The 922,746-nt window shown below is 41.5% G+C and carries 790 protein-coding genes, 13 tRNA genes, 1 other RNA gene, 26 pseudogenes, 1 CRISPR repeat array and 3 riboswitches (1 of these 834 running past the window's edge); of the genes and pseudogenes, 426 read left to right on the top strand and 404 right to left on the bottom strand.

Annotation, left to right across the window (positions count from 1 at the left end; translation table 11 throughout):
* A protein-coding gene (locus tag FD724_RS01730; RefSeq protein WP_179071366.1) for a CHAT domain-containing protein crosses the window boundary here: on the bottom strand, positions 1–935 show its 5' portion. The gene continues 4,087 nt to the left of window position 1, outside the view; only the first 935 of its 5,022 coding nucleotides appear in the window; it begins with the start codon at positions 933–935; its stop codon lies off the left edge, out of view.
* A gap of 206 nt (positions 936–1,141) precedes the next feature.
* Between FD724_RS01730 and FD724_RS01735 the strand changes: the two genes are divergently transcribed.
* Both FD724_RS01735 and FD724_RS01740 read left to right on the top strand, forming a co-directional pair.
* Positions 1,142–2,977: a ShlB/FhaC/HecB family hemolysin secretion/activation protein gene (locus tag FD724_RS01735; protein WP_179071367.1), complete on the top strand. Its 1,836-nt coding sequence runs from the start codon at positions 1,142–1,144 to the stop codon at positions 2,975–2,977.
* Between the two features lie 247 nt (positions 2,978–3,224).
* Positions 3,225–3,881 (top strand): pentapeptide repeat-containing protein, encoded by a 657-nt coding sequence (locus tag FD724_RS01740; protein WP_179071368.1) that lies wholly within the window; start codon positions 3,225–3,227, stop codon positions 3,879–3,881.
* Between the two features lie 360 nt (positions 3,882–4,241).
* On the opposite strand, the gene FD724_RS01745 is transcribed toward FD724_RS01740, so the two are convergent.
* Positions 4,242–4,622: a hypothetical protein gene (locus FD724_RS01745; RefSeq protein ID WP_179071369.1), complete on the bottom strand. Its 381-nt coding sequence runs from the start codon at positions 4,620–4,622 to the stop codon at positions 4,242–4,244.
* Between the two features lie 375 nt (positions 4,623–4,997).
* On the opposite strand from FD724_RS01745, the gene FD724_RS01750 reads away from it, so the two are divergent.
* From FD724_RS01750 to FD724_RS01765, 4 genes are all read left to right on the top strand, one after another.
* A complete protein-coding gene (locus FD724_RS01750) occupies positions 4,998–5,402 on the top strand; it encodes a hypothetical protein (RefSeq protein ID WP_179071370.1) in 405 nt (134 codons plus the stop codon).
* Positions 5,403–5,433: 31 nt separating this feature from the next.
* Positions 5,434–9,060, top strand: coding sequence for a WD40 repeat domain-containing protein (locus tag FD724_RS01755; RefSeq protein ID WP_179071371.1), 3,627 nt, complete (start codon positions 5,434–5,436; stop codon positions 9,058–9,060).
* 757 nt (positions 9,061–9,817) lie between these two features.
* Entirely contained in the window at positions 9,818–10,024 is a 207-nt protein-coding gene (locus FD724_RS01760; RefSeq protein WP_179071372.1) for a hypothetical protein, read from the top strand.
* A 136-nt stretch (positions 10,025–10,160) separates the two neighbouring features.
* Positions 10,161–10,580, top strand: a complete 420-nt coding sequence (locus FD724_RS01765; RefSeq protein WP_179071373.1) for a hypothetical protein — start codon at positions 10,161–10,163, stop codon at positions 10,578–10,580.
* A gap of 199 nt (positions 10,581–10,779) precedes the next feature.
* Here the strand turns inward: FD724_RS01765 and FD724_RS01770 are convergent, their stop codons facing one another.
* From FD724_RS01770 to FD724_RS01785, 4 genes are all read right to left on the bottom strand, one after another.
* The gene (locus FD724_RS01770; RefSeq protein ID WP_179071374.1) at positions 10,780–11,559 is read right to left on the bottom strand and encodes an ABC transporter permease; all 780 of its coding nucleotides are present in this window, start codon (positions 11,557–11,559) and stop codon (positions 10,780–10,782) included.
* Positions 11,560–11,714: 155 nt separating this feature from the next.
* A complete protein-coding gene (gene fraD / locus FD724_RS01775) occupies positions 11,715–12,722 on the bottom strand; it encodes a septal junction protein FraD (protein ID WP_179071375.1) in 1,008 nt (335 codons plus the stop codon).
* Positions 12,723–12,779: 57 nt separating this feature from the next.
* Entirely contained in the window at positions 12,780–13,328 is a 549-nt protein-coding gene (fraC, locus tag FD724_RS01780; RefSeq protein ID WP_179071376.1) for a filament integrity protein FraC, read from the bottom strand.
* A gap of 158 nt (positions 13,329–13,486) precedes the next feature.
* Positions 13,487–13,738: a hypothetical protein gene (locus FD724_RS01785; RefSeq protein ID WP_179071377.1), complete on the bottom strand. Its 252-nt coding sequence runs from the start codon at positions 13,736–13,738 to the stop codon at positions 13,487–13,489.
* A gap of 100 nt (positions 13,739–13,838) precedes the next feature.
* Here FD724_RS01785 and FD724_RS01790 point away from each other — a divergent pair, with 100 nt between their 5' ends.
* Positions 13,839–14,975, top strand: a complete 1,137-nt coding sequence (locus FD724_RS01790; protein ID WP_179071378.1) for a cob(I)yrinic acid a,c-diamide adenosyltransferase — start codon at positions 13,839–13,841, stop codon at positions 14,973–14,975.
* A gap of 220 nt (positions 14,976–15,195) precedes the next feature.
* Here FD724_RS01790 and FD724_RS01795 read toward each other — a convergent pair whose 3' ends face one another.
* Positions 15,196–16,278 carry an MraY family glycosyltransferase gene (locus FD724_RS01795; protein ID WP_179071379.1) on the bottom strand — a complete coding sequence of 361 codons (1,083 nt, stop codon included), beginning with the start codon at positions 16,276–16,278 and terminating at the stop codon, positions 15,196–15,198.
* A gap of 158 nt (positions 16,279–16,436) precedes the next feature.
* Here FD724_RS01795 and groL (FD724_RS01800) point away from each other — a divergent pair, with 158 nt between their 5' ends.
* From groL (FD724_RS01800) to FD724_RS01840, 9 genes are all read left to right on the top strand, one after another.
* Positions 16,437–18,110 (top strand): chaperonin GroEL, encoded by a 1,674-nt coding sequence (groL, locus tag FD724_RS01800; RefSeq protein WP_179071380.1) that lies wholly within the window; start codon positions 16,437–16,439, stop codon positions 18,108–18,110.
* 424 nt (positions 18,111–18,534) lie between these two features.
* Positions 18,535–19,680: a magnesium/cobalt transporter CorA gene (gene corA, locus FD724_RS01805; protein WP_179071381.1), complete on the top strand. Its 1,146-nt coding sequence runs from the start codon at positions 18,535–18,537 to the stop codon at positions 19,678–19,680.
* 64 nt (positions 19,681–19,744) lie between these two features.
* Entirely contained in the window at positions 19,745–20,443 is a 699-nt protein-coding gene (locus tag FD724_RS01810) for a hypothetical protein (protein WP_179071382.1), read from the top strand.
* 46 nt (positions 20,444–20,489) lie between these two features.
* Positions 20,490–20,913: RNase P RNA component class A (rnpB, locus tag FD724_RS01815), an RNA gene on the top strand.
* Positions 20,914–20,993: 80 nt separating this feature from the next.
* Complete coding sequence (gene rnc / locus FD724_RS01820) at positions 20,994–21,713, top strand: ribonuclease III (protein ID WP_012407978.1); 720 nt, start codon at positions 20,994–20,996, stop codon at positions 21,711–21,713.
* A gap of 116 nt (positions 21,714–21,829) precedes the next feature.
* The gene (locus FD724_RS01825) at positions 21,830–22,918 is read left to right on the top strand and encodes a Gfo/Idh/MocA family protein (protein WP_179071383.1); all 1,089 of its coding nucleotides are present in this window, start codon (positions 21,830–21,832) and stop codon (positions 22,916–22,918) included.
* A gap of 735 nt (positions 22,919–23,653) precedes the next feature.
* The gene (locus FD724_RS01830) at positions 23,654–25,090 is read left to right on the top strand and encodes a tetratricopeptide repeat protein (protein WP_179071384.1); all 1,437 of its coding nucleotides are present in this window, start codon (positions 23,654–23,656) and stop codon (positions 25,088–25,090) included.
* Positions 25,091–25,097: 7 nt separating this feature from the next.
* Positions 25,098–25,847: a hypothetical protein gene (locus tag FD724_RS01835; protein WP_179071385.1), complete on the top strand. Its 750-nt coding sequence runs from the start codon at positions 25,098–25,100 to the stop codon at positions 25,845–25,847.
* A 268-nt stretch (positions 25,848–26,115) separates the two neighbouring features.
* The gene (locus FD724_RS01840; protein WP_179071386.1) at positions 26,116–26,436 is read left to right on the top strand and encodes a hypothetical protein; all 321 of its coding nucleotides are present in this window, start codon (positions 26,116–26,118) and stop codon (positions 26,434–26,436) included.
* A gap of 60 nt (positions 26,437–26,496) precedes the next feature.
* On the opposite strand, the gene FD724_RS01845 is transcribed toward FD724_RS01840, so the two are convergent.
* Positions 26,497–28,626 (bottom strand): ATP-binding protein, encoded by a 2,130-nt coding sequence (locus FD724_RS01845; protein WP_179071387.1) that lies wholly within the window; start codon positions 28,624–28,626, stop codon positions 26,497–26,499.
* 295 nt (positions 28,627–28,921) lie between these two features.
* Between FD724_RS01845 and FD724_RS01850 the strand changes: the two genes are divergently transcribed.
* The 3 genes from FD724_RS01850 (at position 28,922) to FD724_RS01860 (ending at position 31,435) form a co-directional block, all read left to right on the top strand.
* Positions 28,922–29,665 carry a RibD family protein gene (locus FD724_RS01850; RefSeq protein WP_012407982.1) on the top strand — a complete coding sequence of 248 codons (744 nt, stop codon included), beginning with the start codon at positions 28,922–28,924 and terminating at the stop codon, positions 29,663–29,665.
* Between the two features lie 114 nt (positions 29,666–29,779).
* Positions 29,780–30,961: a GNAT family N-acetyltransferase gene (locus FD724_RS01855; RefSeq protein ID WP_179071388.1), complete on the top strand. Its 1,182-nt coding sequence runs from the start codon at positions 29,780–29,782 to the stop codon at positions 30,959–30,961.
* Between the two features lie 90 nt (positions 30,962–31,051).
* Positions 31,052–31,435, top strand: coding sequence for a DUF4346 domain-containing protein (locus FD724_RS01860; RefSeq protein ID WP_179071389.1), 384 nt, complete (start codon positions 31,052–31,054; stop codon positions 31,433–31,435).
* Between the two features lie 82 nt (positions 31,436–31,517).
* Here FD724_RS01860 and psb32 read toward each other — a convergent pair whose 3' ends face one another.
* Positions 31,518–32,255, bottom strand: a complete 738-nt coding sequence (gene psb32, locus FD724_RS01865) for a photosystem II repair protein Psb32 (RefSeq protein WP_179071390.1) — start codon at positions 32,253–32,255, stop codon at positions 31,518–31,520.
* Positions 32,256–32,635: 380 nt separating this feature from the next.
* Between psb32 and surE (FD724_RS01870) the strand changes: the two genes are divergently transcribed.
* Entirely contained in the window at positions 32,636–33,316 is a 681-nt protein-coding gene (gene surE, locus FD724_RS01870; protein WP_179071391.1) for a 5'/3'-nucleotidase SurE, read from the top strand.
* Between the two features lie 33 nt (positions 33,317–33,349).
* On the opposite strand, the gene FD724_RS01875 is transcribed toward surE (FD724_RS01870), so the two are convergent.
* Complete coding sequence (locus FD724_RS01875) at positions 33,350–34,801, bottom strand: MFS transporter (RefSeq protein WP_179071392.1); 1,452 nt, start codon at positions 34,799–34,801, stop codon at positions 33,350–33,352.
* Positions 34,802–34,903: 102 nt separating this feature from the next.
* Here FD724_RS01875 and FD724_RS01880 point away from each other — a divergent pair, with 102 nt between their 5' ends.
* The 3 genes from FD724_RS01880 to FD724_RS01890 all read left to right on the top strand — a co-directional run bounded on the left by FD724_RS01880 (position 34,904) and on the right by FD724_RS01890 (position 37,839).
* Positions 34,904–35,422, top strand: a complete 519-nt coding sequence (locus tag FD724_RS01880; protein WP_179071393.1) for a phosphoribosyltransferase — start codon at positions 34,904–34,906, stop codon at positions 35,420–35,422.
* A 230-nt stretch (positions 35,423–35,652) separates the two neighbouring features.
* The gene (locus FD724_RS01885; protein WP_179071394.1) at positions 35,653–36,207 is read left to right on the top strand and encodes a GIY-YIG nuclease family protein; all 555 of its coding nucleotides are present in this window, start codon (positions 35,653–35,655) and stop codon (positions 36,205–36,207) included.
* Positions 36,208–36,210: 3 nt separating this feature from the next.
* A complete protein-coding gene (locus tag FD724_RS01890; RefSeq protein WP_179071395.1) occupies positions 36,211–37,839 on the top strand; it encodes a DNA sulfur modification protein DndB in 1,629 nt (542 codons plus the stop codon).
* Positions 37,840–37,874: 35 nt separating this feature from the next.
* Here FD724_RS01890 and topA read toward each other — a convergent pair whose 3' ends face one another.
* Positions 37,875–40,064, bottom strand: a complete 2,190-nt coding sequence (gene topA, locus FD724_RS01895) for a type I DNA topoisomerase (protein ID WP_179071396.1) — start codon at positions 40,062–40,064, stop codon at positions 37,875–37,877.
* 19 nt (positions 40,065–40,083) lie between these two features.
* Between topA and FD724_RS01900 the strand changes: the two genes are divergently transcribed.
* The gene (locus tag FD724_RS01900; protein ID WP_159402600.1) at positions 40,084–40,251 is read left to right on the top strand and encodes a hypothetical protein; all 168 of its coding nucleotides are present in this window, start codon (positions 40,084–40,086) and stop codon (positions 40,249–40,251) included.
* A 10-nt stretch (positions 40,252–40,261) separates the two neighbouring features.
* Here FD724_RS01900 and FD724_RS40265 read toward each other — a convergent pair whose 3' ends face one another.
* On the bottom strand, positions 40,262–40,432 hold the full coding sequence (locus FD724_RS40265; protein WP_218651494.1) for a hypothetical protein: 171 nt from the start codon (positions 40,430–40,432) through the stop codon (positions 40,262–40,264).
* 1,082 nt (positions 40,433–41,514) lie between these two features.
* Between FD724_RS40265 and FD724_RS01905 the strand changes: the two genes are divergently transcribed.
* Positions 41,515–43,659 carry a calcium-binding protein gene (locus tag FD724_RS01905; RefSeq protein ID WP_179071397.1) on the top strand — a complete coding sequence of 715 codons (2,145 nt, stop codon included), beginning with the start codon at positions 41,515–41,517 and terminating at the stop codon, positions 43,657–43,659.
* 288 nt (positions 43,660–43,947) lie between these two features.
* Here the strand turns inward: FD724_RS01905 and FD724_RS01910 are convergent, their stop codons facing one another.
* Positions 43,948–44,970 carry a tRNA-dihydrouridine synthase family protein gene (locus FD724_RS01910; protein WP_179071398.1) on the bottom strand — a complete coding sequence of 341 codons (1,023 nt, stop codon included), beginning with the start codon at positions 44,968–44,970 and terminating at the stop codon, positions 43,948–43,950.
* Positions 44,971–45,204: 234 nt separating this feature from the next.
* Positions 45,205–45,651 (bottom strand): molybdopterin-binding protein, encoded by a 447-nt coding sequence (locus FD724_RS01915; protein ID WP_179071399.1) that lies wholly within the window; start codon positions 45,649–45,651, stop codon positions 45,205–45,207.
* A 232-nt stretch (positions 45,652–45,883) separates the two neighbouring features.
* On the opposite strand from FD724_RS01915, the gene FD724_RS01920 reads away from it, so the two are divergent.
* Entirely contained in the window at positions 45,884–46,090 is a 207-nt protein-coding gene (locus FD724_RS01920) for a hypothetical protein (protein WP_179071400.1), read from the top strand.
* Positions 46,044–46,841 carry a hypothetical protein gene (locus tag FD724_RS01925; RefSeq protein WP_179071401.1) on the top strand — a complete coding sequence of 266 codons (798 nt, stop codon included), beginning with the start codon at positions 46,044–46,046 and terminating at the stop codon, positions 46,839–46,841. The genes FD724_RS01920 and FD724_RS01925 overlap by 47 nt, the downstream gene beginning before the upstream one ends.
* 5 nt (positions 46,842–46,846) lie before the next feature.
* Here the strand turns inward: FD724_RS01925 and FD724_RS41865 are convergent, their stop codons facing one another.
* On the bottom strand, positions 46,847–47,005 hold the full coding sequence (locus tag FD724_RS41865; protein WP_179075377.1) for a DUF4351 domain-containing protein: 159 nt from the start codon (positions 47,003–47,005) through the stop codon (positions 46,847–46,849).
* Between the two features lie 339 nt (positions 47,006–47,344).
* Positions 47,345–47,899: an acireductone dioxygenase gene (locus FD724_RS01935; protein WP_179071402.1), complete on the bottom strand. Its 555-nt coding sequence runs from the start codon at positions 47,897–47,899 to the stop codon at positions 47,345–47,347.
* 293 nt (positions 47,900–48,192) lie between these two features.
* Between FD724_RS01935 and FD724_RS01940 the strand changes: the two genes are divergently transcribed.
* The gene (locus tag FD724_RS01940) at positions 48,193–49,638 is read left to right on the top strand and encodes a deoxyribodipyrimidine photo-lyase, 8-HDF type (RefSeq protein ID WP_179071403.1); all 1,446 of its coding nucleotides are present in this window, start codon (positions 48,193–48,195) and stop codon (positions 49,636–49,638) included.
* A gap of 163 nt (positions 49,639–49,801) precedes the next feature.
* On the opposite strand, the gene FD724_RS01945 is transcribed toward FD724_RS01940, so the two are convergent.
* The 9 genes and pseudogenes from FD724_RS01945 to FD724_RS01985 all read right to left on the bottom strand — a co-directional run bounded on the left by FD724_RS01945 (position 49,802) and on the right by FD724_RS01985 (position 61,704).
* On the bottom strand, positions 49,802–50,779 hold the full coding sequence (locus tag FD724_RS01945; RefSeq protein WP_179071404.1) for a hypothetical protein: 978 nt from the start codon (positions 50,777–50,779) through the stop codon (positions 49,802–49,804).
* A 154-nt stretch (positions 50,780–50,933) separates the two neighbouring features.
* A complete protein-coding gene (locus FD724_RS01950) occupies positions 50,934–52,154 on the bottom strand; it encodes an MFS transporter (protein WP_179071405.1) in 1,221 nt (406 codons plus the stop codon).
* A gap of 873 nt (positions 52,155–53,027) precedes the next feature.
* Entirely contained in the window at positions 53,028–53,834 is an 807-nt protein-coding gene (locus FD724_RS01955; RefSeq protein ID WP_179071406.1) for a hypothetical protein, read from the bottom strand.
* A 683-nt stretch (positions 53,835–54,517) separates the two neighbouring features.
* Positions 54,518–57,190 carry a calcium-binding protein gene (locus FD724_RS01960; RefSeq protein WP_179071407.1) on the bottom strand — a complete coding sequence of 891 codons (2,673 nt, stop codon included), beginning with the start codon at positions 57,188–57,190 and terminating at the stop codon, positions 54,518–54,520.
* Between the two features lie 800 nt (positions 57,191–57,990).
* Positions 57,991–59,586: a Rieske (2Fe-2S) protein gene (locus FD724_RS01965; protein WP_256874422.1), complete on the bottom strand. Its 1,596-nt coding sequence runs from the start codon at positions 59,584–59,586 to the stop codon at positions 57,991–57,993.
* 71 nt (positions 59,587–59,657) lie between these two features.
* Entirely contained in the window at positions 59,658–59,912 is a 255-nt protein-coding gene (locus FD724_RS01970) for a Rieske 2Fe-2S domain-containing protein (protein WP_179071408.1), read from the bottom strand.
* 324 nt (positions 59,913–60,236) lie between these two features.
* Positions 60,237–60,371: pseudogene (locus FD724_RS01975) on the bottom strand (transposase); the annotation flags it as partial.
* 93 nt (positions 60,372–60,464) lie between these two features.
* Positions 60,465–60,677, bottom strand: a pseudogene (locus FD724_RS01980) (hypothetical protein); the annotation flags it as partial.
* Positions 60,678–60,762: 85 nt separating this feature from the next.
* Positions 60,763–61,704 carry a M48 family peptidase gene (locus FD724_RS01985; RefSeq protein ID WP_179071409.1) on the bottom strand — a complete coding sequence of 314 codons (942 nt, stop codon included), beginning with the start codon at positions 61,702–61,704 and terminating at the stop codon, positions 60,763–60,765.
* A gap of 625 nt (positions 61,705–62,329) precedes the next feature.
* Between FD724_RS01985 and FD724_RS01990 the strand changes: the two genes are divergently transcribed.
* The 3 genes from FD724_RS01990 (at position 62,330) to FD724_RS02000 (ending at position 63,978) form a co-directional block, all read left to right on the top strand.
* Positions 62,330–63,118: a tryptophan-rich sensory protein gene (locus FD724_RS01990; RefSeq protein ID WP_179071410.1), complete on the top strand. Its 789-nt coding sequence runs from the start codon at positions 62,330–62,332 to the stop codon at positions 63,116–63,118.
* Between the two features lie 343 nt (positions 63,119–63,461).
* Complete coding sequence (locus FD724_RS01995) at positions 63,462–63,707, top strand: hypothetical protein (RefSeq protein WP_012408119.1); 246 nt, start codon at positions 63,462–63,464, stop codon at positions 63,705–63,707.
* On the top strand, positions 63,688–63,978 hold the full coding sequence (locus FD724_RS02000) for a hypothetical protein (RefSeq protein ID WP_163932549.1): 291 nt from the start codon (positions 63,688–63,690) through the stop codon (positions 63,976–63,978). Before FD724_RS01995 ends, FD724_RS02000 begins: the two co-directional genes overlap by 20 nt.
* A 270-nt stretch (positions 63,979–64,248) precedes the next feature.
* Here FD724_RS02000 and FD724_RS02005 read toward each other — a convergent pair whose 3' ends face one another.
* On the bottom strand, positions 64,249–65,481 hold the full coding sequence (locus tag FD724_RS02005; RefSeq protein WP_179071411.1) for a glycosyltransferase family 4 protein: 1,233 nt from the start codon (positions 65,479–65,481) through the stop codon (positions 64,249–64,251).
* A 757-nt stretch (positions 65,482–66,238) separates the two neighbouring features.
* On the opposite strand from FD724_RS02005, the gene FD724_RS02010 reads away from it, so the two are divergent.
* Positions 66,239–67,909, top strand: coding sequence for an MBL fold metallo-hydrolase (locus tag FD724_RS02010; protein ID WP_114084137.1), 1,671 nt, complete (start codon positions 66,239–66,241; stop codon positions 67,907–67,909).
* Between the two features lie 167 nt (positions 67,910–68,076).
* Here FD724_RS02010 and FD724_RS02015 read toward each other — a convergent pair whose 3' ends face one another.
* The 8 genes from FD724_RS02015 to FD724_RS02050 form a co-directional block, all read right to left on the bottom strand.
* Entirely contained in the window at positions 68,077–68,388 is a 312-nt protein-coding gene (locus tag FD724_RS02015; RefSeq protein ID WP_012408115.1) for a DUF6679 family protein, read from the bottom strand.
* Positions 68,389–68,987: 599 nt separating this feature from the next.
* Positions 68,988–69,206, bottom strand: a complete 219-nt coding sequence (locus FD724_RS02020; protein ID WP_114084135.1) for a hypothetical protein — start codon at positions 69,204–69,206, stop codon at positions 68,988–68,990.
* A gap of 256 nt (positions 69,207–69,462) precedes the next feature.
* The gene (locus FD724_RS02025) at positions 69,463–70,272 is read right to left on the bottom strand and encodes a Nif3-like dinuclear metal center hexameric protein (RefSeq protein ID WP_179071412.1); all 810 of its coding nucleotides are present in this window, start codon (positions 70,270–70,272) and stop codon (positions 69,463–69,465) included.
* A gap of 41 nt (positions 70,273–70,313) precedes the next feature.
* Positions 70,314–71,063: a hypothetical protein gene (locus tag FD724_RS02030; protein ID WP_114084133.1), complete on the bottom strand. Its 750-nt coding sequence runs from the start codon at positions 71,061–71,063 to the stop codon at positions 70,314–70,316.
* A gap of 426 nt (positions 71,064–71,489) precedes the next feature.
* Positions 71,490–71,903: a secondary thiamine-phosphate synthase enzyme YjbQ gene (locus FD724_RS02035; RefSeq protein WP_114084132.1), complete on the bottom strand. Its 414-nt coding sequence runs from the start codon at positions 71,901–71,903 to the stop codon at positions 71,490–71,492.
* Positions 71,904–72,187: 284 nt separating this feature from the next.
* Entirely contained in the window at positions 72,188–73,270 is a 1,083-nt protein-coding gene (locus FD724_RS02040; RefSeq protein WP_179071413.1) for a glycosyl transferase, read from the bottom strand.
* A gap of 275 nt (positions 73,271–73,545) precedes the next feature.
* Complete coding sequence (locus FD724_RS02045; RefSeq protein WP_179071414.1) at positions 73,546–74,739, bottom strand: aminotransferase class V-fold PLP-dependent enzyme; 1,194 nt, start codon at positions 74,737–74,739, stop codon at positions 73,546–73,548.
* Between the two features lie 96 nt (positions 74,740–74,835).
* The gene (locus FD724_RS02050) at positions 74,836–75,294 is read right to left on the bottom strand and encodes an HIT family protein (RefSeq protein WP_179071415.1); all 459 of its coding nucleotides are present in this window, start codon (positions 75,292–75,294) and stop codon (positions 74,836–74,838) included.
* Positions 75,295–75,568: 274 nt separating this feature from the next.
* Between FD724_RS02050 and FD724_RS02055 the strand changes: the two genes are divergently transcribed.
* From FD724_RS02055 to FD724_RS02105, 11 genes are all read left to right on the top strand, one after another.
* Positions 75,569–77,029 carry a TM0106 family RecB-like putative nuclease gene (locus FD724_RS02055; RefSeq protein ID WP_179071416.1) on the top strand — a complete coding sequence of 487 codons (1,461 nt, stop codon included), beginning with the start codon at positions 75,569–75,571 and terminating at the stop codon, positions 77,027–77,029.
* Positions 77,030–77,160: 131 nt separating this feature from the next.
* Positions 77,161–78,345 (top strand): esterase-like activity of phytase family protein, encoded by a 1,185-nt coding sequence (locus FD724_RS02060; RefSeq protein ID WP_179071417.1) that lies wholly within the window; start codon positions 77,161–77,163, stop codon positions 78,343–78,345.
* Positions 78,346–78,639: 294 nt separating this feature from the next.
* Complete coding sequence (locus FD724_RS02065; RefSeq protein WP_256874424.1) at positions 78,640–80,262, top strand: serine/threonine-protein kinase; 1,623 nt, start codon at positions 78,640–78,642, stop codon at positions 80,260–80,262.
* 96 nt (positions 80,263–80,358) lie between these two features.
* Positions 80,359–81,885: a serine/threonine-protein kinase gene (locus FD724_RS02070; RefSeq protein ID WP_179071418.1), complete on the top strand. Its 1,527-nt coding sequence runs from the start codon at positions 80,359–80,361 to the stop codon at positions 81,883–81,885.
* Between the two features lie 111 nt (positions 81,886–81,996).
* Positions 81,997–82,070 (top strand) — tRNA-Asp (locus tag FD724_RS02075).
* Between the two features lie 133 nt (positions 82,071–82,203).
* The gene (gene gltX / locus FD724_RS02080) at positions 82,204–83,649 is read left to right on the top strand and encodes a glutamate--tRNA ligase (protein WP_179071419.1); all 1,446 of its coding nucleotides are present in this window, start codon (positions 82,204–82,206) and stop codon (positions 83,647–83,649) included.
* 223 nt (positions 83,650–83,872) lie between these two features.
* Positions 83,873–84,367: a hypothetical protein gene (locus tag FD724_RS02085; protein WP_179071420.1), complete on the top strand. Its 495-nt coding sequence runs from the start codon at positions 83,873–83,875 to the stop codon at positions 84,365–84,367.
* A gap of 428 nt (positions 84,368–84,795) precedes the next feature.
* Positions 84,796–86,682 carry an ATP-dependent zinc metalloprotease FtsH2 gene (gene ftsH2, locus FD724_RS02090; RefSeq protein WP_179071421.1) on the top strand — a complete coding sequence of 629 codons (1,887 nt, stop codon included), beginning with the start codon at positions 84,796–84,798 and terminating at the stop codon, positions 86,680–86,682.
* A gap of 132 nt (positions 86,683–86,814) precedes the next feature.
* The gene (locus FD724_RS02095) at positions 86,815–89,115 is read left to right on the top strand and encodes a site-2 protease family protein (protein ID WP_179071422.1); all 2,301 of its coding nucleotides are present in this window, start codon (positions 86,815–86,817) and stop codon (positions 89,113–89,115) included.
* Positions 89,112–89,600 carry a hypothetical protein gene (locus FD724_RS02100; RefSeq protein WP_256874425.1) on the top strand — a complete coding sequence of 163 codons (489 nt, stop codon included), beginning with the start codon at positions 89,112–89,114 and terminating at the stop codon, positions 89,598–89,600. The genes FD724_RS02095 and FD724_RS02100 overlap by 4 nt, the downstream gene beginning before the upstream one ends.
* 64 nt (positions 89,601–89,664) lie before the next feature.
* On the top strand, positions 89,665–90,210 hold the full coding sequence (locus FD724_RS02105; RefSeq protein WP_179071423.1) for a hypothetical protein: 546 nt from the start codon (positions 89,665–89,667) through the stop codon (positions 90,208–90,210).
* Positions 90,211–90,381: 171 nt separating this feature from the next.
* Here the strand turns inward: FD724_RS02105 and FD724_RS02110 are convergent, their stop codons facing one another.
* On the bottom strand, positions 90,382–91,692 hold the full coding sequence (locus tag FD724_RS02110; protein ID WP_179071424.1) for an aminopeptidase P N-terminal domain-containing protein: 1,311 nt from the start codon (positions 91,690–91,692) through the stop codon (positions 90,382–90,384).
* Positions 91,693–92,858: 1,166 nt separating this feature from the next.
* Between FD724_RS02110 and FD724_RS02115 the strand changes: the two genes are divergently transcribed.
* The gene (locus tag FD724_RS02115) at positions 92,859–94,082 is read left to right on the top strand and encodes a VCBS repeat-containing protein (protein ID WP_179071425.1); all 1,224 of its coding nucleotides are present in this window, start codon (positions 92,859–92,861) and stop codon (positions 94,080–94,082) included.
* A gap of 99 nt (positions 94,083–94,181) precedes the next feature.
* Here the strand turns inward: FD724_RS02115 and FD724_RS02120 are convergent, their stop codons facing one another.
* The 9 genes and pseudogenes from FD724_RS02120 to FD724_RS02160 all read right to left on the bottom strand — a co-directional run bounded on the left by FD724_RS02120 (position 94,182) and on the right by FD724_RS02160 (position 102,478).
* A complete protein-coding gene (locus FD724_RS02120) occupies positions 94,182–94,949 on the bottom strand; it encodes an MBL fold metallo-hydrolase (RefSeq protein ID WP_179071426.1) in 768 nt (255 codons plus the stop codon).
* A gap of 3 nt (positions 94,950–94,952) precedes the next feature.
* On the bottom strand, positions 94,953–95,552 hold the full coding sequence (locus tag FD724_RS02125; protein ID WP_179071427.1) for an aminodeoxychorismate/anthranilate synthase component II: 600 nt from the start codon (positions 95,550–95,552) through the stop codon (positions 94,953–94,955).
* 224 nt (positions 95,553–95,776) lie between these two features.
* Positions 95,777–96,232 (bottom strand): diacylglycerol kinase family protein, encoded by a 456-nt coding sequence (locus FD724_RS02130; protein WP_012408078.1) that lies wholly within the window; start codon positions 96,230–96,232, stop codon positions 95,777–95,779.
* Between the two features lie 151 nt (positions 96,233–96,383).
* The gene (gene ybeY, locus FD724_RS02135; RefSeq protein ID WP_179075380.1) at positions 96,384–96,911 is read right to left on the bottom strand and encodes an rRNA maturation RNase YbeY; all 528 of its coding nucleotides are present in this window, start codon (positions 96,909–96,911) and stop codon (positions 96,384–96,386) included.
* Positions 96,912–97,012: 101 nt separating this feature from the next.
* Positions 97,013–97,168, bottom strand: a complete 156-nt coding sequence (locus FD724_RS02140) for a DUF3285 domain-containing protein (RefSeq protein ID WP_012408076.1) — start codon at positions 97,166–97,168, stop codon at positions 97,013–97,015.
* 182 nt (positions 97,169–97,350) lie between these two features.
* Positions 97,351–98,467, bottom strand: a protein-coding gene (gene prfB, locus FD724_RS02145; protein ID WP_179071428.1) for a peptide chain release factor 2 whose coding sequence is annotated in 2 segments (ribosomal slippage) — positions 97,351–98,394 and positions 98,396–98,467 — 1,116 coding nt in all. Because the reading frame shifts where the segments join, the coding sequence is not laid out codon by codon here.
* Positions 98,468–98,664: 197 nt separating this feature from the next.
* A pseudogene (locus tag FD724_RS41870) lies at positions 98,665–99,973 on the bottom strand (NF041680 family putative transposase).
* A gap of 351 nt (positions 99,974–100,324) precedes the next feature.
* Positions 100,325–101,480 (bottom strand): PCRF domain-containing protein gene (locus FD724_RS02155; RefSeq protein ID WP_179071429.1). Its coding sequence is split into 2 segments (ribosomal slippage): positions 100,325–101,404 and positions 101,406–101,480, totalling 1,155 coding nucleotides; the frame shifts between segments, so codons are not numbered across the junction.
* 269 nt (positions 101,481–101,749) lie between these two features.
* Positions 101,750–102,478, bottom strand: a complete 729-nt coding sequence (locus tag FD724_RS02160) for a Bax inhibitor-1 family protein (RefSeq protein WP_179071430.1) — start codon at positions 102,476–102,478, stop codon at positions 101,750–101,752.
* A 326-nt stretch (positions 102,479–102,804) separates the two neighbouring features.
* Between FD724_RS02160 and FD724_RS02165 the strand changes: the two genes are divergently transcribed.
* Positions 102,805–103,590: an RNA polymerase sigma factor SigF gene (locus FD724_RS02165; RefSeq protein WP_012408070.1), complete on the top strand. Its 786-nt coding sequence runs from the start codon at positions 102,805–102,807 to the stop codon at positions 103,588–103,590.
* Between the two features lie 44 nt (positions 103,591–103,634).
* On the opposite strand, the gene bchD is transcribed toward FD724_RS02165, so the two are convergent.
* Positions 103,635–105,671: a magnesium chelatase ATPase subunit D gene (gene bchD / locus FD724_RS02170; RefSeq protein ID WP_179071431.1), complete on the bottom strand. Its 2,037-nt coding sequence runs from the start codon at positions 105,669–105,671 to the stop codon at positions 103,635–103,637.
* 93 nt (positions 105,672–105,764) lie between these two features.
* Here bchD and FD724_RS02175 point away from each other — a divergent pair, with 93 nt between their 5' ends.
* From FD724_RS02175 to rnc (FD724_RS02185), 3 genes are all read left to right on the top strand, one after another.
* Positions 105,765–106,352, top strand: a complete 588-nt coding sequence (locus FD724_RS02175; RefSeq protein WP_179071432.1) for a Uma2 family endonuclease — start codon at positions 105,765–105,767, stop codon at positions 106,350–106,352.
* A gap of 617 nt (positions 106,353–106,969) precedes the next feature.
* Positions 106,970–107,659 carry an NYN domain-containing protein gene (locus tag FD724_RS02180; RefSeq protein WP_256874428.1) on the top strand — a complete coding sequence of 230 codons (690 nt, stop codon included), beginning with the start codon at positions 106,970–106,972 and terminating at the stop codon, positions 107,657–107,659.
* Positions 107,660–107,798: 139 nt separating this feature from the next.
* The gene (gene rnc, locus FD724_RS02185; protein WP_163929667.1) at positions 107,799–108,485 is read left to right on the top strand and encodes a ribonuclease III; all 687 of its coding nucleotides are present in this window, start codon (positions 107,799–107,801) and stop codon (positions 108,483–108,485) included.
* A 58-nt stretch (positions 108,486–108,543) separates the two neighbouring features.
* Here rnc (FD724_RS02185) and FD724_RS02190 read toward each other — a convergent pair whose 3' ends face one another.
* A complete protein-coding gene (locus FD724_RS02190; protein ID WP_179071434.1) occupies positions 108,544–109,734 on the bottom strand; it encodes a sensor histidine kinase in 1,191 nt (396 codons plus the stop codon).
* Between the two features lie 415 nt (positions 109,735–110,149).
* Positions 110,150–110,362: riboswitch (cyclic di-AMP (ydaO/yuaA leader) on the top strand.
* 97 nt (positions 110,363–110,459) lie between these two features.
* Here FD724_RS02190 and ntrB point away from each other — a divergent pair.
* Together ntrB and FD724_RS02200 are read left to right on the top strand one after the other, a co-directional pair.
* Positions 110,460–111,311 carry a nitrate ABC transporter permease gene (gene ntrB / locus FD724_RS02195; RefSeq protein WP_179071435.1) on the top strand — a complete coding sequence of 284 codons (852 nt, stop codon included), beginning with the start codon at positions 110,460–110,462 and terminating at the stop codon, positions 111,309–111,311.
* Between the two features lie 86 nt (positions 111,312–111,397).
* Positions 111,398–111,742: pseudogene (locus FD724_RS02200) on the top strand (substrate-binding domain-containing protein); the annotation flags it as partial.
* Positions 111,743–111,962: 220 nt separating this feature from the next.
* Here FD724_RS02200 and FD724_RS02205 read toward each other — a convergent pair.
* Positions 111,963–112,787 carry an IS5 family transposase gene (locus FD724_RS02205; RefSeq protein ID WP_179071436.1) on the bottom strand — a complete coding sequence of 275 codons (825 nt, stop codon included), beginning with the start codon at positions 112,785–112,787 and terminating at the stop codon, positions 111,963–111,965.
* Between the two features lie 58 nt (positions 112,788–112,845).
* On the opposite strand from FD724_RS02205, the gene FD724_RS02210 reads away from it, so the two are divergent.
* The 4 genes from FD724_RS02210 (at position 112,846) to FD724_RS02225 (ending at position 117,543) form a co-directional block, all read left to right on the top strand.
* Positions 112,846–113,976, top strand: coding sequence for an ABC transporter substrate-binding protein (locus FD724_RS02210; protein ID WP_256874429.1), 1,131 nt, complete (start codon positions 112,846–112,848; stop codon positions 113,974–113,976).
* A 107-nt stretch (positions 113,977–114,083) separates the two neighbouring features.
* Entirely contained in the window at positions 114,084–114,920 is an 837-nt protein-coding gene (locus tag FD724_RS02215) for an ABC transporter ATP-binding protein (protein ID WP_179075381.1), read from the top strand.
* A 17-nt stretch (positions 114,921–114,937) separates the two neighbouring features.
* Positions 114,938–115,070: riboswitch (cyclic di-AMP (ydaO/yuaA leader) on the top strand.
* Between the two features lie 249 nt (positions 115,071–115,319).
* Entirely contained in the window at positions 115,320–115,937 is a 618-nt protein-coding gene (locus FD724_RS02220) for a universal stress protein (RefSeq protein ID WP_179075382.1), read from the top strand.
* A 268-nt stretch (positions 115,938–116,205) separates the two neighbouring features.
* Positions 116,206–117,543, top strand: a complete 1,338-nt coding sequence (locus FD724_RS02225; protein WP_179071437.1) for an SLC13 family permease — start codon at positions 116,206–116,208, stop codon at positions 117,541–117,543.
* A 188-nt stretch (positions 117,544–117,731) separates the two neighbouring features.
* Here the strand turns inward: FD724_RS02225 and FD724_RS02230 are convergent, their stop codons facing one another.
* Both FD724_RS02230 and FD724_RS02235 read right to left on the bottom strand, forming a co-directional pair.
* Positions 117,732–117,935 carry a high light inducible protein gene (locus FD724_RS02230; RefSeq protein ID WP_114084105.1) on the bottom strand — a complete coding sequence of 68 codons (204 nt, stop codon included), beginning with the start codon at positions 117,933–117,935 and terminating at the stop codon, positions 117,732–117,734.
* A 42-nt stretch (positions 117,936–117,977) separates the two neighbouring features.
* Positions 117,978–118,190: a high light inducible protein gene (locus tag FD724_RS02235; RefSeq protein WP_179071438.1), complete on the bottom strand. Its 213-nt coding sequence runs from the start codon at positions 118,188–118,190 to the stop codon at positions 117,978–117,980.
* A 628-nt stretch (positions 118,191–118,818) separates the two neighbouring features.
* Here FD724_RS02235 and FD724_RS02240 point away from each other — a divergent pair.
* From FD724_RS02240 to FD724_RS02250, 3 genes are all read left to right on the top strand, one after another.
* Positions 118,819–121,938, top strand: a complete 3,120-nt coding sequence (locus FD724_RS02240; protein WP_179071439.1) for an MFS transporter — start codon at positions 118,819–118,821, stop codon at positions 121,936–121,938.
* Between the two features lie 810 nt (positions 121,939–122,748).
* A complete protein-coding gene (locus tag FD724_RS02245; protein WP_179071440.1) occupies positions 122,749–122,991 on the top strand; it encodes a hypothetical protein in 243 nt (80 codons plus the stop codon).
* A gap of 119 nt (positions 122,992–123,110) precedes the next feature.
* Positions 123,111–124,052 (top strand): PHB depolymerase family esterase, encoded by a 942-nt coding sequence (locus FD724_RS02250; RefSeq protein WP_179071441.1) that lies wholly within the window; start codon positions 123,111–123,113, stop codon positions 124,050–124,052.
* A gap of 10 nt (positions 124,053–124,062) precedes the next feature.
* Here FD724_RS02250 and FD724_RS02255 read toward each other — a convergent pair whose 3' ends face one another.
* Both FD724_RS02255 and nifH (FD724_RS02260) read right to left on the bottom strand, forming a co-directional pair.
* A complete protein-coding gene (locus tag FD724_RS02255; RefSeq protein WP_179075383.1) occupies positions 124,063–124,893 on the bottom strand; it encodes a dienelactone hydrolase family protein in 831 nt (276 codons plus the stop codon).
* A gap of 491 nt (positions 124,894–125,384) precedes the next feature.
* Positions 125,385–126,364: a CRISPR direct-repeat array (repeat unit 37 nt; unit sequence ATTGCAATTTATCAAAATCCCTATTAGGGATTGAAAC).
* Positions 126,365–126,417: 53 nt separating this feature from the next.
* Positions 126,418–127,311 carry a nitrogenase iron protein gene (gene nifH / locus FD724_RS02260; protein WP_114084101.1) on the bottom strand — a complete coding sequence of 298 codons (894 nt, stop codon included), beginning with the start codon at positions 127,309–127,311 and terminating at the stop codon, positions 126,418–126,420.
* A gap of 87 nt (positions 127,312–127,398) precedes the next feature.
* Here nifH (FD724_RS02260) and FD724_RS02265 point away from each other — a divergent pair, with 87 nt between their 5' ends.
* Positions 127,399–127,674, top strand: a complete 276-nt coding sequence (locus tag FD724_RS02265) for a hypothetical protein (RefSeq protein WP_179071442.1) — start codon at positions 127,399–127,401, stop codon at positions 127,672–127,674.
* A 980-nt stretch (positions 127,675–128,654) separates the two neighbouring features.
* On the opposite strand, the gene rsgA is transcribed toward FD724_RS02265, so the two are convergent.
* The 6 genes from rsgA to FD724_RS02295 form a co-directional block, all read right to left on the bottom strand.
* Positions 128,655–129,278, bottom strand: coding sequence for a ribosome small subunit-dependent GTPase A (rsgA, locus tag FD724_RS02270; RefSeq protein ID WP_256874577.1), 624 nt, complete (start codon positions 129,276–129,278; stop codon positions 128,655–128,657).
* A 176-nt stretch (positions 129,279–129,454) separates the two neighbouring features.
* Complete coding sequence (locus FD724_RS02275; protein ID WP_179071443.1) at positions 129,455–129,895, bottom strand: hypothetical protein; 441 nt, start codon at positions 129,893–129,895, stop codon at positions 129,455–129,457.
* Between the two features lie 286 nt (positions 129,896–130,181).
* Positions 130,182–131,039: a DUF72 domain-containing protein gene (locus FD724_RS02280; RefSeq protein ID WP_179071444.1), complete on the bottom strand. Its 858-nt coding sequence runs from the start codon at positions 131,037–131,039 to the stop codon at positions 130,182–130,184.
* Between the two features lie 381 nt (positions 131,040–131,420).
* Positions 131,421–132,026, bottom strand: coding sequence for a DUF4360 domain-containing protein (locus FD724_RS02285; RefSeq protein ID WP_114082282.1), 606 nt, complete (start codon positions 132,024–132,026; stop codon positions 131,421–131,423).
* An 845-nt stretch (positions 132,027–132,871) separates the two neighbouring features.
* Positions 132,872–133,537 (bottom strand): pentapeptide repeat-containing protein, encoded by a 666-nt coding sequence (locus FD724_RS02290; protein ID WP_114082283.1) that lies wholly within the window; start codon positions 133,535–133,537, stop codon positions 132,872–132,874.
* An 82-nt stretch (positions 133,538–133,619) separates the two neighbouring features.
* Positions 133,620–134,114 carry a hypothetical protein gene (locus tag FD724_RS02295; protein ID WP_163936261.1) on the bottom strand — a complete coding sequence of 165 codons (495 nt, stop codon included), beginning with the start codon at positions 134,112–134,114 and terminating at the stop codon, positions 133,620–133,622.
* Between the two features lie 907 nt (positions 134,115–135,021).
* Here FD724_RS02295 and aroF point away from each other — a divergent pair.
* The 3 genes from aroF (at position 135,022) to FD724_RS02310 (ending at position 141,029) form a co-directional block, all read left to right on the top strand.
* Complete coding sequence (gene aroF, locus FD724_RS02300) at positions 135,022–135,894, top strand: 3-deoxy-7-phosphoheptulonate synthase (protein WP_179071445.1); 873 nt, start codon at positions 135,022–135,024, stop codon at positions 135,892–135,894.
* A gap of 344 nt (positions 135,895–136,238) precedes the next feature.
* Positions 136,239–137,648 carry an efflux RND transporter periplasmic adaptor subunit gene (locus tag FD724_RS02305; RefSeq protein WP_256874430.1) on the top strand — a complete coding sequence of 470 codons (1,410 nt, stop codon included), beginning with the start codon at positions 136,239–136,241 and terminating at the stop codon, positions 137,646–137,648.
* Positions 137,649–137,741: 93 nt separating this feature from the next.
* Positions 137,742–141,029 (top strand): efflux RND transporter permease subunit, encoded by a 3,288-nt coding sequence (locus FD724_RS02310; protein WP_179071447.1) that lies wholly within the window; start codon positions 137,742–137,744, stop codon positions 141,027–141,029.
* 258 nt (positions 141,030–141,287) lie between these two features.
* Here FD724_RS02310 and FD724_RS02315 read toward each other — a convergent pair whose 3' ends face one another.
* A complete protein-coding gene (locus tag FD724_RS02315; RefSeq protein WP_179071448.1) occupies positions 141,288–141,539 on the bottom strand; it encodes a hypothetical protein in 252 nt (83 codons plus the stop codon).
* A 15-nt stretch (positions 141,540–141,554) separates the two neighbouring features.
* Here FD724_RS02315 and FD724_RS40550 point away from each other — a divergent pair.
* The 4 genes and pseudogenes from FD724_RS40550 to FD724_RS02330 form a co-directional block, all read left to right on the top strand.
* Positions 141,555–141,731 (top strand): annotated as a pseudogene (locus tag FD724_RS40550) (Uma2 family endonuclease); the annotation flags it as partial.
* Between the two features lie 108 nt (positions 141,732–141,839).
* Positions 141,840–142,784 (top strand): fatty acid desaturase family protein, encoded by a 945-nt coding sequence (locus FD724_RS02320; RefSeq protein ID WP_179071449.1) that lies wholly within the window; start codon positions 141,840–141,842, stop codon positions 142,782–142,784.
* Between the two features lie 179 nt (positions 142,785–142,963).
* Positions 142,964–144,232: a bifunctional sterol desaturase/short chain dehydrogenase gene (locus tag FD724_RS02325; protein WP_179071450.1), complete on the top strand. Its 1,269-nt coding sequence runs from the start codon at positions 142,964–142,966 to the stop codon at positions 144,230–144,232.
* A 190-nt stretch (positions 144,233–144,422) separates the two neighbouring features.
* Entirely contained in the window at positions 144,423–146,882 is a 2,460-nt protein-coding gene (locus FD724_RS02330; protein ID WP_179071451.1) for a DEAD/DEAH box helicase family protein, read from the top strand.
* Positions 146,883–147,199: 317 nt separating this feature from the next.
* Here the strand turns inward: FD724_RS02330 and ahcY are convergent, their stop codons facing one another.
* Positions 147,200–148,477 carry an adenosylhomocysteinase gene (ahcY, locus tag FD724_RS02335; RefSeq protein ID WP_179071452.1) on the bottom strand — a complete coding sequence of 426 codons (1,278 nt, stop codon included), beginning with the start codon at positions 148,475–148,477 and terminating at the stop codon, positions 147,200–147,202.
* Between the two features lie 392 nt (positions 148,478–148,869).
* Here ahcY and FD724_RS02340 point away from each other — a divergent pair, with 392 nt between their 5' ends.
* The 4 genes from FD724_RS02340 to FD724_RS02355 all read left to right on the top strand — a co-directional run bounded on the left by FD724_RS02340 (position 148,870) and on the right by FD724_RS02355 (position 156,479).
* Entirely contained in the window at positions 148,870–150,543 is a 1,674-nt protein-coding gene (locus FD724_RS02340; protein WP_372726501.1) for a mechanosensitive ion channel family protein, read from the top strand.
* A gap of 566 nt (positions 150,544–151,109) precedes the next feature.
* A complete protein-coding gene (locus FD724_RS02345; protein ID WP_179071453.1) occupies positions 151,110–154,439 on the top strand; it encodes an efflux RND transporter permease subunit in 3,330 nt (1,109 codons plus the stop codon).
* Between the two features lie 252 nt (positions 154,440–154,691).
* Complete coding sequence (locus tag FD724_RS02350; protein WP_179071454.1) at positions 154,692–155,129, top strand: hypothetical protein; 438 nt, start codon at positions 154,692–154,694, stop codon at positions 155,127–155,129.
* A gap of 438 nt (positions 155,130–155,567) precedes the next feature.
* Positions 155,568–156,479, top strand: coding sequence for a M23 family metallopeptidase (locus tag FD724_RS02355; RefSeq protein WP_179071455.1), 912 nt, complete (start codon positions 155,568–155,570; stop codon positions 156,477–156,479).
* 521 nt (positions 156,480–157,000) lie between these two features.
* Here the strand turns inward: FD724_RS02355 and FD724_RS02360 are convergent.
* The 25 genes from FD724_RS02360 to FD724_RS02480 all read right to left on the bottom strand — a co-directional run bounded on the left by FD724_RS02360 (position 157,001) and on the right by FD724_RS02480 (position 192,570).
* Positions 157,001–158,575, bottom strand: coding sequence for a mechanosensitive ion channel family protein (locus tag FD724_RS02360; protein WP_179071456.1), 1,575 nt, complete (start codon positions 158,573–158,575; stop codon positions 157,001–157,003).
* Positions 158,576–159,373: 798 nt separating this feature from the next.
* Positions 159,374–161,602 (bottom strand): EAL domain-containing protein, encoded by a 2,229-nt coding sequence (locus FD724_RS02365; protein ID WP_179071457.1) that lies wholly within the window; start codon positions 161,600–161,602, stop codon positions 159,374–159,376.
* Positions 161,603–162,162: 560 nt separating this feature from the next.
* Positions 162,163–163,293: a glycosyltransferase family 4 protein gene (locus FD724_RS02370; RefSeq protein WP_179071458.1), complete on the bottom strand. Its 1,131-nt coding sequence runs from the start codon at positions 163,291–163,293 to the stop codon at positions 162,163–162,165.
* A 319-nt stretch (positions 163,294–163,612) separates the two neighbouring features.
* Complete coding sequence (locus tag FD724_RS02375; protein ID WP_179071459.1) at positions 163,613–165,043, bottom strand: O-antigen ligase domain-containing protein; 1,431 nt, start codon at positions 165,041–165,043, stop codon at positions 163,613–163,615.
* Positions 165,044–165,223: 180 nt separating this feature from the next.
* Complete coding sequence (locus FD724_RS02380) at positions 165,224–166,153, bottom strand: glycosyltransferase family 2 protein (protein WP_179071460.1); 930 nt, start codon at positions 166,151–166,153, stop codon at positions 165,224–165,226.
* Positions 166,071–167,291: a glycosyltransferase family 4 protein gene (locus FD724_RS02385; RefSeq protein WP_179071461.1), complete on the bottom strand. Its 1,221-nt coding sequence runs from the start codon at positions 167,289–167,291 to the stop codon at positions 166,071–166,073. Before FD724_RS02385 ends, FD724_RS02380 begins: the two co-directional genes overlap by 83 nt.
* 189 nt (positions 167,292–167,480) lie before the next feature.
* On the bottom strand, positions 167,481–168,473 hold the full coding sequence (locus tag FD724_RS02390) for a glycosyltransferase family 2 protein (RefSeq protein WP_179071462.1): 993 nt from the start codon (positions 168,471–168,473) through the stop codon (positions 167,481–167,483).
* A 59-nt stretch (positions 168,474–168,532) separates the two neighbouring features.
* Positions 168,533–169,735 (bottom strand): glycosyltransferase family 4 protein, encoded by a 1,203-nt coding sequence (locus FD724_RS02395; protein WP_179071463.1) that lies wholly within the window; start codon positions 169,733–169,735, stop codon positions 168,533–168,535.
* A 70-nt stretch (positions 169,736–169,805) separates the two neighbouring features.
* The gene (locus FD724_RS02400) at positions 169,806–170,645 is read right to left on the bottom strand and encodes a hypothetical protein (protein WP_179071464.1); all 840 of its coding nucleotides are present in this window, start codon (positions 170,643–170,645) and stop codon (positions 169,806–169,808) included.
* Positions 170,646–170,744: 99 nt separating this feature from the next.
* A complete protein-coding gene (gene hepA / locus FD724_RS02405) occupies positions 170,745–172,586 on the bottom strand; it encodes a heterocyst formation ABC transporter subunit HepA (protein ID WP_179071465.1) in 1,842 nt (613 codons plus the stop codon).
* A 114-nt stretch (positions 172,587–172,700) separates the two neighbouring features.
* Positions 172,701–173,423 (bottom strand): heterocyst development glycosyltransferase HepC, encoded by a 723-nt coding sequence (hepC, locus tag FD724_RS02410; RefSeq protein WP_179071466.1) that lies wholly within the window; start codon positions 173,421–173,423, stop codon positions 172,701–172,703.
* Positions 173,424–174,060: 637 nt separating this feature from the next.
* Complete coding sequence (locus tag FD724_RS02415) at positions 174,061–176,289, bottom strand: polysaccharide biosynthesis tyrosine autokinase (protein ID WP_179071467.1); 2,229 nt, start codon at positions 176,287–176,289, stop codon at positions 174,061–174,063.
* Between the two features lie 124 nt (positions 176,290–176,413).
* Positions 176,414–177,514, bottom strand: coding sequence for a glycosyltransferase (locus FD724_RS02420; protein WP_179071468.1), 1,101 nt, complete (start codon positions 177,512–177,514; stop codon positions 176,414–176,416).
* 305 nt (positions 177,515–177,819) lie between these two features.
* Positions 177,820–179,133 carry an NAD(P)H-dependent oxidoreductase gene (locus tag FD724_RS02425; protein WP_179071469.1) on the bottom strand — a complete coding sequence of 438 codons (1,314 nt, stop codon included), beginning with the start codon at positions 179,131–179,133 and terminating at the stop codon, positions 177,820–177,822.
* Positions 179,134–179,242: 109 nt separating this feature from the next.
* Positions 179,243–180,484, bottom strand: coding sequence for a glycosyltransferase (locus FD724_RS02430; protein ID WP_179071470.1), 1,242 nt, complete (start codon positions 180,482–180,484; stop codon positions 179,243–179,245).
* A gap of 184 nt (positions 180,485–180,668) precedes the next feature.
* A complete protein-coding gene (rfbC, locus tag FD724_RS02435; RefSeq protein WP_179071471.1) occupies positions 180,669–181,223 on the bottom strand; it encodes a dTDP-4-dehydrorhamnose 3,5-epimerase in 555 nt (184 codons plus the stop codon).
* 172 nt (positions 181,224–181,395) lie between these two features.
* Positions 181,396–182,247, bottom strand: coding sequence for a phytanoyl-CoA dioxygenase (locus FD724_RS02440; protein ID WP_179071472.1), 852 nt, complete (start codon positions 182,245–182,247; stop codon positions 181,396–181,398).
* A gap of 49 nt (positions 182,248–182,296) precedes the next feature.
* The gene (locus FD724_RS02445) at positions 182,297–183,304 is read right to left on the bottom strand and encodes a glycosyltransferase (protein WP_179071473.1); all 1,008 of its coding nucleotides are present in this window, start codon (positions 183,302–183,304) and stop codon (positions 182,297–182,299) included.
* Positions 183,305–183,503: 199 nt separating this feature from the next.
* Positions 183,504–184,772, bottom strand: coding sequence for a class I SAM-dependent methyltransferase (locus tag FD724_RS02450; protein ID WP_179071474.1), 1,269 nt, complete (start codon positions 184,770–184,772; stop codon positions 183,504–183,506).
* Positions 184,773–184,882: 110 nt separating this feature from the next.
* A complete protein-coding gene (locus FD724_RS02455; RefSeq protein ID WP_012407825.1) occupies positions 184,883–185,911 on the bottom strand; it encodes an NAD(P)-dependent oxidoreductase in 1,029 nt (342 codons plus the stop codon).
* 444 nt (positions 185,912–186,355) lie between these two features.
* Positions 186,356–187,570: an L-2-hydroxyglutarate oxidase gene (gene lhgO, locus FD724_RS02460; RefSeq protein ID WP_012407826.1), complete on the bottom strand. Its 1,215-nt coding sequence runs from the start codon at positions 187,568–187,570 to the stop codon at positions 186,356–186,358.
* A gap of 145 nt (positions 187,571–187,715) precedes the next feature.
* Positions 187,716–188,489 carry a glucose-1-phosphate cytidylyltransferase gene (rfbF, locus tag FD724_RS02465; RefSeq protein ID WP_012407827.1) on the bottom strand — a complete coding sequence of 258 codons (774 nt, stop codon included), beginning with the start codon at positions 188,487–188,489 and terminating at the stop codon, positions 187,716–187,718.
* 348 nt (positions 188,490–188,837) lie between these two features.
* Positions 188,838–191,006: a tetratricopeptide repeat protein gene (locus FD724_RS02470; RefSeq protein WP_179071475.1), complete on the bottom strand. Its 2,169-nt coding sequence runs from the start codon at positions 191,004–191,006 to the stop codon at positions 188,838–188,840.
* 56 nt (positions 191,007–191,062) lie between these two features.
* Positions 191,063–191,845 (bottom strand): PP2C family serine/threonine-protein phosphatase, encoded by a 783-nt coding sequence (locus tag FD724_RS02475; protein ID WP_179071476.1) that lies wholly within the window; start codon positions 191,843–191,845, stop codon positions 191,063–191,065.
* A gap of 50 nt (positions 191,846–191,895) precedes the next feature.
* On the bottom strand, positions 191,896–192,570 hold the full coding sequence (locus FD724_RS02480; RefSeq protein WP_114082323.1) for a VWA domain-containing protein: 675 nt from the start codon (positions 192,568–192,570) through the stop codon (positions 191,896–191,898).
* A gap of 751 nt (positions 192,571–193,321) precedes the next feature.
* Here FD724_RS02480 and FD724_RS02485 point away from each other — a divergent pair.
* The 7 genes and pseudogenes from FD724_RS02485 to FD724_RS02510 all read left to right on the top strand — a co-directional run bounded on the left by FD724_RS02485 (position 193,322) and on the right by FD724_RS02510 (position 199,657).
* Positions 193,322–194,707 carry a response regulator gene (locus tag FD724_RS02485; RefSeq protein WP_179071477.1) on the top strand — a complete coding sequence of 462 codons (1,386 nt, stop codon included), beginning with the start codon at positions 193,322–193,324 and terminating at the stop codon, positions 194,705–194,707.
* Positions 194,708–194,765: 58 nt separating this feature from the next.
* Positions 194,766–194,870, top strand: a pseudogene (locus FD724_RS41875) (type II toxin-antitoxin system VapB family antitoxin); the annotation flags it as partial.
* 296 nt (positions 194,871–195,166) lie between these two features.
* On the top strand, positions 195,167–197,617 hold the full coding sequence (gene pheT, locus FD724_RS02490) for a phenylalanine--tRNA ligase subunit beta (RefSeq protein ID WP_179071478.1): 2,451 nt from the start codon (positions 195,167–195,169) through the stop codon (positions 197,615–197,617).
* 121 nt (positions 197,618–197,738) lie between these two features.
* Positions 197,739–198,008: a YciI family protein gene (locus FD724_RS02495; RefSeq protein WP_179071479.1), complete on the top strand. Its 270-nt coding sequence runs from the start codon at positions 197,739–197,741 to the stop codon at positions 198,006–198,008.
* Between the two features lie 83 nt (positions 198,009–198,091).
* Positions 198,092–198,886 carry a Tab2/Atab2 family RNA-binding protein gene (locus FD724_RS02500; protein WP_179071480.1) on the top strand — a complete coding sequence of 265 codons (795 nt, stop codon included), beginning with the start codon at positions 198,092–198,094 and terminating at the stop codon, positions 198,884–198,886.
* 194 nt (positions 198,887–199,080) lie between these two features.
* Positions 199,081–199,311: a CopG family transcriptional regulator gene (locus FD724_RS02505; protein WP_179071481.1), complete on the top strand. Its 231-nt coding sequence runs from the start codon at positions 199,081–199,083 to the stop codon at positions 199,309–199,311.
* Complete coding sequence (locus FD724_RS02510) at positions 199,298–199,657, top strand: type II toxin-antitoxin system PemK/MazF family toxin (protein WP_179071482.1); 360 nt, start codon at positions 199,298–199,300, stop codon at positions 199,655–199,657. Before FD724_RS02505 ends, FD724_RS02510 begins: the two co-directional genes overlap by 14 nt.
* Before the next feature lie 453 nt (positions 199,658–200,110).
* Here the strand turns inward: FD724_RS02510 and FD724_RS02515 are convergent, their stop codons facing one another.
* From FD724_RS02515 to FD724_RS02560, 10 genes are all read right to left on the bottom strand, one after another.
* A complete protein-coding gene (locus FD724_RS02515; protein WP_179071483.1) occupies positions 200,111–201,310 on the bottom strand; it encodes a DUF4159 domain-containing protein in 1,200 nt (399 codons plus the stop codon).
* Positions 201,311–201,592: 282 nt separating this feature from the next.
* A complete protein-coding gene (locus tag FD724_RS02520) occupies positions 201,593–202,621 on the bottom strand; it encodes a phage tail protein (RefSeq protein ID WP_179071484.1) in 1,029 nt (342 codons plus the stop codon).
* Positions 202,622–202,695: 74 nt separating this feature from the next.
* The gene (locus FD724_RS02525; RefSeq protein WP_179071485.1) at positions 202,696–204,894 is read right to left on the bottom strand and encodes a putative baseplate assembly protein; all 2,199 of its coding nucleotides are present in this window, start codon (positions 204,892–204,894) and stop codon (positions 202,696–202,698) included.
* Between the two features lie 98 nt (positions 204,895–204,992).
* Positions 204,993–205,406: a GPW/gp25 family protein gene (locus FD724_RS02530; protein WP_179075385.1), complete on the bottom strand. Its 414-nt coding sequence runs from the start codon at positions 205,404–205,406 to the stop codon at positions 204,993–204,995.
* Between the two features lie 457 nt (positions 205,407–205,863).
* A complete protein-coding gene (locus FD724_RS02535) occupies positions 205,864–206,361 on the bottom strand; it encodes a PAAR domain-containing protein (protein ID WP_012407844.1) in 498 nt (165 codons plus the stop codon).
* 118 nt (positions 206,362–206,479) lie between these two features.
* Complete coding sequence (locus FD724_RS02540; protein WP_179071486.1) at positions 206,480–208,213, bottom strand: VgrG-related protein; 1,734 nt, start codon at positions 208,211–208,213, stop codon at positions 206,480–206,482.
* 410 nt (positions 208,214–208,623) lie between these two features.
* Positions 208,624–209,181, bottom strand: a complete 558-nt coding sequence (locus FD724_RS02545; protein WP_179071487.1) for a hypothetical protein — start codon at positions 209,179–209,181, stop codon at positions 208,624–208,626.
* 38 nt (positions 209,182–209,219) lie between these two features.
* Positions 209,220–212,513: a hypothetical protein gene (locus FD724_RS02550; protein ID WP_218651495.1), complete on the bottom strand. Its 3,294-nt coding sequence runs from the start codon at positions 212,511–212,513 to the stop codon at positions 209,220–209,222.
* 128 nt (positions 212,514–212,641) lie between these two features.
* Positions 212,642–213,166, bottom strand: a complete 525-nt coding sequence (locus FD724_RS02555) for a phage tail protein (RefSeq protein ID WP_114082341.1) — start codon at positions 213,164–213,166, stop codon at positions 212,642–212,644.
* Positions 213,166–213,405, bottom strand: a complete 240-nt coding sequence (locus FD724_RS02560) for a hypothetical protein (RefSeq protein ID WP_179071489.1) — start codon at positions 213,403–213,405, stop codon at positions 213,166–213,168. Before FD724_RS02560 ends, FD724_RS02555 begins: the two co-directional genes overlap by 1 nt.
* Before the next feature lie 214 nt (positions 213,406–213,619).
* On the opposite strand from FD724_RS02560, the gene FD724_RS02565 reads away from it, so the two are divergent.
* Positions 213,620–215,245 carry a DUF4157 domain-containing protein gene (locus FD724_RS02565; protein WP_218651496.1) on the top strand — a complete coding sequence of 542 codons (1,626 nt, stop codon included), beginning with the start codon at positions 213,620–213,622 and terminating at the stop codon, positions 215,243–215,245.
* A gap of 63 nt (positions 215,246–215,308) precedes the next feature.
* Here the strand turns inward: FD724_RS02565 and FD724_RS02570 are convergent, their stop codons facing one another.
* Both FD724_RS02570 and FD724_RS02575 read right to left on the bottom strand, forming a co-directional pair.
* Complete coding sequence (locus tag FD724_RS02570) at positions 215,309–215,470, bottom strand: hypothetical protein (protein WP_179071490.1); 162 nt, start codon at positions 215,468–215,470, stop codon at positions 215,309–215,311.
* Positions 215,471–215,629 carry a hypothetical protein gene (locus FD724_RS02575; RefSeq protein WP_179071491.1) on the bottom strand — a complete coding sequence of 53 codons (159 nt, stop codon included), beginning with the start codon at positions 215,627–215,629 and terminating at the stop codon, positions 215,471–215,473.
* Between the two features lie 22 nt (positions 215,630–215,651).
* On the opposite strand from FD724_RS02575, the gene FD724_RS02580 reads away from it, so the two are divergent.
* Both FD724_RS02580 and FD724_RS02585 read left to right on the top strand, forming a co-directional pair.
* A complete protein-coding gene (locus tag FD724_RS02580; protein WP_179071492.1) occupies positions 215,652–215,870 on the top strand; it encodes a hypothetical protein in 219 nt (72 codons plus the stop codon).
* Positions 215,858–216,259 carry a type II toxin-antitoxin system VapC family toxin gene (locus FD724_RS02585; RefSeq protein WP_179071493.1) on the top strand — a complete coding sequence of 134 codons (402 nt, stop codon included), beginning with the start codon at positions 215,858–215,860 and terminating at the stop codon, positions 216,257–216,259. The genes FD724_RS02580 and FD724_RS02585 overlap by 13 nt, the downstream gene beginning before the upstream one ends.
* 419 nt (positions 216,260–216,678) lie before the next feature.
* Here FD724_RS02585 and FD724_RS02590 read toward each other — a convergent pair whose 3' ends face one another.
* The 5 genes from FD724_RS02590 to FD724_RS02610 form a co-directional block, all read right to left on the bottom strand.
* Positions 216,679–217,326 carry an FHA domain-containing protein gene (locus tag FD724_RS02590; protein WP_114082343.1) on the bottom strand — a complete coding sequence of 216 codons (648 nt, stop codon included), beginning with the start codon at positions 217,324–217,326 and terminating at the stop codon, positions 216,679–216,681.
* The gene (locus FD724_RS02595; RefSeq protein ID WP_179071494.1) at positions 217,298–219,436 is read right to left on the bottom strand and encodes a substrate-binding domain-containing protein; all 2,139 of its coding nucleotides are present in this window, start codon (positions 219,434–219,436) and stop codon (positions 217,298–217,300) included. Before FD724_RS02595 ends, FD724_RS02590 begins: the two co-directional genes overlap by 29 nt.
* A gap of 43 nt (positions 219,437–219,479) precedes the next feature.
* The gene (locus FD724_RS02600; RefSeq protein ID WP_114082345.1) at positions 219,480–220,160 is read right to left on the bottom strand and encodes a response regulator transcription factor; all 681 of its coding nucleotides are present in this window, start codon (positions 220,158–220,160) and stop codon (positions 219,480–219,482) included.
* A 22-nt stretch (positions 220,161–220,182) separates the two neighbouring features.
* On the bottom strand, positions 220,183–221,157 hold the full coding sequence (locus FD724_RS02605) for a sensor histidine kinase KdpD (protein WP_256874431.1): 975 nt from the start codon (positions 221,155–221,157) through the stop codon (positions 220,183–220,185).
* A 607-nt stretch (positions 221,158–221,764) separates the two neighbouring features.
* Entirely contained in the window at positions 221,765–221,926 is a 162-nt protein-coding gene (locus FD724_RS02610; protein ID WP_159402592.1) for a hypothetical protein, read from the bottom strand.
* Between the two features lie 74 nt (positions 221,927–222,000).
* Between FD724_RS02610 and FD724_RS02615 the strand changes: the two genes are divergently transcribed.
* From FD724_RS02615 to FD724_RS02660, 11 genes are all read left to right on the top strand, one after another.
* Positions 222,001–222,840, top strand: a complete 840-nt coding sequence (locus FD724_RS02615) for a Pvc16 family protein (RefSeq protein WP_179071496.1) — start codon at positions 222,001–222,003, stop codon at positions 222,838–222,840.
* Positions 222,841–222,870: 30 nt separating this feature from the next.
* The gene (locus tag FD724_RS02620) at positions 222,871–224,532 is read left to right on the top strand and encodes a phage tail sheath C-terminal domain-containing protein (protein WP_179071497.1); all 1,662 of its coding nucleotides are present in this window, start codon (positions 222,871–222,873) and stop codon (positions 224,530–224,532) included.
* Between the two features lie 143 nt (positions 224,533–224,675).
* Positions 224,676–225,131 carry a phage tail protein gene (locus FD724_RS02625; RefSeq protein ID WP_114082349.1) on the top strand — a complete coding sequence of 152 codons (456 nt, stop codon included), beginning with the start codon at positions 224,676–224,678 and terminating at the stop codon, positions 225,129–225,131.
* A gap of 22 nt (positions 225,132–225,153) precedes the next feature.
* The gene (locus tag FD724_RS02630) at positions 225,154–225,648 is read left to right on the top strand and encodes a phage tail protein (RefSeq protein WP_041565926.1); all 495 of its coding nucleotides are present in this window, start codon (positions 225,154–225,156) and stop codon (positions 225,646–225,648) included.
* Positions 225,649–225,659: 11 nt separating this feature from the next.
* Positions 225,660–226,007, top strand: a complete 348-nt coding sequence (locus FD724_RS02635; protein ID WP_179071498.1) for a hypothetical protein — start codon at positions 225,660–225,662, stop codon at positions 226,005–226,007.
* Between the two features lie 103 nt (positions 226,008–226,110).
* Entirely contained in the window at positions 226,111–226,521 is a 411-nt protein-coding gene (locus tag FD724_RS02640) for a phage tail assembly protein (protein ID WP_306297077.1), read from the top strand.
* Positions 226,522–226,559: 38 nt separating this feature from the next.
* A complete protein-coding gene (locus tag FD724_RS41880) occupies positions 226,560–226,667 on the top strand; it encodes a DUF6760 family protein (RefSeq protein ID WP_336884945.1) in 108 nt (35 codons plus the stop codon).
* Positions 226,664–228,661 carry an FHA domain-containing protein gene (locus tag FD724_RS02645; RefSeq protein WP_179071499.1) on the top strand — a complete coding sequence of 666 codons (1,998 nt, stop codon included), beginning with the start codon at positions 226,664–226,666 and terminating at the stop codon, positions 228,659–228,661. Before FD724_RS41880 ends, FD724_RS02645 begins: the two co-directional genes overlap by 4 nt.
* A gap of 158 nt (positions 228,662–228,819) precedes the next feature.
* Positions 228,820–231,000, top strand: coding sequence for a CHASE2 domain-containing serine/threonine-protein kinase (locus tag FD724_RS02650; protein WP_179071500.1), 2,181 nt, complete (start codon positions 228,820–228,822; stop codon positions 230,998–231,000).
* Between the two features lie 728 nt (positions 231,001–231,728).
* Positions 231,729–231,947, top strand: a complete 219-nt coding sequence (locus FD724_RS02655; RefSeq protein ID WP_179071501.1) for a hypothetical protein — start codon at positions 231,729–231,731, stop codon at positions 231,945–231,947.
* 371 nt (positions 231,948–232,318) lie between these two features.
* The gene (locus FD724_RS02660) at positions 232,319–233,047 is read left to right on the top strand and encodes a hypothetical protein (protein WP_179071502.1); all 729 of its coding nucleotides are present in this window, start codon (positions 232,319–232,321) and stop codon (positions 233,045–233,047) included.
* Between the two features lie 75 nt (positions 233,048–233,122).
* On the opposite strand, the gene FD724_RS02665 is transcribed toward FD724_RS02660, so the two are convergent.
* The 3 genes from FD724_RS02665 to rpiA all read right to left on the bottom strand — a co-directional run bounded on the left by FD724_RS02665 (position 233,123) and on the right by rpiA (position 235,540).
* Entirely contained in the window at positions 233,123–233,896 is a 774-nt protein-coding gene (locus FD724_RS02665) for an MGMT family protein (protein ID WP_179071503.1), read from the bottom strand.
* A gap of 24 nt (positions 233,897–233,920) precedes the next feature.
* On the bottom strand, positions 233,921–234,586 hold the full coding sequence (locus FD724_RS02670) for a PAP/fibrillin family protein (RefSeq protein WP_179071504.1): 666 nt from the start codon (positions 234,584–234,586) through the stop codon (positions 233,921–233,923).
* A 246-nt stretch (positions 234,587–234,832) separates the two neighbouring features.
* Positions 234,833–235,540: a ribose-5-phosphate isomerase RpiA gene (gene rpiA, locus FD724_RS02675; RefSeq protein ID WP_012407870.1), complete on the bottom strand. Its 708-nt coding sequence runs from the start codon at positions 235,538–235,540 to the stop codon at positions 234,833–234,835.
* A 193-nt stretch (positions 235,541–235,733) separates the two neighbouring features.
* Between rpiA and FD724_RS02680 the strand changes: the two genes are divergently transcribed.
* Together FD724_RS02680 and FD724_RS02685 are read left to right on the top strand one after the other, a co-directional pair.
* Complete coding sequence (locus tag FD724_RS02680; RefSeq protein WP_179071505.1) at positions 235,734–236,213, top strand: hypothetical protein; 480 nt, start codon at positions 235,734–235,736, stop codon at positions 236,211–236,213.
* Positions 236,214–236,357: 144 nt separating this feature from the next.
* On the top strand, positions 236,358–237,026 hold the full coding sequence (locus tag FD724_RS02685; protein ID WP_179075388.1) for an S-layer homology domain-containing protein: 669 nt from the start codon (positions 236,358–236,360) through the stop codon (positions 237,024–237,026).
* Positions 237,027–237,379: 353 nt separating this feature from the next.
* On the opposite strand, the gene FD724_RS02690 is transcribed toward FD724_RS02685, so the two are convergent.
* Positions 237,380–238,069: a Coq4 family protein gene (locus tag FD724_RS02690; protein WP_179071506.1), complete on the bottom strand. Its 690-nt coding sequence runs from the start codon at positions 238,067–238,069 to the stop codon at positions 237,380–237,382.
* A 140-nt stretch (positions 238,070–238,209) separates the two neighbouring features.
* Between FD724_RS02690 and FD724_RS02695 the strand changes: the two genes are divergently transcribed.
* Positions 238,210–238,809: a TetR/AcrR family transcriptional regulator gene (locus tag FD724_RS02695; RefSeq protein WP_245246023.1), complete on the top strand. Its 600-nt coding sequence runs from the start codon at positions 238,210–238,212 to the stop codon at positions 238,807–238,809.
* An 88-nt stretch (positions 238,810–238,897) separates the two neighbouring features.
* Here FD724_RS02695 and FD724_RS02700 read toward each other — a convergent pair whose 3' ends face one another.
* Positions 238,898–240,172 carry a hypothetical protein gene (locus tag FD724_RS02700; protein WP_179071507.1) on the bottom strand — a complete coding sequence of 425 codons (1,275 nt, stop codon included), beginning with the start codon at positions 240,170–240,172 and terminating at the stop codon, positions 238,898–238,900.
* 553 nt (positions 240,173–240,725) lie between these two features.
* Here FD724_RS02700 and FD724_RS02705 point away from each other — a divergent pair.
* Entirely contained in the window at positions 240,726–241,346 is a 621-nt protein-coding gene (locus FD724_RS02705; protein ID WP_012407876.1) for a CP12 domain-containing protein, read from the top strand.
* Positions 241,347–241,505: 159 nt separating this feature from the next.
* Here FD724_RS02705 and FD724_RS02710 read toward each other — a convergent pair whose 3' ends face one another.
* From FD724_RS02710 to FD724_RS02730, 5 genes are all read right to left on the bottom strand, one after another.
* Positions 241,506–242,621 (bottom strand): LptF/LptG family permease, encoded by a 1,116-nt coding sequence (locus tag FD724_RS02710; protein ID WP_179075389.1) that lies wholly within the window; start codon positions 242,619–242,621, stop codon positions 241,506–241,508.
* 331 nt (positions 242,622–242,952) lie between these two features.
* Positions 242,953–243,681, bottom strand: coding sequence for an LPS export ABC transporter ATP-binding protein (gene lptB / locus FD724_RS02715; RefSeq protein WP_114085139.1), 729 nt, complete (start codon positions 243,679–243,681; stop codon positions 242,953–242,955).
* A gap of 30 nt (positions 243,682–243,711) precedes the next feature.
* Entirely contained in the window at positions 243,712–244,209 is a 498-nt protein-coding gene (locus FD724_RS02720; protein WP_179071508.1) for an LptA/OstA family protein, read from the bottom strand.
* 233 nt (positions 244,210–244,442) lie between these two features.
* Positions 244,443–244,835: a DUF309 domain-containing protein gene (locus FD724_RS02725; protein WP_114085141.1), complete on the bottom strand. Its 393-nt coding sequence runs from the start codon at positions 244,833–244,835 to the stop codon at positions 244,443–244,445.
* Complete coding sequence (locus tag FD724_RS02730; RefSeq protein ID WP_041565931.1) at positions 244,832–245,197, bottom strand: ferredoxin thioredoxin reductase catalytic beta subunit; 366 nt, start codon at positions 245,195–245,197, stop codon at positions 244,832–244,834. The genes FD724_RS02725 and FD724_RS02730 overlap by 4 nt, the downstream gene beginning before the upstream one ends.
* Before the next feature lie 460 nt (positions 245,198–245,657).
* On the opposite strand from FD724_RS02730, the gene FD724_RS02735 reads away from it, so the two are divergent.
* Complete coding sequence (locus tag FD724_RS02735; protein ID WP_179071509.1) at positions 245,658–246,317, top strand: PEP-CTERM sorting domain-containing protein; 660 nt, start codon at positions 245,658–245,660, stop codon at positions 246,315–246,317.
* Positions 246,318–246,464: 147 nt separating this feature from the next.
* Here the strand turns inward: FD724_RS02735 and FD724_RS02740 are convergent, their stop codons facing one another.
* From FD724_RS02740 to typA, 9 genes and pseudogenes are all read right to left on the bottom strand, one after another.
* Entirely contained in the window at positions 246,465–247,649 is a 1,185-nt protein-coding gene (locus FD724_RS02740) for a DUF58 domain-containing protein (RefSeq protein ID WP_179071510.1), read from the bottom strand.
* Positions 247,650–247,712: 63 nt separating this feature from the next.
* On the bottom strand, positions 247,713–247,952 hold the full coding sequence (locus tag FD724_RS02745; RefSeq protein WP_179071511.1) for a type II toxin-antitoxin system Phd/YefM family antitoxin: 240 nt from the start codon (positions 247,950–247,952) through the stop codon (positions 247,713–247,715).
* Positions 247,953–248,364: 412 nt separating this feature from the next.
* Positions 248,365–248,649 (bottom strand): hypothetical protein, encoded by a 285-nt coding sequence (locus tag FD724_RS02750; RefSeq protein WP_012407730.1) that lies wholly within the window; start codon positions 248,647–248,649, stop codon positions 248,365–248,367.
* Positions 248,639–248,920 carry a BrnT family toxin gene (locus FD724_RS02755; RefSeq protein WP_256874432.1) on the bottom strand — a complete coding sequence of 94 codons (282 nt, stop codon included), beginning with the start codon at positions 248,918–248,920 and terminating at the stop codon, positions 248,639–248,641. The genes FD724_RS02750 and FD724_RS02755 overlap by 11 nt, the downstream gene beginning before the upstream one ends.
* Before the next feature lie 102 nt (positions 248,921–249,022).
* Complete coding sequence (locus FD724_RS02760) at positions 249,023–249,196, bottom strand: DUF2281 domain-containing protein (RefSeq protein WP_256874433.1); 174 nt, start codon at positions 249,194–249,196, stop codon at positions 249,023–249,025.
* A 233-nt stretch (positions 249,197–249,429) separates the two neighbouring features.
* Entirely contained in the window at positions 249,430–249,876 is a 447-nt protein-coding gene (locus FD724_RS41885) for a ribosomal protein L7/L12 (RefSeq protein WP_372726517.1), read from the bottom strand.
* A 492-nt stretch (positions 249,877–250,368) separates the two neighbouring features.
* A pseudogene (locus FD724_RS41890) lies at positions 250,369–250,989 on the bottom strand (caspase domain-containing protein); the annotation flags it as partial.
* A 10-nt stretch (positions 250,990–250,999) separates the two neighbouring features.
* Positions 251,000–251,374 carry a hypothetical protein gene (locus FD724_RS02770; RefSeq protein ID WP_179071514.1) on the bottom strand — a complete coding sequence of 125 codons (375 nt, stop codon included), beginning with the start codon at positions 251,372–251,374 and terminating at the stop codon, positions 251,000–251,002.
* Between the two features lie 265 nt (positions 251,375–251,639).
* Positions 251,640–253,430: a translational GTPase TypA gene (gene typA, locus FD724_RS02775; RefSeq protein WP_114085145.1), complete on the bottom strand. Its 1,791-nt coding sequence runs from the start codon at positions 253,428–253,430 to the stop codon at positions 251,640–251,642.
* An 800-nt stretch (positions 253,431–254,230) separates the two neighbouring features.
* On the opposite strand from typA, the gene FD724_RS02780 reads away from it, so the two are divergent.
* The 3 genes from FD724_RS02780 (at position 254,231) to FD724_RS02790 (ending at position 258,472) form a co-directional block, all read left to right on the top strand.
* Entirely contained in the window at positions 254,231–255,601 is a 1,371-nt protein-coding gene (locus FD724_RS02780) for a serine/threonine-protein kinase (RefSeq protein WP_179071515.1), read from the top strand.
* A 72-nt stretch (positions 255,602–255,673) separates the two neighbouring features.
* Positions 255,674–257,140: an ABC transporter substrate-binding protein gene (locus tag FD724_RS02785; protein ID WP_179071516.1), complete on the top strand. Its 1,467-nt coding sequence runs from the start codon at positions 255,674–255,676 to the stop codon at positions 257,138–257,140.
* A 279-nt stretch (positions 257,141–257,419) separates the two neighbouring features.
* Complete coding sequence (locus FD724_RS02790; RefSeq protein WP_114085148.1) at positions 257,420–258,472, top strand: hemerythrin domain-containing protein; 1,053 nt, start codon at positions 257,420–257,422, stop codon at positions 258,470–258,472.
* Positions 258,473–258,553: 81 nt separating this feature from the next.
* Here the strand turns inward: FD724_RS02790 and FD724_RS02795 are convergent, their stop codons facing one another.
* From FD724_RS02795 to FD724_RS02825, 7 genes are all read right to left on the bottom strand, one after another.
* The gene (locus FD724_RS02795; RefSeq protein WP_179075391.1) at positions 258,554–259,738 is read right to left on the bottom strand and encodes a M20 family metallopeptidase; all 1,185 of its coding nucleotides are present in this window, start codon (positions 259,736–259,738) and stop codon (positions 258,554–258,556) included.
* Between the two features lie 156 nt (positions 259,739–259,894).
* The gene (locus FD724_RS02800) at positions 259,895–260,458 is read right to left on the bottom strand and encodes a pentapeptide repeat-containing protein (protein WP_114085149.1); all 564 of its coding nucleotides are present in this window, start codon (positions 260,456–260,458) and stop codon (positions 259,895–259,897) included.
* Between the two features lie 343 nt (positions 260,459–260,801).
* Positions 260,802–262,562, bottom strand: a complete 1,761-nt coding sequence (locus tag FD724_RS02805; RefSeq protein WP_179071517.1) for a serine/threonine-protein kinase — start codon at positions 262,560–262,562, stop codon at positions 260,802–260,804.
* Between the two features lie 123 nt (positions 262,563–262,685).
* Entirely contained in the window at positions 262,686–262,874 is a 189-nt protein-coding gene (gene rpsU, locus FD724_RS02810; RefSeq protein WP_012407716.1) for a 30S ribosomal protein S21, read from the bottom strand.
* A gap of 108 nt (positions 262,875–262,982) precedes the next feature.
* Positions 262,983–263,306, bottom strand: a complete 324-nt coding sequence (locus FD724_RS02815) for an RNA-binding protein (RefSeq protein ID WP_114085152.1) — start codon at positions 263,304–263,306, stop codon at positions 262,983–262,985.
* A 447-nt stretch (positions 263,307–263,753) separates the two neighbouring features.
* On the bottom strand, positions 263,754–265,373 hold the full coding sequence (locus FD724_RS02820; RefSeq protein ID WP_179071518.1) for a lipopolysaccharide assembly protein LapB: 1,620 nt from the start codon (positions 265,371–265,373) through the stop codon (positions 263,754–263,756).
* An 18-nt stretch (positions 265,374–265,391) separates the two neighbouring features.
* Positions 265,392–265,619: a hypothetical protein gene (locus FD724_RS02825; protein ID WP_179071519.1), complete on the bottom strand. Its 228-nt coding sequence runs from the start codon at positions 265,617–265,619 to the stop codon at positions 265,392–265,394.
* Positions 265,620–266,433: 814 nt separating this feature from the next.
* Between FD724_RS02825 and FD724_RS02830 the strand changes: the two genes are divergently transcribed.
* Positions 266,434–266,616, top strand: coding sequence for a CsbD family protein (locus FD724_RS02830; RefSeq protein ID WP_012407712.1), 183 nt, complete (start codon positions 266,434–266,436; stop codon positions 266,614–266,616).
* 323 nt (positions 266,617–266,939) lie between these two features.
* Here the strand turns inward: FD724_RS02830 and FD724_RS02835 are convergent.
* Positions 266,940–267,247, bottom strand: a pseudogene (locus FD724_RS02835) (transposase); the annotation flags it as partial.
* A gap of 138 nt (positions 267,248–267,385) precedes the next feature.
* Here FD724_RS02835 and FD724_RS02840 point away from each other — a divergent pair.
* Positions 267,386–267,631 carry a hypothetical protein gene (locus tag FD724_RS02840; protein WP_179071520.1) on the top strand — a complete coding sequence of 82 codons (246 nt, stop codon included), beginning with the start codon at positions 267,386–267,388 and terminating at the stop codon, positions 267,629–267,631.
* A 68-nt stretch (positions 267,632–267,699) separates the two neighbouring features.
* On the top strand, positions 267,700–267,906 hold the full coding sequence (locus tag FD724_RS02845; protein ID WP_256874578.1) for a transposase: 207 nt from the start codon (positions 267,700–267,702) through the stop codon (positions 267,904–267,906).
* Positions 267,907–268,153: 247 nt separating this feature from the next.
* Here FD724_RS02845 and FD724_RS02850 read toward each other — a convergent pair.
* Positions 268,154–268,226 (bottom strand) — tRNA-Arg (locus tag FD724_RS02850).
* A gap of 357 nt (positions 268,227–268,583) precedes the next feature.
* Between FD724_RS02850 and FD724_RS02855 the strand changes: the two genes are divergently transcribed.
* From FD724_RS02855 to FD724_RS02865, 3 genes are all read left to right on the top strand, one after another.
* Positions 268,584–269,243, top strand: coding sequence for an Npun_F0813 family protein (locus FD724_RS02855; RefSeq protein WP_114085157.1), 660 nt, complete (start codon positions 268,584–268,586; stop codon positions 269,241–269,243).
* Between the two features lie 138 nt (positions 269,244–269,381).
* Positions 269,382–270,233 carry a hypothetical protein gene (locus FD724_RS02860; RefSeq protein WP_012407575.1) on the top strand — a complete coding sequence of 284 codons (852 nt, stop codon included), beginning with the start codon at positions 269,382–269,384 and terminating at the stop codon, positions 270,231–270,233.
* Between the two features lie 21 nt (positions 270,234–270,254).
* Positions 270,255–271,253, top strand: a complete 999-nt coding sequence (locus FD724_RS02865; protein WP_179071521.1) for a transposase — start codon at positions 270,255–270,257, stop codon at positions 271,251–271,253.
* 78 nt (positions 271,254–271,331) lie between these two features.
* Here the strand turns inward: FD724_RS02865 and FD724_RS02870 are convergent, their stop codons facing one another.
* On the bottom strand, positions 271,332–272,273 hold the full coding sequence (locus tag FD724_RS02870) for an ADP-ribosylglycohydrolase family protein (RefSeq protein ID WP_012407577.1): 942 nt from the start codon (positions 272,271–272,273) through the stop codon (positions 271,332–271,334).
* A gap of 393 nt (positions 272,274–272,666) precedes the next feature.
* On the opposite strand from FD724_RS02870, the gene FD724_RS02875 reads away from it, so the two are divergent.
* The 12 genes from FD724_RS02875 (at position 272,667) to FD724_RS02930 (ending at position 282,946) form a co-directional block, all read left to right on the top strand.
* Positions 272,667–273,206, top strand: coding sequence for an outer membrane beta-barrel protein (locus tag FD724_RS02875; RefSeq protein WP_114085161.1), 540 nt, complete (start codon positions 272,667–272,669; stop codon positions 273,204–273,206).
* Between the two features lie 264 nt (positions 273,207–273,470).
* Positions 273,471–275,387, top strand: coding sequence for a sulfite reductase, ferredoxin dependent (gene sir / locus FD724_RS02880; RefSeq protein ID WP_179071522.1), 1,917 nt, complete (start codon positions 273,471–273,473; stop codon positions 275,385–275,387).
* A 314-nt stretch (positions 275,388–275,701) separates the two neighbouring features.
* The gene (locus tag FD724_RS02885; RefSeq protein ID WP_179071523.1) at positions 275,702–276,346 is read left to right on the top strand and encodes a Uma2 family endonuclease; all 645 of its coding nucleotides are present in this window, start codon (positions 275,702–275,704) and stop codon (positions 276,344–276,346) included.
* 13 nt (positions 276,347–276,359) lie between these two features.
* Positions 276,360–277,133 carry a 16S rRNA (uracil(1498)-N(3))-methyltransferase gene (locus FD724_RS02890; RefSeq protein ID WP_179071524.1) on the top strand — a complete coding sequence of 258 codons (774 nt, stop codon included), beginning with the start codon at positions 276,360–276,362 and terminating at the stop codon, positions 277,131–277,133.
* A gap of 68 nt (positions 277,134–277,201) precedes the next feature.
* Positions 277,202–278,266 (top strand): tetratricopeptide repeat protein, encoded by a 1,065-nt coding sequence (locus FD724_RS02895; RefSeq protein ID WP_179071525.1) that lies wholly within the window; start codon positions 277,202–277,204, stop codon positions 278,264–278,266.
* Between the two features lie 80 nt (positions 278,267–278,346).
* Positions 278,347–279,186 (top strand): urease accessory protein UreD, encoded by an 840-nt coding sequence (locus tag FD724_RS02900; RefSeq protein WP_179071526.1) that lies wholly within the window; start codon positions 278,347–278,349, stop codon positions 279,184–279,186.
* Positions 279,187–279,225: 39 nt separating this feature from the next.
* Positions 279,226–279,528, top strand: coding sequence for an urease subunit gamma (gene ureA / locus FD724_RS02905; protein ID WP_114081110.1), 303 nt, complete (start codon positions 279,226–279,228; stop codon positions 279,526–279,528).
* Between the two features lie 21 nt (positions 279,529–279,549).
* Positions 279,550–279,855: an urease subunit beta gene (locus tag FD724_RS02910; RefSeq protein WP_176727043.1), complete on the top strand. Its 306-nt coding sequence runs from the start codon at positions 279,550–279,552 to the stop codon at positions 279,853–279,855.
* 8 nt (positions 279,856–279,863) lie between these two features.
* Entirely contained in the window at positions 279,864–280,400 is a 537-nt protein-coding gene (locus tag FD724_RS02915) for a DUF1349 domain-containing protein (RefSeq protein ID WP_179071527.1), read from the top strand.
* 9 nt (positions 280,401–280,409) lie between these two features.
* Positions 280,410–282,125 (top strand): urease subunit alpha, encoded by a 1,716-nt coding sequence (gene ureC, locus FD724_RS02920; protein ID WP_179071528.1) that lies wholly within the window; start codon positions 280,410–280,412, stop codon positions 282,123–282,125.
* Positions 282,126–282,480: 355 nt separating this feature from the next.
* The gene (locus FD724_RS02925; RefSeq protein WP_100898366.1) at positions 282,481–282,711 is read left to right on the top strand and encodes a type II toxin-antitoxin system HicB family antitoxin; all 231 of its coding nucleotides are present in this window, start codon (positions 282,481–282,483) and stop codon (positions 282,709–282,711) included.
* A 7-nt stretch (positions 282,712–282,718) separates the two neighbouring features.
* Positions 282,719–282,946, top strand: coding sequence for a type II toxin-antitoxin system HicA family toxin (locus FD724_RS02930; RefSeq protein WP_179071529.1), 228 nt, complete (start codon positions 282,719–282,721; stop codon positions 282,944–282,946).
* Positions 282,947–282,974: 28 nt separating this feature from the next.
* Here the strand turns inward: FD724_RS02930 and FD724_RS02935 are convergent, their stop codons facing one another.
* From FD724_RS02935 to groES, 3 genes are all read right to left on the bottom strand, one after another.
* Entirely contained in the window at positions 282,975–283,178 is a 204-nt protein-coding gene (locus tag FD724_RS02935) for a DUF4351 domain-containing protein (protein ID WP_372726518.1), read from the bottom strand.
* Between the two features lie 187 nt (positions 283,179–283,365).
* Positions 283,366–285,000, bottom strand: a complete 1,635-nt coding sequence (gene groL / locus FD724_RS02940) for a chaperonin GroEL (protein WP_012407589.1) — start codon at positions 284,998–285,000, stop codon at positions 283,366–283,368.
* Between the two features lie 101 nt (positions 285,001–285,101).
* On the bottom strand, positions 285,102–285,413 hold the full coding sequence (groES, locus tag FD724_RS02945; protein WP_012407590.1) for a co-chaperone GroES: 312 nt from the start codon (positions 285,411–285,413) through the stop codon (positions 285,102–285,104).
* Between the two features lie 372 nt (positions 285,414–285,785).
* On the opposite strand from groES, the gene FD724_RS02950 reads away from it, so the two are divergent.
* Both FD724_RS02950 and FD724_RS02955 read left to right on the top strand, forming a co-directional pair.
* Positions 285,786–286,247 carry a ferredoxin gene (locus FD724_RS02950; RefSeq protein ID WP_179071530.1) on the top strand — a complete coding sequence of 154 codons (462 nt, stop codon included), beginning with the start codon at positions 285,786–285,788 and terminating at the stop codon, positions 286,245–286,247.
* Between the two features lie 329 nt (positions 286,248–286,576).
* Positions 286,577–287,254 carry a response regulator transcription factor gene (locus FD724_RS02955; RefSeq protein WP_012407592.1) on the top strand — a complete coding sequence of 226 codons (678 nt, stop codon included), beginning with the start codon at positions 286,577–286,579 and terminating at the stop codon, positions 287,252–287,254.
* 77 nt (positions 287,255–287,331) lie between these two features.
* Here the strand turns inward: FD724_RS02955 and FD724_RS02960 are convergent, their stop codons facing one another.
* The gene (locus FD724_RS02960) at positions 287,332–287,640 is read right to left on the bottom strand and encodes an NIL domain-containing protein (RefSeq protein ID WP_114085535.1); all 309 of its coding nucleotides are present in this window, start codon (positions 287,638–287,640) and stop codon (positions 287,332–287,334) included.
* A gap of 535 nt (positions 287,641–288,175) precedes the next feature.
* On the opposite strand from FD724_RS02960, the gene FD724_RS02965 reads away from it, so the two are divergent.
* Together FD724_RS02965 and FD724_RS02970 are read left to right on the top strand one after the other, a co-directional pair.
* Positions 288,176–289,315 carry a hybrid sensor histidine kinase/response regulator gene (locus FD724_RS02965; RefSeq protein ID WP_179071531.1) on the top strand — a complete coding sequence of 380 codons (1,140 nt, stop codon included), beginning with the start codon at positions 288,176–288,178 and terminating at the stop codon, positions 289,313–289,315.
* A gap of 194 nt (positions 289,316–289,509) precedes the next feature.
* Positions 289,510–290,892 (top strand): aldehyde dehydrogenase, encoded by a 1,383-nt coding sequence (locus FD724_RS02970; RefSeq protein WP_179071532.1) that lies wholly within the window; start codon positions 289,510–289,512, stop codon positions 290,890–290,892.
* A 75-nt stretch (positions 290,893–290,967) separates the two neighbouring features.
* On the opposite strand, the gene FD724_RS02975 is transcribed toward FD724_RS02970, so the two are convergent.
* The 3 genes from FD724_RS02975 to FD724_RS02985 all read right to left on the bottom strand — a co-directional run bounded on the left by FD724_RS02975 (position 290,968) and on the right by FD724_RS02985 (position 292,838).
* Positions 290,968–291,573 (bottom strand): sulfite oxidase-like oxidoreductase, encoded by a 606-nt coding sequence (locus FD724_RS02975; RefSeq protein ID WP_114085538.1) that lies wholly within the window; start codon positions 291,571–291,573, stop codon positions 290,968–290,970.
* Positions 291,574–291,848: 275 nt separating this feature from the next.
* Complete coding sequence (gene rpmF / locus FD724_RS02980; RefSeq protein ID WP_012407602.1) at positions 291,849–292,022, bottom strand: 50S ribosomal protein L32; 174 nt, start codon at positions 292,020–292,022, stop codon at positions 291,849–291,851.
* 333 nt (positions 292,023–292,355) lie between these two features.
* Complete coding sequence (locus tag FD724_RS02985; RefSeq protein WP_114085539.1) at positions 292,356–292,838, bottom strand: hypothetical protein; 483 nt, start codon at positions 292,836–292,838, stop codon at positions 292,356–292,358.
* Between the two features lie 200 nt (positions 292,839–293,038).
* On the opposite strand from FD724_RS02985, the gene FD724_RS02990 reads away from it, so the two are divergent.
* Entirely contained in the window at positions 293,039–294,919 is a 1,881-nt protein-coding gene (locus FD724_RS02990) for a caspase family protein (protein ID WP_179071533.1), read from the top strand.
* A gap of 130 nt (positions 294,920–295,049) precedes the next feature.
* Here the strand turns inward: FD724_RS02990 and FD724_RS02995 are convergent, their stop codons facing one another.
* The 4 genes from FD724_RS02995 to FD724_RS03010 form a co-directional block, all read right to left on the bottom strand.
* Positions 295,050–295,427 (bottom strand): Mo-dependent nitrogenase C-terminal domain-containing protein, encoded by a 378-nt coding sequence (locus tag FD724_RS02995; protein WP_114085541.1) that lies wholly within the window; start codon positions 295,425–295,427, stop codon positions 295,050–295,052.
* Between the two features lie 754 nt (positions 295,428–296,181).
* Positions 296,182–297,951: a ribonuclease J gene (locus FD724_RS03000; protein WP_114085542.1), complete on the bottom strand. Its 1,770-nt coding sequence runs from the start codon at positions 297,949–297,951 to the stop codon at positions 296,182–296,184.
* A 280-nt stretch (positions 297,952–298,231) separates the two neighbouring features.
* The gene (gene dapA, locus FD724_RS03005; RefSeq protein ID WP_179071534.1) at positions 298,232–299,116 is read right to left on the bottom strand and encodes a 4-hydroxy-tetrahydrodipicolinate synthase; all 885 of its coding nucleotides are present in this window, start codon (positions 299,114–299,116) and stop codon (positions 298,232–298,234) included.
* Between the two features lie 126 nt (positions 299,117–299,242).
* Entirely contained in the window at positions 299,243–300,280 is a 1,038-nt protein-coding gene (locus tag FD724_RS03010) for an aspartate-semialdehyde dehydrogenase (protein ID WP_179071535.1), read from the bottom strand.
* 884 nt (positions 300,281–301,164) lie between these two features.
* On the opposite strand from FD724_RS03010, the gene tig reads away from it, so the two are divergent.
* The 4 genes from tig (at position 301,165) to FD724_RS03030 (ending at position 306,007) form a co-directional block, all read left to right on the top strand.
* Entirely contained in the window at positions 301,165–302,616 is a 1,452-nt protein-coding gene (gene tig, locus FD724_RS03015; protein WP_179071536.1) for a trigger factor, read from the top strand.
* A 310-nt stretch (positions 302,617–302,926) separates the two neighbouring features.
* Positions 302,927–303,625, top strand: a complete 699-nt coding sequence (gene clpP, locus FD724_RS03020; RefSeq protein ID WP_114085546.1) for an ATP-dependent Clp endopeptidase proteolytic subunit ClpP — start codon at positions 302,927–302,929, stop codon at positions 303,623–303,625.
* Positions 303,626–303,634: 9 nt separating this feature from the next.
* Entirely contained in the window at positions 303,635–304,975 is a 1,341-nt protein-coding gene (gene clpX / locus FD724_RS03025; protein WP_114085547.1) for an ATP-dependent protease ATP-binding subunit ClpX, read from the top strand.
* 111 nt (positions 304,976–305,086) lie between these two features.
* Positions 305,087–306,007, top strand: coding sequence for an alpha/beta fold hydrolase (locus tag FD724_RS03030; RefSeq protein WP_179071537.1), 921 nt, complete (start codon positions 305,087–305,089; stop codon positions 306,005–306,007).
* A gap of 14 nt (positions 306,008–306,021) precedes the next feature.
* Here the strand turns inward: FD724_RS03030 and FD724_RS03035 are convergent, their stop codons facing one another.
* Both FD724_RS03035 and FD724_RS03040 read right to left on the bottom strand, forming a co-directional pair.
* Complete coding sequence (locus FD724_RS03035; RefSeq protein ID WP_256874434.1) at positions 306,022–307,218, bottom strand: FAD-dependent monooxygenase; 1,197 nt, start codon at positions 307,216–307,218, stop codon at positions 306,022–306,024.
* 124 nt (positions 307,219–307,342) lie between these two features.
* Entirely contained in the window at positions 307,343–308,326 is a 984-nt protein-coding gene (locus FD724_RS03040) for a GntR family transcriptional regulator (RefSeq protein WP_114085559.1), read from the bottom strand.
* Between the two features lie 265 nt (positions 308,327–308,591).
* Here FD724_RS03040 and FD724_RS03045 point away from each other — a divergent pair, with 265 nt between their 5' ends.
* Entirely contained in the window at positions 308,592–309,332 is a 741-nt protein-coding gene (locus tag FD724_RS03045) for a dienelactone hydrolase family protein (RefSeq protein WP_114085549.1), read from the top strand.
* Positions 309,333–309,440: 108 nt separating this feature from the next.
* Complete coding sequence (locus FD724_RS03050) at positions 309,441–310,343, top strand: S1 RNA-binding domain-containing protein (protein WP_179071539.1); 903 nt, start codon at positions 309,441–309,443, stop codon at positions 310,341–310,343.
* A 154-nt stretch (positions 310,344–310,497) separates the two neighbouring features.
* On the opposite strand, the gene FD724_RS03055 is transcribed toward FD724_RS03050, so the two are convergent.
* Positions 310,498–311,424 carry a GUN4 domain-containing protein gene (locus FD724_RS03055; RefSeq protein WP_179071540.1) on the bottom strand — a complete coding sequence of 309 codons (927 nt, stop codon included), beginning with the start codon at positions 311,422–311,424 and terminating at the stop codon, positions 310,498–310,500.
* A gap of 566 nt (positions 311,425–311,990) precedes the next feature.
* Positions 311,991–312,179 carry a hypothetical protein gene (locus FD724_RS03060; protein ID WP_179071541.1) on the bottom strand — a complete coding sequence of 63 codons (189 nt, stop codon included), beginning with the start codon at positions 312,177–312,179 and terminating at the stop codon, positions 311,991–311,993.
* Positions 312,180–312,360: 181 nt separating this feature from the next.
* Here FD724_RS03060 and FD724_RS03065 point away from each other — a divergent pair, with 181 nt between their 5' ends.
* The 3 genes from FD724_RS03065 (at position 312,361) to FD724_RS03075 (ending at position 315,312) form a co-directional block, all read left to right on the top strand.
* On the top strand, positions 312,361–312,684 hold the full coding sequence (locus tag FD724_RS03065; protein WP_306297078.1) for a hypothetical protein: 324 nt from the start codon (positions 312,361–312,363) through the stop codon (positions 312,682–312,684).
* Between the two features lie 172 nt (positions 312,685–312,856).
* Positions 312,857–313,732, top strand: a complete 876-nt coding sequence (locus tag FD724_RS03070; RefSeq protein ID WP_179071542.1) for an SDR family oxidoreductase — start codon at positions 312,857–312,859, stop codon at positions 313,730–313,732.
* A 98-nt stretch (positions 313,733–313,830) separates the two neighbouring features.
* On the top strand, positions 313,831–315,312 hold the full coding sequence (locus tag FD724_RS03075) for an HlyD family efflux transporter periplasmic adaptor subunit (RefSeq protein ID WP_179071543.1): 1,482 nt from the start codon (positions 313,831–313,833) through the stop codon (positions 315,310–315,312).
* Between the two features lie 182 nt (positions 315,313–315,494).
* On the opposite strand, the gene FD724_RS03080 is transcribed toward FD724_RS03075, so the two are convergent.
* The 5 genes and pseudogenes from FD724_RS03080 to FD724_RS03100 form a co-directional block, all read right to left on the bottom strand.
* On the bottom strand, positions 315,495–317,465 hold the full coding sequence (locus FD724_RS03080; RefSeq protein WP_179071544.1) for a S8 family peptidase: 1,971 nt from the start codon (positions 317,463–317,465) through the stop codon (positions 315,495–315,497).
* A 296-nt stretch (positions 317,466–317,761) separates the two neighbouring features.
* Positions 317,762–318,031, bottom strand: a pseudogene (locus tag FD724_RS03085) (S8 family serine peptidase); the annotation flags it as partial.
* Between the two features lie 207 nt (positions 318,032–318,238).
* Entirely contained in the window at positions 318,239–320,938 is a 2,700-nt protein-coding gene (locus FD724_RS03090; protein ID WP_179071545.1) for a type I secretion system permease/ATPase, read from the bottom strand.
* Positions 320,887–321,669 carry a peptidylprolyl isomerase gene (locus FD724_RS03095; protein ID WP_179071546.1) on the bottom strand — a complete coding sequence of 261 codons (783 nt, stop codon included), beginning with the start codon at positions 321,667–321,669 and terminating at the stop codon, positions 320,887–320,889. Before FD724_RS03095 ends, FD724_RS03090 begins: the two co-directional genes overlap by 52 nt.
* A gap of 330 nt (positions 321,670–321,999) precedes the next feature.
* Complete coding sequence (locus FD724_RS03100) at positions 322,000–322,797, bottom strand: TIGR00297 family protein (protein ID WP_179071547.1); 798 nt, start codon at positions 322,795–322,797, stop codon at positions 322,000–322,002.
* Positions 322,798–323,402: 605 nt separating this feature from the next.
* Here FD724_RS03100 and FD724_RS03105 point away from each other — a divergent pair.
* Positions 323,403–323,834 (top strand): VOC family protein, encoded by a 432-nt coding sequence (locus FD724_RS03105; RefSeq protein ID WP_179071548.1) that lies wholly within the window; start codon positions 323,403–323,405, stop codon positions 323,832–323,834.
* 71 nt (positions 323,835–323,905) lie between these two features.
* On the opposite strand, the gene FD724_RS03110 is transcribed toward FD724_RS03105, so the two are convergent.
* Positions 323,906–324,538, bottom strand: a complete 633-nt coding sequence (locus tag FD724_RS03110) for a triacylglycerol lipase (RefSeq protein ID WP_179071549.1) — start codon at positions 324,536–324,538, stop codon at positions 323,906–323,908.
* A 401-nt stretch (positions 324,539–324,939) separates the two neighbouring features.
* On the opposite strand from FD724_RS03110, the gene FD724_RS03115 reads away from it, so the two are divergent.
* Positions 324,940–325,404 (top strand): hypothetical protein, encoded by a 465-nt coding sequence (locus FD724_RS03115; protein ID WP_179071550.1) that lies wholly within the window; start codon positions 324,940–324,942, stop codon positions 325,402–325,404.
* Positions 325,405–325,434: 30 nt separating this feature from the next.
* Here FD724_RS03115 and FD724_RS03120 read toward each other — a convergent pair whose 3' ends face one another.
* From FD724_RS03120 to FD724_RS03130, 3 genes are all read right to left on the bottom strand, one after another.
* Positions 325,435–325,563 (bottom strand): hypothetical protein, encoded by a 129-nt coding sequence (locus tag FD724_RS03120; protein WP_179071551.1) that lies wholly within the window; start codon positions 325,561–325,563, stop codon positions 325,435–325,437.
* A 257-nt stretch (positions 325,564–325,820) separates the two neighbouring features.
* Positions 325,821–327,212: an asparagine--tRNA ligase gene (gene asnS, locus FD724_RS03125; protein ID WP_179071552.1), complete on the bottom strand. Its 1,392-nt coding sequence runs from the start codon at positions 327,210–327,212 to the stop codon at positions 325,821–325,823.
* Between the two features lie 2 nt (positions 327,213–327,214).
* Positions 327,215–327,577 (bottom strand): hypothetical protein, encoded by a 363-nt coding sequence (locus FD724_RS03130; protein WP_179071553.1) that lies wholly within the window; start codon positions 327,575–327,577, stop codon positions 327,215–327,217.
* A gap of 44 nt (positions 327,578–327,621) precedes the next feature.
* On the opposite strand from FD724_RS03130, the gene FD724_RS03135 reads away from it, so the two are divergent.
* Entirely contained in the window at positions 327,622–327,897 is a 276-nt protein-coding gene (locus FD724_RS03135) for a DUF6439 family protein (RefSeq protein WP_041565907.1), read from the top strand.
* Positions 327,898–328,040: 143 nt separating this feature from the next.
* Here the strand turns inward: FD724_RS03135 and FD724_RS03140 are convergent, their stop codons facing one another.
* Together FD724_RS03140 and rlmD are read right to left on the bottom strand one after the other, a co-directional pair.
* Positions 328,041–328,490, bottom strand: a complete 450-nt coding sequence (locus tag FD724_RS03140; RefSeq protein WP_012407635.1) for an anti-sigma regulatory factor — start codon at positions 328,488–328,490, stop codon at positions 328,041–328,043.
* 391 nt (positions 328,491–328,881) lie between these two features.
* The gene (rlmD, locus tag FD724_RS03145; RefSeq protein ID WP_179071554.1) at positions 328,882–330,288 is read right to left on the bottom strand and encodes a 23S rRNA (uracil(1939)-C(5))-methyltransferase RlmD; all 1,407 of its coding nucleotides are present in this window, start codon (positions 330,286–330,288) and stop codon (positions 328,882–328,884) included.
* A 309-nt stretch (positions 330,289–330,597) separates the two neighbouring features.
* On the opposite strand from rlmD, the gene FD724_RS03150 reads away from it, so the two are divergent.
* Complete coding sequence (locus tag FD724_RS03150) at positions 330,598–331,083, top strand: allophycocyanin subunit alpha-B (RefSeq protein WP_012407637.1); 486 nt, start codon at positions 330,598–330,600, stop codon at positions 331,081–331,083.
* A gap of 541 nt (positions 331,084–331,624) precedes the next feature.
* Here FD724_RS03150 and FD724_RS03155 read toward each other — a convergent pair.
* A complete protein-coding gene (locus FD724_RS03155) occupies positions 331,625–331,945 on the bottom strand; it encodes a hypothetical protein (protein WP_179071555.1) in 321 nt (106 codons plus the stop codon).
* 514 nt (positions 331,946–332,459) lie between these two features.
* On the opposite strand from FD724_RS03155, the gene purL reads away from it, so the two are divergent.
* Both purL and purF read left to right on the top strand, forming a co-directional pair.
* Positions 332,460–334,835 carry a phosphoribosylformylglycinamidine synthase subunit PurL gene (purL, locus tag FD724_RS03160; protein WP_179071556.1) on the top strand — a complete coding sequence of 792 codons (2,376 nt, stop codon included), beginning with the start codon at positions 332,460–332,462 and terminating at the stop codon, positions 334,833–334,835.
* A 170-nt stretch (positions 334,836–335,005) separates the two neighbouring features.
* Positions 335,006–336,505: an amidophosphoribosyltransferase gene (purF, locus tag FD724_RS03165; RefSeq protein WP_179071557.1), complete on the top strand. Its 1,500-nt coding sequence runs from the start codon at positions 335,006–335,008 to the stop codon at positions 336,503–336,505.
* A 290-nt stretch (positions 336,506–336,795) separates the two neighbouring features.
* On the opposite strand, the gene FD724_RS03170 is transcribed toward purF, so the two are convergent.
* The 5 genes from FD724_RS03170 to FD724_RS03190 form a co-directional block, all read right to left on the bottom strand.
* Positions 336,796–337,305 carry a GNAT family N-acetyltransferase gene (locus tag FD724_RS03170; RefSeq protein WP_199346327.1) on the bottom strand — a complete coding sequence of 170 codons (510 nt, stop codon included), beginning with the start codon at positions 337,303–337,305 and terminating at the stop codon, positions 336,796–336,798.
* Positions 337,305–337,622, bottom strand: a complete 318-nt coding sequence (locus FD724_RS03175; protein WP_256874435.1) for a DUF1778 domain-containing protein — start codon at positions 337,620–337,622, stop codon at positions 337,305–337,307. The genes FD724_RS03170 and FD724_RS03175 overlap by 1 nt, the downstream gene beginning before the upstream one ends.
* A gap of 219 nt (positions 337,623–337,841) precedes the next feature.
* Positions 337,842–338,123, bottom strand: a complete 282-nt coding sequence (locus FD724_RS03180) for a hypothetical protein (RefSeq protein ID WP_012407641.1) — start codon at positions 338,121–338,123, stop codon at positions 337,842–337,844.
* A gap of 65 nt (positions 338,124–338,188) precedes the next feature.
* A complete protein-coding gene (locus FD724_RS03185) occupies positions 338,189–339,235 on the bottom strand; it encodes an ABC transporter permease (RefSeq protein ID WP_012407642.1) in 1,047 nt (348 codons plus the stop codon).
* A 66-nt stretch (positions 339,236–339,301) separates the two neighbouring features.
* Complete coding sequence (locus tag FD724_RS03190; protein WP_179071558.1) at positions 339,302–339,820, bottom strand: adenine phosphoribosyltransferase; 519 nt, start codon at positions 339,818–339,820, stop codon at positions 339,302–339,304.
* 430 nt (positions 339,821–340,250) lie between these two features.
* Here FD724_RS03190 and FD724_RS03195 point away from each other — a divergent pair, with 430 nt between their 5' ends.
* Entirely contained in the window at positions 340,251–340,877 is a 627-nt protein-coding gene (locus tag FD724_RS03195; protein ID WP_114084563.1) for a DUF3038 domain-containing protein, read from the top strand.
* Positions 340,874–342,304, top strand: a complete 1,431-nt coding sequence (locus tag FD724_RS03200) for a DUF4335 domain-containing protein (RefSeq protein ID WP_179071559.1) — start codon at positions 340,874–340,876, stop codon at positions 342,302–342,304. The genes FD724_RS03195 and FD724_RS03200 overlap by 4 nt, the downstream gene beginning before the upstream one ends.
* Before the next feature lie 68 nt (positions 342,305–342,372).
* Here FD724_RS03200 and FD724_RS03205 read toward each other — a convergent pair whose 3' ends face one another.
* Positions 342,373–344,640: a transglycosylase domain-containing protein gene (locus tag FD724_RS03205; RefSeq protein WP_179071560.1), complete on the bottom strand. Its 2,268-nt coding sequence runs from the start codon at positions 344,638–344,640 to the stop codon at positions 342,373–342,375.
* Between the two features lie 430 nt (positions 344,641–345,070).
* Here FD724_RS03205 and FD724_RS03210 point away from each other — a divergent pair, with 430 nt between their 5' ends.
* Positions 345,071–345,721, top strand: a complete 651-nt coding sequence (locus FD724_RS03210) for a hypothetical protein (protein WP_179071561.1) — start codon at positions 345,071–345,073, stop codon at positions 345,719–345,721.
* Positions 345,722–345,921: 200 nt separating this feature from the next.
* Here the strand turns inward: FD724_RS03210 and lspA are convergent, their stop codons facing one another.
* Both lspA and FD724_RS03220 read right to left on the bottom strand, forming a co-directional pair.
* Positions 345,922–346,398 carry a signal peptidase II gene (gene lspA, locus FD724_RS03215; RefSeq protein WP_012407648.1) on the bottom strand — a complete coding sequence of 159 codons (477 nt, stop codon included), beginning with the start codon at positions 346,396–346,398 and terminating at the stop codon, positions 345,922–345,924.
* Positions 346,399–346,492: 94 nt separating this feature from the next.
* Positions 346,493–347,080, bottom strand: coding sequence for a biotin transporter BioY (locus FD724_RS03220; RefSeq protein ID WP_012407649.1), 588 nt, complete (start codon positions 347,078–347,080; stop codon positions 346,493–346,495).
* Positions 347,081–347,883: 803 nt separating this feature from the next.
* Between FD724_RS03220 and pstS the strand changes: the two genes are divergently transcribed.
* From pstS to pstB, 4 genes are all read left to right on the top strand, one after another.
* Positions 347,884–349,065 carry a phosphate ABC transporter substrate-binding protein PstS gene (gene pstS, locus FD724_RS03225; protein WP_114084559.1) on the top strand — a complete coding sequence of 394 codons (1,182 nt, stop codon included), beginning with the start codon at positions 347,884–347,886 and terminating at the stop codon, positions 349,063–349,065.
* Between the two features lie 143 nt (positions 349,066–349,208).
* Positions 349,209–350,159 carry a phosphate ABC transporter permease subunit PstC gene (gene pstC, locus FD724_RS03230; protein WP_179071562.1) on the top strand — a complete coding sequence of 317 codons (951 nt, stop codon included), beginning with the start codon at positions 349,209–349,211 and terminating at the stop codon, positions 350,157–350,159.
* A gap of 19 nt (positions 350,160–350,178) precedes the next feature.
* Positions 350,179–351,060, top strand: coding sequence for a phosphate ABC transporter permease PstA (pstA, locus tag FD724_RS03235; RefSeq protein ID WP_114084557.1), 882 nt, complete (start codon positions 350,179–350,181; stop codon positions 351,058–351,060).
* A gap of 57 nt (positions 351,061–351,117) precedes the next feature.
* Positions 351,118–351,924: a phosphate ABC transporter ATP-binding protein PstB gene (gene pstB / locus FD724_RS03240; protein WP_114084556.1), complete on the top strand. Its 807-nt coding sequence runs from the start codon at positions 351,118–351,120 to the stop codon at positions 351,922–351,924.
* 289 nt (positions 351,925–352,213) lie between these two features.
* Here pstB and FD724_RS03245 read toward each other — a convergent pair.
* From FD724_RS03245 to FD724_RS03260, 4 genes are all read right to left on the bottom strand, one after another.
* Positions 352,214–352,284, bottom strand: a tRNA-Gly gene (locus tag FD724_RS03245).
* Positions 352,285–352,334: 50 nt separating this feature from the next.
* Complete coding sequence (locus FD724_RS03250; RefSeq protein WP_179071563.1) at positions 352,335–353,507, bottom strand: hypothetical protein; 1,173 nt, start codon at positions 353,505–353,507, stop codon at positions 352,335–352,337.
* A 68-nt stretch (positions 353,508–353,575) separates the two neighbouring features.
* Complete coding sequence (locus FD724_RS03255) at positions 353,576–357,118, bottom strand: response regulator (protein ID WP_179071564.1); 3,543 nt, start codon at positions 357,116–357,118, stop codon at positions 353,576–353,578.
* Positions 357,115–357,276, bottom strand: a complete 162-nt coding sequence (locus tag FD724_RS03260) for a hypothetical protein (protein WP_179071565.1) — start codon at positions 357,274–357,276, stop codon at positions 357,115–357,117. The genes FD724_RS03255 and FD724_RS03260 overlap by 4 nt, the downstream gene beginning before the upstream one ends.
* Positions 357,277–358,140: 864 nt before the next feature.
* On the opposite strand from FD724_RS03260, the gene FD724_RS03265 reads away from it, so the two are divergent.
* Together FD724_RS03265 and FD724_RS03270 are read left to right on the top strand one after the other, a co-directional pair.
* Positions 358,141–358,773, top strand: a complete 633-nt coding sequence (locus tag FD724_RS03265) for a GNAT family N-acetyltransferase (RefSeq protein WP_242060736.1) — start codon at positions 358,141–358,143, stop codon at positions 358,771–358,773.
* Between the two features lie 614 nt (positions 358,774–359,387).
* Entirely contained in the window at positions 359,388–359,942 is a 555-nt protein-coding gene (locus FD724_RS03270; protein WP_114084552.1) for a hypothetical protein, read from the top strand.
* Positions 359,943–359,950: 8 nt separating this feature from the next.
* Here FD724_RS03270 and FD724_RS03275 read toward each other — a convergent pair whose 3' ends face one another.
* From FD724_RS03275 to FD724_RS03290, 4 genes are all read right to left on the bottom strand, one after another.
* The gene (locus tag FD724_RS03275) at positions 359,951–361,096 is read right to left on the bottom strand and encodes a histidinol-phosphate transaminase (RefSeq protein WP_179075394.1); all 1,146 of its coding nucleotides are present in this window, start codon (positions 361,094–361,096) and stop codon (positions 359,951–359,953) included.
* Between the two features lie 120 nt (positions 361,097–361,216).
* On the bottom strand, positions 361,217–361,852 hold the full coding sequence (locus FD724_RS03280) for a YqiA/YcfP family alpha/beta fold hydrolase (protein WP_114084550.1): 636 nt from the start codon (positions 361,850–361,852) through the stop codon (positions 361,217–361,219).
* Positions 361,853–361,950: 98 nt separating this feature from the next.
* The gene (gene gor, locus FD724_RS03285) at positions 361,951–363,327 is read right to left on the bottom strand and encodes a glutathione-disulfide reductase (protein ID WP_179071567.1); all 1,377 of its coding nucleotides are present in this window, start codon (positions 363,325–363,327) and stop codon (positions 361,951–361,953) included.
* Between the two features lie 326 nt (positions 363,328–363,653).
* Positions 363,654–365,270, bottom strand: a complete 1,617-nt coding sequence (locus tag FD724_RS03290; protein ID WP_179071568.1) for a FecR family protein — start codon at positions 365,268–365,270, stop codon at positions 363,654–363,656.
* Between the two features lie 542 nt (positions 365,271–365,812).
* On the opposite strand from FD724_RS03290, the gene FD724_RS03295 reads away from it, so the two are divergent.
* The gene (locus FD724_RS03295; protein WP_179071569.1) at positions 365,813–367,114 is read left to right on the top strand and encodes a hypothetical protein; all 1,302 of its coding nucleotides are present in this window, start codon (positions 365,813–365,815) and stop codon (positions 367,112–367,114) included.
* A 48-nt stretch (positions 367,115–367,162) separates the two neighbouring features.
* Here the strand turns inward: FD724_RS03295 and FD724_RS03300 are convergent, their stop codons facing one another.
* Positions 367,163–367,984 (bottom strand): sulfurtransferase, encoded by an 822-nt coding sequence (locus FD724_RS03300; protein ID WP_179071570.1) that lies wholly within the window; start codon positions 367,982–367,984, stop codon positions 367,163–367,165.
* 26 nt (positions 367,985–368,010) lie between these two features.
* On the opposite strand from FD724_RS03300, the gene FD724_RS03305 reads away from it, so the two are divergent.
* From FD724_RS03305 to FD724_RS03320, 4 genes are all read left to right on the top strand, one after another.
* Positions 368,011–368,934 (top strand): tRNA (5-methylaminomethyl-2-thiouridine)(34)-methyltransferase MnmD, encoded by a 924-nt coding sequence (locus FD724_RS03305; RefSeq protein ID WP_179071571.1) that lies wholly within the window; start codon positions 368,011–368,013, stop codon positions 368,932–368,934.
* A 715-nt stretch (positions 368,935–369,649) separates the two neighbouring features.
* Complete coding sequence (locus FD724_RS03310; RefSeq protein ID WP_114085905.1) at positions 369,650–370,879, top strand: two-component system response regulator; 1,230 nt, start codon at positions 369,650–369,652, stop codon at positions 370,877–370,879.
* 153 nt (positions 370,880–371,032) lie between these two features.
* The gene (glmU, locus tag FD724_RS03315) at positions 371,033–372,412 is read left to right on the top strand and encodes a bifunctional UDP-N-acetylglucosamine diphosphorylase/glucosamine-1-phosphate N-acetyltransferase GlmU (protein ID WP_179071572.1); all 1,380 of its coding nucleotides are present in this window, start codon (positions 371,033–371,035) and stop codon (positions 372,410–372,412) included.
* 111 nt (positions 372,413–372,523) lie between these two features.
* Positions 372,524–372,946, top strand: a complete 423-nt coding sequence (locus FD724_RS03320; RefSeq protein ID WP_179071573.1) for a DUF29 family protein — start codon at positions 372,524–372,526, stop codon at positions 372,944–372,946.
* Here FD724_RS03320 and FD724_RS03325 read toward each other — a convergent pair.
* From FD724_RS03325 to FD724_RS03355, 9 genes and pseudogenes are all read right to left on the bottom strand, one after another.
* Positions 372,937–373,890, bottom strand: coding sequence for an isoaspartyl peptidase/L-asparaginase (locus FD724_RS03325; RefSeq protein WP_114085902.1), 954 nt, complete (start codon positions 373,888–373,890; stop codon positions 372,937–372,939). The genes FD724_RS03320 and FD724_RS03325 overlap by 10 nt on opposite strands.
* Positions 373,890–374,084: a DUF2256 domain-containing protein gene (locus FD724_RS03330; RefSeq protein ID WP_012407669.1), complete on the bottom strand. Its 195-nt coding sequence runs from the start codon at positions 374,082–374,084 to the stop codon at positions 373,890–373,892. Before FD724_RS03330 ends, FD724_RS03325 begins: the two co-directional genes overlap by 1 nt.
* Before the next feature lie 232 nt (positions 374,085–374,316).
* Complete coding sequence (locus FD724_RS03335; protein ID WP_179071574.1) at positions 374,317–377,373, bottom strand: hypothetical protein; 3,057 nt, start codon at positions 377,371–377,373, stop codon at positions 374,317–374,319.
* 30 nt (positions 377,374–377,403) lie between these two features.
* On the bottom strand, positions 377,404–378,348 hold the full coding sequence (locus FD724_RS40555; RefSeq protein WP_256874436.1) for a hypothetical protein: 945 nt from the start codon (positions 378,346–378,348) through the stop codon (positions 377,404–377,406).
* Between the two features lie 95 nt (positions 378,349–378,443).
* Positions 378,444–378,890 carry a hypothetical protein gene (locus FD724_RS40560; RefSeq protein WP_256874437.1) on the bottom strand — a complete coding sequence of 149 codons (447 nt, stop codon included), beginning with the start codon at positions 378,888–378,890 and terminating at the stop codon, positions 378,444–378,446.
* 11 nt (positions 378,891–378,901) lie between these two features.
* Positions 378,902–380,041, bottom strand: coding sequence for a tubulin-like doman-containing protein (locus tag FD724_RS40565; protein WP_256874438.1), 1,140 nt, complete (start codon positions 380,039–380,041; stop codon positions 378,902–378,904).
* Positions 380,042–380,061: 20 nt separating this feature from the next.
* Positions 380,062–380,970 carry a hypothetical protein gene (locus FD724_RS03345; protein ID WP_179071575.1) on the bottom strand — a complete coding sequence of 303 codons (909 nt, stop codon included), beginning with the start codon at positions 380,968–380,970 and terminating at the stop codon, positions 380,062–380,064.
* Between the two features lie 305 nt (positions 380,971–381,275).
* Positions 381,276–382,410, bottom strand: a pseudogene (locus FD724_RS03350) (ISAs1 family transposase).
* 1,079 nt (positions 382,411–383,489) lie between these two features.
* On the bottom strand, positions 383,490–386,411 hold the full coding sequence (locus tag FD724_RS03355; protein WP_179071576.1) for a GAF domain-containing protein: 2,922 nt from the start codon (positions 386,409–386,411) through the stop codon (positions 383,490–383,492).
* Positions 386,412–386,720: 309 nt separating this feature from the next.
* On the opposite strand from FD724_RS03355, the gene FD724_RS41895 reads away from it, so the two are divergent.
* A complete protein-coding gene (locus FD724_RS41895; protein WP_372726519.1) occupies positions 386,721–386,888 on the top strand; it encodes a hypothetical protein in 168 nt (55 codons plus the stop codon).
* A gap of 28 nt (positions 386,889–386,916) precedes the next feature.
* Entirely contained in the window at positions 386,917–388,047 is a 1,131-nt protein-coding gene (locus FD724_RS03360) for a quinone-dependent dihydroorotate dehydrogenase (protein WP_179071577.1), read from the top strand.
* A gap of 48 nt (positions 388,048–388,095) precedes the next feature.
* Here FD724_RS03360 and FD724_RS03365 read toward each other — a convergent pair whose 3' ends face one another.
* On the bottom strand, positions 388,096–388,827 hold the full coding sequence (locus FD724_RS03365; protein ID WP_114085898.1) for a hypothetical protein: 732 nt from the start codon (positions 388,825–388,827) through the stop codon (positions 388,096–388,098).
* A gap of 520 nt (positions 388,828–389,347) precedes the next feature.
* Here FD724_RS03365 and FD724_RS03370 point away from each other — a divergent pair.
* The 4 genes from FD724_RS03370 (at position 389,348) to FD724_RS03385 (ending at position 391,590) form a co-directional block, all read left to right on the top strand.
* Positions 389,348–389,477, top strand: a tRNA-OTHER gene (locus FD724_RS03370).
* A gap of 15 nt (positions 389,478–389,492) precedes the next feature.
* A tRNA-OTHER gene (locus tag FD724_RS03375) sits at positions 389,493–389,617 on the top strand.
* A gap of 208 nt (positions 389,618–389,825) precedes the next feature.
* Positions 389,826–389,951, top strand: a tRNA-OTHER gene (locus FD724_RS03380).
* Positions 389,952–389,988: 37 nt separating this feature from the next.
* Positions 389,989–391,590 carry a TROVE domain-containing protein gene (locus FD724_RS03385; RefSeq protein ID WP_179071578.1) on the top strand — a complete coding sequence of 534 codons (1,602 nt, stop codon included), beginning with the start codon at positions 389,989–389,991 and terminating at the stop codon, positions 391,588–391,590.
* A 197-nt stretch (positions 391,591–391,787) separates the two neighbouring features.
* Here FD724_RS03385 and FD724_RS03390 read toward each other — a convergent pair whose 3' ends face one another.
* Positions 391,788–394,088 carry a helix-turn-helix domain-containing protein gene (locus FD724_RS03390; protein WP_179071579.1) on the bottom strand — a complete coding sequence of 767 codons (2,301 nt, stop codon included), beginning with the start codon at positions 394,086–394,088 and terminating at the stop codon, positions 391,788–391,790.
* A gap of 138 nt (positions 394,089–394,226) precedes the next feature.
* On the opposite strand from FD724_RS03390, the gene FD724_RS03395 reads away from it, so the two are divergent.
* Positions 394,227–394,493 carry a hypothetical protein gene (locus tag FD724_RS03395; protein WP_179071580.1) on the top strand — a complete coding sequence of 89 codons (267 nt, stop codon included), beginning with the start codon at positions 394,227–394,229 and terminating at the stop codon, positions 394,491–394,493.
* A 130-nt stretch (positions 394,494–394,623) separates the two neighbouring features.
* Here FD724_RS03395 and FD724_RS03400 read toward each other — a convergent pair whose 3' ends face one another.
* A complete protein-coding gene (locus FD724_RS03400; RefSeq protein ID WP_179071581.1) occupies positions 394,624–395,475 on the bottom strand; it encodes a peptidoglycan-binding protein in 852 nt (283 codons plus the stop codon).
* A gap of 233 nt (positions 395,476–395,708) precedes the next feature.
* On the opposite strand from FD724_RS03400, the gene FD724_RS03405 reads away from it, so the two are divergent.
* Both FD724_RS03405 and gorA read left to right on the top strand, forming a co-directional pair.
* Complete coding sequence (locus tag FD724_RS03405) at positions 395,709–398,033, top strand: tetratricopeptide repeat protein (RefSeq protein WP_179071582.1); 2,325 nt, start codon at positions 395,709–395,711, stop codon at positions 398,031–398,033.
* Positions 398,034–398,370: 337 nt separating this feature from the next.
* Positions 398,371–399,729: a glutathione-disulfide reductase gene (gorA, locus tag FD724_RS03410; RefSeq protein WP_179071583.1), complete on the top strand. Its 1,359-nt coding sequence runs from the start codon at positions 398,371–398,373 to the stop codon at positions 399,727–399,729.
* A 72-nt stretch (positions 399,730–399,801) separates the two neighbouring features.
* Here gorA and FD724_RS03415 read toward each other — a convergent pair whose 3' ends face one another.
* Positions 399,802–402,162 (bottom strand): CHASE2 domain-containing serine/threonine-protein kinase, encoded by a 2,361-nt coding sequence (locus FD724_RS03415; RefSeq protein WP_179071584.1) that lies wholly within the window; start codon positions 402,160–402,162, stop codon positions 399,802–399,804.
* A gap of 740 nt (positions 402,163–402,902) precedes the next feature.
* Here FD724_RS03415 and FD724_RS03420 point away from each other — a divergent pair.
* The 3 genes from FD724_RS03420 (at position 402,903) to FD724_RS03430 (ending at position 405,706) form a co-directional block, all read left to right on the top strand.
* On the top strand, positions 402,903–403,424 hold the full coding sequence (locus FD724_RS03420; RefSeq protein ID WP_041565194.1) for an NYN domain-containing protein: 522 nt from the start codon (positions 402,903–402,905) through the stop codon (positions 403,422–403,424).
* A gap of 95 nt (positions 403,425–403,519) precedes the next feature.
* On the top strand, positions 403,520–405,124 hold the full coding sequence (locus FD724_RS03425) for a 2-isopropylmalate synthase (protein WP_179071585.1): 1,605 nt from the start codon (positions 403,520–403,522) through the stop codon (positions 405,122–405,124).
* Between the two features lie 75 nt (positions 405,125–405,199).
* Positions 405,200–405,706 carry a GNAT family N-acetyltransferase gene (locus tag FD724_RS03430; RefSeq protein ID WP_372726502.1) on the top strand — a complete coding sequence of 169 codons (507 nt, stop codon included), beginning with the start codon at positions 405,200–405,202 and terminating at the stop codon, positions 405,704–405,706.
* Positions 405,707–405,889: 183 nt separating this feature from the next.
* On the opposite strand, the gene FD724_RS03435 is transcribed toward FD724_RS03430, so the two are convergent.
* Positions 405,890–408,346: a HEAT repeat domain-containing protein gene (locus FD724_RS03435; RefSeq protein WP_179071586.1), complete on the bottom strand. Its 2,457-nt coding sequence runs from the start codon at positions 408,344–408,346 to the stop codon at positions 405,890–405,892.
* Between the two features lie 122 nt (positions 408,347–408,468).
* On the bottom strand, positions 408,469–408,627 hold the full coding sequence (locus FD724_RS03440) for a hypothetical protein (protein ID WP_256874439.1): 159 nt from the start codon (positions 408,625–408,627) through the stop codon (positions 408,469–408,471).
* Positions 408,628–408,786: 159 nt separating this feature from the next.
* On the opposite strand from FD724_RS03440, the pseudogene FD724_RS41900 reads away from it, so the two are divergent.
* From FD724_RS41900 to FD724_RS03465, 6 genes and pseudogenes are all read left to right on the top strand, one after another.
* Positions 408,787–408,894, top strand: a pseudogene (locus tag FD724_RS41900) (type II toxin-antitoxin system ParD family antitoxin); the annotation flags it as partial.
* 60 nt (positions 408,895–408,954) lie between these two features.
* A pseudogene (locus FD724_RS41905) lies at positions 408,955–409,038 on the top strand (type II toxin-antitoxin system ParD family antitoxin); the annotation flags it as partial.
* Positions 409,039–409,147: 109 nt separating this feature from the next.
* Positions 409,148–409,297 carry a type II toxin-antitoxin system RelE/ParE family toxin gene (locus FD724_RS40570; protein ID WP_256874440.1) on the top strand — a complete coding sequence of 50 codons (150 nt, stop codon included), beginning with the start codon at positions 409,148–409,150 and terminating at the stop codon, positions 409,295–409,297.
* Positions 409,298–409,441: 144 nt separating this feature from the next.
* The gene (locus tag FD724_RS03455) at positions 409,442–409,792 is read left to right on the top strand and encodes a metallophosphoesterase (protein ID WP_179071588.1); all 351 of its coding nucleotides are present in this window, start codon (positions 409,442–409,444) and stop codon (positions 409,790–409,792) included.
* Between the two features lie 669 nt (positions 409,793–410,461).
* The gene (locus tag FD724_RS03460; RefSeq protein ID WP_179071589.1) at positions 410,462–411,907 is read left to right on the top strand and encodes an ATP-dependent DNA helicase RecQ; all 1,446 of its coding nucleotides are present in this window, start codon (positions 410,462–410,464) and stop codon (positions 411,905–411,907) included.
* Between the two features lie 367 nt (positions 411,908–412,274).
* Positions 412,275–414,161, top strand: coding sequence for a S9 family peptidase (locus FD724_RS03465; protein WP_179071590.1), 1,887 nt, complete (start codon positions 412,275–412,277; stop codon positions 414,159–414,161).
* Positions 414,162–414,425: 264 nt separating this feature from the next.
* On the opposite strand, the gene FD724_RS40270 is transcribed toward FD724_RS03465, so the two are convergent.
* The 5 genes and pseudogenes from FD724_RS40270 to pheS all read right to left on the bottom strand — a co-directional run bounded on the left by FD724_RS40270 (position 414,426) and on the right by pheS (position 419,024).
* Positions 414,426–414,731, bottom strand: a complete 306-nt coding sequence (locus tag FD724_RS40270) for a hypothetical protein (RefSeq protein ID WP_218651497.1) — start codon at positions 414,729–414,731, stop codon at positions 414,426–414,428.
* 69 nt (positions 414,732–414,800) lie between these two features.
* Positions 414,801–415,815, bottom strand: a pseudogene (locus FD724_RS03475) (transposase).
* A 215-nt stretch (positions 415,816–416,030) separates the two neighbouring features.
* Positions 416,031–417,097: pseudogene (locus FD724_RS03480) on the bottom strand (ISKra4 family transposase).
* Positions 417,098–417,276: 179 nt separating this feature from the next.
* Positions 417,277–417,864, bottom strand: a complete 588-nt coding sequence (locus tag FD724_RS03485; RefSeq protein ID WP_179071592.1) for a Uma2 family endonuclease — start codon at positions 417,862–417,864, stop codon at positions 417,277–417,279.
* Positions 417,865–418,031: 167 nt separating this feature from the next.
* The gene (pheS, locus tag FD724_RS03490) at positions 418,032–419,024 is read right to left on the bottom strand and encodes a phenylalanine--tRNA ligase subunit alpha (protein WP_179071593.1); all 993 of its coding nucleotides are present in this window, start codon (positions 419,022–419,024) and stop codon (positions 418,032–418,034) included.
* A 365-nt stretch (positions 419,025–419,389) separates the two neighbouring features.
* Here pheS and surE (FD724_RS03495) point away from each other — a divergent pair, with 365 nt between their 5' ends.
* The 8 genes from surE (FD724_RS03495) to FD724_RS03530 all read left to right on the top strand — a co-directional run bounded on the left by surE (FD724_RS03495) (position 419,390) and on the right by FD724_RS03530 (position 429,799).
* Positions 419,390–420,187: a 5'/3'-nucleotidase SurE gene (gene surE, locus FD724_RS03495; protein ID WP_179075396.1), complete on the top strand. Its 798-nt coding sequence runs from the start codon at positions 419,390–419,392 to the stop codon at positions 420,185–420,187.
* A gap of 287 nt (positions 420,188–420,474) precedes the next feature.
* Positions 420,475–421,371, top strand: coding sequence for an MBL fold metallo-hydrolase (locus FD724_RS03500; protein WP_114084775.1), 897 nt, complete (start codon positions 420,475–420,477; stop codon positions 421,369–421,371).
* Positions 421,372–421,740: 369 nt separating this feature from the next.
* Positions 421,741–422,820 (top strand): bifunctional riboflavin kinase/FAD synthetase, encoded by a 1,080-nt coding sequence (locus FD724_RS03505; RefSeq protein ID WP_179071594.1) that lies wholly within the window; start codon positions 421,741–421,743, stop codon positions 422,818–422,820.
* 96 nt (positions 422,821–422,916) lie between these two features.
* The gene (locus FD724_RS03510) at positions 422,917–423,825 is read left to right on the top strand and encodes a MoxR family ATPase (protein WP_114084777.1); all 909 of its coding nucleotides are present in this window, start codon (positions 422,917–422,919) and stop codon (positions 423,823–423,825) included.
* 508 nt (positions 423,826–424,333) lie between these two features.
* Entirely contained in the window at positions 424,334–424,945 is a 612-nt protein-coding gene (locus FD724_RS03515) for a diheme cytochrome c (protein WP_245246017.1), read from the top strand.
* A 361-nt stretch (positions 424,946–425,306) separates the two neighbouring features.
* Positions 425,307–428,099 (top strand): preprotein translocase subunit SecA, encoded by a 2,793-nt coding sequence (secA, locus tag FD724_RS03520; protein WP_179071595.1) that lies wholly within the window; start codon positions 425,307–425,309, stop codon positions 428,097–428,099.
* Positions 428,100–428,203: 104 nt separating this feature from the next.
* Positions 428,204–428,662, top strand: coding sequence for an aspartyl protease family protein (locus FD724_RS03525; RefSeq protein ID WP_179075397.1), 459 nt, complete (start codon positions 428,204–428,206; stop codon positions 428,660–428,662).
* Between the two features lie 453 nt (positions 428,663–429,115).
* On the top strand, positions 429,116–429,799 hold the full coding sequence (locus tag FD724_RS03530) for a class I SAM-dependent methyltransferase (protein WP_179071596.1): 684 nt from the start codon (positions 429,116–429,118) through the stop codon (positions 429,797–429,799).
* Positions 429,800–429,836: 37 nt separating this feature from the next.
* On the opposite strand, the gene FD724_RS03535 is transcribed toward FD724_RS03530, so the two are convergent.
* The 4 genes from FD724_RS03535 to FD724_RS03550 form a co-directional block, all read right to left on the bottom strand.
* Positions 429,837–430,280 carry a hypothetical protein gene (locus tag FD724_RS03535; protein ID WP_179071597.1) on the bottom strand — a complete coding sequence of 148 codons (444 nt, stop codon included), beginning with the start codon at positions 430,278–430,280 and terminating at the stop codon, positions 429,837–429,839.
* Positions 430,281–430,468: 188 nt separating this feature from the next.
* Positions 430,469–433,021 carry a penicillin acylase family protein gene (locus FD724_RS03540; protein ID WP_179071598.1) on the bottom strand — a complete coding sequence of 851 codons (2,553 nt, stop codon included), beginning with the start codon at positions 433,019–433,021 and terminating at the stop codon, positions 430,469–430,471.
* Between the two features lie 281 nt (positions 433,022–433,302).
* Positions 433,303–434,991: an NAD(P)H-quinone oxidoreductase subunit 4 gene (locus FD724_RS03545; RefSeq protein WP_179071599.1), complete on the bottom strand. Its 1,689-nt coding sequence runs from the start codon at positions 434,989–434,991 to the stop codon at positions 433,303–433,305.
* Between the two features lie 125 nt (positions 434,992–435,116).
* On the bottom strand, positions 435,117–435,836 hold the full coding sequence (locus FD724_RS03550) for a response regulator transcription factor (RefSeq protein ID WP_114084785.1): 720 nt from the start codon (positions 435,834–435,836) through the stop codon (positions 435,117–435,119).
* Positions 435,837–436,425: 589 nt separating this feature from the next.
* Here FD724_RS03550 and FD724_RS03555 point away from each other — a divergent pair.
* A complete protein-coding gene (locus FD724_RS03555; protein ID WP_179071600.1) occupies positions 436,426–437,520 on the top strand; it encodes a hybrid sensor histidine kinase/response regulator in 1,095 nt (364 codons plus the stop codon).
* A gap of 105 nt (positions 437,521–437,625) precedes the next feature.
* Here FD724_RS03555 and FD724_RS03560 read toward each other — a convergent pair.
* Positions 437,626–438,213, bottom strand: a pseudogene (locus FD724_RS03560) (zinc ribbon domain-containing protein).
* Between the two features lie 84 nt (positions 438,214–438,297).
* Between FD724_RS03560 and FD724_RS03565 the strand changes: the two are divergent.
* Both FD724_RS03565 and FD724_RS03570 read left to right on the top strand, forming a co-directional pair.
* A pseudogene (locus tag FD724_RS03565) lies at positions 438,298–438,687 on the top strand (transposase); the annotation flags it as partial.
* 180 nt (positions 438,688–438,867) lie between these two features.
* On the top strand, positions 438,868–439,092 hold the full coding sequence (locus FD724_RS03570) for a hypothetical protein (RefSeq protein ID WP_179071601.1): 225 nt from the start codon (positions 438,868–438,870) through the stop codon (positions 439,090–439,092).
* Positions 439,093–439,301: 209 nt separating this feature from the next.
* Here the strand turns inward: FD724_RS03570 and FD724_RS03575 are convergent.
* The 3 genes from FD724_RS03575 to nadA form a co-directional block, all read right to left on the bottom strand.
* Positions 439,302–439,373, bottom strand: a tRNA-Thr gene (locus tag FD724_RS03575).
* Between the two features lie 86 nt (positions 439,374–439,459).
* A tRNA-Tyr gene (locus FD724_RS03580) sits at positions 439,460–439,545 on the bottom strand.
* A gap of 124 nt (positions 439,546–439,669) precedes the next feature.
* The gene (nadA, locus tag FD724_RS03585) at positions 439,670–440,644 is read right to left on the bottom strand and encodes a quinolinate synthase NadA (RefSeq protein ID WP_179071602.1); all 975 of its coding nucleotides are present in this window, start codon (positions 440,642–440,644) and stop codon (positions 439,670–439,672) included.
* 149 nt (positions 440,645–440,793) lie between these two features.
* Here nadA and FD724_RS03590 point away from each other — a divergent pair, with 149 nt between their 5' ends.
* From FD724_RS03590 to FD724_RS03600, 3 genes are all read left to right on the top strand, one after another.
* Positions 440,794–441,714: a TIGR04168 family protein gene (locus FD724_RS03590; protein WP_179071603.1), complete on the top strand. Its 921-nt coding sequence runs from the start codon at positions 440,794–440,796 to the stop codon at positions 441,712–441,714.
* Between the two features lie 131 nt (positions 441,715–441,845).
* Positions 441,846–441,930: transfer RNA gene (locus FD724_RS03595), tRNA-Ser, on the top strand.
* 90 nt (positions 441,931–442,020) lie between these two features.
* Positions 442,021–442,209 (top strand): hypothetical protein, encoded by a 189-nt coding sequence (locus FD724_RS03600; protein ID WP_179071604.1) that lies wholly within the window; start codon positions 442,021–442,023, stop codon positions 442,207–442,209.
* A gap of 100 nt (positions 442,210–442,309) precedes the next feature.
* Here FD724_RS03600 and FD724_RS03605 read toward each other — a convergent pair whose 3' ends face one another.
* Complete coding sequence (locus FD724_RS03605) at positions 442,310–442,729, bottom strand: hypothetical protein (protein WP_179071605.1); 420 nt, start codon at positions 442,727–442,729, stop codon at positions 442,310–442,312.
* Positions 442,730–442,965: 236 nt separating this feature from the next.
* Here FD724_RS03605 and FD724_RS03610 point away from each other — a divergent pair, with 236 nt between their 5' ends.
* From FD724_RS03610 to FD724_RS03620, 3 genes are all read left to right on the top strand, one after another.
* Entirely contained in the window at positions 442,966–443,232 is a 267-nt protein-coding gene (locus FD724_RS03610; RefSeq protein WP_094330234.1) for an Arc family DNA-binding protein, read from the top strand.
* On the top strand, positions 443,229–443,687 hold the full coding sequence (locus FD724_RS03615; RefSeq protein ID WP_179071606.1) for a type II toxin-antitoxin system VapC family toxin: 459 nt from the start codon (positions 443,229–443,231) through the stop codon (positions 443,685–443,687). Before FD724_RS03610 ends, FD724_RS03615 begins: the two co-directional genes overlap by 4 nt.
* Before the next feature lie 180 nt (positions 443,688–443,867).
* Positions 443,868–444,314 (top strand): thioesterase family protein, encoded by a 447-nt coding sequence (locus tag FD724_RS03620; RefSeq protein WP_114084793.1) that lies wholly within the window; start codon positions 443,868–443,870, stop codon positions 444,312–444,314.
* Here FD724_RS03620 and FD724_RS03625 read toward each other — a convergent pair.
* From FD724_RS03625 to menA, 3 genes are read right to left on the bottom strand one after another with little or no spacing between them, the layout of a single operon-like run.
* Positions 444,307–445,716 (bottom strand): 2-succinylbenzoate--CoA ligase, encoded by a 1,410-nt coding sequence (locus FD724_RS03625; RefSeq protein ID WP_179071607.1) that lies wholly within the window; start codon positions 445,714–445,716, stop codon positions 444,307–444,309. The genes FD724_RS03620 and FD724_RS03625 overlap by 8 nt on opposite strands.
* On the bottom strand, positions 445,701–446,717 hold the full coding sequence (locus FD724_RS03630; RefSeq protein ID WP_179071608.1) for an o-succinylbenzoate synthase: 1,017 nt from the start codon (positions 446,715–446,717) through the stop codon (positions 445,701–445,703). The genes FD724_RS03625 and FD724_RS03630 overlap by 16 nt, the downstream gene beginning before the upstream one ends.
* 13 nt (positions 446,718–446,730) lie before the next feature.
* Positions 446,731–447,627, bottom strand: coding sequence for a 2-carboxy-1,4-naphthoquinone phytyltransferase (gene menA / locus FD724_RS03635; protein WP_179071609.1), 897 nt, complete (start codon positions 447,625–447,627; stop codon positions 446,731–446,733).
* Positions 447,628–447,933: 306 nt separating this feature from the next.
* Here menA and FD724_RS03640 point away from each other — a divergent pair, with 306 nt between their 5' ends.
* Both FD724_RS03640 and FD724_RS03645 read left to right on the top strand, forming a co-directional pair.
* Positions 447,934–449,349 carry an isochorismate synthase MenF gene (locus tag FD724_RS03640; protein WP_179071610.1) on the top strand — a complete coding sequence of 472 codons (1,416 nt, stop codon included), beginning with the start codon at positions 447,934–447,936 and terminating at the stop codon, positions 449,347–449,349.
* Between the two features lie 86 nt (positions 449,350–449,435).
* Complete coding sequence (locus tag FD724_RS03645; protein WP_256874441.1) at positions 449,436–450,233, top strand: class I SAM-dependent methyltransferase; 798 nt, start codon at positions 449,436–449,438, stop codon at positions 450,231–450,233.
* 275 nt (positions 450,234–450,508) lie between these two features.
* Here FD724_RS03645 and FD724_RS03650 read toward each other — a convergent pair whose 3' ends face one another.
* Both FD724_RS03650 and FD724_RS03655 read right to left on the bottom strand, forming a co-directional pair.
* A complete protein-coding gene (locus tag FD724_RS03650) occupies positions 450,509–451,813 on the bottom strand; it encodes a glutamate-5-semialdehyde dehydrogenase (RefSeq protein ID WP_179071611.1) in 1,305 nt (434 codons plus the stop codon).
* A gap of 403 nt (positions 451,814–452,216) precedes the next feature.
* Positions 452,217–454,502, bottom strand: a complete 2,286-nt coding sequence (locus FD724_RS03655; RefSeq protein WP_179071612.1) for an ATP-binding protein — start codon at positions 454,500–454,502, stop codon at positions 452,217–452,219.
* 427 nt (positions 454,503–454,929) lie between these two features.
* Here FD724_RS03655 and FD724_RS41675 point away from each other — a divergent pair, with 427 nt between their 5' ends.
* The 6 genes from FD724_RS41675 to FD724_RS03680 all read left to right on the top strand — a co-directional run bounded on the left by FD724_RS41675 (position 454,930) and on the right by FD724_RS03680 (position 463,343).
* Positions 454,930–455,589: an aldehyde dehydrogenase family protein gene (locus FD724_RS41675; RefSeq protein WP_306297093.1), complete on the top strand. Its 660-nt coding sequence runs from the start codon at positions 454,930–454,932 to the stop codon at positions 455,587–455,589.
* Complete coding sequence (locus FD724_RS41680; protein ID WP_306297094.1) at positions 455,541–456,107, top strand: aldehyde dehydrogenase family protein; 567 nt, start codon at positions 455,541–455,543, stop codon at positions 456,105–456,107. Before FD724_RS41675 ends, FD724_RS41680 begins: the two co-directional genes overlap by 49 nt.
* Before the next feature lie 137 nt (positions 456,108–456,244).
* The gene (locus tag FD724_RS03665) at positions 456,245–457,462 is read left to right on the top strand and encodes a transporter substrate-binding domain-containing protein (RefSeq protein WP_179071613.1); all 1,218 of its coding nucleotides are present in this window, start codon (positions 456,245–456,247) and stop codon (positions 457,460–457,462) included.
* A 707-nt stretch (positions 457,463–458,169) separates the two neighbouring features.
* Positions 458,170–459,489 (top strand): MFS transporter, encoded by a 1,320-nt coding sequence (locus tag FD724_RS03670; RefSeq protein ID WP_179071614.1) that lies wholly within the window; start codon positions 458,170–458,172, stop codon positions 459,487–459,489.
* A gap of 546 nt (positions 459,490–460,035) precedes the next feature.
* Entirely contained in the window at positions 460,036–461,853 is a 1,818-nt protein-coding gene (locus FD724_RS03675; RefSeq protein WP_179071615.1) for a vanadium-dependent haloperoxidase, read from the top strand.
* 440 nt (positions 461,854–462,293) lie between these two features.
* A complete protein-coding gene (locus tag FD724_RS03680; protein ID WP_175586902.1) occupies positions 462,294–463,343 on the top strand; it encodes a cyanophycinase in 1,050 nt (349 codons plus the stop codon).
* 124 nt (positions 463,344–463,467) lie between these two features.
* Here FD724_RS03680 and FD724_RS03685 read toward each other — a convergent pair whose 3' ends face one another.
* The gene (locus tag FD724_RS03685; protein ID WP_179071616.1) at positions 463,468–463,632 is read right to left on the bottom strand and encodes a hypothetical protein; all 165 of its coding nucleotides are present in this window, start codon (positions 463,630–463,632) and stop codon (positions 463,468–463,470) included.
* Between the two features lie 356 nt (positions 463,633–463,988).
* On the opposite strand from FD724_RS03685, the gene FD724_RS03690 reads away from it, so the two are divergent.
* Entirely contained in the window at positions 463,989–464,945 is a 957-nt protein-coding gene (locus FD724_RS03690; RefSeq protein ID WP_179071617.1) for an aldo/keto reductase, read from the top strand.
* On the opposite strand, the gene FD724_RS03695 is transcribed toward FD724_RS03690, so the two are convergent.
* From FD724_RS03695 to bcp, 3 genes are all read right to left on the bottom strand, one after another.
* Positions 464,893–466,101: a cysteine desulfurase family protein gene (locus tag FD724_RS03695; protein WP_179071618.1), complete on the bottom strand. Its 1,209-nt coding sequence runs from the start codon at positions 466,099–466,101 to the stop codon at positions 464,893–464,895. The two genes, FD724_RS03690 and FD724_RS03695, sit on opposite strands and share 53 nt — an antisense overlap.
* Before the next feature lie 5 nt (positions 466,102–466,106).
* The gene (locus FD724_RS03700) at positions 466,107–466,733 is read right to left on the bottom strand and encodes a type I restriction endonuclease (protein ID WP_179071619.1); all 627 of its coding nucleotides are present in this window, start codon (positions 466,731–466,733) and stop codon (positions 466,107–466,109) included.
* Positions 466,734–467,090: 357 nt separating this feature from the next.
* Positions 467,091–467,570: a thioredoxin-dependent thiol peroxidase gene (bcp, locus tag FD724_RS03705; RefSeq protein ID WP_179071620.1), complete on the bottom strand. Its 480-nt coding sequence runs from the start codon at positions 467,568–467,570 to the stop codon at positions 467,091–467,093.
* Positions 467,571–467,677: 107 nt separating this feature from the next.
* Between bcp and FD724_RS03710 the strand changes: the two genes are divergently transcribed.
* The 10 genes from FD724_RS03710 to arsH all read left to right on the top strand — a co-directional run bounded on the left by FD724_RS03710 (position 467,678) and on the right by arsH (position 476,722).
* Positions 467,678–468,583, top strand: coding sequence for an FAD-binding domain-containing protein (locus tag FD724_RS03710; protein ID WP_179075399.1), 906 nt, complete (start codon positions 467,678–467,680; stop codon positions 468,581–468,583).
* A gap of 210 nt (positions 468,584–468,793) precedes the next feature.
* Positions 468,794–469,210, top strand: coding sequence for a hypothetical protein (locus FD724_RS03715; protein ID WP_179071621.1), 417 nt, complete (start codon positions 468,794–468,796; stop codon positions 469,208–469,210).
* 87 nt (positions 469,211–469,297) lie between these two features.
* Positions 469,298–469,405, top strand: a riboswitch (cobalamin riboswitch).
* Positions 469,363–470,970, top strand: a complete 1,608-nt coding sequence (gene cobG / locus FD724_RS03720) for a precorrin-3B synthase (RefSeq protein ID WP_179071622.1) — start codon at positions 469,363–469,365, stop codon at positions 470,968–470,970. (Overlaps the previous riboswitch by 43 nt.)
* Positions 470,971–471,088: 118 nt before the next feature.
* The gene (locus tag FD724_RS03725) at positions 471,089–471,715 is read left to right on the top strand and encodes a precorrin-8X methylmutase (protein WP_179071623.1); all 627 of its coding nucleotides are present in this window, start codon (positions 471,089–471,091) and stop codon (positions 471,713–471,715) included.
* Positions 471,715–472,422, top strand: a complete 708-nt coding sequence (locus FD724_RS03730) for a precorrin-2 C(20)-methyltransferase (protein WP_114084811.1) — start codon at positions 471,715–471,717, stop codon at positions 472,420–472,422. The genes FD724_RS03725 and FD724_RS03730 overlap by 1 nt, the downstream gene beginning before the upstream one ends.
* Positions 472,423–472,771: 349 nt before the next feature.
* Positions 472,772–473,098: a helix-turn-helix transcriptional regulator gene (locus FD724_RS03735; RefSeq protein ID WP_012412683.1), complete on the top strand. Its 327-nt coding sequence runs from the start codon at positions 472,772–472,774 to the stop codon at positions 473,096–473,098.
* Positions 473,099–473,217: 119 nt separating this feature from the next.
* On the top strand, positions 473,218–474,279 hold the full coding sequence (locus tag FD724_RS03740; RefSeq protein ID WP_179071624.1) for a PstS family phosphate ABC transporter substrate-binding protein: 1,062 nt from the start codon (positions 473,218–473,220) through the stop codon (positions 474,277–474,279).
* Positions 474,280–474,350: 71 nt separating this feature from the next.
* Positions 474,351–475,412 (top strand): ACR3 family arsenite efflux transporter, encoded by a 1,062-nt coding sequence (gene arsB / locus FD724_RS03745; protein ID WP_179075400.1) that lies wholly within the window; start codon positions 474,351–474,353, stop codon positions 475,410–475,412.
* Positions 475,413–475,448: 36 nt separating this feature from the next.
* On the top strand, positions 475,449–475,862 hold the full coding sequence (arsC, locus tag FD724_RS03750; protein ID WP_179071625.1) for an arsenate reductase, glutathione/glutaredoxin type: 414 nt from the start codon (positions 475,449–475,451) through the stop codon (positions 475,860–475,862).
* Between the two features lie 194 nt (positions 475,863–476,056).
* Complete coding sequence (arsH, locus tag FD724_RS03755) at positions 476,057–476,722, top strand: arsenical resistance protein ArsH (protein ID WP_179071626.1); 666 nt, start codon at positions 476,057–476,059, stop codon at positions 476,720–476,722.
* A 71-nt stretch (positions 476,723–476,793) separates the two neighbouring features.
* On the opposite strand, the gene FD724_RS03760 is transcribed toward arsH, so the two are convergent.
* From FD724_RS03760 to FD724_RS03785, 6 genes are all read right to left on the bottom strand, one after another.
* The gene (locus FD724_RS03760) at positions 476,794–477,480 is read right to left on the bottom strand and encodes a PHP domain-containing protein (RefSeq protein WP_114084817.1); all 687 of its coding nucleotides are present in this window, start codon (positions 477,478–477,480) and stop codon (positions 476,794–476,796) included.
* Positions 477,481–478,178: 698 nt separating this feature from the next.
* The gene (locus FD724_RS03765; protein ID WP_179071627.1) at positions 478,179–479,315 is read right to left on the bottom strand and encodes an AIR synthase related protein; all 1,137 of its coding nucleotides are present in this window, start codon (positions 479,313–479,315) and stop codon (positions 478,179–478,181) included.
* Positions 479,316–479,402: 87 nt separating this feature from the next.
* Positions 479,403–479,609: a hypothetical protein gene (locus tag FD724_RS03770; protein ID WP_114084819.1), complete on the bottom strand. Its 207-nt coding sequence runs from the start codon at positions 479,607–479,609 to the stop codon at positions 479,403–479,405.
* 582 nt (positions 479,610–480,191) lie between these two features.
* Positions 480,192–480,794: a superoxide dismutase gene (locus FD724_RS03775; protein ID WP_114084820.1), complete on the bottom strand. Its 603-nt coding sequence runs from the start codon at positions 480,792–480,794 to the stop codon at positions 480,192–480,194.
* Between the two features lie 481 nt (positions 480,795–481,275).
* Positions 481,276–482,883, bottom strand: coding sequence for a bifunctional pantoate--beta-alanine ligase/(d)CMP kinase (locus FD724_RS03780; RefSeq protein ID WP_179071628.1), 1,608 nt, complete (start codon positions 482,881–482,883; stop codon positions 481,276–481,278).
* A 186-nt stretch (positions 482,884–483,069) separates the two neighbouring features.
* The gene (locus FD724_RS03785) at positions 483,070–484,179 is read right to left on the bottom strand and encodes a septal ring lytic transglycosylase RlpA family protein (RefSeq protein ID WP_179071629.1); all 1,110 of its coding nucleotides are present in this window, start codon (positions 484,177–484,179) and stop codon (positions 483,070–483,072) included.
* Between the two features lie 889 nt (positions 484,180–485,068).
* On the opposite strand from FD724_RS03785, the gene glsA reads away from it, so the two are divergent.
* A complete protein-coding gene (glsA, locus tag FD724_RS03790) occupies positions 485,069–486,052 on the top strand; it encodes a glutaminase A (protein WP_179071630.1) in 984 nt (327 codons plus the stop codon).
* A 277-nt stretch (positions 486,053–486,329) separates the two neighbouring features.
* Here glsA and FD724_RS03795 read toward each other — a convergent pair whose 3' ends face one another.
* Entirely contained in the window at positions 486,330–487,145 is an 816-nt protein-coding gene (locus FD724_RS03795; protein ID WP_179071631.1) for a DUF1838 domain-containing protein, read from the bottom strand.
* Between the two features lie 222 nt (positions 487,146–487,367).
* Positions 487,368–488,552 carry an AbrB family transcriptional regulator gene (locus FD724_RS03800; RefSeq protein ID WP_179071632.1) on the bottom strand — a complete coding sequence of 395 codons (1,185 nt, stop codon included), beginning with the start codon at positions 488,550–488,552 and terminating at the stop codon, positions 487,368–487,370.
* 1,110 nt (positions 488,553–489,662) lie between these two features.
* On the opposite strand from FD724_RS03800, the gene FD724_RS03805 reads away from it, so the two are divergent.
* On the top strand, positions 489,663–491,741 hold the full coding sequence (locus tag FD724_RS03805; protein WP_179071633.1) for an ATP-binding protein: 2,079 nt from the start codon (positions 489,663–489,665) through the stop codon (positions 491,739–491,741).
* 382 nt (positions 491,742–492,123) lie between these two features.
* Positions 492,124–493,110 (top strand): alpha/beta fold hydrolase, encoded by a 987-nt coding sequence (locus FD724_RS03810; RefSeq protein WP_179071634.1) that lies wholly within the window; start codon positions 492,124–492,126, stop codon positions 493,108–493,110.
* A gap of 365 nt (positions 493,111–493,475) precedes the next feature.
* Here FD724_RS03810 and FD724_RS03815 read toward each other — a convergent pair whose 3' ends face one another.
* Positions 493,476–494,657 (bottom strand): serine hydrolase, encoded by a 1,182-nt coding sequence (locus FD724_RS03815; RefSeq protein ID WP_179071635.1) that lies wholly within the window; start codon positions 494,655–494,657, stop codon positions 493,476–493,478.
* 151 nt (positions 494,658–494,808) lie between these two features.
* Here FD724_RS03815 and fdhD point away from each other — a divergent pair, with 151 nt between their 5' ends.
* Positions 494,809–495,642 (top strand): formate dehydrogenase accessory sulfurtransferase FdhD, encoded by an 834-nt coding sequence (fdhD, locus tag FD724_RS03820; RefSeq protein ID WP_163930651.1) that lies wholly within the window; start codon positions 494,809–494,811, stop codon positions 495,640–495,642.
* Between the two features lie 188 nt (positions 495,643–495,830).
* Here fdhD and pnuC read toward each other — a convergent pair whose 3' ends face one another.
* On the bottom strand, positions 495,831–496,418 hold the full coding sequence (gene pnuC, locus FD724_RS03825; protein ID WP_179071636.1) for a nicotinamide riboside transporter PnuC: 588 nt from the start codon (positions 496,416–496,418) through the stop codon (positions 495,831–495,833).
* 65 nt (positions 496,419–496,483) lie between these two features.
* Complete coding sequence (locus FD724_RS03830) at positions 496,484–497,512, bottom strand: AAA family ATPase (protein ID WP_179071637.1); 1,029 nt, start codon at positions 497,510–497,512, stop codon at positions 496,484–496,486.
* 149 nt (positions 497,513–497,661) lie between these two features.
* Here FD724_RS03830 and FD724_RS03835 point away from each other — a divergent pair, with 149 nt between their 5' ends.
* From FD724_RS03835 to FD724_RS03885, 11 genes are all read left to right on the top strand, one after another.
* Entirely contained in the window at positions 497,662–497,823 is a 162-nt protein-coding gene (locus tag FD724_RS03835; protein ID WP_174710831.1) for a hypothetical protein, read from the top strand.
* A gap of 271 nt (positions 497,824–498,094) precedes the next feature.
* Positions 498,095–499,423, top strand: coding sequence for a hypothetical protein (locus FD724_RS03840; protein WP_179071638.1), 1,329 nt, complete (start codon positions 498,095–498,097; stop codon positions 499,421–499,423).
* 2,444 nt (positions 499,424–501,867) lie between these two features.
* Positions 501,868–502,128, top strand: a complete 261-nt coding sequence (locus FD724_RS03845; RefSeq protein WP_147262565.1) for a hypothetical protein — start codon at positions 501,868–501,870, stop codon at positions 502,126–502,128.
* Between the two features lie 20 nt (positions 502,129–502,148).
* Positions 502,149–503,855 (top strand): RluA family pseudouridine synthase, encoded by a 1,707-nt coding sequence (locus tag FD724_RS03850; protein ID WP_179071639.1) that lies wholly within the window; start codon positions 502,149–502,151, stop codon positions 503,853–503,855.
* A gap of 783 nt (positions 503,856–504,638) precedes the next feature.
* Positions 504,639–505,760: an LLM class flavin-dependent oxidoreductase gene (locus FD724_RS03855; protein WP_179071640.1), complete on the top strand. Its 1,122-nt coding sequence runs from the start codon at positions 504,639–504,641 to the stop codon at positions 505,758–505,760.
* 163 nt (positions 505,761–505,923) lie between these two features.
* The gene (locus tag FD724_RS03860; protein ID WP_179071641.1) at positions 505,924–506,130 is read left to right on the top strand and encodes an RRXRR domain-containing protein; all 207 of its coding nucleotides are present in this window, start codon (positions 505,924–505,926) and stop codon (positions 506,128–506,130) included.
* 121 nt (positions 506,131–506,251) lie between these two features.
* A complete protein-coding gene (locus tag FD724_RS03865) occupies positions 506,252–506,917 on the top strand; it encodes a cysteine dioxygenase family protein (protein WP_179071642.1) in 666 nt (221 codons plus the stop codon).
* Entirely contained in the window at positions 506,910–507,671 is a 762-nt protein-coding gene (locus FD724_RS03870) for a class II aldolase/adducin family protein (protein ID WP_179071643.1), read from the top strand. The genes FD724_RS03865 and FD724_RS03870 overlap by 8 nt, the downstream gene beginning before the upstream one ends.
* A 236-nt stretch (positions 507,672–507,907) precedes the next feature.
* The gene (locus FD724_RS03875; protein ID WP_179071644.1) at positions 507,908–509,026 is read left to right on the top strand and encodes a sulfonate ABC transporter substrate-binding protein; all 1,119 of its coding nucleotides are present in this window, start codon (positions 507,908–507,910) and stop codon (positions 509,024–509,026) included.
* A gap of 106 nt (positions 509,027–509,132) precedes the next feature.
* The gene (locus FD724_RS03880) at positions 509,133–509,951 is read left to right on the top strand and encodes an NADPH-dependent oxidoreductase (RefSeq protein ID WP_179071645.1); all 819 of its coding nucleotides are present in this window, start codon (positions 509,133–509,135) and stop codon (positions 509,949–509,951) included.
* A gap of 630 nt (positions 509,952–510,581) precedes the next feature.
* Positions 510,582–510,803, top strand: a complete 222-nt coding sequence (locus FD724_RS03885; RefSeq protein ID WP_179075401.1) for a ferredoxin-thioredoxin reductase variable chain — start codon at positions 510,582–510,584, stop codon at positions 510,801–510,803.
* 5 nt (positions 510,804–510,808) lie between these two features.
* Here FD724_RS03885 and FD724_RS03890 read toward each other — a convergent pair whose 3' ends face one another.
* The 6 genes from FD724_RS03890 to FD724_RS03915 form a co-directional block, all read right to left on the bottom strand.
* Positions 510,809–511,030 carry a hypothetical protein gene (locus FD724_RS03890; RefSeq protein WP_114084842.1) on the bottom strand — a complete coding sequence of 74 codons (222 nt, stop codon included), beginning with the start codon at positions 511,028–511,030 and terminating at the stop codon, positions 510,809–510,811.
* Between the two features lie 127 nt (positions 511,031–511,157).
* Positions 511,158–511,949 (bottom strand): YdcF family protein, encoded by a 792-nt coding sequence (locus FD724_RS03895; protein WP_179075402.1) that lies wholly within the window; start codon positions 511,947–511,949, stop codon positions 511,158–511,160.
* Between the two features lie 143 nt (positions 511,950–512,092).
* The gene (locus FD724_RS03900; protein WP_179071646.1) at positions 512,093–512,599 is read right to left on the bottom strand and encodes a hypothetical protein; all 507 of its coding nucleotides are present in this window, start codon (positions 512,597–512,599) and stop codon (positions 512,093–512,095) included.
* A gap of 237 nt (positions 512,600–512,836) precedes the next feature.
* The gene (locus FD724_RS03905) at positions 512,837–514,366 is read right to left on the bottom strand and encodes an AAA family ATPase (RefSeq protein WP_179071647.1); all 1,530 of its coding nucleotides are present in this window, start codon (positions 514,364–514,366) and stop codon (positions 512,837–512,839) included.
* A 100-nt stretch (positions 514,367–514,466) separates the two neighbouring features.
* The gene (locus tag FD724_RS03910; RefSeq protein WP_179071648.1) at positions 514,467–515,072 is read right to left on the bottom strand and encodes a 50S ribosomal protein L25/general stress protein Ctc; all 606 of its coding nucleotides are present in this window, start codon (positions 515,070–515,072) and stop codon (positions 514,467–514,469) included.
* A 97-nt stretch (positions 515,073–515,169) separates the two neighbouring features.
* Positions 515,170–516,513, bottom strand: coding sequence for an adenylosuccinate synthase (locus FD724_RS03915; protein ID WP_114084848.1), 1,344 nt, complete (start codon positions 516,511–516,513; stop codon positions 515,170–515,172).
* A gap of 582 nt (positions 516,514–517,095) precedes the next feature.
* Between FD724_RS03915 and FD724_RS03920 the strand changes: the two genes are divergently transcribed.
* Complete coding sequence (locus FD724_RS03920; protein WP_179071649.1) at positions 517,096–519,264, top strand: PAS domain S-box protein; 2,169 nt, start codon at positions 517,096–517,098, stop codon at positions 519,262–519,264.
* Positions 519,265–519,361: 97 nt separating this feature from the next.
* Entirely contained in the window at positions 519,362–520,231 is an 870-nt protein-coding gene (locus FD724_RS03925) for a phosphodiester glycosidase family protein (protein ID WP_256874442.1), read from the top strand.
* Between the two features lie 138 nt (positions 520,232–520,369).
* Here the strand turns inward: FD724_RS03925 and FD724_RS03930 are convergent, their stop codons facing one another.
* Both FD724_RS03930 and FD724_RS03935 read right to left on the bottom strand, forming a co-directional pair.
* Positions 520,370–522,670: a glycoside hydrolase family 10 protein gene (locus FD724_RS03930; protein WP_256874443.1), complete on the bottom strand. Its 2,301-nt coding sequence runs from the start codon at positions 522,668–522,670 to the stop codon at positions 520,370–520,372.
* Between the two features lie 110 nt (positions 522,671–522,780).
* Positions 522,781–522,993, bottom strand: a complete 213-nt coding sequence (locus tag FD724_RS03935) for a hypothetical protein (RefSeq protein ID WP_179071650.1) — start codon at positions 522,991–522,993, stop codon at positions 522,781–522,783.
* A gap of 93 nt (positions 522,994–523,086) precedes the next feature.
* Between FD724_RS03935 and FD724_RS03940 the strand changes: the two genes are divergently transcribed.
* Both FD724_RS03940 and FD724_RS03945 read left to right on the top strand, forming a co-directional pair.
* Positions 523,087–524,613: a DUF1565 domain-containing protein gene (locus FD724_RS03940; RefSeq protein ID WP_179075405.1), complete on the top strand. Its 1,527-nt coding sequence runs from the start codon at positions 523,087–523,089 to the stop codon at positions 524,611–524,613.
* Between the two features lie 129 nt (positions 524,614–524,742).
* Complete coding sequence (locus FD724_RS03945; protein WP_179071651.1) at positions 524,743–525,522, top strand: hypothetical protein; 780 nt, start codon at positions 524,743–524,745, stop codon at positions 525,520–525,522.
* Between the two features lie 25 nt (positions 525,523–525,547).
* Here FD724_RS03945 and FD724_RS03950 read toward each other — a convergent pair whose 3' ends face one another.
* Positions 525,548–527,623, bottom strand: a complete 2,076-nt coding sequence (locus tag FD724_RS03950) for a tetratricopeptide repeat protein (RefSeq protein ID WP_179071652.1) — start codon at positions 527,621–527,623, stop codon at positions 525,548–525,550.
* Positions 527,624–527,904: 281 nt separating this feature from the next.
* Here FD724_RS03950 and FD724_RS03955 point away from each other — a divergent pair, with 281 nt between their 5' ends.
* The 3 genes from FD724_RS03955 to FD724_RS03965 all read left to right on the top strand — a co-directional run bounded on the left by FD724_RS03955 (position 527,905) and on the right by FD724_RS03965 (position 529,424).
* Positions 527,905–528,045, top strand: coding sequence for a hypothetical protein (locus FD724_RS03955; RefSeq protein ID WP_179071653.1), 141 nt, complete (start codon positions 527,905–527,907; stop codon positions 528,043–528,045).
* 64 nt (positions 528,046–528,109) lie between these two features.
* Entirely contained in the window at positions 528,110–528,370 is a 261-nt protein-coding gene (locus tag FD724_RS03960; protein ID WP_012407382.1) for a hypothetical protein, read from the top strand.
* Between the two features lie 394 nt (positions 528,371–528,764).
* Positions 528,765–529,424 (top strand): class I SAM-dependent methyltransferase, encoded by a 660-nt coding sequence (locus FD724_RS03965; RefSeq protein WP_179071654.1) that lies wholly within the window; start codon positions 528,765–528,767, stop codon positions 529,422–529,424.
* A 291-nt stretch (positions 529,425–529,715) separates the two neighbouring features.
* On the opposite strand, the gene FD724_RS03970 is transcribed toward FD724_RS03965, so the two are convergent.
* Complete coding sequence (locus FD724_RS03970; RefSeq protein ID WP_179071655.1) at positions 529,716–530,723, bottom strand: 1-aminocyclopropane-1-carboxylate deaminase/D-cysteine desulfhydrase; 1,008 nt, start codon at positions 530,721–530,723, stop codon at positions 529,716–529,718.
* Positions 530,724–530,931: 208 nt separating this feature from the next.
* On the opposite strand from FD724_RS03970, the gene FD724_RS03975 reads away from it, so the two are divergent.
* The 3 genes from FD724_RS03975 to FD724_RS03985 all read left to right on the top strand — a co-directional run bounded on the left by FD724_RS03975 (position 530,932) and on the right by FD724_RS03985 (position 535,312).
* Positions 530,932–532,662, top strand: coding sequence for a diflavin flavoprotein (locus tag FD724_RS03975; RefSeq protein WP_179071656.1), 1,731 nt, complete (start codon positions 530,932–530,934; stop codon positions 532,660–532,662).
* A 268-nt stretch (positions 532,663–532,930) separates the two neighbouring features.
* The gene (locus FD724_RS03980; protein ID WP_114084855.1) at positions 532,931–533,443 is read left to right on the top strand and encodes a phosphate-starvation-inducible PsiE family protein; all 513 of its coding nucleotides are present in this window, start codon (positions 532,931–532,933) and stop codon (positions 533,441–533,443) included.
* Between the two features lie 132 nt (positions 533,444–533,575).
* Positions 533,576–535,312, top strand: a complete 1,737-nt coding sequence (locus tag FD724_RS03985; RefSeq protein ID WP_179071657.1) for a diflavin flavoprotein — start codon at positions 533,576–533,578, stop codon at positions 535,310–535,312.
* Positions 535,313–535,474: 162 nt separating this feature from the next.
* Here FD724_RS03985 and FD724_RS03990 read toward each other — a convergent pair whose 3' ends face one another.
* A complete protein-coding gene (locus FD724_RS03990; RefSeq protein ID WP_179071658.1) occupies positions 535,475–536,617 on the bottom strand; it encodes a phosphatase PAP2 family protein in 1,143 nt (380 codons plus the stop codon).
* A gap of 241 nt (positions 536,618–536,858) precedes the next feature.
* A complete protein-coding gene (locus FD724_RS03995) occupies positions 536,859–537,503 on the bottom strand; it encodes an HMA2 domain-containing protein (RefSeq protein WP_179071659.1) in 645 nt (214 codons plus the stop codon).
* A gap of 505 nt (positions 537,504–538,008) precedes the next feature.
* Here FD724_RS03995 and FD724_RS04000 point away from each other — a divergent pair.
* The gene (locus FD724_RS04000) at positions 538,009–540,357 is read left to right on the top strand and encodes a WD40 repeat domain-containing protein (protein WP_179071660.1); all 2,349 of its coding nucleotides are present in this window, start codon (positions 538,009–538,011) and stop codon (positions 540,355–540,357) included.
* Between the two features lie 9 nt (positions 540,358–540,366).
* On the opposite strand, the gene FD724_RS04005 is transcribed toward FD724_RS04000, so the two are convergent.
* The 5 genes from FD724_RS04005 to FD724_RS04025 form a co-directional block, all read right to left on the bottom strand.
* The gene (locus tag FD724_RS04005; RefSeq protein WP_179071661.1) at positions 540,367–540,945 is read right to left on the bottom strand and encodes an HMA2 domain-containing protein; all 579 of its coding nucleotides are present in this window, start codon (positions 540,943–540,945) and stop codon (positions 540,367–540,369) included.
* Between the two features lie 370 nt (positions 540,946–541,315).
* Complete coding sequence (locus tag FD724_RS04010; protein WP_179071662.1) at positions 541,316–541,621, bottom strand: DUF5132 domain-containing protein; 306 nt, start codon at positions 541,619–541,621, stop codon at positions 541,316–541,318.
* Positions 541,622–541,691: 70 nt separating this feature from the next.
* Positions 541,692–543,941 carry a heavy metal translocating P-type ATPase gene (locus FD724_RS04015; protein WP_179071663.1) on the bottom strand — a complete coding sequence of 750 codons (2,250 nt, stop codon included), beginning with the start codon at positions 543,939–543,941 and terminating at the stop codon, positions 541,692–541,694.
* Between the two features lie 193 nt (positions 543,942–544,134).
* Positions 544,135–544,974: an HMA2 domain-containing protein gene (locus FD724_RS04020; RefSeq protein WP_256874444.1), complete on the bottom strand. Its 840-nt coding sequence runs from the start codon at positions 544,972–544,974 to the stop codon at positions 544,135–544,137.
* 37 nt (positions 544,975–545,011) lie between these two features.
* Entirely contained in the window at positions 545,012–546,100 is a 1,089-nt protein-coding gene (locus FD724_RS04025) for an HMA2 domain-containing protein (protein WP_179071664.1), read from the bottom strand.
* A gap of 439 nt (positions 546,101–546,539) precedes the next feature.
* On the opposite strand from FD724_RS04025, the gene FD724_RS04030 reads away from it, so the two are divergent.
* Positions 546,540–547,544, top strand: coding sequence for an ABC transporter ATP-binding protein (locus tag FD724_RS04030; protein WP_179071665.1), 1,005 nt, complete (start codon positions 546,540–546,542; stop codon positions 547,542–547,544).
* Positions 547,545–548,357 (top strand): ABC transporter permease, encoded by an 813-nt coding sequence (locus FD724_RS04035; protein WP_179071666.1) that lies wholly within the window; start codon positions 547,545–547,547, stop codon positions 548,355–548,357.
* A 35-nt stretch (positions 548,358–548,392) separates the two neighbouring features.
* On the opposite strand, the gene FD724_RS04040 is transcribed toward FD724_RS04035, so the two are convergent.
* Complete coding sequence (locus FD724_RS04040; protein ID WP_114084866.1) at positions 548,393–548,767, bottom strand: four helix bundle protein; 375 nt, start codon at positions 548,765–548,767, stop codon at positions 548,393–548,395.
* 131 nt (positions 548,768–548,898) lie between these two features.
* On the opposite strand from FD724_RS04040, the gene FD724_RS04045 reads away from it, so the two are divergent.
* From FD724_RS04045 to FD724_RS04060, 4 genes are all read left to right on the top strand, one after another.
* On the top strand, positions 548,899–550,566 hold the full coding sequence (locus FD724_RS04045) for a Gldg family protein (RefSeq protein WP_179075407.1): 1,668 nt from the start codon (positions 548,899–548,901) through the stop codon (positions 550,564–550,566).
* 264 nt (positions 550,567–550,830) lie between these two features.
* Positions 550,831–551,454 carry a DUF4340 domain-containing protein gene (locus FD724_RS04050; protein ID WP_179071667.1) on the top strand — a complete coding sequence of 208 codons (624 nt, stop codon included), beginning with the start codon at positions 550,831–550,833 and terminating at the stop codon, positions 551,452–551,454.
* A gap of 26 nt (positions 551,455–551,480) precedes the next feature.
* Positions 551,481–552,335, top strand: a complete 855-nt coding sequence (purU, locus tag FD724_RS04055; RefSeq protein WP_179075408.1) for a formyltetrahydrofolate deformylase — start codon at positions 551,481–551,483, stop codon at positions 552,333–552,335.
* A 120-nt stretch (positions 552,336–552,455) separates the two neighbouring features.
* Entirely contained in the window at positions 552,456–553,301 is an 846-nt protein-coding gene (locus FD724_RS04060) for a GNAT family N-acetyltransferase (RefSeq protein WP_179071668.1), read from the top strand.
* A 280-nt stretch (positions 553,302–553,581) separates the two neighbouring features.
* On the opposite strand, the gene FD724_RS04065 is transcribed toward FD724_RS04060, so the two are convergent.
* A complete protein-coding gene (locus FD724_RS04065) occupies positions 553,582–555,666 on the bottom strand; it encodes an AAA family ATPase (protein WP_179071669.1) in 2,085 nt (694 codons plus the stop codon).
* A 329-nt stretch (positions 555,667–555,995) separates the two neighbouring features.
* Complete coding sequence (locus FD724_RS04070; protein WP_179071670.1) at positions 555,996–557,639, bottom strand: lipoxygenase family protein; 1,644 nt, start codon at positions 557,637–557,639, stop codon at positions 555,996–555,998.
* 324 nt (positions 557,640–557,963) lie between these two features.
* Here FD724_RS04070 and FD724_RS04075 point away from each other — a divergent pair, with 324 nt between their 5' ends.
* Positions 557,964–558,647 (top strand): ATP-dependent Zn protease, encoded by a 684-nt coding sequence (locus FD724_RS04075; protein WP_179071671.1) that lies wholly within the window; start codon positions 557,964–557,966, stop codon positions 558,645–558,647.
* Positions 558,648–558,675: 28 nt separating this feature from the next.
* Here FD724_RS04075 and FD724_RS04080 read toward each other — a convergent pair whose 3' ends face one another.
* The gene (locus FD724_RS04080) at positions 558,676–559,698 is read right to left on the bottom strand and encodes a diguanylate cyclase (protein ID WP_114084875.1); all 1,023 of its coding nucleotides are present in this window, start codon (positions 559,696–559,698) and stop codon (positions 558,676–558,678) included.
* 1,259 nt (positions 559,699–560,957) lie between these two features.
* On the opposite strand from FD724_RS04080, the gene alaS reads away from it, so the two are divergent.
* Positions 560,958–563,600: an alanine--tRNA ligase gene (gene alaS / locus FD724_RS04085; RefSeq protein WP_179071672.1), complete on the top strand. Its 2,643-nt coding sequence runs from the start codon at positions 560,958–560,960 to the stop codon at positions 563,598–563,600.
* 159 nt (positions 563,601–563,759) lie between these two features.
* On the opposite strand, the gene FD724_RS04090 is transcribed toward alaS, so the two are convergent.
* From FD724_RS04090 to FD724_RS04100, 3 genes are all read right to left on the bottom strand, one after another.
* Positions 563,760–564,428, bottom strand: coding sequence for an AIM24 family protein (locus FD724_RS04090; protein WP_179071673.1), 669 nt, complete (start codon positions 564,426–564,428; stop codon positions 563,760–563,762).
* A 484-nt stretch (positions 564,429–564,912) separates the two neighbouring features.
* Positions 564,913–566,385, bottom strand: a complete 1,473-nt coding sequence (locus FD724_RS04095) for a sensor histidine kinase KdpD (protein WP_114084878.1) — start codon at positions 566,383–566,385, stop codon at positions 564,913–564,915.
* Positions 566,386–566,577: 192 nt separating this feature from the next.
* The gene (locus FD724_RS04100; protein ID WP_179071674.1) at positions 566,578–568,287 is read right to left on the bottom strand and encodes an ATP-binding protein; all 1,710 of its coding nucleotides are present in this window, start codon (positions 568,285–568,287) and stop codon (positions 566,578–566,580) included.
* Between the two features lie 267 nt (positions 568,288–568,554).
* Between FD724_RS04100 and FD724_RS04105 the strand changes: the two genes are divergently transcribed.
* The 3 genes and pseudogenes from FD724_RS04105 to FD724_RS41910 form a co-directional block, all read left to right on the top strand.
* Positions 568,555–569,376: an SDR family oxidoreductase gene (locus FD724_RS04105; RefSeq protein ID WP_179071675.1), complete on the top strand. Its 822-nt coding sequence runs from the start codon at positions 568,555–568,557 to the stop codon at positions 569,374–569,376.
* Positions 569,377–569,800: 424 nt separating this feature from the next.
* Positions 569,801–571,705 carry a molecular chaperone DnaK gene (dnaK, locus tag FD724_RS04110; protein ID WP_114084881.1) on the top strand — a complete coding sequence of 635 codons (1,905 nt, stop codon included), beginning with the start codon at positions 569,801–569,803 and terminating at the stop codon, positions 571,703–571,705.
* Positions 571,706–571,949: 244 nt separating this feature from the next.
* Positions 571,950–572,084, top strand: a pseudogene (locus FD724_RS41910) (ISAs1 family transposase); the annotation flags it as partial.
* Between the two features lie 294 nt (positions 572,085–572,378).
* Here the strand turns inward: FD724_RS41910 and FD724_RS04120 are convergent.
* The 6 genes from FD724_RS04120 to FD724_RS04145 all read right to left on the bottom strand — a co-directional run bounded on the left by FD724_RS04120 (position 572,379) and on the right by FD724_RS04145 (position 578,646).
* Positions 572,379–573,434 (bottom strand): aromatic ring-hydroxylating dioxygenase subunit alpha, encoded by a 1,056-nt coding sequence (locus tag FD724_RS04120; RefSeq protein WP_114084883.1) that lies wholly within the window; start codon positions 573,432–573,434, stop codon positions 572,379–572,381.
* Positions 573,435–573,617: 183 nt separating this feature from the next.
* Positions 573,618–574,055, bottom strand: coding sequence for a secondary thiamine-phosphate synthase enzyme YjbQ (locus FD724_RS04125; RefSeq protein ID WP_179071677.1), 438 nt, complete (start codon positions 574,053–574,055; stop codon positions 573,618–573,620).
* A 70-nt stretch (positions 574,056–574,125) separates the two neighbouring features.
* Positions 574,126–575,292: a pyridoxal phosphate-dependent aminotransferase gene (locus FD724_RS04130; RefSeq protein WP_179071678.1), complete on the bottom strand. Its 1,167-nt coding sequence runs from the start codon at positions 575,290–575,292 to the stop codon at positions 574,126–574,128.
* Positions 575,293–575,554: 262 nt separating this feature from the next.
* On the bottom strand, positions 575,555–575,773 hold the full coding sequence (locus FD724_RS04135; protein WP_114084886.1) for a hypothetical protein: 219 nt from the start codon (positions 575,771–575,773) through the stop codon (positions 575,555–575,557).
* A 171-nt stretch (positions 575,774–575,944) separates the two neighbouring features.
* Positions 575,945–576,967, bottom strand: a complete 1,023-nt coding sequence (locus tag FD724_RS04140) for a tetratricopeptide repeat protein (RefSeq protein WP_179071679.1) — start codon at positions 576,965–576,967, stop codon at positions 575,945–575,947.
* A 695-nt stretch (positions 576,968–577,662) separates the two neighbouring features.
* Positions 577,663–578,646 carry an AraC family transcriptional regulator gene (locus FD724_RS04145; RefSeq protein ID WP_179071680.1) on the bottom strand — a complete coding sequence of 328 codons (984 nt, stop codon included), beginning with the start codon at positions 578,644–578,646 and terminating at the stop codon, positions 577,663–577,665.
* Between the two features lie 146 nt (positions 578,647–578,792).
* Between FD724_RS04145 and FD724_RS04150 the strand changes: the two genes are divergently transcribed.
* From FD724_RS04150 to FD724_RS40580, 10 genes are all read left to right on the top strand, one after another.
* Positions 578,793–579,257, top strand: coding sequence for a cupin domain-containing protein (locus FD724_RS04150; RefSeq protein ID WP_256874445.1), 465 nt, complete (start codon positions 578,793–578,795; stop codon positions 579,255–579,257).
* Complete coding sequence (locus FD724_RS40575) at positions 579,241–579,378, top strand: hypothetical protein (RefSeq protein WP_179071681.1); 138 nt, start codon at positions 579,241–579,243, stop codon at positions 579,376–579,378. Before FD724_RS04150 ends, FD724_RS40575 begins: the two co-directional genes overlap by 17 nt.
* Before the next feature lie 48 nt (positions 579,379–579,426).
* The gene (locus tag FD724_RS04160; RefSeq protein WP_179071682.1) at positions 579,427–579,783 is read left to right on the top strand and encodes a cyclophilin-like fold protein; all 357 of its coding nucleotides are present in this window, start codon (positions 579,427–579,429) and stop codon (positions 579,781–579,783) included.
* A 133-nt stretch (positions 579,784–579,916) separates the two neighbouring features.
* Entirely contained in the window at positions 579,917–580,690 is a 774-nt protein-coding gene (locus tag FD724_RS04165) for an SDR family oxidoreductase (RefSeq protein WP_179071683.1), read from the top strand.
* A gap of 99 nt (positions 580,691–580,789) precedes the next feature.
* The gene (locus FD724_RS04170; RefSeq protein WP_179071684.1) at positions 580,790–581,881 is read left to right on the top strand and encodes an alpha/beta hydrolase; all 1,092 of its coding nucleotides are present in this window, start codon (positions 580,790–580,792) and stop codon (positions 581,879–581,881) included.
* Between the two features lie 274 nt (positions 581,882–582,155).
* Positions 582,156–582,899, top strand: coding sequence for an SDR family oxidoreductase (locus tag FD724_RS04175; protein WP_179071685.1), 744 nt, complete (start codon positions 582,156–582,158; stop codon positions 582,897–582,899).
* Positions 582,900–582,981: 82 nt separating this feature from the next.
* Positions 582,982–583,989, top strand: a complete 1,008-nt coding sequence (locus tag FD724_RS04180; protein ID WP_114084892.1) for an aldo/keto reductase — start codon at positions 582,982–582,984, stop codon at positions 583,987–583,989.
* Positions 583,990–584,186: 197 nt separating this feature from the next.
* A complete protein-coding gene (locus FD724_RS04185) occupies positions 584,187–586,067 on the top strand; it encodes an ABC transporter ATP-binding protein (RefSeq protein ID WP_114084893.1) in 1,881 nt (626 codons plus the stop codon).
* A gap of 32 nt (positions 586,068–586,099) precedes the next feature.
* Positions 586,100–586,618 (top strand): transposase, encoded by a 519-nt coding sequence (locus FD724_RS04190; protein WP_242060641.1) that lies wholly within the window; start codon positions 586,100–586,102, stop codon positions 586,616–586,618.
* Position 586,619: 1 nt separating this feature from the next.
* Positions 586,620–586,796 carry a hypothetical protein gene (locus FD724_RS40580; protein ID WP_242060640.1) on the top strand — a complete coding sequence of 59 codons (177 nt, stop codon included), beginning with the start codon at positions 586,620–586,622 and terminating at the stop codon, positions 586,794–586,796.
* Between the two features lie 136 nt (positions 586,797–586,932).
* Here FD724_RS40580 and FD724_RS41915 read toward each other — a convergent pair.
* From FD724_RS41915 to FD724_RS41930, 6 genes and pseudogenes are all read right to left on the bottom strand, one after another.
* Positions 586,933–587,025: pseudogene (locus FD724_RS41915) on the bottom strand (PEP-CTERM sorting domain-containing protein); the annotation flags it as partial.
* Between the two features lie 162 nt (positions 587,026–587,187).
* Positions 587,188–587,628 (bottom strand): annotated as a pseudogene (locus tag FD724_RS41920) (DUF4082 domain-containing protein); the annotation flags it as partial.
* A 533-nt stretch (positions 587,629–588,161) separates the two neighbouring features.
* Entirely contained in the window at positions 588,162–588,278 is a 117-nt protein-coding gene (locus tag FD724_RS41925; RefSeq protein ID WP_114084935.1) for a hypothetical protein, read from the bottom strand.
* Between the two features lie 147 nt (positions 588,279–588,425).
* The gene (locus FD724_RS04205; protein WP_179071686.1) at positions 588,426–590,006 is read right to left on the bottom strand and encodes a peroxidase; all 1,581 of its coding nucleotides are present in this window, start codon (positions 590,004–590,006) and stop codon (positions 588,426–588,428) included.
* Between the two features lie 21 nt (positions 590,007–590,027).
* Positions 590,028–592,628, bottom strand: coding sequence for a family 16 glycoside hydrolase (locus FD724_RS04210; RefSeq protein WP_179071687.1), 2,601 nt, complete (start codon positions 592,626–592,628; stop codon positions 590,028–590,030).
* Between the two features lie 805 nt (positions 592,629–593,433).
* Complete coding sequence (locus FD724_RS41930) at positions 593,434–593,568, bottom strand: LuxR C-terminal-related transcriptional regulator (protein WP_114084936.1); 135 nt, start codon at positions 593,566–593,568, stop codon at positions 593,434–593,436.
* A 293-nt stretch (positions 593,569–593,861) separates the two neighbouring features.
* Here FD724_RS41930 and FD724_RS40590 point away from each other — a divergent pair, with 293 nt between their 5' ends.
* Genes FD724_RS40590 through FD724_RS04225 form a run of 4 tightly spaced genes read left to right on the top strand, consistent with a single transcriptional unit; the run spans position 593,862 to position 597,381 of the window.
* The gene (locus tag FD724_RS40590; RefSeq protein WP_256874446.1) at positions 593,862–594,293 is read left to right on the top strand and encodes a hypothetical protein; all 432 of its coding nucleotides are present in this window, start codon (positions 593,862–593,864) and stop codon (positions 594,291–594,293) included.
* A gap of 52 nt (positions 594,294–594,345) precedes the next feature.
* Complete coding sequence (locus FD724_RS40595) at positions 594,346–594,627, top strand: hypothetical protein (protein WP_256874447.1); 282 nt, start codon at positions 594,346–594,348, stop codon at positions 594,625–594,627.
* The gene (locus FD724_RS40600; RefSeq protein WP_256874448.1) at positions 594,611–594,868 is read left to right on the top strand and encodes a hypothetical protein; all 258 of its coding nucleotides are present in this window, start codon (positions 594,611–594,613) and stop codon (positions 594,866–594,868) included. The genes FD724_RS40595 and FD724_RS40600 overlap by 17 nt, the downstream gene beginning before the upstream one ends.
* 35 nt (positions 594,869–594,903) lie before the next feature.
* The gene (locus tag FD724_RS04225) at positions 594,904–597,381 is read left to right on the top strand and encodes an S-layer family protein (protein WP_179071688.1); all 2,478 of its coding nucleotides are present in this window, start codon (positions 594,904–594,906) and stop codon (positions 597,379–597,381) included.
* A 148-nt stretch (positions 597,382–597,529) separates the two neighbouring features.
* On the opposite strand, the gene FD724_RS04230 is transcribed toward FD724_RS04225, so the two are convergent.
* The 7 genes from FD724_RS04230 to FD724_RS04260 form a co-directional block, all read right to left on the bottom strand.
* Positions 597,530–600,616 (bottom strand): efflux RND transporter permease subunit, encoded by a 3,087-nt coding sequence (locus tag FD724_RS04230; RefSeq protein WP_179071689.1) that lies wholly within the window; start codon positions 600,614–600,616, stop codon positions 597,530–597,532.
* 255 nt (positions 600,617–600,871) lie between these two features.
* Positions 600,872–603,994 (bottom strand): efflux RND transporter permease subunit, encoded by a 3,123-nt coding sequence (locus FD724_RS04235; RefSeq protein ID WP_179071690.1) that lies wholly within the window; start codon positions 603,992–603,994, stop codon positions 600,872–600,874.
* The gene (locus FD724_RS04240) at positions 603,991–605,526 is read right to left on the bottom strand and encodes an efflux RND transporter periplasmic adaptor subunit (RefSeq protein ID WP_179071691.1); all 1,536 of its coding nucleotides are present in this window, start codon (positions 605,524–605,526) and stop codon (positions 603,991–603,993) included. The genes FD724_RS04235 and FD724_RS04240 overlap by 4 nt, the downstream gene beginning before the upstream one ends.
* 241 nt (positions 605,527–605,767) lie before the next feature.
* Entirely contained in the window at positions 605,768–606,733 is a 966-nt protein-coding gene (locus FD724_RS04245) for an RNA polymerase sigma factor, RpoD/SigA family (protein WP_179071692.1), read from the bottom strand.
* Between the two features lie 20 nt (positions 606,734–606,753).
* On the bottom strand, positions 606,754–607,662 hold the full coding sequence (locus tag FD724_RS04250; RefSeq protein WP_179071693.1) for a hypothetical protein: 909 nt from the start codon (positions 607,660–607,662) through the stop codon (positions 606,754–606,756).
* Positions 607,663–607,707: 45 nt separating this feature from the next.
* A complete protein-coding gene (locus FD724_RS04255) occupies positions 607,708–608,988 on the bottom strand; it encodes a S41 family peptidase (protein ID WP_179071694.1) in 1,281 nt (426 codons plus the stop codon).
* A gap of 135 nt (positions 608,989–609,123) precedes the next feature.
* Positions 609,124–609,609 carry a hypothetical protein gene (locus tag FD724_RS04260; RefSeq protein WP_179071695.1) on the bottom strand — a complete coding sequence of 162 codons (486 nt, stop codon included), beginning with the start codon at positions 609,607–609,609 and terminating at the stop codon, positions 609,124–609,126.
* Positions 609,610–609,808: 199 nt separating this feature from the next.
* Between FD724_RS04260 and FD724_RS04265 the strand changes: the two genes are divergently transcribed.
* Together FD724_RS04265 and FD724_RS04270 are read left to right on the top strand one after the other, a co-directional pair.
* Entirely contained in the window at positions 609,809–611,029 is a 1,221-nt protein-coding gene (locus FD724_RS04265; protein ID WP_256874449.1) for a sensor histidine kinase, read from the top strand.
* Position 611,030: 1 nt separating this feature from the next.
* On the top strand, positions 611,031–611,678 hold the full coding sequence (locus FD724_RS04270; protein ID WP_179071697.1) for a response regulator transcription factor: 648 nt from the start codon (positions 611,031–611,033) through the stop codon (positions 611,676–611,678).
* 153 nt (positions 611,679–611,831) lie between these two features.
* On the opposite strand, the gene FD724_RS04275 is transcribed toward FD724_RS04270, so the two are convergent.
* Positions 611,832–612,410 carry a Uma2 family endonuclease gene (locus tag FD724_RS04275; RefSeq protein WP_179071698.1) on the bottom strand — a complete coding sequence of 193 codons (579 nt, stop codon included), beginning with the start codon at positions 612,408–612,410 and terminating at the stop codon, positions 611,832–611,834.
* Positions 612,411–613,215: 805 nt separating this feature from the next.
* Positions 613,216–613,590 (bottom strand): hypothetical protein, encoded by a 375-nt coding sequence (locus tag FD724_RS04280; protein ID WP_179071699.1) that lies wholly within the window; start codon positions 613,588–613,590, stop codon positions 613,216–613,218.
* A gap of 118 nt (positions 613,591–613,708) precedes the next feature.
* On the opposite strand from FD724_RS04280, the pseudogene FD724_RS04285 reads away from it, so the two are divergent.
* Together FD724_RS04285 and FD724_RS04290 are read left to right on the top strand one after the other, a co-directional pair.
* Positions 613,709–615,107: pseudogene (locus tag FD724_RS04285) on the top strand (IS4 family transposase).
* Positions 615,108–615,445: 338 nt separating this feature from the next.
* Positions 615,446–616,096 (top strand): hypothetical protein, encoded by a 651-nt coding sequence (locus FD724_RS04290; protein WP_179071700.1) that lies wholly within the window; start codon positions 615,446–615,448, stop codon positions 616,094–616,096.
* 108 nt (positions 616,097–616,204) lie between these two features.
* On the opposite strand, the gene FD724_RS04295 is transcribed toward FD724_RS04290, so the two are convergent.
* Positions 616,205–616,654 carry a DUF1648 domain-containing protein gene (locus tag FD724_RS04295; RefSeq protein WP_179071701.1) on the bottom strand — a complete coding sequence of 150 codons (450 nt, stop codon included), beginning with the start codon at positions 616,652–616,654 and terminating at the stop codon, positions 616,205–616,207.
* Between the two features lie 322 nt (positions 616,655–616,976).
* Positions 616,977–617,834, bottom strand: coding sequence for a class I SAM-dependent methyltransferase (locus tag FD724_RS04300; RefSeq protein WP_179071702.1), 858 nt, complete (start codon positions 617,832–617,834; stop codon positions 616,977–616,979).
* Between the two features lie 271 nt (positions 617,835–618,105).
* Here FD724_RS04300 and FD724_RS04305 point away from each other — a divergent pair, with 271 nt between their 5' ends.
* Both FD724_RS04305 and FD724_RS04310 read left to right on the top strand, forming a co-directional pair.
* Positions 618,106–618,990: a pirin family protein gene (locus FD724_RS04305; RefSeq protein WP_179075410.1), complete on the top strand. Its 885-nt coding sequence runs from the start codon at positions 618,106–618,108 to the stop codon at positions 618,988–618,990.
* A 68-nt stretch (positions 618,991–619,058) separates the two neighbouring features.
* Positions 619,059–620,444, top strand: coding sequence for a Rieske 2Fe-2S domain-containing protein (locus tag FD724_RS04310; RefSeq protein WP_179071703.1), 1,386 nt, complete (start codon positions 619,059–619,061; stop codon positions 620,442–620,444).
* Positions 620,445–620,532: 88 nt separating this feature from the next.
* Here FD724_RS04310 and FD724_RS04315 read toward each other — a convergent pair whose 3' ends face one another.
* The 8 genes from FD724_RS04315 to FD724_RS04350 all read right to left on the bottom strand — a co-directional run bounded on the left by FD724_RS04315 (position 620,533) and on the right by FD724_RS04350 (position 626,998).
* The gene (locus tag FD724_RS04315) at positions 620,533–620,898 is read right to left on the bottom strand and encodes a DOPA 4,5-dioxygenase family protein (protein ID WP_114085852.1); all 366 of its coding nucleotides are present in this window, start codon (positions 620,896–620,898) and stop codon (positions 620,533–620,535) included.
* 347 nt (positions 620,899–621,245) lie between these two features.
* On the bottom strand, positions 621,246–621,782 hold the full coding sequence (locus tag FD724_RS04320; protein ID WP_114085853.1) for a universal stress protein: 537 nt from the start codon (positions 621,780–621,782) through the stop codon (positions 621,246–621,248).
* 376 nt (positions 621,783–622,158) lie between these two features.
* A complete protein-coding gene (locus tag FD724_RS04325; protein ID WP_179071704.1) occupies positions 622,159–622,308 on the bottom strand; it encodes a hypothetical protein in 150 nt (49 codons plus the stop codon).
* An 8-nt stretch (positions 622,309–622,316) separates the two neighbouring features.
* Positions 622,317–622,529, bottom strand: coding sequence for a hypothetical protein (locus tag FD724_RS04330; RefSeq protein ID WP_179071705.1), 213 nt, complete (start codon positions 622,527–622,529; stop codon positions 622,317–622,319).
* Positions 622,530–622,776: 247 nt separating this feature from the next.
* Positions 622,777–623,427 carry a hypothetical protein gene (locus tag FD724_RS04335; protein ID WP_179071706.1) on the bottom strand — a complete coding sequence of 217 codons (651 nt, stop codon included), beginning with the start codon at positions 623,425–623,427 and terminating at the stop codon, positions 622,777–622,779.
* A 16-nt stretch (positions 623,428–623,443) separates the two neighbouring features.
* The gene (locus FD724_RS04340; RefSeq protein ID WP_179071707.1) at positions 623,444–623,875 is read right to left on the bottom strand and encodes a hypothetical protein; all 432 of its coding nucleotides are present in this window, start codon (positions 623,873–623,875) and stop codon (positions 623,444–623,446) included.
* 162 nt (positions 623,876–624,037) lie between these two features.
* Complete coding sequence (acnB, locus tag FD724_RS04345; RefSeq protein WP_179071708.1) at positions 624,038–626,698, bottom strand: bifunctional aconitate hydratase 2/2-methylisocitrate dehydratase; 2,661 nt, start codon at positions 626,696–626,698, stop codon at positions 624,038–624,040.
* A 72-nt stretch (positions 626,699–626,770) separates the two neighbouring features.
* A complete protein-coding gene (locus tag FD724_RS04350) occupies positions 626,771–626,998 on the bottom strand; it encodes a DUF559 domain-containing protein (RefSeq protein WP_114085857.1) in 228 nt (75 codons plus the stop codon).
* Positions 626,999–627,049: 51 nt separating this feature from the next.
* Between FD724_RS04350 and FD724_RS04355 the strand changes: the two are divergent.
* Positions 627,050–627,154 (top strand): annotated as a pseudogene (locus FD724_RS04355) (hypothetical protein); the annotation flags it as partial.
* A 250-nt stretch (positions 627,155–627,404) separates the two neighbouring features.
* On the opposite strand, the gene FD724_RS04360 reads toward FD724_RS04355, so the two are convergent.
* Positions 627,405–628,487 (bottom strand): hypothetical protein, encoded by a 1,083-nt coding sequence (locus FD724_RS04360; protein WP_179071709.1) that lies wholly within the window; start codon positions 628,485–628,487, stop codon positions 627,405–627,407.
* A gap of 614 nt (positions 628,488–629,101) precedes the next feature.
* Entirely contained in the window at positions 629,102–631,012 is a 1,911-nt protein-coding gene (locus FD724_RS04365) for an acetate--CoA ligase family protein (protein ID WP_179071710.1), read from the bottom strand.
* 317 nt (positions 631,013–631,329) lie between these two features.
* On the opposite strand from FD724_RS04365, the gene FD724_RS04370 reads away from it, so the two are divergent.
* From FD724_RS04370 to FD724_RS04385, 4 genes are all read left to right on the top strand, one after another.
* Positions 631,330–631,533: a hypothetical protein gene (locus FD724_RS04370; RefSeq protein WP_041565287.1), complete on the top strand. Its 204-nt coding sequence runs from the start codon at positions 631,330–631,332 to the stop codon at positions 631,531–631,533.
* A 329-nt stretch (positions 631,534–631,862) separates the two neighbouring features.
* Positions 631,863–632,705 (top strand): cyanophycinase, encoded by an 843-nt coding sequence (locus FD724_RS04375; RefSeq protein WP_114085859.1) that lies wholly within the window; start codon positions 631,863–631,865, stop codon positions 632,703–632,705.
* Between the two features lie 372 nt (positions 632,706–633,077).
* Positions 633,078–633,548: an NADAR family protein gene (locus FD724_RS04380; protein ID WP_179071711.1), complete on the top strand. Its 471-nt coding sequence runs from the start codon at positions 633,078–633,080 to the stop codon at positions 633,546–633,548.
* Positions 633,549–633,753: 205 nt separating this feature from the next.
* Positions 633,754–634,854: a tetratricopeptide repeat protein gene (locus FD724_RS04385; protein ID WP_179071712.1), complete on the top strand. Its 1,101-nt coding sequence runs from the start codon at positions 633,754–633,756 to the stop codon at positions 634,852–634,854.
* Positions 634,855–634,886: 32 nt separating this feature from the next.
* On the opposite strand, the gene FD724_RS04390 is transcribed toward FD724_RS04385, so the two are convergent.
* Positions 634,887–635,585: a phosphoribosyltransferase gene (locus FD724_RS04390; RefSeq protein WP_179071713.1), complete on the bottom strand. Its 699-nt coding sequence runs from the start codon at positions 635,583–635,585 to the stop codon at positions 634,887–634,889.
* A 194-nt stretch (positions 635,586–635,779) separates the two neighbouring features.
* Here FD724_RS04390 and FD724_RS04395 point away from each other — a divergent pair, with 194 nt between their 5' ends.
* Positions 635,780–636,460 (top strand): uracil-DNA glycosylase family protein, encoded by a 681-nt coding sequence (locus FD724_RS04395; RefSeq protein ID WP_114083550.1) that lies wholly within the window; start codon positions 635,780–635,782, stop codon positions 636,458–636,460.
* Here the strand turns inward: FD724_RS04395 and FD724_RS40605 are convergent.
* The 5 genes from FD724_RS40605 to FD724_RS04415 form a co-directional block, all read right to left on the bottom strand.
* Positions 636,434–636,556 carry a hypothetical protein gene (locus FD724_RS40605; RefSeq protein WP_256874450.1) on the bottom strand — a complete coding sequence of 41 codons (123 nt, stop codon included), beginning with the start codon at positions 636,554–636,556 and terminating at the stop codon, positions 636,434–636,436. The genes FD724_RS04395 and FD724_RS40605 overlap by 27 nt on opposite strands.
* A gap of 5 nt (positions 636,557–636,561) precedes the next feature.
* On the bottom strand, positions 636,562–636,927 hold the full coding sequence (locus FD724_RS04400; protein WP_179071714.1) for a nuclear transport factor 2 family protein: 366 nt from the start codon (positions 636,925–636,927) through the stop codon (positions 636,562–636,564).
* Between the two features lie 266 nt (positions 636,928–637,193).
* The gene (locus FD724_RS04405; protein ID WP_179071715.1) at positions 637,194–637,733 is read right to left on the bottom strand and encodes an SH3 domain-containing protein; all 540 of its coding nucleotides are present in this window, start codon (positions 637,731–637,733) and stop codon (positions 637,194–637,196) included.
* A gap of 323 nt (positions 637,734–638,056) precedes the next feature.
* The gene (locus FD724_RS04410; RefSeq protein ID WP_163928426.1) at positions 638,057–639,565 is read right to left on the bottom strand and encodes a UbiD family decarboxylase; all 1,509 of its coding nucleotides are present in this window, start codon (positions 639,563–639,565) and stop codon (positions 638,057–638,059) included.
* A gap of 655 nt (positions 639,566–640,220) precedes the next feature.
* A complete protein-coding gene (locus tag FD724_RS04415) occupies positions 640,221–641,843 on the bottom strand; it encodes a tetratricopeptide repeat protein (RefSeq protein ID WP_179071716.1) in 1,623 nt (540 codons plus the stop codon).
* Positions 641,844–642,385: 542 nt separating this feature from the next.
* Between FD724_RS04415 and FD724_RS04420 the strand changes: the two genes are divergently transcribed.
* The 10 genes from FD724_RS04420 (at position 642,386) to FD724_RS04465 (ending at position 653,615) form a co-directional block, all read left to right on the top strand.
* On the top strand, positions 642,386–643,291 hold the full coding sequence (locus FD724_RS04420; protein ID WP_179071717.1) for a polyphosphate kinase 2 family protein: 906 nt from the start codon (positions 642,386–642,388) through the stop codon (positions 643,289–643,291).
* 110 nt (positions 643,292–643,401) lie between these two features.
* The gene (locus FD724_RS04425) at positions 643,402–644,028 is read left to right on the top strand and encodes a chemotaxis protein CheB (RefSeq protein ID WP_179071718.1); all 627 of its coding nucleotides are present in this window, start codon (positions 643,402–643,404) and stop codon (positions 644,026–644,028) included.
* 321 nt (positions 644,029–644,349) lie between these two features.
* The gene (locus tag FD724_RS04430) at positions 644,350–646,245 is read left to right on the top strand and encodes a CheR family methyltransferase (RefSeq protein WP_179071719.1); all 1,896 of its coding nucleotides are present in this window, start codon (positions 644,350–644,352) and stop codon (positions 646,243–646,245) included.
* 195 nt (positions 646,246–646,440) lie between these two features.
* Entirely contained in the window at positions 646,441–648,522 is a 2,082-nt protein-coding gene (locus FD724_RS04435) for a PAS domain-containing sensor histidine kinase (RefSeq protein ID WP_179071720.1), read from the top strand.
* A gap of 54 nt (positions 648,523–648,576) precedes the next feature.
* Entirely contained in the window at positions 648,577–649,173 is a 597-nt protein-coding gene (locus FD724_RS04440) for a tRNA-(ms[2]io[6]A)-hydroxylase (RefSeq protein WP_179071721.1), read from the top strand.
* A gap of 18 nt (positions 649,174–649,191) precedes the next feature.
* Entirely contained in the window at positions 649,192–649,596 is a 405-nt protein-coding gene (locus tag FD724_RS04445) for a VOC family protein (protein ID WP_179071722.1), read from the top strand.
* A gap of 670 nt (positions 649,597–650,266) precedes the next feature.
* A complete protein-coding gene (locus FD724_RS04450) occupies positions 650,267–651,619 on the top strand; it encodes an alkaline phosphatase PhoX (RefSeq protein WP_179071723.1) in 1,353 nt (450 codons plus the stop codon).
* Between the two features lie 203 nt (positions 651,620–651,822).
* On the top strand, positions 651,823–652,314 hold the full coding sequence (locus FD724_RS04455) for a GNAT family N-acetyltransferase (RefSeq protein ID WP_179071724.1): 492 nt from the start codon (positions 651,823–651,825) through the stop codon (positions 652,312–652,314).
* Between the two features lie 79 nt (positions 652,315–652,393).
* Positions 652,394–653,071 carry a ComF family protein gene (locus tag FD724_RS04460; protein ID WP_179071725.1) on the top strand — a complete coding sequence of 226 codons (678 nt, stop codon included), beginning with the start codon at positions 652,394–652,396 and terminating at the stop codon, positions 653,069–653,071.
* 88 nt (positions 653,072–653,159) lie between these two features.
* Positions 653,160–653,615, top strand: a complete 456-nt coding sequence (locus tag FD724_RS04465; RefSeq protein ID WP_012407084.1) for a PPC domain-containing protein — start codon at positions 653,160–653,162, stop codon at positions 653,613–653,615.
* 97 nt (positions 653,616–653,712) lie between these two features.
* On the opposite strand, the gene cobS is transcribed toward FD724_RS04465, so the two are convergent.
* Positions 653,713–654,486: an adenosylcobinamide-GDP ribazoletransferase gene (gene cobS / locus FD724_RS04470; protein ID WP_179071726.1), complete on the bottom strand. Its 774-nt coding sequence runs from the start codon at positions 654,484–654,486 to the stop codon at positions 653,713–653,715.
* Positions 654,487–654,863: 377 nt separating this feature from the next.
* Here cobS and FD724_RS04475 point away from each other — a divergent pair, with 377 nt between their 5' ends.
* From FD724_RS04475 to psbM, 5 genes are all read left to right on the top strand, one after another.
* Positions 654,864–655,316: a hypothetical protein gene (locus FD724_RS04475; protein WP_012407086.1), complete on the top strand. Its 453-nt coding sequence runs from the start codon at positions 654,864–654,866 to the stop codon at positions 655,314–655,316.
* 130 nt (positions 655,317–655,446) lie between these two features.
* Positions 655,447–656,577, top strand: a complete 1,131-nt coding sequence (gene tgt / locus FD724_RS04480; RefSeq protein WP_179071727.1) for a tRNA guanosine(34) transglycosylase Tgt — start codon at positions 655,447–655,449, stop codon at positions 656,575–656,577.
* 119 nt (positions 656,578–656,696) lie between these two features.
* On the top strand, positions 656,697–656,834 hold the full coding sequence (locus FD724_RS04485; RefSeq protein WP_006195022.1) for a photosystem II reaction center protein K: 138 nt from the start codon (positions 656,697–656,699) through the stop codon (positions 656,832–656,834).
* A 186-nt stretch (positions 656,835–657,020) separates the two neighbouring features.
* Positions 657,021–657,317: a 2Fe-2S iron-sulfur cluster-binding protein gene (locus tag FD724_RS04490; protein WP_114083568.1), complete on the top strand. Its 297-nt coding sequence runs from the start codon at positions 657,021–657,023 to the stop codon at positions 657,315–657,317.
* A gap of 117 nt (positions 657,318–657,434) precedes the next feature.
* Positions 657,435–657,551, top strand: a complete 117-nt coding sequence (psbM, locus tag FD724_RS04495; RefSeq protein WP_012407089.1) for a photosystem II reaction center protein PsbM — start codon at positions 657,435–657,437, stop codon at positions 657,549–657,551.
* 182 nt (positions 657,552–657,733) lie between these two features.
* On the opposite strand, the gene FD724_RS04500 is transcribed toward psbM, so the two are convergent.
* The 7 genes from FD724_RS04500 to psbZ all read right to left on the bottom strand — a co-directional run bounded on the left by FD724_RS04500 (position 657,734) and on the right by psbZ (position 664,371).
* Positions 657,734–658,585, bottom strand: a complete 852-nt coding sequence (locus FD724_RS04500; protein ID WP_179071728.1) for a universal stress protein — start codon at positions 658,583–658,585, stop codon at positions 657,734–657,736.
* 535 nt (positions 658,586–659,120) lie between these two features.
* On the bottom strand, positions 659,121–660,689 hold the full coding sequence (locus FD724_RS04505) for an alkaline phosphatase (RefSeq protein WP_179071729.1): 1,569 nt from the start codon (positions 660,687–660,689) through the stop codon (positions 659,121–659,123).
* A gap of 177 nt (positions 660,690–660,866) precedes the next feature.
* Entirely contained in the window at positions 660,867–662,132 is a 1,266-nt protein-coding gene (locus FD724_RS04510; RefSeq protein ID WP_179071730.1) for a glutamate-5-semialdehyde dehydrogenase, read from the bottom strand.
* A 4-nt stretch (positions 662,133–662,136) separates the two neighbouring features.
* Entirely contained in the window at positions 662,137–662,544 is a 408-nt protein-coding gene (locus FD724_RS04515; RefSeq protein ID WP_114083723.1) for a hypothetical protein, read from the bottom strand.
* A 664-nt stretch (positions 662,545–663,208) separates the two neighbouring features.
* Positions 663,209–663,280, bottom strand: a tRNA-Gly gene (locus FD724_RS04520).
* A gap of 135 nt (positions 663,281–663,415) precedes the next feature.
* Positions 663,416–663,994, bottom strand: a complete 579-nt coding sequence (gene ribH / locus FD724_RS04525; RefSeq protein ID WP_094346524.1) for a 6,7-dimethyl-8-ribityllumazine synthase — start codon at positions 663,992–663,994, stop codon at positions 663,416–663,418.
* Positions 663,995–664,182: 188 nt separating this feature from the next.
* On the bottom strand, positions 664,183–664,371 hold the full coding sequence (gene psbZ, locus FD724_RS04530) for a photosystem II reaction center protein PsbZ (RefSeq protein WP_012407095.1): 189 nt from the start codon (positions 664,369–664,371) through the stop codon (positions 664,183–664,185).
* 150 nt (positions 664,372–664,521) lie between these two features.
* Here psbZ and FD724_RS04535 point away from each other — a divergent pair, with 150 nt between their 5' ends.
* A complete protein-coding gene (locus FD724_RS04535; RefSeq protein ID WP_179071731.1) occupies positions 664,522–667,218 on the top strand; it encodes a CBS domain-containing protein in 2,697 nt (898 codons plus the stop codon).
* 12 nt (positions 667,219–667,230) lie between these two features.
* Here the strand turns inward: FD724_RS04535 and FD724_RS04540 are convergent, their stop codons facing one another.
* A complete protein-coding gene (locus tag FD724_RS04540; protein WP_179071732.1) occupies positions 667,231–667,932 on the bottom strand; it encodes a Uma2 family endonuclease in 702 nt (233 codons plus the stop codon).
* A 532-nt stretch (positions 667,933–668,464) separates the two neighbouring features.
* Between FD724_RS04540 and FD724_RS04545 the strand changes: the two genes are divergently transcribed.
* From FD724_RS04545 to FD724_RS04570, 6 genes are all read left to right on the top strand, one after another.
* Positions 668,465–669,199, top strand: coding sequence for an ATP-binding cassette domain-containing protein (locus FD724_RS04545; RefSeq protein ID WP_179071733.1), 735 nt, complete (start codon positions 668,465–668,467; stop codon positions 669,197–669,199).
* An 81-nt stretch (positions 669,200–669,280) separates the two neighbouring features.
* The gene (locus FD724_RS04550) at positions 669,281–670,099 is read left to right on the top strand and encodes an ATP-binding cassette domain-containing protein (protein WP_256874451.1); all 819 of its coding nucleotides are present in this window, start codon (positions 669,281–669,283) and stop codon (positions 670,097–670,099) included.
* Between the two features lie 138 nt (positions 670,100–670,237).
* Complete coding sequence (locus FD724_RS04555; protein ID WP_012407099.1) at positions 670,238–670,564, top strand: DUF6825 family protein; 327 nt, start codon at positions 670,238–670,240, stop codon at positions 670,562–670,564.
* Positions 670,565–670,708: 144 nt separating this feature from the next.
* On the top strand, positions 670,709–672,394 hold the full coding sequence (locus FD724_RS04560) for an AarF/ABC1/UbiB kinase family protein (protein WP_114083575.1): 1,686 nt from the start codon (positions 670,709–670,711) through the stop codon (positions 672,392–672,394).
* A 17-nt stretch (positions 672,395–672,411) separates the two neighbouring features.
* On the top strand, positions 672,412–673,137 hold the full coding sequence (locus tag FD724_RS04565; RefSeq protein WP_179071734.1) for a Stp1/IreP family PP2C-type Ser/Thr phosphatase: 726 nt from the start codon (positions 672,412–672,414) through the stop codon (positions 673,135–673,137).
* 664 nt (positions 673,138–673,801) lie between these two features.
* A complete protein-coding gene (locus FD724_RS04570) occupies positions 673,802–673,999 on the top strand; it encodes an NblA/ycf18 family protein (protein ID WP_041565841.1) in 198 nt (65 codons plus the stop codon).
* Between the two features lie 476 nt (positions 674,000–674,475).
* On the opposite strand, the gene FD724_RS04575 is transcribed toward FD724_RS04570, so the two are convergent.
* The 4 genes from FD724_RS04575 to FD724_RS04590 form a co-directional block, all read right to left on the bottom strand.
* Positions 674,476–676,029 carry a serine/threonine-protein kinase gene (locus tag FD724_RS04575; protein ID WP_179071735.1) on the bottom strand — a complete coding sequence of 518 codons (1,554 nt, stop codon included), beginning with the start codon at positions 676,027–676,029 and terminating at the stop codon, positions 674,476–674,478.
* Positions 676,030–676,897: 868 nt separating this feature from the next.
* Positions 676,898–677,911 carry a glycosyltransferase family 2 protein gene (locus FD724_RS04580; RefSeq protein ID WP_179071736.1) on the bottom strand — a complete coding sequence of 338 codons (1,014 nt, stop codon included), beginning with the start codon at positions 677,909–677,911 and terminating at the stop codon, positions 676,898–676,900.
* Positions 677,912–678,398: 487 nt separating this feature from the next.
* On the bottom strand, positions 678,399–678,845 hold the full coding sequence (locus FD724_RS04585) for a hypothetical protein (protein WP_114083579.1): 447 nt from the start codon (positions 678,843–678,845) through the stop codon (positions 678,399–678,401).
* A gap of 131 nt (positions 678,846–678,976) precedes the next feature.
* Complete coding sequence (locus FD724_RS04590; protein ID WP_179071737.1) at positions 678,977–680,215, bottom strand: anhydro-N-acetylmuramic acid kinase; 1,239 nt, start codon at positions 680,213–680,215, stop codon at positions 678,977–678,979.
* A 703-nt stretch (positions 680,216–680,918) separates the two neighbouring features.
* On the opposite strand from FD724_RS04590, the gene FD724_RS04595 reads away from it, so the two are divergent.
* From FD724_RS04595 to FD724_RS04605, 3 genes are all read left to right on the top strand, one after another.
* Positions 680,919–681,722: a hypothetical protein gene (locus FD724_RS04595; RefSeq protein ID WP_179071738.1), complete on the top strand. Its 804-nt coding sequence runs from the start codon at positions 680,919–680,921 to the stop codon at positions 681,720–681,722.
* A 482-nt stretch (positions 681,723–682,204) separates the two neighbouring features.
* Positions 682,205–683,620, top strand: a complete 1,416-nt coding sequence (locus tag FD724_RS04600) for a folate/biopterin family MFS transporter (protein WP_179071739.1) — start codon at positions 682,205–682,207, stop codon at positions 683,618–683,620.
* 116 nt (positions 683,621–683,736) lie between these two features.
* Positions 683,737–685,233: a carotenoid oxygenase family protein gene (locus tag FD724_RS04605; protein ID WP_179071740.1), complete on the top strand. Its 1,497-nt coding sequence runs from the start codon at positions 683,737–683,739 to the stop codon at positions 685,231–685,233.
* A 4-nt stretch (positions 685,234–685,237) separates the two neighbouring features.
* On the opposite strand, the gene FD724_RS04610 is transcribed toward FD724_RS04605, so the two are convergent.
* The 4 genes from FD724_RS04610 to kdpA all read right to left on the bottom strand — a co-directional run bounded on the left by FD724_RS04610 (position 685,238) and on the right by kdpA (position 691,654).
* Positions 685,238–686,392 (bottom strand): universal stress protein, encoded by a 1,155-nt coding sequence (locus FD724_RS04610; protein ID WP_179071741.1) that lies wholly within the window; start codon positions 686,390–686,392, stop codon positions 685,238–685,240.
* 167 nt (positions 686,393–686,559) lie between these two features.
* The gene (gene kdpC, locus FD724_RS04615; RefSeq protein ID WP_114083585.1) at positions 686,560–687,162 is read right to left on the bottom strand and encodes a K(+)-transporting ATPase subunit C; all 603 of its coding nucleotides are present in this window, start codon (positions 687,160–687,162) and stop codon (positions 686,560–686,562) included.
* A 343-nt stretch (positions 687,163–687,505) separates the two neighbouring features.
* Positions 687,506–689,611 carry a potassium-transporting ATPase subunit KdpB gene (gene kdpB, locus FD724_RS04620; RefSeq protein WP_179071742.1) on the bottom strand — a complete coding sequence of 702 codons (2,106 nt, stop codon included), beginning with the start codon at positions 689,609–689,611 and terminating at the stop codon, positions 687,506–687,508.
* Positions 689,612–689,968: 357 nt separating this feature from the next.
* Positions 689,969–691,654 carry a potassium-transporting ATPase subunit KdpA gene (gene kdpA / locus FD724_RS04625; RefSeq protein WP_179071743.1) on the bottom strand — a complete coding sequence of 562 codons (1,686 nt, stop codon included), beginning with the start codon at positions 691,652–691,654 and terminating at the stop codon, positions 689,969–689,971.
* A 522-nt stretch (positions 691,655–692,176) separates the two neighbouring features.
* Between kdpA and FD724_RS04630 the strand changes: the two genes are divergently transcribed.
* Together FD724_RS04630 and FD724_RS04635 are read left to right on the top strand one after the other, a co-directional pair.
* A complete protein-coding gene (locus FD724_RS04630; RefSeq protein WP_179071744.1) occupies positions 692,177–693,286 on the top strand; it encodes a sensor histidine kinase KdpD in 1,110 nt (369 codons plus the stop codon).
* Positions 693,287–693,349: 63 nt separating this feature from the next.
* A complete protein-coding gene (locus FD724_RS04635) occupies positions 693,350–694,024 on the top strand; it encodes a response regulator transcription factor (protein WP_179071745.1) in 675 nt (224 codons plus the stop codon).
* A 23-nt stretch (positions 694,025–694,047) separates the two neighbouring features.
* Here FD724_RS04635 and priA read toward each other — a convergent pair whose 3' ends face one another.
* Together priA and FD724_RS40610 are read right to left on the bottom strand one after the other, a co-directional pair.
* Entirely contained in the window at positions 694,048–696,189 is a 2,142-nt protein-coding gene (priA, locus tag FD724_RS04640; protein ID WP_256874452.1) for a primosomal protein N', read from the bottom strand.
* A gap of 4 nt (positions 696,190–696,193) precedes the next feature.
* Positions 696,194–696,667, bottom strand: a complete 474-nt coding sequence (locus tag FD724_RS40610; protein ID WP_256874453.1) for a hypothetical protein — start codon at positions 696,665–696,667, stop codon at positions 696,194–696,196.
* Positions 696,668–697,474: 807 nt separating this feature from the next.
* Between FD724_RS40610 and FD724_RS04645 the strand changes: the two genes are divergently transcribed.
* Entirely contained in the window at positions 697,475–698,647 is a 1,173-nt protein-coding gene (locus FD724_RS04645; protein ID WP_114083591.1) for an RpoD/SigA family RNA polymerase sigma factor, read from the top strand.
* Positions 698,648–698,946: 299 nt separating this feature from the next.
* On the top strand, positions 698,947–699,441 hold the full coding sequence (locus FD724_RS04650; protein ID WP_163931708.1) for a GNAT family N-acetyltransferase: 495 nt from the start codon (positions 698,947–698,949) through the stop codon (positions 699,439–699,441).
* 470 nt (positions 699,442–699,911) lie between these two features.
* On the opposite strand, the gene ctpA is transcribed toward FD724_RS04650, so the two are convergent.
* The gene (gene ctpA, locus FD724_RS04655) at positions 699,912–701,156 is read right to left on the bottom strand and encodes a carboxyl-terminal processing protease CtpA (RefSeq protein ID WP_179071746.1); all 1,245 of its coding nucleotides are present in this window, start codon (positions 701,154–701,156) and stop codon (positions 699,912–699,914) included.
* A gap of 506 nt (positions 701,157–701,662) precedes the next feature.
* On the opposite strand from ctpA, the gene petB reads away from it, so the two are divergent.
* The 6 genes from petB (at position 701,663) to FD724_RS04685 (ending at position 706,796) form a co-directional block, all read left to right on the top strand.
* Positions 701,663–702,310: a cytochrome b6 gene (gene petB / locus FD724_RS04660; RefSeq protein ID WP_012407121.1), complete on the top strand. Its 648-nt coding sequence runs from the start codon at positions 701,663–701,665 to the stop codon at positions 702,308–702,310.
* Between the two features lie 257 nt (positions 702,311–702,567).
* A complete protein-coding gene (gene petD / locus FD724_RS04665; protein WP_012407122.1) occupies positions 702,568–703,050 on the top strand; it encodes a cytochrome b6-f complex subunit IV in 483 nt (160 codons plus the stop codon).
* 359 nt (positions 703,051–703,409) lie between these two features.
* Positions 703,410–703,850 carry an anti-sigma regulatory factor gene (locus FD724_RS04670; RefSeq protein ID WP_041565844.1) on the top strand — a complete coding sequence of 147 codons (441 nt, stop codon included), beginning with the start codon at positions 703,410–703,412 and terminating at the stop codon, positions 703,848–703,850.
* Positions 703,851–704,192: 342 nt separating this feature from the next.
* The gene (locus tag FD724_RS04675) at positions 704,193–705,182 is read left to right on the top strand and encodes a GDP-mannose 4,6-dehydratase (protein WP_179071747.1); all 990 of its coding nucleotides are present in this window, start codon (positions 704,193–704,195) and stop codon (positions 705,180–705,182) included.
* A gap of 10 nt (positions 705,183–705,192) precedes the next feature.
* The gene (locus FD724_RS04680) at positions 705,193–706,380 is read left to right on the top strand and encodes a glycosyltransferase family 4 protein (protein WP_179071748.1); all 1,188 of its coding nucleotides are present in this window, start codon (positions 705,193–705,195) and stop codon (positions 706,378–706,380) included.
* A gap of 44 nt (positions 706,381–706,424) precedes the next feature.
* Positions 706,425–706,796 (top strand): hypothetical protein, encoded by a 372-nt coding sequence (locus tag FD724_RS04685; protein ID WP_012407126.1) that lies wholly within the window; start codon positions 706,425–706,427, stop codon positions 706,794–706,796.
* A gap of 43 nt (positions 706,797–706,839) precedes the next feature.
* Here the strand turns inward: FD724_RS04685 and FD724_RS04690 are convergent, their stop codons facing one another.
* Positions 706,840–707,271, bottom strand: a complete 432-nt coding sequence (locus tag FD724_RS04690) for a hypothetical protein (RefSeq protein ID WP_179071749.1) — start codon at positions 707,269–707,271, stop codon at positions 706,840–706,842.
* Between the two features lie 468 nt (positions 707,272–707,739).
* On the opposite strand from FD724_RS04690, the gene FD724_RS04695 reads away from it, so the two are divergent.
* The 12 genes from FD724_RS04695 to FD724_RS04750 all read left to right on the top strand — a co-directional run bounded on the left by FD724_RS04695 (position 707,740) and on the right by FD724_RS04750 (position 718,961).
* Complete coding sequence (locus tag FD724_RS04695) at positions 707,740–708,084, top strand: hypothetical protein (RefSeq protein ID WP_179071750.1); 345 nt, start codon at positions 707,740–707,742, stop codon at positions 708,082–708,084.
* A 184-nt stretch (positions 708,085–708,268) separates the two neighbouring features.
* On the top strand, positions 708,269–710,422 hold the full coding sequence (locus tag FD724_RS04700) for a pentapeptide repeat-containing protein (protein WP_179071751.1): 2,154 nt from the start codon (positions 708,269–708,271) through the stop codon (positions 710,420–710,422).
* Between the two features lie 194 nt (positions 710,423–710,616).
* Complete coding sequence (locus FD724_RS04705) at positions 710,617–711,108, top strand: hypothetical protein (RefSeq protein WP_179071752.1); 492 nt, start codon at positions 710,617–710,619, stop codon at positions 711,106–711,108.
* A gap of 144 nt (positions 711,109–711,252) precedes the next feature.
* Complete coding sequence (locus tag FD724_RS04710; protein ID WP_012407131.1) at positions 711,253–711,459, top strand: hypothetical protein; 207 nt, start codon at positions 711,253–711,255, stop codon at positions 711,457–711,459.
* A gap of 221 nt (positions 711,460–711,680) precedes the next feature.
* Entirely contained in the window at positions 711,681–712,919 is a 1,239-nt protein-coding gene (locus FD724_RS04715) for a GNAT family N-acetyltransferase (RefSeq protein WP_179071753.1), read from the top strand.
* Positions 712,919–713,395, top strand: a complete 477-nt coding sequence (gene ruvX / locus FD724_RS04720) for a Holliday junction resolvase RuvX (RefSeq protein WP_179071754.1) — start codon at positions 712,919–712,921, stop codon at positions 713,393–713,395. Before FD724_RS04715 ends, ruvX begins: the two co-directional genes overlap by 1 nt.
* A 141-nt stretch (positions 713,396–713,536) precedes the next feature.
* Positions 713,537–714,109: a DUF3727 domain-containing protein gene (locus tag FD724_RS04725; RefSeq protein WP_179071755.1), complete on the top strand. Its 573-nt coding sequence runs from the start codon at positions 713,537–713,539 to the stop codon at positions 714,107–714,109.
* A 206-nt stretch (positions 714,110–714,315) separates the two neighbouring features.
* Complete coding sequence (locus tag FD724_RS04730) at positions 714,316–714,942, top strand: hypothetical protein (protein WP_179071756.1); 627 nt, start codon at positions 714,316–714,318, stop codon at positions 714,940–714,942.
* A 53-nt stretch (positions 714,943–714,995) separates the two neighbouring features.
* A complete protein-coding gene (locus FD724_RS04735; RefSeq protein ID WP_179071757.1) occupies positions 714,996–715,535 on the top strand; it encodes a YqeG family HAD IIIA-type phosphatase in 540 nt (179 codons plus the stop codon).
* Between the two features lie 301 nt (positions 715,536–715,836).
* A complete protein-coding gene (proB, locus tag FD724_RS04740) occupies positions 715,837–716,940 on the top strand; it encodes a glutamate 5-kinase (protein ID WP_179071758.1) in 1,104 nt (367 codons plus the stop codon).
* A 296-nt stretch (positions 716,941–717,236) separates the two neighbouring features.
* The gene (locus FD724_RS04745; protein ID WP_179071759.1) at positions 717,237–718,430 is read left to right on the top strand and encodes a DUF262 domain-containing protein; all 1,194 of its coding nucleotides are present in this window, start codon (positions 717,237–717,239) and stop codon (positions 718,428–718,430) included.
* 6 nt (positions 718,431–718,436) lie between these two features.
* Positions 718,437–718,961 (top strand): HEPN domain-containing protein, encoded by a 525-nt coding sequence (locus tag FD724_RS04750; RefSeq protein ID WP_179071760.1) that lies wholly within the window; start codon positions 718,437–718,439, stop codon positions 718,959–718,961.
* Between the two features lie 94 nt (positions 718,962–719,055).
* Here FD724_RS04750 and FD724_RS04755 read toward each other — a convergent pair whose 3' ends face one another.
* Together FD724_RS04755 and FD724_RS04760 are read right to left on the bottom strand one after the other, a co-directional pair.
* Positions 719,056–720,027, bottom strand: coding sequence for an ROK family protein (locus tag FD724_RS04755; protein WP_179071761.1), 972 nt, complete (start codon positions 720,025–720,027; stop codon positions 719,056–719,058).
* Positions 720,028–720,780: a Mut7-C RNAse domain-containing protein gene (locus FD724_RS04760; RefSeq protein WP_179071762.1), complete on the bottom strand. Its 753-nt coding sequence runs from the start codon at positions 720,778–720,780 to the stop codon at positions 720,028–720,030. It abuts the gene before it with no gap.
* A gap of 407 nt (positions 720,781–721,187) precedes the next feature.
* On the opposite strand from FD724_RS04760, the gene FD724_RS04765 reads away from it, so the two are divergent.
* Complete coding sequence (locus FD724_RS04765; protein ID WP_114083607.1) at positions 721,188–721,493, top strand: hypothetical protein; 306 nt, start codon at positions 721,188–721,190, stop codon at positions 721,491–721,493.
* A gap of 323 nt (positions 721,494–721,816) precedes the next feature.
* Positions 721,817–722,794: a sucrase ferredoxin gene (locus tag FD724_RS04770; RefSeq protein WP_179071763.1), complete on the top strand. Its 978-nt coding sequence runs from the start codon at positions 721,817–721,819 to the stop codon at positions 722,792–722,794.
* Between the two features lie 219 nt (positions 722,795–723,013).
* Here the strand turns inward: FD724_RS04770 and FD724_RS04775 are convergent, their stop codons facing one another.
* Positions 723,014–724,609, bottom strand: a complete 1,596-nt coding sequence (locus FD724_RS04775; protein WP_179071764.1) for a helix-turn-helix domain-containing protein — start codon at positions 724,607–724,609, stop codon at positions 723,014–723,016.
* A gap of 1,308 nt (positions 724,610–725,917) precedes the next feature.
* Here FD724_RS04775 and fdxB point away from each other — a divergent pair.
* The 7 genes from fdxB (at position 725,918) to FD724_RS04810 (ending at position 732,295) form a co-directional block, all read left to right on the top strand.
* On the top strand, positions 725,918–726,211 hold the full coding sequence (fdxB, locus tag FD724_RS04780; RefSeq protein ID WP_012407144.1) for a ferredoxin III, nif-specific: 294 nt from the start codon (positions 725,918–725,920) through the stop codon (positions 726,209–726,211).
* A 523-nt stretch (positions 726,212–726,734) separates the two neighbouring features.
* Complete coding sequence (locus tag FD724_RS04785) at positions 726,735–727,718, top strand: cytochrome c oxidase subunit II (protein WP_179071765.1); 984 nt, start codon at positions 726,735–726,737, stop codon at positions 727,716–727,718.
* 169 nt (positions 727,719–727,887) lie between these two features.
* The gene (gene ctaD / locus FD724_RS04790) at positions 727,888–729,576 is read left to right on the top strand and encodes a cytochrome c oxidase subunit I (protein ID WP_179071766.1); all 1,689 of its coding nucleotides are present in this window, start codon (positions 727,888–727,890) and stop codon (positions 729,574–729,576) included.
* 176 nt (positions 729,577–729,752) lie between these two features.
* Entirely contained in the window at positions 729,753–730,349 is a 597-nt protein-coding gene (locus FD724_RS04795) for a heme-copper oxidase subunit III (RefSeq protein WP_179071767.1), read from the top strand.
* Between the two features lie 122 nt (positions 730,350–730,471).
* A complete protein-coding gene (locus FD724_RS04800) occupies positions 730,472–730,957 on the top strand; it encodes a hypothetical protein (protein WP_179071768.1) in 486 nt (161 codons plus the stop codon).
* 199 nt (positions 730,958–731,156) lie between these two features.
* A complete protein-coding gene (locus FD724_RS04805; RefSeq protein WP_179071769.1) occupies positions 731,157–731,768 on the top strand; it encodes a cupin in 612 nt (203 codons plus the stop codon).
* 56 nt (positions 731,769–731,824) lie between these two features.
* Positions 731,825–732,295: an ArsC/Spx/MgsR family protein gene (locus FD724_RS04810; RefSeq protein WP_114083616.1), complete on the top strand. Its 471-nt coding sequence runs from the start codon at positions 731,825–731,827 to the stop codon at positions 732,293–732,295.
* 213 nt (positions 732,296–732,508) lie between these two features.
* Here the strand turns inward: FD724_RS04810 and cysK are convergent, their stop codons facing one another.
* Positions 732,509–733,468, bottom strand: a complete 960-nt coding sequence (gene cysK, locus FD724_RS04815; RefSeq protein WP_114083617.1) for a cysteine synthase A — start codon at positions 733,466–733,468, stop codon at positions 732,509–732,511.
* A 994-nt stretch (positions 733,469–734,462) separates the two neighbouring features.
* Between cysK and FD724_RS04820 the strand changes: the two genes are divergently transcribed.
* The 6 genes from FD724_RS04820 (at position 734,463) to FD724_RS04845 (ending at position 737,926) form a co-directional block, all read left to right on the top strand.
* On the top strand, positions 734,463–734,885 hold the full coding sequence (locus FD724_RS04820; protein ID WP_114083619.1) for a hypothetical protein: 423 nt from the start codon (positions 734,463–734,465) through the stop codon (positions 734,883–734,885).
* Between the two features lie 44 nt (positions 734,886–734,929).
* Entirely contained in the window at positions 734,930–735,211 is a 282-nt protein-coding gene (locus tag FD724_RS04825; RefSeq protein WP_114083620.1) for a hypothetical protein, read from the top strand.
* Positions 735,212–735,213: 2 nt separating this feature from the next.
* On the top strand, positions 735,214–735,525 hold the full coding sequence (locus FD724_RS04830) for a hypothetical protein (RefSeq protein WP_012407155.1): 312 nt from the start codon (positions 735,214–735,216) through the stop codon (positions 735,523–735,525).
* A gap of 531 nt (positions 735,526–736,056) precedes the next feature.
* Positions 736,057–736,419, top strand: a complete 363-nt coding sequence (locus FD724_RS04835; protein WP_167755972.1) for a hypothetical protein — start codon at positions 736,057–736,059, stop codon at positions 736,417–736,419.
* A 135-nt stretch (positions 736,420–736,554) separates the two neighbouring features.
* Positions 736,555–737,562: an LLM class flavin-dependent oxidoreductase gene (locus FD724_RS04840; RefSeq protein WP_179071770.1), complete on the top strand. Its 1,008-nt coding sequence runs from the start codon at positions 736,555–736,557 to the stop codon at positions 737,560–737,562.
* Positions 737,552–737,926: a hypothetical protein gene (locus FD724_RS04845; RefSeq protein WP_114083622.1), complete on the top strand. Its 375-nt coding sequence runs from the start codon at positions 737,552–737,554 to the stop codon at positions 737,924–737,926. The genes FD724_RS04840 and FD724_RS04845 overlap by 11 nt, the downstream gene beginning before the upstream one ends.
* A gap of 220 nt (positions 737,927–738,146) precedes the next feature.
* Here FD724_RS04845 and FD724_RS04850 read toward each other — a convergent pair whose 3' ends face one another.
* From FD724_RS04850 to FD724_RS04860, 3 genes are all read right to left on the bottom strand, one after another.
* On the bottom strand, positions 738,147–738,818 hold the full coding sequence (locus FD724_RS04850; protein WP_114083623.1) for a Coq4 family protein: 672 nt from the start codon (positions 738,816–738,818) through the stop codon (positions 738,147–738,149).
* Positions 738,819–739,127: 309 nt separating this feature from the next.
* Positions 739,128–740,711: an alpha-amylase family glycosyl hydrolase gene (locus FD724_RS04855; RefSeq protein WP_179071771.1), complete on the bottom strand. Its 1,584-nt coding sequence runs from the start codon at positions 740,709–740,711 to the stop codon at positions 739,128–739,130.
* Between the two features lie 457 nt (positions 740,712–741,168).
* Positions 741,169–741,591 carry a hypothetical protein gene (locus FD724_RS04860; RefSeq protein ID WP_179071772.1) on the bottom strand — a complete coding sequence of 141 codons (423 nt, stop codon included), beginning with the start codon at positions 741,589–741,591 and terminating at the stop codon, positions 741,169–741,171.
* 565 nt (positions 741,592–742,156) lie between these two features.
* Here FD724_RS04860 and FD724_RS04865 point away from each other — a divergent pair.
* Complete coding sequence (locus FD724_RS04865) at positions 742,157–743,149, top strand: WD40 repeat domain-containing protein (protein ID WP_179071773.1); 993 nt, start codon at positions 742,157–742,159, stop codon at positions 743,147–743,149.
* Between the two features lie 536 nt (positions 743,150–743,685).
* A complete protein-coding gene (locus tag FD724_RS04870) occupies positions 743,686–747,387 on the top strand; it encodes a PAS domain S-box protein (protein WP_179071774.1) in 3,702 nt (1,233 codons plus the stop codon).
* Between the two features lie 112 nt (positions 747,388–747,499).
* Here FD724_RS04870 and hypB read toward each other — a convergent pair whose 3' ends face one another.
* From hypB to FD724_RS04925, 11 genes are all read right to left on the bottom strand, one after another.
* Positions 747,500–748,321 (bottom strand): hydrogenase nickel incorporation protein HypB, encoded by an 822-nt coding sequence (gene hypB, locus FD724_RS04875; protein WP_179071775.1) that lies wholly within the window; start codon positions 748,319–748,321, stop codon positions 747,500–747,502.
* Positions 748,312–748,653, bottom strand: a complete 342-nt coding sequence (gene hypA, locus FD724_RS04880; protein ID WP_179071776.1) for a hydrogenase maturation nickel metallochaperone HypA — start codon at positions 748,651–748,653, stop codon at positions 748,312–748,314. Before hypA ends, hypB begins: the two co-directional genes overlap by 10 nt.
* 20 nt (positions 748,654–748,673) lie before the next feature.
* Positions 748,674–749,777: a hydrogenase expression/formation protein HypE gene (gene hypE, locus FD724_RS04885; protein WP_179071777.1), complete on the bottom strand. Its 1,104-nt coding sequence runs from the start codon at positions 749,775–749,777 to the stop codon at positions 748,674–748,676.
* Positions 749,778–749,836: 59 nt separating this feature from the next.
* Positions 749,837–751,015 carry a hydrogenase formation protein HypD gene (gene hypD / locus FD724_RS04890; protein WP_179071778.1) on the bottom strand — a complete coding sequence of 393 codons (1,179 nt, stop codon included), beginning with the start codon at positions 751,013–751,015 and terminating at the stop codon, positions 749,837–749,839.
* 94 nt (positions 751,016–751,109) lie between these two features.
* Positions 751,110–751,370, bottom strand: a complete 261-nt coding sequence (locus FD724_RS04895) for a HypC/HybG/HupF family hydrogenase formation chaperone (protein WP_179071779.1) — start codon at positions 751,368–751,370, stop codon at positions 751,110–751,112.
* Positions 751,371–751,451: 81 nt separating this feature from the next.
* Positions 751,452–753,800, bottom strand: a complete 2,349-nt coding sequence (gene hypF / locus FD724_RS04900; protein WP_179071780.1) for a carbamoyltransferase HypF — start codon at positions 753,798–753,800, stop codon at positions 751,452–751,454.
* Between the two features lie 79 nt (positions 753,801–753,879).
* A complete protein-coding gene (locus tag FD724_RS04905; RefSeq protein WP_179071781.1) occupies positions 753,880–755,106 on the bottom strand; it encodes a hypothetical protein in 1,227 nt (408 codons plus the stop codon).
* Positions 755,107–755,908: 802 nt separating this feature from the next.
* A complete protein-coding gene (locus FD724_RS04910; RefSeq protein WP_179071782.1) occupies positions 755,909–756,754 on the bottom strand; it encodes a NifU family protein in 846 nt (281 codons plus the stop codon).
* A gap of 170 nt (positions 756,755–756,924) precedes the next feature.
* The gene (locus FD724_RS04915; RefSeq protein ID WP_179071783.1) at positions 756,925–757,149 is read right to left on the bottom strand and encodes a hypothetical protein; all 225 of its coding nucleotides are present in this window, start codon (positions 757,147–757,149) and stop codon (positions 756,925–756,927) included.
* A gap of 8 nt (positions 757,150–757,157) precedes the next feature.
* The gene (locus FD724_RS04920; RefSeq protein ID WP_179071784.1) at positions 757,158–757,424 is read right to left on the bottom strand and encodes a hypothetical protein; all 267 of its coding nucleotides are present in this window, start codon (positions 757,422–757,424) and stop codon (positions 757,158–757,160) included.
* Positions 757,425–757,501: 77 nt separating this feature from the next.
* A complete protein-coding gene (locus FD724_RS04925) occupies positions 757,502–758,476 on the bottom strand; it encodes a hypothetical protein (RefSeq protein WP_179071785.1) in 975 nt (324 codons plus the stop codon).
* Positions 758,477–759,288: 812 nt separating this feature from the next.
* On the opposite strand from FD724_RS04925, the gene FD724_RS04930 reads away from it, so the two are divergent.
* From FD724_RS04930 to FD724_RS04950, 5 genes are all read left to right on the top strand, one after another.
* A complete protein-coding gene (locus tag FD724_RS04930) occupies positions 759,289–760,251 on the top strand; it encodes a hydrogenase small subunit (protein ID WP_179071786.1) in 963 nt (320 codons plus the stop codon).
* Between the two features lie 373 nt (positions 760,252–760,624).
* Positions 760,625–762,220 carry a nickel-dependent hydrogenase large subunit gene (locus FD724_RS04935; RefSeq protein WP_179071787.1) on the top strand — a complete coding sequence of 532 codons (1,596 nt, stop codon included), beginning with the start codon at positions 760,625–760,627 and terminating at the stop codon, positions 762,218–762,220.
* Between the two features lie 120 nt (positions 762,221–762,340).
* Positions 762,341–762,580, top strand: coding sequence for an antitoxin family protein (locus FD724_RS04940; RefSeq protein ID WP_179071788.1), 240 nt, complete (start codon positions 762,341–762,343; stop codon positions 762,578–762,580).
* Positions 762,577–762,972, top strand: coding sequence for a type II toxin-antitoxin system VapC family toxin (locus FD724_RS04945; protein WP_179071789.1), 396 nt, complete (start codon positions 762,577–762,579; stop codon positions 762,970–762,972). The genes FD724_RS04940 and FD724_RS04945 overlap by 4 nt, the downstream gene beginning before the upstream one ends.
* Positions 762,973–762,992: 20 nt before the next feature.
* Complete coding sequence (locus FD724_RS04950; RefSeq protein ID WP_179071790.1) at positions 762,993–763,145, top strand: hypothetical protein; 153 nt, start codon at positions 762,993–762,995, stop codon at positions 763,143–763,145.
* 240 nt (positions 763,146–763,385) lie between these two features.
* On the opposite strand, the gene FD724_RS04955 is transcribed toward FD724_RS04950, so the two are convergent.
* Positions 763,386–764,501 (bottom strand): transposase, encoded by a 1,116-nt coding sequence (locus FD724_RS04955; protein ID WP_179071791.1) that lies wholly within the window; start codon positions 764,499–764,501, stop codon positions 763,386–763,388.
* A 220-nt stretch (positions 764,502–764,721) separates the two neighbouring features.
* Positions 764,722–765,261, bottom strand: coding sequence for a cold shock and DUF1294 domain-containing protein (locus FD724_RS04960; protein ID WP_179071792.1), 540 nt, complete (start codon positions 765,259–765,261; stop codon positions 764,722–764,724).
* Positions 765,262–765,523: 262 nt separating this feature from the next.
* On the opposite strand from FD724_RS04960, the gene FD724_RS04965 reads away from it, so the two are divergent.
* Positions 765,524–765,946, top strand: coding sequence for a hypothetical protein (locus FD724_RS04965; protein ID WP_179071793.1), 423 nt, complete (start codon positions 765,524–765,526; stop codon positions 765,944–765,946).
* A gap of 255 nt (positions 765,947–766,201) precedes the next feature.
* On the opposite strand, the gene FD724_RS04970 is transcribed toward FD724_RS04965, so the two are convergent.
* A complete protein-coding gene (locus tag FD724_RS04970) occupies positions 766,202–766,477 on the bottom strand; it encodes a DUF2281 domain-containing protein (protein WP_179071794.1) in 276 nt (91 codons plus the stop codon).
* 87 nt (positions 766,478–766,564) lie between these two features.
* Between FD724_RS04970 and FD724_RS04975 the strand changes: the two genes are divergently transcribed.
* Entirely contained in the window at positions 766,565–767,038 is a 474-nt protein-coding gene (locus tag FD724_RS04975) for a hydrogenase maturation protease (RefSeq protein ID WP_179075412.1), read from the top strand.
* Between the two features lie 19 nt (positions 767,039–767,057).
* Here FD724_RS04975 and FD724_RS04980 read toward each other — a convergent pair whose 3' ends face one another.
* The 3 genes from FD724_RS04980 to FD724_RS04990 are packed head-to-tail and all read right to left on the bottom strand — an operon-like array spanning position 767,058 to position 769,188.
* On the bottom strand, positions 767,058–767,432 hold the full coding sequence (locus tag FD724_RS04980; RefSeq protein ID WP_179071795.1) for a hypothetical protein: 375 nt from the start codon (positions 767,430–767,432) through the stop codon (positions 767,058–767,060).
* Positions 767,433–767,450: 18 nt separating this feature from the next.
* The gene (locus FD724_RS04985) at positions 767,451–768,737 is read right to left on the bottom strand and encodes a SagB/ThcOx family dehydrogenase (protein WP_179071796.1); all 1,287 of its coding nucleotides are present in this window, start codon (positions 768,735–768,737) and stop codon (positions 767,451–767,453) included.
* A complete protein-coding gene (locus FD724_RS04990; RefSeq protein ID WP_179071797.1) occupies positions 768,712–769,188 on the bottom strand; it encodes an ankyrin repeat domain-containing protein in 477 nt (158 codons plus the stop codon). Before FD724_RS04990 ends, FD724_RS04985 begins: the two co-directional genes overlap by 26 nt.
* 628 nt (positions 769,189–769,816) lie before the next feature.
* Here FD724_RS04990 and FD724_RS04995 point away from each other — a divergent pair.
* The gene (locus FD724_RS04995; RefSeq protein ID WP_114083652.1) at positions 769,817–770,026 is read left to right on the top strand and encodes a molybdopterin-binding protein; all 210 of its coding nucleotides are present in this window, start codon (positions 769,817–769,819) and stop codon (positions 770,024–770,026) included.
* 240 nt (positions 770,027–770,266) lie between these two features.
* Here FD724_RS04995 and FD724_RS05000 read toward each other — a convergent pair whose 3' ends face one another.
* From FD724_RS05000 to FD724_RS41935, 13 genes and pseudogenes are all read right to left on the bottom strand, one after another.
* Positions 770,267–770,527, bottom strand: a complete 261-nt coding sequence (locus FD724_RS05000) for a FeoA family protein (protein ID WP_114083653.1) — start codon at positions 770,525–770,527, stop codon at positions 770,267–770,269.
* Between the two features lie 104 nt (positions 770,528–770,631).
* Positions 770,632–770,931: a 2Fe-2S iron-sulfur cluster-binding protein gene (locus tag FD724_RS05005; protein WP_069069799.1), complete on the bottom strand. Its 300-nt coding sequence runs from the start codon at positions 770,929–770,931 to the stop codon at positions 770,632–770,634.
* A gap of 265 nt (positions 770,932–771,196) precedes the next feature.
* Positions 771,197–771,568 carry an iron-sulfur cluster assembly accessory protein gene (locus FD724_RS05010; protein ID WP_179071798.1) on the bottom strand — a complete coding sequence of 124 codons (372 nt, stop codon included), beginning with the start codon at positions 771,566–771,568 and terminating at the stop codon, positions 771,197–771,199.
* Positions 771,569–771,687: 119 nt separating this feature from the next.
* On the bottom strand, positions 771,688–772,491 hold the full coding sequence (locus tag FD724_RS05015) for a HesA/MoeB/ThiF family protein (protein ID WP_179071799.1): 804 nt from the start codon (positions 772,489–772,491) through the stop codon (positions 771,688–771,690).
* Between the two features lie 10 nt (positions 772,492–772,501).
* On the bottom strand, positions 772,502–772,819 hold the full coding sequence (nifW, locus tag FD724_RS05020; RefSeq protein WP_179071800.1) for a nitrogenase-stabilizing/protective protein NifW: 318 nt from the start codon (positions 772,817–772,819) through the stop codon (positions 772,502–772,504).
* Complete coding sequence (locus FD724_RS05025) at positions 772,816–773,016, bottom strand: CCE_0567 family metalloprotein (protein WP_179071801.1); 201 nt, start codon at positions 773,014–773,016, stop codon at positions 772,816–772,818. Before FD724_RS05025 ends, nifW begins: the two co-directional genes overlap by 4 nt.
* A gap of 70 nt (positions 773,017–773,086) precedes the next feature.
* Positions 773,087–773,563, bottom strand: coding sequence for a NifX-associated nitrogen fixation protein (locus FD724_RS05030; RefSeq protein WP_179071802.1), 477 nt, complete (start codon positions 773,561–773,563; stop codon positions 773,087–773,089).
* Complete coding sequence (gene nifX, locus FD724_RS05035) at positions 773,560–773,973, bottom strand: nitrogen fixation protein NifX (protein WP_179071803.1); 414 nt, start codon at positions 773,971–773,973, stop codon at positions 773,560–773,562. Before nifX ends, FD724_RS05030 begins: the two co-directional genes overlap by 4 nt.
* A gap of 185 nt (positions 773,974–774,158) precedes the next feature.
* Entirely contained in the window at positions 774,159–775,496 is a 1,338-nt protein-coding gene (gene nifN / locus FD724_RS05040; protein WP_179071804.1) for a nitrogenase iron-molybdenum cofactor biosynthesis protein NifN, read from the bottom strand.
* Complete coding sequence (nifE, locus tag FD724_RS05045; RefSeq protein ID WP_179075413.1) at positions 775,496–776,878, bottom strand: nitrogenase iron-molybdenum cofactor biosynthesis protein NifE; 1,383 nt, start codon at positions 776,876–776,878, stop codon at positions 775,496–775,498. The genes nifN and nifE overlap by 1 nt, the downstream gene beginning before the upstream one ends.
* Positions 776,879–776,977: 99 nt before the next feature.
* On the bottom strand, positions 776,978–777,325 hold the full coding sequence (locus FD724_RS05050; protein WP_179071805.1) for a Mo-dependent nitrogenase C-terminal domain-containing protein: 348 nt from the start codon (positions 777,323–777,325) through the stop codon (positions 776,978–776,980).
* A gap of 158 nt (positions 777,326–777,483) precedes the next feature.
* Positions 777,484–779,019 carry a nitrogenase molybdenum-iron protein subunit beta gene (gene nifK / locus FD724_RS05055; protein WP_179071806.1) on the bottom strand — a complete coding sequence of 512 codons (1,536 nt, stop codon included), beginning with the start codon at positions 779,017–779,019 and terminating at the stop codon, positions 777,484–777,486.
* A gap of 199 nt (positions 779,020–779,218) precedes the next feature.
* Positions 779,219–779,386 (bottom strand): annotated as a pseudogene (locus FD724_RS41935) (nitrogenase molybdenum-iron protein alpha chain); the annotation flags it as partial.
* Between the two features lie 220 nt (positions 779,387–779,606).
* Here FD724_RS41935 and FD724_RS05060 point away from each other — a divergent pair.
* From FD724_RS05060 to FD724_RS05075, 4 genes are all read left to right on the top strand, one after another.
* The gene (locus FD724_RS05060) at positions 779,607–780,908 is read left to right on the top strand and encodes a site-specific integrase (RefSeq protein WP_179071807.1); all 1,302 of its coding nucleotides are present in this window, start codon (positions 779,607–779,609) and stop codon (positions 780,906–780,908) included.
* A gap of 85 nt (positions 780,909–780,993) precedes the next feature.
* A complete protein-coding gene (locus tag FD724_RS05065) occupies positions 780,994–781,278 on the top strand; it encodes a DUF433 domain-containing protein (RefSeq protein WP_179071808.1) in 285 nt (94 codons plus the stop codon).
* Positions 781,279–781,316: 38 nt separating this feature from the next.
* Positions 781,317–782,450 carry an AAA family ATPase gene (locus tag FD724_RS05070; protein WP_179071809.1) on the top strand — a complete coding sequence of 378 codons (1,134 nt, stop codon included), beginning with the start codon at positions 781,317–781,319 and terminating at the stop codon, positions 782,448–782,450.
* Complete coding sequence (locus tag FD724_RS05075) at positions 782,443–783,213, top strand: hypothetical protein (RefSeq protein ID WP_179071810.1); 771 nt, start codon at positions 782,443–782,445, stop codon at positions 783,211–783,213. Before FD724_RS05070 ends, FD724_RS05075 begins: the two co-directional genes overlap by 8 nt.
* A gap of 210 nt (positions 783,214–783,423) precedes the next feature.
* Here the strand turns inward: FD724_RS05075 and FD724_RS05080 are convergent, their stop codons facing one another.
* The gene (locus FD724_RS05080; RefSeq protein ID WP_114083665.1) at positions 783,424–783,963 is read right to left on the bottom strand and encodes a DUF2267 domain-containing protein; all 540 of its coding nucleotides are present in this window, start codon (positions 783,961–783,963) and stop codon (positions 783,424–783,426) included.
* A 295-nt stretch (positions 783,964–784,258) separates the two neighbouring features.
* Here FD724_RS05080 and FD724_RS05085 point away from each other — a divergent pair, with 295 nt between their 5' ends.
* Positions 784,259–785,056, top strand: coding sequence for a dienelactone hydrolase family protein (locus FD724_RS05085; protein WP_179071811.1), 798 nt, complete (start codon positions 784,259–784,261; stop codon positions 785,054–785,056).
* A 141-nt stretch (positions 785,057–785,197) separates the two neighbouring features.
* Here FD724_RS05085 and FD724_RS05090 read toward each other — a convergent pair whose 3' ends face one another.
* The 6 genes and pseudogenes from FD724_RS05090 to FD724_RS05115 form a co-directional block, all read right to left on the bottom strand.
* Positions 785,198–785,845 (bottom strand): class I SAM-dependent methyltransferase, encoded by a 648-nt coding sequence (locus FD724_RS05090; RefSeq protein WP_179071812.1) that lies wholly within the window; start codon positions 785,843–785,845, stop codon positions 785,198–785,200.
* 119 nt (positions 785,846–785,964) lie between these two features.
* Positions 785,965–788,181 (bottom strand): ATP-binding protein, encoded by a 2,217-nt coding sequence (locus FD724_RS05095; RefSeq protein WP_179071813.1) that lies wholly within the window; start codon positions 788,179–788,181, stop codon positions 785,965–785,967.
* 291 nt (positions 788,182–788,472) lie between these two features.
* Positions 788,473–789,487, bottom strand: a pseudogene (locus tag FD724_RS05100) (transposase).
* Positions 789,488–789,606: 119 nt separating this feature from the next.
* A complete protein-coding gene (locus FD724_RS05105; RefSeq protein WP_179071814.1) occupies positions 789,607–790,422 on the bottom strand; it encodes a hypothetical protein in 816 nt (271 codons plus the stop codon).
* Positions 790,394–790,894 (bottom strand): transposase, encoded by a 501-nt coding sequence (locus FD724_RS05110; protein WP_179071815.1) that lies wholly within the window; start codon positions 790,892–790,894, stop codon positions 790,394–790,396. The genes FD724_RS05105 and FD724_RS05110 overlap by 29 nt, the downstream gene beginning before the upstream one ends.
* A gap of 59 nt (positions 790,895–790,953) precedes the next feature.
* A complete protein-coding gene (locus tag FD724_RS05115) occupies positions 790,954–791,340 on the bottom strand; it encodes an IS630 transposase-related protein (protein ID WP_179071816.1) in 387 nt (128 codons plus the stop codon).
* Positions 791,341–791,430: 90 nt separating this feature from the next.
* Between FD724_RS05115 and FD724_RS05120 the strand changes: the two genes are divergently transcribed.
* Positions 791,431–793,380 carry a hypothetical protein gene (locus tag FD724_RS05120; protein WP_179071817.1) on the top strand — a complete coding sequence of 650 codons (1,950 nt, stop codon included), beginning with the start codon at positions 791,431–791,433 and terminating at the stop codon, positions 793,378–793,380.
* 379 nt (positions 793,381–793,759) lie between these two features.
* Here the strand turns inward: FD724_RS05120 and FD724_RS05125 are convergent, their stop codons facing one another.
* Together FD724_RS05125 and FD724_RS05130 are read right to left on the bottom strand one after the other, a co-directional pair.
* The gene (locus FD724_RS05125) at positions 793,760–794,716 is read right to left on the bottom strand and encodes an orange carotenoid protein N-terminal domain-containing protein (protein WP_179071818.1); all 957 of its coding nucleotides are present in this window, start codon (positions 794,714–794,716) and stop codon (positions 793,760–793,762) included.
* A 702-nt stretch (positions 794,717–795,418) separates the two neighbouring features.
* Positions 795,419–795,943: a TraX family protein gene (locus FD724_RS05130; RefSeq protein WP_256874454.1), complete on the bottom strand. Its 525-nt coding sequence runs from the start codon at positions 795,941–795,943 to the stop codon at positions 795,419–795,421.
* A 307-nt stretch (positions 795,944–796,250) separates the two neighbouring features.
* Between FD724_RS05130 and FD724_RS05135 the strand changes: the two genes are divergently transcribed.
* The 12 genes and pseudogenes from FD724_RS05135 to ppk2 all read left to right on the top strand — a co-directional run bounded on the left by FD724_RS05135 (position 796,251) and on the right by ppk2 (position 805,945).
* Positions 796,251–796,829, top strand: a complete 579-nt coding sequence (locus FD724_RS05135) for a hypothetical protein (protein ID WP_179071820.1) — start codon at positions 796,251–796,253, stop codon at positions 796,827–796,829.
* A gap of 345 nt (positions 796,830–797,174) precedes the next feature.
* Complete coding sequence (locus FD724_RS05140; protein ID WP_179071821.1) at positions 797,175–797,432, top strand: hypothetical protein; 258 nt, start codon at positions 797,175–797,177, stop codon at positions 797,430–797,432.
* A 132-nt stretch (positions 797,433–797,564) separates the two neighbouring features.
* Positions 797,565–798,059 carry a COP23 domain-containing protein gene (locus FD724_RS05145; protein ID WP_179071822.1) on the top strand — a complete coding sequence of 165 codons (495 nt, stop codon included), beginning with the start codon at positions 797,565–797,567 and terminating at the stop codon, positions 798,057–798,059.
* Between the two features lie 137 nt (positions 798,060–798,196).
* Positions 798,197–798,272, top strand: a tRNA-Met gene (locus FD724_RS05150).
* A gap of 1 nt (position 798,273) precedes the next feature.
* A tRNA-Met gene (locus FD724_RS05155) sits at positions 798,274–798,349 on the top strand.
* Positions 798,350–798,977: 628 nt separating this feature from the next.
* A pseudogene (locus FD724_RS05160) lies at positions 798,978–799,992 on the top strand (transposase).
* A 68-nt stretch (positions 799,993–800,060) separates the two neighbouring features.
* Positions 800,061–800,459: a reverse transcriptase domain-containing protein gene (locus tag FD724_RS05165; RefSeq protein WP_256874455.1), complete on the top strand. Its 399-nt coding sequence runs from the start codon at positions 800,061–800,063 to the stop codon at positions 800,457–800,459.
* 342 nt (positions 800,460–800,801) lie between these two features.
* A complete protein-coding gene (locus FD724_RS05170; protein WP_256874456.1) occupies positions 800,802–801,377 on the top strand; it encodes a reverse transcriptase family protein in 576 nt (191 codons plus the stop codon).
* Between the two features lie 228 nt (positions 801,378–801,605).
* Positions 801,606–801,681, top strand: a tRNA-Ile gene (locus tag FD724_RS05175).
* Between the two features lie 628 nt (positions 801,682–802,309).
* Positions 802,310–803,833 (top strand): slipin family protein, encoded by a 1,524-nt coding sequence (locus FD724_RS05180; RefSeq protein ID WP_179075414.1) that lies wholly within the window; start codon positions 802,310–802,312, stop codon positions 803,831–803,833.
* A gap of 97 nt (positions 803,834–803,930) precedes the next feature.
* Positions 803,931–804,878: a DUF4238 domain-containing protein gene (locus tag FD724_RS05185; protein WP_179071823.1), complete on the top strand. Its 948-nt coding sequence runs from the start codon at positions 803,931–803,933 to the stop codon at positions 804,876–804,878.
* 143 nt (positions 804,879–805,021) lie between these two features.
* A complete protein-coding gene (ppk2, locus tag FD724_RS05190; protein WP_179071824.1) occupies positions 805,022–805,945 on the top strand; it encodes a polyphosphate kinase 2 in 924 nt (307 codons plus the stop codon).
* A gap of 309 nt (positions 805,946–806,254) precedes the next feature.
* On the opposite strand, the gene FD724_RS05195 is transcribed toward ppk2, so the two are convergent.
* The gene (locus FD724_RS05195) at positions 806,255–806,512 is read right to left on the bottom strand and encodes a hypothetical protein (protein WP_179071825.1); all 258 of its coding nucleotides are present in this window, start codon (positions 806,510–806,512) and stop codon (positions 806,255–806,257) included.
* Between the two features lie 649 nt (positions 806,513–807,161).
* Here FD724_RS05195 and FD724_RS05200 point away from each other — a divergent pair.
* Positions 807,162–808,595 carry a DNA methyltransferase gene (locus FD724_RS05200; RefSeq protein WP_179071826.1) on the top strand — a complete coding sequence of 478 codons (1,434 nt, stop codon included), beginning with the start codon at positions 807,162–807,164 and terminating at the stop codon, positions 808,593–808,595.
* Between the two features lie 11 nt (positions 808,596–808,606).
* Positions 808,607–809,575: a type II restriction endonuclease gene (locus FD724_RS05205; RefSeq protein WP_179075415.1), complete on the top strand. Its 969-nt coding sequence runs from the start codon at positions 808,607–808,609 to the stop codon at positions 809,573–809,575.
* Positions 809,576–809,778: 203 nt separating this feature from the next.
* On the opposite strand, the gene nifD is transcribed toward FD724_RS05205, so the two are convergent.
* The 8 genes from nifD to FD724_RS05245 all read right to left on the bottom strand — a co-directional run bounded on the left by nifD (position 809,779) and on the right by FD724_RS05245 (position 820,045).
* Entirely contained in the window at positions 809,779–811,221 is a 1,443-nt protein-coding gene (gene nifD / locus FD724_RS05210) for a nitrogenase molybdenum-iron protein alpha chain (RefSeq protein WP_179071827.1), read from the bottom strand.
* A 163-nt stretch (positions 811,222–811,384) separates the two neighbouring features.
* Positions 811,385–812,278 (bottom strand): nitrogenase iron protein, encoded by an 894-nt coding sequence (gene nifH / locus FD724_RS05215; protein ID WP_114083679.1) that lies wholly within the window; start codon positions 812,276–812,278, stop codon positions 811,385–811,387.
* Between the two features lie 349 nt (positions 812,279–812,627).
* A complete protein-coding gene (locus FD724_RS05220) occupies positions 812,628–812,984 on the bottom strand; it encodes a group 1 truncated hemoglobin (protein ID WP_179071828.1) in 357 nt (118 codons plus the stop codon).
* A 222-nt stretch (positions 812,985–813,206) separates the two neighbouring features.
* On the bottom strand, positions 813,207–814,106 hold the full coding sequence (nifU, locus tag FD724_RS05225; protein ID WP_094349931.1) for a Fe-S cluster assembly protein NifU: 900 nt from the start codon (positions 814,104–814,106) through the stop codon (positions 813,207–813,209).
* Between the two features lie 97 nt (positions 814,107–814,203).
* Positions 814,204–815,412: a cysteine desulfurase NifS gene (gene nifS, locus FD724_RS05230; protein WP_179071829.1), complete on the bottom strand. Its 1,209-nt coding sequence runs from the start codon at positions 815,410–815,412 to the stop codon at positions 814,204–814,206.
* Between the two features lie 34 nt (positions 815,413–815,446).
* A complete protein-coding gene (locus FD724_RS05235) occupies positions 815,447–815,803 on the bottom strand; it encodes a 4Fe-4S binding protein (protein ID WP_179071830.1) in 357 nt (118 codons plus the stop codon).
* Between the two features lie 102 nt (positions 815,804–815,905).
* Positions 815,906–817,357: a nitrogenase cofactor biosynthesis protein NifB gene (gene nifB / locus FD724_RS05240; RefSeq protein WP_179071831.1), complete on the bottom strand. Its 1,452-nt coding sequence runs from the start codon at positions 817,355–817,357 to the stop codon at positions 815,906–815,908.
* A gap of 1,059 nt (positions 817,358–818,416) precedes the next feature.
* Positions 818,417–820,045: a sorbosone dehydrogenase family protein gene (locus tag FD724_RS05245; protein WP_179071832.1), complete on the bottom strand. Its 1,629-nt coding sequence runs from the start codon at positions 820,043–820,045 to the stop codon at positions 818,417–818,419.
* 871 nt (positions 820,046–820,916) lie between these two features.
* On the opposite strand from FD724_RS05245, the pseudogene FD724_RS05255 reads away from it, so the two are divergent.
* The 15 genes and pseudogenes from FD724_RS05255 to FD724_RS05325 all read left to right on the top strand — a co-directional run bounded on the left by FD724_RS05255 (position 820,917) and on the right by FD724_RS05325 (position 832,456).
* Positions 820,917–825,077, top strand: a pseudogene (locus FD724_RS05255) (HEAT repeat domain-containing protein).
* A gap of 15 nt (positions 825,078–825,092) precedes the next feature.
* The gene (locus FD724_RS05260; protein ID WP_179071834.1) at positions 825,093–825,323 is read left to right on the top strand and encodes a hypothetical protein; all 231 of its coding nucleotides are present in this window, start codon (positions 825,093–825,095) and stop codon (positions 825,321–825,323) included.
* The gene (locus FD724_RS05265) at positions 825,316–825,576 is read left to right on the top strand and encodes a type II toxin-antitoxin system RelE/ParE family toxin (protein WP_179071835.1); all 261 of its coding nucleotides are present in this window, start codon (positions 825,316–825,318) and stop codon (positions 825,574–825,576) included. The genes FD724_RS05260 and FD724_RS05265 overlap by 8 nt, the downstream gene beginning before the upstream one ends.
* A 2-nt stretch (positions 825,577–825,578) precedes the next feature.
* On the top strand, positions 825,579–825,803 hold the full coding sequence (locus FD724_RS05270; RefSeq protein WP_179071836.1) for a type II toxin-antitoxin system HicB family antitoxin: 225 nt from the start codon (positions 825,579–825,581) through the stop codon (positions 825,801–825,803).
* Between the two features lie 25 nt (positions 825,804–825,828).
* Positions 825,829–826,083 (top strand): hypothetical protein, encoded by a 255-nt coding sequence (locus FD724_RS05275; RefSeq protein ID WP_179071837.1) that lies wholly within the window; start codon positions 825,829–825,831, stop codon positions 826,081–826,083.
* Between the two features lie 9 nt (positions 826,084–826,092).
* Positions 826,093–826,260, top strand: a complete 168-nt coding sequence (locus FD724_RS05280) for an HNH endonuclease (RefSeq protein WP_306297080.1) — start codon at positions 826,093–826,095, stop codon at positions 826,258–826,260.
* A 461-nt stretch (positions 826,261–826,721) separates the two neighbouring features.
* Complete coding sequence (locus FD724_RS05285) at positions 826,722–827,198, top strand: hypothetical protein (protein WP_179071838.1); 477 nt, start codon at positions 826,722–826,724, stop codon at positions 827,196–827,198.
* A 249-nt stretch (positions 827,199–827,447) separates the two neighbouring features.
* Complete coding sequence (locus FD724_RS05290; RefSeq protein WP_179071839.1) at positions 827,448–827,762, top strand: hypothetical protein; 315 nt, start codon at positions 827,448–827,450, stop codon at positions 827,760–827,762.
* A 569-nt stretch (positions 827,763–828,331) separates the two neighbouring features.
* Positions 828,332–829,072 carry a serine O-acetyltransferase gene (cysE, locus tag FD724_RS05295; RefSeq protein WP_179071840.1) on the top strand — a complete coding sequence of 247 codons (741 nt, stop codon included), beginning with the start codon at positions 828,332–828,334 and terminating at the stop codon, positions 829,070–829,072.
* A gap of 53 nt (positions 829,073–829,125) precedes the next feature.
* Positions 829,126–829,356 carry an Asr1405/Asl0597 family protein gene (locus FD724_RS05300; protein WP_179071841.1) on the top strand — a complete coding sequence of 77 codons (231 nt, stop codon included), beginning with the start codon at positions 829,126–829,128 and terminating at the stop codon, positions 829,354–829,356.
* Positions 829,357–829,641: 285 nt separating this feature from the next.
* The gene (locus tag FD724_RS05305) at positions 829,642–829,839 is read left to right on the top strand and encodes a DUF2949 domain-containing protein (protein ID WP_179071842.1); all 198 of its coding nucleotides are present in this window, start codon (positions 829,642–829,644) and stop codon (positions 829,837–829,839) included.
* Positions 829,840–830,210: 371 nt separating this feature from the next.
* Complete coding sequence (gene nifV / locus FD724_RS05310; protein WP_179071843.1) at positions 830,211–831,344, top strand: homocitrate synthase; 1,134 nt, start codon at positions 830,211–830,213, stop codon at positions 831,342–831,344.
* Complete coding sequence (locus FD724_RS05315) at positions 831,331–831,618, top strand: nitrogen fixation protein NifZ (protein ID WP_012407236.1); 288 nt, start codon at positions 831,331–831,333, stop codon at positions 831,616–831,618. The genes nifV and FD724_RS05315 overlap by 14 nt, the downstream gene beginning before the upstream one ends.
* A complete protein-coding gene (gene nifT / locus FD724_RS05320; protein WP_114083693.1) occupies positions 831,593–831,796 on the top strand; it encodes a putative nitrogen fixation protein NifT in 204 nt (67 codons plus the stop codon). The genes FD724_RS05315 and nifT overlap by 26 nt, the downstream gene beginning before the upstream one ends.
* A gap of 117 nt (positions 831,797–831,913) precedes the next feature.
* Positions 831,914–832,456, top strand: coding sequence for a (2Fe-2S) ferredoxin domain-containing protein (locus tag FD724_RS05325; RefSeq protein ID WP_179071844.1), 543 nt, complete (start codon positions 831,914–831,916; stop codon positions 832,454–832,456).
* A gap of 246 nt (positions 832,457–832,702) precedes the next feature.
* On the opposite strand, the gene FD724_RS05330 is transcribed toward FD724_RS05325, so the two are convergent.
* Together FD724_RS05330 and FD724_RS05335 are read right to left on the bottom strand one after the other, a co-directional pair.
* Positions 832,703–833,161 carry a transposase gene (locus FD724_RS05330; protein ID WP_179071845.1) on the bottom strand — a complete coding sequence of 153 codons (459 nt, stop codon included), beginning with the start codon at positions 833,159–833,161 and terminating at the stop codon, positions 832,703–832,705.
* A gap of 16 nt (positions 833,162–833,177) precedes the next feature.
* Positions 833,178–833,564, bottom strand: coding sequence for an IS630 transposase-related protein (locus tag FD724_RS05335; protein ID WP_179071816.1), 387 nt, complete (start codon positions 833,562–833,564; stop codon positions 833,178–833,180).
* 76 nt (positions 833,565–833,640) lie between these two features.
* On the opposite strand from FD724_RS05335, the gene FD724_RS05340 reads away from it, so the two are divergent.
* Complete coding sequence (locus FD724_RS05340) at positions 833,641–834,840, top strand: PD-(D/E)XK nuclease family protein (protein ID WP_179071846.1); 1,200 nt, start codon at positions 833,641–833,643, stop codon at positions 834,838–834,840.
* Positions 834,841–834,891: 51 nt separating this feature from the next.
* Positions 834,892–835,474: pseudogene (locus FD724_RS05345) on the top strand (Uma2 family endonuclease).
* Positions 835,475–835,519: 45 nt separating this feature from the next.
* On the opposite strand, the gene FD724_RS05350 reads toward FD724_RS05345, so the two are convergent.
* The 3 genes from FD724_RS05350 to FD724_RS05360 all read right to left on the bottom strand — a co-directional run bounded on the left by FD724_RS05350 (position 835,520) and on the right by FD724_RS05360 (position 837,673).
* The gene (locus FD724_RS05350; protein WP_179071847.1) at positions 835,520–835,783 is read right to left on the bottom strand and encodes a type II toxin-antitoxin system RelE/ParE family toxin; all 264 of its coding nucleotides are present in this window, start codon (positions 835,781–835,783) and stop codon (positions 835,520–835,522) included.
* Positions 835,780–835,983, bottom strand: coding sequence for a hypothetical protein (locus FD724_RS05355; RefSeq protein WP_179071848.1), 204 nt, complete (start codon positions 835,981–835,983; stop codon positions 835,780–835,782). Before FD724_RS05355 ends, FD724_RS05350 begins: the two co-directional genes overlap by 4 nt.
* A gap of 307 nt (positions 835,984–836,290) precedes the next feature.
* Positions 836,291–837,673, bottom strand: a complete 1,383-nt coding sequence (locus tag FD724_RS05360) for a 1-acyl-sn-glycerol-3-phosphate acyltransferase (RefSeq protein ID WP_179071849.1) — start codon at positions 837,671–837,673, stop codon at positions 836,291–836,293.
* A 150-nt stretch (positions 837,674–837,823) separates the two neighbouring features.
* Here FD724_RS05360 and FD724_RS05365 point away from each other — a divergent pair, with 150 nt between their 5' ends.
* Together FD724_RS05365 and FD724_RS05370 are read left to right on the top strand one after the other, a co-directional pair.
* Entirely contained in the window at positions 837,824–839,638 is a 1,815-nt protein-coding gene (locus FD724_RS05365) for a proline--tRNA ligase (protein WP_179071850.1), read from the top strand.
* 306 nt (positions 839,639–839,944) lie between these two features.
* Positions 839,945–840,556: a GerMN domain-containing protein gene (locus tag FD724_RS05370; protein WP_114083702.1), complete on the top strand. Its 612-nt coding sequence runs from the start codon at positions 839,945–839,947 to the stop codon at positions 840,554–840,556.
* Between the two features lie 57 nt (positions 840,557–840,613).
* On the opposite strand, the gene FD724_RS05375 is transcribed toward FD724_RS05370, so the two are convergent.
* The 3 genes from FD724_RS05375 to efp form a co-directional block, all read right to left on the bottom strand.
* A complete protein-coding gene (locus FD724_RS05375; protein ID WP_012407243.1) occupies positions 840,614–840,961 on the bottom strand; it encodes a metalloregulator ArsR/SmtB family transcription factor in 348 nt (115 codons plus the stop codon).
* A 75-nt stretch (positions 840,962–841,036) separates the two neighbouring features.
* A complete protein-coding gene (accB, locus tag FD724_RS05380; protein ID WP_114083703.1) occupies positions 841,037–841,594 on the bottom strand; it encodes an acetyl-CoA carboxylase biotin carboxyl carrier protein in 558 nt (185 codons plus the stop codon).
* Between the two features lie 109 nt (positions 841,595–841,703).
* Positions 841,704–842,261 carry an elongation factor P gene (gene efp, locus FD724_RS05385; protein ID WP_114083704.1) on the bottom strand — a complete coding sequence of 186 codons (558 nt, stop codon included), beginning with the start codon at positions 842,259–842,261 and terminating at the stop codon, positions 841,704–841,706.
* A gap of 249 nt (positions 842,262–842,510) precedes the next feature.
* On the opposite strand from efp, the gene FD724_RS05390 reads away from it, so the two are divergent.
* Positions 842,511–843,617 carry a peptidylprolyl isomerase gene (locus tag FD724_RS05390; RefSeq protein ID WP_114083730.1) on the top strand — a complete coding sequence of 369 codons (1,107 nt, stop codon included), beginning with the start codon at positions 842,511–842,513 and terminating at the stop codon, positions 843,615–843,617.
* Positions 843,618–843,678: 61 nt separating this feature from the next.
* On the opposite strand, the gene FD724_RS05395 is transcribed toward FD724_RS05390, so the two are convergent.
* Entirely contained in the window at positions 843,679–844,260 is a 582-nt protein-coding gene (locus FD724_RS05395; RefSeq protein ID WP_114083705.1) for a Uma2 family endonuclease, read from the bottom strand.
* 89 nt (positions 844,261–844,349) lie between these two features.
* Here FD724_RS05395 and thiL point away from each other — a divergent pair, with 89 nt between their 5' ends.
* On the top strand, positions 844,350–845,372 hold the full coding sequence (gene thiL, locus FD724_RS05400) for a thiamine-phosphate kinase (protein ID WP_179071851.1): 1,023 nt from the start codon (positions 844,350–844,352) through the stop codon (positions 845,370–845,372).
* Positions 845,373–845,446: 74 nt separating this feature from the next.
* On the opposite strand, the gene FD724_RS05405 is transcribed toward thiL, so the two are convergent.
* Positions 845,447–846,460 carry a type I glyceraldehyde-3-phosphate dehydrogenase gene (locus FD724_RS05405; RefSeq protein ID WP_114083707.1) on the bottom strand — a complete coding sequence of 338 codons (1,014 nt, stop codon included), beginning with the start codon at positions 846,458–846,460 and terminating at the stop codon, positions 845,447–845,449.
* A gap of 116 nt (positions 846,461–846,576) precedes the next feature.
* Positions 846,577–847,203 carry a nicotinate (nicotinamide) nucleotide adenylyltransferase gene (gene nadD, locus FD724_RS05410; protein ID WP_179071852.1) on the bottom strand — a complete coding sequence of 209 codons (627 nt, stop codon included), beginning with the start codon at positions 847,201–847,203 and terminating at the stop codon, positions 846,577–846,579.
* 403 nt (positions 847,204–847,606) lie between these two features.
* On the opposite strand from nadD, the gene murC reads away from it, so the two are divergent.
* The 4 genes from murC to FD724_RS05430 all read left to right on the top strand — a co-directional run bounded on the left by murC (position 847,607) and on the right by FD724_RS05430 (position 851,439).
* Positions 847,607–849,052, top strand: coding sequence for a UDP-N-acetylmuramate--L-alanine ligase (murC, locus tag FD724_RS05415; RefSeq protein ID WP_114083709.1), 1,446 nt, complete (start codon positions 847,607–847,609; stop codon positions 849,050–849,052).
* A 124-nt stretch (positions 849,053–849,176) separates the two neighbouring features.
* Positions 849,177–850,178: a UDP-N-acetylmuramate dehydrogenase gene (gene murB, locus FD724_RS05420; protein WP_179071853.1), complete on the top strand. Its 1,002-nt coding sequence runs from the start codon at positions 849,177–849,179 to the stop codon at positions 850,176–850,178.
* Positions 850,179–850,387: 209 nt separating this feature from the next.
* Positions 850,388–850,735 (top strand): YbaB/EbfC family nucleoid-associated protein, encoded by a 348-nt coding sequence (locus tag FD724_RS05425; RefSeq protein WP_012407253.1) that lies wholly within the window; start codon positions 850,388–850,390, stop codon positions 850,733–850,735.
* 224 nt (positions 850,736–850,959) lie between these two features.
* On the top strand, positions 850,960–851,439 hold the full coding sequence (locus tag FD724_RS05430) for a low molecular weight protein-tyrosine-phosphatase (RefSeq protein ID WP_179075416.1): 480 nt from the start codon (positions 850,960–850,962) through the stop codon (positions 851,437–851,439).
* Between the two features lie 27 nt (positions 851,440–851,466).
* On the opposite strand, the gene FD724_RS05435 is transcribed toward FD724_RS05430, so the two are convergent.
* A complete protein-coding gene (locus FD724_RS05435) occupies positions 851,467–852,150 on the bottom strand; it encodes a response regulator transcription factor (RefSeq protein WP_163926996.1) in 684 nt (227 codons plus the stop codon).
* Positions 852,151–852,843: 693 nt separating this feature from the next.
* Here FD724_RS05435 and smpB point away from each other — a divergent pair.
* Together smpB and FD724_RS05445 are read left to right on the top strand one after the other, a co-directional pair.
* Complete coding sequence (smpB, locus tag FD724_RS05440; RefSeq protein WP_012407256.1) at positions 852,844–853,311, top strand: SsrA-binding protein SmpB; 468 nt, start codon at positions 852,844–852,846, stop codon at positions 853,309–853,311.
* 182 nt (positions 853,312–853,493) lie between these two features.
* A complete protein-coding gene (locus FD724_RS05445; RefSeq protein WP_179071854.1) occupies positions 853,494–853,772 on the top strand; it encodes a WGxxGxxG family protein in 279 nt (92 codons plus the stop codon).
* Between the two features lie 63 nt (positions 853,773–853,835).
* Here FD724_RS05445 and FD724_RS05450 read toward each other — a convergent pair whose 3' ends face one another.
* Complete coding sequence (locus FD724_RS05450; RefSeq protein ID WP_179071855.1) at positions 853,836–855,254, bottom strand: IctB family putative bicarbonate transporter; 1,419 nt, start codon at positions 855,252–855,254, stop codon at positions 853,836–853,838.
* A 195-nt stretch (positions 855,255–855,449) separates the two neighbouring features.
* Positions 855,450–857,003 (bottom strand): GAF domain-containing sensor histidine kinase, encoded by a 1,554-nt coding sequence (locus FD724_RS05455; protein WP_179075417.1) that lies wholly within the window; start codon positions 857,001–857,003, stop codon positions 855,450–855,452.
* Between the two features lie 560 nt (positions 857,004–857,563).
* Between FD724_RS05455 and FD724_RS05460 the strand changes: the two genes are divergently transcribed.
* The 5 genes from FD724_RS05460 (at position 857,564) to FD724_RS05480 (ending at position 864,765) form a co-directional block, all read left to right on the top strand.
* On the top strand, positions 857,564–858,748 hold the full coding sequence (locus tag FD724_RS05460; RefSeq protein WP_372726520.1) for a DegT/DnrJ/EryC1/StrS family aminotransferase: 1,185 nt from the start codon (positions 857,564–857,566) through the stop codon (positions 858,746–858,748).
* Between the two features lie 90 nt (positions 858,749–858,838).
* On the top strand, positions 858,839–859,732 hold the full coding sequence (gene crtB, locus FD724_RS05465) for a cyanoexosortase B (protein ID WP_114083716.1): 894 nt from the start codon (positions 858,839–858,841) through the stop codon (positions 859,730–859,732).
* 200 nt (positions 859,733–859,932) lie between these two features.
* Positions 859,933–860,658, top strand: coding sequence for a cyanoexosortase B system-associated protein (locus tag FD724_RS05470; protein ID WP_179071857.1), 726 nt, complete (start codon positions 859,933–859,935; stop codon positions 860,656–860,658).
* Between the two features lie 356 nt (positions 860,659–861,014).
* The gene (locus tag FD724_RS05475; protein ID WP_179071858.1) at positions 861,015–862,379 is read left to right on the top strand and encodes a polysaccharide biosynthesis/export family protein; all 1,365 of its coding nucleotides are present in this window, start codon (positions 861,015–861,017) and stop codon (positions 862,377–862,379) included.
* A gap of 211 nt (positions 862,380–862,590) precedes the next feature.
* A complete protein-coding gene (locus FD724_RS05480; protein WP_179071859.1) occupies positions 862,591–864,765 on the top strand; it encodes a polysaccharide biosynthesis tyrosine autokinase in 2,175 nt (724 codons plus the stop codon).
* Positions 864,766–864,916: 151 nt separating this feature from the next.
* On the opposite strand, the gene FD724_RS05485 is transcribed toward FD724_RS05480, so the two are convergent.
* The 3 genes from FD724_RS05485 to FD724_RS05495 form a co-directional block, all read right to left on the bottom strand.
* Positions 864,917–865,588: a rhomboid family intramembrane serine protease gene (locus FD724_RS05485; RefSeq protein ID WP_179075418.1), complete on the bottom strand. Its 672-nt coding sequence runs from the start codon at positions 865,586–865,588 to the stop codon at positions 864,917–864,919.
* A gap of 119 nt (positions 865,589–865,707) precedes the next feature.
* A complete protein-coding gene (locus tag FD724_RS05490; RefSeq protein ID WP_179071860.1) occupies positions 865,708–866,427 on the bottom strand; it encodes a rhomboid family intramembrane serine protease in 720 nt (239 codons plus the stop codon).
* Positions 866,428–866,539: 112 nt separating this feature from the next.
* The gene (locus tag FD724_RS05495) at positions 866,540–867,043 is read right to left on the bottom strand and encodes an MEKHLA domain-containing protein (protein WP_179075419.1); all 504 of its coding nucleotides are present in this window, start codon (positions 867,041–867,043) and stop codon (positions 866,540–866,542) included.
* Between the two features lie 157 nt (positions 867,044–867,200).
* On the opposite strand from FD724_RS05495, the gene FD724_RS05500 reads away from it, so the two are divergent.
* The gene (locus tag FD724_RS05500) at positions 867,201–867,821 is read left to right on the top strand and encodes a hypothetical protein (protein WP_179071861.1); all 621 of its coding nucleotides are present in this window, start codon (positions 867,201–867,203) and stop codon (positions 867,819–867,821) included.
* Positions 867,822–867,834: 13 nt separating this feature from the next.
* Here the strand turns inward: FD724_RS05500 and FD724_RS05505 are convergent, their stop codons facing one another.
* Positions 867,835–868,437 carry a Uma2 family endonuclease gene (locus tag FD724_RS05505; protein WP_179071862.1) on the bottom strand — a complete coding sequence of 201 codons (603 nt, stop codon included), beginning with the start codon at positions 868,435–868,437 and terminating at the stop codon, positions 867,835–867,837.
* Positions 868,438–868,920: 483 nt separating this feature from the next.
* On the opposite strand from FD724_RS05505, the gene FD724_RS05510 reads away from it, so the two are divergent.
* The 3 genes from FD724_RS05510 (at position 868,921) to FD724_RS05520 (ending at position 871,557) form a co-directional block, all read left to right on the top strand.
* Positions 868,921–869,433, top strand: a complete 513-nt coding sequence (locus FD724_RS05510; protein WP_179071863.1) for a hypothetical protein — start codon at positions 868,921–868,923, stop codon at positions 869,431–869,433.
* A gap of 63 nt (positions 869,434–869,496) precedes the next feature.
* Positions 869,497–869,925: a hypothetical protein gene (locus FD724_RS05515; RefSeq protein ID WP_179071864.1), complete on the top strand. Its 429-nt coding sequence runs from the start codon at positions 869,497–869,499 to the stop codon at positions 869,923–869,925.
* A gap of 36 nt (positions 869,926–869,961) precedes the next feature.
* Positions 869,962–871,557, top strand: coding sequence for an ABC transporter ATP-binding protein/permease (locus FD724_RS05520; RefSeq protein ID WP_179071865.1), 1,596 nt, complete (start codon positions 869,962–869,964; stop codon positions 871,555–871,557).
* 125 nt (positions 871,558–871,682) lie between these two features.
* On the opposite strand, the gene FD724_RS05525 is transcribed toward FD724_RS05520, so the two are convergent.
* From FD724_RS05525 to uvrB, 3 genes are all read right to left on the bottom strand, one after another.
* A complete protein-coding gene (locus tag FD724_RS05525) occupies positions 871,683–872,009 on the bottom strand; it encodes a DUF1330 domain-containing protein (RefSeq protein ID WP_179071866.1) in 327 nt (108 codons plus the stop codon).
* Between the two features lie 273 nt (positions 872,010–872,282).
* Positions 872,283–872,843, bottom strand: a complete 561-nt coding sequence (locus tag FD724_RS05530) for a Uma2 family endonuclease (protein WP_179071867.1) — start codon at positions 872,841–872,843, stop codon at positions 872,283–872,285.
* A 10-nt stretch (positions 872,844–872,853) separates the two neighbouring features.
* Complete coding sequence (gene uvrB, locus FD724_RS05535; protein WP_179071868.1) at positions 872,854–874,851, bottom strand: excinuclease ABC subunit UvrB; 1,998 nt, start codon at positions 874,849–874,851, stop codon at positions 872,854–872,856.
* A 253-nt stretch (positions 874,852–875,104) separates the two neighbouring features.
* Between uvrB and FD724_RS05540 the strand changes: the two genes are divergently transcribed.
* The 7 genes from FD724_RS05540 to FD724_RS05570 all read left to right on the top strand — a co-directional run bounded on the left by FD724_RS05540 (position 875,105) and on the right by FD724_RS05570 (position 881,304).
* Positions 875,105–875,569 (top strand): hypothetical protein, encoded by a 465-nt coding sequence (locus FD724_RS05540; protein ID WP_114084725.1) that lies wholly within the window; start codon positions 875,105–875,107, stop codon positions 875,567–875,569.
* Between the two features lie 349 nt (positions 875,570–875,918).
* Positions 875,919–876,101, top strand: coding sequence for a CsbD family protein (locus FD724_RS05545; RefSeq protein ID WP_069070399.1), 183 nt, complete (start codon positions 875,919–875,921; stop codon positions 876,099–876,101).
* Positions 876,102–876,434: 333 nt separating this feature from the next.
* Complete coding sequence (locus FD724_RS05550) at positions 876,435–876,875, top strand: hypothetical protein (RefSeq protein ID WP_179071869.1); 441 nt, start codon at positions 876,435–876,437, stop codon at positions 876,873–876,875.
* Positions 876,876–876,987: 112 nt separating this feature from the next.
* On the top strand, positions 876,988–877,509 hold the full coding sequence (locus FD724_RS05555; RefSeq protein ID WP_163927012.1) for a hypothetical protein: 522 nt from the start codon (positions 876,988–876,990) through the stop codon (positions 877,507–877,509).
* Between the two features lie 351 nt (positions 877,510–877,860).
* Positions 877,861–878,937, top strand: coding sequence for a PEP-CTERM sorting domain-containing protein (locus FD724_RS05560; protein WP_179071870.1), 1,077 nt, complete (start codon positions 877,861–877,863; stop codon positions 878,935–878,937).
* Positions 878,938–879,261: 324 nt separating this feature from the next.
* Positions 879,262–879,900 carry a histidine phosphatase family protein gene (locus FD724_RS05565; RefSeq protein WP_179071871.1) on the top strand — a complete coding sequence of 213 codons (639 nt, stop codon included), beginning with the start codon at positions 879,262–879,264 and terminating at the stop codon, positions 879,898–879,900.
* A gap of 276 nt (positions 879,901–880,176) precedes the next feature.
* Complete coding sequence (locus FD724_RS05570) at positions 880,177–881,304, top strand: succinylglutamate desuccinylase/aspartoacylase family protein (RefSeq protein WP_179071872.1); 1,128 nt, start codon at positions 880,177–880,179, stop codon at positions 881,302–881,304.
* 111 nt (positions 881,305–881,415) lie between these two features.
* Here FD724_RS05570 and FD724_RS05575 read toward each other — a convergent pair whose 3' ends face one another.
* Entirely contained in the window at positions 881,416–882,498 is a 1,083-nt protein-coding gene (locus tag FD724_RS05575; protein ID WP_179071873.1) for an ATP-dependent 6-phosphofructokinase, read from the bottom strand.
* A gap of 281 nt (positions 882,499–882,779) precedes the next feature.
* Between FD724_RS05575 and era the strand changes: the two genes are divergently transcribed.
* Positions 882,780–883,754 carry a GTPase Era gene (gene era, locus FD724_RS05580; protein WP_114084731.1) on the top strand — a complete coding sequence of 325 codons (975 nt, stop codon included), beginning with the start codon at positions 882,780–882,782 and terminating at the stop codon, positions 883,752–883,754.
* Between the two features lie 196 nt (positions 883,755–883,950).
* On the top strand, positions 883,951–884,628 hold the full coding sequence (locus FD724_RS05585) for a response regulator transcription factor (RefSeq protein ID WP_114084732.1): 678 nt from the start codon (positions 883,951–883,953) through the stop codon (positions 884,626–884,628).
* Positions 884,629–885,503: 875 nt separating this feature from the next.
* On the opposite strand, the gene FD724_RS05590 is transcribed toward FD724_RS05585, so the two are convergent.
* Positions 885,504–886,073, bottom strand: a complete 570-nt coding sequence (locus FD724_RS05590) for a DUF3611 family protein (protein WP_179071874.1) — start codon at positions 886,071–886,073, stop codon at positions 885,504–885,506.
* A 603-nt stretch (positions 886,074–886,676) separates the two neighbouring features.
* Here FD724_RS05590 and FD724_RS05595 point away from each other — a divergent pair.
* Entirely contained in the window at positions 886,677–887,150 is a 474-nt protein-coding gene (locus FD724_RS05595; protein WP_179071875.1) for a TspO/MBR family protein, read from the top strand.
* 90 nt (positions 887,151–887,240) lie between these two features.
* A complete protein-coding gene (locus FD724_RS05600) occupies positions 887,241–887,714 on the top strand; it encodes a TspO/MBR family protein (protein ID WP_179071876.1) in 474 nt (157 codons plus the stop codon).
* Between the two features lie 224 nt (positions 887,715–887,938).
* On the opposite strand, the gene FD724_RS05605 is transcribed toward FD724_RS05600, so the two are convergent.
* Complete coding sequence (locus tag FD724_RS05605; RefSeq protein ID WP_179071877.1) at positions 887,939–888,646, bottom strand: M15 family metallopeptidase; 708 nt, start codon at positions 888,644–888,646, stop codon at positions 887,939–887,941.
* A gap of 280 nt (positions 888,647–888,926) precedes the next feature.
* Here FD724_RS05605 and FD724_RS05610 point away from each other — a divergent pair, with 280 nt between their 5' ends.
* The 4 genes from FD724_RS05610 (at position 888,927) to FD724_RS05625 (ending at position 893,073) form a co-directional block, all read left to right on the top strand.
* Positions 888,927–890,414, top strand: a complete 1,488-nt coding sequence (locus FD724_RS05610) for an aminotransferase class I/II-fold pyridoxal phosphate-dependent enzyme (protein ID WP_179071878.1) — start codon at positions 888,927–888,929, stop codon at positions 890,412–890,414.
* Between the two features lie 187 nt (positions 890,415–890,601).
* On the top strand, positions 890,602–891,621 hold the full coding sequence (locus FD724_RS05615) for an ABC transporter ATP-binding protein (protein ID WP_179071879.1): 1,020 nt from the start codon (positions 890,602–890,604) through the stop codon (positions 891,619–891,621).
* 126 nt (positions 891,622–891,747) lie between these two features.
* Positions 891,748–892,638 carry an ABC transporter permease gene (locus FD724_RS05620; protein ID WP_179071880.1) on the top strand — a complete coding sequence of 297 codons (891 nt, stop codon included), beginning with the start codon at positions 891,748–891,750 and terminating at the stop codon, positions 892,636–892,638.
* 36 nt (positions 892,639–892,674) lie between these two features.
* Positions 892,675–893,073 (top strand): hypothetical protein, encoded by a 399-nt coding sequence (locus FD724_RS05625; protein WP_179071881.1) that lies wholly within the window; start codon positions 892,675–892,677, stop codon positions 893,071–893,073.
* A gap of 70 nt (positions 893,074–893,143) precedes the next feature.
* Here FD724_RS05625 and FD724_RS05630 read toward each other — a convergent pair whose 3' ends face one another.
* A complete protein-coding gene (locus FD724_RS05630) occupies positions 893,144–893,581 on the bottom strand; it encodes a peroxiredoxin (RefSeq protein ID WP_179071882.1) in 438 nt (145 codons plus the stop codon).
* 194 nt (positions 893,582–893,775) lie between these two features.
* On the opposite strand from FD724_RS05630, the gene FD724_RS05635 reads away from it, so the two are divergent.
* The 5 genes from FD724_RS05635 to FD724_RS05655 all read left to right on the top strand — a co-directional run bounded on the left by FD724_RS05635 (position 893,776) and on the right by FD724_RS05655 (position 896,931).
* Positions 893,776–894,180, top strand: coding sequence for an Npun_F0494 family protein (locus FD724_RS05635; protein ID WP_114084742.1), 405 nt, complete (start codon positions 893,776–893,778; stop codon positions 894,178–894,180).
* Positions 894,181–894,413: 233 nt separating this feature from the next.
* A complete protein-coding gene (cobQ, locus tag FD724_RS05640; protein ID WP_179071883.1) occupies positions 894,414–895,898 on the top strand; it encodes a cobyric acid synthase CobQ in 1,485 nt (494 codons plus the stop codon).
* Positions 895,899–896,119: 221 nt separating this feature from the next.
* Positions 896,120–896,356 carry a 2Fe-2S iron-sulfur cluster-binding protein gene (locus FD724_RS05645; protein ID WP_179071884.1) on the top strand — a complete coding sequence of 79 codons (237 nt, stop codon included), beginning with the start codon at positions 896,120–896,122 and terminating at the stop codon, positions 896,354–896,356.
* 151 nt (positions 896,357–896,507) lie between these two features.
* On the top strand, positions 896,508–896,720 hold the full coding sequence (locus FD724_RS05650) for a type II toxin-antitoxin system HicA family toxin (RefSeq protein ID WP_179071885.1): 213 nt from the start codon (positions 896,508–896,510) through the stop codon (positions 896,718–896,720).
* Positions 896,713–896,931 (top strand): type II toxin-antitoxin system HicB family antitoxin, encoded by a 219-nt coding sequence (locus FD724_RS05655; protein ID WP_179071886.1) that lies wholly within the window; start codon positions 896,713–896,715, stop codon positions 896,929–896,931. Before FD724_RS05650 ends, FD724_RS05655 begins: the two co-directional genes overlap by 8 nt.
* Before the next feature lie 36 nt (positions 896,932–896,967).
* On the opposite strand, the gene FD724_RS05660 is transcribed toward FD724_RS05655, so the two are convergent.
* The 4 genes from FD724_RS05660 to FD724_RS05675 all read right to left on the bottom strand — a co-directional run bounded on the left by FD724_RS05660 (position 896,968) and on the right by FD724_RS05675 (position 902,713).
* On the bottom strand, positions 896,968–897,411 hold the full coding sequence (locus tag FD724_RS05660) for an SRPBCC family protein (protein ID WP_163938433.1): 444 nt from the start codon (positions 897,409–897,411) through the stop codon (positions 896,968–896,970).
* Between the two features lie 91 nt (positions 897,412–897,502).
* Complete coding sequence (gene zds, locus FD724_RS05665; RefSeq protein ID WP_114084747.1) at positions 897,503–898,942, bottom strand: 9,9'-di-cis-zeta-carotene desaturase; 1,440 nt, start codon at positions 898,940–898,942, stop codon at positions 897,503–897,505.
* A gap of 274 nt (positions 898,943–899,216) precedes the next feature.
* The gene (locus tag FD724_RS05670; protein ID WP_174710394.1) at positions 899,217–899,393 is read right to left on the bottom strand and encodes a CopG family transcriptional regulator; all 177 of its coding nucleotides are present in this window, start codon (positions 899,391–899,393) and stop codon (positions 899,217–899,219) included.
* A gap of 1,676 nt (positions 899,394–901,069) precedes the next feature.
* Positions 901,070–902,713: a hypothetical protein gene (locus FD724_RS05675; RefSeq protein ID WP_179071887.1), complete on the bottom strand. Its 1,644-nt coding sequence runs from the start codon at positions 902,711–902,713 to the stop codon at positions 901,070–901,072.
* Positions 902,714–903,037: 324 nt separating this feature from the next.
* On the opposite strand from FD724_RS05675, the gene FD724_RS05680 reads away from it, so the two are divergent.
* The 3 genes from FD724_RS05680 to FD724_RS05690 all read left to right on the top strand — a co-directional run bounded on the left by FD724_RS05680 (position 903,038) and on the right by FD724_RS05690 (position 904,357).
* On the top strand, positions 903,038–903,394 hold the full coding sequence (locus tag FD724_RS05680; RefSeq protein ID WP_012407303.1) for an iron-sulfur cluster assembly accessory protein: 357 nt from the start codon (positions 903,038–903,040) through the stop codon (positions 903,392–903,394).
* 153 nt (positions 903,395–903,547) lie between these two features.
* Positions 903,548–903,970 carry a M48 family metallopeptidase gene (locus FD724_RS05685; protein WP_114084750.1) on the top strand — a complete coding sequence of 141 codons (423 nt, stop codon included), beginning with the start codon at positions 903,548–903,550 and terminating at the stop codon, positions 903,968–903,970.
* A gap of 138 nt (positions 903,971–904,108) precedes the next feature.
* Positions 904,109–904,357, top strand: a complete 249-nt coding sequence (locus FD724_RS05690) for a hypothetical protein (protein WP_179071888.1) — start codon at positions 904,109–904,111, stop codon at positions 904,355–904,357.
* Between the two features lie 109 nt (positions 904,358–904,466).
* Here the strand turns inward: FD724_RS05690 and FD724_RS05695 are convergent, their stop codons facing one another.
* Entirely contained in the window at positions 904,467–905,387 is a 921-nt protein-coding gene (locus tag FD724_RS05695) for a TIGR01777 family oxidoreductase (protein WP_179071889.1), read from the bottom strand.
* A 300-nt stretch (positions 905,388–905,687) separates the two neighbouring features.
* On the opposite strand from FD724_RS05695, the gene FD724_RS05700 reads away from it, so the two are divergent.
* Positions 905,688–906,035, top strand: coding sequence for a hypothetical protein (locus tag FD724_RS05700; RefSeq protein ID WP_012407307.1), 348 nt, complete (start codon positions 905,688–905,690; stop codon positions 906,033–906,035).
* A 72-nt stretch (positions 906,036–906,107) separates the two neighbouring features.
* Here the strand turns inward: FD724_RS05700 and FD724_RS05705 are convergent, their stop codons facing one another.
* The 8 genes from FD724_RS05705 to FD724_RS05740 form a co-directional block, all read right to left on the bottom strand.
* A complete protein-coding gene (locus FD724_RS05705; protein WP_114084752.1) occupies positions 906,108–906,605 on the bottom strand; it encodes an FHA domain-containing protein in 498 nt (165 codons plus the stop codon).
* A gap of 303 nt (positions 906,606–906,908) precedes the next feature.
* Positions 906,909–909,368, bottom strand: coding sequence for a cation-translocating P-type ATPase (locus tag FD724_RS05710; RefSeq protein WP_179071890.1), 2,460 nt, complete (start codon positions 909,366–909,368; stop codon positions 906,909–906,911).
* Between the two features lie 135 nt (positions 909,369–909,503).
* Entirely contained in the window at positions 909,504–909,698 is a 195-nt protein-coding gene (locus FD724_RS05715) for a hypothetical protein (RefSeq protein ID WP_242060603.1), read from the bottom strand.
* A 70-nt stretch (positions 909,699–909,768) separates the two neighbouring features.
* Positions 909,769–910,047 (bottom strand): DUF2752 domain-containing protein, encoded by a 279-nt coding sequence (locus tag FD724_RS05720; protein ID WP_242060604.1) that lies wholly within the window; start codon positions 910,045–910,047, stop codon positions 909,769–909,771.
* Between the two features lie 22 nt (positions 910,048–910,069).
* Positions 910,070–910,336 (bottom strand): TM2 domain-containing protein, encoded by a 267-nt coding sequence (locus FD724_RS05725; RefSeq protein ID WP_114084754.1) that lies wholly within the window; start codon positions 910,334–910,336, stop codon positions 910,070–910,072.
* Between the two features lie 345 nt (positions 910,337–910,681).
* Positions 910,682–910,957, bottom strand: coding sequence for a TM2 domain-containing protein (locus FD724_RS05730; protein ID WP_114084755.1), 276 nt, complete (start codon positions 910,955–910,957; stop codon positions 910,682–910,684).
* Positions 910,958–911,563: 606 nt separating this feature from the next.
* On the bottom strand, positions 911,564–913,138 hold the full coding sequence (locus FD724_RS05735; RefSeq protein WP_179071891.1) for a CPBP family intramembrane glutamic endopeptidase: 1,575 nt from the start codon (positions 913,136–913,138) through the stop codon (positions 911,564–911,566).
* A gap of 133 nt (positions 913,139–913,271) precedes the next feature.
* The gene (locus FD724_RS05740; RefSeq protein ID WP_179071892.1) at positions 913,272–913,802 is read right to left on the bottom strand and encodes a hypothetical protein; all 531 of its coding nucleotides are present in this window, start codon (positions 913,800–913,802) and stop codon (positions 913,272–913,274) included.
* A 174-nt stretch (positions 913,803–913,976) separates the two neighbouring features.
* Here FD724_RS05740 and FD724_RS40615 point away from each other — a divergent pair, with 174 nt between their 5' ends.
* The 7 genes from FD724_RS40615 (at position 913,977) to FD724_RS05770 (ending at position 919,174) form a co-directional block, all read left to right on the top strand.
* Positions 913,977–914,303, top strand: coding sequence for an FHA domain-containing protein (locus FD724_RS40615; RefSeq protein ID WP_256874457.1), 327 nt, complete (start codon positions 913,977–913,979; stop codon positions 914,301–914,303).
* A gap of 5 nt (positions 914,304–914,308) precedes the next feature.
* A complete protein-coding gene (locus FD724_RS40620; RefSeq protein ID WP_256874458.1) occupies positions 914,309–914,761 on the top strand; it encodes a hypothetical protein in 453 nt (150 codons plus the stop codon).
* A 246-nt stretch (positions 914,762–915,007) separates the two neighbouring features.
* Entirely contained in the window at positions 915,008–915,361 is a 354-nt protein-coding gene (locus tag FD724_RS05750) for a hypothetical protein (RefSeq protein ID WP_114084759.1), read from the top strand.
* A 96-nt stretch (positions 915,362–915,457) separates the two neighbouring features.
* Positions 915,458–916,969, top strand: coding sequence for an AAA family ATPase (locus FD724_RS05755; protein ID WP_012407316.1), 1,512 nt, complete (start codon positions 915,458–915,460; stop codon positions 916,967–916,969).
* Positions 916,970–917,111: 142 nt separating this feature from the next.
* Positions 917,112–917,462 (top strand): DUF1257 domain-containing protein, encoded by a 351-nt coding sequence (locus FD724_RS05760; protein ID WP_012407317.1) that lies wholly within the window; start codon positions 917,112–917,114, stop codon positions 917,460–917,462.
* Between the two features lie 134 nt (positions 917,463–917,596).
* Positions 917,597–918,517, top strand: coding sequence for an endonuclease NucS domain-containing protein (locus FD724_RS05765; RefSeq protein WP_179071893.1), 921 nt, complete (start codon positions 917,597–917,599; stop codon positions 918,515–918,517).
* 240 nt (positions 918,518–918,757) lie between these two features.
* Complete coding sequence (locus tag FD724_RS05770; RefSeq protein WP_179071894.1) at positions 918,758–919,174, top strand: hypothetical protein; 417 nt, start codon at positions 918,758–918,760, stop codon at positions 919,172–919,174.
* Between the two features lie 166 nt (positions 919,175–919,340).
* Here the strand turns inward: FD724_RS05770 and FD724_RS05775 are convergent, their stop codons facing one another.
* The 4 genes from FD724_RS05775 to FD724_RS05790 form a co-directional block, all read right to left on the bottom strand.
* Positions 919,341–919,676, bottom strand: a complete 336-nt coding sequence (locus tag FD724_RS05775) for a XisI protein (protein WP_179071895.1) — start codon at positions 919,674–919,676, stop codon at positions 919,341–919,343.
* Positions 919,664–920,080, bottom strand: a complete 417-nt coding sequence (locus tag FD724_RS05780; RefSeq protein ID WP_179071896.1) for a XisH family protein — start codon at positions 920,078–920,080, stop codon at positions 919,664–919,666. Before FD724_RS05780 ends, FD724_RS05775 begins: the two co-directional genes overlap by 13 nt.
* Before the next feature lie 46 nt (positions 920,081–920,126).
* Positions 920,127–920,732, bottom strand: a complete 606-nt coding sequence (locus FD724_RS05785) for a Uma2 family endonuclease (protein WP_179071897.1) — start codon at positions 920,730–920,732, stop codon at positions 920,127–920,129.
* A gap of 131 nt (positions 920,733–920,863) precedes the next feature.
* Entirely contained in the window at positions 920,864–922,477 is a 1,614-nt protein-coding gene (locus FD724_RS05790; RefSeq protein WP_179071898.1) for an NAD(P)H-quinone oxidoreductase subunit 4, read from the bottom strand.
* Between the last annotated feature and the right edge of the window lie 269 nt (positions 922,478–922,746).

Below are 922,746 nucleotides of genomic sequence, written 5' to 3' on the forward strand. Positions count from 1 at the left end.
CCATCTCCAGAAGTTGTACCGCCAGTGATATCAAGTCGATTACCGTTGGGTGTAACAATTGTATTTGTCCCATCGGCAGCAGGGACAATTTGTTGTGTTTGGGCTAATGCCGTACTAGTGACTGTCACCAGAGGCAAAATGGCTAAGACTGAAGCGGCGATTTTGTTTAGTAGAGGTTTTTTACGCCGCAAAATGAAGCGACTTTCGGGCAATTCTACATCGATTTGTAACTTTTCTGCTAATCCGCGTCGCCAAAGTGCTTGAGCGATCGCCTTCTGTGACCAGAGTATTTGTTCACTTTTTCTAGTAACAGAGATGCTTTGAGAATGATTTCGGTATAAGTACAGTGGCTCTTCAACTCGGCGCACTTGAGCTACTTCTGAAAGTCGTAGACACAAGTCGTAATCTTCGGCACATTGGAACGACTTGTTAACACCTCCCACCTGGTCGTAAGCTGAACGGCGCATCAAGCGGAAGTGGAAAGTCATGAAGTTTACCAACAGCCCCTCTGGGGAGTAAGGAATGTCACAGCGATGACCGTAGCTGATGACTTGACTTTTTTCATTAATATTTAAGTAGTCGGTGTAAACAAATCCTGTTTCTGGGTGGCGATTTAGTAGTGTAGCAGTTTGGGCGAGGGCGGTAGGGGCTAGGATATCATCACTGTCTACGATACCGATGTAAGTGCCGCTAGTTTGGGCGATCGCTATCTTACAAGCCGCAGAAACTCCTTGATGCTGTGCTTCTACTACCCGCACTCGCCTATCTTGTTGAGCATAAGCGTTTGCGATCGCCACTGATCCATCTGTGGAGCCATCATCCCAAATTAGTAGCTCAAAGTCTTGCCATGTTTGCGCTAATACGCTGGCGATCGCTACCCCAAGGTAAGACTCCCGGTTGTAATTGACGATGACTATGGAGATCAGTGGTGGCATCGAAGTATTCCCAAGTTTTCTACCTGTTACCACAATATAATGCTACGGGCTATCACTTAGAAAAAATTGCTGTTAATTATTGTTTTAGTTACAAATCTTCTGAAATTTGAATGTCAAAAATATGATATTGAAATATTCATACAGCCATAGCACACTCAAAAATCAAGATCAGCCCAGTTGTTAAATAAGGCACCCACTGAGGATAAATGAGAAAAGAAACAGAAACTGGTATTAAGCCGAAAACAACTAATCAGAAAAGCATTGTCTGTTTCTCTCATCAGTTAAACACTTGGCAAACTCTAGCAACTACTAGATTAAATAAGCACAGTTTCAGTTTTCAGTGTGGCTTACTAATTCTGCCTGCGGTCTGGATTGTAACTGCAAATGGACTTAGAGCTACGGCGAATATATTGACACCAGACTCGACTCAAAAGAGTAGTCAGCCAGAGTTACAAATAGTACAAGCATCAGAAACTACCCCGGAAAATAACCCCAATCAAGCCGAACCAAATCCCCAACCAGAAACACCACAACGAATTCGGGTTCGTAAAATCCAGGTTGTAGATAGCACAGTTTTTAATGAAAATGACTTTAATCCAGTTGTCAAACCCTTTGAAGAACGGGACTTAACTTTAGAAGAAATCAGACAAGCCGCAGATGCTATTACCCAGCTTTACTTAAATAAAGGCTATATAAATTCCAGAGCAGTTCCAGACATTCAGCAACCTAGTACCGCCGATGGTGTTGTGGTAATTAGGGTAATTGAAGGGCGTTTGACAGAGATTGAGATCGAAGGAACGCGACGATTAAACCCATCTTATGTTCGTAGTCGCATCCAATTAGGTGCCGGTACTCCTCTGAATACTAGTAAGCTCGAAGATCAACTGAAGCTATTGCGACTCGATCCCTTATTTACAAATGTAGAAGCACGTCTGCGTCCAACGGGTAAGGTTGGTCAAAGTGTTCTCATTGTCAGAGTTGAAGAGGCTAACCCTTTAACTGGTAGCTTGGGTGTAGATAATTATTCGCCTCCGAGTATTGGTGCGGAAAGATTGGGTGTTGAACTGCGCGATCGCAATTTAACTGGGATGGGAGATGAGTTAGCAGGCTCCTATTACCACACCCTTTCTGGTGGTTCCGATGCTTTTGATTTTAGCTATCAGGTTCCCGTTAACGCCATGAATGGCAAGGTGCAGATTAGAGCCGCATTTAATCGCAACGAAATCACTGAGGCACCCTTTGATGCTTTTGGCATTCGCGCCAACCAGGATCTTTATGAAATCAATTATCGTCAACCATTGATGCGATCGCCAAGAGAAGAATTTGCCCTATCTTTGGGATTTACCTATCAAGATGGTCAAACCTTCCTCTTCGATAACCTTGCAACCCCATTTGGTATTGGGCCTGATGCCAATGGCGTTAGCCGCACCAGTGTAATTAAATTTGGTCAAGATTATATTAAGCGCGAACCTCAAGGAGCTTGGTTTTTGCGATCGCAATTTAATTTTGGCATTGACGTATTAGATGCAACTATCAACAATGACCCCATACCCGATGGTCGCTTTTTCAGTTGGTTGGGTCAAATACAGCGTGTGCAGCAACTCAGCGCCGATCATCTGTTACTTATCCAAGCAGACTTACAGCTAACACCAGATAGCCTTTTACCCTCCCAGCAATTTGTAATTGGCGGTGGACAGTCCGTAAGGGGATATCGCCAAAATATCCGCTCAGGGGATAATGGATTTCGTGTAGCGATCGAAGATCGGTTCACAGTCCAGCGTAATGAATCTGGGTTATCCGCGATTCAACTCGCGCCATTTCTAGACATGGGAGCCGTCTGGAATCAGTCAAATAATCCCAATCAGCTACCCGATCAAACTTTTTTGGTAGGTGCAGGCTTAGGATTATTATGGAATCAGGCAATGGGAATTGATAATCTGTTTTTGCGGCTCGATTATGGATTTCCATTTATCGATCTGAGCGATCGCGGCAATAACGCTCAGGATGATGGCTTTTACTTTAGCCTTCGCTATCAACCTTAGTACACCAATATGGGCGGGCTTTCTTTCTGTAGCTGGAGATTCTCTTACCTTATCAATGTTTCCTAACCTATGTCAGCATTTTTTGTTTTAAAAACCACTGAAAAAACGCATTTTCAGGTGATTGGCGATTTTTGGTCAATTTATTTTTGATTATTTACTGAGCTAATCTGCATTTGGGGTGTACTCTCAATATACGGTAACTATCACACTCGACCTTTGAGATAAATTACACCCAGAGGTGAATACCATGAAAAATTATGCTGATAAGCAGGAATTTATATTAAGTCAAATCACAAGTAAATATTTTCAGCGCCGAGATTTCAGTGGATGTGACTTGAGCGGAATTGACCTAAAAGGAATTAATTTAAGTGGTGTTAACTTTATAGGAGCAGATTTGAGTGGAGCAAATTTGTGTGGCTGTGTTCTCACTCGTGCTAATTTAAGTGGTGCAAATTTGATGCAAGCTAGCTTACGCGACGCTAATTTGTATGAAGCATCTTTGTGTGAAGCTAATTTGATTAATGCTGATTTAACACGAGCAAATTTGTGCGGAACTTTCTTATGGCGGGCGAAATTTACAGGTAGTAATCTTTGGGGTGCTTCTTTATGCGATGTAGATTTGAGAGAAGCAGACTTAAGTGAAGCCAAATTAATTGAAGCATCACTGATTGAAGCTAACTTAGTTAGAGCAAATCTCACAGGAGCAAAGTTATGTGGAGCAAAATTACTAGAAGCTAATTTAGCTGAGGCTAACTTAACTGGTGCAGACCTGACATGGGCAAATTTAACCAAAGCAAACTTAACTAAAGCAAACCTTTGGGAAACAAACCTGATTTATGCAAGGTTCCGGGATACTATTATGCCTGATGGCACAATTAAGCAACCTCAGATAGTTATTTATTAGTTAGGAGTAGCCCTGTAAAATTGAGATAATCTTGTGATTTTGTTTCCATGCTCTGTATGGGGCTTTCCTTTTAGCTGTAACCACAATTTTTCAGCTTGGGTCATGGTTTATACTAATTTTGGATGAAGGAGGAAATAAAAGTTTAAGATTGCAGTATCCCTTGTTCTACTTTTGTTAACTCAATGTCCAGATAATTAGAAAGATGAATAAAATTGGATACTCCATTTTTATATAACTGCTGCCTAAAGTTTTGCACTTCCTTTAAAATGCCCTGAATATGTCTTTCGAGGGCTATTCTTGAAACAAAATGATTACAAAGTTGGTCTGCAATACCTAGCAAAATTAGTGAATTATACTTTTTTATGACACCAGCTTTGGTGCTTTTGCAATCAGCAGATATTTATTAAACAAGAAAAGTTTTGTATTTATTAGTTTTATTAAAACTTGCTGTTTAAGTTTTTCTATTACATACTCGATCACAACAGGTTTTTGGGTATAACTTTTAGCTGATTTTTCAATTAGTGAGCGCCAAATCAATCTCTCTATGGCATTCAAAACTTGGAATTTAGGAACAGTCGAATAAATACTTTTAGCTAATACCAATTTAATGTGAAGTTGCACATATCTTGATCCCCCTAAATCCCCCTTAAAAAGGGGGACTTTGATTCCGGTTCCCCCCTTTTTAAGGGGGGTTAGGGGCAGGGCAAACGCATCTAAAGTATAAGAATCCTTTAATAGCAAGGGTTTTGGCGTTTTTTAATTTAGCCTATTTTTTCATCAAGATCCTTGCCCAGCAAGGGTTTCAGAAATCCCGTGCGTTCGCCCTGGGGTTAGGGGGGATCAAGATATGTGCCTAAAATCACAGCCAAAGATTTTTCAACCAACCTCTAAGGAGAGAGACTTTCAAAGCTTAATTTTTAGTTAGTAATTCAGGATATTTCAGCCCCTCTCCGCGTCGGAGAGGAGTTAGGGAGAGGTTCATCAAACTCAGGTTAATTCAGTTAAAACTTGGTCAAAACTTGGGGTGCGGTACTTTATTTGCGTAAAACACCTTATTTTCGCTGTATGTATCTTAGATACATCGAATTGCTCTTGTAAACTTATTGAGAATTAACTATGGAACCTATTTCTCTGATTATTGCTGCTTTAGGTGCTGGTGCGATCGCGGCTGCTAAAGATACCGCCACAACAGCCGTGAAAGATACCTATCAGGCTTTGAAAGCTTTAATTAAGAAGAGGTTTGAAAGTCAACCAAAAGCACAAATGGTTCTGGAAGAACACGAAACAGATCCTGAAACCTATGAAGCACCACTTAAAAAGAAATTAGCTGAAGCTGGTGCTGATCAAGATGCAGCAATTATTCAAGCGGCTCAAGAGTTACTTAATCAAGTCAAAGAACAGCCCGGTGGACAGCAGATTATTACCCAAAATATCAGTAATGTCAAATATGCCGCTACTTCTGGTTCTGGTAATGCAAGTATTAGTGGCATTAATGAACAAGGCACATCGAAGGAGGACTGAGACTGTAACTTAATTAATCAGGGTAGATGTTATGTCTAAGCAAGGCGAGATCCAACAAAGTGTTACAGAGAGTGAATACGCTGCCACTTCAGCGACTGGTAATGCAACTATCACTATTACCAATTACTACTATCGAGAAGAAGCAAAATTAGTCTCTTCTGATTCTACCGACGCTGCTGATGAATCTCTTCCTTGCCCTTATCGCGGTTTGTTTCATTTTGGCCCCGATGATGCGGAGTTTTTCTTTGGACGCGAGGTATTTGTAGAAAAACTGTTCGCGGCCACTCAAAGCCGAAAGTTTATACCCGTGTTGGGTGCGTCGGGAAGTGGTAAATCTTCGGTGGTGTTGGCGGGATTAGTGCCGAAGTTACAAAAAGCAGGTTATTGGAAGTTTACTCACTTCCGTCCTGGTTCAGAACCATTCCAGGCTCTGGCTGAGTCGCTGGTTCCCCTTTACGAGCCGGATAAAAATGCTACTGAGCAAATGCTTCAAGCTCGTAAGTTAGCTGAATACTTTGCCAATGGTTCTGTTCCTCTGCAAGATGTTTTCTCCAAAATTAAACGGAATTATCCCAATCATCGGGTGTTGTTGATTGCCGACCAGTTTGAAGAAATTTATACTTTGTGTGCGGATCAGAAAGTTCGCCGTGGTTTCCTAGATACCTTATTAGCTTGCTTTCAGTCCGACCCTGACAATAATACTGTGCTGGTTGGAACCATGCGGGCGGATTTCTTGGGGAATCTCCTCTCCTATCGTCCCCTTGCAGATGTGTTGCAAAATGCTGACATCAAGCTGGCACCGATGAATCGTGATGAACTTTCACAGGTGATTGAAAAGCCTGCTGGAAAGTTGGGGATAACATTTCAAGATGGACTGGTGGAACGCATTTTGGATGATCTCGAAGATGAACCGGGGAATTTACCTCTTTTGGAGTTTGCGTTAACTGAGTTGTGGAAGCGGCGAACAGGTAAACAGTTAACTCATGCAGCTTATGAGGAAATTGGTGAGGTCAAAGGTGCCTTGGCTCGTCATGCAGATGAGAATTATGGTAAGTTGAGTGCCACTGAAAAAGAAAAGGTGCGGCGAATTTTTATTCAGTTGGTGCATCCGGGGGAAGGAACGGAGGATACGCGACGACTAGCGACGAAAGCTGAATTGGGTGAAGCCAGCTGGGAATTGGTGAAACAGTTGGCGGATAATCGATTAGTAGTCACTAGTCAAAATTCTGCTAACCAAGAGACAGTAGAAGTTGTCCATGAAGCGTTAATCCGTAATTGGGGTGAACTTCGGCAATGGATGAATGCAGACCGTAGCTTCCGGGCCTGGCAAGACCGTTTGCGCTCCGCAATGTATCAATGGAAACAGACGCAACGAGATGAAGGGGCATTGTTGCGGGGTGCAGCGTTAGTAGAGGGGGAAGAAAAGCTAAAACAACGGCGAGAGGATATTGGCGAAGAGGAGAAAGAGTTTATTCAAGATAGTGTGGAATTGAGGGATAAGGAACAAAAGCAACGGGAACACAGAAGACGACTGACTTTTTCTGGACTGGCAGGGGGTTTGGTGTTAGCTCTGGGTTTATCTGGACTAGCGGGTATAGGCTGGGGGAATGCCGAAATCAGTCAAATTAATGCCTTTGCCCAAAGTTCCGATGGGTTTTTGAGTTTAGATGGGCGAAAAGCTGTCGAATCAAGCGTCAAAGCTGCTGTCAAAATGCGAGGTAAATTCTGGGTTGATGCGGATACCCGCACCCAGGTAGAACTGGCATTATTAAATACAGTTCACAATGTTGCCGCACCCAACACCTTGGGAGGACACGCAAACTCGGTTAATGGCATCAGCTTCAGTCCCGATGGCAAGATGCTAGCTTCTGCCAGTGCTGACAAGACGGTGAAACTGTGGGATACCAGCACAGGCAAAGAAATCAAAACCCTTACTGGGCATACAAACTCGGTTTTGGGCATCAGCTTCAGTCCCGATGGCAAGATGCTAGCTTCTGCCAGTGCTGACAACACGGTGAAACTGTGGAATACCAGCACAGGTAAAGAAATCAAAACCCTTACTGGGCATACAAACTGGGTTAATGGCATCAGCTTCAGTCCCGATGGCAAGATGCTAGCTTCTGCTAGTTACGACAACACGGTGAAACTGTGGGATACCAGCACAGGCAAAGAAATCAAAACCCTTACTGGGCATACAAACTCGGTTTATGGCATCAGCTTCAGTCCCGATGGCAAGATGCTAGCTTCTGCCAGTGGTGACAACACGGTGAAACTGTGGAATACCAGCACAGGTAAAGAAATCAAAACCCTTACTGGGCATACAAGCTGGGTTTTGGGCATCAGCTTCAGTCCCGATGGCAAGATGCTAGCTTCTGCCAGTGGTGACAAGACGGTGAAACTGTGGGATACCACCACTGCCAAAGAAATCAAAACCCTTACTGGGCATACAAACTCGGTTTTGGGCATCAGCTTCAGTCCCGATGGCAAGATGCTAGCTTCTGCCAGTGGTGACAAGACGGTGAAACTGTGGGATACCACCACTGCCAAAGAAATCAAAACCCTTACTGGGCATACAAACTGGGTTAATGGCATCAGCTTCAGTCCCGATGGCAAGATGCTAGCTTCTGCCAGTGCTGACAAGACGGTGAAACTGTGGAATACCAGCACAGGTAAAGAAATCAAAACCCTTACTGGGCATACAAACTGGGTTTTGGGCATCAGCTTCAGTCTCGATGGCAAGATGCTAGCTTCTGCCAGTGGTGACAAGACGGTGAAACTGTGGAATACCAGCACAGGTAAAGAAATCAAAACCCTTACTGGGCATACAAACTGGGTTAATGGCATCAGCTTCAGTCCCGATGGCAAGATGCTAGCTTCTGCCAGTGGTGACAAGACGGTGAAACTGTGGGATACCAGCACTGGCAAAGAAATCAAAACCCTTACTGGGCATACAAACTCGGTTAATGGCATCAGCTTCAGTCCCGATGGCAAGATGCTAGCTTCTGCCAGTGCTGACAAGACGGTGAAACTGTGGAATATCAGCACTGGCAAAGAAATCAAAACCCTTACTGGGCATACAAAATCGGTTTGGGGCATCAGCTTCAGTCCCGATGGCAAGATGCTAGCTTTTGCCAGTGCTGACAACACGGTGAAACTGTGGGATACCACCACTGGCAAAGAAATCAAAACCCTTACTGGGCATACAGACACGGTTTGGGGCATCAGCTTCAGTCCCGATGGCAAGATGCTAGCTTCTGCCAGTGGTGACAAGACGGTGAAACTGTGGAATATCAGCACTGGCAAAGAAATCAAAACCCTTACTGGGCATACAGACTCGGTTTATGGCATCAGCTTCAGTCCCGATGGCAAGATGCTAGCTTCTGCCAGTGCTGACAACACGGTGAAATTGTGGGATACCACCACTGGCAAAGAAATCAAAACCCTTACTGGGCATACAAACTCGGTTTGGGGCATCAGCTTCAGTCCCGATGGCAAGATGCTAGCTTCTGCCAGTGCTGACAACACGGTGAAACTGTGGAGGCTGGATTTTGATTATTTATTCCAGAAAGGGTGCAGTTTTATGCGCGAGTATTATAAAATCAATCCCCCTGATAATGAGAGTGACAAGCATTTGTGTGATGGTGTTGGTAATTCGTAATACCGCTACGCAGAAGCAACCTACGTAAGTCCTATTCGTATTAAAAAACCATATCAAATAACACCGTGAAAAAAATCCTCATCCTCTCCGCTAACCCCAAAAACAAAGCAAATCTGCGCCTAGATAAAGCTGACTTTTCACGGCATGTGGAAAGGAAGAGTTGGTTCGCGTTAATCTTCCGCGAACCAATTACAGAGAATTAACTTGTGATTTTAGATATTGTCGTGGTAGGTGTGTGAATGAGTGCTTGTTGACTATCATGAACGACACTTTTATTTAAGTAGCTTAAATTATTCAGCCTCAGAATTCGCTCTCGTTATTCATGGTCATTGTCATTCGACTCCTTTTGCCCAATGCCTGTGAGTCCAATGGTCGAGTGAGAAAACTTTTTCTCTCTCGACAATTAATCCACCCTGCCAACCCCCCCTTAAAAAGGCTACGGTGTACACACAAGTCTTCTAGAGTTGCGCCACAGGGTTTTGATCCCCCCAACCCCCCTTAAAAAGGGGGGCAAAAGTCTCTTAAAGTCCCCCTTTTTAAGGGGGATTTAGGGGGATCTCCAACGATTTTGGTGTTTGTACAGATTCCCCTTTGTCTTTTCCCCTTAACCGACAAGTATTGACCTACGCCTAATTCCATATTATCCAAACTTGATATTACCTATGCGGGAACCGTTATAAGTAATGCTTAAGCCGTAGTTAATACAACTTAAACAGTACTTATTAATGGTGAAGCTGTAGTTATAGACGCTCATTATATGATAAGTAAACTTGAAGCTGTAGTTAACACAGTTTCTTCTGTAGTTATGAATGCTCAAGCTGTAGTTAACACAGCTTCTTCTGTAGTTATAAATGCTCAAGCTATAGTTAACACAGCTTCTTCTGTGGTTATAAATGCTCAAGCTATAGTTAACACAGCTTCTTCTGTAGTTATAAATGCTCAAGCTGTAATTAAGATTAGATAAACGCTTTAGATAAATTAAGAGAATTTACCAGTATTTATATCATAAAAAGTATAATTATTTTTGTGGGTTTTGCTGAACCAGAATGTATTTTAAGTAGGACATAGTAACTGTATAAATGTTACGAGTAACTAAATTTATGTCTTTGAGAAAACGTACATCCCGCGTTCTAGAAAATGCTGAGTTAAGATTTGCTGGACTCAAAGCAATTGATGCCAATCTGGATCTTGGAAATACTTGTAATTTAAAAGTCCTGACAGAAGTAATTGAGCAATTACGCAGCAAGTTAGAAGCTCATAATACCGCTCTCAGCACGATTGACTCCTCCAAAGTAGAAATTGAAGAATTAGAACAAACTTTGGGTACTTTCTCCGAAAAAATGCTCATGGGAATCGGCTTTAAATACGGCAAAGATAGCCGCGAATATGAGATGGCTGGTGGAGTTCGCAAAAGTGAACGTATCCGTAAAAGCAGAGCGACTCGCTTAAAAACTATTGCACAAAAAGCATCTATGCAAGGCACTCAACCAAATGGCAATAAGATAAGCGCAAACCCATGATTTAACTGGCTTTTGAGTGTGGGAAGTGTGGGGAGTGTGGGGAGTGTGGGGAGTGTGGGGAGTGTGGGGGGGGGTAAGACTTCTTCCCCGTCCTCCCACACCTCCCACACCCTGCCCTGACGAAGTTTCAGCTTTTCTTAGTGCCATTCAGTTATTAACCAGTAATTCTTTCTCCCCTGCTTGCCTCAACGCCCGATGACTAAAATTCACGTTGTGAGAAAATAAAAATAGCGATCGCTAATAACAGGGCACTATAAAGTAAACCATAGCCAGCATTTGTAATCAGTGCAGTTGTGTCAGGTAGTGCTTGCAGACCATAAACGGCATCATTTTTCAAATCTAATCGAGATAAATCTGGCAAAATGAGAAACAAACCTTGAGTTAGAAGTTCCATACCAGGGTTGCGGCTCAAACGACCTAGTTGGACTAAATCTTGAGTAATATTTCCGATTAAATATACCGCAAAGGTTAAAACAGTCGCTAGAAGAGAAGCAGTAAAAACACCGAAGGTAATCGCCATAGCGGTGATTAATGACAACTGCAATACTAGGAAAATTGCAGCAATTAGAATACTCGCCGTTGGATGAGGAATGTTCCCAAATTGCAGAAATATCAGATAAATTACCGTCATCGTGGCGACAAGTACAGCTAATACTGCGGATAAACCTAAGTATTTGCCAACGATAATTTCGCTGCGACTGACAGGTTTCGCAATTAACACCAAAATAGTGCGTTTTTCAATTTCTTTATTAACTAGTCCCGTACCAACAAATATTGTCACAATTAACCCGATGGCATTCATCGCCGCCATCCCGAAGTCTAAAAATATCTTGTCTTCAGTCGTAGCTGCAAATTCAGGAAGCACGCGAAAGGCAGCAGCGAGTATAAGCGCATAAAAACCAATAATATATAGGATGCGATCGCGTACCACTTCCTGAAACACATTCTTTGCCAATACAAAAATTCTGTTAATAGTCATTTGTCATTTGTCATTGGTCATTTGTCATTTGTCATTGGTCATTTGTCATTTGTCATTGGTCATTTGTCATTTGTCATTGGTCATTTGTCATTGGTCATTGGTCATTAGTTATTCTCCCCTGCTCCCCTGCTTCCCCTGCCTCCCCTGCTCTCTTCTCACTGCTGCGGAGGCGGCGATCCGGCAATTAATTTACTGGCGCGATCGCATTCAATTTCTGCAACTGTAATCTTATTACCTGAATTGCTAGTTGCTGCAACTGGTTCAATTCGACAAGATTTTTTCAAGTAATAGCCTCGTAGGTTAGAACTTGGCCCTATCCAAATACTTAATAAATCTAATATATATCCAGACTTAGTATTAGCTACACGCGGTTCAATGCGCCATAAATCCTTCTCTTCATATTTACCCAGACTTTTTTGAATTACTGCTCTACCTAGAGTTTCTACTCGTTGTTTTGCCTCAAGCAACCATTTCTCTACTTCTGACCAAGGTGTTTGGTTTATTTGTTCTACTACTATTGGTTGAAGTCTTTCTAGAATTACAACACCGTTTTGCGGTATTTTTACTCGTTCTTCTGTTCTGACAACAACGGTACTACGTTTAAAAGTATCTGCTTGCAAACTAGGATATTGTTGAAACCAATGATCCATTACAAAATAAAACTGAATCCAGCAACTTAGTAGCATACTACTAGCAACTAAAATTATGATTCTTTGGCGGTCTTGTGGTTTAGGAATTCTAGCTTTAGCGTCAGTATCAGTTCCTTCAATAAACTCTGGTATTGCCGTAATTAGTGCTGAAATTGTCGGCCAAAAAACGATTGTTCTTGGTGTAATTACATCCTGTTGATTTCCAAAAGCAAAAACGCTTACTAAGAATCCAGTGATTACTGCCCCAACTGGCATAAAAGTGCCAGGAACTCTCAAAGGATCTTGAGTTGTATACCAAGCTGTGCCGGCAATTAAAAATAACCAACCGAAAAAGGCAATGATATCTTTGATGTAGCCTGTAGCTAAATATGAAAGTACCCAAGAAAAAACACTCAAATAAATAAATGTCTGCCAAGAATAAGCTTTGGGTGGAACTAATACTTTTCTAATTCCCGCATAAAGCCCTTCCGCAAATTTAAAAATCCCAAATACATCTTTAAGTAGCGTATTCATGTTCCTCCTTCCACCTAATTAACTAATCACTCACTCTTCCTTTTAAGTAAAAGCTTGCTATTTTGCACTAAATAATAGAATAAGAGTTATAGCACTATAACTCAGGGAATTCGCTATTAGTACAGTAATTATTAAATTATTACTTTGGAATTTCAAGTTACCAAAAGTCCGCCATCGCCGCCGTTGAGATATTTGAGCTTCCTCTTCTTCTGGCTTTTTAACAAGAAATTGCTCATTTAATAATAGTAACAATACTTTTAAAATGAAAAACTTCATCAAAAAAGTAGCAAAGAAAATTATAAACGCAGTTAATATTAGAAAAGCTTGTGAATTAGGTGATTTAAAATTATTAAAAAACATATAGTTAATTAATTCTGCTCTCATCTGGATCGGTAACATTGGTTCTGATACAAAAAATATGAACCAACCAATTACACTAGAAAATAAATTGATAGAAATAGCATAAAAAGTACTAGTTTTTTTGTCAAATTTGAGTCGATAGTGCAAAAGATAAGCTTCGATGGGGATGGCAATCAGTACAAATAAAAAGTCAAACAGAATTCCACCAATGGGAAAAATCCTCGGAAGCATCCAATTCTCAGGCATAAGTGGTCAAGGGTAAGGTTTAACTGTAGAGAGTATAACTGGGATAGTGAGGGTGATGGGGGAAATTATTACATTGTTCTCATCCTTGACTATGCTCGTGTGCCAGTAATCCCTGATTGATATTGTTAATACATCAAGCTGATGCTTGTACGGGGACGTTAGACTGACTTGAGTGTGGGGGTGTGGGGAGTGTGGGGAGAAAGAGGAGGAATTGAATAACTGCACATCAATGAACGCTGCATTGCCTCCCACACCTCCCACACCTCCCACACTTCCAACCTCCCACACCTCCCACACTTCCAACCTCCCACACCTCCCACACCTCCCACACCTCCCACACTTCCCACACCCCCCACACTTCCCACACTCCCCACACTCCCCACACTCCCCACCCGAACCACCCGAACCACACAATACGTGAGAAATTCGGGGCTAGAGGGCTAGTTTCTCTACCTAAGATTACAAGAGGTTAGGTAAGATTAAAGACTGCCACTTATAGCTTTTCGAGAGATGACAAGGAACGGTATCGGTATTCGCACGGCGCAAGTGCGTCAAGAACGGCTCATTGGTCAAATTCACGTCTACGATGGCGTGGGTAAAGGTAAGTCTCAAGCGGCTTTGGGGGTAGTTTTGCGCTCTATTGGCTTAGGGATAAATACGCCTAGCGATTCTAACCGTGTTTTACTGCTGCGCTTTTTAAAAGGGCCGGAACGTGATTATGACGAAGATGGAGCGATCGCAGCTTTGCAGCGTGGGTTTCCCCATTTAATAGACCAGGTTCGCACAGGGAGAGCCGAATTTTTTGGCCCAGAAGAAATTACTACCTTTGACCGAAATGAGGCGATGCGGGGTTGGGATGTTGCCAAAGGTGCGATCGCTAGCGGTTTATATTCAGTTGTGGTTTTGGATGAAATTAACCCCGTTCTAGATTTGGGTTTACTACCAGTAGATGAAGTGGTAAACACATTAAAATCCAAACCCCAAGAGTTAGAAATCATCGCTACCGGACGCGCCGCACCGCAAAAGTTACTCGATATTGCAGATTTGCACTCAGAAATGAAACCTCATCACCATCCCACAGCCAAAGCCCTATTCTTGGAAGGGATTGAAATTTATACTGGTGCTGGTAAAGGCAAGTCTACTAGTGCTTTGGGCAAAGCCTTACAAGCAATTGGTAGAGGAATTAATCATCCAGGGTCTACCCGTGTGTTAATTATGCAGTGGCTTAAAGGTGGTAGCGGCTATACAGAAGATGCTGCGATCGCCGCCTTGCAGCAGTCATATCCAGAAGTGGTGGATCATCAGCGCTGTGGGGGAGATGCGATTGTTTGGCGCAATTCCCGGCAAGAATTAGACTATGTAGAAGCCGAACGAGGTTGGGAAATCGCAAAAGTTGCGATCGCCTCTGGAATGTATAAAACTATTATTCTCGATGAACTCAATCCCACCGTTGACTTAGAACTACTCCCCGTTGAACCCATTGTTCAAGCTTTGCTCCGCAAACCCCGCGACACCGAAATCATCATCACTGGCCGCTGTCAAAATCAACCAGCATACTTCGACTTGGCTAGCGTTCATTCAGAGGTGTATTGCCACAAACATTATGCAAATCAAGGTGTAGAACTTAAACGGGGGGTAGATTTTTAGATGTTGCATCTGAATTCGTAATTCGTAATTCGTAATTCGTAATGTTCTCAAGCTTGAATTTCTGGTGAATTTTCTTCCTTCTCTGCGAGACGCTGCGCGAACGCGCTCTTTGCGTCCTTCTCTAACGAGACGCTGCGCGAACGCGGTTCGTTCTCTGCTCTTTCAAATTTAATGAAACAGACCAGTAGGGCTAGCATTGTAATGCCGACCCTACAAGCAACTAAGGCTGTTGGCGTATTCTTTGCCAGACAGTAAAGCCCAACAGAAGGACAATACTAGTGGCGGTGGTCATCATCACAGCCAAGCTCATGCCTTGTATTCTCATTGCCAGCAAGTTGAAAAATAAGGTAATTGACCAAAGCGTGAACGCAGCATGGCGCTGGGAAAGTCCCCAAGCAAGTAAGCGGTGGTGCAGATGATCTTTGCCAGGAGTACTAAGAGGGTTATTTCCTGCTAGTAGCCGCCGTACAAATACTTGGGTAGTGTCTATTACTGGCAACAATAGAAATAAAACCGTGGGAATTAGTGCATAAACTGTGTTTTGTTGCAGTTTGCCTAAAATACTAGTTGCTGCCAGCACATAGCCAAAAAAGTATGCTCCGGCATCACCCATAATAATTCGTGACGGATGGAAATTATGACGCAAAAAGCCTAATGCAGCACCTCCTAAAGCTGCGAGTACCAAAATTGCCGCCGCACGGTTATTAAATTGGGCTGCAACCCCCAACAAACTCATGGCGGTAATAAAGCTGATTCCTCCTGCTAAACCATCCATACCATCCATCAAGTTGATGGCGTTGGTAATTCCTACTACCCACAGTACCGTCAGCAACATCGACAGGAACGAGTCGATGGGAGTACCAAACAGCACTCTTACACTGATACCATTAGCTACCAGCAACAGTGCTGTGACAATTTGCGCCCACAATCGAATAGAGGGTGGTAAGCCGAACTGATCGTCGATAAAGCCCACCAGGACTAATATCGAACCTCCTAACAGAATAGTCAGCACCTGAGCCAATACGTTTTGGAGTTCGATCGGTCGTAAAAGGCTAGCTAATACCAGCGCGGCAATGACACCCGCGTAGATAGCCAGCCCCCCTGCATTGGGTAAAGGTTCGCGATTGAGTCGCCGAGCGTTGGGTTGGTCAGCCCAACCTACCCGTAAGGCGAATTTGCGGACTGTCGGAATTGAACGCCACGTTACAAGCCAAGCCAAAAGAAACGTAAATACTACTGCCAACCAGCCGGTGCCGCTAGGGTCGGCAATGCCAAGGTACTTAAGGGAGTTGTCTAGATTCATCTCCCAATTCAAGCATTACTGCCAGTATCTATAAAGAACATCACCTGTATATTAATCAATTTTTTTTATTTCCATTTGTAACTTGAGTTGATTGAGAGATTAGCACTCTTGCTCTGTGAGTGCTAAATTGTCTAATGGAAGCGCTGGAGAAATAAAACATGGCGAAAATTATTGCATTTGACGAGGAATCGCGGCGAGCTCTAGAAAGGGGTGTTAACGCCCTTGCTGATGCCGTAAAAATCACCTTGGGGCCTAAAGGTCGTAATGTCCTTTTAGAGAAAAAATTTGGCGCACCTCAAATTGTCAACGATGGTATCACTGTTGCCAAGGAAATTGAATTAGAAGATCCTTTGGAAAATACTGGTGCAAGACTCATCCAGGAAGTGGCCTCAAAAACTAAAGATGTTGCTGGGGATGGTACAACCACCGCCACCGTTTTAGCACAAGCCTTGATTCGGGAAGGTTTGAAGAACGTCGCGGCGGGTACTAACCCAGTTAGCTTGAGACGCGGGATCGACAAAACTATTGAGGCACTGGTACTGGAAATTGCCAAGATAGCCAAGCCAGTAGAAGGAAGTGCGATCGCTCAAGTTGCCACTGTTTCTGCTGGTAACGATGAAGAAGTTGGTCAAATGTTAGCTCAAGCAATGGAAAAAGTCACCAAAGATGGTGTAATTACCGTTGAAGAATCTAAATCCCTGACAACTGAACTAGAAGTAGTTGAAGGGATGCAGATTGACAGGGGTTACATTTCACCTTACTTTGTCACCAACAACGAGCGGCAAATCGTGGAATTTGAAAACGCCCGCATCTTGGTGACAGATAAAAAAATCGGCAGCATCCAAGATTTAGTACCAATTTTGGAAAAAGTCGCCCGTTCTGGTCAGCCCTTGCTAATCATCGCTGAAGATGTCGAAGGTGATGCCTTGGCAACTTTGGTAGTGAACAAAGCGCGGGGTGTACTAGCCGTGGCTGCCATTAAAGCGCCTGGGTTTGGCGATCGCCGCAAAGCTTTGTTAGAAGATATTGCTATTCTCACCGATGGACAGTTGATTTCTGAAGAAATCGGCTTAAGTTTGGATACCGCTGGTCTAGAAGCACTGGGAACTGCTCGCAAAATCACCATTGACAAAGAAAGCACCACCATTGTAGCTGGCAGTGTCACCAAGCCAGAAGTGCAAAAGCGGATTGGTCAAATTCGCAGGCAGTTGGAAGAAACCGATTCTGAATACGATCAAGAAAAACTGCAAGAACGCATCGCCAAGCTCGCTGGCGGTGTGGCAGTGATTAAAGTGGGTGCGGCAACCGAAACCGAACTCAAAGACCGTAAACTGCGGATTGAAGACGCGCTGAATGCTACTAAAGCTGCTGTGGAAGAAGGTATTGTTCCTGGTGGTGGGACAACTCTAATTCACTTAGCTAAGAAGGTACAAGAGATTAAAAAGACCCTACAAAATGACGAAGAAAGAATTGGGGCTGATATTGTCGAACGAGCGCTAGAAGCCCCCTTGCGCCAAATAGCAGACAATGCTGGTGCTGAAGGTTCTGTAATCGTCTCGAAAGTCCGGGATAGTGAGTTCAACATTGGCTACAACGCCGCTACTGGCGAATTTGAAGACTTGATTGCTGCTGGTATTATTGACCCCGCCAAAGTCGTGCGTTCAGCTTTGCAAAATGCTGGTTCCATTGCTGGTTTGGTCTTAACCACCGAAGCGATCGTTGTTGAAAAGCCAGAGAAGAAATCCGCTGCTGCTGCCCCTGATATGGGCGGTATGGGCGGCATGGGTGGCATGGGCGGCATGGGTGGTATGGGCGGCATGGGCATGTTCTAACTTCTGCTCACCCAGATAAATATTTTTTCAGCAGTTTGTCTTGTTAAGGCAAACTGTTTTTTTATAGCATTGCTGATTCAGAGCCGATATGTTATCTCTATTGCTGAGAAGTAGGTGGGCATAAATAAAAGTCATCATCATGGTTATCAGTAATTAGTCATGAATACAACTAACGACTAAAAAAAATGCCGATTCCTAAATTCCCAAATCTAAAGAACTACTTAATTTAAAAATTACAGTCTTTGTATTAATTTTTGTAATATTAATAGCAAAAGCTGAAATAAATAAAAACGCCTCATGGGTGCTGAGTAGGGAATTTTACTTCTTTACTAAGAACTGTGAAAAGAGGAACTTGTTTAATTGCCAATTCCCAATTGCCAATTCCCAATGCCCAATTCCCAATTCCCAATGTAGGTAATATTGTATGGTACGAAAACTGCGTCGTCTTCCCAAAATAGTAACTAGGCTATATAAAAAAGATGAGTTCCATCACCAACCAGGTACTATACCTGGAACAATTTTTATTGATGAAGATTCTCCGCCACCGATAATTTTCTTGATTGACTATAACCAAACCAATTTCATCCACAAACAAATGGCAACCCCAGAAGAGTGTGTTCCATATCTGGAGATGGAATCCATTTCTTGGGTAGATGTACAAGGTTTAGGCAGTCAAGATATATTACAACGATTGGGTCACGTTTTTGAATTACATCCTCTCGTTTTAGAAGATATAGTCAATGTACCAGAGCGTCCTAAAACCGAGGATTATGAAGATCAATTACTATTCATTGCCCGCATGGTAGTACCAAAGGAAAGATCGTGTGGTTTTTACAGCGAGCAAGTGAGTTTGATATTAGGTAAAAATTATTTACTGACAGTCCAAGAAGAACCAGAACATGATTGTTTTGAAGCCGTGCGATCGCGAATTGAAAAAAACAAAGGTATCATCCGTAAGCAAGGAGCAGATTATTTAGCTTACGCCGTGTTAGATGCCATTATTGATGGCTTTTTCCCAGTCCTGGAGCTTTATGGAGAGCGAATCGAAGAGTTGGAAGAGGAGGTAATAGTTAAACCAACCCCACAAACACTACAAAATATTTATCAAATTAGGCGAGAACTACTGCAATTACGTCGTGCTATCTGGCCTCAGCGAGATGCAATTAATTCTTTGATTCGAGATGGCAGTGATTTGATTAGTGAAGAAGTGCGAATCTACTTGCGAGATTGTTATGACCACACAGTGCAAGTTATGGACATGGTAGAAACTTATCGAGAACTAGCATCTGGATTAATGGATGTGTATCTTTCGGCAGTGAGCAATAAAATGAATGAAATCATGAAAGTACTAACGGTAGTTTCAACAATTTTCATTCCACTGACTTTTGTGGCCGGAATATATGGTATGAATTTCAATACCGAAAAATCGCCATATAATATGCCTGAGTTGAATTGGTATTGGGGCTATCCACTTTGCTTGGCAGTGATGGGAGCGATCGCACTTGGGTTGCTATTCTTTTTTTGGCAACGGGGCTGGTTGCAAAACTCTGTAACAATTAAGCGTAATTAATAATTGCAGATGGACGGCGAATCAAATATACATTCATTATTACCAGGAGTTAATATTTTAATTTATGAGGAGTAGCGACCAGAATTTAGTAGTTTTGACAGTTTATATTATCGGTGTTTCCTATATTTTTAACCGCATGGTTGAATCCATCGATGATCAAGTTAAGTTTGAGTTTAAAAAAGGAATAGTTGACGAGCAACTCAAAGAACAAAATCTCGATGATAAAATTGGAATTTCCTTTAAACTCAAAGCCTCATACCCAATTGACGATTTGAAAGATTTAGGAATTAGCATTGAAAATAAATCTGATAATGTTGCCCTATATGTTGACTGGGATAACAGTTCTTTAGTAGTTGAACATAGCAAGCAATCGCGTCGCGTCATTCGGAAATCACCAGATTTAACCCGCGACTTAGCAGTACCCCAAAGTCCTAGCTTGATTGCTCCCAAGAAAACACTTTCTGAAACAGTGACAGCAGAAGATGTATTCGAGCGCGATAAAGATACTGGAACCTATTTAGCAAAAAAACCACTAATTGATATCAATGGGCTGCAAAAGGGGCAAAAAAAGTTGTACAACGACTTTATTAACAGAAAAAAGGAGTTGGACTTTTCCCTGCAACTGGTACTCAGAGTGTCTGAAGTGCGTTTAGGTCTAGCCCCAGGTCGTGATTTTCCTCCCATTAGCATTATCAATTGTCCTTTCACAGTCAGGAAACTACCTTGGACTTACGCTCTACCTTGGAATAAAAAAAAGCAATAGCAACCAGACAGACTATGCCATCCAAGATTACACTGGATCTAAGGAGAGAGTAGACGCAGGCGGTTGCAGATCAGTCATAGTCACTGATTTGAGGAAAGTCCGGGCTCCCGAAAGACCAAACTTGCTGGATAACGTCCAGTGCGAGTGATCGTGAGGATAGTGCCACAGAAAGATACCGCCAATTAGTCATTAGTCATTAGTCATTAGTCATTAGTGAAATAACAAAGGACAAATGACAAAGGACAAAAGACAAATTTGGTAAGGGTGCAAAGGTGCGGTAAGAGCGCACCAGCAGTATCGAGAGGTGCTGGCTCGGTAAACCCCGGTTGGGAGCAAGGCGATAGGAACTACGGTTGGTCTTTTACCAGTTCCGCTCAACGAGAGCCGCTAGAGGCGTTTGGTAACAAGCGTCCCAGATAGATAACTGCCCTCGCAAGAGAACAGAACCCGGCTTATGTACTGCTCTTTCCCCCTTTTTTAGTGCTGAGTGCTGAGTTAGAAGTTAGTATTTTTCCCCTGCCTCCCCTGCTCCCCTTTCCCCCCGCCCCCAATGCCCCTTGCCTACCCACGCCGTCAACGGCAACTCGAAAGTTTAGTCCAAAAATTAGGTTTGTCGCGAGAAGCACCTATCAAGTGGGAACTGCTAGATTTAGCGCTAACTCATCCCACTGTTTCTGATTCGGCGAATTATGAACAACTGGAGTTTGTTGGCGATGCAGTGGTGCGGCTGGTTTCGGCTGTTGTGTTATGGGAAAATTATCCCGATTGTCCAGTAGGGGATTTTGCGGCAATTCGTTCGGTATTAGTGAGCGATCGCATCCTCGCCCAATTAGCCAGAATTTATGGTTTGGAATTATACTTACTAGTTGCGGGTAGTGCTACAGCTGATAAAGTTGGTCAAGAGTCTCGACTGGCAGATGCTTTTGAAGCTGTTCTGGGTGCGCTTTATTTAAGTACTCAAAACCTGGAATTGATCCGCTCTTGGCTAGATCCCCACTTCCAAGAACTAACAACAGAAATTCGCCTCGATCCTGCCAGACTTAATTACAAAGCTGCTCTTCAAGAATGGACTCAGGCGCAATTTAAAGTTTTACCAGAATATCGAGTTGTGGAAGTCACTCAACCGCACCATAATCAAGAACGTTTCATGGCTGAAGTGTGGCTGCATGGAAAGAAACTCGGAGAAGGTAAGGGGCGATCGATCAAAACTGCTGAACAAGCCGCAGCTAAGGTAGCTTTTTTAGCAATCCCTAATCCGCAAACACCCTGAGCTTAAAAGACTGGCAATTAGCCGATAATCATTTGGTTGTCAGTGGTCATTTGTCCCTCGTCCTTTGTATACAAATAACTAATGACAAATGACAAATAACAGATGACAAATAACTAATGACAAACCAAATTAAAATTGCTGTTATCGGAGTTGGGCGTTGGGGAGTACATCTGTTGCGGAATTTCTTAGCACATCCGCAAGTAGATGTAGTTGCTGTAGTAGACCCCCATCCAGAACGATTAGCGGCGATAAAACAGCAGTTTAATTTAGATGAAAATGTAGTATTGACAACCCAATGGGAAGATTTAAAGAAAGTAACAGGGTTGACCGGAGTTGCGATCGCAACTCCGGCTACCACCCACTATGCTTTAATTAAAGACGCTCTCCAACAGGGATATCATGTTTTGGCAGAAAAACCGCTAACTCTCGACCCCGCAGAATGTCGGGAACTTTGCCAGTTAGCGGAGCAGCATCATTTAATACTGATGGTTGACCATACTTATTTATTTCACCCAGCAGTTGAGCAAGGGCAAACTGTAGTACAGGCGGGTAAATTAGGTGATTTACGCTACGGCTACGCGACACGCACCCATTTAGGGCCTGTCCGCCAAGATGTTGATGCGCTCTGGGACTTAGCTATTCACGATATTGCTATCTTTAACGCTTGGCTGGGTCAGATTCCTGTGAAAGTACAAGCAACGGGTACAGTGTGGCTACAGGGTGCAGGGGAGCAGGGGAGCAGGGGAGCAGAGGGGAAGAAAGATACAAATTCTCCTCTGCCTCAAGGTTTGGCCGATCTAGTATGGCTAACACTGACATATCCAGATGGCTTTCAAGCTTATATTCACTTGTGCTGGCTGAATCCTGATAAGCAGCGACGGCTGGGGATTGTAGGTAGCCTTGGTAGTTTGATTTTTGATGAAATGTCGCGATCTTCACCTCTAACGCTGCTACATGGGGAATTTGAACAGCAGAGCAATCATTTTATTCCGGTAAATCAAAAGCAGGTGGTGCTGGAATTAGAACCAGGGGAACCATTGGGGCGAGTTTGCTCTTATTTTGTTGACTCTATCCTCAACAATACTCCCTCAGAGGTTTCGTCTGGCTGGGTAGGCACACAGTTAGTAGAAATTCTTGCTGCACTAACAGTTTCTCTTGAGCAAGGCGGCCAACCTGTTTTTCTGAACAACTGCTCTCAAGTCTAATTTTCCGTTAAATAAAACTTATCCAAAGTTTCCTCTAATACACCTTTAGAGGTTGTTTGAAAAGTGTTTCGCTGTGACTTTAGGCACTTTTAGATCCCCCTAAATCCCCCTTAAAAAGGGGGACTTTGATTCTGGTTCCCCCCTTTTTTAAGGGCAGGGCCGTTTCATTCCCTAAAAGGCTCTGATTTACAAGCGTTTCAGGCAAAAAAGTCATGTGACTAAAAAATCTGATTGGGCAAGAAAATCGCGATCGCACTGAAATTTACTCGTTGAGGTGGTAGCTTTTCGATTAGCAAATTAAGCAAATTTCTGACTCCTACTCTTGACAAAATCTCTAAGAGATCGAATGAAACAGCCCTGCTTTTTTAAGGGGGGTAGGGGGGATCTAAAACCATTTGATACCGACAAAGGACTTTTCAAACATCCTCTCATATTACAGTCTACGAAGCTCCGAGGTTCATTAACGAAGTTCAAAGGCTCATTCACGAAGCTCAGAGGTTCATTAACGGAGTTCAAATGCTCATTCACGAAGCTCCGAGGTTCATCAACGGAGTTCAAATGCTCATTCACGAAGCTCCGAGGTTCATTAACGGAGTTCAAAGGCTCATTCACGAAGCTCCGAGGTTCATTAAAGGAGTTCAAAGACTCATTCACGAGTATTTATCAAAAATTCATCCGGTTTTTAGCGATTTTTGGGTAAGTCCTGATAAAATCAGCTAACGTATGAGCATGATTATGCACAACCGTATATTTACTACTTTATTTTTAACTCTATTTCTGGCTACCACATCCCAGTTTGTAGTGGCTCAAAACAATATTGAACAGCTATTTAAACAAGGCGACGCTGCCGAATCAATCGGTAATAACTCCCAAGCAGAGACAATTTGGCGGAAAGTTTTACAAGTTGAACCCAATAATGGCAAAGCTTATAACAATTTGGGTAATGCTTTGCGGCGACAGGGGAAACTAGAGGAAGCATTAGCGGCGCACCAGAAAGCCTTACAACTCAATCCTAATGATGCCGAAGCTTACGTTGGTATAGGGAACGTGCTAAATGCTCAAGGTAAATTAGAAGAGGCGATCGCACTTTACCAGAAAGCTCTGCAACTCAACCCTAACTTGGCTACTGCTTACTACAATCTCGGCGTTGCCCTGAATGACCAGAAGAAATTAGATGCAGCAGTTGCCGTCTACGAAAAAGCAATTCAACTCAATCCCAACGATCCTGATGCTTACAACAATCTCGGCAATGCCCTGAGTGACCAGAAGAAATTAGATGCAGCAGTTGCCGCCTTCCAAAAAGCCCTAACATTAGCAGAAGATAATAATTCTGTAACCCCAGCCAGCGCTCATACTATGGCTAATAATGGCTTAGGTTTAGCATTCCAAGAGCAAGGGAAACTAAAAGAAGCCATTGAACAGTTTGACAATGCAGAAGAAATTGACCCCAATTTTGTCTATTCCAGTAACAACAATAGAGAAGCACGGCGCTTATGGACAGAGCAACAGAATAAACTAGCTAGCATAGAAGACGATCGCCAATGGTTGCCTAAAGACGATCCCACTGTACCCGTTAAGCGTTCTGTAGTTCTCATCACTGCGGAGTTTTTTAACAGCGATCGCCAAGGAACAGAGATCGGCACTGGTGTAGTAATTAAACGAGAAGGCGATCGCACATTAATCCTCACTAATCGTCATGTCATTTTTGATGGCAATGAACAAGGTAAAAATATCCAAGTGGAATTTTTCAGTTCACCACCGTCAAATCGCGTGCGAATGCGGCGAGATGCCAAGCTGTTCAAAATGACTACAGACAAAGAACTTGATTTAGCCGTTTTGGAAGTTAGCGGTAAACTGCCAGAAGATATCCAGCCTTTATCTATCTCTTCAACTGCAATTACGCCAAAAATGCCCATTCGGATTATCGGTCATTCTGCCCAAAGAGGTGAAGATAAATCTTGGTCTATGCAATCAGGACAAATCAACTATCAAAATCAGCGATTAGAAATATCTCAAGCTGCACTCAAACCTGGTTATTCTGGCAGTCCTGTAATTAATTCACAAAATCAACTTTTAGGCATCGTCTTTGCCCGCAAAAAAGGTGCAGACCGAGATTTCGCTTATCCCATGTCTGAGATTCAAAAACAACTGCTTACTTGGAGCATTCCTTAAACAAGCCATGAATTATAAAATTATCCTTGCCAGCCTATTGATTCTCAGCATCAGCCATCTTCCTGCTGCTGCTTCTTGCCCAGAAGGAAACCCCCGCACTACTGATTACATCCGCCGAAAACCACCCAACCGTTGCGAAGGTATCAAACTCGAACCCTTAAGCGGCAATAGCTTGAGCTTAATTTCCATTGCTACCCGGAACCTCGCCAGTTTCGGCAACACTCTCACAGTAAAAATTCCCCAAATAAATGGTGGAAAAAACCCCCAAATAATAGTGAAATCATTAGGCGATAATTATCACTATCAGATGGATGACTTGTTATTGTCTAAGAATGGTTCAGGTTTCAGCTTTAGCTGGGATACTTACGTTCTCAGAGAAGCCAAAATCCCAGCAAATAAACTCCGGGCTGTGGCATCCTATAGTCTTGGTTCCCAACCTGTGTATGTTCCAGTCATCCTGGGGCAAACTTCTGGTAAGTATGAATTTGTCTTTTATTCTGAGGATAGAGTCCGATTTACCACCTTTGAAATCCTTCCCCAAGGTGAAAAAGCAATTTATAGCACTTCCCGCCCTAACCCGAAAAAGGGTGAAACTGTTTTTACCTGGGATGGTAATGTCCCAGCAGGGCGCTATGAACTGCGCTACGTTGCTAATATTGAGCGAAGAAATGAACCTAGCGATCGCATCGAAAGGCGAATAGTATTTGAACATAACCCAAATTGGTTGAACAATCAAAGTTATAGTAGAAGGCTATGAATTACCAGATTCTAATTTACAAAAACAACTAGATAATCAAACACCTCTAGAATTTATTTTAAATCCAGATAATCAAGAATTTAACTTAGAATTTCCACAAAACACCAATATTTATATTACCTTAGCCAAACCTGCCAAATTTGAATCAGAGCAATGGTTTCGGGGCAAGATAGAAACCAAAAATGTTCAGTTTGTAGATGTAGATAGAAATGGCAGCGATCTCAGAGATGATTTAGATGTTTCTACTATTGTAGAAGGTAAAATTCGCATGGTAGGGCAGGAGCAAGAAATTAAAAAAAATCAATTTCTCATGGGAGAAAATCCTGATATTCCTTTAAATATTGAACTAATACGCCATCTGCAAATTGTTCCCAAAAAGGGCATAGAAGCACGGTTTTCTGGTAAAACTAAACAGATTCAAATTGGTCTAGATCAGGATTTCCCTGTTTCCAGAATCCAGGGTAGCTGGTTAGATGGTGTTTTACCTCGTGATGCAATTATTGCGCTGTTCTCTTTTGGGGCTGCTACAATTCCTAATCTTGTGTCTTGGCTATTTAGTAACACTTCTAAATCTGCGTCAAAACCATAGCCGTTAGGATTGAGGATTCCAATTTATTTTTTTGAATTTTGAATTAAAGTCTAGTAAAAATTATCTTTCAGAAGCCCCATTTGCATAAACTTCTGTTTTTGGAATACTTACCAAGATAGTTTGCTGCGGCGAAAAGCTAATCTCGTAAGTCTCGTTCCCAAGTAACACCTGGAATTTCATCGACTTCTCTTTGTCTACAACTGCTTTTACAGATTTGTTGCTCCCCACAGAGGGGCTTTCCACAGACTGCTGTAGGCTAGAGTATTGGCTTGCTTTTGCCCCCTTATTCTCAGAGGACAATCCGACATTCGCGACATTTTCTTTTTTGTTGTCAACAGGCAACAGCGAGACATCAATCAAGGGTAGGGTAATCTTCAGTGTCGTGCCTTGATGCAGTCCTGTACTCTCAAGAGTAATGCTGCCTCCCATAAGTTCGATTAAGTTTCGTGAAATTGCGAGTCCTAGTCCAGTCCCTTCAAACTGGCGCGCAGTTGTGCCATTCACCATCACAAAGGGGCGAAATAGTTTGTGCTGTTGATTTGGATCAATGCCTATACCTGTATCTTTAACTATTACCACTACTTGAGATTTACCATTACTAGATTGAATTTCTGTAGCAATGGTGATGCTTCCTGTGTCGGTGAACTTAGTAGCGTTGCCGATAACATTAATCAGCACTTGCTTTAGTTTTGCCGCGTCTGCCTTAATTGGTATCGGTTGAGGATCTAACTCGCATTTCAATTGCAAGCCCTTTTGTTGAACATTAACTGATTGTAAATTAATTACCTCTAGCAATATTTGTCGGAGATCGAGAGGTGTGATAACTACAGAAAGCTTACCCGCTTCGATTTTGGAAATGTCGAGTAAATCATTAATAATATTTAGCAAATGAATCGTTGTTTCATTGGCACGTTTGAGGAATTCCATTTCTTCTTCACGGCTATCACATAAGCCATCTTCAACCACGCGAATGCAGTTAATAATAGTATGTAATGGGTTTCTCAACTCATGGGAAGTCGTAGCCAAAAACTGGCTTTTAATCTGGTTAGCGTTTTTTGCTTCTTTCCAAGCTATTTCTAGTTCTTCTGCCCCAGCTTTGAGCCGTTCTACCATTTGGTCTAATGCTTGGGCTAGTTGATTGAATTCCCGAATTTGGAAATTGTGTGGAACTGGTTGTGCGGCGTGGTGAGAGTGAATATTGAGAGCGTAGTCTCGCAATTCTTCTACAGGACGTGCCAAGTAAGGAGCTAGATATAGGGATGCTAACAAACTTGCACCTATCAAACCAACTGTCAAAACAATAAGAATTAGTTTAATTTCTTCTAAACCAAAAAGCGCATTATCGACACTAGTAACAGCTAAGACTATCCATTTTTGCTGCTGCTGTTGTGTTAGTGGATTTGCAATAGCTGTATAGCCAGCGACTAATTCATTTCCCTCTTTAAAAGACAGATTTATTGAATCATTTCGTCCTGCAAGGGCATTTTTAATTATGCTTTTGAGTTGGGAAGCATTGGGATGTTGATTAATATTAGTTCCCACCCAGTCTGTGAATGGATGTGCCAAAATTGTGCCATCTTCAGCAATAACTACCATCACGCCTGTAAGCGATCCCGGTGGATTTCTGGTTTGTTGGTACAATGCAGACTGAATACTTAAGCTGTAAACTAAATTTTTTCGGCTATCGGAGACTGGTGCAGATAAAACTAACTGTAATTGATTTTGGGCGTTTCTTTTTCCAGTCATTCCTGCCTTTGGCGGGAAGATGGTTTTGACATCAATTCCATCACTAGGCAAAGGGAACCTCAATTCTCCAATTGCTTGATCCCCACAGCTACTGGCAATTATTTTTTGATTTAGGAGATCCGTTAATTGGATGCAGTCAATATTGGCTGGCAGTTGTTGCTTTAGCTGTGTGAGAATTTCTTGCTCTGGTATCGGCGAACCAGACGGAATCACCGTTGTTTTACTTACACTCAGTAAACTAGCTTTTAAGATTGCGATCGCATCGCCAATTCTCTCCCCTTTACTAATGGCGCTTTCTGTTAAATTTTGACGCGCAGTTCCCAATATGCTAGAACGTGCCTTATTCAAGGCCACAATCTCGCCTATAAGTAAAACTGGAACGAACAGCAGCAATATTCTCGTTACTAAAATTCGACGAAAGGAAGATTGGCGGGAATTAGTCATCAAGTGTCTCACTTTGCATCTGCAAACCACAACAGCAAAGATATGTAATTAGACTGGCTAGATGAGACATTTTATTAAATTATCAGAATTTTATTTTCAATGTTTAAAAATAACAAATTGCTATCATTCAAAAAGAAACGTGGTATACCAAAACTCATATATGCTAGATGTAAAAGTGATTTGTGTTGCATATAAATACAGTGGTAAAATTGTAAATAAATAACTTGCAGGCATGGATTTTTTTTGAGAATCTACATACAAACAAAGAAAATATTCCAACTATCAAATCAATTTAATGTTGCAACATCGTCCTCATACTACAGTTGTTTTAGCAATGAGTGCAGATGGCAAGATAGCAGATTTTAGGCGATCGCCTGCTAGGTTTGGCTCAAGGGTTGATAAAGCACATCTAGAAAAACAAATCGCTGCCTCTGATGCGGTTTTATTCGGTGCTGGTACTCTCCGGGCTTATGGAACGACACTTACTGTATCAGATCCAACTCTAGTGCGACTTCGGGCACAAGAAGGGAAGCCTCCGCAGCCAGTTCATATAGTGACTACACACTCTGGAAACCTCAATCCGGAAATTAACTTTTTTAAGCAACCAGTTAGACGCTGGCTACTCACGACAGCACTGGGAAAACTTTCATGGAAAGGACGTTGTTTACAGACGCTTCCTTCAACTCTGGGAACCGGAACACAAGAGTGCCCTCCAGAATTTGAGCAGATTCTGGTTTTTGAAACACCAACGCGAGAAATTGACATTCCCGCAGCTTTGAAGCATCTAGCCAATATAGATATAACACGGTTGGTGGTCTTGGGTGGAGGTGAATTAGTCGCCTCTCTGCTGGGCTTAGATTTAATTGATGAATTATGGCTAACTGTCTGTCCCCTAATTTTAGGTGGTAGTACTGCCCCCACACCTGTAGAAGGGAAAGGTTTTTTACCCGATTTAGCTCCCAAGTTGCAACTTTTAGAAGTTCATACTGTTGAGCAAGAAGTGTTTTTGCACTATCGCCTGCAACAACCAGCAGATTAGATTACGCTAAGTTAAGTTATTGGAATATTGGGAATTGGGAATTGGGCATAAGTTATTCTCCTTGCCTCCCCTGCTCCCTGCCCCCTGCCTCTTACTCATCCCTACTCCCCTAAGATGGTAGAACAACTTAAGCCTCGCTATTCTGTCATTTGGACGAACAAAATCGCTGAAGTACCCCAAAATGCCTGGAATGCTTTAGCAATGCCACTCAAAACGCCATTTTTAGAATGGGAGTGGCTAAATAATCTCGAAACCTCCCAAAGTGCTACGGCTAAAACTGGTTGGTTGCCAAATCACTTAACATTGTGGCGAGATAGAACGCTGATTGCGGCTGCGCCACTTTATCTCAAAGGACATAGTTCTGGTGAATTTGTATTCGATCACCAATGGGCAGAGTTAGCCGATCGCATCGGAGTTCAATATTACCCAAAATTGCTGGGTATGACACCATTTACCCCAGCTGAAGGTTATCGCTTTTTAATCGCCCCAGGAGAAGATGAAGACGAAATCACCGCAATGATGGTGCATGAAATTGACACTTTCTGCTCCAAAAATCGGATTTCTGGATGTCATTTTCTCTACGTTGATCCCCAATGGCGGCCGATGCTGGAACGGCATGGCTTTACAACTTGGTTGCACCACAGTTACGTCTGGGAAAATGCTGGCTTTAAAACTTTTGATGACTACTTGAAAGTGTTTAACGCCAATCAACGCCGGAATATCAAGCGGGAACGTAAAACTGTCGAGAAAGCTGGTTTAAGATTGCAACCTCTGAGTGGTGATGAAATTCCCTACTCTTTATTTCCTTCGATGTACCAGTTTTATGCTGACACCTGTGATAAATTTGGCTGGTGGGGTAGCAAGTATCTCACACAGCGGTTTTTTGAGCAGCTACACAATGATTATCGCCATCGAGTCTTGTTTGTCGCTGCATATAGCGAAGAAGATAATTCTCATCCTTTAGGAATGTCCTTTTGTTTGTTTAAAGGTGACAAACTCTATGGACGCTATTGGGGGAGTTTTCAAGAAATAGATTGCTTACATTTTGATGCTTGCTATTATGCGCCCATTGAGTGGGCGATCGCTAACGGCATCCAAATTTTTGATCCTGGCGCAGGTGGCCGCCACAAAAAACGGCGTGGTTTCCCTGCTATGCCCAATCACAGTCTGCACCGCTTTTACAACAATCGTTTAGGACAAATTATCCGTCCCTATATTAAGGAAGTAAATCAACTCGAACAGCAGGAGATTGAGGCGATTAATGCAGAGTTGCCATTTAGTAACCGAGATTCTTAAAAGTTTGCCAAGGCAGAGGGTGAACGACGAATTACACTTAATATATAGTGTAAAAACCCTGAAAAAAGAAAATTTCTTTTGCTAGTGCTTATGGATTTAATACTTGAAGATTTAGCCGCAATTGATGATAAACTTTCCCAGCGTCATATCGATCTCGATCCCGGTGGATATTTTATTATTTACTTGGATCGAGACGCAGGGTTAATTTATGCCAAGCATTTCACAAACGTAATTGACGATCGCGGTTTAGCTATCGATCCCGAAACGGGGAAGGTAATTCCGGCACGAGGAAAGGTAGAACGAACTTACACAACGGTTTTTAGTGCGAGGACGGCGAAAGAACTTTGCGTGAAGATTTTTGAAGAAACTCAGCCCCCGCCTATAACTCAATTAAATCATGCGGCTTATTTAGGTCGAGAATTTGTTCGGGCTGAGGTGGCTTTAGTAAAAGGGCAAGAGTATGTTCAGGATTAAGCCAATTTTAGATTTTTAATTTTGGATTGAAGGAAAAATCTAAAATCTAAAATCTAAAATTGAATGATTCCTGATTATCCGATTACCCATCAGATGACGGCTGATTTATCTGATAAATGTAGTAAGTCGCCATTGGGATGACGGTGGCGGCAATTAACAATCCGACTACCCAAGCAGTAGCATTACCTTGGTTGGTTTCTTCTGCTTTCTTGTAGGTGCCTTCTACCTGTACATTGTCAGTAACTTGGGGTGGCCCCGGATCGGCTTTACCGGAGAGGACGGCAACAAGGCGATCGCTAGCATCTAGAAATGCCTGATTGTATTTGTTACCATTGCGTAACGGCACACTTACTGTCTCAGTAGCTACACTCTCGGCAATAGCGTCAGTGAGTAAAGGTTTAACTTCATCTCCAGTAAGAATGGAAGTACCATTGGTAACTGTGTCAATAACCAATAAAGTTTGATTAGCTTGGGCTTCTTTTGTCGGAAACCATTTTTCAAACAACTCTTTGGTAAAGCTTTCTGGTGTTTCACCGTAGTCAAGGCGGCGAACAGTTACAATTCTGACTTCTTTATTTGTTTGTTTTGCCAAATCCTCGAAAGCACTGCTAATCTTACCTTCATTCAGACGGCTGATAACCTCACCTTGATCCAAAACCCAGGTGTCATTGCCTGCTGTGAGGCTGGGTAATTGATACACACCTGTGGCTAAAGCAGGTGCAGCAAACAGCGAGGCTGTTAAAATAACCGTCACCAATGTTAAAACCAGCCGGATGAGGTGTTTTTGACTACTAAATATTTGTTTGAGGAGCTGTTTCATCGTGTGATCCCTAAGACAGACTTGCACCAAAAATACTACAGAACTAGTGCAAAAATCACCTCGTTCGCGGTTTTCTCCGGGATCAAGTTTTTGCTACTACCAGCAGATATGTATTTTACGGGATTTTTTGATTGCACAAACTTTTGATGAGCGCGGTTGCAAGCATAAAATTTACAAGAAATACCGCCCATTTTGAGAATTAACCCAAATGCTTAGGGCGGAATTTGCAAACCATCTAGAGATGATATCGTATAATTAATATTTTTGGCAGAAAAAAGTATAAGTTTTCATATATACAAGTTGCTTGTCCTGCTATACCCTTTTATGGGTTATATGTGCAATTTTTCTGGTATTTTGGCTAAATCTAAAATAATATATACATGACCATAATTTTAACTAACGATGATGGCATTGATGCCCCCGGTATAAAAGCTCTAATCAAAGCTGTAAATGGCAAAAATGTTATTATCGCGGCTCCTGCCGATCATCAGTCTGGGTGTGGACATCAAGTTACTACCACTCGTGCCATCAACCTCCAGCGACGTTCTGAGACTGAATATGCGATCGCAGGCACTCCCGCCGATTGTGTGAGAATTGCGATAACACAAATTAACGCAGATGTCAAGTTTGTGCTTTCAGGTATCAACGCTGGGGGCAACTTGGGAGTCGATGTCTACATTTCTGGCACAGTGGCTGCTGTGCGGGAAGCCGCAATGCACGGTATTCCCGGAATTGCTATTTCCCACTATCGCAAAGCCAAGCAGAATTTTGATTGGGATCTGGCTGCCAAATTGACAGCTGAAGTTTTAGCGGACTTACTCAAGCGTCCCCTAGAACCGGGAAGCTTTTGGAATGTGAACTTGCCGAATCTGCTACCAGGAGAACCACATCCTGAGATAGTGTTTTGCCAAGCCTGTAGCAGACCTTTGCCGGTCAACTATCGAATTGAAGGCGATGATTTTTATTATGTAGGAGAATATGGCAAACGCGATCGCACCCCTGGTAGTGATGTGGACGTATGTTTTTCCGGCAATATTGCGGTAACTCAGTTAAGGGTTTGAAACCGTAAAACGAAAAAATCTTTACCCACTTCCTTAAGTTCCCCTTTTCTCTTGCCGTTCTTTGAGCTTTAGCATAATTTCTGCGTGCATCTCGCGGGTAATTGGGTAAAAATACGTTAAAACTAAACCAAAAATCAAACAAACTGTAGGTATGGGGCCAACGGCAACACGAATAGCAAACAGTGCTGATTCCGGTTGGATGGGTAGCGGACTTCCGGCTACAGATTCTTTGAAACCCGATACTTGCAAAGCATTTCCTACCAAAAATAGCCCCAAAGCTAAACCAAATTTTTGTAGCAAAACCATGAAGCCATAAAAAATGCCTTCTCTGCGCTGTCCGGTTTGCAGTTCATCTAATTCAATCACATCTGGAATCATTGACCAGGGAATTAGATAAGCTGTGGATACACCAATACCTGCCATCACAGCCATCACATACATCAAAACTATTTGACCAGGCTGTAAGAAAAATAGTCCGGCCGCTGCTATGATCCACAAACTCATTCCCAGAAAATAAACAACTTTTTTGCCGATTTTTTTACTCAACGCTCCCCAGACAAATAGCATCAATAGAGCAGTTCCTTGCACTGCAATCATGACTGTGGGCACATCTGATTCTTTGAGTCCCATACAATTGACTACAAAATAGGGAATAATGCTGGCTGTTACCTGCACACCTAGCCAAGAACAAAGATATATACCAATAACAAATAAAAAAGGTCGGTTACTAAAGACAATTTTTAGCTGTTCAAAGAAAGGGAGAGATTCAGGTTCCTCGGTTTGGATGCGTTTGGCCTCAAAAGCCAAGATGCGATCGCGGACTCCAAAAACGCACCAATATAATCCTAAAATCGAAATTACAGTAGAAACTGCTGCTAAAACGAGATATTGTTGTTGGCGATCGCTAATTTGAGAAAAAATAATTTGCGTTAAAATCAACGACAGAATGCTGCCACCAATCGAGAATGTAAAGCGATAGCTGTTAAGGCTGGTGCGTTCGTCGTAATCTTGAGTTAATTCTGGAGTCATTGCCGTATAAGGCAAATTTACAACCGTGTAAAACGCTTGAGATATCACCCCAATCGCTACGTAATACCAGAACAGCGGCCAAATATTCTCACTCTGATTTGCACTAAATCGCGGTACAATCCACTGCAAGAAGAAGAAAATCCCAAAGGGAATAGCCCCATAAAACATCCAAGGAAGACGACGACCCCAACGACGAGATTTCGTTTTATCAGTCAGAAACCCGACAACCGGATCATTTATCCCATCCCAGATTTTGCCAATCATCAAAATACTGCCAGCTAAACCCGCAGGGATACCAGCGACATTCGTGAAGAAAACCAGCAGAAAAAATACAGATATATTTGCAGTGATTGCCGGGCCTAAATCTCCTGCACCGTAAGCCAGTTTTGTTTTTAAGTCGAGTTTTTCACTGAGAGGATCTCGTTGGGCATCGCCATCAGCAGCATAATCTTTCATAATAACTTGCGCTCATACTAAAATAAAAAGTTTGCAGTTTGCGTAGCCCGTCGTCGTTGACATCGCCTTCAATAGTAGCCATCTACCAATCCCGTTAGACTTATGCCAGACCTTTATGTTTCTTGGTCAGATTATCACCAAAAAATTGAACAACTGGCTATCCAGATTTATCAATCCAGTTGGGAATTTAACCAGATTATCTGTCTTGCCAGAGGAGGATTAAGAGTTGGAGATATTCTCTCCCGGATATATCAGCAACCTCTGGCAATCTTAGCAACCTCATCTTACAGTGGCGCTGGTAAGCAAGAAAGAAGTAATTTAATTTTCTCCCGCCACTTGACAATGACTGCCGAAAAGTTAGGTTCGCGCATTCTCCTAGTAGATGACTTAGTAGACTCTGGCATCACACTGCAACAGACTATACCTTGGCTCAAGCAAAATATTGATTCCCCAATTGAGGAAATTCGCACTGCCGTACTTTGGTATAAAGCCTGTTCAGTTATAGCACCCGATTATTATGTCGATTACTTGGCTGACAACCCCTGGATTCATCAACCCTTTGAACACTACGAGCAGATGAACCCAGCTGAACTTGCGGCTAAAGCAAGTCAACTGTGTTAAAAAATACATAGACTCATATTCACCAGCTTCTAGCTGCTCTTTACTTCTGCTCAAGTACACATTGCAACCTCTAAACAGTCTATATTCTGTTTTAGGAGCATTGTTTATCTCTTGTTCTTCAGGCGTGAATAGATAACGTCTTGAATGTCAGGTATTGAGGAAAGGGATAGCTTTCTGCTCATGGTCATGGAACGGAGCTTTCTGATCTAAATTTTTTGTGATTTCTATCTATGGAAGAAACAGTCCACGACAACTTTTTCAAGAACTTTACTGTAGTCACAGCAACAATATCTGCCGCAGATTATCTTCCTGAAACATCAGGTATTTATGCCTTGTATCATGCATTTGATTTTTTAGAAAATAAATTATCTGATCATATAGATACTCGTATGAAAAATACGGTATTTAAAACAAAGTTTTCTGAGAAAGATAATAGAAGCAAGTTCATTGTGGATACTTGTGGAGAGTCAGTTGGTTTGTCTCAACAAATGAATCAATTTATCAAAGCTGTTTCTCAGCCTAAAGAACGAAGAATATTAAAAAATCTTTTAATTTCATGTAGCATTCTCCAACGCCCAGATTACATTGGTACTGCAAGCAACTTAAGAGATAGATTCATTCAGCATTTGGAGCGAGATGATGGGTTTTTCTCAAAGTACGCAAACTTAAGACTCAATGATGAATTCTTATTCATTTGTTTTCCTTGCCCAAAAAATATTTCTAGAGAATTGGAAAGCCTGTTAATTCAACTATGTCAGCCTAAATTTAATACACAGAGGAGTTAGAAAATGGAATTAGATAATCAGTCTCCAGAGACGATTGAATATAAAGCAATCAGTGGTAAGTTTGGTGATGTTAGGTACTTTATAACAACACTTGATCAAAGTGATGCAGTTGAAAATATTAGATTTGCTGATGAAATTCAAGGCAGTTGGAGTTTCTCTGAACGAGTTCAGAGGAAACTAGATGAAAACAGAGCGAATACAGAAATATTTTCTTACTTAGCACAGGGTGGAATTCGCTTTTTTAATTCAATTGTCGTCGTACTTTTACCCAACTCGAATGACCAAAGAGAGTTTTGGGACTTCTCTACAGTTAGTAGCGACGGAAAACCTATTGAAAAATGGGTTAATTTAAAATTATATAAAAATGTAGCTAGAATTGTAATTGATGGTCAACATAGACTTCTTTCACTAAGGAGATATTGGAATGCTCATACTGGAAAAGAGCCTTTAAATCCTCAACAAATAAATGAAAATTTCAATTGCTCAGAAACCTTTGATATACCAGTCGTTTATCTAGTATTTCGCGATCTTGGCAAGGTTGGTCATGCAGACTCAAGCGAAACTGTAAGAGATGAGATAATTAAAGCAACTCGCAATATCTTTACAGTTATAAACAAGACGGCTAAATCAATCGATAAACAAACTCAACTATTGCTTGATGACAGTAAAATATCAGCATTGATTCCTAGAAAGCTTTTAGAGGAAGGAGTACTTGAAGATAGATTCGTTAAATGGTCTTCCAAGTCAAGGAATTTGACTCAATCAGAACCTTACCTAACGACTCTAGATTTGGTTAGCCAATGTACTATTGAACTATTGAAAGATTATCAGAAGCAAGCTTTAAAGAAATCATTTAATTCATTAACAGAACGTGATACAGCTTTAGCAAACTATTATGAGTCTCATCCTAAACTTCCTATAATAGGCACAAAAGCATTGCTTAAGTGGTTTTTTACTGAACTTCAACCATTCAAGGATTGGGTATCACAGCTTAACTACGTAGGTATTAATATCCCTATTCAACCTGAACAATCTCGATTAAGCGCAGTTCAAAAAACAAGTATAAAAGAATTACGAGATTCTAATATTCTGTATACTATACTAGGACAAAAAATTCTATTTTCTGCTGTTTCAAGGTTCCTCCTTAAGATAAGGATAGAGTACCGTATTCCAGCGATTCTTGATGCCGTATCGCTTAGTATTACTAAAATGGATAAAGATGGCTTTTTCTGCCGAAATGCACCCCATTGGTTTAATGTTCTAGTGCGGCCAAATGAAAAACTAACCATGATTACTACAGGAACTGGAACTGAGAAATGTATAGAACTTGTCAAAATGATATTGTTGGATTCGTCTGATGGCGTAAGAGATTTGATAAAACGTACTAAAGATGATGTCAGTAACGAGATCAACTGGAATGAAGCTTCGATTTCAACTTGGAGAAGAGAGTTTCATGTAATATTACCTGAAGTTGATTTTATTGATGAGCAGATAAAAGAATCTTCTGAATCAGATGACTCCTTTGCTGAAGTTAGAGATTTGCTTGACTCTTCAGAGGAGGATGAAGAGGAATCTGATGAAATTGAAGATGATGAGGATATTTTTAAAGAAACTGAGGAAGTAAAAGACTAAATGTATTGACCTGCAACACTAATAGCTAAAATTAGTTAAGTTTTTGATATCTCCCCAAACTTAGGACTCCACCACCCTTTTGGCGTACTGAAATAAGCTACATCTTTATGTTTCGTATCTTTACGGGATTGTGCGTTAGAACATCGCAACATTGTCTTACTCTGCCCCTCCTTGATATAACTGTACTCCTCTAGAGGTTTCTTACATACCGGGCAGGGATATGCTGTCATCTTGACGGGAGGCTTTTGTTGATTTTCAGCTTGGACTGTTTTGGCTTGTGGTGGCTGCCAAGTTTTGTTAAAGTCGCTCCAAAATAGCACGACATTTTCACAGCCTTTTGTGCATTTGAGGAAATATTTCTTTTTAACTTTAGTACTCGGAATTTTGGCGAGAAAATTTTTGCACTCAGGGCATCGCGTTTTGGAAGTTTCATATTTGCGTTGGCGTAGCCCGTCGTAGACATCGCTTATCACATTAGCTTTACCTTTTGGGGAACTCGCAACAACAGTTTTAGCTTTGGAAAGCGCTGGTACAAAATAATTCTGATTCCAACTAGTTAAATAATGCTGCCAAGAGTTTTTTCCTTCGGAAATTGCATCAAGGGCATCCTCCATTTTCGCTGTGAATTCCGCCTCTAGTAAATCCGGCAGTGCTTTGAGCAAAAACGCATCAACTTCTAACCCTAACGCTGTCGGTTGCAGATGGTCTTTTTTCAACTCGACATAATTTCGTTTTTTTAAAGTAGCAACAGTAGGAGCATAAGTACTTGGGCGACCAATTCCTTTACGTTCCATCAGTTGTACTAATTTGGGTTCACTATAACGCGGTGGTGGCTGAGTCTGCTTCTTTTCATGTCCAGCATTCTCTAGTTTCAATGCTTGTCCCTGTTGTAATGAAGGTAAAATACTATCCTTGCTGAGATTGTTCCAGTACCGGGCATAACCGTAAAATTCAATCACTTGCCCTCTGGCTGACCACAGTAAAGAACCAGACTGAGTAATCACAAGAGTTTTACGCAATTGGGCAGCCCGACACTGAGAAGCAATTGACCGTTTCCAAATCATTACATACAAATTAAACTCATCATCAGGGAGTTCTAAACGCAACTGAACTGAGGGACGAAACACATCCGTTGGACGAATCGCCTCATGTGCTTCTTGAGCCGATTTGCTACTACGATGCTTGGCGACTTGCGACGGTACATTCGGCGGATCATTTTGCTCTAACCATTTACGAGCGCTGGCACAAAATTCTGGACTCAGCATTACTGAGTCTGTTCGCATATATGTGATTAACCCAGCCTCATAAAGCTTTTGGGCCACAATCATAGTTTTGTCGGGAGCAAACCTCAGCTTTGAACCGGCTGCTTGCTGAAGGCTGGAAGTTGTAAATGGTGGCGGTGGCTGACGGTTAACGATTTTTCCTTCAAAATGAATCACCTGATGAGGATGTCGCTGTGCTTCTTCAACTAAACGTGTTGCTTCTGCTTCGGAAAGAACGCGCTTAGACTCAGGTGTTTCTGGACTATTACCAACCTTTGCATCATCATTAGTTTCAGTTTCTTGGTCTGCTGCATCTTTTGCAGAATCGACCGTCCCTTTGTAAAAAGCCCGAAATCCTTCAGCATAATCTACCCAGACACTCCAGTAATCTTGGGGGACAAAAGCCAGAATTTCGTTTTCTCGCTGACAAATCAAATGCAACGTCGCGCTTTGGACTCTGCCAACACTCTTAGCGCCGTTATTCAATGCCCAAACTAAAGGGCTACCTTTGTAACCTACAAGCTTATCTAGGCAATCTCGGCACAACCCAGCACCGATTAAATTTTGGTCTAGCTTTCTAGGATTAGCGATCGCACTCTGTACCGCCGATGCTGTAATCTCAGTATAAATTACTCGTTTCGGTTCCCTTAAACCCAGCGTTTCTTTGAGATGCCAAGCAATTGTCTCGCCTTCCCGGTCTGGGTCAGTTGCTAAGACAACTTCATCAACCTGCTTCACCGCAGACTTGAGCTTCTGGATTGTTTCTTTCGCTCGTTGGTCACGCGGAACGTAATTGCACCTTACATTACTGCCGTCCATGACGAAGCCCAAGGAATCGTCCCCTTCATTGCTGAGTTCTCGGATGTGGCCACAACTGGCTAAAACTTTCCAATCCGAACCCAGAATTTGACTGAGTTTTTTGACTTTTCCGGGAGACTCGACCACAAGCAGGCGTTTGATCATAGCAACTGCGTTCTAGATTTTGAGCAATAGACTGGCAATTGCAATTAGCGATCGCCTATCTTTGTCATCTGGATTTTCTAGAATACTGTACCAAAAAGCTTTGGAAATTGCTCAACTCAGTTTAGAAGTAAATCATCTCAACACTATCCATTTATACCTTTGTATAACTGTTGCTTCTGTCACCTGACGATAATGAACTAATGTGAATTGCGATCGCAATCCTTTTGGGCATCTCTGCATCTGTAATTTTGGTAAGCGATCGCGATTATTGCACAGATATGATCTATTACCAGGCGTAGGCTAGCAAGAACCGCAGGTATCGCAGCGCTCAAAAATAAAAAGATGTATTTTATCAATCTTTCAAGCATCTTGAGGTTTCCTACTTTGAAAGCTTCGGCTCAAACTTCTTTGTGACTGCTGTCTGCAAAATCTTGACTATAAACTCTGAAAATGTGAAGAACACACTAAGAGGATTTTTTAGCACATAAGTAGGTCGGCAGAAAAATTTACAAGTATGTAACAACAAATTAATCATGTTTCAGGCATTCTTCCAAAAAAACTATGTTTGACTCCTTGCATTTTGGTCTTCTTCCTCGAAGAAAGTTTATACCAAAGTCTTTGTAGACCAAGCTTTTCCCATTTATCAAAACAGAATTTAGAATTCAGGATGAATCCTGAATTCTGTATGATTGGCGGATAACACAGCGTCTCGTAGAGATCATCTTGATTATGACCAGAGTAACGGAAACGTCTTTGTTAGCGTAGCAGGGCGTAGCCCATTCTGATTCCTTCTTCAAACCGATTGCGATTTATTTATCTTTACATAGTTTACTTTTTTCACGACTATTTACTTACATATTTCTCCTACAATGTAAAGAGTATGCAAAGATACTTTTTGAAGTATAGACATACAAGCAAACTTCAGTATTTAGTTAGTATCAGGTTATTTAAATGTTCTCTCTTTTTAAGCTAGACACCCACAGTCAATAGCCCACAACGAGGGGATAAAAATAACCTTCTGTATCAAGAGTTAACTGTTCCCTATTTTCAAGACACTAGGATTTACGCATTGACAAAAAAATTAAAGTATGAAGTGTGATTTTCAGGCATTTAAGCTTGATTTTGTGATGTTTTTGCAAGAATGCCTAAGTTGGGGCTGCACCTACGGTATTTAATCAAGGATGCTTATAAAAAGCCTGAAATGAACTATTTGAGTTCATGCACAAAGTCATTAATTTGTACAGTGCATGAGATTTTGATATGTAGATAGGTGCTAGTTGCAATCTGCTCAACAGTGTGGATTTTCAAGAAAAATTACTGTCCCTCCAGAGGGAAATCAAAATATGTCGAAAGTATCAACTCTCGGCGGGTTTTTGTGTTCTAAAACAGTACTAATTCAGGGCTGAGAAATTTAAATTTACGGGAATATCGATTAAGAAAGGTAAAAGTTATGACAAATATCATTGGAACTAACAGTAATGATACTCTACTGGGCAGTAATGACGCTGACATAATTAACAGTAAAGTAGGCAACGATACCATTACAGCTCAACAGGGCGATGACACTCTGACTGGTGGTGGCGGCAAGGATAAATTTATTTACAACTTGGGTGATGGGACTGATACTATCACTGATTTTGGTGGCATAGGTAAAGGAACAAACTCGACAGCAGCAGTTATTGCCGAAGTGGATACGATCAAATTCCAGGGTGCTGATTTGACTGCCCAAAATCTGTTGCTTACCCAGAATGGTAACAATCTGGAAATTACCTTTGATGGGGTTGCTAATACCAAAATGATTCTAAAAAACTTCAAATTAGAAAACCTCGATAACCTGAAAGCTTCTGGAAACAGACCAGCTATTGGTAATATCCTGTTTGATGGGCAAACTAGCATCACCGATAGTTTTGATGTCTTTGATGCCAACTCCACTGCAACTAGCGTGTTCAACAAGAACACGGTGACTTTCCTTAATGACCTCGACAACAACGTTACAGGTTTAGATAATTCAAATGATGTCATCAATGGTCAGGGCGGGAATGACCGTATCGACGGCAAGAGTGGCAACGACTTGCTGCGGGGTGGTACGGGAAATGATACTCTCATTGGTGGTATAGGGAACGACACCCTTATTGGTGATGCTGGCAATGATTCCCTCGACGGTGGTGCTGGTAATGACTTGCTACGGGGTGGTGCAGGGAACAATATCCTCAACGGTGGTGCTGGTGACGATAACTTGAATGTTGACTCTTCAGCAGGCAATAATCTCTTGTCTGGTGGCGATGGCAATGATATTCTCTCGGCATTAGGGGACTACGAAGGTAATGTGGTGTCTGGTAATAACACTCTCAAGGGTGGCGCTGGTAACGATACCTTGATTGCTGACGGTTCCGCAGGCGATAACTTACTGGATGGTTCCAATGGCAATGATTATCTCTCTGCCTCTAGTGGCTACTACGACCCTAGAGTGTCTGGCAATAACACCCTCAACGGAGGCATTGGTAACGATACCTTGAGTGCCTTACTTTCAACAGGTAAGAACTTCCTGGATGGTGGTGATAATAACGATTCTCTCTCTGTCAATCTTTCCTCTGGTAATAACATCCTCAACGGTGGTGCTGGTGACGATTACTTGAGTGCTAATATTTCAACAGGCAATAATCTGCTGTCTGGTGGCGATGGCAATGACTCTCTCTTTGCCTCCGATTTTGAGGGCTACAGGTTTGATAACACTACTGGAGATAACACCCTTAACGGTGGTGCTGGTGACGATAATTTGAATGTTAATTATTCACGAGGCAATAATCTGCTGTCTGGTGGAGATGGCAATGATTCTCTCTCCGGTTCTAGCTACGGCCGCGGCTTCGGCGGATCTTTTTATAACACTACTGGAGATAACACCCTTAACGGTGGTGCTGGTGACGATAATTTGAATGTTGATTATTCAACGGGCGATAATCTACTCAATGGAGATAATGGCAATGATTATCTCTCAGCCTCTGGCTACGAATACGACAATTCTGGCGACGAAAAAGGAGTTTATCGCAGGGCATCAGGCAATAACACTCTCAACGGTGGCGCTGGGACGGATAAATTGATTGTTGATTATTCAACAGGCAATAACTTACTCTTGGGAGGTGATGGTAATGACTACATCTCTGCATTTGGCGCATTAGGGAATAATACCCTTAGCGGTGGTAATGGAGATGACACCCTCAAAGGTGGTAATGGAAATGATATCCTGACAGGTGGTTTTGGTAATGATACCCTAACAGGTGGTTTTGGTAATGATACCTTTGTTTTCAATGGCTTTAATCAAGGTATTGATCGTCTTTATGACTTCAACGTAACTAATGACCGGATTCAGGTATCGGCTGCTGATTTTGGTGGCGGGTTATCAATAGGTTCACTTCAGCAAAGTCAGTTTATTGTCGGAACATCTGCAACGACAAGCAATCAACGGTTTATCTATGATTTTTCTACAGGTGGACTGTTCTTTGACCAAGATGGCAGTGCATCTGCCTTTAATCAGGTAAAATTTGCCCAATTATCTGCTGGATTGTCACTAACCAACGACAAAATTGTTGTTGCTTAATGGTGATTGATACTCTTCCATAAATAAACAGCACAGAGAGGAAACTTCCAAAAAAAATGTGCCAAAACTGATGAAAAAACTCTCTCTATTTCTCCTCTCTCTGTGTTCTCTGTGTTGCGCCAGTCGCTACAACGGGGGGAACCCCCGCAACGCGCTGGCTTCTCTGTGTCTCTGTGGTTCCAATTTATTTCTTGGAAGTCCCTAGATTGCGAGGTACTATTTTTAGCACCTCGCATTCGTATTCATAAAGCGTCAAAAATGCCTATTTCAAATAGTTGCCATAGTTACTTAAACGCTCAAGGAGGGTGCTAGTGCTAAAGTTTTCGTCAGATCGCCAAGGAGAACGCGATCGCAGAGGTTAAGCAATTCTATCTCGGTCTGCGTTTGTCGCATCAGCCGCAAAAAATGACCTTCAGTGTCAACACTCAGGGCAATGTAGTTAAGGAACATTTTCAGATAGCCTACACGCGATCGCTCTGGCATAGTTGCTGCTGTGGGGGTCTGCCATAAACGATCGATATAATTGCGTACTTCTACTAAAGGCACGGGTGCGATCGGCTCGAAGCGCAAAGCTTGCCGAATTTGATTAAAAATCCAAGGATTGCCAATCGCCCAGCGCCCTATCATCACACCAGCTGCGCCCGTTTGAGAAAGCACTTCAATAGCAGTTTTTGCAGAGTTGATATTGCCATTGGCAAGTACTGGACAATCGACTCGTCTAACCGCTTCAGCAATCAAATCATATCTCACTGCCCCGTGGTACATATCTTTCACTGTGCGACCATGCAAACTCAATAAATCAATGTTGTGGCGATTGATTATATCTAGAATTTTGTAAAAGTTATCTGTATTTTCAAAGCCTACGCGCATCTTCACAGTCAAAGGGCGATCGTTCACTGCCTGCCGCAATTCTGCTAAAATTCGATCTACTTTTTCTGGTGAGAGCAACAATCCACCCCCAACATTTTTGCGATAGATTCTAGGTGCTGGACAGCCCATATTCAAATCAACTCCAGCGATATTATAGCGACAGAGATCAATTGCTGTTCTTACTAAGTCTGGAATGCTTTCGCCAATCATTTGAGCAAAAACGGGGCGACCCGTATCGTTTTCGGTGATTGCTGCCAGAATGTTACGATTGAGCCGTGAGGTATCATTGACCCGGAAATACTCGGTGAAGAAGTAGTCAGGGCTGCCGTAGTGGGCAATGACCTTCATAAACCAGAGGTTTGTCACATCCTGCATAGGCGCAAGAGCGGTGAGGGGTAGGTATGGATGGAGCGATTGGGGGAGCGATACCTGGGACGACATGAATATGAGAGCGTTTGACAAAGCATCACTCTATCAAAAAATGCTTACTAAAAGTTGTAACCTTCGTCAGTTTTGCTGTGGGTGTAGATGCGATATCTACGACGGGCTACGCCTACGCTGACATTTAATACCCAACGCCTAAAATCCCGTATTTTTATCAGAAAAATGGGTTTAAAAACTAGGAAAACTAAGAAGTGATTCTTAGATGCTCCGAGGCTTCAGCCCGGAGTCATGTCACTCTCTAGCAATGACAATATCGTTCGACTTAATCACTGCATAAGCTTCTTTTCCCTCAGATAGTTCTAACTCTTCTGCCGAAGCTCTGGTAATAATTGAGGTTAATTCTACTTTATGAATAATTTCCAGAGTTACCTCACTATTAACTGCTCCATAAATAACTCGTTTAACAACACCTTTAAGAATATTACGAGAGCTAACTTTTAGTGATTTCTTGGGAATAGTACTTTCTATGTCAGGCTTTTGAGTATAGTAGATATCTTCCCGTTTTTCCTGCTGAGGTGGTGGTAATACGGCTGCTGAAGAATGCTGAGTGAGACTACGCACAAGTTCTCGCAAAATCTCAGTCTTGGTGCGTTGAGACTGTTCGCAGAACTCCTCAAGAATCTTCCGCTCGTCCTCTGAGGTTTGAAATGTAACCCATCCTTGTTCTTTTCTTGGCATAATAATATTATTTATCAATTTTGGTTATCTTGGTAAAATTCTACCAACTATCAATTCGATATCTCGTTTTAGTAATAACATTTTTTTTGCGAGAATTTTCGGCATTTTTGGCAAAATTAATCAACTAATCTGATAGAAATAACTACATCAATATTTATTTTTTTGTAGTTGCAAAGTATTTTGTTCCTTGAAAATGTCTAAGCGTCACTATCTTTATACTAACTAGGATAGTATGATATTGGTCTATGGTATTTGTCGAGATAGCGATGCCTATGGCGGGCTACGCCTACGCAGGGGTAATCTGGTAGAAAATTCCACTGGCGTAGGCGTAGCCCGTCGCAGACATCGCGTGAGTACCCTAGGATTATCTAACGTAAGTTCACAACCGGAGGATGAAACACCTAAAATCGCGTTCTCAAGACCTGCGGAGTTTATTTGAGAACAATATCACCATTGAATATGTGGCAGAACCCCTCAAAGCTATGCCAGCTAATGCGGAGGTGACAGAAGTGCTGCATTGGATGCAGGCACAAAATTTTGATGTTATCGGCGTTGAGACAGGAGATATTATAAGCGGTTATGTAGAACGCTCTACTTTGATTCAAGGCAAAGAAGGCAAGTGTGGCGACTATCAACGGGTGTTTCATCCCAAAGAACTAATAGCCATTTCCACCCCACTGATAAAGTTGCTACCCATCCTACAACAAACTCCGCGATTGTTTGTCTTGGACTGCAATCAGGTAAGTGGTATTATTACCTGTGGCGATTTGCAGAAAGCACCTGCGCGAATGCTACTGTTTGGCTTGGTAACGCTCCTAGAAATGAATTTGCTGCGCCTGGTGCGGATTTACTATCCTCAAGATTCTTGGCAAAAAGTCCTCAAACCTGAGCGCTTAGAAGTTGCTCAACGGTTATGGCGAGAGAGTCAGGAAAGAAACGAAGCTACGGATTTGTTAGATTATCTGCAATTCTGTGATAAGCGAGAGTTGATTTTAAATCAGCCAGAACTTCTCCAGCAACTGGGATTAAAATCCAAACGGTTTGGTGAACGCTTCCTAAAGTCTGCTGAACAGTTGCGAAACCGATTAGCTCACGCCCAAAATCTAGTTAGTGGCTCCTCTTGGACAGAGTTGATTTCTCTAGCAGAGGCGATGGAAACGCTGTTAATTCTCTGTGAGGAAGTTGAGTGAATCTTTCAAATTTGCACTGCATTATTTAACCATTTTGTCAAGTAAGATGATGTAGAAAAATCTAATAGCGCCTCACTTAAATCCTCTAATTGAGTAAGAGACTTGAGTTTAGAGTTAAAGCTGTGAACTACTCCGCCGCCGTAAGACGGACGGCGCTTCCCAATTCATCGGGAACAGCCTCCAGGACTTCGTAGTACCAGAAAGTCTAACATTCCCTCCAAGGGCAGGAGTCCTGGTTCCCAAGACCCAAATCTTTTTCTTGCAACATATACCTGTTAGCTTGGTTTTCGCTTATGGCATTGATGGTCAAGACCAAATAATTCTATCAGAAAATCTTCTCCCAAGGGGAGACGGCAAGGGCGATGACGAATCCCCCCGCTCACAATACCTACCATTAGAGTACATTGAACGCAAATAGCGTCTCGCAGAGAAGGTGGGGACTTCTGCGACACGTTAAAGCATTAAGTAAGAAATATCACAGTTTGCAATAATGTAACTGAGCTTTAACTTGGCTTGTTGAGTGAATCACTAACTTGAGTACCCGTATAATTGGGAACCCAACCCTCGGCTATTGCAAAATAGCGTACTGCTTTGAAATTCAACGACGCAGTTGGACTACACCAATGCTCAACCTCGGCGGGGATGTAAAGATAGTCTTGTGCCTGAACTAAAAGCTGTACCTGACTGCCATCAGGTCGCACGAAGCCATAGATCATTTCTCCTGCTAACACGTAGAGGGGTTCAGGCGCAGGATGAGTATGGTAACGGCTGTAGGTTGCTATCAGATGGTGAAGATTAAAGGAACCTGGATGCACATTTAGCAAGTCACACCAGATAGTGCCATTTTCTTGCTGAAGAAACTCAAAGACGCTGTTATGGAGTTCTACACAATAACGTTTCTCCGACTCAGTTAAAACGTCCTGGCTTAACAGATTGGGGAAGAGTAGCGATGTTCCTGGGTCGTAGTGTCTGAGTTGAATGCCAAAAGGCGCAAGTTCACGAGCTATTTCGCCTAAATCGCTCTCAATCGTACCGTCGTCAAGTAGTAGGTTAGCCATGACAAAAAGACTAATTAACTGTTAAGAAAAGTATACTCTATCTTTGAGGTAAAAAGCCACTATTCCCGACTGACAAACCGGGGAATGGGGCAGAGAGACAAGGGGACAAGGGGACAAGAAGTGAGAACTTGAAACAAGTCTTTCCCCTTGTCCCCAATTCTCCTTGTCCCCAAGTCCTCTTCCCAATGCCCAATGCCCCATGCCCATTTACAGAATATAATTTATCGCCAGAATGATGTTCATTGGTACCACTAGCATCTAAGCTAGTACGGGTGAACTATATACAGCATAGAATGTCTGACTTAATTCTGTTTTGGCATCGGCGCGATTTACGCATTTCTGACAATACGGGGCTGGCTGCGGCAAAACGGCAAAGTCCAAAGGTGGTGGGCGTGTTTTGCCTCGATCCACATATTTTAGAACGGGATGATGTTGCTCCTGTGAGAGTAACTTATATGATTGGCTGTTTGCAGAAACTCCAAGAGCGATATGCTCAAGTTGGTAGCCAGTTATTAATACTACACGCTGATCCTGTACAAGCTATACCAGCTTTAGCAGAGGCAATAAATGCCAAAGCTGTTTTTTGGAATTGGGATGTAGAACCTTATTCACAAGAACGCGATCGCACCATTATAAATGCCCTCAAAGAAAAAGGTATTGAGTTTCTTAATCAAAACTGGGATCAAATCCTCAATTCCCCAGATGAGATCCGCACGGGTGGTAATAGTCCTTACACAGTTTATACCCCCTTCTGGAAAAATTGGATTACCAAACCGAAAGCGAACCCAGTTGAAACACTGCAAAACGTTGAGGGATTAACAGAAGCTGAACAAGAAATTGCCAAACTTGCGGGTTCTTTGACATTACCTTCAGCAAAAGATTTAGGGTTTATTTGGGATGAACAATTAATTATTTCACCAGGAGAGGCGGCGGCACAAGAACGATTAGAAGAATTTACTAATAAAGCTATTACTGAATACCAAGAACAGAGAAATTTTCCCGCAGTTGACGGAACATCACAACTGAGTGCAGCTTTAAAATTTGGGGTAATTGGCATTCGCACCGTTTGGCAAGCAACCATAGAAGCACTGGAAAATAGTCGTAGTGAGGAAACAGCAGTTAATATCCGCACATGGCAACAGGAATTAGCTTGGCGGGAGTTTTATCAACACGCAATGTATAACTTCCCGGAATTAGCCGATGGTGCTTTCCGCGACACCTTTAAGAACTTTCCTTGGGAAACTAATGAAGAACATTTCCAAGCTTGGTGTGAAGGAAGAACTGGCTACCCTATTGTGGATGCAGCAATGCGCCAGATGAATGAAAGTGGCTGGATGCACAACCGTTGTCGAATGATTGTTGCTAGTTTCCTCACTAAAGACTTGCTAATTAATCCCCAATTGGGAGAAAAATACTTTATGCAGAAGTTGATTGATGGAGATTTGTCTGCTAATAATGGCGGTTGGCAATGGAGTGCTTCTAGCGGTATGGACCCCAAACCTGTGCGGATTTTCAATCCAGCCAGTCAAACACAAAAATTCGATCCAGAAGGGGAATATATTCGGCAATGGGTATCAGAATTAAGGTCTGTAGATACAGAATATTTAGTTACTGGGAAAATTCCACCTTTAGAACGTCATGCTGTTGGCTATCCTGACCCAATTGTGGATCATAAAATACAACAAAACCAGTTTAAACTGCGTTATCAACAACAAAAAAATATTAGTGGTGGTGAGTAAGATAGTTAATTGTTAATATTTATTCATAGCATCTCTGGCTAATCAACCTTACTTCAAAAACGTTTGTAGTCATGACTGAAGTCCTGATTTTACTCGTGTAGTCCTCGAAGAAAGGACTAAAGTCTTTACTACAAACATATCAAATATTTTAACGGGTATCAGATTACGTCTTGATAGGTACACGAGAAATTGTCCATAACACGATCAAAAAGATTAAGTAAATTGCGCCAACTAATCCAAACTCAATCAGAGGAATATAGGTTACTTCGTAAATTCTGCCCAAGCCGCGTTCAGTAAGCCCATAAACGACCATTACACTGACTAAAAAGGCTGCGTATATAGTACGTTTAGTCCAGATACCAACAGGTAGACCGTGGAGTTGGGTAAGTACTAAAATGCCAAGAAAACCAAAGAGAAATGTTGGCCACTTGCTTTGTCCTAGCATCAAAGATACAACTACACTATGTAAAACCACTGTAATTTCTAAAGTGAATGTCCACCAACGGTTGACATGGGCGCGGTTAAAGATCAACGACGATTGGAGCAGAAGCAAGAACATATAGAGAAAACCAATTAAGTGCCCTACAGTCGCTTCCATTGGATGATACCAGAAGGTGTAGATGGCGGCAAAGGAGAAAAAGTAGCCGTGGTACAGCTTGATAATTTGCAAAAACTGTTGATGGAATGGAACAGAATTGCCAAAAAACAAACCGCGTCGAGGCGTTTCTAAAATCAGTACGAACACCAGTAACAGTACAACTGCACCTTGAGAAGCCCAAATTGAAGTATCTTGAGCGAGAGCATCGTACCAAATGTAGGTCTGGAGGAAGTGTAAAGCGATAAATATACCATTGATGGCAAGCATGAGGTAATTTATCGGGTGCAGGGCTGATTTGTATTTCAACTGCGATCGCTGCGCCCACAAGATACACGCCCAGATGCTAAACTGATGCCCAATGTACATACCCCAAGCTGTCGTTCGACTCCAAAAGGTTGGTTGGGGAAGCTTCCAATAGTACCAGTTTAATCCTTGGTCAGGAAGTTTGACGATGCTTGCAGGAATGCTCCCACCGATCCAAATTGCGTAAGTTAGGAGGATGCTTACAAAGATGCCTAAAAATAATACTCGGCGACCTGTCATATTATTAATTCGTAGTTCGTAATTCGTAATTCGTAATGTTTAATAACAAGGGGAGAATAACCTCCTCAAAGTCCTCCTTTTTAAGGAGGATTTAGGAGGATCTAAAGTTTTGGATACATCAGCAATAACTTTAGATCCTTTAAGACTTGGATTGTCAGGCTATACGTTCTTTGTTTGATTCAGATGCACTTTTAGTAACTCGTAAACTAAGAAATAAAGCTACGATCATTACTAAAAATCCGCTCAAAAAAGGAGAATCACTCCCAAATTTCATAAAACTAATCCCTGCCCAAATTGGCCCAACGATGCGTGCTAAGGCAGAACAAGAACTGGCAATTCCTAATATTTGTCCTTGCTCTTCTGGGGCAGTCATCTGGGAAATTAGGCTATTCAATATTGGTTGACTAACACTAATTCCCCATGCCACAAGTGTAGTAGCGACCAACAATAAACTTAAGCTTTGTGAGAATCCAATTAGCAGTAATCCTAAACCTAACCCTAATATCCCCAAGGTCAGTAATTTGATTTCACCAAAGTTTTTCTTGAGGAATCCGATTAGTCCTCCTTGAACGATTGTGCTAACAATCCCCATGAAAGCAAAAAGATAACTAGTTTGTTGAGGGCCCCAGTTTAATTGCTGCTTAGACCATAAAGCTAATGTAGAGTCCATAGCTGCAACTGCAAAGGTAACAAAAAAGTAGATACCTACAAGCACACAAAACTGTGGACGCTGTGACAGTTGTAATAAGTTCAGCCGTCGCCGGCGGTGGCGATTAGCTTGCATCTTGGCTTTAGTTTCAGAATTTAGAGATTCAGGAAGTAACATCAAAGCACAAAGCAATGCAAATAAAGATAATCCACCTGAGAACAACGACGGTAAATGAAAGTTAGCGTTGTCTGGATCTGACCCGATGAGAAGACCTCCAATAGCTGGGCCGAGAATGAAGCCAAGACCAAAAGCTGCTCCGATTATGCCCATACCACGGGCTCGATTAGCTGGCGTAGTAATATCTGCGATGTATGCCTGAGCAGTACTAATATTCCCTGCCATAATCCCCGCAAGACTACGAGCAAGAAACAACATCCATAATGAGTTAGCAAAGCCTAAGCCTGTGTATGCTATTACAGAACCGAATAAGGTCAGTAATAAAACCGGACGACGACCGTAGCGATCGCTAAATCTGCCCCATACTGGTGCAAATAAGAACTGCATTAAAGAATAAATAGCTACAAGTAGAGTGGCTTCATTAGGTTTTGCGCCGAATTGTTCAGCATACAAAGGCAGTATCGGCAGAATAATTCCGAAGCCCAGCAGGTCTATAAATACAGTCAAAAATAAGACCAATATAGGTCTGCTATTATTTTTGCTCTCCATAGTGCAATTCCCTTTTTTAAAAAATATATGTAACTCGGATTGGTTTTATGCACAGCAGGGAATGCTCAATCGTAAAGACCCATTGAATGCAATCAGTAATCAGTTCAAGCAAAATGCGTGTATTTGAGCGTGGTTGAGCGAAATAGCGTGGAATAAACCCATTATGAAAATTAAGCCAGTAATACTACTAATAAAAGCAACTACGATCTCGTGCTTCCGTATAGCTTTTTGTATCTTAGCTTCTATGATGTGTTCGACTTCTTTGTATGACATTAACTTTAATTTGGCTAAAGATCAAAATGTTGCGGAACTTACGTCTGATAGAAGTTGGAGTATGTCTGGAACTTCAAACTTCTTCAATCACGAGCTATTTCGACGCTGTGTGAGCATCAAAATAAGTCGTATTGATCGTGACGTTAACGAGTATTGCTAACATCATTCGTAATTACAATCAGTGCTAGATGATTTCCGTAAAATAAATTACCCGATCGACCTATTGAGCAGGATAAAGGCATCTAAAGTATAAGAATCCTTTAATAGCAAGGGTTTTGGCTTTTTTTGAGTTAGCCTATTTTTCGTCAATATCCTTATACAGCAAGAATTTCAGAAATCCCGTGCGATCGCCCTGATCTATTAAGTTAGTTGTGATTCCCTAATGGGAAAATGACTGTTTGATCTGGTAATTTCTTATTCAAAAATCTCCTTAGCTCTGGACTAATGACTGATAGCGACACGAGAAATCGAGTCCACGTAACCATTGCTACGGGGATTTTACTACTCAAAGTGCCTCGGAAAGAGTATGTTGCAGACCACCCAATCAGAGATTTTGGTGTGAGCTACTGTACCCTCTTCCAAATTACGAATTAGAATTAATTATTTGGCTAAGTTACGTTGGCGTAGCTTCAAAACAGCACCAGAAACACCAAAAGCTAATATCGCCAAGGTATAAGTCGATTCGGGAACTGCAAGAATACTTACCTGATTAATGGCCAAACCGAATTGGGGAGCAGAACTACTAAAAACTAGTCGTGAGATGTTTGGAGTGTCACTACGAACTCCCAAGAACACTGCCGAATTATCTAATGCTAAGGACGAAATATTTGGAACTGAGAAACTAGCCAACAGATTATTGGTGCTATCAAAAGCGTTGAGAAAAGTTTCAATTTTCAATTTACTACTGTCTATAGCTATCTGAGCCCCAGCGCCGAAAACAGGCTGGGCAAAACTAATTGTTAAAGGTTCACCGTTACCCTTAGTACCAGGATCAGGAGTACCAGGAGGAAGAGGGATAAAACCTGTTGGATCTATACCTCCAAAGAGAATAAAATCACCTAAAGCAAAGTTACTCCGAATTCCAGGGGAAGGTAAAGTTTGAAAAACAAACGGTGGAGTAACCCGAGGATTATTAGTTGGAGCTATATTTATATCTAACCCTAAACCACCTTGGGATGTTGTTGAGAAAGAATTAGGTAAAAAAACAGAAAAGTCAGGAGCAGAGGGATTGAATACTTTACCCAAACTTCCCCAATTGACTTGATCGTTGCCTTCTAAACCAGCGCGTTCCGTTACTAAAAATGTAGCTGCATTAACTGGTAATGGGAGAATCGTGACTATAGCTGTAATTACAGTTAAATATTTTACAGACAGCTTCTTGAATAATGGATTGATTGTAAATTGCACCAAGCTCACTCCTTAATTTTGTAGAATAATATCATTAAAATAGGATAATTCAACACCAAAAATTAAACAGTATGTTTTTCATGGCAAACGCATCGAATTTATAAAACTCCTGCTAAATAAAGCTTCTAGCTATAAAATAGCCTAAATTATCAAACGCTACACCCCTTACTCTTAAAGGATTATTATACCTTAGATGCGTTTACCCTAGTGTGTTGATTCGAGAGATTTGAAGCAACTGCCATATTCAATGAATATGTTGCAAAAACTTTTGGTTTTCCAGTATTTTTCACACCAAATTATTAGTTAATCATCAAAATTTGGCTTTAAAATCTAGCTTCGAATACCTAAATAATAGAAAAGCGTGAAATTTTAAAAGATAACGCCTGTTTTTGCCGTACAGCAATATTTTCAGGTTTCTAGCAGATTGATTTAGGATATAAAGTACTGAATAACCAAATTTTTTGAGGGCTAGCTGGTGAGAGTTGACACAATTCATACTTTTACCAGCCCAACCTCATTCTATTTTTGCAACATAACTTTTATCCTGGGGTACAAAGACAATTACTCGTGTCTGTACCACTCTCAATTTGTTATGTGTAAACTAATAGTCAGTGCTTCCACAACAAATCTACAATAAAGAGCAAAAAGCTTTAACTTTTCATGGAGATATAACCCGTAGAACTTTACACCAACTGAATACTCAAATTGGATGAGAGATTTTCAATGAAGGCGAGTTGATTTCCTAAGAAAGACAAGTTACCGCTAGAAGAGTCGTAGGTAAAGTCACTAAGATTAGTAGTACCAAACCCTGCTTTAGAAACTTGGATTACGTCACTCTGACCAAAGTTGTAATCTGTAATGGTGTCAATACCATCATTAACATTATTGAAAACAAACTTATCGGCACCAAAACCACCGGTGAGAATATCGTTACCTTTTCCACCGATGATGGTGTCATTACCGAAGCCACCGGAGATAGTGTCATCACCATCTTTACCTTCTAATCGGTTATTTTGGCTATCGCCAGTAATGCTGTCATTTGCATTTGTACCGATGAGATTATCAAAGTTGAGTACATTAAATGTTATTGTCCCCAGACTAGGAACATTAAGGGCAGAGATAGTTTGCTCCTGTAAGTTAGCGATGACAGATACACCAGCAACAGATTGAGAGGAATCTATGGTGTTATTCGCAACGCTAGCATCAGCAATAACTGTTTCTACTTTAAATACTGTGTCTGTTCCAAAGCCGCCAGCTTTGGTGATTTGTCCTACACCTGATAGGGTGATGGCTTTGCCTAGTTTGCTGTAGTCTGCTGTATCTAAACCATCTCCACCATTAATGCTGTCGTTACCCCGACTGCCCTTGAAAGTATCATCGCCTGCACCACCTATCAATGTGTCATTGCCATCTCCACCATCAATCAGGTCGTTGCCATCTCTACCATCAATCAGGTCATTCCCAGCGAGACCAGATAACTGGTTATTTTGACCGTCGCCCTTAAGGGAGTCATTGTTAATTGTGCCAATGACATTGGCAAAGTTAACTACATTAAATGTTAATGTTCCCAAACCAGGAACGTTAAGGGCAGAGATAGTTTGGGCTTCTAAGTCAGCAACGGCAGCGACCCCAGACAAAGATTGAGATGCATCTATGGTGTTGTTAGCAACACTAGCATCAGCGATTACCCTATCTACTTTAAAGACTGTATCTGTTCCGAAACCGCCAGCTTTAGTAATTGTCCCTACACCTGAGAGGGTAATTTTCTTGCCTAAGCTACTGTAATCTGCTGTATCAAAGCCATCACCACCATTAATGCTGTCGTCACCTTGACTGCCTCTAAATGTGTCATTGCCGCCATTGCCTGTTAATTTATTATTTTGGCGATCGCCAGCAATGAAGTCATCTTCATTTGTGCCGATTACATCGTCAAAGTTAACTACAGTAAATGGTAATGTCCCTAGACCAGGAACGTTATTGGCTGTCAAAGTTTGACTTTGTAGGTTAACTGTAATCGATACACCAGCTAAAGATGCGGAAGCATCTATAGTGTTATTGGCAACAGTAGAATCAGCAATAATCTTTTCTACATTCAATAGTTGGTCTTGTCCCAATCCACCAGCTTTAGTAACTGTCCCTACTCCTGAGAGGGTAATAGTTTGACCTAGTTTGCTGTAGTCTGCGGTATCTGTACCGACTCCACCATCAATCTTGTCATTGCCCTGACTACCCTTAAAGGTGTCATTACCATTACCACCAAACAACGTATCACTGCCTTCACCACCATCAATGATGTCATTGCCACCTTTACCATCAATCAGGTCATTACCAGCAAGACCAGATAACTGGTTATTTTGACCATCGCCCTTAAGGGTGTCATCGTTAATTGTGCCGATAACGTTGTCAAAGTTAACTACATTAAATGTCAATGTTCCTAAACCAGGAACGTTAAGAGCAGAGATGGTTTGGGCTTCTAAGTCGGCAACAGCAGCTACTCCAGACAAAGATTGAGAGGCATCTATAGTATTGTTGGCAACACTAGCATCAGCAACAACCTTATCTACTTTCAAGAGTTGGTCTTGGCCCAATCCACCAGCTTTGATAACTGTCCCTACACCTGAGAGGGTAATAGTTTTACCTAATTTGCTGTAGTCTGCTGTATCAAAGCCAGCCCCACCATCAATGTTGTCGTTACCCTGACCACCCTTAAAGGTGTCATCGCCATCTCCACCGAACAATGTATCATTGCCATCTCCACCATCAATCAGGTCATTGCCACCTCTACCATCAATCAGGTCGTTGCCAGCTAGACCAGTTAATTGGTTATTTTGGCTGTCGCCTTTAAGGGTGTCATCATTAATCGTGCCGATAACGTTGTCAAAGTTGACTACATTAAATGTCAATGTTCCCAAACCAGGAACGTTAAGAGCAGAGATGGTTTGGGCTTCTAAGTCAGCAACAGCAGCTACCCCAGGCAAAGATTGAGAGGCATCTATAGTGTTGTTGGCAACAGTCGCATCTGCAATTATCCTATCTACTTTAAAGACTGTATCTGTTCCAAAACCCCCAGCTTTGGTAATTGTTCCTACACCTGAGAGGGTAATGTTTTTGCCTAAGTTGCTGTAGTCTGCGGTATCAAAGCCATCACCACCATCAATGCTGTCGTCACCTCGACTGCCCTTGAATGTATCATTGCCGCCATTACCAGCCAAAGTATCGTTGCCATCTCCACCATCAATGATGTCATTTCCAAGGTCCCCGGAGATGTTGTCATTGCCTGCACGACCAGAAATCTGATCGTCACCACTAGTACCCACCAAAAAGTCATTGTTAGGAGTACCAACAATAATGGACATAATGTATAACCTTTATAGTTTTGCAGATCAAATTTATTTGATCGTTGTAATACTCGCATAATACAATGATCGCAATTATAAATTTCTGATGAAATAAGCCTAAATATAATTAATCCTGTTTTATATCTCTGGCGAAATAAAAATACTACTCACTCTGAAATTATTAAAACCTCTTTAAGGCTCTCAAAAATGCCGAAACAAAAGTGTTGCAATTTTTGAAACCCAATTAGATACAAAACTTATCATCTGTACAACCTCATCATGATATGTAACGAAAATAGGCTGTTCCAGAATATCCTTATAAGAGCGAATAAGCCTTCTTTAGCGGCAAGCAATGCTGTGCCCCTATGAAAAATGTCGTTTTTCAACTTCTCTATATTTGGTATATCTTGCCAATGAGTAATTCTTAAAATACGTTTTTTAATCAAGATATATTCCACATTGCGCTTAATCTCTTTTTTGAAATTGATTTAGGATTGCTATAGCTATTAGTTATTATCAAAAAACTGTTGTAATAAATTTCCTAGATTTTAATAATCAGTGATTATTTTGACTTGATATTACCTCTAGTAATAGAAAGCAGAGTGGGGGAGATGAGGAGGATGAGGGAGATCAAGATAATAACTCCCAACTCCCAACTCCCTATTCTATTTTTCAATTACTAGAATCATTGGATCTGTTATCATCAGCATTTTGTTTGATAATTACTGATGAATGTTGATGAGCGTTCGTCGTACCCCTACGAGGAAGCAAGCTACGCGCAGCGTCTCCGACTCAGAGCAAACGCATCTAATTTTCGGTCACGATTCCTCAAATAAGCGATCGCCCTGATGTAAACGTTCCGCAATTTGATAAGTTTGCCCTTGAGATCGCATTGTCGGAGAATGAGCGGCTAAATACCGAGATGCAGCCACTAGTATATGAATTCCAGCCGAAGTTTGACCGAGGAAAGAATACTGACGAAAAGCGGCTTCTATTTCTTGAATGACATGAAAATCACGGTTTTCTCGTAGCATCAATTTTCCCAGTCTTGCCATCAGTTTTTCAGCACTACCACCACTGTATAAATAGTTAGCAACTAATTGCCCTGTCTGGTTTACTTGCTGCTGACGGTTTAATAAATCTGGTAGCTGCTTGAGTAATTGTTCGGGATTTTCCACAGTGTCTTTAGGTTCTGGCAGGCGTGCTGGTGGGACATTCAAAAAACGATTTAAATACACACTCATCGCTGCATCAAACACACCTCTTAGCACTTCGACTGTTGGTACTCTTCGTAAAGCTTGATGTACGGCATTTGCAAACGTAAATGGATGGTGGGCTGAATTCCAATCTCCAAAGTCATTATTGGTGTGGAAGCGAGCTACTCGTAATGCTGCTACATAAGTAACTACACCAGCTAATTGTTCTTCAGTACAACCTGCTTCCAGTGCATTCAACAGCGAGTCTGCGATCGCTTGTGGGTCTTCACCCAATAAAATGGGTACTAGTTCCTCTGCTTGTGACCAACTTCCTTGTCGAGATTTGCCTACACTTAATGCAGTCGGTAATTGCTCAAAAGCCGACTCTAATATTGCCACCAAATCTACAGGGTAGCGCCAAGAATTGGATTCTTCCATGCGGGAGGCATTGGCTAAACCCGAAACTAGGCTAGCCAGAATTGATTCTGCTGCTTGCCAAGCTATAGCATCAAGTGCTTCTAATGCTTTATTGATAAAATCAAGCGTATGCCCAACATCAAGATAGCGACGATCCGTAGCAGCACAGAACAGCATATCTGCTATTTGCTTTGAATTAGCTCCTGAACGAATAGCAGAGACTAAACATCTTTGTGCCGCTTCAGCATCCCGCACCTGAATAAATTGGCGAAACCAGTTTTTGAGAGTCGCAAAATCTACTTTCGAGTTGGGTAATGGGTGAACGACAAACTCTGGTGGCGCACCTGCACTATCATTAGCTACTGCTGACAGTCCGTGGAATAAAGCACGGGGTTTGTCTTCTACATCGAGATAAGGTAGTAGATTCATCATACAGGTATGGATAGTCAAACCTGTACTCCAACCTGCTTTGTTATAACGAGTTCCAAATTCTAGCCCCATGAGAAATGGTTCTACCGGATTCACCCCTATATCTAAGAGTGCAAGCGTTGATTTCGCAATCACTAAAGAAATATTCTGCTCTAAACCGTCTTGCAGACGTTGGGAGTGGTGGCTATGAGGGTTAACTAGTGGCGCTAAATTTACCCAAACTTCACCATCACGGATTTCTACTGGGAAACAAGGAACATCATCTGCCCACGAGTCAAACGTTCCACCACTAGCAAGATCAAAGCGGGCATAATGCCAAGGACAGGTAACAATACCATCTTTGCAAGTGCTTCCTTGTAAGGGAAAGCCCATGGGGAGCGATGCGATTTTGTTAGATCGGACTTTAATTCTCAGTTACAAAGGTAGATTCTCAATAAAAACAGTTATTTAGCTGCGATCGCACCCCTAAAAAGGTGATTTAGCACCCGAATTTTAAGCACCTCACAAAATCGCATCGCTCCCAAGCCCATGTGAGGACAACGGTTATCAATTGCGTAAACTGTATTGTTTGAATAAAACAAAGCAATGGTATGCTTTTCCTTGTGGACTAATAAACTGCCTGCTGCCTGAACTTCTGCAAGTTGAGCAACACGGATATAATCGTCTGTTTTCGTTGTACCTTCAAATATTTGAGTCATTTAATTGCACATAGGTAAATGTCAAAACCCTTATTTCTACTCTGACAAAGTTTTTCAGGTTTGAGCATTTGTGCATTCTAATTTTTGTTAACTTTAGAATCAGTAGTAAGGCCTACAGCAACCCCTTCGCTTAAGGCTGCTTTCTACTCTATTTCAGTTATGTATTTTTTGAAGTTGTTAATACAGTTTGCTTTTCCAGCAAAGTTTGTAAATCTACAATCAGATTCTCTCCATTTCGCCGCGCCTCCCATAAACCAGAGTAGCGAGAGCCAATGCTCCACTTTCCTTGCATATAATCTTCGTTTTCTGAGACTGTACCTGTGTATGTAAGAGACCATTTATAAATTCACGCATATCTGTTGTGCGTGGATGCCCTCCTTCTTTAGCTGGTGGAATCAAGGGAGCCAAGATTTCCCACTCTATATCAGTTAAATCTGTGGGGTAAGACTTTCGCGCCATACCGACTATCTATGTAAATACACTGCACATGAAGTATTTTATCGTTATCATAACTCCTTTCTCCTGGCTTTTAGATTTACTTTATAAATAGCCTCTAACTGGTGAAGGCGAAGTTATTAAATAAAGCTTTGTAAAGCTGATATTACGTCCAATTACCTCACCGCTAACAGTCGCTTCTCCTAAATAGTTATCATCCAAAATAGAACCCTTGAGAACATTTCCACTTTGCACAAAAGTTGCTTCAAATCGACTTGGCATTTCATCTTGCCAGTAAGTTCCTAACCAATTACCATTTATGTCCGCCATAGGAGTTTACAGTAATTTATGTTTTTTAATCTATATTACTATTTTGTATAGCGTTAACGTGCCATAAAAGATTGACTCAACATATTTACGGTCTTGGGCTAGATGCCAACTTTTTCAGCCATACAGATGCTTCTTTGTACAACTTGAACCTGCTTTCATATACACGAAACTCTTTTGTGTGAACCATTCTTCTGCCCTGAACCCACTTTATACCGTGGTACTTGTGCAGCAATTCGTGATATAAAACGAATTCAGCAACAAACTCCGGTATATTGGCATTGTCAAGAGTCAAACTTATCACCACACGATCTCTAGCTGTCTCATAATGTCCGAACTTACGGTAAGTATTAATTTGGCTCCATGTAAGGCGTGGTTTGACAAGATTTGCCGCAAAATATTCGTAATTCAGTTTGTCAAATAAATGATGTAGGTTATAAAATTTACCTTGTGCATTCTCTGCAATTACTTCAGCAATTAAATCAAGTTCTAGTAGTACATCGCTGTATTCTGATGAACTGGCAAACGACCTAATAAGTCGTGTACTAGCTTGGCTATTCCCCAAAAGGGCAGATTTGACTACCGCCTGTAAAACTTCTTCTGACGCATTAATAAAACCTTCATTAATCACGATTTTAGCAACGTTACTAGACTTCTTACCCTTGTATAAGAGTGCAAGATTAGTGAATTCAATCATTACTTCGATTGACCCTTGACCATTATTGAGAATTTTTTTAGCGATTTGCCGCACATAAGAAGTGCTTCTCAGATGAAGTTGCAGCTTGCATTCATCTGTTAAGAACTTCATCCAGGAGTATATTTGGCGGGATGAACTAGTCAGGTTGGCAGGCGTTACTTGCTGCTGGAAGCATATTTTTTCAATTGCTGTCACTGTTTTTACTAAAGTCTCGGTTATTTGTTGTATGTGAGCAGCGTTTGGGGTTGGAGTTGAAGATAAATCGAAAATCTTTTGTAAGATAATATTTTGTTGGATTTTGATGTTTTTTATACTAATACTCTCAATGCTCATCTTATTTGTATAAATCGAATTAGTTAGCAATTTATCTAATTTAATATATTAAAAAATGAGCCTTCCAGATGAATTGAGTGTACCAAAATGTTGACTTGCTCGATATCTGACTTTTACCCTTAAGTCTTCAAAGGCTAGAAGACAATATTATGGCAACTGGTTGAGCAACTTTTGTAAACTATCTTTGCACCAAGTCAAAGCTATGTAGAGTATTGTATCTATAATAAGTTACAGCTAATTCTAGCTATAAGTGCAGCTCATAGCGCTTCAAACATGTGTATCGCTTTCTTTACGCATCAAAGGCGACACGAACAACTAAATTTTATCGGCAACGCAATAGTCTCTATTCTTATTGCTAATATGCTTAATCCGCGATCGCATCGCATATTGTTCAAATTATCACTGTAACCATCAGTCTGCCGCAGGACAAACCCAAAGGTTTGATTTAACGTTCCGCGATCGCAGTTTTAGCATTTGGTTTTAAAATCATACAGTTGCCGAAAGATCAGGGTTTATGTAACCTTAAAACCAAGAGATCGTTCCTGAGTATAAATACTCATTTTGGTCAACGAATCACGGAGCAAACTTATGGTTACAGTCACAAAAAGATAACAGTTAACATCCTATGCAGCAGTCCACAAGAGGCAATTACCGGGATTTTTGGCGACAGCTTGTTACGTTGGCTGCAATCTTTGGTGCTTTCGTTATCAACGTACTATCGAACGTTTTTCCACTCAATGGACTCAGTATAGGGGAAATTTCCAATACTTTATTTAAAAATGTCCTGATTATCCCTGCCAATTACGCCTTTGCTATCTGGGGGCTGATTTACCTTGGGTTGTTTGCTTTTGGGATATACCAAGCTTTACCTAACCAACGAGATGAGCCTGATTTACGTAAGACAGGTTATCTGTTGATGATTGCCTGTGTTGCTCAAAGTATCTGGGTATATCTGTTTTTGTCTCGGCTTTTTGCTCTTTCTGTAATTGCAATGTTTTTGATTCTGTTGCCCCTGATTGGTGTTTATGTACAGTTAGAAATTGGCAAATCGCGTGTACCTAGGCTGAAAAAATGGTGTCTTCACTTTCCGATCAGCATTTATCTAGGCTGGATTAGCGTGGCGACCATCGTCAATGTAGCGTGTGCCTTGTATTTTCACGGGTGGAACGGTTGGGGAATTTCTGCTATAACATGGACTCTCATCATGGTACTGATAGCAACAGCAGTTGCAGTAGTTATAGTTATCCAGCGTCGAGACATCGCTTATACAGGAGTAATACTCTGGGCACTAGTAGCAATCGCACTCAAACACTCTGATAACTCAATACTCAAAAATACCGTGTTTGTTTTGGCAATAGTCCTAGTTTTGACCGCTACGATTAAAAGCTTACGCCCCCAACAAGAACATATTTAACTGCGATCGCCTACCTGCCCACCGTAGGCTCACGCCCCAGGCATATCTCACATTTCCTCGCTTGTGTTCTGGCAAGCGCTTTCGCTTTTAATAAGTATTTATACGTGTTAAGGCAAATATTGGCTTGTCTTTGACATTAAGTGAATGCCAATGTATTTTAGTGTAGCGATCGCACTTAGATCGGAATTGTTAAGCTTTCAGTCTTGTTTGGATAATTTTCGATACATTACCGCAAATGCGCTGATACTTTATTTTCCCCTCTTCATAAATTCCGCAAAAACACCGTTACGCTATTTGTACTTGTGATCAAAACTAAGAACATCCAGTTTATTAGGGCGTGTTTATGACCAACCCTGTAACGACGGTTATCCAAGTCAATCTGGAGATGGCTCTAGAGGTAGCTCAAGAATTGGAGCAAGCTCCATACACTCAACTCGGTGCTTATTGTTTAGAGATTTTACGGGAAATAGGATGTCCTGGTACCGAACTCCCAGTTAACTTACAAACTCGCGATCAGCAACTAAACTTTATCACAGGCTTTGCATCTTATGCTTTTGGGGAGGTACAAAGTGTACAGAGCATTAATTGAAGACATTTTCTACGATCCCGAAGAGACAGAAGAGATAGAAGAGACTACTTTTCCCGCCACAGATAAAGATTTGTTGATTTTAACAGAAAGATTTTTAGCGTTTGAAATTCCTTCAAAGGTTTTCTTACAAGCTATAGCCATTGCTGATTATGACGGTGCTGCTGCTTTCCGCTACGTTGATAGTTATTTGAATACTCTCAAGAATAAGAATAAGCGCAAGCATAAAAAATTACTTGTTTTAGGTGCTTCTACTAGGTTTGATAATAATTGACGTGTTTCTTTACAAGCTAACTAACAACCAATACGATCTAGATCACATAATTTGCCCAACCGATGCAGAGACGTTGCATTGCAATGTCTCTGCATACATTTGTTACAGACCGATAAGAAAAAACAATTAGAATTTATCTACTCAGCTGTTACGCATATAAGAAAGCACATCAACTGGTGAGGTTGTCCTTTGTCATTTGTCCTTGGTAATACACAAATGACTAATGACTAATGACGGTCTACACCGAAAATAGTGCAATATGTAGGCGCGTTAGCTTAGACAAACTTGTTCATAGCTTTTACCAGCGATATCCCAAGTAAAATCTGTTTCTACCAGATGTCTACCGTTATGAGACAATTCTGCACGCAGATGTGGTTGATCGAAGAGTTGACTAATAGCGGTGATGTACTCCTTTGGTGTATTTGCTCGTAATGCCCGTAATGGATGACTAACGCCATCTACAGCTAATCCTTCTAAGCCGCGATCGCTAGCTACTATAGGTACACCAGCTGCCATTGCTTCTAAAGTTTTATTTTTAATGCCAAACCCAGTTCGCATGGGTACAACACAGATGGTACATTTATGCAAGTATTCTACCATTGAAGGCACACGCCCAATTACATTAATTCCTGGTTTTTGATCGAGTGCTAAAACTTCTGGCACTGGATGAGAACCGACGATATCGAAAATTGTATCAGGATAAAGTTTTTGGATTGCTGGCAAGACTTCGTTGCTGAAGAAGCAGACAGCATCAATGTTTGCCAAATTATCCATTGCGCCGATAAAAATTAAGCGATGTCCTCCTGGATCGGTGCTACGGTTGGGGAAAGAAACTAAATCTACACCATTGGGAATAACTGTAATTTCACTATTGGGGTTAAATTCTTGTAGTTGAATTTTATCTTCTTCTGTTGTCGCTACAATTGCCGAAAACTTACCACAGTAATTTTGCTCATAACGCCGCAGAAGCGGTAGATTAATTTTGTCTCTCAGGGAATTTTCTGAAATGCCTGTGGTTAGTTGGTTGCGACAGGTAGCGTAAACAGAACTATGAACATTCACTATGGTTTTTAGCTGTTTCTGAAAATGCGTAGGCGTAGCCCGTCGTAGACATCGCACATAAATTTCATTGACGCTATGTTCGCAGGTAATTACATCACATTTCCCTGCTTCCACCCAGTTATCAACCCATCTTTGCATCTCAAGTGAGTAGCGGTTAAGTACGCTTGGCGGTGTCCCTTGTTGCAAAAATCGACCAAATCGCTGTATCTTCTTCAATACTCCAGTGGTTCCAGAATCTAAAGGGCGTTCAAAAATGGCTAGATGATCCACATAATTGCCTAATTCTGCTACTTCTGCGTCGGTAACATCGCCCTCGCGTTGAGTAGCGAGGGTGACAGTATGGCGTTGACTCAGGTATTTAAGTAAATGAAATGTCCTGACTTGGGTTCCCCCGCGCGTTGGTGGGTAAGGAAAGGTAGAAGATAGCATTAAGATATTCATATTAAGTTATGAATCAAATGTGATATGTACACCATGACCTCATTGGAGGCTGTATGTCATCATTTGATTTACAATAGCTTTCAAATCAATATAGACAGTGCGTAGACCTCTCTTTAAATCCAGAACTATGCCGGAAACTGTGAAAATTTTAGTTTAAATTCAGATGGATGGACAGGTGAACCGAAAAGTTCTACAATCTGACTGATTGTGGTAAAGTTACCTATTGCCCAATCCACATAACCATAGTAAAGATTTTCTAGTGATCCGGTTTGATTGCGGAAGCACTAAATTAAGATAAGAAAGTCTTGAGTAAGGGGCAGCAAACAAATGGATGTAAAGCTGATTCTAGCTGGATTAACAGTTATCTTCACGCTTTCGTGCTTATTCTTTGGCACGAAAAACGGATTCTATGATTCAGATAACTATCACGGCAATGGTTCCGCACATTGAAATAAATCTGTAGTGGCTTGGGCGACTTTCCGTAGGGTAAGTTTGCTAACAGCGCTCAGAAGTTGCAAAGGTAAAACACACAAGAGGCAAACTCCTTTAGCTCCTAGTTTGATGGCTTTTCATTAGCCCACCTTTCCGAACCAGTGCGGGTTCGGCTGAGGCGTCCTCCCCAATCAAAAATCTGTATTCTCAGGGTGTAGGGGCGCACGCGAAAACTTACCCCTAAGTCACAAAACCAAAAGTTGTGTAACGTAACTTTTGGCTTTTGGGATATGTCCATGATGATGAGGTTGGAGGGGAGGACAGTATGAGGGATAATCTGTCGGCATCTTCTAGCGTAGATGCTGCGGAACTGGGTACTGAATTAGAATGTTTGCCCTATAGTGTCCAGCATCACGATGAGGGCGTTTGTTTATTGGTAAAGATGGGGCCACACCGCATCCTGTTAGACTGTGGTATGGAAGATATTTCATCGCTGGCTAAGGGGCTTACTAAGTCGGAACGTGCATCTAGTCCGCCCCTACCAGCAGATTTAGTTTTGATTAGCCACGCCCACCCAGATCACTCCAGAGGCTTGCTGGCACTACATAAAGCTTTTCCTAAGTTACCTATCTATGGTAGCGAAGTAACCAGCAAGTTACTGCCACTGAATTGGCTAGACCAAGATGCTGAGGAAATTTCCAAATTTTGTCATGCTTTGCCGTTGCGATCGCCTGTGGAATTTCAAGATGGTTTAGTCGCAGAATTATTTCCCGCCGGGCATCTACCAGGGGCAGTGGCCATTCTCCTTACCTACACCACCAAGCAGCGTACTTACAAATTACTCTATACAGGGGATTTTTTCTTATCAAATTCCCGGTTGGTAGAAGGTTTGCGTTTAGAAGAATTGCGGGGCTTAGACTTGGATGTGCTAATCATTGAAGGCAGTTATGGCACATCCCGTCATCCTCACCGCCGCAACCAGGAAAATCAACTAGCAGAGCGAATTAATCGGGCGATCGCTGACCATTGTTCTGTAATCCTTCCCACTCCTGCTTTAGGATTGGGTCAAGAAATGCTAATGCTGTTACGCTCTCATCACCACTTCACCGGAAGAGATTTAGATATCTGGGTGGATGGTGCTGTCGCTACTGGCTGCGATGCTTACCTAGAACTGTTACCCCATCTCCCTCCATCTGTGCAAAACTTCGCCCGCCATCAACCCTTATTTTGGGATGAACGGGTACGTCCTCGCGTGCGTCGTTTACAAGCAGAACATCGTCCCACAGTGGGTAAGTCACCTTGTATAGTCCTCACCGACTCTACATCTGATTTAGGCAAACACTGCCAACTAGACACCGGACCTTGGCTGATCCTTCTTCCAGAAAAAATTGATATAAAAGTTAATAAAGAATATTTAGCACCCACTACTGTTGAAAGCTATCTATTAGCGCAACATAGTGATGGCCCTGGTACTACGCAGCTAATTCATAATTTGCGACCCCAGCATGTCATTTTTGTCCACGGTTCTCCTGCTTACTTAGCAGACCTGACTAGCTTGGAAGAGTTGCAAAACCGCTACCATATACATTCTCCGGCGGCTAACACCTTAGTAGAACTGCCTATCGGCGACACATTCTTACAACCAGCAGCACCAGAGACTAACTACGAAGGCGAACTGACAGAGTTGGGAACAGTAATCACAATTACCCTACCCAATATGATTACTGCCGATCCGCGTTGGCGGCAATTTGCCGATACTGGTTTAATCGAAGCTCGTTGGCAAGGGGAAGAACTAGTCTTAAGGGGATTGTCTCAACGAGAACTTCTTAGCCAAAATAGCGATCGCTATACATGGACGGATGTCGACTGTTGTGGTACTTGCCGACATCAAAGGGGACAGAGGTGTTGGAACCCAGCTTCGCCGTTGTATAACTTTAAGGTAACTCTCGAAGGTTACTGTCCTGCTTTTGAAGGTTTATCTAGTGCTGAGTCCTGAGTTAGGATTTATGACTTAGAACTCGGCACTAGGCACCAGTGGCTTTTCGCTTGATGCTAGGCTCTCCCTTTGGGGTAAGGGGAGAGCCTAGCGAATCAGCTGGCAGAATCAGAAACCAGTCACCTCTAACGAGAAACCTGTTTTTAGTACTGGCTCCTCAACACTGATTATTCTGGATTCGAGTCAGTGTAACGGTTGTGGATGCGTTCAGCTTCGGGACAGTCTTCAGTCATCAGGGGTTCCACATTTCCGCGTGGCACTGAAGCCAGTTTTTGCGTTACAGCACCAATGCTCTCGAGGCGAACCATTTCTTCCCAAGAACAAACTTCGTCCTCTTCTTCTGTTTCATAGCGTAGGGTCACTAAATCTCCCTCTATGTCGATGATGCGGGCGCGTTCAATCCAGCGTTGCTGGTCCCGCAAGAAAACACATACCTCGCGCCCATCGCAACAGAGTTGATAAATCTTGCGGTGTAGCATGTACTGTTTCTGCCTTTTTAAACAACGTAGTTAAACCTGTCAAAATCTGGGTTCTACCCCATTACATTACACCTTTGGGAGGCTAATTTCACCGTTGAGAACAAGTACGCTTTATCACTCAATGCCAAAATTTGCCTGTAGTTGTCAAAATATTGGGAAATATTGGGCAATAAATCATGAGTTGCTCTGGCAATGAATTCAATCTCCTTTCAGATTATTCTAAGGAACGTCTGCTTCATAGAAGTCAAACAATTCGGAATCTGTCCTAATCAGGTTCATATTTCTTGGTGAGTCATTCTTACCATTATGTAATAAATAATACTCCAAAACAATCGTTGATTGCGGTTGTTTAATCTGCCTACTTTTACTCATTGGCATTGCTGGGAAGTCCGGGGACTCGGCTTTACTTTTACCCACTTGTATCTGATCTTAACTCATTCTCTTGCTGACCTTGATGGTTTTCAGCAACAACACCCAAAGAGTTTTGAATTTTTAAGGTTTTTTGCCTGATGATGGGTAAAAAAAGGGCAAGAGAATGGAATAGTGAGCATAAATACTTGCAACAAGCTTTCCTCGGTTCCTCTGGTTTTTTTAGAGGATCAGGAAGATTTATGTGGTAGGGGAAATTCTATAAGCAAGTTCGATGAGGATGCTTCTCGTTTAATTCTGCCTGCACGAACTGCGTCATATAGGGCTGCAAGGTCTGGCAAATCCTCTGACTGATAGCATTTAGTAGCTAGCACTTGCTGGAGTAAACCCTCAGATTCAACACTAAGATATCCAGTTTGGAAAGCAGATTCAACGATTGTGCGAATCATCTTGGTTAGGACAGAGTAAACAATTTGTTACATCAAGTGTGGAACATTTTTTTCTGCGACTGGTTGATATGGAACATGAATATTATGTGATTATAGTTACACGTAAACAGTGATCCGTATCACAGAAATCGTATTAAATATAAGATTTAGATGAGACTAATCGGGGTATACGGTGAGATTTTAATACAAAGATATTTAGCATTAATCTTGGTAAGCTAAATAGTTTGAATATTAAAATGTAGTGAAACATAAGCAATCAAGCAAAAAACTGGCGGAAATCTTCATCCTTTTGGCTTAATTGCACCCAGTCTAAGTTTAGGGACTGGAATTTTTGCACCAAGCGATCGCAAGCTGGACGTTCGGTAGCATAATGTCCCGCATCTATTAAAATGAGATTGCGTTGGCGCAGCCCGCCGTAGGCATCGCGGCTTTCTTGAAACTGATGAAACTTACAGTCAGAAGTCAGATAAGCTTGGGCACCAGTTTTGGCAACGGCTGAAATATAACCAGCCCCCGAACCACCCAAAACAGCAACTCGTGAAATTATTTGCTGTAAGTCATCAGTTGGGGAAAAAATCAAATTAGGGGGAGCAAGCCGGGTTTGAATAGCTGCGAGTAATTCCTGTAGTGTCAAAGATGGCTCTAGCAAACCAACACGACCATATCCTAATCCTGCTTGTGTTGGTACTATGGGAGTCACTTGCTTGAGTTCTAAAATTTGAGCTAATACATCAGCTGTACCATCCTGCACTTGGTCGAAATTGGTGTGAGCGCTGTAAATACCAATTTTGTGGGTAAAAGCTAACCGTACCATTTCTGCGATCGCTTCACCAGTGCGTAAAGATTTGAGAGGATTAAAAATCAAGGGATGATGGGCGAATATCAGATTAGCATTTTCTGCGATCGCTTCTTGCATTACTGCCAAAGTCGGTGTCAAACAAACCAAAACCCGTACTTTTTCCTGCAACACTCCTGGTTCAATCTGCCAGCCGCAATTATCCCAGCTTTCACACCAAGCGGGATTTACCCATGTTTCAAACCAAGTAATTAAATCAACAATTTTCATAATTATTTTCTTCAGCAATTTTTAATTGCTAATCATGCTAATCAGTGTTTCTGTGGTTGAATATTTAATTTTAATGCTAATTCCTGGCGCATTTCTTGAAAAGGTTTGTTCCATACTGGGCTAGCATTCCAGTTCCACACTGCTACTGGGATAAGTTGCTCTTCAGCTAGATAAGTGAGTAGACGATATTCGTCTTCTGGTTCACGAGAAAAAGTGAAGGGATTCCGGTAGCCTGTATCACATAGTTTATAAGATACGACTTGACCATGATTAATCCGTTGTACAAGTTCTTTACCTTTGGCGAGTAAATAATCCAAAAAAACTAGACTAAAAGGCTCTATGTATGCGCGTTTTTGTGGTTCTTTTTGTACCCACCTCGCCCACTCAAACCCATACATGAAATCGTGAACATAACGAAAGCGAATTTCTGTTTTAGTTCCGAACATTTCTATCAGAGAAACCATCTTTTTAGCAAAAATTTTGAGAAAAGGAATAGCGCCCTCATTTGCTACTAAAGCCTGCCTAAGCATACTACTAACCAGAAAATCAAAATCCCAAAATATGTTTTCTGGGAAGTTTTGTAACTGGGTACAGACTATGATTTCGAGAGTTTGCTGAAGATTTGTAAGAAGTTCAATATCAGTGTTTTGCTCAGTAATTAAATTTTCCAACTCAGTAAAGCTGGTAATTAGTTTCTTTTGGGGATTAAGTGATAATAAATTAATAGACTGTTGGGCAAGGATTTCATCAATATATTGGAAAGTATGAGTTGGTGTCAGTTCTTGCTTCATAGTAATTGAAATAACCCAAACAGCTTACACTAATTATTAGTGTATATCGAAATAAGTAAATTATTAAATAAGGAAAAACAAACTTAACTTTTAAGTTAACAAATTGACACCAATTATTTAATATAATATGTCTAATTAATTCCGCATCAATAATTTTGCAATGAAAATTATAGGATTATTATTTGATTTCTGAAAAAATTAGGTATTTAGGGGGTGTCTTAGAACGGAGTTCCTAACGCATCATTATCGAAGGTTGGGTGCATTACTACGTATCTTTTCAGAAATCAAACCGGATTCCTGTATCACGACGAAATTTGTTTAATGTATATTACCGCAAGTTTATGAAATTATATCCAAAGGGCAGGTAGAATAACTAGAGTATTTAAACTCTACAAAACTCAACCTTAAATCAAACTTGAAAATCAGCTATCCAGAAATGTGGATAACCAATTCTCTTAAATGACTGTGCTGGCGATGTTCCCAAATATAAATTCCCTGCCAAGTTCCCAGTACTAGATGACCTCGATTAATGGGGATTTGTTCAGAAGTGTGGGTAAGTGCAGTACGAATGTGTGCTGGCATATCATCGGGGCCTTCTGCATCGTGGATATATTTGCCTGATTCTGGGACAAGTTTTGCCATAAAATTGGCTAAATCCACAAGAACATCAGGATCGGCATTTTCTTGAATAACTAAACTGGCTGAAGTGTGGCGCAAAAATAAAGTACAAAGACCAGTTTCAACCCCCGATTCTGCGACTGCGGCTTCAATTTTAGCGGTGATATTGTAAAAAGATTTGGCAGTAGTGGAAATTTTTAGTAACTTTTGGTAGTGAGTCATTTAAAACAGTAATGATTGATGAGAGTAAAAGCTAATTAGCCGTTCAATCTGCTTGATGTTATGTTGTGTTATCGTTGCTTTATCGTTAGATAGAGTATATCTTCTCTTAAAAAGGCTTAACACCGAAATCTTTGAGCAAATCGCGGATGATCGGTGTAGCAAGAAGATTGTGAGACAATGTAATGTTATCTAGGTTTGACCCTGGCAATTCTAAACTCTCTTTAGAGGATGTTATATTGTCTTGGTTAATATTCATATATTAATTTATACTGTTTTGAATAACTTTATTTCGTCTGTAAATAATTTAGAACCGCTTTAGCGATCGCTTCATTACCATCCTTAGCAATTAGCTGGGATTGCTTTGGTAGTTGGGGTAACTGATACAGAAAGTCCCAAGTCCCTTGAAAAAACTCAGATGGGGTGATGATTTGATGCTGGTTATAATTTGTTATACCTTCTAGTAGAAAACTTGCTTCGGCAAAGTCCTCACGGGGAATAGTAACAATAGGTACTCCCAAGAGTGTAGCTTCAGCAAAAGTACTGTAGCCAGGTTTAGAGACGACTCGCCCACAAATAGGCATAAAATCTACTGGGCGGTATTTACGGTCATTAATTTTCACTAAATTAGGTAAATCAGGCGCAGATTGATCAAAGACGATAAATTGCCAATCTGGAAAATGCCGCAGGTTATCGTAGGGAATTTGCTGCAAACCCAAGCCGCCAAAGGTCAACAAAATAGTTTTTTCGATAGGTGCAGTTATTCCCCAAAGAGAACGTAAATCATCAGCAGAGTAATGGGGGGAACCACCTGTTAGCCCGACATCTGTGATATTGTTGAAAGCTTGCATCGGTTCGTGGAAAGGGAGACGAAATAAGCGATCGCACTTTGAGTACCAATCACTAATCCAATCTGCAATTGCTGTAAATTCCCCTCCCCAATCTCGGTAGATAAAGTCCCAGCCAAAGTTACTCATCATCCAGCAAGGGATATTTGCACCTTTGGCAAACCCAGGAGTCAAAAAGGGAATATCTGCCAAAATGAGATGAACGCGATTTTGGCGGATAAAATTAACTTCTGAGGCAATCAGCGAATTTTGATGTTTCTTAATATCCAGCAATTTTTCTAAAGTCGCTACTTTATCCATTGTCAAACTATCGGTTTGCACCACACCCAAATCAAATGCACGGGGACGATAGATGAAATCGCCTTCTATATAGCACTCTAGCAACCAGCGCGGGGCAGTGGTAACAATAATTAGCAAAATTTCTGGACATAATTTTTGAATTGTTGCAGCGACGGAAGCCATGCGTGTAGCATGTCCAAAGCCGTGGTTAGTGATGGCTAAGTATAAGATTGGGCGTTCCATTTAAAAGATAGGAAGTAGTAGTGAGGAGTTATACGTCTGTATGAAGCTGCGTCAAATTATATGAGCAAAGTACACAAAGGACGAAAGAAAATTTGGTGTAGCCTTACAAAGAATTGGTATTATGAGTTAGAACTTAAAATTGTAATTACTAGACTGATAACTCTAGGACTTACGCAAAATTTACGGAATAACGAACCACAGAGGCTCAGAGGGCACGGAGAAATAAGAGTTTGAGAGATATTTTGCATAGGTCCTAAACTCATAACTCCTAATTTTTAACTCATTTTGCAAAAACTTTGAATAGCCTCAACTAATTGGTCGATTTCTGATTCTAAAGTCAGGTAATGGATGGTGGCACGTATACAGCTAGGATCGGCAATTGTTCTAGTTAATATATTTTGTGAGTCTAGAAATTGTACTAACTTGAGATTAGCTTGGGGCTGATTATTTACAAGTTGGAACGAGACTATACCGCTTTCGGGTGGGGATGTTCGCAAACATTTAACTTCGGGTAACGCTACTAAGCGCTGCCAAAGATAGCCATTGTTTTGGCAAATTTGCTCGTAACGCTCCTGTGAAGTTCCCCATTGCTGATGAATTGCGATCGCTTCCTTTAACCCAACATACAACGGATAAGCTAATGTAGACACTTCATACCGTCGCCCATCGGGAAGCCAGTCCACAGGCTGAGATTGACTATCTACAACAATGCCATTCAAGCCAATAAACGTAGGCTTCAGGCTTTCTCGTGCTTCTGGACGGACATACAAACCACCAGCACCCGCAGGGCCACATAACCATTTGTGACCAGTGAAAGCATAAAAATCTACACCCAATTCTGTTAAGTTTAAAGGCAATAAACCAACAGATTGGGCAGCATCTATCAACAAGAAAGAATTATTATTTCTGCATACTTCGGCAATTTTATCAAGTGGTAAAACTTGACCAGTATTCCAGAAAACATGACTTAATATTACAAGACGGGTATTAGGACGTAAGTGCTGGGCAATAACTTGTACAGGATCGCCCTCATTTAAAGTCGCCTTCAGAGGACAGGTGGTAACTTCTACCGCAAATCTCCGCGCAATTTCCTGTGTGGTGGCAATCACGCCTGGATGTTCGCAGTCTGAGAGCAGTATATGGTCGCCAGAATGCCAGTCAATGCCCCACATAGCGATATTACAGCCAACTGTGACATTCTGGGTAAGGCTAATTGTTTCACTTGGTGCATTTAACTCCGAAGCGATCGCAACTCTAGCGGCTTGAGTCTGCGGCGCTATCCAGCGATACGCCTCATTACCAAAGGGGCCTATTTGCTGAACATAAGCCTGAGTTTCGGTCATAGCATCCATTGCCCTTTGGGGCATTGGCCCTTGTCCCCCATAATTGAAATAAGTCTTATTGGCTAAAGCGGGAAATTGCTCTCGATGGCTTTGCAGCTTGGTTTGGGAGACAGAAAGACTAGTCATAATTTCTAAGGGATATCTGTTGTTTACAGGCTATTGATACTTAGTAGCAATGGTAAAAATAGGGATGAGATTAATTTAAGCGATCGCAGCCAAATCTTATCTTGTAATCAGTAACGATAAATGCTCTTTGACTTTTTTTCCTAAATTCTGCGCTGTTTGAGGCGTAATTAGATGGTGTTTGAATTCTGATGCATGAAGCCACGGGGTACTTTGGCGATCAGGATCAGACTCATAGCGTGGGAAGAGATGCCAATGAATATGTGGTTCACTATTGCCATAACAGGCATAATTCATTTTCCACGGACTAAAAGCATTAACGATCGCTTGTCCTGCCAGCATCACCTCTTGAAATAAGGCAGACTGGATAGGTGGAGCAAGTTCATGCAACTCTCTAATATGTTTTTTTTGAAGAATCAGGGAGTATCCGCAATGAAATTGATGATCGCCAATCACAAAGATTGAATGCTCAAATTCATGGATGAAGTAAGGATTTTTACCGCTTCTCCAGAGTGTGACACGCTCACAGATGAGGCATGGCTCATGTTGTTCTGTCATATACCCTTGTAATGATGGATAAAACTTGATTTTGTTATTCTCCCTTATCTATCACCCAAGAAAAACGCAAATATTTAGCTGTTGACTGTATAGAATAAACGGCAAATCAGGTTGAGAAGCATTGGCGTAGCCCACCGTACCCCATAGGGGAAGCAAGCTACGCGTAGCGTCTGTCTACGACACGCTGCGCGAACGTAGAGAAGGTATCGCCACTTGCAAACTTTAGTTGTCTAAGTTACTTCCACATAATACTAATTCTTGTTAACTTAAAAGAATGCTAATTAATGCTGAACTCCTACTGCAATACCAACGCTGTAAACGCCGAACTTTTCTAGATATCCACGGTGACAAAAGTCAGCGCGATGCACCCAACGAGTTGCTGCGGAAACTGCAACAAGACAAAATCGCTCATCAGCTAAGTGCTTTGGCACAGATGACCTACCACCAACCAGATTATTCTTATGGAAACTGGGAAAAGGCAGAGAAGGCAACTTTAGAATTGATGGAGCGTGGCGTTGAGTATATTTATAAAGGAGTCCTGTTAGCAAATTATTCTGACGAATATACCCTGCTAAGTCGCCCAAATTTACTTGTGAAACAGCCAGGAAAGTCTCATTTTGGAGATTGGATGTATGTCCCAGCTAGTATTGAACTAGGTAAGCGCCCTAAGCAAGAATATCAGGTTGTCGCTGCATTTCATACTCAAGTCTTGGCAACAGTGCAGGGAGTTGTACCAGATACTGCTTTGCTGATATTGCGAACGAAAAACAGCAACTATACGGTGGATTTGTTCAAATGGATTCCACGGATGCAGCAAATTCTAGAGGAGTTTATTGAAGTTTTAGAGTTACCGAATCCGCCAGAGGTGTTTATTTCTCGGCAAAAGTGCAATTTTTGCCATTGGTATAGTCAATGTTATGCGATCGCTCAATCTGAAAAACATCTCTCATTATTACCAGGCGTAACACCTCTTCGCTACACTCAACTCCAAGACGTAGCCATCACCACACTAGAATCTCTTGCTAATACCAGTCCCAGTACCTTAGAAAATCTAGTTGGTTTCGACCCGAAAGTAGCACCCAAGCTAGTAGTGCAAGCTCAATCTGCATTGGAAAAACGACCCCTAGTTTTACCTTACCCACTACCAATAGAAGATATTACATTCACAGCACCCATAGAGCTTTACTTTGATATTGAGGCACAGCCAGACTTAGATTTAAATTATCTTTTGGGGGTTTTAGTCGTTGATAGACTTGCCAATACAGAACAGTTTTATTCGTTTTTAGCAGATAAACCAGAAGACGAAGAGTTAGTTTGGCAGCAATTTTTGGATTTAGTTTGGCAATATCCCGAAGCGCCAATTTATCATTTTTGTGTCTACGAGTTTGATACAGTCAAACGCCTAGCAAAGCTTTACAACACTCCCTACGCCTCAGTGCGCCCTGTACTGAATCGATTTGTGGATGTGTATGAACAATTAACCCAAAGTGTAGCATTACCTGTAGAAAGTTATGCCCTCAAAGCGATCGCGCGTTGGTTAGGATTTGAGTGGCGGGAAAAAGAAGCTAGTGGTGCCAAATGTATTTACTGGTACGATCAGTGGCTAGAAACAGGCGATCGCACCTTACTAGAAATTATCCAAAGCTACAACGAAGATGACTGCCGCGCTACCCACAGAGTAAAAGACTGGCTTGTAAACTTTTTTCAGGACGAATATGGTTTGCGACTAGCTTAAGTGATTTCGCATTTTATAAAGGTTTTCAATTTGTTGAAATATACCTTATTTTTAGCAGCGCACAGATATGTAGCGCTATATTCTTCAGCGTGATATCTTATTTGTAATTTTACATCCTAGCAAAAAACTCTATGCAGCTAATTAAGAAAACCTTCGTAATTCCACGAATTATTTACTTATTTATCCCGATTCTAATTATCAGTTTTTTATTAACAAAATTACCATTAAGTGCTGTTGAAGTTAGTAGCATAGAGTTTATCGGTGAAGCTACTTTACCGAAAGGTTTAATCTTTAAGAAAACTGAGGTTGGAGGTTTATCTGGAATTACTTATGATGCAAAGAACAATCTTTATTATGCTATTTCTGATGACCGTGGACAAAAGGCTGCTGCCCGTTTCTACACCCTAAAAATAGATTTAAGCAAGGGTTCTCTAAAAAAGAGTGGAGTTATTCCTGTAAATGTTACCACATTATTAAATGAAAACGATCAAACATTTCGCCCCAGTGAAACTGATACAGAAGGTATTGCATTAACTAATAAATCAACTATATTTATTTCTTCTGAAGGCGACGCTGCAAAACTAATTAATCCTTTTATTAAAGAATTCTCACTATCTTCTGGTAAAGAAATTACAACACTTCCCATCCCAAACAAATTTTTGCCAGATAAAGCTGGTAAACAAGGTATCCGCAACAATTTGGCTTTTGAAAGCCTCACCATCACACCTGATAAAAAGAATCTATTTACAGCCAGCGAAAATGCTCTCATTCAAGATGGTGTTGCCGCGAAACCTAACATCGGTAGTCCTTGCCGAATTTTGCAATACAACTTACTCAACGGCCAGCCAGAAAAGGAGTTTCTTTACCAGACAGAACCAGTTTCACCCTTTTTGAATCTGACTGGCAAATTTGCTAGTGGATTACCTGATTTACTTGCTCTCGATAATCAAGGGCATTTCCTAAGTTTAGAAAGGTCTTTTACTGGTTTAGGATTTGCTATTTCCCTGTTTCAGGTTTCTTTAGAACAAGCTGATGATATTCATCACATCGATAGTCTTTTAGCAATTGACTCCAAAAATATTAAACCAGTTCAGAAAAAACTACTGTTAGATTTGAGAACCCTAGATGTACTGCTAGACAACATCGAAGGCTTAACTCTTGGCCCTAAACTACCCGATGGTCAACAATCATTAATTCTTGTGAGTGATAACAATTTTAACTCACTACAACGTACCCAGATACTAGCCTTTAAAATGAAAATTGAAACACCACTGATCAGATTATTACGCCGTTTACTGCCGAATCTCAATCATTAACTTTACACAACCATCCCGCCTTTACTGCTATTTAGTTATTTCTGCTTATTCCTGTGTATTCACGGAATCTACTAGGTAACTTTATCTAGCCTATTCTTAGTTTACGTGTAATTTCTCAACCGTATTCCTTAATAAATATGTTACATAATGTTTAAGAAATTTTGCAGGCAGATTAACCGTAATGGCCGTATATTATTAATTTCCGACAAATTCTGATATTTTTAGATTTAAATTTAGTACTTAACTAGACTGATTAAACTAATTTGCCAAAAATATTTTTCATAAATGATTTTTATGCCACAAAAAAAAATTGAGAATATGGTAGGGCAAAAAGCAGAATTAGACGATTATATCGGACAATTTTTAAATAATCGCTATTTAATCAGAGATTTGATCGGCAAAGGGGGGATGGGGAGAGTTTATTTAGCAGAAGATACTGCTAAAGGTGGTATGCCGATCGCAATCAAAATTTTATCACTCAGTTTGGCGAATCAGCAAATGTCCCAACGCTTTGCCAGAGAGATTTTTATTGGCGCTCAATTGGGTCGTAAAAGTAAACATATTGTTCGCATCTTAAGTTATGGCGTTACTGACGATAAAACCCCCTATTATGTAATGGAATACCTCCAAGGAAAAAATCTCAAACAAATCCTCAAAATTCAACCCTTAACAATATCGAAATTTTTGGAGATTTGTAATCAGATTTGTTTAGGCTTACAATGTGCCCATCAAGGTATTAGCCTCAAAGGAGAGATTTATCCTATTGTTCATAGAGATATAAAACCCGAAAATATATTTCTTAGTGAAGATAGTAAAGAAGGAGAAATTGTTAAAATACTCGATTTTGGCATCGCTAAATTTTTAACAGAACGAAGTGGGATGACCCTGACAGATTCTTTTATTGGCAGTTTACCTTACTGTTCTCCAGAACACATGGAAGGGCGCAAATTGCTAGATGTGCGCTCCGATATTTACAGTTTGGGAGTATTAATGTTTGAGATGCTAACAGGAAAACATCCATTTCAGACAAAAAGTAACTCCTTTGGTACTTGGTATCAAGCGCATCGCTTTCAAATGCCACCTACAGTTGAAGAAGTGAATCCGCAAGTCAAAGTACCGCAGATATTAGAAAAACTATTGATGAGTTGTTTAGCGAAAGAAGTAAGCGATCGTCCGCAAAATATCAACCAAATATTAGAAGGTTTAGAAAAGGTTAATAGTCAGATTAATGATGTTATTGCTAAGAATAGTAGTGACATTCTTAAAGCCTCACTTCCAGTTCAATTAGTACCGGCAACATTCTTGTCAGAACAAGAATGTTTGCAGAAAAATTGGCCTAAGAACAAACCAATTGGTGCAATTGGTTTTCCCCATTTATTACAAACTCCTCAAAGACCTATACCAACTTTTTGGGCAATGTTGCCCAAACAAGAGATTGCAAAATTTTTGAATAAAGTACACAGCACTGAATTTATTAGTAAAATTAATGTATATCCGATGTTGTTGTGGGTAACAGTCCTATACGATGCCCAGCCTTCTATGACTAAGTGGCTACCTTATTTTCTAGATTTGAAAGATAATAAAGGGCAGAATATAGCACGTAGTTTAGCAGAGGTAGGCTACTATCATCTACTATTTTTTACCCTAGAAGAGCCAAATCGTTGCTCTCATGTAACAACCTTAAGTCTCACAGCTAATCAGCGTCAGCAACTTGTAGACTGGTTAGATATGAGTCAACGGTCAAATGAATTAATTTTGTCTAATCAAGCTAAAAATCTTCTAAAAACAGAGTACGAAAAATTAAAATTAGACATTTTACAAAAGTTAGCCGCAGATCATAAAGCTGAGAAAGAAGGGTTAAAAAATTGGATGGATAAATTCTTGGAGATTTTTTTTAAACTTTTATCGCGTTCTTAAAAGTGCGTAATTAAAATACTTGCCTACCATTACTTAGTTATATTTTTATGTGTGTATTACTAACTTTAAATAGACTCAGCAGCAGAGGTGAATAAAGTGAATCAAAGCCCATTTACATCTCCAAGTAGTACGGGCTTACTTGCCAATCGTTACCAACTGAAGCAATTAATTGGTAGCGGTGGTATGGGTGAAGTTTTCTTAGCAAATGATATTTTGTTAGGAGGTATACCAGTTGCTATCAAGTTTTTAACTCAGACTGTTGTCGATAGCAAGATGCAACAAGACTTTGCTCGTGAAGCTTTAATGAGCGCAGCTTTGAGTCAAAAGAGCTTACACATAGTGCGGGCGTATGATTATGGTGTGAATGAGAAAGGAAAACCATACTACGTGATGGAATATCTATGCGGTAAGAGTTTAAAGGACTTAATTCCGCTATCATTGTCGATGTTTTTGACTCTCTCTCGCCAAATTTGTTTGGGCTTACAGTGTGCCCATCAAGGTATTAATATTGACGGCAAAATTTGTCCGTTGGTTCATAGAGATATTAAGCCTGCCAATATATTAGTTATTCCCGATCCGATATTAGGTCAGTTAGTTAAAATTCTCGATTTTGGGATTGCTAGATTTTTAAATTATGCGTCAACAGCTAGTACAAGCAGGGGATTTAATGGCACTTTACCCTACTGTTCTCCAGAACAGCTAGATGGAGAAAAATTAGACAGTCGCTCTGATATTTATAGCCTGGGTGTGATGATGTTTGAAATGCTCACAGGCAAAAAACCTTGGGAACCAGAAACTGATTATTTTGGTGCTTGGTATAAAGCACATCACTTTGAACAACCAAAAACGATCGCAGATGTTAAACCAACTCTGAAAATACCTCAGAAGCTAAATAATTTAATCATGTCTTGTCTTGCAAAAAAAGCAAGCGATCGCCCACAAAATATCGCTCAAATTTTGCAAGTATTAAATAGCTTAGAACAATCTAATTCTACCAGTTTACCAACAAATTTATCCTCTAATCCCATCCTTAGCCGTCCCCTAGATTCTGGATTACCAATTGCAGTAGAACAAAGGTGCCGACAACTTTTGTGGCCTCCAAATAAACCAATTCAAGAAATTGTTTTTCCCCAGCTTATAGATACTGCACAAGAATCTATGACCGCACTATGGTTGATGTTGCCTAAACAAGAAATCAAAAACTATGCTCTTTCTACCCGTTACAACCAGTTTATCTTCATGACATCCCCTCACCCAATGCTGTTGTGGGTGACAGTACTCTACGATCGGCAATTGGCTCCTAAGTGGCTACCGTGCTACTTAGATATGCAAAATCCCCAAAATCTGAAGATGGTAGGTTTCCTGGCTGAAAATGAACACTATCCTTTGATTTTGTTTACTCTGGAAGCACCACATTCCTGCGCCAATGTCCTCAGTAGTCGCATCGAGCCAACTCAGCGACAAATGTTGAAAACCTGGGTGCAACAAACTCATAGCCTACCACCAGCTTCTGTGCCCCAAGTCAGCAAACAGCTATTAAAACAGCAATATAAACAAATGCAATCCCGGATATTGCAGCATTTAGAATCTAAGCCCCAGGTTGTATTATCAAGGTCTATTTAACGGTAAATTCGCACCTTGGAGAGACGGGACAAAAATAATTTCTAATTTTCCATTCCAAAATGCTTGACAAGCAGAAAAAAAATAGTGATAATAGCAAAGTTGACCAAACAAGGGACTGTAGTTCAATTGGTTAGAGCACCGCCCTGTCACGGCGGAAGTTGCGGGTTCGAGCCCCGTCAGTCCCGTTCTAAATTTATAAGTAGTGAATCACCGAGCTTCGGTGATTTTTGATTTGGAATTCCCCAAAAGGATTGACCCAGAATTGGGGGTTTGAATATAAGCTACATTTATCATGCTTTGCGAAAGAGAGAATTAACTGTGACTGTCAGAGTCCGTATTGCGCCGAGTCCAACCGGAAATTTACACATTGGTACAGCTAGAACAGCTGTGTTTAACTGGTTATTTGCCCGTCACCACGGCGGGAAATTTATCCTGCGAATAGAAGACACAGATTTAGAGCGATCGCGTCCCGAATACACCGATAATATTCTTGAAGGATTGCGCTGGCTAGGTCTTAACTGGGATGAAGGGCCATTTTTTCAATCTCAACGCCTGGATCTTTATAAAGAAGCAGTACAAAAACTGCTAGATCAAGGATTAGCCTATCGCTGCTACACCACCAGCGAAGAATTAGAAGCGCTAAGAGAAGCCCAAAAAGCGAGAGGTGAAGCTCCGCGCTATGACAACCGTCACCGCAACCTCACACCAGAACAACGTGCCGCTTATGAAGCAGAAGGTCGTTCTTATGTGATTCGCTTCAAAATCGAAGATGGGCGGGAAATTGTCTGGAATGACCTAGTAAGGGGAAAAATGTCTTGGCGAGGTAGCGATTTAGGTGGTGATATGGTCATCGCCCGCGCCTCAGAAGAGGGTAGCGGTCAACCACTGTATAACTTTGTCGTTGTAGTGGATGACATTGATATGCAAATCACTCATGTCATTCGCGGAGAAGACCACATCGCCAATACCGCCAAGCAAATTCTGCTGTATGAAGCAATGGGTGCAAAAATTCCAGAGTTCTCCCACACGCCATTAATTTTGAATATGGAAGGGCGTAAGCTTTCTAAGCGGGATGGTGTTACTTCCATTTCCGACTTTCAGAAAATGGGCTTTACCTCTGAAGGCTTGGTAAATTATATGACATTGCTGGGTTGGTCGCCACCAGACTCGACGCAAGAAATATTTACCTTAGAAACAGCAGCTAAAGAGTTTGGCTTTGAGCGTGTAAATAAAGCAGGCGCAAAGTTTGACTGGGACAAGCTGGATTGGTTGAACAGTCAGTATATCCACCATACACCAGTAGATAAACTCACAGATTTACTCATACCCTTTTGGGAAGCGGCTGGGTATAAATTTGATGGTAGACGCGATCGCGCTTGGTTAGAACAGCTTGTAACTTTAATTAGCCAGAGTTTGACTCGTTTAGTAGATGCAGTACCTCAAGGCCAACTGTTTTTTAGCGACACAGTTGAATTTAGCGAAGAAGGCAGTACACAACTAAAGCAAGAAGGTTCTACTGCTGTCCTTGAGGCGATTGTCACAGCTTTAGAAAATCAGCCGCAACTCTCGGAAGCCGCCGCTCAGGACATTATCAAACAAGTGGTGAAAGAGCAAAAAGTTAAAAAAGGCTTGGTAATGCGATCGCTCCGAGCAGCCTTAACTGGAGATGTTCATGGCCCCGACCTCATTCAATCTTGGTTACTACTAAATCAGATTGGTTTAGACAAATCGCGTTTGAGCCGGGCAATAACAGAAGCTAATTAGCGATTACTTCCAGATTTTAGAAATATTTTAGATTTTAGGGGCGCACAAACGTGTGCCCCTATCCATAAGGTAGAGCAACTATAAGAACGACAAATCATTGACTAATTACTAATGAATTATCCCCAATTTCAAATCTAAAATAGGTAGTCAATTCTCCCCACATTGGGAACTTGGTGTGTAAAATTCATGTCTTCAAAACCACTTAGAAGCGAACGTAATTACAATGCCGACAAAAGCGCTCAATAGAGGGATGAGATTATCGTTGATGATAGTTACGCTCTTCATCACATCGACAGTTAACGCTGTAACCGATGCTCAGGAAGCGCCAACGATATTTGGAGATGTAAGTATTAGTCCCCAGTTTTCGCCAGACCCCCTGACAGTTCGCGGGATGAGTGGTGGTTCAATATCTGGGACTAAAGTAAGTGGCAGAAGTGAAACGCCCACTGGCCCTTGTACCGGATTTGTTGATGAAACACCAGACCACACATTAGCGCTAACAGGTAAATTCGACTACCTAAAGTTGCAAGTCCAAAGTCCTGAAGACACCACCATAATTATCAAGGGGCCAGGTGGTACTTGGTGTAATGACGATTTTGATGGCAAAAATGCCGGTATTGTTGGCGAATGGCTGCCTGGAAGTTACCAAGTTTGGGTTGGTTCCTACAAAACAGGTAAGTATCTTCCTTACACTCTCAAAATTACAGAAGTTAAGTAGAAAATTGGGAATTGGGCATTGGGAATTGGGAAGAGGACTTGGGGACAAGGAGAATTGGGGACAAGGAGAAAGACTTGTTTCAATTTCTCACCTCTTGTCCCCTTGTCTTCCTACCTCCCCTACTTCCCCTGCCCCTTCAGTCAGGGGTTGAAACGATATAAGAAGTGTTGTCGAGAAATTCTCCGTGGCTTTGCATCCCGTTGCGCTCCCTTTTCTCGTGCGATTTTGTATTAAAATTAAGTTAACTTTGATTAAGATTCTTGTTGGCATCGCCATAATGCTCTAATTGCCTTATGACAGTGCATATAAGAGATCAAATTAAACAAAATGGATTTATAAACATCCGTTTAACAGCTTAAAGTGACAGAGTGATGAACACTTGGTTACTAGAGCTGATGAATTGTATAGGCATCTAGAGGCAAATTAAGATGAAATTCTCTTGGAAAGTCGTAGTACTCTGGACATTGCCGGCTTTGGTAATTGGCTTTTTCTTCTGGCAAGGGGCCTTTGCAGGCGCTCCTACTGACATGAGTAAAAATGCAGCCAATACCCGCATGACTTATGGCCGCTTTCTAGAATACTTGGACGGCGATCGCGTCAGCAGTGTTGATCTCTACGAAGGCGGTAGGACAGCTATTATCGAAGCCCGCGATCCAGACATCGAAAATCGCATCCAAAGGTGGCGGGTGGATTTGCCTGTTAACGCTCCTGAGTTAATCAGCAAGCTCAAAGAAAAAGATATTAGTTTTGATGCTCACCCCATGCGGAATGATGGCGCAATCTGGGGATTGTTGGGCAATCTCGTATTTCCAGTTTTATTGATTACTGGGTTGTTCTTTTTGTTCCGGCGTTCTAGCAACCTTCCCGGCGGGCCAGGTCAAGCGATGAACTTCGGCAAATCTAAGGCGCGTTTCCAAATGGAGGCGAAAACCGGGGTTAAATTTGATGACGTAGCGGGTATTGAAGAAGCTAAGGAAGAACTACAAGAAGTCGTCACTTTCCTGAAACAGCCAGAAAGATTTACTGCTGTAGGCGCACGGATTCCCAAGGGAGTGCTGTTAGTTGGGCCTCCTGGAACTGGTAAAACTTTATTAGCAAAAGCGATCGCAGGCGAAGCAGGCGTACCTTTCTTCAGTATTTCTGGTTCGGAATTTGTAGAAATGTTCGTTGGTGTGGGTGCATCCCGCGTCCGCGATTTGTTCAAGAAAGCCAAAGACAACGCCCCTTGTATTATCTTCATCGATGAAATCGACGCAGTAGGACGGCAACGGGGCGCTGGTATCGGTGGCGGTAACGACGAGAGAGAGCAAACCCTCAACCAGTTGCTCACTGAAATGGACGGGTTTGAAGGTAACACAGGCATTATTATTATTGCTGCTACCAACCGTCCCGACGTACTAGACTCAGCTTTGTTACGTCCCGGTCGCTTTGACCGACAAGTAACAGTTGATGCACCCGATATTAAAGGGCGTTTGGAAATCTTGGAAGTCCATTCACGCAACAAGAAACTAGACCCTAGCGTATCTTTAGATGCGATCGCTCGCCGCACTCCTGGATTCACTGGTGCTGATTTAGCTAACTTACTCAACGAAGCAGCAATTTTGACCGCTAGAAGACGCAAAGAAGCGATCACCCTCCGCGAAATTGATGACGCGGTAGATCGGGTAGTTGCGGGGATGGAAGGTACTCCTTTGGTGGATAGCAAGAGCAAGCGCTTAATTGCCTACCATGAAATTGGACACGCCTTAGTGGGAACTTTGTTAAAAGACCACGATCCAGTGCAGAAAGTTACCTTAATCCCACGGGGACAAGCACAGGGTTTAACTTGGTTTACTCCCAACGAAGAACAGGGATTAATTTCTCGTTCTCAGTTGAAAGCCAGAATTACTGGTGCTTTGGGCGGTCGCGCTGCTGAAGAGGTGATTTTTGGCGCTGCGGAAGTCACAACTGGCGCTGGTGGAGACTTGCAGCAGTTGTCGGGAATGGCACGGCAAATGGTGACTCGGTTCGGGATGTCCGACTTAGGACCACTTTCATTGGAAAGCCAGCAGGGTGAAGTGTTCTTGGGTCGTGACTGGACAACTCGATCTGAGTATTCCGAATCCATCGCCTCTCGCATTGATGGACAAGTCCGAGCGATCGTGGAAGAATGCTACGAAAACGCGAAGAAAATTGTCCGCGATCATCGCACTGTCACCGATCGCTTAGTCGATTTGCTCATCGAAAAAGAAACCATTGACGGCGAAGAATTCCGCCAGATTGTGGCTGAGTACGCTGAAGTTCCTGAAAAACAGCAGTACGTACCGCAACTGTAACCACTGTTATAAAATCACTGAAATGGGTATGGTCAAAAGGCTATACCCATTTTTATTTTAGGTATTTGTAATACTAAGCTATTTTGTTTAGTGTCAGGGAATACTAAGCATAGTTAAAAACTATATATTGCTATGCAATACCTAATCTACCCGATCGCAATTTACTTTCTACTGACTGTTATTCGCTATCTCATTCTCTTTTTACTACTTTGCAAATCTCAGATTCAATATCCCAAGTACCAGATTACAAAGACTGATACAGTTCCTATCTATTTAAAAGATTTATTTCAAACTCCCATTAAAGAACTAGAGCAATTCGGCTTTCTTCCATGCAGCTATTTGCAATATCAACCAATCAGCAAAGCCTATGAGCAAACAAATTGGGAACTTCTTTTATATAACAAAGCACTCAAAAGCTATGCCACAGTAGTTATTCGTCGTTTAGCCGAACCTGTCAATTTATTCGATATAGAGTTTTATACCTTTTTTAAGGATAGAACTTTATTGCTGACTGTCAACGGCAAACAGCATGGACTTATAGGTGAGTTTCCTAACACTATTGTTCAGGATGTTTATACCGGCAAAGTCTCAGTACAATGGCAGACTCATCAAGATCGTCTCAAACAATTAACTACCAGCAAAACAGCTTGTGGTTTATCACCAGAGTCTTTTGCACAAGCACTACAGATACAGATGAGTGGCTATGTTAGTAACTTAGCCAAGACGGGGAAAATATCACCAATCAAGGGAACAGAGTTATTTCAGATACATTGGCTAACAGTCTTGAAATTGCTTAACCCAATGACGCAGGGTAACAAGAAAGCAGCAAATATCATTAAGCAACGCAGACAACAAGCCAAAACTGATTCCAGCATTTTACAAGAAATCCCTATAGAACTGGAAGTAGAGGGATTTAAACAAATGCAGTATACCGAAACTGGTCTGGTGGGTAAAAAATTTCGTACTTGGCTTTTGTTGGGTAGTCTAGGGTTGTTTATCGCTAGTTATACAAGCTTTCTTACTCCACAAAGTGTGGTGATTTTCATCGCTGTACTGTTTTTTCATGAAGGCGGACATTTATTGGCGATGAAACTGTTTGGCTATCGTGATACCTCTGTTTTATTCGTACCGTTTTTAGGCGCTTTAGCAACTGCCCGTAAAGATGATGCCACACTCACCCAAAAGTTTTGGATATCTTTAGCAGGGCCATTACCAGGGTTAATTTTGGGGATTGGGTTGGCGATCGTTGCACCTTTGGGTAGTGCTTATCCTGATTGGGTACAAAAAACGAGTTGGACGCTGATATTTCTAAACTTGTTTAATCTCCTCCCTATTTATCCTCTAGATGGAGGACAAATTGCTGATTTACTCCTGTTTTCTCGTTTTCCTTACATTGGTGTTTTATTTAAAGTCTTTGGTGTGATTATCTTAGGATTTCTAGGAAAAGATAGACCAATGATGTTTTTATTTGCGATGTTGATAGCTATGGGCATCCCTAATAGCTTTCGCAGCGCTAAAATTAATCAGAAATTTCAAAAAGAACTACGGCTAAATTCACCAATAGATCGGGATAATATTCTGCATTTCATCTTCAAGTATCTGAAGCAACTCGGATATGGAAACTTGCCTTTCAGTAAAAGATACGCCTTAGTAAAGGGATTGATTCAACAGCAGTACGAATCCCGCAGTAAATGGAAAACTAGAATTTTTCTATTAGTTATATACTGTATAACCTTGTTAGGTGGAATGGTAGGTAGTTTGCAAGCTATGGCTCCTAGCTGGGTAACGTTATTGACTTATTACTCTCAAAATTCTCAGCAAAGAATTGAGCAGATAAGAAAAAATAAACAACAACAAATTGAGCTTACAACTGCTGCTTTGCGTAAAAATCCTAATGATGTCGATGCTTATATAAAGCGATCGCGGGCGCGTATGGGACTGCATGATGATAAAGGCGCACTAGCAGATTATGACCAAATTGTGCGCTTAAAACCTCACGATATTGAATCTCGGATGACTCGTGCCAGCTTTCGTAATAGATTAAAAGATTATAAAGGCGCGATTCAAGATTATAACGAGATTTTGCGCCTTAAACCCAAAAATGTCAGTGGTATCTATTACCAGCGAGCGCAAGTTCTTAATCATCTGGAAGACTATAAAGGAGCGATCGCTGATTACAACGAAATTATTAAATTGAATGCCAAAGATACCTACGCTTATATCTCTCGTGGATATACTCGTCAAAAACTCCAAGATTACAAAGGTGCGATCGCAGATGCTAACTATGCAATTCAGCTAAATCCTAAAGAAGCAGAAGCATATATATTACGTAGCGAAATTCGTCGTCATTTGGGAGATAATCAAGGAGCGATCGCAGATGAACAAACAGGAAATACTCTTTTTAAAGCTATGGATAAGGAAGATCCTAGTTGATAAAAACCAGGGAGATAGAGATACCACCTGCGATCGCAGGTGATATTGTGGCGATATCTACAGGTGTAGAAGGTATTCCCACAGCATGGGTGCAAGCGCGAGAACCCTTGCCTAAAGGCGATCAAGAAACAATCACACTCTTCCGTCCTACTGGGCCAAAAGAACTGGCTTTGATTAAGAAAAGTGGCGATCGCGAATTTCCTCCTCGACTACCTGAACAGCCTATTTTCTACCCGGTACTTAACGAAGAATACGCCGCACAAATTGCCTGTCACTGGAATGCGGCAAGTACTGACACAGGATACATCGGCTATGTGACACGTTTTCAGGTGCGTGCAGGGTTTTTAAGTCGCTACTCCGTAAAAACTGTAGGCGGTTCTATACATCAGGAATATTGGATACCTGCGGAAGATTTACCTGAGTTCAACCGTAATATCGTTGGTTTGATTGAAGTAATATCAGAATTTCGCCAGTTAACAACTTAAAAATCTGAAATTGGTAGCATAGGTACTGTATGCAAAAATCTACCTACTTTTATTCCCACAATTTATGAATAATAAAGTTAAATTATTGGCTCTTGCTTGCTTAACGTTGGTAGTTTCTTCTCTGACTGTCGGCACAGTTGTAGCACAGGCGAAACTGACAAATCAGGCAAAACTGTTTATCAATGGAATCGGTGCAGTACGAGTTGGGATGACTGTTTCCCAAGCGACAAAGGCTGCTGGTACTAAGTTAGTTGGTGATCCACCCAATAACAATTGCTACTATGTTAAGCCACAAAATGAACCCAACAATCTTTCATTCATGGTGACAGGAGGTCGCATTTCTAGAGTAGATGTGCGGCAGAATACCCAGATTACTACCCTCAAAGGTGCAAAAATTGGCGATACCGAAGCACAAATCAAGTCTCTTTACCCAGGACAAATTAAAATCACACCTCATAAATACGTCCAAGGCGGACACTACTTGACATTTGTCCCGAAAGACCGTGCTGATCAGAACTATCGCGTTATTTTCGAGACTGACGGTAAGCGTGTTACTGGGTTTCGGTCAGGTAAACTACCAGAAGTTGAATTTGTTGAAGGCTGTTCTTGATTTAGGAACTTTCCGCGATCGCTCCTAGTGCCAAAAATAACGAGCGCACAGATTAACCCTCATTTTTATACAAGTGCATAAATTACCCCGGCTTACTTTATTGAAGCCGGGTTTTCTAACGTTTCCCAGATTGGGAGAGAGACTTGGAAATTAGCTCCCCTTCCCCCTTTTTTATCGTTCCATTTCATCCACTGCTTTGGGAACTCCCGCAGTTAACACCTCATGTCCATCAGGTGTAACTAACACATCATCCTCAATCCGAATACCAATGCCAACCCATCGAGGAGCAGTCTGTGGTTGGTCTTCTGCTAGTTTGGTGTCAGGCACAATATATAGTCCCGGTTCCACTGTCAAAATTTGACCTGGTTGCAAAATCTGCGGTTTGTCTTCACCGTGCTGGTAAACTCCCACATCATGAACATCCAAACCTAACCAATGACTGGTGCGGTGCATATAATATGGCTTATATTTCTCTTCTTCAATTAACTTATCAATTTCACCTTTGAGAATGCCAAGTTCAACTAAACCTTCTGTGATAACGCGCACTGCTGTATCGTGAACTAATTTGAAGGGATTACCTGGTTTCACTTGAGCGATCGCTTGTTTTTGCGCCTCCAATACAATCTCATACAGCGTCTTTTGTTCTGGCGTGAATTTACCCCCCACAGGAAATGTCCGGGTAATATCCGAGTTGTAATAACCGTAAGCACAACCGGCATCAATTAGCAGTAATTCTCCATCCTGCATTTGACGATTATTTTCAATGTAGTGGAGTACGCAAGCATTCACACCGGAAGCCACAATCGAAGGATAAGCTGGCCCCATTCCACCCCGGACTCGAAAGATGCGTTCCATCTCCGCCTGAATTTCGTACTCATAACGTCCAGGTGCGGTGATTTCTTGGGCGTAATTGTGTGCTTCCGTGGCGATCGCAACCGCTTGACGCATTAACCCCAACTCAGCTTCACTTTTAATTAGTCTCATGCTGTTGAGAACAGGGCCAGTATCTTCAATGGCGATCGGGCCAGTACCGCGTTTAGGATAAGTCCGCAGTAAACTTTGGTAATGTCTCAGGATTTGGTCATTAAAAGTGCGATCGCGTCCTAAGTGATAGTAAAGGCGGCTGGCTTTTTCCAAATACTGCGGCAACTTTTCATCTAACTCGCTAATGGGGTACGCTTCATCAGCACCATAAATTTCCTTGGCTGCATCTACCCCACAAAGATAACCAGTCCATACTTCCTTTTCGCGATCCTTCGGTTGGACAAACAGCACAAACCGATGTTCTGAATGATGTGGCGCTAACACTGCTACTGCCTGTGGTTCGTTAAAACCAGTTAGGTAGAAGAAATCACTGTCTTGGCGATAAACATACTCGACATCGTTGTGCATCACTGCCATTGGCGCACTGCGAAAAATGGCTGTGCCATCACCAATTTTTGCCATTAACTGCTCGCGACGCTGCCGATATTCTGCTTGCATAGCTGATGTTTTTATGAAAATATTGTATTATTTTACACTTCTAGCAACTGGTAGATGCACAGTTCAGGCCTCTTAATAGTTGCTAATCTAAGTTATTCTAACCAATATTTGTTTCCACTCCAGCCATAAATCGTTGGAGAATAATCAATTATCTTAAAATACTCAGATTTCTTAATTTTGAAATAACTCGGAAATATTGTTGTTATCGAATGATTTAGTATATTTATAAAAAATAAATTATTTTTATCGCCTTATTCGATATCAATTTTGGTAGTTAATAAATTCCACAACACACTGTAAAGAATATGTCTGCTCAACCCACAGAAATAAACGCGAACGCTTACGTGGTCAACAAAGATGAATTCGTGGTATTTACATATACGAATTTTTTCGAAGTTGGCGTGCAATTACCTGTTGGTACAGTTGAAGAAAGTAAGCAGACATCTAGAGCTATTCCACAAAATAAAAAATAGTAGTTATTCCGCAAACAATTGAGAAATTCATCATAAAACAAGGACTTATTACACAAATTATTAGAATTGATGTAGCGATTATTTCTATTTTAGCATATTTGTAACTTTGTAATAAATACGAGTATTACTTTATAAAGCTAATTTTGAAAGTTTGTATTAAACATTTGAGTACTTAAAAAATAAGGACTAAATTCCTTCCTGCGAACGTAATTACCAATGAATCGAAGTTTGAAAGGCTACTATAGGAAGCCGCTTTGATTTTTGTTCTAGCCATAGTGGGCAGGCAATAGTCAAGAAGGCTTTTTGAGCTGTACTGAGTTATTTTAGGCAATCAAATATTAGTCCTATAGTGTAGTGTGAATACTTTTTGTCTGACTAATGAACCGTTAAAGATATAAGTAGAATTTTGATAAAAGTTTTGAATGTCAAAGAAAACAGATAAAGCAATAAAGCTTTATCTGTAAATCATCATATACATAATGAACAAAAAGAATTTTGTAATTGTTTGTATAGGACTTGAAGATTTTATAATTATCACTTAAAACAAATAAAGATTTATCTTCAAATAATGATATTAATAAACAAAAAATAGTTATAAAGAAATATGGAAAACCTGGAAAATGTTATTTCGTTACAGAAAGCGGCTTCAAAAAAAAGTTAAAAAAATATGACAACCAATCATAAAAACACACCATGTTTGGAACTCAAAATACTTCAAAAACTTTGAATGCACAATGGACACAAACTTCCGAAAAAATACAAGAATTATCATCTCCTCTTGATAGCGTAACTCCTCTAAATTCTGATTCGTTTTTGGGGAGTAAGAGTTCCTACCAACCACAACAATCTGCTGTGGTGTCAGCAAATCCTAATCCTAATCCTTACTTAACCAGTGCGGCGATTGTTCCTGACTTCAACGGTGATGGTAAAACAGATAAAGTTTGGGTCGATTCTACAACTGGTGAGATTATTATTCGGTTGATGGATGGCACAAAAGTTGTCGAACAGGGTTCTTTGGGTCAATTTGACCTATCCGCCTATGATTACAAAATTGCTGATTTCAATGCTGATGGTAAAACCGACTTCTTATTACGCAATAAGACAACAGGTGAGAACAGCATTGTGCTGATGGATGGAACTAGAGTTGGTTCTGCGGCTGCTCTATCTAGCGTTGATGCAGCCTGGAGTCCTCAGATTGGGGATTTCAATGGCGATCGCAAAACCGATATCTTCTGGCATAATGCTACAACCGGTGAGAACGCTATTTGGGAGATGGATGGCACCACAGTTCTCACTGCAACTGTTCTAGACACTACAGACACAGCTCTAACTCCTACCATTGTTGATTTCGACGGCAATGGCAAGAGCGATATTTTCTGGCGCAATGGAACAACTGGTGATAACAGCGCTTGGTTTATGGATGGTGCCCAAAAGACTGAATTTGCGCTGCAATCCCAAGACGCAGCCTGGACTGCTAGCCTTGGTGATTTCAACGGCGATTTAAGCACTGACATTCTGTGGAGAAACGCTCAAACCGGTGAAAACAAGGTTTGGACGATGAGAGGCATCTTAGTCACAGAAGGCGCTTTGGGAACACTTGACTCATCCTGGACTTCCAAAATTGGTGATTTCAACGGTGATGGTAAGACCGATATCTTCTGGCACAATGGAACCACAGGTGCGAACACCGCTTGGTTGATGGATGGTACAACAGTTGCGACTGAAGCTTTCTTACCAACTAATAACGCAGCCTTGACACCATCTCTTGGTGACTTCAACGGCGACGGTAAGACCGATATCTACTGGCGCGATCAGACCGCAGGTTCAGACGACATTTGGACTATAGATGGAACAACAGCCGTTGACAATCCCATCAGCGATGCAGATAAGCTTGGCCCACAGTGGTATACATTCTAAAATCAGAATTCAGCATTCAGAATTCTGAATTCAGGAGGTAGGAGGTAGGAGTCATTATTCTCCCCCTGCTTCCCCTTGTTCTTTCTCAGTCCCTTTTATTCAAAACTTGTAAGTCAAAACCTGAATTTCTCCCTTTTCTGGCAATTTACCAGGGCTAATGGAAACAATATCTCCATTGCTACGCCGCACTGTCGTACCTTGCATTAAGGTCAAAAAATCATCAAGTGGTGAAATATCGCACTTAGCAGCATCAGCCGCTTGTGTCCGGTAATGGGTCGGAATGACCAGCTTGGGATTTAATACTTGAATAGCCTGCTTTGCTTCTTGAGCATTGTAGGCTTTTGCGCTGCCTCCCACTGGAATGAATAACACATCGGGTCGTCCCATCAAGATTTTTTGCTCAATGGAAATAGGTGCAGCGGCTCCCCCTAAGTGTAAGATATTAATCCCGCCTTGCTTCCAACTCCAAGCAGTATTTGAGCCGAATTGCTTACCACCTTTGCGATCGTGGTCTATGGCAATTCCTTGGAACTTAATACCTTTAAACTCATAAACTCCTGGTTCGTAGATGAGTTTTGCATTTCCCGGTAGTACGTCCACCGCACCTTCATCCAGTAATTGACTGCTAATCAGTACCAAATCTGCTGCAACTTTTGGTAGTCGATATTTAGCAGTACAGCCAACCGTCCGAAATGGATTGACGAGAATTTTTGCACCACCACCAGTAAAAAGAAAGCAAGTATGACCCAACCACTGAACTGATAAACCGCTAGATTGTGCGTCAGCTTGAGATTTAGAACCCAAGGTAGTAACTAAAGCTGTGGCCAACCCCGCCCCAGCATAGCCCATCAACTGTCGTCGTTTCATTAATTATGCTCTTGACTGTAACTGTTCGAGAAAATTTCGTAATAACTGTTTTCCTGAAGATGTCAGGACACTCTCTGGGTGAAACTGGACACCCTGAATGTGAGGATAGTTCCGGTGTCGCACTCCCATGATGGTGTTATCTTCAACCCAAGCGGTGATTTCCAACACATCTGGGCAAGTCTCACGTTCGATTACCAAACTATGATACCTAGTCGCGATGAGAGGATTTTCTAATCCCCGAAAAACCCCCACCCCAGTGTGAGATACCTGAGAGGTTTTGCCATGCATCAACTCTGGAGCAGGAATTATTTTACCACCGAATACTTGACCGATGCTTTGATGTCCCAAACAGACACCTAAAATTGGCAAATCTTGTCCTAGCTGTTCAATCAATTCTAAGGATATACCCGCATCTTCCGGGCGGCCAGGCCCAGGAGAAATAACTACGGCTTCCGGCTTTAATACCCGAATCTCATCTATGGATATCTTGTCGTTACGAAAAACTTTAATATCATTTGCTACTGAGAATTCTGCTGCTAATTCTCCCAGATATTGCACTAAGTTATATGTAAAACTGTCGTAATTGTCGATAACTATAATCAAAGCTCATCACTCCTGGTTTTTAGCTCTCATCAGATTACTGATAATATATTGTTCGCTAGATATAAAAATAACGCTAACGTAGACACATAAATATGAAGCGGCTACTTTATAACAAGCCACTTCTTAAATTTTTAATTTCTTATAATGTGAATTGAGTAGAGTGCGATCCTCTTACCAAGTCACTTGGCGATGCTTGGGTTGGGCTACGCCTACGCAAATCATATTTACAAAGCGGATATAATTAACCTTACCAGAGGAGGGAGCAATAGCGTACCAGCTACCAGCACCGCTACCAAAGCAGAGACAAGAACTGCACCAGCTGCACAATCTTTAGCGATTTTTGCCAATTCATGATATGTCTGCTTAACGGTTAAGTCCACAAGAGACTCGATCGCTGTATTTAGTAACTCTAATGCCAAAACTAAACCACTAGTTATACCAATTACCGCTATTTCCACAGCTTGCAGGTGCAAAAATACGCTTAAACCGATCGCTAAAGCACAAACGCTTACGTGGATGCGAAAATTACGTTGAGTTTGAAAACTATAGCTGATTCCAGCCCAGGCATATTTAAAACTAACAAATAAATTAGAGGCTACTTTCCAGGAAAATTCCCGTTCGTTAGACACCAGTGTTTGTAACGAGGTAGGCGTTGGTGATGAAGAAATTTTTGGGGACATAGACTTAAAAATACAAAAATAGAGTTGCTACAGTGGGAATATTCGCCGATCTTAATGGCAGAATTAACTTTGAGGCAATCTTTAAGCAAATTTGCACAGAAGTATTATAAAAGTATTACCCAAAATTAACATTAAGAACACATAACTACTGCTATTCCATGTCAATAGCAATACCAATTGCGTTCAGCAATCTTACTTGCTGTTTTAACATTCGCCCCAAACTTTCTTCATCAGGATGATCCCAGCCCAACAGGTGTAATAAACCGTGAGATGCTAACCAAGCTAGTTCAGTTGGTAAGCTATGTTCCTGCTGGTTAGCTTGACGCTGTGCTGTATCTACAGACACGATAATATCACCTAAGTATAATGGTACAGATGCAAGCATTTCTTTGCTTTGCGGAAAATCCACTTCTAGAGCAGCAAAAGCTAAAACGTCTGTAGGCTTATCTTGTTGACGATACTGAGCATTCAGTTCTTGAATTTGCGAGTCATCTGTCAAACGCAGCCCAATTTCATAACTTGGCGCTGGCGGAATTTGAGGTTGAAGTATTTCCAACCACTGATTAAACCAATTTTCCCAAGTTTCAGGAGGAATTCGAGTATCAGTGTCAGCAATTTTTACAGATGTTGTCAGGGACAAATTGTAAAAAGAATCCTCCACATATAGTTCAACGCTCAGGGGCACATAGTCTCCTTGTCTGAGGTTTAGGGTTGACTGTCCTTTGTCCTTTGTCCTTTGTCCTTTTAAATATAATTAATGACTAATGACTAATGACTAACTTAGTGAGTTAAGTAAGCAAGACCAACAAGGAGAGCTAAAAGCCCTACAGCAGTCAACGCAAAATGCTTCAAGGAAGTTGCACCCTTTCGCACCATGTTTCGCATGGCAAGTTTTACGTAGCTAGGTTGAGGTTCTGTTGAAGGAGAGTTGCTCATAGTTATTTGTCTACAGACTCTTTTATAACTGTAACAGTTGGTCTGGGATAGGATAGCGATCGCCTGCATATTACTCAGAAATTTATCTCAAAACGCGCCAATCTAAAATCCTCAAAAATCAAAAGTGCTAAGTAATGTTAAAAATTCATTACTTAGCACTTGCAAATAATCCCAAATTATGATTAAGGGTTTTCTACTAATTTGTTTTCTTGGCGCAAATAAGCTTGGATGAATGGATCAAGTTCGCCATTCATCACATCGCCAATCGCCGTTGTTTCTGTATTTGTACGTAAGTCTTTCACCATTTGGTAGGGGTGAAACACATAGTTACGGATTTGGTTTCCCCAGGAAGCCTCTACCATATCGCCACGAATTTCGGCAATTTCTTGGGCGCGTTGCTCCTTGGCGATGACCAAAAGCTTTGCTTTGAGGCGATTTAGGGCTTTCTCTTTATTTTGCAACTGCGATCGCTCTTCTGTACAGCGCACGGCAAGACCAGTAGGAAGGTGAACTATCCGCACCGCAGTTTCTACTTTGTTGACGTTTTGCCCACCTTTACCACCAGAACGAGTTGTGGTGATTTCCAAATCCTTATCTGGAATGTCTAATTGCACAGAATTATCAATCTGCGGCATCACTTCCACCCCTGCAAAACTGGTTTGTCGCTTACCGTTGGCATTAAAAGGTGAAATCCGCACTAAGCGATGAGTACCCATCTCTGATCGCAAGTAACCATAAGCATAGCGACCAGTAATTTCTAGGGTTGCCGATTTAATTCCGGCTTCATCACCCTCCGACTCTTCAGCTAAAGTTACCTTATAGCCGTGAGCTTCGCCCCAACGGGTGTACATTCGCATCAGCATAAATGCCCAGTCTTGAGCATCTGTGCCACCAGCACCAGCACTAATCGTCAGTACAGCACCTTCTGCATCATAGGGGCCAGAAAGTAACTGTTGTAACTCCCACTGATCCAGGTCACGATTCAGTTTAGTGATGGTAGATTCCGCTTCTTGGAGTAGTGCCTCATCGGTTTCTAACTCCAACAATTCAACAACTGCCCTAGTATCTTCCAGATTGGCGTGCCAGCGATCGTATTGCTGGAGGTGGGCTTTCAGGTCATTAAGTTCTTGCAGCGTTTGTTGGGCCTGGGTTTGGTCATCCCAGAATTGTGGCTGTGATGATATTTTTTCGAGGTCTTGAATTTTGGCTGTCAGTGCAGGTACGTCAAAGATAGTCCTGGGTTTTACCCAGGCGGCCAGACAACGTTTCGATTTCGCGTTTGAGTTCTAAGACATCCATAATGCTTGCTGTAATGATAGATAGAGCGCTTTGGATTGAGAAATCGCTCTTTATTCTACTTGTATCTATTAATTTTAGCTGTAGTTGGGCAATTTCTCTCTGCACCACTTGACTGGAGTTTAGACTAAGCTATGCAAAACGACCCAGCAGGGCTGAGTTAATTAGAGACTTAGCGAAATTATAAATAATCTTTAGTATTAAACCGCAACTGATGGCTCTTTACGTGGTCGTGTTACGATTTTTTTAACAATCGGGCATCGGTTTTTACGGTGACGCTTTTTTCCGGCTTCCCAACCAGGGGACTTTCCGCGAGGTTTGGGTGGAAGGGCTGGAGTACCAATGGCGGCGAAAACTCCACCCATAGCTTGAGCAACTCTTCCAGGGGTCAAATTACCCTGAGATTTCTGCCAAGGTAGAGGATTGTCAGCAACGATATCACGGGCTAACCACAACTCCCAAGTCATAAAAGGCATTAAGTCGCTCCACCGCTCGGATTGTTTAGGAGTGCCTAGCTTGGGAACAGTCCAATGTAGACGTTGTTTTAAAAAGCGATACCAATGGTCAATTGTAAAACGACGCAAATAAAGTCGCCAAACTTCCTCCACAGGTGGCATTTCTTCTCCTACCCAAGCCAACCACAAAGGTCTTAACACTCTCAAGTTACCTTGTGCATTGAGACGTTCAACCCGCAGGAGTAGCATCGGACACGCTGCCGCTTTACGGAAATGTAAATTTTTCCAGAGGCTAACTCTTACCCGTTGTAGTTTCGGATCATCCAATTCTAAAACAGATTCTGCATCACTCCATGTCGCGGGTTCACTAAGTTTGAATTTAGACCCGTGTTTTTTTGGGTCGTCCTTTACCCGAATAAGCTTCAGGTTCACCCCCATAAACAAAGATTTGAGCGCAATCTTACCAGAATATCTGCGGGAATACTGGCAGTTTTCAACACAAAAGGCGCACACCCATATTCACTGTCCCAAACTGAAATTGGTCTAACGGCTAAATGTTTACACACCTGTTTAAGTTGCCAAACCGCTTTCTGAATTGGGCTTTCGCCACTTGTGATCCGTTCATGTCTCAAGGGTAGGATCCAACTACCTGATTTTTCTGGTATCCAGGCAATTGTGCTATATCCTTGACCAATGCTAATCGGTTTATTTTCTGCTATGGATGTGCCACTATGCTCATAAGTCCTCTCTTGCAGCGTTACTGCATCAGGGCGAGCCAGTTTGTGTGGTCGCCTGCTAACAAGGGTCGTCCCTCTACTGGTATCTGTTTGATGTATAACTGCATCAATTTCTGTCGCTGCGGTCTGCTATCTTGTAGCGCTTCATAAATACTTGACCACTTGCGTCTGAATACGGGTGATAAAGATAAGTCTGCTAATGAATAAACATTGCGAGTCAGTAATATGGCATCTGTTAATTCAAAGGTCGCGTCTTTGGCTCTACCTAAATATTTGTAGGCTACTTGACGAAACTCTTCAAGTCTGGCATTTTTCATGTTGGCAGGTGAGTAATGGTAGTTCTTTTCTCACTTTCTGCCAAAAGGGGGACTGTATTCAATCAGACACCCCTTTTTTTCTTAATCATTCCCCATCTAATCTCTATCTGATAATGATAATCGAATAGGGAGGGTGGGAGAGAAACGAGCGTCGCTCGTTTCTCTCCCACCATTTTCATGATTATCATTATTGTATTATTCTCTCTGCAAACATACTACACAATAATTGTTCAAGGTCGCGGATGTTTTGAGGCTGACAAGATAATATTTTTAACCTCTAATTCCATTTGGTTTGCGTTCTCTCATATCGCTTTTAGTCTAAACTCCAGACTTGATATTAAGCTACAAAAGTTACTTGAAATTATCAAGCACTTCCTTATCCCCTGAAGTAGTGAGATATAGCTGTTGCAGATAGGTTTTGATAAACAAATCAATTTTACCGTCTAATACCTCTGTCGCAGCAGGCGTTTCTACATTGGTACGTAAATCTTTGACGTTGGTGTAAGGATGCAAAATGTATTCACGGATGAGCTTGTTGGATAGAGGTTTTATCTGTCGGGGTTGAATTTTGTCAATCTGGACACCTTGGGCTAGTGCGTAGGCGTAGCCAGACGTAGGCATCGCAAACAGTTTACTCTTGAGAATAGCTAGGGCTTTCTCTTTGTTTTGCATCTGGCTGCGCTCTTGGTTGCAAAATACACTAATCCCCGTAGGAATGTGAACCACGTTTACCCATGTTTCGGAGTGATTGATATTCCTGCTATTGCTATGCCACCTAGTTATTTCCAAATCCTTCTCTGGAATCTCCCACTCAATGGACTCACCCAACATTGGGATAACTTCTACACTAGCGAAACTCGTGTGCAAGCTGTTAGTAACATCGAAAGGCGATATTTGCTGTAGTTGATGTGTGCCTGTTTCTGATTTGAGGTAGCCGTATGCATAACGACCGATAATTTCCAAGGAGGCAGATTTAATCCCAGCTAAATCCCCGCAAGATTCTTCCACTAAAAGGATTTTGTAACTGTGGCTTTCTCCCCATTTAGAGTACATTCGTAGCAGCATATATGCCCAATATTCAGCATCTGCACCACCAACCCCAGCAGTAATAGTGAGAAATGCACCTTTTTGGTCGCAGGGGTCGGACATCAATTGTTGTATTTCTACTGTTTCGAGTTCTTGCTGGAGTTGGGTAAGGTTGGTTTGCGCCTCTAGCAACAATTCATCATCAGCTGATAATTCCAACAATTCCAACGCAGCCTTGATATCTTCTAGAATCGAACACCAGCGCTGATATTCCTGATGCTTGTAGAATATGGAGTATTCAATTTCTTGGAGTACTTCATAAGCACGGGTTGGATTATTCCAAAAATCTGGTTGAGCAATTACTTGATCTAAATATTGAATTCTTGCTGTCAAATATTGGAGGTCAAAGACAGTCCTCAGCCTTACCCAAGATATTAGACAACCTTTCTACTTCAATTTTGATATTTAAGAGTTCAAGCATAGTTCTGCTCACTTGAGGCTTAACTTCGTCTACATATATTACCAGGGCAAACGCATCTAAAGTATAAGAATCCTTTAATAGCAAGGGTTTTGGCGTTTTTTAATTTAGCCTATTTTTTCATCAAGATCCTTGCCCAGCAAGGGTTTCAGAAATCCCGTGCGTTCGCCCTGCATATATTACTGTTAAACGGATAAAAAAACCGTGGCTGCGAAAAATTTAACCACGGTTTTATTTTATAAAACTTTACTTTTGTTATTGCCTATAGGCAATTAATCGCGGCCATTGATGGCAATTAGCAACCGCAAGATAAAGACAAACAAGTTGATGTAAGTGAGGTACATCGACAAAGCAGCAGGTAGATATTGGTCATCGCTGTAAGTGCGGGGCAAGATGTAGAAATCGACGACAGAAACCCCAACAAATAGAAATACTCCTAAACCGGAGATGGCAATTTCTAACCAATTTGGCGTGTAAACACCAAACATGGCAAACCCGAATTGCGCTAAACACACAACCACCAAGGCAATAACGCCAAGATTGATGGTTTTCGTCAAAGCCATCCCATCTTGTTCAGAAAGATTTGAACCTATTTGACGGGCGAAAATAAAAGTAACGCCACAACCAAGGGCAGCTAAACCAATACCTTGAATGCCAACACCTTGGGATCTCAAAGCGACAAATACCAAGCCACTGAGAGTATATCCAGACAAGAGGCTGTAGGTTGCCAACAGGGGTAACGCAAGACCCTTGTTACCTTTTTGGGCAACATTTTGGGCAACAAAGAACAAAATTAACTCCAAAATCACCGCACCAATGAAGGTGGGAAAGAATATTCCGGGGTTAGTACGGATAACTCCCAAACCAGCGTAGGTTCCTAATGCCGTTAGCACCAATCCACCACCGACGTAGGGGAGGGCGTTGGCAATCACGTTTGGGCCAACGAGGGCGTGAGATTTAGCCTCACGGATAGCTTCACGAAAATTACTGGTATTGCTCATATTGAAAAACTGTTTTTTAGGAAAACGTTCTGCCTATTCCTATTCTTACCAAGATTTTGGGCCAGTAACCAGAAAGGGGAAGAGACGACTAAACAAAAAACATTATCCAATGTTGAAATTTTTATGTGAAAAACAAAAATAACCTGCAACAGAAAGGTTATGAAAATCATGCGTACAAATACTGAATTATAGAGTTAGACCCCTCATAAGTTCAGTGAAACGACGATAGCTTATTCTTCCCTGACTAAGCAAAATAATAACAGCTTAGAAGAAAATATACGCAACTCCATTTTCTGAGGAATAGGAGTTTCAACAAAGGAATGTATATGGCAACAAGTGAGTCCTCTTTACGAACTGATGGTATAGAATTATTACACTTGTACCACCAGAATCCTTCTATTAAACTTCGTAATAAACTTGTACAGTTACATACTGGCTTAGTACGGAAGATGGCTCATAAATTCAGCCATCAATGTAATGAACCTTATGAAGATTTAGAACAAATTGGGTATTTTGGTTTGATTAGGGCTATTGAGCGTTTCGATCCTAGCCAAGGATATGCTTTTAGTTCCTTTGCAGTGCCATATATTCGTGGAGAGATGCTGCACTTTTTGCGCGATCGCAGTACTTTATTAAAAATTCCTCGTCGTTGGCAAGAATTATACAATGAAGGGCAAAAGATTCGCAAGGACTTAGCAATGTCTTTAGGTCGCCAGCCTAAAGATGCTGAAATTGCCAGCGAACTTCGGGTATCTGTACAAGAATGGCAAGAAACCAAGTTAGCCGCTCAAAATCGGATGCCTTTAAGTTTAGATGCAACCGCAGTTAACTATGTTGATTGCCAAATAACCTTGGGTGAAGCACTTCCTTGTCCTCGTTCTCATGTTCTTTTACAACAAGAAGAAGAACGCCAACAACTGCAAGGTGCAATCAATATGTTGGAAGAAAAGCCCCGCATGGCAGTCGAAATGGTATTTTTGAAAGAACTTTCTCGCAAGGATGCCGCTAAAAATATTGGCACTAGTCCAATGACGGTAACGCGCTATCTGCAAAAGGGAATCCAAGATTTGATTTGTTATTTGCAACCACAGGTAATGCCCACTGGTTCGTAGTCATTAGTCAGTGGTTAGTAGAAAAGCAACTGACTAATGACAAATTATCTAGATTTTAAATCAGCGATCGCACCTTTGGTCATAGCAGCAATAGCTTGATCTGTCGCTTTTGGCAAATGATAATATTTACCGCCTGCTGTTTGCGATAATTCTTTAGCAAAGCCAGTAGACACAAATTTACTTTCCGTATCAATTACTAATAGTTGCATCCCCAAAGCACGAATTCTAGCAGCAATTTCTAATAATTCTCCTTTGATATCTGGCTTTTCTCCTGGTTCAAGCTGTTCACCTAAAGAACGCGCTAAGGGAATATTACCCCGCCCATCGGTGATTGCTACAAGGACAACTTGCCCAATATCTCCACTCATCTGGGCATTTAGGCCAACGCGCACAGCTTGAGTTAAACCATGCGCTAAGGGCGAACCCCCACCACAGGGCAACCTTTCCAAACGGTTACGCGCCAAAGCAATAGAACGTGTTGGAGGCAATAATACCTCTGCCTGTTCTCCCCGGAAAGGAATTAATGCTATTTGATCACGGTTTTGATAAGCTTCTGTTAACAATTGCATCACTGCACCTTTAGCCGATTGCATTCGATTCAGAGCCATTGAGCCAGAAGCATCTACCACAAATACTACCAACGCCCCGGCTTTGCGTACCAGGCGTTTCGAGCGAATATCAGCCTGTTCGACAATAACTTTTCTATCTGGTTGTCTTTCTCTGCGTGCTTTTTGATAAGGAGCAGCTGCTCTGAGGGTAGCATCTACTGCAATACGTCGCGCTTTTCCCTTGGGCAACATCGGCTTAATGTAGCGTCCCCTGTCATCGGAAAAGATGACACTGCGACTACCAGATTTACCTTGCCGCTTCGCCATTTGAGTAAAGTAAAGCACGTTGTCATCAAGGATTACCCCTTCTGGATCAAAGATAAATTCTTCCGGGATGCTAGGGGGTTCTTGCTCTTGATTTTCTTCTTTTTCTTCCTGTTCGTCTTGTTCTTCGTCTTCAGATTCGTCCTGGGGTTCTTCTTGATTTTGTTGCGGCGGCGGTGGAGGCGGAGGTGGTGCTTGATCGGTTGGTGGTGTCTGCACAACTGTGGCGCGTGGTACAATCACCAGTTCTACAGCACGGCGCAAATCTTCGGCATTAACTGTTGTTCGTCCCTCCAAAGCCGCAGCAGCTTTGGCAACTCGTGTGGCGAATAACTCGGCGCGATGTCCCTGAACTCCGCCGCGAATTGCCTCATCCACTAAGTAGGCAATTTGTTCGTGGGTGATGATTACTTCTTTCAACCATTCCCGCGCCAAGATGATTTGGGTTTTGAGGGAGTCTAAATCTTCGTTGTACTGTTTGAGAAAGTCTTGGGGAGATTTAGAATAAGCGATCGCTTGCTCTACTGCTTCTACTCTTTGATCTAAGCCGAGTACACCGTCAGCAGAGAGTGCGATCGCAATTCTATCTAATAAATGCTCCCGTAATCCACCTTCTTCTGGGTTGTAGGTGGCAATAAATAGGGATTTGCACGGATGCTGAAAACTAATCCCTTCCCGTTCTATCTGGTTGCGTCCATCAGATAATACTGTTAGAAGCTGATTTGATATTTGGTCATCTAATAAATTAATTTCGTCTACGTACAGTACACCCCGGTTTGCTGTAGCAAGTAATCCAGGCTGAAAAATGGTATCACCTTGTTTTACCGACTTTTCCACATCTACTGAACCGAGGAGTCGGTCCTCTGTGATACCTAGAGGAATTTGTAAAAAAGGCGCGGGGATAATTTCGACGGGAACATCTTGAATGTCTTTGTCTGCGTACTCCGCCAAAAGTTGATCGTCCCATTCCTCTGGGTGATTGGGGTCACAATTACTGATTGAACCTTTGACAACTTCAATCGGCGGTAGGAGAGCGTGGATAGCACGAGCCATTACAGATTTTGCCGTACCACGACGACCTGCGATCGCTACTCCTCCCAAACCAGGATCAACGGCTGCTAACAGCAAGGCTAATTTTATTGCTTCTTGACCGACTACGGCAGTTAAGGGAAAGGCAGTGATGGTGGGGTTGATAGTAGGCGCAGGCATTGTTTGCTTTCATAGCGAGTCTCGGCCTTTAGCATACCAATTTCTGGCACATTTAGAATATAAGTGCGATCGCAATGATAGAAAGGTAAGTTTATGAGTATTGCTCAGGCTAAACGCTTCACGCTGGATGAATACCACAGACTTGGAGAATTGGGCTTTTTCCATGAAGATGACCACATTGAATTAATCAACGGGGAAATTATTGAAATGGCATCTAAAGGTAAAGCCCATGAAACTTGTTTAAGAAAACTGTGGAAGGAACTCCCCAAAATAATAGGAGACAAGGCTACTTTACAATCTCATGCACCAATTACTTTACCACCTAACAGCGAACCTGAACCAGATTTTGCGATTGTTCAAAACCGAGATGATAATTATCTCTCGGCTCACCCTAAAGCGGCTGATGTGTTATTGGTGATGGAAGTTTCCGATTCTTCTTTAGCTTATGATCAAGATGTGAAAATACCTCTCTATGCTAAAGCGGGTATTACTGATTATTGGATATTCAATTTATTCGATAATTATTTGGAAGCTTACAGTGAACCATATCAGGATAATCAAGGTAAACATGGTTATTCAAATAAGCGAATCTTCCTGTCCACTCAGGTGATAAATTTTCCTTGTTTTCCTGATTTATCTCTCGATTTGAGTAGAGTGTTTCCGCCAAAGCTGAATTTTTAATCTTTGTTATATGATTCAGTCATAAGGCTAAGGAGTAAGTTTTATGGCTTATAGTGATTTTAAACTTCTTGACACACAGATTAAGCTCATGTTAGATATATAACAACGGCAGCAAAACAAATGCACTCTAAAACAAAATTCGACAAGTGCAAATTATTGATTGTTGTCTAAGAACGTAGAATCCCTAGCTTACCGCTAAGTATCGCGTTATTCCTTCGGCTGAACATTCAGCCTGATGTCAGGTCAATTGATTGATTAGACTATCAGCAAGGAAAACAATATATTTGCGTGAATGTTCGGCGGAATGAATAACCTGATACCTAGCAGTAAGCCAGGGATTTTACCTTCTTAGACTAGAAATCAATTAAATTTGTAAATAGAGAGCCTAGCAAGGAAAAGGGAAATAATTTTTTATTATAAATCTCTTTCATAAAGCTAGGCTGCCACTAGATGTGTAATTTATTGAAGCTGTCCAGTTTCCTTAAACCAACTCTGGACATACTCAAATGACAAGCTATCATCTACCCTCCAAAAAACAAGTAAGCCAGAAAAAAGATTATACTGGCATTTTTTGCGATATTCAGAACGTTCCCTCAATCATAAAATTCGCTAGTTTAGTGCTGCAATTTGCAGAATCTAACGGGACTGTATCTTGCAAAAATATTTATTACAATTCACAGCGTCAAGACCAAGTTGCTTCCTCAAATAAACTAAAAGAGCTTGGTTTTAGATGTGTTAATGTTCCTGACACCTCAAAAAATAGTGCAGACAAACGACTTAAAGATGACTGTTATGAGGCAGTTGCTTTTAATTCTTCTCTAAAGAATATTATCCTATTCTCAGGAGACAAGGATTTTGCTGTATTAATTTCCATTCTCAAAGCTATGGGTAAAAAAGTCATTGTCTTTGCTCAACGAGGTAGTGAGAGTCCAAAGTTGATTAAACTGGTTGGTAATGATAACTTCCACTTTGTAGATGAATTACCTCAGCTAGTTGCCAATAGCAATAAGACTCAACATCAAAACACAGATATTGTGTCTCAGATTAATTACAAAGAGGCTATAGAGTATTTAATTGAAGCTATCAAAACTGCTTTAAGCCAAGGTAAGCCTACAGTATTTGGTCGCATTGATAGATTGATGTGTCAACGTTGTGCTAAGTATCAAGGATATTTATCTATTTCTACAGATGATGGCAAGAAATTTAAAAGTTTTAGCCAGTTTATTGATGTTGCTGTCAATGATGGCAAAGTCAGAAAGCAAAATCAGGAGTTATTTTTAACTGATTTAGATACACTGGCTGCCTAATATAACTTTGAAAAACCCAGTTTTCTATATCAACTGGTTTTTAGCAAAATACCGCGATTTGCGGTATTTTCATTTCTGAAGAAAAGAGCAATTGTCAATTTTCCCAACAGTCAATTTCTGCAACAAGACACAAGATAAAATGCACAAACTTCTAATATTCCATAATGAAAAACTTCTGCGACAAGCACTTACCCACCGTTCTTACGTTCATGAAAACCCTGGAGAAGGCGAACATAATGAACGGCTAGAATTTCTCGGTGATGCTTTGCTGAATTTCTTAAGTGGTGAGTATCTATATAGTTGTCACCCAGAAATGGGAGAAGATGAATTAACACGGCGGCGTTCGGCGTTGGTAGATGAGAAACAATTGGCAAAGTTCGCCGAGGAGGTAGGTTTAGACTTTAGGATGCGGTTAGGAAAAGGCGCAATTCGAGACGGAGGCTACCAAAATCCTAATTTACTTAGTAGCACTTTTGAAGCAGTTCTTGGTGCTTACTATTTGGATAATGATTCCAATATTGAAGCAGTTCGCGCAATTATAGAACCACTATTTGATTCTGTAGACCCTAAACATATAGTTGTGTCTCGTTCTAATGTAGACTCAAAAAATCGCTTTCAAGAATGGGTGCAACGCAACGTTACCCCCACTCCTCCTAAATATTTCACAGAACAAATAGGTGGCCCTTCTCATGCACCAGAATTCATAGCCAAAGTATTGGTAGATGAAAAAATTTATGGCGAAGGTAAGGGACGCAATAAGAAAGAAGCAGAGAAAGCTGCTGCTGAGGATGCGCTAACGAAGTTGAAAAAACAAGGGTTGTTGTAAAAATGTTTTTTGATTTCACGCAGAGGTGTAAACAAAAATTTTACGTCTTGGCGCGAAATCAATTCTCTATTTGTAAGGGCAAAATTACAGTGAAAGTAGAACCAACTCCCACCTCAGAAACTAAGTTAATTGTACCTTGTAGTAGTTTTACTAACCGCGAAACGATCGCTAGCCCCAATCCTGTACTATCGGGTAGATAGGGACGATCGCTAAAACTGACCCGAAAGTAGGGTTCAAATATCTGGGCTTGGTTTTCTGGTGCAATGCCAATTCCAGTGTCAGAAACTGCGATCGCCCATCTCTGATTCTCCAACACCTGACACATTATAATAATAGTCCCCGACTCTGTATAGCGAATTGCATTACTAATAAGATTTGTAATAATTTGTTGGCATTGAAAAGGATCTGTGATTAATTCTTTGGGAGCGCGATCGCAATCTACTACGACTTTTAAATTTTTCCCAACAGCTAAAGGTTCCAACATTTCACAGATATTATTGATTAATTCACTCACATCTGTGGGTGCTAGTTGAAGTTTTATCTGTCCTGCTTCATAGCGTGAAAGTTCTAATACATCGTTAATCAGGTGGAGTAATTGTCTACCGTTACGTAATACCCGCTCAATATGTTCTAAATTAGCTGAAGTGTCTTTTATCTGTGTCTTGCGTCGCTGTTGGCGTAAAAACAGATCCGAGTAACCAATAATGGAAGTTAGAGGATGTTTCAATTCGTGGGCTAGTTGCGAAAGATACTCTTGATTGGCGCTCATTAAGCGCGTAAGTTCTTCATTGTGGAGCGTTAGTGATAACTGCAACTGCTGTAATTCTCGCAACCGCTCCTCAACATAACTCTTAAAACATCGAGCGATCGCTTCGTCTATGATAGCGTCAATCAAACGCATAGAACGAATTATATCTACAGGTGTTCCCTCTAATAAATCTGCTTGTAGAGCATCAAATATTACTGTTCGCAGCAGATGATATTCTCTGGCAATTTCTGCTGGGTCAAAGCCTTGTTCGGCTCGAATAGCTCCATGCTGAAAACTAGCAGTAACTATTGACTCAATATCATTCTCCTGAGATTTTGAAAGCACTGTTACCATTGCTTGTAAAACATCAGGGACATGATCTTTTACTGCTGTATAAGATAGGTCATCAGCACTTTCAATCCGTCTATCCTTGCGAACTGCTGTAACCCATTTATCGAGGATGGTGTCCGTTTTTTCAGCCAGTACTTGACTAAAATCCATTATGTTAAATTCAGCTAGGAGATAGATGAGCAAACTGCCATATCCAATTAGTTTAGCGATTGCAGTGGTCTTTTACCAAGTTTAAGAATTTAATTCACCTACCAAAAGAAATACATTCTGTATATTCGTTTGTTTGCCGATCAACTCTCCGTATATAAAAATTCTCAAGTATAATATATTTAATATTAAGAAATATTAATCAAGTGGGTGACAATATTAATGCTTGACTCAACTATATTATTTAGCTTTGTATGCAAGGAATTAACTTCCAACAGACTAAAAATATAAATTTTATTTATTCCCAAAAATCAAGGAGATGCGCCGAATTGCAGTATTAAAATAAACAATATTTATTATCGAACAGATGGCTTTTACCGAGCATCAATGTTATATTGTGCATAATTTAGTATCCATTAGAGTAAGTCAGCCTAATTCAGCGTGTCACAGTGCATAACGCTGGAGCGGAGGAACCAAATTGTGGGGCGTATCTCATAGAAAGTGAAGAGTTAAAAGTGATAAGTGAAGAGTTAACTCAGCACTTAACACTCGGTACTCAGCACTCTAAAAAGAAGGGCATCTCTCAGCCCTAGCCCGTCAGCTAACTTCGTAGGCATTGAGAGGAGACTGAAGAGACGGCATTTTTATAATGTTCCGATCTCATCGGTGTCCAAGGCTGGTACTGCTCGGATTTCTTGTACCTGCACTTAAATCTGTTGAGGTCGTAAATGATATTTCAACTAAATTTGGCTGCGATCGCAGCGATCGCAACACAAGCTGCGTGGAAAAAGACAAAACCTGTCATCCTCAGAGATGTATTTATTTTACCAGTATTGGGATTCTTGGGAATAATTGTGCTGTGGTGGATTATTGCACTTGCCAACGATGAATTAATGCCCACCCCACCAGAAGCGCTCATTGCTAATCTAGACTACATCTTAAATCCCTTCTACCAAAGAGGCCCAGGTAACTTGGGAATTGGTTGGTTGTTGATCGCAAGTCTGCGCCGGGTATTACTGGGTTTTTTGTTAGGTGCGGTAGTAGCGATTCCTGTGGGGTTTTTAATTGGGATGTCCAGACCGGCAATGCTAGCCCTCAATCCCATCATTCAAATTTTTAAACCTGTATCACCCTTAGCTTGGCTTCCTATCGCCTTGGCAATTTTCAATTTAGCAGATCCTTCAGCCATTTTTGTCATTTTCATTACCTCCTTATGGCCGACAATTATTAATACCGCTTTAGGAGTTTCTAGCGTTCCCAAAGATTATTTAGATGTGGCACAAGTGCTAGAAATGCCTCGTTGGAGGCGGATTACCAAAATAATTTGGCCTGCAAGTTTACCGTATATTTTTACAGGTTTACGAATTAGTTTAGGCATAGCTTGGCTAGTAATAGTCGCCGTGGAAATGCTTACAGGTGGTATTGGTATCGGCTTTTTCGTCTGGGATGAATGGAGTCGTTTAAACCTAAGTTCAGTGTTTTTAGCTGTGTTCATAATTGGCTTAACTGGATTAATTTTGGATTACGCCGTGGGCAAACTCGAAGAATTAGTAACCCATCGTCCGAAAACTTCCAACTAACCAGATTTGATTGTAATCAAAATAGCAAGATGTAACCAGACTCTGCGCTTCTGCGTGAGCAATTCATCACCAATGGAGCTATAAAAATGGGTGATATAAACTGGACTCGACGAGATTTTATTAAAGGAATAGGAGCAACCACAACCGGGATAGCGCTGTCCTCCTGTGGAATTTCAGGAGATAGATCCGCCAAAGGGCTAACAGAAGAAGCTTTAGCTGTAAAACCAGTAGTTAGATCGCAAGACCTAGAAAAATCCGATCTCACCATTGGTTACGTTCCTGTTAATGATTGTGCGCCATTTGCGATCGCCTGGAAAAAAGGCTTCTTCCACAAATATGGTTTGAACGTCACACTCAACCGCGAGGCTAGCTGGGCCACCTCCCGCGACGGTTTAATTTTTGGTCGCCTAGATGAGAACTCTTGCATAAATATTTTGTGGTATAATTAAGGGTTATTTTTATTTTCAATTTAGGGACATTAAAATAGTAAGAGATTATGATTTTCTTCTAACAAGTATTATCTGGCGATAAGCCTACGGCATGGCTTTGCTTACCGCTAGTCAAGAAGATGGCAGTAAACATCACTTCAGTTATTGATTAATACTGAAGTTATTGGATTAATTCGATTTTTTTATCCAATTTATATCCGATTTATATGGCTAATTCGTGATTATAAATTCCCGCAATTAAATTCGATCTTAACCCAAAACGTCGATGACGATTTCGATATCTATCAGACAAAATTTTAAATATCTTTAAACGACGATTTACGTGTTCAACAACAATTCTTAATCGATTGAGTTCCCGATTGTATTTTTTCTGTTCTTTCGTCAACTTTTTTCTTTTCGGTTTTTTAATTGGTGTTTCACTTAATTGATGAATTTTAGCAATTCCTTGATAGCCTTTATCCGCTATTACCTTAACTAATTCTCCAAATTTTATTCCACTATTTTTAAATAAGCGAAAATCATGGATTTTTCCCTTATCATGCCCCAAACAGATGATTTGGCTGCTTTTTTGGTAGATTACTACCTGCGTTTTTAAAGTATGTTCTCCCTGTTTTCCGCTAAAAAATCCTTTTTGACCTTTCTGAGGTTTTTCAATTGGACTCTCGGTAACATCCATTACGACTAAACCTTCCTCAGATGATATTTTCCATAATTGTTTTTTCCCTGGTAGACTAAACTTTCTGGACTTAATTAAAATATTTTCGATTTTAAAAACTATTCGGCAAACCGCAGATTCTGAAAGCTCAAAATCTAATCCAATATGATAGTAAGTGCGGTACTCTCTCCAATATTGGATGACCATTAAAACTTGGTCTTCAATAATTAATTTAGGACGGCGACCAGGCTTCTTCTTCTTTTGAGCATCAGCTTTAACTACATCAACCATTAATTCAAAGGTTTTACGGCTCACTCCAGTCATTCGCTTAAATTTTTTTGCAGTAAGCTGCTTGGCTTTCTCTATTTTCACTGCTCCTCAAAGTCCTAATCACAAATTGCCAAACCCCTAATTATACCACAAAACACTTTTGCAAGAGTTCTATGCTTCACCCGTAGTATCTGGTGCTGTTACCAACGCCAGAATTGGTGCAGAAGGCGCACGTCACGCCTCCTTGTGTGCAGCAATGACCATTCACCGCCACGGTAACGCCATGACCATGAACAAAGCCATGTGGGATTTTGGGCTGCGTCCGTGGTATGAATATCAAGAAAAATATGGCGATGGTGCTTTAGAAGCCTTTGGGCGTGATTTCCGAGGCTACTTTGACAAACAACCGCCAGAAGGCAAAGTTTGGGCGGTAGTATTAAGTTCGTCCATTTACGAATACTTTATCCGTTACTTATCCGCCGCCGCAGGAGTCGATCCGCTTAAAGAGTTTCGCGTCATCATCGTACCGCCGCCCCAAATGGTGACAAACGTGCGGATTGGTGCAATGCAAGCTTACATGGTTGCAGAACCCTGGAATACACGAGCTATTACAGGTAACGAAAACATCGGTTTTACCTTTGCACAAGGCAAAGAAGTCTGGTTGGGACACCCAGATCGTTTATTGGGAGTAATGGAATCTTTCATCGATAAATATCCCAAAACCTATCGTTCTCTAGTTAAGGCGATGATTGAAGCTTGCCAATATTGCAGCAAAGCAGAAAATCGCCAAGAAGTAGCTGAACTGCTAACAGAACGTTCCTTTACAGGTGCTAGACCCAAAAAGAAAGATGCCCCAATTGCGAAGTTTACCAGTCCCGGAATTCTCGGTAACTACAACTATGGCGGCTTTGATGGCAAAGACCGCACCATTCAAGCTGCCGATACTACCATTTTCTTCGATATTCCTGACAACCTTCCCAAACAACCAGAAGAACACTCAACATTCTTATGGCAATCGCGAAGTCTCTGGTTAATGACACAAGCAGCGCGATGGGGACAAATTAAGGAATTTCCCAAAAATGCCGACAAACTAGCCCAACAAGGCTGGAGAACAGATTTATATCGCGAGATAGCATCTGAAATGGGCATAAAATGTCCCAAGGATGATTACAAGGTCGAACCACCAGAAGTATTTATAGATAAGAAAGGCTTCGATCCCAGCGATCCGGTGGGTTATCTGAATAGTTTTGCTATCAGGGCTAACGCTCCCACTAACTTTTTCCTGTCTTAAATCCCAAGTTTAAATATTGACCCTGGCAATTTTAGATTTTAGATTTTCGGTACAAGTCGCGGTTAATCCAAAATTGATTGACTAAATTATTTCGGGAGCCTTTGATGATGGAATATACCTCATTACCTATTAATACCCAGACCGGAGTTCTTCCCCGCACTGGATTTTTAGAAATTGAAAATTTAGTCAAGTCTTATCCGACACCTGATAAAGATAACTTTGTCGTTTTAGATGGAGTTAATCTAACGATTGGTGAAGATGAATATATTTCTGTAATTGGTCACTCTGGTTGCGGGAAATCAACCCTATTAAAGATAGTAGCTGGTTTAGAAAAAGCCACTTCCGGATCAGTTCGGCTTGATGGCAAAGAAATCCGTCAGCCAGGAGCCGAAAGGATGATGGTATTTCAGAACTATTCATTGTTACCTTGGTTAACCGTGCGAGAAAATATCCGGTTAGCTGTGGATGAAGTGCTAAAAAATGCTAATCGGGCTGAAAAAATTAGCATTGTAAATGAACACTTGGCAATGGTAAACTTGACGGCGGCAGCTGACAAATATCCTGATGAAATCTCTGGAGGTATGAAACAACGAGTAGGTATTGCCAGAGCCTTAGCAATTCGTCCCAAAATGTTACTGATGGATGAACCTTTTGGGGCACTAGATGCGCTAACTCGTGGTAAATTGCAACGGCAAGTATTGGATATTTGGGAAAATAATCGTCAATCAGTGATGATGATTACCCACGATGTAGACGAAGCAATTTATATGTCTGATCGCATCATCTTGATGACTAATGGCCCATCTGCTAGTATAGGAGAGATTTTAGAAGTTCCTTTTGAGCATCCACGCGATCGCGCAGCCATGCGAAACTCAAAAGAATATTTTGAACTCCGCAACCACGCCCTAAATTTTCTCGATCGATATTTTGCACAAGACGAGTAAATTAGATTATCATTTTTTTTAGTGGGTAGCCTAATTCAAATTCATGAAAGCTGGATTTGGAACGGAGGAACCAATGTTTGGGGCTAATCTTATGAGAGACACCTTCCAGTCTTAGCCCGTCAGCTAACTCCGTAGGCAATGGAAGGAACCCCCAAGACTTTGGCTGTAATACAGTTATTATTGGGGTTTCCTGGACTGATTTAAGATTTGCAATTTTGGTTATCGTTACTCAATCTAAAATCCAAAATTGTTCGACTGAGCGTAGCCGTACCCCTCCGGGGAAGCAAGCTACGCGTAGCGTTCCGCAGGAAAGTCCAAAAATCTAAAATTTGTCCCCCTGCTTCTTTCTCATTACTAATTCATTTCATTGGGAGAAGTAAAGCTGTGCAAATCAAGCCAATGTTAGCACGTCTGCAAAGTGCCACAGGTCGCAATGACTTAATTGAACAAATGGTACTAGTGCCAGAACCAAGAAAACCTTTCTCTAAAGAACCTCAAAAAGCAAAAGCAGTTAATTTAATTGTTGCTTATGACGCATCTCCTAACAGTCATACGGCGCTAGATATTGCTTTCTGGATTGCCCATCAAACGCGTTTAGCTACTAATGCAGAAGTCACTGTTCAAGCTGTTTATGTGGTAGAAGATAATCAAAGCAGTCAATATCCAAATATCTTGAGCTTTCCACAACAGCCTTCATTAGAATGTCAAATAAGTGAAGTATCAAAGTCTGTGACACAGGTATTAACTCAACCCAAATTGCAGACAGTGGTAACTCCCCTACAACAAGCAGATATAATTCTCTGGCAAGCCCGAAGTCTGGCTGAAGAATGGCAAGGTTCCTTCAAATCTCATTTGCGCTTTGGCAGCATTTCCACAGAACTTCACAAAGTTGTTGAATCAGAAGCCGCCGATATTCTATTTCTCGGTTGCCAATCTGTTAATCATCCGATGATTGAAGCATTAGGTTATAATTTTCCCTGCGCCGTTTTGGGTATTCCCAGTTGTATTGATGAATAATCGCTGTTTAAAATTTCATTGAAGAAGAATTCAGAAGTCAGAATGGGCTAAACGCCCCGCTACCGCTAACAGGAGTCAGAATCAAGACGCTCCTGCGTCGCTAACGCTGCGCTATCCGCTAGTCGTACAGAATCCATTCTGAATTCTGACTCCTGACTCCTGAATTCTGTTCGGTAATTTTTATCCAATTGTAATCATAAGATAAGTCACCTAAAACTAGGTGGCTTTTTTCGCTACTATGCAACCAATAAAACTTCAGGAGTAAGATGTGGACAACTGGCAAGCAATCCTTAGTGTAATTACATTTATAAGCGTCATTATTTTAGTGATGACGGAATGGGTACATCTCACCATCGCAGCATTATTGGGAGCATTATTATTAGTTTTTACCAACGTCATGACTTTAGAAGAAGCTGTTGGTTACATCGGCAACAGTCATGGAACACTCGGTTTATTCTTTGGAGTTATGGTGCTAGTACGGGCTTTTGAACCTACCAAGATATTTGATTATTTAGCAACTCAAATAGTACTCCTGGCTAAGGGACAAGGCAAGCGTTTATTACTCGGAATTGTGGCTATTGTGACACCTATCTGTGCAGTTTTACCAAATGCCACAACAGTAATGTTGTTAGCGCCTTTAATTCCACCAATGGCGAAGGAAGTCGGGATAAATTTTGTTCCCTTGTTAATTTTAATGGTATTTGTTGCTAATAGTGCTGGACTTCTTACTTTAGTTGGAGATCCAGCTACCTTTATTGTTGGTGATGCTGTGAATATCAGCTTTACAGATTATTTGTTTAAATTGAGTTTAGGAGGAGTAATTGCCGTTGCTATAGTAATTGCAACACTACCATTTTTATTTCGTAAAATTTGGAATACCCAGTTAGATAATTTAGAAGAACTACCACATCCACAAATCAATCATCCACGAGCTTTAAGCTTTGGCGCAGTTATAGTATTTTTCGTCCTGCTATTTTTTGTCGTTGGAGAAACTCTACCAGTTCCGGTTTCGCCTGCTGCCGCAGCTTTGTTAGGAGCAGCTTTAGCTTTGCTGTTATCGCACCATAGCAGAATCGATTCAGTTAACAATATTTTGCGGGATGTAGACTGGAGTACATTAATATTTTTTATGAGTATTTTTGTGCTAATTGGAGGGTTAGAAAAAACAGGTGTAATTAATGGTTTATCAGGAATATTGGCAGCAATATTAGGAAAAAATATTATCCTGGGTTCCCTGGTTTTATTGTTTTTTGTAGGTATATTATCCAGCGTAATCCCCAATATTCCTTTAGTGGTGGGGATGGTTCCCTTACTTAAACAATACATTGTTACTGTGGGATTAGCACCCACAGAAGTTCTAGCACAAGATTTTCAAGGGCAGTTTCCCCCAGAAGTATTACCGCTTTTTTATGCCATGATGTTTGGTGCAACTTTGGGAGGTAATGGCACATTAGTAGGGGCATCATCTAATATCGTCGCTGCCGGTATTTCTGAGCAGCATGGACGACGCATCTCGTTTAAAACTTTCCTTCACTACGGCATTCCAGTGATGCTGTTGCAACTGGTAGCTTCGGCTTTGTATGTGTTGTTTCGCTTTCTGCTTTAGATAAAGGTAGGGGCAATTCATGAATTGCCCCTACCTGAAAACTAGGGTTTAGATTACTATTTGCGGAAGTCTTAAGCTGTTACGTATACAACTTGCATTATCAGGGCGGGCAAGATGCCCACCCCACAATCATATTGAAAAAATATTAGTGCAAATTAAAGGCGTAACAGCTTATATAGCTGTGGTTACTAATAGCTAATTATGTGCAATACATCGCGTAAGACACTATAGCCAGCTAAATCCCAAAGCAAATAGGCAAGAAAACCAATTGCTGCCAAACGACCATTCCAAATTTCGGCTTGAGGAGTCCAACCAAACAAAAAAGCATTGCGGTCTACACCATTGTAGGCTTTAGCAACAGGTGCTAAATCAGTAGAAGATCGAGGTTCCATTTTTTTTCTCCAATATCCAGTAAGTTTTCAAAGGTTCAATCTTTAGTAGCCAACTAAGTGCAGTACGTCGCGTAAAACGCTATAGCCAGCTAAATCCCAAAGCAAATAGGCGAGAAAACCAATTGCTGCCAAACGACCATTCCAAATTTCGGCTTGAGGAGTCCAGCCAAACAGAAAAGCGTTACGGTCTATACCGTTGTATTCTGGTGCAACAGGTGGTAGGTCAGTAGAAGACCGAGCTTCTTGAGTTGCCATTTGTTTCTCCAAAATTTCTTAGCTTTTGAGATGTTTAATTTCTAGCAGTCAATCAGATGTAAAACATCGCGCTGGACACTATAACCGACTAAATTCTAAAGCAAATTATTCTTTATGCAAGTATTGGCAAATCTCTGGAATAATGAGTTGCCATCTTGTTGTCATCAACAATTCATTTGTTAACTTTAATGTAGCTATTTATAACTAGATTGCTTTCTGCCTGTAGGCACAAACTACAGGCACTTCTTGGGGACGATAATCAACAACATATTAGTGCAGACAAATCCACCCTGAGAGGGTGATAAAAAGATAATTATAAATAAATGTAAAGTTATAGTAATCAAACTATAGCTTGGGCAAAATCAATTATTTTGATTAAGCAGTTAAAATTAAGAGCGTGGCAGCCAATAATTAACCAAATTTTTAACTACTTTTATCGTTAGATAATAAAATTTATATCTTTTGCTGTATATAGTTTTCAGCCCTTGGAGAGATGCTTTCAACAGCTAAATTCTACGATTCTGAACTAAACAGTTAGGTATTGCCATAGATACAGACAAAAATACTAAGAGTTGCTTCTCAAGAAAATCTTAATTCCCCAAATTTAAACTTAGTAGAAGGAAATACAATGTTCCAAAGTACGGAAATCATGCTGGGACTCTACAAACCACTATTGTGGTTAGCACAGATTCCAGTAGATCCCTCAAACGTCACGCCAGCACAGGCATCGGTTCTGACTTCCGGGCCGCGCTTTTTTGTGGCCTTAATCTCCGGCGTGATCCTAGCCTTTGCTTTCCAATTAGTTCTAACTAATCTTTCCCTTGCAGCCGGTATTTCCTATCTGGGGCACTCATCTGACTCGGATTCAGATTCTGGGGAAGTCGGAAGTTTGGGCGGCAGCATTCGCAAAATCGGTACAGCAGTAGGGATTTGGACGTTATTCACTGTAACGATCGCTCTATTAATTGCCTGTTTCCTGGCAGTTAAATTGAGCCTTGTAATCTTAGATCCAGGATTGGGAGCAATTCTCGGTTTAGTAATTTGGGGTGCTTACTTTTTACTCCTCGTTTGGGTAAGTTCCACTACTGTGGGTTCCTTAATTGGCTCAGTCGTAAATACGGCAACTTCCGGTTTTCAAGCGATTATGGGTACAGCTACAGCCGCACTAGGCGCGAAAGCTGTCAATAATCAAGTTGTCGCAACAGCTGAAGCCGCCGCCGCCGCCATTCGCCGAGAATTAGGAAGCGGCATCGACCCTGGAAGTATTCGGGAGAACATAGAAGATTATTTAGATAAGCTGCGTCCACCAGAGTTGGATGTGTCGAAAATTCGGAGTGATTTTGAAAATTTACTCAACGATCCCCAATTAAAAGCGATCGCAGGGACTCCAGATATTCGCAACATTGACCGCCAAAAGTTTATCGAGTTAGTCAGCAGCCGTACCGACCTTTCCAAAAAAGACGTTACCCGCATTGCTGATACTTTATATAAGGTTTGGCAACAGGTAGTAAGTCAGCATTCACCCACCGAAGACCGGATGGGTGAGTTAATGGATTATCTGAAATCACTTCCAGCAGGGCAAAGTAAGACAGATGAACTTAACGCCAAGCTGGAGCGATTAATTTCAGAAACACGTGGTTCCAAGGAGGCTGATCAAAAGGCATCTACTACTGGGCCAATTCAAAGTACAATCCAGCAAGGACTATCCGCCTTAACCGGCATTGTGTTGGGACGCACAGATTTATCTGATTTGGATGTGGAAAAAATCTTGGGTAGCCTTACCACAGCCAAAGATAAAGTCACCCAACAGGCAGATAAGTTAGGTTTGCCAACACCATCACAACCCTATAGCCCAATTCGATCTGATGTCGAAAATTATCTGTACAATACTTATGCTTGGCAACTAAGCCCAGAAAAAATCGCCCAAGAATTTCGTGATGTCATTTACGACCCAGCAGCTGACCCTGGAATAGTCCGCAGAGAACTAGAAAGATTATCACGTAACGATTTCGTCAAAATTCTCCAACAACGAGGACTACTTACCCAAAGCCAAATTCAGCGCATTGCAGATCGGCTAGAAGTTGTCCGCAAAGATGTGCTGGTGACAGTTACAGGTATCGAAGAAAGAGAAATAGTCCAAGACTTGCAACGCGCAGTAGAAAGTTATCTGCTCGTTACTCCGAAAACAGATTTGACACCTGAAGGCATTGAGCGGAATTTTAAACCACTGTTGCAAGACCCAGATGCAGATTATGAAACCCTGACATTACGACTGGCGCACATTGAACGTCAGGAAATTCGGGAGATATTGCTGGAACGGAATGATGTCCAGCTATATGAAGTAGACAGCATTCTGGATGAATTGGAAAAACAACGCGATCGCGTCTTGATAGAATCCAAAGGATTAGCTGAACAAGCACAATATCAAGCAGAAACTCTGTGGCTGAATGTAGAATCATATCTGCGTAACACCGGGAAATCAGAACTGAATCCTGATGCCATCCGTGCGGAGTTCAAAAAGCTATTAGAAGATCCCCAAGCTGGAATTAGCTCAATTCGGGCGCGGTTGTCTCGCTTTGACCGCGATACCTTAGTACAATTGTTGAGTCAGCGCCAAGATTTGAGTGAAGATCAAGTTAATCAAATTATCAATGCGGCTGAAGAGTCGTGGCATAACATTCGCCACACACCCCAAGCTGTAGTAGATAAAGCCAAAGAGCAATACGACTCTGTTACCACCACGATCGCAGATTATCTACGGAATACTGGTAAACAAGAACTGAATCCTGAAGGTATTCAGCGAGATTTGAGTAAATTGTTTGAAAATCCCAAAGAGGGAGCCAGCGCACTGCGCCATCGATTGTCGCAGTTAGACCGAGATACGCTGGTGAAGTTGCTCAGTCAACGTCAAGATTTGAGCGAACAACAAGTCAATGAAATCATTGATTCCACCCAAACTTCGATTCGTAACTTTATACGTGCGCCTCGTCGTTTAGCTACTCGTACACAGCAAAGAGCAGAAACATTCAAAGCTTATCTAGAAGAGTATCTGCGCCAAACTGGTAAAGAAGAACTCAATCCTGAAGGTATTAAACGCGATCTGCAACTACTCTTGCACGATCCGCGAGTGGGGGTAGAAAGTTTTAGCGATCGCCTTTCCCATTTTGACCGTTCTACAATCATCGCCCTGCTGAAGATTCGGGAAGATATGTCTGATGAAGAAGCAGCGCGGATTGCCGATAACATTGTCTCCGTCAGGGATCAATTTGTAGAACAAGTGCGGAATATCCAACGAGGCATTCAAGATGCAATTGATGGGGTTTTTGCCCGCATCCGCAACTATCTTAACTCCCTGGATCGCCCGGAACTAAATTACGACAGTATCAAACACGATGTCCGCACATTTTTTGACGATCCGCAAGCGGGATTTGATGCCCTGCGCGATCGCTTATCTTCTTTTGATCGTGAGACTTTAGTAGCAATTATGAGTTCTCGTGAGGACATCTCTGAGGAAGATGCCAACCGGATCATCGACCAAATTGAACGGGCCCGCAACACAGTATTGCAACGTGCAGAACGCATACAGCAAGAAGCCCAACGCCGCCTAGAACAAGTGAAGCATCAAGCACAGCGACAAGCTGAAGAAACCCGTAAAGCCGCAGCTACAGCAGCGTGGTGGCTGTTTGCCACAGCATCCGTCTCCGCCGTTTTCTCTGCATTAGGAGGAGCGCTGGCTGCAAGGCCGTAGTTTAACAAGTTGTCTCCGCTCACATTTAAGCCTCCCAGTATGGGAGGCTTTTTTATATTTGGGATGTCAGCTTTTCTAATTTTGAATTGGTATAACTATGCTTTTAAATATAGTCATATATGAATATCTCTTACCGCTTTAATTTCAGCAATTAGATAGGTAAAGATAGATTTTATTTAATGCTTTAATATTATTAAATAACTGGCAATATTCTAGCTTTTTCTCAGTAGATCGCCCCATTATTTCTGCAAGTTAATAAATTTTACATAAGTAGCAATTTAAAATAATGGAAAAGACACGATCAAATAATATACTTCAGAGCAAGCTCCTCGCTTATTCTTAAAGGGTTGAGGGTAGGGTTCAGAGGATGTTTTAAAAGTCCCCTTATCGGTATCAAAAGTTCAGATCCCCCTAAATCCCCCTTAAAAAGGGGGACTTTAATTCCGGTTCCCCCCTTTTTTAAGGGGGGTTAGGGGGGATCTAGAAGTACTTAAAAGCACAGCCAATTACTTTTAAAACATCCTCTCAGTACCTACTCAACTAAGAACAGCTATAGTTGACAAAACCTTCAGTGATAGCAATGGCAAAATTGTTTTATCTAAAACCCAAAATGTGAATAAAGTCATGCTTAAATTATGACTTTATTCCACTGTGTATTATTATTTAGTATTTTAAACTAACAGTAATACAGCAAATCAATTAATTCGTGTAACAAACAAACTTACTGGAAACCTAACAAGTAAGAATATTTATTCATAAATTATTGATAAATGCTGTAAAAATCTCAAGTAAATCGATGGAAATTTGAAGATGAAACGTATTTTATTAGGTACATTACTTGCTCTCCCATTGGCAATTTCCTCCTTGCCATCGCAGGCATCAGCAGCAGAAATCCTTGTCAAACCCAATGTTCATACAGTTGCTATTGTGCATAAACCTGTTGTTGCCCGATTTCAACGAAAGCTGATTCCGGCACATTGGGAAACAGTACGACGCGGTAATAGGTGGGTTAAGGTTAGAGTTCCTGCTCGTTATGTAAATGTAAGAGTTTAATATCTAAATGGAGGCTAACAACTCAAGTAGGGTTGTTAGCCTCTATTAGGTAAAATTTTTGTGCTAAATAAGACTTACAAAATAAATAAAAGTATCGAACATAAATCAATTTAATTAACATGAATATTTATCAAAATTCTCGGATTTTAAAAAAACTTCTCATAGTTATACTTGGAATTACTTTATTGACAGCCTGCGATTCCATTCAGGCTGAAGAAAAAAATATAACTAAAGCAAAAATCTTGAGTGGTGATAATTATGGAAAACTATATGATCAAGGAAAGTTACGTACTTACTATTTGTACACTCCCAAATCTTATAATCCAGACCGCCCAATGACGTTAGTTTTAGTGTTTCATGGAGATGATGGTAATGGTAAGTCTATCAGTAATGTGACTCGCTTCAATGAATTAGCAGATAAAAAAGGATTTATTGTTGTTTATCCAGATGGAATTGACCAAAAATGGAGCCTTAGAGGTAACACTCAAGGAAGGGTGGATGATGTTTCGTTTGTCAATGCTTTGATTAATCATCTTCAGCAGCAAATCAATATTGATAGCCATAAAATTTATGCCACTGGTTTTTCTAGAGGTGCAATACTTACTCAAGCACTGGCTTGTAAGTTACCTGATAAAATTTCTGGTTTTGCATCAGTAGCTGGTTCGCTCCCAGTTAGACTCAAATCTAATTGCCAGCCTCGAACTTCCATATCAATGTTAACGATCAACGGTACAAACGATCGCGATGTACTTTATGAAGGTGACGATCATACTCAACGAGGAGCGTTGCTTTCTATTTCAGATATGGTAGATTTTTGGCGATCGCACGATCAATGTACTTCATCAAATAAATCTCCTGACTTTGCTGAAGATAAAGTGAAAACCGCTATCTACACAGGTTGTAGTGGCAACTCAGAAGTCTGGCAGCTAGCGGTAATAAACGGTGGACATTTCTGGCCTGGTGGTTCCTCAACTGACAAAAATCTAAACAAATTCAATGCAAATCTGGGGCTGAACGCCAGTGAAACAATTTGGAACTTTTTTCAAAGTCACAGTTCGTAAACTGATACCGTTAAACACCATTTTGCTTAAACCACGCCAAAAGACGTTTCCAACCATCCTTAGCATCTTTCTCGCGGTAGGAGGGGCGATAATCGGCAAAAAAAGCGTGCGGTGCATCGGGGTAGACGATGATTTCAGATTTGCTGCTGCTAGACTTTAAGCGATCGCGCATCTGTTCTACTGTATCAAGGGGAATACCCGTATCTTTGCCACCGTAAAGTCCGAGAATGGGGACTGTCAGTTTTGATGCAATATCAATTGGATACTTGGGCTGAAGTTCGGTAGCATCGCCCACAAGTCGCCCATACCATGCTACACCTGCCTTCACCTTGGGATTGTGTGCCGCATACAACCAGGTAATGCGGCCACCCCAGCAGAAACCTGTAATCGCCAATTTATTGGCATTGCCTTTAGCTGATTTCACAGCCCATTTTACCGTCGCATCGAGATCGGATAACACTTGAGAATCTGGTACTTTGGCAACAATTGGGCGAATTTCGTCTATACTGCTTACCTTAGTGACATCGCCTTGACGGATAAATAATTCCGGTGCGATCGCCAAGTATCCCAACTGAGCAAAACGACGAGTAACATCTTGAATATGCTCGTGTACACCAAATATTTCTTGGATTACCAAGACAATTGGGAAATTTTCACCAGTGGCGGGTGCTGCTCTGTAGGCAGGAATTTCGCCATCTTTGACCGGAATTTTCACAGCACCAGCTACCAAACCCTTAGCATCGGTAGTGGTGACTTGAGCAGAAATGGGTTGCACTGCCAAGGCAAAACCCGTCGCCAAGGTGCTTGTTGCGATAAATTTGCGGCGTGTTATTTCTTTCATCATCTCTACCTTAAATTGGCGGAAACTTTATTGTTGGTTATTAGTACAGTAGTACCGACAACAAAATATTACAATTTATGAATCAGTTTACCGTAATATTTTAGATTCGTTTGCTGTCCAAATGTTTCTTCTGTGTGGCTGTTGTCAGAAAAAAGCCGCCTGTATTGGCAAAGAATAAGCCACGAGACTAAACAATGTTCTATATTGAGTTCCTTTCTGGCTAGGTTCCCATATCTCAAATGCGCGGAAGGGTAGGTGTACAAATTCTAAAGTCCCTAAAAAGTGCTTCTATTCCAAGCACAGTAAGCCTTTCAACCCATTAGTTACCTAATCCTAATCCGCGCACTCTCTGAAATGCTTACCAAAAGACGATTTCAGCCTTTAAATTTTTTGGCACTCTTTCCAAACAAATTCTGTAATGCTATGATTGCCCTTGAATAGCGCAACTGTACCTTGAAAATTAAATACAGCTTGGGTTTCAGGCTCCCGCTATTGCAATTTATCAAAATCCCTATTAGGGATTGAAACGCTGCAACCATACTCTTTTGCGATGCTTCTTGTATTGCAATTTATCAAAATCCCTATTAGGGATTGAAACATTGGGAGGGGCGGCACTTGAGAACATTATTCTCATTGCAATTTATCAAAATCCCTATTAGGGATTGAAACTTAATCTCAAGCCATATAAGTAAAAATAATACCCTGATTGCAATTTATCAAAATCCCTATTAGGGATTGAAACTGGATCGAGTGCAAGTGATCCGGCTGGTTTTTGATTGCAATTTATCAAAATCCCTATTAGGGATTGAAACATCAAAACGGTGTGCTGCTATCTACTTTCAAGGTAATTGCAATTTATCAAAATCCCTATTAGGGATTGAAACGTTGTAATCAACTTGGTAAGCTTTCCCAACTGCGAATTGCAATTTATCAAAATCCCTATTAGGGATTGAAACATGTAAAATAACCTCATACAACACATTAGACGCAGATTGCAATTTATCAAAATCCCTATTAGGGATTGAAACTATTTTGAGGATATCAACCCTTCAATGCTGGTGGTAGAATTGCAATTTATCAAAATCCCTATTAGGGATTGAAACCTGGTAAGGATGAACGGCACTTTATGCCGATACCAGTAAATTGCAATTTATCAAAATCCCTATTAGGGATTGAAACTTCACTGTGCCGCCCGGAGCTAGCATCTCAAGTCATTGCAATTTATCAAAATCCCTATTAGGGATTGAAACACTGCACGAATATTTGAATGTTTTTGTGTGGGATAATTGCAATTTATCAAAATCCCTATTAGGGATTGAAACACCCAGGGAGTGAGACAAAGTATGTACGGGTAAAAGGATTGCAATTTATCAAAATCCCTATTAGGGATTGAAACGATTTTTCTATCAACTCAAAATCTATAGATTCCAATTGATTGCAATTTATCAAAATCCCTACTAGGGATTTAAACCAATGAAAAAAGGGTGGACAAGTAGCCCACCCTAAACCATTATTTAATTAGTATTACTTGACGGGTGCTTCAGTAGCAGACTTACCAACAAGCATTGCGGTATTTTCGTCGCTTTCGAGGATACCGAATTCAATCAGCAACTCTTCTAACTCTTCCATCTCAATAGGAGTGGGGACAGTGAGCTTGTCGTTGTTGATAATCTTGGTAGCCAATGTCCGATATTCGTTACTTTGATTGCTGTCAGGAGCGTACTCATTAACAGTCATCCGGCGCAATTCTGCGTGTTGAACGATGTTGTCACGAGGTACGTAATGAATCATTTGGGTGTTCAAACGTTTTGCCAAGGTTTCGATTAAGTCGATTTCCCGGTCAACGTTACGGCTGTTACAAATCAAACCACCCAAGCGCACGCCGCCAGTGTGAGCATATTTGAGAACACCACGAGCGATGTTGTTAGCTGCATACATCGCCATCATTTCACCAGAGGTAACGATGTAGATTTCTTGTGCCTTGCCTTCACGAATAGGCATAGCAAAACCACCGCACACAACGTCACCTAATACGTCGTAACTTACAAAATCAACGTCTTTGTAAGCACCGTTTTCTTCTAGGAAGTTGATAGCAGTGATGATACCACGACCAGCGCAACCTACACCGGGTTCAGGACCACCAGACTCCACACAACGTACATCACGGAAACCAGTCAGCATTACTTCTTCGAGTTCAATATCTTCTACAGCGCCTCTTTCAGCAGCTAATTGAAGAACACTTGTTTGAGCTTTACTGTGTAGCATCAAACGGGTAGAGTCAGCTTTAGGGTCGCAACCGACAATTAGAATGCGTTGACCCATTTCAGCCATTGCTGCAAGGGTGTTTTGAGAGGTAGTAGATTTACCAATACCGCCTTTACCATAGAAAGCTATTTGTCTAATCTTTTCGTCAGCCATGGTTGTGTTTTCCTACAATGATTTAATTGATGGGTCGGAAGCTTGATATGAGATATTCACCCTTGGAACGTAGGGAAGTAGAGCCTGTTGGCGTTAACGTGTAGCAACTTGTCGCTAGACATTGCACCCCGACAAAAACAGCCAAAATCAGAATATATTTACCCACAAAGCGATAGCTTAAGTGATAGAAAATCTCTATCTCCTAATAACGAAGTCTTTAAAATGTTGACTTCAGCATTGTCAGTTGTTGTAACAGAATCCCAAATGGTTGCTCAAGCCTCAAGAGTGGTTGCAGCAGGAATTCAAACGAACGCAGATTTGTTCCCTGAACCACACAACCAACCAAATTGCAATCCACTCTAAATGGTCACTGCAACTTCTTTGATTTTGCTGATGTCAAATTGCCAAAAACTTCAATAGTGCTTATCGTTTCGTGATTGATGCAGCAAGATAAATTCCAGCCTAAAAGTGGTAGCTATAGGTGCAATACTATAATGTTTGCACAGACAATCTCTAACACTTTAGCTAAGACAATATCTAAGTGACTTTTGACAGCATGGTTTATAGCACCATTCTGCTTAGAGTTTTTGTTCCAAAAGTCATTAACTGCTTCAACTTAGTTTGCGGTTGAAAATGTTTGCTCTCACAAAACTAAGTTTGTAAATATTCTGTATTTCTATGGATTTGTCAGGCTGTACTAAGAGTCTTTCTTCCCAGACTCCAAGAGTAATTGCCTTTGGCGGGTAATGTTCTAGCTAGGTTAGCCAACTCTTATTGGCTTATACCCAGATAAATTTTGATCGACTTCAAGTTGTTACAAAGGCTACTATCCTACTCAATCTAGTTTTAGATTTTTGTTACAGAAATATGTAGCGAATTGAAGTGGACTTACCAGAGCAAAAAAACTTTCTTGAGCTTGCCTCAAAATTATCTTGAAGTCTTTTTGTGCTTTCACTCGTTTTGATTCCTATAAAAACCATAACATACATCTCACTAATTTATTTGCCGAATCTCAAATTATTTATTTACTAGATAGAAGATTATCCTTACAATCTTTAATAGCCATAAGTTACACGCTCAAAGGTTGCCAATTATTTAAATTATTGTTCATAGTCAATATGTACAGTTAGATACTTTTGGATATTTGATAAAAGTATTTAAAACTAATGTTTTATAACAAAAACACAATTTATTATTTTTCACTTTAAAATTTGTCATGAAAGTAGATTCAATTAAGGTAAAAGCTAATAAGCTTTTAAAGATTGTCTCTTGCGTCTCGTTTCCAGCTAGAGACTGAAAACGAGGTTTTAAAAGAGTTTTAGCTGAAGTTGATACCTGTGCAATTAGCGCTTGTGATGATTTCGCATGGCTTTATGAATCTTTTTCCAGCGTTCTTTCTCAGCTAGTTGCATCCTCTGGTCTTGTTTGCGTGTAAGGTAATCGAGTTCTTTTTGCAACTTTTGGTAGCTGAGAAACCTGGAATAATCAAGTTCTCCTTCAGCCAAAGCCTGCTGCACTACACAACCGGGTTCGTTATTATGCTGACAATTGCGAAAATGGCATTTTTGGGTCAAGGTTTCTATATCTGTAAAAGTTTCTTGCAAACCTTCGTCACTTGCCCAAATTTGGATTTCCCGCATTCCTGGCGTATCAATAATTAATCCACCAGTAGAGAGCAAAATTAATTCACGATGAGTTGTTGTGTGCCTACCTCGGTCATCACCTCGCCGTACTGGTTGTACCATTTGCACAGATGTGCCTTGTAGCTGGTTAGTGATGGTGGATTTACCAACACCAGAAGACCCCAACAAAGCAACTGTTTGTCCTGTTTGCAGGTAAGGTTTTAAGGCATCTAATCCTTGATGATTGGTGGCACTTAAAACTACAATTGGTACACCCAAAGCAACTGCTTCTAGTTGTGCTAAGTACTCTTCTAGAGAGTTGCACAAATCTGCTTTGTTTAACACCAATACTGGATTTGCACCACTTTCTGATTTGATTTCTGTTCACGCAGCGCAAGCGCGATAGAAAGGCAACAGGGAATAGTTAAAAAGCCTATTTGAGCTATACTGATTTATTCAAAAATCAAATATGAGTCCTATATTAAGCTTGCTTTGCTCTTAACTCCTAACTTCTGTCTTTTTCAAATAGCTCTTTGTCGCACCTGTGGCCCATCAAGTCCTTGTTTAATCCAACTCAAGCATTCGTATTCGGATTTGAATAATTTTGGAGCTGCAATATTATTCAATAACTCTGGTGGATAATGGTCATAAAAGCATTTGCCTCCTTCTTGAAAGATAATAATCAAATGGTTACGGTAAATGTAGCGAGACTTAAAAGAATCTCTCTGGTTAACAAAGTCTGAGTTTTGATCGATATGCTCTTTTGCAATGTCAATGATATTACTAACGCTACTTCCATAGATTTTTGCTGGGTTTTCTGCTTTATGAAATTGGCTTCTATGACCAATTTCAGATAGCAATTTATAAGAATAAATCTCGTAATTATCAACTTTCCCAAAAACAAATGGAATGATGAGATATCCTTTATATGAGACTGAACTTTCATAAAGAAGACGACTCATCTTAACCTCCTTTGGCGTAACTGCTTTCAAAAAAATGCTTAAATTACATATTAAAAATCAATACTTTTCTTTTTAGATATATTTATGTATCATCTAAACTCTCATCACCATTTAACAAAAACGGCTATTACCGTTTTTGTCAAGAAGAAAGAAATATCAAGCATTCACAGAAAAGTACTGAAATACTGATTATCGCTCTTTTTTTATCACTAAACATTAGATATATTATAAAAGTTATAAATTTCATTCTGTGGGACTATTTCCTTTGATCCTTGCGCCTTGCCTTTCAAGACCATAAACTCAGCTGATTGGGAGGATGCTCAAGGTTATTCCAAGGTAAGGGTGGAACTGGTGTATCACTCTGTTCTAATAGCTGTTGGAAGTGACGCGCTATGTTAGGCGATCGCGCTTCTATTGGACAATGAACAAAGAAATAAATTCGCACTCCCGCCTGTAACCATTGCTGAATCTGCCTTACCCACTCTTCCATAAACGGCTGATTCACTGATAAATTTGGATGGGAAATAAACCGAATCAGAGTAAAAGGTGCTGTCACACTCAATTGCAACGGTAATTTGGGTTTACGTCGTTCTGATTGTAACTGGGGGTCATCATCTCCAGTGTAAATGGGGCGCGAGTCTAAAAGTACCCGTCCTACCCCTAGCTTTTGCAAAAGCGCTGTCAAATTACTAGCATGGGGTTCTCTGAACCAGTCGGGATGACGAACTTCCAGGGCTAGGGGTGCATCTGTGCGCGGCCAAGCTTCCAGAAAGCTAGTCAAATCTTCAAGTAATGCAGGTGCATAACGAGGTGGTAACTGGGCAAATATTGGCCCAAGACGCTTACCTAAAGGGCGCATCCCTTCCAGAAATTTTAAAGCCGCCGGAATATAAGGTTGTAGCAACCCTTGATGGGTAATATCTCGCGGTAATTTTAGACAAAATTCAAAACCTGCTGGAGTTTCAGCAGCCCAACGGGTTACTGTTTGTTGGTTAGGCACGGCATAAAAGGTGGTGTTACCTTCTACAGTGGTGAAGCGACGACTGTAGAGATTGAGAAAATCGGCGGTGCGAGTACCTTGGGGGTAAAGTTCGCCAACCCAACCTTTATATGCCCAAACAGCACAACCAATAAAAAAGTTCACAATGCCTAAAAGCCTTGATGTATCATATTCAATTTTACAGGTTGGTTGTAAATTCCTGACTCTTCACGGCATCTGGAAAACCTCTCTCTAAATCTCTCTCCTAAAAGGAGAGAGACTTTAAATTTTCCCCCTTCCCGCGTCGGGAAGGGGGTTAGGGGGTTAGGTTTTGGGTGGACTTTTCTACATAACGTGAAAAATCAGCCATAATTTAAGGTGCGTAGCAGAGCGTAACGCAAGCTTTAAGTGCAAAAAAGGGCTTTGTTGGGTTGATGTAAGAAAACCTAACATCGATACAGAGTGTTAGGTTCCGTGTTGCTCAAACCAACAAAGCCTTAGACCTTTTTAAAGCTAAAAGTTTGTGGCTCCCGGCTTTGAAAAGACTTAACGACACTGGCGATATTTGACGTGATAAACCAACCCTCGGTGGGCGAGGTCAAAGGAGTCAACAGTTGCCATACCTTGACCACTGGCGGTCATTGCAGCATTTACCCGCATATTTACACTGTCGCCACAGCGTGACCAAACATCAGCCACAGTCACTAATTGATCGCGAACGTTGTAATCACTTTCGCCGTTAAATGTCCGAGAAAAAACAGGGCCACGCTGACCAGCAAAAAAGTACTCTGCTCTTAGTCTGCCAATTGTGCTAGGAGCAACATAGCCCCGATAATCAGCATCGTAGAGGGAAATTTGAAAGCCTTGGGGGACTTTGATCGGAATACTTAAGTTACAGTTTTTGCGTCTTTCTTCTGCTTTATTCCCTACAGCTATAAACTTATCAAATAGAATACTTAGCTCTTGACCATCGGGGCTAACACTTACACTAGCAGATCCTTCAGGGCAGCCATTACCACCATATTCTGCACCTACAATTTCCACTTTGTCGTTAGCAAAAGCAGGGCCGACGGAAGCTGTTATCAGTGTAGCCGCAGCTAGAAAAGATTTGATAAAGTTGATAGATGTTGTCTTGAGATTTTGATTATTCATAACTCACCTGTTTTGAGTATTTGGATAGTGTTAGCTCCAAATTCGTTGCGGCTGATTCCGGAAAACTGATCGTTAAAAAATCAGTGTCAACCATATTTTAATGGGAGGTAAAGCCCATGTATAGCTTATGACAAGCTGATAGATTCTTGATATATAAAGAATCTAAAGCAAACTTATTTCCGGTAAAATAATCAACGCATTAATAGGGCAAGTATAAATTTGCAAACTAGACAATCTGCTCAAAGATGCCGAAATATAGACTATTAAAGCCATAATAGACATCTAAAAACTATCGAAAAGTTAGCTGTTTAACTTACCGAAGCTACATCTGCATATTGAAATTTAGGTAACTAGAATTAAACTGAATTAGTTATAGAAGTATCTAAATTAAATTCAGTATCTTGATTTAGAGTAAATACGTAATTAATGTATGACTGCTGAATAAAAAGCAACACTTTTCCTCACTAAATAAAATATTTAGCAGTCTACAATTAGCGATATTTTTTCTCTAATTAATTCTAATTTTTGACTTCTAACTTCTTAGTTAAGCCTTGGATATTTAATCTGTACTTGCTTAATGACTAAAGATTTTATATTGTGTTCCCGTAAAATTGACTAGGCGATCGCAATTAATGATTTAACCGCCAGGCAAGGGCACAGCATTACTTATGCGTGTCAACTTAGGTACTTGTACCAAAACGTTTGGGTTAAGGGCTACTGGTAAAAATTTTGGGTTTTTGAGACGCGATAAATTGCCGTCTCTACAAGTGTTTTGGTCTTTTATACTCAAAAAAATTGGGTAGCACACCTGTGCTACCTGACTTTGTGTCGTAGTGCAACATCGGTTATTGATAAATTTCCCCATCAGGCATAATTGCCCCAGCTAAGTTAGCGCCAATTAATTTAACCAAAAGGCGCTCACCAGAACGAATCCGCGCTCCTGTTAAGTCGGCTCCTCGTAAGTCAGTTCCACTGAGATCCGCACCAATTAAATTAGCACCACGTAAATTCGCCTCCCTGAGATCCGCTAAAAGGAGGTTTGCCCGAAATAAATTTGCTTCAGATAAATTCGCCCCTCTAAGGTTGACTTTGTGCATAAAAGTGTCGCTGAGATTAGCACCACTCAAGTTTGCATAACTTAGATTTCTGCCTGATAAGTCTTTGTTGCTCAAATTTGCCCGACTGTAGTCTTTGCCACTCAAGTCTGAGTTTTGCTTCGGTGGTGGCTGGGTTTTTTGAAATGGTGTTTGCTGTTGATATGACGGTGAAGGTGAAGGTGAAGGTGAATTAGATATAGTTTGATGTTTGGTTTTTAGAGAGCGCAATTTTTCACGAGCTTCATTTATGGCTTTCAGCTTGTCTTGTGCTTTCTGCTGTAAACGGAGATTTTCTTTGGGAATGCGATCGGGATGCCAAACAAAGACTAAATCTTTGTAAGCCTGGTTCACTTCTTCAAGTGTTGCTCCAGGCTCTAATTCCAAAATTCTATAGTACCGCTCCAGATCGCTCATACGATATTTTGGTGGACAATCAACTTAATTATGAGTGATGGAGCCATGTATTCGCTGCATCTTTTGCCACTTCGCTGCTTCCTCATCTCTCCATCTCCCGATTTCTCCATCGAGCGATCGCTCTCAAATATGCTGCAACTGGAATTTGATAAATTTCAATAACAATCCAAACAATAATTGATAAATGTGATAAAAAGGTCAATACTGTCCAAATATATGGTGTCCAAGTAATGGGTTCCTTGAGGTCAGCAGGAAAATAGTAAGCTACTATGCCAATTAAAGTAGTGGGAAGAATTACAAAAACTGCTGCCGCTAGTCCATAACCCCAACCTAACTCCACACCTTCTAACTGGCCTTCTGTCCAACTAAACCCATTCCAACGCCAAGTTAATGGTGGTTGTCTAGAAGGCATCTTGATTTGCTGGATTTCTAAGTTGACTGTAAAAATCTCTTGACAAAAGTCACAAGCCATAGCTTCCATCAATGGCATGTGAGAAATCTTACCTATTCGACAGACTGGGCAGGGGTAAACTCCATAATAGTCGAAAGATTGGGCTAAGATTTTGGAACTGGGCATAATGAAACTGATGATCCTAAAAAGTTAATCTGGTCAATGAGGACTTGGGTCAGAATAATGTATGGCGATCGTCAATTGTCTGCAATCAGCTTTCGCAAGGTGAAATGACAAGTCAGGAGAATTACTGATGTTTTCTTTTGCATGAAGTACAAAGCTACGGGTTTGGAGGCAGGGGGCAGGGGACAAGGGGGACAAGGAGACAAGGGGAAAAGGGGACAAGGGACAAGGGACAGGAGATAGTAACTCTTTGTATCTGGTTTTAAGTTCTGTATTTTGTACCCTACTTAAAAAGCAAACTGGTTTATATGTTTTTAGGAGTTACGCATTCACAGGAAAAACCAAATATAGATTATTTGAAAAACTACATCTGTCTTAGGGGCAATTGATATAGATGTAAAGCGGCTTAAGGCAGGTTATTTCCCTAGAATGCGAGTCTTTACTCCTACGGTTGTACTGAGTCTATCGCTTTTTTGTGGTTTATTGGGGTCTTGACACTGCCTATTCTTCCTGTTAATGTTACCTTAAATAGGTATATTTATTAAGTTTTCCAGCAAAAGCCCCGCAAATGCTTAAAACAAGTTCCTACTTTTATTTTTGGTCTAAGGTGGTTCACCGGGAGTGAATGTAGTTTCCTAATGGAAACCGCCCGGTGAACCGCAGAGCAAACTCTGCGGTTTTTGTTGTTTTAAGGAGAATTTCATCGTCATGACTTATTTAAGTAGCTGGTTTTATGGCTTTTACTTTTGGCCCAGATTAAATTCCGGGTAAGTAGCGTCATGTCGATGAATCAGAACGCGCCCGGAACTTTTCAAAGGTTCCGGGCTTTTTTGTTATCACTGGGGACTGGAAAACAACTCTTACCTTAATACCTAATACTCAATCCATAACTTTTCAGAAGAATGAAACCATGATTAATGCTAAACTTGCTGCACAATCTTATCCGAATCACCAGACAATTGTTAAAATCTCAGAAAAAGTCGCTTTCGGAGGCGAAGAACTGGTAATTATCGGCGGGCCCTGTACCGTTGAAAGCTTAGAACAAATGGAAATTGTTGCCCAAAAGCTATCTACTACATCAATACAGGGCTTGCGTGGCGGTGTCTATAAACCTCGCACATCTCCTTACGCTTTCCAGGGTATGGGTGAGGAAGGATTGAGGATTTTGGCAAGGGTGCGATCGCATTACAATATGCCAGTTGTCACTGAGGTGATGTCAATTTCCCAAATTGAAGTAATTGCCGCCCACGCTGATATGCTTCAAGTTGGTAGCCGCAATATGCAAAACTTCGACTTGCTCAAAGCTTTGGGACAAGCTGGTAAACCAATACTCCTCAAACGTGGTTTAGCAGCGACTATTGAAGAATTCGTCATGGCTGCTGAATATATTCTTAGCCACGGAAATCCTGATGTGGTGTTGTGCGAACGCGGTATCCGCAGCTTCGATGATTACACCCGTAACGTCCTAGATTTAGCAGCAGTGGCAGCACTTAAGCAAATAACTCACCTGCCTGTGATTGTAGATCCTTCCCATGCTGTCGGTAAACGGGAACTGGTGGCACCTGTGGCTAGGGCTGCGATCGCTTGCGGTGCTGATGGATTAATTATTGAATGTCACCCACAACCAGAAAAATCTGTTTCTGATGCCCGTCAAGCACTCTCTTTAGAAGATATGGTGCGTTTAGTTGATAGTTTAAAGCCTGTAGCAAAAGCCGTTGGGCGCAATATATCATCAAATGTCGGGGCGGGTTTATCACCTGCCCCAATTTTTTGTGCTGCTTAAATTTCAGTTGAGGGCTATCGCTTTAATGTCTAAGTCCAAATATTTATTTTGGCTGAACGACAAATTGCGATCGCCTTCGTAAAATAAAATTGTTGCTTAGACTATTCCACTTATTCTCAAATAATTTTTGCAACACAACCCTAAATATATATAAATAAAGTCACAACAATTTATTTCTAAAAGGGGTAGGCGAAAAAAGCAATTATTAGTACACTAATGTTTAGCTTGACTAACATTCTGCTTATCTAATTAGAATTAATCGCAACCAACCATTTTGTAAAAAATGCGATGTCTAACGACAAGCTAGTACGTGTATGTGCTTCCCCTTTCCCCAAATTGTTAATATGCGCCGTTTAGTTTCTATTCAGACGATAAAGCCTTCGTCCTTGGCTGCTCAAACTATTCCTAGCTTTTATAACGCTATTCAAAGAGGACGATTTTCACTACTTATATTAGGTCTAACTTACTTGTGTGCTGCCTGTAATGCTTCCGAAGCCCAATCAAGTGGAAAAGAAGCAGGAAAAAAGCGAGCCGTGCCAGTGGTGGTTGCCACTGCGACTCAAAAAACGATTCCAATACAGTTATCGGCTACGGGGACAGTTGAAGCATATTCTACGGTATCTGTCAAATCTCAAGTAGGTGGGCAACTTACTGGAGTCTATTTTCAGCAAGGACAGAACGTTAAGAAAGGAGACTTGTTATTTAAAATTGATTCTCGCCCTCTACAAGCCGCGCTGATGCAAGCTAATGCTGCCAAGGCTAAAGATTTGGCTCAGGTGAAACAGGCACAGGCTAATGTGCTAAAAGCGATCGCTCAAGTGAACCAGGCAAAAGCGAATGTCGTCAAGGATAAGTCCCAGGCAACAAATGCAAATGTGCAGGCTCAACGTTATACTAGTTTGCTCAAGCAAGGGGCTATCAGTAAAGAACAGTCCGAACAGTATCAGACTACTGCTGCTGCTCAACAGGCAACGGTGCAAGCAGATCAAGAGGGAGTAGCAAATGCTCAAGCTGCGATCGCAGCAGCCCAAGCAGATGTACAAAATGCTCAGGCAGTGGTAGTGGCAGATGAAGCTGCGATCGATAATGCTAAAGTTCAGCTTTCCTATACTTCCATCTACTCACCAATTGCTGGACGCACGGGTAGTCTGAAGCTAAATCAAGGCAACTTGGTAGAGGCGAATGCCACCGATCCGCTAATTACAATCAGTCAAATTCACCCGATTTACGTCAACTTTTCCATTGCCCAGCGATTGCTGCCAGATATCAAAAAATACAGTGCTAATAACGGCAAGTTAGAAGTCGATGCTTTACCTCCTAAAGATGCAGGGCGGCCAGTCCGAGGCGAACTCACCTTTGTCGATAGTGGAGTCAATACCCAAACAGGCACAATTCAACTGAAGGGTACTTTTGCCAACACTGACGATCGCCTGTTTCCGGGACAGTTTGTTAATGTAGTCCTCAAACTAAGCGAAGAACCAAATGCTATTACTGTTCCTTCCCAGGCGGTACAGAGTGGGCAAAAGGGACAATTTGTGTATGTGGTCAAACCCGACAAAACAGCAGAAATGCGGACAATTACCGTCGGCGACACCGTTGAGAACGAAACGGTAATTAAGCAAGGCTTGAAACCGGGTGAACAAGTAGTTATTGATGGACAATTCAACCTAGTGCCTGGTGCCACAGTCCAAGTGAAACCGGAGGTAGGAAGCAGGGGGGCAGAGGGGCAGGGAGCAGGGGGACAAGGGAGATGAGGGAGAAATGACCAATGACAAATGACCAATGACAAATGACCAATGACAAATGACCAATGACAAATGACCAATGACAAATGACTCATTATTAAGATGAACATTTCCGAGCTATTTATCCGGCGACCAATCATGACGACTCTAGTTATGGTTGGCATTTTGATATTTGGGCTGATCAGTTACCAACAGTTACCCGTTAGCGACTTACCCAATGTAGATTATCCAACGCTCCAGGTAACAGCTAATCTGCCCGGAGCTAGCCCAGAAACGATGGCTGCTTCAGTCGCAACCCCTTTAGAGCAGCAGTTTTCGAGTATTGCGGGATTGAGTTCGATGAACTCTACCAGTTCTTTGGGTACTACACAACTGACGCTGCAATTTGACCTGAATCGGGATATTGACGGTGCAGCCCAAGATGTCCAGTCTGCGATCGCTAAGGGAGCAAAACAGTTACCGACAAATATGCCTAATCCGCCATCTTACCGAAAGGTAAATCCGGCAGATCAGCCAGTCCTTTACATCTCCCTCAATTCGTCTATTCTGCCCCTCTCAACTGTAGACAAATACGCTGAAACATTGCTGGCACAACGTCTGTCAATGGTGGATGGAGTGGCGCAAGTGCAGGTGTTTGGTTCCCAAAAGTACGCGGTACGAATTCAGCTTGACCCGGAAGCGCTGAGTGTCAAAGGTATAGGAATTGATGAAGTAGCAACTGCGATCGCTAATGGAAATGTCAATCTGCCTACGGGGACACTTTACGGTAAGCAGCAAAATTCTACGATTCAAGCAAACGGTCAACTCAACGATGCCGCCAGCTATCGCTCCCTAAGTGTGGCTTATCAGAACGGCGCACCAGTGCAGCTAGGAGAACTAGGTCAAGTTCTGGACAGCGTGGAAAATGACAAGATTGCGAGTTGGTATTTTCCTGTCAAGAAAGAGAGTAAGGGAGCAGGGGAGCAGGGGAGCAGGGGAGCAGGGGAGAAGTCGCAATCTAAAGTCCAAAATTCTGGCGTGCGGGCGATCGTTCTGGCAATTCAGCGCCAACCGGGAACTAATACCGTCCAAGTAGTAGATGCAATCAAGAAACTGTTACCTAGCTTTCGGACACAGATTCCGGCGGCTGTGAACATGGATATTCTCTACGATCGCTCCCAATCAATTCGTGAGTCGGTGGATGATGTACAATTCACGCTATTGCTCACCATCGCGTTGGTAGTGCTAGTAATCTTTCTATTTCTCCGCAATATCTCTGCTACTGTTATTCCCAGTTTGGCAGTACCGCTTTCGATAGTAGCGACTTTTGGAGTCATGGTACTACTGGGTTTCTCACTCGATAACCTATCACTGATGGCGTTGACCCTTTCAGTAGGTTTCGTGGTAGACGATGCCGTAGTCATGCTAGAGAATATTGTCCGCCACATGGAAATGGGCGAAAGCCGGATGGAAGCAGCCCTAAATGGTTCTAGAGAGATTGGTTTCACAATTTTATCTATGACCATCTCTCTGGTAGCAGTATTCATCCCGATTCTTTTCATGGAAGGCATTCTGGGGCGACTGTTTCGGGAGTTTGCTGTTACTATTAGCGTTGCAATCTTGGTATCTGGCGTAATTTCCCTCAGCTTGACACCAATGCTGTGTTCGAGATTCTTGAGTCCACCTCATCATGAGCAGGAGAGTGAGGGGGATGAGGAGCAGGGGAGCAGGGGAGCAGGGGAGCAGGGGAGAGAGGGAGAAATTCTTAACTCCGAGTCCCCAGCACCTAGTCTTCAGTCCCGAATTCAAAATTTTAACCGTCGTCTCTACAACTTTTCGGAAAACGTTTTTAATGTGATATTGGGCGGATATGATTGGAGTTTGAGGAAATCACTCAAGTATCACCGCACAACAATGGTGATTTCGGGAGCGATTCTTGTAGCGACAGTGTATCTATTTATAATTGTGCCTAAAGGGTTTGTTCCCAACGCAGATGTTGGACAAATTACGGCAACTACTCAGGCATCAGAGGATATATCCTTTGATGAGATGGTAAAACATCAACAAGCTGTAGCTGCGATCGCTTATCGCGATCCTAATGTCGATTCCATCAACTCCAGTGTCGGGGCTGGTGGCCCAAATGCTTCCGCCAACGCGGGACGGCTTTTAATTGAACTCAAGCCGCGCCATGAGCGCCGTCTCAGTGCTGATGAAGTTGTCCAGGAACTCCGGCCTAAGTTGTCAGTTGTGCCTGGAATCAAGGTTTTCTTGCAAAATCCTCCAGCCATCAATGTCGGTGGACAACAGACAAAAGCGCAGTATCAATTTACTCTGCAAACTCCCAATATCCAGGAACTTTACCAGTATGCCCCAGCTTTAGAAGAGAAATTGCGATCGCTCTCAGATTTACAAGATGTCAACAGCGATTTGCAAATCAAAAATCCGCAAGTAAAAGTAGACATCAACCGCGACCACGCTTCGGCTCTAGGTTTGACTGCTAATCAAATCGAAACTGCTCTGAGTAATGCTTATGGTACTCGCCAAGTTTCTACCATCTACGCCCCCGATAGCCAATACCAAGTAATTATGGGCGTGGAACCAAAATATCAGCAAAATGCCAACGCCCTAGATTTACTCTCAGTTCGTACCCCTAGTGGACAACTTGTACCTCTCAACGCCGTAGCAACCTTGAGCAAAGATGTAGGCCCCTTAACTATCAACCACAAAGGGCAGCTTGCTTCTGTCACCTTCTCCTTTAACCTGAAGCCAGGAGTGTCACTAGGTAACGTCACTGGGAAAATTGAGGAACTTGCCCGTCAAACACTGCCACCTACTATTAGTACAGGCTTCCAAGGTTCAGCGCAGGCATTTCAATCTTCGATTCAGGGTTTAGGATTGCTACTGCTGGTTGCCATCTTGGTGATTTATATCGTGTTGGGGATTCTCTACGAGAACTTCATTCACCCGCTAACTATCCTTTCTAGCCTACCCTCTGCTGGATTTGGGGCAATACTGACCCTGTTGCTGTTTCAAGTTGACTTGAATATTTACGCCTTCGTCGGCATCATTCTGCTAGTTGGCATTGTGAAGAAAAACGGGATTATGATGGTTGACTTTGCGATCGTTGCCCGTCATAACGGCAAAACCCCTTATGATGCTATCTATGAAGCCTGCTTGGTAAGATTTCGTCCAATTATGATGACGACAATGGCAGCCCTCATGGGAACTTTACCCATCGCCCTCGGTTTGGGAGCCGGAGCAGATACACGTCGTCCCCTTGGTTTGGCAGTAGTTGGGGGGTTGGTGTTCTCGCAGTTTCTCACACTTTATTTAACGCCCGTTTTCTACACCTACATGGAGTCTTGGCAAACCAAGATGAAAAAACGTAGTTGGCGCAAACAGCCAATTTGATACTCACCCGACTGGACTAATAACGCTTGGTTGATTTGTTCTTTTTAATCACTAACTTTTGACTCCCTTCATTTTAGAGGGGAGTTTTTTATGTATCATAGTTTTTTTTGCTAGTTCACTTTGGTTAACTTTCGCATAATTGCGATCGTAAATCCCCAGTCTCCAAACATCTAAGAGTCGTAGTCTGACACTTGAGATTGAAGAAAGTAGAATATTCCGTACAAGAGCTAGGTTAATGAGTATCAAAGGTGGATTCATCTAGTTCAAAGACTCGTTGACGGAGATAAAAGATGGATTCATCCAGTTCAAACACTCGTTGACGGAGATAAAAGGTGGATTCATCCAGTTCAAAGGCTCGTTAACGGAGATAAAAGGTGGATTCATCCAGTTCAAATACTCGTTGACGGAGATAAAAGGTGGATTCATCCAGTTCAAATACTCGTTGACGGAGATAAAAGGTGGATTCATCCAGTTCAAACACTCGTTAACGGAGATAAAAGGTGGATTCATCCAGTTCAAATACTCATTGACGGTCGGGAATTTATTGGCAAACCAAAACAACCTACTATCTTGGTTTGCTGTTTAGAAGAAGGTGAGTATCTAATTAATAAATTTCGAGGTAATGACTGTATCCAATCACCAACTTTCCCAGAGTTGAATTTAACCGCAGAACAAATTTTTCGTGTTGGTATAGTCAGCTAAATTCACAGCATCTATTAAAATTAGATCAAAATTCAGGAGTCAAGAGTCAGAATTGAGAAGTTAGAAGGCAACCCACGCGCAACTATTCACGCCGACCTACTTAAAATTATGTCTGACGCAATTATTCAATCTGACTTATTGGATAACAAAGCTGATAAAGAGCAAAACCTCTGTCAGATTCTCAGTGTACAGGAGTTAAGTGTTCTAAACGATCGCTCCAACTCCAAAGGGCTAATTCAACTGGTTTTGCACCTCACAGTCATGATTTGCAGTGGCTACCTGTGGGGAACAAACTTTGGCAATTGGTCACTGGCTATACCAGCACTGGTAATTTACGGCTTCAGTCTGGCTTCCATGTTTGCACCGATGCACGAATGCGTTCACAGAACGGCTTTCGCCAACAATCGATTAAATGATGCTGTAGCTTGGTTTTCCGGCTTGCTCTCATTTTACAACAGCACATTCTTTCGTCGTTATCATAAATGGCATCATCGCTACACTCGCGTTCCTGACAAAGATCCCGAACTAACCGATCTCAAACCGAGTAATCTGGGTAAATACTTGTTGATAATTAGCGGTTTACCGTGGTGGCGGGGTAAAGTAAGCGGGCATTTTCAGGTGGCGATTGGTCAATTTGACGATTTTCCATTTGTGCCAGAAGCCGCACGAGCCGAAGTTATTCGCTCTACTCGATGGCAATTAGGTATTTATGTAAGTGCGATCGCCATTTCAATTGTATTTGGTCAGCCTTGGTTTTTCCTGTATTGGCTGCTACCCCTGCTTATCGGTCAGCCGATTCTCCGTTTCATTCTGCTAGCAGAACATACAGGTTGCACTCTTGACGCTAATCTGCTCACAAATACGCGCACAACCTTAACCCTTTGGCCTGTGCGATTTTTCATGTGGAATATGCCATTTCATGCAGAGCATCATTTGTACGCATCAATCCCCTTTCACGCTCTGCCAAAAGCACATCAGCAATTGAGCCGACACTTTACCCACATTGAACCTGGCTATGTGAAAGTCAATTGGGATATCATAACTAATTTCTAATTGGGCATTGGGCATTGGTTATTTCTCCCTCTACCTCCCCTGCCTCCCCTGCTCCCCCTGCCCCAACTCCCCATTCTCCTGTTCCCCATTCCCTTTGATTTTAATTTGCTCTAGACTCGACCTTAACGCACCTTTGTCAGATCATGAAGAATGATTAATAAAAACGAGTATAGACAAATATGATAAAAATGCTAGCTGAAAACTTGATGGGAATTGAGGCAAGATTACAAATTAATTGGGTTTGGTTAAATGCAGGCTTACAGTTTGCTAGCTGGGCACTTTTTTCACTCTTACTCGCTGAGGTCTTGAGAGACACTTATCATGCTTTGTGTCACCAAGTCAATTGGCTTGCTAAATGGCACAACAAGCACCATAGCGCCTATCGCCGAGATTTATCGATAGTTTCCATGAAAATTTACCAAGAATCGCAACTCTATCACGACATTTTAGAATCGAGTCTACTGCTGGTGGTATTAGTCGCCGTTGCCTTAATTGTCCAACAATTGGGTTTATGGCTGGGAGTAGCTTATGGTTCCACCTTCTTGTATGGCGCGTCTGTGCGATATTTCCAGGGAAAAATTGATACAGATTTTAACCACCTACCCGGCCCTTTAGAGACAATTCCATCCATTTGGTGGGTGAATCGGTCTTACCATTGGCGGCATCATTTTGATGATGTCAACGCTTACTACAGTGGTGTCTTTCCTTTAGTTGATAAAATTCTTGGTACAGGACTGTCTCTCAAGGGGAAAACCATCGCTTTAACCGGAGCATCAGGAGCGTTAGGGCAAGCTTTGGCGGCTGAACTGGTAAAGAATAATGCTAAAGTCGTGGCATTAACCACTAATCCAGAAAAATTAGTAGAGCAAGTTGGGGTGAAAGTGGTTCCTTGGCAATTAGGTAATGAAGCCGAACTGAGAAATAGTTTAGAGAAAGTAGATATTTTAATTATCAACCACGGAATCAATGTCTACGCCAGCCGCACATCGGAGGCTATTAACTCTTCTTATGAGGTGAATACCTTTTCAGCATTGCGGTTGATGGATATATTTGTGACAACTGTAACCGGGCCACAAGCAAAAGCAACCAAGGAAATCTGGGTAAACACTTCTGAGGCTGAGGTTTCTCCAGCGCTGAGTCCGCTTTATGAACTCAGCAAGCGATCGCTAGGTGATATTGTTACTCTCAAGCGTTTAGATGGGGATTGTGTAATTCGCAAGTTAATTCTTGGCCCGTTTAAGAGTCAACTGAATCCCTATGGAGTGATGTCTGCACAGCAAGTTGCTCGTGCTATCTTATTTTTCGCACGGCGAGACTTCCGAAATATTATTGTGGCAATAAATCCTCTTACCTATCTGCTGTTTCCCTTAAAAGAAACTAGTACATCGCTATACTATCGACTTTTTACCCGAATAGCGAAAAGTGAACAAGACTTAAGCAAACAATAGTCGAAACCCTTGTTTTCAGGTAGGGGTAATTCATGAATTGCCCCTGAGTGCGTGTAGTTTTGCGATCACTCCGAGTGAGTGCTATAAATTAAATAAGTTTAGAGCAACTTAATGCATCAAATACTACTTGGTGTATCACTTTTAGTATCTTAAAATCAAATCACTATAAATTTTATGGGTCACTACCACTATGGATTTCTCTACAATTAAAAGACCTGGCAAAAATCCTAAACCAATACACCCAATAGAAATTTTTGAGAAATTACCTAACCTGCCAGGAAGTCCTAATGATTTATGGCGTGGGCAGACTGAAGCTTTAAACCAGTGGCATGAAAAACGTAATCAATCAGATGTATTAATAGCTTTAAATACAGGTGCTGGTAAAACTTTAGCTGGATTATTAATTGCCCAAAGTCTAGTTAATGAAGGTATAGATAATATTATCTATCTTTGTGCAACTATAGACCTTGTTTATCAGACAAAATTGGAGGCTGAAGAAATTGGTATAAAATGTACCACAAGGGTAAAGGGTGATTTTGATACTGATTTATTTGAGACTGGGAAAGCGTTTTGTATAACAACTTATTCAAGTATGTTTAATGGATTGAGTATTATACAACGCGACTACTTCCCTGGGGCTATCATTTTTGATGATGCACATGTAGCTGAAAAAATTATAAGGGAATCTTTCACCCTAAAAATAGATGCACGGGAACACTCAGATATTTATAGTGCAATTACAGATTTATTTGAAACCAGTTTTAAAGAAATAGGAAAATATGGAAGTTTAAAAGAAATTACAAGCGGAGCATCGAATTTTATTCTCATGGCAACGCCCAGCAGCGTTATAGATAATGCTGAAGGTTTGTTTAATATATTAGTCAACCATAAAGCAAATACTAATAAGGGATTGAAATTTGCTTTTAATCATCTTAAAGATAATCTTATTCACTGTGCTATACATTTTAGCTCTCAATCAGTAGAGATTGCACCACCATTTTTACCAATTTTTGCAATACCTGTTTTTGAAAGGCCAGAAATTAGGCGAATTTATTTATCAGCTACACTTAACTATAAGTCTGATATTGCTAGAACATTTGGAAGAATTCCTGAATGTGTTGAGCCTAAAAATGATGCAGGAAACGGAGAAAGATTAATATTATTTGCTAGTGAAATTCCTGAAAAAAGAATTGATGATGAGTTAGTTGGATGTCTGGTTAAAAAATATAAAATATTATTAGCAGTTCCATCCTATAAACAAGCAGAATCTTGGAATAAGGTTGGAAAACCACCTGATAAGGAAAATTTTAGTAATAAGCTCCAAGAATTTCGCCAAGCTTCTTCAGGTATTTTTATCCTTGTTTCCAGAGTTGATGGTATTGATTTACCTCATGATACATGTCGTGTAATGATTATAGATGAACTTCCCACAGGAAGCTCACTCTTAGAGCAATATCTATCAGATACTCTGAATATGAAAAATATTCATGCTGCTAGAATTGGCAATAGAATTACTCAATTATTTGGTCGCATTAATCGTGGACGTAATGATTACGGCTTATTCATCATAAATGGTCGTGATTTAAATAACTGGTTGAAAAAAGATCGGAATCTTGCACTACTTCCCGATCTTCTTAGTAAGCAAATTCGGCTTGGACTCTTTCTACATGAAGAAAAGCGTTTTAATTCAGCTTCTGAATTTATACAAGTAGCTGACACTGTTCTCCGTCGAGATAAAGGATGGATTGAGTTTTATGGAGAAGGTGTTGAAAACATGGAAATTGACGAAAAAGCAGTTCAAAAGACCACGGAGATTGAAGTGAGAATGACACAAGCTGCCTTGGCTGAAGTTAAGTTTATGAGCGCAATGTGGGCTAGAGACTATGTTAATGCACGGGTAGCAATCGAGCAAGTTATTGAGGAAACACAACGTGCAGATACAAAATTAGCAGGCTGGCACAATGTATGGATAGGTATGTGTTTAGAATTTGAAGAAGACTATGAATCTGCACAAATTGAATATTTACGCGCCCGTGATAGATTAGGAAGTCAAGTTATATTACCAAATAGGCTTAACAAAAATAATACATCAACCACAACATGGCAGCCACAAACAAAATTTGAAGAGCGTATTGCCTCAATAATAAAAGTAACTTCTGATGAGGCTTATCAGAAAAGGCTAAAACAAATAAACTCCTTGACATCGAATTTGAGCATTTTAGATAAGTCAGTATTCAAGCAAGAAGAAGCAGTCAGATATTTAGGAGAGCTATTAGGTTTTATTTCTACGAGACCTGATAATGATGAAGGTACAGGACCAGATGTATTATGGGAAGATGAGGTTACTCAACAATGTATTGGTTTTGAATTAAAGACTGATAAAAAAAATCCTGCTAACTATTTTAAGAAAGATATTTCTCAAGGTCACGATCATCTTGAATGGATTAGCCAAAACTCTATCAGGAAATGTTTGGGTTTGATATATATTGGAAATGATGGTAAATGCGAGAATAATGCTAATCCATCTCCTGAGATGTATCTTTGTAGTTTATCAATACTTGTTGATATTCGGAATCAGCTAGTTGAAGATATTAAGCAAATTAGGAAAATTGCTCCAGCCGAGCGCAGGGCGAACGCACGGGATTTCTGAAACCCTTGCTGGGCAAGGATCTTGATGAAAAAATAGGCTAAATTAAAAAACGCCAAAACCCTTGCTATTAAAGGATTATTATACTTTAGATGCGTTTGCCCTGCAGCCGAGCGTTATTCTAAGCTACATACTGTTTGCAATACTCATAAATGGGGAATTAAAGCTATATTTTCTAAACTTGGATGTCAAACAATGTTATCTCTCAAACATGAGGTTAATTAAGTCATCTAAAATCACTATATATTCCGTATGTTCCGCAAACAAAAAAAGGGATAAGCAAAATGCCTATCCCCTCAAAAAATCAACTAATCAATGTATCAAGTTCCACTTGTCCAAGAATTGATGTACTCAATTTGATCTGCTGTTAGGCTGTCAATTGTGATACCAATAGCTTGCAACTTCAAACGAGCAATTTCTTGATCGACTTCAACAGGAATTGAGTGCAAACCAGGGGCTAACTTCCCTTTATTCTTCACCAGGAATTCACAAGCCAAAGCTTGGTTTGCAAAACTCATATCCATTACTGCGCTGGGGTGTCCTTCAGCCGCAGCGAGGTTAATCAAGCGTCCTTGTCCGAGAACGACAACTGATTTACCATTTTTCAACTTGTATTCTTCGGTGAAAGGACGAACTTCTTTGATTTCCTTAGCTTGTGCAGCCAAGTATTTCAAATCAAGTTCTAAGTCAAAGTGACCTGAGTTACAAACGATCGCACCGTCTTTCATCACATCGAAGTGTTCACCGCGAACGACGTGCTTGTTACCTGTCACAGTGATAAAAATATCACCTTGGGGTGCAGCTTCAGCCATTGGGAGGACGCGGAAGCCATCCATTACGGCTTCAATTGCCTTGATGGGGTCGATTTCGGTGACGATGACGTTAGCACCCATCCCACGGGCGCGGAGGGCTGTACCTTTACCACACCAGCCATAACCGACGACGACAATGTTTTTACCAGCCAACAAAATATTTGTGGCGCGGATAATGCCATCTAGGGTTGATTGCCCAGTACCATAGCGATTATCAAAGAAGTGCTTGGTGTCAGCATCGTTGACGTTGACTGCGGGGAAGGTGAGTACGCCTTCTCTAAACATGGCGCGTAACCGCACGATACCTGTGGTGGTTTCTTCGGTGCTACCAATCAAATCAGCGATTTGGTGTTGGCGTTGTTGTACCAAAGTTGCAACCACATCGCTACCGTCATCAACAATAATGTTGGGGCGATGATCTAAAGCTATTTGGACGTGGCGGTTATAAGTTTCGTTATCTTCGCCTTTTTGAGCAAAGACGGGAATTTCATGATCGAGGACGAGGCTAGCGGCTACGTCATCTTGGGTTGATAAAGGGTTACTAGCAATTAAAAGCGCGTCTGCACCACCGGCTTTCAGAGCGATCGCCAAATGTGCTGTTTCTGTTGTAATGTGGGCGCAAGCTACAAGGCGTAAACCAGCGAAAGGCTTTTCGATCGCAAAGCGATCGCGAATTTGCTTCAAAACTGGCATTTCGCGTCCAGCCCATTCAATGCGCTGTCTTCCCAAGGCAGCTAGGCCGAGGTCTTTAACCTCGTGCTTTAATCGGGGAGAAGTTGCGGTCATCAAAAGTTACCTCAAAAAATTAAAAAAGTTACGTAAATTTTACGCACTCTACTAGGTTATTGTACAACTTGCGATTTTTGCTTGAAAGAAAGCAAATCACTAGTCAATAGTCCTGAAAACTAGCTTGACGTTTGATTACCCTAATGTCAACTTCATCGCCAGGTTCTTTCTTTTTGTTTTATCTTTGGTAAGAGTAAGACTCTTCTCAGCTTTGCTTGCTGATTCTAAGTACATTGTCATCTATCTAAAGATAGAGGGCAAATAAAACAACATCGAACTTTCATCATCTAAAGAGAAAACCTCAACTTTAGATGGGTACATTTACTCAAAGTAATTGCGGAGGATGGTTATAGAAGTAGTCAATAGTCAATTGTTTTCAAGGAGGTGTTTGAGTGCGTTTTCAATTTTTGGCGTTGGCTTTGCCCGCCGTAGGCATCGCCAGTTCAATGGCCATAGCCGTTGTACCTATAGCAAAAGCCACAGCCCAGATTCCATTTTTACCTCAATTACAAGCTCCCAGCAGTGTCAGTAGTGATTCAAACGATCGGCTTGTCACAGGCTGGATTTATTTAGATGGTCGGCGGTTATTTCAGATCGCAGCATCAAAAGCCAACTTTCCTGAGCGTTCAGAAGATATCCAAAAGAAGTTGGAGACAATTAGCCAAAATTACATTCAATCACCAGCAAAAACAGCAGTCAAGGTACAAGTTCGCAAGGTAAACGACTTACCAGTAATTTATGTCAACGATCAATACCTGATGACGATCACTTCTGAGGATGCTGGACTACGACAGGTAGATATGTTGACATCGGCAAATCAAGTCGCCGAATCGTTACAACAAGACTTGCAACAAGCAAAGCAAGAAAGACAAACTCAATTTTTAATCAACCAAGGTAAAATTGCTGCTGGCACAGGACTGGCAATGATTATCATGAGTTGGGGGATATATAGTTGGCAGCGCCGTTCCAAAAAAAATTCAGTACAATCCATTGCCTCCCAACCTCTTAGATGGCCCCTAAACTCCCCAATTTCACCAGCAGCAGCCCAACCAATTACAACACAACTAAATCAACAGCAACATCGGCATATTCAAGAAGTCAAAAGACGATTGTTTCAGCTAACTCAAGCTGGAATTTGGGGTAGTGGAAGTTTCTTTATCTTGGGTCTATTTCCCTACACACGACCATTTCAGTTAGGGATTCTCACAGCGGCCCAATTTCCTTTGCGATTAGGTGTCGTGTTCTTGGGAACTTATGTAGCAATCCGTCTCATCTACGCCCTTATTGACCGCTTCACCACCACTCTAATTAGCAGTGGTGCTTTATTGACTCCAGAAAGTTCTGAACGGCTGCAACTGCGAGTTTCCACATTTTCTGGCGTGACTAAAAGCATCGCTACTGGTATCTGCGTAGGAGTAGGCTTTTTGCTAGCGCTGGTGTCATTGGGGATAGATATCGTTCCCTTGCTAGCGGGTGCGAGTTTGGTTGGTGTTGCATTGTCTCTGGCTTCGCAAAACCTAATTAAAGATGCGATTAATGGTTTCCTGATTATTCTAGAAGACCAGTATGCTTTAGGCGATGTAATTAATGTGGGAGACGTAGGAGGCTTAGTAGAAAATCTGAATCTGCGGATGACCCAACTGCGGGATTCGGAAGGGCGCTTGATCACCATTCCCAATAGTGAAATTAAAATTGTTGCCAATCTTTCCAGTCGTTGGTCACGAGCCGATTTAACGGTTCCCATTGCCTACCAAGCCGATACAGAACACGCTTTGAAGTTGATTGAAACAGTTGCTTTCGAGATGAATCAAGAAATGCAATGGCAGCGTCAAATTTTGGAACCGCCCCAAGTTTTGGGAATAGATCAATTTGGCGATCGCGGTTTGATTATTCGTGTATGGTTTAAAACACAGCCCCTGAAGCAATGGGATGTAGCACGGGAGTTCCGCCGTCGCCTGAAAGTCGCCCTAGACAAAGCCGGAATTTCTATTTCTGTACCTCAACAAGCGATTTGGGTCAATGACGATCAATTGTTAAATTTTCAAGGTAATGGCAAATCTCATTAGAAATTTGGATACATTACCGACCGCATTTTTCAGTTGATTAGACCAAATTCTGTCCTATTGCCCCTTACAAAGGGGCTATGGTGTACCCACAAGTCCGGGACTTACGCAAACAATCGCTGAAAAGAAAGATTTTCTTCTTACGTCATCCAACGGAGTACCCGCAGGTTATTGCCTCTGAGTGGAATGGCACTAAGTTAATGGCAAAGCCCTGATATAACTTGCTTTTTGAGTGTGGGGAGTGGGGGAAGTGTGGGGAGAAAGAGGAGAAATTGAATAACTGCATATCAACAAATGCTGCATTGCCTCCACATCCTCCCACACCTCCCACACCATGCCCTGACGAGGTTTCAGCTTTTCTTAGTGCCATTCGCCTCTGAGTGCTTGTAGTTTGACGTAAGTCCCAAAGTTGAAAAAAGCTTGATTTCCCCTTGAGTCAGCAGTCCAGACCTATGTATTCCCATACGGAGTATGGGAAGGAGAAAATATTTAACATGAAACCTTAATAAATCCTTATATTAATAAAAAGCCACTCTGTCCGTAACCAGAATTAAACTGTTCCTGGATTTATGTTTGTCAACACCTTCATCAAACGTCCAGTCTTAACTACGGTCTGTACGTTTATCATCTTGCTGCTGGGAAGCATCTGTATTCCCATCCTGCCAATTTCTCAGCTACCGGATCTCGCCCCGGTGCAAATCACCGTTAGCTCTAACAATATTGGTGCGGATGCTCAAACAACAGAAAGCAGTGTCACCAACATTATCGAGCGACAAATTAATGGTGTTAAAGATGTATCTTATATATCTTCTAACACGGGTAATGATGGTTCTAGCAATATAACTGTCTCCTTCCCAACTAATGTTAATAGCGATATTGCTCAAGTAAACGTTCAAAATAAAGAAGCACTTGCTTCACCTCAATTGCCAGATACTGTTCAAAGAACAGGTGTCACCGTTGAAACTGCATCAAGCAGTCTCCTTCTGGTTTATGGGTTTTACTCAGAAAATAATGAGTATGACAACATTTTTATCAGTAATTATGTCGATCTTTATATTCTCGATCAAATCAAACGACTTCCTGGTGTAGGAAGTGCCAGGGTTTTTGGAGAACGCAAATATGCCATGCGTCTTTGGCTCGATCCCAACAAGCTGGCCCAACATCAACTAACTCCTCAAGATGTGACAACTGCCCTGCAACAACAAAATATTCAAGTGGGTGCAGGGGCGATTGGTAAGGAACCAGCACCAGATAATCAAAGCTTTGAATTTGCTTTACGGGCAACCAGTCGATTTAAAGATGCGGCTGAATTTGAGGATATGGTGCTGAAGGTGAGTCAAGGTGGCACTAATAGTACTAGCAATAGCACTACCAATGGCACTACGAATAGCACCCTAGTTAAAGTCAGAGATGTCGGTCGAGTTGAACTGGGAGCAGAAAACTATCTTGCTGATGCCAAATTTACCATCCCAGGAAATGCTCCCAAGGCAGCCGTGGGTTTGGGGATATATCAACTTCCGGGTAGTAATGCCCTAGATGTTGCTCATGCTGTTGAAGAGCGGATCGTAGCGCTGGAGAAGAGTTTTCCACCTGGACTAAAAGCACAGTTGGCATTTGATACCACGCCATTTGTAGAAATTTCTTTAGAAGAAGTTCTGCATACTTTGGTTGAGGCGATTATCCTGGTGGTTTTGGTAATTTTCGTCTTTTTGCAAGATTGGCGTACCACGATCATTCCTACTGTTGCGATCCCCGTTTCCCTGATTGGAACATGTGCGGCTCTCTTGGTTTTAGGATTTCAGATTAATACACTGACCTTATTTGGTTTCGTTTTAGCGATCGGGATCGTTGTTGATGATGCCATTATTGTAGTGGAGGCAGTTGCAGTCAAACTGGAGCAGGGCATGAGGCCCTTTGAGGCGGCTGTCGAAGCGATGAAGGAGTTGACTGGGGCAATCATTGCCACTTCACTTGTACTCATGGCGGTATTCATTCCCGTTGCATTCATTCCAGGCACTACAGGGATTGTCTACAAACAATTTGCGTTAACCGTTGCTTGCTCCATTGCCATTTCCACCTTCAATGCTTTAACATTCTCTCCAAGTATGGCAGCCATCCTTATGCGCCCTGCTCAGACTGCACGGGGCCCTTTGGGTTGGTTCTTTACGCAATTTAATCGGGGATTTTCTTGGTTCACACGGCGATATGTCGGGTTTGTTAGCTACCTTACCCATGTCAAACCGATTGTAATTGGGGTTTTCATCACTGGTTTAGTAGCAACGGTTTTAATGTACAGAGCAGTTCCTACCGGGTTTATTCCAGAGGAAGATCAGGGTTACTTCTTTGTAATTGTCCAAGGGCCAGATGGGGTTTCTTTGAAGTACACCGAATCTGTTATGGATCGGGTTGTCAAAGAAGTAACATCGGCTCCCGAAGTTAGAGCTAGTTTTATGATCAGTGGCTTTGGTTTCGATGGTAATGCTTCTAATTTAGGTATTGCCTTTGCTAATCTGAAACCCTGGAAAGAAAGAGCTAAAGAATCTGAGTCTGTCTATGGCATACTTCAGAGGCTAAACAAAAAGCTCTCGACAATTACAGAAGCTAGAGCGATCGCAGTGAATGCTCCTCCAGTTAGAGGGTTAAGTAGTACAGGTGGTTTTGAGTTTATCATTCAAGACCGAACTGGAAGTGCGCCGATTGAAACCCTAGTTGAGACTGCTAAAAAATTTATTGCAGCCGCAAATAAAAAGCCTGTTTTACAACGAGTTTTCACTCAGTTCACCGCAGACACTCCCCAATTTGACATTCAGGTAAACCGCAACCAAGCCAAAGCTCTCAATGTGGAGATTAACGACATCTTTGGAGCGTTGCAAACTTACTTGGGGTCGCAATATGTAAATAACTTTGTCCAAGGACAGCGACAGTATCGAGTATACGTCCAAGCAGATGGGGTTTTTCGCTCTAATCCAGATGATATTGGCAAACTCTATGTTCGCTCTGCAAACGGGGCGATGATTCCGTTGAGCAGTTTGGTGAAAGTTACTCCCTTTGTGGGGCCAAAAACCGTCTCCCATTACAACTTGTACCGATCAATCAAAGTCCAGGGCGCTCCTGCTCCCGGTTCTAGTTCTGGAGAGGCGATTAAAGCGATGGAGCAAGTAGCAGCAGAGGTCTTACCTCAAGGATTTGGTTATGAGTGGACAGGGACTTATCTCCAGGAGAAGACATCAGGGGGAGCTACGGGCTTAATTTTTGCTTTAGCGATCGTTATTGTCTTTTTGGTGTTGGCGGCTCAGTATGAAAGCTATGTTGACCCAATCATTATTTTGCTGACAGTTCCCCTAGCAGTTTTGGGAGCGATGACGGCGATTTGGCTACGTTCCAATATTTTCATGGCAGGTAGTCTCTTCCCCAAAGTAGTGGATGATATCTATTGCCAAGTGGGTCTAGTAACTTTGATTGGTCTAGCTGCAAAAAACGCGATTTTAGTCGTGGAATTTGCCAATCAGCTGCATGAGCAAGGTATGAGCTACACACGCGCGGCGGTGAAAGCGGGACAAGAACGTCTGCGACCAATCTTAATGACTTCTTTTGCAGCGCTGTTAGGATTTTTGCCCTTGGTGATCTCTCAAGGGGCTGGAGCCAGTAGCCGTTGGTCTTTAGGAACAGCGCTCTTTGGAGGGTTGATGCTTTCCACGTTCTTGAGTTTGTTCTTGGTGCCAATTTTGTATATCTTAGTCAAGACCCTAGCTCAGTCCATATTTTCTCGGAAGCGATCGGGTGGCTCAAAACCTCCAGATTATCCTAATGAAGCTTCGGGATCTGAACATAAGGCTTTACCTGCTGGCTCAACTCAGCCAGAAACACAACTTAGGTCTCAGCAGGACGGGATAACCTGATTTTTACCATCCTGTATCTTTTCTGCCAACTCTACCGTGTAAACACAAGGCTTGCTCTAATTCCCTCCTTTTTAAGGAGGGTTAGAGAGAATCAAGCCTTAACTCAAGCGTATTGCACTATGGACAAAGCCTTCAGTAGTGAGAAAGTGATGTTCATAACATCCTCTAACTCTGATACCATTTTCTGTAATTTCCTGCTTGCTAAAAAAGTTAGTCGAATAGAAATTAAGTACTGAGATAAGGAAAAGTGAAATGGGACTTAGCGAAGGACTTTTGAACCCGACCAAAAAAGCGATGGTCGTAGATGAATGTTGCAACATGATAGAAGTACAGCTTGCATCCAAGTCAGGTATGAGCGGCATAGCTTTGAAAACTGCCTTTGCTGCTCTCAAAGGTGTCAAGCCAGGGTATATCCCCTACGTAGTTGAGCAGATCCTGCCACAGTGCCTCACCGCACTTGATCCCATGTGGAGCGAAGGTGTACAGAAAGGCGATCCAATTGGACACTTGAGTGCAAACCGCTCTCATACGGCAGATGCGCTACTGGGTGTCACTGATGCTAGAGTCAAGAATGCCAAGCGCCAAATCGTGCGAGGAACCTATGAAAAACTTCGCGGTTCAGCCAAAAAGCACGTAGAAGAAGCTATTCCAGACTTAGCCAAAGTAATCGATAATTACACTAAGGTTTGAGGCATAAGGTAGATCGCGCAGCGTGTCGCAGACAAGGCAGGAGCAGGATTACTAATAGGATTCGACCCCTCCTAAATTGAAGCCACTGAACTCTCGTAAGAAAGCAGAAAGCTGACACAACATTGGGGGTCTGAAACCCAAGACTCTAGCAATTGATAAACGTATGCCGCCGTTCGATGCGTCGATAACTGGCATACGGAGCAGATATTAGACATCTTCGAAAATAAATGTAGAGACTTAGCAGTGCTACGTCTCTACAAGGGTTCTGGATAAAACATATTTGATTTCTGGAGATGTTTATGTACTTCTAGCACAAAAGTGGCTGGCTAAGGTCTTAAAAATAACATATCTGCTAAACTTCCTGATATTTTCCGAGTTAGCTTGAAACAGCAAATAATCAGAAACTATCTGAATTATTGTTTTAATAGGCTTGCAATTATGAAAAAACTTACCGTTTTTCGATACCGCACTTATGGACTAATTGGTTTAATATCCTTAACCGCCGTATTAAGTACAACTACATCTGCCCTAACACAGTTAGCAAGCGATTCCCCAATTGGGCAAACTCCTATCCCTGCTTCTAACTTAATCTGGCCAACTCAAGGGTTTATTTCTCAAGGCTTTCGCAAATATCAACATGAAGGAATTGATATTGCAGGGGCATCTGGAACCCCAGTTGTTGCTGCTGCATCGGGTACTGTTGTCAAAGCAGGTTGGGATAATTGGGGGTTAGGCAATGCCATAACTATTAAGCATCTTGACGGTAGCACTACTGTTTATGGTCATAATCGCCGTTTGCTGGTGAGCAAGGATCAACAGGTCATTCAAGGTCAAATTATTGCTGAGATGGGATCTACAGGCAATAGTACAGCACCTCATCTCCATTTTGAAGTGCATCCAAATGGTCGAATAGCAGTTGATCCCCTTCGTCTATTGACATCTTTAACTGCAAGTGTTTCCCCTGCTTCTAAAATTCAGCAAGTGGATAACCCGAACCGCCCAGTCTCGACACCCCCCGTAGCAAAGCAAGTTTCACCTTCATTGCCTCCAATGGGTTTTGCACCTATAAGCAGTGATACTAATTGCAATGGAGTTACCATTATTGATGGTGAAACTGCAAATATTCGTGTCAAGGTCTGTGAAGAAAATGGGCAGTTATTTTATATTGGGCGGTTGAAGCAAGACCCAAGCAAGCCTATAAAAATACCAGCTTTGAATATTGGTAAAGGCAGATATCGAGCAGATAATGGTAGTTTTTATTATTTAGTCAGCCCTGAAAGAGTGGAAGTTTGGCGAAATGGCACTCAAATGCGTTCTGACAAATTTTATACTTTAACAAAATCACCATAAAGTTAGTATTTAATGTTTGACTATGGCTTGAGTTGATTAATTTGCTCAGTGATTCCATAGTTATCTATATATTCTTAGGACTTACGCACGAGTTACGGAATAACGAACCACAGAGGCACAGAGGGCACGGAGAAATCAGAGTTTGAGAGATAATTTGCGTAAGTCCTAATTCTGTAGAAATTATCAATTGTGATGCGAGGCTTGATTTTTGTTTAAGTCCTCTTAAAAGAGATAACCAGGGCGTAGGATGTCACTTATGCTGCTGACAGAGATATGTTCAACTTAACCAGATTTACGTTTGATAATTATCAATCGCATTTGGTCATAAGTAATTTCCTATCGCTCTGGTGCTTGTTTGGCGGTGAAGTTTCGCCAAAAGTATAAAAGTAAAGGGCTTTTCAAGCCTATAACAATCGTTACTATTTTGTTGTATGAATGGACACAATTTTTGCTAGCTTTCAAATTTCTTCAAGCCTGACATAACACCAACTCGCAATGCTCTTTAAAAATAAAGTGCCAAATTAACCTTCAGCACTTTCAGCACGGATGGGAATTACAATTCCTTCGCGCAGTAGTGCATCTGTAAAAATCTTCCGAAGAACGCGTTGAATCTGAAGATGTTTTCCTGGCTTCACCTTCGTTAATGTCCGCAGCAACAAGTTAGATTCTCCAAGGCTTTCCACTCCATCTATCTGTGTACCTTCGAGTACATCTGGATCGTTTGTTTTTAACTGTTGTCCTACCTCCTCAATCACTTTGTACACATGAGCTAAGTTGGAATTATAGGGCACACCAACTTCCACTACTGCAAAGATATACTGTTTAGAATAATTGGTAATTGAGCCAATATCTCCATTGCGAATAATCTGCAATTGACCATTGGGATGTCTAATACGAGTGGTTCTGAGTTCAATTGCCTCAACAACACCTTCAACAGCCCTCTCTTCGACTTTCCCAGCCTCGATATAATCACCCACTAAGTAGTAGTTTTCAAACAGAATAAAGAAGCCGCAGACTATATCGTTTATCAGTGTCTGTGCCCCTAAACCTACAGCTATACCGACAATACCAGCACCTGCAAGTATAGGAGTTGGGTCAATGTCAAGAGTATAGAGAATAGAGATAATAGCAGCAAAGTATACAAAATATTGTAAGAAACTACGAAAAAGAGGAACGAGTGTCAAGCGTCTACTTCTTTGAATATCAGTTAGATTCCGGTCTTTAAACAGCACCTCTTCAACAAGTAGGTAAACGACTTCAAACAACACACGACTAATGAAGATGATGCCGATGATCTTGATGATTCGCGGGCCAAAAGCTGCAATATTGGCGATTAACTGTACCTGTTGAATCACTAATGTTGCCATGCAGACATAAATTACAAACTCCAAACACCGCTTTAAAAAGGGTATCAGGTGTCGGAGGCGATCGTAGAATCTTAAGAGGTTATCAGGGTTGGAGTATCTGACGCTGAGAGCATCGAGAAAATCAACTACCGCCGCGACTGCTTTGAGAATCAGCAACCCGACGGCAATAATTAAATAGATTCGCAGTGCAATGTACAAATATTCCGAAACCGTTGCTGGCAATTTGAGAAACTGGGCACACAGAATGACAGCCCACAGCCAGATTCCACCGCTAATTCTGTGATAGAGGGCGTTAAAGAAAGCATCAATACTTTCATCATCGGCAGTATTTTTTTCTAAGTTTTTGGCGCGAGTGCTAGCTACCTTCAGCCAATATTTCAGAAATTTCAGTGCGATCGCAGCTAATATGAAAGTGCCAATGCTCTGAGCTATGCCAATTCCTAGAGTTATCCAAAATCCTGATGGAATACGCTCAAGCATTGCTATGGTGTATTGTTGAAGGTTTTCGCCACGATAAACTAGATAACCATTAGCACCCACAATCAAAATACATGACACCAAGCAAGCAAGTAACAATAACCCTGTGATGTTCCGACGCAAGGTTTTGATACTCCTATCTTCGCTCTTTAATTTTGTAAATAGCTTGAATAACTTGTTTACAAACCAGTTCAGTAATAAAAAAACAAAGATTACAAGGCTGACTTCAGCTAAAATGATTAATATATTCATGCGCGCTCGTAAAACTTAAATAATTTAAGTGTTTTATTATCAAAACCTATTGAGAGATACCTTGATATCTCTATAAGATAGATGATAATTATTTCATATAATCATCTGTTGTCAAGCTATTAACATTTAAATCACTTTATATTTAAGTGATGATTTCCAAAAAGCCTTTAAGGAAGATATTTGTGTAATTCCGGCTTTAAGGGTTACATAAATCACCTTTAAACTGAAAATACTTAAGTGTATGTTCATTGATAAGCGATCAAATTCCAGGACTTATACCAATTTTAAAAAAGAATCCAAAAAGAAAGATTTTCGGGTAGGGACAATTGAATTACCCCTACCGCATATAGTTTTGCGTAAGTTCTAAATTCATATTAGTTATTAGTGAACACTGGTTTAAGCTGCTTAAGCGTAGCCTGTAGCAAGCTGTTAATTAACCGGATTGAAGAAGAATTCAGAAGTCAGAATTCAGGAGTCAGAATAAATCAGTCGGGGATTCAGACCCGCGACTGATTAAAGACCACCAAACCTACGATTTGGTGGGGGTGTTAAACCCGGCTATTCATCCGCCACTCGCACAGAATTCATTCTGAATTCTGACTCCTGACTCCTGAATTCTGTTCGATAAACTACATATACCAAAATACATAAAGCAGAAACTGAGGACTGGGAAATAATATTTTTTACTCAGTAATCTCAAGTCAAATGGGTGGAAATAAACCAAGCTATATTAAAAAATATAAATTGACTACCCCTTTAGATATAGTAGTTATTACAGCAGAGGAAATGAAACTGGTACTAAAGGAAAGATTTAGGCTCAATATCCTGACAGTTTATCTGTACCACACAATTTCTTCCTTGTGCTTTTGCCTGGTAGAGTCCCTGGTCAGCAGCAGCAATTAAGGTTGCGGGAGATAATTGGCTATGAGGAGTGATGGTTGCCACACCAAGACTTAGAGTGATGAATTCGCTAACCTGGGAATGGGGATGAGGCATTTTTAATGCACTAATATTGGTCTGAATATCTCTTGCAACTGCAATGGCCCCTTCAATATCAGTATTCGGTAAAATAACTGCAAACTCTTCTCCACCATAACGAGCAACTAAATCAGCAGGGCGTTTAACTGTCTGAGAGATTACCTTGGCAACCTGTCTGAGGGCATCATCTCCTGCCAGATGTCCATGTGTATCGTTGTAAAGCTTAAAGTAATCGACATCGCACAAAATCAAAGATAGCGAACCTTGCTCTCGTGCCAACCGTTGCCACTGTGTGTTGAATGTGTCATCAAAGCAGCGTCGATTTCCCACTTGGGTCAGACCATCCGAACAGGCAAGGCGCTGTAATTCCTGGTTTGCTTGTTGTAATTGGTGGTAAAGTTCTGATTGCTGAATAGCGATCGCAGCTTGTCCCGCTAACTGGTTAAACAAGTTAATCTCCGATTGCTGCCATTGTCTGGCATTACGGCATTGATGAGCAATCAATAGTCCCCACAAACGCTCTTTCTGCAAGATAGGCACGACAAGGTTTGCCCGGATTTGCAAACTTCGCAGGAGGTCAAGATGACACGGCGATAATCCAGCAGTTTCAACGTCTTCGATTGCTCTGGTGTTACCTTGTTGAAAGTAAATTGCACGGGTAGATTTAAAACATGTGTCCATAACGTGAAATCCCAGAATGGACATACACTCTTCTGCTAAGGATTCTACAGCTACTAACCCACTCCAGTCTGACTCAAACTGGTAAATTATTACTCGGTCTACCTCAAACAGTTGCCGCACTTCGGCTGCTGTGGTTTGCAAAATCTCGTCTAACTCTAACGATTGTCGAATGCGCTGCGTCACAGCCGCAACAATTCGCTCGGACTCATTTTGGTGTTGGACATGCCGCTCAACCAGCTTAGAATCTGTCGATGCTACATTTAACGTGATTGGATCAAAGTGAGGGGTTGTAGTGACAGGCACTGCACTAGGTTTAGCAATTAAATAGCCTTGAGCAAGATTTGCACCTCGTTCTCGCAGCCAGTTCAGTTCCTCAATACACTCAATTCCTTCAGCAACGGTCTGGATGTTTAACTTTTGAGTAATCTCTAAAAGCTTCTCGGTAATCGAAGCTTTGTAAAGGTCTTGATGTACATCTCGAATTAACTCCATATCCAGCTTGATAAAGTCTGGACGTAACTGATGCAGCAAGTTTAGGCTGGAATAGCCAGAACCAAGGTCATCAAGAGCTACTAAAAATCCAGCATCCCGGTAGTATTTAAGCACTGCCTTGAGATGGGTTAAATCTTGAGGATTATCTGATTCTACAACTTCAAAGACAACGCGATCGTGGGAAATTTCGGCAGTATCAATTGCCTCAACTGAACTACTGAGGCAAAAAGCTGGATCGTAAAGTGATGTTGGCGCAAAATTGATGAAGATATGCCCACTCACTTTATACCGACTGAATTCAGTGATTGCGCTGAGGCGAGCAATTTGGTCGAGTTGTGGTATTAGTCCGGCTTCGGTTGCTAACTCCATAATTGGTGTCGGTAGCATTAAATTGCCTTCTTCATCCAGCCCCCGCAAGAGCGATTCATATCCAAAAATCTGCGATGTATCGTTAATTGAGACAATTGGTTGAAAGTAACTGGTAAATCGTTCCGTTGCCAACATTTCAACTAGCCAGTCGGATTGGTTCAACTTAATGAAGCGTTGTAATGAGGCTATGTCACTAAAATCATGGAGTTGAGGTTGGATATTACCTTGAGTGAAAAGGACTTGCGTCTCTTTTAATTCTCTAGGTGCAAGTAGTTTGGCCAGGTTACGGGCAATTTCTATAGACTGTCCGGGTTTACACTTCAAACTCAAACCTGGTCGCTCGTGCATCAGTTCATACTCAAGTCTAAGCTGCTGTAGGTAGGAGGTGACTTTTTTGAGGGTATGTGTAACGGGAAACCAGAGAAAGAGCCTGCCTGCCTCCTTAGTCTGGCAGCGTGCAACATTGCGACAAGCACAGGTTTTGGAGATAGAACATATCTGGCTCATAGCTAACTACTTTGTTCAATCAAATTTATTTTATTATTCCCACTATTTTTACAATAAAAGATAAACTATGCTTCAAATATATGAAGATTTGATGAGTTCGGTAATTTGAAGAATTTGGTGTATCAAATAACAGAGCAGCACATCTATAGCTTTGTATTAAAGGTTTAAGTAATAGTCGATCAATTTTCTAGAATAAAGCAAATTAATAAGAGTTAGATAAAAAATTTAAGCCATGAAATAAAAAGAAAAATTAGCTAGGTAAGGAATAATTTTTTGCTAGACTAATTTAGCTTGACCTTATCCATATCGTTAACTGATGCGCTTGGTGTTAGTTTTTACATCACTCAAGTAGGCTGACAGATAAGATAGTTAAGTAATTAATTTCAAAAATAAGAGTAGATACGTTGCAATGAAACATCTCTACTCGCCAAGATAGTGGAGAATTGCGATCGCTGGAGATTTTGTATTATTTTTTAACCACAGATTCACATAGATAATTCATCGGTATCAATCTGTGGTTTCATTTTCATAAAATTGACTTTTGCACAAAGTTTACTGTTTCATTCAGCAGATGAAACACTTGGTATTGCAGAACGAATTGCACTAATAAAGTTTTGAGCATAATTCTGCGTTGAAAAATCTAAAGCGCGTTGTCTGGCAGCTATTCCTGCACTGCGGGCAAATTCTTGTTCGTCAAGATAGCGGAGAATTGCGATCGCTAATTTATCCGCATCGCCGTAAGGTGTTAATAGTCCATTCATCCCATCGGTAATAATCTCTGTCGGGCCGCCTGCATCGCCAGCAATCACAGGTTTACCCAGCGCCATCGCTTCAATAATCACAATTCCGAAGGGTTCTTTATCCGAAGCATGAACGAATACATCCATTGCCTGCACCCACTCCGGGATATTACGCTGTAGTCCAGCCATAATTACTTGCTTTTTCAAGCCCAAGTTTGTGATTTCTGCTTTTAAAAAGTCCTCATAGTCTGGTTCCAAATCGTGCTTGCCGCCAACTACCACACAATGAGCATCAGGATACTTCTCTAAAATTTTGGGCATCGCTTGCACTAATACGTGCATTCCCTTCCATCGTTGCAATCGTCCCACAATTCCAATCAGTGGGCCGTGTAAAGGTAAGCCTAGTTTTCGGCGTGCTTCTTCTGGAGTTGGCAAAGCATCAGGCTCAAATCGGTCTAGCGCGACACCGGGATAAACCAAGGGTGTTGGCCTGTGGGGCCAAATCTCTGCTTGTGCTTGCTTACCATCTTGAGAGAGAGTGATAATTGCGCGGGCTGGGATTAAAGTAGCGAGTCGCACCAACCAAGTTTTATCGCTAGGTACTTCTAGCTGATACCATACAGCAGGCAAACCAGCCAGCATTGCCGCCAAGCCTCCAGATATATGCGTAATCCACATCCAATTGACAATTATATCTGCACGTTCGCGGCGTGCGATCGCAGCTATCTGAAAAACAGCACCAATAAAACGGTGGATTTGGCGTAAACGTCCACTTTCTACAACTCGCGCATCAATACCAAGGGACTTTACTTGTTCTACCATCGGGCCGTGTTCTAAAAATATCACTAGCCACTCAACACCAGCATTACGTCCCTGCTGTACCAAATCCCAAAGCATCATTTCACCGCCGCCTCGTTGTTCGGCTAGTGGCATTACAATAATTGCTTTCATAATTTAATCAGTCCTATTTAAGTTGTCAGATTTTGTTGTTTAACTCAATTCATATTTATCGAACAGAATTCAGGAGTCAGGAGTCAGAATTCAGAATAAATTCTTAGCACAGCGTCTCGTAGAGAGGAACGAGTGTCGTGTCTTGATTCTGACTCCCAGGGCGAACGCACGGGATTTCTGAAACCCTTGCTGGGCAAGGATCTTGATGAAAAAATAGGCTAAATTAAAAAACGCCAAAACCCTTGCTATTAAAGGATTCTTATACTTTAGATGCGTTTGCCCTGTTCTGACTCCTGAATTCTGACTTCTGAATTCTTCTTCAAGAATTCTTGGGATTGCTATAGTATTTATGTCCTGCCATAGCCATAGCTAAAAATCCCCAAAGAATCATCCCTGCTACACTTAACATTCCACTACCAATAATTAGCTGTGTAGCAGAACTGATACCAATGGCGCGGGCAGCACTAATAAAACTATCAAAACGGCCTTCACCATAACTGCTAACACTAATAATTAACAAGATTAATCCACCCATATAAAAAATGGCTCCAAACCAACCAAGGGTGAAAAACATATCTAAAATGCCACTATCAATCACCACTACTTCAATTTGACCAGTTTTTTCGTTGACTTTCCAAATATTTCCTAAGCCGTTACCTAAACCATTAGAAAGTGCTAGACCAAGGTTTTTGTCATAACTTCCCGATCTATCTTTAAAACTTGTATCATCTTGAAGATTAGAAAAAGTTTCCAAACGGGCTGATATAACTCCAGCAATTGGCTCAATAGTTGTCAATGGCACAACACAAATTGCCATCACCGCAATTATAACGATCAAGCGCATTTGAATTCGCGCCTTGACTGAACCCACAATCATAATTATTCCAAATAACCAGCCTCCCCAATTAGTCCGCGCTTGTGTTAGTAAAAACGATAAGTAGCCAACAGCTGAAGCAGGAAAAATTAAATTTCCCGAACTGGTAAATAACAACAGTAAACCAGCTTGCATGACGGAACCAAAAGGGCCGACTGAGTGCAATGTACTCCAGACACGCATCCCGAAAGGTACAGGGTTCCCAGAACTCATAAATAGTTTTGATTGGATGAGCCAATACCTATCCCACTCAGGAGCTACTACAAATTGATATATGCCATAAGTTCCTAAAATTAGCACACACCAAAGAAATGTTCGCTGAATATTCTGGCGATAGCTAGGATAATCTCGCCAGTTTATAAATAAGTGAAAAGCGAAGATAATCGGACTGAGCCAATCCAGCAGTCCGCGTGCTACAGGGATTGGTGGATTATAAATCAGACCGATGAGAAAGCCATAAAAGACTCCGATAAAAGCCATAACAAACGGCAAACCCCCTTGACGTGAGGCACGGGGAAAATGTCGCAAGAATGTTGCTATAGTTACAAACACTACTAAGTATGGTGCTATGAGCATCTGCCGGGTAGCGTCCCAGCCCACCCGATAGTCAACTAAGCGAGTAGCTAAGGGCGTGAGAAACCATATCCACCAGGTAAAGCTGATGTAGAGAATGGGATGCCGCAAGTATAAAAACACGGCTACAGCTAAAGCTGTCACCGGATAAATTAGGCGCAATGCAGCAGTAGCACCAGCAAAATAGCAAACTACAATCAGTAGTATAAAGCCTGCGATCGCCATCCACCCCTGTTGCGATCGCTCTTCTGGAGAATAATTTTCTTCTAAAAAACTATTGAAAAGTATCTGTCTAGAATTCATTCAATTTTAGATTTTAGATTTACCAATGCTAACTAGTACAATATCTAAGCTAATTTTTAAGGTTTGTAGTAAGCACTTTAGTGCTTAAATAAGGACTAAAGTCCTTACTACGAACTTTTTATCCATAACTTTTAGCTTTACAGACTACTAGAGCTAAAAAGAAATTAAATTCATTACGAATTACGAATTACGAATTACGAATTGTTTATATCCCTGCCAACGCCCCCGCCAAGATGCCAGCAACTTTTTCCCCGCCAATTGCCCTTGGCTAGGTAAAAATCTCAACCATTGTACGAAACCCAAACTATCGCACGTACCTACAAATACTGCCCAGAATAAAAATACAATCCGGCGGATAAATGGCAAATGCTCTAGTAAAACTAGGGTTTCATTATGGACTAAATTAATAAAGGCAACCTCGTTAAAATTATTTCGCTGATCTTCATCAAAACGTTGTGCAGGATAGTGATCTACAGCAACATTAGGATCATAAATTATCTTCCAACCAGCCCGCTTTAATGCCAGAGTAAATGCCATTTCAAAATGTACTTGCGCTCCAGTACCACGCATCCGCTCATCAAACTGCAATTGTCCGATGGCCTCTTTACGAAAACTCATGTTTACGCCTTTGAGAATATCGACTTCGCGGGGTTCTCCCACTCCCAGATGATGGTTGCCAATCACTCGTCCAAACCACTGCAACTGTCCCACTACTGGGCGAGATTCGTCTTCTAATTTGCTGCCGTGGTATACCCAATCACGCCCTCCCAAACCGCCAAGGCGACTATCTGAGGTAAAGTAAGCGGCGATGCGCTCTAACCAATCTGGGTGTGGTGCAGCATCATCATCAGTAATGGAGACAATATCGCCCTCCACTGCTGCTAATCCGGCATTGAGGGCTGCTACTACACCTGGTTGTGTCACTTTGACAGTATACAGTGGCAGATTGGGCGCGTTTAATTGCGCCAAAAATTGCCAAGTTTCTGCATCCGTATCGCGGACAACCACTATCACCTGATCGACGGGTTTAATTTGCTCCTGTAGCGCCAAAAGGCAGCGTGATAGGTCTTGTGGACGGCGATAAGTTGGTATCAGAACGGTGTTCCGCATTGCTTAACTCCTCGAATAAATCCACATAAGTTTGTGCCATAGTAGTCCAGCTATGTTTTTCTGCCACAGAACGAGCAGCTTTGCCCATTTGCTGTATGAGGGCGGGACTACTCACCAAAGTCAGCAATGCCACAGCCAAAGCATCAATATCATCTGAGTCGGATAAAACGATGCCACATTCTGGTGTGACTAACTCTCCGCCCCCGGTGGCTGTGGCAGTAATTACTGGCAGTCCTGAAGAAAGTGCTTCTAACAATACGAGACTGCAAGCTTCGTATCGGGAAGGAAAAACAAATAAATCTACGCCTTGCATAATTTGAGGGATATCACGGCGAAATCCCACAAAATGCACGCGCTTACTTAACCCCAAAGAGGCTGCTAACTGAGGGAAAGGGCTATTTTGAGTATGTCCAACTACCACCAAATGTAAATCAGGAACTTTCACCAAGGCGTGCAGTACAGTGTCTAAGTTCTTTCTGGGTGTGCGGATGTCTCCGGCGAACAATGCTAGGGTGACATTTTCCAGTAAACCTAACTTTTGGCGTAGGCGTAGCCCGCCGCAGGCATCGCTTTCACCAGGGGCAAACTCTTCTAAGTCAACGCCATTGATAATTACGCGAATGCGAGAACGCGGTACACCAATGTTGACTAATTCGTGTGCTACTTTTTCTGATACTGCTACGACAACCTGCGCCTTTTGGAAAGCCAGTTTTTCCCAACGTGCATTAAAAGCCGTAAATAGCCATTGGTAAAAACCATATAAATCACGGCGATTGCGGGAAATATGAACAGGCGATCGCAACCATGAACTGTGGACAAAATGTACAGCATTCACATCAGCCGCAGACAGATTAATTGCACCATTGACTTTAACTAAATCAATCTCAGAGCGATTTTTCCGCAACCAATTTGCACTTTTTCTGGCAAATATGAGATTACGCAAAAATTCTGTTGGATAGTCTTTGACTGGAATGGGAATCCAATTAACTTGACTATTCTCCTCTAGTTCTGGTGCGACTTCACTAGCTAATAATGTCAGTTGATGACCACGACGAATTGCTTCATTAGCAACCTCATAGTTTACCCGTCCCTGTCCATCACCTTTCTTAATTTTATGAGTAACAATACAAAGTTTCATCCAATACCTTCTTTAGTAATATAAGCTCACATAGAACCGCAGCCAAAGAACTTAAAATAATCTTCTTTTCTTACCTTCGCGCTCTTTGCGCCCTTTGCGGTTCGTTAAAAGCAGGATTTACGTAAACAATAGCCAAAAAGATAAATTTTCAGATAAGGGCAATTCATTAATTGCCCCTACAAGACTCTACTATTTCGACAACTCTATTAATTTATTTGCCAAAAATTGCGGAGTAAAACTAAGACTTAGTGCGACTAATGTTCGCGCATTAAACTTTTGTTTAGTCAGCGCCTGCCAAAAATAAGGACGTGCTACCGCTATCTCTTTACTTCGCAGCAAACCAATTCCCAAAGTTGTATTAGCCTCTAACCATTTCTGTTGAAAATATGTCCTAAATTGCTGTAACCGAGCGTCTTCCATAAAGACTTGATAACAGAACATTTCGCTTTTAGCTTTACGGATTTTTGCCTGGACATCTCGACTACCACTGAGCATAGTATCAGTTTGCTCATGGGCGCGATATCGCGTCAGTCTTTCTGGATAGTAGTAAGCGCCATAACCCGATATACAACACAGGTAAGTTAAATATAAATCCCACATCCCACCAACTTCTGGAGGAATACTATCCCAATCGACAAGATTATTGCGAATTACACAAGATGCAGCAGTAGGGATACTTTTATCTACCAATCCAACTTTGTAGAAAGGTTGATAAATTCCTTCTTTCAGTTTATCTCGCTTATAACCGCGTGTATTTTTTTCAGTCCCAGCATTATCAATTATGCCATTTGCATCTATGATATATTGGTCACAAAAAGCGAGAATTAATTCAGGATTTGCTTCTAGGATTGGTACAAGCTTTGCTAGAAAGTCTTCATTCCACATATCATCATCATGAAGACTAGCAACATATTTACCTCGTGCCATATTGAAGCCATGCTGCTGATTAGCAAGCATACCTACATTTTGTTGATGTCGCCAAAATCTGATGCGTGAATCACCAAAAGATGCCACAAGTGCTTGAGGATTTTCTGGACTGCAATTATCTGAAACAATAATTTCGATATTTTGATAAGTCTGTTTAATAGCACTAGCGATCGCTTGCTTGAGATAGTCTGGTCGGTTATAGGTAGGGATAATAACGCTGACTAAAGGCTGTTGGCATTCTTGAGATAATGACATATTTTTTTCCTTTATATTTAATAGATAGATAAAAGATGCACCTTTGGAGCAAATTAAGCTTATTTCACTTGAGAAATACTATATAATTTTTTCGTTCTCGAAGTGAAGTCAGCTATTGTTTTTTCATAAATTGTTTGCAGATTATTTACATGAGCAGCCATTGTAAATTCTTTCATCAATAAAGCATGACCTTGTTCGCCCATCTGCCGGCTTTTTTGATAATCTTCATCCAAATAATGAATAGCATCAACTAGCTTTTTGATATCATTACCTGGAACAAGAATACCTGTTTCTCCATCTCGTAAATGCTCTGGAATTCCTCCCACTGCACTACCAATTACAGGACGATAATTAGAGTATGCTTCCAGTGTTACAAGACCGGCAGGTTCAGGCCAGACACTAGGAAAGATGACTGCAAAACACTGTTGATAAAGTTGATTTATTTTGTCAGCATCGCACCAACCATGCCAAGTGATCCGATTACTTAATCCGAGTGTGTTTGCTAACTTTTCTAACCGGGGCCGTTCCCAACCTTCACCTGCAATATCAAGTTGAATTTGCGGATTTGTATGTATTAAGGTTTTAAGTAGCCATTCCAGACCTTTATCAGAAACAATGCGGCCAACAAATAAAATTCTATGATTTTGGTGAACTTCTAAGCTTAGGGGAGCGGTCTTTATTTGCGGTACAGAGATACCACAGTGTAGCGTTACAGTTTGCTCAGAAGGTACGCCGTTTTTAATCAACTCTTGACGCACGTATTCGCTATTAGCGACAAAAGTAATTTTTACCTTTTTTAAGGTATCTAATAACTGATGAGTAATTTGAAGTTCTTTAAGAGTTCTTAACGGTCTACGGCTACCACATTTATCTACTAACTTACCCCAAGTACAACCTAAGTAAGAAAAGTTGCGATCGCAGATTGTCCGTTGCCCTGCTAAATACTTTGTGCCACTAGGACAGTACAATGAGTGATTATGAACACTAAAGACAGTGGGACATTCGCCTGTAAGCTGCAATAGTAAATCTGGGCTGTGGATGTGCAGTAGCTTGAATTGGCTTTGGTCAACACCCTTGAGGGATTTTATCACGCGATCGCTAACTTCGGGTGGTCGATGTTCAAACAGAGAAGCTAAATAAGTTTCAACACCTCCGCCCTCACCTACATCAAAATTGGAGCATTGATAAATCAGGTCTTCTTCAAAAATCCCTCTATGCAAGTGTTTATTATCTTGTTTGGCTTCATTGATTGAGTTAAGCATTAATCACCATCTGTCTTTACGTTACTATTAATTAGATTCCTCATATCAATAGAGGCTTATCTTCATCAACTTATATGCCAACATTAAACCAAAGCTTGTGTCTAACATCACTCACATAATGTCTGAGAGCAATGTTTTTACTTGCAGATTTATCTGGATAAATAAACTGATCTTCTACATTGAGAACATATTTATTTGAGCATAGAGGTTTACCATGATTGTGGTGCATGGTCAAATGTACAATTGTTTGCTCAGTAAAATAACTAGGAACTTCTTGAAGATTTGCTAAACGTTCGATAGCAAAACTCCAGTCAAATTCATGCCTAAATAATATAAATCCACCATTTACAGGATTCAATTTTTCAGACTCATCATAAATAATTCGCTCGTCAAGTGACATCGAACAATCAGGTAGATAAAGAGAGTATTTTTCGTCCGACTTACTCAAATCAATTAAGTCAATCCCGCCAGGAAAAAATAAAATATCCGAATCAGTGTAAATCGTAGTACCATTAACAGGAATCGACATCAATGCCGACAACTTTCTGCCCATTGGATGCAGTTGGGCATAATCAAGAACACATTGAGGTAAATCTGTTCTCAGGAAGTTTTGTAAAAGTATTACCTGAACGCAGGGATGGATACGGCGGAGCAAATTACAACTAGAATCAGTATAACTACCATCGGAAACTACAGTAAATGTCTCTGGAATGCCGACATGACGAATGAATGAGCGAATACTTGCCACTTGTTCTGGTAGATCGCGTTCGCATGATAAGGCATAGATACTTACCGGAACTTGCCGAGTTTGCTTTATCGGGATGTTTACAATCTGAGAAATGGCTGCTTTATATAGAGAACGATTAAATTTACCCTGAATTTTAGCAGTGTGGTAGCCTATATTTACCATTTATTTTTCCTTGTTAAAATTATCAATAACTGAGTAGAGAAATGAATTCGTAATTTATATTTTGTAAATTACGAATTACAGGGCGTAGCCCATTACGAATTACGAATTATAGTATTGCATCTGGTGATATTCCCACAGCTTGCCTTGGCGTGCGAGTAATTCTTGATACTTGCCCTGTTCTACTATCCGTCCTGCTTCTAGTACTACGACTTTATCTGCTTTCGCAATAGTAGAAAGACGGTGAGCGATCGCAATTACTGTTCTACCCACAGATAGCTTTTCTAATGAATCTTGAATTAAGCGCTCGGATACAGAATCTAGGGCGCTAGTTGCTTCATCCAAAATCAAAATTTCTGGGTTCCGTAGTAGCGCCCGTGCGATCGCAATTCGCTGTCTTTGTCCTCCAGATAATCTAACACCCCGATCTCCCAATTGGGTATTAAAACCTTCGGGCATTTCTAAAATAAATTCCAGCGCATTCGCTAATTTAGCAGCTTCTTGAATTTGCTCATTAGTGGCTTGTGGAGTTCCATAAGCAATGTTTTGCCAAACATCAGTATTGAAGATAAATGTATCCTGACTGACAACAGCTATTTGACGACGTAGAGAGTTAATTTCAAACAGTCTTATATCAACTTCGTCGAGATAAACATTTCCCTCTGTTGCATTATAAAAGCGAGGGATTAAATCAGCCAGAGTTGTTTTACCAGCACCAGAGGCTCCAACTAGTGCAGTCATTTTCCCCTTCTCAATGGTTAGGGTAATGTTATGTAGCACTATGTTTTGGTCATCGTAACCGAAATCTACAGATACTAAATTTATTGCCCTTTCTAAAGCTTTAAATTCAAGCTTTCCATTCTTAAAATAATATTTATCGTCACTTTTCAACAGATTTTTAATATTGTCTGCTGAACCGTGTAAGGTACTGAGAAATGCCCGCGTGCCATTAATATCTTGAACAAACGGGACAAAGCGAAATAGCACAAAGAAAAATGTTAACAAAGAAGCGACTTGTAGCGTTCCATTACTAACCAGGCTAGTGAATGCCAAAACAATCATTCCCACCAACACCGTAGTAGCTGCTCCTTCGGCAATTGGTTTGACAAGTGTCCATGTGAATACAACTTTAGTTGTAGAACTCACCACCTTATCGCTAGCTTTGTAGTAACGCTGGCGTTCAAATTCTTGAGTACCACAAGAATGAACAGTGCGAATACCATTAATAAATTCTATGGCTGTTGATGTAAAGTTAGCATTAGCAGTTGTCATGCCAAAACTGGATTCTCTAACTCTGGCATTCAGATTAGATAACCCTACACCTAAAAGTGTAAATAGTAATGCTGAAATTACAGTTAGTTGCCATGATATCAAAAACATTGAGATTAAGTAGACAAGAGTTGTTATGCCTCTAGTTACTAAAAAGGCTGCACCACTGAAACCCTGTCTAATTCTTTCTATTTCTGTGGTTATTGTGTTAATTAGTTCACCAGAACGAGTTTTGGCAAAGTAACTTAACGATAAGGATTGTAATTGTTCAAAAATTTGCTTGCGTAAGCGATCGCCAAAATACAGTTGGGATAGTTCAGTATAAACTAGTCCAAAATAATTGAAGGCGACACGTAACCAAGTACTTAATAATATCAGTGAAGATATACGGTAGAGACGGTTAATTGATGATGACTTAGATCCTAAGACCAAAGTATCAAACCATTCTATTCCTGTTTGGACAGGTTGAGCATTTGGACTAGTTAAGCTTTGCAAGAATGAGAGTAAAAAACCAATGCTTACTCCTTCAAAGGTTGCTGCTAAAATTGAGAATGTTAGAGCTAAAATTACTATTTTGCGAAAGTGTTTAAATTCTCGCAATATCAAATAGTTGTCTTGCCAAAACCTGGAAGCTTTGAGCAAACTACGGAATTTTTGAGGGAGTTGAGAATTCATCGATTTTATAATAATAGTTTGGCAAGGTAGAGAGACCGCTATAGATGCAATGTAAGTAATTTTTGTGTTAGCCTCAGTGCGGTAGATGAAATCATCAATTACCGCACAGATGAATTACAGTGTTTGGCTATCTAGATGTAACAGGGGAGATGCCTCTACTTCCCAGGAAGCTTTAATGTCTGGTAGTTTATTTAGGTGTACTGCATCTTCCAAAGTCCAGCAATGAGATCCACCACCAGTCAAACTCATATCACCCCGTAGCACGTTAAATAACTGGGGCAGATTATCGAGATTGTGTTTAACTATCCAATGCCCTAACGGTGTGATATTGTGCGTGCAAAACTTCATCGCTTGAAAGAGTTTACCCCGTTCTCCAACACGCCATTCACGACAAAAAAGCGATCCTGGTGAATAAACCTGCATTAATGCTATCAATCCCAGCATGACTGGACTTACTAATACCAGCAATACTAAAGCAGCAATCCAATCAATTAATCGCTGCAATTGTCTCCAGGGTTGATTAGAAGGTTTATTGCCAGCAGGTATGCTTAGGAATATTGGTTTTTGAGCTTCTTGACACGCATCTGCCCAAAACCTCAGCAAAGCCTCACCCAGCTTTGGATCTATGCTTACCAAACTTACTGGAGAATGTTGTAAGCATTCTACTAGCGATCGCTTACTATTTAATGCAGGCAGATATGGTTGTTTAACTCGTCCAGGCTGCTTCACCAACAACTGACCCCGCCGCCACAGGAGTGTGCAGTACCCACGATTATCTTGGTGTTCCTGGGTTACATCATATAAATTCTCTAGAGTTGGAATTATTGAAGCTGTCATAATGTCTTTGGGTTTATACAGAAGTGAATTACTGAGGCGTTATCAAAGGCTATCAATGCCAAAGACCCAAATCCGAATCTTGTTGTAAGTCCAAAAAGTTGGAGATAATTGAGGGCAAAAATATGTTATTGCTATTTGCCACTCAGTCAAGCACATATTGTCCAGGATTCTGCTGGTGTAGAGGTTTACAAATCAACGTTACTATCAATATTCATGGGCAATCGGTATTTTCCGGTAACTACTGAAAGTAGAAATATGTAGAGGGAAATTACCCATAAATCTATATCTACGTTTAATTGTACTGAGGTGTTTCTTGTGTCGATAGATTTAACAAAACCACTCCACCCTTGTCTTCTAGCCTTTATGAAGGTGCTTTAATCTCTAGAATATAAGACTATCTAGAAATAGCGATCGCTCAAATAAATTCTTTATTTACTCTTTAAAGAGCCAGTAATTTCTCTGAAAACCCATAAAGATCGCATAAATATACTAAAATTTTCCTGATAGCAATAAAATTAATTTTGTTCATAAAAAAGTAGGGTAGCACAGCTGCGCTACCCTACAGTATGTTGCATTTAAACTAATTTAGATTCCCGATTTATATAAAGAAGTCGGGGATCAATCGTAGCCATACTAGCTACTTTTCTACAGCTTGACGGAGAGCCAATTGCTGTTGTTTGATATAAGGTACGTAATTACTGCTAGAGTTTGATACCCCATTAGCTACAACCCCAATCAGGTTTAACTTACTTAGCATTGCTGTAGCTTGAGTAAGCTGGCTTCGAGTCACAATACCAATGCTTGCCACCATGACCACGCTACGACAAGATGAGGCAGTAAGCATGGCATCCACCAAACCAAGAACTGGGGGAGCATCTATGAGTACCAAATCATAGTTTTCCTCAAAAGCTGCCATCAATTGCATCATTCGGGGAGAACTCAACAGATTCGCTGGGTCAGCAGGTTTGGGCCCAGCAGTCAAAATATCGATGTAGGCGGAACCTGCGTATTGAAGACTAATCTGGCTGGGTAGACTTGCATCACTCGCCAATAGAGTTGACAGCCCCTGTTCATTAGGAAGATTCAGTTGGTGGTGCAGGCTAGGATCGCGTAAGTTGGCATCAATTAGTAATACCCTTTTGTGTAAACGAGCAGCACTCATCGCTAAACCTAACGCCAAAGCTGACTTACCCTCATCTGGTAAAGCTGAGGTAATCATCAAAGACTTCAAGTTAGCAACAGTATTTAAAAGTTCAATATTCTTGTAAATCAGATCCAGCGATTCCCAACGTGGTGGAGATTGCAGTACCTGAATTGTCCAAGGGGCGAGAACTTCTGGCTTGCCAAAGGGCAATTTAATCATTGATTCTCTGGGTTTAGCTGGCGGTAACTTGGGGGTTGTTCCCAACAAAGGTAGAGCCATTTGCTTCTCTAACTCAGCAGTGGTATGAACTGCATCATCAGCCGAATCTCGAATAAAGGCAGCAATGCCTCCTAACATCAACCCAACCACAGCACCTAACAGCAAGTTCTGTTGGAGATTGGGGCCTAATTGTGCGCCTTTTTGGGGATCTTCTACCACTTCCCAATTAAATCCACCCTTGGAAAGTTCTTGCCGCAATTGCTGTTCTGCTCTTAAAAGCTGCTCTAACCTTTCACGACTAAATTGCAACTGCGGTAGCATCCGATTGTAATAAGCCAAAAGAGGCGGGAAGCGTTTGATTTCCAAACGTAGCTCGTTTTCTTTCTGAGCTAAACTTTGATCACGAGCAGTTAAGGCAACTATATTAGTCTGCGTTTCCACTAACTGACCAGCAAGGCTAAGATCAATTTGCCCAAGTTGCCCTTTTTCAAGAAGAGAGTCTCCAGAAGTGAATGCACTAGCAGATTTTTCGCCTAAAGTTCTTCCTACTTCTTGTTGCAATAATTCCTTCTGTCCCTGAAGCTGTTCTTTGAGCTTTTGCACACTCGGAGTCTGATCTGTAAAGCGTAAGCGTTCTTGTGCTAGCGCCAATTCGCTTTTTTGGATTTCGTTCAGTAAGCCTTGATAGCGAGTAGACTGACTCAAACGAGAAGCAACTAAAGCATTTTGAGGAGAACGGTTAAGTTGTTCTTCCAAAGATTTTTGGCGTGCTAAGGCTTCGCCATACTGAGCGCGAGTTGTCTGTCTTTCTTGAGCAATATTATTCAAAGCTGTCTCAATGGCTTTGGCCTGTGACTCTGGATCAATTAAGTTCTGATTTCTGCGAAATCTTTGTAAATTAGTCTCAGATGCGTTTACTTCTTCACTGGCTTTACTTAACTGTTCCCTAATAATTTGCAGACCTTTTTGTAACCGCGAAGTCTGCTGTTGTTTGTTATATTCCAGATAAACTTGTCGAATTGCACCCAGAACTTTTTGTGTCTTTTCTGGATCTCCAGCAGTGTATTCAACTTGAAAGATTTTTGTAGCGACATTATCTTCTTTGCTTCTCAATTGAGTTAAGACTAAAGAAGCTTTAATTTCACCTGTACTGATATCTGGATAATCAGACTGAAGTTTATCAACTGCTTTTTGGATAAGTCCAGAACTCTGCATCAAGTTAAGCTGAGTTGCTGTATCTATGACAATATTAGAGTCGGTAAACTGGCTATCTACCCCTGCTCCTTCTTTTTTACCTTGATAGTTAGATTCTACTAGCAGTTGCATTGAACTTTTATAAGTTGGTTTAGTTTTTAAAGTTACGATGCCTGCTATAGCAACAGAACTAATTAATACTGCTAAAAACCAAGGAAATCTTCGCACAAATACGGCAAATAATTGTCCGTAACTTGGCTCAGTTTCAGAAGCTGAATTTATTTGAGGATTTAGGCTAGTTTGAACCACTTTTATTATCCTTGTCTTCAAGAATTACGCTAAGAGATATCCCGAAGAGTACCTATTTTTAACAACCTGCCGAGGACGAGGCAGAAAAAAATAGGTAATCTTATAGTGTCAAGAAATTCCGGAATCAAATGAATATTTGATGCCCGCCACAAGCCTGATTAATAATTTGCTCAACTTTCCCAAAGAAGGCATTTTCTGAAAAGTTTGCTACTGCATGATTACGGATGCGATCGTAATCCCAAGAGATGGCATTGGCTTCTTGTAATGCAATTTGTAGAGAGTCAGGTGTTTGTCTTTTGAAAAAGACTCCTGTTTCACCTGGTATTTGAGTATCTAATACTCCACCTGCTCCATAAGCGATGACTGGTGTGCCGCTAGCATTAGCCTCTACTGGAACTAACCCGTAATCTTCTAATGCTGCGACAATAATAGACTTGGCTTTGGAAAACAAGTCTTTGCGGGTTCTATCACTTACGTGTCCCAAGAACACAATATTTTTTAATGCTTTAGATTTTAACCTTTCTAGTTCTGGCCCGTCACCTGATATTAATAATTGCCATCCTAGCCAGTTAAAAGCTTCGACTATTATATCAAGGCGTTTATAACTAATCATCCGGGCTGAAGCCAGATAATATTCATCTTTTATATCTGAAAAAACAAATTTACTAGTATCAATTGGATAGTTTACCATCATTGCCTTTTTGCCATAAATACTTTCAATACGGCGGGCAACAACACTAGAATTAGCTATGTAAAGGTCAGGCTCCTGTGCATATTTCAGGTCTACCTTTCTCATGATTTGAAATACTTGTTCGATTAAAGGTGCAAAATACCTATAGTCTCCGTACTCCCTTAAATAGGTTGCCGTATCCCATAAAAAACGGGTGACGTTATGGCAAAAGCAAATGTGGCGGGCGTTGGGATTTTTTCGTACTGCTTTGGCGAAGCTGGTGCTACTGCTAATAATTAGATCGTAGTCTTGCAGATCCAAGGCGCGAAAGGCAGGAAAGTATAGAGGAGCCATTGACCTGAAATACTTTGCTGCACCAGGGATTTTTTGTAAGAAGGTTGTGTTAACGATGCGATCGCCTAGATCAATAGTTTTTTGAGGATCGTACAGAGATGTGAAAATGTCTGCTTCAGGATAACGCTTACAAAGCAGTTCAAATACACGCTCTGCCCCACCTCGCTGGGTTAAATAATCGTGGACTAGAGCAATTTTCATCAATTTAACCTAAAGTTTCGATCGGGTTGGTTTCAAGGCTCCCCAGCAAGTTATTATCAACAACTTTAGTGTCCCGCAGTATAGCTTCCTATCCTCTCTCTTTACGAAATCCTGGCGACAAATATGTTGGTAGGGGCTTCGGAGATCCCCCAACCCCCCTTAAAAAGGGGGGCTTTTTGTAATTTTTACCCCCTTTTTAAGGGGGTCGCCGCAGGCGGGGGGATCTTATCCGAAACGTATTAGGGGCGTACAGCTGTACACCCCTACAGCCAATTCATTTGTCGCAAATATTTTTGGAATCGATATTACCCAACTGCTACCAAGATTTTTTCTGAGGCGAAATAATTGTTTTGCTCAGTTCTTAGTTGGTCGCAGAGTCTGCCTTCAGGTAATTCTACATCCTCATAAGTGAGAACTTGATCCTTATTAATATCCCGTTTCAGGCGACATCCTTCAGCTAAACCAATTGGTAGGAGATTTTGCTGTTGGACGATGGGGGAATTCTCACATTGTCCGTAGGTCATGTAGTAACCGATGCCATCCAGGGTTTCTCCAGCTTTCAGGTCGATTTTGGCGGTGGTGACAACATCTACTAAGGGGCCTGCGAGTGGAGACATGACGGCATCACCGAAGAGGACAGCACGCGCTACAGACAAAGGAACTTCAAAATGACAGAGGTGATAAGGAGTATAGAAGCTGTAAAGTGGGCCTTCGCCTAATTTGTATAAGTTGAGATAGTGGCGTTGCTTGGGGTCGTCGTGAGTGGCAAATACATATACGCCTGGGCCTGGTTTTGCTCCAACTACATAATCGACAATACCACCCAGTTCTTTGAGTTGTTCAACATCATATAAATGGGTCATTTCCTCGACATAACCGTTGAAGTCATATCCCAGCATTCCCCGCTTGGCGACTTTCATCCCTGTGGCATTGGCAACGATCGCTTGCTCAAAGGAAATTTTGGTTCCGTCAGCGAAGCTAGCCACCATGTGGGGCTTTTGACCCCAACGTTTAGCAAATCCTTCCTGGGTGGTGGGATTGCGATAGGGGTCTTGGAGTCCTTTAATGTTACCGCACAATAAGGGAGTTAAACCAATGCTTTTGACAAAGCGGTAGAGGTTCATTTGCACCCCTGGCTGATCGCCATCACAGGCGCTGAGAATCACACCTGCTTTGTCGGCATACACTTTCAAGATGGGGCCAATAGTGCCGTCGAGTTCGGCATTCATCATGATCACATGTTTGCGGTGAGCGATCGCTTCCATTACGATGTGAGCGCCAAATTCCACTGCACCTGTGACTTCGATTATGGCCTCGATGCCCTCAGCCCGACACAGTAACTTAGCGTCTTCTGTGACTGCATACTTACCGTTTGCGATCGCATCTTCTAATTCGCTGACAGTTGCAACAACTTGAATATCTTCAATTCCTGCTTCCGAATAAGCTTGTTTGGCTGCATCAATCTGACGATTGGAGATAGCAACTAACTCCATCCCTGGCACTGAATTGACAATTTGGTTGGCAATTCCTCGACCCATAAAACCAGCACCGATCATTCCCACTTTGATAGGATTTCCGGCTGCTGCACGGGCTTGTAAGGCGCGATCGATAATAATCATGAACTAAACTCCTTTTTGGAACTGTTGGTTGTGATACAAATTCTCTATAAACTTGCACTTAATGATTTTTTATAGCTAAATATTAAGTACATTTTCATGGGAATTAAAATTAGTGATTGCTAGTAACAGGTTGTTTGCTAGATGATGTGGAAGCAGTATGTTTTTTCTGGCTGTGATTTTCGATAATTTGCTCTACAACATTTCTGTAAACTTGAGCAAATTTTTCTTTGGTATGATTTGCTCTGGCATATTCCCAAGCCTGACGAGACATCATCTGTAGGTTTTCAACAGGCAAATTGGAAATACTTCTAACTTTTTCCTTAATTTCTTCAAGGGAAAGGTTATCAAAAATCACACCAAAATCATGAACATCAACACCAGATTCGTAGCTTAAAATGGGAATTAGCCCAGCTTGTAAGCAACTAATTACCGCTCCTGACTGTCCTTCAGAAACAGAAGGATAAACCAGCCCTAAACAGTTATTTGTAACCTCTATAAAGTCAGGGCTGCTAACATCAATCCACCCATAAGTGTGAATGTTAGGTGTTTCGTACAGTTCTTTATAGAAAGCTTGTTCAAATTCTTTGTCACTACTTACCGGGCCACAAACTGTTAAATGGTATTCCGGCATTTGGGCAAAGGCATCTAAAACTAAATCTAATCCTTTCAGGACTAAAGCACTGCCACCAAACCACAGAAAACGTTTTCTTACCGCTTCAAAATCTTTCTTGTCAGGATAGGGATAAACAACAGGCGAAGAAATTGGGATACGATACATCGGTTTGTTGGCATACTTGAATGTATCAGTTGTGAAATCGTTACCCAACACAATGGCGCAATCGGCATATTCAATTCCCAAGTTAGGAACCTCAAATCGCTGTGGTTTTAAAGTTACACCTTTGCGCTGTTGTACTTCTAAAAGCCTGTTGCATTCAGCTGCATTGCGAAACACCATATTTGCAATGTCAACGTGGAAAATTTTGATGCAATCTTTATTGAGTTTTGGTGCAAGTGCTTCCATCCGATGACGGATATCAATGAAAAATGCGTAGTGCTTTTGCGGAACGAATTTATCATTGTGGAACTGGATAACATCAACGTTATAGCCCAAGTCTAAAAAAGTTTGGGCTATTTGCCAAACTTCCCAGTACCAAGTGTGGTCATTAGGCATTGGCTGACCATGTTTTAAGAGGAATGGCTCAATCCGATAAGAAAGAAGCACATTCCCCTTAGAAGGTTGTTTTGGCTTTAGAGAAACAACCTGTAAGGTCTTAGCGTAATTAATCCGAGCTTGAACTTTTTTGGAAACAAAAGAGATAGTATTTTCGACACGAGATAGAATTTTTGACATTTATTTCTACCTAATTTCATTAACGTAATATCTCAAAATTTAATTAGTAATTGATAGTTTTATCTACATCAATTCTAATTTCTTTCTTTATTTTGCGCTCTTTGCGTCCTTCTCTAACGAGACGCTGCGCGTAGCTTGCTTCTCCGTAGGAGTATGCGGTTCGTTAAAAATAATACCCCTAAATTTATCTAGAAGTACCGCCAACAGTCATCATTCTCAACAAAGGCCAACTCAAATCTTTCTCAGAGATTTCAGTCACATCTAGAGGCCAATCAATGGCAAAGAATGGGTCATCATAGCGTAAACCTCTTTCATACCCTGGCGTGTAAAATTCACCCACTTGATATACAACTTCAGTTTCATCCGTCAGTGCTTGATAGCCGTGAGCAAACATTTCTGGAACATACAAAGCTCGGCGGTTTTCTGGTGTTAGTTCCACCCCAATGTGTGATAAAAAGCTAGGAGATTCAGGACGCATATCAATAATTACGTCATAGATAGCGCCTTTAGTACAGCGAATTAACTTTGTTTCTGCTGCTGGCAGAATTTGATAATGCATTCCCCGGATAGTGCCTTTTTTGTAGTTAAAAGACAAGTTACATTGGGCAACTGTTGGCTTTAATCCGTGGGCTTCAAATTCTTGAGCGCAGAAAGATCGAGCAAAAAAACCTCGGTGGTCTGGCTTTTCTTCTAAGTCAATAATGAATGCGTCTTTGAGTGCAGTTTCGGTAAAAATCATGTAATTCCTTTAAAATGAATGTTGAGTAAGAAAATACTTGCTAATTGCTTAGTATTTGTGTCAAAAATAAACGAACCGCAGAGGCACAGAGGACACAGAGATATGAGAGTTTAAGAGATAGTCGAGCAATGCCCTTTCCTTCTCTTCCTCTGTGTTCTCTGCGTCTCTGTGGTTAATTCGAAACTTTAATTGCATCAGATGCAGAACGTAACTCTACTCTGGGATAAGTATCATCCCAGTATTGGGTACAGAGGTCTGGCCGTTCAGGAGGATTGGCGGTGTAACAAAAGAATAGTGTTGAGCGGTCTTCTGTACGAACTGTGCCGTGATGTAAGGCATTTTTCGTATCTACAATAATGACTGTACCTGCTGGCCCTGGGCAGGATTTCCAAGCTGATTTGGGGATGACTGGTTTTACTTGTTCATCATCGATACCCATATAGCCTGACTTCCAAAGTTTGTAGTAAAGTCGAAAATAATTCCAACTAAATAAGGAAGTTAGAGAGCGAGGGATGTATTGAAAAGGCCCAGTTTTTTCTTCTACATCATTCAAGTAAATAATGATTTTGATAATGCGCCGGTCTTCGGCATCACTATGCCATAGTAGTGTCCCAAACTGATATTTGCTCTTAAAATCTTTGCGTAAATGTACACCATGAAAAGCAATTGGAAGACCGATATAATTTTCGATGATGTTGAGTAGCCTTTTCTCTACTCCCCAGGCATAAAATTCTGGTAAACCTGTAACTGTATAAATTTGTGGCAACCTTTCATCTAGATGCTCATTGCTGGGATTTTCCATCTGAAACAATTGATGGTTAGCAGCTTTGAGCAGTTCGGAGCTAGAGTCGAACCCTAAATCTGCCAAGTTTGTGATGCAAACACCATCTTTTTTGAGAGTCTTAAGGATGTTGCGATCGCTTCCTGCTAATGCTGGCAGATTTTTGCTATGCTTCCAACAAGCTAGGTAATATTCAAAGTCAGATGAAAGTGTAGCTATTTTGTGTTTAATCGCGTTGAACATGGCACAAATCCTTCTTTTATTGATATATAGTTGTTAGTAATTAGGTAGTTTATGGCTTATAGGTACGTACTTCTTCAGTAGATATTTCGCTTGATTCTGCTAAACCGAATTCTTTAGAAACCATCACATCAAAAGCACATAAGCTGACTAAAGCCAAAAATGGAACTACTGTTTTAATGGCGGACATCGGCCATCTTCTTAAAGCACCCAAGAAAACTTTTAAGTTGACTTCTTTACCGTTCTGCAAAAGCATCCGTCTACAAAATTGTTTAGAATATCCACTCTGCTCTAATTTCAAAATTACTTCAGGAATATGTTTGTATTGCATTAACAGTGCTGATTGTGGTTCTTTCTGCCAATAACTCACACCAACAACACATTCTAAATAAGTCTCTTTAGTGACAATGACACTACCATTAGCAGCACAATATCCGGCTAAATATGCTAAAGATATCCAGTTATTCTCAGCATCTTGCCAATCTTGTAGAGCGCGTTTTACTAAGTCAGTGCGATAGACTGTAGCAGTCAGAAAAATGACTGCACCGACACTTTTTGAAAAACAATGTTCAAATATGGCTTTACCATCACCCTTACCATCTTCACTATCAACATCAAACCAGCGATTACCAACTATTTTTGGTGGATGAACTGGTTCACCAGTAATTTGGTTACGACCGGAAAAATTGAGGAATAATAATGATAAATCTTCGTGTTGTCTGAGTTTGCTAATCACATAAGCAATTGCTCTATCTTGAATTGGGTCATCATCGCCGATTGTCCAAACATATTTTGTTGTTGTAGACTTTAGGCAATACATAATATTTTTAACTACGCCTAAATTCTTTGAATTTTTATTTGATTTAAATGTAATATTGTTAAGTGTCGCTTGCCATTTTTGGATCACCCCTTGAGTATTATCTGTTGAACAATTATCGGATACTAAAATCTCACACTCATCTTCAAAACCTTTGATAGCTTGAGCCAACCATGTTAGCTGTTTATCAAGTAACCCGGCACGATTATAAGTGGGTATGGCAATAGTCAGGAGTTTATTCATATTAAGCTTAAATCTATAGTTAAGAGGCTACTAGCAACAGCTTGTTTATTAACAAGCTGCTTTTAAGTTGATTTTTTGATATTTAACAACAAAAGCTTTATAAAACTACGCCTTTTAATTACTTTTTACCTATTCTCTATGCTCATATTGAAAACAATAAAATAGTAATAAAAGGCGCCTTTTGGGTTATATTTAGTAATTACGATGCTATTAAAAGCCTATCCGGAATAGGAGACGGATAGATTTTTACTTCAGGAATTGGTACAAAAAACTGTCCACCCCACTCGCCAATAAATGCCATTTGCTCCATAATTTCCTCTTTGAGATTCCAAGGTAAAATTAGGACATAATCTGGTTTAGTTTCGCGGATTTTGTCTGGTTCAAAGATGGGAATATGAGTCCCAGGCAAAAATAAGTCTTGTTTATAAGGATTGCAATCGACTGTGTAATCGATAAAATCTTTCCCAATCCCACAGTAATTAAGCAATGTATTGCCTTTGGCTGGTGCGCCATAACCAACAATTGATTTCCCTTCTGCTTTTGCACTCAAAAGGAAATTTAATAGCTTATGCTTTGTTTGTTTGACTTTTTCGCTAAATGTAATATAAGTCTCTATCCGATGCAGTCCAGCAGCAATTTCTTTTGCTTTTAGATGGCTAACTCGGTCACTGATGTTAGGACTATCAGCATCGTCATGTTTGGCATAAATTCTTAGTGAACCGCCATGAGTTGATAATTCTTCCACATCAAAAAGTTGCAAATTGTGTGCTGCAAAAATCTTTTCGATAGTCAGAAATGAGAAGTAAGAAAAATGCTCGTGATAAATAGTATCAAATTGATTTTGTTGAATCAATTGCAAAATGTGAGGAAACTCCATCGTCAAAATACCATTCGGTTTGAGGATGAGTTTCATTCCAGCTATGAAATCATTTAAATCTGGTACATGAGCTAAAACATTATTGCCTATCAAAAGATCGGCTAGTTTTCCTTGTATCACAAGTTCTTTGGCAGTCTCAACCCCAAAAAACTTGTTGATACTAGGAATACCTCTATTTTGAGCTATCTTAGCTATATTTGCAGCTGGTTCTATTCCTAAAACGGGGATTCCCTTTTCTACAAAATATTGCAGTAGGTAGCCATCGTTGCTGGCAATCTCAATAACTTGATTATGATGATTAAAGCCAAATTTCTCTACCATCATATCGGTGTAAGCTTTGACGTGCTTTAGCCAACTTACTGAGTAAGAAGAAAAGTAAGCATAATCGCTAAAAATATGATCGGGAGTTTCAAATTGTTCTAATTGAACTAAAAGAGTGTCTTCAGACACATAAGCATGGAGCGGATAAAATTTTTCGGCATGATTTAGCTGTTCTGCTGTCAGATAAGCATTGGCTAAAGGTGACATTCCTAAATCAATAAAGGTTTGGTGCAGAGGTTGACCACTAAAACGACATTTTGCGTTCGCCATAAATTTCAACTCACTGATTACAAATAATTTGATGGATGAAATAAGTCCGAACCAAATATTGTTGATTCGGAAACTTAGATTATTTCTTCTTTGCTGTTAGGCAAGTCTATCTACTTTTTATTCCAGAAGAAATCTTTGTCAATTTGTTCGGTGCGGATTAGATACTCTAGCTGTTTTAAGCGAGTAAATCCTCTAAATAAGAAAGTGTCTTCAGCCATATCTATTTGACTAAATAAATCAAATAGCTGCTGGGCACCAAGTCGGGCATTCCAATCACATTTAAATCCGGGGAGAATTGTGTTGATTTTCTCGAAGGATACCCGATAGCTGCGGTTATCTGAGCCATTGTCACCAAAGGACAATTTACAATCTGGGAAAATATCAGCAATAATTTCCGCGATTTCTTTGACACGATAGTTGTTTGCTGTGTCTCCGACGTTGAAGATTTGGTTATGTACAATATCTCGTGGTGCTTCTAAAGCACAGACTATTGCTTTGCAAATATCCAGTGCGTGGACTAATGGCCGCCAAGGTGTACCATCACTGGTCATTTTGATTTGTTTGCTAGTCCATGCCAACCCAGCTAAGTTATTTAAAACAATATCAAAGCGCATTCTGGGAGAAGCACCAAAGGCTGTGGCATTCCGCATAAAGGTGGGAGAGAAATCATCGTCAGCTAGTGGTGTGACATCCCGTTCTACTAGAGTTTTGCACTCTGCATAGGCTGTTTGGGGATTAATTGGGGATTCTTCCGTAACATCACCTGCGGTAGCAACACCGTAGACACTGCACGAAGACATATATACAAAACGACGCACACCCATAGCTTTAGCTAGGCTAGCGAGACGAACTGAACCTACATGATTAATTTCGTAGGTAATATTGGGTGCTAATTGTCCGGCTGGGTCGTTGGAAAGTTCCGCCATGTGAACTATTGCTTCAACACCTTCCAAATCATCAGGGGTGATGTTGCGGATATCTTTGTTAAGGGTTTTAGGTGTTACCCCATTAGCGTTGTATAGCCAACCAACTTTATAGAAGCCGGTATCTAGACCGATAACTTCATGTCCACGTTCGATTAACAGAGGTGGTAATAATGAACCTAGATAGCCTTCTGTTCCAGTTACTAATATTTTCATTGTAGTTAACGCCTTTGTATTGATGAGTTAAATTTTTCGTTTAGTAGGGATGCACAGATGTGCGTCCTAAAGGGTGTTGCATCCAAGAGGGAACCGCTATATTTTTCGTTTGTATGCAATCATTTGACCTCTCTCCAAACCTCTCTCCTAAGAGGAGAGAGGCTTTGAATCTTGCTCCCATTCCCTTGTAGGGAAGGGGTTGGGGGTTAGGTCATTGGACTCAACCCAGAAACGCTATATATAACTCGGCTAACAGTCATTACATAGTTTGCCGACTTACCTATTGGGTAACAGCACTCTATAGCGGTTCTTAATTGATGCACTACACTTTTTTCTTGTGAGATAGGTATCTTACCCGTCTCTTATATTTCCAGGCTGGAAAAGATGCCCACTATACAAGATTCATCCTTTTATTCAGCAGCCCGGAAGTAATAACAATGTTATCTATGCAGTTACTGCAATATCTAGATGCGAGGGTTGGGGAATTTCTGCTACAAGCGCTTTGCCAATTTCTAGAGAAGATGTGGCAGCTGGAGAAGGAGCATTGCAAACATGGATGGAGTTTTGACCGGAAACAATCAAAAAGTCGTCTACAAGTTTGCCGTCGTTCATTAAAGCTTGAGCGCGAACTCCTGCGTGGGTGGGAACTAAGTCTTCTGCTTGGACTTCGGGAATTAGTTTTTGCAAACTTCTGGTGAAGGCTGCTTTACTAAAGGAACGAATGATTTCTTGGATGCCTTCATCAGCGTGTTTGGCTGCCAATTTCCAGAAACCTGGATAGGTGACGACTTCAAGAAAATCTCGTAAATCAAAGTCGGTTTTTTTGTAACCTTCGCGTTTGAGGGATAGAACCGCGTTTGGCCCTGCGTGAACGCTACCATCAATCATCCGGGTAAAGTGGACACCCAGGAAGGGAAAATCGGGATTGGGAACTGGGTAAATTAGTGTCTTGACGAGATAGCGTTTTTCTGGGGTGAGTTCGTAGTATTCTCCCCGGAATGGGACGATTTTGGCTTGGGGTTCAACTTTACCTAATTTAGCGGTGCGATCGCTATGCAATCCCGTACAATTAATTACAAAGCGGGTTGCAAAGTTGCCTTTGTTTGTTTCTAGTACCTGATTTTTACCACTTGGGGAGATTTTCAGAACTTTTGTATTGAGATGCAAATCTCCGCCCTGTTGTTGAATTAGCTGGGCATATTTCAAACAAACTTGCTTGTAATTAACAATCCCAGTTGAGAATACCCGAAGCCCACCTACGCATTTTACGTGAGGTTCAATTTCCCTGACTTCTTCGGGGCTGATTCTCTTAACTTCTATACCATTGTCTAAGCCGCGTTGGTAGAGATTTTCTAGACGTGGTAGTTCTTGTTCTTCTGTTGCAACAATGACTTTACCACAAACTTCATGTTCTATTCCATGCTCTTGGCAAAATTCTACCATAGAGCGAGAACCATCACGACAAAATTTAGCTTTGAAACTCCCTGGTTTGTAGTAAATACCAGAATGAATTACCCCGCTATTATTGCCGGTTTGGTGAAATGCCCATTGGCTCTCTTTTTCTAGTACTAAAATACGCGCATTGGGATAGCGTTTTCCTAAAGCCAATGCTGTAGAGAGTCCAACTATTCCCCCACCTATAATCGCAAAATCATACATTAGTATTATCGCACTTAAAATTACAGTAAATTTATTTGTCATTAGTCATTAGTCATTTGTCATTTGTCATTTAACTTCTGACTTCTGACTTCTGGCTTCTGACTTCTGAATTCTGAATTCTGACTTCTGACTTCTGACTTTCTTTCTACCATGCCTTCCAAGGAGCCTGACTGCTTTTCCATAGCCCCTCTAGATAGTTTTTATCGCGTAAAGTATCCATCGGTTGCCAAAAACCATCATGTTTGAAAGCAGATAGTTGTTCCATATCAGCTAACTTTTCTAATGGCTCTTGCTCCCATACTGTAGAGTCATCAGCAATCAAATTGATTACTTCTGGTTCTAACACAAAATAACCGCCATTAATCCAAGCTCCATCACCTTCAGGTTTTTCCCGAAAGCTGGTAATTTTAGTTTGCTCATATCCCAAGGAAATGGCTCCAAAACGTCCGGCTGGTTGAACCGCTGTGAGTGTTCCTAATGTATTTTGTTCTTTGTGAAACTTCACTAGCTCGGTGATATTAATATTACTTACACCATCACCATAAGTAAAGCAAAAAGTCTCATTACCAAGATGTTCTCTGATTCGCTTTAAGCGTCCGCCTGTCATGGTATTATCACCCGTATTGACTAAGGTAACACGCCAGGGTTCTGCATAACCAGAATGCACGTTCATCTGGTTAAATCGCATATCAAAGGTAACATCTGACATGTGTAAGAAGTAGTTAGCAAAATACTCCTTAATTATGTAACCTTTGTAACCGCAACAAATGATGAAGTCATTAATGCCGTGGGCGGAGTAAGTCTTCATTATGTGCCAGAGAATTGGCTTACCACCAATCTCAACCATCGGCTTGGGTCTGATACTAGTTTCTTCACTGAGGCGTGTACCAAGACCACCAGCCAAAATCACCGCTTTCATGCAATTACCTCGGAGATTTGTAGGGATATTATTTTATTTGACTTTTCGACATGAAGAGGATGCACTTAGATAGAGAAAAATTGATTTCTGATTTGTTTTTCTCCGTCAATAATCTAACTGTAATTTCCCCCGAAATTATAAAGGAAAGATAAATTAACATCTTTTCTATATAAAAGCTCTATGAATATCTATAAACATGAGATTGAAGAAAAATTCTGTTCGATAAATTACTTAATTAAATAAAAATATTACCAAATAAATAACTAGGGTTAGCTTGTACTAACCCTAGTTAGGCTTGATTTCTCCAATCAAAACCGATAGTATGCGAGTAAAAAAACTTACTTGTTTTTAGTTAGTTTTTTCCAAATTACTTGAGCTTTGAAATAAAGGATCGCATTTGTTTTCTACGACTACACATAAGTTACTGAGTGCTTGCTGATAATTATCCATATCATCTTGCTCAAGAAACATTTTGGCAGATGCCTGTACATCTTCGATCGCTTTCGCCTGATTTTTGTTAGATTCACTACCACCATATTGTGCTAGTTCATAACGAACCATACCTCGTTTGAGATATACTTTTGCTAATTTAGGGCTTAGGGTTAATGCTTGGTTAAAGTCAGCGATCGCTTGATTGTATTCTTGTTCATAATTGCTGCTATATTGAGCAATTTGATAATAGACAACACCTCGCTGAAAATAAGCTTCTGCTTTCGATACATTACGTTTTATAACCTGAGTGAAATCTGCGATCGCTCTTTTGTAAGCTTGTTGAGATTCACCGCTATATTTAGCCATTTGGGTGCGGACAATTCCCCGTCTGATATAAGCTTCAATTTCGTTCTTATCCAGACCGATAGCTCGATTATAGTCTGCGATCGCTAGGTTATACTCTGCATCAGGATCGTTGCTATATTCGGCGAGCATATAGCGGGCATTACCCCGATTCACAAGGGCTTTGGTTTGATTGGGATTGATTTTAAGAGCTTGACTATAATCTGTAACTGCTCCTTCGTAGTCTTTGAGGTTATAGCGGGCATTGCCCCGATTTACAATTGCTGTGGTATGTGTTGGTTGTTGTTCAATTGCTTCGGTTAAGCTGGCAATTGCTTTTTCGTAATCTCGGTCTTTGTAAGCAGTTTGACTCTGCTGATAGTAATCAGCGAAGCTGAGTTTATTAATTGTCTGGCGAGACTTCAATGTTTGTTGAGTGTAAGCATTTTGGGAAACCAACGGCTGAGTAAATTTAATCATTACGTCGGCATATCCCAATAAACCGAAACCCAGCAAACAACAAATAACCGGGTACAATTTTGACTTCTTGGAACGTTTATAAGATGAACCGCTTGGAGTAATTACTGGCTGCCAATAATTACCTAAGTGCGGTGACATACTGCGCTGGGGAAAATGCGGTGTCTGGGTGTAGCGCTTTTTCGCTTTGATTCGCGGTTGGAGATGTTCTCTCGCTTCTATGGCCCGATGTGATGGGAAGGGGTCGCGTCCGCCTAATCGCACGGTACGTTCACACCACGGACAGCTACGCATGTGGTTGTTGTAGCGATGCTGGGGATTTGTGGTGCAGGTAATTAAAGAATCTTCGGCTTCAGCGATGGCTGAGAGCCAAGTCTGGGCATTGGGACGCAACTGTGGGTTGTTGTGACCGTCTTCAAAACAACGGACAAATAGTTCTTGTAGGCTGGGATGAAGAATTTCCCAAGGGGGCGCAATGGGGGTAGGTAGGTAGGGTACGTACCGCTTTTGGCTATAAGTGAAATGCCCCGATGCAATGCGGGCTTCGTAGGGTGGTGGCTCAATAGAACCTTGAAAAATCCCCGAAAATGGGTGAGTGCCTTCCATTAAAAGTTGGAATACCAGCACTGCTAACCCAAATAAATCGTGAGAAATTTCGCGATCGTGTTGGGCAAAAGTTTTATTCTGTAGTTCTGGTGGTGTAAACTCTGGTTTCCCGACTGGGCAGCGATAAACAACATTGCTGTTGGGGTCGAGTACTTGGAAAGAGTCTGTGTCTATCAAAGTCACTAGTGCGGTGTCACTGACGAGGATATTTGACTCGTTGACATCACCTATACAATATCCACTAGCGTGCAAAGCGGCAAAAGCTGCCGCCAAGTTACGAGCCGTGCGGAGCAGGTACTGATAGTTGAATAGGGGGCAGTGTTGACGACGGGTTCTGGGGTTGTAAAAGTCGATGATTGGACGCATCCCCTGAATCCGTGGCATCAAAAAGCCCAAAATGCTATTTTTGCCATCTGGTGTCCGCAATAAATCCTCTGGCCAAGCGATAGAGATATGACCCAAACTAGCTGTCGGGTTTTCTGGCGGGTTGGCAAGCATCGCCTGTAATTTCTCAGCATGGGCTGTAGTTGGCTTGTGGTAAATCTTCGCCACCAAGTCATTATCAGATGGCACTGCATAAACACAAGCTTCACCGCCACGCCCCAAACTGACATTGAGGCTGAGGATTTCTTTTCTAGGGGAACAACGTAGTACCTGCATAATGAAATTACCGCTAACGGAAGTTATTTAGGATGTGAAACCTGTAAATTGATTGCTCATGAGTCGTTGAATGCAGCTATAATGAGTGTCAAATCATCATCAGTGCGTTGTGTAATTCGGTCTGAGCGTAAAAACTTTACTAACTGCTCCTTGGCTTCTGTCTTATCTTCGGTATTAGCTACAAATTCAAACAGTGGAAAAAAGAATGGTTTGTGAGGCTCTCCAATAACCATATTCAAAGCCAGCATTTGTAGTCCGTCGGTGATGATACCAACATTAACTATGTCGGTGCGCCATAATCTCATCTGCGCTGTATCTAAGGCCGTAGGAGAAGTTAAAAAAGTGGTTTCGTTGATGTACTCGCCGCTATCAGGTATAGTTAGAGCGAGGAGATTGCCAGTGCTATCTTTTGCCACTGCCAAACCATCACCTATTTGCACTACAGCTACAACTTCTGGTGTGGCCACCATCATAATTAAGGTAGTTGCTAAGTCTTGAGGTTGTTTGTCACAAGTAGCCGCTTCAGCCTCCACAGCTTTTTTGGCGGCTAGTATGGCATCATTTAAGAGCGATCGCACAAACGCATCATCACTCAAAACTTTTTGGGTGATTCCTCTGCTAGAAATGCTTTCTATTGCTGTCTCCACAGCAATCATCGCTCCCACTTTCCCAAGGCTAGCAGAACCCGCGCCATCTGCTGCGGCTGCCACCAAAACATTATCAGACAATATTTGCCAGTGATGAGCATCCTGACATAACTGCTTGTTTTTTAAGTGACTTGTACCACATACCGACGCAGCCACAATCCGCCATTGAGCAATCTGTTTTGATATTTTCATAGATTTTTTTTCAACAGCTCGCTGTCTCAACATCAAGCTGCGATTTTTAATTAAACAGTCCCCCAACCAATCGGCGGTAGTGCTACCTGTTCGTCTACCTGCGAATGAGAAACAGCTGACATACTAGTTGATAGCCAGACAAACATCTCGATGAAGTTTAGTCCTTTGAGTTTCAAAGGTGTACGTACAGTTATTTGATTTAAACGTGTCATATTCGCATTTTCTACACCAACTGTAAAGAATGCTACACGCTTGTTCGCCTCGTCTCCCTGTAAGCGCACAGATGCTTGCTCCACTACATTCTCTAACTCACCTTGGGGTTCTCCATCGGTAATCATGAATACCCAAGGACGATAGTAAGCAATCCCATTGGTACGATACTGAGATTTCCGCTCTTGAATTATGTCCAAAGCTTTATGAATGCCTGCACCCATTGTAGTCAAGCCCTGTGCCGTTAAAATGGGCGGATTAAATTGATCGGCAGTCACAAAGTCTTGTACTACATTGACATTACTATCAAAAGTGACGATCGCCACTTCTACACGTCTTGCGGCTAAGGAATTTTTGACCAATTCATCCTTTAGACTGAGCAAACCCTGATTTAAAGCCTCAATCGGATCTCCTTGCATCGAGCCAGATGTATCTAGTAAAAGTACACAAGGACAACGAGGTTCTGGGTTCTCAGCAAATTCTACTACTTCATCAAGTCTTAATGTATCATGCATAACTTTTTGTGTTATGTTAAAGTTCAAAGCTTTATTTCCTTTTTGTCCGAGTATATAATTTCAGCCGTCGAGGTCACTACAGAATATAGTATCTAGTGGTAGATGCTCTAATCTTTATTAAACAAATTATTTTCATGAAGTTCTCAATATATTTTTTAAGAAAAACTTGAGTACAGCTTAGTTTAGCAAAAAAGAGTTTATCAAAACCCAGTGTTACCTGTTGTAATGTATCTACCAAAAATTTATATCCATTAAACCTACAGTACAATAAATACGTAAACTTTCCCAGATAAGTTTTTAAAGATTTTATGTAGAAGAATTTTTCCTTTACAGAAAAATTATTAACCATAATTAATATCTTTAGCTCCAGAAGTATACCAGCGTAACTGCTTTAACGTGGAATCAAATTTGCCTGATTTTTGTGAGTAGGCATAAATAAACGTCATTACTAAGGTCTGAAGGTAAGAGTTGTCAGGAGTTGGTAAAATCCAGAATTAACCAATATTTACTGATAGGCTAGCTATGATAAATGTTTCTCTTTATTCATACCTACTTGTGGTTTGAGACAAATTAAGTAAAAAGTACCAAATGTAACAGATAAGTTATAAAACTTATAATTTTTAAAATATATACATATTTTAAAAGGAATAACTTGTCCGTAGATAAATATTACAAAGAAGAGAAGACTTTATCGTTGATATTTTCAATCTACAAATGTTCAGTTGTTGATTCCGCAAGAAACTTGAAAAATATGAATAACTCAGGCGCATTCACCAAACTACGTCCTCTAAGTTTGTTAAGACAGTTATCCAATTGCTTTGATAGTACTTGTTTACAAGCATTAAGTAACTCAGTTCGTTGGTCAATTTACTTAGAACAGGGCAAAATAACTTACGCGACTCATTCAGTAGAACCTTTTGATCGACTAGAACGCCATTTGCGCCGCCTCAGCCACCAAATTCCCTTGCTTACTAGCGAAGTGCGGGTTCAAGTACGTCTGATGTTTGAACCTGACTCACACAATCAGTTACTCGAATATGACAGCAATTCCAGAAGCCACCCTCCTGAATATCAGGCGATATCCTGGCTTGTTAGTCAACAACATCTACATTCTACACAAGCAGTAGTGCTGATTCAAGAATTAGTTAAAGAAGTGGTTGAATCATTTTTGCTTATTAAAGAAGGTACTTATGAATTAACAGAACCACTTGAGAGAATGCCAAGAATTTGTAGGCTAGATGTGGAAAAGATTCTAGAACGTTGTCAAGGAAGACTACAGAATTGGCAAGCTTTTGTTCCGCAAATCTCTTCTCCATATCAACGTCCATATCTGTTGATTAACAGCAAAATTGAGGAAAAAGATTTACCAAAACTTCAGCCAGATTTGATTAATTGGATGAAGGGTTTCAGCTTGTGTCATCTGGCAACAATTTTGAATCAAGATGAAATTCAATTGGCCCGCAATTTATACCCTTACATACTTAATGGTGCGATTATCTTGCATGAACCCGATCCACCATTTGATAAGTTACCAAAGCTATTTGAAGAGCAATCGCTTTTCTCAAAATTAATTCCAGAGATAGAGAACACCACAAAAGAGCTAAATAGCAGCATCAACTCTTACCCTGATATTGCTGAAGAGAATATATCTCCTGTTCCACGATTACCACAGATTTCTCTTCCTCCCCAAGAAAACTTTCAGGAACCAACACTATCAAATAACATAAATCCTGCTTCCCAAAAAGTAACAGCTGCTACTGTAACGGCACAAAAAGTCCACAAAATCGTTTCTGTAGATGATAGCCCCACAATTCTCAAAGAAATTAGCCGTTTCTTAGAAAATGAAAATTTTTCTGTAGTGACTATTAACGATCCAGTAAAAGCCGTTTTATCAATTATAAGGCACAAACCAGACTTAATTTTGTTGGATTTAAATATGCTAGGAATAGATGGTTATGAGTTGTGCCGGATTATACGAAATAATTCGATATTTCAAAAAACTCCCATTATTTTTGTGACTGGGAATAAAGGAATTGTAGATAAAGTAAAAGCCAAATTGGTTGGAGCATCTGGATATCTAACTAAACCATTTACTCGCGCCGAATTACTTAAAATAGTCTTCATGCATTTGACTTAAATTAACCACAAAATCTAATAATGATGAGCTAGTAAGGATAAATATGGCTACAGTTTTGGTTGTTGAAGAGGCATTACGAGAGTATGTGCAACGTCGAAAGCAACTGAAAATTCTAGAGCTATTTGGCATGATTGAATATGACGATGATTATGACTACAAGTAACATTATCGGAGTGGATGAAAGTTAACGAACCGCAGAGGCGCAGAGAACGCGGAGAGAATAAAGAGGGATTTTTATATCACAAAACTTGTCAGCATGTTTTTAATGATGTGCAACGGCTTACTAGGGGCGATCGCATAAAATGTAAAGATAAAGCAAAAAAGCGATATTGTTCTGCGAGTCTAACGTAGTAGGATTGTTCAAGTGAAAGGGTACGCCTAGCGGGATGAGTAGCCATCGATCGCTAGTAGGCACCCTAAAATAAGAACAAAAGACGATTCCTAAAACAAGCACACTCCATGCGTATTTCTCTAAATTGGCTGCGCGAACTAGTAGAGATAAAACTTAGTCCAGAAGAATTAGCCGAAACCCTGACAATGGCGGGGTTTGAGGTTGAAGATATTGAAGATCGCCGCACTTGGGCAAATGGCGTGGTTGTAGGGAAAGTGCTTGAGCGTCAACCCCACCCGAACGCCGATAAATTAAGTGTTTGCCAAGTCGATATCGGTGCAGGTGAAACTTTAAATATTGTCTGTGGCGCTGCCAATGTGAAGGCAGATATCTATGTACCTGTGGCAACTACGGGTACTTACTTACCCAACATCGATTTAAAAATTAAACCTGCAAAACTCCGTGGTGTCCCTTCTCAGGGCATGATTTGTTCTTTAAAGGAACTCGGTTTGCCCACCGATGTAGACGGAATTCATATTTTTACCCAGGAAAATTTACCATTAGGTAGTGATGTGCGTCCTTTGTTGGGTCTAGATGATGTAATTTTAGACCTGACTGCAACTGCCAATCGCGCTGATGCTCTCAGTATGGTAGGCGTAGCCAGAGAAGTAGCAGCTTTAACCGGTGGAAAGTTGAGCATCCCTGAACCTGGTGAAGTTTCTATTAGCAAAAATACTGGAAATTTAACTTTAAAAATTGCTGATACACAAGCTTGTCCTGCATACATCGGTACGGTAATTGAACAGGTAAAAATTGCTCCATCTCCTGAATGGTTGCAACAGCGTTTGCGGGCGGCTGGGGTACGTCCTATAAGTAATGTTGTGGATATTACTAACTACGTTTTGTTGGAATGGGGACAACCATTGCACGCCTTTGACCGCGATCGCTTAAAATCTGTTGCAAGTAGCGAAAATTTAAGCATCGGCGTTCGTTTCGCTAATAATGGAGAATCCCTCAAAACCCTAGATGGACAAACTCGCACCCTCTCAACCCAAAATTTGTTAATTACCGCTAACGACAAACCCGTTGCATTGGCGGGAGTCATGGGTGGGGAAGAAACGGAAGTCCATGAAGGGACTCAAAGCCTAGTTTTAGAAGCAGCTTTATTTGATTCCGTGGCAATTCGCCGTTCTTCCCGCAGTGTTGGCTTAAGAAGCGAGGCTTCTGGCAGATATGAACGGGGAGTTAACCGTGCTGAGTTAGAAATAGCTAATCGCCGCGCCTTATCCTTAATTAGCGAATTAGCTAGTGGAATTCTTGTCCAGCAGGAAATTGCCGACACTCGCCCCGATCCCTCTACCTGGAGTCGTTCGATCGCACTGCGTTTAGACCGAGTTAATCAGATACTAGGGCCAATCGATTTGGGAGAGGATACAGGTGAACTCCAAGGACAAGATGTTGAGCGCATCCTGACTGCGCTAGGATGTCAGTTGACTCCTTCACGTGAAGATAGCAACCATCAACCTACATGGTCAGTTTCCGTCCCACCCTATCGTTACCGCGACTTAGAGCGAGAAATTGATTTAATTGAAGAAATCGCCCGTCTCTATGGTTACAACCGATTCTGCGATACTTTACCAGAAAAATCGGAAGGTGGTTATCTGCCTTTAGATGAGGAACTGATTCGCAAGTTACGGGCTTTCCTCCGGGCTGAAGGATTGACAGAATTAATCCACTATTCTTTAGTGAAACCAGGAGAAGACAGACAGATAGTACTGTCAAATCCTTTATTTGCAGAATATTCAGCGCTGCGAAACGATTTGTTATCTGGATTGATTGATGCCTTTCAATACAATTTAGAGCAAGGTAATGGTTCCCTAAACGGCTTTGAAATCGGGCAAATTTTCTGGCGAGAAGAAGACGGTTTGCAAGAAACAGAAGCCTTAGCTGGGATTATAGGAGGCGATCGCACCGTTGGCAAATGGTCAAAAAGTGGACGTGAAGAACCCATAACTTGGTTTGAAGCCAAAGGTACTTTAGAAAGCATATTTCGACAACTTGCCTTGCAGGTAGAATTCCAACCCGATTGCCGAGATCATCGCTTACATCCAGGACGCACCGCTTCTTTGTGGATTCGGGGTAACAGGCTGGGTATTTTTGGCCAACTCCATCCCCAACTGCGACGAGAAAAAGGTTTACCAGATTCCGTTTATGTTTTCCAGTTGGATCTAGATGTGCTTTTAGATTCTCTGGGAGAAGATGAAGTTCTAGTGCCAACATTCCAGCCATATTCTACCTATCCAGCTAGCGATCGCGATATCGCCTTTTTCGCACCCGTGAAAATCTCAGTTTCCGAAATTGAAAAAGTAATTACCAAAGCGGGTAAAGATTTGCTCGAATCAGTGGAATTATTTGATGAATATCGCGGCGAAAATGTCCCTGAAGGACAGAGGAGTTTAGCATTCCGCTTAATTTATCGAGCTAGCGATCGCACTCTGACTGAGGCTGAAGTCGAACCAGTACACAATAAAGTTCGCGAAGCCTTGGTGGAAAAATTCGGCGTGAACTTGAGAAGTTAGGAGTAAATACGGGAAAAGGTTACAGGTGACAGGTGACAGGGTACAGCAAAGAAAAACTATTCCCTGTAACCTGTACCCTGTAACCTATAAACTGAGATTTTAAATTTTTAATTGATTAACCATGCCTAAATATGTACTCTGGGGAAGTTACTGCGAAGATGTTCTTGAAAAACGCGCCCCCCACCGTGAAGCTCATTTAGACGGATTAGCAAAACAGAAAGAATCCGGTGTGCTGATTACCATTGGCCCCACCAAGGATGTCACAAAAGTTTTTGGAATTTACGAAGCCGAAGACAAAGCCACTGTACGCCAGCTGATTGAAAACGATCCCTACTGGAAAAATGGTATCTGGACTGAATATTCTGTCAAAGAATGGATTCAGGCTTTTTAAATTGGGTATGGGGTATAGGGCATTGATTATAATTCTCCTCCCCCATTCCCAATTCCCCATTCCCAATTCCCCATTCCCAATTTATGAAAATTTGGCAAGTTGATTTTTATCGTCGTCCCTCGCAGGATGCGTCTGGACAAGTTCTATGGGAGTTGTTGATTTGTGACGCAACTCGCAGCTTTGAATATGAAGCTACTTGTCTTCAGTCAGCAGCAAATTCTAATTGGGTTGCTGCTCAACTTGAGCTAGCCGCAGGTGAAAAATTGCCAGATGTGATTCAGGTGTTTCGTCCCCAGTCTCTAAGCTTAATTGAGGCGGCTGGACGAAATTTAAGTATAAATGTCGAACCTACACGCCACACTTTGGCGTTGAAGCAGTGGTTACAAGAAAAGCAATATCCCTCAGCGCTAGATAAACCACCTCCAGCACCATTACCAGAGAACCTCTGGGGAGAACAATGGCGGTTTGCGACTCTAGCTGCTAGTGATGTAGAAACGAGATTTAGCGATCGCCCCATTCCCATTTTGCACATCCCAGAACATCTTAAACCCATCAACTTGGGTTTAGCGTCAACAGTGCCCGTCCCTGGTGTAATAATTTATGGTGGACGGCAATCGATGCGCCTAGCACGCTGGTTACAGCAAGCCCGTCCTGTAGCGTTAAACTACATATCTGGCGCACCAGACGGCTTAGTATTAGAAGCGGGCTTAGTAGATAGGTGGATTGTTGCCACTTTTGAAGATCCAGAAGTTACAACAGCAGCCCAAACATATCAACAGCGAAAAAAGCATTGCCGAGGATTGCATTTTTTGTTAGTGCAACCCGATGATTCCGGGATGACTTATAGCGGCTTTTGGTTATTGCAGGCAGAAGATTGATATTAATTGCCAAAAATATTTGTCTGCTTAATTTCATTTCTATAGCTAAAAAAATCAACTAACGCGAAGTCTGGTTGCAAACCGATTGTCTACACTTTATTGTAATTTGCCTATATAGGTAAGGTACATAGGCTTGGCAAATTATAGTATGATGATTAAATCACACTAAATAGTAATACTAAAAATTAATATAGATGCTCAAAGTTACAATTACCTTAGAAGAAGACATTCTGCAATTTGTAGATCAGTATGCACAGGGAAATCGTAGTGCATACATCAATACACTGCTAGCAGAACACCGCCGTCAAATTTTGGCAGCAGAAATGATTGCAGCCCTCAAACAGGATGCTGAAGATCCAGAATATCAAGCTGAAATTGCTGCTTGGGATAGTGTTGTTGGGGATGGCATAAATGCCAGGGAGTAATTTAACTTATCAGCGAGGAGAAATACGTTGGGTGAATCTTGATCCAACAGTGGGGTTTGAGGCAAAAAAAATCCGCGCTTGCTTGATTGTGCAAAATGACATTATGAATCAGTATGGATTGCTGACAATTGTGATGCCATTTCGACCTGGAAGTAAACAAGCGCCCTACGTTGTAAATGTGAAAGCAACACCAAATAATGGACTAGACCAAGACCGTTTTATAGATATTGGCCAAATTCGTGCTGTTGATCATAGTCGTATTTTAGGTTTGGTGGGCGTGCTGGAGTCAGAATACTGGGAACTTATTCGTACAGCCTTAAATATAGTTCTGGGTTTTGTGCTTTAGAGATGTTAGGGAATAAAAGTAGAGATTATAAGTCAATACATTTCAGATAAGACCAAAACACTTGTAGAGACGGCGATTTATCGCGTCTCAAAACCCACGATTTTGTAGAAGTAGCGCGTAACCCAAGCGCATTGGATTATAAGTCAATACAGTTCAGTTAAGCATCTCTTTCTTCTCTCTGCGTTCTCTGCGCCTTGGCGGTTCGTTAAAAAAACGACTTTGGTAACAGAGTTTTACCCTTAACTGAACCGTATTGGATTATAAGTGATGAAAAGGCGATCGCTCTATATTACAGGGTAGGCATTGCTAAAAAATGCGAAACTAGGTGCAATATTATTTAAAGTAATGCCCACTCCAATACGATTCGGATCAGGTTTTTGATGAAAGTTATAAATCGCAAAGACGCAATAAATTACCGTCTCTTCCCTGAACCAAACCGTATTGATGCCCACCCTACCACTGCCCTGAATTATCTTCTTGTTGCAAGCCTATCAACTGTCGCCGCTTCCAAGCATAGTGAAGAATATTAATTCCTAATTCTTGGGCTGTACGAATAGTCAATCTGGGTAAACTCAAATCTCTATCCAGTCCCCAAGCAGTTGCTAAATCTCCAATTGCTAAAATAATTCCGCCACCGATTAACAATTTAATTTGCTGTTGATTAACCATTGGTAAAGCAGCAAATAAGAAAGGTTTTGTCCTTAAAGGATGACTCCGTTGCAATTCTTCTAAAGGTCTTAAAGGACTTTCTAATTGTTGTGCTAATGCTTGAGTACTCTCAATTAGAGCATTAGCATTTGTTGGTGCATCAACGAAAAGCACACCACCTAAATTTAAGTAATTTTTGAGGGATTCAAATTCGAGACTATTTAAAGAAATTGCCTGTCCACCTGTCAGATAAAGTAGGTCATAATCTTGAATATTTTCACTTAAAGCAACCTGACCTGGTTCATCAGCCCCTCGCAAACTGGGATATAGGGGTTCTACTGCTTGTAACAAATACGAAAGGCTGAAAAAATTACGCGCACATTCCGGATCGCTATGAGTTGCTTGCGCCATACACACAAGTGCTTGAGGACGCATTTGTGCTTGACGGCGATAACGTAAATCAATATTGTTATATCCAGGAAAGAAAGCATCCGCAGGTTGGGTAATTTCAGTATGTCCTGGTTGTAGAAGTATTCGACATATTTCTATTTCTGAACTGGCTGGTATAGAGTTTCTTTGGTCAATTCGATAGGTTTCTTGAACAATATCTCTTTGCTGTCCACGCCGCAATTCATCAGGGTCTACATAGCTAACTACTAAGTAGATCATGAGTGGTTCAGAACTCACTACTTCTATATCAATGGGAAAGTCATAAGAAGTCGGTACAACAATTAGATTACCTGCTAAATCAATTGCAATACCAGGTTGAATTTGTACCCAACGCCCATCTCGATATCTAGCTTCTACTTGACTTGGGGCTGTCACATCTCGAACGCCTAAACCACAGACAATTCCTGGTTGGTTTAAACTTTGATATTGAGCATTTTGCCGATTTCGGTGATAATCATGGGCTGTGCGCCAGCGTTCTGCATTGATTAGTAACCCGTCTGCGGCTTGCAGGCGTTCCAAAGATTTGATTGGTGGGGGTGGGAAAGGATGGGACATAATAATTTTAGATTTTAGATTTTGTCTGTTTTAGAGGTTGTTTGAAAAGTAGTTGGCTGTATCTTTGCACTCATTGATCCCCCCTAACCCCCCTTTTTAAGGGGGGAACCGGAGTCAAAGTCCCCCTTTTCAAGGGGAGCCACTGCGGTCTTGGGGTCTCCCCAAGTGGAGTATGTGGCGTGGATTTAGGGGGATATAAACGTTTTTTTTACTGAGAAGAGGACTTTTTAAACATCCTCTTAGGAATTTTAAACAATAATACCTATTGGTGTATTTAATTATTTAATTATTGGGATTTTCAATAGATAATTCATAGGTACAAAAAGCTGGTTTTTCTTGTTCTATTATTCTTTGAATAAGTTGCTCGTTAATAATGCCACTAGAAATATTTGAACGCAAACGTACTATAAAATGATATGGTTGCCCACCTGCTAAAACGGCATTTCCTAATTGGGCATCTCCTATGATGAAACTTGGGCCAAAAGGTTCGGTGATACTGATATGTTTATCAGCTTCATTAGGTAAATCTTCGTCTAGCGGTAAACCAGTATAAAGATGTAAATAGAGACGCAATCCTTTGCGAGTTCCCCGCCAGCGATAAAGTTCTACAGCCCGACGAATTAAACGCCGTTGTTGCTGGAGATCCCAAACAGAATCTACTTGCCAAGCAACCCAATGAGCCATAAAAGGTAGTAATGCTTGGGGTGCTGTCAAGGGATCGAGGTTTGCCCACATGACATTGTAACTATCAACTATTGGTTGAAAAGCTTGCTCAAATATCTTCATGAAGCGACCAATAAAGTCTACTTCTCGATACAAAATTGGCAAGAACTCCATGTAGGCAGTGTAGGGACGAATATATAAATCGAAATATTCGCTTCTTTCGATTTGTTCGTTCTCTGTGCCTGCGTCTATATGTAGAGTAATTAGGCTGCGAAAATTGAGAGTTAATTTGTTTTTTGTTCCAGGAGAAATTGCTTCTTGGTCTTCAAAAAATGTGTCGGGAATTGAGAAGTAGAGAACAGCATCCATTTGTCCACGAGGCGGTATTTCACTACCTTCTGTGCCAATTTGACACCACTGAGATGGAAAGTTTCCCTCAACACTTAAGCTTACCCGCAAAGGACGTTGTTCTAAGTTTTGTACTTGCACAATCATCTCACTGGGATGTCCAGGATGCAAGAGTAAAGTACGTCCAGCTACATCCATATCCGCGTTTGCAAATCCTAAACCCGCCACAGGTAAAGCTTCGGGTATTTGCATTGGTGTTAATTGAATGCTTACAGCCGGACTAGAGCGACTTTGAACCATAGGATTTGGTATTGGGAATTGGGAATTGGGAATTGAAAATAACTACTGACGAATGACGAATGACAAATGACAAATTACGAATTACGAATTATTTGAATGTCGTGATTTGAACGTAGATTGGTATCAGCCCAAGAACATATTAAACCTTCTGATCCTGGATCAATTAATTGTTCTGGTGATGGTTGTCGTCGCCAATTTTCTCCTTGCTTGCGGATGGGAAACAAAAGGACGGGGCCTAAATGACGCACGCCTGGGGTTTGTTGCAGTAATGCGACAATATCTGATGTATAAACTGGTCGCCCAAATGGCCAACCTTTGCCGTCCATTCCTCCAGTTAATGGATTTAAATATTTATACAGTAATACCCTCAAATTCCGGCGAATTTCTTCTCTGGCAAAAGGATTATCATAAGCAGGTTCTAAAGCAATTTCTGTCTGTACAGAAACACCTACATAATTCGGTTCTTGTAATTCTATTTGTACCCCTAATAATCGTCTTTCATCTAAGTAACTCATAATTTGCTCTTGCAGGGCATTACTAAGAGCAAAATTTTCTGGTGTCATGCCATTACCTTGCGCGATCGCATCTGTATTTGCATAAGGTACTACCAGTAAACTAACTATACCAGCTTGTCTACGAGAATTCGCTGCCAAACACCGGACGCGCGCGATCGCACCAGCACCCGCCTGTTGAGTCAAAACTTCAAAATCTTCAGCAGTGACGGCGCGATCGCGTGTGCGGAGGATGCGGGGAGCCTTCATCACAGCCTGTTCCAGAGACTCGGCATCCGCGCCATTGATTGCTGGTACACGATTGACCACACTAGCAATGTATGGATACGCAGACTTCAAAAACTGGATTGCCCCAGTTTGCACATTGCCTTCTCTACCGCCACCTGTGCGATAAGCAACCATTTTAATCTCTGCACCACGGGGAGGAATCGCCCCATATTGGTGTTCCGACTGGTTATTTTCTAGAACTTGTACAGATGTGTTATCTAGCGATGGTTCTTGGATTCGCGATCGCATTTGGGTATGCTGTTTAAGTTGGCTAGGTTCCCGAATCAGCGGCCCAAACTGAATTGTCCCAGTGATCGAATCGATGGTGTAATGAAAATTATGTGGCCCAGAATCAGCAAAATCTCTCACCTCAATCCACTTCTGAGGCAAACCACCACTGGGAGTAACTAAAATATATTCATTTTCCCGACGTTCTAAAATTGGTACTGTTTGTAACTGGAAACTCTGTCCAGGTGTACCATCGCTAATGCCCAATCGCTCATCTAGAATCAGCGTACTGTGACTAGCCCTAACAGTACCGCCAATTGACCGCGCTGCTAAACCAATAATTCTTGGCGGACGATTGTAACCAGATTCATCGGCTTCTGTACTAACAAAACTACAACGCAACCAGCGACCCCGGTAAGAGGTAAAATTAGCCACAGGCCAAATTTGAGGTAAATGCAAACGTACCTCTGCACCTTGAGAAGGGTTTCCACCTTGTTGAGCCATTTCATAAAAACTGAAACCGCGAGTTTTATCATCCGACTCTTGTAATAAAACTGGCTGCCAATTTTCCCCGTCCCAGGCTTCCCACTTGCGCGGTGGTTGATTGGGGTTAATCCCAGCAGGAGTCGCCGCCGCCCCTTGGAAAATAATTTCTAAAACATTAGCATCTAAAGGATCGTCAGAATTAATTGCTAAATAAAAACAGTTACCAGGCTGGGGTTCCTCTTCAAAAATCGGTTGTTCATTACCTGTCCAGAAACCGTTAGATTGACGAGTCCATGAAGTTGTGACTCTTTCGCGCAGAGATTGGGGAATATCTTCGGTAGTTTGGGCAGTTAAGAAGTGTTGGATGCGGGGGTTGCCGATAATTAGAGGATAATCTGTGCTGAAGGTAATAGATTCTGTAGTTTCAGTGCGGATAGTTGAGGCTTCTAATCCGGCTGGAATCGTGTAGGCTTCGGGTAATGCAGCGCTTAAATAAAAAGTTAATTCCGTGCGGGCTGGGGCGGGAGGCTGGAGACGAATACCCAGTAATTCTAGGAAAGCGACATAATTTTTTCGGGGTACTTGGTTAAATCTGAGCAACATTTGGTCAGTCAACCAAGCAAATAACTCAATTAGCGTAATTCCTGGGTCGCTGAGATTGTGGTCAGTCCATTCTGGACAGTAGCGGGGAATACGCATAATACATTCTTCCACCAAATCATCGAAGGCGCGATCGTCTAAGTTGGAAGAAGGTAATTTCGGTAAAAAATCAAAGTTCATACCAATTTTAAAAAGAATGTGACAGATACAAGCCTAGAAACCCAGATGAAATTTAGCTTCTCAATTTTTAATTTTTAATTCTTAATTTTTAATTGATATCACGATTCCTCCCCAGCTGAAACCAAATAATAAGGATAAACAAAACTATAAATATCGGGGCCGTCTTTGAGTCGATAATTGATAATGATGTCCACTCTGCCACGCACAGGGTCAGGATCGGTGATAACTTCATCGATAATAATGCGCGGTTCCCAAACTTCTAAAGCTTCCAAGACATAAAGACGGATTCGCAGTAGGGTATCGCTACTTAAAGGTGCAAACGCCAGTTCAGACAAGCGCGAACCAAAGGTAGGTCGATAAACCCGCTCACCTACTCCCGTGCGGAGAATAATCCAAATAGATTCTTTAACTTTTTGATCTTCACGGCTAAGTTGTATCCCGCCTTGCACACTTAAATGCAGTGGATAAGCCCAACCTGTTCCCAAATAGGCTCGTTCACGACCGTAAACCATATCTGGCACTTAGACAGTTGTACATGGATATCTTCAAAGATATCGGCACAGAAGGTTTAAGCCTATTCGCCAAAGGTCGAGGATGAAGAAGCGGGGGGCAGAGGGGCAGGGGAGGCAGGGGGCGAAGGGAGAATGATTTGTAACTGTAATTTGGTATAAATTAAGATTCATAGACAAGTCTTTGATACTCGCGGACGAGTCTTTGATACTCGTGAATGAGTCTTTGATACTCGCGGACGAGTCTTTGATACTCGTGAATGAGTCTTTGATACTCGCGGACGAGTCTTTGATACCCGTGAATGAGTCTTTGATACTCGCGGACGAGTCTTTGATACCCGTGAATGAGTCTTTGATGCTCGTGAATGAGTCTTTGATACTCGCGGATGAGTCTTTAATACTCGCGGATGAGTCTTTAATACTCGTAGACGCAGTATTCCCCTGCCCTCTATCTCTCGAATCAGCCGCCAATCAAAACAGTAAAATCACCTTTGATAATTTTATTCGGCGGCCCTAATGCTTCTAAAACAGTGTCGCCCATCCGAGAGGCAGGTAGATTGTTAATCAGCACAGTCTGACTACCGTCAATCACAACCCCAGGGCCGTGAGGAGGTAACGGTAAAGGTGTGGCGCAATTATGAATATCAGCTCCTGCTGCTGCTGCTGCGATCGCACTACCCATAGTAGCTGCTGATGTTGCCTTTGTAGTTTGTTCGGTAGCTAAAGCAGCAGGTGCGCCTGGTGTACCTGCTGCCGCTAGGGTAGCAGCCTCAGCCACTTGGATAGCCGTATCAGAAATTTGTTTGGCGGATTGTAAAGCTGGTACTGCTGCTGCAAGCACACCCCGCCACGCAGGTAAAGATCCAATCAATACATTGGGACTACCCGGCCCCCCTGTTAAGACTGGGGGTAAAGGGTGCGCCACATTATCAGTAATTCTTGCTGCCGGTTTACCCATCACAACCTCCTAATAGTGTCTTTAATCTCTTACCTCTGTGTTCTCTGCGTCTCTGTGGTTAGATAAATTACTTTTAAACCACAGAGGCACAGAGAGCGCTGAGAAAAAACATAGAAAATTAATTAAGGCGAATCATCGCACCCTTAACTGTAATCACGCCGTTGGCTGTAATGTCTATATTTCCAGCAGCATCTAATGACATATTACCTGTTGATTTCACTGAAACAGATTTACCCATATCGTCCATTTTGATTTTATGACCACCTGTGGTTTCAATCTCTATGCAGCGATCGCTATCATTGAGATATATTTTGTGACCGCCTGTGGTTTCTACGCGAATACCTTTTTTACTACTTCCTTTATCCTCTTCAACAAACTGTAGAACATGACCAACACGAGTTTTAATTGTGCGTAATCTGACACCACCTGTAACCGAATCACTCACCTTTTCCGGTGGTGCATCTTTCCCGTTCCATACCCCGCCAATGACATAAGGACGATGGATATCGCCATGTTCAAAACCTACCAAAACTTCATCGTTTACCTCTGGTAAACAGTCAAAACCTCTGTTTGGGCCTGCTCCCACAGCTACAACTCTGGCCCAGTCACTTGTATGGTCTTCTGTGAGAGTGGGAAACTTGACCTTCACTCTGCCCATTTTCTCTGGGTCTTGATTATCAGTCACAATTCCCACTAATAAAGTCTCAGATGGCTGTAGACGTTTTTCTGGAGATAGGGTTGTGAATAAGTTACCAGAACGTAGTCCCCGGACGCTGAACTCAGTTTCATAAACGCGCTGATTAAAGAAATGGCGGGTTTCTGTAACATAATACTTACCACTATAGCGATCGCCCATACCCTGAAGCTTAACAACTCGTCCAGGACGAATCTCAGGATTCCCTGCTGCTTTAGCATCTGCATAAACAAATTCTCCTCCCAATTCATCACATAAAGCCTGAGCCATAGCTTTTGCTTGCTTTTGACTGGCGACAGGCTTATCTACAACAATCATTTTGGGAGACTTAAGATTAGAAAATGCAGTACTGGTACTACTTCCTAACTGATTACCTGTCTCGGTTACTTGCTTTTCTTTATTAGCTGTTTGGCTAATCAATTTTTTCTGAGTATAGTCCCAGGCACGTACTTCCACAGAACTCACCTGTTCAGCGCTGGTGACGCGGGTACTAAATTTACTAATATCATCTAGCCATTCTAATGCTAGAGATTCCTGAACTTTTGGTTTACAAAAATTGATCTTATCCTCTGTAATAAATAGTTCAAAACCGTTACGAGCTGCCCTTTCCCGCAGAAACTCCATATTAGTTTGGTTCTCTTGGAAAACATACTTATTAACTTCACCTGTTGAATCGATATTGCCAGGTCTTATACCTACTTCCTGAACTATTTTTTTGACTATATCACTATCAGTTTCATTCAAAAAAGAACGATTATAACGACCTCTGTGAAGACGATGAGAAATATCATAACCACGAACAATGATATCAGCTTCAGATTTTTCATTGAAGTGAACTTCCATCGCGGTAATTTCACCTTCAATTAGGATTTTTTCTACCTCATCTTGAAAATTATTATCTAGAGTAGTACTCGAAGTAAAACCCAACTTCACTTTTTTGCCAATTCTAAACAACTGCTCATGTCGCCAAGCCTTATTTTCTGGTCGGTCAGATGTGGGAATATAGCTATTATGGATTACTAGCGTAAACATTGCTGGTAAATGAAGGCTTTCTTCTATTGTGATTTGCAACAAATCCTTCATTAATTCAGGCGAAGCAGGTTGTCCATCTATCTGTATTTTAGGTTCGCTTAAATAAAGGCTTTTTTTAGGAGGCATAACTATTATTTGATAATTTATAAAATGTTTAGAGCAGCCTTTAATGACAAAGTAAATACTAATTTATTACTTTATCGAACAGAATTCAGGAGTCAGGAGTCAGAATGGGCTAAACGCCCCGCTACCGCTAACAGAATGAATTTTGTACGACTGGCGGATAGCGCAGCGTTAGCGAATCCGCGTTCGCTTTTAGCGTCTCGTAGAGAGCGTCTGAATAACCGGGTTTAAGACCCCCACTAAATCTACGATTTAGTGGTCTTCAATCAGTCGCGGGTCTGAATCCTCGACTGATAGCGTAGCGGTAGCGTACTCCTACGGAGAAGCGAGCTACGCGCAGCGTCTCGTAGAGGGGAACGAGCGTCTTGATTCTGACTCCTGAATTCTGAATTCTGAATTCTTCTTCAATTATTTTACTTACTCAGTTTTTGACCCTTTTTATCTGCTGCACGAGCGTTGCCTTTAGAATCAGATTTACGTCCTCCAGGCAGGTTATTCTTATCTACTTCTTGCAAGGCTATATCTACCAGTGCCCTGACTGGTGTACCATCACTCAAAAACATATTTAAAGTGTAGGTTAAACTCGTGATTACACAATAAAAATACTCATCTCCCCAGGTAAATATGTAGACAGGTGGTCGTTTGTCAGTGGCTTTAGTGATAGTTTCTACACCTTTTTTAATGTTATCTATGTACTTTTTCATCACCGACTCTTTCGTTTCATAAGTATCATAAAGTAACTGTTTAAGTGTAAATTTGTAAGGTTCAACGCCAGAAAAGTTTACTTTCGGAAGTAGAGTGGTTCCTCTATTACCATCCTTACTTTCCCACTTAACAGTCCGAGCGAAACTAATATCTGTAGGATTAAACATTAATTCAATATCTGGCGCTTCATTGTTATAAGCTACAAGTTTGGCTTTCTCAAGTTGGGGTTTAAGCTTTTGAATAACAATAATTGCTGGACTTGCCATTTGAATATTTCTCCAAAAATTAATTATTGAATGAAAATTTACCAAGGTAATCGACCGGAGTAACCGCCATGACGCTCTCGTTCAATTTCTATACGTTGTCGTAATCTGTGATAAATTTCACGAGCTAGAGCTTCCAAATCAGCTGTATCATCTTTTTCATCTCCTAGAGACGATGAGGATGCACTCTCTATGGTTTCAGTTATCGGTTCTATTTCCCTAGATATGTCGGGTGGAGTGACTTCTCCACCATTAGCAAAGCCTCTAGCTGAAGGAAGGTGTTTAGCAAAAATTTGTGGCGATTCTGAAACATGAGAAAAATCATAATTTTGGCTATTAGAATCCCCATCATTAAAATTAAAGCTAGTGAATTCATCATTATTTCCATTTAGTAAATCTTCCACACTTGACCATTGAGAAGGTGTATCTGACCATTGGAAAGGTGTGTGAGTGCTGGGATTTGCTTTTCGGAAAATCAGGGGAGGCGATGAGTATTGAGGTGAAGATTCACCGACATCTATTGTTTCATTTTGAAGAGTATGAAGCTGGGGAGAATTGAGGATAGAAAGTTTCTGTTTATTACTATTCAACCCCAAGGAAGAAGGAATTAAAGAATTGGATATCTCAGATGAATCAGTCTCAGCGCTTTTTAGCTGTAATGAAGTGTCTGAAAAAGAATCGACTTTAGTCGGAGTCTCTGGAGAAATTGTTTCTTCTGGTTCTGTGGGATTGGTTATCTGTAAACTTGGAAGAATAATATCGTGCGGTGTTCCACCCGTGTTGATGTGATGTAGTAGGGGTAGATTCTTCTGTGCATCCCTGGTATTAATGACAAACTCCCCAGGCGTAAGCATTGCAGGTACTGTATCGGAGGGTGCTATTTGCTGGCGATTTTCAACACGGGAGTCTGTAACATGACCACCAGTAGCATAACCTTTAGGCGCGGGCAAATTTTCTGCGATCGCATTTTGCTCAACTTTAGGTACTGTGCTTACCTCATCTTGTGGAGACGTTGGGTTGTCTAGAATATCTGGATTATCCCAGGTATCAGCAGTTGATATTTCAGGATTTTCTGATTCTACTGTTTTTTCATTATCAATAATTTCCCTAAAAATACTTGTTTTCTGAACAATTTCAGGCGAATTGGCGGTAACTACCAATGCTTCATCAATTTCAGGTGATGTGGCGGTAACTATTGGTGTTTCAGCAATTTCAGGCGAATTGGTGCTAACTACCAATGCTTCATCAATTTCAGGGGAAATGGCGCTAATTGTTGGTATTTCAGTAATCTCAGGCGAACTTGCGCTAACTACCAATGCTTCATCAATTTCAGGGGAAATAGCGGTAACTGTTGGTGTTTCAGCAATTTCAGGCGAATTGGTGCTAACTACCAATGCTTCATCAATTTCAGGGGAAATGGCGCTAATTGTTGGTATTTCAGTAATCTCAGGCGAACTTGCGCTAACTACCAATGCTTCATCAATTTCAGGGGAAATAGCGGTAACTGTTGGTGTTTCAGCAATCTCAGGCGATGTGGCGCTAACTACCAATGCTTCATCAATTTCAGGGGAAATAGCGGTAACTGTTGGTGTTTCAGCAATCTCAGGTGATGTGGCGCTAATTGTTGGTGCTTCAGCAATTTCAGGTGCTGCTAAGATGGGTTGACTTTCTGTAAACTCACTACCAGGATTTTGAACATTGCTATCACGTTGTAGTGAAGTCACATTTGCTGAGATATTTGAGACATGAACCACCATCGCAGACTGTGATTCTGAAGTTACTAATTGTTCATCGCTATCAGGGTTGCTGAATAAACTAGGTGTGTCTTCAATAACTGCTGAGGTAGGTATTAACTGAACAGGCACAATATCTGGAGACTCACTCGTAACACTGGAATCAATTTCCTGACTTTTCATGGAATCTAGAAAACCTTGATCCTGAAAGGATAAAGGTTGTAAAATCTCCCCATTATCTGCTAGTAAAGGGGGCTGAGGGGTTAGATTTTGCGTTGCTTTTTCTACATTGTGTGAAAAGTCAGGATCGATTTCTTGTTGTACTGTAATAGGATTTTTTGCAACTGAAGACTCAGAATTAGACGAAGTAACATCCGTCTCTACGGTATTTTCATCATTCTCCAAAGAATGGAGTAAAGTATGTGAATTATCAACCTCAGATGAAGTAAGTGCTGAAGATAAAGTTAAAGAATTCTCAGAGACAGGATTATCTGTGACAAAATCATTTGTGCTTTTTTCTGATATTAAGTCTGCTTCATCAATAGCTGTAACTTCCTCAAGCTTAGTATTAATATTTGGTGATTCTTCTTCCTGCAATAGAGAGTTTAAGGTTAGTAAAATCTCTTTTGCTTGGATTAAATTTGTCTGACTTACGCTGCTTTTATTGTCAACTATAGACGGAACCTGATCTCTTTCAATGTCTTGTTGTGGTTGCGTTTGGCTAATTTGCATACCTGACAGATTAACTGATTCTGAGACTTCAGGTATTAGTTTTTCTTCATTATCTGTAAAGTTACTATCCGGTATAAATATTTTTTCTGTATTCCTTTTAGAAGGAATTTCTATAGACGAACTGTTGACTAATTCACTTGTGCCATCGTCTAATTCAATATTTTCTTTCGATGTTAAAGACAAATCTGTACTAGAAAAACTAGATATTAGCTCAGAATTTTCTGACAGATCATCGACAGCAAAATTCTCGAATAAAGTTGATTTATCTTGAAAGCTAGGTGAAGTATCTACGGTTGGAGTACTGACAGAATCACGATCCTTTGTAGTAGTATCTAACACAATATCTAGTTGTAAATCTGGTGTTTCCAAATTAGCCTCAATAGGCATAGACTCATCTGATATTAATAAGTTATCTTTGTTAAGATGAATATTAGTTTTATCAACAATTGGCTCAAATTTTTTAGCCGTAGATGATTTGATAGCTTTTTTAGTTCTAGATTTTGACTTTGGTTCTTTTTCTAGTGGTTTCTGAGATTTATTTGTTTTTTTGGGCTTAGATTTATTTTTTATATTTACTTCTTGAGATGTGCCATTACTCGTATTTGTCTCGATGAGAGTTGGCATTATCTTTGGAATACTATTTTTTACTGATTCATTGCTATTGTCTAATGCAGCTATTGAATCAGAAGCATCAAATTCAATCAACGGAACTTCACTAAAATCACTATTTATATCCTGAGTATCCCAACTATCCCAACCTATTAATGGTTCAATCGATGGTTCATACTGACGAGACAAGAAAAATTTAGAGGATTTGACTAATGGTGGTTTAGTTTGGATTGTACTGATAAAATTATTTCGTGAATGCAAAGAATGAGATTCTTTTCTCAATATTATTCCCTGAGAATTATATAAAGATGATATTACCCCAAGGGGATGAATATTGTTTCCTAGTGAAGATTGAATAATTTGCATAGTGATAGTTTAAGAGTAGCCAATTAGCTAGAAACGAAATATCCTGATTTTTGATCTCGTTGTACAGAAGAGCCTCCTCCTGTAGACCTTGCAACTTGTAAACCTTCATAAGCTAAAGTTAATTCTTCAATCGCAACTGCCTTTCCATCTGCTTGAAGTGCAGGTGTTTTCCAGGTTATAGGAATAGCACCAATCAAAGTCCAACTCATCATCGTTTCACCGGCTTGATTAAAAATCAGAATATTGACATTGCGTCGAGATGTTTTCTTTTTTTCATCAAAAACTGCATTCATCCAATTCCAAAAACCTGGATGATCGGTAAATCCTCGTTTAAGAGTTATGTCTGCAAATTCTGTATGACCTAAATAAATTCTTTGCTGGTCGTTAACACCACCTTCCTGAAAAACATTTTTCTTAATTTGAACACTTAATCCTGAACATTCAGCGAAAGATGCAGCAATAGAACTATCTATCTCTACGTAGAAGCGATTAGTAGTGACATAATTTAATTCGTGAGTAATGTTGCCATTGTTAGCGCCTGTAGCCATCACAACCACCTTTGAGAATCATAACTACCTATTCTTTCGCGCTGCGATCGCAAATCTTCTAGCATAAGTTTATATACGCGTTCTGTAAGCTGGTTCATCAGCCGTGAATCGTTGAGGTATTTACCCGCAGCAATAGCTGCCTTGCTAGCATCAGATGCCACCGAAGCCCCGGCGTAGCCAGCAGTACCGCCAACATCTCCATCGAACGTGAAAAAAGTTTGTTGCTGTTTTGAGTCCATAAATAAAAAAACTCTCCCTAAATCCAGGCTAAAGGTACTGCATCAGAATCAAAAGTAGCCAAAAGTCGAACTTAGTAGGGGCGCAAGGACTTACGCCCCTACGTTCGCTGGAAATCCCTTAGAGGAATTGTGTTACAAGTGCGATCACTGTAATATCGATGTAAGGAACAGCGAAATATTCATCTAACTACTGCTTGGGCAACAGGAGAAGAAAATGAGAGAACACGTCAACCGGAACAAAAAAACTACTACAGACTTCTCAATTCCATCCCTGAAACACCCTACACCCGGCTTTGGTTTGAAGTCGTCGGCAATTTCACGCCAAGCTGTTCCTGAAATACAACCACTTAATCAGCCACTTACTCACGATATCAGCCGCATACCACTGCGTAGCCAAGCAAAACTCTCAATTAGCCAGCCTGGAGACATTTACGAACAGGAAGCTGATAACGTAGCACAACAGGTAATGCAAAGAATGGCACAACCTGGAAATCGTCAGTCTATCCAACGAGAAGCGTTGCCAGATGAGGAGGAAGAATTGCAGATGAAATCTCTGGACAATCGCACATTGCAACGAGAAGTATTGCCAGAGGATGAGGAAGAATTACAGATGAAATCTCTGGACAATCGCACATTGCAACGAGAAGCATTGCCAGAGGATGAAGAAGAATTACAGATGAAATCTCTGGACAATCGCAGACTGCAAAGAGAAGCATTGCCAGAGGATGAGGAAGAATTACAGATGAAGCCGAGTCAGGGTGAGGCTGGAATGGCTGCTGCGCCTGACCTAGAAGCGTCCATTAACCAAGCGCGGGGGGGTGGACAGGCGATCGCAGACAACATCCGCGAACCGATGGAGGTGGCGTTTGGCGCAGATTTCAGTGGGGTGAAGGTTCACACCGATGGTCAGTCTGACCAGTTGAATCGGTCAATTCAGGCGCGGGCTTTCACGACAGGACAGGATGTGTTCTTTCGGCAGGGGGAATATAATCCTGGGAGTCGGGGTGGACAGGAGTTGTTGGCGCATGAGTTGACCCATGTTGTGCAGCAAAAGGGGATAGGGACGGAAATAGAAAGGCAAACAAAGCCGTTGCTACAGCGAAAGATCGCGTGGGGAAAAGATACGGAGTACCTTTTGATAGAAAACCTGGAAAAAGATAACACGATTAAGGTACCCAATGTCTATAAGAATCAATTGGAAGAGGTGGTAAAACTGGAGGCCGAAGTACAGGTAACGGCGGAAATCCCAGGTAGTGGATCGGCGAGTTATAGTTACGACGAGGAACAACAAAAAGGAATAATCAAAGTGGGCGTGATTGATAAGGATTACGATACTAATGCAAAGAGAAGTGTATTGAAAAGTAAGATCATCGCCATGACACATGAAATGCAACATGCGCTGGATGATTTAAAGAAGGGCAGCCCACAGGAAGGAAAGTTGAGAGGGAAGGGGGGGGATGAGGAGTGGTACGACAAGATAATGAGTGAACTTAACGCGCACGCTGTGCAGGCAATGATTGGAAAGGAGATGATTGATTCAGGAGAGACCATATCTCAAAATAACGAGATTCTTACCAAAGGTTTCAATGAAGAAGGATTTAAGGTAGGAGGAACGATGTTTGAGAAATTGGTGTTGTATTTTTCTCAATACTATTCGACGATGCAGACGGGATTGAATGAAAAAGATCCTAACAAAACAAGGACAGAGCAAGTGTCCCAATTCCTCTTTCTAAATTGGGGAGAGGTGAAAGACCTAATCGATCGAGTCCACGATTCCACAACCGTTGCCGCGCCCTCCCTCCCACACAAAAACTTGACAGGGAAAAGAAAAAGAGAGTAGATTCGAATGCGACGCTCTTGTAGCGATGTATTAAAAGTACGATCGCTCAACCCACCTATCTTTCTAGCTGTAAAATAAGTGCGATCGCTGGAATGCATCAATCACCTTAATTCTGAGATATCCACACCAGAAGTCCACTCTATCTCTGAAACTAGAGCGATTGTGTAAGCTAGTGCGATCGCCGCTTTTGTAGGGTGGTGCGTTAGCGATCGCGTAACACAGCAACTAAACCCCAAACCAAGCAATCACCTGCACTCGACACCCCATCCCCTCAAGTGCGATCGCCCGGCCCAATCTTGTAGAGTGCGTTAACGAAGTGCGATCGCGTTCTTGTGGCTTGGGTTGAGGAATGAAACCTAACAAATCACCGTTATAATATTGCAAAGATTGATCAATCGTTCAACCTATGCAATACGAAGCCCTCTATGAAAATGGTCAAATAACGTGGTTAACCGAAAAACCTCCTATTAAGTCCGCTCGAATTATGATCTCAATTCTAGAAGAGATCCCACCCCAACCCCAAAAACGTCGTCAACCTTCACCCTTGATTGCTGGTAAGGGAAAAACATTAGGAGACTTGGTAAATCCACTTGTTAATAACCAAGATTGGGAATGTCTGAAATAATTATCCTAGATACTCATATCTGGATTTGGTATATTAATCGAGAATTAGATCAATTTCCAACTTCATGGTTAGAAATAATAGAAACAGCCAATCAGGTGGGAATTTCGCCAGTATCTTGTTATGAAGTAGCTTTAGCCCAACAAAGAGGACGTTTATTATTACCAAGTCCGGTGAACCAATGGTTTCAGGAAGCTTTATCACCTTCAGGAATATCGCTTTTACCCTTGACTCCGGCGATCGCCTCAAGTGCTGTTAATTTATCACCCATTCATCGAGATCCTTTTGACAGAATTATTATCGCCACAGCCATTGAACATCAAGCGAAATTAGCCAGCATTGATGGGTTTTTCCGTCAATATCCAGAATTAGCAACTTTGTTAATGGTTTAGAATGCGTAGTGCGATCTCTTGAGATATCTACAAAGTGCGATCGCTGCTCTTGTAGTGACTGTCTTAATAGTCTGCTACGTGTATGAAAATTAATTTAGTGCGATCGCCCCATCTTCCAAATTCTTGTGGCGTGCATTAACCAATTGCAGTATCAAACTCAGGTTAATTTAACGTGAGTTCGACAAGTCTTATTTGACCTCTCCCCCAACCCCTCTCCGATACGGAGAGGGGAGCAAAAATCTGAATTTTTCGTTGCTCCTCCCTTTCCGTTTCGGAGAGGGAGGCTGGGAGGGAGAGGTTCATCGAACTCACGTTAATTTATTGTGACTCTCGCCAAAATTGAAGGGTAGTTGATCGATCAACTACCCTATGAAATTTGACAGCTTTTTGCAACCCTAGTGCATTAGCAAAAAATTTTACTACGCTATATACACCGTAAAATTAACTAGGTTGTCCTGGCCAAATCGCAATGAATCTCCATTAAGCAGGCGATATTGCATACCAGGAGTGAGAGGATTGTTGTTTAAATAAATACCATTTGTACTCATATCAACAATCATGTATGCATTTTGCGACCAGTCCCAATCGACTCGCGCATGACGACGAGAGACTATTCCCTCACTGGGAATGCCGGTCAAATCAATTTCTGGCGGAGCTATTCCTGGACTTTGACTGCGGCGACCAATATAACCTCCTTCCCCAACGAGGTGAAATTCTCTGCCGGTAGTATGAATCAGCTTTAAGGCTGGCGCTCTTTGAGGCGGAGGGACATAAGCAGGCGGTGTTGGTTGATAAGAAACTCGTGGCTGATAGACTGTTGAATAATCAACGGGGGGTTGTTGGGGAGGTTGGTAATTAGGTTGCTCTGTAGGCGGCCGTTGATACTGAGCAGGTGGTGGTTGACTAGGTTGTTGCTGAATAGGCGGTGGTTGACTAGGCGGTTGTTGTGGTGTTGAGGAAACTACATTACCCACAGGAGTGGAACACCAGGGACAAACCTTAGCATTGTTAGGCAGGGCGCGGTTAAAATATTCGCAACTAGGATTGGGGCACCGATTTGCAGGCATAGGAATTTATATCATCAGGCATAGGTTGTAAAGCTACGAGACCTACTTTACTAAGTAAACACTGACCCTGACGAGTGGTTAGCATCTGGGCAAATGTAGAACCACCAGGCAGGCGACTGGTGTCTTTAGGGTACACTACAAAAATAGGGTATCCCAAGGGGTAGCTTTGGAATGTTGTGACATCAACATAATAATCATCATGTTGACACAAGTCATCTGAGGGATTAATTGAGCGGCGATCGCGCCGTTGAAACAGAGGTTGAATCGCTGATTTTTTGCCATCTGCGATCGCTAGGGGATAACCAGTACACTGACTCGAAGTTTTACTGATAATGCCAAAACTGATAATACCAGTGGTTCGCCCATCTAGAGTCTCGCTGCGTATCTGATTTTGGGTTTTTGTTGTATCCAGCTTAGTAACATTTGCTGCAAATAAAGCTTCGTCTTGAGGGACGTTTTTGAGAACTATTTCTTGAAATTTACTGATTGCTTCTGGTTCTGTTGGAGCAAAAGGTTTCACAGATAGATTTGGAAGTTTGGGACTAATTTGTTGCCAATTGGTAATTTTACCTGTGTAAATTTGACGCAATTGCTCAAGACTTATTTGTCCTCCAAGAGCATTAGCAAGATTTGAGTCTCTCTTATTAAATGCTACAAAAACAATTAATCCATCATAAGCAACTTGTTTTTTAGAAAGTTTATCTGTGATGTTATCTACTAAACTAGTAATTGCAAAATCTTTTTTGTTTGTTTCAACTTCTTCGATACTTTTAATCGGATTCTTTACGTTTGCTGACAAAACAGGCTCATAGTTAAATGTTGCTGTCGCATCTGGATTTGGTCTGGTCAATAACTCTCCTAAACGACTATTTTCTACTGATTGCGTTAAAACATAACTCCACGTACTGTCCTTTTCTCCTGTGTAAGTAAATTGTCCGGCAGGAACATTAGGGACTTCGGAGAAATTTCGCACAAGTCTAGACCATAATATATATTGATTAGGACTATCTGTTTTCTTGCCCAAAAACCAATACAAAATTCCTCCGCCGAGTAGTAATAAAGCCAGAATTCCTATCATGATTAAAGGCATTGGCAAACGCTTTTCTATTCCTTGAGAACCTGGCGATGGCACTGAACTTTTGCCACGATCTTCTTTGGGAAGTTGCAGCAGTGCTTGACGAGCCGTTTCCGCATTCTCGAAAGGAGTTTCTAGACCAATGAGGCGATAAATAAACTGCTTTAAATGGCTATCGGTATCCGGCCATTGTTGATTATCTCTAGGATCTAGAGGCTGGTTGGATAAAAAATTAGTTGTCCGTCCTGCCCATAGATAAAAGGCTAGTAATCCTAATGATTCTAAATCTTGCTCAGGTCTGGCGGGCGCGGGTTGAGGAATAATAGGCGGAATAAATAAGTTTTCCCAGGTCGCTAAATCACAAAAGTATATAGAGAATTTTTGATTATTTTCTATTTTAATTAAAGTACTATCTAAACTGATATTGCCGTGAGTTATACCCAGTTGTACTTGATTTGAGGGAAAACGCAGTTTTTGGGTGTGGAGAAACTGGAGAGTTTGTAAACCTTGATTTAATACTTCCCGCACATCAGGAGATGTCATCGCTCCTTTTTCTATAAGATATTTCCCTAAAGTTTGGGATGATTCGATTCCTTGAGTGATTAGATAGCAGCGTTCTCCTTTTTCATCTGCGATCGCTTCTTTAGTTTCTACAAGACGAAAGTTTTGAATTCGACTATCGGCTAAACTTACCCCACCCACCCGTTTGAAAGTCTCTTTCCGCTTCAGAGTCTCGCTTTCATTAAAACAACGATTGGGTAGTAGGTATTCTTTGATGATGACAGGCTGTTTATCTTTAAGTTGAACACCTGAGTATAAGCGGCCTAAACCCCGTACACCAATAAAACTAGCTATTTGATAAGTTCCCTGACTTCCTTTAATCTCAGCCTCCTGTGGTAAAGTTGCTGGAAAACCACATTCCAAGCAAAACTTAGCCCCCTTGATTTGCTGCGCCGTTTGAAAAGGGCGATCGCAACTTAAGGGAGAATTATACGAGCAGGGGTATTCTTGATAAAAAGATTCAAATGAAGGCATATACAAAAAGTTTCGTGAATTGCGCCGATTACTTTCGTTGCGCTCAAGCGTGAACTAATCCTAACTTGAGGGCAGCCACAATAGCTTGAGTCCGACTAGTAACCTTCAATTTTTCAAAAATACTGGTGAGATGCGCCTTAACAGTAGCAACTGTTACATATAAATGTTTAGCGATTTCTTCATTAGAAGCACCTTGAGTTAACCAGTATAAAACTTCTTGCTCTCTTTCGGTTAAATGCACCTCATGACATGCTTTCAGACAAGAGTCTGAATAAGCCTGAAAAAACCGGAAAAATCGGCTAGCAACTTCTGAAGGTAGATAAATTTCCGCTCTTGTAACAGTGTCAATAGCCTCACACAATTGTGTTGCCACACGATTTTTAAATACATAACCTGCGGCTCCCGCCTGCATTGCTCTAAAAATCCAGTCATCTTCTTGATGAGCAGACAACACTAAAACTTTGCCAGTGTAAGCAGTTTCCTTAAGACGTGCCAGAACTGTAATCCCATCACATCCTTTCAATTGCATATCCAGCAAAATTAAATCTGGACACTTCTGGGCTGTAAACTTTAAAACCTGCTCCACAGAATCTGCATCACCTATAACTTCTACAGGTAATGCAGAATTAATACTATAAAAATTCAGGAGAGTACGTAATCCTTGGCGGAAGCGTTCTTCATCATCTACCAGCAAAACCGAAAGTTTCTTACTATCATTAGCCATCTTTTTAATTACAAATTACGAATTAATTCATACTCCTTGGTCGAGGCAAAATTACAGAAAATTGCGCTCCACTTTCTGATAAGGCTTGTGCCCAGATACTTCCTTGATGATCCAAAATAATTTTCTTAGCAATAGTTAAGCCTAGTCCTGTACCTCCTCTGCGCCGGGAATAAAATGGGGTAAATACTTTTTGTAAATCCTCTTGAGATAATCCTGGCCCTTGATCTGAAATTTTAATTAAAACTTCATCTTGAAAAACTTGCCAGCTACAGGTAATAGTTCCTGAGTTAGGACTGAAATGGACGGCATTACTGAGGATATTATCAAATACTTGTTTCATTTGTAATTTGTCTATCTTCAGTATGGTCGATGTATCTGGAATCAATATTTTAAGTTTTTTCTGATTAATTAGAGGTTGTAAATTTTTGATGCTTTCAACAACTAAACTTCTTAAATCTTGAAGTTTTACCCTCAGTTTGGCACTTTGTCCACAATCAATAAGCTCATTTAAATTAGTATCTAAATCTTGTATACTTTCGCCGATAATTGTTGCTTGCTCTTGCCAAGGACTATCCTCTAAACCTAAGCATAAGTTATACGTATACAATCCTATAAGTCCTAGAGAGTTACGCAATTGATGGCCTATTCGATGCAATATATCTTCCAGGAGTTGAATTTCAGTTTTTTGTCTTCCATAGTCCAAGTAAATATCTGCATACTTACTCAGCAGCATAGCAGAGCGTTTTACATATAATTGCAAGCTCTCTGACAGAGGTTTATGAGTAATGATTTGAATGTATTCAGGTTTTTGATTTCTATATCCTATAGGGCAAATGTAAGAAATGGATGAAAAATCCTTAAGTTTAAATTCATGCAAAGTCAAAGCAGGCGGAAAATCTGTCAGCCATGCTTCAGAGCGCAAATAAGCTAAAGTTTTTTGGGAAAAAGGAGCTTGGTCTTGACCATAATTTATAACTTCCTGATGATTTTTCAGCAAGTAATCATGATAGACAATCCGAGCGAAAAAAATTGGATATTGACTAGTTAACTGTTCAGACTCCAACTGACAATAGCTCTGAATATCTGAGGAATTCAAATAATTCGAGCCATTCTCCAGTTTTTGTACATAAAAGCCTAGTGTCATAGCTTCACTCGCTTTTTGCAACCAAATGTTTTTATTCTTCTGCTGACCAGTATAAAATTATGCAGTCTCAGTAATGTTTATTTTTTTATTAAGTTATCTTCTTAGATAATCAATACAAAGAATTATTAAGTTTACGTTTATATATATTTATCATTTTTCTAAGTATATATAGGTACGTAGAGCAATTTTTTTATTACAACGCATAAATTTTGTGGTGTGGTCATCTCGCCACTCCTATTAAGAACTGCTCCAGACTAATCTACAAACTGAAGTTACTGCTTTTCGGATTTTCGAAAATCTAATATCTTCCAGCCCACTCAAATGGGGAGCAGGGGAGCAAGGGAGAATGGCACCAAGAAAAGCTGGAACCTCCTTGCCGGCAGGGTGTGGGAGGTGTGGGAGGTGTGGGAGGATGGGGAAGAAGTCTTACCCCCCACACTCCCCACACTCAAAAAGCAAGTTATATCAGGGCTTTGCGATTAACAAGCGTGCCATTCGGAGCAGGGGGAGAATTCGTAACTCCTAACTCTTCACGGGCTAAACCTGAGCTATCCGCTAACGGAACTGTTTTGCCCAATCCCCAATTCCCAATTCCCAATCCCCAATCTAAAAATATCGACAAAAGTCTAATTACCTTTAGAAGGCTGATACATATACTGTAGATGCATCTGGATTAGCTACCAGCAGAACACCTTCATGCTTATCTTCGTTCTTCAAACTTTAGCCGAAATTCTAGCTGGAGGAACCTCACTTACCAGTACAGAGCAAATTGACTTTAGCCATCCTGGTAATCGTAGGGAAGAGGGAGCAGGCCCGACTCTCAATTTATACATTTTTGATATACGTGAGAGTAAGCAGGTACAACATTCTGGTAGGCAAGTTGAACGCAAGCTAACACGCGCTCTACAACCTGCCACTGTAAATTGGGCACCCGCTTGGTTTGATGTTTCACTGCTATTAACAGCCTGGGATAGAACAGCTTTAGGGGAGCATCACTTTATCAGTGAGTCGTTGGCTGTGCTGTTGCGCCATCGCACCTTGGAAGAGGAGTTTTTGGTTCCTGAATTACGGGGCTATGGTAATTTGAACATGACAGTTGCCCTAGAGCCGCCAATTGAAATTGGCTCTTTATGGAGCGCTCTCAATGTGCCATTGCGTTCAGCCTTATATTTGACAGTTACAATCCCCTTCGAGCCACAACCTACGCCAGTACCTTTGGTTTGGGAGCGGATTTTCAATTTGCGAAATCAATTGTCTCGTGATAGCGACAGTCTAGTATTAACCAGGCGAGTTGCGATCGCAGGCATTGTCAAAAGTGCGGTGACAAATCTGCCGTTGGTAGCGACAGAAGTAGCTGTGAGGGGAACTGAAAAGTCCATATCAACTACTAAAGAAGGGCTGTTCTTCTTTGAAGACCTTCATTTAGGTAATTATGTTTTGACTCTGAATCATCCTGGCTATTTACCCCAAAACGTCAATGCATTGGTAGATAACCAAAGTAATACTTTCAAAGAAATATTTCTAACTCCTGAATAATTAGATTTTTACTGACTTGGAGAAACTTTCATGGCTAGACTTGATTACTTTGCTCCTGGTGTCTACATCGAAGAAATTGACCGGGGTAGCCGACCAATTGAAGGTGTTAGCACAGCAGTTGCCGGATTTGTAGGTTTTACAGAAGACGTTCGTGGTGGGGCTGAGTTATATAAGCCCATGCTAGTAACCACTTGGACGCAATATTTAAACTACTTTGCCCGTCCCAACTCTGACGGCTTCACCGACTTCAACGCCTATTTACCTTTTTCAGTCTACGGCTACTTTATGAATGGTGGCGGTCGTTGCTGGGTAACAAGCATTGGGACTCAGTTACCAGGCGCACCCAGACCTGCAACTCCAGAACCGGCGACTCTCAGAATCAACTCTAGAGGTAATCGTCCAGCCCTCCGCTTTACTTTGCGTCCTGAGCAAGCATCAGGCGGATTAGTAAATCTTGTAATTATTGATGGTTCACCCCGCGCCTTACCGGAAGGTACTGAAGGAGAAGCGCCTCCAAATACAGGTGAATATTTCACCATTCAAATTCGTAGGGGAGATGAACTTTTAGAGCAATACGAAAACTTGACAATGAACCGCGAGCCATCTGCTCAGATAGCGACTTATGCGTTAGCGGCATTGAGAAATTCGATGTATGTCAGTGTAGAAGACATAACTCAAAGCGGACAGCCTTTAGCTCGTCGCCCCGTTAATGGTCAATATGAACTAGCGCCGCCCATTGTTGCCGCCCCACCCGATAGATTTTCACAAAATTTAGAAGGGGTTCGAGACGATCGCACCGGGGTACGCGGTATCTTTGAAGTTGATGAAATCACAATGCTGGCTTGTCCTGATGTGATGCGGGCTTATCAAGAGCAGATACTTAATTTAGATCAAGTCCACGGCATCATCGAACTGATGATTAGTATGTGCGAGGGTTCTGCCAGTGGCGATATTCCCAACCCGCCCAACCGCATGGTTGTACTTGATGCGCCACCGGATGCCGTCAAACCTCAGCAAGTAGTGGAGTGGTTGAATAGATTTAACCGTCGTTCGATGTTTGCGGCCCTTTATTATCCTTGGATTAAAGTACCCAATCCACGCGATCGCGGTAATCCAATTTTAGTACCTCCTTGCGGTCATGTGATGGGTGTTTGGGCCCGCACCGACGAAACCAGAGGAGTTTACAAAGCCCCCGCAAATGAAGTTCCCAGAGGCGTAATTGGTTTGGGCTATGAAACAAACTTCCGCGAACAAGAACTATTAAATCCCCTGGGGATAAATTGTATTCGCAGCTTCCCCAACCGAGGTATTCGCATTTGGGGCGCACGCACTTTAGTTGAGCCAGATAAAACAGAGTGGCGTTACATCAGTGTGCGTCGGTTAATTAGCTATATCGAAAAATCCCTAGAATTAGGTACTCAGTGGGTAGTTTTTGAACCGAACGACCAAGATTTATGGGCACGTGTCACCCGTACTGTGAGCAACTTCTTAGAGCGTATCTGGCGTGAAGGTGCTTTATTTGGCGCATCTCCAGCCCAAGCATTTTATGTCAAATGTGACGAAGAATTGAACCCACCAGAAACCAGAATTTTAGGACGTTTATATATTGAAGTCGGTGTTTGCCCAGTCAGACCGGCTGAATTTGTTGTTTTCCGCATCAGCCAATGGAATGGCATTGAAGATAGCGAATAGGGCATTGAAATTAGAGGACAGGTGACAGGTGACAGGGAATAATCTGTAACCTGTAACCTGTAACCTGTAACCTATTCCCCTCTTCACTCCTAATTCCCCATTCCCCATTCCCAAATTAACCACACACAAAGGAGTCTAAAAGTATGGCAGGCGAATTTTTAACCTCTTGTAAGTTTTACTTCGAGGCTGATGGAATTACTGATAAGTTCATCAAAGAAATTAGTGGCTTAGGCGTTGAAAATACTCCAGCACAAGAAGTTCACGGTTCATCTAAAGGCGCTAAACTAATGCGTCAAGCTACACCAACTGTTGTTAAATTTACTAACATCACAGTAAAAGTCATCGCCACTGATGATATAGACCTTTATACTTGGTATCAAAAGTGTAACGAAGACATGGGTGATCCTCGTCAGTGGGCACAGAATCGTAAAACTGGTTCAGTGGTCGCTTATGACCAACAAGGCTCAGAAAAAGCACGCTGGAACATTGTCAATTGTTATCCCTGTAAATACACCGGGCCTACCTTAACCGCCTCTGGTGGTGATATGGCGAATGAAACAGTTGAATTGGTTCACGAAGGAATTAAACGAATCAAATAATTAGCATTTGCAGTAATTAACAGTGGTACAATCCGCAAGCCGAATTCCAGAAGTTCTTACGGCCCATCGGTTCTATTTAGAACTGACACTAGAAGGTCAAAACGATGCCAATTGCTTCTTTTTGGAGTGTCAAGGCTTCAAAAGAACCCAAGAGGTAATTGAAATTTCTGAAGTTACTTCTCAAACCTGGGGTAAAAAAGGGCAATCAAAAGGTCAGGTGGTGAGAACTAAGCTTCCTAGCAATCCTAAGAGTGGTAATCTCACTCTGCGTAGAGGTACTACCAACTCTATGGATTTTTGGAAGTGGTTTGAAAAAGTCGAAAAGGGTAATTGGTCTGAGCAACGTAGACTTGTTGCTTTGTCTATTTATAATCAGGCAAATCAAGAAATAGCTAGATTTGAATTAGCTGGTGCTTGGCCTGCAAGTTACAAAATTGCCGATGTTAACGCCCGCAGCCATGACATCGAAATTGAGGAAGTGGAGGTTGCTTTTGAGGAATTTAAACGTGTGAAGTAATTAGGAGAAGTATGTTTCCCACAGAGTTTGAATTTACATTGCCAAAGGGGTATCTAGACTCTGAAGGCAACCTCCACCGCAAAGGTGTAATGCGGTTATCAACGGCGATAGACGAGATTGCACCCTTGCGTGACCCACGCGTTAAAGCTAATCCTGTTTATGCCACAATTATTATCTTGTCACGAGTGATTACTCACTTGGGTGCTTTATCAGAAGTGACTCCTGCAATAGTAGAAAACTTTTTTGCCCAAGATTTAAATTATCTCCAAGATTTTTATCGGCAAATTAATGGCTTGGAAGGTGAAACTTCCATACCGGAAGATACAGTAAATTCTCCCAAAGCAGTTCTTCATAATTGAATTGGGCATGGGTTATAGGACATTGGAAATAGGGAGTGGGGAGCAGAAGAGCAAAGAGCAAAGACTCATCCCCTATTCTCTAATTCTCAATTCCCAATGCCCAATGCCCAATTCCCAAATTAAATTACCTATGCGCCGTAAAAAGGATACTCTCTGCACAGAATTTGCCTTCACTCTTCCTAGAGGATTGAGTGATAGTGAACAACGAGTACATCGTCATGGGGTGATGCGTTTAGCCACCGCCAAAGATGAAATTTTGGTGCAACAAGAGCGCAAAGTTAAGGAAAATCCAGCTTACGGTGTTTTGGTGATGCTTGCACGGGTTATTACTCGCTTGGGCAGTCTTAACTCTGTTAGCCCTGATTTACTCGAAGAACTTCTTTTACATGACATTGCCTATCTTCGAGAATTTTATAATCGAATCAATCAGCAAGGCGATGTACATATTCCGACACAATGTCCCCACTGTAATACCCAATTTTCTGTGGAGCTAGAACTTGCGGGGGAGTCGTAAGCTACCCCTCCGATACTTTATATGAGGAGGTAGCTTTTATTGCTTATCATTTCCACTGGTCACAAGATGATATTTTAAATTTAGAACATACTACCCGTCAGCGCTGGGTAGCAGAAATCAATAAAATTAACCAAAAATTAATATGAAAGTAAAAGTTAGCTACTCACCAAATCTAAGTGAAGTCAATGAAGTTGACCTGACCACAGAAACTCCAACGAGAGGAGAATGGTTAATAGGTCGTTCTCCTGATTCTGATTTAGTCTTAGACAGTCCTGATATTAGTCGGGTACATGCTAAGTTTTTTGTTAAAGCTGGAAATTACTACTTCTCTGACCTTGGCAGTAGAAATGGCTCAATATTTAATGGAAAACAAGCCGAAAAAGATCGACCATATTCTTTGAGTGATGGAGATATTATCAGGATTGCAGATTACGTTCTGATCTTAGAAGCAGTTGCTCCCGCTTATGAGCAACCAGAGACAGTCTTTAGAATTATAGACCCTTCACTGTTTTCCCGGCCGCGATCGCCTGAAAATGTCAGCGCACCCAATGTCGTTAATCCAGCCCCAGAAGTAGTTAGCGAAGTTCCAACGCCTATTACTCCCGAAGTAGAAACACCTTCTCCAGAAGTCAGCGAAACCTCCGAAGTTGTTGCTACTCAACCTGATGATGTCATTCCGGTTGTTGAGGTAATCCCCCCTGAAAACATCATTCAGTCACCAGAAGCATTTAGCGAAGTTCCACACGATGTCCATGATGAAATTGTGGATTTGCAATCAGTTGCGCCAGAAGTCAGTGCAGATGTTGAAGAAGTAGAGATTCCAGAAATTAGCGAATATGATGAGGAAGTTTCTTTTACTGTAGCCGAAGCTGCGATCGCAGCACCTGAAAATATCATCGAAACTTCTGAAGAGGAAATTACACTTCCAGAACTCACTCACGATGAGGTTACAGACTTTCAAACAGCACTGGCGACAGAATCTACTTTCGTGCAACGGCGTGATGTAAATAGCATTCCCGAAGCAACCTCCCCAGAAGATGCAGAGTTAGAGGCGGCGCTAGAAGCAGAAGTCACCTTCGTACAGCCACGTGATATTTTCCACCAAGTTCCCGAAACAACCTCCCCAGAAGATGCAGAGTTAGAGGCGGCGCTGGAAGCAGAAGTCACCTTTGTGCAGCCGCGTGATATTTTCGGCGAAGTGTCTGATGAAGAAAGTACCGTTCTGGAAGTTACTCATAATGAAAATCAAGTAGTAGATTTAGATACACCAGTCGCAGAAGAAGTCAGTTTAGAGTTTGGCGAATTTGTCAATGAAGTCGCTGAAGAAGAGGAGATTCAGCCGCAAGAAACATTGAGCCAACCTACACAAGATATCAATGATGAATTAGCAGATTTAGATATTTTATTTACGACAGAAGACAGCACAAATATTGACGAAGTAGAACCTAGTTTTGCTGTTGATGAAACAGGAGGCGAAGTTGCTGAAGTATTGACGGAGCCTGATAATATCGTTGCAGAAGTTTCTAGCAATCAATACATTGATTTGAATAATACAACTACAGAAGAAGCCAGCGTAAATGTTGATGATGTTTTTCTAGTAAGTGAAGTTGCTGAATTAACTGATATTCAATCTTTAGAAACAACAGAAAGTGAAGCTCCTGAGAGTGTCAGTCAAACTATTGAAGAGGTTCCTGAAGTAGAAGCGACTCAATTTGATGAAACTCCAGAAGAAATAAATGTAAGTGAGCCTCCCCAAGTGATTATTGAAAGAAACATAGTACTCATCGCTCACGAGAGCAAGAAATCAGAACTTGCTGAATTTGTTTCTCAACATCAGGAATTTTTCTCACAGAGCTTTACAATTACCTGGCCATCTGTTGGCGAAGTCTTACATCAACAAGCAGGAATAACAATTAGTCAGCAAACCCCTGCACCGATTTCTGGAGGATATCAAACAATTGCTTCATTAGTTGGAGCGGGAGAAATTTTAGCAGTTATTTTCCTGAGAGATTTGCTGCAACCTCAGCCTGGTCAGGCAAATGAAGAAGCACTGCTCAGATTATGCACTATTAATCAAGTTTTGCTGGCAACTAATTTGCCAACAGCAGAAGCGATCGTGCATTATCTTAAACATATATAGCCCTACTTAATCATTCGTGATTAACAAAATCCCCGATTTCTTAAAGAAGTCGGGGATTTGCATATTTCGAGAAAAGTTGCAAATTGCATAGAATAATTTCAATGGTGAAAATTAGGATAAAAAATATGTATATTTTAAAATAAAACTTATCTAGAGAAATGCTTACAAACTTAAAAACTTTATTTAGACAACCAGTTATTCTTTCAAGTGCGATCGCTACAATTTTACTAGTAGGCATTCAAAAACTTGGGGTTTTCGAGCCTCTAGAAATGAAGGTCTACGATCAGATGATGCAATTACGTGGCGACCCAGGCCCAGACTCTCGTCTATTGATTGTTGCTTTAACTGAAAAAGATATTCAAAAATGGAATTGGCCCCTATCTGGCGAACTTCTAGACCGACTATTGGGCAAACTTGAAGGTTATGAACCACGAGCCATTGGTCTAGATATTTTCCGTGACTTACCTGTACAACCTGGTCATGAAAAACTACTGCAACGCCTACAACAGAGCGATATCATCATTCCTATCTGTAAACATTCTGGTTCTAACAATCCGGGAATACCAGCCCCAAAGGGGGTTGAAGCAGAACGAGTAGGATTTAATGATGTAGTAGAAGATACTGACGCGACAATTCGTCGCAACCTATTATTGGTAAGTGCAGAAGAGTCAGATTCCTGTCAAAGCACTTATTCTTTTAGCTTACAACTAGCACTTAAATACTTAGAAGTTGGAGGCATCCAACTAAAATTTACTCCAAAAAAAGAACTACAACTACGAGATACTGTATTTAAACCCCTACAAAGCGACGCTGGCGGTTATCAGAAAGCAGATACAAATGGCTACCAAATTTTGCTTAACTACCATTCTGGTCATCAGATTGCCCAGCAGGTAACTATTACAGAAATACTTGAAAATCAAGTTAAACCAGATTTGGTGAAAGACCGCATCGTTTTAATTGGTTCAACAGCCAATAGTTTAAATGATATTTTTAACACGCCATTTGCTACTGGTAAGTCAGATAATTCCGGCAAAATGGCAGGAATTGAAATTCATGCCCACAGCGTTAGTCAAATTCTTAGCGCTGTTCTTAACAAACAGCCATTATTTTGGTTTCTACCTGAATGGGGTAAAGTCTTGTGGATATGGGGATGGACTGTAGTTGGTGGGTTGCTGGTATCGCGGATTCAACATCCACTAGGCTTAGGACTGGCAGGAGCAACAGCCCTTGCAGTCTTATTTGGAGGCAATTTTGTCATTTTTACCCAAGCTGGATGGTTCCCGGTAATACCTCCGACTTTGGGGTTAGTATTTACCGCCGGGAGTGTTCTTGCTTATAGTGCTTATAAAACGAAACAAGAGCAACAAGAAATTACCCAACGGGTTCAAGAACACCAACAATTAATTGTGGAATTGCAAGGTCTTTTACGGCAGCGCGGCGATGCCTCAAATGAAGCACCAACTGTAATTGCTGATTCCATCGGGCAAGAAATTTCACTAGGAACTCTACTAAACAACCGCTACAAAATTACTCAAGGCTTGGGTTCTGGAGGATTTAGTAATACTTATTTGGCTGATGATATCCAGCGTCCTGGTAATCCGCAGTGTGTGGTTAAACAGTTGCGTCCCCCCCGCCAAGATGCAGAATATTTAAATGTCGTCAGACGATTATTTGACGCTGAAGCACAAATTTTAGAAACCTTGGGTAAGCATCCACAAATCCCTCAACTGCTAGCTTTTTTTGAAGAAAATCGGCAATTTTCTCTAGTGCAAGAATTTGTTCGAGGGCACGCTATGGACAAAGAAGTAACCTCTGGAAAGCGACTAAAACAAGCTGAAGTTGTGGAAATGCTCAAAGAAGTTTTACATGTTCTTGTTTTTGTTCACAGCTATGGTGTAATCCATCGAGATATCAAACCTAGTAACTTGATTAGACGAGAATCAGATCAACACATTGTTTTAATTGACTTTGGCGCTGTTAAGCAAATTCATCCTCAGCAGCAAGAAGCTCAGACTATTTCAATTGGTACGCCTGGTTATGCACCTTCTGAGCAAATGAGCGGTTTGCCAAAACTCAACAGCGATATTTATGCGTTGGGAATTATGGGAATTCAAGGTTTAACTGGGGTAGATCCTAGAGAATATCGCAGAGATGTAAATACTGGTGAAATAATTATTCAAGGTGGTGCTGATGGCAATCAACAGACTTGGCAACATTGGCGCGAACTAACTGAGGCTACAAACGAGTTAGTTATTATTTTAAATAGAATGGCGCATTTCGATTTTACTCAACGATATCAGTCAGCAGCAGAGGTTCTCAAAGCTCTCGAAAGTCTTTAGTAATATGTTATGTAGCGTTTCATAGCTAACTGAGGTATACCCTAATACGGTTTAGTTAAGGCTAAAATTCTTTGTCAAAGTTAATATTTTTACGAACCACAGAGACGCAGAGGGCACTGAGAGAATAAAGAAATGCTTAACTGAACTGTATTGAGGTATACCCAAATATTTTTTACCAAGCTTAGTAACTTTGAGAAAATACCACACTAAGCTAAGAAGCGCTATATCGTTTATTAACATCTTCCTACAACTGCCTGACAGTGCTGCATAAATCTTGAGATTATCTCAGTTAAATACATATCTGTTCAAGTTTATCCTGAACTTTGGCCTCGATATATTAACCAACACAGCATCAGCGATGAAACTCTTTCCTTCGCTTAATTTTGTACATATTGTTAGTTCTAGCGTCTTACCTAGAATCGCTCGGACTCAAATAGGCACTCATAACAAGATTTTCACATCAATCAATTCTCATACTTTACGCAGCCATTCTACAAATATCAATTACCTTAAACCCTTTGATACTGCTGTTATTGCTTATCACATGATGGGTCTTAGCAACTATGAATGATCTTTTTCAGTTCTTGCACTCCATTAGCTCATCCTAATGGGTGAGGAATAAATCAACCGATCGGGTAATCTGAATGCAGGAAGTTAAGACAGATAAAAAATAAGACTCTATTACCTAAGAACACTAATTACACTTCACTTTAACTAAATAGAACCTTATGAAACTTTCTATCTTGATAGATTCTGTACTCATTGTTACTTCGATTGCTTTATTGCCTGGAATCGGTGGCGCTCAAATAGTTACTCACAATAGTGGCGAACCTATAGCTGTCAACTCTAACAATTTACCCACTCATTCTACAAACGTCAGCTACCCCATACCTTTTGATGTTGCATTTCTAGCTCATCAAGGAGGAAAAGCTTCTGTTTACCCCTAATCATCATCCCATTACAAAAAATTACTTTAACCCTTCCAACCTTGGAGGGGTTTTTAGTTGATGCTTGCTTTTTGTGTCGTCCCCTTTTTTCAATGCACCTTTTCATATTTCTCCCAGAGGAAAGTGCGATCGCATCATACACAGTACATTTATTTATATAATGCTTGTATAGCAACACTTTTGGCTATCTCACTAACCCTCAGATTACCCTGCTCCCACTGTAGCGCAGCCTCTCACACTCCCAGAAAAAAGGGACGGGTAATAAATTATTTACTGTTCTATCAAATTAACGTTGTTAAGTTACTCAGCAGGTGTAGTCCTCACCTCCAGGCTGTGTTAAATTTGTGGCGCGAAACAGGAGTATAGATACGTTGCTAAAGCTTTCTCCAGAATCTCCTCTATTTTTTGTCTTAATTATTATTAGTTTTTTAATAGTAACTTTGTCAACTTGGTTATTATCTAAACCATTTATTTTAAAATCTTTTGGGTTAAATGATATTATCCAAATACTCACATTACAGTTATTTATCTCTTTATTATTAGAGCGTTCTTTAGAAGTTTTTATAACTACTTGGCGCGGCCCATTCGTTGAACAATTAGATATTAGTATTCAACAAGAAAAGGCTCTTATCTCCGAGAAACTAAGACTTATGGAAGTTCAACAACAACAGTTTCCTTCTATGGAATCAAATCAAACCATTGGGCTACCACCTGAAGGAATGAGTTTAGAACAGCAAATTATCCAGAATTTTACCCAAAGCCAACAGGAATCATTAAAAATATTCAAGCCACAAATGGATAATTTAAATGAAAAAGAGCGCCAAAAAACAGCTTATAAATCTGATACACGAGTAATTGCTCTATGGACATCCCTTTTATTTGGACTTTTAATGAGCGCAATAGGTATTCGCTCAATTGAGCCACTTGTAGTTCTTGATTTCGATAATCCAATTCAAGTAATTATTTTCCGTTGTTTAGATGCGTTACTGACAGGAGGTTTAATTGCGGGAGGTAGCGAGGGAATTCATAAGCTCATAAAAGTTTTCATTGACTTTATGGAAGCCACATCTAAACAAATCAAAAATCAAGGATTATCTTGATACAAGGAACTCTTTTATTTTCAATAATGCCGGAGAATCTTGCAATTACTATGGTTATTAAATAAGCAATATCTATTATAAATATATGTTGCAATCTTCCCATGAATAGTTATTAATATCTACATAATTTTTATTTAATTTTTTAACTGCATCTGTCTCTGCTAAAACCTTAACTCCTTCAGTTTCCAACTTATCTTTTTGTTGGTTCACATAATTTATTAAATAACCTTTAGAGTCTAATATTCTATGTACTGGATAATCAGTAGCCAAGGTTTTTTTCAGATATGTAGGAATAGCTCTTAGATAACTATTATCAACTCCTATAGCTTTAATTATCTGTTTATATGTAACTACTTTTCCAATGGGAATTTTGATGATAAAATCTAGAAATCGTTCATAAGGATTTTCAGGTAATGCTGGAAATTTATGAGCTTGAACCTGAAATTTACTACCAACTTGAATTTGACCTGATTTAATAACTACGCCTAAGATTCCTCTTTTACCCTTGATGCTCTTAAATGATTCTACTAAGTGGGCTATTCGCTTACACGGTTCGCAGTAAAAAGTTAGACGAATTGCCGCACCACTTTCAAAAGTTAGCAGAGATCCAGGAATAAATTTATCAAATCCTATACCTGTAACTACAATATTTTCTCGCAATTGTCCTGGTTGAATTGATAAGTCTAAAATATCTTCATACCTAACAATTAAAACTTGCCTAGGACTTATCGGATCGGCATTAATATCTTCTTCTATACCATAACCTAACTTGAAATTTAATGTTTTAAGCTCTACCATCGCAGAAGCTGGTTTTACCTTAGTGAAAAGATGCGTTATTGAGAGAGCCATATTCATTCATCGGCGCGATCAATTTTAAATTGAGGAGCTGAATTCAGGTAACTCATGGGATTTACTAAGAATGAATAAACTTCCATCTCCTCCACGTCCAATTCTTAAGGTTTCATCTAAATAAGTAATGTCTAATGTCGCAGCTCTGCTAGTAGGATTATTAGCTGAGACAACCTTAAATGGGTTTAATCGAGGAGTATTAATACCAACAATTTTTTCAATTGATAGGTAGCGTTTGTCAAAATAAACGTTAAGGCGTTTGTTAGGTAGAGGTTCTAAATCTTCTTTGGCTGGCTCAAAGCTAGCTGTCACTCTAACATATCCTGATACTATCCCCAGAGGATGTTTAACTTTAGCTAGATTGAAAAATAATTTATTTGCAACATCAATTACTTGATAAACTTTACCCAGCTTTAAGCCCAATGGGAGAGAAGCTAAAGAACGGATTTCTCTGGCAGTGGAGTATTGCAGTTGCCAAGCTCCGTTTAACAAATGAGTCGCGTTGATCAGAGGATTAAGATTCGGATTGACGCTCTCTAGTTCCGTCGTCAATTCTTCAATTTCTTCGGCTAAGGTTTTGTCTAGCTTCAAATCGGTAACAGGAGAGCCATCGCTCTTAGCTTGAATCTCCTCAAGCTTGGCTTGTAATTTTTCCTTAAGCAAGACATGGGCCAAGTAGCGATCGCACATTTTAAATTAGTGTTTAGATGAACTGAACCTGCTGCTTAATTTTGGATTTTAGATGTCTCTAAAATCTAAAATCCAAAATCTATAACTCTTACACCCGAATTTCTCACGTATTGTGTGGTTCGGGTAGGGAGTGTGGGAGGTGTGGGAGGTGTGGGAGGCAATGCAGTGTTCATTGATGTGCAGTTATTCAATTCCTCCTCTTTCTCCCCACACTCACGCTCATTTCTCACTTGTGAGAAATCCAGGTTAAAGTTGCCGCACTAATGGCTGACCATCTTTGACTTCACCAATCAAAACTAAATCGACACAGTTAACAAAAATACCATTTTCCAGAACACCGGGAATGTTATTCAATGTTTTTTCTAGGCTGACTGGATCTTCAATAGAGTCAAATCTGACATCTAAGACAAAGTTACCTTGGTCAGTGATCACTGGGCCAGCTTTTTTTACACCCATGCGGAGTTCTGGTTTCCCACCGAGTTTTTTAATGGCATTGGTTACAGGAGTAATTGCCATTGGAATCACTTCCACGGGTACAGCAAAACTAGAACCCAAGCGATCTACTAATTTACCACTATCTACCACGACGATAAACTGTTCTGCCAGGTAGTCTACGACTTTCTCGCGGGTATGTGCTGCACCACCGCCTTTAATCAAATTCTTCTGCGGATCAACTTCATCTGCACCATCAATAGCAATATCGATGTGGTCAATAGAATCTAAGGTTGCGAGAGGGACACCATACTGCTTCGCCAGCACTTCTGACTGAAACGAGGTAGGTATGCCAATGATATCTTTGAGTTCACCAGACTTGAGGCGATCGCCTAAAAACTGAATTGTATATGCTGTAGTTGACCCCGTACCCAACCCGACGATAGAACCCGATTTTACTAGGGCGGCAGCGGCTTTGCCAACTTCTTGCTTCATCAACTTTACGGGATCTGTTCCTGTCATTCCCAAAACTCCTGAAAAACTGACTATAGTCCATAGTAGTGGGCAGATAACATCAAAAGATGAAAGGTAAAAAACAAGTTTTTGCTAATTTCTGCTTCCTTTATTAAGAACTTGTAAAAAATAAAACATCGTAGTGTCCGGAAGAGAGGAGATCGCTTAGGTAAAAAGATGGTATATTAATATACTATAAACTATGGCAACGCCACAGCTTACTGGTCTTACCTTCGAGAAACTTGTCGCTGAGATCGCTCCAGAAGTGTCAAATACCTTCACAGTAGAGCAATTAGAAGCCATCAAAAGGGTTTTTAACTCTCGTGTTTGGACTCGTCATTCTTTAGACATAAGAGTTTCAGTACCAATTCCCGGATTAAGGTTTTATTTGGTGTTGCTAGCAGGTTCAGAACGTCGTTCTAAAACACGTTTACGCTCTGAAAAAGGTTTATATCCTTTTTGGACTCCTGCCAATACCTTGTTTGTCATAGTATTTTTAATGATTCTATCGGCTTGTAGCTACACTATATTTTCTTTTGCATTCTCTTCACTTACTCCCCTATCTACCTGGGATTACCCTACTTCAATTCCTTGGATTAACGATAAATCAGAATGTGAACACACCAGTAGAGTCTGGAATGATGGGAAGTGCTGGGATTCTGAACACAGTCCTAATTTTTAAAGCTACACTCTCGTAGCTACGCAACATTGCCAGCCTAAATTCGTCACTAGCTGAGTTACAGGTTATTAAGAACACCAAATTTTGCGTTAACCTCAGTAACGTAGTTTTTTAAATTCACGTTAGTAGCTAAAAGTGCTTATGATGATGCGTCAGCTTTCAATTACTCTATCTTTAGTAGCACTACTACAAAATTTACCAGCAATTGCTCAAGTCCCAGAAACGACTTCTGGAACCTCATCTGATTCTATTCAACAGGTAATTGCTGCAAAATGGATGACCAACTTTTCAGATGGCAAGTTTTATCCAGAAAGGTTAGTGAGCAGAGCAGAATTAGCGTCGATTATGGTAAAAGCATTTCGGCTTGATAAAAGAGAAGCTGTTAACAAAGCAAATTTGACGATTCCAGATGTCCCTCGTTCTTATTGGGCATTTAATGATATACAGACAGTCTTAAAAACTGACATCATGAAAGGCTATCGGGGTAATGAGTTTTTCCCTAATCAAAAGGTGACAAAGGCGGAGGCTCTTGCTATTTTCGCTCAAGCTTATGGTGTATTTCAGTTTCCTGATGAGGCTGTAAATGAGATTCTGGCTTCACATCCAGATGAAAAGTCTATCCCAACTTGGGCTAGAAAAGCGATCGCTACAGTAGCTACAGAAGGATTTCTCAATACAGATGCTCAAAGCAATATTTCTCCATTAAAACCCGTTACCCGTGGAGATATGGCTTATGTATTGAGTAAGTATTTACAACGACAACAGCGACAACCTGAAACACCAGAAGTTCCGATTATTCCAAATAGCCCACAATGACGTTAAGTAGGTTGGCGCAATTAAAGCTAAATGGCAAGGGTTTAAGACCCCCACTGAATAAGAATTCAGTGGCTTCAATTCATCCGGGGTCGAATCCTATAAGTGAATTGCTCCTCCTGCCTTCTGCCTCCTTCAATTTTTGGAGTTCCCTAATCAAGTGAGTGATCGTATCTTCAAGTAGCTGAAATGCTAACAAACTAATTACTGCTTCGCTGAAATTGGGTTCGTAAACTCCCCAAAGCTCAAAGTTATCCATCATTGCATAGGGTAATCGGTATAAATATGAACACAAGTGCTGCATATAGATTGCTCTCTTGATAATAAAAATGCAGATGACCCTGATTAGATAGTTACTACAAAAAAAGATTTAGCTCTTTTTGCCATTGGAGTAAGGGCTTTTCCCAAGCTTCCTCCCACTTTTGGACAAAAAGAGGTTTGGCATTTTTGCCCATTTCCCATCCGGTTTGAATAGCATCAAGCAAAGTAGGCAATTCTTCAGGATTGAATAGAAGGGTGGACATCATGCTACTAGAAAGCAAAGATACTGCTAGAGGATAGGGAAACTGTAATAAGTGAAATGCCTGTAATCCGATCTCGTCAGATGGTGATACACCAAAACCAGTGACGATATGCCAAATATCGTGAGTTTGGCTCAGTCTCGCCTCCACATAACTGGCATCGGAATAAATGGGTATCTCTTCGTACAAGTCTTCGGCTCGAAATCCCTTTGCCTTCATTGCCATGCTGTAAAGGTATCCCAAGGAATCCGGTGGATATTGCAACAGAGTGTCCAGATCATGAGGCGGGGCCATGTATCGCTCTTCAATTAATGCTGCCGAACGAGAATCACGCTTTAGGTGTTCTACAGCAATTTCAAAGGAAGGTGTTTCCAGCAAAGCAACAACCATCTCTCCCACTACATCCAAACTTGAATCTCCGGCAAGCATTGCCAGAAAAGGCTGGAATGCGTTAATTTGTTGCATCTGACGGGTTAAATCGTTTCCAACTTTGGCAGTGGGTAATGTAAGTGAATCTTTGTCCATAACAATATCCTCCTGTGGTCAGAATATAATATGAGCATTGCTCATATTTATAAAATACGAGCAATGCTCATGTTTAGTCAAGCAAATTTCTCACCAATTTTTTTAACTTCATGACCACGGATTCATCAAAGCCTAGAGGGATGCGTCGCCAGCCCCGCCAAGCCCGTAGCCAAGAGCGCGTAAATCAAATTTTGGATGTAGCTGAACAACTGTTTATTACGGAGGGTTATAACGCTACCAGTACTAATGCGATCGCAGCTAATGCCAAAGTACCTATCGGATCGCTGTACCAATTCTTTCCTGACAAAGCAGCAATTCTTTACGGACTAGCAGCTCGCTATAACCAGCAACTCCATCACTTATTAGTAGAATTGAATACACCTGAAAGCAAGAGTTTAACTCTCTCTAGATATATGGAGCAGGTAATTGATACCGTTGATCAATTCTTTACCGATTATCCAGGTTATCACGCCATCTTTATGCCCTTGCAAAGTTCAATGCCTGAACTAGAAGCGATCGATGCGGCGGCTGATGCCCAACTGATTGAAGATTTGGTGATGTTTATATCGGAGCATTATCCAGATTTAGAACCAATCGTCTATGAAGCGATCGCTTTTGTGTTAGTGAAAACGATCGGTATCCTTTTGTGGACATCTCTTAGCCATGAAAAAAAATTCCGTCAGCAACTGGTGACAGAAACAAAAAGATTGACTCTAAGTTACTTGCAAAGTTACTTGTAGCGACCTGCAAGCTCAACATCGTCAAAATCGAGCATTATGTCCAACGCTGATCGCTCCTTGGTGTGCAGTATCTTCACTGCAAATAAAATCAGTTTTGACCAGGACTTCTATACTTGTCTCGAAGCTGGCGAAGATATAAGGAATTAGATTGTGTTGGTTGCTGCTGCACATAATTCCCATAATTAGACTGTGGTGATTGCGTCGGCTGCTGCAAGCCATAATTCGCATATCCCATAGGATTTGTGGGAGTGACAACACTTTGACCCGGAATCTGGCTAGAGTAAGGTGCAATATTACTTGGTATGCCAGAGGTGACTGGGGGCGTTCCTGGTGCTACATTAGGCACTACCTGACCATTATTTAAATTATTGTAGGGATTTTGCTGCAAGTTCGTATAACCTGCACCAGTATTTAACCCATTATTCGGTGATACCTGACCGTTATTTAAATTATTGTAGGGATTTTGCTGCAAGTTCGTATAACCTGCACCAGTATTTAACCCATTATTAGGTAATACCTGACCGTTATTTAAATTACTGTAGGGATTTTGCTGCAAGTTCCTACCCGTTGACGTGTAGCCTGTCCCAGTAGTTGGTAGAGAATTCTGACTGGATAAGCTATTCATAGGTGGCATTAACGTTGTTCCTGGCTCAGAGGCTCTACCCAAAGTATTTGTCTGAGTTGCACTAGTACCATTAAAGCCAGACAGCTTCTGATTTGTGGATTGATTGAGTATTGCTTGCAGAGGGCTGACAGAAGTAGAATTTTGATTCTTATTGGTTTGATTGGTGAATCCAATTCCCAGGTTAGAGGATGTCTGTTCCCCGTCTGTTGATTCAGATGCCCCAGTTAAAGTTTTGATACCTAGAAACTGATTATTGTCAAGCGTCCCATTCCGCAATAAATTTTCGGTTTGTACGACAAAAGGATTTTTCACGACGGGGGCGGTGTCGCCATTAACGCCTAAAGTAGGATTTAATTTGGCATCACTAGCAGACTTTTGTTTGTTAATTACATCCTCTAATAAACTTTTGCTGTTTTTTACCTCAGTTTTTTCCTTGGGAGTATTTGCCGTTAATGAGAGAGTTGCTTGCTCAAAGTCATTAAATAAAACTGGCAGGTTATCAATATCGGCTGCAATGGCTCTGTTTTCTGCTGATAGTGACGAATCAGTAGGGGTTTGTGAAGTAACTTTGTTTTTTTGCTTATAAACGAAAATATCTGGATTTGACCAGTATTCCCAGGTTATTAGTCCCACTACAGATAAAAAAATTGCAGTTACCCAAAAACCAGGTCGCCCTAGATTCCATAACCTGGCTCTGAGATAGCGTAAGTAGGCGGGAGGATAATGACGATGTGGCATGAGATTGGTAATTGAAATTTACTCGAAATCGGGAAAACTTGACGGAAGATGAAGGTGTTGCTGTTTAATGCTTTTGCTTTCCTTAACAGGAAATATCTCAACTAAAGTTGGATCGTGATTTTATCCTAACTTCTCCATCAGTTATTAGTCATTACCAATAGATATGTAACAGTCAAAAATTTACTTTTTAGCGGCTGGAGTCCTTTGGCAAGATTTTCTAGAAAGTTATGGCAATTTATGGTTGGTTTTTGGGCATTGGTCACATTGGATAACATCACGAGTTGACAGTTGCTCTAAGTTTATTGTTGTAGCTGGACAAAAGTTCGACTTTTTTACTTTCTAGTTAGCAAACTGTACGCTGCAATGCTTCGATATATACGCCTCTGACCTTGATTTCTCACAAGTGAGAAATCAAGGGGTGTGGGAGGTGTGGGAGGATGGGGAAGAAGTCTTTCCCCCCACACTCCCCTTCTCCCTCTGCCTACAGTATCGTGAGAAATCCGGGTCTGAGGGCGCTGTGCCGCACCGTACTATTAACCAGGAGACTACAGCAATGATGAAAGCTGAAGATATCATGACCAAAGATGTAGTTACCATTCGCGGTTCAGCGACTGTTGCTGAAGCAGTGGTGCTGATGAAGGAAAAAAAATTGCGGGCGCTAGTTGTAGATATTCGCCATGAGAACGATGCTTATGGCATTGTCACAGAAACAGATATTGTCTATAAGGTAACAGCCTACGGTAAAGATCCAAAGCAAGTGTGGGTTTACGAGATTATGAGCAAGCCCTGCATTGTGGTAAATCCTGATTTGGGTGTGGAATATGTAGCACGGTTATTTGCTAACACTGGTATTCATCGGGCACCTGTGATTCAAGGCAAGCTGTTAGGTATTATCTCGATTACCGACATTTTGACCAAAAGCGACTTTGTGGAAGCGCCAAAAGCGCTACTGCTGGAGGAGAGAATTCAAAAAGCAATTGAACAGTCTCGCGCTATTTGCACTGAACAAGGTGCTTATTCTAAAGCCTGTGCAGCCGCTTGGGATGAGGTAGAAGAACTCCAGGCAGAAGCTGCTCATCAGAAAGCTGAGGGGATGGTATCAGCTAAAGTCTCTTTTGAAGAATATTGCAAGGAAAACCCAAATGCACCGGAATGCCGAAATTATCATCCTTAATTGAAGTAGGGAATTGGGCATTGGGCATTGGGCATTGGGCATGGGCAAGAGGACAAGGGGACAAGGAGAATTGGGGACAAGGGGAAAGACTTGTTTCAAATTCTCACCTCTTGTCCCCTTGTCTCCCCTGCCCCCCTGCCTCCCCTGCTCCCTGCTCCCTCAACGTTTGGCAACTCGTATCAAGAGGAATAGACCTATTCCCAAGAAAAGAAAATTGGGCAACCAAGCCCCCATAAAGGGAGAGAGGGCACCTGCTTGCGCGATCGCACCACTAATAAAGAAAATTAAGTAGTACGAAAATATAACTACAACGCTAATCCCAAAGCTGGTACCTCTTCCAGTTCTCTGGGGTATGCTTCCCATTGCTGCACCTACCAAGCCAAAAACTACACATACAAAGGGTAAGGAGATTTTTTGTTGAATCCGCACTTCGAGTTTACGAATTTTTTGGCGATCGCCACCAAGATATTCCACTTGTAGTTGATCTAGTGCTTCAGCAATATTCATCTCACCATAGTCTCGGCTTTTTTCTGCCAAACTTAATGGCGTGCGCGGTAGTTGCAGTTGTTGGTGTTCAAATCTGACAATGTTGCGATAAGAGCGATCGGCTGCAACAAAATAGATCGTACCGTTGTAAAAATCCCAAATATTTTGAGAAGGATTCCACTGGGCAGATTCTGATACTACAATTTGATTCAGATTTTTGGTGGAACGGTCTATAATCGTCAAACCTGTCATCCGCTTACCATCAAATTGGTCGGCGTAAAATAAGCGTGTCAATATCCTATTCTTAGAGCCATCCGGTTGTGTAATATCCTGGTATTCAGGATAGAAAATATTTTGCTGTTTAAAAGCTGGCTTATCTGATTTCAGGGCTTTATCCAGAGTTACCCCCGCTTGGTAATTTGCTGCTGGTGCAATTTGTTCGTTGAATACAAATGTCATTCCTGTGACTACAAGACTCAACATCACAGCAGTTAGCACTATGCGATAGACGCTCACTCCACAACCACGCAGGGCAATTAGTTCGCTCTCGCTAGAAAGACGACTGTAGGTCATCAAAGTAGCTAGTAGCGTAGACATGGGAAAGGCTAAAACTATAAAGTTGGGAAACTTTAGCAAAAAAACCTGAATGGCAATGTCTATCGGTAGCCCAGATTCTACGATTTTTCTAACTAGATCGAATACAGCATCAATAGTGACACCAAGTGATGAAAAAGCTCCGACACCAAAGAAAAACGGCGCGATCAATTCGCTGGTAAGGTAACGATCCATGATCGTAAAAGGTAGCAGCGAACCGAGATTGTAGGAAGGCGTAAACTTCTTTGATATCATAAAAAATTTGAACAGTTAAATATTGACAACCCTGGTGAAGGCAGAAGGAAGAAGGCAGGGGGCAGGGGAGCAGGGGGCAGAATTAAAATAGTCTTCATAATTTGGTTTTGAAGTCTAAGTTCTTTACCTCTGTTAATTGCAAACTACTGTATTTAGTATCAAAGTTTAATTCTCAATGGCTGATAAAGCAGAATCGAATAAATTAATAAATTTATAATTAAAATTAAATATAAAAATAGGTTTTTAAGTTATTAACTAAATAATTGTGAATTTAGGCTTGAAAATTATCCCCTAAATAATATTGCCGCACGAGGGGATTACTGTAGAGTTCGTCAGCACCGCCAAAAGCGAGGATTTGTCCCTCGCGCATAATGTAAGCGCGATCGGTGATGGCGAGGGTTTCACGGACATTATGATCTGTAATTAAGATTCCCATACCGCGATCGCGCAGTTGTGCGACAATGTGCTGAATTTCTGAGACTGCGATCGGATCAACCCCCGCAAAGGGTTCATCCAAAAGCAAAAATTTTGGCCCTTCTTGTCCAGCAGCTAAAGACCTTGCTAATTCCGTCCGCCGTCGCTCACCACCAGAAAGTTGAATTCCTTTACTATTAGCTAATTTTTCCAGCCGAAACTCCCGCAGTAAAGTTGTGAGTCGTCTTGACCATTCCCGTCGTGGCACATTGGTTTGCTCCAGCACCAACAAAATATTATCTTGTACCGAGAGTTGGCGGAAAACACTTGGTTCTTGCGCTAGATAGCCAACACCCAATCGTGCCCTTTTGTGCATTGGCATTCCTGTAACATCCAAATTACCCAGCCAAACTTTTCCTTGATTGGGTTTTTCTAAACCTGTGGCAATGTAAAAAGTCGTCGTTTTACCAGCCCCATTGGGGCCTAGTAAACCAACGATTTCGCCCTGACCAACAGAAAGATTGACACGATTGACAATTACTCGCTTGCCGTAAGATTTGTGGATATTCTCTAAAACAATTTTCACGCTGGAAGCACCCTTTCTTGGTGGTAAATGCTAATTAGAAGGCTTCAAAGGTGGTGTTTGTGGCACAGATGGGGCGGGTGTCGCAGCATTATCTGATTCCTCGATCATGTAGATAGACTCTACCTGACGGTTGGATTGAGGTAAAGCAACAAATCGCCCTTCATCAATTAAATACGTTACCTTCTCTGCCCGGATACTGTTACCGCCCTGTTGCAAAATATAGACGTTGCCACTGAAATCAATTCGGCGTTCCTTACTAAAGTACTGTGCTTGGGCAGATGTTGCCTGAAGCTGACGAGAAGGATACAACATTTGCACGTTACCGCGAGCGGTGATTACTTGATTTTTAGCATCATATTCTTGCACATCAGCGCGGATAGTGAGGGGACGATTGTCTTTAGATGTTTGTGCAGTAGCGGTTTGCAGTTGGGTAGGGAAGGCAAAAGTGCCCAATAGTGCAACTGGCAGCATTAAAGCTAATCCAAAGCGACGGAACTGTGACATGGGCAATTGATAGCAGGGCATCATAGCAATTGGGGATTCTGGATTTCAGCTGGCATTCTAATTATCTCAAGTACTTTATCCAGATTATGAAATATACAATCTGGAGTGATTTCCGATAACTACTGGCTGAAATAGTGACGCTACCCCTAACCTCAAGGTTTCAGGTAATTGACATCCGAGTAAAAATGACGCAGGCACAATTTATGAATTGTGCCTAGCAAGGATTTCGGACAACGCATAATTAATTTACCAGATGTCTAATCAGTAGCCAGCACAATTTTAGGCAAAGATAAGACCTTATTTTCAACAATATCGCCAGATGTAATCTTATCTGGCCCTATTTGTTGTAATGTCGTCAACAATGCTGCGCTCTGACTCAATAGCTCATCTACATCAACGCCGCCGTAACTAGATGGGTAACGCCGTAAGCGATTGCCGCCTTCTCCCAGTAGAATAACTGCACCTCGCCAGTTTCGATTTTCCAAATGATACAGTGCGACAGAAATTTGGAGAATGCCTTGATAAAAGGTTTTCTCTGGTTCACTGGCTTCAATCCATAAAGCCTCTAAAGTGTCATGACAGGCATAGAACTGACCAGAATTGAACTGTTCTACGCCTTGCCAAAACTCTTGGGGGATGGTTTCGCTCATCCCATACTGTCTCGGACTTCTTTAATTGTTTCCAGAGAGATGTCTTGTTTTTCTCCAGCAAACTCGTTGTCAGGGGTGAGGAACAACATACAATGGCACTCTTTGCGTTCTCTCATTGGCACACAGGGACAGTTCCAATATGTGGCATGGACTTCAGCCTCTTTATCTTCATAATGGCGACAGGGACATAAAGGCGCACCTAGTTCGTCTTTATGTTTGGCTAGTCCTTCAATCACAACTGCGGTAACAGAAGGTTCAGAACAAAAGTATGTTCCAGTACGCTTGGCGTATTGTTCGGAAAAATGCCGCATTGCCTCTAGGCTTTTATCGCTGGATTTTGTGTTATGTTCTGATGTGATCATGTCGCTCATAATTTAAATATTTCTTTGCATTGTACCTCAGTCACACTAAGGGATTACTGGGTGTATTTCCCCAACCTTAACCTTTCAAATTGTTTTACCTTTGTTCAAAGGCTGATATGTCCGGTGTGCTGGGATCGGACAAAATCTAGGAAATCATAGAAGTTTAACTTCTAAGCTAATCAAAATTCAAGTTGCATCTTGAGGCAGAATTTAAAAGTCAAGAGATTGATTTGTTCTCATCTACAAACGATACTTTGACACATCTAAGGGGAGATGCCAAGCACAATCCTTATGTCAGGCTTTGTTTGTTTATACATTAGTACTGAATTCTCTTCATCATAACTTTATGAGACTTTATGAAAAAACTAAGTAATAACACTTATTTTTTGTGAGTTCGTGTATATTCTGAAAAGTGTGAAAAAAAAAGCACAAACTTATCAGGAGTTACAACTACTAACACATGAGTATTTCAACTTTTGCGAAAAAATTATCGACTGCTGCGATCGCAGTAACAGTAATTGTTTTGGGTATAGGAGCAGTAGCACAAGCAACTGTTTTAACATTTGATGATATAGCGCCTATTCCAGTTAATGATCGGATTTCTAATGGTTACGGAGGATTGAATTGGGATAATTTTGACTATATAAATGGCTCGAATACTGCTCTCTCACTTACAGGCTATGACAATGGCAGAGTGTCAGGAGACTACGTGGCTTTTAACGGGTTTGGAGACACTGCCCTAGTAAGTGATGGTATTTTTAACTTCAACAGTGCTTACCTCACAGCTGCTTGGAATAATGGTTTGTCGGTTACTGTAGAAGGTTTTAAGAGCGGCGCAACCCTGTATTCAAAAACTGTGGTTGTAGATACGACGCAGCCAACTTTAGTTAATTTTGATTATCTTGGTATTGATGAATTAAGGTTCACGTCATTTGGTGGAGTTGAGCCAGATTATCTTATAGAGACGGGTGGTAGTGGGACACAGTTTGTGCTAGATAACTTTACCTTTAATGAAAAAGTTACATCTGTCCCCGAACCTACATTGCTACCAGCGATACTGTCAATAGCTACTGTAAGCGCTGGTTCAGTATTAAGACGTAAACAGTTAAAGCAAAGTTAACTTAAGCCTTGCACTTTGCCCGAAGAACTAGAAGTCGTGGCTACACAAACAAAGTTTACCTCTGTAGGCTAAAAGTTTTACAAGCTGTAAAGCTAGGCTTTGTTTGTATAGCCCTTCTAGCATGTGTTTTTTTGCCGAAGGTATTGATTAATACGAATTTAATGTTTTTTGTAGCTGGGGTTGTAGTGCGCGTAGGCGTAGCCCGTCGGAGACATCGCTTTGCAAAACTATACCAGGATGTTCCAAATTGATTACTTCTTGTTCATCTGGTGCGGAAATATTTGGCCATAAAACCCAGCGACTACCTTGAGGAAGAGTAGCAAGGCTTAGACGGTTTTGAGTTAGCCAAATCAAGGGATAATTTTTAGGAACTACTGAACTGGCATCTTCTAGGGCTGTGGTTGCTGCTAAAGTTTCTAGGACAAAGCGATCGCCTTTAATTAAACTTGTTGATGCTGTCCATAGTTGCACCTCTAGTTGCTGTTGCTGTGCGTAAAAGTACAGTGAAGCTGCGGCAATTACTGCTTGTTCAAAGTTTTCTTCTTCCCAATCGCTAGCACTGTCAAGGGCAATAACTATTTCTTGTCCACCTGTTACCATTTCTAACTCCCGTACCCTTAATTCTCCATAGCGGGCACTAGTTCGCCAGTGAATCAGACGGGTGGGATCTCCAAGACGATATGGGCGGAGCGATCGCACTAGCCCTGTTGTAGCTGTCTGCAATGGTCTACCACGAGGATCGCCCCTTTTGCTCTCTTCTTGCCCCATTTCATCTACTAGGGGGCAGGTAGCCAAAGGTAATACTGTGGGATAAACGATCGCTGTGGCAGCACAATCACGCTGACGGCGACACCAAAACAATCCCAAAGGCGCACCAGAACCAAGTTCGACTGTGTGCCAGCGATAAACGCCCCGGCGCTGGGTAGGGTGGTAATATACCCAACGGTAACTACCTTGACTAGGAATCGTTTCGATTGCCTTTTGTACTGGTTTCCCTAAGACGAAGGGCAGTATATCTTCAACTTGCAATAAGCTTACAGGCTGCTGTGTCTGATTGCAGATTTCTAATTCCACTGTTAAATCGTCACCTGCTGACACAGGTTGCATGGGACGGCGGGTGATGGATAGACCTGTGAGCGATCGCGGCGGTAAGATAGCTGCTACACCCAAAAGGGCAAAACTAATGCCGCTAATGGCATATAGCCAACCAGCCATCGTATTGATACCTGCTCCAAAAAAACAAATAGCGGTTACTGCTAGCACCCAACCGCCATAAGTAGGGGCACAAGCGCGGATTTCTAACCAATTGGTGATGGGTTTGATGATTTTCATGTTTCTTTTTTAACCCAATACCACCCAAAATTCACAGTGTTTCAGGGGTTGTGTCTGATGTCCTTATCTAAACCGCTCTAAAATTCGTTCCTCAAAATCTGCCGGCGGATCATCAAAATCATCTGACATTTTTACTAAACCTCTAGCACTACCAAACTTGGGGCGTGCTTCTACTCCACCAAGTGGCACAATTTTGAAAGATGTCCCATCATTGCGCGTGATGATGACTTCTTCTCCACCAGCCACCTCTTCAATTAATTCTGCTAGGCGAGTCTCAGCTTCTTTCAAGTTAACTTGGTGCATTGATAGTCTTTACCAAAACCAGATGTTTTGAATATAACTTTTTCGTCAGTTATTGGCTCAAGGAGCTTTTCATGTGGTAAGAAAGACGGAATGCGATCGCCTAGCTTCCCGTAGGTATTGCTTTCTATAAGAATTACTGCTGGCTATACGCCTACGCGCAGTTCATTTTTACTTAAAATTTTGACAAATGTACCGTAAGGGCGATCGCTTTCTGTAAAAATCTGCTTCCTGAAAATAAACACCATATTTCTCAAGGTTTAGTGTTGCTTTGTCTGGATTCCATTCAAATTCCATTTACAGATATCTTTGCCTTTCCTTTCCAGAATTTAACAGGCTGTTTGTTGATCAAAAGCCACAAAGTCATTGACTCAAGAATTTGACTAAATTTACAGCAAGGGCGATCGCAATTGAACTATTTTTGAGTAACTTCACTGAGGGCTTCATGGATAACCTCATCGCTAACACCATGACGCTTCAAACTAGCAATCAGTGCTGAGATAGTATCATCCTCTAGTCGTTCCAGATCAACTCTTAGCCCTTGTCCAATATAGGCACGCATTAACGGCTGATAGCCAGAAAATCCCAGTAATGGCGCTATTCTTTTCAAATCTTCAATGACATCTTCGGGAATGCGAATTGTGATTGTAGTCATTGGACGATTTTTATCGAGTCGCTTTTTCAGTGCTTCAGCTTTCATAATATTCTCGCTCCTTGCGTGTTGCTTTACGAGCTGAAATGATCCGAATTATGTCGTTTTCACGTTCAATGTAGACGACATACAGAAGATTCCACCGTTTGTCTAAGCCAATAACAGCATCTCTTTGTTCATCATTGCGACTTGCATCAACAACTACTAAAAACGGATCGAAAAATGCCTCTGTGGCTTGCTGAAATGTCACGCCATCATGATTGCTGGGATTTTTCCAAGCTTTTTCTTCGTTCCAAACGAAAGTGACACCATTAAGCACGAAATACACATCCATACCTTACATAGTAGACATTGTGTATTTACGTTGTCAATACGTTTTATGAAACAGAGATATTACCGTAAGGGCGATGTCTACGACGGGCTACACTTCAGGTGGAGATATCTCTAGGGAATCCACAGCCTCAAACCATTGTGACCATTTTTCCACAAGTGGTTCATCAGGCTGACTGTCAGCAATTTTGACTTGATGTTTGTGCATAACAAAATCAATGAAATTGGTCACTTCTTCCAGGAGTGCTTCAGAAAGTTGCTGCAATTTTGCGATCGCAGTTTCACGAATATTCCTTTTCAGTCCTCTTCATTTTCACTCAAAAATTAGACTAAGGGTGATCGCTTTCTGTAAGAATGACTGCTAGAAGTTATCAGGCAGGTCGCTTAAGCAGATTGTTCTAGTTGTGCCTGTAATTTTACTGTAATCACTTTATGTAAAAATATTGCAAGGAGCGATGTCTACGACGCGCTATGCCTAGGCACTGTAAATATTTGCTGCTAGTTGGCGTTTATGATCACTAGAACTTTACCGCCTTTTATTTCTATAAGCTTTTTAGCTTCTTCGGCGGCTTTTAGATCGATACCTTCCTTGACAGGCTTAGGTGTAGATTCAACTAGGTCTTTGGCTTCTTTTAAAGGGAGACCAGTTAATTCACGAATAGTCTTGAGAACTGCAATCTTTTTGTCCGCTTGAAATCCTTGCAAAATAACATCGTATATTTTGTCTTTTGTTTCGTCTTCTTCCCAAATTACAGAAGATGATTCATATCTCACTACAACTTTACCACCCGCAACTTCTATAAGATTTTGAGCTTCTTTGGCGGCTTTTAGATCAATACCTTCCTTGACAGGCTTGGGTGTAGATTCAACTAGGTTTTTGGCTTCGTTTAAAGGGAGACCAGTTAATTCACGAATAGCCCTGAGAACTGCAATCTTTTTATCCATTTGAAATCCTTGCAAAATAACATCATATGTTTTGTTTTTCTGAGCAAACTGCGCCTCAACTTCTTGCTTAATTGGCAAAATATCAGTGTCTCTTAACCCTAAAAGTTCTTGGAGCATATTCATTTCTTCATGGGTCTCCTCACTTAGAGGATATTCATGCTCTGCTTCTGCAATTAAAGTTTCGCGATAGCTTTGGAGATTTACTAATCGCTCTTGATAAGGGCGTAATACCTCAGCCTCAATTTCAGAGGCTTCTTCAGAGGTCAAGCCTAACTGCTGCTTCAGTATATTCAGAATAGCGCGAGCTGATGGACGAATTGTTCCGGCATTTGCATAACGTGAAGCGGCTTTCCGATATTTCAGCTTAGGGTCAGTAACTCGTGCTTTGGAGAGAACAATTTCAAACCCCTTATCTTTAAGAACGATGATTTTAGGGGTCATTTTAGGGGCAGTTTCTTGCACCTTGCTGACAGCATACTCATGCAATTCCATTACCGAAACAAAGCCATCCTCATTGCGATCGCCTGCTCCTGTTTCAATCCCCTCAACTAGATATCGGGTGTAAATCGATAAATCTGATCCCTGCTGCTCAAAAGAATACTGAGTTGAATTGGAAGAAGTAAGTACTACCCGCCCTTCAGCCCCCAGGCTCTGCAAGTCAACCGAACCATCATCTTTGGCGTGTAACGCAGGATCGAAGGCTCCGCTAAAGCAACAGTCCAAGATAATTGCCTGTCGTTTGGCACGGCTATTGTTCATAATTTCCTGAACAAAGTTGGCAGGTACAGCAGTTGACCGAATCAACTCCCCTTTGGGATTTTTACGAGTTATCCGAGTTGCAAAATACAGCTTGCCACTATCATCCTTGATGCCATGTCCAGAGAAAAATAGCAACACAAGATCGTCTTTGGCTCGACCCGAAAACAAGGTTTCAATCTCAGATTCCATTGTTTGTCGGTCAGGATTAGGAAGCACTTTCACGTCATCAAATCCGCCCATTTCCGAATCTTTCAAGACTCGTTGCAGCGCCTCGATATCTTTTACAGCCGCAGGTAATGGATTTAGCCCTGGCTCATACTCACTGACTCCAATCAGCAATGCTACCTTTGCCATGTTTTCTTGTCTATGCTGCAATAAAATCTTGAGCTGCTTTGATGGCCACTTCTAGTTCTTCGCGACTGTGGGCTTTCACCGTCAACTTCTTGCCGTTGGCTTCCACCGACAGTTCAATAGGTTTACCACCGAGACGATCGCCCAGAAATCCCACTAACTTTTTTGCATTGGCTGTATTTACCTCAGCCATTAACAAACCCACCAGAAACCCGCCTAATGCTTTGTTGCCTTCTGGTGGGTTGGGATCAAGAACACGACCAACTGCATCTAATTCGTCAATTTGCTTAAGTTCAGTAATTAGTCGTTGAACCTGCTCGTCCTTTTCTTCCGCGTCCAAGTCAGGGTCATTGAAGGCGATCGTAAACTTAATGCTATTTGCGGTCATGCTGCACTAATTAGGGTTTGGTCAGTTTTATTATCTACTGACAATTATCACAGCTGTATCAGTAAAAACCTCATGCCTTAATTAACAGAACTAACAGTTAAATCTTCACAGAAGACATGCTTATCTTTTCGGTTACAACTCCGACAAACAACACTAGAGAGTTTCAAGGAATTTAGCAACTTAAAAAAGACATACACAGATGTAATCAGCAAAATAAAAGCCCACATTAGTGGGCTTTCTAAATTAATCAATCAATAAACTTTACTTACCGTTTCGCCAACTTCTTCGACATCTTCCGCAGACGAATCGATTGGGGTGTAACTTCCACCAATTCATCGGGGCCAATGTATTCCAAAGCACGTTCTAGGCTCATGTCTATCGGTGCTTGCAGTTGCACTAATTCATCGCCACCAGCCGCGCGGTGGTTGGTCAACTGCTTGGTCTTACAGATATTCAATTCCAAATCTTGGGAACGATTGTGTTCTCCCACGATCATGCCTCTGTAAACCTTTGTGCCAGGAGTAATAAAGAATGCTCCTCTATCTTCGGCGTTTCTCATAGCGTAGAAGGTAGAAACACCCTCTTCAAAGGAGATTAAAACGCCTTTGTTACGGGCTTCAATGTCGCCACTAATTTGACGGTAATCTAAAAAGCTGTGGTTCATGATGCCTTCACCACGAGTCATCCGCATGAATTCACCCCGGAAACCAATCAAACCACGGGCGGGAATGACAAACTCCAACTGGGTGCGATCGCCACTACCTGGCTGCATATCTTGCATTTCGCCTTTGCGTTGTCCCAGGCGTTCAATACAGCTACCCACACCATCAGCAGGAATGTCTAACACCAAGAGTTCAAAAGGTTCGCAAGGTTGACCGTTGATTTCGCGGTAAATTACCTGTGGCTGAGATACTTGAAACTCGAAGCCTTCGCGGCGCATGGTTTCAATTAAGATACCCAGGTGGAGTTCTCCACGACCGGAAACGAGGAATTTATCGGGAGAATCGGTTTCTTCGACACGCAAAGCAACGTTGGTTTCAAGTTCGCGGAATAGGCGATCGCGTATTTGTCTTGATGTCACCAACTTACCTTCTTGACCAGCAAAGGGCGAATCATTCACCCAGAAGGCCATTTGCAAGGTTGGTTCATCCACTTTAATTAGTGGTAAAGCTTGCGGTTCATTGGGGTCAGTAATCGTTTCCCCAATATAAGCATCAGCGAAACCAGCTACCGCGACAATATAACCTGCGGTTGCTTCTTCCATCTCTACGCGCTTCAGTCCATCGAAACCCATCAATTTAGTAATTTTGCCCTTGACAATAGTACCATTCTCTGTTACTAGAGCTGCTTGCTGCCCTGCGCGGATAGTACCGTTGTGGATTCTGCCAATCACAATCCGTCCCAGATATTCAGAATAATCTAGGGTTGTAACTTGCAATTGCAGAGGCTTATTGCTGTCGCCTACTGGTGGTGGAACGTGTTGCAGAATCGCATTAAACAGAGGTTGCATATCTACCGATTCTGCTTCTAGGCTTTCCTTGGCGAAACCTCCCATACCGGAGGCAAACAGATAGGTAAAATCACACTGGTCTTCATCTGCCCCTAATTCCAAGAACAGATCCAATACTTTATCGACAGCAACGTGGGGGTCAGTTTGACCACGGTCGATTTTGTTGATGATAACAATGGGGCGCAGCCCTTTTTCTAAAGCTTTTTTCAGAACAAAGCGCGTTTGGGGCATGGGACCTTCGTTGGCATCGACAATCAGCAGACATCCGTCAACCATGCCGAGTACACGTTCAACTTCGCCACCAAAGTCAGCGTGTCCAGGAGTATCAACAATATTGATTAGTGTTTCTTTGTAGCGAACTGCTGTATTTTTGGACAGGATAGTAATACCCCGTTCCCGTTCTAGGGCGTTGGAGTCCATAACGCAATCCGGAACGTCTTCGCCTTCGCGGAAAATGCCGGATTGTTTGAGGAGTGCGTCAACCAGCGTGGTTTTGCCGTGGTCAACGTGGGCGATAATGGCGACGTTGCGAATTGGGAGCGTCATAGAAGCTTTTGGTGAACTCTAGAGGGGGTTTTTAGATTTACATTTGAATGCTAGGCTGTTTTAACAGAATTGGGGATGATCAGCAATTTCTGTAAAGAACCTTTAACAATTCTAGCGTAATCGTCACAATTGCGGTGAGGTTTGTCAAGGTTGCATAAGAGAGAAAGTTAGGTAGGGTGAATATTTACTTAGCGTTGAATTATTTACCCGATTTTATTAGAAGATTTAACCGAATGTAGTTTAACAGTGGGTAAATGTCTGTTTAAAACTTCTAAGTACAGATTTGCATTAATTCTTAGCGGTTTTAAATTAAACCAGATGCATTTCGCCTTACCACAGGGTAGGGACGCTGGGGAAAGGTACGCAGAGTTTTTCAAGAGGATTCGCTATGAAGTTATGAAATTATGTACGATTAAGATATATTTTCTTCTGTAAATTAGTCTACCTTGTGCGATATTTGACATCAGCATTTTGGAGTTTTGAATAATAGCTTGGTTATGAGGACAGCAATTACAGAGTGATAAATATACAATTCAAAAATTACGTAAAGTTGGATTTGGTATTACGTATGCAAAATACCAGCGTGTGCATTACCTTGTCATAAAAACTTTGAATTCTAAAGTGCAATGCCGCTCCATTTTGCTAAGTTTCAACAAGATTTTTTAATAAGGCGATAAAACTAGCCAATATTTTACAGCAATTACAATAAGTGTCCATGTAGAAACGTTGCAGTACAGAGTTTATACGGAATTCAAGGTATAATTTAAAATTAATAAACTGACAGCAATAAAATAATTAGTATGATCTGCTGCCTAAACCCCAATTGCGAGAATCCCCAAAATCCTGATGGGACAAATTACTGCCTCAGTTGCGGGACACAGTTGCGATCGCTACTCAGAAATCGTTACCGCATAATCGCACCGTTAGGGAGAGGAGGGTTTGCACGCACATACGTAGCAGAAGATATAGACAAGCTAAATGAACGATGTGTTGTTAAGCAACTGGTTCTCAGTCAATTTTATGGCAGTCAAGGTACTCACGCACATCAAAAAGCAACTCAATTGTTTGAACGAGAGGCCAAACGTCTACAAGAATTAGGGGAACATCTACAAATTCCCAATTTGTATGGATATTTTAAGGAAGGTGAATATCTGTATTTAGTGCAGCAGTTTATCGAAGGTCAAAATCTGTTGCAGGAGTTAAAACAACACGGTTTTTTTGATGAAGCTAAGATTCGATCTTTTTTGAATGATTTATTATCTGTGCTGGTCGCCATACATCAACAGCAAATAATTCATCGAGATATTAAGCCAGAAAATATTATTCGCCGTCAGAGTGATAATAAGTTAGTACTAATTGATTTTGGGGTTTCAAAGCAAAAGGCGGAAACTACAACTACTGCAATTGGGACAATTATTGGTTCATTAGGTTATGCCCCAATTGAGCAAATGCAATTTGGGAAAGTTTTTCCTTCCAGTGATATGTATAGTTTAGGCATAACTTGCTTTCATCTACTAACAAATATTTCTCCCTCGAATTTCTGGCTCAAACAAGGCTATGGTTGGACTTCTAGTTGGCGAAAGCATTTGACACAACCCATAAGTCAAGAATTAGAATTGATTTTGGATAAATTACTCCAAGAAAATCATGAGCAGCGTTATCAGTCTGCACAGGCTGTCTTACAAGACTTGAATAATCTACCACCACTAAGGCATACATTACCTCCTACAGTCATTTCACCTTCTAAACTATTAGAGTCACAATCACAAACTCAACAAAAAACAACTGGATATCTACCACGATTCTCTAATAGCAAATTATTCTCTGGAGCCATAATTACAGGTTCAGGTAGTTCATTGTTAGCGATCGCACTGATTAGTTTTTTAGGAACTACTTGGATTAGCTCTGGATTGTGGTTGCTAATTTTAGGTGGGGTAATCTTAATTCAATCTCGTTCGCTTTTAGAAAAAAGTTATTTAATTGTGATTGCTATCATAGCAAATTCACTAATTGTCTTGACTTTCAAAAACTTGCTCACAAATAATCTTCTCCAATCTGGAATTAATGGACTTTTGCTTGTAGTATTGCTAGTTTTTCTTGCAGGTCTTTTGACGCTTATCATTGTGGGTATGTCAGAAATAATAAACAAACTTATTTCTAAATATTTTTAAAATTTAAGTAGAGGTGAATTTTCCACTGTATATTGATTTTTAATAAGCTTTGTATAATTTGGAGTATTATTCATGACAAATAAAAAAGAGAACCTGAAGTTGCTTATTTCTTTGGGGCTGGCTGGAGTAATGGTAGCAGCTATTTTGTGGGCAATTAAGCAACTTTCTTCTAGTATCGTAATAACATCATTAAACAACCCCACATCTAGTTCAAGTGAAGTTAAGAATAAGCCTCCATTGATAAATTTGGGTACAAGAATTTTGTTAAAAGTGCAAACATACCCTGATAAAACAGATGGAGTTAAAGCTTTTGAACAAAAAGATTTTATCACTGCTATTCAAAAGTTTAGCGCTTCATTAAAAAATAATCCAAATGACCCTGAAACTCTAATTTATTTAAATAATGCTAAAATTGCACGCGATAATTCTAACGCTCTAAAAGTTGCTGTGATAGCATCAATTAATTTTGACTCTAATTTATCAGAAGAAATTTTGCGTGGTGTAGCTCAAGCTCAAAATGAAATTAATAACCAAGGAGGAATTGATGGTAAGAAGCTGCAAATTGTGATTGCCAGTGCTGAAAATAGAGAAGATTTTGCACGATTAGATAATGAATTATTTCAAGACAAAAGTATTGTGGCAGCAGTGGGAGTTAGACGTAATGCTGCAATTTATAATGAAAAGCACTTGGTGTTAGTATTTCCTGTCGAGCGCCCAACTCAAGCCGAAAATCAAGAAAAGCTAGATAATAATGCACTAAGTAGTGAGGCAAATAGTTCCACAACTAATTACTTATTTCATGTAAATCCGCTATATGATAATTTAGTAGATACTCATGCTCGCTACATTGCTCGACAGGGAAGAAATGTTGCTATTTGTGGCGATATTCGTAGCTCAAGAGATAATTCAGGTTCCTCATCTAATCAGATACTTGTAGAACAGTACACTCAAGCTCTCCAAAAATATGGAAGTAAGGTTATTAACACGCCTTGCAATTTGGCAGACAAAGATTTGGACTATAAAGCTTTTGTAGATAAAGCTATAGAAACAGAAAACGCCAGTGGCTTTTTACTATTACCTTCAGTCAGAAATATATATTTTGCCACCAAAGTAGCACAAGAGGTTAAAGGCAGAAAACCTCTCTTTGCCTCCGAAACTATGTACAGTTCAACAACTTTGCAAAATGGCACGGATCTTGATGGAATGGTACTACCTGTATATTGGCATCGTGATGCTAATAAAGATAATCCATTTGCAGAAAATGCCTTTAAGCTTTGGAATGCACGGGTAAATCAGAGAACAGCCGGAGCTTATGATGCACTCCAAGTAATTATCACTGGCTTGAAACAAGATAACACCCGCGAAGGGTTGCAAAAGGTATTGTCTAATCGTGATTTTTCAACTTCTGGAGCCACAGGAATGATTAAGTTTTCGCCTTCAGGTGAGCGCCAAGGAGAAGCTTTACTAGTCAAAATCGAGCGTTGTGAGCGTTGTTCTTCTGGAAGTGATTATGATTTTGCCCTCTTGAATAAGAAGTAATTTTTTGATATGAATTTTCATTCCAGAGATATAGATTGCTTCAAAATTAGGTAATCTGTTTATCTGTTCAATTTAGATGTAATACAGAATATCTGTTTCTAATTTAGAACTATAAATCGGGGCGATCACTTTAATTTGTATTTCTGTTGTGTAACGCTAAACTTTTTTCTACCCACCGTTGCGAAAGCTATCACTCAAAAGAAAGAGGGAATCTCCCTAAGCTGTGTGTCAAGGTTATATCAGTAATAACTACGAACACTTTGCCGAGGAGAACTACGGATGGTAGCTACTTTAGATGATACGAAACGCAATGCTATTGCTGTGAAATTGGCAAGTATAAAAGCACTTCAACAGTTGGTTATCGAAAATGAACAATCGCTTTTGAGAGAAGGACTCGATGCCGAAATTGCTGATCGCATTCGAAATTTCCTCAAAGATGATGAAAAAAATCTTGGCGTTCTCGAAACTATAATTGGTCAGTATGGGATTCAGGCTGAACCCAAAAAAAATGTTACACAATTCATTGAAAAAGCTCGTGAATTGTTCAAAGGCTCTGAGTTGAGCCTGTATGAAAAAGTATCCCAGCATGAATTGCTGAAACATCAACTCGTAATGAGTGGCTTGATAGTTCACAAGGCTGCTCAAAAAGTTGGTGCTGATGTGTTGTTAGCGATCGCACCTTTGAACACCATTAACTTTGAAAACCGCGCTCACCAAGAGCAACTCAAAGGTATTTTAGAAATTCTGGGTGTCCGCGAACTTACTGGACAAGATGCAGATCAAGGAATTTGGGCACGTGTTCAAGACGCTATGGCCGCCGTCAGTGGTGTAGTAGGTAGCGCTGTCACCCAAACCAGCGACAAAAAGGATCTGAATATTCAAGATGCCCTTCGCCTCGATCACAACAAAGTAAATACCTTGTTCACCGAATTACTACAAAGTAACAATCCACAAAAGATTCAAGAGTACTTTGGTCAAATTTACAAGGATTTAACTGCCCACGCTGAAGCTGAAGAGGAAGTAGTCTATCCAAGAGTACGTCCTTTCTACGGTCAAGATAACACCCAAGAACTGTTTGACGAGCAAGCGGAGATGAAGCGGGTGTTAGAGCAAATTAAGGCTATCAGCCCTTCTTCATCTGAATTCAAAAATCAAGTTAGACAGCTTATGGAAGCTGTTGGCGACCACATTCGTCAAGAAGAAAGCACAATGTTTGCTGCTATTCGTAACAACTTGAGCAGCGATCAAAGTGAACAACTGGCTACTGAATTCAAAGCCGCTAAGACCCGAATTCAACAAAAGTTAGGTGTTGTTAGCGAATCTAATGTGTAGGATGCTTTCGAGCTTTCTATATCAGCTAAACAAGGTTAATTAAACAAAAGCTCCCAGTCCTCATGTGCTGGGAGCTTTTGTTTAAAAATTTTGCTGACAGTATTTATAAGCGGTGTATGCCATAGTTACAACCCCAGTGATAATGGCAGATTCATCGACTTCAAATTGGGGATGGTGTAATGGGTGGTTAATGATTCTTTCTTTGTAGCCGACACCCAAACGAAACATGGAACCAGGGGCGTGTTCCAAATACATAGAAAAATCTTCAGCACCAAGGGAAGGTTCGGGTAAAACTTGAACGCGATCGCTACTCCACGCTTCTTCTGCGGCTGATTGTAACAATTGTGTCAAGGCATAATCATTTTGAACGCTGGGTACACCCTGGCGATAATTGACTTGATAGTTTGCTCCGTAGGTCTGGCAAACATTAGATACAATGTTTTCAATCCAGTTTGGGAGATGGGCACGGGTTTCGGGATGGAGCGATCGCACGGTTCCCAATAATTGCACTTTATCAGCAATTATATTCGGCGCTCTGCCACCATTAATCTTCCCGATACTCAATACTACAGGACGCAAGGGGTTCTGCGTTCGGCTGATGGCTTGTTGCAATGCAGTAATAACTTGGCAAGCAATCCAAATTGCATCAATGGCCTCATGAGGACGCGCCCCGTGCCCAGATTCTCCCATAATTAGAATTTCTAAATCATCTGCGGCGGCTGTTAAAGCCCCGTAACGCACGCCAATAGATCCTGCGGGTATAGAAGGGAAAACATGAACCCCTAATACAGCTGAGACGTTTTTCATCGCCCCATCTTTCACCATCCAGGTTGCCCCTTGAGCAATTTCTTCGGCTGGTTGAAATAGAAACCGCACTTTCCCACCCAATTCCTCTGCCATTTGGGATAGAACCATCGCTGTTCCTAACCCTACGGTGGTATGAACATCATGACCACAAGCGTGCATAACACCCTCTGCGCGAGAGGCATATTCTAAATTTGTGCCCTCTTGAATTGGCAAGGCATCCATATCGGTGCGAATTGCCAATAAACGGTCATTTTGACCAGTGCCTTGGAGTTCTCCAACTACGCCCGTTTTGCCAACTCCCTCTTGTACGTGCAGACCACTGGAAGACAAAACACCAGCTACGAAGGCTGCTGTTTGGTACTCTTGACCACTGAGTTCTGGGTGAGAGTGGATGTGGCGGCGAATTTCAATTAAGCGAGGCGCTAGTTTTGTTGCTAAGTCTTTAATATGGGTAAGCATTGATTCAATTAATCTACAAGCTTTTTTCCCATGATAAAGAACCATTAACAAACAAAATGCTTTTGCTATACCAGGATAGGTGAAGGGGCAGGGGGCAGGGAGCAGAGGGAGATTAATTAATAACCAATTCCCCATTCCCCATTCCCAATTCCCCGTTTATTTTGAATAACAGGTTGTACCTAGAGTATTTTCGGGTTTAAACTCGTTACATTCTCTGGGATTTTGACGCTCTAAAGACCAACCATAGGGCTTATCAGAGGTGACGACACCATTCGCCATAGTTGTTAGTCGGAAGTTAGCCCCCCGAAAATTAGTAAACTGCAATTTAGCATCTTTTAAGTTTGCTGCTTCTAAATTGGCGCTGATGAAACCGGCATAAGATAAATCAGCGTTTTCCAGGGATGCTGATTTCAAATTTGCTCCGGTTAAGGAAGCACCTATAAGATTGACCGAATTCAGAATCGCACCTTCTAAATTTGCACCAGTGAGATCGGCATTGGTAAGATTAGCTTTAGATAATGTTGCACCACTCAAGTCAGCCCCTCGCAAATTTGCTCCAGTTAGATTCAGTTGAGTTAGGTCAGCACCATTCAAACTACACCTAGGACAGGCATTTGTTGCCTTCAACTGATCCAAATCTAGTTGATTTAACGCCAGGGCCTGCTCTGCAAACCCAAAACAAGCTAGCAAAACGACGGTAGCAACAATCTTAAATTTCATATTTTTTACAGATATCTACAAAAATGACAAGTTACGCACATTGCGTACTGTCATACTTACATATACCGCTTCTCTAGGGAAGAACAGGGATGAAGCATTCATTAAGAAGCTGTAAAAATACTATAAATTCTAATGGTAATACTACCCAAACTGAAATATAGGCTATAGAATCGATTCGTAAGGAACTATACCGAACCTTTTATAGAGTACCATATATGTGATCCCCCTAGCTCGATGAAAAATACGACTAGGGGGATCTTGTTTTTGGGCATTGGGCATTGGGCATTGGGCATTGGGCATTAATATCTTTCTTTGCCTCCCCTGCCCCCTGCCTCCTAGCCCTTCACCGCCACCCTAAAAAGCGCAATCCAGGGACAATTAGGTAGTAACTCACTCCTAACCAGAAGCTGATAAAGAAGCCTACAGAACCAAAAAAAATCAGAGGTAACTGTAACTCTGACCAAGCTGGTTGACTAGTAAATTGGAAGATCGGTGGTGCTAACCTCAAAAGAATCAAAAATGCGTAGGCGATCGCACTACCAAAGGCAGCTAACACGGCGTACACTATGTGATGGCTGCGAAGACCTAAGCTCAATGTGAGTAGGCAAGCTGCTACTAAAATCACTGCCACTAAACCCTCGCCACTGTCTTTTGGTGTGATTAATTGCAAAATGAACCAGCCGAAGCCATAGCTAATCATACCCATCAGCGATGCTACTAAAAAGCGCCGCCGTTGACCAAAACACCCGGATGCTGTCAGTCCCCAAGCGGTTCCCCAGCCGGCGGCGATGAATACCAAAATATCTGCCCCGAAGACGGTTTGAGTATTTGGGATTAATTGGTTTAGCTGACTCGAAATAGATTCCACAACCCAACGCCCCAGGTTGGTGTGATATGCCAAAATAAAACCTGCGATCGCACCAAAACAAGCGCCAACATAAGCCAAAATCATCGCCCAAATCGTCGCCAAACAAGCTTGGAAAATTTTGATGATTGTCTGAGCGATAAAAACAACGGTTTTAGTTACAGCTTGGCTAAAGTTAGCTAAAACTTGTTCAATAGCTTGGATTAGCAGTGTAAATCTCTGGGAAACTTGCGTTGAGATTTGCTTAACTCGATCTCGCAGTTGGGCAAATAATCCCGGCGGCGGTAATGGTTGAGAAATCTTCGCCAACCGTTTTTGAATCATAGCTGCATTTGCTGGACGCGATCGCACATCCTCTTGCACCATCTCATCTAGCAAATCTGCTAGTTGCGGGTTAACATTCGCCGCAGTACGCCAGCGCAATTTCCCAGTTTGTTGATCTTCCAACTCTAGCGGGTATTTGCCTGTTAGCAGTTCAATCACCGTTCGACCAAGGGCATAAAAATCGGCACTTGGCCCAACAATACTTCCACTCACTTGTTCTGGTGGACTGTAACCAGAAGAAAATAATCGGGTGGAACTCGACTGAGAACGCAGCTTAGAGGGGCTAAATTGCTTTGCCCCACCAAAATCAATTAGTACCAGGCGATCGCCTTCTATTTGCCCTTGAGGTAGGCTGACAGTGGGCGAAGATGTGCCCAGCATTAAATTAGAAGGTTTAATATCCCGATGAATAATCTGACGTTTGTGTAATTCTTGTAAAATCTCTACAGTTTGGGCAAACCAGTTGACAACCAACTTCTCTGGACACCCTTGGGGAAACTTTTTTAATATCTCCTCTAAAGTCCGTCCATTGATTTTTTCCATTACCAGACAAGGTAGTTGGTGCGGCTTGGGGTTAAACAGTTGTACCTGAAAATACCCTTCGGCATCAACTGCGGGGACACCTGGATGCTGCAAACTAGATAAAACTGCCGCCTCTTGGGTAAATAATTCCAGTGCCTTTGGTGAATCCTCTACCAACACTTTCAGCACTTTCTCGGTTTGAGTTTTTTCATCCCAAACCGTGTAAATTTGAGCAAATCCTCCCGAACCTAATGGCTGAAGTGGAACATAGCGGTCTAACAACTCTAGCGGTGCGCCACAGCTGTTGCAGAATTTGTTTCCCCAAGGTTGGGGATAAGGACGTTGACAATCAGGATTTATGCAGTGAACCGCACTCTGAGTGATGTGGGACACAACCGCTACAATACAAAGGCTGACTTGATTTTAGCGTTTCTTGAGGTTTCCTGATTTTTAAATAGGCAAAAGGAAAACCCTCATAGAATCTATGAAGGTTTTCTTTTATAGCTATGTCAGCCCTTAATTACGAAAACTTCTCTTACTCTGTCTGTGCTTGGCGACTTCTTTGCGCTTGCGTTTTTCTAAGGGTGTTTCAAAATGACGATGCTTTCTCATGTCTGGAAAAATTCCAGCCTTGGAAACTTCTCGCTTAAATCGTCGTAAGGCTGATTCAATGTGTTCATTGTCACCGACAATTACTTGGGTCATTACTTCTCCTACTAAGTTGACTTAATCAGGCGGGAACATTACAAAAAAAAGACAGACTGTTGTTTGTCTGACCTTAAGACTATTGGTAAATTTTTTTTGTTTCCAAAGTTAGTAGCGTCCGCCGCGTCCGCCGCCACCGCCGTATCCTCCTCCTCGGTTTCCACCAAAGGAACCTCTATCACCTCTATCTTCCTTGGGTTTAGCCTTATTTACTTTCAGGTCGCGACCCATCCACTCAGCACCGTCGAGAGCTTCAATGGCAGCTGTTTCTTCCGCTTCAGTTCCCATTTCCACAAAAGCAAAGCCTCGCGGACGACCTGTTTCACGGTCAGTAGGTACTTGTACTCGCTTTACAGTACCATATTCTGCAAAAATACCACTTAAATCTTCTTGTGTAACGTCATAAGAGAGGTTACCTACGTAAATTGACATCGATTCGCTCCAAAATCATCACTGTGTAGAGATTTTAATTTCTCTGAGAAGTCTGTAAATACTAAAAGGAAAAGCCTTTCAATACTAAAATCAAAGACGTCACTGAATTAACTCTCCTAAATCTAGGATGACATACGAGCCATCTCTCTGCATCCAGTAGATAGTTAACCAGTGATACGATCGCGTAAATGCGATCGCCTGCCCCAGCTACCCTAAGTACAGCCCAATCCAAAAAAGGGTTGGAAATGGAAGAAGATAAATTCTGTAGGGTGATAAAGGAAATCAGACATACAGGGGCACATCTTTAGAATATCCGAATTGAATGTTTGACTGCATTAACCATGAAGCATTACTCCAAAATTTTAATACGAAAGCCAAAGTCAAGCAACAAATAAAGGCTATTTCGGCCTATACTTCTTTGGATAACCTGCTAGGTATGGGGCCAATCTAAAATCTAAAATTCCAAATTGTTTGACCTTTCCAAGCTGTTTGCAAGTCGGCTTTGACAATTTGAGCAGCGTCTTCTTTCCCCAATGCCTGCAAAGTTGCCTGTAAGCCAAATAGGGAACGCCCATTATGGGGATACTTTTCTAGATCAGCACGAAAGACTTTCTCCGCCTTTTTATAATCACCCTTAGCCAAAAGTACAGCGCCCAAAGATTCCCGCGTGGGAAAGTACCAGTCTGGTGGTTCTACGTAATCGAGTGCATCTTCTGCTACTGTCGCTTTTTCTAGTGATTGAATGGCATATTCATAATCATTATTTTTTGTAGCAATTTTGGCATCGAGAACTTTTGAAGCAATGTCTAAAATGCGACTGGCGGGGCTTAATCCGATAGTTGCTTCGGTAGAAATTTTCTGCTTGGCGGTAAGTAATGCCCGACTTTCACTTGCTGCCTCTTCAAGTTTGCCTGTGGCAGCCATAGCCATACCGCGAGCAAAATGCCAAAGTGCTGTAGTAGTAGGCAATTTAACATCGGGAGCAGGAGTTTTTAAGATGGCATCCCAATCACTAAAGCGTGTCTGAATCAGCATTTTGCTGCCCAGGAATCCCTCAAGCATTGGTATATACGGGTTTATAGCAGTAGCATTTGCGACTAATTTATCTGCGGCTTGGAGAGCATCTTCATATTTTCCTGCCATGCTGCTGGCCACCATGAGGAAATGTACGTTGTGGTTGTAGTACATCATGGGGTAAGTACCCTGGACTTGATATTTTTTGATGTAAATATCATCTTGAGCGATCGCTTGCTCGTTTGCCTGCATTGCCCCTTGATAATCTCCCACACGAAAGTAAATATGGGAAGGCATGTGTACCAAATGTCCTGCTGCTGGCGCTAGGGTTCCTAGTCTTTTGGCACTGACAAGGGCCCTTTCTGGGGAAGGCGAGGCTTCCACCGCATGGATATAGTAATGATTGGCCCCCGTATGATTCGGGTTACGTTTGAGAACAGATTCTAAAATAGCCACAATTTTTTCTGTATCTGGCTGTGGCTTACCATCTTTAGTCCAGTGCTGCCACGGATGCAGATCCATCAAGCTTTCAGCATAAAGCGTTGCTGCATCTAAATCATCAGGATATAGCTCAACTAGGGTTGCCATTGCTTTTGCGTAGTCTACCGCTAGTTGATACAAGTCTGCACCAGGATCTTGGGAGTAACGTTTTGCTAAGGCGGTAATGTAGTCTCGTTCCTGGTTAGATGCTTTGGTGGAAAGTGCTAAAGCTTGCTGTACTGCTTGGTAAGCAGCTAATTCTCGATTGGGATCGATTTCTAAGTTAATATTAGGGCCTAAAGCCAGAGCAATACCCCAATATGCGATCGCTAAATGCGGATCGAGTTTGGCTGCGTGTTGAAAAGAACGCACCGCCTCATCATGATTGAAAGCGTAAATTAAATTTAATCCCTGATCGAAAAACTCTTGCGCTTGGGCATTAGTAGTGGAAACTGGATGGTGGATTGCGCCAAGTCCAGATATTAAGGTGTAGGGTTGTCTTGCTTGAGCGATCGCCGCATTAGGAGCGATTAAAGAGAGTATAAGCACCCAAATTATAAATAAGTACTTCATTGTCTATATTGTTTTTCTTCAAGCTCTTTTTTTCTTAATATTCAAAAGCCACAGTTTTTCTAATGAAGCAATTTGCTGACTGAGAACAGCAGCACGGTGTTTCTTATAGATATTAAATCCTACAAACACAATCATTAGAATCAAAATAGAAAATCCGATGAAAATGTTAACAGATACATCAGTTTGTATCCGAGAATCTACATATTGGGAGTTAGAAGTTGGTTGAGTAGTAGAATTTGATTGCATAAATACCTTGATAAATAGAAATAAACGTAAATACTTGTTCCTGCTGTCTTTAGTGAGAAATTAGTTACAAGTTTTACTAGTGCGGTATGGCATAAATAACTATCCAGTTTAAAAAGGTAACAAAAGCTTGTAAATCAAGCTTTCTTTCCTGCTGTCTCTTTGAAGTTTCGTACCCTGCGGAAAGCCGCAGAAAAATCTACAGAATTCTCTCTGCTTTCTTGCACTAGCTAAACTACTCTTCAGTTAAAATTTGAAAAATTATGTTTCTTTCCGCCTAAGATTTGTGACAACACCACTTTTTTGGAACGTCGAGTTTTGGGGGAAAGGAAAAGCTTAAAGGGGAAAAACCTTATATATCAGCTCTTCCGCTCCTTTTCCCTCTAAGTAAGCAGTATTAAAATATTTTCTTATATCTCGACTATTTTGTTGTGCCAGATGTTTATAAGCGCTTAAAGTATAATAAATTACTTGTTATTGCAGTAGTACTGCTAACTCAAGTTGCGGTTTTCACATTCTGAGTATTTCTTAACCGCTAATTTAGGCTAGACATCTGCATCATTATCTAGCCAAAGTAGCAAATGATTTTCTCTCAAGATAGAACAATCGAATAAATCCTTTCTATCTTTTGGATATTATTTGAATTCTTCAAGATGAATTTAACCTTTAAATAACTATGTACAATGGACACAAATATTCTTAATAAAAACATCGTCAGATAGAAGAATTAAAACTTGTCTAAAAGTAATATATAAACATTGTAACGCTTTCTTAGCAAGCAATAAATAATCACTAGTTAAGATAAGGAAAAAAGTATATGAGTATCGAAGATAGAGCAAAGGCTTTTGCAAAGAACGTCGAAGGAAAAGTACAAGAAGCAGTTGGTGAAGTAACTGGTAACCCTAATGATAAAGCTGAAGGTAAAGCTAAACAAGCTGAAGCCCAAGTTCGTCATACTGCTGAAAATATCAAAGATGAAGTAAAAAAGACTTTAGAATAGGCTGAACTTGACCTAGGAAGAAGGTGTAGGCTAAATAATTATTTCCTAAACCTTCTTCCTCTATTAAATATGTTTTTAGCTTGGTTTTTAGGCATTTTTAAAATACTGATTTCACAATACATTTTGCAACCTCTCATATATTTTAGGATCAGCCCTTTCAAGGTGTCTGTTTTTAGGTATTATTTTTGGGATAGAATTTTAGCTGTAGAAACATGGGGTCGTTTGGAAGGATGAGTACGTTTTAGTATCCTTCTTGTCTTTTTTGGTGCGCGAAGGTGGGATGCTAATCGTCTTACCATGATCCGGATCATAGCAAGGTAGATAGGGCTTCGATGGCGCTCCTGCTCAATCCTTGTCCACTGACGCAGACTATCGTGAATTTTCAACCACGTTCCGTCTTTGCGCCATTTACGAAAATAGTTGTATACCGTTTGCCAGACGGGAAAGTCACCCGGTAGCGTAGGCGTAGGCATCGCCATCTAACTCCTTCTACTAGGACATAAAAAATTGCGTTCAGAACTTCCCACATATCAACTTCACGCTTCCGACCACCGGGTTTTTGTTCTGGAATCATGTCACTGAGAAATTCATATTGAACACGGGTCAGATTGCTGGGGTATGCTTTACTCATGTTGCTCTCTCGGTGCTGTCTACTATCTATTCACAGCGTATACTGAGAGAGCTTTTTTACCATCTCTCCGACTTTTCAAACAGCCTCTAAAGTCTTGTTGAAAAATTACTGAAACAATATCGAAAGACTGGGAGTATTTTGCCCAAGATTCGCACACAACAAACACCAAGAAAGCTCTCGCAGGAAGAATTAAACGTTTTGTCGTCAATTGTGTCAGATAATAATGATGCAACCTTGGATGAACTTCGTCTGCTGTTAGAACAGAAAACGGGAGTCTTGATTGGTCGCTCAACTCTAGATAGGATGCTGCGTCTTCTTAACCTAAATCTCAAAAAAAAACACTATACCCAACCGAGAAAGAGAGTGACCGAGTTCAATCATTAAGAGTAGAATTTTGGCAAAAAGTTCAAGAAATTCTAGCTAAAAATCTTATCTTTATTGATGAATCCGGCATAAATTTATCTTTAGTAAGACTATTTGCCCGTGCGCCCAAAGGAAAGCAAGCGCGAGGTGAACGTCCTATTAAGCGAGGAAAAAATGTCTCCTTGATTGGTGCTATCGGTTTTAGAGGTATAATTACCCAAATTAGTGTGATTGGTGCAACAGATGGACTCACATTTGAGGCATTTATCTCTCAAAAGTTAGTTCCAAAACTCTGAACATACTACGTTCTATCGGTGCCAGAAATTATCCAGATTTAGCGAAAGCCGTTGAAGAAGCTTTTAATAAAGTATCTTTAAAAGATATCGAAGGCTGGTTTACTCATTGTTGTTACTGTACCTCACTAGACTAGGAAACGCTATATATATCACCTTTGTTCTTGGTATGATGCAGCAATAACGAACCCTCAAACGCGGAAATCATCATATCACTTCACACCGCTTGAGGGTTCATATTGAGTTAAAACGAGCGCGGCAGGGTTCGAACCTGCGACCGATTGCTTAGAAGGCAATTGCTCTATCCACTGAGCTACGCGCCCAAAACAAAATAATGGCTCCTGAAGGAGTCACCTACACTATTATATCGTCTTTACTTACCAAGAAGCAATCAAAAATTGCAGATTTACCACTAGCAAGGCTAAGATGCTAGTCGCTAGCTAGTCAATTTACACCAAAAACGAAACAGATGGAGTATCGGTTTAGATATATTGAGTTGTCAAGGGGTTATTTGCCTGTTAACGCCAATGCCCTCTGGGTGGCTACCTTCGGGAAGAATCTGGCGATCGCTAGGCCCATTTTCACAGTACGCTAGGTAATTTCAGCCTTGGCGATACTGCCAAATGCCATTATATATTCCATATTAAGAGTGCCCCTGTGAGGAGTTATTTGCTAGTGCCATGTTTATTCTCAAACGGCAGGATGTTGAAATATCAAGCATTCAGCACCCAAAAAAGGATCAGCAGGTGCCGATCCTCAATTATCAAGGGCAGACTTTTCGCTTGATTAGTGTTTTCAAAGCTAGTCAAGAAGAAGAAGCTAGAGCCTTATGGAGAGAATTAACGGATAACCGGGGTAAAGCCTGTGTTTTGCTGGAGGAACCCGAACGCTTTAGCGTCTGGGGTAAAATCCGTTTAGAGCAGCTGGATAGTGATACAGGTGGTCATGGCAAAACGGCGATTTTAGTCCAAGCCAGTATTTTGCTGTTACAGGGTGTTTCTATCGACATTGAAGAGTTTTTAGGTGCTAAACAAGCTGCATTATTTGAGAAAGATATTGCGGAAGTATTAAAGCAAAAGCAATTTCCTCAAGCATCTTCCCTAGAAGCAGTTAAATATTTGGTATCTACCAATCCTTTGCCAACTGCCAAAATACCTGATTGGCAGGAAAATCATGTAGTTACTTTATTACAAGAATTGCATCGATTAGGAAAAGCATATTTTGGCAATGGCAATTTTACCAAACAAGTGATTTATAAGCTAGAAGATATGCCAGAAGCCGAGCGATTGCTATTTATCAGTTGGCTAAATCAATCGCCACTGGGTAAACTGTGGCAGTAGCATGGAAAATTTTAACAAAATTCCGGCCACTGGTACTTGCTTTTGGTGTCCGATTGTGTATTATCGGCAGACACACTGCTACATATACAGTCCTTTAACTCAAAATATTGCCAGAGTGCATCTACATAGTCAATTCCTATGAATAACTCTTACGAGAATTCGTTCCTTTCTAAATCCATTTTCAATACTCAGAACATTGTCTTAGCTAATATTGGCTGGGCCGTACTAGCACTGCTATACTTTTTGTTGTTTAGTGCCAAAGTTCCCGGAGCTGATGGCATAGAAAGCCGGGCCGAGTGGTATGTGATTGGTACAAATATTTTTGAAGCTTTAGCTTATTTGGGTGCCAGTATCTTATGCTTGAGGAACTGGCTGAGTCCACAAATCGTCAGTGGGCGAAATGTCTGGCTCTTAATTGGGTTAGGTATGCTTTCCTATTTCGTTGGGGGGATAATTTTCGGATATACCGAAATAGTGTTAAAAGATGAACCAGATGTGTCTGTAGGCGATATATTTTTTGTACTCACTTATCTATTACTTGGCGCAGGCATGATTTTAGCTGTGGCTTCCAGGCGAATCAATCTGGAAAAATGGCAGTGGCTAATTGTGTTAGCAATTGCAGTATTCGGTAGTTTGTTGGCATGGTGGATTTCTATGCAACAGGAAACACCCTCAGAACTGCTAGTCGCTATTTTGAATTGGTTTTACGTAGTTAGCGATGTAGTTCTGTTAATTATTGCTACCACTCTGCTACTAGCCTTTTGGGGGGGAAGAGTTTCCCAGTCTTGGCGAATGATTGCAGCAGCGGCCTTTTCGCTTTACATTGCAGATATGTGGTTTAAATACGCCCAAGGCCCCAACTATCAAAGTGGGGAGATATTAGAAGTGTTTTGGGTGTTTAGTGGGGTGTTATTTGGCATGGGCGCTGTCTTAGAATATGACGCATCACTAAGACGAACGCGGCGTACCAGTGGACGTAAACGAGCTTAGTAAAGATTTTTGGTATCTACCGTGAGAAAACTAACAGACTCTGACAAGCAAGAAATTCTTAAGTTATATCGAGAGACTGCCGAAACAACCTCAACTTTGGCAGAACGCTATGGTGTGAGTAACTCGACAATTAGTCGCCTGCTCAAAAGCACTTTGCCAGAGGATGAGTATGAATACTTAGTCTCTTTAAAGCGGGCTGCGAGAACTCCTGAAGGCAGGGCGCAGGTAAGCTATGAGCAGTTACCATTGCTGACTCAACCGGAGCCGGAGATAGAAGTTCCACCCATCGAAAGCCCACCGTTGGAAGTGACAAAGGTTGAGCCGCAGCCACGTCGGGTAATTCGTGTAGAGCCGGAAGTTTACTCAGAGGAAACGGCAGAATCACTCGCTGCTAGTAGACGGGTGCGCCGTCGCCCCTCGGCGGCAGAAAAACCGAAGCTCCGAGTTACAGAGAAATTAGAAACTCCAGAGCAAAAGCCGCCGGAAATAGTCAGCATCTCCATTCCACCGCTAAAGGATAAACATCCAGGAGCGGCTGTCATCGCGCAGATGCTAGGCGAAGATTTGCTAGATGAATCGGAGGATTTGGATGATTTAGAAGATGATGATTTAGAGGATGACGACTTTGAGGAAGAAGACTTTGATGATGATGACCTGGATGACGAAAGACCTTTAGTCACAAAAAGAAGGCCAGGTGAAGCATCAGTTCAAGTTTTACCTCTGTCGATAGCCAATTTGCCGAAAACTTGTTATTTGGTAATTGACCGTTCCTCGGAATTAATTACCCGACCCCTCAAGGACTTTGGTGATTTGGGACAAATTCCCAGCCTGGAAACTCAGCAAAGAACTCTGCCGGTATTTGATAATCATCGCGTCGCCAAGCGCTTTTCTACCAAGCGCGATCGCGTAATTAAAGTTCCTGATAGTAAAATGCTCCATAAGGCTCGGACTCATCTGCAAGCTAAAGGCATCACACGATTGCTGATTGATGGTCAGGTCTATTCTTTGTCTACGGTTTAGGATTAGGTATTGGGCATTGGGTATTGGGCATTGAGCATTGGTTATTCCCTTTGTCTTCTCACCCAGTCCCCAGTCCCTTCAACTGTAGACAGCCCTTGCAAAACGCTCTGCCAAATAAATAATGTCCTGTCTACGGGCAATTTGGTTCATCCATTTTTGAGGAATATTTTCCACCCCATAATAAATTCCCGCTAATCCACCAGTGACGGCGGCAGTAGTATCGGCATCTCCGCCTAAGTTGACAGCTTTCAGCACCGCCTCAGAATAAGACGAACTATTTAATAAACACCACAGGGATGACTCCAAAGTATCAATCACATAGCCACCAGAATTAATCTCTTCAACTGGTAGCTTGGCAATCTCACCACTAAAAATTCTGCCAAAATGCGGCTTTTCTAACAAAAATTCTCGGACAGAATAAATTGTTTGGATATCTTGCAATGCTTGTAGATAAGCTGTTTGGGGGTCAGCCCCTTCTAGGAGCGCCACTGCAATACTAATATAAATTCCACAGGACATTTGCGATCGCGCATGAGCATGGGTAATCGCTGAAACATCATGCACCCGCGCTAGCAATTCGCCTAAAGTTAAGTTTCGGTGACAATAAGCCATCGGCAAGATTCTCATCAACGAACCATTGCCATTACTATTTTCAACCTTCCCACCCGCCTGATGGGGAACAACTCCCTGTTTCAGGCGCATAATTGCTGTATGTGTAGTTTGACCAATATCAAAGACATCGCCACGGGGAGTCCAGTAAGCCTCCTTGTACCAGCGCCAGAAGGAATTGGCTATGGCATCCAACGAATACCCCCTACAAAGGCATTCTGCTAGGCAAAAGCTTAACGAACTATCATCTGACCAAGTTCCTGGTGGTTGATTCCATGTGCCATAACCCTGCATCGTTGTCACTGGAGATTTTACTCGTTCAGCACGGCTAGTAAACTCCACTGGCACACCCAACGCATCACCGACACATAAACCCATCAAACCAGACAACGTTTTTGCACCGGTTAGCATTATTCAATCTCCACAATAACTGCTCAAAATTAACTTTATAGATTCCCTCTATAGGTTGTTGCAACAGATGCTACAGCCGAGTTTTTCATCCTCTGTGAAAAGCTCGGCAAAAAATGTTAGTCGGATATTTTATTTACACTATTCCGACATAGTTTGAGTTCCAAATATTGTGACAGTTTTAAAAGCGTCTATTTTTGGAACAAAGAACCCAGATGAAAAGACATTGAATGTAATTATAACAGCTTATTTATGATTGCCTGGGATACTTAGCCTGTAACTCTTATGCATCATTAGCAACATTTATTTAATAAAAATTGGGAAACATTTGGAACATTGTTAAATGATTTTCGACTGGGAATATACAAGTAAAAAATAAAAATTTTGGTAAAAATTATGAAACGCTTACTCAAGTCTTTCGTGACATTTTCTGCATTATCTTCCTTAATAGTTGCTCCTCTTTTTCTATCATCTGGTCAAGCTTCTGCTGAAACCAAAAAGGGTACTGATGCTAGTTATGTTGGTGCTGGTGTTGCAGCTGGCGTTACTAGCGGCGGAGAAGGTATCAATGATGCTGCCACATTTGGTGGTAATGTTACAGGTCGCCTGAAATTAGGAACTACGCCATTTTCTGTACGTGGTAATGTTCTCTGGAGTGATAAGACAAGTGCTATCATCCCAGAACTTTCTGTGGATGTGCCTATCGCTAATAAAACTAACGCTTATTTAACTGGCGGTTATTCTTTTGTAGAAAAAGATGGCTCACCAACTCCTATAGGTAACAGAGATTCAGTAGTGCTAGGTGCTGGTGTTGAATCGGAAGTTGCTAACAATTTCCTTGTCTACACTAACGCTAAAGTCGGACTTGGTGCCTACCAAAATAGCGATGCTTCTGCTGTCACCATCAATGGCGGTCTTGGCTATCGCTTCAAATAAAAAATTATTGAGTCCTCGGTCACTCTATACTTTACTTAAGTACTCAGGACTTAGCACGGGCTAAACGCCCCGCTACCGCTAACAAAACTCACTACTCGCAAAAGCTGGTTTTGTTAAGTGTTACATCACTGACAAAGCCGGCTTTTGCCGTGGTAAAATTAAATCATTCCTCATTATTCCGGCCGGATTACCGGGGATCAAGTAGCCGAAGGGTGCTGGTTCGGTGTCTACGTAATGCTTTATTGAGAATACTATACAAGTCTAATGGTTAAATCTGCTCCTTCCCCAATCGCTAGCCGTAAGCCTTCCAAAGTAGAAGGAATCAAGGAAAATAGTAATTTTTTGCGTGAACCTGTAGCAACTGAAATTCTTCAAGATACTACCCATTTTACTGAAAATGCGGTGCAGCTTTTGAAGTTTCACGGTTCTTATCAGCAGGATAACCGCGACAACCGCACTAAGGGACAGGAAAAAGATTACCAGTTTATGCTGCGGACAAAAAATCCTGGTGGTTTAGTACCGCCGCAGCTGTATCTGGCTTTAGATAAAATAGCCGATGAGTATGGCAACCACACGTTACGAGCAACTACCCGTCAAGGTTTCCAACTGCACGGTATTTTAAAGAAGAATCTGAAATCAGCGATCGCCACCATTGTCAAGAATCTGGGTTCAACTTTGGGAGCTTGCGGTGACATCAACCGCAACGTCATGGCACCACCAGCCCCCTTTAAAAATCGCCCAGAGTATCAGTATGCTTGGGAATATGCCCAGAATATTGCTGATTTGTTGTCAGCACAGACGGGTGCTTATTATGAAATTTGGCTAGATGGTGAAAAGGCAATTAGTGCTGAAGAAAACCCAGAGGTGAAAGCAGCGCGACAAAGCAACGGGAATGGCACAATTATCCATGACAACGAAGAACCGATTTATGGCACACATTATATGCCCCGCAAGTTTAAAATTTGCGTGACGGTGCCAGGGGATAATTCGGTTGATTTGTATTCCCAAGACCTGACTTTGGTAGTAATTACCAATAAGAAGAAGCAATTAGAAGGATTTAATATTTTTGCTGGTGGTGGCTTAGGCAGAACCCACGGTAAAGAAGAAACTTTCGCTAGGTTAGCAGACCCCATCGGTTATGTGGCAAAAGATGATGTCTACGACATTGTAAAAGCGATTGTTGCTACTCAGAGAGATTATGGCGATCGCACCGACCGTCGTCACGCCAGATTAAAATATCTAATCAACGATTGGGGTTTAGATAAATTCCGTACTCAAGTTGAAGAATATTTCGGTAAATCAATCGAAGCCTTCAAACCACTGCCAGAGTTTAAATTCCACGACTTCCTCGGCTGGAATGAACAAGGTGATGGCAAGCTATTCTTAGGAATTTCCATTGAAAATGGTCGAGTCAAGGATGAAGGTTCGTTTCAATTGAAAACCGCTTTGCGGGAAATTGTCGAACAGTTCAACTTACCCATCCGCCTGACATCGAACCAAAACGTGATTTTTTACGATATCGAACCAGATAGCAAGGAAGCTATTCAAGACATTCTCAGCCGTCACGGTGTCGGAGATGAACCCAGTAAAATCGAACCTTTAGTGCGATATGCAATGGCTTGTCCGGCTTTACCCACTTGTGGTTTGGCAATCACGGAATCAGAACGGGCAATACCGGGGATTTTGGAGCAGATTCGCGCTCTCTTGGATAAATTAGGTTTACAAAAAGAACATTTTGTGGTAAGGATGACAGGATGCCCTAACGGTTGCGCTCGTCCCTACTTGGCAGAATTGGCCTTTGTTGGTAGCGCTCCAGAATCTTACCAGTTATGGTTAGGGGGTTCGCCAAATCAGACTCGATTGGCGCAACCTTACACAGAAAAGCTGCATCATAATGATTTAGAAAGTTTCTTAGAGCCGATTTTTGTTTACTTTAAGAAATCTCGGAAATCAAAGGAAAGCTTTGGTGATTTTTGCGATCGCGTTGGTTTTGATGCCATCCGCGAATTTGCTAGCACCTACGAACCCCAGACAGCCAATGGTGCGAATAAATCGCGTCATCGGGTGAACTTGAAAGAAGAGGTTTATGGCAAGTTGAAGGAAGTAGCAGAAAGCCAAGGTAAGCCGATGACTCAGTTAGTGACTGAAGCGCTAGAAGCTTACTTCCAGAATCTTTCGTAAGCCGAAAAGTTTAAGATAATGAAATCAAAGAGAGACACAGATAAATCCATCTGTGTCTTTCTGGTGTAAGGAAGTTCCAAATAAAATAGGACTTACGCATGAGTTACGGAATAACGAACCGCAGAGGCACAGAGGGCACGGAGAAATCAGAGTTTGAGAGATATTTTGCGTAAGTCCTATAAAAAAATGTTCCAAAACTCTCTATATTTTTCCTCTCTCTGTGTCTCTGTGGTTCGTTTATTTGGATAATTTATTTCTTAGAAGTCCCTAAGTCCTAATACAGTTAGGTAACACATCCACAGGAAAACTGAAATATGGTAACAACAGCAAAATTCGCAGAAACTAGGGATGTGCTGCAAAACATAAGCTGGCAGACATTTAAAGCTATGCTGGCAGATATGGGATCTGAGCGAAATAAAAGGCTAGCTTATGACAACGGAATAGTAGAAATCATGACTCCGCTAATGCCGCACGAGAATTCAAACCGTCTCATTGAAGGTTTTGTTCTTGTGCTGTGTGAAGAATTTGGTTTAGAAGTTAAAAGCGCTGGCTCGTTGACTATAACGCGGGATGATTTGGAGCAAGGAGGCGAGCCGGACAGTAGTTACTACATCCAAAATGAATTATTAGTCCGCAACAAAGAAAATATTGACCTGAATACAGACCCACCACCAGACATAGTACTGGAAGTAGAATATTCCAGATCCAAGATAGACAAGTTAAGCCTTTATGCTTCAATGGAAGTCCCAGAATTCTGGCGGTATAACGGAAATGTCTTGAGGATCTACACCCTTAACAGTGGGCAATACTTACAGAGTGATCGCAGTCCAACTTTTGCACCTGTGCTATTAACAGAGATTCCCCGATTTATCCAAGAAAGCAAGAAAGTTGGGCAAATAGCAGCAACTCGTGCTTTCCGTACCTGGGTTAGACAACAGATATCTACAGCAGGGCAATAATTCATTAAGAAAAATGTCTCAACTGCAAAGAATTGCGATCGCACCCTCCCAATTTCAACAAGGGCAAATTTTACTCACCAAAGAACAACAACATTATTTGGGGCGTGTGTTGCGCTTGCGTGAAGGCGATCGCTTTATTGCAATGGATGGTAAAGGAAAATGGTGGTTAGCGCAGCTAGCAGGCGAACAAGCACAGGTTTTAGAATCGCTTTTGGTGGAAACTGAATTACCTGTATCAATTACCTTGATGGTGGCCTTACCCAAAGGCAATGGATTTGATGAAGTGGTGCGGTGTTGTACAGAGTTGGGAGTAACTTGTATTGCACCAGTATTGAGCGATCGCACTTTGCTTGATCCTAGTCCTCAAAAGCTCGAACGCTGGCGGCGCATCGCTGCGGAAGCCGCCGAACAATCAGAGCGCTCTTTTGTGCCAACAATTTTAGAGCCTGTTGCTTTTAATACGGGTTTGTCATTAGTCATTGGTCATTTGTCATTTGCCAACAGTCAGCAATATATCTGTGAAGCGCGTGGTGAGTTTCCCCATTTAAAACATTGCTTACAGCACAAACGACATAGGCGCTTCGCCTTCCCGCAGGGTATGACAAGTGACAAAGGACAAGAAACCATTGTCATTGCTACTGGCCCAGAGGGAGGATGGACAACACAAGAAATTGAGAATGCGATCGCATCTGGATTTCAACCTGTTTCCCTTGGTCGTCGCATCCTGAGAGCAGTTACAGCCCCAGTAGTAGCATTATCCTTAATTACCGCAAGTTGTGAAGTATAAATGATTTATAGCTCACGCAAAAGTGATTTTGCGCGAGACATCACTCCATCCTGTATTTAAAGTAAGTGATGATTGAGCAAGTTGCGATCGCCTTTGACCATAAAGACTATCAAACAGCTGCCAAATTACTCAAACAGCTGCTAATAGAATCACCAGACAATCCTTGGGTGCAATTTTATCTTGGTCGCTTGCATGAAGTATCTGGAAAGCATCAGGATGCGGAAAAAGTTTATCGGCAACTGCTGCAAGATACGACAAATACCAAAATAGTGTCGCTAGCACGTCAAGGTTTGCAACGACTGCAAGAAATCGAGATTGAACAAAGACAAAGAGCCATTTCCCAAGCAAAATCTGAACCTAATAACACTGAACTTGGCGTACTAGTTTTAGAGCCACTCAGTAACGAGATGAAAACGGACGCATCTCGAAAATTTGCTCAGATTATGCAGCTAGATCCCTATACCGCACGGCTATTAATGCCAAGTCGTGGCTGGAGGTTGTACCGTACTGGACAAGTGGGAGAACTAAAATTTTACGGCAAACAGTTACAGCAGGCTGGTATTCCTTGCTTTTGGGCAACACTAGCTCAAATTCAGCAAATTCAAGTTTATCAAGTCAAACATTTTCAAGAATCTACCCCACAAGCTACCGTTGTTTGCTGTAATGACACAAATCAACTCGGTTCTCTCACCTTTGACTGGTCAGAAGTTACAGCCAGAGTAGTGGGACTATTGCCCATTTTTGAACAAGTTGTAGATGTCAATGCCCGCCGTAAACTGGAATGGAAAACTCAAACACAAGACTATGCTCAGTTTTGTGATTTACACTTACCTGGTAGACGTTGCATTCTCCGATTCTATGATAACGGCTATGAATTCCAGCAAGGTTTAAAAATCATTCCCCAAGCTAGCCAAAATACAATCAGAATTAATTGGAATAGTTTATCAAGTTGGATTGATCAGCAACTACCTCAAGTTAAAATTTGGTCAGATTTCACATCATTTGCAGATACAACATTAGACCAAACAGAAATGTTAGGTCATATCAAGTCACATATTCATTTGTTTCGCAGGGAACAGACTAATTGGGATTCAGCTTTTCATTTATATAGTGGACTGGTGTTTCTTAAATAAAATGATAAATTGCAGGTCAAACACTGGCATAGTGAATTAATGAAATGTAATCCACCTGAAACTTAATGTTTACTTCATAAATGACCTGTAACTCACAAATAGCAGAAGGTTGGCATGGAAAACTTAATTTAGTCTATGCCGATCGCCAGGGCGCAACCCAGTTAATTTACAATCACCAGCAAGCGCCCCTGAAGGTACAACGCCCATTTTATCCAGAAGGGGAAAAAGTTTGTCATAGCGTAATTTTACATACAGCTGGGGGAATGGTAGGAGGCGATCGCTTATCCTCTAATATCCACCTCCAACCCCAAGCCCAAGCCTTAATTACTACAGCTGCTGCAAGCAAGATATATCGCAGTAATGGGCTACAAGCTAGACAAACCATCCAAATGCAAGTTGATGCTGGCGCTTGTTTAGAATGGTTGCCACAAGAGACAATTTTATTTAATGACGCGATTTATCGGCAAGATTTACGGGTAGAATTAGCAACCGGGGCCAGTTGGTTAGGCTGGGAAATTACCCGGTTTGGTCGCAGTGCTAGAGGAGAAAAGTTCTTGCAAGGGGAATGGCGATCGCATACAGAAATTTGGCAGCAAGGCGTTCCTTTATGGATTGATCGGCAATGGTTACGGGGTAACGAAGACATTTTCCACAGTCCCCACGGCTTGGCTGGAAAACCAATAGTAGGTAGTCTAGTTTGGGTTGGTGGTGAAGTTTCAGGAGAAATTGTCGAAAAAACACGAAGTTTATGGAATGGGGAAGGAGAAGCGGGTGTTAGCCGATTACAACATGGATTATTGTGCCGATATCGCGGTTATTCTACTTCTGAGGTGAGAAACTGGTTTATTAATGTTTGGCAGATGCTGCGAGTTTCTTTTTTGAATCGTGGTAATTGCATACCAAGAGTGTGGCAAGTTTAAACTAACCGCAGAGGCGCAGAGAACACAGAGGAGATAAGAATGCAACTTACGCCGCAGGAAAAAGATAAGCTATTAATTTTTACTGCTGCTTTATTAGCAGAAAGACGGAAAGGAAGGGGTTTAAAACTGAATTATCCTGAAGCGATCGCTTATATTTCTGCTGCCATTTTAGAAGGAGCAAGAGATGGGCAAACTGTGGCTGAATTGATGAGTTATGGTACAACACTATTAACGCGGGATGATGTCATGGAAGGGATATCAGAAATGGTACATGATGTGCAAGTTGAAGCTACTTTTCCTGATGGGACAAAGTTAGTAACAGTACATAATCCAATTCGTTAATTTTGTAAGTTTAAATTTATTATGATTCCTGGGGAAATTATCACACCAGCAGGTGAAATTGAACTAAATGTTGGTCGTCCAACTATAAAATTACAAGTGTCAAATACAGGCGATCGCCCCATACAAGTAGGTTCCCATTATCACTTTTATGAAGTTAACACCGCCTTAAACTTTGACAGAGAACAAGCTAGAGGAATGCGCCTTGATATCCCCGCCGGAACCGCAGTCCGCTTTGAACCAGGCGATGAAAAAGAAATAACTCTAGTCCCCCTCGTCGGTACTCGCCAAGTCTACGGCTTCAACGCCAAAATTAACGGTTCTCTGTAGCTATGAACATGGAATGGTACAATGAACCGCCTGTTTGGGAAGTAAAAGACGAAGCGATCACTATCACTTCCGGCGCAAAAACAGATTTCTGGCGGGAAACTCACTACGGTTTCATTAGAGATAATGGTCACTTTTTTTATCAAAAAATTCAAGGTGACTTTATTGCTGAAGTGAAAATCAGCGGACAATATCAGGATTTATACGATCAAGCTGGGTTGATGATACGTTTAGATGAGTTGAATTGGTTGAAATGTGGTATTGAATTTGTCGATGGCGTGCAACAAATTAGCGCAGTTGTGACACGCAATTACTCAGATTGGTCTGTTATTCCAATGCCACAAAATCCATCTGTAATTTGGCTGCGTGTAACTAGACGCGACACAGCAATAGAGGTGGAATACTCTTTGAATGGAACTGAATATACAATGCTGCGGCTCGCTTATTTGACTCAAACGGAAACAGTAAGTGTAGGTGTGATGTGTGCCTCACCTGAAGGGAATGGTTTCCAGATGAGGTTTGAAAAATTCCAAATTCGCAGTTTGTGAGGAGTAGTTATGAGTTACAGAATGGATCGCCGCGCTTACGCCGAAACCTACGGCCCAACAGTAGGCGATCGCATCCGACTTGCAGATACAGAATTATTTATAGAAGTTGAACAAGATTTCACAAGCTACGGCGATGAAGTGAAATTTGGCGGCGGTAAAGTTATCAGAGATGGAATGGGACAATCCCCCATTTCTAACGCCGATGGTGCTGTAGATTTAGTAATTACTAATGCCTTAATTCTCGATTGGTGGGGAATTGTCAAAGCGGATATTGGCATTAAAGATGGCAAGATTTTCAAAATTGGTAAAGCCGGAAATCCTTATATTCAAGACAATGTAGATATTATTATCGGCCCCGGAACGGAAGCTTTAGCTGGTGAAGGAATGATTCTTACTGCTGGCGGGATTGATGCCCATATTCATTTTATTTGCCCCCAACAGATTGAAGTTGCGATCGCTTCCGGGATTACCACTATGATCGGCGGTGGTACTGGCCCCGCTACAGGTACAAATGCCACTACCTGCACCCCCGGACCTTGGAATATTTACCGAATGTTGCAAGCGGCTGATGCTTTTCCCGTAAACTTAGGATTTTTGGGCAAAGGTAATGCCAGTAAACCCCAAGGACTTGTAGAACAAGTAGCCGCCGGTGCAATGGGGTTAAAACTCCATGAAGACTGGGGAACCACACCCGCAGCAATTGATACTTGCCTCAGCGTTGCTGATGCTTATGATGTGCAAGTAGCGATTCATACTGATACCCTGAATGAAGCCGGATTTGTGGAAGATACGATCGCAGCTTTCAAAAATCGTGTCATCCACACTTACCACACCGAAGGCGCTGGCGGCGGACACGCACCAGATATCATCAAAGTTTGCGGTCAAGGCAATGTTTTACCATCTTCCACTAACCCGACACGCCCTTACACCCTCAACACCTTAGACGAACACCTGGATATGTTAATGGTATGTCATCACCTAGATCCTGCGATCGCTGAAGATGTGGCTTTTGCTGAGTCTCGCATCCGCCGAGAAACCATTGCCGCCGAAGATATTTTGCACGACTTAGGCGCATTTAGCATGATTTCCTCCGACTCTCAGGCAATGGGAAGAGTAGGCGAAGTGATAATTCGCACCTGGCAGACATCTCACAAAATGAAGGTGCAGAGGGGAATTCTTAACCCACAGGGAGATGAGCAAAAAGCAGATAATTTTCGGGCAAAAAGATATGTTGCTAAGTATACAATCAACCCTGCGATCGCTCACGGAATTGCTCAATATGTAGGTTCAGTGGAAGAGGGAAAATTAGCAGATTTATGTTTGTGGCATCCCGCGTTTTTTGGCGTGAAACCAGAGATAGTGATTAAAGGCGGAATGATTGCATGGTCGCAAATGGGCGATGCTAATGCCAGTATTCCCACACCGCAACCAGTTTATATGCGCCCAATGTTTGGTAGTTTTGCCGGGGCGCGTCATGCCACATCATTAACTTTTGTTTCACAAGCAGCTTTAGAGAACGAAATTCCTAGCCAGCTAGGTTTACAAAAGGCAGCAGTAGCAGTTTCTGGAACACGCCAATTGAGCAAGCGGGATATGAAGCTGAATGATGCACTACCCCACATTGAAGTAGATCCAGAAACATATCAAGTCAGGGCAGATGGTGAGTTGCTGATTTGTGAACCTGCGACAGTTTTACCAATGGCACAGAGGTACTTTTTGTTTTAATTCATGAGCGAGCAACTTACTGATTACGATAGTCCTTGGAAAGATAGTTATCGAGCCATATTTTCCCCGCTTTCTAGAATTATTTGAGTTCCCTGTGGCGAAACTGTTGGACTATGAGCAAGGGTGGAAAACTTTAGAGTAAACTACCAATCCTTCTGGTGTAATTGTGATGGCACATCTCAAGACCAAGACAACGAAACGAAACTCAGAAAATCGGCCAGGATTAATTTGGCTCATGAGTTTTTATGGAAAAGTGGAAGTGCGTAGGCGTAGCCCGTCGTAGACATCGTTGTAGTTCAAAAAAGCGATACGATAAGAATTAAATCGCTCCAAATAGTAACATCTACATACAATAATGGAAAGATTGCTAAACATCCATATTGAAAAATTACCAGAAGGCGTTTATTTAGCAACATCTGATGAGCTTCAAGGTTTAGTAGCTCAAGGACGGACTGTTGCTGAAACTTTAGAAATTGCCCGTGATGTAGCGCGTAAGTTATTAGAAGCACAATCTCAGGATCAAGAACTAGATTATTTGCAACCAATAGCTGAACAATTTAACTATCCTTTAGTTGTAGGTCAGTAGTTAATTCATGGGACGGCTAGCTGGGTTTAGCTATAGACAGATTATCAAAATATTAAAAACCTTTGGCTTTGTTTTTCATCGTCAAGCCGCAGGGAGTCATGAAATCTGGTTTAATCCTGAAACTAATCGTTACACTACTATTCCCAATCATTCTGGTGATATGCCAGAAGGAACATTACGTGCAATTTTAAAGCAAGCTGCTATTGAACCTGAAGATTTTCTTAACCGCTCTTAGTAATAAAGGGGATTTTTATTCATTTTGATTAAGCTTGTTCCTGCTGTTCTAACCAAGCTACTAAATCAGCAACTTCAGAAAAATCAAGCAAATCTTCTCCCAAATTTTCTAACTGTTCAGCAGATAAATTCCGAACCTGCTCACCTAATGATCCATCAATATCACCAAAACGCCGTTTAAGTAGACGACTTATTAATTTAAAAGCTTCTTTTTGAACGATATCTTGATAAATTACAGATTATTTCATAATATCCCCCCGTAAAAATTGCCGTACCAAATCCTTTTCAAACCACAAACCCGCAAAGCTAAATATTTACAAGCCTTGTCGTAACTCACCCTCTTCCTCTTCTTTTGACACAAAAAAACAGCCCCCTCCATAAAGGAAGCAGCTGTTTTTCAACTTATGTAACTACAAAGTATTAGTAATCGAAGTCGCCGCCACCAGCACCAGCGCCAGCAGGAGCGCCATCTTTTGGTTCAGGCTTGTCAACTATAATACATTCGGTTGTCAACACCATACCAGCGATGGATGCAGCGTTTTGCAGAGCAGAACGAGTCACTTTAGCAGGGTCAACAATACCAGCAGCTAACAAATCGACGAATTCGTTTGTTGCAGCATTGTAGCCAACATTGAATTCTTTCTCTTTAACGCGTTCAGCGATCACAGCACCATTCTGACCAGCGTTTTCAGCAATCCGCTTCAGAGGTGCAGGTAAAGCACGAACAACAATCAAAGCACCAATCAACTCTTCATCTTTAAGATTGCTCTTCGCCCAAACTTCCAATTCAGGAGCAAGGTGAGCCAGAGTTGTACCACCGCCAGGAACGATACCTTCTTCCACAGCAGCTTTGGTGGCGTTGATAGCGTCTTCTAGGCGCAGTTTCTTGTCTTTCATTTCGGTTTCAGTCGCTGCACCAACTTTCACGACAGCGACACCACCAGAGAGTTTAGCAAGACGCTCTTGTAATTTCTCTTTGTCGTAAGAAGATTCGGTTTCATCGATTTGACGACGGATCTGTTCGACACGAGCTTTAACAGCAGCTTCGTTACCTTCGGCAACAATTGTGGTGCTGTCCTTGGTGATGGTGATCCGGCGAGCTTTACCCAGGCTATCCAGCTTGGTGTTATCTAGCTTCAAACCAGCATCTTCGGTAATTAGTTGACCACCAGTTAAAACAGCGATGTCTTCTAGTAGTGCTTTGCGGCGATCGCCAAAACCAGGAGCCTTAACAGCAGCCACGTTGAGTACACCGCGCAAACGGTTTACTACTAAGGTTGCCAAAGCTTCTTTTTCAATATCTTCGGCGATAATTACCAAAGGACGACCAGCACGAGCTACTTGCTCTAACACTGGTACGAGGTCTTGTACCAAAGCGATTTTCTTATCGGTCAGCAGTATGAAAGGCTCATCAAAAACTGCTTCCATCCGCTCAGGGTCAGTAGCGAAATAAGGAGAGATGTAGCCTTTGTCAAAGCGCATCCCTTCAGTGATTTCCAACTCGGTGAACATAGATTTCCCTTCTTCTAGGGAAATTACGCCTTCCTTACCCACCTTGTCCATTGCTTGGGCAATCATCTGACCGACTTCTTCGTCATTACCAGCCGAGATTGCACCAACTTGGGCAATGGCTTTGGAATCTTCCACTGGACGGGCGTGTTCTTTGATTTTGTCTACCAAAAAGGCAGTAGCTTTATCAATACCACGCTTCAGGGAAATTGCGTTAGCACCAGCTGCAACGTTCCGCAAGCCTTCTTTGACGATCGCATGAGCTAAAACGGTAGCAGTTGTGGTGCCATCGCCCGCAGCATCATTGGTCTTAGAGGCAGCTTGACGAATCAAAGCTACGCCAGTGTTTTCAATATGGTCTTCTAATTCGATTTCTTTAGCGATCGTTACACCGTCATTAACAATTTGCGGTGCGCCAAATTTCTTTTCTAGGACTACGTTACGACCTTTGGGGCCAAGGGTAACAGCTACAGCCTCAGCCAGGATGTCAATGCCTCTTTCTAAGGCGCGACGGGCGTTTTCGTTGTAGATAATGCGCTTTGCCATAATTGTTTTAGTTGTCCTTTGTCATTTGTCTTTTGTTCTTCGTCATTTGTCATTTGTCTTTTGTCATTGGCTAATGACTAATGACTAATGACTAATGACCACTAAATAACGACTGCTAAAATATCTTTTTCAGAAAGCAGTACATATTCTTCGGTGCCGAGCTTGATGTCAGTGCCAGCGTACTTGGAGTACAACACTTTATCGCCGACTTTAATTTCCAATTCCTGACGGCTACCGTCTTCGTTACGCTTGCCAGGGCCAAGGGCAACTACTTCCCCTACCTGGGGCTTTTCCTTGGCGGTATCGGGCAAATACAGACCACCTGCGGTCTTTTCCTCTGAGGCGTTCACTTTTACGAAAACGCGATCGCTCAAAGGTTTAACTGTAGAAACGCTTAAAGATAAGGCTGCCATAATTATTTTCTCCAGAGATTAGCACTCTCAACCCCTGAGTGCTAATCTACCTAAAATTGGCATCCAATGGCAAGAATTGCTTGAGTACGGGTTCCCGAACTAGAAGCTCATTGATGTACTTAAGTATTAATGCCTAATTATTTATATCCTTCGGGTTCTGCTCTGTAAGTTACGTATATTTTTATATGGTCATAGGGAGTCGGGAGTCGGGAGTAGTGAAGAGTTTTCCCAATGCCCAATACTTATATTTGAGAGACTCTGCTCAGTACAAGTTTCCCAATGCCCCATTCTCTTCTCAGTCAACTTTATTTGCAAAGCTTGGAAATTGTTATAGAACTGTAATCAGGGAGCTGCTCGATAAGTAACAATACAGTGATCCAGTCAAGCCATCAAATCCCCAAAGCCACTAAATCTCTAGTAGAATATAATGCCCTGAGTAATTGTGTAGAAAGTTTTGGACTTGCAAAAATTCAGCGACACATTTTTATTTGCGCTGACCAGACAATTGCTAATTGCTGCTCAAAACGAGCTAGTCTGGAATCCTGGGAATACTTAAAAGAGCGACTTAAAGAGTTAAAACTTGATGAGTCGCAACAGAATTATTCCTTATGCGTCTACAGAACTAAAGCCAACTGCTTGCGCGTTTGTTGTTCTAGACCCATAATGGTGGTTTACCTTGATGGTGTCTGGTATCGCCAAGCAAACCTGGAAGTTATTGAGCGGATCATCCAAGAACACTTAATAGGCAATAAGGTGGTAAAAGAATATGCGTTTTTCAACCATCCTTTGCCAGAAACTTCCCTAGTTTCTTGTGAACACCTCATAGAGGCTTAACAACCGAAGGATATGGAACAGCAGTAAGCTTTAAGAAAGTGCGGGTTGGTTTTGAGGTAGGGTCATCTTTAAGCCAATACTTACTTGTGAGTCAGAAGGATTATTATTTAATCAGTGTTTTTTCGCCCGCCACTTTCAATGCGATATATAATAGCGCATTATAGATACTACTGCTATACGTATCCTTGCTGGACTTTTGCTATCGAGCTATTAGTCTCTTGAAAATGCTCGGCATTTTTGAGACTTCGAGACAGCAAAGGCAAGTTAAGTAGGAAAAAGGACAACATCTCAAAATAACCCACCATAGAGGATAAATATTCAAGACTTTGATGGACCGAAGCGCGACAAGTGCCACTGCTATGAAAGAGCCCAGCATGAAAGATCACAAACGACTTCTATTGATTGATGATGACCCTAACCTCATCTTGCTGGTGAAGGATTACTTAGAATTCCGGGGATACGAAGTCATCACCGCCGAAAATGGACGTGAAGCTCTGGAAATTTTAGAGCAAGATGTTCCAGACATGATTATCTGCGATGTGATGATGCCGGAAATGGACGGATATACTTTTGTGGAACAAGTCCGGCAAAACGAACGCACCAGTTGGATTCCGGTTCTTTTCCTTTCAGCTAAGGGACAAAGCGCAGACCGAGTTAAGGGTCTGAATAAAGGTGCTGATGTTTATATGGTCAAGCCCTTTGAACCAGAAGAACTCGTAGCCCAAGTTGAATCCTCGCTGAAACAAACTATCCGTTGGAAAGAACACCAAGCAAAAGGAGGCGAAAATGGTTCCCGCATCCAGGTTCCCTTCGATGTGCAATTAACCCCAACCGAACTGAAAGTAGTCCAGTTTGTCGCTAGGGGTTTAGCTAACCGGGAAATTGCTGAAGAACTAAATGTTAGTCAGCGCACAGTTGAAAGCCATGTGTCCAATATGTTGGGCAAAACCAATCTCCATAACCGCACTGAACTAGCGCGGTGGGCGATTGAAAATCAAATGGCCTAAAATCTGTAACGAGTGCTGAGTGCTGAGTGCTGAGTGTTTTTGACTCAGCACTCATAACTCAGGACAGAGAACTCAATTTACCAACCATCTTCTTCAGGGCTGGATTGGTGCAAAACTTCTAAATCCAGTTCATCCAGGTAAGTTAGGGCACTTTCAATCTGAGAAACAGTACCTCGCAGTTCCAGATCGAAGCAGCTATATTGTGGCACGTTTGCGCTTACCTGAGCATCAGCAATAATAACAGTGATCCCATAGTGAGAAACCAGTCGTGAAATGACTGGTTCCTCATGCAAGTCTTTAGGAATACGAACCTGGATGCGAGTTTGGGTGCGTCTATTATCTAAAATATCTGTATTAGATTTTACTTCTTTATTTGGAATTGCCATTCTAGCTTCCTACTCGACTTCTGGGATGAGGGTTTTAGTTTGCACGATTTCTTTTAACACTAGCGTCACTTATCCCACGCAGGCAAGCAAGAAAGTATTTACCTTTGCAAACTATTAATCTACATATAGTCAATGTAAAGAATTGCTCATAATTCGGTAGTTATGAAGTTAATTGTTATTCTATAGTGGTTTTTGAGCAGATTGAATATAGCGTTTTGTAGGGTTACAACAATTGTTGTAACCCTAATTTATTTATGTATAAAAAAATATTATTGCAGGGAGGTATCCTAAGTATTATATGTTACTTTTTCAGAGTTTTAGGGAACTCTATTACTAGAAATTACGAGCCATAATTCAATTAGTTTGTAGCTATCTGCTAAAAAGGTAAGTAAAGTAGTTTTTAAAACACATTTATATAAATTTATTAGTAAACAATTTTCTTTGGAGGAAGTTTTCTTAAGAGAACTATCTAAAAAACTATACCAATAAACCAGTTTCCCTAAAAATTTGCTTTTATCCCGTACCCTGCATCTATATGACTTCACAATCTTCTCGTTCTGGCAAAATTCTGGTAGTTGATGACTCTCCTGATAACGTGTTTTTGATCAAAACTATCTTGGAGGAAGAAGGTTACACGATTAGCACCGCAGAAAATGGGATTTCGGCTTTAGCAGAATTGAAAGCTTCTCCTTGTGACTTGGTTCTGCTGGATCTGATGATGCCAGATATGGATGGGTACGAAGTCACCAAGCACATTCGCGGTGATATGAAACTGCCGCAATATATCCCCATACTGCTGATTACTGCCCACGATGCACCCAACGTTGCTCACGGATTAGACTTGGGTGCTGATGATTTTATCCGTAAACCTGTAACTGTGGATGAATTGCTGGCACGAGTGCGATCGCTCCTACGTTTGAAGCATAGTATGGATGAACGTGATGAAATTGCCCGCCAGCGAGAAGATTTTGTCTCTCGTCTCACCCACGATTTACGCACTCCCTTAGTGGCGGCCGATCGCATGTTGATGCTATTTCAGCAAGGTGCATTGGGAACATTATCACCACAAATGCAGGAAGTAATCACCATTATGGCCCGTAGTAATATCAACCTGCTTACTATGGTCAATACCTTATTGGAAGTTTATCGCTTTGAAGCAGGTCGCAAAAGTTTGGCATTTCAACCAGTTAATCTGGGACGTTTGCTAGAGGAGGTGACTGGAGAATTAGCACCTCTAGCTCAAGCTAAAACACTGTCGCTAAATTTGGATTTTACTGAAGAGTCAAACACAGTTATGGGCGATCGCTTAGAATTACATCGTTTATTTACAAACCTGATCGGCAATGCAATCAAATTTACCGACTCCGGGTCTGTGACTATTCGTTTTACTTCTCAACGACAGTTAGACAAAAGTAGCCAATCTCAGTTATCTGGACAATCCAATCCCGTTGAATATATCAGCATTGCGATCGCAGATACTGGCTCAGGTATTCCCACCGAAGAACAGTCCACCATATTTGAACGATTTCGTCAAGGTAGTCACAAGAGTTCTGGTAGTGGCTTAGGACTCTACCTTGCTCGTCGAATTGTCGAGGCACATCAAGGCATTATTTTGCTGAATTCTGAATTGGGGAAAGGTAGTGTATTTATTGTCCTTTTACCCGCCATAACATGAGAAAATTAGCAATTATAATTTATGAATTACGGGGTATTTTATCCTGATATTTCATAAATTATAACTTTACTAATATCTCCCAATAATTCCAAGTAAATATTTTAATTAGAAAGTCAAACGCTAAAAAATGACAAATTAAATATGCTGAGATAGCAACGCCACATTAAAAACATAGTTTTTGAGGATACCCAACAATGATTACCACTGAATTATCTAAGATTGGCGATATTATCCAGAATCAGCGAGAGTTTTTTGAAACTGGTAAAACTAAAGATGTTACTTTTCGCATTGAACAACTTAAAAATCTCAAGCAAGCCATAATTGAGCATGAACAAGCAATAGTCGAGGCATTAAAAGCGGATTTACATAAACCAGAATTGGAGATTTACATTACAGAAATAGGCGTAATTAAGGAAATTGATTATGCTATAAAACATATCAATACCTGGACTAAGCCCAAAAAAACAGCAGTTTCCTTTGATTTTTTTTCCTACTCAGCAAAAATTTATCCAGAACCTTTAGGGGTTGTTTTAATCATTGGCCCTTGGAACTATCCATTTCAGTTAATTATCTCACCGTTAGTAGGTGCGATCGCAGCCGGGAATTGTGCAATTATCAAGCCTTCAGAAATCGCTTCTCATACCTCTAGTGTCGTTGCTAAGATTATTGCCAAACATTTCGACCCAGCTTATATTGCAGTCGTAGAAGGAGATGTGGAAGCAAGTCAAAAACTACTTGCAGAAAAGTTCGATCATATCTTTTTTACGGGTGGCACAGCTATCGGCAAAATTATTATGGCAGCAGCAGCCAAATATCTCACACCAGTGACTTTAGAATTGGGTGGTAAAAGTCCTTGTATAGTAGATACTGATATTAATCTTGAACACACTGTCAGACGAATCACTTGGGGCAAATTTATTAATGCCGGACAAACTTGTATCGCCCCTGACTATCTTTTAGTTAATAAAAAAATCAAAAAAGATTTAATAGATGGGCTGAAAAAATGCCTAAGAGAGTTTTATGGTGATAATCCTATAAGTAGTCTTGATTATGCCAGAATTATCAGTCAAAAACACTTTGATAGATTGGTGAATTTTCTCAAAGATGGTGAAGTTATCATCGGTGGAGAAAATCAATCTTCAGAGCGTTATATCGCTCCCACAGTGATTGATAATGTCTCTTCGGAAGATTCTGTAATGCAGGAAGAGATTTTTGGGCCAATTTTACCAATTATTGAATATACTGACGTTGCCGAAGCGATCGCGTTGATTAACTCTAAACCTAAACCTCTGGCGTTATACTTATTTTCTCAAAACAAAAATCTGCAAAAGCGAGTTTTACAGGAAACTTCATCTGGTGGGGTCTGCATCAATGACACAGTGATGCAGGTTGGTGTCTCGTCTTTACCATTTGGTGGTGTAGGAGATAGCGGCATTGGCAACTATCACGGCAAAGCTAGTTTTGACACTTTTTCCCATAACAAAAGTGTATTGCAAAACTCCTTCTGGCTCGATTTAAAATGGCGATACGCTCCTTATGAGGGCAAATTACCACTCATAAAGAAACTTTTGGGTTAAAAAAATTAGGAGTTAAGGATAAAAATCCACAACTCCTAATTATGCCAATTTTGGATTAAAGAAGAAATTTAAAATCTAAAATCCAAAAGCGTTGCTGTAACGCTCCTCAGCCCAAGGTTCACCACGGCGATGGTAGCCATTGCGCTCCCAAAAACCAAGTTCTTCACCAGCTAAAAACTCTAAACCATTAATCCACTTAGCACTTTTCCAAGCGTAGAGGTGGGGAACAACTAGCCGCATCGGGCCACCGTGTTCAGATGGAAGGTCTTCACCAAAGACTTTAAAGGCAAAGAAGTTTTCTTCCCGGATGAAATCTTCTACAGAAATATTTGTAGTGTAGCCGCCGTAGCAGTGTTCCATAATGTGGGCTACTTTCGGATCTAGCTCAATCAGATCCATGAAATCTGTAACTTTAATGCCAGTCCATTTGACATCAAGCTTAGACCAGCGCGTTACACAGTGGAAGTCTGCCGTAAATTCGTGTTGAGGTAGCGCCATAAAGTCTGACCAGCTAAAGGTAGCAGGTTTTGCCAAACCCCAAACTCGAAACTCCCATTCCTCAATGCTGACTTGAGGAGTTGCGCCGTAAGTTAGTACGGGGAAACCTTTTGCTAAGTGTTGACCAGGAGGAACCCGTTCCCCCTCTTCTTTCCCTGGTTTTTGAAAAAATTTTCCTAGCATAGTTGGAGAAAAATAAGTTTTCTCAAGGTGTTTACAAGCTTTCTTGCTGAATTGCCAACACTACCAGATGTTTTACTTTTATATGATTTGATTATCACTCATCAGTGATAGGTAATGGGTAATGGATGTTCCCAATTACTCACTACCAATTTTTATCGAGCTAATGAGCTTGTGTAGAGTCTTTATGATTCAAAATGCAATCAGGAAAGCTAATAAAAAGCGTTGATCCAGTAGTAAGAATATTGGTGCTGTTTATGCTTTGCCTGACTGGGAAATTATGATTCTTCTTCCTCTTCTTCAGCCGTTGGATACACAAATGTAGAACGTCCAGTCAAAATTGACTTACCCAGAGAGAGGGCTTTCTGAGCTTCGACGACGGCTTTGTGCCTCCAGGTAGCTCGACGTTTATCTCGTTTTGATTTGGAAGTTTTCTTCTTAGGAACAGCCATGTCAGCAGATATCGCGATTCTTGACAACCTTCTTATTCTAGGCCATCCACTGACGCGAAGAACAACAGGTAAGTTGAATTGATAGGTTGAGATTGAAGTAGAACACAGAAATAGAGGGAATTATTTAAGTATTCCACTCTTTACGTCTCCGTGTCTAACTCAACGAATAAGCAGGGAGAAGAGGGCAGGGAGCGGGGGGAAATGACCCCTTCATCCTTGGATCTGAGCCCCCACTTCTGTTAAGTGGTTCTGGAACAGGGAGGGGTCGAATCCCCTTTCTGTTCTATTCCCCCTGCTCCCTGCTCCCTGCTCCCTTGCCTCTTCTTCAATCCTTCATTTTTTGCTTGATACACCGTTAGCTGCTGTAGAGCTATTGTCAAAGAAAAGTAGCGATCGCGCAGTTTTGAAGTAAGTAGCCCAGTTTTGGGCATCGGGACGCGATCGCCATTGGGGACGACTCACATCTAATGCCAGAACTGGTGCGATCGCTCCAAAATTTTGTACGGATACAATGATTGAAACATCTGTCACCAAGATATCTTGGTCGAAGCTCCTTTGGGCGGCTGCTCTAGCGGCCGCTTCCGCTCTCCGTAGAACGGTTTCATAGTTTTCTTCCGGCAGGCGGTCAATAGCTAGATCGACTCTCGCGGTGTAAGCTCGTACAACCTGGGGCGCGATCGCTTCCGTCAAAAACCACGCAGGAACAGTGGATATGAGCAAAATTAATAAAGGAACTATCCGGATTCTTCTGGCAATTTGGCTAATAACTGAAAAGGGAGTGATCGATGATGGTAGGTGAGCAGCAATCTTGCTCATGACCTTCTATCTCCTTAGTGATGATCTGTTATTGAAATTAGGTAAAAGGTATTTTCCGACTAGCTAACGTAATAAAAATTACATTCTAGCTTAAGATTCGATGAGAATCACCTAGACTATAAGACATAGGTTAGCTTTGTTTTTTTGGCAAAGCCAACCGCAATTTTAAGACCAGCAAACAATAACTGACAAAGAGCGGGATGGCAAATTACTGGGCGATCGCGATTGGCATCAATCACTATCAGTTATTTCAACCTTTAAGTTGTGCCCAAGCCGATGCTGAGGCACTAGAGGATTTTTTGGTGACAGAGGCAGGCTTTCTCCCCAAACATTGCCTGCTAATGACGGATACTTCGCCGCCAATTGGAGATCGATCAACTTATCCAACTAAAGAGAATATTCTGCTGCTGCTTGAGGATTTGGCAGCTACAAGTTGGCAACCGGAAGACTATCTGTGGTTATTCTTTAGCGGTTATGGAGTCAATTACAAGGGCAAAGATTACTTAATGCCAGCAGAGGGCAACCCCGAACTCGTGCAAGAGACTGGCATCGAATTGCGATCGCTAATGCAAAGTCTCCAACTTGCTGACTTGAATGTATTGCTACTACTCGATATCAACCGCGCTTTTGGCACTCAAGCGGATGCTCCCGTTGGTGAAGAAACAATAGAACTAGCCCAAGAACTACAACTAGCGACAATTCTTTCTTGTCAACCAGAACAATTTTCCCACGAAAGTAGCGAATTAGGTCACGGATTCTTTACAGCAGCTTTATTAGAAGCTTTGCGTTCTGGTAATGGCAGTAACCTGTCAGATTTAGAAAGTTACCTAAGTCTGGTCATGCCAAAATTATGTCACCACCACTGGCGGCCTGTCCAAAACCCTGCAACTATTATCCCATCAAGGGCGCAGATAATCTTGCCAGAATTGGCAATAGAAAATGGCTTTGAAGCAAATCCGGTGATTTATCCCGAAGAATCTTTTGCTGTTGCTCTTGCAGCCCCTCCCCTTGACGATTACCCCAGAACTTCAGCACAACGGGGTAGATGGGGAGAAGCTACTGTGAACTCTTCTCAGCAGGTGAAGGCTTATAAGGTTGAGAAGCCTAAAGCTCAACCAGTCCAGGAGTCAGCTACTAGCTTAGTTTCCCAGCCAATGGCGGAAACTTCTTTAGGAGCGAATCCCAAGGGAAGATTTATCCCCAATTCCTCCAAAGGTTACGTCTCTCGATTGCCATCAAATCAGCCAAGTCTCCCTTTTTGGAAACAGTTTATCTTGTGGGGCGGAGGCAGCTTGCTAGTAGCAGGTTTAATTGCCGTAGTTTTTCTTCGCAATCAAGAAACTTTTAGAATTAAGCAAATATCAACTGCATCGCCTAGTGCTACTGCTAGCGATCGCCAGATTATCGAGAACTTACCAAGTGATAGTACTTCAGTAGTTAGACTTAACAATCAATCTAGCGCCCAAATCATCTCTAGTTCCGAGTCGAAAAAGCGGAATCAAGCAGTATTAGACTTGGCGAAAATGTCGCTCAGACAAACTCAGGCTAGTGATTTGAGTATGGCGATCGCTACAGCCCGGAAAATTAAACCTGGTGAGCCACTGTACGAACAAGCTCAGGAAAATATTAAGATTTGGAGCCGAATGATTTTAGATTTAGCAGAGGGTCGTGCTAAACAAAGACAATATGCTAGTGCCATTGCCGCCGCTCGATTAATTACCAAAGATGAAGCCCCCTACGCCAAAGCACAAGCAGCAATTAACCTGTGGCGGCTAGAGGGCAAGCAGTATGTGAGTAACAAAACTCTTTTAGATGCAGCTAATGCCTTAATTAAGTCTGGACAGGCATCTACCTACAATCGGGCGATCGAAGTTGCCAAGAAAGTACCAGCAGGTCAACCAGGCTTTGATAGTGCCCAAAAGTCGATCAATAAATGGAGTGAGAAAATTTTAGACATGGCCAAGCGTCGCGCTGCCGAAGGAGATCGTAGTGCCGCAATTGCGACCGCTGCGTTAGTGCCAGAGGAAACAGCCGCTTATGAAGATGCTCAGGATGCCATTCAAAAATGGCAAAAGAAATAGTAAAAAAATAATAAAAAATGGTTAGGAGTTAGGAATTAGGAGTTATATTATTGATCCCCGACCTCTTACTCCTGACTCCGACCTCTTACTCCTGACTCCTAACTTTTTCCTCAGCGTTCATATCTCAGTATTAGCAGTACTGCGATACATCTTCGCCACACTCGTCGGCTAGATAGCACAACGCTCGGAAACGTAAACCAACCACTTCTTCATATAAGGGGTTGAGCTTGCACATGGGTGGGATGTGAAACAAGGTCTTCCCAAATACTTTGACATCGCGCTCAAAGGGGCATTGAGATGGGATCAGTTTGCACAAACGATGAGCTAATTGGCGATCACGGACTTGAATGTTTTCTACTCGTTGCCGTAGGGGTTGGAGAATATCCCAGTAAGGCTTGGAAGGAGAATGGTTAAGCTGGCTTACTTTATGGTCAGTAGTCTCTGCTTGATTGATTGACACCCAGCTCGCCAGAAAAATCTTTTTCGTGGTATTGTCGAATACCTTCATGGTTAATCCTCTGTGTTATTGAGGTTATTCACCTTTTTGATGAATATATACAACGTGGCAACGAACTTTCCCGGAAAAATCGCGTTCTGACTGCGATATAATGTAATACCTGATTAGCCACTTAAGTCAGAACCTAATTTATTACTACGTCAAGTTAATCGCAAATTTCTGGGGATCGGTAGTGTAATATTACGATCTTGTTCATAACTTGACACAGTTTAAATTCTAATAAAGACATCCATCATTGGATAGGTTTTAGTGTAACATTTACAGAACTTAATATAAGGTCTTTCTAAAAGAATTTTTGCTAAGTATAAACATCAGTAATACCCTAGAAGGCATTTTTCCTCTCTGTGTTCCCACTTTCTCACGTAAGTGTGTCGTATTCATAGCTGGCTGAATGCCTTAAAAGTAGGATTTTTGAGCGAGTAGAATCGATTGCATTTCACAAAACTTACGTTGCCAGTGGCAATTTGAGAATCATACAGTCTAACGCATTAAAATCAGGTGAACTTGCTTATGGGTGTTTTTGTACTCTACAGCGCAATCCATGCTGGCAGTACGCTGTACGCACGCCTTCAGTGACAGCAACCTAACAAGTTAGATCGAAGAACTATAGGCAAGCTCTATACCCATGAGAAAAGAAAGCGCAAAGACGTTCAGAAAAATTCTGTGTCTTTGCGCCCATCGAAGTTTGAGCGGTGAAAGCCACTGCTCAAACTTCTCTCTGTATGAGATTTTTACCTTAAATTCTCTATGATGCTACCTGAGCAGCAGTCCGAGTCCGCCGTCTTCTGCCATCGGCAACTTTTACAGGTGGCTCATCAGGGATTTGCATCAACAAAGTCACAGATGGCTGACATTGCAATTCTCGACGGATGGAACGTTGCAATTCTCGTTCTAAAGTTCCTTGCAATCCGCCCCAGTCTATATCTGCTGCTTCACCGCCAGGGGCAAATTCTGTCCAGCGCACAGTGAGGATTTCTTCAATGCGTTGTTTTACCCAGGTTTGTAGCAGCGATCGCTCTACAGTTGTAACTACACCCCGCAGGTGAGTTTCTGGTTTCGCCAACAGTTTACCATTCCAATCAATTGCAGCTGCGATCGTGATAATGCCTTCTGAAGCCATACGTTGCCGTTCTTGTAAAACTTTGGCGCTTACCATACCCGAACTGGTAGTATCCACCAATTCGATACCAGATGGCACTTTACCAGCAACGCGAATAGCATCTTCAGTCAGTTCGACAATATCACCATTTTGAATAATGATCATATTTTCTGCGGGAATACCCATACTCTGAGCCGTTTCTGCGTGCTTCACTAGCATCCGATGTTCGCCGTGAAATGGTACAAAGAACTTGGGTCGAGTTAAGGCAATCATCAGCTTTTGCTCTTCCTGACAGCCGTGACCGGAGACGTGAATCCCTTTATCCCGACCGTAGACTACTTTTGCACCCTGAATCATCAATTTATCAATGGTGTTGACTACTGCGATCGTATTTCCGGGAATTGGGTTAGCAGAGAATACTACCGTATCTCCTTGGCGGATTTTGATGTGAGGATGTTCTTTGTTGGCAATGCGGGTCATTGCTGCCATCGTTTCACCCTGAGAACCTGTAGTTAAGACTAAAACTTTTTCGTCAGGGAGATTACGAACTGCGTGCAATGGTTGCAGCAAATTATCTTCACACTTGATGTAACCTAAATTGCGGGCATGAGCAATCAAGTTCAGCATAGAACGCCCGACAACCGTTACTACACGGTTCTGCTTCTTGGCGATATCCAAAATCATATTGATGCGATGCACGCTAGAAGCAAAGGTTGTGACAAATAATCGCCCAGTGGCTTGACTAAATACTCTCTCCAGATTTGGATAAACCGAACGTTCTGAAGGTGTAAATCCTGGTATCTCAGCGTTGGTGGAATCACTTAGCAGGCAAAGAACGCCTTTTTCACCATGTTCTGCTAGTCGTTGCAAATCAAACTTTTCACCATCTACTGGGGTATGGTCAATTTTGAAATCCCCGGTGTGAATGACTACACCAAGGGGAGTATGAATGGCAACAGTGAAACTATCAGCGATGGAGTGGGTGTTACGAATATATTCCACTAAAAAGTTTTTGCCAATCCGCACTACATCACGTGGTAAAACTGTTCTGATTTCTGTGCGATCGCGGACTCCTGCTTCTTCCAATTTACCCTCTAGCATCGCCATTGCTAGCCTAGGCCCATAAATCACAGGGATATCAAACTGCTTGAGATGGAAAGCAATCCCACCGATATGGTCTTCATGACCGTGAGTAACGATCATCCCCTTAATTTTGTGGCGATTTTCCCGTAGATAGGTCGTATCTGGCAAAACAATATTTACTCCATGCATCGCCTCTGTGGGAAAAGCCAATCCTGCATCTAACAGGATAATTTCATCGTCATACTCAAAAAGACAGGTATTTTTCCCAATTTCGTGCAAACCGCCCAAAGGAATAATTTTCAAGGCGGAATTATTAGCTTCGTTTTTAGCCATTTTCTCCTTAGATTGTTACTTGTAGTTAATTAAGTTGATAGTTAACTTTCTTTGTATTTAAGACAACATCATCTGTCTCTTAAGTCATTCTGAAAGCAATCAAGTTTTAATTGAAATTTTCAATTTTTTATTCAATAAAATCGACTGTACACTTAAGGATTCATAGTATATCTATCAGTCCTAGCACAGGTTTTTAAATTGCAACTTATGAACAATTATGGTCATTGTTTATATCTATCTTTAGAAAGCAGCAGACTACCAATGTTTAACTAGATGGTGGCTAGATTAAACTAAGTTCTTTCAGAACCGCTTCTAACTTTTGACTTACTTCTAAATCAGCTTCACATAGCGGTGGACGAGTTGAACCAACCTCCCAACCTTGGAGTTTCAGCGCTTTTTTCACTGGAATAGGATTTGAAGTGAGAAATAAAGCTTTAAACAACGGGAAGAGTTGCAGATGAATCTCGCTTGCTACCTCAATTTTTCCCGCATTAAAAGCTTGGATCATCTGCTGTAGTTGGTTTCCTACCAGATGAGAAGCCACACTTACCACACCCTTTGCCCCGATCGCTAACAAAGGCAAAGTCATGTAATCATCACCAGAATAGATGTGGAATTCTTTTGGTGTCAAGCGACGAATTTCGCTTGCCTGGTCTATGCTACCAGTGGATTCTTTAATCCCGACAATATTGCTAACCTCAGCTAACCGGGCAACTGTTTCTGGCTGAAGGTTTTGTCCGGTACGACCTGGGACATTGTATAACAACAATGGTAAGTCGGGACAGGCTTGTGCTATTGCCTGAAAGTGCGCTTCCAATCCCGCTTGCGGCGGTTTGTTGTAATAAGGAACAACTTGTAAGGAACCATGTACTCCTATCTTAGACGCTTTTTGGGTGGCAGCGATCGCTTCTTTCGTGGAATTTGAACCACAACCTGCGATCACCTTGGCTTTTCCTGCCACGGACTGCAATACCTCGACAAACAACTGGTATTCCTCATCCCAACTCAAGGTAGGGGATTCTCCTGTTGTGCCACACATCACCAATGTATCTGTACCGTTGTTAGCTAGATGCACTGCCAGTTCTGCCGCTACACCATAATCTACACTACCGTCTGCTTTAAACGGTGTAATCATAGCGGTTAAAACATTACCAAAATCTCCCACCCTGTTTTCACTCCTGATTGCCCATGTTTTTGTATCTTGGTGGTTTCCTATTGTAATAACCTATCTGCAAATTGCTTTCAAGTGTCATTTGTCATTTGTCCTTTGTCACTTACCAATGACCAATGACTAATGACTAATAGCTAATGGTTTGAGTAGATTTTTTTCTACCAGTAACTCGGCGATTTGTATTGCATTCAATGCTGCGCCTTTGCGGATTTGGTCGCCGCACAACCATAATTCCAAGCCACAAGGATGAGAAATGTCCTGACGGATTCTTCCCACTAAAACTTCATCTCTACCTGTTGCTTCAATTGGCATCGGAAAATGATTAGTTTCCCAATCTTCTACCAATTTCACTCCAGGGGAGGAATTTAAAATTTCTCTGGCTTCCTCAGCACTAAAGGGAGTCTCAAATTCTAAATTAATGGCTTCTGAATGGGCGCGGAGTACGGGAACCCGTATACAGGTCGCAGTGATTCTGATTTGCTGCGTGCCAAATATTTTTCGGGTTTCGTTGACCATTTTCATCTCTTCCTCACAATAACCCAAATCATTTAATGGTGAGTTGTGGGGAAATAAATTAAATGCCAATGGGTAAGGCAATACCTCAGCAACTGGCGGCTGTCCTTGTAGTATAGCGCTTGTTTGGGCTTTGACTTCTGCCATTGCCCTAGCCCCTGCACCACTAGCAGATTGGTAGGTTGAAGCCACGATACGTTGCACTGGTTTAACTTGGTGCAATGGCCATACTGCCACAGTCATCAAAATCGTTGTGCAGTTAGGGTTAGCAATAATGCCTTGATGATTGGCTGCGGCTTGTGGATTAACTTCTGGCACTATTAGAGGAACTTCTGGGTTCATCCGAAAGGCACTGGAGTTGTCAATTACCACTGCACCCTTTGCCACGGCAACTGCTGCCCAAGCCTTAGATGTGGAACCACCCGCGCTAGCTAGTACTATATCGACATTTTCAAAGGCGCGATCGCTCACTGGCTCTACTGGGATATTTTCTCCTTTAAACCGTAGCGATCGCCCAGCACTCCGCTCTGATGCCAATAACTTCAAGTCAGCAATCGGAAAATTACGGCTTTCTAATAATTCCAGCAACTCTGTGCCAACTGCACCAGTAGCTCCCAAAATAGCTAAACGATAGGATTTCGACAAACTTGCTTCCTCCTTTAAGAGACTTATCTGCAATTTTTTGGAACAATTGACAATTTATTTATATTTAAATAGCGATCGCAGTCTTGAAATTAATTTTGAATAGATTGAGATTTTCTCTAATTTAGTCTATCTTTAGTAGATTTAATAAATTTATTTACTTGGGTTATTTAATAAGTTAAGTGATGTTGCATTTGACAACAACCGCCATCTAACTTTATTCATTTATCTAAACTATATTATATTATTGTACAACAAAGCGCCATCTAGCAGAAAAATACATATATCTGCACTTAGACATTTGACCTGTAAGGTGAATAAACGTCTTGGCTGTAAAGTGAGTTGCCAGCACGATGAATGTACTATGATGCAAATGGTATAAAATTCGCAACCGATAAAATCGAGCTATGCGGCTAGGCAGCCTGTTTAATCCTGTACCAAAATATAGCTAGACTCAATGCTATAACTTTGAAGTAATAAACTACTGACTGAAAATCAGAATATCACGGTCTTAGCCCACCGAATAATGAATTCTTGACTTTCCAGTGCTAAATTCAGACTAACTGAAAATTACGGACTGGGGAATAAGGATAAAAATCTTCCCAATCCGCAATGATTCAGCGCTTATTACAAATATTAGGCAAGAAACCCCAGACGTTCTTAGCCCTGGGAGTGTCAATAATTGTTATGACGGTAAATTGTCAAGTCCTTGGCCATTGGCAGTAAACTGGATATCTGTGCCAAGACACACAATCCATCCTTGGATGTCATAAAGCCTTGTGACAAACTCCCCCTCCTCCCTAAGAGACATCAAGCCATAAACGCGAAAAATTATTGCGTCTTGTGTGTACTCGGAGATTAAAATACCAGAAAACTAGAGACGAAGCATGAAAGTTACCCAGGAAAAACTTCCCGCCAGCCAAATTGGCCTGGAAATAGAGATTACGCCGGAAATTACCAAGCAAACTTACGAACAGGTCATTAAAAACTTAGCGAGTACTGCCAATATTCCTGGGTTTCGTAAAGGCAAGGTACCTCGGCCGATATTACTACAAAGGCTGGGTACAACTCGTATCAAGGCAGCAGCGCTGGAAGAACTAATTCAAGACGGCATTGAGCAAGCAGTTAAACAAGAAGCTATCCCGGCAATCGGTCAGCCGCAATTGCGCTCCTCATTTGAGGATTTGATTAATAATTATGAACCTGGAAAACCTCTGACGATTTCGGCCGCTGTCGATGTAGAACCAGAAGTAAATCTAGTGCAGTACACTGATTTGCTTTTCCAAGCCGAAGAAGTCAAGTACGATCCAGAACGAGTGGATAGTACCCTTGAGAAGGAACGTCAAGAATTAGCGACATTAATTCCTGTGGAAGGACGTTCAGCCCAAATCGGTGATATTGCCGTAGTCGATTTTAAAGGCTCATTTGCTAAAGCCGAGGGTGAAGACGAGGGTGAAGACGAAACAGCCGAACTAGAACCTATTCCGGGAGCCGAAGCAACTGATTTTCAAGTTGAATTGCAGGAAGATAAGTTTATCCCAGGCTTTATATCGGGAATAGTAGGGATGAATCCTGAAGAAACTAGAGAAATCGCGGCTCAGTTCCCAGATCCTTATGCTAATGAGGATTTAGCTGGAAAAGCAGCAACTTTCACAGTGACGCTCAAAGAACTGAAGGAAAAGGAACTACCAGAAATAAATGACGATTTCGCCCAGGAAATCAGCGATTTTGAAACCTTAGAGGAGTTACGCGCTTCTTTGGTAGAGCGATATCAAAAAGAGGCGGATGACAAAACAAAAACAAATAAGCAGGAAGCCTTGTTAACGGAACTGCTTAAGCACGTAGAAGTTGACTTACCACTAACCTTGGTTGAACAAGAAGTGGATGCAATGCTAACGCAAACAGCAATGCGCCTGTCTCAGCAGGGATTAGATGTGAGGAAGTTGTTTACTCAAGATATTATTCCTCAATTGCGAGAGCGATCGCGTACTGAGGCCATCGAACGCATCAAACGTTCTTTGTCCTTGCGGGAAGTCGGTAAACGCGAATCTATTGAGGTAACACCAGAAGAAATCGCAGCCAGAGTCAAAGAACTTTTGGAACAGTACCCAGAAGAAAAAGAGGTTGATGAAGATAGGCTGCGCTCCATCGTGGAAAACGAACTATTAACCGAAAAAACCATCGATTGGCTTTTAGAACATTCCTCAGTTGAACTTGTACCCGAAGGCTCCTTGAGTCCCTCTGAGGAAACGGAAGCCGCAGAATCTGATGCAGATGCTGAGATATCTCAGACAGAGGAAGAAAGCAGCGAACCTTCTACAGAAGTCACAGAAGGATAGTACAAAATCCCAAAGCCATAAGTTCACCAGTCCTGAGTTAAAGTACTGGTGAAATGGGTAAAGTAAGGGAGCAGGGACAAAAATAACCAATCCTCAATACCCACTGGGATAAAGTCAAAATAATTTAAAGAATTAATGAATTTTTGGCAAATTGTGACACATGTTATGGACTGAGCTTGATACTGTGTTACACGAGAGGAAGTTATATGAGGCATAATGGTTAACACGTAGCTATAAAAATTCGATTCGTCGAAAAGGCAGTATTTGCTGCTGAAACATTTGTCCTAAATTACCGTCATAGAAAGCCTGTATGTTTGTATCGCAGTCGGGAAACTACCCCATCAGCAACCAAAGTCGAATAAACATTAACTCCCAGTTGAACAGCCCTAGCAACATCGTGCCGATGGTGGTAGAACAGTCTGGCATGGGAGAAAGGGCTTTCGACATCTACTCCCGCCTGCTGCGAGAGCGGATTATCTTTTTGGGAACGCCAATAGACGATGCCGTAGCCAACTCAATTGTGGCTCAATTGTTATTCCTAGATTCCGAAGACTCAGAGAAAGACATTCAAATGTATGTCAATTCTCCTGGTGGCTCGGTCTACGCAGGGATGGCAATCTATGATACAATACAGCAAATTCGCCCTGATGTTGTTACCATCTGTTTTGGATTAGCCGCGAGTATGGGGGCATTTTTGTTAACAGCAGGGGCTGCCGGTAAGCGAATGTCTCTGCCTGACTCCCGGATTATGATTCACCAACCACTTGGTGGCGCTCAAGGTCAAGCTATTGACATTGAAATTCAAGCCAGAGAAATTCTTTACGTTAAGGCTAAGTTGAATCAGTTAATGGCTCATCATACTGGTCAACCCTTAGAAAGAATTGAAGCAGATACTGAGCGCGACTTTTTCATGTCGGCAGAAGAGGCGAAAAACTACGGTTTGATTGATCAGGTCATTTCCAGGCAAAATCTTCCCACAGCAGGGGAAAACGTCACCATTCTGAAATAAGAGGCTGGTATGTCTAAGTACGACTCCCATTTAAAATGTTCGTTTTGCGGCAAGTCTCAGGAGCAGGTGCGTAAATTAATCGCAGGGCCGGGAGTCTACATCTGCGATGAATGCGTTGACTTGTGTAATGAAATACTAGACGAAGAGTTACTCGATACCAATGGTGCGGCAGCACAACCCGCACCGAGAGCAGAACCACCTCAAAAACGGCGTACTCAATCTTCTAGTATTTCGTTTAATCAAATACCCAAGCCAAGAGAGATTAAAAAGTATCTAGACGAACACGTTATTGGTCAAGACGAAGCCAAGAAAGTCCTGTCAGTAGCCGTTTACAATCACTACAAGCGGTTGGCAGTCATTCAGTCTAAAGCCAGTGGAAAAGGTGGGGCGGATGATGCTGTAGAACTGCAAAAGTCCAACATTTTGTTAATCGGCCCAACTGGTTGCGGCAAAACTCTCTTAGCGCAAACCTTAGCGAAAATCCTGGATGTACCTTTTGCCGTCGCCGATGCTACGACGCTGACGGAAGCAGGTTATGTGGGAGAAGATGTGGAAAATATCTTGCTGCGACTGTTGCAAGTGGCAGATTTGGATATAGAGGAAGCGCAACGAGGAATTATCTACATTGATGAAATTGACAAAATTGCTCGCAAGAGTGAGAACCCGTCAATTACCCGCGACGTTTCTGGCGAAGGCGTGCAGCAAGCCTTGTTGAAAATGTTAGAGGGAACGATCGCCAATGTACCACCCCAAGGAGGGCGCAAGCATCCCTATCAAGACTGTATCCAGATTGATACAAGTAATATTTTGTTTGTCTGTGGTGGTGCTTTCGTAGGCTTAGAAAAGGTTGTAGATCAGAGAGTTGGCAAAAAAGCAATAGGCTTTGTGCAACCTGGAGAAGGGCAAACGAAAGAAAAGCGGGCAGCAGATACTCTCCGCCATCTAGCGCCGGACGATCTAGTAAAATTTGGCATGATTCCAGAATTTATTGGACGCGTGCCAATGGTAGCAGTAGTAGATCCGCTAGATGAAGAAGCGCTAATGGCGATTCTCACCCAACCACGCAGCGCCTTAGTGAAGCAGTACCAAAAACTGCTGAAGATGGATAATGTCCAGTTAGATTTTAAACCAGATGCTTTACGAGCGATCGCTCAAGAAGCTTACCGCCGTAAAACTGGTGCTAGAGCATTACGCGGTATTGTCGAAGAACTTATGCTGGATGTTATGTACGAGTTACCATCTCGTAAGGATGTGACACGTTGTACAGTAACACGGGAAATGGTTGAGAAGCGATCGACTGCGGAACTGATAATCCATCCATCTTCACTACCGAAACCAGAGTCAGCCTAATAGTCATTAGTCATTAGTCATTAGTCATTGGTTATTAGTCAAAAACTAAAGACTAATAACCATGTAATAAGGGAAAATGACTAATGACAACTGACAAAGGACTAATGACTAATGCCTTATATTAAAGTTCGTGGCGTTGACCATTACTATGAATGGGTGAAAAAACAATCTGGTTCTTTGGTAAAACCAGTAATGGTTTTTATGCACGGTTGGGCTGGTTCGGCTAGGTATTGGCAAAATACCGCTAATGCTTTATCAGAGCAATTTGATTGTTTACTCTACGATATGCGGGGATTTGGCCGTTCTGGTGGTAAGCCAACCATAGGTCAAGCAAGTGAAGCTGTTGCTGACTCTAAGTCCCCGCAGGAAGAATCAGACGCAATCAGAGAGTTAAGTTATGAATTAGAAGAATACGCTGATGATTTGGCAGCTTTGTTAGATGGGTTGCATCTTCAGCGTGTCTATATCAATGCTCACTCGATGGGCGCGTCTGTTGCTACTTTATTTTTTAACCGCTACCCCCAACGAGTGGAACGAGGAATTTTAACCTGTAGCGGCATTTTTGAGTACGACGAAAAATCTTTTAGTGCCTTTCATAAATTCGGTGGCTATGTAGTGAAATTCCGTCCCAAATGGTTAAGCAAAATTCCATTTGTTGACCGGATGTTTATGGCGAGATTTTTATATAGTTCAATACCACATTCTGAACGCCAAGCTTTTTTACAAGATTTTCTTGAAGCAGATTACGATGCAGCTTTGGGTACAATTTTTACTTCCGTTAGTAAAGCTCAATCTGAAGTGATGCCGCTTGAGTTTGCCAAGCTGACAGTACCGACTCTGCTCGTGGCGGGAGAGTATGACAAAATTATTCCGGCCGAGATGGGGCGTAAAGCAGCTGCACTGAATGACAAAGTTAAGTTTGTGATGATTCCTAACACAGCACATTTCCCAATGTTGGAAGATGCTCCAACTTATATGCAAGTGGTGCAAGAATTTTTGCAAATTAATATTCCACAGCCACAAGTTAAATAACTTCTGGCGGTTTTTTACACAGTTAAATGAACCTGTGTGATACCTTGACGCATTTTATATTGTCGCTTTAACCAAGACTTTTTAATTATTTTACGGAGCAAGGGAGCGAGTTGACTCAACAGCGATCGCAACAGTGCATTTTTTCGCAGTAGTTCGCCTTGTTTAGCTTCCTCTAATTGGAGTTGCTGGGCGCGGATAATTTCTGGCTCACGTTCCGCTTGGATGTGCGATAGTGCCATATCAATGTCCTTGTGTTCGGCTTCTCTGTGCAACAGTGGCACAAGGTGATTAGCAGCGACAATCACATCACGGAATGCTAGATTAATTCCTTGAGCGCGGACAGGAGACATTGGGTGTGCCGCGTCACCCAGAAGCAATACCCCTGGTGCGTGCCATTGTGGACAATAACCAACCACAACAGAAAGCCGAATCGGGGATTCAATGGTGTCTGCATGATTACGGAAATGTTCTGCTAGCCATAAGGGTGATAATGAGGCAAAAATCTCTGCCCAGTTAGTTTGTTTGAAGTCAGTGTTTTCGGTTGCGGACATCACCCAAGCTAGATGCAGTTTTCCTTCTTCTGCTCCATGAAAGATAGTAAATACGCGATCGCCATTTACAATAGTACGAAAAACATTATCGGCTGCAAATTCAGGGCTGGCGGCAAGTTTAAACCAGAGAATATCAATATTTTTGGGCTGGCGTACCAATTCCAATCCTATACGTTGTCGTACAAGAGAATTTCGACCATCTGCCCCAATCACTAGGTCAGCAGTAAGTTCTCTGCCATCGCTCAATACTACACCTGCGACACGTTGATTACTCCAACGTAAATCTTTGACTGGAACACCCTGGATAAATTCAAACCCATCATTGGTTTGAGCTTCCGAAATCAGTGCTTTGAGTAGCGGTGGTTGTGAAACCAGTGTACAAGGTCGGGTTGCCCCCATTGGTTCTTCGACTCGAAACAATTGCTTGTCCCCCACAATGAATTCCCATGCGTCGAGTTGTCGGTGGGGAATATGCTCTAACAATGGCGATAGACCCATTTGCTCTAGTGCATCTAATCCACTGGGCATTAATCCTTCGCCGCGAAAAACACGATGAAAGTCTTTTGCTGCTTCAATTAAGGTTACAGCAATACCACGTTGTGTAAGGAGCAGGGCAAGGGTTACACCTGTTGGGCCTGCGCCTACAATCACAATCTGCACTACCTTAGCCCTCCTGTATTGGTTGTTCTCAAAGGTGTTCTGCACTAGTTCCAGAATAACGAACCACAGAGGCGCAGAGAACACAGAGAAATGAGAGTTTGAGAGTATTTTACGTAAGTCGTAATTAACTCAAACCTAGTTCTCGTTTGAGCAAGTTAATCGAGTTAGTACCGATATAATTTTCAACCTTAATCAGCTTTGGGGGACGAATAATATCTTCATCAGATGCTTGCACGGCTGCTTGCACGGCTGCAAAACTGGCTTGATCGCTGATGATGACCTCAGCCCGTTTAACCATAGCCTGAAGTTTATAGGCATCTTTTGGTTGCGAAGTCATTACTAGTAGTTCATCTCCCCGCAAACCGTGGAGGATAACTTCTGCTGCTCGTGCAATCCCGGAACTAAGGCTAACTATGCCTACACAGTTTTCTTTTGGTAGGGTTTTCAAGAGGCTGAGTTCTTTGCTGTAGTCGTAGATATCCAGAGGAATTACTCGTGCAGCTTTAGGGGCTGCGATCGCTTCCACATTACTGATAAAATACCGACTTGTAACTACTGTCGCAGAGGTAGTTTTATCTAACACTGCTGTTAATTCTTCCATTGCGACCAACTGGACTGGTATTTTTAGCGATCGCTCTAATTCATAGACCATCAACTCACCAGCACCCATGTCATAGGATGGAACTGCAACCAGTACCCGCGCACTACAACGCAAGCGCCAGTCGATTTCCGCTAAAAATAGCTCTCTGGCTTGATTGAGCGAACATCCTTGAGAGAGCAGATCGTCAAGTGCTTGCTGGACAACTTGATATGCGTCAGGATTTTGTTTGAGAATTGGTGATTGCAGCCGACTACCGCCCTCATGACCTTGGGCACGAACATAAATACCCGAACCAGCCATACTTTCAACAAATCCGTCTTCCTCCAGTTGACGGTAAACTTTGCTAATGGTATTACGGTGTAATCCCGTTTGCATTGCCAGCGCTCTTGTGCTTGGCAATTTGTAAGCAGGGGGATATTGCCGAGAAGCGATCGCAAAGCGGATTTGATTAAACAGCTGGGTTGATGCGGGAATTTCGCTGTCTGGCTGAATACGGAATTGAATCACCACCAAACCTCCTGAATACTAAGTGCTGAGTGATAAGTGCTGAGTCTTCGGTATTAAATATTACTTTTATGCATAGCACTCCTTTCGTGACCAGCTGTATTTGCTACATATCAAAATACTTGATTTACAAATAAAATTTTTCTGGTAGAAATTTTTAATGCGCTCACTATGGTTTTGGTAATTCTATTGGAAATAACCTCGGCATACTGGCATAGTTATATCAAACAAACACACCGTTAATCACATAACACGGGTAAAAATTATTATGGCAGAGCAAGCAATAATTACCACAACGGTTAATCTTTTGCAAGATAATATTCAAGTGTCAGCATATCTGGCAGAACCAAAAGAACCTGGATCTTACCCAGGAATCGTTGTATTGCAAGAGATTTTTGGTGTCAACGTTCACATTCGGGATGTTACAGAACGGATTGCCAAACTTGGGTATGTAGCGATCGCACCTGCACTTTTTCAACGCACTGCTCCTGGCTTTGAAACCGGATACACGCCTGAAGATATTGAAACCGGCAGAGGCTACGCCATGCAAACTCAAGCATCAGAGTTATTGAGCGATATTCAATTAGCAATTGACTACCTCAAAAATCTGCCTCAAGTCAAAAAAGATAGTTTTGGCTGTATTGGCTTCTGCTTTGGCGGTCATGTCGCATATCTTGCAGCCACTTTACCAGATATTAAAGCTACGGCTTCCTTCTACGGTGCTGGAATTACCACCCGCACGCCAGGAGGTGGCGCACCCACTGTTACCCGCACCAGAGAGATTCCAGGCACTCTCTATGCCTTCTTTGGTAAAGAAGATGCTAGCATCCCACCCGAACAAGTAGATGAGATTGAAGCAGAGTTAGAAAAATATAAAATTCCTCATCGTGTGTTTCGCTACGATGGAGCTGATCACGGATTTTTCTGTGACCTTCGTGCCAGTTATAATCCTAAAGCTGCTGCTGATGCTTGGGAGCAAGCCAAACAACTCTTTAGTCAACTGAACTAGTCATTAGTCATTAGTGAACAATAAAGGACAAATGACAAATGACAAGTGACTAATGACAATCAAAACTCCAGTTGCACCATCTCAAATAACAATTAATCTTCAAAAGTCATGAATTCCGAATCGAAACTTTCTCAAACAGCCAATTCGTCATTTACGATGGACGATTTTGCCAAAGCGCTAGAAAAACACGACTACCAGTTTCAAAAGGGACAGGTTGTACATGGCAAAGTGTTCCAACTTGACCATGATGGAGCTTATGTCGATATTGGTGGCAAGTCGTCAGCTTTTCTACCGCGCGATGAGGCTTCTTTGAGAGCAGTTACCGATTTATCGGAAGTGCTGCCATTGCAAGAGGATATGCAGTTTTTGATTATCCGAGATCAGGATGCAGAAGGTCAAGTCACCCTTTCTCGCAAGCAGTTGGAAATTCAGCACATCTGGGAACGACTGGCCGAAATGCAGGAAAATGCTCAGACTGTGCAAGTAAAGGTTATGGGTGTGAATAAAGGTGGTGTCACCGTCGATATTCTCTCCTTGCGGGGGTTTATTCCGCGATCGCACCTGGCAGAGCGTGATAACTTAGACGCACTCAAAGGTCAAAATCTGACTGTGGGCTTTTTGGAAATTAATAAAAACACCAACAAACTCATCCTTTCTCAGCGATTAGCAACTCGTTCTAGCAACTTCAGCTTATTAGAACTAGGTCAACTGGTGGAAGGCAAAGTTACTGGCATCAAACCTTTTGGTGTGTTTGTCGATTTAAATGGAATGGGGGCTTTGCTTCATATCAAGCAGGTAAGCCAAAAATTCATTGATTCTTTAGAAAAGGTATTTAAAGTTGGTCAGCCAATTAAAGCTGTAATTATTGACTTGGATGAAGGTAAAGGGCGGGTTGCTCTTTCTACCAGAGTTTTGGAAAACTTCCCTGGTGAAGTGTTAGAGAATATGGATGAGGTGATGGCTTCGGCTGAGGCGCGTGCTAATAGAGCTAATAACAAAGCTGCTGAATAGTTTTGAAATGGGCTGTTTGCACAAAGTATAATAGTACGTCACCGATAGCGCTCAAAAATTGATCAATAATCCAAATTGTGGGTTGTTTTATTAGTCCCTCTGCATCTACACAGATGTAGGGGGATTTTAAATTGGGAAAACTTTTCTCAAGCTCTTAAATGTTACACTTCACAAGTCTTGAGGCGAGAAAAGATATCCTCCCAACACCACCAATCCCAAATAATAAATATCCCTCCCCACTCATCCTTGGGAGGTGTCCCTCTGGTGCTGAAATATTAAAATCTACACTAGAGTAATCAATCCAGCTTCCTTTCACTTTCCATCCTACGCGATCGCCAAATTTTTCCCAGACTTCTTTATAATATTCACCGTCAGCCTTCCCACCAACACTTAGATAAATATTCTTCTGAACGCTGAAGCCAAAGCGTCCATCGCTATGTTGTACCCAAAGTTGGTTAATGGTACGTAAGTCAGTACAGGGAAAATTCTTGATGGATTCAATATCAAACCAACCTTCTTTTTCCCTGCTAGATGCCTTGAGCATGACAGCTAAAGTTTCCTCATCCGCTTCTTTCCATTTGCCTGCTGCTAGCAAATCTCGCAATCGCGTGTAGTTTACTCCCTTCTCAGAACTGAGGTCATCAGCTTGAATTACTTGCTGTAGCTTTGGTTTTCGTCCAGTAATACCCCAAATTAAGTTCTCCATAGCCTCAGTATCTGTCCGAAAGTCAACCCAGGTATTACCTCTAAGAAAAATTGGGAGTTTAGGCTGCTGTGGTGTATTCCCAAGCAAAACAGGAATCACGGGACAGCCTCTCTCTACAAATTCGTTTAAAAAAGCTCTCATCTCTTGACTTTGCCAGGGGCCAAGTCCACTACTACCTACAAAAACTGCTGCTGATTTAATGTTTTCTATTTGTTCTTCTAGTAAAGATTGCCATGCTAAACCAGGACGAAGTTCCCACTTATCTAGCCAAGGTTTAATTCCTTGTCTTGTTAATTCATTAGCAATTTCTATAACTTCAGGCTTGTCTTTGCTATTGTGGCAAAGGAAGACATCAAACTGATCTTCGTCATTCATCTATAAGTCTCCTCACATCCACTTCTCTATATCGGCAATAATTGCTAACACATTATACTTACTGCTTTAAATCCTTCTTCAACGATTCTAACTCAGCTAAATACTGCGAGTTTTTGCCTAAAAAATAACTCTAATGTAGGTTGGTTTGAGGAACGAAACCCAAAATTTTTAGGGCTTTGTTGGGTTTCACTCCGTTCTCCCCAACCTACAAATCTTCTTAACATAATTACTTAAGTTACGTCGAATTTAATAAGCAAAATGACATTTGACTTACTCAAAAGAAGCTTTTACTTTCTCAAACCCCAGTTTGCTTTCTAATTTCAGTGTTTTCCGCAAGCAAAATGAGCTTTTACTTTCTCAAACCCCAGTTTGCTTTCTAATTTTGGTGTTTTCTGCAAGCAAAAGCAGCTTTTACTTTCTCAAACCCCGGTTTGCTTTCTCAAACCCCAGTTTGCTTTCTAATTTTGGTGTTTTCTGCAAGCAAAAGCAGCTTTTACTTTCTCAACCTGCTTGATTGCTGACTCATTGCAGTAATTCACGCATTTGTGACAACTATCCCTTGGAGATTACTTTTCTCTATCTTTATCTAATGCTTCCTGGATTGCACGACGGCAAAATTCTGGAGGATCATCTTTGGTAGATAGTTCTTCCTTCATAGTTTTGGTAATGCGTAGGTTAATTCTTTCTGTTAATGATTCTTCTCTATTTGATTTAATTGGTTGTAAATTTTGTGGGTTCCCTTTAGGATTAGGCATTATTGAGAAATATAAACAAGGCTTGATTTACTTGGTGCCAAAACAATAGATTGTTTTTTAGTGGTTGTGACAACTTGCCGGAAGTACAACCACCAATATCCAATTCAAAAAATGGACACTACTATTTTATGTTCACGCGATCCGAACTTGAAATTAAGACTATTAAAGAATTACGCGATTTATGTCGGAGATACGGTGTAAAACCTACCGGGATGCAGGATACAAAACCTCGTATATCGTAACTCTGATGGCATTTCCACTTTTAGCCCTCCAACAAATGAAGCTAGGTAAAGGGTTAAAATCTCCTAACTTTAACGCTATCCAGGTAATCAGTTCTGCTATTGAGGAGATGAATTCACCCACAGACGAACAAACAGCACTGATTCGGATAACTTTGGAAGGCAGAAAAATGAGCTATCCTGACCGATATCAGCAAGAGAATTTGCTGAACTTGCACAAGGCTAAGATGTCACTTGAACAAGCTATCGACTTCTTGAGCCAGTAAAACTAATCCCATTACCCCATCCCCTGCATCTACAAAAATGTGGGGGATAATTTTTTGAGATTAAGATAAATAAGGTGTGACCAATTGGCTTAGTTGGCGTGAGGATATCTTGAGCATATATCGGGCATTTTGACAACTATAAACGCTGCAACTATTCAATTTAGGTATTTATATGTTTCTATTAACTGGAGCAACTGGAGGAATTGGTCGCAGAGTTGTGCGACTGCTACGGCAACGAGAACAGTCTGTGCGGGCATTTGTCCGCCTTACCTCGCGCTACAGCGAGTTAGAACACCGGGGTGCAGAAATCTTTATCGGTGATTTGCTGCGGGAAAAAGATATTCAAAAAGCTACTCAAGGTGTGAAGTATATTATCAGCGCCCACGGTTCTGATAGCGATGCTTTATCCTTAGATTACCGCGCCAATATTGAACTGATTGACCAAGCAAAAGCCAATGGCGTAGAGCATTTTGTCTTCATTTCGGTATTGGGAGCCGATCGCGGATATGAAGACGCGCCTGTGTTCAAAGCCAAACGAGCCGTAGAGCAATATTTGTCAGCTAGTGGCTTGAATTACACAATTTTACGCCCATCTGGATTAGCATCTAACTTGCTGCCACTGGTAGAACGATTTCGGGAAACGGGATTGTATCTGCTGATTGGCGATCGCAAAAACCGTACCTCAATTGTCAGTACCGATGATTTGGCAAGGATAATAGTCGATTCTGTGACTGTTGCAGGCGCTCGTAACCAGATTTTACCAGTGGGAGGCCCGGAGATTTTATTACGAGAAGATATTCCCCGGATTTTTGGTCGGATTTTCGCCAAAGAGCCAGTAATAATTAATTCACCACTATTTTTTATTGATGGATTACAAGGTGCATTGGGTTTATTTAATCCCCAAGTCCAAAAAGCTTTGGGAACTTATCGCACATTGCTAGCAAATGAATTTTTCTGTACAAAAGATGAAATTGCCAATTTAGAAGCGATTTTTAACTTCAAATTGGAGACATTAGAAAACTTTTTGCGGCGTTATTTAGCAGTTTGAATTAAACACAAGTCATTAGTCATTGGTCATTAGTGAATCACCAAGAACAAATGACAAAGGACAAATGACTAATGACAAATAAAAAAGGATAAAAATATATGGTAAATGCTGCTCAAGCCCGTCAGACAAAAGAGCGATTCGCCCAACCAGAGGAACAACTCACTTATGAATTAGGGAAGGCAGTACAGGAATTGCCACCTCTGTACACGAGATTATTAGCGGGAACGATGAGCGCCATTGTATTTGGAGCGATCGCTTGGGCGTACTTCTCGCAAATAGATGAAGTAGCAACAGCGCCAGGGGAATTAATTGCTTCCACACAGGTTAGGCCAGTGACATCCTTGGGTGGGGGGTCAATTGTCGGTGTGAAAGTCCAAGAAGGCGATCGCGTTACCAAAGGTCAAATTCTGATTCAAAAAGACCCTGACTTACAAATAACTGATGTTTCCCGCCTAGCCAAATCAACTAGATTGATTCAAGACGATTTGCAACGTTTAGATGCAGAACGTCTTGGAGGCAAAACAACTGGGACAAAACTACAAGATGAACTTTTAACTTCTCGCCTGCAAGACTACCAAGCGCGTCAAGCAGGAGCAGAAGCAGAAGCAAATCGCCAAATAGCACTCATCAATCAAGCCAAAGTCCGGTTGACTCGATTGCAAGAGAACTTAGCTAATGCCAAAAGCAGCTTTGCTAATGCCAAAACCAACCTTGCCAACGCAGACAGCATCCGAATTAAAATTGAAAGTAATTTGGCACTTGCACAAGAAAGGGAAAAAAGCTTACGCACCCTAATTACTACTGGTGCTGTACCTCGTGTCGATTACTTGGATGCTCAAGAAAGATTGACTCGTGCAAAGACAGAAATTACCAGATCGCAAGATGAAGTGACTAACGCCCAGAATAGAATAACAGAGGCTCAAGATAAAGTCACATCATTAGAAAAAGATATTGCTGCCCAAGCCCAAGAAATTCGCCAAGCAGAACAAGCTTACAACTCTGCCCGCAGTCAGGCCCAGCGTGTAGCATCAGAACGCCAAAGTGAAATATTGACACAGTTCAACAAACGTAAAGAAGAACTGACAACTGTTCAAGGCCAATTAGAGCAGGCGAGGAAGCAGCAAGCTTTAGAAACGATTGAGGCTCCCGTTGCAGGTACGATTTACAGAGTCAAAGCCACTAAGGGGCCAGTCCAATCTGGTGAAGAATTGCTGTCAATTTTGCCCGAAGGGGAAGAAATGCTTCTAGAGGTGAAAGTTCTTAACCGCGATATTGGGTTTATTCGTCAAGGAATGAAGGCAAAAGTGAAAATGGCGACTTTCCCCTTCCAGGAATTTGGGATTGTGGAGGGCGAAGTTATGCAAGTCAGTCCAAATGCAATTATTGATAAAGAATTGGGCTTAGTTTTTCCTACAAGAATTAAGCTAAATAAACATTCAGTTAATGTGCGTGGTCAAGAAGTAGAATTTACACCAGGGATGTCTGCTACAGGTGAAATTGTCACTCGTAAAAAGTCAGTTTTGACATTTATTACTGAGCCTGTGACGCGGCGCTTCAATGAGGCATTTTCTGTTAGGTAGATTGATAGCCTCTCTTGTTCTTATAACTATTTCAAAATCGATGCCTACGCATTCTATAAACCACACCTAAAATGTAAGGGTTTAGCATTGCTAAACCCTTACATTTATTTGTAAAAGACAAGCGGTTTGGCTTATTTTTCTAACCGAACAGTATTTGACTGAACTACAAATCGCTATAACTTTTAAGCGATACCTAAGAATTTTTTATACTGTTCTATTTGTTTTTGCATTCCCTCTAGTAGTTTCCAAAAATCAAGATTATTCTCATTTTTGTTATCATCATTACTATCCGTATTGATGCCTGTAATTAACTGATCTATTCGAGAACCGAAATCAGAATTATTCAAACTAGCAATAGTCTCTGGTGTGAGATATTTTGTTGTTTCTGTAATTGCCTGACCTATTCGAGAACCGAAATCAGAATTATTCAAACTAGCAATAGTCTCTGGTGTGAGATATTTTGCTGTTTCTGTAATAGTCTGACCGATTAGAGAACCGACATCGGAATTATTCAAACTAGCAATAGTCTCTGGTGTAAGATATTTTGTTGTTTCTATAATAGTCTGACCAATTAGAGAACCGACACTAGAATTATTCAAACTAGCAATAGTCTCTGGTGTAAGATATTTCGTTGTTTCTGTAATAGTCTGACCGATTAGAGAACCGACACTAGAATTATTCAAACTAGCAATAGTCTCTGGTGTAAGATATTTTGCTGTTTCTGTAATAGTCTGACCGATTAGAGAACCGACACTAGAATTATTCAAACTAGCAATAGTCTCTGGTGTGAGATAATTTGCGGTTTGTGCATTGATATGTAGCAGGTTGTCGCCAGACATCACTTGCTTTGCCAGAGAACTGACATTAGAAATATTTAAACTATAGATTGTACTTTGTGAACTATTTGCTGCTGTGTCTGCGTAGCCCGTCGTAGACATCACTTGCTTTGCCAAAGAACTAACATTAGAAATATTTAAACTAGAGTTTGTACTTTGTGTGCTATTTTCTGATGTTTCTGCCACAATCTGACGTACTTGGGCATCAGTCAGGCTGGGGTTAGCACTAAGCATCAGGGCAACTACACCAGCCACATGGGGAGCAGCCATAGATGTGCCGCTATAAGTGGCATACTGATTATTCGGAACTGATGAATAAACCTTGACTCCTGGGGCTGTGACATAAGAGATTTGATTTGTTCCAGAGCGGTTAGAGAAATCAGCCATATTATTATTTCTGTCTACTGCCCCAACAGCAATTCCCGAATTGGATGCATAGCGGGCGGGATAGTCTGGTGATGAGTCACCATCATTCCCTGCTGCCATGACAACAATTACTCCTTTGCTACTGGCATAGTTAATGGCTGACTCCAGAGTCCGATTGGAAGATGTGCCTCCTAAACTGAGGTTAATCACATTAGCTCCATTATCCACAGCGTAGCGAATACCCTTAGATATCGAGCTATAGGAACCAGAGCCAGACTCATTCAAAACTTTGACGGGCATAATCTTGGCATTGTATGCAATACCAGTGACACCATAGTTATTATTTTCTCCTGCGATCGTGCCAGAAACATGAGTACCGTGACCATTGTTATCTAGCGTGTTGTTGTTTTGATCCGCAAAGTTCCAGCCGTAATTATCATCAATATAGCCATTACCATCATCATCTATACCGTTACCTGCAATTTCCTTGGTATTCGTCCAGATATTATTTTTTAAATCCTCGTGGTTATAGTCAACCCCAGTATCTATAACAGCGACAACAACGCCTTTACCTGTGTATCCTTGTGCCCAAACTTCTGGTGCTTTAACAAGGTCTGCTCCCCAATTATTACCACCAATATCGGGAACATCAGCGAAGGTATTCTGATTAGTAGCTTTAGCCACTGCTGCTGCTGCATTAATTAAGCCATAGCCATTGGTAGAGTTATAACTTTGCGTGGTAAAAGCATTAGTAGTAGCGTTACTGCTATTTTCGTAGTTACTATTATTTAGTAACTGCACATGAGAATTAGCTGAGTTGTAGCTACTACATCCACTTAGATTGAGGCTGATGTCATTCTTAGTATTAAATATATCTGATGAAGAGATTGAATTAAAACTTAAGCTTTTATTAGTAGAAAATAAATTGTTATTAGTATTATCATTGAGCATAATTGTTTTTTCTCAAAAATAGAAATGCTTTTTAACAGCTAAAATTGCTAGAACTTTTCTTGAACAAAAGTTCTAACGTGTGAATAAGCTGTATTGTTAATAATTACTATGAAATTTAATAATAAAATGCTAATTCTATTACCAAAAAAGTATTATGAGAATCATGCTTTTTGTTAATAGCTATTTAGAATACACTTAATTATAAAAAAAGCGGCAGAATGAGTGGCATTTGCTGCTCATTCTGTCGCTTATATAAATTGCATTTTACCTTTGAAAACGACACTTAAGGGATGATTCTATGCCAAGCTATTTGCTGCTGTCGTTGTGACAATCTGACGCACTTGGGCATCAGTTAGACCTTTCTTAGCACTGAGCATCAAAGCTATTACCCCGGCAACGTGAGGAGCCGCCATAGACGTTCCCCTTTCAAAACCATACTTGTTACCCGGAAGTGTTGAATAAATACCAATTCCTAGATCCCCATCACCTTCAAAGTATCCTCCAGGAGCTGTAACGTATGTGAGTGGAGTTGTTCCAGCCCGATTGGAGAAGTCGGCCAATGTCCTAAATCCTTGATATATAAGGGATTTAGCCAGAAAATATTTCTTTGTAAGACAGGTGCTACAAATACACTTAACTATGAAATCACGTAATTAGCAAGTAAGATTACAGTTTTCTGCATACTTAAGCAATTCAAAAGGCGAATGAAGTTATACTCCATTCGCCAAAGACTATATTTAAGCTGCTTTTCAGGGTTCAGCTTATTAAAGCTACTAAATGTTTGCTTGCTGCCGTTGATATAGTGACCAATACAAACCCTTTTGTTGCAATAACTCTGAGTGAGTACCACGTTCGGCAATTACGCCTTGCTCTAATACCAAAATCAAATCGGCGCGTTTGAGAGGGGCAAAGCGGTGAGCAATCAGAAACACAGTACGGTTAGCGGAAACTTTTTGCAGGTTTTGTAGTACCTGTTGTTCAGTTTCACTATCCAAAGCACTGGTAGCTTCATCCAAAACTAAAATCGGCGCTTGGGAAAGAAATAATCTTGCGAGGGCAATACGTTGTCTTTGTCCGCCAGATAAAGCGGTACCGCGTTCACCCACATTGGTTTCGTAACCATAGGGTAATTGACTGATGAAGTCGTGTGCTACTGCTAGTCTTGCCGCCTCTACCACTTGTTCCGCAGTAATGTCGGGAGTACCGAGAGTGATATTTTCCAAAATGGAACCGTTGAATAAAAAGTCTTCTTGGAGAACTACACTAACTTGTTGCCGCAGTGACGCTAAATCGGCACTTTTAATATCAAAACCATCAATTAGGATGCGTCCTGATTCAATTTGATAGAGGCGTTGCAATAGCTTAGACAGGGTACTTTTCCCAGAACCACTGCGTCCGACAATGCCAACAAATTGCCCTGGTTCAGCATTGAAAGAGATTCCCCGCAGAATTGCTTCAAAGTTCGGCCGATAGCGGAAAAATACTTGCTCGAAGGTGACTTGTCCTTTCAGTGGTGGTAAAACTAGACCAGTTCCTAGTTCAGCTTCTGGGGAGACGTTGAGAATATCACCAATGCGATCTACAGAAAGTAGCACTTGTTGGAGGGTCTGCCATAACTGTACTAAGCGCAAAAGTGGGCCCGTGACTCTGCCAGATAGCATTTGAAAGGCAACTAGTTGTCCAATTGTGAGCTTTTGTTCGATGACTAATTTGGCTCCAAACCAGAGAATCAGCATGGTGGAAAAATTAGTCAGGAAGTCACCAATGTTGCTGCTGATATTGGAGGTGGTAGAGGCTTTAAAACCTGTGCGGATGAAGCGAGCAAATAAGCCCTCCCAGCGATCGCGGGCTACTGGTTCTGCTGCATGGGCTTTAACGGAATGAATCCCCGTGATTGTCTCTACTAGAAAGGATTGACTATCGGCACTCCGGTTAAAAGTTTCGTTGAGCCAGTTACGCAGAATTGGTGTTGCAACTATCGTCAAAGTCGCAAACAGTGGTAGTACTGCTAAAGCCACAAAGGTGAGTGGGACATTATAGTAAAACATCAATGCTAGGTACACCACAGCAAAGATGCTATCCAGAATTACAGTTAATGCTGTACCCGTGAGAAACTGACGAATTTGTTCGAGTTCCTGGACTCGTGCTACTGTATCTCCGACGCGCCGCGACTCAAAATAAGCCAAAGGCAAACGCATCAGATGGCGAAATAGCTGTGCTGATAAACTTAAATCCAGACGACGGGCTGTATGGGTAAAGATGAATAGGCGCAGAATGCCAAGTACGGACTCAAATATGGCTACACAAAGAAGTGCGATCGCCATGACATCAAGAGTCGGCAAACTCCCCTGCACCATCACTTTATCAATGACGACTTGCGTAATTAGTGGTGTTGTTAGCCCCAAAAGCTGCAAGGTAAAAGATGCTAATAATACTTCTGTTAGTAATCCCTTATACTTCCAAACTGCTGGGGTGAACCAACTGAGGTTAAATGTTTCTTGTTTAGATATGAGTTCTACTTGCCACAATCGTCCATCCCACGATGCCTCAACTATGGATTGCGGTAAGCTTTCACAAATGCGATCGGGATTTAGAGGGTTAGCAATAATTAAGCGATCGCCCTTAACTCCATAAGCTACCACCCAGGATGGACTCTGGGGTGAGTCAGAATTCCACAACAGCAAAGCTGGAAATGACAGTTGTCGCAACTCACCCCAACTCACTTGTAACCGCCGCAACACTAACCCTAACTTTTCTCCTGCTTCCACAACCTGTTTTGGGCGTTGCCCTCTGAGTTGACGTTGCACCCATTCCAGTTGCACAGAGTTTTCTAGCTGTTGCGCCACCATTGTTAAACAAGCAGCCGCAGTGTTCCAGCTAGCAACAAACGGATAATTTGAGATGATTAAATTCGCGGCTGGGAGTCGTTTTTGGGGCTGGAGGCTATGAGGGCTGGAAGTCCCATCTGAAACTGTTACTGAAGGATTGGAAGAGAAGGAAAATGTCTCTCTTTCTCCCTCCATATCCACTGGTAAGACTTGCCAAAATTCCTGAATTTGTGGGTTAGAAAATTCTGTCCACAGGGCTGTATCCCAACACACTACTACTACTTCTTTGCTAGCAGCTACAGCTTTAAAATCCGCAGACAACTTTTGTAAATCACCAAACCAATCCCCCACTTCTAGGGCTGCCAAAGGTTTGCCAACTCCCTCTTCTCGTAAGCGAACTTTTCCAGCCACAATTAAGAATTGGTAACGACCGACATCGTTAGACCAAATTTTTTCTCCCAAACGATACTGACGAGTTTGACACTCATTTTCCAATTGGGATTGTTGTTCGGGAGTCAGCCAGCATAGCGGCGGCTGATTCCAAGGCAAAGAAGCTAGCACTTTTAATCGTAAAGATTCATTATCCAGAATTGTTAACTCACTTGTAGCTTGACTGTCAGTTTTTGAATTTTCTCTGCTAGCCATTTCTCAAATAACTCATTTTGTAGTGCTTGCTTGAGTTGAGTATCTTCTAAAGACGCTGGCAGAAATTGTTCTACTCGAAACAAACCATAAGGTCCTTCTCCTTGGGGAGAGTCTTTGCCAACGATTTCTATTGGGCCGATTAATTGTCCAGGACTTGCCACATCAATAGCTGCCCGTAATATATCCGGCATACTTCCTCGGCTGACTATTCCCATCATGCCGTTCACAATTCGGTCATCTGAAAGTGAATACTCTTTAGCTAGTTGCTCAAAACTACCTCCTTCTTCAATTTGGGTTTGTAGTTCGTCTGCCAATTCTCGATTATTAACAACTATCCGAGAAAGTACCACCCGATCCAAAAAGATTTTGCGCTCAATAAAATATTCTTGGATTTTTGCTTCCGTGACTACAGCTTTCAGCTTTTCTAACTTGTAACCAAAAGTAACTGATGTATGAAATGCGGCGTAATCTGTGTTATTGCTCTTTAACCATTCTTGAAAACTTTGGGGGTCAGTCAGTTGATTTTTTAGTCTAAAGTCAATAATGGATTGTTCGGTTATTGCTGTACCAATTTCAATATCGTCTCGTGTTCGGATTTCTTGCTCAATTACGTGCTGGCGGAGAATATCCCCAATGAACTGCCCCAATTTTCCAGAGGCTTGCAGGTACTTTACAGCTTCCTCAATAGAAATTATTTGGTCATTAATTGTCAAAAATGATAAAGATTCCATGAATTAATTATGTGAAAATGGTTAAACACTTATAGGACTTTTAAATTAAATCATATAGAGATCATCTGGTCGTTGATGAATAACAATGATAAAGATTCCATGAACTAATTACATCTAAACGGTCAAAAAATTATATAGCTACTCAATACAATAATTTTCCATGATTATGTTTACAGTCTAGCGGGGACAAAACAGGATTGAAAATATCATCGGTAGTGCAGTAGTAAAGCAGATTGCATCTTTTCTACTACTGCCCCGCTACCGCTAACAAAAAAGAGGAACTGTTTTGCCTAATGCCCAATGCCCAATGCCCAATTCCCAATGCTCAATCTACTTAATGATATTTACCCATGTCCAGGAAAGTAGCACAGCCGCGATCGCACCGATTAATGTATTAAAAATATTTACTACCTCATTGGTCAGCCAGGTATACTTAGATTGCAGTGTTGCCCCAATCACACTTTCTAAGTTGGTGGCAATAAATGCTGCCAGTACACACCAAGCGACTCCTAATAGATCGATTAAACCAACTCCCCAACCAACAAATGCGATCGCTACAGAAGCCACAATACCAGCTAAAGTCCCCTCCAAGCTGACCGCTCCTTCTGTACCGCGAGGCACCGGTTTGAGTGTGGTAATTAGAAAAGTGCTTTTACCATACGCTTTACCAACTTCACTTGCAGTAGTGTCAGCCAGTTTGGTACTGAAACTTGCTACATAGCCTAGTAATAATAGAGACTGGAGATTGGGAACTAAAGATAGAGAACTAGGTACAAGAAATCCCGAATTTATTATCCCTACTCCCAAGGCACACAGCGCCCCAGTCAAAGCTGAACCCCAGACATTCTCCGGGCCCCTTGCCCCAGAACGCTTTTCGGCAATTCCTTCAGCCTCTTTCTGCGCCATACCGATGCGGGTAACACCAGAACCAACCAGAAAATAGAACATTACTACTGTATATCCTTGCCAGCCTAGAGTTACCCAAATTAGGATGGCCAGAAACCACGCATGAAATGATCCAGCAGGCGTAAGTAGCTTTTTCGGGGCAATCCAAGCTAAACCCAATAGAATTGTGTTTAATACTACTGCCACCAACCAGGGATTAACAGAATCAATTAAGGATGACATCAGCAATTAATCATGAGTAATTTTGTCTTAACATGAACAGAATAACGAATTTATCATGCTTAGTGCTTAGTTCCTGAAACCTCTCCAGTTAAAGTAATATGTTTGTATTGTTAACTAAATTGCATCCCATCACCCTCAAAGCTGAGTGTAAAACCACAAACAACGTTTTACATATAGACTGCAATATTTATTAAAGGAGGTGGATTAAACAAAATGCAAAAATTTTGTTTAGTTGCGTGGATTCTTCTAATAACTGATCCAAAGCACTTTATTATGGTGCGTAAAGTTCTCAACACACCATCTATCATAAATTTGTTAGCTCTTAAACCTAAGCTACTGAGTGTTTTGCCCAGGCAAACATAAATTAATATACCTGCACAAGAGAAAAGAGTCACCTAAAGAATTAAGTGTAAATTATGTAAATGTAGGGCGAAGTCCTTAGTCCAAGGTGCGGTGACTCAAGTTGTACTCAGTCCCTAGTTTTAGTTATAAGGATTAAGGATATAAATTATTGTCAGCTAAAACTGTGTTCAAGTTGACGACAATCAAAACTTAACAGAATAAATTGTAGATAGCATCAACTACTAATATCTTTCCCAAAAGCTATGAGCCAAACTTTATTCCATCTTGCTTTCCCTGTGACTGACATTGCCCAAACAAAAGCGTATTACGTGGATGGATTGGGCTGTATTCCTGGTCGTGAAAACCATCACGCGCTGATTCTAAATCTCTATGGTCATCAACTAGTGGCTCACATAACCAAAGAACCCTTGATACCACAACACAGTATATATCCCAGACACTTCGGACTAATTTTTACCCAAGAACGTGACTGGCAAGACTTACTAGAAAGGGCACAACAACAACAGCTACTTTTTCGTGAAGAAACCAAAAATCGCTTTGTCGGTTCTCCTCTTGAACATCGCACTTTCTTTTTAGAAGACCCTTTTTATAACCTTATGGAATTCAAGTATTATCGTCACCCAGAGGCTATTTTTGGGAGTTACGAACATACGCAAATTGGGGATAGAACTTAAGTAATTCGTAATTCGTAATTCGTAATTTAAAGATGAATAGAATAGATTCAGGGTGGTAAGTATCTTGGCTACTAACTGGATGCTTTTTTCAGGAAGGGCAGCTTAATAGGCTTTGTTAAAGCTGCTTTTACTGCTGCTAAACTCCTTGGGTCTGTTAACATCCAAGGGTGTAGGGCAACTGGTACTATTACTTCACTTCCTACGGGCATTTGTGAACTATTCGCTGGGACAATCATCAAATCATAAGGTGTCCAGATCGAAGTAAAATCTAATTGCTCCAATATTACAGCATCAGAATTTAAATCCTTGAGAAAAATGCTGTCGGGGCGCATTTGCACGCAACCAGGACGCTGGGAACCATAAGCAACCACAGTTCCATTATGGGGTGAAGAGATCGTAATAAATCTCTGAATACGGTTAATTCCTCCCAGTCGCTGGATATAGTAACGGCTGACAATCCCTCCCATACTAAAGCCTATTAAATCTAGCTCTTGTTCTGGTGCAAAGGTGGCTGTAACATACTCGGCTACCTGCTTTGCTAATTTATCAAGGCCCACATCACCATTATTAGGAACCAGATCCAGAGAATATACAGACCACCCCTGTAATCCTAAGTAACCTGCCATTTTATGAAAAACCGCCTCCCTATCGTCAATGCCGTGTACCAATAGCACAGGATTGCGCTGCTGATTTTCAGTATTCATCTCTCACATCTGGCTAAATGAAGTCTGTACAAAATGTAACTGAGTGCTGTTGCTATCTGCGAACAATCTATGACACTCCTCCCACTGGTTAAAAGTAAACCGCTTGCTTTTTTCCAATCAATAATTTGTCAAACGAAGAAGTGTTAATTTTTATAAAGCTTGCTTTCAGAATCTTGCTCTTAGTTACAGTAAAATTTAATAATTAGTTCTCGGTGTATGAAGGTCGCAAGTGCTTGCATAAAGAACATTTGCCCTATAGTTTTACTACAATGTTGATTAAGCACAAATCTATAATGGTTGTCACCAGAATGAGTTGACACCAATGCAGAAAATGTTACATTTCTTCGTAATTTTTAACAATTACGGTCGAGTTCCAAATATACAAGGCAGGAGTAATTGTAATGGATTTTATCAAAAAGTTAATTTCAGGGATTCTCGGTTTCGTAACTGGGATTCTTGGTTTCGTGACTGGGTTGTTACCTGGTAAAAAACAAAGCAATGGTTACTTCTTAGAACTGGACGAAGCAACCAGTCAATCGAAACCAGCAGCATCAAACGGTAAAAAGGCTACGGCACCAGCAGCTTCTCCGGCTGCAAAAAGCCCTGAACCTCAGACTGCTAAAGCAACCACAACTGCGACAAAGACCAAAGTAGAAGCATCTCAGAATGGTAAAGCTGTCAAAGCTGAACCCGCTAAAGCAGCCACCACTGCTAGCCCAAAAACACCTACTGAAACCACCTTTGCACCAAAATATCTTGCTCCTTCGACTACTAGCTCTAATGGTCGTCGCCGTCCAGGTGCGAATATGAGTGTTTACCTAGACATGGCACGTCAGGTTAAAACGCCTAACACGTCTAACAATTGATAGAGAGGCGAAATTGCTGGTCTCTACAAGTTAAATGTGAATCCGCAAGGTTAAGATAGCTTTGCCAGTTGTAGATGGAGGAACTCTCCAAACTAGGAGCGATCGCTTAATTTTCTCCACTACAACTTCATATTTTACGGAAGAGGCTTTTTCATCCAAAACTACTCTTCCTGAGATTCTGGCATTTTGCCTGAATTTACCAATCGTTTGGTCTTTTAGGCTGATGATAAATGTTTTTAACTGGATTTTTATTGATCCCCAAAGTTTAAAAACCTGGCGATTATAAATCAATACGGTTCAAAGTGCTACTTGTACAAAATTGTGGGTTTTGAGACGCGATAAATCGCCGTCTCTACAAGTGTTTTGGTCTTATCTGAACTGTATTGGATTATAAATGGCCAGGTTTACAAATTTAACTAAAATTCAGCACTTTGTGGTGTACGCGGAAAAGGAATCACATCGCGGATATTTCCCATACCCGTCATAAATTGCACGAGTCGTTCAAAACCCAGTCCGAAGCCAGCGTGGGGAACAGTACCATAACGACGTAAATCAAGATACCACCACAAGTCTTCTGGCTTTAATCCTTGCGCTAACACGCGGCGTTCTAAAACTTCTAGGCGTTCTTCACGCTGGGAACCACCTACAATCTCGCCAATTTTGGGTGCGAGAATATCCATTGCGCGGACGGTTTTTTCATCGTCGTTCAAGCGCATATAAAATGCTTTGATTTGCGCTGGGTAATCTGTGACAATTACTGGCTTTTTAAACTGTTGTTCAGCTAGGTAGCGTTCGTGTTCTGATTGTAAATCTAAACCCCAACTCACAGGATATTCAAATTTAACATCAGCTTTTTCTAAAACTTTGATGGCTTCTGTATAAGTTAAGCGCTCAAACTGATTATTAATAATATTTTTGGCTGTTGCCAACACAGATTTATCAATGCGTTCATTGAAAAATTCCATATCTTCTGGGCAAGTTTCCAACACATATTTAAAAATGTGTTTGAGAAATGCCTCAGCTAAATCCATATCGCCTTCTAAGTCACAAAAAGCCATTTCCGGCTCAACCATCCAAAATTCTGCTAGGTGGCGGGAAGTGTTGGAATTTTCGGCACGGAAGGTAGGGCCAAAGGTGTAGACGTTACTAAACGCCATTGCCATCACTTCCGCTTCCAACTGTCCGCTCACTGTTAAATATGTGGGTTTCGCAAAAAAGTCTTGGCTGTAATCTACTGCTTGGTTTTCTGTGCGGGGGATATTCTTTAAATCTAAACTGGTAACGCTAAACAGTTCACCTGCGCCTTCACAGTCGCTAGCAGTGATGATAGGGGTGTGTACCCATAAAAACCCTCTTTCTTGGAAAAAATGGTGAATTGCTGCCGAACAAGCATTTCTGACGCGGAAAACTGCACCAAAAGAATTAGTCCGCGATCGCAAATGTCCAATGGTTCGCAGAAACTCAAAGGAATGGCGTTTCTTTTGCAGGGGATATGTATCGGGATCAGCTTCGCCGTAAACTTTCACTGTCTCGGCTTTCAACTCAATTCGTTGTCCTTTACCCAGAGAAGCCACCAGTACCCCTGTAGCCTCAACAGCAGCACCTGTATTCAGTTTTTTCAATATAGCTTCATAGTCTGGCAAATCCTGATTGATGACGACTTGCAAATTAGCTAGTGATGAGCCGTCATTGACTTCAATAAAAGCAAACCCTTTGGACTCGCGCTTCGTCCGCACCCAGCCTTGAACTTGGAGGGACTCATCAGGTTGGCCACTTCGCAATATTTCTGCAATCCGTCGATTTACCATATTTACCCAGCATAAGACTTTAATATCCAGCCTATGATAACGCCCATTCCACCAAAGCGGACTACTTGCCAGAAAGGTTTTTTGAGGCTACGCCAAGAAAATAACTGGCTTTCTAAGTTTAGTTCTAGCCTTTCCAACTGCTGTTGAATGTGCCGTAACTCTGCTTTGATTTCTGGTGTCTGAGATTTATTGTGCTTTAGTTGATCGCGGCGCTGTTGCCATTGTGCCTGTTGTTGGCGATCGCGTTGCACTTGATCGTAACGCTCTTTTAAGGATACGAGCGATCGCTCTACTTCCTTTAGTTCTTGTTCAAAATCTGGTTCGGGATTTTCTGCTGACGGCTGTGATTGTTTTGGCGGCTTCATTTACAAGTAGTAAAGTAGAAGTAAATGCAAATGTGCCAATAGTTATGTCCCAATCTACCCAGCTGCCGAAAACCAGTCAACTGAATGAACTTAGTACTCTAGAACTTGCTCAAGCCCTCATGGAAAGACTGAGCATTTCCCCTAACGATTGGCATCGCCTCAAGTCTAACCGCAATTCCCGCGCTAATGAACAAGTGGCAGCAGCAATTGTGTATCTTTTAAAGAATCAGCCACAAGAAGCTCAAGCTAGATTAGAACAGGCAATTGGTTGGTTAGATCGCTCCATTTCCGCGCCTCCCTGTCCAACTCACGGCAAGTAGATAATGGTGAATGGGGAATAATAATCAATCAAATAATAACTTTCCCCATTTCCTACTCACAATTTCCCACTCCCTCATAGGAAGTAAAGAATAGGGAATAGTTAGTAAAAAACAATCAATTAATAACTTTCCCAACTCCCTTTTTATCGTCGCAGAGATAGTCCACGGCGAGTTTCCATTTGTTTACAAAGCCTTAATTCTGTGCCTTTGCGGTTCCACTCTACCTGATCAAAAATTTGATGGAGAAGACATAAACCACGACCACTTTCTGATTCATCTGGTGGTAAATAGTCTGTTGGCTCTTCTTCAATAGTAGATGAAGGAGTAAAGCCACTACCCTGGTCTGATATTATCCACCAATATTGATTATCAATTAAAGAAAAACGGACTACAACTGTTTTACTTGGGTCAAGATTATTGCCATGTTTAGCTGCATTTACTAGAGCTTCTTGAAGTCCTAGCCGCAGTTCTGCTTGTAATTTTGCTGGAATTTCTGCCAACAGTAAATCTAAGATTGGACAAAGGTAGAGGGTTGAGGCAAAACTAATAGTGCCCCAATAACGTGCAACTGGACGGAGTGAAATTGTAATCACAAGAGAAACCCCATAGCTTTCAGTTAGCTAGACATCAGTTTGCTATTACAGGCACCCTGATAAAACTTGAGGTGGTCATGCTGCCTTCAAACTTGCGTCTTTAAAACTAAATTTTGAAAATGCTAGGGAGCATTAGCCCTATAGTATGAGTTGAGATTGTTTGGATATATAACGGCTGCAATAGTTTTGATAATGATGTTAGCAACTTAAAAAGATGCTAGTAATTTGACCGAGTATTGGGATACTCTAGTTAATTGCCGATTTCTCATTTACACAATCCAATTCATATTTATAAGAACCTATGCAACTTGAATTTATTTAAACGAAAAGGAATTTTTATTTTCAGCTTAATTCAATTTTAGCATCTTTGGTATGCACTAGACTAAAATTTTCAAATTTCAGTTTTTGTAAAGGAATTACTATCCTTGTGCAAATGTGATAGCACAAGAAATGCGGCAGCTTCAACATGAGCAGTTTGAGGAAAAAAATCAGCAGGTTGTACCCGTGTGATGGTGTATTGTCCATCTTCACAAAGCAATTTCAGGTCACGGGCGAGGGTAGCTACTTTACAACTGACGTAAACTATCCGAGATGGTTTCAGTTGCCGTAAAGTGTCGATGACTGCGCGATCGCACCCCTTACGTGGCGGATCGAGTATTACTACTTCTGGTATTATGCCCATTTTGGGAAGCAATTTCTCTACTGCCCCGACTTGGAATGTCACATTATCAATTCCGTTACGGTGGGCATTCAAAATAGCTTGTTCTACTGCTGCTGGTTGCACTTCTAATCCTGTAGCAATACGAACTTTTTTGGCGAGGGGTAAAGTTAAAGTCCCAATACCACAGTAGGCATCAACTAGCAACTCATGCCCTTGAAGATTGAGTTCTGATTGAATTATCTGCAATAGTGCCTCTGCTGTTTCTGTATACACTTGGAAAAATGTATCTGGGCGTACTTGAAATTCCAGTCCAGCAAAGTTTTCACGCAGGTGGGGGACTCCAGCGATGCAACGAGTTTCTGATCCGAATATAGCATTTGTGCGATCGCCATTGCGATTGAGCGACACTCCCACTAACTGCGGATAACGCTTTAACCATTCCTGTGCTTGGGTTTCAATTCCTGATAAATTCCAGTCTTTTACGACCAAAGTCAACAACATTTCTCCAGTGTGTCGGCCAATGCGTAAACCCAGATGGCGAATTTTTCCCCGATGGTGCTGTTCGTCATAAATTTGCCAACCTTGTCGTTGAATATCTTGCTTAACTTCGGCAAGTAAGGGATTTAATCGCACATCTTGAACTGGACATTGATTTAAATTAATTAATTGGTGACTACCTTTTTGGTAGTAACCAGCTTGTACCTGTCCTGTTGTCGATATGCCCAAAGGATATGTAGATTTATTACGGTAGCCTAAAGCAGAAGGGGCAGCAAGTACCGGATCTACTGGTGGTTGGACAAAACCGCCAATGCGCTCTATTGCTTGGATAACTTGATTTTGCTTGGCTACTAGCTGGTAGTCATAATTAACATGCTGCCACTGGCAACCACCGCATTTGTCCGCCACAATACAATTGGGTCGGATACGGTGGGAGGATGGCTCTAATAGCTCCTGGAGCTTCCCGTGGGCGTATTTTGGTTTCACATGAACCAAGCGGATAATGGCGCGATCGCCCGGTACAGTATCTGGGACAAACACTACACGCTCATCAGCGCGTCCCACCCCATCACCTGTATCACTCAGGTTAGCGATCGTCACTTCAATTAATTCACCCTGTTGCCAAATTATTTTAGTCATTTGTCATTTGTCATTTGTCATTAGTCATTTGTTATTGGGCATGAGGCATTGGGCAAAACAGTTCCGTTAGCGATAGCGGGGCGTTTAGCCCGTGCTGTTAGCGGATAGCTAAGGTTTAGCCCGTGAAGAGTTAGGAGTTACGAATTCTTCCCCTGCCTCGCCTGCTCCCTCTGCCTCGCCTGCTCCCTCATCCCCTCTTCCCCATTCCCCAAAAGTTTCAATTCAATACATAAGTAGCTCCTATCTCTTCACTTGTGTACCTCCGACTCGCTAAACTAACAGATAATATTTCAGGTGATTTCAATCATCATGACTGTAATTAGCCAAGTTATTCTCAAAGCCGACGACGAACTGCGTTATCCCAGCAGTGGCGAACTTAAAAATATCAAAGACTTTTTGCAAACCGGGGTACAACGGACACGGATTGCGGCAACCTTAGCCGAAAACGAAAAAAAGATAGTTCAGGAAGCAACCAAACAACTTTGGCAGAAGCGTCCTGACTTTATCTCCCCCGGAGGTAATGCTTACGGAGAACGCCAACGCTCTCTATGTATCCGTGACTTTGGCTGGTACTTACGTCTAATTACTTATGGTGTGCTTGCTGGCGACAAAGAGCCGATTGAAAAAATCGGTTTGATTGGTGTGCGGGAAATGTACAATTCATTGGGCGTTCCCGTGCCTGGAATGGTAGAAGCGATCAATTCCCTCAAAACAGCCTCTCTTGGCTTATTGAGTGCGGAAGATGCTGCTGAAGCAGCACCCTACTTTGATTACATCATTCAAGCGATGTCTTAATACAAAGTGTGTGTTGGTTCTAGGAGTATACTTACGGTCTAGTAGAGTGAGTGCAAGATACTAGCACTCGATAGGGATAAGATACCGAATTTGATCATACCCTCCCCACAATTGGTAGTGGCTGTGGCAAAATATCTGTCAAGTTACCAACCAGTTGTGGGGAAATTTATTTAAGTAGATAGTTATGGGGCATTTCTCAAAGGATGAAGGATATACAGACATAAAAAACCGACAGTCCTTAGTTAAGGCTGTCGGCAATTAAGTGTGTTCCCTATTAATGACTCGGCTAGAGTTCAGTTGTCATTAATTATGCCTAGTTAGCGATCGCAGAGAGACGATCATAATCATAGATATGTGTGATTCTCGTCACTTGATTGTTACAGCTAAACTGCATACACCCGAATAATCTCTGAGTCTTAGTAAATCTATGCAAATTTGGAACTAAGAATATATACGCTAGTAGATAATTTGTCAGGTTAAGAGCAAATAACACCGATTAGACACTTACAACGTAAAACACGAGACGCAGGAATTCACAAACCTATGCCCCGTTTGCCAAACTGCTGTAGCAGAAAGAGCTATCTGCAAAGACAAATTTCTCAAAGCCTGTCGTAGACAAGCTAATGGAGTTTCCATTGCTGTTGAAAGTGATATTGGCATTCCCACCCTCAATGGAGCCGCCGATGCCGCCGATGCTACCAGTACCCGTGCCCTGAACGGTGTCATTCCCTGAGCGCGTACAAATGAAACCTCCAGTTAAAATATCAATACCTATTGCTGGAGATGCATTTAATTGTTCTCCAATCAGAGTGTCAGAACCGGGGGTGCCGATGAAATTGGGTGGAACGGTAAGTTTAGGCATGATCAAAATCCTCGCTATTAGATTTAGTGCGGTCAATTTACTAATTGGAATGAGTAGTTTCTCAAAAAAATAAATTTCCAGAATCCTTTCTTCAAAAGCCACTCAGTGATTGAGTTTGCTGTTATATGAGTCACTTCAAGCGAATGAAATGCCAACGAGATAATTTAGATTGCAGGGCATTAAAACTTGCGATCGCATCGCATCCTATGAATTTTTTCTGCATTCAACTAGTAGAGCATCTGACAGGCTGATAGCCATTTCTATAATCTGGAAATGACCTATGCATATTACAAGGGAATAAAATTTTATTACTTCACTTTTATCAGTATATTTACCAGTAATTCAGCGTTGAATACAATCTCTCTTTAGGTGTACAAAAATATGTATCTTTAAGTAAATTTATTTATTTTTTTTAATTTTTAGCGTTATATAGTTATGAACTATGCTAATAAATCCACCTACAGGGCAAGTAAATCGGTAGAATAATGCTCTGTACAATTGGTGCATAATTTCCATGACCGCCACATCTCCTGCTTTTTTTTCCCCTCAAGAAATCGCTGCTGAAGGTCTTAAACCAGAAGAATACGCAGAAATTGTCCGTCGGTTAGGCCGTCATCCCAACAAAGCTGAACTGGGAATGTTCGGGGTAATGTGGTCAGAGCATTGCTGTTACAAAAATTCTCGGCCTCTACTCAAACAATTTCCTACTGAAGGGTCCCGCATCCTCGTAGGGCCTGGTGAAAATGCTGGTGTTGTAGATTTGGGTGACGGACTCCAACTAGCTTTTAAAATTGAATCTCACAACCACCCATCAGCTGTAGAACCATTTCAAGGTGCAGCAACGGGAGTAGGCGGTATTCTTAGAGATATTTTTACAATGGGTGCGCGTCCCATTGCTCTATTAAATTCCCTGCGTTTCGGTTCTCTAGAAGATGCCAAAACTCAAAGGTTGTTTCAAGGTGTAGTGGCTGGGATTTCACACTATGGTAATTGTGTGGGGGTACCCACCGTTGGCGGCGAAGTTTACTTTGACCCAGCTTATTCTGGTAATCCCCTAGTGAATGTTATGGCACTAGGATTAATGGAAACCCAGGAAATCGTTAAATCTGGGGCATCTGGCTTAGGAAACCCCGTGCTGTATGTTGGTTCTACCACTGGGCGCGATGGTATGGGAGGCGCAAGTTTTGCTAGTGCAGAATTGAGCGATCAGTCAATAGACGATCGCCCTGCTGTGCAAGTAGGCGATCCATTTTTGGAAAAGTCGTTAATTGAAGCTTGTCTAGAGGCGTTTAAAACGGGTGCAGTTGTCGCCGCCCAAGATATGGGAGCAGCCGGAATCACCTGTTCTACTTCAGAGATGGCGGCAAAAGGTGGAGTAGGAATTGAACTAGATTTAGACAAAATTCCCGCAAGAGAAACGGGGATGGTTCCTTATGAATATTTGCTTTCGGAATCTCAAGAAAGAATGCTGTTTGTTGCCCATAAAGGGCGTGAGCAAGAATTAATCGACATTTTCCACCGTTGGGGGCTTCAAGCCGTTGTCGCTGGTACTGTCATCGCTGAACCCATTGTGCGGATTCTTTTTCAGGGTGGAGTAGCAGCAGAAATTCCCGCCGAGGCTTTGGCGGAAAATACCCCACTATATAACCGTGAATTGCTGGCAGAACCGCCAGAATATGCTCGTCAAGCTTGGGAATGGACTCCTGATTCTTTACCTGCTTGCACAACCTCTGGCATAGAATTCAAAGGAGGTGTGCAAAATTGGAATGATATTCTGTTAACTTTGCTCGATACACCCACGATCGCATCTAAGAACTGGGTATATCGTCAATATGACCATCAAGTACAGAATAATACAGTCATACTACCAGGTGGCGCTGATGCGGCTGTTATCCGGTTGCGCCCTCTTGAAGAAATTCCCAATCTCAAATCTAAAATCCCAAATCTAAAATTAGGGGTGGCAGCAACAGTCGATTGCAATCCTCGTTATGTTTATCTTGACCCCTACGAGGGAGCTAAGGCAGTGGTGGCAGAAGCTGCACGCAATCTTAGCTGTGTGGGTGCAGAACCTCTGGCGGTGACGGATAACCTAAATTTTGGCTCTCCAGAAAAACCAATTGGTTATTGGCAATTAGCAGAAGCTTGTCGCGGTTTGGCGGAAGGTTGCCGAGAATTGGCGACACCAGTCACAGGTGGAAATGTCTCTTTATACAATGAAACCCTTGATTCTCAAGGCATTCCCCAACCCATTTATCCCACTCCTGTAGTGGGGATGGTGGGCTTGATTCCCGATATCACCAAAATTTGTGGACAAGGTTGGCAAGCATCCGGCGATGTGATTTATCTTCTCGGATTGCCTCTAGCATCCAAAATCAGTTTGGGAGCATCTGAGTATTTAGCTACTATCCACAATACTGTTGCCGGAAAACCGCCACGGGTAGATTTTGACTTGGAACGCCGCGTCCAAAAAGTTTGTCGGGAAGGAATTCGTAATGGTTGGATACGTTCAGCCCATGATTCTGCTGAGGGGGGAGTGGCGATCGCACTAGCCGAATGTTGTATTGCTGGAAACCTTGGTGCCGAAATCAATTTAGAAATAGCAACAACGCAGTTAAACCGCCTGGATGAGGTACTGTTTGCCGAAGGTGGTGCCAGAATTTTAGTCTCTATAGCATCAGAACAACAAGAAATTTGGGAATCATACTTACAGGAACATCTGGGTCAAGAATGGCAAAAACTCGGTATAGTCGATAATTCTCACATCGGTTTGGGGGTTTTCACCACTGATAACCAAACCTTAATCAAAGTTACGATCGAAGAGATGAACGATCGCTATTTCCATGCGATCGCTAGGCGTATCGCCAACCAAACCACTATTTCTGAGTCCTGAGTATTTAGACTTCACTCAGAAATCAGCACTAATCACTCAGAACTATTAGCGTCTCTGGGCATAATTACGGTACTGTTTTAATAGATGGTTAAAGATTTATTAAGAAATCAACAACTATCTATAGACATAATCCCAGTGACTTGACCCCCCCCACCAGGAGCAAAGCTAGCATGATATCTATTCATTCTGTCACTTCGGATGAATACCCCGACCCTACCAACAACCCAATCAATAGTCATGAAAATCAGCCTGACAAGCCAGAAGAAGCTTGTGGTGTTTTTGGCATCTACGCACCAGGAGAAAACGTTGCTAAACTGACCTACTTTGGATTGTATGCCCTCCAGCATCGGGGTCAAGAATCAGCTGGGATTGCTACCTTTGAAGGTACAAAAGTCCATCTCCACAAAGATATGGGCTTGGTGTCTCAAGTTTTTAATGAAACCATCTTGGATCAATTGCCTGGTAGCCTTGCTGTTGGTCACACTCGTTATTCCACCACAGGTTCTAGCCGCAAAGTTAATGCCCAACCCGCAGTCCTGGAAACTCGCTTAGGTTCACTAGCTCTTGCACACAATGGTAATTTAGTCAATACAGTGCAACTACGTCAAGAGTTGCTTGAGAAAAAATACAACTTAGTCACCACAACAGACTCAGAAATGATTGCTTTTGCGATCGCAGAAGCAATCAATGCTGGTGCGGATTGGCTAGAAGGTTCAATTCAGGCATTCCATCGTTGCCAAGGAGCCTTTAGTTTAGTTATTGGCACTCCTAACGGTGTTATGGGTGTCCGTGACACCAACGGTATTCGTCCTCTAGTAATTGGGACTTTAGCAGGTAATCCAGTTCGTTATGTTTTGGCATCCGAGACTTGTGGTTTAGACATCATTGGAGCCGAATACCTGCGAGATGTAGAACCAGGTGAATTAGTTTGGATTACTGAAGAAGGTTTAGCTTCCTATCATTGGAGTCAACAGCCCCAAAGGAAATTGTGTATCTTCGAGATGATTTACTTTGCCCGCCCTGATAGCATTATGCACAACGAGAGTTTGTACAGCTATCGGATGCGGTTAGGACATCAACTAGCTAAAGAATCTTGTGTCGATGCCGATATAGTCTTTGGTGTTCCTGATTCTGGTATTCCTGCTGCGATCGGATTTTCTCAAGCTTCTGGTGTAGCTTACGCTGAAGGACTGATTAAAAACCGCTATGTTGGACGAACCTTTATTCAGCCAACACAAACCATGCGCGAGTCAGGTATCCGCATGAAACTCAACCCACTCAAAGATGTGTTGGCGGGTAAACGAGTAATTATTGTTGATGACTCCATTGTTCGTGGTACTACCAGCCGGAAACTAGTCAAAACCTTGCGTGAAGCGGGTGCAGTGGAAGTACACATGCGGATCTCTTCCCCACCAGTAACTCACCCCTGCTTCTATGGCATTGATACCGATTCTCAGGATCAGCTGATTGCTGCTACCAAGTCAGTAGCGGAAATTGCCAAGCAACTAGAAGTAGACAGCCTCGCCTATCTCAGTTGGGAAGGAATGCTAGAAGCGACACGAGAAGACACCAATAGTTTCTGCTCTGCCTGCTTTACTGGAGATTATCCCGTGGCGATTCCTGAGCCAGTGAAGCGTTCTAAGTTGAGTTTAGAAAAGGTAGTGGTTTAGGGGCTAGTAGTATTAGGGACATTAGGGAGTAGAAGGAGGAAGGGGTGAGTAACAACTCTTAACTCTCAACTCCCAACTCCCAACTAATGCCCCATTTCCACTCAAGCTAAAATAGGGAAATCCCCTAACAAAATACAACTTTGCAGAATTGCCGTAATTTTTTAGTATTCGCAATTTTTAATAAATAGTGATGAACACTAATTTGGCGGATGCCTAGTAGGGGTTGAGGTGTATCTTGTGTTTAAATTTAAAATCCTCTTAATTCACTTGTGCAGAATTTGGAGGATTAATTAATCTATAAGGTTTGCTCGAATATCTTTTAAAGTCATCATTAGCGTTAATGGTTCTATTGGCGAGGGTTGAAACCCGTATTTTAAATAAAATCTTTTGGCTTCTTCATCCTTAGCATGAACCAAAACACATCTAATACCCGCCATTTGGGATACTGTTAAAGTACGAATAATAGCATCTTTTAATAAACCAGACCCTATACCCCGTCCTTCCCATTTAATGTCTACAGCAAGTCTTCCGATAAGCATACACGGTATAGGGTCTGGTGCGTTCCGTTTAGCTTTGCTAACAGCTATTAAATGAATTACAGAAGCAGTTGCTAAACAGTAATAGCCTATTACTTTATTTTCAATAGTTACTACAAAAGTTCTAGCCGTATCTCCCTCATTTTTCAAAGCTTTCTCCTTCAGCCAATTATTCAAAGCTTCTGATTTAGATTCAAATTCTAATACATCATGCTTAAGAGTAAGTGGCTGAGGAGGATTAATAATTTTTGTTTGTTTCATCATTAATCCCAAGGAGATTTAGCTGTTAATAATTTACGAATTTCTTCATTTGTTTTAGGTGGTGAGTCCAAAATAGCAAGGAATTTTTGATATCTTTCCTCGTCTAACGCAAAGAAAGTCTTGTTACAGATGACTTTTTCTGCTTCTCGACAGGCAACTTCTAACATAAAGTCAGAACGGTTCTTGCCAAGAATCGATGCAGCATTATCAATTAAATCCCGTTGTTGTTCTTGAACTCTAATATTAATTACTTGGTTACGACCAAGGTTATCCATTTTAGAACGGGCAAGCATTGGGTATCTTCCATGTGTGTGTCTCATTTAGCATTGCTGAATTAAGTTTCAAGCTTTATTCAGCAATGCTTAATATCTAATATAGAATATTGTGTATACAACGTCAACACAAATTTTATGGTTTAATCAGTTGTGTAATTACGGATACTTGCCATAGACAAGAGGACTTTTCAAATATACTCTTAAACAAATTAGCAAGCGATGTCTGACGACAAGCCGAAGGAGCATTTACGCTAATCCATAAATTTAACTGTGCTGCAAAAACTCAACCTTTGGTAATAACGGGTCAGTCACAATACCCACACCGCTAAAACCCCAACGTTTGAGCAGGTTTCCCAACTGTGTACGTGGAATAGATTCCACAGTAAAGCGGTTTGCAACTTCTGCTGCGTGGGTGTTGAGATAGCTAAGGGCATCAAAGTTTTCCTGAAACAGTAATAAATAACCTGATGTTTCGGTGTCAGGACGAGCTATCAAATAATTACCGTCAGTTTTTGAGCGCACCAAGTAATAGACTTCGGACAGCATGGAGATGGGGATGGGGAGAGTGGTATTAAACCAATGACCAATGACAAATGACCAATGACCAATGACTAATTGAGATTTTCTAGCCGAATACGTGGATCGGCGGCTTTTAACATCAAATCGGCAATTAAATTACCAGCAATCAGCAACACTGCGCCCATTACCAAGCTTGCCATTAACAAATATAAATCTTGAGCTTGTAAAGCCTGTAGAGTCAACCTTCCTAAACCGGGCCAGTTGAAGAAAAATTCGGCAATGAAAGCACCGTTTAATAAACCAGCTAATTCAAAACCCAATAAGGTAATCAAGGGATTTACGGCGTTACGAAGTGCATGAACGTAGATGACGCGGTTTTCTGGCAGACCTTTGGCACGAGCCGTTTGGATATAATCTTGACGCAGCACATCCAATAATTCGCCGCGAGTGATGCGTTGTAAACCAGCAAAACTAGTAATTGAGAGGGCAATCGTAGGTAAAATCATGTGCCAGCCGACATCTAAGATTTTGCCAAACCATGTTAGTTCTGAGTGATTGATGCTAGTCATGCTACCCACTGGGAATAACGGCGAGGTGATTTGGGCTAAAACCAGCAGCGCTAAGGCAGTTATGAAACTGGGAAAGCCTTGTCCGGCATAGCTAATAACCTGTAAAAGCCTATCTGATAGCTTATTTTGGTTAACAGCAGCAAAAATCCCTAGAGGGATGGCGATCGCCCATGTGACAATTAAAGATGCGATCGCTAATAGCAAAGTAGCTGGTACTCTTTCCCACAACAGCGATGCCACTGAACGTTGATAAATAAAACTCGTGCCAAAATCTCCTTTTGTCAAGATTCGCCATAACCATAGCCAAAATTGCTCTGGCCAAGACTTATCAAGACCAAACTGCCGCTTTATTTCCTCAATTCTTTCTGGAGATATCTTCGGGTTTTGCCGCAGCGTATCTACATAATCCCCTGGAGCGAGTTGAATAATGAAAAACGATAATGCTGATGCCAAAAACAGAGTCAGTAGTGCCTGCAATACCCGCTTTGCCACATAAATAAAAGTTTCGCTCGTGACTAGCCTGATTAGCCAATCCCGACCTGTCTCCAAGGAAATTCTCGTAGATGTCATTTGTCCTTTGTCCTTTGTTATTTGTTATTTGTCCTTTGCTAATGACCAATGACTAATGACAAATAACTAATATTCAATTAGAGAGATAATCGGCACGTCTGGCAGATATTTACGCCCTTCTAAATCCCGTAGCTCGATAATAAACCCAAATCCTACTAATTCGCAGCCAATCTTCTGCACTAACTTTGCTGTTGCACTCGCAGTTCCACCCGTGGCAATCAAATCGTCCACAATCAAAACTCGACTGCTTTCATGTAAAGCGTCTTGATGCAGTTCCAGACAGTCAGTACCATACTCTAGGTCATATTCAATTGAGTGAACTGCTGCTGGTAACTTACCTCTTTTGCGGATGGGAATAAAACCAGCCCCTAATTGATAAGCCAGAGGTGAGCCAAAAATAAATCCTCTTGACTCTATACCAATTACATAATCTGGTTTTATTTCAGCTTCGTTGCATTTTTGTGTTAAAAAGTCAATAGTATAGCGTAATCCCTCTGGATCGCGCAGTAATGTAGTAATATCCCGAAATAAAATTCCGGGTTTGGGAAAATCTGGAATGTCACGAACGAGAGACTTCAAATCCATAAAATGGGAATGGGGGATGGGGGATGGGGAATGGGGAAGAAGAGGAGCAAGGTAAGTATGGGAAAAAAGTATTGATTATTGACCAATTCCCAATTCCCAATCCCCAATCCCCAATCCCCAATTTTCAGATACCTGAAAAATCGTACACTATAATGTCATACGCTGGGGGTCGAAGCTTCAGCTTCGTCCTTTGTTGACGATAATTAGAATCTAAACCAAGCTAGAAAAGGTATTACATTCAGAAATGAGGTGAATTAACTTATGTTTTAAAACTTTGATTTCAATATAGGGAAAACTTTGAGTAGAAAGAGTTAAGTAATGTATATATCAGGTAGTCATGCTACTGCTACAAGTCTAATGCTTAAGTCTTGGCTACCGATCTTAAATTTGTTTTATCTAGTCTGTTGGAACCGCACAAGGTATTTATAGAATGAATGTCTCAGCAAGTTTAACGCCGTTCAACAGTCCAACTCAAGATTCATTGCCGACGATTCTGGACACTTTGCCAGATCCTGCGATCGCTTCCAAGACTTGTCCTCGGAGAACGCGGTTGCAAATTGACCTGATTTTATTGGCAATTGAAGCTTTAGAGCTTGGTGGTTCGGAAGCAATCTTGAGTTTTGCTCAAGAGTTGGATCTTAAAGGAATTGTTAAAGACAGGGTGAATTTATGGCGGATGCGTAGCTCTAACCCGCTACGGAGAGCGCATATTCGCCGTCCCTTAACTATCATGGAAGCAAAAGCTCTGGTAGTCATTGCTTGCTACATAGCGCGGCGTTTAACTGTTGTCATTCGCCAGTTATTAATGATATGTCAACAAATGGAAGAAAAGCAGATTCCATTAGAACAGAATTTGCGTCTATCTAATTACCTAGAGCGGTTTAGAGCGCATTTTAAAAGCCGGATGAATGCCCGACGTTCTGGTGTACTAGCATTAACTTCTGATGAAAAATTAGATGAGCTAGCTATAAATTTGTTAGGACAATTACTATTTTGTACTGGTACAGCTGGAATGCAGCGATTCTGGATTAGTCTTTTTGACGGTGAAGTGGAATGAATATTCAACGTAAGTACAGCCTTCCTAATTGTACACTGCTTTTAGAAGGGTTAAGTGATGTCACTAGGGCTGCACACTTCCAGGAAATGCGCCCGGAATTATCAATATTGGTAAATGCAGAATGCTATTTATCTGGTTATAATCAGCCCCTAACGGGAGGGCGGGAATTTTTTGAAAGTTTGGTGAGGGCTGTTAGTGGGTATGCCCAAGAATTTTTAAGTAGCGTACCTAATCCCCAAGCACACAATCAGGAATCGGAGTTAGTAGAGTTTCGGAAAGTTGATAGCAACCGACACAGATTAATCATCCATTCCGAAGGAACTCCAGAGGGATTCGATCACTCCAACAATTCCAAACGTCCGCCAATTGAAATAGATTTGAATACGGTGCAGTTGTTTGATTTAGTGGAAGCAGTGGATCAGTTTTTTGCTGATACCCAAACTTTACCCGAACTTTCTCTAGAACTACAACCAGTTACCAGACGCTATGGCGGTGCTAGTCAAGCTTTGGTTAGACAGGCTGTACCTGCTGCTGTGGGTGTGTCAAGTTTAGCAGTAGCTGCGATCGCCTTTAACTTGATTCCACCTCCCCAACTACGTCCACCACAGCCAATAACAGATGAGCAAAGTAGCTCTACAATAAACAATATCACTCCTCCAGCATCAGCTGCTGCAACACCCATTGCTACGGCAAGGCCCACACTAACGCCTACAGCTAATGGAAAGCCGGCAGTTAAAGATTTAGAAGCACTTTTAAATACAGTTCCAGAAATTACCGATCCATCTCAGTTACGTGCATTGAATCGTCAAGTTTACAATCAAGTTCATCCAGCTTGGGCTAATCGCTCAGGATTGCAACAAGATTTGATTTACCGTCTGGGTGTAGCTGCGGATGGTGCGATCGTTGGTTATAAAGCGGTGAATAAAGAAGCGAATCTAGAAGTAGGTAAAACTCCTCTGCCTAACGTACTTTACAATCCAGCTACCCGTCCGACCATTTCCAATGAACCAATCGCCCAATTTCGTGTAGTATTTACTACACAAGGTGTCCTGCAAGTTAGCCCTTGGCGGGGATATGCTAGAACGCCAGAGGTAGTGGGCACAAAAATTACTGACTCTAATATAGTCAAAAATTTAAATCAAAAGCTTTATAGTACAGTTCGGCAAACTTGGAGTGGCAAACCCACCTTTACGCGAGATTTGAAATATCGGGTAGCAGTCAACAAAGATGGTGTAATTGCTGACTACGAACCACTAAACCAAGTTGCCTTTGACTATTTTCGGGAAACACCCCTTCCCAAGATGTTCAATGCTATCTACGGCTCTAATGTAGCAGCCCCCAACGATAAAGAACCTCTCGCTCACTTCCAAGTGATATTCAAGCCTAGCGGCAACCTGGAAGTTACACCTTGGAGGGGATATCAATAATAATTCGTGATTCGTGATTCGTAATTCGTAATCCGTAATTTTTAACTATGAAATTACAAATTACGAATTTACCGCGTAATTCTCCGCATATAATTTCCCCACAACTGAGCGGCTTGAGCGCTGCTACCAGATGTGGGGGAATTGTTGTCGTTTCCCAGCCAAACACCAGTTACAAGTCGCCGACTTGGGATAAAACCTATGAACCATAAGTCAACGTTTTTATCAGTCGTGCCTGTTTTACCAGCTTCTCCGAGTCCAATGGCAGCACTGCGACCAGTCCCTCTGGTGATGACACCACGCATTAAACTAGTCATCTCGTCGGCTACACCACTTGGCAAAACTCGTTTGTTAGCATCTGGATCTTGGTCGAAGGAGTAAATTACACGGCAGGTTTTGATATCATTGCGATCGCTGCAATCACCACTGTCTAAAATTCGGTTAATCGCATGGGGAGGATTCCACACTCCACGATTGCCAATAGAGCCAAAAGCACCAGTCATTTCCAAAACATTGACCACACTTTGACCCAGTACTAAGCCAGGAACCGGATCGAGGTTTGACTTAATTCCCAAATTCTGAGCCATCGCCACTACTTTATTCAGCCCGATTTCTCTAGCAACTCCCAAGGCAATGGGATTTTCTGAAAGAGCCAGCCCGGTGGCAATATCTAAACTGCCAGCACCGGAACGACAGGGTTTGTAAGTGAAGCCTTGCCAAGTTAAAGGAGCGCAGGAATAACTTTTAGATGGTGAAATTCCCTGTTGAATAGCGGCGGTGTAAGCAAAGATTTTAAAGGTGGAACCTGGTTGTCTTTTGGCTTGAACAGCACGATTGAACTGACTTTTTTTGTAATCAGTTCCGCCTACCATTGCCAGGATGCCACCTGTACTGGAGTCAAGAGTTACCACAGCCCCTTGAGAAAAATTAAAATTTCCACCACTATTGTTGACTGAATTCCGCAACGCTGATTCAGCTTGGCTCTGGATCGCGGGATCAAGTTGGGTTTCAATGATATAATTCCCTTCGTTTGCGGCTCCCTCGCCCAAGATTGATTCAAGTTCAGAGAAGACGTAACTGTAAAAATAAGGAGCGATCGTCTTAGCCTGCTGTTCACAAACTTTAGGACTAACTTGAACAGTGGAACGTCTAGCTCGGTTCGCATCTTCAAGCTTAATTTTGCCCATTTCCAGCAACCGCTTAATCACACGATTCCGGTATTCAGCTGCTTCTAGCTTATTTGGCCCATCCCCACAAAAATCAAATGCGTTGGGAGCAGGTAAAATTCCTACCAATGTTGCTGCTTCTGCCAAAGTTAATTCTTTAGCAGGCTTCTCAAAGTAATATCGGGCTGCATCCTCAAAGCCAGAGGTATCTCCCCCCAAAAAAACCCGATTTAAGTACATCAGCAAAATATCATCTTTGCTGTAAAAGGTTTCTAACTTCAGGGCGACAACTGCTTCCCGTAATTTGCGTCCAAGGGTATCCTGTCTACCTACATACTCCCGGAACAAACTGCGGGCAACTTGCTGCGTAACAGTGCTGGCTCCTTGCTGCACATCTCCGCTACGGCTATTGATCAACACAGCTCGTAAAATCCCCAGAGGGTCAACCCCAAAGTGCCAGTAATAACGACTATCTTCTGAAGCTACTACGGCAGATGGCAAATAAGGGCCAAATTCCTCTAAACGCTTCATATCTACGTGAGAGATAGTTCGAGGCTCTCTCAGAGGGGTGGCTCCATCACGAGCGTAAACAACTACTGGAGCGCGTGTAGCTGTAGGTAGGGGTTTAACTGAAAATTTCAGCCATTCTACGCCAATTACTAAAGCGAACAAGGCGCTGACACCACCAACACCATAAGCTGTCCAACTAGCAGCTTTGACATACCAGGCTGGTGGATCGACGTATTGCAATCGCACAGAAGCGGCGAGTTCTGGGGGGCCCAGAGTCAGAATATCGCCGTGACGTAGTTCTAGAGAATTAACACGACGCTTGCCACGATAAATGCCATTGGTGGAGTTTTCGTCTTTGATGACGAAAACTGGTGTGCGTTGAGTAGAATTCCGCGATAGCGATAGGTGAATTTGGCTGACAACGGGGTTACGGACGACGATATCGCTGGATTTGGAACTACGACCGAGAATATAGCGATCGCCCAACAGTGGATATACCTCTGCTTTATCCGCCCCCGCATCCTGTACCCAGAGTTCCGGTACTTTGGCATTAGGCTTGAGCGCCAGTTTGGAAAAATCAACCCTAGCTTGGATAGTATGGACTGCTTGAGTCAGTTGACCAATTAACGTTTGTGGCTTGTGAGGGGGTTGGGGAGAACTCATCGGCTATTCACATCACACTTTTTAGTGAAGAATGGGGCGAATTACAATTTTAGATGTTAGTCTTTCATCATTTTACTCATAAGCCAAAGCATAAATTAGCTATACGGGACTTTTTGCTCTAATTTATACTGGATATTACTTTTTTATCTGAGTTAACTTGTTATTTTTATCACTTAATTAAAGAAAAATAAAATTTTTTATCCTTCCTAAAAGCTTATTTTGTCTACTCATTTTACTTTAATGACTACAGGCATAGATTGAAAGCTTGTACTTATAAGCACTAATTAATAACAAACGACAGATTTAATTTTTACCAATTTTACATATCCACATATTCTGCAACAAACTTAAATATATTCATTTAGGAAGATTTTCTAAATCTTATTATCTGTTTTAATGGGCCGAGTGTTCCGTTGAGGTAAATTTCAGAATGATGGGAAAATCTCTGACCCTGATTGGTACAGCTCTATCTTTGGCTCTCACCACTAATATTGCCGTAGCCGAATCCAGTAAATCCCCCATAGCTCAATCCAGTAGCGAATCTACTAGCGCACCAACGGAAATCAAGATGTCGCCAGAAGGTATGAAAATTCTGTGCGAGTATTTTCCGCTTAACTCTCGCTGTCCCGGCGGCACAGCACTTACCCCTGGTACGGCTCCTGGTAGCACTACAGCACCAGCAGAAACCACACCTAGCACGACTCCTGGTAGCACTACAGTACCAGCAGAAACCACACCGAGTAACATCACTCCTCCCGAAAGCACTCCGGCACCAGGAACTGTTACCCCACCTGAAAGTGGAACTCCCGAAAGCACTCCAGCACCAGGAACCGTTACCCCACCTGAACCTGGCGCTCCTAGTAACTTAACTCCAGCACCAGGAACCGTTACTCCATCTGAACCTGGCGCTCCTAGCAACTTGACTCCAGCACCAGGAAGTGTTACTCCAACTGAGCCTGGCACTCCTAGCAACTTAACTCCAGCACCAGGAACCGTTACTCCATCTGAACCTGGCGCTCCTACAGAACCAGGTGCCAACTCTCCCAGTACTCCATCTACTGCTCCTGCCCCAGGTAAATAAATTAAAAGCTGGATACGTTTGACATACTAATTTACCATCAGCGATCGCCTGTGCATCTTGACTTTCTGCACCAGTTATGAGAACTGGTGTAGGATATAAATTCAAATCTCTGGAACCCATAAATCAAGTCTTCGCATATAGGACTGAGCAATGGTTTCAGTAATTAATAGCCTGGGATTAATCATCCCAGGCTTAATAGTTTAATCCAACCTACCTGTTGAAGTTGGTGTTTTTTGGAAGGAAGCAATTAACAGAAAAACAATACCAATACTAATAAAAGAATCTGCCACATTAAATACAGGAAAGCTAATTAGGCGAAAATCAAGAAAATCAACGACATGGCCTAAAACAAAGCGATCGATACCGTTGCCCATAGCTCCACCTAAAATTAAGCCATAGCCCAACTGATCCCATAAATTTAATGTTGGGCCAAACAAAGCCAACGCTATCAATACCAAACTCACTCCTAAAGATAGCCAGCGCAACCACTCTACTTTCCCACTTAACAGACTAAAGGCGGCACCAGTGTTAGTAACATAGGTGAAGTGAAATATTCCAGTTAAGAGTGGTAGTGTTTGCCCCAAACTGAAGGTTTGTACCACCCAGTATTTTGTTATTTGGTCTAGGAAAAAAGCTATAAAGGCAGCAATCCAGAAAAGGCGGTTTTTTAAACGCATGAAACTAGGGGCTAGAGACTAAGGACTAAGGACTAAGGACTAGGGGATGAGAAAATTGTAAATTTCTTGCCCCTAGCCTCTAGCCCCTTGATGACTAATAAAACATTAAGTGACGCAATATATATGCTATTACAGTAACGGCACAGACCACACTTAATTGCCCTGGTAGTGCAAACCAAGAGTATCTGAGGATTGCTTGCATCAAAGGTAAATTTTCTGTGCCTTTCCACTGAAAAATATAGCTAATAATCAAATAACTAATACCGCATAGATGCAGAGTTAACAAGCCACAGATGCAACTAAAGGCGAGAGTTTCTAGTCGAGGTCTAGCTTTAAAGGCAACTAAGCCACAAATCCAAGCTCCAGGAATAAAGCCTAGTAAATAGCCAAACTGAGACAACTTAACATAACCAATACCACCTCCATCGGCAAATACAGGTAATAAAGTTAACCCCATCACTAAATAGGCAATTTGCGAGAGCGCACCGGCATTTTTGCCCCCTAAACAGCCCACTAACAGTACTGCGCCAATTTGAAAAGTGACACCTAAAGAAAAAGTCTGAATTCCGTGCTTACTCCAATTCCAAGGAAAGGTGATGCCATAAGCTTCTAAGAAGGTACCACCCATTGTCAGGAGTAAGCCAATCATAGACCATAGTAATTGATTGGAAGCAGCAAACATTTATCAGGCAACCAGGAAAAGGCAAAAGGGAAAACCAACAGCAACTAGGATGTTCATTAGTATTAAAATGAAATTTGTGCTGACACCTCTAAGAATTAGCATATTTTTTTTTGCCTTTTTGGTATGTAACTTTTCAGTTCTACTAATTATGACTTAGGTGTCTATAGCTGTAATTTTATTGACTGAAGCGTAGTCTGATTCTGGTATTTGACCTAATACGTGGTAAAGTTAGCAAAATTTAGTATTTAAACTAAGTTTTTAGATTCAGAGCCAATTTATGCTACAAATTGTTAAAGATAGTTCTTTAATTCACTTTTTTTAGCGATCGCTCCGCAGACTCTCCATAAAATAGGCAATTTATAGTTTTCCTTCTGCTTTATCTAAAATTAGTTCACTGTCTAAACTTAGATTGTTTAGTTATGACTTTAAGTCTGCTTAGACCTATAAGCAGCAATAACTTTCACAAAATTCTAAAATTTTCTAAAATTTATTAAGCTTTAGATAATAACACAATTTGTCATTTTTTTATAGATTTTTTATCATTTGACCAAAAAGTGACGCTATCAATCAAGTTTTGCCAATTGCCAATATTTATGTAACCAAATTACTATGGTACTATTTGTAACGTGTAACTAAAGCAGCAGTATAAATTTTATCAAGCAAAAGTAAAAACGAGTGTTTGTTCTTCATCAAAAAAAAACAAGCTTTTTTTGCTTTGTTAACCTATCCTTTACCTTTAGCTTAATCCTTTAGGGGTATTCTTAGAGGCGCTCACCTGAAAAGTTACCCAAACATTGATAGCGATGCCATCACCTTTTCGTGTAACAAAAATTCATCGCCTCACAGCTTCAGTTTCAGTGTTAGCACTGACAATCAGCCTAGCTGCATGTGGCGGACAGCAAAACCCAGAGAATACAGCCACAAAGGATACTCCTTCTGGCACTGCTACAGATACGACTGCCTCCAGTACAACCAAATTAGATTTAGGTGGAAATCTCAAGTTAAGCGGGGCTGGTGCGTCTTTTCCAGCACCACTATATGATACATGGTTTACTGATCTAAACAAAAAGTATCCAAATCTGCAAGTTGACTATGCCTCAGTTGGTAGCGGTGCCGGAGTTGAGCAATTTATCAAAGGGACTGTAGACTTTGGTGCCAGTGATGTTGCCATGAAGGATGAAGAAATCCAGAAGGTGCCAGCGGATAGGGGCGTTATTTTACTGCCTGTCACTGCTGGTAGCATCGTGCTAGCTTACAACTTGCCAGATGTTGCAGAACTTAAACTACCACGAGCCGTTTACGCTGATATTCTACTGGGTAAAATAACTTCTTGGGATGATCCCCAAATTGCCAAGGCTAACCCAGGTGCAAAGCTTCCTAAAGAGAAAATCACAGTAGTTTATCGTTCAGATGGTAGCGGAACAACAGGTGTGTTTACAAAACACCTCAGCGCTATTAGCCCGGAGTGGAAGACTAAAGTTGGTGAAGGCAAAACTGTCAACTGGCCTAGCGGAGTTGGTGCTAAAGGGAATGAGGGTGTTACCGCCCAAATCCAACAAACACAAGGTTCTATTGGTTATGTAGAATACGGCTATGCCAAACAAAATAGTCTTAAGTTTGCTGCTTTGGAAAACAAAAGTAGTAAGTTTATTGTACCTACTGAGGAGTCAGCCTCTAAAACTCTGGCATCAGTAACTCTACCGCCTGATCTCCGCGTCTTCATTTCTGATCCAGAAGGGGCCGATTCCTATCCCATCGTCACTTACACCTGGATTTTGGCTTACAAGAAATATCCCAATGCGGCAAAAGCTAAGGCAGTTGAAGCTGCGATCGAATACGCTTTAACTGAGGGCCAAAAACAGGCTACAACATTAGGATATGTTCCTCTACCCCAAAACGTGATCGCAAAGGTGGCTGCGGCTGCTGATCAAATTAGTCCAGACTATAAAATCGCTGTTGGTAGTGGGACTAGCGCTAGCAAGTAGCTACAGTGAAGGCATGAGGCATTGCTAGACAATAATTTTTAAGCTGGTTATTAAACTAGTTTTAAAAGACGATGAGGCAACAATTTTGTTTAGATGGTTGCCTCCCATATCTTCCTCTGATTTAATTGTGAAAGTCGGTAGTCATGACTACAAATTCTCAAAATCTTTCATCAGCGACAAAAAATCGCTCTGATGTAGAAAAATCCCTAGATCGCGGTTTTATCTGGCTAACTAAAATTTTTGCCTTTGGGGTTGCTGCCACTTTATTATGGATCGGCTTACAGGTCGCAATTGCTTCTTGGCCTGCCATCCAAAAGTTTGGTGCTAGCTTTTTAGCTAACACCACTTGGAACCCAGTTAATGATAGCTACGGGGTGCTACCTCAAATTTATGGAACTCTCTTGAGTTCTTTTATCGGTTTACTGATAGCTGTACCGATTGGAGTAGGTACTGCTATTATACTAAGCGAGGATTTTTTACCCGCAAAAGTGAAGTTGGTACTGGTTTTTGCAGTAGAACTGCTTGCAGCTATTCCCAGCGTTGTTTATGGCGTGTGGGGTATTTTTGTTTTAGTGCCTATCTTAACTAACTTGGGAAAATGGCTCAATAGTTACTTTGGCTGGATACCATTTTTTAGCACCCCCCCTACAGGGCCAGGAATGTTACCGGCGGGAGTCATATTAGCAATTATGACTTTGCCCATCATCACAGCCCTATCGCGTGATGCCTTGATTTCTATACCCCCCAGTTTGCGCCAAGCCGCCGTAGGACTAGGAGCAACCCGATGGGAAACTATATTACAAATACTTATTCCAGCAGCCTTTTCGGGGATAGTTAGCGCTGTGATGTTGGCACTCGGTCGGGCAATGGGAGAAACAATGGCTGTAACAATGTTGATTGGTAATTCCAACAACATTAGTATCTCCCTGTTAGCACCAGGCAATACAATTTCTTCTCTACTGGCGAATCAATTTTCCGAAGCTAGTGGTTTGCAAGTTTCGGCTTTAATGTACGCTGCTTTAGTTCTATTCTTCTTGACCTTGGTAGTTAATATCATGGCCGAGTTTATCGTTCTGAGAGTCAAGCGACTGTAGCTTAGTTTTGGGTTGAATTATGACTTCTAGTTTTCCAGAGCGCAGTCTAACTCGCGCTCCTATGTCTCAAAGGACACTGTTTAATACAGTAATGACAGTAGTTGCATTTATCTGTGGGATATTGGCACTTGTGCCTTTGCTAGCAGTACTTTCTTACGTCATTATTCAAGGCTTTAGCAGTTTGAGTCCCAGCCTCTTTTTTGAACTGCCACCCAAAGCTTTACAACAGGGAGGAGGCTTTGGTAATGCCATCTTGGGAACACTATTAATGGTAGGAATTGCTGCCCTGATTAGTATCCCATTTGGTGTTTTAGCGGCAATATATATCACAGAATTTAGTTCGGCGCAAGTAGCGAGATGGGTACGTTTTGCAGCTAACGTCTTGAGTGGAGTCCCGTCAATTATTGCTGGGGTATTTGCCTATGGCATTGTAGTTTTGACACTAGTAAAGTTAAACTTAGGATCATACTCTGCTTTAGGTGGAGGGTTTGCACTGGCAATTTTGATGTTGCCAATTATTGTCCGAACCACTGATGAAGCCTTGCAGTTAGTCTCGCAAGATTTGCGACAAGCATCTGTAGGGTTAGGGGCAACTAACTTTCAAACAGTAACACAAGTAGTTTTGCCAGCAGCTCTACCTGCGATTGTAACTGGGGCAACGCTAGCGATCGCCAGAGCATCTGGAGAAACCGCACCTTTACTATTTACTGCGCTATTTTCCAATTTTTGGCCCGATGGCTTATTCCAACCAACAGCTTCCCTTGCTGTTTTGGTTTACAAATATGCTATTTCTCCGTTTAAAAATTGGCAATCACTAGCTTGGGCGGCATCTTTGATTTTGGTATTGATGGTTCTAATCACAAGTATCATTGCTCGCTGGGCTACTCGCAAAAAAGCTTAGGGAAACGGCTTACACATAGCGGATTTGTATCGCTAAAACTAATACTTCACTTAATTTATGGCTACTAATATTAGCACAGTCAACGGTACTGAAACTGTTTTACGCACCGAAAACCTCAACGTTTACTACGGCAAGTTTTTAGCTTTGCAAAATATTTGGTTAGATATACCAAAAAATCAGGTTACAGCCTTTATCGGCCCTTCTGGTTGTGGTAAAAGCACATTGTTGCGTTGCTATAACCGCCTCAATGATTTGATTGAGTCATTTCGGGCAGAAGGTAAAATACTTTTTTACGATAAAAACTTGTATGCATCCGACATTGATCCTGTAGAAGTACGTCGGAGAATTGGGATGGTGTTTCAAAGACCAAACCCATTTCCCAAATCAATTTATGAGAATATTGCTTTTGGAGCCAAAATTAACGGCTACAAAGGTAACATGGATGAATTAGTAGAACGGAGTTTGCGACAAGCGGCTTTGTGGGATGAAGTTAAAGATAAGCTGCGGCAAAGCGGCTCGTCTTTATCGGGTGGACAACAACAAAGGTTATGTATTGCTCGTGCGATCGCAGTCCAACCTGAAATTATATTAATGGATGAACCTTGCTCGGCTCTCGACCCTATTTCCACCTTGCGGGTTGAAGAATTAATTCATCAGCTGAAAGAGCAATATACCATCGTTATTGTCACCCATAATATGCAGCAAGCAGCGCGGGTTTCTGATAAGACAGCCTTTTTTAATGTTAAAACTACGGAGTCAGGAGGTCGTAACGGCTACATGGTAGAGTACGACGCAACAGAACTAATTTTCAACAATCCTCAGCAGCAAGATACCAGAGATTACGTTAGCGGTAGATTTGGATAAATGACTGCACATTGTTGATATTAGAGCAATGAGGGATACTCGGAAATCAAAGCTGTGCGAGATTCCTCTAGTTTTATTGTTTATTCGCCAAAGTTAGCGTATGCATAGCCCGCAGCAGGCATAGCTTGATAGATTGTGGCTGTTTCTCGATCAAGAAAAGCAACAATTAAGCTGTTTAATACAAGATTTGCATTAATTGGGTGGGGTACGACACCCACTCCAAAATTTTTTAGTAAATAGTAGGTGTATTTACACCATGCTGCACTAGCTGATTTTAAAGTTTTTTCTAAGCGGGCGGCGGGAATCGAACCCGCATTAATAGCTTGGAAGGCTATAGTTTTACCACTAAACTACGCCCGCAAATTTCCAACTTTATAAACATAACACAGTTGTTGAAAAAATTCAAGCGTCTAATTGGAATTAGCAGGCTGGATTTTGATTCGTACAAACAAATTGCTCAAATCTGGTTTTGTGCCATCGTTGTTATGAGCGGCAAGAAAGTTTTCTGTCTTGAAAACATCATTGAGAACTCGTTCGTATGTGCTTTTTTGACTTTGTAGTGTTGCAGGTTCTATTTCTAGAACTACAGCCTGTTGAAAGTTGCCATTGCGATCAATTATTAAACTAACAAGCATTTGTGCTGGCTTAACTTCGGAATCGCCAGGTAGAAAACTTGAGTCTAGTTGTTTTGTGTTGCTTCCCGTGTATGAAGCGATAACGTCGGGTAGAGCATCTTGTCGAAATCCTCTTGTTTGTATGAACTTAATCATTTCATCTCTGAGCAAAGGGGCTACTATTGCTACCGATGCTCCCCCAGTAGGAGTTGCTGGAGTTTGCCCAGTAGGAGTTGTTGGAGTTTGCCCAGTAGGAGTTGTTGGAGTTTCCTTAGTAGGAGTGGTTGGAGTTTCCCTAGCAGGAGTGGTTGGAGTTTTTATGTTTTCAGCTTCCGAAACTGGTGGAGTTGATGGAATACCTGTTGGTAGTGCCGTTCCCTTTCCCAGTTTGATTTCTTGACGGCGGTTCCAAGGTAGATTGCCGACTGGAATTGTAGGTGTCGGTGTGGCTGTCGGTTTTGGCGTGGCTATCGCTTTCGGCGTAACTGTTGGTTTTGGCGTGGCTATCGCTTTCGGTGTAACTGTCGGTTTTGGCGTAGCTATCGCTTTCGATGTAGATGTAGAAACTCTCTGTTGTCTATTAGGTTGAGAGGGGTAAATTCGACTCTTTTGCTGAAGATTATCAGCAGGATTTATTGCGCCAACAAAATCTTGATTTTTGGGCGTATTTCTTGCTGTTTTTGCTGGTGCTGGTACAGACTTTTGAGTTATGGATGCTGGCTTTGGCGAAACTCTTTTGACTGTTGATTTTGATTGAGGAGCAATATCTATCAATTCAATGGGAACAGCAGATTGAATTTGCTGAGGAAACCACAGACTAAAGGCATTAGATGAGCGCATCAGCCAGAACGCCAGCAAGTGCAGAGAGACTGAACCTATAACGACAGAAATCCACAAAGCTGGTGGATCGGTGTGTCGCCTCCAGACTTTGGTTGAAATTGGGGTTTTGTCTGCAACCGATGGTGTCATATTATATAAACTGGATATGATTAGGCACTCTTACTCATTGCTAATGCTTTAAAATACCAGTCTAAATTTTAGCGATTAACCATTACCTCTGGTGTAACAGCAAAGGTCAAAACTGTTTCATCTACTCCTTTAAGTTCTAGTGGACTACCTTTAGTAATTTCTTCTTCCTGCAAATAATCTGCCACGGCAGCAGAAACCAAGATAGTACCGGGAAGAGCGGCAGCTTGCAACCTGGCAGCAATATTCACACTTGGGCCAATAGCAGTATAGTCCGCACGTTCAGCACTACCAAACATCCCCACAACAGCCGTACCTTGATGAATACCACACCGAAACTGTACGCTAGTAAGTCTGTCACCATCGAATACACCTTGCTCTCGCCAGCGCTGGTTCAAGTCAGCCAGTGAGCGGTGCATTGCTCTTGCTGTATTGATGGCACGACGTACCTGTTCATTGGGGGTTAGTTCTTCCGGCGCTCCATATAAAGCTAAAATAGCATCTCCCATAAATTTATCTACAGTGCCGCCATTACCAAATACAACCTTGGTCATAGCTTCTAAATATTCATTTAGTAATTCTGCGACTCGTCGGGATCTGAGAGTATTTGATAGCTGTGTAAAACCCACGATGTCACTAAACAAAACTGTAATTAAGCGTGGTTCTGGGCGCAAATCTAATGTTAAATCTCCGGTTGCGGCTTTTTGCACCAATACAGCCGGTAAAAAGCGCTTTAATACTGATTCTGTTAGATAAGTATTTAACTCCACAATTCGTCGTTCATTTTCTTTTAATGCTAAAAGATTCCGAACTTCCGCCAAAAGTTCCCGATCGTTGAATGGTTTTGCTAAATAAGCATCCGCCCCATGTTCTGTACCTTCGATGCGGGTTTCTTCGTCAACTTTCGCTGTCAGTAGAATGATGGGCGTTCCTTTCAGCTTTTCCTCATTGCGGATCATCTGAATCATCTCAAGTCCGCTCACCAAGGGCATCATTAAGTCAGTCACAATCAAGCTGGGTATAATTTCCTTAGCTAAACTGTGCCCTTCATAACCGTTACGAGCTGTGCGTACATGATAACCGTTACGGCGGAAAATTTCAGATACATAGGTTCGCAAATCTGGGTTGTCATCTACAACTAAAATTGAGTGCTGAGTCTTAAGTGCTGAGTCTTGAGTATCAATATTAGGAGAATTAGGAGAGAAATTTATTGTAATATCTTCAATATTGTCTGTTGTTGACTCTACCAGTTCTAAATCAGCCAATTCTACGCTAGCGCGACTTGTGTTCACTTCGGCAGGGGTTTCTAGTACTTGCTGTACAGGTAAATGAGCATTTCCAGTCACAAGCCATAAACTAAAGGTAGTACCTTGTCCATAAACTGATTCCACAGTGACATGGCCACCATGCAATTCTACCAATTCTTTAACTAAGGCTAAACCTAAACCACTGCCTTCATAGGAACGGTTTGCTGAACCTTCAGCTTGGCGGAAGCGCTCAAATAGGTGGGGAATTTGTTCTTTAACAATGCCAATTCCCGTGTCTTGTACTTGTAATATGCAACGATCTTGTTCAGATTTTAGTCTGACGCTGATCGTGCCACCTTCGGGGGTAAACTTCATGGCATTTGACAGAAGGTTATAAACCACCTTGTCAAATTTTTCCATGTCCAAGTACACCGGAGAACATTCATCTAACTGGGTGGCGAGATGCAGTCTCTTTTTCTCACAGTAGGGACGAAAAGATTCCACAATTTGGCTGACAAATTCGACTAAATCGCAGGGATGGAAACTAGGCTGCATTCTCCCCGCATCTAGGCGTTGTAAATCCAGGAGTTGATTTACCAATCGTAGCAAGCGCCGGGAGTTACGCAGAGCGATCGCACTTTGGGAGTAAGATAATCCTTCACCAGCCGCCACCGCCGACTCTAAAGGCCCTTGAATCAAGGTGATCGGTGTGCGGAACTCATGGGAGATATTTTGGAAAAATTCGGTTTTTTGTTTATCTAACTCCAGTAAACGTTCTGCTTGTTGGCGAGTTTTTTGATATAAGTGTGATTGTTGCACAGCGATCGCTGCTTGGGCTGCTACTGCTTTCGCCAAATCGATATCAGATGGCAGCCATTGACGTACTTTTTTACCTTCATGCAAGGTAATACTACCGATACATTTACCATCAGCCAATAATGGTACAAACATTAGCGATCGCGCTGGCATTTTTAACGGCAAATTAAAACCCTGTATATCTGAGGGAGAATGGCTCACATTCCCAATTACCACAGGTTCATGTGTCTGTAGCATTTGTTGGAGAATGGGATTCTCTTGTATAGATGATTGAGAATAGGGTAATCTCTGGGCTGATAGATGGTTATTGTCTTGGGTTGGCGATGCCTGTGGCGAGCTGTGCCTACGTAAACTTTCCAAATGTTGAAAACTATCATACAAGGCAACACACTCGACAAACTCATCTTCTTCTGTCCACAAAGAGAGGACGCAACCATCGACTTGTAAGGCTTGTCCAAGTTGTTGAGTAATAGCCGCAAAGATATCTTGGGGGTCTAGACTAGAGCGAATCGCGCTAGTAATCGTATTAATTAAACTCTCTCGCTTGGCAAGGGCACGTACTTGTTCGTAAGCATAAGCTTGAGACAAAGCTAAGGCTGCCTGATCCGCTACCATCAACACTAGCTGCACCTCATCCTCTCCCCAGAAGCGGGGCACAGAACACTGGTGCAGTGCCAGCACTGCCATCAGTTCTTGTTGGCAGATCAATGGCACAACTAAACTAGAACAAATATTAGCCGCAGCAAAAGCTTCCCCACGTTCGCGCAGTTCGGGAGTATTACCGTGAATACGTTCATCATCGGTTATATCGTGAATCACCTGGACTTCGCGGGTTTCCCACACCGTCTGAGCCAAAACAGTCAGAGGGGTAGAGGGGGAGAGGGACACAGCAGAAGAATTATTTGCCTGCACCTCTGCTGGTGTGTGTTCCCCTGCTTCTTCTGAAAGAGCTTTCTGATAAATAAATCCTTTATCCGTCAACTGCTCATCTTGGAAGGGACGCAATAGACAGACATCCACCTCCAACATGTGACCCACTGTATCTACAATCGCCTGCAAAATTTGTCTGTAGTCTAAAGCACTACGAATCGTATTTGTGACAGTATTCAGCAGCGACTCTTGTCGGAGTGTGCGTGTAAGTTCGCGGGTGCGGGCTTTGAGGACATTGTGAGTATCCAAAGCTTGGCGTACTACAGCTTTAAGTTCCTCAGCTTCCCACGGTTTGGTGACATATTTAAAGACCTTACCAGCGTTGATTGCTTCCACCAAGTCTTCAACATCGGTGTAGCCAGTTAAAATAATTCGGATAATATCTGGATATTGAGTTGCTGTCAGGCTCAAAAATTCTGTACCGCTCATCATCGGCATTCGCTGATCGGAGATGATCACCGCGACCTCTCCCTCTTGAGCCAGCAGATCGAGGGCCGCAGGGCCAGAGGTTGCCCTTAGCACCTTATAGTCGCGATAAAAGGTGCGGTAAAGCAAGTCAAGGTTGTCTGGCTCATCATCGACAACCAAAATTTTAGGCTTACTGTTTGCTTGGGATTTCATGCACCGCTTTCCTGCTGCAACGGCAGTCGGATAAAGAATAATCTGATCAGGGAAGGATTTTTCTGAGTCAGGTAAGAGCAGAGAATTTCCACCAATAAGGCTCTTTGGCTACATGACTGCTGAGTGTAGGAGCGTTTACTCACGGTAATTCGTTTCAATTGCTTATACCTATTACCGTTTGCTTTAGTGCAGTGTAATTGCTTTCATAGTCAGTTATAGGGTTATAGAGTCGATCCTTGCTAGTCAAATCTTCTTTCACCTCCTGCGAGCAATGTCTAATACTACATACAGCACTCATAGCTAGCTGAAAAATCCAGATGAAGCTGCATATTAAGTTTTCCCTCCGCAGCAGTTGTACTAACACTTGCACGTAAATTTTATTTATGGTAGTCATGGTAGAGTCAGCAAAATTAAAACAATAAGATTTAAAACCAAAGTATACTATTAGACAAATACCTCTTTCTAATTTAGCAATCAGAACTATCATTAAGACAAGTGGTATTGGTGAATAAGTCAGGGATAGGAATCTGCAATATTCCTGCCTAGCATCTGTACAGCCTGTTTCTATTACTTAGCAGCAAAGTCTTGTTAGTGTAGCGTCAATTGCATAAATAAGTTCAGTATTACACCTAAAGATGGTTTACAACTAAAGTTTGTTGTTAGTGTACTTACTTAACAATTTTATAGGTAATGCCTACAGGTAAGTTATGCTATACATCTACCCATTAACCTAAATCTGTACGATTTACAGATGTTTTTGTGGTAAACAGAGTGATATACTCCCTATCTCAAGCAAGGGATGCATCTAAATCCTACTGAACTTAAGATTCTAGCTTTATGAAGCTGTAACTTATAAGACTCTTTCAAAAAGACGGACTATAAAGCCCCAAATTAAAGTGTAAAACTTTGTATGCTTATAAGCAAAAGCAAATGAGCAGTCTTAGGTAAGTTCAATCTACTGGGAATATATAAAGTTTTTATACGGTTAAAAGGGTGTTTGAGGATATTTGAGAAAATTTTCGTTGAATAAAATCAATACTAAACTAGCCTTGAAATATCGGTCTTTTCATCCATACCAGCAACAGCCAATCGATCCAGCTTGCTGCGAATTTCAAATTCGTACAGCTACACCTACTGATTTGATCGGTGTTTCCCAAATTATTGCTGAAAGCTTTCACTCCCAAAAAGGTATGTGGGGATGGGCTTTTCCATTGCTACGTCTGGGTATTTACGAAGACTTAAGGCATCGGATGACATCACCTCCACCCCGTCATGTTTGTTTAGTCGCCTTAGAAGCTAACAATGGTGCGGCTAATAACTTAGTAGGAAGTGTGGAATTGGGTGTACGTTACAGCGATTCGTGGGGCCAGGCTGGCATAGGTTTTCCTTACTTATCTAATTTAGCAGTTCACCCAAAATACCGTAGACATGGTGTGGCTTCAGGGTTACTGACTAGCTGTGAAAAAGTTTCCCGCGAATGGGGATTTCAAGACTTATATCTTCACGTTTTGGAAAATAATCATCAGGCAAGGCAACTTTATTTTAAGGTGGGATATCGGGTACATAAAGTGGAATCGAATTGGAATACATTTTTATTAGGACGCTCAAGCCAGATGTTATTGCACAAGCATTTGAGTGCTAATTTCAGTATCTGAATTTTTGTAAATTTTTATTTTCTAATTAGTTTGGAGAAAATCTATCACCAATATCGGCAACCAAAGTATAAATTAACCTAATTAAAAAATTAGCCAATGTTAGCTAAATAGGTTGATATGTATAGCTTTAGATAATTGGTTTAAGTAGATTTTATTGAGATTTATCGTGGATATTTTTATTATTTATTTTAATAAAAATATAAGATTGAAAAAAGTTACCCAAATAATTAAGTGTTACAATTTGTCTGTTTTAACTTGTCATTAAATAACAACTATTTTAGAGTATTTTATATAGATAGAATAAATGGATTACAATAGAATTTAGCTGTACAAATACCTTATTAAATAAGCGATTCCTCATAATAACTTTGTAATTAAGATATTCATCTTTATAAAAACTTTAATAAAACACTCTCTAAATTTGGGGACAAATCTGGTTATATCTCATAAAATATGATCACTCAATTACTAAGCAATGTGTATTTATTACTATCTTAGTGAAATTGACCAAAAGACTCTTGATAATAAAAGAATTCAAAAATCTGATTTGACATCAAAGCTAGTTACTTTTTGAAGTGCATACTACTACCAAATTCGTTGAAAGTTTAAAAAACATGGATAGCGAACAGCATCGACGCTATCAAATCTCTATGGTATCAACTTATTACCCTAAAACTAGTTTCCTTGACTCTGTTGTCATGCCAGATGGAACTGAGCAATCGCAAGGCTCGGATATCCTTACACGTTTACACAGTGGAGAAGTTTTCATCGTCAATAGTCGTAGACGGAATGGATTAATTCTCTTTAAACGCTACCATGCAGAGTTTGCTGGGCCTGGGGCTGCTGTGGGTGGGGATTACGACTGTGATTGCCAAAGGGCACTGCCCATAGGTAATCTGTCTTTATTAACTCCCGATTCTAATGAAGAACGGCAGAAAGCTTACTTGATTAGGCGGCAGTGGATTCGATTGATCAAACAAATTACAGAAAATCCAATACCTGGGCAGCGAGTTCAGAAAATTCTTGATCAATTTGAACAATACTTTCCACCAGAAATAGTGGCTCTTTTACCGGATGTTGCTTTTGCTCTTTTGGTAGGTGTGCTGCCACAAACGGTAGGATTAGTACGTCGTTTGGGCAGTGAGATGGATAGCCGATTTAATTATTGAGTGAATTGCTAAAATTCCAAATCGGCTATTGCTGCTTGGACTCTAGTAACCGTGCGGGCGTTTTCTTCTATTGTCCCAACAGTAATTCGCAATCCTCCGCTAATGTGTCGTACAAGAGTGCCGAGTTTTCTAAGTTTCTGGTGGAAAGTTTTTAGCACAGCATCTTGTGAATTTAAGCCATTAGGTTTAAGGCGTAGGTAAATAAAATTAGCAGAGCTTGCGGTAATTTGTAGTTCTGGTTGCTGGGATAAAATTTCGATGAGTTTGGAGCGTTCACTCAAGGTTTGGGGAATTGACTCCAGTAAGAGGGTGCGGTTTTGTAAAGCAACTAATGCTGCTGCTATGGAAAAGCTGGGAAGATTGTAAGGTAAGCGAACTTTTTCTAAAATGGCGATCGCTTCGGGATGAGCGACGCAATAACCAACACGGAGAGATGCCAATCGGAAAGCTTTAGAAAAAGTGCGTAATATTACCCAGTTGGGGCGCTGTGCTAATTCACCTACTAGGGTAGTTTGACTGAATTCAAAGTAAGCTTCATCAATTACTACCAAAATATGCTCGCTCAGACTTTTTAACCATGCCAACTCTTCCGTCGTCAAGCTATTGGCAGTCGGCGAATTGGGATGTACTACGAAAACTACGCGAATGGGGGGATTTTGAGTTTGTTCGATCGCAGACTGTGCGGCTTTTAAGTCAATTTCAAAATTTGTTTCGTTTCTACCCACCGTTACGACAGGAATTCCCAAAGTTTGTGCCAAAATTCCGTACATAGAGAAAGTAGGATTGGCAACGAGAATTGAACCTTCTTTTCCTAAACAAGTCGCAATTAATAAAGAGCGGATTAGTTCATCAGAACCATTTCCAACAGAAATATTGGCAGCAGTATTGGATAGCGGGAGGGCGGCTGATTCATTGACGTATTCTGCGATCGCATTCTTAAGCGTTTCATGCCCGCCATCAGGATAACGATTTGTTTCAATTACTTGCTGATATGTCCAGGCTAGCTTCTCTTTTAACTCAGGTGGTAAATCGTAGGGGCTTTCATTTGTATCCAGGCGATCAAACTGTGTAGGGACAGAATCGGCTGTATCACTGCTGGGATGGGGTTTATACGCGGTAAATTGGGCTAAATCTGACCGGATGAAGGGAAGCATAATTTTAGTCATTAGTCATTGGTCATTTGTCATTTGTCATTTGTCATTTGTCGTTAGTAATTAAACAAAGGACAAATGACTAAGGACATTAGTTATATGAGAGTCTAATATTTTATAACCTCAAGGTAAATGGCAAAAGAGACGAATTGCCTGCCAAATTTCTTCCATAACATCACCCAAGGCATGGTCACTGTCGAGTTCGACTAACTCCACCCAAGAACGGCAACGCGCAAAGTCTCGACTAGCTTCGATGGGAATAACTTCATCATTTTTTCCATGCAAAATTAGGGTGGGAATAGAACGTTGCAAAAATTTTCCTTGGTATTGGGCAGCATCTATAACGAAATCGTAACTTAAAGGAATTGATCGCTCCTCTGCATAGTGGTAGACCATGATATATTTTTCTTGCTGCCAACGCTGTACTTCTTCATCGCCTAGCTTGGGCAACCAATGGGATAAAAATCCAAAAGCTGGTGCTAGCAGCACAAGGCGTTCTACTTGTAAATATTGCTGTCCTAAGTGTGCGGCGGTCAAACCACCTAAACTTGAGCCAATCAGGGTTACTGGTGTAGAATCATTACTAAATTCTGCGGCAACTTGAGCGATCTGACGAGTGATTGTTAACTGCGAAAAATCGCCAGCATTGAGATCGGGGATTTTAAGCTTTGTTTGAATTTTGGCAAAGCGATCGCCTATATCCCGCGCTTTGGCAGAATTAGGACTGGAAGCGAAACCGTGAAGATATATATATTGCAAAGCTGTAAATAGTTAGGAGTTAGGGCTAATAAGTTAAGAATTTTAAGTTATGAGTTTTTTTATTCAACTTATAACTCTTAACTCCTAACTCTTTCTTATTACCGCATTGTGACAAATTCTTCGGCTGAGGAGGGATGGATACCAACAGTTGCATCAAAGTCTTTTTTAGTTGCACCCATCTTCACAGCGATCGCTACACCTTGGATAATCTCGGCTGAACTATCGCCTACCATGTGAGCGCCTAGCACTTTGTCAGTGTTGCTATCAACTACCAACTTCATCATTGTCTTCTCTTGCTTCCCAGGCAAACTATAGTACATGGGGCGAAAGCGAGTGCGAAAAATTGTTACCGCATCACCGAGTTTTTCCCGTGCTTCAGCTTCTGTCAAGCCTACTGTTGCGGCTTCTGGGTTAGAAAATATGGCTGTGGGAACAGTTTCGTGACTGAATTCGCGGCGGTTATTGCCGAATTCACTGTCTGCAAAGGCTCGTCCTTCGCCAATAGCGACGGGAGTTAAATTGATTCGGTCAGTGACATCGCCAACGGCAAAAATATTCGGTTGATTAGTTTGACTATATTCATTGACAGCGATCGCACTTGTGGTCGGATATCCAGGCCCTTCGATAGAACTAGCGACAACATCAACTCCAGCGTTTTCTAAACCTAGTCCATCTACATTGGGAGTTCGACCAGTCGCCACTAAAAATACGTCCGCGATTATTGGTTCTTGGTCTTGCCCAGATAAAGTAAGTTTAAACCCTTCCCCCACACGTTCAACTGTTTTTACCACATTATTCTTAATCAGCCGAATTCCGTGGTTTGTCATCCCCTCTTCAATTTCTGTGCGGACATCTTCATCAAACCCATTCAAAATCTTTTCACCTCTGGTAATTTGTGTCACTTCAGAACCCAAACCGCGCATAATACAGGCAAATTCTGTGCCGATATAACCAGCGCCAAGAATGACGATATGTTTTGGTTGTTCTTTTAGATGAAAGATTTCGTTAGAGGTAATGCCATATTCCATCCCTGGTAAATCTGGTTTGATAGGACGACCGCCAACAGCAATTAAAATTTTGTCTGCTGTCACTTTGCGTCCATCAACTTCTACGGTGTGAGAGTCTAGCAATGTGGCGCGACCGGAAAATAGTTCTACTCCGGCTTTTTCTAAGAAGTTTATGTGTAGTTGCGATAGTCGCCGAACTTCCTTATCTATAGATGTAATGAAATATTCCCAATCCAACTCAGCATTACCGACTTTCCAACCATAGCCTGAAGCTTCATTAAATAGTGCGGGAAAGTGAGAAGCATAGACCATAAGTTTTTTGGGAACGCAACCGCGAATCACACAAGTCCCACCAACTAAATCATATTCAGCGATCGCCACTTTTGCCCCATAGCTAGCCGCCCGTTTGGAAGCCGCCAAGCCTCCAGAACCCGCACCAATTACAAATAGGTCGTAATCAAAAGTCATAAATTTATGTTCTCTCTAGCAAAAAGTTAGTTACTGGGAACTTACACACAGAATGTCATTGAACTATATAAGGATATCCGGTGAACCCTGTGTAAGTCCTATCCTTGATTTAATCTAGCGTTAGCAGATGTTCTCTGGTCGTAGGGAATATCACTTTTTGCTTTGGTTGCTGTAGAGTCAGTCACTAAAATTGTTCTTGCTTAGGTGTCGGTTATAAGTCTGTGCTACTGCATTGGAGCAGCTAAGTTGTACAGGACTTACGCAAAATTATGATAAAAAGAACCGCGTTTGCAGAGAGTCTTGTACCCCGGATTAGCAGTTTTGTTTTATGTGCTTGGAGAGCCATTTGGGGTTACAGGTGTTGTCTCTGTCGGAGTCGGGGTTACAGGTGTTGTCTCTGTCGGAGTCGGGGTTACAGGTGTTGTCTCTGTCGGAGTCGGGGTTACAGGTGTTGTCTCTGTCGGAGTCGGGGTTACAGGTGTTGTCTCTGTCGGAGTCGGGGTTACAGGTGTTGTCTCTGTCGGGGTTGGGGTTACAGGTGTTGTCTCTGTCGGGGTTGGGGTTACAGGTGTTGTCTCTGTCGGAGTTGGGGTTACAGGTGTTGTCTCTGTCGGGGTTGGGGTTACAGGTGTTGTCTCTGTTGGAGTCGGGGTTACAGGTGTTGTCTCTGTTGGAGTCGGGGTTACAGGTGTTGTCTCTGTTGGAGTCGGGGTTACAGGTGTTGTCTCTGTCGGGGTTGGGGTTACAGGTGTTGTCTCTATTGGAGTCGGGGTTACAGGTGTTGTCTCTGTCGGGGTTGGGGTTACAGGTGTTGTCTCTATTGGAGTCGGGGTTACAGGTGTTGTCTCTATTGGAGTCGGGGTTAAAGGTGTTGTCTCTATTGGGGTTGGGGTTACAGGTGTAGTTGAAGTGTCAGGTTTTGTTGTAGTTGAAGTGTCAGGTTTTGTTGTAGTTGAAGTGTCAGGTTTTGTTGTAGCTGAAGTGTCAGGTTTTGTTGTAGCTGAAGTGTCAGGTTTTGTTGTAGCTGAAGTGTTAGGTTTTGTTGTAGCTGAAGTGTCAGGTTTTGTTGTAGCTGAAGTGTCAGGTTTTGTTGTAGCTGAAGTGTCAGGTTTTGTTGTAGCTGAAGTGTCAGGTTTTGTTGTAGCTGAGGTATCAGGTTTTGTTGTAGCTGAGGTATCAGGTGTAGGAGTTAGTTGCACAAAAGAGGGATTTTCAATTACTCCCTCACCTTTTATCGGTGGCTGTGCTTTCAAAGCCGCAGCAGTTTCGGCTTGAACACTGGTGATTGCAGGATCAGGCGTAGGCACAGGACTTTGCCTGTTCAAATCAAGTTCCCGAACTAGTTGGCTCGTTTCATAAAAATTTCTCAGATCAAAATCATATAACCTTTCAAACTTTCCTTTAACTATAATCACCATTTGCCCTGCTTCTAGCACCTTAGTTTCAGAAGCTTCTTTGTTAGAAACTTCAATGCCACTATTTGTTAGCGCACCCACAATCGTGGTGTCTGTTTGTTGGTTGTAGCGTACAAATAATGCTGAACCACGAATTGCTGCTGCTGCATTTGGTGTTTGTATACGTGTTTGCCCCTGTCCTGGTGGAATGAGTAACAACACAGTCCCATTTGAAAGTTTAAAGTCACGTGTCTTCGGCAAAAATTGAAATAACGCCTGTTCTCCAACTCGTGCCAGAGAGCCATCATTGAAACGCAAATCTGCTAGGGAAGCTCGACCAGTTGCCACCCCGTCCCCAGGAGTCATTGCGTCTAATTTACGTGCAGGACGTTTCTTTAGCTTATCTTTGGGTATCAGTTGTACTATGTTGCGGAGATCCTGAATCTCTGCTCGCGTTAGAGGAGTTATGGCACTTACCCTATTTGGCAAAGGCAGTACTATAACTCCCCATAAACCAATCACCAATAGTGGAAATGATTTATAAAACATAGTTTGATAATGTGTGAACTTCAACTAATACCAAAAAACTTAAAGATTAAAACTGCTGATAGTTGTTGTAACGATTTATTTATTAATATTATCTTTATTTTTAGTCTAAGTCTAAATTTGATAGACAAAAATGAACCATTTGTTTAGTTTATTTAAGTTTTTATCCTTAAGTTGACATTATATACAATAAAGCCTGCTGCGAATTTCAAAGTTAGTACTTGATATCAATAATTAAATGAAAAATACCTTACATATTATCGATTCTCATCAGATCAATTACAGGGACAAGAAGTTGTTAGGGATGTGTTGTGAAGTAACTCTAGGACGATATTTCACTAAAATTGAGCAGAATGGCTTGTACCGGATTATCTCAGATTTGCAAAAAAATCTAAGATGATCCGAAAATCAGCAATATCAGTTTGTAGTTTCAGTATATACTTACAAGGTTAAGATAAATGCACTCAATTGTATTTTCTGAGTCGGAACTTCTGATACAGCTTGTGGGTCTACATTGGCCAAATGCGATCAACGCAATCTAACAGATGCGACTCAAAAACTGGAAGAATTTGTTTTTTTGTATCTTGTTAGCCTCCAGTGGTGGAAGCTGGTGTTGCATTAGAGTAGATGCGGCAGAATCTGCAAATACAGAGATTTGGCATTCTAAAAATTTAGCAAGCACACAGGTAACTGATCAGCTATGTCAGAAGTTGCAGCAGAGAGTAATTAACTCTTTGTGCCAGCAGTCGAGTGAGTCACAAACTTTAGATTCCCAGATACCGTTAAATCTGGCACAGCAAACACCCGCAACTACACAAACAGATCAAGACCCAACTGAAGAATTTAGGAATACTCAAAAGCAAAATGACCCGCCACCGCTAGAATCGCAGCCAAGTGTTTTGCCTACATCTCCTTCAGATTCAAAAGAGGAACTATTAAATACACCTGATATAAATTATTCTCAAAGACTAGAGAGGCTAATAGAGCTTCTACGATCGCCAAAATCATCTCCTGAGCCTGATAGCGATCGCGAATTGGGGTTACGCATACGGTTACGACCCCTAGAATTGCCTCCTCTTCCACCGATAGAACAACCCGTACCTAAGTTTAAACCCATAGGTTATCTACAGGGTCGTGTCGGTTACTTCCAAACGACTAATATTTTCTCCTCAGATGATAGTCCCATAGAAGATGGTTTAATTATTTCTGGACTGACCCTAACCTCTGCATATTTACCTTTGGGATCTAAGACTTTTTTAAACGGCTCAATAGATGGCAATCTCATTCGTTATATAAATCAGTCACAATACCATTACAACCAGCTAAGATTCAATCTCAGTGTTTACCAGCAGCTATCCCAGCGAATGTATGGAGAACTCAGTTGGAGTAATCAACAGCTATTTTATGCTAATAGCAGCGATCGCCTGGATAGCTTCAAAGCAGGTGATCGCTTTTTAAATGAGAATTCTCTACAACTATCTTTGGGACGGCGAGATCCATTAACTCCAAAATTAACGCTAGACACCTTTTATGAATTAAGTATAAATTTTGCTGACCCCCAAAGTCGCGATCGGATAATCAATTCTTTTTGGGTGTCTCTGAACTACTACTTGCAAGAACCTCTCCAGGTTGGTATTGACTATCAGGTGAACTTCTCAGACTTTACACAGCGCGATCGAGAAGACCAATTCCATCGGATATTTGGGCACTTAAATTACCGAATATCCGATACCACATATATGAATGTACAGGCTGGAATGAGTTTAGGCAGTTCAACCGCCGAAAACATTGATTTTGATGGCTGGTTCTTCAGTATTAATTACTATTTGCAATTAGGTCGGTTTTGAAATTAGTCCTTTGTCAAAAAACAATGACAAATGACAAATGACAAATGACTATAAATAAGAAATCCAATCACTCCAGCTACCAGCATAAAGTTTACCTTTGTTAATGCCAGCTAATTCTAAAGAAAGTAAATTTACGCAAGCAGTAACACCAGAACCGCAATAAACCAAGATTTCTTCGGCTGTTTCTAGCTGTTCCCACCGACGGCGTTGTTCCTCTTGAGGAAGTAGGTAGCCGGAAGAGTCTGTAATTTCTTGCCAAGGATAGTTGACTGCACCAGGAATATGTCCGGCAATTTTATCAATTGGCTCTCGTTCACCTCGATAGCGATCACTTTCTCTCGAATCTACCAATACTACCTTGTCAATATCTTTCCGGGTTTTTACCACATTAATATCCACCAGTTTTTCTGGTTGTAGTTCAGCTACAAACGTACCGATCTGAGGTTGAGGAACGACATCCGTAACTGGATAACCAGCTTTTTGCCATCCAGTAAAGCCTCCATCTAGTACCGCAACTTGCTCATGTCCGAGATAGCGTAACAGCCACCATAAACGAGATGCAAAAGCAAAACGCGAATCATCATAAGCTACCACCAGAGTTTTTTGGTAATTTACCCCAATTGCTGCAAATTTGTTAGCAATATCATTGGGTTCAGGTAAAGGATGTCTCCCGCCATGCTTACCCACTGGACTGGAAAGATCCTGATTTAAATCTAGGTAATATGACCCTTTAATATGGCTTGTTTGGTACTGTTGTTGTCCTAGTTGTGGATCGGCTAAAGAAAAGCGACAATCAACAATAACAACTTGCGGATCTTCTAGATGTTCAAATAGCCAAGCTGGTGAAATAACAAATTGGTTATTGGGCATTGGTCATTATTCAGTTTTTTTGTAAGATGTCAGACTTAGAAAATTTTACACCTAAGCTCACAGCAGATGGTTCTTTCACCTTTGTCTCTGACGATTTTGGTGAATCCTTTCATAGCTATTATGGAGCGAAGCAGGAGAGTTTTTTCAAGTTTGTGGAACCTACTCAACTGGCTACAGTTGCTCAAAAACCAGTTTTGCGACTATTGGATATTTGTTATGGTCTAGGATACAACACAGCTGCTGCTTTGCAGACAATTTGGGCAGTGAATCCCAGTTGTTATGTTGAAGTAATCGGTTTAGAACTGAATCCGGCAGTGCCACAAGGTGCGATCGCTCATCACTTGTTCGACAATTGGAACTGTAACTATATTGAAATCTTGTCCCAGCTAGCTTTTGAGCATCAAGTGCAAACAGATCGCCTGAAAGCAAAGCTACTAATTGGTGATGCTAGAACTACGATCGCGCTAGTACATCAGTCGGATTTCTCGGCAGATGCAATTTTCCTCGATCCCTTTTCGCCACCACAGTGTCCCCAATTATGGACTGTTGAATTTATTAAACAACTCTCATTGTGTCTACATCAAGATGGTTTATTAGCCACCTATTCTTGTTCTGCTGCTATACGCACAGCACTTTTGTCTGCTGGTTTAGCGATCGCTTCTACCCCACCCGTAGGCAGGCGATCGCCTGGTACTGTGGCAGCACATTCTGCAAGTAATGAGTCTCAAAACCGCTCAATACTTACTCCCCTCTCGCAAGTCGAAAAAGAACACTTACTAACCCGTGCTGCTATTCCCTATCGCGATCCTGGATTGAGCGATTCAACCGAAGTCATAGTGATGCGGCGACAACAAGAGCAACAAGCTTCTTCACTCGAACCTACCTCACGTTGGCAAAAAAGGTGGCTATTAAGAACACAAGGCAGGGATTTTATGGGAAGTAATTTGTAGTTGCGATAGTTACGATGGTTATGCCTAAGCAATTGCAAGCTATTTCTTCAGCCCTTAATTTTTAAAACATCCTCTAAGCTCGACTTTATCCAAAATTAAGAATTCGGTTTTCTTTATCCAACAAAAACCTTGGCTTTTTGGCAAACACTTTTTCCGCATCACAAATTATCGATTAACTTAAAAAAGTAAAACGACAGTCCCACAGAGGTTTCAACGATAGCGTTCGTGCAACTACTCCGCAGAAGTATCGCATTGCGAAAAAAATGGATAAAGTCGAGCTTAGAGCCAAATAAATTTAATTTATGATAGTATATAATTTTACACTTTTTTCAGCAGTCTTTGGGTATTGCAATAACTGAGTAAGTAAAAATATGTATACTTAATCATTACTATAAGACTTCTAACTAAAAACCCTCAAATTTGATATAAAGTAACCAAATACAGTACTTTTGGCGCTATTTTTATTTAAAAAATATCCGTGAAAAGCCTGATTTAACAATTGTGAAAATTTATCATACTGGAATTAGAAGCAAAAAATTTGACAATAAGACATTCATTGTTCATAAGATAAAATATACATGCTGCGAAAAAGTCAGATAGGCAGCTTGAAATAATGCATAATCCCTATGAAAACTCTAGCTCAGATACATTCAGATATTAAATTTATTTTTCAAATCTGACACTGTTAACTTGTGCAAAAACTTGGAGTGCCTTTGTGATTCAATGGAAATCCAACCATACAGACTTTACAGAACAAATTGTTAGTGAGTCAAACCCCATTAGCACAGTAAAGAGTATTGGTTCAAATCATGTTGTAGGATCGCAGAATAATGTGGAGGCTTATTCTTTAGGCTTATCTCAGGAAGACCTTATGCTTGAAGATAGCCAAGCAGTATCTTCTTGGATAAAATCTGATATTAATTGTGGTGATGATTCATTGGTCTCTAGAACACTACAAGTCAAAGGTTCTAAAGTGAATGGGTTTGATTTAGATCCGCCGAAGGTTTTAGTAGTTGACGATCATGCCGCCAGTCGGATGACTGCTGTTGCCCTCTTGGGGATGGAAGGATACGAAGTCATTGAGGCAGACAGAGGTTCTACTGTTGTAGGATTGGTAACTCAAAAACAACCAGATTTGATTTTGCTGGATGTGATGATGCCAGGAATGGATGGATTTGAAGTTTGCCAATTGCTGAAACAGGATGAGCAGACTAGGCTAATCCCAGTGATTTTTATTACAGCGTTAAATGACAGGCGATCGCGCATTCGGGGAATTGAAGTTGGGGCAGATGATTTTCTCACCAAACCTTTTGATCGTGTAGAGTTGGCTGCACGTGTGAAGTCCTTGGTACGGCAGAAGCGTCTGAACGAAGATTTAGACCATGCCGAACAAGTATTATTTTCCATTGCTATGTCGATTGAAAGTCGCGATCCTAATACAGGCAACCATTGTGAACGCCTGGTAAAACTAGGACAACTTTTTGGTGAATACCTCAACCTCTCACGCTACCAAATTCGAGATTTGATGTGGGGTGGTTATCTCCACGATATCGGTAAGGTGGGTATTCCCGATGCCGTGCTGCTGAAAAAAGAACAACTCACCGCCAAAGATTGGGAGATCATGAAGCAGCACGTTTTGATTGGGGAAAAAATCTGCCAGCCACTACGCAGTATGCGGGGTGTAATTCCTATTATTCGTCATCACCATGAACGCTGGGATGGTTCAGGCTACCCTGATGCACTCAAGGGGGATGATATTCCCTATCTGGCACAAGTATTTCAATTAATTGATATTTATGATGCTTTAAGTAGTGAACGACCTTACAAAATAGCTTATACCACAGAAGAAGCACTTTCAGTGATGCTAGAAGAAGCTAATTCTGGTTGGCGTAATCCCAAACTAATGCAGCAATTTGCACAGTTTATTCGATGCTGTCAGGAATAGGGGTATTTGTAGCTACCCTAATGAGCAAAAATTGGTATAATCCTGACTCATTGTATATTTCAGTCTTCTATGATTAGCTTGGTATGATTTGAGCCAATATCTTAAAGTACCAACAGCATTAATCATAATTTCACTGATAGCTGATAGCTAATTATGGTAGTTGTAGCAATTCTAGCGGCGGGACGCGGCACACGGATGAAATCACGTTTACCCAAGGTTTTACATTCTTTGGGTGGGCGATCGCTAGTCGAGAGAGTTATCGAAAGTGTAGAACCACTTTCGCCCTCACGACGAATCGTAATTGTCGGGTATCAGTCCGAAGAAGTGCAAACCGCCATGCATTCAATTCCCAACTTGGAGTTTGTTGAACAGACTGTACAACTGGGAACCGGTCATGCCATCCAGCAATTACTTCCACACTTGGAAGATTACACAGGGGATTTGCTGATACTTAACGGCGATTTACCGTTGATACGCAGCGAAACTCTCCAGCAGATGTTACAAACTCACGCCCAAAATCAGAATGCTGCCACCATTCTTACCTCGCACTTACCAGACCCGACAGGCTACGGGCGAGTTTTTTGTAACGATGAAAATATTGTGCAGCAAATGGTCGAACACAAAGATTGTACTGCTGCTCAAAGACAAAATCAGCGGATTAACGCTGGAGTTTACTGCTTCCGTTGGCCAGATTTGGCAAAGGTGCTTCCCCACCTTCAGGCAAACAATGCCCAAAAAGAATACTATCTCACTGATGCCGTCACTCAGGTGGGACAAGTGATGGCGGTGAATGTGGAAGATAACCAAGAAATTCTCGGTATCAACGATCGCCTGCAACTAGCAACAGCATCTGAAATTTTGCAAAAACGAGTCAAGGAAAAATGGATGCTAGCGGGTGTCACCCTCATCGACCCTGCAAGCATCACCATTGATGAAACAGTGGAATTACAGCCAGATGTAATTATTGAACCCCAAACTCACCTGCGGGGAAATACGGTAATTAAAACAGGGAGTCATATTGGGCCGGGAAGTTTAATTGAAAATAGCCAGTTGGCTGAAAACGTCACGGTGCAGTATTCAGTAGTAATAGATAGTACTGTGCAGGCGGGAAGCCGAATTGGCCCTTATGCTCATTTGCGCGGTCACGTACAAGTCGGTGCTGGTTGCCGTGTGGGGAATTTTGTGGAATTAAAAAATACCCAATTAGGCGATCGCACGAATGCAGCACATTTGTCATATATAGGTGATACCATCGTCGGCAATCAGGTGAATATTGGTGCCGGTACAATTACTGCCAATTATGACGGCGTGAAGAAACACCGTACAAAAATAGGCGATCGCACCAAAACTGGAGCCAATAGCGTTTTAGTTGCTCCAATCACCTTGGGAGATGATGTTTACATTGCAGCTGGTTCTACCGTCACAGAAGATGTACCTAATGATTCTCTGGTGATTGCCCGTAGTCGTCAGGTTGTGAAATCAGCTTGGCAAAGGAAAAGTGTTGAAAATGAAACTAAAGATCAACATAAATAATTCATTGATATTAATCGCGGTTGATCTATGGTTTGAGAGCATAAACCAGGATTTTTGCAAGATGTCTAATCTAGCTAGATTAGTAGTGAAGCCAAAATCTCAAAAAATAACATGGAAGAACTGCTAGAACTTAGGCAATTTCTAGAACAAGGCAAAATCCATGAGGCGTTGCTGTTGGTGGATGAGTTAGAAGAAATGAGCCTCAGTGACAAAATCAATAAAATTGATAGTTATGGTGTAATTCTGCTCATCCACTTAATTAAACAAAAGGCTGAAAAACGTTCGACTCGCTCTTGGGATGTTTCGATAGAAAATACAGTGCGTGAAATCAACAAAATAAACAAGCGCCGCAAATCCGGTGATTATTACTTGAATCAGACAGAATTAATGGATATTCTGCAACAAGGATATCAAGTGGCACTGAAAAGAGCGGCGCTAGAAGCTTTTGAGGGGCGTTATGAAGCCCAAGAATTGGCTGCAATGGTTGACCAGGAAGAAATCTTAACTCAGGCGTTAGAATTTATTCAACAATAGCCAATCAATTCACTATCATTCCATTCCAAAGTATCGCCAATTTTTTCGCCGTCGTGATAGGCGGCGAGTAAAATTTCGCTAGTTTTTCCCCAAGCGATCGCTCCACTAGCATCTAAAGCAATCGCTCCTAAATCTCGTTTGTTCTGGTGTGCTTCTCCAAAGGAACGCTGCATAGCCTCCTTCAGGGACATCCCATCAGTGACACGTACTACAATCCGGGGAGCTAAACATTCATCGATGATATCTTCCCCAATGCCAGTACAGCTAACACCAGCATTATTAGTGGCATAATTACCTGCTGGCATCGCAGAATCACTTACTCTTCCAATCCGCTCAAATCCCTTACCACCAGTAGAAGTGCCAGCAGCTAGCCTACCAGAGACATCTAAAGCTACTACGCCAATGGTTCCGCGTCCAGCATTGCTGGTTTCTAGCAGTTCGGGTTCTGCTATCACGCCAGCCATTGTGCTTTTAAAATTATCCTGGCGCTCTTGCATCCACTCTTGTAATCGCAAATCAGTTAAAGCGTTATAGCTGGGAAGTTGCATTTCTCGCGCCAACTCAGCCGATCCGAAATCTGATAGCACTCGGTCTGGCGAGTTTTGTAAAAATTGTGCTAACTCAATGGGATTTTTCACCCGCGAAATATTAATTACACCACTAAACCGCCCTAATGCGCCATCCATTAGGGAAGCACTCATACGGATTTGACCATCAGATTGCAATACTGAACCAGTACCAGCATTAAATCGGGGGTTATCTTCGAGCATTTGGCAACCCTGCACCACCGCCTCAGAAGCAGTTGCTCCTGACAATAGCAGAGAATAGACTTCTTCTATTACTGTATGGAGCGATCGGCGCACGGTCTCTAATCCACCTTTACCGTGGAGAGAACTACCAGCTCCCCCATGAATAATTAATTTAGGTTGCACCTGTAACTCCATTAATCCCCTGCGCTATTTGCGTCTGTGTTGCGATTAGTTTCATTTTGAGCTTCAGAACGGCGACGACGACAACGTTCTGAGCAGTATTTCACATCGTCCCAGCAATCTTGCCACTTTTTACGCCATGTAAAAGGACGTTGACATACCGGACAAATTTTTGTAGGTAGGTCAGATTTAGAACGAACACGCCCCATATAAATGCTGTGTATATGAGAATTTGATTTCTGAGAGAGATGGAAGATAATTATAACCAGTTTGCTATGAAGGGAGAATACTTTCGGAGAACAAATGTGTTGTCAATCTATCTTTAGACTTGTTTTTGACCTCTCTTTTTAGGAGAGAGGCTTTGAATCTTACTCTCCTTCCCTTTTAGGGAATTAGGTCTATATGAAATTTCCAGAGAAGTAAAAGGTGGCGATTTAATGCCTAATTCAGAGGGTTATACGCTGAGAGGAGATGATCTAAAAGCTTATCTTCGTAATTATTCAAATATGCAGCAGATATTTCTAATTCCTGTAATTTATGGTAGATAAAATCACGTTCAAATGTTTCAATACGTTCTTCTAAGTCTCCATAGATTTCCTGAAAGGTAAACTCAGTTGCTAAAGCTGAGGTAATTTGTTCTCGGTTTTTACCAATTGACCGACCGTTGAATTGATAATCACCTTGAGAATCCTGGGATAGTAGCCCAAGAGCGATCGCTAACAGCAGGGTTTGATAAGCTAGTTTTAATTCCCTACCAGAACCAATTTCCTCTGGGATTAAATCGGGAATGTTTTCGTCTAACTCGATTTGTTCGCTCAGAGTCCGTTCATAGCAGTCTCGATAAAACTCAATTTGACTGAGAAAATAAGCCGGAAAACCCAACGAACGGGTCAAAACACACAACCGTCGCTCATCTTCAGCTACCAAAGCGGTTAAAGTGCGACTAAATCGACTGTAAAGCGCAAACATTTGTTCTTTATCTTTTACTCCCACCCAGAGGGTAATCTCTCTTTGAGAAGTTGGGTTTAAATTAGTGTCAATATCCTGAATTCGCAGCAACAAATTAGCGCTATTATAAAGTTGATTCAAACGCAAATTTGCAGTGTTTTCGGCTATTAAATCGGATTGTTTTAATACTTCCCCAATAGACAAATTGCTCAATTGCTTAAACTGTTGGTGAGCATAGCTGATCAGTTGGTTTTTAAATTCTTCAGCAGTAATTTTCCATGACTGAGAGCGACTAATTCGCTCCTGAGTGAATGTCTCAGTTGTTAGTGTAGTTAGGAAATTTTGGTAATAAGCATCAGTATCAGCATCGGTGAGTACTGCGAGTCTAATTTCTGAGAACTTCGTCGTAGCTTGATCGCGTTGAGAAACTAACTCATTATATATTTCAGACAAGTTAGTAAGAGTTTGCCTGAGATTTTCCGCCTTTTGTTTAGCTGTTTTGATCAGATAATTTAATGCTTCGACACGAAGATTGTGAGCGTATAAATCATACTCTAACTTTAATTTTTCATTATAGCTGCGGCGTAATTCTACAATAGTTGTTTTAACGGTACTTTCTAGTCGTTTAATTTGTTTCTGAGCCTTTTCAATTCGACCGCGAATGTTAGTACTGTACTTGAGCCAAACCATCCCTAAGTAAGTCAGAATTGTTACAGCAGTCCAAAGCAAATAATTAACTAAGTTAGCCCAAAAATTTTGCAATAACAACCATAGTGTTGATTGACTGAAAATTCCAGTCATAATCAGCAAGCCTAATAAAGCAGTGGCAACAAAAATAGGATAAATGACCAGATACTGAGAGCGAAATTGGTTTTCTTCTGCTAGCAGTTCATTTAGTTGATCTGTGGCTGTTTCAAGTTGATTTTCAGTGAGAGTTAGTAGATTTTGAGATGAAACGATCACAGCTTCGGCTTGTTCACGGGCGTGAGCGATCGCTATAAAACGAATTTGTCGAGCTTGTTCGATTTCGGCATTTAACGCTTGGCGATACTCAGTAATTGCCGTTTCTAGCTGTTTCTGAGTTGTTTGTAGCTCTTGCTGTTGTTCTTCAGACTTTCTTTCAGCTAAAACATCTTGTAATTGTTGCTGCCGTAATTTTAAGGATAGAACTTGGTTGAGCAACTTTTGAGTGGCTTCTTGATCAATTGTTACTTTCAATCTTGAGTCGAGAAACGCTTCAGCTGCACGCAGTTCTGTAACCAGATTCTCGGATTGATCGCCAATGGCATCCGTTTGCAGTTCCAAATAAAAAAAGGTCAATATGTTTAATAGCCTAACTCCTTCATGCAAGCCTCTAGGTGTAGCATCAGCATAGCGATTAATGCTGCGGTCTAAGAAGGCAGTTAGTGTTGCCTGTAATTGTTTGCAACAATTTTCCAGCGATCGCTTATAGGCAAGTAGCTCTTTATTTTCAAATTGCCGATAAGCACGCTGCAATTCCATCCCATATTCCCGCGCCATCCCAGTACGCATCTCAATGCGCGGATTAAAATCTTGCCAAACTGGTTTGCCGTTATCTCGTTCTAATTGCAGAAAAGCATTGCTGAAATCTTCGCTGAGGACAAATCCTTTGGCATCTAACAGGCATTTGCGGCTTGCCTCTGGAGTGAATTCTGCCTTCGGTAAAAACTGCTCCATGACGATATCGGCAGCTAAGGCAGCACTCAAGCGGTTAATAGTTGTTTCTCCTGGAAAAAATAGTTCTCCATAGCCAAATGCACTATATGCAGGCATTTTCCCCCTGACTTTTTGTGCGCCAATCAATAAGCCACTGGTTTCCGGTTCGACGGTGAGAAAACCTGCCAAAGCATCAGCATAGCTAGGTAAATTATCTTTCAGTCCCCCAATCTGCTCATCCATCAGCCAGCAGTTATCAAAAGGTGGTACTTTTTGAGCGCCTGTAATCACAACGCCACTGGTCATTTTGTAATCTAACTCTTTCAGGAACGTGTAAGCAGCACCATAGTCAGCAGTTGTGGCTTGGGTAAATAGCCCTGGTAGTAGTAATAAAGCTTCTAAGCTGTAAGGAATATCTGTAAAGTACTTAGAAAATAGCCAACGAATCAAGCGTACTATGTCAAAAACTACTCCCATAGCAAATTGATTGCTAACTGACAGCATGAGATATATTCGATGGGTGCTGCTGATTTCTACTCCTTGGCGTTTCGCTGCGATCGCTTCTTTTGATTGACTAGCCGTTTTTAATAATTCAATCAGTGCAGTTTGGATCTCGCCAGTCGCTTCGGTGAACTGGGTACGGATTTTGGAGACATAAGCTTGTTTACTATGAGTTTGAGCCAGATCAAAACTCATGTCAGCAAACTGATCTAACTCGCTACTAAAACCAAAAGCTTGACCATCCCAAGTTAAGGTATGAGTTTGAATTAAACAGGTTTGCTCGGCTGGAAATTCTTGCAGTTGCCGTTTAATAGCTGCACAAAAAGCGGCACTGTGAGGATCGAGTGCAAGTAAAATAGTTGGTTTTGGCATGGGGACACTCTCAGAGTGCAAAATATGGGGCTAAATAATCACATCTAAATCTTCCAGGTAGGCTTCAATTTCCTGGATTTCCATTTCTACCTGTTCTTGAATCTGGGCATCAACCTTGCCTCCCTTTAAAACCTGATTGAGGTGATTGATGTAGTTTTGCAACGTAGATTTGGCTTTGTCTTGGTCTTCGTGGGTAATCCGCTCAACTTTGTCAGCAATTTCCTTAACTAGAGGCAAGTTATTTTTAAAAGCTTTAAATGCTGACTTGCGATCGCCTCCCAAAGGCAAAACTCCGCCTTCTAATCTTTTTGCTTGTTCTGTGGAAACAAAATATTTTTTACTCTGATTGACAACCAATTTATACGGATCAGGTGCCAGGGCTAATGCAAACCAACGCAATGCCCCACCGTCGTCTTCTGGAGGAATTAAATTAGCTAAGTTTGTCCAATTCCGATGTAAGTGTTTAAAGACTTTATTCGGATCTAGGTAAGCTGACTCTAGTTCCCTCATACCGTTAAAGGCAAATAAGGGAACACCGACTTCCACTCGAAACAGCATCACCTTATGAGGTTCACCTGTCGGTACGAAAGAAGGATTATTACTTCCTTTAGGCAAGCGACTAGAAAGAGGTGGATCGCTAAAAATTGTGTTGTTGCTCTCTACTCCGTAGTAATAAAATTCTGTAATTAAGTGCTGCTGTTGAATGGGAATTTCCGATACTTCATACTGCCAGAGAGGAACTGCAAGTTTGCCAAGTTGTTGCAAATCTTGTCCCGCATCTTCGGGATTGCTATCTGCTAAAACCTGCTCAACAGTCATGCTGGTGAGAGGGTAATAAGCTTCATTTACAAATTTTAGAATTTCGTTCTTGACATCTTCAGCTTTTTTCTCAGACCAATTCGTTAAAGTTTGAGACTGTTCTCGATGCCAACGGATAAAATCTTCGCCAGTAACTTTGGGGCGTTTCGATTGCAAATTGATGCGCTGAATGGTGTGAATAAAAGGATTATCGTTACTTCCTTGACGGCTGACCTCGTGATAACTCTGTTCTAAATCTCGATAAACTTTATCTAAGTTGCTGTGTAGACGCTGACACTTTTCCTGGATTTCGCCTCTTGCGACTTGCGCTGGACGCTCTGCTGTAATTCATCTAGCTTTTGGGAAAGTTGGGTTAAAAATTCCAAAACATAAGCTAGTCCATTAGGACGGTTGAGACTCCGCTCCCAGAAAGTTGCGATCGCAGCAGTTGCAGTCTGCTCTAAGCGATAAAAACTCAATCCTAGTTCTTGAGCCGTCCGTTGCTCAAATTGATCTAGCTGCCGTTTGTAGAGTTCTTTGATTGTCGGCAAAGCTGTGCGATCGTAACGCATTTCGCCAATTCTAAATTCGGGTTTCATTTGCCCGCCACGATCGCTTTCAGTCAACGCATTCAGAACAGTAGTTGCATCTGCTAACTTGCAATCTTCTAAAAACCGGGTGATTTCGCTGTCTAAATCGATTGTTGCGGTAGATGCCATCAACTCATTCTTTAATAGGACTTACGCAAACAATAGTTGAAACCCTGATTCTCAAGTAGGGGCAATTCATGAATTGCCCCTACCGTGTGTAGTTTTGCGTAAGTCCTATTTAACAAGTTTTGAGCATCCTCTAATTTCATCCGCTCGTATTGCTGTACTGGTAGAGTCAGAGTAGCAAAGCCAAAACTACAGTAATTTATATTGCGTCCTCGAACTTTTTCACCAGTTGCTAGATAAGCGCGAATGTTATCAGCAACGTTAGCAGCGTCTAAACCGATTTGAGAACCAATCTGGATATACAAGCCATCTGCAACTAAATTTTGCAAATCATCTGGACGACCGACTACAGTTCCATTTTTGTTAACCCCATCAATTAAAAATACAGCATCAAAGGGAGGGCGATCGGCTTTGATTTTTCTGATGCCATAATCAATTTCAATGCTATTAGACGGTGACAATCCCCAAAAGTGTTCGATTTCCTTGAGAGCGCCATAGGCATTAGACTTCACCAAGTGAGTTTGGGGAATATTGGCAAACACTCTCGGTAAAACAAATACCCCGGTAATATTAGAAAAATTATTGAGATGTTCTCGTGTTAAAAAAGCCGTATCCAAAAATGTGCCACTGCCCGTCCCACCAGCCAAACTGCCAACAATAAAAACTTCGACACCATCCCGACTGGAAACTTGAAAGTTATCTGAAAATGCTTGTTTACTGGTGCGAATTTCGCGGACAGCATTGATTGCTTGAGCGATTAAAGCGTCAATATCACCTACTTTCGCAAATAAGGCGAGCCGTCCCCGTGCCCGAATTTGTCCAGCGCCACTGATCAAGCTGGCTGCGGAAATGTCTCTAGGCCACCATTCAGCGATGTGGTCATTACGTGTTAGCGGTAGTGGATTTGCGACAGAAATTGCATAAAGTTCATTAGGTTCTAAGACAACCTTGGTGCCATCAGGTGATTTTTCTCGTTCTTGAATATTTTCAGTAGTATCAATTGAAATAAAACGAATAACTTCTGGAACTGAGCCGTAAACATCTATAAATCGCTTTTTAAGTTTGAGTACGACTTCATAACCCGTTCCTCCTAGCCCGATAACAACGGTAGGACGAAAAACAACCGTGGGACGCACAACCGTGGGACTTAACATTCACTTTCCTGTGATATTATTCAAAAGTTTGTCTGCCCACTGCCTGGCTCAGAGGGTCTTTGGTGTTCAATCCAGTTAAATTGCAACTTAACGTTGCCAATCTGGATGATGTCCTCGTTGAAGAGTTCATCTGTATTTATATTTTTAGTATTGACAAAAATTACACCTTTCAAACAACGCAAATCTATATTCTTTTTGCCTAACCGCCAAACTGTGACTAACTCGGCATCAGAATTTGTCGCAGCAATAGCTGGTATCAAATCACTCAGGCATACTCTACCCTTATGTAGATGAGTGAGACTAATCTCTTCGTCTTCCGATGATTGTGGCAGTGGTTCTAGCACTACCAACGCTCCTTCTAAGCGTTTACGGTTGCGGAAATCTTCGACTAATTCCAAGGGGGTTTTGCGTTGAATCAAACAAACTACTATCAGGGTAATTAATAACACCAACAGCAGTAAGAGCAACCAAATAACTATTTTTCGCCATAGTGGCATCAAAATATACAAATTAGCTTCTGTACTGACAGGATTAACGATAGAGTTACCTGGGGTTAGGACTAAGGTAAAAGTGCGATCACCTGCAAAACTACTATCAGTAACCTGCAACTGCACAGGAATTTTAGTTTCTCCTGGTTGTAAGGATATGGCTGCTGAAGGTTCTGCTATAGAAACGTCTTTGAAATTGCCTTGCAGTTGTAAGCTAGCTGTTCCAGATATATTGCTGCGAACTACCAAAGTTTGAGTTTCACTGGTTTTACCTGCTTCTATTGAGCCAAAATCTATCTTTTTAGGTTGTATTTGCAGTTGTGACTGAATGGTTATAGGGAGGTCAATTTTAATTGGTGCGATCGCTTGATCTGCACTTATCAACACCAAGCGTAAGCTATTCGCGCCCCCCTTTGCCTCCGGTGGTATCTGTAAACGCACGGGAATGACTGTTGCTTGATTAGCAGCTAAGTCGATGGTGCGATCAGGGGGCAGGGCAAACGCATCTTATTTACTAATAAAAACTAAGGGAGATTCCAAAATGACATAGATAATTGCAAAAATCGGTGAAATGATAAATAAAATAAATCAAATATTTTTCAAAATTTGAATTAGCTTATCTTCAACTGAATGACTAATCGTCAATACTAAAATAATTCAATTATGAGCTACATAAGAATATATTTACTTAGAGAATAAATAAAACTTTTATGTAAAACATTCAACTCAAGTTTTGATGTACTATTTTAAGCTAACGCTAAAATACTTAGTAAGTATTTGTTATCCATCGCCGCGAGAAACTGTTTATTTTTGATTCCACGTTTGACACGCTTCTCTTGACTTAAAAGATTGACTGCAAGATGTCTGAGAATTGCAAAATTATGTGGGGCATTATCTTTTCTAATTCGACAGTCATCTTCTCTTAAGGCAACATCCAATAGCCAATGCAATGAATTTTCCAATTCCCCAATGACTGCGAATAGAATTACCAAACTGTTTAGCATCTGACTCAAGGCTACTGATAAAATACCGAGTTTCAACCGTTGTTTCACCATTGAATGAACGGACAGATTCTACCATGCCAACACTATTAAAATTTGACCAAATTGAATCTGGGTTAAGCCGAGATTCAATTTGAGAGAACATTACGTAATTGCGGATTTCATGACGACCATGCCCTGTTTCTTCTGTTTTATACGTGCTATGTGCAATCCCCTCAAATCCTGTAGCTATGCCTGAAGAGAATAGTTTTTCTACTTCATCATAAAGATTTCCTTGATTCTTCTTTAACCCAATTACATAATCTGCATTTTGCTGTGTGATTAGCTTCACAATCTCCTTCTGGCAGCCAATTGCATCAATGGTCACAATACATCCTGACAGTTCTAATACCTTTAATAATTCTGGAATTGCTGTAATTTCATTTGATTTTTGATCTACTTTTACTTGTCCCAGCACTAATTTATTTGTAGTTGCCCAGGCACTTACCATTATAATTGCGCTTTGGTCACTACTTGTATCATAAGAACCACGTAAAGTTTTCCCATCAAGCGCGACAACTTCACCATCAGTTATCTTCTGTATTGATTTCATCCAGCTCAGAAAACATTCCTGGAACTGTTGAGGATTTATTTGTGCAAATACTCTTGCAAATGTATCGTGGGACGGAATCCCATTTGGTAATTCTAAAAATGTTTTTAACCATTCATACTTTGCACAACCATAAGTCTCTACGGCTACCCAACCATCCGCACCACAAATCACAGCACATACGGCAATGGTCATGATATCGATTAATTTATGTCGTTTGGTGCGATCTACTCGTGGATCTTGTATCACCGCAAAATGGTCAGCAATCGTAATTTTGGGTTTCAGCTTCATAGAGAGGAGAATAAGAACGTAATTCTTCTTTCTGATAAATGTGAGAATACCACGTTCAATGAAGGCCAGCCGTCCTCACTTTCACAGCATCTGTAAAAGTCACTTTGATCGGAAGGGCGATGGTGTAACCGTCCTTCCCGGCGGCGATCGCATAAATTGAGCTTTTCTTTGTGCTGATCTTCTCATAATTCCTAGTCATTAATCTAAAACTATTGAGAATCAGACTGTGAGAAAACCTACGCTAGAAGAGTGGAGAACTGACCGTGAAAGCTCAGGCAGCCGTCGGCTGCCTCTAACTCCCCCCTCGTAATGATTATCATTTTTATAACGAGTGAGATTTAATTTCCTCAAAGCCTTATGTAGTTTGAGTCTTGGTGTATTTCGCCCTGATTCAGGCTCGTCAATATTTAGATGCGTTTGCCCTGGTGCTAAATTTGAAATGCAATGGTAATATTTAGTCAATATATTTCGACTTTTTTGCCAAGCTTTTCTACTAAAAATTCAATCTGCTGCACCACAAACCTTAAAAGATTGCTGTCCGCACTCTCCCAAAGATTAACTGTTGATCAAGCAACGCTAAGGATAATTGTTAATTCAATACCATTAATAGCCATATTTTATAGGCGACTTTACCAATTATTGGCTGGCTATTTATTTTTTATTGATTAAAAAATAAATAGTTCTTATCAGCGTTTTATCAAGTTACATATTAACTAGCTTTTTCATAAATGTCACGCTTTTCTAAATATATTAAAGTTATCAATAACTCCAAATTTAACTATTTAGCAGCTCAGTAAATATATACAAACTAGTTGAGGATATTGCCAATATAATGTTATATTTCCGTTTAATTATCCTTGACAGCGACAATGATAAATTGTTAACGCTTTTAGTTAAAAAGTGACTAACAGATAAGACTTATATTTAATTTTTGAAATACACGTAGGTTGTGTTATGCCGTAGGCTAACGCACAAAACTTTCGGATGGTGCGTTACGGAAGCGATAACACACCCTACATTTAGATTTTTTATTTTTTTAACTTAAGCTCATTTTCAAACACTTGCTTTGAAAAATCGTACTAAGAATCATGACCAACTAACGGTAACAGCAAACGGCTAACTACCCGATTATCTGGTAATTGATAAAAATTCAACTCTCCCCCTAGTTCCTGCATGAGGTTTTGGCAGATTAGCAGATGTAAAGCTGGGGGTTGGTCGAGGTTGGTGGGAGCAAGCACATCTTTGGGTGTATTGTCATGTAGTTCTGTTAGTAGCTGTGGTTCGATCGCACCGTTGTATGTAATCGACAGTTCCAGCGATGTCTGTTGACCCCCTCCACTTGTAGAAGAATACTTTGCCTCCGAGGGTTTTGACGCATCTAAACGACGACACCAAATGTCAATTCTGCCGCCAATTGGAGAACGGTTACAGGCAGTAACCAATAATTCATGGATAACTAATTCAATTTTGACAATATCACCAGCGATCGCCATTGCAGATTGAGAGCTAGAAGAAGGAACGCCTCTGGCTAATGGAGAATTCTTTGCTGATTCTTGCTCCTCAATTGTTTGTCCCAAGCCATGTACACCAATCCACAGCTTTTGTTGTTTGAGTAAATTGTCGATGCGTTCGAGCGATCGCTTCAGTAAACTAGCTATGGGCATAGTTTCCCAACTGATATGTAGCTGCCAGTTCTCAAGTTTTAGCATTCCACTCATGGAGGTGGCTGTGTGGTCTAATTGTCTTAGCAATAGCTGGTAGCGCATCTGAGTCAGTTCATTCGCAGGAGTACCCAAATCATGTATTTGTTTCAGGGATAGTGCCGTTATTCTTTGGATTTCCTCTAGACGACGATGTTTGTACCAGTTGAGTTGTCGTAATTCCTCTGTTGTGGATTCTAAAAGTCGGTTAATTTGTTTTTGACGACGCCACCAAGCTAATTGAGAAATCAGAGTTGCGATCGCATTCAGGTTTTGTTGTGACCAGCGACGCTCTTGATAGTCTGCTAATAACACTACACCTGTGATTTCATAATCGGCATTAGTGCGTAATGCCATCACCAAAATTTGACCTTTATCTGGAGTATTCAACCATTTTCGAGTTTCCGAGGGTAAATTATCCACCTTCAAAGTCAGGTAGTTCTCCGTAACCAGTGCCCACTGAATTAAGGCTTCAGACTGGATAGGAATAGAGGCATCGGAAAAAATCCCAAATTGACTATTTTCAATCACTCCAGGAATAATTTCTGCAAAATTTTCACCGGGCGACCAAGATAGCAGTAACGCCAGGGGACAACCCAGAATTGATGCTATTTGTTCGAGTGCTGTATGTTCTAAATGCTTTTTATTGACCTCGACTTTGCTGTTCTGGGTTTGCGTCAAGATATTTAAGCATTGCTCAAAGGCCTGGGAAGTTTTTTGCTGCTGGGTAGTGCGGTTGTGTAATTGCCACTGACGAACAATCACGCCTATCTGTTGACTAACAGCCCACAGTAACTCTTTTTCGAGAGTTGTCCAAGAACGATAGGTTTCGTGAGTGATGACCAAAAGTGCTGCTGGGATAGTACCGTTAGTGCATTTACAAATAAGTAGCGATCGCACTCCACTTTCTAGTAAAGAGGGCCGCCAGTTAAAAAAGCGTAAATCTTCATCTAAATTCTCAATCTCCACCGCTTCAGTTGAACGTTGCAAAAGCTGTCCATCTAATTCTTTGAGAATATTTAGGCTAAATGTCAACGGTCGGCGGTTATGGGGCTGACTTTGGTAAATAAATTGATAATTATTCTGTTCAGGATCGTACTGCAACAGCAAAAAACGGGTGGCTGTTAGTCGAGCTAAAACTTTTTTAGCACAGCTGTGTAAGGTTTCCTGAAGGTCATGTTCGCTATAGATACCTTGGGCAACTTGACTAGTCAGTTGGGCATCTTCTTGAATCTGTTTAATAGTGCTTTCCATACTTTCGTTAGGTGCAATCAGGGAGATTAAACCAGCCACACCCTGAACAAAATTTTTGTCTGCCTCCGTCCAGATTCGAGGTTCATTGCTTTCCACCGCCAGAAAACCGAGTAAGTTCTTTTGCCAGATTATTGGAGCGGCCAGGAGCGATCGCACTTTCAGCTTTTGCAGTAATTTTGCCGTAAAATGGCTTTTCAAAGAACTGCGGGCATCACCAATTGAAACAATTTGGTTAACTGCCAAAGCATAATAAAAGTCACTCAAGTCTTGTACAGTCATTCCCGCAGCTTGCTGAGTGCTGGAATTGCGATCGATTTTGACAAGCTGATTGCTCATCCGACACCAAAAGTAGCGTCCTTCCCGCTCAAACCAGTAAACATTTGTCCGGCTAGGAGAAATAAATTTATGAGTTGCTTGCACCCCTGCTTCCAGTCTTTGATTAAGGTTATTCAGGGTGCGTAAATTTTCAAGCAATTCTAATAATGGCTCATCGGTTCGCTTGGTTTGTTTTTGCTGCTTATGTATCTCCTGTTGATAAAGCAATGCCCCCAATTCACCTAAAACCATCATCAAACGTGCTTTTGCTTCCCCTGTCAGTAAATAGCCCCAGCGTTCTGAACCCAGTAACAGCAAACCTAAGCAACGGTCTTTATAGCGAATTGGTAAAAGAATCGTTCCTTGGATCTGCAATTTTTCAGCGATTTTGCGCCATTCGGCGGCGCGAATTTCAGTTTGTAAATCAGCTATGCCCAAGGGATGCTGTTCAATCACCACTTGCTCTAATAAATCCCCAGGACTGAGAACAACCTTTTGGTATAAAAAGCTAGTGTCACTATCCGGAGAAATACCGCCTTTGCCGAATAATATGTGATTCAGGCGATCGTAAAGAGCAATCCAAATCAGTTTGTAGTCAAACTGTTCTTTAAGATAAGAAATAGTAGTTTCAATCAGAACGTCAACATCATCTTCTTCTCTGAGGCTCTGGAGGACGCGCCCCAAAGAGAGGATCTGCTGTTCGGCGGCTATAGGTTTTTGCGGCTGCCCCATCTGATTTATTGGTTAACATAACTTGTAATATATAAGATGCCCAGAAAACCACCCTGAGTAATATCGCCATAAGTGTTTAATATTGAACCGGAACAGCTTAATAGGCGGTTATGTACCCACAAGTACCTATAGCAAAACAAACCTTTGAATTTTTCTTAGTTTGCGTCAGATTAAGTAATTTACCTTAAACAGCAAGAAGGCTCACACTGAACCCTACGGATTCAGTTTTGAGATGAATTGCGCGTGAGTTGACGACAGCCTTCTGAACGGGAAAGTGAGGTTTTTATGACCGATAGAAATCTTGCTGCAATGAGCAGAGAACAATTAAGAGACTACGTGAAAAAATATCCACAAGACCAGGCCGCTTTCCAAACGTACATGGACAGACTACAAAATGAACCTGGTATTGAAATAACTTCAATGGATCAATTTGAGCAGCTAGTCCGCGAGAGAATTAGACAATCTCAAAAGGAATGATCTGCGCTACTTCCAAAAATCAAAGCTAATGGATATTTATAAATTTGCAATTAGTCCGCTTTTGTTCAATGTGGTAAAAGCAGACCCGGAGTGGTTACACCAGCAGACGATTCACAGTTTTAGCTGGCTTTCACAAACCCCTGCTAGTTGGGCAAACCAACGCTTACAAAAATCTTTATGTCTGTACGATTCACGCCTAGAACAAAATTTATTTGGGCTAAACTTCCCAAATCCAGTAGGATTAGCAGCTGGGTTTGATAAGGATGGAGTCGCTGCTGGTATTTGGTCTAATCTGGGTTTTGGTTTTGCAGAACTAGGAACTGTAACTTTTCACGCACAACCAGGAAATCCGCGTCCCCGTTTGTTTCGTTTGCCCTTGGATAAAGCTGCTCTCAATCGTATGGGCTTTAATAATCTCGGTGCAGCAGCAATGGCAACCCGTTTGGCACAGGAAAAACAGGAGTCAACCCACTTAATACCCATAGGGATAAATTTGGGTAAATCTAAGGTAACTCCCCTAGAAGAAGCCGCACAAGATTATCTCGATAGTTTTCGCCTACTCAAGGATTTGGGAGATTATTTTGTTGTTAATGTCTCTTCCCCGAATACGCCGGGGTTGCGATCGCTCCAAGATGCTTCTATGCTCAGTGCCATCTTGAATTTGTTGCAACAAGAAAACACTACATATAAACCAATTTTTGTCAAGATAGCGCCAGATTTAGAATGGGAAGCGATCGCTGACATTATTTCTTTGGCTAAAACCTACAATTTGGCGGGAATTATCGCCACCAATACCACCATCCGCCGTGATGGACTCAAAACCCAGGTAATTAACCAAACAGGCAAATCACCTCAAGAAGAAGCTGGCGGAATTAGCGGTGAACCATTGCGCGATCGCTCCACTGAGGTAATTCGTTTTATTTGGCAGCAAACCCAAGGAGAAATCCCAATTATTGGCGTTGGTGGCATTTTTTCCCCAGAGGATGCTTGGGAAAAAATTACTGCTGGTGCTAGCTTGATCCAGGTTTATACCGGCTGGATTTACGAAGGCCCATTGATGGTACGCCGGATTCTAGAAGGTTTACTTTCCAAGCTAGAACAAAGCGGATTCAATTCCATCAAAGAAGCTGTGGGCTTAGAAGTAAAAAATAAAAAGTAAACCTTTAAAGTTCTTACTTTTGCCTTTTGCCTTTTAGCTTTTGCCTTCTTATTCCTCCTCTACTGGGAAAAACTCTTTAGTTTTTTCTGAGTATGACCAGGCAATACCATCAGGGTCTTTACTGCGGCTCCATTCAGGAAACTCTGGATCGTTTCGTCGTTTATAAACTGTGCTGGAATAGACATTTAGTCGTTTGGCAAGTTCAGATTGGATTAGAGAGCCAAAAATTAACTGTTTTTCCAGCGATCGTTTAGCTTCCTCATGGGTTAGGGTTGGCTGTGGTATTGATTCAGTTTCTGTTTCTTCCTCCTCAAGTGTTGTTGGTGGTGGTGCTAAGAGCGATCGCGCAGTTTTAGTAACTGGTTGAGCCGGAAGTTCTTTGACAGGCTCACTACTGTCAAGAATATTGCCGAGAATGCTGGCAGTTATAAAGTAATAAGACTGGCCCGCTTCTTCGGAATTCACTATACTGGCACCAAATTCCGAGGCTTTACCATCCAAGTAGCGTTTTGCCGTTGTTCCGGGAAAATTGCCCTTGATTGCCAAATCCATAGGCGTAAGTCTGCCCTGATTTTCTCGAACCAACTGATGAAAAATTGGGTTAACTCGTATAGTCCACTGTTGCCATTGATATTCCTGCCAAATCTTGAAGCCAATTCCCAGCACAATTAGCGCTAGCAAAATCCTCCAGGTAGCAACAAGGAAAATAATCAAAAACGAGATGGGCAAAAGTAGAACGAGAAAAGCCTTGCCGTTGTCTTCTATGGGTTTTTCACTCATGCCGATTTTTGCCAAGTGAATTTGTGGAAATAATATTATATATATTGGCAAAAATTGTGACACTTTTTTGTATCTTTTGGCAAAGTTGCGGCAAACTTGCCGGCAAAACCTTTACCTTGTAGGTGTTATAGCCTATTGAAACTGGAACTTCTCTTATTGGTCTGCGATGCCTACGGCGGTAAACTACGCACAAAAGTTTTTACCCAGAGAAAAAAGAAGGCTTTTAACTCAACCAACAAATCTATAAATTTAAATCGTCAGTCCCTTGACAACAGATAATACATATACTACATTAATAATACAAGTCAACTTTCATCAGAGAGTTAACTTGCGCCAGTAGCGGATAGCTCAAATGACAGAGTGCCCACCTTGCCCGGAAGGGCCGATGTATCAAGGGTTATCGTATATAACTTAAACACCCTCGATCAAACTTCTGGAGGTGTAGGTAAAAATCCTACTTCGCTACACCAAATTCAGTACTGAGTCACGAATTTTAAATGTTTAACTAATAACTTTATATGTGGTGGGTAGCTCAGTGGATAGAGCGCCTAAATATCCTTATTCACCCCTTGCCTGAAAAGGCCGACGAATCGAGGGTTATCGCCTGCCAAGCGGGAGGTCGCGGGTTCAATTCCCGCTCCACTACACCAAATTGAATTTTTATGTGGCGGGTAGCTCAGAGGTAGAGCGCTAAACATCCTTTTTCACCCCTTGCCTGCAAAGGCCGACGAATTAGGGTTATCGATTAGGGTTCGAGAGGTCGCGGGTTCAAATCCCGCTCCGCCACCCAAAACTTAATTTTGAATTGTCATCTGGTGGGTAGCTCAATTTGGTAGAGCAATGAACGGGTTAATTCCCATAGTCCTTAGTTCATAAACTTGCCTGCAAAGGCCGATGAATCGAGGGTTATCGTGAATTCATAGGTTACAGGTACCCTACGGGAAGCAAGCTACAAATCCTGTTCCACCAGAGTAAATTTTGCGTTTTAAATTTTCATGTGGCAGATAGCTCAGTTGGTAGAGCGCCGAAAAACATCCTTGTTCACACCTTGCCTGAGAAGGCCGACGAATTAGGGTTATCGCCTCTTAAGCCGGATGTCGCGGGTTCGATTCCCGCTCTGCCATCTTTCATTTTTGCCCGCAAGGGCCGGGAGATGAAGCGATGAATTACAATTTTTTCACTAAAAAGAAAACAACTACACCCCAAAATCAGCCTATCCCCGGACGAGAAGCAGAAATGGTTCAGGGACGCTCCGGTGGCTTTATGTTTGATGCCGGCATTTGGAAAATGCTGCGTCGCTGTCTTTTGGTTGGCACAGCAAAAAGCACTTACTACGCTGGTAAACAGGAATTAACTGAGGATTTTGTGACAGTTATCAGACAAGCTGTTGCCGAAAATCCCGGTCGTGTAGCGGAAGAAATTTTGTATGCTAGCGATGGACGCGCCATCAACAATAGTGCGCCTATATTAGCTTTGGTGCTGCTGTCGATGGGTGAAACACCAGAAGCAAAACAGGCATTTGGTGAAATCTTCCCGCAAATTGTTCGCACTGGTAGCCACTTCTACGAATGGTTGAACTACACCAAATCTCTGCGGGGATTTGGCAAAGTAGTGCGGGAAGCTGGTAAAACTTGGCTCTCAAGGGAAGATGTCAAAGGTTTAGCTTATCAACTGTTGAAATATCAACAGCGTCAAGGCTTCTCCCACCGAGATGCCTTGCGGTTGTTCCATGTCAAACCGCCTACAGAAAATCACCGTCAACTCTTTGAATGGGTAGTTAGAGGCTGGGAAGAATTGCCAACAGACATTCCCTCAGAGGCGTTAGCGCAGATTTGGTGGTATGAGTGGCTTAAGCGGAATCCCACCCAAACCCATGAAGCTATTTCTCAAGGACGCTTAACCCACGAAATGGCAGCACCTGTGGGCGAAATGGATAAGCAAGCTTGGCAGTTGCTATTTCAGGAAATGCCAATAAGTGCAATGTTACGTAACCTGGGTTCTTTAACTGAACTGGGTGTGTTACGAGCTGATGAAAACGCTAATTTGCTACGAGTGGAAGCAGTTCTTAATCGCAGAGAACATCTGCGTAAAGGTCGCATCCATCCGATTGATGTTTTGAAAGCACTTAAGACTTATGAATCTGGTGGAACATTAGGACGCAGTAAGAAAACTTGGAACCCAGTTCCTCGGATTGTGGACATTTTAGAAAAGGCAGTTGAACTGTCTTTTGATGTTGTGCAACCTACAGGTAAAGTGTTCATGCACGCCGTGGACATTTCTGGTTCTATGGGTAGCTTGGTTGCAGATATGGGACTGACTTGCTGTGAAATTGCCACCACAATGGCACTAGTGACAGCAAAAGCAGAGAAAAACTATATGATTCGCGGCTTTTCTACAGAATTCCGTGAATTAGGTATCAGTGCCAAAGATAGTTTTAGTTCTGCGGTTCGCAAAGCTAGCAACCAAAACTTCGGTGGAACGGATGCGTCTGTAGCTTACGACTGGATGATTAAGAATAAGTTCAAAGCAGATGTAGTCTGCTTCTGGACTGACTCTGAAAGCTGGGCCGGGTATAAGCATCCAAGTCAAGCGCTGAAGGAGTACCGCAAAAAGGTAAATCCAAACGTCAAGGCGGTGTATGTCACCTTGACACCTTACCAAATTACTTTGGTAGATCCTCAAGATTCGCTGTCTTGGGATTTAGCAGGGTTCGACCCAGGTACACCTCGGATCATCCAGATGCTGGCTACGGGTGAGTTGTAGATATTGCTGAAGGGTAAAGGATAAAACACTTTATCCTTCATATTTCATGGCGGGTTATCCTTGTTCGCAACTTGTCTTTCGGGGCCGAAGAATTAGGATTATCGGTTACATCTCCACCATTGTGGGGGTTAGCGGGTTCAAACCCCGCACCCGCCTTTGTTTGATTCAGGATTTACGCAAAGACGTAAATAGGCAATTTAATTTTTGAATGGTCGTTTTTCTATTTCAGCGATGGGTAAGAGTAGGGTGTCTTCGATGTGCGATCGCACTTCATCAGAAGCACTATTGAGGCAATCAACTAATAGCCTATTCGCATCATAGTATTGCCTTAGTTGTTGCTTCTCTTGCTCGCTTAATTGCCAATCAGCGACAATATTGATACGTGGAAGATTTGACATTACCTCTGCAATTTTGTAAAGCCATTCTTGGCCATTAATTTTAAACCATTCCTCAAATTCTTCTATATTTTCACGCAACTGAGAGCCACATTCACAAATATCCTTAACTTCTTTCAGAGACAGAATTGGAATTTTTCGACTAATTGGGACTAACTCAGGTTTATATACACGTAAGCAGTTACGGAAAAAACCTATCTTTTCAACATTATCAGGTAGAAGGGATTGAATATAATGTAATCCTTTATGCAACTCTGGATTTATTTCTAGTTTATGAGTTAAAAGACGTTTAATTCCAGGTAAAATTTCTAAAGCAAAGTCTATCTCACTCAGATCATTAGTACTGCTTACTTCCCAAAATGTCGATTTTTCCTCCAAACAATATAAGAATGTAAGAATATGATTTATATCCTGAACAATTTCAAAACTTATATCTAGTTCAATAGATGAATGCATATCCATAAAATTACTCGCTCCTGCATTTTCTAGCTCAAAGGTATCAATTCCATCAGCTAGATTTCCAAATATCTCTATAGCTAGTTCAATATAAGTAGAGCGAATACAAGCTTGTTTATAAGGAAAATTGCAAAAAAGATTTTGCTGCTTTTGATATGCAAAATTTAAAAAGCTTTGCGATCTTTCAGATGATTTTAGCAATTTATCAACTTGCTCTTTCAAGGATAATAGTAAATAATCTATTGATTGGTTACTTAAATTCAGCCTTGAATTAGCTTCTTCCCATATAAATTTATGTAGAGAGTATCCTGCTGGTTGAAACACTAATATTTTCACTTTGTTTTGCAGCTGTTCTAAATGAAATATCCATCCTTGTGCAGGCGGAAAATGTAAATCAGGAATATCTTGCCAAGAGTCAGATATATTCTCTACTCTTTCCTTTCGGAACTCTAGTAAATAGCTTTGTTCCAAAGAATCAATAATATGTCGTTTTTTTCCTTCTTCTATATCCCAAAGTAGACATAATAATCCAATTATTGGAATATAAGGGATTTTTTGATAGGTATATAGTCCTAAACGGCAAAGAAGATTATAAGTATCAATATTATTATCTTGTATACGATCAAATTGACTTGCAACTAAATCTTTTATATTGCCCTTTAATAAAAATTCTTTATTGTCTTGCCAATAAGCCTCTAAGTCACCATTATATTTTGTTTGTATAGGTTCTCGGAGAACTTTCATACATAGTGCATTCCCACCATAAGATTTGTGGATTGCGCTCATAGCTGGAGAATTAACATTAATATTAAATCTGCTTAAAAACTTTCGCCATGCACTCTCATCTAGTTCTGGTAATTGGTAAGCTTCAACAAAGCTCAACTTAGCTTCATTGAGCCTCTCACGACTAGTAATTAATGTGATTGATTTGATATTAGGAGCATTTAAAACTCTAACGAATAGCTCTAAATAGTCAATATGGTCTTTTTTAAACTTACCATTCTCATCTAATGCAGTTTCAAGATTATCAATCAGTATACCCACTGGTTTGTTCTGAAGATTACGCTTTAGTTGCTCCAGTGTACCCATAAAATCCTGCTGCGGTTCTTCTTTAAACTGATAACGTAGCTGATCCTTAACCCAGCTTTTTACAGAAGTCATGTACTGAGCTTCCATTCCTACTTGAAGTTCCAAATACTCTAGCTTTTGAGTCTCGAAGTAATGATAAGCCAGTGTTGTTTTGCCTATACCACCTTTGCCATAAATACCAATGGCTTTTGTGTTACATTTCTCAATCAGCATGTTAAGATGTGCAATCGCTTCCTCACGCCCCACAAAATCAGAATTGTTGGATATTGGTATCTCAGAGACTGACTCTTGAGGCTCAATGTTTGTGGCTGAGTGCTGAGATTGCACAGTTGATTGAGCAAAGATTCTTGTTAGTTCACCCAGTTCAATCTGCAACGCATCTGCTATTTTTTCAAGTGTGGTTGGTGTAGGGTTAGCAGTCTGTCCAGTTGCTATCTTGCTAATGACGCTTTTATCCAGACCAGTTACTTGCTCAAGTTTGTATTGGCTAAACTCCTTTTCTTTGAGTAATTTCTTAAATACTTCTCCAGCTTCCTTATTCTTTTTAGCTCTTGGCACTGTGGATAACCCTCTATGATCAACCTTGTTCAACGGTTGCACGTTCAACTAGTTGCACAACTACAACTATTCAAATTTTATAAGACGAACAAAACTAGTGAATAGCAAGTAAACCAATAAGCCCAAGGATAATTTAATATGCGTCACAATAACTTACAGCAAGAAGCAATTCAACTTGAGTTGCTTAAAAAAACTTTGCACGGTTGGCAGCCAGCTTTTCCGCTTGTTGAAAGCTATGAATGGTCAACCGATCAGCTAGAGCATCACTTCGGTATTTCACGCCAAGAGTTATACAAAATCAGGAGTAAACCCCATCTCTGGCGTTCCTCAATTTTGGTTTTTTTACACCTGCGAAAAAATAAATGGCGGGTTTACAGCCTCAACCCTTTACAAATTGGGGGATAAGGTAAAAGTTGTTGCCCCAAGTGCCATCGCATACCCGCCCGAAGCGATCGCAATTTTTTACAAGCACAACCCGAAAATTAGACACAACATAAAATAGCGACCGCTCATCATTTATTCAACTACCGAATGCTTAATTAAACAATGTCCCCAAGAAATTGATAATTGGTTTCCAAAAGATACCAGTCAACACATAAGGAGCATATTGTAAAAGCGGTAAGCTTGACTGCTTCGACGACTTTATCGGTAAACACTCCAAGAGAAAAGGCACTATACAGGTAAGCCCATAGGCAGTTGCTAAGGCTGTATTCCATTTAGGTTCATCTCCTGGTATGGGGCTATAATAAATACCCAGCATAATGAACGAGATCATTAAAAACTGCTCCCATAAAAACCAGGATTGAGGTGGTAAAAAATAAACTAACTGGAGAAAGCTGTTGTTATCTATTTTTTGTCGCATCCCCAAAAGTACAGCCCAAGTTGCAGCGCCAACAATACCATCATCTTTTAGTCCATAAGTTCTTTGAAAGCGTTTAACGCCTCTCTCAGTTTCACGACTAAAATACCCGTCAGGTTCTTTTTTAAAAAATCCTTCTTCATTGAGAATAATTTGCAGTTCTTTAACTGCATCATGTAACTTTGGAGACATAATTTTTTGATTGCGGTAAAGCTTTGGGTAGAAAAGGCAAGCCCAACTCAGTGGCCCAACTATCCCATCTACCTGAAGATTATTAGCTTTCTGAAATTTAATTACAGCCTCTTCTGTTTCTAAGTCAAACTTACCACTAATAGTTGAGAGAAAACCCTGAGCTTGCAGTCGCTCTTGGAGTTCATTGATTGATTCTTGTGCAGAGTTTGGCGAAAAGCCTCGGTATAATATGGGACGTTTATTGAATACACAGACTTGTTTTTCTTCTGGAAAATAACGTCGGGATTGTTTTAGCCCAAACAAGAGGTTTAAAAAGTTAAGTGTTTTATTTGTCATAGTTTTATTGAGTAATTTGTGAAAAAATCATCTGGCAAAGTTTTACAGCCTAGAAGTCGATATGGTCGGCAGCCTCTACGTACTAGAGACAAAAATAAACTTATAAATTAGCTTACTGGTTAAAATTAAGACAGGAGTTAACACTGTTAAAAAAATGTTACTAATTTGTCAAACTTTTGTTCGTTAAAATGTTGCTAACGCCACATTGATGACGAATTTATTGGGTAATATTTATGCCAGGTCAGTCAGAAGATTGGAATTTACCTAAAAGTTGGAATCGCAAGATTTTGCAGGACTGGGAGATAGACCGACTACTGACGAATTTGGAGGTTACGCTTCAAAAGCGTTACAGGCAAAGTACTAGGAAAGACTTGTTACTTGGGCTACTCTGTGGGTACAGCTTGAAAAAGATTGGTCAAGATTTGCACAAAGAAAACGCTGCTGTCAGAGCAGGGTTAAGCAATATCTATCGGGATATTGAAGTTTTGACAGGAGAAGCAAATAAAAGTGTTAAGTCCAGCAATCTTGTCTACGTTTTGGAAAGACATGGTTATCGTAGAGGGTCTGTTGTAGCTGCTATCCAACGCCGTGACATCCCCCACAATTTGCCAGCACCGACTTACACCCAATTTATTGGTCGGGAGGCAGATATGAAAAAGCTATTAGAACGCCTTTCGTCAGTGCATGGCGCTCACATGATTACAGTACATGGCATTGGTGGCGTAGGTAAAACAGCGCTGGTGTTAGCAGCCGCTTATCTATGCTTAAAAGCTAGTAACGAAAACTCCTCTGACGCACCCAAATTTGATGCGATTATTTTCACTTCAGCTAAACAACAAGAACTTATTCCCACTAATAGTATCTTGTGGCGGCAACAGGGACAGCGTAATCTACGCGATATCTTTCGAGAAATTGCTAATGCTTTAGACGATCCGACAATTCTTCAATCTCCTCCCAATGACCAATTCGATCGTGTTCGCCAAATTCTCTCAAAACGGAGAACACTGTTGATTGTGGACAATATGGAGACTATAGAGGACAGGAATGAGGTTATTGAGTTTTTATATAATTTACCCATTTGCATCAAAGTAATAATTACTAGCCGCGAACAAATTGCCTTGTTGCCAATCCGTCTGCGAAACTTACCTCCAGATGATGGTTTGCAGTTGATTCGACAACAAGCTGAAGAAAAAGGTATAAGCATCAACGATGAGGACTCTAAGCAACTCTACGATCGCACTGGCGGCATCCCTCTGGCGATCGTATATTCGCTTGGTCAATTATCCGGTGGCTACTCCCTAAACTCGGTATTGAATCGATTAACCTCGGCTACAGGTGATGTAGCTCGTTTTTGCTTTGAGCAATCAGTGCAAGGAATCAAGGGAAAACCACCCCACAAGTTACTCATGTCACTGGCGATTTTTCCTGACTCTGCCATACTCGCAGCTGTGGCTGAGGTTGCTGGACTAACAGCTGCTCCTGATGCTGTAAATAATGGCTTGGCGCGTTTGCAGCAACTTTCCTTGGTGAATCTCAATCCAGAGACTAAGCGGTTTGATATGCTCTCTCTGACACGTGAATATGCCTTAGCAGAATTAGCCGCTTACCCAGATTTTGAGAGGGAAGCACGAAGGCGCTGGGTGAGATGGTATCTTGATTTTGCCCACAATTATGCCGGAGAAGATTGGGAAAAATGGATACACTACAATAAGTTAGAACCAGAAGAAGGAAATCTGCGAGCAGTACTTCATTGGTGTGAAGACAAAGAACACTATGAAGCAGTTAGGGATTTATGGCTTCTCTTAAGCCACTATGCAAATCTCTATGCCTATTGGGACGATCGCTTAGATTGGCTGCAATGGCTCATAGAACAATCAGAACGGCGTGGTGAATGGTCTTGTTTTGTAAAAATCATCGTCCGCAAAAGCTGGCTACTAATTCGAGAGTGTTCCTCTGTGAGTCTGAAAGAAGCAGATAAAATTTTGCGCCGGACGTGGATTTTGCGTGACCATGCAGATTTATGTGTTCAGGCTGACTTAGCCGAAAGTATGGCTAGGCTGCAAATTAGACAGAAGGATTATCAAGATGCACGCCACTGGCTAAGTGTAGAAGAAAAATTGGTGATCGAGGCGAATCTAGAAGAGCGACAGCACATCCGCTATTTTATTCCCGTTCTTTATCATCAGGCTGAAATCCATTATTTAGAAGGTGAATATCTTTCAGCAAAGAAGCTCTTTCAAGAGGTGATGAAAAGTGCAGAAAAAATTAGTTGGCATCGGGTGATCAATTCTGCTCAAAATTGGCTGGCTGATATTGCAATTGAACAAGGCGATCGCGATCAAGCTGAAAAACTATTAATTCAAGGCTTGACTGTTGCTGAAACGACTCACAACAAGCGACGTTTGGCCCGCTATCGGCGTTCTCTTGCCCGTTGGGAGAAAAAGTGGGGAAGTGCAGAGAAAGCCTACAAATTGTCAATTAAGGCTATTGATGGTTTTAAGCTCTTGGGAATGACACGGGATGCACAGGAGATGCAAATTTTCCTTGATTCACTGTAATCATAGGCGCTTATGTTGCCCACCCGACAAGATGGAATAATTTATTTATTTCTTGGAAATCCCTAAAAGCGCGATCGCATATCCACCAAAACTAGGCAAGATATTTTTTTACAAGATAATGTAATATAACTTAGCAGTATTCGAGCGATGCCTAGGTTGGGCTGCGCCTACGCTATTCCTTTTCAATCTAATTGCAAGCAAAGCGGCAATTTGCTACATATCAAAATGGTTCCATCCAAACTTGTCCACCTAAAGACAGTAGATTAAGTTTTGTCTGAATAACTATAAGGAATGAAATAGCTCTGCTTTCCAAAAAGTAAAAAAGGAACAGATTTTTATGGCATTTGATTACAACCTGTTTGTCATTGGTGCTGGGCCTGGTGGATTGGCAGCAGCTAAAAAAGCAGCTAGTTACGGTGTCCGTGTCGCTATTGCCGAACAAGAATCCATCGGTGGAACCTGTGTAAATCGCGGTTGCATTCCCAAAAAACTGATTGTCTACGCTGCTGACTTCGCCCTACAAAAGCAAATAGCGCCCAGTTATGGATGGAGTGAGTGTCAAACATATTTTGACTGGACATTATTCATTAAGTCAGTACATCAGCATCTTGACACCCTCAACCAGACTTACTTTCAGCAATTACAGAAAGCTGGAATTGAACTAATTTGCGATCGTGCCACTTTCATCGATGCTCATACTGTCGATATCAATGGACTTAAAGTTACAGCCGACAAAATTTTAATTGCTGTGGGAGGGCAACCCCTCAAGCCCAAAATCCCAGGTATAGAATATGCCATTACATCCCGCGAGATGTTTCAGTTACCTTATCTACCGAAACGTTTAGCAATTATTGGCGGTGGCTACATTGGCGTAGAATTTTCCAGCATGATGCACGCTTTCGGTTGCCAGGTGACGGTGATTGAAAAAGACGAGATGATTTTATCAGGGTTTGATGATGACATTCGCTCTACGGTACAACAAGGTTTGAGCAAACGCGGAATTAAGTTATTGACTAGTAGTACTGTTCAAGAAATCAAATACTCTGATGAGAGTTTGTTATTAACTATTACTGGTAAGAAGCGACAAATCATTACAGCAGATACGATCTTGGTTGCCACAGGTTACGCTCCAAATACCAAGAATCTTGGTTTAGAAAATGCCCATGTTGAACTTGGCGAACATGGTGCAATCAAAGTAGATGAATACAGCCGCACCACCCAAGAAAATATTTTTGCTGTGGGTGACTGCACCAGCCGAGTGCAATTGTCTCCCGTGGCGAAGGCAGAAGGTATTGCTTTTGCCAATACAATTTTTGGCAACAAGGTGCAAAAACTGGATTATGATTATGTGCCCTCTGCTGTTTTTTGCCGTCCAGAAGCGGCTGGTGTGGGGATGACGGAGGCGAAGGCACGGGAAAAATTTGGTGAATCTGTACAATGCTACTGCACCCAATTCCAACCACTTTTGTATCAGTTAACCGAACAGAATCAGCCAACCACTATGAAGTTAGTTTTAAATGGCGATTCTGGGCAAGTTTTGGGCGCTCATCTGGTGGGTGAACACGCAGCAGATATCATTCAAAGTCTGGGTGTGGCAATTCGCAAGGGCATTATCAAGGAAGACTTGGATGAAATAATAGGTATTCACCCTACGGTAGGAGAAGAATTTTTTTCGTTAAATCAGGTGCAGGAATGAGTGAAGGGGGCAGGAGGCAGGAAGAAAACTGCCTTCTTTATAGATTTTTCTTCCCGTGTCCCCGTGTGCTTCTCAAGAAGTTTCTGAGGATACCTCTGAGCAAGATTTTGTGGGAGCGTTTAATTGGTCTAAAGTATTTGTTAATGAGTCATCCCCTAGCATTGGGTATCCTCTGTGGGAATTTACCACATTGTCAAAAGCTTTCAGATCCTCAAGAGCCTCTGATGCAGACTGATATCGGTGTTTGAAGTCATCCAGCACCATTTTACTGAGAATATTAGCAACGGAGCGGCTTACCTGAGAGCGTAGTTTACCGCCGTAGGCATCACTCCATTTTATCTCTCCATCAGCATCTCTATCTAGCTCACGGGGTGCTACACCAGTCAAGGCTCTAATCCCAACCATACCCACTGCATAGATGTCACTACTGTATTGGGGACGGCCAAAACATTGTTCGCTGGGTGCGTAACCCTGAGTTCCAATGCCAATGGTAAAGGGGGTTTGCTCTTCAGTATCAAGCTGTTTTGTGCTGACTTCTTTGACGGCTCCAAAGTCAATCAATACCAGTTTTCCATCTGAGTGTCGCCGGATAATATTACTGGGCTTAATATCCCGATGAATCACATTATTTTGATGAACAAATGTTAATGTTTGCAATAAGTCTCTGACAATTTTGATCGCGGCAATTTCATCAATTGCTCTACCTGGTGGCAATTCCTGATTTAAAGTATGACCAATTATCTGTTCTTGCACTAGATAAAATTCTTCATCTTCTTCAAAATATGCCAAAAGTTGAGGGATCTGATCGTGTGTTCCTAATTTTTCTAGGGTTTGCGCCTCTGAGTGAAATAAACGTCTGGCAAGTTGCAAGGCTTCTGGTTTAGTGCTGGCTGGTTTTAGTTGCTTGACAACACATCGCGGACTCCCAGGACGTTGGGTATCTTCGGCAATATAGGTTTCGCTGAATCCACCGGAACCGAGAACTTTGACAATTTTGTAGCGTCGAGCCAAGACTTTTCCTGATAAGGCTAAATCTCGTTGCTGGATTAAGTATTGCAAGTCATATTGTTGACTTATAATCTCTTGAACAACGGGAGATGTTTGATACTTCTGGAAAATGTTTACTAATTGACGTTTTCTGATGCTTTCTCTCATGACTGAGGTTCCCAGGTAGGAAAGTCCGGTCATGGCGATCGCAATCATTGGTACAATCGTAGGAAAAATTAATTGACCATAGACAAATAACCCATAGCTAATTCCTAACCAAGCGCCAGATAGGGCGAGGCTATATAAAAATCTATTGATGCTACGCTTGTGTCTGATAATCATCAAGGCTGCACTGCCAACTAGAACTAGCACAAACAAACCCTGCAATGGTGGAGTGTTAATTCCTGGAGCGATCGCTTTCCCTAACATCAAAGTTGCGATCGCATTGGCATGAATTTCCACGCCCGACATCGGTTTAGCGCTGTTGCTAGCAGCGACTGGATAATAATCGTTATTTAACTTATCTGTCGCACCAATCAGCACTATCTTGTCTTTGAAGACCTTTCCCTGCTGCAAATAGGTATTCCAATTTTCCGGGTCGAGTACGTGCCAAAAGGGTATTTGCTCAAATGTACCCGCAGAACCCCAAAAATAAATGCGATCGCCTTTTGGTCGCGGATAATTTACTCGTGCTGTCCTGAGTACTGCTTCATCAAAAGAGGGTAGCTTCTCGATCAAATTATCTTCACCCAACGACTTAGAAAACTCACTCGCCAATCGATGAACTTTACCATCCACCTCTACGGGGAAATTAACTGAGCCAATAGAAACTGACCCTGTACGAAACATCTGTTGTGGGTCTGTCAGTTGCGTAAAAGTCCCTTGGTGCGTCTGAGAATTTTCGTAGACGGCCGCTAAGGTAACTTTACTGCCATATTTTTGCAATACTGCCTGGAATTGGCGATCGTCAGTAACTCCATAACTACTCGGCGTGTCAAAAACTACATCTATCGCTACAGAGCGGACACCTGCTTTAATTAACTTTTTAATTATCTGGGAGTATGCAGCACGTTTATAAGGATAAGATTTCAGTGTTTCTAGGTAGGCATACTGTTTTGGATTTGTTTTATAGTACTGTTCGGGAACTGATATTGACTGATCGTCTATTGCTAAAATTACGATGTCTTCTGGAGGCACAATCGGCCCACGCAGTTGAAAAAAGCCAGAAAGCGCCTTATTTTCCATCAATTTAACCGATTCGCCACCAGAAGCACTCAGCAATGCTGCACCCATTACGCAAGCTCCAGCGAGGAGATGACCTAAGTGAATCATCCATCTAGACTGGCGAGCTGATGCTGTTGACGTTACTTTTGTCGGTTTACTTGACAGTCTATTGGCAGCAGAGACATAGTTTTTAGTTAAGGTAGATGTAGGTTCTTCTGCCATATCGTGTTACTGATTGATTTAAGTCCAACACTTTTATTTATTCAGACCACGTTTTAGTGCAAGCACATTGAAATAAGACTTAAATGATAATCTTATACATTTGTAAAGTATCTTCTATTCATCAACAAACCTTTATTGGCAGAGCTAGCCCCCAAGAGATTCCTACTCAGGTACTGCCTAAATTATTGTTTTTCTGTTAAGTGAGTTACAACTAGTGATTGTCTCACAGATCAGAGCCGGATCTATTTCGCCTCTGCTAATTGGTTGCGGCGAGATTTGATCCTAACCTAACCAACAGGTACGCTCCTAACTGGGTGTTTTACCAGAAGCTGTCCCAAGGCCGTCTTCTGTCTTTGGCGCAATATTGGTACTCCCAGAAAGCATGTCCTGATACTGAAAGCTCTACCTATAGATAGGCATAAACTTATATCCTACCCTAAGCTTATGCTATACCTCTTTAGGAGTAAACTTTAATGTTATACAGCGATAAATGCTGTTACTGGTTCAATTTTATTGGTAGATTTTGATCAGAAGGTAGCTCTTGCAGTGCTGGAGGTGAATAAGGTTTAGCACCCAGCATCTCAACTCCAATGTTGCATCCGTTGTTATGCCTTGAAAGAGGTAGGATAAAAGCTATAGATGAAGAGCTACTTTATAGATATTAGCAAACTTGCTATTTGAAAATTGCTATAATCTATTGTTCCATCTAAATTCATATATATTATTAGGTGTAAATTTGTATGGGTTCTCCAATGAATCGTCTGTCTATTTTTGTAGACGGAAACAATATGTTCTATGCTCAACAAAAAAATGGGTGGTTTTTTGACCCACGGCGAGTCTTAGAATACTTTAAACATGAGCAATCAGAAACAACATTAATTAATGCATTCTGGTACACTGGCTTAAAAGACCCACAAGATCAACGAGGTTTTAGAGATGCTCTAATTAGTCTAGGATATACAGTCCGAACTAAAATCCTTAAAGAATATTATGATGATACTTCTGGTCGTTACTCGCAAAAAGCGAATTTAGATATTGAAATTGTTGTAGATATGTTTAATACAGTAGACCAGTATGACCGAGTAGTATTATTCAGTGGTGATGGAGATTTTGAACGAGCAATCGAACTATTACGCTCAAAAAATACACATATTACGGTAGTATCAACAGAAGGAATGATCGCTAGAGAACTACGGAACGCTACTGATAGATATATAGATTTAAATGATATCAGAGATCAAATAGAAAAAACTGAAGGTTAATAGCCTTAGCAATTATTTACAAAGGTAAGAGTAAAAGAAAAACTAAGGTTGAAGATATATTGAGCCACAAGTAAAAATTAAACAACAAACCGCAAATGACAAACAAAACAGATCGAATTATCATTTTTGATACTACACTGCGAGATGGAGAGCAGTGTCCGGGAGCGACTCTGAATATAGACGAAAAGCTAGTTATTGCCAAGCAACTAGCGCGTCTGGGTGTGGATATAATTGAGGCAGGCTTTGCCTTTGCCAGTCCCGGAGATTTTGAAGCAGTCAGCAAGATTGCCCAAATTGTGGGGACAGAAAATGGTCCGGTAATTTGCAGTTTGGCAAGAGCGATTAAAGCAGATATTGAAGCGGCCGCAGAAGCATTAAAACCAGCCGTAAAGGGCAGAATTCACACATTTATTTCGACTTCTGATATTCATTTAGAGTATCAGTTACGGAAGTCACGGGCAGAGGTGTTAGCGATCGCCGAAGAAATGGTAGCTTATGCTAAATCCTTCATGACAGATGTCGAATTTTCGCCGATGGATGCGGCTCGTTCCGATCCAGAATTTTTGTACCAAGTGTTAGAGCGAACGATCGCAGCTGGTGCAACAACAGTTAACATTCCCGATACCGTGGGTTACACCACCCCAAGCGAATTTGGGGCAATAATTAAAGGCATTATCGAAAATGTCCCCAACATTGACCAAGCGATTATTTCCGTTCACGGTCATAATGATTTAGGCTTGGCAGTTGCTAACTTCTTAGAAGCCGTAAAAAATGGCGCACGGCAACTAGAATGTACAATCAATGGGATTGGCGAACGTGCCGGTAATGCCTCATTAGAAGAATTAGTAATGGCGCTACACGTCCGGCGGCAATATTTTAACCCTTATCTCGGCAGACCAGAAGAATCTCAAGAATCCCTGACAAATATCGACACCCGACAAATTTATAAAACCTCACGCTTAGTTTCTAATTTGACGGGAATGTTGGTACAACCAAATAAAGCGATCGTCGGGGCGAATGCCTTTGCTCATGAGTCTGGAATTCACCAAGATGGTGTCCTAAAAAACAAGCTCACTTACGAAATTATGGATGCCCAATTGATTGGCTTAACAGACAATCAAATAGTTTTGGGCAAACATTCAGGGAGAAATGCTTTCCGCACTCGATTGAAAGAATTGGGTTTTGAACTGTCGGATAGTGAGCTAAATAAAGCCTTCGTTAGATTCAAAGAAGTAGCAGATAAAAAGAAAGATATTTCTGATTGGGATTTGGAAGCAATCGTTAACGATGAAATTCAACAAGCACCCGATTTGTTCCGGGTAGAGTTGGTACAAGTTTCCTGCGGTAGCAACGCCCGTCCTACTGCTACAGTTACCCTGCGTACCCCAGAAGGTGAAGAATTAACCGATGCAGCGATCGGTACTGGGCCAGTGGATGCAGTTTACAAAGCCATCAATCGGGTGGTGAATGTGCCCAACGAATTGATTGAGTTTTCTGTGCAGTCAGTAACAGCCGGTATTGATGCCATTGGCGAAGTAACAATTCGTTTACGTTATGAATCTAAAGTGTTTTCTGGTCATGCAGCGAACACAGATATCATAGTGGCATCTGCACAAGCTTATGTAAATGCGCTGAATAGGTTGTATTCTGCGTTGCAAAGACAAGAAAAGCCAGAGGAAGTAACTGCACAGAAAGTCTGAGATCGGAATCTGTGAAACTGCTAGTTTTTAGCTGATGCTAACAAACTCCTCTCCAACTTTGGGGAGGAGTTATTTGTGAGTTCCAAAAATTTGTTAGAAATTATGCTGACAGAAAAACATATAACTATCAGAGAAGCTACTACCAAAGAAGACTCACTGATTGCAAAACACTTTTACCAAATGTGGCTAGATATTGGTGTTGATGAGAGTAATATTATTCTGGATTGGCAGAATATTACCCTCAAATTTATAGAAGAAGCGCGTCGAGATTTGTTTTATAAGGCTTTTATTGCAGAGATTGATAATACAGTTGTGGGTTCTGTTAGTTGTCAACTGTTTGCAGGTTTATACCCAAATGTTTTCAAAGATGAATACCGCAAATTTGGATATATTTGGGGCGTTTATGTCGAACAATCTTACCGCAGACAAGGAATTGCCAAATCCTTAACTAATAGAGCAATTGAATATTTAAAAGCGATCGCTTGCACGCGTGTGGTTCTTAACGCCTCGCCATTGGGTAAACCAGTTTACTCCAGCCTCGGTTTCTCTGAAGGGAATACAATGCAATTGGATTTGATTTAACAAAACAACTAATTTTGATTTAGTTATAGTCCAATACGCTTGGGTTAAGCATTTCTTTCTTCTCTTTGTGACGAGACGCTGCGCGAATGCGTTTTACCCTGCGGGAAGCCGCTCCGCGTCTATGCAGTTCGTTAAAAAATTGACTTTTGCAAAGAGTTTTAGCCTTAACTGAACTGTATTGGTTTATGGTATTCGTGTTTGCACAGTAGTAGCTGGTGTATTGGTTGAAGGTGTAAACCCAGCCAGTTTACCCGACTTTTGGGGTACAAAATCTGTTTCTTTGCTACCTTGAACCTCAGATAAGTAGCAATCTCGCACTGCCAACAACAAGCCTTTGATGGCATCTGGTGCGCCTGTTTTAACTAAATCGTCTGCTTTTTTGAAAAAATGCGATCGCCATTTGCCATCGTTATTGCCATACAATTCGATTAAATACCAACCTGCAAGATACTCAGCTAAAGGATCGAGACAGAAACGGATTCTGTCTTTGGCAGAACCGATAGTTTGAATCAGGTGTAGGCGCTTTTCCAAATAATTGAGGTGTGCTTCGGGGTCATCAATACCCAAAGCTGCTAATGCAGCAATAGCATCTGCACGCTTGGCGGTTCCTGGTTGATAACTTTGCTGCAAGCATTCCCAGGCGATGGTTTTGGCAATTTGATGAACAGTGCGGTCATCAAATTGCTCGTCTGTAACATCACGATTGAGTTCATTGATATAACCCAGCATCAAATTAGGAATATTTTCTGGCAACGCAGAAATATTAGATGTAACGTCTTTACTGGCGATTAATTGTTCAGCATAGAGTTTAGCGAGCAAGACAGTGATATTATTTTGACCGACCATCAAAGAAAGACGGTTACAAGCGTCAAAAAATTCCTGGTCAGTAAAGCGATCGCGTTTACCTCGCTGCATGAGATAAGCTTCCATAAAAGACGATAGTTTATTCGCCTCAATCCGCAAAGGTTTAATTATCGTCTTATTAACCCGCCCCAGCTTTTCTTCAATTCGGGAAGTAATCACCAATGCATTCACCGGGAACTCTGGCGACTCCGGCTCAATTGCTTCTCGTGTAGTGGCATTCATTTCTGAGAATCGGTCTACAATCACTAGAATGCGTTTCTTTCTTAACAAACGTAATAGTAATTCTTGACAAATCGGCTCTGGTTCATCAATTAAAGCTTGCAACTGTCCTCTGATAGCTTCTAAAAGCGGCGACTTACCTTCAGTTACCCGAAATTCTTCTTCTAAAAGCACAGGTAACATCAAATGTTTGCAGAGTTGTTGGTCTTGATCCTCAGCCATTGCCCATCCAGCGATTCGACACGCTAAACTGGTTTTACCTACACCCCCTTCCCCACCAATTACTAGACAGCTACGTTGTTTCTCGAAAGTTGAGCGCAAATTCTCATTCATCAGTTGGGGAACTGTTGTACCATCCAGAACAACGGGAATGGGAATGTAACAGGCGCGACTGTTAACTGTATCCTTTTTAGGGAATTGTTCGCGGGCTGCTTTGATATATTTAGCTACCCACGCATCTAATACTCTGGGATGGTAATGAAACCAGCCAACAAATAGCACATATCGCAGAGGTACATTAACGCTGATAAATGGGAGAGAAAAATCTGTGTAGGGTTTGAGGGCGTTGTTAATTTTCAACAACCATAAAGGGGCTACCCGCAAGAGAATTAACCAAATAGAAGGCAATAAGATAAGGTAAGCGGCAATTCCCAAGAGTAATTTATGCTCAAATAGCGATTCCAGAACTCTATCAAAGAGGCGAGTTTCTTTTTCTGCTTTCAGGGCATTGAGAGGGCGACGTATCAGCCTAATGTCCGTCTCTGTGAATTTATCTTTGTATTTTTGTATAGTTGCCAATACTTGCTCAAAGTCTGAGATGACTTTCTGCAACTTGGAGGTAGGTAAAGCATTTGCTTTGTCCTGAAAGCCTGCCGCTATTCCTCCTAAACCTTTGATAGCACCTAAACGCACGTAGAACTGGCTATCATTCAACAAGGCAATTAAATTCGGGACAGAAGATACTGCTTCTGTACCCATTGCACCCAAAGCGTAAGCAGAATTGTAACGTACAGTGGGGTTCTTATCTTTTAAGGCAGCAGTTAATACTGGGACAGCTACTTTCGCTTCTATACCAATTTTCCTGAGTGCAGAAGGAACATAAATGCGAACGAATTGCTCCTTGTCTTGTAATGCCGCCATCAACGATGGAACTGCTGCTTTGGCTGCTGTACCAATATTTCCTAAAGCTAAGGTAGCGTACAGGCGGACTTGTCCATCCTCATCCTGCAATGCCGCACTTAAGGCAGAAACGGCTGGTGCTGCTTCTGCACCCAAATCTCCTAAAACCGAAGCCGCGTGCCAGCGAAGATTACTATCTTGATTCTTCAACGCTTCAATCAGAGATGGCACTGCTGCCGAACCGATATTAACTAATGCATCTGCTGCAAGGCTTCTGATGTGGGCATCGTTATCTATCAGCTTCTCAATCAGAGGAGCAATTTTGCTGTCAGTAGTGATTTGCGCCCAACTATTGCTTGTGCATAGTAGGAACAGTGTCAGGCATAAGACAACTACCTTGAGCGCACTAAGTAATACTTGTCTGGTATGCTTTGTCATTGAATCGGATTGAATCACCCGATGAACAACTCCAGTCAGAGAAACTATACCTAAGATTGTAATCTAACTGTCAATGTGGGTCAGCGATGTCTACGACGGGCTACGCTTACGCACTGGTTTGCTCAAGCTTGATTAGCATTAGGATTTAAACGCATCATGATTTTCTCTGGTTCCGTCAAATTTTTAAATCCATAACGTCGATAAAGTCCATGAGCATCTTTTGTACCTTGACGAAACACCTTGGTACGAGGAAGGTAAATATCGATGGTTATGGGTAGCAATTACAAAATACAATTGCGGTTTACCACATCGGTAGTCGTCGCCAGGAAAGGCTATTACGCTTGAACGCTTACGGCATTTGTGGGATGGTTAGTTACCGATCGAGAAAGCAATGCTGTTAGAATCTAGATAAGAATATTAATTATATAGAGCTAGAAAATATGTACATCCAAATTAAACCAGAACTAGAGCAATTTATTCAGGCACAGCTTGCAAGGGGTAGATTTACTAATGCAGATGATGTCATCAATGAAGCCTTTAAACTATTACAAGAAAGAGAGCAGCGACTTGAAGAATTACGGCAAAAAATTGCTGTAGGAACTGAACAAATTGCTAAGGGGCAAGTAACTGACGGCGAAGTTGTATTCGCCAAATTACAAGAAAAAATTCGTCTAATTGCTGAGGAGTCTGCTGAATGAGTAATTATTCATTTTCAGATGCAGCAATTCAAGATTTAGATGAAATTTGTAGCTTTTTGATGACATTCGCTCCAAATGTAAACTAGTAGCGAGTTTTCCCAATATGGGAAAAAGTTATGGAAGGATTGTACCAAATTTGCGCGGTTTTGTTGTGGATGATTACATTATATTTTACTATCCGAGAGAAGACGGAATTAGTATTACTCGTGTTGCCAGTGGTTATCGAGATTTAGAATCTTTGTTCGTAGATTAATAATTAAACTGTAAATATGTTTTGGTTTAGTAATTATCGCTCTATTCAGGGCATAAAACTAACTTAATACAATACAAATACGATACAGGTGTATAGAAGCCAAGCATATATAGTATTTTAAAATTCTTCAATTATGGAATTAGCATGAAAATTCACATATTAAGTGATTTGCATCTTGAATTTAAACCCTTTAATACTCCTGATATAAATGCGGATATTGTTGTTTTAGCTGGAGATATTGATTTAAGAGAAAGAGGACTTAAATGGGCAATTCAGAACATTCCCAACAAACCAATTATATATGTATTAGGTAATCATGAATACTATGGAAGTGCTTATCCAAGGCTTGTTGAGAAGCTGAAAGATTATTCATTAGGAACTAATGTTCATGTTCTAGAGAATGATTTAGTTACCATTGAGGGTGTAAATTTTTTAGGTTGTACTTTATGGACTGATTTTAAACTGTTTGGTGAGCCACGTATGGCAGGTGTATAAGCTAGTCAATTCATGAACGATTACAAGAAAATTAGATTAAGTCCTCAATACTCAAAGTTAAGAACTATTGACACAGCGCTAATTTGTAAAAAATCAGTTAATTGGTTAAAAAATACATTATTTGGCTTGTCTGGTAAAACTGTAATTATCAGTCATCATGCTCCTAGTGTAAAGTCCAGGGCAAACGCATCTAAAGTATAAGAATCCTTTAATAGCAAGGGTTTTGGCGTTTTTTAATTTAGCCTATTTTTTCATCAAGATCCTTGCCCAGCAAGGGTTTCAGAAATCCCGTGCGTTCGCCCTGGTGTAAAGTCTATACCTTCTCAATATAAAGAAGATATTTTAAGTGCTGCTTATGCTTCAAATCTTGATACTTTAGTTGAAGAGTCTGGAGCATTATTATGGATTCATGGCCACATTCACAATCAATTAGATTATCAAATCGGTTTGACTCGCGTTATTTGTAATCCGCGTGGTTATCCAGATGAACCAAATAATTACTTTAATCCAGGATTATCAGTAGAGATTTAAGGAATAGTTCAGGAGTCAGGAGAAACCCGCTTTATACCTCAATACAGTTCAGTTAAGATGATGAAATTACTGAACCATTAGCTGCATAACAGAGGCTATATTCAGCATTCAAGGATATGGGTGCATTTATCATTGATTATGAATCAGCCTACAACAAAATCTTGGCAAGAAGTTCGAGCAGCTTTTAAACAAATCTGGGGTTATGAAGATTTCCGTCCACCACAGGGAGAAATTGTCAGCAGTTTGTTGTCACAGAAAGATGCGCTGATTATTATGCCCACAGGTGGCGGAAAGTCAATTTGTTTTCAACTTCCCGCACTGCTACAAACAGGATTAACCTTGGTAGTTTCGCCTTTGGTGGCGTTGATGGAAAACCAAGTTCAGGAACTACGAGAAAGCCACCAAAAAGCAGCACTTTTGCATAGTGAATTATCTTCATCTCAACGCCGTGCAACTCTGCAAGCTTTAGAACGCCAACAGCTAAGATTACTTTATTTATCGCCCGAAACTTTGCTCAGTGCGCCAGTGTGGGAAAGATTATGTCACCCGCAATTGCAAATTAATGGCTTGATTTTAGATGAAGCTCATTGTTTAGTGCAGTGGGGTGATACTTTTCGCCCAGCTTATCGCAGATTAGGGGCGGTGCGTCCGGCATTACTCAAATCAAAACCACCAGGAACAAAAATTAGCATCGCCGCTTTTACTGCTACTGCTGACCCCTCAGCCCAAAAAATTATTCAAACAGTTTTACAATTACAGCAACCAGAGATTTTCCGGTTGAATCCTTACCGTCCGAATTTGCATCCCACCGTTCGTATCGCTTGGACACCACGAGGTAGAAAACAACAATTATTAAAGTTTATTCAAAATAGACCGCAACAATCGGGATTAGTTTATGTTCGCACTCGGAGAGATAGCGAAGATTTAGCTGAATGGTTGGCAGAGATGGGTTTTGCTACAGCTAGCTATCATGCGGGATTGGGTGCAACAGAACGCCGTGAAGTAGAAGCAAGCTGGTTAAGTGGCAAAATCCCCTTTGTTGTGTGTACCTGTGCGTTTGGTATGGGGATAAATAAAAGTGACGTTCGCTGGGTGGCACATTTTCACGCGCCACATCTGCTATCTGAATATGTGCAAGAAATTGGCCGTGCTGGAAGGGATGGGAAACCCGCAGAGGCGTTGACATTGGTGAGTGAACCTACGGGGTGGTTAGATTCAGGGGATAAGCAAAGACAGGAGTTTTTTCAAGAACAAATGCGATCGCAACAACAAATAGCGCAGCAACTTGTGAAAAAATTACCAAAACAGGGAGAAGTGAATGCAGTAACTCGACAATTTCCCGAAGGTGCAACGGCGCTAGCTTTACTCCATAGCAACGGTCAGCTAAACTGGCTTGATCCTTTCCATTACACCATTGGGCAAAAAGCGGGAAATCAGCCACCGACGCAATTACACGCCGCGAAGCAGATGCAGCAATACCTAACAACTAAGCAGTGTCGTTGGCAGTTTTTGTTAAACGCCTTTGGTTTTGACAAAGAAGCAGCTAACCTGCGTTGCGGACATTGCGACAATTGCCGTCAATGAGTATAAAAGACTCGTTCACGAGTATAAAAGACTCGTCGCCGAGTATCAAAGACTCATCACCGAGTATAAAAGACTCGTTCACGAGTATCAAAGACTCATCGCCGAGTATAAAAGGCTCGTTCACGAGTATCAAAGACTCATCGCTGAGTATAAAAGACTCGTCACCGAGTATCAAAGGCTCGTTCACAAGTATAAAAGACTCATCGCCGAGTATCAAAGACTCGTTCACGAGTATTAAAGACTCATCGCCGAGTATAAAAGACTTTGACTTTTGACTTCCGCCTTGCGGTACTAGGTTCATCCTATTGGATGAATTGTCATTTTCACCACCAAGTGACAATAGGGTAGTCAAGTAGAGGATAAAAATATGTCATCTGCTCAAGCGCCCTCCCTACCACCGTTGATTCCGCGCGAAATCCTGTTTGGGAATCCCGAAAAAACTAGCCCACAACTTTCCCCTGATGGCAAGTACTTGGCATATATCGCCCCTGATGAGAAAAATGTCTTGCAGGTATGGTTGCGAACTATAGGACAAGAAGACGACCAGATACTAACTGTCGATAAAAAGCGCGGTATCCGCATTTTCTTCTGGACTTATAACGCCGACCAGTTAATTTATATGCAAGACTCGGATGGCGACGAGAACTTTCATCTCCACTTGGTTAATATTCACTCCAAGATTGTGCGTGACTTAACGCCATTCCAGGGTGTAAAAGCCGAACTTGTGGAACTGGAACCAAAATTTCCAGATCAAGTGCTGGTAGCTTTGAACTTAAACAATCCCCAAAAGTTTGACGTTTACCGGATTAACCTTAAAAATGGTGCGGTTGAGTTCGACACCGATAACCCCGGTAACATTATCAGTTGGACATCTGATGCTGAGTTTCAAATACGTGCAGCGACAGCTAGTACACGCGATGGTGGTTATGACCTCTTATTGCAGAAACCAGATAAACAGTGGGAAATCCTCCGCCACTGGGGGCCAGAAGAAGAAGGGAATTCTGTTAGCTTCTCAGATGATGGTAAAACCCTTTATATTCAAGGGAATCACGATGCTAACGCCAAACGTCTGCTAGCTGTTGACCTAGATAGCCGTCAAGAAACCGTTATTGCTGAAGATGAACAGTATGATGTCGTGGGGATAATTATTCACCCATTGACGCGAGTCATTCAAGCAGTTTCTTTCTACAAAGATAAACAGGAATGGCAGGTAATCGATCGCAGTATCGCCGCAGATTTTGAAGAAATCGCTAAGGTGCGTCCCGGAGAATTCTCCATAATTAGCCGCGACTTGGAAGATAAAACCTGGCTAGTAGCTTATAGAACTGACAATGGGCCAGTTTATTACTATGCCTACAACCGAGAGTCCAAAACTAGCACTTTCCTTTTTAGCAACCAACCCAAACTCGAAGCGTTGCAGTTAGCTTCAATGCAACCAATTTCTTACGAAGCGCGGGATGGCTTAACTATCCACAGTTACTTGACAACCCCTGTGGGAATACCTACGCAGAATCTCCCAACAGTACTGCTGGTTCATGGCGGCCCTTGGGCTCGGGATGTTTGGGGTTTCTCTCCCACAGCGCAATGGCTAGCTAACCGGGGTTATGCCGTTCTGCAAGTGAACTTTCGCGGTTCCACTGGCTACGGTAAAGCATTTTTGAATGCTGGGAATCGGGAATGGGCTGGTAAAATGCACGATGACTTGATTGACAGTGTTAACTGGCTGGTGGAACAAGGCATTTCCGATCCGCAAAAGATTGCGATTATGGGCGGTTCTTATGGAGGTTACGCCACTCTAGCAGGGTTAACTTTTACACCAGAAATATTTGCGGCTGGTGTGGATATTGTCGGGCCGAGTAGCCTGATTACTCTGATAGAAACTATACCGCCTTATTGGGAACCATTGAAGGCAATGCTTTCTCATCGTGTCGGTAACTTGGAGACAGAAGAGGAATTTCTGAAATCGCGATCGCCTTTATTCTTTGCTGACCGGATTCAAAAACCTTTACTTATCGGTCAAGGTGCAAACGATCCACGAGTGAAACAATCAGAAAGCGATCAAATTGTCAACGCAATGCAACAGGCTGGTTTGCCAGTGCAATATGTACTTTACACAGATGAAGGACATGGTTTTGCTAGACCAGAAAATCGGTTGCACTTTTTTGCGATTGTAGAAGAGTTTCTCGCCAAATACTTAGGTGGCAGATTTGAACCTTTGGCAGATATCCCCGGTCATTCAGGAATAGTGAAATAGAGTTTCAAAAGGGTGGTTAGTGTCATTCACTGACCACCTGAATATTTTTGATTTGGAAGGATTCATCCATACAACAACTGATTTCTAATTTCATCAGATGTTAGTGTACTTATCAGAATACCAATCCGTAGGGGGGAAAGGGTTTTTTCTGAGCCGCTTTCCCCTTTACCTCTTAACCTTTTTCGTACTTCTACAAGAAGTCTATTCAAGAAGCATCTTGATAAACCAAAGAGTATTCTTATACATTCAACAAGAACTTTGCAGTCAGCCAGGTAGATATGGCACACAAACAGGACTAAGTACCAATGCTACAACCAACCATATACCAAGCCAGGCCACCCCACCCATCGATCCCGCTTCTGAAGGTGGCGTGTTGAGATTACTAAGCCACTCAAGTAGCCCAGTAAGAAACATTGGAGCGATCGCTCCAAATACCACTCCAACAAACCAGGCGATCGGTAACAACAGCAACATCCACGTACAGCCTAATTTGGTCGATGCTTGATAGCTGATCCATAAAGATGGACTCAAGAACAGCAGAAGTAATACAGCTATTAGACCTAAATGCATAGTTCTTTACAGGACTTACGCAACTGTCACAAGCAATGGCGCGGTGTAGCCGCGCCGTGCGCCAAACAACTAGGCAATAAACATGGGAACATTCGGACGTTTTAGTTGCTGAACTAAATAATTTGATAACAATCCATGCTTAATTTGATAGATTGTTTGACCAGTTTTATAAGCTAAATTTTTGAGCCTAAGCCAAACTAAAATAGCGCAGGCAATATGATTTCTTTGAATACGACCCTTACGACATTGGCATGATTCAATACCAGTCAATTGTTTTAATTCTCTATGAAACTCCTCAACCTTCCATCGTACCTTACACACTTTTTGTACAACGTCCGTAGAATCTTGAGATAAATCGTTTGTAGCGATAAAATCCGTTTTGTCGGTGGAGACAATTACCCGGAACAGTTTCACTTTTTTCGCTTGAGGAAACTTTTTTATTTTAACTATTTTACCTGATTTCAACTCCTCTTCATTCCAAGATAACAATTCAACTTTTTGATAATCTTCTTCACCTGCTGTATCATCAACAAGTCGATTACGTTTTAGAGGACAATAATAATATTTTCCTAATCCATCAATATATAACATCAATTTATTTGTCGCATACCAAGTGTCCATCAAGACAGCTTGAAATGGTAAAACCTTATTATACACAAGGTTTTGCAGCATCTCCATCACATGGTCTATCTTTGTTTTTCTTTTCTCGTTCTGGGTCATAAATGCGATAGTCAACTACCCAAAACTTTCCGAGTTCATGATTTACATATACACAATTTACTAGCCCAATCCCTTGAATTACACCATGCTCATTGCCACTATATTGGCGTTTACTTGGCTCTATTTCAATAGCATATCGTTTATCAATTACTGTGTCATCAAAAACCAAGTAGGCGTTCTCATTTATTTCTATTAAATCTTTCACGTTATCCCAAAGAATCCGAGGTGTTAATTTTTCGTTCTTTAAATAACGGTTGATTTTATCATGACTGATCTGCTCTAAATGCTCTGCCAAATTTGTCAGCGTATAATTAATCTGACTACTTAACAAGTACTGGCAATAGTTAAGTTTAGTAAATCTCATAAAGCTACAGGATTTATTTTATGCCTCCTCAGCTAATCTTCTCATGATTTGATGAATACTTAATACAGCCGATTACTGTTACTAATTTCAGCAATGTTCTCTGAGTACACCACCACCTTCTAGTACATAACTACTATAAAAATGCGATCGCACTGTGCCAGTTGCGTAAGTCCTGCTTTATATCGGGAGCATCCACTTTTGGAAGAAACACCTAATCAGACAGCAAGTAAACCATTAAGATAAGCTTAAGCGTTCAGAGAGGATGTGATTAACACTTTCAACATTCCACTGTGCGCCAGAAATTTTAATCCTTAAACCAATTTGTTTAATTGCAGACTCAACGGCACCAGAACCAATAGAACATAATTGTTCAGCCTGATAATAGCTGTAATTGACAATGCGAGGGAGATGCTTTTCCAGATAAGCGATGAAATTTTTAGCTTGTTTACCTCGGCAATAATTAAATAAAGTCTTGGCTGCTTCTACTTGACCTTTCCACAATAAAGTTTCCGCAGCTTTGAGTCGCTTCAAAGAACCACCAACTTTATAAAGATTTTCCTTTAGATGATACCAATCCAAAATTTCACAGCGAGAAAACTGGTCTTGACCAAATTCTCGCACTAGATTCCACACACCATCGTGACCATCTCCCAAGCAAACAAGGGGGTCTACCAACTGTTGGCTATTAACATAATCAATTAATGATTGGTTGTCATCAAAAAATGCACCATAGTAAATCCCTTGCAGGCGAACAGTTTTATAATCTCGCCAGTGACAACCTGCTTTTGGTTTACCTCGCAGTCGAACTTTGCCTCCATCTACACTTACTTCGGAGACGGCTTGCAATGCTAAGGGTAGTTGAAAATCTTGTGACAAAACTAATTTTTGTTGGGTTGAGTGACCAACTTTTACTCCTGTTAGTGCCTCTACCTCTATTTCTGCATTCTGGTAGGAAATATTTGCTGATAGTCTCAAACAACACTTTTTCAGTAATGGACTTAACCTAGTTCTTGGTTTTAAACCCAGTCTCTGTAACTGTTTAGCTTTAAGAGTTAGTTCTCCAACCAGGCTTTTTATTTTCCTTGTTTTACCTACTTTTGTCCCTGTTTTCTGTTCGACAAAAAAAGGGCTATTTCTGGACTCACACGTTCTAGTATTTGACTACGAACTTTTTTTCTATACTTTCTAGGTCTGTTAACTGACTCTTATCCGCTTCTTCATATAGTAATTTTGCAAGTTCCCTTACACAGGCTTTTATTTGTTCTTCTCTATCTTGGCTCATAGTAGTTGATGCACTCTTTTTATCTCCTTTTACATTCTCCCTTATTTTGTATATCTTCCAAAAGTGGATGCTCCCTTTATATCTTAAAAGGCGCTGTCATGGACGTTAAATTCATTTTTATGCTTTTTACTAAAACACTGATTCAGTAAGTATTCATTTATCGGGTACTTTCACAAAGCTTAGATATTGCTTTCTCCGGCGTTGAGTACTTGCTCTGCGGTTAGCTTTAATTCTGGGAAAATAGTAGAAGCGATCGCAGTATTTCCTGCAAATCTGGTTTCTTCATAAAATCCGTCAACTAATATAAGTACGGTGACTCTGTTCATTTGTGGATCGACAATCCAATATTCAGCAATTCCTCTGGCTGCATACTCGGAACGTTTGTAGCGATAGTCCCGATCTTCGTTAGCTTTGCCAGGAGAAACAACTTCGACAACTAAAGCCGGAGGTGGCATATCCAAGGTGATTGTAGATCGCGTTGCACCTTCTAAAGCTGTTGCAAGTTCATCCGTCAGCACAACTAAGTCAGGAATGCGAGTTGTAGCACGAGAACCAGCAACAACAATTTCAACTTTGTTACTTAACCGATTAACTGGAACAAACTTGAGGAAATTTACCAGCAAAAATAGAGATATCTGGACATTTTTTGGGCTTTCAGGTGGCATGAAAACTAACTCACCTGCCACCAGTTCATACTGGTTATCCGTGCCATCATCATAATTCAAATATTCCTCAAGCCTTAAATGTTTGCCAATGATTGCAGTCATATCACTTCAATAGAAGTTACATATTGATAGTTTACCAAATACATCAATCCTGATTTCTTATTTAAAACCACAGATAATCATGGGTATTTATCTGTGGTTATATTTTCATCTAATTTACTTTTGCAAGAGATTTAGTAAACCCCTGATTATTGAAAGCGGTCGCTTCCCTAAAATTGCTGCAAAAACCGCAAATCACTAGCATACAAGCGACGAATATCATCGATTTGATGTAACACCATTGCAAAGCGTTCTACACCAAAACCCGCAGCAAACCCTGTATAGACTTCTGGGTCATAACCCACAGACTTAAGTACATTTGGATCGACCATACCACAGCCCATAACCTCCAGCCAGCGACCATTCCACTGCAAATCTACCTCAGCCGACGGTTCAGTAAACGGAAAATAACTGGCGCGGAAGCGAATAGGTAAATCGCCAAATATTGCTTGTAAAAATACTTTAATTGTGCCTTTAAGGTCTGTAAAAGTTAGCCCCTCATCAATGGCTAAAAGTTCTATTTGATGGAAAACTGCTGAGTGCGTCGCGTCTACATTATCTCGCCGATAAACTCGTCCTGGAGCCACAACCCGAATCGGTGGTTCTTCTCTTTCCATGTAGCGAATTTGCACTGACGAAGTATGAGTGCGGAGGAGATTACCATCTGGCAGGTAGAAGGTATCCTGCATATCACGGGCGGGGTGATCTGGCGGGGTGTTGAGAGCCTCGAAATTATAATAATCTGTTTCCATTTCTGGCCCTTGAGCTACGGTGTAGCCCATACCAACAAAGATATCCAGTGCCCGATCAATAATTCCATTGAGGGGATGAATGCGACCTTGGGGGCTGTAAATTCCCGGCATAGTTACATCTAGGGTTTCCGCCTCTAGCTGGAGGTGAATTTGCGCGGTTTCTAAGGCAGCACGTTGCTGGTCTAGACTAGTTTGCAGGGATTCTTTGACTGTATTGGCGATCGCTCCAATTTTTGGCCGTTCCTCTGCACTCATTTGCCCCATACTTCGCAACAGCGCCCCCAGTTCCCCTTTTTTACCCAGATAGTTAACTCTGAGTTCCTCCAGACGTTCTAGGGTGTCGGCGGCTGCGATCGCTTTTTCTCCTTCTTGCCGCAGTGCTAAAAGTTGAGCTTCTAAATTGCTAGTCATTAGTTATTAGTCATTGGTCATTAGTCATTAGTCTATAGTCAAAAGCTGTGAATCAGTCGATAAATAAACTTACAGTCATACCATTAACATCAGCTAAATGTGAGGGTTGAAACCAAATCTCTGTTTATCAGTTATAGACGATTGGGCTAGTCTAGCAGGCACGTAAATCCAGGTAACATCTTATCTTAACCAGACTTGAGGATTGAGCAACTAGTCTTAAAGGTAGGCAAAATTCCGCCACACTGTCTAGTGAGTATAAATATTTTTTTGCTGCTTGTGACCTCAGACATTGACAAATGGCTAATAACAAATAACTAATAACTAATGACCAATGACTAATGACCAATGACTAATGACTAATGACTATGAAATTACTAATTAGCAACGACGACGGCGTTTCTGCTTTGGGGATTCGTACCCTAGCCAACTACTTGGCAGAAGCAGGTCATGATGTTAGTGTAGTTTGCCCAGATCGAGAGCGATCGGCAACTGGACACGGATTAACTCTCCACCAACCCATTCGCGCCGAAATTGTTGAAGGGATTTTTCATCCTGCTATCAAAGCTTGGGCTTGCGATGGTACGCCTTCAGATTGCGTCAAATTAGCGCTGTGGGCTTTGCTAGATACTCCCCCCGATTTGGTTCTCTCTGGCATTAATCAAGGTGCGAATTTGGGGACTGAAATCTTGTATTCTGGCACTGTTTCGGCGGCAATGGAAGGTCTAATTGAAGGTATTCCCAGCGTGGCCCTAAGTCTTATTAGTCACACATCTAAAGACTTTCAACCTGCTGCTAAGTTTGCCAAAATTCTCGTAGACCAGTTAGCCCAAAAACCTCTACCAGATTTAATGTTGCTCAACGTTAATATTCCTGCTGTGAAGTGGGAAGAAATTGCTGGAGTGACACTTACCCGTCAAGGAGTACGGCGTTACATTGATGTGTTTGATAAACGAGTTGATCCTCGTGGAAAAACGTACTATTGGTTAACCGGAGAAGTAGTTGAGGAGGTGGAACCTCCAACTGGATTAAATCTGCCTCAAAATGTACCGACAGATGTGCAGGTTGTACGTAAAAACTACATCAGTATAACCCCGTTACAATACAATCTAACTTACGCAACTGGACTAGATAAATTGTCTGATTGGGAATTCAATTTTCCCTGAATCATTTGATATATCAGGACAAAACTGGAGTTATTCAAATGCATCAGAGAAAAATGTAGGCTATAACGTAGGGGCACTCTTGAAATAACCGATACACATTCACCCCAAAAGCTAGAAAATTCTCCCTGACAGTATTTCATCCACATTTACACAATCAGCCAGAAACAGGGTATGCTGTTTTACCAATAAATCTTCCCTCTAATACAATCGGTGAGACAGCATAGACTTAGACAATTTAAGTAGTAATTTTTCCAGTTATCGCCCGCTCAGTCCAGCAAGCAACACCCATGTCTAGGATAGAGAATCAATTTACCGTACAATTTTGGGGCGTTCGCGGCAGCATCCCCAGTCCAGGGCCACACACCGTTCGCTACGGCGGTAATACCCCTTGCATATCAATGCAAGCGGGCGATAAACGCTTAGTTTTCGATGCTGGCACAGGACTACATGTTTTAGGGCAATCTTGGTTGCGCCAAATGCCGTTAGAAGGTCACATATTTTTTACTCACTCTCACTGGGATCACATGCAGGGTTTTCCCTTCTTTACCCCAGGATTTGTCAAGGGAAATGACTTTCATATCTACGGCGCGATCGCACCTGATGGATCAACCATAGAGCAGCGCCTCAACGATCAAATGTTACATCCGAACTTTCCCGTACCCTTGCAGATTATGCAAGCCAATTTAAAGTTCTACGACATTCGACCGGGGCAACCAATCCACATCGATGACGTTACCGTAGAAACAGCACCTTTAAACCATCCAGGAGAAGCCGTAGGATACCGTGTCAACTGGCGTGGTGGTGCTGCTGCTTATATTACTGATACCGAACATTTTCCTGACCGGCTCGATGACAATGTGCTGTGGCTAGCTCGTAATGCTGATATTCTGGTTTACGATTCTACCTACACAGATGAAGAATACCACTCCCCAAAAACTCCAAAAATTGGCTGGGGACATTCTACCTGGCAAGAAGCGGTGAAAGTGGCACAAGCTGCTAATGTCAAAACTTTGGTAATTTACCATCACGACCCCGCCCACAATGACGACTTTTTGGATTGTGTAGGGCAACAAGCCTCTGAGAAATTTCCCGGTGCTATTATGGCACGGGAAGGAATGGTACTTCAGATTCCTACCTCAGTAGCCTTATCAGAATCTTTTCCTGTTAGTAAGTTTTCTACCTAAAGATTGCGATCGCAGGAATTGGAGATTTTAGATTAGATTGGTGATCAGAAGCTTTCAGCAGTCATTGGTCATTAGTCATTGGTCATTGGTCACTTGTACAGAGTTTCGACTGCGCGGAAATCGAGCGTTCGCGTAGCGTCTCCGTTAGGAGAAGTCGAGATTCAACTACCGCGAATGCGAGTGCGTCTCGTAGAAAAGCCATTGGCGGAGCCTCTCGTAGAGAAGTATTGGTTATTTACAAAAGACAAATGACAAAAGACAAATGACAAAAGACAAGTTGGTACTAGAAAAGCTGTCCTCCTGTCGGCGGTTTACCATAAGGTAGCTTCATGCTGATAGCTAAAATAAACCTAAAATCTCAGAATCCACGTGCTAAATTTGTCTCAAAATGGGTGTTCTGTGTGGGTTGCTTCTTCTAGCGAAGGGCTGCTAACGCCGACTGCTGTTGCCCTTGGCAAGTTTGATGGTGTTCATCTTGGTCATCAAAGGGTAATTCAACCAGTCTTGCACCCTAGCGATCGCTTGTCAGTAGCCAGTAGTCCCCAGTCAAAGGAAAATCAACAACTAACAAATCAAGAATATACCTACTCAACAGTTGTCACCTTTGACCCCCATCCACAGGAGTTTTTCACGGGGCAACCCCGGACTTTGTTAACGCCACTAGATGAAAAAGTCCAACAATTGCGATCGCTTGGGGTAGAACAACTAGTATTACTACCCTTTGACAAAGAATTATCTGCTTTGACCCCCGAAGAATTCGTCCAAAAAATTCTCGTCCAGCAACTGCAATGCCAGCGAATTAGCATCGGGCAGGATTTTTGTTTTGGCGAAAAGCGCAGTGGCACTGCTAAAGATTTGCAATTAATCGCCGCCAAACACAATATCCCCGTTACCATCGTTCCCTTACAAACTTATACAGGTGACTCGCCCACCCAAAGCAGTTGCGTCAGTACGAATCCAACCCAAGATGCCCGCATTAGCACTTCATTGATCCGTCAAACCCTTGAGCAAGGCGACATCGAAAACGCAAATTTACTACTAGGTCGCCCCTATACTCTCTTTGGTGTTGTGGTTCAAGGTCAACACTTGGGTAGAACAATTGGCTTTCCCACCGCCAATCTCCAACTACCAAAAGAAAAGTTTTTGCCCCGCCAAGGAGTTTACGCTGTCCGTGTTTTTACTCTTAGTGAAACATCAAATGCTGCTTCTAGTGAGAGCTTGGGCGTAATGAACATCGGCAACCGCCCAACTGTAAATGGTACTTATTCATCTGCGGAAGTACATTTATTCGATTGGTCTGGTGATTTGTATGGCAAAAAACTGGCTGTGGAACTAGTTAAATTTTTGCGCCCTGAACAAAAATTTGCTTCTCTAGAAGCCTTAAAAACACAAATTCAACTCGATTGTGTTGTTGCTAAAGAAATTTTGAGTGCTGAGTGGGAACAATAGATAGGGCATCGGGGATGGGCTGAAAAAGCAGAGGGAAAGAAATTCCTAATCCCCATTCCCCATTCCCCATTCCCCATTCCCCACTCCCCGCGCTGCATGAGAGAAAAAATTGACGCTTTAACACAAAATCTGGCTCTTACCATTGTTGGCAAAGCTGAGGCAATACGCTTAGTGCTAGTAGCCTTGCTAGGTGGTGGTCATGCCCTGCTAGAAGATGTTCCTGGTGTTGGTAAAACCCTACTCGCTAAATCTCTAGCTCGTTCACTGGATGGTAAGTTTCAACGCCTACAATGTACCCCTGATTTACTGCCAACTGATATTACTGGCACTAACATCTGGAACCCAAAAAGCGGCGAATTTACTTTTCTTCCTGGGCCAGTCTTTACCAATATTCTCTTAGCTGACGAAATTAACCGCGCTACACCCCGCACTCAGTCAGCTTTGCTAGAAGTTATGGAAGAACATCAGGTAACAGTTGATGGTGTCTCTCGTCCAGTTCCTCAGCCCTTCTTTGTCATTGCTACTCAAAACCCGATCGAGTATCAAGGTACTTTTCCCCTGCCGGAAGCGCAAATGGATCGGTTCATGTTGTCGCTAAGTTTGGGCTATCCTTCGGAGGCAGAAGAACTCCTTATGCTACAAAATCTTCAAAATGGTGTGAAGGTTGCTGATTTGCAGCCTTGTATTACTTTGGCAGAAGTACAGGAATTGCGTTACATCTGCTCTCAAGTAAAAGTAACAACTTCTTTGCAACAGTACATCCTCGAATTGGTACGGGCAACACGCCAAGATGAAGAAATTGCTCTTGGTGTCAGTCCGCGTGGCACATTAGCATTACAACGGGCTGCTCAAGCACTTGCTTTTCTATTAGGCCGTGATTATGCCATTCCCGATGATGTGAAGTTTCTCGTTCCTCACGTTCTTTGCCATCGCCTTATTCCTAGAGGAGGGCGGAATGCAAGAACTGTTGTTGAGCGATTATTGCGATCGGTTTCTATTCCTTAAGGTAAAAAAGGTAAATAAGGGTTGTTTCCCAATCTTGGTCTAATTGCTTTTTCTTGAAATACTACTAACAGAATCTGAAATCCAATGCAACCCTGTATTAAAGGAAGGGATATACTTAAATGCCCTTCTCTTGCTTGGATTTCAAATGTTAGGATTTCCTACAAAATAAGATAGAAAACAAATGAGTGAGTTATGAAGCAGGATTGATGCAGAAACTACAAGTATTTTGCTATTGACGATTTATTCCAGGTCGGATCGAGAAGATATTAGCGCAAATAAAATCTAAGATATTTTGGCTGATTTTTCTATTGAGTCAGGTTAAAACCGCCAAGATATTTTTCGTTACATAGTCAGTGGTGTGCCACTGTGATTAATCTTAAGAGATGTATAAACGCAGAGCTACTTGCCATTACTAAAACTACTTATACAAAATTTGAAACACTGTCAATACTGCGTAAGTCTTATGATTAGCACAAGCGCCACTTCTAAATATCTGGGAATGTGAGGAATGTCAATTTTTGTTAAGCGCAAAAACCGCGATGAGCTACGCTCCGCCCGAAGCGATGCCTACGGCGGGCTACACCAACGCCAAGGGTTACAGCAAAGTGCCGAACGTGAATTCAAACGCCAATTTTTCGGTTTACTTCTGGTAATTGTAACGTGGAGCCTAGCTATGGGTTGGCTTCTAGCCTTGGCAACTAACGCTCACAGCGCTACTCCCCCCGTCGAAATTGGCACTGTTGACGTAGTACCTGCACAGTACCAACTGGGGCAAGAACTGTATTTGGAAAACTGCTCCACCTGCCACATTGCCTTACCACCAGCCGTTTTACCCACCCAAACTTGGAAAAATCTCCTGCAAGACTCGCAGCACTACGGCGCACAACTAAAGCCTTTGGTCGATCCGCCGCGCATTTTGGTGTGGAAATATCTTTCAACTTTCTCGCGTGTGCAGCGAGACGACGAAGAAACACCTTATCGCCTCAGTAACTCACGTTATTTCAAAGCTTTACATCCAGGAGTTAAGTTACCACGTCCCGTGCAGCTTGGCAGCTGTGTCAGCTGTCATCCCAGCGCTAGCGACTACAATTTCCGCCGCCTGACAGCAGAATGGAAGTGAGGAGTAGAGACGCGATTAATCGTGTCTCTACAGGAGTTAGCCCGGATTTCTCACAATACTGTGGGGAGTGTGGGGTAAGACTTCTTCCCCATCCTCCCACACCTCCCACACCTCCCACACTTCCCCCACTCCCTCTCTGGCCCCATCTGGGGGCAAAATGATACTATGAAGAAAGACTAAATATAAGATAAGAGTTAAAACCAATCAGTTTACTAAATGATTGGCTAGTTTTTCTCCTGTTTTTGAGGTAATTCTCATTTAACACCCATCCACAACCAAGACGGTTGGGTTGGGTTAAATGTTTATAATCAATGCCGAACCTTTAATCCCCATCCCCTTTGATTCAGTTCTATAATCTGCCATGCTAAAACTTTTGTTGGGCGACCCCAACGCTCGTAAGCTTAAAAAATACCAACCTTCTGTTACTGAAATTAACCTTTTAGAGGAAGAAATTAAGGTTCTTTCTGATGACGAGCTAAAAGGTAAAACCGTCGAATTTAAACAACGACTCGCCAAAGGTGAAACCCTGGATGACCTTTTGCCAGAAGCTTACGCCGTTGTTCGGGAAGCAGGACGGCGAGTGTTAGGCTTGCGGCACTTTGATGTCCAACTCCTTGGCGGTATCATTTTGCACGTAGGGCAAATTGCCGAAATGAAAACTGGTGAGGGTAAAACGCTCGTAGCAACCTTACCAAGTTATTTAAATGCCCTAACTGGTAAAGGTGTACATGTCATCACCGTGAACGATTACCTGGCTCGTCGGGATGCTGAATGGATGGGACAGGTGCATCGGTTCTTGGGGTTGAGTGTGGGGCTAATCCAGTCAAGCATGACTCCCAGTGAACGCCAGAAAAACTACGATTGCGATATCACTTATGTCACCAACAGCGAAGTCGGCTTTGACTACCTGCGGGATAACATGGCGACATCAATGGCAGATGTGGTGCAACGTCCATTCAATTATTGTGTAATTGACGAGGTAGACTCGATTCTAATTGATGAGGCGCGGACACCTCTGATTATTTCTGGACAGGTGGAAAGACCTACAGAAAAGTATCTGCAAGCTGCTGAAATAGCATTCACACTCAAAAAAGACGAGCATTATGATGTAGATGAAAAAGCTCGTAACGTGCTATTGACAGATGAAGGCTTTGCAGAAGCCGAAAATCTTTTGGGAGTCACAGATTTATTTGACCCAGAAGATCCTTGGGCACACTTCGTTTTCAATGCGATTAAAGCTAAAGAACTTTTCCTCAAGGATGTAAATTACATCGTCCGCAATGGGGAAGTAGTAATTGTGGATGAATTTACCGGTCGGGTGCTACCTGGACGGCGTTGGAGTGATGGTCTACACCAGGCTATTGAAGCTAAAGAACACGAAGAGATTCAGCCAGAAACTCAAACTCTAGCGACAATTACTTATCAAAATATGTTCTTGCTGTATCCAAAACTCGGTGGAATGACCGGAACAGCAAAAACGGAAGAACCAGAATTTGAAAAAATTTACAAACTAGAAGTTGCAGTAATTCCTACCAACCGTGACAGAAGACGCGAAGACTTGTCTGATATGGTCTTTAAGACAGAACCGGGCAAGTGGGGTGCGATCGCCAAAGAATGTGCCGAAATGCACGAACTGGGCAGACCAGTGTTAGTGGGAACCACTAGTGTAGAAAAATCCGAACTTCTCAGTCGGCTGCTGAAACAGCTAGAGGTTCCCCATGAATTACTCAACGCCAGACCGGAGAACGTCGAGCGTGAAGCGGAAATCGTCGCCCAAGCTGGACGCAAAGGTGCTGTCACCATTGCTACTAACATGGCTGGTAGAGGTACAGACATAATCTTGGGTGGTAACTCCGAATATATGGCACGTTTGAAGCTGCGGGAATACTTCATGCCCCGCATCGTCATGCCAGAAGATGAAGATAGCTTTGGCGTTCAAAGACCAGCCGGATTGCCTACAGGACACGGTGGTGGTCAAGGCTTTGTCCCTGGTAAAAAAGTCAAAACTTGGCGGGCTTCACCAGAAATTTTCCCCACCCAGTTAACAAAAGAAACAGAGAAACTACTCAAAGATGCAGTAGAAATTGCAGTCCGTGAGTATGGCGATCGCAGTTTACCGGAACTGGAAGCAGAAGACAAGGTAGCTGTAGCTGCCGAAAAAGCTCCCATCGACGACCCTGTGATTCTGAAATTGCGGGAAGCTTATAACCGGGTTAAGCAGGAATACGAACAATTTACTACCCGCGAACATGATGAGGTAGTGGGAATCGGTGGTTTGCACGTAATTGGTACAGAACGCCACGAATCGCGGCGGATTGATAACCAGTTGCGCGGACGTGCAGGAAGACAAGGCGACCCTGGAACCACGAGATTTTTCCTCAGCTTAGAGGATAACCTACTGCGGATTTTTGGTGGCGATCGCGTTGCTGGGTTAATGAATGCTTTCCAAGTGGAAGAAGATATGCCCATCGAATCTGGGATGCTTACCCGCAGTTTGGAAGGCGCACAGAAAAAAGTCGAAACCTACTACTACGACATCCGTAAGCAGGTATTTGAGTATGACGAGGTGATGAACAATCAACGTCGTGCTATTTACGCCGAACGCCGTCGGGTGTTAGAAGGTCAAGATTTGAAAGAACAGGTCATCAAGTACGCTGAAAAAACGATGGATGACATCGTTGATTACTACATCAACATAGACTTACCCTCCGAAGAGTGGGAGTTAGAAAAGTTGGTTGAGAAAGTCAAAGAATTCGTCTATCTACTAGCAGACTTGCAGCCAAATCAATTAGAAGATATGACAGTCGGCGAGATTAAAGCTTTCCTCCACGAACAGGTGCGAATTGCTTACGACCTCAAAGAAGCCCAAATTGACCAAGTTCAACCCGGACTGATGCGCCAAGCTGAACGTTTCTTTATTTTGCAACGCATTGATACCCTGTGGCGGGAACACCTGCAACAAATGGATGCCTTACGCGAATCAGTGGGGTTACGTGGTTACGGTCAAAAAGACCCGCTAATTGAGTATAAGAGCGAGGGTTACGAACTCTTCTTGGATATGATGGTCAACATCCGCCGAGATGTGGTGTACTCGTTGTTCATGTTCCAACCGCAGCCGCAGCAGATGATGCAGGCATCATCAGAGATGGTGTAGGTAGAGAATATATCATGCAGAGACGCAGAGGCGCAGAGGCGTTTTTGCGTCTTTGTATTTTAAGGCATCTCTCAAAAATATTTTGTTTTCAGGAGTTTGCTGAAATGGGTAAGCTGATACTACCAAATCTTCAGGGTAAGCAAATGGGGCAAGTAATAGTTACCCTCACTGTCACGAATCGAATTGATCAAGTTTTAGCTCAAAGAGGTTTCATTTCTTCGGGGGAAGTTCGCTCTTATACTCTGGATAATGTTTTAGTTGATACGGGTGCGACTTTGCTTTGTTTACCTGCTAGCATTATTAGTCAACTAGGTTTAGTCCAAGGTGGAGAAGCCCAGGTAGAGACTGCTGCTGGAGTGCAGCAGGGGCGAATTTTTCGAGATGTAGAACTAAGTATTGGAGAACGTCAAGGAACCTTTGATTGTCTGGAACTCACAGAAGTACCTTATGCCCTTTTGGGTGTAACGCCAATGGAAGTTTTAGGATTAGAACCAGACCTTAAAAATCGGAAGTTGCGGATTTTGCCGATGAATTCTGAGCAAACTTATTTGAGTGTACTGTAAGCGATCGCTTTACATTCAATATTAAAAAGATTGGATAACTTTAGTAGTGCGCTCATTTCTCTTTGCTCAATGCACTTTAGGCAAACCTAATAAATTAAAATTTGTGAAAAAATGTGCTGTATTTCATCTTATAAGACTGTAGACTCAATGGTTTAACTCCTCACTTCAGTAGACGATAAATTTAAGTATTAGCTATGATATGAGGCGTTATTTGTTCCCAGCAAATCAATCTTTTAATCACTACTAGGCGCATTTATCCAAAAAATAATATGGTTAATCGACGATACTATTCTACACGTACAGGCAAAAATCCAGACGCGGTTCGCTTCGATTTACCCATACTTTGTCGTTTATTTCGAGAGAGATATATATACCAGATGAATATGAGTATATGGAACCAGCTTTAATTGAGTTGTTAAAACAGAAAGTTCTACCAATATTAAAAATTAAAAAATGAATATTCAAGAAGCTTTTAATGCTGCCGCAGGAGATTACGATAGCTTACGTCGGATTCTAATTCCCTGTTTTGATGACTTTTACAAAACAGCTGTTGAAATCATCCCAAGCGAGCGCACCGCACCGATAAAGGTTCTAGATTTGGGTGCTGGTACTGGACTTTACTCAGGTATGGTGCAATCTGTTTTCCCAAATGCAGAGTTCACCTTACTAGACTTAGCCCCTGAGATGTTAGAGAAAGCTAAGTTGAGATTTAGCAAAATGGGTAAATCTCCCAAAATATTAATTGGTGACTATATTGAGGCTGATTTGGGTGATTCCTACGACCTGATAATTTCTGCTCTATCTATTCATCATCTTTCTGATTTTGACAAAGAACTTCTTTATCAACGGATTTATAATGTCCTCAATCCTGGAGGGATATTTGTCAACGCTGACCAAGTTCTCGGCAAAACCCCTGATTTAGAAGAACTTTATCGTCAACACTGGTTAGATTCTATCCATGCTAAGGGTATCTCAGAAGAAGATTTTAAAGCTGCACAAAAACGCATGGAATACGATCGCATGGCAACCCTTGAGATTCAACTTCGCTGGCTAGAAGCGGCTGGGTTTCAAAATGTCGATTACTGGTACAAAAATTTTAGCTTTGCGGTTTTTGGGGGTTATCGACCGACTATTTAACTGCTATTTTTATAATCAAGATTCCATGCAAAATTGATTATTTAGCAGAACAGTAGCTATTAATTTCGTTAACTATTGAACTTTCTTCGGTACTACTTTTTTTCAGAGATACCAAAAAACCCTTTGCTGCTGGTAGATTCTTTTTATCTATAGCTCCTGCTGCATTATTCAATTCCTTGCTGATATTCTGATAGAGTGTGATAAAGCGCCCTTGAAAACCTTGCAACTTTTCATCTTTAATTTCGAGGGTTTTCATCTCTTGGGTAAGTGGATCTATCTTACCAGCTAGTTCAGTTAAAGCTTTAGAACCTTTTGCTGGATTGGGATTTTTACCAAATTCCTGACCTAAAGTAGATGCTTGATTAGCAACCTTGATGACTTTGTTACATTGAGCAACTTTACTTTCTCCACACCCTGCAAATAATAATGCGATCGCAGTAGTGACTGAAAGCATAAAACTTTGTTTAAATACGCGTTGCATAAATCCTATTATCTCCAACTAGGTTTTGGGAAAGTTGGGCAGCAGAAATAGATGGCCAGCGAAAATACTTTTTTCTAAAAATAATCTTGATTTCTGTTGCCCTGTTACTTTATACTTCATTTTTTCGATAACGTGTATGTAATTACACTTAAGTAGCAAAATTTAACATTCTCTAGTCGAGTTGCACTTTATTCTCCCAATTTGGGAATTAACTTCAATGTCGCAGCAGTGTTATCTGTGACATTCTTTTGTTGCGATAACATTTGGTGATATTCAATATTGCGCCAAGAGTCAACCATATCGTTGTAGTGGGTATGGAAAGCATGGCCTGATTGTCCGGGTGTATGAATTGCAACTGAGTTATCTAAATTTCCCAAATCTACGATCATCCGTAGAGAAGGAATATCTGTCACCTCAAAGGATTTATTTGCTCTCCATCGGTTAGCATTCACTGTTTCGCCGTTACCAGCCGTCGCAAATGCACCACGATTAAATAAAGCTTCAATCGGTGCAACCCCAGATTTACCCAAGGTGGCATTACGGAAAGTAACAGTATGTAGTTTGCCCCAATTCCAGTTTTTCGGATCTTTGCTTTGAATCCGTTCTAGTTCATCCACGGCTTCTGTAAAGGATTGCCGCAGAATTTCGTCTCGGTTCTCAACTTTTGGGGTGTTGCGATTATCCCACCAAGAACTATTGGGCTGTTTTACTAAATTTGCTACCACAGCATACCAGCGATCGCCTCCATTCGGAAAGTATCTCTCAGGTAACTGATCGTGAAATGTGTCTCTTAGCAAGTGTTTCCAGAATACTTCAAACAAGGCAGCAGCCGATGATGTCATTCCCAACTGCAAATTCCAATCTTGCAAAAGTTTTTGGGCTGCTTGCAAGCGAGGAGTATCAACAGTGATAGATTGCAGTATCGGTACTAATGTTTGTGCATTAAGATTGCGATCGTCACCCTGTATCTGCTGCACATCTTCTAGAGAAATCGGTTCGGTTTTTTGTGAAATCATCTCAACGATGCGCTGTGCCCGATAGCCATAAACCCAATCTGCGGTAATTAAGTAAGGATATTTACGCATGGCTAAATTATTGGCAGTAGCAATATAGCCTTGAGACGGATTGAAACTTTTGGGTAACTTCTCAAAGTCAATATAGCCTTGCCACTCATATTCATCTGTCCAACCAGGAACGGGATAACGTCCATTTCCCTTGGCACGAATGGGGAATTTACCAGGCATTTGGTAGCCAATATTGCCATCAACGTCAGCGTAGACTAAATTTTGAGCCGGGACATCATAATTACTAGCAGCAGTGCGGAATTCTTGCCAGTTTTGGGCGCGATTGATTTGGGGAATAGCATACCCTAATTTCGAAGGTTCTAGGGCTGTCCAGCGCAAGGCTATAGCGTAGTTTTGAGGGATTTCTAACGGCTGACTTGGCTGGAACTCCTTCAGATTGGGTGAAACATCAGAGAGAATCGGCCCATGTCGAGTATAGCGCACCGTTTGCACAATCGGCTGACTACCCGCAACTTGAATCGTTTCTTGCACGAGTTTCATATCAACCCATTTGCCATTTACCTCATACTGATTGGGGTTTTTGGGATTGATTTTCTCGATGTATAAATCCATCACATCAGATAGTACATTAGTTACACCCCAGGCAATGCGATCGCTATGACCGATAATTACCCCAATCATTCCCGCAAAGGAAAAGCCTGTAACGTTGTATGGACATTCTGCACTCTTAGATATACAGTGCAAACCAACCTCGTACCATATAGAGGGTATTTGTACACCTAAGTGGGGGTCATTTGCCAAAATTGGCTTCCCTGTATCTGTAAGCTCACCGGATATCACCCAGTTATTGGAACCAATGCCTATCCCCGTAGGCCCTATGAGTTGTTCCAAAGCCATCATCGGCTTGGTAATTGACTCTATTACCTCCTCAATACCAAAGGCGGTGAATTGTGTCTCGTCAGAATTTTCATCCTCTCCTGTTTTCCCTTTTTGGAACTCAGGTAAAATCGCTGGCAAGTCTTGAGGATAAGGTGGATAAAGTTCTTCTACTTGAGTGGGGGTAAGGGTTTTAAGTAGTATGGCACGTTCAACTTCACTCTGGAAATTTGTACCCAAATCGTAAGCCATCACCTTCCCCCAAGTCAGAGAATGCAATATTTGCCAAGGTTCTGGCTTATACCCAGGATTGAGGAATTTTAGCACAGCATATTCTAGACTCAGGGCGTTACCTTGATGCTCTTTCAGATAAGCATTGACACCATCTGAATATGCTTCCAGGTATGCCTTCATCTCTGCATTAATTTCCTGAATTTCTTGCTGCGCCACCCTCGCCCAACCCATTGTCCGCAGATATCTATCAGTGTCAACCTGAGAGGAACCAAACATTTCTGAGAGTCGCCCAGAACCGATGTGTCGCCAAAAATCCATTTGCCAAAAACGGTCTTGGGCGTGAATATAACCTTGCGCCATAAATAAATCGTGAGAATTGGCAGCATAAATGTGGGGAATTCCCCATTTATCGCGCTGGACGGTTACTTCAGCTTTGAGTTCAGGTAGTTGAATTGTGCCACTCTCTTGCGGAAAGGATTGGCGCACAGTGTAGGTGGCGAATCCCACTAACAATAGCCCCACCACTAACAGCACAATTAAAGTTCTTTTGAGAATCCGAGGAAACCAACGTTTCCTGAAGTTTTTTATTTGGGCTTGCAGTGGCATTGTTTAGTGAAATCACGCGATGTTACAACGTTGATATTACAGTAGAGCGAGCAATATTGATTTGATGCCCAGAAAATTCTGGGGAAACTCCTCTAAAGAAGTTGGCTGGTTGAAAAAGAGGCAAGGGGAGTAGGGAGCAGGGGACAGGGGAGCAGGGGGCAGAGGGGAAAGGGCATGAAAAAGAGACAAGGAAGAGGTGGGAGACGGAGAGACTTGTTCGGTAAAATTCCCCCTTGTCCCCTTGTCCCCCTGCTCCCCTACAAGTCTATTGGTCAAAAAGCTTACTTCAAAGTCCCCAAAACGGGCGCTACCTCAACCTCTGAAATTTGCGGAACCAATAATCGATTAGCATAAATCTGAGGATTTGTTTGCGAGACTATGGCATAAGACTGGCGAAGATTAGCATTGACTGCCACAGTTTTCACGTCGTACATTTGCATCGCCATTTTGGGATAGAAACCAATACCAATAATCATCAGCAGAAAACAGGCAGCAATAAACACCTCACGGGGTCTAGCATCGTCGTAGACTGCATCTTCTGGCACGAAGCAATCTGTACCAAAACAAACTGTTCCCTCATCTTCTTGATTTTCTGAGCCTGCATTATTGATGTCGCATATCAGCGCTGCACCCTGACCATAAAAGACCTCTCGCAGCATGGAGAGTAAATAAATAGGTGTGAGGATAACTCCAACTGCGGCTAGAAAAACTGTGACTGTGCAGAAAGTTGAACTGTAAACGTCACTGCTTGTCATGCCAACGAATACCGATAGTTCGCCAGCAAAACCGCTCATACCGGGAAGTGCTAGAGATGCCATCGCGCTGATTGTAAATAGGGCAAAGACTTTGGGCATGGCTTGACCAATACCGCCCATATCTTTCATTACCATTGTGTGGGTGCGATCGTAAGTAACTCCAGCTAAGAAGAACAGCACTGATGCAATTAAACCATGCGAAATCATCTGCAACATCGCACCGTTGATTCCCAAATCAGTGAACGACGCAATCCCAAGCAGCACAAACCCCATGTGAGAAATCGACGAATAAGCCAAACGCCGCTTCATATTCGTCTGAGCAAAGGAGTTTAATGCACCATAGATAATGTTGACAACACCCAGAATGGCTAGAACTGGCGCAAAGTAAATGTGTGCATCGGGGAGTAGCTCAAGATTCAGGCGAATTAGTCCATATCCACCCATCTTTAGCAATACACCAGCCAAAATCATCGACACAGGAGAAGATGCTTCGCCGTGGGCATCAGGCAACCAGGTGTGCATCGGGAAAACAGCAAGCTTGACACCAAATGCAATCAATAACCCTGCATAAAGTAGCAGTTGTAGAGTAAGGGGATATTCTTTACTTGCGAGGGCAGTTATATCAAATGTCATATCACCGCCGCCGTATAACCCCATTGCCAAGGCTGCGACCAAAATAAATATAGAAGCAGCTGCGGTATACAACAAAAATTTCGTAGCCGCATAACGCCGTCTTTGCCCACCCCAAATGCAAACTAGTAAGTAGACGGGAATTAGTTCTACTTCCCACATAATGAAAAATAGCAACAAGTCTTTGGCAACGAACACCCCAACCTGTGCAGAATACAGCACCAGCATTAAAAAATAGAAGAGGCGGGGGCGGTGATCGACTTGCCAAGCTGAAAAAATTGAGAGTGTGGTGACAAATCCTGCTAGAAGCACAAGTGGTACTGATAGTCCATCAACTGATACTGCCCAGTTCAGACCCAACTGAGGCATCCAGGCATAACTTTCTACCAATTGAAAACTAGCACTGCTGGCATCGTAATGTTTCCAAAAGGCATAGCACATCAAGGCAAAATCTGCAATACCTACACCCAGTGCATACCACCGCACAAGCTTGCCATCTTTATCAGGCAGCACAGGGATGAGCAAGGAAGCAACGAGTGGCAGCAAGACAATCGCGGTAAGCCAGGGAAATTGATCCGCTATCATGTATATGAGGAAAAATACTTATTTGTTCGTCAATTATGTCATTTTACTAAAGTGTGTAACAATTTCTTAATAAATCTTTTTACAGGTAATCGTTTTGACTAAAAAACAATTACTGTTCAGGATATTTACGGTACTAATCCAGCGCGCAAAGCACGGACGGCAGCCTGTGTACGGTCAGCAACACAGAGTTTATTGAGAATACCTCTAACATGAGTTTTTACAGTACCGACTGTTAAATAGAGCCTTTTAGCAATTTCTGCATTGTCACACCCAGCGACAATCAACTCTAAAACATCCATTTCCCGGTGAGTTAAAGGATAGCTGACTATACTTTTCTCAACATCGGGATCAATACCTTCAATCAAGACTCTTTTTCCAGATGCGCCTCTGCTACCATCGGGGAAATCTTGACGTATTTGTTGTAGTACAAGGTCTGCGATCGCAGGATCAATCCATGAGCTACCTGCATAAGTCGTTTGCACAGCCTCAACTAGTTTCTCAGTTTCGATATCCTTCATGCAATAAGAATCTGCACCTGCTGCAAAAGCGGCTAAAACTGCCTGCTCGCTATTCTGCATCGTTAAAATTAGCAGCTTTGTGGTGTAATCTTCATTCTCTGCTTGATATTGCCTAAATGTGCGTGTTAGCTCAATACCATCCATGTCAGGCAAACCGATATCAATAGTGGCAACATCAGGCTTGAGAGTTTTCAGAAGCTTGATGCCGTCGGCTGCATTGGCTGCTTCACCAACAATGTTAAACTCTGGCTGGGTTTGTAAGGCAGACCGCAAGCCGATTCTTGTAAGGTTGTGATCTTCGATCACGAGGATCTTGATTTCACTCATAGTTGCTTAATTTTACTGTTATCTATCTAGAGTACAGATTAAAATAATCTCGTTCTTCTATTCGGTATCTTATACAAAAAGCAATGCTTTTGGTATTTTTCCTGAACTTCATCTACCATTAGACATAAATAACTTTATCTTGGAAGTTTTTCTTAGGCAAGAGTTTCCATCTGGGAATATAATTCAATCAAAAAACATTTTTATACATTCACCGGATGATAGATGTTTTATGGTAGACAATTTTTCACTGAAAATCCGCTAGCAAGCAAGAGTCGGTAACTATTAAATAATTACCATTGCAGTGGCTATGATAACGTAAATACAATAGATTAAGCGACCTTAACCTAAGACCCAGACACAAATATTGTTTGGAGAAGTAAACGAATAATCTACTCAGTAGAGAATAATATCATTAAACCAATTAATGCTAAACTTGCTTTATTTAACAGTATTTTTACTTATAAAGCAAGATACTCAATTCGGGAAATTTTAAAGGAAAATGTGAATCCTTAATAATTTCAGCGCTGGTAAAGTAAGCTATTACTAGATTTGCTAGCGATAGCCAAGCACTTCTTTTTTTTATTCAGCCATGTCTTTAACTAAAAGTGTCAAAAAAGATAAAATTCTCGCTGTCGATGATGTTTTTGACAATCTACTGGTCTTAGAAGCAGTCCTAGAAGATGAGGGCTATGAAATTAGCTTGGTGGAAGATAGCAAAATTGCTCTGGCTATGGTTGAGGAGTCACCACCAGACATCATTCTCTTAGATGTGATGATGCCGGAGATAGATGGCTATGAATTTACTCGACGCATTCGACAGAATCCGGCGTTGCCATTTATCCCTATTCTGCTGCTAACGGCTCACTATGAGTCTAGCGTTGTAGAAGGACTCGATGCTGGTGCAGATGACTTTATTCGTAAACCATTCGATCCTGATGAACTACATGCGCGAGTGCGATCGCTCCTGCGCCTCAAGCATAGCATCGACGAACGAGATCAGATGGCTAACCTGCGGGCAGATTTTGTCTCGCGTTTTACTCACGATTTACGTATACCGCTAGTAGCCTCCAACCGCGTCTTAAAATTATTGCTGGAAGGCAGGTTTTGCGAAGTTTCGCCACAATTGCAAGAAATCATTGATACCATGATTGGCAGTAATCAAGACCTGCTGGAAATGGTAAATACCTTGCTAGAAGTTTATCGTCATGAAGCGGGCTGTAAAACCTTAAAAATTTCTCCCTGCAATATTGAAGAACTAGTTAGTGAAGTTACCCAAGAATTAACTCCCTTAGCTGAAGAAAAAGGATTAGTTGTAAATATAGAGCGAGATGAAACTGCAAGCACTGTCATGGGCGATCGCTTAGAACTGCGGCGAGTTTTAACAAATATTATCGGCAATGCTATCAAATTTACAGACAAAGGTTCTGTAGATATTCACTGCCATCTCACTCCAGAAGATGTGACTATTGATATCCAAGATACGGGGCCGGGAATTTCTAAACAAGATCAGGCAATATTATTTGAGCGATTTCGCCAAGGTAAACACCAGCGATCTGGTAGCGGTTTGGGACTATATCTATCTCGCTGTATTATCGAAGCACATCAAGGCACAATTGATGTAACATCTGAGCCAGGGCAAGGTAGTACATTTACTATTCGTCTACCTGTAGCAGCCGACAATTAAAAGTGAGGAAATTTTAGAATAAAAAATAGTGTTCACAAACAAAATCCGTGAACAGTGACACACTCCGCACACTGAAATTGGTACTCCAATTTCAGTGTGGGCTTCTCAACCAATCCGGCTATTGCTTAGGAGGCGTTGAGCTTTAAGAATCGCATGTCCGTCGGCTCTATTCTTTATATTTACTACCGCGTTATGGTCACGATTAAGACTGCACCCACACAGACACAAGTGCCATCTTTCATACAGCTTTTTAGAAACTTTTACCCCACAACTGGAACAATCTTGTGACGTACCCGATGGATTGACTGCAATTACCAAAATTCACGAGATTTAAACCGAGGTCGTCTACTTCGTTTTCCGTTGCTATCACCTTTTAAAAAACGGTCAAACGTCACTTTCACTCGCTTAACTATATCCTGTAGCACCTGCGAGTAAATTTCACCGTACCAAGGATGAGTTTTTTTGAGATTTAGTAGCGTTTTATTTTGTGAATAATAAGTCTGGGTTATTCCGCAATTCTGGTATATGGCAGATAAGAGGACAGGCATTAATTGATGAACGATTGCGCTCATACCAATCAAATCTATCAGCCAACAAGAAATTATATTGAGCGCATAACATAGACAGCCATCTGTCTATCTCAATGGCTTGTTTTGTTGTTGGTCGTAGCTTGTATTGGTACGCTGTCCTCACAACTCTTGCCTCAACCATTAACCCTTTTTTATCACTCTCGCTAAAGTATAATTAAGTGCGATTGCAAAAACTGAGACAGAGAGTATGGTTGAGCCTCGCCCACCCGTGCCCACAGTCAAATTTGTGGATGAATATTGCCAGTTGTATCAAAACCTATTCCCAGAAGTTAGAAGTTTTGAATCTTTTAAGTACCTACATATAGGATGTCTTTCTGATGTAAAACGTAAAACTCTACCAGAAATAGCGAAAATTGTAGGACTAAATAATCATCAAGTATTACACCATTTTTTAACAGAATCACCTTGGGATATAAAAAAATTAAGAAGGCAAAGATTAGAATTAATATTACATATACTTCAAGGTCGCCCAATAATACTAATTGTTGATGAAATAGGTGATAAGAAAAAAGGGAATACGACTGATTATGTGAAACGACAGTACATTGGTAATTCAAGGTCTAGCAGAAACTGGATCTGCATTTGTAACAACTAATGAATGATCACTGGAAGATCATCTACTCGCTCTGATGTAGTGTTTTGCAACTGTTATCTAGCCGCCTCAATTATTAGTGAGCACCTTTGCAGACTACACTTTCAGGCTGTTATTTGGCTATTCTATTTGTGAAATGAGCGAACCGACCGGAGGAACAAAACAATGATTAACAAACAACCTGCCAAGTTCACAATGAATGCCAAGCAGAAAGAGATATTTCATCAACTGACAACTAAACAGCAAATAAGACTGTTACAGGTTTTAGAAGCCCGACAATCCCAAACTGGTCAGAGAAGGATTAAGCCATCCAACCGCGCCAAGACTAAACAGGTTTATCAGGATGACTCCCAAGACATTGTTAATCAGTACCAAGACCACCTGGATTAATCCTTTGTCGAAATGTTTCGATAGCCTGGGAAATATTTCGATTTACCCACGCCAGCAAGGGAATCTAAGGACACCTAGAAGTTTTACAGGTCTACCCCTAAGTTAAAAATTTGAGATATCTCTACCAAACCATCGTTAGATTATCTTATGATTAAGACACGTTTAGGACAATCTAGGATGTTTTAGGACTGCTAAGTATCTCTTGAAAAAGCCCGTGACGAGGATTGAACTCGTGACCTCACCCTTACCAAGGGTGTGCTCTACCACTGAGCCACACGGGCGAAACATAATTCCGATTTTTCAGCTAGAAGTTAAATGCTGGGAGTTTTGATGCTTACCCAGACATTATAACTTATAACTTCGTAAGTGGTGGGCCGGGCTGGATTTGAACCAGCGTAGGCGCTAGCCAACGGATTTACAGTCCGTCTCCATTAACCACTCGGACACCGACCCGATTTGTCTCACGATTTAAAATCTTAGCACCACCTTTTATAATTAGCAAGTGGTTAGAAAAAATAACTTTTAGGTAGAGATCGCAACAAAACTGCGTCTCTACCTTATGGATAAAAAATACTGGTTACACGCTCATCTCCAGCATTCGTTGCATTGGTCGCAGTGCAGCCAGCCGAATATCCTCTGACATGGTAATTTCGGGTGTGCGATTTTTCATTGCCCAGTAGAGCTTTTCTAGGGTGTTTAACCGCATAAACGGACATTCGTTACAAGCACAGTTATTCATCGGCGGTGCAGGAATGAAGTGCTTGTCAGGAGCTAATTTTTGCATTTGGTGAATGATTCCCGGCTCTGTCGCAACGATAAATTCCTTGGTGGGGCTGCTTTGACAATACTTGAGTAAAGCGGCTGTGGAGCCAATAAAGCTGGCGTGGCGCAATACACTACTTTCACATTCTGGGTGTGCGATCGCCTCTGCTTCGGGGTGGGCAATTTTTAACTGGACAATTTTCTTTTCCGAAAAGGTTTCATGGACAACACAGCTACCTTGCCATAACACCAAATCTCGTCCAGTCTGTTCCATGACGTACCGCCCCAAATTGCGATCGGGGGCAAAAATAATCGGCTGTTCCTTCGGTATCTGCTGCACAATTTTCACAGCGTTGGAACTGGTGCAAATAATATCGCTCATCGCCTTGATATCAGCAGAACAGTTGATGTAAGACACCACCAAATGATTCGGATGTGCTGCTTTAAAAGCTGCAAATTCGTCTGCTGGACAACTGTCGGCTAAAGAACAACCAGCATTCAAATCTGGTAAAAGTACTAATTTATCGGGATTAAGGATCTTTGCTGTTTCTGCCATGAAGTGAACACCAGCAAAGACAATTACATCCGCATTGGTTTTTTCTGCGGCTTTCGCTAGTTGTAATGAATCCCCAATAAAGTCGGCAATATCCTGAATATCTGGCTCTTGATAATAATGTGCCAGGATAACTGCGTTGAGTTCTTTTTTGAGACTCTCAATGGCGGCAAACAAATCTAGTGGTAGTTCACCCAGTTGGGTTTTTTCTCGTTGAGCTAGTGCAGTAGTAAACACAGTTTAGGGGTGCTTTATGTTGCAAATGTATGTCCTGTGGATTCAATTATAGTAGTTTTTACCAAAAATAGTGGACGGTTGATATTTTGGGGTTGTGTCCAAATCGGGCTGAGTTTCATATCCTGGAGATAGACGGCAAGGAAAGTGGCATGACCAGTCAGAAAACTCAATCGATAAACCTCAAAATTGCTGTAGTTGGAGATATTCACGACCAATGGGAAGTGGAAGATGGCGTTGCACTCAAGCATTTGGGTGTTGACTTAGTGCTGTTTGTCGGGGATTTTGGCAATGAATCGGTGGAAGTGGTCAGAGCGATCGCATCTCTCGATATTCCCAAAGCAGCCGTGATGGGCAACCACGATGCCTGGTACACCGCCACTGAATGGGGACGCAAAAAGGCTCCTTATGACCGCTCTAAGGAAGACTGGGTACAGGAACAACTCGATTTATTAGGCCCGTCCCATGTCGGTTACGGTAAGTTGGATTTTCCCGCTTGGAATTTAACTGTAGTGGGGGGTCGTCCCTTTACCTGGGGTGGCCCAGAGTGGAAATTCGCGGAAATCTGTAAAGAACGTTACGGTGTGACGAGTTTGGAAGAATCCGCCGATCGCATCGTGAAAGCGATCAAAAGCGCCGCCTACGAGACAATTATATTTTTGGGTCACAATGGGCCTAGTGGGTTAGGCGATCGCCCCGAAGACCCCTGCGGCAAAGACTGGCATCCAATTGGCGGCGACTTTGGCGATCCAGACTTTGGCGAGGCGATTTCTCATGCCTTGACTGCTGGTAAAACCATTCCTCTGGTGACATTTGGTCACATGCACCGAGATTTACGCCATACCAAGAAGGTGCAACGCAAGCCCATCTTTAGAAGTCCAGAGGGGACAATTTACTTAAATGCGGCAAGTGTCCCCAGGATTGTGGAAAATGACGGCGAGAAGTTGCGTAATTTTTCCATTGTCACCCTAGAGGCGGGTGTGGTTTCGCAAGTTTCCCTTATTTGGGTGGGGAATGACTTTCAGGTGGCTTCAGAGGAAATTTTGTACGAGCGATCGCGTATTGTGTCGTAGACATTCGCATCCAGTAGTGCAATCTGCGTAGATAATAGGGTATAGTATGATCTGTCAAGTTTAGTGCTAACCAACAAAAGCGCCTGAATAGCGTCTGAAACTAGGATCAGCACAAGTTTGACAGATTTACTGGAGAGGTGGCAGAGTGGTCGATTGCGTCCGACTTGAAATCGGATGAGGCTAAAACCTCCGGGAGTTCGAATCTCCCCCTCTCCGTTGCATAAATTTTGTTATCAAGTGCCACATCTGTTTTGCATCTACGGATATATCCAAATTGATGCACAAACAGTATTTGGTTAATTACTGATGAAAAACCTCAACATTAAAGAAGAAGCCCGGAAATTGATTGACAAATTGCCAGAAAATTCCACATGGGATGATTTGATGTACCAAATTTATGTTCGGCAAACCGTTGAAGCTGGACTAGCGGATAGCAAAGCTAGTAATGTTATTTCTGTAGAAGAAGTGCGGAAAAAATTTGGACTGTCAGAGTGAACGATCAAGCTTTTCCTTCTCCGTTGAGTTTTTCATGAATGAGTGAAGATGGAAGGCTGGCGTTCGTGTTTACCTTTGTTTTACAAAACAAAGTAATTAGTTATTTAAACATATCAAAAATAGTCTGACTTAATCCTATATGAGGGTTAAATGTTGGTATGGAGTTGGTGATTTGTGGTGTATATACATCTAGCAGTAATTCTGGATCAACCACAGGTAAATTGTTACTCAAAACATAAGAATTTCTTGTAACTATCAATACTGGTTGACCTTGGTACAAAACGATAGGAGGATTGAGGCAGTAAATATTGTAAGGACTGTACAGGCCATATTGACTACCATATAATCCATAGGAATTCCGAATGCTGTATATACCATAGGAACCACCGTAGATACCATGAGGATTACTAATAGAGTTTTGGTCGTATAGATTACTTGATAAAACACCTAAAAATTGTCCATCAGCAGCCCATAATTGAGCCACACCATTTACGGAAACGAGAAAATCTACAATTGACATAGGTTTTTACAATAAAAACTTATTTTCTCCAGCTTCATCCCCTAAGAGTGGCAACAACCTCAGCAAAAATGCCTAATTTGTGGATTTGGTAGCGTGGTATATTTTTAGCGTAATTAAATAGGATTTTACATAGAAAATATTAAAGCGAAAATATGACTTAACAAGTGCGATCGCTCCTCTCACTCCATGCTTGCATTATGCTATCATTTTGATAAATTCTACTTTGAGGTAAAGCGATGGCTACCCTTTATGTAAGAAATTTACCCGATGATTTGTATGCAAAATTGCAAGAGTTAGCGGCATCTGAACACCGTTCCATTAACGCCCAAGTCATAACTCTGTTAGAACAAGCTTTAAAAACTGAAGCACAGCAAACAGAAGAAGAAAGACGAAAGAATGTCCCAAAACTTTTAGAGGAAATCCGTCTTCGCCGTGAAAAGCTACCAACTGATATCGAATGGCCTGACAGCACTGCCATGATTAGAGAAGATCGGGACAGATGACAATTCCTTTTAGGTGCGTCGTGGATGCCAGTGTGTCCGTTAAGCAATTTATTCCTGATCCGCTAACAGCCAAGGTTAATCAACTGTTTGCTCACCTTGCCTATCCCCAGACAGAAATCTTTGTACCTGACCTGTTTTACATTGAGTGTGCAAACGTTTTATGGAAGTATGCTCGTGCAGGTAGTTACGATGTTTCTCTGATTCAAGGGAATTTAGCTAGTCTGAAAGCTTTCCCTTTGCGTGTTGTCTCAACGGCTGATTTGATGGCGGATGCAGTTGCGATCGCATTAAATTATGAAATCTCCGCCTACGATGGCTCTTATATCGCGCTTTCACAGCAGGTAGGTGCTACTTTGCTGACTCTCGACGGCAAGCTGGTGAAGGCTTTAGCCGCTTCGTCTTACAATGTTTGCTCGTTTAATGACTTCGAGGTTCCGCCGTTGGAGTCAATGTAGAAGCGATCGCCTTTCCTCACAATATATTCAACCCCAAAGCATTGAATGAGGCTAAACAAATCGATACAAACTCAGAATTGGGGAAATTAAATTTTTATCACTGACTTATCTTAGTTGCAATAAAATTAGTTTATAAAGCAGGGAATAAACCTGCTGTTTTTTAATATTCAATTGTCAAAAATGCCTTTTACTTATAACCGCACGGTTCGCTTTCAAGATACTGATGCTGCTGGAGTAGTTTATTTTGCTAATGTTTTGGGTATTTGCCATGAAGCTTATGAAGAATCTTTAGAAGCATCAAGTATTAATTTCAAAGATTTTTTTACTAATCCTTCTGTAGCTTTTCCCATTGTTCATGCTAGTGTCGATTTTTTGCGCCCTATGTTTGGTGGGGACAAGTTACTGATTAGTTTAATACCCCAAAAAATAGGTGTTGAGAAGTTTGAAATTACTTATGAAATTGCTGTGGCTGAGGTGGTAGTTGCTAAGGCTATTACTCGCCATGTTTGTATTGATGTGAGTAGTAGAAGTAAGCAGGAATTACCTGATGAGATAGTTCAGTGGTTGGAGACGAACCGCAGAGACGCAGAGGACGCAGAGAGAAGAAGGTCGAGAGAGATTATGTGATGGAATTTTGGAGGAATTCTGTGGCTATTTGTTGTAATTTTTGGCGGTTAATTTTACCTTGAGAGTTACGGGGTAAGTTTTGCTGGGGAATCCAATATTTAGGGATTTTAAATTTGCTGAGTTTGTCTTTGAGTAGAGTTTGGATTTTTAAGGCAGAGGTATCTGATTTTTTGGGAATGTAAATCGCTGTTAAAGCTTGTCCCCAGTGTTTATCTGGAATGCCAATGACATAGACATCGGCAACCATTTGAGTCGATTGTATAGCTGATTCAATTTCTGCTGGATAAATATTTTCTCCACCTGTAATAATTTTGTCGCTGTTACGTCCAACTATATTTAAATGACCTTGGTCGTCTAAAAAGCCTAAATCATCTACTTGGAAATCAGTTTGATTTTCTCTGGTTTTAGGATAGTAACCAAGGGCTAAAGATTTAGCATGAATGTTAATACTTCCAATTTGATTGGAATTTAAAATCTCGCCTTGCTGATTGCGAATAGTTACTTTTGCATGGGGAAGAATCTGACCACTGCTAATTTTACCTCTCAGAAAATCATCCGGTTTGAGGGTAGCAATTTGAGAGGCGGTTTCTGTCATACCATAGGTAGGTGCTAATCGGATGCGGTGAAATCTGGATTTTTCTAGTAGTTCGTTCCATGCTGGCGCACCTCCCAAAAGTACAGTATTAAATTGGGATAGCCATTCAGTTAATTCTGGATTTTGCAGGAGGCGTTGTAACTGTGTTGGTACTAAAGATATGAAAAATTCTGATTGTTTAATATTTAATATTTGACCGGATTCTACTGCTTTAAATGGTTGAATAGCTAGTTTACCTCTGGTGGTGAAAGAACGCAGAAATTGCATTAATCCGCTAACGTGATGTAGCGGTAACACGCAAAATGAATTGACTTGTTTGATTTGAAAGTATTCTGTAAATCCTTTTACCGATGAGATGAGAGTTTCCCAAGTGTGGATGGCAAATTTAATTTGTCCTGATGAACCACCTGTGGGAATCAGAATCAGTGCTGAGTGAGAGAGTAAAAAATGGGGAGAGACGAGATTAATCGTGTCTGTACTTGGGAGTAGGGGAGTGGGAGAGTCGAGTAGTTCTCCCCAAATGATGTCTGGCTGTACTAAATCAAAGACTTGTTGCCATTCTTGTGTTCCCCAATCGGGGTTACAAAGAAAAACTGGACAATTAGCTGCACAAGCAGCTATAAAACTTGCTAAAAATCTTAGTGGTTCGCGTTCGGCTAAGATAATTTTTGGTGGTGTTCCACACGCTGAGAGTTGTATTAGTTCTAAATATAATTCTTGAGCTATTTGATTAAATTTGCGGCTGTTGTAACCGATAAGCCAATCATCATGAGTTAGGTTATTAAGACAGTCTAAAGGCTGTTGCATAAACTTTGAAACCACGTTTCTTCTTGTTCAAAAAAATGGTCTATGCCAAAACCAATTGCCCTATTATTTCGGGATAATTCGGCTGCTAGCTGGAGTGCTGCAAGTCTAGCGATCGCAGTTTCAAACACTGACGAAAATACAGTATCAATTTCATGCTGGTGGCAAAACTTTCTCAGACGAGATGGCGATCCAACGATCCCAGGCTTGATCACAAAAATCCCTCGCCAACCTTGTTGATAACAGGCGGCGAGTTGTCCAAGTGTGGCGACAGATTCATCTAAAGCGATCGCAGTTTCATAACTCGTACTCAATTCCAACATTCCCTGAAATTGCTCAATGGGTAGCGGTTGTTCGATAAATTCAATTTCTAGGGGTAGTTCTGGATTTGCTTTGAGATTGTCGCAAGTCCGCAGCCATAAGTTAGCTTCTTCATAGGTGAGTCCACCGTTGGCATCTAATCGCAGTTTGGTAAAGGCTGGTAAGGTGTGTATGAGTGACTCAAAAATTTTTAGTTCATCAGCGATCGCATCCACACCAATTTTCCACTTAAACGTGCGATATCCCTTCTGCCATAGAGTTTTCCATTGATTTAAAGCCGCTTTCCCAGATGGTAATAAACCGCTATAGCGCAAGGAGTGAAGTGCCGAGGATAAATTTAAATTTTCCTCCTCTGCTCCCTTGCTCCCCTGCTCCCCTGCTCCCCTGCTCCCCTGCTCCCACGCTGACTCAAAGCCAAATTGACAAGCAGGTAACTTATCTGGAATAGAGAAAATTATCTCGTCTGTGATTTCTTCTGGGAGTTGGCGACAAAAATCTAAGGCTTGTTCTAGGGTTTCGGAACCAAACCAGCTAATGGGGGCAATTTCTCCCCAACCGAGTTTACCTGATTCATCGGTGAGACGGAGAATAATACCTTCACGAATATCCCACTTACCATGATTGGTGGTAAGCGATCGCAAAAATCTTCGCTGATATGAACGAAATTTAAATTGATAACGCATCAATTAGTAATTGCTAAAGCATAAATCCCAACCCTAGCAGCAAGCAAGCCCAGAAATGCACGGCTACGGCGATGAATTTACAGTTACTAACTTTGTCAGGCTGGTTGTGATTTTCTTGGACATGGCGGCATAATTTGACAGCGAAGGGTAAACTCACCCAACTCAGCAACGTCCAAGCTGGAGAAATCCCCAATAGCACAAACAGCAAGGTGAGGGGATAAATGCTAGCAGTAAACCAAACTAGGACTTGGGCCCCTTTTTGGGTTCCGAGACGGACGATAGGCGATCGCTTACCTGCGGCTATATCATCCTTAACTTGGTGAAAATGTGAGCAAAACAAAATTAGGGTTGTGGCAATCCCAACAATCACTGAAACTGCTAAACTTGTCATTGACCAAGTTTGCGTTTGGCTGTAATAGGCTGCCTCCACTGCTAAAGGGCCAAAAGCAAAAAAGCAAAGAATCTCGCCTAAACCCTGATATCCTAAGCGAAAGGGAGGCCCTTGGTACATATATCCCAAACCACAGCATAGTAGAATGATGGCGATGACAGTTAGGTCATGTTGCCAAAAGGCGATCGCTAGTATGCCCAGCAACCCCAAACCTAAACACAAATTTCCTATCCAAAATATTAATGGCTTATTGCTAGTTAAATTCACTAGAGAATGGTGCTTATTTTGATCGATACCTGTTTCAGAATCAAAGACATCATTACTGATATTTTCCCAGGCAAGAATTAAAATTGCCGCAGCTACAAAAGTAGAAAATACTGCACCATTAAACATTTTAGTTTCGGCAAATGCGACTGCTGTTCCTACCCAAATGGGCATAATGGCAACGCTATACATGGGCGGTTTAATCGCTGCCATCCATAACTTAGTGTTGGGATATAAAATTTGCTTGGTAGTCATCAGTTGTGATTAATTAAATTACCGGAATATTACTCACACTTTAGATTTTATGATTTAAAGAGACCCTAGATATGGGTGATATACAAACAATTGTCACTTTTACTATGGCTTGTTAGCCTTGTGTTGTTAACACTCACTCTCACATTGCAGTCTTAGGCTGAAACTGTCTTATCATGGTCTAGGAACACCATGAACAAAGCAAATCCTACGCTGGTGAAATGGCAACTTAATATGTTACCTGTAAAAATACGACCACGATTAATTACACTTTAGGAAGTTAACTTAAAAAAAATTTACTATAGATCCATGACAGTTTCACCATGTCGTAGCAACTTGTTTGTAGAGCGCAAAGATTTATATCAATTTCTGCTATCAGTCCAAGAAAAGTGCCTCCAAAATAATGGCAAGCAAATTGTCAGTATCTCTCAAGAGATCGATTTAGTTGATCCTTTACTTGTATTGGATCAACTTACACAAGCAAATGAAATAAATTTTTACTTTGAGGACAGAGCTAAAGGAGAAGCGATCGCAGCAATTGATTCTGTAGCAAAATTACAGATTGATGGTGCAGATCGTTTTACTCAAGCTGAATATTTTATCAAATCTTGTCTAAAAAATATAATTAATTTTGGTAACGTTAATCAACCTTTTTCGGGGCCTCACTTTTTTTCTTATTTCAGCTTTTTTGATAAAAATGCCCAAGTAGATTATCCATTTCCATCTGCTACCATTTTTCTTCCACGTTGGCAAGTAGCTGTGAAAAATCAGCGTTGTATATTAGTAACAAATATAATTATTAATGAAAATGCAAATATTCAAAGGTTGTTGGAGAATCTGCAAAATAAAATTGAATTTATCCAATCTTTAGAATATTACTCTGCTAATATTGATTGCTTCCCAGCAGCCTTATATAAAAAATCTGTCACGAATGCTACTCAATTTAAACGTTCAGTAGTATCTGCTTTAGAAAAAATTAGGTCTAGTCATTTAAGCAAAATTGTATTAGCAGATATATTAGATGTAAAGTCAAGCAACCAATTTAGCCTAGTTAAATCATTAAATAATCTTAGACAAAATCATCCTAATTGTTATATTTTTTCTACAAGTAATGGTAAAGGTCAAAATTTTATTGGTGCAAGTCCAGAAAGATTAATTAGTATTAATAGTCAACAGTTAATTACTGATGCTTTAGCTGGTTCTGCACCACGAGGTAAAACCCCTGCTGAAGATGCAGCTAATGCCAATCGCTTACTAAATAGTGAAAAAGAAAAGCATGAACACTCACTAGTACTTAATTTTATAACTCAACGTCTATCTCAGCTAGGTTTATCACCTCAGATATTAGCGCCTCGCCTACGACAATTATCTAACATCCAGCATTTATGGACACCTATAAGTGCGATAGTTCCTACTAACATCCATCCATTAAAGATTGTCGGACAATTGCATCCTACGCCAGCCGTTGCGGGTGCATCACAAGATGTAGCTTGTGCCGAAATTCGCCGTTACGAAAGCTTTGAGAGAGGTTTGTATGCTGCGCCTCTGGGTTGGATAGATTCTCAGGGGAACTGTGAGTTTATTGTGGGAATTCGTTCAGCATTGATTGATGGCGATCGCGCAAGATTGTATGCTGGTGCTGGTATTGTTGCGGGATCTGATCCTGAGAAAGAATTTGCAGAGGTACAACTTAAGCTTCAGGCGTTACTCAAAGCATTAGTTTAAAGTTAAGGTTCTTCAGTCGTTGACCTAGAAAATGCTATGAGCAACAACGTACTAGATAGCAACTTAGTGGATAATATGAAAATATTGTGGTTTTTTACGAAACCCTATCAACTATAAATGCTAAGGAAATAAGTAAAATGTTAGATATAAAGCTTTCTAAAAGTAGCGAGGAAGAACTTTTCCCGCCTCAAGAGTTTTTTAACGAGCAGTGGAAACTTTACCAAAAAATACTCGATAACAATTACATGGGACACCGTGAAATTTACTCTACACTGCGCGAGTTGCTCCTTGGACACTTTCAACAACCCTTTAAGATGCTTGATTTGGGATGCGGCGATGCTAGCTTTACTTCTCAAGCTTTGTTAAATAGCACGATTACTTCCTACCAAGGGATAGACTTATCTATACCTGCGCTAGAGATTGCTAAGGATAACATGGCAAAAATTCAATGCGACACAACCTTTACCCAAGGAAATATTTCCCAATTTGTTCCTGAATTGATGTCAAGTCAGCAAAATAGCTTCGATGTAATTTTAAGCTCTTTTGTTCTCCATCATTTAAGCCTTCAAGAAAAGGACTCGATTATTAGTCAGCTTAAGCATCTCCTCACATCTAACGGTGTTTTTATTCTCATTGATGTTGTTCGTAAAGAAGGAGAAGATCGAGAAACATATCTTAGATGTTACTTAGATAATGTACAAAAAGACTGGTCTTTAATTACTTCCCAAGAGTATTTAATGTTATCAAATCATATTTCTTCAAGTGATTTTCCTGAAACTCAAAAAACTTTTGATGAGATTTCACGAAAATACAATTTTACTCGCTTTGATTGCCTGTATAACAATCCACTTGATGCTACACAATTGTTGTGTTTTTACCGATAATCATGAAAAATTAGTGGAATTATTTATAGCGCTTCTCAGTTGAGTGCAATACAGACCTAACCCCCAGCCCCTTCCCTACAAGGTAAGGGGAGTAAAATTCAAAGCCTCTCTCCTTTTAGGAGAGAGGTTTGGAGAGAGGTGAAAGTATATTGCTTACATTCGAGAACCGCTATATATAGAAAGCCTCTTTCTTTGCAGAAAGAAGGCTTTAATAGTACTTCAAACTCGCCAAATACAAATGATTTGTTTTTGCACTTATTGCATTAAAAACTCATCTAAAAATCCTGATGAGTAAAAGCCTTAGCATTCGCGCCAGTGTAAGTAGCTACAATATGACCATCGCCAACCATTTGATATTTATATGTCACCAATCCTTCTAAACCAACGGGGCCGCGGGGAGGCATTTGTTGCGTACTAATCCCTACTTCTGCGCCGAAACCATAGCGGAAGCCATCAGCAAAGCGGGTAGAACAATTGTGGAATATGTTGGCTGAATTTACTAGTCCAAAGAAAGTTTCAACAGATGTTGAATCTTCAGTAATAATCGCATCGGTATGACGAGAACCATATTCGTTAATATGAGCGATCGCATCTTCTATAGAGTCTACAATCTTGATCGACAAAATATAATCGCTATATTCTGTTTCCCAGTCGGTTTCTGTTGCAGCTACAATGTTAGGTAAAATTTTCAAGGTGCGTTTATCACCTCTCAATTCTACATGACGTTCTTGCAAAGCTTCAGCAGCTTTTGGTAAAAACTCTGTAGCAATTGATTGGTGAACTAACAAAGTTTCAATGGCATTACAAACAGCAGGATATTGCGCTTTAGCATCGACGGTAATCGGAATTGCTTTAGAAAGATCGGCGGCTTTATCTATATAAAGATGACAAATACCGTCAGCGTGACCTAGTACCGGAATGCGTGTATTTTCCTGTACAAATCTGACAAATGAATTAGAACCTCTAGGGATAATTAAATCCACATATTTATCTAATTTCAAAAGTTCTAAAGTTTCTTCTCTAGTTGTCAGCAACTGTACCGCATCTGGGTTAACAGCAGTATGTGACAATCCTTGCTTAATTGCCTTAACTATCGCTTCACAAGAACGCACCGCTTCCTTCCCACATTTGAGAATCACACCATTCCCAGATTTGATTGCTAAGGAAGCAATTTGAATCGCCGCCTCTGGACGTGCTTCAAAAATAATCCCCAAAACACCTAAAGGACAAGTAATTCGTTTGAGAATTAAGCCAGTGTCAAGTTCGCGGTGAATCTGCACTTTACCAACTGGATCGTCTAGCTTACCGACATCTTGTACTCCAGCGATCGCATCTCTTAATTTATGTTCATCCAACTGCAAGCGCTTATAAAGCGGTTTAGGAATTCCTTCGGCATTAGCAGCTTCACAATCAGCAATATTTGCTTGTAAAATTTCATCTTTAGCTGATTCTAAAGCTTGCGCGATCGCAATAATTGCTTGATTTTTTGCCTCAGTGGAGAGAATCGCCAGTTTACTTGCAGCTTTGCGGGTTTTTTGGGCGATCGCAATTAGGGGAGAACCAATATCAAAAATAGTCATAGCAAAAATCTTTACTTTTTCTTCATCTTATCAATCTGAGTTGATCGTTGCTTATTGTCTTCCCCCAATCGGGTGAACCATCTGGGTAATCAATAATTACTCTGATCGGGTGAAGCAAAACCTGGTTCAAAAAACTTATTCTGTGAATATGAAACACAGAGACGGCAGAAGTAACAACTTCGCGGTTATATAAATATCTTAAATATTATTACAGGCATTATTTTAAATCATTAAATATGATTTATGCGTACCGTAGGCTAGAGAGACATTTATGTTTCTCTGGTCTTTTACTTTTGCAGATAATTTATACTGCGGGCTATGCTTTCGCGTTTGTTACTTCAGCGATGTTTACAAATAGCTACGTCCATGAAATTGCTGATTAAACAACTTTCAGACTTATGCGTTAAACTTCTTTGCTGCTTTTAACTAGGTTCGCCACTACTTTCACCAACTTATCTGGCTCGATGGGCTTAGATAGATGAACTTCAAATCCAGCTTCCAGAGCTAGGTTGCGTTCTTCATCTCTAGCATAAGCCGTCAGTGCTACAGCCAGAATCTTCTCTCCACAAAGGGCTTCTTGCGCGCGAACTTGGCGAATCAGCGAATAACCATCCTCGTCTGGCATTCCGATATCACTGACTAAAACCTTTGGTCTTAATCGAATTAACGCTTCCAAAGCTTCACCTACTGAGCTAACCGATGTCACCTGCGCTCCTGACTCTTCAAGAACAAAAGCAATTAACTCACAAGTATCGGCACTATCGTCTACAAGGAGTATTTGCAACCCATCGAGCGCTAAGAGATTATTGACTTTTACTTGACTATCTTTAATTAACTCCTCTGATTGCGGTTCTATTAGAGGTAACAGGACTGTAAATGTTGCTCCCCGTCCTTCCCCTTCACTAGCTGCATAAACTGTGCCAGAGTGTATTTCTACTAAGTGGCGTACAATTGCCAGCCCTAGCCCCAAACCACCGTCTACTCTAGTAGTTGTGCTATCAGCTTGACGGAAGCGCTCAAATATATAAGGTAGAAAGTCAGCACTAATTCCCTTACCTGTGTCAGAGACAGAAATCTGAGCATTTGAGTTTACCTGCTTCAGACACACTTCAACTCGGCCCCCGCTAGGTGTGAACTTGACGGCGTTAGAGAGCAAATTCCAGATTACTTGTTGGAGGCGTTCTGCATCACCTATAACCTCACCGACTGACGAGTCAAGGTTAGACTCAACTTGAATATCTTTAATCTCAGATGTGGGATATATAGCTTCAATCGCCGTCTTAATTACAATTACAAGATCAACTTTACGGAGATTTAGGCGGATTTTACCTTGTACAATGCGTGAAATATCGAGGATATCATCAATCAGTTTGCTCTGAAGTTTTGCATTTCGCTCGATTGTCACCAGCGCCTTAGAAGTAATTGCCTCATCCAATTTTCGATGACGAATTATTTGAACCCAACCCAGCATCGAGTTGAGAGGTGTACGAAGTTCGTGAGAGACAATTGCTAAAAATTCGTCCTTAATGCGGTTAGCTTCCTGAGCTTGCCAATAAAGCTGTGCATTTTCAATGGCGGACGCTGCGCGTTGAGCAAGTTCTTCAGCCATTGCTAGGTCTACAGTAGTGTAATAGCGCCCTAATTGTGTAGAAGCAAATACAATTGTTCCTAGCTTGTGTTGACGCACCTGCAATGGCACAACCATATAAGACTTAACTTGCAGTAAATTAAGGTATTCATCGTTCCATGCTTTTCTTTGTAACGAAGACTCAAGAATGTTTGTAACCAGTTCCGGCTTACCAGTCCGTAAAACCTTTGGTAGTCCATAATCTGCATCAATAGAAATTGGATAGCGTTGTCGGAGTTTTCGAACTAGTGCTTCTTTCTGTGGGTCAGATGCAGCGATGACTGGATTATTGAAAGCTGCCGAATTATTTTCAACGACATCCACAATGCACCAATCTGCGAGGGTAGGCACTGCTAATTGGGCGACGGTTGTTAGGGTATTGCGGTAGTCTAAGGAAGATGCTAGTACATGGCTTGCTTCAGCCAAAAAATTAGAGCGCCTTTGTGCAGCTTCGGCTGCAATTCGGGCAGCTTGCTCACGGCAAAATAACTGCTCACGCTCCGACTCTAAACGCCTACGCTTGCTAATATCGCGCATTAGCCAGCGCAGAGCAACTGGCTTACCCAACTGATTACGGACGGTAACTACTGTCAAAGCAACATCAAAACAAAGTTTTTCCCGTGGTTGCAAACACACTTCCCATTCTCCACCTCGGTCGAGATGCTGCAACTGAGTTAGGTAATAAAAAAAAGCTTGATGATCCGACTGTCCGATAAAACTAAGCAACGGTTTCCGAATCAAAAATCGCTGGGAGATATTAAGTAAGATAGTAGCGGTCTGGTTAGCTTCAAGGATAGTCCCATAAGTATCAGTTACCAAGTAACCATCAGGCGCAAAATCAAATAATTCTTGGTAGCGCTGACGCTCCTTCTCTACTGCAATTCGTGTTGCTTGTAGTTCCTCAGAGGCGATTTTCATTTCTTCTAAGGCGATTTGAAGTTCTGCAAAAGCTTCTGTTGTTAGCTCTTGTTGCGAATACCCCTCACTTGCAGTGCTTTGCAATAATTTCATCACCCGTGAGCGCAATATCTCTATTTGCCGACTAAAATCGTCTACATTCATGTTGCTCACTTTGCTAAGGCTAAAAAGCGCACGTGAGAGAAAAATCAAGCAAATGTAATTCTAACTGTACGCTCAAAGCGGAACTCAAAACATAGAGGTTTGTGTTGCCAAGGCAAGTTAGATCAGTGAATAAAACAAAAACACAATGTAATGGTCTCAACCTCTTACTACTATGCTACAATAGGCGGCTAATAAACAAATCTACCTAGGGTGCTGTACAGCTAGAAACATAATAGGTAGATTAAAGCAAATTGTTTTATAGCTTAAGGAGGGCCTGATGGTTACAGCAACAGTACCAGGAGAACAGGTCAAAATTGGTCAAACTCGGCTGCTGATTAACAATGAATGAGTAAATAGTGTCAGCGATGTCTACGACGGGCTACGCCTACGCCGATTTGAAACAATCAACCCAACTACAGGTGAGGTAATCTGTGAAGTCTCAGAAGCAGATGCCCCAGATGTAGATAAAGCAGTACAAGCAGCCCGCAACGCTTTCATTAATGGAGAATGGAGAAAGATATCTGCCGCCCGTCGCGGCGAGTTACTTTACAAGTTAGCTGATTTAATTGAGCAGAATATCGATGAGTTGGCGCGGCTAGAAACTCTCGACAACGGTAAGCCATTACAAGATTCATTCGGTGACTTGAGTTTAGTCATTGCCTGCTACCGTTACTATGCAGGTTGGGCTGACAAAGTACAAGGTAAAACTATTCCGATTAACGGGCCATACTTCTGCTACACTCGCCATGAACCTGTGGGTGTCGTTGGTCAAATTATCCCGTGGAATTTTCCCCTGTTAATGCAGGCTTGGAAGTTAGCACCAGCTTTAGCAACTGGTAATACAGTAGTTCTCAAAACAGCAGAACAAACACCATTATCAGCGCTGCGGGTAGGCGAGTTGATTATTGAGGCTGGTTTTCCGCCTGGTGTGGTGAACATCTTATCAGGATACGGCCCAACCGCCGGGGCTGCGTCTACGCAGGTTCCCACGATGCCATATTCTTTAACCAAGGGCAATGCTGCTGTGCTGGTTCGCGGCTGTTTGTCGAAGAAAAATGTTATGACGAGTTCGTTGCTAGAACTGTAGAAAGAGCAAGAGCGCGGGTTGTCGGTAATCCTTTCGATGCCAAAACAGAACAAGGGCCGCAGGTAGACAAAGACCAATTCGATCGGGTAATGAGCTATATCGAATCTGGAATGCGCGAAGGGGCCGAGATGCTATGTGGTGGTAATCAAGTTGGCGACAAAGGTTATTTTATTGCACCCACAGTCTTTGCTGGTGTCCGCGATGACATGAAGATTGCCCAAGAGGAAATTTTTGGGCCAGTGATGAGCATCATCAAGTTCAAAGATATTGATGAAGTCATTCAACGGGCGAATGCCACCATGTACGGACTCGCCGCCGCAGTGTGGACTCAGGATATCACCAAAGCCCATGCGATCGCTAACAATCTCCGGGCTGGTACTGTATGGGTAAATTGCTACGACGTATTTGATGCTGCTGCACCCTTTGGTGGATTTAAGCAATCTGGTATTGGGCGAGAACTAGGCGAATATGGCTTGCAGCAATATACCGAAGTTAAGACCGTTACCATCAAATTGTAGTACGACTTGAATTTAGCTTTAGCCATATTCATCCCCCTAAATTTAAAAAAATCTGTTTTAGGGGGATCATGAATGTGATATTTAATCTGGGGTGGGCATCATAAATATGCTTTGCATACAACCTCAAGATAATTCTGATGATAAATGCGATCGCTACTAAATTTCGCCAACTTATAACTGGAAGAAAAAGCCCGACAGGTTATTTTGACAGACATAACCACAAAAACAAAACTAGGCGTTCCATAGCGCTGTATACCTGCATAGGATTAGTAAGTGCAATTTTGGCATTGTTGTTAATCGCATCCCCAGGACTGGCCCAAAAACCGGAACCCCAACAATCCCTAAAACTCCAACAACCGTTATTAGTAGCTACACGAGTTATACCGCCCTTTGTGTTATCAAACAAAGGTGAGCTATCAGGATTCAGTATCGATCTCTGGCGCAGCATCGCTACCCAAATAGGTATAGAGTCTAAATTTATTGAATATTCCAGTGTGCCAGAAGTGATTTCTGCTATTAAGGACAACAAAGTCAACTTGGGAATTGCAGCTATCTCTATTACAGCCGAACGCGAGCAAAATTTTGATTTCTCATTACCCATTTTTGCTGGTGGGCTGCAAATTATGGTACGCAACCTAGAGAGTAAAAACAGTGCTTTTCCAAATATTTTGCAATTATTTTTCTCTACTAGCCTCTTGCAGGTAATAGGCATTGCCCTAGTGCTAATTGTTGTAGCAGCCCACATTATTTGGCTATCCGAGCGCAATCACAAAGAAGGGATGATTTCTCAATCATACTTTCCTGGCATTTTTAAAGCTTGTTGGTGGGCAGCAGCCACATTAGCGACTCAAGCCGATGAAATGCCCAAGGGAGTGCTGGGACGTTTAATAGCTATAGTCTGGATGTTCATCGGAGTCCTTTTTGTCGCCTACTTTACAGCCAGTGCGACTACTTCATTAACTGTGCAGCAACTTCAGGGCGATATCAGGAGTATAAACGATTTACCCGGTAAGGTAGTGGCTACAACTGCGGGAAGCACAGCGGCGACATTCTTGCGAGAACATCATATTTCAGTTTTAGAAGTCCCCAAAATTGAGGAAGCTTACAATGCTCTGCAAACAAAAAAAGCTGATGCTGTGGTGTTTGATGCACCTGTACTCCTCTTTTATGCTGCCAATGAAGGCAAAGGGAAGGTAGAGATTGTTGGCAGTATCTTACGTGAAGAAAGCTACGGAATCATTCTGCCTAATAACAGTCCCTACCGCAAACCAATTAATCAGGCTCTGCTGAATCTTAAAGAAAATGGCACTTATCAATCGCTATATGATAAGTGGTTCGATCCTAAAAATTCTTAAACTTTGCTAAAAAATTAGATTTATCGCGACTAGGACATGTTTTCAAAGTCTTAGATCCCCTCAAACCCCCCGATAAATTGGGGGGCAAAAACCTCTCAAAGACAAACATACAATGATTTTAAGTAACGCAATGTGCAACTTATTTTTAGAACCCCTCTCCAAACCTCTCCCCCACAGGGAGAGAGGCTTTGATTCTTGCTCCCCTTCCCTTGTAGGGAAGGGGTTGGGGGTTAGGTTTGAGAGAAAGTTGCACACGGCGTTAAGTATATTTAATGTAAGACAATACCGATAATATACCTATGCATACTAGATACTAGTATTATCTAATACGGCAGTATTGACTATACCTCTATTTTTTTGCTTCAATACTAAGCATACAAAATTTATGTCTTGCTAACATTAAGCTTTTCTAATATTATTTTAGGGCTGGTGATATGTAAGTCTGCTATTCGTCAAAAATAGGGCTTACGCAAAATACCCTGCGGGTACTCCGTTGGAGAACTCGTAGAGTAGCCGCTCTGCTCCTAGATGAATTGCCATTACCAAAGAATGAGGGTTTTGACTATTGTTTGCGTAAGTTTTAAAAAAATTACAAAACGTTTGTAGTGAGCGATAAATGACTAAATTTCAAAGCCTTTAGCCCTGGCTACAAACCACTAGTTCATATTTGCAATTGAAGTCTATTTTGACAAAATAGGGAAACAATCATGCTACCAAGTAATAGAGGAAACTTCAAAAAAAACAAATTCAAATTTGTTGATTTTGAAATTCCACCTGCGCTTAAATCTGTCAATTTTTCTTGTTTTGTTATCGGAGAAAGTTTATCTTTTTTTGGGTCTTGGATGACTCAAATTGCTTTGGTATGGCTAGTTTATCAATTAACTAATTCGGCTGTATTAGTTGGTGTAGCTGGATTTACAAATCAAGCTATGGGTTTGATTATTACTCCTTTGGTAGGAGTATTGCTAGATCGCTGGAATTTACGATATGTTCTACTAGCTACTCAGTTAGTATCAATTTTGCTATCTTCTACCCTGACCTTTCTAACTCTTAGCAACAACATCAATGTTGCATGGATTATTGTTGTTGGCACACTTCAGGGAATAGTAAAAGCTTTCGATTTACCAGCACGACAGGTAATTATTCCCAGACTTTTGGAGCAAAAATCAGATACTTATAGTGCGATGGCTTCGCATTCATTCTTGATTAATACAGCAAAGTTTGTTAGTCCCATGATCGGAGGTTTTCTTATTGCTCGATCTAGTGCAGCTTCTTGTTTTTTAGTAGATAGTATTAGCTATTTACCCTTTATATCTGCAATTTTAACTATCAAGGTAAACCCAATTATAAATAATTCATCAACTCAAAAACCCCAAATTTGGAAAAATCTCAAAGAAGGCTTTGTTTATGCATACGATTTTTTACCAATTAAATATTTATTGATCTTACAAATTGTTATTTGCTTTATGGGGATGACCCATGTGAATTTAATCCCGATTTTTGCTCAAGAAGTTTTGAAGGGGAATGCTGAAACTATGGGTTTTTTGATGACAGCTTCGGCTCTTGGTTCTATAGTTTCAGGTATTTATCTCATCTCCAGAAAAAATATCATCGGATTGGGAAGAGTTATAGCAAATTCTGCCGCAATTCTCGGTTTAGGTTTAATCGTATTTTCTCAATCAACAAATTTAGAGGTTTGTCTAGTATTTATGTTTGTTATAGGTATGAATAATACTCTCACTCTGGCTTCTCTTAATAACTTTATGCAATCCATTCTTCTTGATGAAGATAAAAGAGGTAGAGTAACCAGCATCTTTACAACTGGTTTTTTAGGAATCCTGCCTTTTGGCAATTTATTTTTTGGAGTATTAGCAGGTCATCTTGGTGTTACCAATGCTTTATTATTTGGCGGGATTTGTTGCATTTTAGGAGCATATTTATTTAGTAGACAACTACCGAAAATAAGAAAGGTTTTGTATCCAATTTATGCAGAGTTGGGCTTACTTCCACAGTCAAATAAAGGCTAAATGTAGTTTTGATAGCAGCGATCGCTTCTGATACTTGATCATAAACCCACCGCGTCACGTTTCTCCTCAGCCTCCTGCGCGAAAGACAACACTGTGCGTGCGTTCCTATAAGGCTTTCACGCTATTGCTAAATTTCTTGTAAAAACTCTTGATTTTCATTACCGATTGTGAGAAAGTCTGATTTAACATCCATAAAGTACTGCAAGTCGATAGATTTATCGTATTTTAGTGGTTTAACTAGAAGTAAACGGTGGTTTTAGCTGTGCTTTAACCCCGAAAAGATGCTATCAGACTGATTACAAATACAGAAGTATAACAGCCATCTGATGAAGGCATCATACCAGGACTGAATGTCTATATGACTTTCAGGAGAATCATCTTCTATGCAAATTACCTTCCAGTAGAGTAACCACAGATTTCATCCCAAATCTGGTGTAATTGCCCTGCTTCTCTGGAGTTGGGTGTCTTATGTATGGCTAGTTGTTCTAGCTTTCAGATGCTCATGTATTCACTCATGACTATATTTTTGCCAGTGGAGAACATCTCATGCAAGTAGATCCTAATTCTCATCAAGGTTCCGAGCAAGATACTCACGCTAATAGCGAAAGAGAGAAACTGAAACAACCCCGTGTAAATAGCAAACGTTTTTTTGGTAGTCACGCCAGCAGACGCTCGTTTCTCGGCCGCGCTGGTTTATTTAGTGCTGCTAGCGTCGTTGCAGGAGTTTTCGGTTCACCTTTCTCCTCAAAGAAAGGAGGAGATGTTGTACAAGCTCAAGATATTAACAGGCGGTATAATCGACCATTCGACTACAACAGTTTTGTTGATAAAGCCTATCGAGTCCGTGTTGAAGCAGCCAGAGTTGAACGAAGTATTCCCATTCCGCCGCATCCGACTAACGGCGATGAGGAGCGTTATGCCAACAAAATCGGCTCTGACAGTAGGGGATTACCACACAATGGACTTGGCGAAGTTAAGTTGGAAGCTTACAACTCTTTGACCAAAGCACTGACAACCCAAAATCCAAATGATTACGAAAATATCATCTTGGGTGGCGGCAGAAAGCTGGTCAATCCTCAAGGCCCCCTGGCAATTAGTCTAGAAGGAATTAATGCAGCGCAGATAGCAGTGCCACCACCACCGGCTCTAGCTAGTGCAGAACGCGCTGCTGAAGCAGTTGAACTCTACTGGCAAGCTTTACTCCGAGATGTACCTCTTTCCAAGCTCCAAAACAACACTGACAACCCAAAAGTTTTGGCAGCCGTTGAAGACCTCAACAACCTTTCAGCCTTCCGAGGGCCAAAACAAAATGGCCGTGTCACCCCTCAGACTCTATTTCGCGGTAGCGTCAACTACGTCAATATTTACACTTCAGGTATAACTACAAAATATGTTATTCCACCAGGGGTACTAGATGGCCCTTACATCTCACAATTTTTGTTGCGGACTATTCCTTGGGGAACTCAGTCTGTTTCGCCATTGATTCGTACTGCTCTTCCTGGTAATGATTTTCTACTCGATTTTCAGGAATGGTTGACTATTCAAAATGGAGGTAGTTCTGGGAAGTCTATTAAATACGACCCCAAAAACCGTTACATAGCTACAGTTCGGGATTTAGGTGAGTATGCCCATATTGGCGGCCCTACATACCTTGGAGCCTCTTTGATTCTTGGTAGCATCGGTACACCTTTGAATCCGGGCAATCCCTACGTCAGATCGAATACCCAAATTGGTTCTAATGCAACCTTTGCAGCAGGACATTTACAAGCTTTGCTTAACTTGGGTAGTTCACGTGTGATTAGAGCGTCATACTGGCAGAAGTATTATTTACACCGCATTCTGCGCCCAGAAGCTTACGGTGGGCTAGTTTACAACAACATTGTCAATAAAATCCAATATCCGATTAATTCTGAGGTCTTTAATTCCAAAGCTTTGGCTCAGACCTTTAGCACCTTCGGCACTTATCTATTGCCCCAAGCATATCCAGAAGGATCGCCAACCCATTCCTCGTATACGGGTGGTGCAGCTGCTAATGCTGGCGTTAATGTCACACTATTGAAAGCATTTTTTGATGAAAACTTTGTTATCCCCGATCCAGTAGTGCCCGATCCCAACGATCCCACCAAAGTAATTCCTTATAGTGGCCCACCCCTAACTGTGGGTGGAGAGTTGAATAAACTGGCAACTAACTATGCAATTGGTCGCGGTCACGGTGGTATTCATTGGCGTTCGGATGGTTCAGCTAGTTTGGCTTTGGGAGAAGAGGTTGCTATTAGCCTTCTCAGGGATGAGAGACTGGGTTACAACGAAATATTCAATGGTTTCACCTTCACAAAATTTGACGGTTCAAAAGTCACAGTTTAAACAGATTTTCGGTATTTAGTGATTTCAAAACTTTTGTAGAGACGCGAAATTGCACTGGGCTAAGTTAATGTACCGTAATGCTTTCGCGTCTCTATACCAAGATTCATCTATCTAATCAGTAACGCCTGATTTTTATCACAAATGTTAAATTTAATACGCAGTAACTTACTTAGGATAGAGAATCAATAATTACTCTGGGTTATGGCGTTAAAAAACAGTACAAGCCCTGTACGCTGGAAATTCTACCCTCTCTAGTGCCAGAGTTAAGCTAGTACGCGTCTAAATTGCACATTTTTTCGTTAAAACTGTCATTTGTCATTAGTTATTGACAAAAGACAATTGATAAATGACTAATGACAAAGGACGAATTTCACGAATAAATAAGCAATTAAAGTGCGTAACAGCCTAGCAATAATTGCAGTTTGCTCCAGACGCTTAGTATGACAAAGGCATTCCCAAGCATAGCAAGGCGCTTGAAAAGTACAGGAATCAAGTTGTTGAAGATGGGAACCTTCCTAATAACCCGTTTTATTGCAAGCTGGAAACGCTACTTTCTGGGTGACACTGTTGATGTCCGCCCCTCCACGTCTCCTTCCTCTGATGTCCGCCCCACCTTAGCTGGCCCAGTCCTCAGCTTAGGTGGGGGTGGCCCCGATGTTGATGATGCTATTCAGTGGATGATTAACCAAGTTAGGGGAGGTACTAACACCGCAACCAAGGTTAATGTTGTAGTTCTCCGCACGAATGGTAATCACGATTACAATCGGCTAATTTCTGCCATGAAGGGCGTAAACTCTGTGGAAACTCTTCTGATTCGCAATAGACAAGAAGCAAACAAAGTTGAAATTTATGAAAAAGTCAGAAATGCTGATGTGATTTTTTTTGCTGGCGGCGACCAATGCCAGTACATCCGCAATTGGAAAGATACCAAGCTTGAGGCTGCCGTTAAGTCAGTTTACCTGAAGGGAGGTGGTGTTGGTGGCACTAGTGCGGGTGCGATGATCCAAAGTGATTGTGTCTATGATGCTTGCGCTTCTTCAGAAAAAGGCATTGAAACTAGAGACGCTCTTGAAGATCCTTACCGGGATATCACCTTTACCTACAACTTTTTCAATTGGAGTAATTTAAAAGGAACTATCGTAGATACGCACTTCGATAGGCGGGAAAGAATGGGCCGAATTATGGCTTTCATTGCTCGTCAAATTAAGGATGGTGTATCTAGCAGTGTTTTAGGTATAGCGGTTAGCGAAAGTACATCAGTTCTTGTGGATAAAAACGGTTTGGTGAAAGTTATGGGTAGGGGAGCAGCGTACTTTGTACTTGGTAATCACATACCGGAAGTATGCGAACCCCGAACGCCTTTGACCTTTTCTAATTACAAAATTTGGAGAGTTCGCAGTGGCGACACCTTTAACTTAAGAAACAGACCAACCTCTGGGTACTATCTCAGGAGTGTCAAAAGGGGACGAATTGATTCAAATCCATATTGAGGCAGGGAGCAGGGGGCAGGGGGCAAGGGGCAGAGGGACAAGGGGGAATTCTTGAACAAGTCTCTCTCTTGTCTCCCTTGTCTCTTCTTCATGTTCAATTCCCAATGCCCAATTCTCAATGCCCCTACCAAGGAAGCACGCCATTTTCGTCAAAAAGCCCTCCGCTAAAACCATTTCCCGTAGCGATCGCTCCTTGCTCAACGGTGCGGTATCCTTGGTATTGATTAATGTCAGTTGCTGTGAAACCAGGGTCAGCAGCATTGACTTTAATCAGGGTATCTTTAAGCAAATTTAGTATATATATAGTGTGTGTAGTGGCATGGCAAGACTAAAATAATAGTGCATTAAACGTAGGTTGGGTGAAGCGAAGCGCAACCCAACATATATAAGAATGTTGGGTTACGCAAAGCCTCCACCCAACCTACAATTTTTTTGCTGACAACTTTTACTATATTTAAGCAAGTTTAGTGTATATGTAATATGCGTAGTATCTATCAACACAACATTTAGAATTTAGTAATCCTACAGAAGTAGTGATTGACTGTCGTGTATCTACTAGTAGTGATTCACACCGCAGATAGCGGTTGAGAAAATATTTGCGGCTTACACTAGCAATTGACTCAAAAATAATTGAATAGGATAGATATGCAAACTAAACAACTTGGCAATTCGGAGCTTCACATTACCCCGATTGGCTTTGGTGCTTGGGCAATTGGTGGAGGTGGCTGGGCTTTTGGTTGGGGAGCGCAGGACGATCAAGAATCAATTGAAGCGATCGCTCGCGCTCTCGATCTCGGCGTTAATTGGATTGACACCGCAGCTATTTATGGTCTGGGACATTCTGAGGAAGTTGTTGCTAAGGCGCTCAAAGGTCGATCTAGTCGCCCCTATATTTTCACTAAATGCTCAATGATTTGGGATGAAAAGGGCGAAATTGGTCGCAGCCTGAAGGCGGATTCTGTGCGGCGGGAAGTTGAAGCTAGTTTGCGCCGACTCGATATTGAAACCATTGACCTCTATCAAATCCACTGGCCTAACCCTGCTACAGAAATTGAAGAAGGCTGGACGACTCTTGCCAAGCTTAAGGATGAAGGGAAGGTTCGCTATATCGGAGTTTCAAACTTCAATGTCGAACAGTTGAAGCGTATCCAGAAGATTGCACCAGTTACCTCATTACAACCGCCTTATTCATTGGTTAAGCGCGATGTCGAAAACGAGACTCTGCCTTTTTGTAAGGAAAATAACATCGGTGTGATTGTGTATTCACCCATGCAATCTGGCTTGCTTACAGGAAAGATGACATCTGAGCGGATTGCCAATTTACCAGATGATGATTGGCGTAAGAACAGTGATGAGTTTAAGGAGCCACGTCTATCTCGTAACCTGAAGTTAGTCGAGGTGTTGCAGCACATTGGTAAGGAACACGATCGCTCCGCCGGTGAAGTAGCGATCGCTTGGACTTTAAACAATCCGGCGGTGACGGCTGCGATCGTTGGCGCACGCAATCCTAAGCAGGTGGAAGGAATCATCGCTGCTGGAGAATTTCGCCTCAATCAGCAGGAGCTAGATCAAATTGCTGCTTTCCTTGGCGAGAATCCATAGAAGCAGGCTGGCGTAAACTTTGAATAGTAGCGATCGCATGTTTGGCGACAATATCAATTTCCTCTTGGGTATTAAACCGTCCAATGCCAAACCGCACAGAGGCATAAGCTAGCTGTTGGGGATTTCCCAGTGCTGTCAGAACACTGGAGGGTGAAGTATTTGCCGAGGAGCAAGCAGATCCCGAAGAAACCGCCATTACTGGCTGCAATCCTAGCAAAAGTGCGGCTCCATCCACCCCCTCAACACTGATATTCAAGTTTCCCGCTAATCGCTGTTGAGGGTGGCCGTTGAGATGAATTCCTTCAAGTTGGGAAAGCTGTGACCACAAGCTTTGTCTTAACTGGGTGAGGCGTTGGTTTTCTGTCACTTGTTCTGCTAAAGCGATTTCTACAGCTTTCCCAAAGCCGACAATTTGCGGTGTATACAATGTCCCAGAACGCATCCCCCGTTCATGCCCGCCGCCGTGCTGCTGGGGAGCCAGTTGCACTCTGGGATCGCGTCTGCGGACGTACAGCGCCCCAATCCCCTTTGGCCCAAATACTTTGTGTGCGGTTAGCGACATCAAATCAATTTTCATCGCTTGCACATTTAGGGGAATTTTACCAATAGCTTGGGCTGCATCGGTGTGGAAAATGATGTTGTAAGCATGGCATAGTTCTCCAATTTCTGCTATTGGCTGTAAAACGCCAATTTCGTTATTTGCAGCCATCACCGATACCAAAATTGTCTCAGGACGGAAAGCCTTTTGTAACTCAGTTAAATCAATCAATCCATCTTTTTTAACTGGGAGAATAGTAATTTCAAAACCGAGAGTTTTTAAATAATTACAAGGGTCAAGAACTGCATTATGTTCAGTGGCAACAGTAATAATATGCTGACCTTTTTTAAAATAAGCTTCGGCAACACCTTTAATAGCTAAATTATTAGCTTCTGTTGCGCCACTTGTAAAAACAATTTCTTCGGGAGTGGCATTAATTGCTGCTGCTAAAATCTCTCGTGTTTGTTTGACAGCAGCTTCTGATTCCCAACCATAAACATGACCAATACTAGATGCGTTGCCAAACTTTTCTGTGAAGTAAGGGATCATTGCCGCTAATACCCGTTCATCTACGGGTGTAGTAGCGTGGCAATCAAGGTATATAGGGCGAATAGACATAATTATTAACTCAAACTTTGACTCAAATTTTTTAATATGCTTAGAACCTGATACAGTTCACTTTCTCGTTTCAAAAGTGTAAATTGGTCAGATATAGCATACTTTGCCTGATTTCCTGTAGTAAGTTTCAGGAAAATAAACTCACTCCCATTTGTTACTAATCCAAAAGCAGGTTTGTCTTGACTAGGATTAGACAGCATATAAACAAGTGCTTGAGGTACAGCTTCTAAAAGAGAAAAACTAGACCTTTTCGATTCAATTACTAACAACCAGAATTGTTCTTGAATAATTAAAACATCAATTCTACCTCTTATAATTTCTCCTTCATCTTCCGCAGAAATTTCTATTGATTGCTCGCCTCTTATATAAAAAGGCTCGTCATAAAATCCAGCTAAATTGAGTAAAGGAGATAAAACTACTAATTTTACCGTTTCTTCTGACAAAGGAGGATACTTGACTAAACGGAGGAAATGAAGTTTTACTCTGTCTAAATCTTGCTTTTCTAAATCTGTAATTTCCGGTAAATTTTCAAACCATTCTGTGAAGAATGCCTCATCTTCGGCTAGCTGTAGACTAAATTTTTTCTCCAAATAAGCAAGCCCAATATTTTGTGCTTGGATAAATTGAACCATAATTTATGCAACTTTATATTCTATCAAACAAAACTAGGTTTTGTTTTGCATAACGTTAACAATTCTTGCTCTGATACCGATTCTGTATGAAGATGCGCTAAACCATATTTAGGTATAAGAAAGAAAAACGAACCGCATAGACGCGGAGCGGCTTCCCGCAGGGTAGGACGCAAAGGACACAAAGAAAGAAGAAGTTAAAAGGGTTTGGAGCAACCTCACAAAGAAATGGCATGAATAAACTCTTTGACTTGAATCATAGACAACACAAGACCATTTTTTGGCAAACTTACACGCAAATAGCCATAGTTCCTCACTTATTGAAGTTTTGCTGACATTTATTAAGACTCACTGAGAATTTTACGTGGCTGCTAATTCCTGTAATTTAGTTAAAACTGCCTGAGCATGACCTTTGGCTTTTACGTTCGGCCAAGTATAGGCAATAATTTTATCAGGTGAAATGAGAAAAGTTGAACGAGCAACACCCATATATTCTTTTCCCATAAATTTTTTTAAGCGCCAAGCACCGTAGGCTTCTGTCAAAATATGTTCTGGGTCACTCAAGAGGGTGATTGACAAGTTATGTTTGCTGATAAATTTACAATGGGATTTACCCAAATCTGGACTCACGCCTAAGATTTTCGCTCCCAGTTCGCCGAAGTCTTGATACAACTCGGTGAAATCTTTCGCTTCAGTGGTACAACCGGGTGTGTCATCTTTGGGGTAGAAGTAGAGGATAACCCACTGACTGCTGAGGTCGTCAAGAGTGACTGAATTGCCATTTTGGTCAGGAGTAGAGAAATCTGGCGCTGGTTGTCCGATTTGGGGAATGTTGGTCATGATGGGTGTGAGAGATTGCAATCGTTTTAGAATTGTACATAACGTTGAGCTATTGAGCGATGCCTGTGGCGGGCTACGCCTACGCACCCATTCATAATTTGCTTACAATGTCTAAAGATATGCAACGCGAATTTACCAACCGCGATGAGTTGGTAGCCTATCTCCGCGAACAATTCCCAGATGCGGCACAGCGCGATGACCACATCAGTGAAACAGTGGGGGGACGCAAAGCAGCACAAGACGCGCTGCAAAAAATCGACCCAGTACGTTACGCGCAAACACGTAATTTTTTCACAGGTGCGGTGACGCGACTTTCGCCTTATATTCGTTATGGCGTTTTGAGTTTGCGAGAAATTCGAGATTATGTCCTTGAACGGGTACAGCAAAAAAACGATGCTACGAAACTAATTAATGAGTTAGGTTGGCGCGACTATTGGCAACGGTTGTATGTGAAGTTAGGGGATGAAATCTGGAAAGACCAGGAAGAGTACAAAACTGGTTACGCTGTGGCTGAATATTTACCCGAATTGCCGCAAGATATCAGACAAGGAACCACCGGCAGGGTTTGCATCGACAGTTTTAGCCATGATTTAAAAGAAACTGGCTATCTACATAACCACGCCCGAATGTGGCTAGCGGCTTACATTGTCCATTGGCGGCGTATTGGTTGGCAAGCAGGAGCCAAGTGGTTTCTTGAACACCTTTTAGATGGAGATCCTGCTAGCAATAATATGTCATGGCAGTGGGTTGCCAGCACCTTTAGTCAGAAACCGTATTTTTTCAATCGTGAGAACTTAGAACGCTACACTGAAGGCGTTTATTGCCAGAAATGTCCGCTTTACGGTCATTGTGATTTTGAAGGCAGCTATGAAGAATTAGAACAGCGACTTTTTCCCAAAGGAGAATTTACCAAACAAGCCAATAGCCAAAGTTGGCAGCGTGATAAAAAAGGTAAGGGGAGCAGGGGGAGTAGGGGAGGACAAGGGGGACAAGCCTGGATTTCTCACAAGTGAGAAATGAGCGTGAGTGTGGGGGGTGTGGGGGGTGTGGGGAGAAAGAGGAGGAATTGAATAACTGCACATCAATGAACGCTGCATTGCCTCCCACACCTCCCACACCTCCCACACTCCCCACCCGAACCACACAATACGTGAGAAATTCGGGACAAGGGGGACAAGGAAGAAAATAATAACTCTTGACAAATGACAAATAACAAATGACAAATGACTAAACCAATCGTTTGGGTGCATGGAGACTGCCTCAGTCCATACAACCCCGGACTACAAAAATACCCCGATGCCCCAGCTATCTGGGTTTGGGACGAGGCTTTGATAGATGAATGGCAACTGAGTCTTAAACGCCTCACGTTTATTTACGAATGCTTGCTAGAGTTACCCATTGTTATTCGTCGTGGCGATGTGGGACAAGAAATTTTAGCTTTTGCGAAAGAACATGATGCCAATTTAGTCGTCACAGCCAACAGTCCCAGTCCCCGGTTTGATGATATCTGCAATCAAATAGAGGGTTCTATAGCAGTGGAAACGCTAGAGGTCGAACCATTATTTGACTATGATGGATATATTGACCTAAAGCGGTTCTCGCGCTATTGGAAAGTGGCTCAAAATTATGTTTTTGAATAGCCAAATTAGCGATCGCTTTTTCTACCAACAGACACAAGATTTTGCGATCGCAACTCCAACTATTAAATTTTCTGACTACCTTCTCGTGCTAAATTATTAAGGCTTGGTGTTGGGAAACTCCGGTGAAATTCCGGGACTGTGCCGCAGCTGTGATGGGATCACCCAAGTCAGAATGCCAACTCTCAAGATGTCACACTCACCGTCTACTCCCTGCGTTGCACGGGGAAGGAGTTCCAAGTTTGCTTTCTGGATTTGCCACTTGTCCTGGCTTGTTTTATGCTACACCCGCCGCCGATGGTATATTATCTCGCATTAGAATACCAGGTGGAATTATTAGTAGTCAGCAGTGCCGTGCGATCGCAGATATAGCAGACCAGCATGGTGGTGGCTATGTTGATGTCACGAATCGAGCTAACCTACAAGTCCGCGAAATTCGCACGGGGATAAATAGTGAGGTTTTGCAGCATCTACAGGATATGGGATTGGGTTCTCGCAATTCTGTTGTAGACCATATCCGTAATATTATGACCAGCCCAACTGCTGGTATTGACCCGCAAGAATTAATCGACACCCGCCCTTTTGTGCAAGATTGGGATAATTATATTGCTGCACATCCGGCGCTTTCGGGACTCTCGGCAAAATTTAGCGTTTGCTTTGATGGTGGTGGAATTATTCGGGTGTGCGATCGCTTGAATGATATCCTATTTGCTGCTGTCTTAGTTGACGGTAATGTTTACTTCCGCCTCTATCTCAGTGTCGGGGCAAAGGGTCAACCGCCTAGCGATACGGGGATTTTGTTAACACCAGAGCAATGTTTACCCGTTTTAGCAGCTTTAACAGAGGTCTATCTAGCTCATAGTAATACTACAAGTAAGCGTCGGCTACGTCTCTTAGAGTTATTGAATACTTTGGGTTGTGAAAATTATCTGCAAGAAGTTCAGCAGCGTCTACCTTTTTCTCTTTTATGCAGTGACCTAACCCCCCAACCCCCTTCCCTGGTAGGGAAGGGGGAGAAATTCTCCCCTCTCCTTGTAGGAGAGGGGTTAGGGGAGAGGTCAGATGCTAAATATCAGCATATTGGCATCCATCCCCAACGTCAGCAAGGCTTATTTTACATTGGTGCGGTGTTACCTCTTGGACGGTTGGAGAGTAAGCAGATGAGGGGTTTAGCAGATTTAGCAGCAAAATATGGTAGCGGCACTCTTCGGTTAACCCCCTGGCAAAATTTGCTGCTAACAGATATTCCTCAGCAATGGGTTGGTGATGTCCAAAGTGAAATTGCTTTCTTAGGATTAGATACCTCAGCAACTAACATCAAGAGTTCATTAGTTGCCTGTTCTGGAAAAAAGGGTTGCGCCTCTTCTGCCACGGACACCAAAAGTCATGCGTTGGCATTAGCAGAGTATCTTGAAACTCGCGTTACTCTGGATTGCCCAGTTAATATCCACTTTACTGGCTGCGAAAAATCCTGCGCCCAGCATAGCAAGAGTGATATTACTTTGCTCGGTGTCAGCATTGAGGATGGCAATAGAACTGTAGAAGGCTATCACGTTTATGTTGGTGACAGCGAGCATAAATTTGGACGGGAAATATATCAATATGTGACTTTTGCCGAACTACCTGCATTAATAAAGCGGATGCTAGATGTATATAAAATTCAACGCCTAAATTCTGATGAGTCCTTTGGGGAATTTGCTAATCGATATGTAGAAAAATTGAACCACAGAGGCACAGAGAACACAGAGAAATATAGAGTTTGAGAGGTATTTTGCGTAAATCCTTTAATAAATACTTAGAAATCTGCTTCTCTTCCTCTGTGTTCTCTGCGCCTCTGCGGTTAATTAACAAATCAATCCAAAATCTAAAATCCCAAATCGAATGCCAGACTATATCCGAGATGCCAACGAAATTTACCGTAATTCTTTTGCAATCATCCGGTCAGAAGCAAACCTAGATATGCTGCCACCAGATGTAGCAAAAGTTGCGGTGCGTCTTATTCATGCCTGTGGGATGACGGATATTGTTACTGACTTGGGATATTCACCAACAGCAGTGCAATCCGCAAGAGCAGCGCTAGCAGCAGGAGCGCCAATTTTATGCGATTGCCGGATGGTTGCTGATGGCGTTACTAGGCGACGGTTATCTGCAAACAATCAAGTTATCTGTACCCTCAACGAGCCGGAAGTCCCAGAAATGGCCCAGCGTCTGGGTACTACAAGGTCGGCGGCAGCATTGGAATTATGGCGATCGCATCTGGAAGGATCGGTAATTGCAATTGGTAATGCACCCACAGCACTATTTAGGCTCTTAGAAATGCTCGACGAGGGAGCTAAAAAACCTGCGATTATCTTAGGCTTTCCAGTGGGATTTGTTGGTGCAGCCGAATCGAAAGCGGCGCTGGCAGCAGATAGCAGGAATGTACCATTTTTAACATTACATGGTCGGCGCGGTGGAAGTGCGATCGCAGCAGCCGCAGTTAACGCCCTGGCAACGGAGGAAGAATAATGAGCAAAATCAAAGGTCGTCTCTATGGAATTGGTGTAGGCCCCGGCGATCCCGAATTATTGACTCTGAAAGCATTGCGGCTATTACGTGCGGCTCCTGTGGTAGCTTATCAATCAGCCACAGATAAAGAAAGTGTCGCTAGAGCGATCGTGGCGCAATATCTTCCTGGCAATCAAATCGAGGTGTTGTTTCATCTCCCCCGCGCTTTGGAACCAGAAAAGGCCAAGTCTATTTATGACAAAGAAATTCAACCAATCGCCGACCATTTAGCAGCCGGTCGGGATGTGGTGGTGTTATGCGAGGGCGATCCATTTTTCTATGGTTCCTTCATGTACGTTTTCACACGATTATCTGAAGAGTACCCAACAGAAGTTATCCCCGGAGTTTCCTCGCTGATGGCTTGTCCGGTAGCTTTGGGTGTACCTTTCACTTACTACACTGATATTCTCACAGTCTTACCCGCCCCATTACCAGCAGAAGAACTGACTACACATTTGTTGATGACTGATGCAGCAGCAATTATGAAGCTAGGTCGTCACTTTACCAAAGTACGGGATATCCTGCATAAATTAGGGCTAGCATCACGGGCAAGATATATTGAGCGGGCATCAACATCACAGCAACGCATCATACCCTTGGATGAAGTCGATCCAGATAAAGTACCCTATTTCTCAATGATTGTGATCCCAACTAAGAATCGACTATAAGGGATTTCCAAAAAATAAATTATCCAAATAAACTAACCACAGAGACGCAGAGAACACAGAGTGAAGAGAAATAGAGAGAATTTTGCTATCGACTTTGGGATATTTTTTATTTAGAAGTCCCTAAACCAAAAATCAATACAGTCTTAGGAGTGCAATGCTTTGCGCCCCTACCGCGTGGTCTATTTCCCTGAAAATAGCTGTAAGTAGTTAAAATTTACCGAAGAATCAAAAGCAGCTTGTACACAGACAGCATAATGACCAACAAGTAGACATCATTTACGATGCAATGATGCCAATTGCTTTGCGATGATTTAGACTTTACCATAAATAAATACTTCAAAAAAAATTGATGGCTCCTAATAGCACCTTCACTCCTGATGCGATCGCTGCTGGCTTTCATGCCCTATCCGATCCCTTACGAATTCAGGTCTTAGAACTCTTACGCTCTCAAGAACTATGCGTGTGCGACCTGTGTGACCACCTAGGAACCACTCAGTCTAAACTGTCTTTTCACCTCAAAACCCTGAAAGAAGCGGGTTTGGTTCGCGCTCGTCAAGAAGGGCGCTGGATTTACTACAGCCTCAATCTGCCGCAGTTTGTTGCCCTAGAACAGTATCTAGCAGAATTCCGCCGCTTTAGCCCAATATTACCTATTCGTCCCCCCTGCGAGACTTAAAAATCCATCAATTTTTTTTGTAATGTTTTGTTTCCTTATGGCTATCTACGGATTGACAAATCAATTTTTTTTGAAATGATATAGATATACACTTGATATAACTCACAGGGCTGGGGTCAATGAACACAGCAGCAAAGGAATTGGCTCTCGCACTCGGAATGTTGGCTTTGACGACCAGTTGCACAGCAGCATCCAACACATCTACTCAAACTCAGCAGTCACCTGCTGTAACTGAGGTAAGAGATTCTGGTAATGCAACAGCAACAATTAAAATTGATGGTTCCAGCACGGTCTATCCCATTACACAGGCGATCGCCAAACAGTATCAAGTTGACCCAAAGAATCGGGTGCAAGTTGCAGTTAACATTTCTGGTACTACTGGCGGATTTGAAAAATTCTGTGCTGGAGAAACAGATATTAGCAACGCTTCCCGACCGATTTTGAAGGCAGAGATGGAAGCTTGCAAAAAAAATGGTGTGGCATATATGGAATTTCCCATTGCTTTTGATGCGCTTACCGTCGCCGTCAATCCGCAAAACAATTGGGCAAAAGACATCACAGTAACAGAATTGAAAAAGATTTGGGAACCGGAGTCCCAAGGGAAAATTACTCGCTGGAACCAAGTACGTGCATCTTGGCCAGATCGCCCAATAAATTTGTATGGTGCTGGGAAGAAGTCTGGTACTTTTGACTACTTTACAGAAGCGACTGTAGGTAAAGCTAGAGTCAGTCGTAATGACTACACAGCAAGTGAAAATGATCAAGTATTGGTGGATGGCATCAGCAAAGATCCAAACGCTTTGGGTTACTTTGGCTATGCCTATTATGAAAAACACCAAGATAAGTTAAAAGCGCTGGCAATTGATAGCGGCAAAGGTGCAGTACTGCCATCACGTCAAACTGTAGAGAAAGTTCAGTATCAGCCCCTTGCTCGACCTTTGTTTATCTACGTTAATTTTCGGGATAACCAAAACAAAGCCTTAGTAAACAAATTTGTAGAATTTTACATTGATAAAGCACCAACAACAGCTAGTGCTGTGGGCTATATTCCTTTACCAGATGATAGCAAACACCTCAATTACGTTCACTTGTATCAAGGCAAAGTGGGAACAGTATTTGAAGGAAAAGCAGAGATGAACCTGACAATTGGGGAGTTGTTACGGAAGGAAGGACAGTTTTAGGTATGGACAATCATCCAAACCAAACAACTTGTTCATTATGAAACTTTGAATGTAGCTGTATGAACCCTATGATGAACAAAAAAACTGCCAAACGCCTCTCTTTTATTGACCGTTTCCTAACCTTGTGGATTTTTTTAGCAATGGCGATCGGTGTTGCCCTTGGCTATTTCTTTCCTGGAGTAGAAGCCTTTATCAACCAGTTCCAGGTGGGAGCGACCAATATACCGATCGCCATCGGGTTAATTCTGATGATGTATCCGCCCTTAGCCAAGGTGCGGTATGAAGAATTAGGGGATGTATTTCGCAACAGAAAAATTCTTGGTGTTTCACTAATTCAAAATTGGATTATTGGGCCAATTTTGATGTTTGCTCTGGCGGCTATCTTCTTACACAGTTATCCAGAATACATGACGGGATTAATTCTGATTGGATTAGCCCGTTGTATTGCAATGGTAGTTGTGTGGAGTGACTTAGCACGAGGCAATACAGAGTATACGGCTGGATTGGTTGCCTTCAACAGCATATTTCAAGTTATCTTTTATAGTCCTTATGCCTGGTTTTTCATCACTGTATTACCGCCACTATTTGGATTACAAGGTAGTGTTGTGAATGTCAGCATTGCCGAGATTGCTGAAAGTGTATTTATCTATCTTGGCATTCCCTTTTTAGCTGGATTTTTCACTCGTTTCTTCTTAGTAAAGGTGAAAAGTAAGCAGTGGTATCATGAGGAATTTGTGCCTAAAATCAGCCCGATCACGCTGATTGCTCTGTTATTTACAATCGTCGTTATGTTCAGCTTGAAAGGGAATTTGATTGTTCAGATCCCCTTAGATGTAGTGAAGATTGCAATTCCGTTGATTGTCTACTTCATCATCATGTTTATGGTCAGCTTTTACATGGCTTGGCGCGTTAAGACGGACTATTCTAGAGCCGCAAGTGTAGCATTTACATCGGCAGGAAATAACTTTGAATTAGCGATCGCAGTTGCGATCGCAGTATTCGGCATTAATTCGGGTGTTGCTTTTGCTGCCGTCGTTGGGCCTCTGGTGGAAGTGCCTGTATTGATTGGTCTTGTTAATGTTGCTTTTTGGTTTGAAAAACGTTATTTCACAACACCGGAATCGAGAGCCTGATAAGTTTAGTCCACAATTATTCCCAGGAGTTGAACTATGAAACGTGTGATGTTCGTCTGCAAAAAGAATTCTGCCCGTTCTCAAATGGCGGAAGGCTTTGCTAAAACCCTTGGTAAGGGAAAAATTGAAGTGATTAGCTCTGGATTAGAAGCAAGTCAGGTCAGACCAGAAGCGATCGCCACCATGAAAGAAATTGGTATCGACATTACCGATCAACACTCCAAACCCCTGAGTGATTTCCAAGCACAAGACTTTGATGTAGTGATTTCTTTGTGTGGCTGTGGCGTGAATTTACCGCCAGAGTGGGTTATGCAGGAAGTATTTGAAGATTGGCAGTTAGACGATCCAGCAGAACAACCAGAAATTTTTCCGAGAGTCCGCGATGAGATTAAAGAACGGGTGACTAAATTGATTGAGTCTGTGAATAAAGAAATTACACCTGCTCAATAAGCTAAAAAACATCTAATTTGCATAATCGAATTAAATATAACTCTTGTGGGGTGGGCATCCTGCCCGCCCAGTATATGCAATTTAAATGTAGAACAAGCTTAAAGATTGCAACTTCTTCATCTCTCCGTGTCCTCTGCGCCTCTGTGGTTCCTTTTATTGGATACTTATTTTTTGGAAATTCCTAAGCAATTACCATGACGACATTTGACCATCCGCCCAGAATTTTGTTTTTGTATGGCTCCTTGCGTGAGCGTTCCTATAGCCGTCTCTTAGCAGAAGAAGCAGCACGCATCATTGAAGAATTTGGGGCAGAAGTGAAGTTTTTCGATCCACGCGAACTGCCAATATATGGTAGCGTACCTGACACCCACCCAAAGGTGCAGGAGTTACGTGAATTAAGCCTGTGGTCAGAAGGGCAGGTATGGTCTAGCCCAGAACTGCACGGTCAGATTTCTGGCATAATGAAAAATCAAATCGACTGGATTCCGCTTAGTATCGGAGCCGTTCGCCCGACTCAAGGCAGAACTTTGGCTGTGATGCAAGTAAGCGGTGGATCGCAGTCTTTCAATGCTGTTAACACATTAAGAATTCTTGGACGCTGGATGCGGATGTTCACGATCCCCAATCAATCCTCAGTGGCTAAAGCATATCAAGAGTTTAATGAAGACGGCACAATGAAAGATTCACCCTACCGCGATCGCGTTGTAGATGTAATGGAAGAACTTTACAAGTTTTCCTTGGTATTGCGTGACAAAGTTGATTATCTCACAGACCGCTATAGTGAACGTAAAGAAAAAGCTGCCAAAGAGACAATTAAGATAGCTTCTCAATCTCTTGAAATTAACTCTAAAATCAATTAACTATTGGACATCCAAAAAAAGATAACCTCCTGGCAGATTGAACCAGGAGATGTGAAAAAATTGATTCATCTTTACAAGCGTTGTAACAGGCTCAAACCGTGAGTGTCAGTACCACAGGTATTGAAAAGAAAGTATTCATCAGCCAACTTTTGCACTTGTTCGGATTCCAATACGCTGGGTTTCCAAGGGTTAGGGTTATTGTAGGCGTAGAAAGTTTCCACACCATCGATACCCTTTTGGGATGCAGCTGGAATTAAGTCAAAATGCGATCGCTTATAACGCGCTGGATGAGCCAGAACTGCTAATCCTCCAGCTTGATGAATAGCGGCAATCACGTTACTTGCCTGATATTCTTGGCCTGTAGTCGGCCTTCTTTGCAGATAGGGTTTCATGCTAGGGTGTTCTGGAGCAAAAGCGTAAGCCAAAATGTGAACTTCTATATCCAGAAGGTTTGCATTGATTTCTACGCCACTCCACAGGTAAGGAGTTGTTGCACCAGGATTACTCCACTTCCAATCTTCTAACCAAGCAAGGGCCGCTTGATAGCCCATAATGCCATGATGGTCAGTGATCGCCAATCCTTTTAGTCCAATAGCGATCGCCTGCTCCATCAATCCACTCGGCTGCAACCTGCCATCTGAGTGGACAGTGTGCATGTGAAAGTTGAATAACCTTGGACAACTGTATGCATCAATGTTCTGGAATACTTGCTTCAAAAGTTCTGCCGAAGCAGTAGTCCGGGCCAAATTTACAGCCATAACCCCCTCTGAATAAAAATATATATCCTTAACACACTAAAACGCCCTATTTACAGATGAGAAATTTCCAACACTGTAAATTAGTGTATTGGTGGCTACTTTCTCAGCTTTTCCAGCAAATTTTTCAATATGTTAAGACTACGTTAGCAAATCTTAACCTCAGTAGTCATGGGTAGTTTGAACTACTTTAGATGTAAGTAGTAAAAAATAGTGCATATAAAGTTTTATAAATACGCCTATACTATTTATGCTAAATAGCTTGTCTTTAAAGGCTTAGGAGAATAATTTTCTCAAATCAATCTGAGATTTAAATATATATCACGTGTAAAAAAAATATAAATCCCAGTAATTATACTAACTTTTATCGAAACAGAATTCAGGAGTCAGGAGCCAGAATTCAGAATGAATTTTGTGTGACTGGCGGATAGCGGAGCGTAAAGCCTTCGGCATGGCTTCGCTTAGAGCGAGTCATCGAGCGTCTGAATCAAGGGGTTTAAGACCCCTACTGATAGCGCAGCGTTAGCGAGTCCGCGAGCGTCTTGATTCTGACTCCTGAATTCTGAATTCTTCTTCAATTCATCTAGGAATGACTTCAGTGTAGGCAAAGCCAGCCGCAGGCATCGCATGAGTGGAGTTTATAATTAGCTTTCCAAAAACTAGCGATGTCTACGACGGGCTATGCCTACGCTTGCGGCTAATTATACTCCCCGCGCAATTCCAAAAGAATCTCCCTTCAACGTTACCCCAAGCGGTTCTACTACCACCTCGCGGCTAAGGGACGCTTCAACCCTGCCGGCAATCACAGCTGTTAGCTGATGTTCTCTTGCGAGGATGACAATCCTTTCTGCATCCTGCTCAGATTCCGTATAGAATGCAAATCCGGCTCCGTAATTGAACACGGAAAGCATCGTCTCTGCCCCGCCCTCAAGATGACCCTCGACAAAAGTAAATATCTCCGGCACTGGGAGCATTGTTTCGATGACGTACCGAAGTGGCTTCACCGACCGCATCAGCTTCTGCCAACCATGACCGGTGATATTCTCCATCGCAGTGGGGCGAATTCCTTCACTAAGCACCGCCTGTACAAGTGGCGTGTAGAGATACGACGCAGCATTCATCGCTTCCCAAAACTCCTGCCCACTCGGAAGTTTTGTTCTATAGCCATCAGGAAGAGACTCAGTGAGCTTTCGCAATGGGGTAAACCCGTTCTCATGGGGGCCAGAACTCTCAACAAGAACAATAGTATTTCCGGCATCCAGACGTGAGCTATCAATAGGAGCGACACCAGGCGGCATTACGCCAAAAACCGAACCTGCAATGTCGAGTCGGCCTGGAATCATCTTAGTTTTCAATTGAGGAGTTTCCCCTGAGAGATAGACACATCCTACTCGTTTGCACCCCTCAACGACTCCATCCAGAAACCCATCAAGGAAAGCGGGGGTAAAGATTGTTTCAGGAGTACTTGATGGCAGATAAAGACCAAGAAGTAGAGTCTGCATCCCTGATGTTGCCGCGTCGTTTGTCAAACACGAGATCATCTTGATACCGATATTCCACCAAAATCGCCGAAGTTCTTCTTCGGAAAGGTCATCAGGGCGGGTATCGTCTGCCGTTCCTAGTCCTTCAGGGACGAGTGTTAGAGAAAGTTCTGGAGCGCCCGCTTGAATAAATGGAGCGAGGTTGAAGCTGAAAGCGTTAGCACTTGCTCCAAGACCCGACGAGGGGACGGTACCATAGGCACTTGCAAAGGTAAGTGTGCGTTTTGCAGCATCTATGAAGCGTCTTTTTGCGGCATCGAGAGTATCGTAATCGACTTGATCGAGAGCTTGAGCCATCAGGTTGCGTTTTAAGTTAGGAGTGGAGATGCGATTAATAGCGTCTGTGCAAGAGTTAAAAGTTAGGAGAAGTCATAACTCCTCACTTTAAAATACCTCATCTTCAATACCGCGCCACCATTCACCCAAATTCATTAAGTCTTGGTAAATATCTTCTAATTCTTTGGCGTAGACATCATTTGTAAGGGTGGCTCGACGCTCTTGCAATTTCTTAAGGCGCAGTTGTACCAATACCCAAGGTTTAGTGATGCTATTCGTTGCTTCGATGTATTGTGCTAGTTCTTTACTATCCATAATGTTTTATATTTTTCAGAATTACACCCTGTACAAAAGAATCATGTTGTGTATAAGCTAAATATTTGGTTTCAGGTTTTTATTAATTATTCTTTAATAGTAAATAGATCCGCGTTATAAAAGCAATTCATGTAGACGCGGAGCGGCTTTCCGCATGGTATTGCCCTTACAACAAATGGTTTTTTAAACATTCATATTTAGTCTTTTTTGTCAATGCATAAGTTCTAATTTTGATTTTCATGCCACTACTTTTATTCAGACAATGCCCATCCCACTACTGAAAAACAGAAAAGCAGGGTGGTTTCATACGAAAAAAGAAAAATATATAAGTATTAATTTCTTATTTTGTGGCATGGCTTATTACCCCTCTCCAAACCTTTCCCCGAAACGGAGAGAGGCTTTGAAACCCAGTTTTAGTTTTTCTCTGGTTGTATGAAACCACCCTGCTACTGAAAAATACAAAAGGGAGAAACTAAAAAGAATTTCTCCCTTTTCTGGTGGAATTTCTGCTTCAACTTTTGCAAATTAACTTATGGAGCAGCTTACTAAGAGGCATCGCACTCAGTTTAAACCAGCAATTAATTAAGCTTTAGCCAAGTTTTCAGCAGCAAAGTCCCAGTTAACCAAGTTATCTAGGAAATTCTTGATGAACGCTGGACGGGCATTTCTGTAGTCAATGTAGTAAGCGTGTTCCCAAACATCCAAGGTTAGGAGTGCCTTCTTACCATGAGCTAGAGGGTTTTCTGCATTTGGTGTTTTGATCACCTTCAGCGTACCACCATCATCAATCAGCCAAGACCAACCACTACCAAATTGAGTTGCAGCTGCGTTAGAGAACTCTTCCTTGAATTTGTCGAAGCTACCAAAATCTTTATCAATCCTGGCTGCAAGATCGCCAGTGGGTGCGCCGCCACCATTTGGTTTCAAGGAATTCCAGAAGAAGGTGTGGTTCCAAACTTGAGCAGCGTTGTTGAAGATTCCCGCCTTAGAGGAGTCTTGGAAGGAAATTTTGATCACTTCTTCCAGAGACTTATCAGCAAGTTCTGTACCTTCAGTCAGCTTGTTGAGGTTGTCTACATAAGCTTTGTGATGCTTACCATAGTGATACTCGAAAGTTTCAGCTTTCATGCCATTTGGCTCTAAAGCATTCTTGTCGAAGGGTAGCGGGGGCTGTACAAATACCATTGTGTGAAATCCTCTCTTTACCGGTTTCCAGTTTCAAGCTATTGCAGAAGCTTGGAAAATTAACAGCTTTTATTTTTAAGGTTTTATGTCTTTAATGATGGAACATAAAACTTAACATCGTCATTCTACTACCAAAGTGAAGATAAAGTGAAGATGAAAACAAAGTACTTCGCTGATAAGTCAAATCGCTATGAATTCACGGTTATAAATAAAAATGGCTAATATCTCGTCCCGAAAGTCCAATCTGTAATTAGCATTTAGCAATTAAAGCTTTAATACTTCTATCTTTAGTAGGATTAATTGCGATGTGGTAAATCAGTCGAAAGCGAGATGATTTAATACTTAAATAATCTTAAAACTAAGGCTTAATAAATCACTGATGAAATTATCTTATTTTTAAATATTGTTTTGAGGATGGTAAGTGAATAATCACTCACCCACCACCCTTTGAAACTAAAAAGTTAACAGTAAATAGCAGTGATTAGCGCTGAGATAAACGCTGCTGGTAATAGTTAACAATTTGTGCCGTGACTTCAGACACATCCAAACCATCAGTTTGAACTTCAATGGCATCTGCTGCTTTTTGCAAAGGTGAAACTTTGCGTGTACTATCTTTCCAGTCACGTTCGGCAATATCTCGTTCTAGCTGCTCTAAATTGATTGCGGATTGACCTTGTTTGTTAAAGTCTTCCTGGCGGCGACGGGCGCGTTCACTCACAGAAGCAGTTAAGAAGATTTTGACTTCGGCATTGGGGAAAACGTGAGTACCAATATCTCGTCCCTCAGCGACTAAACCACCTTTTTTACCCCAGCTTTGTTGTTGTTTAACCAGTGCTTGACGGACAGCGCTTTGGGCTGCGATCGCAGATACTTGAGATGTTACCTCAATAGTGCGAATTACCTGGGTAACATCAGTACCGTTAATCCAAACCTGCACGGACGATTGTAAATCCTGGGTAGGAGTAAGTTCAATTTTACACAGGTTAGTTAATTCAGCGATCGCACACTCATCATCAATAGCAATCCCCTTTTGCAGTACAAGCCAAGTGACAGCACGGTACATTGCTCCTGTATCTAAATAGACTAAACCCAGATTTGCTGCCACTTGTCGCGCCACTGTCGATTTTCCAGCCCCGGCTGGGCCATCAATGGCGATGATGGGTTGACGATCGCGCAAGATGATATTGTCAATCAAACGTGTAGAACCAAGACGAGCTGCGATCGCCAACATTCCTTCCTCCTCAACTTTTTCTAAAGACATCAACGTAGTCGGTTCAACTAATTCAATATATTCCACTAAAATTGTGCTGACCATTGCCACTTCTTGCTGTACCACTGCTATCAACTTGTTGCTATTGCGATCGCCTGCAATGAATGCAGCTTCAGCCCGTTGCAAGCCGCGATATAATGCTGCCGCTTGTTCTTTTGCCGTTGCAGTCAAATATTGATTACGAGAACTGAAGGCAAGACCCGACGCTTCCCGCACTGTTGGACAAGCAACAATTTCTACTGGCAAATTTAAGTCAGCTACTAAGCGTTTAATAATTGCCAGTTGCTGACCATCCTTTTGACCAAAGTAGGCACGGTCAGGCTGTACCAAGTTGAAAAGCTTGGTAACAATCGTAGCGACACCTTGAAAATGACCCAGGCGAGAACGACCACACAAGCCTGTCATCATAGCAGATGGGGGTATAACTTGTGTAACCTTTGATTCTTGTATACTCTTCTGGGGAACTGCCATCTCTTCAGGAGTCGGTGCAAAAATGGCATCTACCCCAGCTTGTTCGCAAAGTTTTTGGTCTTGCTCTAAAGTCCGGGGGTAGCGTTGATAATCCTCATTAGGAGCAAATTGCAGGGGATTGACGAAAATACTCACAATCACCGTAGAATTTTCTTGCCGCGCCCGTTGGATCAAGCTTAAATGACCTTGATGCAAATTCCCCATCGTTGGTACTAGACCGACTGCCGTCTGATACCAGCCAGTTATCTCATCTAGTCTTAGATCCTCAGTAACCGCAATCAGCTTGTTTTCTGAGCAGCGTTTAGTTAAATAGCAGCGTAAAGCTGCGACTGTTGTCAGCAGGCGCACAAAAAATACCCCTAGTTCTTATCGATCCCTCCCCCGTTAGTTTATATCTGAAACAGAGGGAAGAGTTGATTGAACTAGGGGAATTAAGTGATACGGAACTTGAATTGGATTTAGGGGAAAGGTTATAGGTGACAGGTGATAGGGAATAATCTTTTCCTTGTAACCTGTAACCTGTAACCTACTCGATTATTTTCCCAAAACTTCAATATGTACTGGTGCAACACCACTACCCATCATTCCCAAAATTCGAGCCGCGCCAGCAGATACATCAATGACTCGACCCCGAATGTATGGGCCTCGGTCATTAATTCGCAGCACTACAGAACGACCGTTGCGGGTGTTGGTTACACGCACTTGCGTACCAAAGGGTAAGCTGCGATGGGCGGCAGTCATTGCTTCTGGGTTAAATCTCTGACCGCTTGCAGTCTGAGTACCAGAACCGTCATAGCCGTAATAAGAAGCCATGCCTCTCAAAGTGGCTTGCACTACTCCAACGGCAATCTGTTGAGGCAGCTTTGGTATTGAGACTGGTTGACGGACTGGTAAATTAGCAATTTCTTTTAGGGGAGATGCATTGCCTAGTAGCCTCCGCAGGCGATTAGTTGCTTGCAATGCATCTTCTGCCAAATTTTTGGTGGGATTGGTCTGTGCTAGTCGTGTAGCTTCGTTGATTTCGACCAATTCTTCGCCATTAATTTTGATTACATAGCGATCGCCATCTTGCCGGGAGGGAGCGCTTTTGTTTTGTGCTTGATTGGCATTAGATTTTTCCCCTGCTTTCCAACTGACGGTAATTTTACTGCCGTCTACACTTTCCCGATTCAACTGGTTGATCTTAGCTGCTACTACACCAGCTATCTGAACCGGGTCATTGTCAGAGGAGCTAATCTGGTTACTCACATCTGTTACGTCATCAGCATTCAGTGCCTTTGGTGAATTGCTAGAAATAAGGGCGTACTCTTGTACGCCCCCAGTATTTCCAATTGCACCAACTTTTTTAGATTCAAAATTCGTATTTGATACAGAACTCAAAAAGGTGAGAACAGGTATATTTCGGATAAAAAGGGTTGCCGCCTTACGTCCTCTAATGTTGTGAGGATGAATTTCTGTAATCACAGCATCCAAGGTTTGTCTCCCTGCTCTGGATTGGTACTCTCCCACCTTAACCACATCAGGGGCAGGTGATTTTTGGGATGCTAGAGCATTTCCCTTGGTGGTTTGAGTACAACCGACTGAAGGTATGCCCAAAACAGCCATAGACAGGGCAACAATAATCCACAAATGTCTTTGATTCATGCGTCCGTTTTTGAAAGCGACTGTAGAACTTTAAGTTTTATAAATTGCGGGATTTTTCACTCGTGAAAGTGATTTCCCTTCTGAAAAACTCGAACTCGTTCCGTTTTCACTTTGTTATTTATAACTCGCAACAGACTAACACGAACCTTTTGGCTTGGGGATCAGGGTTTTAGCGTAATTATCGACTGCTCAATCAAATTAAAGTTCCAAATTTAAGGGTGAAACCTTTCTCAAAGGCGGACTTTGGCTATGTAACGCTTTTTTCTGCAACTCAAAAATTTCTTCAAAAAACTTTACGCTTCTTGCACGCCAAAATGACGACACCCTGTTGACTTCTGTTCTAAAGGCTCACTACTACTCGTGTATTATAGATAACATGTATTTTCACTATTTCCTATAAGAAGATAATATAACTTTAATTAAATGGCATCGGCATAAATACTTAAAATCGTTTATTTAATAAAATATTTAGATTTCCCTATGAATAAGTCGTGATATGAGTTACATCTACAATAATTATGCAAATTAGTTTGAGTTTAAGATATTTTTTCTACTTAGATTAATCATGACTTTTATTCCCCATAACTCAACGTAGATAAGTGATAAATATTACTCCTGATTACCGTATTACTGAGTATAAAATAAAGAAGTATACTCAACTTAATATTTTTCGTGATTAATGATGAAAAAATTAGGAAATCTTCGCGATCGCTTGTAGATCAATTTTTGGTGGTATCAAAAACAACAACAGCCATTTTTGGTACTAAGTAATTGCTCAAAGATGATTTTTTAGAGCAAGCTATCTTTGACAAAATCTTTGCGGCTGTAGGTATGTACGGCTGCACCCCTACTATATATAGTGAGTATTTTGGGGAGTGCTATCAGCGTGATGACAAGCCAAGTAAATCAAAGAGATTTAGAAATAGATTCATCGCCATTATTAGCTGTTCTTCAGGAATTGCATTCTCAGTACAAGTTACTGCAAGAGGGTGCAGTAGCGAAATATATTCCAGAATTGGCAAAGGTAAACCCTGATTTGTTCAGCATTTGTATTGTCACAGTAGATGGTCAGATTTACAAAGTTGGCGATTACGACCAACTTTTTACCATTCAGTCGATTTCCAAAGTGTTTGCTTATGGACTTGCCTTAGAAGATCATGGACTCGATTACGTTTTAACTAGAGTTGGCGTAGAACCGACAGGCGATGCATTCAACGCGATCGTTTTAGATGAGCAATCGAAGCGACCTTATAACCCAATGGTAAACGCTGGTGCGATCGCGACCACTAGCTTAATCAAAGGTTCCGGCCCAACGGAACGTCTTAACCGAATGCTGGATATGTACAAGCGATATATCGGCCGGGACGTATTCGTTGACATTTCAGTTTTTACCTCAGAACGCAGTACCGGACATCGCAACCGTGCAATGGCGCATCTGATGCTCAACTTTGGCATGATTGACCGGAATATTGAAGAGTCGCTGGATCTTTATTTCCAGCAATGTGCTGTGATAGTGAATTGCGAAGACTTAGCAGTGATGGCGGCTACTCTGGCTAACAAAGGTATGAACCCCATCACCAAAGAACAGGCGGTAGATAAGCGTTACATCAAAGATATTTTGAGTGTGATGTACACCTGTGGAATGTACAACTTTGCAGGTGAGTGGGCTTACAAAATTGGGATTCCGGCAAAAAGCGGAGTTTGTGGTGGGATTATCGCGGTTGTACCCAATAAGATGGGTATTGGGGTTTTTTCGCCACTGCTAGATGTGCGTGGTAATAGTGTGCGCGGGGTGAAGGTGTGTGAAGAACTTTCCCAACGGTTAGGTTTACATCTATTTGATTGTTTAGGACAAGAGGCTAGATTTGAATAAAAAGACCTCTCCCTGGTTTTACTACGCAAAACCTGTCCCTCTCCGAGGCGGAGAGGGAAAAATTGGAACACAAGGTTAAAGCACAATACAGTTCAGATAAGACCAAAACACTTGTAGAGACAGCGATTTATCGCGTCTCGAAAAACCCAAATTTTTGCCAGTAGCCCTTAACTGAATCGTATTGGATTAAAGCAGGAAAGGTTTATCTAACTCTCGTTTATCTATATATAGATATAGTTACCAAACTCTGAATTATCTCTCTTCGCGTGTCCTCCAGTTACAATTCTTCTGCTTGGGGAAGCGGGAAGGTTTCACCAGCTAAATAAGACTGAAAGTGCTTTTGGAAGTACAACCAGGAAGTCATATCTTCCCCATCGCTCAATGCTTTTGGGGCTTGTTTATATAGAGGAATACGGTTATTAATTTCGTCTTGCAGCAATGGGGGCAGTTCTGTTAAACCATTGACTTTGCTGCCAACAGCACTGTAGATTAGTTGACCGGGGCGATCGCCCATTTTCATCCAGGGAAGCCATTGACCAATCCGATCCCAACTCAGTTTGAGTTCAGAAACCGAGGGAAGCGCTGAGTTAAATAAATCTGTGGTTGGCACTGTTAATTTAAACAATTCTGCCGCCTGATAAATTGGATTTGGGCTATATTCGGCAAATTTGGGATCGTCTGCTAGGGGATTGGGGTAATAGGGAAATATGTCAAAAACGAAGGTTGTGCTGTCACCATCTACTTGTGCAGGGAAATTTCCCTCAAACTTACCCTGCACTGGATTATTGGCGACGTGGATTACCGGAACTGTCTCACTTGTCCAAGGATTCTCCCACTTGCGTAAGACTTCATCGGTTTTTGGGTTGAGGTAATAAGTTAATTCCCTGGAAGTAAAATCCCAGCTACCCTCTGCTGTGGGAATACATCGGCTAACACTCAATCCCAGCATTTTAAATAGAAGTTGTCTTTTCTCGCCGGGGATAAAGGCATAAATCTTACCTTTCCAAATCAGGAAAGTTGATTCGCTAGGGTCGAGGGAAGAACGAGTTTTAACCCAGTGCTGCGCTTCAAGTTCTTGGATTTGAGCAACCATCTAAAGCATCCTTAGTGTTTGGATAACAAAAGGATAAGCTAACCAGCATTCAAGTTGCATTTTTGTCATTAGTCATTAGTCATTTGTCATTTGTCAAAAACTAATGCCCCATACTTCCCTACGAGAGGCTATGCTTCTCCAAAGGAGTACGACTGCGCTCAGTACCAGTGCCCCATGCCCAATTCCCAATGCCCAATTCCCAATTCCCAATACCTTCATCAATTAAACTGATTCAGAAAGTTGCTCATCTAAACGGCGAAACAAAAACACCCAAAGAGGTAGGGAACTGTTAATCGCAATTAGTCGCACTAAATGACCAGTTGTGACAATTTCAACATTATGATTCAATGCCAGGGAAACCAAGATCATTTCTGCCGATCCTCCTGGTGCTGTGACTAGCAAACAGGTTAACCAGTCCCAAGAGGTGAATTGCATGGCAAGTATAGCAGCGATCGCTCCAGCGATGAGGGTCATCCCTACAGACATCAAGGCATAGCCGACAGTCCGCTTCTGAAAGTTGGGTTTATCTCCCCAATACTCACCAATGGTAATTCCCAGGAGCATTTGACCCAATAAGTTAATTAAAGGCGGCGGACTAAAACTAATATCACCCACAAAAGGCAGCCAATGTAGCAGAGGATTAAACCCGATACCAATTAACAATGCACCAAAGAAATCGCCGGCGGGAATTTTAAATAATATAGCTGGATAAACTACTAATGCAGTGATTAGGAGTATTAACAAGAGTAATTCTAGTTGAGATGGATCGAGATTGAGCCAATCAGGGTTGATTGGGAGCGTTTGCGGGTAGTAATTACTGGCTGATGTCTTAGCGATGAAGGGGATCAAAACAACTACTGAAGTGACGCGAATCGCCTGAACTAGGGCAACTAAGCTGACATTTTTATTGTAATCGGCAGCGATCGCTGCCATAATTCCCACACCACCAGGAACAGTAGCCAGCATTGCTGTCAATAGGTTAGTTTTGCTGAGGCGGGCATACATATAACCAATACAACTTCCACTCAGCAGCAGAAACAAGGTCAGAAAAATAAATATGGGAATACCAGAAGCAACACTAGCTAGATTACCGTGGGTATTGGAAGCGCCGACAGTTAAGCCTACAAGTGCCATTCCCACTTTTCTAGCAGTGCGGTTAGGTTGAGGATAATATTGATAAAAAATTCGACACCCTTGAAGAACTACTGTACCAGCAGCAATCCCGCCAAATATCCAGGCAATCCTGCCAATTTGGAACTTGGCGAGGAGTAAACCCAGAGGTAATGCCAGAAGCATTTCCAAGACAAGGACAATTAATTGCTTCGTAAATAGCTGTTGTTTGGTAACAACAGGATTTTCATGGGTGTGTTCTTCTAGGCTGGGAGCAACACTTACGCTTTGATTCATCAATACAAGCTTTTTTATTAATTTAACTTATCTACTAAAGCTAACGCGATCGCACAACATAAATAGAGTCTATCAAGCCAAGTTTACTAGGATCGTAGTAAGCACTTTAGCGTTCAAATCAATCATTAAAGTCCTGACTAAAAAGTTATTCATCTATTAAAGTTAGTCTAGTGGACTACTAGATGTAAATTTACCGCGTGTTGCCTTCAAACAAAAATACCTATAGAGAGAGCATAAGGGCACAATGAGAGAGCGGAGTATATGTATGGCTGGACAAAAGCCGAAGCTTTAGGACATTAATTATTGCAATGTTGAAGAAGAATTCAGAAGTCAGAATTCAGGAGTCAGAATAAATCAGTCGGGGATTCAGACCCGCGACTGATTAAAGACCACCAAATCGTAGATTTAGTAGGGGTCTTAAACCCGGCTATTCAGACGCTCGTGGACTCGCTTTAAGCGAAGCCATGCCGTTGGCGCAGCCTCTCGTAGAGAAGGCTTTACGCTGCGCTATCCGCCACTCGCACAGAATTCATTCTGAATTCTGACTCCTGACTCCTGAATTCTGTTCGATAAATAAATACGCCTGAATTAAGGATAATCGTAGGTTAGCTTGATGAACGAAACCCAACAATTAACCCTTAATATTGGGTTCTGTTCCTTAAGCCAACCTACACAGTTTAAAGTTTTTATGGCTAACCCAAGCGTATTGAATGATAAATAAATATAGTGTTATAGGACTCATGTTTGATTGCATGAAAAAACTCCGTACAACTCAAAAATCCTTCTTTCCTATTGCCTATTACCTTCTTACACAAGATAGTTATTCAAATCAAGTAAATGTGAGCATATACTTTCTTTTAATATTTAAAAATAGCTTAACTATACTTGTCCCTGAATAATTTGAGTCAATTCACTGCGGCTGCGATTTGCTTCTGACCAAAAAGCTATCCAAAATATAGGTTTTATACTTTGTGGAGGAATCTAAAATAGTTGTATGCAACATTTACCACCATTTTCCCTTTCCCTCTTTCTGGTAAGTTAGGATGACATCTGCATTGCTTAAATCAAGCGTGTTAAAAATCCCAGATAATTCGTCAAAGGTATTTGCAGATGATAAACCTTAAAAGACTAAAATTTTTGCAAAAACTTCAACCCAAAATTCTAGTTTTTACATTTGGAGCATCTTTATTACCAGTTTTCGTTTTGAGCAGTGCAGTTTGGCAATTAGTAGAACAACCACTCATTAAACTAGAAAAAACTCGCCTTGATGATCAAGTTTTAGCTTTTCGTGGATATACAGCTGCTACAGAAAAGGGACTTGCAAATTTGATTTCTAGTTATGCTAATTGGACTGATTTGTATAATGCAGTTCAACATTCAGATCGGGAGTGGATAAAAAAAGAAGTTTCTACTCAACTATTATTCACGACTGATCTTGATGTAGTGAAGGTGATTCAGTCCAAAAAAAAAGAGATACTTGGCTCTGCCGGAAATCAAATATCTAATCTCCCAATAGTACAAGCAAAAATCAAATATTTAAATAACCAGAATAAATTATCTCATGAGTTAATTGATACAGGGACACAAGGATTAGTATTGTTGGGAGGCTCACCTATTTACCGTAGTGATGGAACTGGAAAGCCATTCGGAACTTTAATTGCAGGACAGTTAATGGATAAAGTATGGCTCCGACAATTTTTAAATTATTCCCAGCCGACGACCAGACTGGAAATAATTTCTTTAGATGGAAAGTTTTTCGTCTCTAGTAGTTATGATTGGAAACCAGACATTTGGGAAAAAACTTATTTTGATTCTCAAATTTTACCAAATATTTCTCAAAAGCACTCTGTCTATCGGATTCAGCCAGATTTGGGATTAAATACAATTTATGCTCCCATATATTCTGGTAATAAGGCTATTGCTATTGTCAAGATTCAAATTGTAGCAAAATATTTTCAGGAGGCGAAGCTAACTCTTACCCGCTTGTTTTGGTTGGGGTTAAGTTTAGCAGTGCTACTGTCAGTGTTAATTGCTAATTTACTAGCTCAACAAATTAGTAACCCAATTATCCAACTTGCAAAGCGTAGTAAAACTTTAGCAGCAGGTGATTTGAGTAGCCCCATTCCTAATGTTAAAAATGGTGGTGAAATTGGGCAGTTGGCTAATGCTTACCAGGAAATGGCTAATTCTCTCACAACCCTAATCAATAATTTAGAGCAAAGGGTAGCGCAACGCACTCAAGAATTAGAACTAGCTCGTCAAACATTGGAAGAAAGAGTGCAAGAGCGGACAGTAGAGCTTTTACAAAAAAATCAGGAACTAGAGATGAAAACTGAACAATTGCATACAGCTTTAGATAATTTAAAAATGGCAGAATCGCACTTAATTCAAACAGAAAAAATGTCTTCACTAGGTAATCTAGTTGCTGGTATTGCCCACGAAATTAATAATCCCATTAATTTTATCTATGCTAATCTCACTCACATCAACAACTATACTCAAGATTTATTCAATCTCATCTTCAGGTATCAGCAACGCTATTCAGATCCAGAGATTCAAACCTATACAGAAAAAATTGAACTTGATTATTTAATAAAAGATTTACCTCAAATTATAGCTTCTATGGATACAGGCGCTAATCGAATTCAAGAGATTATTTTCTCTTTGAGAAATTTTTCTCGGCATGATGAAGCCGAGATCAAAAAAGTTAACCTTCATGAAGGAATTGATAGTACTTTGTTGCTGCTACAGCATCGTCTGAATCCTCATCATGATTGTCCAGTTATCCAGGTAATTAAAGAATATGACAATTTTCCCTTAATTGAGTGTTATCCTCGACAACTAAATCAAGTATTTATGCAGATTTTACTAAATGCGATAGATGCTTTGGAATTGCATTCAGAACAGTTGGATAAAAAAATTATAATTCAAACTAAAGATACTAAAAATAGTGTGGCAATTAAAATTATTGATAATGGCATAGGTATAGATGATAAAAATATTTCCCAAGTATTTGATCCCTTTTTCACTACTAAATCTGTTGGTAAAGGTATAGGCTTAGGTTTAACTGTTTGCTATCAGATTATCCAAAATCATCAAGGAAGTATTCAAGTTATTTCGCAATTAAATATAAAAACCGAAGTCATTATTGAATTACCATACTTGCTTGCCAATAATTATGAATCCTGATGCTATTGGTAATCAGCAATTTTATTGTCTGTATAGCCGCGTAAAGCCTTCTCTTCTCTTTCAGAGACGCTAACGCGAACGAGAGGCTGCGCCAACGGCATAGCTTCGCTTAGCGCGTCAGCGTGCCGGAGGCTCTATTCCATTCGCCAGGGCAGACGTGTTTTTATAAAAGTGAGATGCTCCCCTTGACCCCCGTCTGCTGGATAATGGTTTTAGTATTGTCAAGAGCCAGAGAAGAAACAAAAGGCAATTTTTCACTCTCTTAATGATCAGCCCCATTAATTAGTTTTCAGTGAGGGCAGCATCAGGCTTTTTTACCCAAACAGTTCATTTGCCAACATAAAAACAGCTGCTTCAACCATAAAAAAGGAATTGAGGAAACATGACTTCAGTAACTCACCGTGAAGTCGAAACCAACGGCATCAAGATGCATATTGCCGAACAGGGGCAGGGGCCACTGGTAGTCTTGTGTCACGGCTTCCCGGAAAGTTGGTACTCCTGGCGACATCAGTTATCGGCATTAGCTTCAGCAGGATTCCATGCAGTAGCACCTGACCAGCGCGGTTATGGGCAGACTGACCAACCGGAACCAATTGAGGCATACCATATTTTCCAGTTGGTCGGTGATATTGTTGGTCTGGTTCATGCGCTGGGTGAGGAGCAAGCAATCATTGTTGGACACGATTGGGGTGCCGTGGTTGCCTGGCATTGTGCCCTACTCCGTCCAGACATCTTCCACGCTATCTCCCTGCTGAGTGTGCCCTATCGACCCCGCACTTCGTCAAACATTCGACCGACACAAGCAATGAAGTTGATGGCTGGGGAGCAGGAATTCTATCAACTGTACTTCCAAGAACCAGGTAAAGCTGAGGTGGAACTTGAGTCGGATGTTCGCGCCGCCATACGTACAATCCTCTACTCTGCATCAGGAGATCCACCACCAGAAAAACGCTGGCGTTTCCTGTTCAGTAAGTCTGAGAAACTACTGAATACTTCTTCTGTACCGGAGCAACTTCCCCCTTGGTTAACAGACCAGGATATCGACTTTTTCACTTCTGAATTTGAGCGAACTGGTTTCCGGGGCGGGTTGAACTGGTATCGCAACATAGATTCTATGTGGGAACTAACACCGTTTCTTTGCGGCGCAAAGCTTCGCCAGCCGGCATTGTTTGTGGCGGGAGAAGCAGATGCAGTGATCGCAATGTACCGTGAAGCATTCGATACCTTGGAGCAGAACGTGCCCAATCTGAGACAAAAGGTATTGCTGCCTGGTGCTGGTCATTGGATTCAACAAGAACGCCCAGTCGAAGTAAACAGACTGCTCATTGAGTTTCTGGCAGACCTCCAAATCGACAAGCCCATTACCTAAAAGTCATTGCAGGAAAATTCGCGGCTCAAATTTTGCACCTTTCTGATATTTCCGCCTTTGACATCAAGCGCCGCCTTCATCGCTGAATGCCTTACCCTGTGCGGTGACATTAAATCTTAGAATCACAATAGTCAATCTAAATGTGCGTGATTTTAACGCCAAAGAGAAAACGCTTGAAATTTTGGGTAAAGGTAAGGGTAGCTAGTTCATTTTTCTTTGTTCATTTTTCTTTATATAAGCTGTTACGTATACAACTTGCATTATCAGGGCGGGCAAAATGCCCACCCCACAATCATATTGAAAAAATATTAGTGCAAATTAAAGGCGCAACAGCTTAGTTTGATTTTATTGTGCCAAATTACTTTTTATTTATTACTAATAACCTCTAAACCTGTCCTAGCTATTGATTTAATATCAACACCCTGATCGTTTAGCAGCACTACTATAGTAGTATTTTGATTGGGGAGATATGCCAGCAATGTTGTGAAGCCATAAGCTATACCACTATGGCCAATTGCTGTTTCCAAAGGAGATGAGAACCGTTCTACACCTAACCCATAACTATAGCTTTCGCCATTATCTTTAAATTTCAGCATTTCTTTCATCATCTTCGAGGAAAGTAAGCTTTTTTTGACAAATAACGCTTTAGCAAACTTGGCTAAATCCTCTGCTGTTGAAACCAATCCACCATCTCCTAAACCGTTGCCATCATTGACTTCGGCGTAGCTATCTAACTTACCATCCTTATTGCGATCGCTATAACCTGTAGCTACTTTTCCAATTGTCGGTTCGCGCAATTCCGTGAAGGTGTGTTTTAACCCTAATGGTTTTAAAATCTGACTGCGGATTGCTTGTGCGAGAGTTTCCCTAGTTATATTTTCAACGATCAGTTCTAAAAGAATGTAGTTGCAATCAGTATAAATAAATTTTTCTCCAGGATTTGCCTGCGGTTGTTCCTGGTACATATACTGAATAGCTTCTCTGGCTGTCCAAGGCTGTGAGCGGCTTCTTTTGGCAGTAGCTTGAATAAACTCTTTTGTATTAAGGTATTCAGCAACACCACTGGTATGGTTGAGTAGTTGACGAACTGTAATTTTGTCGCTGTTGACAATATGAGGAGTGATGTCTCTTGGTAAGTAGGTTGCGATCGCGCGATCTAATTCTATCTTCCTTTGCTCCACTAATTTCAGCACCACCACCGCCATAAAAGTTTTACTCATACTGGCAATGGAAAAGCCATCTGTGGGTTTCATCCGAGTTTTAGTTGACAAGTTATTGACACCAGAGGCTCCCACCCAAGAACCGTTAGGTGTAGAAATATACATTACTGCGCCGGGGATTTTTTCTTCTGCAACTATCTCATTTAAAAGTGTCTGTAGCTGAGAACTTTTTCCAACGGTGGAGGTAGATATGACTTGTTTAGCAAAAGATTTTTCAATTACTCTTTGACTAATGTTATTACTCACTAGATATCCTGCAAAACCAAGGGAAATCACGAAGACTATTGCAAATAAAATTTTTCTAAAAGCCAAAAATATTAGGTTCATTTTACTTCCTAAATAGAAACCTACCCGATTTAGATCGACTGCACAAAGTAGTTAGTGAGAATCAAAGAGACATCTGATATACAAATAGCATTACTCTATTCCCAGATTAGTATCAAAATTTCGATTTACCAACTCTTACATAAATTTGACAATGCCAACTAAAAGCAAAACCAAAGCCACTGTTTGGGTAGTGGAAAAAGGTCAAGTACGGCCTCGTTTAGATCATCTCACTACTGAGGAACCTTTAGAGATTCGTCTTGTTCCTTTCCAGAAGACGGTAGCTGTAACAATGCGGACACCAGGGGCCGATTTTGAACTAGCAGCTGGTTTCCTCTACAGTGAAGGAGTCGTTAGCCGCAGAGAAGATATCCGACGTATCAGCTACTGCGTTGATGAATTAGTAGATGGTGAGCAACGCCATAATATTGTAAATGTAGAATTGCGGGATGGGTTGATTCCAGATTTACAGCCTTTGGAGCGTCATTTTTATACTAGTAGCGCCTGTGGGGTGTGTGGTAAAGCTAGTCTTGAGGCTTTGCGTCTGCGGGGATGTCCAGTGATTCCTTCTGGGCCGACAGTAACACCTGAGATCGTATACAGCCTACCTGATAAGCTCCGAGCTGCTCAAGGTATCTTCACAGCTACAGGAGGTTTGCACGCTGCGGCTATCTTCGATACTCAAGGTAATTTGTTAAACCTGTGGGAGGATGTTGGACGGCACAATGCTTTAGATAAATTGATTGGTACAGCTTTTCTTAGTGACGAATTACCTTTAAATAATTGTATTGTCCTGGTCAGTGGACGCTCTAGTTTTGAGATTTTGCAAAAGTCTACAACTGCTGGAGTTCCCATTGTTTGTTCTGTTTCTGCTCCCAGTAGTTTGGCGGTATCTGTAGCCAAGGAATTCGGGATTACCTTAATTGGATTTCTGCGGGGTGAACGATTTAATATTTACACTGGTTTGCAAAGAATTAACGCTGTTTAAGAGGTCGTTTGAAAAGTGTTTCGCTGTGACTTTAGGTACTTTAGATCCCCCCTAGCCTTAAAAAAAGGGGGAACCGGAATCAAAGTCCCCCAATTGATCGGGGGATTTAGGGGGGTATAAAATTTTTGATACCGATAAGAGGACTTTTCAAACATCCACTACGAAATAGAAAATATATACAGGGGTTTTTAATCCTGTATTTTGGCTGTCTTTAGCCAAGATATTGAACCGTTAATTGCTATGAACAGTAAAATTACATAAAGAAAAGCAATAAATTTAACTTCTTTAACGTAGTACAACCAAATACCAATAACATCAACGATGATCCAGTAATACCAGCTTTCAATCCTTTTTTGCACCATGAGCCACATAGCAGTAAAACTCATGATTGTTGTGAGTGCATCTAAGTAAGGAAAAGAAGCTTTTTCTGTAAATATTGCAGGGAGTAACAGGTGAATTTGACTCATCAAAGCTCCCGTTGCAAACGAAATTGCTACTGTGATTGCCGCAATCAAAACAATTTTACGTGGTGGACTATATCGAATCTGCAAAACTTTACCAGAATCAGGTGTACTCCATCGCCACCAGCCATATACACTAACAACTAAATAGTAGATTTGTTCTAAAAAATCCGAATACAAACGGATTTGATAGAAAAGCGCCATATATAGCAATACACTTACTATCCCAACAGGCCAAGTCAGAATTTTCCTTTGAGAAATTAGCCACGCTGACCATAAATAAAAGACAGTTCCCAAGAGTTCTATGTAGCTCATGGGATATCCTATCAGATTGAATGCTATAGTATTTACGCTCCAAAATTCCAGCATATTGATACACTTTATAAAATAATTTTATTGAAAAATAGCTCTCCTAAGTTGGCATACTTCTGGTAACAAGACAATACTTTTTTAACAATACTAATACGTGTCATGAGGTCGCCAGACAAGCGAAAAAATGGAATTTTTCTCACAATTAAATCGCTTTCAATTTGTTTTTGAAATATGCTACGGTTTGCTTCTCCAGAGCGATCCCAGGTATCATCGTAGGGTATATCTAGATCGCAAAAAAACACTAAATCATAGCGCGATATGGCTTGATGGGCAAGTTCTGCTAACTCTGGGGCAACAGTTTTGTGGTAATACAACGAGAATTGATAGGTTGTCAAGGCATTGGTATCTGTAAATAAGTACTGGTTTGCTTGCAATAATAAGGCTTCTTCACGTTCTAAATGCCCTTTGGCAATCTCCACAAGTTGCAAGAGCGAAAGTCGTCTGTTGATTTGATTTTTTTCCCAATACTCGCGCCCGTACTCTGGCATCCATACAGTGTTGTACTCTTTAGCTAATTGTGATGCAATGGTGGTTTTACCAGTTGAAGGAGCGCCCAGAAAAACAATGTTAGCGATCAGATCGCGGTATACATCAGGATGTAAATATTCCCGCATTGCGTAAGTGTCTGTTCTGACTTGCGTTCCTGAAATTGGAAAAGTTTTGCGATCGCAATCCACAAGTCGATTAACTGCTCCTAGTGCCTGGCTTACGTGTTCGCCGTAAAATTCACTACAGTAAAAGTGAGTAATTTTTTTTGATTCCAGTTGTTTCAGGATGTAATCTTCGTGCATTTTCTTAATCTCAGGAGTGTCTCCAACCTCAGTTGGGCCATCCCAAGCTTCAATCACCTGGATTTGAGGATAAATTTTCCGCAGCCAGTTAGCTCGAACGGTTAAAGGAATCGCAGTCACCTCTGGACACTCATAAATCATCACCAGCACTTCATCCATCTCTGCTAAAGCAGTTTCAATCACCAATTGATGTCCTTTGTGCAGAGGTGCGTATTTGCCTAGCGTGAGTCCGCATGTACCAGTCATAATTTTGACCTTCCTTAGCTTTATATTTGAATTACACTAATGTCTGTTTAAAAAAGTTGGAAACATTGGACTTATAACTTTTGGTTGATGAGCTTGTTAGTTAATTAGATGAAAATTTTGCTGGAATTTAGAAAATATTAAGCAAAAATATGTCCAAGATCGCAATTATTGACTTGCAGCCTGACAATCAAGTTGAAGAACGCGAAGTGTCTGAGGCAGTTATGGCTGTAGTCATTGGAGGAATTCAAGTTAAGCTTCTAGGTAATAATATTCTGGATGCGACATTCAAGGGTTTTACATTGACAGTTTAAATTTGGCAACATATCGCTTGGGGAAGGGGTAAATTCAAACCTTTTCCCCTTAATCCAAAGAGGTTGCCTACACACTAGTAATAATAAATACCTTTTATGGTATGTGACTGCCGCCATGCAATCACACAAAAAGACAAAGGTGCCAGTTCCTTTCTCTTGATCCTCTCTTTGGCAGAGGTATTATTTTTCAGACAAATTTTTTAATATACGGAATGACTCAAGTATGGTTACACTACCGACATAGTAATCACTGTTGGTGGAATACCGAGCGATGTATAAAAATGTTAAAAGATTTACTGCTATTTTTCTGTTGGTCTTTCTGTTGATTGTTTCTATCAACTTTGCAGTAATTGCTCAAAATAGTTCAGATGGCCCTTCTGTAAATTTTGCATCGCCTCAGATATGTTCAGTGCCTCCTGGTCTGAAAACTCAACAAGTCATTGCCGACAATGGTCGTAATCTAGTTAAGATGGGCGATCGCATCAGGGTAAGAGTTGAAGGATTATCAGCAGCCATCAAAAATACAACGGCTAATGCCAGCAATTCATTTGATCCTCGACAATTAGTGTTGTACCTGGATGGTTATGAACTAGAGGATGTTCACGGAGAACCAGTCATCGTCATGGTTCCGGGTAAAGATCAACAAAAAATTGTTGATGATAATTGGTTAGCTTTTCGGCTTGAACGTACCGACTCGTCTCAAGCTGCATGGAATACGCTTCTTAGCCAGGCAAATAGATACAGTATTAACGTAATAGCGGGGGTAGGCTGTCCCAGAAAACTGGCGATTCCGGTGAGCAATCCTCTATCACCTCCTCAATTAAAAATAGTTCTGTTATCGTGGCGATTTTGGCTGTGTCTGCTTCTAGTGCTGTCTATTATATTAATATTCATTAGGTATTGCCGAAGCACTCTTCGTAGCCCTGGAATAGAAGGGGTTTACTCTAAAAAAGAGGTGATTGGTGGCCAAGAACTGTTGATTCCAGAAAAGGCGGAACTTGAAAAAGAAGATCGAAAAACCCGAATTGCTCAATTTTTTCTTGGTAGAAAAAAACTAAACAAAAACCCGTTCAGTTTATCGATATCTCAACTTGCTTTTTGGACATTTCTCATTTTTGGCTCTTACCTGATTATCTATGGCATAACAGGAGATTATACCAATATTTTGACTCAACAATCACTAATATTATTGGGAATCAATTCTATCACTGCGTTTGGTACTTCCTTAATTGATGGACAGGGAAATGAGAGAAATAAAAAAGGTAGTCAACGAGTTTCTGAAGGTTTTTTCTATGATATATTATCGGATATTAATGGAGTTAACTTTCACCGCTTTCAAACATTTATTTGGACAGTTGCGATTGGGCTTTTCTTTGTTTGGGAGGTCATTAAAAATCTGGCAATGCCGGAATTTGATGAAACACTTTTGACACTTCAAGGAATCAGTGCTGCAACATATCTTGGGCTTAGAGGGCAAGAGCAGCATGGTATGACAAAAGAGGCAGAATCTACAACTATAGAAGATAACGCATCTGAACAACCGCTTCCACCAGCACAAGACAATCCACCAGAGAGTGATTCATCGATTCCTGCTAGTTAACATCACAACCCAAATATCAGCAGTGTAACCTCGGCAATTGCTGGCGCTACAGTCGAACGTACCGAGTCAGACATGTCTACCAGTGCCAAAAATGCAAATTTAAAGTCATGTTGTTTTTCAGGAAAATTATTTGGCTTGTTGTCCGTCTGATGTCGTCTGAATGCTTGCGGATAGGAAAGATTCACCTATTAACAGAGACTCATCGACGCTCAAATTTGTAGACTCAATCACCACAGCATCCGCACTAACTCTATCTCTTTTTTACTTGAGGCGATCGCCTCAAGTAAAATGGATATCGCCCTATGATAGATTCAATCTCGATTTTATGAGCCATTTTTTGCTCTACAAATTAATTAACTTATACCAATTTAATATGAAGTTGCACATATCTTGATCCCCCTAAATCCCCCTTAAAAAGGGTGACTTTGATAGATGTTTTTCCGGTTCCCCCCTTTATTAAGGGGGGCTAGGGGGGATCGAATTCTATGCAGCTTCATAAAAAATTGGTATTAGAAGGTAATGGTTTAAGAAGAACAGGCAGCGACGCTACTAACTTTATAGTTGCATCAGGACAAGAAGCCAATTATAGTTCGATCTTGAATAGTCTATAGTGTAAATCTTATTGTCGCGGAAGTTATAAGAATTTGCACCTTCATTTGTAGTGCTTGAGCCACTTACTCCAATATTTACACTATCACTAAAATTTTTAATGTAGACGTTATCAACTCCCCCAAATATAGTATCTAATTGCACTAGATATAGGGGATTGCAAAATGTTTCTACATCATCTAGACAAAGGTTAAAAATTACTATTTTAGCCATTAGACTATTTGGTGGTTCAGGATTTTATTGAAAAGTGTTTAACTGTCACTATATGCCCCTTAATCTATCTTTTTAGGCTACGAAGTACACACATCTATACACACGAAGCAAAACATCGCGTGATCCTCCTAAATCTTCCTTGATTAAGGGGGATTTTGACATTTATTACCGCCCTTAAAAAGGGGGTGGGGGATCTAAAACCTTTGGGGCAACTCTAAAAGAATTGTATGTACACCGTAGCTTTTTAAGGGAGAGGAACCGGAATTAAAGTCACCTTTAGCAAGGGGAATTCAGAGGTATCTAAAACTTTTGATACTGAAAAGATAACTGTTCAAACATCCTCTTAAATGCGTTTGCCTTAGTGCCCCATCGAACCTACGTACATTACACCAAAATTATTGTAATTTGACCTTGAATAGTCTATAGTGTTGAACTTACTATCATTAATGCTATAGCCACCTGTCCCTACATGCTTAATGTCTCCTGTACCTGTGCTATTTATATTTACGGAGTCACTGTTATTGGATATATAAATGTACGGAGAACCTCCCCATACAGTAGATACTTCTGTAGGACTTAGATTGTCTTGCAATGCCTTTACACTAATATAGTGTAAACTTAAAACTACTATTTTTGGCATGTTTTTATTTCCTTTCACAATATAAATGCAATTTCATTTTACATGATTAATCAAAACAGGTGTAATCTGATTTTTAAAATCTCTAGGAGTTAAGAAAAAAACTATTAATTCGAGCAGTAATTTAGTTTTTTCTCAAATTTGGGATCTTGTTTACCTTCAAGCAAAGAACTAAAGTACTGATCAGGGAGAACTCACAGGATTTCTAAAACCCTTGCTGGATAAGAATCTTGATGAAAAATTGGCTAAATTCTAAACCTCGCAAACCTTTACTATGAAAGGATTATTAGCCTTTAGATGCGTTTACACTAGCGGCATGGCTGTAAAGGTTGTCTCTTTCATATTGAAGTTCTCTTGACGTGAAAGCTAGCTAGTAAAGTACTGTAACCTATTTTAATTTATTTTTTGTTTAGGCTCTATTAAGACATATTTGACTTTTTTTTGTCTCAAAATATTAGCTTTTTATCTAGTAGTTTTTAATCTACGTTGTCAAATTACCGAGAAATAATTAATACGATATAAGTGATAAATGATTTATATATTCATCGCTAGTGTAATTCTTTCTGTACGTCTGTATATAGCACAGTTAAAATGCAGAAAGTCCTTATACAGTATAGTATTTAATGATAAATAGCAAGTCATTATCTTAGACTATATAAGTTTAAATATCTCACTTTTGACAGTTAATTTTAAGACAAAAATAATTTGATTATGTCCTGAAAATTTATACATAGAGATAATTATTTTATTAAATCTTTATATGAAATATTTTTTCAACATAAAAGCTTCATATAAGAACTATTGAAATTATAGTTGATAGTGTAAAAATTGAAGAGTCAAACCAACTCCTCAAAAAATAAGATGAACCGAAACAAGAAAATTTTTGACTCAATTAATGATTGTTGGACTCTGAGTGCTGGTAAATAATCAGAGAACAGTTTGCAATGTTGAAATCAAAAAAATTCTGATTCAAAAAAGTAATGTAATGGCTAAAATAGTAATTTCTGACTTACGTTCTATTGATGTAGAAATATTTCTGCACGGGCTAGCTCCAGTACAATTAGAGACAATATTCGGTGGTGCTTCTGATATCTACATAAGCAATGTTCCTGATAGTGTAATTGATCAATTATCTGATGTAACTAGTAAACTGTCTACATTGATTCCTTCGTTAAATTTGGATAATAACAAGTTTCTTACCGTTGACTTCTCAAAATTAAATATAAATTTTGTCTTTGCTAGTTAAAAGTCTCCTATAAACGCTGTATGGTAGTTCTGCACGCACTTTCAGATTTCATCGACTGCGATTTTGCTGTCAGCGATTTATCTCCGAGTTATTGGTACGAAGGGCATTGTCTTGAAAGTGGCGATTGCTTAAGATTACCCCGCACCTCAATGTCCGAAGCGATCGCTCACGGACTCATGCAACAACTTGCAAAGAATGACTGTTATTCTCGTGAAGGTAAGATGTATGGAATACTGTTGGTTGAACTGCCTAATGGCGAACAACGGGTGCTGAAAGCCTTTTCCGGTCTTTTGAATGGTTGCAGTTTGGTTGCAGGTTGGGTTCCACCAATTCCAGGACGAGACGAAGTTGCTTTAGAGGAAGCCTGCACTTTAGCTGAGTTGGACAAGATTAAGCAGGAAATCCTTAGTCTGAAGCAATTAACTGAACGTCAGCAGTATAAAACCCTATCTGATGAATTTGAGCGACAATTGCAAGCAATGAGCGATCGCCATCGTCATTGCAAACACCAACGACAGGAAAAACGTCAGCAAATCTGCAATACGCTCACTCCAGAAGCACTCGCGATCGCCCTTGAACAACTCGATGAAGAAAGTCGTCAGCAGGGAATTGAACGACGACAACTTAAACGCCAACAAAATGAAGTATTACAGCCTCTCCAGGGTTTCATAGCAGCAACAGATGCGCGAATTAGCGAACTGAAACAAGAGCGTAAAGCCCTATCCCGACAATTACAAGCTCAGATGCAGGCTACCTACAGCCTGACTAATTTTTCCGGGCGATCGCTATCATTACAGCAATTGATGCCAGGAGGTTCGCCCACTGGCACAGGTGATTGTTGCGCCCCAAAGTTACTGCATTATGCGGCAACACATAATTTAAAACCACTAGCAATGGCGGAGTTTTGGTGGGGTGCGTCTTCAGTAAATCAGGATAAAATTCCGGGAGAATTTTATGGCGCGTGTATTGAACGATGTCAGCCATTGATGGGGTTTTTGCTCTCAGGGTTAAGACCTAACCCCCCAGCCCCCTTCCCTGCAAGGGAAGAGGGAGTAAGAAGCCCCTCCCCTATCAGGGGAGGGGTTTGGGGAGAGGTCACTTTACCGATTATTTATGAAGACGAATGGTTAATTGCTGTAAACAAACCTGCTGGATTACTTTCGGTACCTGGGCGTTATCGCGATCGCCAAGATAGTGTTTTGAGTCGCTTACGTCATCTGTTACCAGATGGTATGGCGCTTGTATCTGTGCATCGCCTAGATCAGGAAACTTCTGGGATTTTGTTATTAGCACGCGATCGCCAAACCCATAAGCAACTCAGCCAGCAGTTTCAGCAACGCCAGATTCACAAGGTTTATGAAGCCATACTTTCAGGTGTTGCGATCGCTGAACAAGGTGTAATTGACTTGCCATTGTGGAGAGATCCTGAAAATCGCCCTTATCAAAAAGTTGATTGGCAAAACGGTAAACCCAGCTTGACAAACTTCCAAGTAATATCGAGAGAACAAGATTACACCCGCATAGAATTTACGCCGCTAACAGGACGCACCCATCAATTGAGAGTTCATGCGGCTGATGTGCGAGGACTTGGGATTGCTATTTTAGGCGATCGCCTTTATGGATGCGATGCAGTTACCAGTCGCTTACATCTACACGCTAGAGAACTTCATTTTGAGCATCCACAGTTAAAAAAAACCTTGTATTTAAAAGCAATTACGCCCTTTTGACGGAACTCCCAAGAATCAAAGTATAGCTTTGTCTGCCCTAACAGTAGCCCTTTCAAGATGACTCGTAAAATCTCTTATCTTTTCTCAGCGCTCTCAGCGCCTCTGTGGTTAAAAAAATACTTTTAAACCGCAGAGGCGCAGAGGACACAGAGTATAGAGCTTAAAGAGGAATTTATTGACCAAAATTTTTACTCACTTTGAAAGGGCTAGCCCATTGCTTTTTTAATTTGTATGTGATAATTTTTGCTTGTAGTCAATTCAACGGTTATCCGACCGATTTGCCGTACTTGCGGAAGTCAATATCACAGCTAAAAAACTGCACAATAAACCTATCCAACGAATTATTGTGAGATTACTTCACAAGATTGCCTGATCTATCCTTGAAAATCCCTAGTGAGTGGTAAGAATGAGAGTGCTGGAGTTGACTTTTAGACTCTCATTCTTATCTTTTCTTTAATCAAAGGAGTAAAAAAAAGTTGTTGGCCCAGTTCAAAAAGTTATTATTTTTATTGCCACAACACTCAACAAATACCTTCATAGTTTATTAATTAGCGCTATTCGGGTCAATGCATAGCGATTCCTCTATGAGTAAACCTGCCCTATTTGTATGTAAAAAATTTGCTGCTAATCTAGCTGGTGCGGGCAAGGATCTGTTATTAAAAGTATTGGAAAAAAGAATATTCCGAAACAGAAATTTCACTATGTCTTCTTACCTCCAACTATTTAAGTAGAAAAGATAAATGGAGAACAATTCCCAATTCCCAATATAAAAAGAGATGCACCATGCCAATTGAATTTATTGGAATGATTGGAACGCGACAGATATCTGAGTTAGATGGGCCAAGAGTTGCAATCACGGGCGGTTCCATAGATGCTGCTTATGTTCGCAAGTTTGCTCAGGCTCATGAAGATGGTGGCTTTGATCGCGTGCTGGTTGGTTATGGCTCAACTGGCCCCGATAGCTTAACTGTGGCAGCGTTTGCGGCGGCTGCAACAGAACGGTTGAAGTTTTTAATCGCTCATCGCCCTGGTTTCGTGGCTCCTACGCTTTTTGCACGCAAGACAGCAACTTTGGATCATTTTACTAATGGTCGCATCGCCGTACACATTATTACAGGTGGCAGCGATGCTGAACAACAACGCGATGGTGATTGGCTTGACCATGATACTCGCTATCGCCGTACAGATGAATACCTTGATATTGTGCGCCGAGTGTGGGTGAGTGATACTCCCTTCGACTATGAGGGCGAATTCTATCGGGTGAAAGATGCTTACTCAGATGTGAAGCCTCTGCAACAGCCCCATATACCTGTGTACTTTGGAGGTGCTTCTGGTGCCGCAGTACCTGTGGGTGCAAAGCACAGTGATGTGTACGCTATGTGGGGAGAACCCATTGCAGCAATTAAAGAACGGATACTTGAAGTCAAAGCTGTAACACCACCAGGGCGATCGCCACGGTTCAGTGTATCTTTGCGGCCAATCTTGGGCGATACTGAGGAAAAGGCTTGGCAACGGGCACATTCAATTCTGTCGCGTGTTAAAGAAATTAGGGCGGCAAAAACAGACAATCAACCGCCGATAGCTCCCAGCTTGAATTCAGCACGTCCCGAAGCAGTGGGTTCCAGTCGTTTATTACAGTTTGCCCAAGAAAGCGAAATTTTTGATAAGCGCTTGTGGACTCCAATTGCTGCCGCTACTGGTGCTTATGGTAATACTACCGCCCTCGTTGGTACGCCGGAGCAAGTGGCAGAGTCCCTTGTGGATTACTATGATGCTGGAGTAACGACTCTATTGATTCGAGGATTTGATCCATTAGAAGATGCGATCGCTTACGGTCGTGATGTGATTCCCCTAGTCCGGGCAGAAGTGCAAAAGCGAGAGCGACAAGCAGCTGTTATTGCTTAGTACAGCTTTGGCTAATTAATACCTTAGTGTTTTGAAACGCAGATGCGCTTCGCCTTCCTACAAAGTAGGTACGTAGAATCTTTTCAAGTAATTTAACTAATCCCCATTTTCCATCTCAAATATTTGAAGACTGCTGTAAATAATTTGATTATTTCAAAATTGCATGACTAAAGTACTCATTCTCGATGCCAACCAACAACCGTTGTATCCAGTACGCATCAGCCATGCTAGGCTTCTATTGTCACAAGGTAAAGCTACTGTATTCCAGCGATATCCCTTTACTATCATTCTGAAGGAGTCTTTATCTAATTTAAAACTTGAGCAACTTGGCTTTAAAATTCATCCTAGTATTAAAATCACTCGTAATTGAATTCTTAACTACGAATTACGTACAGCCCTTTGGGCATGAAAACCGCGTAGCGTGCCGGAGGCTCTATTACGAATTACGAATTAGTTAATCTTAGTCGCCTCCCCAAGTGAGGAGTTTATAGATGACGAACCACACTATCTTAGAACCATTGCCAGAAGACCAATGGTTTATTGAGAGTCAGGAACTACGATCCTTTGTAGCAACAGTGCGGGAAATTAGCGCTATCACTGCTGGCGATCGCACACAAACTCTCGCTAGATTAGAACCCTATTTTCAAGAGCTGCTTGCCCAACAGGAATGGCTATCTGAAAAGTTTGCCCAAATTAATCCCGAAAGCAAGATGGGTGGTGGTATAGGTCAGTGGCTACTTTATCGCGCCAAAGATCGTTCTCTGTCAGTCTTCAGTTTGGTGATTCCCCCAGGTTCCACGACTCCTGTCCACGATCATTTAGCCTGGGGATTGATTGGTTTATACAAAGGCAACCAAGAAGAAACAGTCTACCGCCGTGTAGATAACGGCGATACTGAAGGACATGCACAATTACAAGTAACTGAAGTGCGGTCGCTTCAACCAGGCGATATCTACCGCCTTCTCCCCCCAGACGGTGATATCCACGCCGTCAAAACTACATCCCAGAGCGCATCTGTATCTATTCATATTCTGGGTAATGATACTGGTTGTATCTTGCGTCACCAGTTCATTCCAGAATCTCATAGCGTCAAATCCTTTCGCTCTGGATATTCCAACGCTCCCTGCAAAAAGGAAGAGGAAAAAGAATATGTCTAGGTATAGTAGACCACAAGTCCCTGTATTCGAGCGAGTTGAAGACGAACGCCTGCACCGCAAGCAACGCCTAGCCGCAGCCTTTCGCCTATTTGGTAAATTTGGTTTCAGCGAAGGAATCGCAGGCCATATTACGGCTCGCGATCCAGAATTTACAGACCATTTTTGGGTTAATCCACTAGGAACATACTTCGGTCATATCCGAGTTTCTGACCTGATATTAGTTAACAGAGAAGGTGAGGTGGTTAAAGGCGATGCTGAAGTGAATCGAGCTGCTTTCGCCATCCATTCTCAGATTCATGAAGCCCGGCCTGATGTCATCGCGGCGGCTCATGCTCATTCAATTTATGGTAAAGCCTGGTCTAGTTTAGGTCGTCTCCTTGACCCCTTGACCCAAGATTCATGTGCTTTTTACGAAGATCATGCGCTGTTTGACGATTTCACAGGTGTGGTTTTAGAAACTTCTGAAGGTCAACGACTGGCGCAAACTTTGGGGCCAAAGAAAGCCATAATTCTCCGTAACCACAGCATTTTAACTGTGGGACAGACGGTAGATGAAGCAGCCTTTTGGTACATTAGTTTAGAGCGATCGTGCCAAGCCCAACTGCTGGCAGAAGCTGCGGGTAGACCAACTATTATCAAACACGAAACAGCCCGTTTGACACAAACTCAAGTGGGGTCACGTATAAGTGGGTGGTTCAGTTTCCAGCCGCTTTACGACAGAATTGTACGTGAAGAACCTGATTTGCTGAATTAGTAATATATTTTTTGATACTAGGATAATAAGTAGGGGAAGTATTAGTTTTTCCACTTTCCATTCTTTTTATTAAAGGAACAGGCAACAGGGCAGTTGTTGGACGGGGATTTAAAACATCGTCCAACACAATGTCTGTTCCCTCGACCAAAGGTTAGTCAAATTTCCCTGAATTTATTTATATACTCCGGTAAACCTATAAGTTTATAGTATTCACATAGCTCAGAGAAATCATTTTGATGATTAACCTAATCTTTCGCCGTTTCATTGCCAAGTGGATATCGTTGGTAAAAATCAGGAATATCCCATTTAACAACCAGCGCAAATTATTCTTTTCTTCTCCTTTGCCAATTACGGGGGCTTTTGTTACAGGGCTGTGTCTGAGCGTGCTATTTGCTGCCTGTTCATCGCCATCGACTGTTACTTCTTCTAATCCTAGTGCGACATCTGTTAGTAATTCTGCTTCCACTAAAGCCACAGTATTAAGATTTGGCTATCAAAAATCGAATATATTGCTGAGAAACAAAGGTGTCTTAGAAAAGCGTTTGTCACCAGATGGAATATCTGTAGAATGGATCGAATTTCCGGCGGGGCCACAATTGCTAGAAGCGATGAATGTGGGTAGTATTGATTTTGGACACGTAGGAGAATCACCGCCAATATTTGCCCAAGCAGCAGGAGCATCATTAACTTACGTCGCTGGTATTGCTTCTAGTCCTGCTGGTTCAGCAATTCTTGTTCCTCAGAATTCCTCAATTCAAAAACTTACTGACTTGAAAGGTAAAAAAGTTGCTTTTCAAAAGGGTTCTAGTGCCCACTTATTGTTAGTCCAAGCTTTAGAAAAAGCAGGATTAAAATATACAGACATTGAGCCTAAATATTTGCCGCCGGCTGATGCCCGCGCTGCATTTGTCAAGGGTAGTGTAGATGCCTGGGTAATTTGGGACCCTTTCTATGCAGCCGCTCAAGAGGCAACTAAAGCCAGAGTTCTGATTGATGGGACAGGAATTAATAAACAGGGAGGATATTATTTGGGAACCCGTAAATTTGTCACTGAAAATCCCCAAACTGTCAAGGCAGTTTTAGAAGAAATTCAAAGCCTAGAAGAATGGTCTAAACAGCATCGAGAAGAGGTAGCACAAACTCTATCATCTGTGCTAGCAATTGACATAGCAACAATGAGAAAAGCTACTAATAGACGAACTTTTGGAATTGTGCCAATTGATGATAATCTGATAGCTTTACAACAAAAGGTTGCTGATACATATTATCAGTTGAAGCTGATTCCTAAACAAGTTAATGTCAAAGATGGAGTGCTAACGCAAGAGCAATATGCTGCATTCTCACCAAAGATTTAGACCAGAATCATAAATTTGTTGTAGAGGCATAGCCATGTGTGGATGTATGCCTCTATGAATGGAATTGGTGTTAGTAATAAAATATCGGAAAATTTGGGAGTTGATTATGACTAATCCTATAGAACTACTGCGATCGCGCTACGGTGAAATTCCCTTCAATCCCGAAGAATGGAATGATTCTCTGACGGCACTATTATCTCATCGTTCCATCCGGTCTTATCTATCCGATCCTTTACCAGCAGGAACTCTGGAGTTGTTAATTGCAGCCGCCCAATCTGCATCTACTTCCTCTAATTTACAAACCTGGAGTGTGGTAGCAGTTGAAGATCCAGAACGTAAAGAAGAGTTATCTAAATTAGCTGGGAACCAAGCACATATTAAGCAGGTTCCTTTATTCTTGGTTTGGTTAGCAGACTTGGCGCGTCTAAGTTACGTTGCTGACAGTCGCGGCATATCTCATGATGCGCTGGAATACTTGGAAATGTTTGTGATGGCAACAATTGATGCAGCTTTGGCGGCGCAAAACGCAACAGCCGCAGCCGAGTCACTCGGTTTAGGAACAGTATATATCGGCGGAATCAGGAACCACCCGCAAGAGGTAGCAGAGATATTGAATTTACCCTCCTCTGTGTATGCTGTATTTGGGCTGTGTGTAGGCTATCCAAATCCAGAGGTAGAAGCAGCGATTAAGCCAAGATTGCCACAATCAGCCGTGTTGCACCGCGAAACTTATAAATTGGCAGAGCAAGAAGAAGCGATCGCTCACTACAACGAGATCATCAAAGAATTCTATACTGAACAAAAGATGAATGTCCCTGGTGATTGGTCAGAACATTCAGCTCAAAGGATCGCAACTGTTGAGTCATTGAGAGGACGCGATCGCTTGCGGGAAGCTCTCAATCATCTTGGCTTCAAGTTACTCTAGAATAATTAATGAGTACAATCGATACTTGTTTGATTCAGATCGGAGTGTTTCTGAGATTTCTAAGACATTACCCGCTTCAGTAGGACAGATAGCCCACTAGCCCTGCTGCGCCGACAATTTGTAAGACAAATGGGATAATTAGCACTAATTTCAAGGGAATTTTTCGGGATTTTTGGGATTGGTTGGGGCGTTGGCCTAGCCTCTCCTTGGCAGAATCGCTAATCATGTTGTTCCAGGAATTGTGTAAAATATTCTCCTGACCAGATGTTAAAACCCCTTATACAAATGAAGGGTTTTAGAATACCCCGAAAACTTTCAGTTACCCTGAAGATAAAAGGGTTATATCTCTTGCCAAAGTACTAAGCACATCTGAAGTATTGCTTTATTTTCTTTTGTTTGCCTGTTTTTGGGGCAAAACAGAGGTTGAGGGCAATATTTATTAACGCGGCAAAAAAGTTAGAAAACTATGCACGGATTGCTAAGACGTGCCTGGACGCAGAGGGTTCAATGCGCCGTCGCACCCCTGTGAAGCGTCAAGAAATAGCTGATTAAATAGAATTTTAACCGATTTAATCATATATTTTGTAGCAGATACTTGTGGAAAAGCAAATGCTAGGTGTAAATGTTGTTATGAAAGTTGGCGATCGCGTCCGCGTTAAAGATTCGGTAGTAGTGTATCATCATCCTGAACATCGGAATCAGGCTTTTGACATCAAAGGCACAGAAGGCGAAGTAGTCAATATTGCCACCCAATGGCGAGACAGACCCGTAAGCGCTAATTTGCCGATTGTAGTCCAGTTTAGTAAAAAATTTAAAGCCCATTTACGTGAAAATGAGTTAGAAGTCATCTAAATCACTTATCGGCGGCGAAACCACTGAAAAATATTCAGTTCGCCGCGCATTCTATTTAGCTCTTGGCGGTTCTGCTCTGCTGTTGTATAATACCACTCACAATAACGCTGAAACTCTGACCTTGAGTGAACTTCGTGGTAGAACTGGTGAGTTGTTTGGTAAGCAGCAAAAGCTTCCTCAACTTGGGGTTGAGGCGATGGCATAATATAAGGTAAGTTTTTAGACATAAAGTTAATTTAGTTAGTCATTTGTCATTTGTCATTAAGAGTTTGAAGTTAAAACTTTGGAATTAAGGCAATTACCGCATTTTATAATTAATAACTCATAACTCATAATTCCTAACTCATAACATTATTAAAGCCAACCGCGTAAGCGATAAATTAAAGAACCAATATACTCTTTTAAAGCGCTGGTAAATTGGTGCAAGTTGTCGGTATCAGGTAATAAATTTAGTATAGCGGCTTTGGGAGTGCCACCAAGTTCTTGCATTTCACCCTGACTAACTAAAAAGTCTGTGGGTGCAGGAATAACATTAATTCCTTGACGCTGAAAAATATTAAGCGATCGCGGCATGTGCATTGCCGAAGTAACTAATAATACTTGCTTGATCCCACGAGATTCTAAAATTTTTCGGACATTTACAGCATTTTGATAAGTATTGAGAGATTCAGGTTCCTGAATAATCGCTTCCGATGGAATACCAATAGATGTAAGTATTGTTGCCATATCTGCCGACTCTGGTGAACCGCCACCACGCCAATCAATGCGACCCCCGCTAAGAATGATTATAGGCGCTCTTTTTTGGCGATATAGTTGTGCGGCATAAATCACGCGATCGCCCGATTCACTCAAATCAACGGTAGGTCTTGGAGGAAAAGCTGATTTAGTTGCGCCACCCAAAACCACAATCGCTTCTGCAACTGGTATTTGGGCGAGTGGCAGATTTTGCCATTCTAGCGATCGCACTAATGATTTAGCAATCCAAGCGTTACTACAAAATAGTAACAAAGTTAGGGCAAAAGCAATTGCGATCGCCGCAGTGCGCGGTCGTTTCCACAAGGTGACTAATGCTATCACCAAACTTACACAGGCTAATCCTAGTGGATAAAAAAATAGTGGCAGTAATTTGGAAAGATATAAAAACATAGTGGGGAATGGGGAATGGGGAATGGGGAGCAGGGGGACAAGGGGACAAGAGGTGAGAACTTGAAACAAGTCTTTCCCCTTGTCCCCAATTCTCCTTGTCCCCAAGTCCTCTTCCAAATTCCCAATTCCCAATTCCCAAATTACTACCTTTCCCAAAACTTGAAATTGATACTACTTCCAGGAGCGCGACGGTAACGGCGGGTGTTCCTTCTCGTTTGCCGTTTGTTGATTCTGTCGTTTGTTGGTTCAACTTCGCCCTCTTCTAATTCTTCAACTTGCAACTGAGTTCTAGTTTCTTCCTTACTTCCCCACCAAGCAGTAATCCAGCCTCCAGCTAAAGCGCCTATTCCACCCAGCAAGATACTCATGGGTGCTGGATACCCCAAATATACAAAGCCAAGCATGAAAAATAACCAGTATTTTAGACCTGTATCAACACCATCAGAGGAGGCTACATTTGGTGCCTGCGGGCTATTATCGGTTACATTCGTGATCCAGCTTAAGATGAAACCGCCCATGATTCCTAAGAAGATACTTAGGGCTGGTGCGGAGCCGGTCATGATTAATATAAATGTTAAAAATGCCCCAAATAACAATTGAGAAAAGAAGCTGGGAGAAATACTCAAAAAGTCGTTCTTTTTGTCTGCCATATAGTAAAAAAAAGGCTATCAACTAGATACCAATTCGTAGTTCGTAATTTTCGGTTCAATTACGAATTACGTTAGCATAGCGCTAGCAAGTCCGCGACCTCTATGAGGAAGCAAGCTAAACATAGCGTCTGTCTACGACACGCTGCGCGAACGTAGAAAGCGTCATTACGAATTACGTTAGCGTAGAGGGGCGTTCGCTTTTAGCGTCTCGCAGAGAAGCCCATTACGAATTACGAATTATTTTAATTGTGCCTCTTGTGATTGAGTTGTATCCAAAATCTTTACGTAGACTTGTTCTTCTTCAGTGAAAGGTTCGGCTTGTTTGATTTGTGAGGCTAATAAATCGGCGGTAGCATCAGCAATATCACCAGTGCGGTTGTTCAGCCGCTCTTTTAGAACTTCTAGCGGTGCTGTGCATTGGATAATCTGAAGAGGAATTTCGTACTTTGTAGCTTGAGCGATCGCTTCTTGCCGCAAATGCTGTTTATCATACTTGGCATCCAAAATCACTGAAAAACCTTGTTTAGCCAGAATAATGCCCAATTCCAGCAGCCTTGTGTAGGTTTTCTCAGTCATCTCAGGTGTATACAAATCATCGCCACCTTTTTCCCACAGGGAAATTCCGCCTAAATGTTTCCGCACCGCATCAGAACGCAGGTGAATCGCTCCCTGTTGACGAGCTAAATGTCTTGCTGTGGTACTTTTACCAGAACCCGACAACCCCGACATCAAAATTAGCTCTCCAACCTTTGGTTTAGTGTACTCCCAAGCCTGTTTGTAATACTCACTGGCGGTTTTTGTCGCCTCTTCCTTTACCGCCGCAGGTACACCTGGATCGTCTAGCAAAAATGATGTCACCTTAGCCCTGACATAAGCCTGACGACTTAAATATAAAGGCAGCACTTGTAAACCTTCCCAGTCTCCAGTTTGCTCTATGTAGGCATTCAAAAACGCATTACCTAAGTCTTTGCGTTGCCGTGCTTCCAAATCCATCACCGTGAACGCCACATCATACATCACATCGACAAAGCGAAACGGCTCGTTAAACTCAATACAATCAAACAGCAATATTTTGTCGTTCCACAGGGCAATATTTCTCAGGTGTAAATCCCCGTGGCACTCACGAATATAATTGTTGTGAATTCTGCTAGCAAATAATTCTGAACGTTCGGCAAAAAACTTATCTGTATATTGCTTTGTTTCTGTAAATTGTTTCTGAGTCTGGGGGCCACCAATATAATTCTCAGTTTGCTGATAATTCTCATCAAAGGCAGCGCGGACTTTTGGCACTTCACCAAAACTGCGAATGTAATCATTCGTCTGTGCTTCGGCATGATATTGAGCTACTACCCGTCCCAACTCATCTAGGCGTGTCTCATCTAACTTACCCTGTTCAAAAAGCGAACTCAATAGCGACTCTTGAGGAAACTGCCGCATTTTCAGCACGTATTCTACAGCCTCGGCAGTTCCCCCTAACTGGTATTGCTCCCCTACCAAAGTTATAGGCAAAACTTCTAAATATAGTTCACCAGCACCCCTCTGATTTAACCGCAACTCTTCCTGACAAAAATGCTGCCGCTTCTCTAAGGTGGAAAAATCCAAAAAGCCAAAATTCATCGGTTTTTTCAGCTTATAGGCATAATCCCCAGTCAGCAGCACATAAGAAATGTGAGTTTGAATTAGCTGAATTGGTTCTGTTACTGGATGGGGATAAAATCCAGGCTGCAACATTTGCTGGATTAAGACTGGAAGAGTCGCTTCTGTCATCTCTGTCCTCTGCGCTCTCTGCGCCTCTGCGGTTCAAATACAAAAAAACCAGGAGTTTTCCCCCTGGTATCATCAAAAATTATTACACAGTTTACCTAGCTTAAGAAGCTGCTTCAGTTTCAGTTTCAGTCCCAGCATCTTCAGCGCTAATTTGTGGTGGCAAAACGCTCACAACAAGTCGTTCCAATTCAGCTAGAGGTGTTACACCTTCAGGAAAAGGTATATCACTAATACTCAAACTGTCTCCAATTTGCAGGTTAGTGACATCGATTTCAATTACATCTGGGATGTTTTCTGGCGCACAACTTACTTGCAATTCAGTGATTACGGTGTCTAACACACCACCCTCTTGTTTAACACCAACAGCAGTTCCCACAAAACGCAGGCGCACTTCTACCGTAGTGTCGCCGTGACCAGCAACCGCGAAAAAGCTGAGGTGGTAGGGTGTACCTTTTGCTGGATGGATCTGAAGTTCCCGCAATAGAGCTTTGCCGCGCCAGGGTGCATCAGCAATGTTTAATTCAATTAAGGTATTGTTGACTGAAACTCTTTTGAGCAAACGTTCAACAGTTTTAGCCTCAATGGTCAAAGAAATGGACTCTGTACCCTTATGACCATACAAATTGGCAGGTATCAATCCAGAACGGCGCAAAGCTCTTGGCTTGCTGCCTTCTGGACGTTTTAGAGATTCGACTGTAATAGCCATAGAAATTGTCCTTTGTCAGTTGTCAGTTGTCATTTGTCATTTGTCATTTGTCAGTTGTCATTTGCTAATGACCAATGACTAATGACCAATGACTAATTTACGCACTTAGCAAGGTAGCAGGTGTGCCGTCAGCCTGCAATAAAGCGCGTTTGGGCCCGTGGATGGGGTCTTCTACGATTATTGTTTGATCGCGGCTTGCTCCTAGTGAGACGATCGCGATCGGGACTTCCATTAATTCAGCGAGGAATTTTAGATAGTCCAGTGCTTGCTGTGGCAAGTCTTCCAGGGTGCGGCATTCGGTTGTTGACACTTTCCACCCTGGTAAGGTTTTGTAGATGGGGCGACATCTAGCAAATTGACGAGAACTGGTGGGGAAGTGTTCGCTACGTTGACCATCGATGTCATAAGCTACACAAACTTGAATTTCCTCTAATTCATCGAGGACATCCAGTTTGGTGAGCGCCATACAATCCATGCCGTTAATTCGCACAGCATAGCGACCAATGACCGCATCAAACCAGCCACAGCGCCGTTTGCGTCCGGTGGTTGTGCCAAATTCTGCACCGCGATCGCACAACAATTCTCCTAACTCTCCATCCAATTCTGTGGGAAATGGCCCCTCTCCCACCCGCGTTGTGTAGGCTTTCGACACGCCAATTACCCGGTCAATCATTGTCGGCCCTACCCCTGTACCAACGCAAGCCCCCCCAGCAACAGGATTAGAAGAGGTGACATAAGGATAAGTTCCATGATCTAAGTCAAGGAGCGTACCTTGTGCGCCTTCAAACAAAATATTGCGCCGTCGCTGAATCGCATCGTATATCTTTAACGATGTATCAATAACGTAAGGGCGCAAACGTTCTGCATACCCTAAATACTGCTCAATAACCTCTTGTGGATCTAGAGGCGGCAAGTTGTAAAGCTTTTCTAAAATGACGTTTTTATAATTAATCGTCCACTCTAACTGCTCACGTAGCTCATCCGGGTTCATCAAGTCTAAAACTCGGATGCCTGTACGTTCAGATTTATCAGCATAAGTCGGCCCAATGCCCCGACCTGTTGTGCCGATCTTATGGCTTCCCCGTCGTTCTTCAGATGCCTGGTCAATCAACCGATGATAAGGCATCGTTACGTGGGCTGTCTCAGATATCAGCAGGTGGTCAGTGGAAATATTTAGTTCTTTTAGTTGGTCGAGTTCTGCAATCAAAATCTGTGGATCGATTACTGTTCCACAGCCGATAATGCAATCGGTATTTGGATACAAAATACCAGAGGGAATCAAGTGTAGTTTAAAGGTCTGACCTTTAACTACAATCGTGTGTCCAGCATTGACACCCCCTTGGTAACGTACCACAACATCTGCGGAACGACTGAGTAAGTCAGTTATTTTACCTTTTCCTTCATCGCCCCATTGGGCACCTATGACAATGACGTTAGCCAAGAGCTTATATTAAGAAGTAAAGTTTCCACAAACTATAATTATTAACATGTTGATTGAATCATGTCAAGCATATTGCAGAATAACTTTAGCTGTTTTCAATGATAGGAATTATGCAAAACTACGCACAGTAGGGGTAATTCATGAATTGCCCCTACGGAAAATCAAGGTTTGGGCTATTTTTGCGTAAGTCTTTACATAGCTAAGGGCAATACCATGCGGGAAGCCGCTTTGCGTCTAGATGAATTGCCCCCTACCTAGGGATTATTGGGGGTTAATTAAAATGCCAAACATAGAATAGAGACTTTGCATCGCAACATCTCTACAAATATTATGGCTAGGCAACTTATCCGATCCAAACTGCATTGGTAACATTACTGCTCAAAATGAATTTATATTAAAAACTAGCGGATTTATTTCTGAGTATTATGTATAAATCATCATCCCAAAAAATCCAGAGATTTACGACTATAACAGATTGTAATTTCTTACCTGTGTTATTAAAATCCTAAAATATTCTCATGTATTTGTTTTTAATGTTTAATTTTAACTGATGGAGGGCATCTGCGGCAGAAAGGGCATCGCATGATCAAAAAATGGTATAGAGTTCAAAAGCTAAAAGCAATATTCGTCTTAGCATTGTCAGTTGTATTTACCAATGCTGTAGTCTCTTATAACAATACTGTTAAGCTGATTCACAACCAGCAATGGGTGATATCCTCTTATGAAGTTATTACCCAAGTTGAAAGTATCCAATCTCTACTCAAAGATACTGAAACTGCACAACGTAATTATCTAATTACAGCAGATGCAGATGATCTAAAAACTTATGTTGTAGCTTATCAACAAACTAATCACAATATTCAGATTCTTAGGAAATTAACTGCCGACAACCATCAAAAGCAGCAGTGGATTTCTTTGTTGGAGCCGAAAATTACCAGTAGGCTCAACATTTTGCAACAAGAGATTTATCTAAGACAAAACCAAGGATTTGAAGCAGTTCGGCAGCGAATATTATCTGATAAAGATAACCAAAGCAGCAAAGAAATTCAACAGCTGATTTACGACTCTTTAGAGGTAGAGCAAAAATTATTACAGCAGGGAATGCAGCAGTCGCAAGCAAGTTCCCAAAAGGCGATAGTCACATTTTTTATCGCTGCGATTGTAGATTTGGTGCTGGTGGCGCTGCTGTATGATTTGTTATGGCGTTATATCAGGCAACTTCAGCAGACGGAACTGGCCCTACGCCAAAGCGAAAACCGTTTACGAGCCGTGATAGATGCAGAACCAGAATGTATTAAGTTGATTGCTAGGGATGGCACCCTTTTAGAAATTAATGCCGAAGGATTGGCAATGATGGAAGTAGAAAGTCCTGATGTATTGATTGGTAAACCAATTGATGCCGTAATTGTGCCAGAGTATAGAGCAGCTTTTGCCGACTTGCATAAAAGTATCTGCCAAGGTAACAAGGGGACTTTGGAGTTTGAAATTGTCGGATTTAAAGGTACTCGTCGCTACATGGAAACTTATGCTGTACCACTGCGTAACGAATCTGATGGTACGTTCATTCATTTGGCGCTGATGCGAGATATAACCCAGCAAAAACAGGCAGAACAGAAAATCCGTGAACAAGGATTGCTGCTGGATGTATCAACTGAGGGGATTTTGGTACGAAATATCCACAACCAAATATTGTTTTGGAATCAAGGTGCTGAACGTCTTTACGGCTGGAAGGCTGAGGAAGTTGTGGGTAAGAATGTTTTGCAACTTTTGTATAAAGATATTTCACTACAGCTAGAAGATGCTTACTTGAAGGTGATGAATACAGGTGAGTGGCGCGGTGAGTTGCATCAACTGACAAAGGAAGGTAAAGTAATTATCGTTGAAAGTCGGTGGATACTGATCCGAGATGATCATGGACAAACTAAGTCCATTTTGAGTGTGAACACCGAGATTACGCAGCAAAAACAACTGGAAGCTCAACTTCTGCGATCGCAACGTTTGGAGAGTATTGGTACGTTAGCTGGCGGTATTGTCCACGATCTCAACAATATACTATCCCCAATTTTAATGTCAGTTCAACTGTTGCAGAAGAAATTGCCCGATTCGCAGAGTCAGCAAATACTGCAAACTTTAGAAAATAATGTGAAACGCGGCGCTAATTTGCTCAAGCAAGTATTGTCTTTTGCACGAGGTATTGAAGGCAAACGAACAATTGTGCAAATTCAGCCTTTGATGGCAGAAATTGAGCAAATTATCGCTCAAACATTCCCCAAATCGATTATCTGTCAGGCAGATATCCCTAAAAACCTGTGGTACGTTCGTGGAGACATAACTCAAATACATCAGGTGCTGATAAATTTAGTAGTTAATGCCCGCGATGCTATGCCCAATGGCGGTAGATTGAGGATTGCAGCAGAAAATCTGGTGATTGGTGAACATTCTGCCCAGATCAATATTGATGCTAAAGTGGGTTCTTATGTTGCGATCGTGGTGACTGATACTGGAATGGGGATGTCGTTGGAAGTCCAGCAACGGATTTTTGAACCGTTTTTTACCACCAAAGAGGTAGGCAAAGGTACAGGTTTAGGACTTTCAACGGCGTTGGGTATCATTAAGAATCACGGTGGTTTTGTTAATGTTTACAGTCAGATAGGTAGAGGAACTCAATTTACAGTGTACTTGCCTGCCTCAACATTTAGAGACACATCTTTGCTATCTCCAGAATTGGAATCAGTTATAAAAGATGGCTAACTGATTCATTATCTAATTCAAGTTAATCACTTATTTTTCAGCTTAAAGTATTTCAACTAAATTAACTTTTTTGAGCTAACCGCAAGTGAATTTAAATGTGAGAAAAATTAAAATACTGACTTTGGGATTAATTAGCTTGGCAATGGTTTTGTGGTTTAATTTGCATTCCTCAACACCTTCAATATCAACTGTTGCATCTTCACCACCAAAAACTATCCGCTACTTCGAGCGCACTTTGCCCCAAGGCATCGCTCACATTTTGTTGATTCCAGCTAATAGCAAATTTTTGGTAACTCCTGCACTATCACAAAAGGTAGCCACAGTAGAGGAATTTGCCCAAAAGCATCGAGCTGTAGCTATCTTGAACGCAGGCTTTTTTGACCCAGCCAACCAAAAAACTACATCTTATGTTGTCATACAGGGAAAAGTGGTGGCTGACCCCAAGGAAAACGATCGCTTGGTGAACAATCCCAACTTACAATCTTACCTAAGTCAAATTTTCAATCGCACAGAATTTCGCCGCTACTCATGTGGACAGAATATTCGCTATGATATTGCGTTGCACAGTGCGTCACAGCCAGCCGATTGTCAGTTAGTAGATGCCATAGGCGCAGGGCCAAGCCTATTACCAGAACTCACTTTAGAAAAAGAAGGTTTTGTAGATAATGCCAATAAACGAGATGCACTTGGCAGCAACCAACCCAACGCCAGAACTGCCGTTGGTATTACTCGTGATGGCAGTGTTGTTTTAGTTATGGTGGCTCAAAAACCCTCGGTTCGTGCTAGTGGGATATCCTTGCCAGCACTAGCTAATTTTATGAAAACTCTTGGTGCTGATAAAGCGATGAATTTGGATGGAGGGAGTTCGTCTTCGCTTTATTTCAATGGCAAAACCTTTTACGGGAAGGTTGATTTGGAGGGAAATTCTATCAAGCGTCCCGTGAAGTCAGTTTTACTGGTTCAGTGAGGGGTAAATAGGTTTGTAGTGAGGACTTTAGTCCTCAAATATTCAAGCACTAAAGTGCTTACTACAAACCTAGCAAAATTAATGCGATAGACTACTAGTTTTGAACATTAGGTGAGGGAACAAATTTTTACTTTCATCTTACCGCCGACTGCGAAAACCCTGTCTTCCATTAACTTGGTCAAAGAGGACATCGTATTTATCAAAAAAGGCGATGCCAGTATTTACAAATGTAGGAAGTTCTGATTGTGGCGAAATACTTAAATTCCAGCGATTAAATCCGTCGCGGGTTCCTGGTGTCAAGCTGTAATCAAAAATGCCATTAATTGCTACTTTTACAGGATTTGCTGAACGTAATACTCCTGGTTTAAGCTTACCTGCTGTAGAAGCTGACTTGAATTCAGCCAAACCATTAATACTTCCAGTATCAGTAATCATTGTGCCGTTACAAAGATTTTTAGCAGAACTCCCAGCAATAGTTAAACAAACTTTGCTCACTTGAGAGTCCCATCTGTTACCGGGTACACCATTAATTTCGCTTTGTTTACTCCAAGGAGCCATTTTGAAACCTGCTTGATTACCAGCAGTTAAACCGAGAATTAGGCTGCCGTTATTGTTATTACCACCATTTCCCGTAACAATAAATCCGTTACTCAAATTGCCTGATAATTTTCTCAACGGATTATAGAGAAGTGATTTTTCAAAATAGTTGACACCGATAATACCGGAAAATGGCACACCATTTTTTGCTGAACAATTAGGCTTTTGGGCAGTACATTGGCGACTGGTAACAATCTGTACTGGAACGGGTTCTGCGGCGGGGAGCAAACCAAAGCGGATATTAGTATAAACTAATTCTCCTTCCAGGATAGTACCATCACTTAATACCTCCTTGATATTTTGTCCTGTTCTGCGGATAGGGGCATTACCTAAAAACTCTTTGGGAACTCGCAGCCCTGCTGAACCTGTATCTAATAAGATACGTCTTGGTTGACCATTTGCGATCGCCATTTCCAAAAAATAGCCGCGAACACGTTGACCCAGGGAAGGTTTTGTGTACAAAGGTAAGCTTATGGTATCAAAACTTGGCTGGCGGGGTGTATTTTGAGAGATATCGCGTAACGCTGGGTTTTGGAAAAGAGCCGCAAATGCTGACTGGCGTTGTACTGCTGGTTCAGGCGCAATATCCCAAAGGCTCTCGTAGTAGAAAAAGCCAATACCTAAACCCCGTTGTTGCGCTGCTTCTACTTGGGGTTGGATTTGTGACATGGAAACTGGGCGATTTCGTAACCCCGCTAAAATACCAATCCCTGTTGGGATAATTTTTTGGGTTTCTAAAATGTCTGGGCGAGTAATTTGACTGATAAAACTTGCCAAATCATTGCGGTACACTTGCATAACTAACTCATCGACAATACCCAACCGTATCCAGTTGAGCCAGTCTTGCAGTTGCACTTTATAAGCGTATTCAGAATCAACAGGAGAAACTGAGAAGATAGCGTTCGGTTTTTGAGCTTTCACGGTTTGGTAGAGGTTTACCATGAATGCAGTGATTTTATCTGCCCGCCATCTTTTCCATGCTTGGGCTTGGGGATTAGGTGGAGGAGGATTCCCGGTTTCTTGAGTATATAAACTAATTGTGTATTTATCGTAACCAAAATCCACAGGTAAACTCGTATGGTCGTCAAATTGAACGCCATCAGCATCGTATTGAGTAATGACTTCCATCACGAGTTCGGTGAGCAACTTTTGCACTTCGGGGTGAAACGGATTCAACCACGCTACTTCACCCGCAGCACTAATTGAAGTTTGAGTCCCATCCTGCTTTTGTGTCAGCCAATCTGGATGCTGGGATGCAAGTTCTGAACTTAGGGGAACCATGAAACCAAATTCAAACCAAGGTATTGCTAGTAGCCCTTCTCTGCGAGCTTGGCTGATAATGTCTGCAATCACATCTTGTCCATCTGTTCCCTTGAAGAAGAAGGGAATACCCATTTTTTGCATGATGGCACTGGGGTAATGTGTATAGCCATCGTTCCACACCACTGGATAAACAGTGTTAAAGTTTAACTTCCGCAGTTGGCTCATGGCTGCTTGCACCTTGGAGCGATTTCTGAAAACACTAAAATCGTTACCACTGAGCCACACCCCCCGAATTTCTTGACGAGGTTGGGGAGGCAGTTGGGCAATAGCAGGGCCAAAGCTGTTGAATAGGAATACAGCAACGAATGATATCAAAAATAATAATGGCAGCAGACGCTTCCTGAAAAGCCACCAACCTTGATGAATGAAAGGCGATGTCTGGCGACTAGCCGCAACTCCATCAGGCGCTTTACGTAACTTGCTGCGGCATAAAAGTAAGCATCTACGCACGGGGTTTAATAGTAAGTTGGTTAGAGTCGCATTAATTTCTATGCTTTTTTCCCAAAACTGAGTTGTCATTACTTCTGGTTACTAATTGCTTAAATTTCATTCCATATAAATGTTAAATTGCTACACCAGTAAAACTGATACAGTAATTTAGCTGCAAGACGCTTGACGCAGTTATGGAGTTAGTAGTGCCAAGAACGGTTGTGCAGAACATTCAATGCTGATTTTTGGTGATAAACGTTCTCTAACTCTTCTCTCAGATGTTCGGGGTGATAAGCGTGGTCTTTTAACCTAGGAATACCAAAGGCCGAGATGAGAACTCGGAATGTTGCATGAGAGTCTATAACTTGTGTGTACAGATTATCTGCTTGCAAGAAAAAGTAACGTGGATACATTTTCTATACACAGTCATACTACTTTGAAAAAGTTTGCTACAAGTAGTGTTATTTATGATTGTCATAATTAAAACAATTGACTCTCAACTATCAATGGTGAACTCTACCCTCGTCGTCACACTCTATATCAACCCTATGACAGGGAATGATACCAATACTGGTTCACGGTTGAGTCCGTTTAAAAGCCTCACCCGTGCCTTAAAAATAACCAAAATCCCGACGATAATTCATCTTGAGCCGGGGACTTACAGCACTGCTAATGGTGAGGTGTTCCCACTGATTATCCCTGAAGAGACAACAGTGATGGGCAACGAAGCGAACAAAGGTGCAGAGATTGTAATTTCCGGAAGTGGTGAGTATAGAAGTCCTAGCTTTGGTATACAAAATATTACGTTGCTCTTGCTAGATGATGCCAGTCTTTTAGGTGTGACTGTCACTAATCCCTCAACTAAAGGTACTGGTATCTGGATTGAATCGGCTGCACCTACTTTAGCGAATAATACTTTAAGGGATTGTGGGCGAGAAGGTGTGTTTACCACTGGCACTGCCAAACCCCAAATTTTAGATAACATATTTGTGCAAAATACTGCTAGCGGATTGGTGATAGCAGGTCATAGCCAGGGAAAAGTACTGCGGAATTTATTTGAAAGAAACCCTTTAGGTATAGCAATTAGTGACTTTGCTACTCCGACGATCGCAAATAACAAGTTATCAGAAAATCGTACTGCGATCGCACTTTCTCGGAACGCCCAACCTGTGCTGCGTCAAAATCTCATTACTAAAAATACCCAAGGTGGTCTGTTAGTCAATGGCAATGCAATTCCTGATTTAGGCAATATCCAAGATTCTGCTGATAATATTTTTCGTGATAATAGTGAATTTGATTTGTATAATGCTACTAAACAAAAGCTAATTTCCGTAGGTAATGATTTGAATCCTTCTCTAATCAAGGGATTGGCAGAATTGATCCCAGCCAATCTAGTAGCGGTTAGCACAAATATATCTGAGGCTCCGACACCATCTCAAAAACTCCCCGCGCCTGTTCAACTAGATGCACATTGGGCAGAACCATTTATCCAAGCATTAGTAAGCATGGATTTAACTCATCGTTTTGCCGATGGTAGCTACCAGCCAGATAAACCCATGACTCGCGCCCAGTATGCATCTCTGGTAGCGATCGCCTTTAACCCGTTTCCCAAAATCTCAGCACCCGATTTTACGGATGTACCCAAGGATTTTTGGGCTTATAGCGCTATCCAAGTGGCGGCTAGTGGTGGCTTTGTTGGCGGATTTAGCGATCGCACTTTTCGCCCCGATCAACACGTCCAACGGCTACAGGTGATTGTCTCCCTAGTAAACGGACTGGGACTAGCAGCTGTTGATAGCGATATTTTAGAAGTATATAGCGATCGGCATACCATTCCCGACTACGCCCGAAAAGCCGTAGCCACTGCTACACAACAAAAAATCATCGTTAATTACCCAGATCCCCAACTACTTGCACCTTTACGTCTAGCAACACGTGCCGAAGTTGCAGCAATGGTTTATCAAGCATTAGTTGCCATTGGGCGAACATCTGCGATTAAATCATTCTATGTAGGGTTGCATTCTAGAAGTTGACAAGTAGAATAGGAAACACTGCTTATCTGCTTTGTACTCTTGGAAAAAAACCATGTAGTTAAAAGCACGCTAGGCTAATATGCGATGGGTGAAGAATCTTAAGACCTATTGCCGAAAGCTAATAGCCCCATGTTAACAACACTTCCAGATACTTCTGCCAACTTGGCGATCGCTTTATTAATTAATTATAGTTTTGATCTCAGTGGCTATAGTGCCAATGAGCTAGTTGAACGTTGGCAAACGCAATACCCACTGAATTGGCTACACCTAGCAGTAATTGAGGCACTATATCAAGGTCGTTATAAAGCAGTTTCGGTGCAGCAAATTTTAGTATTTTGGCAGCGCCGGGATCAGGCTACATATCATTTCAATATGGAATTTGAACGCATGATTTGTAGCAAATTTCCCCAAAGCTTAACCTCATCGCCTGCTCCCAGCCTACCGCTAGCCAAGAAAAACCCCATTGTAGAGAGAGTCACGAGTCCTCAACTACCACCTGCGAAGATTCGTAATGGCTATCAAAAAAGCAATACTGCAACTCTACAACTGAAAAGTTACGAACAAAAGACATCTTTAGATGAAGAAGTCAAGGAGGAAGCTAGGGACAATAAAACTGTTCTCAAATCTCCCCTTTCGGGAAAATTTGCTTCTTCGGCAACCCTTCAGCTATCCTCTGCTGTTAGCCAAAGGCAAACTTTACAAGAAAGTTCACCGCCTTCCCCATCACCAAGCTACCCTCAACGACAGCCAAAACTGCTGCCGCCTGCTGCTATTCATGCCCCAATTGGGCAATTTACCCCAGAAAAAAGCGATCGCTCTGATTCTTTTACATCTAAACTCAAAGCAATGTCTAGCGAACAAAATCCGCCAGATATGGGGAGTGGGGAGATGAGGGAGAAGAATCAATGACAAATGACAAATGACAAATAACTTTCTACTCTGTAACTAACTGCTTAAAGCGCTCATCATCGGCAATATCATCAAAATCTAGGTCAGTTGCTGCGTCTTCTTTATACCTGGGATCAAGTTCAATTGCTTGTTTCAGAGTTGCCAGAGATAGTTCAACTTGTCTTTGCAGTGCGTAACAGGCTGCTTTGTTGTAATAGGCACTGGCATAATCTGGCTTAATTTCTAAAGTTTTGTTAAAACTAGCGATCGCTTCATCATCGCGTCCCAATCTTACCAAGGTATAACCGCGTTTATCCCAGATTTTGGGAGAATTGGGTTGGAATTCCAGCGCTTTATCAAAAGACACTATTGCCTCTTCGTATTTTTCCAATGCTACGAGAGAAAGACCGCAATTTAACCAAGCAACAGCATCATCAGGCTTGATTTGTGTAGCTTTCTCAAATGAAGCAAAGGCTTGCTGATGCTGTTGTAATTTCCCAAAAGCAACGCCGCGATCGCACCAAGCTTGATGGTAATCTGGTTGAATCTGGATAGCTCGATCGTAGGATGCGATCGCATCTTTATAGCGTTTCAGCCTTCCGAGAGTTAGACCTCGTTTTAACCAAGCCACAGGTTCATCAGGTTGAATTTTAACCGCTTGGTTGTAAGCTGCGATCGCATCTTCATAGCGCCTTTTAGAAAACAGCTCATCTCCCTCTTTTACATACTCCTCAGCATTCAATTCTGGTTGTTGTGGCTGTTCCTCTATTTCTTTTTCTTCCTTAACTTCATGATTTACCGCTTCTAAGATAGATTCAGGTGTAATTTCAGTTAGTTCTTGAAGAATAAGATCCTTTCTTTCTTCGGCATCCAATTGTAAGTCAGAAAGCTGAGAGACAAACTCAGCTTCTAATCTTTCTAACTTCTCCAAAATGAGAATTTTTTGTTGTTGAGCATTCCATTGTAATTCTGAAAATTGGGAACTAAATTCAGAACCAGATTTCTCTAAATTCTCAATAATTAAATCTTTGTGCTTTTGAGCATCTAATTGTAATTCAGATAGTTGTTCAGCAAACTCTAACTGCAATGCTGCTAAACTTTCAATAATTTTATTTTTTTGTTCCTGAGCATCCGCCTGTAGTTCTGATAACTGAGATTTCAACTCATTATCTAACTTTCCTAAACCCTCAAATATAATCTCTTTTCTGTGGTGAGCATCTACCTTTAATTCAGATAATTGATCGGCAAATTCTGATTGCAATTTAGCCAAAATTTCAAAAACTATATCCTTTTGGTTTTGAGCATCAGACTGCCATCCAGAAAGTTGAGTTATGAACTCAGATTTTGACCCTTCTATATCAGCCAATACTAACTCTTGCTGTTGTTGTACACCTAAGTTTAAATTAGACAATTCTTGTGATAGGACGGATGCTAAATTTCCTAAATTTTCCAGCGCTACATCTCTTTGTTGTTGAGCATCAAGCTCTAATTTAGATACGACAGTAGCAAAATTTGACTCTAAATTTTCTATATTTTCTTGAGATTTTTTGAGTTGAGTCTCTAATCTACTTAATACCTGTGATTTAGCTAAATCTAGTTCCGATGTCAGGGTAGATAAATTTTCTTGTTCGCTTTTAATTTTTTGTTGTAAACTAACCGTTTCCTGTTCTAATTCATCATTTATTTTTTTAGCATCTTGAATAACATTTTCAGCCTCTTGTTTAACGGTAGATAGCTGATTTTGTAATTTTTCCATTCCCTGTAATTGTTGCATCGCTCTATCAACAATTTCACGGATTACCACCCGTCGCAGTAGCCAAAATAAAGCAATGATTGCGACTGGAAATAAGCTTAATATAACTAGCCAGACATTGAGTAAAATAGTTGTACGGCTAAAAGCGCTATTAAAATCAGATTGGACTTGCTGTTGAATTCGCTTTTCTGCTCGTAGTCGTGTTAATTCTTCCCGTTCCTGATTCGACAACACCGAAGTCTGGGTTAGTGCTGGGGAAGGTGATGGTGCAGATTGCCCATTGGCAATTCCAACGGATAATAGTAAGGGTAAAAAAACAATAGTACTTTTTACAATTAAAGCGAAAACAGCTTGATTTTTGCTCTTCATAACAACCATTTTCAGTCTGTTGGTCAGTTTTTGAAGCGGCGTGCCTCTTTCCAATCTATAACAGAATTAAGTAGTGAAATGTTGTAGAGATACTGGGAAATTGTGAATAATCCTTAACTAATCTATTCCCTCGTCTCTTCGTGTACATAAAACTTTAGTGCTGGGGTGCAGTCAAGTTTTTAACATTATTTTTTGTGAGGTACTATTATAACATTACTAAGGTCAAACTACTGCCCAAGACGACGAAAACTAAAGCAACACAAATAATAATTTATTAACCTATGGAAGACAGATTGCAGGAGTATCAAGGCTTTCTTAGACCATATACCGAAATACCTTCGGATGTTGCTACAGATGCTAGGGTGTTGAAACTGGAATTTGCACCTATAGGTGAAGTGTCAGGTGTGCGTACTTCGCACTAACATTAGATTATCTAAGATAAACAGATTACTTGTTCTCAAATTTACTTAACAAAGGCGGTAGAAAATGGGTAGGCTAAATCCTTATACACTGCAATTGCAGATTACTCGAATGTTTGAGCAAGGGCAATCATTTTTTGCCACAACCAAGGTACAAGAATGGTTGAAAGAACGCAAACATAATCCAGAAGATTATGACATTCTTTTCCATAAAAAACCCGCACCTCCAGGTTCAAAAGAAGTGATGGTAGTGGAAATCGAATTACGCCGCAAAGATGGACAACCTGTAGATCCTTGGTTACAGGAACAAGCAAATCTTCATGCCTAATTTTATCAACTAGCATTTAATTCATATTACCTTAACAGAATTTACTAAAAGATAGCGTTCCGCAATTTGGAACGCTTTTTGCTATTTTTGTATTTATAAATTATTTATAAAAAGAAATTAACCGCAGAGGCGTAGAGAATGCAGAGAGAATAATTGGATATTTTGACGACTTATTCGTTTAGGATTGCTATATATAGGCAAATTCTACTTCTGCTTCTGCACTTTTTCTATTTCTGTGGTAGGTTACGGGAAGTCGCTACGTATGTATATTAATCAAAATCACCCAATCAGGTGAATCACATGGGTGAGGTACAAGAAACATAGATTATCGTACCTTAAGACTATAAATAGTTGCTTGTTGCAATAATTTATAGCCTCAAATTTTAGGAAGTAGATGATGACTGTAAACCCAATTATTGGAGATTCACCAAACCAGATTTATGCCAACTTTGGTAAACGTTTCTTTGCCTGGATGATGGCTCAAAGTAGCAGCACGTATGATAATATCGTCGGCGATCGCAAACGTTCTCTTTTTGCAAATCTCCAAGGTAAAGTGTTAGAAATCGGCCCAGGAACAGGCCCTAACCTACCCTACTACCCTAAAGATATCCACTGGATAGGAATCGAGCCAAACCCTCACATGCACTCCTATCTTCAAAAACAAGCTAAAAAACTAGGCTTAAACATCGACCTCAGAATTGGTAATGCTGAATGGTTAGATGCTGAAGATAACAGCATAGATACTGTTGTTAGTACCTTAGTTTTGTGTTCGGTGCCGAATATAGATTATACATTACAGGCAATTTTAAGAGTACTCAAACCAGGTGGACGCTTCTTATTTATTGAACACGTCGCTGCACCTAAAGGAACTGTATTGCGACAAGTACAAAGCGCAATTCGTCCGATTTGGCAAGTGATAGGTGATGGTTGCCATCCAGATAGAGAAACCTTGATTGCTTTAGAAAATGCTGGTTTTTCTAGCGTTAATTATGAGCGATTTGATGCACAATTGCCGATTGTTAGTCCTCATATTATTGGCGTAGCGACCAAGTGAAAGAACTTTTAGAGGTTGCTGGATAAAAGTATGAATATCTCACGTAGATGAGCGAGTGTGTCGAGCAAATTCATCTTTTCACCCAGCAATACCTCTTTTATGGAAAATCGTTTATTTAGGGATAAATATTATCGGTGCGATTGCCCATATCAAAAACATTAAATTCAATCCCCTCTAACTTCAACCTCAAAGCCTCTAATAATAGGTTTATCCTTTCTTCAATAAAAATGCTTAGGGCATTTTCAGGAAGTGCATCGGCTCTTGACTACTGATATTTAATTAAGTGGCAACTCAGATTTTAGAAAATCTCTGCAACTTTTCTTCCATACCAACGTTGCCCTGTAAGCCTCCTGTGTGTACCAGCAGCAACGAATCGCTTTTACCAAAAAATCCCTGCTTTAGTAAATCCATTACTCCGTAAAACATTTTGGCGGTATATACGTAATCGAGGGGTATGCCATGTTTCTCCCTGAACTGTTGGCTGAACAGTAGTAACTCATCGTTCACCTTTGCATAGCCACCAAAGTGGTAATCACATACCAATTCCCAGGGAGCGGGAGAGTTAGATGGTGCGGGTAAATCAGAGGCGAGGTAATTTGTCAGCAGGCTTTCGATTTCTTGTGCAAGAAATGAGCCATTTTTCAGAACGGGAAAAGCGATCGCTCTTTGTCCTTGATGCAATGAAAGCGTAATACCAGCCAGTGTGGTAGCTGTACCGCAGGCTACGCATATATGATCAAATGCGTAGGCGTAGCCAGCACTTCGGCTGCGCCCTTCAGCTACGCTCAGGACAGGCTCAGTGAGCGCCGTAGGCATCGCATCACCAATGATCTCCATACAGCCGCGCACGCCATTTAAATTACTCCCGCCTTCGGGAATGATAAACACTTGACCGAAGCGTTGTTGCAGATATTCTTCTAACGCTGGTGTGTTGCGCTGTCGATACATTTCGCGGTTCATGTACACAAGCCGCATACCCTGTTGTACAGCAAAACTCAGTGTCGGGTTTAGTGGTAGTCTCTCCTCCCCACGAATTACGCCGATGGTACGAAAACCGAAAAGATTACCAGCCGCCGCAGTTGCATAGATGTGATTGGAATAAGCGCCGCCAAAAGTAAGCAGCGTTGTGAAATTTTTCTCCTTGGCCTCTAAAAGATTGTATTTCAGCTTGAACCACTTATTGCCGTTAACCCACGGGTGCATGAGATCCAGGCGTAGTACATACAAATCAACACCAGCGCGATGGATGATTTCGCTGTTGATTTGTTGTATGGGAGGAGGAAAAAATATTAACGACATGCCAAAACATTATAACTGATTATTTACATCTTCTCACATTCATTATTGATGGTAAACATTGAGTAATTCAATGGTAAATCAATCTAAATGATAAATAAAACTTCCTGATGATTAGCTTTAGAAATTGGCATTTTACTAATTGAGTATTTCAGGTAAATATAAGAGACATAACGCTCGCTTCAGATAACAATCTTTTTGGAGAAAACAAATGGTTGCACTCATACAGCCCACTCAAGTTACTCCCAACCCAGGACGTTTGACAGTAGAAACTGTCGAAATGGCTCCTCAAACAACTGCTATTCGTTGTCTAGACTGGGATAGAGAACGTTTTGATGTCGAGTTTGGTCTACGGAATGGTACGACTTATAATTCTTTTTTAATTCAGGGAGAAAAAGTTGCCTTAGTTGATACATCTCACCGCAAGTTTGAGCAATTATATCTTGAGATACTGGTGGGATTAATTGATCCGACTAAAATAGATTATTTGATTATTAGCCATACGGAACCAGACCACAGTGGCTTAGTAAAAAATATTTTGCAATTAGCTCCATCCATTACTGTTGTTGGTGCTAAGGTAGCTATTCAATTTTTAGAAAATATGGTTCACCAGCCCTTTAATTCAAGGCAGGTGAAAAGTGGAGAGCGATTAGATTTAGGCAACGGACACGAATTAGAATTTATCTCTGCACCTAACTTACACTGGCCTGACACAATCTTTACTTATGACCACAAAACTAGCACTCTCTACACCTGTGATGTGTTTGGGATGCACTACTGTGATGACCACACTTATGATGAAAATATCACCTTACTTGAGGAAGATTTTCAATATTATTATGATTGTCTTATGGGTCCCAATGCTCGGTCTGTTTTGGCAGCTTTAAAGCGGATTGAAAAGTTAGAAATAGGAACAGTTGCTACGGGACATGGGCCTTTATTACAACACTATATTCCAGAATGGCTCGGACGGTATCAAAACTGGAGTTTAGAACAAGCAAAAACAGAGACTTTAGTGGCTCTATTTTATGTTGAAGATTACGGGCATAGTGAGCAGTTAGTCCGTACCATAGCTCATGGATGTGCGAAAACAGGCGTAGCAGTGGAATTATTTCCTCTCAATAGTTCTGAACCTCAAGAAGTTCGAGAATTAGTTGCACAATCTTCTGGTTTAGTAATTGCAATGCCACCTCAATCTTCGGTGATGGCTCAAGCTTCTTTAAGCACTATTTTAGCTGCTGTTCACAAAAAGCAGTCAATTGGTTTATTAGAGTCGGGAGGTGGAGAAGATGAACCTATTTATCCTTTACGCAATAAGTTTCAAGAACTGGGATTAACTGAAGCCTTTCCACCTATTTTAGTTAAGGAAATCCCCACCCAAGCAACGGAACAGCTTTGTGATGAAGCAGGGACAGATTTGGGTCAATGGTTGAACCGCGATCGCACCATTAAACAAATTAAATCCATCAATACGGAGCTAGAGAAGGCTTTAGGGCGTATTAGTACAGGTTTATACATTATCACCGCCAAAAAAGGAGAAATTCAGAGCGCAATGTTTGCTTCTTGGGTGACACAAGCGAGTCTTGAGCCTTTAGGAGTTGCGATCGCAGTATCCAAAGATCGAGCAATTGAATCTTTGATGCACGTTGGCGATCGCTTTGTTCTAAACGTTTTAGAAGAAGGCAAATATCAAGGATTAATGAAACATTTCCTCAAGCGTTTCGCTCCTGGTGCAGACCGATTTGCTGGAGTGAAGACATATCCAGCGAACAATGGATCGCCCGTTTTAGCTGAAGCCCTAGCTTACATGGAATGTGAAATTACTAGCCGCATGGATTGTGGAGATCATTGGGTAATTTATAGCACAGTCCAAACTGGAAGAGTTTCTAAGTTAGATGCACTTACCGCCGCGCATCACCGCAAAATTGGCAATCATTACTAATTAGTCATTTGTCATTGGTCATTGGTCATTTGTCTTAGAGGTTGTTTGAAAAGTCCTCTTCTCGGTAACAAAAAGTTTTAGATCCCCCTAAATCCCCCTTAAAAAGGGGGGAACTGGAATTAAAGTCCCCCTTTTTAAGGGGGATTTAGGGGGATCAACAAGTACCTAAAATCACAGCTAACTACTTTTAAAACAACCTCTTAGGCTCCCCTGCCCCCTTGCTCTCCACAGACGCGATGAATCGCGTCTCTACAACTCCCAAAAAATTATGTATAAATCTGCTGAAAATACTCCGATTACGATGTACGAAATCAACCGTGGGCGCGTTGTGCGAACCTTGGAATTTATCCAAGATGTGATTGTGATTTGTTTGTGTATCGGTTTATTTAGCTTCATGGTGCTTCAGGTGAGAGATATGTTTCTCTCCTTACTTCCACCTTTAGATTTTCATGCTGTTACTGCCGATATTCTCTTTTTGCTCATATTAGTTGAGCTATTCAGATTGTTGATTATTTACTTGCAAGAACATCGAGTATCTATTGGGGTAGCTGTTGAAGTTTCCATCGTTTCCGCTTTGCGAGAAGTCATTGTTAAAGGTGTTCTAGAAACAAGTTGGAGTCAAGTTTTAGCAACTTGTGCCTTTTTATTAGTGCTGGGAGTACTACTATTTCTCCGAGTTTGGCTACCCCCTACTTTTGAAGGTATTGATCCCGAACAAGAGGTATCCAAACGCTATAGAAGCAGAGCCAAGTCTGAATTAATACAAAACAATGGTCATTAAAAATAGGGAGTGGGGAGTTAGGAGTTAGGAAGATGAGGGAGACAAAGATAATAACCAATGCCCAATGCCCCATTCCCAATGCCCAATTTCCCATTCCCAATTCCCAATTCCCCATTATTAAAAGAGGTTATTATGTCTGTTGCAACATTAACGTCCAACCATAGCAGAGATGTCCAAGTTGCTGAAATTGGTAAAAATACTCTGATTCTGCGATCGCGGACTTGGGACAGATTAAAATTTGAGGTGGAGTATTCCCGGCAACGGGGAACTACAGCAAATTCTTATCTGATTCAAGCTGATAAAAATGCTTTGATTGACCCTCCCGGCGAATCTTTTACCGAAATTTACCTTGAGCAACTTGCACAACAACTAGACTTCATTACCCTAGATTACATTGTTCTCAGTCATGTCAACCCAAACCGCAGAGCAACCTTACAAGTATTGCTCTCTCTGGTTCCTCAAGCTACTCTAATTTGTTCTCGCCCCGCCGCCAATGCTCTAAAAACTGCTTTTCCCGAATTTGAATCACCTATTCAAGCGATGCGATCGGGAGATACTCTAGATTTAGGACAAGGACATCTTCTATCATTTGTCACCGTACCAACTCCTCGGTGGGCGGATGGACTTTGTACCTACGATTCCGCTACAAAAATACTCTACACAGACAAACTTTTCGGCGCTCATATTTGCGAAGATACTTTGTTTGATGAAGATTGGAAGGGATTAGATGCGGAACGTCGTTACTATTTTGAATGTCTCCATGCGCCCCAAGCAAAACAAGTCGAAGTCGCCTTAGATAAAATATCGCTTTTGGGAGCCAGATGTTATGCCCCAGCACACGGGCCAGTTGTGCGTTACAGCCTGAGTCGTTTTACTTATGATTACCGTCAATGGTGTCAAGGACAAAAATCTCAAGAATTGAGTGTTGCTTTGCTTTATGCTTCTGCTTATGGAAATACAGCAATTATGGCGAATGCGATCGCTCAAGGTTTGATTCAAAATGGAGTTAATGTAGAATCAATCAACTGTGAACTAGCTGATTCTGCCGAGATTAACCGCATTGTAGAAACTTGCGATGGCTTGATTATCGGCTCACCCACTTTAGGCGGCCATGCACCGACTCAAATTCAAACAGCTTTAGGAATAGTTCTCTCGGTGGCGGCTAAAACTAAGTTAGCTGGGGTGTTTGGTTCCTACGGTTGGAGTGGAGAGGCAATAGATTTAATCGAAAGTAAGCTCAAAGATGCAAATTATCAACTAGGGTTTGAAACAATTCGGGTGCGTTTTAGCCCTACTTCTGAAGTTCTTCAGCAGTGTCAAGAAGCAGGTGCTTCCTTTGCCCAAAACTTGAAGAAAACTAAAAAACTTCGTAGTTCCCGCCAGATTGTGACAGAAACCCATGTAGATCGTACCGAACAAGCGGTGGGGCGAATCATTGGTTCTCTGTGTGTTGTGACAACTCGTGATGAAGAAACTCACAAAGGGGTTTTAACTTCTTGGGTATCACAGGCAACTTTTAACCCGCCAGGAATTATGATTGCGATCGCTAACGAGCAGAATGCAGATTTAATGCATCATCCTGGTGATAAATTTGTGCTGAATATCCTAAAAGAAGGAAGAAATGTGCGACGTTATTTTTCTCGTCATAGCACTTTAGGCGATAATCCTTTTGCAAATCTTTCCACAAAAACTGCTGATAATGGTTGTTTGATTTTGAATGAGGCATTAGCCTATTTAGAATGTACGGTGCAAAATCAGCTTGAATGTGGCGATAGATGGTTAATTTATGCCGTTATTAATCACGGTGAAGTGTTGGAAAATGATGGTATCACTGCTTTGGAGCATCGGAAATCTGGCAGCTATTATTAACAGTTACCAGTAAGGGATTTCCAAAAAATAAATTATCTAAAATAATTTGTGCATTGGTAAGGTAGCACAGCTGTCATTGGTGTCAACTTAAGCCTGGGCGAATGGAATTCGCGGCTACACAAACAAAGTCCGCCTGCGCGGACTAAGAGAAAATTAATATTTTTAACCCACGAAGGTGGGTTTTGTTTGTGTAGACGCGGTTTCTAACCGCCCTTCTAACTCGTCAATTATTCCTTGCTGTTCCGATTCCAAAATCAGGATACAGGCAATTAACCACACCAAACCTGCGGCATAGCCAGCTGTCACATCAGTCAGCCAATGTACTCCCAGGTAAAGCCGACTAAAACCGATCGCAGCAACCAAGAAAACAGTCAAGCCATAAATCCAAAAGCGCCATTCAGGAAACTGCTTTGCCAGAATATAGCCAGTAAAACCGTAAATTACTATTGAAACCATTGCATGGCCGCTAGGAAAACTGTGTTGACCCACATTAATAATATGCTTCCACAGTGCTGGACGCGCTCTACCAAATGATATTTTCATTAAACAATTTAGCAAGATTGCACCGACTCCAGCGATACCTAAGATAGTTGCTTGCCTGCGACGATTAGAATATAACGGACTAATCGACAGTCCCAAAGAAGATATCAGCATTACTAGGGGATCGCCTAGAAAAGTGATACCAAGCATGATGCGATCGCGCAGTGGTGTATGCAACTTCTGGATCAAGATCAAAATGGCTTCGTCAAGATTATATGCGTACAACAGTGCAGTGCCACATACAAGGGCACAAACAACCGGAATAAGTTGACTGGCTGTTTGGTTTAATTGTCGCTGCATAGATATTTGAGACAGCATAGCTGAATCAAATATGTTTCGATTATTACCCCCAATAAACCCAATATTTTCTTTAGTGCCAAAGGAATGCAAGTTACTACTTCCAAGTGATTTACTGGCTTTTTTCTGATAATCTACGACAATTTCTTGGATAAAGAGTGCGATGGTCGTTCGCGCAGCGTCTCGAAGAGAAGACCCGCCTTGTCCTGTCGGACACGCTTCGCGAACGGCGTTCGCATTTAAACTTTCATCTGGATGAAAAATAACAAGCACATTCCCTGTGTAACTATTAGCACGAGCTTGCGAGATTATTTTATCCTCTAATAATCTCGATTCAAGATATCTTTTGAGAGCTTCCGAATGATAAAGCCCATTTACTTTATATCTAGCTCTTCCCTTAACAGCAGTATGTATTGCTTGAACCCAATGGGTTTGATTAGGAAGTTTTTGACAGTGAGGAGTACCCATTTGTTATTGATAATAAAATGCTTGGATTGAAGGCTAGATAAAAGAGATTTTCATGAGTTATAGTAAATCCCAGTTTTTTAGAGCTAATTACTCTTAACCAGAAATTATTTTAATCACTACTAAATAAGTTGGCACAATAAACCCAAACTATGCAAAAAAATGAACTAGGCTAAAACCCTTATACTTATTGCCTATTGCCTTACACCAAAGACAATTATTTACACTTACTTACTATTAGTAACTATAGAAGATTGGGTTCGCTGGCAGATTTCAGTTTCAAAGGCTGGTAATTCTCCTCACCATTGCCTTGTAATCGCCATCGCTTGTTAGGCAAGATAAACATGGTGGCAGATTTTAACCTCTTAATTAGGCTTCTTGAGGTAGAAAGCAGCCGTTCCCAAATGTTTGTTCTAAACCTTCGATATACAAGAACATTACGTGCTTGGTTAATCTTGCGCGTATTATCAATTAAGTTGATTAGAGCATCAAAGATAGCCCCTACGATTGATTTGGCCATTACCTCTTTTGGCAGAACCACATCTTGAGCAGTTTGAATCAGATTAACCAGATGCTCGCACATTTGATTATCTGAAATTACACCTACTTTATAATTGATGACAATGGATGCAGCTTTTGGGTTAGCACGGACATTTGTAACTCTAGGATCGGATTCCATCGATAATTGAAGTTGATTAGCATACTCAGTATCTCTGCCTAACAGAGGAATACGAAAACGAATCCGTCCAGGAATTGTATGGACAATGCTATAGAATATCTTTTGGGATGACGCTGCTTTCTTAGCTACGCTTTTAGTTGCCTTTTTTGGTGGTAAACGCAGGTTAATACTAGCAGGTTTGCCAGAGTTAGACTGTTTTATAGAAGTCATCGTACTATTTTTTAATTTCAAAAAATAAAAAACGCAACCAAGCTGATAAACTTATCTATTAATGTTTTAAGAGAGCGCTTTATTGAACTGCATTAACTTTACTCTAGTTATACCTATTTTTCTGAATGAAGAAATCTATCTCAGTAGTGAATCTAGTTCTCGTTGCTATCAAGTTGATTAAGTTTTTTTAATACTGTGTTTATTTTAATTTACAGGGATTTAACCACATAGATTTATTGACATATAACGAGTTTCATGTCTTACGTTTGAGTTACTATACTCTCAAGTAGTAACATCAAGGCTATGTATGAATTTGCTGGATGAAAGTATTACCCTGATTTCATGTAAGCCTTGCTTATTTATTTTATCAAAACAGAATTCAAGAGTCAGGAATCAAAATTCATTCTAAATTTTGACCGAAAAAGCGGATAGCACAGCGTCTTGTAGAGAGCGTCTTGATTATGACTTCTGAATTCTTCTTCAATTAGTTTCTAGGTATGTGTTTATGCAGCAAGGGTTAATGTTACTAATTCAACTGGTACTAGAGTTTGCACCTGTTGTTGCAGAGCTAGTCCAAAATAGAAATAAATCCAGGTTAGGACTGAGTAAATATGAACCGATTGAGGCAATTCCTGAAATACTCAAAGTTCTAAATCCTGCAAATAAAAAAAGCGGTTATGTTGAAGATTTTGAACAAGCAAGAATTTTCCAACAGCAATTAGTAGCCGATAATCACCAAACGCGATTAACAATAGCCGCACAAGAGCGAGAAACAGCGCTTAAGTTACCAGAAGTCAATAAAATTTTTGATAGCTGGCCCTTAAGATTATACCCTTCACAAATTTTAGACCACACCAATTCTGGACACACTCCACTTAAAATTTTTATCGCTCCTCCTCAAGTAGATTTTGATCAATTTGGCGATCGTAGAGATGAAAATATTTTTCAATTTGAGTTAATGTTAGCTGAAGGATTAAGAGATTTTCTCAACAAACATTACTCTTTACACAGTCAAGTTAGACCAACAGAGTTATTGGCAGGAGCGTGGGATAGTAAACGTTTTCACAGTGAATCAAGTATTAAAGCTCTGTTTGGAATGTTGAAAACAGAGCCAAGTTTGATTTTAGAGTCAGAAAATGATGGAGATTATTTAAATTTTAGGATTGCCTACTGGGGTTTGGGACAAGGCAATTATTATTATAAAACAATTGCACGTTTACCTTATCGAGAAATTCTGGAAGAGTCTGCTAAAAGGCGGGCATTAGAATGGAAGAAAATTAGAGATGAACTTGTGGCATTAGGAGAAAAATTAGAGGAAGTTAATCAGCTTGGAAAAGATAATGTGATAAATTTAGAGATTTTAGAAAAGGTAGAAAAATGGCATAAAAAAGGAATTGATATTAGTAAGTTATCTTTACAATATCAAGTCAATCGTCAGGATTATGAAAAACTTTGCCAGGTTTTGATTACCTATCACTGTTTGGTTGCAGGTTGGGTAGCAGATATTTACCACCTGGTTGATCGTGGTGTACCTCCGCTACTACCAGAGTTGCTGCCGAGTTTGCTGTCAGATGCTTTTGATTTACAATCACTAGGGGTTATCGCCTCTGGTTACAAACAAGTTTACCAAGCTCTGGAAAATGAGCGCTGTTACTGGATTCCAGAATTGGCTTTACAATTAGCCCAGAGTTTATGCCATTTAAGCGATGCCTACGGCGGTAAACTACGCGCTTGGGCAAACGAACAGCTAAATTATTCTGTGAGTACATGGTTACAACTACGCCAAATATCACCAAACGATTCTCCTAACCCGCTTCAGGTAATGCAATCAGCCGTCAGCGTTAAAGATGAGGAATATGTAAAAAAGTTAAGAGAATATTTTGTCGCGGTGGGTGATACTCAGAGTATTGCTGATGTTGATGAAATTTTAAATCGCATCGCCAACCTCAAACACCAAGTAACAGTACAACATATCCTTCTCAGACATACCCTAACTGGACATTCAGAAAAAGTGACATCTGTCGCCATTAGTCCTGATTCTCAGACTTTAGTTAGCGGCTGTGCAGATAAAACCATCAAAGTATGGAATCTTAAGACTGGTAAACTTATCCGCACTCTCACAGAAGATTTAGGCAAAATTTCCTCTGTTGCGATTAGTCCTGATGGACATTATTTTGCTGTTGGTATTTGTCAACACCCCAAAAGTAATGTCAAAGTATGGAATCTCAATTCTGACAAACTCCTACACACTCTGTTAGGACATCAAAAACCGGTTAACTGCATCGCAATCAGTCCTGACGGGCAAATTCTTGCCAGTGGTAGTAATAAAATCAAAATTTGGAATTTGCATAAAGGCGATCGCATTTCTACCCTTTGGCATTCATTCACAGTTAATGCTGCTGCTATCAGCCCCGATGGTACAATCCTTGCTAGTGGTAGTTCTGACAACAAAATTAGGCTGTGGAACCCACACACGGGAGATCCATTACGCACCCTCAACGGACATTCTGGTGAGGTGAAATCAGTAATCATCAGTCCTGATGGAGAAATTCTCTTTAGCGCTAGTGCAGACAAAACTATCAAAAGTTGGCATTTAACTACAGGCAAAGTGTTACATACCTTGACTGGACATTTAGAAGAGGTGAGATCCTTAGCCGTTAGTCCTGATGGAGAAATTCTCTTTAGCGGTAGCGTAGACAAAACCATCAAAATTTGGCATTTGCAGACGGGAGAGTTACTGCAAACTATCACAGAACACTCAGGGGCAGTAAACTCTATTGCTATTAGCCATGATGGTCAATTTTTGGCTAGTGCTAGTTCTGATAAAACCATCAAAATTTGGCAGATAAATTAAGCTTTTTGGTTACTCGTTTGCTGATTTTTCTTCGCTAGTTCCATGCAACTTAATAAAGCTATCAAAAGCATACCATGCTAAAACATACCAAGGAATAACTTCTAACTGCAATCCTTTATTTAGTAATTGTCGCAGTGAAAGACTAGCTAATCCCAAAGGGAAAAGAATTCGCAGATCAAAAGCACCATCTGTTAACTGTTTGACACGCTGGTTTAAGTCAACAAGCGCAGATGAAACTTCTGCTGCTGCCTCGGTGTTACCCTCGGTAACATCAGCAAAAATTATTCCTAAATCTTTAAGTGTTGCTAGCACATTTTCTAGACTGCCATCTTTACCATCGTCATTGATAACAATACTGCCATGATGGACATTTATCTTCACTTGATTAATGTGAGGATTTGCTAATAAAGCATTAGCGATGCTTTGCATTTTTTCTGGTTGACGATGGGAATGAGCCACTCTCAACCGCAATCTTCCGGGAGTCGAACTTACAACTTTTGTAGATATCGGTTTTGGTGATGTTTTGAAGCTGGTTTTGTTTATAATTTCCGGCATTTTATTGTAAGTGCTATAACCATTTGTCAACATACAATTGCCTTTTTGACTTGTATGAAGGTGGATTCTTTGTTGTGGGTTTGTTATTGTCAAAAATTAAGGAAAAACGAACCGCAGAGGACGCAGAGAACACAGAGGAATAAGAGGAGCGAGAGAGACGTAGGTTGGGTGAAGCGGAGCGCAACCCAACATATATCAGAATGTTGGCTTTGGCAAAGCCTCCAACGCCACTTGCTACAACGCGGGAAACCCGCGCAACGCAGTGGCTCCCCAACCTACAATTTTTTTGCTATTTTCGTAGGTGCGTTAGGTGGAATACCGTAACGCACCTTACTAATTTGATATTTTGGTAATTGGAAGTTGCCTATGGCAAAGATTTTAACTTGCTAATGGGCAGATGAAATTACGCACCATTATCGGCGACATTATCCGGATTGGTGGCACTAGCTTCAAATACGGGTGTTTCTTTTTCATCAGCGAGTTCAGCTCTGGCTTCGGCTACCATGTCTTCCCAGATTTCTCCCATTTCTGCAATGGTTCCTTTGCTTCTTTCATAAAGACCAATTCCGCCTTTGATGACTGACTTGACGAAAGGTTTACCAACTCCAGCGACAATGGGCAGCAGAACAGGTGCTAAGAGGACTGCACCAATTCCGACTATAATACCGGGAGCGCCTGCATCTTCAACAAAATCACTAATTTTAGCCATATTCAATTTCCTCCTATTAATTGAGAAATCTGGGAAAGCTTTTTAAGATACTCTTGTCGGCATAGTTGCATCATCTTGCCGATGGTAGAGTTTTATTTTGACGACTTTTAAGAATTGGACGCAAACCGTTGACTCCGGCAACTACGGTTGAGCCATTGTTGACTACTGTTGCAGCTAAGGGGTTAAGACCAAAGAAAACGGCGATCGCTAATGCTGCTAAATTAGGAACAGCAACTAGTCCTGTGTTTTGCCGAATCAATTGCTTGGCTTGACGAGCGATCGCGATTGCTTCTAATAAACCATACAAGTCATTCTGCATTAACACTAAGTCTGCTGTCTCGCGGGCAATCTCAGAACTGTTGGCAAAGGAGACGGAAACATCGGCGTAGGCTAAAGCTGGCGAATCGTTGATCCCATCGCCTACAAATGCAACTGTCTTTCCTTGTTCGTGTAGTTGGCGGACAACTGTTGCCTTTTGTTCTGGAAAAGCTTCGGCGTGAGTATGCGTTGGCAAAATACCAAGTTGAGCAGCAACAGCAGTAGCAGTTCGCTTATTATCGCCGGTTAATATGTGAATCTCTACACCTTCGACCGTCGAAAGTGCTGTGATGACTTCCCGGCTTTCGGGACGGAGAACATCACTATATTTAATAATACCTTGAAGTTGCCCGTTGCTGGCTACATAAATTGCTGAATTTGCAGATTTTTGTTGACCATTTAACGCTGCGGTATCAATGCCACTGGAGCGCAAAAAGCGATCGCTCCCAACATAAACTGTCTCTCCATCAATCTGAGCTTGTACGCCTAAACCTAATTGATAGTCCCACTTACTACGCGGCAAAATTTCCACTTGCTCTGCTTCGGCATAGCGAACAATTGCCTCGGCTACTGGATGAGTTAAACGCTGTTCGGCGGCAGCTGCCAATTCCAACACCCGTAATCTTGAGGTTGCTGGATTGAGACTTTCCACACTGACAACATCGACTTCTCCCTTAGTCAGTGTCCCCGTTTTATCAAAAACTATAGTATCAACTTCTGCTAGTTGTTCTAACGCTCGTCCACTACGGATGAGAATCCCCCGTCGGGCAGCATAAGTTAATGCTGCTAAAACGGTTGTCGGGACTGATACTCGAATCCCTGTAGCAAAGTCTAGAGTTAAAACGCTGGCTGTCCGTGAAGGGTTACGGGTTGCGGCAAATACTGCCCCAGCAAGTAACAAAGTTGGCACAACAGCTTTTTGAGCAAATTTCGTGGCATAATTCTCCATCCGCGTATCATGGACAGGCGCTTCTTGCATTAACTTAATGCTCTGTCCGGCGCGGGTATCATTGCCGATCCATTCGGCAACAATATAAATTCGTCCTTCTCGTACCAGCGTTGAGGCGAAAACTGGTTGTCCTTTTTTCTTCAGTACTGGCATCGACTCGCCAGTTAATTTTTGCTCATCTAGCAGGGCTTTACCTCGCAAAATGCTACCATCAACTGGCACTTGTTCGCCAGGGTAAACAATTACTGTATCGCCACGCTGTACATCTTGAATGGGAATTTGCTGCTTTGCGCCATTGCGTTCCACCCAAACAAATTGCCCCAAAGAACTAAGTAAATCTAGAGTTTGTTGAGCAGAAGAACGAGCCGTGCGATCGCGGATATTTTCGCCTACTTCAATTAAACCGAGCATCAGCGATGGTGTGAGAAATTGCCCTTGGAAGGTAGTAATAGCGATCGCCATTAAATCCAAAAAGTCAATATTCAATTTTCGCTCTCCCCTAATACCCTCCCAGGCTCGTTGGACAACAGGTAAAGTAGCCAAAGCGATTGGAAGCACCACTATCAAAGGTGGGATCGGTAATCCTAACGGTCCCCCCAAGACTGCTAAAGTAGTCGCAACGGCGGAGAGTTGTAAACCTGGCCAAGATGCCTCTTTTTCGGTTTCAGATGATGTAGAGTTTTTGAGAACAACTACTTCACTTGCAGCCTGAATCAAATCGTGAAGGTGCGATCGCATCTTCGCATCAGAAACTTTATCAGATTTATAAGTAACTGCAACTGACATTGCCGCAGGCTTGACACGAACATTCTTCACCAGCGCATCTGCTGTTAGCAATATTTCGAGACGCTTGGCATAATCTGCATCACAGCGTAAACGAGGTAGGCGAAATCGCAGCCTTCCCGGAGTTGTATGGACAATGCTGTAGGTAACGTTAGGGAACTCTCTTCGAGAATGTCCATTAGTGTCAGTTAAAGAAGCTTTTCCATTCCCTTCCAACACAGTGAATTGAGATTTTGGAGGTGATGGGAGTTGCAGTGCTACTTTTGCCATTACTTTTCTTTAATCCAAAATTTTTATACTTCAATGAAACCTCTCTCCAAACCTCTCTCCTACGAGGAGAGAGGCTTTGAGTCTTACTCCCCTTCCCTTGAAGGGAAGGGGCTGGGGGTTAGGTCTGTATTCCATGCAATTGGGAACCGCCATATCAACATTTTGGTTATTTGTAATTTGCTGGATTAGTGAGCTAACTTATCGCTGTGGCGGGATCATTGGCAGATTCAATTAAACTTGCTAGATGAGATATTGCTGCTGATAAAAAGCTTTGCACTCGCTTCTGAGAATCCCGCATCATTCCAGTTTTATAGGTAATGACAACTGATCTCGCAGCGCTATTAACTCGCTCACTGGTAACTGTAGAATCTGATTTGAGTAATGTCTCTAACCGTTGGACATACTTTGGATCGGAGGCAATTCGAGGTACACGAAACCGCACTCTTCCGGGAATTGCATGAGCAATGCTATAAGCTACTTTTGCAGGTTTTTTTGGTTGTTTAATTGCAGAATGAGCCGAGGATACCGAATTGCTTTGAGTCTTAGAGACTGACGCATCCGCAGAAGATAAAGAGAATGTTACTGATTTCTGCTTCTGTGGTTGCATTGTTGGCTTTCTATCCTGCCTGTCTTCTGTTGCCACTAACGCTGAGTATGGTTTCAATTGGTTTGCAGTTGCTAGTACCACTTCTGGATTACCAGCCAACTCAATCAAATTAGCCAAATGCGATCGCATATCAACATCTGACATTGTATGAGATTTATAGGTAATGGCAATTGACCCTACCATAGTATTACTGACTTGCCGATCTATGACCAAAGGCTCATTAGCAAGCAAGGCAACAAGACGCTCCACATATTTTGGATCTTCGCTAATCTGAGGGATGCAAAACGCCACTTGTCCAGGAAATGCACAAATAATGCTATGTACTACCCTTGAAGGCGGCGTTGCTGGGTAATTAATCTTGTCTGTGACTGTTCGCTCTGGTTTTTTGTCTAAATCTGCTACCGATTCTAAATTTAAAACAGCCATAATTCCCCTCCAGTATTCCGCAATTTGAAACTGTATATTAGGTTCCCAAGGGTAAGTTCGCCATAATGCCTAACGAGAAAAACATCGCAGGCGGTTTTAAGTTAGTCCACAGGCTGGATAACTCTGAATTTATTTCGCTTGCTGTTGTTGAGTTGATAACTTCAGGAGTCTGACTAATATTTAAACTTGTTTGATGTGACGTTGTTACGTCTGTAATTTGATTCGTCTGACTAACTTCTTGGAGGGGTTGGTTAGCCGTTGTAATTGGCTGCGTTGGTGGGTTTGTCTCCAACGCTAATTCCATCAAACTCACCCAATAAGATAATGGAATCTCACGAGACTGATAAGCGATCGCGATCGATGCTGCATCAAAATTTATTCGCACACTTATAACTTCAGCATCGGTTTTCACTATTCTCTCAAGTCGCCGCCCATAAGCTCGCTCTTGAGCGATTTTTGGCACATGGAAGCGAATACGTCCGCTAATTGCATGGATTACGCTATAGTCAATCTTTGCAGGTGCTGCTACCTCGCTAGCTTTCTCAAGATTATTTGTTAATTTTTCTGGTTGGATAGTAGATTGACGTTCCTCTTTTGATAATTCCGATATCGCAGAACTGGTATTATTACCCTCGTTTTTTTCTGATATCGGAACTTGAGAGCCAAGATAACCAATTACACCACGGGTTGCATCCGCCGCAATCATATAAACTGGAATCGATACCCAGCCATGAATTCCTAACCCTCCTGTTACCGCCAAGCCTGTTATCATCGGAATTAAGGAAACACCCTGCTCTTTCCAAAATAAAGGTGATTTCCAAGCTGCAAAGGGATCGGTCTTGCTTGGTGAATCAGATGAAGCCTGCGGCTGTTGAATCTCAATATCGGATCTTAACGCCAAAATTTCCGGTAATGACAGCTTCTCTTCATCAAAATTAATTACCAAACTGCCCGTTTGCCCATTCACAGCAACTTCCTTCACTCCCTCTAAGGAGCTTAAATCTTGGGCTATGCTGTCTAATATCGAGTTCAAACTACTGTTAGTGCTGCGGAGTCGCACGCGTCCGGTAGTGACATGAACTATTTGCAACCCACCTGGAGGCTGTAACTTCGTTGACTGTGCCATCTTAGTTGCTTTGTTCTGTAGAGATTAAATTAGGAGATACTTTAGCGACAATCAATATTTAATTTTTCACGATTACTAATATCTTTAGTCATTTAACTGATTACCCAATAGCCAAATCAAGTTAATAGGTTAACAATAGATTAAATTTAGCTTAACCCTGGGTATAAAGTATGTGTCTTCAGAATTATTTTTAACAATAATTTTTATGAAAATGATTATCTAAGAAAGACGGACTTCTGAAAGCTTCCACTTCAGCCTTTAGCCAGGTGCGAGTTGTTTACTTTAGACATAATAGAGGTAGATTCTCGCTCCCAGAGTTGAACATAATTGCTGAGTACGCAATTATGCTAATAATTTGTGTTCAAATACAGAAACCAGGGTATTTGGGCATTTCTAAGGGAGTAAAGGCTGAAAGAATTGATATTGTGTATGAGATTTTATGATCGAAGTTGAACATCTGAGTAAAATATACGGTTCCACCCCAGCGATTACTGATGTCACTTTTAGCGTCGAACCTGGGGAGATTTTAGGGCTTCTGGGCCCCAATGGTGCTGGTAAAACTACAACCATGCGGATTCTGGCGGGTTATTTACCGGCAACAAATGGTAATGCGCGGATTGCTGGTTATGATGTCCATGAAAATTCCCTGGCTGTGCGCCAACGAATTGGTTATTTACCCGAAACCCCGCCGTTATATCCAGATATGACTGTGGAGGGATTTTTGCATTTTGTTGCCCAAATTAAGGGAGTACCAGCAGGCGATCGCGCCAAGAAGGTAACAGCCGCCATCAAACGCTGCAACTTAGAAGATAAGCGGCGGGTAATTATTCGCAAACTCTCTAAAGGATATCGCCAACGTGTAGGAATTGCTCAAGCGATCGTCCACGATCCACCAGCGATCATTTTAGATGAACCCACCGTTGGACTCGATCCTCGACAAATAATTGAGGTGCGGAATTTAATTAAAAGCCTCGCTGGGACTCATACAATTATTCTTTCCACGCACATTCTGCCAGAAGTGAGCATGACTTGTAGCCGTGTCGCTATTATTAATCGCGGCAAAGTCGTGGCAACTAATACACCAGAAAACTTGATGACTCAGTTGACAGGTGGTTCCGGGTATGAGTTGGAAATAGAAGGAGAAGCTGCCCTAGCGAAACAGGTATTGCAAAATGTTGCAGGTGTGAGTCTGATCGAATCAATTCCGACCGCCGGAGGTCATCAGCCGCAGACAAATCGCGCTTATCTGCGGGTAATATCGCAACCGGGAAAAGAACCAGGAAAGGATATTGTTGCAACCTTGGTGCGTGCAGGATTCGGTTTACATGAACTGCGGCGAGTTAACGCTACCTTAGAAGATGTGTTTTTGCAACTGACCACAGAAGAAAAGAATTTCGAGACTGAGGTAGACTTAGCAGCAGACAACGAAGGAGAGGCCGCGTAAATGGGTGTAGTGCTGAGTAATATTATTGCCATTTATCGCCGAGAGTTACAGAGTTATTTTGTATCACCTTTGGCTTATGCGATCGCAGGCATATTTTGGTTCATCGCCGGGTTATTTTTCGTGATGATTTTGCTAGGGCCAGATGGCATTTTGTTAGGAGTCGCGGCAATAGATGCACAAGGTCAACAACTAGGAGTACCAACACCACCGATAGATGTCCCCTACGAATTTGTCCGAGCATTTTTGGATCGTATGGGATGGCTATTGTTGTTTATCTTGCCAATACTCTCGATGGGACTTTATGCCGAAGAACGCAAGCGCGGCACTTTAGAACTATTAGCCACGTCACCAATCACCAATTGGGCGGTAGCAGTAGGTAAGTTATTAGGCGTGCTAACATTTTTTACCACAATGGTTGTACCCATGCTAGTGTTTGAAGCGATCGCCATTAGTGGATCAAATCCACCAATGGCGCTTTCAATTCCCTTGTTGGGTCATTTGGGATTAATCTTACTAGCAGCAGCAATATTATCTGTAGGAATGTTTATTTCTTCCTTAACAGACAGCACAATTTTGTCTGCTGTTCTGACATTTGCAGTAATTTTATTATTGTTATTGATTGATTTAATCGCCAAAATTGTCCCTGGCCCAGTGGGTGAAGCTTTAGGTTATTTATCATTGTTGAAACATTACAACACCTTAACTCAAGGGATTTTTGATACCAGCGCCTTAATTTTATTTGCTAGTTACATTTTTTTGGGCATCTTTCTCACCGCTCAATCAATTGATGCACTGCGCTTTCAAAGGCAATAGGCATTTGTCATTTGTCATTTGTCCTTGGTCATTTTTTATTTATCATCTGGGACATTGCCAATTGAGTTTAAATAGGAGTTTAATTTAGGTGCTAGTTCGTTAATGATTGTTTTGATTGAATTTATCTGTTCGGTAGTTAAAAGGTTACGAGTATAAGCCCGTCTTAACCAATGTTGAGTTTCATTCAAAGAGCCTCTCGCTATTTTGATAAAACGTCTATTATCTTGAAAACTACCTCTTCCTACACCTTCTGCTATATTGGCACCAATACTATCTGCCGAACGTACAATCTGTTTACCAATCGTATCTTTTGCAAAAAAATCCCATTTCTCAACAATTTTCCAAATGTCGTCTGCCAACTGTTCTGATAATTGATAAACCTGTAATTCTTGGAAACGCTTTGTTGCCATTCATTCAGTTGTATAGACTTATTTTTATCCACTCAATTTTCGTCGATATATTTTACAATGTCACTATTTTTAGACAAATGACCAATAACAAATGACCAATGACCAATGACAAATGACAAATGACAAATAAGATGAAGATAGTTGCAAAGAAGAAACTGTGGAAATATCTATTTTGGTTGGGCCCGTTCCTAATTGCTGTCGGCTTAACAGTTGGGTTAGTTTCTGAACAGTGGGGACTAATTCCATTAGTATTTCTGATTACGGGAATTGTAATCAGTGGGTTGGGGATAATATGGCAAAGCTATGAGACTAACTGGTGGAAACGCCGTTCTACCCAAGCTGGGACTAATGCTGTAGTAGCAACTCTAGCAGTGTTGGCAATTTTGGGATTGATTAACTTTTTAGGGACTCGCTACCACTTGCGGTCAGACTTAACAGAAAGCCAATTGTTTACCCTTGCGCCCCAGTCACGAGAATTGGTGAGTGTTTTACCACAACCAGTTAAGGTGTGGGTGTTTGATATTAACCAAAACCCTCAAGACCGAGAATTACTAGAAAATTATCAACGGCAAAGCTCAAAATTTAAATATGAGTATATCGACCCCCAAGCCAGACCAGGATTAGCAGAAAAGTTTGGCGTTAAAGATTACGGGGAAGTTTATTTAGAATCTGGCGATAAACGGCAATTAGTACAAACAGTAAATCAAAATGAGCGGTTGTCAGAAATCAGATTAACTAGTCGCCTGCAACAACTAACAAATTCAACCACAGCTAAAGTTTACTTACTCCAAGGTCATGGCGAACGCCAACTTTCGGCTGGTAAAGATGCAATATCACAAGCAGTTCAGGGATTAGGCGACAAAAATTTCACAACATCACCACTGAATTTAGGAGAAACTTCCAAAGTTCCTGAAGATGCGTCTGTTGTGATCGTAGCTGGCCCTAAGCGAGGGCTATTTGAAGGCGAAGTCAAAGCTTTGCAAGAGTATCTTAATCGCGGCGGTAACTTATTGCTGATGATCGATCCTAATACCGATCCCAAACTTAACAGCTTGTTACAAGAGTGGGGTGTTCGTCTGGATAATCGTTTAGCAGTCGATGTCTCTGGCGAAAGCGTCGTGGGACTTGGCCCTGCTGCACCCTTAGTCACAGAATACGGGCAACATCCAATTACCAAAGATTTCGGTAACGGCAATTCTTTTTATCCCATAGCCCGACCACTGGAAATTACCTCTGTGCCTGGTGTTCAGTCTACTCCATTACTAAGAACCAAACCCTATCCCAGTAGCTGGGCAGAAAGCGACCTCCAAAGCGAAAAATTAGAGTTTAATGCAGATAAAGACCTGAAAGGGCCTCTAACCTTGGGCGTAGCCTTAACAAGAAAACAAGCAGCTAAATCTGCTTCAACTCCTCAACCTGCACCGACACCTTCACCCCTACCATCACCAACCACTCAAAGCAAAGCTTCCCCTACTCCCCCTGCTTCCCCTGCTCCCACTCCTTCCCAAACTTCCTCATCGCAAACAGCCACCGAGTCAAGGTTAGTAGTTTTAGGAAATTCTAGTTTCGCCACTGATGGCTTGTTTCAACAGCAATTAAATGGAGATGTATTCCTCAACTCAGTTACTTGGCTGAGTCAACAGGATCAGCAACCTCTTTCCATTCGCCCCAAAGAACCGAAAAACCGTCGGATAACCCTGACAACCACACAAGGCAATCTTTTAATATTGTCATCTCTGTTGGTTTTACCTTTAATTGGGTTTGCGATCGCAGTTATGATCTGGTGGAAACGACGGTAAGAAGTGAGTTAAGAGTAGAAACGCGATTAATCGCGTCTCTACAGGAGTTAGGAGTTATAAATCAATACAGTTCAGTTAAGCATTTCTTTCTTTCTTTCTTTCTTTCTTTCTTTCTTTCTTTCTTTATTTTCTTCCTTCGTGTCCTTCGCGTCCTTCGCGGTTCGTTAAAAAAATTCACTTTGACAAAGAGTAAAGCCTTAACTAAACCGTATTGAGTTATAAAGACTAACCCTTCACCAATGACAAATTAAAAATGACTAAAAAATGAAATTGCCGAGAACGACTTTAATTTTGATACTGCTAGCGCTGGGTTTAGGTGGTTTTGTTTACTTCTCTGAAATTCGGGGTACAACTGTGCGAGAAGAAAGCAATGAGCAAAAGCAGCAAATTTTCTCTTTTAGAGAAGATGATGTGCAATCTCTAACAGTCAAAACAAAAAAACTCACCTTGAATCTAGAACGTAGCCCTGAATCTAGTAATCCCAAGTGGGTAATCAAATCTCCGATATCGGGCCCAGCAAACGACGCTATTGTTTCTTATTTGATGGATTTGTTGGTCAAAGGTAAGAGCGATCGCACCTTATCAACTCCACTAAAAGAGCTTGGGCAATTTGCCTTAGATGAACCCCCAGCAACCATCAATATCACCCTAAAAAACCGACAAAGCCATCAGTTGATTTTAGGTAAATCTAACTTTAACGGACGTTTCTTATATGCTCAAGCTGACCCTACTCCAAAACCCGATGGAAATATAAACGTGCTGTTGGTATCTACAGATTTTGCAAATGCCGTGAATCGGGAATTATCAGAGTGGAAGCAACCTGTAGATAATAGCCAGAAACTTCCTCCGCTCACCATTCCTAAACCGACTCCGACAAACAGCAAATAATTAATTCAAAATCTGGCGATATTATGATGACAAATCCGACAGCAACATTGCTGATTTCCTGCCCAGATCAACGGGGGCTGGTGGCGAAATTTGCAAATTTCATCTATTCTAACGGTGGTAATATTATCCATGCAGACCAGCATACAGACTTTGCTGCTGGCTTATTTCTCACCCGCATTGAATGGCAGCTAGAGGGGTTTAATTTGCCGCGTGAGTTTATTGCCCCAGCTTTTAATGCCATTGCACAACCTCTTGGCGCTAAGTGGGAAATACGTTTTTCTGATACAGTACCACGCATTGCTATTTGGGTAAGTCGGCAAGACCATTGTCTATTTGATTTAATTTGGCGACAACGCGCTAAAGAATTTGTGGCTGAAATCCCTTTAATTATTAGTAATCATGCTAATTTAAAGGTAGTAGCAGAACAATTTAATATTGACTTTCAGCACGTTCCCATCACTAAAGATAATAAATCTGAACAAGAAGCCAAACAACTAGAATTGCTCCGCCAGTACAAAATAGATTTAGTTGTATTGGCAAAATATATGCAGATTGTTAGTGCAGATTTTATTAATCAATTCCCGCAAATTATTAATATTCATCACTCCTTTTTACCAGCTTTTATTGGGGCAAACCCCTATCACCGAGCTTTTGAACGTGGGGTAAAAATTATTGGGGCAACTGCTCATTATGCCACTGCTGATTTAGATGCAGGGCCAATTATTGAACAGGATGTAGTTCGAGTGAGTCACCGTGATGAAGTGGATGATTTGGTGAGAAAAGGCAAAGATTTGGAGAGAGTTGTATTAGCAAGAGCGGTGCGATCGCACTTACAAAATCGTGTATTAGTCTATGGTAATAGAACAGTAGTATTCGAGTGATTGATTTTATATCAGAACGAATATAATCTTACAAGAGATGAGTATAAAAATATTAAGAGTTATCGCTGGGTTTGCAAAAGCGAAGTTAAATAGTTAACAACCTCATAGTGATAAGATATTATGATCCCTGACAACTTCATCGTCCGCACAATGAAAAGGTCGGAAATTGATTTGGCAATTACTTGGGCAGCAAGCGAAGGTTGGAATCCAGGAAAGTATGATGCTGAATCTTTTTATCAAACTGACAAGAACGGTTTTTTATTGGGTGAGTTGAATGGTGAGCCAGTGGGGTGTATTTCTGCTGTTGCTTACGAGCAACACTTTGGCTTTCTAGGTTTTTACGTTGTGAAACCCCAGTTTCGTGGGCAGGGGTTGGGTATGAAAATTTGGAAGACAGCAATCGACTATCTCGGTGCTGATCGTAACATCGGCTTGGATGGTGTAGTAGCTCAACAAGATAACTACAAAAAGTCTGGTTTCCAAATCGCTTATAAGAATATTCGTTATCAAGGGGTGGGTGGCGGTGTTATGCCTGCTGGTATCATCGACCTGAAAACAGTGCCTTTTGAAGAGTTGGTGGCTTACGATTGCCAACTTTTTCCTTCTAAGCGTCCAGTGTTTCTGCGACATTGGATTGAACAGCCAGAAAGTACTGCTTTCGGGTTTCTCAAAAATGGATATCTTGTTGGTTACGGAGTTATCCGGCCTGCCCATACAGGTTTTCGGATTGGGCCACTGTTTGCTAATGACGAACAGATTGCTGAAGCATTATTTCAAGCCTTGCTTGCAGAAAATCCTCATGCTCCAGTATTTTTTGATGTACCCGATGCAAATGTACGAGCAATTAACCTAGTTCAACGTTACCAATTGGAGCCTGTCTTTCAAACTGCTCGGATGTACACTAAAGAAATTCCTAATTTACCTATTGATCGCGTCTTTGCTGTGACAAGTTTGGAACTAGGATAGAAACAGACTAACAATGTGTTTAGACCCCTGAGCGCGTGAATTTTTCTATGAGTCTGCGTGCATCAAATTTAATGACTTTTAAAAGCGTCTTCATGAGTAATCCTCAATTCCCTCGATAGCACTGCTCAATCAAAGATGTACACCCTGATCGAAATGAATACCCTTGAGTTTCCCCAAATTCAAGTGTCCCGGCTATTACAATTCGGCGATCGCAGTAGATAAATTTCTGACAGTGCCGGGAAGAGTTGTAACTTTGGGTTCTGAATTCAATCTTCAAATGTTAATGATCGGCAATTATCCGATCAACAATTTGCTTCATGCCTGCTGGCTGAAAATTCTTATCACGCATACGAGCTAAGATTAAATCTCGAAACCTTTCATAAGGAATACCTCGCCCAAATCTTCCTACAAAGAGCTTTATAATGTCGCGCCCAGGAAAAATTATACGCCAAGTGCCATTTTCAAGAGATGTAGTTGCTTTTAAGCGATATTCTATTTCAAGGTCAGTGAGATGTTTTTCAGAAAGCTCATTTAAAGTCAATTTTTCAATGCGATCATGGCATCGAGCAACTGCTTTTGCAAGTTCAGATCCTACAGATTGGATACTTCGATCAAAACCAAGATCAAGCTTGCTTTTAAGTTGGCGATCTGCGTGCTTAAGCAACTGATGTGTAACCACATTAGTAATTATCTCAGAAGCGAACTCCATAAGCTGTTTATCAATATCTTCCTCCGTCGCAACTTCTTTACGTAAGGCATTTATATCCCGGAGAGCTTGGAAAATGAAATGTGGTTCGAGGAGATAGTTCTCAATATGGTAAACATCCCAACTCATACGATTGGAATTTTCTACCATATCTGACTCATCTGTATCGCGGTCAGTTACGGCGTAAAACTTTGCAGGGATATAACGCCGCGTATTCTCCAATACTTCGTAAAGGTCTGCAACTCGCCTTTTGTTACCACCTGATATAAAGTTGACTGCATTTGAAAATTTTGGGAATAGCTGACTAACCATCCAACAGTCAAACTCAGTATTGCCTCCACCTTCAAAAATTACAATTTTGGCACCTGGGCGATAAGCTGCAAGGTCTCCAACGAGGTCAATAATTATTCGCTCAACATCTTCATTTGCTTTAACTACCGTAGCCTGATTTTTACTGTCAAAATTGTTAGATGGCTGGATATGAAATACCCGGAAGTCATCACGCTCAACTGCTTCTCTGATAAGAGTGTCAGAATGTGTAACTAACCATAACTGATTTCCTAATGGCTTTCCAAGATTCTTGTGATAGAAAGATGCTAGACCACTTATCAGGCGTGGATTTAGGTGAAGTTCTGGTTCGTCCATTAGAAGTACAGAATTTCGAGGAGTCGTGTTCCGTAAACGCAGATAGCCGTAGAGAACTTCCTTCTCACCAGAACTTAGCTCATTTATGTCATGTATGGCACCAGAAGTCGTTCGGACAGGAAATAGGAGCTGTCCATCAGCCTGCGGTTGCGCTCCTAGAAACTCTTTTCCAGGGAAAAAGGTTGTAAACAGTTCTTTTAATGTATTAGTTAGCGTGTCAATTTCGCTACTTGTTGTGCTAATCTCTTTCGCAAGAAGTTGACGAATATAGCCTGAAGCCATTTCTGCCTTCAAGTTTAAATATTTGTTTGTGTAGTTGTAGAGTGTATGTTGCCGCAATTGCTGTTCATTTGACTCAAGACTGAGGTTAATTGCGTTAATTTTTTCACGGGCGTAATTTCGACTAGCTCCATGATAATCAATAATGCCAATGTGCTGAGGCTTATAATTGCCGAATACAAGCTTAAGAATTTCTGATTGTGCTATGTATATATTACTATCAGGCTGTATTATGATATGTCCAACGTGAGAAGTCTGCTTTAAATCCTTAATCAGAGATGGAACTGTCTCTCTACTGAGTTGTTCCATTGCCAAGGATTCTACATTGGTGAATCCCTCCTGCCAATGTTGAAGTGAGGCCCCCTGCCAAATTTGATTTTGTGGGAGATTATTTGCATTTTCTTGTAACAGCTTATTTATCTCATTTAAAAGGTAGTTCTTTTCTTCAAGAGATAGCAAAATCTCTACAACTACTTCTAGTGGCTGATTCTTATCTTGAAACAGAGATAAGATATCCTCTTTTCTACTGCTATTAATTTGGAATTCATTGAACCACTGCTGCAACTCGTTCTGCTGATAACCTCCATAGACTGACTTTAACAGTCGGATTGCATCCAAAACGCATGACTTCCCACAGCCGTTTGGCCCAGCAATAACAACAACCTCGCTCAAGTCTGTAAGCTTAAGACCAGTAATCGCACGAAAATTTTTGATTTCAAGGCTACAAATACGCATTATTTAGATTAAGATTAATCCTACCCACATTCCATTTTAATATATGCCATCTTTTTGAAGTTTGATAGTGAAATAGTAAAAATTAACCACTCTATTCCTCACATAAATAAATTCATCGATAAAGGTTTAGATGGGCTATATCAATCAAACGATACTTTAGATGGAAAAACTAAAATTTCTGATGAAGAAAATCAGAAAGTTTTAGAAAAAATAGTAGAAGCCAGTAGACGCAATATCAGAATCGATGCACGATCATATTACTAAATAAAAACATCTCCAAAAGCGGTCACACTTTTTGGAGATGTCTAATCAACTGCAATGATATTAAGTTACACACTGATGCTATTAGTCACAAGCCGTGGTTTCAGATAGTTGTAATTTATTAAACGACTCTTGTTATTCAACTCAATTTCCCGCTCTGCTTCGTTCAACTCCTGCTGGAATTTAGCTAAAATATCCTGAGCCTCTGGGTCTACAAATTTATCATCATAGTACCCTAATCTGTCATAACGGTAAGCCGACAGGATAAATAAAATCGATAATTGGTCAGCAGTTTGCTTCGATGGTGGTAGAAATGATAATAGACTTTTGTGGTCGGCAATAGTGCCTTCTGCTGTCATTTGTTTATAAGCAGCAAGAGGCATATTTGGCATGAAAGTCATATATTCATATTGTGAATAGTTAACAGCAGCGTGTTGCGGCCCACAAGTGAAGATAACCGCAGTAGCAATATCAACTAATTGGTCTAATGTGTCGATGCGATTGCTAACACCTTTAACTCGTCCGCCTGATTGGGAAACTAATTCCTGCGCCCAACTTTGTAATTCCAAGTCTTCTGCTAAATCTTGGGGAGTTTTGTAGTATATCTGCAAGTATTCAGACACAAACTTTTTAATTGCATTCCACAATAGCAAGCCATCGTCTCGATAGGGATAGTGAGGTAGGTTGTTTGGATCATCCATACCCCGATTTTTTAGTTCAGTAGGTAAGGAAAACTGATCTAAGCTCCATTCTTGATATGCGTTGACGACAATTTGCAATGACTCTTGCAGAGTTCCGGCTAGCAATTCGTCAACAGGCCCACCTCTACTAATTAGGCGCTTACGAGCCAAGTCATTATTAGCCAACATGAAACGGAAGTGGGGTTTTAGCAGTAAGCTAAGGGGATGGTTCTCGGCTAGTTGACGGGCTGTGACAATAGCAAAGGGTTCCATAACAAAGTGAGTTCGACACAGATGGCTACTCATTTCATGATGGTTAGCATCAGCAATTTGAACACAAAGCTTGGCATGAAACCAGGTTAAAGGGTCATCAAAAGGCGTAATTAGCTGGCTCTGTTTGCCATCTGTGGGGTTGATTTGGATAACAATCGGTACTAGTTGACCGCGATCGCTAAAACCAGAACTGCGCCAACAAAAGAAAGCTATAGGGGTTGGTAAATATTTCTTACCTCTTTCATAAGTACCTCCTTTAACAAACGCAAGCGCTCTATAATCAGCTACATATAAATTTCCATTCGCAAGTTTGTCAACTAAGTTAATAGAGTCACCAAACTTTTCTTGCAGTTCTAAAATGGTAAAGGCGAAGCCATCTGGCATCTTTTCAATTCGACGTAAAACAAAAGGATTTGCCCCACAAAGCCGTTGTTCACAAAAAGAGTCATCAGTTTGGTATGTTTTGATAACATTAGGTTTAGGCAAAACTGGAAAATAGTCTTCATAGTCTTGCAATTCATCTAAAGGGTCCCATAAAGAACGGGTTTTAACGGCTAACATATTTATAGGTAGTTCTGCTGTCTCTAATGTGCGTTCAGCAATATACTTAGTTGAAAAGTTTTCTATAGAAGGTACATTTTTTAGCATTGCCATAGGCGTTAAAAAGTCGTAATCAAATTCATACTCTCCTTGGTTTCTCTCTAGCAATATTTTACGTTTTGTAGGGTCAGGATCATTTTGAGGAAGGTATGGTTTCATAACTTTTTGTGCCAATTTCAGGTAAGAACAATAACAGGTAATTTTACCTCTAAAATCTGGATTTTAAATTTTCACATAAAATATTTAACAGCATTTATTTTGGTCTATCTGCAAACGGCATCTATAGGTTTTAAACCGCTTACTATGAATCAGGCTGACTTATTGCTGTTATGCAGAATATCCAATTTTGTAAGATTTCTTCACTGATAGTCAAATTCTCATGGGGAAATTACGTCGTCAAGGGATTTGTAGAGACACATGATACAGAAGGTGTGCGATCGCATCATAATAAAGAAATATTAAGCTGCACTCAGAAAACTCTCAATGAGCCAGACTACCTTAAATTTAGTTGCAATATCTATCTTTCTCATGACCCTATCGGTACTGCTAGGGCCATTCTTGAATTTGTCGCCAGCAGTACCCGCACTTGCAACCTTCGCTATCTTAGGCATAGCTACGTTAGATAGTTTTAGCTTGCAAGGCAAGGGTGGTACTATTTTTTTGGATTGGATTGCTGGTTTTTCAAGTGAACACCGCGATCGCATCGTCCACCACGAAGCAGGGCATTTTTTGGTTGCTTACTTGCTGGGGATTCCCGTTACCGGCTACACACTCAGCGCTTGGGAAGCCTGGAAACAGGGGCAACCTGGGCAAGGCGGTGTTAGCTTTGATGATGGCGAATTAGCTTCTCAATTAGAAGTGGGTAAAATCAGTGCCCAAATGCTAGACCGCTACTGTACTGTTTGGATGGCTGGGATTGCTGCTGAAACCCTAGTTTTTGATAATGCTGAGGGTGGATCTGATGATAAAAGCAAACTGATTGGAGTCTTGACAGTTTTGGGCTTTTCTGAATCAGTTTATCAACAGAAACTGCGGTTTCATGCTCTCCAAGCAAAAACCCTACTACAAGAAAATTGGTCTAGTTACGAAGCTTTAGTTAATGCTATGCGACAAGGCACTTCAGTAGAAGATTGTCATGCTGAGTTAGGAGTGCAGAGGAAAAATTAATGACAAATGACAAATGACAAATGACAAATTATGAAGAAACAACTTTCAAATGTGAAACATGAGATAGGTGGTTCGAGTGCATAACTCGATTACGCCCAGCATTTTTAGCCTGTAAGAGACATTGATCGGCACGATTCAATAGACTTTCTCCTTTTTCATCATCATCAGCTTGCAGACTGGCTGTGCCCAGACTAATGGTGATATTAATTGTCAGTTTATTATTGAGTGCAAATGGTTCATCGCTAACTATGCGATTAAGACGACGGGCTACTAATATTGCTTCCTCATCGGTAGTGTTAGCCAGAAGAATCACAAATTCTTCGCCACCATAGCGAAATGCTGTGTCTTGACAGCGCAGATTGTGTCGCAAACGCTGACATAATATTTGCAAAATGCGATCGCCTACTAAATGCCCGTGAGTATCGTTAACTTTCTTGAAATGATCTACATCCAGAATAATCAAACTCAGGGAAGTTTTTTGAGTTCTCGCTCTTTGAATTTGTCTCGGTAAGTCCCATTCTAAAGCACGACGATTATTTAATTCTGTCAACGAATCGGCTAAGGCGATCGCAGATAACATATCATTTGTCCGAATCAAATCTCGATATTTTTGTGCTTTTCGCAAGCCAACAGTCAATTGAGCAAGTATTAATCCATGATTGGCAGTCAACTCTGCTAAATTATGGTCTGTTTTTTCATCAATAAGATGCCAAATATAAGCATCGGCTCCTTGTTTTAGAGCCGCAGCACTCATCTCTAATTCTCTGTGCCAACCTTTATTTCTATCAATAAGCTGCTGGAAACGATCCTCGAATAAAATACAATATATCCAGGATAGTTTTGTCTGCTCTTTCAACCAATTGCACAGTTCCATACTGCCATCCAAGCTAGCCTGCACAAGTATTATATCGGGGGGCGCTATTTTAATCCGCGACACTGCTTGATTCAGATTGTCTATAACTTCTACACTAAAAGCAGCCGCATAACGGATCTGATCTGGAAGTGTGGCGATAAAATTATTTTTTCCAAAGACCAGAATAGAAATATTCATTGCTCTATTTTTTATCCTATTTAAATTTTAAAGACATTAAGTTGAATAATTTACTAGTATCGTTGCCTAATACTAAATATCATCTTTTAGGCTGAGTTAGATTTCTGGTTATATACTTTTTTTTTACGAAAAATCCACAATATTTTTCCAAATCTGATCTCCTTTTAAGAATTTATATTTACTTCTAGCATTTCTGAAATATTCACTTCTGACAACTAATGTCTTCTTTACACTATGTTTTTCAAACAGTAAAAATACTGAATAATATTTAGACGTATCAAGCCTATTCATGTGCTTTCTTAAGTGTTGTTTTGCTGATTAAATTACAAAAATGAATAGCTCTGAATAAACTCCACATTAGACAAATTAATTTCTTTTTATGGAGAAAAATTAAGAAATTATAAAGTTTTTTGATTCAACGATCAAAATTTAAATTAGATCGTTGAATTAAAAATTTTATTTCTCATGGGTGACTTCAGCCTTTTGGTTTATAACCAAGGCTTTAATCAAGTATTAAGATAAGACTGAAATTGCAAAAACAATGCGAACTAAATAGACAGCAAAACTCCCTCCTGCTATGGACAGGAGCTTTCTGGCACTAATAAGCTCTAGAATTACAGAGCGAATTTATCAGGTGAAAAATACCCAAATTAAGTGAGACGTGAAACTTGTGTTTACAATGCGTTAGCAGGATAAACAAAATGTTTCTGCCTATGCACTTTATCTGTGTTTCTTTGCTTAACTCACATCTTTTATTTAACTGGTTGTTTAATTGATTGCAACATCATAAAATCTCGAAAAAAAAGCTAAATAAAAAGTTTGATGTCAAAACCTGCCCCTAATACGGGTAAATTAGTTAAATTTTGCCCTTAGCAAGGCAAGCAATATTTGATACTTTCAGTTTTAGTGCCATTTGCTACCCTAGTATGGGAATTTTAAACTATTTCTTAAGGATTAATCTTAAAGACTTAAGGATTAGCCTTAAAGGCTTAAGGATTAATCTTAAAGACTTAAGGATTAATCTTAAAGACCAAAATTACGATGTCTAGGACGGCCGCAGATGCAGCACATCCTATCAGAGTCAGATAATGTGGGTCTAAAAGCATCCTCATCACTGCGTATAGCTCACAGACTTGTACAATTTGCTGGCGGTAATATGAAACAAAATGCAAGAATATATAAAGCTATTTATGAAAATACACTTACCCAGTGCCGCTACGCCCAAGTCTAGAGTCTAAAGTCTCAAGTTAAAAACACCTATGTCTTCAAATCCCCAGTACCTAAGCGGTAACGAAATTCGCAACACATTCCTCAACTTCTTTGCCCAACGGAGTCACCAAATCCTCCCAAGTGCGTCTCTCGTGCCAGAAGATCCAACCGTACTGCTGACGATCGCGGGGATGCTACCATTTAAGCCGATATTCTTGGGGCAGAGGACACCAGAATTTAAGCGGGCTACAACTTCACAAAAGTGTATCCGTACCAACGACATCGAAAATGTCGGACGCACTAAACGGCATCACACCTTTTTTGAGATGCTGGGTAATTTCAGCTTTGGTGATTATTTTAAAGAGCAAGCGATCGCTTGGGGCTGGGAAATCTCTACGCAAGTCTTTGGCTTTTCTCCCCAAAATCTGGTTGTCAGCGTTTTTGAAGATGATGATGAAGCCTTTGCTATCTGGCGCGATCAAATCGGTGTGCCGGTAGCCAGAATTAAACGCTTGGGCGAAGATGATAACTTTTGGGTATCTGGCCCGACTGGCCCTTGTGGCCCTTGTTCAGAAATATATTACGACTTCCACCCAGAACGCGGTGACGAAAATATCGATTTAGAAGACGATTCCCGGTTCATCGAGTTTTACAACCTCGTGTTCATGCAATATAACCGAGATGTTTCAGGCAACTTAACGCCACTGCAAAACAAAAACATCGACACGGGTATGGGTTTGGAGAGAATGGCGCAAATCCTCCAAAAAGTGCCCAATAACTACGAAACTGACCTGATTTTCCCAATTATTCAAACAGCCGCTCAAATTGCTGCCATTGACTACCATAGCAGTGATGAAAAAACTAAAGTCTCCCTAAAAGTCATTGGCGATCACGTTCGTTCTGTTGTCCACATGATCGCTGATGAAATTCGCGCTTCCAATGTGGGAAGGGGTTATGTACTGCGGCGATTAATTCGGCGGGTGGTGCGTCATGGGCGATTAATTGGGATTTCTGGTGAATTTACTACCCAAGTTGCTGAAACTGCGATCGCTCTTTCCGAATCAGCTTACCCCAATGTGCGCCAACGGGAAGCAGCAATTAAAGCTGAGTTGCAACGAGAAGAATCAAATTTCCTCAGAACTCTCGATAGAGGCGAAAAACTCTTAGAAGAAATTATCCAAGAGGTGAAACAGCAAGGAAACACTCAAATTAGTGGTGAAAGTGCATTTACCCTTTATGACACCTACGGATTTCCCCTCGAACTTACTCAAGAAGTTGCCGAAGAAAATAATCTCACAGTTGATGCTGAGGGATTTGAGGCACAAATGGAAATTCAAAAAGGACGTGGTAGAGATGCACATGAAACCATCGATTTAACTGTCCAAGGTTCCCTCGACAAGCTAGCAGAACACATCCAAGTCACCGAGTTTTTAGGCTACACCCAATCGGCGGCGACGGCAATAGTCGAAGCGATTTTGTTAGAAGGTGTTTCTCAAGAAGAAGCAGAAGCAGGGACACAGGTACAAATAGTCCTTGATAAAACGCCATTTTATGCTGAATCTGGCGGACAAATTGGCGATCGCGGTTATATCTCTGGTGATGGTATTGTTGTTCGGGTGGAAGACGTTAAAAAAGAATCTGATTTCTTTGTTCACTTCGGACGCATCGAACGCGGTACACTGCGCGTAGGCGATCGCGTCACCGCCCAAATTGATCCGGCTTGTCGCCGTCGCGCCCAAGCTAACCATACCGCAACGCACCTGTTGCAAGCGGCGTTGAAAAAAATTGTTGATGATGGCATATCTCAAGCAGGTTCCCTAGTTTCCTTTGACAGATTGCGCTTTGACTTCAACTGTCCCCGCGCGTTGACAGCAGAAGAAGTGCAACAAATTGAAGAACAGGTGAACACTTGGATTGCAGAAGCACACGCTGCAAAGGTGGAAGTCTTACCTTTAGCCGAGGCGAAAGCTAAGGGTGCCGTTGCCATGTTCGGCGAGAAATACGGCGATGAAGTGCGAGTGATTGACTTCCCTAGCGTATCAATGGAACTCTGCGGTGGCACTCATGTGAGTAATACGGCTGAAATTGGCGTGTTTAAGATTATCTCGGAAGCTGGCGTGGCTTCTGGGGTGCGGCGCATTGAAGCTGTTTCAGGGCCAGCAATCCTAGATTATCTCAACCTGCGGGATAAAGTAGTTAAAGATTTGAGCGATCGCTTTAAAGTTAAACCTGAAGAAGTACCAGACAGAATCACAAGTCTGCAAAGCGAACTGAAAAATAGCCAGAAGGAATTGGAAACCTTGAAGGTACAATTAGCGATCGCTAAATCTGACAGCTTGCTACAAACAGCCGAAACTGTAGGCGATCATAAAATTATCGTTGCCCAATTAGAAAATGTCGATCCAGAATCATTGAAAACCGCAGCCGAACGACTGTTACAAAAAATCGGTAACGGTGCAGTGGTGCTAGGTTCTGTTCCCGAAGCCGATAAAGTTAGCATAGTTGCAGCTTTTAGCCCAGAAGTCAACAAAAAAGGTTTACAGGCTGGTAAATTTGTCAGTGCGATCGCTAAAATCTGCGGCGGCGGCGGCGGCGGAAGACCAAACTTAGCCCAAGCTGGCGGACGCGATGCGAGTAAATTACCAGATGCGTTGGGACAAGCAGAAAGTGATTTAAAGTCCGCATTGGCTTAACCCACATCTGAACAATCCCCAGTTCGTTGCTATTAGCTTTGGAGTTATATAGCAATACTAAATCATTCGTGAAAAATTAGATCCCCGACTTCTTTGAGAAGTCGGGGATCTGGACATCAATCTTTAAGCGGACATGATATAACTGATAACTAATGATTATTAGCTAGAAGTTTTTGGTAGCGCGGCAGTAATTTGCCGAATCATCATGACTTTCCAATAAGGTATGGGAGCAAGCAATACAGTCCCAGTTCCCTCAAAAGTATTGACGAGAAATTCACCAGAAGTCATCGAACCTAAAAGAGATTTAGTAGCTTTTTCAACACGATAATTTAAAGTATTTGTGCGAGCGATCGCAAAATTTCCATCAACAACTAATCGGTCATTTTGTAAATTTATTACTTCTACAGGGCCTTGTGCTACCATTACCACTTTACCCCTACCTTTGACTTTTGTTTGAAACAAACCCTCGCCACCAATTAAGCCTGATACGAATTTGTTTCGTTCAATTCCTACTTCTATACTGCTATCGCTAGCCCAATAAGCGCCACTATCTAAAATCCATTCACTACCGTCTAATTCTAGAATGTGATATCCCGCTAAAGACGGCTCTAAATATAATTCACCCGTACCTGTATATGTAGGACGGAAAATGTTTTCTCCCGTGGCTAATGATTTTAAAAACCCACCTGCTGAAGGGGCTTTAGATTGCATCTGAATATTGCCACGAATATAGTACATAGCACCAGATTCAGTGCGTACTGTTTCATTTTGCAAAGTGACCTTGACTAAATGCAAACCCTCTTTTTCGATTATTTCAAAATGTGCCATAATTCTCCTATTGGTTTTTACACAAATGTGTACTTGGCTGTTAGCCAGAATTTATATCCATTTTTGGCATCTATTTTTACAAATGGCAAGTCAGAGGAATTTAATTCCTGTTTAATTTCATGTAAGTTAAATGAGTGATATTGTGTCCGCAATAAATTCTCAGACAAGCCTTTTGAAGGTAACTCGTAAAATCTCTGCTTTCCTCTATGCAGCTTAAAAGTGATTTATCGAACCACAGAGGCAAGGCAGCACGGTCTTCTCTACGAGACGCTGCGCGATGGGGGTTTCCTCTATGAGCGACTGCCGCGCAGAGAACACAGAGAGAAGAGGAATTATTACCCAAAGATTTTATCCACATTTAAAGGGGTAATTAGTCGAATAAAAAACTTTGCCTTAAACTAAAGTTCAAGGCAGGGAGAGGTTTCTTTAATTGACGTTAATTTAGAGTGAATATTTATAATTTAAAAAAATAGTTGATGAATATTCACTCCCAAGTTTTAGCTCCAGATTTATGTTTATTACTAACTTCTAAGGGAAGGAAAATCGTCAAAACTTCCCCATAGTGTGGACGCTGACGCACAATCAATTTACCGCCGATCGCTTGAAATAAATGCTTGGTTGCAGCAATATTTAAACTAATCGTACCTGTTTCTGGTTGGAACATCAGCAATTGACCAAGGGCTTTGCGAATTGGTGGCGTTGCAGGTGTTGCAGCTTTACTGGAATCTTTGCACCCAAATTGGGGCGATAATTGTAACTTCAGTTGATCTCCAGCCGGAATAACTTGCACTTGAATATGGCTACCAGAAGGTAAGCTGCGAGTGAAATTCTCTATCAAACCGGTGAGTACCTGATCAAGCATCATGGGATTACTTACCACAGTTGGTAGTTGCTGGGGTAAAACAACATTTAAAGTTAAGTTCCGGCGATGCGCTGCTTGTTCCCACCGAGGAATGCTCTGCTGCAACACTTGATCTAAAGACATCGGTGTGAGTTGAGTTTTTGGACATTTTGTAGAGGCAGTAGTTTCTAATTCTGCTGCCTTAAACAGCAACTCCATGCGATCAATTTGCTCAGTACACTCGTGATCAATAATTTTTAAGCGATTGATTACACTAGCATCTAAATCTCGCCGCTTCAGCAGTAGACGAGTCATGGTGCGAATAGTTGTTAAAGGTGTGCGAACTTCGTGAGCGAAGGCTTGGAGCAGTTCGACATCAGGATTTGGGGATTGGGGATTGGGAATTGGGAATTGGGAATTGGTATTTTTCCCCCTGCTCCCTGCTCCTTGCTCCCCTGCTTCTTCCCCAGTCTCTTCTGCTTCCGTTAATTCCTGAAGCAACAACTGACTAAACTGAATCATGATGCGGCAATCTGGCGCTACCGGAGAATATTGTTGTACTAATACATCCAGGCGGGCAAAAAATTCTGGATTAGCCAGCATTACTCTCGCACCTAGCGATCGCCAAGCTTGCTCTACTACTTCCGGCTCAAAAGAAAATGAAAAGGTTTTTTTACCGTTTTTGTGGGTTGCTAAAACCAGTACTAATCTAAATTTATCTGTAAAAACTAAGCAAAACTGCTCTGTCCCCAGAGGATCGGCAGGTAATAAGGGAAGTACCGATTCATGAGGAGCGATTTCTTCATCTATGGGTGCGATGACATCTGGCATCTGAAATGGCATCAGTGCCAAGGGATTAAATGGTTTTGCTGTGAAAGTTACTGTTTGTAAGTTTTGAGTCAGTTTTGGCTGACTGAATAAGGGTGCAGGTGCAGCTAAAACTAATCCTTGGATTGTGTCAACTGGATTAGCTGCTAAAGTATTTAATAGCAAATGTTCAGTTGCTGCGAGGCTGACACGCCACTGCCGCTCTGCTTTACCAGGTGAACATTCAGCCACACTTGATTGATTTTGGGCCAAGATTTCGCTCAGACTTGGCAATATCCATTCGTACACAGGCTTTCACCCCTTAATTCAAGAGCGACTAACAGCGTCTAAGGTAGACATTTCGCTACTACTTACGAGGTTATAACCATTTGTGTACTGTTGAAAGTGGTAGAACCGAACAATTCGGGCGCAATTTCCCCTATGTAGCGATGTCTACGACAGGCTACGCCTACGCAGTTATGGTCTGAAAAACACTCATACTTAACCTATTATGCGATCGCTGATTGATGATTGTGCTAATTTCCCTGCTCGAATCGGGATTGCAATCACAAACTCTGCACCCTGTCCCGGTGATGAAATACATTCCAAAGAGCCACCATGCTTTTCAGTAATTATCTGGTAGCTGATCGATAATCCCATACCAGTCCCCTTACCAACTGCTTTTGTGGTGAAAAAAGGGTCAAATAAACGCGACTGAATTTCTTTTGGAATTCCCGATCCATTATCAGCAATCCGAATCACAACATTTTCATTTACATGTTCCAAAGAAATGCGAATTAAGGGATTTGGACAAAGTTCTTTTTGGAAACACTCTTCTAAAGCATCGATTGCATTTGCCAAGAGGTTCATAAATACCTGATTCATTTGCCCTGCAAAACACTGAATTTTCGGGATTTCCCCATATTCTTTGACCACTTCAATTTGAGGGCGATTATTTAGTGCCTTGAGCCGATGTTGCAAAATTAACAGAGTACTGTCGATTCCTTCATGCAAATCAGCCGTTTTGAACTCAGCTTCATCCAAGCGAGAGAAAATTCGTAAACTGAGAACAATTTCCCGGATGCGTTTAGCCCCCATTTTCATTGAGGTTAACATCTTAGGCAAATCTTCTATAAGGTACTCAATATCGTTCAGTTGGTTAGCATTTTGAATTTCTGGCTCTGGATAGGGGTAGTGTTTTTGATAAAGCTTAATTAACAGCAACATCTGTTGAGTGTAATCATCAGTGTATTCGAGGTTGCCGTAGATAAAATTAACCGGATTGTTGATTTCATGGGCAACTCCCGCCACTAGTTGACCCAGACTTGACATTTTTTCGGATTGAATTAATTGGATTTGGGTTTTTTGCAGGTCTTTCAGAGCTTGCTGAAGTTCCGCTTCTGCCTCTTGGCGTTCGGTAATTTCGTCTCGTAATTGTTCATTGGCGTTGACCAATTCATTTCTAGAATATTGCAGATCGTCCGCCATTTTATTGAACGAGGTGGCTAACTCGCCAATCTCATCCTGGGAGCGAATACTAACTCTAGTATCGAGTTTACCTTCAGTCAGATTTACCACAGCTTGCTGGAGTTGTTTAATCGGTTTTGAGATGCTTTTAGAGAGCAGATAACCTGCTGCTAATGCAAATACACTACATCCCAGACTGATGAACAACGTCACAATAATATTCTTTTCGGCTGTTGCTAGTGCTGCTTTGTAAAGCGGGGTATATTCCAAAATTACTGCCCCAATTGTTTCACCCTTGCCAGTCTTAAAAGCAACAGCAATCAATTGAATCCCATTTGGGTATTCAGGACTGGACTCAACATAAGTTCTTGGTATACCATCTTGAATAGTTTTACCAACTTCATTATTGCGATCGTGATCTAATCGCGTACCGATATCTTCTGCAACTACATCTGCCAGAATGATTTTATTACGATCTACAATTTCTAGATCGCGCTGACGTTGCTTATGTAGCAATTCTACATGGTTTTGTAAATGGGCTAGCATTTTCTCACGCGATCGCAGTTCGTGGTATTCAAGCTCATGACTTACGAAATATCCCAGTAATCCAGCAACCTCTTCAGCCTCTTGTTGAGCAAGATACTTAGCTATCTTCAATTGTTGATCGGCACTAATCGCACCAACAATTACTGAGATGGTAGCCATTCCCAGAATACCCGAAATTAATTTTTGACTAATTTTCATTCCTTGCTCGAAACCTCAAGTACTTGCTACTGTTCTGATTCAGTTTTGGGAAATTTGCCCTGATTTTAAAATTCCCAATTGTCAGCCTGAAAGCTACAGAATCAACAGCTATTAGCCAAATGTTTTAATCTGAGTCTATTTTGGCGATACCTTCTCTGCGTTCGCGCAGCGTGTCGTAGACAGACGCTACGCTTAGCTTTCTTCCCGCAGGGTACGCTAACCCATTTATTTGAGTAGATTAAAAAGAGACTATCTCAAAGGCAATTTATGACTTCTTTTGAAACTTCGGCTGAAGATTTGGTACTAGTTGCTGGTGCTACTGGTGGAGTAGGGCAACTAGTGGTAGGCAAACTCCTAGAAAAGGGTTTGAAAGTTCGCGTTCTGACACGCAATGCCGCAAAAGTCGAAGAAATGTTTAACCAGAGAGTGGAAATTGCCGTTGGTGACATCCGCCAGCCAGCTACACTCCCAGCTGCAACACAAGATGTCACCCACATCATCAGTTGTACTGGAACCACTGCCTTTCCTTCTTCGCGATGGGAGTTTGACCAACCCCCGAACTTGCTTGAATGGGGAATAACTTTCCTTAACCCCAAATCTAGCGAAGCAAAAGCAAAGAATAGTCCAGCCAAGGTTGATGCCCAAGGTGTCAGCAACCTAGTTACAGCAGCACCCCAGAATTTGAAGCGGTTCATTTTCGTCTCTTCTTGTGGAATTCTCCGTAAAGATCAGTTTCCTTTTAGTATTCTTAATGCGTTCGGCGTGTTGGATGCCAAACAAAAAGGTGAGGAGTCCATTATTAATTCAGGATTGCCCTACACGATTATCCGCCCAGGACGCTTGATTGACGGGCCCTATACTTCATACGACCTCAACACACTGCTAAAGGCCAAAACTGATGGTAAGTATGGTGTGGTTATAGGCACTGGGGATACACTTTCGGGTGATACCAGCCGGATTGATGTAGCAAACGCTTGCGTGGAATGCCTTTTTCAGCCAAGTAGTTCCAAGAAAATTTTTGAAATAGTCAACCAGGGACAAAGACCACCTGTAATTGATTGGGAAACTCTTTTCTCTAGACTTGAGTAAGTGCTGAGTAATATTTAATTCAATGCCCAATGCCCAATGCTCAATGCCCAATTCTCAGTGCTTCTGTAGTTTATTACCTCTAAAGACGGCAAACACCACTCGGACGTTACGGTTCACCCTAATTACTGAAAGTATTAATTCTCATACATTAGACAGAGTGAAGGCAAATCAATCCATGAACCAACTAAAAAAACTATTTAGTTAGTTTAACCGTCCTAAGCAAGGTTCGGGAAACCACCCTTCATGGACTGGCTACCACTAAGCTTCAGTATATATATCAGCATAGTCTGGAGTTTTAACCCCAGGAAAGCCAAATCAAAGGTATTCATGCTGAATTGGCTGATTTATTGACCCTGTTGGTTCAAAATTTAGTCCTTTATATTCTCATTCATTCATTTGTAGTTATACGGAGCCAGCACCTAAAATGGCAAAAGTAGTTGGAATTGACTTAGGAACAACGAACTCCTGCGTGGCAGTGATGGAAGGTGGTAAACCTACTGTAATTGCTAATGCTGAAGGTTTTCGGACAACCCCATCAGTAGTGGCATTTGCGAAAAATGGCGACAACTTGGTTGGCCAAATCGCCAAACGCCAAGCGGTGATGAACCCCGAAAATACGTTTTACTCAGTCAAACGCTTTATCGGTCGCCGCTACGACGAAGTGAGTAACGAAGCAACTGAAGTTTCTTACAAAGTTCTCAGCAGCAACGGCAATGTCAAATTAGATTGTCCGATAGCTGGTAAACCGTTTGCTCCTGAAGAAATTTCTGCAAAAGTTCTTCGCAAACTAGTTGAAGATGCCAGCAAATACCTTGGTGAAACTGTTACCCAAGCTGTAATCACCGTTCCCGCATACTTTAACGACTCTCAACGGCAAGCGACAAAAGACGCTGGTAAAATTGCAGGTATTGAAGTTCTGCGGATTATCAACGAGCCAACTGCTGCTTCTCTAGCTTATGGCTTTGACAAGAAGAGTAACGAAACCATTCTCGTCTTTGACCTTGGTGGTGGTACCTTCGACGTATCCGTGCTAGAAGTAGGAGATGGAGTTTTTGAAGTACTAGCCACATCTGGGGATACACACCTTGGTGGTGATGACTTTGATAAAAAAATAGTTGACTTCTTAGCTGAAAAGTTCAAGAAAGCCGAAGGCATTGAACTACGCAAAGACAAACAAGCTTTACAACGTCTGACAGAAGCCGCAGAAAAAGCAAAAATTGAGCTTTCTAGCGTTACCCAAGCAGAAATCAATTTACCATTTATCACTGCTACCCAGGATGGGCCTAAGCACCTGGATACAACCCTGACTCGTGCCACCTTTGAAGAACTTTGTTCTGACTTAATCGACCGTTGCCGTGTTCCTGTGGAAAACGCTTTGCGCGATGCCAAGTTAAGCAAAGGCGATATTGATGAAGTGGTGTTAGTTGGTGGTTCTACCCGTATTCCCGCAGTCCACCAGATTGTGAAGCAGGTATTGGGTAAAGACCCTAACCAAAGTGTTAACCCTGATGAAGTCGTGGCAATTGGTGCAGCGATTCAAGCAGGTGTACTGAATAATGAAGTCACTGGCATCTTACTGTTAGATGTATCACCACTTTCTTTGGGTGTTGAAACATTGGGCGGCGTAATGACCAAAATTATTCCCCGCAACACAACAATCCCCACCAAAAAATCGGAAGTCTTCTCCACCGCAGTGGATGGTCAAACCAACGTAGAAATTCACGTCCTTCAAGGTGAACGCGAATTTTCTAACGATAACAAGAGTTTGGGAACCTTCCGCCTTGATGGTATTCCTCCTGCACCACGTGGCGTTCCTCAAATTGAAGTGGTGTTCGATATTGACGCTAACGGTATCCTTAACGTCACCGCTAAGGACAAAGGTACTGGCAAAGAACAGTCCATCAGCATAACTGGTGCTTCCACCCTGGATAAAACTGACGTTGACCGGATGGTAAGAGAAGCTGAACAAAATGCTTCATCTGACAAAGAACGGCGTGAGAAGATTGAACGCAAGAACCAAGCCGACTCCTTGTCATACCAAGCTGAAAAGCAGTTACAAGAATTGGGCGATAAAGTTCCGGCTGCTGACAAGACTAAAGTTGAAGGTTTGGTAAAAGAACTGCGGGAAGCAGTTGCCAAAGAAGACGATGAGCAAATCAAAAAGCTCACCCCAGAATTGCAACAAGCTCTATTCGCTGTTGGTAGTAACATCTATCAACAAGCTGGTGCGGGTGCTGCACCAGGTGCTGAACCTCAAGATGGTGGTTCCACCTCTAGCTCTGGTAGCGGCGACGATGTGATTGACGCTGATTTTACAGAGAGTAAATAATTCCTCTACTTCTTTCGGGATAATTATTTTGTCCCGCCTCATATTACCCACCCAGGTTAATACCTGGGTGGGAATTTTTTTAGAAGTTATGAGTAAAAATAAATAATATTGCTACTTTTAATTTATTTGTAACTCCTCACTATTAACTCCCTTATGCCATATCCACAAGCAGGGTGGTTTCATACAACGAGAGAAAAATAATAATGGTTTGTAGAGGGTAAAGAAAAATGGATAACTAACAAGTATGAATCTCGTCGAACAATTGCAGCAAGTCCCAGACTATAGGCAAATCCGAGGACGAAGACATGAATTATGGTTATTATTGTTACTAATATTGCTGGGAGCAATGACAGGATATTGGGGCTACCCACCACTCGAAGAAAACCACCCTGCCCTTCCTGCGTCGGGAAGGGGGTTAGGGGGTTAGGTCTTTGGTGGACTTTTGCACACAACGTGAAAAGTCAGGGGAGCCTGTAACTCGAAATTAATTAATTCAAAATTTTCTTTATTCTTCCTAACAGAATTTTGTATTTTGAATTAAACCAAGGTCAAATCAATGAATCATTTATTCTGGCGGCTCTTTTATTGATTACTGGAATTGTTCTATTAATTGTGTCAGGGTATCATCATCAGCTAAAGTGCCCAAAATTTGCAGAATTCACTTTGAAGTAATTTAAGCACGCCAGCGAAGTACTTGATCCTTAACAGGGTTCACAAATTCTCGTCCTTCAGCGACAGACCGAGCATACTCCCGCTTTAACTGGTAATACCACTGCGCCTGCATATCTGAATCCTTAATCAGTCGCAGAACAGGATTATATTTAAGGCCAATCTGTTGCTTTTCCACAACCGTTCGGTCTTGACCTAAGAAGGTTTGTGCCAGTACATGCAGGAGTGGCTTGAAAAATCCCACCCAGGGAAGTGTCGAATAAAGAACAAAATTTACCTCAGTTTCTGTGTCTGAAATGGGGGTAACTGCCGTTAAATTAACAACTCTATGCTTGCCAATTGTGGTTTCTTCTATTCTGACGCTAGGTAAACGAAAAGAAATCTCCGTTTCCGGCACACCACCACCAATCAGCAAGTATAATCGACCTCCATTCGCTGGTAATCGGTGTCGTCGCATAGTAAAGCCGTAGGGTGAAGCATCAAATTGCTTGACTTCCTCATGCAGTTGCCCACTTCGCCACCACCAAGCACGATGAACATAAGGGGAATGAGCAGGGTCCATCAGACCTACTACTGCATGATCCACAAAACAGGGAAATCTCATCACCTCTACAAATTGGGGCGATTGCTCCTCAAACCCTGGAATCACCGGAATTTCCATCTCAGAAGCAGCAGGCTGAGATTTATCGGGATCAGCCATATATATCCAAATATTCCCTTGGGCTTCCCGAACTTCGTAGGATTGTACGTCAAAGCGGCTTAAATCCATCTGCTGCTCCTCAACAAGAGATGGAATTGCAGTGCAGCGTCCACCTGAGTTAAAGCGCCAACCGTGATAGCAGCATTCCACTTCCTGTCCATCGAATCTACCACAACTCAAAGGCACGGCACGATGAGGACAAATATCTCTCATAGCCGAGACTTTACCATTCTGATCTCGGACTAACAGCACAGGTTCACCCAAGAAAATGCGGCTGATCATCATACCTGGCTTGATATGATTACTAGGCAGAGCATAGTACCAAGTATTACGTAATACAAAGTTATCGTTATTTTTCATCACTAATTGCCTCTGCCTTTGACACAACGAAAGTTCTGGTTTGTGGAAAGGAAGGTTATGCTTAGAAACATTCTTTCAGATTTTTAATTGCTGTAAGTAAATTCAACTGATGCACTTGTTAGTCGTGTTCGTAATTCTCTCAGATTTGGGTTGTTCTGAGAGGATTGTAGATGTGAAGTTGCATTATTCGCCAGAAATTTGGACAAATACCGTTCTTTTGCGCGGCCCATCCAACTCAAAAAACAACACAGATTGCCAGGTTCCCAAAGCTAATTTACCATCCACAATGGGAATTATCTCACTAGTGGTCAGCATCATTGCCATTAAATGAGAGTGAGCATTAATCGGCTCATCTTCTGGGACATCTCTTAAATGCAAGTCATTATGCAAGTAACTGTCCGACTCTGGTGCTAATTTTTGTAAGAATGTTTTTATATCTTCTAACAGTCTGACTTCATTCTCGTTGATAGCTAAAGCCGTTGTTGTATGTCGAGAAAATACTAAAATTTGTCCATTTTTAATTGCTGCTGAAGCAAGCAAATCCTGAATTTGTGGTGTGATATTATAAATATTAATTTTTGGCTCAGTTTCAATTTCAATAAGCTTATTAATAATCGCCATCTGTTCAATTTTATATTTAGGATTTTCGGGGAGGCAGGAGGCAGGGGGCAGGAGGCAGAATGAATGACTTTTAACTCTTAACTATATTTTCCAAACCTTGTACTAATCTTTCTATACCTTCTTTAGCTGTCTCTTTTTGCAGCGCACCGTAAGCAACGCGCAGGTAACATCCGTCATCCATACCAAAGGTTGTACCTGGAATGACTGCTACTTTATGTTCCTGGATTAGTCTTTTAACTAACTCAAAAGCATCCATTTGAGTATTAACTTTGAGGAAAAAATAGAAAGCGCCATTAGCAGGTGTGATGCTACATAAACCTTCTAGGCGGTTAAGGGAGTCGAGTACTAATTGCCGAACTTGAGAAATTGCACCTATATTATTCTGCAAATACTCCTCTTTTGCCTGCAATGCCCCTAAAGCTGCATATTGGGAAATTACTGGCGGACAAATCAAAATTGTATCCTGGACTTTTTTTATAGCGACAAATAAGTCTTTGGGAATCACCATATAGCCAATGCGCCAACTAGCAAAACCGTATGCTTTGGAAAGGCTAAATAGAGAAATAGTGTACTTGCTACTCCCAAATGCACCAGGAGAAACGTGTTTTACGCCATTATAGGTAAAGTATTCATAAGCTTCATCGCTGATGTGGTAAATGCCATTAGTGTCACAAATTTGATTTACTTGGCGCAATGCTGCTTCTGAATAGACGACTCCAGTGGGATTATTGGGCGAAATTGTCACCACAGCCCGTGTTTTGGGAGTAATTGCTTGAGCGATCGCTTCTGGGCGTAGTTGGTAATTTTCATCTGTCGCCACTAACACCGCACGACAACCAGCAATTGCGATCGCCATTTCATGGTTGAAATAGTAAGGCGTATTCAAAATAATTTCATCGCCTGGGTTAGTAATAGCAAGAATGGCATTCATAAATCCCATATTGCTCCCTGCTGTCACAACGATGCAGTTTTCCCCATTGATTTCAATACCATTGAAGGCTTGCAATTTTCCAGCAAGTGCTGTCAGCAATGGGGGAATTCCCTCAACAGATTTGTATAAATTGTTAGCAGGCTCGGCGAGAAATTTGGGTAAAAATTCGATAGTTTCCGGTGGTGGGTTGTAATGAACAACACCCTGTCCTAGAGAGATTGTTCCTGGAGAGTTTTTAATCAGTTCCCCAACCACAGGAATAATCGGCGACTGTACACCCTGCATACGAGAGGTTAGGGATTCCATATTTACTGGGAATTGGGAATTGGGAATTGGGAATTGGGAATTGGGAATTGGGAATTGGGAATTGGGAATTGGGAATTGGGAATTGGGAAACCCACGGCTTTCAAGCGTGGGATTGTAACAAAGACACCGATTTAAGAGCGCTGCGCGTCTCGAAAAACATCTTTTTTCAAATGGGATTTTGACCCATAGCTAAAGTTTCTATCACTATTCCCTGTTCCCAATTCCCAATAATAATTAACCGGATTTGCGATTAATCAAAAATTTAATCAATCGAAATCTGTTGAGGCCCACTTGCTTTGCCATTATGTGCTTCTGTTGTGCTGCTGGTATAGCTATTTGAGCCGCCCTGTTGAGCCAGCCAGCTTTTAACAGGATCGTCTGCAAGATTGAGCCGAAGCACACCAGAGAATAACCCACCCACAAATGAGGCTGGATGCTGGATAAATTCTCTGAATATAGGTGACAATTCACTAATGAACATAAAAAGACTCCTGGCGGTGCCATCAAAAATTATTACTTCTTAATTGATCGTAACCTGTTGATTAGTATATGGTCGGCGGTAGTGAAGTTGCGAACTTTTTGAGCTTCAATTCGAACAAAAAAATTCCCGACTTCTTTAAGAAGTCGGGAATTTGAGCCTGTTGCATCTAAATTACAGAGAATCTATAAACTGCTGTACTTTTTCCAGGAGTGGCTGGTGTTCGATTTGCTCTGCTAAATCTTGAGCGTTTTGGTAGCACGATCGCGCCATTTTTTTACGTTTCGTTGTGGCGTAAAGGGTTCCCATATTCAGCAAAGTTGAAATTTCTCCGAGATTATCGCCTAGTTGTTGATAAATCACAATGGCTTGCTTGTAGAACTTCATTGCTTGGCGATGCTGTGCCAGGGTGCTGTAGGTAAAACCAATGTTGTGAAGGGTTGTTGCTTCGCCTGCGCGATCGCTGATTGCCCGACGTGTCAAAAGAACTTGATAGTATAGTAATAGCGCTTGTTTCGGTTTTCCTAAATCACTATAGATTGAGGCAATATTATTCAAAGTGGTTGCTTCACCAAGCACATTCTTGACGGCTCGTTGAATTGGAAGTGCCGCTTCAAAAAATTCTAGCGCTTGCTCAAACTTGCCTAAGACATTGTAAGCAAACCCAATGCCATTAAGCGTTGTTGCTTCACCAGAAAAGTCACCCAACAATCGCCGCATCCTCAAAATTTGGTGTTGTAGCAACAGTGCCCGTTTCGGTTCTCCTAAGCGGGTATAAATTAGCGCTACATCATTAAGAGTAGAAACTTCACTTTGAATATCTTGCGATCGCCTAAAGATTGGCAGTGCTTTGTCAAAATATTCTAAAGCTTGCGAAAAGCGTCCAAGACGGCTGTAGGTAGAACCCAGATTGCTAAGTGCGGTTGCTTCTGCTGGCGGGTTGCCAATTTCAACAGCAACCGAAAGCGCCTGATGAAAGCGCTCTAATGCTCTTTGAGGTTGCCAGCAACTGAGGTGAGCTAAACCGAGATCGTTTAATGTATGGCCTTCTCTGGCTCGATCTCGAATTGCTCTAGCCAAATGTAAATTTTTGGTTGCAAGATCGAGAGATTCTTGAAATTTACCGCGCTGGTAGTAGCGGTTTGCTTCATCACGACGTTGTTCCCACTCTTTGACTTGATTTAAAGGTTGCTTCATCTGACCTCAGTTGCTTTCTGCGATAAGTAGGCAGGAAATCTCTTGGGAGTAATCCCTCTTAGGTTTCCCAAATTTTAACCTTAATCTTCTATCTTTAGATATAAGACGTAAATAGAGAAGTATGATATTGTTCCATATCTATAGGAAGATTTATGAAGCAATTAATACAAATACTCCAATAGGGGCGTACATCTGTGTATCCCTAGCAAAAACCTATATTCCAAGTAATTAGAAGGCTAATATTGCCGAATTTTGAGAGAATTCAGCAATTTTTTGTCAGATAAGCTAACGCGCCTACATATTTCAATATTTTCCGTGTAGACCGTCATTAGTCATCAAAAATATGGGTCTGAAACCCCGTGCTTCACGCAATGCTTTAAAGTAATGAGTAAGGAGTAATGAGTAATGAGTGGATGAAAAATGGGTATTTACTCATTACTTATTACTTATTACTCATTACTCCAGAATCACCGTGCGTACCCTTCTCCTGACGGAGACGCTGCGCGAACGGGAACGCCAAGGGCGAACACGCCCGTGAGTATGTCAATTGTCATTTGTGTTTACCAAGGACAAAGGACAATTGACAAAGGACAACCTCACCAGTTGATGTGCAATCTTATTTGCGTAACAGCTTATTAGCAGGCAATTCTAGAGTACAGACAGTCTTACCAAGATGCCGTGACCAGAACAGGAGATCAGATTGAGCTAGCAGTCTCCCTAGCAGCTTCTCGCAGCCGCTCCACATCGCGCATCGGTGGCGCACCAAAAAGCCGCTTGTACTCCCGGTTAAAATGCGAGGCATCGTCATAACCCACGCGGTAGGCAGCACTGGTAGCATCAAGCTTTTCCCCCAGCATCAGACGGCGAGCCTCCTGGAGCCGAAGTTGCTTTTGGTACTGCAAGGGACTCATGGCAGTGACAGACTTGAAGTGATGGTGGAAGCCCGATACACTCATTCCCAGCTCTCGTGCGATGCTTTCAATCTTGATCGGCTCGTTAAAGTCTTTACGAAGTCGCTCGACGGCTCTGGCGATGTGGTAGGTGTAGCCACCCAGAACTGCAATATGACGGAGCCGATTACCTTGCTCTCCCATCAGGAGTCGATAAATGATTTCCCGTTTAATCAGTGGTGCAAGAACATGAGCTTCAGCAGGGGAATCTAAAAGCCTGACGAGCCGCACCACAGCGTCCAACAGATTTGCATTCAATGGACTTACATCAATAGCTTTCACATCAGCATGGTTGCGCGATGAGGGATACCCTGCCTCGACCATCACTGAGCCAACAAGGGTAGGGTCAAGATCGAGGCGAAGACTCAGGTACGGTTGCGCCTTTGACGCTTCCAGAATTTGGCTGATAATTGGCAGTTCAACCGTAGCAAGCAGATAATGCATCGGATCGTACAGATAGCGATCGCTGCCCAGAAGAACTTCTTTGCTGCCCTGAGCGATCGCACAAAACGCAGGGATAGAGACACTATGAACGCATTCCGAAGGCGAGGAGGAGCGGTTGAAATGCAAACCTTTGAGCGGCTCAATCGTCCCATCATGAGGAATCGCTTGTGCAATCAGCTCTTTCAATTCGTCTCTGTTGGCTTGCGTTCTGTCTACCTCGCGCTTTGCCTGCGGGTCGTTCATTAAAGCGATATCGGACTTTTCACTCGTTTTGGCAGCGTTCATTTCTAAGTTTGCAGGATTGTACAACAATCTTAGACGATCGTCCTATTACTTGCCCTTCAAAATGCCTAAAATGAAGCTAAAGCAAGGAAAAATGATTTCAGCTTCTTATAAGCACTCTGGATTTTTATTCAATATAAAACTCAGTTTTGATTGGGCAAGAGACTTGCCTACTAGCCATCAAAATCGCATCAAGTCAAGGAATTAAGAAAATGGACATTAAAAGAAGTGGCTCACAGCCTTCCGCCAAAGGGCCGGCTGAGTATTTTACCGGCACTGTCCGCGTTGACCCCCTGTTTGAGGCACACAATCCAGCGCGCACGTCTGGAGCCAGTGTCACGTTTGAGCCTGGCGCTCGGACAGCATGGCACACCCACCCATTGGGACAAACCCTAATCGTGACAGCTGGCTGTGGACTTATACAGCGATGGGGCGGTGCGATCGAGGAAATTCGACCGGGGGACGCGATCTGGATCTCGCCGGGTGAGAAGCATTGGCACGGTGCTACAGCAACCACAGCGATGACGCACATCGCCATTCAGGAATGGCTCGATGGTAAGCCTGTGGACTGGCTGGAGCATGTCAGCAACGAGCAGTATGGAGGAATATCTTAGTGCTGTTGAGATGGTTTTCCATCAAGAGGAAAAACTGCCAGCAGAGAATGCTGATTTTGGTTCTCGCCCTAGTGATGTCCCTGAGTTACTCAGCCTGCCGTGCCGACAACAGTCTGACTAGCAGTGCCTCGTTGAAGATGCCGACTGAAATATCAACCAAGCAGGCAGTATGAAGATAAACATCAAGGTCAAAGACAAAGTTGTTACAGCCACTTTGATCGACAGCAAAACCACTCAGGATTTTATTTCCCTGCTGCCATTAACGCTGACATTAGAAGATTACGCGAAAACCGAAAAAATTAGTTATCTGCCAAAAAAATTATCTACAGAAGATGCACCTCCAGGCAGTGATCCTGCTATTGGAGATATTGCTTATTACTCTCCCTGGGGGAATTTGGCGATGTATTACAGCGATTCTGGATACGCCAACGGACTCGTTATCCTCGGAAAAATAGATGGTGGCATCGAGGCATTTAATGTTCCTGGTTCTGTAGAAGTGACAATCGAGCTTGTTCAATCGCAATAAAGAGGGCGATCTGGCAACTCGATGGCAAACCTGTGGACTGGATGGAAAAGGTCAGCGACGAGCAGTATCCAACCGATCTCCGCATCTGGTGGTTTTAAGACCTTGTTAGGTAAAGAATTAAAGGAAAAAAATCATGACAACGAACGAGAATGGAAACTACACAGGAAAAGTTGCGTTTGTAACTGGAGCAGCGAACGGCATCGGTCGAGCTACGGCGCTAGCATTTGCTCGTGAGGGTGCTAATGTAGTGGTCGCCGACGTTTCAGAACAGGGCAACCAAGAAACGGTACACATGATCAAAGAACTCGGCGGACGAGCGATCGCCGTCAAGTGCAATGTGACACGAAGTGAGGACGTGAAGGCGGCTCTTTCCAAGACCATCGAGACCTTTGGGCGGCTGGACTTTGCTTTCAACAACGCCGGTGTGGAGCAGAAAAATACAGCAACAGCGGAAATCGAAGAAGAAGAGTGGGATCGGATCGTAGACATCGACCTGCGTGGCGTTTTTCTGTGCATGAAGTATGAAATTCCGCTGTTACTCAAGCAAGGGGGCGGCGCGATCGTGAATACATCATCGGGTGCCGGGGTCATAGGCATCAAGGGCGGAGCTGCATACACCGCCGCAAAACACGGCGTGATCGGACTCACCAAGTCGGCGGCTCTTGACTATGCCTCCCAGAACATCCGCGTCAACGCCGTTGCCCCCGGTTACATTGACACACCGATGATGGATCGCTTCACTGGCGGCACTGCTGAAGGACGCAAGCAGGTAATTTCGGAGGAGCCGATCGGACGGATGGGTCAGCCCGAAGAGATTGCCAATGCCGTTGTCTGGCTGTGTTCAGACGCGGCTGCCTTCGTCGTTGGACACGCCTTGGTCGTCGATGGCGGTCAAACGGTGCAGTGATTGTTCGTCGCCAACCGTGACACCGTTGCAGCGAGTGGAGATCCCGCCAAGCAGACGCGTCGAACCGTAGCGAACCAATCCCCACATTTGGAGAACTCAATGAAACACCTCGTTATACTACCCCTCTTGATAAGTGCAATCGGCACGACGACGGCGGCAGTTGCGCTCGACAAAACACAGGTCTCGCGTCAGATATCCCAGGCACCCGTACAGCAGTCTGCTGTGGTCAATGGGGCGGACAACTTCTATAAGAGCGACAAGGTAACTATGCAAAAGATTACGTTCAAAAACCAATACAACATGCAGGTTGCTGGAAATCTCTTCATTCCCAAAACCTTGAATCCCAACGCTAAGAATCCGGCAATCATTGTTGGACACCCAATGGGCGCAGTCAAAGAACAGAGCGCAAATCTGTATGCCCAAAAGCTGGCTGACCAGGGATTCGTCACCTTGTCCGTCGATTTGTCCTTCTGGGGCGAGAGTGAGGGGCAGCCCCGCAACGTTGTTTCGCCGGATATTTATGCCGAGGATTTCAGTGCTGCGGTAGATTTTTTGGGTACCCAGAAAATCGTTGACAGGAACCGGATTGGCATTCTGGGGATTTGCGGTAGCGGGAGCTTTGCCATCAGCGCCGCCAAGATCGACCCGCGCTTGAAGGCCATTGCGACGGTCAGTATGTACGACATGGGTGCAGCCAACCGTAACGGGTTGAGGCGTTCTACGACCCTTGAACAGAGAAAGAAAGCGATCGCAGAGGCGGCTGAACAACGCTATGTGGAGTTCACGGGCGGCGAGACCAAATACACAAGCGGAACTGTGCATGAACTGAATGAGAACTCCACCGCTATTGAGCGTGAGTTTTATGACTTCTACCGCACTCCCAGGGGCGAATACACACCCCAAGGTTCATCGCCGAAACTGACAACGCACCCGACGCTTACCAGCAACATCAAATTCATGAACTTCTACCCGTTCAACGACATTGAGACGATTTCACCTCGTCCTATGCTGTTCATCACAGGTGACAATGCACATTCGAGGGAGTTCAGCGAAGATGCCTACAAACGCGCCGCCGAGCCAAAGGATCTCTACATCGTTCCCAATGCGGGACACGTCGATTTGTATGACCGAGTGAACCTGATTCCCTGGGAAAAACTTACATCCTTTTTCAATCAGCATCTCACTCGTTGATGCACTCCCCCGTTTAAAAAACCATTGAAGAAGAATTCAGAAGTCAGAATTCAGGAGTCAGAATAAATCAGTCGGGGATTCAGACCCGCGACTGATTAAAGACCACCAAATCTACGATTCGGTGGGGGTCTTAAACCCGGCTATTCAGACGCTCTCTACGAGACGCTGCGCGAACGCAGACTGGCTAACGCTGCGCTATCCGCCACTCGCACAGAATTCATTCTGAATTCTGACTCCTGACTCCTGAATTCTGTTCGATAAAAAGAGGAAGAAGATGATTCAAGACAAAGTTGTAATTATTACCGGCGCATCATCAGGGATTGGTGAAGCAAGTGCGAAATTGCTTGCCAACAAAGGAGCTAAAGTCGTATTGGGTGCGCGACGCGAGCAGCAATTGAGACAACTGGTTGATGAAATTCAAAAAGCTGGCGGACAAGCAGTCTATCAAGTGATGGATGTGGTTAACCCATCTGATAACGCCCAGATAGTCAAACTTGCCAAGGAAACATTTGGAAGCGTCGATGTTATTTTCTTGAACGCTGGCATAATGCCAACTTCTCCACTTTCTGCATTGAAAACTGATGAATGGCATCAAACGGTTGATATCAATATTAAGGGTGTGCTAAATGGTATCGCTGCTGTGTTGCCAACGTTTATTAGCCAAAAATCTGGGCATATTATCGCAACTTCATCGGTGGCTGGATTAAAAGCTTATCCAGGTGGTGCGGTGTATGGTGGGACGAAATGGTTTGTACGCAATTTCATGGAAGTTCTACGCATAGAATCTGCTCAAGAAGGGACTAACATTCGGACTGCGACCATTTATCCTGCTGCAATTAACACGGAGTTGTTAAGTCAGATTACTGACCCAGATGCGGCTGAAGCAATGACAAAGTTGTATGAACGATATGGCATCTCACCTGATCGAGTAGCCAATGTTGTGGCGTTTGCGATTGACCAACCAGAAGACACAAACGTGAACGAATTTACGATTGGCCCAACCACGCAGCCTTGGTAAGGATAGTGCTGGCGGTTAAGACTGAGTGCGATCGCTGTCCGGTGGGACTACAACCTTTAACGCAAAAACAGGAATTCAAACAATGCAAAAACGAAAACTGGGAAACAGTAATCTGGAAGTCTCGGCTATCGGGCTGGGCTGTATGGGAATGAGCTTTTCCTATGGCCCGCCCAAAGATACGCAGGAAATGACCGCTCTTCTTCGGGTCGCTATTGATCGCGGAATAACATTCTTTGACACCGCCGAAGTCTACGGCCCGTTCACAAACGAAGAACTGGTGGGCGAAGCCCTCGCTCCCTTCCGGGGGCAAGTGATCATCGCCACCAAATTCGGGTTCGACATCAGTCCGAATTCTGATCCTCGCGGGATGAAGGGTTCACCCGGATTGAATAGCCGACCGGAGCATATTAAGGAAGCCGTGGAGGGTTCGCTCAAGCGACTCAAGGTCGAGACAATCGACTTGCTCTATCAGCACCGAGTTGACCCGAACGTGCCGATCGAAGATGTGGCAGGGGCAGTGAAGGAACTGATTCAGGAGGGTAAAGTGAAGCACTTTGGACTTTCTGAAGCAGGAGTGCAAACGATTCGTCGCGCGCACGCAGTTCAGCCGATCACTGCTCTACAGAGCGAATACTCGCTGTGGACGAGGACTCCTGAAAAGGAAGTGATACCGACCCTTGAGGAACTCGGAATTGGCTTTGTCCCGTACAGTCCACTGGGCAAGGGCTTTCTCACGGGCAAGATCGACGAAAACGCCACCTTCGACAGTTCCGACTTCCGCAGCACCCTGCCTCGCTTCACCCCGGAAGCGCTCAAGGCGAATCAAGCCTTGATTAATCTTCTTGGCAGCATTGCAGAACAGAAACAGGCGACACCTGCTCAAATTGCGATCGCCTGGCTGCTGGCGCAGAAGCCGTGGATTGTTCCGATCCCAGGCACCACAAAGCTGCATCGCTTGGACGAAAACATTGGCGCAGTCTCAGTCGAACTCACGCCCGACGATCTACGTGACATCGATGATGCCGCCTCCAAGATCACGGTGCAAGGCGCTCGGTATCCTGAAAAGCTGGAGCAAATGACCGGTCGTTGAGCGGCAAAAAATAGTCATACAAATGGTCAAGAGAATCATCTAGCTGCCATTTCGAACAAGCTAGAGCATAATACGCTACATCTATGCCTGAGTAGGAATCTTGCGGTTTCTATCTCAGGCATGGTATTAGAGTCGTAGGACAAAAGCTACTTTAAATATGCGTATTTTTTTAGAAACATTAATATAATGCTCTTACTATGAGCATCTATCAATCTCTCAAAAAATCTTATACGCAACCCCGTCGGCGTGAAAATGACTGGCGATTGTTTTTGCGTCTAGTGCCTTATGCCCGTCGTAACGGACAACTATTGGCGCTGTCGATGTGCCTACTCATACCCATCGCGCTAGCTAATGCCGTCCAACCTCTGTTGATTGGCCAAGTTATCTCCCTAATTCGCAATGAACCAAGCGCTTACGAATTTCTCAGGAATCGCCCCTTGTCCGAAGGGTTAAATATCCTGGAGGGATTGTTGTTTGTGGCGATCGCAATCCGATTGATTTTTACAGGCTACCAGGGTTATTTAGTACAGAAGCTAGGGCAACAAATCACCGCCGCAATTCGCCAAGACTTATTTCAACACGTAACATCTCTAGCAGTACGCTTTTTTGACCGTACACCCGTAGGTAAATTAATCACCAGAATCACCAGCGATGTGGAAGTCTTAGGCGATGTCTTTTCCACTGGGGCAATTGGCATCGTGTCCAATTTGTTTTCCATGCTGGTGATTTTGGGTTTAATGTTTTCCATCGAATGGCAACTGACTTGTTTGCTGCTATTAATGCTATTACCAGTTACCTGGTTAATTGTTTACATTCAGCAACAGTACCGCAAAGCCAATTACAAAGGGCGGGAAGAACTTTCTATATTGAACTCACAGCTACAAGAAAATGTCCTTGGCATTAACGTAGTGCAGTTATTCCGCAGGGAAAAATTTAATGCCGAACTGTTTCGTGCCACCAACAGCCGCTACACTCAGCAAATGGATCAAACCATCTTTTATGATTCATTTATTTCAGCAACCTTAGAATGGATTGGGCTGATTGCGATCGCAGCTGTTTTGTGCATGGGTGGTTGGTTACTGTTAGGAAAAAGTATAGCTTTTGGGACTTTATCGGCATTTGTCTTGTATGCCCAGCGATTATTTGATCCTTTAAGAGATTTTGCCGAAAAATTTACAGTAATTCAAGCTGGTTTTACTGCCATTGAACGCGTAGGCGATATATTAGATGAACCGATAGAAATCCGCGATCGCGCCAATGTGCGCTTCTCAATATTTGATGCTAAATTCGGCTACATAGATGAAATCGTTGCAAATCTAGAATCCCCAGATATTACTTCCCCGCCTGAACTGGGAGAGATTTGCTTTGATCATGTCTGGTTTGCTTATAAAAATGATGATTACGTAATTAAAGACTTAGATTTCACCATTCGTCCTGGTGAAAAAGTGGCATTAGTTGGCCCCACCGGTGCAGGCAAAACTTCGATCATCCGGCTTTTATGCCGTCTCTATGAACCCACCAAAGGACGCATTCTCATCGATGGCGTAGATATTCGAGAAGTCCCACAGGCAGAACTGCGGCGCTACATGGCAGTAATTTTACAAGAAGGCTTTTTGTTTGCTGGCGATGTTAAAAGCAACATTTCTTTAGGAGATGGCTATACCATTGAACAGATTCAACAAGCAGCAGAGCAAACCAACATTGCCCAATTTATAGAAGAACTACCCCAGGGTTATGATACTCAACTTCGAGAACGGGGCACAAATATTTCTAGTGGTCAAAAGCAACTTTTAGCCTTTGCGCGGGCTGCTATTCGCGATCCACAAATTTTGGTGTTAGATGAAGCTACCGCTAGTTTAGATGTTGGCACAGAAGCTTTAGTGCAAGAGGCATTAAACCAGCTAATGCTCAGACGTACCGCCATTATTATCGCTCATCGCCTGTCTACGATTCGCAATGTAGACCGGATTTTTGTTCTCAAGCGTGGCGAATTAATCGAACAGGGAAGTCACGATGAACTACTGGAACAGGGAGGGCTTTATGCCACTTTGCATAACTTGCAGATGTTGGGAAGCTAGGATATTTTCAGAATAAACAGTTTTTAGGGTTTATGCGGGCCAACTATTTGAGCCTCTTCCCAAAACTGTTAGACCAAAGCCAGTTCAACCGACGAGCCAGACGTTTGGAAGGAATGCTGGAAGAATTAAGACGTTTCTGGGTCGTGGAGTTGGGAGCCATCTTTGAGCGTACCCTACTGTTGGATACAAAACCAGTACCAGTAGTGGGTTACAAGCGAGATAAACTCAGAAGTGATTTTACAGGCAGTCCTGATTATGGGTGGTGTGCCAGTCGGAAAATGAACTACTTTGGTTACAAATTGGTACTCATCAGTACTCTCAACGGTATACCCTTAGTTTACTCTTTAGTGCCTGCCAGTACTGATGAACGTCTTGCCGCCGAATCAGTTTTAGGCTGCGTTCGTGGTTGTCGTATCTTGGCTGACAAAGGATTCATTGGTGGTCAATGGCAGAGCGATATCTCCAAAACTACAGGTAATCAGATTTTCACCCCCTATCGAGCTAACCAATTACAACAACAGCCAAAAGCAATTGATTGGTTTATTAAATAGCTTGCCAGAACCTCTGGAAGGCGTATTTAACGAGGTACAAAATACCGGACGTAATTTGGAACGTCTGCTGAGAAAGAAAGTTGATGCTCTGTGCGTCCATGTTGCCGCTAAAATCACCAGTCATACTCTACGTCTTTTTCTGCGTCAGCGTTTTGGTATTGATGTCCTTACTCTTTGAACTAAATTGTCTCAATTTGGTAGTAAGCCCCGACTCCATCGAACTACTTACACCCAAGAGTGCGAAGCGCCTCCCCCAGCGCACGCGCAAGGGAGAGGCAAAGAAGCATATAAAGTCCTATTTACTGTCCGTTCGTTTATTCTGTAACTAATTGCTTACGTTTACGAAGAGACGTGATACCGAAAGCACCTAAGCCTAAGATACCAATCATGGAGGCGGGTTCGGGAACAGCTTGGGTAACTACATCAAATTTGAAATTGGGGCCAATCCTACCATTACCTGCTGTCAGGGTTGAAGGAAAACTAAAGCCTTGGGATGAACCATTTCTGGCGCTACCGGTGAGAGTAATTTCTGGAGCCGTATTTACAAATCCGGGAACAGTATAAATATCACTAAATGGACTAGTTATTGCAGCACCAATAACGTATGACATTCCAGCAAGAAGATTGACTGACGTAATATCCTGGTAACGAAAGCTTCCAGTTAGTGGACTGGTGGTTTGGACAGTTGTTGAAGCTAGTAAATTCCCGTCCGATGTCCACAAACCAACTAAGTGGGATTGTGATAGAGGATTCGCAAGAGTTTGATCGTAAAAACCTAATGCAGTAACCGAGAGGTTGTCATTAGCAGTAAATGACCAACCAATTGTTTGATTTGTACCATTAAAAGCTGGGAAGTTAGATCCACCAGCGAAACTCTGTATCGCTTCAGATGCGTATACAGATGGTGCAGAAACTAAAGCTGTTGTCAGGATGAAAGGAGAAGCTATTGATAACTTTTTTAGTACATTTACGATTGTCACGATCTTATTTCTCCGATAAACATTTAACATTCGAGACTCTCCACAGCAATGTAGCCTTTTTATACTAAAATGCCAATAATTTTCAGCAAATTCACGCAACCTTTAAATAAGGGCTAGTTTATTTAGCGCAATGCCTTCCTCAAAAGAAGAAGATATCTGACTTTTCACGGCATATAGAAAAGCTCATTTTAAAGATTTCCTAAGCCCTGATTTTTTCTGTTAGCTCTTTTCATTAACTCAAAGCTATTGAGAATTAGCCCGTGGAAAAAGCCACGCTTTTTCGAGGTTTGAGGGCTTACCGTGAGAAGGTGTAGATCAAGATTCCCTTGCATTGATACCGCGCAACGACCAATTATTTTCTGAAAACGGGGACGCATAATCTGCGACTCGCTCCCATCCCCACTTATAAGCAGTGTCAACTAGAATTTCTTTCCCATTTCGGAACTTAATAAATTCCTGCCCGTGGTCGTAAAATATGTCTGCAACCAGCTGATTACGCTCGTGGTGGTATGCCGATTGTTACATCCTATGGGCCAAGATTAAAAACTGAGGAATTAAAGGCATTAGTTACTGCTTAGAGGCGGCGTAATACGATCAGCATTAGGAATAAAGTCAACAACTATCACTCTTCCATCAGCAACCAGCGCCTTTTTAATTTTTCTCAGTAATTTTTCACACATCACCACATCGAAATGATGTAAACAATTACAAACGGCTTGATTGGTAAAGCTTTTAGCTTTTCTTAGTGCTATTCGAGTAAGGGGGAAAGGGAAAAAGTAGAAACCCTTCACCTTTTGCCTTTCCCCTTTACCCGACTTTTAGAGTCCTTATTTGCTTGGTGAACTACCACTGAGATTTTTTAAAAAACTAATCGAAGGAGAGAAAAAATATTCCCCACCTTTGAGAGTGACAAATTGACCAAATTGATTTTCGTCGGGAATTTCGGGCTTGACTGTAGATTTACCCCACTGTGATGGCCAATTTTTTGGGGGTTTAGGAGCTTCATTAATCACTGGATCGGCTTGCTCACCCAGTTTTTGACCGATAACCGCGTCTAATCCCGTTTTATCATAGTTTGGATTTGTGCCACCAGAAATACCAGGTTCAAGGAAGTTGGGATTATTACACCAAAAACGCTGAATAAACTCAAACTGCTCCCAGATATCTGATTGGTAGCACATGAAAAGTAATCCAACTCCATTGGTGGGAAGATCATCTAAATTATCAGAACTGCTGAGAGGTCCTCCATAGGTAATACCACGTCGAGCAATTCTGTGTCCTAGTTCTTCCTCCTTCGACTTAGCGAAAGGACCATCTGCTTTCACAGATTCCAATCGGGGATTACTTTTACGGATATGGGCATGAAAAGGACAAGTCAAACCCAACTTATCACCTTGATAATTGAAATCGTTGGGGATAGCGGGTTTGTTTGTGTTCGCCCAAGCACCGTCACCAGGTTGCAGGACAATAGGTGAACCATCCTCGTAACGTCCCACCGCCATCGCTCCTGCTAATTCTCTTGGCAGTCCTAAGCTTTCTCCTAACTTAGCTTCAGCAGTTTTGAAACCTTGCACATTCTGTTCGAGTTTGCGAAAAACTAAGAAACTGCCAAAACTAACGTCTGCCGTCTTGCCATTTGGGTCGGGAATTAAAACCAACTTTAAAGGAGCAGCTGGTTCCCAGAAACGAGTTCCTTTTAGGCTTTTCTCTCGTTCGTACTGTTTTTTAAGAAAGATAGGTTGACTAACACCATCAGCATAACCAAAGTGTTCGACAACTACACCGAACTCATTACTAGGGTTAGTCGTATCGGCAGTATCAAATTTGCGTCGTAAGGTAAGCCCACGCTCGATGGTTCTGACTGTGGCGATATCTTTGAGTTGTTCAAGAATTTTAATTTCCTGAGCGATTAATTCCGCCGGATCATCGTTAGCAAGGAGCAAAACTGCATCAATTGAGTTTTGAAATCCACTTTCCCAGTTACTCGTAGGCGGATCAAGAAGAACTGAGGCACGATTTTTCATTCCTTCTTGAAAAGAATTGGCGTAAAATGGAGCTGTTCGTTTTTGTGGGTTTGCTCCTGTAGGTATTTTGTTTACTGGGATGCCGAGACGAGCATAACCACTAGTACTCAAAGCAAAATGGGTGAATAAACCCGCATCAACTTTCTCTCGTTTATAGCGTTCTGTTCCATCCAATTGGGCTTTAGCTGAAGTAACCTCTAATCTAGCAATCCACTTTTTGACGTTTTCGATCTGATTGGGTTTATCGAAGGCGATAAAAATATGGGCAGCATGATCTCGTCCATGCCCGTTAAGGATGTTTCCTTGTAAGTCCTTGAGAACATCTGCAATTTTGGGATTATCTTGATCAATTGGCCCTGAATTGGTCGTTAAATCTAATGGCATAGTTATTATATTCTCCGTGTTTTACAATTCTTTAATGCGGATATTGCGGAACTGAACAATTTCGGTGTGGCATTGTAGGGCTATATAACCTTCCCTCTGCTTTGGTGCAGCAATAGTAGTGTTAGATACTTTCTCACCATTAAGAACTACGACAATCGAATCGCCTTGAACAGTAATCTCGTAAACATTCCAAGGCCCATCAGCTGTAAATCTGGGACGGATTACCTTACTCATACCCTGTGCTGCGGGAGCAAGAGTATAAATTGCGCCTGTCTTCTCACGGAATCCCCCAAATATTGATTGAGGATTTCTATCATCTCGATAATTCTTCCCAGTTTCATCGATTTGAATTTCTGTACAAGCTTCATAGAAAGAGTTGTCAAGGGATTTTCCTGTAGGATCTGGGATACGTAAAAATATTCCAGAGTTCGCACGTATAGAAAAGGCTTTCCACTCTAGACGCAGAACAAAATCTTTGAATTGCTTCGGTTGATAATAGAGCAACCCTAAAACACTATCTGCGCCAGCTTTCCCTGCTTCAATAATAGGAGGCTGCCCTAAAGGCTGTAAGGGTGTAAAGTTGGCAGCCCCAACAGAACGCCATACACCAGGAAAATTACCGTTGAAGAGAGATTGAAAGTCACCATCTTTGTCTTCAAAAGGCTTTTCTTCTTGATATCGCTTAGTAATACCTAAAGCTACTTTACGAGCCAGCGCTAACCCGGTAGGTACAGGATTCGCCGAGCCTGCTGTGGGGAACAAGGACTGATCGGCACAATAAGCATTGGCAACATGATGAAAGCGTCCATGCACATCAGTTACAGATGTCTCTGGATTTTCCCCCATCCAAAGAGTACCGCACTCGTGATAAGTAGTTCCTAAGCCGTCTTCAACAGCATCAACAAGTACGATATTGGGATTAGCGTTAGGTTCACCCTGTTTTTTGCCAGCTTCTTCAACGGTAACATTGGCTAACCGAGCAATGAATTGGAAAGCTGCTGCCCTCTGTGCATTACGAAGTTTCAATACCTCGTCCGTTTCCACAAGTTGAACATAGCCTTCTGGGTTGCCAAAACGGTCTTTAGCTGAGGGGCTGGTATCCATCCAACTAGTGTTGGCACTACGTACCCCGCTATATTCTACTGGCGCTTCTTTGTCGCCGAAATCTTCCCCACAAGTTCTTATCCCTACGGTGATCCATTCATTGGCATCTGGCTCACCTTTTAGTTGTTGGGCTTTCTCAAGTAGGTCATCGCGATCGGGTATCATCTGATAAAGAGAGTACTCGGCGTTATTGCCAGCATTGGGTGCTGCGTAAAATTGGAAATGAAAGCGTCCAGTGAGGTTATTGGAGTTTAAATCTGTTGCTGTACCCTCAATCTGTAAAGCTGCCTGCTGTAAAACTTTATCTTTGAAGATATCTTTTAACAATCCTTCTTCTTCTAAGATAGGTAAACTTTCGAGGTGGGTGCGGCGTATCTTCCAAAGATAATTACCTCGGATATGAACCATCAGGTTAGCTCCCATACGTTCTTTTGTAAGTAACGCTGGGCGAGGGAAAGAGTTTCTGGCTATGCGGGTTGAATTGACACAATTAGCGGCTAAAACTACCATCCCTTGCTCAGGAACTGTAATGTTTTGAACTATCTCGCCTGCACCAACTGGGTCATTAACAGCAACTCTTATGCCTCGGACAACTCCCTCTTGTGTTTCTAAATTTAGGACAGTAACGTTTGGTACTAAAAATAGATAGCGATTTTGATCATTATTGTTTGACCTTCCTATATCCTCCCGAATCGCACTCAACAGACCAGGTAGACTGCTATATTTATCTGGACTAAACAATCCGGATAATTCAGATTCAACTTTGACTGCGATCGGCGGTTGAAGCACACGATCAATTGAATAACTATCTACTGGGATGTTGAATGGAGTTAATTTACGAGAGCGTTTGAGTAAAGCTTCGTAAAGTCCGCCATAGATAAAGTCCTCTTCTTTGCCACGCCGATCAATATCGTAATCTGCGCCAATTTCTTGAGTGATAAAATCATAGCCCTGTTCGCTCTTCAAGAATGCAGAGACTGAGTTTGGCCACTGAACCAAATCAGCAGTAGTCAAGGAAGGAGACCAACCACCCCAAAAAAGACCTTTCCCACCAACACAACGATGATGAGGTCGGAATTTTCCGGCAAAATCGCGTCCAAATGGAACTCCTTGTCCCTCTGATGTACCATTTGCGTTAATGATTCGATATTGTCCTTCAGGTAGAAGACTGGCAAGAGGTAATTCATAAAGTCCTCCTAATCCCAAAGGTAGGTTTTGGAAATGTTCGTGAATCAAAAATGGGCCTTCTTGAAGAACTAAAATTTTAGGGCGAGGACGACCAGACCCAAAATTCTTTGTTTTGTTATATATATCGGTTGCAAAATATGCGCCATACATTCCCGATCCAACTACAATAACGTCAAAGCCACCTGGTACGGCTGCTAAAGCTTCATCTAGGGTATTGCAAACAAACCTGGAAAGGGCATCACGATTGAATGATGTATCCTGAATACCACCTGGTGCTATTACAGGTTCACCTGATGGATTAAGAAATTTAGCTAATTTTTGTAATGGCATATTGATTATTAGATTGACAACTTGAAATCTATGAAAGCAGTCTTTATGAGAAAACCTACGATGTTATCTACCTCTATTTTTTGATTCTGAGTAACACAATAGACACGTTTGTTGGAATAAATTTTGAGCCTGATTTCATATTGAAATATATCCAAGGGATGAGAATCTACGTTCAATACGTCAAGTCGCTTTGCTTGAATTAAAGACTCAAAAGTAGGGTTCCCCTTAACTGTCTTATCTGCTGATTTTTAGCTATTTATGCAAATTTTAGAAAAATCATCGATTTGTTTTTGACACAATTTATGTGTTATGGAAGGCTTGTTTGCATGAATCGAAAAAAGATACACCAATACTTGATTGGAGGGGTATATTAGTCTGCTATTTTGTAGATGCCCGGCTTACCTAACTGCATCATGCAGTTAAGCTTCAATTTCACAATGAACTGAATATAATTCCTTTGCCTGACTCATCTTCGGTTCTTATAAAACACAAGATATATAAAAGCGTTTCTTTTTTTTCATCCATAACACTGAAGTTCCCCTATTAATAAAGAGAAGGGTTTGATGAATCGTACTATTTACAATCTTTATAAAGCTACAAATCCACAAATATAGATTCCAGAAAATACTACCACCTTTTTAGCTAGATATTTGATGGTTTTATACTCTGTAAAAATAAAAATAACTTCTGTTGAAATAGACAATTTTACTAATTAGGAAAATCCTTATTTTATCTAAGGATTTTCCTTAGTCTCATATTCACTTTTTTGATTAATGCGTTTTTTAGTAGTATCAAAAGCTTCTATCTACCCAAGTGCTGCATAGCGTAAAACATCATAAATATTCAGTCGTTTCATCAGTTGCAATCGGTGTACTTTGGCTGTTTTAGGACTGATGTTTAATAAGTCTGCAATCTCTTTTGTAGAAAGCCTTTCTTTGATACCCTACCAGAGTCACTCAAAGACAAGATTACTAAACCTTCTCAGACTCGTTCGCTACTCCGACTGGTTAAAACTCCCGATAAGTTAGAGCAAGCTGTTGCGATGGCGTAACCGCCCGCCGTAGGCATCGCAGCCAAAGAAAAACCCTTCCCTACTGCCGCCGATTTTGCCAAAGCAGTACAACAGTTGCACCAACAACTAAACGCGCCGCAAAAAGCGAAAATCCTAAAACGCAACTGTGTAATTCTGTTACTGTCTCATCACAATTGCACCCTCGTTATGGGGATTCGGGAGTGATTGAAGCAGACGCACCAAATCGCTGGCAACAGATTGTTACCTTTGCTGATGGTGAGAGGCTGCTGATTAACAATGGGGATCTAGATGCCTCCAGTGTTCCATTCCCCAGAGAGCGGAACTATCCACCAGAATATACCGAAGCGATCGCAGGACTTAAGGAACAACACCAGCAGGAGTTAGAGCGCTTACAGCAGGAATTGAGGATTGGATTACAGTCAGAAGCCACAACCAGAGCCGAAGAACAAGTAAGTGAGCAAATCCAGTCTCTGCAAAACCTGTACAAGCAGCAGAAAGAGCAAAATATTCAGTTACAGCAGCGTTTGGATGAAATGGAGGGATTACGAAAACTGGAGATTGAAAACCAACAACTCCAGCAGCGCATTCAGGAACTAGAACGTGCTGTACAACAGCATCCGGTTCAACAGTGAGGGAATACCATGACCCAGCAAGCGACTAAAGCGTTGAACAAGCAAGTCAAGCTTGCCTTGGAGAAAACTATTGATTTGCGATCGCCTACGGCGGGCGGGTACGCCATCGCTAGCCCAGGAACCACCAAAGGAAAATGCCCAAGCATGTCTGCGGCTCATGGGCATGGCTTTGAAAAACTTAGCCAGTGCCATGAACAATACTCAGGCATTGGAGGCAGCAGCCCTAATTTTAGGTAGTGACCCGACACCAACTGCGATGGTCGAAGACCCGCCTTTGGCGATCGCATATCGAGCCGAGCAATTAGAAATGCTGGGCAGTGGCGCAAGAGTATGAGGTGATTAAACAAGATTATTTGGTGGAATTGACCATCCAGGAGACTGATTTAATTACCGTACTTCAAACGGCATCTACTGAACCTCCCATAATCGGGCTTGGTTCTATTGTTTCTCATGCTGACCCTTATCGCACTTTGTATGTTGCCAGAGGAGAAGTGATTCAGGATTTGGGAGATGAGGTAATCGTTGCATGGGATCACTTAAAACTGTTGATGGTGTTCAAACACAATACTGTTTAGGGAACCCTATATATATTATTAATAGAAAGTGAGCGATGAAAGCACCTTTTGTTTGCTGGGGTTTGATTAATTTAATGCTGACAGGTGGGATGCTCCTTTGGTGTACCTCTGTGAGTGCCCAGCTAACTCCCGATGGCACCCTCAATACTACTGTCTCCCAAAGCGGTAATAACTTCACCATTACTAATGGTAGTGCCGCCAACAGTAACTTATTTCACAGTTTCCAGCAGTTTTCGGTTCCCACTGGCGGTTCGGCTACTTTTGATTTAGTAAACACGCCCAACATTTCTACCATCTTCAGCCGTGTTACTGGCGGTAATATCTCTAGTATTGATGGCTTGATTCAGAAGATTAACGGCAACAATCCCGTCAGTCTGTTCTTGATCAACCCTAGTGGGATAATCTTTAGAGCCAATGCCCAACTAAACATTGGGGGTTCATTTATTGGCAGCACTGCCAACAGTATTAAATTTGCCGATGGTGCTGAGTTTAGTGTAATTAATTCTGAATCTGCCCCGTTGTTGAGTATCAATGTTCCCATTGGGTTGCAACTGGGTAACAATCCCGCATCAATCACTGTTCAAGGTACAGGACATACCTTGAGGAATGTCAGTGGACTGGCTCTGGTTCCCCCGATTCAGACTCCCAGTTCTACAAAACTGCGGGTAGAGCCGGGAAACACCCTAGCTTTAGTGGGTGGCGACATACATCTAAATGGGGCAAACTTAATCGCTGAAAGAGGACGAGTTGAATTGGGTAGTGTAAGCGGTACAGCATTGGTAAATCTGATACCAACCGCACAGGGCTATACACTGGGATATGGGAATGTACAAAGCTTTGGCGATATTCAACTGGCACAGCGATCGCTATTAGATATCAGCGGCGTGAATGCAGGTTCGGTTCAAATTCAGGGTAGGCAAATTCAATTCACCGATGGCTCTCTGGTACTGGCGCAAAATTTTGGCAATCTCCCCGGTGGTGACATTCGTCTTCAGGCTACAGAGTCAATTAATATGATTGCTAAAACAGCTGATGGCACAATTCGGAGCGGAGTGCGTAGTGATGCTTTGGGTATGGGAGCTAGTGGGAATATCAGCGTTCTTACTCCCAACTTCACTATCAAATCGGGAGCGGGTTTGAATAGCACAACTCTTGGAGCAGCTCCCAGTGGCAATATTTACATTGATGCAACCACCATTGAACTGTCTGGCTTTTCACCCAATAATCCTGCTGATGTCACCACGGTAAACACTACTACACTAGGCACTGGGAATGCTGGCGATGTTTTCGTCAATGGTAATAGTCTACTAGTATCAAGCGGTGCCTCACTATCTTCGGCTACCTTTGGCAGTGGTTTTAGCGGGAAAGTGACGATTCGTAACACCAACACTACCGTGATGGGAGAAAGTCCCTCTGGACTTTACAGCAACATTAGCTCAACTACATTTGCAACCGGAAGTGCCAAAACCTTGACCCTAGATACTGCGAAATTGCAAATTTTGGATGGAGGAGCAGTTGCCACTACCGCATTTTTTGCAGGGAATGGAGGAGATTTGAGGATCAATGCTACTGAAGCGATCATCATCAGTGGTCAAGGTCGGGCAACTAATAGCAGCATTAACGCCTCTACCATCCGACCCGATCCTTTATTGCGGAAACGATTTGGTCTACCAAATATATTAACAGCGAATGCCGGCACTGTGAGCATTACCACACCGAACTTAACGCTGATGGATGGCGGGACAGTCAGTGTCACCAGTCAAGGTAGTGGAAATGGTGGCAATATTAATATTAGTGCAGCCAGCATCCAATTAAAGAATCAAGGGTTTATTCAAGCACAAACAGAATCCGGTAATGGTGGCAATATTAAATTGTCCACCAAAAACCTGTTGCTTCTGCAAGACAATAGCCAGATAACCTCAACAGCTGGCGGTTCAGGGAATGGAGGTAATATAAACATCAATGCACCCATCATCGTCGGCTTCAAAAACAGCGACATTATTGCCAATGCAGTCCGAGGCAGAGGTGGTAATATTCAAGTCACCACTCAAGGCATCTTTGGGCTGAAGTTTGGCAACCAACTCACTCCTGATAGTGATATTACTGCCAGTTCCCAATTTGGGGTAAGTGGCACGGTTCAAGTTAATACTATCGGTATCGATCCAAATTCTGGTTTAGTCGAATTGCCTGCAAATGTCACCGATCCATCTCAGCAAATTGCTACAGGCTGCGCGGATAGTGAAGGCAGCCGCTTTGTGGCAACGGGACGAGGTGGTGTGCCGCAAAATCCCCTTCAGCAGGTAACGAGCGATCACACTTGGTCTGATATCCGCAATCTGACTGCATACCGCAAAACAGGCGAAGTGATAGCTCAAATACCCACAAAAGAGGTAGTTCTTGTCCAGGCTACAGGTTGGCGACGTAACACACAAGGAAAAATTGAGTTAATTGCAGATAAATCTCCTACTCAGGTGCAACAACCATTAACCTGTGCTGCTGTTCCTAAAAATTAATGATGTTATAAATAATGCCCTGAATGGGAACTCTAACTTTAAATCAGTAAAGTAAGTCTTTTGGTGATGAGAGTCCTACCCTTCAGTGCTGAGATTTCAGACACAGATGCTGGCTCTGAAGAAATGCGTGCTTTGTATTACACCTTATTTAATCCATGCTCCTAAGATTTTTTCGCAATGTTTCCATGTAAATGTAAAACACTGGAGTTAGATAGAGAGTCAATATCTGAGAAAACAGCAATCCACCAACGATCGCAATCCCCAAAGGACGACGCGCTTCTGAACCGACTCCTGTCCCCAGAGCAATGGGAAGTGTGCCAATTAAAGCTGCCATTGTCGTCATCATAATCGGGCGGAAGCGAATCAAGCAAGCGGCATAGATAGCATCAAAGGAATTTTTCCCTTCCTTTCTTTGCGCTTCAATAGCAAAATCCACCAGCATAATCCCATTTTTCTTGACGATGCCTACTAACAAGATAATGCCGATGAAAGAGTAAAGATTTAAATCTACCTGAAAAATCAGTAGCGTCAGTAATGCGCCAAAACCCGCCGAAGGTAAACCGGAAAGAATGGTAATCGGGTGAATGAAATCCTCATAGAGGATACCAAGAATTAGATAGATTACTAAAATAGACACCAACAACAGCACGCCTAAATCGTTGAAAGACTGTTGAAAAGTTTGGGCTGAACCCTGAAAGCTGGTGGTAATTGTTGAGGGTAGTACCTCACTGGCTGCTTGCTTGATAGCATCTGTAGCCTGACTTAGAGACGTTCCTGGGAGGGTATCAAAAGAGATAGTTGCAGAGGGGAGTTGAGCAACGTGAGTAACTGTGAGCGGGCCGACATTTTGAGTGATATTAGCGATCGCACTCAGAGGAACAAGTTTCCCAGTACTCGATTGCACATAGAGCATCGATAGGGCAGTGGGATCTCGTTGAAACTCCGGTTTCACTTCTAAAATTACATAAAATTGGTCATTTGGAGTATAAATAGTTGAAACCTGGCTAGAACCATAAGCAGCACTGAGAGTTTGTTCAACTTGTTGGGCGCTAATGCCAAGGATTGCAGCTTTGTTATGGTCAAATTTGACTTGGATTTGGGGAGTGCTGAGTTGTAAATCGGTGTCAACGTTCTGGAGTCCTGGTAGGGTTTTGACTTTATCTACAAGTTTAGGAATGTATTGGCGCAAGTCTTGCAGATTTAAACTCTGCAATGTGAACTGATAAGTAGAATTAGTTTGTTGTCCACCGATGGGAATAGCTGGTGGAGAACGAAGGAATGTCTTAACCCCAACTACACGTCTCAACTTGGGGGTTAACTCTTGAATGATTTGGTCAGCATTCAGTTTACGTTGAGAACGTGGCTTGAGCCGAATTGTAATTCGCCCAGAGTTGACTGATGCATTCGGCCCACTTGCACCCACAATCGAGTCAACTGCTTCAATGTTAGGGTCTTGACGAATGATGTCAACAACCTTTTGCTGGTGACGACGCATATCATCAAAAGAAATATCTTGCGCTGCTTTCGTATTCCCCATAAGTTGTCCGGTGTCTTCGGTGGGAATAAAGCCTTTAGGGACAATGACGAACAAATAGACAGTCATTACCAGCAAAATGCCAGAACCAATGAGTGTCATCAGGCGGTATTTTAAGATCGGCTTGAGCGTCCAATCATATCCTTGCAGTAGTAAATCAAATGCTCGTTCTGAGACTCGATACACCAAATTTGGTCTTCGTTGATGGGATGAACGCAAAAAGCGACTGCACAACATTGGGGTGAGACTGAGGGAAACAAAACCCGAAACCAAAATTGCCACAGCGATCGTCACGGCGAATTCATGAAATAATTTACCGATTATTCCACTCATAAACATGATGGGAATGAACACCGCCACCAGGGAGAGGGTCATTGACAAAATGGTGAAACTGATTTCCCTCGATCCTTTCAATGCAGCATTTAGGGGAGATTCGCCCATTTCCCGATAACGGACGATATTTTCCAACACCACGATCGCATCATCCACCACAAAGCCCACAGAAAGGGTCAATGCCATGAGGGAGAGATTGTCTAGGGAGAAGCCCGACAGATACATCGCCGCAAAAGTACCAATGATCGCTACAGGTAGGGCTAAACTGGGTATCAGCGTCGCAGTTATATCACGCAAGAATAAGAAAATTACCAATACAACTAGACAAACCGAGAGAAGCAAGGTAAATTTTACATCACTGACAGAGGCTCGAATTGTTTGGGAGCGATTGTACATAATTCCCATCTCAATGGATTTGGGAACTTGTTCGCGGAGTGTAGGTAAAAGTTTCTGGATGGCATCAACAATATTTACAGTATTAGCACCAGGCTGTGGCTGTACAGCAAGAACAACTGAATGGCAGTTTGTCACCTTCTGATCGCTATACAAATTTGAGACTTTGACGTTTTGTTCGCTATCAATCACCTGCCCCAAATCCTGAAGTCGCACAGGCGCACCATTTTTGTAGGTTACAATCAACTGGCGATAGCTGGCAGCGTCGGTAAGTTGACCGTTCGCCTGAATTGTATAACTTTTATAAGTGCCAGACAGACTACCTGTTGGTAAATTGACATTTCCTTGTTGGATGGCAGTTTTTACCTGATTTAGACCAATTCCCCTTGATGCCAACTCTCGCGGGTCAACCTGAACCCGGACTGCATATTGCTGTTGACCAAAAACCTGTACCTGAGCAACACCATCAATCATCGAGATTGGCTGACCAACTGTTACCTCTGCATATTCATCTACTGTCGAGATTGGCTGTGTCTCAGAATACATATAGAGGAAGAGAACTGGTGAGACAGAGGGGTTGACTTTGCGGTAAGTGGGCGGGTGAGGCATTCCGGCGGGTAGTTGTCCGGCGGCGGCGGAGATGGCTGCCTGCACATCTTTGGCGGCATCTTCAACTCTGCGGCTAAAGTCAAATTGTAGGGAAATGTTGGTGCTGCCAGTTGAACTGGTGGAATTGAATGAATTTAATCCGGCAATTTCGGTAAACTGTCTTTCTAGGGGTGCGGCGACCGAAGATGCCATTGTTTCTGGGGTGGCACCTGGGAGACTAGCAGAGACAGAAATAAAAGGATATTCAACGTTGGGTAAGGCACTGATGGGTAATAGTACATAACTCATCAGACCAAAGATGAGGATACCAATCATCACCAAGGTGGTCATGACTGGACGACGGATGAAGGGTTCTGAAAGGTTCATGGGTTTTGTTATCCCAGAAATGTGGTAGCGATGCGATCGCTAAATAGCAATACGTTTGGATTAAGGCTTAACTATTTACGAACCGCAGAGGCGCAGAGGACACTGAGAGAAGAAAGAAATACTTAACTGAATGTTGGACTTTAACACAGAAGATAGGAAAAAACGGCTTTAATATCTGGTTTCAACACATAAAACTCTCTTGATTCTCCTCTCTGTGTCCTCTGCGTCTCTGCGGTTCGTCTAAAAAGTTGAATATCACGATCGCCCACCTGTAAATGAGAACACCCCCCGGAACTTAACTTCATTAAGCTTCTTCCGCCACGATTCCATATAGATATAGAACACGGGTGTTAAATACAAAGTCAATATCTGAGAAAATACCAGTCCGCCCACAACTGCAATTCCTAGAGGACGGCGGGATTCGGAACCAGCCCCAAATCCGATCGCAATCGGCAAAGTTCCCATTAATGCTGCCATCGTCGTCATCATAATTGGACGGAAGCGCACCAAACAGGCTTGATAAATCGCCTCAGACGGTTTTTTCCCTTCTTCTCGCTGGGCAACAATTGCAAAGTCCACCATCATGATCCCGTTTTTCTTCACAATGCCCACTAAGAGAATGATGCCTATGAAGGAGTAAACATTGAGTTCGACATGAAATAATATCAGCGTTAACAATGCCCCAAAACCTGCTGACGGCAAACCGGAAAGAATCGTAATCGGGTGAATGAAATCTTCGTAGAGAACACCCAGAATCAGATAAATTACGAGGATGGCGATCGCTAACAATAAACCCAAACTCGGCAGTGAACTTTGAAATACCTGACTTGCACCCTGAAAGCTGGTGCTAATGCTGGCAGGAATTACCCGATCAATCAGGTTTTGAATCTCTTCGTTGGCATTTCCTAAGGACACACCGGGGGCGAGGTTAAAGGAAATGGTGGCGGCGTTCATCCGACCGTTATGATTGACCATTAACGGGCCGACTCCCTGAGATAGTTTGGCGAATGTCTTCAGAGGAACTGCCACTCCAGTGCTGGAGTTAACATACAATGTCAAAAGAGCGTTGATATCCTCCTGATACTGTGGTGCTAATTCCAAAATTACCTGATACTCATTGGTCGCTGCATAGATGGTTGACACTTGATAGGAACCGTAGGCACTTCTGAGGGTATTTTCGATTTGCTCGACCGTGATGCCATAAGTTGAGGCTTTATCGCGGTCAATGTCAATTTGAATCTGGGAAGCAAATTGTAAATCACTGTTGACATCCTGGAGTTCTGTCATCTCCTTCATCTTGGTAACAAGTTGGGGAACATACTCCTGTAAGGGTTTGACATCAGAACTCTGAAGTGCAACTTGATAAAGTCCTGTACTTTGTTGAGCGCCAATGGGAATCGCTGGCGGATTTTGTAAGAATACTTGGATGCCTGGAACAGTGGCAAGTTTGGTTCGTAAATTTTGCACGATTTCATCGGCCCCTTGTTGGCGCTGCGATCGCGGTTTTAACCGAATAAACAAACTTCCAGAATTGGCTGCAACTGCTGCCCCACCTCCACTAGCACTGGCTCCCGCCCCGATATTGGAGTTGACTGCATCTACATTTGGGTCTTGGCGAATCAGGTTAGCAACTGTCTGCTGATGTTGGACAAGATTATCGAAGGACGCATCCTCGGCTGCTTGGGTAATACCTGTAATTTGTCCTGTATCTTCGCTAGGAATAAAGCCTTTGGGAACTACCATCAACAGCCCAACTGTCACCGCCAAGAGAAAGACAGATAAAATCATCGTGGTGCGATGATATTTTAAGACTTTTTTCAGACTCCAATCGTACAAACCGAGGAAGCGATCGAAGACATATTCAGAAGCTTGATATAACCGACTTTGATTAGCATGATTTACAGGACGCAGAAAACGGCTGCACAACATGGGAGTCAAAGTCAAAGACACAAAACCAGAGACGAGAATTGCAACTGCGATCGTCACAGCAAATTCATGAAATAATCGCCCTAGTACTTCACTCATGAACAACATGGGGATGAAGACTGCAACCAAAGAAAGGGTCATCGACAGAATTGTAAAACCAATTTCTCTCGACCCATTCAACGCCGCTTCTAGGGGAGGTTCCCCCATTTCGATATGACGGACGATATTTTCTAGCATGACGATCGCATCATCCACTACGAAACCCACCGAAAGGGTCAACGCCATCAGTGACAGATTATCTAGTGAGTAATGCAGCAAATACATCACCGCAAAAGTACCAATCAGCGAAACGGGTAATGCCAAACTAGGAATCACCGTCGCCGAGAGGTTCCGCAAAAAGATGAAAATTACTAAAATAACTAGAGCGATCGTCAAAATTAAGGTAAATCTGACATCATCTACTGAATCTCGAATTGATTGAGACGCATCATAGAGAACTCCAATTTCCACGGATGCCGGAATCTGCTCTCGTAACTTTGGCAGCAAATTCTTAATCGTGTCTACGACTTGTACCGTATTGGTTCCGGGCTGTCTTTGAATGGTGAGAATAATGGCGCGGGTATTGTTGTACCAGCTTGCTACTTTGTCATTTTCTACACTGTCAATAATCCTACCCAGTTGATTAAGATAGATGGGCGTTCCTTCTTTATAAGACACAATCAGTTGGCGATAAGCAGCTGCATCCTCAAGTTGCCCGTTAGTCTGGACTGTAAAATTCTTATGATTACCCGAAAGACTGCCAGTAGGTAAATTGACGTTACCCTGTTGAATCGCTGTTGCCACCTGATCTAACCCAATTTGCCGCGCAGCCAATTGCTGGGGATCGAGTTGAATTCGAGCCGCATACTTTTGGGAACCGTAGACAGCTACCTGTGCCACCCCATTGATTGTAGATAGCTTTTGCGCCAAATAAGTCTCGGCATAGTTATCTACCTGTGAAAGCGGCAGAGTGGGAGAATCAAGATAAAGGTAAAGAATTGGTTGATCTGCGGGGTTAACCTTGCTGTAGGTGGGAGGATTGGGTAAATCCGTCGCAATTTGCCCCGATGCTCCTGATATGGCTGCTTCTACATCCTGCGCTGCATCATCAATGTTGCGACTCAAGTTGAATTGTAGTGTAATTTGAGTCTGTCCCAGAGTGCTAGTTGAATTGAGCGAATCGAGTCCAGCAATGCTGGAAAATTGCTTCTCTAAGGGACGGGCAACCGATGCTGCCATTGTTTCGGGGCTAGCTCCCGGTCGGGAGGCGCTTACCTGAATTGTGGGATAATCCACACTGGGTAAATCGCTGATTGGCAGCAAGCGATAACTCATGAAACCGAAGATCAAAATCGCCGTCATCACCAGAGTCGTCATGATCGGGCGACGGATAAATGGTTCTGAGAGGTTCATGATTCACCCCCTTGCTCCCTGCCCCCTGCCCCTCTTCCTCTTCTAGACTTCGAGGAATTTCCATTTGAGTCATTGCCGCCTGTTTTAATGCGGATTTTGCTCCCCGAAACAAGATTCGCTTGACCATCGGTGACAATTTTATCGCCTGGTTGCGGCCCTTTCTCAACCACGTCTAGTCCATTAATGGTGCTGCTAATTGTAACTGGGACATTTTGCACCGTCATGTCTGGCTTAACTACAAAGACAAACTGGCCATCCGGGCCATTCTGCACGGCTTGAGAAGGTACAACCGTTGCATTGGGTTCTTCCGTAAGCGTTAGCGTTGTGTTCACAAATTGACCGGGAAACAAGTGTCCCTGAGTGTTATCAAAGTCGCCAATCAGTTGAATTGTCCCTGTGGTGTTATCAACCGTATTATTGACAAATGTCAAAACACCTGGTGCGGGATGAGCTTGATCGTTGGGGAATGTCACATCTACCTTCAGCTTGCCATTCTGCATATACTTTTGTACCTGGGGCAGATTTGTTTCGGGAATGGAAAAAGCAACTTGAATCGGGCGAATTTGGGTCAGGGTAACAAGTGGAGTCGTGCTGTTAGCTTGTACCACGTTGCCCAAAGTCACCAAAATATTGCCAGCGCGGCCATCAATCGGCGCATAAATTTTGGCGTAAGATAATTGCACTTTGGTATTGTCTAATGCTCCCTGGTCGGAACGGACAACGGCTTGAGCATTAGCGATCGCAGCTTGATCGCCTTTGACAACTGCGCCAGCATTAGTCAGCGCCACGCGATCGCTTTTCAAAACTGCTTCAGCATTAGCGATCGCTTCTCGATCTGCTTGCAGAGTTGCTGTAGCCGATTTGCTGTTAGAAACGTATTGCTGTGCTTGATCTAAACTAATCGCGCCCTTTTTGTACAATGCACTATAGCGATCGCTCTGTCCCTGAGCAAATTCTGCTTGGGCTTGATCCTTGGCCAAATTAGCTTGGGCTTGTCGCACCAAGGCTTGGTCTTTTATTAAAGTGGCTCTCGCTTGGTCTACCTGACCCAAGTCTCTGGCTAATGCATCTCTGGCTTGCTGTACCGAAGCTTGGTCTTTGGCAACAGTTCCTTGAGCTTGCTGGATTGCAGCAGTTTGCGATCGGTCATCTAGGGTAAACAAAAGTTGTCCCTTTTTCACATCTTGACCTTTCTTAAAATAAACCCCAATAATCCGTCCGCTAGCTTCGGGCGTAATCGATACCGTAGAACCCGATTGCACATTACCGATCGCCTGCAATTGCACTGGAACCGTTTTTTGTGTCACCATTGCCACAGTTACAGGTGTCACTTGCTGTTTATTACGTCCAGATTTTTCAGTTTTGTCTGACTTGGCTGCACTTGTATGGATACCAAAAAAAACCAACCCAGTCAGCAACAGCACGCCCAAAATTACCCAACTAATCTTTTTCTTTTTTGGCGATCGCGGTAACTTCGGCTCTATACTGTTCTCGTTTTCAGTCAAACTTTCATTAGCAATTTCATGGTTCATCAGAACCTCCACTGGATTTTAGTTTATTAAAAACATAATTCAGGAGTCAGAAGCCAGAATTCAGTATGATAGGACTTACGTAAAATATCTCTCAAACTCCCATTTCTCCGTGTCCTCTGCGCCTCTGCGGTAGCCTGCGGCAAGCCACTTCTCTACGAGACGCTACGCGAACGTGTCTACGTTATTTCGTAATAATTTATTCTGAATTCTTAATTCTGCCTTCTGAATTCTTTTTCAATACTTAACTTAACTGCTGCTGTAAAAGTTTGAGAGCTTGTTTTTCTATCTGCCGCACTCGTTCTCGACTAATACCCAGACGCTGACCAATCTGTTGTAGAGAAAGTTCTTCTCCACCTGCCAACCCAAAGTGCAAATTTAATATTTCTTGTTGTTGGCGAGACAAATTTGATAATAAACTTTTAACCTCCTGATTGAGAGATTCTTCTGTGATATAGCTACTAGAAGAATATCTATAATCTTCTATTAAGTCTTGTAATCTTAAATCTTTTTCTGAGCTAACTCGAATATCGAGAGAGATAGTTTGAGTAGCCAAAAGCAGAAATTCTCGAATCTGACTAGGTTTTAAAGAAAGTGCATTAGCAATTTCCGCACTGGTGGGAATACGACCCAGTGTTTGAGATAACTCTCGCTGAACACGCTTAATTTTGTTTAATTTTTCATTGATGTGAATGGGTAATCGAATCGCCCGTCCTTGCTGGGCGATCGCTCTGGTAATTCCTTGACGAATCCACCAGTAAGCGTAGGTTGAAAACCTGTATCCTAGAGCCGGATTGAATTTCTCAACCCCTCTTTCTAAACCTAATGTACCTTCTTGAATTAAGTCCATCAGTTCTAAGTTACGTCTCTGATATTGCTTGGCAATTGATACCACCAGGCGGAGATTAGCCGTGATCATTTTCTGCTTGGCTTTTTTCCCTTGATTTAGCTGCTGAAGTAGTTCCTGTTCGCTTAACTGTATCTGGCTAGCCCATTCTGACAGCGTGGGTGTACGCTTTAATTCAACAGCCAGTTTTTCTGATTCAGCAAGTATTGTCATCATCTGCTGAATTTCTTGGGCAAAAATAATTTCTTGCTCCTGGGTTAACAGAGGTATCCTGCCAATTTCTTTCAGATAAGCACGGATTGTATCAGTTGTAGCTTTATTTGTGTTACTAGCTTTAGTATCTGAGAATGTTAAGTTACTCATAGTGAGTTAGTCTCTGCCTATTAATTAGGGTCTTTTGGATTAGGAAAAAATCGCAGATAGTGACTCGAAGAACCATAAAGATTTTTATAAAAAAACCAGGTATCAAGCACTAGCTCTAAAAGAGCAATCAACACCCAAATTGCTAGAGAAACAATTACAGGTAGACTGAGATCGGGAAACTTTCTTTGCAAATCGATAATTCCAAATAACAGCAAAAACAGGAGCGAAACTCCTAGAAGAAATGACAACTTAACGATCGCGAGAATAAAACGGCTGATCTCCAGAATGCGATTGTAAAGTCTGGAAAATCCCTCCAGTATTTCTTCCATATTATTGATGACAAGTAAAATTTGTTGTCGGTGTAAATGAGTAGCTAATGAACATTCTGGCTGCACTTGCGCCCATTCATCTTCATTCTTGAAATTATCTAAAAGCTTTTCTACAGGTAGCATCTGGGGACTATTTGCCCAGATTGGAAAATCCTTTAAATGCAACGGAACTAAATAGTTAATTAGTGCTATTAGAGTTTGATCCAAATTACTTAGTTCGGTGGGAAGAGACTGAGTTAGACGAATGAGTTGGTCAATCTGGATCTGAAGTGTATAGTAATCTTCATGTCGTCTTTGAGCGATTAGCTGACTAGTAAAGGTGAGGAAAACAATTAATACCCCCAATAAAGCAGCTAACGATTGGGATACAGCAGAAAAGAATTCAATTGCCACCTGTTTAGGCACTGTCAACCAAGGGGCATTTTCCCGCATCGCAAAAAGCAGGGTAGCAACAAATACAACTCCTACGATCACTAGCTGATGGTGGGTAACAGTAGTTATTACTGTCCGCACTAAAGCAGTATTACTCAGTTTAACCAAGGTTTGCAAACCTGGAACTGGTTCACACATTTGAAGTCGTTGGGGTTTGCGGGTTGACATGATTGAAAGTGACGATGGTAGATATTGTCAAAAGTATCCGTATACTTATTTGTCACCCTGCAAACTCACACTATTGGCCCCGGACTGAATCAATTTACTCAGGTCGGCAACGGCGCTAGCATACTGAGGATCGGCTAATGTCCCCAAGGTTTGGTTTTCCACTAATGCTTTCTGTTGTGCCTCGCTTAACTCCACGTTAATATCTGGTGCAATGCCGACATGATTGATATCTCGACCTTTCGGTGTGTAGTATTTGGCGATCGTTAGTTTCAGCCCCGAACCATCATCCAGTGGCTCTACGGCTTGAACCAAACCTTTCCCGAAGGTGCGAGTCCCTACTAACGTGGCGCGCTTATCATCTTGCAGCGCTCCCGACAGAATTTCGCTAGCACTAGCAGATCCTTTATCGACTAGTATCACTAAGGGTTTGTTGGTAAGAGGATGTCCCGACGCATTATAGCTATCTTTAACTTGATCTCGATTTACCAAAGACACGATTGCTCCTTGCTTTAACCACATACTGGCAATTTGCAAACTCGCATCCAGCAGTCCACCTGGATCGGAACGCAGATCCAAAACGTAGCCTTGCACCTGTTGTTTTTCTAGTGCTTCAATTGCCCGATGCATCTGGGCGGGTGCAGTTTGCGTAAACTCTGGTAAACGAATGTAACCAATCTTACCTACCGCCGTTGTTTGGGTGTTGTAAGTTACAGGGTGGATAGCAATATTTGCACGGGTAAGCTTGAAAGTTTGGGATTGGCTACCCCGTTTAATCGTGAGTACTACTTTGGTTCCCACCGGGCCCACAATCCGCTTAACGGCATCCTCTATTTTCATTCCCTGAGTTATTTGACCGTTAATTTGGACAATTAAATCACCCGGCAAAATACCTGCTTTAAAAGCAGGCGTTCCTTCAATTGGGGCAACAACAGTTAAAGCTTTAGTCTTTTCATTCTCTGCCAGTTCCAGCCCTACACCACTAAGGTTGCCAGAAATATCGCTATTTAGGGCTTTAAATTCTTGGGGGTCGTAAAACTCCGTGTAGCGATCGCCTAATTTAGCCACCATTTCTTGAATTGCACCATAAGCCTCTTTCTTAGAACTATAGGAGCGGCTAAGATACTGCTGTCGAATTGCTTTCCAATCTTGATGGTTAAAGTTGGCATCAACATAGTTTTTATCTAGGATTTGCCACACCTCATCTACTAGCTTTTGAGAGGTAGCTTGAGTTTTACCTAGAACTTTAGAAGTGTAGAGACTAGTTCCTGCCAGGATTGTGGCAATAACTGCGAGTTCTATCCTGACGATCAATTTTTGCTTGAACATATTTTAATTATTGAAGAAGAATACAGAATACAGAATACAGAATCCAGAATTCACAATTTAGATAGAATTCATTCTGAATTCTGACGACTGACTCCTGAATTCTGTTTGATAAAACTACTACGAATTATCTTGAGATTACCCTTTACGGCGGGGATAGGCAGTCTTAAAAATATCCTGAATTTTAGTCTTTTGTTCAGCCGTGAGATTCAGACTGAACACTGCTTTACGCATTTTTTCACCTTGTTGCAATTTCGCTGACAATTCCTTTACTTGATCTGGAGTCAGAACTGCCTCAACTTGTTGGCGAATTGCTTCGCGCTTCTGGGCGCGTTCCGGCGTATTCACTCCAGGAGAGCTTGGTGCAGTAGTGTTGGTATCAGACACCTTTGTCCCAGAGTTATCACTTTGAGAGATATCGGGAGACTTAGAACTGGTGCAACCTGTCATTCCTCCAATGAGGATAGTTGCAAATAAAAGAGTTGGTAAAATTATCTGTTTTTTAATCATTGACTTCTCTGGTTTTTGTTGTATGTAATACGGGTGCTTATCTGAGAGAATGTTTAAAAAGTTGCTACTTGGCTTACACCAGCTAATCTTAAAAGTCGGGATAGATTTGTGCATGAGCTAGAATTCCTAACCTGACCAGTAAAAAAGTACTCAAGTTATTGTGACTTTTTTCCTAATTTAGGAATGCTTAATCAGTCGGAACGGCTCTATTCATACTAGAGAGAGATTCGTTATATAGAAAGAAGAGTTTCATTCTAAAATTGTGAAAATACCTATGGTTTTGTTAAAAAGGCCATTGAGTTGGAACAGTTCTATGGTTCTCTTAACCTACCCATCGTTTCGTCTGTTGCTTTACCTAGAGTGGCTGTTATTAGCCACGGCAGTGTTCATGGAAGTTGTGCTGCCGTTTGAGTTGTCCTGGTCGTTGCTGTTAAGAGTTGTTGCGATTGCAACTTTCAGCTTGATGGGTTTGAGACTACCGATGGTGAAGCTGGAAACAAAATTATTTTATACAGCCCTAGAATTCGGTTTAATTTTGCTGCCAACAACTCAACATAGCTTATCTAGTCGCTCCGTTTTCCTGCTGTGTCTAGTATTGGTGATGCGGAGTTGTCTAATATTTAAGCGATCGGGACAGTTGCTTGTCTTGGGTTTATCTCTGCTTACTTATGGAACACTGGTTTTATCAAGACCGATTGTACCTGATAAGTTTATGAGAGAAAAGCTGATCGCTATGTCTTTGGATTGGCGATTAAGTAATATATTATTGTTTAGCCTAACGTTAGTATTCGCTTTATTGTTAATCAATGCTCTGCTTGCAGAGCGCCAAAGTCGAGAGCAGTTAGAAATTGCTCATCTGCAATTAGAGATCACTAATCAACAACTGTGTCAGTATGCGCTACGGATTGAAGATCAGGCAACCTTGCAGGAACGCAATCGAATTGCCCGCGAAATTCATGATGGGTTAGGACACACTCTAGTTGCCCAAACTATTCAGATTAACAACACCCTGTTGTTCTGGGAATCAAATAATGACAAAGCATTAACATTTCTCAAACAGGCAAAGGAATTGGGCGCTGAGGCCCTGCTAGAAATTCGGCGATCGCTTTCTCTTTTACGTTCAAATCCTTTGCAAGGACAATCTCTCAAATCAGCTATTGAAAAGCTGCTGACAGATTTTCACCAAACCACAGGTATCGAACCATCCTGTAAAATTGACGTGCCGCACACTTTACCAACAGAAGTAAACACGGCCTTATACCGTATTGTGCAAGAATCGCTGACAAATATTTGCAAACACGCTCAGGCGACAAGTGTCACCGTTGGACTACTGGCTCACGCTGGGATGATTCATCTGTCAATCGAAGATAATGGAAAAGGATTTAACCCCACTCAAAATACAACCGGATTTGGGCTACAAGGGATGCGAGAACGGGCGGTTGCACTGGGCGCTCAGTTGAATCTCCAGAGTCAACTAGGAACAGGTTGCTGTATTTCTGTTTGTTTGCCACTATCAAAGCTGTTGGTGTTTTAGTATGATTCAGATTTTATTAGTTGACGATCAGCATCTTATTCGCCAGGGACTTAAGAGTATGCTTGAGTCGAATGCAGAGATTCAGGTAATCGGTGAGGCGGAGAATGGTCAACGGGCACTCGAACAAATTCCCACACTGCAACCTGATATCGTGCTAATGGATGTTCGGATGCCTGTAATGGATGGAGTTGCCACAACAAAAGCGATCGCTCAACAATATCCTGACATTAAGGTTCTCGTCCTGACCACCTTTGATGATGATGAGTATGTTTTCCAGGCGATGCAGGTGGGTGCAAAGGGCTATTTGCTCAAGGATACTGAACCTGATGAACTAATGTTGGCAATTCGAGCCGTCTATAAGGGACAAACTCTACTCGGTCCAGGATTGTTTGAGAAAGCACTTATACCGATTGCCGTACCTGTGCCATCCGTGGAACCCCCTCCAGAATTGGCCCAACTTACACCCAGAGAATTAGATGTGTTGCGGTTAATTGCTTCTGGAGCTAATAACCGTGAAATTGCTGAATCCCTGTTTCTTTCAGAAAACACTGTTAAAAATTATGTTACCAATATTCTGAGTCGCTTAAGTTTGCGCGATCGCACTCAAGCCGCTTTGTTTGCCCATTCGTTGTTTAGTGGACTTAAATAAATAAGTTATCTTGCTCATAAATGACTGGTACCAGCAAAAAAGATAGAATAATTTACAGATAGGTTTTAAATTATCCATCTGCTTCGGAACTTTTTCACTTACTGGGTTAGCCATACAAATTATTAGCGATCGCCACCTTAAATACATTGAATTTTATATCTGTCCGGCTGCTAATACTAAGTCTGCGGTCAAATCCAGGGCTGGGAAAATCACTGATCTAATAATCTCCGTCCCCTGAAACACAGATTCTTCATATAATCCATCTACCAGAGTTAGTAGGGTTATTTGGGCTTTCTGGGCATCAACAATCCAGTATTCAGGGATACCCCGTGCTGCATACTCAGAGCGCTTATAGCGGTAGTCTCTATCCTCATTTACCTTTCCTGGGGACACAACCTCAACTACCATTACTGGCGACGGCATCTCTGGAGTGATTGTAGCCCGTCCGAGAGCCATCGCTTCTAATAACTCCTGCGTTAAGATCATCAAGTCAGGCAGTCGCACACGAGTCCGGTTGCCTATGACCACAAGTTCCGTATCTTTATGACGGATGAGTTGAATCGGAACAAACTTGAGAAATTGTGACAGTAGATAAAGAGAGATTAAGTTATTTCTATCGCTTTCTGGTGGCATTTGAACCAACTCTCCATCCACAAGTTCGTACTTAGTATCTGTGCCATCATCATAGGCAAGGTACTCTTCAAGGGTAAGTTTCTTGACTGCTGTGGTCATAAACCCTTTTTTTACTCTCTAAACTTATATTTTACTAATTTTTGGATATTTCAATACTGGCATATTCCAATACTCTCCCAAGCTCCCAACATTACGCTATCTCTACCAATATTTCTTTGCCGTTGGTGAATTGGATGAATTCTGAACAAATATTCTAAACTTCGGTTGACTTGTCAATAACGAATCGTTAAGATTTAAACAAAATTTTGGATACTCAATTACAGCTATGCTTCGTCTAAAGTCAATTTGTGTGTTAATGCTGGCAACATCAGCATTAAGCCTCATCTCTCACCCCGTTAAAGCTGCTTTAATTAATTTTAATTGTAACTAGATTAGTTTCAGTAATTATATTGTAAACTTTCGTTAGATATATGTGGTTAAATTTACATAAATTCCCACATTCAGAAAATATATTGTAGTGGTTGAGCGATCGCTGAAAAAATCTCATAGCCCTACAAGTATCATTCAGCGAGGGCATCGTCCTAATTAACCTGGTAGATAGTGCTGTTGACTGCTACTAACTTGGCGATTGAGAGAGACAGAATCAGCAGCAGATATACCAGAGAAATATCCGTCTTTTGAACCACAAGAAGCAATTATCCCCGCTAATTAGCTTGCGAAATAGAGCTTCTGCCGCCAGCCTTGAGGAGGGTTTCAGTACTTCCCGTGAAAAGTTCAGATGGGGTAAGGGTGATAAAGAATTATAACTTTGTTTTCAATACTGCTCGGTTAAGGAGAAATAGAGGGTAAAACAAGGAAGATTTTGTTCGCGTAAACTGTCCGCGAACAAAATAAATAATTAGACTTACTTTTTCTCTTTGAGGCTATCGTACAAGTCCACCCAATTTTGACGAAGAGAGTCGATGCACTCTGTTAAGTAATCGATTTGGGTTCTTCTAGCCACAGAAAGAACAGCATTAATATGGGCAGAGCTTCCAGCCTTACCCAAATGCTTGTATTTGCTCAATTTGTTAGGTTGAGTTGTGGAAAAAATTGGTTTGGTTGCATGTAACTTATAGTACCAGTAAGCTTGCTTTTTCCCGCGTGCTTGGTAACGCAAAACGCAACAACCAGGTGGTGCAACTTCCCCCGAAGTCTGAATTTGTTGAATGGAGAGTTGTAACGTCGCAATGGCTTGTTGTATGAGTTCGGCTCTAGAAATAATGTCAGAGTCAACCATCTGGCAAAACAAGAGTGCTTATGGTGATCGCAGTGTTCGCGTATTGATTACGAGAACAAGTCCGAATTTAGTTTATATTATTTTACAGCCAAAATTAAACGTAAGTACCGTCTTGTTAATGTCACTTGTTAACTTTGAGGTTCAACAGCCATACATTACCCCAAGCCAATTACTTCTGGCAATGGATAAAGTAATTCCATCTCAAACCATAACGAACGCAATTATCAGTACTTCTTCTGTTGGACAACGACAACGAATACTTCCGACTCATGTAGTTGTGGTTTTGGTAATAGCCATGAGTTTTTGGTCATCGGACTCTATTGTATCGGTGTTCAAAAATCTGATTCATGGTTTCGCCAGTTTACGCATACCGGAATTAATACGTTTTAAAACACCAACTTCTTCATCAATTACCGAAGCACGGCAACGAACCGGAGCATCTGTAATGACACGTTTGTTTGAGATGGTTGCAAAGCCATTAGCAACGCCTTTAACACCAGGTGCTTTTTTGGGAGGGTTAAGAATAATGGCTGTAGATGGGACAGTAATGGACATTCCTGAGACTCAAGAGAATGCCAGAGTATTTGGTTATCCAGGTTCGCGTCCTGGTACATATCCAGCATTTCCTAAAGCCAGATTAGTTTTTTTACTAGAAGCAGGGACTCATTTAATTACTGATGCATTCATTAGTCCTTATCGAATTGGTGAAAGAAAAGGAGCTTTAAAATTATTACGAAGTGTTAGTGATGGGATGTTGCTGATGTGGGATAGGGGACTACATTCATTCAAGATGGTTAATGCTGCAATTAAAAAAAAAATGCCATATTCTTGGACGTGTACCAGCCCACGTTAAATTCGAGGTCGTTCAAACTTTTGACGATGGTTCTTATTTGTCTTGGATTGGACCTGATGGTCAATCTAAAAAGAAGGGTGCAACCCGAATACCCATCCGTGTAATTGAATATGTTGTTGAAGAGAATGGGATAGAAAAAGTTTATCGTCTGATTACTGATTTGATGGATATTACAATTTTCCCAGCTTTACTTCTAGCGACTGAGTATCACCAGCGATGGGAAGCAGAGAATACTTTGGATGAATTAAAAGTTCATCTTTTAGGGCGAAAAACTCTTATCCGCTCGAAAAATCCTCGTGAAGTAGTCCAAGAAATTTATGGCTGGTTACTGGGACATTACTGTATACGTTGTTTAATGTTTCAAAGTGCTGAAAAAGTAGGATTATCACCATTACGTCTAAGCTTTACTGGCAGCCTGAGAGTGGTTAGACGCGCTATCCCTTTGTTCCAGATTGCAATAGAAATGTTCCCAGATATCAATGTATTTTTTAGCTGGTTAATTTCGGAAATAAAAGATTTAAAAATTCCACCACCACAGCACAGAAGTAATCCCAGAGTCGTCAAGAAAACTCGCTCAAAATTTCCGAGTAAAAAACGATGTCATAGAAATAATGGCACTCCTCGACAACTATTATCCTTTCAAATTTTCAGGAAAGCAAGTTGAATACATCTATTATTTAGGCGATACCGTAAATTGTTCATTCTCAATTTATAGTTCAACAGGTTAAAAATCTTCTCAGCAATTGACAATTAAATTTTTCGAGAGTGCCTTTAGGTACAAGCAACGTTTTTAGCTGTTTTTGTTCTCGTAAATCATACGCGAACAAATTATGATTTATTCCACTATCTATTTTTCCTTAACCGAGCAGTATTGACTTTGTTTTAAATGAAATACTTACAGAATAAGGCTTTCAAGGATTTTGAGCCAGGTTTTCCATAAAAATAACCGAAAAACTCTGAAAAGATTGTATTGTTATTATTCATTACATCAACATCGTCGCTATGAAAAATCTGTTGCCATTGTTCTTGAGTGTTATTTTATTAAGTAGCACATCAAGTTGTAATAAAACTAATACCAAGACTGACAATACTTCTAGTAACAATAAAACTGCCCTCTCTGAAGGCACATCTAGTCAACCAAATAATCAACAAATATCTGTACCTGCTGGAACAAGTTTTGAGACTGTTCTTCAACAAGAGATATCTACGAGTAAAAGCCAAAATAATGACCGCTTTGTTTTAGAAATCAAGAATTCCTCAACCGGAGTCAATAAAGTTCTTCAAGAAGGTCAAATACAGGGACACCTGGAAGATGTAGTCAAAGCTGCTAAAGGAAAAAAAGCAAGTTTACATTTAGTTTTTGATGATATTTCGCTTAAAAATGGTTCATCTTATCCCATTGATGCAACTTTAGTAAACACCAAGTTAGAAACAAAAACCAAAGGTAAGTTCATTCAAAATACAGGGATTATTTTAGGTGGTACAATTGCAGGTCATTTTCTTGGTAATCAAGCCAAGTTCAAGCATGGTGGGCTAGCAGGTGGTGCTGCTGCGGCTGCTTTTGTTTTGTCTAGCCCTGGTGGAGAAGTTGCCCTTAAAAAAGGTACAAATATTAAACTTCAATTGAAATCTGCTATTGGTACTACTCAATAGACCATCAGCTATGGCACACTTCATAACTTGAAACTCTTGCTATGACTGGGTAGAGGGATATAAGGTTTGTATGGTAATTTCCGCAGATGAGGAATATTTTGTATGGTGTTAACGTGCCAGAAAAGATTGACTCAACCAATATCCAATTGTCCCAAATATAATTATTGATGTTACAGGCATAAACCATACCCCTAAATTGGGATTTTCTGTAGTCGCTAAATGGAATATTTGCCATTCAATGTAAACAAATATCCAAACCATCTCACTTTTTAACCAATCCAACATTGAACAAGCAATTTGATACTGCTGCAAAGCATTTTGTTCAGTAATTACAACTGGATAATTAAATGTATTGGGATAACGACTAATAAATGTTAAAAGTCCATAAATTGCTAAACCGACAATTGGTAAGAGCCACAGAACTTTTTTGCTCCCCCAACCATCGGCTTGTCCATCAAATCCAAAGTGGACAGGTATAGTATCGGGTAATGTTGACCAAGCGTAAATAGCGATGCCGAATAATCCTACAAGTCCTACCAGTGCGCTCAAGTTTAGCATCTGTGCCGAATGGAATCCAGGAATTACAATATCAGGTCTAGCATAAATAATGCCAAATAAATTTAGCTTATTAGCTTATATCCCCCGAATATAATTCGGGGGTTTTACGCTCAAAGTTGCGGCGAATTCGGGGCAGAATTCGGGGTTTGACTTCTTGCAGGAATGCTGGGATGATGATCCGGCCTTGCAGATTGTGATTAAAAAGCTTTTGGCGAAGTTTCCACAGTGGGGAATTGCTTGTGCGGATGGGGTGTTGGTGGATTAGTGCGATCGCTTTTGTCTGAAGCAGTAGGCTCAGTTGGAATACTGCCTTCTCCCTTCTTTACGGGACTTTGGGTTTGACAAACTTTAGGGTCATGCGATCGCTCTCTCCAATAGTAACGAAGCGTTCCCTATCCTTTTGACCTTGGCTCAAGGTTGGAGGTAGTGTCCAGACTCCACCCGGATAGTCCTTAGTATCTTTTGGGTTGGCGTTAATTTCTGATTTGCCCACGAATTTGAAGCCTGCTTTCTCCACCGCAGCAATTACCCCATCTTCAGACATATAGCCAGTTTTTATACTCTCTTGTAAAGAAATGCCTGGTTTGGCGCGGTGTTCTTCCACTCCCAGAATGCCCCCTGGCTTGAGTGCTTTGTAAGCCGCCGCGTAAACCTGCTCGGCATAGCCAGCACTGACCCAGTTGTGAATATTGCGGAAGGTAACAACTAAGTCTACAGAGTTGTCTGGGGCTAAGATAAGTTCGTTTGGGGGATTGATTGGAACTGCTTTAACCTTACCAAAAACCTCTGGATTAGCTGCTAGCTTCTGTTGGAAAGCTAAGGTGGATTTACTACTACTGGCAGAGTTAGTAACTATGAGTTGTCCCTTTGATGCTAGAAATGGGGCTAATATCTCGGTATACCACCCACTCCCTGGCCATAATTCAACCACAGTCATGTTGGGGCGTAAACCAAAGAATTTGAGAGTTTCGGCGGGGTGACGGTACTTGTCGCGATCGCGATTTGCAAGGGAGCGATGACTGCTAGTAAGTATGGTTTGGAGTGTTGTTGTGCCATCGAAAGTTGGGGATTTTCCGCTCTCGTTAGCTAGAACACTGGGGGGCATCACAGATGCCAATATAAATAAAGCTAGAATCAGGATTTTTAGCAAGCTTTGGCGGTGTATAGGATTTTGTCTCATAAATGTTTTTTCTCCTTTCCGTCAGCATAAGGGCAAATAGCCCCTTCCAATCGTGTTATGCCTGATTCTCTAGGTTGTTTATCGAAACAGAATTCATTCTGTTAGCGGATAGCTAGGGTTTAGCCCATTCTGACTCCTGACCGAAGAGGAGCGATGGCACGAAGCGCCCGCCAGAAGCGATCGCACAAACAAATAACTCATAAAGTTTAGCTTTTTTCTGGTGGATCTACTTATAATGATTCCAGCATTTACCAATCACCCCCCATCACTTATGGCAATACTTCAACTGATTGAACCTGAAGTTAAAGATTTGGGTGGGTTTGTTGCCCGCCGCAGTTTGCCATATCTTCATCGTCAAATGGTTGGGCCGTTTATCTTCTTTGATCATGTTGGCCCGTCTGTTTTGCCACCCAACAAAGGTATCGATGTCCGACCACATCCTCATATCAATCTTGCCACCGTAACTTACCTATTTGATGGTGCTTTGATGCACCGCGATAGTTTAGGCACTGTGCAGGAAATTCAACAGGGTGCTGTAAACTGGATGACGGCGGGAAAAGGGATTGTACATTCGGAGCGATCGCCAGACAGTGATCGTCAAAAAGAAAGCACCATTCATGGCATTCAAACCTGGGTCGCCTTGCCTGTAGAATACGAAGAAATCGATCCAAGCTTCACTCACTATCCTGCCCAAACCCTTCCTACCTGGGAAGAGAATGGCGCTATTATCAAACTCATTGCTGGACAAGCACTTGGGTACACTTCACCAGTCAAAGTTTTCTCACCTATTCTTTATTTAGATGTAATACTGTCTGCCAATGGTCACTTTACTATCCCCACTGGTTATTCAGAGAGGGCAGTATACAGTGTCACAGAAGGTTTGAGCATTAATGGGCAACTGCTAGAGCCATATCGCCTTGCCATCCTAGAACCAGCAGATGAAATCAAGGTTTCTGCTGCTGCTCCTGCTCGGTGTATTGTTATTGGTGGTGAACCATTGGGTACACGCTACAAATGGTGGAATTTTGTTTCTAGCCGACCAGAGCGGATAGAGCAAGCAAAAGCCGATTGGCAAGATTGCCGCTTTACTAACGTTTCAGAAGAGACAGAGTTTATTCCACTGCCAGAAGTGGTGACAGAGGCTAACCCCTTCTAGTACCAGTATGGTGTTGCGGATGCGCGATCGCAAACCTAATTAAAAAAGTTGAATTATTAGTTAATTTGATGATAACTAGCTTCTCTTGGACTAAACAGTGGTATCCAATAACTCCCGTCAGCTATCTGGAACCCTCTTATCCGACCCCCATCACTTTGCTTGGAAAAAAACTGGTAATCTGGAGAGACAAACATCAAAATTGGGTAGCAATGGATGATAGTTGCCCCCATAAATTGGCGCAGTTATCTTTAGGAAGTATCAATGAAAATGGAAACCTAATGTGTCGTCATCATGGTTGGTGTTTTGATGGGGCAGGAAAATGTACAAATATTCCGATGTTGAGTGATGAAAAGGCTTTAAAAGCTGCTTTTAATAGTGAGCGATCGCAAGTAACAACATACCCTACTCAAGTGCTACAAGGATTACTGTGGATTTGGGCAGATGATAGTCCTACTGCTTTTGAAGATAGCATTTCAAAACAACCTGCCCTGATGCCAGAATCTCAACTTGATAGCTCATTGACCGATTGGTTTATGTCAGAAGTTCCTGTTGGTTACACTGTCTCTGTTGAAAGTAGTTTTGATCCTTCTCACGCTCAATTTTTGCATAAAGGAATTGCTGGATTTTCTCCAGAAAGAGCAATACCTATACAAAATTTTGAAGTGTTTGGAGAAATGTCTGCTGAAGATGGTTTTACGTTAAAACATTCTGGTTACAATATTTTTAACAAAGATATGGATGCGACTAGGAAGTTCACTCCACCCTGTTCTAATACAACCAGCTATAAATATTCTAATGGTAAATTTGCTTTATTTCAGTTGTATTTTGTGCCCACAAAATCAGGTTATTGTAAACAAATTGGTAAATTTATTGCTGATACCCTTCCACAAAAAGGTAATTTCTGGTTTGAGCTTCTGCCCAAATATTTACAAACTGGGTTAAAACATTCATCTAGCTATAAGTTGAGTAACCAAGATTTATCAATGATGCACTCTCAAGCTGTTAACGAATCTGTGGTGAATAGAACTTGGCAAAAGTCATATTTTATGCCTTCAGTAGCTGACCTTGGCATCGTTACTTTTCGGAAATGGTTAGATGAATTTGCCGGTGGTAAACCTGCATTGCAGGGAGTAGCAGAAGCACCTTTTCAAGAATTAAGTGATGAGCAATTATACGATATCTGGCACAGACATACAAAGCATTGCCCTAGTTGTCGACAATCTCTAGCTTTGATAGATAAAGTCAAAAGTTTTTGTCAAAATTTGACGCTAGGATTGACCATTTTAGCATTGTTACTAATCGTAATTAATCTACCTATAAACATAGTCATCACACCAGTTTTACTTGGTATATTAAGTTTAATTTGTGGCTATAAATTAGATTCAATTCGAGAACGCTTTCTCAGCAGTATTCCCAAAAAAGGTTTACCCGTGGTTGAATTATATGAAAATTAACATCAGAAGTTTGTAGTGGGCACTTTAGTCATCATCAAGTTTCACGCCTTAGCCCATAACTTTTACCCAACAAAGTGCGTTACTTCTCTTAATTGGATGAAGTCGAACTAAGTTGTCGAAGAAACTCAATATTCAAATCTAACTTTTCTCCTAACCAGAGAGAATAAACCGCGTGGTCTGAGACAGCATCGCCTGTCTCAGGGTGGACGAGAATATCTAATCCCTCACGATTAAGCATTAACCAAGGAACGACTTTATCAAACTGATTCGGTAAGAAAGCAACTTGATACATCCCTTTTGGGTGGGGCCCAATAGGCTTGTCAAACCAGCGTCCGAGTTGCACGTCAAATCTAGCGCCCAATCCTTCACGTACACGCGCAGCGACATCCCGACTTGCAGCATCGAAGTAAACATGAGCATGAAAACCAGCGATCTCAATGGTATCTTCTTTCATAGATCCACTTTTTGCTCTCAACTCTAATTTTGGGTAGAGGACTTTTTCTTTTTCACTGAAAAAGCGATGTCTACGACGGGCTACGCCTACGCTCAATTTTAGCCTAATACCGTGCAGTTAAGGATAGTCTGTAGCGATTTAACTCTATAGAGGCCATTAATTGAGGTAATTGGGTAGTTGAAAATAAACCAAATTCAGAATTTGGCTGGCAATGATTTATGCAATATTAGTAGTCTGTCAAGTTTAAATTAATGGTAAGCAAGTTCGTAGTAAGGACTTTAGTCCTTCTCTTCTAAACCCTAAAATCCTTACTACAAACCCTCAAAACTAGTTTGACAAAGTAGTAATTAGTTAACGCTTAAAGTACTTGTAGTTTCTTTGACAACTTCATTTTTTTTAACAGCAGCTGAAAGATGCACAATATGAACCGAACAAGAAGCATGGTGAAGAACGTAGTTACTCACACTACCGAGAAATAACTCCATTAGCCCAGAATGACCCCGCCGCCCCATAACAATTAAGTCAGTGCCAGAACTATGGGCTAAGTCACAAATAGTCCTGCCAGGATTACCAACATTTTGCGTAAATTCTGTATTTACACCTGCTGTGTTAGCTTGTGCAGAGAAAGATTGCAACATCTGGATTCCCAAATTTTTAAAGGTATCCCACTGCTTTTGGTATAACTCAAAGCTTTGACTAGTTAATCCTGGATAGTAGTCAAAATTAGACATCATAGGTACGTAAGGGCTACCCTCTTCTTCTGGAGATAGAACATGGACTAACATTAAGCTAGCTTGTGTTAACTTTGCTAAACTCAATGCTTCTTCAAAAACTTGTTGCCCTATTTCTGAGCGATCTAATGCAACTAAAATCTTTTTAAACATCATAATAGACCTCCTATTTCATTGGTAATTGGTCTTTACTGTTTCAGATTTCCAAATGCTGGATTATCAAAAATGACTAATCTCTCAACTATGTTTAGCGATTTTTGAATTTAAATATTCTTAAAGGTTTTCGCCCCATATTTATATATATAGCAAAACAATTTGAGGAACTTGTGAGGAAAGCAAACATTTATCTTTGATTACGAGGAAGTATTCGGTTTTATAATATACACTCAACTACGTATAGAATGTTTTTCAAATGCGAGTACCTTGATTCAAAGTATGGATTTATCAGATGGATTTAGTGTTTTTCACTGCCAAAAACTCATGTAATTCTTCTATACTTACTCAAGTACAGTAAATATCAGTTTATATTTTATAGACTTCTAAAAAAAGATGCGATCGCTTCATTAAGTTGGTTTATTGCTGCTTTTTGATTTATCCCTTGTCCTACTATTCCATTGTCTAGACATAAAGCAACCCAATAACCCGCACTCTTTCGCAAAACTGTTGTGTAGAATTCCATAAACATTTTCAACTTGCCACATTTTCTTGTTTTAGTGATTGATAATATTTTAGGGCTTCATCTTTTGATAGTAGTTTTTCTTCCTCTACTTCCTCTATGAGTTTTGCTAAACCGTAATTCTCAAGAATTTCTTCAATTTTTTCAAATTCAGCGATAGGAATTTGTACGGCAATAGGTTGTTGATTTTCGTCGAGAACATAATTTTTGTTAACTTCAAGCATTTTATAACTCCTATGTGTAAAAAGCTTGGTGTCAGGTAATTAGACTTTAACAGTTTATCGCGATCGCATGGATTGACCTCTCCCCCAACTCCTCTGCGAAGCGGAGAGGGGAGCCAGATTTCTCTTTCCCTCTCTTCGAGACGCTGCGCGAACGTAGGGAAGGGGGTTGTGGGGTTAGGTCTGTGTGCGAAGTGCAAGGGTGCGATTAGCAGTTTTAGGCAGTTGATTATTATTATCGTAACTTTTATTACCTTCGTCGTTTTCGTCTGTAATACCCATTTACTGGAGTTCCATTTTTTCTTATATATCCTCGAACTGGCTCATAATCACTTTGATTAGAAATACGTCTGTACTCAGCTTCAGTAAGTTTTTCCTTACTTGATATACTTAATTTTTTCGTTGTTGGTGGTGTTGGCTTAGGTGGTGTTGAGCCTTGTGGAGATGAGTGTCTTATCGGTGGTTGTATTTGTTGAGTTGGTTTTGGCGGTTTTTGCTCAGTAGACCGTCTTTTTTGATAAGCTTTCTCATGAAACTTATTATAGGAAGTTTGTATAGTGTTATCTACTTGCTCTTTTGCTCTTACAAAATTTGAAGAGTAGTTTGTAATTGTAGGATTTCTGGTAGCAAATTTTCTAAGTATAACTTGAGCCGCAGCAGCTGATGCATTAGCTTTCTGAAGTTCATAAGTATCAAGAGAATCTAGCTCTGCCAATTTTTCACATGAAAATTCATAAAAAAGTCCGAAACTACCTGCCACACCCCCTAAAAACAGCATTACCCAATACAATTGGACAAGTTGCCCTAGCGTTAAATAACCGATGAGACAAAGCAGCGCTAGAGTCCAACTCCAATCAACTATTTCTTTTATACGCTGAAAATGCTGTCGTAGAGATGACATTGATAGATTACATCAGTTATTTATTAGGGCTAGGTATATTGGTTTTAGAGCATTTCAATATAATTTGTTTAGGTCTATCAGGATTGCTTAGTAAATTTATATTTTGATTATAAGGAGTACAACCATTTTTACTCAAACGAATCCTTACATAATCTGTATTTGGTATTTGAACTCGAAAAAAACCTAAATTATCAGTTGTATCTGAATCAACTCCACCTTCAGATTCCATTGTTACTTTTGCTCCAACCACAGCCTGTTGAGAGTCTTCATCTAAAACAAGTATTTTGACACTCTTTGAATCTGAAACTTTAGAAGCTGGATTGTCATTATTTGGCTCATTTGAGATATTAAGTCCTGGAACGTGCTTTGCAGCACCATAACCTACTACAAGTAAAAAAACACTAATTGAGGCATATAGTATGGGTTTGGGTATGTTGCTTAAATCCACAGGGCTAATGTGTGTATGTTGTTACACATACATATTATCATTATTGCTTTAGCAGAATTGTATAAATTTAGTAAAAAACGCCAAGAGATTTAAAGACTTAATCTTGTCTTGTTCTTGGCGCGCTTTGTAAACTGGCAAGTTAAATTTTTCCTTAAACACTACCTACCTTGCCGCAGTAGGCATACCCAAAATATCTTCAAGTCTCGGCATATCTTCCAACGCAATCACTCGCCCTTCATCCTCAAAACCAGCAATTTGATCAAAGTTCAAATACCGATACAAATCATCTGCAAAAGGATGAATTCTACTCGCCACAATATCCAAATATTCCTGCACTGTCGGAAGCCGCCCCAGCAGCGCACAAACTGCGGCTAATTCTGCTGAACCAAGATACACTCGCGCATCTTTACCCATGCGATTATTGAAGTTGCGTGTAGAGGTAGAAAACACTGTTGTGCCATCAGCAACTCGCGCCTGATTACCCATACACAAACTGCATCCTGGCATTTCTGTTCTAGCACCCGCAGCGCCAAAAATGCTGTATACACCTTCTTCTTTTAATTGGTGTTCATCCATGCGGGTTGGTGGTGCTATCCACAAGCGAGTTTTCACTTCACCTGCACCTTCCAAAACTTTTGCTGTTGCCCGATAATGACCAATATTCGTCATACAAGAACCAACGAATACTTCTTGCACTGGATCGTTAGCAACTTCCGATAATAACTTAACATTATCAGGGTCATTGGGAGCCGCAACAATTGGTTCTTTGATTTCGTTCAAATCGATTTCAATTATTTCGGCATACTCCGCATCAGCATCACCTTCTAATAACACGGGATTTGCTAACCATTCTTCCATCTTGGCCACACGGCGCAGCATGGTACGTGGATCGTGATAGCCCCGTGCTATCATATTTTTCAGCAACGCTATGTTAGAACGCAGATATTCAGAAATTGTCTCTACACTCAGCTTAATTGTGCATCCGGCACAAGAACGTTCGGCACTAGCATCGGTGAGTTCAAAGGCTTGTTCAACTTTTAAATCTGGCAAACCTTCGATTTCGAGAATTCGCCCAGAGAAAACATTTTTCTTATTCTGCTTCTCTGCTGTCAGCAAACCTTTTTGAATTGCTACGTAGGGTATGGCATTCACGACATCCCGCAGGGTGATACCTGGTTGCAATTCTCCTTTAAATCTTACCAAAACTGACTCTGGCATATCTAAAGGCATCACACCCAAGGCGGCTGCAAAGGCCACTAATCCAGAACCGGCGGGGAAGGAAATACCCAAGGGGAAGCGGGTGTGAGAGTCGCCGCCAGTTCCCACAGTGTCGGGTAGCAGCATCCGGTTTAACCAAGAGTGGATGATTCCATCACCGGGACGGAGGGCGACGCCGCCACGAGATGCAAAGAAATCGGGGAGTTCGTGATGGGTTTTGATATCTACTGGTTTGGGATAAGCTGCTGTGTGGCAGAAACTCTGTATCACTAAGTCTGCACTGAAACCAAGACAGGCGAGTTCTTTCAATTCGTCGCGGGTCATGGGGCCTGTGGTATCTTGTGAACCAACGGTAGTAATAATGGGTTCGCAGGATGTGCCGGGACGCACACCAGGTAATCCACAAGCTTTACCTACCATTTTTTGGGCTAGGCTGTAGCCTTTGCCTGTATCAAAGCCTTCCTGGGGGCGGGTAAATACAGTGCTGGGTTCTAAACCAAGTGCAAGACGAGTTTTATCGGTAAGGGTACGTCCAATAAGTAAGGGGATGCGTCCACCTGCGCGGACTTCATCGAGGATGGTGTCAGGTTTGAGGGCAAAGGTGGAAATGACTTCGCCTGTTTCGTTGGTAATTTCGCCTTTGTAGGGATGGATGGTAATTACCATGCCTGTTTCTAGTTTGGTGACATCGCACTGAATAGGCAAAGCACCGGCATCTTCTGCTGTGTTAAAGAAAATTGGCGCGATCGCACCACCTAAAACATAACCCCCAGCGCGTTTGTTTGGCACAAAAGGTATATCATTTCCTGTATGCCACAATACTGAGTTGATGGCAGATTTACGCGAGGAACCTGTACCAACTACATCTCCTACGTAAGCTACAGGATGCCCTTTTTTCTTCAGTTCGGCAATGGTTTGTAAACTTCCTGGTTGCCGTGACTCTAACATTACCAAAGCGTGTAAAGGAATATCCGGGCGAGTTGTGGCGCTTTGGGCGGGGGATAAATCGTCGGTATTGGTTTCGCCAGGAACTTTAAAAACGGTGACAGTAATCGCTTCTGGAACTGTGGGGCGAAGGGTAAACCATTCAGCTTCCGCCCAAGAGTCAACCACCCGCTTGGCGAAAGGATTGGTTTTAGACAACTCTAAAACATCGTGGTAAGCGTCATACACCAAGAGGATTTTGCTTAAGGCGTTGGCGGCATAAGCGGCGATGGGTTCCTTTCCTTGTCCACCCATTACCAAAGGTGTTTCGGATGAGTCAGAGACGGATACAGTAGGCAATTGCAGCAAATCGATTAAAGATTGCACATTGTAACCACCGATCATTGTGCCCAGCAATTGCACTGCTTCGATGGGCGCAATCAACGGACTGGTGATTTGTTCCTTAGCGATCGCCGTGAGAAATCCGGCTTTGACATAAGCTGCTGGATCAACACCAGGAGAAACGCGATCGCTCAATAGATGTAATAATATATCCTCTTGACCCTTTGGCGGATTTTTCAGTAATTCACATAGTTCTGAGGTTTGCTTCGCATCCAATGGTAAAGGGGGAATACCGAGTGCTGCTCTTTCAGCAACGTGTTTACGATATTGTTCTAGCATTTTTATGTTCTCCATTGGGATGTTCTATCTTTAATTATGAAATATTTTTAGTCAATACTTGGCTATAAGAGTTTAGCTTACTTTTATTACTGAAAGCCTTACTGCTAATCGGTTGCTCGCAGTTTTTTTTATACTGAAAGTTTGAAAAGTATTGAGCGAATGGAATTCTAAAATTCTTGTTCTTTCTATGTCATAGTCTTGACCTTCATCTGTAAAATGGCTATCTCCATCAATTTCAATTACTACTTGTTTTTCCAGTAAAGATGTGTGTACACCGTAGCTTAAAAAAGGAGGGGACAAGAATTAAAGTCCCCCCTTTTTAAGGGGGATTTTAGGTGGATCTAAAACGTTTTGCTACCAAGAAGAGGACTTTTCAAACATCCTCTAACGCGCTTAGAATGCCGCGAAGTCTTTATTTATGCCGTCAAAAAGTCACAAGAAAAGTATAAGTTTAAACTCTATGCTTTGTGCATCATGAGCAATCATGTGCATTACCTGCTGGAAGCAAAACAGCCAGAAGATGGGTTGGCGTTGATTTACAAAAAATTATTTTCGAGGCAAAGTAGCACTAAAGCAGCGATCGCATGGAACAGGCAGTCAAGTGAAAACATGACGTTCTCTCCCGCCTGTTATACCATCAGATTAACGGGAAAGAACGTCACAGCAGACCTAAACCTCGCACTAGTAAATGATGATCAATGTCAGCTTAAAACAATCGTCCACAAGGAATTGTTCCACGACGAATCGCATGATTGCTGGTTTCGGAATCATCCGCCCAGAAGAACTGTTTTAGATTGCTGGCGCATTCAGAATTGGGCGCAATGGCGATACCTTCGTTGTTAATGTTTGACATCGAACTTGGGCGTTCGTAACCCTTGCGGATGATGAATTTGCCTTTCGTTGACGAGCCAACGGTGGTATCGATGGCGAGCAGGGTTGAGCGGTTGCTGCAATTGTTGTCGCAATACGCCCATAAAGTCTCATTATCGCGGTCGAAGGATAAATCCATGATCTTTGTATTACCACTGGCAATGGTAGCAATACGCGTATATGTAGAGTCGGAGTTGAGCGCGTAGGCATAAATTTGTCCATTTGCTTCCAATCCAACAAAAAACAATCCCGTGCCATGCAACGGATAATTGGCTGGGTTGTAGAGCTGATTGGTACTTTCATCTATGAATCCATTAGCCTGCAAATAACTATCTGGCACCCATGCGATCGATTCCAAGCCTAAATTAGTGGAGCTAACTGTTGGCAAACTAGAAGTTAAGTTCCATTCCTTAGTAGCATTGAGGGTGGTGGCACTGCTGCTGCTGTCATAACTCAGTACGCTGAAGCGGTTGGAGCCGCTGCCATCTCGCTCAGTAGAGACGTAGATAGTTGTTGAAGAAAGCTCGGCTTTGGTCACGCCTTCCGCATCTGGCGCACCAGTACCATTGGGATAGCGCAACGTTTTTCCAGAACTCCAATTATTAGTAGTATTTTTGACGAAAGTGCTGCCGTTCCAAACCAGGTTATAGAGTTTTGATGGCGAATTTTGCACTCCCCACAACACAGCTTGTTGCGTTCCAGTCGCTGGGTCGTAGAACAAACCACTGAGATTACCACCGAACTGGTTAGAGCCATCAGCAGTGACTACAGTTGTGCTGCTAGGCCATGCGCTGTAGGTGACAGAGGCCGCTACCAATTTCGCACTCAATAAACTTATGCCACAGGCAAAAAACAGCTTTGTGAGCGCAAAGGAAGATATTGCTTTACATTTCATTGTTTGATAATCTCTGAGAATCATTGAAGCCCATGAGCCATCCAATTTTCGATGTGTAAATTGTTTGGATTACGCGGCATCACAAAAGTGGTGGTGAAATTCACTCTAGCAATTGGGTATGACTTAAAAAGTTATAATTGGTTAAAATTTTGGTTAAAATTAGTTATTTTCACGAAATTTTCGCCACACCAAAAAAACTGCTTTTGGAATGTCCAAAATTGCCCTGAATACAAGGGTAATTGAAGCAGCCCAATCCACAAATCGCTATATACTATATAGTCCCAATCAAAGCCTCACAGATACATATTAAATCTCTAAAGCCTGGAAATAAAATCTTATTATCTCTGAAATTTTAATATTTATTAGAACAATCGCTGAATATAACTTAGCTTACGTTGTATCAATTAGAATTAATCATGGAGTCTCCCACAGCCTTTTTATCGCCCAACCCCAATTTTTAAGTAAGCAAGAACCTCTCAAAGTCCTCCTTAAAAAGGAGGATTTAGGAGGATCTACAACATTTTGATTTTGTAGAGGGATGTGTATACGCCGTAGCCTAAAAAAGAGGGTTTAGGGAGATAAAAAAGTGCCTAGATCACAGCCAACCAATAACTTTTAAAGCGACCTCTTAAGCTAGCTCACAAAATCGTTCCAGTTTCTTTCAAATAAACCCGTGTAAATGGTTCATCTTCAGCCAAAGTATAATCTTCAATCAACCCTTTGCGACGGATAGAAATCTCGTTGCCTTTTCTAATCACCACAGTAGAACCATCAAAGACATCCCGCGCTAGCATCATCTCAGTTTCGCTGGGATTATCCAAAACTACGATATTACTACTCCGGTAAAACATCCCCTCTTCATCTAAGATGTCTTCCGCATATTCGGCAATCAGCAAATCAACTTTGGGATGACGGAGTAAAGTTTGGACGTTGCTATTGTAATTTTTGCTTAATACTTTTTTCGAGCGATTTACAAAAACTGCATCACGACAAACAGCGCCAATTGTCCAGTTGGGATGTTGCAAAAGGATATGGTCAATCGTTGTTTGCAGTTCTTCAACTGAGATTTTATTAAAGGTGATAATCGGTATCCTCGAATCTGTACCCGACTCAAAAAAGGTTTCTAGAATATGAGAAGGTACATCAACACTTTCACCTTCAGAAGGTTTAAGATGCATTAAAACTCCTGGTGCAGCGTTGATTTCTAGGATAGCGAAGTTACTAGATTTCCAAGATTCTGAGAGACTTTTGGTAATGACATCAATACCAAGGCAAGTCAACTGGAAATGTTGGGCAATATCTTGCGCCAAGATAATATTGTCATCATGAACTGTGTGGGTTGAATCGATGCTCATACCTCCGGCTGAAAGATTGGCAACTTTACGCAGGTAAACAGTGCGTCCTTTTTCAATCACGCTGTCTAGTGATAAGCGCTGTTCCTCTAAGTAAAGTTCCATCGCTTCATCAATCTGAATTTTACTCATGGGTGAGGTGGGCGTATCTAAACGTGCAGGTTTGCGGTTCTCTAGGCGAATTAATTCTGCAAGCGTTAAGTGCCCATCACCAACAACCGATGCTGGACGGCGTTCTGTGGCGGCGACAAATCTGCCATTGACACACAACATCCGAAAATCTGATCCTGAAATACTTTTCTCAACAATTATCCGAGTTAGCTGATCTTCAGGAATCGCTGCTAATGCTCTATTATAAGCAGATTCCAGTTCTTTTGAGTCTTGTACGTCAGCCGTAACGCCAATTCCTTTGTGACCTACCACTGGCTTAACTGCCACTGGGTAGCCAATTTGTCTGGCTGCTGCCAAGGCTTCCTTTTCAGAAAAGACGATATCGCCTTCAGGGACTGGGAAACCCAAGGTTTTTAGAAATGCTTTGCAGTCATCTTTACGAGTGGTAAACTCTGAATCTAGATGACTATCACAGTTAAATGTGGTTGCTACTCCTCGGACGTGTTTTTTTCCAAAGCCGTATTGCATTAATCCTTCTTCCCACAAATAAAAGGCGGGAATACCTTTTTCGTAGGCTGTTCGCAATAGAGCGTAAACTGTGGGGCCACCATAGACAGATGCGCGAAATCTATTTTGCAGCCTCACTAGCTGCTCCTCAAAGTTAAAGTCTTCGTCTTGGGTAATGGCTTCAAACCAATCCCAAACAAAATAAACGACCTCTCTAGTTGTGCGTTCATGTAGTGATTGGACGCTAATTCGCGCGAAATCTGGATATGGCTTAACACTCCAATGCTTAAGGTGCAAATCCATATCAAGCTTTCCGACTTCGGACACAACTTGAGCAAATAGATAGGCATGGGACTCGTAGCTTTGACTGCCCAGATTTGGATAGCGATCGCCAATGCTGGCAATATAATCTTCTATGGGCAAAGGCTCTCTAGAGTCAACTAGAGCAAAGTCAAATACTAGCGCCCCTGCATCTAAATAGGGGTTGGGGCCAACATAATGCTTGAAGTTGAAAATATCAAATACATCCGTTCTTCTAGCATTAATGCGAGCTAAATCACTGCTTTTTTGTAGAACCATTGATTACGAACCTTTGGCTAAACACCCTGAAATTTCTATGCTGAGTTATCGTTACTCAGACTTGTTGATTGGAGGCTGATTCCGATTAATTGTTGGAGAGTGATGGCAAAGCCATTGATCTAATCAGAACCTACACTAACCCTATTAGTAAGCATTTTTAACTATCTCAAGGCATAATTAAATTTTTCTTCCTCAGCAAAGAATCAAGAATAGTCACTTCATCCTTATGAATGGGCAAAGATATAACCTTTGAAAGGTGCAACACGCATCCCAAAATCTGTATAAGTAAATATGCGGTATTGAAAAGACAGCAAAGCATGAATAGCACACAAGCTGATCTAAGAGATGAAATTCGAGAACTTGCTGAGGAAGCTTTTCACCAAAAGCTGATCTCTGGTCATGGTGATGGGCCTGACATAAATGAATATCAAATCGTCTACCAAGGGAAACCCAGACATCTCCCACTAGAACAAGCACGTTTTTTCTTGACTAACTTGCTTTACAGAAGTCGCATTCATTAGGATTTACCATCAGATATCTAATTTGTACCCAGCGAGAGTTAATACCAACAATTGCATGATAAATTTTCAATCGGTAATTTAGAAACGCAGTCAATAATGCCTCTAGAAAATCTCTCTAGAGGCAGTTGGTTTTAGTAATTTTATTTAGTAAAAGAAAATTAATTCTGAGGAGAGCTATTTTTCGATGTAATTTTCCTGAAAAATCTTTTGGTCTAATTGCAAGCGCAAATTTTAATACTACCTTCTATCAGGTAATCTACCACAGGGATGATTTGATAGTTTAATTGTCATGGTTTAGTGAAATTTATTAACTCACATCAGGGGGCATCATGGTGGAAAGTAATCCCAAACGGCAGTTGGTAATTATTGGGGGAGCAGAAGATAAGGATGGAGATTCTCAAATTCTGCGAGACTTTGTGCGACGCGCTGGGGGTACGAAGGCGCACATTGTCATTATGACGGCTGCGACAGAATTACCAAGAGAAGTGGGAGAGAATTATATTAGGGTTTTTGAGCGGCTGGGAGCCGAGAATGTTCGCATTATTGATACAGAAACTCGCGAAGACGCATCATCATCTACCGCATTAGAAGCAATTCATAAATCAACTGGGGTATTTTTTACTGGTGGAGATCAAGCTCGCATCACCAATATCCTCAAGGATACTGAAATTGATGCGGCCATTCATAAACGGTTCGCGGAAGGTGTAGTTATCGCCGGTACAAGTGCGGGCGCTGCTGTGATGCCAGATAAAATGATAGTTGAAGGTGATTCTCAAACGCATCCTCGAATTGAAACTGTTGAAATGGGCCCTGGTCTAGGCTTTTTACCAGGAGTGGTAATTGACCAGCATTTTTCTCAGCGTGGACGTTTGGGACGCTTAATTTCAGCTTTAATACTAGAACCTGCTGTTTTAGGGTTCGGTATTGACGAGAATACCGCTATGGTCGTAACCGATAACCAAATTGAAGTGATTGGTGCAGGTGCGGTGACAATTGTTGATGAATCAGAAGCTACATACAACAATATGGGCGAAATTTTGAAGGATGAGTCTTTGGCGATTTGCGGAGCAAAGCTTCACATTTTGCCACATGGATTCAAATTTGACTTGAAAACCCGCCAACCTATCCTAAATAGTGGCTCTGTGACTAATGTATCTGTACCTGTTGCTTGAATCAACACCTAACTTTTTACAGGTGCGTTTTACTTGAATAAATAATTAATAATTGTAGATTATTGGCATTTATCTCTTGAATATCCTCCCAAGTACTCTCAGAAGTAGGGGATACAGCCCCCCTTTTTTCAGGAAGAAAGGGGGGATTAATTTTTAATATTCCTTATCTTAACTTCAGCAAACTGTAAGGAATAAGTAATATTAACTCTACATGATGATGCACTTAATATTTATTAAACGAATTATAAGTATAGGTAATATATAAAGAAACGGCTCGGTAAATGAATTAATTATGAAGTTAAATTTGATAGAAAATTGGTATAAATAAGTAATAATTAATTCAAACTATATCTCTAATGCCGATCAACTTCTATGACAATCTACTTTTATAGCACTCGTGAAGAATATGGTTGTTTCTCTAACTTTTCGCCCCACGGTTTTCAATTAGATGGATTGTATTGGTCAACCAGCGAACACTACTTTCAAGCGCAAAAGTTTGTGGATACACCTCATTTAGAGCAAATCCGCCAAGTTAAAACACCTAAAGATGCGGCAAGAATGGGACGTGAGAGAACCCGTCCACTACGCCAAGATTGGGAACAAGTTAAAGACGATATCATGCGGCAAGCTGTGCTATGTAAATTTCAAACTCATACAGATATTAGGAATATCTTACTTTCCACAGGTAATGCAGAAATTGTTGAAAACTCACCCATCGATTTTTATTGGGGTTGCGGAGCCGATGGTAGCGGTAAAAATATGCTAGGAAAAATTTTAATGGAGGTGCGAGAGAGTATGCACCATACATACAGCGCAGATGTTGATTGTAAAAGCGTTAAATGATGCGCTAAGGGACTTCCAAGAAATAAATTATCCAAATAAACGAACCACAGAGACACAGAGAACACAGAGAGAAGAGAAATAGAGAGGGTTCTTTCGTCAGTTTTGGGACATTTTTTTATTTGGAAGTCCCTAAACAACCTGATGAAAGATACCTTCTGGTTTTGGGAACACTATATTTACCACCAGACTTCAAAGGAAGGGGTTGATGCCTAAAGGCGAATGGAATAATAGATCGAAAAATACAATTCCCCTACAATTACCCATAACATACTTAAAACCAGTGAAGCGTAATACAATTACTCATGAATTTGGCTCTGGTTCACATGCAGAAATACTACCTCCACAGGAAAATGATGACAATTTATCGGAAGCATCCAAGCTACTACGGCAAGGAATTCAACAGCAGCAAGCTGGTGAATTAATTGCGGCGTTGAAGTCTTTACAACAAGCTTTGGGGCTGTTTCAGGGAGTTGGGGATTTGCAAAAACAGGCACAGGCGCTTTCTTTTTTAGGATTGGTAACTTATAGCGCTGGAGACTATAAAGGTGCGATATCTTACTCCCAGCAGTGTTTGTCTTTGCTCAATAACACCTCAGATTTAGCATTGCAAATGCAAGCATTTTCCCATTTAGGGAATTCATACCGTCATTTGAATGACCATAACAAGGCTATTGAGTTTCTAGAAAAGTGTTTGAAAATAACGCAACAGCTGCAAGATAAACGGAGTCAAGTTGCAGCATTGAATAATTTGGGATTGGTGTATAAATCTTTGAGTAACTTTACACAGGCTATTGAGTATCAGCAGCAAAGCCTAGAGATTGTGCGAGAACTTAAAGATAACTGGGGCGAGGAACAGGTACTCAAAAATTTGGGTAATGCTTGGTATGCTTTGAATAATTATCCCAAAGCGATCGCTTATTATGAGCAGTGTGTAGTACTAGCACGCTCCTTAAAAAATGTTCGTAGTGCTTCTCAGGTACTCAAAAATCTGGGTAATGCTTGTTATGCTCTAGGTGATTATACTAAAGCTATTAAGTATTATGAAGATAGGTTGCTCTTAGCTAGAGAAATTCAAGACAAACGTAGCGAGGAACAATCTTTAGGTAGTTTAGGAGTTGCTTGTGAAGCTCTGGGTGACTATAACAAAGCAATTACATATTATGAACAGCGTTTGCTCTTAGCTAGGAATATCAAAGACCGTCGTAGTGAAGAAGAAGCTCTTGATCGTTTGAGAGTTGCTTGCTATGCCTTGGGTGATTATGCCAAAGCTATGCAATACCAGCAAGGAACATCTTCAAATAGTTAAAAACAAAAGAAGAAAACAATTCAAACTTAAAATTACTCGGATAGATCCATTGGCCCCATTCTATTTTGTTGCTGGAGATATCTGAGAACCTCTGATGTATCAACTTGGGGAAATTCCACGTAAAAATTACTCACACTCCAGAAGGGTTCTGGTGTTTCCAAGACGATTGTGCGATCGCCCCACTGTTTTAACCAAGGTAGCAATCTTTGTGGTGCAACTGGAGTACATAGCCAAACTGCTGCTGGAGACAGTGCTTTGATAGCAGTTGCCGCTACCGCTATTGTCATTCCTGTAGCAATGCCATCATCAACTAAAATAGCCGTAGCATTCTCGGCATTCACCTGCGGACAAGCAGTAATTAATTGAGCCTCAAGAGACTTAGCTTGGATGATAGCTTTATTTAAAGCCACTTCCCGCAACCTTGTATCATCTTTAAACCGAAATAGCTTTTGATCAGTCCAAAGAACATTTCCGTAAGTAGTCACTGCACCAATTGCTAACTCTGGGTTTTCTGGATGGCTAATCTTTTTCGCTACAACGATTGTCAACGGACAATCCAATAGACGCGCTATTGGTGCTGCTACTGGTATACCCCCTCTTGGCAAAGCATAAACAATTGGTACAGGTTTTATCCCAGAAGCAATAGTTTGCTGAGTCAAAACATCCTGAATCACTCGCGCTAATAATTCACCCGCATGGGTGCGATCGGCAAAAAGCGGGGTCTGTGACATGGGTTCCCCCCAGCATCTTAGGACGGCACTGCTTTTATCATGACTGAATTTTGTCTCAACTTAACTGATACAATAAGATTTTGTATAAATAATTAAGTATTCAGCAAAAGTCTATTTATTCAGATAAATCTGCAACCAGAGCAGTATTTAACTCAGATAAAACAGCTGGCGCTGATATCAAAATCCTAATTTTCATGAGCAGCGAAACTCAACTCAGCCTCTTCGACGACTCAACCTTTAACCAACGAGAACTAATTCCTACAGACGCTAAAATTGCGATCGCTCCCGGAACTTATTCCACCATAACGGAATTGACACAGCATTGCGATCGCTGCCACCGTTGTCCATTGGGAGACACTCGGACTCATGCTGTCGTCGGACGCGGTAATCTCAAAGCCCCAATTATGGTTATTGGGGAAGCGCCTGGTCAAAATGAAGACGAAACTGGTTTACCATTTGTAGGTAGATCGGGGCAATTGCTGGAAAAAATTCTGGCATCGGTAAATCTAACTACCGAGCATGATGTATATATAGCTAATATAAATAAATGTCGCCCACCAGATAATAGAGTTCCTACTCCAACAGAAGTAGCGGCTTGTCTACCTTACTTACTAGAACAAATTCGTCTAGTTGACCCTAAAATAATCTTATTAACAGGTGCAACTGCTGTCAAAGGCATAACTGGCGATAAACGAGGGATTACGAAAATTCGCGGACAGTGGCTGGAGTGGGAAGGGCGTTTATGTATGCCGATTTTTCATCCTTCCTATTTACTGCGTAATCCTTCTAAAGAAAGAGGTGCGCCTAAATGGTTGATGTGGCAGGATATCCAGGCAGTGCGGGCTAAGTTAGACGAATTCCAAAATAACAATTAAACCTCGTCTACCTTGAGAACCGTAGTTTTGTCGGTTGGGTGCAGCGATCGCGTAACCTAACATAAAATTTGGTGGTGATGTTGGGTTGCGTTTCACTCCACCTAACCTACTTGCGTGACTTCCATGACTTGAATCAAGCCCTGCTTAAGAGTGAATCGATGGCCCACGTGTTCATCGGCAAGAACTACGTAAGCCAAGTCACGCACGACCTGATGCACATCGACCAAAATGCGCCCGTCCTCCTCCGAATAAAAGGAAACCGGCTCAACGTGCGGATTGATCTCGCTCCATTGCTCCGTCCAGTAAGCGCGAACTTCTTCAGGCCCACGGACAAAACCGCCTTTGAACGCTTTCGGCCAAGCCACGTCGGGAGTCATGAGGGCAAGGGCAGCGTCAATGTCTCGTGCGTTGAAGGCCGCATAAGCCGCACGGAGCAGTTCGATTTCTGGTGCAGGTTGATCTGACATAAGAGTTATGGTGAAGGAGATGCAGCAGGACTTAACAACTTATTATACCGTTAAAGCTAAGTAGTGTTATCTTTGCGGGACACAACTACGCGCTAATTGCGATCGCCTGTTTTAATTGAGGTGGAAGCGATCGCAGTTGAGTTAAGTTAGCATTACATTAAGTCAGTCAGGGAAATTAGCCCTTTTTTTAATTAAGTTATATTTTGATTAACAAATATTCTGGTAATCGATAGCTTGCTGACAGCAAGAAAGGTAAGGGTGAGGTTCTAAGAACAACTCGTAAGCGCAGCACCACATTGATCTTCCTTTGTTAACCAACCTTTAACACCTTGATATTCAACCTGCGCCCAATCTCCCTGACAGCCTAACAATTTGACAGCCGTATTCGCAGGAATGGTTCTCACTTTTTGGCTTTCTTGACTATTACTAGCATATAAATCTACGCCATTAGTACCGTAGCCCTGTGTTGTTAAACCTAACTTTGGCACAAATACCCATCCAGTTCCTTGAAAACCATTACTAGCATTAGTAATCTGTACCCAATCTCCAGTAGCACCAATAACTTGAACTGTTTCGTTGATAGGTATTTGTCCTAAAATTGTGTTATTTGTACTTACACCACTCCGCACATTTAAACCTTGTGGATCTGTATCAGTTACGTAGGCAAGAATATCGCACTTTTGGGAATTAGTCGATTTCGCTAAAGCTATTTGATGAGCTATACCTGTATTTAGCATCACACTAATACAACTAAATACCAATCCTGTTACTAACTTTGATGGTGCCTTTTTCACTTTTTTTGTCATAATATCTGCTCAATTTTTTTGCTTCAGTACCTAAAATTTGAGTTTGATTTCTATCTCATAATCTACCCAAGCAAATTAAAGATAAGTTTATAAAATACTTATCTAAAAATATGTAATACAGACCTAACCCCCAGCCCTTCTCTTCAAGGGAAGGGGAGTAAGATTCAAAGCTTCTCTCCTTTTAGGAGAGAGGTTTGGAGAGAGGTAAAAACTATACTGCACCCAAGTAAGAACCGCTATAATTGGTCTTTCAAGACGCGATAAATCGCGTCTCTACATTAGGGTTTTGTTGCTCTATCTAAACTGTATTGATCTATAACAGGTTACTTCATATCGTAGCCAAACAAATTCGGGTCTACTTCTCCTAACTGCAACTCTGCTAAACCATATTCCGCCCATCGTCTCTCTACCATCGCCGCTACATCTGGGTCAGATTCCAAAGGCGAACCCCATTCATGATCTGTTTCCGGCGGAATCTTTGTAGTTGCATCAATTCCCATCCGTCCACCTAAGCCAATTTTTTCACTGGCAAAATCCAAGGTATCAAAAGGTGTATTTGGCAAAATAAACACATCTCGCACTGGGTCAACTTTGGAACTAATCGCCCAGACAACTTGACGCGGATCGCGAATATTTATGTCTTTATCCACAACAATTACAAATTTAGTGTATGTAAATTGTGGTAAAGCACTCCAAAACGCTAAAGCTGCCCGTCGCGCTTGTCCGGGATATGCTTTATCAATGGAAATAATCGCTGCTTTGTAACTCAAGGCTTCCATTGGGAGGAAGAAATCGACAATTTCAGATACTTGTTGGCGCAGTATGGGTGTATAAATGCGATTTAGTGCGATCGCCATCATCGCTTCTTCTTTGGGTGGACGACCGCTAAATGTTGTTAAGTAAATCGGATTTTTTCGGTGCGTCATACACTCAAAGCGTACCAATGGCGAATCCTCAACGCCGCCGTAATAGCCCATGTGGTCGCCAAAAGGCCCATCTGGTAACACTTCTCCTGGCGTAATCGTTCCTTCCAAGACAAATTCGGAATCTGCGGGAACTTCCAAATCTACAGTTTTACATTTCGCCAACTGCACACCAGAACCGCCGTATAGTCCAGCAAACAGCCATTCTGATAAATCTACAGGGATGGGTGTGGCAGCTGCCATAATAATTAGAGGATCTACACCAAGTGCGATCGCAACTTCTAATTTTTTCCCACGTTCGGCTGCTTTTCGCAAATGCCTCGCCCCACCCCGCACCGATAACCAGTGAACCGTCATCGTATTTTTAGATTGTAGTTGCAAGCGATACACACCTACGTTTGGTGTACCCGTCTCACAATCTTTGGTAATTACCAGTCCCAGCGTGATAATCTTGCCAGCATCACCAACATAAGGACGTATCAAAGGCAACTTATTTAAATCTAAATCATTACCTTGAAGCACAACTTGCTGACAAGCGGGGAAAAAGTCTCGTCCTGGTTTCGCCTTCACCACATCAAACAATACTTTCCCAAAATCTATCGCCTGGGAAATCTTCTTCGGTGGTTTTGGCTGTTGCAGCATACTTAATTTTTTCCCCAGGGTTTCCAACTCCTCTGGATGCTGCATATTCATCGCCCAGCAAATCCTTTCCACAGTTCCCATCAAATTCACCGCCACCGGAAAGGAAGCGCCTTTGACGTTTTCAAACAACAACCCTGGGCCACCTTTTTGCAGCATTCGGTTGGAAATCTCAGCAATTTCCAATTCTGGGTCAACTAAAGCTGAAATCCGCCGTAATTGTCCCTTTTCTTCCAGAATTTTAATGAATCCCCGCAAGTCTCTCGCCATTGTTCTAATAAAGCTGATTATTTAAGAAGTGTGAAGCGCTTTCTTATATTATGGGGTATTAGGGATTGGGCACGGGGCACTTGTACTGAGCGTATCGCTAAAGCGAAAGCTCCGCTAACGCGTAGCGTCTCGTAGAGAAGCCGTAAAGCCTGCGGCATAGCTACGCTTATGGCGCAGCCTCTCCAAGAGTTGTATTGGCATTGGGAAAGGACAAGGAAGAATGCGTTCTATAATTTTCCCTTGTCTCTATCCTTCACTCCGTCATCTACCCATTTGGGAAATTCTTGGTTTTAATTGGAAATTAACCTATTTAGTCACTTTTCTTAACTGTCTTTTCCAAAATATTTAGTTATTGTATCTAGGGATACGCATTTATTTTTTATAAATAAGCGCTAACCTAATCAAACATGGCCAGAATATACTATACCTTCCTAGCAGGCGGTTTTGTTATATGACCCCTGCTAGGTTTATTTATTACAAGCTTTTACTGTGCCTTTTTTTGGGATTTTTCTGAATTTTTGTGAGTTTGCGTTAGTGTAGTCCAACCCAAGCATCGCCAAAAGCATAAATTTTTGATACTGACAAGGGAACTTTTGAAAGTTTGGGCATCTGAAACATAGCTGAAAATTGCTATTTATCCGAATTCACAACTTTTCTAGAATTTTAAAATATCTAATGATTCTTCTATTTCTAAATCTAATATTCTTTCTCGTGTATCTTTGAGTGCTTCTAGCTTACCTTCTTTACGATATATGTCTGCTGCTTTCTGAAAATCTTCAATTGCCCCCTGTCTATCTGCTATTTCTAAACGAATATTGCCACGATTGTAATAAGCATCGGCATAATTATAATTAATTTGTATGGCTTGAGTATAATCTTCAATTGCTCTCTCAAAATCTCCTAAGTCAGAATGAGCATTACCACGGTTATAATAGGCATCGGCATAATTAGGATTAATCTGTATTGCCTGTGTATAATCTTCAATTGCTCCTTCAAAATCTCCTAAATCAGAACGAGCATTACCACGTTTTTTATAAGCTATGGCATCTTTTGGATTAATCTTGATTGCTTGAGGGAATCCCGGTTGAGAACCTAATAAATAACGAGCAATCCCATGGTTTTTATAAGCATCAGCATAATGAGGATTAATTTTAATTGCTTGGGTATAATCCTCAATTGCTCCTTGATTATCTCCTATATGAGAACGAGCTTCAGCCCGGTTTTTATAAGCTACGGCAACATTAGGATTAATTCTAATAGCCTGAGTGTAATCATTAATTGCTTCTTCTAATCGACCTAGTTGAGACAGAGCTAAACCTCGTTTATTGTAAGATTTAGCATCCTGAATATTCATCTGGATTGCCTGAGAATAATCTGCGATCGCAGCTTCGTAATCACCTATTTGATAGTGAGTCAAACCTCGTTTATAATATAAATCAATATCGCTAGATGTAACTTTTAAGGCTTTACTATAGTTAACGATCGCATTTGTATATTCTCCTTTTTCAAAATATTCATCCCCCAATTTTGCATAAAGTGTATTTAAATCTTCATTATTATTATATTCAGGTTGAAAAAAAGATTTGAGTAACTGATTATTGGTTGGCTTAGATAAGATTTCTTGCTTCGGAAGATATTTGTAAATTGATGGTTGTTGTCTAGAAGAATTATTTAGAGAAGATTGTAACTGTTCTAGATAGCACCATAAACCTCCACCATACAACAACTGGTCTATGCCAAAAGAAATTTTACCAGTCTTTAACTTAATCATTCGGGTTGGGAGAAACCCAGCCAAAAAAAGGTGATACTGAGATTGTGCTTCACTTACATCTTCTTGAATCAAAATGCAAACTACAACTGCATTTTTTTCAACTTCTTCAGAACTGATTGACCATCTAACTCTATCAATATTACCGTGACGAGATTTAACCTCAATACCAATAGAGGGGTCAGAAGTCAAGGTAAAATCTATATTGCCATCGCCGCCGAATCGCTTTTCATAATCGACTTCGGTAATAAAATCTGCTAAACGTTCCTTGACAACTTCCTCACCCAACTTCCCTTTAAGATAGCTAATAAACACGTCACGGACTGGCGAAACACGCTTATATTTCTCAGCCATCAACCAGCAAAATTCCCGTAGTGCCTTTAATCTGTCTCCAGAGATTATAGTTAATTCACTATATTGACCTTCGGTTTCACAATGAAGCAGACAACCAGATGTTAACCTTTTAATAAAATCAGACTGTAGCGATCGCAGTAGTGTAATCCAGTCCATGTATATTTCTGCGAATCTTTTGATGAGATTATTCTATGAAAATATCCAGTCGCCGTAAACCTTTTAATTAGCTTTACAAAATTTATATCAGTTTAGGTGCGGCCATGTCTGATTATGCCAAAGTTTTGACTGCTAGGGAAGAGTGTAAGAGTGCGTAGGCGTAGCCCGTCGTAGACATCGCTGGGTGAATAGCCAAAAACACTTATCGGGTCGTTGAATCTCAACTCCACAGTTTTGGCGTGCTTAACCCCAGTGGAAATCCACTCTCACCATCTAATACCAATGTAGGATGGATACACGGTAGGTAAAGGTACGGGGAATCGCTTTCTCGTGTCGCTAACGTAATTCGTAATTAAGTTTTATAAAATAGATTTAAAAAAATCACAAAACTTGCTAATGACGAAGAGGGAAAATTGAACTATTAAAATTTGTTAAAACTTATGAATTCTGAATCAAAATTATTTAAGAAACAAATCATAATGTTCAGTAATTTCTAATTAACAATGTGCTTGGATATAAGCAGCAGTTAGGAACTTTTATATATGAATTACGATGCTTTCATTGTTCCACCAGGTTCAAAGATTTCTCTGAAAAAAAACTATGACCCAGCTTATAAAGCTGATTTTAATGAAAAAGCTGATGCTGCAATTAAATTACAGGCAGATATTGAGCGATTAGCGAATTTTCAAAATATTCTCTATGCTCAAAATACCTATGCCTTGCTGATTATTTTTCAGGCAATGGATGCTGCTGGTAAAGATAGCACAATTAAACACGTGACCTCTGGTGTGAATCCACAAGGATTTCAGGTATTTAGTTTTAAGGGGCCCAGTGCAGAAGAATTAGACCATGACTACCTGTGGCGAACAATGAAGGCTTTGCCAGAAAGGGGTCGAATTGGGATATTCAACCGCTCATATTATGAAGAAGCGCTAGTAGTTCGTGTTCATCCAGAAATGTTAAGGAAGCAACAACTTCCTCATTTTCCTAATGGAAATAAGATATGGAAGCAACGCTTTGAAGAAATTAATAATTTTGAAAAATATTTAGTAGACAATGGTGTGATCGTTCTGAAGTTCTTTCTTAATGTTTCTAAATCAGAGCAGAAAAAACGTTTTTTAGAACGGATTGAATATCCTGAAAAAAATTGGAAGTTTTCAGATAGCGATGTCAAAGAAAGAGCTTTTTGGGATGATTATATGAATGCTTATGAAGATATTTTTAATAACACTAGTACAAAATCGGCCCCTTGGTATATTATTCCTGCTGATCGCAAATGGTTTACACGTCTGGTAGTCGCCAATATTATCTGCACTAAACTAGAAGAACTCAATTTGAAATACCCGATAGTTAGTGACGAACATAGGCAGCAACTTTTGGAGGCAAAACGCATTTTAGAGCAAGAAGATGAACAGACAAGCTTAACAGATAAAGGCAAAAAAAAGTAAATTAGTTCAGATATACTGTATAATTTATGTAAAAGAAAGATGAGCAATCGTAAATTTATTAATACTCCCTGTAACTAATAAGTTTAGTTGGTACTGACAGCCGAAAAATCATGATTCAGATGGCAGAAGATGCCAAGAATAATCCACCCCACTTTACTAATGCTGCCTTTGATATTGTGGCGATCGCAGCCTCAGCCGGTGGTCTAACTGCTCAAATTAAAGTGCTATCGACCCTACCCGCACAATTCCCAGCCGCGATCGTTATTGTGCAACATATTTCTCCTGAACATCCGTCATTCATGGCAGAAATTCTCAGTCGGCGCACGGATATTAACGTCAAGCAGGCAAAGGAAGGAGATAACCTCACCCCAGGAACGGCTTACATTGCTCCACCTAATCGTCACTTGTTGGTTAACGATGACGGCACACTTTCCTTATCACAGTCGAAATTAGTACATTTTTTACGTCCTTCGGCTGACTTATTATTTGAATCGGTTGCAGCCACTTACAAAGAAAGAGCGATCGCCATCGTCCTAACTGGAACGGGTAGCGACGGCGCGATGGGAGTAGAAGCAATCAAAAAAATGGGTGGTACTGTCATTGTCCAAGACTTAAAAACCGCCGAATTTTCCGGGATGCCCTCAGCTGCGATTCAAACTGGCAACGTAGATTTTATTCTCCCCCTAGATGAAATCTCCAGCGCTCTGGTGACTTTAGTCATGGGAGAATGTAACTAAGCTAAGAATTAGGGGGCAGAGGAAATATATTTTGGAATAAAAATGAGTCTTTGATACTCATTAATGAAGCTTAGAACTCCTTTAATAAGTAAGTTCGCGTAAATAATTGTCGTTGGGATAAGGCAATAGGCAATCTTGCTACAGGTATAAGAGTTTTAGCCTAGTTGATTTTTCTTTACATAGTTTGATTTTATTGTGCCAACTTACTTAAGCCTTTCATACTCATTAATAAAGCTTATAACTCCTTTAATGAGCCTTTGATACTCGTAGACAAGTATAAAAACTTTACTCTTATGCCCCCTATCCCCTACGCCATACCTTATGACTTCCGCAGACAGAGATCCCAAATTTGAAAATCTACTGATTTATCTCAGACAAAGCCGGGGATTTGATTTTACAGGCTATAAACGCTCGACTTTGATGCGCCGAGTCCGCAAGCGGATGCAGTCATTGAACATAGAAAACTTTGAAGAGTATTTAGACTACCTAGAAGTTTATCCAGAAGAATTCAATTATCTTTTCAACACTATCTTAATTAACGTCACCGCTTTTTTTCGAGATTCATCAGCTTGGGAATACCTAGCAGAGGAAATACTGCCTAATCTGATTAGGAATAAAAATACTTCTGACCAAATCCGCATCTGGAGTGCTGGCTGTGCTTCTGGGGAAGAAGCTTACACTTTAGCAATGTTGATGGCTGAAAGATTGGGAGCAGAGGAATTTCGCCAACGGGTGAAAATCTATGCCACAGATGTAGATGAAGAGGCTCTCAACCAAGCTCGTCAAGCTACGTATTCAGCAAAAGATGTCCAGGCGGTAGCAGATGAACTGCGGCAGAAATACTTTGAGATTGTCGGTAATCGCTATGTCTTCCGTCAAGACCTGCGACGCTCAGTGATTTTTGGTCGTCACGATCTGCTTCAAGATGCGCCCATTTCGCGCTTAGATTTGCTGGTTAGTCGCAATACATTAATGTACTTTAATTCTGAGACTCAAGGGCGAATTCTGGCGCGGTTTCATTTTGCACTTAATGATACTGGTTATCTATTTTTGGGGAAAGCAGAGATGCTATTGATGCATTCTAGTCTCTTTACCCCAATAGACTTAAAAAACCGGATATTTAGTAAGGTATCGTCGGTTAATATACGCGATCGCCTCCTAGTTATGGCAAATTCAGTAGATGACGAATCTAGCAGCCGTGTGTCTCGACATTTGCGGCTGCGAGAGATGGGTTTCGACACATCACCAATTGCCCAAATAGTCATTGATATCAATGGCTCTCTAGTAATGCTGAATGAGCGGGCACGGACTTTGTTTGCCCTTTCCCCCAAAGATTTAGCTCGTCCTTTCCAGGATCTAGAACTTTCCTATCGACCGATTGAATTGCGATCGCTAATTGAACGGGCTTATGCCGAACGCCGCCCTGTCAGCCTGACAAATGTAGAGCGCTATTTGTCTAACACAGAAACTCAATATCTGGATGTGCGAATTACGCCTTTGCAAGAAACAGACACCAGTTTTTTAGGTGTTAGCATCTCCTTTCATGATGTCACTCGTTATATTAAACTCCAAGATGCTCTGCAACGCTCGCAACAGGAATTAGAAACTACCAACGAAGAACTCCAATCTACCAATGAAGAATTAGAAACTACTAACGAAGAACTCCAATCCACCAATGAAGAATTAGAAACTACCAACGAAGAACTCCAATCCACCAATGAAGAATTGGAGACAATGAATGAAGAACTCCAATCGACTAATGAAGAATTACAGACAATTAATAACGAACTGAGCGAACGCACCACAGAACTTAATCACACAAATATTTTTTTGATATCTATTCTCAGAAGTCTCCAAACTGGAATAGTGGTAATTGACGGCAGCTTTAACATCTCAATTTGGAATTACATGGTAGAAGATTTATGGGGGCTGCGAACTGATGAAGTTCTAGGAAAGTCTATTTTCAGCCTAGATATTGGTTTACCCGTCGAGCAGTTGCGATCGCCACTCCGCGATTGCCTATCTGGTAAAAAACAATTTCAAGAAATGATCCTTGAGGCTACCAATCGTCGAGGTAGGCAAATAAAATGTTACCTGGCAATCACCCCGTTACTTGGCATGGATATACAGGGAGCAGTTTTAATGATGGCAGATGTAGAGAGAGTCCATAGTATGATTTCTAGTCAAGATATGGAGGAACGGCGGCAGCAGGAATGAAAGTCCCGGCAAGCAGGGGACTTGGGGATAAATCATACTGAATTCTGACTCTTGAGTTGTGAATTCTCCTTGAGAAAAATGCTTAAGTGAAAAGTATTATATTTAACTTGTGATCTCTCTGGTTGCTTTACTGAAGGAAAGATCAGTTTTTCTGCTGACTTTCTCAATCAAAGTAATCATCACAGAAGGCAGCAAATGACCAATGAAAATTTTGAACAAGCAATTGTCGAGGCGCATAATCGACTAGAAAAACTCTTGCAGCTTGCAGGTATCACGATGGAGCAATCCATAGAGTCAGACTATCCTGTAGAGCTTTTACAACAAGCGATCGCCGAAATCTCTATTTCTTTGGAAGAGTTACACCAGCAAAATGAGGAATTGATTGCTACACGCCATTTGGTAGAAGCTGAACACCAACGTTATTACGATTTATTTAACTTTGCCCCAGACGGTTACTTGATCACAGATGCTACTGGAATTATTCAGGAAGCTAACTATGCTGCCGCTAACTTATTGAATGTGCGCCAGTCTTACCTGATTGGTAAACCAATGGCTGTGTTTGTGCATCAGACAGAACGGCAGAAATTTCGTCAAATTATGCTGCAATTGCAACAACAGGGGCAAGTCAAAAGAGAAGAGTTACGGATTTTTCATAATGAAAGAACTATAGATTTTCCGGCAGAATTAACTGCGATCGCAGTGGAAGATAGTCAGGGTAAAACTGGAAACTTGCGCTGGCTATTCAGAGACATTAGCGAACGCCACCAAACAGAACAGAAAATCCGCGAACAAGCTGCCCTACTGGACATCACAACAGACGCAATGATCGTACAGGATTTGCATAACCAAATCTTATTCTGGAACCAAGGCGCAGAGAAGATGTACGGCTGGCAAGTTCAGGAAGCTCAAGGAAACAACGTCTGGGAACTTTTATATCGAGAACCCGCACCTCTACTGTCAGAAGCTCTAAAAACTGTTGTTGAGCGGGGAACCTGGCAGGGAGAGTTATGTAAATTCACAAAAAATGGTAGAGAACTAATCATCGCTAGTCGATGGACGTTAATGCTCGATGCCGTAGGCTTACCTAAATCGATCCTGATTCTTGACACAGATATCACCGAGAAAAAACAACTCGAAACCCAGTTATTGCGTAGTCAACGTTTAGAAAGCTTAGGTACTCTCGCCAGTGGTATTGCTCACGACCTCAACAATATTCTCACCCCAATGATGGGAATTGCTCAACTACTGCCCCGAAAATATCCCCATCTTGATGACCTTTCGCTGCAAATGCTAAATATCCTCGAAACCAATACTAAACGGGCCAGGGATTTGGTGCGGCAAATTTTGTCATTTACCCGTGGTTCCGAAAGAATATGCACAATTGTGCTGGTATCGCAACTAATAGAAGACATCAAGCAGATAGTCCAACAAACATTCCCCAAATTTATCGACATCAACATAGATATAACGCCAGATATCGGCATTGTTCTCGGAGACAGTAGCCAACTGCATCAGGTATTGATGAACCTAGTAATCAATGCTCGTGATGCTATGCCCAATGGCGGTAAACTCTCTATTTCTGCCAGCAAGGTATTCATTGATGAAAATTATGCCAGGATGCACATAGGGGCAACAGTTAATTCATACGTGAGAATTACGGTTACTGATACTGGAGTTGGCATTCACTCAGAAATTATCGATCGGATTTTTGATCCCTTTTTCACCACTAAAGAAGTGGGTCAGGGGACAGGACTGGGTTTATCTATATTAATGGACATCATCAACAGCCACGACGGTTTTTTGGAAGTAGCCAGTCAGGTAGGAATTGGGACTACATTCAAAGTATATTTACTAAGTCAGGAAGGCACTACTGCTCAAGTAATAGTAGATGAGATAAAGCTGTCAACAGGTCAAGGAGAATTAATTTTAGTTGTTGATGATGAAGTAGCCATCACTGAGACGACCAAAGCCACACTGGAAATCTACAAATATAAGGTATTGACCGCCCAAGATGGGATTGAGGCTCTTGCTCTCTATACTCAGCACAAAGATGAAATTAGACTGGTGCTGATGGATATGATGATGCCCGCAATGGATGGAAAAACAGCCATCGGCACCTTGCAAATCATCAACCCGCAAGTGCCAATTATTGCCATGAGTGGATTAGCTACGGCTGAGACATTAGTGCAAACAACAGGTCTTAGTATCCAAGGCTTTTTAGCGAAACCATTCAGTACCGATGAATTATTGAACAAAGTTCAAAAAATATTCCGCTAAAATCAATTTGCTAAGGTACTCAGCTAAATTAACATTCTGGAGTTTTGTGACTCTGTGCTTATTCAATTACAGACTATCAACGTCCTAAAACAGCCTACTAGCTCTGCTTGGGTTGAACAAGCGATCGCTAACCTAGACATCATCTTACTCGACCATTCCCACTGCGAACGTAAAGCAGCAGGTGTGGCTTTGAATATGATGTTTCGCTACCCTTCCAATACTAAAATGGTGCGGGAACTAACTGCGATCGCCCGCGAGGAACTAGAACACTTTGAGCTAGTTAACCAATGGTTAGAACGCCGGAATATTCCCTTAGCTCCCTTACCACCGCCTCCCTACGGCGCAGGTTTAAAAGCTCAAGTTCGCCCAAAAGAACCTGAGCGATTTCTGGATTCCTTACTAGTCACTGGTTTAATTGAAGCTCGTTCTCACGAACGTCTGGGACTATTAGCTGCTCACTGTCCAGAGCCAGAGTTAGCAAAATTTTATCGTGGCCTAATGGCATCCGAAGCGCGTCACTACGGTATATATTGGGTTTTAGCTGCTACTTATTTCGACAGAGAAATTGTCATGCAACGGCTTGATGAATTAGCAATTGTCGAAAGCGAGTTGCTGGCGACTTTGCACCCAGAACCTAGAATTCACAGTTAGTAGACTAAGGCAACAGATATGAAGCTTCAGCTAACACACCTGAGACTACTTGTCTCCAACTACAAAGATTCTTTTCTGTTCTACCGGGATCTGCTGAAATTTGATGTCGATTGGGGCGATGAAGAGAGCGGATATGCTGAGTTGAATACCGGATATCTCAAGTTGGGTTTGTTCAAAAAAGAATTAATGGCTGAAGTAGTTCCAAGAATTGAACAGCCTTCATACATTGTCAATCGAGATAAAATAGTCTTGGTTTTCGCAGTCGATAATGTGGATGAGGTTTATGAGCAAGTAAAAAATCAGAATTCGATCGTTGTGACGGAACCGCAAGATCGCCCAGACTGGGGAATTCGCACCGCTCATTTTCGCGATCCTGATGGCAATCTCATCGAAATTTACAGCAATCTAGGAATTGTCAGTTAAAAATTGGCTGTCAAAAACTATCCCATATCTAAACTACAAATTTAGCTTTAACAGTAAACCTATTGCACTATAACTAGGGGACATGTTCTCAATCCGTCCCCTACAATTATTAGGTGTTTCTAGCCTTTGAAATTCCTTGATCGTTAAAGTTAGAATAATATTTAATTACAATTCTAATCATGCTAGCTTCGACTATTCAGGTTCACTGTCTATGTAAATGCTGGCTTTTTTTGAAGACTCTATTTATAAACTTCATATAGGAATCTGCTTTGATTTTTGTTCGCGCAGTTTGGCGGTAATAAAAAGGCTTTTTGAGTTGTACAGAGTTTTTTCAAAAATAAAATGTGAGTCCTAAACCTTATCTACCCTGAGAACCGTAGTTTTGTAGTAGTTTTGTAGGTTGGGTGCAGCGATAGCGTAACCCAACATAAATAAGGTGGTAATGTTGGGTTGCGTTTCACTCCACCCAACCTACATAAATATATCTTTTAAAAAACTCTAGGTCTCAATATAGATGAGGCTTATATACATAAATTTGCTAAAAGAAAAGGCAATTTTTATATAAATTCATATTTTATGAACTAAACCTAAATTAAATAAAGCATAACCCAAACTTAATCAAAATAAAATACTTTTTCTTCAGCATTATGTAAGTAACCAAATCATCCTCATGACATTTTCAAGACGTAAATTCTTTGCAATCGCAGGTACAACTGCTGTCGGCACCTTGATGGTGTCTCCTATGAAGGGTCTTCTTGCCCAACAAGCCTATGGATCAAGATATGGCATAGGATATGGGCCACTTTTACCAGATCCCAATGGCTTGTTAGATTTACCAAGTGGATTTCGGTATCAAGTTATATCTCGCACAGGCACTCTCATGAGCGATGGCAGTCTAGAGCCTAGTAATCATGATGGAATGGCAGCTTTCCCTGGGCCCAGAAACACAATAATCCTGGTTCGCAATCACGAACTTAGCAATACTTCTGGTACAAAAGTACAAGTGCCCAATCCCTACGATCCTATTTGCAGAGGTGGCACTACAACTCTGATTGTTGGACGCGATCGCAAACTGATCAAAGAGTTCAGTTCTCTTGGTGGAACCATTCGTAACTGTGCAGGTGGTCTAACTCCTTGGGGTTCATGGATTAGCTGCGAAGAAGATGTAACCATACCGACTGCAACAAATGGAGTCACTAAGCCACACGGTTATAACTTTGAGGTTCCAGCTAAGGCCACCTCTCCTGTTGAGGCAATACCTTTAGTTGAAATGGGACGGTTTAATCATGAGGCTGTAGCTGTAGATCCCAAAACTGGGATTGTTTATCAGACTGAAGATAGTGGAAGTAGCCTCTTCTATCGTTTTATCCCGAAACAGTATGGCAATTTAAAGGCAGGAGGCACTCTCCAAGCTCTGAGGATCAAGGATAGACCAGAGGTTAACACCACAACCGGTTTTGTAGTCGGACAGAAATGGGATGTAGATTGGGTAACTATTCCTGAGCCAAACCCTACTACTGTAGATAATGTCAGAGTCCAAGGTCGTAGCTTAGGTGCAGCCCGGTTTAACCGTGGGGAAGGCATTTGGTATGACGACAACAAGGGCAAGAAAGACAAAAACGGCAAGGATGACAAGAAGAGCAAAGGTGAATTTTACTTCACTGCTACAAGTGGTGGCCCTGTAGGGGGTGGTCAGGTATGGCGCTACATTCCCGGTGAAGAGACAATTGAACTGTTTGTCGAGTCTCAATCTAAAGATGAACTCGATATGCCCGATAACCTAGTCGTTGCACCTTTTGGCGATCTTATCCTCTGTGAGGACGGAAGCGGTGACAATTTCTTGATAGGTATTACTCCCGATGGTGAAATCTACAAATTTGCACGTAACGCCCTCCAAACTGGTGAGTTTGCTGGAGCCTGCTTCTCACCTGATGGTGATACTTTGTTCGTTAACATTCAAAGCCCTGGTATTACTTTAGCTATCTGGGGCCCTTGGACAGGTTATAGAGGTTATAGAGACTAAGATTAATGTCAGCGCTCGCTATATCGCTGAATTATCCTTGCTAAATAGACTTGGGGAGGGGAAGATAATTCCTCTCCCCAAGTCTATTTATTGACATCTTGAGAGTACCGCCTAAAACTGACCATGCAAGAATTGCTATTTGCTGAGTAAATTGGGATATAGAACCAGAAAATTTTCTGTGTAAACTTGACCAGCAAATGGTAATGAAAAACTATTATCAAGATTTTATAATTCGTGATTGGGTCGCAAGCGATCGCACCAGAGCCGCCGAAGTCATTAGTTATGTATTATCAGAATACGGTCTGGGTTGGGAACCCAAGGGCGCTGACCGAGATGTGCTAAGAGTTGAGGAATGTTATTTAGCTACTGGGGGGGAGTTTTGGGTAATTGAACACCAAAGCCAGTTAGTAGGAACTGGGGCATACTACCCCATACAGCGAGGTGAAAAAGCTGTAGAAATCCGCAAAATGTATCTTTTACCCAGCATCAGGGGTTTGGGATTAGGGAAATATTTGTTACAACAGCTAGAAGCAGCGATCGCAAAGCGTGGTTTTGAGCAAATTTGGATTGAAACCGCCAGTGTTTTGGTGGAAGCAGTCAAGCTGTATGAAAGCAACGGCTACACTCCAACGACAGGAGTAGAAACAACACGCTGCGATCGCGTGTATTTTAAGTCATTAGTCATTGGTCATTAGTCATTGGTCATTGGTCATTAGCTAAGAACAAAGGACAAGTGACAAAGGACAAGTGACTAATGCCAAAGGACAATTCTAAATGCACACTTGGATTAAAAATCTCACGGGCTTACTTAATCTTTTTCTCCAATCCCATTGTTCACTATGCCAACGTGCAACTTCCCAAGAATTTTGTCACAACTGCACCAGACAACTCCAAAAATGTCAACGTCAAGACCCAATGTCTCTATGGAAAGAGCCAATACCAGTATTTGGTTGGGGGGAGTATGGTGGACCAGTGAAACGAGCGATCGCTGTGATGAAATACGAAAATCAACCCCAAATAGCCCGCCCTTTGGGTCAATGGTTAGGAGAAGCATGGTTGTTAAATTCACCTAAGCGAGATAGCCAGCCTGTGGTGGTTCCCATTCCCCTGCACCCTAGCAAGCAAAAGCAACGTAAATACAACCAAGCTGCACTAATAGCACAAAGCTTCTGCGAAATAACTGGATTAAAATTGAAACTAAACGGTTTAGCCAGAGTCCGAGAAACTGAAGCGCAATTTGGTTTATCGGTATCTAAGCGAGAAAAAAACTTGGCTCAAGCTTTTGCTGTCGGACAAGAATTTCGCGATCGCCCCCCAAATGTTCCTGTGCTGTTAGTGGACGACATTTATACTACTGGTGCTACTGCCAGGTCTGCTGTGCAAACTCTTCGTCAGTATGGAATAGTGGTCTTAGGATTAGTAGCAGTAGCCACTGCCGTTAAAGACGGATAAATTCCAAAATTAATGAGCTAAATTGAACAGATAAGCGCATAAATCGACCTAATTACTCTATTTTTGTGGAAAAAATTGCTTGAAATGTATGAATAAAGTTTTTGCGGCGGGTTTAAAACAACTCATAATTATTCCTGCCACATTGCTGGCAATAGGTGTAAGTACAAGCGCAGCTTTTGCTCAAAATAAGTTGTATAGTCCAATTCCTTTATCTAACAGTACTGAACTTTCCGATAGCCTCTCAGATAAAGACATTCCCACAGGTCAAGGTGGGTTTGCTCGTGATTATACTGTGAAGTTACAAAAGGGCGATAATTTAGCAGTTGATCTGTCATCTGAAAATTTTGACAGCATCATTACACTGCTAGCACCTGATGGATCGACTCTGGCAGAAAATGATGATGGCCCCGATGGTAGTAGCAATTCCCTACTATTTACCCGCATCGTAGAGACAGGGAATTATGTGATTCGTGTCCGGTCTTTTGGGGAAACTGGGGTTGGGGCTTTTAAACTCAAGGTGACAAAGTTGCAACCGATTAAATAATTGGGAATTGGGAAGAGGACTTGGGGACAAGGAGAATTGGGGACAAGGGGAAAGACTTATTTCAAGTTCTCACCTCTTGTCCCCTTGTCCCCACATCTTAAAAAACGGTCATCACGCAAAGAAATAAGGCTTCAGTCCACTCGACGACTGCACCGTAGGTGTCTCCGGTGTGTCCGCCTAATTTGTGGTTGAACCATGCACCGGTTAAAGTAGCGATCGCACTTCCAGCAATTATCATTGCCAGTGCCAGAAGTAATTGCTGTTTATCTATCAGCACAAGTAAACCACTCAAACCAAACAATAACAACAATCCTGGTAACAAATCTTTGTAAGAACGAATGGCTTGTTTGTGAAATGCACCTTTGCCGGTTGGTTTCAGATAAGGATATCGCGCGATCGCTACCTGTTGTCCCCAACGTCCCCAGCCACAAGCAGCCATCAGTAACAAACAACGGTTTTCTGGCATATCTGTTAAGGCTGTTATTTTGAGTAGCACCAAGGCGATCGCAGTCATTGCTCCAAATGCACCTGTAGCACTATCTGCCATCACCTCCAGCCGCCGATTTGGGTCGCCCACTGCTAAACCATCGGCAGTATCCATTGCCCCATCTAAGTGCAGTCCTCCAGTTATGCCAATCCAAATACTTACTACCAAAGCACTACGAGTTAACACTGGCATCCCAAGATAATCCATCCCCGTATCCAGTAACCCTAAAATTCCCCCAATTATCAACCCTACAAGCGAAGCAAGACGTGCCACTCCCTGAAAATCTAATCCGTTCAAATACGGCAATGGAATACTTGTGTAAAATATAATACTAGCTGCCAGCTTTAACAGCAGCTTTTTCCACCACTGTTGCTGTTTCGTCATCTTAGTTACATTAATATTTGGTTAATTGCTGGATAATCATCATAATTGACTACAATTGAACATCAGTACACTTTAAAGCTTTAGATAAGATTTACTTCTGTTAGAGATTATCACTGAAAATTTTGTTATGCTGGTCTAAGTAATAAATAAAAAATTTTGAGTAGTTTTTTATACAAAAAATAAATGATTCAGGAAATTAAAATTCCATCAAGAATCAAAATTTGTGTTTTGTATTCGTTAACTAAAAACTTACTCTAAATTGTTAGACGATTGCCCCACAAAATTGATATTTTTTTAAATGTAGGGAGTAAACAAGCTATTCAATTTTGACAGTTTAGCTCTGTTATCGCTCTCCTTAGCTCAATCGCTATTTTCCTATGAGTCACCATCTACCCGACACCAGGATACCAGCTCCGTGCATTATTAACACGGGCATCATTGTGAATAAGCTCGACATCCGGCGATTGCTGGCAGATTTAGGTCGAGTCCACTACATCTACACCCAAGAAGATAAGGTACTGAGCGAGGGTGAAGGGGATGTGATGGAAGTTTTTGCTAATCCACAAAGGTCTACCTTAGTGGCTAATCATGCGCTATATTTGAATGTTTGTAGTTTTGATTACTTGGAACTCAAACAGTCATCGCAACAAGAAACTTACTTCGATTTGATGCAAGAAGGAGTGTGTCTGCGGTTGATTCCCCGCTCAACCCCCATACAAGAGCGACGAGAGCGAACCTTCAATGTCAGCGCCATAGAAGCGATGATGGAGCAAGTCCTTTCAGCCAGATGGGATGCAGAAATTGACGATGACTGTTCTGATTCTTTTTAAAATAGCGACTACTATACCAATTTGATGTAAGGCTGCGCTTTATTGATGTAGGGGCAATTCATAAATTGCCCCTACATCGTATAGTTTTGCATAAGTCTTAATAGGCGCATCTTCAAAAATCTAAAATGGCATGAGTGCGAATTTTTCCTTTGAATGTCTTGCTTGCTGTAGTCAGACAAAAGCTAGAGCCGGAGTGTTTTTTACTCCTCACGGGGTTGTAGAAACCCCCAGATTTATGCCAGTGGGTACGCTGGCAAATGTCAAAACTATCACCCCAGCCCAGCTACGAGATACTGGGGCGCAAATGGTTTTATCCAATACTTATCATCTTCACCTACAACCAGGAGAAGCGATCGTGGCTGGGGGTGGAGGATTACACAAGTTTATGGGTTGGAACGGCCCAATGCTCACAGATTCTGGTGGGTTTCAAGTGTTCAGTTTAAGTGAGATGCGAAAAATTACTGAAGAAGGTGTAACTTTCCGCTCACCACATGATGGACGAATTATTAACTTGACACCAGAACGCTCCATTGAGATTCAAAATACTTTAGGGGCAGATGTGATCATGGCCTTTGATGAGTGTCCGCCTTACCCAGCGACTCGCCAAGAGGTGGAAACTGCTACTGAACGGACTTATCGCTGGTTAGAACGCTGCATAACGGCTCATCAACGTAGTGAGCAGGCTTTGTTTGGGATTGTGCAAGGGGGCGTGTATTTGGATTTGCGTTGCCGTGCGGCTGAAGCTTTGGCTAAGTTAGATTTGCCTGGATATGCCATTGGTGGCGTGAGTGTGGGAGAACCGCCAGAATTGATGGCTGAGATTGTAAAAGTGACAGCACCGCTTCTACCTCCCGAAAAGCCGCGTTATTTGATGGGCGTGGGTACTTATCGGGAAATGGCGATCGCGATCGCATCTGGTATAGATTTATTTGATTGCGTAATTCCCACTCGCTGGGCAAGACATGGAACGGCAATAGTCCAGGGCGGACGCTGGAATTTAAAAAATGCTAAGTTTCGTGAAGATTTTACGCCATTAGATGAAACTTGTCCCTGCTACACGTGTCAAAATTTTAGCCGAGCTTATGTATCTCATCTGGTGCGATCGCAAGAAATTTTAGCTTATACCTTGTTGAGCATTCACAACATTACCGAGCTAATTCGCTTTACCCAAAAGATTAGAGAAGCAATATTAAGCGATCGCTTCACCACAGAATTTGGCCACTGGCTCAACGAAGAAAGTGGAGATGAAGAGTCGGACTAGGAACTGGGAAGATAAGCAATGCCAATGACTAATGACTAATGACAAATTACAATGACCAAACCATGTTAAGATACTTCTCAATTATGAAAGCTGTGTTGGATAGGTGGATTTAAACAAACATGGAAGCAGCACTTTTATTAGCAAAACTGCCTGAAGCTTACCAAATTTTCGATCCTTTGGTAGACGTTCTCCCAGTCATCCCTGTATTCTTCTTGTTGCTTGCTTTCGTTTGGCAAGCAGCCGTGGGATTTAGGTAAGTTAATCTATTTTTCAATTGAGTAGGACAGGTAACATACCTGTTCTATTTTTTTGTGGCACTATGTTTTTTAAAATTTACATTTATTAATATTTTGTAATGTTTTAATATAATAAATAAGATGTGAATCAAGCCATGTCAATATGAAGCCTTGAAAGCCAAGCTTAGAGTCAAGGAGGAATAAATTATGGGTAATATCAAATTCGTTAAAGAGAATAAAGAAGTAGTAGCGGCAGATGGTGCCAATCTCCGACTCAAAGCCATGCAAAATGACATTGATATATATACATTCATTGGCAAGATGACCAATTGTGGCGGTAATGGTCAATGTGGTACTTGCATTGTTGAAATAGTCGAAGGACTAGAAAATCTTTCCCCTCGCACAGAAGTAGAAAACCGGAAATTCAAGAAAAAGCCAGAAAATTACCGCCTTGCGTGTCAAACTTTAGTGAATGGCTCAGTCAGCGTAGTCACAAAGCCTTAAATTTTTTGGGAGCATTCGTAGTTAGCATTTGAGAAAGTAAAAAATTTGGGCTAACTCTGTCATTGATAATGGTATCCTAATGTTGTTGACTGGAAAACTAAGAGAGGCTTTCTTGCCATGCAAGTTAATGACCTGGGGTTCGTAGCGAGCATTTTGTTCGTATTAGTTCCCACTGTGTTTTTACTAATTCTGTACATCCAAACTGCTAGCCGCCAAGGTGGAAAAGATAGTTAAGAATTTGTGTATAAAATAAATAATCCCTGCACTAGTAGTGTAGGGGTTTTTATTTATCAACCACTAATTGATTGCTGTATATGGATTGCGCGGCGTTTAGCCTGTGTTGAGTAGTAAAGACAAGACAAATCTTACTTCTTTACTATCTTATTACAACAATTTTTATACTCAGCATTCTTGACTTAAGCTATAGTCCGCGCCAACAATACCGGACAAGTAGCATTGACTCGAACATAGTCAGACAAGGAAGATCCGATAAGTCGATCTATATCAACAAAACTCTTAGCGATGGATGGACGACGATCTGGAGAACCGAGCAATAATAAGTCTATATTCAACTCTTCTGCTAACCGACAAATTTCTTCACCAGGTTTGCCACTGCTGATATAAGAACGAGATTGGATACCTTGTTTTTGAGCTTCTGCAACTGCGGCTGCTAAAACTGGATTTTTATCTGAGTTAACCTCGGTTATTTCCGATTTTTTACCACCTAAATCTGTACTAATATTTGCCAAAATTAACTGGCCTCCCTGAATATCTCGCAGTAAAAACAGTGCCAATTTCAAGCAGTTTTTTGCAGAATCAGAGTTGTCTATTGCCACCATAATGCGCTTAATTTTTTTCACATAAATGTCATCTTTTACCAGCAACATGGGGCGAGAAGATAGCTGGAAAACATACTGACTAACTGAGTTCGATAAAATAGATTGTAGTCGCTTCAGTCCGCGTGAACCCATAACAATCAAGTCAGCGTCAATTTCATCAGCTACTTGGCAAACTACATCTTTGGGGTCGCCTTCGCGCAAAATTGAAGAAACCTGGCTAGGATCTAAGTTCAAAGTTTGAATGGCATTAGCCAGAATTTTACCACCATTTTCCCATTTAGTGGTCATGGTAGCAGCAGTATTTTGTGCCTGAACAACATGCAAAATTGTAACTTTCGCAGATTCAATTGAAGGGATTTCTCTCAGGGTTTTGAGCATTTCTTCTGCGTGTCCCAATCCCGATACAGTCAGCAAAATTTTTCTTATCATCTTACGTAGTTGTTGTTAAGTTTACTTTTGTTTTCGCTGTTGTTACTATTTGGCTTAGGTCGGATTTTCACCACCTCGCTTGATAACCTAGTTAGTAAGTTGACACAATAAACTTTGTTTTTTAGTATTTAATACTTAAAAAAATGGCAAAGTACAAAATACTCAACAAATATTTAAGTTTGTTTGCACCTAGTTACTTAAATCGTCAACTAGACTTCAATTGTTAAGCATACTCTCTATTTAGCCTGATGAACTTAATAAAATATGATGTTAGTTATCATTGTTAATCTATATTCACTTTTTTTAATTAGAAGCTAGTTAAGTATTGCAAAGAAATTCCCAAATAACTTTTAATGAAAATTGATTCGCTGTAGCCTTTAACAAGCGATCGCTTCTAGCTTGAATAATCTAAAGTTATATTTCATACTACAAAGACCTCTCCCTAGTTTTACTATGCAAAATCTTCCCTCTCCGAGTCGGAGAGGGAGAGACTTGAACTTGAGTTAAAGTCAAGGAGAGGTTGATCGAACTCACGTTAACTCAGTTGCGCTCCTGGTTGTCCGTTTTGGACTGTAAACGAAGCTAGAGTTTTGACAGAGGCATTCAAGTCAACGATGCTTGATACAACGCGGTAGTCACTTTGCCAGCGTTGTGGGGTAAGGTTGCAACGGACATATCCCCGAAAAGCACCATCAAAAAACTTGGTATGGGGATTGTTACTTAGTGAAGCTTGAACTGGAGCGATAAATGCTGTGGGAAAGTCAGAGGTAATTGAGGTTCCTACGAACTCAGTGCCTACTGTGGCTGAATTGGGGTTATTAAAATCAAGCTTTAGATCGTGTACCCAACTAGAATGGATGTCTCCGGTAATCACCACTGGATTAGAAGGCTTGCGCTGGTTTAGAAAACTCAAGAGCCGATTACGTGCAGCTACGTAGCCGTCCCACTGATCCACATTGAAGACACCGGGGCCTGGACTACTATTAAAATTGTACTGGCCGAGCATGGTCTGTTGAGCAATCACATTCCAGCGCGATCGCGACTGATCTAACCCTTTTCGTAGCCACTGCTCTTGTTCTGAGCCGGTCATAGTAGCATTTGGATCAAAAGCTTCTGGGCAGCGAGGCTTCAGTCCATCATTACAAGGTTGGTTAGTGCGGTACTGTCTGGTATCTAGGACGTTGAACTCAGCTAAATTACCGAAAGTCAACCGCCGATAAAGCAGTGCATCTGGGCCCTTGGGCAGCGAAGACTGACGGAGGGGCATGTGTTCGTAATAAGCCTGGTACGCACTAGCTCGGCGTTTCCTAAAAGCCTCTTCGGTTTGGTTGTCTTCGGGGATTAAGTTGGCATAATTATTGTCAACTTCATGATCGTCCCAGGTGACAATCCAGGGAAAAGCAGCATGAGCAGCTTGGAGACTCTGGTCTGTTCTGTACAGGGCGTAGCGATCGCGGTAGTCTGCAAGAGTAATGATTTCTGGACTGTTATGCTGGCGTGGTCCACCAGATTGTGGCCCATATTCATAGATGTAATCACCTAGATGAACTACAAGGTCGAGGTTTTCCTCAGCCAAATGCCGATAAGCCGTGTAATAGCCATTTTGCCAGTCTTGACAGGAGACAAAAGCAAAGTTTAGTTGTTGGGTATAGCTATAAGATGCTGGTGCTGTGCGAGTCCGGCCAATGGGGCTCACTTCCCTACCCACTTGAAATTGATACCAGTACCAACGGTCAGGGTCTAGCCCACGCACATCAACATGGACTGAGTGCGCTAACTCTGGTGTCGCTAGTACTGTTCCTCGACGCACAACTCGTTTCATGTTTTCATCAAGGGCAACTTGCCACCGCACTGGCACATTTACCACTGGCATTCCACCTCCAGAAAGTGGATTTGGAGCCAGGCGTGTCCAGATAACAACACCATCCGGCAAAGGATCGCCAGAGGCAACACCAAGACTGAATGGATAACTAGAAAACCTTGAGCTAGCCAATACCGGATGCCACTGGCTAGCAATTGTTAACCCAGTTAACAATCCTGCACCCAACAAAAAACTCCGCCGTCTACACCGATTTGCTAGCAGTTTGCCATCTATAAGTTCCATATTCACCTCTACCCAGATGTAAATACAAGGAACCTAGCAATCCAGGATCAAGCAGAAATTAAGATTTTGTTAAGTTTAATATTGGGAATTGGGCATTGGAATTGGTTATCAATAATTATTCTTCTCTGCTCCTTATCTCCCCATGCCCCATGCCCCATTCCCCATTTCCCATTTAATTTAAAACCTGCCATTTCCCTGAACAATGTGCTTAACAGTGGTCAAAGTTTCTAGGCTGATAAATCCTCGACGATGACCTTTTTGGTTAGACATACCGAGAAACACCGAATCTCCACGCGAGGGGTTGCGGGAAAAACGCGGGGAAGTGTTGATGTAGGTAGAGGCACTGTTAACTCCCAAAGCAAACTGCCGACTTTCTTGGTAGGATTCAGTAACGATGGAGTCAGCATGACCACTGCTGTGTTCATTAATCCAAGCGATCGCACCCTCTAAGCTATCTACAAGTTTAAAAGCTACTGTCTTTGTTAAATAAGGATTTCCCCATTCGCCCTCCTTCACCAGCTGCAACTGAGGAAAGGCTTGTACTAGTTCTGCATCCCCTCTAATTTCAAAACCTTTTTCCATCAAGCTGTTCCACAGAACTGCTAAGGATGATGGCAAGGCTTGACGATGAATGAGTACCTTTTCAATGGCATTGACTTGATCGGGTTCACTTTGATGGCTATCAAGAATCATCCAGCGCACCATTTCTAAGCTGGAATTTAGTGACCAGTAGAGATAACAGTTACCCATCGCGGACTTTAAGACTGGGCAAGTTGACTGTCGTACTACCTGCTGTACCAAGCTAGAACGTCCGTAGGGAATAACTAAATTCACATACTGGTCTTGGGTGACTAAATCCCGAATTGAAGCACCATGTTCGGCTGTAATCAGTTCTACACAGCCTGGAGGTAGACCAACTTCTGCGATCGCATTTTGCAGTGCCTCAGCGATGGCGGCGTTGGAATGGCTAGCTTCAGTACTGCCTTTGATAATTATACTATTGCCAGTTTTAATACAAAAACCTGCTGCGATCGCTCCTAAATCGGGAAAGGCTTCATAAATAAATCCAATCACTCCCAAAGGCATTAACTGGGTGTAACTCTGGGAATCTTCCAGTTGATAATCAGCCGTTCTGACGCGCCGTAGCGGATCTGATAATTCCCCTAACCGTTGTAAAACGTCTACTGTCATCTCTAGCCTTTTAGGAGTCAGCTTCAGCCAGTCCAATATCAACTCTGGCACTGCCATTTCTCGACTGGCTTCTAAATCCAACGTGTTGGCTTCTAGAATGTCGTCAAATGAGCGCTCAAGAGCTTGCGCCATCGCCAATACTGCACGACTTCGGTCTGCTCCCTTTGTGATCCCCAACTTTAGGGAAGCTTGATAGGCTCGTTGGGCACTGGTAATCGGTTCGGGGTGGTCATCTAAAACTTCAACAGTCATTGAGTTAACGTCTGTAGGTAAGCCAGACCATTAATGCTGGCAGAATAGCTAATAGCACCGCCACCATTGCCCAAGCAATAATGCTGGAACCATTTGCTAATCGCAGTGCTAATGGCAGCCATATAATCACTAGCACGAAAATAATGCCAAGTGCTATAGGCAGATAGCTTTCTCCCAAGCGGGGATGGACAACATGCCAACTATTTCCCACCCAACGCCAAGCCCGTTTGTAGGGATAGGTGGTGGAAAGCTGTTCTAGGACATGACCATTATCTTCTACAACAAAGATTTGCTGACAGCGATCGCAACCAAATGCTTCTGTCAACGTAATCGGAATTAACTGACCCCGGCGACGACAGGGACAGGGGTATTCAGCATTGAAATCTATTTTTTCGGGTTTTTGAGATTGCACAAGCGTTCTAGTAACTTGAGCGTGTTTTACACGAACTACGACAATATAATCTTTTGGTAAATGCAATAGAAGCTTCTGCTACTATAGATTGCTCTCTTTATATACATATATTGCAAACAGTAGATGCAGCAGACTCTAAGTATCCTAATTTTCATATCAGTACGGAGTTTTTTATTTGTTATATTTCCCCGAAGCTGACAACCTTATTTAAAATTTCCTTCTACTACATAAAATCTAGACAAAGCTAGATATTATTTGACATTTCAATGGGAGCATAGGAGCGGTTATCCCTTAATGTCGAAACACGATTTAGCTATTCGTGCATAAGTTTCAAAATGTTTAGATGTATTTAACACTTCGGCTACGCTCAGTGTGAAATCTTAGTCAGCACACTGCTGATATTTATGACATACATAAACCTGTTTTAAGAGACTAATACCCTTGAATTCCCCCATAGTTTGAACAAGTTTTACTAGATGGGTAAAATCTATCCACAAATAAACAGTTCCACCATATCTAAATTACTTTATATTCTACCTATCTATGAAATTCATCAAAATTCGGAACGATTCACAAGAATACAGCGCGAATCGCCAAAAACTTCAATGCACCCTAAAAATACTAAACCTCTTGAGATTTTTAACTTCAAGAGGTTTTAGTTGGAAGCGGGTGACGCGATTCGAACGCGCGACATTCACCTTGGCAAGGTGACGCTCTACCACTGAGCTACACCCGCAATCAATTGCCATATATCAATATCTCAAATTTATCTCTGATTGTCAACCCCTTTATTTATTAATTTGTCATTGGTCATTGGTCATTGGTCATTGGTCATTAGTGAATGACAAAGGACAAATGACTAATGACTCATTTAGCCGAGTTCTTCTGACTCCGCCGTTAAATTGCCGATGCTGGCACTTTGAAAAGAGGCTGGCAAAGACTGGCTATTACGAGAATATGGCTCTGCTAGGTTAGAACGCAATTGCCGCATCAGGCTTGCCATTTCTAGGGCGTTTAGAGCATAATCCCAGCCATGATTACCTTTGATACCTGCCCGTTCTAAGGCTTGCTGCATAGTATCTACTGTCAAAATGCCAAAAATTACTGGCACTCCAGTTTGAAAACTAGCGGCGGCGATACCTTTAGAAACTTCGGCGGATACATAATCAAAATGGGGTGTTTGCCCACGAATGACTGCACCTAGACAAATTACAGCATCATAACGATGGGAAAGTGCTAGTTGGCGAGCTACTAAAGGTACCTCAAAACTTCCTGGAACCCAAACATAGTCTACCTGATTACCTTGGGGGTTAGGATCTACACCGTGGCGTTTCAAGCAATCTTGACATCCCTCTAGCAGCTTTCCGGTAACAAGGTCATTGAATCGACCAATCACCACTGCAAACCGCAAAGGCTCCGTTTGGGTAAAAGTTCCCTCGAAAACTGCCATGACTGCCTCTTAATCAACTATAGTTCTGGCCAATATACATTTCTTATTTAAATGTAGAGGAGCAGGAAAGCACGGTTAAAAAAAGGAAATCGGAAAAAATTTCTTCTTTTCTCCTTTGGTCTTTGACCTTGGCTTTTCTGCCCCTCTAGTTCTTATATTATGTGCCTGCGCCAGAGCAAAGCCGTCGTCTACACGACAAAAAAGTTTAACAAACCAACTAAAAATACCAAAGCAATCCAGACGGCAGAACCAACCCAGAGTAGTTTTTTAGATTCAACCCAATTTTGGGGAGTAGCGTAAGCAACCGGAACGCCTACAACCAGGACAAAGGACAATAGGACTAGACCTATCAAGGCAAATTGGAATATTATGGTCATTTTTGCTTCTCCCAATACAGCGAAATACTAAGGATAGAATATCCTAAAGGGCGACACTGACACTTTCTTATTATTTTTAAGCTAGCAGAAATTGCAACATTTTAGTCATTTGTCCTTTGTCTAAGTACCGATGACTAATGACTCTTAACTATGGATTTAATTCTTTGCCACACAACCGCAGATTTTGACGCACTAGGAGCAGCAGTAGGGTTAACGCGCTTACTACCGGGAAGTAAGATTGTGCTGACTGGCGGTTCTCATCCTCCTGTGCGGGATTTTTTAGCATTGCATCGGGATGAATATCCGCTAATTGAACGCCGTTCGGTGAATCCTGAAAAAATTCGTTCTCTGACTGTGGTGGATACGCAACAGCGCGATCGCTTGGGTAAAGCTGCTGAGTGGTTAGATTTACCCCATCTTCGGGAAATTATAGTTTATGACCATCACTTAGGACAAGAATCAGATATTCCTGCCACGCGATCGCATATTTCCTCGGTAGGAGCCGCCACAACTTTAATTGTGGAGCAATTGCAACAACAGGAAATTTCCTTGACTTCTGCTGAAGCGACTGTGATGGCTTTGGGTATCCACGTTGACACTGGCTCCTTGACCTTTGACCAATCCACAGCAAGGGATGCCTTAGCTTTGGCTTGGTTGATGCAACAAGGTGCAAGTTTATCGGTAATTTCTACCTACCGTGACCCTGGCTTGTCTTTGCAATTGCAACAGTTATTAACTGAATCTCTAGAAAATTTAGAATATCTTTGCCTACGTGGATATACTATTGCTTGGGTAATTTTGAAAACAAATGCTTTTGTGCCAGGGCTATCGAGTTTGGCTTCAGAACTCGTGGAATTAACCGAAATTGATGCCATTCTTTTGGCTAATGAGTATCCTTTGAGTGAAAATGATTCACGCTTAACTATAATTGGGCGATCGCAAATTCCCAAAACAAATCTTAATCTATTATTTCAACTCTTGGGCGGCGGCGGTCATTCACAAGCCGCATCGCTAAATCTGAGAGGAGTTGATTCACAAGCAATATTAAAACAACTCCTTGACGGGGTAAAAGCACAAATTCCCCACCCCCTCACCGCTAGGGATTTGATGTCTTCTCCTGTCCGCACGATTCTACCTGAAACCACAATTGCTGAGGCACAGCGAATTTTGTTGCGCTATGGACACTCTGGTTTATCTGTAGTCGATACTCAAGGGCAACTAGTAGGTATTATTTCGCGTCGGGATCTTGATATCGCCCTGCACCACGGATTTAGTCATTCGCCAGTCAAGGGCTATATGACAAGAAATCTGAAAACAATTACACCAGATACAACACTGCCGCAAATTGAAGCGCTGATGGTGACTTATGATATCGGACGCTTGCCAGTATTGGAGAATGAGCAGTTAGTTGGTCTTGTCACTCGTACTGATGTCTTGCGGGAATTACATCAGGAAAGGGATGAAAACGGAGAAGGTGGAGAGGAGGAGAGACAGAAAAGTAATATTAATCTCCCGCAATTGCAAAATAAACTTGCTCCTCAGTTATGGCAATTACTCACCATCGCATCGCAAGAAGCCGAAAAACGAGGTTGGCATCTTTATCTTGTCGGGGGTGCGGTGCGGGATTTGCTGTTAGCTGAGACAGCAGGTAGCTTGATGATTAAAGATATTGACCTAGTAGTTGATGGCTTTCACAAATCAGCAGATGTTGGCGCTGGTGTGGAACTAGCAAAAGCACTCCAACAACTTTACCCTGCGGCTCGTTTAGAAATCCACGGGGCTTTTCAAACTGCTGCTTTGTTGTGGCACAAAGACCCAGAATTAGATTCTCTTTGGGTAGATATTGCCACCGCTAGAACAGAGTTTTATCCTTACCCGGCGGCGAATCCAGAAGTTGAGGCGAGTTCGATTCGTCAAGATTTGTATCGTCGAGATTTTACCATTAATGCGATCGCCTTGCGGCTCACCTCTCCCCGCTCTGGTGAATTACTCGATTTCTTTGGCGGTTTACTCGATTTACAAGCTAAACAAATCCGGGTTTTACACCCTAACAGCTTTATCGAAGATCCCACCCGCATTTATCGCGGCGTGCGTTTTGCCGTGCGCTTCGGATTTGAAATTGAACCACAGACTGAAGAGTTTATTCGCTATGCCATCAACAGTGGTGTTTATGATCGCACTTCCCAAGAGAATACCAAAACCCCAGCCCTACAAACTCGACTCAAAACAGAATTAAAGCACATCCTAGAAGCGCCCTACTGGAAATCAGCTTTGCAGTTACTCGATAACTTAGGAGCGTTGCAATGTATCCATCCTACCCTCAAACTAGATGGTTTACTCTTGCGACAATTACGTTTGTTAGAACGCTGTTTGCGACGATTTGATGCTGAACAAACTCTCATTCACTGGCAAATGCGTCTAGAAGCATTAATCGCCCATCTAGCACCTGAATATCGGGTGAAAGTAGCACAAAATTTGCAATTACAAGAGGATAGCATTGTTAGGTTGAAGAACTTAGTTCAAAGCTTTAGTCAAGTAATAGAATCTTTACCCACTTTTCAACACCCCAGTCAACTAGTGCAGTTGTTGCGGCAATATGATTTACCAATGCTGATTTTAATTGCTTTGCAAAGTCCGCGAGATATTAGACATAAAATTTGGGAATATTTAACAGTTTTGGCGAATGTGCAGCCACTATTAAATGGCAATGATTTAAAGAAACTTGGTTACAAACCAGGGCCACTGTATCGGCAAATATTAGATGATGTACTTGCTGCTACCTTGGATGGAGTGATTAAAGATAAGACTGAAGCTGAGGAGTTTTTAGCGCAACACTATCCTAAATGAAATAGCTCTGGTCTAAATTGTATCTGGATCGATATTTAACTCCCGCAATTTTGCTGCTAAACGTTCAGCTTTTTGTTCGGCTTGTTCTGCCTTTTGTTCAGCTTGTTCTGCCGTTTCCTCCGGTGTTGGTACTAGTTGCGCATCTCGCGTAAAAAACCGCAATAAACCTTCATAAACTCCCAAATATAACCCTAGCTGATGACTCCACAAATATCCTTCTTCACTTGGTTGTAGAGGTTGATATTCTCCATCTACTAAATGAAATCCTGCAAATTCTTGTGTGTAAGGGTCAAACCAAAAATAATCGGGTGTACGGAAAGTATCTTGATAAATTTTTTTCTTTAAATCTTTGTCAGTATTCGCTGTTGAGTCAGACAAAATTTCTAGAATTACATTCGGATATTTACCATCTTCTTCCCAGACTACCCAACTTTTGCGGGTTTTACGTTCAGTTCCCAGCACAACAAAAAAGTCTGGCCCCCGGAAGTATTCCGATTTGCGTTGGCGCGGACTGTAGTAAATAGTTAGATTTCCCGCCGCATAAAAATCATTTCTATCTCTCCACAACCATTCCAGACATGTTAATAGTAGGATTATTTGTCGTAAATGAAGTTCGCTTTCCAAGGGAGGCTCATCACTATATAAATCACCAGGGGGAAATATAACATCTTGGCAGATGCCTTGTTGAGAATCTAATTCTTGAGCTATGGTCATAGAATGGATACGGCATCAAGTAGTTATGGATTTATTTTAACAGTCTCGTAGTTAGTGATCGCGCGTAGCTAATCGCCTATTTTGAGGGTACAGGTAAATCGTCCAATTCAGGCTTTATCATCTCAAAACCAATTTTATAAAAGAACCTATCCTGAATATCTTACCTCTGCGTTCTCTGCGCCTCTGCGGTTAAAAATCTTTATTTCCCACTGAGAACGAGCGATCGCTACCCTTCCGAAATTCCTTTATGCTACACTGTAGTCAATATCAAACCTCATCACAACTCCAACGAGATAGCTGAAATGAAGTAGTACCAAACACCTATTGCGCCAAAGCAACAAATGTCAACAAAGAATAAACGCAACTAGTTTGACAGGGTTACTTCACACAGTCATGTACTAACAATATTGTCATCATTCATATTTACATTTAACCGCTTGGTAAGTGTCTGCGGCTAAGTTTTTTGTGTCTAATATACCCGTAACTCCTGTAAACATACGGGCAGAAGCTTGCGAATTTAAGTTTGGAAATAATGCAGAAAAAATCAATATTATTAGCTGAGAATTTAGCTTACGAACTTAGCTTAGATAGAACTTTGTTTCAAAAAATCCAGGTGAGTATTGAGGCAGGCGATCGCATTGCTTTAGTCGGTCGCAATGGTGTAGGAAAATCAACTCTATTAAAGATACTTGCAGGTCAAATTAGTCCCAGTATTGGTTCTATTTGGCGCAATGGTGTTGTCTACTATTTGCCACAAATCAGCACTGTCAGACAAAAAATTACAGCAGAAACAGTACTTGATTTTTTGATTTATGTCTCTGATGAATGGTGGAAGATTGAGGAGATTTTGCAAACACAATTCGATACAAATATTAATCTTTATCTACCAATTGCTAACTTGAGTGGTGGAGAACTAACAAAACTATTTCTGGCAATCGGATTATCTCAACAGCCCAATTTGCTGTTGCTAGATGAGCCAACTAACCACATGGATTTGCAAGCCTTAGAAAGCTTAAGACAATTTTTGCAAAATTTCACTGGTGCGTTTGTAATTGTCTCACATAAACCCTTTTTCTTAGACCAAGTTACAGATGTTACTTGGGAACTCACACCTGATGCTTTGAAAGTATATGGAGGAAATTTTTCTCAGTATCGAGAACAGAAAGAAATCGAGTTAGAGGCAGCATTGCGATCGCACGAAGTCGCCAGAAAGGAACTCAAACGTACCCAAGCCACAGCGATGCAAGAACAGCAACGCGCAGCCTAATCTAAGCATAACGGTCGCGCCAAGTTTCTCAATGGTAGTATTGATAGAATCGCAGCAGGACTCATTAAAACCAAAGCTGAGGTGTCTACTGGAACTGCAAAAAAGAAACACGAAGCAGCAGTAGCCAAAGCTAATCAAAAGGTTGCAGAGACAAAAGTCAAAACTACAAAAGTTACAAGTATTCCGCTAGAGGAAAAAAATCAAAAGCGCCGAAATCTCATTAATATCCAGGGTGCAAATCTTAGGGTATCAGAACGTCTATTGATTCAAAATATTCAACTGCACGTGTCCTCTGGCGATCGCATAGCCATTATCGGCGCAAACGGTTCTGGTAAATCGAGTCTGGTAAAGGCTATTTTAGGAATGGAAAACCAAACAGTAGTTTTGGACTCAGGTGAGGTTTTGCTTGCACCAGCGATGAAAGCTGTATATCTCGATCAAACCTACGAACTTGTAAATCGTCAATACACAATTCTGGAAAATATGCAAGCTGCCAATGCTAATCTTAGCTATCAGCTTTTGCGTCAACAGTTGGGACACTTTCTCTTTAAATATGATGATGTTCACAAAAGCGCCTCTGTGCTGAGTGGCGGTGAATTGGCAAGATTAGCGATCGCTATGATCGGTATCTCAGAAATCGATCTGCTGATTCTCGATGAGCCAACTAATAACCTAGATATTGAAACCGTTGAACAAATGGTAGTAGGTATCAATGACTATCAAGGAGCTATTTGGGTCATTTCCCATGATTTAGATTTTCTCAGTCAGATTAACATTACTCAAAGTTTCAACTTGAGAGAGCAAGCCTTGCAAATTACAACCTATTTACCCAATACACCAGAGCAATATTATCAAGAGTTGCTGAAATGTCATGATATATGTTATTCCAGACCGGTGTAGCTGTCGCTTGTATGTCTGTCAACTCCGCGAATGATTGAATTGGTATATCGCTAACTCTAAATCTCTAACTCTCCAGCAGAAGCCGTAAAGCATACAGGCAAGTTATAATTCTCTTGCGGATCAACGTAACAAAAATTTATGAGTAACCCACTAGTACAAGCCTTTTTCGTAGGCAGAGCAGTAGCCGAAGTAGTTAATGAGCGTTTAGAGGTCGCCTTGACCGATGCTTTGAGCGATCTGGGCAAATTTGATGCAGAAGCTAGAGAGCAGTTACGCCAGTTTACAGAAGAAGTCCTAGAGCGGGCAAATCGGTCAGCAGAAGCAGCTAATTCTGGTCAAGCTACTACGGGTAGTGGACAAACCAATTCTGATTCAGGTGACTTGCAAGCAGATATTGATGAATTACGAGCAGAAATTGCCCTGTTACGCACAGAATTGCAACATTATCGCAGAACTTCTGCGTAAATTTAGTCATTGGTCATTGGTCATTGGTCGAAAATTATTCACAAATGACAAATGACAAATGACACTTATGAAAAAACAGTTTAGGAATCAGAGTGTCTTCTTTTTCAAGTGATTCGGTTGCAAACCAACGGTACACAAAAGGATATGGAACAAGGTTATTCAGATAAGGCATACCGTTGGAATCGGGAAAAATACTCTAGCAGACGGCGTTTTGTGGACATTTGGTCTTTTGTCTTGACCTTATTGTTCAAACTTTGGCTATACAACAAATCTTGGAGTTATCCGGGTGGCGTGACTGAGGTAAAGCAAACTGCAAGACGCAAAACCCAAGCGGTCTGGATTCGCAATACCCTGCTGGATTTAGGCCCAACCTTCATCAAAGTTGGGCAACTGTTTTCCACCCGTGCTGATATCTTCCCTGGTGAATATGTAGAAGAACTAGCCAAATTACAAGACAAAGTACCGGCATTTAGCTATGAGCAAGTAGAAGCGACCATTGAGAAAGAATTAGGCAAAAAAATTCCTGAACTCTTCGATAATTTTGAACCAATTCCCTTAGCTGCTGCTAGCTTGGGACAAGTACACAAAGCTGTGCTACATAGTGGAGAATCGGTTGTTGTCAAGGTGCAACGTCCTGGATTAAAGAAGTTATTTGAAATAGATTTACAAATTCTCAAGGGAATTACCCGCTACTTTCAAAACCATCCCAAATGGGGACGTGGAAGAGATTGGTTAGGTATTTATGAAGAATGTTGTCGCATTCTTTGGGAAGAAATTGATTATCTTAACGAAGGTCGTAACGCCGATACTTTTCGCCGAAATTTTCGCGGCTACGATTGGGTGAACGTCCCAAGAGTATATTGGCGTTATGCCAGTTCCAGAGTGCTGACTTTAGAATATCTCCCTGGAATTAAAATTAGCCAATACGAAGCTTTAGAAGCAGCCGGTTTGGATCGAAAGGCGATCGCTCGTCAAGGCGCTCAAGCTTACTTACTACAGCTACTCAATAGTGGTTTTTTTCACGCCGATCCTCACCCAGGCAATATTGCCATTAGTGCAAGTGGGGCTTTAATATTCTACGATTTCGGCATGATGGGGCGGATTAAATCCAACGTGCGCGAGGGACTGATGCAAACACTGTTTGGCATCGCTCAAAAAGATGGCGATCGCGTTGTGCAGTCTCTGATCGATTTAGGCGCGATCGCCCCAACAGATGATATGGGCCCAGTGCGGCGTTCCGTCCAGTACATGCTGGATCATTTTATGGATAAGCCCTTTGAAAATCAGTCTGTGGCGGCAATCAGTGACGACCTTTATGAAATAGCTTATAATCAGCCATTTAGATTTCCAGCAACCTTCACTTTTGTGATGCGAGCCTTTTCTACCCTAGAAGGAGTAGGCAAAGGTTTAGATCCAGAGTTTAACTTTATGGAAGTTGCCAAACCTTATGCAATGCAGCTTATGACCGATATGAATGGTTCTGAGGGGAATACCTTTATTAATGAATTAAGTCGTCAAGCAGCTCAGGTAAGTAGTACTGCTTTTGGTCTACCACGTAGATTAGAAGATACGCTAGAAAAGCTAGAACGCGGAGATATGCGCCTCCGCGTTCGGTCTATAGAAACTGAACGGCTATTGCGGAGGCAGAGCAGTATTCAGCTCTCAATGAGCTATGCTCTGTTAATCAGTGGTTTCACACTTTCAGCTACGATCTTAGTAGTTAGCAATCATGTCTGGTGGGCACTGCTGCCTGGTTTAATTGCACTAGTGATTTCAGTGATCTTGATCCGACTACTTTTGCGCCTTGACCGTTACGATCGTATGTATTAATTGTTGCAAAAAAAATTATGAAACTTAATTTCACGGGTTTTAGCGATCCGGGACTTATTCGTTCTAATAATCAGGATGCTTACTATGTCGACCCAGAAGGGCGGTTTTTTGTTGTTGCCGATGGAATGGGTGGCCATGCTGGAGGTGAAGAAGCAAGCCGCATAGCCACGGCAGAAATTCAGGCATATTTGCTGGCAAATTGGGAATCTTCTAAATCTTCTCAAGAATTGCTAGAGCAAGCTTTGTGGGGTGCCAATGAAGCGATTTTGCAAGATCAGCAAAATCATCCCGAACGTGCTGATATGGGCACAACAGTTGTAGCAGTAATTTTTCGCGCCCCAGAGTCACCCTGGTGCGCTCATGTTGGCGATTCGCGGCTGTATCGCTTCCGAGAATCGCACTTAGAGCAGGTAACAGAAGACCACACTTGGGTTGCACGAGCAATCAAAATCGGTGACATAACCTTAGATGAAGCGCGATCGCATCCTTTTCGTCATGTATTATCGCGCTGTTTGGGGCGTGAAGACTTGCATCAGATTGATGTGCAACCACTAGATGTCAAAGCTGGCGATCGCTTGCTTTTATGTAGTGATGGTCTTACAGAAGAACTTGTGGAACAGAAGATTGCTAGCTGTCTCTTAGATGCTCCTTGGCTTGATAAGGCCGCCATCTCTCTAATTGAGGCTGCTAAGGATCATGGAGGGCACGATAACATCACAGTTGTCATCGTTTCACTAGAATAAATAGTCATTAGTCGATGCTTAGTAACCTTAAACAAAGGACAACTGACAAATGACAAATGACAATTCTGGTAGATATACTCAGCAATTTGTTCAGTGTGAGCATTTTTAGTTTTTACAATTTGATACAAATATTTTTAGCCTCCAAAGTCAACTAATGAGGCTGAATTTGCATCAAATTGATAAATTGACATCTTGCACATAATAAGGTAGAGCGACTATAATTCACGCTTATTACCATTCATTCCCCAACCTCCTGAAAGTCCTAGCTTTCGAAGCTTCCTCCATATTTATTTGTGGAGACAGAGTATCTTATGTTTTTCTCAAACAGGAAAACGTATAGGACTCAGGACAAAATCTGCTTATCTCCTCAAAAGAGATCAGTGCAAAACAGAAATGGTTGAGAGGTAGTTATATCTACACTTCGTTCAAACAGAGCTTATTTTCCGGAATACGGCTAGGCTGACTTGGGTAGTATATCAGCAGGATTAGGTGCAAGATATCATATCAAAAAAAATCCACACTTAGGATGTGGGCAACGTGTCAAACAATTGTTATCTTTCTTAATACGGAGGAACAAATGTTGGACACATACAAGTCCAATTATTATCCCATTTGGACTTCTGTAAGCGATATCACCTTTACGCGTTTTTTTACGGAGTTAAATATGAACCAACCAATGAAACTATCCTTGGAACAGCAATTCAGCATCTGCTCATTTGCCACTCAAGTACAGAATATGAGCCACGACCAAGCTAAAGACTTTCTAGTAAAGCTCTATGAGCAAATGGTAGTGCGCGAAGCAACTTATCAGGAGCTTCTTAAACATCAGTGGGGCTTAGATTCCGGTTCCACTATGGCATAGAGTCGTTCTACTGTCGCAGTGGACGACCTCCTTCTCTTGCTTGGTTCCAAGGAGGAAAAGAGCTGGGGATGTCGGGGCGTCAACTTCGATAAACAATTTCAAAAGAGCGGCGCAAGAATTCAATTCAATAAATTAACTAACAACTAGTAAAACTTTCGACTGCACATCTGCTGGAGTCTAGACATAACTTTAGCTTTGCAGGCTAAACTTACCGTTCGCTTGAGCAAAACTTTTTTACTTTCTCTTTTGTCTGGTCAGAGAATTACACTTGCGTAATATTTACAACTCTCTGAAATATGTACACAAGAATACTTAGAGATAATTTAGACATTCCACATTTTGCAGATCGCGTTTTCACTCTTTATACATATAACTAGAACTTACATCTTTATATATATTTTGTTTATAAAAGTTTACATTCTTTGAGTTAGTAGCTCTTAGCTACATATATTACATGTAATATTAAGAAATTATTCCTAGCTGGAAAGATCGTATGGAGAATCTGTATCAATGCTTTCCAGTTTTGCCAGAATTTGAGGCTTAATTTTTTCGTACTCATTTTTAAGCAAGCTTTTACTCATTTGCGGGTCGGCAGAAGACATCAATGTGTTGCTCATTGCGACCCACTCTTGCAGTCGTTGACGCTGGGCAGAAGCGACGCTGGAAGGTAAGATGTGTGTACACCGATTTGGTGTTTCTCGTGCAAAGAACAACAGTCGGTAGTAACCTGTGTGCTGTAATAACCGAGTAATTTCTTGACCAAGACTGGTTTTTAGATCAAGGTAGTAAGGTAACCATTTGGCACCATGCTTGCGGTTGTAGATGACAGTAATCCATAGCAACATGGGATGGGGAATAGAGATAAAAAGAAATTGGTTATAGCGGGTACAGAGTAAGCGCTTCTGAATTTCTTCTTGCGGTAGCATCACCCATAGCGCTGGTAAAACCTCCCCATTGCTTTGAATGGACTGAGGAAACACAATATCGGCAATTGGTTTATTTTGGGGCCAGGAAATAGCACGAGCGATTTCATCGTTAGACAAGGATGCCCGCAAATCGGCTTTAGTCTTTTGTTCAAGCTCAGGACTAGCCGTAGTAGTAGGAATTAGGGCATAGCTATCTTGCTTAACTTTGCGTGTATGCTCAGGTTTTTCTAGAGATGCTAGAACTCTCAGGATTTCGTTGATACTCTGGGGGCGATCGCGTGCTACCTTAGCGAGACAACTCATCACCAAATTTTCGATTTCTTTTGGTAGTTCTAACCCAGGTGCAACCTCAGCAAAAGAACGTGGTTTTTGATAGTGATGTGTTTTATACCATGCTCCAAAAGAATGAGTTTGTGCCACTAGTGGCATTTTGCCTGTGAGCATCTCAAACATCATTACACCCAAACTATAAATATCAGCACGGTTGTCTAATTCCTTACCCTCCATCTGTTCGGGAGAAGAATAAGCCAATGTCCCCAAATAGAATTTTGTATGGTCGCCATCCGACTGTAATAACTTAGCAATACCAAAATCTAGAACCTTGACCAATTCTCCGAAACTGGGATCTTGAATCACCAACATATTGCTTGGCTTGACATCCCGATGGATAATTGGGCAAATTGTGCCCTCAACTGGGATGCCATCATGAGCGCACTGTAACCCCAGACTTAGTTGACGCGCCATACTCAGAAATCTTGGTAAAGGCAGTCGTTGCTTACGAATAATATTGTTTAGGCTTTGTCCTTGTAGATATTCCATGACGTAGAACGGGGTATTATTCTCATCTACGCCATAGTCCATAACTCGGACAATGTGGATACTTTTTTGACCTAGTAAAGCACAGGTTTTTGCTTCTCGCTCAAAGCGGTCTTGCAATCGCATCTTTTCATTTTGAATTGATAGAGCGAGAAACTTAACCGCGACAGGTACACCTCCCAACAAAGTATCTTTAGCACGATAAACTCGACCCATTGCTCCAGTACCGATTAACTCCTGGAGTTGGTAGCGTTTGCTGAGTAAGCGACCAATGTTGGGGTCTGACATAGAGAATTTGAATCCAAAAGCAGGTTGTAAGTGTTTAGGAGAAAAAGTGCATTCAAACTGATATATGAATTATTGCGCCCAGAAATGACTTTCTAGATTCGTACCATAAGGCAGAAATAGAAGTCAAAAAGCTTATAGGATGGCTGTTGGATGATTTCCAGTCGTTGCTCTATCTACACAGTTCTGTGCTAGTACACTGGGGTGGAAATTTGCCTACCTTTAAGAAGAGGATTTTGCCCCAAGTCTTGTTTAATTAAGATAGTAAGTACATTTACGCAGTGCTATACTAGCTTTTTCTAGCCCTCTTTTAGAAGATTGCAGCCATCCTGTGGTAGTTTGCAACAGAGATGGTAATTACAACTGGTGCAATATGCCAGAGCAAACAAGCAGAAAGAGTAGATAATGACGCTTCATATCATTTTGCACTTTAATTATGTTGTAGTTTTAGTTTGCCCAATTTTGAGCCAATAGATAACTCTAGCATCTGCCAAAAATCTTAATTGGGAACTACCACACTCACTACAGAGTTATGATAACTGAGTGATGAGTCAGGGTTTTGAATATCAATAAAGCATCAAAGAAAGAGATGAGGGCTTCCTGTCTAGCTTTTATCAGCTCCAAGCCCTTGTGTCTCATAAAAAGTTCTCTAGTTTGCTAGGATTTGTAACTGTGATTTTAGTGGTCAATGACTCACAACTAAAGTTTTACTTGATTAACACTTTCATTCTACTTCCAGCAAAACTGTCTTCTGCCTTTGTTTTGTTTAGTAGGGATAACAACAAATACTTATTGCTTGACCAGGTTTTAACCTTCAGACTTATTATAACTAGGTAAAAATGTATTATTTACGCATGAAATTGTGATAATATCAATTCGCTATTGTTCGTTTTTTCTGTAGGTTATAAGACATATCAAAAACTGATTTATTACCCATTACATAGTATTGTATTCGACGTTTAATAATATTGTTCAACTGGGAAATAAAAACAGAAAAGAAGTGCGGATTTTTCATGATTTCTCTTAATGCTGTTAACCATCTTCTTTGCTTTATAGGCACTACAACTTGATAGTAAGCTAGATGTTTTTTATAGGATGCAAGATTATAAGATAGAGCAAGCATTAAAGCTGGATTGTTTTTCACCCTTTCTTGTTGCATGAAAGAATTAGTAGCTATGCAGCATTGATTTAGACGTGATAATATACTTTGACGTACAAGAGAAATAGGGCGTGAGCGGTAGAAATAATAGGGTTCTGGCACAATAAAAAAGCGGGCACCATTGATGAGGCATTCCACATCAAACCAAAAATCTTCAGCTATGCTCACACTTTCATCGTACAGAATGCCGTGCTTAACCAAAAATTCTCGTTTGAATATAGGCTTGCTTAAACCAAAAGGCAACACTGGTTCTCCATAGACACCACTTTTTACAAATGAAATGAGATCAATTTGGAGAGCTTCATCTAGATACTCTCCATTTTCTTGAATAAATGTACTCCAAGGAGATGTTGCGCCATCATGGATTAAATAGAGATCGTCAGCAATTATGTCTGCATTTGTTTTTGCTGCCAGCAACAGAAGTTTTTCTAATCTTTCAGGAGCATACCAGTCATCTGAATCAAGAACAGCAACCCATTCTCCTTTAGCTGCTTTGATGGCACGATTACGCGCAGCAGAAACTCCAAGGTTTTGTTGATTAACTATTACTTTGAGGCGGTGGTCAGTAAAACTTTTAGCGACTTCTACAGTTTTATCACTTGAACCATCATCGACTATGATGACTTCAATATCATGGAGCGTTTGCTCTAAGGCTGACTGTATCGCCTTCGCAATATAAGCTTCAGTATTGTAAGCAGGAATAATGACGGATACTTTAGGATTCATAAAACTGAACTCCTGATTACACAGTTAATTAATAGTCCTAAGATTATGAAGATAATTTTGATAACTTCCTCTTTACTATACAACTAAGTAGTCGGCAGGGCAAACGCATCTAAAATTACTCTTGATCGCAACCAACATTAAAAACAAATGAAAAAATGCTTATTTTTCGTTTGATTTAGTTTGCAAGATCAAAGCGATATCTAGGACGGGCTATGACACTCTCTACGAGACGCTGTGCGTAGCTTGCTTCTTTGCAGCAGAACGAATACTCGCTATCGATGTCGCTTAAATTTTTATCAATAAAAAAGTCTTTATGAAATCTTTAAACTTTATTGAGAATAAATTAGTTTTATTCATATTGTATGTTGCTTTGAGTAAGTTGGTGAAAATAAACTTGAACATTGCCAAATCATTACGTTGCTAGAGTTATTTAGACAATATGGTTTCAGTTTACAGGTTAGACTCACAGCAGCGAGGTAAATTGCTCTTAGGTTGATTGACGCTCTAGGCTAACTTCCATTGTGTTAGTTAAAAAATGACCAGCTAAGATACCACTACTTAGGTAATATCTATCTTCGGAAATCCGATGTAGGGTTTCAAAGCCACTACGACGCTGACGATCGCCTAGTACCCAGTAACGCTGCACAATAGTATCTAGACCAATCCAACCTTCACCTTCAACTTGCCCCAAAATATTATGCTGTAGTAAAAAAGTATACTGACGCTCTCCCTCATGCAATCGTCCTTTGTATTGTAGAGAGATTTCTGAGCGATCGCTACCAGGAAATATCAGCTTTGTAGCCATAGTGAACCAGTTATCTCGATTCCAAGCTACCAAGGTCATACCCTTGACGCTGATTGGCATACCATTTCGTTCCAGCCAATTTCCTTGCATTGCCCAGCGTCCTGGTTCCAATAAAAAAGTATGAGCCACCTTATATATTCCCTGTCTTGATCGAGTACCGCCAAGATTACAGTTATAGCAGTGCTGTACATGAATAGCGGGGCGTTTAGTCCGTCCTGAGTGAATAATGAAGAAATTTTTTATTGTTCCTCTTTCAGAACTCAGGACTGACTTTGGTGAATTTCTCCCAAAAGCACTTCTTGAGGTGCTCCAGTAGCAGTAGGTAGATTGCCAGGAATGCCCAAATGCCGCCAATAGGCTAAAACTGCAAAAGCGATCGCTTCTTTAAAATCTGCATTTAACCCAACTTCATCTGTAGCCAATACTGGGATTGATGCCAACAATAACTCTAATCGACGTTTCAAATAGAGATTGCGGCTACCACCACCACATAATAGTACTCGTTGTGGCATTTCTGGCAAAAAAGTGCGGTAACTATGAACAATCGAAGCAGCTGTCAGTTCCGTCAGAGTTGCCAGTATATCAGCAGCATTGAGTTGGTATTCTTGGGCATCTTTTAAACACTGATGTAGATAAGTCACACCAAATAACTCCCGACCAGTAGATTTGGGCGGTGGTAAATGAAAGTAATCTTGGTTGAGCCATTGTTCTACCAAAAGATGGCAAGGAGTACCACTTGCTGCCCAATTGCCATTTTCATCGTAAGTTTTAGCACCAGCGCTTAAATGCTCTACCGCCAGATCCAACAGACTATTTCCTGGGCCAGTATCCCAAGCACGAATTTTTGAGAGCCAATCGCCATACCGAGGCGGAATATAAGCTACATTACCAATGCCACCAATGTTTTGAATACAACGCCCTTCTTCACGATGACTGAGCAAATAGGCATCTACTCTGGGCACAAGAGGCGCACCATGACCGCCAATAGCGATATCAGCAACGCGGAAGTTGCTCACAGTTGTAATGCCCGTAAGATAGGCAATCAATTCACCCCGCCCTAGTTGGAGACTATAACCCAAAGGAGTGCTAAGTGCTGAATGAGGAGTGAGCATTTCTCTCCCCCTGCTCCTCTGCTTCCCTGCTCCCCCTGCTCCTTCTTTGGGTGGTCGATGATAAACCGTCTGACCGTGAGAGCCAATGAGAGTAGCTAGCTGATGACCAATTTGAATATTTTGGGCGGCTTGGGCAAAGACTTGGGCGATCGCATCATCTATTTCTGCCAATTCTGCCATTGAGATGGCAACGCCTGCACCAACCGCTAGTATTTTTTCTCTGAGTTCAGATGGATAAGGATATGTTTTACCGGCTAGTAACTCAACTTTAAGATCCAATTCTGTACCGAAAATCTCTACTAACACAGCATCTATGCCATCTACGGATGTGCCACTAATTAAACCGATAACGCGAGTAGAGACAGCAGCTTTTTCAGTCGGATGCATTGTTCAAGATTCTTTTTTGGATTGCAAGAGGTAGTTTAATTCATGCTACTACCCATGTCAAAAGAAGTAAGGTGGCATGGTTGATTGGAAAAAGACGAATTTTGAGGCAAAGGGTGAGGGGCAGTCGACAGAATAACGTCATATTCCCTTGAAGTAAAAAGAATAATTTTGAAATTACAGCAATTCCAGAGTTATGAGATGTATGAGACCTGTCTGGATATATTGTGAAAATTGATGCAATCGGTTGCCATAAACAGATTGTGAAGTTAATTACACAGCAAAATGCAGGTTATGTAATTACCTGAAAGAAGAACCAAGATAATCTTGTTCTTGAAGTTGAAAAACTATTCAGCCAAGGAATAAGCACTGATTTTCAATAGTTTGACATCGCACAATGCCTCATGCCTTCTTGATCTAGAACCCTAGAAATATAAACTGCCTGCGAATCACAAAACGGCACTTTTTATAAATGAAGCTTATTTACAATTTAGCACTGATAACTTCGCATTTTCTACATAAAGCTATAGACATCGCACAACATAACATCAGTGATTATCCTCTAAATAAAATCCAATAACCTGCATTTCTATCTGGTTATAGTCAAATCAAAAAAGTAGTAATACCTCTGATGTTGGAATCTAGAAGTACATCGCACAATGAGGCTATGAACACGAAAGATTAAAAAACGAAAAAGGATTGTCAAATGAAAAATCTTTTAATTAAGTCTGCGATCGCTTCTGGTGTTGTTTTGTCCTTAGCTACTGTTAGCCGTCCTGTAATGGCTGCGTCTTTTGCGGTATCAATAGAAAACGCAGGCGTACAAAATGCACAATTATCAAATCTTGTTAATGCCCATGTAGACACTTTTGATTCACAAGCACAAGGTTATAGTGCTACAGGATTTGAATGGAAAGATGGAGAAACAAAGATTGGTAGCTATAGCAATACTCTGATCTTGAATCCAGATCAATATGGTGCTGCTGGTGGAACAGGTAAGTATTTTGATGTAGACACGAATAGATCGGGTAATGGTCAAACAGTTTCCACCCTCAATTTGACAAGCCCACAAAGTTACTTTGGGCTTTGGTGGTCTGCGGGAGACGCTAACAACGTAATTACATTTCTTTCACAAGGTCAGGTTGTACAAACTTTGACTACCGCTGATGTGGTTAGTTATATCGCAAAGCTACCAAATAAAACCAGCTACTACAGTAATCCTAATTCACAATTCCAAAATCAAAATTCTGGAGAACCCTATGCGTTCATCAACTTCTACGATGTTGGCGGAACTTTTGATCAGGTTCAATTCACCAATATTGGCGGAACTGGTTTTGAATCAGATAACCACACAGTCGCCAGTAGTTACAAGAGTATCACCGGTAATATTGTTACTCAAGCGGTGCCTGAGTCTTCTTCTGTATTAGGAGTTTTTGCAATTGGTTTTGTGGGTGCTGCTTCAGTTATGACCGGTCGAGCCAAGAAAAAGTCAGTTTTGCAATTGTCTTAAGTCTAGTGGCTTGCAAACAACGCAATTTCTAGCTCACATTAAGTATCTTCTGCACTTCTGATGATAATTAAGAGAATATCACTCTCAAGCGATCGCCACTTTAATAGCACTGCTTTAAAGCAATTTTATTAAAGACACCAATTTTAGCTCAGTAAGATTTGCCTGATTTTCTCTATGCCTTACTCCCAGGCTCCACTTCGCGTAGCGTGCCATAGGCAGGATTTCAGAAGTTCCAGCAAAAAGTCAATATTAAACACAAGTTAGGGTGAGCTTACTTAGGTAAACTCACCCTAATTGTTTTGCTATTTATTTTATGGGCAACCACTCTACAACACTTAGATAATGCCTAGATTGCCTTCTGCTTAGAGATATTGGCATTACCCAGCCTAAAAGCTTAACTTGGCATAGAACTGATCCTAAAGCCTAGGTTTTAAGAATCGATATGATAGAAAAGTAGATAAAACTTAAAAAATATTTATCGAATGGTGCTTCAATCATCTGGCTTGTCCAAGGTCAAAGACTCATTCACACAAAAAATCTTCTTGGGTAATGAACCCAATGCGGAGTTAATTGCAATTCTCACCGTTTACTTTGTTCAAGGAATTTTAGGGCTATCGCGTTTAGCCGTGAGCTTTTTCCTCAAAGATGAACTGCTACTGAGTCCAGTCCAAGTGTCGGCGCTATTGGGAATTGTCTTCCTACCTTGGATGATCAAGCCAGTGTTTGGTTTTATCTCTGATGGCTTACCTATATTTGGTTATCGTCGTCGTCCTTACTTGATTTTATCCGGGATACTGGGAACTGCTTCCTGGATGAGTTTGGCCAAAATAGTTCATACTAGCTGGGCGGCTACGTTAGCGATCGCTCTTGGTTCTCTCTCCGTTGCCATGAGTGACGTGATAGTTGACTCGCTAGTTGTGGAACGTGCCAGAGGTGAATCCCAAGCAAAAGCCGGTTCACTACAATCTGTATGCTGGGGTGCTTCTGCGATCGGAGGTTTAATAACAGCATACTTTAGCGGTCTGCTGCTTCAATACTTTACTACCCGTACTGTCTTTGGAATTACCGCCTTATTCCCTCTCATTGTCTCAGGGGTAGCTTGGTTAATTGCTGAATCTCCCGTTAGTAAAGATACTAATGAGAGTAATCAAACTAACCCTTTACCAATCAAACATCAACTGAAGCAGCTACGCCAAGCTATTACCCAAAAAACAATTTGGCTACCAACGGCTTTTGTCTTCATCTGGCAAGCTACCCCAAATGCTGAATCAGCCTTTTTCTACTTCTCTACCAACGAATTACACTTTGAACCAGAATTTTTGGGGCGGGTAAACTTGGTGACAAGTTTCGCTTCTTTAGCAGGTGTTTGGATTTTTCAACGTTTTCTCAAAAGCATTCCTTTTCGCGTGATTTTTGCTTGGAGTACCGTCCTTTCTTCAATGTTAGGGATGACGATGCTGTTGTTAGTGACTCACACAAACCGGCTGTTGGGTATAGATGACCACTGGTTTAGTTTGGGTGATAGTCTTATTCTCACTGTGATGGGGAAAATTGCCTTTATGCAAGTCATGGTTCTAGCAGCAAGGCTTTGTCCCTCTGGAGTGGAAGCAACTTTATTTGCCTTGTTGATGTCGGTATTTAATTCAGCAGGAACGGTTTCCCAAGCATTGGGGGCATTAATCACCTATTGGCTGGGGATAACTGCAACTAACTTTGAGTCACTTTGGCTATTGGTAATAATTACTAACCTTAGTACACTGTTACCCCTACCATTTATCAACTGGCTACCTGCTGCTGAAGAGCAAGCTGAGACATCCAAAGATGGGGAACAAGCTTTCTTACCTGATTTGATGTCTGAGTTGGTACTGACAGAACCAGAGTCGGAAATAGTGGAATAGTGTAATAAATCCAAAGTCGAGTCAGTGCGCTGCCTCCCTGTTGCAACCTTGCTGCAACGGAATTCTTTTTAGCTGCTACATATTTTTGTACGAGATAACAATAAAAAACAAAGCTTATGCATTTGAAAAGTCAAGGAAGCCCAGTTACAGAAAAATTTTATACTCGTGCAGATTGGCAAGGTGGGTATCAATCTCTCACCCAAGAATTTGATTATTGGATTGATGATATAGAAGGGGAAATTCCCAGAGAATTAGAAGGCACGCTGTTTAGAAATGGCCCCGGTTTGTTGGATGTGAATGGAAAATTTCTTCATCACCCGTTTGATGGAGATGGGATGATTAGCAAAATTACCTTTACCAACGGTCGTGCCCATTTTCGCAACCGCTTTGTCCAGACAACTGGGTATTTGGCAGAGCAAAAGGCGGGAAAAATTCTTTATCGCGGTACTTTTGGTACTCAAAAACCCGGTGGTTGGCGAGCTAATATCTTTGATTTCAAACTCAAAAATATTGCTAATACAAATGTTATCTATTGGGGTGGTAAACTGCTAGCACTGTGGGAAGCTTCTGAAGCATATCGCCTCGATCCCAAGACTCTTGAAACTTTGGGAAATGAATATTTTAATGGTGCTTTGTCAGCAGGTGAAGCTTTCGCTGCCCATCCCCGCTTGGAAAATAATTGTGAACAAGATGGGGGCGAACCTCGCCTAGTAAATTTTTCGATTAAGCCAGGATTATCTACCACCATTACTATTTTCGAGCTAAACTTAGTGGGTGAAATTGTTAGACAGCAAGCTCATAAGGTTCCCGGTTTCTGTTTCATTCACGATTTTGTTATTACTCCCAACTACTGCATCTTCTTTCAAAATCCTGTCACATTTAATCCCATACCTTTTGCCTTGGGAATACGTGCGGCAGGAGAATGTATCAAATTTCAAGCAAATCAACCGACAAAAATTATAATTATTCCCCGTTTTCCCAAAAAAGGGCAAGAAGAGATAAAATTTCTGGAAACTCAGTCGGGTTTCGTTTTCCACCACGTTAATGCTTTTGAGGTAGGAGAGGAAGTTCTGATTGATTCTATTTGCTACCAAGATTTACCAGAAGTGGAGCCTAAAAGCGATTTTCGACAAGTTGATTTTGAAGCTTCTTCACCTGGGCAACTTTGGCGATTTTATCTAAATCTCAAGAATGGGACAGTGCAGCGAGAATTGATTGATAGTCGCTGTTGCGAATTTCCCAGCATCCATCCGGCGAATGTGGGACACCCTTATCGATATCTATATATAGGTGCGGCTCATGCAGAGAGTGGTAATGCTCCCTTACAAGCATTGCTGAAAATTGATTTACAGTCTGGGGAAAGACAGTTTTGGAGTGCTGCACCTCGTGGTTTTGTAGGTGAACCGATTTTTGTCCCGCGCCCAGATTCTGAAAAGGAAGATGATGGTTGGGTATTAGCTTTAGTTTATGATGCTGTCCATCATCGCTCAGATTTGGTAATTTTGGATGCTAGTGATTTCTCTAAAGGAACAATTGCACGGCTACATCTCAAGCATCATATCCCTTATGGGCTGCATGGAAGCTTTACTTCTGAAGTTTTTGGGGAAATTTGATCTCCTATTTGGATGAAACCATTTTTTCGCTGGCAATGATATGCAAATCGATATTTTTGAGCAAGCGCACCAATTTTTGCGTCAAAGATCCTTTGAGGAGCATTTGCCAGCGCGATCGCTGACTCTCTCCGATTACAATTTGGGTAATCCGATATTTCTCGGCGACTTCTGCGATCGCATTAGCTATGTTACTGTTAGTAACACGAAGAAAAGTACCTTCAAATTCGTTACAGAGTTTCTCACAAGTGTGAATGTGTAGGCTTTCCTCCTTGGTGAGGAACCGTTCTGGATCGGCAACAAACAAAGTATAAAGTGGGGCATTCATGTAGCTAGCTAACCTCGCACCCCGGCGTAACAACTGTACTGAGTTGGGATAGGTGGATACACACACCAAAACGCGCTCATGAATATTACAGGATTGTCCATTGGGGATAGTAGCGATCGCATTTTCTTCTACGTTGTCTGCGACTTCGCGCAAAGCTAACTCCCGCAAAGCAATCAGGTTACGGCGTTGGAAAAAATTATCGAGGGATTGCTGGATTTTTTGGGGTGCGTAAATCTTGCCTTCTAATAACCGTTCTTGCAATGTTTCTGGTGTGACATCCACTACCACTATTTCATCTGCTTCATCCAGAATTCTATCAGGAACTCGCTCACGGACTACAACCCCAGTAATTCTAGCTACTAAGTCATTAAGACTTTCCAAATGTTGCACATTCATTGTGGAGTAGACATCAATACCTGCTGCCAAAACTACTTCTACATCTTCGTAGCGTTTTTCGCGTGGGGAACCAGGGACGTTGGTATGGGCAAGTTCATCGATTAAGGCTAATTGTGGCGATCGCTTTAAAATAGCATCTGTATCCATATCCGTTAGTGTCAACTCACCGCGAGGATATTGCTTACGGGGTAAAATCTCCAGTCCTTCTGCCTTTTCGGTTGTATCCTTGCGTCCGTGAGTTTCCAAAAGCCCAACGATGACATCAATTCCTTCTTGTTTAAGTGCGTGTCCCTCTTCTAACATCCGGTAGGTTTTCCCTACTCCAGGAGCCATACCAATAAATATTTTATGTTTACCCCGCCGTCGTGCCGGATAAAGTGAGTAACTTCCAGAATTTAAAGGTGCAGTGCCATTCCAACCAGTATTATTGTCTGACATTTCATTCTTGGTTTCTATCGCAATCCTATTTCATCGGAAAACGGCGCTTTATCTATGCCTCTTAGAAGTGCTGTTAACGGATAGCTAGGGTTGAGCGCGTGAATAGTAAATCTGACTTCTTTGCTCACAACTACTCGGAACTGTTTTGCCCAATTCCCAATGCCCATTTATTGATTTTGCTGACGATTAATATCTTGCAAGTCAAGAGCATAATTCAATCGGAGAACATTGACTCCCGGCTCACCAAAAATCCATAAAAATCTGTCATCGGTATACTTGTTAATTAAACGTAGGATCTCATCTTCTTTGACTCCCCGCGCACCTGCAACCCGCGTCAATTGCTGCCGTGCTGCTTTGAAGGAAATATGCGGATCTAAACCAGAACCAGAGGTATAAATCATATCAGCGATCGGTTGAAGATTTTCGTCTCGCAATTGATTTGCCTCTTCTAGAATCCGCTTTAGTAGCTCTGGATTACTAGCAGCGAGATTACTGGCTCCAGATATGCCAGTTGGCTTTGCTTTTTTTCCTTGGCTATATCTAACAGTACTAGGACGAGGATGGAAATATCGCTCGGATGTGAATAGTTGACCAATCAAAGCTGAACCAATTGGTTCATTATTTAGATTCAGCATAATGCTGCCATTCGCTTGATAGGGCAAAAAAACTTGACCCACTACAAGAATGATCAGAGGATAGATGATTGCAGTCAACAACCAAAGCATTAGAGTTATAAAAATTGCTCTGATAGTTTCTCGAATAATAGCCATAAAAACTTTTCCAATTATTACTAAAATTAATTTTTAATTTTAATTCTTTTACCCAATCAGAACGATATTCGAAGATGCTGTTGCTAACAGCATAAATACCTGGGGCAATTACCACATTCAAGCACAGCAGGATAAAAATAGCGAGTGTGAGTGTTGTTTAAGCAATTGCGACCAAATAAAAAACATCGCCTGTATCAGATTTATCGACAAAAACTTTTCCCAAACATCGACCTGTTTATTCATATTCTTTTGGTTCTCTCTCTCAACGGTAAAAGTAAAAATGTTTATTATTTTACTTTGGTCAAGATGCGCTCGTTTCGCAGCGTCTCTACTTTTTCTATCCTTAAGCCAAACCTACAAGTGTAATCAGTATGTCTATCAACTTAATGGCGATAAATGGCGCAATCAACCCACCTAAGCCATAAATTAAGATATTGCGTTGGAGTAGCTGATTAGCTGTCAGTGGCCTAAACCGCACACCCTTCAATGCCAAGGGAATCAAAGCGGGAATAATCAAAGCATTATAAATCAGCGCTGATAGTACAGCAGACTTAGGGCTAGTCAAATTCATAATATTCAGGCTTTGTAGATTAGCAGCGACAAATATCACTGGGATAATTGCAAAATATTTAGCAATATCATTAGCGATAGAAAATGTCATCAAAGCTCCGCGAGTAATCAACAATTGTTTACCAATGCTAATGATATCGATCAGCTTTGTCGGATCGGAGTCCAAATCCACCATGTTGGCGGCTTCTTTTGCAGCTTGTGTCCCTGTATTCATGGCAACGCCGACGTTAGCTTGGGCTAATGCGGGAGCATCGTTAGTCCCATCTCCTGTCATGGCAACTAGTTTACCTGCTGCTTGTTCCTTTTTAATGACACTGATTTTGTCTTCTGGTGTAGCTTCAGCAATGAAGTCATCCACTCCAGCTTCTTTAGCAATGACAGAAGCTGTAATTTGGTTGTCTCCAGTTAGCATGATGGTACGCACTCCCATCCGTCGCAGTTGGTCAAAGCGATCGCGGATACCAGGTTTAACTATATCTTTGAGATAAATAACCCCATAGATTTCGTTATCTAAACTAACTGCTAGAGGTGTACCTCCCAAGCGAGAAACTCGTTCGTAGGCAGCATCCAATTCTGGCGTATTGCGTCCGTTGCGAGAACGGACAAATCCTTTAATGGCTTCTACTGCTCCCTTTCTTGCCTCATACCCACCAGGTAAGTTAGTCCCACTCATCCGTGTTTTGGCGGAAAAATCAACTCCTTCTGCCTGGTTAGAGTCGAAATCAAACCGTGCTACTAGTTTTTCTGCCAGTCGAATAATAGATTTACCTTCTGGTGTATTGTCAAAGATACTAGCCGCCCACGCAACATTAGCAATTTCTGATATTGAATGACCGTTGATAGGGATAAACTCTTCCGCCAAACGGTTGCCGAGGGTAATTGTACCTGTCTTATCAAGAACTAAAGTGTTTACATCACCACAGGCTTCGACTGCTTTTCCGGAAGTGGCAATGACGTTAAATTGGGCAACTCGATCCATACCAGCAATACCGATGGTACTGAGTAAACCACCAATGGTTGTAGGAATTAATGCCACTAATAGGGCAATTAAAGTTGGCACGCTGACTGGACTATTGACATAGTAAGCAAGTGCGGGCAGAGTTACCACGACTAACAAAAACACTAAGCTGAGAACTGCCAACAATACTGTCAGGGCAATTTCATTGGGTGTTTTGCTGCGTTCTGCCCCTTCTACTAAGGCAATCATCCGGTCAATAAAGCCTTTACCGGGGTCAGTAGTGATCCGGATAATTAATTCATCTGAGATAATCCGCGTCCCACCAGTGACAGAACTGGAAACATCGGAGCCTGATTCTTTTAATACTGGTGCAGATTCTCCAGTAATTGCCGATTCATCTACTGAGGCAACGCCCATAATTACCTCGCCATCGCCGGGAATGATATCTCCAGCAATAACGTAGATGTTATCGCCCTTTTTAAGGCTAGTGGATGAAACTTCACTAATTGTGCCGTCGGGAGCGAGCTTTTTAGCGATCGCCTCTGATTTCGTTAATCTCAAGGCATCAGCTTGAGCTTTACCCTGCCCTTCTGCCACTGCTTCGGCAAAATTGGCAAACCAAACTGTAAAGAATAAAATTCCCGACAGTAAGCCATTGAAAAGTTGCGGGTTCTTTTGTAGGGCTGGGCCAAATAAATTGGGATCAATCGTTAGCAATAGAATGATGATTGTCCCCACCCAAACCACAAATATTACTGGATTTTTGATTACATACTTAGGGTTAAGCTTCACAAAAGCATCTCTAATTGCCCTTAAGTAAAGCCACTTTTTACTTGTCCTTGCTTTTTTACGTCCTTGACGGCGATCGCCAGAACGAGGATTTGGCCGTCTAGCTCTGAAGTTAGTTGCCACTTGATTCATGAATAAAGTTAGGAGTTAGGAGTTAAAAGTTAAAAATTAGGAGTTAGGAGTTAGAAGTTAGGAGTTTCCAATAAAAAATAGATCCAATCTTTAGGGCACGCTATGCGATCGCGAACACAATGCCAAAGCGATGCTCGTTCCTACGTACCTTTGTTCGCGTTCGATTGTCACCAGAAGGACGGACGATCGAACGCGAACAGCGTGTCGCAGATAAGACTTGCTAACACCAGTCGCCTACGGTAGGAAACCCTCCTACAGCGATGGATTCAGCACAAAGCACTGGCTCCCCTACAAAACAGGATAATTTATTTATTTTTTGGTATTCTCTTAATTCCAGACTTATAACTCATAAATTTTCTAATTGCCAGATGCTAGTTTCAAACCCTCAGCTATGGGGCCTAAAGCTAAAACGGGAAAGAAAGTCAATACTCCCAAAATCAATGTCACTCCAGCAGTGATACCAGTAAATACTAGAGAATCAGTTCTTAGGGTACCAAGGGTTTCTTGTACTTGTTGTTTGCGAGACATACCGTCAGCTAACAGCAGGATGGCAATTATCGGAATGTAGCGTCCTCCTATTAAGCTAACTAAAGTACTCAAGTTCCACCACAGGGTGTTATCTCTCAACCCTTCCAAGCCGGAGCCATTATTTGCGGCGGCTGAGGCATATTCATAAACTACTTGAGAAATACCGTGATGGCCAGAGTTGCTAATTCCAGAGAGAGAGATGGGATAAGCCAGAGCGATCGCACTGGGAATCAAAACTAGAATTGGGTGAATCAACAACACGACGCTGGCAAGGACAATTTCGCGTTTTTCAATTTTGCGTCCTAAAAACTCTGGGGTGCGTCCTGCCATTAGTCCAGTTAGGAACACTGTAAGAATTAAGTAAATAAATAAGTAAGCTGTTCCAGTGCCTTGACCACCCCAAATAACCTGGATAAACAAGTTGAAGAGAGTCGAAAATATTCCTTGGGGCATCAAAGAATCGTGCATCCCATTCACAGCGCCAGACATAGTAGCGGTAGTCATAACTGCCCAAAATGCCGTTTGTAACCAGCCAAATCGAACTTCTTTCCCCTCTAAATTGGGTTGTTCTAATCCAAAGGCGTTATTAACTAGGGGATTACCTTGCAATTCTCCCACGGCTGTCACTCCCACCAGGATGACAAAAATCACAAACACCATCCAAAAAAGCAGCCAAGCTTGTTTGATGTTATTGGCGAATATACCGTAGGTGTAAATCAACGCTGCTGGGATAGAAATCATGGCGATCATTTCTATCAAGTTAGAAGCGCCATTGGGATTTTCAAAAGGATGTGCTGAGTTTACGCCAAAAAAGCCTCCGCCGTTCTCGCCCAAAAGTTTAATCATTTCAAAGGATGCCACCGGGCCTCTGGCAAGATATTGTGTCCCGCCTTCTAAGGTTCTCACATCCATAGTCTTCGCTAATGTTTGTGGTACACCTGTTAGAAGCAAAGCGATCGCTCCAATAATCGAAATCGGTAGCAATATGCGCGTAATTGCACGGACAATATCGACATAAAAGTTTCCCAATTTTCTACCCGTCAGCCCGCGAATAAAGGCAATTCCCACAGATAAACCGGTAGCTGCGGAGGTGAACATCAAAAAGCCTAAAGCCGCTACCTGGCTAAAATAGCTTAAGGTTGTCTCACCAGCATAGTGCTGCTGGTCAGTATTGGTTACAAAGGAAATGGTTGTATGCAGTAATACATCCCAACTAGGCGCACCAAAACCGTTAGGATTCCAGGGCAACAGCCTCTGAAAATATAACAGTAAATACACTGAAATACCCATAATCAGGTTGCTGTACAGTACAGCCCGGATATACTGCGAACCCGTCATATCATCTTTTCTGCGAACACCCGCTAGTACGAACATACTTCGTTCTATGGGGTTCATTAAAAAATCCAGCAGTGTTCTTTCTCCCAAGAAGACACGGGCTATGTATCTACCGAGTAGTGGAGTAATTGCTATGACAATACATAGCGTTAAGCCAATTTGCAAAAAACCTTGTCCCATATATTTCGCGTTCGATAAAATTTGAGTGCTAACAAGCCAATTATTAGAAATAACAGATTAACTGTTGAAGTATTTGATTTGGAGGAATTTAGTGATATCTCATATCACCGCCATTTTTTAATCTAGATTTACTATTTTCAGTTATTACTATCCAGATACTTGTTTAACTTATTGTTAAAAATATTTAATCTTTACTTTTAATTCATCTATTTCGCTAGTTAGTATTATTTGTTTATACAATACATTTTGGAAGTTTGCTACGTTCAAAGAATATAAATATTTAAGAGGATTTTATTAAATAAATGACGGTATGGGAAGGTTGTGTTAGATACTCTGGCCCTTGTCGACAACTACCCAGTCCCCAATCCTCAGCCCCCAGTCTCCTTTTTTGCATCTGGACAATCGTAATTTTCGGGTTGATACTCAAGTGAATATTTGCAGATATAGATTGCAGATAAATCATAATCGCTGAATTAAATAGTTGTAAAGATTGTAGGATAAAGATTTTTTAGTAAATCAGAAATGACGATATTAAGTCGATTAGTGGCTATGAAAGAAGCTATAAATGGTCGTGGGGAGACTTATGGGCTAATAGCGATCGCCTTTGTGATCGTCATAGGCTTAGAATATTTGACACCACCTGAGTACGTATTTGGCTACCTCTACACAGGGACAATTTTGTTAGCAGATTCTCGATTGAATCGGAAAGCAGTATTGGGCATCACTCTGGCAGCTACAGGATTAACATTATTGAATTTGTTTGTCCCCGGAGGAGAAATGATTAATGCCTCAACGTTGGCAAATCGGCTGATTGCAGTATTGGCGTTGATGGTAACGGGTTGGTTAAGCGATCGCAACCACCGCAATGAAGAAGCGATCGCTTATACACAAGCACAATTACGCTCCCAAGAACAACTAGCTATTATGCGTGAAGATTTTGTTTCCACCCTAACGCATGATTTGAAAACACCCCTATTAGGAGCAATTGAAACGCTGAAATATTTTCAAAATGAGCAATTTGGTGAAATCACGCCAATGCAAGCAAAAGTCCTTCAAACGATGGCTCGTAGTCATCGGAGTACACTGCAATTAGTCCAAACTCTTTTAGATGTATACCGTAATGATGCCGAAGGACTGAAACTACAGATATCACCCGTTAACTTGGCAACTGTGGCAGAGGAGGTAATCGCTACCCTGACTGAACTAGCGAGAACACGTCAGGTTTATATTTCTCTCCACTATGGCGAATCAGATTTTCGCAGCTTTCTCTGGGTAAATGGCGATCCTTTGCAACTGGGGCGAGTCTTCACCAATCTCCTGAGTAATGGTATTAACCATACCCCCCGTGGCGGTAAAGTGGAAGTGGTACTTGAAGGTTATTCTAGCGATCAAGTGGTAAAAATACTCGATACTGGTTCCGGCTTTACCGAAGAAGAGTTACCCCACTTATTTGAGAGATTTTATCAAGGAGATAGCGATCGCCACGTCTCAGGATCTGGACTAGGGCTTTATTTAACCAGGCAAATTATCACTGCTCATGGGGGTACAATTTGGGCAGAGAATCGCTCACCACGGGGAGCAATGTTTGGTTTTCGACTCCCAGCTTGTCCACCACCGGGAGTAGGTAAGTAGGGGAGCAGGAGGGGAGCAGGGGGGGAGGCAGGGGAAGAAGAACTATTTATTGACCAATGACAAATGACAAAAATCTTACTCGTTGAAGATGATGAATTGTTTCGGCTTGGTCTGCGGATGCGGTTGCAGCAAGAAACTACTTTGGAGATTATCGCAGAAGCAGAAGATGGGGAACAAGCTGTAGAATTAGCAAATCGCTATCCCCTGGATTTAGTTTTGCTAGATATAGGTTTACCGGGCATTGGTGGGATTGAAGCTTGTCGCCAAATTAAGCAAAAGCACCCAAATTTACCAATTCTCGTTTTAACATCTCGTTCTGAGAAACCTCTGATTTCACGGTTAATTGCAGCTGGAGCCCAAGGTTACTGTCTGAAAGGTATTCCTGGTGAGTCTCTTATCTTGGCAGTGCGATCGGTTGCAGCTGGTGCTTCTTGGTGGGATCAAACAGCAACAACAGAAATTAGGGCAGCTTTTGAGGGCAATTCTACTGTGGTGCTACCTACAAAAACTGAGGGAAACCTAGAAAATCCCCTAACGAAGCGCGAGCAAGAAATTTTGGCACTGGTAGCAACTGGCAAAAGCAATCAAGAAATTGCTGAGATTCTCTACATTGCCCCTGGTACAGTGCGGGTTCATGTTCATGCTATTTTGCAGAAACTAGAAGTACGCGATCGCACACAAGCCGCAGTCTTAGCGATCCAAAAAGGATTGGTAGCACCAGAATTGTTGATTAACTAGATTCAATCTTTTATCCTGTAAAATCACATAATATTTAATGGGTCTACATCAATAGTTAAGCTAACAGACGAAGGACAAAGCGATCGCACTTCTTCCCAATCTGGCAATTGTGGTAATGCATCGGGAGCAAATTTAATCAATATCTGCCAGCGATAACGATTAGCTACTCGTAAAATACTCGCTGGTGCTGGGCCTAATATCTCGAATTCTTCTTCTGTACTCAAGGCTGTAGCAATAATTTGCGCGGTATTTTGCACTTGAATAGGATCGAGACTACTTAAGCGCAACAAAATTAACCGCCCATAAGGGGGATAATTCAGGGCTTGGCGTTGTTCTAGTTCAGCCTGCGAGAAAGAGTGATAATCGTGCGATCGCACTGCTGCAATTACCTGATGCTCTGTAGTGTAAGTTTGTACAATCACCCTGCCTGGATCGTCTCCTCTACCAGCACGTCCAGCGACTTGAGTCAAGGTTTGAAATGCCCGTTCACTGGCGCGATAATCTGATAAATTTAGCAATCCATCGGCGGCGACAACACCCACAAGTGTCACCTGTGGTAAATCCAAACCTTTGGTGAGCATTTGCGTACCCACTAATAAATCCGCTTCGCCGTTGGCAAACTGGGTGAGTAAAGTCCGGTGTGAACCTTTGTTACGGGTGGTATCGCTATCAAAACGAATCAAGCGTAACTCTGGGAACTGTCGTGCTAATTCCTGTGTTACTCGCTGAGTACCGCTACCGAAAAATTTCAGGTAAGGGGAACTACAATCGGGGCAGTATTTGGGATGCGATCGCGCATAATTACAATAATGACAGCGCAATAATTCCGGTGCTTTTTCTTCGGTGTGGTGGTACGCCAGTGACACATCACAATGCGGGCATTCCAACACATACCCACAACTGCGGCATGAGACAAAAGTACTGTGTCCCCGACGATGGATAAATAAAATTCCCTGTTGTTTTCTCTCTTGCAACTGTTGCAAAGCTTTTTGCAGCGATCTACTAAATATAGAACGATTTCCCTGCTGCAACTCTTGCCGCATATCGACTATTTCCACAGGCGGTAAAGGGCGAGAATTGATGCGTTCGGGCAAACTTAAATAATGAGTGCTGAGTGATGAGTGCTGAGTGCTGAGTGAGGAGTGCTGAGTGAGGAGTGAGGAGTGAGGAGTTACGAATTCTCCCCCTGCTCCCCTGCTCCCCTGCCTCCCTATGCTTACCCAAGTTTCCAAGGAAGGGGTGGCAGAACCTAACAATAAAGGGCAATTTTCTAATTCAGCTCGCCATTTGGCGACAGTGCGGGCATGGTAAGTAGGTATGGGTGAGTCTTGCTTAAAGCTGCTGTCGTGTTCTTCATCTAAAATAATTAAACCCAAGTTGGGCAAAGGCGCGAAAACGGCGCTCCGCGTACCAATGACAACTTGGGGTTCTCCTGTGAGCATTTGCCGCCAAGTGTCGTAACGTTCACCGTCGGAGAGGGCGCTGTGATAAACGCTGACTTTATTGCCAAAACGGGCGCGAAAACGATCGGTTAACTGGGGTGTAAGTCCAATTTCGGGGACTAAGACAAGGGCAGATTTACCTTGCTTGATGAGAGGTGCGATCGCTTGCAAATATACTTCGGTTTTTCCTGAACCTGTCACCCCATGCAATAAAACTTCAGCAAATCCATCTAATGTCTGGATTGTTTCCAAAGCGCTAGCTTGGGCAGCAGTTAAAGATTTAGCCCCATCACCTGCTAATACTGGGCCCTGTTCAGTTCGCAATACTTCCCGTTCTTCGATAACAATGTAACCCTTTTGTGTCAACGTTTTGAGGATTGAAGAACTAGCATTGCAAATTTGCAGTAATTCATTTTGCCACAACTCCCCATTATGCCGCCGCAGCACTTCCAAAATCTCTCGCTGGCGGGTAGTTAAGTCGCTATCAATTGTACCTGTGAGTATGACCGCTTTTTGTAGCTTTGGTCGAGTCAGCCGTGGCGGTTCTAAATAGCTTTCTACTAAACCGAATCGCAGCAACTCCCGAATTCCCCGATAGGCAGATTTGACTTTTTGTTGAAGGTAGGCGAAACTATAATCCCCCGCAGGCTGCCCTTGCAAAAGTTCCCAAACTTGCCGCGCAGTAGGAGTCAAAAAAGCTAAAGGATCGGAAGATGCTAGCAAATAACTACTTCCCCCCTGCCCCCTGCCCCCTGCCCCCTGCTCCCCCTCCTCTAACAAGGCGGATACGGCGCTGCGATCGCCCCAGCAACCCTGGTGGTAGAGCAACCCGGATTACTTGAATTAGAGGCGTATAGTAATATGCAGCAACTCGATTGAGTAATTCCCAATAAGCACTTGGGAAAAATCCAACGCTGACTATATCTTCTACTTCGCGGATTTTTTCTGGTGCTAAATCAACATTTGGTTGTGCCAGTAACCGAATTGCAATCGCTCCTAATTGTTGTGCCCCAAATGGCACGCTCAAAATATCCCCTGGTTTTATTTCTAACTGGGCTGGCAATCGATAAGTAAATAATCCTGTACTTCCTGGACAGTCTACCAGTACTTCAACCCATCTATTAAGAGTTGTACCTGATTGGTACGATTCGCTAGGTTCAGCCACTACTAAAGGAGATAATTTTATGCCATTAATATACATAGCTACTGACTTTATAGTTAAATATTTTCCTCACATAGCTGGTCAAAATTAACCTAGCTAACTAAACTCTAATTTTTTGCTTTCTTAAATTTAAATAGTATTTTTCAATACTGTTATCCTTCATAATACTTGATAAGTTTCCTCTTATGTAATCTACTAGACAAATTCGTATCAACTATACATGCAATAAATATTTGGTACCCACTATATAAATAAAAGCATGTCGGCACTTGCTGCAACAGTTGCTCTATCTACTAAATAGGGAGTAGCCTTTTTCCGCCTATCGATAGATATTCAACCCTTTCTGTATATGAGATGCTTTTATACAAATAAGAACATCCCAAAATTAAGCTGCCATAATTGTAATTTGTATCATTTGGGTAACTTGAAATTGGGAAGGCATAACCCCATCACCAGGTTTTAAATTTATCCAGTGACTTCCAAATACCTAAACAGAAAAATATATATTTAGAAAAATATATGAAAGTTTAAGAAATTTGGATGGTTAGCTGAGATTTTTATGTTTGTTCAGGTTGAGAAAGTTTGAGGGGGTTTGACATATTTGGTAATTAAGAAAAAAATGAAGAATATAATCTGTTAGAAGCCTGAGAAGAAAGTTTTGTTGGGTGCTTAGGTCAGTTACTTTGTAGGTTGTATCTAACTGTAACCCGTAGGTTGTAGGTAGATATAGATTTTTATTCTTGAATAGAAATTAGTAGAAGCTTCTATTCCGACATATAAAGGGGTGCATTCATTCGTCCATTAGGGAAAACTACCAAGCCTCAAACGAGTAGCTGTAACTAAATTATGTACCAAACAAAACAACAATCCCTAAAGGAAACTATGAACATTGTTGAATTGGGAAAAATGGAAATACTGGAGAATGCTGCTGATATTGAAGAACCATCACTCGATAGTTTAGATGCAGTGGCAGATGAAGAGCCTCCGATTGTAGTAGAAAATCTGGAATCAGATGAACGCGATGGAGATGACATGGCGGCGGCCCGCCCTTCGGGATACAATAAAACCGAGCATGATGATGCCGTCGGCGCGTTTTTTAAAGAGATGGCGCGTTATCCGCTTTTAAAAGCTGATGAAGAAGTAGAGTTAGCGCGGCGAGTTAGATTTCTAGAGGAAATTAGGGAATTACAAGCTGCTTTAAACTTAAAACTAGGACAGGAACCTACCAAACTAGAAGTAGCTTCCGAGCTAGAAATGACCGAAAAGCAACTAGAAAGTCGCTTGTATCAAGGCAGAGTAGCGAAACGCAAAATGATTCGCTCCAACTTGAGGTTAGTAGTTTCTATTGCCAAACGATATCTAAATCGGGGAGTGCCTTTTCTGGATTTAATTCAGGAAGGAGCAATGGGTTTAAATCGCGCTACAGAAAAGTTTGATCCAGATAAAGGATATAAGTTTTCTACTTATGCTTATTGGTGGATTAGACAAGCGATTACCAGAGCTATAGCTAACGATGCGCGGACAATCCGGCTACCTATTCACATTGTTGAAAAGCTTAACAAACTGAAAAAAGCTCAACGGGAACTAAAGCAAAAACTCTGTCGAAATCCTACCGAAGGTGAAATGGCAGAAGCTTTGGAAATTAGTGTGCAACAACTACGCCAACTACAACAGCTACGCCGTCAAGCACTTTCTCTCAACCACCGTGTCGGTAAAGAAGAAGACACGGAATTGATGGATTTGCTAGAAGATGAAGATAACCTGTCTCCAGAAGCAAAAATGAATGAAAACATGATGCGTCAGGAGATTTGGGAAGTGTTGGGTGATGTGTTAACTCCACGGGAAAAAGATGTGATTTCTCTGCGTTATGGTTTGACAACCAGCGAACCCTGTACCTTAGAAGAAGTTGGCAATATGTTTAATCTTTCCCGTGAGCGAGTGCGCCAAATTCAAAGCAAAGCGATGCGGAAATTACGCCGTCCCCACATAGCTAAACGCTTAAAAGGTTGGTTAATTTAGTTACATTCACGAAGATAGAGACGCAATCCCCGTTTGTCACTTTGTTCCCATTCAAAATTCAAAAATAGATATTTAATTTTGAATTTTGAATTTCGAATTACCCGCATGGTTTGACTTAATTAGCTCCAATAATAAATTTAGGGGCTGATATATTTATATTTCTTGAGCTTCGACTACCGTAACTCTCCAAAAACGGGCTTTCTGTGACTTTTTCGGCTTTTGTTTAGTCATTATTAAAAAAATTGCACAGTTGCCTATAGACTATGGACTATGGACTATGAACTATAGACTATAGACTAATGACTTCGTGTAGCAATTTGATTTTGCGTTTTGCTGAACCAACTGATTACAGCGTACTTTTTCAATTAATTCAGGGACTTGCTGAGTATGAAAAATTATCTCATGCTGTCACTGGCGATGCTCTGGCACTTAAGGAGCATTTATTTGGTTCGCACAGATATATAGAAGCGATTTTAGCAGAAACTGCTGGTCAAGCTGTTGCTTTTGCCCTATTTTTTCATAATTATTCAACATTTTTGACCAAGCCCGGAATTTATCTGGAAGACTTATTTGTTTTACCAGAGTATCGTAGGCAAGGTATTGGTAAAGCTCTTATTTCTAAAGTAGCCCAGATAGCTATAGAACGTGACTGTGGACGGTTAGAGTGGAGTGTGTTGGATTGGAATGAACCAGCTAAAGCATTCTACCGTAGTATAGGAGCATCTATATTAGATGATTGGCGAATTTGCCGTGTCACAGAAGATGCGCTTACGCAGTTAGGGGCTGTCAATTGAAGAAAAATTCAGCTATTCTGAATTTAGTAGTCAGAAGAGGTTGTTGGAAAAGTATTTTTCTCTAAACTTTAAGCACTTTTAGATCCTCACTAACCCTCTTTAAAAAGGCTATTAATTAACCAGATATTGCTTAACATTTGCGAGCCTGATCATTTATTGACGACGAAAGCAGTCAGTAAAAATACAGTGTTGGGATTAGCGTAGACACGGAGCGGCTTGTCGTCTAGACATCGCTCATAAAATGATTGTGGAAAAACATGGTTGTCAAATTAGCGTCGAGTCCGAACTTGGCAAAGGCACAAATTTGACAATTCATGTAGTACCGCCTAATTAGCTTTAGGACTTACACAAAACTTAACTCGGTAGGGGTACTCACGCAGAGTATTGCCCTTACCTGTAAATCCTGGTTTTGGTTATTGTTTGCGTAAGCCGTAAGCTTAATCAAGAAACCTTTTTTAACTCTTCACTTTTTACACTTTTCCTGCCACAACCAAGTCTTTCTTCAAAATTTCCACTGCTGCTTGATATTGCAGATCCGCTTCAGTACCAATCTGTTCGCGGTTAATTGGATCTTGGGAAATCACTTTATCTGGCTTAATACCTAGTTTGTTAATATCCCGGTGTTGAGGAGTTTCATACTTAGCAATTGTGACTGCCAACCCCGAACCATCTGATAATTCAAATAAAGATTGAATTAGACCCTTACCAAAAGTGGTTTCGCCTACCAACTGGGCACGACCGTTATCTTGGAGTGCGCCAGCGAGAATTTCGCTAGCACTGGCAGTTCCTTGATTCACCAAAATTACCAGAGGATCGTTCGTCAGGGCTGGCCCAAAGGCTTCGAAACTACCCTGAATGCCTTGTCTATTCACAGTGTAGACAATAGTACCAGAATCTAACCACTGACGGGCAATTTCAATTCCTGATTGCAATAATCCCCCAGGATTATTTCGTAAATCTAGAATGTAGGCAGCAGCGCCTTTTTTTTCTAGACTAGAAATAGCGTGTGCCAATTCCGTTGAGGCGTTGGCATTGAATTGAGTGAGACGTAGGTAGCCAATAGATGTACCTTCAGTGGAAACACGCAATTCTGAAACCACAGGGTTAAGAGCAATGCGATCGCGCGTTAATCTAATTTCCGTTTCTGGCTCTCCATCTCGCTCGATGAGGAGAGTAACAAGGCTGCCACTTGGGCCGCGCATTTTAGTTGCAGCTTCATCTAGGGTAAGATTTTTTGTGGGCACGCCTTCAATTTTAAGAATGCGATCGCGTGGTCTAATCCCCGCTTTATCTGCTGGTGAACCTGCAATAGGAGCCACTACTTCCAACTTCCCAGTCTCAGGATTCAGGACAATTTGCAATCCTACCCCAGTCAGTTCCCCAGAGGTATTGACCTTTAAGCTGCGGTACTGTTCCGGGTCTAAAAAGCGGGTAAAAGGGTCATCGAGGCTCTTTAGCATCTTCCCAATGGCCACATAACTGGCATTTGAGTCTGTAAGCGGTTTCTCTAGAACCTTTTGCCGCACAGCCGCCCAGTTCTGATGATTAAAAGTTTCATCTAGATAAGTGCGATTAACAATTCGCCAAACTTCGGAAACCAGCTTTTGTTCCCCCGTTAAAGCCACCGCAGGCTGGGTAAGCGTACAAAACGCCAACCAAAACGCCATTAACAACGAAAATCCAACCCGAAAGACTTGTTTGTTCATGAACCCCATTATCAATTCCACCTCAACCCAAATTGCCTAGAAATGCTCAGTTGCTCTGTTGTTGATGAAATCTATCTCTCGATTATGTTACTTTTTTTATAGAAGTGGTGCATTTCTCTCATCAAGTTGTTCAGTCAACTGATGCGTTGTATCCACTCACGAAAGGATAAAATCTACTTTGTGTCCACCATTTTCTGTGCAGGGGCGTAAAGAGATCGCAATATATTCCTTCTTTACAGAGTGTAAAGTTTCTGAAGACTCTTAGCACGCTGAAAGCTGACAAGCAAACGAAATAAACTCGTCTTTACTAAAATCCCAAAATTGCTAATTGGGAGAGAAGTCATAAGAGGCGGCTTATGAGAAGTCCATAGACAATTCTGTTGTTACCCTAGCCTGCGGCAACCCCTTGGGCGAACCCGCAGGATGCCGAGGCTTGGAACCATCAGAATTTTAGTCGCCGATTTAGAGCTTCGGGATTTATCAACCGCAACCGACTTTTAGGAACTTGAGATTGTATGGCCAACGTTTACGACTGGTTTGAGGAACGCCTGGAGATTCAGGCACTCGCTGAAGACGTTACTAGTAAGTACGTCCCTCCCCACGTCAACATCTTCTACTGCTTGGGTGGTATTACCCTGGTTTGCTTTCTCATCCAGTTTGCCACTGGATTTGCCATGACGTTCTACTACAGGCCAACAGTCACTGAAGCGTTCTCCTCAGTGGAGTACATCATGAATGAAGTAAACTTCGGTTGGCTAATTCGCTCCATCCATCGCTGGTCTGCCAGCATGATGGTGTTAATGATGATTTTGCACGTCTTCCGGGTTTATCTCACAGGTGGTTTTAAAAAGCCCCGCGAACTAACTTGGGTCAGCGGTGTCATCCTAGCTGTAATTACAGTTTCCTTTGGAGTCACCGGCTATTCCCTACCTTGGGATCAAGTTGGCTACTGGGCTGTAAAAATCGTTAGCGGCGTACCAGAAGCAATTCCCGTAGTTGGCGTTCTGATCTCCGACCTGCTACGCGGCGGTTCAAGTGTTGGTCAAGCAACACTAACTCGTTACTACAGCGCACACACCTTTGTGCTGCCTTGGTTGATTGCAGTCTTCATGCTGTTTCACTTCTTGATGATCCGCAAGCAAGGCATTTCCGGGCCTTTGTAATCTCAATTATTAGCGAAAGGCAAGATTTGTCAGTTTTCAGATGAAGTTGTTTGTTTTAAACTTATGAAACACAATAAATTTAATTGCACATAAGTTCCAAAAATAAACACTTCATCTGAAGCCTAAAGCTGTAAATTCCTTCCAAGCGGATAACCGTAGACAAACAAAACGCTGCTTTTTGCCTGCTAGGTTTGCCTAGTAGCTGATAGCCTTCACAAATGCTTTAATTTAACTTAAGCAGGAGAGCACATTTCAAAATGGCAACACAAAAAAAACCTGACCTGAGCGATCCTCAGTTAAGAGCCAAACTCGCCAAAGGCATGGGTCACAATTACTATGGTGAACCCGCTTGGCCTAATGACTTGCTTTATGTCTTTCCAATCGTGATCATGGGTTCCTTCGCTGCAATTGTGGCTCTAGCTGTGCTAGATCCTGCAATGACCGGTGAACCAGCAAATCCTTTCGCCACACCATTGGAAATTTTACCAGAGTGGTACTTATATCCAGTTTTCCAAATTTTGCGATCGCTTCCTAACAAACTTTTAGGAGTGTTAGCAATGGGTTCTGTACCAGTTGGGCTAATTCTCGTTCCTTTTATTGAGAACGTCAACAAGTTCCAAAACCCCTTCCGTCGTCCAGTTGCAACCACAGTATTCCTCGTTGGTACTCTTGTCACCGTGTGGCTGGGTATTGGTGCTGCTTTGCCATTGGATAAATCTTTGACCTTGGGACTATTCTAAATTAGTCACTACAAAGTGCTTTGACGCCTGTGAGTTTCAAGAGCATATTACAAATATGTTTTTGGAAGAAATCTACAGGCGTCAATTTTAATAGTTCAGATTGCATTCGGGATCTGGAGTTTTGGATTGAAAAGCTATCCCAAAATCTAAAATCACCAAAATTCATCAAATATAAACATTTTTCACTTAATTAACGTAAGTTGCTAGTTACAACCCTCGAAATGCCAAAATCGTTCATGTTTTGTATTTTGGTAGATAAAATATCTCAATTTAGATTTTTCTACATCAGAGCAATTTGGCGAATCATGCAAAATTTAATAACTAGCAACTTGGGTTTATTTATATTTAAGTCACAGTTAATGTTTACTATAGTGCAGCAAGACCATCTGAAGGTTAAGAGCGAACTCAGCCTCCTAAACCAGGTGCAAGAATGGTTCGAGCAATTTTGTCTGCAACATTTGTCTCAACTTGGCTGGTCAAAAACCCAACTAGATCGCCTCAATTTAGCATTAGCAGAAGGTTTTACCAACGCTGTTCGTCACGCTCATCATGCTTTACCCCCAGAAACAACCATTGAAATTAACGTTGATCTGTGGATCGATCGACTAGAGATTAGAATTTGGGATTATGGAAAACCTTTTAATCCTGATGCGATCGCAGAGCCAGCGCCAGGTACTCTACAAGTAGGCGGGTATGGATGGTTCCTCCTCCGGCGGTTGGCAGACCGTGTTGTATACGAACGTGGTGCAGATGGTAGAAATTGCCTTCTCATCGTCAAATACTCTGTAGAAGCACAATAAGAAAGGCGAAGTTAAGCCACTTACTTCAAAACAGAAGTATGAGCGGAAAAACTCTTTGCTACAAAATGTAGTTACTTGATTGATAAAAGTATACTCCTTTTTCAAGATGATTTGAATTGGAGCAATGTATTTTTTACGTAAAATTGCTTAGTTATTATGATTTTTTTGTAAAATCTCAAAAATATTTTTGTATAAAAAGAATTAGTGAATACAGTAAAGATAGCATTCGAGTTATATTAGCTCCCTTGTTAAGATTTGTCAGCAGTGTTGAGAGCCGGAATGTTTGTTCTCCAAGAACTGCTATTTAGTTCTTAAAGAGATAGAGATAATAGGGGACAGATTATGACTAAAACAGCCCTAATCACAGGAATAACTGGTCAAGATGGCTATTATCTCAGCCATTTGCTCCTCAACCGTGGCTATCGAGTTGTAGGATTAGTACCTCCCCATCGACAACCTAATTTGACAAAGCTGGGAACACTGGCGAATCAGGTAGAAATTTTTACGGTTGACTTGAGGAATAGTGGGGCGCTGTTGACCGCAGTTGAGCAACTACGTCCCCAAGAAATTTACAATTTGGCGGCTCCCAGTTTTGTACCCGACTCTTGGAACGACCCATTAGGAACCCTAGATTTGATCACTGGTACAGCTACCAGACTTTTGGAAGCAGTACGACAGGTTGGTTTGTCTACCAGATTTTATCAAGCCAGCAGTTCGGAAATGTTTGGCGATGTATTTAGTTCGCCTCAAGATGAGGAAACGCCTTTTCGTCCCAAAAATCCCTATGCTGCGGCGAAAATGCACGCCCACTGGACGATGGTGCATCACAGACAGCGCTATGGATTATTTGCCTGTAGTGGAATTTTATATAACCATGAGTCGCCTCTACGCGCACCTCAGTTTGTAACCCGAAAAGTTTCTTTGGCAGCCGCATCGATTAAATTGGGTTTAACTGACACCTTAGAAATGGGTAATTTAGATGCGAAACGCGATTGGGGGTTTGCGGGAGATTACGTAGAAGCTATGTGGCTCATGTTGCAAGTCGATGAACCAGAAGAGTATGTGATTGGCACTGGTAAACTGCACAGTGTTAAAGATTTAGTTGCCACAGCTTTTGAGTCTGTCGGATTGGATTGGACACGCTATATAGTTTTAAATACCAGTTTATTGAGACAAGATGAGCATTTTCAACTAGTAGCTGACCCCAGCAAAGCTAAAAGAAATCTTGGCTGGGAAACCCAGGTGAGCTTTGAAGAACTTTTAGAAAAAATGGTAAAAACAGATTTAGAGCGGTTACAAAGCGGTGCGATCGCGCCCTTAACCAAAGTGTAAATAACCTAATATGCATATCACTAAAGTGACACAAAACCTAAAGGTAGGTGATAAAGTTAACCAAAAAACTAACCATGTCTTCGTATTTTTAGAAATTTTTGCCCACGAAGGTGGTATTCAATCATATATAAAAGATATTTTCCGTGCCTATTTGGGATTGAGCCAAGCTTACAAGGCGGAAGTTTTTTTGCTGCGAGATAGCCCTGATCGGTTAAATCTGTTTGAAGCTGAGAACCTAAAATTTCATTACTTTAAAAATCAGTCTCCTCATTTGGGGAGATTGCAAATGACAGCAGCTTTACTTAAGTGTCTATTGCAAAACCGTCCGCAGCAAGTTTTCTGCGGTCATATTAACTTAGCAGTATTAATCCAAACTCTTTGCCAGCCCTTGGGGATTCCTTACACCGTGCTAACTTACGGCAAAGAAGTCTGGGAACCTCTAAAAAATCAAGAACGTCGCGCCCTGACATCAGCAGATAAAATTTGGACAATTAGCCGTTACAGCCGCGATCGCGCTTGTCTTGCCAATGGTCTAAACCCCAAAATGGTAGAGATGATGCCTTGTGCAATTGATGGGGATAAATTTACTCCTGGTTCCAAGCAGCCAGAATTCGTTCAGAAATATGGCTTAACTGGTTCTAAGGTATTAATGACAGTAGCACGCTTATGGTCAGGGGATATTTACAAGGGTGTAGATGTCACAATTCGGGCCTTACCACAAATTGCTCAGGTTTTCCCACAAGTGAAATATTTAATAATTGGTCGCGGTGATGACCAACCGCGATTGGCGCAGCTAGCAAAAGATTTGGGTGTGAGCGATCGCGTCGTCTTTGCGGGTTTTGTTGCTACAGAAGAATTAATGGAACATTACCGCCTTGCTGATGCCTATATCATGCCTTCGCAAGAAGGCTTTGGCATTGTTTATCTAGAAGCAATGGCTTGTGGAGTACCTGTCTTATCCGGTGATGACGATGGCTCAGCTGACCCCTTGCAGGATGGTAAACTGGGATGGCGAGTACCACACCGCAATCCTGATGCTGTAGCAGCAGCTTGTATAGAAATGCTTCAAGGGGATGACCAACGATGTGATGGACAGTGGTTGCGAGAACAGGCGATCGCTCTGTTTGGCATAGATGCCTTCCAACAGCACTTGCAAAAAATGCTTCTATCCTCAGTTTTGAGTCCCAATAACAAATGACTAAAATCGCTATCCTAGAAGGAGAGCAGGACGACGTTTAAAAAATGAGCTTTAAGTCATTTCAATTGAATCTTTTAAATCTCCGCCCTTGGCTCACCCTGCTGGCAGTTGTTTGGTTGCTAGCATCACTGGGCTTAGGTTGGTTGGTTAATTCGTTGCTAATTATTGTCGGGTTGCTGTTTTTAGCACCCATTGTGGCTTTTTTTGGCTTTCGTTGGTGGCTGCAACGCAACTTGGTTGCTGACCAGTGTCCCGTCTGTAGATATGAATTTACGGGTTTAAATAACAGTCAATTACAGTGTCCTAATTGTGGGGAGTCGCTTTTAGTACAAGATAGTCATTTTCAGCGCTTCACACCAGAAGGCACAATTGATGTCACTGCTGTCGAAGTTCCAGCCAAATCACTTGAAGATTAATCAAGGGTCATTAGTCACTTAGTAAAACACAAATGACTAATGACTATTTATTTTGTTGCGAGATTGAGAGACTGTATTTATGCTGCTGCTGGGATAATTCGCCCACATATACTGAGTATCTTCCTGCTTGCCAGTAACCAGATTGTTCTGGCTTGCCTCCAGAGTAGCTATCTGCCATTACACAAAAACGTCCCCCTGGCCCGTCGATCAACAGCGTTGGCTTCCCTTGACTTTCTACTGTTAATCGTAAATAAGGTAGTGACTCTGTAACCTGAATAACTTGACTAGGTTCAGTAGGAATATTGCCACAATTGCTTTTGACAGTTCCCCCAGACTTTCCGTTCAAAACCAGTGGATCTGGCTGGAACGTCCGATTTATTTGGACATTTGGTGTCTGTGCCAAATTAGCCTCAGTAAAAACCAAGCTCATCACCAAAGATATGGGAAGAATTGCAAGTAGCCGAAGCGTTTTCATTTTAATTAATGCTCCAGATTTTTTAGAGCAATTATTGTTATACAGTCTAATTTAATTGACGATATCAATTTATCTTGGTTCCAAAAGCTGCCGTATAACCTAATACCATTAAATTAAAAATTGTTTGTAAAGATGGGATGTAGAGCTGTCGCCAAGTAAAGGCTCTACATTTATCCTGCAAATTAAGTCATATATCATGATGGCTGGCGATCGCTTCTCTACTAAAATATTTAACCACCAGTAGAATAAGCATTCGCCTAAAAAGCCTTATTTTTTACATTTTAGAAACGTAAAATTACTGGAGAAATTAGATAAATTACCAGACAATAACAAAAAAACATAATTTTTACCTGTCAGAAGGGTATTACACACACAGACATTAGCTAAAATCACTAAGACAACCACCAAAAATAGAATTTAGTTGGTCTGTTGTCGAATAAATATGCTAACTGAGGTAGATAAAGATTTATGAATCCTCAACCAGAAGAAGACTTACAGCGTCGCCTCGATAAGTTAGAGGCAGAAATTAATTCCGCACCTGGAGCGGTTACTCAACCACAAGGACAAAAACAGATGCCTCAGTCTGTTTTTGCCAACTTGAGCTTGCAACTGGAGCGATTTAAGATTTGGTTCAACGGCTTATCTGGAACAAAAAAGCTGGTAGTTTCAGGTGTGACGGTGCTAGTAGGCTTGGCGATGCTGCAAGCAGTGTTTAAACTAGTTGCATCTGTAATAACTCTGGCACTTTTAGCAGTGTTAGTGTATGTTGGATACAAATTTTTTGTGTCTAGTAGCTTTCAACGTAAGCAATAAGTTGATATGCAATTACTTGGCAATCTGCCCGGAGTTATGAGAGTCAGGAGTCATAATACAAAAGGCTCCTGACTCTCATAACTCCTCAATTCTATTTCAATATGCTTTTCTTTTTGCCGATTAGCTTAGTCTATTTTAATTGTGCCGATCGCGGCGTAAAAATAATATCAAAGGGAATTATCTGATGACATCACCAATTGTGAGGAGAAGTAGTAATCAATCTGGTCAGTCAAAAGAACCGGAAAGAGCCAGTTCAATGTTGCTAGCAAGTAGGCGTTTTGCTGCTTGGGCGGCTGAAATCACACTAGTGGTTGCCAGTGGGTTGATTCCTTTCGGCATTGGTGTTTATGCGAATTCTAGAAGCGATCTGAACCGAGTACCTCTTAACCCCGTGCTAGTAGTTACGGAAAGAGCGATCGCTAGACCCCTAGCTCTACCTGTGAGCTATGGCATCCGTAACGTCGCATGGCCAACTAATATTTTATGGACAATCGCCCTGTTAGCGCCTGTAACTCTCTCATGGTGGCAATTGTACTTACTAGCTAAGACTGGTAGGACAATTCCTAAACGCTGGTTCAAGGTGCGGGTTGTCAACGAGCAAGGGAAGCCTCCCGGATTGGGGGCTGTTGTCATTAGAGAAGGAGTTGGACGTTGGACTGTACCTATTTCCATCGCTTATTTACTGTGGCGCTACAGCTTTGCTTTTCCGAATTTAGGATTATTCACATTTTTGTCTTTATTAATAATTGTGGGTGAAGGGATCGGCTTACCATCGCGCCGGGGTCGTCGCGCCCTGCACGATCAACTTGCAGGCACTTATACAATAGATGCAACTCGCCCCATACCATCCTCACTCTTAGCTAACAACAGACAAGCTCAATCTGCTGACGGTAATAATGAAGCAGAAGGGCAAGAAGAAGAATTAGCGGCAGCCGAAACCACCCAGTCGCCCAACCTGTGGCGGCGGATACAGCAAAATCCTAACCTGACTTTGTTTGGGGTAGGACTAACGAGTATGACGGCTGTATTGGCAACTTTAATAGGTACTCAAGTTTATATCCAAATTCAACAATCCCAGCGAGCAACTAAGCAAATTAATAGCCAACAGTTCCTCGAACTTGTCAAACAATTAACTCCGAACTCTGGGGCGACTAATGAGCAACGCCAAAGTGCAATTCTGGCTATGGGTGGTCTTAACGATCCACAATCTATAAAATTTCTGGCGGATTTATTGGTTAGCGAAACCAACCCCAGCCTCCTGGATACCATTCAACAATCTTTGACAACTGTCGGGCCCCAAGCTATCCCCGAATTAAAAAATAAGAATCAGTTTTTGGTTAGTGAACTGGAGTCTGTGGGCAGTGCTGCAACAAAAGAACGGGAATTGCGACAAGGGCGGCTACAAAGAAATCAGAGAACAATCAACAAAATTCTCTCTGTGTATAGCGGAAAAATGGAAGGCGTTGACCTTAGTAGCACCCAATTAGGTCAAAGCGGTACTCCAGGTAGTTCATTCTTCAACTTAGTACTAGACAACCTTGATTTATCAGGAGTTAAGTTTAAATCTGCAAATCTCAACCAAGCTAGCTTTAAGGGTAGCCGCTTTCGAGGTGTGGGTGAAGATGGACGTTGGGATACATACGATGATGTAATAGCTGATTTAAGCCAAGCTCAGTTGCAGCAAGCCAATCTTACTGATGCTAACCTCAGTCGCGTCTTGATGAACCGGATTGATTTGAGCCGCGCCACTCTCAATAGAGCCAACTTATCTAACGCGCGTCTATATGACGCTAAACTCAACAGCACCCAACTGGTAGGAGCCGATCTGCGAAACGCAGTTTTGGAAAGAGCCAGCTTAACTGGGGCTGATTTAGGTGACGCTAAATTGAATGAAGCCAATCTTTACGCAGCTCGTTTAGGTCGTGTTACTGCTATAGGAACGCAATTATCCTTTGCCAACTTAACTAACACTGATTGGCAAGGAGCAGATTTATCAGGAGCCTATTTGGATCGTGCTAATCTCAGCAATGCTAACCTGAGCGCCACTCGTTTAGCTGGTGCTGTTTTGCGTTCTGCTCAGATGGAAAACGTTAACTTACAAAATGCTGACCTAAGTCTTGCAGATTTACGGGGAGCAAATGTGGCAGGAGCAGATTTTAAGGGGGCAATTCTCGCCCCTAGCAAAGAAGATCCAGCAGATCAATTTGTCAAAACCCCAGATTTAGGCTCAGTATCTGCCGTAGTCCAAGGGGTTGATTTTTCTCAAGCCAAAAATTTAGATTCCAAGCAATTAGCATACATTTGTACTCAAGGGGGCATTCATCCTCGTTGCCCGTAGAATGGAAGGGGAGCAGGGAGGCAGGGGGGCAGGGAGCAGGGGAGGCAGGGGGAGTCAGGGGAAGCAGGGGGAGAATTCGTAACTCCTAACTCTTCACGGGCTAAACGCCCCGCTACCGCTAACAGCACTCCTCACTCGGAACTGTTTTGCCCAATGCCCAATGATAAATAACAAAATGGTGTGAGGAGTCGATTATGAAGTATATTCCATATTTGGTTTCAGTTTTAGGGGCTAGCTTGGTCTTGAGTCTGGCGACTACTAAACCAGCACAAGCTCAAGTAGCTTATGGCAGTTATGTAGGTATAGGCCCCACTGTTGGTTTTACTGATGGTATCCAATTCGGGGGAGTAATAGCTGGGCGCTACAAGCTTTTGGAAGCACCGCTTTCACTGCGTGCCCAAGTGTTAATTGGTAATAATACAGCAGTTGTGCCAACGGTTTCTTACGATTTTCCCCTCAACTGGCAAGCTGATGCTTACCTGGGTGCTGGGTTAGTCTTGGCTGGTGGTGGTGGATCTTCTCCTGTGGGCGACAAAATCAGCTTTGCTTTACAACCAGGCATTGATTATATGATCCCAAATAGCAATACTGTGCTTTTTGGCAACGCCATCATTGCTTTTGATGCCTACCGTGATAGCGGTGGTACAGCTATCTCTGTACAAGGTGGTGTTGGTTTGAGATTTTAATGGGCTAAATAAAGCCCTGCTGCGATCGCTATCCCTAAGAAGCGTTAAACTTCATTGCAAATTAAGAAGTTAGTCCAAACAACATGATAATTTTTTGTCATGAAGAGAAATAGCACAGGATTAACACAGGAGAACACAGTGGCAATGGAATCCAATTTATTAACAGATGCGGGCGCAGATGAAGTGAATCAAGATTTCAGTGAATATGTTGCCAACCTGCAACTTCACATGACTCTGCAAGCTCGCAATCTTGTTCCATCCCTGAAACAAACACTGGTAGATAGTCGCCAGCAATTACTCCATCAAACCCAAGCCCACTTTGAAAAGCTAGTTTCTCGACAAGGGCTGTAAATATATACAAATTTTAATCAAAATTCAAATAAAATAAAGGCAGATGTTGTTACGTTAACGCCAATGGTGTTCTCACAAGGTCTGCTTTTCTGCTTTTTTAAGTATTAAATTACTCAAATCACACTTTTGACGCACTAGTAAAGGGCAGAAAGCAGTTAATATTATTGCAGCAGTTCCTTTGAAGAGCAGTTAGTTAAGGCTAAATAGCGGCTCGAATAAAAATGACTTCATTACTTCCCAGAAACCTTAGCGTTGTTATCCGACCAGTCCAATACCGGGATTTGGACGGAATTGAGCGCATAACTCAAGAGTCATTCGCAGCCCTTACTCCCCAGGGAGCAGGTTTTGCCATCAGCCAGATGCTCATGCTGCGTCGCTGGTATGGATTACTCAAGTTTTTGAGTTGGTTTCCTAACCCACTCCAGTATCGCCTCTGTGCTTATGTGGCAGAGCAAGGGCGGATGCTTCTAGGAATGATTCAAGTGTCACCCTTTAACCGGACACGCAGCACTTGGCGCATCGATCAAGTGCTGTTAGAGCGTGGTGTCGATAAACAAGGAATTGGTTCGCAACTTTTGCGTCATTGCTTTGAATCGATTTTGGAAGCTCGCACTTGGCTACTGGAAGTTAACATCAATGACATAGAGGCGCTGGCACTATATCGCCAAAATGGATTCCAGCGTCTGGCAGAAATGACGTATTGGGAAATTGGGCCAGAATTACTGGCTGAATTGGCACAAGCAGAGCCAGATTTGCCCAACCTTTTGCCAGTGAGTAATGCTGATGCCCAGTTGCTATATCAACTAGATACAGCATCTATGCCACCTTTGGTACGTCAAGTTTTTGACCGCAATACCCGCGACTTCAAAACCAGTTTATTCGGCGCTCTGACTGATGCAGTGAAGCAATGGCTGACGAAAACAGAAGTAGTCAGTGGTTACGTATTTGAACCCCAACGCAAAGCTGCCATTGGCTATTTTCAGGTGCAACTTGACCGGAAGGGAGAAGTTCCTCACTCTGCAACGCTGACAGTTCATCCTGCTTACACTTGGCTGTATCCAGAATTGTTATCTCAACTGGCTCGGATTGCCCAAGATTTTCCTCAGCAAGGTTTACAACTAGCCTCCTCCGACTATCAGGCAGAGCGAGAAGAGTATTTGGAGCGAATTGGCGCAAAACGCATAAAACATACATTAGTTATGTCTCGCTCGGTGTGGCACAAGCTACGAGAGTCGAAATTTGTCTCTTTAGAAGGAATTCAGTGGACTGATATGCTGCAAGGTTTACAACCAGCACGTAAACCTATACCAGGTGGAATGTCATGGATACAACCAGGAAAGCTGCCATCGCCAGATAAACCACTGCCAATTAAGTCAGAACCGATTAACTTTTCGGTAAAAAACCCAAGCATAGAAGCATCGCCGATTTCTGAATCAGCAGATGCAGAGCAGGAGAATTAGTGATATCCCAGGAGCAGCCAAAACTCTTTATTTCAGCCTTGGGACTAGATTTTGGTCGCAAGCGGATTGGTGTGGCTGGGTGCGATCGCACGGGTTTAATTGCCACTGGGATTACCACAATTGAGCGCACATCTTTTGAGCAGGATGTCGAGCAAATCCGGCAAATAGTTAATGAACGCGAGGTGCAAATCCTAGTTATGGGCTTACCTTATTCAATGGATGGCTCTATAGGATTTCAAGCGCGTCAAGTTCAAAAATTTACTACAAGACTTACTAAAGCCTTGAAACTGCCTGTGGAATATGTAGATGAGCGATTAACTTCATTTCAAGCAGAGCAACTGCTAATTGCTGAAAACCGCTCTCCATCACGCCATAAAGCTTTGATTGACCGCAAGGCAGCCGCTTTGATCTTGCAACAATGGCTGGATGTTAAGCGTGCTAGTTCCCGTAGTTCAGTTGCGGCTATTGAATATTGATACCTTTTAACATGATATTCTGAAAAACGATTAGCTAGCAGTTGTATCTACGTGTAAAGCTATTTTGTTGACAAAAACATCATTAAATAGTTAAGCGATTTCTCAACTTGCTGGTATTTATTAAATTTTTACATTTCGGCTATGTTTTCTCCTCCATTTCCTGAAGAAAATGATAACGCTCATGCGGGTTCCATCACTTTAACCGATGAAAAAGGGCGATCGCTCGAATGTTATGTAGAGCATTCCCTTGAGGTCGATGAACAAGAATACGTTTTACTTCTTCCTGTAGACTCACCTGTAGAGATTTTTTCTTGGGAAGGCGACGATGAGGAAGAAGAAGCGGTTCTGGTAGAAGACGACAACATCATTGAGCAAATTTTTGCCACTGCCCAAGCTGTACTATCTGAGCAGAATCTGATATTAAAGAACACAGCTTATGCTTTGACCGTTGCAGGTGATTTACCGCCAGTTGAAGAATCAGAACTCTTCACCTTAGAAATTGAAGACGAAGAGGCAGATTTAGATCCAGAGCAATTACAGTTACTTGCTAGCTTCTATGATGAAGATCAGGAGTATGCAATTTATACACCCCTCGATCCCCTGTTGTTTTTTGCACGGATAGCAAAAACAGGTGAACCGGAATTACTCTCTCCAGAGGAGTTTCGCAAAGTGCAACCCCTGTTAGAGGAACATCTTTTTAATGAAGTAGAATAAAAATAAAAATTCAAAATGTTACATTTTCATTTTGAATTTTTATTTTAATCGAAATCTACTTAAACCTTTTACCATATCCCATTAAATCTGGAAGCAATGAAAAATTGAAACAAAATTGGGGTAATTTGTGTTGTTTAAAATTCTGAAAAAAGCATTTTAGCAAGGATTTTTAATCCAAAATAAAAAATTACCATGAGGTGCTGAAAATGGCTTATAGCGACTTTACATTAAGTAAATTTAAAAAGTCATTCAGCATCCGCATCGATGAAGAAACTGATTTATGTGCCGACATAGAACCTTTACAGGCAAGTGAGAAACTCAAAAATTCTTTAGAAGAAACTACAGAACTGGCTTTAGCAATTAATACTGAAAAAGCTCGTTCAGAAATGATTATCACTCCGATCTTGTTGGAGGTAAGACGCAGGGCTAATTATCCAATTAGTTTATTTTCGGGAACAGATTTTAATGTAGATGCAGAAAACGGTCTGAATGGCTATTGTGACTTTATCATCAGTCGTTCTAAAGAGCAACTAACAATTAATGTGCCTGTAGTGGTTATTATTGAAGCCAAAAATGAAAATATTAAAGGTGGATTAGGTCAATGTGCGGCCGCAATGTTGGCAGCACAATTGTTTAATCAACAAGAAGGAAATGAAATCAGAAAAATTTACGGCGCAGTAACTACAGGGGATATTTGGAAGTTTTTGAAGTTAGAAGAAAACGATATATTTATTGATTTGAGTAATTTTTACATCAAAGAAATAGATAAGATATTAGGGATTTTATCTCAAAATGTTCAGGGAGATATTCCAGAATGCAGTTCGACTAACTAAACTATATTGGGTTATGCTCATTTGTCTGAGCTATTTAAATTTGACTGTTGACTATGGCCTGGAACAACCTTTTGCAACCTGACTTGATTTTAGAAGGTTCAGTGTTGAATCTAACACCAGATATTATCCAAAAATACGGGCTTAAAGGGCTGGTGTTGGATGTAGACGAAACCTTAGTACCTTTTACAGTAGGGATGGCTTCCCCAGAACTACGAGAGTGGGTAGAACAAATTCGTACCTGTACTGCATTGTGTTTGGTAAGTAATAACCTGAGTGAAGCACGAATTGGGGGAATTGCGCGATCGCTCAATTTACCTTACTATTTGGGTGCAGCCAAGCCCTCTCGACGCAAAATTAGGGCAGCAGTCAGAACAATGGATCTACCAGTGCATCAAGTGGGGATGGTAGGCGATCGCTTATTTACCGATGTCATAGCAGGTAATCGCCTGGGGATGTTTACCATTCTAGTTGAACCGATTGTCCATGCAGACGCAGCCCTCCGCTCTCATCCCGTCCGCAACTTTGAAGTTTGGGTATCTGAAATCTTAGGAGCCTCTATTACCCCCAAGAAAAGCAAGATTCATAAAAGTTAAGAAATCGTCAGGAAAGTAAATCTAAAGAAATGGTTAAGGAATCTTACTGGAAGCCAAAAATCGGGGATCATAAGTATTAATAACATGGGGTCAGCCAAAAAAGACCCTAACTCATACTAAGTAAATATACACCCGTAAAGCGTCAGCCTTCACTATAGAGGGATTGGCGCTTTACAATTTCTTTAGTCATTTGTCATTTGTCCGTTGTCATTCGTCCGTTGTCATTCGCCAGTTAGTAATGACCAATGACCAATGACTAATGACCAATGACCAATGACTAATGACTAATGACCAATGACTAATGACTAAAACAATTGTTGTCAAAATCGGTACTTCTAGCCTAACTCAACCAGAAACGGGACAATTAGCACTTTCTACCATCGCTACCTTGGCGGAAACACTCTGCCATTTGAGAAGCCAGGGACACAGGGTAATTTTGGTTTCCTCTGGTGCTGTGGGGGTAGGTTGTGCGCGGTTGGGGTTAACAGAACGTCCTAAAGCGATCGCACTCAAACAAGCTGTAGCAGCAGTTGGACAAGGTAGGTTAATTCGGATATACGATGATTTATTTACTACTCTGCAACAGGCGATCGCTCAAGTATTACTAACTCGCAGTGACTTAGTACAGCGCAGCCGCTATCTCAACGCCTACAACACCTTTCAGGAATTACTGGGACTGGGAGTGATCCCCATAGTCAATGAAAATGATACCGTAGCTATAGATGAACTAAAATTTGGTGATAATGACACCCTTTCGGCATTAGTTGCCAGCCTAGTAGAAGCAGATTGGCTATTTTTGCTTACCGATGTCGATAGACTGTACTCAGCCGATCCGCGTTCCGTACCAGATGCGCGGCCGATCGCTCTAGTTAGTAGCATTAAAGAATTAGCTGAATTACAAATAGGTTCCCAAGGTTCTCAGTGGGGTACTGGTGGGATGGTGACAAAAATTTCGGCTGCGAGAATTGCGATCGCTGCGGGAGTGCGGACTGTAATTACTCAAGGGCGATTTCCCCGGAATATCGAAAAAATTATCCAAGGCGAACTTATTGGGACGCATTTTGAACCGCAACCTGAACCAACTTCGGCGCGTAAACGTTGGATAGCTTACGGACTTTTACCTGCGGGTAAATTGTATTTAGATGAAGGTGCGATCGCGGCAATTTCTCTTGGGGGAAAATCGTTATTAGCTGCTGGAATTAAGTTAGTAGAAGGAGAATTTGACACACAGGATGCTGTGCAATTGTGTGATAGCAACGGTAACGAAATTGCCAGAGGACTTGTGAATTACAACAGCAATGATCTGCAAAAGATTCGTGGCTGTCATTCACGAGAAATTCCTACAATTTTAGGCTATGTCGGTGTAGAAACAGTTATTCACCGGGATAATTTGGTTTTGATTTAGTAAAGTCAAGCGAATAATTAAAGCAAAAATTTAGACAAACAAGCATTGTTGTTTACACATAATATAAATGTATACTATAATTCATACCAAAGACTTTATTTACCTTCAGACTAAAAGTTTGAAGCTATACATACTTAGCCTACTTGTGTAAGCTAGTAACCTTATAGCGATTTCTGATCTAGTGAGGTATGTTTTCAAAGCTACTAACCTTGGTAAAAAAGATTTGGGTGTACTTCAATTGCTTAGGAAACGCTATATAAAGTTAATTTAATTAGCCCGATTTATTTAAGTAGCAGATGCAGGACAATTCTGAAATCACATTAAATTGGTTTGAATCTTATGATGACTCCCCAGAGGAAGAATCATACACGATAAATGAGTATGAGATAACAACATCTCCTAATGATTTTAATACTCGCACAATGTATGACTTTATGGAGTCTGGTGCAATTAAGATTCCGGCTTTTCAGCGTAACTATGTATGGGATATTAAACGAGCTTCAAAATTAATTGAATCTATTATTATTGGTTTACCTATTCCTCAAATATTTTTGTATGAAGAGTCAAGAAATAGTTTTCTTGTGATAGATGGACAGCAACGCCTGATGTCCATTTTTTATTTTATAAAGCAAAGATTTCCAAAAAAAGATAAAAGAAATTTTCTGAGGAGAGTTTTTGAACAAAATGGTAAAATACCTGACAACGTTCTTAATGATGATGAATATTTTACGAGTTTCAATCTACAGCTACCTGTAAACACGCCTCACCAACCAAATAAATTAAATAAACTCAACTACTCTACACTTGCTGAATATAAATTTGCATTTGATTTAAGAACCATTAGGAATGTTTTTATTAAGCAAAACTTTCCTGAAAATGATGATTCCTGTATATATGAAATATTTAATAGGCTTAATTCTGGCGGTGTCAATTTGAAGCCTCAAGAAATACGAATGAGTCTTTACTATTCAGACTTTTACACTATGCTCTACAAACTTAATACGCTTACAGAGTGGCGTAAAATCATTGGTGTGAATGAACCAGACTTGAATATGAAAGATATTGAAACCCTGTTGAGAGGATTTGCAATATTGATGGAATGGGAAGCATATCAATCTTCAATGGTTAAGTTTCTTAATGATTTTTCCAGAAAGTGTAAGAAATTGAGTAAAGAAAAAATAAATTATCTTGAAATTTTATTCAACTCTTTCTTACTAACTTGTTCAAATTTACCTGAAAAAGCTTTTTATTTAAAGACAACGAAGAAATTTAATATATCTATGTTTGAGGCTGTGTTTTTTGCTCAATGTAGCAGTGCATTTAAAGAACAATCTTTAGTAGAAAGAAAGATAAATTCTGAAAAGCTTGAATCGCTAAAAAATGATGCAGAATTTATAACAGCTATTCAATCTCAAACAACGAGTAAAGAAAATGTCAAAAAAAGGCTTGAAAGGGCAATGAGTATTTTGTGTGAGCAAACACTATCTTGAGGAAAAATGGGAGATACTATTGTTGATCGCATATATAAAGATAACTTAGAATTACTCGAATATCTAAACCAGCAGAAAGAAATATCTTTTGCTAGTCAATTCGATGTAACTTTTAAGAAATCCCTTTTGTTGTCATCAGCAAGCTTTTTCGAGGAAGAAATTTGTAAAATAGTTCAGGCTTTTGTTGAGCGTAAGACTAGTAATGATAAGTGTATAATTTCTTTAGTCAAACGTAAGGTAATTGAAAGGCAATATCATACTTACTTTGAATGGGATGCCAAGAATGCAAATAAATTTTTTGGATTATTTGGTGATGACTTTAAAAATCAATTATTACAAAAAATAAAAAAAGAGCCTAGATTGGATGTCGCGATCAAAGCTTTTTTAGAGTTAGGCAATATAAGGAATTGTTTAGTTCATCAGAACTTTGCAAACTATACAATTGATAAGACTGCCCAAGAAGTATATGACTTATATCAAGAGGCTATGATATTTGTGCAATGGCTATCTGATAATTTCGAGAATTCCTAAATTTTGTCAACGCATTTACTCTAGATCGAGGAAGTATAAATATCCAGGCTAAAACCTTTCTACAGCAGTGATTCAGTGATTTTTATGATCTACTTTATTCATTCATCCTGATTTCAGCTAATCTCACAGCCCCCCACAAAGGCGCATCATCACCCAGCACCGCCGGTACAATTTCAAAATCAACCTCCGGTAAAGCCGTCTCCCGCGCTACCTGACGCACCACCCGCCAAAAATCCTCTCCCGCCTTCGTCACACCGCCTCCCAACACAAAGCGCTGCGGATTCATCAAGTTCGCTACATTGCCAATACCCACGCCTAGCGCCCAAGCAGCCTTACGCAAAACTTCCTTAGCCAAATCATCCCCAGCCGCCGCCGCTTCACTTACCAACTGTCCCGTCAGCAAAGTTAAGTCATCCCCCACCAAACCCCTCAATACCTCTCCATCTCTGAGTCCTCCGCGCCTCTGCGGTTCGTTCTCCAAAATTTCCCTAACATTTTGCGCCATATAAGGCCCCGAAGCCAAACGTTCCACACATCCCCGCTTCCCACATAAACACACTGGCCCAGCAGGATCTACAACAATATGTCCAATTTCGCCAGCCATCCCACCAGCACCCCGCCAAGGCTTACTGTTGAGTATCCAACCACCACCCACGCCAGTGCTGACAGTAATATAAAACAGGCTATCGTATCCCTGTCCCGCACCAAAGCGATGTTCACCCAAAGCAGCAATATTAGCGTCATTATCTACATCAACAGGAACGCCAAACTCATCCTCCAGCAAAGCTTTGAGAGGAATATTTTCCCATCCAGCGACATGATGAGATAGTCGCACCGTCCCCGTGGAAGCATCAACCGGGCCGCCGAAGCTGACACCGATCGCAGCAGGTTTTGCATCTTCTAGCAGCGAGTAAATTAGCGATCGCATAATTTCCAAGTCAGTGCTAGCATTTGCACCTACTGGCGAGAGACGACGTTCATAACGCAACCACTTTCCCGAACCAATATTTACCAATGCAGCCGCAAGCTTAGTTCCGCCAAAATCGAGAGCTAAAATTAATGTCATTCACTCACCTTTTCTTGAGTTCAATACTTCGTCAATAAACTGTTGTAATCGTTCATAATGGGAACCTTTCCAATAAATGCGATCGCAGTCTTGACAACGCTGGAATTGATCGATCTGGCATCGCACTTTTTCTGGCACTTGTTCAATAATGGATTGCTTATCTACACATTCTAATAATCCATTGCAACGCAAACACCGTTTAAATGGTGCAATTAATTTAAATAAGTCGAAGCGTTGTAGTACTTCTATAATTTGTTCTTGAGGGTTAGTATTTCTAACGTAATACCCATGCGTTACCAAACTACGCATTAATAAACCCTTATCACGAGTCAAGAGAATCCGCTCTTGCCTAGAAGATATTTTGGCTAATTTATCATCATCGTAGTCATTGCGGTATAAAGTATCAAAACCTAAAAGTCGTAATGATGTCGCCAGTTTCCCCAAATGAATATCTAAAACAAAGCGGATAATACTGAGTGGTTTTGGCAAAACAGAAATGCTTGGTATAATGACACTCCTAGCTGAAATTGGATAAACATTGATAGCATCTCCATCCGAAACTATGTAAGAAAAATTTACATATTTACCATTAACATTTATAAAATCAACTTCGGGATGAGGGACACCTAACGACTCAATCATGTCCTTAATTGAAGCTTTCTCCTCAAAAACATGAGATATTTTCACCTGCTTGTGATGCCGTGGTAAAAAATGATTCAATTCTGCATGGAAGTAGAAATATGCGATCGCCATAGCCACAGATATTTGGATTACCCTACTGGCAAGAATTTGTCACAATTGCAAAACTCTATCTATTGTATTGAAAAAATCAATACTTGTTAAAGTGAGGTATTTCTACTATAAAATGCCCTTTTACCTTAATTAAAACTATAAAGATTCTCAAATACTTGCATTTATTATTGAGTTCAGTTACAGTCAAATCAGATGCCTATCATCAAACTCTGACATAAGTTTCAGGAAGTTAGATTAGGTAAGAAGGTAAATAACAAGTTTGTTAATGTTGATGTCAGTGATGCTGTTAATAATTGGTCACTAGTTTTCAACATTGATTTATAGCGCATGAAATATGGGGCACTAAAGCATTTACCCCTATTTTGGTTGTTTTTATTTTTCCAATTTAATTGAGAATTATTTGCAATATGTGTAAATTTATAGATATATTAAAAGCAGATAGGGGAGAAAGATACATAAACTCGTATTGGCTGATTCCGCATCGCTCTTTAGGAATATCTTCTTCAAAAGAAAGACAACAAACTAGATTTTTATATGTAAAAACAGGATTGCTAACTAACTATATAAATAACTTCAGCAAAACTTTAAACAAGTATCTTATTGCCAGCAATGTTTTTGGTTGTAGTATCGGCTACATTGATATTGCCAGCAAGTTAATCCTTGGTGACTCTCCAAGTAAGTTTGCGTTTATCTATAAGATTGAATTTATTTGATTTTACCCAAGAAAGGAAGTTAATGAAAACCGAGTTTCAGCAAGTGAAAATTTATAAAATACCAAAGAACAATAAAACTAGATACAAAATTAACGTTGCTCATACGGAAAAATCTATCTTGACACTATTTATCTTTATTGTGGAGAATTTATTAACCGGAAAGACCTCGATCAATAATGATGTTATAAAGTGGCTACCTAGTTTTAATAGGGAAATGAATATTGTTCTTTTTTATTTCCTTTAGCCAAGGATATTGTAGTGAAGAACACAAATGTATTTGTTAATACCTTTTGTCCATAAAATACGCTAATGAGTACAGCGAGATGAATAATTTTTTTTGTTCTGATGATTCACGGCAAGTAGGAGAAGATGTTATTGGTAGTGCCACTAATTATCAAACTTATATTTTAGTTGAGTGTCCTTTACCTTGGACATCAGAAGCCTTTAACTCCAAATGGGTACCTCAGAATTTGAGGATTTTGGTAGAAGAAGTGCAGCGTGCTAAACTACCGATTAGATTTCTTTTAATTGCTAATGATGTCTCACACAAAGTAAATCACACTACGCTTTTAATTTATCAAAAAGAAGACGGACTAAGTAATGGATACCATAAGCAAGAGTTTAAGCTAGGAAATATTGAGCAAGTGGCAGGAGTTGTCCAAAAATGGTTACGGGGTATCAGTTCTAATTTTGAAGTAGAAGCTAGTAGAACTAGAGATATTTTAGTTTGTACCCACGGTAGCCATGATAAGTGTTGTGCGAGATATGGCGCTCCTTTTTACTTCCATGTGAGAGCGAGTAATGCTGATTTGTGCTTAGATAATGTGCGAATTTGGAAATCATCGCACTTTGGTGGACATCGGTTTGCACCAACAGTTATAGATTTGCCAGAAGGAAGATATTATGGTCGTCTCGATCAAGATTCATTTAGATCGATTTTGACTCGTACTGGTGATATTCAATGCTTACATCAAGTCTATCGAGGCTGGGGAATTCTACCTGCTGCACTTCAGGTTTTGGAAAGAGAGTTAATTCTTTATAAAGGGTGGGATTGGTTTAATTACAAAGTTGCAGGTAAAATTTTAGAGCAAAGTTTAGACAATAGTACTATCTTAGCTGAACTTAGTTTTGAACAACCTTGTGGTTCTCTCTACACTTACCAGGCTAAACTTGTGAAAGATGAAACTAAGACTCAACAACTGAAGAGTTCATGTAATGCTACACGAGAGTTGGTAGTTACTAAATATGCTGTTGGTAGTCTTTGGATTACTTCTAGTAAGGTGATGAGTTATAGTACGTAAAAGATGAGAGTTTTGAAACGCAGAGGGACGCAAAGGGAAGCGCAGAGGTACGCGAAGTATTGCTGTATTTAGTATAACGCTGCACAAATACGTAACAAAATCTCTGCGTACCTTTTCGTTTCCCTCTGCGCCCCTACCCTGCGGGAAGGCGTACCACTTCTTGGAAGCAAGCTACGCGTAGCGTCTCGTAGAGAAGCGCCTATGCGTTTAAATTCAAAATCAAGATGAAGTCATATTTAAGACTTTTCGTAACAGAACTTGGTCTTCTAATTTGGCTTTTAAACGACCATTCTCGATATCTCGAATCCAGCTTTGGCTTTTACCTGTGAGTTTTGCCAATTCTCTTTGGGAAAGATTCAAATTTTTTCGCGCCTGCAAAATCTGTTCACCCAGTAAATCGTTTGTAGCTTTGGGCTTCTTTTTGGCTTTAGCAGTTCGCCGTTGCTTTTTTTCCGATTCTGAGATTTGCTGTTCCCATTCTGGTGGAAGTTCAAAAGCTAAAATCCGCGCATTCATGAGCAGATTCCACTTACCACGGGGGCCTGTGTCTGTGAGGCGAGTTTCAGAACCACCGTCGTTAGTCCAAAATTCTAATGCTTCATCTGGATCTTCGGGAAGATCAATTAACTTTGCCCACAAAGGTTGAATTTCTGGTGGGTAAGTAACCGGATCGAAAAGTGGTTTCATTCCATAGTGATTGAGAATTTCTAAGTCGCTTTCAAAGGTTCGCAACAGACGTTTGCGTTCTTCCCGTTGTCTGGATGCAAGAGCGACTTTTTCTTCACCGTAAGCAATACGCAGCAAGGTAGGAATGGTAATGCGTTGTTCTTTGCCCATTTTGGTTTTAAACAGCAACCACAGCATTAACCGAACCGCGCCTTCATGTTGCTGCCAAATGCTCATAACTGTGGTTAGCAGCGTTTTCGGAAGACTGCCGTATTGATAGAATGCGGTTCGCTCTTTACATGCTTGTTTGTTTAAGAAATATTGTGCCCATAAGCCTGCTTTGACTTTAAAAGTTAACCCAATCAGATATTTGCATCCATGATTGTCTTCTTGGAAGTGGTGCTGAATATCTACTAAGTGCCATAAGCGGCTGTTTGTAACAGAGAATCCGTTAATTCGACCTTGTTGGGGCCAATCAATGGAGATAATTAGGGAGCAAGCTTGCTGGACAAGATTTTTCATTAAAGCTAGCTTGGCAGCTTTGCTCAAGTCTTTGCGTTTCTCCATCCCCAAATATTTCTCGATTTGTCGCTCATCGATCGCAAATTCTTGCTCCCAAGGTTGCTCTAAGGCTGTGGCATAACCTGCAAAAATTAGATGTATGCAAGCGGCTCTGATGTCAAGCGCTTCAATTGCTGCTATATCGGTGGCTTTGTCATTAACTTGGAATGGATCTTGGATGTGAAAGGCGATCGCACCTCGTCCTTGATTGACTTGTCGGCTATAACATAGATACCCGTCTTCATCGGTTTCCCAATGTAGTGATGTGCGTTGCCCTAGTACATTACACGCTTCCCAAATTGCGATCGCAGAAGCAAATGGATTATTCTTGCCGTTAGAAAACAAGTCTAAGCTGCTAGCATCTCTCGGTTCAACTTTGCATCTCCCTTTTTTTGCCTGCCAAGGAATGGGAGAATTAGTTGGACAAGCTATTACACATTGCGGTTCTGAATAATAGCCCTCACAATTATTACAAAGACCAGGATCAACCCAATATTCATTGTCCTCTATTTTGATTGCACCCGTAGGACATTGGGGGCGGCAGTTGTCACATCCAACGCAACTGTTGTTAGGAATTGTATAAGGCATTTGGCTCTTTTCCCACTCTAATCGTTGAGATGTCTGTCTCAGGTCTCCCCTGGATGAGTCCTGTCTATCAAACAGAATTCAGGAGTCAGAATTCAGAATTCAGAATGGGCTAAACCTTAGCTATCCGCTAACAGAATTAATTCTGTATGACACAACGATCGGGTCAGTGCATCGCTGGCAGATAGCGCAGCGTAAAGCCTTCGGCATGGCTTCGCTTAGAGCGAGTCCGCGTTCGCGCAGCGTCTCGTAGAGAGCGTCTGAATAAATGGGTTTAAGACCCCCACAAAATCTTTGATTTTATGGTCTGATTCTGACTCCTGGATTCTGACTTCTGGATTCTTCATTTATGACTCGCTACCACATAATCTTTCTGGCGAGAAAAATTATTCTCACCATATTCACTCCCCACATCCATATTTTGACTTGGCATCCAATTGGAGGCTATTTAAGGCTTTTAAACCGAGCCTGACAAAACTTATTTATTAACTATACATTTCATGAAAAAAATGATTAATTTGTTCGTACCGAGCTTAGAAAGATATCTTAATCTTCATTTAATTACGTATTCAATGAACATTTTAACTTTAACCATAAAGTGTTTTGAGAACATATCTAAGCCTGATGTGATTGAACTTCATCTGATTTGTTAATAATTTTAATATTTAAGACATGATCGTATTCTGCCATAAAAATCACAGTTGCTTTATAAAATGATTATGTTTCCTTCATAAACTCATTATATTTATTTAAATCGAAAAGCAGTATTTATTTTGTCATCATTTATATAAATAGTTGAATCAAATTAAATTGCAAATTGTTGCTTCGTAAAATACATATTGCATATATCAAAATGTAATTAATGAACATTTAATTTTGTATATGTGTATACTGTTTATCTAGATTTATTTGTCTAAAGCTAAAAGTATTTGAAAAATAATATCATCACTTTTATCGATATACCTGCATTTACATAAGGCTTTGCCGACGAGGGTAGTTTTCAAAGCTGTAATTTATGCGTCTCTACTTTCTATGCTTTGCATGGGAGTGGCTGATTAGGGGCTACTGCTTCCAGTCAGAGACTCAATAAATGCCGGATCGGAAGAACGAGATAATTTTAAGCATTGCCAATTATTATTGGCAATATTTTGCATCTATTTGTGGTTTGCAAAATGATTTTTAATTGTGTTCAAAATCATCGATTTTTTATGAAGCAAAAGTGAGTTTTGAATACAAAAAAAGAAAAGATTGGGATAATATGATGATTAATGCACAAACAGATTGATAGGCAAAAATGCCGAGGATTTATTTATGGCGCAACTAACAGGTTTGACATTTGGCGGAAAGGCTTGGACACCAAAATTTGCTCAGGAAATTGACAAAGATAAATGTATCGGCTGTGGCAGATGCGTTAAAGTGTGCGGATACAATGTGCTAGGTTTGAAGGCACTCAATGAAGAAGGTGAATTTGTAGAAGACGAAGATGATGAAGAAATTGAACGGAAAGTAATGGCAGTTACTTCTCCAGAAAACTGTATTGGTTGTGAAGCGTGTTCACGGATTTGTCCGAAGAATTGCTACACCCATGTTGCAGTAAATAATTAAGGTATTTGAAGTTAGTCAAGATTGTTGTTAATTCAAGGAGGCACTGTTTGTAAAAAGCGAAAATGCGCTAGGCAAGGTAACTTGAGGGGAATACTCAGTATTTACTGTCACTAATAAATAGTTCACAGTAAACAAATCCGTAAATCGTAAAATGTTAGCTATTAACAAAATTAAACTTGCTGCTAATATAGCCTAATCAATATTAGGTCAACAGTGCCCTCTTGGAACAACTAGCTTTTTTGAAAGCAGGGGGCTAACTTTTTCATAGGAGTTAAAATATAATTTGTAATTTTCTGGGGGAAGGATATGGAAAAAATCTGGAATTTTCCCCCTTTTTTTATGGCTGCACGTTAGAAAGTTAATAAGTGAAAAGGAAATGGGGAATGGGGAAAAAACAAGGGAATAGGGTACAGGTTACAGGGAATAGATGAATTCCTATTACCTGTAACCTATAACCTTTCCCCTAAAACCTCAACTCAGAAAATCACACCTTTAAAGACTGTTTACAAAGCAGGTAGCATGTATGCAACAAGTTCCTGTTTCACTATGGACTCTGGTTGCTGGGATAGTAGTTACAGCAATTAGCATTTGGATCGGTCAAAACCACACTCTCATGCCGATGCAGGCATCGCTACAAGCGCCTTTGGTAGACGGTTTTTTCAACGTCATGTTTACCATTGCGATCGCACTCTTCTTGGTGGTAGAAGGAACTATTCTGATTTTTTTGGTGAAGTTTCGTCGCCGTCGCGGTGATGATACCGATGGTTTACCAATAGAAGGTAACGTTCCCTTAGAAATCTTTTGGACAGCAATTCCAACAGTGATTGTCCTATGTTTGGGCATCTACAGTGTAGATGTTTTTAACCAGATGGGCGGTTTTGAGCCTGCTGGTCATCCTCATTCAGCGGCTCATGTTGCTCATAAGTCGGGAACAGCTATTGCAGCTACCTTAAGCGATACTTCCGAAGCAACAACTGCCCCAGCCCCAACAATTGGTATTGGCGCGTCTCCTCAAACTCTAGGGAAACCAGCCGATTTAGTTGTTGATGTCAAAGGCATACAGTATGCCTGGATATTTAATTACCCCGATAGTGGCATTACCTCTGGGGAATTGCACATACCCGTCGGTGCTGATGTCCAACTCAATCTTTCAGCACAAGATGTAATTCATTCATTCTGGGTTCCAAACTTCCGTTTGAAGCAAGATGCACTTCCCGGTATCCCTACCGAACTACGATTTGTCGCCACCAAACCAGGTACATATCCCGTAGTTTGTGCTGAGTTGTGCGGTAGTTATCACGGTTCAATGCGGACAGAGGTAATTGTCCACACACCAGAAGCTTATGAGAACTGGCGGACAGAAAACCAAATTGCTCAACAACAAAATCTCAATCAAGTCGTTGCAGTTAATCCAGCCGACTTATCAACATCAGAGTTTCTCGCACCTCACACCCATGAAATGGGAATCAGTGCAGCAACTCTAGAGTCATTGGTCATTGGTCATTAGTCATTGGTCATTGGTCATTGGTCATTAGTTATTAGTCATTAGTCATTGGTCATTAGTTATTCGTAATGGACAAATGATAACTGACAAATGACAACGGACAAATGACAACGGACAAATGACAAAGGACAAAAAGACAAAAGACAAATGACAAAGGACAAAGGATAAAAATATGACGCAGGTAGAATTTCCACGGAATACTCCACCAGAAGGAAATAAACCGGAAATGGTGGCTGGCCACACCTCTCATCCGAAGGCGTGGAAATGGCAAGATTATTTTACATTTAATGTTGACCACAAGGTTATTGGTATTCAATACCTGGTGACGGCGTTTGTCTTCTATCTCATTGGCGGACTGATGGCGATCGCTCTGCGTGTGGAATTAGCAACACCAGAATCAGACGTACTCGACCCCAATCTGTATAACGCTTTCATGACCAATCACGGGACGATTATGATCTTCCTGTGGATTGTCCCTAGCGCCATTGGGGGATTTGGTAACTATTTAGTGCCGTTGATGGTTGGTGCTAGGGATATGGCTTTCCCGAAGCTAAACGCGATCGCCTTTTGGTTAAACCCACCAGCCGGATTACTCATATTAGGTAGTTTCATTTTTGGCGGTTCGCAATCTGGTTGGACAGCTTATCCACCTTTGAGTTTGGTGACAGCGCCAATCGCTCAAACTATGTGGATACTTGCGATCGTTTTGGTGGGAACTTCTTCAATTTTGGGTTCGTTGAACTTCGTAATCACTATTTTGATGATGAAGGTTCCTAGCATGAAATGGGATCAAGTACCCCTATTCTGCTGGGCAATCTTGGCAACCTCCATTCTAGCGTTGCTTTCCACACCTGTATTAGCAGCCGGTTTAGTTCTGCTGTTGTTTGACCTCAACTTTGGTACTTCCTTCTTTAAACCAGATGCAGGCGGTAACGTTGTAATTTATCAACACTTATTCTGGTTTTATTCTCACCCGGCAGTATATTTAATGATTCTGCCCATCTTCGGCATCATGTCGGAGGTAATTCCAGTTCACTCCCGCAAGCCTATTTTTGGTTATAAAGCGATCGCTTATTCTAGTGTAGCCATTTGCGTTGTGGGTTTGTTCGTTTGGGTACACCACATGTTCACCAGTGGTACACCCGGTTGGATGCGGATGTTTTTCACCATCTCCACTCTTATAGTTGCAGTTCCCACTGGCGTGAAGATTTTTGCCTGGGTTGCTACCCTTTGGGGTGGTAAAATTCGCTTCACCGGTGCGATGCTTTTCGCCATTGGTTTGTTGTCCATGTTTGTCATGGGCGGCTTAAGTGGTGTAACGATGGGAACAGCGCCTTTTGATGTTCACGTCCATGACACATATTATGTTGTCGGACATTTCCATTACGTTCTGTTTGGCGGTTCCGTGTTTGGTATTTACGCAGGTATTTATCACTGGTTCCCCAAAATGACCGGACGGATGTTGAATGAAAGCTTGGGACGGATTCATTTCGCCCTCACCTTCATCGGCACAAATTTGACCTTTTTACCCATGCACGAGTTGGGTTTGAAAGGAATGCCTAGACGGGTGGCAATGTATGACCCCCAATTTATCGACCTCAATCAACTTTGTACCTTTGGTTCAATTGTTTTGGGGATATCGGTAATTCCTTTCGCCATCAACATGATCTACAGTTGGTTGAAAGGGCCTTTGGCTGGTGATAATCCTTGGCAAGCTTTGACTTTAGAATGGACAACTAGCTCACCACCTGCAATTGAAAACTGGGAAGTATTGCCGGTTGTGACTCATGGGCCTTATGACTACGGTCATGGTCATAGTACTGAAGTACAGCCATCTGCAACGCCGGAAGCTAGTGCTTAGTTAGTAGAGTAGCCCTTTCAAGGTGACTAGTAAAATCTCTTTTTTCTCTCAGCGCTCTCTGCGCCTCTGCGGTTAAATAAATTACTTTTAAACCACAGAGGCACAGAGAACACAGAGTAAAGAGATTAAAGATCGCTTCTACAACAGACGCAGCGCATAATATCGTCAAAAAATCTATGACTATAGCTACGACAAGCGAAGATCACAGTGCAGGACACGAAGAACATCCAGATTTAAGAGTTTGGGGGCTGTTGACGTTCCTCGCTTCTGAATCCCTGATGTTTGGGGGATTTTTTGCCACTTATCTATTTTTCCGAGGTATTACACCAGTTTGGCCTCCAGAAGGGAGTGAAGTAGAACTACTTGTACCGACGATTAACACCATTATTCTGGTGTCTAGTAGTTTCGTTATTCACTTTGGTGATACGGCGATTAAGAAGAATAACGTCAAGGGAATGCAACTATGGTACGCAATTACCGCAATCATGGGTACAATTTTCTTGGCTGGTCAGGTTTATGAGTACTCAACATTAGGATACGGACTGACCACCAACGTCTTCGCCAACTGCTTTTATATCATGACAGGATTCCACGGTTTGCACGTTTTTGTAGGACTGTTATTGATATTACGTGCATTGTGGCGATCGCGTCTCCCTGGTGAATATTCTGCAACCAATCATACTTTCATCGAAATGACAGAAATTTACTGGCACTTCGTAGACATTATTTGGATTGTATTATTCACCTTGGTGTACGTTCTCACTTTGTTTTAACTTGGGCGTTGGGCAAAGCAAAGACGCGATAAATCGCCGTCTCTACAATAATCAATATGGCGATTTATCGTGTCTCTTGCCTCATATCCCTGATTTTCCTTATCTCTATTCAGGAGTTAATTATGCAAGTCGATACAAACAAATTCTCCTGGTTCCAAGTTCCAGAAGACATCAAAAACCTATTAATTTTAGCTGCACAAAACTGGGAGAATACATCCGAATCCGAAAAATATATTCAACAAGCTTTAGCACAGACTGGTGAAAATACAGATGTCTTAGTAGCAGCATATAGATTTTTTTATTATAAAAATAATTATTCTCTTGCATTACAAACAACAGTCAAATTATTAGATAAAATTAAAGAACTAGAGAAATTTCCTGATGACTGGGAGCAACTTCAGCCTATATTAGTCAATCGCAAAGAAGATCCACAAATTCGATTGTACTTAAATGCTTATGCTGCTTCTGGATTAGTGCTAGCAAAGTTAGGAGAAATTGAGCAAGCAAAAGAGATCAGCACCAGAGTCAAACAGATAGACGACAAGAATGATTTTGGTTCTGGAATTCTGCTGGATATTTTGACACGTCCACCAGAAGAAGACGATTAATTAGTCAGCAATGAAAAGTCAAGGTGAAAATCATGAACAATTGGTTATCTACTAGATCCTATTCTCTATTAGGAGCAAGTACTGATAGTAACTCTATCATCCCTCCTATTAACATACCTACTAAGCTTCCTGTAAGTAACATTCCTAATGTCTCACCGATCATTGTGATCCAATCTTCTCAGCTATCAATTTAAAAGTTATGAAAGGTAGGGATTGGCTGCTAACAGGGGACGGTCAGCATCAAGCCTGTAAATCTGTAAGATCCTGGGATTTATTGAGAGAAAATTACCGCCTTTATCGGTTTTTAACTGAGGTGGAAGATGTTCTCAATGGCAGTGACAATGAAACCAATTGTCTGCCAGAAATTCGGATGCTTGTAAGGCGCTTGATTGTAAATTCCTACTGGGTACAAAGTCAACATTTAGAGCCTTCACCAAAAACGGGAAACTCTGTTTTACTCCTATATGATGAATTGGGTTTTCCGTTGACTGTGCAAACAGTAACATTTGCACCGGGAACCCGTTCAAACATTCATAATCATGGAACGTGGGGAATCGTAGCGGTGCTAAAAGGCCAGGAAAAAAATACTTTTTGGCGACGCACCAATAGCCCAGAATTTCAGGACAAGATTGAAGCAACGGGAGAGGTAACTCTTTTCCCAGGAGACATTATTAGCTTTACTCCCGATGCAATTCACAGTGTAGAAGCAGTGGGTGATGAACCAACTGTGACTTTTAATATTTATGGCGAAACTGATCCGAATGAGAGGTTTGAGTTTGACTTAGTTAGCCATAAAGCTAGGAATTTTTAATTTCATCGATTCGTAGTTGGCGCTTTAGCGCTAAAGAGTAATTAGGAGATAGTTGCATGGCAAAGGTAATTTTCTATAGCAAACCAGGCTGTAAAGGTGGTGTTAAGCAAAAAGTTTTGCTAACAGCTGCTGGTCATGAGGTGATACCACAGAACCTGCTAAAAGAACCTTGGACAGCTGAACGGTTGCGTTCATTTTTTGGCGATCGCCCCGTAGTCGAATGGTTTAATCTTTCCGCCCCCAAGGTAAAATCTGGTGAGGTGGTTCCTGAAAAAGTGGATGAACAAACCGCTTTGGCGCTGATGCTGAAAGAACCACTGCTAATTCGCCGTCCTTTGTTAGAAGTAGGCGATCGCCGCGAAGTAGGATTTGATGTCCAAAAGATTGATACTTGGATTGGGTTACAAGCTGTGGATGAATCCTTGCAAGAAATCAGCGACAAGCTTTTGAAGCAAGATTTGCAAAACTGTTCCCACGGTAAAGATCATAGCCATCAACACCAAAAGCAAGGCAACTGTAAACATTAGACATAAGAGTAGAGACGTAGCAATGCTACGTCTCTACAAGGGTTATACCCGAATGGCACGCTTGAAAAGCTGAAACCTCCTTGCTGGCAGGGTGTGGGAGGTGTGGGAAGTGTGGGAGGCAATGCAGCATTTGTTGATATGCAGTTATTCAATTTCTCCCCCCACTCCCCACACTTCCCCCACTTCCCCCACTCCCCACACTCCCCACTCTCTTTAACGCACGCCAGCAGTTTCTAATGACAAGTCTTGAAACATGGGGGTGCTGAGATAACGTTCGCCGAAGGAAGGCTGAATCATCACAATTAAACGTCCGGCATTTTCTGGACGTTTACCTACTTGAATAGCAGCACACAAAGCTGCACCAGAGGATATCCCAGATAATAAGCCTTCTTCTTTTGCCAAACGTCGCCCGTAAGCGATCGCTTGTTCATCGCTGACTCTAATTACTTCATCAACCAATTCCAGCCGCAGAACGTCTGGGATAAATCCAGCCCCAATCCCTTGAATCCTGTGTGGCCCGGCTTCACCACCGGAGAGAACAGGGCTGTTGCTAGGTTCAACTGCGATCGCCTTAAAAGTCTTCTTACGACTTTTAATTACCTCTGCAATCCCGGTAATCGTCCCACCAGTACCTACCCCAGCAATGACAATATCTACTTCTCCGTCTGTATCTGTCCAAATTTCTTCGGCGGTAGTTTCCTGGTGAATTTTAGGATTGGCAGGGTTGCGGAACTGTTGCAGCATAAAAGCATCAGGAGTATTAGCCACAATCTCTTCGGCTTTGCGAATCGCTCCCCGCATTCCTTCCGCGCCTGGTGTCAACTCTAAAGACGCGCCATAAGCTCTCAACATAGCGCGTCGTTCTTGGCTCATTGTCTCTGGCATTGTCAAAATTAAACGGTAGCCACGTGCTGCTGCTACCATTGCTAGAGCAATTCCTGTATTACCTGAAGTAGGCTCAACTAAAATAGTCTTTCCAGGCTGAATTGAGCCTGCCGCTTCTGCTGAAAGTACCATACTTAACCCAATGCGGTCTTTCACCGAGGCTGCTGGGTTCATACCTTCTAATTTGACAACTATCCTTGCTACTACTCCCTCAGCTTGAGGAATCTTGTTCAGTTGAACTAAAGGAGTTCGTCCAATCAGTTCTGTTATATCTTGAGCAATTCGCATTATTTAACTCCTAAAATTCTAAATCTTAGTACAGAGTATTTACTTATAACAATAAGCTTTTGTGTATTTAATTTGCAGTTTAGTGCCAATGAGTGCATATACTATCTATTCTAACTAAACCACAAAATCTGAAAGCTTAGGCAGAACTTTTATCAGATGCTCTCATTGATTCTCACTTCAGCAGATGTCTAGCTTGCCATTCTTTTATTTTACCATTTAGAATTGCTGACTATTGTCTCTTGGGCTAAGATAAATTTTTATATTTCTGTATATATGAATAATTTTTATCATCATTCTTTATTTGTTAGGGAAATATAACTGAATTTCAAAACATTTAATGGATTTTCTGAATTTATTAGTTTATCTTTATCAAAAGACATCGATATTTACTTTTGAGTACAGATTTTGTCTACTAAAACTTGCATTAAAAACAGTTCTAAAGCTTTGCCTACATTGCTTTTAGATTGAGTACAAAAACACCAGAACCCCACTTCAAAAACACTAGCACCCCATCTCAAAAACACTAGCACCCATACCCCAATATTTTTTTATAATACTTATCTGATGGGGATTACAGCCTTTGAGTACTATTCTAATGAATTTAATAATCTTAACAGGGCTGGGGTAAACTGTTTTGTGGAGAGCGACTGATATAAATCGTATAGGATTTACGCAGAGATTCCCCTCTACCCCCCAACATTCCTGAGCGAAAGCTGAGTGAACTAGGGGGGACTTCTTAATCTCCCTTTTGAGAGCAAGATGAAACCACATTCAAGAATCTAAGCGTGTTCTTTCTGATTGAATAATCCTACGTTTTGCAAAAATGTTAGTAGCTTTTCAGTGGTTAGTAGTCAGTAATAATTAGAAAAACAACTGATAGCTAACAATTGTGAAAATTACCGTTTACACATATTTTAATATCAAAACTGTTTCAGATAAACAGCAAATGATATTTTCTTACTGGGTGCATACTACCTAGCAAGGGAGAGCCAAGATGAAAGCCAAACTTTTAAATGTTCTTACAGTTTGCGTAGTTATTTTAGCAGTGCTTTCTCCAGAACTAGTAGTATTTGGCATTGTTTGGGAGCGACATCTGGATTTAGTAAAAGCCCAGAATTTAGCCTACGAAGTTAACAAGACTACTAAAAATGCTCCCGACTTGGCTCCCCAGACAGAGGTTACACATTCCCCTCAGACTAGCATTCAATCCTCTGACCGTAATGTGATTAATCAAATGCTGACTGTTGCTGAACAATATAAATTTGCCGCTATCTTGCAATGGTTCTTCTTGTTAACCCCTATTTGCGTTGGGTTAGGAATTCTCTTTTACGACAGATATCTTGTACATCGTGCGGCTGTTTTAAAAGAACAAGTTGAAATGTTGGAAAGACTGTGGCAACAAAGTATCGAACAGTGACCAATTCCCAATTAACTCACTAAAATCAACCAAAACAAAACACCATGTCAGAACAACGCCAGCAACTATATTTTAATCTGATTGATGAATTGCTCAAATGCCCTAATGGTCAAGAACCAGAAATTTTAGAATCTAAACCAGAATTAATTGACTCTGGTTTCGTAGAAACAATGTTACAAGTAGCAACAATGTTTGCCCATGAAGGCAATCAAGATGGTGCCAAGTTTTTATTTTTTGTGGCGCGTGAGCTAGCTAAAGAATTGGGTTTATACCCAGAAGTTCCCAATACCGAAGTTGAAAGTACTGAAGTCGCCAATAAGGAGTAAGAATGCTGTTGACTTCAACAGATGCAGGACAAATTGCTTTAGAACTGCTCATGGCAGATTGGAACATTTCAGAAGAGAATCGGGAGTGGTTCACAATCTTTAACTCTCGTCTGATTGGCGAGAGTTGGTACACTGTGGAATTAGGTGTAGAAGGATTTCCTGATAGATGGTTTATTCAAGTATATGACACTGGAGCTTGCGATCCAAACTATACATTTATATCACCAATCCGTGGTTCTGAAGGATTCACCGATTTTGTAAATGTGCCAGATATCATAGCCGAGGTCTTAGTTTGTGAACGCAATGCTCGATAATAATTAAAAATTCAACATTTAGAATTCAATATTGAAATGTGCTAATTAAATACATTTTATTTGAATTCATGATTTTTGATATCAGAGTATTTGGGAGCATCTATCATTGGCAAGTATACCTGTCGTTGACATACTCCCCGGCGTGTTCGCACGGTGATTCTGGAGTAATGAGTAATAAGTAATGAGTAATGAGTAAATACCCATTTTTCATCCACTCATTACTTATTACTTTAAAGCATTGCGTGAAGCACGGGGTTTCAGACTCATATTTTTGATGAGAAATCGCGGTTAATCTTGCACGCTGACTAAAAAACTAATCCACAGAGGTGGGTTTTGTATTGATAACCGCGATCTAGGTATTCAAATCAATACTTTGATATTTCATTCAATATAAAGATGCTTTACGCAAATCGGAGGTGATACCAAATAAGGTACACCTCTTTTTTTATGTAATATTTAATATTTTATTTAAGCCTAATAATGTATTTTGTCATATTTAATTGATAAAATTATGTTATATTAAATAGCGTGATGGACGCTACAGAAATATCAGTTCCAATGATTGCTGAAGATATCTTAGCCAAAGAATTCACAAGAGTCCTCAACCACTACTACCCAAAAGTTGGGGAATTACTAGATGGGTGTTATGTGAAAGTCATCACCTGTTTTTGGGGACGCCCTGCTCGACGGTTGCAATATATAGGAATTTATTGCTCTGACGAAATGATTTCCTGTGTGCAAGCCCACAAAGAAATTCTTAGAGAAGTTGCAGACAATATGGGTCTAGTCCAAGTAGTCTGCATGAATGCCAAACGATTATTGCGCGATCCGATGTCGAAGGTCAAACATAACAACCCACGGCTATGGTTGGAGTTGCAGTGGGTTGCAAATTAGTCTTTGATCGCATTAATGGAGAGGAGTAAAGGTGTTTGCAGTGAAAACTTTAGTCCTCAAATATTGAAGCACTAAAGTGCTTACTACGAACATATTGACCACTAGAATAGCCAGCACAAAGTATCAAAGCAAGTAATGAAAACTGGAATTTTCTGCAATTACGATAATCATCACCAAGATGCTCGTCGTGCCATTTCTGAGCAAGTCGCGCTGATAAAACAGGCAGAAAGTTTAGGTTTTGAGTCAGCCTGGGTGAGTGAGCATCATTTTAGTGAATCCAATCTCAGCCCGTCTATGTTGCTGTTAATGGCACACTTGGCGGGATTGACTTCAACTATCCAATTGGGCACTGCGGCGGTGTTACTGCCATTCCATAACCCCATTCGGGTAGCGGAGGATATCGCCACTCTGGATAACCTGTGCAATGGACGATTATTATTTGGAGTTGCTAAAGGTGGCCCCTTTCCCCAACAAAATAAACATTTTGCGACACTCCCAAGTGAAGCCCGTCCCAAAATGCTAGAAGCGATCGCACTGATTCACAAGCTGTTATATGAAACTGATGTATCATTTAATGGCAAGTATTATCAATGCGATCGCTTAACAATTTACCCAAAACCGTTGCAGAGTCAAGTACCAGTGTATATTGCCACTGGCGGCGATGATGGTATCGAATTTGCTGCTAAACATTCCTTCAGCTTGATGGGTGGGCCGCCATTCTCCCTACACAGATTGAAGGATACTGTTGCTAAATATCGAGCCTTAAACTCTAGTGGTGCAGAAAACTTCGTGCTGGCACGCTTTTTTTATGTTGGTAAAACATTTGATGAAGCAGTGAGTGAGGCATTGCCTTTCATCCGCCAATTTAGCCAGAAAATGAAAGCTAATACGGCTCAAGTATTGCAGAATAGTGCAAACCCCAACCAAAAACCATTTGATCGGACAAACATTTGTTTCGACGAAGATTATTTGATTGAGAACTCAATTATCGGTGATGTGGAGACTTGTCGAGACAAAATCAAGAAATTTCAAGACGAATTAAATTTAGCTACCCTAGCCCTCAAACCCTCGTCTACGGATTTGCAAAAAAACCTGGAGAGTTTGACGCGCTACAACCAAGAGGTGCGAAATTATGTCTTCTAAACTATACTTGCTTCCTCCCGATGATTTACCTCCATCTGAGGTAACAAAAGAGGATGGAATGCTGCAAATGGAGCTAGAACAGTCTACTGGTAGATGCTTTTATCTAGCTTGCGATCGCATTACGCGAGTCCTATTATCTAATTGTCAGTGGTATATCACAACAAATGCTAGTATCCTAACATTAATTGTTGACTGCCCTGACTTAGTATCTTACTGGCATATAGTTAGCAATATTGCTCAGTTGGGTAATAGGTTAGAGCGATTTGCTAGCAATGGCAAAATCCGCGTTTATCCACCATTTGGAAAAGGGATGCCGTTTGAAATCAGCGTAAATGAAATATCAGCTTATCGAGATTGGCTTTGAGCCTGGATTTCTCACTTGTGAGAAATCAAGAAGTGTGGGAGGATGGGGAAGAAATCTGACCCCGCACACTCCCCACACTCCTCTGCCTACAGTATCGTGAGAAATCCGGGTGAGGTAAATAGAAACTGGGAATCACACAAAATATAGCTGTCTTACACCCTGTACTCCTAAAGTGCAGGGTGTTGCAATTTTTATCAGAGCTGCTTTCAAAATAGCACTTTTACAGAATAGAATTCACACCCAGACGCTCACGAATTTCGCTGACTTGTACATCCCAAAGTTGATCCCATTTTTGCGCGATCAACTTGCCTGGAGTATGAGAACCCACCCTGTAGCCGCGAGATATTTCTGTCATCAAATCTTTAAAATTATTAGGTTGATAAAGGCTAATCATCACCATGCCAAAACTCAAAAGCATGACGCTGATGGGAATTGGAGTCTGAGCTAAGAAAAAAGCTTGTAGACCAATTTCACCAATTCCATTTGTGTCAAATCCAGCGACTACATGATATATGTCATGGGTGGATCTCCAAAGCATTTTGAGATAGGAAATATCATCAACGACAGGAACTTTTTTGTAAAAATAGGGATCGAATCCTCTAGCTTTCATTTCTCTAGCATAAACATGACCTAAAGTTCCCTCTGGGAGTTTACCTAAATCATCTAAATTGAAAGGGGCCGGTAGCCAGCGTTCTGAAAACAAGGCATTGACTTCAGGGATTTTTTTTAATTCATCAACAGCTAACTGTGCCATTTGTGTTTGGTCGAGTGCATCCTCGAAGTCAAATACTCTATCAGTATTACCATCTCCAAATTTTAGGGAACTAGATGCCAGGAATTGAATGTAAGCAAGGAGTCCTTTATCGTTGTTGTAAGTAATTACATTCTCCATAGTAATTCTCTGCTTTGAGATATAATTTTGCTAATTGAAATCTGAGTCTTCAATATTGGAATATATTTATCCAGGTTTTCATGAATCTTCAGAGGTATTTAGCGAAACTTTTTGCTATTAATATATCTAACTAAAAAATTGACTTTGACAAATATTTTTAGATTTCACTAAACAGTATTAGATTAAAAACAGTTAATAAAAATTAGAACATAGAGATTTAGTAATTTCAGGGGCAAAGCTTCTAGTAAAAGGTTATAAATTTAAACCAGATTTTTTATCTCAAAGCTTTGCCCAAAAGCTAATGTTTGCTTACGCTAAAATCACCATTCCCGAAGGAGGTAAATCAATTCGCACAGTTGCGCGACGGTCATTATGATGTTGTACGGCTACAGTTTGGTCGCGGGGTGGGTGACGTAAATATGAATCGCTCCAATCGCTTTTGTATAAAAAAGTCATGGTCGAGTCTTGGGGATGTATATAAGTATCTACTGTGACTTCTGCACCGCGATTTTCTAAGCCGTTGGTATTTAGTACCATCAGCACTTCTGTGTCAAATAAAGTCTGTGACCAAGCAACTAATTCGCCTTGTCCTGGAATCGAGAAAGGGGAATTACAAAAAGATGTTTCGCGTAGGTAGTGATGTCCACGGCGCAATGCTTTACCAATTTTATCGTGACTGTTGCGAATCCGCGCGATCGCAGCTATCCGCAAATAGGTAGGATGGTCGATATCGAAAAAATGACAGTCTGCTGTTTGAAATGCGCCAAAAGCACCGCCAAACATTGCTTCTTTGATATATCTATCTTCCGCAAACCTTCCGCCTTCTATGCTGTAATCGTGATAACCTTCATTCCCATCAAAAGCCTGCTCTGTTCCATAATAAATAGCAGGAATTCCTGGCATCGTTAATTGCACACCAACAGCATGAGCAACTTGCTCATAGAGATTAGGCACATTACTGTATGCGGCAAATCGCTGCTTATTAGTCCGGGATGACATCTCATAGTCATCCAAGATGGAGACATGATATATCCCAATTTGGCGGTATTCTCCAGCGAGATTGTTTTCGCTATACAAATCGAAAAATTGTTTGGGGTTTACTAACCCTTTTGCGAATGCAGCCAATTCATTAGGGGTCTGTGCGATGTCTAATACAGCACTAAGGTTGCGAGCAATAATGTCTATGTAAGCACCAGCCATACTACCGGAGGTTATTTCCCCAGTCAGTAAAAAGTTGTCTTTACCGATAGATTCGGCGTATTCACGGACAGCTGTGCAGAATTTGCGGGAATCTTCTGGAGAAACGTGCTTAAGGCTATCTATCCGCAAGCCATCGCAGTCAGAAAGAGCAATCCAATATTGATAAACTCTAGCTAAAGCTGCAATTACATCATTTCTGTTAAACCAGTTATCAGCACTCTGGCTGTAAATTACATCTAGGATGACATACATCCTGCGATCGTGGGCAGCATCAATTAAATCTCTTAAATCTTGGCGGGTGCCAAAGTGCGGGTCAATATCTAAAAATTCTTGAATGCGATCGCTATGGTAAGCTTCTAACTCAGAACGTTGCCGCCAAGGTGGATTAATCCACAGCGTTGTTATTCCCAATCGTTGCAAATAGTCTAATTTACTCTTAATTCCTTTAAGATTACCACCAACAAATTTTGTCCCTGCTGCCATCCAGTTGGCTTTATCCTTAACCTGGAATTTTGCAAGATTGGTGTGGTCAAAAAGCTCTCTTTGATTTTCATTATCGTCACTGAATCTATCTAATACCAATTGGTACAAAAACTGGTCGCGCCAACTGATAGGACTCGGATAAACTCTCCCTCGTGGTTTTAGGTCTGTTTCGGAGAGTTGCTGGGGTGTCAATTCTTCAACTTTAGCCATGAGGATTTACACACAGATAGGAAAATGGAAGTATGCATTTTAGATGTTAGAAAACATACTTTAAATTTTCATTAACCTGCGGGGGGATTTTGTAAATTAGCGACTTTATTTTTCGATGATAGATTTTAGTTTAAACGTAGATGTGCTTCTCTACGAGACGCTACGCGAACGCCTGATCGCAAAAAAAGTGTGGAGGAACACAAAAAATACGGAGAGATAATAAATAGAGTTTTCACAAATAGTTTAGAGGATGTTTTAAAAGTCATGATTGATGTATCAAATATTTTTACCCCACCCTAACCCTCCCCTTATAAACTACGGTGTACACACAAGTCTTGAAATCCCACCTAAAACTTGGTTTCGTTGCCCTAACCTTAAAATTAGCGGGATAAATGGAGTTTCTAGTTGCCCAAAATTTGGGTATTTACGGGGCTAAAAGGGTTGAAACCTTTGCGGACTATACTTGTGTGTACACGGTAGCTTTCGTGCGCCAAGGATATGGATAGTTACTATATAGTCTTACAGACATTTCGGCATTTTTTTCACTAATTTGCTCACCGAGTTCGATCGCAAAAGTTGAGGGTAGGGGGATTGCGCCTTTGGTATTGAGGTAAGCGTGGGTGACGGTAATTCCAGGTATAACTTTAGCTCGCTCTGCGGCGGCGGCGCTGTATAGGTCAAAAGCTTGAGTTAATGATTGAATGTTCAAGGCAGCATTTTGCACTGCTTGGGCTTCAATCAAGCTCGATGAAAGCGCAGACATATTAGAAATTGCGATCGCGATCGCTGCACATAACATCAGCGTGAGTACGAGAGTAATTCTCTGTAACAGTAAACGTAAAAGCGATTGCCAAATTCGATTAATTAATAACTGAATCATTCGAAAAACTGTTTTTTACTAGTTAAAATTTTTGCAGAATTTAGAGAATATTAAAATAATTCGTAATTTTTAATCCGTAATTAAGTTTTGCAACAGTGAGAAAAACAATATTTACAAAACTTGCTGATGACAAACCCAGGAGCTTAAACCACCAGAATTTGTTAATGTCTTGCTTTATCGAACAGAATTCAGGAGTCAGGATTCAGAATAAATTTTGTATGACACAACGATCGGCTTAGTGCATCGCTGACGGATGAATAATCAGCATTTTTGCACCTCCACGAAACAAGAAAATTTGTTGGTGCAACAATTCAGTTGTGGGTCTGAATCTCTTACTGATAGGGTAGCGATAGCATAGCATTAACGAAGAACGAGCCTCGGAACGAGCATCTTGATTCTGACTCCTGAATTCTGACTTCTGAATTCTTCTTCAATGCTCAACAGCAAAGCCCTGTGTAAAGAATTTGTAAAATATTGCATATTGTTTTTGCTATTATCTGATAAATGAATTATGCCATTCTAATTATAAAATTTAAAGTGCATTTAACTTTTGTCGATTGCAGCAATGGATATTGATCAAGCACTCGCATTTACAGACGCTCTTGTTTTTGCAAAGTCAAGAGTTCATTTAAGCGATCTCCAACAAGCCATGTTGCGTGAGTCTTGGTCTTTGGAACGCCAAAGTTACGATAGCATTGCCGATATTTATGGCTATTCTCCAACTTACTTAAAACATGATGTTGGCCCCAAGCTATGGAAACTCCTCTCAGAAGTGTTAGGAGAAAAAGTTAATAAAACAAGTTTTAGAACAGCAATTGAGCGAGCGACGGCACAATCAAACCAATACATTGAAGAAAAAACGCGAGTAAAATTTACTGATAATCTGCTAGTTGCAGAAGCGCAAACTTACTATCAAGATTGGGGAGATGCAATCGATGTTGATTTTTTCTACGGAAGACAAGCAGAACTAGCTCAGTTACAGCAGTGGATTTTGGTTGACCAGTGTCGTCTTGTGGCTGTGTCAGGAATGGGTGGGATGGGAAAGACTTCTCTCTCTATCAAGCTGGCGCAACAATTACAGAGTGAAGTCCAGGCGATCGCTTTTAGTCCAGATGGGCAAATTCTCAGTAGCGCTAGTGAAGATGAAACAGTGCGCCTGTGGTCAGTTGATACAGGTGAATGTCTGAATATTTTTGAGGGACACAGTAATAGTGCTTGGTCAGTTGCCTTTAGTCCAGAAGGTGATATTTTGGCAAGTAGCAGCTTAGATCAAACAGTGAGAATTTGGGATAGGCATACAGGAGTTTGCCTGAAAGTGCTGCCTGTCATGCCTCATGCGATGCGATCGGCGATCGCATTTGGCAAATCTACAGAACATTATGCGATCGCTAGCGGCAGCCAAAACGGGACTATTCAGATTTGGGATGCCCAAACGGGTAAATGTTTGAAAATACTGAATCCTGACAGACCTTATCAAGGAAGCAATATTACAGGCGTGACAGGAATCACGATAGCTCAAAAAGATGTTCTCAAAGCGTTAGGTGCCTTCGAGATTTAATTCAGGACTTACGCAAACAATAGTCATAACGGGGGACAATTCATTAATTGCTCCGTTTTGCTTGTCCTGACAATTCAGATCGTGAGCATCCACTTTTGGAAGAAATTTACTCAAAAATTACCCAAATCAATTCATGTAGTCACGAGCAAAGGTTTTATGCTTAACCTCAGAGCTTTTATCTTTGTCTTTACCTTATATAGGCACTTTTGTAATTAACAAGTTAGGCTATATAATCAATCTAATACATTTTTATAAGAAAGTTATCAAATTACAAAAAACTATTTAAGTACATTAGGAGTCGTGAAATAACTTCTCTTTTGAAAAAAATAACCTTGATTAGTAGGGGTTCAGCGATTAAAAAAGGTAATTTATTCGTGTGGGGTTCCTTAGCAAAAATTTAAAATCATAACTTTGATTAAACCAGAAAGCTAAATTTTGTCAAAATGGCTTGAAGATTGATAAATTTTAAGCTTATTTTGTCATTCTCTGATTTTTGAAATCAATTCTTTAATTGCTTTAACCAACAGACTAAACTAATGCGCTCACTTTCTCCTGTGGATTTACCTACTTTAGAGCAGATAGTTGAATATTCTCCTTTAACTGTATTACCTGATACCCCACTTATTGATGTTATTGCTCTAATGAATAGGGTAAACAGCAGTATAGTAGAGTCTAAGTTTGATTTTAGTAGTTGTGTTTTAGTAGTTGAAGAAACAAACTTAATAGGTATATTAACTCTACGGGATGTAATCCGCCTGACTGGGATGGGCAAAGATTTATCCAGTGTCAAAATCTCAGAGGTGATGACACAACCAGTCATCAGCTTAAGGTTGTCTCAGGCTCAAAATGCCCTTACAGCTTTATCTTTCATGCGTCAACATTGTATTCGCCATCTACCTGTAGTAGATGATCTTGGGCAATTGGTAGGCTTAATTACCCAAGACAGAATTCGTCAGGTTATCCAACCACTTCACCTGTTGAAATTGCGATGTGTGACGGAAGTAATGGTAACTGAAGTTATTCATGCTCTCCCGACTACATCTGTGCTGGAATTGTCTCAAATCATGAGCGATCGCCAGATCAGTTGTGTGGTAATTGTCGCCCAACAGAAGAAGGAATTGATCCCGGTAGGGATGATCACTGAAAAAGATATTATTAAATTCCATTTACAGGGACTAGATATAGCCCAAACCCAGGCGCAAGATGTGATGAGTACCCCTGTATTAAGCATCACTCCCACTGAATCTTTATGGACTGTTCACCAGTTGATGCAAGAGCGAAAGGTGCGGCGATTAACCGTAGTTGGAGAACAAAGCGAATTGCAAGGACTGGTGACACAAACTAATCTCCTGCAAGTGCTTGATCCCCTAGAAATAGACAGGGTAATTCAAGTTTTGCAAGCAAAAGTTGAGGAACAAACAGTTAAACTTAGGCAATGCAACCAGCAGTTAGAACAGGAAGTTAAACAACGCCGCCAAGCTCAACAAGAATTAGAGTTACGGGTGGCAGAGCGTACAGCTGAACTACTGCAAGCAAATGTACGTTTGAAACGGGAAATTGAGGAGCGCAAACAGACTGAAATAGCACTCCAGCAGCGTGAACATCAGTGGAAAGCTCTTTTTGATCATGCTCTTGATGCGATCGCTATTACCGATGACGAGGGGCGCTATATAGAGGTCAATCCAGCAGCCTGTAAGCTGTTTGGTGTATCGAAGGAAGAACTGTTAGGTTCCACAATCGCGGATTTTGCAGCACCCGAATTTGATTTTACCCAAGCTTGGCAAGAGTTCTACAAACAAGGACAAATGTTGGGTGAGTTCACCTTATATTGTCCCGATGGCACAGTGCGAGAAACTGAATTTGCGGCGGTTGCCAATTTTATACCACATCGTCATCTTTCAATACTGCGGGATGTGAGCGATCGCCAAGCCGCGCTAAACGCTCATAAACAAGCTGAGGAAACCCTCAGAGAAAGCGAGCAACGGTTACAACTGGCGCTTAGTGTTGGTAAAATTGGCCCTTGGGAATGGAATCTAAAAACCAATCAGGTTATCTGGTCTGAGAGTTTGTTTACTTTATTTGGTCTAACTCCTGATAACTTTGATGTCAGCTATGAAAATTTTTTAAATCTCATTGTCCATCCTGAAGACCGCGAATTGCTGCATGAATCTGTTTTGCGAGCAATTGACCAGCAAGTACCCCATAATCTCGAATTCCGGTTTATTTACCCAGATGGCACAGTTGGTTGGTCAGTATGCAAGGGTCAAGTATTGTATGATGACACCACCAATGAGCCACTCCAGATGATTGGGGTGAATATAGATATTACTGAGCGCAAACAATCGGAACTTGAAATCCGTAAATTTGTTTCTCTGACCGATAACAGCACAGAATTTATCGGTATGTGTGATATGAATTTTGTGCCATTCTATTTGAACCCGGCGGGTATGCAACTAGTCGGGCTGAATGACACTCAGCAATATAGCGAAACGCCAGTCAGGGAATTTTTCTTTCCCGAAGATCAGGACTTTATCATCAATGAATTTTTCCCGCGTGTTTTGCGTGAGGGACGGGCGGAAGTAGAAATTCGTTTCCGTCATTTCCAGACGGGAGAAGCATTATGGATGGTTTACAGCGTTTCTTGCGTCAAAGACATCAACGACCAGCTAATTGGTCTGGCAGCCGTCAGCCGCAATATTAGCGATCGCAAGCTGGCCGAACAGAAAATTGCCGAACAAGCAGCCTTAATTGATATTGCTACCGATGCCATTTTTGTCCGCAATTTAGAAAACCGCATTCTGTTCTGGAGTCGAGGTGCTGAAAACTTATACGGTTGGACAGCAGAAGAAAGCATAGGGAAATTAGCCCATGAACTTTTCCAGGTAGAATCCTTGTCTCAACTAGCAGCAGGTTTAAAAACCACTCTCGAACAAGGTTCTTGGCAAGGGGAGTTAGAAAAAACCACCAAAACTGGGAGAAAAATTATCGTTGCTAGTCGGTGGACACTGGTACACAATCAATTTGGACAAAGCCAATCTATCTTATCAGTCAACACCGACATCACCGAGAAAAAACAACTAGAGCAACAATTTTACCGCGCTCAACGCTTGGAGAGTGTAGGAATTCTAGCCAGTGGCATTGCTCACGACCTCAACAACGTCTTTGCTCCCATAATCATGATTGCCCAATTGCTGCCTTTGAGATGCAAAAATGTGGATGCGCGGACTCAAGAACTGTTCAAAACACTAGAAAATAGCTCCCAGCGTGGAGCGAACTTAGTTAAACAAATTCTCGCCTTTACCCGTGGTACAGAAGGGAAGCGCATCTTGTTGCAACCTGGGCATTTGCTCCAAGAATTGGTCAAAGTCATCAAACAGACATTTCCTAAATCTATTGAAATTGTTAATGACATTCCCATAAACACATTATGGATGGTGCAAGCCGATCCCACCCAACTAGAACAGGTATTTATGAACTTGGCAGTCAATGCCCGTGACGCTATGCCTAATGACGGTATGCTCACAATTAATGCCGAAAACCGGATGCTTGACGAAACAAACGCCCGAATGCACCTGGACGCGAAAGCCGGAGGCTACATCGTTGTTACCGTCTCAGATACAGGGACGGGAATCCCTCCAGAATTCTTAGAGCGCATATTTGATCCCTTTTTTACAACTAAAGAAGTTGGTAAAGGTACAGGGCTAGGACTGTCAACAGTTTTAGGTATCGTCAAAAACCACGGTGGTTTTGTGGAAGTATTAACTCAGGTAGGTAAAGGGACACAATTTCAGGTATTTTTGCCCAGAGGAGAAGGCAAAGCAACCGAGACAATAACAAAGGCAGAATTACCTGAAGGTAATGGCGAATTGATTTTAGTTGTTGATGATGAAGACTTAGTAAAACAAACCAATCAGGAAACTTTAGAAGATTATAACTACAAAACCCTTGTAGCTAACGATGGCATTGAGGCGATCGCTTTGTATGCCCAGTATAAGGAACGAATTAGTGTAGTTTTGCTAGATATGTCCATGCCCAACATGGACGGATTAACAACTATCTCCATCCTGCGAACGTTCAACCCCAATATTAAGATTATTGCTACCAGTGGTTTACCCGCTAACGAGCAAAAGGCTATTGCCGTTGGTGCTGAGAAGTTTCTGTCTAAGCCTTACACAGCGACAGATTTATTGACTACTTTATCTGCTGTAATCGGTCATCCTGGGGAGCCTCAATCATAGGCAAATTACACTCAAATCTGACCACTGAATTTCGATTTACGCTGCCACTAATTCCGCTTTTTCCAGCAGTCATGGTGCGATCGCTAATAGTTAAACATGATAATCAAGTTAATTAATTTACTACCTTTTCAGTTACCCATTTATACCAATTATCTAATCCTACACCAGTAGTTGCAGAAACCTGAAAAATCTGAATTTGGGGATTCACTTCCATAGCATAAGCTATGCACTTTTGAACATCAAATTGCACATAAGGCAGTAAATCAATTTTGGTGAGAATCATTACATCACTAGCACGGAATATATGCGGGTATTTTATCGGCTTATCTTCTCCCTCTGTGACAGAAAGAATCACGACTTTTGCCTGTTCTCCTAAATCAAATAAGGCTGGACAAACCAAATTTCCGACATTTTCAATCATCACAACTGAATTTAGTGGCGGATTCAGTTGTTTTAAACCCCTATCTATCATTGATGCATCTAAATGACAGCCTGTTCCAGTATTGATTTGGATAACTTTAGAACCTGTTTCTTTAATTTTTTTGGCATCATTAGCAGTTTCTTGGTCGCCTTCAATGACACTAATAGATAATTGATGTTTTAAATCATTGATGGTTCGCGTTAAAAGAGTTGTTTTCCCAGCACCAGGAGAACTCATTAAATTTAAAGCGAGAATATTTCGACCTTTAAACCATCCTCGATTTTGAGCAGCTAGTAGGTTATTTTTTGCTAATATATCTTGTTCTAAAGATATCGTTGTATTATGTATTTTGGCATGGATTTGAGGTGCTTCTATATGAGTGTCATGACTGTGGGAGTGAGTGATGACAGTTCCATCTGGTAAAGTGTGAGTATGATTATGTTCCGCTTTATCTGTTTCTAAATTTGTAATTTTTATTTCGCCATCATCAGAACAACCGCAGGTTACACACATAATTCCTCGATTTCTATTTCTTTAATTTTCAGTTCTTCACCAGTAATTAAATCTAATTGCACGCTACCGCAGTTACATATTCCAAATGGTTTATCTAAATAAATTTCTGCACCGCATTGGCGACATCTCCCTAAGCCGGGAATTTCCAAAATTTCTAATGTCGCCCCTTCTAAAACTGTGCCTTGAGTGCAAATATCAAAACAAAATCGAATAGCATCGGGCATAATGGCTGAAAGTTTGCCGATTTCTAATAAAACTCGTTGTACTTTTGCGCCTTTAGCGTGTTCAGTCACAATTGCCACAATATTTTGGGTAATTCCAAATTCGTGCATACTATAAAATTTATTAAAGATTAACAAATTCGTGGCAATTGGTCGCCTACTAACATATCAACAATCCTTTCAGCACCAAAAACTGTTTTTAACAATACGATACCTGGGGGTGAAGAAAGAACTTCGCCAATAATACAAGCATCTTTCCCTGCTGGGTGAGATTTCATAGCAGATAAAACGTTGTTAGCATTCTCTTTTGGAAGCACTACAACTAACTTACCTTCATTAGCTAAATACAATGGGTCTAAACCGAGAATTTCGCAAACTCCGTTGACTTCTTCACGCACTGGGATAGATTCTTCAAAAAGACGAATTCCCACATTGGAACTGAGAGCAAACTCATTTAATACTGTGGCTAAACCACCGCGTGTAGCATCTCGCATAGCATGAACTTGTGGACATACATGGAGAATAGTTTCTACTAAACTATGCAACGACTGACAATCACTTTCAATATTAGTCTCTAAGGCTAACTCGCCACGGGCAATTAAAATTGCTGTCCCATGATTGCCTATTTCACCATTAATTATTACTGCATCTCCAGGTTTAATATTGTGAGCGGAAATGTTAACTCCCTGTGGGATGATACCAATACCAGCAGTATTAATAAAGAGTTTATCGGCTGCACCACGATGTACAACTTTTGTGTCACCAGTGACAACTTGAATACCCGCTTTTTCTGCGGCTGCTTTCATACTGTTCGCGACACGACGTAAGGTTTCTACAGGTAATCCTTCTTCTAAAATTACGCTGCAAGTTAGGTATAAAGGTTTCGCACCACTGACAGCTAAATCATTAACTGTACCGTTTATGGCTAATTCTCCTATATCACTACCGGGGAAAAATAACGGGTCTACAACATAAGAATCTGTTGTAAATGCGAGTCTGTCTCCTTGTTGCATGAGACTGGCTAAATTAAAGCTAGCTTGGTCTTCTAATTGGGAAAGAATTGGATTATCAAAATTGCTGACAAAAATATCATCTATTAAATCGCGCATGGCTTTACCACCGCTACCATGTGCGAGAGTTATATGAGTGTCTTGTACTTTACTTTGGCGGCGGCGGACTTGTTCTATTTTTTGGAATAGGGGATTTTGGATTGGGTTTGTGGGGGAAATATTCATATTAAAATTTTTTTTAAACGCAAAGGAACGCAAAAGGAAGCGCAGAGGTACGCTGAGTATTATTCTGAGGAGAAGCCGCAGGCGGGGAGAGGTTCTTGAGTTATTTTTGGTTTTTGGGTGATTGTTCTTTTGGCAATGGTGGAGAGTCGTCCGTATTTGTAATAGGCTGCACAAGCGCCTTCGGAAGATACCATGCAAGTACCGATTGGTGTTTCTGGTGTGCAAGCTGTACCGAATACTTTACACTCCCAAGGCTTTAAGACTCCTTTGAGGATTTCTCCACATTTACAAGCTTTATGGTCGGCTACTTTGAGATTAGGAATGGTAAATTTAAGTTCGGCATCAAATTGGGCATATTCTGGTTTAATTTGTAATCCTGAATAGGGGATGTCACCTAAGCCGCGCCAATCAAAACTATCTCGCACGGCGAAAACTTTGTTTATGGCTTCTAGGGCTACTGTGTTTCCGCTTTTTTGGACAATTCGGTTATATTGATTTTCGACTTCGCAACGATTTTCTACTAACTGTTGCAATAGCATCCAAATTGATTGGAGAATATCTAAGGGTTCAAATCCTGAGACAACAATCGGTTTATTATATTGTTGGGAAATAAATTGGTATGGGTCACTGCCTATCACCATACTGACATGACCAGGCCCAACAAATCCATCTAGTTGCAAGTCGGGATTATCTAATAGTGCTTTGAGGGCGGGAATCACAAGGACGTGATTGGAAAACATACTAAAGTTATGAATTTCTTCGGCTGCTGCTTGCAGAATGGTGAAGGCGGTGCTGGGGGCTGTGGTTTCAAAGCCTAATGCGAAGAAGACTACTTCTTTGTCTGGGTTATCTCTGGCAATTTGCAGGCTGTCTAGAGGAGAGTACACCATGCGGATGTCTGCGCCTTGTGCCCTGGCTTGCAGTAAACTCGTTTTGGAACCGGGAACTCGCATCGCATCGCCAAAGGTGGCAAAAATGACGTTATAATTTTGAGAGATTGCGATCGCATCATCTAATCTCCCTTTTGGCATAACGCATACTGGACAACCAGGCCCATGAATTAGTTCAATGGTTTGGGGTAATATTTCTTCGATACCGTATTTAAATATGGAATGGGTATGTCCGCCGCATACTTCCATGATTTTGATGGGTTTTTCTAGCCGATTGCATAATTTGGCGATTTCGCGGCATAAGACTTCTGCTTTTTCCGGTTCACGGAATTCGTCAACATATTTCATAAGGATTTGGGAATAGTAAGCTTTATGTCAATACAGCTGAGTTAAGTATTTCTTTCTACTCTCTGTGCCCTCTGCGCCTCTGCGGTTCGTTAAGTTAAGTATTAATTCCTGCTTGTGCTGCTGCTAATTCTTGAAAGAGTTGTAATGTTTCTGCTGCTTCTTCTTCATTAATTCGATTCATAGCAAAGCCAACATGGACTAATACCCAATCACCAATACAAGCTTCGGGAGGATGTTGTTCATCTACGATGCAGGCAATATTTACTTCGCGCTTCACACCACCAATGTTAACTAGGGCTAGTTTATGGTTAACGTTGGTAATTTCTATAATTTGTCCGGGGATTCCTAAACACATTTTTTTATTTTGAAGATAAACTAACCGCAGAGGCGCGGAGAACACAGAGAGAATTATTTGTCAGAAAAGGGTTGTTAAATATCAATACTTGTGTATTAATTTTGCGGCTGCAATCACTGCTTGTCCTAGAGATAATCCGCCGTCATTAGCTGGAACTAAGCTGTGAGTCAGTACTTTTATGCCCAATGTTTCTAATCGTTTGCTAACTTGTTGTAACAATATAGAATTTTGAAAGACTCCTCCTGTTAAAGCTACCTGATGAATCGGATTTTCTTGACGAAGGTGCTTAACCATTTCCACAATCGCATTAGCTAAACCTTTGTGAAATTTGGCAGCTATAACTGGTTGGGGAATCTGCTGTTGCAAGTCATAGAGTAAGGCTTGCCACATTGGGCGTGAGTCTATACAGTAAATACTATCTGAAAAGCTAAAACTAAAAGGGTATATTAGTGCTTCTTTATCATTATTTAAGCTGCTAACATCTACTATAGCTTCCATTGCGATCGCAGCTTGTCCTTCATAGCTACATTCTTCAGGGCAAATACCGATAGCCGCCGCTACTGCATCGAACAACCGCCCCACTGAAGAAGCTGGAGGAGAGTTAATTTTTTTCTCTATAAGTTGATTGAGTAGCTTTAGTGGTTTTTTATTCAGCAATTTTACGATTTCTAAATCAGCATACTGTTGTTGGCAATCATCCCAAAGGTTAGCAGCTATTAATTGGGCGTAGGTATTACGCCAAGGCTGATAAATAGCTTGTTCACCACCAATCATTGCTACTGGTTTAAATGTTGCTAGCCGCTGAAATTTCCGATAATCTGCTAAAAGGAATTCTCCGCCCCAGAGTGTACCGTCATCGCCGTAACCTAAACCATCTAAAGCAATACCTAATACTGGAGGTGAATTTAAAGGAATCCCATTTTCTGCCATACAAGCAGCAATATGGGCGTGATGATGTTGGATTTGATGAATTGGAATTTTATTTGTATCTGCTAGTTCTTTACCAAGTTTGCTGGAAAGATATTCAGGATGTTTATCAATGGTGATTACTTCTGGTGTATGTTCAAATAAATTCAAGTATAAGTTTAAAGTCTCTTGGTAAGCATTGAAAGCCGCAGCATTTTCTAAATCTCCCAGATGTTGAGATAGAATTGCTTCTCCTTCACGCAATAAGCAAAAAGTATTTTTTAACTCACTACCCATTGCTAAAATTTGCGGTACATTGCCAAATCCCGGTGGTAAGCTAATAGATGCTGGTGCATATCCTCTAGCACGGCGAATTGTTTGGACTTTCTCACCGATAACTCTTACTACTGAATCATCTACCCGATTAATAATCTCTCGATTGTGAAAGAGAAAATAATCGGCGATTGTCCCTAATTTTTCTCTTGCTTCGTCATTATCAATACATTGTGGTTCATCGGCAAGATTACCACTTGTTAAAATAATTGGGCGATTCATCCGCCGCAGAATTAAATGATGCAAAGGCGTATAAGGTAGCATGAAACCAAGAGTATTTTGCCCCGATGCTACCGATGGTGCTACTAGTTTTTTACCTGTTACTTGTAATAAAACAATTGGTGCAGCAGAACTTATCAATAATTCTTTTTCTTTAGCGTTGACAGTACAATATTGTTCAATTATTTCAATATCTCGCGCCATTAAAGCAAATGGTTTGTGATAGCGCCTTTTGCGCTGACGCAGTTTTTGAACAACGGTTTCCTGAGTTGCATCGCAAGCTAAATGAATACCACTTAATCCTTTAATTGCGACAATCTCACCCTTTTGCAACAAGGTACAAACAGCATCCACATCATCTAGCATGGAAAACATGGAAGCAGTAACCGATTTACCATCAGCGCGTTCTAACCAAGCTGTGGGGCCGCAAACATGACAAGCTACAGGTTGGGCGTGAAAACGGCGGTTTTCAACATCGTGGTATTCCTTTGCACATTCGGGACATATAACAAACGCAGACATACTGGTATTGCATCTGTCATAAGGAATTGCACGAATAATACTCAGGCGAGGGCCGCAATGAGTGCAGTTAGTAAATGGGTAACGATAAAAGCGGCTAAAGGGGTCAAATATTTCTTGTTGGCATTGTAGACAAGTAGCTGCATCAGGGACAATTTCTGTTTTGATTGCATTATTGACGCTATTAGAAATCACAAAATTATTAAAGCTAAATTCACCTTCGTAAGGAATTCTACTTAGCTGATTAATTTTTGCTAATGGTGGACATTCTGTTTGCAATCTGGCAACAAATTCTGTTAATGCTTCCTCATTACCAGATACCCGAATTAATACACCTTGCCCATCATTACAAACATCTCCACGCAAACCGCAAGCTTTAGCAAGACGATATACAGTAGGGCGAAATCCTACTCCCTGAACAGTACCGCGAACTCTAATTTCTTCAATCGGCATAGAGACTTCCAAATAAAAAAATACCCAAAAAACTCTCTTCTCCTCATTCCTCTGTGTTCTCTGTGTCTCTGTGGTTCGTTTATTTCTTAGAAGTCTCATAATTAAACTGCCACAGCAATATTCGGTTATTCCCAGAGTCAGCTATTACCAACCTATTGCCACAAATTTTTATCCCATAACACCAATTTAAACTATCTCGCTTAGGCAGTCCAAAATTACGATTTTCACCTTTACTTTGAAAATTTATTTGTCCTGCCAACCCATTTGCCATTAAACCTTGCAGTGATAAAATTGATTCTGGCTTTCTCCATCCTAACAACCGGGAATTAGCTGTATCTGCAACTACTAACCAGTCCCCAGCCACCCCCACACCATAAGGCATACTCAAACTACTACCACTAGGATAATAAACTCCTTGATTCATTTCCACAAAATTAAAGCTTTTTTGCCCTAAAACTACAGCACAAGGAGTATTATTTTCTGTTGGCATTCCCTGCCAAATCATCACTCGGTGATTACCTGCATCGCTGACAACCAAATTTTCTCCCCAAAAAGCGATGTCGTGACACCAACGCATACTAGCTGCGGTTGGAGAATCACCACCGTTTTCATTGCGAGATATCATATCCGGTTGTCCCAAAACTAAATCAGCAGGTTGACCATTTTCTGTTGGTAACTGATGCCAAATTAATAGTCTTCGATTACCAGTGTCAGCAATAAATAGCCGTCCTTGATGATAGTAAACACCATAAGGCCAGTGCATTGTACTAGCAGATGCTTGGTGATTACCTCGATTTGGTTCATTATCGGTAAAATTAACTTGCCCTAACACCAAATCTGCTGGAACATTATTATCTTCTGGTAAGTTTTTCCAAATCAAAACCCGATGATTCCAAGCATCTGCGACAGCTAACCCTTCGCCGCAAGCACAAATGCCTGTTGGTACACTTAAGGTTGCCCTTCCCGGTGTAGTTTTAGCATTTTGTCCTTCATGATAAAAGTCAGGTTGTCCAATTACCCAATCAGCCGGTTGACTATCTCTCGTGGGTAAATTTTGCCATCCTAATAATCGATGATGTCCTGTATCTGATACCCATAATGGGCCAGTTTCTGATAACAAGCAAGCACCACGAGGACCAAACATTGTTGTGGCATTGGGTGCTACAGGTATAACTAATTGTTCGGGTTCAATAATGTTGCCTAAAATTACCTCCGCACCTTGAGGTGATAGAGGTAAATCTTGAGGATTTTCTGTTGCTTCTAGCGGTAATTGTGATATGGGATTACTTATGATTGGGATATCCATGAACCGCAGATAGAGGCTGATAATTATTTAAAAACATTAATGTTGATTAGCATGTAACAACAGTAACGGTTTTGCATTATGCTTTTTTCAAATTTAGTTAAAATCTCTAATCAACTTCTGTATTAATCAAGCTAAAAAAAATCAAGATAGCCTTTAGAGGATGTTTTAAAAGTCCTATTCTCGGTATTAAATAGTTTTAGATCCCCCTAAATCCCCCTAAATCCCCCTTAAAAAGGGGGACTTTGATTCTGGTTCCCCCTTTTTTAAGGCTAGGGGGGATCTAAAAGTGCCTAAAGTCACAGCAAAATACTTTTTAAATAACCTTTTAGTAACTTTTACTACATAAGGAATTTTTGGCATGACTGCGCGATTTACTGAAATGAGAAAGCAAACTGGGGTTTGAGAAAGTAAAAGCTTATTTTACTTGCGGAAAACACTAAAATGAGTAAGTCAAATGACCTTTTACTTGCGGAAAACACTAAAATGAGTAAGCAAACTGGAGTTTGAATAAGTAAAAGCTCATTTTGCTTGCGGAAAACACTAAAATGAACAAGCAAACTGGGGTTTAAATAAGTCAAATGACCTTTTGAGAAAGTAAAAAGGCATATTACTTTCTCAAAACACTAAAATCAATACCTGAATTACACAAATGAGAATGAATTCAGGGATATTGAGAAAGCATTCGGGCATTTTACTTGCACAAAAAGCTAAAATGAATGCGCGAACTAGTGAAATAAAAAAGCAAATTAGTCGTGATTGACTAATCGCCAAGTAGATTTGCTGAAATCTTACCTTTGCATTATCATTTTTGTAGTTTCACAAAAACCTTATCGTCTTTAACCTTGACTGGATACGACTGAAGCCAAACATCAGGCACGGTTAAGCATTTACCTGTTTCTAATTTGTACTGGAATCCGTGGGCAGGACAGGTAATAATACCATTTTCAACTTTACCCTTTTCTAAGGGAGATCCTAAATGAGTACAAGCATTACGGTAACATTTAACTGTAACGCCTTGACGATGTAAAATTAGTGAAGTACCAGCAAGTTGTACTGCGACTACACTAAATTCAGGAACTTCATCAAGGGTCGCTACTTTCATCCACGTACAAGTTATTTTTGCAGAGAATGGACTGATTAAACCAGAATTTGCGTTCTTAACAGCAGGGCTATTATTGACTGCAACAACTTTAGTAATTTCAGGACAATGGTTTTTTATTGCCTGTTCTACTCCCTGAGATAAAGTCAAAGTAGAAGCCGGACAACTGCTGCAAGTTCCGATTAATTTGACTTCTACTGTATCTGGTGACTTAATTGCCACTAATTCTACATCCCCATTATGGCTTTTTAAACCTGGGCGAACTTCTTCAAGGGCTGTTTCAATTCGCTGTGCTAATGGTGGTTTTGGTGGTTTGACTAACTCGTGATACAGTAGCACTGCATACACTAATTCATCTGCAACAGCATGACGCAAAGCTGGCATTGATTCTTGTTTGAGGCTTTTAATCAAATTAGTCAATGCAGCTTTATGCAAAGCTTCAATTGCTCTTTTTAGACCTACTGCTACACACCGTTGGCTTTCATCCCACTCGGATATAATTGCCTCAAAACGATTAATTTCCTGAATTAATTCTTCAAGATTTGTCATTTGTCATTTTTCATTGGGCATTAGGTATTGGTTGTTTATCAATCAATACGGTTCAGTTAAGGCTAAAACTCTTTGCCAAAGTCAATTTTTTTACTAACCACAGAGACGCAGAGGGCGCTGAGAGAAGAAAGAAATGCTTAACTTAACTGTATTGGTTTATCAATGACAATTCACTTCGTTTTAAAATCTTTGAAGAGAAACGGCATAATCATGCCCGTCACTAAGCTAGATAATATGATTGGTAAGTAGAAGGGAATGGGGGCTTGTGCAAGTAACACTAGCAGTAAAAAACCTACGGCAATACCAATAGTACTTTGCTTGACAAAGAATATTGGATTGCGTATTAGCTTTCCTTTAAAAAATAACTTGGCAGATAACCATCCTAGCTCTAACATGTTTTCTCCTAATAATTTGTCAAGAAGTTTAAAGCAACAAGCCCTAGGAAGATGGCAGGAATTACACCCGCAGGGGCAAATAATGCACCAAGCATTGCTGAAAGTTGATATCCTATATCTTTACCAGCTAATAGCATTCCACCAATTGCACCGCCAACCATAGCCAAGGCTGTTGCTATAATTAGCCAGACCAATTCTGTTGCTATGTTAAGATCGCCATCTGCTAAACTTGTGAGAAAATTTATCAGATTTGGCGTTGTTAAAATGTCTCTCATGTTGTTTTTCCTCATTGTTAGGATTCAGGGGAGTGGGGAGTGGAAAGATGAGGGAGAAAGAATAACTAACCTATTCCCTATTCCCTATTCCCTATTTCTGCTTCTACATCTTGTAATGCTTGGACTACTACCTCTGCTTGTGCAACTTGTTGGTATTCCGTAAATATTTTTAAAGCACTTTGATAGTAGATACGGGCTTGCAAAAGATTTTGAGGATTACCAGCTTCTGGTTTTTCGGGGTCGTCTGGTAAGTTGAACAGGGCGTTGGCTTTGTTGGAAATTGTGTTAGCGTACTCTAAAGGTGTATCTTTGGGATTACGCACTTTTAGCGCTTCGTCGTAAGCTGCGATCGCACGTAAGTTATTCTCGACAGGATGGGAACTCACTAAATATTGCAAAGCGTTACCTAAGTTGTTCTGCAACATCGCATATTCTCTAGGATGGTCAATCAAAGTAATATGCTTTAGCGCCACCTCAAATGATTGCACAGCTAACCCTTGACGCAAGTATTCCCGTTCTGATGCTAAGGGCATAGAAAGGTAAGCGATCGCAATATTGTTATACAAAATCGCGTATTCTTGGGGATAATCCTCCCAAGTAAACACCCGCAACGCCTCATGATAAGCCTGGATGCTGTCGGTTATCCGTGCCAAATTGAATGGCACTAGCGACTGCAACACCAGCCCAAAATTCATCTGCGTTTCTGCCACTTCCTCTGGCATTGCTAATTGTTGTAAAATCGGTAATGCCTCTTCATAACCGACTTTAGCTTGCATCAACAGTTGGTAATCAGCATCCGGTATTGCCTGTAACGTTCCTGCCATCCCCACTTTCGCCCTGGCTTTCAGTAGGGGATACTCCTCACCACACATCTCGTAGGCCCGGTAATATAAACCAACTGCATTCCGCAAGTCTTGGGCAGCTTTGGGCTTTTTTTGAAAACCCTGTGCTATCTCAATCAGCATTTGGATTTTTTCTTCTGCTGAAGCTGACTCCGATGCAACAGCTGCGATCGCAGCCTTCACTGCTGAATCTGTAATGCTGGGGGTCATAACTCTGCCGTACTCTAGCCAATTGGGAATTGAGTCCAACACCCATGAACGAACGAGACACGTTTACGCATTTCATCACGGGCCATACTGATTTACGCAGGCTTCGAGTCCTTTAGGCGGAATTCCCCTTTTGTCTGAAACTAGAGGCTAGGGATTAATGATGCTAGGGACTAAGAAAACTTTTCCCAATACCTAATACCTAATCCTCAATCCCCTAAATTGAGTGAATCAATTTTTTTACTATAAAACACTCTATTTCTAAAATTCTAGGGGGAAATTGCCAATATTAATGTCAGCTTTAAACACCTTACATTTTGATAAGGTGTTCTGTATCATGACCTGACACAACGCAGTTCTTCTATATTGAATTGATAACATCTTATATATTTAAGACCTAACTTTGTTATCAAAATATAACTATTGACTTTGAGCTTAAAAATAAATTTATTTACTATTTATTTTTTTTGGTTAGCGGTGATATTTCTTAACTTACAAGACTTTCACCTTTAAAATATTAGCCCATTTTTATATAAAAGTTGAGATTCCAAGTCTCTCAAAATGATTTAAAACAGCTATCTAAAATCAGTGTGCTTCGTTTATTATTCAAGCTTTTGTGAAAAATTCTGTTCTTGATACAACCTTGTAAGTAATCTTAAGTACATTTAAATTCTTAGCAATGATTAATTTTTATTTAACAAAAGATAATTCAATAGAAAATCCACTAATATAAATAAATATTGATAAATACGTGAGACTCTACAAGCATTATTTACTAATTCACGTATCGCAAACAATACAAAAACACCTAGCCGATGACTAATGTACTATGGCTACAAGGTGGTGCTTGTTCAGGCAACACCATGTCATTTCTCAATGCTGAAGAACCGACAGTCTGCGATTTAATTGCCGACTTTGGTATCAATATACTTTGGCATCCTTCCTTGGGGCTGGAACTAGGCAACGATTTGCAAACACTGCTACGGAATTGTATTTCTGGCACAATTCCTTTAGATATCTTGGTATTTGAAGGCAGTGTTGTTAACGCCCCCAACGGTACTGGCGAATGGAATCGGTTTGCCGATCGCGCCATGAAAGATTGGTTAGCAGACCTTGCCAAAGTTGCTAAATTTATCGTCGCGGTAGGAGACTGTGCGACATGGGGAGGAATTCCCGCTATGTCACCCAACCCCAGCGAATCAGAAGGTTTGCAATTTCTCAAACGTCAAGAAGGCGGCTTTTTAGGGAAAGATTTCGTATCGCAAGCCGGATTACCTGTAATTAATATACCTGGATGTCCCGCCCATCCCGACTGGATTACGCAGATATTAGTTGCGATCGCTACTGGACGCATAGCAGACATTGCTTTTGATGAACTAAATCGTCCCCAAACCTTCTTTAACACCTATACCCAAACAGGTTGTACCCGTAACGTCCACTTTGCCTACAAAGCCTCAACCGCCGAATTCGGTCAGCGCAAAGGCTGTCTATTTTATGACTTGGGTTGTCGGGGCCCCATGACTCATTCTTCCTGCAACCGCATCTTATGGAACCGCGTCTCATCCAAAACTCGCGCCGGAATGCCTTGCTTAGGTTGCACAGAACCAGAATTTCCCTTCTTTGACCTCAAACCAGGAACAGTATTTAAAACCCAAACAGTAATGGGAGTTCCCAAAGAATTACCGCCAGGGGTGAACAAAAAAGACTACGCCTTACTCACAATGGTTGCAAAAGATGCAGCACCACCTTGGGCAGAAGAAGACTTTTTTACAGTTTAGTCATTAGTCATTAGAGGATGTTTGAAAAGTCTACGCTTGTATCGAGATCCCCCCTAGCCCCCCTTAAAAAGCAGGGTGGATTAATTGTGCGGAGAGAAAATTTGTAATCCCCGTAACCTCGTCAGCCTGCTAACAGGGGAACTGGATTTATGAACGCAAGAATGAGGGTTTTAATTTTTATCTCTAGACAATTAATCCACCCTGCCTAGCCCCCCTTAAAAAGGGGGGAATAACCTTCTCAAAGTCCTCCTTTTTAAGGAGGATTTAGGAGGATCTAAAGTTTTGGATACCTCAGTTACCATTTTTCAAACAACCTTTTATTGAACAACAAATGACAAATGACAAATAACAAATGACAAAGGACAAATGACAAATGACAATTCAATCATTAGATATATCGCCTGTTGGTAGAGTTGAAGGCGATTTAGATGTCCGAGTTGATATTGAACATGGAAGAGTAGTCAACGCCTGGACACACGCCGAACTTTTCCGAGGATTTGAAGTTATCTTACGCGGTAAAGATCCTCAAGCCGGATTAATTGTCACGCCTCGCATTTGCGGAATTTGCGGCGGTTCTCACCTGACATCTGCATCTTGGGCATTAGATACAGCTTGGGAAACAGAAGTTCCCCGCAATGCAATTTTAGCGAGAAATCTTGGTCAAATTGTCGAGACAATTCAAAGCATTCCCCGCTATTTTTATGGTTTGTTTGCCATTGATTTAACAAACAGAAAATACCGCAATAGTCGCTTTTATGAAGAAGCTACCAGACGCTTTGCTGCTTTCACAGGCAAATCTTATGAATTAGGCATAACAATTTCCGCTAAACCCGTAGAAATTTATGCACTGTTGGGCGGACAATGGCCACATTCTAGCTACATGGTTCCGGGTGGTGTGATGTGCGCCCCAACCTTAACAGACATTACCCGCGCTTGGGCGATTCTCGAATATTTCCGCACTAATTGGTTAGAACCAGTGTGGTTAGGTTGTTCATTAGAACGCTATGAACAAATCCAAACTTATGATGACTTCAGAGATTGGTTAGATGAAGACCGAAATCATCGAGATTCCGACTTAGGTTTTTATTGGCGGATGGGTTTAGATATCGGTCTAGATAGATATGGCGCTGGTGTTGGTAAATATGTCACTTGGGGATATTTAGCCCATGAAGATAAATACCAAAAGCCGACTATCGAAGGACGAAATGCGGCGATGATTATGAAAAGTGGAGTGTACGATAGCTTCGCAGACACTCACGTTTTGATGGATCAGTCATTTACCCGCGAGAATACAACTCACTCTTGGTACGATGAAGGGACAGAGGATATTCACCCTAGCGATCGCACCACTAAACCCACTGCAATCAATACCAAAGACTTCGATAACGCCTACTCTTGGTCGAGTGCAGTCCTTCACAAAGACTTCGGACGCTTGGAAACTGGCCCCTTAGCGCGGCAATTAGTAGCTGGTGGTCAACATGGCGAATCTTGGCAACATTATGACCCCTTTATCCTTGATGTCTTCAAACGAATGGGTGGTGCTAGTATTCATGTGCGTCAGCTAGCACGAGTTCACGAACTTGTCAAGTTATATCGCCAAGCTGAACACTGCTTACGCGAATTCAAATTAAACGACCCTTGGTATATTAAACCCAAAGAAAAAGATGGACGCGGTTGGGGTGCAACGGAAGCAGCGCGGGGTTCCTTATCTCACTGGGTGGAAATAGAGGGCGGTAAGATTAAGAACTACCAAGTTATTGCCCCAGGTACTTGGAATATTGGCCCTCGTGACGGTGAAGGAATCCGCGGCCCCATTGAAGAAGCGTTAATTGGGACACCCATTTACGATTCTAGCGATCCAGTGGAAGTTGGTCATGTGGCGCGATCGTTTGATTCATGTTTGGTGTGTACAGTTCACGCCCATGATGCGAAAACCGGTGAAGAGTTAGCGCGTTTTCGTACCGCTTAAAATATGCTAATTTCTAATAGCTAATGGCTAATTATTTTTTAGTTAGTCATTAGCTGTGTTTTTTACTATGTTAGATATTATGCCATGATTAGAAATAGCTATGGCATGAGGAAAAAGTTTATGACTATAACTATAGAAGCTGTTTATGAACAGGGTGTACTGAGATTATTACAGCCGATTCCATTAGCCGAAGGAACTCGTGTTGAAGTCACTGTGATTTCAACTGAGGCTAAACCTCAAAACAAAACTCCTAGAGAGATTTTGGCACAAATTGCAGCCATACCCTTAGAAGTAAGCAATGATAAATTTTCTGGTCGAGATCATGACACTATTCTTTATCCTCCCCATAGTGCAACATGATCTTTGTAGATACCAGCGCCTGGTTTGCTAGTATTGTTCCTTCCGATACTGAGCATCAGGCAGCGTCTTCATGGGTTAATCAAAATATTCAGCCATTGCTAACAACAGATTACGTTGTTGATGAAACCTTGACCCTTTTGAGAACCCGTGGAGAAACGTTGAGGGCAATCAGCTTAGGAGAGGCATTCTTTTCAGATAATTTGACGACCATTTATTACCTGACAGAAGAGGATATTCAACAAACTTGGCAGGTTTTCCGTCAGTTCTCAGATAAAAACTGGAGTTTCACGGACTGCGCCAGTCGGGTTGTGATGAATAAACTCCATTTAACTCAGGCATTCACTTTTGATCATCACTTTCGTCAATTTGGGTTCGTGAACGTTGTACCTTGAGAGTTGCGCGATCGCGTAGCGTGCCGGAGGCAATCGCATTTGCTATTTCAGCGTTTGCATTTGCTATTTCGGCGTTCGCTGCTGCTTATTGCGTTCATCCACTTGACAAAATGTTGATTGCAGAGACTTCAGATAGAAGAAATGACGCTTGCGATCGCCGATTCAATGTTTAATAAGTACGACATTTCCCTACTTTGGGCAGCAAAATCGCAAGACTTCACCATCTTAAAACTTACTAGATTGCTCATTGACTTGACTCAATTAACCTCTAGAAGCAATAGTAAAAAACAAATTTATCAACGCCTTACCAAAAAATAGCCAATCTAACCAAAATACGATGTGAAGAATTGCTATCACCCAAAATACAACTTGATAAGAAACTTTGCTGCTTTTGTGATGTAGCTTCTGTTGACTCATATCTTGCACCTGGAAATAGTAATGTCAATTCCATGACTAAGTGCTAAGGGCCGAAGCCGTTCAATATCTAGTAGCAATAAAGACAAGACTAAATGAGGTAAAAAAGTAGATAGTGCAAGAAAAGCAGCTTGCCCCCAGTCCAAAGAATCAGGTAAACAGGATGAAAGATACGTCCAATATGCTAATAAATAGGCAGTAATAGACAAGACTAACCAACGATAAATTCCTAAAAGAGTACCTTGTCCAAATCTATCTAAACCAAAGCGATATTTAGCAGTTTTAAACCAACCTTCAATTTTCCAACGACGCTTACCCCACCAGGAAATAGTACTAGCTTTAAGAGGTTGTGTAGAGATGGCATATCTTTTAACAAACTTACCATTATCGCGTTTGAAGTAATACCAAGAAAGAGTGACAGGAAAATCTAATCCAACAAGTCTAACCTGTTGCCCTCGATGATGTAGAAGTTTAACTGGATAACCATTAACTAACTTGCGATTACAACCAATACCAATAACAGCATGATATTTTAGTTTCCGAATATTGTTGATAAAATCTTTAGTACCAAAAGCAGTATCAGCGAGAATTTTCACCCGAAATCGTGTAGTTAAATCTTTGGGTAAATGGCGTACCATTCGTAATGCCATTTGAGACGGACTATCCGTCCCTTTACCTCTCCAGACACGGAAATTCCAAGGGATACGCCATTGTCCAACTACTAAATATAAGACTACTATATGCAAACCTCGTTTCCCGTTGTAAACGGTTATTAGATTTTTAAATGCTTTAAACTGACCACATTTCTCTAAAGTTGTTAGGTCAACTATTACTTGTAAAAATGCTTTTCTTCCCAATGGGCAATGACTGTTAACTTGCTCAATCGCCTGTTGACGAACATGACGAATTAGCTTACGAGTAGGCCATTTATATGTATTTAAAAATCTACTTAAAGCGCTTTCGGATTTGGATTTGCTGTAGTGTGGCAAAGGTTTTCCATCTGCTGCCAGAAATAGCCCTAGCATCGCTTCCAAGTTGTCTCGTTGATAACGACTAGGCATCAATGCCAGAATCGTATACATTAGGGTATGGGCGTGGGCAAGAATGGTTTGCATATTTCTTGCTGTTATTTATGTTATCTACGCCCTTTTCTCTCATTTTTTACGAACATATAAAAATATCTTTATGCAGATGACATTATTCCCATCTTCATATATGTCTTTTGTATATATCCTGACACTAAATGTAATTTATTATATCAGTATACAAAGTAGAAGCTAAATTTTTAGGTGTTACTTTTATTTTCTTTTTCTTGGTTAATACTGATAGTTTTTATCAGGTGCAAGATATGAGTTGAGCAACAAATGCACCTAACCAACCACCCATAAATTCGCATAGATGTAAAGTATTTTCTTGCGTTCTCCATCGTCCTTGTTGTGCGCGAGACTTATCATCGGCATATAGCCTAAAGGTAATGAAACTCATGACAGGATAAAGAATTAGCGGAATTGGGTTGCCAGTTGTTAGTGCAAGATGGATTGAACCTAACCCCGGTAGTAAAGATAGAAGTAATGTCTTTAATGCTAATGATGTAGATTTGTCTACAGTTCTGGATGTAGACTTCTTTGGTGCAGCAGAAGGTGAGGACTTTGATGTAACTCCTTTGATTGAAGCATTAAAAGCGCGTACCTTGCCATCTTTACTAGCTGTCAGTTGATAACAAATAAAATCACCAACTTGGGGACGACGGTTAACGTCTTTCAATGCTGTAATGTGTAGAAAGACTTCTTGACTACCATCATCGGGTTGTATGAAACCAAAGCCGCGATCGTCCTTCCATGTGATTAGTTGCCCTTTATGTAAAGCAGGTTTCATGAACAAATCATATATTTATATTTATCTTATAGTGTGCCCTTATTTACACAAATAAACAACATCAAAAATGCGTAGGCGTAGCCCGTCGGAGACATCGCTCCACCAACTATTTTAACTTAGTAAAAATCTGGTGATAACTAATGGACTATTCCCAATGCCTGATATTCAAAACTCGTAGCGTACCACACTAAAACTTATAGAAACAGTGCGTTAGGCTTGCGTTAATGCATTTGCATAAAACAGCAATTTACACGGTAAGCTTGTGTCTGATTTAGCGCTACATAATTATCTCCCTCGCGTTCCCGATGCAGCATTGCAAGAATACATAGAATGGTGTGTTTTAGAGCAAGCTCAAGCCGCAGAATGTAACTTTACTCCTGATAGAAGTAAGTTAGATAATTTGCCACCAGAAGACTACGTTCCAAAACTTATCGAGCAGTTCATGAAAGTTAAACCAGACCCAATTAAAGCAGGTTTGGTAGCTGCGATCGCAGGTAAGGAAGCTGACAAACACGCTTTATCTGGTTTAGCGATCGCTGCTGATTTTGTATCTCTTTATGTCAAGTATTTAATTCCTAAAGAAGGAAGTACTAAAGAACAGGCTGAAGAGATATTAACTCAAGCATCACAACACCAGTATGAGAAACTGACTGAAGTTGCCAAGAAACATGGTGTAGATTTATAGTTTCCTGCTGATAAATTATTTTTCAGAGGCTTTGTCTGTCTCATAAGTCAGAGCCTCCTATTTTGCAGATTATGGCAATAACTCGAAGTAATCACAGTGTCTCGGACGAACAAAACCAAAGTCACGACCATCTGCTTTAAGACCCCAGGGCGAACGCACGGGATTTCTGAAACCCTTGCTGGGCAAGGATCTTGATGAAAAAATAGGCTAAATTAAAAAACGCCAAAACCCTTGCTATTAAAGGATTCTTATACTTTAGATGCGTTTGCCCTGTTTAAGACCCCAACCACGTACAGAATCAATCTCGTTTTTTAATATATCTTCATCTTGTTCTGAGACATCAGTTTCCGCAGAAGCTCCTAATCCTGCAATAGACATTAGAAAAGAAGACCCATGATTGTTTACTTCTTTTTGCCTTGTCGATTTGTATTGAAGATATTCAACAAAGCTTGCTAGCTCCATTAATTTTTCATCTGGGAGAGCATTAATTGCCTCAATTAATGTCTGTCTATTTGTAGTCAAAGTATCCATACGCTTGACAAAAGGAAAGAATTGCTTTGACTTATTGTACTTTATGCGATCGCGCTGGTGACGGCTGAAGACATTGGCGTACAAAAAATGCTCACTATTATTGGTTGCGGAAATCTCAATCGCAGTGACGACGCAGTAGGCGTAATCATTGCCCAACGGTTACAAAAATATCTAGCTGAAAACCCTCATCCTCATGTGCGAGTTTATGACTGTGGCACCGCAGGGATGGAAGTAATGTTTCAAGCTAGAGGTAGTAAACAATTAGTAATTATTGATGCAAGTTCAACAGGTTCTGAACCGGGTGCTGTGTTTAAAGTTCCAGGAAAAGAACTGGAAGCTTTGCCAGAACCTAGTTATAACTTGCACGATTTTCGTTGGGATAATGCTTTAGCCGCCGGACGGAAAATTTTTCAAAATGACTTTCCCGAAGATGTAACAGTTTATTTAATTGAGGCGGCAAATCTTGGTTTGGGACTAGAGTTAAGTCCTGTTGTCAAACATTCTGCTGATTTAGTTTTTGAAGAGGTAGCTGCACTTATCAAACAGAATATCAACTTTTAATTAACAATCCAAAATTGAATCAAGCCCAATCCCGATAAACAGAAAGTTCATCTACCCTCATTTCAAAAGGTATGCCTTGACTTTCTGGCGGACAAACACGGATTTTAGCACTGTTAACAATTCCATATAGCAATGTCCCCATTGGCACAATTTTTTGTAAAACACGCCAATTAATAACTTGATCGGGACATTCAATTACCAATGTCAGAGCATTGGCGTGGGTTGTGACATACCACCGACAATCAGACAGCAGATTTTGAATATTGCGATCGCAAGCGTCATAAAAGTATCTACTAATAGAATCCTCTAATTGCTGTCGCAGTATAATATCCGCAGATGTCGGTTGCATAGGATGCGAATCATCACTATTAAAGTAATACATATTTCTAGCCATCTCTCTTTAGCTTCCTACTTATCTTCCAATCACCATTCCATAAAGTACATCTTTATTTGTTTCTAATAATTCCTGGGTTTCATCATCATAATAAGCACCTATTCCACTACACTGAATCCCCAAATAATTACTAGTTAAATAAAGTCTCTGTCCCAAAAAACCAGCTATTTGCATAGCAGTTTGGTAGTTTAAATAATCTGACACAAAAAATAAAGTTACAGCGCTATCTTTAGCAATAGCCTGATTAATACATAAGTAACCTGTCTTTTCACTAAAATTACCTGTCTTAACCAGATACGTACCTTTATATAACCCAGGTGTCATTCCCTCTACTCGATGCACGACTGAGTAAATTTCTATTTCCTCATAGTTTTCTGTCGGTATTGACTGTTGAAGTTGTTGCACTACATATAAATAATCTTCTTGAGAAATAAACTCTTTCCGGAAACGTCTAATAGAACGTCTATCCCAAACAACTTGAGAAAATTTCTCTTTGTCGAAGTCAAATTGAGGATATTCTAATTGCTGCTGGCGGCTATTTTGTAGAGTAGTTGCTTGATAGCCATCTTCAATAAATTGATTGGATTCAAAATAATCAGTACCAGAAACAAAAGGAACTTTCAGCCTTAATCGTCTGATTTTTTTATCTTGTACTTCTCCTGACATCGCACAAGCAGTAATAAACTCTTTATTCTCAAATCCCAAATCTGAATTGAGAGCAAGTTTATCAAAGTCGAAAATTAGTTGTATATCTCGGTTGTGGAGAAAAGCTGAAGCTGCAACTGCACCTAAATGGTGTCCGCTATCTAAAAAGCAATATCTTATGCTTCTATTTTGATATTTCCAGCTAGACCTATAATAAACACAACTAATTAAAAAGATGAATCCGTTGATACATTTACCCGGTATAATATAATTCTCTAACCCATCATCGATTAATTCATAGATGAGAGTTAGACAATTATTCTCAACTTCTAGATGGTATATACCATCTATCATTCCCTCAATCCCACGAACCTGTACGTAAACTTCTGTAGGATACAGAGCGCCTGCTGATGGATTCACTCGCAGTTTATAAGGGCCATCTTTATATACTTTTTCTAGTGTTATCGCACTGGTTAACGAGATAAAAGAGTGAACAGGATTATTGAGATTTAATTTTACTCTCCGATAAAACTTTGGATAAACTTTAAATGAAGATGGCTGTGTTGAAGCATCTACATAATTTGGATCGATTTGTACCGATAAGTAAGAATGCTTGGTAGCTTCATGATAAGCTTTACCCGATATCTGACTTGATGGCATTTTTAAGTATCCTTAAAACTTCTACATTGCTGGCAAAATCTATAGCTTTATAGTCGTCTAAGTTTTTCAAATATAAGTTAGGATGATGTTGTAAAAGTAACTTGACGACTTCTGTTTTTCCGGCTGATGCTGCATACATTAAAACGGTTGCACCGTTATCATTTTGGTTATCAATATTAATGTTGACAGCCAAAAGTAAATTAATTAACTCGTAGTGATTACCAAAGCAAGCAAACCACAAAGCATTGTTGCGATCGCTATTTCGAGCGTTGATATCCGCACCTGCATCAATTAGTTCTTTGACGACTGCATACACTCCCTCTCTTGTGGCTTTCATCAAAGCTGTATCGCCATTTTCCCCTAGCTGATTTAAATCCCCAGGGTTATAGCCTTTTGCTATTAGCCATTGAGTTGTTGCTTCACTCAAATCTTGTCTGTTTAATTGACTCATAATTATTCTTTCAACGTCACACAATTAAGTATTTTCCAAGCATAAAATTGCTTGGAAAACTTAATGGTGGGCATTACCCACCATTATTTTAAAATCTTATACGAGTAGCTAAAGTCCAGTTGTTTGCCAAAGCAACTTTGCTAGGTATTCAAAAGTTTCGTAAAACAAAAAAATCTTTCCCCACTACCTACTCTCTGCCCTCACCCAGCAATTTGATTTTGGTTTGCTTTAGTACTAAGTTAACTAGCAACAATTTAGCTTAGTTATATATTATCACTCTGATAAGTTTGAATTATGAATCATTTATAAAGATCCCTAGATATATCTATAAAAAATATTTAAAAACAATTAAAATGCAGTATTTTTTACAATCTGATTTCATTATCTAGACTAATAGCAAATAGATTTTTGCGTAAGTTCCCCTAGTTTTAACAATGGTCTCAAGCACATTGTTTTGCTCAAATTTGATGCCACATTTACATTGAATATTGTGTTTAATAAACCTGAATTATGATGTTGAGATTTACTTTCTACATCTGAGACTTATTAAGAAATTTAAAACATTTTCTTTTTTTAAGCCAAATTTGCTAGCTTGTTTAAGTATAAATAAGTAAAAAACAGACGAAACATGGAAATTAGCGCTCGTAATTCTCTCAAAGGCATTGTAAAAAAAGTTGTGCCTGGTACAGTTAACACTGAGGTAATTTTAGAAATTGCACCAGGAGTAGAGTTAGTGTCAATAATCACAAAATCATCAGCAGAAAAGCTGGGACTTACAGAAGGCAAGGAGGCTTATGCCGTGATTAAATCATCAGATGTGATAGTTGCTGTTGAGTAAAAATAGGCAAATTGCCTTTTATTGCAAGCGGCTCTATCACTAATATCGAATTGCATTTATATCTCTCAATTTAATGACCTCACTCCTGAAATTAATTAATACAGGAGTGAGGTCAATTTAATTCGTAATGACGCTCGCGGACTCGCTACCGCTACGCTAACGTAATTCGTAATTGCTATGTATGGTCTTAATTACGAAGTCAAAAATTTTGGTTCAAGAAAACATTATTTATTATATATGTTAATTAATTAAATTATCAATAATGCGGACATAAATAGCTTGGATGCTTTCTGTATCTAGTGCTAAAGAGGTATTTTCTATATTAATAAGGAATGATGGAAAGTTTTGTTCTAAAGTAATAGTGGCTCCTGGTGTTACCCCTATTGATATCAGTTCGTTTAAGATGCTTTCATCCTGACTTTTACAGAAGGTGACGATTCCTCGCTCTCCTGTTCTCAATAATTCTAATGAACAGCCAGTAACACTAAAAGGGGTAAACATTTGAATTATAAATTAATAATTTTGAAGGGAAGAAGGAAGTATATTTTCATCCTTCATCCTTCATGCTTTATTTGGTTGCCAAGGACAGCAACCAAAGTAATACTTTATACGAGATACGCTTCTTGATGTGTTTTGATTGTGCAATTAGAACGAGGATAAGTTACACAAAGTAGAGCGTATCCTTTAGAAACCTGATCGTCATCCAGGAAGTTTTGATCGTCTTGATTAACTTCACCTTCAACAACCTTACCTACACAGCTAGAGCAGGAACCTGCATGACATGAAAAGGGCAACTCAATACCATTTTCTTCTGCTGCTTCCAAGATTGTCGTTTCTTCGTCAACTTCAATTGTGGTGTCGATGTCTTCTTTTTTGTTGATTAATCTAACTTGGTAGGAAGCCATTTTCCGATTCTCCTCAAACGTTATACAGTTGGTTTAATTTCCGAAGTTTTTGAGCAACCTATCCTACTTTTTGCTCCCCTCTTTCTTACGGAGACGCAAAGTTTCATTGGCTTCTCTATAGAGGTAAGGGATGCAACGCGAACGAGAAGCTACCTCAAGGCAAGGCGATAAGCCTGCGGCATGGCAACTCTTAGAGACGCTCAGCGAACGCTTACCGCATCTATGGGAAGCCTCTACAATCAGACTTGGCGCTAACGGAATGATGTTAGCTGCAAGGTACACCAGTAGGCGTGCCATCGTCTGTTTTGAAGGACTTTCCACAACCGCAGGTATCAGTTGCATTGGGGTTGATGAATTTAAAACCGCTTTCCATCACTCCCTCAACGAAGTCAACGATAACTCCGTCTAATAACGGCGCACTTTTGGCATCAACGTAAACTACCACTTTGCCTTGGTGACTTACCAAATCATCTGGTTGAGGTTTGCTGGTGATATCGATCGCATATTCATAGCCACTGCAACCACCATCTTTTACCGAGATGCGGACACCTTTAGTTGTGCCATCAGCGTCGGGTGCTGAACCTTTGAGGAATGCTCGCAGATGGAATTCTGCTTTTTCTGATAAGATAACAGCCATCAGTTCTCCTGATTTGTAGCGATTAGTTGTTCTGATTTCAGGTGGGGTTGTCCTTTGTCAGTTGTCAGTTGTCCTTTGTTATTCACTAATGACTAATGACCAATGACTAATGACGAAAATTAAGTATTTTGTGCAATACCTGTAGGTTCCATCGAATTGGATTGTGCGTGTCTCCAAGGCGCACTATTACCGCATACTGGACAAGAGCGATCGCGGTGAGAACGGCGTTTAGCAAATTCCATCCGATTTAGGTCGATTGTCAGCAATTGCGACAATAGAGGCTGACTAAACCCGGTGATCAGCTTGATAGCTTCCAGTGCGGTTAAACAAGCTAGGGTTCCAGAAACAGCGCCTAGAACTGAAAAGCCGCGCTGATCCCACTCAGGCTTTTCTGGAAACAGACAAGATAAACAAGGAGTCACACCAGGAATAATCGTTGTCAGGTAAGCCTCCATGCCATTCATTGCGGCTTCCACCATTGGCTTACGCGATCGCACACAGGCTTCATTTAACAAATTGCGCTCTGTAAAGTTGTGGGCGCAATCAAGAGCCATATCGGCGGACTGCACTAACGAATCTACATTTTCCGGGGTGATGTAATCATGAACAATTTCCACTTGGACATCAGGATTAATCGCATCCAGAGTTTCTTTAGCTTTGAATACCCTTGGCTTACCTACCCAATCATCAGTCATAAGAACCTGACGATTCATATCATCTAGCCGCAAGTCACCACCCCGGACTAGGATTAGCCGCCCAACGCCCGCTACTGCTAAGTAAAGCGCCGCCGTACCGCCTAATCCTCCCACACCTGTAACCAAAACTGTCGCTGACTTTAGGCGTTTCTGTGCTGTTTCGCCAAAGTTCGGAAGCATCATTTGGCGACGATAGCGTTCTAATTCGGTAGGCGTTAGGTTAACCAATTTATACCTCCTAATCAGAAGTGATTTCTGTCAGTGTGACTACATTTTTCGGCTTATCGTTAAACACTTTGAACAGCTTTTGTTCATAAGCTGTCGATTCGATAAATAGCTGATAAGCTTTTTGCAAAGCCAAAGAATATTGATTTAATTTCTCTTCTTGACTTAAGTCAAGAGAATTATCATCAATTTCCTGCATATATTGAGAAAACTTTTTCAGAATATGTAGACGATGTACATTCACAACTTCTAAGTCGTAGGACATATTAAAGAATTGAAAAAATTCTTCTGCATCTACGAGCTTCTTGAATTCATCAATTGTTCCAGTCATTTGGCATTCTCCAATTGTTTCAGATGTTGCTTAAGTTCATCTAACTGGTGATAGATTTCATAAGTTGCGGCGGCAACATCCATAAGTTGTTTGTAATCTGTTGGCAGACCTTCAGCTAAATCATGCAGATCCATTTTCATTTGACCTGCTTTGCTGTTGAGCCGTCTGATTTTTGCTTGTAGTTCCTCAATTGTCATTTGTCCTTCGTCCTTTGTCCTTTGTCATTAGTCATTTGTCTTTTACTAATGACCAATGACCAATGACTAATTAAAGTTTGCCAACTTCAGGAAAGCGCTTCGCCAAATCAAGACCTTTTTTGACGTAGTTTTCTCCCTCTTCTGCCAATTTCTCTAGCGAGTCAAAGCCAAAGCGATGAGCATCTCGCAGGGTTTTCACAGTTAGCAAAAGACGACCAGAAAAAACTAGCGCCCAGCCAAATCCTTCATGGCTCAAATCAACTACAACCTGGGATATCAAACCTGTTTCTTGTTCAATCCCAGCCGCTACAGCCCGAAAAAATGCCATAATCCGGGCTTGAGTTACCGCATCAACTTCGCCCTCAACGGAGATTTCCCGTTTCTTTTGTTTGGTGACAATAAAGGGTTTGAGAATCAATTCATCCGACCAAGTACGATAAACTCCATAGCTGTCTTGACCACGGATTTGTTTGATTAATACCTTTAGAAAAGGCGAGTTCAAGACTTCAGTTGTAGCGGTTCCGTTCACACTATTATTTGCGGTCATACTGTTGCTTCGTCTTCAATTTCATCAGCAAAGTTTGTGGTTTTTGGCTGCAAAGCTTTACGCAACCAAGGTGGAGGATTACCTTTGAGGGTTTTTACTAGCTTGTTTAGGACTTCACTAATTTCTTCTTCTTCCGATCGCGCCTTCACTGGGGTGACACCTTTCTTGATTAACCGAGCGGCGGCGCTACCACCAATTGCTGTTACGTAAACAATCGTACAGTCGCCTATTGCTTGAAGTTTTGGGTTGATTTTATCTTCATTCCCATCTTCTTTGAGTTCGCCTTCAAAATTGAGGGTTTCTACGAAGTGATATCCCTCATCAGAAATTTCGTAAACATCAATCATTTTTGCCCATCCGAAGTGGGCATTAATATGAACTCGGTCGCTCGTCGTGAAGGCTATTTTCATTGTAATTCTCCTCTCTAAAGTTTTGAATTTTGAAGCAATACGGTTCAGTTAGTGATACTCGGAAGATCCCCCCAACCCCCCTTAAAAAGGGGGGCTAATTTAAGGCTTGCTCTATTCCCTCCTTTTTAAGGAGGGTTAGGGAGGATCAATTCTTAACTGAACTGTTTTGAATTTCAAGTGTGAATTCAAAACTCTGCGCTCACAATTCCGAACTCTTGGAACTGCTTAACTCTCGCTTCTTCTGCCTCTAAAAACAGGTTGCCGATGCCAAATAAAAGCTCCATCGTGCCTCGATAGCCAACTTTAGTAAATTGACCATTACCTAAGCGGTCATAGATGGGCAATCCTAGACGATAAAGAGGAATCGAGAGGCGTTTAGCGATCGCACCCACATTGGAGTTACCAATCAGCAAATCAGAACCGCCCGCTAGACTCTCAAAGTCTTCTAAGTCGCCGATGGTGATGCTTTTTATCGGGAGTTTTTCTAGTACTGGCGATCGCGTGGTTGTCACCACTGCATGAATTTGCGCTCCCATCGATTGCAAGAAATGCACGGTTGACCACAACAAATCTGGTTCCAGTGCTAGAGAAACTCGTTTTGCACCGAAGTAAAAGTGGGTGTCCAGCATCGCATCTTGCAACTGACGACGTTGGCGGCGGTATTTTTCGGGTACGCTATTACCGCTCAGAATCGCCAATGCTTGGATAAATTCATCTACTGGTTCTAATCCCGTCAGTTCGCCAAACACTTCGTAAGGTGTGCCAAAGCGTTCTTCCAGAATCTTGGCAGCCCCCCGCATACTTTCACCTAATGCCAGGGTAAAGGCAGAACTACCTACTTCTCGTAGCTGTTTTAAGGTAGTCCCACTGACTGTAACCGCACTATAATTATCCTCTAAATGTCCATCTAGAGAAGCACCAAGGTCAGGTACAAAGATCGGCGCTAGTCCAAAGGATGTGACTATCTCTTTGATTTCTTGTACATCCCCAGGTGTGAAAGCAGAACCCGCCAAAATTGTGACTTGTTCAGTTCTGAGTCCACCTGCGCGAGGAATTTCCTTAACGATGCTTTCCACAGCGACAGCAAAACCATCTTGCAACGCACCTTTGAAATCTGGGGTAGGTGCAAAAACGATCGCTAAATCATTCAATTCGGGATGGCGATCGCGGATTTCCTTAAGAAATCCTTCGATATCATCGCCTCTAGTTTCCGTTAACCCAGTGGTACATAAACCAATAATTTCTGGGTTAGCTTTTTCCACCAGAGTCAGAATTGCTTGCTCTACATTCTCTTCACCACCCAAGATAGTAGTGACTTCCGTCATCGCTGTAGTAGCTAGGGGAATCGCTTCCCGAAAATGCCGCACGAGGACAACTTTGGCGAAAGCAGTACAACCTTGAGAACCGTGGAATAAGGGCATTGTCCCTTTCAATCCCAAAAAGGCTAAGGTTGCGCCCAAAGCTTGACTTTGCTTGAGGGGATTAACTGTCAGTGCTTTGTTAGAAGCGGTAACGATCGCCATTAAACTTCCTCCTCTTCTTCCCAAGGAGCGGGTTTGCGTATTTGTTCCCAAATCGGGCTATACAGAGCTTCGTACAGTTCCCGCGCCATCTCAATCATTCCCACATAACCTGCATAAGGATGGTGGCGTTCTTGGTTGATATCAAGGAAAGGAATTCGAGCTTTCAAAGCTGTGTATTGGTTACGTCCACCAGCAATCAGCATATCTGCGCGAGTGTCTTTAACCAGTTGTAGCAATTCTTGAGCGTTGCCTTTCTCTAGCATGATGCCATCGTTGCCAATCAACTTCTTGATTTTGGCTTTATCTTCTTCAGTACTTTTCCGAGTACTGGTAGCAACAACTTCAATGCCTAAGTCTCTAGCAGCCGAGATAATCGACCAACTCTTGACACCACCAGTATACAAAACAACCCGCTTACCTTTAAGTCGAGCGCGATAAGGAGCCAGTGCCAAATCTAAAGCAGCCGTTTCTTCTGCAATTAGCTTTTCTGTCCGCTCTTGTAAATCAGCGTCGCCTAATTTAGCGGCGATGTTTCGCAGACAGCGATTCATATCATCAATGCCGTAGAAAGACTCTTCAATGTAAGGGATGTTGTAACGCTCCTCCATCTTTCTCGCCATATTGAGCAAAGCTCGTGAGCAGATCATGACGTTGAGCTTGGCGCGGTGGGCGTAGCGAATTTCATCGTAGCGAGCATCGCCCGTAATTTTAGACAAAATACGGATGCCTAATTTTTCTAACAGTGGTGTTACTCCCCACATTTCACCGGCGATGTTGTATTCACCGATTAAGTTAATATCATAGGGCGTTGTATGTTCCGGTTCTGCTGTTCCGACAACATATTCTAATAAAGCTTCACCGCCAAAACGGTTGCCCAGATTTTTACTGCCAATGAATCCTGGGGCAATGACGGGAACAACAGGAATACCAATTTTCTCAGCCGCCGCTTTGCAGACAGCATCCATATCATCGCCAATTAAGGCTGTAACACAAGTGGCATAGACAAATATTGCTGCTGGTTGGTAGCGCTCTTTGAGTTCCAGAATCGCTTTGTAGAGTTTCTTTTCGCCACCGAAGATGACATCATTTTCACCCAAGTCAGTCGTAAAGCCCATTTTGTAGAGTTGAGGGCCAGACGACAGACTACCACGACTGCCCCAGGAATTACCAGCACAGGCGATCGGCCCGTGGACTAGATGCGCTGCATCTGCGATCGGCACTAGAGCAATCATTGCACCATCAAAGGCACAGCCCCCTTGAGCCGCGCCAGGTTGTGCCTGTTGGGCGCATGATTTGTTTTTCTTTTCCGCTTGTTTGTGCTGATTATGTTCGCATCCTGTCTCAGTCAGCAGCTCGTTGATTTTGCCTTGGGTGCTTTTCATCTCTCTTCTCTTAATTGTTAATTGTCCTTTGTCATTTGTCATTTGAATAACTAACAACTAATGACTAATAACTAATGACCAATGACCAATGACTAATGACTAACAAATGTATTTTGTGACATCCTCTCCACATACATCAGCGAGGTAAGATAGAGCGCGGAAACGCAATCCTACAAATTCGTCATATAAAGGATTGAGTTTACATAGTGGTGGAATATCAATAGACTTCCCAAATAATTTAATTTGTCGCTCAAAGGGACAACAACAAGGAATTGTTTGGCAAATTAGATGAGCGAAGCGATTATTTTTAACCTGAATTCCATCCACTACACCACGCAACGGATTAAGAAGATTGTGGAACCATCCTGGTTTTTTCTGGTTAGGTGGATGGTAATTAGGATGAGGATGAGTGTGAGTATGTTCGTGAGTGTGATTGATGGTTTCCATTGATCAATTCCTTGGGTAAATGCTATCAAGAAAAAGGGGAGTTGGGGATGGGAATTGGGGATTGGGCATTGGGTTTGGATATTTCCCTATTCCCTATTCCCTATTCCCTACTCCCCTTCTTTACCCTTTAATTAACACGTTGTGTTTCTACGCAATTTCTAACGAATCAAGTCGTAGGAAATATCTGTCTTAGAAGGAATGTTGGTGTTGCGATCGATTTCTTCAAACAGGGTGTTTACAGTCCAGTTGAGAAGGTTGATCACGCCTTGATAACCAATGGTGGCATAGCGGTGTAGGTGGTGGCGATCCATGATGGGGTAGCCGATTCTCACGAGGGGAATCTTGGTGTCGCGCCACAGGTACTTACCGTATGTGTTACCAACTAAGAAGTCTACTGGTTCGGTGAACAACAATGAACGCATGTGCCACAAGTCCTTACCAGGCCAAACAGTTGCATGTTGACCGAAGGGGCTAGAAGCAAGCAGTTCTTTCATTTCTGCTTCAAATACTTCGTTGCTGTTGTGAACCAAGATATGCACAGGTTCAGCACCCATTTCTAGCATAAAGCCAACTACGCTGTATACTAAATCTGGTTCGCCGTAGATAGCGAAGCGCTTGCCGTGAATCCATGAGTGGGAGTCAGTCATGGCATCAACTGCACGACCGCGTTCGATTTCCAATTCTTGAGGAATGGGAATACCGCTCAATTCGCTGAGTTTCATCAAGAACTCATCAGTACCCTTAATGCCCCAAGGACGGGAAACTGAGGTTGGTTGCTTCCATTCTTTTTCGATGTACTCGCGGGTTTTGGGTGTAGAGTGTGCTTGCAGAGCGATCGTAGCTTTCGCATTGATTGAATCTGCTGCATCTTCTAGCTTTGTTCCACCTGGGTACATATCGAATTCACCTGTGTTTGGTGAATCGAGGTAGTCGCTGTTGTCGGCTAGAATTGTGTAGTCAAAGCCGAACAAAGAAGCAATCCGCTTGATTTCGCGGTTGTTACCTACGTAGGTGTCAAAACCTGGGATGAAGTTGATTTTACCATTGCTGGTTTCTTTCTTATGACCTGCGGTCAAGTTAGAAAGAATTCCCTTCATCATGTTGTCGTAACCAGTGATATGGGAACCGACAAAGCTAGGGGTGTGAGCGTAGGGTACTGGGAAATCTTGAGGAACTGAACCAGCTTGCTTAGAGTTGTTGATGAAGGCTTGTAAGTCATCACCAATTACTTCTGCCATACAGGTGGTGCAGACAGCGATCATCTTAGGCTTGTACAGTTGATAAGAGTTCGCCAACCCGTCGATCATGTTTTGCAGACCACCAAATACGGCTGCATCTTCAGTCATTGAAGAAGATACACCAGAGAATGGTTCTTTGTAGTGACGGGTTAAGTGGGTGCGGAAGTAAGCAACGCAACCTTGAGAACCTTGAACGAAAGGTAGAGTACCTTCAAAACCAACAGCAGCAAAAATTGCTCCTAGTGGTTGACAGCCTTTAGCAGGGTTAACGGTTAAAGCTTCACGAGCGAAGTTCTTTTCACGATAATCCCAACCCTTTGTCCACTCTGAAACCCGTTTTACTTCTTCGGGATCGTGACCATTTTCAAACTGCTTTTTGTTTTCAAATAGCTGTTGGTACTCAGGTTGGTGGAATAACTCGACGTGATCTTGAATTTTTTCTGGATTCTGAGGCATTTCTTCTGGACTCCAAGGTTACTGAATTCTTTTACTGATTGAGGTGCGAGTGGGGAGTAGGGAGTGGGAATATGATTCAAAATTCAAAATGCAAAAATCAAAATAAATTTTTAATCTTTCAATTTTGAATTTTGGATTCCCAACTCCCCCTGGGGTTTTAGCCCCAGGTTATCCTTACTTATCTCTCTCTCCCATTTCCCTAAACGGCAGCCTTAGCCTTAGCTTCAGCCTTCTTAGCCTGAGCTTTTTCATTCCAAGGAGCGCCAATTAATGACCAAGTTGGGCTGTTGAGTGCCAAGTCCATATCACGAGCGAAGATAGCGAAGCCGTCATAACCGTGATAAGGGCCGGAGTAATCCTTTTTGTGGTTTAATTTTTTTCAGCTGTCTAATGTTTGCAGTAAGCAATGTCTCTGCTAAACATTGTTTTCTGGGAACACATTTATTTTTAGCCTAAATATAGGCTAAAAACACAGCATAATCAGGTTCAGGACTCACGCATCATCTAAATGTTGTCCTGAGCCAAGGCGATTAAAAAATCGCCCATTTTTTTGCTCATCTCTGCAAACACAGCAGCAAAAAGAACACATGAGAACGAAAGTACTACTGGAATTAGAGAAAGTTAATCTGCGTTTGAAGTCTGCAAAAGCAAAGGTGACAATTAGAGAATCGAATGGAAGTCTGCAATTACGAGCGACGTTGCCAATTAAACCGGGAGACAAAGACAGCAACGGTACTGGGAGAAAGCAATACAATCTCAGTTTGAATATTCCCGCTAACTTGGATGGACTCAAGACGGCTGAGGAAGAAGCTTATGAGTTAGGGAAGTTAATCGCTCGGAAAACTTTTGAATGGAATGATAAATATTTAGGAAATGAGGCAATTAAAAAAGAATTTAAAACTATAGGGGAATTACTTGCAAAATTTGAAGAGGAGTATTTTAAAACGCACAAACGCACAACTAAAAGCGAACATACTTTTTTTTATTACTTTTCCCGTACTAAGAGATTTACCAATCCTCAAGATTTGGCAACTGCTGAAAATCTGATAAGTTCAATTGAACAAATTGATAAAGAATGGGCTAAGTATAATGCAGCCAGAGCGATCGCAGCATTTTGTGTGACATTCAATATCGAAATTGATTTATCGAAATATTCCAAAATGCCGGAGAATAATTCCCGAAATATACCTACAGATACGGAAATATCTGAGGGAATTATCAAGTTTGAAGATTATCTTAATAATAGAGGTAATCAAGTTAATCAAAATCTTCAAGATAGCTGGCAACTTTGGCGGTGGACTTATGGAATGTTAGCCGTTTTTGGTTTACGTCCACGAGAACTTTTTATTAATCCCGATATTGATTGGTGGTTGAGTCAAGAAAATGTAGATTTGACATGGAAAGTTCATAAGGATTCTAAGACTGGTGAGAGACAAGCATTGCCATTACATCGGCAATGGATTGAGGATTTTGATTTGAGAAATCCGAAATATTTAGAGATGTTGAGAAGTGCGATCGCTAAAAAAGATAACACTAATCATGCTGAGATAACGGCGTTAACACAGCGAGTTAGTTGGTGGTTCCGCAAGATAGGATTAGATTTTAAACCTTATGATTTACGCCACGCTTGGGCAATTCGGGCGCATATTTTGGGAATCCCAATTAAAGCGGCGGCGGATAATTTGGGGCATAGTGTGCAGGTTCATACGCAAACTTACCAGCGTTGGTTCTCGCTAGATATGCGGAAGTTAGCGATTAATCAGGCTTTGAGTAAGAGGAATGAAGTTGAGTTGATTAGGGAGGAGAATGCTAAGTTGAGGATGAAGAATGACAAGTTGAGATTGGAGATTGAAAAGTTGAAAATGGAAATGGTTTATAAACAAAGTTAAACTTACTGATAAATCATACCCAATTTAGAGAATTTGCTATGATTTATAGGTGAAAAATTATCCAAATAAACCCATTAAGATATTTATGTCGGCTACTGACATTGAAACACTGATTGTTAAGTCACCTGAAACTCTAGGGGGTCGTCCTCGCATTGCTGGTACTAGAGTTTCTGTTCAACGCATTACAGCTTGGTACAAACTTGGGCTGAATGCAGAAGAAATTGCTGAACGCATGGGAAATGTAAATCTTACACAAGTCTATGCTGCTCTAACTTATTATCACGCTAATCAAGAAGAAATTGAGACGTATATTTCTGCTAAAAGAGCAGATTACAAGCGATTAGCTACAGAAATGGGGCAAGCAATATGAGTCGAATTCACTATTTGTAAAAGGATATTAACAATCAAATGCTAAAAAAGGTAATACTTCATAATTTCAAAAGCCATAAACATACGGAACTTAGTTTTGATAGTTCACGATTACATGGACTAGTAGGGAAAAATAGTGCTGGCAAAACAACGGTCTTACAAGCATTACATAATCTAAGTAGGCTGGCTGATTCATCATTTGCAAAGATATTTCAGTATGAAAGATCACCTCAATTCATTACAACAATTGGGGAAAAAGATATTTCTGTTACTGCAAGTGGTTTCTGGGGATATACCAATCGCCAGAATTGGCAAGCTTCCTATAGTTGGAAGCACGAAAACAATGATTCTTGGTATCCGACAGCATCATGGAACATAGATGGAAAACCTGGAAAATTGGAAGGATGGTCAAGTTCTTTAAGTGAGTCTCCATATCCAATCCCTCAATCTCTGAAATATGCTGTTTACCTGAAATTAGTTGCAAGTAATCTTGCTAAAGCAGCTTACAGTGAAGAAATTACGCCGAGGGTTGAGTTCGACGGTTCAGGATTAGCACCGACTTTAGATTTTTTGCGTAATGAGGCTCCAGATAAATTTCGATTAATAGAGGAAATGTTAAGCCGCATTGTACCAAATGTACGCAAAATTGGCATAAAGCGATCAAAAGTTCCAGTTATTCGCAAACGTTTAATCGAAGTTGATGGAAAGTCAATTTCTTATGAAGAAAGTCAGGAAATGATAGGACAAGAAGTGATATTAGACATGAATACAGGTGAGCGTATTCCAGCCCATGCAATTAGCGAAGGAACAATGTTAATTTTAGGTTTACTAACTGTGTTAATGAACCCTAATCAACCTAATTTAGTTTTTCTGGATGATGTGGAACAAGGACTTCATCCAAAAGCACAACGTGAGTTGATGACTGTTTTTAAGGAAATAATTCAATCTAATACCAATCTGCAAATTATTTTTTCTACTCACTCTCCTTATATTATTGATGAGCTTGTTCCTTCTCAAGTACATATATTAAATAATAGTAATTCAGGCTTTACAATCTCCAAGCGTTTGGATGAACATCCTGATGTGGAATGGGCAAAACAAACTTTGACAACTGGTGAGTTTTGGGATGCGGAGGGTGAAGATTGGGTTTTTGCAGGAGAAGTCAGTGTTTGAGTTCATTGTAATAGTGGAAAGTGGTGCAGATTCACGAACAGCTACTAAATTAGCCGAGCGCGTTTTGAAGGAGCAAATCGATTGGTTAGAGCCTGATCTAATAAAACATATATTCCACTGGAGAGGCTTAGAGGAAGGAACAGAATATTCCTGCTGGAGCGACGTTGATAAAATCATTGATGATGCAAAAGAAAAAATAAGATATAAATCTTCAAGATTTCTGGGTCATCATAATAAAGGTGTACCGTTTAAAGCTGATGGAGCAATATCTATTAAAGTTCTTAAGTTGGTAGATTTTCTTCAAAAAACACGACAGATTAAAGCCGTTCTCTTTATCCGTGATTTAGACAATCAACCAGAGCGTAGAGAAGGGCTTGAGCAAGCACGCTCAGAACATATCAATCGACAGCCTCAACTAAAAATTGTTATTGGTACAGCTAATCCAAAACGTGAATCATGGGTTCTCAATGGGTTTATTCCGTCTAATCAAGAAGAGCAAATTCTAGAAGGAATCAAGACTCGATTGAATTTCGACCCTTGCATAGACTCACACAGACTACGCTCTACCTCACAGAAAGAACCTGATCGAATTAGAAATCCAAAAGTAATTGTTGAGCAGCTAACAGGCAAAGATATGAAACGCGAACAGCAGTGTTGGGAAGATACGAGTTTGAAAATTCTACGTGAAAGAGGTGTTCATACAGGCTTAACAGCCTACATCCAAGAAATTGAGCAACACTTGATTCCAATTATTTTGTCTTAGTAAAAAATTCAGATAATTAGGAGTGCGATCGCATCCTTAAATATTCATCCAAGCTGTAGCGGCGCGAGATGGTAGAAATCATAGGTGGTAAGCGATCGCATTAGCTATAAAACAACAATATTATACAGAGTTTGCTGTAGGCTAAACCTATTGAAAAAGTCTGTTTGTGATCGCTACTCGCAAACAGACTTGACTTTTTTATACTTCTAATTAAGCTTGCTCCCAAAGCTCACGGATACGATCTGGGAGCCAGCCAGCAATTTCCTGAATCCGCTCTTGGGAAAGTTCGTCTTTGGTAGCAGAAAATACCGCTTTAACTGCCTGTTCTGCGTCAACTGTTCCTGGAATCCCTCCTTCATTAGCAACCCGCCGCAGAAATAGATTGGAATCAATTCCAATGGGAGCTGGGCCTCTTAAAGGTTGACGGATTCGACTTAAAAATCTCACAATTGGATTGGTGTCTTTCCAGAGTTCAGCCACTTCAAACTGGAGTGCTTTTTCATCTGTAGGCACTGCCTCTGTATGCAATTCTGACTCGACGCGATCGCTGGCTTCTGTGGTCATTAAGTCGCGCATGACGCGAAACACAACTTCGGTAAAGTCTCTTGCATCATACAAATCTGCAAATCCGCTTTTAACCATAACCTTTTCAAGAAAGGAGTGATGTTCATCAGCGATCGCAGTTCGAGTATCTTCAATCTCCGTTGGGTCAACTTCTGGAATATTTGTTCTAAAACTTTGATCTGGCATTGTTTTTTCTTCTGGTTATTAATTTTGAATCTTTATGCTTACCTTATGTAAGGTCGCACAAATCAAAAACCCTTAGTATCATCCAGAAGTTTGAGATGCCATCTATTCAAAAGTTAGAAATTTTTCTAATCTGCATTTAGATACGTAGCATTATTATGTCTCTACAAGGGTTCTGGATGACGCATATTTAATTTAACCCGATGCTTATTAAGTAGAGCAATACTCGTAGACATCGCCCATTGGTGTCAAAAAACGTCAGAATAAATGAGTTGGTATAAAAGCAGGCGAAACAAAGATGGTAGAAGCAACAAACATCGAAATTAATACTGCAAAAGTCAAAGTACCGAACAATGACTTAGAAATCGATGCTTACTTAGCTCAACCAGCAGAAAATGGAACTTTTGGAGCGGTTATAGTTTTTCCAGAAATTTTTGGAATCAATAGTAATATTCGAGATATCACCGAACTAATCGCTAAACAAGGTTATGTAGCAATAGCCCCGGCGATGTATCAACGTATTGCTCCCGGTTTTGAGGCTGATTTTAGCGCTGAAGATGTTGGGTTTAGTCCAGAAAGCTATAGGCTGGGGTTGGAATACTATCAACAAGTAAAATATCAAGATATCTTAAGTGATATTCAAGCTGCGATCGCCTACTTAAAAACTTTACCCAATGTCAAAGATGATGCGATCGGTGTCATTGGTTTCTGTTTTGGCGGTCATGTTGCTTACATGGCTGCAACTTTACCCGATATCAAAGCCACAGCTTCGTTTTATGGTGGTGGAATTACCACTTTTAGTTATGGCGAAGACACTCCAACCATTAATCGCACCTCGGAAATTCAAGGTACTATTTATGCCTTTTTTGGTACAAGAGATACATTAATTTCCCAGGAAGAAAACGAGCAAATTGAGGCAGAATTAAAAAAACATCAAATCAATCATCGTGTATTTCGATACGATGCAGGACACGGTTTTTTCGCCGGATTCTTCAAAGACAAGTACCCATTTATGGAACAACACCCAAGTTACAATCCTGAAGCTGCTCCTGATGCTTGGCAACATGTTCTAGAACTGTTTCAAAATCACTTGTGATATGGTTACAAGCTAATCAATCTTCCTTTAAAAATGTTCGTAGTCGGGACTTTAGTCCTGATTTTGTTCGTATAGCGTCTCGTAGAGAGGACTAAAGTCCTCACTACAAAACAAAATTACAAGACTGGAATAGTGTTGTCTTTAACTTTTTAAGTTTTTCAGCAGTAATTGACAACCACATAAAAACGGATTTGGACTTTCGATGCGATCGTCTACAAGCACTTCAATGGGAAGCTTGCTATTGTAAATCAATTCGTCATAGTCCATCAACGCATCCCACTTGATTTTGCCAGTGGGGAAGCCTAGTTGTGAACTACCATCAGCGATTAACTCTTGCCATTTGTGAATCTCTGGATCTTGGGATTTGCAGTAATCGAGAATGGCAATAAATGCACCAGTCTTGGTAACTCGTAAGATTTCTTGAAGAGCAAGAACTGGATCGCTAACGACACAGAAGGTAAATCCCGATGCTGCTGCATCAAAGCTATTATCAGGAAAATCAAGATTGCAGAGATCCGATACCTTGAAGGTGATGTCTGCGGATACGTGCTTTTTACGTGCTTCATCCATCATCTTCTCAGAAAGATCAACACCCACAACATTTACCCCTTCTGGGTAAGCTGAAAGATTAAGACCTGTTCCTACCGCAGCATCTAGCGCGGTTTGTCCTCGCTGAAGCTGCAAAGAAGCAATTAGAGGTTCGCGATCAATGTGCCAATAACGCTTCATAATTGCGTCATAATCCACTGCGCTCTGATCGTAGGTTTCAATCACCTGATTAATCTGCATAGGTTTCTTAACAAATAAAACTACTGATTTTCCTCTTCTGTTTAATGTATAATAACGCGAATTAATAAAATTTGAATACCGTAATAATGACTAGATGATTTGGCAATTCCAAATTAGTGTTAAACCACTTCATTAACGTTTAGCTGGAGAGGAATCTGAATGATAAACTCAGTTCCTTTTCCAGGAGTTGAGAAACACTCTAGTTTGCCGTCATGTTTTTCTGTGATGATTTGGTAGCTGATGGACATACCCATTCCGGTTCCTTTGCCAATGGGTTTGGTAGTGAAAAAAGGATCGAATATTCGTTGCTGAAATTCTTTAGATATACCGACTCCGTTATCAGCGATCGCTATTTCTAACCACGTTGAATTAATTACAGATGTGCGAATCTGAATTCGACTAGGATTTTCCTCAATTTCCTGATAGGTACGCTTAATATTATTTTCTTCTAACGCATCAACCGCATTTACTAAAATATTCATAAACACCTGGTTGAGTTGTCCGGCATAGCATTCGACTAGGGGTATAGTGCCGTAGTCTTTAATCACCTCAATTTCAGGTTGTTCTGGTTTAGCTTTGAGGCGGTGCTGCAAAATCATCAAGGTACTGTCGATGCCTTCATGAATATCAACACTTTTGAATTCCGCTTCGTCGATGCGGGAGAAGTTTCGCAACGACAGTACAATTTGGCGAATGCGATCGGTGCCTACTTTCATGGAAGACAACATTTTTGGTAAGTCTTCCTGCAAAAACTCTAGTTCGATGTCTTCGGCAACGGTTTGAATTTCAGCCGCAGGGTTGGGATCGTGCTGCTGATACAATTGCACAAACGCTAATAAATCTTGGGTATATTCCTGCACATAGACGAGGTTGCCATGAATAAAGTTGACTGGATTATTAATTTCGTGTGCGACTCCAGCAACTAGTTGTCCCAGGCTAGACATTTTTTCACTTTGAATAACTTGAGATTGAGTGCGCTGCAATTCCTCTAATGTATTTTTGAGTTCAGTAGTACGTTCTTCTACCCGATCTTCTAGTTTTTCTTTACTTTTCTCTAAAGCAGTAAATGATTCATATAGTTGCCCTGCCATGTAGTTGAAAGAGTTAGACAGGGTATTAAGTTCTTGAATAACGCCAGTTTCTACTGTCTGAGCTAAATTGCCCGATGCCATTGCCTCACTTGCCAAATTTAGGCGCAGAATCGGGCGTACAATCCAATGGGAAGTAAATACGCCCATCACAGAGGCAATGACTAATGCACCAAAACAAAGCGCGATCGTGGTGCGCGTATTAGCGTTAATTTGCGCCATAAATGCGTTTTCTGGCACACTCACTACCATCAGCCAATTCAAGCCATACTTGTCACGCCAAGGTACAACATCGACAAAATAGCGTTTTCCTCCTACCTCAAGACGAAAATCTGTATCTTGATTGATAGATTCAAACCCAGAGGTTTTGAGGTGTTTGGCAATGTTCTGTATTACTGGGTCAGAACTGTCGATCGCTTGTAATCGCCGGATATCTTGATTGACGAGGACAAAAGGCTTTTCTGTACCAGAACTGGCAATTAATGTGCCATCTCGCTCTAAAAGCAATACCTGGCCAGACTTACTAATATCTAAACTGCGTAAAAAATCGCTGAGTTTTAACAGATGGATATCGCAGGCAATCATCCCTAGTAAGCGATTTTGCGAATCATAAATGGGGCGACTGGCAGAAGCAGCTATGTAAGGGCCACTAGGATAATTTCCAGTTACAATCTTTGCCCAAATAGGTTTACCAGCAGCGATGGGTTGAGTGTACCAAGATTCCTTGAAATTGTTCCAATCCCAACGAGCATTAACCTGAGTTCGATTACCTTGATTATCTGTGGCATAAGTGGAAGTATTATTGGGAGGCTTGGCAGTCCAATCATCAATGGTGATCGTCTTGCCGTCATAACGAGCAGCTCCAAGACCCTCACCTGTCGTTAGCCCGATACCAATATAAGTCAGGTCAGAGGCGTGCATCTGATCCCAGAAATACTTGCCAAGGGTTTGGCGATGCTTAAGGCGGGCTTCGCCTACGCGCACGTCTAATATTCCCCTGCGGATGGCATCTGCATTGATCTGATTAAGGGTTTGTGGAATGGCAAGATAAGACTTCAAATGTTCATCCACTACCTCGCTTGTGCGATCTATCAACTGTTCTGCTAGGTCGTTAACTGCCCTTTGTCCATTTTTAAACGACAAATAACCCACTAAACTGACCGCTCCAAAAATTTGGATCAGGAAGGGAACAACAAGAACAATCTGTAAGGGGAACGCTTTACCTTTGCGGGGATAGGGAATCTTCATTGCTGCAAACTGGAGGTTGTGCTAATTTGATTTGCTTCTATAATTCCCAAGATGCCCACATACTCACCTTTGTTTAGTTTTTTTAGTCTAGTTACCGGGTTAAGCGCTAGCTTTACCCAAATAGGACATGACACGCTGATTAATTCATAAGGATATACAGGTTCAGTACATTTAGCGTAATTGTGAATGCGATCGCTTAGTAGCACTTCTACGTCTCTTTTTCAAAGAGCGCAGGACTTACGCAACTGTCACAAGCAATGGCGCGGTGTAGCCGCGCCGTGCGCCAAACAACTAGGCAATAAACATGGGAACATTCGGACGTTTTAGTTGCTGAACTAAATAATTTGATAACAATCCATGCTTAATTTGATAGATTGTTTGACCAGTTTTATAAGCTAAATTTTTGAGCCTAAGCCAAACTAAAATAGCGCAGGCAATATGATTTCTTTGAATACGACCCTTACGACATTGGCATGATTCAATACCAGTCAATTGTTTTAATTCTCTATGAAACTCCTCAACCTTCCATCGTACCTTACACACTTTTTGTACAACGTCCGTAGAATCTTGAGATAAATCGTTTGTAGCGATAAAATCCGTTTTGTCGGTGGAGACAATTACCCGGAACAGTTTCACTTTTTTCGCTTGAGGAAACTTTTTTATTTTAACTATTTTACCTGATTTCAACTCCTCTTCATTCCAAGATAACAATTCAACTTTTTGATAATCTTCTTCACCTGCTGTATCATCAACAAGTCGATTACGTTTTAGAGGACAATAATAATATTTTCCTAATCCATCAATATATAACATCAATTTGTTTGTCGCATACCAAGTGTCCATCAAGACAGCTTGAAATGGTAAAACCTTATTATACACAAGGTTTTGCAGCATCTCCATCACATGGTCTATCTTTGTTTTTCTTTTCTCGTTCTGGGTCATAAATGCGATAGTCAACTACCCAAAACTTTCCGAGTTCATGATTTACATATACACAATTTACTAGCCCAATCCCTTGAATTACACCATGCTCATTGCCACTATATTGGCGTTTACTTGACTCTATTTCAATAGCATATCGTTTATCAATTACTGTGTCATCAAAAACCAAGTAGGCGTTCTCATTTATTTCTATTAAATCTTTCACGTTATCCCAAAGAATCCGAGGTGTTAATTTTTCGTTCTTTAAATAACGGTTGATTTTATCATGACTGATCTGCTCTAAATGCTCTGCCAAATTTGTCAGCGTATAATTAATCTGACTACTTAACAAGTACTGGCAATAGTTAAGTTTAGTAAATCTCATAAAGCTACAGGATTTATTTTATGCCTCCTCAGCTAATCTTCTCATGATTTGATGAATACTTAATACAGCCGATTACTGTTACTAATTTCAGCAATGTTCTCTGAGTACACCACCACCTTCTAGTACATAACTACTATAAAAATGCGATCGCACTGTGCCAGTTGCGTAAGTCCTGTTTCTATTTCAAATTCCACATCTAATTGGTTACTTTCCTGTAGCTTGCGGAGATGTTCTTTAGGCACTTCTGGTAAAACCTGATAAACTTGCCGCACATTTTGCGGGATAAACATTTGCCATAAATTTACCGGATGTTCGCGGGCTGTAGTTTCTAAACTATCTAACTTCAGATTGCCGTAGCGTTCACGAATAGTTTCTAAATATTGCGGTAAATTAAAATCCTTGGGAATATCAGCACTTTCTTTTAAACTCTTGTCAATACTGGATAATTTTTGAAGTTCCAAGATATAGCGTAACTCTTCTGAATCAGAAAGAATATCTTGAACTTGTATGAGATACTGGTTTGTAATTGTTTGCCAGTTAAATTTAGGTGGTAAAGGTTGAAGTTGAAGTCTTTTCCAACTATCTGCTAGTGTTTTAAAATCTAGAGAATCAGATTGAATATCAAAAGCCTGACCAAGAATTTCTTTAACCGATTTATCACGGATAAATATATTGATATCTTCAGCGTAATTTTGAATTTCAGCTTCAGAAAGTTTGCAACGAACCTTGAACTGCTGCTGCATCAGTTGCAAACTTTCTGTCAATGCCATAACTACAGCTTTCTGAAGCGGTTCTTGCTTAAAGCGGTCGGTTACAGCATTATTCAAAATATGTTTGAAAAAATCTTTAGCGTAGTCCTTGACTAAATCTTTGAAAAATTCTTCGCTAATACAGCACTTCCGGCTGTTATGAGGTACAGTAGCAGCAATTAGCAAACCAGTTTCTTAAATGTTGAGGATTTATTAAGTCGAGTGCAACTGATATTAGTTTATCAACCATTTCTGTTGTAGTTGGAGCAAAACTGCGTAAGAAAGATTTGAGTTGTGACCACCATAATTCAATTGGATTAAAATCGGGAGAATATGGGGATAAACAAAGAACTGAAGCGCCGACAGCTTCAATCATTGGCACAATTGAATCGAGTTTATGCGCGGATAAATTATCCATCACTACGACTGCTCCTGACCATAACTCTGGTACTAAAAACTTCTCAATAAATACATCATTTGCAACGCCATCCATTGAATTATTCATTGTCATTAATGCGACTACTTTTTTAATACTAATTGCTCCAATTACTGTAACTTTTGATACCCGATAGAAGGGGTTAAGAGAGTAAGCTCTTGTTCCAATTTGTGAACGGGCATGAGTCCTTGTTAAACCAAGTAGAACGCCAGTTTCGTCCAAAAATACTAAATTTTCTGGCTCTATATGTTTGACCTTTTCCCAAAAATCTAATCTTAAATTCAGGACTCTCTCCGTGCCTGCTTGGGTACTCCGCTTTGTTTTTTTTTCCGATTTAATCCTAATTTCTGTAACGCACGACACATTGCACTTCGACCTACGAAATTGCCAGTCTTGTCTGCAAATAATTCACACAATTCTATTAATGTTGCATCTGGATGTGATGCAACTAATTCTGTCAACTCTATGTCAGCATTTGTTAGATGACTAAATTGTGGCTTTCCTCGCGGCTTGGATTGTAAATTTCCTTCAACTTTTTGTTGTTTTACAAGCTTTTGGACTAAACTATTTGAGACGGAAAATATATTAGCTACTTTCCTGATTGAGATGTTTTTCTGAAGATGTGCCGCAACTATTTTTTCTCGAAGCTCGACAGAGTATGACTTCATTTAAAAGTATTTATATTTTAATCTAGTGTACCTTATAACAGACGGAAGTGCTGTAAGTCTCGGTTTTCCCGTAATACCCTTAACATTGGGGTGGTAGGACGCGCTAGACAAGGTAAAAGCCGACTTCTGCAAAGTTTGACAGGGTTATCAACGGCTGAAATTCCAGATGGTGATGACCAACACTGTACAGGAGTTCGTAGCAACGTTCACCACAACTCAGAGGTAGGAGAAACTTATGCTGAAGTTTGGTTTCATACTGAGCGTTCCTTCCTAGATGAAGTGATTGCCCCTTACTACGAGCAACTTCATCTCGGTTCTAGACCACGTTCTATTCAAGATTTTGCTGATATTCCACTACCAGAACTTCCTAGAGAGTTAGCTGAAAAAAGACAGGCCGCAGCTAAGTACGATCATCTTTGTAGATATCACCAAAATCTTCATAAATATCGTGATGTTTTGTCAGAACCTTCTCCGCGTCGCGTCCCACGACATGAAATTCGAGAGTACGTAGCCCAAGATACGTTAGACAGACGACGTATTTACTTTAATTACTTGCCAGTTAGAGAGGTAAAAATTGTTTGTTCTTTCCCAAATGTAGATATCGGACAAATCGCTTTAGTTGATATGCCAGGTTTAGGAGACACCGGGATTGGTGACGAAGAGCGAATGATAAAAACATTAGGACAGGACATTGACTTAGTTTTATTCGTAAGAATGCCCAAATCTACTGGTGATTTCTGGGCAAAAGAAGACGTTGAACTTTATGATATGGCTAATAGTGCCCTAATTGACCTTCCTATTAAAGAATGGTCTTTCATGGTACTCAACCAGATCAGTGGAAGTTCAGATAATCGAAGAAATTGTGAAAGTTTAGCTGCGACAATATCTGAGAAACACATTGATGTTCAAGATTTTATAATTGCAGACTGTGCTAACTCCAAAGAAGCACAAACAGAAATATTAGATCGAGTCTTGCATTATCTAGGACAGAGGGTTGAAGTATTAGATCGGCAATATGCCTCTGCATGTCAAGACAGACTGATTCAGCTTCAAAGAACTGTTGCTGTTGAGTTAGAAAAAGCTAAGGATGCTTGGAGGCAAGCATCAAGAGATGATTGGTTTCCAAAATTCCTTGAACTTTTTGGCAAGTTTTGGAATGATTTGACAAGAGAACTTGAACGTCTAACTTCATCAATGATCTCTGAACGAGATACCGACGATAAAAACTTTAAGTCCGCCGTTGATTTTGCGATTGCAGCTTGTCGATCACAAACGGGAATTCCTGAATTGGAGGAGATTCAGCAAAAGTGTTATGCTACTGGGGCATACATGACTGCTTATGCTGAATCGTTGCATGAAGTACGTACTCATCTTTCAAAACAATTTCTTTCCTTGGATATTGCATTAAAAGAATCTTTAGAGCAAGCAAAGTCTCGTGTAGTAGTAGTTCTAAAGACTCATGGCAAATTAGAAAAGATTGTGGAAGGTAATGGAAGTGAATTCTTAAAGCATTTAGCAGAAAAGATTCCAGAAAATTTAGCTGGTTTGAAACTTGGTTTTCAGACGCTTGCAACCTTCGATCTTCAATATCGTGGACTAGTTCAACATAGAATTAGAAGGCATTTAGATGTTTTAACTCCTAATAGAACAACCTACAGACTTGAAGGAGGTTTGCTAGACAAATGGATAGATATAAAGACAGGAAAAATACATACATCTTCCCCTGCTGAGAAAATTGCAAATAATCTATCTAAGGCTCAAGCTGAAGCAGTTAACAACTGTGAAAAAGAACTTAAGACTCTCTTAAAAGAACCAAGTCAAGCAGGCTTCGCTATTGTCGAAGAATTTGTTGATCGGGTATTACGTGCTGAAGGTGTCCGTACTGAATGGCAGATTTTCTTACAGGAAGTGGCTTCAGATGTTTGGATTGATGAGTTTGGCACAACTATGGAACGTACACAACTTAGACGAGACTGGATGCAGAGAATAGGCGAAGTCGATCATGTAAAGCAGCAAGATGCACTAAATTTTTTACGATAAGTTGTTGTGAGTCAAAATTGACGGAGAATAAAGCGGCAGCATAACGTTTTTTTAGATCAGCAACACTGGGGAACGTGATTGACGTTGATTTGAGTGAACAGCCAACTTACACTAGTTTACCTACATTTAACTAAAGCTCGGTTCACCTAGCACCGAGCTTTAATTGAGATTTCATTTGATGATTGTCATGGCGCTTATAAGATGTTTTAAAAGCTCTGAAAGTTATAATTTCGTAGTTCTGCATAGGTTAAATACAACGCCAAACTAGGGTTTTAGCCATGTAATAATATGCAAGAATTTGCTAACGATGAGAGCAAGAAACTTTTTAAAACATCATCTTAAACAATCACAATTGCTTTTGTATTAAGGCAAAGTAATTTTACTTGCGAGTTAAGTTAAGCAGTTCTTTAGGAGAAGCAAGTAAATCAATAGCCACGAAATAAATTTGACCTTGAGGATCGAGTAAAAATCGCCAAGCAATGTTCATCCCAACATTACCTCCAAACCAAGGAGTTTCGACCGTACCAGTAATTTTATGCTGTGTATAACCATCTTCGATAGTTTCCGAAACGCCTTTAGTTGGCTTCATCACTAACCCTTGTCCCTCATCTCGTAGATAAGAAGTGATCGCTTCTCGACCAACAATTGGTTTTTGAAAAGGTGGTTGCAGCGCACCATTATTAGCAAATAAAGCAACAGCAGCTTCAAAGTTATCTGCATTCATAGCTTCAATGTATTTCAGCACTGTTGGTTCTGTAACTCCCTCAATAGTAAATTGGGGACTTAGAGATGTACGTGGGAACTTAAAGTTTATTTGTGCTTGCTTTTTATCAGCCAGAGACGGATCAAACCCCATATTTACTACAGTATTGCGTAGTACAGTAATTTGCTGACTCTGATCGATTTTCTGAACAGCTTCTAGCACTGCTTTAACTTGAGTTGACATTTGATAGCCAACTGGCATCGGAGCTACAATACCCTGTTTCATCCACTCTCCTAATTGCCACCAGAATCCCAGCTTGGCGTTGACACCAAAATATGCATAAGAACGACTAATAGGAGTGTCAGCATTACTCGCTAAATCTCTCATTAATTGCGTTTGCTCTTCATGAGACATCTGCTTAATTTCGTTGAATATACCTTCCATTAATTGGAGATTTGCTTTTCCGGGAGCAGCTGGAGTAATTGTACGACCTAGTTCAGCGTAGGCATACCAGAGAAATGCCAACTGATCATCAATGTTGAGTTCAGCAAACATTGCTGTAGTGGCTGGAACAGCATCTGCCACTTGAGTGCTAGAGAAAATGTTGCGTGCAGACTCGATAGTATAATTCATGCTTGTTACCTTAAAGATTTACCTGTTGAATAGTTACTTTCGGCTACATTTTGTAGCTTGGAAGATAAATCTAGGGCTTTTTTTTGAATGACATAATTACAGCACTTCCGGCGGCTATGAGGTACAGCCTCAAAGCTGAAAGCTATGATAGGAGAGAGGTAAGAAGAAAATTGTATTGCATAATAGCCGGAAGCGCTGTATCCCTAGATATCTAAATCCAAATTATTATGATTCACTACTCTTGCATCATAGCTGGTAAACGTTAACAAAAGACTAAGATTTATCTAATGAATATCATTGAATTAAATGTATATACTATTATTTTTTAAATTTATAGGTTTATATTTTTTTTGAGGAAAGTATCTCCCTCTAAAGTAAGATATTAATGATTTAAGATTGCTATAGCATCTATAGCAATCTTAAATCATTGGCGAAAATCCCTCTTTATTTTCTCTGCGTTCTCTACACCACTGTAGTAGCCAAGCGCAACCCAAAAAAGCCCCGTAAATGTTGAGTTTCGTTCCTCAAACGCCACTTGCTTCTAGCTTCTCCCATTCGTGAGAAGCTAGCGCCAAGGGAGACATGACATATATTTAATATTTGAACGAACAAATTAAGTACAGATCAAAGGGGTTTCTTGACTATTGCCTCTTGCCTTCTACGCAAATAATTATGGCTACGCTCCCGTGAGGGATACAAAAATCAAAGCGGATTGCTATATCTGGAATGTATTAAATAATTTATTATGCCTAAAATAATTAAATGAGCCGGGTAGAACAGATAAAACCATCTAGCTCGTGGGCCTTGTTTACCATTGAATTGAAAAACAATGAATCCTGCAAGAATTGCCCAATGTTGAAATATATTACCTATAAATAGAGTTAATAAAATAAAGTTAAAAATGCACCAGCAGAGCAACCATACCCTAGGTTTGAGTTTGTCAGTTAGAGACATCAAGAAAATTACTCCAATCCCATAAGCTCCATATTCAACACCCAAACTCTCGGCAACTGCTGCACTCAATCCAGTAATTATTAATTGCTGCCATAATTGTGAATAATGCCTTACTAAGCGTAACATCACAAGTCCAAGAACAAGCGTGTAGAGAATATTAAGTGATAAACTCTGGAAAACAACACTATAGATAGGCTGAGATATAATTGCTGTAATTAATAGTCTGCTCCCATAGCGGTATACATTTTGGGTATGTTTTTCACCTTTAGCCAAAAGCCATGCAAACAGGGGAAAACTCAATCGTCCAATAAAGTGCAAAATTCTAAACTCAGGCATTAGTCAATAGCACACATGATCCATAACCATGAATACTGCGGCTAAGATTTTAATGCTAAAAGCTGAAACTTTAATCACAACGTTACAGTTACCTTGGATTCCTTGATATAAAATCCCTAAAATCTTATGAATTTAATATAATAGTTATTCAAAATCCTAGCAATTTGATAACATTAACAAAAAGAGCAATGTCTACAATGGGCTATTCCACATTGCTCTCTTTAGCAGGAAATGCAGAAACCCTATGGCAAAGCGTAAAAAAAGCAATCTTCAGTGGATAAAAGAAACGCTTGAATTAAAACCTGACCATCGTTGGGAATCTCCATCAGGTTACAAAATATTTGTAGCAGATAGAGGCGCTGTTCGCTTCAATGTTCCCCAGGATTGGATTCTTGAGCCACAAGACAAATCTTTCAAATTCCTAGATAAAAAACCGCCTAACGATGATTGCTGTCTAGAAGTATCTTTCAATCGTCTGCCACCCAATGACTGGAGCCAGTTTCCACTAAAATCTACATTAAAAAAAGTCCTGGAAGACGACAGTCGCAACGTCATTGCTAGGGGAGAAATTGTTACCATCAAGCGCCAAACTGCCAGAATTGTCTGGACAGAGATGAAGTTTATTGATGTTCAAGAAGAACCACGGGAAGCTTTTTCGCGGACTTGCATTGGTTTGGGGTCAAATATTCAATGCTTGATTACATTCGATTATTGGGCAGATCAAGCAGAACAACTAATACCCATTTGGGATGAAGCGATGCGTAGTCTCACACTAGGGTTGTATATCCGTGACCCAATGACTGGTTTAGCTTTCCCAGACTGAGCTACAGCAATAAATCGTGAGCATCTATTAAATTGATGCGTAGGCATAACCCAATGCAGACATTGTATTGGAGGTAATTTTTTTTGGGCGTTGTTGCATCAAGAGATGATTTTTATAGGGTGGGCATCTTGCCTGCCCCAAAAAACAAGGGACGAGTAAGATAAGCTTCATTCGTGATTCAAAGCTTAAAACCCTAACATTAGAGATTACTTAAGTCATAATTCAATAGTTACTTTTATCACTAGTTCATAGCTGTTTTAACTCATATCCTTATAAACATGAGACATCAACCAGATTAAGGTTTACTGAACTTTAATGATGTAGTTTAACAAAGGAGATTTAGTGATGAATATTAAACAAATTCTTGCTGGTGCAGCACTTCTTTTACCATTTGCTGTTACTTCTATTCCTTCACAAGCATCAGCATCACAGGTGATTGTTAATCCCCACTCTATTAATAGACCCGCTCAAATAATAGCAAAAAAACCACCACAAATTAAGCGTTATGCACCACCAGTGAAAAAGAAAGTGTTGGTTCCTGCACATTGGGAAAAAACAAATCATGGTCGCAAGTGGGTTGCGGCTCATTATATATACAAGTAAAAACTTCTAAAATCTCAAGCAATTGGGATATAAGAAGTTAAATCTTGCGATCGTCTCCCTACTTCATTGAGTAGGGAGAATGCCAAATGCAAAGCAAATCAAAACTTTTTACTCAAGATTTGAGAGATACTCATGAAATTGGCATTATTGACAAACGTTTTGGTTGCAGGTGCCATCGCTCTCGGTGCAACTGCAACCATCAATCAGCCAAGTCAAGCCGAAAGTAGGCGGGGATTTTATTGTGACACATCAGGAAACAAACCCGTGACGGTGTACACAAATTCTAGAGGTGTTTCTGAGCCTTGGATTCGCTGGACTTCCAATTACTTCAGAGATGTTGGCTACAATAAACTAACGCGCTGTCAACAGGTGAGCCAACGTTTAGAAACTTACCGCCGCGACAGAGATTTGAGGTTTATTACTGTTGGCAAAATGAACGGACAAAATGTGGTTTGCACTGCAAATCAAGCCAATGGGCGCTGTGAAAGGTTAATATTGACCCTCAAACCCAATGAAGATGGCGTGCAAGCGCTAACTAATCTCCTGGCTTGGCACCAGCCCCTCAGTAAAAGCAATAGAACCCCTTACGTTGATTTGAGGGAACATCTAGGAATTCCCAAAGAATAAATTACAGCGTTTTCCCTGTGCTAGATTGGAAGCGGGATAGTAATAAAGTTACAAAGCTATAGTTTAGGGTCTATATGCCTAACTGGTGCGCTATCATGCGTGATGAGCGTATGCCGCCGAGTACTTTAAACTATATCGTTTGATTAGCTCAGTTGGAAGAGCGATCGACTCATAATCGATTGGTCATAGGTTCGAGTCCTGTATCAAACCCCAGAGGAAGTTAGCTCAATTGGAAGAGCGATCGACTCATAATCGATGTGTTGTAGGTTCGATTCCTATACTTTCACCCAAAACCCTGTCCGGGTTAAAAGACACTACCCTGTAAAGGTAGCCAATATGGTACGGATCTTAACAGATTCGAGACCCCTCCTTTTCTCAACTCTGCGCTGTAAGTGTTTTGCTATCGGTCATTACTCGTAAGGGTGATGTTCGGTAGCCACAGTCAAGGAGCAAGCGCAACTGCATTTCTCCCTAACTTGAGTATGTTTCTTCGTTTTCTACATCTAGTTTTTCTTCGAGATTCTAGATTAGCAACCGAACGGCATATTTGAGCGCGGTTCTCTTTTTGTAGATTGCTATTGAGCAGTCGAAGAAAAGTAACAGCAATCTTAATCCAGCTTTGGAGAAGCTTTTGCCCACACCTAAACTGTAAACACTTGCACTTGCAGAGTTAAAAAATATTTTGCATTATGTACAGCAAAAATCTAACCACTACCCCATTAGCAACTGAAAGCAATCTAAAACAGGACTTACGCAACTGGCACAGTGCGATCGCATTTTTATAGTAGTTATGTACTAGAAGGTGGTGGTGTACTCAGAGAACATTGCTGAAATTAGTAACAGTAATCGGCTGTATTAAGTATTCATCAAATCATGAGAAGATTAGCTGAGGAGGCATAAAATAAATCCTGTAGCTTTATGAGATTTACTAAACTTAACTATTGCCAGTACTTGTTAAGTAGTCAGATTAATTATACGCTGACAAATTTGGCAGAGCATTTAGAGCAGATCAGTCATGATAAAATCAACCGTTATTTAAAGAACGAAAAATTAACACCTCGGATTCTTTGGGATAACGTGAAAGATTTAATAGAAATAAATGAGAACGCCTACTTGGTTTTTGATGACACAGTAATTGATAAACGATATGCTATTGAAATAGAGCCAAGTAAACGCCAATATAGTGGCAATGAGCATGGTGTAATTCAAGGGATTGGGCTAGTAAATTGTGTATATGTAAATCATGAACTCGGAAAGTTTTGGGTAGTTGACTATCGCATTTATGACCCAGAACGAGAAAAGAAAAACAAAGATAGACCATGTGATGGAGATGCTGCAAAACCTTGTGTATAATAAGGTTTTACCATTTCAAGCTGTCTTGATGGACACTTGGTATGCGACAAATAAATTGATGTTATATATTGATGGATTAGGAAAATATTATTATTGTCCTCTAAAACGTAATCGACTTGTTGATGATACAGCAGGTGAAGAAGATTATCAAAAAGTTGAATTGTTATCTTGGAATGAAGAGGAGTTGAAATCAGGTAAAATAGTTAAAATAAAAAAGTTTCCTCAAGCGAAAAAAGTGAAACTGTTCCGGGTAATTGTCTCCACCGACAAAACGGATTTTATCGCTACAAACGATTTATCTCAAGATTCTACGGACGTTGTACAAAAAGTGTGTAAGGTACGATGGAAGGTTGAGGAGTTTCATAGAGAATTAAAACAATTGACTGGTATTGAATCATGCCAATGTCGTAAGGGTCGTATTCAAAGAAATCATATTGCCTGCGCTATTTTAGTTTGGCTTAGGCTCAAAAATTTAGCTTATAAAACTGGTCAAACAATCTATCAAATTAAGCATGGATTGTTATCAAATTATTTAGTTCAGCAACTAAAACGTCCGAATGTTCCCATGTTTATTGCCTAGTTGTTTGGCGCACGGCGCGGCTACACCGCGCCATTGCTTGTGACAGTTGCGTAAGTCCTGTAAAAAAGTTGCAAACTGATAATTTAGCACTTTTGCGATCGCATGGTTTAGCTGAATACAATACTGCCGAAGAAATAGCCTTGGCGATGGGGATAAGCCTGGAAAAACTGCACTTTTTAACAACTAGTACATCCCAAACTAGACATTACCTCCCTTTCAAAATCTCAAAAAAGACAGGTGGAGACAGAATTATTTCTGCACCAAAGCCCGAACTGAAAGCTGCTCAAAGGTGGATTTTAGAGAATATTTTAGAGAAATTAGAAATTCATAATGCAGCGCACGGTTTTTGTAAAAATCGTTCGATAGTCACCAATGCTAAACTCCATGTTGGTGCAAATGTAATAGTCAATATTGATTTAAAGAATTTTTTTCAGTCAATTTCTTACAAACGTGTCAAAGAATTATAGTTCTTCCGGTGCTTTTATGGTGGTTACTAAATTTTAGTAAATATTATTAACTACATTTTAATAATATTTATCCTTAAAACATAGACTGTGCAAGCATTGTAGCAGTTTCACGTATACTGAAATAATCCAAATAGCATGATTTATACTATAACACAGTAAAAATTAAGGCTTTCACGCAGTGTGCCGTAGGTATCGCTATGAAATTTACTGTAGAGCAAATCCTGAATCTGCCCGATATGAAAGTATTAGATTTTTTTCTATTAATTCTCCATAAAAGTAACGGATGAACCAGAATTATTTTCTGGGTTTGGTTATTCAGAATCTACGGCGACAATTTTAGGGTTGATTTGTACAACTGCTGAAATAGCAATAAATGGACAAATTAACTATACAGCTTCAGAAAACCGCCATTTACCTCAAGGTTCGCCTGCAAGTCCCGCTATTTCTAATCTAGTTTGCCGTAATCTCGATAGTCGTCTTACTGCGATCGCTGAAAATCTTGGGTTTTGTTATACGCGGTACGCTGACGATTTAACATTTTCTGCTTCTGAGGATGTATCATCGAAAATATCTAATTTAATTAAAAATACTAAATTTATTATTACTAGTGACGGTTTTACTGTTAATGATAATAAAACCAAGATTTCCGGTAAATCAGTGCAGCAAGAAGTAACAGGTGTTATTGTAAATACACAATTAAATATATCTAAAAAGACATTAAAAGCCTTTCGTGCAACTCTATATCAAATTGAACAAGAAGGTTTAGCAGGAAAAACTTGGGGTAAATCAACTAATTTAATTGCCGCAATTACCGGATTTGCAAATTATGTCGCAATGATTAACCCGAACAAAGGTGCAGAATTTAAATCAAGTGTGGAACGCATCAAGCAGAAATATGGTGACACTCAAACTGATTAAGTACCTTTTTAAAGCTGCTTATTTTGCGAGGAAAGACTCATTTAGGTGTACCTCAGCCAAAAATAGCCAGTGCGAATGGAATTCACTCTTTTAACTTTTTTCCTGTGCTAGATTTGAACCGGGATAGTAACAAAGTCACAAAGCTGTAGTTTGGGTTCTGTATACCCGACTGGTACGCTAACCTCTGGTAATAGCGTATACCGCTCAATACTTTCAACTATTTCACCATGAAAGTTAGCTCATTTGGTAGAGCGGTCGGTGTATCGCCGATTGGTTATAGGTTCGATTCCTATACTTTCACCCAAAAACCCTCGCCCTGGGTACGGGCACCTTGTTAGGGACAAGGCAGCCTTATGGCTACACAAATGTATTGGGTGTTCAAAAAACCTCAATCAAAAAAACTTCTTGTTTTTTCTTGTTTTTCCTACTCTGTCATGCAGGTATTTATAACAGTAAAAGAGCTAGCGCAACTGTCTCTCTCCCTAACTTGAGTATGTTCCTTCCTTTTCCTACATCTGGTTTTCCTTTGGGAATTCTGGATTGGCAAAGCGAACGGCATATTTGAGCGCGGTTATCTTTTTTAGATTGCCATTGAGCAATTTGGGAAAAGTAACAGCAATCTTAATCCAGCTTTGGAGAAGCTTTTGTCCGCACCGGAACTGTAAAAACCTGCACTGGCAGAGTAAATAATTTTTTTTGTAGTATATAGTAGTACAAAATACTAAAACTAATCTTTTAGCTTTTGTTTAAAGGGTTGTAAAGCCTAAAGAACCTCAAAATTAATTTTGTCTACTCCAGTACTTAAGCTGTTATGCACAGGTGGTATTTGAGTTCAAGCAAGGTTATAAATGTGTTGATCAAATCTTCTTAGCTAGTTGCGGGCTACGCCTAGCTTACTTAAACTATCACACAAATTATTTATGCAAATTACTATGTGGGAAACGTTTTATATCAAACCTAACGAAATGGGCATCTTATATCACCGCAGTGACTTTAAGAAAATTTTGCAGCCCGGTACACACACATATTTTGGTCGCCATTGGCAAGTAAAAATTTATGACCTGAATCAGCCATTAGCTCAGATTGAAAATCTAGAACTGTTGTTGCGAAATCATGAAGCCGAACTACAAGAACATTTATTGATTATCAGAACCGCATTCAATCAAGTTGCGTTAGTCCGCTATGGTCAGAATTGGGTAAGCGTTGCACCAAATAAATTGATTGCTTTTTGGCGTGGTTTTATTGAAGTAGAATCTCATATATTCAACTTAGAAGAAAGCTTAGAATTGCCTAATTACTTTGTACAGCAATTGCGCTCAGTTGCGTTGAATGGACTGAAAAAGTTCCAAATCTCAGAGTATGAGATTGGTTTACTATATCTGCAAAATAATTTTGTGCGACCTCTAGAACCAGGAGAGTATGCTTTTTGGTCAGTAGATAGAGATGTTACAGTCCGAATTCTCAGCCGGATTATCCCTAACCCAGACTTCCCCCTGGAAGATGTACTCATTGAAAAACATCCTGACTTTATTGCTGCTTATTGTGAATCAGTGCAATTACTGGCTTCACAAGTTGCAATTGTGCGCTATCGAGGTAAAGTGATTTCTATTTTGCCACCCACCAGCCGCAAGCTATTTTGGCAAGGTATTGCAGTGGAAATTCTCGACATTAGCGCTGATGCTCAGTTACAGCCTAGCTTAGTGGCTGAATTAGTTGAAGGTTCAACAGAAGTTAAATTGCTCAGTCGCAACTGTTTGCATATTTGCCAAGTGCCAGCACAACACGTAGGACTAGTATACATTAATCAAGAATTTCAAGGACTGCGATCGCCAGGGGTACATGCTTGGTGGTTATTTGGCCGATCCTTTCAAACCGAGACAATTGACCTCCGACTACAAAATATGGAAGTATCCGGTCAAGACATCCTCTCAAAAGATAAAGTACCTCTGCGGTTGAACTTGACGGCTGGCTTCCGCATACTCGACCCATTGAGGGCAAAAAACGGGTTGTCAGATATTTCTGGTTATTTGTACAAAGAATTACAGTTTGCTTTGCGTGGTGCGGTCGGCGAACGCAACTTAGATGGTTTGTTAGAAGATAAGGGTGCAATTGATAGAAGTATATCTGAATACATCCGCCAGAAAGCCGCAGACTATGGAATTGAAGTAGATTCTGTAGGTGTCAAAGATATTATTTTGCCTGGTGAAATTAAGACTATCTTAAGCAAGGTAGTTGAGGCAGAAAAAGCCGCTCAAGCAAACGTAGTTAGACGTAGAGAAGAAACTGCTGCTACTCGCAGTATGTTAAACACTGCCAAAGTGATGGAGGATAACCCCGTCGCATTGCGTTTGAAGGAACTCGAAGTATTAGAGCGGATTGCAGAGAAGATCGATCGCATTCAAGTTAACGGCAGCTTGGATAGTATTTTAACAGACTTGATTCGGATGAATCCGTAGCGATGACATCAATATAATATGTAGCGATTGTCTTAAAAGTCAAGCGATCGCACTATATACTACTTAGGGATCTCTTGAGATTAGAGGATTTATTTCAATGAATAACGTTCAAAAGCAGCACTTCGTACCTCAATGCTATTTAAAAAAATTTGCTAATAAAGATACATTATTTGTGTTGGATAAGATAGAAAAATCTATCTATCAATCTCATGTTAAAAACGTTGCCCAACAGAGATATTTCAATGATTTTCCTGATTCATTTTTACCTGAAGAATTGAAGGATAAAACAAAATATCAATTCATGGAAAATGAGCTTGCTAAAGTAGAATTAAGATTTGGAGACTTTCTAAAACAGATCATAAATTGTCTTGAAAAAATAGAAGAAAATAACTTATTTGATTCTCTTGGAGTTCTGGATGAAGAGGCAAAGAAAAAATTCTCTGTCTTTTTAGCACTTCAGTTGGTCAGGACAACTACGCCTAAAGGGCAAATTAAAGAAATATTTCAATCTTTAGATGATCTAAAGAAAAGAATGGATCGGGCACTATTCAATAATAAGATAGATATTAAAAAAGTTAGCTTTACTTGTCCAAAACCTTCCAGTAATTCAATTTATTTTGATGATTTATTAAAGGTAGGCATAGAAGAAGACTCAATAGCACAGCATTTATTTTATATCTCTAATATTCTCGATCAAGGTTCTGATTCAGAGATATCAAAAAGATTATCAAGTCATATTTGGTTATTTGGTATAAACTCAACTTCTATTCCACTATGGACTTCAGATAATCCAATAGTAATCAAACAGCATGAGGATTTTGGAACTGGTCTGGCTTCACATGGTGTCCAAGTAGTTTATCCAATTAGTTCTAAACATCTTCTAATTATGTTTGAATCAAACTTTTGGAATAAGCTCAATAGTTATGACGGAATGAGCATTCTCCTATCAAAAGAAGATGTAAAATCGTATAACAAGCTACAAGCAAATCAATGCTATAGACAAACTTACTCCAGCGAGAAAAATTTTGAGCTTTTGCTAACCTGAATTTTAGCGCTCGCATCTCTTAATATTACATATTTGGTACTGTTATACTTGCGAACGTGTATATTTACACTCAGTCCGCATTAAAATATATACTTGATAGATAAACTCTAATTATGCCGATTCAATGGCATAGGGTCACTGCAATGTCAATTGATGAAGTTGAAAACCAGCCAAATAACGATCTAGTTCAAACTGCTACAAACTTAGTAGAAAAACTAGTAAAGGCAAAAGATAAGAAAAAAGCTAAAAAATCCAAACGGATTTTTGATGGTAGCACAGAAGCTTTTGCCAAGAAAATTCCCAAAAAGACTTTTGAAACTGAACTAGAGCAACTCCAGATTGAGCTAGTCAAAATGCAATATTGGATTAAGCACACTGGCTATCGGGTTGTCGTCATATTTGAAGGGCGCGACGCTGCCGGCAAAGGAGGAGTAATTAAACGCATTGCCGATCCACTCAATCCTCGTGGCTGTCGTGTAGTTGCTCTGGGAACTCCTTCCGATCGCGAGAAAACTCAGTGGTATTTTCAGAGGTATGTGCAACATCTTCCCACAGCAGGCGAAATTGTTCTGTTCGATCGCAGTTGGTACAACCGAGCCGGAGTTGAACGGGTGATGGGTTTTTGCACCGAAGCAGAATATCAAGAATTCATGCAATCTTGCCCGGAATTTGAACGAATGCTGGTGCGATCGGGCATTGTTTTAATCAAGTACTGGTTCTCCGTCAGCGATGATGAGCAAGAGGAACGCTTTCTCTCTCGCAGTCACGATCCAGCAAGGCGCTGGAAACTTAGCCCAATGGATTTGGAATCACGCGATCGCTGGGTAGAATATTCCAAAGCCAAAGATACCATGTTTGCTTACACGAATATTCCAGAAGCCCCCTGGTTTACGATTGAAGCAGATGATAAAAGACGGGCGCGGCTTAACTGTATTCATCATTTGTTGAGCAAAGTTCCTTACGAAGATATGACACCTCCTCCCTTAGAGCTTCCCTCTAGACCTGTGGCTGAGGATTATGTCCGCGCTCCTCGTAATGAGCAGTTCTTTGTCCCTCAAGTGTATTGAGCTACAACTTCTCGCTAATAATTGAATATGGCAAACGTTATCTATAGGTGTTGCGTAGGCGTAGCCCGTCGTAGACATCGCCTATAGCTCTCCTCCAAACCAATTTTGATTCTGGGGATAGTTCTGTCGAAAATTAGTCAATTACATAGCTTGGGAGCAATTGCTTTGAAAACAATACTAAGTACAGAACGCCGAAAGTGACAGAAGTTGATTGAAGTTGATCGAGCCTTATGGTTTTGATGTTATTGAAGGTAAGATTTAAGCCCTAAGTATGAGAGTTTGTGACAAATTACTGGAATCAAAGAGAGACTAATTAAATTCGGGCATTTGGAACTCGGGCAGTTGAATCTGCGGTATTTGGAACTCGGGCAGTTGGAATTCAAATTGAGGCAATTGGAATTCAAATTGAGGAAGTTGGAACTGCGGCATTTGGAACTGTGGTACTTTAAACTGCGGCACTGAAGCCAACGATGCCCCTCCTATCACCCATTTCATCTCTGCATCGGAGAGTTCTTCAAGTTCAACTTCGTTGAAAGTTAGCTGTGCATTGTTTTTTATTTTTGCCATGAGTTTCCTTCTAGGGTTAAAAAATACAATACATCAATATTGTATCTCGAATGAGGTTAGTAGCGGGTCTTCCTATTTTTGCAAAGTTGCATTACAAAACGTGGGTTCGTGGGAGTTGCCAATCAAGGTGGTTGATAATGCAGGTTCAGTATTGGACGATCGCAATCGCCACTCAGAGCGATATCTAGATTCTGTGCATCATTCTGTACATTGCACATATCATCTACATATATGCAGTGCTATGTTGTCAAGTTGGGGAAATAGATCCAAGGGACTACTTCTTATGAATATCACACATAATCTTTAAAGGCGATCGCACTATCTCGTAAATGAGTTTTATTAACACGCAATCATGGGGATTTCAGCAAGATACCCGGATTGTTAATTGAGGTAATAACAGTTTAATGCGATCGCCGAGTGAGGGCAACACCGAACAGCCCGTCGCAGACATCGCTACAACGTCTACTTCTTGTCCATATCACAAATAATCCCTAAAGGCGATCGCAACAACAGTCTACTTCTTGTGCATCTCACACACAATTTCTAAATATACAGTGACTTTTTGTAAAGTTTGGGCGAATCATATATCTAACCCTAAAATTTCGAACTATACTAACTTGACTAGTTAATTCTCTAGGAAAATTCATCTGTGATCAGCCTAGCAAGTGTTTCCAATACCGTGTCCGAAGTGGAAAGTGATGGTTTAGGTGAAATTGACAATCTTGATAGGCAACTGTATCAGTGCTTCCAGAGTAAATTTTTAGTTCATCCTTCATTGACACGACTTATAGTTAGTTTTCAAGCTAACAAAACTAGACCTATCTATCGGTGGTATAAATATAAAGAAGCTTTCTCTGCATCTCTTATAGAATATCTATTACAACGATATAAAATTACTAAAGGTAAGGTTTTAGATCCATTTGCAGGCAGTGGAACTGCGCTATTTGCTGCTAGTGAAGCTGGAATTGATGCTGACGGTATTGAATTATTGTCCATTGGTCAACAAATAATTAATGCTAAAAAGCTTTTAGATTCTGAATTTACTCCTGAAGATTTTGATAGGATCAAAAATTGGTCAAAGTTACAGGTTTGGAAGCAGTGTGAGCAGAAACAAGACTTACCAGAATTGAGAATCACAAAAGGAGCTTATCCTGAACTAACTATAAATGCAATTGAGCAGTATCTTGCAGCTTGCAAACGAGAAAATCATAGAGTCCAAGCAGTTTTAAACTTTGCCTTACTGTGTATTTTAGAATCCCTAAGTTATACACGTAAAGATGGACAGTATCTGCGTTGGGATTATCGTTCCGGTCGTGGACAGAGCAAGAAACCTTTCAACAAAGGCGAAATTCTAGAGTTTGATAATGCGATCGCCAAAAAAATAAGTGAAATTATTGATGATTTACTGCCTTGTACACAACAAATTGAGCTTTTCCCAATCAAAAATTCTCAAGGTCAAATTCATCTTTATGGAGGATCTTGTCTTGAGATTATGCCGCGCCTAGCCAATTCCGTATATGATGCAATTATTACATCCCCACCCTATTGCAATCGATACGACTATACTCGCACTTATGCACTGGAACTAGCTTTACTCGGTATTTCTGAAAAGGAGTTAATTAACCTTCGTCAGGAAATGCTAAGTTGTACAGTTGAAAATCGCCCCAAAGATTTATTGACTATCAACTCAGGCTGGAAAACAGCCTTAGCTATTGCTGATTCACAGAATTTGTTGCAGGCTATCTTGAAATATTTAGATAACCAAAAAGCAAAGGGTGCATTAAATAACAATGGTATACCAAGAATGGTCAGAGGATATTTTTATGAGATGGCATGTGTAATACAAGAATGTTTTCGTGTTCTTAAACCAGGGGCACTTTTATTCATGGTTAACGACAATGTTCGTTATGCAGGCGCAAGCATTTCAGTAGATATGATTCTCTCTGATTTCGCCGAACAGCTAGGTTTTGTTATTCAAAATATTCTTGTTTTGCCAAGTGATAAAGGTAATAGTAGCCAGCAAATGGGAAATCATGGACGCGATCCATTGCGGAAGTGCGTTTATGTATGGAAAAAGCCATAAATTTAATTCCTATGTGTTCCTATCAAAATCATCTTCAATCCATTGATGATCTTATAACAACTTATGAAGCAATTCGTGCAGGTTTTGTGGCTCTTGCACTGGAGAAAAATCGACGTGCTACGCCATTCGTCGCAGAAGCAAGGGCACTTAAAGAAGCTGCTAGTCAAGCTGAGAGTCCTATTGAATTACTAAAAATTAAGGGCATTGAGATGGGATTGTTAACTGCGGCAGGCTTATCTGATAAATCTCTAGCGCACCTGATGTCAGAGGATAAGGTAGAGGCTGTAAATGGTCTGATCAAAAATTTTCTTGAACCAGCAGGTGCAAACTTTCCAGAAGAATTGGTTTTTAGGTTTTTACTGACTCGTGGTGACACACTTGGTGGTTCAATGCGAAATGTTGGAGGCGTGTTGGCGCAAAGAAAGCTGACTCGTGCAATTCTCTCCACTCTTACGATCGCAGGTACAAGATACCACTGGCAACACTCAAAAAGTAAAAAGTGGATAGCCATGACAAATAATGACTCAGAAATTGAGTTATCTTTACGAGGAATAAGCTGGGAAAGCGAGATTGGTAATCGCACACTAATTTATAACCTGACTGTCCCGCTAGTTAGAAGTAATGTGGATCTATGTTTGTTTAACTTGAACCCAGCAGAGTTAGTAGCCAACAAATCTAATGCCATTGAACCATCTGTAGTTGCGCCATACGTTATTGCTCTTGGTGAACTTAAAGGAGGTATAGATCCCGCAGGCGCAGATGAACATTGGAAAACTGCACAAGCAGCACTAAATCGTATACGAGATGCATTTTCTAGAGTAGGGCATTCACCTCTGACTTTCTTCGTAGGATCAGCGATCGCCAGAAGGATGGCAGGCGAAATCTGGAATCAATTGGAAAACGGCACTCTCAGCAACGCTGCTAACCTAAATCAAGAGAACCAAGTTGCATCTATTTCTCGTTGGTTGTGCAGTCTATAAACACGTATCTTACTTTGTTGATTGTGTCTCTGGATCATGCGATCGCACCATTTAATCTAAAAAATCGTCATTAAAAATAGTCTTTCATTTTACAGTTATTATTTAAGCAAAATGCTTTTCAAATCTAAAAACCTTACTCCATAAGAGTTATACTATCTAAAGCATCAAAATAGATTGTTCCTAAATAACCCTGCAACTTGCATTTAGGCTAGAAATAGACTCTTTTTTCTCCCGTCGCTAAAAAACCTTGTATTATATGATGTTGAGGAGCGATCGCTAGGTTCGGAGTAATCCCAAGAGTGCATTTGACGGAAAGGAAGACCCATCTTTTGGAAGACGTACTTCTCTTTCACACCAGAAGCAACTAGGTCAGGCTTCAGCGCTTTGATAAATTCCTCGAATTCGTAAGCGGTAACGTCGTCATAAACGATGGTGCCGTTTTCGATGTAGTGAGTGGTACGTTTGTAATCGTCATTATGAGCGAACTCATAACCTGTACCAATCATCTTCATGCCCAAGTCTTGGAAAGCTGGGACAACGTGGCGAGGACGTAGACCACCAACCATGATGGCAACAGTCTTACCATCCAAGCGGGGGCGGTACTTAGCAACTACCGCATCCATTGTTGGCTGATACTTGGCGATAACTTTCTCAGCGTTTGCTTGGATTGTTTCGTCAAACTTGGAAGCGATTTCCCGTAAAGATTCAGCAATCTTGGTGGGGCCGAAGAAGTTGTATTCCAACCAGGGTATACCATAAGCTTCTTCCATGTGACGGCTGATGTAGTTCATCGACCGGTAACAGTGGATGAGGTTCATCTTCACATTGGGGGTCATCAACATTTCGTTGATGGTGCCATCACCTGACCACTGAGCGACTACGCGCAAGCCGATTTCTTCTAACAGGATGCGGCTAGCCCAAGCATCTCCACCGATGTTGTAGTCACCAATGATGGCTACATCATAAGGAGTACCTTCAAACTTGAGTGTACCGTCTTTCTTAGCTTGGTCGGATCTGGTGAAAACCCAGTCACGAACCATGTCGTTAGCAATGTGGTGTCCCAAAGATTGGGAAACACCCCGGAAGCCTTCGCAACGCACAGGTACAACTGGCTTGCCAATTTCTTTGGCTGTCTTCCGAGCAACAGCTTCGATGTCATCCCCAATTAGACCGATGGGGCATTCTGATTGAATGGAAACACCACGGTTGAGGGGGAAAAGTACATCAAGTTCTTGGATGAGCTTGGTAAGTTTCTTGTCACCACCAAACACGATATCTCTTTCTTGGAAGTCAGAGGTGAAGTGCATGGTACCAAAGGTATCAATACCTGTGGTGCCGATGTAGTAGTTACGACGACCAGACCAAGACCAGTAACCGCAACCTACAGGCCCGTGGCTGATGTGGATCATGTCCTTAATAGGACCCCAAACCACACCTTTAGAACCGGCGTAAGCACAACCACGAGCGGTCATTACACCAGGAAGGGATTTGATGTTAGACTTAACGCCGCAATCGGACTTACCTTCTTCGTATACACTTAAGTGCTTTTCCCGTTTTTTCTTAGCTTTATCGGGATAAGCCTCTAGAACTTCTTTAATTAGTTCTTTTCTTTCTTCGATGATGTTTTGATTTTCTGGAGGTGTCATATTTAGCCTCTGTGACTCGTAAGGATCGGGGCATAGGGGGACTAGGAGTCCCCTCTAAGATTAGGGGGGAGATTAGAGGGAAAGGTAAAAGGTAAAAGGTCAAATGTAAGATTCTTCCTTTTTCCTTTTTCCTTGTGCTAAAGCGTTATTTCTTAGCAGCGACTTAGACTACAGGAGCTTCAGCAGCACTTTTGCCAACTAGCATTGCAGTATTTTCGTCGCTTTCGAGGATACCGAATTCAATCAACAATTCTTCTAGTTCTTCCATTTCGATGGGTGTAGGAATAGCTAGATTTTTGTTGTCGATAATTTTCTGAGCCAATGTCCGATATTCGTTAGCTTGGTTGCTTTCTGGTGCGTACTCGTTAACAGTCATCCGGCGCAATTCTGCGTGTTGAACAATGTTGTCGCGAGGTACGTAGTGAATCATTTGGGTGTTCAACCGTTTTGCCAAGGTTTCGATCAATTCGATTTCCCGGTCTGTGTTACGGCTGTTACAAATTAAACCACCCAAGCGCACGCCACCGGTGTGAGCATACTTAAGAACACCACGAGCAATGTTGTTAGCAGCATACATCGCCATCATTTCACCAGATGTAACGATGTAGATTTCTTGTGCCTTACCTTCGCGGATAGGCATTGCAAAACCACCACACACAACGTCACCTAATACGTCGTAAGATACGAAGTCTAGGTTTTGGTAAGCACCATTTTCTTCTAAGAAGTTGATGGCGGTGATGATACCACGACCGGCGCAACCTACACCGGGTTCTGGCCCACCAGATTCTACGCAACGAACGTCACGGAAACCGGTTAACATTACTTCTTCGAGTTCGATATCTTCTACTGCACCACGTTCTGCGGCGAGGTGAAGAACGGTTGTTTGAGCCTTGCTGTGCAGCATCAAACGGGTGGAGTCAGCTTTAGGGTCGCAACCGACGATGAGGATGCGTTGACCCATTTCTGCCATAGCTGCTAAGGTGTTTTGGGAGGTGGTAGATTTACCGATACCGCCCTTACCGTAGAAAGCTATCTGTCTAATGTTTTCGTCTGTCATTGTTCGTGTTTCCCTGCAATTGGTTGGTTGGTGGGTCTGTGCGTTTGTCAGTTGCGTTCACGCCAGTTGAGCGACAGTAGTGAGCGCGTGTAGAGCATCGTTGGTAGCGTTGGCATAAATGCCTGCTGGGGGCGATCGCTCCACAGCCAAAATTATTGACAGTAAGTTCATCGATCTTCCTCGTTAAAATTTTTTTCTTTTGATTTTTTGTCCTTTGTCCTTTGTCATTTGTTTTGACAAAGAACAAAGAAAATTACGCGATTTACAAATACGTCATAATGTGTTTCAGCTTGCAAGATTCAATAGGACTTGATGTTGTTATTTGTCAACAATCAATGCATAAGTCCTATTACTTGTTCAAAATAGCGCCCTTCATATTTGTGACGCGATCTAGTGCAGCTTTGGTGTTTTCTGCTGACACTCCACGCACAGCCATTGCTTCACCGAGATGCTTGGCGATCGCATCGAAGTGTGGTTGCTGCAAGTTCATTCCAGCGTGGGTTTTGTCCATTGGACGACCGCCGTATTGCTTTGGCCCTTCAAATATTTGACCTAAGAAAGCAACTAGATGATTGCGTTGCTTTGCCATGTCTGTACCAGCAAAAATGGGATTGAGGAGGCTGTCTGCGGCAATGCGTTTGTGGAGTTCATCTACTACTTGTTCAATAGCTGGTTGTCCACCAATGTTGTCGTACAATGTGCTCATATCCTGTTCCTTTGAAGCGAGTTGGATGATGAAATTTGCAAGTAGGCGCTTAATCTTTTTGCCTATATGCTGTTAGCCGTCATAGCTAAATTAGCTATCGGTTGTCGGTAGGATTGAAGCATTGATGTGGAGACAATTATATGGTTCAAATCCTACTTTCTGTTCCTGGCTGAATGCATATTAGAGCGTATTTGTAGAATACGTTAAGTCCTACAGCAATTCCTAAACTGCTTCGACTACAAGGCTCTTGCTGACACGATCTTGTAATCTGGCTTCGATCGCAATTTTCAGAGTTGCTGTACTACTAGAACAGGAACCGCAAGCACCTTGCAGTACAACTTTAACGCGATCACCTTCTACATCATAGAGTTCTACATCTCCCCCGTCTGCAATGAGTACGGGTCTGACTTCTTCATCAAGAACTTTTTGAATTAGAGCAATCTTTTGGACGTTTGTTAGCGCTCGTTCCTTAGATGTAACAATTTCTGTGGCAACTTTTACGCCGTAATTGTTGAGAGCAGGTGAGGCGTATTCCTGTTGAACTGATCTAATAATATCATCAATGTTCGCCAGACAGGAACCGCATCCGCCACCAGCTTTTACATAATTTGTTACTTGTTCGGCATCCGTGAGATGATTTTCTAGAATCACGCGACGAATTTTGGACTCGCTGATGCCAAAGCAACTGCAAACTAATGCACCTTCATCATCATCATCGTGGGTAGCTAGAGGTATGCCACGATAGTTGTAGATAGCGGCTTCTAGAGCTTCTTGTCCCATGACAGAGCAATGCATCTTTGCTTCTGGTAAACCACCCAGGTAATCTGCAATGTCTTTATTGGACACTTTCAGGGCTTCGTCTAAGGTTAAACCTTTGACCATTTCGGTTAATGCACTAGAAGATGCGATCGCACTAGTACAACCAAAGGTTTGAAAGCGAGCATCTAGAATCTTATCAGATTCTACTTCCACTTTCAGGTGCAATCTCAGAGCATCGCCGCAAGCAATGCTGCCGATTTCGCCCGTTGCAACCTTAACTCCAGCTTCGCCCGTTTCTTCAATTTCTCCCTGATTCTTGGGATCGTAAAACAGTTCTAATACTTTATCGGTGTAGTCCCACATATTAAGTTCCGAGTGCTGAGTGGTGAGTGCTGAGTGGGGACAGGGGACAGGTGATAGGGAATAATCTGTTCCCTGTAACCTATTCCCTATTCCCTAATTAACGATGCGCCAATGCTTGTTCTTGTCCTTGCAACCAACCTGCATCATCATTTTTGAAGGGTGAGAGGGCGCGTAAACGTTCTACAATGCTGGGCATTACCTCTATTACTTGATCGATTTCGGCTTCTGTGGTGTAGCGACAAAGACTGAAGCGAATTGAACCGTGCAAAGTTGTATAGGGTAAGCCCATTGCCCGCAGGACGTGGGAGGGTTCCAGAGAACCAGAGGTGCAAGCAGAACCGGATGATGCACAGATACCGTATTTGTTCAATAACAGTAGAATTGCTTCACCTTCGATGTACTTGAAGCCGATATTTGTGGTGTTTGGCAATCTCTGCGTAACGTCACCGTTGACTACACAATCAGGAATTTTAGCGAGTAAAGTTTGTTCCAAGCGATCGCGCAGCTTTCTTTCTCTTGCGATCGCTTCTTCTAAGTGTAACAGTTCTAGTTCCGCAGCTTTGCCCAAGGCGATAATTGCTGGAACATTCTCAGTTCCCGCCCTACGTCCGCGTTCTTGGTGTCCCCCAAGAATGAAGGGACGGAACCGAACCCCGCGCCGAATATATAAAGCACCAATCCCTTTCGGACCGTGTAGCTTGTGACCAGACAGGGTTAACATATCTACGGTGCTAGTCTTCATATTCAACGGGATTTTTCCCACTGCTTGCACCGCATCTACATGGAAGATAGCACCAGATTCTTTGACGCGCAACCCAATTTGTTCAATCGGGAAAATCGTGCCAGTTTCATTGTTAGCATACATAATTGTCACCAAGGCGGTGTTACCCGTCAAGGAAGCTTCTAGTTCATCTAGATCCAGCTGCCCTTGATGATTTACTGATAGATAGGTAACACTATAACCTTGGGTTTCTAATTGTTTGCAGACATTGAGTACTGCTGGATGTTCAACTTGGGTAGTGACGATGTGTCGCTTTTCTGGTTGCGCTAACAGTGCGGCTCGAATCGCCGCGTTATCTCCCTCAGTACCACAACTTGTGTAGACAATTTCTGACTCATCGGCTCCCAGCATAGCTGCAAGTTGTTCTCTTGCGGTTCTCACTGCTTTACCGACTTGCCCACCAAAGGTGTGCATACTGGAGGGATTGCCGTAATAATCTGTGAGGTAAGGTAACATTACCTCTATAACTTCTGGGTCTACCTTAGTGGTGGCATTATTATCGAGATAGATGCAGTTATTTTGCATTGTTGTCTTCAATTAAGAATTAGGAATTATTTAATTAAGCTTCAGAACCCACTGATTGGGATTGACGCTTTTGCAACTGCTCAGAGTATTTCTGAGAATAGCTGTTAAACCAGCGTTCCCAGTAATCTTGTTTATTTGTTAATTTAGCGACTACGCGGTTGTAATTGGCAAACCAGCCTTCCCAGTAATCGCTAGGCTGCTTAACGCAACCGTCGCAGGTGGGACAACCAGCTTTACACTGAGGTACGGTATAAATGCTACCAACACAATTTGTACAAAGTTCAGGGTCAATCCAGTGCTGTCCGTCAACCACTTTAACTGCATTTGTGGGACATACCGTTAGACAGAGATTGCAGGAAATACACTGGCTAGTAAGAATTTGGTAAGCCATGATTTATTCTCCTTTTGGGAATGGGGCATTAGAGTCAGGGGAGAGGTTACAGGTGACAGGTGATAGGTAATAATCTCTCCCCTGTCCCCTGTAACCTATTCCCTATTCGTTATTCCCTAATTCCTTAACGTATTGCTCGTAGAACTCTAAAGCAACCTTTTCAATTACGTCGTAAGCTTCAATAGTCTTGATTCCAGCTTCTTGCAATTTTTCTTGAGGACAGTTACCAATCTTGGAGACTAAAACTGCTTTGCAATCTGCGATCGCTTTCATAATATGCTCAAAAGAAGCTTCTTCGCCGTATCCACCTTGGCAGTATTGGTCAATTTTGCGATGACCGACAAAGCGAACTTCGTTTCCACCCACTTCGTAAATTTGGAATTCTTTCGCATGACCGAAGTGTTGGTTGACTAATCCGCCGCCTTTGGTTGCTACTGCAACTAAAACTTTCGGACTGTTGGCAATTTTCTTACCAGCTAGCGCCTTATCTTTGGCTACTTTAAGTTCTTCTTTAAACTTCTCAATTCCTTCGTGAACAGTAGCGCGTTGTTCCATGTCATATTCGGGAGCCATTTCCAAGAATTTCTCTTTGGAAAACTCTTGGCTGCGGTCTTCTCCCAACAATCCGACTGCATCGGCACGACACTGGCGACAGTGACGCATCATTTTCATGTTACCAGAGCAGTTGTCTTGAACTTCTTTGAGTTCTTTGGGTGTGGGGCCGCGTTGACCTGTTAAACCGAAGTGTGTGCCATGTTCTGGTGCAGAAATCAATGGCATGATGTTGTGCAAGAATGCACCTTTCTCACGGATGACTCGATTCACTTCGACTAAGTGATGGTCATTAATTCCGGGAATCATCACGGAGTTAACTTTGCACAAGATGTCAGCATCTTTCAGGGCTTGCAATCCTTCCATCTGTCTTTCGTGGAGGATTCTTGCGCCTTCAATGCCTCTATAACGCTTGCGTCTGTAGTGAACCCAAGGATAAATCTTAGCACCGATCTCTGGATCTACCATGTTAATGGTGATCGTCACGTGATCTATATTTAATTGTTTAATGCGATCGATGTAGTCGGGCAGCATTAAACCATTGGTTGATAAGCAAAGCTTGATGTCTGGTGCTTGTGCTGCAATCAACTCAAATGTGCGGAAGGTTTTTTCTGGGTTCGCCAATGGGTCGCCAGGGCCGGCAATTCCCACAACTGTCATTTGCGGAATTTTACCACCAATGACCAAAGCTTTATGTGCAGCTTCTTCTGGTGTTAGCAATTCGCTAACTACTCCAGGACGGCTTTCGTTAGCGCAATCATATTTGCGGTTGCAATAGTTGCATTGAATGTTGCAAGCTGGTGCAACTGCAACGTGCATCCGGGCGTAGTGGTGATGAGCGTCTTCGCTGTAGCAGGGATGTTTAGCAATGCGTTCTTGGAGCTTTTCGTCTCTTTCCACGGTGGTGCTGCTGTTGCTGTCGCAGCCGCAATCACCGGATTTTGCTTGGGTTGGCGATTCCGTAGCGTTGGAGTTGAGGAGTCGTGTAGACGGTGATGTCATTGAGTTTCGCAAAAAGGTCGGTGGACTCGGCTGCCACTGTGGGAGATGCTGTTACTACTCTTTCATGCCCAGAATTGAAGTCGCGTCTTCCACACTGCCTGCAAACCCTTGGGTGAGGGCGACTTGTTTTCAAGTCAGGCAGGCGATAGATATCTGATGTTCGGCTGGTGTGTGTCAACGTTCGGTTCTTGGGTAGAATTTGTGCTTACAGCCGCGACTTCTCTTCACTTCAGGCATGGTGCTATGTCATCCCTCCACTCACCCTTCGCTTTGTTTTGTTTCAGAGCGTTGGGTGATTGGCGATATAAGATTTATAGCAGCCGTCTCCCAGCCAGATGTTGCGTCTCTCTAGGATAGAATTTATTGGATTTATTACTTTTGTACTCAAATACTAAAAACCCTAATTCTTCAAGCGTTACAAGAATTAAAAAACTTTTTTTCGGGTAGGGGTTCTAGTATTTTTTGGTTGGGGTTCTAGTGTTTATAGATAGGGGTTCAGGATTTCTTTGTACTCAGTCAAAACCCAATCCCAGTAAGGAATTTAATCTACTTGTAACTGGGTTTGGGTTATTTAAATGTGTACTCAGGTTGCCCTCAAATTCCGTCAAAAGCAGTAAATGCCAAGGGTTTGAGGGTGAAAAACTGGAGTAGTCTACATCGTTCTACTCCAGAAACGTGCGAAATTCAATTCTGTATCTAACATATCATTTTTTTGAGGGTAAAAATGCAATTCATATTTATTTAATTTTTGCTTTGACAATCATATTCAATTGTGGTTCTAAGTCTTGTCTGATAAGCGATATGAGGTAATGAAAATAGGTGTGTTGCTGCATATCATTTTCAAAAAACTTAACTTTTACTTCTTTTCTTTGATGATTGCAATGAGGAGATGGGTAGGAAACTGTCGGATTTTGTGTTTGAGAGAAACAACAAACTATAATCTAACATGATTGAGCGATCGCAATGAATTTTCTGAATTGCTCATTACAAACCTTAGCAAAAAACTTAAACCCCTTCCCGTTTTGGGAAGGGGCAAAATTTCAAATCAGGCGAGTGGTGCTACTTAACTTCTATAAACGAGATTATGTTATCGAAGTCAGCCCCAACGGATTTATAATCACCAGCGCTAAACTCACGGCATCGACCACCAGTTTCATGTTGGCAGACACGTACTACAGTACCTGATGGTACACTTAATGAGCTAATAGCGTCATTTCCCACAACCTTTAAGTCGCCTTGGTTGGCTTTGTATACTCCTGGAGTTGTAGAAAAAGACTGGGAAGAACCAGCAGAATTAGCATCTCTGTAGACCTTAACCACCTTGACTGACGGTGTGTAGGAGAGCTTGTAGATGGTGCCGCTATAATCATCCGAAATTAACAAACTACCTTGTTGATCGACTACCATATCTACGGGTCGCCCCCAGATTTCTTGTGTTCCTGGAACTAGCCAACCGTTGACTAAATCCATCTCCTGCTCTGGAGTCTTTGTGCTATTGTTCCAGGGAAAGTAAGCTATTTTGTAGCCCGTTTTCTTCTGTCGATTCCATGAACCATGCAGCCCCGCCACTGCCCCATTTGAGTACAGGCTGGGAAAGTTGGTATTTTGTAAAAATGTTAGTCCCAAGGGAGCGGAATGGGCTTGGATACCCTTGCTAATCCTGTCCATTGCATTGCAATTAACCTTGCCATTAGCATTGAACTCATAGTCGCGGTCAAAGGGCATATTGTTCACGCCATTTGAAGTATCAGGATTGGGGTTGCAAAATGGCCAACCATAGTTACCGCCATCTCGAACTCGCGTAAACTCCTCTGGTGGGTGGTTATCCACGTAGGAAGGGATAATTTTACCGTAATTGCCACTGCCATCGTTGAAGGGATAGGCAATGTTATCTCGATTATTAACAACTACCCAAAGGTCATTTGTGTTAGGCAAGAATGCTAATCCTTCGGCATTACGTAAGCCTTGGGCAAACAGCCGCCGATTGCTTCCATCTGCGTTGTACTGGTAAACTGCACCACGCACTGGGTTACTAACAGTATCTTCCTTGCAGGCATTGCAGGTAGAGGCAATGGACACATACAGTTTGTGGTTGGCATCAAGGGCGATGTTTTTCAGTTCGTGACCATAAGCGCCTTTGAGTTCTCCTGTACTGCTGTCTGGTAAACCAGTTACAACAATTTGACGATTTTTTGCGGTTAAGTCTCCAGAGTTGTAGATGAAACGGTTAATTTGATGAGTTTCAGAGATATAAACGTATGTGGTGTTGTTTATCTTATGAAACACAATGTCGTGTGGCTTGCGTAGGCCCGTCACAAAGTCCGAAATAATTGGGTCTTTGCTGCCATTTGGCCGGACAATTAATACTTTATTCGTACTGGGTTGTGATACTAAAAGATCCCCATTGGGAGCCACTGCCATAAAGCGAGCTTTGTTAATGCGAGCATAAACAGCGATGGAGAAGTTGGGGGGTACTTTCAAGTAACGGTTAATATTGAAGGGTGCATAGTTCATGCTACTAGGCACTTTGAGTTTGGTTTCAACAGACGCAGCAGGCGGTTGGCCCAACGCTGCGGCGGAAAAAACCTCTAAGGATATTAAACTAGCAACTGAAGGGATCAAACTAAGTAGCGACGCAGATAATATACGTCTGAGCATTGGTATTTGGTTTAGGGAAAACATAACCATTCTGAACTTTTCTCTAGCCTGGTAGTGATGTATTTGACACGTAACTCTCGGCTAGCCGATTTTTCCGAGAGCCAGAACAAACATTACTCAGGGTACTTATTTTTGAAAACACTTTGTTAAATATCTTTATGTAGTACATATACTGCTATTTTTCCTAACTCATCAAAAAATGGGTGAACCAAGAGTTGCAAAGAAAGGCATAGCGATCGCTCTTTTCAACTAAAATAGTCTTCAACACCAACGTAATTATCACCATTGCGCCTAGCACAAGAGCTTGCACAGAGGGTATTACAGCGTTATTTCCCTATCAATAAGCCAAATTGGTATTTGAACAACCATAAGCGCTCAAAACTTGGTTTTTCTCAAAGAATTGATTGAACCTGGTAAAATGCGTTTGGTAATTGAGCGCACATATCTCTTGGTATAATTAGCGGCATCTCATGGTTATAGCTAGAGTAAATGTGCAGGAAAATTGCGTAGGCGCAGTTAGCAATTGATCTAAAAAACCAAGTCGAAACCTAATCCCCTTCCCGGCGCGGGAAGGGAGAAAATTCAAAGTCTCTCTCCATTTAGGCTACGGTGTACACACATCTTTATAGAAAACCAAAATCGTCGTAGATCCCCCTAAATCCCCCTTAAGAAGGGGGACTTTGAGAGCTTTTTGCCCCCCTTTTTAAGGGGGGTTGGGGGGATCAAAAGCTTGTGGCGCAACTCTAGAAGACTTGTGTGTACACCGTAGCCTTTTAGGAGAGAGATTTAGAGAAAGGTTCTTCAGATACCTGTGATATTTCTGCAATAACCCTGAAATCTGGAAACATTACTCCAGCTAGTGGATATACTCGTAATCAAAATCTCAACAGAAGCGAGTATTATGCTGGACTGGTTAGCTATTTGGGGTGTAACTCAGGCCGCCGGGTTGATTTTTAAACCCATTCTGGAAGACTTAGCCAAGGATGCTGCTAAAGATTGGGCTAAAGATTTATTAAAAGGCATCCCTGGCAAGATTGTGCAGAAACTTAAGAAGGAAGACATAGAAATTGCTGCTGGTAAAGCCTTAAAGGAATTTTTGCAACCAGGGCGAACGCACGGGATTTCTGAAACCCTTGCTGGGCAAGGATCTTGATGAAAAAATAGGCTAAATTAAAAAACGCCAAAACCCTTGCTATTAAAGGATTCTTATACTTTAGATGCGTTTGCCCTGTTTTTGCAACTGATGCAGCAGCAGTTAAAGGTTCGTTGCAAACTTGCTGAAACTGAGATTAAAGAGTACACCAAAGACATCCAGAAATTTATCAGCGAGAAGTCGGTTACAGAAATTCTTGGTCAGGCTTTTGATATTAACTGTGAATCTCTAGACGCTAAAACCCTAGAAGATAGTTGGAACAGGCTGCAATTAAAATCTCTGCCACCTAAGTTTAACTGGCAATCAATTACAGAACAGTATTTAACACAAGTCCAAGAACTTCTTTTAGATTCAAAAGAGTTACACCATATCCTAGAATTACAAAAGTTATCTGATATTGAAATAAATACCAAAGAAATTGCTGGCGTTATTGTAGATTTTAATTTAGTTAAATATCAAGAAGGAATCCGCGAGCGCTATGGCAATCTCAAGTTAGATAGCTTAGATACTAGCGGATATGCCTATAACGAACTGAAATTATGGCGGATTTTTACTGCTCAAAATGTCCGGGAAGCTCATCAAGTCTTACCACAAGTTCACGAACTGCCTAAAGAACATCTTAGACGGCTGCGAGAAAGTGACCAAGTAGAAGCTGTTGAATTAGAAGAGTTAGAACGCCACAAACGGGTTTATTTTGAACAGCCGATCCGTTCAGTTTTAGATGTTGTCAATAAAAAGCAAGATTATAAATATATTGTGATTTTGGGCGACCCTGGTTCAGGTAAGTCTACATTGTTGCAATTTCTGGCTTTGAATTGGGCTGAGTCACCACTGGATAATGTTATCTTATTACCAATTCCCTTGCTAATTGAGTTACGCACTTATATGCGGCGGCGGGAAGACAAAGAGTGCAATAATTTTCTAGAGTTTTTTCATCAATGTAGTGGTGCTGTTCATCATCTCAATCAGCTTGAACTAGATAAACAATTAAAAGCTGGTAATGCCTTAGTGATGTTTGATGGTTTGGATGAGGTATTTGATCCTGGGAAGCGAGAAGATGTAATTACTGATATTCATCGCTTTACTAATGACTATCCTGATGTGCAGGTAATTGTCACTTCTCGGATTATTGGCTATAAACCGCAACGATTGCTTAATGCTGAGTTTCGCCACTTTATTTTACAAGATTTAGACTCAGAACAAATTCAGGATTTTATCTACCGTTGGCATGAGTTAACTTTTACCGATGCAGTAGATAAAGTGAGAAAACGGGAACGGCTACAAAGAGGAATTGAAGCTTCCAAATCTATTGCAGAATTGGCGGGAAATCCTCTGCTGTTGACGATGATGGCAATTCTGAATCGGAATCAAGAGCTACCAAGAGATAGAGCCGAGCTTTATAATCAAGCATCGCGGGTGTTGCTGCATCAATGGGATGTGGAACGTGCTTTGACAGAAGATAAGAGGTTAGATCCCAAGACTATTGATTATAAAGATAAGCAAGCGATGCTGCGTCAGGTTGCTTATCTTATGCAAACTGGTGATAAAGGTTTGGCTGGTAATTTGATTAATGAAAATGATTTAGTCAAAGTTCTGACTGATTATCTCAAAACCATAGAGTTTGATAAACCCAGAGAAGCTGCGCGGGTGATGATTAATCAACTGCGGACTCGCAACTTTATGTTATGTTTCTTGGGTGCGGATTATTATGCTTTTATGCATCGGACATTTTTAGAATATTTCTGTGCTTGGGAGTTTGTCTGGCAGTTTAAAGAAACGCAAACGCTGAATATTGAGGAACTTAAGAATGAAGTTTTTGGAAAACACTGGCAAGATGAAAGTTGGCATGAAGTCTTGCTGCTAATTGCGGGAATGATTGAGCCAAGATTTGTTGGGGAGATTCTTGATTATTTAATGGCGCAAGATGGCGAAGAGGAAAAGTTTGTCAATCTCTTTTTAGCCGCTAAGTGTCTTTTAGAGGTGAGAAATCGCTCGGCTATCGCGTTAACAGCTACTCAATTACTTGACAAGCTCAAACACTTAACTAAATATGACCTCTGGTACTATTACGTCCTCTATGCAGATGAAGAAACTAATTTAGTTCTGGAAATTCGTACTCAAGCAGTTACAGCAATTGCAACGACCTGGCAAGAATCTCCCGACACCAAAACCTGGCTCAAAGAACGCGCTACCCAGGATGATCACGAAGATGTACGAGGTGCAGCAGTCGAAGAGTTAGCAAAGAACTTCAAAGATGACCCCGACACCAAATCCATCCTCAAAGAATGCGCTACCCAGGATGATAACTGGGATGTGCGAGGTACAGCAGTCCAAGAATTAGTTAAGAACTTCAAAGATGACCCCGACACCAAATCCATTCTTAAAGAACGCGCTACCCAAAATGATTACTTGATTATGCGACGTGCAGCAGTCCAAGAATTAGTTAAAAACTTCAAAGATGACCCCGACACTAAATCCATCCTCAAAGAACGTGTTACCCAGGATGATCACTGGTTTGTGCGAGGTGCAGCAGTCCAAGAATTAGTTAAGAACTTCAAAGATGACCCCGATATCAAATCCATCCTCAAAGAACGTGCTACCCAAGATGATCACGAAGTTGTGCGACGTGTAGCAGTTCAAGAATTAGCGAAGAACTTCAAAGATGACCCCGACACCAAAACCTGGCTCAAAGAACGCGCTACCCAGGATGATAACTGGGATGTGCAAGGTGTAGCAGTTCAAGAATTAGCGAAGAACTTCAAAGATGACCCCGACACCAAAACCTGGCTCAAAGAACGCGCTACCCAGGATGATCACGAAGATGTGCGAGGTGTAGCAGTTCAAGAATTAGCGAAGAACTTCAAAGATGACCCCGACACCAAAACCTGGCTCAAAGAACGCGCTACCCAGGATGATCACGAAGATGTGCGAGGTGTAGCAGTTCAAGAATTAGCGAAGAACTTCAAAGATGACCCCGACACCAAAACCTGGCTCAAAGAACGTGCTACCCAGGATGATCACGAAGTTGTGCGACGTGTAGCAGTCGAAGAATTAGCGAAGAACTTCAAAGATGACCCCGACACCAAATCCATCCTCAAAGAACGCGCTACCCAGGATGATCACGAAAATGTGCGACGTGTAGCAGTTCAAGAATTAGCTAATAACTTCAAAGATGACCCCGACACCAAATTCATCCTCAAAGAACGCGCTACCCAGGATGATCACGAAGATGTGCGACGTGTAGCAGTCGAAGAATTAGCGAAGAACTTCAAAGATGACCCTGACATCAAATCTATCCTCAAAGAACGCGCTACCCAGGATGATCACGAAGTTGTGCGACGTGTAGCAGTCGAAGAATTAGCGAAGAACTTCAAAGATGACCCCGACATCAAATCTATCCTCAAAGAACGCGCTACCCAGGATGATCACGAAGATGTGCGAGGTGTAGCAGTCGAAGAATTAGCGAAGAACTTCAAAGATGACCCCAACACCAAAACCTGGCTCAAAGAACGCGCTACCCAGGATGATCACGAAGATGTGCGATATGTAGCAGTTAAAGAATTAGCGAAGAACTTCAAAGATGACCCCGACATCAAATCTATCCTCAAAGAACGCGCTACCCAGGATGATAACTGGGATGTGCGACGTGCAGCAGTCCAAGAATTAGCTAAACACTTTAAATATCAGCCTGAGTTGTTTGACATCTACTACAACTGCGCTGTTAATAACCCCTTTGAGCGCGAGGAAGATTATGAAACCAACCCTCGGTACATTGCACTGGAGATAATTATCAAGCAATTTCCTCAGCATCCCCAAACTTTACCACTGTTGCGCGATCGCACAAAGAATGACCCAGATGAGCAAGTGCGGGAATTTGCTCAGAAGAAGTTGGCACAATTAGAGAAGTAAAACAGTTGCAAAAACATGAACAACACAGAAGTTCGTCAGCAAATTAACCAATATTTAGATGTATTATCTTCAGAACGCCTACAACTGGTTGCTGATTTTTTAGCATATCTGGCAGATAAGGAGAGTGAAGATGCTACCCAAGAGTTACTTGATATCCCTGGATTTATTGAATCTTTTGAAGAAGGTAAAAAAGATATTGCTGAAGGTCGGGTAAAAAGCTGGAGAACAATTCGGTCTGATGTATAACGTTGTGTTATCCGCTAAAGCCGAGGAGATTTTTGCTACAGCAGACCAAGCTTTAGCCAAAAAAGTTGCTAGATGCTTTGAGCAACTAGAACAAAATCCTCGGTTTCATCCTAATGTTAAACCTCTCAAAGGTGACTTTGCAGGTTATTATCGCTATCGCATTGGTAACTATCGAGTAATTTATCAAGTTGATGATGCAACAAATCAAGTTATGGTAACTACTATTGCTCATCGACGGGAAGCTTATGAATAAATATGAAATATACAATCGTGATTCAATGGTCAGAAGAAGATCAATGTTATGTGGCTTTGCTACCTGAGTTTACGGATATAATGCAGCCTTGCACTCACGGAGAGACTTATGAAGAAGCTCTTAAAAATGCTCAAGAAGTTTTAGAAATGCTGATTGAATCATCTTTGGCTGACGGTGAACTTCTCCCAGAGCCTAAGACGCTAGGAAAGTCTTTGGAAGTTGCATAAAATTTAGGAATTAAAAAGGTAGCTTATGAACACATCTGTAAATACAGCCAAAGTCTACGATGAAATTATAGAGTTTATTGCTGCGGGAACCACTCCCCAAAGTGTTATCGATTTCAAACTATCAGATGCAGCCAAAGACCGTTTAGAGGATCTTGTTTACCGCGCAAAAACTGAAGGTCTTACAGGAAGTGACCAGCGAGAGTTAGATCATTTTCTCACGCTAGAGCATATTATGCTACTAGCAAAAGCAAAAGCTCGTCAGTACATCAGCGCGGAGTAAGTACTCAAAGTGTCTCGTCCATATATTAATGCAGAATTGCGGCGTTTAGTTAGCGATCGCGCTGCCCATCTATGCGAGTATTGTTTATATCCAGAATTAGACGGCTTAGGTTTTCAAGTTGACCATGTAATAAGTGTCAAACACGGTGGCTCAACAAAGTCTGAAATAGCTGATTAACCAGGGTTTTACCCCACCCTAACCCTCCCCTTGTAAAGGGGAGGGGACTAGATTTCTTATTTCCCCCCTTTATAAGCTACGGTGTACACACATCTTTTTGCTGAGTGCAAAATGTCTATTGATCCCCCTAAATCCACGCCACTTGCTCATGGGGGAAACCCCCAAGACCGCAGTGGCTCCCCTTAAAAAGGGGGACTTTGAGAGCTTTTTGCCCCCCTTTTTAAGGGGGGTTGGGGGGATCAAAAGCCTGTGGCGCAACTCTAGAAGACTTGTGTGTACACCGTAGCTTTTATAAGGGGGGTAATTCAACAGCAATAGCAAGGGGAATTAAGGGATGAGGTGCAATGAGTGTAAAACAGATAAATAAATAGGTTATGATGTGCGATCGCATTCACCAATGGGAATTATATACTTAGCAACTATTGCTACTTCACCATTAGAACTCCCAAGGTACATATACGATGGCCTATCAAAATATTGCAGCCACCCTTTCGCCACAAGATATCCAAGAAATTAAAGCCGCGCTACAGACAGTCCAAAGAAAGATGCCCTTTCTGATTACTCTCAGTACAGAAGAACGGCGAAAGCTGGTAAAAATGGGCGATAAAAGCCTAGCCTTTGTGAACAATAGCATTACTGCTGCTCAGTCTAACCGTGAAATTCTTCCAGCCACTTTTGACGTTGAGGAACTGGTTCAAGATTATCAATTAGCTGCTGCGCTTACTGAACTTTTAACCTCAATGCAGCAACTAACCGAACAGGTAGATGATACCCTAATGGCTGTCGGTAGTGAAGCGATGACTAGCAGTTTGACTGTTTATGATTACGTGAAGACTGCATCAAAAAAGACTCCAGGTTTAAAAACTGTTGCCGAACAGTTGGGCGAACGTTTTAAAGCTATTGGTAAAGGGAAATCTGCAAAAACTCCCGTCTCTTGATAAATTAATACTCATCGGCAAGTCTCATATCATTTTCAAAAATCTTCGCAACAAATAAATTTGCGGTAGGGGTGTACAAGTGTACGCCCCTATTTTGTTTATCCACCTCTGAACTCAATATGGTTCGGTTAAGATCCCCCCGCCTGCGGCGACCCCCTTAAAAAGGGGGTAAAAGATGGTTAAAAGCCCCCCTTTTTAAGGGGGGTTGGGGGGATCTTCAGACATATTAAAGCGTTAACCAAACCGGTATTGCCTCTGAACTCCGTCAACGAGTATTTGAACCGGATGAATCCACTTTTTATCTCCGTCAACGAGTATTTGAAGCGGATGAATCCACCTTTTATCTCCGTCGACGAGTCTTTGAACTGGATGAATCCACCTTTTATCTCCGTCAACGAGTATTTGAACCGGATGAATCCACCTTTTATCTCCGTCGCCGAGTATTTGAACCGGATGAATCCACCTTTTATCTCCGTCAACGAGTATTTGAAGCGGATGAATCCACCTTTTATCTCCGTCGACGAGTCTTTGAACCGGATGAATCCACCTCTACAAGTTTCTTGAGTAGGGGCGCTATGAGAACATTTACCTATTCTACTTTTCTAAGATTTTGCGATCGCTATTCCCATACATCTATATAATAAGAAAACAGTCACGATGAGCGATAACTATATTTGGAAACGTATATCTGCATACAGACAGCAAATCCTAAAAGAAAATAAAGAAACCTGTCTTTCGCTCAATCAAATAATAGGATACTAATAGTAGTAGCATATACAGAAAATCAATTTCTAGCTTCATGTAAATCATATTTGAGTGCATCTGAGTACAACTTAATATATTGCAAAATATCTTGACGAAATCTTAGCAAAGGCTTACGGGTAAAGTTTCTTGTAGCGTGAACAGAAATTCTTAACCCCTGCCCCAAAAATACTAGTACCCCTATCGTTAAATACCAGCGCCCCTAACCCCAGACAAATTTTAACTTTATGTTAAGTCGGGGTTTCGGCGTTTGAGTACAACCTTAATCAATCCAATAAATCCAATCAGCATTGGGTTTTCTATCGAGTTGGAAGTCACCTGATATAAGCATAAAAATAGCAGATGACTCATTTACCAGATAGACATTACCGATGCAACAGTCTTTAGACAGTATTAGCGATCCCCCCAGTACCAAAACGCAGGATTCTGCACATACATCCATGCTGAAGAATTTACTCTCTGGCGTTTTTTTTGAGCCATTATTGAGTGATTTTCGCATTATCTTTGAGCGTGATCCCGCAGCCCGGAATTGGCTAGAGGTGGTGTTTTGCTATCCCGGATTGCACGCACTCTGTTTGCATCGTCTTGCTCACTGGTTACATGGTCGAGGAGTGGGTTTTATCCCCCGCTTTATTTCTCACTTGGGGCGATTTTTGACAGGGATTGAAATTCACCCAGGTGCAGAGATTGGCCAGGGCGTGTTTATCGACCACGGAATGGGAGTAGTCATTGGCGAAACTGCGATCGTGGGCGACTACACACTGATTTACCAGGGCGTTACCCTTGGCGGAACTGGTAAAGAAACTGGTAAGCGTCATCCCACTGTGGGCAAAAATGCAGTGATCGGGGCGGGTGCGAAAGTTTTAGGTAATCTGCAAATTGGCGATCGCGTCCGTATTGGTGCAGGTTCCGTTGTCTTGCGGGATATCCCCAATGATTGCACAGTTGTGGGAATTCCCGGTCGAATTATTTCCCGAAATGAAAACGCCAGCCTTTCTCCTTTAGAACATGGAAAGCTACCCGATATGGAAGCAACCGTGATTCGTTCTTTGCTCTCGCGCGTTGAGCAACTCGAAAAACAACTGCAAACTTTAGGCGTTAAGAGTCATTAGTCATTGGTCATTTGCAAATGACAATAGGACAACTGACAAAGGACAAAGGACAAATGACAAATCACGTTTTGCAGATTCCTCGGAGCGATCGCTGGCGAATCTATCACCGATTGCAAGAGTTAAAAATAAATAGCTCTTGTCCACCCGATGGTTCTTTACGAGTGCAAGTGAACAATTTGCTAGAAATAATTCTAATTCGCAGTACAGTTATGCAATTTCTCGCTTCTCGCAAAGAATTATTAGAGTGGCTAGAGCGTTGCTGGCATTACAGCGATGAATCATGAATCTTCTCATTAATCTTGAATTCATGACGCAATCACTGAACTTTATCCTTTTTGTTCATGGATGCACAAAGCCCAAATAGCTTTAGAGTTTGAAGCTACTGTATGCTTGCAGAATTTATTGCAGACTGAGATGGATTAGATGAGGTTTAGATTTTGTTTCTTCTGCTAAATCTAAAATTCTCCTGACATATAGCAACAATTAAAAATGCGAAATTCCCAAATAAAAATTGGAATTTCTGATTTTTAAGTTTTTCCCAAATTAAGAAATTGAAAGTTCAATCAATTATGGCGACTCGGAACAGAGATATAAAACTCCTCAATTATTTGCACAATGAACTTGAACTTTCAAATGCCGATATTGCTGTAGCTCTGCGACACCGTGAATTAGAAAATGGCCCATTACCGATGCTCCTCTGGCAGTATGGTTTAGTTGATTTGGAGCAGCTAGGAAAGATTTTTGATTGGCTAGCAGACCACAGTTAGCTAGTTTGTACCCCTTAGCTTTAAGTAGCATTATCTGCCTAAATTACACCCAAATGCTCTAGAAAATCTGAGGTTACTAAGATGATTACATCCTTAATTGCTGGATTCTGTGTTTTACTTTGTTCAGGGTTTGCTAATAGTTATATTAGTTCATTGCTACTCGAAGAGGTTTCAACTGACATCGGTAAAAACGATTAGTAAATTATACATTGTTTTAGTTCCCTGTCATACAGATGTGATGCTGCTAATAAGTCAATAATTAAGGATCATGTATCCTACATTATGAATTGTGATATTTTTAGCATTTGCCATCGCTGGGGATTGTAGAGAGAAAGGATATTAAGAATACTTCCAAGAGAGGGATATTTGCAATGAATCAAATCATAATTAATGACACTACACTACGTGATGGTGAACAAGCGGCAGGTGTTGCTTTTACCCTAGAAGAAAAAGTTGCGATCGCTAAATTTCTCGATGCCATTGGTATTCCCGAATTAGAAGTCGGTATACCAGCAATGGGTGACGAAGAAACACGTGCGATCGCTGCAATTTCTGATTTAGGTTTACAAGCAAAACTCCTCGGCTGGAACCGCGCCGTCATCTCAGATATTAAGGCTTCTATTGCTTGCGGTATGAACCGGGTGCATATCGCCATTCCCGTCTCTGGTATCCAAATCGCCGCTAAATTCCACGGTCAATGGCGAGTAAGTTTGCAAAAACTCAAAGACTGTATTAGCTTCGCCGTCGATCAAGGTCTTTGGGTAGCAGTCGGCGGAGAAGATTCTTCCAGAGCTGATGAAAACTTCCTTTTAGATGTAGCGCTTTATGCCCAAGAATGGGGTGCATCCCGGTTCCGCTTCTGCGACACCGTAGGAGTTCTCGACCCTTTCACCACCTACACCAAGGTTAAACGGCTGGTTTCAGCTTTGATGATTCCCCTAGAAATCCACACCCACAATGATTTTGGTCTGGCAACAGCCAACGCTCTTGCGGGTATCAAAGCCGGAGCCTTATCTGTGAATACCACAGTCAACGGATTGGGTGAAAGAGCGGGAAACGCAGCTTTAGAAGAAGTTGTGATGGCAATCAAACGCATCTATGGCGTTGATTTAGGCATCGACACACCCAGTTTGCTGGAACTGTCTCAACTAGTTGCAGCCGCATCAGGAGCTAGCGTACCACCTTGGAAAGCGATCGTTGGCGAAAATACTTTTGCTCACGAATCTGGTATCCATGCTCACGGGGTATTGCAGAATCCCACTACCTACGAACCATTTGCACCAGAAGAGGTGGGTTGGGAACGGCGTTTAGTATTAGGCAAACATTCTGGACGGCATTTAGTTGCTAACTTGCTAGAACAGCATGGAATTTTCTTGAACTCCCAAGAAACCCAATCTGTTTTAGATGCAGTGCGCCATCAATCGGTACAGAAAAAACGCAGCCTGACGACAGAAGAACTTTTGAATTTGGTCAGAGAACAGAGGTACTCTCATGCAACGCGATGAATTAGAGCTAAACTTGCCACCCGCTTTTGAAATTGGTGAAAAAGTCAGAGTTCGGAAACTGCTCAAGAACGATGGTACTTTCCCAGGTAAAGAAGTCGGGCAAGTTTTAGTGAACAAAGGAGATATCGGCTACATAGCCAGTATAGGAACATATTTGCAGACTTCCTATATATATGCTGTGCATTTCTTGGAAACAGGATTCGTCGTCGGCTGTAAGAAAAAAGAACTAGAATCTGTTGAGGAATCTCATGAAAGTAATGCTACGCATGAATGATGCCGGTACTTTAGTAGTCTACGTTGCTAAAAAAGACCTAGAAGAAGAAGTCGTCAAACAAACCGATGGAAATGATGGCAAGATTCTCACCCTAGCAAATGGTTGGGAATTAGAATTTCGTGATTTGCCAGATACAGCAAATTTACCCCAAACAGTAGAAGCTAAACGCCTCGCTTAAAAAATGGGGAGTAAAGAAGGGAATAGGTTATAGGTTACAGGGTACAGATTATTCCCTATAACCTGTCACCTGTCACCTCTCCCCCAATCCCCAATCCCCAATAACTTTTTATCAATCATGGGTGACAAGTATTTGACGTTATCAGAATTGAACCTTGAGGGACAGTTACTAGGTTTTGTTGGTGGTGAACCAGGAAAATATAAATATATGCAATTGGCAGTTCCATCTGGAAATGTGGAAATTAAACTGCCTAAAGAGTTGCGCCGATTACTAAGTTCATCTTTAATTCCTGGCCAGCAAATTCGCGTTTGTGGCCATAGTAAGATAGATTCGCGCACAAGTAAAATTAAAATTAAAGCCTATCGGGTGACACCAATTGATGGGTGTCCAAAGCAAGAGTTACCACCTCAAAGCAAAGCGAGGATTATGGTATGTCAAAAGGGCGGTTGCCTGAAACGTGGTGGTAAAGGGTTATTATCAGAATTAGAAAAAACTTTGTGCGATCGCGGTTTGTTAGACAAAGTTACCATTGAACATACGAGTTGCCAAAAATGCTGTAACAGCGCTCCCAACTGTGTTTTACACCTTGGTAAAAAGAAATACAAGAATATTCACCCTGAAGCGATCGCAACTTTGCTAGAAAATCACTTAACAGAGTAATAATCTTCTCTAGCTATTCTTAAAATAATACATAACTTTGTAGGGGTAAAAATTTTACCTCTATTTGTTGTAAGTATCGTCTATATAGCACTCTTGGCAAACTGCGATCGGCTAAGTTATAACTGCTGCAACGCTTGTAATATCGAATACAAATATAACTTATAAAGTTTTTTGTAGTCTTGTTCAGGCTGGATTACAACCCTCATTATTGTGTATAAATCTCTGCAAATACAGCACTTCCGGCTGTTATGAGGTACAGTAGCAGCAATTAGCAAACCAGTTTCTTAAATGTTGAGGATTTATTAAGTCGAGTGCAACTGATATTAGTTTATCAACCATTTCTGTTGTAGTTGGAGCAAAACTGCGTAAGAAAGATTTGAGTTGTGACCACCATAATTCAATTGGATTAAAATCGGGAGAATATGGGGATAAACAAAGAACTGAAGCGCCGACAGCTTCAATCATTGGCACAATTGAATCGAGTTTATGCGCGGATAAATTATCCATCACTACGACTGCTCCTGACCATAACTCTGGTACTAAAAACTTCTCAATAAATACATCATTTGCAACGCCATCCATTGAATTATTCATTGTCATTAATGCGACTACTTTTTTAATACTAATTGCTCCAATTACTGTAACTTTTGATCCCCGATAGAAGGGGTTAAGAGAGTAAGCTCTATATGTTTGACCTTTTCCCAAAAATCTAATCTTAAATTCAGGACTCTCTCCGTGCCTGCTTGGGTACTCCGCTTTGTTTTTTTTTCCGATTTAATCCTAATTTCTGTAACGCACGACACATTGCACTTCGACCTACGAAATTGCCAGTCTTGTCTGCAAATAATTCACACAATTCTATTAATGTTGCATCTGGATGTGATGCAACTAATTCTGTCAACTCTATGTCAGCATTTGTTAGATGACTAAATTGTGGCTTTCCTCGCGGCTTGGATTGTAAATTTCCTTCAACTTTTTGTTGTTTTACAAGCTTTTGGACTAAACTATTTGAGACGGAAAATATATTAGCTACTTTCCTGATTGAGATGTTTTTCTGAAGATGTGCCGCAACTATTTTTTCTCGAAGCTCGACAGAGTATGACTTCATTTAAAAGTATTTATATTTTAATCTAGTGTACCTTATAACAGACGGAAGTGCTGTATCTTAAAATAGCTAAAAATCAATGTCTTTGTTTAGTAATTTACTCAACCTACATTCAGGAAGTAAGCCGCTTGAAGATTTTTTTACTGAAATTGTTGCTTATTTTCTGTCCCTGAATAACGATATTTTAATTGATTGGCTAAAACATCACTCAATCATTAGTGATGATAATTATTCCAGCGTCAAGATTTCAACCCAACAAGAACACAAAGGACTTGAAAGCCATACTGAAGATAGTAGATTGGACATTGTAATTGAACTATCAGATGGTTTAAATACAGACGTAATATTTATTGAATCAAAAATTGGTTCTACAGAAATACCGGGACAATTAGAAAAATATGCTGATATTTTGAGTAATTTATCAAATGTTAGACATCGAATTTTAATTTACATCACCCGTGATTATGACCCAAAAGAAGAAATCAAGCAATATGATTGTGATCCAAAACCGACAATCAAAGAGTATTGCCTTAAGTTACCACCCAAGATTAATTTCTTCCAACTGAGGTGGTATCAGTTTTATAGCTTCTTGAAAGAACGCACGTCTGATATCTTAACCCAAGAAATATTAACTTTCATGAGGAATAACAGAATGTCTTATACAAATCAATTTTCATCAGTTGACTTATTGACAATGGTGAACTTTAACAAAACTTTCAAGCTTATGGAATCAACCATTAGTGAAGAAGTTAAAAAAGAACTCAAGGAATCTTTCGCTGGTATAAATAAACACGAAATAGATGGTTTGTATCAATGGAAATCTAAAAATAGATATATAATAGGTACTAGTTTATCTAACAGAAGAGGGGATTTATGGTGTGGTCTTGGATACTTCAATTTAAATCCAAATAATTTAAATGATTATCCATATATCGGGATATTTTTGGAGGTTTCTCCTGGTTTTGTAGAACGCCCAAAAACTATTGAATCCATGCAGAACGTAATTAACGATAAACCCAATATATGGACTCCTGAGAACTTAACTATTTTGCCAGCATGGTCAGCTATATTTTATCGAAAAAGCCTACAAGAATTTTTATCTGAAAAAGACCAGCTATCTGCTATTAAATTATTTTTTCAAGAATCAATAGAGGAATTAAAAACGGTTCATAAACAGTATTTCAACTCTCTTCGGAAGGGTGTAACTATCGAAGCAACTACAGAAGGTGATAAAGAAGAAGACCCAAACACCTCATCATCCTCTATCGCAGAAGTTTAATCAGCTACAGCTATATTAAGATAAAAATAACTCTGCATTCTCGTAGTTGTTATGAGCCTTACCACTGCTAAACGCTTTACTATAGCTGAATATCACCGTCTAGCTGAACTCGGCTTCTTTGAGGAGAATGACCGAGTTGAGCAATTAAGGGTGAAATAATCCAGATGGCAGCAAAAGCTACACCGCACTCTGTTTGTGAAACACGCCTAGAGCGAGAATTATATAAACTAGTAGGCATCGCGCAACCCTGCGAGGACAACAGCCAATTACTTTGTCTAACAACAGTGAGCCTGAACCAGATAGAGTAATTGCAAAAAATAGAGATGATGACTATCTAGCAAATCATCCCAGCCTATCTGATATTTTACTCTTAATTGAAATTGCTGATTCATCCTTAAAATACGACCAGGAGGAAAGGCTACCTATTTATGCAGAAGCGAAAATTTATGATTATTGGATATTTAATTTAGTAGATAATTATCTTGAGTGCTACAGCGAACCTTATCAAACTTTGCAATTTAAATTTGGCTATCGCCGCAAGTTAATTTATCTGCCAAATGAATCAGTTAACCTGCCCTGTTTTTCTGAATTTTCGCTAGATTTATCTAAGATATTTTCTGGAATGTTATTTTAACATTGCTGCAAAAACAGATTGACGGCTTAGTATTAACTTGGCAATCTACTCATCTCGATAAACATCTCTTCGATGCCCTATTCTGACAACTTTAACTATCAGTATATCATCTTGAATGTCGTACAAAATCCGATAATTACCAACACGAATACGATATTTATTGGCAGTATTTTCTAGCTTGACAACGCCACTAGGACGGGGATTGTCAGCCAGCTCTAAAATTTTCTCGTTAATTTTCTCTCGAATATCAGCAGATAATTTTTTTAATTGTTTCGCAGCCTTGTTAGAAAGTTCTATTTGATAAGTCACGGTTCTAATTCTTGTTTGTACTGTTCCCAAGTAATAGTAGGTTCATTTTCAGCTTCCTCAAAGGCTTTAATATCCTCTTGATCTTCTGCTTTTCTAATATCTAACAGTTCTAGAATATCTTCTAAAGTATCTTCATAAGCTTGTTCTAGTCTTTGATTTATTGCTTTTAACAACTCTTGTCTTTTAGTTGTAGTTTCCATAACTAACCTCTGCAACTGCAAAATTTTAATTAATTTCCGCTTGAGTGATTTTTCTGGTAAACAGACTCATTAAGAATTTTCAAGCAGCCAAATTACGAACTATTTCAGACTTTTTAGGTTTCATTAATTAGGACAACACGTTTCTATCAAGAATAATCATTCTTCAAACATTGATAGCATTTTTATGTCAATTTCATTATAGCGTGTATACACGCTATAATATCTTAACTATAATTGTGTAGTGAGAAAATAATTTAATTATTACCGAAGCAAGTTGATCCAGGGACTTGGAATATTAGCCTCTTAATCAAATCAATCTTTCCAATGCGTGTTGTAAATCGTTCGTCACCTCAGCAACAGCTTGCCTAGCACCCAAACGATTTTCCTTATACGTTGGGTAACGCTCAGAAATAGATATGGGTTCACCCACAGTTATTTTTACTTTTTGCTTACCCAATTGCGGACGCTGCACAGCTTTATCGCCTTTGATTTTAGCAATCATCTGCCATAAAATTAAAGTCGTTTCAGCAAACCTCTCTACTGTTGGATTTTCACGAATATAATTACCAGAAACTGCCACAAAACTTTCTACTAAACGCATGTGCCACATCCGTGCATTCGCTTCTTCTGCAACGCGATCGCCTAAAGCTCTTTCAACCGCAGATACTCCTTTTACATCCTTAAATTCTTCTCTAAATATATAATTCCAACCCGCTTGTTCTACTCGCCGACAACGATCACTCAAACTACCTTTTGACTGCAAATTAAAATACTGTTCTGATATTAACAGTGCTGCATTCAACAATGCTTGTAAACGAACAGCTAACGCTTCATTTCTATCGGGAATTTGCCCGTTGACAATCTTGGGATCTGGCAGTTTCTGATGATAAAACCGGGTGTAAAATTCCTCCATCAGCAAAAGTAAATGTTCTGCCAAAGCCAACAACCGGGGATAAAGCGACTCTATAGAAGCATTTTCTGCTGAATTCACAGGTAAACCACTAGCTGCTTCCATTTCGCTTAAAAGATTAGCGATCGCACCCCAAGGAGCATCAACGTAACTATATTTAATCCCAACTGGTACAATTAGAACCTGTTCGGGGCGTTCAGCTTTTTGCAAATCTTCAGCACACCAAAAGCCTAATTGGGCGATACCGGGTTCCAGAGGGCTAATATTCTCCGATAAGCCATTGGTAGCACCCTCTGGCGCAGCAGCCATTGGGAATTTCCCATTGGCGAACAAGTCACGCGCCGAACGTAACCCCGTCCAGTCAGCCTTACCGCGCTGAATCGGAGTACCACCTAAATGAGAAGCAATCCAGCCAACGTGGGAACCTGCCCATAGAGGAATGCCGCGATCGTAGATAAAATGAGCGTGAATGGGATGTTGTAGTGTTGTACCTTGCGATCGCGCTATCTTTGGTACAAGTTGAGATAACAAGTAAGCCAAACAAAATGGATCGTCTGTTTTTGGATGGCGAAATGCCAGCATAAAACGGATCTTACCCTCCTGAAACTGGCGATAGAGATCCACCAGCACCTCTACGTTGTCTGCTTCAATTTGGGTAATAGGTGTTTGCCAGTTTATCCAACTGGGTAGCAACAGATGGACAACTCTTAGAAATAAGGGGTTAAACGCCGGAGGAATAAATTCTAAGGGTGGCTGTGCTTGATAAATTACATCTGCCAAGGTAGTTTTCTCCTGAAGTTGCGATCAAAAAAGGCGGAAGGCTATAAGTAAAAATGAAAAATAAATAACGCTGTGTACTTTGTACTTCATCCTTAATACTTCATACTTTAGTTGACATAGAAATTAGCGATCAAAGAAAGGCTATAAACGATGCGACTTTCACAAATGTTATTTGTTACACTGCGGGATGATCCGGCTGATGCTGAGATTCCTAGCCATAAATTATTACTCCGTGCAGGCTACATTCGTCGCATCGGTAGTGGTCTTTATGCTTATTTGCCGTTAATGTGGCGGGTATTACAAAAAGTTTCCCAAATTGTGCGGGAAGAAATGAACGCTACAGGCGCACAAGAATGTCTTTTACCACAATTACAACCGGCTGATTTATGGAAGGAATCGGGACGCTGGGACACTTACACTAAAGCTGAGGGGATTATGTTTTCCCTAATTGACCGCCGCGAGCAACAATTAGGATTAGGCCCAACTCATGAAGAAGTAATCACAGCGATCGCTCGTGATATGATTCGCTCTTATCGCCAGTTACCCCTACACCTCTACCAAATTCAAACCAAATTCCGCGATGAAATTCGTCCCCGCTTTGGTTTGATGCGCGGACGCGAGTTTATCATGAAGGACGGCTACTCCTTCCATACCGATGAAGCCAGCCTCAAAGAAACTTACCAGGATATGTATAAAGCCTACAGCAATATTCTGCGGCGTTCTGGTTTAGCTTTTCGGGCAGTGGAAGCTGATTCTGGTGCAATTGGTGGTTCTGGTTCCACAGAATTTATGATTTTGGCGGAAGCTGGTGAAGATGAAGTTCTCTACACTGAGGATGGTAAATACGCCGCTAACGTAGAAAAGGCTGTTTCTTTACCAATTGATGCGGAAACCTCACGGTTTACAACCTACGAGAAACGCGATACACCTGGAACAGAAACGATTGAAAAGGTGTGTCAACTCCTCAACTGTTCTCCGACTCAATTGGTGAAAAATGTCCTTTATCAGACGGTTTATGATAATGGTATAACCGTGTTAGTTCTGGTGAACATTCGAGGCGATCAGGAAGTTAATGAGGTCAAATTGCAAAATGAACTGACTAAATTAGCTTCTGAATATGGCGCTAAAACTATTATTAGTTTGAATGTACCAAATGTAGAAGCCCAGCAAGCATGGACAGCCAAATCTCTACCTTTAGGCTACATTGCGCCAGATATCGCAGATGAGTATATTACTGCTAATAAACAGATCCATCCCAAGTTTTTGCGCTTGGTAGATCAAACAGCAGTTGATTTAAAAAACTTTGTTACAGGTGCAAATGAAGCTGGTTATCACGTAGTTGGTGCTAATTGGGGTGAGCAATTTAAGTTACCAGAGCGAATAGTAGATATTCGCAAGTCAAGACCAGGCGATCGCGCCATCCATAACCCAGAACAAACCTTACAAAGCGCCCGTGGAATCGAAGCCGGTCACATTTTCCAATTAGGCACTAAATATTCCCAAGCGATGGGAGCAACTTATACCAATGAACAGGGTGAAGAAAAGCCGTTATTTATGGGTTGTTTTGGTGTAGGCGTGTCGCGGTTAGCCCAAGCTGCCGTAGAGCAATCTTATGATAAAGATGGGATTATTTGGCCCGTTGCGATCGCACCCTACCACGCAATCATCACGATTCCTAACATTAAAGATGCTCAACAAATCGAAGTCGCTCAAAAACTTTACACAGAACTCAATCAAGCAGGAATTGAAACCCTACTAGATGACCGCGATGAACGGGCGGGAGTGAAATTTAAAGATGCTGACTTGATTGGCATACCTTATAGAATTGTAACCGGACGCGCGATCGCTAATGGCAAAGTCGAAGTTGTAGAAAGAGCCACCCGCAACTCTCAAGAAATTGTCATAGAGGAAGTTACAACCACACTCAAACAGTGGATTACCGCCGCCACTCAGGTAAAAAATTAAACTTCAACATTTACGCAGAGGAATCAATACTTTACTTTGCGTTCCTCTGCGTTTTACTCAGCGTTCCTCTGCCTTGTAAATTAATCATCTCCAAAAAGAATGAAATTTACATAATTTGGTAGGTGACGGATTAGAAATATAAATTCTAAAATTGAAAAAGGGACTTGCGGAATTAAAAATAATCGCCCTTTGAGGCATAAAGTCTCCTCCAGGTTTCGGGAAACTCTCTACTTGTAAGTATCGTCTTTAACCAGGCTGCTCCTCACATAACGACCATATCAGCCCTCAGTCAGGAAGGTTTTGAACATGAAAGACCAACAAGGATCTAATCGCATTTCTTCAGGCGCAATTGCAGCCGTTTCAGCAGTGGTTGTAGCGGTGGGTGGCGGTGTGGCTTGGTTTACTACACACTCCAGCAATCCTCCCACACCATCAAATCCCTCTGGGCCCATCGCTCAACCAGCACAGCCATCAACTAGGCAGCCAGCTAACGAGCAAACCCCTAATGTTTATTGGCTCAGACCAAAAGACAAAAGTGTTGCTTTGGTTCCCCAACCAGTTAAAGTCGCTTCTATACGAGCCAACCAGCCTTTAGAAGCAGCTTTCCAAAGTTTGTTGGCAGGCCCAACAGAAGGAACAGATTCCACAACTATCCCCAAAGGAACTAAGCTGTTGGGACTGAAATCAGAAAATGACGAAGTTCACGTTAATTTATCTGAAGATTTTACCAGTGGTGGTGGTAGCACATCAATGATGGGTCGTGTCGGACAAGTTGTTTATACTGCGACAAGTTTAAATCCTAAAGCCAAGGTTTACATTGACGTGAACGGCAAACCATTGGATGTTTTAGGTGGTGAAGGCGTAGAGTTACAACAACCACTAACTCGTGAAAGCTTTGAGAAAAATTATCAGCTTTAGTTCTTGGTCATTGGTCATTGGTCATTAGCAAAGGACAAAGGACAAATGACAACTGACCTAACGTTTGCTATTTAACACACGAAAATTACGGGCTTGCTCCTCTAACCTTGTGGCCAGGCGATCGCAAACCCGATTACACAAATCAAAAATCATTTCATCTTCCACCCGGTAATAGGCGCAAGTTCCTTCACTGCGGCGGCTAAGGATACCTGCTTGCCACATTACCTTCAGGTGTTTTGACACATTTGCCTGAGAAGTCTGTGTTGCCTCTACCAACTCTTGCACGCATTTTTCTTCATCCCGTAATAAGTGGAGCAGCCGCAAGCGCATCGGCTCACTTAACAGGCTGAAGTATTCAGCTACTTGTTGCACCACTTCTGGCGGTAAAGGCAACGTTTGTTTCATCAGGATTAACCCGCAAGGACTGAAGTTTTAACGATGACTCATTTCAGATGACTCATTTGATATATAGATTAATACTTAATCGGGGTTAATTCGCATCAAAGGTTGACCATATTCTACAGCATCACCATTTTGGAGAAGAATTTCCATCACTTGTCCAGAGACTTCGGCTTCGATTTCATTCATCAGCTTCATGGCCTCAATGATACAGACGGTTTGACCCTTGCGGACGCGATCGCCAACTTCCACAAATGCCGCTTCTCCAGGCGCAGGAGCGCGATAAAACGTTCCCACCATTGGGGAAGGCACTTCTACTAATCTCTGATCGATGATTGAGGGAGCATTTACTGACAACTGCAATTGTGTGCTAGTACCAGTATTCTCAAACACGCGAGATGTGGACACCTCCGTTACCTGACTCGCGTTCACCTGGTTTCCCCCAGATGAACCCGATGTCAAGCCAGAACCTACCACACCGCCGAAGGTTGCTTGACCTACCGACAACATCTGATTGCTGACGCTCACAGCCTTACGGACTGTTAGTTCAAAATCATCGCTTTTGAGCGTTACTTCTGCAATATCTGTTTGTGCGATAGTTGCCAATAGTTGGCGGATTTCATTAAAGTCCAATGGCACAGTTTTTATTACCTCGACCTATCCGTAAATTAGCATCTTAAGTGTGGCAGGGATTAAATCCCTATGTAGGGATTTCAATCGGGAGCAAGCATCTCCATAGAGATGAAAGTTATTCCCTGCTGATATATTTATCTTCCTGGGTATCAACTTTGATGCGTTCTCCTTGAGAAATAAACAAAGGAACCATCACAATTGCACCGGTTTCCAAAGTTGCTGGTTTTGAACCACCGGTAGCAGTGTCACCTTTTAAGCCTGGATCTGTTTGTACAATTTCCAGAACCACAGATTTAGGCAATTCTACTCCTAGAACCTGATCGCCCCACTTAATAACTTCAGCTTCCATACCTTCCTTCAGGTATTTGACGCGATCGCCAATTTGTGCGCGGGTCAATCTGCCTTCTTCGTAGGTTTCCATATCCATAAAGACGAACTCATCGCCCTCTTTATAGGTATGCTGCATCGTGCTTTTTTCTAGAGTAGCTTGGGGCACAGTTTCCCCAGCTCGGAACGTTTTTTCCATCACGCTCCCACTTTGGACATTTTTTAACTTAGTTCGGACAAAGGCGGAACCTTTGCCTGGTTTGACGTGCAAGAATTCTAGCACTCGCCATACAGACCCATCTAATACAATCGAAACACCGGGTCGAAAGTCGTTACTGGAGATCATGAAACTTTCAAATTTTGGAAGACAATCGGCATTTATTGTACCCTTCTAGAGTCGTCATTGGGCATTTGTCATTAGTCATTTATCATTTGTCATTTGTACTGAGCGTATCGCTAAAGCGAAAGCTTCGCTAATGCGTAGCGTCTCCAAGAGTTGTCAAAGTATTTGTCATTTATCCTCCGCCCTTAACGTGGGAAGATTATTGATGGGTTACGTCCAGTCAACAATTTAATGCTGCATTTGAGTTATCCCATGCTTAACTTATTAAAATCCTGGCTGAAGAACAGCCTAATGGCAATACTGCTGGTAACAATATTTTTAGGCATAACTACAGCTGGGTGGACTCCCTCCAGTAGCGCCGCGCTGCCAGCCGGCAACGCAATCACCGACGGCAAGGCTTTGTTGCGGTATGCACTCCCGATAGATAACAAACCTGTACGGCAACTACAAGCCAGTTTAGAGGACATCTCTGCCCAACTGCGGGCTAATCGGCGATGGGGTGCTATTTCCAAAGACATCAGCAAAGCATCCCGAATTCTCGATAAACCCTCCCAAATCTTAACAAGCGTTCCCACAGAACGCCAACCCCAAGCAGAAGCTTGGATTACCGAGTTGAAATCTGGGGTGGGTAAATTAGAAGAATTGGCGAACAGCAAAGATAAAGAACAAATTCTTCAAGAGAGAGGCAAACTTCTAAATCTAGTAACTCAGATAGAAGAGTCAATGGTGAAAGAATTCCCCTTTGAAGTGCCTACTGAGTACAGTAACCTGCCACAACTGAAAGGTCGTGCCACGGTAGAATTCAAAACTAACAAAGGCGATTTGACTGTCGTCGTGGATGGTTATAGCGCCCCTGTGACTGCTGGTAATTTTGTAGATTTAGTACAGAGGGGTTTTTACAATGGCTTAGAATTTACCCGTTCTGAAGAATCTTACTTTCTGCAAACTGGAGATCCCGCAGGTAAAGATGTAGGTTTCATTGATCCCAAGACAGGCGAATATCGCGCTATTCCCTTAGAAGTTTTAGTTCAGGGTGATAAAGCACCTACTTATGGCATTACTCTAGAAGAAGCTGGTCGTTACGTTGATATGCCAGTTCTACCTTTTTCTGCTTTTGGTGCAGTGGTGATGGCTCGCCCTGAAAGTGAAGTAAATGGTGGTTCTTCACAATTCTTCTTCTTTTTGTTTGAACCAGAACTCACTCCCGCCGGACGCAACCTCTTAGATGGTCGCTATGCCGTTTTTGGCTATCTCACCGAAGGCAAAGAAGTTTTGGATAAACTAAAGGCGGGTGACAAAATTGAATCGGCAAAAGTCGTTCAAGGAATAGAAAATCTGGTTGAGCCGCAAGCATCATAAGAAGGAAGCAGGGAACAGGGGGAGAATAATTCCTGTACAGACGCGATTAATCGCGTCTCTCCTAACTCCCCTGATTTAGATTCCCGGCGGTGAATACTTGATCAACTGTAATCGCTAATTCTAGAAAAGTCCGTGATACAATTTCCTGAGTACCAGTAAAAACTATTTCTTCGTAAAATCCATCTTCCAGTAGTAACACTGAAACCTTTGCTTCCAGTGGGTCTACAATCCAATATTCAGGAACCTCTAAGGCCGCATATTCAGAACGCTTATGACGATAATCCCGTTTAACCGACTCTGGACTGACCACCTCGACAATTAGTAAAGGCGGTGACTGAAATACTGCTGAGGCATTCAACAATTCCCTAGCTTGCTCAAGCGTCACCACACACAAATCAGTCAACCTAGATTTATTTCTCCCCGTTCTCACCCCACTTTCTCGAAAACACAGCCAAGGTGAGCTACAACGTTTAATTTCTGCATCTAGTACTTGCTCAAGAAATTTGGCAATCAGGAAATGTTCAATAGTAGGTGGGTTCATTAGCTCTAGCTTGCCATCCACCAGTTCATAATGAAAATCGCTACCATCATCATAGGTTAAGTACTCTTCAAATGTGATGCTGGTTACTGGTGTTGTTACCATCCCAACTGACTCCTAGACGATACCCTTATATTAAACAGTAAAACAAATCATCAGTTTTCTTAGTAATTTTTCAGCACGGAAAACCGATCGTGAACAGTGATTTCTCTTCTCAACAAGTAAAAGATATTGGTGAACAAGGTCTTTTAGAAAGATTGCAACGCTTCTGTCCTCCAGAAATTATCGGCGATGATGCAGCAGTACTTGTGACTGCACCAGAGCAATCTTTGGTAGTGACTACAGATGTGCTGGTTGATGGCGTACATTTTAGCAACCTCACCACTTCCCCAGAAGATGCTGGCTGGCGGGCTGCTGCTGCTAATTTATCAGATTTAGCAGCGATGGGTGCTTCTCCACTAGGAATTACCGTTGGGTTGGGACTCCCCGGTGAAGTTAGGGTGAGTTGGGTTGAGCGACTGTACCAGGGAATGACAGAATGCCTGCAAAAATACAATACCTCAATTGTTGGGGGCGATGTCGTGCGATCGCCTGTGACGACTTTGGCAATTACCGCTTTTGGTCAAGTTCACCCTAATCAAATTATCCGCCGTTCTGCTGCTGTAGTGGGAGATACGATCGTTGTTACAGGGGTTCATGGAGCCTCCCAAGCTGGCTTAGAACTGCTTTTACATCCCCAATCAGGACAAAACCTCAAAGATGTAGAACGCACGGCACTAATCCGCGCACACCAGCGCCCACAGCCACGATTAGATGTCTTACCAATCCTCTGGAAAATTTTAGCATCCCCATCTCCTATACCCATTGCCGGTATGGATAGCAGTGATGGTTTGGCAGATGCAATTATCCAAATCTGCCGCGCCAGTGGTGTTGGCGCTGTCCTAGAACGCAGACAAATTTCCATACCAGCAGCTCTTGACCATTGGCTAACAGAAGAGCAAGCGCTAGCTTATGCTCTATACGGTGGCGAAGACTTTGAATTAGTGCTTTGCTTGCCACAAGAGTCAGCATTAGCCTTAGTACAAAATCTTGGTCAAGGTGCTGCGATCGTCGGCAACATTACACCCGGATCAACAGTACTATTGCACGACGAACAAAAAAAATTCCCTGACCAAGTTCTGAGCCTTAGCCAGGGATTTCAGCATTTTAGTCAATAGTCCTTTGTTATTTGTCCTTTGTCCTTTGTCTTTTGTGAAAAACTAATGACCAATGACTAATGACCAATGACAAATTATTGCCACTTCTCAGCTACCAATTCTGCCAAATCCAAAACTCGTTGGCTGTAACCCCACTCGTTGTCATACCACGCCATAACTTTTACTAAGTCATTGCCCATAACCAAAGTCAAGCTGGAATCAACAATCGAAGAAGCATCGCTACCTTGATAATCGGAAGATACCAGTTCTAGTTCGCTATAGTCCAAAATGCCTTTAAGTGGGCCTTCAGCAGCATCTTTGAGAGCTTGGTTAACTTCTTCAGTAATAGTACGCTTCTCAACCTGAACTACGAAATCTACCATTGAGACGTTCGGGGTTGGTACGCGCAAGGCAACGCCATTAAGCTTGCCTTTCAGGTCTGGGATAACCAGCGCCACTGCTTTTGCTGCACCAGTGGAGGTGGGTACAATGTTTATCGCTGCGGCCCTCGCCCGTCGCAAATCCCGGTGAGAAGCGTCTAGCAAACGCTGGTCGCCTGTATAGCTGTGGGTGGTGGTCATCGTACCTTTGATGATGCCGAACTTATCGTTCAACACCTTGGCAATTGGTGCCAAACAGTTGGTAGTACAACTAGCGTTACTGATAATGTTGTGTATGTTGTGGTCATAATCATGATGATTCACACCAACCACAAAAGTGCCATCCTCGTTTTTACCAGGAGCGGTAATCAGAACTTTCTTGGCTCCAGCATTCACATGCTTTAGCGCTCCTTCTTTGCTAGTAAATACGCCTGTTGCTTCGATAATTAGGTCAATTCCCCAATCTCTCCAGGGCAACTTTTCTGGGTTGCGATCGGATACGCACTTAATGGTCTTACCGTTAACGATGATAGAGTTATCATCGGCACTAATCTCAGCACCTTTGATCTTACCTAGCATCGAGTCATACTTCAGCAGGTGAGCATTGGTTCTAGGGTCTGACGTGTCATTAATAGCGACAAGATCGATATTGCTATTCTCTCTACCCACCCAGCAACGCGCAAAGTTACGTCCAATCCGCCCGAAACCGTTGATTGCAACTCTAATCACAGTGTCTTGCCCTCTGTATTTATGCTTATATGTTGATATCGTTGACCCCAATCATATCGCAAAGGGGGGGGGCACTTATAACCATAAAGTGTTAGATCAATAAAAAAACACATAATTTATTCAGATTTGTTCGAGTACAAACTGTTGTTAGTGATATATGATCTGACCGCTTCCGGTACTAAATAACGAATTGACTGGCGATCGCGACACAATTTGCGAATTAGACTTGACGAAACTCCTACTAAAGGTATATTCAGGAGTTGCCAGTAAATGGTATGTGACTGCTCCTTTAGTTGTTGCTCCACTTGCTTGCAGATTAATTTGCTTTGAGTTATAGTCTCACCACCTAGCAGTCGGGGTGCGATTAACCAATCACACATTTGTGCTAGTTCGTGTCCACGGTACCAACGAGGTAAGGTTTGGAAAGTATCCAAGCCCACAATCCAGTACCAGTGAGTATTTGGGTAACAAGCAGATAAGTCAATCAGAGTGTTAATGGCATAAGAAGTCCCAGAGCGATTTGCCTCCACTAGGGAGATAGTAAACGCTGGGTTATCTTTTATGGCTAATTGCAGCATTTCCACGCGATGCTCAAACAAAGCTGCTTCTTTATGAGGAGGATTTAGGGATGGCACCCAAATTACCTTTTCAAGAGATACTTCTTGCATTGCTGTCTCGGCTACGAGCAGGTGTCCCCAGTGAATTGGATCAAATGTGCCACCAAAAATTGCTAGTTGCTGCATCCAGTTATGCCTGGGTTTTATGCAATTGAAAAATAGTTTCATTACCAATGTACTATTGTAGTCAATTCACGGCTAAACTTGATGCAATTTCAAATCAGTTTCACTAAACAATGTATTATGTAGCCAATTCCAGTAAGGTAGACAAAAATATGTATTTGACATTACAAGAATTTCTTTCCCGATGTAGCCAAAATTTTCAGAATAATCTTAACAACAGTTCAGAAATAGTAAAAACCTCCAACCAAGGTAAAATCATTCTGAACACGCAAAACCAGACCAGAAAACACATCTGGGCATTAAACATAAATACGATATAGGAGTAGTTACGGTAAAAATCAAATTCCTGTTATGATACGCGTGTCATTTGTGATTATGGTGTGGTGTGGTGTAAGAGGAGCAATAAATGACTAATTCTGTAGATTTTAGTGGTAGACCATTTCATTTTATTGGCATCGGCGGCATAGGTATGTCTGCTCTGGCATACGTTCTCGCCAAGCGTCAATTTCCAGTATCAGGTTCGGATCTTCGTCCAAACCACATGACGCACAAATTGGAATCTATCGGTGCCCATATTTTTGGTAGACAAGAGGCAAGTAATCTCGAATTCTTTCGTCCTCAAGTATTAAATTCACAAGAACAATTACCTGCTGATACTAAGTCAAAATTACCTCAAGTCATTTGTTCAACAGCAATTAACACTAATAATTTAGAATACAAAGCAGCGTTGGAATTAGGTTGTCCAGTTTTGCATCGTTCAGATGTACTAGCCGCCTTAATTTCCGATTACTACAGTATTGCAGTGGCAGGAACACACGGCAAAACTACAACCAGTAGCATGATTGGTTATATGCTTCTAGAAGCTGGTCTAGACCCAACGATTTTAGTAGGTGGCGAAGTCAATGCTTGGGAAGGTAATGCTCGATTGGGACAAAGCCAATATTTGGTAGCCGAAGCAGACGAATCTGATGGTTCTTTGGTAAAACACGCTCCAGAAATTGGCATCATCACCAATATTGAACTCGATCATCCTGACCATTACGATACATTAGAAGAAGTAATTGACATCTTCCAGACATTTGCTAAGGGTTGTAAAACTTTAATAGGTAGTATTGACTGTGCGACGGTGCGCGATCGCTTACAACCCACAATCAGCTACAGCTTACACTCAGATACCAACGCTGACTACACCGTTACTAATATTGATTATCGTGCTGATGGCACCACGGCTCTAGTTTGGGAAAGAGGCAAAGCCTTGGGCGTGTTGAAGTTGCGGCTGCTTAGTCGGCACAATCTCAGCAATGCTCTAGCAGCAGTAGCTGTTGGTCGCGCCTTGGACTTAGAATTTGGAGCGATCGCCAAAGGTATTGCAACCTTTGAAGGAGCAAGACGACGCTTTGAGCTGCGGGGCGAAGTTGATGGTATTACCTTCATTGATGACTATGCTCATCATCCTAGCGAGATTCGCGTTACTCTCGCTGCCGCACGTTTACAGGCAAGACCAGGACAAAGAGTGGTTGCTATCTTCCAACCCCATCGCTATAGCCGAACACTGACCTTTTTAGAAGAATTTGCCGAGTCCTTTACCCATGCTGATTTGGTTGTGCTGACTGATATTTACAGTGCAGGCGAACCCAACTTAGGGCAAATTACTGGTGAACAGCTAGCAGCGGAAATTGCTAAACAGCATTCGCAGGTAGTTTATCAACCAACTTTACCCTCAGTGCGTGAGTACTTGTTAAAAACATTACGCCCAGGAGACTTGGCGCTGTTTTTAGGAGCTGGGAACTTGAATCAGGTGATTCCTGAAGTAATTACTGCACTTTGCGAACCTGCTAAAGCCACATCTTAAGTGGAAACTTTGCAAAGTTTCGTTTCTGAGCAAAGCGCCCGTCTAGCAACGGTTCCATCTATGAACTCTATTACCGTATCTTTGCGGTAAATTAATGTAAAAATTTTACCAATATAAAGTAAAAATGACCATTTCCCAGGCAGCTGGAAACGTCTGCACAGTTTCTGCTTTGAATACAAAGAAACATCAAACAACTAATTCGGTGGATAGTGAAGTAATTTACCTACCAAATACTGATTGTGCAATCAAGCCCCAGGCTTGCTTGTCAGCCTTTACTTCCTATAGGGTTGGAGGAGCAGCTGATTTGTATGTTGCCCCCCGAAACTTAGAAGCACTGCAAGCCAGTCTTAAATACGCAAAAGAACGTGATTTAAAGGTGACAACACTGGGAGCCGGTTCTAACCTCCTGGTGAGCGATGGCGGTATATCAGGCTTAGTTATCGCGACTCGTCACCTCCGCTTCAGCAACTTTGACCCCCAAACTGGTCAATTAACCGTTGCTGCCGGAGAATCAATTCCCAGTTTGGCATGGGCCGCAGCAGAATTAGGATGGCAAGGATTGGAGTGGGCTGTTGGCATCCCTGGAACAGCCGGAGGTGCTGTGGTGATGAATGCAGGGGCACATAATAGCTGTATCGCAGATATGTTAGTTAGTGCCGAGGTACTTTCACCCAATGGGACGCTGGAAACTCTTACCCCAGAACAGTTAGGTTATAGCTATCGGACTTCCTTATTGCAAGGTGGCGATCGCATAGTCACCCAAGCAACCTTACAACTCGCGCCAGGTGCAGACCCAGCAAAAGTTGTAGCAATCACCAAAGAACACAAAAAGCATCGCTTAAGCACCCAGCCATACAACTTCCCCAGCTGTGGGAGTGTGTTCCGTAATCCCAAACCTTACAGTGCTGGCTGGTTAATTGAACAAACTGGCCTCAAAGGCTACCAAATTGGTGGAGCGCAAGTAGCACTACTCCATGCTAATTTCATCGTTAACCGGGGTGGGGCCAAAGCTAGTGATATCTTCTGTCTCATTCGCCACATCCAACATCAGGTGCAAGAACGTTGGTCTATTAATTTAGAGCCAGAAGTCAAAATGCTCGGAGAGTTTCAAGGTGCTTGTGGATAAAGAATGGGGAATGGGGAATGGGGAATGGAGAATAGTAAAGATGATACTGCAAAGAAGAACAATTGATAACCAATGCCCAATGCCCAATTCCCAATTCCCAATGCCCAATTCTCCGATGCATTAATTATTGGTAAAAAAAGAGGCAAATTACTTACCGCATCTATAATTGAATTTGATTTGTTATTCAACGCACAAGCGTACAAATAATTATGACAGGAAAAGGACAGGGATTTGGCTTTGGCTTAGGAAAAATGAAGGAACTAGCCGATGCTTTTAAGAAAGCACAGCAAGTTCAAGAAGGTGCAAAGCGACTCCAAGAAGAATTGGAGCAAATGGAGATTCTAGGAGAATCTGGCGGTGGTCTGGTGAAGGTGATTGTCAGTGGAAACCAAGAACCCAAGCGGGTAGAAATTTCACCAGATGCTCTTGCAGAAGGTGCAGAAGTACTTTCCGATCTCGTGACGGTGGCAATGAAAGAAGCCTACAACAAGTCCACAGCAACAATGCGGGAACGTATGGAAGAATTAACCAGTGGGTTGGAGTTACCTGGATTTTAGTCATTGGTCATTAGTCATTGGTCATTAGTCATTGGTCATTAGTCATTGGTGAGCCAGTGCGGTCTTCTCCCAAAGGAAGAAAGGAGGTTTCCCCCTGAGCAACTGGTGTTAGCGTTCGCGTAGCGTCTCGTAGAGAAGTGGTAGCGACGCAGGAGCTTCACCCGAAGGGTCATTAGTCAAAAGACAAAGGACAAATGACTATTGACAGAGGACAAAAAATATCTATGCCTTACAAGTTGCTATTTGTCTGCTTAGGTAACATCTGCCGATCGCCATCGGCAGAAAACATAATGAATCATCTAATTGAGCAGGCAGGCTTGAGCGATGCCATCATCTGTGATTCAGCTGGTACATCTAGTTATCACGTGGGTAGCCCACCCGACAGACGCATGAGTGCTGCGGCTGGTACAAAGTTGGGAATTAAACTACGTGGTCAAGCACGCCAGTTTCAAAAGTCAGACTTTCAAGACTTTGATTTAATTTTGGCGATGGATCAAGAAAATTATGAGAATATCCTCACTCTCGATCGCACTGAGCAATATCAGCATAAAGTGCGTTTGATGTGTGAGTTTTGCTCTCGACACACCTTAAAGGAAGTTCCAGATCCTTACTACGGTGGTCAAGACGGATTTAATCAGGTTATTGATTTACTGATTGATGCTTGTGAAGGTCTGCTCACAAAAGTTAACAGTGAAGAGTTCTGAGTATTAATTCTTAACTCCTCACCTTTTTTATTCGACTAAACCATGCTTCATAGCAAAACGCACTAATTCTGCTCGGTTGCTGGTTGAAGTTTTTCTCAATAAACTGCTAACGTACTTTTCCACTGTGCGGGGACTCAGGTGTAGCTGATGACCCATATCGGCATTAGACAAACCATGAGTCAATAACTCTAAGACTTCTTGTTCTCTATGAGTTAGGGATGAGTGTAAGTGGGATGTCTGAATTTGAGTAGACAGAGAATTATGGGCATCCCCCGGTTTTGTCAAGCCGGAAATGCCCAAACTCTCTTTATGAGAAAAGCGATACTCCGATTGAATAATTTGCGATCGCTCCAAAAGATTGCGGATTGCTGCTGCTAACTCTTCCAATTCAAATGGTTTGGGTAAGTACAAATCGCACCCTGACTGATAGCCCAGAATTCTTTCCTGGGTCTTAGTTCGGGCTGTTAATAAGATTACAGGTAATAAGCGAAACATTGGTTGTTGACGCACCCTACGCACCAGTTCGTAGCCATTCATCTGTGGCATGATGATATCCGTCACAATCAAATCAGGATTATACTCATCCACCATAAACAAAGCCTCTTGACCGTCATTAGCCGTGATCACTGAGTAGCCAGACAGTTCAAGATAGTCGCTAACAGACAGACGAGTGCCCAAATCATCATCCACTACAAGGATCGTCAAGGGCATGGACAATACACCCCTAGCATTTTTTTTACTCAGAAATTTGCTTCTACGCGCTTCATAGGTGAACACTGGCAAGAATAGTGTTCTTATGTTTCATACTATGACAGGATTACCAGGTAATGACTGCCTTCAGGGTTGATTTATAAAGAAAATCTTAAATCTCTTGTAAGGTTAACGAAGTGCAACTCACCTTTAACTCCCTCAGATCGGGAAGCATAGAGAGCTTTTTAATTTTTAACAACTCATTAATAAGGCAGAGCAAATTTCCATTATAGTATAAATTATTATTAATTTTATCAGTAATGTACCAAAATATAAGTTAAGTAAGCATGATTGAAATAAGTTTGTAGAGAAGGCTTCAGCCCTCTCTTGGAGTAGCGTCTTGTAGCAAGATACCCAACAAGCTATACTACAAAACTTTAATTATTTACGCCGATTTACTTACAAGTCTTTGTGAAACTGCACAAAATCAAGCTTGGTGAAACTTGAGGTAAAATTCCCAAGTTCTGGATAAACCTCAGATGTAATCAATATCAGGTAACTTAAAAGTTACTAGAAAACTCTTAATTGTGAACTTAGAAAAGCTAAATTAGTGATATACAGTTCAATATTTCTAGCGGTTATAATGAATACCCTATAATTCGCCAGGCAATCCAAATAATTTTTTAGGTACATTTAAAACGCACAAAATTATCAATGAGCGACAAGAACGAAGGTTACAAAGTTATTGCTGACAACCGTCAAGCCCGTTATTTGTATGAAATTCTGGAAACTTACGAAGCCGGAATTGAGTTGACAGGAACCGAGGTTAAGTCAATTCGTGCGGGTAAAGTAAATCTCCAAGATGGCTATGCTTTGCTTCGCAATGGCGAAGCATGGTTGATCAATATTCATATCTCGCCCTACAACGCCAGTGGACAATATTTTAATCATGAACCACGGCGGACACGAAAGCTGCTGTTGCATCGTCAAGAACTCCGCAAGCTAATTGGCAAAGTAGAACAGCAGGGTCTAACTTTAATCCCTTTGAAAATGTATCTCAAACGGGGCTGGGTAAAAGTGAGTATAGCCCTTGGCAAAGGTAAAAAGCTCCACGATAAGCGAGAAGACCTGAAACGACGGCAAGATCAGCGTGACATTCAACGCGCAATGAAAAGCTATTAAGGATAATTGTGGTTCAAACTACCACACCAGAGTGAGAAACAGATTGCTGTGAAAACCATGTTGTATGTCCACAGCGTGACTTATAAAAAGCCCTAGTTTATAGCCACAGATTGATTTTATGAAGGTTGAGAATCGATACAGTGGTGAGTAACTTCGGATGGCATAAGGAATTGTCACAACTTATGAAAAGTAATTTCATTACAGCTGTTGGCGCAGGCATTCTCACCTTGAGTATGGGAATTTTACCCTTAACTCTATCCGCACAAGCTCAGACAACAACTGATCCCGGAGCCACTACTGCTCCCAGAACGACCACTTACGATCGCAACGATTTTGATTGGGGTTGGCTAGGATTACTTGGTTTATTCGGTCTAGCTGGTTTGGCTGGTAAAAAGCGTGATAACGAACCGACTGCTTATCGCGACCCTAATGCCCCAGGTGCCACTACTTACAGGGACTAGACAATTCAAAATTCATTCATTTGTCAGTTGTTCAGTAGAAAAACAACTGACAATTTGCTCGTATTAGTTTACTGCTGGTTCTGGGTTAGATGGATTTGTCTGGTTTTGAGTTAAAGGTGTCCAGTAGCTGGCAATTAAAGCAACGATGAGCCACCAGAGGGTATTGACTTCAGGACGATACCAGACAGTATCTACAGTGCCGTGAGCTAGCATACCCAACAAAATAGCGATCGCTCCAATTAACCAAAATCCCTCTACACTTCTCAATCGGCGCAATCGTCGTACTTGCAAAAGCGCCGTATTGAATGTGACGATTATTAGCCAGAGAAAGCAGGCTAAACCAACAAACCCAGTTTCTACAGTCACTTCAAACAAAATCGAATAAGCACTTAAAGCAGTGTATCGAGGGCGTTGGTAAAGAGGATAAACTTTATTAAAAGAGTTGTGACCGGGGCCAATGCCGAAAATTGGGCGATCGCGAATCATCTCAAAGACAGCATCCCACACATTTCGACGAAAATTATTACTGCTATCTTTACGGTCAGCAAAAATGCTGAACACCCGCAGGCGAACTGGCTCTACAAATATCACTGCTAAGAGTAATATCCCGATTAAACCTCCTAAGACAATGGGCAGCGACCAAGTACGCCAAAAAGGAGGCATTTCCACACTCTTCCAAAAAATTAGCAATGCCACCACAGCCAAAACTGCTACCACTAGTCCAATCCAACCGCCACGACTAAAAGTCAGGATCAGGCAGGCAGTATTGACAATTAACATTGTTAATGCTAAAGCTTTTTTGAGCCAGCTTTGCCATGCAAAAATTGCCACCAAGCTAAAAATTACTGCTGGTAACAGGTATCCAGCCAATAAGTTGGGATTTCCTAAATAACTGTAGACCCTTGTAGTCTTAGACAGAGGAGATTCTGGATCAACCCAAGTTGCCAGTGCTGTGGCTCCAAAAAACCATTGCCGCAATCCATAGACACTGACAATTAAGGATACGTGCAGATAAAGGGTGAGAATCCAAGACCGGAGGCGAGGCGACCTTAATACCCTGGCACAAAGGGCAAATAGTAGCAAATACAAGGTCAACGTTCCCAAGTCGTTAAGTGCCGCTTTTTTGACTGGTGATAATGCTGTTGCGATTACAGCAATTCCCCAGTAGAGCAATACCAGTAGGTGAATGGGAGTGACTGACGAGACATTTGCTGGTGTGACTTCATCAGATAAAGTCAACAACAGCCAAAATCCCACACAAGCCACCAGTAACAAACCTACCAACGTACTCGAAGCAAAAGGTGCAAGGGCATATATTGAGCTGAGCAATACAGCTGCGATCGCATCTCCCCACTGAATCAAGACGCTGGTTTGCCGCCAAGACCTTAACAGTCCCACCAGAGAACGGTGTACGTAACTGGTAGCAAGATATTCTTTGAGCGGTAAAGATGATAAAGTAAATAGTTGCCAGACTAAATTCATAAAAAACATTGCGATCAATTAGCCTGCCGACGCAGAACTTGGATTTGATCATAATGCCTATGGCTATAAAAAGGTAATAACGTAGTTTGTAAATTAGTAATGACGCTTTTAATTCATGTACTTACTACATAACAAAGTATGAATTTGTCTTTCCCTATTCCCTATCACCTGTAATCGGTTCTCTACTGGCTGTGATCAGACATCACTAATTGCTTGCGAGGGAGTTGCCAGTTGAAGTGGCAAAGAAAGCACATAACGATATCCTGATTCTGGTGAACCTTGAATCAAAATTTGTCCAGCGTGCAACTCTGCTAGTTGACAACTTAGCAATAGACCCAAGCTTTCACGAGAAAGGCTTCCATGTAATTTAGCTAAATTTAGACCAGAACTCGCAGCAAGAAAATTGGAGTGGGAATCACTCAGGCTTTTGGAATTGTCCACTGCTACTGATGAAGTCTCTAGTTGCTGTTGTCCTTCTATATGAGTATTGTAAGTTGCGACTTCACCAGTTAACTCTAGCAGAGACAAAGAATTGAGACGGAAGTAGGGGTCAACCTCAGTAATGCCGTCCCCTAACCAGGGATGAGAAACCCAAATAGTAATGTTGAGCGTATCTTCCTTGTAAGAAACATGGATGCGAACAATGCTACCTGTAGCCGAAAGTTGAATCACACTGAAAACCAGGTGATATAACATTTGTCGCACCTTGTCTTTATCTAAAGGCCAAATGCGATTACGTCCCGGTTCTATAGAGAGGCGAATGTCTTGCTCGCGGCGATTAGCCACTTCTTCAAGGGTATTGATAGCTTGTTGACATAGCATTTCAATATCCACAGGAGCTAAATTCAGTACAGTTGAGTTGTCATCCATAGCTCCTAGTTCGGTAATTTCGTTTACTAGGGAAAGTAAATACCGACCACTATGTTGGATAATTTCTAAATATTCTCTTTGCTTAGTCGTCAAAGGCCCATAAATTTCACGTCCTAAAACACTAGCCATACCAAGTACAGATGTTAAAGGCGTGCGTAACTCCTGAGTTAACTGACCCAAAAGTTCCAGTTTCAGTTGCTTGGTAGAAACAGAGTCGCTATCTTGAGTGGGTGCGGTGATTTTAATTTCAGTGTTACGTTCGTCATTAAGTGAAAATATAGGAGCGGTCTTGAGAGTGGTTGATTCGAGTTTGCCTTGCAAAAGTCGGTTACGCTCAAATTCACTCATGCTCCAACGAGCTATTATTTGTAAAAACTCAATGTCTCGGGTTGTAAAATTGCGCGGCACTAAATCCATCACTGCCAACGCACCCAAACAATGTCCCTCAGCATCAATGAGTGGCGCTCCTAAGTAAGCACGAATACCATAATCCTGCACCAGCTTGCTGCTAACAAGTACTGGGTCTGTAAGTTTATGTGTATCATTAATTACAAATATTTGAAGGCTCTCTACAACCTGAGTGCAGAATGATTCCCTGCGTGACAGTTGGCGGCTTTGTGCCAAATGATTCATTAGCCCCAGCCTAGATAAGCCCACTGCTGACTTGAACCAGTGACGTTCTTGATCCACAAATCCCAATATGGAAATTGGTGCTTCCAAAAAGTGGGCAGCAGTCTGTGTGGCTTCTTCAAAAACCGGAATCGTTTCTGGTTGCCGCAAACCTAAATCCGACAAAGCTTTTAGGCGTTGCTGTTCTCTTGATTCATGAGAATCCCAACCATCCTTTAGGGCAAATAATTTGTTTTCAGGCTCTATCATTGCCACTGCTACCTTAATAATTTCTCTATCGTGTAATTGATCCAAGTCCTATTTCTAGGTTATCAATTGCTATTTTTAAGCATTCCCTAATTTTGCCTCTGACAAACAAATTTAGGGCAAAATTTTTTTCTCCCTTCCATTAACTCGGCGATGCGGTATGCACAAGTTACTAATTACTGGTGCTAGATATTCTTTATTTAGTACTGGTGTAGTCTTTATTGCTTGGGATTTTACAGTCAGATTGCGTTAGATTTGGATTCAGCCAGGGTAAGCTAACCCTAAGGATACAATACAAAGGAGCTGTCATTCTTTATGTACAGAAGGAAAAATTCTTACTGGCAAACCCTAAGTAAATTAACTTACAAAATTATATTTGGGTAATTTTTATAGCAATTATTACTTATAACAGCTAACACTCGTGGCAGACAATCCTAGATAGTTTATGTAAGTCTCGATCGAATAGATTGAACCTATTACAATTTCATGCTGAAAATTGTTTAGGCTTTTTTATTTTTTCCATCTGAGGAAATATTTTTTAAGGACAACTACTAATGAATAAAATGGCTGTTAGAGTTCCTTTTGTAGACCTGAAGTTGCAACACGAACCAATTCAAATGCAATTGCAATATGCAATCCAATCTGTATTGGAACAGGGAGATTTTATTTTAGGGCAAGCACTCTCAGATTTTGAAGCAGCATTTGCGGCAGTATCGGGGGCAGCTTATGGTGTTGGTGTTGCATCAGGAACAGATGCGATCGCTCTCGGATTGCAAGCTTGTAATATTGGTGCTGGCGATGAGGTAATTTTACCAGCCAACACTTTTATCGCAACCTTGATTGGAGTTATCCGCGCTGGCGCGAAGCCAATTCTGGTAGATTGCGATCGCCAAACAGCTTTAATTGATTTAGAGGCCGCAGCAAAGGCAATTACGCCTCAGACTAAAGCAATTATTCCTGTACATCTCTATGGACAAATGGTATCACCATGTGAACTCATCAAATTTGCTGATACCTACAAACTACTAATTTTTGAAGATGCCGCCCAAGCACACCTTGCCCAAAGAGACGGATATCACGCTGGTTCAGTAGGCATAGCAGCAGCTTTTAGTTTCTATCCCAGCAAAAATTTGGGAGCATTTGGGGATGGGGGAATGCTGCTGACACGAGATTCAGATGTCGCCCAGAAGATGGGGCGTTTGCGAAATTATGGTGCATCGCAAAAGTATTTTCATACTGAACCCGGTACGAATAGCCGTTTGGATACTTTACAAGCAGCTATTTTGCACCAAAAATTACCATATTTGCCACAGTGGAATCGCGATCGCTTGACTATTGCCCAGCAGTATGATGCTGAACTAGCACCCTTGGCAACTACTGGTATTATTCCTATAGAAAATCAAAGTGATACAGGACATGTTTATCATCTTTATGTCATTAAAGTTGATGATTCTTGCCCAATAGAACGCCAGCAACTCCAAGAAAAACTCACAGCAGTGGGAATTCAAACCGGCATTCACTACCCAATTCCTTGTCATCTCCAGCCAGCATTCAGCAATTTAGGCTATCAGCCCGGAGATTTTCCCCAAGCAGAAAAACTGTCACAGCAAATATTATCATTACCGATGTATCCTGGTTTGAGCAGTAGCCAAGTTAAAGAAGTTGTAGCTGCGATCGCTCATGCAGTTTCAACAACTTCTAAGGTAGATGAAACCTCCAATGCTGACCTTGACAGCGTGGTAGCCTAAAGTTAATTCATACTTATATGTGCATCCAACAATTAGACATTTGTTCTTTGTCAGTTGTCCTTTGCAAATGACCAATGACCAATAAAAATCATGGCACTCCAGCAACAGATTAAAAAAAGAAACGCCTCAGACTTATTGAATCTAGCTATTATAGGCGTTTTGCTGCTGCTTTATGCGCCTATATTGCTACACTGGTTGGATGGTTGGCTGAACAAAAATATCAGTACAGAACACGAATATTTCAGCCACGGGATTATTGGTTTACCATTTGCAGCTTATCTGGCCTGGATAAACCGAAAAAAGTGGAAACGTTTACCAGATACCACACATCCTTTGAGTGCTGTTTTATTGTTACTAGGGGCAGTGTTTTATCTTAGTGGTGTTACAGAGTGGGTTAACCTTTCTTTGCCCGTTATCCTGGCAGGATTATGTTTGTGGTTTAAAGGAATAGCAGGTTTGCGATCGCAAGGATTCCCCCTGTTACTGGTATTTTTAGCCACCCCGACAGCAGCACCCTATCTCATTGCTCCCTATACCTTGCCTCTGCAAAGCTTCATCGCTGGTACGGCAGGTTTCATATTGAATCAATTTGGTATGGACGTAACAGTAAATGAAATCAATCTCTACGTGGGAGGACGCATTGTAGAAGTTGCCCCCTATTGTGCAGGGTTGAAAATGTTGTTCACAACTCTCTACGTTGGTTTGATGCTGCTTTATTGGACAGATGCTTTATCTTCACGGCGCACAACCATATCGTTTTTATCTCTTGCTGCGATCGTTAGTACTACTGCCAATATCATTCGTAACACTTTACTGACTTTCTTTCACGGCACAGGTCAAGAAGCAGCTTTTAAATGGCTACATGAAGGTTGGGGTGGTGACTTATACTCTGCTTGTATGCTGGTGTCATTAGTACCCCTACTGAATTGGATTAATAGCTATTTTTCAGCATCTCTAGAAACTGAGCAAGAAACAGAAAGTTAGAACTATGGGCATTGGGAAGAGGACTTGGGGACAAGGAGAATTGGGGACAAGGGGAAAGACTTGTTTCAAGTTCTCACCTCTCTTGTCCCCTTGTCCCCTTTTCCCTGCTCCCCTCCCTCTTAATCTACTCATAAATATTACTGAACTCATGGTGTGATTTTATAAAGTAAAATTTTGCCTAAGTATCACAAATTTTACTGATGATTTCATTCTCCAAGTTTTTCAAAGAAAACCAGTTCAATCAGGTAGCAGCACTTTTGTTATTGCTACTACTGCTAGCAATAGGAGGGATTCCCGGATATCTAACAGGACATTGGCAATGGAAACAGCCGCTACCTGTTACTAATCTCCACGAGTTAAAACAGATCCGCAACACTGGGTTAGCCCTTCCTGGTTGGCAAACTATTGAACAATCAGAACAGCAAATTGGTGAACATAAATGGTCTTTGCAGGTAATGAAAAAAGAAGGTTCACAATCCCAGGCAATCCTGCTTTTGCTACCGCAAAATGGGCCTATGGATCAACCAGAGGTAGAGTGGACAGATGTTAACGGCTGGGGAAGATCGCGCTGGGGAAAGTGGGATATAGCGCAATCTCGTTCTGCCGAATTTACTGTGAAACAGTCTGAAAAGTTGGCTTCTAATGTTGTTGAAACTAAAGTAGAAGCTAGGTTCTTTCGTGCTGCCACACCACAGCAAACCTTCGCTGTCTTGCAATGGTACGCCATGCCAGACGGCGGAAATCCATCACCTTTCCATTGGTTCTTGGCAGATCAAGTGGCCCAGTGGCGCAAGCAACGTATTCCCTGGGTAAGCGTGAGCATTCTAATCCCGATGGAACCTTTAGGGCAGGTAGAAACATCTTGGTCTTTAGCCAAGTCTATGGGGGAAACCGTGCAAAGTACATTGATGGCAGGCCCTTTGTAAAGTATCTGATGAATGCCTTTGTGCAGAGATTCATCAGAAGTAAGTTGGTAGAAATAAACCAAATTATGTTATGAAACGTAAATAGTCTTAAAGTCCTTACTAATGACCAATGACAAAGGACAAATGACAGCCCTTGCTAGTTAGCTTTAATTGCGCCAACCTACTTATCTTTATAAATTGCATTCAGCCTAAAACTTAGCCAAAAGATGTTAATAATATGAAGTTAGTATTTAAATTTAGTAAAGTTCTTCTCTTTTTCTTGGTAAATACTTGCAGACTCCAGAGACATTGGGGACATTTATAGAGTAAAATAACGACTCGGCGCGAATAATTCTCATATCATTTTTTCTGCACCGATGTTCATAGATCCCACTTCTTATATGCGTGCATTCAGCGCCTTGTGTTTTGTTAGTCTTCAAGTAGGAGTTTTTTTAATAACACCTATCCAACTTGTTGTTGCCCAGCCTTTTCCATCTCAAGGACAATCACCAAGGCAACCCCCCTCGCCTGTGCCAGGTACTGAGACTGAGGTTATACCCACAGGTGCAAATGACGAAACTTCCAGCCAACTCAGCCGCTACCTCTTAGGGCCAGGAGATATAATTGGCGTTGTACTTCAGCGTCCTCCTGGCCCATACCGCTTAGGGATAGGAGATGGAATTAGCGTTTCGGTTCAGCGCTTTCCAGATTTGAGTTTTCAAGCTTTAATCAACCCAGAAGGTAACATTGTAGTGCCACTACTGGGAACGGTGTCATTACAAGGTTTAACTTTAGAAGAAGCTCAAGAAAAAATTCGCTTGGGTTTAAATCGTTATGTTGTCGATCCAGTAATAGTTTTAGCTTTAGCAGCGCAGCGTCAAGACTTAAGTTTTCAAGCTGTAATTAGTCCCGAAGGCACCATCGTAGTACCGCAAGTGGGAACGGTGTCATTACAAGGTTTAACTTTAGAAGAAGCTCAAGAAAAAATTCGCTTGGGTTTAAGTCGCTTTTTCCCAGATCCAATCATAGTAGTATCTTTGGCAGGGGCGCGACCAGTTCAAGTTACCGTTAGCGGAGAAATATTCAGACCAGGAATTTATCCGATTAATTCAGCAACACCCCGCGTTGCTGATGCCTTGCTAATATCTGGGGGTTCAACGTTGAATGCAGACCTGCGACAAATACAAGTACGCCGCAAGTTAATTGATGGTTCTGTGATTTCACAAACTATTGACTTATATGCAGCACTGCAAAATGGCGGTTCAATCCCTAATTTACGCTTACAAGATGGAGATGCGATACTCATCCCCCGTCGTGAAGTTGGTAATGATGACGGTTATGACCGCAATTTGGTAGCACGTTCATCCTTAGCCACACCACAGATTAGAGTCCGGGTTTTAAACTACGCTGCGGGAGGTCTCTCTATTCAAGCACTGCCTAATGGCAGTACGTTTGTAGATGCTTTGGGAGGAGTAAATCTTGATACTGCTAATCTCCGAGATATCGCTCTCGTTCGCTTTGATCCTGAACAAGGTAAAGCTGTTACCCAGAAACTTGATGCTAAAAAAGCTCTAGGAGGCGATGCGTCTCAAAATGTGGCGCTTCAAGATAATGATGTTATTGTTGTTGGTCGTAACCTCATAGGTAGAATTACTAATTTCCTAACTACCATTACCCAACCTTTCTTTAACGTTCAATCCTTTCTCCGGTTTTTTGACAACTTCGGTGGCGGGTCAAATTAGTAACTCTAAAAGAAGGATACAATCTGGAAATAGTTGGGAGTGTAGGAAGCCACATCTCCAACTGGTCTTTGAATTCGTGAATGTAAAAATATTAAACATATCAACCAATATATAGTATGAAGTTGATAGCGTTCTTTTATCAAAACCACTATCTTTAGTTTGGTGCTTCCTAAATTTTAAATTTTGAATTTTGAATTGGAGCGAAGCGACCATGACCCCACCAATTGTTAAGCGCTATCTTATTGCTTTTGATAAGTACAAGTGGATTGGACTAGCTAGTTTTGGTCTAGTTATAGTAGGGTCAACTGTGGTAGCTATGCAACCAGAGCCACCTACTAGCTATATAGCATCTGCCGCACTTACCTATAGTGGTCCACCAGTTTCTTTTTCTGCAACTGGTACAGAAATCCAACAGCAAGGAAAAGAACTGAATCAGGAAGTTTTACTCTCCAACCAAATAATTGCAGCAGTGGCAGAAAAAGTCGGTGTCAAACCGACAAAGCTGGGTAACAGTGTCGTCCTTTCTGTTCCTAAAAAAAACCCCAGGACTGGAGAATTGGAATCTAGTATTTTGGAATTGAAATATGTAGATACTGATCCCAAACGAGGTATACAGGTCTTGGCGGAATTGATGCAAGCAATGATCAAGTTGAGCAGTGATATCAATACTGGGCGATTACAAGCAATTATTGAAAAGATTAACGATCGCGTACCACAGGCTAAACGAGAGTTGCAAGTTGCTGAAAAGAAGTTAGAACAGTACGATCGCATCGAACGAACAGCAATATTAGCAGCCGAGAATGGCAGCTTGTTAAGCGCTGTTACTGCTAGCCAAAATCTCCAACGGCAGATGCAATTAACTATTTCTGGGGTTGATGGTCAAATTCGCAGTTTACAAAATAAGTTAGGCTTAACAGTCGGACAAGCTTATGTTTCTTCTGCTTTGAGTGCCGATCCAATTATTGGTAACTTACGAGCGCAAATTTATCAAAGTGAGTCGCAAATCGCCGTACTCAAAAAGGATTTGCGACCAGAACACCCAACGATGGTTCAGCTAATGCGTCAGAAACAAGCTGCTGAAGAATTGCTGCAACAACGTGCATCTGAGGTATTAGGTGGAGATGGGACGGCGGCTCCGCTTCAGGGTAGCGTTGCAGGTATTCGCACCCAAAGCAGCTTAGATCCAGCCCGCCAGCAATTGGCAAACCAAATGGTGTCTTTGCAAACCCAACGGGAGACGCTGCAACAACAATTAGTTCAAGAGATCCAACAAGAAGCGCGACTACGGCAAGAGTATTCTCTGATACCGAATAAGCAATTAGAGCGATCGCGTTTAGAACAGGAGGTTGCCCTCAAAAAATCCATCTACGACCAAATGCAGGTGAAGCTAACCGATGCTAAAACCGCAGAGGCAGAAACTACTAGCAGCCTCAGCATTGCCAGACGACCCACAGCTGCTGCCGATATCAAACCCCCGAAAAGTGTACCTATTACCCTTGCTGTGGGCGGTTTCTTAGGTGTGGTGATTGGTGGCGGGGTAATATTCTTGTTGGGAGCGCTGGAAGGGACTTTCAAAACCAGAGAAGATATTCGCGAGAGCCTCAAGCAACGGGAAGTGGCAGTGTTGGGAGAATTGCCTTTAATGCCAGTTGATGATTTAGATAAAGAAGCAGTCCCAGTGGTCGTTTCTGCTGATTCTCCTTATTTAGAATTTTATGAGAAATTCCGCAGTAATCTGCGCCGGATAGGTGGTAAAAACTTAAAAGTGGTGTTGATTACTAGCACTAGTAGCTTAGAGGGTAAGACGGCAAGTGCTTATAACTTAGGCATAGCTTCTGCCCGTGCTGGTAAAAGAACCCTGATTATCGAAACAGATTTGCGATCGCCTTCCCGTTCTACATCTCTGAAAGTAATTCCTGATCCCGATGCCTCAATTGAACCCCTACGTTATTACGCTAACTTAAGTGAATGTATCCGTTTAGTTCCTGATGTAGAAAATTTATACATTCTTCCAAGCCCTGGCCCTGTGCGCCAATCTGCTGCTATTCTAGAATCTAGCGAAATGCGGCGGTTGATTGAAGATGTCCGCGAGCGCTTTGATTTAGTTATTTTAGACACTAGCTCACTCAGTATTTCCAATGACCCTCTTTTAATCCAACCTTACAGTGATGGGATCGTATTAGTGACACGGCCACACTACACACAAGAGAATATGTTAGGTGAAGCTGTTGATCAATTGGTAGAAGCTGAACTGGGATTGTTAGGAGCAATTATTAATGGTGCTGATATCATTGTTTCTGTACCTGAAGAAGTTGCACAATCATCAACATTTACATCTGAGGTAGAAGAATCAGAAGAAGTTTCAGCAGCTGCTAGCAAAAACTGATATCCCAATAGGGAAATTTCAATGTTGCATGGGCGCTTCTCTACGAGACGCTACGCGAACGCATTCTCCCTGGGTAAGTAAGCAAAGGTTAACGCAGAGGTTTGATAGCTAGCAATTTTTTCGCTATGAATTTAGACAGAAAATGCTGTATTTAGTCCTGCCGAAACAACCCAAATAGGGGAGCAAGAATTACCCCAAAAACAAAACCCCCGATATGCGCCCAGTAAGCAACTCCACCTGTTTGCACTGTCATGTGGGCGGCTGTTTGTAGGGTAGCAAGACCAGATATAACATTCTGCACAAAGAAAAGTCCAATGATCACTAGTGCTGGAATTCTGATGGTAGTGATGAAAATCCCCAAAAAAACCAAGGTCATGACTTTAGCGTGGGGAAAGCGGATGATATACGCACCCAAAACTCCAGAAATTGCACCACTTGCCCCCAAGGAAGGAATCTCAGAATTCATACCAATAAACCATTGGCATAAGGCAGCTAAAGCACCACACGCCAAATAGAAAATTAGATATTTGGTATGACCTAATCTATCTTCAATATTGTTGCCAAAAACCCAGAGGAACAACATATTTGAGATTAAGTGCCACCAACCACCGTGTAAAAATTGCGACGTAAATAATGTTATCCACTCTCCACTCAAATTGGTGGTTAACTCTTGAGGTACTACCGCATATTGACTTAAAAACTGACTCAATTGTGCATTTGATAGGCTCACCTCGTGGAGAAAAACTACAATATTCATGCCAATTAACCCGTAGGTGAAATACGGGGTGATTCGCGTCGGATTTTCGTCGTAGAGGGGAAACACAGGTGTTTTTCCTAAATTATTGGCTAATTGCAATATAGCTTGTAAGGCTAGCAGTTGCGAAGCTTAGGCAATGTCACCTAATTAAATCAATCAGACTGATTGATAGTTCCAACAACAAATTACTTATACCAAGATTCTTCCTGTGATTTATCGTTAAACAAACCCAACAGAGGGCCGAGAATTGCCCCAAAGACAAACCCACCTGCATGAGCCCAGTAAGCAATACCGCCGCTTTCCATACCGATGTTGGTACGTGTTTCGAGACTAGCAAGCCCGTAGAAAGCTTGTTCAAGAAACCAAAATCCCAAAAAGAAATATGCTGGGACACGGAAAGTTGGGAAGAAAATTCCTAAAGGCACTATGCCGAGAACTTCAGCATTGGGAAAGCGGAGAATGTATGCTCCTAAAATGCCTGCGATCGCACCACTCGCACCCAAAGATGGAATGCTAGAATCTTGAGCGAAGAACCACTGTGTTAATGCTGCCAAAACACCGCAAGATAAATAAAACAGTAAATATTTTGCATTACCTAACTTATCTTCAACGTTGTTACCAAAAATCCAGAGGAACAGCATATTACCTGCTAAGTGCAAGAAACCACCATGCAAGAATTGCGAGGTAATCAAAGTTGCCCATTCTGGTACTGGTTGGTGTACGGAGATACCACCAAAGCTGAGGGTGAGTTCTCGTGGAACTACAGCCGCAAGGTGTAAAAACCCATTCAATGCTTGTGGGGGAAGACTTGCTTCATAAAGAAAAGCGAGGACGTTGGCAGCAATCAACCCATAAGTCACATAAGGCGTGATTTTTGTCGGATTATTATCGCTAATTGGAACCACGGGCGTTTTTTCCTGATTTTAAGACAGCAATTCTACAATACGGAATTTTGTAAGTAGTTTCTTCTACCTCGTGGATGGATCTCGCTTTGATATTTGAGATTTATTCTAGGAGTTACCCTGAAGCAGTAGGCTTCATACGATCGATAAATTTCCAGTTAGAGAAGAAAGCAGCTTGACCACACTGCTGATTGTGTTCATCTAAAACGTTCCATAGGATAGTATCTTCTATGTAAAAAAGTTTACCAGTGCTAGAAGTACGGATACCGGAATAATTCTTGATGAAGCCTTTAGTTGCTGCTTCTGATAATAAGCGATCGCGTTCTTCCTGTACTACCTCTTCAGCCGATTGGCGGGAAGGCATTCTGGTAAATTCTTGCCAAGAAAGCTCCCATAGTTCCAACGCTTTGCGATTACCATAGTTGAAAATTGGGTCTGACTCAGTGCCGTGAGAGACTAATACAAAAGGTGCTTCAAATAATAGTTGTGCTATTTCCTGGGGTACACCATTTACATCCAACAAAAAATTTCCCGTCCAATGATGAAAACTCTTTATTAGGCACTGACTATGGTGAATAATTGCCTCTTGCTGCCAGGGAAATTCGATAATATCGGTCATGAGAAAATTAATACGTGGCATCAAAATTATGACATGAAACAGTTTTTTTAAAGTTAACGCTTCAGGAAATCAGCAACGCGTAATATTTGGAAGATTGACATACTCTCCTCAAAGCTGAAAATATGTAAGTTAATTCTTTATATAGGCTTGGCAACTCATGTTTTTTTCAAATTCTCTGGAAAATCAACTCCAGCGCTGGAACGAAACCATTCATAATCAGCCAGAAAATCCTAACGCTTACATTCGTCGGGGTATGGTTAACTTTCAATTGGCGAAAATTGATGAATCTATTAAAGATTTTGATATAGCAGAGGAACTGGATACCCGTATTAAACCCTACCTCTGGCAACGTGGGTTATCGTATTATTATGCAGAAAGATTTGCTGAGGGCGCTGAACAATTTGAAATAGATTTGACTGTGAATGCTCAAGATGTAGAAGAAACAGTATGGCGATATCTCTGCATAGCTCGTTCGTTAGGTGTTAAAGAGGCACGTAAATCTTTACTAACTGTGAAAAATGACCCTCGACGCATTATGCAGCGTGTATATGATTTGTATGCTGGAGATTGTACACCAGATGATGTTTTAACTGTTGGTCAATCAGAAGCGATAAAGGGAAATTTTTATAGTCATCTCTACTTGGGATTATATTATGAAATCGAGAATAATATTGGTTTAGCTCAGGAATATATAGTTAAAGCTGCTGATAATTACAAGATTGATGATTATATGTGGTATTTAGCGCAGGTACATAAAATACTGCGAGGATGGATATAGTAAAGTGTTAATCTCAATTTTCAGTGGCTTCAGTTTCAAACTGCACTTGTCGATACAAATGGATTATCGCAATTTCCACATCCACCGATTCTAGCCGCAATATATCGTCCAAATTATACTCTAACAGCACCCATTTCCCCTGTTCATTGCGCCGAAATACTTCTACAATCGGTTGAGCTACTTGTACTAAGACATATTCTTGCAAGGTTGGAGATTGGCGATATTTAGCAAACTTTTTTCCCCTATCGGCTGCTTCAGTTGAAGGTAATAGCACTTCGATAATTAAGCAGGGAAATTGTACTAATTGTGGATCGGTATCTCGCTCATCGCAAGTCACCACCACATCTGGATAAAAATACTTTTGCCCCGGTTCTACCTGCACCTTCACATCTACAATGTACACTTCGCAGGTGCGTAGGCGTAGCCCGTCGTAGATATCGGCTAGGGCATCATCTAGAAGCTTTGAAAAATTCAGAGAAATCCAATTATGGTTGCGTGTAGCACCACTCATCATCACAACTTCGCCATCCCAATACTCGTAGCGTTCCTCTTGGGTAGGTTCCCAAACTAGATATTCTTCTGCACTCATCAAAATGTTGTCGGGTAAAGCAACCATTGGTGCTGATCTCTTAATGATTGACTTTATTTAGGATAGCGAAAAAAGGGCGTTCTCTTGATTGCTACCCTGACCAAGCACTAATGTCTCAGCATTTTATCTGGAAAATGCTTGCGATCGCTACTATGCAGAATCGTTTATCTTTAAATCTGATTTTGAATCTGAAACTGTTACTTCAATAGGTTTTTCGGGAATTCTACAAATATGGCTCTTTAGATTTCTCAGCCCAATTAGGAGCAGGAAGATAGAAAAAACTGGATAGATAAAGGAGGTGAGAGAGATGTGCGATCGCATATCTCAGTAAAGCAGTTCGATAACGCATTTTATTTAACGTCTATTGAGAAAGAAAGTTGATGGTATCTGCCTCCATGTTGCCGCTAAAATTACCAGTCATACTCTGCGTCTTTTTCTGCGTCAGCGTTTTGGTATTGATGTCCTTACTTTTGAACAGCATCCTGTGGCTTAATTCACATAAGGCGTATCATGCAAATTCTCACAAACTTTCCCAGCTTAATCGACCGATGGCTTCGCTATCAATTCCAAACAATTCTAGTTGTATGTTTTTTAATTTGGACACCGCTTCTAGTCGTAGAAACTTTGCAGATTCAACATTCTTGTCATCCCATGATTCACTGGTCTGGTACACTCCCGGCAGAGTGCCAACCTAAACTGCTGCAATTTAATTCTAGTTCATCTAAAAAACCTGAAACTCGGCGCGATCGCTCTCAAGAACAAAAACAAATAGCAAAGAGCGATCGTAGTCCATCACCTAAACCCTCGTCCACTCCTCAACGTCAAATACCTAGCATATCTCCACCATCTCAATCGCCAGAGAGAGAAGATGTTCTCAAGATAGCAAAAGAGCATCCAGACATCACAGGCGGTGTTATTGGAATTGGAGTTGCAAGTCTTATGGCTGTTATTGGCGGTGTTCCCCTAGCTGTCGCCGTCGGAATTGGTGCAGTAGTATGGCTTGCAATTAAAACAGTGCTTTAGCAAAACTATCTTAATTTCCAACTTTGTCGAATATTTCACGAAATAAAAGAGTAATCAACCAAAATGCAACCTTCTAACAACCCTCAACAATCTCCCGACCTTGTGCAATCCTCCTCCAACAACCCGCAGGTCGTTCCAGGTTCAGACGGACAAATACAATCTCATCCTAATCCTATAGAAACTCCAGCCGTTTCCTTAAAATTTCTCGGTTCAGGATTTTCATTACACCTGAATAAATGGGTTGTTTTAGGAGTTTTAGGAGTTGCAATGCTTGCCACATTCTTTTTGATAACGAAAGGAAGTGAATTTTGCTTATTCAGCACTTGTATACCACCAATTGATTCTAGCAACTCACTTGCTCTCAACTTTTGGGGATTTGCAGGAGGAACAGCAGCACTCGTAATTTTAACCACTTTTTTCGGTGTTTCGTTAATGCCTGCTGTTGCTGCTTCCTTTGCGGTTTGGTTTCTAATGCAAATGACACTCCATTAATTCTAAATCTTATCTATATTTCTCCTCAGACAAGCTATGAACATTATTGAACTTAAGCACGTTTCCAAAGTAGTTCCCGAAGGATTCCAGCAAAAACCTATCTTACAGGATATCAATCTGATTGTGCAGCGAGGCGAATTCATCTGGTTGCGCGGGGAAAATGGGGCTGGCAAGACTACTCTACTGAATCTGATTTTAGGGTTACTCAAACCCAGTAGTGGAGAAGTTGAGCTAATGGGACTTTCACCACAGAGTGCTAACTCAAAAATCCATGTTGGAGTAGCTTTCCAAGATGTACAGTTTCCAACAAATGTTAAGGTGAAGGAACTTGTTGAAATATTGAGAAGCTACTACCCTAACCCACTTTCAACTGAAGAAATATTGAACAAAGTTAATCTTAAAGATGAAGAAAACGATTGGGCAATTAAATTCAATGGTGGGCATAAACAGCGACTTAATTTTGCCCTTGCTATAGCAGGCAATCCCGAACTACTCGTCCTTGATGAACCAACTAAAGGGCTAGATGAACCGGGACGTGAAAAATTTTGGCAGGAAATCAAACTCTGCCGTCAACGAGGAATCACTATTATAATGGTGACGCATTATAAATCAGATTGGGATATATTACATACCTTAGCAACTCGCCATGTCACTGTTCATAAAATTACTGAAAGTCCCCCTGAAGGGCAGCTAACAGAAGAACTAATAAATTTAGAAGATAACGCTTTATTAGGTCAGCCTGAAAATACTATAAAGACAGAGAATTTACCTGAAACTTCTTCTCAAAACATCCAACGGATTTTTCAACAACAGTTCTGGTTTGAAATCCTTCAACTACTTCGGACTCCAGTCTTTTTAATTGCAACACTCGCACTGGTGGGATTCGTCCCGTTGTTAAAATTGCAAGGATTGAAAGGAGAAGCGGCAACAGAAACAGTCGTTTACCTGTCTGCTATCATACTTTTCACGATTGTCATCGACCGACTGGGTAAACGAATTGCAGTTGAGCGAGCGGAAAAATGGCTGAAGCTTTTGAGAGCCACACCTTTACCACCATCAGTATATATGGCGGCTAAGATTGCCACCTCGCTTCTCATTTGTACTGTGAGCCTTTTATTAATCTTCGGATTAGGAAGCTGGCAACTTGAGATGAGAATGGATTTGACTCAAGGGTTAGCTCTGATATCAAGCTTAATCTTAGGAATTATACCTTTTGCCATTCTCGGTCTTGCATTGGGGTACTTGTTAAACCCCAAAAGTGCTGATTCTATTCTTAGCCTATCGCTAATTGTTATTCCTGTTGCTTGCGGTTCAATTCCACTTCCAGTACCGCAAATCGTCCAAGATTTAATTGCATTCTCGCCGTTCTACCACTTTCGGCAATTAATTTTATCGGCGGTTAACTTGAACTACGATAACCACCTAATTCTGCATTTACTTTGGCTACTTTGGGCTTGTGGTACTTTTGGTTTATTGGCGGCTTGGCTTGGTCTTATCAGCGCGATCGCACCGTTTAGTAGCTTCAACAGGATTAGCACAAGAGATAGGGTGCATCGATGTATTCCATCAAGATATTTCTCTGCACTCATCAAAATGCGATCGCGTAAAGCAACTATCGGCGCGATCTCTTAATGATTCAGTTTATTTAGGATAGCGTAGCCAGATAAAGCTATGAGTATCTAAAAGGCGATCCAAAGTAAACATAATGTATATTTATCTAGATGTATATTTTGGATCAAATCGGACAATCGATGATACTAACCTTTTGGTAAATACGGTATGGTTCCTGCAACATCTGTGTCGTCGATTATATGGAATCTGCTGATACTACCAGCCTGGCGAGCTTGACGATATTTTGCATAGGCTGGATCGTTAACAAACGCTTGCACTGCTTCCGCAGAAGGAAATTCCAACAAAGCAAGCAATGTTGTTCCTAATTCCTCGCCTTCAATAGTCGTAATATTGCCACTGCGGGAAAGGTATTTCCCTCTATGATTATGTACGATATCGTGGACATTTGCTGCGTAGTCCGAAATCCAGGCATCATCCGTAACCTTAACGTCTGCAATTAAATATACAGCCATGATGGTTCTCCTTTAGTTAGTTAGATAACTATATTTGCTGAGTATTCAAGAAAAGAACTCTAGCAACAAAAGTATTTAGAGTATGTGTTCGCCCTACAGCCCTTCGGGCATCCTACGGCAGGCGTTGGCGTTCGCGGAGCGTGTCGCAGACAAGCCATCGCTTTTACTTCTCGATCATACTTGAGACTGGAATCAGCTATTTCAATTTAGGCTAATATTTAGTCAGCATGAGATTCACGTTAACGTCTTAGCATTTTATCCCGCAGATGCTTTCTAGATTTTTCGCAACAATTCCCGAATAGTGATCGCACATTCACCAAAAGCTAAAGGTGAAATTGTCACATCTTCTGCAAATATGCTCTCGCTGTGGTATCCGTCTGGACTAGGGAGACGATACATATACAACTTGCGTCCATTCACATCTAAAATCCAGTACTCAATAATACCTGACTTAGAGTATGCGATCGCTTTTACTTCTCGATCATATTTGAGACTGGAATCAGCTATTTCAATCAGTAAAAACACTTCGGAAGCATTGGGATAGTGATCCTCATAATCTGATGGATTCAGCTTCACTACTGAAATATCTGGTTCTGGTTCCGAATAATCATCAAGTTGCACTGGTGACTGGATTCTTAATAAAACTTTGTTAGCCAAACGTTGACGTAATAACCTTTCTGTGCGGGTAATTGCTGATTCGTGAGCAGTACCTTTTGCTGACATTCTGATGATTTGTCCCGCGATTAATTCTAAGCGTTCTTCAGGATGAAAAATCCCCGTTTCCGCCATTTTGTGATATTCTTGAACACTAATTAGGCGAATATTGGTGAGCATAAAATTCACTTTAACGTCCTAGCATTTTATCCCGCAGATGTTTAATGCGATCGCGCAATTTCCCAGCCTCTTCAAATTCCAGTTTCTTCGCCGCTTCTTTCATCTGTGCTTCTAACAGAGTAATCAACCCTGGAATCTGTTCTAATGGCAGTTCATCTATATGTTCATCTACAACTTTCAAGTCAGTTGCATTTAACCGCCGAGATACATCTAAAAAAGCCAAAATCGCATTACTTGATTTTTTGACAATTGGTTGTGGTGTAATTCCATGCAGTCGATTATGTGCTGTTTGAATACCACGCCGCCTGTCTGTTTCATCAATGGCTTTAATCATGCTACCCGTCATATTGTCGGCATACAAAATCGCTTGTCCTTGGACGTGACGCGCGGCTCTACCAATAGTTTGAATTAAGGAACGCTCGGTTCGCAGGAAACCTTCTTTATCTGCATCCATAATTGCTACTAAGGAAACTTCGGGTAAATCCAAGCCTTCCCGCAGCAAATTCACGCCAACCAAAACATCAAATTTCCCCTCGCGCAAGTTCTGCAAAATCTCAATGCGCTCAATAGAAGTAATCTCAGAATGTAAATACCTTACTCTTATACTGCGGTCTTGCAAATATTCGGTTAAATCTTCCGCCATCCGCTTGGTTAATGTGGTAATTAACACTCGTTCATGGCGATCGGCTCTATCTTTAATTTCGCCTAACAAATCATCAATTTGTCCTTCTGTAGGACGCACAGAAATTTCTGGATCAACCACCCCAGTTGGTCGAATTACTTGCTCAATTACATGGTCTTCAGAAACTTCTATTTCCCAAGTTCCGGGAGTTGCGGAAACAAAAATACACTGATTAACCTTTTGCCAAAATTCTTCTGCTTTCAAAGGACGGTTATCAGCAGCACTAGGAAGCCGAAATCCATGTTCAATTAAAACTTTTTTTCTCGCTTGGTCGCCGTTATACATACCGCGAATTTGGGGCACGGTTACGTGAGATTCATCAATAATTAATAGCCAATCTTTGGGAAAATAATCAATTAAACATTCTGGTGATTCTCCAGCTTGTCTTCCTGCTAAGTGACGTGAATAGTTCTCGACACCGTTGCAGTAACCTACTTCGCGCAGCATTTCTAGGTCATAACGTGTACGTTGATCTATGCGTTGCGCTTCTAATAGTTTCCCAGCTTGTTCTAAGTCTAGTTTTTGCTGTTTCAACTCGGCGGCGATGTCGTGACAAGCTCCTTCTAAGCGTTCTTCTGGGGTGACAAAGTGACGCGCCGGGTAAACATTCACTGCTTCCAAGCTTTTGAGAATTTCCCCTGTCACCGGGTCAATGTAGCGAATCGCGTCAATTTCATCACCAAAGAATTCGACACGAATAATTCGGTCTTCATAAGCTGGGCCAATTTCTAAGACATCACCACGGACACGAAATTTTCCCCGGCCCATTTCTATGTCGTTGCGGCTATATTGAACATTTGCCAAATCCCGTAAAATTTGGCGTTGATTTACTTCCATACCTATTTGCAGAGGTATGGCAGCTTTCAGATATTCTGCTGGCATTCCCAAACCGTAGATGCAGCTGATGGAAGCAACGACAATGACATCACGACGTTCAAACAGCGATCGCGTCGCTGAATGCCGCAACATATCTATTTCATCATTAATCGCTGCCGTTTTTTCAATATAAGTGTCGGTAACGGGAATATACGCTTCTGGCTGATAATAATCGTAGTAGCTGACAAAATACTCGACTGCGTTGTTGGGGAAGAAATCCCGCAACTCGTTACAAAGCTGTGCAGCCAAGGTTTTGTTATGCGCCAAGACTAGGGTTGGCTTGCCAATTTTCTCAATAACTGCTGCTACCGAAAATGTCTTACCAGTTCCAGTGGCTCCTAGTAAAGTTTGATAACGGTTGCCTGATTGGATACTAGCAGTAAGTTGTGCGATCGCTTGCGGTTGATCGCCTGTGGGACTAAAGGGAGCTTGAAGACAAAATTCTGTCATACAGTTTTGCTGGAAATACCCTATCTCATGGTGACAATTTCACCCTGTATCCATTGTAGCTGGCTTATCAGACCATACAAATGGCAATAATTTTTTACAAAACTTATTAATTAAAATTTACTTATGTATCAGTTTTAAAGATACTTATATCTATGTGAGGTTTTTTAAGGTTAAACTTTAATATATATGGGAAAAAATTTCATCTTTCCTTAATTATTGTAAAATTCAATTAACAAACCAGAGGTCTTCGTTTATGACTATTAGCAGCGCTGGCAAAGCAATCAATTCTCGGCAAAAGCCTGCCAAGTCTCCAGGGGAAACTACAGAGGAAGTTGAAAATCAACAAGACCAGAGCTTGAATGCAGATAAAGTCGAGGAAGTTACTGAACTGCCAGTGGGAGCTTCTGGAACACTCGCCATTTCTGGAATTCGTCCCATAGGCGCTAGCGACTTAGAAGTTGCTGAACACCTGTCAATTGCTGGAGTGCGTCCTGTTAGCACCAGTACATTAGAAGTAGTTGAAACCTACAACTCAATGGGTATTCGTCCAATTGGCGCTAATACATTCCAAGTTGTTGAAAGTATTAATCTCTCTGGGATTCGTCCAATTGGCTCAAGTTTATTGGTAATTGATGAAAGCTATTCCACCTTCGGTAATCGTCCAATAGCATCAAATGAGATTGACAATTCTGAAAGCCTGATGGGTTTTCTAGATTAGACAAAAGAAATATCCCCATAACTTTATTAACCCAGTTTCTATAGGAATCTGGGTTTTTTATTTAAATAGTCAAAAGTAGAAATTACGATATTCGCCCTTTTTCTATGTCTTTTAGCATAGGTAACTAAACTGTTATTGCTTTAATTTACATTCAGTCAACAGCCATAACGCTTACTATGACTACCTTTCTTAATTACGAGTTAAGCATTAGGAATTACGTTTTTTTTAATATGTCTTGTGGTGGAAGGCTTTAGCAAAAACTTTAAGCTACTGTGTAAAAGTAATCACAAAATATTTCAAAGTTAGTTATAGCTTTGAAAGGAATTTTTTACAAAATCAGGAGTACAAAATGAGTATTGAAGATCGCGCTAAAGCTGCTGCTAAAAATGTTGAAGGTAAGGCCCAAGAAGCATTAGGAAATATCACTGGAGATCCAGAAGATAAAGCCAAAGGTAAAGCAAAACAAGCTGAAAGCGAAGTCCGTCATGGGATTGAAGACGTAAAAGATAATGTGAAGAAAAATATTGACTAACAATTCATAATTTTTTTTGCAGAAACTCTAGGGATATCAATGGGGTGGATTCCATTTTTGCAAGAAAGTATGAAGTGTTCAAGATTCATTCAATGCTATATATTTTTCTTGTCATCTTAGCAAGCATGGAAAGATAAAGGACTAGCTTGATTGGCATAACTCTTGCAGAGGTGTAATTTATTACTCCTCTGCATTACAAAATAAATTTATTAATTTAGAGGAATAACCTCTATAAATTCCAATTTTATAAATGTCATCTAAATGTAAGCAATTAGTTTGAACGTACAACTTATTCTATCTGTTATTTAAAGTGTTTTTTCAGGAGGTAAAAAAATGATTCTGTTTCAACAAAGTCGCAAAATATTGGCGACTTTCCTTTTAATTGGAGTATTGATGATAACTACCGCCTGTGGTGGTGGTACTGTGTCACAAGTTGACCGCCCAACAACTCCTTCAGCAATTGGCCGAGATGTAACTTATGCAGAGTTGGAGCGAGGCAATACTCCAGGCGGACAAACCTTTGGTAACTGGGTTGTGCAAACATCTCAAGGGTTAGTTCAGGACGCTTATGTTCGTGATAACAACAAACTAGGTGTTGTGATTTCCCCTAAAGTTAGTCCTAACGAAGTGCGACCATTAGCAAAATCCTTAGTTCAAGGTTTTCGGAAGAATTTTCCCAATCAAGACTTAAAGGTTTTGGTTTATGCGCCTGATAAGAAATTGATTTTGACTACTGAGTATGATGTTCAGACTAATCAAGTTAAGTATAGCTAATTGCTGTATTTGCAATGAAAACTTGAAGAGAGTTTGATGAATTGGAATTTAGAGTTATGGCTTGGAAATACCAGCCATCAAAATAATTTGACGAAAAAAGGAGATAAGTAAAGTGGCAAGTAGCGAACAGTATAAACGTCAAATAATGAAAGATTTGGCTCAGGGTGATGTTGAATCTTTAGATGATACTACAGCCGAATCAACGGCGGAATATCAAAATTTTGATGATTTCGCTCAACGGACAACACCAGATCAACGTCGGCAGTTATTTGGTCGATCTTTACATCCAGATCGGATTCCAACTAGCCAAATGGAGCCAGAATTACAGAATGCGATCGCACAAATTAAACCCAATGAACGGGATGATGTAGCAAGAGCATTTTTCAAACACTTGAAGGAAAGAAAGCTTGACGAGAAGCATCTAGAGCAACAGTTGGGGCTTTCTACACACCACGCCAGCCGCATGACTGCTGATGATGTTAGCAAACTCGCGTCTTTCGCATATCATAACCACCCCGATATTTTCCGCGAAGTGCTGGCAGAGCAACCAGGGATTATCAAGTTTCTCAGTAATCCTGTAGTAGCAGGTATTCTTGGCATTGCAGCGGCTAAGTGGTTGGGTAGTCGCAAGTAACTTCTGAATTTTGAGTGTATAAGTAACAAAGTCAGGTGAGTTATGCTCACCTTTATTTTTCGCCTATTTATTATTTGGTAAAGATTATATATAAAGTATTATTAAATTATTTTTAGCCAAATAAAATTCACATAAATCTTATATGTTTTTTTATTTAACTGGGTAATAACCTTATTGTTTGTAGCTTATTAGCTGCATTTTAAAAGGTTTTGATCAAATATATATTTTAAAGTTTTCATAAATACAGGTAATTTTTTGTTGAAAATATTTTTTTTTCAGCGATATTAACTTTGGAATTTACGAAAAAACACGTAATTTTCCCTAGCATCACAAATAGTCGTAATGATTGTCATGAGTAGATTTAAGGTAAGACAGAAGTTACAGAAATATTTTGCTGCTGACATACACAAAGCTACTTTAAGTACATTTGTATTCTTTGGTGTCAGTTTTGGGTTTGCTGCTTTAAGTTCGCCAGCATCCGCAAGTTTGTTGTTTCGTGAGAGCTTCGACAATGCGGCACTTTCCATAGATGCTTTTGGTAGCACCAGCAACAATGGTACATTGCAAACAGATGTACCTGTAGGTGCAACTGTTCTCAAAGCTTATCTTTATGCGTCTTCCGTTTGGGAGAATTTTAATGGGCCTGTAAGTGACGTCAAACTGAACGGTAATTTGTTGAAGGTTGCTGATGCCTTTCTACTCACGCCCGATGAGAACCCAGCAACTACTGTACGTTGGGATGTTACCAGCCTTCTCAGCTCTTTGGGGGGTTTACAGAACCATACTATTGAAGAGCTAGGAGACAATGACGGTGAAACTTTAGTTGTGTCTTATCAAGATGCCACTACCATCGGTTTGTCGTCTTTTATCTTAGACGGCGAACTATCTCCCACAGGTGACACAACCAGATTGAATTTTGATAAACCTTATAGCGGTGGCGATTTTATAGTATCTTTTGCCGATACCTATAGCTTTCAGCCATCTGGTCAATTCACTATTGTGGACGTGACAACAGACTCTACTAGCTCTCGACGCTTAACTAGCTCTGCTGGTGGTCAGGATGATGGAGAATCATCTAATGGCGGTCTAATCACTGCTGGTGGTATTGGTGATAGTTTGACCAACCCAGATCCATTTGCCTCTGATTCTGGCGGTTTTAAGACTGATGATGAACTTTATAACCTAGCCCTTGGTAATAGCAATGATCCTAATCCTTTTATCCAGTCAGGTGATACCTTCATCGAGTTAAATACTGTAAACCCAACCAATGATGAGAATGTGTATAGTCTGTTTATTACCAGCAAATTCAAAACTAAAGTGTCTGTGCCCGAACCTTTAACTACATTGGGTTCATTAACAGTTGGTGGTTTTGGTCTAGCTTTCTGCCGCAAGTACAAGCAGCAACGAAAAGATACCGCAAAAGCTTAGGTTAACAACTTCTAAATAGGTAAATAAAGTATGTTAAATGTGGAGTTAAAAATTCATAACTCCACACTTAAGACTCTGTTTCATGTATTCTTTAATGAAAGATTGCATAACATCACCTGAAAATTAATTTAATTTCTGCTGCTGCGCCAATGCCTACTCAAAGAGTAGCTATATTTACGACTGGCTGTCTAGTGACGCAACTTTACACAATCTGAAAATCATTCCAAAACTCAAAAAATTGTAGTAATATACCACAGGCATTAACTATCTTCAGCTACATCTGATTGTTAGCGCTCTTAAATTTACAATCGATGAGAATATACCGTGAGCCTAACTCTTTATTTCCTCCGTCACGGACAAACAGAATGCAGTCGCAATAATTACTTTTGCGGTTCAATAAACTCAGAACTTACTTCTGAAGGCTTGGAGATGGCAAAGGCTTTTGCAGAGACATATAGTTCTATGGATTGGACAGCAATATTTTGTAGTCCAATGCAACGAACTGTATTGACAGCAAAACCCTTATGTGAAGCAATAAATATAGAACCACAACTCAGAGATGGTTTGAAGGAAATAAACTATGGTAAGTGGGAAGGAAAAACACCAGAAGTAATTAGTCGTGAATATCACGATGATTATATTCGCTGGTCAGCAGATCCCGCTTGGAATGCTCCAACTGGTGGAGAAATGGCGGTTACAATTGCTTCTCGCGCCTTGCAGGTAATTGAAGAAATTAAACAAAATTACAGTAGTGGCAATGTTTTAGTTGTTTCACACAAGGCAACCATCAGAATTATTCTATGTAGTGTACTGGGGATTGATGTGGGACGCTTCCGGTTTCGTTTGGGATGCCCTGTGGCTTCGGTGAGTATTGTAGAATTTAGTTCACATGGGCCGTTGTTAAAGGTTTTGGCAGACCATAGTCATTTAGATGAAAATTTGCGAAATTTACCAGGAACGTGAGAGGAGAGACGCGATTAATCGCGTCTGTACAATAATATTATTTTTAACTTACTCTGCCTCACTATTGGGTTAGATTTTTATAGGACTTACGCACGATTTACGGAATAACGTAGACACGTTCGCGTAGCGTCTCGTAGAGAAGTGGCTTGCCGCAGGCTACCACAGAGGCACAGAGGGCACGGAGAAATCAGAGTTTGAGAGATAATTTGCGTAAGTCCTATTTTAATTCAGTACAGATACAGCGATAATTTACTCAAATCATCACCGAGTTGTTTCATGCTGCCAGTTATTGAAAGCATTGTATTACGTCAAATGGCTTCGGGCGATCGCCTATACTTACAACTATACAAATTCATCGGCGCTAAACCTGGTAAAAAGGTATACATTCAATCTAATCTACACGGTGCAGAAATTGCTGGTAATGCAGTAATTCATCAGCTAATTGAGTTTTTATTAACAATAAATGATACAGATTTAGCTGGAGAAATTTGGCTGGTTCCCGTTTGTAATCCGATGGGGACGAATGAACGCGCTCAACATTTTTCTCCTGGGCGATATTGCGTTTATGAAGCTAAAGATTGGAATCGCATATTTTGGGATTACGAGAAAGAAGCTGATGATTTAGTAGCTTTTACTAAATCTCAACTTCACATTGATCTAGAGGTCGTTCGACAAAATTATCTAACTATAATTAAGCAAAGTTTTGCGAAAATTTTAGAAAAAATTAATTCTTCTAGTGGTGTACCCTATACTGAGCTTTTTGCCTACAAGCTACAAAATCTGAGTTTAGATGCAGATTACTTAATTGACTTACATAGTTCTACAAATCAAGCTTTAGACTACGTTTATTACTTCCAAAATCGAGAAAACAGTGCAAAATACTTTCTACTTGATTTTGGAATATTGCTTAATAAATATGATGGTGATGCTTTTGATGAAGCTTTTATCAAACCTTGGTTAGCGCTAGAAGCTTGTTTTAAAGAGTTGGGTAGAGAAATCAAGTTTGATGTGGAAGCTTGGACACTAGAATTAGGCTCAGGAATGCAAATGAACCCTGATTCAGTATCCAAAGGTATACGGGGTGTGAAAAATTATTTAGTGCAAAAAGGTGTATTAGAAGTTTCTAATTTATCAGATGGCATAAAAACTCATGATATGACTTTTGCATCTAGCAGCAACCGGAAAAAATATTATGCGATCGCAGGTGGTATGATTCAATCCAGAATCGAATTAGGTAGTACAGTCAAAGCTGGAGACAAGCTCTATCAAATTCTCAGTTTTAATAAAGAAGGTCAACTACCTACTGTAATTGATGTCTGCGCTCACCATGATGGATTAGTTTATGATGTCGCAACCAATCAAGCTGTAAATGAAGGCGAGTTTGTATTGGGAATTGTGAGTTAGTCATTTGTCATTTGTCATTGGTCATTTGTCATTGGGAGTTTAGAGTTTTTTAACTCCTCACTCCTCACTCCTCACGGGCTAAACGCCCCGCTACCGCTAACAGCACTCACTTCAGTCTCCCAAATAAATACCCATACCACGAGCGGTTTTAACTAAAGTACCATTGGGATCGACGGCGCTATATTGAGCGATCGCTTCGGTAATTGGTACACTTAATACTTGGCGATTTTGCCATGTCACCATGCGATCGTATTTACCCTCTGCAATGAGATTAACCGCCGCTACGCCAAAGGCTGTTGCAACTAATCTATCTAGTGGCGAAGCAGTTCCACCGCGTTGAATGTGTCCTAAAACTGTAACTCGTGTTTCTACACCGATGTGTTCAATAATTTTATCTGCCAAATATTCACCAATTCCACCATATCGAGATTGACCTAAGCGATTTGTAATTGTCACATTTTCACCATCGTGGGTACGAACCGCTTCAGAAACAATTATCAAACAATAGTTTTTGCCTTTCTCTTGGCGTTCTTTGATTTTGTGGCAAATATGCTCAACGGTGTAAAGGATTTCGGGAATTAAAATTACATTTGCTCCCCCCGCAATTCCCGCAGCTATTGCTATGTGTCCGGCATCACGCCCCATTACTTCTAAAATCATGACTCGGCTATGACTTGCAGCAGTAAAATGTAACCTATCTAGTGCTTCTGTGGCAATATTAACTGCTGTATCAAAACCGATAGCGTGTTCAGTAACGCCAATATCGTTATCAATGGTTTTGGGAATACCTACTAGATTAATGCCACCTTGTTGGGCAAGGCGACGGAGAATTGCCAAGCTACCATCACCGCCAATACCAATCAAAGCGTCTAAACCTAGCTCATGATAACCTGCAATAATTTCTTCGGAGCGATCGCATAAACTACCATCCGCCATTGGAAAAGCAAAGGGGTCGCCTTTATTGGTTGTCCCCAACATTGTGCCACCCGCAGTTAATAGCGAGTCAACTTGATCAACTTCCAGTTTTGTGAATTGTTGTGGACGCGCCATTAATCCTAGAGTCGCTTGACGAATTCCCAAAACTTCCCAGCCGTAAGTATCCACTGCACAATTTACTACAGCCCTAATCACAGCATTTAAGCCAGAACAATCACCTCCACTGGTAAGAATTCCAATGCGTTTGGGTTCTTCCATATTTTTTATTGACATTTTGATCCAGATATATTGAGTAGTCGATGAAACTTAAGCCAAAATTAGCAACAGATTAAACCTAAGTTAATGCGCTCCTTGTAATGCCAAAGTAATTTTATGTTTGTTTTGTATCTAAAAACAAAACAAAGTTATCTCAGCTGTAAAATATAGGTGTAGAGCCAGTAGTAGATTAAACCTCGGCAAAAGCAATCCCTAAAAATGCCAGGGTAATTTTATGCTTGTTTTGTGTCTAAGAAAAAACCAAGTTATCCCAGCTGTAAAATATGAGGGTGGAGCCAAAGGTGACTAGTATTGATAATTACAACTTCTCTTTTTCAGGAGAAGTAACAATCCCACAGGCTCCTCCTGATTTTAAATCAGGTTTTATCGGCATTGTTGGTCGTCCAAATGTCGGTAAATCTACTTTGATGAATCAATTAGTAGGACAAAAAATTGCCATTACCTCACCGATAGCACAAACTACACGTAACCGTTTGCGCGGTATATTAACTACACCAGAGGCGCAGTTAATATTTGTAGATACGCCAGGAATTCATAAGCCCCATCATCAATTGGGCGAAGTATTGGTGCAAAATGCCAAAATTGCCATTGAATCGGTAGATGTAGTCCTATTTGTGGTAGATGGAGCAGTAGCTTGTGGGTCAGGCGATCGCTATATTGCCGAATTGCTCAGTCGTAGCAAAACACCGGTGATTCTGGGCGTGAACAAAAGTGACCAACAACCGGACGATTCTCAGTATTTAGATGATAGTTATGCCCAGATGGCCCAGTCACATGAATGGGAAATCGTGAAATTTTCTGCCAAGACGAGTGCAGGATTACCGCAACTTCAAGAGTTATTAATTGAACATTTAGAAATTGGGCCGTTATATTACCCGCCAGATTTGGTAACAGACCAGCCAGAACGCTTTATTATGGGTGAATTAATCCGAGAACAAATTTTATTGTTGACTCGTGAAGAAGTACCCCATTCAGTAGCGATCGCTATTGACCTAGTAGAAGAAACTCCCAGCATTACTCGTGTACTTGCTACTATCAACGTTGAGCGTGATTCTCAAAAAGGCATACTCATTGGCAAAGGCGGAGCGATGCTCAAAGCAATTGGTAGTGAAGCCCGCGAACAAATCCAAAAGTTAATCGCTGGCAAAGTTTACCTCGAATTGTTTGTCAAAGTTCAACCAAAATGGCGACAGTCGCGGATTAGTTTAGCAGAGTTAGGCTATCGCGTGGAAGAATAAATTAGTCATTGGTCATTAGTCATTGGTCACTTGTACTGAGTTTCGACTGCGCTCAACTACCGCGTAGTCGTAAAGCCTGCGGCATAGCTACGCTTAGGGTGCAGCCTCTCCAAGAGTTGTATTGGTTAAAAAGGCAAATGACAAAGGACAAATGACTAATGACAAAGGACAAATGACTAATGACTCTTAATAAATAATGTCTTTAGATACTCGCTATCCCTTAAATTTACCAGCCAATGCTCCGCCATTGCGGGTGTTAATTGTCGAAGACGATCCGATGATGCAATTGGGATTAGAGCAATCATTAATGGCTCATCCTCAGTTAGAGATAGTTGGACAAGCCGAAGATGGTTATTTGGGAGTTCAAGCCGCACTGCAACTGAAACCCGATTTGGTGGTTATGGATATTGGGTTGCCGCGATTGGATGGCATTGCAGCGACACAGCAAATTAAGGCGGCCTTGCCAGCAACTCATGTAGTGATGCTGACATCTCATCAAACGGAGACAGAAATTATTGCTGCACTATCTAGCGGTGCAGATGCGTATTGCATCAAAGGTGCAAGTGTGGAACGATTGTTAAGTGCGATCGCAGCCGCAGTTGATGGTGCAGCCTATCTCGATCCCCAAATTGCGCGGCGAGTAATTGATAATCTCAAACCACCTACACCTACCAGCAACAACGCCAATTTATCTGGGCGCGAGTTAGAAGTGTTGAAACTCATGGTAGACGGGTTGAGTAACCCAGAGATTGCTGAAAAACTCTATCTCAGTCCCAACACCATCAAAACCCACGTGCGGGGGATTATGAATAAATTAGCAGTAGACGATCGCGTGCAAGCAGCAGTTGTGGCACTGCGTTCTGGGTTAGTTTGATTTCTGCAAACCGCACACTCGAATTGTCCCAGCAAATCCAATACAGTTCAGTTAAGCATCTCTTTCTTCTCTCTGCGTTCTCTGCGCCTTCTCTACGAGACGCTGCGCGTTGGCGGAAGCCTCTCGTAGAGAAGGCGGTTCGTTAAAAAAACGACTTTGGTAACAGAGTTTTAGCCTTAACTGAACCGTATTGCCAGCAAATTATCATTCTCTACGCAGCCCGTAGCACAATACACTTGAGTTAAGACTTGATCGGGACTTACGCATCTTTGGCTTTCAAGTCTGCCCGACTTTTAATCCCATTTACAAGTAAAGGCGTACTTATGTACGCCTTTCTAGCCGATTCATTTGTTGCCAAAATTTTTGAAAAATAGTCTACCTCAATGCATTTTAGTTAAAAGAGTTTGAGAATTGATTGGGGTCTAGATTAGTAGGAAATAATAAAATTTCCTTGCCTTCTAAGTTTGCCTTCTGGTGAAGCAAAATTGCCTTTTCCAAAGAACAATATTTAATTGGAACCCATCTGTCGCTATAAAAGTAGACAGTTACTCGGCTCATTGCATACTCTTTCAACGGCAGTGGAAGAGACCAGGACGTGTCCACAGTTTGAACCTTACCTGTTGAGTCCATGCTTTGAACCTCAGTTATTAAGTATATATACTTTGACCCATTAGGATGATTTAAAGTAACTGTCATAAGTTACAAGAAACTGCCTTGAAGCTGAATCTTTAGGTAAAAATTAGAATAATTAGAACTAACCTAAAGACATGGGATAAGTCAGTCTAAACTTATCATTTTTGGGTTCAAGGCTCATGGAATTCAAAGACTCGTTCACGAGTATCAAAGACTCATCTGACGAATTACGCATAGCGGTACTAATGTTGATGCACTCGTTCAAGCAACCATAATGAAGCAACAGTACCCACAAAGTGAGCAGCAATCCCAGTGATGTCTGCCACAACTACAAAAACATCCATCGGTCGAATAATGTTATAGGGGTTGGTGATTGCCACTCCTGGAGGTTGGGATATAGATTTTGCTACTAGCACGAACACGGTTGAACCAGCACCTAAGAGAGTTAATAATATTCCTACTAAACTCACAATTATTCCCAGTCGGAGGATTTTAGTTGTATTTGGCTTAGTGGGATGCAAAGCTGGATTGGAATTTTCTAAAGCTTTGCCTATGCGGGTGTAACGAAAGTTCCAATAGAGACTGAATAACAATAGTACAATTCCGCAGACAGCCCAAAATATACCAATTCCAAGACCAGCATTCTGTTGCTGAACAAATTCACGACCAGTCAAAGCAAACAACAAAGCTAAGACAGAAACCACTCCAATTGCCAATTGCAGCCAGAAAGAAATCCAACCTGTAAGGCGAATAGTATTACCAATTCCTCTAGTTTCTGCTGGTAGCGATCGCACTTCTGATTCTGTTTGCATAAAAATTACCTTCATCCCCTACTGCCAAGAATATTGCCCCGGTTCGCGCCATACCCCCATCTTTAGACATAATCACAACATCCTGGGGAATAAATAAGGCAGGGGCCCAATACTTCTCGGTTAAGGGGAAAAGGGGAAAGGGGAAAGGGAAAAGGGAAAGAAAAAACCCTTAACCCTTACCCTTTAACCCAATACAGTTCAGTTAAGCATCTCTTTCTTCTCTCTGCGTTCTCTGCGTTCTCTGCGCCTTCTCTACGAGAGGCTTCCGCCAACGCGCAGCGTCTCGTAGAGAAGGCGGTTCGTTAAAAAAACGACTTTGGTAACAGAGTTTTAGCCTTAACTGAACCGTATTGCCCTTTAACCTTTTCCCCAAACCCGATTCCGAGTTAAAAATGCTTTACCCGAGCAGTATTGGGGGCCAAGGGGGAGAAAAATTACCTCTTTCCCTTCTGCCTCTTCGCAATGCTTATAATTTAAAGTCCTGCCAAACGATGTCAAGGTTTCAAACTCAGGGACGATGAAGAATTAGCAATTAAATTGACAAAATTACACTATAAAGAGTGATATTAAGCGATAGATAGCGCTTGTAAAGGACTAACGGGCATGATTAAATCTTGGATGGTGATTGGGGGCGTGGCTTTCTTGGTTGCTTTAGCCGCTAACGTGATTACGCCTAGCGATCGCCAATGGTTCAAGCGCTTACAACGACCAAGATGGCTAACTTTTGAGGGCGCGATTCCAATTATCTGGACTGTAATATTTATTTGCGGTGCTTGGTCGGCTTATATTATCTGGGAAAAAGATCCAGGAAGCACCTCAACCTGGTTAATCATGGGTTTATATCTGCTGTTAGAAATAATTACTATCGCTTATACGCCTGTAATGTTTAGGCTTCGCAGTCTGAAAGTCGGTACAGTTCTTGGAGGCACAGGTTTTATCATTAGTGCTTTATTGATAATTGCGATCTTAGGTATTTCTGGTTGGGCAGCATTGCTACTAGTTCCTTATTTGCTGTGGAGTCCCATTGGTACTTATACCACTTGGCAGATGATCAGTCTCAATCCTCAAGATGCCTAAAATTCGCACCAACGAATGATTAAAGCTATGCCCTAAATTGTCAAACTTGCAGTATATAACTTGACAAAATACACAAAGCTTGAGGTCATTATGATTCCATCTTGGCTGATAATTGGGGCTGTAACTTTTTTCATCGCCCTTGGGAGTTTCTTGATTACGCCACGTGATGTTAAATGGTTTGCACTGTTAAGTCGCCCTCGCTGGCTAGTTTTTGAACCACTGATTCCACTCATCTGGACTGTGATTTTTATTTGCGGTGCAGCTTCAGCTTATATTGTCTGGGAAAAAAATCCCGGAAGCCCAATTACTTGGTTAATAATGGCTTTGTACCTTTTGGTGGAAATTATCACCGTTGCCTACATACCTATAATGCTGAGGTTTCGCAGTCTCAAAGCTGGGGAAATTCTTGGGCTAGTTGGTTTGATTTCAGGTGTTGTCCTCGCAATTTGCGTTTTGCCGATTTCTCTAATAGCGGCGCTGTTACTCCTTCCCTATTTAATTTGGACTCCCATTGGTACTTACACCACCGACGAGTTGAGAGAGTTAAATCCTCAAGATGCTTGAAGAAGTATTCAGTAGTCTGAATTCAGTAGTCAGAAGAAAGTGTGGGATGAACGCTTATTTATTCCTTATGGATTCCGCAAGAAAGATTTAGCATTTAGTTTCACCATTTATTCAGCGTTAGATGTGAGTAAGTCCGCCAGTCAGACTCCGATTCAATTCTGTAGCTTGCTTCCCTGAAAGGGTATTCTGAATTCTGACTCCTGAATTCTTTTGTGATAACACATCTATGCAATACGGCCATAACGTGCTGTGACAGGATTTGCTGGATTAGATTGATTATTCAGCCAAGCCCACATTTGATCGCCAACAGAAAAATGCCACCACTCTCTGGGATTGCGTTGAAACCCTGCTTTTAACATTACATCTTGCAATAGCTGGCGGTAAGCATGATACTTTTTTGCTTCTGGGTCGTCATTATTGGCATAATAATCGGGATGCGATCGCTCTGACATTTCATCAATCGGCGAACCCATATTTACTATTTGCCCAATATCATCTATTAAAGTCACATCCACCGCCGCACCTGTACTGTGAGGAGGCGGAGTTTTTTCATCCAAACTTGGTGCAGCCCAAATTGCATAAACCGCTTCCCAAACTTCTTGACGTTGGTTTGGGGATAACTCCACATTAGTTAATCCTCTATCCTGCACTGCTTGAGTGAAGCTGTAATCTACCATAAACTGCTGAACTGCGATCGGGCGATAAGCATCAAAGATTTGAATCCGCCAGTTAGGATGCAACACTTCAAGATAATTTTGCGCTTGCCTCAAATTTTTAATAACGCTTTGACGAAGATAATAAGGAGAGTGTTCGCCATAGGGCGCACCTAATTTTTCATAAGGATGAGGAGATTCCACCGCAAACAATTCTAAAGGAATCTCAATTAGCGGTTCACCACACTCGAAAATTGGGATTTGATGATAAGGTCTCATCTAGTCAGCCACACAAAAAATTACGGATTTCAACGCAAGCATAACATTCTTAGGACTTATACAGAAGAGATCCCCCAACCCCCTTAAAAAGGGGGCTAAAACTCATATTTGATTTTTGAAAAACCTCGTACAACTCAAAAAGCCTTCTTTCCTATTGCCTATTGCCTCTTGCCTTCCCACGCAAGTAAGTTTAAAAATCAAAGCGGATTTCTATATAAGATTAAACTCTACTTGAATATTGTGCTGTTTCCTTTGTGTCCTTGCGGTTTGTGTCTCCAAAATGCTCAATCAAAACCAAACACCATTATTAGATGCGTTAAAAGCCAATGCAGCAAGACCTCATGCACCTTTTTACACCCCAGGACATAAACTAGGTAAGGGAATTTCTCAACCCTTGGCTGATTTACTTGGTAAGGCTGTATTTCGCGCTGATTTAACCGAATTAGCAGATTTAGATAATCTCTTTGCACCCCAAGGCGTTATTCAAGCAGCGCAACAACTAGCAGCACAAGCTTTTGGCGCTTCGCAAACATGGTTTCTTGTCAACGGTTCTACCTGTGGGATTGAAGCAGCAATTCTCGCTACCTGTGGTACAGGCGATAAAATCATTTTGCCTCGCAACGTGCATTCTTCTGCGATCGCTGGTTTAATTCTCTCCGGTGCAATACCAATTTTTCTCAATCCTGAATACGATCCAGTTTTAGATATTGCCCACAGCATCACGCCCAATGCTGTAGAATCTGCACTCCAACAACATCCAGACGCTAAAGCAGTGTTGACAGTTTATCCAACATATTACGGCGTTTGTGGAGATTTAAGTGCGATCGCCAATATTACCCATCAATACAATATCCCTTTACTTGTAGATGAGGCACACGGCGCACACTTTGCCTTTCATCCCGAATTACCCACTCCAGCTTTAGCCGCAGGTGCAGATTTAACTGTACAATCCATCCACAAAGTACTTGGTGCAATGACACAGGCATCAATGCTGCATATCCAAGGAGATAGGATAGATTGCGATCGCATCAATAAAGCTTTACAACTTGTACAATCTACCAGTCCTAGTTATTTACTTTTAGCTTCTTTAGATGCAGCACGTCAGCAAATGGCACTCCACGGCAAAATACTGATGTCTCGCACACTGCAACTTGCTAATGAAGCTAGAACAAAAATCAGTCAAATTCCTGGATTATCTGTCTTACAGATTCTTAGCCCCCCTTATCAAGGGGGGTTGGGGGGATCTCCCGACTTTGTGGCTTTAGACGAAACACGCTTAACTGTCACTGTTTCTGGTTTAGGCTTAACCGGATTTGAAGCAGATGAAATTCTAGATGAAAAATTTGCTGTCACTGCTGAATTCGCTTCACTGCAACATATCACCTTTATCATTAGTTTGGGCAACACTCCAGCCGATATCAAGCAATTAGTGCAAGGTTTTACCACTCTTGCTAAAGAATATCGTCGAACCAACTTGACTGTTACAAATCCTAATGGGCAAAATCTTTTAACTACACAGGAATATACTTTACATTTTTCTCCCCGTGAAGCCTTTTTTGCTGTTAGTGAAGCATTGCCTTTAGCACAAACAAGCGATCGCATCTGTGCCGAAATTATCTGTCCCTATCCCCCAGGAATTCCTGTGTTAATGCCGGGAGAAATCATCACTAAACCCGTCCTTGATTACCTGCAACAAATCCAAGCAATGGGGGGATTTATCAGTGGTTGCAATGACTCTAGCCTCAAAACTTTGAAAGTTGTGAAATAACGTCCTAATGTTAATTCGCCACAAACGCAATCAAGCAACTTGTCTGAAATAATCAGAAGTTTTTGACAGCATAGCGCATGACGCGAACTTGTTTAGAGATTTTCGCTCATCTGTTATTTCCTTGCTCTCTAGCTTCTACAATAAGGATAGACTTTATTGAGATTTGTATAGTTGGGGAAAAGCTGTCATGGCTCCCGCCGTTTTAATTCAGAATCTGCAAAAACGTTACGGCACAGTGGTTGCCGTCCAGGATGTTTCATTTCAGGTAGAGCCGGGAGAAATCTTTGGTTTACTTGGCCCCAACGGTGCTGGGAAAACTACTACCTTGCGTGCCTTGTGTACGCTGACCACACCGGATGCTGGCAAAATCGAAGTATCTGGCATCTCTGTGTTAGATAATCCGAGGGTGGCAAGGCAACGACTAGGCTATGTTGCTCAGGAAGTAGCTATAGATAAGGTGCTAACTGGAAAAGAACTGCTGCAATTGCAAGCGGCACTTTATCACCTTCCACGCGCAGTAGCCAAACAGCGCATTGAGACAGTATTAGATTTACTCGGTTTGCAAGAATACGCCAATAAAAAGACAGGAACATATTCTGGCGGTTTACGCAAGCGCCTAGACTTGGCTGCTGGATTGCTCCATGCACCAGATGTTCTGGTATTGGATGAGCCAACTGTAGGACTTGATATAGAAACCCGTTTTGTGGTGTGGGATTTCCTGCGAAAATTACGCGCCTCTGGGACGACGGTAGTAATTACCAGCCATTACCTAGAAGAAATTGACGCTTTAGCCGATCGCGTGGCAATTATAGATCGGGGCGTGGTAATTGCCTCTGGGACACCTTCACAATTAAAAGATCAAGTCGGGGGCGATCGCATCACCTTGCGAATCCGCGAGTTTTCCCCCAGCGAGGAAGCAGAAATTGCCAAAAACCTTTTGCAAACTTTGCCATTTGTGCAAGAAGTTATTATCAACAGCGCTCAAGGTAATTCTCTCAACTTGGTGGTGACACCTCAAAACGATGTTCTCATTAACATACAGCAAGCACTGAATACTGCTGGCTTACCCATATTTGGTATTGCCCAATCTCGCCCCAGCCTCGATGACGTTTATCTCGCCGCTACAGGACGCACCCTGATGGATGCAGAACTGGCAGCCGTTGCCACTCGCGATCCCAAAGCTGAGAAAAAGCAGCTTATGAGATAGGGCATAGGGAGTGAAGAAGGGAATAGGTGACAGGTTACAGGGTACAGATTATTCCCTGTCACCTGTCACCTCTCCCCTAATCCCAATCCCCAATCTAAAATTCAAAATCCAAAATCCAAAATTTCTATGAGCGTTACTCCTAAATCTGATATCAATTGGCAGTCACTAGCATCGCCACCGGCAGATGTTAATGCTGCACCTAGCTTTTTCGGTGAATTAGTACAAGAGACGTTGGCTTTAACTCGTCGCTTGTTTATTCAGTTGCAACGCCGTCCCTCATCTTTAGTTGCCGGAATTATTCAGCCAGTCATGTGGTTGATACTGTTTGGTGCTTTGTTCCAAAATGCCCCCAAGGGTATATTTGGCAATACAACAACAAATTACGGACAATTTTTAGCTGCGGGTATTATTGTGTTTACAGCCTTTGCTGGAGCGCTGAATGCTGGTTTACCCGTAATGTTTGACCGCGAGTTCGGCTTCTTGAATCGTTTGTTGGTAGCACCGTTAGCATCGCGGTTTTCCATTGTCTTTGCTTCGGCAATCTTTATCATCAGCCAGAGTTTGCTGCAAGCAGCCGTGATTGTTGCGGCGGCGGCATTTTTGGGCGCTGGACTACCCAATGCAGTTGGTTTAAGTGCGATCGCTCTCATTGTCTTCTTATTAGCTTTGGGCGTAACAGCCATCTCTCTCGGTTTAGCTTTCGCCCTACCCGGACACATTGAACTGATTGCAGTGATTTTTGTCACTAATCTACCATTATTGTTCGCTAGTACTGCTTTAGCTCCTCTATCGTTCATGCCTCAGTGGTTACAGGTTATCGCTACCCTGAATCCTCTTAGCTATGCGATCGAACCCATTCGCTATCTGTATCTTCACAGTAGTTGGGGACTAAGTAGTGTCGTTATGCAGGCTCCTTGGGGTGATGTTACCTTTGGGGGAGCATTGCTGGTATTGTTTGGCTTTGCCGTTGTTGCCTTACTGAGCATTCAACCCCAACTACGGCGGACTCTTGCTTAAAGAGATAAAATAGAGCAATTTTAGGGTCAAAATCCCATGAAAAAACCATTTTTACAAATTCCTAGACTCTTTGTAGCTACCGTGGCAGGCATTAGCTTTGCTTCCTTGCTCATGGCTCAACCCAGTTCGGCTCAACAAGTCAGCCCAGCCGATGCTTTTCCCAGTAATAGTACAACAGACCAAAATACCGATCCGTTCTCTCGTTCAAACGCAGATAATTTCAATATGTTTGACCTGATTCATCGGGCAAATTTTGGGACTCTCAACTGGAATTCTGACCAACAGAACGAACAACTAGACTCAGCCGCAGCAGCCTTTAAAGCAAGGCAACAAAAACTAATTCGAGGTGAACAACAGCAAGCAAGTCCCAGTTTACCATCGTTTACACTACCATCAGCTACGCCGCCATCGGTTACACCACAATCAGGTAACTGAATTCAAGCAAAGAACCCCAAGCCTCTAGAGGCTCGGGGCTGAGACTATTTAAAAAATCCTAGGTAAAAAACTACAGCCCAAGTGTAGCTAAAACATCGCTAGCGTGGGTAGTGGTATTTACAGCAGTGTCTACATGGGTAATTTTGCCGTTGGGGTCAATTACGTAGGTGACGCGCTTGGCATAACCACCGCCATCCACATCGAAAGCTTTGATGAGGGATTTGTCGCTGTCAGCCAATAGAGGAAAATTCAAATTATATTTTTGGGTGAATGCCTGATGGGAGACTTCATCATCTGCACTGACTCCCAAGATTACAATATCTTTACCTTGATATTGAGCCTGGGCATCCCGAAAACTACAGGCTTGTTTGGTGCAGCCTGGCGTGTCATCTTTGGGGTAAAAATACAAAACAACTGTCTTTCCCCTCAAATTAGATAACGAGACTGTGTTGCCGTTTGTATCTTTGGCGGTAAATGCAGGTGCATCCGTACCAACTGCTAGAGGCATAATTAACCTTTCCTGTTTCAGATTGTTGATGCACTTGAAATTTTACATTAATTTATAATCATTAAATATAATTACTAAAAAATAGCATAACTATACTTCAGGTAACTAATTTTGGTTAAATGAGGTACATAGTACAAGAAAAAATATATTCTTGAATTAATCTTTTTAAGAAGAAAAATTTCTCCCCCTACAAAATGGCTGCTGCTGATTCCCAAAACCCAAATATTTTTGTCTATCCTCAAAGCACAGTAGAAAGAGCCGAGCGATCGCTAGTGTGTTCGCCCTTCAATTTATCTTTATTTGAAGTCATGGGACATCAGAGTGTTTCAGTAACTGCGATCGCTTTGGAAAATGGACTCAAACAGGGCTATACTAAGCGCCCTTTATCAGAATTAGCCTGTGATAATGCCTTGGGCTGGCTAATCCAAGTGGGTGTATTGCGGCGAGAAGTCGATGGACAGGGAATTACAGATAGTTTTCGGCTCACTCCCTTGGGTCGCCAGCTGGTGGAACAATACCACGGAAAAAACTGGCGGACACCTTCATGGCGCGATCGTTTATTCGATGCTGTGATTCGTTGGTTACGGATACCCTTTTAGAATAAAAAACCAAAGAGTTAGCATTAGGCAATCAAAGGGAATAATATATACGGAAACATCACATTTATTCATGAAGTCTTTACCGTAATCATCTAATTGAAATTTGTGATGCTAATGGTGGGTGTGGGGTATGGTGTATTATTTCTTCCCCTACTCCCTCATCTCTCCTTGCTCGCTTATTTTTCGTTTCTAAAAATTCACTCTGTATCTTGAAAAACTAACTAATAGCAACTATGAAATCAATTATGGTGGTGGGGACAACATCCCATGCAGGGAAATCACTTTTAACTACAGCTATTTGTCGCATTCTGTCGCGGCGTGGCTGGCGGGTGGCTCCCTTTAAAGGTCAAAATATGGCTTTAAATGCTTATGTTACTGCCAGTGGTGGAGAAATTGGCTATGCCCAAGCAGTGCAAGCTTGGGCTGCGGGAGTCGTGCCTTGGGTAGAAATGAACCCAATTTTACTCAAACCTCAAGGGGATATGACTTCCCAAGTAATTATCAAAGGTAGGTCTGTAGGGAAAGTAAGTGCCTCAGATTACTACGAGCAATATTTTGAACTGGGGTGGCGGACAATTGAAGAATCGCTACAGCATTTAGGAACAGAATTTGACTTACTAGTTTGTGAAGGTGCTGGTAGTCCAGCAGAGATTAACCTCAAACACCGCGATTTAACTAATATGCGGGTGGCAAAATATTTGAATGCACCAACGATGTTAGTAGTTGATATTGATCGGGGTGGTGCTTTTGCCCATGTGGTAGGAACTTTAGAGTTATTGGAACCAGATGAACGCGCTCTAATTAAGGGTGTAGTAATTAACAAATTTCGAGGACAGCGATCGCTCTTAGATTCGGGAATAAAATGGTTAGAAGAACGCACGGGTATTCCTGTTGTTGGTGTTATACCCTACTTGCAAGATGTGTTTTCGACCGAAGACTCCCTAGATTTGCTAGAGCGTCAATCGTCGTCAAGTAAAGCCCAAACAGACCTCAACATTGCCGTTATCCGCTTACCCAGAATTGCCAATTTCACCGACTTTGACCCACTAGAATCAGAAAGCACAGTTTCAGTAAAATACTTAAGTCCTAAGCAAGATTTAGGACATCCTGATGCCGTAATTATCCCAGGTACAAAGACTACAATTGCTGATTTACTGCTGCTGCAAAAAAGCGGTATGGCAGAAGCTATTCAACACTATGCTGCTTCTGGTGGAACCGTTTTAGGTATCTGCGGTGGCTATCAAATGCTCGGTCAAATTATCGCCGATCCCGAAGGGATAGAAGGACAAGCTGGCAGATTTCAAGGGTTAAATCTTTTACCAATTAGAACCGTAATTACCGGACAAAAAATCGCCCGCCAGCGCCAAGTTAGCTCAAATTATCCACAGCAGGGCTTACCAGTCAATGGCTTTGAAATTCACCAAGGGCGATCGCGCATCGAGCAGCAAGGAATAGATCCTCAATCCTACCATGCCCTATTTGACGATATTAATTTAGGATTAGTGGATAGTTGTCAATCAGTGTGGGGAAGTTACCTCCACGGGCTTTTTGATAACGGCCCTTGGCGACGCGCTTGGTTAAATCGCCTCCGTCAACAGCGCGGTTTAAAATCTTTGCCTACCGGTGTTGCTAACTACCGAGAACAGCGAGAGCAGATTTTGGATTCCTTAGCCACTGAAGTTGAAAGCCATTTAGACTTAACTCCATTTTTGTCTTAAACTGATACCATTTTTAATTTTAGATTTTGGATTGAGAATAGCTTTCTAAATCTAGGCGTAGTGAATTTATCTCTCACATCATGTTTCGAATTTGATATAAGTTGCATAAAAGAAATTGCACTTTTTTTCGTTAAGATGGTTATTTGTCATTTGTAAAGACAAAAGGCAAATGACAAATAACAACCCTTACGAATCAATTTCAAATCAAAAGTGTAAGATTCATGATTGTTCGTGTCCACTTTTTACCAGATGATGTGACAGTAGATGCCGAAGTGGGAGAAGCCATTTTGGATGTAGCAGACCGGGCTGGAGTATTTATTCCCACCGGTTGTCTAATGGGGTCTTGTCACGCTTGCACCATCGAATTAGAGGATGGAGAGATCATCCGCGCTTGTATCACCGCAGTACCGCCACGCGAGGAATTGACAATTAATTTGTTTAGCGATCCCACTTGGTAATGTCAGCCCTGTTATTCACAAGAACTAGTATAGTAAAACAAGTCATGTACAAACAAAAATCTAATCATTGATTAGATTTTTTTGAATAGACGGCAAGGAATATTTGAACCATTATTTCTTACCGTGGCGATCGCATTTTTTAAGAAAATTAATGCCAAAGAAAATCCGGGAACTGAAGCAAATGCTTTCCCAAGTAGGTTTTACAGAAGTCCCAGGAAAAGGAAGTCATACGAACTGGGTACATCCCCTCTATACTGGAAAAATCACGATTTCCGGCAAAAACGGAGCAGATGCTAAACGCTACCAAGAGAAGGAAGTGAGACAGGCAATTGAGGAAGTAGAAGGGAAAGAAAAAGATGAGTAAGCTTAAGTACCAAATGATTATTCAATGGTCTGATGAAGATGATTGCTTCTTAGTCGGATTTCCTGATTTTCCAGGACAACGTTGGCGGACTCATGGGGATACTTATGAGTTAGCTGTGGCAAATGGAATTGAAGCTTTAGAGTCTCTAATTATTGCTTACGAAGCTGTAGGTGATCCACTTCCAGAACCAACAGTAAGTAGAGTACGTTAACGCAATTGAGTAGGTGGTAACTAGTGCTGAACAATATCAATTAGCTTTAACATTCAGCGCATATTCTTTAAACCTTTCCAAATCAGCTTGAATCGTCGATTCAACTATCCGTCCCAAAAACAAGTTATCCATAATTTTGCCAATAATGCCGGGGATAGCATAGGAAATACTCATTTTGACAATGCTACTATTGTGGCGATCGTAAAAGCGAATCGCTCCTTGATTAGGCAAACCATCAATCGATTCCCATTGGATAATTTGGTTGGGAATAACTTTGAGAATTCGGGATTGCCAATTAAATTCTAGACTGCCCGTCTTTAATTTCCAAAGAGATATATCTGGATTATCTGGCGGAATTTTCACCGAATCAATCCACTTCATCCACCGGGGCATTTGCTCCAAATCAGACCAGAGGCTCCATACTAAATCTATGGGAGCCTCTACTTCTACCTGCACAGTATGCTCTAACCAATCTGACATTTTTCTTCTTCTTCCTTTGCGTTCTTCTCTACGAGACGCTATGCAAATGCGTCCTTGGCGGTAGCCTGCGGCAAGCCACTGCGTGTCTACGTTATCTCTTCAAACTCTCCAAAATCACTTTTGCCGCCCGCCGTCCAGAAATAGTAGCACCTTCCATGCTGTCAATATAATCTTGCTGAGTATAACTCCCTGCAAGGAAGAAATTATCTACTGGTGTTTTTTGGTTGGGACGATACGCATCCATCCCTGGCGCTTCTCGGTAGAGAGACTGAGCAAGTTTTACTACACTATACCAAGTCATATTTAGCTCCCGCGACGAGGGAAACAGTTCATGGACTTGCTTGAGGACATGCTGTGCGATCGCTTCATTACTCTGTGCAATAAACGGATCTCCCGGTGTCAGCACTAGTTGTAACAAAGATCCCTGTCCTGGACGATAATAATCAGCAGGGCTAGTCAACGCTAAATCAGCAAAACAAGAAAAGTCAGCATCGGCTGTGTACAGTAAATTATCAATTCCAGCCGCGTGATTTAGCTGTTTACGTTGCTCTCCATCGTTGAGTTCTGTTACCCAACCATCGAAGCGTAACTGCACTGTAGCCACTGGGACTGCATCCAGTTTGTAAATATTGTCAAATTCTGACCACTTACGCCATTGCTGGGGTAGGATACGTTGAATTCCTGGAACATCACAGGCAAAAACGTAAGCATCAGCAGTAATAGTTTCGACTGCATCACCTTGTGCAACTGCTATACCAGTGACACGGGTTTGTTCGTTTGACTCTATAAACTGAATTTCTCGCACTTGCCGACGCGTATAAACTTTAGTGCCTCTGGCTTCTAAATATTCCAGAATGGGCTTGTGCAAATATTCAGCTGGAGAACCTTCCAACATTCGCAAAACTGAAGCTTCAGTTCTGACTGCAAATAACTGGAATATGGTTAACATACATCGGGCAGACATATTTTCGCAATCAATAAATCCCAATGCGTAAGCAATGGGGTTCCATAACCGCTTAATGCTGCCATTACTGCCACCATGACTGCGAAACCAATCGGCAAAGCTAATTTTATCTAAGTTGCGGATGGTTTTCATCGCCCCGTTAAAGTCTACCAATCCGCGAACTATGGGACTAGTACCCAAAGCGATCGCATTTTGCAATTTATCCTGCAACGATAGTTGGGAAGTCGTGAAAAATGCCTTTAAGCCATTGAAAGGCGCACCTGTAAAGAAGCGAAAATCCAAACCACCAGTGCGCCCCCCTTTATTAATAAAAGTGTGGGTATGTTCCTTGAGGCGTAAGTTCTCTAACACCCCCACTTTCTTCATCAAGTCAAATAGTTGGTAGTAGCACCCGAAAAATACATGCAACCCCATTTCTAGATGGTTGCCATCTCCATCAACCCAACTGCCTACTTTACCACCCACAAACGGACGAGACTCAAAAATCTCTATTTCACAACCAGCATCAGCTAGATCAACTGCGGTTGCTAGTCCAGCAAGTCCCGCACCTACGATTGCAACACGCATTCCGTCGTTCCTTTTCAGTTTCTTTACAGATTGTAACTGGGTTGGTGTCGGAATTTGCTACTTAATATCAACTCTACCAGCATATTAAGGCAAGCAATGTCGATACTAAAACCTCTTTAATTACTTCTTTTAGTCCCCGTAATTGACCAGACGCGAGCAAAACGCGCCTGTATCAGCTAGACAAATTATTGTCCATTGCGGCGCACCCAAAAAAGTATCAGAGCTATTTTGTTGGTGGCAAAGCAGTTATCTAGTAAGTAGTGAAAGTATAGTCTTACTTGTTTACATCTTTGCCATCGTCGGAGACAGGCAAACTTCTAATCAGTTCGCGAATCACATCGGTTGCGGGTCTACCTGTTTGTTGGCAATATTTTTCTAGTTTTTCCGCTTCCTGCGTTGCGAGATTAACTGTTATGCGTTTAACGGCCCATTTTTTATTTGTCATTATCATGCTATCTGCTGTATATCTAGATTGTCGAAAGAGTCTAAATTAAAGAGGGAACCGATAAGATTATCAGAATTTGTCTCAGGAAACAAGTAATACCATTAATATTAAAAATTGTCGTTTTGTCAAAGGATTCATAATTTTCTAAAGAAATCAAAAAACTACACTTTATTTGTTACTATTTTGACAGCAAAAACAGCACATAGTTCCTTCTGAGGAGGATAATCCTACTAACAGCATCAGTAAAGCCTAGCAATGAACTTCTATAAATGAATTTGAGATACCAAATGTTGACTCAATCAAGATTTACAAAATTATTCTCTATCGAAATAATTTGACCATATATCTTAACCAAGTTTGCCAAACCCACTTGGTGAGAACATCTGGTATAACAGATGAAAATAAAGCTTTAGAATCATTGTCAGGCTGAAATTGTGTCTTACAGGCAGCTTCAGGTGAGATATACAGTTCGGAAATAATCACTTAAAAGTAGGCAAATAAGCGATAGCTCTAGAGCAAACATCCATCTGTATCCATTGCTGTAATCAATAAGCTAAGAGCGACTTAAATAGTTAAGGCTTTTGGCTCACTGCAATTAAACTGATTACTTCACCGTGCTAATGTTGTAGTCATAAACAAAGGTATAAGATTCAGCTCACTGGGTATAAAAAACCAAATATTTTGGTAAATTTTAACAGAATTACCTGTAATTTCACTCAGAAAAATTAACCAAAAATTGACGTGATGTTACTTGACTGTCGCCGATAATAATATTTTACTTTTGTTTCATGTTTTTACACTAAGTCCCCCGAAATATATGATGAAATCCTAGATATTTTTTCTCTTCCCCCTAGCGATATAATTTGTTTTAAAGTCAGTATTGTTTCAATTCCTTGCATTCACGTATTTCGAGGTTACGAAAATTATTTTTAGCCAATTAATACGCTAAAAAACTTGCTTATTAATATCTAAGCTAAGAGAAAAACTACAGCTAAAAAGTCTTGCCTTAAAACCTCTATTGATTAGTAAATGTAAGCATAAAAGCAATTTTTTACTTCAATATTTTTGTTGAGTGTATTCATTATAGCCATGATTTATGGGCTTTAAATAAACTTTATTTAGGCACTAAAACAACTCATATTTACACTTTATAAAAAAATTACAAAGAAAAATAGATAAATATGAGCTTTTGCTTAATGATATTGATACAGAACAACTTTTTAAGCTCAAAAAGTTGTAAAAAAAAGATTCTGAGATTGAAGTGCATCGGCTAAATTTGATTAAACTCAACTTGGTAAATAATTAAATAGTAGTCTGTACTTATTTATACTGATAAATATCCAAATAAAATTACTGAAAAACCATGAGAATATAGATACTTCATGAAATTTAGGTAAAGTTAGCTGTCATCCTGGGATATTTACTAGTAAACCTTCGCAGAAATACAGCTAACACCTCAATTAACAAGACTTGGAGAAAAATTAATCCTCTTTTCAAAGTTAGATAAATTTCCGCCTTGCCGTAACAGGTGCATCAAACCTAAGTATTCTGTAGTTTACTTAGTAGTCAGTAATGCCCCTAACTTCTCAGCGCTGAATCTGGTTAATACGCGAATCAAATATATCTCAACTTAATTTCTTATAGCCGTAATCCTGAATGTCAGATTACAGCTATGAATGCAACTATTCCAATTTGAATTGGGGCATGAGTTGGAGAGTGCCAATACCTAAATCTTTCGGTGAAACCGATCGCGTTTCAAACAAAGCCATCATGTCTCGTAACTGAGGATTGCCACGGGAAGCTCCTGTTAATCCTTTAGCAATGATTAAGCCACAGTAGCCCTTAGTATTTTTACACCTCTGATTCCATTTTTTTCGAGCTTCTACATGAATAGGATCTTCATCTAAAAATTCACCAAATAGGAACAATTCACCATTTTGAGTTTGCAATAAACCCAGATCGTAGCGATCGCCATCGAAAGGATCGGCACCTGGATTAAAGCAAATTGCTCTCAGCCCGCCTGCTGCTTCAATTCTTTCAATTACAGTTTTAGCCTTGGGGCGGGAAGTTTGAATTAAAATCACCGGCAAACCGTCACCCACTTGTTTAATTTCACCAGCCTTATGGTAAGTTACCCCCTTACGGAGGTGATCCAACATTTCCCAGGACACTACGCCTAAGCTGAGAAAGGAGTCTTCTGGTATCAAGTCATCTTGCAATGATTGGAAATTTGAGGAGTTAAGGTTATCAATTTCCTCATCATCGTCACCAAAACCTGCCATTTCCTCTAATTCTGCTGCTAACTGTGGCATGGTAGAGACTGTCACAGCCACAGATTTAGTTGATTCTTCCGACTGCGGCAGAGAGATGCGATAGCGACGGCTGAGGGTAGGGAAGATATCCTCATGCAAATGGCGGCGGTGATCGCGAATAAAGCGGATCAGACTTTCGATCGCAACGAAGATTACCAGCGCTTCTTCATCATACAAAACAGACCGCAGTCCTTCTAAGGGGTGGATATTACCGAAAGTGGGGTCAATTTCTGATAATGGCAGATCCGCCAAATCACTTTCTTCGTCATCGTCTTCATCTTCGTCTTCATCAGCACTCTCAAAGGTAAGAAACAGGCAATCTTGCTTGAGAAACGCTTCTTCTAGATGCTCTGTTGAGTCTTCATCTTGTAAAACTGCGGTGCGAAACTGTTTTAAAGACTCTTCTGAGCGATAAAACAAAATCCCATACTCCATTCCCAGCATTCCCATGACTGAGGCGTAGAGTGTGCCGACATCCCACTTATTAATCTCGATTGACAAAATTTGCTGTTCTTCCAAAAATTCCCAAGGTGCTGCTTGCCAAATTGCAAATGCTTTCTCTCGCAAGATTTGTGCATACTGTGGGGGTAAGTCAGGAGTTTGACTATCGAGGATGTCAGCGAATCCGCGAAATAGTTCGTCAATTAAAGGCAGTTCTGGTGCGTAGTCAATGGCAATATCCAAATCTTGCAGCACTCCCCGCAGGTAAAATTGGATCTCACGGTCTTTGACTACAATTCTTTGGGGCCTAGCAGGTCTTGCCGGACTGTGGGGATGCTCCATTGCTCGCATTAAGGTACGAACGATTGCTTCTGGTCCAACATCTGAAGCTACCACGTCCATTCCTCGGACAACACCTTGGGAGTAATCTACCCAAAGAATGCATTCTCCCTTTTCCTCAGAGTCTGAGTGCTGGTTTGGTGATGACAACGGACGGCGATCGCCCTCCCATACAGAAGGAATTTGAGTTAATTTCTTCAAGCGACGACTGGTAGAGCGATTAAAACTTGTCATAGAGTAAGTTAATCAAAAGAAGCAATTTGGAAGTAAACTTTGGGGGATAGCTAGCCTCGGATTAAGTTTTAATGGCTGCACCTGAAAGATAGTTGCTTCTCAGACAAGCCATGCTTGAACTCCAAAAATACCGAATCTCTAAACACACTGAGTCTCTCAATTCTAGAATAAAAACCTTTGGCTGCTTTTAACGGAGTGTTTACAATTTGGCATCTAACGACATCTGAGCCGCTAGAATGAATACAAAAACACCAAGGAAACCCAGAGGCATTAACAAGCCGATATCGGGTAAAGCTTAGACTAATTAAGGAGTGAAAAAAGCAGATGACACAAGCAATTCAGTCTCAACAACGCGGAATTCTGTTGAGCGAAGCGGCATTGCACCAGGTAAAATCCCTCCGGGACAAGCAAGGCACAGACTTCTGCTTACGGGTAGGAGTCCGTCAGGGTGGCTGTTCTGGGATGTCTTACATGATGGACTTTGAAGACACTAGCAAGATCACCCCGCAGGATGAAGTTTTTGACTATGATGGCTTCAAAATTGTCAGCGATCGCAAGAGTCTCTTATATCTCTACGGTTTAATGCTCGATTACAGCGATGCCATGATTGGCGGTGGCTTTCAATTTACTAACCCTAATGCCAACCAAACTTGCGGTTGTGGCAAGTCATTTGGGGTTTAGCCAAGAGGAGCCGATCGCGTGCGAGGTTTTCCAAAATTGATTGAACTCGCCCTCAATAGTCAAGAGTCAAGGTTTTCTAACTCTTGACTATTGGCCTATGACTATTGAATCATGGCTAATGACTATTAACTAATGATTATTGACAAACTTACTATGACTCAAACAGTTGAATCCCTGTTTGATACAGGTTTAGAACGCTATAAAGCAGGAGAGGCAGTAGATTCTTTAATCCCTGTATTTAAAGAAGTGTGCGATCGCGCTCCTAAAACGAGTGCTGCTTGGATCTGTTTGGCGTGGTTGTATCTACTCGATAACAAGCCCAACTTGGCTTACAAAGCTGCACAGAAGGCTGTCAAGTTAAATCCACAAGACCCACAGGCTAGGGTCAATCTCGCCTTAGCAATGCTGGAAACAGGTCAAAAAGGTTTACGAGAACATATTGACATTGCACAGCAGCTAATTTTTGTCAATGAAGAATGGCGCGATGAAATAAAAAGCAGTATCGAAGACGGTTTAACTAGAAAACCAGATTGGCAAAGTTTAACAAAAGTCAAAAATTGGCTGTTGGAGGAGTGAGAAGTTAAGAGTAGAGATGCGATTAATCGCGTCTCTACAGGAGTGAGGAGTTAAATTCAAGTCGAGAACTCTAACTTCTAACTTATCCGTAACTGAGTTAGCAGTCATAAAATTTTGGGCAATTAGACAACAGGGTAGATGAAAGATAAATTGTTAAATTGGCTAAACACAATTTTAGTCGCAGATGTTTTTTTAGTTTTGTTTGGCTTTGTTTGGTTAGCGATCGCAGCGATCGGTGATTCTGTGGGAGTAAATTTGGGTTTAGATTTGTGGCATCAACTTTGGCAACCCGTATTTAACCCAGCGATCGGCATCCTCATGGGCGGTGCAATTCTCAGTGGTATTATCAGTTGGGTTTCCAAAAAATTTCTCTCTAGTCAAGAATAAAGTGATTGGGGATTGAAAAGAGGCAGAGGGGCAGGGTGCTGCTCTTGCTGAGGGGAAAACTATTATCCCTTGCTCCCTACTCCCTTGCCTCTTCCCCATTCCCCTTGACCTACGCAAGAATTTGTCTTAGTGCTGACTCTAAATTAGGATATTTGTACTCAAATCCTGTTTCCATGGTGCGCTTAGGAAGGACTTGCTGACCTTCTAAAACTACTATAGCCCCGTCTCCTAAAAGAGCTTCGATCGCAAAAGCCGGAACGGGCAACCAAGAAGGGCGATTCATCACTTGTCCCAAAGTTTGGCTTAAATCTGCCATTCGGACTGGGTTAGGGGTAGTAGCATTATATATGCCTTCTATTTCCGGTTTAGTTAAAGCTTGCATAATCAAGTTAACTAAATCGTCTATGTGAATCCATGAAAACCACTGCTGACCACTGCCAATGGGACCACCAGCAAAAAGTTTGAAAGGCGGAATCATTTTACCTAAAGCCCCACCATTGCCTAGAACAATCCCAAAACGCAGAATTACCAGTCGTACACCAGCATCTTTGACCTTTGTCGCCTCTGCTTCCCAGGCTTGGCAGACCTGGGCGAGAAAATCGTTACCAGATTGGCTTGTTTCATCAAAGTTTGCCGTTTCACTGGTGCCGTAGTAGCCAATAGCCGAAGCATTAATTAACACAGTTGGCTTGGGGTTAGCATTGACTATTGCTTCAACTATTTTTTGTGTGCCCAACTTTCGGCTATTGAGGATTTCTTGTTTGCGTTCTGGTGTCCAGCGCCCTTCACCAATAGGTTCTCCTGCCAGATTAACTACACCATCACAACTAGCTATGACACTTTGCCAAGAACCAGATGTATTTGGTGTATAGGCAACAATTTCTACATTGGGGAAAGCCTCAGATGGAAAAACCTTTTGAGCAAAGGCGGTGTTCCGAGTTAATACTACTATTTTATGACCTTTTCCGTGGAGTCGTTGTACCAAAAGACTACCGACAAATCCTGTTGCTCCAGTAATTGCTACTTTCATTCATTTTCTACCTCAGCCAAACTCTTATTGTAAAGTTTTTGATCAGACTTTCAGCCTACAGCACTTTCTTTGTGGATAGAACAGATGCAACTGTATCAGACGCAAATAATAGCTAAAACCCTGATTCTAAAGTAGCGGCTATTCATTAATTGCCCGTACAGCGCGTAGTTTTGCGTAAGTCAGATGTATATCTGGTGATGCCTAATCTCAAAACTCAAAAACTTTGCTTTTTGAATGACTTTCCGTTTAGATGCTTCAGTATTATAGGATGGACGGAGTGTTGCAAGGCGTGGGGCTATTATGGCTCGCTATACCTGTTCGTTTATTGTTTCTGTTGCTAGTGACCATCTGTTGCCGTTACTTGTAGAACTTCTACAGGACTGTCAGTTGGATATTCAATACCACACGGGCGATTACATTATCGCTCGTCAGACTCCTGGTAATGTTCCTTTTCCTAAATTGATCACAGTAGAAGTACTGGTTGATAAATCAAAATCTACTGAAACAGAAACCCGGATGAGTATTGTGATTAAAAATGAAGAACTACCTCTCCAACTAGATAATTACTGCCGACAAATGTTTGAATTCATCAAGCAGGCTATAGAAAGTAGCCGTCATTGGCATTTGATTGAAAGTATTGCAGGATAGCTTTGGTAATTAAATTGACAATCCCACGGCTTTAAGCCGTGAGAGTGTCAAATTGTGGTTGGTAGTTATAATTCAATCTCCCAGATCCTCTAAATCCTCGGCCATACCGGGGTTTATTAGTGTAATGTCATACTCGCTTGAATCCGTTTGTCCCAAACGCTGAGTGTTTTTTAAAAGGTAATAAATGGCACGAACCTGAGGGCCAAAAACGATCTCGTCTTCATTTCTGAGATCGTGGTTTGGTATTTTACGTCCATTAATCATCAAACCGTTGGAACTAGCCTTACCTTTGGCATCGCCATCTACAATCCGGTAATAGTAGCTATGACTATTATGTTCTCGTGGCAATCTGACTAATGTGGCATGGCGGCGGGAGACAAACTGAGACATCAAACGGATATTACACTCGCGGTCTCTACCGATAGAGTAGACGGGTTGCTCCAGAGAAAATTCTTTGCGACCTTGATCGTCTTCAATAATCAGTAGATGGTTTTCATTAGTTTCTGCTGCCATTGACAAATCGGTGGAAATGTGATTTAACAAGATTTGTTTCGTATCGTATTTTGCCATTTTCGGGCACCGTCAGTCTGTGGTGCTAATCTAAATAAGCTTTAAAATTGCATAATACCTTGAAAGAGTAGAACTTGGTCGTTCTACTCCAGTAGCTATGATAGCTTTTGTAGGTGTCTGAACAGGCTTTGTGATCTGCGTAAAACCTGAACATCGACTCAGTGTAACAAATAATTACGAATTCGTAATGACGTTCTCTACAAGAAGCAAGCTACGCACAGCGTCTCGTAGAGAACGTCATTAGTAATTACGAATTAAAAATTGTTAAGTTGAGATGGGAAATTTTAGGTTCAACAAAGTATTCTACGAGTGACGAGCTAATCGCCTTAATAATATTGAGTTTGTGACGACGCTAACAGAGCTAAAAGCCATTAATGCAGCAGCACCAGATGGGTTAAGGACAAAACCCAGACTAGGGAACAAAACACCTGCTGCTAAAGGAATACCAACTGTATTATATGCAAAAGCCCAGAATAAATTTTGGCGGATTTTGTTGAAGGTGGCGCGACTAAGCTGAATAGATTCGACTACATCGTTTAAGCGATCGCGCATTAGGACAATTTCAGCCGTTTCCATCGCCACATCTGTCCCGGAGTGTAAAGCAATTCCTACATCTGCTTGGGATAAAGCTGGAGCATCATTGATTCCATCTCCGACCATTGCCACTACTGAGTGCTGAGTGAGGAGTGAAGAGTTAGGAGTTCCTTTTGTCGTCCCTGCTTGTTGTAAAGACTTGATTGCATCTGCTTTTTTCGCTGGGGGAACACCTGCTATGACATCAGCACTATCTAATCCTAATTGTTTGGCTATGGCACTAGCTGCTTCTGGGCGATCGCCACTGAGCAACATTACCCGTAATCCCATCTGACGCAACTTGTCTACAGTGGATTGGGCATCTGGTCTGAGGGTATCAGAAACAGCAATTAGTCCGGCTAGAGTTCCCCCAACGGCTACGCAAACGACTGTTTTACCATCTGTTGCCAAATCCTGTGCTACCTGTTGTGCAGTTTCACTAATGGCAATACCATGCCAGCTTAACCAGTCCCAGTTACCCAAAAGTACAACTGTTTCCTCCACCACAGCAGACACTCCTAATCCTGGTTCCGTGTGAAAGTCCACAGCTTCTGGAATAGATAACTGTTGCCGCAGTGCTTCTTGCTGAATCGCTTTTGCTAGAGGGTGGTGAGTACCGCTTTCTACGGCTGTTGCTAGTTGGATTAAGGATTGGGCATTGAGAATTGGGCTGTTATTCTCTGCCTCTTCCCCAGTTCCCAATTGCTCGATTAACAGACAATCTGTAACGATAGGATGACCTGTGGTCAGAGTGCCAGTTTTATCAAATACTACGGTGTCTAACTGGTGTACTTTTTCTAAAACATCGCCGCCTTTGATTAACAAACCTCGTTCTGCGCCCATAGCAGTCCCAACAAGAATAGCTGTTGGGGTAGCAAGCCCTAAAGCACAGGGACAGGCGACTACCATAACAGCGATCGCTAGTTTTAAACTAATTAATAAAGGGGAGTGGGGAGCTTGATGTGTAGCGTGGCTCATCATCTCCATCTCACCAGACATGGTGATATCAGTCCAAAGATGAGTACCGAAAAAGTACCAAAAGACAAATGTTAATAAAGATGCTGTTAACACCCCGTAGGTAAAGTAACCAGCTACTGTATCGGCTAATTTTTGTACTGGGGCTTTCCGAGTTTGGGCAGCTTCTACTAAAGCAACAATTTGAGCTAGAGTTGTATCACTTCCAATCCGGGTTGTCTGAATAGCGATCGCTCCTGACTGGTTTAGTGTACCCCCTGTCACCGAATCTCCCGGTTGCTTAATTACTGGCACGGCTTCCCCAGTCAACATGGATTCATCGACTGTTGTTTGACCAAGCACCACTTCACCATCGACAGGAATTTTATCGCCTGGCAGCACCTGTAACCATTCACCAACCCGCACCTGTTCGGCAGGAATCTCTACACTAGAAGATCCCACTCCTCCTTTTTCTGGGTTGGCAATCAATCGCGCTACTTGTGGCTGGAGTGCTAACAATTTCCTAAATGCAGCAGCAGCACGACCTCTAGCTTGTTGCTCTAACGTTCTTCCTAACAAAATAAAGCCCAGCATCATTACTGGTTCGTCAAAGAAGCACTCCCAACCCATTTGGGGAAAGAGCAGTGCTACTAAACTAGCAATGTAGGCTGTCAGCGTTCCCAATCCGATCAGGGTATTCATGTTAGGCGCATTTCGCCGCCAGCCTAGCCACCCATCTACTAAAATCGGGCGACCGGGAATTAATAGCGCCACTGTAGCCAATCCACAGTGAAACCAGATGTTATTTAACAGTGGCAGCACTGAGCTACCAAGATTACCAAAATGTCCACTTCCCGACAATAACAGCAACATTGCAGCGATCGCCAACTGCCTCACAGAAGACCGCATTTCTCGGCGTTGTCGTTCTGCTGGGTCTGGTAAGGTAGATATTTCGCCTGCTACTGTGCCCCTAGCTTTTCGGGGTTGAGTTGGAAATCCAACGGCTGTTAATCTCTCTGCTAGTGCATCTGCATCTACCGCACCAGTTTCTGACTCTACAACTGCTACCTCTGTGGCCAGGTTCACACAGGCACTCTTGACTCCTGGATGTTGGGTTAGCTGTCGTTCTACCGCGTTCACACACCCAGCACACTTCATACCTCCAACATCGAGAATAATTTTCTCTAAGATTGGGTCAAGTTCTGGGGCTAGCTTAGTTTTTGGGACAAGTTGCATGGCAAGTGTTTAGATTCGCTACAGAAATTCAACGCCTGACTAAAAGCGTCTCTAATTTGAGCGTAGGCTAAATATGGAACTACGACTGTATGTCAACCCTATTAAATTTCTTAATTTATCGTACTTCGCTAAGGGTCACTGACGACTCCAGCGTAGATAAGTCACATAAATGATAGCTGTAACCTGCATTGGCATCAGGACAATCAGGCTTTTCCAAAAATTGTGAATTTCCAAATTAGACATGGCGCTGAAATAGCCAAAGCCCAACAACAAGAAGAGTATCCAGATCAGCTGTTTACGTTTGATGGTTAGCATAGCAGTAGGATTCATAATTTTTTAACAAAAAGCTCTAGTTATACCTAGAAATCTGCACAGAATACACAATAGCTTTCATGAATAGTTACTCAAGAAAGAAGTTTACCCAAGGGAGAGTTGATAAATTTTCTGCCAGTGCTGCAACCAAATTGCCTTGGGAAATAGCCATAAAGGAGCGAGTCATCCCACAAGTGGGACATGGAATTCCAGTTAAATGCTGGATAGGACAAACTAAGAATCCTACTCTATAACCTTGGTGATAAAAATAAGTAGCAAGTAGGGGTGTACAGGAGAATCCTAGTAAACCCCACCGAACTAATTTCCCTTCGTATGACAAAGGATAAGGAGATAATTCAAACGGCAAAAACAATTTTAGATGGAGGGAGTTAAAACCAGCCTTTCTTTTCGACAATGTAAGTATTGAGGAATTCTTCATCAGTCTTGGTTAAGTAAATGATACCTTCAACCAAACCGACAATCCCCATCACTGCTCCACCCAAACCAAATGTGAGTATGGTAACGAGCAGCATGATTAGACCTTGAGTAGTGTAACCAAGAATAAACTTGTGAATACCTAAAGCTCCTAACAAGATAGCGCAAATACCAGCAGCAATTTTTTTGCTGCTAGCATCACTGGGGTTGACATTAGACACTATGAGAATACTCCTCAGCTATAAATGACATCCCCAATGTTAATGTAATTATTCTTACTTAGCATCTACATATCTCTCATTAGTAATAAATTGTCAGATTTAATCTAGTTCAGGAGACAAATAAGCACTAAGTGTTACTGGAAACAAATTCGGAAATCCAGTATTAACAAACTTATAGAACTTACGCAAACACTAGCCGAAACCCTTGTTTTCATGTAGATGCAAAACTTTTCCCACAGGGTATTGCCCCTAAAAGTTGTAGTTTTGCGTCAGCACTAACTTATTCTAAAGATACACTCAAGATATATAACTTTACAGAGCAACCCAAATGGGAAATCTAAGTTTTTAGAACCAGCCCTGCTTATTCACAAAGTAGGTATTTACAAATTCTTCAGGGGACTTATTCAAATAGATCATGCCTTCTATTAAACCTACGAGTTGCATAATTAACAAGGCAATACCGTAGGTGAAAGAACCCGCTACTACAGAAACTACCAACATGATAAAGCCTTCTGGAGCGTATCCTAGAATAAATTTATGAACCCCAAATCCTCCAAGGATAATGCCACAGTAACCAGCTAGAAGTTGTTTGGTAGGGTGACTGGGGTTGAGATTTGACATATTAAATGCTGCTCCTTGATAAGTAAGTGAGATATAAAAATAAAGTCTTTATTGTAATCAAAGCAAATAGATTTACTTGCTTAATAAATAGATTTTTAATTTTTTCAGTACAAGTAGGCTCCAAAATGACTAAAATCAGCGTGCTTCTGTTCTAGAGGAGACGCTAAAATGTCTTGCGGCATAGCTTGAAAATCTGGCGCTCCTTAATAAATTTTGGTGGATTGGATGACTGCAAACTCTGTTGCAGAAGTTTTGCACATTTTCAAGTCAGACATTTGGTCTTGAGAAAAATAAATCTCAATAATCATCAAAAACTGCTATACCACTTTTTACAAGTACATCAGTATTATTTCCGGGTTTTTTTATGAGCGCTTCCACTGGTAGTGAAACGCCATTGCACCAATGACAAGATTCAGTTATTGGCTAAAATCACCCGGATAAGAATAAATGCTTAACTAGATATTTTGTTGTCTATGTTAACAGCATTATTTGAATTGGCTTTTCAGCTAGTATTTATGCTTGTAACCAATTATAACCAGTAAATTGTTCTTACATAAGCAGATAAAATCAGATATTTACATTTTTAGCAACAGTGCAATTTAAGTATTAATTACTACCTAAAATAAACAGGCTTAATAATGTACCACTATTCCAAAGGCTGTGTAGGAGCATAGGAGCAAGGAGGTTGCGCGATCGCGTGTAAACTACCCCTAAAACGATCCCCAATGCAGTGAGGGGCAGAATTTCCGACAAGCTGAGGTGAGCGATCGCAAACAACAAACTACTGATTATAATCGATCCCCACACGGGTAAGTAACGCGTTAGAGAAGGTAACAAAAAGCCGCGAAACAGAATTTCTTCAAAGAATGGAGCAGCGATCGCTGCTGTAAAGAAAAATATACTAAGTGCTACCCCATCTTGGCTTTCCAGCGCTAGTTGCAGCAGGGGGTTACTACCACCCTGTCCTTGCCATAGCTGTTGATTGATTAAAGATACCATCACAACTATAGGTAAAGCCGTACAATAGCCCCCCAGTCCCCACAGAAACCAGTTATCTTGAAAACGGAAGCGGAACCAAAATTCCGGTAACGGAAAAAACGGCTTGAGAGAGAAATACAGCACCAACAGCGCACCGAATGCTACCAATAGGTAACTAACCAAAACAGAAAATGCCTGAAGTCGTACATCAACAATAGGGCGCGGGATGGGTAGCACCGATATCACCAAGGGCACAAAAATTTGCCCCATAAAGAAAAAGCCTACAATAAAAACCTGCAAAACCGTTTCACCATCCCAAGGCGTTGACCAAGGAATATCAGCATTTTGAGCTAGTAACGAGGCTTTTCCTTTCAACAAGCGTTGAGCAAATAATAAAATCAGCAATATTAGACCAATTAAAGCCGCCAAGGTAGGAATAGTACCGATAACCGCTAATTTCAACACCGCTTGAGCAGCAGTTTCTTTTTGTGCAGCTTTTACTGCTAATAAAGCGTCTTGTCGTTGTTGGAGTTGGTATAGCTGAACCAAAGCAGTAGAGCGAAACCAACCTTCTAAATTCTTTTGAATCCGTTCTTGAGCATTTTGGAGCAGACGGGGAGGATTGCTCCACAGTCCACTCAATACAGCTGCGGTTTCTCCAAACTCTGGATTGACATCTGAGCGTTGTTGTAATTCGCTCCAAGTTTTCAGGGCTGTATCCGTCTGTCCTTGCTGTGCTTGTAAAATTCCCAGGCGCAAGTCTAATTCAGCCACTAATTTTTGTAATTGCTTTAGCGATTGCTGTAACTGTTGCTTTCCTTGTTTAGAGGTTTTAGTAGTCGGAGGAACTTCAGGTAGAGGTTTAGGAGGTATGGGAGTAATTTCAGATTGAGAGCGTAATTGTGCAAGCTTATTGTTAACTTTGTCCAAATTCGCTTGAACTGACTGACGTGCCTCCTGATATTGCTTTGTGGCGCTTTCTAGAGGTTGCTCACCAAGTATCGCTTCCCGAATCCCTTGAAGATTGTCATCACCGCTATCTTCTGATTGCCAAGCTTGGGCCTGCAAAGCAATATTGGTTTGGTACAGTTCCAGGCGACTTTGGAACTGGGGTTCTTGCCAACTACCGAATAAAGCCGAAACTGCCAACAGAACTGCTATCGGCGTTAGCACAAAAATTAAAACCAACCGCTTGAGTGTCATCTATCCCCCTTTGACTAACCAGTGGAGAGCGCGTCCCCCTTGGGAATTATCGCAAGAAAAAGTCAGAGGTGGATAAATATCATCAATTTAAAGGTTTTAAGTTTGGCATCGCTAAAGAAACTCCAGTCCTAACTCAAGACTTTGAAATTCGATACTGCTGGGCAATGTAATAAAACAAACGATAGTAATCTTGAAATTCTTGGCTTTTGCTTCGTCCCTGCCAACAGTATTTCACTTGATCCTGAGTTAGTGTCAGTGTCATAGAACCTACTCCTTGATCAACTTCTACAACTAGTACCCCAGATACTCCTTGGGCGGTTTGAAAGTTGGGTTTGATCTTTTTCACTGACTCTTGCTCTGTAACAATCGAATTCAGTAACTGCTGACTTGCCCACCCTCGAATTTCCACCGTTTTGTTTTGGGGCGAAATAAAGGCAATTCCATCACCATTTGCTGGGCCTGCTGAAGAAGTCCAGTTACTCGGATATGGAAATTCAAAGCCATAACGAGAGTTGCTATAAGTTTTCCATGCGATCGCTCCAGCGTTAAAATCATTTGCAGTACAACCCCAAAGAATTACTAACAGAGCAATAATCACGCTAACGCTGGCGGTAAACCTATAAATTCTTCGCCCCAAACTACAGGTCTTATTAGCAGTAGCCATTTACATTACACATTTTGCCAAAGTCACTGATTTTATAGAAATACCAGAAACTAAGATCAATACCTTGCACTAAAAGAGCGCTCATTAAAAATTAAATATTCTTTCAGGATATTTACCATTCTCTTTTGGCTCCTCAGTAGAGAAGCTTATAAAGAGTGCTTTATCACACATTTTATGTACAGCGCATCTCAGACAGCCGAGCTAACTTTGGAGCTTTTTCACTTCCAAACCAACACATCTTTGCAATTTCCACCAAATCTTTCTGTAATTTCCATTGGTAAGCCAAACGACCAAAAACCTCCAGATATTGATATCTCTGGCTTACCAGATTCGGATGTGTCATCTCGCATCCACGCACAAATTTGGGTGAATGGGGACGAATACCATATTACCGATTTGGGCAGTTCTAATGGTACATACATTAACGGTGCGAAACTTCAACCTCAAGTTTTTTGTCCACTGCATCCAGGAGACAGAGTTTCCCTTGGGCAGGGAAAATAACTTTTATGTTTAGGGTGCAGCAACACTCTGCATCTACCGCGAAAAATCCTACACCAAATTCCGCGCCAACGAAAATTACAGCGCCTACCACAAGTAAAGAAGAGGAACAAGTAATCTTTGCTAGTAAGCTTATTGGCTTAGGGCTAATCCTCGCAGGCATTATATTTTTAAGTACAAGTATTTATGTGAGCGTCTACTTACGCAGCACACCTGGAATTTTGCTGTGTATGGGAGGTGTAGTAGCTCTAAATTTGGGTGGGCGCGATAATCGGAAGCTAGGATGGGTTTTGATTGGGATCGGAATTGCTCTATTCATCGCCAGTGGTGTTGTAATCGGCTCTGTGTCTCTTTTTTCTCTGCTAGTGTCATTCGCTGGCATCTCCTGTGGATATCAGTTGTTTACAACCGGAAAGGTGTTCAACTTTAATCCGCTTACACTCCAAATAGTTAAAAAGTAAGCCAAGTTAGGGAATCATTAATTAGCGATCGCTAATTGCCATTGAGGTTTCAGGATTTGAATCCTAAGCCCTGATTAACTTCGAAGAGGTTTGTCGTGAGGGATTTATCACTCAATAAACAGCATTTCAGCTTCTCGTGTAAACAAATGTAACAAAAGTAGCGTCAAAACGTTTTGCTGTCTTGACAACCAATAGAAGAACCGATAAGTTGATATACATACCCGGGTAAGACCGTTAAAGAGTTATATGCAAACGCAAACTAAGCAAAAGGTCACTTTGTATTTATCGCCAGAGTTGCACAGAAAACTGAAGATTCGTTCAGCAGTCGATTCCGAACCAATGTCAGAACTTGCCGAACGCGCCCTTGGTTTTTACCTATCTAATCAAGAATTGGTTGACGAATTAGAAGATTCTTCTTTTGGGCGGACTCATAGAGTTTATTCATGCCCAACTTGTGATAGCTCACTAGTCTTACGTGATGGGGAACTGGTTACTTTGGGCAATCAACCAGGAGTAGTCGGTCAAGAACATCTTTCCATTGATGAGATGGATGGAGATGAAACCAACCCCAAGGGTGAGGAAGAGTTAGTTCCTTGCTAGATAGATAGGAATTATGGATTATTTATTCATGATTCGGTTGTCTTTACCAGAAGCAATGTCTCTACTGTCTCTATAAGGTCTCAAGTAGGTCGAAGTATGAAAGAAGAGCTCAATATCCTAATTCAAGCTCAATACCCTTTAATCTACCTTGTGACCTCCGAGGAAGAGCGGGCCGAGCAAGCAGTTTCCACAATCGCCCAGTTGTTAAAGCCCCAGCGCCGAGTATTTGTTTGGACAGTGACACATGGGATTGTGGAGTATGGTCAACCCCGGAATGTCACCCAACATAATACCGTGTCTCCAGAGGCGGCGATTGAGTGGATAATCCGGCAGAAAGAACCGAGTATATTTATTCTTAAAGATTTACACCCCTTTATTGATGCGCCTGCAACAAACAGATCGTTACGTGATGCGATCGCTAGCTTTAAAGGTACGCAAAAGAACATCATTTTGATGTCTCCAATGCAACAAGTACCTATAGAGTTAGAAAAAGAAGTTGTTGTTATCGATTTTACACTGCCAGATATGGCAGAGTTAAATAAAGTACTGACTCAGCACGTAGACCAAAATCGTGGTCGGCGATTGACAACAGAGGCTAGAGAAAAGCTTCTCAGAGCAGCTTTAGGTCTAACTAAAGATGAAGCTGAGAAAGTCTACCGAAAGGCGCAGGTAACTACAGGGCGTTTGACGGAAGATGAAGTAGATATCGTTTTATCTGAGAAAAAGCAACTAATTCGGCGCAATGGAATCTTAGAATACATTGAAGAAGACGAAACCATTGATGCAGTAGGTGGCTTAGAAGAGTTAAAAAGATGGCTCAAGCAACGCTCTAATGCTTTTACAGAAAGAGCAAGAGAGTATGGTTTGCCTCAACCAAAGGGGATGTTAATTCTCGGTGTTCCCGGTTGCGGTAAGTCATTGATTGCCAAAACTACTTCCCGACTGTGGGGCTTACCACTGTTGCGGTTAGATATGGGCCGAGTCTACGACGGCTCAATGGTGGGACGAAGTGAAGCAAATCTGCGGAACGCCCTGAAAACAGCAGAATCTATTTCCCCAGCGATTTTATTTATCGACGAATTGGATAAATCCTTTGCTGGTAGTGGAGGTTCTTCTGATTCCGATGGGGGAACATCAAGCAGAATCTTCGGCTCTTTCCTCACATGGATGCAAGATAAGAAGTCACCAGTGTTTGTCATGGCAACTGCCAACAGAGTAGAACGCTTACCTGGAGAGTTTCTGAGGAAAGGACGCTTTGATGAAATTTTCTTTGTCGATCTGCCAACACCGGAAGAACGGCAACACATTTTTAATATTCATCTGACCAAGCGCCGTGAAGACATCTCTAGATTCGATCTTGAGCAACTAGCTAAGATGTCTGATGGCTTTTCTGGGGCAGAAGTTGAGCAAGCGATCGTTGCGGCAATGTATGAAGCTTTTGCCCAAGATCGGGAGTTCACCCAATTAGATATTATTGCTGCACTGAAGGCAACATTGCCGCTGTCTCGAACGATGCAAGAACAAGTAACGGCTCTGAGAGATTGGGCCAGACAGCGCGCACGCCCCGCAGCATCCTCCGTAGCTGAATATCAGCGAATGGAGTTTTAAAAGCTTTCCTCTGCCATCCCAGGGGGAAAGGCTAGCTCTGAATGCTAGCAGTTATAAGAAAAAGCCGCATCCTGCTAAGAGCGGCTTCGCCCGAAACAAACCGTTGTCGTTTTTCTCAATCTTCTCATTGGAGGAAACCCAAATGTCTCACTTTAGCACCCTGCGTACCAAGATCACCGATGCCGAAATCCTCAAAGCTTCTTTGCGCGACCTCGGTATCAGCGTAAAGACTGAAGCTGATGTCCGTGGTTATAACGGTCAGCGCGTCCGTTCTGACATCGTTGCTATGTTAGATGGCGAATATGACCTCGGCTGGTCTCGCAACAGCGATGGTTCTTTTGACCTAATCGCTGACCTGTGGGGCGTTGCTAAGAAGCACAACCAAACCGAGTTGATCAACTCAATCAACCAAAAGTATGCCGTTAACAAAACTTTGGCTGAAGTAAAACAGCGCGGTCTGCAAAACGCCAATGTGAAGTTGGTATTGCAATAACAATTTCTCTGCGCGTTCCCAAAGCTGCACGGGTTAACCATATAAATAGCGGTTAGCCCGCTTTTTTATCGGGACTGAGATTTATTTCTCAGTCCCGATTTTTTTGGTAATCACAAAATGTAGGGTAGATAATTATGATAAATGAAGCAGATATTCGAGACTTTTTAACACAGAATTTAGATATTGTAGAACCTAATTTGAAATTTATTAAGAAGGAGTTTAGCCTTGAAAATAGTCTTGGTGCTGGTGGTCGTATAGACATTTTGGCAAAAGATAAATTTGGATTTTTTGTCATTATTGAAATTAAAAAAAATGACAAAACTGCTAGGCAGGCTCTACATGAACTTCAAAAATACATGGCTTTATTTAAAACGAATTATGGTCTGGCTACTCACAAGTGTAGATGTATTCTACTTTCTACTGATTGGCATGAATTACTTGTGCCATTTTCGGAATTTTCAAGGGTTGTTGATTATCAAATAGATGGCTATCAACTCATAGTTAATGAAGAAGGGATACCTATAGGTAAAAAATCTGTACAGTTGGCTCCAGAGGGGGAAGAAAAATTTATCTTTCCAAGACACAATATTTTCTTGTATGAAATCATTGAGAATAGAGAGATAGCAATAGAAAAGCTAGAAGATATTTTAAGAGAGCTAGAAATAACAAATTATTACGTTTTGATCATAAATTACGAGGGTGATTCTGAAAATGTAATATATCCTTTTGCTATATACTTAGTTCTTGATATATTTAAAGTTTCAGAAAAAGAGAGGATTAAAAAAAATCTGAATATGCTTGATGATGATAGTTATGAGTTTGATAATGAAGATGAAGATATACATATTAAACCTTTATTTGAAGAAGAAGCTTTGTCTGAAATTACTAATAGGCTAATAGGTTTAATAGACACTATGGAAGTAGGTACATCTGAAAAACTTCAAGGTATGATGTCTAATGGGTGGCATATTAATAAAATTTATCCAGGTAATCAATTATTTAAAAATTTATTAATAAATGATGAGGAAATTATCAAAGAGATTATCAGTTTTTAAGGTGGCAATTCTGTTATTTATACATCAGTTACCACACCTAAAATTCAACCTTCATGGAAAGCAACTTCTGAAGGATTAAAGCATTTTTTATATGGGAATGATTTATGGCAAATTGGGTCTGACTGGTTTTTTAAAAAAGTAGAATCTGTAAGCAAAGAAGCTACCGTAAATTTTAGAATTTATTATGGCTCTGATATATTATTTAGCCTATATAACTATTTCTGTAGAGGTGTTTCTTACTTGCCAACTCTTGAAATAGTGGCTCAAATTCCAGGAAAACCAAACAAAACAATTATTCTGGTGGGTTCTCTTGAATGGGATGGACATACTTTTCCTAACGCAGATTCAATTTTTAATAAAGATAATCCTTTGGATCTTTTTTATAAGCAAAAACTTTACTTTAAAGAAAAAGAATTATATGAACTTCAGATGATGCACAAACATGGCATAGAGTACTCCCTATTTGAAATAACTATAGAGCAAAACACTCAGCCTGTTATTAAACGTCTTGAGCTAGAAGAAGATGACACTATAAGTTTATTACCCATAACAGATGAAGTAGGATTAATAAGCTTAAGAGATTTCTTTATACACAATCGTGGCTATATTGAAGAGCTTTGTTACATTGGAGGTTCATGTTTTCACTTCGTAAGCTGAATAAGTCTTGGTGCTGACCGAACTGCACTATTGTTCAAGCCGAGGCAAGTGTAATTGGTAGCATAACCGTGGCTTTTGGTCAAAATGAAGGCGATGTCTACGACGGGCTATGCCTACGCACCGCGATTTATCTGAGTGATTGGGTTCTTTTCAGCCTTTAGCCATCTTAACCAACAGCGAACTCGGTAAATTGTCGTTTAAAGGGGGAATGAAAAGCCAAAACGATGTCTTTTTTGGGTACACCTCGATTAATAAGTTCATTGGCGATACCTCCTTCTGTACCATCGTGTTGAATCCAAATTTTTTCGTTTTTAATATCTAAATGCAAAACACAGCCATATACACGGCGCTTATTTGACCAACCCGCATGAACAACTTGGTAGCGATCGCGTTCTCGATCAAAAATAACCTCTGCTTCGACTTCTTCGTTGCTGGCTTTGATTTCGCTGTAAGCTAGCAACAGTTCTTGAATAAGTTGACGATACTGTTCTACTTTTGCCATTTTACGATCGCCTCCTCTTCTGGATCGAAAACAATCAGCCGAACTTGGTAACGTTGGATTAATAAGCCTGGCAGTTCTAAGGTAAAAAAAGAACGATAGGTGTCTAAGGGAACTGCTAAATATAGAAGTCTCTCAGGTTGTTCTTCTTCAAGTGCTAATTTATATTTAAGATACTGTCCTAAAGCAGTACTAAATTCAGTTGTAGTAGATGGAGCAACAAAGCTTTTAACTTCAACCGCAATTTTTTCTTGATTTCGTTCAGCTCCTAAAACTTTCTCTGCACCGAGGTCGATGTACATATCCAAACCACCAAAACGCAGGAAAAGCGGGTCATTAGTGATGAGCCAGCCCTCTTTCTCCAAAGCGCGTTTTACTGCATCATGGAATATGTCTTTCGCCGCCATAGATTCCTAGAATTTTGATTTCGGTACTATAAAACTAGCTTACTCCCTACCAAACCTGACTTAAATCCAAAACAAACCCAGGTAGCAATGGTTCACCATCAAGGGTTTTAGGGTTATCTAATACCTCAACCGCAGTATTACGACGATAAATAAAAACTTGGCGTTGTTTTCTATCAATTAACCAACCAAGTTGTGTGCCATTATCAATATACTCTTGCATCTTATCTTGCAAAATTTGCAAGCGATCGCTCTCTGAACGCAACTCAATCACAAACTCAGGACAAATCGGTGCAAACTTTTTTCGCAGTTCTGGTGGTATGGCTTCCCAGCGATCGCGTTTTATCCAAGCTGCATCAGGTGATCGCACTGCACCATTAGGCAAAGTAAATCCACCACTAGAACCAAACCCTACACCTGTACCATCTTGCTTTACCCAAATACCCAACTGAACAATAACGTCAAAGTTGCGTTCATCAGTTTCGGAACCAGTAGGGGGCATAATCACTAATTCTCCAGCAGCATTGCGTTCGATGCGAAAGTTGTGGTTTAGCTGACAAAACTCATAAAACTGATCTTCGGTTAGTGCGATCGCAGGTTGCAATTGCAAGACCATTGGTATAATTTCTGTGGCTATAGGTAAGTTAATGGTCATAATTCATATTTTGGGGCTTCACCTATCTTTAAGATATATCTTGGCAAAATTTTAGGGGTGGTTATGTAACCACCCCTTTATTGCCCTAATAATTTAGAATTTACTTGCAGATCCCTTAATGGGAAGTTAATTTACTCAGAAATGTTAATCGAACTTTCAACTTGAGAATTAGCCAATGTTGGCGCAGAGAAAATCCGCGAGTACAGATTTGATGGTTGCTGATGAGCAACGACTGGTAGAACTTCACGAGCATGGGCGGCCAATTCTACTGCCTTCACATCATAAGTCTGCGTTGCCAATTTGGGATAAAACCCGATACCGATGATTGGCAGCAACAAACAAGCGGTAATAAATATTTCGCGGGGTTTGACATCAGATATTACAGCATCGAGGTGCAACTCTTCATTTTGCTCACCGTAGAACACTTGACGCAACATCGATAGTAAATAAATTGGTGTCAAAATCACGCCAACGGCTGACAGCAGCACGACTACAACTTTGAAGCTAGAACTGTAAACATCACTGGTGGCGATACCGAGAAATACCATCAACTCACCCACAAAACCACTCATTCCGGGTAAGGCGAGAGAAGCCATTGAACCAATGGTAAACAGAGCGAAGGTTTTGGGCATTACCTTGGCCATACCACCCATTTTATCCATCATCAAGGTGTGGGTGCGATCGTAAGTTACGCCAGACAGGAAGAACAAGCTAGCAGCAATCAAGCCGTGGGAAACCATCTGTAATACTGCACCACTGATACCCAGTTCTGTGTAGGAGGCAATCCCAATCAGCACAAATCCCATGTGGGCAATTGAAGAGTAAGCCAAGCGGCGTTTGAGATTGGTTTGAGCAAAAGCACAGCAAGCACCGTAGACAATGTTAACCACACCCAAAATTGCCAGCACTGGGGCAAAAGTCACATGGGCATTGGGCAACATTTCCACATTGAAGCGGATAAGGGCATAACCACCCATTTTTAACAACACACCAGCCAAAATCATCGAACCGGGTGCTGATGCTTCACCGTGGGCATCAGGTAGCCAAGTGTGTAAAGGGAAAATCGGTAATTTTACACCGAAGGCAATTAAGAAACCTGCATAAACCAACAATTCCAAGGTTTTGGGGTATTCTTTCATTCCCAGAGTCGCCATATCGAAGGTGACGGTATCTCCAGAGAATGCCATTGCAAAACCGGCAATCAAGATAAATATTGATGCGGCGGCGGTGTAAAGAATAAATTTGGTTGCGGCATAACGACGGTTTTGTCCTCCCCAAATGGAAATCAGCAGGTAAACCGGCACTAACTCGATTTCCCACATTAGGAAGAACAGCAACAAATCTTGGGCGACAAATACGCCAAGCTGGGCGCTGTACATCGCTAGCATCAAACCATAAAATAATCGCGGCTTGATGGTAACTTTCCAAGCCGCGAATATTGCGAGGGTATTTATTAAGCCTGTCAGAAGCAGTAAGGGCATCGATAAACCATCAACCCCCACAGCCCAATGCAAACCTAACTGTGGTATCCAAGGATAGTTTTCTACAAATTGGAGTCTTGAACTCTGAAAGTCGTACTTATACCAAAAGGCATAAATCATCAGTGCAAAGTCAGCGATCGCAACTCCCAAACCATACCACCGCACAGTTCTACCTTCTTTGTCTGGGATCAGGGGGATGGCTAAGGCAGCCACCAAGGGTAAGAGGATTATGGCTGTTAGCCAGGGAAATTCAATAGCATTCATCACTTCTGACAATCAATTTGGCTTCTTGCTTTTGATTTGATTATATTAAGGAATCTATACTTTTGTAAATATTCTTTAACTATAGAATATTAAATTTTTGGCATAGATAAGAATATATACTTATCGAATTTCAAATTATCAGGATAAATAAGAATAAATACTTATCTGATTTTGCCGATTCCATTCTAGATGTAAAGTATTGCAACGTCAACTAAAGCCGCCGTTACAATACGGTTACATTTTCTAGTTAAGTTTAATTGTCGATTGAC

Source organism: Nostoc sp. C057 (assembly GCF_013393925.1).
GTDB lineage: Bacteria > Cyanobacteriota > Cyanobacteriia > Cyanobacteriales > Nostocaceae > Nostoc > Nostoc muscorum_A.

Bases quoted from the DNA above. Each gene is read 5' to 3' on its own strand.
- FD724_RS01735 (WP_179071367.1), top strand. From the start codon at position 1,142: ATGAGAAAAGAAACAGAAACTGGTATTAAGCCGAAAACAACTAATCAG.
- FD724_RS01740 (WP_179071368.1), top strand. From the start codon at position 3,225: ATGAAAAATTATGCTGATAAGCAGGAATTTATATTAAGTCAAATCACA.
- FD724_RS01750 (WP_179071370.1), top strand. From the start codon at position 4,998: ATGGAACCTATTTCTCTGATTATTGCTGCTTTAGGTGCTGGTGCGATC.
- FD724_RS01755 (WP_179071371.1), top strand. From the start codon at position 5,434: ATGTCTAAGCAAGGCGAGATCCAACAAAGTGTTACAGAGAGTGAATAC.
- FD724_RS01760 (WP_179071372.1), top strand. From the start codon at position 9,818: ATGATAAGTAAACTTGAAGCTGTAGTTAACACAGTTTCTTCTGTAGTT.
- FD724_RS01765 (WP_179071373.1), top strand. From the start codon at position 10,161: ATGTCTTTGAGAAAACGTACATCCCGCGTTCTAGAAAATGCTGAGTTA.
- FD724_RS01770 (WP_179071374.1), bottom strand. From the start codon at position 11,559: ATGACTATTAACAGAATTTTTGTATTGGCAAAGAATGTGTTTCAGGAA.
- fraD (WP_179071375.1), bottom strand. From the start codon at position 12,722: ATGAATACGCTACTTAAAGATGTATTTGGGATTTTTAAATTTGCGGAA.
- fraC (WP_179071376.1), bottom strand. From the start codon at position 13,328: ATGCCTGAGAATTGGATGCTTCCGAGGATTTTTCCCATTGGTGGAATT.
- FD724_RS01790 (WP_179071378.1), top strand. From the start codon at position 13,839: ATGACAAGGAACGGTATCGGTATTCGCACGGCGCAAGTGCGTCAAGAA.
- FD724_RS01795 (WP_179071379.1), bottom strand. From the start codon at position 16,278: ATGAATCTAGACAACTCCCTTAAGTACCTTGGCATTGCCGACCCTAGC.
- groL (WP_179071380.1), top strand. From the start codon at position 16,437: ATGGCGAAAATTATTGCATTTGACGAGGAATCGCGGCGAGCTCTAGAA.
- corA (WP_179071381.1), top strand. From the start codon at position 18,535: ATGGTACGAAAACTGCGTCGTCTTCCCAAAATAGTAACTAGGCTATAT.
- FD724_RS01810 (WP_179071382.1), top strand. From the start codon at position 19,745: ATGAGGAGTAGCGACCAGAATTTAGTAGTTTTGACAGTTTATATTATC.
- rnc (WP_012407978.1), top strand. From the start codon at position 20,994: ATGCCCCTTGCCTACCCACGCCGTCAACGGCAACTCGAAAGTTTAGTC.
- FD724_RS01825 (WP_179071383.1), top strand. From the start codon at position 21,830: ATGACAAACCAAATTAAAATTGCTGTTATCGGAGTTGGGCGTTGGGGA.
- FD724_RS01830 (WP_179071384.1), top strand. From the start codon at position 23,654: ATGCACAACCGTATATTTACTACTTTATTTTTAACTCTATTTCTGGCT.
- FD724_RS01835 (WP_179071385.1), top strand. From the start codon at position 25,098: ATGAATTATAAAATTATCCTTGCCAGCCTATTGATTCTCAGCATCAGC.
- FD724_RS01840 (WP_179071386.1), top strand. From the start codon at position 26,116: ATGGTAGGGCAGGAGCAAGAAATTAAAAAAAATCAATTTCTCATGGGA.
- FD724_RS01845 (WP_179071387.1), bottom strand. From the start codon at position 28,626: ATGACTAATTCCCGCCAATCTTCCTTTCGTCGAATTTTAGTAACGAGA.
- FD724_RS01850 (WP_012407982.1), top strand. From the start codon at position 28,922: ATGTTGCAACATCGTCCTCATACTACAGTTGTTTTAGCAATGAGTGCA.
- FD724_RS01855 (WP_179071388.1), top strand. From the start codon at position 29,780: ATGGTAGAACAACTTAAGCCTCGCTATTCTGTCATTTGGACGAACAAA.
- FD724_RS01860 (WP_179071389.1), top strand. From the start codon at position 31,052: ATGGATTTAATACTTGAAGATTTAGCCGCAATTGATGATAAACTTTCC.
- psb32 (WP_179071390.1), bottom strand. From the start codon at position 32,255: ATGAAACAGCTCCTCAAACAAATATTTAGTAGTCAAAAACACCTCATC.
- surE (WP_179071391.1), top strand. From the start codon at position 32,636: ATGACCATAATTTTAACTAACGATGATGGCATTGATGCCCCCGGTATA.
- FD724_RS01875 (WP_179071392.1), bottom strand. From the start codon at position 34,801: ATGAAAGATTATGCTGCTGATGGCGATGCCCAACGAGATCCTCTCAGT.
- FD724_RS01880 (WP_179071393.1), top strand. From the start codon at position 34,904: ATGCCAGACCTTTATGTTTCTTGGTCAGATTATCACCAAAAAATTGAA.
- FD724_RS01885 (WP_179071394.1), top strand. From the start codon at position 35,653: ATGGAAGAAACAGTCCACGACAACTTTTTCAAGAACTTTACTGTAGTC.
- FD724_RS01890 (WP_179071395.1), top strand. From the start codon at position 36,211: ATGGAATTAGATAATCAGTCTCCAGAGACGATTGAATATAAAGCAATC.
- topA (WP_179071396.1), bottom strand. From the start codon at position 40,064: ATGATCAAACGCCTGCTTGTGGTCGAGTCTCCCGGAAAAGTCAAAAAA.
- FD724_RS40265 (WP_218651494.1), bottom strand. From the start codon at position 40,432: ATGCTTGAAAGATTGATAAAATACATCTTTTTATTTTTGAGCGCTGCG.
- FD724_RS01905 (WP_179071397.1), top strand. From the start codon at position 41,515: ATGACAAATATCATTGGAACTAACAGTAATGATACTCTACTGGGCAGT.
- FD724_RS01910 (WP_179071398.1), bottom strand. From the start codon at position 44,970: ATGTCGTCCCAGGTATCGCTCCCCCAATCGCTCCATCCATACCTACCC.
- FD724_RS01915 (WP_179071399.1), bottom strand. From the start codon at position 45,651: ATGCCAAGAAAAGAACAAGGATGGGTTACATTTCAAACCTCAGAGGAC.
- FD724_RS01920 (WP_179071400.1), top strand. From the start codon at position 45,884: ATGATATTGGTCTATGGTATTTGTCGAGATAGCGATGCCTATGGCGGG.
- FD724_RS01925 (WP_179071401.1), top strand. From the start codon at position 46,044: ATGAAACACCTAAAATCGCGTTCTCAAGACCTGCGGAGTTTATTTGAG.
- FD724_RS01935 (WP_179071402.1), bottom strand. From the start codon at position 47,899: ATGGCTAACCTACTACTTGACGACGGTACGATTGAGAGCGATTTAGGC.
- FD724_RS01940 (WP_179071403.1), top strand. From the start codon at position 48,193: ATGTCTGACTTAATTCTGTTTTGGCATCGGCGCGATTTACGCATTTCT.
- FD724_RS01945 (WP_179071404.1), bottom strand. From the start codon at position 50,779: ATGACAGGTCGCCGAGTATTATTTTTAGGCATCTTTGTAAGCATCCTC.
- FD724_RS01950 (WP_179071405.1), bottom strand. From the start codon at position 52,154: ATGGAGAGCAAAAATAATAGCAGACCTATATTGGTCTTATTTTTGACT.
- FD724_RS01960 (WP_179071407.1), bottom strand. From the start codon at position 57,190: ATGTCCATTATTGTTGGTACTCCTAACAATGACTTTTTGGTGGGTACT.
- FD724_RS01965 (WP_256874422.1), bottom strand. From the start codon at position 59,586: ATGGGCTTTCCCTTACAAGGAAGCACTTGCAAAGATGGTATTGTTACC.
- FD724_RS01970 (WP_179071408.1), bottom strand. From the start codon at position 59,912: ATGACTCAAATATTTGAAGGTACAACGAAAACAGACGATTATATCCGT.
- FD724_RS01985 (WP_179071409.1), bottom strand. From the start codon at position 61,704: ATGAGCATTGAGAGTATTAGTATAAAAAACATCAAAATCCAACAAAAT.
- FD724_RS01990 (WP_179071410.1), top strand. From the start codon at position 62,330: ATGCAGCAGTCCACAAGAGGCAATTACCGGGATTTTTGGCGACAGCTT.
- FD724_RS01995 (WP_012408119.1), top strand. From the start codon at position 63,462: ATGACCAACCCTGTAACGACGGTTATCCAAGTCAATCTGGAGATGGCT.
- FD724_RS02005 (WP_179071411.1), bottom strand. From the start codon at position 65,481: ATGAATATCTTAATGCTATCTTCTACCTTTCCTTACCCACCAACGCGC.
- FD724_RS02010 (WP_114084137.1), top strand. From the start codon at position 66,239: ATGAGGGATAATCTGTCGGCATCTTCTAGCGTAGATGCTGCGGAACTG.
- FD724_RS02015 (WP_012408115.1), bottom strand. From the start codon at position 68,388: ATGCTACACCGCAAGATTTATCAACTCTGTTGCGATGGGCGCGAGGTA.
- FD724_RS02020 (WP_114084135.1), bottom strand. From the start codon at position 69,206: ATGATTCGCACAATCGTTGAATCTGCTTTCCAAACTGGATATCTTAGT.
- FD724_RS02025 (WP_179071412.1), bottom strand. From the start codon at position 70,272: ATGAAAATTGTTGATTTAATTACTTGGTTTGAAACATGGGTAAATCCC.
- FD724_RS02030 (WP_114084133.1), bottom strand. From the start codon at position 71,063: ATGAAGCAAGAACTGACACCAACTCATACTTTCCAATATATTGATGAA.
- FD724_RS02035 (WP_114084132.1), bottom strand. From the start codon at position 71,903: ATGACTCACTACCAAAAGTTACTAAAAATTTCCACTACTGCCAAATCT.
- FD724_RS02040 (WP_179071413.1), bottom strand. From the start codon at position 73,270: ATGGAACGCCCAATCTTATACTTAGCCATCACTAACCACGGCTTTGGA.
- FD724_RS02045 (WP_179071414.1), bottom strand. From the start codon at position 74,739: ATGACTAGTCTTTCTGTCTCCCAAACCAAGCTGCAAAGCCATCGAGAG.
- FD724_RS02050 (WP_179071415.1), bottom strand. From the start codon at position 75,294: ATGACAGAACAACATGAGCCATGCCTCATCTGTGAGCGTGTCACACTC.
- FD724_RS02055 (WP_179071416.1), top strand. From the start codon at position 75,569: ATGCTAATTAATGCTGAACTCCTACTGCAATACCAACGCTGTAAACGC.
- FD724_RS02060 (WP_179071417.1), top strand. From the start codon at position 77,161: ATGCAGCTAATTAAGAAAACCTTCGTAATTCCACGAATTATTTACTTA.
- FD724_RS02065 (WP_256874424.1), top strand. From the start codon at position 78,640: ATGCCACAAAAAAAAATTGAGAATATGGTAGGGCAAAAAGCAGAATTA.
- FD724_RS02085 (WP_179071420.1), top strand. From the start codon at position 83,873: ATGCCGACAAAAGCGCTCAATAGAGGGATGAGATTATCGTTGATGATA.
- ftsH2 (WP_179071421.1), top strand. From the start codon at position 84,796: ATGAAATTCTCTTGGAAAGTCGTAGTACTCTGGACATTGCCGGCTTTG.
- FD724_RS02095 (WP_179071422.1), top strand. From the start codon at position 86,815: ATGCAATACCTAATCTACCCGATCGCAATTTACTTTCTACTGACTGTT.
- FD724_RS02105 (WP_179071423.1), top strand. From the start codon at position 89,665: ATGAATAATAAAGTTAAATTATTGGCTCTTGCTTGCTTAACGTTGGTA.
- FD724_RS02110 (WP_179071424.1), bottom strand. From the start codon at position 91,692: ATGCAAGCAGAATATCGGCAGCGTCGCGAGCAGTTAATGGCAAAAATT.
- FD724_RS02115 (WP_179071425.1), top strand. From the start codon at position 92,859: ATGTTTGGAACTCAAAATACTTCAAAAACTTTGAATGCACAATGGACA.
- FD724_RS02120 (WP_179071426.1), bottom strand. From the start codon at position 94,949: ATGAAACGACGACAGTTGATGGGCTATGCTGGGGCGGGGTTGGCCACA.
- FD724_RS02130 (WP_012408078.1), bottom strand. From the start codon at position 96,232: ATGTCCCCAAAAATTTCTTCATCACCAACGCCTACCTCGTTACAAACA.
- FD724_RS02140 (WP_012408076.1), bottom strand. From the start codon at position 97,168: ATGAGCAACTCTCCTTCAACAGAACCTCAACCTAGCTACGTAAAACTT.
- FD724_RS02160 (WP_179071430.1), bottom strand. From the start codon at position 102,478: ATGAGCAATACCAGTAATTTTCGTGAAGCTATCCGTGAGGCTAAATCT.
- FD724_RS02165 (WP_012408070.1), top strand. From the start codon at position 102,805: ATGGCAACAAGTGAGTCCTCTTTACGAACTGATGGTATAGAATTATTA.
- bchD (WP_179071431.1), bottom strand. From the start codon at position 105,671: ATGCCTGCGCCTACTATCAACCCCACCATCACTGCCTTTCCCTTAACT.
- FD724_RS02175 (WP_179071432.1), top strand. From the start codon at position 105,765: ATGAGTATTGCTCAGGCTAAACGCTTCACGCTGGATGAATACCACAGA.
- rnc (WP_163929667.1), top strand. From the start codon at position 107,799: ATGCACAAACTTCTAATATTCCATAATGAAAAACTTCTGCGACAAGCA.
- FD724_RS02190 (WP_179071434.1), bottom strand. From the start codon at position 109,734: ATGGATTTTAGTCAAGTACTGGCTGAAAAAACGGACACCATCCTCGAT.
- ntrB (WP_179071435.1), top strand. From the start codon at position 110,460: ATGATATTTCAACTAAATTTGGCTGCGATCGCAGCGATCGCAACACAA.
- FD724_RS02215 (WP_179075381.1), top strand. From the start codon at position 114,084: ATGGAATATACCTCATTACCTATTAATACCCAGACCGGAGTTCTTCCC.
- FD724_RS02220 (WP_179075382.1), top strand. From the start codon at position 115,320: ATGTTAGCACGTCTGCAAAGTGCCACAGGTCGCAATGACTTAATTGAA.
- FD724_RS02230 (WP_114084105.1), bottom strand. From the start codon at position 117,935: ATGGAACCTCGATCTTCTACTGATTTAGCACCTGTTGCTAAAGCCTAC.
- FD724_RS02235 (WP_179071438.1), bottom strand. From the start codon at position 118,190: ATGGCAACTCAAGAAGCTCGGTCTTCTACTGACCTACCACCTGTTGCA.
- FD724_RS02240 (WP_179071439.1), top strand. From the start codon at position 118,819: ATGTTCCAAAGTACGGAAATCATGCTGGGACTCTACAAACCACTATTG.
- FD724_RS02245 (WP_179071440.1), top strand. From the start codon at position 122,749: ATGAAACGTATTTTATTAGGTACATTACTTGCTCTCCCATTGGCAATT.
- FD724_RS02250 (WP_179071441.1), top strand. From the start codon at position 123,111: ATGAATATTTATCAAAATTCTCGGATTTTAAAAAAACTTCTCATAGTT.
- FD724_RS02255 (WP_179075383.1), bottom strand. From the start codon at position 124,893: ATGAAAGAAATAACACGCCGCAAATTTATCGCAACAAGCACCTTGGCG.
- nifH (WP_114084101.1), bottom strand. From the start codon at position 127,311: ATGGCTGACGAAAAGATTAGACAAATAGCTTTCTATGGTAAAGGCGGT.
- FD724_RS02275 (WP_179071443.1), bottom strand. From the start codon at position 129,895: ATGAGTCGTCTTCTTTATGAAAGTTCAGTCTCATATAAAGGATATCTC.
- FD724_RS02285 (WP_114082282.1), bottom strand. From the start codon at position 132,026: ATGAATAATCAAAATCTCAAGACAACATCTATCAACTTTATCAAATCT.
- FD724_RS02290 (WP_114082283.1), bottom strand. From the start codon at position 133,537: ATGAGCGATCTGGAGCGGTACTATAGAATTTTGGAATTAGAGCCTGGA.
- FD724_RS02295 (WP_163936261.1), bottom strand. From the start codon at position 134,114: ATGCCCAGTTCCAAAATCTTAGCCCAATCTTTCGACTATTATGGAGTT.
- aroF (WP_179071445.1), top strand. From the start codon at position 135,022: ATGATTAATGCTAAACTTGCTGCACAATCTTATCCGAATCACCAGACA.
- FD724_RS02305 (WP_256874430.1), top strand. From the start codon at position 136,239: ATGCGCCGTTTAGTTTCTATTCAGACGATAAAGCCTTCGTCCTTGGCT.
- FD724_RS02310 (WP_179071447.1), top strand. From the start codon at position 137,742: ATGAACATTTCCGAGCTATTTATCCGGCGACCAATCATGACGACTCTA.
- FD724_RS02315 (WP_179071448.1), bottom strand. From the start codon at position 141,539: ATGAATCCACCTTTTATCTCCGTTAACGAGTGTTTGAACTGGATGAAT.
- FD724_RS02320 (WP_179071449.1), top strand. From the start codon at position 141,840: ATGTCTGACGCAATTATTCAATCTGACTTATTGGATAACAAAGCTGAT.
- FD724_RS02325 (WP_179071450.1), top strand. From the start codon at position 142,964: ATGATAAAAATGCTAGCTGAAAACTTGATGGGAATTGAGGCAAGATTA.
- FD724_RS02330 (WP_179071451.1), top strand. From the start codon at position 144,423: ATGGATTTCTCTACAATTAAAAGACCTGGCAAAAATCCTAAACCAATA.
- ahcY (WP_179071452.1), bottom strand. From the start codon at position 148,477: ATGACCGCAACTTCTCCCCGATTAAAGCACGAGGTTAAAGACCTCGGC.
- FD724_RS02345 (WP_179071453.1), top strand. From the start codon at position 151,110: ATGTTTGTCAACACCTTCATCAAACGTCCAGTCTTAACTACGGTCTGT.
- FD724_RS02350 (WP_179071454.1), top strand. From the start codon at position 154,692: ATGGGACTTAGCGAAGGACTTTTGAACCCGACCAAAAAAGCGATGGTC.
- FD724_RS02355 (WP_179071455.1), top strand. From the start codon at position 155,568: ATGAAAAAACTTACCGTTTTTCGATACCGCACTTATGGACTAATTGGT.
- FD724_RS02360 (WP_179071456.1), bottom strand. From the start codon at position 158,575: ATGAATATATTAATCATTTTAGCTGAAGTCAGCCTTGTAATCTTTGTT.
- FD724_RS02365 (WP_179071457.1), bottom strand. From the start codon at position 161,602: ATGAGCCAGATATGTTCTATCTCCAAAACCTGTGCTTGTCGCAATGTT.
- FD724_RS02370 (WP_179071458.1), bottom strand. From the start codon at position 163,293: ATGAAAGCAATTATTGTAATGCCACTAGCCGAACAACGAGGCGGCGGT.
- FD724_RS02375 (WP_179071459.1), bottom strand. From the start codon at position 165,043: ATGAATTCTAGACAGATACTTTTCAATAGTTTTTTAGAAGAAAATTAT.
- FD724_RS02380 (WP_179071460.1), bottom strand. From the start codon at position 166,153: ATGCGGAACACCGTTCTGATACCAACTTATCGCCGTCCACAAGACCTA.
- FD724_RS02385 (WP_179071461.1), bottom strand. From the start codon at position 167,291: ATGAAACTTTGTATTGTTACTCATAAAATTAAGAAAGGTGATGGACAG.
- FD724_RS02390 (WP_179071462.1), bottom strand. From the start codon at position 168,473: ATGTCATTATCTCAAGAATGCCAACAGCCTTTAGTCAGCGTTATTATC.
- FD724_RS02395 (WP_179071463.1), bottom strand. From the start codon at position 169,735: ATGCTTAACTCAATCAATGAAGCCAAACAAGATAATAAACACTTGCAT.
- FD724_RS02400 (WP_179071464.1), bottom strand. From the start codon at position 170,645: ATGGTAAATATAGGCTACCACACTGCTAAAATTCAGGGTAAATTTAAT.
- hepA (WP_179071465.1), bottom strand. From the start codon at position 172,586: ATGAATTCTCAACTCCCTCAAAAATTCCGTAGTTTGCTCAAAGCTTCC.
- hepC (WP_179071466.1), bottom strand. From the start codon at position 173,423: ATGACAGCTTCAATAATTCCAACTCTAGAGAATTTATATGATGTAACC.
- FD724_RS02420 (WP_179071468.1), bottom strand. From the start codon at position 177,514: ATGAAAATTGCTCTAGTCCACGATTATTTAACCCAGCGAGGTGGGGCA.
- FD724_RS02425 (WP_179071469.1), bottom strand. From the start codon at position 179,133: ATGATTATTATCGATCGCGCCTTACAAGCCCGTGCAGCAGCCGGAAAT.
- FD724_RS02430 (WP_179071470.1), bottom strand. From the start codon at position 180,484: ATGTCAAAAATTCTATCTCGTGTCGAAAATACTATCTCTTTTGTTTCC.
- rfbC (WP_179071471.1), bottom strand. From the start codon at position 181,223: ATGATTTTTACCGAAACTGCACTCAAAGACGCATTCATTATTGACTTA.
- FD724_RS02440 (WP_179071472.1), bottom strand. From the start codon at position 182,247: ATGTTCAACGCGATTAAACACAAAATAGCTACACTTTCATCTGACTTT.
- FD724_RS02445 (WP_179071473.1), bottom strand. From the start codon at position 183,304: ATGAATAAACTCCTGACTATTGCCATACCCACTTATAATCGTGCCGGG.
- FD724_RS02450 (WP_179071474.1), bottom strand. From the start codon at position 184,772: ATGGCGAACGCAAAATGTCGTTTTAGTGGTCAACCTCTGCACCAAACC.
- FD724_RS02455 (WP_012407825.1), bottom strand. From the start codon at position 185,911: ATGAAAATATTAGTAACTGGAACAGAAGGCTATCTAGGTTCATTATTA.
- lhgO (WP_012407826.1), bottom strand. From the start codon at position 187,570: ATGTATGATTTTGCGATTATAGGTGGGGGAATAGTTGGACTCTCTACA.
- rfbF (WP_012407827.1), bottom strand. From the start codon at position 188,489: ATGAAAGCGGTGATTTTGGCTGGTGGTCTTGGTACACGCCTCAGTGAA.
- FD724_RS02470 (WP_179071475.1), bottom strand. From the start codon at position 191,006: ATGCAGGTACTACGTTGTTCCCCTAGAAAAGAAATCCTCAGCCTCAAT.
- FD724_RS02475 (WP_179071476.1), bottom strand. From the start codon at position 191,845: ATGAAAATATCAAAACAGATTGCTCAATGGCGGATTGTGGCTGCGTCG.
- FD724_RS02480 (WP_114082323.1), bottom strand. From the start codon at position 192,570: ATGCATGATACATTAAGACTTGATGAAGTAGTAGAATTTGCTGAGAAC.
- FD724_RS02485 (WP_179071477.1), top strand. From the start codon at position 193,322: ATGAATAACTCAGGCGCATTCACCAAACTACGTCCTCTAAGTTTGTTA.
- pheT (WP_179071478.1), top strand. From the start codon at position 195,167: ATGCGTATTTCTCTAAATTGGCTGCGCGAACTAGTAGAGATAAAACTT.
- FD724_RS02495 (WP_179071479.1), top strand. From the start codon at position 197,739: ATGCCTAAATATGTACTCTGGGGAAGTTACTGCGAAGATGTTCTTGAA.
- FD724_RS02500 (WP_179071480.1), top strand. From the start codon at position 198,092: ATGAAAATTTGGCAAGTTGATTTTTATCGTCGTCCCTCGCAGGATGCG.
- FD724_RS02505 (WP_179071481.1), top strand. From the start codon at position 199,081: ATGCTCAAAGTTACAATTACCTTAGAAGAAGACATTCTGCAATTTGTA.
- FD724_RS02510 (WP_179071482.1), top strand. From the start codon at position 199,298: ATGCCAGGGAGTAATTTAACTTATCAGCGAGGAGAAATACGTTGGGTG.
- FD724_RS02515 (WP_179071483.1), bottom strand. From the start codon at position 201,310: ATGTCCCATCCTTTCCCACCCCCACCAATCAAATCTTTGGAACGCCTG.
- FD724_RS02520 (WP_179071484.1), bottom strand. From the start codon at position 202,621: ATGGTTCAAAGTCGCTCTAGTCCGGCTGTAAGCATTCAATTAACACCA.
- FD724_RS02525 (WP_179071485.1), bottom strand. From the start codon at position 204,894: ATGAACTTTGATTTTTTACCGAAATTACCTTCTTCCAACTTAGACGAT.
- FD724_RS02530 (WP_179075385.1), bottom strand. From the start codon at position 205,406: ATGGTTTACGGTCGTGAACGAGCCTATTTGGGAACAGGTTGGGCTTAT.
- FD724_RS02535 (WP_012407844.1), bottom strand. From the start codon at position 206,361: ATGGGTAAACCGGCAGCAAGAATTACTGATAATGTGGCGCACCCTTTA.
- FD724_RS02540 (WP_179071486.1), bottom strand. From the start codon at position 208,213: ATGCCTCCTAAAAAAAGCCTTTATTTAAGCGAACCTAAAATACAGATA.
- FD724_RS02545 (WP_179071487.1), bottom strand. From the start codon at position 209,181: ATGGCAAGTCCAGCAATTATTGTTATTCAAAAGCTTAAACCCCAACTT.
- FD724_RS02555 (WP_114082341.1), bottom strand. From the start codon at position 213,166: ATGGCTACAGGCGCTAACAATGGCAACATTACTCACGAATTAAATTAT.
- FD724_RS02560 (WP_179071489.1), bottom strand. From the start codon at position 213,405: ATGGACTCAAAACAGCAACAAACTTTTTTCACGTTCGATGGAGATGTT.
- FD724_RS02565 (WP_218651496.1), top strand. From the start codon at position 213,620: ATGAGAGAACACGTCAACCGGAACAAAAAAACTACTACAGACTTCTCA.
- FD724_RS02580 (WP_179071492.1), top strand. From the start codon at position 215,652: ATGCAATACGAAGCCCTCTATGAAAATGGTCAAATAACGTGGTTAACC.
- FD724_RS02585 (WP_179071493.1), top strand. From the start codon at position 215,858: ATGTCTGAAATAATTATCCTAGATACTCATATCTGGATTTGGTATATT.
- FD724_RS02590 (WP_114082343.1), bottom strand. From the start codon at position 217,326: ATGCCTGCAAATCGGTGCCCCAATCCTAGTTGCGAATATTTTAACCGC.
- FD724_RS02595 (WP_179071494.1), bottom strand. From the start codon at position 219,436: ATGCCTTCATTTGAATCTTTTTATCAAGAATACCCCTGCTCGTATAAT.
- FD724_RS02600 (WP_114082345.1), bottom strand. From the start codon at position 220,160: ATGGCTAATGATAGTAAGAAACTTTCGGTTTTGCTGGTAGATGATGAA.
- FD724_RS02615 (WP_179071496.1), top strand. From the start codon at position 222,001: ATGCTTATCTTCGTTCTTCAAACTTTAGCCGAAATTCTAGCTGGAGGA.
- FD724_RS02620 (WP_179071497.1), top strand. From the start codon at position 222,871: ATGGCTAGACTTGATTACTTTGCTCCTGGTGTCTACATCGAAGAAATT.
- FD724_RS02625 (WP_114082349.1), top strand. From the start codon at position 224,676: ATGGCAGGCGAATTTTTAACCTCTTGTAAGTTTTACTTCGAGGCTGAT.
- FD724_RS02635 (WP_179071498.1), top strand. From the start codon at position 225,660: ATGTTTCCCACAGAGTTTGAATTTACATTGCCAAAGGGGTATCTAGAC.
- FD724_RS02640 (WP_306297077.1), top strand. From the start codon at position 226,111: ATGCCCAATTCCCAAATTAAATTACCTATGCGCCGTAAAAAGGATACT.
- FD724_RS02645 (WP_179071499.1), top strand. From the start codon at position 226,664: ATGAAAGTAAAAGTTAGCTACTCACCAAATCTAAGTGAAGTCAATGAA.
- FD724_RS02650 (WP_179071500.1), top strand. From the start codon at position 228,820: ATGCTTACAAACTTAAAAACTTTATTTAGACAACCAGTTATTCTTTCA.
- FD724_RS02655 (WP_179071501.1), top strand. From the start codon at position 231,729: ATGAAACTTTCTATCTTGATAGATTCTGTACTCATTGTTACTTCGATT.
- FD724_RS02665 (WP_179071503.1), bottom strand. From the start codon at position 233,896: ATGGCTCTCTCAATAACGCATCTTTTCACTAAGGTAAAACCAGCTTCT.
- FD724_RS02670 (WP_179071504.1), bottom strand. From the start codon at position 234,586: ATGTGCGATCGCTACTTGGCCCATGTCTTGCTTAAGGAAAAATTACAA.
- rpiA (WP_012407870.1), bottom strand. From the start codon at position 235,540: ATGACAGGAACAGATCCCGTAAAGTTGATGAAGCAAGAAGTTGGCAAA.
- FD724_RS02680 (WP_179071505.1), top strand. From the start codon at position 235,734: ATGGCAACGCCACAGCTTACTGGTCTTACCTTCGAGAAACTTGTCGCT.
- FD724_RS02685 (WP_179075388.1), top strand. From the start codon at position 236,358: ATGCGTCAGCTTTCAATTACTCTATCTTTAGTAGCACTACTACAAAAT.
- FD724_RS02690 (WP_179071506.1), bottom strand. From the start codon at position 238,069: ATGGACAAAGATTCACTTACATTACCCACTGCCAAAGTTGGAAACGAT.
- FD724_RS02695 (WP_245246023.1), top strand. From the start codon at position 238,210: ATGCGTCGCCAGCCCCGCCAAGCCCGTAGCCAAGAGCGCGTAAATCAA.
- FD724_RS02700 (WP_179071507.1), bottom strand. From the start codon at position 240,172: ATGCCACATCGTCATTATCCTCCCGCCTACTTACGCTATCTCAGAGCC.
- FD724_RS02705 (WP_012407876.1), top strand. From the start codon at position 240,726: ATGATGAAAGCTGAAGATATCATGACCAAAGATGTAGTTACCATTCGC.
- FD724_RS02710 (WP_179075389.1), bottom strand. From the start codon at position 242,621: ATGGATCGTTACCTTACCAGCGAATTGATCGCGCCGTTTTTCTTTGGT.
- FD724_RS02720 (WP_179071508.1), bottom strand. From the start codon at position 244,209: ATGATGCCCTGCTATCAATTGCCCATGTCACAGTTCCGTCGCTTTGGA.
- FD724_RS02725 (WP_114085141.1), bottom strand. From the start codon at position 244,835: ATGAGCGAAACCATCCCCCAAGAGTTTTGGCAAGGCGTAGAACAGTTC.
- FD724_RS02730 (WP_041565931.1), bottom strand. From the start codon at position 245,197: ATGATCACATCAGAACATAACACAAAATCCAGCGATAAAAGCCTAGAG.
- FD724_RS02735 (WP_179071509.1), top strand. From the start codon at position 245,658: ATGAGTATTTCAACTTTTGCGAAAAAATTATCGACTGCTGCGATCGCA.
- FD724_RS02740 (WP_179071510.1), bottom strand. From the start codon at position 247,649: ATGAAAATCATCAAACCCATCACCAATTGGTTAGAAATCCGCGCTTGT.
- FD724_RS02745 (WP_179071511.1), bottom strand. From the start codon at position 247,952: ATGCACCAAGTTAACTTGAAAGAAGCTGAGACTCGCCTAGCAGAATTA.
- FD724_RS02750 (WP_012407730.1), bottom strand. From the start codon at position 248,649: ATGAAAGCTGAAGCACTGAAAAAGCGACTCGATAAAAATCGTCCAATG.
- FD724_RS41885 (WP_372726517.1), bottom strand. From the start codon at position 249,876: ATGGATAAAAAGATTGCAGTTCTCAGGGCTATTCGTGAATTAACTGGT.
- FD724_RS02770 (WP_179071514.1), bottom strand. From the start codon at position 251,374: ATGACCGCAAATAGCATTAAGTTTACGATCGCCTTCAATGACCCTGAC.
- typA (WP_114085145.1), bottom strand. From the start codon at position 253,430: ATGACGCTCCCAATTCGCAACGTCGCCATTATCGCCCACGTTGACCAC.
- FD724_RS02780 (WP_179071515.1), top strand. From the start codon at position 254,231: ATGATCTGCTGCCTAAACCCCAATTGCGAGAATCCCCAAAATCCTGAT.
- FD724_RS02785 (WP_179071516.1), top strand. From the start codon at position 255,674: ATGACAAATAAAAAAGAGAACCTGAAGTTGCTTATTTCTTTGGGGCTG.
- FD724_RS02790 (WP_114085148.1), top strand. From the start codon at position 257,420: ATGGTAGCTACTTTAGATGATACGAAACGCAATGCTATTGCTGTGAAA.
- FD724_RS02795 (WP_179075391.1), bottom strand. From the start codon at position 259,738: ATGCTTACCCATATTAAAGACTTAGCAACAAAACTAGCGCCTCGCTTA.
- FD724_RS02800 (WP_114085149.1), bottom strand. From the start codon at position 260,458: ATGAAATTTAAGATTGTTGCTACCGTCGTTTTGCTAGCTTGTTTTGGG.
- rpsU (WP_012407716.1), bottom strand. From the start codon at position 262,874: ATGACCCAAGTAATTGTCGGTGACAATGAACACATTGAATCAGCCTTA.
- FD724_RS02815 (WP_114085152.1), bottom strand. From the start codon at position 263,306: ATGTCAATTTACGTAGGTAACCTCTCTTATGACGTTACACAAGAAGAT.
- FD724_RS02820 (WP_179071518.1), bottom strand. From the start codon at position 265,373: ATGAAGTACTTATTTATAATTTGGGTGCTTATACTCTCTTTAATCGCT.
- FD724_RS02825 (WP_179071519.1), bottom strand. From the start codon at position 265,619: ATGCAATCAAATTCTACTACTCAACCAACTTCTAACTCCCAATATGTA.
- FD724_RS02830 (WP_012407712.1), top strand. From the start codon at position 266,434: ATGAGTATCGAAGATAGAGCAAAGGCTTTTGCAAAGAACGTCGAAGGA.
- FD724_RS02855 (WP_114085157.1), top strand. From the start codon at position 268,584: ATGTTTATTCTCAAACGGCAGGATGTTGAAATATCAAGCATTCAGCAC.
- FD724_RS02860 (WP_012407575.1), top strand. From the start codon at position 269,382: ATGAATAACTCTTACGAGAATTCGTTCCTTTCTAAATCCATTTTCAAT.
- FD724_RS02870 (WP_012407577.1), bottom strand. From the start codon at position 272,273: ATGCTAACCGGTGCAAAAACGTTGTCTGGTTTGATGGGTTTATGTGTC.
- FD724_RS02875 (WP_114085161.1), top strand. From the start codon at position 272,667: ATGAAACGCTTACTCAAGTCTTTCGTGACATTTTCTGCATTATCTTCC.
- sir (WP_179071522.1), top strand. From the start codon at position 273,471: ATGGTTAAATCTGCTCCTTCCCCAATCGCTAGCCGTAAGCCTTCCAAA.
- FD724_RS02885 (WP_179071523.1), top strand. From the start codon at position 275,702: ATGGTAACAACAGCAAAATTCGCAGAAACTAGGGATGTGCTGCAAAAC.
- FD724_RS02890 (WP_179071524.1), top strand. From the start codon at position 276,360: ATGTCTCAACTGCAAAGAATTGCGATCGCACCCTCCCAATTTCAACAA.
- FD724_RS02895 (WP_179071525.1), top strand. From the start codon at position 277,202: ATGATTGAGCAAGTTGCGATCGCCTTTGACCATAAAGACTATCAAACA.
- FD724_RS02900 (WP_179071526.1), top strand. From the start codon at position 278,347: ATGACCTGTAACTCACAAATAGCAGAAGGTTGGCATGGAAAACTTAAT.
- ureA (WP_114081110.1), top strand. From the start codon at position 279,226: ATGCAACTTACGCCGCAGGAAAAAGATAAGCTATTAATTTTTACTGCT.
- FD724_RS02910 (WP_176727043.1), top strand. From the start codon at position 279,550: ATGATTCCTGGGGAAATTATCACACCAGCAGGTGAAATTGAACTAAAT.
- FD724_RS02915 (WP_179071527.1), top strand. From the start codon at position 279,864: ATGGAATGGTACAATGAACCGCCTGTTTGGGAAGTAAAAGACGAAGCG.
- ureC (WP_179071528.1), top strand. From the start codon at position 280,410: ATGAGTTACAGAATGGATCGCCGCGCTTACGCCGAAACCTACGGCCCA.
- FD724_RS02925 (WP_100898366.1), top strand. From the start codon at position 282,481: ATGGAAAGATTGCTAAACATCCATATTGAAAAATTACCAGAAGGCGTT.
- FD724_RS02930 (WP_179071529.1), top strand. From the start codon at position 282,719: ATGGGACGGCTAGCTGGGTTTAGCTATAGACAGATTATCAAAATATTA.
- groL (WP_012407589.1), bottom strand. From the start codon at position 285,000: ATGGCAAAGCGCATTATCTACAACGAAAACGCCCGTCGCGCCTTAGAA.
- groES (WP_012407590.1), bottom strand. From the start codon at position 285,413: ATGGCAGCCTTATCTTTAAGCGTTTCTACAGTTAAACCTTTGAGCGAT.
- FD724_RS02955 (WP_012407592.1), top strand. From the start codon at position 286,577: ATGGACCGAAGCGCGACAAGTGCCACTGCTATGAAAGAGCCCAGCATG.
- FD724_RS02960 (WP_114085535.1), bottom strand. From the start codon at position 287,640: ATGGCAATTCCAAATAAAGAAGTAAAATCTAATACAGATATTTTAGAT.
- FD724_RS02965 (WP_179071531.1), top strand. From the start codon at position 288,176: ATGACTTCACAATCTTCTCGTTCTGGCAAAATTCTGGTAGTTGATGAC.
- FD724_RS02970 (WP_179071532.1), top strand. From the start codon at position 289,510: ATGATTACCACTGAATTATCTAAGATTGGCGATATTATCCAGAATCAG.
- FD724_RS02975 (WP_114085538.1), bottom strand. From the start codon at position 291,573: ATGCTAGGAAAATTTTTTCAAAAACCAGGGAAAGAAGAGGGGGAACGG.
- rpmF (WP_012407602.1), bottom strand. From the start codon at position 292,022: ATGGCTGTTCCTAAGAAGAAAACTTCCAAATCAAAACGAGATAAACGT.
- FD724_RS02985 (WP_114085539.1), bottom strand. From the start codon at position 292,838: ATGAGCAAGATTGCTGCTCACCTACCATCATCGATCACTCCCTTTTCA.
- FD724_RS02990 (WP_179071533.1), top strand. From the start codon at position 293,039: ATGGCAAATTACTGGGCGATCGCGATTGGCATCAATCACTATCAGTTA.
- FD724_RS02995 (WP_114085541.1), bottom strand. From the start codon at position 295,427: ATGAAGGTATTCGACAATACCACGAAAAAGATTTTTCTGGCGAGCTGG.
- FD724_RS03000 (WP_114085542.1), bottom strand. From the start codon at position 297,951: ATGGCTAAAAACGAAGCTAATAATTCCGCCTTGAAAATTATTCCTTTG.
- tig (WP_179071536.1), top strand. From the start codon at position 301,165: ATGAAAGTTACCCAGGAAAAACTTCCCGCCAGCCAAATTGGCCTGGAA.
- clpP (WP_114085546.1), top strand. From the start codon at position 302,927: ATGTTTGTATCGCAGTCGGGAAACTACCCCATCAGCAACCAAAGTCGA.
- clpX (WP_114085547.1), top strand. From the start codon at position 303,635: ATGTCTAAGTACGACTCCCATTTAAAATGTTCGTTTTGCGGCAAGTCT.
- FD724_RS03030 (WP_179071537.1), top strand. From the start codon at position 305,087: ATGCCTTATATTAAAGTTCGTGGCGTTGACCATTACTATGAATGGGTG.
- FD724_RS03045 (WP_114085549.1), top strand. From the start codon at position 308,592: ATGGCAGAGCAAGCAATAATTACCACAACGGTTAATCTTTTGCAAGAT.
- FD724_RS03050 (WP_179071539.1), top strand. From the start codon at position 309,441: ATGAATTCCGAATCGAAACTTTCTCAAACAGCCAATTCGTCATTTACG.
- FD724_RS03055 (WP_179071540.1), bottom strand. From the start codon at position 311,424: ATGAATGACGAAGATCAGTTTGATGTCTTCCTTTGCCACAATAGCAAA.
- FD724_RS03060 (WP_179071541.1), bottom strand. From the start codon at position 312,179: ATGCCTAATCCTAAAGGGAACCCACAAAATTTACAACCAATTAAATCA.
- FD724_RS03065 (WP_306297078.1), top strand. From the start codon at position 312,361: ATGTCGGAGATACGGTGTAAAACCTACCGGGATGCAGGATACAAAACC.
- FD724_RS03070 (WP_179071542.1), top strand. From the start codon at position 312,857: ATGTTTCTATTAACTGGAGCAACTGGAGGAATTGGTCGCAGAGTTGTG.
- FD724_RS03075 (WP_179071543.1), top strand. From the start codon at position 313,831: ATGGTAAATGCTGCTCAAGCCCGTCAGACAAAAGAGCGATTCGCCCAA.
- FD724_RS03080 (WP_179071544.1), bottom strand. From the start codon at position 317,465: ATGCTCAATGATAATACTAATAACAATTTATTTTCTACTAATAAAAGC.
- FD724_RS03090 (WP_179071545.1), bottom strand. From the start codon at position 320,938: ATGGCTAGCAGAGAAAATTCAAAAACTGACAGTCAAGCTACAAGTGAG.
- FD724_RS03095 (WP_179071546.1), bottom strand. From the start codon at position 321,669: ATGGAATCTTTATCATTTTTGACAATTAATGACCAAATAATTTCTATT.
- FD724_RS03100 (WP_179071547.1), bottom strand. From the start codon at position 322,797: ATGTCATCCTTAATTGATTCTGTTAATCCCTGGTTGGTGGCAGTAGTA.
- FD724_RS03105 (WP_179071548.1), top strand. From the start codon at position 323,403: ATGAGCCAAACTTTATTCCATCTTGCTTTCCCTGTGACTGACATTGCC.
- FD724_RS03110 (WP_179071549.1), bottom strand. From the start codon at position 324,538: ATGAATACTGAAAATCAGCAGCGCAATCCTGTGCTATTGGTACACGGC.
- FD724_RS03115 (WP_179071550.1), top strand. From the start codon at position 324,940: ATGGATTTTATCAAAAAGTTAATTTCAGGGATTCTCGGTTTCGTAACT.
- asnS (WP_179071552.1), bottom strand. From the start codon at position 327,212: ATGGTAAATCGACGGATTGCAGAAATATTGCGAAGTGGCCAACCTGAT.
- FD724_RS03130 (WP_179071553.1), bottom strand. From the start codon at position 327,577: ATGAAGCCGCCAAAACAATCACAGCCGTCAGCAGAAAATCCCGAACCA.
- FD724_RS03135 (WP_041565907.1), top strand. From the start codon at position 327,622: ATGTCCCAATCTACCCAGCTGCCGAAAACCAGTCAACTGAATGAACTT.
- rlmD (WP_179071554.1), bottom strand. From the start codon at position 330,288: ATGACTAAAATAATTTGGCAACAGGGTGAATTAATTGAAGTGACGATC.
- FD724_RS03150 (WP_012407637.1), top strand. From the start codon at position 330,598: ATGACTGTAATTAGCCAAGTTATTCTCAAAGCCGACGACGAACTGCGT.
- FD724_RS03155 (WP_179071555.1), bottom strand. From the start codon at position 331,945: ATGCCTAAACTTACCGTTCCACCCAATTTCATCGGCACCCCCGGTTCT.
- purL (WP_179071556.1), top strand. From the start codon at position 332,460: ATGACCGCCACATCTCCTGCTTTTTTTTCCCCTCAAGAAATCGCTGCT.
- purF (WP_179071557.1), top strand. From the start codon at position 335,006: ATGATATCTATTCATTCTGTCACTTCGGATGAATACCCCGACCCTACC.
- FD724_RS03170 (WP_199346327.1), bottom strand. From the start codon at position 337,305: ATGATGAAACAAACAAAAATTATTAATCCTCCTCAGCCACTTACTCTT.
- FD724_RS03175 (WP_256874435.1), bottom strand. From the start codon at position 337,622: ATGAGACACACACATGGAAGATACCCAATGCTTGCCCGTTCTAAAATG.
- FD724_RS03180 (WP_012407641.1), bottom strand. From the start codon at position 338,123: ATGCTGTCCGAAGTCTATTACTTGGTGCGCTCAAAAACTGACGGTAAT.
- FD724_RS03185 (WP_012407642.1), bottom strand. From the start codon at position 339,235: ATGACATCTACGAGAATTTCCTTGGAGACAGGTCGGGATTGGCTAATC.
- FD724_RS03190 (WP_179071558.1), bottom strand. From the start codon at position 339,820: ATGGATTTGAAGTCTCTCGTTCGTGACATTCCAGATTTTCCCAAACCC.
- FD724_RS03195 (WP_114084563.1), top strand. From the start codon at position 340,251: ATGAATGTCTCAGCAAGTTTAACGCCGTTCAACAGTCCAACTCAAGAT.
- FD724_RS03200 (WP_179071559.1), top strand. From the start codon at position 340,874: ATGAATATTCAACGTAAGTACAGCCTTCCTAATTGTACACTGCTTTTA.
- FD724_RS03205 (WP_179071560.1), bottom strand. From the start codon at position 344,640: ATGAGTTCTCCCCAACCCCCTCACAAGCCACAAACGTTAATTGGTCAA.
- FD724_RS03210 (WP_179071561.1), top strand. From the start codon at position 345,071: ATGATGGGAAAATCTCTGACCCTGATTGGTACAGCTCTATCTTTGGCT.
- lspA (WP_012407648.1), bottom strand. From the start codon at position 346,398: ATGCGTTTAAAAAACCGCCTTTTCTGGATTGCTGCCTTTATAGCTTTT.
- FD724_RS03220 (WP_012407649.1), bottom strand. From the start codon at position 347,080: ATGTTTGCTGCTTCCAATCAATTACTATGGTCTATGATTGGCTTACTC.
- pstS (WP_114084559.1), top strand. From the start codon at position 347,884: ATGCCATCACCTTTTCGTGTAACAAAAATTCATCGCCTCACAGCTTCA.
- pstC (WP_179071562.1), top strand. From the start codon at position 349,209: ATGACTACAAATTCTCAAAATCTTTCATCAGCGACAAAAAATCGCTCT.
- pstA (WP_114084557.1), top strand. From the start codon at position 350,179: ATGACTTCTAGTTTTCCAGAGCGCAGTCTAACTCGCGCTCCTATGTCT.
- pstB (WP_114084556.1), top strand. From the start codon at position 351,118: ATGGCTACTAATATTAGCACAGTCAACGGTACTGAAACTGTTTTACGC.
- FD724_RS03250 (WP_179071563.1), bottom strand. From the start codon at position 353,507: ATGACACCATCGGTTGCAGACAAAACCCCAATTTCAACCAAAGTCTGG.
- FD724_RS03255 (WP_179071564.1), bottom strand. From the start codon at position 357,118: ATGAAATCCCAAGCAAACAGTAAGCCTAAAATTTTGGTTGTCGATGAT.
- FD724_RS03270 (WP_114084552.1), top strand. From the start codon at position 359,388: ATGGATAGCGAACAGCATCGACGCTATCAAATCTCTATGGTATCAACT.
- FD724_RS03275 (WP_179075394.1), bottom strand. From the start codon at position 361,096: ATGCTTCCCTTCATCCGGTCAGATTTAGCCCAATTTACCGCGTATAAA.
- gor (WP_179071567.1), bottom strand. From the start codon at position 363,327: ATGACTTTTGATTACGACCTATTTGTAATTGGTGCGGGTTCTGGAGGC.
- FD724_RS03290 (WP_179071568.1), bottom strand. From the start codon at position 365,270: ATGTTTTATAAATCATTTCCACTATTGGTGATTGGTTTATGGGGAGTT.
- FD724_RS03295 (WP_179071569.1), top strand. From the start codon at position 365,813: ATGCGACTCAAAAACTGGAAGAATTTGTTTTTTTGTATCTTGTTAGCC.
- FD724_RS03300 (WP_179071570.1), bottom strand. From the start codon at position 367,984: ATGCCCAATAACCAATTTGTTATTTCACCAGCTTGGCTATTTGAACAT.
- FD724_RS03305 (WP_179071571.1), top strand. From the start codon at position 368,011: ATGTCAGACTTAGAAAATTTTACACCTAAGCTCACAGCAGATGGTTCT.
- glmU (WP_179071572.1), top strand. From the start codon at position 371,033: ATGGTAGTTGTAGCAATTCTAGCGGCGGGACGCGGCACACGGATGAAA.
- FD724_RS03320 (WP_179071573.1), top strand. From the start codon at position 372,524: ATGGAAGAACTGCTAGAACTTAGGCAATTTCTAGAACAAGGCAAAATC.
- FD724_RS03325 (WP_114085902.1), bottom strand. From the start codon at position 373,890: ATGGAGTTACAGGTGCAACCTAAATTAATTATTCATGGGGGAGCTGGT.
- FD724_RS03330 (WP_012407669.1), bottom strand. From the start codon at position 374,084: ATGGGGCGTGTTCGTTCTAAATCTGACCTACCTACAAAAATTTGTCCG.
- FD724_RS03335 (WP_179071574.1), bottom strand. From the start codon at position 377,373: ATGCCAAAACCAACTATTTTACTTGCACTCGATCCTCACAGTGCCGCT.
- FD724_RS40560 (WP_256874437.1), bottom strand. From the start codon at position 378,890: ATGGCATCTACCGCAACAATCGATTTAGACAGCGAAATCACCCGGTTT.
- FD724_RS40565 (WP_256874438.1), bottom strand. From the start codon at position 380,041: ATGTTAAGTCCCACGGTTGTGCGTCCCACGGTTGTTTTTCGTCCTACC.
- FD724_RS03355 (WP_179071576.1), bottom strand. From the start codon at position 386,411: ATGGGGCAGCCGCAAAAACCTATAGCCGCCGAACAGCAGATCCTCTCT.
- FD724_RS41895 (WP_372726519.1), top strand. From the start codon at position 386,721: ATGAGCAGAGAACAATTAAGAGACTACGTGAAAAAATATCCACAAGAC.
- FD724_RS03360 (WP_179071577.1), top strand. From the start codon at position 386,917: ATGGATATTTATAAATTTGCAATTAGTCCGCTTTTGTTCAATGTGGTA.
- FD724_RS03365 (WP_114085898.1), bottom strand. From the start codon at position 388,827: ATGAGTGAAAAACCCATAGAAGACAACGGCAAGGCTTTTCTCGTTCTA.
- FD724_RS03385 (WP_179071578.1), top strand. From the start codon at position 389,989: ATGAATTACAATTTTTTCACTAAAAAGAAAACAACTACACCCCAAAAT.
- FD724_RS03395 (WP_179071580.1), top strand. From the start codon at position 394,227: ATGCGTCACAATAACTTACAGCAAGAAGCAATTCAACTTGAGTTGCTT.
- FD724_RS03400 (WP_179071581.1), bottom strand. From the start codon at position 395,475: ATGACAAATAAAACACTTAACTTTTTAAACCTCTTGTTTGGGCTAAAA.
- FD724_RS03405 (WP_179071582.1), top strand. From the start codon at position 395,709: ATGCCAGGTCAGTCAGAAGATTGGAATTTACCTAAAAGTTGGAATCGC.
- gorA (WP_179071583.1), top strand. From the start codon at position 398,371: ATGGCATTTGATTACAACCTGTTTGTCATTGGTGCTGGGCCTGGTGGA.
- FD724_RS03415 (WP_179071584.1), bottom strand. From the start codon at position 402,162: ATGGCAGAAGAACCTACATCTACCTTAACTAAAAACTATGTCTCTGCT.
- FD724_RS03420 (WP_041565194.1), top strand. From the start codon at position 402,903: ATGGGTTCTCCAATGAATCGTCTGTCTATTTTTGTAGACGGAAACAAT.
- FD724_RS03425 (WP_179071585.1), top strand. From the start codon at position 403,520: ATGACAAACAAAACAGATCGAATTATCATTTTTGATACTACACTGCGA.
- FD724_RS03435 (WP_179071586.1), bottom strand. From the start codon at position 408,346: ATGACAAAGCATACCAGACAAGTATTACTTAGTGCGCTCAAGGTAGTT.
- FD724_RS40570 (WP_256874440.1), top strand. From the start codon at position 409,148: ATGGGAAAAAGTTATGGAAGGATTGTACCAAATTTGCGCGGTTTTGTT.
- FD724_RS03455 (WP_179071588.1), top strand. From the start codon at position 409,442: ATGAAAATTCACATATTAAGTGATTTGCATCTTGAATTTAAACCCTTT.
- FD724_RS03460 (WP_179071589.1), top strand. From the start codon at position 410,462: ATGAATCAGCCTACAACAAAATCTTGGCAAGAAGTTCGAGCAGCTTTT.
- FD724_RS03465 (WP_179071590.1), top strand. From the start codon at position 412,275: ATGTCATCTGCTCAAGCGCCCTCCCTACCACCGTTGATTCCGCGCGAA.
- FD724_RS40270 (WP_218651497.1), bottom strand. From the start codon at position 414,731: ATGCATTTAGGTCTAATAGCTGTATTACTTCTGCTGTTCTTGAGTCCA.
- FD724_RS03485 (WP_179071592.1), bottom strand. From the start codon at position 417,864: ATGACTGCAATCATTGGCAAACATTTAAGGCTTGAGGAATATTTGAAT.
- pheS (WP_179071593.1), bottom strand. From the start codon at position 419,024: ATGACTAGCAATTTAGAAGCTCAACTTTTAGCACTGCGGCAAGAAGGA.
- surE (WP_179075396.1), top strand. From the start codon at position 419,390: ATGAAATTACTAATTAGCAACGACGACGGCGTTTCTGCTTTGGGGATT.
- FD724_RS03500 (WP_114084775.1), top strand. From the start codon at position 420,475: ATGTCTAGGATAGAGAATCAATTTACCGTACAATTTTGGGGCGTTCGC.
- FD724_RS03510 (WP_114084777.1), top strand. From the start codon at position 422,917: ATGAGAGAAAAAATTGACGCTTTAACACAAAATCTGGCTCTTACCATT.
- FD724_RS03515 (WP_245246017.1), top strand. From the start codon at position 424,334: ATGTCAATTTTTGTTAAGCGCAAAAACCGCGATGAGCTACGCTCCGCC.
- secA (WP_179071595.1), top strand. From the start codon at position 425,307: ATGCTAAAACTTTTGTTGGGCGACCCCAACGCTCGTAAGCTTAAAAAA.
- FD724_RS03525 (WP_179075397.1), top strand. From the start codon at position 428,204: ATGGGTAAGCTGATACTACCAAATCTTCAGGGTAAGCAAATGGGGCAA.
- FD724_RS03530 (WP_179071596.1), top strand. From the start codon at position 429,116: ATGAATATTCAAGAAGCTTTTAATGCTGCCGCAGGAGATTACGATAGC.
- FD724_RS03535 (WP_179071597.1), bottom strand. From the start codon at position 430,280: ATGCAACGCGTATTTAAACAAAGTTTTATGCTTTCAGTCACTACTGCG.
- FD724_RS03540 (WP_179071598.1), bottom strand. From the start codon at position 433,021: ATGCCACTGCAAGCCCAAATAAAAAACTTCAGGAAACGTTGGTTTCCT.
- FD724_RS03545 (WP_179071599.1), bottom strand. From the start codon at position 434,991: ATGATAGCGGATCAATTTCCCTGGCTTACCGCGATTGTCTTGCTGCCA.
- FD724_RS03550 (WP_114084785.1), bottom strand. From the start codon at position 435,836: ATGAGTGAAATCAAGATCCTCGTGATCGAAGATCACAACCTTACAAGA.
- FD724_RS03555 (WP_179071600.1), top strand. From the start codon at position 436,426: ATGTCTTTAACTAAAAGTGTCAAAAAAGATAAAATTCTCGCTGTCGAT.
- FD724_RS03570 (WP_179071601.1), top strand. From the start codon at position 438,868: ATGATTAACAAACAACCTGCCAAGTTCACAATGAATGCCAAGCAGAAA.
- FD724_RS03590 (WP_179071603.1), top strand. From the start codon at position 440,794: ATGACCAGTCAGAAAACTCAATCGATAAACCTCAAAATTGCTGTAGTT.
- FD724_RS03600 (WP_179071604.1), top strand. From the start codon at position 442,021: ATGAAAAACCTCAACATTAAAGAAGAAGCCCGGAAATTGATTGACAAA.
- FD724_RS03605 (WP_179071605.1), bottom strand. From the start codon at position 442,729: ATGTCAATTGTAGATTTTCTCGTTTCCGTAAATGGTGTGGCTCAATTA.
- FD724_RS03610 (WP_094330234.1), top strand. From the start codon at position 442,966: ATGGCTACCCTTTATGTAAGAAATTTACCCGATGATTTGTATGCAAAA.
- FD724_RS03615 (WP_179071606.1), top strand. From the start codon at position 443,229: ATGACAATTCCTTTTAGGTGCGTCGTGGATGCCAGTGTGTCCGTTAAG.
- FD724_RS03620 (WP_114084793.1), top strand. From the start codon at position 443,868: ATGCCTTTTACTTATAACCGCACGGTTCGCTTTCAAGATACTGATGCT.
- FD724_RS03625 (WP_179071607.1), bottom strand. From the start codon at position 445,716: ATGCAACAGCCTTTAGACTGTCTTAATAACCTAACTCATGATGATTGG.
- FD724_RS03630 (WP_179071608.1), bottom strand. From the start codon at position 446,717: ATGCGTTATCAATTTAAATTTCGTTCATATCAGCGAAGATTTTTGCGA.
- menA (WP_179071609.1), bottom strand. From the start codon at position 447,627: ATGACTACCAAGCAAATTTTATATCCCAACACTAAGTTATGGATGGCA.
- FD724_RS03640 (WP_179071610.1), top strand. From the start codon at position 447,934: ATGACAGTTTCACCATGTCGTAGCAACTTGTTTGTAGAGCGCAAAGAT.
- FD724_RS03650 (WP_179071611.1), bottom strand. From the start codon at position 451,813: ATGACTATTTTTGATATTGGTTCTCCCCTAATTGCGATCGCCCAAAAA.
- FD724_RS03655 (WP_179071612.1), bottom strand. From the start codon at position 454,502: ATGAATGTAGACGATTTTAGTCGGCAAATAGAGATATTGCGCTCACGG.
- FD724_RS03665 (WP_179071613.1), top strand. From the start codon at position 456,245: ATGATAAATGCGATCGCTACTAAATTTCGCCAACTTATAACTGGAAGA.
- FD724_RS03670 (WP_179071614.1), top strand. From the start codon at position 458,170: ATGCTACCAAGTAATAGAGGAAACTTCAAAAAAAACAAATTCAAATTT.
- FD724_RS03675 (WP_179071615.1), top strand. From the start codon at position 460,036: ATGCAAGTAGATCCTAATTCTCATCAAGGTTCCGAGCAAGATACTCAC.
- FD724_RS03680 (WP_175586902.1), top strand. From the start codon at position 462,294: ATGACAAAGGCATTCCCAAGCATAGCAAGGCGCTTGAAAAGTACAGGA.
- FD724_RS03690 (WP_179071617.1), top strand. From the start codon at position 463,989: ATGCAAACTAAACAACTTGGCAATTCGGAGCTTCACATTACCCCGATT.
- FD724_RS03695 (WP_179071618.1), bottom strand. From the start codon at position 466,101: ATGTCTATTCGCCCTATATACCTTGATTGCCACGCTACTACACCCGTA.
- FD724_RS03700 (WP_179071619.1), bottom strand. From the start codon at position 466,733: ATGGTTCAATTTATCCAAGCACAAAATATTGGGCTTGCTTATTTGGAG.
- bcp (WP_179071620.1), bottom strand. From the start codon at position 467,570: ATGACCAACATTCCCCAAATCGGACAACCAGCGCCAGATTTCTCTACT.
- FD724_RS03710 (WP_179075399.1), top strand. From the start codon at position 467,678: ATGTCTAAAGATATGCAACGCGAATTTACCAACCGCGATGAGTTGGTA.
- FD724_RS03715 (WP_179071621.1), top strand. From the start codon at position 468,794: ATGACTAAACCAATCGTTTGGGTGCATGGAGACTGCCTCAGTCCATAC.
- cobG (WP_179071622.1), top strand. From the start codon at position 469,363: ATGGGATCACCCAAGTCAGAATGCCAACTCTCAAGATGTCACACTCAC.
- FD724_RS03725 (WP_179071623.1), top strand. From the start codon at position 471,089: ATGCCAGACTATATCCGAGATGCCAACGAAATTTACCGTAATTCTTTT.
- FD724_RS03730 (WP_114084811.1), top strand. From the start codon at position 471,715: ATGAGCAAAATCAAAGGTCGTCTCTATGGAATTGGTGTAGGCCCCGGC.
- FD724_RS03735 (WP_012412683.1), top strand. From the start codon at position 472,772: ATGGCTCCTAATAGCACCTTCACTCCTGATGCGATCGCTGCTGGCTTT.
- FD724_RS03740 (WP_179071624.1), top strand. From the start codon at position 473,218: ATGAACACAGCAGCAAAGGAATTGGCTCTCGCACTCGGAATGTTGGCT.
- arsB (WP_179075400.1), top strand. From the start codon at position 474,351: ATGAACAAAAAAACTGCCAAACGCCTCTCTTTTATTGACCGTTTCCTA.
- arsC (WP_179071625.1), top strand. From the start codon at position 475,449: ATGAAACGTGTGATGTTCGTCTGCAAAAAGAATTCTGCCCGTTCTCAA.
- arsH (WP_179071626.1), top strand. From the start codon at position 476,057: ATGACGACATTTGACCATCCGCCCAGAATTTTGTTTTTGTATGGCTCC.
- FD724_RS03760 (WP_114084817.1), bottom strand. From the start codon at position 477,480: ATGGCTGTAAATTTGGCCCGGACTACTGCTTCGGCAGAACTTTTGAAG.
- FD724_RS03765 (WP_179071627.1), bottom strand. From the start codon at position 479,315: ATGGCTCAAGCTCTCGATCAAGTCGATTACGATACTCTCGATGCCGCA.
- FD724_RS03770 (WP_114084819.1), bottom strand. From the start codon at position 479,609: ATGGATAGTAAAGAACTAGCACAATACATCGAAGCAACGAATAGCATC.
- FD724_RS03775 (WP_114084820.1), bottom strand. From the start codon at position 480,794: ATGGTATTTGTACAGCCCCCGCTACCCTTCGACAAGAATGCTTTAGAG.
- FD724_RS03785 (WP_179071629.1), bottom strand. From the start codon at position 484,179: ATGAATCAAAGACATTTGTGGATTATTGTTGCCCTGTCTATGGCTGTT.
- glsA (WP_179071630.1), top strand. From the start codon at position 485,069: ATGACAAGCCAAGTAAATCAAAGAGATTTAGAAATAGATTCATCGCCA.
- FD724_RS03795 (WP_179071631.1), bottom strand. From the start codon at position 487,145: ATGGTTGCTCAAATCCAAGAACTTGAAGCGCAGCACTGGGTTAAAACT.
- FD724_RS03800 (WP_179071632.1), bottom strand. From the start codon at position 488,552: ATGAATCAAAGCGTAAGTGTTGCTCCCAGCCTAGAAGAACACACCCAT.
- FD724_RS03805 (WP_179071633.1), top strand. From the start codon at position 489,663: ATGATAAACCTTAAAAGACTAAAATTTTTGCAAAAACTTCAACCCAAA.
- FD724_RS03810 (WP_179071634.1), top strand. From the start codon at position 492,124: ATGACTTCAGTAACTCACCGTGAAGTCGAAACCAACGGCATCAAGATG.
- FD724_RS03815 (WP_179071635.1), bottom strand. From the start codon at position 494,657: ATGAACCTAATATTTTTGGCTTTTAGAAAAATTTTATTTGCAATAGTC.
- fdhD (WP_163930651.1), top strand. From the start codon at position 494,809: ATGCCAACTAAAAGCAAAACCAAAGCCACTGTTTGGGTAGTGGAAAAA.
- pnuC (WP_179071636.1), bottom strand. From the start codon at position 496,418: ATGAGCTACATAGAACTCTTGGGAACTGTCTTTTATTTATGGTCAGCG.
- FD724_RS03830 (WP_179071637.1), bottom strand. From the start codon at position 497,512: ATGACTGGTACATGCGGACTCACGCTAGGCAAATACGCACCTCTGCAC.
- FD724_RS03835 (WP_174710831.1), top strand. From the start codon at position 497,662: ATGTCCAAGATCGCAATTATTGACTTGCAGCCTGACAATCAAGTTGAA.
- FD724_RS03840 (WP_179071638.1), top strand. From the start codon at position 498,095: ATGTATAAAAATGTTAAAAGATTTACTGCTATTTTTCTGTTGGTCTTT.
- FD724_RS03845 (WP_147262565.1), top strand. From the start codon at position 501,868: ATGGCTAAAATAGTAATTTCTGACTTACGTTCTATTGATGTAGAAATA.
- FD724_RS03850 (WP_179071639.1), top strand. From the start codon at position 502,149: ATGGTAGTTCTGCACGCACTTTCAGATTTCATCGACTGCGATTTTGCT.
- FD724_RS03855 (WP_179071640.1), top strand. From the start codon at position 504,639: ATGCCAATTGAATTTATTGGAATGATTGGAACGCGACAGATATCTGAG.
- FD724_RS03860 (WP_179071641.1), top strand. From the start codon at position 505,924: ATGACTAAAGTACTCATTCTCGATGCCAACCAACAACCGTTGTATCCA.
- FD724_RS03865 (WP_179071642.1), top strand. From the start codon at position 506,252: ATGACGAACCACACTATCTTAGAACCATTGCCAGAAGACCAATGGTTT.
- FD724_RS03870 (WP_179071643.1), top strand. From the start codon at position 506,910: ATGTCTAGGTATAGTAGACCACAAGTCCCTGTATTCGAGCGAGTTGAA.
- FD724_RS03875 (WP_179071644.1), top strand. From the start codon at position 507,908: ATGATTAACCTAATCTTTCGCCGTTTCATTGCCAAGTGGATATCGTTG.
- FD724_RS03880 (WP_179071645.1), top strand. From the start codon at position 509,133: ATGACTAATCCTATAGAACTACTGCGATCGCGCTACGGTGAAATTCCC.
- FD724_RS03885 (WP_179075401.1), top strand. From the start codon at position 510,582: ATGAAAGTTGGCGATCGCGTCCGCGTTAAAGATTCGGTAGTAGTGTAT.
- FD724_RS03890 (WP_114084842.1), bottom strand. From the start codon at position 511,030: ATGTCTAAAAACTTACCTTATATTATGCCATCGCCTCAACCCCAAGTT.
- FD724_RS03895 (WP_179075402.1), bottom strand. From the start codon at position 511,949: ATGTTTTTATATCTTTCCAAATTACTGCCACTATTTTTTTATCCACTA.
- FD724_RS03900 (WP_179071646.1), bottom strand. From the start codon at position 512,599: ATGGCAGACAAAAAGAACGACTTTTTGAGTATTTCTCCCAGCTTCTTT.
- FD724_RS03905 (WP_179071647.1), bottom strand. From the start codon at position 514,366: ATGACAGAAGCGACTCTTCCAGTCTTAATCCAGCAAATGTTGCAGCCT.
- FD724_RS03910 (WP_179071648.1), bottom strand. From the start codon at position 515,072: ATGGCTATTACAGTCGAATCTCTAAAACGTCCAGAAGGCAGCAAGCCA.
- FD724_RS03920 (WP_179071649.1), top strand. From the start codon at position 517,096: ATGATCAAAAAATGGTATAGAGTTCAAAAGCTAAAAGCAATATTCGTC.
- FD724_RS03930 (WP_256874443.1), bottom strand. From the start codon at position 522,670: ATGACAACTCAGTTTTGGGAAAAAAGCATAGAAATTAATGCGACTCTA.
- FD724_RS03935 (WP_179071650.1), bottom strand. From the start codon at position 522,993: ATGTATCCACGTTACTTTTTCTTGCAAGCAGATAATCTGTACACACAA.
- FD724_RS03940 (WP_179075405.1), top strand. From the start codon at position 523,087: ATGGTGAACTCTACCCTCGTCGTCACACTCTATATCAACCCTATGACA.
- FD724_RS03945 (WP_179071651.1), top strand. From the start codon at position 524,743: ATGTTAACAACACTTCCAGATACTTCTGCCAACTTGGCGATCGCTTTA.
- FD724_RS03950 (WP_179071652.1), bottom strand. From the start codon at position 527,623: ATGAAGAGCAAAAATCAAGCTGTTTTCGCTTTAATTGTAAAAAGTACT.
- FD724_RS03955 (WP_179071653.1), top strand. From the start codon at position 527,905: ATGGAAGACAGATTGCAGGAGTATCAAGGCTTTCTTAGACCATATACC.
- FD724_RS03960 (WP_012407382.1), top strand. From the start codon at position 528,110: ATGGGTAGGCTAAATCCTTATACACTGCAATTGCAGATTACTCGAATG.
- FD724_RS03965 (WP_179071654.1), top strand. From the start codon at position 528,765: ATGATGACTGTAAACCCAATTATTGGAGATTCACCAAACCAGATTTAT.
- FD724_RS03970 (WP_179071655.1), bottom strand. From the start codon at position 530,723: ATGTCGTTAATATTTTTTCCTCCTCCCATACAACAAATCAACAGCGAA.
- FD724_RS03975 (WP_179071656.1), top strand. From the start codon at position 530,932: ATGGTTGCACTCATACAGCCCACTCAAGTTACTCCCAACCCAGGACGT.
- FD724_RS03980 (WP_114084855.1), top strand. From the start codon at position 532,931: ATGTATAAATCTGCTGAAAATACTCCGATTACGATGTACGAAATCAAC.
- FD724_RS03985 (WP_179071657.1), top strand. From the start codon at position 533,576: ATGTCTGTTGCAACATTAACGTCCAACCATAGCAGAGATGTCCAAGTT.
- FD724_RS03990 (WP_179071658.1), bottom strand. From the start codon at position 536,617: ATGGGTACTCCTCACTGTCAAAAACTTCCTAATCAAACCCATTGGGTT.
- FD724_RS03995 (WP_179071659.1), bottom strand. From the start codon at position 537,503: ATGACTTCTATAAAACAGTCTAACTCTGGCAAACCTGCTAGTATTAAC.
- FD724_RS04000 (WP_179071660.1), top strand. From the start codon at position 538,009: ATGCAGCAAGGGTTAATGTTACTAATTCAACTGGTACTAGAGTTTGCA.
- FD724_RS04005 (WP_179071661.1), bottom strand. From the start codon at position 540,945: ATGTTGACAAATGGTTATAGCACTTACAATAAAATGCCGGAAATTATA.
- FD724_RS04010 (WP_179071662.1), bottom strand. From the start codon at position 541,621: ATGGCTAAAATTAGTGATTTTGTTGAAGATGCAGGCGCTCCCGGTATT.
- FD724_RS04015 (WP_179071663.1), bottom strand. From the start codon at position 543,941: ATGGCAAAAGTAGCACTGCAACTCCCATCACCTCCAAAATCTCAATTC.
- FD724_RS04020 (WP_256874444.1), bottom strand. From the start codon at position 544,974: ATGGCTGTTTTAAATTTAGAATCGGTAGCAGATTTAGACAAAAAACCA.
- FD724_RS04025 (WP_179071664.1), bottom strand. From the start codon at position 546,100: ATGGCACAGTCAACGAAGTTACAGCCTCCAGGTGGGTTGCAAATAGTT.
- FD724_RS04030 (WP_179071665.1), top strand. From the start codon at position 546,540: ATGATCGAAGTTGAACATCTGAGTAAAATATACGGTTCCACCCCAGCG.
- FD724_RS04035 (WP_179071666.1), top strand. From the start codon at position 547,545: ATGGGTGTAGTGCTGAGTAATATTATTGCCATTTATCGCCGAGAGTTA.
- FD724_RS04040 (WP_114084866.1), bottom strand. From the start codon at position 548,767: ATGGCAACAAAGCGTTTCCAAGAATTACAGGTTTATCAATTATCAGAA.
- FD724_RS04045 (WP_179075407.1), top strand. From the start codon at position 548,899: ATGAAGATAGTTGCAAAGAAGAAACTGTGGAAATATCTATTTTGGTTG.
- FD724_RS04050 (WP_179071667.1), top strand. From the start codon at position 550,831: ATGAAATTGCCGAGAACGACTTTAATTTTGATACTGCTAGCGCTGGGT.
- purU (WP_179075408.1), top strand. From the start codon at position 551,481: ATGACAAATCCGACAGCAACATTGCTGATTTCCTGCCCAGATCAACGG.
- FD724_RS04060 (WP_179071668.1), top strand. From the start codon at position 552,456: ATGATCCCTGACAACTTCATCGTCCGCACAATGAAAAGGTCGGAAATT.
- FD724_RS04065 (WP_179071669.1), bottom strand. From the start codon at position 555,666: ATGCGTATTTGTAGCCTTGAAATCAAAAATTTTCGTGCGATTACTGGT.
- FD724_RS04070 (WP_179071670.1), bottom strand. From the start codon at position 557,639: ATGAAACCATACCTTCCTCAAAATGATCCTGACCCTACAAAACGTAAA.
- FD724_RS04075 (WP_179071671.1), top strand. From the start codon at position 557,964: ATGAGCCAGACTACCTTAAATTTAGTTGCAATATCTATCTTTCTCATG.
- FD724_RS04080 (WP_114084875.1), bottom strand. From the start codon at position 559,698: ATGAATATTTCTATTCTGGTCTTTGGAAAAAATAATTTTATCGCCACA.
- alaS (WP_179071672.1), top strand. From the start codon at position 560,958: ATGTCTTCAAATCCCCAGTACCTAAGCGGTAACGAAATTCGCAACACA.
- FD724_RS04090 (WP_179071673.1), bottom strand. From the start codon at position 564,428: ATGGCACATTTTGAAATAATCGAAAAAGAGGGTTTGCATTTAGTCAAG.
- FD724_RS04100 (WP_179071674.1), bottom strand. From the start codon at position 568,287: ATGAAAATTAGTCAAAAATTAATTTCGGGTATTCTGGGAATGGCTACC.
- FD724_RS04105 (WP_179071675.1), top strand. From the start codon at position 568,555: ATGACTTCTTTTGAAACTTCGGCTGAAGATTTGGTACTAGTTGCTGGT.
- dnaK (WP_114084881.1), top strand. From the start codon at position 569,801: ATGGCAAAAGTAGTTGGAATTGACTTAGGAACAACGAACTCCTGCGTG.
- FD724_RS04120 (WP_114084883.1), bottom strand. From the start codon at position 573,434: ATGAAAAATAACGATAACTTTGTATTACGTAATACTTGGTACTATGCT.
- FD724_RS04125 (WP_179071677.1), bottom strand. From the start codon at position 574,055: ATGGCGATTATTAATAAGCTTATTGAAATTGAAACTGAGCCAAAAATT.
- FD724_RS04130 (WP_179071678.1), bottom strand. From the start codon at position 575,292: ATGGAATCCCTAACCTCTCGTATGCAGGGTGTACAGTCGCCGATTATT.
- FD724_RS04135 (WP_114084886.1), bottom strand. From the start codon at position 575,773: ATGTTCATTAGTGAATTGTCACCTATATTCAGAGAATTTATCCAGCAT.
- FD724_RS04140 (WP_179071679.1), bottom strand. From the start codon at position 576,967: ATGAAGCAACCTTTAAATCAAGTCAAAGAGTGGGAACAACGTCGTGAT.
- FD724_RS04145 (WP_179071680.1), bottom strand. From the start codon at position 578,646: ATGAACGCTGCCAAAACGAGTGAAAAGTCCGATATCGCTTTAATGAAC.
- FD724_RS40575 (WP_179071681.1), top strand. From the start codon at position 579,241: ATGGAGGAATATCTTAGTGCTGTTGAGATGGTTTTCCATCAAGAGGAA.
- FD724_RS04160 (WP_179071682.1), top strand. From the start codon at position 579,427: ATGAAGATAAACATCAAGGTCAAAGACAAAGTTGTTACAGCCACTTTG.
- FD724_RS04165 (WP_179071683.1), top strand. From the start codon at position 579,917: ATGACAACGAACGAGAATGGAAACTACACAGGAAAAGTTGCGTTTGTA.
- FD724_RS04170 (WP_179071684.1), top strand. From the start codon at position 580,790: ATGAAACACCTCGTTATACTACCCCTCTTGATAAGTGCAATCGGCACG.
- FD724_RS04175 (WP_179071685.1), top strand. From the start codon at position 582,156: ATGATTCAAGACAAAGTTGTAATTATTACCGGCGCATCATCAGGGATT.
- FD724_RS04180 (WP_114084892.1), top strand. From the start codon at position 582,982: ATGCAAAAACGAAAACTGGGAAACAGTAATCTGGAAGTCTCGGCTATC.
- FD724_RS04185 (WP_114084893.1), top strand. From the start codon at position 584,187: ATGAGCATCTATCAATCTCTCAAAAAATCTTATACGCAACCCCGTCGG.
- FD724_RS04190 (WP_242060641.1), top strand. From the start codon at position 586,100: ATGCGGGCCAACTATTTGAGCCTCTTCCCAAAACTGTTAGACCAAAGC.
- FD724_RS41925 (WP_114084935.1), bottom strand. From the start codon at position 588,278: ATGTGTGAAAAATTACTGAGAAAAATTAAAAAGGCGCTGGTTGCTGAT.
- FD724_RS04205 (WP_179071686.1), bottom strand. From the start codon at position 590,006: ATGCCATTAGATTTAACGACCAATTCAGGGCCAATTGATCAAGATAAT.
- FD724_RS04210 (WP_179071687.1), bottom strand. From the start codon at position 592,628: ATGCCATTACAAAAATTAGCTAAATTTCTTAATCCATCAGGTGAACCT.
- FD724_RS04225 (WP_179071688.1), top strand. From the start codon at position 594,904: ATGAAAGCACCTTTTGTTTGCTGGGGTTTGATTAATTTAATGCTGACA.
- FD724_RS04230 (WP_179071689.1), bottom strand. From the start codon at position 600,616: ATGAACCTTTCAGAACCCTTCATCCGTCGTCCAGTCATGACCACCTTG.
- FD724_RS04235 (WP_179071690.1), bottom strand. From the start codon at position 603,994: ATGAACCTCTCAGAACCATTTATCCGTCGCCCGATCATGACGACTCTG.
- FD724_RS04240 (WP_179071691.1), bottom strand. From the start codon at position 605,526: ATGAACCATGAAATTGCTAATGAAAGTTTGACTGAAAACGAGAACAGT.
- FD724_RS04245 (WP_179071692.1), bottom strand. From the start codon at position 606,733: ATGAGTAACTTAACATTCTCAGATACTAAAGCTAGTAACACAAATAAA.
- FD724_RS04250 (WP_179071693.1), bottom strand. From the start codon at position 607,662: ATGTCAACCCGCAAACCCCAACGACTTCAAATGTGTGAACCAGTTCCA.
- FD724_RS04255 (WP_179071694.1), bottom strand. From the start codon at position 608,988: ATGTTCAAGCAAAAATTGATCGTCAGGATAGAACTCGCAGTTATTGCC.
- FD724_RS04260 (WP_179071695.1), bottom strand. From the start codon at position 609,609: ATGCACAAATCTATCCCGACTTTTAAGATTAGCTGGTGTAAGCCAAGT.
- FD724_RS04265 (WP_256874449.1), top strand. From the start codon at position 609,809: ATGGTTCTCTTAACCTACCCATCGTTTCGTCTGTTGCTTTACCTAGAG.
- FD724_RS04270 (WP_179071697.1), top strand. From the start codon at position 611,031: ATGATTCAGATTTTATTAGTTGACGATCAGCATCTTATTCGCCAGGGA.
- FD724_RS04275 (WP_179071698.1), bottom strand. From the start codon at position 612,410: ATGACCACAGCAGTCAAGAAACTTACCCTTGAAGAGTACCTTGCCTAT.
- FD724_RS04280 (WP_179071699.1), bottom strand. From the start codon at position 613,590: ATGGTTGACTCTGACATTATTTCTAGAGCCGAACTCATACAACAAGCC.
- FD724_RS04290 (WP_179071700.1), top strand. From the start codon at position 615,446: ATGAAAAATCTGTTGCCATTGTTCTTGAGTGTTATTTTATTAAGTAGC.
- FD724_RS04295 (WP_179071701.1), bottom strand. From the start codon at position 616,654: ATGCTAAACTTGAGCGCACTGGTAGGACTTGTAGGATTATTCGGCATC.
- FD724_RS04300 (WP_179071702.1), bottom strand. From the start codon at position 617,834: ATGAGACAAAATCCTATACACCGCCAAAGCTTGCTAAAAATCCTGATT.
- FD724_RS04305 (WP_179075410.1), top strand. From the start codon at position 618,106: ATGGCAATACTTCAACTGATTGAACCTGAAGTTAAAGATTTGGGTGGG.
- FD724_RS04310 (WP_179071703.1), top strand. From the start codon at position 619,059: ATGATAACTAGCTTCTCTTGGACTAAACAGTGGTATCCAATAACTCCC.
- FD724_RS04315 (WP_114085852.1), bottom strand. From the start codon at position 620,898: ATGAAAGAAGATACCATTGAGATCGCTGGTTTTCATGCTCATGTTTAC.
- FD724_RS04320 (WP_114085853.1), bottom strand. From the start codon at position 621,782: ATGTTTAAAAAGATTTTAGTTGCATTAGATCGCTCAGAAATAGGGCAA.
- FD724_RS04325 (WP_179071704.1), bottom strand. From the start codon at position 622,308: ATGGAATTCTACACAACAGTTTTGCGAAAGAGTGCGGGTTATTGGGTT.
- FD724_RS04330 (WP_179071705.1), bottom strand. From the start codon at position 622,529: ATGCTTGAAGTTAACAAAAATTATGTTCTCGACGAAAATCAACAACCT.
- FD724_RS04335 (WP_179071706.1), bottom strand. From the start codon at position 623,427: ATGTCATCTCTACGACAGCATTTTCAGCGTATAAAAGAAATAGTTGAT.
- acnB (WP_179071708.1), bottom strand. From the start codon at position 626,698: ATGCTAGAACAATATCGTAAACACGTTGCTGAAAGAGCAGCACTCGGT.
- FD724_RS04360 (WP_179071709.1), bottom strand. From the start codon at position 628,487: ATGATTCTCAGAGATTATCAAACAATGAAATGTAAAGCAATATCTTCC.
- FD724_RS04365 (WP_179071710.1), bottom strand. From the start codon at position 631,012: ATGGTTCTACAAAAAAGCAGTGATTTAGCTCGCATTAATGCTAGAAGA.
- FD724_RS04370 (WP_041565287.1), top strand. From the start codon at position 631,330: ATGAATAGCACACAAGCTGATCTAAGAGATGAAATTCGAGAACTTGCT.
- FD724_RS04375 (WP_114085859.1), top strand. From the start codon at position 631,863: ATGGTGGAAAGTAATCCCAAACGGCAGTTGGTAATTATTGGGGGAGCA.
- FD724_RS04380 (WP_179071711.1), top strand. From the start codon at position 633,078: ATGACAATCTACTTTTATAGCACTCGTGAAGAATATGGTTGTTTCTCT.
- FD724_RS04385 (WP_179071712.1), top strand. From the start codon at position 633,754: ATGCCTAAAGGCGAATGGAATAATAGATCGAAAAATACAATTCCCCTA.
- FD724_RS04390 (WP_179071713.1), bottom strand. From the start codon at position 635,585: ATGTCACAGACCCCGCTTTTTGCCGATCGCACCCATGCGGGTGAATTA.
- FD724_RS04395 (WP_114083550.1), top strand. From the start codon at position 635,780: ATGAGCAGCGAAACTCAACTCAGCCTCTTCGACGACTCAACCTTTAAC.
- FD724_RS04400 (WP_179071714.1), bottom strand. From the start codon at position 636,927: ATGTCAGATCAACCTGCACCAGAAATCGAACTGCTCCGTGCGGCTTAT.
- FD724_RS04405 (WP_179071715.1), bottom strand. From the start codon at position 637,733: ATGACAAAAAAAGTGAAAAAGGCACCATCAAAGTTAGTAACAGGATTG.
- FD724_RS04410 (WP_163928426.1), bottom strand. From the start codon at position 639,565: ATGGCGAGAGACTTGCGGGGATTCATTAAAATTCTGGAAGAAAAGGGA.
- FD724_RS04415 (WP_179071716.1), bottom strand. From the start codon at position 641,843: ATGGACTGGATTACACTACTGCGATCGCTACAGTCTGATTTTATTAAA.
- FD724_RS04420 (WP_179071717.1), top strand. From the start codon at position 642,386: ATGAATTACGATGCTTTCATTGTTCCACCAGGTTCAAAGATTTCTCTG.
- FD724_RS04425 (WP_179071718.1), top strand. From the start codon at position 643,402: ATGATTCAGATGGCAGAAGATGCCAAGAATAATCCACCCCACTTTACT.
- FD724_RS04430 (WP_179071719.1), top strand. From the start codon at position 644,350: ATGACTTCCGCAGACAGAGATCCCAAATTTGAAAATCTACTGATTTAT.
- FD724_RS04435 (WP_179071720.1), top strand. From the start codon at position 646,441: ATGACCAATGAAAATTTTGAACAAGCAATTGTCGAGGCGCATAATCGA.
- FD724_RS04445 (WP_179071722.1), top strand. From the start codon at position 649,192: ATGAAGCTTCAGCTAACACACCTGAGACTACTTGTCTCCAACTACAAA.
- FD724_RS04450 (WP_179071723.1), top strand. From the start codon at position 650,267: ATGACATTTTCAAGACGTAAATTCTTTGCAATCGCAGGTACAACTGCT.
- FD724_RS04455 (WP_179071724.1), top strand. From the start codon at position 651,823: ATGAAAAACTATTATCAAGATTTTATAATTCGTGATTGGGTCGCAAGC.
- FD724_RS04460 (WP_179071725.1), top strand. From the start codon at position 652,394: ATGCACACTTGGATTAAAAATCTCACGGGCTTACTTAATCTTTTTCTC.
- FD724_RS04465 (WP_012407084.1), top strand. From the start codon at position 653,160: ATGAATAAAGTTTTTGCGGCGGGTTTAAAACAACTCATAATTATTCCT.
- cobS (WP_179071726.1), bottom strand. From the start codon at position 654,486: ATGACGAAACAGCAACAGTGGTGGAAAAAGCTGCTGTTAAAGCTGGCA.
- FD724_RS04475 (WP_012407086.1), top strand. From the start codon at position 654,864: ATGAGTCACCATCTACCCGACACCAGGATACCAGCTCCGTGCATTATT.
- tgt (WP_179071727.1), top strand. From the start codon at position 655,447: ATGAGTGCGAATTTTTCCTTTGAATGTCTTGCTTGCTGTAGTCAGACA.
- FD724_RS04485 (WP_006195022.1), top strand. From the start codon at position 656,697: ATGGAAGCAGCACTTTTATTAGCAAAACTGCCTGAAGCTTACCAAATT.
- FD724_RS04490 (WP_114083568.1), top strand. From the start codon at position 657,021: ATGGGTAATATCAAATTCGTTAAAGAGAATAAAGAAGTAGTAGCGGCA.
- psbM (WP_012407089.1), top strand. From the start codon at position 657,435: ATGCAAGTTAATGACCTGGGGTTCGTAGCGAGCATTTTGTTCGTATTA.
- FD724_RS04500 (WP_179071728.1), bottom strand. From the start codon at position 658,585: ATGATAAGAAAAATTTTGCTGACTGTATCGGGATTGGGACACGCAGAA.
- FD724_RS04505 (WP_179071729.1), bottom strand. From the start codon at position 660,689: ATGGAACTTATAGATGGCAAACTGCTAGCAAATCGGTGTAGACGGCGG.
- FD724_RS04510 (WP_179071730.1), bottom strand. From the start codon at position 662,132: ATGACTGTTGAAGTTTTAGATGACCACCCCGAACCGATTACCAGTGCC.
- ribH (WP_094346524.1), bottom strand. From the start codon at position 663,994: ATGGCAGTTTTCGAGGGAACTTTTACCCAAACGGAGCCTTTGCGGTTT.
- psbZ (WP_012407095.1), bottom strand. From the start codon at position 664,371: ATGACCATAATATTCCAATTTGCCTTGATAGGTCTAGTCCTATTGTCC.
- FD724_RS04535 (WP_179071731.1), top strand. From the start codon at position 664,522: ATGGATTTAATTCTTTGCCACACAACCGCAGATTTTGACGCACTAGGA.
- FD724_RS04540 (WP_179071732.1), bottom strand. From the start codon at position 667,932: ATGACCATAGCTCAAGAATTAGATTCTCAACAAGGCATCTGCCAAGAT.
- FD724_RS04545 (WP_179071733.1), top strand. From the start codon at position 668,465: ATGCAGAAAAAATCAATATTATTAGCTGAGAATTTAGCTTACGAACTT.
- FD724_RS04555 (WP_012407099.1), top strand. From the start codon at position 670,238: ATGAGTAACCCACTAGTACAAGCCTTTTTCGTAGGCAGAGCAGTAGCC.
- FD724_RS04560 (WP_114083575.1), top strand. From the start codon at position 670,709: ATGGAACAAGGTTATTCAGATAAGGCATACCGTTGGAATCGGGAAAAA.
- FD724_RS04565 (WP_179071734.1), top strand. From the start codon at position 672,412: ATGAAACTTAATTTCACGGGTTTTAGCGATCCGGGACTTATTCGTTCT.
- FD724_RS04570 (WP_041565841.1), top strand. From the start codon at position 673,802: ATGAACCAACCAATGAAACTATCCTTGGAACAGCAATTCAGCATCTGC.
- FD724_RS04575 (WP_179071735.1), bottom strand. From the start codon at position 676,029: ATGTCAGACCCCAACATTGGTCGCTTACTCAGCAAACGCTACCAACTC.
- FD724_RS04580 (WP_179071736.1), bottom strand. From the start codon at position 677,911: ATGAATCCTAAAGTATCCGTCATTATTCCTGCTTACAATACTGAAGCT.
- FD724_RS04590 (WP_179071737.1), bottom strand. From the start codon at position 680,215: ATGCATCCGACTGAAAAAGCTGCTGTCTCTACTCGCGTTATCGGTTTA.
- FD724_RS04595 (WP_179071738.1), top strand. From the start codon at position 680,919: ATGAAAAATCTTTTAATTAAGTCTGCGATCGCTTCTGGTGTTGTTTTG.
- FD724_RS04600 (WP_179071739.1), top strand. From the start codon at position 682,205: ATGGTGCTTCAATCATCTGGCTTGTCCAAGGTCAAAGACTCATTCACA.
- FD724_RS04605 (WP_179071740.1), top strand. From the start codon at position 683,737: ATGCATTTGAAAAGTCAAGGAAGCCCAGTTACAGAAAAATTTTATACT.
- FD724_RS04610 (WP_179071741.1), bottom strand. From the start codon at position 686,392: ATGTCAGACAATAATACTGGTTGGAATGGCACTGCACCTTTAAATTCT.
- kdpC (WP_114083585.1), bottom strand. From the start codon at position 687,162: ATGGCTATTATTCGAGAAACTATCAGAGCAATTTTTATAACTCTAATG.
- kdpB (WP_179071742.1), bottom strand. From the start codon at position 689,611: ATGAATCAAGTGGCAACTAACTTCAGAGCTAGACGGCCAAATCCTCGT.
- kdpA (WP_179071743.1), bottom strand. From the start codon at position 691,654: ATGGGACAAGGTTTTTTGCAAATTGGCTTAACGCTATGTATTGTCATA.
- FD724_RS04630 (WP_179071744.1), top strand. From the start codon at position 692,177: ATGACGATATTAAGTCGATTAGTGGCTATGAAAGAAGCTATAAATGGT.
- FD724_RS04635 (WP_179071745.1), top strand. From the start codon at position 693,350: ATGACAAAAATCTTACTCGTTGAAGATGATGAATTGTTTCGGCTTGGT.
- FD724_RS40610 (WP_256874453.1), bottom strand. From the start codon at position 696,667: ATGTATATTAATGGCATAAAATTATCTCCTTTAGTAGTGGCTGAACCT.
- FD724_RS04645 (WP_114083591.1), top strand. From the start codon at position 697,475: ATGTACCAAACAAAACAACAATCCCTAAAGGAAACTATGAACATTGTT.
- FD724_RS04650 (WP_163931708.1), top strand. From the start codon at position 698,947: ATGACTTCGTGTAGCAATTTGATTTTGCGTTTTGCTGAACCAACTGAT.
- ctpA (WP_179071746.1), bottom strand. From the start codon at position 701,156: ATGGGGTTCATGAACAAACAAGTCTTTCGGGTTGGATTTTCGTTGTTA.
- petB (WP_012407121.1), top strand. From the start codon at position 701,663: ATGGCCAACGTTTACGACTGGTTTGAGGAACGCCTGGAGATTCAGGCA.
- petD (WP_012407122.1), top strand. From the start codon at position 702,568: ATGGCAACACAAAAAAAACCTGACCTGAGCGATCCTCAGTTAAGAGCC.
- FD724_RS04670 (WP_041565844.1), top strand. From the start codon at position 703,410: ATGTTTACTATAGTGCAGCAAGACCATCTGAAGGTTAAGAGCGAACTC.
- FD724_RS04675 (WP_179071747.1), top strand. From the start codon at position 704,193: ATGACTAAAACAGCCCTAATCACAGGAATAACTGGTCAAGATGGCTAT.
- FD724_RS04680 (WP_179071748.1), top strand. From the start codon at position 705,193: ATGCATATCACTAAAGTGACACAAAACCTAAAGGTAGGTGATAAAGTT.
- FD724_RS04685 (WP_012407126.1), top strand. From the start codon at position 706,425: ATGAGCTTTAAGTCATTTCAATTGAATCTTTTAAATCTCCGCCCTTGG.
- FD724_RS04690 (WP_179071749.1), bottom strand. From the start codon at position 707,271: ATGAAAACGCTTCGGCTACTTGCAATTCTTCCCATATCTTTGGTGATG.
- FD724_RS04695 (WP_179071750.1), top strand. From the start codon at position 707,740: ATGAATCCTCAACCAGAAGAAGACTTACAGCGTCGCCTCGATAAGTTA.
- FD724_RS04700 (WP_179071751.1), top strand. From the start codon at position 708,269: ATGACATCACCAATTGTGAGGAGAAGTAGTAATCAATCTGGTCAGTCA.
- FD724_RS04705 (WP_179071752.1), top strand. From the start codon at position 710,617: ATGAAGTATATTCCATATTTGGTTTCAGTTTTAGGGGCTAGCTTGGTC.
- FD724_RS04710 (WP_012407131.1), top strand. From the start codon at position 711,253: ATGGAATCCAATTTATTAACAGATGCGGGCGCAGATGAAGTGAATCAA.
- FD724_RS04715 (WP_179071753.1), top strand. From the start codon at position 711,681: ATGACTTCATTACTTCCCAGAAACCTTAGCGTTGTTATCCGACCAGTC.
- FD724_RS04725 (WP_179071755.1), top strand. From the start codon at position 713,537: ATGTTTTCTCCTCCATTTCCTGAAGAAAATGATAACGCTCATGCGGGT.
- FD724_RS04730 (WP_179071756.1), top strand. From the start codon at position 714,316: ATGGCTTATAGCGACTTTACATTAAGTAAATTTAAAAAGTCATTCAGC.
- FD724_RS04735 (WP_179071757.1), top strand. From the start codon at position 714,996: ATGGCCTGGAACAACCTTTTGCAACCTGACTTGATTTTAGAAGGTTCA.
- proB (WP_179071758.1), top strand. From the start codon at position 715,837: ATGACTAAAACAATTGTTGTCAAAATCGGTACTTCTAGCCTAACTCAA.
- FD724_RS04745 (WP_179071759.1), top strand. From the start codon at position 717,237: ATGCAGGACAATTCTGAAATCACATTAAATTGGTTTGAATCTTATGAT.
- FD724_RS04750 (WP_179071760.1), top strand. From the start codon at position 718,437: ATGGGAGATACTATTGTTGATCGCATATATAAAGATAACTTAGAATTA.
- FD724_RS04755 (WP_179071761.1), bottom strand. From the start codon at position 720,027: ATGACATTAATTTTAGCTCTCGATTTTGGCGGAACTAAGCTTGCGGCT.
- FD724_RS04760 (WP_179071762.1), bottom strand. From the start codon at position 720,780: ATGGCGATCGCATATTTCTACTTCCATGCAGAATTGAATCATTTTTTA.
- FD724_RS04765 (WP_114083607.1), top strand. From the start codon at position 721,188: ATGTGTAAATTTATAGATATATTAAAAGCAGATAGGGGAGAAAGATAC.
- FD724_RS04770 (WP_179071763.1), top strand. From the start codon at position 721,817: ATGAATAATTTTTTTTGTTCTGATGATTCACGGCAAGTAGGAGAAGAT.
- FD724_RS04775 (WP_179071764.1), bottom strand. From the start codon at position 724,609: ATGCCTTATACAATTCCTAACAACAGTTGCGTTGGATGTGACAACTGC.
- fdxB (WP_012407144.1), top strand. From the start codon at position 725,918: ATGGCGCAACTAACAGGTTTGACATTTGGCGGAAAGGCTTGGACACCA.
- FD724_RS04785 (WP_179071765.1), top strand. From the start codon at position 726,735: ATGCAACAAGTTCCTGTTTCACTATGGACTCTGGTTGCTGGGATAGTA.
- ctaD (WP_179071766.1), top strand. From the start codon at position 727,888: ATGACGCAGGTAGAATTTCCACGGAATACTCCACCAGAAGGAAATAAA.
- FD724_RS04795 (WP_179071767.1), top strand. From the start codon at position 729,753: ATGACTATAGCTACGACAAGCGAAGATCACAGTGCAGGACACGAAGAA.
- FD724_RS04800 (WP_179071768.1), top strand. From the start codon at position 730,472: ATGCAAGTCGATACAAACAAATTCTCCTGGTTCCAAGTTCCAGAAGAC.
- FD724_RS04805 (WP_179071769.1), top strand. From the start codon at position 731,157: ATGAAAGGTAGGGATTGGCTGCTAACAGGGGACGGTCAGCATCAAGCC.
- FD724_RS04810 (WP_114083616.1), top strand. From the start codon at position 731,825: ATGGCAAAGGTAATTTTCTATAGCAAACCAGGCTGTAAAGGTGGTGTT.
- cysK (WP_114083617.1), bottom strand. From the start codon at position 733,468: ATGCGAATTGCTCAAGATATAACAGAACTGATTGGACGAACTCCTTTA.
- FD724_RS04820 (WP_114083619.1), top strand. From the start codon at position 734,463: ATGAAAGCCAAACTTTTAAATGTTCTTACAGTTTGCGTAGTTATTTTA.
- FD724_RS04825 (WP_114083620.1), top strand. From the start codon at position 734,930: ATGTCAGAACAACGCCAGCAACTATATTTTAATCTGATTGATGAATTG.
- FD724_RS04830 (WP_012407155.1), top strand. From the start codon at position 735,214: ATGCTGTTGACTTCAACAGATGCAGGACAAATTGCTTTAGAACTGCTC.
- FD724_RS04835 (WP_167755972.1), top strand. From the start codon at position 736,057: ATGGACGCTACAGAAATATCAGTTCCAATGATTGCTGAAGATATCTTA.
- FD724_RS04840 (WP_179071770.1), top strand. From the start codon at position 736,555: ATGAAAACTGGAATTTTCTGCAATTACGATAATCATCACCAAGATGCT.
- FD724_RS04845 (WP_114083622.1), top strand. From the start codon at position 737,552: ATGTCTTCTAAACTATACTTGCTTCCTCCCGATGATTTACCTCCATCT.
- FD724_RS04850 (WP_114083623.1), bottom strand. From the start codon at position 738,818: ATGGAGAATGTAATTACTTACAACAACGATAAAGGACTCCTTGCTTAC.
- FD724_RS04855 (WP_179071771.1), bottom strand. From the start codon at position 740,711: ATGGCTAAAGTTGAAGAATTGACACCCCAGCAACTCTCCGAAACAGAC.
- FD724_RS04860 (WP_179071772.1), bottom strand. From the start codon at position 741,591: ATGATTCAGTTATTAATTAATCGAATTTGGCAATCGCTTTTACGTTTA.
- FD724_RS04865 (WP_179071773.1), top strand. From the start codon at position 742,157: ATGGATATTGATCAAGCACTCGCATTTACAGACGCTCTTGTTTTTGCA.
- FD724_RS04870 (WP_179071774.1), top strand. From the start codon at position 743,686: ATGCGCTCACTTTCTCCTGTGGATTTACCTACTTTAGAGCAGATAGTT.
- hypB (WP_179071775.1), bottom strand. From the start codon at position 748,321: ATGTGTGTAACCTGCGGTTGTTCTGATGATGGCGAAATAAAAATTACA.
- hypA (WP_179071776.1), bottom strand. From the start codon at position 748,653: ATGCACGAATTTGGAATTACCCAAAATATTGTGGCAATTGTGACTGAA.
- hypE (WP_179071777.1), bottom strand. From the start codon at position 749,777: ATGAATATTTCCCCCACAAACCCAATCCAAAATCCCCTATTCCAAAAA.
- hypD (WP_179071778.1), bottom strand. From the start codon at position 751,015: ATGAAATATGTTGACGAATTCCGTGAACCGGAAAAAGCAGAAGTCTTA.
- FD724_RS04895 (WP_179071779.1), bottom strand. From the start codon at position 751,370: ATGTGTTTAGGAATCCCCGGACAAATTATAGAAATTACCAACGTTAAC.
- hypF (WP_179071780.1), bottom strand. From the start codon at position 753,800: ATGCCGATTGAAGAAATTAGAGTTCGCGGTACTGTTCAGGGAGTAGGA.
- FD724_RS04905 (WP_179071781.1), bottom strand. From the start codon at position 755,106: ATGGATATCCCAATCATAAGTAATCCCATATCACAATTACCGCTAGAA.
- FD724_RS04910 (WP_179071782.1), bottom strand. From the start codon at position 756,754: ATGACAAATCTTGAAGAATTAATTCAGGAAATTAATCGTTTTGAGGCA.
- FD724_RS04915 (WP_179071783.1), bottom strand. From the start codon at position 757,149: ATGTTAGAGCTAGGATGGTTATCTGCCAAGTTATTTTTTAAAGGAAAG.
- FD724_RS04920 (WP_179071784.1), bottom strand. From the start codon at position 757,424: ATGAGAGACATTTTAACAACGCCAAATCTGATAAATTTTCTCACAAGT.
- FD724_RS04925 (WP_179071785.1), bottom strand. From the start codon at position 758,476: ATGACCCCCAGCATTACAGATTCAGCAGTGAAGGCTGCGATCGCAGCT.
- FD724_RS04930 (WP_179071786.1), top strand. From the start codon at position 759,289: ATGACTAATGTACTATGGCTACAAGGTGGTGCTTGTTCAGGCAACACC.
- FD724_RS04935 (WP_179071787.1), top strand. From the start codon at position 760,625: ATGACAATTCAATCATTAGATATATCGCCTGTTGGTAGAGTTGAAGGC.
- FD724_RS04940 (WP_179071788.1), top strand. From the start codon at position 762,341: ATGACTATAACTATAGAAGCTGTTTATGAACAGGGTGTACTGAGATTA.
- FD724_RS04945 (WP_179071789.1), top strand. From the start codon at position 762,577: ATGATCTTTGTAGATACCAGCGCCTGGTTTGCTAGTATTGTTCCTTCC.
- FD724_RS04955 (WP_179071791.1), bottom strand. From the start codon at position 764,501: ATGCAAACCATTCTTGCCCACGCCCATACCCTAATGTATACGATTCTG.
- FD724_RS04960 (WP_179071792.1), bottom strand. From the start codon at position 765,261: ATGAAACCTGCTTTACATAAAGGGCAACTAATCACATGGAAGGACGAT.
- FD724_RS04970 (WP_179071794.1), bottom strand. From the start codon at position 766,477: ATGGATACTTTGACTACAAATAGACAGACATTAATTGAGGCAATTAAT.
- FD724_RS04975 (WP_179075412.1), top strand. From the start codon at position 766,565: ATGCTCACTATTATTGGTTGCGGAAATCTCAATCGCAGTGACGACGCA.
- FD724_RS04980 (WP_179071795.1), bottom strand. From the start codon at position 767,432: ATGGCTAGAAATATGTATTACTTTAATAGTGATGATTCGCATCCTATG.
- FD724_RS04985 (WP_179071796.1), bottom strand. From the start codon at position 768,737: ATGCCATCAAGTCAGATATCGGGTAAAGCTTATCATGAAGCTACCAAG.
- FD724_RS04990 (WP_179071797.1), bottom strand. From the start codon at position 769,188: ATGAGTCAATTAAACAGACAAGATTTGAGTGAAGCAACAACTCAATGG.
- FD724_RS04995 (WP_114083652.1), top strand. From the start codon at position 769,817: ATGGAAATTAGCGCTCGTAATTCTCTCAAAGGCATTGTAAAAAAAGTT.
- FD724_RS05000 (WP_114083653.1), bottom strand. From the start codon at position 770,527: ATGTTTACCCCTTTTAGTGTTACTGGCTGTTCATTAGAATTATTGAGA.
- FD724_RS05005 (WP_069069799.1), bottom strand. From the start codon at position 770,931: ATGGCTTCCTACCAAGTTAGATTAATCAACAAAAAAGAAGACATCGAC.
- FD724_RS05010 (WP_179071798.1), bottom strand. From the start codon at position 771,568: ATGGCTGTTATCTTATCAGAAAAAGCAGAATTCCATCTGCGAGCATTC.
- nifW (WP_179071800.1), bottom strand. From the start codon at position 772,819: ATGACTGGAACAATTGATGAATTCAAGAAGCTCGTAGATGCAGAAGAA.
- FD724_RS05025 (WP_179071801.1), bottom strand. From the start codon at position 773,016: ATGACAATTGAGGAACTACAAGCAAAAATCAGACGGCTCAACAGCAAA.
- FD724_RS05030 (WP_179071802.1), bottom strand. From the start codon at position 773,563: ATGACCGCAAATAATAGTGTGAACGGAACCGCTACAACTGAAGTCTTG.
- nifX (WP_179071803.1), bottom strand. From the start codon at position 773,973: ATGAAAATAGCCTTCACGACGAGCGACCGAGTTCATATTAATGCCCAC.
- nifN (WP_179071804.1), bottom strand. From the start codon at position 775,496: ATGGCGATCGTTACCGCTTCTAACAAAGCACTGACAGTTAATCCCCTC.
- nifE (WP_179075413.1), bottom strand. From the start codon at position 776,878: ATGAAAAGCACCCAAGGCAAAATCAACGAGCTGCTGACTGAGACAGGA.
- FD724_RS05050 (WP_179071805.1), bottom strand. From the start codon at position 777,325: ATGGAAACCATCAATCACACTCACGAACATACTCACACTCATCCTCAT.
- nifK (WP_179071806.1), bottom strand. From the start codon at position 779,019: ATGCCTCAGAATCCAGAAAAAATTCAAGATCACGTCGAGTTATTCCAC.
- FD724_RS05060 (WP_179071807.1), top strand. From the start codon at position 779,607: ATGAGAACGAAAGTACTACTGGAATTAGAGAAAGTTAATCTGCGTTTG.
- FD724_RS05065 (WP_179071808.1), top strand. From the start codon at position 780,994: ATGTCGGCTACTGACATTGAAACACTGATTGTTAAGTCACCTGAAACT.
- FD724_RS05070 (WP_179071809.1), top strand. From the start codon at position 781,317: ATGCTAAAAAAGGTAATACTTCATAATTTCAAAAGCCATAAACATACG.
- FD724_RS05080 (WP_114083665.1), bottom strand. From the start codon at position 783,963: ATGCCAGATCAAAGTTTTAGAACAAATATTCCAGAAGTTGACCCAACG.
- FD724_RS05085 (WP_179071811.1), top strand. From the start codon at position 784,259: ATGGTAGAAGCAACAAACATCGAAATTAATACTGCAAAAGTCAAAGTA.
- FD724_RS05090 (WP_179071812.1), bottom strand. From the start codon at position 785,845: ATGCAGATTAATCAGGTGATTGAAACCTACGATCAGAGCGCAGTGGAT.
- FD724_RS05095 (WP_179071813.1), bottom strand. From the start codon at position 788,181: ATGAAGATTCCCTATCCCCGCAAAGGTAAAGCGTTCCCCTTACAGATT.
- FD724_RS05115 (WP_179071816.1), bottom strand. From the start codon at position 791,340: ATGAAGTCATACTCTGTCGAGCTTCGAGAAAAAATAGTTGCGGCACAT.
- FD724_RS05125 (WP_179071818.1), bottom strand. From the start codon at position 794,716: ATGAATTATACTATCGAGTCTGCACGCAACATTTTCTCTAGCACTCAA.
- FD724_RS05135 (WP_179071820.1), top strand. From the start codon at position 796,251: ATGGCAAAGCGTAAAAAAAGCAATCTTCAGTGGATAAAAGAAACGCTT.
- FD724_RS05140 (WP_179071821.1), top strand. From the start codon at position 797,175: ATGAATATTAAACAAATTCTTGCTGGTGCAGCACTTCTTTTACCATTT.
- FD724_RS05145 (WP_179071822.1), top strand. From the start codon at position 797,565: ATGAAATTGGCATTATTGACAAACGTTTTGGTTGCAGGTGCCATCGCT.
- FD724_RS05180 (WP_179075414.1), top strand. From the start codon at position 802,310: ATGTGGGAAACGTTTTATATCAAACCTAACGAAATGGGCATCTTATAT.
- FD724_RS05185 (WP_179071823.1), top strand. From the start codon at position 803,931: ATGAATAACGTTCAAAAGCAGCACTTCGTACCTCAATGCTATTTAAAA.
- ppk2 (WP_179071824.1), top strand. From the start codon at position 805,022: ATGTCAATTGATGAAGTTGAAAACCAGCCAAATAACGATCTAGTTCAA.
- FD724_RS05195 (WP_179071825.1), bottom strand. From the start codon at position 806,512: ATGGCAAAAATAAAAAACAATGCACAGCTAACTTTCAACGAAGTTGAA.
- FD724_RS05205 (WP_179075415.1), top strand. From the start codon at position 808,607: ATGTGTTCCTATCAAAATCATCTTCAATCCATTGATGATCTTATAACA.
- nifD (WP_179071827.1), bottom strand. From the start codon at position 811,221: ATGACACCTCCAGAAAATCAAAACATCATCGAAGAAAGAAAAGAACTA.
- nifH (WP_114083679.1), bottom strand. From the start codon at position 812,278: ATGACAGACGAAAACATTAGACAGATAGCTTTCTACGGTAAGGGCGGT.
- FD724_RS05220 (WP_179071828.1), bottom strand. From the start codon at position 812,984: ATGAGCACATTGTACGACAACATTGGTGGACAACCAGCTATTGAACAA.
- nifU (WP_094349931.1), bottom strand. From the start codon at position 814,106: ATGTGGGACTACACCGATAAAGTATTAGAACTGTTTTACGATCCCAAG.
- nifS (WP_179071829.1), bottom strand. From the start codon at position 815,412: ATGCAAAATAACTGCATCTATCTCGATAATAATGCCACCACTAAGGTA.
- FD724_RS05235 (WP_179071830.1), bottom strand. From the start codon at position 815,803: ATGGCTTACCAAATTCTTACTAGCCAGTGTATTTCCTGCAATCTCTGT.
- nifB (WP_179071831.1), bottom strand. From the start codon at position 817,357: ATGACATCACCGTCTACACGACTCCTCAACTCCAACGCTACGGAATCG.
- FD724_RS05245 (WP_179071832.1), bottom strand. From the start codon at position 820,045: ATGGTTATGTTTTCCCTAAACCAAATACCAATGCTCAGACGTATATTA.
- FD724_RS05260 (WP_179071834.1), top strand. From the start codon at position 825,093: ATGAACAACACAGAAGTTCGTCAGCAAATTAACCAATATTTAGATGTA.
- FD724_RS05265 (WP_179071835.1), top strand. From the start codon at position 825,316: ATGTATAACGTTGTGTTATCCGCTAAAGCCGAGGAGATTTTTGCTACA.
- FD724_RS05270 (WP_179071836.1), top strand. From the start codon at position 825,579: ATGAAATATACAATCGTGATTCAATGGTCAGAAGAAGATCAATGTTAT.
- FD724_RS05275 (WP_179071837.1), top strand. From the start codon at position 825,829: ATGAACACATCTGTAAATACAGCCAAAGTCTACGATGAAATTATAGAG.
- FD724_RS05285 (WP_179071838.1), top strand. From the start codon at position 826,722: ATGGCCTATCAAAATATTGCAGCCACCCTTTCGCCACAAGATATCCAA.
- cysE (WP_179071840.1), top strand. From the start codon at position 828,332: ATGCAACAGTCTTTAGACAGTATTAGCGATCCCCCCAGTACCAAAACG.
- FD724_RS05300 (WP_179071841.1), top strand. From the start codon at position 829,126: ATGACAAATCACGTTTTGCAGATTCCTCGGAGCGATCGCTGGCGAATC.
- FD724_RS05305 (WP_179071842.1), top strand. From the start codon at position 829,642: ATGGCGACTCGGAACAGAGATATAAAACTCCTCAATTATTTGCACAAT.
- nifV (WP_179071843.1), top strand. From the start codon at position 830,211: ATGAATCAAATCATAATTAATGACACTACACTACGTGATGGTGAACAA.
- FD724_RS05315 (WP_012407236.1), top strand. From the start codon at position 831,331: ATGCAACGCGATGAATTAGAGCTAAACTTGCCACCCGCTTTTGAAATT.
- nifT (WP_114083693.1), top strand. From the start codon at position 831,593: ATGAAAGTAATGCTACGCATGAATGATGCCGGTACTTTAGTAGTCTAC.
- FD724_RS05325 (WP_179071844.1), top strand. From the start codon at position 831,914: ATGGGTGACAAGTATTTGACGTTATCAGAATTGAACCTTGAGGGACAG.
- FD724_RS05335 (WP_179071816.1), bottom strand. From the start codon at position 833,564: ATGAAGTCATACTCTGTCGAGCTTCGAGAAAAAATAGTTGCGGCACAT.
- FD724_RS05340 (WP_179071846.1), top strand. From the start codon at position 833,641: ATGTCTTTGTTTAGTAATTTACTCAACCTACATTCAGGAAGTAAGCCG.
- FD724_RS05355 (WP_179071848.1), bottom strand. From the start codon at position 835,983: ATGGAAACTACAACTAAAAGACAAGAGTTGTTAAAAGCAATAAATCAA.
- FD724_RS05365 (WP_179071850.1), top strand. From the start codon at position 837,824: ATGCGACTTTCACAAATGTTATTTGTTACACTGCGGGATGATCCGGCT.
- FD724_RS05370 (WP_114083702.1), top strand. From the start codon at position 839,945: ATGAAAGACCAACAAGGATCTAATCGCATTTCTTCAGGCGCAATTGCA.
- FD724_RS05375 (WP_012407243.1), bottom strand. From the start codon at position 840,961: ATGAAACAAACGTTGCCTTTACCGCCAGAAGTGGTGCAACAAGTAGCT.
- efp (WP_114083704.1), bottom strand. From the start codon at position 842,261: ATGATCTCCAGTAACGACTTTCGACCCGGTGTTTCGATTGTATTAGAT.
- FD724_RS05390 (WP_114083730.1), top strand. From the start codon at position 842,511: ATGCTTAACTTATTAAAATCCTGGCTGAAGAACAGCCTAATGGCAATA.
- FD724_RS05395 (WP_114083705.1), bottom strand. From the start codon at position 844,260: ATGGTAACAACACCAGTAACCAGCATCACATTTGAAGAGTACTTAACC.
- nadD (WP_179071852.1), bottom strand. From the start codon at position 847,203: ATGCAGCAACTAGCAATTTTTGGTGGCACATTTGATCCAATTCACTGG.
- murC (WP_114083709.1), top strand. From the start codon at position 847,607: ATGACTAATTCTGTAGATTTTAGTGGTAGACCATTTCATTTTATTGGC.
- murB (WP_179071853.1), top strand. From the start codon at position 849,177: ATGACCATTTCCCAGGCAGCTGGAAACGTCTGCACAGTTTCTGCTTTG.
- FD724_RS05425 (WP_012407253.1), top strand. From the start codon at position 850,388: ATGACAGGAAAAGGACAGGGATTTGGCTTTGGCTTAGGAAAAATGAAG.
- FD724_RS05430 (WP_179075416.1), top strand. From the start codon at position 850,960: ATGCCTTACAAGTTGCTATTTGTCTGCTTAGGTAACATCTGCCGATCG.
- FD724_RS05435 (WP_163926996.1), bottom strand. From the start codon at position 852,150: ATGCCCTTGACGATCCTTGTAGTGGATGATGATTTGGGCACTCGTCTG.
- smpB (WP_012407256.1), top strand. From the start codon at position 852,844: ATGAGCGACAAGAACGAAGGTTACAAAGTTATTGCTGACAACCGTCAA.
- FD724_RS05445 (WP_179071854.1), top strand. From the start codon at position 853,494: ATGAAAAGTAATTTCATTACAGCTGTTGGCGCAGGCATTCTCACCTTG.
- FD724_RS05450 (WP_179071855.1), bottom strand. From the start codon at position 855,254: ATGAATTTAGTCTGGCAACTATTTACTTTATCATCTTTACCGCTCAAA.
- FD724_RS05455 (WP_179075417.1), bottom strand. From the start codon at position 857,003: ATGATAGAGCCTGAAAACAAATTATTTGCCCTAAAGGATGGTTGGGAT.
- FD724_RS05460 (WP_372726520.1), top strand. From the start codon at position 857,564: ATGGCTGTTAGAGTTCCTTTTGTAGACCTGAAGTTGCAACACGAACCA.
- crtB (WP_114083716.1), top strand. From the start codon at position 858,839: ATGGCACTCCAGCAACAGATTAAAAAAAGAAACGCCTCAGACTTATTG.
- FD724_RS05470 (WP_179071857.1), top strand. From the start codon at position 859,933: ATGATTTCATTCTCCAAGTTTTTCAAAGAAAACCAGTTCAATCAGGTA.
- FD724_RS05475 (WP_179071858.1), top strand. From the start codon at position 861,015: ATGTTCATAGATCCCACTTCTTATATGCGTGCATTCAGCGCCTTGTGT.
- FD724_RS05480 (WP_179071859.1), top strand. From the start codon at position 862,591: ATGACCCCACCAATTGTTAAGCGCTATCTTATTGCTTTTGATAAGTAC.
- FD724_RS05495 (WP_179075419.1), bottom strand. From the start codon at position 867,043: ATGACCGATATTATCGAATTTCCCTGGCAGCAAGAGGCAATTATTCAC.
- FD724_RS05500 (WP_179071861.1), top strand. From the start codon at position 867,201: ATGTTTTTTTCAAATTCTCTGGAAAATCAACTCCAGCGCTGGAACGAA.
- FD724_RS05505 (WP_179071862.1), bottom strand. From the start codon at position 868,437: ATGGTTGCTTTACCCGACAACATTTTGATGAGTGCAGAAGAATATCTA.
- FD724_RS05510 (WP_179071863.1), top strand. From the start codon at position 868,921: ATGCAAATTCTCACAAACTTTCCCAGCTTAATCGACCGATGGCTTCGC.
- FD724_RS05515 (WP_179071864.1), top strand. From the start codon at position 869,497: ATGCAACCTTCTAACAACCCTCAACAATCTCCCGACCTTGTGCAATCC.
- FD724_RS05520 (WP_179071865.1), top strand. From the start codon at position 869,962: ATGAACATTATTGAACTTAAGCACGTTTCCAAAGTAGTTCCCGAAGGA.
- FD724_RS05525 (WP_179071866.1), bottom strand. From the start codon at position 872,009: ATGGCTGTATATTTAATTGCAGACGTTAAGGTTACGGATGATGCCTGG.
- FD724_RS05530 (WP_179071867.1), bottom strand. From the start codon at position 872,843: ATGCTCACCAATATTCGCCTAATTAGTGTTCAAGAATATCACAAAATG.
- uvrB (WP_179071868.1), bottom strand. From the start codon at position 874,851: ATGACAGAATTTTGTCTTCAAGCTCCCTTTAGTCCCACAGGCGATCAA.
- FD724_RS05540 (WP_114084725.1), top strand. From the start codon at position 875,105: ATGACTATTAGCAGCGCTGGCAAAGCAATCAATTCTCGGCAAAAGCCT.
- FD724_RS05545 (WP_069070399.1), top strand. From the start codon at position 875,919: ATGAGTATTGAAGATCGCGCTAAAGCTGCTGCTAAAAATGTTGAAGGT.
- FD724_RS05550 (WP_179071869.1), top strand. From the start codon at position 876,435: ATGATTCTGTTTCAACAAAGTCGCAAAATATTGGCGACTTTCCTTTTA.
- FD724_RS05560 (WP_179071870.1), top strand. From the start codon at position 877,861: ATGAGTAGATTTAAGGTAAGACAGAAGTTACAGAAATATTTTGCTGCT.
- FD724_RS05570 (WP_179071872.1), top strand. From the start codon at position 880,177: ATGCTGCCAGTTATTGAAAGCATTGTATTACGTCAAATGGCTTCGGGC.
- FD724_RS05575 (WP_179071873.1), bottom strand. From the start codon at position 882,498: ATGGAAGAACCCAAACGCATTGGAATTCTTACCAGTGGAGGTGATTGT.
- era (WP_114084731.1), top strand. From the start codon at position 882,780: ATGAGGGTGGAGCCAAAGGTGACTAGTATTGATAATTACAACTTCTCT.
- FD724_RS05585 (WP_114084732.1), top strand. From the start codon at position 883,951: ATGTCTTTAGATACTCGCTATCCCTTAAATTTACCAGCCAATGCTCCG.
- FD724_RS05590 (WP_179071874.1), bottom strand. From the start codon at position 886,073: ATGCAAACAGAATCAGAAGTGCGATCGCTACCAGCAGAAACTAGAGGA.
- FD724_RS05595 (WP_179071875.1), top strand. From the start codon at position 886,677: ATGATTAAATCTTGGATGGTGATTGGGGGCGTGGCTTTCTTGGTTGCT.
- FD724_RS05600 (WP_179071876.1), top strand. From the start codon at position 887,241: ATGATTCCATCTTGGCTGATAATTGGGGCTGTAACTTTTTTCATCGCC.
- FD724_RS05605 (WP_179071877.1), bottom strand. From the start codon at position 888,646: ATGAGACCTTATCATCAAATCCCAATTTTCGAGTGTGGTGAACCGCTA.
- FD724_RS05610 (WP_179071878.1), top strand. From the start codon at position 888,927: ATGCTCAATCAAAACCAAACACCATTATTAGATGCGTTAAAAGCCAAT.
- FD724_RS05615 (WP_179071879.1), top strand. From the start codon at position 890,602: ATGGCTCCCGCCGTTTTAATTCAGAATCTGCAAAAACGTTACGGCACA.
- FD724_RS05620 (WP_179071880.1), top strand. From the start codon at position 891,748: ATGAGCGTTACTCCTAAATCTGATATCAATTGGCAGTCACTAGCATCG.
- FD724_RS05625 (WP_179071881.1), top strand. From the start codon at position 892,675: ATGAAAAAACCATTTTTACAAATTCCTAGACTCTTTGTAGCTACCGTG.
- FD724_RS05630 (WP_179071882.1), bottom strand. From the start codon at position 893,581: ATGCCTCTAGCAGTTGGTACGGATGCACCTGCATTTACCGCCAAAGAT.
- FD724_RS05635 (WP_114084742.1), top strand. From the start codon at position 893,776: ATGGCTGCTGCTGATTCCCAAAACCCAAATATTTTTGTCTATCCTCAA.
- cobQ (WP_179071883.1), top strand. From the start codon at position 894,414: ATGAAATCAATTATGGTGGTGGGGACAACATCCCATGCAGGGAAATCA.
- FD724_RS05645 (WP_179071884.1), top strand. From the start codon at position 896,120: ATGATTGTTCGTGTCCACTTTTTACCAGATGATGTGACAGTAGATGCC.
- FD724_RS05650 (WP_179071885.1), top strand. From the start codon at position 896,508: ATGCCAAAGAAAATCCGGGAACTGAAGCAAATGCTTTCCCAAGTAGGT.
- FD724_RS05655 (WP_179071886.1), top strand. From the start codon at position 896,713: ATGAGTAAGCTTAAGTACCAAATGATTATTCAATGGTCTGATGAAGAT.
- FD724_RS05660 (WP_163938433.1), bottom strand. From the start codon at position 897,411: ATGTCAGATTGGTTAGAGCATACTGTGCAGGTAGAAGTAGAGGCTCCC.
- zds (WP_114084747.1), bottom strand. From the start codon at position 898,942: ATGCGTGTTGCAATCGTAGGTGCGGGACTTGCTGGACTAGCAACCGCA.
- FD724_RS05670 (WP_174710394.1), bottom strand. From the start codon at position 899,393: ATGATAATGACAAATAAAAAATGGGCCGTTAAACGCATAACAGTTAAT.
- FD724_RS05675 (WP_179071887.1), bottom strand. From the start codon at position 902,713: ATGACAAGTTTTAATCGCTCTACCAGTCGTCGCTTGAAGAAATTAACT.
- FD724_RS05680 (WP_012407303.1), top strand. From the start codon at position 903,038: ATGACACAAGCAATTCAGTCTCAACAACGCGGAATTCTGTTGAGCGAA.
- FD724_RS05685 (WP_114084750.1), top strand. From the start codon at position 903,548: ATGACTCAAACAGTTGAATCCCTGTTTGATACAGGTTTAGAACGCTAT.
- FD724_RS05690 (WP_179071888.1), top strand. From the start codon at position 904,109: ATGAAAGATAAATTGTTAAATTGGCTAAACACAATTTTAGTCGCAGAT.
- FD724_RS05695 (WP_179071889.1), bottom strand. From the start codon at position 905,387: ATGAAAGTAGCAATTACTGGAGCAACAGGATTTGTCGGTAGTCTTTTG.
- FD724_RS05700 (WP_012407307.1), top strand. From the start codon at position 905,688: ATGGCTCGCTATACCTGTTCGTTTATTGTTTCTGTTGCTAGTGACCAT.
- FD724_RS05705 (WP_114084752.1), bottom strand. From the start codon at position 906,605: ATGGCAAAATACGATACGAAACAAATCTTGTTAAATCACATTTCCACC.
- FD724_RS05710 (WP_179071890.1), bottom strand. From the start codon at position 909,368: ATGCAACTTGTCCCAAAAACTAAGCTAGCCCCAGAACTTGACCCAATC.
- FD724_RS05715 (WP_242060603.1), bottom strand. From the start codon at position 909,698: ATGAATCCTACTGCTATGCTAACCATCAAACGTAAACAGCTGATCTGG.
- FD724_RS05730 (WP_114084755.1), bottom strand. From the start codon at position 910,957: ATGTCAAATCTCAACCCCAGTCACCCTACCAAACAACTTCTAGCTGGT.
- FD724_RS05735 (WP_179071891.1), bottom strand. From the start codon at position 913,138: ATGACACTCAAGCGGTTGGTTTTAATTTTTGTGCTAACGCCGATAGCA.
- FD724_RS05740 (WP_179071892.1), bottom strand. From the start codon at position 913,802: ATGGCTACTGCTAATAAGACCTGTAGTTTGGGGCGAAGAATTTATAGG.
- FD724_RS40615 (WP_256874457.1), top strand. From the start codon at position 913,977: ATGTACAGCGCATCTCAGACAGCCGAGCTAACTTTGGAGCTTTTTCAC.
- FD724_RS40620 (WP_256874458.1), top strand. From the start codon at position 914,309: ATGTTTAGGGTGCAGCAACACTCTGCATCTACCGCGAAAAATCCTACA.
- FD724_RS05750 (WP_114084759.1), top strand. From the start codon at position 915,008: ATGCAAACGCAAACTAAGCAAAAGGTCACTTTGTATTTATCGCCAGAG.
- FD724_RS05755 (WP_012407316.1), top strand. From the start codon at position 915,458: ATGAAAGAAGAGCTCAATATCCTAATTCAAGCTCAATACCCTTTAATC.
- FD724_RS05760 (WP_012407317.1), top strand. From the start codon at position 917,112: ATGTCTCACTTTAGCACCCTGCGTACCAAGATCACCGATGCCGAAATC.
- FD724_RS05765 (WP_179071893.1), top strand. From the start codon at position 917,597: ATGATAAATGAAGCAGATATTCGAGACTTTTTAACACAGAATTTAGAT.
- FD724_RS05775 (WP_179071895.1), bottom strand. From the start codon at position 919,676: ATGGCAAAAGTAGAACAGTATCGTCAACTTATTCAAGAACTGTTGCTA.
- FD724_RS05780 (WP_179071896.1), bottom strand. From the start codon at position 920,080: ATGGCGGCGAAAGACATATTCCATGATGCAGTAAAACGCGCTTTGGAG.
- FD724_RS05785 (WP_179071897.1), bottom strand. From the start codon at position 920,732: ATGACCATTAACTTACCTATAGCCACAGAAATTATACCAATGGTCTTG.
- FD724_RS05790 (WP_179071898.1), bottom strand. From the start codon at position 922,477: ATGAATGCTATTGAATTTCCCTGGCTAACAGCCATAATCCTCTTACCC.